The 854,720-nt window shown below is 69.4% G+C and carries 754 protein-coding genes, 9 tRNA genes and 3 riboswitches (1 of these 766 running past the window's edge); of the genes, 393 read left to right on the top strand and 370 right to left on the bottom strand.

The features are described 5' to 3' along the window. A partial coding sequence (locus tag HPO96_RS13460) for a fasciclin domain-containing protein (RefSeq protein ID WP_171673688.1) occupies positions 1-173 on the top strand: 173 nt, incomplete at its 5' end. A 99-nt stretch (positions 174-272) separates the two neighbouring features. Beyond that, entirely contained in the window at positions 273-734 is a 462-nt protein-coding gene (locus HPO96_RS13455) for an SRPBCC family protein (protein WP_171673687.1), read from the top strand. Here HPO96_RS13455 and HPO96_RS13450 read toward each other — a convergent pair. Continuing rightward, the gene (locus HPO96_RS13450; RefSeq protein WP_337796618.1) at positions 731-1,627 is read right to left on the bottom strand and encodes a DUF389 domain-containing protein; all 897 of its coding nucleotides are present in this window, start codon (positions 1,625-1,627) and stop codon (positions 731-733) included. The two genes, HPO96_RS13455 and HPO96_RS13450, sit on opposite strands and share 4 nt — an antisense overlap. A gap of 149 nt (positions 1,628-1,776) precedes the next feature. On the opposite strand from HPO96_RS13450, the gene HPO96_RS13445 reads away from it, so the two are divergent. Continuing rightward, complete coding sequence (locus HPO96_RS13445) at positions 1,777-1,929, top strand: hypothetical protein (RefSeq protein ID WP_171673685.1); 153 nt, start codon at positions 1,777-1,779, stop codon at positions 1,927-1,929. A gap of 33 nt (positions 1,930-1,962) precedes the next feature. Beyond that, on the top strand, positions 1,963-2,796 hold the full coding sequence (locus HPO96_RS13440) for an alpha/beta fold hydrolase (protein ID WP_171673684.1): 834 nt from the start codon (positions 1,963-1,965) through the stop codon (positions 2,794-2,796). A 15-nt stretch (positions 2,797-2,811) separates the two neighbouring features. On the opposite strand, the gene HPO96_RS13435 is transcribed toward HPO96_RS13440, so the two are convergent. Next, positions 2,812-3,357, bottom strand: a complete 546-nt coding sequence (locus HPO96_RS13435) for an HAAS signaling domain-containing protein (protein WP_171673683.1) — start codon at positions 3,355-3,357, stop codon at positions 2,812-2,814. Between the two features lie 181 nt (positions 3,358-3,538). On the opposite strand from HPO96_RS13435, the gene HPO96_RS13430 reads away from it, so the two are divergent. After that, entirely contained in the window at positions 3,539-4,630 is a 1,092-nt protein-coding gene (locus tag HPO96_RS13430) for a hypothetical protein (protein ID WP_171673682.1), read from the top strand. Positions 4,631-4,679: 49 nt separating this feature from the next. Here HPO96_RS13430 and HPO96_RS13425 read toward each other — a convergent pair whose 3' ends face one another. Then, positions 4,680-5,678, bottom strand: coding sequence for an alpha/beta hydrolase (locus tag HPO96_RS13425; protein WP_171673681.1), 999 nt, complete (start codon positions 5,676-5,678; stop codon positions 4,680-4,682). A gap of 177 nt (positions 5,679-5,855) precedes the next feature. Here HPO96_RS13425 and HPO96_RS13420 point away from each other — a divergent pair, with 177 nt between their 5' ends. Further along, positions 5,856-6,179, top strand: coding sequence for a hypothetical protein (locus HPO96_RS13420; protein ID WP_171673680.1), 324 nt, complete (start codon positions 5,856-5,858; stop codon positions 6,177-6,179). Between the two features lie 45 nt (positions 6,180-6,224). Here the strand turns inward: HPO96_RS13420 and HPO96_RS13415 are convergent, their stop codons facing one another. Beyond that, the gene (locus tag HPO96_RS13415; protein WP_171673679.1) at positions 6,225-7,082 is read right to left on the bottom strand and encodes a phosphotransferase; all 858 of its coding nucleotides are present in this window, start codon (positions 7,080-7,082) and stop codon (positions 6,225-6,227) included. 371 nt (positions 7,083-7,453) lie between these two features. Between HPO96_RS13415 and HPO96_RS13410 the strand changes: the two genes are divergently transcribed. Then, a complete protein-coding gene (locus HPO96_RS13410; RefSeq protein WP_171673678.1) occupies positions 7,454-7,786 on the top strand; it encodes a hypothetical protein in 333 nt (110 codons plus the stop codon). Here the strand turns inward: HPO96_RS13410 and HPO96_RS13405 are convergent. Together HPO96_RS13405 and HPO96_RS13400 are read right to left on the bottom strand one after the other, a co-directional pair. Next, positions 7,783-8,280 carry a phosphatase domain-containing protein gene (locus tag HPO96_RS13405; protein ID WP_171673677.1) on the bottom strand — a complete coding sequence of 166 codons (498 nt, stop codon included), beginning with the start codon at positions 8,278-8,280 and terminating at the stop codon, positions 7,783-7,785. The genes HPO96_RS13410 and HPO96_RS13405 overlap by 4 nt on opposite strands. Then, complete coding sequence (locus HPO96_RS13400) at positions 8,273-8,818, bottom strand: GNAT family N-acetyltransferase (RefSeq protein ID WP_171673676.1); 546 nt, start codon at positions 8,816-8,818, stop codon at positions 8,273-8,275. Before HPO96_RS13400 ends, HPO96_RS13405 begins: the two co-directional genes overlap by 8 nt. A gap of 130 nt (positions 8,819-8,948) precedes the next feature. On the opposite strand from HPO96_RS13400, the gene HPO96_RS13395 reads away from it, so the two are divergent. Further along, complete coding sequence (locus HPO96_RS13395) at positions 8,949-10,076, top strand: metallophosphoesterase family protein (RefSeq protein WP_171673675.1); 1,128 nt, start codon at positions 8,949-8,951, stop codon at positions 10,074-10,076. Next, entirely contained in the window at positions 10,073-12,823 is a 2,751-nt protein-coding gene (locus HPO96_RS13390; protein ID WP_171673674.1) for an AAA family ATPase, read from the top strand. Before HPO96_RS13395 ends, HPO96_RS13390 begins: the two co-directional genes overlap by 4 nt. On the opposite strand, the gene fdhD is transcribed toward HPO96_RS13390, so the two are convergent. Both fdhD and HPO96_RS13380 read right to left on the bottom strand, forming a co-directional pair. Further along, entirely contained in the window at positions 12,807-13,640 is an 834-nt protein-coding gene (gene fdhD, locus HPO96_RS13385) for a formate dehydrogenase accessory sulfurtransferase FdhD (RefSeq protein ID WP_171673673.1), read from the bottom strand. The genes HPO96_RS13390 and fdhD overlap by 17 nt on opposite strands. 9 nt (positions 13,641-13,649) lie before the next feature. After that, positions 13,650-14,621 carry a phosphotransferase gene (locus HPO96_RS13380; protein WP_171673672.1) on the bottom strand — a complete coding sequence of 324 codons (972 nt, stop codon included), beginning with the start codon at positions 14,619-14,621 and terminating at the stop codon, positions 13,650-13,652. Positions 14,622-14,677: 56 nt separating this feature from the next. Between HPO96_RS13380 and HPO96_RS13375 the strand changes: the two genes are divergently transcribed. Beyond that, positions 14,678-15,283: a TRIC cation channel family protein gene (locus tag HPO96_RS13375; RefSeq protein ID WP_171673671.1), complete on the top strand. Its 606-nt coding sequence runs from the start codon at positions 14,678-14,680 to the stop codon at positions 15,281-15,283. Here HPO96_RS13375 and HPO96_RS13370 read toward each other — a convergent pair. Beyond that, complete coding sequence (locus HPO96_RS13370; RefSeq protein ID WP_171673670.1) at positions 15,280-16,479, bottom strand: MFS transporter; 1,200 nt, start codon at positions 16,477-16,479, stop codon at positions 15,280-15,282. The genes HPO96_RS13375 and HPO96_RS13370 overlap by 4 nt on opposite strands. Positions 16,480-16,574: 95 nt before the next feature. On the opposite strand from HPO96_RS13370, the gene HPO96_RS13365 reads away from it, so the two are divergent. The 3 genes from HPO96_RS13365 (at position 16,575) to HPO96_RS13355 (ending at position 19,033) form a co-directional block, all read left to right on the top strand. After that, complete coding sequence (locus HPO96_RS13365) at positions 16,575-17,657, top strand: ferrochelatase (RefSeq protein ID WP_171673669.1); 1,083 nt, start codon at positions 16,575-16,577, stop codon at positions 17,655-17,657. Beyond that, entirely contained in the window at positions 17,654-18,448 is a 795-nt protein-coding gene (locus HPO96_RS13360; RefSeq protein WP_171673668.1) for an inositol monophosphatase family protein, read from the top strand. The genes HPO96_RS13365 and HPO96_RS13360 overlap by 4 nt, the downstream gene beginning before the upstream one ends. A gap of 285 nt (positions 18,449-18,733) precedes the next feature. Continuing rightward, positions 18,734-19,033, top strand: a complete 300-nt coding sequence (locus HPO96_RS13355) for a DUF4193 domain-containing protein (protein WP_130379292.1) — start codon at positions 18,734-18,736, stop codon at positions 19,031-19,033. Positions 19,034-19,107: 74 nt separating this feature from the next. Here HPO96_RS13355 and HPO96_RS13350 read toward each other — a convergent pair whose 3' ends face one another. Further along, positions 19,108-19,410, bottom strand: coding sequence for a DUF4235 domain-containing protein (locus HPO96_RS13350; protein WP_171673667.1), 303 nt, complete (start codon positions 19,408-19,410; stop codon positions 19,108-19,110). Positions 19,411-19,438: 28 nt separating this feature from the next. Beyond that, complete coding sequence (locus HPO96_RS13345) at positions 19,439-19,894, bottom strand: DUF3093 domain-containing protein (protein ID WP_337796617.1); 456 nt, start codon at positions 19,892-19,894, stop codon at positions 19,439-19,441. 52 nt (positions 19,895-19,946) lie between these two features. Between HPO96_RS13345 and dut the strand changes: the two genes are divergently transcribed. From dut to HPO96_RS13325, 4 genes are all read left to right on the top strand, one after another. After that, entirely contained in the window at positions 19,947-20,399 is a 453-nt protein-coding gene (gene dut / locus HPO96_RS13340) for a dUTP diphosphatase (protein WP_171673665.1), read from the top strand. A gap of 78 nt (positions 20,400-20,477) precedes the next feature. Then, on the top strand, positions 20,478-21,143 hold the full coding sequence (locus HPO96_RS13335) for a DUF3710 domain-containing protein (RefSeq protein WP_171673664.1): 666 nt from the start codon (positions 20,478-20,480) through the stop codon (positions 21,141-21,143). 18 nt (positions 21,144-21,161) lie between these two features. Continuing rightward, positions 21,162-21,551, top strand: a complete 390-nt coding sequence (locus HPO96_RS13330; protein ID WP_171673663.1) for an OB-fold nucleic acid binding domain-containing protein — start codon at positions 21,162-21,164, stop codon at positions 21,549-21,551. Then, positions 21,544-22,296, top strand: coding sequence for a DUF3159 domain-containing protein (locus tag HPO96_RS13325; RefSeq protein WP_171673662.1), 753 nt, complete (start codon positions 21,544-21,546; stop codon positions 22,294-22,296). The genes HPO96_RS13330 and HPO96_RS13325 overlap by 8 nt, the downstream gene beginning before the upstream one ends. Before the next feature lie 35 nt (positions 22,297-22,331). Here the strand turns inward: HPO96_RS13325 and HPO96_RS13320 are convergent, their stop codons facing one another. Further along, a complete protein-coding gene (locus HPO96_RS13320; RefSeq protein ID WP_171673661.1) occupies positions 22,332-23,012 on the bottom strand; it encodes a potassium channel family protein in 681 nt (226 codons plus the stop codon). After that, positions 23,012-23,674: an NAD-binding protein gene (locus tag HPO96_RS13315; RefSeq protein WP_171673660.1), complete on the bottom strand. Its 663-nt coding sequence runs from the start codon at positions 23,672-23,674 to the stop codon at positions 23,012-23,014. The genes HPO96_RS13320 and HPO96_RS13315 overlap by 1 nt, the downstream gene beginning before the upstream one ends. A 258-nt stretch (positions 23,675-23,932) precedes the next feature. Between HPO96_RS13315 and HPO96_RS13310 the strand changes: the two genes are divergently transcribed. The 7 genes from HPO96_RS13310 (at position 23,933) to HPO96_RS13280 (ending at position 35,809) form a co-directional block, all read left to right on the top strand. Beyond that, positions 23,933-25,963 carry an APC family permease gene (locus tag HPO96_RS13310; RefSeq protein ID WP_337796616.1) on the top strand — a complete coding sequence of 677 codons (2,031 nt, stop codon included), beginning with the start codon at positions 23,933-23,935 and terminating at the stop codon, positions 25,961-25,963. Beyond that, positions 25,960-27,129, top strand: a complete 1,170-nt coding sequence (locus HPO96_RS39615; RefSeq protein ID WP_171673658.1) for a TRAM domain-containing protein — start codon at positions 25,960-25,962, stop codon at positions 27,127-27,129. Before HPO96_RS13310 ends, HPO96_RS39615 begins: the two co-directional genes overlap by 4 nt. Positions 27,130-27,182: 53 nt before the next feature. After that, the gene (locus tag HPO96_RS39055) at positions 27,183-31,097 is read left to right on the top strand and encodes a hypothetical protein (RefSeq protein WP_171673657.1); all 3,915 of its coding nucleotides are present in this window, start codon (positions 27,183-27,185) and stop codon (positions 31,095-31,097) included. A 10-nt stretch (positions 31,098-31,107) separates the two neighbouring features. Then, positions 31,108-32,037: an LLM class F420-dependent oxidoreductase gene (locus HPO96_RS13295; protein WP_171673656.1), complete on the top strand. Its 930-nt coding sequence runs from the start codon at positions 31,108-31,110 to the stop codon at positions 32,035-32,037. Positions 32,038-32,177: 140 nt separating this feature from the next. Next, positions 32,178-34,952 carry an aconitate hydratase AcnA gene (acnA, locus tag HPO96_RS13290; protein WP_171673655.1) on the top strand — a complete coding sequence of 925 codons (2,775 nt, stop codon included), beginning with the start codon at positions 32,178-32,180 and terminating at the stop codon, positions 34,950-34,952. Next, a complete protein-coding gene (locus HPO96_RS13285) occupies positions 34,952-35,176 on the top strand; it encodes a cold-shock protein (protein WP_171673654.1) in 225 nt (74 codons plus the stop codon). The genes acnA and HPO96_RS13285 overlap by 1 nt, the downstream gene beginning before the upstream one ends. 63 nt (positions 35,177-35,239) lie before the next feature. After that, entirely contained in the window at positions 35,240-35,809 is a 570-nt protein-coding gene (locus HPO96_RS13280) for a HEAT repeat domain-containing protein (RefSeq protein ID WP_171673653.1), read from the top strand. On the opposite strand, the gene HPO96_RS13275 is transcribed toward HPO96_RS13280, so the two are convergent. The 4 genes from HPO96_RS13275 to HPO96_RS13260 form a co-directional block, all read right to left on the bottom strand. Then, positions 35,790-38,777, bottom strand: coding sequence for a S8 family serine peptidase (locus tag HPO96_RS13275; RefSeq protein WP_171673652.1), 2,988 nt, complete (start codon positions 38,775-38,777; stop codon positions 35,790-35,792). The two genes, HPO96_RS13280 and HPO96_RS13275, sit on opposite strands and share 20 nt — an antisense overlap. A 27-nt stretch (positions 38,778-38,804) precedes the next feature. Further along, complete coding sequence (locus HPO96_RS13270) at positions 38,805-39,065, bottom strand: hypothetical protein (protein ID WP_171673651.1); 261 nt, start codon at positions 39,063-39,065, stop codon at positions 38,805-38,807. A 194-nt stretch (positions 39,066-39,259) separates the two neighbouring features. Then, a complete protein-coding gene (locus tag HPO96_RS13265; protein ID WP_171673650.1) occupies positions 39,260-39,670 on the bottom strand; it encodes an HIT family protein in 411 nt (136 codons plus the stop codon). After that, on the bottom strand, positions 39,670-41,577 hold the full coding sequence (locus HPO96_RS13260) for a Na+/H+ antiporter (RefSeq protein ID WP_171673649.1): 1,908 nt from the start codon (positions 41,575-41,577) through the stop codon (positions 39,670-39,672). The genes HPO96_RS13265 and HPO96_RS13260 overlap by 1 nt, the downstream gene beginning before the upstream one ends. Before the next feature lie 88 nt (positions 41,578-41,665). Here HPO96_RS13260 and HPO96_RS13255 point away from each other — a divergent pair, with 88 nt between their 5' ends. Further along, complete coding sequence (locus HPO96_RS13255; protein ID WP_171673648.1) at positions 41,666-43,198, top strand: CocE/NonD family hydrolase; 1,533 nt, start codon at positions 41,666-41,668, stop codon at positions 43,196-43,198. Here the strand turns inward: HPO96_RS13255 and HPO96_RS13250 are convergent. Beyond that, entirely contained in the window at positions 43,177-43,674 is a 498-nt protein-coding gene (locus HPO96_RS13250; RefSeq protein ID WP_171673647.1) for a DUF402 domain-containing protein, read from the bottom strand. The two genes, HPO96_RS13255 and HPO96_RS13250, sit on opposite strands and share 22 nt — an antisense overlap. 122 nt (positions 43,675-43,796) lie before the next feature. Here HPO96_RS13250 and HPO96_RS13245 point away from each other — a divergent pair, with 122 nt between their 5' ends. Both HPO96_RS13245 and HPO96_RS13240 read left to right on the top strand, forming a co-directional pair. Beyond that, positions 43,797-45,584 (top strand): LamG domain-containing protein, encoded by a 1,788-nt coding sequence (locus HPO96_RS13245; protein WP_171673646.1) that lies wholly within the window; start codon positions 43,797-43,799, stop codon positions 45,582-45,584. A 286-nt stretch (positions 45,585-45,870) separates the two neighbouring features. Next, a complete protein-coding gene (locus HPO96_RS13240; protein ID WP_171673645.1) occupies positions 45,871-46,164 on the top strand; it encodes a hypothetical protein in 294 nt (97 codons plus the stop codon). Positions 46,165-46,789: 625 nt separating this feature from the next. On the opposite strand, the gene HPO96_RS39050 is transcribed toward HPO96_RS13240, so the two are convergent. Then, a complete protein-coding gene (locus tag HPO96_RS39050) occupies positions 46,790-47,290 on the bottom strand; it encodes a DUF402 domain-containing protein (RefSeq protein ID WP_171673644.1) in 501 nt (166 codons plus the stop codon). A gap of 148 nt (positions 47,291-47,438) precedes the next feature. On the opposite strand from HPO96_RS39050, the gene dxs reads away from it, so the two are divergent. From dxs to HPO96_RS13210, 5 genes are all read left to right on the top strand, one after another. Next, positions 47,439-49,325, top strand: coding sequence for a 1-deoxy-D-xylulose-5-phosphate synthase (dxs, locus tag HPO96_RS13230; protein ID WP_171673643.1), 1,887 nt, complete (start codon positions 47,439-47,441; stop codon positions 49,323-49,325). Between the two features lie 85 nt (positions 49,326-49,410). Beyond that, entirely contained in the window at positions 49,411-50,745 is a 1,335-nt protein-coding gene (locus HPO96_RS13225) for a gluzincin family metallopeptidase (RefSeq protein ID WP_337796615.1), read from the top strand. A gap of 82 nt (positions 50,746-50,827) precedes the next feature. Further along, positions 50,828-52,186, top strand: a complete 1,359-nt coding sequence (locus tag HPO96_RS13220) for a hypothetical protein (RefSeq protein WP_171673642.1) — start codon at positions 50,828-50,830, stop codon at positions 52,184-52,186. 88 nt (positions 52,187-52,274) lie between these two features. Continuing rightward, entirely contained in the window at positions 52,275-53,756 is a 1,482-nt protein-coding gene (locus HPO96_RS13215; RefSeq protein WP_171673641.1) for an amino acid permease, read from the top strand. A gap of 54 nt (positions 53,757-53,810) precedes the next feature. After that, the gene (locus tag HPO96_RS13210; protein ID WP_171673640.1) at positions 53,811-55,112 is read left to right on the top strand and encodes a peptidase MA family metallohydrolase; all 1,302 of its coding nucleotides are present in this window, start codon (positions 53,811-53,813) and stop codon (positions 55,110-55,112) included. 31 nt (positions 55,113-55,143) lie between these two features. Here HPO96_RS13210 and HPO96_RS13205 read toward each other — a convergent pair whose 3' ends face one another. Beyond that, positions 55,144-57,255, bottom strand: coding sequence for a 3-hydroxyacyl-CoA dehydrogenase NAD-binding domain-containing protein (locus HPO96_RS13205; RefSeq protein WP_171673639.1), 2,112 nt, complete (start codon positions 57,253-57,255; stop codon positions 55,144-55,146). Between the two features lie 67 nt (positions 57,256-57,322). Next, positions 57,323-58,522 carry an acetyl-CoA C-acyltransferase gene (locus tag HPO96_RS13200; protein WP_171673638.1) on the bottom strand — a complete coding sequence of 400 codons (1,200 nt, stop codon included), beginning with the start codon at positions 58,520-58,522 and terminating at the stop codon, positions 57,323-57,325. A gap of 264 nt (positions 58,523-58,786) precedes the next feature. Here HPO96_RS13200 and HPO96_RS13195 point away from each other — a divergent pair, with 264 nt between their 5' ends. The 4 genes from HPO96_RS13195 (at position 58,787) to HPO96_RS13180 (ending at position 61,150) form a co-directional block, all read left to right on the top strand. Further along, entirely contained in the window at positions 58,787-59,455 is a 669-nt protein-coding gene (locus HPO96_RS13195; RefSeq protein ID WP_171673637.1) for a hypothetical protein, read from the top strand. Continuing rightward, positions 59,452-60,120: a dienelactone hydrolase family protein gene (locus HPO96_RS13190; protein WP_171673636.1), complete on the top strand. Its 669-nt coding sequence runs from the start codon at positions 59,452-59,454 to the stop codon at positions 60,118-60,120. The genes HPO96_RS13195 and HPO96_RS13190 overlap by 4 nt, the downstream gene beginning before the upstream one ends. Continuing rightward, entirely contained in the window at positions 60,117-60,605 is a 489-nt protein-coding gene (locus tag HPO96_RS13185) for a glutathione peroxidase (RefSeq protein WP_171673635.1), read from the top strand. The genes HPO96_RS13190 and HPO96_RS13185 overlap by 4 nt, the downstream gene beginning before the upstream one ends. A gap of 62 nt (positions 60,606-60,667) precedes the next feature. Then, on the top strand, positions 60,668-61,150 hold the full coding sequence (locus HPO96_RS13180; RefSeq protein WP_171673634.1) for a VOC family protein: 483 nt from the start codon (positions 60,668-60,670) through the stop codon (positions 61,148-61,150). Between the two features lie 439 nt (positions 61,151-61,589). Here the strand turns inward: HPO96_RS13180 and HPO96_RS13175 are convergent, their stop codons facing one another. Both HPO96_RS13175 and HPO96_RS13170 read right to left on the bottom strand, forming a co-directional pair. Next, positions 61,590-62,852 carry an HRDC domain-containing protein gene (locus HPO96_RS13175; protein ID WP_171673633.1) on the bottom strand — a complete coding sequence of 421 codons (1,263 nt, stop codon included), beginning with the start codon at positions 62,850-62,852 and terminating at the stop codon, positions 61,590-61,592. Next, the gene (locus tag HPO96_RS13170) at positions 62,849-63,451 is read right to left on the bottom strand and encodes a DUF3000 domain-containing protein (RefSeq protein WP_171673632.1); all 603 of its coding nucleotides are present in this window, start codon (positions 63,449-63,451) and stop codon (positions 62,849-62,851) included. The genes HPO96_RS13175 and HPO96_RS13170 overlap by 4 nt, the downstream gene beginning before the upstream one ends. 145 nt (positions 63,452-63,596) lie before the next feature. Between HPO96_RS13170 and hemE the strand changes: the two genes are divergently transcribed. Genes hemE through HPO96_RS13145 form a run of 5 tightly spaced genes read left to right on the top strand, consistent with a single transcriptional unit; the run spans position 63,597 to position 67,631 of the window. Further along, positions 63,597-64,649 (top strand): uroporphyrinogen decarboxylase, encoded by a 1,053-nt coding sequence (hemE, locus tag HPO96_RS13165; protein WP_420371460.1) that lies wholly within the window; start codon positions 63,597-63,599, stop codon positions 64,647-64,649. Further along, entirely contained in the window at positions 64,636-65,154 is a 519-nt protein-coding gene (locus tag HPO96_RS13160; protein WP_171673630.1) for a GNAT family N-acetyltransferase, read from the top strand. The genes hemE and HPO96_RS13160 overlap by 14 nt, the downstream gene beginning before the upstream one ends. After that, positions 65,151-66,560 carry a protoporphyrinogen oxidase gene (gene hemG, locus HPO96_RS13155; RefSeq protein WP_171673629.1) on the top strand — a complete coding sequence of 470 codons (1,410 nt, stop codon included), beginning with the start codon at positions 65,151-65,153 and terminating at the stop codon, positions 66,558-66,560. Before HPO96_RS13160 ends, hemG begins: the two co-directional genes overlap by 4 nt. Further along, positions 66,557-67,252: a hydrogen peroxide-dependent heme synthase gene (gene hemQ, locus HPO96_RS13150; protein WP_171673628.1), complete on the top strand. Its 696-nt coding sequence runs from the start codon at positions 66,557-66,559 to the stop codon at positions 67,250-67,252. The genes hemG and hemQ overlap by 4 nt, the downstream gene beginning before the upstream one ends. Position 67,253: 1 nt before the next feature. Further along, positions 67,254-67,631, top strand: a complete 378-nt coding sequence (locus HPO96_RS13145; protein WP_171673627.1) for a VOC family protein — start codon at positions 67,254-67,256, stop codon at positions 67,629-67,631. Between the two features lie 162 nt (positions 67,632-67,793). Here HPO96_RS13145 and HPO96_RS13140 read toward each other — a convergent pair whose 3' ends face one another. The 4 genes from HPO96_RS13140 to HPO96_RS13125 form a co-directional block, all read right to left on the bottom strand. Continuing rightward, positions 67,794-69,770: an AAA family ATPase gene (locus HPO96_RS13140; RefSeq protein WP_171673626.1), complete on the bottom strand. Its 1,977-nt coding sequence runs from the start codon at positions 69,768-69,770 to the stop codon at positions 67,794-67,796. 18 nt (positions 69,771-69,788) lie between these two features. Next, complete coding sequence (gene msrB / locus HPO96_RS13135; protein WP_171673625.1) at positions 69,789-70,205, bottom strand: peptide-methionine (R)-S-oxide reductase MsrB; 417 nt, start codon at positions 70,203-70,205, stop codon at positions 69,789-69,791. A gap of 65 nt (positions 70,206-70,270) precedes the next feature. Further along, on the bottom strand, positions 70,271-72,661 hold the full coding sequence (locus tag HPO96_RS13130) for a lamin tail domain-containing protein (protein ID WP_171673624.1): 2,391 nt from the start codon (positions 72,659-72,661) through the stop codon (positions 70,271-70,273). A 136-nt stretch (positions 72,662-72,797) separates the two neighbouring features. Beyond that, positions 72,798-74,393: a M4 family metallopeptidase gene (locus tag HPO96_RS13125; RefSeq protein WP_171673623.1), complete on the bottom strand. Its 1,596-nt coding sequence runs from the start codon at positions 74,391-74,393 to the stop codon at positions 72,798-72,800. 322 nt (positions 74,394-74,715) lie between these two features. Here HPO96_RS13125 and ligD point away from each other — a divergent pair, with 322 nt between their 5' ends. Further along, on the top strand, positions 74,716-75,780 hold the full coding sequence (gene ligD, locus HPO96_RS13120) for a non-homologous end-joining DNA ligase (RefSeq protein ID WP_171673622.1): 1,065 nt from the start codon (positions 74,716-74,718) through the stop codon (positions 75,778-75,780). On the opposite strand, the gene HPO96_RS13115 is transcribed toward ligD, so the two are convergent. Both HPO96_RS13115 and HPO96_RS13110 read right to left on the bottom strand, forming a co-directional pair. Further along, positions 75,777-76,532: an SDR family oxidoreductase gene (locus HPO96_RS13115; RefSeq protein ID WP_171673621.1), complete on the bottom strand. Its 756-nt coding sequence runs from the start codon at positions 76,530-76,532 to the stop codon at positions 75,777-75,779. The two genes, ligD and HPO96_RS13115, sit on opposite strands and share 4 nt — an antisense overlap. Positions 76,533-76,605: 73 nt before the next feature. Then, positions 76,606-77,400 carry an SURF1 family cytochrome oxidase biogenesis protein gene (locus tag HPO96_RS13110; protein ID WP_337796613.1) on the bottom strand — a complete coding sequence of 265 codons (795 nt, stop codon included), beginning with the start codon at positions 77,398-77,400 and terminating at the stop codon, positions 76,606-76,608. A gap of 57 nt (positions 77,401-77,457) precedes the next feature. On the opposite strand from HPO96_RS13110, the gene moaA reads away from it, so the two are divergent. Continuing rightward, positions 77,458-78,477: a GTP 3',8-cyclase MoaA gene (gene moaA, locus HPO96_RS13105; RefSeq protein ID WP_337796612.1), complete on the top strand. Its 1,020-nt coding sequence runs from the start codon at positions 77,458-77,460 to the stop codon at positions 78,475-78,477. A gap of 37 nt (positions 78,478-78,514) precedes the next feature. Here moaA and HPO96_RS13100 read toward each other — a convergent pair whose 3' ends face one another. Beyond that, the gene (locus HPO96_RS13100) at positions 78,515-78,718 is read right to left on the bottom strand and encodes a hypothetical protein (protein ID WP_171673620.1); all 204 of its coding nucleotides are present in this window, start codon (positions 78,716-78,718) and stop codon (positions 78,515-78,517) included. A gap of 218 nt (positions 78,719-78,936) precedes the next feature. Continuing rightward, a complete protein-coding gene (locus HPO96_RS13095) occupies positions 78,937-79,296 on the bottom strand; it encodes a DUF3099 domain-containing protein (RefSeq protein ID WP_171673619.1) in 360 nt (119 codons plus the stop codon). A 49-nt stretch (positions 79,297-79,345) separates the two neighbouring features. On the opposite strand from HPO96_RS13095, the gene HPO96_RS13090 reads away from it, so the two are divergent. From HPO96_RS13090 to HPO96_RS13065, 6 genes are all read left to right on the top strand, one after another. After that, the gene (locus tag HPO96_RS13090; RefSeq protein ID WP_171673618.1) at positions 79,346-79,558 is read left to right on the top strand and encodes a dodecin; all 213 of its coding nucleotides are present in this window, start codon (positions 79,346-79,348) and stop codon (positions 79,556-79,558) included. 93 nt (positions 79,559-79,651) lie between these two features. Further along, positions 79,652-80,356 (top strand): 3-oxoacyl-[acyl-carrier-protein] reductase, encoded by a 705-nt coding sequence (gene fabG / locus HPO96_RS13085; RefSeq protein WP_171673617.1) that lies wholly within the window; start codon positions 79,652-79,654, stop codon positions 80,354-80,356. Positions 80,357-80,383: 27 nt separating this feature from the next. After that, positions 80,384-81,154: an enoyl-ACP reductase FabI gene (fabI, locus tag HPO96_RS13080; RefSeq protein ID WP_171673616.1), complete on the top strand. Its 771-nt coding sequence runs from the start codon at positions 80,384-80,386 to the stop codon at positions 81,152-81,154. Continuing rightward, positions 81,154-82,839 (top strand): Mur ligase family protein, encoded by a 1,686-nt coding sequence (locus HPO96_RS13075; RefSeq protein WP_171673615.1) that lies wholly within the window; start codon positions 81,154-81,156, stop codon positions 82,837-82,839. Before fabI ends, HPO96_RS13075 begins: the two co-directional genes overlap by 1 nt. 203 nt (positions 82,840-83,042) lie before the next feature. Beyond that, positions 83,043-83,909 (top strand): hypothetical protein, encoded by an 867-nt coding sequence (locus HPO96_RS13070; RefSeq protein ID WP_171673614.1) that lies wholly within the window; start codon positions 83,043-83,045, stop codon positions 83,907-83,909. A 58-nt stretch (positions 83,910-83,967) separates the two neighbouring features. After that, positions 83,968-84,306 carry a peptidase inhibitor family I36 protein gene (locus tag HPO96_RS13065; protein ID WP_171673613.1) on the top strand — a complete coding sequence of 113 codons (339 nt, stop codon included), beginning with the start codon at positions 83,968-83,970 and terminating at the stop codon, positions 84,304-84,306. Here the strand turns inward: HPO96_RS13065 and HPO96_RS13060 are convergent. From HPO96_RS13060 to HPO96_RS13015, 10 genes are all read right to left on the bottom strand, one after another. Further along, the gene (locus HPO96_RS13060; protein ID WP_171673612.1) at positions 84,287-85,003 is read right to left on the bottom strand and encodes a hypothetical protein; all 717 of its coding nucleotides are present in this window, start codon (positions 85,001-85,003) and stop codon (positions 84,287-84,289) included. The two genes, HPO96_RS13065 and HPO96_RS13060, sit on opposite strands and share 20 nt — an antisense overlap. After that, positions 85,000-85,536, bottom strand: a complete 537-nt coding sequence (locus HPO96_RS13055) for a SigE family RNA polymerase sigma factor (RefSeq protein WP_171673611.1) — start codon at positions 85,534-85,536, stop codon at positions 85,000-85,002. The genes HPO96_RS13060 and HPO96_RS13055 overlap by 4 nt, the downstream gene beginning before the upstream one ends. Positions 85,537-85,591: 55 nt before the next feature. Next, a complete protein-coding gene (locus HPO96_RS13050) occupies positions 85,592-86,755 on the bottom strand; it encodes a Dyp-type peroxidase (RefSeq protein ID WP_171673610.1) in 1,164 nt (387 codons plus the stop codon). Beyond that, on the bottom strand, positions 86,752-87,267 hold the full coding sequence (locus HPO96_RS13045) for a copper chaperone PCu(A)C (protein ID WP_171673609.1): 516 nt from the start codon (positions 87,265-87,267) through the stop codon (positions 86,752-86,754). The genes HPO96_RS13050 and HPO96_RS13045 overlap by 4 nt, the downstream gene beginning before the upstream one ends. Positions 87,268-87,308: 41 nt before the next feature. Then, entirely contained in the window at positions 87,309-90,110 is a 2,802-nt protein-coding gene (gene cphA / locus HPO96_RS13040) for a cyanophycin synthetase (protein ID WP_171673608.1), read from the bottom strand. Beyond that, positions 90,107-91,171 carry a cyanophycinase gene (locus HPO96_RS13035; RefSeq protein ID WP_171673607.1) on the bottom strand — a complete coding sequence of 355 codons (1,065 nt, stop codon included), beginning with the start codon at positions 91,169-91,171 and terminating at the stop codon, positions 90,107-90,109. The genes cphA and HPO96_RS13035 overlap by 4 nt, the downstream gene beginning before the upstream one ends. 94 nt (positions 91,172-91,265) lie before the next feature. Further along, entirely contained in the window at positions 91,266-92,636 is a 1,371-nt protein-coding gene (locus tag HPO96_RS13030; protein ID WP_171673606.1) for a carbohydrate-binding protein, read from the bottom strand. A gap of 70 nt (positions 92,637-92,706) precedes the next feature. Next, entirely contained in the window at positions 92,707-93,579 is an 873-nt protein-coding gene (locus tag HPO96_RS13025; protein WP_171673605.1) for a GNAT family N-acetyltransferase, read from the bottom strand. A 73-nt stretch (positions 93,580-93,652) separates the two neighbouring features. Continuing rightward, positions 93,653-94,870, bottom strand: a complete 1,218-nt coding sequence (gene serB, locus HPO96_RS13020) for a phosphoserine phosphatase SerB (protein WP_171673604.1) — start codon at positions 94,868-94,870, stop codon at positions 93,653-93,655. 73 nt (positions 94,871-94,943) lie between these two features. Beyond that, positions 94,944-95,678, bottom strand: a complete 735-nt coding sequence (locus tag HPO96_RS13015) for a hypothetical protein (RefSeq protein ID WP_171673603.1) — start codon at positions 95,676-95,678, stop codon at positions 94,944-94,946. 66 nt (positions 95,679-95,744) lie between these two features. Here HPO96_RS13015 and HPO96_RS13010 point away from each other — a divergent pair, with 66 nt between their 5' ends. From HPO96_RS13010 to HPO96_RS12995, 4 genes are all read left to right on the top strand, one after another. Then, positions 95,745-96,527: an ABC transporter ATP-binding protein gene (locus tag HPO96_RS13010; RefSeq protein WP_171673602.1), complete on the top strand. Its 783-nt coding sequence runs from the start codon at positions 95,745-95,747 to the stop codon at positions 96,525-96,527. 69 nt (positions 96,528-96,596) lie between these two features. Continuing rightward, positions 96,597-97,097, top strand: coding sequence for an NfeD family protein (locus HPO96_RS13005; RefSeq protein ID WP_171673601.1), 501 nt, complete (start codon positions 96,597-96,599; stop codon positions 97,095-97,097). A 34-nt stretch (positions 97,098-97,131) separates the two neighbouring features. Further along, a complete protein-coding gene (locus HPO96_RS13000) occupies positions 97,132-98,283 on the top strand; it encodes an SPFH domain-containing protein (protein ID WP_171673600.1) in 1,152 nt (383 codons plus the stop codon). A 109-nt stretch (positions 98,284-98,392) separates the two neighbouring features. Further along, complete coding sequence (locus tag HPO96_RS12995) at positions 98,393-99,139, top strand: sulfite exporter TauE/SafE family protein (RefSeq protein ID WP_171673599.1); 747 nt, start codon at positions 98,393-98,395, stop codon at positions 99,137-99,139. Here HPO96_RS12995 and HPO96_RS12990 read toward each other — a convergent pair. Beyond that, a complete protein-coding gene (locus HPO96_RS12990) occupies positions 99,123-99,773 on the bottom strand; it encodes a TetR/AcrR family transcriptional regulator (protein WP_171673598.1) in 651 nt (216 codons plus the stop codon). The two genes, HPO96_RS12995 and HPO96_RS12990, sit on opposite strands and share 17 nt — an antisense overlap. 52 nt (positions 99,774-99,825) lie before the next feature. On the opposite strand from HPO96_RS12990, the gene HPO96_RS12985 reads away from it, so the two are divergent. Continuing rightward, on the top strand, positions 99,826-100,779 hold the full coding sequence (locus HPO96_RS12985; protein WP_171673597.1) for a quinone oxidoreductase family protein: 954 nt from the start codon (positions 99,826-99,828) through the stop codon (positions 100,777-100,779). A gap of 22 nt (positions 100,780-100,801) precedes the next feature. Further along, positions 100,802-101,230, top strand: a complete 429-nt coding sequence (locus tag HPO96_RS12980; RefSeq protein WP_171673596.1) for an organic hydroperoxide resistance protein — start codon at positions 100,802-100,804, stop codon at positions 101,228-101,230. A 27-nt stretch (positions 101,231-101,257) separates the two neighbouring features. On the opposite strand, the gene HPO96_RS12975 is transcribed toward HPO96_RS12980, so the two are convergent. The 3 genes from HPO96_RS12975 to HPO96_RS12965 all read right to left on the bottom strand — a co-directional run bounded on the left by HPO96_RS12975 (position 101,258) and on the right by HPO96_RS12965 (position 103,048). Beyond that, entirely contained in the window at positions 101,258-102,082 is an 825-nt protein-coding gene (locus HPO96_RS12975) for a helix-turn-helix domain-containing protein (RefSeq protein WP_171673772.1), read from the bottom strand. A gap of 148 nt (positions 102,083-102,230) precedes the next feature. Beyond that, positions 102,231-102,749 carry a YbaK/EbsC family protein gene (locus HPO96_RS12970; protein ID WP_171673771.1) on the bottom strand — a complete coding sequence of 173 codons (519 nt, stop codon included), beginning with the start codon at positions 102,747-102,749 and terminating at the stop codon, positions 102,231-102,233. Then, positions 102,749-103,048, bottom strand: coding sequence for a GNAT family N-acetyltransferase (locus tag HPO96_RS12965; protein ID WP_171673595.1), 300 nt, complete (start codon positions 103,046-103,048; stop codon positions 102,749-102,751). The genes HPO96_RS12970 and HPO96_RS12965 overlap by 1 nt, the downstream gene beginning before the upstream one ends. A gap of 89 nt (positions 103,049-103,137) precedes the next feature. Between HPO96_RS12965 and HPO96_RS12960 the strand changes: the two genes are divergently transcribed. Then, entirely contained in the window at positions 103,138-104,706 is a 1,569-nt protein-coding gene (locus HPO96_RS12960) for an MFS transporter (RefSeq protein WP_202885810.1), read from the top strand. Here the strand turns inward: HPO96_RS12960 and HPO96_RS12955 are convergent. Beyond that, on the bottom strand, positions 104,703-104,882 hold the full coding sequence (locus HPO96_RS12955; RefSeq protein ID WP_184999626.1) for an alpha/beta hydrolase family protein: 180 nt from the start codon (positions 104,880-104,882) through the stop codon (positions 104,703-104,705). The two genes, HPO96_RS12960 and HPO96_RS12955, sit on opposite strands and share 4 nt — an antisense overlap. 19 nt (positions 104,883-104,901) lie before the next feature. On the opposite strand from HPO96_RS12955, the gene HPO96_RS12950 reads away from it, so the two are divergent. Together HPO96_RS12950 and HPO96_RS12945 are read left to right on the top strand one after the other, a co-directional pair. Continuing rightward, entirely contained in the window at positions 104,902-105,234 is a 333-nt protein-coding gene (locus tag HPO96_RS12950; RefSeq protein ID WP_171673594.1) for a helix-turn-helix domain-containing protein, read from the top strand. Then, on the top strand, positions 105,219-106,691 hold the full coding sequence (locus HPO96_RS12945; RefSeq protein WP_171673593.1) for a cobyric acid synthase: 1,473 nt from the start codon (positions 105,219-105,221) through the stop codon (positions 106,689-106,691). The genes HPO96_RS12950 and HPO96_RS12945 overlap by 16 nt, the downstream gene beginning before the upstream one ends. A 4-nt stretch (positions 106,692-106,695) precedes the next feature. Here the strand turns inward: HPO96_RS12945 and HPO96_RS12940 are convergent, their stop codons facing one another. After that, positions 106,696-107,616 (bottom strand): DUF559 domain-containing protein, encoded by a 921-nt coding sequence (locus HPO96_RS12940; RefSeq protein ID WP_337796611.1) that lies wholly within the window; start codon positions 107,614-107,616, stop codon positions 106,696-106,698. A 191-nt stretch (positions 107,617-107,807) separates the two neighbouring features. Between HPO96_RS12940 and HPO96_RS12935 the strand changes: the two genes are divergently transcribed. Further along, positions 107,808-108,383 (top strand): DinB family protein, encoded by a 576-nt coding sequence (locus tag HPO96_RS12935; protein WP_171673592.1) that lies wholly within the window; start codon positions 107,808-107,810, stop codon positions 108,381-108,383. On the opposite strand, the gene HPO96_RS12930 is transcribed toward HPO96_RS12935, so the two are convergent. Continuing rightward, positions 108,364-110,760, bottom strand: coding sequence for a phosphocholine-specific phospholipase C (locus HPO96_RS12930; RefSeq protein ID WP_202885808.1), 2,397 nt, complete (start codon positions 110,758-110,760; stop codon positions 108,364-108,366). The two genes, HPO96_RS12935 and HPO96_RS12930, sit on opposite strands and share 20 nt — an antisense overlap. A gap of 145 nt (positions 110,761-110,905) precedes the next feature. Between HPO96_RS12930 and HPO96_RS12925 the strand changes: the two genes are divergently transcribed. Both HPO96_RS12925 and HPO96_RS12920 read left to right on the top strand, forming a co-directional pair. After that, positions 110,906-112,027, top strand: a complete 1,122-nt coding sequence (locus HPO96_RS12925; RefSeq protein WP_171673591.1) for a CaiB/BaiF CoA transferase family protein — start codon at positions 110,906-110,908, stop codon at positions 112,025-112,027. Between the two features lie 13 nt (positions 112,028-112,040). Beyond that, positions 112,041-113,183, top strand: coding sequence for an acyl-CoA dehydrogenase family protein (locus HPO96_RS12920; RefSeq protein ID WP_171673590.1), 1,143 nt, complete (start codon positions 112,041-112,043; stop codon positions 113,181-113,183). Between the two features lie 34 nt (positions 113,184-113,217). On the opposite strand, the gene HPO96_RS12915 is transcribed toward HPO96_RS12920, so the two are convergent. Genes HPO96_RS12915 through HPO96_RS12895 form a run of 5 tightly spaced genes read right to left on the bottom strand, consistent with a single transcriptional unit; the run spans position 113,218 to position 114,806 of the window. Beyond that, a complete protein-coding gene (locus tag HPO96_RS12915) occupies positions 113,218-113,532 on the bottom strand; it encodes an NHLP-related RiPP peptide (RefSeq protein WP_171673589.1) in 315 nt (104 codons plus the stop codon). Further along, positions 113,529-113,843 (bottom strand): NHLP-related RiPP peptide, encoded by a 315-nt coding sequence (locus HPO96_RS12910; protein ID WP_171673588.1) that lies wholly within the window; start codon positions 113,841-113,843, stop codon positions 113,529-113,531. Before HPO96_RS12910 ends, HPO96_RS12915 begins: the two co-directional genes overlap by 4 nt. Then, on the bottom strand, positions 113,840-114,154 hold the full coding sequence (locus tag HPO96_RS12905; protein WP_171673587.1) for an NHLP-related RiPP peptide: 315 nt from the start codon (positions 114,152-114,154) through the stop codon (positions 113,840-113,842). The genes HPO96_RS12910 and HPO96_RS12905 overlap by 4 nt, the downstream gene beginning before the upstream one ends. Positions 114,155-114,169: 15 nt before the next feature. Next, on the bottom strand, positions 114,170-114,484 hold the full coding sequence (locus HPO96_RS12900) for an NHLP-related RiPP peptide (protein WP_171673586.1): 315 nt from the start codon (positions 114,482-114,484) through the stop codon (positions 114,170-114,172). A gap of 19 nt (positions 114,485-114,503) precedes the next feature. Continuing rightward, complete coding sequence (locus HPO96_RS12895) at positions 114,504-114,806, bottom strand: NHLP-related RiPP peptide (protein WP_171673585.1); 303 nt, start codon at positions 114,804-114,806, stop codon at positions 114,504-114,506. 90 nt (positions 114,807-114,896) lie between these two features. On the opposite strand from HPO96_RS12895, the gene HPO96_RS12890 reads away from it, so the two are divergent. The 4 genes from HPO96_RS12890 to HPO96_RS12875 all read left to right on the top strand — a co-directional run bounded on the left by HPO96_RS12890 (position 114,897) and on the right by HPO96_RS12875 (position 117,696). After that, complete coding sequence (locus tag HPO96_RS12890; protein WP_171673584.1) at positions 114,897-116,048, top strand: putative peptide maturation dehydrogenase; 1,152 nt, start codon at positions 114,897-114,899, stop codon at positions 116,046-116,048. Between the two features lie 75 nt (positions 116,049-116,123). Next, positions 116,124-116,717 (top strand): molybdopterin-dependent oxidoreductase, encoded by a 594-nt coding sequence (locus HPO96_RS12885; protein WP_171673583.1) that lies wholly within the window; start codon positions 116,124-116,126, stop codon positions 116,715-116,717. Continuing rightward, positions 116,687-117,439 (top strand): ferredoxin reductase, encoded by a 753-nt coding sequence (locus HPO96_RS12880; RefSeq protein WP_171673582.1) that lies wholly within the window; start codon positions 116,687-116,689, stop codon positions 117,437-117,439. Before HPO96_RS12885 ends, HPO96_RS12880 begins: the two co-directional genes overlap by 31 nt. Beyond that, entirely contained in the window at positions 117,436-117,696 is a 261-nt protein-coding gene (locus HPO96_RS12875; RefSeq protein ID WP_171673581.1) for a DUF6510 family protein, read from the top strand. Before HPO96_RS12880 ends, HPO96_RS12875 begins: the two co-directional genes overlap by 4 nt. On the opposite strand, the gene HPO96_RS12870 is transcribed toward HPO96_RS12875, so the two are convergent. Together HPO96_RS12870 and HPO96_RS12865 are read right to left on the bottom strand one after the other, a co-directional pair. After that, a complete protein-coding gene (locus tag HPO96_RS12870; protein ID WP_171673580.1) occupies positions 117,672-118,784 on the bottom strand; it encodes an alpha/beta hydrolase family protein in 1,113 nt (370 codons plus the stop codon). The genes HPO96_RS12875 and HPO96_RS12870 overlap by 25 nt on opposite strands. A gap of 34 nt (positions 118,785-118,818) precedes the next feature. Then, positions 118,819-119,547: a MerR family transcriptional regulator gene (locus HPO96_RS12865; protein ID WP_238354975.1), complete on the bottom strand. Its 729-nt coding sequence runs from the start codon at positions 119,545-119,547 to the stop codon at positions 118,819-118,821. A gap of 88 nt (positions 119,548-119,635) precedes the next feature. Here HPO96_RS12865 and HPO96_RS12860 point away from each other — a divergent pair, with 88 nt between their 5' ends. The 5 genes from HPO96_RS12860 to HPO96_RS12840 all read left to right on the top strand — a co-directional run bounded on the left by HPO96_RS12860 (position 119,636) and on the right by HPO96_RS12840 (position 126,365). After that, entirely contained in the window at positions 119,636-120,853 is a 1,218-nt protein-coding gene (locus tag HPO96_RS12860) for an acetyl-CoA C-acetyltransferase (RefSeq protein ID WP_171673578.1), read from the top strand. After that, a complete protein-coding gene (locus HPO96_RS12855; protein ID WP_171673577.1) occupies positions 120,850-122,985 on the top strand; it encodes a 3-hydroxyacyl-CoA dehydrogenase NAD-binding domain-containing protein in 2,136 nt (711 codons plus the stop codon). The genes HPO96_RS12860 and HPO96_RS12855 overlap by 4 nt, the downstream gene beginning before the upstream one ends. 262 nt (positions 122,986-123,247) lie before the next feature. After that, on the top strand, positions 123,248-124,531 hold the full coding sequence (locus HPO96_RS12850) for an ABC transporter substrate-binding protein (protein WP_171673576.1): 1,284 nt from the start codon (positions 123,248-123,250) through the stop codon (positions 124,529-124,531). After that, positions 124,528-125,481 (top strand): carbohydrate ABC transporter permease, encoded by a 954-nt coding sequence (locus tag HPO96_RS12845; RefSeq protein WP_171673575.1) that lies wholly within the window; start codon positions 124,528-124,530, stop codon positions 125,479-125,481. The genes HPO96_RS12850 and HPO96_RS12845 overlap by 4 nt, the downstream gene beginning before the upstream one ends. Further along, positions 125,481-126,365 carry a carbohydrate ABC transporter permease gene (locus HPO96_RS12840; protein WP_171673574.1) on the top strand — a complete coding sequence of 295 codons (885 nt, stop codon included), beginning with the start codon at positions 125,481-125,483 and terminating at the stop codon, positions 126,363-126,365. Before HPO96_RS12845 ends, HPO96_RS12840 begins: the two co-directional genes overlap by 1 nt. A gap of 436 nt (positions 126,366-126,801) precedes the next feature. On the opposite strand, the gene HPO96_RS12835 is transcribed toward HPO96_RS12840, so the two are convergent. Beyond that, a complete protein-coding gene (locus HPO96_RS12835; RefSeq protein WP_171673573.1) occupies positions 126,802-127,332 on the bottom strand; it encodes a YbhB/YbcL family Raf kinase inhibitor-like protein in 531 nt (176 codons plus the stop codon). Positions 127,333-127,478: 146 nt separating this feature from the next. On the opposite strand from HPO96_RS12835, the gene cobT reads away from it, so the two are divergent. The 3 genes from cobT to HPO96_RS12820 are packed head-to-tail and all read left to right on the top strand — an operon-like array spanning position 127,479 to position 130,551. Then, positions 127,479-128,519 carry a nicotinate-nucleotide--dimethylbenzimidazole phosphoribosyltransferase gene (gene cobT, locus HPO96_RS12830; RefSeq protein WP_171673572.1) on the top strand — a complete coding sequence of 347 codons (1,041 nt, stop codon included), beginning with the start codon at positions 127,479-127,481 and terminating at the stop codon, positions 128,517-128,519. Beyond that, positions 128,516-129,745, top strand: a complete 1,230-nt coding sequence (gene cobA, locus HPO96_RS12825) for a uroporphyrinogen-III C-methyltransferase (protein ID WP_171673571.1) — start codon at positions 128,516-128,518, stop codon at positions 129,743-129,745. The genes cobT and cobA overlap by 4 nt, the downstream gene beginning before the upstream one ends. Then, positions 129,742-130,551: a TrmH family RNA methyltransferase gene (locus HPO96_RS12820; RefSeq protein WP_337796610.1), complete on the top strand. Its 810-nt coding sequence runs from the start codon at positions 129,742-129,744 to the stop codon at positions 130,549-130,551. Before cobA ends, HPO96_RS12820 begins: the two co-directional genes overlap by 4 nt. Before the next feature lie 314 nt (positions 130,552-130,865). Here HPO96_RS12820 and HPO96_RS12815 read toward each other — a convergent pair whose 3' ends face one another. Next, the gene (locus tag HPO96_RS12815; RefSeq protein ID WP_171673570.1) at positions 130,866-131,714 is read right to left on the bottom strand and encodes an oxidoreductase; all 849 of its coding nucleotides are present in this window, start codon (positions 131,712-131,714) and stop codon (positions 130,866-130,868) included. Positions 131,715-131,814: 100 nt separating this feature from the next. On the opposite strand from HPO96_RS12815, the gene HPO96_RS12810 reads away from it, so the two are divergent. The 5 genes from HPO96_RS12810 (at position 131,815) to HPO96_RS12790 (ending at position 137,267) form a co-directional block, all read left to right on the top strand. Further along, entirely contained in the window at positions 131,815-132,648 is an 834-nt protein-coding gene (locus HPO96_RS12810; protein ID WP_337796609.1) for a helix-turn-helix domain-containing protein, read from the top strand. Between the two features lie 93 nt (positions 132,649-132,741). Beyond that, positions 132,742-134,157: an aldehyde dehydrogenase family protein gene (locus HPO96_RS12805; protein ID WP_171673569.1), complete on the top strand. Its 1,416-nt coding sequence runs from the start codon at positions 132,742-132,744 to the stop codon at positions 134,155-134,157. An 8-nt stretch (positions 134,158-134,165) separates the two neighbouring features. Continuing rightward, positions 134,166-135,470: an ABC transporter substrate-binding protein gene (locus tag HPO96_RS12800; protein WP_171673568.1), complete on the top strand. Its 1,305-nt coding sequence runs from the start codon at positions 134,166-134,168 to the stop codon at positions 135,468-135,470. 1 nt (position 135,471) lies between these two features. Then, the gene (locus HPO96_RS12795; protein ID WP_171673567.1) at positions 135,472-136,431 is read left to right on the top strand and encodes a carbohydrate ABC transporter permease; all 960 of its coding nucleotides are present in this window, start codon (positions 135,472-135,474) and stop codon (positions 136,429-136,431) included. Then, entirely contained in the window at positions 136,428-137,267 is an 840-nt protein-coding gene (locus HPO96_RS12790) for a carbohydrate ABC transporter permease (RefSeq protein ID WP_171673566.1), read from the top strand. The genes HPO96_RS12795 and HPO96_RS12790 overlap by 4 nt, the downstream gene beginning before the upstream one ends. On the opposite strand, the gene HPO96_RS12785 is transcribed toward HPO96_RS12790, so the two are convergent. After that, positions 137,245-138,300 carry a LacI family DNA-binding transcriptional regulator gene (locus tag HPO96_RS12785; RefSeq protein WP_171673565.1) on the bottom strand — a complete coding sequence of 352 codons (1,056 nt, stop codon included), beginning with the start codon at positions 138,298-138,300 and terminating at the stop codon, positions 137,245-137,247. The genes HPO96_RS12790 and HPO96_RS12785 overlap by 23 nt on opposite strands. A gap of 27 nt (positions 138,301-138,327) precedes the next feature. Between HPO96_RS12785 and HPO96_RS12780 the strand changes: the two genes are divergently transcribed. Then, entirely contained in the window at positions 138,328-138,849 is a 522-nt protein-coding gene (locus tag HPO96_RS12780; protein ID WP_171673564.1) for a GNAT family N-acetyltransferase, read from the top strand. A 25-nt stretch (positions 138,850-138,874) separates the two neighbouring features. Then, complete coding sequence (locus HPO96_RS12775) at positions 138,875-139,408, top strand: nucleoside/nucleotide kinase family protein (RefSeq protein ID WP_337796608.1); 534 nt, start codon at positions 138,875-138,877, stop codon at positions 139,406-139,408. A gap of 4 nt (positions 139,409-139,412) precedes the next feature. Here HPO96_RS12775 and def read toward each other — a convergent pair whose 3' ends face one another. Both def and HPO96_RS12765 read right to left on the bottom strand, forming a co-directional pair. After that, the gene (gene def / locus HPO96_RS12770) at positions 139,413-140,012 is read right to left on the bottom strand and encodes a peptide deformylase (RefSeq protein WP_171673562.1); all 600 of its coding nucleotides are present in this window, start codon (positions 140,010-140,012) and stop codon (positions 139,413-139,415) included. 110 nt (positions 140,013-140,122) lie between these two features. Next, entirely contained in the window at positions 140,123-140,938 is an 816-nt protein-coding gene (locus HPO96_RS12765) for an LLM class F420-dependent oxidoreductase (RefSeq protein ID WP_171673561.1), read from the bottom strand. 67 nt (positions 140,939-141,005) lie between these two features. Here HPO96_RS12765 and HPO96_RS12760 point away from each other — a divergent pair, with 67 nt between their 5' ends. Beyond that, positions 141,006-142,505: an AAA family ATPase gene (locus HPO96_RS12760; protein ID WP_171673560.1), complete on the top strand. Its 1,500-nt coding sequence runs from the start codon at positions 141,006-141,008 to the stop codon at positions 142,503-142,505. Between the two features lie 5 nt (positions 142,506-142,510). On the opposite strand, the gene HPO96_RS38190 is transcribed toward HPO96_RS12760, so the two are convergent. Then, positions 142,511-143,284, bottom strand: a complete 774-nt coding sequence (locus HPO96_RS38190; protein WP_171673559.1) for a BTAD domain-containing putative transcriptional regulator — start codon at positions 143,282-143,284, stop codon at positions 142,511-142,513. Between the two features lie 3 nt (positions 143,285-143,287). Beyond that, positions 143,288-143,722 (bottom strand): DUF6463 family protein, encoded by a 435-nt coding sequence (locus HPO96_RS12750; protein WP_171673558.1) that lies wholly within the window; start codon positions 143,720-143,722, stop codon positions 143,288-143,290. Between the two features lie 85 nt (positions 143,723-143,807). Between HPO96_RS12750 and HPO96_RS12745 the strand changes: the two genes are divergently transcribed. Continuing rightward, complete coding sequence (locus HPO96_RS12745) at positions 143,808-144,359, top strand: TetR/AcrR family transcriptional regulator (protein WP_171673557.1); 552 nt, start codon at positions 143,808-143,810, stop codon at positions 144,357-144,359. Here the strand turns inward: HPO96_RS12745 and HPO96_RS12740 are convergent. Beyond that, entirely contained in the window at positions 144,356-147,109 is a 2,754-nt protein-coding gene (locus HPO96_RS12740; RefSeq protein WP_171673556.1) for a BTAD domain-containing putative transcriptional regulator, read from the bottom strand. The genes HPO96_RS12745 and HPO96_RS12740 overlap by 4 nt on opposite strands. 187 nt (positions 147,110-147,296) lie before the next feature. Here HPO96_RS12740 and HPO96_RS12735 point away from each other — a divergent pair, with 187 nt between their 5' ends. Continuing rightward, positions 147,297-153,407 (top strand): RHS repeat domain-containing protein, encoded by a 6,111-nt coding sequence (locus HPO96_RS12735; protein ID WP_171673555.1) that lies wholly within the window; start codon positions 147,297-147,299, stop codon positions 153,405-153,407. A gap of 32 nt (positions 153,408-153,439) precedes the next feature. Next, positions 153,440-156,736 (top strand): RICIN domain-containing protein, encoded by a 3,297-nt coding sequence (locus HPO96_RS12730; RefSeq protein ID WP_171673554.1) that lies wholly within the window; start codon positions 153,440-153,442, stop codon positions 156,734-156,736. Here the strand turns inward: HPO96_RS12730 and HPO96_RS12725 are convergent. Both HPO96_RS12725 and HPO96_RS12720 read right to left on the bottom strand, forming a co-directional pair. Continuing rightward, on the bottom strand, positions 156,681-157,547 hold the full coding sequence (locus HPO96_RS12725; protein ID WP_171673553.1) for a helix-turn-helix transcriptional regulator: 867 nt from the start codon (positions 157,545-157,547) through the stop codon (positions 156,681-156,683). The two genes, HPO96_RS12730 and HPO96_RS12725, sit on opposite strands and share 56 nt — an antisense overlap. Before the next feature lie 66 nt (positions 157,548-157,613). Continuing rightward, the gene (locus HPO96_RS12720) at positions 157,614-158,018 is read right to left on the bottom strand and encodes a hypothetical protein (RefSeq protein ID WP_202885807.1); all 405 of its coding nucleotides are present in this window, start codon (positions 158,016-158,018) and stop codon (positions 157,614-157,616) included. Between the two features lie 192 nt (positions 158,019-158,210). Here HPO96_RS12720 and HPO96_RS12715 point away from each other — a divergent pair, with 192 nt between their 5' ends. Both HPO96_RS12715 and HPO96_RS12710 read left to right on the top strand, forming a co-directional pair. Continuing rightward, entirely contained in the window at positions 158,211-158,660 is a 450-nt protein-coding gene (locus HPO96_RS12715; protein ID WP_171673552.1) for a VOC family protein, read from the top strand. 40 nt (positions 158,661-158,700) lie between these two features. Next, on the top strand, positions 158,701-159,717 hold the full coding sequence (locus tag HPO96_RS12710; RefSeq protein WP_171673551.1) for a hypothetical protein: 1,017 nt from the start codon (positions 158,701-158,703) through the stop codon (positions 159,715-159,717). On the opposite strand, the gene HPO96_RS12705 is transcribed toward HPO96_RS12710, so the two are convergent. Both HPO96_RS12705 and HPO96_RS12700 read right to left on the bottom strand, forming a co-directional pair. Then, entirely contained in the window at positions 159,674-161,914 is a 2,241-nt protein-coding gene (locus HPO96_RS12705) for a hypothetical protein (protein ID WP_171673550.1), read from the bottom strand. The two genes, HPO96_RS12710 and HPO96_RS12705, sit on opposite strands and share 44 nt — an antisense overlap. A 208-nt stretch (positions 161,915-162,122) precedes the next feature. After that, positions 162,123-162,371 (bottom strand): hypothetical protein, encoded by a 249-nt coding sequence (locus tag HPO96_RS12700; RefSeq protein WP_171673549.1) that lies wholly within the window; start codon positions 162,369-162,371, stop codon positions 162,123-162,125. Between the two features lie 246 nt (positions 162,372-162,617). Here HPO96_RS12700 and HPO96_RS12695 point away from each other — a divergent pair, with 246 nt between their 5' ends. The 3 genes from HPO96_RS12695 (at position 162,618) to HPO96_RS12685 (ending at position 166,880) form a co-directional block, all read left to right on the top strand. Further along, on the top strand, positions 162,618-163,559 hold the full coding sequence (locus HPO96_RS12695; protein ID WP_171673548.1) for a hypothetical protein: 942 nt from the start codon (positions 162,618-162,620) through the stop codon (positions 163,557-163,559). A 92-nt stretch (positions 163,560-163,651) separates the two neighbouring features. Next, entirely contained in the window at positions 163,652-165,886 is a 2,235-nt protein-coding gene (locus HPO96_RS12690; RefSeq protein WP_171673547.1) for a S8 family serine peptidase, read from the top strand. A gap of 100 nt (positions 165,887-165,986) precedes the next feature. Next, positions 165,987-166,880: an LLM class flavin-dependent oxidoreductase gene (locus tag HPO96_RS12685; protein ID WP_171673546.1), complete on the top strand. Its 894-nt coding sequence runs from the start codon at positions 165,987-165,989 to the stop codon at positions 166,878-166,880. Here the strand turns inward: HPO96_RS12685 and HPO96_RS12680 are convergent. Next, positions 166,877-167,707 carry a helix-turn-helix transcriptional regulator gene (locus HPO96_RS12680; protein ID WP_171673545.1) on the bottom strand — a complete coding sequence of 277 codons (831 nt, stop codon included), beginning with the start codon at positions 167,705-167,707 and terminating at the stop codon, positions 166,877-166,879. The genes HPO96_RS12685 and HPO96_RS12680 overlap by 4 nt on opposite strands. A 101-nt stretch (positions 167,708-167,808) precedes the next feature. Between HPO96_RS12680 and HPO96_RS12675 the strand changes: the two genes are divergently transcribed. Next, entirely contained in the window at positions 167,809-169,257 is a 1,449-nt protein-coding gene (locus HPO96_RS12675; protein ID WP_171673544.1) for an MFS transporter, read from the top strand. 631 nt (positions 169,258-169,888) lie between these two features. Here the strand turns inward: HPO96_RS12675 and HPO96_RS12670 are convergent. From HPO96_RS12670 to tkt, 8 genes are all read right to left on the bottom strand, one after another. Continuing rightward, positions 169,889-170,458, bottom strand: coding sequence for a hypothetical protein (locus tag HPO96_RS12670; protein ID WP_171673543.1), 570 nt, complete (start codon positions 170,456-170,458; stop codon positions 169,889-169,891). A gap of 115 nt (positions 170,459-170,573) precedes the next feature. Continuing rightward, complete coding sequence (locus HPO96_RS12665; protein ID WP_171673542.1) at positions 170,574-172,472, bottom strand: elongation factor G; 1,899 nt, start codon at positions 172,470-172,472, stop codon at positions 170,574-170,576. Between the two features lie 186 nt (positions 172,473-172,658). Beyond that, positions 172,659-173,420: a 6-phosphogluconolactonase gene (pgl, locus tag HPO96_RS12660; RefSeq protein WP_202885806.1), complete on the bottom strand. Its 762-nt coding sequence runs from the start codon at positions 173,418-173,420 to the stop codon at positions 172,659-172,661. Beyond that, the gene (locus tag HPO96_RS12655) at positions 173,417-174,577 is read right to left on the bottom strand and encodes a glucose-6-phosphate dehydrogenase assembly protein OpcA (protein WP_171673541.1); all 1,161 of its coding nucleotides are present in this window, start codon (positions 174,575-174,577) and stop codon (positions 173,417-173,419) included. The genes pgl and HPO96_RS12655 overlap by 4 nt, the downstream gene beginning before the upstream one ends. Further along, complete coding sequence (gene zwf / locus HPO96_RS12650) at positions 174,574-176,124, bottom strand: glucose-6-phosphate dehydrogenase (RefSeq protein WP_171673540.1); 1,551 nt, start codon at positions 176,122-176,124, stop codon at positions 174,574-174,576. Before zwf ends, HPO96_RS12655 begins: the two co-directional genes overlap by 4 nt. A gap of 25 nt (positions 176,125-176,149) precedes the next feature. Continuing rightward, positions 176,150-177,727, bottom strand: a complete 1,578-nt coding sequence (locus tag HPO96_RS12645) for a glucose-6-phosphate isomerase (RefSeq protein WP_171673539.1) — start codon at positions 177,725-177,727, stop codon at positions 176,150-176,152. Further along, the gene (tal, locus tag HPO96_RS12640; protein WP_171673538.1) at positions 177,724-178,833 is read right to left on the bottom strand and encodes a transaldolase; all 1,110 of its coding nucleotides are present in this window, start codon (positions 178,831-178,833) and stop codon (positions 177,724-177,726) included. Before tal ends, HPO96_RS12645 begins: the two co-directional genes overlap by 4 nt. Positions 178,834-178,872: 39 nt before the next feature. Continuing rightward, positions 178,873-181,041 (bottom strand): transketolase, encoded by a 2,169-nt coding sequence (gene tkt, locus HPO96_RS12635; protein WP_171673537.1) that lies wholly within the window; start codon positions 181,039-181,041, stop codon positions 178,873-178,875. A gap of 263 nt (positions 181,042-181,304) precedes the next feature. Between tkt and HPO96_RS12630 the strand changes: the two genes are divergently transcribed. Continuing rightward, the gene (locus HPO96_RS12630) at positions 181,305-182,234 is read left to right on the top strand and encodes a heme o synthase (protein ID WP_171673763.1); all 930 of its coding nucleotides are present in this window, start codon (positions 181,305-181,307) and stop codon (positions 182,232-182,234) included. A gap of 468 nt (positions 182,235-182,702) precedes the next feature. Next, positions 182,703-183,635 carry a ScyD/ScyE family protein gene (locus tag HPO96_RS12625; protein ID WP_171673536.1) on the top strand — a complete coding sequence of 311 codons (933 nt, stop codon included), beginning with the start codon at positions 182,703-182,705 and terminating at the stop codon, positions 183,633-183,635. Here the strand turns inward: HPO96_RS12625 and HPO96_RS12620 are convergent. The 3 genes from HPO96_RS12620 to HPO96_RS12610 are packed head-to-tail and all read right to left on the bottom strand — an operon-like array spanning position 183,628 to position 186,069. Then, positions 183,628-184,554: a COX15/CtaA family protein gene (locus HPO96_RS12620; RefSeq protein WP_171673762.1), complete on the bottom strand. Its 927-nt coding sequence runs from the start codon at positions 184,552-184,554 to the stop codon at positions 183,628-183,630. The genes HPO96_RS12625 and HPO96_RS12620 overlap by 8 nt on opposite strands. Before the next feature lie 19 nt (positions 184,555-184,573). Then, the gene (locus tag HPO96_RS12615) at positions 184,574-185,350 is read right to left on the bottom strand and encodes an ABC transporter permease (protein ID WP_171673535.1); all 777 of its coding nucleotides are present in this window, start codon (positions 185,348-185,350) and stop codon (positions 184,574-184,576) included. Then, on the bottom strand, positions 185,350-186,069 hold the full coding sequence (locus tag HPO96_RS12610) for an ABC transporter ATP-binding protein (protein WP_337796607.1): 720 nt from the start codon (positions 186,067-186,069) through the stop codon (positions 185,350-185,352). The genes HPO96_RS12615 and HPO96_RS12610 overlap by 1 nt, the downstream gene beginning before the upstream one ends. A 127-nt stretch (positions 186,070-186,196) precedes the next feature. Here HPO96_RS12610 and HPO96_RS12605 point away from each other — a divergent pair, with 127 nt between their 5' ends. Genes HPO96_RS12605 through HPO96_RS12565 form a run of 9 tightly spaced genes read left to right on the top strand, consistent with a single transcriptional unit; the run spans position 186,197 to position 193,388 of the window. Then, positions 186,197-186,922 carry a helix-turn-helix domain-containing protein gene (locus HPO96_RS12605; protein WP_171673534.1) on the top strand — a complete coding sequence of 242 codons (726 nt, stop codon included), beginning with the start codon at positions 186,197-186,199 and terminating at the stop codon, positions 186,920-186,922. Next, positions 186,919-188,331, top strand: a complete 1,413-nt coding sequence (gene sufB / locus HPO96_RS12600) for a Fe-S cluster assembly protein SufB (RefSeq protein WP_171673533.1) — start codon at positions 186,919-186,921, stop codon at positions 188,329-188,331. Before HPO96_RS12605 ends, sufB begins: the two co-directional genes overlap by 4 nt. Then, a complete protein-coding gene (sufD, locus tag HPO96_RS12595; RefSeq protein ID WP_238354973.1) occupies positions 188,331-189,530 on the top strand; it encodes a Fe-S cluster assembly protein SufD in 1,200 nt (399 codons plus the stop codon). Before sufB ends, sufD begins: the two co-directional genes overlap by 1 nt. Continuing rightward, a complete protein-coding gene (locus tag HPO96_RS12590; protein ID WP_171673532.1) occupies positions 189,527-189,865 on the top strand; it encodes a Rieske 2Fe-2S domain-containing protein in 339 nt (112 codons plus the stop codon). The genes sufD and HPO96_RS12590 overlap by 4 nt, the downstream gene beginning before the upstream one ends. A gap of 25 nt (positions 189,866-189,890) precedes the next feature. Then, a complete protein-coding gene (sufC, locus tag HPO96_RS12585) occupies positions 189,891-190,652 on the top strand; it encodes a Fe-S cluster assembly ATPase SufC (RefSeq protein WP_171673531.1) in 762 nt (253 codons plus the stop codon). Continuing rightward, positions 190,649-191,905: a SufS family cysteine desulfurase gene (locus tag HPO96_RS12580; protein ID WP_171673530.1), complete on the top strand. Its 1,257-nt coding sequence runs from the start codon at positions 190,649-190,651 to the stop codon at positions 191,903-191,905. Before sufC ends, HPO96_RS12580 begins: the two co-directional genes overlap by 4 nt. A gap of 1 nt (position 191,906) precedes the next feature. After that, positions 191,907-192,365 (top strand): Fe-S cluster assembly sulfur transfer protein SufU, encoded by a 459-nt coding sequence (gene sufU, locus HPO96_RS12575; RefSeq protein ID WP_171673529.1) that lies wholly within the window; start codon positions 191,907-191,909, stop codon positions 192,363-192,365. Next, a complete protein-coding gene (locus HPO96_RS12570; RefSeq protein ID WP_202885804.1) occupies positions 192,358-192,762 on the top strand; it encodes a metal-sulfur cluster assembly factor in 405 nt (134 codons plus the stop codon). The genes sufU and HPO96_RS12570 overlap by 8 nt, the downstream gene beginning before the upstream one ends. Further along, a complete protein-coding gene (locus HPO96_RS12565; protein WP_171673528.1) occupies positions 192,759-193,388 on the top strand; it encodes an acVLRF1 family peptidyl-tRNA hydrolase in 630 nt (209 codons plus the stop codon). Before HPO96_RS12570 ends, HPO96_RS12565 begins: the two co-directional genes overlap by 4 nt. On the opposite strand, the gene HPO96_RS12560 is transcribed toward HPO96_RS12565, so the two are convergent. Next, on the bottom strand, positions 193,364-193,924 hold the full coding sequence (locus HPO96_RS12560; RefSeq protein WP_171673527.1) for a hypothetical protein: 561 nt from the start codon (positions 193,922-193,924) through the stop codon (positions 193,364-193,366). The two genes, HPO96_RS12565 and HPO96_RS12560, sit on opposite strands and share 25 nt — an antisense overlap. Beyond that, positions 193,924-200,193: a hypothetical protein gene (locus HPO96_RS12555; RefSeq protein WP_171673526.1), complete on the bottom strand. Its 6,270-nt coding sequence runs from the start codon at positions 200,191-200,193 to the stop codon at positions 193,924-193,926. The genes HPO96_RS12560 and HPO96_RS12555 overlap by 1 nt, the downstream gene beginning before the upstream one ends. Before the next feature lie 119 nt (positions 200,194-200,312). Between HPO96_RS12555 and HPO96_RS12550 the strand changes: the two genes are divergently transcribed. The 13 genes from HPO96_RS12550 to HPO96_RS12490 all read left to right on the top strand — a co-directional run bounded on the left by HPO96_RS12550 (position 200,313) and on the right by HPO96_RS12490 (position 212,156). Further along, complete coding sequence (locus HPO96_RS12550) at positions 200,313-200,765, top strand: hypothetical protein (RefSeq protein WP_171673525.1); 453 nt, start codon at positions 200,313-200,315, stop codon at positions 200,763-200,765. Positions 200,766-200,818: 53 nt separating this feature from the next. Then, positions 200,819-201,556 carry a hypothetical protein gene (locus HPO96_RS12545; protein WP_171673524.1) on the top strand — a complete coding sequence of 246 codons (738 nt, stop codon included), beginning with the start codon at positions 200,819-200,821 and terminating at the stop codon, positions 201,554-201,556. Beyond that, a complete protein-coding gene (locus tag HPO96_RS12540; RefSeq protein WP_171673523.1) occupies positions 201,557-202,351 on the top strand; it encodes a CpaE/TadZ family protein in 795 nt (264 codons plus the stop codon). After that, on the top strand, positions 202,348-203,658 hold the full coding sequence (locus tag HPO96_RS12535) for a TadA family conjugal transfer-associated ATPase (RefSeq protein ID WP_171673522.1): 1,311 nt from the start codon (positions 202,348-202,350) through the stop codon (positions 203,656-203,658). Before HPO96_RS12540 ends, HPO96_RS12535 begins: the two co-directional genes overlap by 4 nt. Next, the gene (locus HPO96_RS12530; protein ID WP_171673521.1) at positions 203,658-204,557 is read left to right on the top strand and encodes a type II secretion system F family protein; all 900 of its coding nucleotides are present in this window, start codon (positions 203,658-203,660) and stop codon (positions 204,555-204,557) included. Before HPO96_RS12535 ends, HPO96_RS12530 begins: the two co-directional genes overlap by 1 nt. Next, complete coding sequence (locus HPO96_RS12525) at positions 204,554-205,474, top strand: type II secretion system F family protein (RefSeq protein WP_171673520.1); 921 nt, start codon at positions 204,554-204,556, stop codon at positions 205,472-205,474. The genes HPO96_RS12530 and HPO96_RS12525 overlap by 4 nt, the downstream gene beginning before the upstream one ends. A gap of 88 nt (positions 205,475-205,562) precedes the next feature. Further along, positions 205,563-205,784 carry a hypothetical protein gene (locus HPO96_RS12520; protein ID WP_171673519.1) on the top strand — a complete coding sequence of 74 codons (222 nt, stop codon included), beginning with the start codon at positions 205,563-205,565 and terminating at the stop codon, positions 205,782-205,784. Between the two features lie 6 nt (positions 205,785-205,790). Continuing rightward, a complete protein-coding gene (locus HPO96_RS12515) occupies positions 205,791-206,222 on the top strand; it encodes a TadE family protein (RefSeq protein WP_337796606.1) in 432 nt (143 codons plus the stop codon). Next, positions 206,219-206,650: a TadE/TadG family type IV pilus assembly protein gene (locus HPO96_RS12510; protein WP_171673518.1), complete on the top strand. Its 432-nt coding sequence runs from the start codon at positions 206,219-206,221 to the stop codon at positions 206,648-206,650. Before HPO96_RS12515 ends, HPO96_RS12510 begins: the two co-directional genes overlap by 4 nt. After that, entirely contained in the window at positions 206,640-207,437 is a 798-nt protein-coding gene (locus HPO96_RS12505) for a Tad domain-containing protein (RefSeq protein ID WP_184999627.1), read from the top strand. The genes HPO96_RS12510 and HPO96_RS12505 overlap by 11 nt, the downstream gene beginning before the upstream one ends. Positions 207,438-207,456: 19 nt before the next feature. Next, positions 207,457-208,101, top strand: coding sequence for a hypothetical protein (locus tag HPO96_RS12500; protein ID WP_337796605.1), 645 nt, complete (start codon positions 207,457-207,459; stop codon positions 208,099-208,101). Positions 208,102-208,205: 104 nt separating this feature from the next. Next, complete coding sequence (locus tag HPO96_RS12495) at positions 208,206-209,150, top strand: hypothetical protein (RefSeq protein ID WP_171673517.1); 945 nt, start codon at positions 208,206-208,208, stop codon at positions 209,148-209,150. A 27-nt stretch (positions 209,151-209,177) separates the two neighbouring features. Continuing rightward, the gene (locus HPO96_RS12490) at positions 209,178-212,156 is read left to right on the top strand and encodes a hypothetical protein (RefSeq protein ID WP_171673516.1); all 2,979 of its coding nucleotides are present in this window, start codon (positions 209,178-209,180) and stop codon (positions 212,154-212,156) included. A gap of 54 nt (positions 212,157-212,210) precedes the next feature. Here the strand turns inward: HPO96_RS12490 and HPO96_RS12485 are convergent, their stop codons facing one another. After that, complete coding sequence (locus tag HPO96_RS12485; protein ID WP_171673515.1) at positions 212,211-212,678, bottom strand: hypothetical protein; 468 nt, start codon at positions 212,676-212,678, stop codon at positions 212,211-212,213. Next, positions 212,679-213,587, bottom strand: coding sequence for a KPN_02809 family neutral zinc metallopeptidase (gene ypfJ, locus HPO96_RS12480; RefSeq protein ID WP_171673514.1), 909 nt, complete (start codon positions 213,585-213,587; stop codon positions 212,679-212,681). It abuts the gene before it with no gap. A gap of 95 nt (positions 213,588-213,682) precedes the next feature. Between ypfJ and HPO96_RS12475 the strand changes: the two genes are divergently transcribed. The 4 genes from HPO96_RS12475 (at position 213,683) to HPO96_RS12460 (ending at position 218,232) form a co-directional block, all read left to right on the top strand. Beyond that, entirely contained in the window at positions 213,683-215,281 is a 1,599-nt protein-coding gene (locus tag HPO96_RS12475; protein WP_171673513.1) for an ABC-F family ATP-binding cassette domain-containing protein, read from the top strand. Positions 215,282-215,306: 25 nt separating this feature from the next. Beyond that, on the top strand, positions 215,307-216,077 hold the full coding sequence (locus HPO96_RS12470; protein WP_171673512.1) for an enoyl-CoA hydratase/isomerase family protein: 771 nt from the start codon (positions 215,307-215,309) through the stop codon (positions 216,075-216,077). Between the two features lie 78 nt (positions 216,078-216,155). After that, entirely contained in the window at positions 216,156-218,036 is a 1,881-nt protein-coding gene (locus HPO96_RS12465; protein ID WP_171673511.1) for an ABC transporter ATP-binding protein, read from the top strand. Positions 218,037-218,055: 19 nt separating this feature from the next. Then, the gene (locus HPO96_RS12460; RefSeq protein ID WP_171673510.1) at positions 218,056-218,232 is read left to right on the top strand and encodes a hypothetical protein; all 177 of its coding nucleotides are present in this window, start codon (positions 218,056-218,058) and stop codon (positions 218,230-218,232) included. Here HPO96_RS12460 and HPO96_RS12455 read toward each other — a convergent pair whose 3' ends face one another. Genes HPO96_RS12455 through HPO96_RS12445 form a run of 3 tightly spaced genes read right to left on the bottom strand, consistent with a single transcriptional unit; the run spans position 218,233 to position 220,403 of the window. Beyond that, entirely contained in the window at positions 218,233-218,736 is a 504-nt protein-coding gene (locus HPO96_RS12455) for a hypothetical protein (RefSeq protein ID WP_171673509.1), read from the bottom strand. It abuts the gene before it with no gap. A gap of 60 nt (positions 218,737-218,796) precedes the next feature. After that, positions 218,797-219,327, bottom strand: coding sequence for a polyprenyl diphosphate synthase (gene uppS, locus HPO96_RS12450; protein WP_171673508.1), 531 nt, complete (start codon positions 219,325-219,327; stop codon positions 218,797-218,799). Then, a complete protein-coding gene (locus HPO96_RS12445) occupies positions 219,327-220,403 on the bottom strand; it encodes an ATP-dependent DNA ligase (RefSeq protein ID WP_171673507.1) in 1,077 nt (358 codons plus the stop codon). Before HPO96_RS12445 ends, uppS begins: the two co-directional genes overlap by 1 nt. A 71-nt stretch (positions 220,404-220,474) precedes the next feature. Between HPO96_RS12445 and HPO96_RS12440 the strand changes: the two genes are divergently transcribed. Next, positions 220,475-221,044: an FHA domain-containing protein gene (locus HPO96_RS12440; RefSeq protein ID WP_171673506.1), complete on the top strand. Its 570-nt coding sequence runs from the start codon at positions 220,475-220,477 to the stop codon at positions 221,042-221,044. Here HPO96_RS12440 and HPO96_RS12435 read toward each other — a convergent pair. Further along, positions 221,028-222,032, bottom strand: a complete 1,005-nt coding sequence (locus HPO96_RS12435; RefSeq protein ID WP_238354972.1) for a LysR family transcriptional regulator — start codon at positions 222,030-222,032, stop codon at positions 221,028-221,030. The genes HPO96_RS12440 and HPO96_RS12435 overlap by 17 nt on opposite strands. A gap of 197 nt (positions 222,033-222,229) precedes the next feature. Here HPO96_RS12435 and HPO96_RS12430 point away from each other — a divergent pair, with 197 nt between their 5' ends. After that, on the top strand, positions 222,230-225,544 hold the full coding sequence (locus tag HPO96_RS12430; protein ID WP_171673505.1) for a M20/M25/M40 family metallo-hydrolase: 3,315 nt from the start codon (positions 222,230-222,232) through the stop codon (positions 225,542-225,544). 102 nt (positions 225,545-225,646) lie between these two features. On the opposite strand, the gene HPO96_RS12425 is transcribed toward HPO96_RS12430, so the two are convergent. After that, entirely contained in the window at positions 225,647-226,624 is a 978-nt protein-coding gene (locus tag HPO96_RS12425; RefSeq protein WP_171673504.1) for a zinc-binding dehydrogenase, read from the bottom strand. Between the two features lie 35 nt (positions 226,625-226,659). Next, entirely contained in the window at positions 226,660-227,577 is a 918-nt protein-coding gene (locus tag HPO96_RS12420) for an aldo/keto reductase (protein ID WP_171673503.1), read from the bottom strand. A 31-nt stretch (positions 227,578-227,608) separates the two neighbouring features. Between HPO96_RS12420 and zapE the strand changes: the two genes are divergently transcribed. From zapE to HPO96_RS12405, 3 genes are read left to right on the top strand one after another with little or no spacing between them, the layout of a single operon-like run. Continuing rightward, the gene (zapE, locus tag HPO96_RS12415) at positions 227,609-228,619 is read left to right on the top strand and encodes a cell division protein ZapE (RefSeq protein ID WP_171673502.1); all 1,011 of its coding nucleotides are present in this window, start codon (positions 227,609-227,611) and stop codon (positions 228,617-228,619) included. 60 nt (positions 228,620-228,679) lie between these two features. Continuing rightward, positions 228,680-229,309, top strand: a complete 630-nt coding sequence (locus HPO96_RS12410) for a hypothetical protein (protein ID WP_171673501.1) — start codon at positions 228,680-228,682, stop codon at positions 229,307-229,309. A 14-nt stretch (positions 229,310-229,323) separates the two neighbouring features. Continuing rightward, a complete protein-coding gene (locus tag HPO96_RS12405) occupies positions 229,324-230,190 on the top strand; it encodes a PPK2 family polyphosphate kinase (protein WP_171673500.1) in 867 nt (288 codons plus the stop codon). Between the two features lie 52 nt (positions 230,191-230,242). On the opposite strand, the gene HPO96_RS12400 is transcribed toward HPO96_RS12405, so the two are convergent. The 5 genes from HPO96_RS12400 to HPO96_RS12380 form a co-directional block, all read right to left on the bottom strand. Then, positions 230,243-231,022, bottom strand: a complete 780-nt coding sequence (locus HPO96_RS12400; protein WP_171673499.1) for a sirohydrochlorin chelatase — start codon at positions 231,020-231,022, stop codon at positions 230,243-230,245. After that, positions 231,019-232,317, bottom strand: coding sequence for a sulfate adenylyltransferase subunit 1 (locus HPO96_RS12395; RefSeq protein ID WP_171673498.1), 1,299 nt, complete (start codon positions 232,315-232,317; stop codon positions 231,019-231,021). Before HPO96_RS12395 ends, HPO96_RS12400 begins: the two co-directional genes overlap by 4 nt. Continuing rightward, positions 232,317-233,276: a sulfate adenylyltransferase subunit CysD gene (gene cysD, locus HPO96_RS12390; protein ID WP_171673497.1), complete on the bottom strand. Its 960-nt coding sequence runs from the start codon at positions 233,274-233,276 to the stop codon at positions 232,317-232,319. The genes HPO96_RS12395 and cysD overlap by 1 nt, the downstream gene beginning before the upstream one ends. Next, positions 233,273-233,959, bottom strand: a complete 687-nt coding sequence (locus HPO96_RS12385) for a phosphoadenylyl-sulfate reductase (protein ID WP_171673496.1) — start codon at positions 233,957-233,959, stop codon at positions 233,273-233,275. The genes cysD and HPO96_RS12385 overlap by 4 nt, the downstream gene beginning before the upstream one ends. A 216-nt stretch (positions 233,960-234,175) precedes the next feature. Further along, on the bottom strand, positions 234,176-235,864 hold the full coding sequence (locus HPO96_RS12380; RefSeq protein ID WP_171673495.1) for a nitrite/sulfite reductase: 1,689 nt from the start codon (positions 235,862-235,864) through the stop codon (positions 234,176-234,178). Between the two features lie 404 nt (positions 235,865-236,268). Here HPO96_RS12380 and HPO96_RS12375 point away from each other — a divergent pair, with 404 nt between their 5' ends. After that, positions 236,269-236,829 (top strand): winged helix-turn-helix domain-containing protein, encoded by a 561-nt coding sequence (locus HPO96_RS12375; RefSeq protein WP_171673494.1) that lies wholly within the window; start codon positions 236,269-236,271, stop codon positions 236,827-236,829. Positions 236,830-236,911: 82 nt separating this feature from the next. Continuing rightward, on the top strand, positions 236,912-238,759 hold the full coding sequence (locus HPO96_RS12370; RefSeq protein ID WP_337796604.1) for a glycoside hydrolase family 9 protein: 1,848 nt from the start codon (positions 236,912-236,914) through the stop codon (positions 238,757-238,759). Here the strand turns inward: HPO96_RS12370 and HPO96_RS12365 are convergent. Beyond that, positions 238,756-239,511: an NAD-dependent epimerase/dehydratase family protein gene (locus HPO96_RS12365; protein WP_337796603.1), complete on the bottom strand. Its 756-nt coding sequence runs from the start codon at positions 239,509-239,511 to the stop codon at positions 238,756-238,758. The two genes, HPO96_RS12370 and HPO96_RS12365, sit on opposite strands and share 4 nt — an antisense overlap. Continuing rightward, positions 239,508-240,158: a GntR family transcriptional regulator gene (locus HPO96_RS12360; protein WP_171673492.1), complete on the bottom strand. Its 651-nt coding sequence runs from the start codon at positions 240,156-240,158 to the stop codon at positions 239,508-239,510. Before HPO96_RS12360 ends, HPO96_RS12365 begins: the two co-directional genes overlap by 4 nt. 100 nt (positions 240,159-240,258) lie before the next feature. On the opposite strand from HPO96_RS12360, the gene HPO96_RS12355 reads away from it, so the two are divergent. Genes HPO96_RS12355 through HPO96_RS12345 form a run of 3 tightly spaced genes read left to right on the top strand, consistent with a single transcriptional unit; the run spans position 240,259 to position 245,269 of the window. After that, positions 240,259-243,354: a LamG-like jellyroll fold domain-containing protein gene (locus tag HPO96_RS12355; protein WP_171673491.1), complete on the top strand. Its 3,096-nt coding sequence runs from the start codon at positions 240,259-240,261 to the stop codon at positions 243,352-243,354. After that, positions 243,351-244,133, top strand: a complete 783-nt coding sequence (locus HPO96_RS12350; RefSeq protein ID WP_171673490.1) for a creatininase family protein — start codon at positions 243,351-243,353, stop codon at positions 244,131-244,133. Before HPO96_RS12355 ends, HPO96_RS12350 begins: the two co-directional genes overlap by 4 nt. Further along, positions 244,130-245,269, top strand: a complete 1,140-nt coding sequence (locus HPO96_RS12345) for a mandelate racemase/muconate lactonizing enzyme family protein (protein ID WP_171673489.1) — start codon at positions 244,130-244,132, stop codon at positions 245,267-245,269. Before HPO96_RS12350 ends, HPO96_RS12345 begins: the two co-directional genes overlap by 4 nt. A 77-nt stretch (positions 245,270-245,346) precedes the next feature. Here the strand turns inward: HPO96_RS12345 and HPO96_RS12340 are convergent, their stop codons facing one another. The 3 genes from HPO96_RS12340 to HPO96_RS12330 form a co-directional block, all read right to left on the bottom strand. After that, the gene (locus HPO96_RS12340) at positions 245,347-245,811 is read right to left on the bottom strand and encodes a GbsR/MarR family transcriptional regulator (protein WP_171673488.1); all 465 of its coding nucleotides are present in this window, start codon (positions 245,809-245,811) and stop codon (positions 245,347-245,349) included. A gap of 9 nt (positions 245,812-245,820) precedes the next feature. Beyond that, positions 245,821-247,269: a glycine hydroxymethyltransferase gene (locus HPO96_RS12335; protein WP_171673487.1), complete on the bottom strand. Its 1,449-nt coding sequence runs from the start codon at positions 247,267-247,269 to the stop codon at positions 245,821-245,823. A gap of 28 nt (positions 247,270-247,297) precedes the next feature. Beyond that, positions 247,298-247,379: riboswitch (ZMP/ZTP riboswitch) on the bottom strand. Further along, positions 247,377-248,996 (bottom strand): acyl-CoA dehydrogenase family protein, encoded by a 1,620-nt coding sequence (locus HPO96_RS12330; RefSeq protein ID WP_171673486.1) that lies wholly within the window; start codon positions 248,994-248,996, stop codon positions 247,377-247,379. It overlaps the preceding riboswitch by 3 nt. A gap of 63 nt (positions 248,997-249,059) precedes the next feature. Here HPO96_RS12330 and HPO96_RS12325 point away from each other — a divergent pair, with 63 nt between their 5' ends. The 3 genes from HPO96_RS12325 to HPO96_RS12315 all read left to right on the top strand — a co-directional run bounded on the left by HPO96_RS12325 (position 249,060) and on the right by HPO96_RS12315 (position 252,095). Next, entirely contained in the window at positions 249,060-250,121 is a 1,062-nt protein-coding gene (locus tag HPO96_RS12325; RefSeq protein WP_238354971.1) for a YihY/virulence factor BrkB family protein, read from the top strand. Between the two features lie 146 nt (positions 250,122-250,267). Then, complete coding sequence (gene rsgA, locus HPO96_RS12320; protein ID WP_171673485.1) at positions 250,268-251,335, top strand: ribosome small subunit-dependent GTPase A; 1,068 nt, start codon at positions 250,268-250,270, stop codon at positions 251,333-251,335. A gap of 16 nt (positions 251,336-251,351) precedes the next feature. Beyond that, entirely contained in the window at positions 251,352-252,095 is a 744-nt protein-coding gene (locus HPO96_RS12315; RefSeq protein ID WP_171673484.1) for an SDR family NAD(P)-dependent oxidoreductase, read from the top strand. 46 nt (positions 252,096-252,141) lie between these two features. Here the strand turns inward: HPO96_RS12315 and HPO96_RS12310 are convergent. From HPO96_RS12310 to HPO96_RS12295, 4 genes are all read right to left on the bottom strand, one after another. Next, positions 252,142-252,216, bottom strand: a tRNA-Val gene (locus tag HPO96_RS12310). A gap of 13 nt (positions 252,217-252,229) precedes the next feature. After that, positions 252,230-252,300, bottom strand: a tRNA-Cys gene (locus tag HPO96_RS12305). 13 nt (positions 252,301-252,313) lie between these two features. Then, positions 252,314-252,386: transfer RNA gene (locus tag HPO96_RS12300), tRNA-Gly, on the bottom strand. A 209-nt stretch (positions 252,387-252,595) separates the two neighbouring features. Continuing rightward, positions 252,596-254,068: an MFS transporter gene (locus HPO96_RS12295; RefSeq protein WP_171673483.1), complete on the bottom strand. Its 1,473-nt coding sequence runs from the start codon at positions 254,066-254,068 to the stop codon at positions 252,596-252,598. Between the two features lie 49 nt (positions 254,069-254,117). On the opposite strand from HPO96_RS12295, the gene soxR (HPO96_RS12290) reads away from it, so the two are divergent. Further along, positions 254,118-254,564, top strand: a complete 447-nt coding sequence (soxR, locus tag HPO96_RS12290; RefSeq protein ID WP_171673482.1) for a redox-sensitive transcriptional activator SoxR — start codon at positions 254,118-254,120, stop codon at positions 254,562-254,564. 18 nt (positions 254,565-254,582) lie between these two features. Here soxR (HPO96_RS12290) and HPO96_RS12285 read toward each other — a convergent pair whose 3' ends face one another. Genes HPO96_RS12285 through HPO96_RS39045 form a run of 3 tightly spaced genes read right to left on the bottom strand, consistent with a single transcriptional unit; the run spans position 254,583 to position 255,996 of the window. Then, complete coding sequence (locus tag HPO96_RS12285; RefSeq protein ID WP_171673481.1) at positions 254,583-255,002, bottom strand: peptidase inhibitor family I36 protein; 420 nt, start codon at positions 255,000-255,002, stop codon at positions 254,583-254,585. Positions 255,003-255,042: 40 nt separating this feature from the next. Further along, positions 255,043-255,558 carry a hypothetical protein gene (locus HPO96_RS12280; protein WP_171673480.1) on the bottom strand — a complete coding sequence of 172 codons (516 nt, stop codon included), beginning with the start codon at positions 255,556-255,558 and terminating at the stop codon, positions 255,043-255,045. 30 nt (positions 255,559-255,588) lie between these two features. Beyond that, the gene (locus HPO96_RS39045) at positions 255,589-255,996 is read right to left on the bottom strand and encodes a peptidase inhibitor family I36 protein (protein WP_272954604.1); all 408 of its coding nucleotides are present in this window, start codon (positions 255,994-255,996) and stop codon (positions 255,589-255,591) included. A 173-nt stretch (positions 255,997-256,169) separates the two neighbouring features. Here HPO96_RS39045 and HPO96_RS39040 point away from each other — a divergent pair, with 173 nt between their 5' ends. Continuing rightward, positions 256,170-256,616, top strand: a complete 447-nt coding sequence (locus tag HPO96_RS39040) for a pyridoxamine 5'-phosphate oxidase family protein (protein WP_171673478.1) — start codon at positions 256,170-256,172, stop codon at positions 256,614-256,616. A gap of 526 nt (positions 256,617-257,142) precedes the next feature. On the opposite strand, the gene HPO96_RS12265 is transcribed toward HPO96_RS39040, so the two are convergent. Further along, positions 257,143-257,214, bottom strand: a tRNA-Val gene (locus HPO96_RS12265). A gap of 129 nt (positions 257,215-257,343) precedes the next feature. On the opposite strand from HPO96_RS12265, the gene HPO96_RS12260 reads away from it, so the two are divergent. After that, positions 257,344-257,904 (top strand): CGNR zinc finger domain-containing protein, encoded by a 561-nt coding sequence (locus tag HPO96_RS12260; protein WP_171673477.1) that lies wholly within the window; start codon positions 257,344-257,346, stop codon positions 257,902-257,904. 1,076 nt (positions 257,905-258,980) lie between these two features. Here the strand turns inward: HPO96_RS12260 and HPO96_RS12255 are convergent. Further along, positions 258,981-259,478: a MarR family winged helix-turn-helix transcriptional regulator gene (locus HPO96_RS12255; protein ID WP_171673476.1), complete on the bottom strand. Its 498-nt coding sequence runs from the start codon at positions 259,476-259,478 to the stop codon at positions 258,981-258,983. Positions 259,479-259,635: 157 nt separating this feature from the next. Further along, positions 259,636-260,454 (bottom strand): aminotransferase class IV, encoded by an 819-nt coding sequence (locus tag HPO96_RS12250; protein WP_171673475.1) that lies wholly within the window; start codon positions 260,452-260,454, stop codon positions 259,636-259,638. Positions 260,455-260,629: 175 nt separating this feature from the next. On the opposite strand from HPO96_RS12250, the gene HPO96_RS12245 reads away from it, so the two are divergent. From HPO96_RS12245 to HPO96_RS12235, 3 genes are all read left to right on the top strand, one after another. Beyond that, positions 260,630-260,702, top strand: a tRNA-Gly gene (locus HPO96_RS12245). 35 nt (positions 260,703-260,737) lie between these two features. Then, a tRNA-Cys gene (locus HPO96_RS12240) sits at positions 260,738-260,808 on the top strand. Positions 260,809-260,821: 13 nt separating this feature from the next. Then, positions 260,822-260,893: transfer RNA gene (locus HPO96_RS12235), tRNA-Val, on the top strand. 622 nt (positions 260,894-261,515) lie between these two features. Here the strand turns inward: HPO96_RS12235 and HPO96_RS12230 are convergent. Then, positions 261,516-262,964: a glycosyltransferase family 39 protein gene (locus HPO96_RS12230; protein ID WP_171673474.1), complete on the bottom strand. Its 1,449-nt coding sequence runs from the start codon at positions 262,962-262,964 to the stop codon at positions 261,516-261,518. Between the two features lie 130 nt (positions 262,965-263,094). Here HPO96_RS12230 and HPO96_RS12225 point away from each other — a divergent pair, with 130 nt between their 5' ends. The 4 genes from HPO96_RS12225 to HPO96_RS39610 all read left to right on the top strand — a co-directional run bounded on the left by HPO96_RS12225 (position 263,095) and on the right by HPO96_RS39610 (position 268,282). Then, positions 263,095-264,186 (top strand): GntR family transcriptional regulator, encoded by a 1,092-nt coding sequence (locus HPO96_RS12225; protein ID WP_337796602.1) that lies wholly within the window; start codon positions 263,095-263,097, stop codon positions 264,184-264,186. Between the two features lie 58 nt (positions 264,187-264,244). Continuing rightward, complete coding sequence (locus HPO96_RS12220) at positions 264,245-265,828, top strand: histidine kinase (RefSeq protein WP_171673473.1); 1,584 nt, start codon at positions 264,245-264,247, stop codon at positions 265,826-265,828. Then, entirely contained in the window at positions 265,825-266,490 is a 666-nt protein-coding gene (locus HPO96_RS12215; protein ID WP_171673472.1) for a response regulator, read from the top strand. The genes HPO96_RS12220 and HPO96_RS12215 overlap by 4 nt, the downstream gene beginning before the upstream one ends. Before the next feature lie 160 nt (positions 266,491-266,650). Further along, a complete protein-coding gene (locus HPO96_RS39610; RefSeq protein ID WP_171673471.1) occupies positions 266,651-268,282 on the top strand; it encodes a division plane positioning ATPase MipZ in 1,632 nt (543 codons plus the stop codon). Between the two features lie 58 nt (positions 268,283-268,340). Here the strand turns inward: HPO96_RS39610 and HPO96_RS12205 are convergent, their stop codons facing one another. Further along, positions 268,341-268,991 carry a DedA family protein gene (locus HPO96_RS12205; protein ID WP_171673470.1) on the bottom strand — a complete coding sequence of 217 codons (651 nt, stop codon included), beginning with the start codon at positions 268,989-268,991 and terminating at the stop codon, positions 268,341-268,343. Between the two features lie 156 nt (positions 268,992-269,147). On the opposite strand from HPO96_RS12205, the gene thrS (HPO96_RS12200) reads away from it, so the two are divergent. Together thrS (HPO96_RS12200) and HPO96_RS12195 are read left to right on the top strand one after the other, a co-directional pair. Next, the gene (thrS, locus tag HPO96_RS12200) at positions 269,148-271,169 is read left to right on the top strand and encodes a threonine--tRNA ligase (RefSeq protein WP_171673469.1); all 2,022 of its coding nucleotides are present in this window, start codon (positions 269,148-269,150) and stop codon (positions 271,167-271,169) included. Next, entirely contained in the window at positions 271,166-271,753 is a 588-nt protein-coding gene (locus HPO96_RS12195) for an HIT family protein (RefSeq protein WP_171673468.1), read from the top strand. Before thrS (HPO96_RS12200) ends, HPO96_RS12195 begins: the two co-directional genes overlap by 4 nt. Here the strand turns inward: HPO96_RS12195 and HPO96_RS12190 are convergent. Continuing rightward, positions 271,730-272,677, bottom strand: coding sequence for a hypothetical protein (locus HPO96_RS12190; RefSeq protein ID WP_238354969.1), 948 nt, complete (start codon positions 272,675-272,677; stop codon positions 271,730-271,732). The two genes, HPO96_RS12195 and HPO96_RS12190, sit on opposite strands and share 24 nt — an antisense overlap. 95 nt (positions 272,678-272,772) lie before the next feature. Between HPO96_RS12190 and pgsA the strand changes: the two genes are divergently transcribed. From pgsA to HPO96_RS12175, 3 genes are read left to right on the top strand one after another with little or no spacing between them, the layout of a single operon-like run. Beyond that, positions 272,773-273,429: a phosphatidylinositol phosphate synthase gene (gene pgsA / locus HPO96_RS12185; RefSeq protein ID WP_171673467.1), complete on the top strand. Its 657-nt coding sequence runs from the start codon at positions 272,773-272,775 to the stop codon at positions 273,427-273,429. A 3-nt stretch (positions 273,430-273,432) separates the two neighbouring features. Next, positions 273,433-274,302 (top strand): phosphatidylinositol mannoside acyltransferase, encoded by an 870-nt coding sequence (locus HPO96_RS12180; RefSeq protein WP_171673466.1) that lies wholly within the window; start codon positions 273,433-273,435, stop codon positions 274,300-274,302. A 10-nt stretch (positions 274,303-274,312) separates the two neighbouring features. Then, complete coding sequence (locus HPO96_RS12175) at positions 274,313-275,413, top strand: glycosyltransferase (protein WP_171673465.1); 1,101 nt, start codon at positions 274,313-274,315, stop codon at positions 275,411-275,413. Here HPO96_RS12175 and HPO96_RS12170 read toward each other — a convergent pair. Beyond that, positions 275,410-275,817, bottom strand: a complete 408-nt coding sequence (locus tag HPO96_RS12170) for an HIT family protein (protein WP_171673464.1) — start codon at positions 275,815-275,817, stop codon at positions 275,410-275,412. The two genes, HPO96_RS12175 and HPO96_RS12170, sit on opposite strands and share 4 nt — an antisense overlap. Before the next feature lie 88 nt (positions 275,818-275,905). On the opposite strand from HPO96_RS12170, the gene HPO96_RS12165 reads away from it, so the two are divergent. Genes HPO96_RS12165 through HPO96_RS12155 form a run of 3 tightly spaced genes read left to right on the top strand, consistent with a single transcriptional unit; the run spans position 275,906 to position 278,477 of the window. Next, the gene (locus HPO96_RS12165; RefSeq protein WP_171673463.1) at positions 275,906-276,349 is read left to right on the top strand and encodes a hypothetical protein; all 444 of its coding nucleotides are present in this window, start codon (positions 275,906-275,908) and stop codon (positions 276,347-276,349) included. Then, positions 276,346-277,221: a tetratricopeptide repeat protein gene (locus HPO96_RS12160; RefSeq protein WP_171673462.1), complete on the top strand. Its 876-nt coding sequence runs from the start codon at positions 276,346-276,348 to the stop codon at positions 277,219-277,221. Before HPO96_RS12165 ends, HPO96_RS12160 begins: the two co-directional genes overlap by 4 nt. Then, entirely contained in the window at positions 277,218-278,477 is a 1,260-nt protein-coding gene (locus HPO96_RS12155) for an ATP-binding protein (RefSeq protein ID WP_171673461.1), read from the top strand. Before HPO96_RS12160 ends, HPO96_RS12155 begins: the two co-directional genes overlap by 4 nt. On the opposite strand, the gene HPO96_RS12150 is transcribed toward HPO96_RS12155, so the two are convergent. Further along, a complete protein-coding gene (locus tag HPO96_RS12150) occupies positions 278,467-280,542 on the bottom strand; it encodes an elongation factor G-like protein EF-G2 (protein ID WP_171673460.1) in 2,076 nt (691 codons plus the stop codon). The two genes, HPO96_RS12155 and HPO96_RS12150, sit on opposite strands and share 11 nt — an antisense overlap. A gap of 84 nt (positions 280,543-280,626) precedes the next feature. On the opposite strand from HPO96_RS12150, the gene HPO96_RS12145 reads away from it, so the two are divergent. The 3 genes from HPO96_RS12145 to HPO96_RS12135 are packed head-to-tail and all read left to right on the top strand — an operon-like array spanning position 280,627 to position 285,560. Continuing rightward, positions 280,627-282,516 carry a DUF2207 domain-containing protein gene (locus tag HPO96_RS12145; RefSeq protein ID WP_171673459.1) on the top strand — a complete coding sequence of 630 codons (1,890 nt, stop codon included), beginning with the start codon at positions 280,627-280,629 and terminating at the stop codon, positions 282,514-282,516. 33 nt (positions 282,517-282,549) lie between these two features. After that, positions 282,550-284,415: a DUF2207 domain-containing protein gene (locus tag HPO96_RS12140; protein WP_171673458.1), complete on the top strand. Its 1,866-nt coding sequence runs from the start codon at positions 282,550-282,552 to the stop codon at positions 284,413-284,415. A gap of 17 nt (positions 284,416-284,432) precedes the next feature. Further along, entirely contained in the window at positions 284,433-285,560 is a 1,128-nt protein-coding gene (locus tag HPO96_RS12135) for a M24 family metallopeptidase (protein ID WP_171673457.1), read from the top strand. Here the strand turns inward: HPO96_RS12135 and HPO96_RS12130 are convergent. Next, complete coding sequence (locus HPO96_RS12130; protein WP_171673456.1) at positions 285,557-286,543, bottom strand: GlxA family transcriptional regulator; 987 nt, start codon at positions 286,541-286,543, stop codon at positions 285,557-285,559. The two genes, HPO96_RS12135 and HPO96_RS12130, sit on opposite strands and share 4 nt — an antisense overlap. Positions 286,544-286,613: 70 nt before the next feature. Between HPO96_RS12130 and HPO96_RS12125 the strand changes: the two genes are divergently transcribed. The 7 genes from HPO96_RS12125 to HPO96_RS12095 all read left to right on the top strand — a co-directional run bounded on the left by HPO96_RS12125 (position 286,614) and on the right by HPO96_RS12095 (position 294,804). Beyond that, positions 286,614-287,897 (top strand): MFS transporter, encoded by a 1,284-nt coding sequence (locus HPO96_RS12125; RefSeq protein ID WP_171673455.1) that lies wholly within the window; start codon positions 286,614-286,616, stop codon positions 287,895-287,897. A 57-nt stretch (positions 287,898-287,954) separates the two neighbouring features. Further along, positions 287,955-288,434 carry a redox-sensitive transcriptional activator SoxR gene (gene soxR, locus HPO96_RS12120; protein WP_171673454.1) on the top strand — a complete coding sequence of 160 codons (480 nt, stop codon included), beginning with the start codon at positions 287,955-287,957 and terminating at the stop codon, positions 288,432-288,434. 63 nt (positions 288,435-288,497) lie between these two features. Then, positions 288,498-290,621: a RecQ family ATP-dependent DNA helicase gene (locus tag HPO96_RS12115; RefSeq protein ID WP_171673453.1), complete on the top strand. Its 2,124-nt coding sequence runs from the start codon at positions 288,498-288,500 to the stop codon at positions 290,619-290,621. Between the two features lie 73 nt (positions 290,622-290,694). After that, the gene (locus HPO96_RS12110) at positions 290,695-292,446 is read left to right on the top strand and encodes an HNH endonuclease signature motif containing protein (RefSeq protein WP_171673452.1); all 1,752 of its coding nucleotides are present in this window, start codon (positions 290,695-290,697) and stop codon (positions 292,444-292,446) included. A gap of 82 nt (positions 292,447-292,528) precedes the next feature. Then, positions 292,529-293,320 carry a GNAT family N-acetyltransferase gene (locus HPO96_RS12105; protein WP_171673451.1) on the top strand — a complete coding sequence of 264 codons (792 nt, stop codon included), beginning with the start codon at positions 292,529-292,531 and terminating at the stop codon, positions 293,318-293,320. Between the two features lie 9 nt (positions 293,321-293,329). Further along, the gene (locus HPO96_RS12100; RefSeq protein ID WP_171673450.1) at positions 293,330-294,073 is read left to right on the top strand and encodes an SDR family oxidoreductase; all 744 of its coding nucleotides are present in this window, start codon (positions 293,330-293,332) and stop codon (positions 294,071-294,073) included. Between the two features lie 2 nt (positions 294,074-294,075). Then, positions 294,076-294,804: a MerR family transcriptional regulator gene (locus HPO96_RS12095; RefSeq protein WP_171673449.1), complete on the top strand. Its 729-nt coding sequence runs from the start codon at positions 294,076-294,078 to the stop codon at positions 294,802-294,804. 189 nt (positions 294,805-294,993) lie between these two features. Here HPO96_RS12095 and HPO96_RS12090 read toward each other — a convergent pair whose 3' ends face one another. Then, a complete protein-coding gene (locus HPO96_RS12090; protein ID WP_171673448.1) occupies positions 294,994-296,559 on the bottom strand; it encodes an adenylate/guanylate cyclase domain-containing protein in 1,566 nt (521 codons plus the stop codon). A 164-nt stretch (positions 296,560-296,723) separates the two neighbouring features. Here HPO96_RS12090 and HPO96_RS12085 point away from each other — a divergent pair, with 164 nt between their 5' ends. Beyond that, positions 296,724-298,490, top strand: coding sequence for a leukotriene A4 hydrolase C-terminal domain-containing protein (locus tag HPO96_RS12085; protein ID WP_171673447.1), 1,767 nt, complete (start codon positions 296,724-296,726; stop codon positions 298,488-298,490). Between the two features lie 5 nt (positions 298,491-298,495). On the opposite strand, the gene HPO96_RS12080 is transcribed toward HPO96_RS12085, so the two are convergent. Beyond that, positions 298,496-299,359, bottom strand: a complete 864-nt coding sequence (locus HPO96_RS12080) for a GNAT family N-acetyltransferase (protein ID WP_171673446.1) — start codon at positions 299,357-299,359, stop codon at positions 298,496-298,498. A 64-nt stretch (positions 299,360-299,423) separates the two neighbouring features. Between HPO96_RS12080 and HPO96_RS12075 the strand changes: the two genes are divergently transcribed. Further along, positions 299,424-300,098, top strand: coding sequence for an FCD domain-containing protein (locus HPO96_RS12075; protein ID WP_171673445.1), 675 nt, complete (start codon positions 299,424-299,426; stop codon positions 300,096-300,098). 14 nt (positions 300,099-300,112) lie between these two features. Here the strand turns inward: HPO96_RS12075 and HPO96_RS12070 are convergent, their stop codons facing one another. Next, the gene (locus HPO96_RS12070; RefSeq protein WP_171673444.1) at positions 300,113-301,870 is read right to left on the bottom strand and encodes a gamma-glutamyltransferase family protein; all 1,758 of its coding nucleotides are present in this window, start codon (positions 301,868-301,870) and stop codon (positions 300,113-300,115) included. A gap of 89 nt (positions 301,871-301,959) precedes the next feature. Here HPO96_RS12070 and HPO96_RS12065 point away from each other — a divergent pair, with 89 nt between their 5' ends. Together HPO96_RS12065 and HPO96_RS12060 are read left to right on the top strand one after the other, a co-directional pair. Continuing rightward, positions 301,960-302,295 (top strand): PadR family transcriptional regulator, encoded by a 336-nt coding sequence (locus HPO96_RS12065; protein ID WP_171673443.1) that lies wholly within the window; start codon positions 301,960-301,962, stop codon positions 302,293-302,295. A 47-nt stretch (positions 302,296-302,342) separates the two neighbouring features. Beyond that, positions 302,343-303,179, top strand: a complete 837-nt coding sequence (locus HPO96_RS12060) for a DUF4184 family protein (protein WP_238354967.1) — start codon at positions 302,343-302,345, stop codon at positions 303,177-303,179. Here the strand turns inward: HPO96_RS12060 and HPO96_RS12055 are convergent. The 4 genes from HPO96_RS12055 to HPO96_RS12040 all read right to left on the bottom strand — a co-directional run bounded on the left by HPO96_RS12055 (position 303,127) and on the right by HPO96_RS12040 (position 309,780). After that, complete coding sequence (locus HPO96_RS12055) at positions 303,127-303,624, bottom strand: GNAT family N-acetyltransferase (RefSeq protein ID WP_171673442.1); 498 nt, start codon at positions 303,622-303,624, stop codon at positions 303,127-303,129. The genes HPO96_RS12060 and HPO96_RS12055 overlap by 53 nt on opposite strands. A 162-nt stretch (positions 303,625-303,786) precedes the next feature. Then, the gene (locus HPO96_RS12050; protein ID WP_171673441.1) at positions 303,787-304,974 is read right to left on the bottom strand and encodes a hypothetical protein; all 1,188 of its coding nucleotides are present in this window, start codon (positions 304,972-304,974) and stop codon (positions 303,787-303,789) included. Next, the gene (locus tag HPO96_RS12045) at positions 304,971-307,664 is read right to left on the bottom strand and encodes a DEAD/DEAH box helicase (RefSeq protein ID WP_337796601.1); all 2,694 of its coding nucleotides are present in this window, start codon (positions 307,662-307,664) and stop codon (positions 304,971-304,973) included. The genes HPO96_RS12050 and HPO96_RS12045 overlap by 4 nt, the downstream gene beginning before the upstream one ends. 229 nt (positions 307,665-307,893) lie before the next feature. Next, positions 307,894-309,780: an ABC transporter ATP-binding protein gene (locus HPO96_RS12040; RefSeq protein WP_202885907.1), complete on the bottom strand. Its 1,887-nt coding sequence runs from the start codon at positions 309,778-309,780 to the stop codon at positions 307,894-307,896. 179 nt (positions 309,781-309,959) lie between these two features. Here HPO96_RS12040 and HPO96_RS12035 point away from each other — a divergent pair, with 179 nt between their 5' ends. The 5 genes from HPO96_RS12035 to HPO96_RS39035 all read left to right on the top strand — a co-directional run bounded on the left by HPO96_RS12035 (position 309,960) and on the right by HPO96_RS39035 (position 315,564). After that, a complete protein-coding gene (locus HPO96_RS12035) occupies positions 309,960-310,718 on the top strand; it encodes a TetR/AcrR family transcriptional regulator (protein ID WP_171673438.1) in 759 nt (252 codons plus the stop codon). A gap of 42 nt (positions 310,719-310,760) precedes the next feature. Next, complete coding sequence (locus tag HPO96_RS12030; RefSeq protein WP_171673437.1) at positions 310,761-311,372, top strand: TetR family transcriptional regulator; 612 nt, start codon at positions 310,761-310,763, stop codon at positions 311,370-311,372. After that, on the top strand, positions 311,366-313,099 hold the full coding sequence (locus HPO96_RS12025; protein ID WP_171673436.1) for an ABC transporter ATP-binding protein: 1,734 nt from the start codon (positions 311,366-311,368) through the stop codon (positions 313,097-313,099). Before HPO96_RS12030 ends, HPO96_RS12025 begins: the two co-directional genes overlap by 7 nt. Beyond that, entirely contained in the window at positions 313,096-315,123 is a 2,028-nt protein-coding gene (locus tag HPO96_RS12020; RefSeq protein ID WP_171673435.1) for an ABC transporter ATP-binding protein, read from the top strand. The genes HPO96_RS12025 and HPO96_RS12020 overlap by 4 nt, the downstream gene beginning before the upstream one ends. A 153-nt stretch (positions 315,124-315,276) precedes the next feature. Then, complete coding sequence (locus tag HPO96_RS39035; RefSeq protein ID WP_171673434.1) at positions 315,277-315,564, top strand: hypothetical protein; 288 nt, start codon at positions 315,277-315,279, stop codon at positions 315,562-315,564. 59 nt (positions 315,565-315,623) lie between these two features. Here the strand turns inward: HPO96_RS39035 and HPO96_RS12010 are convergent, their stop codons facing one another. From HPO96_RS12010 to HPO96_RS12000, 3 genes are read right to left on the bottom strand one after another with little or no spacing between them, the layout of a single operon-like run. Beyond that, positions 315,624-316,514, bottom strand: a complete 891-nt coding sequence (locus HPO96_RS12010) for an alpha/beta fold hydrolase (RefSeq protein WP_171673433.1) — start codon at positions 316,512-316,514, stop codon at positions 315,624-315,626. A 48-nt stretch (positions 316,515-316,562) separates the two neighbouring features. Then, on the bottom strand, positions 316,563-317,759 hold the full coding sequence (locus HPO96_RS12005; protein ID WP_171673432.1) for a M20 metallopeptidase family protein: 1,197 nt from the start codon (positions 317,757-317,759) through the stop codon (positions 316,563-316,565). Next, positions 317,756-318,676: a 5'-3' exonuclease gene (locus tag HPO96_RS12000; protein WP_171673751.1), complete on the bottom strand. Its 921-nt coding sequence runs from the start codon at positions 318,674-318,676 to the stop codon at positions 317,756-317,758. The genes HPO96_RS12005 and HPO96_RS12000 overlap by 4 nt, the downstream gene beginning before the upstream one ends. A gap of 74 nt (positions 318,677-318,750) precedes the next feature. Between HPO96_RS12000 and HPO96_RS11995 the strand changes: the two genes are divergently transcribed. After that, a complete protein-coding gene (locus HPO96_RS11995; RefSeq protein ID WP_337796600.1) occupies positions 318,751-319,191 on the top strand; it encodes an Lrp/AsnC family transcriptional regulator in 441 nt (146 codons plus the stop codon). Here HPO96_RS11995 and HPO96_RS11990 read toward each other — a convergent pair whose 3' ends face one another. Further along, positions 319,192-320,412 (bottom strand): NAD(P)/FAD-dependent oxidoreductase, encoded by a 1,221-nt coding sequence (locus HPO96_RS11990; RefSeq protein ID WP_171673430.1) that lies wholly within the window; start codon positions 320,410-320,412, stop codon positions 319,192-319,194. It abuts the gene before it with no gap. A gap of 68 nt (positions 320,413-320,480) precedes the next feature. On the opposite strand from HPO96_RS11990, the gene HPO96_RS11985 reads away from it, so the two are divergent. Then, positions 320,481-321,146 carry an HAD family hydrolase gene (locus tag HPO96_RS11985; RefSeq protein ID WP_171673429.1) on the top strand — a complete coding sequence of 222 codons (666 nt, stop codon included), beginning with the start codon at positions 320,481-320,483 and terminating at the stop codon, positions 321,144-321,146. On the opposite strand, the gene HPO96_RS11980 is transcribed toward HPO96_RS11985, so the two are convergent. Genes HPO96_RS11980 through HPO96_RS11970 form a run of 3 tightly spaced genes read right to left on the bottom strand, consistent with a single transcriptional unit; the run spans position 321,132 to position 327,152 of the window. Beyond that, on the bottom strand, positions 321,132-323,648 hold the full coding sequence (locus HPO96_RS11980) for a YfhO family protein (protein WP_171673428.1): 2,517 nt from the start codon (positions 323,646-323,648) through the stop codon (positions 321,132-321,134). The genes HPO96_RS11985 and HPO96_RS11980 overlap by 15 nt on opposite strands. Positions 323,649-323,697: 49 nt before the next feature. Then, entirely contained in the window at positions 323,698-326,214 is a 2,517-nt protein-coding gene (locus HPO96_RS11975; protein ID WP_171673427.1) for a YfhO family protein, read from the bottom strand. Continuing rightward, on the bottom strand, positions 326,211-327,152 hold the full coding sequence (locus tag HPO96_RS11970) for a glycosyltransferase (protein ID WP_337796598.1): 942 nt from the start codon (positions 327,150-327,152) through the stop codon (positions 326,211-326,213). Before HPO96_RS11970 ends, HPO96_RS11975 begins: the two co-directional genes overlap by 4 nt. A gap of 187 nt (positions 327,153-327,339) precedes the next feature. Here HPO96_RS11970 and HPO96_RS11965 point away from each other — a divergent pair, with 187 nt between their 5' ends. The 3 genes from HPO96_RS11965 to HPO96_RS11955 are packed head-to-tail and all read left to right on the top strand — an operon-like array spanning position 327,340 to position 330,403. Further along, positions 327,340-328,512: an ROK family transcriptional regulator gene (locus HPO96_RS11965; protein WP_171673425.1), complete on the top strand. Its 1,173-nt coding sequence runs from the start codon at positions 327,340-327,342 to the stop codon at positions 328,510-328,512. Further along, positions 328,509-329,348 carry a TIM barrel protein gene (locus HPO96_RS11960; RefSeq protein WP_171673424.1) on the top strand — a complete coding sequence of 280 codons (840 nt, stop codon included), beginning with the start codon at positions 328,509-328,511 and terminating at the stop codon, positions 329,346-329,348. Before HPO96_RS11965 ends, HPO96_RS11960 begins: the two co-directional genes overlap by 4 nt. Continuing rightward, the gene (locus HPO96_RS11955; RefSeq protein ID WP_202885799.1) at positions 329,348-330,403 is read left to right on the top strand and encodes a Gfo/Idh/MocA family protein; all 1,056 of its coding nucleotides are present in this window, start codon (positions 329,348-329,350) and stop codon (positions 330,401-330,403) included. Before HPO96_RS11960 ends, HPO96_RS11955 begins: the two co-directional genes overlap by 1 nt. Here the strand turns inward: HPO96_RS11955 and HPO96_RS11950 are convergent, their stop codons facing one another. Then, positions 330,404-331,873: a lysine 2,3-aminomutase gene (locus HPO96_RS11950; protein WP_171673423.1), complete on the bottom strand. Its 1,470-nt coding sequence runs from the start codon at positions 331,871-331,873 to the stop codon at positions 330,404-330,406. Positions 331,874-332,039: 166 nt separating this feature from the next. On the opposite strand from HPO96_RS11950, the gene kdd reads away from it, so the two are divergent. The 7 genes from kdd (at position 332,040) to HPO96_RS11915 (ending at position 339,849) form a co-directional block, all read left to right on the top strand. Next, positions 332,040-333,074: an L-erythro-3,5-diaminohexanoate dehydrogenase gene (kdd, locus tag HPO96_RS11945; RefSeq protein WP_171673422.1), complete on the top strand. Its 1,035-nt coding sequence runs from the start codon at positions 332,040-332,042 to the stop codon at positions 333,072-333,074. A gap of 3 nt (positions 333,075-333,077) precedes the next feature. Then, on the top strand, positions 333,078-334,688 hold the full coding sequence (locus HPO96_RS11940) for an amidohydrolase family protein (protein ID WP_171673421.1): 1,611 nt from the start codon (positions 333,078-333,080) through the stop codon (positions 334,686-334,688). Continuing rightward, a complete protein-coding gene (gene kamD / locus HPO96_RS11935) occupies positions 334,688-336,244 on the top strand; it encodes a lysine 5,6-aminomutase subunit alpha (RefSeq protein ID WP_238354965.1) in 1,557 nt (518 codons plus the stop codon). Before HPO96_RS11940 ends, kamD begins: the two co-directional genes overlap by 1 nt. Next, positions 336,241-336,993, top strand: a complete 753-nt coding sequence (gene kamE, locus HPO96_RS11930; RefSeq protein ID WP_171673420.1) for a lysine 5,6-aminomutase subunit beta — start codon at positions 336,241-336,243, stop codon at positions 336,991-336,993. Before kamD ends, kamE begins: the two co-directional genes overlap by 4 nt. After that, positions 336,990-337,385: a 3-aminobutyryl-CoA ammonia lyase gene (kal, locus tag HPO96_RS11925; protein WP_171673419.1), complete on the top strand. Its 396-nt coding sequence runs from the start codon at positions 336,990-336,992 to the stop codon at positions 337,383-337,385. Before kamE ends, kal begins: the two co-directional genes overlap by 4 nt. Before the next feature lie 366 nt (positions 337,386-337,751). Continuing rightward, positions 337,752-339,317 (top strand): apolipoprotein N-acyltransferase, encoded by a 1,566-nt coding sequence (gene lnt, locus HPO96_RS11920; RefSeq protein ID WP_171673418.1) that lies wholly within the window; start codon positions 337,752-337,754, stop codon positions 339,315-339,317. A 49-nt stretch (positions 339,318-339,366) separates the two neighbouring features. Continuing rightward, entirely contained in the window at positions 339,367-339,849 is a 483-nt protein-coding gene (locus HPO96_RS11915) for an FxsA family protein (RefSeq protein WP_171673417.1), read from the top strand. 202 nt (positions 339,850-340,051) lie between these two features. Here the strand turns inward: HPO96_RS11915 and HPO96_RS11910 are convergent, their stop codons facing one another. The 3 genes from HPO96_RS11910 to HPO96_RS11900 all read right to left on the bottom strand — a co-directional run bounded on the left by HPO96_RS11910 (position 340,052) and on the right by HPO96_RS11900 (position 342,238). Next, positions 340,052-341,200: a GDSL-type esterase/lipase family protein gene (locus HPO96_RS11910; protein ID WP_337796597.1), complete on the bottom strand. Its 1,149-nt coding sequence runs from the start codon at positions 341,198-341,200 to the stop codon at positions 340,052-340,054. Next, complete coding sequence (locus tag HPO96_RS11905; protein WP_171673416.1) at positions 341,197-341,775, bottom strand: TetR/AcrR family transcriptional regulator; 579 nt, start codon at positions 341,773-341,775, stop codon at positions 341,197-341,199. The genes HPO96_RS11910 and HPO96_RS11905 overlap by 4 nt, the downstream gene beginning before the upstream one ends. Positions 341,776-341,866: 91 nt before the next feature. Further along, a complete protein-coding gene (locus HPO96_RS11900) occupies positions 341,867-342,238 on the bottom strand; it encodes an RNA polymerase-binding protein RbpA (protein ID WP_131296220.1) in 372 nt (123 codons plus the stop codon). Between the two features lie 246 nt (positions 342,239-342,484). Here HPO96_RS11900 and HPO96_RS11895 point away from each other — a divergent pair, with 246 nt between their 5' ends. The 10 genes from HPO96_RS11895 (at position 342,485) to HPO96_RS11850 (ending at position 353,214) form a co-directional block, all read left to right on the top strand. Further along, complete coding sequence (locus HPO96_RS11895) at positions 342,485-343,810, top strand: efflux RND transporter periplasmic adaptor subunit (RefSeq protein ID WP_171673415.1); 1,326 nt, start codon at positions 342,485-342,487, stop codon at positions 343,808-343,810. Continuing rightward, positions 343,807-344,499 (top strand): ABC transporter ATP-binding protein, encoded by a 693-nt coding sequence (locus tag HPO96_RS11890; RefSeq protein WP_337796596.1) that lies wholly within the window; start codon positions 343,807-343,809, stop codon positions 344,497-344,499. The genes HPO96_RS11895 and HPO96_RS11890 overlap by 4 nt, the downstream gene beginning before the upstream one ends. Beyond that, positions 344,496-345,725, top strand: coding sequence for an ABC transporter permease (locus HPO96_RS11885; protein ID WP_171673414.1), 1,230 nt, complete (start codon positions 344,496-344,498; stop codon positions 345,723-345,725). Before HPO96_RS11890 ends, HPO96_RS11885 begins: the two co-directional genes overlap by 4 nt. A 14-nt stretch (positions 345,726-345,739) precedes the next feature. After that, a complete protein-coding gene (locus HPO96_RS11880; protein ID WP_171673413.1) occupies positions 345,740-346,225 on the top strand; it encodes a DUF5666 domain-containing protein in 486 nt (161 codons plus the stop codon). A 116-nt stretch (positions 346,226-346,341) separates the two neighbouring features. Next, positions 346,342-347,667, top strand: coding sequence for a sugar ABC transporter substrate-binding protein (locus HPO96_RS11875; protein ID WP_171673412.1), 1,326 nt, complete (start codon positions 346,342-346,344; stop codon positions 347,665-347,667). Positions 347,668-347,681: 14 nt separating this feature from the next. After that, the gene (locus HPO96_RS11870) at positions 347,682-348,635 is read left to right on the top strand and encodes an ABC transporter permease subunit (RefSeq protein WP_171673411.1); all 954 of its coding nucleotides are present in this window, start codon (positions 347,682-347,684) and stop codon (positions 348,633-348,635) included. Then, the gene (locus HPO96_RS11865) at positions 348,632-349,498 is read left to right on the top strand and encodes a carbohydrate ABC transporter permease (protein ID WP_171673410.1); all 867 of its coding nucleotides are present in this window, start codon (positions 348,632-348,634) and stop codon (positions 349,496-349,498) included. Before HPO96_RS11870 ends, HPO96_RS11865 begins: the two co-directional genes overlap by 4 nt. A gap of 4 nt (positions 349,499-349,502) precedes the next feature. Continuing rightward, entirely contained in the window at positions 349,503-350,927 is a 1,425-nt protein-coding gene (locus tag HPO96_RS11860; protein ID WP_171673409.1) for a polysaccharide lyase 6 family protein, read from the top strand. Then, a complete protein-coding gene (locus HPO96_RS11855) occupies positions 350,924-351,784 on the top strand; it encodes an AraC family transcriptional regulator (RefSeq protein WP_171673408.1) in 861 nt (286 codons plus the stop codon). Before HPO96_RS11860 ends, HPO96_RS11855 begins: the two co-directional genes overlap by 4 nt. An 11-nt stretch (positions 351,785-351,795) precedes the next feature. Beyond that, on the top strand, positions 351,796-353,214 hold the full coding sequence (locus tag HPO96_RS11850) for a polysaccharide lyase 6 family protein (protein WP_171673407.1): 1,419 nt from the start codon (positions 351,796-351,798) through the stop codon (positions 353,212-353,214). Here the strand turns inward: HPO96_RS11850 and HPO96_RS11845 are convergent, their stop codons facing one another. Together HPO96_RS11845 and HPO96_RS11840 are read right to left on the bottom strand one after the other, a co-directional pair. Further along, entirely contained in the window at positions 353,215-354,588 is a 1,374-nt protein-coding gene (locus HPO96_RS11845; RefSeq protein ID WP_171673406.1) for an MFS transporter, read from the bottom strand. It lies immediately after the preceding gene. A 493-nt stretch (positions 354,589-355,081) separates the two neighbouring features. Next, positions 355,082-355,834 (bottom strand): glycerophosphodiester phosphodiesterase family protein, encoded by a 753-nt coding sequence (locus HPO96_RS11840; RefSeq protein WP_337796595.1) that lies wholly within the window; start codon positions 355,832-355,834, stop codon positions 355,082-355,084. Positions 355,835-355,860: 26 nt separating this feature from the next. Here HPO96_RS11840 and HPO96_RS11835 point away from each other — a divergent pair, with 26 nt between their 5' ends. Continuing rightward, a complete protein-coding gene (locus tag HPO96_RS11835; RefSeq protein WP_337796594.1) occupies positions 355,861-356,988 on the top strand; it encodes an aminotransferase class V-fold PLP-dependent enzyme in 1,128 nt (375 codons plus the stop codon). Continuing rightward, positions 356,985-357,599, top strand: a complete 615-nt coding sequence (locus tag HPO96_RS11830; protein ID WP_337796593.1) for a class I SAM-dependent methyltransferase — start codon at positions 356,985-356,987, stop codon at positions 357,597-357,599. The genes HPO96_RS11835 and HPO96_RS11830 overlap by 4 nt, the downstream gene beginning before the upstream one ends. Positions 357,600-357,610: 11 nt before the next feature. Here the strand turns inward: HPO96_RS11830 and HPO96_RS11825 are convergent, their stop codons facing one another. After that, a complete protein-coding gene (locus HPO96_RS11825) occupies positions 357,611-360,367 on the bottom strand; it encodes an alpha-L-rhamnosidase (protein ID WP_171673404.1) in 2,757 nt (918 codons plus the stop codon). Between the two features lie 118 nt (positions 360,368-360,485). Between HPO96_RS11825 and HPO96_RS11820 the strand changes: the two genes are divergently transcribed. Continuing rightward, the gene (locus HPO96_RS11820) at positions 360,486-361,382 is read left to right on the top strand and encodes a helix-turn-helix transcriptional regulator (RefSeq protein ID WP_171673403.1); all 897 of its coding nucleotides are present in this window, start codon (positions 360,486-360,488) and stop codon (positions 361,380-361,382) included. Here the strand turns inward: HPO96_RS11820 and HPO96_RS38160 are convergent, their stop codons facing one another. Together HPO96_RS38160 and HPO96_RS11810 are read right to left on the bottom strand one after the other, a co-directional pair. Beyond that, the gene (locus HPO96_RS38160; protein ID WP_171673402.1) at positions 361,383-361,841 is read right to left on the bottom strand and encodes a PGPGW domain-containing protein; all 459 of its coding nucleotides are present in this window, start codon (positions 361,839-361,841) and stop codon (positions 361,383-361,385) included. It lies immediately after the preceding gene. A gap of 64 nt (positions 361,842-361,905) precedes the next feature. Next, positions 361,906-364,029, bottom strand: a complete 2,124-nt coding sequence (locus tag HPO96_RS11810; RefSeq protein WP_171673401.1) for a peptidoglycan DD-metalloendopeptidase family protein — start codon at positions 364,027-364,029, stop codon at positions 361,906-361,908. 126 nt (positions 364,030-364,155) lie between these two features. On the opposite strand from HPO96_RS11810, the gene lpdA reads away from it, so the two are divergent. Further along, positions 364,156-365,553, top strand: a complete 1,398-nt coding sequence (gene lpdA, locus HPO96_RS11805; protein ID WP_171673400.1) for a dihydrolipoyl dehydrogenase — start codon at positions 364,156-364,158, stop codon at positions 365,551-365,553. Between the two features lie 3 nt (positions 365,554-365,556). Here the strand turns inward: lpdA and HPO96_RS11800 are convergent, their stop codons facing one another. Then, complete coding sequence (locus HPO96_RS11800; protein WP_171673399.1) at positions 365,557-366,306, bottom strand: metallophosphoesterase; 750 nt, start codon at positions 366,304-366,306, stop codon at positions 365,557-365,559. Positions 366,307-366,381: 75 nt separating this feature from the next. Between HPO96_RS11800 and HPO96_RS11795 the strand changes: the two genes are divergently transcribed. The 5 genes from HPO96_RS11795 (at position 366,382) to HPO96_RS11775 (ending at position 371,227) form a co-directional block, all read left to right on the top strand. Next, positions 366,382-367,740 (top strand): dihydrolipoyl dehydrogenase family protein, encoded by a 1,359-nt coding sequence (locus HPO96_RS11795; RefSeq protein ID WP_171673398.1) that lies wholly within the window; start codon positions 366,382-366,384, stop codon positions 367,738-367,740. Between the two features lie 45 nt (positions 367,741-367,785). Next, on the top strand, positions 367,786-368,799 hold the full coding sequence (locus HPO96_RS11790; protein WP_171673397.1) for an energy-coupling factor ABC transporter permease: 1,014 nt from the start codon (positions 367,786-367,788) through the stop codon (positions 368,797-368,799). Beyond that, positions 368,796-369,554, top strand: coding sequence for a cobalt ECF transporter T component CbiQ (gene cbiQ / locus HPO96_RS11785; protein WP_171673396.1), 759 nt, complete (start codon positions 368,796-368,798; stop codon positions 369,552-369,554). The genes HPO96_RS11790 and cbiQ overlap by 4 nt, the downstream gene beginning before the upstream one ends. Then, on the top strand, positions 369,551-370,324 hold the full coding sequence (locus HPO96_RS11780) for an ATP-binding cassette domain-containing protein (RefSeq protein WP_171673395.1): 774 nt from the start codon (positions 369,551-369,553) through the stop codon (positions 370,322-370,324). The genes cbiQ and HPO96_RS11780 overlap by 4 nt, the downstream gene beginning before the upstream one ends. 117 nt (positions 370,325-370,441) lie before the next feature. Then, a complete protein-coding gene (locus tag HPO96_RS11775) occupies positions 370,442-371,227 on the top strand; it encodes an SGNH/GDSL hydrolase family protein (RefSeq protein ID WP_171673394.1) in 786 nt (261 codons plus the stop codon). 258 nt (positions 371,228-371,485) lie between these two features. On the opposite strand, the gene HPO96_RS11770 is transcribed toward HPO96_RS11775, so the two are convergent. Next, a complete protein-coding gene (locus HPO96_RS11770; protein WP_171673393.1) occupies positions 371,486-373,741 on the bottom strand; it encodes an ATP-binding cassette domain-containing protein in 2,256 nt (751 codons plus the stop codon). A 106-nt stretch (positions 373,742-373,847) separates the two neighbouring features. Here HPO96_RS11770 and HPO96_RS11765 point away from each other — a divergent pair, with 106 nt between their 5' ends. Beyond that, positions 373,848-374,897, top strand: a complete 1,050-nt coding sequence (locus HPO96_RS11765; protein WP_171673392.1) for a substrate-binding domain-containing protein — start codon at positions 373,848-373,850, stop codon at positions 374,895-374,897. A gap of 28 nt (positions 374,898-374,925) precedes the next feature. On the opposite strand, the gene HPO96_RS11760 is transcribed toward HPO96_RS11765, so the two are convergent. Further along, complete coding sequence (locus tag HPO96_RS11760) at positions 374,926-375,876, bottom strand: AraC family transcriptional regulator (RefSeq protein WP_171673391.1); 951 nt, start codon at positions 375,874-375,876, stop codon at positions 374,926-374,928. A gap of 132 nt (positions 375,877-376,008) precedes the next feature. Here HPO96_RS11760 and HPO96_RS11755 point away from each other — a divergent pair, with 132 nt between their 5' ends. The 5 genes from HPO96_RS11755 to HPO96_RS11735 all read left to right on the top strand — a co-directional run bounded on the left by HPO96_RS11755 (position 376,009) and on the right by HPO96_RS11735 (position 381,304). Continuing rightward, positions 376,009-377,457, top strand: coding sequence for an MFS transporter (locus HPO96_RS11755; protein ID WP_171673744.1), 1,449 nt, complete (start codon positions 376,009-376,011; stop codon positions 377,455-377,457). 36 nt (positions 377,458-377,493) lie between these two features. Continuing rightward, positions 377,494-378,042, top strand: coding sequence for an NADPH-dependent FMN reductase (locus tag HPO96_RS11750; RefSeq protein ID WP_337796592.1), 549 nt, complete (start codon positions 377,494-377,496; stop codon positions 378,040-378,042). A 106-nt stretch (positions 378,043-378,148) separates the two neighbouring features. After that, positions 378,149-379,450, top strand: coding sequence for an extracellular solute-binding protein (locus HPO96_RS11745; protein WP_171673389.1), 1,302 nt, complete (start codon positions 378,149-378,151; stop codon positions 379,448-379,450). A 12-nt stretch (positions 379,451-379,462) separates the two neighbouring features. Continuing rightward, positions 379,463-380,359, top strand: a complete 897-nt coding sequence (locus tag HPO96_RS11740) for a carbohydrate ABC transporter permease (protein ID WP_171673388.1) — start codon at positions 379,463-379,465, stop codon at positions 380,357-380,359. A 63-nt stretch (positions 380,360-380,422) separates the two neighbouring features. Continuing rightward, a complete protein-coding gene (locus HPO96_RS11735; protein WP_171673387.1) occupies positions 380,423-381,304 on the top strand; it encodes a carbohydrate ABC transporter permease in 882 nt (293 codons plus the stop codon). Between the two features lie 638 nt (positions 381,305-381,942). Here the strand turns inward: HPO96_RS11735 and HPO96_RS11730 are convergent. The 8 genes from HPO96_RS11730 to HPO96_RS11695 all read right to left on the bottom strand — a co-directional run bounded on the left by HPO96_RS11730 (position 381,943) and on the right by HPO96_RS11695 (position 389,199). Beyond that, positions 381,943-382,296 carry a YciI family protein gene (locus HPO96_RS11730; protein ID WP_171673386.1) on the bottom strand — a complete coding sequence of 118 codons (354 nt, stop codon included), beginning with the start codon at positions 382,294-382,296 and terminating at the stop codon, positions 381,943-381,945. Positions 382,297-382,321: 25 nt separating this feature from the next. After that, positions 382,322-382,777 (bottom strand): carboxymuconolactone decarboxylase family protein, encoded by a 456-nt coding sequence (locus HPO96_RS11725; RefSeq protein WP_171673385.1) that lies wholly within the window; start codon positions 382,775-382,777, stop codon positions 382,322-382,324. A 29-nt stretch (positions 382,778-382,806) separates the two neighbouring features. Further along, entirely contained in the window at positions 382,807-383,589 is a 783-nt protein-coding gene (locus HPO96_RS11720) for a sugar phosphate isomerase/epimerase family protein (protein ID WP_171673384.1), read from the bottom strand. After that, on the bottom strand, positions 383,590-384,414 hold the full coding sequence (locus HPO96_RS11715; RefSeq protein WP_171673383.1) for a carbohydrate ABC transporter permease: 825 nt from the start codon (positions 384,412-384,414) through the stop codon (positions 383,590-383,592). Continuing rightward, positions 384,404-385,342, bottom strand: coding sequence for a carbohydrate ABC transporter permease (locus HPO96_RS11710; RefSeq protein WP_171673382.1), 939 nt, complete (start codon positions 385,340-385,342; stop codon positions 384,404-384,406). The genes HPO96_RS11715 and HPO96_RS11710 overlap by 11 nt, the downstream gene beginning before the upstream one ends. Before the next feature lie 5 nt (positions 385,343-385,347). Next, positions 385,348-386,655: an ABC transporter substrate-binding protein gene (locus HPO96_RS11705; protein ID WP_171673381.1), complete on the bottom strand. Its 1,308-nt coding sequence runs from the start codon at positions 386,653-386,655 to the stop codon at positions 385,348-385,350. Between the two features lie 19 nt (positions 386,656-386,674). Beyond that, positions 386,675-387,757, bottom strand: coding sequence for a mandelate racemase/muconate lactonizing enzyme family protein (locus HPO96_RS11700; protein WP_337796591.1), 1,083 nt, complete (start codon positions 387,755-387,757; stop codon positions 386,675-386,677). Between the two features lie 404 nt (positions 387,758-388,161). Next, positions 388,162-389,199 (bottom strand): hydroxyacid dehydrogenase, encoded by a 1,038-nt coding sequence (locus tag HPO96_RS11695; protein WP_337796590.1) that lies wholly within the window; start codon positions 389,197-389,199, stop codon positions 388,162-388,164. 95 nt (positions 389,200-389,294) lie between these two features. On the opposite strand from HPO96_RS11695, the gene HPO96_RS11690 reads away from it, so the two are divergent. The 4 genes from HPO96_RS11690 (at position 389,295) to HPO96_RS11675 (ending at position 392,862) form a co-directional block, all read left to right on the top strand. Beyond that, positions 389,295-390,164 (top strand): LysR family transcriptional regulator, encoded by an 870-nt coding sequence (locus tag HPO96_RS11690; RefSeq protein WP_171673379.1) that lies wholly within the window; start codon positions 389,295-389,297, stop codon positions 390,162-390,164. A gap of 28 nt (positions 390,165-390,192) precedes the next feature. Continuing rightward, entirely contained in the window at positions 390,193-391,143 is a 951-nt protein-coding gene (locus HPO96_RS11685; RefSeq protein ID WP_171673378.1) for an SDR family NAD(P)-dependent oxidoreductase, read from the top strand. Between the two features lie 194 nt (positions 391,144-391,337). Further along, on the top strand, positions 391,338-392,099 hold the full coding sequence (locus HPO96_RS11680; protein ID WP_171673377.1) for a putative protein N(5)-glutamine methyltransferase: 762 nt from the start codon (positions 391,338-391,340) through the stop codon (positions 392,097-392,099). 88 nt (positions 392,100-392,187) lie between these two features. Further along, positions 392,188-392,862: a phosphotransferase family protein gene (locus HPO96_RS11675; protein WP_337796623.1), complete on the top strand. Its 675-nt coding sequence runs from the start codon at positions 392,188-392,190 to the stop codon at positions 392,860-392,862. Between the two features lie 158 nt (positions 392,863-393,020). Here the strand turns inward: HPO96_RS11675 and pyrH are convergent, their stop codons facing one another. Beyond that, the gene (gene pyrH / locus HPO96_RS11670; protein ID WP_171673375.1) at positions 393,021-393,728 is read right to left on the bottom strand and encodes a UMP kinase; all 708 of its coding nucleotides are present in this window, start codon (positions 393,726-393,728) and stop codon (positions 393,021-393,023) included. A 129-nt stretch (positions 393,729-393,857) separates the two neighbouring features. Between pyrH and HPO96_RS11665 the strand changes: the two genes are divergently transcribed. Continuing rightward, positions 393,858-394,532, top strand: coding sequence for a VOC family protein (locus HPO96_RS11665; RefSeq protein ID WP_238354963.1), 675 nt, complete (start codon positions 393,858-393,860; stop codon positions 394,530-394,532). A gap of 6 nt (positions 394,533-394,538) precedes the next feature. Here HPO96_RS11665 and HPO96_RS11660 read toward each other — a convergent pair whose 3' ends face one another. Next, complete coding sequence (locus HPO96_RS11660; RefSeq protein WP_171673374.1) at positions 394,539-395,762, bottom strand: hypothetical protein; 1,224 nt, start codon at positions 395,760-395,762, stop codon at positions 394,539-394,541. Then, a complete protein-coding gene (locus tag HPO96_RS11655) occupies positions 395,755-396,261 on the bottom strand; it encodes an RNA polymerase sigma factor (RefSeq protein WP_171673373.1) in 507 nt (168 codons plus the stop codon). The genes HPO96_RS11660 and HPO96_RS11655 overlap by 8 nt, the downstream gene beginning before the upstream one ends. Positions 396,262-396,562: 301 nt before the next feature. On the opposite strand from HPO96_RS11655, the gene HPO96_RS11650 reads away from it, so the two are divergent. Next, positions 396,563-397,507 carry a small ribosomal subunit Rsm22 family protein gene (locus tag HPO96_RS11650; protein ID WP_171673372.1) on the top strand — a complete coding sequence of 315 codons (945 nt, stop codon included), beginning with the start codon at positions 396,563-396,565 and terminating at the stop codon, positions 397,505-397,507. Positions 397,508-397,554: 47 nt separating this feature from the next. On the opposite strand, the gene HPO96_RS11645 is transcribed toward HPO96_RS11650, so the two are convergent. The 4 genes from HPO96_RS11645 to HPO96_RS38155 form a co-directional block, all read right to left on the bottom strand. After that, the gene (locus tag HPO96_RS11645) at positions 397,555-398,319 is read right to left on the bottom strand and encodes an SDR family NAD(P)-dependent oxidoreductase (RefSeq protein WP_171673371.1); all 765 of its coding nucleotides are present in this window, start codon (positions 398,317-398,319) and stop codon (positions 397,555-397,557) included. Positions 398,320-398,428: 109 nt separating this feature from the next. Next, a complete protein-coding gene (locus HPO96_RS11640; protein WP_202885796.1) occupies positions 398,429-398,830 on the bottom strand; it encodes a GNAT family N-acetyltransferase in 402 nt (133 codons plus the stop codon). A 43-nt stretch (positions 398,831-398,873) separates the two neighbouring features. Continuing rightward, complete coding sequence (locus tag HPO96_RS11635) at positions 398,874-399,662, bottom strand: alpha/beta fold hydrolase (protein ID WP_337796589.1); 789 nt, start codon at positions 399,660-399,662, stop codon at positions 398,874-398,876. After that, entirely contained in the window at positions 399,659-400,390 is a 732-nt protein-coding gene (locus tag HPO96_RS38155; protein ID WP_238354962.1) for a VOC family protein, read from the bottom strand. Before HPO96_RS38155 ends, HPO96_RS11635 begins: the two co-directional genes overlap by 4 nt. A gap of 62 nt (positions 400,391-400,452) precedes the next feature. Here HPO96_RS38155 and HPO96_RS11625 point away from each other — a divergent pair, with 62 nt between their 5' ends. Genes HPO96_RS11625 through HPO96_RS11615 form a run of 3 tightly spaced genes read left to right on the top strand, consistent with a single transcriptional unit; the run spans position 400,453 to position 403,707 of the window. Continuing rightward, positions 400,453-400,902, top strand: coding sequence for a helix-turn-helix transcriptional regulator (locus tag HPO96_RS11625; RefSeq protein WP_171673369.1), 450 nt, complete (start codon positions 400,453-400,455; stop codon positions 400,900-400,902). 5 nt (positions 400,903-400,907) lie between these two features. Beyond that, complete coding sequence (locus tag HPO96_RS11620) at positions 400,908-401,321, top strand: VOC family protein (RefSeq protein WP_171673368.1); 414 nt, start codon at positions 400,908-400,910, stop codon at positions 401,319-401,321. Between the two features lie 31 nt (positions 401,322-401,352). Next, positions 401,353-403,707, top strand: coding sequence for an ATP-binding cassette domain-containing protein (locus tag HPO96_RS11615; RefSeq protein WP_171673367.1), 2,355 nt, complete (start codon positions 401,353-401,355; stop codon positions 403,705-403,707). Between the two features lie 408 nt (positions 403,708-404,115). Here HPO96_RS11615 and HPO96_RS11610 read toward each other — a convergent pair whose 3' ends face one another. Beyond that, positions 404,116-404,370, bottom strand: a complete 255-nt coding sequence (locus HPO96_RS11610) for a hypothetical protein (RefSeq protein WP_171673366.1) — start codon at positions 404,368-404,370, stop codon at positions 404,116-404,118. Between the two features lie 322 nt (positions 404,371-404,692). Between HPO96_RS11610 and HPO96_RS11605 the strand changes: the two genes are divergently transcribed. Together HPO96_RS11605 and HPO96_RS11600 are read left to right on the top strand one after the other, a co-directional pair. Further along, positions 404,693-404,974: an ArsR/SmtB family transcription factor gene (locus HPO96_RS11605; RefSeq protein ID WP_337796588.1), complete on the top strand. Its 282-nt coding sequence runs from the start codon at positions 404,693-404,695 to the stop codon at positions 404,972-404,974. After that, entirely contained in the window at positions 404,974-405,363 is a 390-nt protein-coding gene (locus HPO96_RS11600) for a VOC family protein (RefSeq protein ID WP_171673364.1), read from the top strand. Before HPO96_RS11605 ends, HPO96_RS11600 begins: the two co-directional genes overlap by 1 nt. Here HPO96_RS11600 and HPO96_RS11595 read toward each other — a convergent pair. Together HPO96_RS11595 and HPO96_RS11590 are read right to left on the bottom strand one after the other, a co-directional pair. Continuing rightward, the gene (locus HPO96_RS11595; RefSeq protein ID WP_171673363.1) at positions 405,344-405,970 is read right to left on the bottom strand and encodes an HAD family hydrolase; all 627 of its coding nucleotides are present in this window, start codon (positions 405,968-405,970) and stop codon (positions 405,344-405,346) included. The genes HPO96_RS11600 and HPO96_RS11595 overlap by 20 nt on opposite strands. Then, positions 405,967-406,632 carry a VOC family protein gene (locus HPO96_RS11590; protein ID WP_171673362.1) on the bottom strand — a complete coding sequence of 222 codons (666 nt, stop codon included), beginning with the start codon at positions 406,630-406,632 and terminating at the stop codon, positions 405,967-405,969. Before HPO96_RS11590 ends, HPO96_RS11595 begins: the two co-directional genes overlap by 4 nt. Positions 406,633-406,686: 54 nt before the next feature. Between HPO96_RS11590 and HPO96_RS11585 the strand changes: the two genes are divergently transcribed. Continuing rightward, positions 406,687-407,289 (top strand): HAD family hydrolase, encoded by a 603-nt coding sequence (locus tag HPO96_RS11585; protein ID WP_171673361.1) that lies wholly within the window; start codon positions 406,687-406,689, stop codon positions 407,287-407,289. Here HPO96_RS11585 and pqqB read toward each other — a convergent pair. From pqqB to pqqC, 4 genes are read right to left on the bottom strand one after another with little or no spacing between them, the layout of a single operon-like run. Beyond that, positions 407,282-408,094: a pyrroloquinoline quinone biosynthesis protein PqqB gene (gene pqqB / locus HPO96_RS11580; protein WP_171673360.1), complete on the bottom strand. Its 813-nt coding sequence runs from the start codon at positions 408,092-408,094 to the stop codon at positions 407,282-407,284. The two genes, HPO96_RS11585 and pqqB, sit on opposite strands and share 8 nt — an antisense overlap. Then, a complete protein-coding gene (pqqE, locus tag HPO96_RS11575) occupies positions 408,091-409,182 on the bottom strand; it encodes a pyrroloquinoline quinone biosynthesis protein PqqE (RefSeq protein ID WP_171673359.1) in 1,092 nt (363 codons plus the stop codon). The genes pqqB and pqqE overlap by 4 nt, the downstream gene beginning before the upstream one ends. Next, positions 409,173-409,445 (bottom strand): pyrroloquinoline quinone biosynthesis peptide chaperone PqqD, encoded by a 273-nt coding sequence (pqqD, locus tag HPO96_RS11570; protein WP_171673358.1) that lies wholly within the window; start codon positions 409,443-409,445, stop codon positions 409,173-409,175. Before pqqD ends, pqqE begins: the two co-directional genes overlap by 10 nt. Then, entirely contained in the window at positions 409,442-410,122 is a 681-nt protein-coding gene (pqqC, locus tag HPO96_RS11565) for a pyrroloquinoline-quinone synthase PqqC (RefSeq protein ID WP_171673357.1), read from the bottom strand. Before pqqC ends, pqqD begins: the two co-directional genes overlap by 4 nt. Positions 410,123-410,658: 536 nt before the next feature. Here pqqC and HPO96_RS11560 point away from each other — a divergent pair. Continuing rightward, positions 410,659-411,501, top strand: a complete 843-nt coding sequence (locus HPO96_RS11560) for an SAM-dependent methyltransferase (RefSeq protein WP_171673356.1) — start codon at positions 410,659-410,661, stop codon at positions 411,499-411,501. 8 nt (positions 411,502-411,509) lie between these two features. Beyond that, entirely contained in the window at positions 411,510-412,139 is a 630-nt protein-coding gene (locus HPO96_RS11555) for a nucleotidyltransferase domain-containing protein (protein WP_171673355.1), read from the top strand. Here HPO96_RS11555 and HPO96_RS11550 read toward each other — a convergent pair. Continuing rightward, positions 412,136-413,107: a helix-turn-helix transcriptional regulator gene (locus HPO96_RS11550; protein WP_171673354.1), complete on the bottom strand. Its 972-nt coding sequence runs from the start codon at positions 413,105-413,107 to the stop codon at positions 412,136-412,138. The genes HPO96_RS11555 and HPO96_RS11550 overlap by 4 nt on opposite strands. Before the next feature lie 86 nt (positions 413,108-413,193). Between HPO96_RS11550 and HPO96_RS11545 the strand changes: the two genes are divergently transcribed. Both HPO96_RS11545 and HPO96_RS11540 read left to right on the top strand, forming a co-directional pair. Then, on the top strand, positions 413,194-413,589 hold the full coding sequence (locus HPO96_RS11545; RefSeq protein ID WP_171673353.1) for a Rid family hydrolase: 396 nt from the start codon (positions 413,194-413,196) through the stop codon (positions 413,587-413,589). After that, positions 413,586-414,053, top strand: coding sequence for a DUF488 domain-containing protein (locus HPO96_RS11540; protein ID WP_171673352.1), 468 nt, complete (start codon positions 413,586-413,588; stop codon positions 414,051-414,053). The genes HPO96_RS11545 and HPO96_RS11540 overlap by 4 nt, the downstream gene beginning before the upstream one ends. Here HPO96_RS11540 and HPO96_RS11535 read toward each other — a convergent pair. The 3 genes from HPO96_RS11535 to HPO96_RS39605 form a co-directional block, all read right to left on the bottom strand. Then, positions 414,050-415,825, bottom strand: a complete 1,776-nt coding sequence (locus HPO96_RS11535; RefSeq protein ID WP_171673351.1) for an FAD-binding dehydrogenase — start codon at positions 415,823-415,825, stop codon at positions 414,050-414,052. The two genes, HPO96_RS11540 and HPO96_RS11535, sit on opposite strands and share 4 nt — an antisense overlap. Positions 415,826-415,888: 63 nt before the next feature. After that, a complete protein-coding gene (locus tag HPO96_RS11530; protein ID WP_171673350.1) occupies positions 415,889-416,278 on the bottom strand; it encodes an NUDIX domain-containing protein in 390 nt (129 codons plus the stop codon). A gap of 1 nt (position 416,279) precedes the next feature. Beyond that, the gene (locus HPO96_RS39605) at positions 416,280-416,852 is read right to left on the bottom strand and encodes a VOC family protein (RefSeq protein WP_171673349.1); all 573 of its coding nucleotides are present in this window, start codon (positions 416,850-416,852) and stop codon (positions 416,280-416,282) included. Positions 416,853-416,895: 43 nt separating this feature from the next. Between HPO96_RS39605 and HPO96_RS11520 the strand changes: the two genes are divergently transcribed. After that, positions 416,896-417,423, top strand: a complete 528-nt coding sequence (locus HPO96_RS11520) for a DUF4304 domain-containing protein (protein WP_171673348.1) — start codon at positions 416,896-416,898, stop codon at positions 417,421-417,423. A gap of 109 nt (positions 417,424-417,532) precedes the next feature. On the opposite strand, the gene HPO96_RS11515 is transcribed toward HPO96_RS11520, so the two are convergent. After that, on the bottom strand, positions 417,533-418,036 hold the full coding sequence (locus HPO96_RS11515) for a DinB family protein (protein WP_171673347.1): 504 nt from the start codon (positions 418,034-418,036) through the stop codon (positions 417,533-417,535). Positions 418,037-418,119: 83 nt separating this feature from the next. On the opposite strand from HPO96_RS11515, the gene HPO96_RS11510 reads away from it, so the two are divergent. The 8 genes from HPO96_RS11510 to HPO96_RS11475 all read left to right on the top strand — a co-directional run bounded on the left by HPO96_RS11510 (position 418,120) and on the right by HPO96_RS11475 (position 427,318). Continuing rightward, positions 418,120-418,887, top strand: coding sequence for an aminoglycoside phosphotransferase family protein (locus HPO96_RS11510; protein ID WP_171673346.1), 768 nt, complete (start codon positions 418,120-418,122; stop codon positions 418,885-418,887). Between the two features lie 27 nt (positions 418,888-418,914). After that, positions 418,915-420,636 carry an ABC transporter ATP-binding protein gene (locus HPO96_RS11505; protein WP_238354961.1) on the top strand — a complete coding sequence of 574 codons (1,722 nt, stop codon included), beginning with the start codon at positions 418,915-418,917 and terminating at the stop codon, positions 420,634-420,636. Beyond that, on the top strand, positions 420,633-422,342 hold the full coding sequence (locus tag HPO96_RS11500) for an ABC transporter ATP-binding protein (RefSeq protein WP_171673345.1): 1,710 nt from the start codon (positions 420,633-420,635) through the stop codon (positions 422,340-422,342). Before HPO96_RS11505 ends, HPO96_RS11500 begins: the two co-directional genes overlap by 4 nt. 33 nt (positions 422,343-422,375) lie before the next feature. Further along, a complete protein-coding gene (locus HPO96_RS11495; protein WP_202885795.1) occupies positions 422,376-423,773 on the top strand; it encodes a serine hydrolase domain-containing protein in 1,398 nt (465 codons plus the stop codon). Between the two features lie 49 nt (positions 423,774-423,822). Beyond that, on the top strand, positions 423,823-424,281 hold the full coding sequence (locus tag HPO96_RS11490) for an NUDIX hydrolase (RefSeq protein WP_171673344.1): 459 nt from the start codon (positions 423,823-423,825) through the stop codon (positions 424,279-424,281). Positions 424,282-424,321: 40 nt separating this feature from the next. Beyond that, on the top strand, positions 424,322-424,645 hold the full coding sequence (locus HPO96_RS11485) for a YciI family protein (protein WP_171673343.1): 324 nt from the start codon (positions 424,322-424,324) through the stop codon (positions 424,643-424,645). Continuing rightward, positions 424,642-425,874: a sigma-70 family RNA polymerase sigma factor gene (locus HPO96_RS11480; protein ID WP_171673342.1), complete on the top strand. Its 1,233-nt coding sequence runs from the start codon at positions 424,642-424,644 to the stop codon at positions 425,872-425,874. Before HPO96_RS11485 ends, HPO96_RS11480 begins: the two co-directional genes overlap by 4 nt. A 235-nt stretch (positions 425,875-426,109) precedes the next feature. Beyond that, positions 426,110-427,318: a trypsin-like serine protease gene (locus tag HPO96_RS11475; protein ID WP_171673341.1), complete on the top strand. Its 1,209-nt coding sequence runs from the start codon at positions 426,110-426,112 to the stop codon at positions 427,316-427,318. A gap of 201 nt (positions 427,319-427,519) precedes the next feature. On the opposite strand, the gene HPO96_RS11470 is transcribed toward HPO96_RS11475, so the two are convergent. After that, entirely contained in the window at positions 427,520-428,638 is a 1,119-nt protein-coding gene (locus tag HPO96_RS11470) for a hypothetical protein (RefSeq protein ID WP_171673340.1), read from the bottom strand. Between the two features lie 199 nt (positions 428,639-428,837). On the opposite strand from HPO96_RS11470, the gene HPO96_RS11465 reads away from it, so the two are divergent. Continuing rightward, entirely contained in the window at positions 428,838-429,881 is a 1,044-nt protein-coding gene (locus HPO96_RS11465; RefSeq protein WP_171673339.1) for a tyrosine-type recombinase/integrase, read from the top strand. A 25-nt stretch (positions 429,882-429,906) separates the two neighbouring features. Here the strand turns inward: HPO96_RS11465 and HPO96_RS11460 are convergent, their stop codons facing one another. From HPO96_RS11460 to HPO96_RS11450, 3 genes are read right to left on the bottom strand one after another with little or no spacing between them, the layout of a single operon-like run. After that, entirely contained in the window at positions 429,907-430,173 is a 267-nt protein-coding gene (locus tag HPO96_RS11460; protein ID WP_171673338.1) for a hypothetical protein, read from the bottom strand. A 55-nt stretch (positions 430,174-430,228) separates the two neighbouring features. Beyond that, a complete protein-coding gene (locus HPO96_RS11455; protein ID WP_171673337.1) occupies positions 430,229-430,696 on the bottom strand; it encodes a GNAT family N-acetyltransferase in 468 nt (155 codons plus the stop codon). An 18-nt stretch (positions 430,697-430,714) separates the two neighbouring features. Next, positions 430,715-431,455, bottom strand: coding sequence for a DUF3626 domain-containing protein (locus tag HPO96_RS11450; protein ID WP_337796587.1), 741 nt, complete (start codon positions 431,453-431,455; stop codon positions 430,715-430,717). A gap of 144 nt (positions 431,456-431,599) precedes the next feature. Here HPO96_RS11450 and HPO96_RS11445 point away from each other — a divergent pair, with 144 nt between their 5' ends. After that, positions 431,600-432,613: a hypothetical protein gene (locus tag HPO96_RS11445; protein WP_171673336.1), complete on the top strand. Its 1,014-nt coding sequence runs from the start codon at positions 431,600-431,602 to the stop codon at positions 432,611-432,613. Here HPO96_RS11445 and HPO96_RS11440 read toward each other — a convergent pair whose 3' ends face one another. Next, positions 432,614-433,765, bottom strand: a complete 1,152-nt coding sequence (locus HPO96_RS11440) for a lipid II:glycine glycyltransferase FemX (protein ID WP_171673335.1) — start codon at positions 433,763-433,765, stop codon at positions 432,614-432,616. Between the two features lie 242 nt (positions 433,766-434,007). Between HPO96_RS11440 and HPO96_RS11435 the strand changes: the two genes are divergently transcribed. Beyond that, on the top strand, positions 434,008-434,844 hold the full coding sequence (locus HPO96_RS11435) for an aldo/keto reductase (RefSeq protein ID WP_337796586.1): 837 nt from the start codon (positions 434,008-434,010) through the stop codon (positions 434,842-434,844). Between the two features lie 51 nt (positions 434,845-434,895). Then, positions 434,896-435,552 (top strand): HAD-IA family hydrolase, encoded by a 657-nt coding sequence (locus HPO96_RS11430; protein ID WP_171673333.1) that lies wholly within the window; start codon positions 434,896-434,898, stop codon positions 435,550-435,552. A gap of 168 nt (positions 435,553-435,720) precedes the next feature. Here HPO96_RS11430 and HPO96_RS11425 read toward each other — a convergent pair whose 3' ends face one another. Both HPO96_RS11425 and HPO96_RS11420 read right to left on the bottom strand, forming a co-directional pair. Next, positions 435,721-436,011 carry a DUF1905 domain-containing protein gene (locus tag HPO96_RS11425; protein WP_171673332.1) on the bottom strand — a complete coding sequence of 97 codons (291 nt, stop codon included), beginning with the start codon at positions 436,009-436,011 and terminating at the stop codon, positions 435,721-435,723. Beyond that, complete coding sequence (locus tag HPO96_RS11420; protein ID WP_171673331.1) at positions 436,004-436,954, bottom strand: helix-turn-helix transcriptional regulator; 951 nt, start codon at positions 436,952-436,954, stop codon at positions 436,004-436,006. The genes HPO96_RS11425 and HPO96_RS11420 overlap by 8 nt, the downstream gene beginning before the upstream one ends. 118 nt (positions 436,955-437,072) lie before the next feature. On the opposite strand from HPO96_RS11420, the gene HPO96_RS11415 reads away from it, so the two are divergent. From HPO96_RS11415 to HPO96_RS11405, 3 genes are read left to right on the top strand one after another with little or no spacing between them, the layout of a single operon-like run. After that, positions 437,073-437,978: an LppU/SCO3897 family protein gene (locus HPO96_RS11415; protein ID WP_171673330.1), complete on the top strand. Its 906-nt coding sequence runs from the start codon at positions 437,073-437,075 to the stop codon at positions 437,976-437,978. A 40-nt stretch (positions 437,979-438,018) separates the two neighbouring features. After that, entirely contained in the window at positions 438,019-438,867 is an 849-nt protein-coding gene (locus HPO96_RS11410; RefSeq protein ID WP_171673329.1) for a C40 family peptidase, read from the top strand. Beyond that, positions 438,864-439,640 carry a sugar nucleotide-binding protein gene (locus HPO96_RS11405; RefSeq protein WP_171673328.1) on the top strand — a complete coding sequence of 259 codons (777 nt, stop codon included), beginning with the start codon at positions 438,864-438,866 and terminating at the stop codon, positions 439,638-439,640. Before HPO96_RS11410 ends, HPO96_RS11405 begins: the two co-directional genes overlap by 4 nt. On the opposite strand, the gene HPO96_RS11400 is transcribed toward HPO96_RS11405, so the two are convergent. Together HPO96_RS11400 and HPO96_RS11395 are read right to left on the bottom strand one after the other, a co-directional pair. Further along, on the bottom strand, positions 439,627-440,052 hold the full coding sequence (locus HPO96_RS11400) for an OsmC family protein (RefSeq protein ID WP_171673327.1): 426 nt from the start codon (positions 440,050-440,052) through the stop codon (positions 439,627-439,629). The genes HPO96_RS11405 and HPO96_RS11400 overlap by 14 nt on opposite strands. A gap of 30 nt (positions 440,053-440,082) precedes the next feature. Beyond that, positions 440,083-440,733, bottom strand: a complete 651-nt coding sequence (locus HPO96_RS11395) for an SDR family oxidoreductase (protein WP_171673326.1) — start codon at positions 440,731-440,733, stop codon at positions 440,083-440,085. Positions 440,734-440,751: 18 nt separating this feature from the next. Here HPO96_RS11395 and HPO96_RS11390 point away from each other — a divergent pair, with 18 nt between their 5' ends. Both HPO96_RS11390 and HPO96_RS11385 read left to right on the top strand, forming a co-directional pair. Next, entirely contained in the window at positions 440,752-441,567 is an 816-nt protein-coding gene (locus HPO96_RS11390) for an alpha/beta fold hydrolase (RefSeq protein ID WP_171673325.1), read from the top strand. Next, entirely contained in the window at positions 441,551-442,471 is a 921-nt protein-coding gene (locus tag HPO96_RS11385) for a serine/threonine dehydratase (RefSeq protein ID WP_171673324.1), read from the top strand. The genes HPO96_RS11390 and HPO96_RS11385 overlap by 17 nt, the downstream gene beginning before the upstream one ends. On the opposite strand, the gene HPO96_RS11380 is transcribed toward HPO96_RS11385, so the two are convergent. Continuing rightward, a complete protein-coding gene (locus tag HPO96_RS11380) occupies positions 442,464-443,069 on the bottom strand; it encodes a rhomboid family intramembrane serine protease (RefSeq protein ID WP_171673323.1) in 606 nt (201 codons plus the stop codon). The two genes, HPO96_RS11385 and HPO96_RS11380, sit on opposite strands and share 8 nt — an antisense overlap. A gap of 112 nt (positions 443,070-443,181) precedes the next feature. Here HPO96_RS11380 and HPO96_RS11375 point away from each other — a divergent pair, with 112 nt between their 5' ends. After that, entirely contained in the window at positions 443,182-444,381 is a 1,200-nt protein-coding gene (locus HPO96_RS11375) for a Cmx/CmrA family chloramphenicol efflux MFS transporter (protein WP_171673322.1), read from the top strand. On the opposite strand, the gene HPO96_RS11370 is transcribed toward HPO96_RS11375, so the two are convergent. Continuing rightward, positions 444,323-445,732, bottom strand: coding sequence for an APC family permease (locus HPO96_RS11370; protein WP_238354959.1), 1,410 nt, complete (start codon positions 445,730-445,732; stop codon positions 444,323-444,325). The genes HPO96_RS11375 and HPO96_RS11370 overlap by 59 nt on opposite strands. Positions 445,733-445,949: 217 nt before the next feature. Here HPO96_RS11370 and HPO96_RS11365 point away from each other — a divergent pair, with 217 nt between their 5' ends. Further along, the gene (locus HPO96_RS11365; RefSeq protein WP_171673320.1) at positions 445,950-446,888 is read left to right on the top strand and encodes a helix-turn-helix domain-containing protein; all 939 of its coding nucleotides are present in this window, start codon (positions 445,950-445,952) and stop codon (positions 446,886-446,888) included. Here HPO96_RS11365 and HPO96_RS11360 read toward each other — a convergent pair whose 3' ends face one another. The 3 genes from HPO96_RS11360 to HPO96_RS11350 all read right to left on the bottom strand — a co-directional run bounded on the left by HPO96_RS11360 (position 446,889) and on the right by HPO96_RS11350 (position 449,320). Further along, positions 446,889-447,509: an HNH endonuclease family protein gene (locus tag HPO96_RS11360; RefSeq protein WP_171673319.1), complete on the bottom strand. Its 621-nt coding sequence runs from the start codon at positions 447,507-447,509 to the stop codon at positions 446,889-446,891. It lies immediately after the preceding gene. A 108-nt stretch (positions 447,510-447,617) separates the two neighbouring features. Continuing rightward, positions 447,618-448,379: a peroxide stress protein YaaA gene (locus HPO96_RS11355; RefSeq protein ID WP_171673318.1), complete on the bottom strand. Its 762-nt coding sequence runs from the start codon at positions 448,377-448,379 to the stop codon at positions 447,618-447,620. Further along, positions 448,376-449,320: an aldo/keto reductase gene (locus HPO96_RS11350; protein WP_202885794.1), complete on the bottom strand. Its 945-nt coding sequence runs from the start codon at positions 449,318-449,320 to the stop codon at positions 448,376-448,378. Before HPO96_RS11350 ends, HPO96_RS11355 begins: the two co-directional genes overlap by 4 nt. A 34-nt stretch (positions 449,321-449,354) precedes the next feature. Here HPO96_RS11350 and pepN point away from each other — a divergent pair, with 34 nt between their 5' ends. From pepN to HPO96_RS11325, 5 genes are all read left to right on the top strand, one after another. Then, positions 449,355-451,811: an aminopeptidase N gene (pepN, locus tag HPO96_RS11345; protein WP_171673317.1), complete on the top strand. Its 2,457-nt coding sequence runs from the start codon at positions 449,355-449,357 to the stop codon at positions 451,809-451,811. Positions 451,812-452,018: 207 nt separating this feature from the next. Further along, entirely contained in the window at positions 452,019-453,305 is a 1,287-nt protein-coding gene (gene sepH, locus HPO96_RS11340) for a septation protein SepH (protein WP_171673316.1), read from the top strand. Positions 453,306-453,553: 248 nt separating this feature from the next. Beyond that, positions 453,554-453,967, top strand: coding sequence for a hypothetical protein (locus HPO96_RS11335; RefSeq protein WP_171673315.1), 414 nt, complete (start codon positions 453,554-453,556; stop codon positions 453,965-453,967). Positions 453,968-454,244: 277 nt separating this feature from the next. Next, positions 454,245-458,093 (top strand): glycosyl hydrolase family 28-related protein, encoded by a 3,849-nt coding sequence (locus HPO96_RS11330; protein ID WP_171673314.1) that lies wholly within the window; start codon positions 454,245-454,247, stop codon positions 458,091-458,093. Positions 458,094-458,100: 7 nt separating this feature from the next. Continuing rightward, positions 458,101-459,189, top strand: coding sequence for a Gfo/Idh/MocA family protein (locus HPO96_RS11325; protein WP_171673313.1), 1,089 nt, complete (start codon positions 458,101-458,103; stop codon positions 459,187-459,189). Here HPO96_RS11325 and HPO96_RS11320 read toward each other — a convergent pair. Genes HPO96_RS11320 through HPO96_RS11290 form a run of 7 tightly spaced genes read right to left on the bottom strand, consistent with a single transcriptional unit; the run spans position 459,186 to position 466,346 of the window. Continuing rightward, positions 459,186-459,731 (bottom strand): GNAT family N-acetyltransferase, encoded by a 546-nt coding sequence (locus tag HPO96_RS11320; RefSeq protein ID WP_171673312.1) that lies wholly within the window; start codon positions 459,729-459,731, stop codon positions 459,186-459,188. The genes HPO96_RS11325 and HPO96_RS11320 overlap by 4 nt on opposite strands. Further along, complete coding sequence (locus tag HPO96_RS11315) at positions 459,728-460,993, bottom strand: ROK family transcriptional regulator (protein ID WP_171673311.1); 1,266 nt, start codon at positions 460,991-460,993, stop codon at positions 459,728-459,730. Before HPO96_RS11315 ends, HPO96_RS11320 begins: the two co-directional genes overlap by 4 nt. Before the next feature lie 51 nt (positions 460,994-461,044). Next, positions 461,045-462,298 (bottom strand): enolase C-terminal domain-like protein, encoded by a 1,254-nt coding sequence (locus HPO96_RS11310; protein ID WP_171673310.1) that lies wholly within the window; start codon positions 462,296-462,298, stop codon positions 461,045-461,047. Beyond that, a complete protein-coding gene (locus HPO96_RS11305; RefSeq protein WP_171673309.1) occupies positions 462,299-463,171 on the bottom strand; it encodes an NAD-dependent epimerase/dehydratase family protein in 873 nt (290 codons plus the stop codon). It abuts the gene before it with no gap. Next, complete coding sequence (locus HPO96_RS11300; protein ID WP_171673308.1) at positions 463,168-464,049, bottom strand: carbohydrate ABC transporter permease; 882 nt, start codon at positions 464,047-464,049, stop codon at positions 463,168-463,170. Before HPO96_RS11300 ends, HPO96_RS11305 begins: the two co-directional genes overlap by 4 nt. Next, positions 464,046-464,966, bottom strand: coding sequence for a carbohydrate ABC transporter permease (locus tag HPO96_RS11295; RefSeq protein ID WP_171673307.1), 921 nt, complete (start codon positions 464,964-464,966; stop codon positions 464,046-464,048). Before HPO96_RS11295 ends, HPO96_RS11300 begins: the two co-directional genes overlap by 4 nt. A 3-nt stretch (positions 464,967-464,969) precedes the next feature. Further along, positions 464,970-466,346 (bottom strand): ABC transporter substrate-binding protein, encoded by a 1,377-nt coding sequence (locus HPO96_RS11290; protein ID WP_171673306.1) that lies wholly within the window; start codon positions 466,344-466,346, stop codon positions 464,970-464,972. A gap of 138 nt (positions 466,347-466,484) precedes the next feature. Here HPO96_RS11290 and HPO96_RS11285 point away from each other — a divergent pair, with 138 nt between their 5' ends. Both HPO96_RS11285 and HPO96_RS11280 read left to right on the top strand, forming a co-directional pair. Beyond that, positions 466,485-466,838: a VOC family protein gene (locus HPO96_RS11285; RefSeq protein WP_171673305.1), complete on the top strand. Its 354-nt coding sequence runs from the start codon at positions 466,485-466,487 to the stop codon at positions 466,836-466,838. 38 nt (positions 466,839-466,876) lie between these two features. Beyond that, complete coding sequence (locus tag HPO96_RS11280; RefSeq protein ID WP_171673304.1) at positions 466,877-467,344, top strand: GNAT family N-acetyltransferase; 468 nt, start codon at positions 466,877-466,879, stop codon at positions 467,342-467,344. Here HPO96_RS11280 and HPO96_RS11275 read toward each other — a convergent pair. Then, positions 467,341-468,381, bottom strand: a complete 1,041-nt coding sequence (locus HPO96_RS11275; RefSeq protein ID WP_171673303.1) for a DUF4185 domain-containing protein — start codon at positions 468,379-468,381, stop codon at positions 467,341-467,343. The two genes, HPO96_RS11280 and HPO96_RS11275, sit on opposite strands and share 4 nt — an antisense overlap. Positions 468,382-468,610: 229 nt before the next feature. On the opposite strand from HPO96_RS11275, the gene HPO96_RS11270 reads away from it, so the two are divergent. Further along, the gene (locus HPO96_RS11270; protein ID WP_171673302.1) at positions 468,611-469,537 is read left to right on the top strand and encodes a DUF559 domain-containing protein; all 927 of its coding nucleotides are present in this window, start codon (positions 468,611-468,613) and stop codon (positions 469,535-469,537) included. A 27-nt stretch (positions 469,538-469,564) separates the two neighbouring features. Here the strand turns inward: HPO96_RS11270 and HPO96_RS11265 are convergent, their stop codons facing one another. Next, positions 469,565-470,386 carry a rhodanese-like domain-containing protein gene (locus tag HPO96_RS11265; protein WP_171673301.1) on the bottom strand — a complete coding sequence of 274 codons (822 nt, stop codon included), beginning with the start codon at positions 470,384-470,386 and terminating at the stop codon, positions 469,565-469,567. Continuing rightward, entirely contained in the window at positions 470,383-471,036 is a 654-nt protein-coding gene (locus tag HPO96_RS11260; protein WP_171673300.1) for a thymidine kinase, read from the bottom strand. The genes HPO96_RS11265 and HPO96_RS11260 overlap by 4 nt, the downstream gene beginning before the upstream one ends. A 108-nt stretch (positions 471,037-471,144) precedes the next feature. On the opposite strand from HPO96_RS11260, the gene HPO96_RS11255 reads away from it, so the two are divergent. Next, positions 471,145-472,782 (top strand): S8 family peptidase, encoded by a 1,638-nt coding sequence (locus tag HPO96_RS11255; RefSeq protein ID WP_337796585.1) that lies wholly within the window; start codon positions 471,145-471,147, stop codon positions 472,780-472,782. Here HPO96_RS11255 and HPO96_RS11250 read toward each other — a convergent pair. The 5 genes from HPO96_RS11250 to HPO96_RS11230 form a co-directional block, all read right to left on the bottom strand. Further along, positions 472,779-473,903 (bottom strand): alkaline phosphatase family protein, encoded by a 1,125-nt coding sequence (locus HPO96_RS11250; protein WP_171673298.1) that lies wholly within the window; start codon positions 473,901-473,903, stop codon positions 472,779-472,781. The two genes, HPO96_RS11255 and HPO96_RS11250, sit on opposite strands and share 4 nt — an antisense overlap. A 4-nt stretch (positions 473,904-473,907) precedes the next feature. Continuing rightward, positions 473,908-474,519, bottom strand: coding sequence for a DUF5998 family protein (locus HPO96_RS11245; RefSeq protein WP_171673297.1), 612 nt, complete (start codon positions 474,517-474,519; stop codon positions 473,908-473,910). A 58-nt stretch (positions 474,520-474,577) separates the two neighbouring features. Further along, the gene (locus tag HPO96_RS11240; protein WP_238354958.1) at positions 474,578-476,212 is read right to left on the bottom strand and encodes an FtsX-like permease family protein; all 1,635 of its coding nucleotides are present in this window, start codon (positions 476,210-476,212) and stop codon (positions 474,578-474,580) included. Between the two features lie 5 nt (positions 476,213-476,217). After that, on the bottom strand, positions 476,218-476,925 hold the full coding sequence (locus HPO96_RS11235; RefSeq protein WP_171673295.1) for an ABC transporter ATP-binding protein: 708 nt from the start codon (positions 476,923-476,925) through the stop codon (positions 476,218-476,220). A 92-nt stretch (positions 476,926-477,017) separates the two neighbouring features. After that, complete coding sequence (locus tag HPO96_RS11230; RefSeq protein ID WP_171673294.1) at positions 477,018-478,034, bottom strand: P1 family peptidase; 1,017 nt, start codon at positions 478,032-478,034, stop codon at positions 477,018-477,020. A 51-nt stretch (positions 478,035-478,085) separates the two neighbouring features. On the opposite strand from HPO96_RS11230, the gene HPO96_RS11225 reads away from it, so the two are divergent. Continuing rightward, the gene (locus HPO96_RS11225; protein ID WP_171673293.1) at positions 478,086-478,592 is read left to right on the top strand and encodes a DUF2087 domain-containing protein; all 507 of its coding nucleotides are present in this window, start codon (positions 478,086-478,088) and stop codon (positions 478,590-478,592) included. On the opposite strand, the gene HPO96_RS11220 is transcribed toward HPO96_RS11225, so the two are convergent. Continuing rightward, positions 478,593-481,319, bottom strand: a complete 2,727-nt coding sequence (locus tag HPO96_RS11220; RefSeq protein ID WP_171673292.1) for a GNAT family N-acetyltransferase — start codon at positions 481,317-481,319, stop codon at positions 478,593-478,595. 41 nt (positions 481,320-481,360) lie between these two features. On the opposite strand from HPO96_RS11220, the gene HPO96_RS11215 reads away from it, so the two are divergent. Genes HPO96_RS11215 through HPO96_RS11200 form a run of 4 tightly spaced genes read left to right on the top strand, consistent with a single transcriptional unit; the run spans position 481,361 to position 485,135 of the window. Next, positions 481,361-482,407 (top strand): ArsB/NhaD family transporter, encoded by a 1,047-nt coding sequence (locus tag HPO96_RS11215; RefSeq protein ID WP_171673291.1) that lies wholly within the window; start codon positions 481,361-481,363, stop codon positions 482,405-482,407. Between the two features lie 9 nt (positions 482,408-482,416). Then, on the top strand, positions 482,417-484,126 hold the full coding sequence (locus HPO96_RS11210) for an AMP-binding protein (protein WP_171673290.1): 1,710 nt from the start codon (positions 482,417-482,419) through the stop codon (positions 484,124-484,126). Further along, entirely contained in the window at positions 484,123-484,890 is a 768-nt protein-coding gene (locus HPO96_RS11205; RefSeq protein WP_171673289.1) for an ABC transporter permease, read from the top strand. The genes HPO96_RS11210 and HPO96_RS11205 overlap by 4 nt, the downstream gene beginning before the upstream one ends. Beyond that, positions 484,887-485,135 (top strand): DUF2630 family protein, encoded by a 249-nt coding sequence (locus tag HPO96_RS11200; protein ID WP_171673288.1) that lies wholly within the window; start codon positions 484,887-484,889, stop codon positions 485,133-485,135. Before HPO96_RS11205 ends, HPO96_RS11200 begins: the two co-directional genes overlap by 4 nt. On the opposite strand, the gene HPO96_RS11195 is transcribed toward HPO96_RS11200, so the two are convergent. From HPO96_RS11195 to HPO96_RS11180, 4 genes are read right to left on the bottom strand one after another with little or no spacing between them, the layout of a single operon-like run. Next, the gene (locus HPO96_RS11195; RefSeq protein WP_171673287.1) at positions 485,132-485,554 is read right to left on the bottom strand and encodes a TIGR03667 family PPOX class F420-dependent oxidoreductase; all 423 of its coding nucleotides are present in this window, start codon (positions 485,552-485,554) and stop codon (positions 485,132-485,134) included. The two genes, HPO96_RS11200 and HPO96_RS11195, sit on opposite strands and share 4 nt — an antisense overlap. Before the next feature lie 17 nt (positions 485,555-485,571). After that, positions 485,572-485,973, bottom strand: a complete 402-nt coding sequence (locus tag HPO96_RS11190; protein ID WP_171673286.1) for a CoA-binding protein — start codon at positions 485,971-485,973, stop codon at positions 485,572-485,574. A gap of 14 nt (positions 485,974-485,987) precedes the next feature. Then, complete coding sequence (locus HPO96_RS11185; RefSeq protein ID WP_171673285.1) at positions 485,988-486,641, bottom strand: response regulator; 654 nt, start codon at positions 486,639-486,641, stop codon at positions 485,988-485,990. Continuing rightward, positions 486,623-487,885, bottom strand: a complete 1,263-nt coding sequence (locus tag HPO96_RS11180) for a sensor histidine kinase (protein WP_202885793.1) — start codon at positions 487,883-487,885, stop codon at positions 486,623-486,625. Before HPO96_RS11180 ends, HPO96_RS11185 begins: the two co-directional genes overlap by 19 nt. 121 nt (positions 487,886-488,006) lie before the next feature. Here HPO96_RS11180 and HPO96_RS11175 point away from each other — a divergent pair, with 121 nt between their 5' ends. Genes HPO96_RS11175 through HPO96_RS11145 form a run of 7 tightly spaced genes read left to right on the top strand, consistent with a single transcriptional unit; the run spans position 488,007 to position 497,159 of the window. Then, positions 488,007-488,774, top strand: a complete 768-nt coding sequence (locus HPO96_RS11175) for an ABC transporter ATP-binding protein (protein ID WP_171673283.1) — start codon at positions 488,007-488,009, stop codon at positions 488,772-488,774. Next, positions 488,774-490,726, top strand: coding sequence for an FtsX-like permease family protein (locus HPO96_RS11170; RefSeq protein ID WP_171673282.1), 1,953 nt, complete (start codon positions 488,774-488,776; stop codon positions 490,724-490,726). Before HPO96_RS11175 ends, HPO96_RS11170 begins: the two co-directional genes overlap by 1 nt. 60 nt (positions 490,727-490,786) lie before the next feature. Continuing rightward, positions 490,787-493,234: a DNA gyrase/topoisomerase IV subunit A gene (locus tag HPO96_RS11165; RefSeq protein ID WP_171673281.1), complete on the top strand. Its 2,448-nt coding sequence runs from the start codon at positions 490,787-490,789 to the stop codon at positions 493,232-493,234. A 4-nt stretch (positions 493,235-493,238) separates the two neighbouring features. Next, positions 493,239-493,943 carry an LppX_LprAFG lipoprotein gene (locus HPO96_RS11160; RefSeq protein WP_171673280.1) on the top strand — a complete coding sequence of 235 codons (705 nt, stop codon included), beginning with the start codon at positions 493,239-493,241 and terminating at the stop codon, positions 493,941-493,943. A 25-nt stretch (positions 493,944-493,968) separates the two neighbouring features. Then, positions 493,969-495,660 carry an MFS transporter gene (locus HPO96_RS11155; RefSeq protein WP_171673279.1) on the top strand — a complete coding sequence of 564 codons (1,692 nt, stop codon included), beginning with the start codon at positions 493,969-493,971 and terminating at the stop codon, positions 495,658-495,660. A 45-nt stretch (positions 495,661-495,705) separates the two neighbouring features. Continuing rightward, a complete protein-coding gene (locus tag HPO96_RS11150) occupies positions 495,706-496,662 on the top strand; it encodes a sucrase ferredoxin (RefSeq protein WP_171673278.1) in 957 nt (318 codons plus the stop codon). After that, complete coding sequence (locus HPO96_RS11145) at positions 496,659-497,159, top strand: beta-class carbonic anhydrase (RefSeq protein ID WP_171673277.1); 501 nt, start codon at positions 496,659-496,661, stop codon at positions 497,157-497,159. Before HPO96_RS11150 ends, HPO96_RS11145 begins: the two co-directional genes overlap by 4 nt. Here HPO96_RS11145 and HPO96_RS11140 read toward each other — a convergent pair whose 3' ends face one another. Then, a complete protein-coding gene (locus HPO96_RS11140; RefSeq protein WP_238354957.1) occupies positions 497,160-497,921 on the bottom strand; it encodes a carbonic anhydrase in 762 nt (253 codons plus the stop codon). A gap of 134 nt (positions 497,922-498,055) precedes the next feature. Between HPO96_RS11140 and HPO96_RS11135 the strand changes: the two genes are divergently transcribed. Then, a complete protein-coding gene (locus HPO96_RS11135) occupies positions 498,056-499,351 on the top strand; it encodes a C15 family peptidase (RefSeq protein ID WP_171673275.1) in 1,296 nt (431 codons plus the stop codon). 56 nt (positions 499,352-499,407) lie between these two features. Here HPO96_RS11135 and HPO96_RS11130 read toward each other — a convergent pair whose 3' ends face one another. Both HPO96_RS11130 and HPO96_RS11125 read right to left on the bottom strand, forming a co-directional pair. Then, complete coding sequence (locus tag HPO96_RS11130; protein ID WP_171673274.1) at positions 499,408-500,034, bottom strand: HAD family hydrolase; 627 nt, start codon at positions 500,032-500,034, stop codon at positions 499,408-499,410. Further along, complete coding sequence (locus HPO96_RS11125) at positions 500,034-502,118, bottom strand: DNA gyrase subunit B (protein ID WP_171673273.1); 2,085 nt, start codon at positions 502,116-502,118, stop codon at positions 500,034-500,036. The genes HPO96_RS11130 and HPO96_RS11125 overlap by 1 nt, the downstream gene beginning before the upstream one ends. A gap of 384 nt (positions 502,119-502,502) precedes the next feature. On the opposite strand from HPO96_RS11125, the gene HPO96_RS11120 reads away from it, so the two are divergent. Next, the gene (locus HPO96_RS11120; RefSeq protein WP_202885792.1) at positions 502,503-502,745 is read left to right on the top strand and encodes a DUF7455 domain-containing protein; all 243 of its coding nucleotides are present in this window, start codon (positions 502,503-502,505) and stop codon (positions 502,743-502,745) included. 89 nt (positions 502,746-502,834) lie between these two features. Here the strand turns inward: HPO96_RS11120 and HPO96_RS11115 are convergent, their stop codons facing one another. Further along, positions 502,835-504,310 carry an aminotransferase class I/II-fold pyridoxal phosphate-dependent enzyme gene (locus tag HPO96_RS11115; RefSeq protein WP_171673271.1) on the bottom strand — a complete coding sequence of 492 codons (1,476 nt, stop codon included), beginning with the start codon at positions 504,308-504,310 and terminating at the stop codon, positions 502,835-502,837. An 86-nt stretch (positions 504,311-504,396) separates the two neighbouring features. On the opposite strand from HPO96_RS11115, the gene HPO96_RS11110 reads away from it, so the two are divergent. Then, complete coding sequence (locus tag HPO96_RS11110; protein WP_171673270.1) at positions 504,397-505,032, top strand: LysE family translocator; 636 nt, start codon at positions 504,397-504,399, stop codon at positions 505,030-505,032. On the opposite strand, the gene HPO96_RS11105 is transcribed toward HPO96_RS11110, so the two are convergent. Beyond that, positions 505,022-509,029 (bottom strand): RICIN domain-containing protein, encoded by a 4,008-nt coding sequence (locus HPO96_RS11105; protein ID WP_171673269.1) that lies wholly within the window; start codon positions 509,027-509,029, stop codon positions 505,022-505,024. The genes HPO96_RS11110 and HPO96_RS11105 overlap by 11 nt on opposite strands. Positions 509,030-509,275: 246 nt before the next feature. On the opposite strand from HPO96_RS11105, the gene HPO96_RS11100 reads away from it, so the two are divergent. Then, the gene (locus tag HPO96_RS11100; protein WP_171673268.1) at positions 509,276-515,662 is read left to right on the top strand and encodes an RHS repeat-associated core domain-containing protein; all 6,387 of its coding nucleotides are present in this window, start codon (positions 509,276-509,278) and stop codon (positions 515,660-515,662) included. A gap of 145 nt (positions 515,663-515,807) precedes the next feature. On the opposite strand, the gene HPO96_RS11095 is transcribed toward HPO96_RS11100, so the two are convergent. Continuing rightward, complete coding sequence (locus tag HPO96_RS11095; RefSeq protein ID WP_171673267.1) at positions 515,808-517,748, bottom strand: glycogen debranching N-terminal domain-containing protein; 1,941 nt, start codon at positions 517,746-517,748, stop codon at positions 515,808-515,810. Positions 517,749-517,790: 42 nt separating this feature from the next. Between HPO96_RS11095 and HPO96_RS11090 the strand changes: the two genes are divergently transcribed. The 4 genes from HPO96_RS11090 to HPO96_RS11075 all read left to right on the top strand — a co-directional run bounded on the left by HPO96_RS11090 (position 517,791) and on the right by HPO96_RS11075 (position 521,094). Next, on the top strand, positions 517,791-518,276 hold the full coding sequence (locus HPO96_RS11090; RefSeq protein ID WP_171673266.1) for a DUF456 family protein: 486 nt from the start codon (positions 517,791-517,793) through the stop codon (positions 518,274-518,276). Positions 518,277-518,339: 63 nt separating this feature from the next. Then, positions 518,340-518,873 (top strand): hypothetical protein, encoded by a 534-nt coding sequence (locus HPO96_RS11085; RefSeq protein ID WP_171673265.1) that lies wholly within the window; start codon positions 518,340-518,342, stop codon positions 518,871-518,873. A gap of 77 nt (positions 518,874-518,950) precedes the next feature. Next, positions 518,951-519,652, top strand: a complete 702-nt coding sequence (locus HPO96_RS11080) for a response regulator transcription factor (protein ID WP_171673264.1) — start codon at positions 518,951-518,953, stop codon at positions 519,650-519,652. Next, the gene (locus HPO96_RS11075; protein ID WP_171673263.1) at positions 519,652-521,094 is read left to right on the top strand and encodes a sensor histidine kinase; all 1,443 of its coding nucleotides are present in this window, start codon (positions 519,652-519,654) and stop codon (positions 521,092-521,094) included. Before HPO96_RS11080 ends, HPO96_RS11075 begins: the two co-directional genes overlap by 1 nt. Here the strand turns inward: HPO96_RS11075 and ppk2 are convergent. Beyond that, positions 521,091-521,999 (bottom strand): polyphosphate kinase 2, encoded by a 909-nt coding sequence (gene ppk2 / locus HPO96_RS11070; RefSeq protein WP_171673262.1) that lies wholly within the window; start codon positions 521,997-521,999, stop codon positions 521,091-521,093. The two genes, HPO96_RS11075 and ppk2, sit on opposite strands and share 4 nt — an antisense overlap. 130 nt (positions 522,000-522,129) lie before the next feature. Between ppk2 and HPO96_RS11065 the strand changes: the two genes are divergently transcribed. After that, a complete protein-coding gene (locus HPO96_RS11065; RefSeq protein ID WP_171673261.1) occupies positions 522,130-524,760 on the top strand; it encodes a GH92 family glycosyl hydrolase in 2,631 nt (876 codons plus the stop codon). Here HPO96_RS11065 and HPO96_RS11060 read toward each other — a convergent pair whose 3' ends face one another. The 11 genes from HPO96_RS11060 to HPO96_RS11010 form a co-directional block, all read right to left on the bottom strand. Next, positions 524,761-526,071, bottom strand: a complete 1,311-nt coding sequence (locus HPO96_RS11060) for an MFS transporter (protein ID WP_171673260.1) — start codon at positions 526,069-526,071, stop codon at positions 524,761-524,763. It lies immediately after the preceding gene. Between the two features lie 66 nt (positions 526,072-526,137). Then, positions 526,138-526,737, bottom strand: a complete 600-nt coding sequence (locus HPO96_RS11055; RefSeq protein WP_171673259.1) for a LysE family translocator — start codon at positions 526,735-526,737, stop codon at positions 526,138-526,140. Further along, the gene (locus tag HPO96_RS11050; protein WP_171673258.1) at positions 526,734-527,426 is read right to left on the bottom strand and encodes a class I SAM-dependent methyltransferase; all 693 of its coding nucleotides are present in this window, start codon (positions 527,424-527,426) and stop codon (positions 526,734-526,736) included. Before HPO96_RS11050 ends, HPO96_RS11055 begins: the two co-directional genes overlap by 4 nt. Then, positions 527,426-528,634 carry a riboflavin synthase gene (locus HPO96_RS11045; RefSeq protein ID WP_171673257.1) on the bottom strand — a complete coding sequence of 403 codons (1,209 nt, stop codon included), beginning with the start codon at positions 528,632-528,634 and terminating at the stop codon, positions 527,426-527,428. Before HPO96_RS11045 ends, HPO96_RS11050 begins: the two co-directional genes overlap by 1 nt. Before the next feature lie 182 nt (positions 528,635-528,816). Continuing rightward, a complete protein-coding gene (locus tag HPO96_RS11040; RefSeq protein ID WP_171673256.1) occupies positions 528,817-529,494 on the bottom strand; it encodes a YidC/Oxa1 family membrane protein insertase in 678 nt (225 codons plus the stop codon). Between the two features lie 48 nt (positions 529,495-529,542). Continuing rightward, a complete protein-coding gene (locus tag HPO96_RS11035; protein ID WP_171673255.1) occupies positions 529,543-529,800 on the bottom strand; it encodes a DUF6412 domain-containing protein in 258 nt (85 codons plus the stop codon). Then, positions 529,800-531,119, bottom strand: coding sequence for an RNA polymerase sigma factor (locus HPO96_RS11030; RefSeq protein ID WP_171673254.1), 1,320 nt, complete (start codon positions 531,117-531,119; stop codon positions 529,800-529,802). The genes HPO96_RS11035 and HPO96_RS11030 overlap by 1 nt, the downstream gene beginning before the upstream one ends. Positions 531,120-531,355: 236 nt before the next feature. Then, complete coding sequence (locus tag HPO96_RS11025; protein ID WP_171673253.1) at positions 531,356-531,976, bottom strand: HhH-GPD-type base excision DNA repair protein; 621 nt, start codon at positions 531,974-531,976, stop codon at positions 531,356-531,358. A 1-nt stretch (position 531,977) separates the two neighbouring features. Beyond that, positions 531,978-532,391, bottom strand: coding sequence for a universal stress protein (locus tag HPO96_RS11020; RefSeq protein WP_131337975.1), 414 nt, complete (start codon positions 532,389-532,391; stop codon positions 531,978-531,980). Between the two features lie 374 nt (positions 532,392-532,765). After that, positions 532,766-534,244 (bottom strand): glutamate-cysteine ligase family protein, encoded by a 1,479-nt coding sequence (locus HPO96_RS11015; protein WP_171673252.1) that lies wholly within the window; start codon positions 534,242-534,244, stop codon positions 532,766-532,768. 81 nt (positions 534,245-534,325) lie between these two features. Beyond that, on the bottom strand, positions 534,326-535,081 hold the full coding sequence (locus HPO96_RS11010; protein ID WP_171673251.1) for an MBL fold metallo-hydrolase: 756 nt from the start codon (positions 535,079-535,081) through the stop codon (positions 534,326-534,328). A 50-nt stretch (positions 535,082-535,131) separates the two neighbouring features. On the opposite strand from HPO96_RS11010, the gene HPO96_RS11005 reads away from it, so the two are divergent. Together HPO96_RS11005 and HPO96_RS11000 are read left to right on the top strand one after the other, a co-directional pair. Further along, the gene (locus HPO96_RS11005) at positions 535,132-536,490 is read left to right on the top strand and encodes a DNA polymerase IV (RefSeq protein WP_171673250.1); all 1,359 of its coding nucleotides are present in this window, start codon (positions 535,132-535,134) and stop codon (positions 536,488-536,490) included. Next, positions 536,483-537,415: a tetratricopeptide repeat protein gene (locus tag HPO96_RS11000; RefSeq protein WP_171673249.1), complete on the top strand. Its 933-nt coding sequence runs from the start codon at positions 536,483-536,485 to the stop codon at positions 537,413-537,415. Before HPO96_RS11005 ends, HPO96_RS11000 begins: the two co-directional genes overlap by 8 nt. Here HPO96_RS11000 and ddaH read toward each other — a convergent pair. Continuing rightward, positions 537,384-538,145, bottom strand: coding sequence for a dimethylargininase (gene ddaH / locus HPO96_RS10995; RefSeq protein ID WP_171673248.1), 762 nt, complete (start codon positions 538,143-538,145; stop codon positions 537,384-537,386). The genes HPO96_RS11000 and ddaH overlap by 32 nt on opposite strands. A gap of 52 nt (positions 538,146-538,197) precedes the next feature. On the opposite strand from ddaH, the gene HPO96_RS10990 reads away from it, so the two are divergent. After that, complete coding sequence (locus tag HPO96_RS10990) at positions 538,198-538,716, top strand: hemerythrin domain-containing protein (RefSeq protein ID WP_171673247.1); 519 nt, start codon at positions 538,198-538,200, stop codon at positions 538,714-538,716. 12 nt (positions 538,717-538,728) lie between these two features. Here the strand turns inward: HPO96_RS10990 and HPO96_RS10985 are convergent, their stop codons facing one another. The 5 genes from HPO96_RS10985 to HPO96_RS10965 form a co-directional block, all read right to left on the bottom strand. Next, on the bottom strand, positions 538,729-539,343 hold the full coding sequence (locus HPO96_RS10985) for an MBL fold metallo-hydrolase (protein ID WP_238354956.1): 615 nt from the start codon (positions 539,341-539,343) through the stop codon (positions 538,729-538,731). A gap of 108 nt (positions 539,344-539,451) precedes the next feature. Continuing rightward, the gene (locus HPO96_RS10980) at positions 539,452-539,844 is read right to left on the bottom strand and encodes a YccF domain-containing protein (protein ID WP_171673246.1); all 393 of its coding nucleotides are present in this window, start codon (positions 539,842-539,844) and stop codon (positions 539,452-539,454) included. Between the two features lie 4 nt (positions 539,845-539,848). Beyond that, positions 539,849-540,718, bottom strand: a complete 870-nt coding sequence (locus HPO96_RS10975) for an alpha/beta fold hydrolase (protein ID WP_171673245.1) — start codon at positions 540,716-540,718, stop codon at positions 539,849-539,851. Then, positions 540,690-541,826: a saccharopine dehydrogenase family protein gene (locus HPO96_RS10970; protein ID WP_171673244.1), complete on the bottom strand. Its 1,137-nt coding sequence runs from the start codon at positions 541,824-541,826 to the stop codon at positions 540,690-540,692. The genes HPO96_RS10975 and HPO96_RS10970 overlap by 29 nt, the downstream gene beginning before the upstream one ends. Beyond that, positions 541,823-542,716, bottom strand: coding sequence for an SDR family oxidoreductase (locus tag HPO96_RS10965; protein WP_171673243.1), 894 nt, complete (start codon positions 542,714-542,716; stop codon positions 541,823-541,825). The genes HPO96_RS10970 and HPO96_RS10965 overlap by 4 nt, the downstream gene beginning before the upstream one ends. 70 nt (positions 542,717-542,786) lie before the next feature. On the opposite strand from HPO96_RS10965, the gene HPO96_RS10960 reads away from it, so the two are divergent. The 4 genes from HPO96_RS10960 (at position 542,787) to HPO96_RS10945 (ending at position 547,532) form a co-directional block, all read left to right on the top strand. Then, positions 542,787-543,377 (top strand): TetR/AcrR family transcriptional regulator, encoded by a 591-nt coding sequence (locus HPO96_RS10960; protein WP_171673242.1) that lies wholly within the window; start codon positions 542,787-542,789, stop codon positions 543,375-543,377. Between the two features lie 9 nt (positions 543,378-543,386). After that, on the top strand, positions 543,387-544,190 hold the full coding sequence (gene xth, locus HPO96_RS10955; protein WP_171673735.1) for an exodeoxyribonuclease III: 804 nt from the start codon (positions 543,387-543,389) through the stop codon (positions 544,188-544,190). 39 nt (positions 544,191-544,229) lie between these two features. Then, positions 544,230-546,314: a S9 family peptidase gene (locus HPO96_RS10950; protein WP_171673241.1), complete on the top strand. Its 2,085-nt coding sequence runs from the start codon at positions 544,230-544,232 to the stop codon at positions 546,312-546,314. Between the two features lie 258 nt (positions 546,315-546,572). Then, positions 546,573-547,532 (top strand): sigma-70 family RNA polymerase sigma factor, encoded by a 960-nt coding sequence (locus HPO96_RS10945; RefSeq protein WP_171673240.1) that lies wholly within the window; start codon positions 546,573-546,575, stop codon positions 547,530-547,532. A 72-nt stretch (positions 547,533-547,604) separates the two neighbouring features. Here the strand turns inward: HPO96_RS10945 and HPO96_RS10940 are convergent, their stop codons facing one another. Together HPO96_RS10940 and HPO96_RS10935 are read right to left on the bottom strand one after the other, a co-directional pair. Next, entirely contained in the window at positions 547,605-548,312 is a 708-nt protein-coding gene (locus tag HPO96_RS10940) for an HAD-IA family hydrolase (RefSeq protein ID WP_171673239.1), read from the bottom strand. A 42-nt stretch (positions 548,313-548,354) separates the two neighbouring features. Then, a complete protein-coding gene (locus tag HPO96_RS10935; protein WP_171673238.1) occupies positions 548,355-549,647 on the bottom strand; it encodes a CPBP family intramembrane glutamic endopeptidase in 1,293 nt (430 codons plus the stop codon). Between the two features lie 52 nt (positions 549,648-549,699). Between HPO96_RS10935 and HPO96_RS10930 the strand changes: the two genes are divergently transcribed. The 5 genes from HPO96_RS10930 to HPO96_RS10910 all read left to right on the top strand — a co-directional run bounded on the left by HPO96_RS10930 (position 549,700) and on the right by HPO96_RS10910 (position 555,307). Beyond that, positions 549,700-550,665: a Dyp-type peroxidase gene (locus HPO96_RS10930; RefSeq protein ID WP_337796584.1), complete on the top strand. Its 966-nt coding sequence runs from the start codon at positions 549,700-549,702 to the stop codon at positions 550,663-550,665. 31 nt (positions 550,666-550,696) lie between these two features. Next, positions 550,697-552,232 carry an ATP-dependent DNA ligase gene (locus tag HPO96_RS10925; RefSeq protein WP_171673236.1) on the top strand — a complete coding sequence of 512 codons (1,536 nt, stop codon included), beginning with the start codon at positions 550,697-550,699 and terminating at the stop codon, positions 552,230-552,232. A 227-nt stretch (positions 552,233-552,459) separates the two neighbouring features. After that, positions 552,460-553,413, top strand: coding sequence for a type IV toxin-antitoxin system AbiEi family antitoxin domain-containing protein (locus HPO96_RS10920; RefSeq protein ID WP_171673235.1), 954 nt, complete (start codon positions 552,460-552,462; stop codon positions 553,411-553,413). 136 nt (positions 553,414-553,549) lie between these two features. Next, entirely contained in the window at positions 553,550-554,413 is an 864-nt protein-coding gene (locus HPO96_RS10915) for a phosphotransferase enzyme family protein (RefSeq protein ID WP_171673234.1), read from the top strand. Positions 554,414-554,446: 33 nt separating this feature from the next. Next, positions 554,447-555,307, top strand: a complete 861-nt coding sequence (locus tag HPO96_RS10910) for a helix-turn-helix domain-containing protein (RefSeq protein ID WP_171673233.1) — start codon at positions 554,447-554,449, stop codon at positions 555,305-555,307. Between the two features lie 442 nt (positions 555,308-555,749). Here HPO96_RS10910 and HPO96_RS10905 read toward each other — a convergent pair whose 3' ends face one another. Further along, a complete protein-coding gene (locus tag HPO96_RS10905) occupies positions 555,750-556,556 on the bottom strand; it encodes an LLM class flavin-dependent oxidoreductase (protein ID WP_202885790.1) in 807 nt (268 codons plus the stop codon). 378 nt (positions 556,557-556,934) lie between these two features. Next, complete coding sequence (locus HPO96_RS10900; protein WP_238354955.1) at positions 556,935-557,741, bottom strand: alpha/beta fold hydrolase; 807 nt, start codon at positions 557,739-557,741, stop codon at positions 556,935-556,937. 86 nt (positions 557,742-557,827) lie between these two features. On the opposite strand from HPO96_RS10900, the gene HPO96_RS10895 reads away from it, so the two are divergent. Beyond that, complete coding sequence (locus HPO96_RS10895) at positions 557,828-558,694, top strand: LysR family transcriptional regulator (RefSeq protein ID WP_171673232.1); 867 nt, start codon at positions 557,828-557,830, stop codon at positions 558,692-558,694. Here HPO96_RS10895 and HPO96_RS10890 read toward each other — a convergent pair whose 3' ends face one another. Together HPO96_RS10890 and HPO96_RS10885 are read right to left on the bottom strand one after the other, a co-directional pair. Beyond that, positions 558,695-560,713 carry a DUF1906 domain-containing protein gene (locus HPO96_RS10890; RefSeq protein WP_337796583.1) on the bottom strand — a complete coding sequence of 673 codons (2,019 nt, stop codon included), beginning with the start codon at positions 560,711-560,713 and terminating at the stop codon, positions 558,695-558,697. A 75-nt stretch (positions 560,714-560,788) separates the two neighbouring features. After that, the gene (locus HPO96_RS10885) at positions 560,789-561,598 is read right to left on the bottom strand and encodes a TIGR02569 family protein (RefSeq protein ID WP_171673231.1); all 810 of its coding nucleotides are present in this window, start codon (positions 561,596-561,598) and stop codon (positions 560,789-560,791) included. A gap of 149 nt (positions 561,599-561,747) precedes the next feature. Here HPO96_RS10885 and lexA point away from each other — a divergent pair, with 149 nt between their 5' ends. Beyond that, entirely contained in the window at positions 561,748-562,401 is a 654-nt protein-coding gene (gene lexA / locus HPO96_RS10880) for a transcriptional repressor LexA (protein ID WP_337796582.1), read from the top strand. A 405-nt stretch (positions 562,402-562,806) separates the two neighbouring features. On the opposite strand, the gene metE is transcribed toward lexA, so the two are convergent. Next, positions 562,807-565,077, bottom strand: a complete 2,271-nt coding sequence (gene metE, locus HPO96_RS10875; RefSeq protein WP_171673229.1) for a 5-methyltetrahydropteroyltriglutamate--homocysteine S-methyltransferase — start codon at positions 565,075-565,077, stop codon at positions 562,807-562,809. Positions 565,078-565,178: 101 nt separating this feature from the next. Further along, a riboswitch (cobalamin riboswitch) is annotated at positions 565,179-565,390 on the bottom strand. A 63-nt stretch (positions 565,391-565,453) separates the two neighbouring features. Next, positions 565,454-566,617 (bottom strand): heavy-metal-associated domain-containing protein, encoded by a 1,164-nt coding sequence (locus HPO96_RS10870; protein WP_171673228.1) that lies wholly within the window; start codon positions 566,615-566,617, stop codon positions 565,454-565,456. A gap of 118 nt (positions 566,618-566,735) precedes the next feature. On the opposite strand from HPO96_RS10870, the gene HPO96_RS10865 reads away from it, so the two are divergent. Continuing rightward, complete coding sequence (locus HPO96_RS10865) at positions 566,736-567,701, top strand: cation diffusion facilitator family transporter (RefSeq protein WP_171673227.1); 966 nt, start codon at positions 566,736-566,738, stop codon at positions 567,699-567,701. On the opposite strand, the gene HPO96_RS10860 is transcribed toward HPO96_RS10865, so the two are convergent. Beyond that, positions 567,698-568,438: a transglycosylase SLT domain-containing protein gene (locus tag HPO96_RS10860; protein ID WP_171673226.1), complete on the bottom strand. Its 741-nt coding sequence runs from the start codon at positions 568,436-568,438 to the stop codon at positions 567,698-567,700. The genes HPO96_RS10865 and HPO96_RS10860 overlap by 4 nt on opposite strands. Positions 568,439-568,495: 57 nt before the next feature. Here HPO96_RS10860 and HPO96_RS10855 point away from each other — a divergent pair, with 57 nt between their 5' ends. The 5 genes from HPO96_RS10855 (at position 568,496) to HPO96_RS10835 (ending at position 575,519) form a co-directional block, all read left to right on the top strand. Continuing rightward, positions 568,496-569,377, top strand: a complete 882-nt coding sequence (locus HPO96_RS10855; RefSeq protein ID WP_171673225.1) for an AurF N-oxygenase family protein — start codon at positions 568,496-568,498, stop codon at positions 569,375-569,377. After that, positions 569,377-570,858: an FAD-dependent oxidoreductase gene (locus HPO96_RS10850; RefSeq protein ID WP_171673224.1), complete on the top strand. Its 1,482-nt coding sequence runs from the start codon at positions 569,377-569,379 to the stop codon at positions 570,856-570,858. The genes HPO96_RS10855 and HPO96_RS10850 overlap by 1 nt, the downstream gene beginning before the upstream one ends. Before the next feature lie 275 nt (positions 570,859-571,133). Further along, positions 571,134-571,898 carry a poly(ethylene terephthalate) hydrolase family protein gene (locus tag HPO96_RS10845; protein ID WP_202885788.1) on the top strand — a complete coding sequence of 255 codons (765 nt, stop codon included), beginning with the start codon at positions 571,134-571,136 and terminating at the stop codon, positions 571,896-571,898. A 34-nt stretch (positions 571,899-571,932) separates the two neighbouring features. After that, positions 571,933-572,973 (top strand): tRNA (adenosine(37)-N6)-threonylcarbamoyltransferase complex transferase subunit TsaD, encoded by a 1,041-nt coding sequence (gene tsaD, locus HPO96_RS10840; RefSeq protein ID WP_171673222.1) that lies wholly within the window; start codon positions 571,933-571,935, stop codon positions 572,971-572,973. 317 nt (positions 572,974-573,290) lie between these two features. Beyond that, positions 573,291-575,519: an SNF2-related protein gene (locus HPO96_RS10835; protein WP_202885787.1), complete on the top strand. Its 2,229-nt coding sequence runs from the start codon at positions 573,291-573,293 to the stop codon at positions 575,517-575,519. Here HPO96_RS10835 and HPO96_RS10830 read toward each other — a convergent pair whose 3' ends face one another. The 3 genes from HPO96_RS10830 to HPO96_RS10820 form a co-directional block, all read right to left on the bottom strand. Beyond that, positions 575,520-575,912, bottom strand: a complete 393-nt coding sequence (locus HPO96_RS10830; protein ID WP_171673221.1) for an STAS domain-containing protein — start codon at positions 575,910-575,912, stop codon at positions 575,520-575,522. A gap of 87 nt (positions 575,913-575,999) precedes the next feature. After that, the gene (locus tag HPO96_RS10825; RefSeq protein ID WP_202885786.1) at positions 576,000-577,472 is read right to left on the bottom strand and encodes a carboxylesterase family protein; all 1,473 of its coding nucleotides are present in this window, start codon (positions 577,470-577,472) and stop codon (positions 576,000-576,002) included. Positions 577,473-577,483: 11 nt separating this feature from the next. Then, the gene (locus HPO96_RS10820; protein ID WP_337796622.1) at positions 577,484-578,845 is read right to left on the bottom strand and encodes a GntT/GntP/DsdX family permease; all 1,362 of its coding nucleotides are present in this window, start codon (positions 578,843-578,845) and stop codon (positions 577,484-577,486) included. A 196-nt stretch (positions 578,846-579,041) separates the two neighbouring features. On the opposite strand from HPO96_RS10820, the gene HPO96_RS10815 reads away from it, so the two are divergent. The 4 genes from HPO96_RS10815 to HPO96_RS10800 all read left to right on the top strand — a co-directional run bounded on the left by HPO96_RS10815 (position 579,042) and on the right by HPO96_RS10800 (position 583,312). Then, positions 579,042-580,025 (top strand): ABC transporter ATP-binding protein, encoded by a 984-nt coding sequence (locus HPO96_RS10815; RefSeq protein WP_337796581.1) that lies wholly within the window; start codon positions 579,042-579,044, stop codon positions 580,023-580,025. Beyond that, positions 580,025-580,819, top strand: coding sequence for an ABC transporter permease (locus HPO96_RS10810; RefSeq protein ID WP_171673218.1), 795 nt, complete (start codon positions 580,025-580,027; stop codon positions 580,817-580,819). The genes HPO96_RS10815 and HPO96_RS10810 overlap by 1 nt, the downstream gene beginning before the upstream one ends. Further along, positions 580,812-581,630 (top strand): ABC-2 family transporter protein, encoded by an 819-nt coding sequence (locus tag HPO96_RS10805; protein WP_171673217.1) that lies wholly within the window; start codon positions 580,812-580,814, stop codon positions 581,628-581,630. The genes HPO96_RS10810 and HPO96_RS10805 overlap by 8 nt, the downstream gene beginning before the upstream one ends. A gap of 335 nt (positions 581,631-581,965) precedes the next feature. Next, complete coding sequence (locus HPO96_RS10800; RefSeq protein WP_202885785.1) at positions 581,966-583,312, top strand: glycoside hydrolase family 27 protein; 1,347 nt, start codon at positions 581,966-581,968, stop codon at positions 583,310-583,312. Positions 583,313-583,323: 11 nt separating this feature from the next. On the opposite strand, the gene HPO96_RS10795 is transcribed toward HPO96_RS10800, so the two are convergent. From HPO96_RS10795 to HPO96_RS10785, 3 genes are all read right to left on the bottom strand, one after another. Next, complete coding sequence (locus HPO96_RS10795; protein WP_337796621.1) at positions 583,324-584,433, bottom strand: serine/threonine-protein kinase; 1,110 nt, start codon at positions 584,431-584,433, stop codon at positions 583,324-583,326. A gap of 88 nt (positions 584,434-584,521) precedes the next feature. Beyond that, positions 584,522-585,499, bottom strand: coding sequence for a hypothetical protein (locus HPO96_RS10790; protein ID WP_171673215.1), 978 nt, complete (start codon positions 585,497-585,499; stop codon positions 584,522-584,524). A 62-nt stretch (positions 585,500-585,561) separates the two neighbouring features. Continuing rightward, positions 585,562-585,819, bottom strand: a complete 258-nt coding sequence (locus HPO96_RS10785) for a WhiB family transcriptional regulator (protein WP_171673214.1) — start codon at positions 585,817-585,819, stop codon at positions 585,562-585,564. A gap of 134 nt (positions 585,820-585,953) precedes the next feature. Between HPO96_RS10785 and HPO96_RS10780 the strand changes: the two genes are divergently transcribed. Beyond that, on the top strand, positions 585,954-586,892 hold the full coding sequence (locus tag HPO96_RS10780; RefSeq protein ID WP_171673213.1) for an NAD-dependent epimerase/dehydratase family protein: 939 nt from the start codon (positions 585,954-585,956) through the stop codon (positions 586,890-586,892). Positions 586,893-586,943: 51 nt separating this feature from the next. Here the strand turns inward: HPO96_RS10780 and HPO96_RS10775 are convergent, their stop codons facing one another. Continuing rightward, positions 586,944-587,486, bottom strand: coding sequence for a chloramphenicol phosphotransferase CPT family protein (locus tag HPO96_RS10775; protein WP_337796580.1), 543 nt, complete (start codon positions 587,484-587,486; stop codon positions 586,944-586,946). 9 nt (positions 587,487-587,495) lie between these two features. Then, complete coding sequence (locus HPO96_RS10770; RefSeq protein WP_171673212.1) at positions 587,496-588,530, bottom strand: aminotransferase class V-fold PLP-dependent enzyme; 1,035 nt, start codon at positions 588,528-588,530, stop codon at positions 587,496-587,498. 76 nt (positions 588,531-588,606) lie between these two features. Here HPO96_RS10770 and HPO96_RS10765 point away from each other — a divergent pair, with 76 nt between their 5' ends. Then, complete coding sequence (locus HPO96_RS10765; RefSeq protein WP_171673211.1) at positions 588,607-589,470, top strand: LysR family transcriptional regulator; 864 nt, start codon at positions 588,607-588,609, stop codon at positions 589,468-589,470. On the opposite strand, the gene HPO96_RS10760 is transcribed toward HPO96_RS10765, so the two are convergent. Then, positions 589,467-590,216: a MerR family transcriptional regulator gene (locus tag HPO96_RS10760; RefSeq protein WP_171673210.1), complete on the bottom strand. Its 750-nt coding sequence runs from the start codon at positions 590,214-590,216 to the stop codon at positions 589,467-589,469. The genes HPO96_RS10765 and HPO96_RS10760 overlap by 4 nt on opposite strands. A gap of 119 nt (positions 590,217-590,335) precedes the next feature. On the opposite strand from HPO96_RS10760, the gene HPO96_RS10755 reads away from it, so the two are divergent. The 6 genes from HPO96_RS10755 (at position 590,336) to HPO96_RS10730 (ending at position 594,620) form a co-directional block, all read left to right on the top strand. Continuing rightward, positions 590,336-590,866: a hypothetical protein gene (locus HPO96_RS10755; RefSeq protein ID WP_171673209.1), complete on the top strand. Its 531-nt coding sequence runs from the start codon at positions 590,336-590,338 to the stop codon at positions 590,864-590,866. A 95-nt stretch (positions 590,867-590,961) separates the two neighbouring features. Further along, positions 590,962-591,219: a hypothetical protein gene (locus tag HPO96_RS10750; RefSeq protein ID WP_171673208.1), complete on the top strand. Its 258-nt coding sequence runs from the start codon at positions 590,962-590,964 to the stop codon at positions 591,217-591,219. 9 nt (positions 591,220-591,228) lie between these two features. Beyond that, complete coding sequence (locus HPO96_RS10745; RefSeq protein ID WP_171673207.1) at positions 591,229-591,822, top strand: hypothetical protein; 594 nt, start codon at positions 591,229-591,231, stop codon at positions 591,820-591,822. A gap of 7 nt (positions 591,823-591,829) precedes the next feature. Next, positions 591,830-592,480, top strand: a complete 651-nt coding sequence (locus HPO96_RS10740) for a hypothetical protein (RefSeq protein WP_171673206.1) — start codon at positions 591,830-591,832, stop codon at positions 592,478-592,480. Positions 592,481-592,605: 125 nt separating this feature from the next. After that, positions 592,606-594,051 carry a hypothetical protein gene (locus HPO96_RS10735; RefSeq protein WP_171673205.1) on the top strand — a complete coding sequence of 482 codons (1,446 nt, stop codon included), beginning with the start codon at positions 592,606-592,608 and terminating at the stop codon, positions 594,049-594,051. A gap of 8 nt (positions 594,052-594,059) precedes the next feature. Then, complete coding sequence (locus HPO96_RS10730; protein ID WP_171673204.1) at positions 594,060-594,620, top strand: NUDIX hydrolase; 561 nt, start codon at positions 594,060-594,062, stop codon at positions 594,618-594,620. A 16-nt stretch (positions 594,621-594,636) separates the two neighbouring features. Here HPO96_RS10730 and HPO96_RS10725 read toward each other — a convergent pair whose 3' ends face one another. The 11 genes from HPO96_RS10725 to HPO96_RS37580 all read right to left on the bottom strand — a co-directional run bounded on the left by HPO96_RS10725 (position 594,637) and on the right by HPO96_RS37580 (position 608,418). Beyond that, positions 594,637-595,011: a DinB family protein gene (locus tag HPO96_RS10725; RefSeq protein WP_171673203.1), complete on the bottom strand. Its 375-nt coding sequence runs from the start codon at positions 595,009-595,011 to the stop codon at positions 594,637-594,639. A gap of 774 nt (positions 595,012-595,785) precedes the next feature. After that, a complete protein-coding gene (locus HPO96_RS10720) occupies positions 595,786-597,453 on the bottom strand; it encodes an AAA family ATPase (RefSeq protein ID WP_171673202.1) in 1,668 nt (555 codons plus the stop codon). Between the two features lie 274 nt (positions 597,454-597,727). Continuing rightward, positions 597,728-601,867: an NACHT domain-containing protein gene (locus HPO96_RS10715; RefSeq protein ID WP_171673201.1), complete on the bottom strand. Its 4,140-nt coding sequence runs from the start codon at positions 601,865-601,867 to the stop codon at positions 597,728-597,730. Beyond that, complete coding sequence (locus HPO96_RS10710; protein WP_171673200.1) at positions 601,864-602,274, bottom strand: DUF6375 family protein; 411 nt, start codon at positions 602,272-602,274, stop codon at positions 601,864-601,866. The genes HPO96_RS10715 and HPO96_RS10710 overlap by 4 nt, the downstream gene beginning before the upstream one ends. Beyond that, positions 602,271-603,170 (bottom strand): radical SAM protein, encoded by a 900-nt coding sequence (locus tag HPO96_RS10705; RefSeq protein ID WP_171673199.1) that lies wholly within the window; start codon positions 603,168-603,170, stop codon positions 602,271-602,273. The genes HPO96_RS10710 and HPO96_RS10705 overlap by 4 nt, the downstream gene beginning before the upstream one ends. Positions 603,171-604,718: 1,548 nt before the next feature. Next, positions 604,719-605,846: a methyltransferase domain-containing protein gene (locus HPO96_RS10700; RefSeq protein WP_171673198.1), complete on the bottom strand. Its 1,128-nt coding sequence runs from the start codon at positions 605,844-605,846 to the stop codon at positions 604,719-604,721. Next, a complete protein-coding gene (gene tgmB, locus HPO96_RS10695; protein ID WP_171673197.1) occupies positions 605,843-606,793 on the bottom strand; it encodes an ATP-grasp ribosomal peptide maturase in 951 nt (316 codons plus the stop codon). Before tgmB ends, HPO96_RS10700 begins: the two co-directional genes overlap by 4 nt. Next, positions 606,793-607,071: a putative ATP-grasp-modified RiPP gene (locus tag HPO96_RS39880; RefSeq protein WP_171673196.1), complete on the bottom strand. Its 279-nt coding sequence runs from the start codon at positions 607,069-607,071 to the stop codon at positions 606,793-606,795. Before HPO96_RS39880 ends, tgmB begins: the two co-directional genes overlap by 1 nt. A gap of 92 nt (positions 607,072-607,163) precedes the next feature. After that, the gene (locus tag HPO96_RS10685; protein WP_171673195.1) at positions 607,164-607,532 is read right to left on the bottom strand and encodes a recombinase family protein; all 369 of its coding nucleotides are present in this window, start codon (positions 607,530-607,532) and stop codon (positions 607,164-607,166) included. A gap of 200 nt (positions 607,533-607,732) precedes the next feature. Then, complete coding sequence (locus HPO96_RS10680) at positions 607,733-608,044, bottom strand: hypothetical protein (protein WP_171673194.1); 312 nt, start codon at positions 608,042-608,044, stop codon at positions 607,733-607,735. Continuing rightward, positions 608,041-608,418, bottom strand: a complete 378-nt coding sequence (locus HPO96_RS37580; RefSeq protein ID WP_184999629.1) for a hypothetical protein — start codon at positions 608,416-608,418, stop codon at positions 608,041-608,043. The genes HPO96_RS10680 and HPO96_RS37580 overlap by 4 nt, the downstream gene beginning before the upstream one ends. 188 nt (positions 608,419-608,606) lie before the next feature. Between HPO96_RS37580 and HPO96_RS10670 the strand changes: the two genes are divergently transcribed. From HPO96_RS10670 to mobF, 3 genes are all read left to right on the top strand, one after another. Next, positions 608,607-609,872 carry an NsdA family TPR-like regulatory protein gene (locus tag HPO96_RS10670; protein ID WP_171673193.1) on the top strand — a complete coding sequence of 422 codons (1,266 nt, stop codon included), beginning with the start codon at positions 608,607-608,609 and terminating at the stop codon, positions 609,870-609,872. Continuing rightward, positions 609,869-610,414 (top strand): GNAT family N-acetyltransferase, encoded by a 546-nt coding sequence (locus HPO96_RS10665; protein WP_171673192.1) that lies wholly within the window; start codon positions 609,869-609,871, stop codon positions 610,412-610,414. Before HPO96_RS10670 ends, HPO96_RS10665 begins: the two co-directional genes overlap by 4 nt. A gap of 365 nt (positions 610,415-610,779) precedes the next feature. Next, complete coding sequence (gene mobF / locus HPO96_RS10660) at positions 610,780-614,415, top strand: MobF family relaxase (protein ID WP_171673191.1); 3,636 nt, start codon at positions 610,780-610,782, stop codon at positions 614,413-614,415. A 21-nt stretch (positions 614,416-614,436) separates the two neighbouring features. Here mobF and HPO96_RS10655 read toward each other — a convergent pair whose 3' ends face one another. Further along, positions 614,437-617,436 carry a DEAD/DEAH box helicase gene (locus tag HPO96_RS10655; protein WP_171673190.1) on the bottom strand — a complete coding sequence of 1,000 codons (3,000 nt, stop codon included), beginning with the start codon at positions 617,434-617,436 and terminating at the stop codon, positions 614,437-614,439. A 531-nt stretch (positions 617,437-617,967) separates the two neighbouring features. Here HPO96_RS10655 and HPO96_RS10650 point away from each other — a divergent pair. Beyond that, positions 617,968-619,416, top strand: coding sequence for a hypothetical protein (locus HPO96_RS10650; RefSeq protein WP_171673189.1), 1,449 nt, complete (start codon positions 617,968-617,970; stop codon positions 619,414-619,416). After that, entirely contained in the window at positions 619,413-620,351 is a 939-nt protein-coding gene (locus HPO96_RS10645) for a hypothetical protein (protein ID WP_171673188.1), read from the top strand. Before HPO96_RS10650 ends, HPO96_RS10645 begins: the two co-directional genes overlap by 4 nt. Before the next feature lie 4 nt (positions 620,352-620,355). On the opposite strand, the gene HPO96_RS10640 is transcribed toward HPO96_RS10645, so the two are convergent. Continuing rightward, positions 620,356-620,832, bottom strand: coding sequence for a hypothetical protein (locus HPO96_RS10640; RefSeq protein WP_171673187.1), 477 nt, complete (start codon positions 620,830-620,832; stop codon positions 620,356-620,358). Positions 620,833-620,936: 104 nt separating this feature from the next. After that, positions 620,937-621,437: a hypothetical protein gene (locus tag HPO96_RS10635; protein WP_171673186.1), complete on the bottom strand. Its 501-nt coding sequence runs from the start codon at positions 621,435-621,437 to the stop codon at positions 620,937-620,939. 214 nt (positions 621,438-621,651) lie between these two features. Between HPO96_RS10635 and HPO96_RS10630 the strand changes: the two genes are divergently transcribed. Further along, positions 621,652-622,917: a tyrosine-type recombinase/integrase gene (locus HPO96_RS10630; protein ID WP_171673185.1), complete on the top strand. Its 1,266-nt coding sequence runs from the start codon at positions 621,652-621,654 to the stop codon at positions 622,915-622,917. Between the two features lie 20 nt (positions 622,918-622,937). Here the strand turns inward: HPO96_RS10630 and HPO96_RS10625 are convergent, their stop codons facing one another. Next, positions 622,938-624,263 carry an acyl-CoA dehydrogenase family protein gene (locus HPO96_RS10625; RefSeq protein ID WP_171673184.1) on the bottom strand — a complete coding sequence of 442 codons (1,326 nt, stop codon included), beginning with the start codon at positions 624,261-624,263 and terminating at the stop codon, positions 622,938-622,940. Positions 624,264-624,364: 101 nt separating this feature from the next. On the opposite strand from HPO96_RS10625, the gene HPO96_RS10620 reads away from it, so the two are divergent. The 4 genes from HPO96_RS10620 to HPO96_RS10605 are packed head-to-tail and all read left to right on the top strand — an operon-like array spanning position 624,365 to position 628,581. Beyond that, positions 624,365-625,096 (top strand): TetR/AcrR family transcriptional regulator, encoded by a 732-nt coding sequence (locus HPO96_RS10620; protein WP_171673183.1) that lies wholly within the window; start codon positions 624,365-624,367, stop codon positions 625,094-625,096. After that, positions 625,093-626,370, top strand: a complete 1,278-nt coding sequence (locus tag HPO96_RS10615) for an acetyl-CoA C-acetyltransferase (protein WP_171673182.1) — start codon at positions 625,093-625,095, stop codon at positions 626,368-626,370. The genes HPO96_RS10620 and HPO96_RS10615 overlap by 4 nt, the downstream gene beginning before the upstream one ends. Positions 626,371-626,380: 10 nt before the next feature. Further along, positions 626,381-627,727: a 3-oxoacyl-ACP reductase gene (locus tag HPO96_RS10610; protein WP_171673181.1), complete on the top strand. Its 1,347-nt coding sequence runs from the start codon at positions 626,381-626,383 to the stop codon at positions 627,725-627,727. After that, positions 627,727-628,581: a MaoC family dehydratase gene (locus tag HPO96_RS10605; RefSeq protein ID WP_171673180.1), complete on the top strand. Its 855-nt coding sequence runs from the start codon at positions 627,727-627,729 to the stop codon at positions 628,579-628,581. Before HPO96_RS10610 ends, HPO96_RS10605 begins: the two co-directional genes overlap by 1 nt. A gap of 76 nt (positions 628,582-628,657) precedes the next feature. Here the strand turns inward: HPO96_RS10605 and thrS (HPO96_RS10600) are convergent, their stop codons facing one another. Both thrS (HPO96_RS10600) and HPO96_RS10595 read right to left on the bottom strand, forming a co-directional pair. Continuing rightward, positions 628,658-629,932: a threonine--tRNA ligase gene (thrS, locus tag HPO96_RS10600; protein WP_272954576.1), complete on the bottom strand. Its 1,275-nt coding sequence runs from the start codon at positions 629,930-629,932 to the stop codon at positions 628,658-628,660. A 104-nt stretch (positions 629,933-630,036) separates the two neighbouring features. Further along, the gene (locus tag HPO96_RS10595) at positions 630,037-630,876 is read right to left on the bottom strand and encodes an acyl-CoA thioesterase (RefSeq protein ID WP_171673178.1); all 840 of its coding nucleotides are present in this window, start codon (positions 630,874-630,876) and stop codon (positions 630,037-630,039) included. Between the two features lie 103 nt (positions 630,877-630,979). On the opposite strand from HPO96_RS10595, the gene HPO96_RS10590 reads away from it, so the two are divergent. Next, on the top strand, positions 630,980-631,414 hold the full coding sequence (locus tag HPO96_RS10590; RefSeq protein ID WP_337796579.1) for a DoxX family protein: 435 nt from the start codon (positions 630,980-630,982) through the stop codon (positions 631,412-631,414). A gap of 59 nt (positions 631,415-631,473) precedes the next feature. Here the strand turns inward: HPO96_RS10590 and HPO96_RS10585 are convergent, their stop codons facing one another. Next, complete coding sequence (locus tag HPO96_RS10585) at positions 631,474-632,388, bottom strand: proteasome assembly chaperone family protein (RefSeq protein ID WP_171673176.1); 915 nt, start codon at positions 632,386-632,388, stop codon at positions 631,474-631,476. Positions 632,389-632,565: 177 nt separating this feature from the next. On the opposite strand from HPO96_RS10585, the gene HPO96_RS10580 reads away from it, so the two are divergent. The 5 genes from HPO96_RS10580 (at position 632,566) to HPO96_RS10560 (ending at position 638,713) form a co-directional block, all read left to right on the top strand. Then, entirely contained in the window at positions 632,566-633,582 is a 1,017-nt protein-coding gene (locus HPO96_RS10580) for a hydroxyacid dehydrogenase (RefSeq protein ID WP_337796578.1), read from the top strand. Continuing rightward, entirely contained in the window at positions 633,579-635,474 is a 1,896-nt protein-coding gene (locus HPO96_RS10575; RefSeq protein ID WP_171673174.1) for a DUF2264 domain-containing protein, read from the top strand. The genes HPO96_RS10580 and HPO96_RS10575 overlap by 4 nt, the downstream gene beginning before the upstream one ends. Before the next feature lie 51 nt (positions 635,475-635,525). Beyond that, on the top strand, positions 635,526-636,053 hold the full coding sequence (locus HPO96_RS10570) for a ferritin (protein WP_171673173.1): 528 nt from the start codon (positions 635,526-635,528) through the stop codon (positions 636,051-636,053). 213 nt (positions 636,054-636,266) lie between these two features. Beyond that, on the top strand, positions 636,267-637,157 hold the full coding sequence (locus HPO96_RS10565) for an SDR family NAD(P)-dependent oxidoreductase (RefSeq protein ID WP_171673172.1): 891 nt from the start codon (positions 636,267-636,269) through the stop codon (positions 637,155-637,157). Continuing rightward, the gene (locus HPO96_RS10560) at positions 637,154-638,713 is read left to right on the top strand and encodes an AMP-binding protein (protein WP_337796577.1); all 1,560 of its coding nucleotides are present in this window, start codon (positions 637,154-637,156) and stop codon (positions 638,711-638,713) included. The genes HPO96_RS10565 and HPO96_RS10560 overlap by 4 nt, the downstream gene beginning before the upstream one ends. Here HPO96_RS10560 and HPO96_RS10555 read toward each other — a convergent pair. The 3 genes from HPO96_RS10555 to HPO96_RS10545 all read right to left on the bottom strand — a co-directional run bounded on the left by HPO96_RS10555 (position 638,706) and on the right by HPO96_RS10545 (position 641,639). Then, entirely contained in the window at positions 638,706-639,587 is an 882-nt protein-coding gene (locus HPO96_RS10555) for a citryl-CoA lyase (protein WP_171673171.1), read from the bottom strand. The genes HPO96_RS10560 and HPO96_RS10555 overlap by 8 nt on opposite strands. Next, positions 639,584-640,765 carry a CaiB/BaiF CoA transferase family protein gene (locus tag HPO96_RS10550; RefSeq protein ID WP_337796576.1) on the bottom strand — a complete coding sequence of 394 codons (1,182 nt, stop codon included), beginning with the start codon at positions 640,763-640,765 and terminating at the stop codon, positions 639,584-639,586. The genes HPO96_RS10555 and HPO96_RS10550 overlap by 4 nt, the downstream gene beginning before the upstream one ends. Positions 640,766-640,868: 103 nt before the next feature. Continuing rightward, entirely contained in the window at positions 640,869-641,639 is a 771-nt protein-coding gene (locus HPO96_RS10545) for an IclR family transcriptional regulator (protein WP_171673170.1), read from the bottom strand. Positions 641,640-641,769: 130 nt separating this feature from the next. On the opposite strand from HPO96_RS10545, the gene HPO96_RS10540 reads away from it, so the two are divergent. Genes HPO96_RS10540 through HPO96_RS10525 form a run of 4 tightly spaced genes read left to right on the top strand, consistent with a single transcriptional unit; the run spans position 641,770 to position 645,266 of the window. Then, positions 641,770-642,783: a Bug family tripartite tricarboxylate transporter substrate binding protein gene (locus HPO96_RS10540; protein ID WP_171673169.1), complete on the top strand. Its 1,014-nt coding sequence runs from the start codon at positions 641,770-641,772 to the stop codon at positions 642,781-642,783. Further along, positions 642,780-643,283 (top strand): tripartite tricarboxylate transporter TctB family protein, encoded by a 504-nt coding sequence (locus tag HPO96_RS10535; RefSeq protein ID WP_171673168.1) that lies wholly within the window; start codon positions 642,780-642,782, stop codon positions 643,281-643,283. The genes HPO96_RS10540 and HPO96_RS10535 overlap by 4 nt, the downstream gene beginning before the upstream one ends. After that, on the top strand, positions 643,280-644,842 hold the full coding sequence (locus HPO96_RS10530; RefSeq protein ID WP_337796575.1) for a tripartite tricarboxylate transporter permease: 1,563 nt from the start codon (positions 643,280-643,282) through the stop codon (positions 644,840-644,842). The genes HPO96_RS10535 and HPO96_RS10530 overlap by 4 nt, the downstream gene beginning before the upstream one ends. Before the next feature lie 16 nt (positions 644,843-644,858). Beyond that, on the top strand, positions 644,859-645,266 hold the full coding sequence (locus tag HPO96_RS10525) for a universal stress protein (RefSeq protein ID WP_171673167.1): 408 nt from the start codon (positions 644,859-644,861) through the stop codon (positions 645,264-645,266). 3 nt (positions 645,267-645,269) lie between these two features. Here HPO96_RS10525 and HPO96_RS10520 read toward each other — a convergent pair whose 3' ends face one another. Beyond that, positions 645,270-649,223, bottom strand: a complete 3,954-nt coding sequence (locus HPO96_RS10520) for an RICIN domain-containing protein (RefSeq protein ID WP_171673166.1) — start codon at positions 649,221-649,223, stop codon at positions 645,270-645,272. A gap of 216 nt (positions 649,224-649,439) precedes the next feature. On the opposite strand from HPO96_RS10520, the gene HPO96_RS10515 reads away from it, so the two are divergent. Next, entirely contained in the window at positions 649,440-655,673 is a 6,234-nt protein-coding gene (locus HPO96_RS10515) for an RHS repeat domain-containing protein (RefSeq protein WP_171673165.1), read from the top strand. 264 nt (positions 655,674-655,937) lie between these two features. Further along, a complete protein-coding gene (gene hrpA / locus HPO96_RS10510; RefSeq protein WP_337796574.1) occupies positions 655,938-659,876 on the top strand; it encodes an ATP-dependent RNA helicase HrpA in 3,939 nt (1,312 codons plus the stop codon). 11 nt (positions 659,877-659,887) lie between these two features. Here the strand turns inward: hrpA and HPO96_RS10505 are convergent, their stop codons facing one another. Continuing rightward, positions 659,888-660,841, bottom strand: coding sequence for a helix-turn-helix transcriptional regulator (locus HPO96_RS10505; protein WP_238354953.1), 954 nt, complete (start codon positions 660,839-660,841; stop codon positions 659,888-659,890). A gap of 53 nt (positions 660,842-660,894) precedes the next feature. Here HPO96_RS10505 and HPO96_RS10500 point away from each other — a divergent pair, with 53 nt between their 5' ends. Further along, positions 660,895-661,725, top strand: a complete 831-nt coding sequence (locus tag HPO96_RS10500; RefSeq protein ID WP_171673163.1) for a DinB family protein — start codon at positions 660,895-660,897, stop codon at positions 661,723-661,725. Here HPO96_RS10500 and HPO96_RS10495 read toward each other — a convergent pair whose 3' ends face one another. Beyond that, positions 661,726-662,517, bottom strand: coding sequence for a helix-turn-helix domain-containing protein (locus HPO96_RS10495; RefSeq protein ID WP_171673162.1), 792 nt, complete (start codon positions 662,515-662,517; stop codon positions 661,726-661,728). Positions 662,518-662,586: 69 nt separating this feature from the next. Between HPO96_RS10495 and HPO96_RS10490 the strand changes: the two genes are divergently transcribed. Then, positions 662,587-663,333, top strand: a complete 747-nt coding sequence (locus HPO96_RS10490; RefSeq protein ID WP_171673161.1) for a phytanoyl-CoA dioxygenase family protein — start codon at positions 662,587-662,589, stop codon at positions 663,331-663,333. Between the two features lie 49 nt (positions 663,334-663,382). Here the strand turns inward: HPO96_RS10490 and HPO96_RS10485 are convergent, their stop codons facing one another. Then, positions 663,383-663,799, bottom strand: a complete 417-nt coding sequence (locus HPO96_RS10485; protein ID WP_171673160.1) for a VOC family protein — start codon at positions 663,797-663,799, stop codon at positions 663,383-663,385. 265 nt (positions 663,800-664,064) lie between these two features. Between HPO96_RS10485 and HPO96_RS10480 the strand changes: the two genes are divergently transcribed. Continuing rightward, positions 664,065-665,645, top strand: coding sequence for a beta-N-acetylhexosaminidase (locus HPO96_RS10480; RefSeq protein WP_171673159.1), 1,581 nt, complete (start codon positions 664,065-664,067; stop codon positions 665,643-665,645). 6 nt (positions 665,646-665,651) lie between these two features. Here the strand turns inward: HPO96_RS10480 and HPO96_RS10475 are convergent, their stop codons facing one another. After that, positions 665,652-666,221 (bottom strand): TetR/AcrR family transcriptional regulator, encoded by a 570-nt coding sequence (locus HPO96_RS10475; protein ID WP_171673158.1) that lies wholly within the window; start codon positions 666,219-666,221, stop codon positions 665,652-665,654. Positions 666,222-666,246: 25 nt separating this feature from the next. Beyond that, complete coding sequence (locus HPO96_RS10470; RefSeq protein ID WP_171673157.1) at positions 666,247-666,528, bottom strand: protealysin inhibitor emfourin; 282 nt, start codon at positions 666,526-666,528, stop codon at positions 666,247-666,249. Positions 666,529-666,976: 448 nt separating this feature from the next. On the opposite strand from HPO96_RS10470, the gene HPO96_RS10465 reads away from it, so the two are divergent. Then, the gene (locus HPO96_RS10465) at positions 666,977-667,180 is read left to right on the top strand and encodes a cold-shock protein (protein WP_012921273.1); all 204 of its coding nucleotides are present in this window, start codon (positions 666,977-666,979) and stop codon (positions 667,178-667,180) included. A 73-nt stretch (positions 667,181-667,253) separates the two neighbouring features. Here HPO96_RS10465 and HPO96_RS10460 read toward each other — a convergent pair whose 3' ends face one another. Next, positions 667,254-668,108 (bottom strand): LLM class flavin-dependent oxidoreductase, encoded by an 855-nt coding sequence (locus HPO96_RS10460; RefSeq protein ID WP_171673156.1) that lies wholly within the window; start codon positions 668,106-668,108, stop codon positions 667,254-667,256. Between the two features lie 129 nt (positions 668,109-668,237). Between HPO96_RS10460 and HPO96_RS10455 the strand changes: the two genes are divergently transcribed. Both HPO96_RS10455 and HPO96_RS10450 read left to right on the top strand, forming a co-directional pair. Beyond that, on the top strand, positions 668,238-669,941 hold the full coding sequence (locus HPO96_RS10455; protein WP_171673155.1) for a BCCT family transporter: 1,704 nt from the start codon (positions 668,238-668,240) through the stop codon (positions 669,939-669,941). A 29-nt stretch (positions 669,942-669,970) separates the two neighbouring features. Continuing rightward, positions 669,971-670,747 carry a dioxygenase family protein gene (locus HPO96_RS10450; RefSeq protein WP_171673154.1) on the top strand — a complete coding sequence of 259 codons (777 nt, stop codon included), beginning with the start codon at positions 669,971-669,973 and terminating at the stop codon, positions 670,745-670,747. Here the strand turns inward: HPO96_RS10450 and HPO96_RS10445 are convergent. The 9 genes from HPO96_RS10445 to HPO96_RS10405 form a co-directional block, all read right to left on the bottom strand. Continuing rightward, on the bottom strand, positions 670,740-671,726 hold the full coding sequence (locus HPO96_RS10445) for an SMP-30/gluconolactonase/LRE family protein (protein ID WP_171673153.1): 987 nt from the start codon (positions 671,724-671,726) through the stop codon (positions 670,740-670,742). The two genes, HPO96_RS10450 and HPO96_RS10445, sit on opposite strands and share 8 nt — an antisense overlap. Positions 671,727-671,816: 90 nt before the next feature. Then, a complete protein-coding gene (locus HPO96_RS10440) occupies positions 671,817-672,176 on the bottom strand; it encodes an RNA polymerase-binding protein RbpA (protein WP_171673152.1) in 360 nt (119 codons plus the stop codon). 16 nt (positions 672,177-672,192) lie between these two features. Then, a complete protein-coding gene (gene secG / locus HPO96_RS10435) occupies positions 672,193-672,426 on the bottom strand; it encodes a preprotein translocase subunit SecG (protein WP_171673151.1) in 234 nt (77 codons plus the stop codon). Next, positions 672,423-673,229 (bottom strand): triose-phosphate isomerase, encoded by an 807-nt coding sequence (tpiA, locus tag HPO96_RS10430; RefSeq protein ID WP_171673150.1) that lies wholly within the window; start codon positions 673,227-673,229, stop codon positions 672,423-672,425. The genes secG and tpiA overlap by 4 nt, the downstream gene beginning before the upstream one ends. 4 nt (positions 673,230-673,233) lie before the next feature. Then, positions 673,234-674,427, bottom strand: coding sequence for a phosphoglycerate kinase (locus tag HPO96_RS10425; protein ID WP_171673149.1), 1,194 nt, complete (start codon positions 674,425-674,427; stop codon positions 673,234-673,236). A 77-nt stretch (positions 674,428-674,504) separates the two neighbouring features. Further along, a complete protein-coding gene (gap, locus tag HPO96_RS10420) occupies positions 674,505-675,509 on the bottom strand; it encodes a type I glyceraldehyde-3-phosphate dehydrogenase (protein ID WP_171673148.1) in 1,005 nt (334 codons plus the stop codon). Positions 675,510-675,713: 204 nt separating this feature from the next. Further along, positions 675,714-676,697 (bottom strand): DNA-binding protein WhiA, encoded by a 984-nt coding sequence (whiA, locus tag HPO96_RS10415; protein ID WP_171673147.1) that lies wholly within the window; start codon positions 676,695-676,697, stop codon positions 675,714-675,716. A gap of 81 nt (positions 676,698-676,778) precedes the next feature. Then, a complete protein-coding gene (locus HPO96_RS10410) occupies positions 676,779-679,379 on the bottom strand; it encodes a glycosyltransferase family 4 protein (RefSeq protein ID WP_171673146.1) in 2,601 nt (866 codons plus the stop codon). A 51-nt stretch (positions 679,380-679,430) separates the two neighbouring features. Then, a complete protein-coding gene (locus HPO96_RS10405; protein WP_171673145.1) occupies positions 679,431-681,044 on the bottom strand; it encodes a glycosyltransferase family 4 protein in 1,614 nt (537 codons plus the stop codon). Between the two features lie 284 nt (positions 681,045-681,328). On the opposite strand from HPO96_RS10405, the gene HPO96_RS10400 reads away from it, so the two are divergent. Together HPO96_RS10400 and HPO96_RS10395 are read left to right on the top strand one after the other, a co-directional pair. Continuing rightward, positions 681,329-681,835, top strand: a complete 507-nt coding sequence (locus HPO96_RS10400; protein WP_171673144.1) for a SigE family RNA polymerase sigma factor — start codon at positions 681,329-681,331, stop codon at positions 681,833-681,835. Next, positions 681,832-682,695 (top strand): hypothetical protein, encoded by an 864-nt coding sequence (locus HPO96_RS10395; protein WP_171673143.1) that lies wholly within the window; start codon positions 681,832-681,834, stop codon positions 682,693-682,695. Before HPO96_RS10400 ends, HPO96_RS10395 begins: the two co-directional genes overlap by 4 nt. Positions 682,696-682,698: 3 nt before the next feature. Here the strand turns inward: HPO96_RS10395 and HPO96_RS10390 are convergent, their stop codons facing one another. The 3 genes from HPO96_RS10390 to uvrC are packed head-to-tail and all read right to left on the bottom strand — an operon-like array spanning position 682,699 to position 686,533. After that, positions 682,699-683,640 (bottom strand): uridine diphosphate-N-acetylglucosamine-binding protein YvcK, encoded by a 942-nt coding sequence (locus HPO96_RS10390; RefSeq protein WP_171673142.1) that lies wholly within the window; start codon positions 683,638-683,640, stop codon positions 682,699-682,701. Then, a complete protein-coding gene (gene rapZ / locus HPO96_RS10385; protein ID WP_171673141.1) occupies positions 683,637-684,503 on the bottom strand; it encodes an RNase adapter RapZ in 867 nt (288 codons plus the stop codon). Before rapZ ends, HPO96_RS10390 begins: the two co-directional genes overlap by 4 nt. Next, positions 684,503-686,533, bottom strand: a complete 2,031-nt coding sequence (gene uvrC, locus HPO96_RS10380; RefSeq protein ID WP_171673140.1) for an excinuclease ABC subunit UvrC — start codon at positions 686,531-686,533, stop codon at positions 684,503-684,505. Before uvrC ends, rapZ begins: the two co-directional genes overlap by 1 nt. A gap of 82 nt (positions 686,534-686,615) precedes the next feature. Between uvrC and HPO96_RS10375 the strand changes: the two genes are divergently transcribed. Continuing rightward, complete coding sequence (locus HPO96_RS10375) at positions 686,616-687,065, top strand: DUF6194 family protein (protein ID WP_171673139.1); 450 nt, start codon at positions 686,616-686,618, stop codon at positions 687,063-687,065. Between the two features lie 149 nt (positions 687,066-687,214). Further along, positions 687,215-688,432 carry a S8 family peptidase gene (locus HPO96_RS10370; protein WP_171673138.1) on the top strand — a complete coding sequence of 406 codons (1,218 nt, stop codon included), beginning with the start codon at positions 687,215-687,217 and terminating at the stop codon, positions 688,430-688,432. A gap of 48 nt (positions 688,433-688,480) precedes the next feature. Here the strand turns inward: HPO96_RS10370 and HPO96_RS10365 are convergent, their stop codons facing one another. The 6 genes from HPO96_RS10365 to eccCa all read right to left on the bottom strand — a co-directional run bounded on the left by HPO96_RS10365 (position 688,481) and on the right by eccCa (position 697,535). Continuing rightward, complete coding sequence (locus HPO96_RS10365) at positions 688,481-689,038, bottom strand: Rieske (2Fe-2S) protein (protein ID WP_238354952.1); 558 nt, start codon at positions 689,036-689,038, stop codon at positions 688,481-688,483. 155 nt (positions 689,039-689,193) lie between these two features. Next, entirely contained in the window at positions 689,194-690,726 is a 1,533-nt protein-coding gene (locus HPO96_RS39025; protein ID WP_171673137.1) for a MinD/ParA family ATP-binding protein, read from the bottom strand. Between the two features lie 12 nt (positions 690,727-690,738). Then, entirely contained in the window at positions 690,739-692,061 is a 1,323-nt protein-coding gene (locus HPO96_RS10355) for an EsaB/YukD family protein (RefSeq protein ID WP_171673136.1), read from the bottom strand. Beyond that, complete coding sequence (locus HPO96_RS10350) at positions 692,058-693,110, bottom strand: DUF6177 family protein (RefSeq protein WP_171673135.1); 1,053 nt, start codon at positions 693,108-693,110, stop codon at positions 692,058-692,060. Before HPO96_RS10350 ends, HPO96_RS10355 begins: the two co-directional genes overlap by 4 nt. Position 693,111: 1 nt before the next feature. Further along, entirely contained in the window at positions 693,112-693,501 is a 390-nt protein-coding gene (locus HPO96_RS10345; protein ID WP_171673134.1) for a hypothetical protein, read from the bottom strand. Then, positions 693,498-697,535, bottom strand: coding sequence for a type VII secretion protein EccCa (gene eccCa / locus HPO96_RS10340; protein WP_171673133.1), 4,038 nt, complete (start codon positions 697,533-697,535; stop codon positions 693,498-693,500). Before eccCa ends, HPO96_RS10345 begins: the two co-directional genes overlap by 4 nt. Before the next feature lie 100 nt (positions 697,536-697,635). On the opposite strand from eccCa, the gene HPO96_RS10335 reads away from it, so the two are divergent. Next, complete coding sequence (locus HPO96_RS10335; protein WP_171673132.1) at positions 697,636-698,532, top strand: hypothetical protein; 897 nt, start codon at positions 697,636-697,638, stop codon at positions 698,530-698,532. Positions 698,533-698,543: 11 nt separating this feature from the next. Here HPO96_RS10335 and HPO96_RS10330 read toward each other — a convergent pair whose 3' ends face one another. The 8 genes from HPO96_RS10330 to uvrA all read right to left on the bottom strand — a co-directional run bounded on the left by HPO96_RS10330 (position 698,544) and on the right by uvrA (position 710,889). Next, the gene (locus HPO96_RS10330; RefSeq protein ID WP_171673131.1) at positions 698,544-698,813 is read right to left on the bottom strand and encodes a hypothetical protein; all 270 of its coding nucleotides are present in this window, start codon (positions 698,811-698,813) and stop codon (positions 698,544-698,546) included. A 4-nt stretch (positions 698,814-698,817) separates the two neighbouring features. After that, complete coding sequence (locus tag HPO96_RS10325) at positions 698,818-699,300, bottom strand: hypothetical protein (protein ID WP_171673130.1); 483 nt, start codon at positions 699,298-699,300, stop codon at positions 698,818-698,820. Continuing rightward, positions 699,300-706,160, bottom strand: coding sequence for a toxin glutamine deamidase domain-containing protein (locus HPO96_RS39020; RefSeq protein WP_171673129.1), 6,861 nt, complete (start codon positions 706,158-706,160; stop codon positions 699,300-699,302). Before HPO96_RS39020 ends, HPO96_RS10325 begins: the two co-directional genes overlap by 1 nt. A 65-nt stretch (positions 706,161-706,225) precedes the next feature. Beyond that, positions 706,226-706,555, bottom strand: coding sequence for a hypothetical protein (locus tag HPO96_RS10315; protein ID WP_171673128.1), 330 nt, complete (start codon positions 706,553-706,555; stop codon positions 706,226-706,228). Then, positions 706,552-706,914: a DUF6507 family protein gene (locus HPO96_RS10310; RefSeq protein ID WP_171673127.1), complete on the bottom strand. Its 363-nt coding sequence runs from the start codon at positions 706,912-706,914 to the stop codon at positions 706,552-706,554. Before HPO96_RS10310 ends, HPO96_RS10315 begins: the two co-directional genes overlap by 4 nt. Before the next feature lie 110 nt (positions 706,915-707,024). Then, positions 707,025-707,330, bottom strand: a complete 306-nt coding sequence (locus HPO96_RS10305; protein ID WP_171673126.1) for a hypothetical protein — start codon at positions 707,328-707,330, stop codon at positions 707,025-707,027. A 14-nt stretch (positions 707,331-707,344) separates the two neighbouring features. Further along, a complete protein-coding gene (locus HPO96_RS10300; RefSeq protein WP_171673125.1) occupies positions 707,345-707,665 on the bottom strand; it encodes a hypothetical protein in 321 nt (106 codons plus the stop codon). 215 nt (positions 707,666-707,880) lie between these two features. Beyond that, positions 707,881-710,889: an excinuclease ABC subunit UvrA gene (uvrA, locus tag HPO96_RS10295; protein ID WP_171673124.1), complete on the bottom strand. Its 3,009-nt coding sequence runs from the start codon at positions 710,887-710,889 to the stop codon at positions 707,881-707,883. A gap of 193 nt (positions 710,890-711,082) precedes the next feature. Here uvrA and HPO96_RS10290 point away from each other — a divergent pair, with 193 nt between their 5' ends. Further along, a complete protein-coding gene (locus HPO96_RS10290) occupies positions 711,083-711,742 on the top strand; it encodes an MBL fold metallo-hydrolase (RefSeq protein ID WP_171673123.1) in 660 nt (219 codons plus the stop codon). Here the strand turns inward: HPO96_RS10290 and HPO96_RS10285 are convergent, their stop codons facing one another. Beyond that, positions 711,743-712,093: a 5-carboxymethyl-2-hydroxymuconate Delta-isomerase gene (locus HPO96_RS10285; protein WP_171673122.1), complete on the bottom strand. Its 351-nt coding sequence runs from the start codon at positions 712,091-712,093 to the stop codon at positions 711,743-711,745. It lies immediately after the preceding gene. A 120-nt stretch (positions 712,094-712,213) separates the two neighbouring features. On the opposite strand from HPO96_RS10285, the gene HPO96_RS10280 reads away from it, so the two are divergent. The 3 genes from HPO96_RS10280 (at position 712,214) to HPO96_RS10270 (ending at position 717,618) form a co-directional block, all read left to right on the top strand. Beyond that, positions 712,214-714,745, top strand: coding sequence for an ABC transporter substrate-binding protein (locus HPO96_RS10280; protein WP_171673121.1), 2,532 nt, complete (start codon positions 712,214-712,216; stop codon positions 714,743-714,745). A gap of 66 nt (positions 714,746-714,811) precedes the next feature. After that, positions 714,812-715,354: a TetR/AcrR family transcriptional regulator gene (locus HPO96_RS10275; protein ID WP_171673120.1), complete on the top strand. Its 543-nt coding sequence runs from the start codon at positions 714,812-714,814 to the stop codon at positions 715,352-715,354. An 89-nt stretch (positions 715,355-715,443) separates the two neighbouring features. Then, complete coding sequence (locus HPO96_RS10270) at positions 715,444-717,618, top strand: MMPL family transporter (RefSeq protein ID WP_171673119.1); 2,175 nt, start codon at positions 715,444-715,446, stop codon at positions 717,616-717,618. Between the two features lie 17 nt (positions 717,619-717,635). On the opposite strand, the gene HPO96_RS10265 is transcribed toward HPO96_RS10270, so the two are convergent. From HPO96_RS10265 to cmk, 5 genes are all read right to left on the bottom strand, one after another. Continuing rightward, a complete protein-coding gene (locus HPO96_RS10265; RefSeq protein WP_171673118.1) occupies positions 717,636-718,427 on the bottom strand; it encodes a hypothetical protein in 792 nt (263 codons plus the stop codon). A gap of 53 nt (positions 718,428-718,480) precedes the next feature. Then, positions 718,481-718,554: transfer RNA gene (locus HPO96_RS10260), tRNA-Pro, on the bottom strand. Between the two features lie 71 nt (positions 718,555-718,625). Further along, positions 718,626-720,005, bottom strand: coding sequence for a ribosome biogenesis GTPase Der (der, locus tag HPO96_RS10255; protein WP_171673117.1), 1,380 nt, complete (start codon positions 720,003-720,005; stop codon positions 718,626-718,628). Next, positions 719,998-720,726, bottom strand: coding sequence for a lysophospholipid acyltransferase family protein (locus HPO96_RS10250; RefSeq protein WP_171673116.1), 729 nt, complete (start codon positions 720,724-720,726; stop codon positions 719,998-720,000). Before HPO96_RS10250 ends, der begins: the two co-directional genes overlap by 8 nt. Further along, positions 720,716-721,402, bottom strand: coding sequence for a (d)CMP kinase (cmk, locus tag HPO96_RS10245; RefSeq protein WP_171673115.1), 687 nt, complete (start codon positions 721,400-721,402; stop codon positions 720,716-720,718). The genes HPO96_RS10250 and cmk overlap by 11 nt, the downstream gene beginning before the upstream one ends. A 66-nt stretch (positions 721,403-721,468) precedes the next feature. On the opposite strand from cmk, the gene HPO96_RS10240 reads away from it, so the two are divergent. From HPO96_RS10240 to HPO96_RS10230, 3 genes are read left to right on the top strand one after another with little or no spacing between them, the layout of a single operon-like run. After that, complete coding sequence (locus HPO96_RS10240; RefSeq protein WP_171673114.1) at positions 721,469-722,341, top strand: LysR family transcriptional regulator; 873 nt, start codon at positions 721,469-721,471, stop codon at positions 722,339-722,341. Positions 722,342-722,390: 49 nt separating this feature from the next. Further along, complete coding sequence (locus HPO96_RS10235; RefSeq protein WP_171673113.1) at positions 722,391-723,443, top strand: tartrate dehydrogenase; 1,053 nt, start codon at positions 722,391-722,393, stop codon at positions 723,441-723,443. Next, on the top strand, positions 723,440-724,321 hold the full coding sequence (locus HPO96_RS10230) for an alpha/beta fold hydrolase (RefSeq protein ID WP_171673112.1): 882 nt from the start codon (positions 723,440-723,442) through the stop codon (positions 724,319-724,321). Before HPO96_RS10235 ends, HPO96_RS10230 begins: the two co-directional genes overlap by 4 nt. Here the strand turns inward: HPO96_RS10230 and HPO96_RS10225 are convergent. The 9 genes from HPO96_RS10225 to dop form a co-directional block, all read right to left on the bottom strand. After that, a complete protein-coding gene (locus HPO96_RS10225; protein WP_171673111.1) occupies positions 724,318-725,382 on the bottom strand; it encodes a prephenate dehydrogenase in 1,065 nt (354 codons plus the stop codon). The genes HPO96_RS10230 and HPO96_RS10225 overlap by 4 nt on opposite strands. Next, entirely contained in the window at positions 725,379-725,747 is a 369-nt protein-coding gene (aroH, locus tag HPO96_RS10220; protein ID WP_171673110.1) for a chorismate mutase, read from the bottom strand. Before aroH ends, HPO96_RS10225 begins: the two co-directional genes overlap by 4 nt. Positions 725,748-725,788: 41 nt before the next feature. Further along, the gene (locus HPO96_RS10215; protein WP_171673109.1) at positions 725,789-726,661 is read right to left on the bottom strand and encodes a bifunctional 5,10-methylenetetrahydrofolate dehydrogenase/5,10-methenyltetrahydrofolate cyclohydrolase; all 873 of its coding nucleotides are present in this window, start codon (positions 726,659-726,661) and stop codon (positions 725,789-725,791) included. 30 nt (positions 726,662-726,691) lie between these two features. Beyond that, a riboswitch (ZMP/ZTP riboswitch) is annotated at positions 726,692-726,783 on the bottom strand. 30 nt (positions 726,784-726,813) lie between these two features. After that, positions 726,814-728,871 carry a glycoside hydrolase family 84 protein gene (locus HPO96_RS10210; protein ID WP_171673108.1) on the bottom strand — a complete coding sequence of 686 codons (2,058 nt, stop codon included), beginning with the start codon at positions 728,869-728,871 and terminating at the stop codon, positions 726,814-726,816. Beyond that, the gene (locus tag HPO96_RS38120) at positions 728,868-729,482 is read right to left on the bottom strand and encodes an NUDIX domain-containing protein (protein WP_171673107.1); all 615 of its coding nucleotides are present in this window, start codon (positions 729,480-729,482) and stop codon (positions 728,868-728,870) included. Before HPO96_RS38120 ends, HPO96_RS10210 begins: the two co-directional genes overlap by 4 nt. Further along, the gene (prcA, locus tag HPO96_RS10200; RefSeq protein ID WP_171673106.1) at positions 729,479-730,345 is read right to left on the bottom strand and encodes a proteasome subunit alpha; all 867 of its coding nucleotides are present in this window, start codon (positions 730,343-730,345) and stop codon (positions 729,479-729,481) included. Before prcA ends, HPO96_RS38120 begins: the two co-directional genes overlap by 4 nt. Before the next feature lie 33 nt (positions 730,346-730,378). Then, the gene (gene prcB / locus HPO96_RS10195; RefSeq protein WP_171673105.1) at positions 730,379-731,221 is read right to left on the bottom strand and encodes a proteasome subunit beta; all 843 of its coding nucleotides are present in this window, start codon (positions 731,219-731,221) and stop codon (positions 730,379-730,381) included. 8 nt (positions 731,222-731,229) lie between these two features. Beyond that, positions 731,230-731,439 (bottom strand): ubiquitin-like protein Pup, encoded by a 210-nt coding sequence (locus HPO96_RS10190; protein ID WP_171673104.1) that lies wholly within the window; start codon positions 731,437-731,439, stop codon positions 731,230-731,232. Between the two features lie 70 nt (positions 731,440-731,509). Next, the gene (dop, locus tag HPO96_RS10185) at positions 731,510-733,030 is read right to left on the bottom strand and encodes a depupylase/deamidase Dop (RefSeq protein ID WP_171673103.1); all 1,521 of its coding nucleotides are present in this window, start codon (positions 733,028-733,030) and stop codon (positions 731,510-731,512) included. A gap of 39 nt (positions 733,031-733,069) precedes the next feature. On the opposite strand from dop, the gene HPO96_RS10180 reads away from it, so the two are divergent. From HPO96_RS10180 to HPO96_RS10170, 3 genes are read left to right on the top strand one after another with little or no spacing between them, the layout of a single operon-like run. Further along, on the top strand, positions 733,070-733,570 hold the full coding sequence (locus HPO96_RS10180) for an NUDIX domain-containing protein (RefSeq protein WP_171673102.1): 501 nt from the start codon (positions 733,070-733,072) through the stop codon (positions 733,568-733,570). A 36-nt stretch (positions 733,571-733,606) separates the two neighbouring features. Next, positions 733,607-734,227 (top strand): sigma-70 family RNA polymerase sigma factor, encoded by a 621-nt coding sequence (locus HPO96_RS10175; protein WP_171673101.1) that lies wholly within the window; start codon positions 733,607-733,609, stop codon positions 734,225-734,227. Beyond that, positions 734,224-735,027 carry a hypothetical protein gene (locus tag HPO96_RS10170; RefSeq protein WP_171673100.1) on the top strand — a complete coding sequence of 268 codons (804 nt, stop codon included), beginning with the start codon at positions 734,224-734,226 and terminating at the stop codon, positions 735,025-735,027. Before HPO96_RS10175 ends, HPO96_RS10170 begins: the two co-directional genes overlap by 4 nt. Before the next feature lie 3 nt (positions 735,028-735,030). Here HPO96_RS10170 and HPO96_RS10165 read toward each other — a convergent pair whose 3' ends face one another. The 5 genes from HPO96_RS10165 to HPO96_RS10145 form a co-directional block, all read right to left on the bottom strand. Then, positions 735,031-735,381 (bottom strand): hypothetical protein, encoded by a 351-nt coding sequence (locus tag HPO96_RS10165; protein ID WP_171673099.1) that lies wholly within the window; start codon positions 735,379-735,381, stop codon positions 735,031-735,033. A 112-nt stretch (positions 735,382-735,493) separates the two neighbouring features. Beyond that, positions 735,494-737,239, bottom strand: coding sequence for a proteasome ATPase (gene arc / locus HPO96_RS10160; RefSeq protein ID WP_171673098.1), 1,746 nt, complete (start codon positions 737,237-737,239; stop codon positions 735,494-735,496). A 69-nt stretch (positions 737,240-737,308) separates the two neighbouring features. Then, entirely contained in the window at positions 737,309-738,265 is a 957-nt protein-coding gene (locus tag HPO96_RS10155) for a tRNA (adenine-N1)-methyltransferase (RefSeq protein WP_171673097.1), read from the bottom strand. A gap of 50 nt (positions 738,266-738,315) precedes the next feature. Next, entirely contained in the window at positions 738,316-739,476 is a 1,161-nt protein-coding gene (locus HPO96_RS10150) for a M50 family metallopeptidase (protein ID WP_238354951.1), read from the bottom strand. Between the two features lie 49 nt (positions 739,477-739,525). Further along, on the bottom strand, positions 739,526-740,311 hold the full coding sequence (locus HPO96_RS10145; protein ID WP_171673096.1) for an intradiol ring-cleavage dioxygenase: 786 nt from the start codon (positions 740,309-740,311) through the stop codon (positions 739,526-739,528). A gap of 102 nt (positions 740,312-740,413) precedes the next feature. On the opposite strand from HPO96_RS10145, the gene HPO96_RS10140 reads away from it, so the two are divergent. From HPO96_RS10140 to HPO96_RS10100, 9 genes are all read left to right on the top strand, one after another. Next, complete coding sequence (locus tag HPO96_RS10140; RefSeq protein WP_171673095.1) at positions 740,414-741,295, top strand: RecB family exonuclease; 882 nt, start codon at positions 740,414-740,416, stop codon at positions 741,293-741,295. 31 nt (positions 741,296-741,326) lie between these two features. Further along, on the top strand, positions 741,327-742,076 hold the full coding sequence (locus HPO96_RS10135; RefSeq protein ID WP_171673094.1) for an ABC transporter ATP-binding protein: 750 nt from the start codon (positions 741,327-741,329) through the stop codon (positions 742,074-742,076). After that, positions 742,076-744,592 (top strand): ABC transporter permease, encoded by a 2,517-nt coding sequence (locus tag HPO96_RS10130; protein WP_171673093.1) that lies wholly within the window; start codon positions 742,076-742,078, stop codon positions 744,590-744,592. The genes HPO96_RS10135 and HPO96_RS10130 overlap by 1 nt, the downstream gene beginning before the upstream one ends. A 35-nt stretch (positions 744,593-744,627) precedes the next feature. Then, the gene (locus HPO96_RS10125; RefSeq protein WP_171673092.1) at positions 744,628-745,386 is read left to right on the top strand and encodes an IclR family transcriptional regulator; all 759 of its coding nucleotides are present in this window, start codon (positions 744,628-744,630) and stop codon (positions 745,384-745,386) included. A gap of 9 nt (positions 745,387-745,395) precedes the next feature. Beyond that, positions 745,396-746,904, top strand: a complete 1,509-nt coding sequence (gene glpK, locus HPO96_RS10120; RefSeq protein WP_171673091.1) for a glycerol kinase GlpK — start codon at positions 745,396-745,398, stop codon at positions 746,902-746,904. Positions 746,905-746,984: 80 nt separating this feature from the next. Continuing rightward, positions 746,985-747,314 carry a YbaB/EbfC family nucleoid-associated protein gene (locus HPO96_RS10115; protein ID WP_171673090.1) on the top strand — a complete coding sequence of 110 codons (330 nt, stop codon included), beginning with the start codon at positions 746,985-746,987 and terminating at the stop codon, positions 747,312-747,314. Further along, positions 747,311-747,628, top strand: a complete 318-nt coding sequence (locus HPO96_RS10110) for a hypothetical protein (RefSeq protein WP_171673089.1) — start codon at positions 747,311-747,313, stop codon at positions 747,626-747,628. Before HPO96_RS10115 ends, HPO96_RS10110 begins: the two co-directional genes overlap by 4 nt. A 3-nt stretch (positions 747,629-747,631) precedes the next feature. Further along, complete coding sequence (locus HPO96_RS39600) at positions 747,632-749,341, top strand: WXG100-like domain-containing protein (RefSeq protein ID WP_171673088.1); 1,710 nt, start codon at positions 747,632-747,634, stop codon at positions 749,339-749,341. Between the two features lie 120 nt (positions 749,342-749,461). Then, positions 749,462-749,845, top strand: a complete 384-nt coding sequence (locus HPO96_RS10100) for a hypothetical protein (protein ID WP_171673087.1) — start codon at positions 749,462-749,464, stop codon at positions 749,843-749,845. A gap of 42 nt (positions 749,846-749,887) precedes the next feature. Here HPO96_RS10100 and HPO96_RS10095 read toward each other — a convergent pair whose 3' ends face one another. Genes HPO96_RS10095 through HPO96_RS10075 form a run of 5 tightly spaced genes read right to left on the bottom strand, consistent with a single transcriptional unit; the run spans position 749,888 to position 755,645 of the window. After that, the gene (locus HPO96_RS10095; RefSeq protein WP_171673086.1) at positions 749,888-750,697 is read right to left on the bottom strand and encodes a GNAT family N-acetyltransferase; all 810 of its coding nucleotides are present in this window, start codon (positions 750,695-750,697) and stop codon (positions 749,888-749,890) included. Further along, positions 750,694-751,497 carry a GNAT family N-acetyltransferase gene (locus tag HPO96_RS10090; RefSeq protein ID WP_171673085.1) on the bottom strand — a complete coding sequence of 268 codons (804 nt, stop codon included), beginning with the start codon at positions 751,495-751,497 and terminating at the stop codon, positions 750,694-750,696. Before HPO96_RS10090 ends, HPO96_RS10095 begins: the two co-directional genes overlap by 4 nt. 35 nt (positions 751,498-751,532) lie before the next feature. Beyond that, on the bottom strand, positions 751,533-753,245 hold the full coding sequence (locus HPO96_RS10085; protein WP_337796573.1) for a glycerol-3-phosphate dehydrogenase/oxidase: 1,713 nt from the start codon (positions 753,243-753,245) through the stop codon (positions 751,533-751,535). A gap of 30 nt (positions 753,246-753,275) precedes the next feature. After that, positions 753,276-754,793 (bottom strand): glycerol kinase GlpK, encoded by a 1,518-nt coding sequence (gene glpK, locus HPO96_RS10080; protein ID WP_171673084.1) that lies wholly within the window; start codon positions 754,791-754,793, stop codon positions 753,276-753,278. An 18-nt stretch (positions 754,794-754,811) separates the two neighbouring features. Continuing rightward, entirely contained in the window at positions 754,812-755,645 is an 834-nt protein-coding gene (locus HPO96_RS10075) for an MIP/aquaporin family protein (protein WP_171673083.1), read from the bottom strand. A 248-nt stretch (positions 755,646-755,893) separates the two neighbouring features. Between HPO96_RS10075 and HPO96_RS10070 the strand changes: the two genes are divergently transcribed. Then, positions 755,894-756,397 (top strand): SigE family RNA polymerase sigma factor, encoded by a 504-nt coding sequence (locus tag HPO96_RS10070; RefSeq protein ID WP_171673082.1) that lies wholly within the window; start codon positions 755,894-755,896, stop codon positions 756,395-756,397. Further along, positions 756,394-757,494 (top strand): hypothetical protein, encoded by a 1,101-nt coding sequence (locus HPO96_RS10065; RefSeq protein ID WP_171673081.1) that lies wholly within the window; start codon positions 756,394-756,396, stop codon positions 757,492-757,494. Before HPO96_RS10070 ends, HPO96_RS10065 begins: the two co-directional genes overlap by 4 nt. Here HPO96_RS10065 and HPO96_RS10060 read toward each other — a convergent pair. Continuing rightward, entirely contained in the window at positions 757,491-758,096 is a 606-nt protein-coding gene (locus HPO96_RS10060) for a VOC family protein (protein ID WP_171673080.1), read from the bottom strand. The two genes, HPO96_RS10065 and HPO96_RS10060, sit on opposite strands and share 4 nt — an antisense overlap. A gap of 125 nt (positions 758,097-758,221) precedes the next feature. On the opposite strand from HPO96_RS10060, the gene HPO96_RS10055 reads away from it, so the two are divergent. From HPO96_RS10055 to HPO96_RS10045, 3 genes are all read left to right on the top strand, one after another. Further along, positions 758,222-759,478 carry an alpha/beta hydrolase gene (locus HPO96_RS10055; RefSeq protein ID WP_171673079.1) on the top strand — a complete coding sequence of 419 codons (1,257 nt, stop codon included), beginning with the start codon at positions 758,222-758,224 and terminating at the stop codon, positions 759,476-759,478. Continuing rightward, on the top strand, positions 759,475-760,251 hold the full coding sequence (locus HPO96_RS10050; RefSeq protein ID WP_171673078.1) for a GDSL-type esterase/lipase family protein: 777 nt from the start codon (positions 759,475-759,477) through the stop codon (positions 760,249-760,251). Before HPO96_RS10055 ends, HPO96_RS10050 begins: the two co-directional genes overlap by 4 nt. Positions 760,252-760,314: 63 nt before the next feature. Beyond that, on the top strand, positions 760,315-763,059 hold the full coding sequence (locus HPO96_RS10045; protein ID WP_202885783.1) for an ATP-binding protein: 2,745 nt from the start codon (positions 760,315-760,317) through the stop codon (positions 763,057-763,059). On the opposite strand, the gene HPO96_RS10040 is transcribed toward HPO96_RS10045, so the two are convergent. Then, positions 763,049-764,863, bottom strand: a complete 1,815-nt coding sequence (locus tag HPO96_RS10040; protein ID WP_171673077.1) for a S8 family serine peptidase — start codon at positions 764,861-764,863, stop codon at positions 763,049-763,051. The two genes, HPO96_RS10045 and HPO96_RS10040, sit on opposite strands and share 11 nt — an antisense overlap. Positions 764,864-765,194: 331 nt before the next feature. Between HPO96_RS10040 and HPO96_RS10035 the strand changes: the two genes are divergently transcribed. Together HPO96_RS10035 and HPO96_RS10030 are read left to right on the top strand one after the other, a co-directional pair. After that, positions 765,195-765,332 (top strand): hypothetical protein, encoded by a 138-nt coding sequence (locus HPO96_RS10035; RefSeq protein WP_171673076.1) that lies wholly within the window; start codon positions 765,195-765,197, stop codon positions 765,330-765,332. Between the two features lie 71 nt (positions 765,333-765,403). Beyond that, on the top strand, positions 765,404-768,784 hold the full coding sequence (locus tag HPO96_RS10030; RefSeq protein ID WP_171673075.1) for an NACHT domain-containing protein: 3,381 nt from the start codon (positions 765,404-765,406) through the stop codon (positions 768,782-768,784). Here HPO96_RS10030 and HPO96_RS10025 read toward each other — a convergent pair. The 8 genes from HPO96_RS10025 to HPO96_RS09990 all read right to left on the bottom strand — a co-directional run bounded on the left by HPO96_RS10025 (position 768,743) and on the right by HPO96_RS09990 (position 778,117). Then, entirely contained in the window at positions 768,743-769,450 is a 708-nt protein-coding gene (locus HPO96_RS10025; protein ID WP_171673074.1) for a DUF4386 domain-containing protein, read from the bottom strand. The genes HPO96_RS10030 and HPO96_RS10025 overlap by 42 nt on opposite strands. Before the next feature lie 110 nt (positions 769,451-769,560). Next, the gene (locus HPO96_RS10020; protein ID WP_171673073.1) at positions 769,561-770,643 is read right to left on the bottom strand and encodes an ABC transporter ATP-binding protein; all 1,083 of its coding nucleotides are present in this window, start codon (positions 770,641-770,643) and stop codon (positions 769,561-769,563) included. Between the two features lie 5 nt (positions 770,644-770,648). Further along, positions 770,649-771,704 (bottom strand): ABC transporter ATP-binding protein, encoded by a 1,056-nt coding sequence (locus HPO96_RS10015; RefSeq protein WP_171673072.1) that lies wholly within the window; start codon positions 771,702-771,704, stop codon positions 770,649-770,651. Next, positions 771,701-772,714 carry an ABC transporter permease subunit gene (locus tag HPO96_RS39595; RefSeq protein WP_171673071.1) on the bottom strand — a complete coding sequence of 338 codons (1,014 nt, stop codon included), beginning with the start codon at positions 772,712-772,714 and terminating at the stop codon, positions 771,701-771,703. The genes HPO96_RS10015 and HPO96_RS39595 overlap by 4 nt, the downstream gene beginning before the upstream one ends. 91 nt (positions 772,715-772,805) lie before the next feature. Next, positions 772,806-774,563, bottom strand: coding sequence for an ABC transporter substrate-binding protein (locus HPO96_RS10005; protein WP_171673070.1), 1,758 nt, complete (start codon positions 774,561-774,563; stop codon positions 772,806-772,808). Between the two features lie 61 nt (positions 774,564-774,624). Beyond that, positions 774,625-775,620 carry an ABC transporter permease subunit gene (locus HPO96_RS10000; RefSeq protein WP_171673069.1) on the bottom strand — a complete coding sequence of 332 codons (996 nt, stop codon included), beginning with the start codon at positions 775,618-775,620 and terminating at the stop codon, positions 774,625-774,627. Between the two features lie 219 nt (positions 775,621-775,839). Further along, entirely contained in the window at positions 775,840-777,405 is a 1,566-nt protein-coding gene (locus HPO96_RS09995) for an ABC transporter substrate-binding protein (RefSeq protein WP_171673068.1), read from the bottom strand. Positions 777,406-777,469: 64 nt separating this feature from the next. Then, a complete protein-coding gene (locus HPO96_RS09990) occupies positions 777,470-778,117 on the bottom strand; it encodes an HAD family hydrolase (protein ID WP_337796572.1) in 648 nt (215 codons plus the stop codon). A 155-nt stretch (positions 778,118-778,272) separates the two neighbouring features. On the opposite strand from HPO96_RS09990, the gene HPO96_RS09985 reads away from it, so the two are divergent. From HPO96_RS09985 to HPO96_RS09970, 4 genes are all read left to right on the top strand, one after another. Beyond that, the gene (locus HPO96_RS09985; protein WP_171673067.1) at positions 778,273-779,124 is read left to right on the top strand and encodes a PAC2 family protein; all 852 of its coding nucleotides are present in this window, start codon (positions 778,273-778,275) and stop codon (positions 779,122-779,124) included. Between the two features lie 84 nt (positions 779,125-779,208). Then, positions 779,209-779,985, top strand: coding sequence for a L,D-transpeptidase (locus tag HPO96_RS09980; protein ID WP_171673066.1), 777 nt, complete (start codon positions 779,209-779,211; stop codon positions 779,983-779,985). Between the two features lie 22 nt (positions 779,986-780,007). Next, complete coding sequence (locus tag HPO96_RS09975) at positions 780,008-780,895, top strand: hypothetical protein (protein ID WP_171673065.1); 888 nt, start codon at positions 780,008-780,010, stop codon at positions 780,893-780,895. Between the two features lie 210 nt (positions 780,896-781,105). Beyond that, positions 781,106-781,441, top strand: a complete 336-nt coding sequence (locus tag HPO96_RS09970; RefSeq protein WP_171673064.1) for a YnfA family protein — start codon at positions 781,106-781,108, stop codon at positions 781,439-781,441. Positions 781,442-781,460: 19 nt separating this feature from the next. Here HPO96_RS09970 and mshC read toward each other — a convergent pair whose 3' ends face one another. Beyond that, on the bottom strand, positions 781,461-782,681 hold the full coding sequence (mshC, locus tag HPO96_RS09965) for a cysteine--1-D-myo-inosityl 2-amino-2-deoxy-alpha-D-glucopyranoside ligase (protein ID WP_171673063.1): 1,221 nt from the start codon (positions 782,679-782,681) through the stop codon (positions 781,461-781,463). 85 nt (positions 782,682-782,766) lie between these two features. Next, positions 782,767-783,564: an NmrA family NAD(P)-binding protein gene (locus HPO96_RS09960; protein WP_171673062.1), complete on the bottom strand. Its 798-nt coding sequence runs from the start codon at positions 783,562-783,564 to the stop codon at positions 782,767-782,769. Positions 783,565-783,651: 87 nt separating this feature from the next. On the opposite strand from HPO96_RS09960, the gene HPO96_RS39590 reads away from it, so the two are divergent. After that, entirely contained in the window at positions 783,652-784,554 is a 903-nt protein-coding gene (locus HPO96_RS39590; protein ID WP_171673061.1) for a cupin domain-containing protein, read from the top strand. Here the strand turns inward: HPO96_RS39590 and HPO96_RS09950 are convergent. Genes HPO96_RS09950 through HPO96_RS09940 form a run of 3 tightly spaced genes read right to left on the bottom strand, consistent with a single transcriptional unit; the run spans position 784,509 to position 786,557 of the window. Beyond that, positions 784,509-785,294, bottom strand: a complete 786-nt coding sequence (locus HPO96_RS09950) for an SCO1664 family protein (RefSeq protein WP_171673060.1) — start codon at positions 785,292-785,294, stop codon at positions 784,509-784,511. The two genes, HPO96_RS39590 and HPO96_RS09950, sit on opposite strands and share 46 nt — an antisense overlap. Beyond that, the gene (locus HPO96_RS09945; RefSeq protein WP_171673059.1) at positions 785,291-785,866 is read right to left on the bottom strand and encodes a DUF3090 domain-containing protein; all 576 of its coding nucleotides are present in this window, start codon (positions 785,864-785,866) and stop codon (positions 785,291-785,293) included. The genes HPO96_RS09950 and HPO96_RS09945 overlap by 4 nt, the downstream gene beginning before the upstream one ends. A gap of 13 nt (positions 785,867-785,879) precedes the next feature. Further along, positions 785,880-786,557, bottom strand: coding sequence for a histidine phosphatase family protein (locus tag HPO96_RS09940; RefSeq protein WP_171673058.1), 678 nt, complete (start codon positions 786,555-786,557; stop codon positions 785,880-785,882). A 49-nt stretch (positions 786,558-786,606) separates the two neighbouring features. Between HPO96_RS09940 and corA the strand changes: the two genes are divergently transcribed. Continuing rightward, the gene (gene corA / locus HPO96_RS09935) at positions 786,607-787,578 is read left to right on the top strand and encodes a magnesium/cobalt transporter CorA (RefSeq protein WP_337796571.1); all 972 of its coding nucleotides are present in this window, start codon (positions 786,607-786,609) and stop codon (positions 787,576-787,578) included. 8 nt (positions 787,579-787,586) lie between these two features. Here the strand turns inward: corA and HPO96_RS09930 are convergent, their stop codons facing one another. Together HPO96_RS09930 and HPO96_RS09925 are read right to left on the bottom strand one after the other, a co-directional pair. Then, positions 787,587-788,414: an undecaprenyl-diphosphate phosphatase gene (locus HPO96_RS09930; RefSeq protein WP_171673056.1), complete on the bottom strand. Its 828-nt coding sequence runs from the start codon at positions 788,412-788,414 to the stop codon at positions 787,587-787,589. After that, positions 788,415-789,464, bottom strand: coding sequence for an LLM class F420-dependent oxidoreductase (locus tag HPO96_RS09925; protein ID WP_171673055.1), 1,050 nt, complete (start codon positions 789,462-789,464; stop codon positions 788,415-788,417). A gap of 51 nt (positions 789,465-789,515) precedes the next feature. Between HPO96_RS09925 and HPO96_RS09920 the strand changes: the two genes are divergently transcribed. From HPO96_RS09920 to HPO96_RS09910, 3 genes are read left to right on the top strand one after another with little or no spacing between them, the layout of a single operon-like run. Beyond that, positions 789,516-790,457, top strand: coding sequence for an aldo/keto reductase (locus tag HPO96_RS09920; protein WP_171673054.1), 942 nt, complete (start codon positions 789,516-789,518; stop codon positions 790,455-790,457). A 32-nt stretch (positions 790,458-790,489) separates the two neighbouring features. Further along, the gene (locus tag HPO96_RS09915) at positions 790,490-790,675 is read left to right on the top strand and encodes a DUF5703 family protein (RefSeq protein ID WP_171673053.1); all 186 of its coding nucleotides are present in this window, start codon (positions 790,490-790,492) and stop codon (positions 790,673-790,675) included. A 44-nt stretch (positions 790,676-790,719) separates the two neighbouring features. Continuing rightward, positions 790,720-791,766 carry a mandelate racemase/muconate lactonizing enzyme family protein gene (locus HPO96_RS09910; RefSeq protein ID WP_171673052.1) on the top strand — a complete coding sequence of 349 codons (1,047 nt, stop codon included), beginning with the start codon at positions 790,720-790,722 and terminating at the stop codon, positions 791,764-791,766. Here the strand turns inward: HPO96_RS09910 and HPO96_RS09905 are convergent. Further along, on the bottom strand, positions 791,697-792,899 hold the full coding sequence (locus tag HPO96_RS09905) for an MFS transporter (RefSeq protein WP_171673051.1): 1,203 nt from the start codon (positions 792,897-792,899) through the stop codon (positions 791,697-791,699). The two genes, HPO96_RS09910 and HPO96_RS09905, sit on opposite strands and share 70 nt — an antisense overlap. 73 nt (positions 792,900-792,972) lie before the next feature. On the opposite strand from HPO96_RS09905, the gene HPO96_RS09900 reads away from it, so the two are divergent. The 3 genes from HPO96_RS09900 to HPO96_RS09890 all read left to right on the top strand — a co-directional run bounded on the left by HPO96_RS09900 (position 792,973) and on the right by HPO96_RS09890 (position 795,036). Then, positions 792,973-793,827, top strand: coding sequence for a LysR family transcriptional regulator (locus HPO96_RS09900; RefSeq protein ID WP_171673050.1), 855 nt, complete (start codon positions 792,973-792,975; stop codon positions 793,825-793,827). Between the two features lie 67 nt (positions 793,828-793,894). Beyond that, positions 793,895-794,356, top strand: coding sequence for a hypothetical protein (locus HPO96_RS09895; RefSeq protein ID WP_171673049.1), 462 nt, complete (start codon positions 793,895-793,897; stop codon positions 794,354-794,356). Between the two features lie 53 nt (positions 794,357-794,409). After that, a complete protein-coding gene (locus HPO96_RS09890) occupies positions 794,410-795,036 on the top strand; it encodes a lysoplasmalogenase family protein (protein ID WP_171673048.1) in 627 nt (208 codons plus the stop codon). On the opposite strand, the gene HPO96_RS09885 is transcribed toward HPO96_RS09890, so the two are convergent. Genes HPO96_RS09885 through HPO96_RS09875 form a run of 3 tightly spaced genes read right to left on the bottom strand, consistent with a single transcriptional unit; the run spans position 794,996 to position 796,900 of the window. Then, entirely contained in the window at positions 794,996-795,427 is a 432-nt protein-coding gene (locus tag HPO96_RS09885; protein WP_171673047.1) for a VOC family protein, read from the bottom strand. The genes HPO96_RS09890 and HPO96_RS09885 overlap by 41 nt on opposite strands. Positions 795,428-795,440: 13 nt before the next feature. Beyond that, positions 795,441-796,514, bottom strand: coding sequence for a DUF1648 domain-containing protein (locus HPO96_RS09880; protein ID WP_171673046.1), 1,074 nt, complete (start codon positions 796,512-796,514; stop codon positions 795,441-795,443). Next, the gene (locus HPO96_RS09875; RefSeq protein WP_171673045.1) at positions 796,511-796,900 is read right to left on the bottom strand and encodes a GntR family transcriptional regulator; all 390 of its coding nucleotides are present in this window, start codon (positions 796,898-796,900) and stop codon (positions 796,511-796,513) included. Before HPO96_RS09875 ends, HPO96_RS09880 begins: the two co-directional genes overlap by 4 nt. 63 nt (positions 796,901-796,963) lie before the next feature. On the opposite strand from HPO96_RS09875, the gene HPO96_RS09870 reads away from it, so the two are divergent. Next, the gene (locus HPO96_RS09870) at positions 796,964-797,329 is read left to right on the top strand and encodes a hypothetical protein (RefSeq protein WP_171673044.1); all 366 of its coding nucleotides are present in this window, start codon (positions 796,964-796,966) and stop codon (positions 797,327-797,329) included. A gap of 24 nt (positions 797,330-797,353) precedes the next feature. On the opposite strand, the gene HPO96_RS09865 is transcribed toward HPO96_RS09870, so the two are convergent. Both HPO96_RS09865 and HPO96_RS09860 read right to left on the bottom strand, forming a co-directional pair. Next, complete coding sequence (locus tag HPO96_RS09865; RefSeq protein WP_171673043.1) at positions 797,354-798,679, bottom strand: M20/M25/M40 family metallo-hydrolase; 1,326 nt, start codon at positions 798,677-798,679, stop codon at positions 797,354-797,356. A gap of 15 nt (positions 798,680-798,694) precedes the next feature. Next, on the bottom strand, positions 798,695-799,171 hold the full coding sequence (locus HPO96_RS09860) for a VOC family protein (protein ID WP_337796570.1): 477 nt from the start codon (positions 799,169-799,171) through the stop codon (positions 798,695-798,697). 141 nt (positions 799,172-799,312) lie between these two features. Here HPO96_RS09860 and HPO96_RS09855 point away from each other — a divergent pair. Further along, positions 799,313-799,398, top strand: a tRNA-Leu gene (locus HPO96_RS09855). Here the strand turns inward: HPO96_RS09855 and HPO96_RS09850 are convergent. From HPO96_RS09850 to HPO96_RS09835, 4 genes are all read right to left on the bottom strand, one after another. Next, entirely contained in the window at positions 799,380-801,152 is a 1,773-nt protein-coding gene (locus HPO96_RS09850) for a recombinase family protein (protein ID WP_171673041.1), read from the bottom strand. The two genes, HPO96_RS09855 and HPO96_RS09850, sit on opposite strands and share 19 nt — an antisense overlap. Continuing rightward, positions 801,149-801,286 carry a hypothetical protein gene (locus HPO96_RS09845; RefSeq protein ID WP_171673040.1) on the bottom strand — a complete coding sequence of 46 codons (138 nt, stop codon included), beginning with the start codon at positions 801,284-801,286 and terminating at the stop codon, positions 801,149-801,151. Before HPO96_RS09845 ends, HPO96_RS09850 begins: the two co-directional genes overlap by 4 nt. A gap of 803 nt (positions 801,287-802,089) precedes the next feature. Continuing rightward, positions 802,090-802,974 carry a phosphotransferase gene (locus HPO96_RS09840; protein ID WP_171673039.1) on the bottom strand — a complete coding sequence of 295 codons (885 nt, stop codon included), beginning with the start codon at positions 802,972-802,974 and terminating at the stop codon, positions 802,090-802,092. Continuing rightward, positions 802,971-804,287 carry an NsdA family TPR-like regulatory protein gene (locus HPO96_RS09835; RefSeq protein ID WP_337796569.1) on the bottom strand — a complete coding sequence of 439 codons (1,317 nt, stop codon included), beginning with the start codon at positions 804,285-804,287 and terminating at the stop codon, positions 802,971-802,973. Before HPO96_RS09835 ends, HPO96_RS09840 begins: the two co-directional genes overlap by 4 nt. 323 nt (positions 804,288-804,610) lie before the next feature. Between HPO96_RS09835 and fxlA the strand changes: the two genes are divergently transcribed. The 6 genes from fxlA to HPO96_RS09805 all read left to right on the top strand — a co-directional run bounded on the left by fxlA (position 804,611) and on the right by HPO96_RS09805 (position 814,644). Next, the gene (gene fxlA / locus HPO96_RS09830; RefSeq protein WP_171673038.1) at positions 804,611-804,754 is read left to right on the top strand and encodes an FxLD family lanthipeptide; all 144 of its coding nucleotides are present in this window, start codon (positions 804,611-804,613) and stop codon (positions 804,752-804,754) included. A 163-nt stretch (positions 804,755-804,917) separates the two neighbouring features. After that, the gene (locus HPO96_RS09825; RefSeq protein ID WP_171673037.1) at positions 804,918-807,866 is read left to right on the top strand and encodes a lantibiotic dehydratase; all 2,949 of its coding nucleotides are present in this window, start codon (positions 804,918-804,920) and stop codon (positions 807,864-807,866) included. Next, positions 807,863-809,014, top strand: coding sequence for a lanthionine synthetase C family protein (locus HPO96_RS09820; protein ID WP_171673036.1), 1,152 nt, complete (start codon positions 807,863-807,865; stop codon positions 809,012-809,014). Before HPO96_RS09825 ends, HPO96_RS09820 begins: the two co-directional genes overlap by 4 nt. A gap of 82 nt (positions 809,015-809,096) precedes the next feature. Next, positions 809,097-810,299 carry a methyltransferase, FxLD system gene (gene fxlM / locus HPO96_RS09815; RefSeq protein WP_171673035.1) on the top strand — a complete coding sequence of 401 codons (1,203 nt, stop codon included), beginning with the start codon at positions 809,097-809,099 and terminating at the stop codon, positions 810,297-810,299. 429 nt (positions 810,300-810,728) lie between these two features. Next, positions 810,729-812,795: an ATP-dependent nuclease gene (locus HPO96_RS09810; protein WP_171673034.1), complete on the top strand. Its 2,067-nt coding sequence runs from the start codon at positions 810,729-810,731 to the stop codon at positions 812,793-812,795. Then, positions 812,776-814,644: a UvrD-helicase domain-containing protein gene (locus tag HPO96_RS09805; protein ID WP_171673033.1), complete on the top strand. Its 1,869-nt coding sequence runs from the start codon at positions 812,776-812,778 to the stop codon at positions 814,642-814,644. Before HPO96_RS09810 ends, HPO96_RS09805 begins: the two co-directional genes overlap by 20 nt. A gap of 210 nt (positions 814,645-814,854) precedes the next feature. Here the strand turns inward: HPO96_RS09805 and HPO96_RS39585 are convergent, their stop codons facing one another. Then, on the bottom strand, positions 814,855-816,150 hold the full coding sequence (locus tag HPO96_RS39585; RefSeq protein ID WP_171673032.1) for a Shedu anti-phage system protein SduA domain-containing protein: 1,296 nt from the start codon (positions 816,148-816,150) through the stop codon (positions 814,855-814,857). Positions 816,151-816,294: 144 nt separating this feature from the next. Here HPO96_RS39585 and HPO96_RS09795 point away from each other — a divergent pair, with 144 nt between their 5' ends. Then, the gene (locus HPO96_RS09795) at positions 816,295-816,522 is read left to right on the top strand and encodes a hypothetical protein (RefSeq protein WP_171673031.1); all 228 of its coding nucleotides are present in this window, start codon (positions 816,295-816,297) and stop codon (positions 816,520-816,522) included. Positions 816,523-817,108: 586 nt separating this feature from the next. Further along, a complete protein-coding gene (locus HPO96_RS09790) occupies positions 817,109-820,225 on the top strand; it encodes an RHS repeat-associated core domain-containing protein (protein WP_171673030.1) in 3,117 nt (1,038 codons plus the stop codon). A gap of 405 nt (positions 820,226-820,630) precedes the next feature. On the opposite strand, the gene HPO96_RS09785 is transcribed toward HPO96_RS09790, so the two are convergent. Then, positions 820,631-821,677 carry an NAD-dependent epimerase/dehydratase family protein gene (locus HPO96_RS09785; protein ID WP_171673029.1) on the bottom strand — a complete coding sequence of 349 codons (1,047 nt, stop codon included), beginning with the start codon at positions 821,675-821,677 and terminating at the stop codon, positions 820,631-820,633. A gap of 181 nt (positions 821,678-821,858) precedes the next feature. Between HPO96_RS09785 and HPO96_RS09780 the strand changes: the two genes are divergently transcribed. The 4 genes from HPO96_RS09780 to HPO96_RS09765 all read left to right on the top strand — a co-directional run bounded on the left by HPO96_RS09780 (position 821,859) and on the right by HPO96_RS09765 (position 825,652). Beyond that, entirely contained in the window at positions 821,859-822,740 is an 882-nt protein-coding gene (locus HPO96_RS09780) for an SDR family oxidoreductase (protein ID WP_171673028.1), read from the top strand. Between the two features lie 26 nt (positions 822,741-822,766). After that, complete coding sequence (locus tag HPO96_RS09775) at positions 822,767-823,432, top strand: hypothetical protein (protein WP_171673027.1); 666 nt, start codon at positions 822,767-822,769, stop codon at positions 823,430-823,432. Continuing rightward, a complete protein-coding gene (locus HPO96_RS09770; RefSeq protein WP_337796568.1) occupies positions 823,429-824,730 on the top strand; it encodes an APC family permease in 1,302 nt (433 codons plus the stop codon). Before HPO96_RS09775 ends, HPO96_RS09770 begins: the two co-directional genes overlap by 4 nt. 154 nt (positions 824,731-824,884) lie before the next feature. After that, entirely contained in the window at positions 824,885-825,652 is a 768-nt protein-coding gene (locus HPO96_RS09765; RefSeq protein ID WP_171673026.1) for a sigma-70 family RNA polymerase sigma factor, read from the top strand. A 158-nt stretch (positions 825,653-825,810) separates the two neighbouring features. Here HPO96_RS09765 and HPO96_RS09760 read toward each other — a convergent pair whose 3' ends face one another. The 3 genes from HPO96_RS09760 to HPO96_RS09750 form a co-directional block, all read right to left on the bottom strand. After that, a complete protein-coding gene (locus HPO96_RS09760; RefSeq protein WP_337796567.1) occupies positions 825,811-826,587 on the bottom strand; it encodes a sigma-70 family RNA polymerase sigma factor in 777 nt (258 codons plus the stop codon). Positions 826,588-827,308: 721 nt separating this feature from the next. Beyond that, complete coding sequence (gene chrA, locus HPO96_RS09755) at positions 827,309-828,472, bottom strand: chromate efflux transporter (protein WP_171673025.1); 1,164 nt, start codon at positions 828,470-828,472, stop codon at positions 827,309-827,311. A gap of 67 nt (positions 828,473-828,539) precedes the next feature. Continuing rightward, positions 828,540-828,731, bottom strand: a complete 192-nt coding sequence (locus tag HPO96_RS09750) for a hypothetical protein (protein WP_171673024.1) — start codon at positions 828,729-828,731, stop codon at positions 828,540-828,542. Between the two features lie 63 nt (positions 828,732-828,794). Here HPO96_RS09750 and HPO96_RS38105 point away from each other — a divergent pair, with 63 nt between their 5' ends. Together HPO96_RS38105 and HPO96_RS09745 are read left to right on the top strand one after the other, a co-directional pair. Beyond that, positions 828,795-829,061, top strand: a complete 267-nt coding sequence (locus tag HPO96_RS38105) for a hypothetical protein (RefSeq protein ID WP_238355121.1) — start codon at positions 828,795-828,797, stop codon at positions 829,059-829,061. Then, positions 828,965-829,210: a DUF389 domain-containing protein gene (locus tag HPO96_RS09745; protein WP_337796620.1), complete on the top strand. Its 246-nt coding sequence runs from the start codon at positions 828,965-828,967 to the stop codon at positions 829,208-829,210. Before HPO96_RS38105 ends, HPO96_RS09745 begins: the two co-directional genes overlap by 97 nt. A gap of 314 nt (positions 829,211-829,524) precedes the next feature. Here HPO96_RS09745 and HPO96_RS09740 read toward each other — a convergent pair whose 3' ends face one another. Next, positions 829,525-830,382 (bottom strand): class I SAM-dependent methyltransferase, encoded by an 858-nt coding sequence (locus HPO96_RS09740; RefSeq protein WP_171673023.1) that lies wholly within the window; start codon positions 830,380-830,382, stop codon positions 829,525-829,527. A 117-nt stretch (positions 830,383-830,499) separates the two neighbouring features. Between HPO96_RS09740 and HPO96_RS09735 the strand changes: the two genes are divergently transcribed. Continuing rightward, positions 830,500-831,189, top strand: coding sequence for a winged helix-turn-helix transcriptional regulator (locus HPO96_RS09735; protein ID WP_171673022.1), 690 nt, complete (start codon positions 830,500-830,502; stop codon positions 831,187-831,189). Between the two features lie 18 nt (positions 831,190-831,207). Here the strand turns inward: HPO96_RS09735 and HPO96_RS09730 are convergent, their stop codons facing one another. Further along, complete coding sequence (locus HPO96_RS09730) at positions 831,208-831,903, bottom strand: hypothetical protein (RefSeq protein ID WP_171673021.1); 696 nt, start codon at positions 831,901-831,903, stop codon at positions 831,208-831,210. A 176-nt stretch (positions 831,904-832,079) separates the two neighbouring features. Beyond that, a complete protein-coding gene (locus HPO96_RS09725) occupies positions 832,080-832,880 on the bottom strand; it encodes a tautomerase family protein (RefSeq protein ID WP_171673020.1) in 801 nt (266 codons plus the stop codon). Between the two features lie 65 nt (positions 832,881-832,945). Here HPO96_RS09725 and HPO96_RS09720 point away from each other — a divergent pair, with 65 nt between their 5' ends. Continuing rightward, positions 832,946-833,605, top strand: coding sequence for a TetR/AcrR family transcriptional regulator (locus HPO96_RS09720; protein ID WP_171673019.1), 660 nt, complete (start codon positions 832,946-832,948; stop codon positions 833,603-833,605). On the opposite strand, the gene HPO96_RS09715 is transcribed toward HPO96_RS09720, so the two are convergent. The 7 genes from HPO96_RS09715 to HPO96_RS09685 form a co-directional block, all read right to left on the bottom strand. Continuing rightward, entirely contained in the window at positions 833,599-833,994 is a 396-nt protein-coding gene (locus HPO96_RS09715) for a low affinity iron permease family protein (RefSeq protein ID WP_171673018.1), read from the bottom strand. The genes HPO96_RS09720 and HPO96_RS09715 overlap by 7 nt on opposite strands. A gap of 195 nt (positions 833,995-834,189) precedes the next feature. Continuing rightward, positions 834,190-834,879, bottom strand: a complete 690-nt coding sequence (locus HPO96_RS09710) for a hypothetical protein (RefSeq protein ID WP_171673017.1) — start codon at positions 834,877-834,879, stop codon at positions 834,190-834,192. A 44-nt stretch (positions 834,880-834,923) separates the two neighbouring features. Then, entirely contained in the window at positions 834,924-836,390 is a 1,467-nt protein-coding gene (locus HPO96_RS09705; RefSeq protein WP_171673016.1) for a serine hydrolase domain-containing protein, read from the bottom strand. A 29-nt stretch (positions 836,391-836,419) separates the two neighbouring features. Next, positions 836,420-837,028, bottom strand: a complete 609-nt coding sequence (locus HPO96_RS09700) for a DUF998 domain-containing protein (RefSeq protein WP_171673015.1) — start codon at positions 837,026-837,028, stop codon at positions 836,420-836,422. A gap of 216 nt (positions 837,029-837,244) precedes the next feature. Then, entirely contained in the window at positions 837,245-838,354 is a 1,110-nt protein-coding gene (locus tag HPO96_RS09695) for a CU044_5270 family protein (protein ID WP_171673014.1), read from the bottom strand. Beyond that, the gene (locus HPO96_RS09690; protein WP_202885779.1) at positions 838,351-838,968 is read right to left on the bottom strand and encodes a sigma-70 family RNA polymerase sigma factor; all 618 of its coding nucleotides are present in this window, start codon (positions 838,966-838,968) and stop codon (positions 838,351-838,353) included. The genes HPO96_RS09695 and HPO96_RS09690 overlap by 4 nt, the downstream gene beginning before the upstream one ends. Further along, positions 838,965-842,228 (bottom strand): S8 family peptidase, encoded by a 3,264-nt coding sequence (locus HPO96_RS09685; protein WP_171673013.1) that lies wholly within the window; start codon positions 842,226-842,228, stop codon positions 838,965-838,967. Before HPO96_RS09685 ends, HPO96_RS09690 begins: the two co-directional genes overlap by 4 nt. Positions 842,229-842,338: 110 nt before the next feature. Here HPO96_RS09685 and HPO96_RS09680 point away from each other — a divergent pair, with 110 nt between their 5' ends. Next, complete coding sequence (locus HPO96_RS09680) at positions 842,339-843,472, top strand: glycoside hydrolase family 99-like domain-containing protein (RefSeq protein WP_171673012.1); 1,134 nt, start codon at positions 842,339-842,341, stop codon at positions 843,470-843,472. Between the two features lie 2 nt (positions 843,473-843,474). Here HPO96_RS09680 and HPO96_RS09675 read toward each other — a convergent pair whose 3' ends face one another. The 5 genes in view from HPO96_RS09675 to HPO96_RS09655 are tightly spaced (each overlapping or abutting the next) and all read right to left on the bottom strand, a layout consistent with a single transcriptional unit that may run on beyond the window. Continuing rightward, positions 843,475-845,052, bottom strand: coding sequence for a (2,3-dihydroxybenzoyl)adenylate synthase (locus HPO96_RS09675; protein ID WP_171673011.1), 1,578 nt, complete (start codon positions 845,050-845,052; stop codon positions 843,475-843,477). Continuing rightward, positions 845,049-846,803, bottom strand: coding sequence for an ABC transporter ATP-binding protein (locus HPO96_RS09670; RefSeq protein WP_171673010.1), 1,755 nt, complete (start codon positions 846,801-846,803; stop codon positions 845,049-845,051). The genes HPO96_RS09675 and HPO96_RS09670 overlap by 4 nt, the downstream gene beginning before the upstream one ends. Continuing rightward, entirely contained in the window at positions 846,800-848,587 is a 1,788-nt protein-coding gene (locus HPO96_RS09665) for an ABC transporter ATP-binding protein (RefSeq protein WP_171673009.1), read from the bottom strand. The genes HPO96_RS09670 and HPO96_RS09665 overlap by 4 nt, the downstream gene beginning before the upstream one ends. Continuing rightward, entirely contained in the window at positions 848,584-849,933 is a 1,350-nt protein-coding gene (locus tag HPO96_RS09660) for a salicylate synthase (RefSeq protein WP_171673008.1), read from the bottom strand. Before HPO96_RS09660 ends, HPO96_RS09665 begins: the two co-directional genes overlap by 4 nt. After that, positions 849,930-854,720, bottom strand: partial view of a non-ribosomal peptide synthetase gene (locus HPO96_RS09655; protein ID WP_171673007.1) — the 3' portion only. 492 nt of this gene lie beyond the right edge of the window; the window shows 4,791 of its 5,283 coding nt (coding positions 493-5,283); the start codon falls outside the window, past its right edge; its stop codon occupies positions 849,930-849,932. Before HPO96_RS09655 ends, HPO96_RS09660 begins: the two co-directional genes overlap by 4 nt.

Genomic DNA, 854,720 nt, shown 5'->3' with positions numbered 1-854,720 from the left:
ACCCGACCGCGGTCGTCGGCAAGCAGACCACCGTCGAGAAGCAGGACGTCACCGTCAGCGGCTCCGGCGACGCCCTCAAGGTCAACGACGCCAACGTCGTCTGCGGCGGCGTCAAGACCGCCAACGCGACGGTCTACCTGATCGACACCGTGCTGATGCCCCCGAAGGCCTGACGATCCCTTCGGCGGGTATCAAGGGAGCGGCGTCGCCGAGCGGACACGACTCGACGGCGCCGCTTCGGGGGACGTACGGTCGGACACGAGGAGGAACTGATGACGGACGGCGTCGAGGTGGAGTTGCGGGCCGATCAGGTGTCTGCGGAGACCGTGGTGGCGGCTGACGCGGCGGCGGTGTTCGAGTTCCTCCGGCGTCCGGCGAATCATGCGGTGATCAGCGGGGATCGCACCGTGCGGGATGCGATGACGGGTGCGGCGGTGCTGGGGCCGGGGGACCGGTTCGGGATGGCGATGCGGATCAAGGTGCCGTATCGGGTCACCTCCCGGGTGGTCGAGTTCGAGCAGGACCGGTTGATTGCCTGGTGCCACTTCTTCGGTCATCGGTGGCGGTGGGAGCTCGAGCCGATCGGGCCCGGGCAGACGCGAGTCCGGGAGACCTTCGATCTCGGGACGGCGCGGATTCCGGCTGCCTTGCGGCTGATCGGGCTGCCGGCCGGCCATCGCGGTAACGTCGCGAAGTCGGTGCGGAACGTCGCTGCGCATTTCCGGTCCGCCTAGCTGGGGTTCTTGGACCAGCTGCGGGCCTGGAGCCGCCAGAGGGCGCGTTGGGCAAGCAGGGTGATCACGCCGGCGACCGTCATACCGCCGAGGTTGATGCCGAGCTGGGCCGCGGAGCCGCCGATGTGGCTCGGGGCCCACAGCGCGACCGACAAGGCGAGGTCGCCCGCCGCGGGCACGGTGGTGACGGAGATGAAGACGCCGACCAGGGCATTCGCGCGGCCGGCTGTCTGGGACAGGACGCCGGCGCATCCGGCCAGGACGGCGACGACGGCCGACCACTTGTCCGGGCGCCAGATGAATCCGGTCAACGGCCGGGCGGCGGTGATGTTGCCGACGTCGATCCAGCCGGCAGCCCGGGCCAGCAGCGCGGCGGCGACAGTGAGAACGATCGCGACCAGGAAGCCCTTGAGCAGCAGTACCGCGGCGCCGGACACGAGCGTCGTCTTGTGCAGCGCGAGGCCGAGTGCCAGCGCCGCGATGACGCCGAACTCCGGGCCGACGACCATCGCGCCGACCACGAGGATCGCGGAGTCGGTGACGACCGCGATCGCGGCGATCATGGTCGCGAGGGTCAGGAACGCGTAGAACGCCCAGGAGCCGCGCGTCTCGGCGAAGGCCTGATCGACAACGGCGTCCCACACGACAGCGTCGTCCGGCGCCCCGGGCGCGGCGCGCTCGGTCTCCCAGGCGTTGCGCGACGGCGCGGCGTCCACAGCCGACAGCGCGACCGAGCCGTCGTCGTACACCCCCTGCTCCTTGAGCCAGGCCAGAATGTCGGAGGTCGCCTCCCGAGTCACATCGCAGTGCACGACATCACCCGCCGGCCGCCTGGCCGCGCCCGCCAGCACAACGACATTGGTAACCCGCGCGTCGCCAACCAATTGGTCCACAACACGATCGGTGCAATCGGGCGCAACAATCAGCCGAAGGTGCATCACCGCACCATGATCGCGGAGCCCCGGTGCAGCAGAGGCCCTCGGGTTGTTAGAGACCTGTGAGGACGACAGGCAAGCGTCCGGAGGCTGGGTAGGGTCGCACCATGCTGATGACGAACCTCTTGTGGGGTATCGGCGTGCTCGCTGTGCTGCTGGGGCTCCTGGCGGTGTTTCGTCAGCGCCTCGTCCTGGCCGCTCTGCTGATCCCCGGGGGCCTCGTTCTCGGCGTCGCCGCGACCGAAGGTCTCCTCGGCTGACCGGGCGACCCGGTTCGTCGCGATACTGCTCCGGTGAAGTCGATCTATCGCACGCCGGCCGGCCGCGATCTCGTCCGGGCCTGGTGCACCGAACGGTTGGCTGAGTGGCCGATCCCGCAGCAGCGGGTCACGCTCACCGCCAACGGATCCGAGACGCATCTCGTCACTGCGGGCTCCGGTGGCACGGTGTTGTTCATTCCCGGGACAAACTTCAACGCAGCCGTCTCCGCGCCGATCGCGGTCGCTCTTCGGCAGGCCGGCTGTCAGGTCGTCATCCCGGATGTGCCCGGTCAGCCGGGACTCAGCAGCGACGTCCGGGTAGCGGGTGCGCGCCGGGCTGCCTGGTACGGCGCTTGGCTCGACGAGCTCGTCGAGCAGGTCTACGACGATCGGCCTGTCACGGTGGTCGGCCACTCGCTCGGCGCGGCGATCGCCCTCTCCGCGAGCTCACCGCGCATCTCTCGCCGCGTCCTGGTATCGCCCGGCGGCCTGATCAGACTCAGCCTCACACCAGCCGTGCTGCTCCACTCAACCGCCTGGTTCCTGCGCCCGACCCCGGCCCGCAGCGCCCGGCTCCTCACCACGATGCTTGCCCCCGGCCACCAACCTCCAGAACAACTGGCCGACTGGATGACTTTGGTTGCCCGCCACACCAGAACCAGCGGCGATCCCGGGCGTCTCCATACCACTCACAGCACACCCGCCACGACCATCGCCGTCTCCGGCAGCCACGACGTCTTCCTTCCACCCGAGCGACTCCGGCCCGCAGTCCGCGACAGGCTGCACCTCGACCTGCGCCTCGTGGACGACGCCGGCCATCTCGTCGTCCACGAGAACCCGGCCGCGATCGCCGCTCTCGTCGCCTGATCTGCCGGGTGGTGGTCAGGCCTTGTGGGGGACGCGGGCGCGTACCAGGAGGGCGGCGAGCACAGCGACGTCTACGACCGTGGCGATCAGGACGCTGAGCCAGACGGGGGTGTTGAGGACGGTGTCGGCGAGGAGGGCCGCAGCGTAGCTGAGGGGCCAGGCCAGGGTGCCGACGAGTTTCCAGGGGGTGGACCAGCGGTTCGAGCGCCAGAGGAAGCCCAGGCCGACGGCGTAGACGATGAAGGCGAGGACCTCGTACAGCTCCAGCAGGTACGGGCCGACCAGGAGCAGGGCGAGGGTGGCGTACTCCCAGGGGCGCAGGCGCGGGGGGACGCGGACCAGGCCGTCGGCGGCGGCGCCGACGATGTCGCTGGGGCGGCCGAGGCGCTGGAGGACCTCGCGAATCTCGGCCTCGGAGGTGGCGCCGCCGGCGCGCGCCTCGGCGATATGCGCCGTCACGTCGTTCAGGAGCTCGTCACGCCGGTCGGCCGGCAGGCCCTCGGCCGCCGTGGCCAGCTCGTGCAGATACGCGTCGACCAGGCGATCGCTGTCCAGATCCATGTCTTCTCCCCGAGTTCGCACCACTACTATGTGAGCCAAGGTACCTGCTCAGGCCAGGGAGCTGCAAAACTGTTTGCGCCGTCAGCCTCCGGCGGGTCAGCAGCTGGCCGGCGAAAGTCGTTGTGACGGTTACCCGGGGTTGGTGCGTCCATACAGGCGACATCACCTGAAGGAGTTTTTCGTGCGAAGAATCGTGACCGCGTTCGTTGCCTTGCTGCTGATCGCGCCGCTCGGCGTACCGGCTGCCGTCGCCCGGCAGGCCGCACCCGACCCGGTGTGGACGACCACTCCGGTCGATCAGCGGGACCTGATCCTGACCGAGATCCAGGGCGACGACGATGCGCTGTTCGCCGTGACCCAGGCCTATGCCCCCTGGGAGGGTCAGCGTCCGGGCGTCCTGCGCAAGGACGGCGGCAAGTGGGTGCGGCTGCCCGACCCCGACCTCAAGAACTACGAACTGCACGGGCTGGTCGTGGGGAGCGTGAACGACGTCTGGGTGGTCGGCGCCAGCGAAACGGATCAGCCGGAGTCCACTCCGCGATTGCTGCACTGGGACGGAAAGTCCTGGACCGTGATGCCCGGCCCGGATGTCCCGTACGGGGTGTTCGGCGACATCGAGAGGGGACCGGACGGGTCTTTGTGGGTCACCGGCTGGGGGCAGGTCGGCGGCCGCGAACGGGCGGTTGTCTACCGCTATGCGGACGGCAGGTGGCAGTCGCTCAACGTCGGCCTGGAGGACTCGATCAACGGCAACGTGCTCGCCGTCCTGTCCGCCACCGACGTCTGGCTGGGCCTGAACGCCGGCCTGGCGCACTGGGACGGCAAGATCTGGACCTACGTCGACGCCGTCCCCACCAACGGCTTGGTGATCCCCCTCGCCTTCGCCGCCGACGACCGTAACAATCTCTGGCTGACCGGAATCGAGCACGTCGACGCGCTCGGGCGGCCGTTCGTCCTCCGCTACGACGGAACCACGTGGACCCGGGTCGAGGTGGGACCGACGACCGGCAGCTTCAAGGACATCGCCATCTGGAACGGACAACCGATTGCGGTCGGCGAACGGTTGAAGATGGACGGGAGATACATCCACAGCTACCCGATCGCGTTCCGGTTCGACGGCGCGAAGTTCGTGGAGACGTCGATCCCGGTTTCGCCCAGTACCGAAGGCGCCCTACGGAGCCTGGTCTCTACCGCGACCAGGCTCTGGACGTCCGGCCACACGACGAGCCCGGACAATCCCCGCTACAACCCACTCGCCGCCTTCACGAGCTGACGCCAGGCGCCCGTCCCGCACGAAATTGTTGCCAATGGCAATGAAGTGATCAGGGGCGGACGTTGAGGGCGGTGAGGAGGATCGGGAGGGAGGAGTGGAGTTCGCGTTGCCAGTAGGGCCAGGCATGGGTGCCGGGGCCGTAGAAGTTGGTGGTCAGGCGTTTTGCGCCGGCTTGGGTGAGGGCTGCGGCCAGGGCTTTGTTCTGGCGGTTGAAGTCGGCTTCGAGGGCGTCGGGCTGGTCGAAGGGGCCGGCGGTGCCGTCGCCGGAGGACAGGTAGAGGGGGAGCGACTTGAGGTGGTGGGCCAGGTAGTAGGGGTCGTGGGCGGCCCAGATGTTTCGTTGCGCGACGGGGTCGCCCCAGACGCGGCGCGGGTCGCCGCCCTGACCGCCGAAGAAGCCCATGATGCGGTTGATCGATTCGGTGTTGAGGAGGGGGTGCGCCGAGGCCGAGTACGCGGCGGCTGCGCGGAACATGCCGGGGTGGCGCGCGGCGTACAGGAGTGCGCCCTGGCCGCCCATCGACAGGCCGGCGACGACGCGGTTGCTGCTGGCGCCCCAGTCCTTCTCGAGGAGCCGGCGTAACTCGACGGTGTGGAAGGTCTCCCAGGCGGGGTCACCACCCGCGCCGTGGTTCCACCAGTTGCTGTACCAGCCGTTCCAGCCGGCCTCGGGCATCACGACGAGCACCTTGCGCAGGCTCTCGATCTTCGCGATATCCGTCCCCGACCAGGCCGTGTAGTCACCACAACACCCGGCCAGCAACCAGAAGCTCGGCCAATGCTGACGCCGGTCCGCCGGGTTCCACCCGTCCGGCGTCAGCAGCCGGACCTTCACCACCCGGCCCCCGAGCGCAGGCGACCGAACCGAAAGGTCCGTCAACCGCTCCGCAACCTTGGTGACCGCCACAACCTCTGCGCCGGCCGGCCGCAGAGCCGCTCCGGCGGCCTCGACCACCGGCGGCGCGGCCGCCGCGGGTGCGAGCGGCGACAACGCCAGCAAGAACGTCGCAGCAACTACCGCACGCCGGCCGATCCACGATCGAGTCATCGAGGCACACCTCTCGGGGCGGGGAGAGTGAATAAAACCAACGCTGAGTTTTTCTCGGTGTGAATCAAGGTAGTGCGCCGGTGCGGCCTGGGCAAGACCTGTCGGCGGTGTGCGGTGACCCCATCTTTTTACTACGATCGTATTGTTACGAATGTGTTGAAAAGATTGGAGACTCGGATGCGCAAGGTTCTTTCGGTCGTGGCGACGGCTGGTCTGGTTGCGGCCGGCGCGGTGGCGATGTCGGCTGCGACCGCGGTTTCAGCGTCGGCGTCGGCGACGCAGGGGCCGTACTGTCCGGACAGTTACGTTGACGGACACGGCACGGTGTGGGTGGCGAAATGTCGGTCGCTGAGCCCGGGGATGAACTGGTACCAGGCTGTGACGACGTGCTCGAACGGGCAGACGAAGTACGGCGACTGGGTCGCGATCGGCGGCTACTCCAGCGCCTACTGCTCCAATGGCTCGGTAGTGGGTAGCCGCCTGGTCCTCGAGTCGCGGTGAAGCCGGCGGGTGCGTCACCCAGCTGGGTGACGCACTCCGGTCGGTTCACCAGGTGATGGTGTCGAGGGTTGGCCAGGGTGGGCCGGTGCGGAGGGCGTGGAGGAAGGCGTGGCCGGAGGTTCGGCCGCTGGGGTGGTGGTCGTCGCGGCTCCAGCGGTGTGTCGCGACGATCGCGAGGACGAGCCCTCGGCAGTGGTCGAGCACGGCCGGGTCGCTGTTGGGGTAGTGGCGGCTGACCTGGTCGGGGATCCAGGCCAGGTCGTATTCGACGGGGCCGCGGGCGGTGTTCTCGAAGTCGATGAAGAGCGGGCCGTTGGTCGTGGTCAGCAGGTTCATGGGGTGGGGTTCGCCGTGCAGGAGCTGGTCGGGGCGGCCGCGGTCGAGGATCGAGCGGCCCAGATCGTGGAGTGCGTTGGTGAGGAGGCTCCGGTCCGCGGGAGCTAGGTCGGGGGTGACGTCGTGGCTTGCGGCATCGCGTTGCGTCGCGGTCACCCGGTCCATGAAGTGGGGTGTCGTGAGGTTGATCTGGCGCAGGCCGGCGTGGAGGTGGGCGAGCGTCCGGGCGTACTCGGCCGGTGGGAGCACCTGGGACGGCGCAGGCGCGGAGTAGGCCCACATCGTCACCTGGAAGCCTTCATGGCCGAAGACGCATGCTTCGACCCGGGGTTCGAGTGGGGCGACCGGGCTGTCCGTCCGCGCGAGCAGGCGGACGAGCTCGACTTCCTGTGCCGCGCTCGCGAAGTGGGTCAGCGGCGTTACTCGGGCGACGGTGTCACACGGCAGCAGCCGAACAACGAGCCGGTTGGAATCGCTGAGCACGATCGCCTCGTCGACGTGCAAGCCGAGTTCCGTTGCCGTCGACACCGCCGCGGCCGTCGCCCGTCGTGCTTCAGCGACTTCCACGGTCGTGTCCCTTCTCGGCAACGACCGAACCGTGGGCGAACGTGGATCTTCCGGAGCCGGGCAGGCCGGTGACGATGATGCGGCGTTGAGTTTCGTGGGGGTTCATGACACCTCGCAGGGTCGCAGTGGCAGCTGGCCTTCTGCGACACGGCAGGACCGGAACACCGCGGTGCTCCAGCTGATTTCGCCGTACTGCGTACCTCAGCAGCACGCGAGACACGTACCTACCGTGTCAGCGCGTGCCCAGCCGACCGGGCAGGACGAGCTGCCTCCCGGCCCACATGCCGTTCGTCATGAGAAGCCTCCATTCGGAACGAGCCTAAGCGGTGACGAGGCCAACCGGTCGGGCGGCTGGTGCGTCGAAGAGGTTTGTGAGTGAAACCAAGGTCGTGGGGTTGGGGTATCTGGCGCTGGCTGTGCTCGGTGGGCTGGTTGCGTACCCGGTGTTGTTCGTCGCGACGCTGCGGGAACCGGCGAGCGGCAGGGGGCTCGTGGGCGCAGCGGTCACGATCGTGTTGCTGGCTGGTGCGGTGGTGGTCTCTTGGGATGTGCGGCGCCGGTTGCGCGGCGGACGCCGGACGGCGGTTGCGCACTACGGTTTGTCCATCGTGGTGCTGGTCGGCGTGGGGGCGTTGATGTTCCACGCGAACGATCAGCTGCGGGACTGTCATGCGGTGGACACCTGTGCGGTGACTTTCGGCTAGGTGCGGCCTTCTTTTTCTTGGGCTTCGAAGAGGGTGGGTTGGGTTTCGGGGTCGAGGCCCCAGTCGGCTCGCAGGACGGTGTAGCCGGCTTTTTCGGCGGCGGCGCAGACTTTGAGGTCGTCGTCGACGAGGACGGCGACGGGTTTGACTTCGGTGAGGCGGGCGAGGCGGTCGAGTTTGACCTGGGCGCCGGGGCGGCGATCGGTGTTGCGGCGCATGTAGAGGGTTCCGTCGGGGAAGCCGTTGGCGGCGAGCCATTGGAGGGTGTCGCGGCGGAGGTGTTCGGGGCGGCCGGTGAGGTAGACGATCTCGTGGCCGGCGGCCAGGGTGGTGGCGACGGCGAGGCCCTCGTCGAGGACGGCGTCGTTCTTGGAGTCGGCGAAGAAGGACGCCCAGTCCTTGGGTTTGCGCTCCAGGTAGTGCACGCGCCGGCTGGTGTCGGAGAGCGTGGCGTCGATGTCGAGGACGGCGTACTGCGGGTGGTCGTCAGGCACGTTGACCAGCTTCCCAGGTGGCGCGGTCGAGGGCGTACTCGACCTCGCCGAACTCGGTGCCGGGCAGCGGGTCGTCGAAGTGCTCGTGCCACAGCCGGACGAAGCGCAGGCCGCTGCGGCGCATGACCTGGCGGGAGCGGTGGTTGACGGCCATCGTGTCGGCGACGACGCGCTCGACGCCGAGGTCGGCGAAGGCGTGGTCGATGAGGGCCCGGGCGCCTTCGACGGCGTAGCCCTTGCCCCAGGCCGCGCGGTTGAACCGGTACCCGAGGTCGACGGCCGCCGGATCGGACGTCGGTTGCAGGCCGAACCAGCCGATGAACGCGCCGTCCGACTTCTGCTCGGCCGCGAACGTGCCGAGGCCGGGGCGGTCGGCGTACACCCGCAGGATCGCCGGGAGGACGACGTCCGCGATCTCGGCGCGCGGTGTCGGCTGACCAGTCAGGTAACGCATCACCTCCACATCGGCGTCGAGGGCGACCAGCAGGTCGACGTCGCCGGAGGTGAACTGGCGTAGGCGCAGGCGCTCGGTCTCCACAGCTGAAGGGTGCCATCGGGCGGCGTCCGGTCACCACTGCATTCCGGGCGTCCGGAGTGTGGTCGGTCGGGGTGTTCAGGTGTGTTGGGTTGGGTCATTTTCGGTGCTCCGGGTTAGCGTTCTCAGCGCAATGGAAGACTCGATCACGTTTCTGCACAGTTCGGACTGGCAGCTGGGGATGATGCGCCGGTTCCTGGGGCCGGACGGTCAGGCCCGGTGGGGGCAAGGCCGGCTGGACGCTGTCGCGCGGATCGGTGCGGTCGCGACCGAATCGAACGCCGCGTTCGTGGTCGTCACCGGGGACGTCTTCGAGCACAACCAGGTCGAGCGGCAGACGATCCTGCGGGCGTGTGAAGCGCTGAAGCGCATCCCCGTTCCGGTGGTGCTGCTGCCGGGCAACCACGATGCGCTCGAGCCGGGTTCGCTGTGGACGTCGAGCCAGTGGCAGGCGCATGCGCCGGCGCATGTGACCGTAGTGACCGATACGGCGCCGTTCGAGGTCGTGCCGGGTGTAGAGATCGTGGGCGCCCCCTGGCGGTCGCGGCGGCCGCTGTCCGACCCGGCCGCGCCGGGGTACGCCGATCTGCAGCCGGCTCCCGCCGGGACGACGCGCATCCTGCTCGTGCATGGTCAGCTGACCAGCCTGAGCGGTGGGATGTCCGACGTCCCGACGATCGATCAAACGGCCCTGGAGGCCGCGGTGACCGACGGCCGCGTCCACTACGTCGGCCTGGGCGACCGCCACTCGACGACGCGCGTGACGGACCGCATCTGGTTCTCCGGTACGCAGGAGGTCACCACACCGGAGGAGACCGACCCGGGCAATGTGCTGAAGGTGACCATCGGCTCCGGTATCACCGTCGAGCCGGTCCGCGTCGGCGCGTGGCACATGGTCGATCACAAGGTCGAGCTGTACGACGAGGAGTCGCTGACCGCCCTCGAAGACTGGTTCGCCGAGCTGCCCGACAAGGAGCGTACGTACGTGCGGCTCGCAGGTGACGGCTCACTGCCGCTGCCGCTGCTGAGCCGCCTCGATGCGCTGATCGACGCACAGGGCGAGGTCTTCGCCAGTGTCGAGCGCTGGACGAAGTTCTGGACCGTGCGCCCCGCGCCGGATGCAGCTGACCTGGATGCGCTGCAGTTGAGCGGCCCGGCCCGGGCTGCGATGGAGGAGCTGCGTCAGGCGCTGGCCGGTGGTGACGAGGCCGCTGGGGCCGCGCTGTCGCTGATGCACCGATTGGCGCGGGACGCGGGATGAGGCTGCATGCGCTGACGCTGCGGAACTTCCGTGGCGTCGCGGAACGTACCGTTCGCCTGCCGTCGATCGGCACCACCGTCGTCGTGGGCGACAACGAGGTCGGCAAGTCCAGTCTGGTCGAGGCGTTCGGGCTGATCTTCGACCTGCCCGACGACTCGAAGTCCACGCGCATCCGCGACATCCAGCCGGTCGGCCAGGATGTCGCGCCCGAGGTGACCGCCGAGCTCACGCTGGGCGGCCGCGAGCTGATCTACACCAAGCGCTGGCTGAAGAACCGCTCCACCGAGCTGACCGTCGTCGAGTCCGACGGACGCCGGACGTCGTGGACGGGTCGCGAAGCGCACAACGAGGCCGAGCGCCTCTTCCACGAACACGTCGACCCGGTGCTCTGGCAGACGCTGATGGTCAGCCAGGGCCAGTCGCTCGTGCTGCCGACCCCTGCGGACGCCGAGCCGCTGATCACTGCAGTGACAGCGGAGTCCGGGACGCCGGTCGACGGCGCCTCGATGCCGCTGGTCAGCGCCGTCGAGCACGAGTACCTGCGGTACTGGACGCGCGGCGGCCGCGCAACCGGTGACTTTGCCCGCTCCGAGAAGACTGTGACCGCAGCCGAGCTGACGGCCGCGCAGGCGTTGAAGGCGATGGAGGAGGTCCAGCAGGACATCCGCCGCGCCGAACGGCTCACCCTGGACCTGGCCGATGTCGACAGCCGGCTGAGCGACCAGCTGACCGCTGTCGAAGAGGTGCGCGAGCGCAAGCAGGCGACCGACGAGATCCTCCTCCGGCGGGATTCGGTGCGCTCGCGGGCCGAGACCGCACGCGCCCGGCTGGAGAACCACACCCGGACGCGCGTCGAGCGCGAGCGGCTCCTGGACGAGGTCGAGCGGTTCACCAAGACGGACGCCGAGCTGACCGAGCGACGTGCCGATGCGGACGTCGTCGCCAAGGCTGCCGCCGAGACCGTCCAAGCCGCCGAGGCTGCGCTGGCTGACGTGATCGAGCTGAAGGACCTCCGCCGTTCCGATGTCCAGGACGCCGAGCGCCGAGTGAGCGAGCTGGTGGACCGGGCCGAGCTGGAGCGGCTGCTCGATCAGCAGACCGAGCTGGCCGACGTCCGGGCCCGGATCGCCGCGGCCGGCACGATTCTGGACCGCATCAAGGTCGACGACGCGACCGTCGCCGCTCTGGAGGATGCGCGGGCCGCCGTGGTCGAGGCGCGGGCTGCGCTGGCGGTCGGCGTCCCGGAGGTCGTCGTACGACGGCTGGGCGCGGAGCCGGTTGAGCTGTCGGCGAGTGGTGTCGACGGGCGGGTGCCGGCCGAGCTGGGGTTCGACGAGACTGCTGAGCTGCTGGTGTCCGGTGAGCTGGTTGTCGGCGTACCGGGCCAGGTTGAGGTGGTTGTGCGGGCCGGGGGTGAGGCGGCGACGCTCCGGTCCCGGGTGGACGACGCTGTCCGGGTCGAGAAGGAGCTGCTGAAGAAGGCTGGGGTGAAGGACGTTGCGGCCGCGCGGGAGCTGCTGCGCAAGGCCGACACAGCGACGGCGGAGTTGCACGAGGCTCGGCGTACCGAGCGGTCGCTGACGGCCAACGGCGACCCGGGCGAGCGGATCGCGGTGCTGACCGCGCGGCTCGGCGACCCGGAGGAGACCGAAGAATCGGGCGGGAAGCCGGCTGCGGTCGAAGGCGTGCCGGGGCAGATGTCGCTGTTCGAGGAGTTCGCCTCCCCGCTGGACACGCTGTTCGACGATTTCGAGGTTCCGGAGCCGGAGCAGGGCGATCTGGCCGGTGCGCAGCGGCTGCTCGATCAGGCCCGTGCTGAGCTCGCTGCGGTCGAGCGGATGCTGACGGACGCAGAGTTCGCGGTCGCGCAGTCGCGGAAGGCCGCTGAGGAGGACCGGTCCGAGGCGCAGCAGGCGCGAGCTCGGGCCGAGCTGGCCGGTGAGCGGCTTGCTGCGGCGCTGGAAACGCTGGAAACGGCGCGAGGGCTGCTGGACGATGATGCGGTCTCGTCGGCCGAGTCTGAGGCGACTGCAGAGGTTGAAGCGGTGCTGGCTGAGCTGACCGGCGTACAAGCGCAGGTGGACGCCGCTGGGGCCGATCAGGTGGCAGGCGAGCTGGCTGACGCGTTGGCGGTCGCCGGCCGGTTGCAGAGCGAGCGGGACGGTCTGCGGGACGCACTGCGCACGACGGAGGGCCGCCTGGAGCAGTCCGGCCGGGACGGTCTTGCGACTCGCCGGGATCTGGCCGATCTGGAGCTGGCCGCCGTCCGGGCCGAGCATGAGCGGCTGCAGCGCCGGGCCGAGGCGGCACGGCGCGTCTACGAGACGCTCGGGCGGCACCGGGCCGAGGCGCAGACGAAGTACTCCGAACCGCTGCAGAGCCGGATCGAGGCGCTCGGACGCGGTGTCTACGGGCCCTCGTTCCGCGTCCGGCTGGACGACGACCTGGCCGTCGCCGAACGCGAGCTGGACGGCGTCCGGCTGCCGGTCGAGGCGTTGTCGACCGGCGCTCAGGAGCAGCTGGCCATCATCACCCGGCTCGCGATCAGCCATCTGGTCAGTACCGGCGACGGGAGCGTGCCGGTGATCTTCGACGACGCGCTCGGCTGGTCGGACAAGGCTCGGCTGCGCGACATGGGCGCGCTGCTCGGCCGGGCCGGCGACCACGGGCAGATCATCATCCTGACCTGTATGCCGGACCGCTACGAGTACGTCCCGAAGGCGACGTTCATCAAGCTGGACGGATAATCCGCTCCGGCTTGCTGTAGACGACGCAGCGGTCGCCGCGGGCGAAGCCGGCCAGCGTGATGTCGAACCGGCGGGCCAGATCGACCGCCAGACTGGACGGCGCGCCGACCGCGACGATCATGCCGATCCCGGCGGCCACCGCCTTCTGGATGATCTCGTACCCGGCGCGGCCGCTGACCGCGAGCACGAGCCCCTTGCGGGACTGCTGGTTCAGGACCGTCCAGCCGACGACCTTGTCGACCGCGTTGTGCCGGCCGACGTCCTCCTTCACGACGACCTTGCGGCCGTCGGCGGTGAACAGTCCGGCCGCATGCAGACCGCCGGTCTTGCCGAAGGTGGGCTGCGCCTCGCGAAGGAGGTCGGGCAACCGCCGGACGACGTCCACGGAGACCTCGACCGGGTCGACCGGGGCGTAGTCGCGGTCGGCGAGCTCGTCGAGGCTCTGCTGACCGCAGACGCCGCAGGCGGCCGACGTGACGCCGTACCGCTGGGGCGGCTCCCGATCGGGCGGGCCGTCGAAGGTGACGGTCACGGTGTTGAACTGTTGCTCGCGGGTCAGCCTCTGATCGGTGCAGTAGGCAACGGTCCGGATGGCGCCGGGGCGGACGGCGAACCCCTCGCCGAGGCAGAAGCCGGCCGCCAGCTCGAAGTCCGACCCCGGCGTCCGCATCGTCACCACGAGCGGCTCGGGCGGGCGCCCTGGCCACTCCAGCCGAAGCTCGAGCGGCTCCTCGGTCACGACGACATCCTCGCGGCGCGACGTCCGCTCCCCGTCGAGCACCTCGACCTTGAACCTGCTCGTGGGCGCCTTTGTCATACCTCTACGTTAGGTCGTCCATCCACGTCGTACCGCCAGCCAGTCCAGGAATGTCCATGCTGCGAACCGCTGGTGCTCGCGGAGGGCGGCTGTCGTGCCTGGCGGGGGAGGCAGGTTGGGGTACTTCAGCATGTACGCCGCGACCACTGCGGCGAAGCAGTCGAGCTCCTCGGCCGGTACGTCGGCAGTGAGCGGGCTGCGGCGTACTGCGGTGGCTGTGTCGATGCCGTGGTGCTGCGCCATCGGTAGTAGGCCCACCCAGTCGATCCACCGCGGGCCGAGCGCCAGCCAGTTCCAGTCGACCGTCCAGCACGCGCCGGCTTGGTCGATCAGCAGGTTGTCCGGCCGCAGGTCGCCGTGCGCCGCTGTCGTCGCCGCCAGCAGTTCGGTCGCCGGGGCGGCCAGCTCTGCCAGCTCCGGGAGGATGCTCGGCACCCACGGCTGCAACCGCGTCGGCAGCTCCCGCTCCCCGCGCGCGATCTGCCCCGGCACCTCCAGCACATCACCCACATCACTCAAGAAGCTCGTCAGCCCGTCCAGTGGGCTCACCGCGAACGCCTCGGCCATCGCCTCACACCGTGCGGTCACCACCGCGAAGTCCGCAGCCGTCCAAGGCGCCCCCGGCATCCGCCCCTCCACAAACTCCGAAACCACAGCGAACCAGTCGCCGGCGTGGGTGCTCGTGATGATGCGTGGGGCGTTGGCGGTGGCCGGGAGGTGGGGGACTACTTCGGCTTCGCGTTGGTAGGCGGTGTGGGCGTGGAGGTGGGCGGGGGCGGCCTTGATGAAGGCGCGGCGGTTGTCGGCGAGCTGGGCGGGGGCTGCGAAACCGCCGGTGAAGCCGGAGCGGACGGAGGGGGCGACCGCGACGATTTCGGTGCCTAGGGCAAGGATCAGGGCTTCGTGGAGGGCGGTGGGGAGGTCGGGCCAGGAGGGGCGGGTGGAGGTGGCTCGGTAGTCGACGTGGGGTGGACCGCTCATGTCCACGAAGAGTAGACGTCCCGGGGTGGGGAGGGCTCGTGGTTTACGGTTCGGGGGTGGCTCTGCACGTGCTGGATTTGATCGGGATCTTCGTGTTCGGGATCACCGGGGCGCTGGTGGGTGTGCGGAAGCAGCTGGACGTGTTCGGAATTCAGGTGCTGGCGCTGGTGACCGGACTCGGCGGCGGGTTCATCCGGGACGTGCTGATCGGGGCGACGCCGCCGACCGCGCTGCAGGACTGGCGATATCTGGTGGTGCCGGTGGCGGCCGGGTTGCTGACGTTCTTTCTGCACCCGGGGATCGAGCGGCTCGAGCGGCTGGTGAACATCTTCGACGCGGCCGGGCTCGGGCTGTTCTGCGTGACCGGCGCACTGAAGGCGATCGACTACGGCTTGTCGCCACTGTCCGCGGCGCTGCTCGGCACGATCTCCGGGATCGGCGGCGGCGTCATCCGCGACCTGCTCAGCGGCCGCGTCCCCGTCGTCCTGCGGCGCGAGATCTACGCCACTCCAGCTTTCCTCGGCGCAGGCATCGTCGTGGTCGCCTCAGCCCTCGACTACCACGCCTTGTGGGTTCCGTACGTCGCCGTCGCCACCTGCTTCGTGATCCGGCTGCTGGCCATCCGCCGGGGCTGGAACGCGCCCCTCCCGCGTACTGCCTAGTTGTGCGCGAACATCGTCCGCGGCCGGGCGAACGCGGTCGCAGCGAGGGCTACGAACGCACAGGCGATGCCGACGCCCACAGGTACCCAGTAGGCCTCGGACGGCCCCCAGAGGTCGACTGCATGCCCAGCGGCGGCGTTTCCGGGCGCAACGCCGAGGAGGATGCCGGTGACGGTCCAGGTGATCGCTTCGGTCAGGCGCTCCGGCGGAACCCATTCCTCAACACATGCGGTGACGGCGACCATGGTCGGCGCAATCGTCATGCCGCAGCCGAAGAGCACCACACCGAGCAGTACGACGCTGTCGACGAAGGGGAGCGGCGCCAGCGTGATCGCCAGCAGGATGGTCCCGATCAGCAAGCGGCGTTCGACCGGAGCCCGCCAGTGCACTGAGCCGTACCAGAGCCCGGCCAGCAGGCTGCCGAACGCCCAGACCGCCAGTACGACGCCGGACATGCTCTCCTGACCCTTGAGCGTCGTGAAGGCGACCGTGATCACCTCAGCGCCGCCCAGCGTCGCACCGAGCCCCAGACCGATGATGGACAGCAGCAGGATCGATGCCCACGGCATCGGTGCCTGCTCCTTGCCGTTCGCTTTACCGCGCCCAGGCGGGTCGGACGCGCGCAGCAGCGCCAGCCAGAGCCCACCGACCAATCCGAGCACACCGGCCACCGCCAGCCCGGCGTACGGGCTCACTGCGGTTGCCAGCAGCGTGACGAGCACCGGGCCGACGATGAAGACCACCTCATCGCCGACCGCCTCCAGCGCGAACGCCGTCTGCAGCGCGCGGCCGCGGCCGAGCAGGTGGTTCCAGCGGGCCCGGACGAACGAGCCGACCTGCGGGCGGGTGCCACCGGTGATGAAGGCGAGCGCGTAGAGCGTCCAGGTCGGTGCGTCCGCGCGGACGGCGACCAGCAGCGCGGCCAGGCCGACCGTGCAGATCAGCGACCCCACGAGCAACAGCGTCCGCTGCCCGAATCGGTCGACCAACCGGCCCTGCACCGGCCCGGTCAACGCACCGGCGATCACTGCCACCCCGGAGACCGCGCCGGCCAGACCGTACGAGCCGCTCTCGCGGGCGATCAGGATGACGATGCCGAGGCCGACCATCGAGATCGGCATCCGCCCGAGGATGCCGGCGCTGAAGAAGGCCCCCGCGCCGGGGCGGCGCATCAGGTGTGCGTAAGGCTTGAGCATGTCAGTTGCACCTTAACCGCTCGCGTACTAAGTCCTGACATCGCACTCCGTCACCCCGCGCACCGTCGTCACCACCCGGCTGACAAACTGGAAACATGCCAGTGGGTGTGCCTGATCCTTCGCCGTACGACGCCGTCCTGCTCCTGTCCTTCGGGGGACCCGAGAAGCCCGAGGACGTGCTGCCCTTCCTCCAGAACGTGACCCGCGGTCGCGGGATCCCGGACGAGCGGCTGAAGGAGGTCGGCGAGCACTACTACCTGTTCGGCGGCAAGAGCCCGATCAACGACCAGAACCGCGCCCTTCTGCAGGCGCTGCGGGTGTCGTTCGCCGATATCGGCCTCGACCTGCCCATCTACTGGGGCAACCGCAACTGGGCGCCGTACCTGACCGACACGCTGCGCGAGATGACCGCGGACGGCGTCCAGCGCGCCGTGGTGGTCGTCACAGCCGCCTACCCGTCGTACTCCGGCTGCCGGCAGTACCGGGAGAACCTGGAGGACGCCGCCGCGCAGATCCCCGGTGCACCCCGGCTGGACAAGCTGCGCCACTACGCGAACCACCCGGGCTTCGTCCGCTCGTTCGTGGAGGCGACCGCAGACGCGCTCAGCACGCTGCCGGAGGGCAGCGCGGTCGCCTACGTGACGCACTCGATCCCGAACGCGATGAACGACACCAGCGGCCCGGACGGCGACGGCTACGTCGACTGGCACCTGGACGTCGCCGCCGAGATCGACGCCGAGCTGGAGCGCCGGACCGGGCAGACCCGCCGCTCCGACCTGGTCTACTGTTCCCGCTCCGGCCCACCGCAGATGCCGTGGCTGGAGCCGGACGTGAACGACCACCTGGAGGCGCTGGCGGCTGCGGGCGCGCCGGGCGTCGCCGTCGTCCCGATCGGGTTCGTCAGCGACCACATGGAGGTCATCTACGACCTCGACACCGAGGCGGCCAAGACCGCCGAGAAGCTCGGCCTGCCGATGGCCCGGGCCGCCACTCCGGGCACGGACGAGACCTTCGTGGCCATGCTGCGCGACCTGGTCGTCGAGCGGGCCGCCGCCGAGCGTGGCGAGCAGCCCGCGCGGCCCTGCGTCGGCAAGCTCGGCCCGGCCTGGGACGACTGCCGCCACGACTGCTGCCCGGCCCTGCGCCGACCCGCTGCCAACCCGAAGGTGTCCGCATGACCAACCCTCAGGACCTCCTCAAGCTGGCTGTCGACGTCGCGGAGGAGGCCGCCCGGCTGATCGTCGAGCGCCGCCGCGGCAGGATCACCGTCGCCGACACCAAGAGCACGGTCACCGACATCGTCACCGCGGTCGACCGCGAGTCCGAGGAGCTCATCCGCGCGCGCGTGCTGGCCGCCCGGCCGGACGACTCGTTCCTCGGCGAGGAGGGCGACGATGTGCTCGGCACCAGCGGCGTGCGCTGGGTGGTCGACCCGATCGACGGCACCGTGAACTACCTCTACGACCACCCGACGTACGCCGTCTCGATCGCCGTCGAGGTGGACGGGACGACGGTGGCCGGCGTGGTCGTGGACGCGCCGAAGGGCGAGGTGTTCACCGCAACCCTGGGCGGCGGGGCCTACCTGGACGGGCGGCCGATCCAGGCGTCCGACTGCGCCGAGCTGTCCAAGGCTCTGGTCGGCACCGGCTTCGGGTACGACCCGGTCCGGCGCAAGGTGCAGGCCGAGGTCGTCCAGCACCTGATCGCCGAGATCCGCGACATCCGCCGGATCGGGGTCGGCGCGATCGACCTCTGCTACGTCGCCTGCGGCCGGCTGGACGCCGTCTACGAGCGCGGCCTGAACCCGTGGGACTACGGCGCCGGCGCGCTGATCGCGGCCGAGGCCGGGGCGACGATCGGCGGTCTGCACGGCGCTCCGGTGTCGCCGGAGATGTCGATCGCGGCCGCGCCGGGGGTCTTCGCCGCGTTCCACGACCTGCTGGCCGCCGCGGACCCGCTCCGGGCGTGAATGCGCATTACTGCACGAACTGAGCAGTAATGCGCATTTTGATGTTCACTCCTGACATTTCTGCCGACACGCGGGTCGCAGCATGGACCGAATCGTGCATGAACGGCGTTTATAGGGCACAATCCCGTCCTCGGGAGCGGTAGTTGCCGGTCCCGGCCTGGCTGTCAAGGGTTTCGGGGGACGAAAGTTCGGCGCGCTGTCCGGGCGCGGAATTTCTCGGCCGTGTTACCCGTTCAAGGGCTCAGCAAGGCAACACCACGGGTACGAAGAGGGCAGGGAAACACCATGGCGACTGATTACGACGCCCCGCGCAAAACGGACGAGGACGCTTCCGAAGAGTCGATCGAGGAGCTGAAGACTCGCCGTCACGACAAGAACTCCGGCAAGGTCGACGAGGACGAGGCGGAGGCCGCGGAAAGCTTCGAGCTGCCCGGCGCCGACCTCAGCCACGAAGAGCTGGCGGTGCGGGTGCTCCCGCGCCAGGCCGACGAGTTCACCTGTTCGAGCTGCTTCCTGGTTCACCACCGCAGCCAGCTCGCGGAGACGAAGAACGGGCAGTTGATCTGCCGCGACTGCGCAGCCTGACACACAGCCGCCCTACTTCGCCTTGACAGCACGGGACCGTCCCCCTCCGGGGATCGGTCCCGTTGTCATGTCCTCTAGTCGATCTTCTTGACCAGCGCGGACTCGCCGTTCTGCTCCCAGCCGGGCGGCGGGTGACCGGTCGACTTCAGGTAGTACGACGCCGCCTGGCGCTCCGCGAACAGCTTCGCGACCGCGGCGGCCGCACCGCTGGCGGCGGCCCAGGCGACGACTTCGACGTAGCCGCCCTGGCCGTTCTTCGGCGGCTTCCCGCCGGAGCCGACCTTCCAGGCGGTGCTGACCGCCTTGCTCGCGGCCAGCCCCAGCACCACGGTGAACGCGGCCTGGACCAGCTTCCAGCCGAGCTTCGCTCCGACCACAGCAAACCCTCCTAACGACTCCTGACAGTCAGGATCTTCCCACGCTGTGCCCGCTCAGAGCCGCTGCCAAGCGGTCCGGGTGTCGGGTGGCGATCACCCAGTACGGCGCTGGGTCGCGCGGGTCGGTGATCGCGACCCGGACGGCGCCGCGGGCGTAGCTGCGGAGGAGGAGGTAGGCCTTCGGGTCGCAGTCCCGGCCGAACGCGTTGCGGGCGTCGTCGCCGGTCAGAGGTTCGGCGGCGCCGACGTGGGTGAGCTCGATGGCCGCCCGGCCCGCGCGGAGCCGGTCGGCGTCCACCTCGACCTGGGCGCCGCCGTACCGGAGCAGCCAGACCAGCAGCAGCACCAGCGACAGGCCGCCGACGACCGCGCCGGCGAGCAGTCCGGCCGGGACGACGGTGATGACGAAGAGCGTGATGACGGCTGCGGCCGAGACGATCCACCAGGACACCGGCACGGTCAGACGTTCGCGGTAGACACCCACAGGACCAGCCTGGCATGCGGCCCGCCGGAACGCGTCGGTAGGGTCGCCTCTCGTGACCGAGGTTCTCATTCAGCGACTCGACCCCGACCTGCCGCTCCCGTCGTACGCGCATCCCGGCGACGCCGGCGCGGACCTGGTGGCGGTCTCCGACATCACCCTGAAGCCCGGCGAACGCGGCCTGGTCGGCACCGGGATCGCAATCGCGCTCCAGGACGGGTACGTCGCCCTGATCCACCCGCGGTCCGGTCTGGCGGCCAAACACGGCGTCTCGATCGTGAACGCCCCGGGCACCGTGGACGCCGGGTACCGCGGCGAGATCAAGGTCTGCCTGATCAACCTGGACCCGCATGCCGAGGTGACGCTGAAACGCGGCGACCGGATCGCGCAGCTGCTGATCCAGCAGGTGGAGAAGGCGAAGTTCGTCGAGGTGGCCACATTGCCGGGCTCCGCGCGCGGCGAAGGCGGGTACGGCTCGACCGGCGGCTTCGCCGGTGTGACACGCTGATCAGGTCCGCCCTATGACACCGCCGATGCGCGAGACTACGGCGGCCGTACGAAACGAGACAGGAAGTAGGCAAGGGCTGTGATCTTCCGCCGCAAGGCCAAGAACGAGGAAGAGCCGGGATTCTTCGGCGCCGAGACGGACGTCGAGACCGATGCCGACGCGGGGGCGGCGGACGTCGCCGGCGGGCCGTTCGACTCCACCGAGGTGGAGCCCGAGCTGCTGGAGGCGGACGACCGGATCGACCTGGGCGCGCTGAACATCACCGGGCTGCCGGGGATGGAGCTGCGGCTGCAGGTCGACGAGCAGAGCGGCGCCGTCCAGGCGATCCTGCTGGTGCTCGAGGAGTCCGCGCTGGAGCTGCGCGCCTTCGCGGCGCCGAAGAAGAGCGGGATCTGGGACGAGGTCCGCCAGGAGATCGCCGACGAGGCGAACCGGATGGGCGGCTCGGCCACCGAGGCCGAGGGGCCGTTCGGCACCGAGCTGGTGCTCGTCGTCCCGGTCGAGGACCCGGACGGCAAGATCTACAGCCAGACCTCGCGGGTGATCGGCGTGGACGGGCCGCGCTGGCTGCTCCGGGCGACCGTGCTCGGCCGCGCCGCCGTCGACGCGGAGGCCGCGCCGCCGCTGGAGGAGACGCTGCGCAAGGTCGTCGTCGTCCGCGGCACGGAGCCGATGGCGGTCCGCGAGTCGCTGCCGCTGACGCTGCCGCCGGGCTCGGAACCGATCGAGCCCGAAGAGGGCTGACGGACTACACTCGATCACATGGGTAGCGACAAACCCGCCGGCCTGTTCCGGCGGGCCTTCCGGGGACTGGCCGGGGACCGGGATCAGCAGGATGCCGAGGTCCTCCGCGACTACGCGCAGGACTGCGGCGCGCGGTCCATCACCGGTTGTCGCGACCGTGAGGTCGTCACGCTGTACGGCACGTTGCGGACGATCACGTTCAGCCCGCGCGGCGGCGTACCGGCACTGGAGGGTGAGTTGTACGACGGCACCGGAACGGTGAAGCTGGTCTGGCTCGGACGGCGCAAGATCGCGGGGATCCACCCGGGATCGGAGCTGACGGCCTCGGGCCGGATCGGCGTCGTCGACGGCGACCGGGTGATGTTCAACCCGCGGTACGAGCTGCGTCCGACGGCCGCCCATGGCTGAGCGGACGGAACAGCCGAAGAAGACCAACTCGAAGCAGGTCCTCGGCTGGCTCGGCACCCTGGCCGATATCGGCCTGCCCTGGATCGCCTTCACGGTCGCCTATGCGGTCACCGACCACGACCTGAAGCTGTCGCTGATCATCGCGCTCTCGACGGCGGGCCTGGTCGGTCTGGTCCGGCTGATCCGGAAACAGCCGATCGCGAACGTGATCGGCGGCGTCTTCGGCGTCGGCCTGTCCGCGTTCGTCGCCAGCCGGACGGGTCAGGCCGAGGACGTCTTCCTGCCCGGCATCCTGATGAACTGCGGCTGGTTCGTCCTCTACGCGCTCACGATCGTCACCCGGTACCCGCTGATCGGCCTGTTGTACGGCGCGGTCACGCAGACCTGGCTGGCCTGGCGGCGCGACCCGGAGCTCTACCGGGCGCTGAACCGGGTGACGCTGCTGCTCACCGCCCAGATCGGCGTCCGGCTGGCGATCATGGTCCCGCTCTACCTGGCCGACAATGTCAGCGCGCTCGGCGTCGCCAAGGTCGCGCTCGGCCTGCCGTTCTACGGGTTGACCGTCTGGGTCGGGTACATCGTGCTCCGCAGCTCGCTCTCCCCGGACAAGTGGGAAGAGGTCAAGGAGAACTTCACCCACATGCTCAAGGGCACCCAGCCGACCCCGCCGCCGGTCCAGGACAAGGTCCAGGACGAGGTCCGGGACGAGCAGAAGACCGAAGCGCCGGCCGCGAAGACCGACTGAAAGGGCGGGGGCGCCAAGGCCCCGCCCATCCGGTGTCAGCTGTTGTTCCGCCGGTGGTGGTGCGGGGACAGCATGTCCTCGAGCTGCTCCTCGGTCTCGTCGGCCGCGACGAACAGCAGCTCGTCGTTCATCTCGAGCGTGCCCTCGGCGTCCGGGCGCAGCACCCGGCCTTCGCGCAGGATGACGACCAGCGCGGTGTCCAGCGGCCAGTCGATGTCGCCGACCCGCTGGCCGACCATCGGGGAGTCCTCGGGCAGGGTGAGCTCGACCAGGTTCGCGTCGCCCTGGCGGAAGGTGAACAGCCGGACCAGGTCGCCGACCGAGACGGCCTCCTCGACCAGGGCGGACATGATCCGCGGCGTCGACACCGAGACGTCCACACCCCAGGCCTCGTTGAACATCCACTCGTTGCGCGGGTGGTTGACCCGGGCAACGGTCCGCGGAACGCCGAACTCGGTCTTGGCCAGCAGCGAGACGACCAGGTTGACCTTGTCGTCACCGGTGCTCGCGATCGCCACCTGGCAGCGCTGCAGGGCCGCCTCCTCCAGCGAGGACAGCTCGCAGGCGTCGGCCAGCAGCCACTCGGCGCGCGGCACCGACTCGGCCTTGATCGCCCGCGGGTCCTTGTCGATCAGCAGCACCTCGTGACCGTTGTCCAGCAGCTCGGCCGCGATCGAGCGGCCGACCTGACCCGCACCGGCGATGGCTACCCGCATCACAGCTCCTCAGGCTTGGCGCCGAGCTGGGACTCGATCTTGGCGGCGTCCCGCTCCAGCATCACGACATGCACCAGGTCACCCTCCTGGATGACCGTGTCGGCCCTGGGCAGCACGCCCTCGCCGAGCCGGGTCAGGAACGCGACCCGGGCCCCGGTCGCCTTCTCGATGTCGAAGGCGAGCCGGCCGACCCACTGCGAGTTCACGTGCACCTCGGCGAGCCGGACCGTGCCGGACGGATCGCGCCACTCCGGCTCCGAGCCCTCGGGCAGCAGCCGGCGCATCATCTGGTCGACCGTCCACTTGACCGTGCCGACCGTGGGGATGCCGAGCCGCTGGTAGACCTCGGCGCGGCCCGGGTCGTAGATCCGGGCGACGACGTTGCCGATCCCGAAGTTCTCCCGGGCGACACGCGCGGCCAGGATGTTGGAGTTGTCGCCGTTCGAGACGGCGGCGAACGCCTCGGCGCGCTCGATCCCGGCGTCGATCAGCACCTCGCGGTCGAAACCCATCCCGGTGACCGTGCGGCCGGTGAAGTTCGGGCTCAGACGGCGGAACGAGTCGGCGGACTGGTCGATGATCGCGACCGTGTGGCCGCGTTTCTCGAGGGTTCTCGCCAGCGTCGACCCGACGCGTCCGCACCCCATGATGACGACGTGCACTCGCTGATCACTCCCTGCCCCGGAGGGGCCGCTTTGTCGGGTTGGCAGGGATAGACGCTACAGGAGACCTGAGGCCGGGGCCGACACTCCCCTGCCTACTGCGCTGCACTCGGCACGGCACCTCGCCGCACGGGTGCAAAGGGCACGATGCTCCGCATCGAACCCTCCGCCCCCGCGCACCGTTGCACCGCACCGAGCACATGCTCGCTACGGCACGGGAATGCCGCCCCCGACCTTTGTAGCTCTAACATCCTCGGTGTGACTCCCGCTCTCGGCGACATCGGCAAACGGCTGCTGCTCGGTCGCAAACTGCGCAGCACCCAGCTGGGCGAGACGCTGCTTCCCAAGCGCATCGCACTGCCCGTGTTCGCCAGTGACGCTCTGTCGTCGGTCGCGTACGCCCCGGACGAGATCTTCCTGACGCTGTCGATCGCCGGTCTGGCGGCGCTGACGATCTCCTGGAAGATCTCGCTGGCGGTCGCCGTCGTCCTGGTCGTGGTGGTGCTGTCCTACCGGCAGAACGTGCACGCCTATCCCTCCGGCGGCGGTGACTACGAGGTCGCGAACACCAACCTCGGCCCGACCGCCGGCCTGACCGTGGCCAGCGCGCTGCTGGTCGACTACGTGCTCACCGTCGCGGTGTCGATCTCGTCGGCCGCGCAGTACGCCGCGTCCGCGATCCCGGCGCTGGAAGGGCATCAGGTGACGGTCGCGGTGATCGCGATCCTGTTCCTGACCACGATGAACCTGCGCGGGGTCCGCGAATCCGGGGCCGCGTTCGCGATCCCGACGTACATCTTCATGTTCACCATCCTCGGGATGGCGGCCTGGGGTTTCGGGCGGATGCTGTTCGGCGAGTTGCCGGAGGCGTCCAGCGCGAGTTTCGACATCGCCGCCGAGGACCAGTTCGCCCAGGGCGCCAGCGGGCTCGCGATGGCCTTCCTGATCCTGCGGGCGTTCTCCTCCGGGTGCGCAGCGCTGACCGGGGTCGAGGCGATCAGCAACGGCGTACCGGCGTTCAAGAAGCCGAAGAGCAAGAACGCCGCGACCACGCTGGCGCTGCTCGGGTCGATCTCGATCCTGATGGTGATCAGCGTCGTCACGCTGGCGAACGTGATGAAGGTGCGCTTCGTCGAGGACCCGGCGCACCAGCTGTCCCGCGACGGCGTCCCGGTCGGGGCGGACTTTCACCAGGACCCGGTGATCGGGCAGCTGGCGAAGGGGATCTTCGACCACTTCTCGCCGGGTTTCTACCTGGTCGCCGCGGCCACCGGCATCATCTTGGTGCTGGCCGCGAACACCGCGTTCAACGGCTTCCCGGTGCTCGGGTCGATCCTCGCCCGGGACGGCTACCTGCCGCGTCAGCTGCACACCCGCGGCGATCGGCTCGCGTTCAGCAACGGCATCATCATCCTGGCCGGCTTCGCGATCGTGCTGATCGTTGCCTTCGACGCCGAGGTGACCAAGCTGATCCAGCTGTACATCGTCGGCGTGTTCGTCTCGTTCACGGTCAGCCAGACCGGCATGGTCCGGCACTGGACGCGGCTGCTGCGCGACGAGCAGGACCCGGCGGCCCGCGCGCGGATGGTGCGCTCGCGGGTGATCAACGCGGTCGGGCTGACGCTGACCGGCATCGTGCTGATCATCGTGCTGATCACGAAGTTCCTGCTCGGCGCCTATATCGCGATCATCGCGATGGCCGCGCTGTTCCTGCTGATGAAGGGCATCCGGCGGCACTACGAGACCGTGCGCAAGCAGACCGCGGTCGAGGGTGACGAGACGCTGATGCTGCCGTCGCGGGTGCACTCGATCGTGCTGGTCTCGAAGCTGCACCGGCCGACCCTGCGCGCGCTGGCCTTCGCGAAGGCGGCCCGGCCGTACACGCTGGAGGCAGTGACGGTCGACGTCGACCGCGACGAGTCGGACGCGCTGCAGGCCGACTGGGAGCGGCTGGGCATTCCGATCCCGCTGAAGCGGCTGGCGTCGCCGTACCGGGAGATCACGCGGCCGATCCTGCAGTACGTGCGGGACATCCGGCGGCAGTCGCCGCGGGATGTGGTGACGGTCTACATCCCCGAGTACGTCGTCGGTCACTGGTGGGAGCACCTGCTGCACAACCAGTCCGCGCTGCGGCTGAAGGGGCGGCTCTTGTTCACACCTGGTGTGATGGTTACGTCCGTTCCGTACCAGCTGATCTCGTCCCAGGCGGCTGAGGAGCGGCAGGATCGCGAGGATCGAGTGGCCGGGCAGATACGCCGGGGGCCCCGTAAGACATCAGGAGATCGGTGACAGGCGACAACATCGTCGGGACGGTAGTAGAGCTCGAAGTCGGCCCGGTGGCCCACGGCGGCCACTGCGTCGCCCGGCACGAGGGCCAGGTCGTGTTCGTTCGGCACGCGCTGCCCGGTGAGCTGGTGCACGCCCGGGTCACCGAGCAGACCACGAAGTACCTGCGGGCGGACGCCGTCCAGGTGCTGACACCGTCGCCGCAGCGGATCGAGCCGCCCTGCCCGCACGCCGGGCCGGGGCTGTGCGGGGGCTGCGACTTCCAGCACGCCAACATCGTCGAGCAGCGCCGGCTGAAGTCGACCGTCGTTTCGGACACGCTGCGCCGCATCGGCGGGATCGAACGGACCGTGGTGATGGAGTCGCCCGGCGACGAGGGGCTGGGCTGGCGGACCCGCACCCGGTACGCCGTCGTGGACGGACGGCCCGGAATGTACGCACACCGATCTCACGAGCTCATCGCGGTCGACAAGTGCCTGATCGCCCACCCGGGGACGCCGGATGTTCTGGGGGAGAGGTGGCCGGAGGCGTCGTACGTACGCGCTGTGGTCTCGTCTGAGGGGAAGACCGCCGTACTGACCGACAAGGAGCCGGGTGGGCGCGTTGTCGAGGTCGTACGGAACAGGCGGTTCCGGGTCGAGGCTGCGGGCTTCTGGCAGGCCCACCCGGCCGCACCGGAGACGCTGGTGGACGCCGTGCTCAGCGGGCTGGAGCCGGTGGCGGGGGAGTCGGCTCTGGATCTCTACTCGGGTGTGGGGTTGTTTGCGGCGTTCCTGGCCGAGGCGGGGTGTGCTGTGCTCGCTGTCGAGGGTGACAAGGACGCAGTGAAGAATGCGCGCCGCAACCTGCACGATCTGCCGGCGGTGACGCTGGAACAGGGTGATGTGGACCGCGTGCTGAACGCAGCGGCCGGTCAGGGGCTGGAGCAGGTTGACCTCGTCGTACTGGATCCGCCGCGGACCGGTGCGGGCAAGGACGTCGTACGACGGATCGCAGCGCTGTCGCCACGGAGGGTGGCGTACGTGGCGTGCGACCCGGCTGCGCTGGCGCGGGATCTGAAGACGTTCGGGCGGCTGGGCTACGGGGTCGCGTCGCTGCGGGCGTTCGATCTGTTCGGGATGACGCATCACATCGAGTGCGTGGCCATTCTGGAACCTGTAGACAGCTAGGCGCAGGTCTCAGGTAGCGTTCGGGGCTGGATTCCAATGCGCTGGAGACCTGTATGCCGCTCGTTGACCTGGACGACCCGGAGGAGTTGCGCGCTCGCTGGAGCGCCCTCGCCGCGGTCTCCCATGCCACCGGTTTCGACCGTCGGTGGTACGCCGATGCCGACGGCTACCACCACCAGGACGAGACGGGCTCGGTCCTGCGGCTGATCCGGCTCGACGGGCGCGCCGTCCTGTTCGGTCACCAGACGCAGCACAGCCAGACCACCGGCGCCGACCTGCTGGCCGGATCGCCGGAGTGGATCGCTCAGCCCGAGGTGCAGCGCCGGCAGGCCGCCGGGGAGCTCGGCTTCGTGTACGGCGCGTTCAACGGCACGTGGGCGCGCGCGGCGTACCCGGGCGACCCCTGGGAGCCGGTTCCGGACGGCTTCCTCGAGATCGGCGGCTGGATCTCCTCGGAGGAGGACTCCGCCCGCGAAATGGTCGAGTGGGTCGCGGAGTGGGCCGACTACCTCGGTGGGCTCGACGAGCTGGTGCCGTCCGCCGTCCAGCTGATCCGGTCCGACATCACGGCCGAGGCGCTGGCGGCGTTCTTCGCGCAGTTCCGGATCGACCCGCGGTCGCCGGTGCAGCCCGACGTACCGACCGGAGTGGTGGCGGCGCGCGCTTTCAGCGTTGCGGTCGCGGAAAGTTTTGCTTCTGCGCCTGACGTACCCCCGGTCTCGGTCGTTGAGCCTGTCGTGACCGGAGTTCCCGACGGGCGGACCGCGCCCGAAGACGAGTCGTACGTCGTCCCGCCGGGGATCAGCCCGTTCACGGGCCAGCCGATCGAGACCGACTCGCCGGCGGCGTACCAGCAGGTCCCGTACCGCGCCGAGCCCGACGACGAGTACGGCGTCGTCGCCAAGAAGCAGGGCTGGCTCCGCCGCCGCAAACAAGAAGACGACCCCACCCCCGCCGCACCCCCCGCCGCCCCGGCCCCCGGTGCCTACCTGCCCCCCGCCTACCACCAGCTCCCCTCCCAAGAACCCCCACGCGTAGGCGGCGGCGTCCACGAAGGCGAAGACTTCTACGCCAGCCTCTTCGCCGACACCCCCGCTGCCGCCCCACCCGACGACGCCGAGTTCGAAACCGCCGAACAGCCCGCCTGGTCGGACCAGGACGCCACCGCCGAACACACCATCCCCCCGTGGGACGGCCCCGCCTGGATCAACGGCCAATGGGTAGAAGCCCCCACCGAGCAGCCCGTCCCCGGCAGCCCCTTCGCCCCACCGGCGCCTGAGCCCGCCGACGAGCCCACCCCCGGCAGCCCGTTCGCCCCACACCCCCCAGCCGCCGCACGCGCCGAGGAACCTGTCTCCGGCAGCCCCTTCGCTGCGCAGCAGCCGTCTGCTCCCGCTGCGCGTGCCGCCGAGCCCGGCACCCCCTTCGCATCCGCGCGCGCCGAGGAGCCGGCGTCCGGGAGCCCGTTTGCGGGGGAGGTTGTTCCGGGCGGGGCAGACGATGACGACGCGCCGACGGCGGAGATCGCGGCCGTGCAGCTCGACGCGGAGCCGGAGTCGTTCAACGGCCCGTCGCCGTTCGCGGGTCCTTCGCCGTTCGCACCCGCGGAGACCCCGGATGCGTACCTGGGCGACGAGACCGCCGAGTTCGTCCCGTTCGGCCCCGACGACACGGCTGAACGCCCCCAAGCAGCAGACCCGCAGCCGTGGCCCCAACCACAACCCGAGCCCTGGCCGCAGCCCCAGCCCAACCCCGCCCCCTGGCCGCAACCCTCCGACCCCCACCCGGCTCCACACCCCACACCTGAGCCGACGCCGGCCCCCACACCCCAGCCGCTCCCGGACCCGAGCCCCACACCCGACCCGGACCGCGAGCCCTACCCCGACCCAACTCCAGACCCACCCCCCACCCCCGAGCCAACCCCAGACCCCTACCCGGCTCCCATCCCCGACCCCGAGCCATCCCCACAGCCCACCCCCATCCCGCCCCCAGAACCAATCCCCGGCACCCAGCCCACCGGCTCCGCCCCGGCGCCCGAGCGCTGGCTCACCGGCTCCGGCCGAGCTGCCTATTCCGACGACGACCCGACCGGTGCGATTCCGGTGGTCCCATCGGACGAGCAGCCGACCGACGCGGCCTCGGGAGCCGTCCCGGCGGTTCCGTCCGGCGAGCTGCCCGCTGGTTCTGTCCCGGGACCGGGTTCCAAGGGCTCCGGTTCAGCTGGCTATTCCGACGACGACCCGACCGGTGCGATTCCGGTGGTCCCATCGGACGAGCAGCCGACCGACGCGGCCTCGGGAGCCGGCCCGGCGGTTCCGTCCGGCGAGCTGCCCGCTGGTTCTGTCCCGGGACCGGGTTCCAAGGGCTCCGGTTCAGCTGGCTATTCCGACGACGACCCGACCGGTGCCATCCCAGCCGTCCCATCGGACGAGCAGTCCGCCGGTTCCGTCCCCGGGCCGGCTCCCGAGGCCCGGCTCACGGACTCCGGCCGAGCTGACCATGTCGACGACGTCCCGGGCGTTGCCTCGGACGAGCAGTCCGGTGGCTCCGTCCCAGGGCTCCCGTCCAGGAGCCAGGTAACCGGTGCCGGTTCAGCTGGCTACTCCGACGACGTCCCGACGGGTGCGATTCCGGTGGTCCCGTCGGACGAGCAGCCCGCCGACGCGGTCCCCGAGGCCGTCCCGGCCGTTCCATCCGGTGAGCAGTCCGTCGGTTCGGTTCCGGCGGGTGCTTCCGAGGCCCGGCTCACCGGCCCCAGCCGAGCTGACCGTGTCGACGACGTCCTGACAGGTGCCGGGCCGGCTGGAGCTTTTGACGAGGAGCCGGCTGGTGGTGTGTCGGCTGGGCTGGCTGACGCGGACGGCGTTGTCGCCGAGGGGCTCGGGGACGCTGGTGCGTACTCGGCTTTGGAGCGGACCGAATACGGCTACTCGTCAGGTCTAGACGCCCCGCGGCCTGCTGGACGCTGGCAGACCGTGGGTGACGAGCGCTCCGCAGGCTGGCAGGAGTCGGCCGGTGAGGTGCGGGCGGACGAGGGTGGTGCGGTCGGGGAGGTCAAGCCGGAGTGGACGGATGAGGATGAGACCGGTGTGGTGCCGGCTGTTGCGGGCGAGGCTTGGTCGGAGGATGAGCCGACTGGTGTGATCGCGGCGGTGTTCGACGACGAGCGGTACGTCGAGGCGCGGCAGGAGGAGCTCGAAGCAGAGCCGCAGTACGACGAGGCGCAGCACGACGCGACTGGGCGGTCGGCCGATTCCGCGCAGTACGAGGAGTACGGCGGGCCGGCGCGTGATGAGGTTGCGGCAGGTTCGCAGCACGCTGAGTTCGCGGCACCTCCCGAGCTCGGGCCGGTTGATGAGGCGCCTGCGGCGACCGCTCGGCCTGAACTGCCTGCTGACTCGACGGCCCTCGGCCACGCACCGGTTGCGACGGCCGGGGGGATGTCTATTCCTGGGTTGGGGGTGATGGCTGAGGCGCCGGGGGTGGAGTTGGTGCCTGGGTCGTTGGAGGAGGCGATGCGCGCGGAGGTGGAGCGGCCGCGGCCGCGGCCGGGGGAGAGTGCGGCGTTCGCGGCTTTGCACAAGTGGTGCCGGGCGCGGACGAAGGTGGTGCCTTCGGGGTTCACGATTCAGGTGCAGGTGCTGGATCCGGGGGCGCCGTCGTACCGGTTCGATCTGGAGCCGCCGGAGATCGACGATCCCGAGTTCGCGGCGGACAAGCTCAGCGGTCTGCTCGGCGACCTGTGGCTGACCGAGGCGCAGGGGGAGCAGGGCGGCTGGTTGTTCGCGCGGATCGACACCGCCGGCCGGACGCTGCGGATCGACCGCTGGTACGACCAGGTGCCCGACTGGTGGGACAACCCGGTCGAGCCGCGGCTCGACGTCCACGGGCTGGTCCGGCGGCTGAACGCGCGTGACCAGCAGTGGCAGCCGTCCTACCTGGGAAAGCTGTACACGACCGCGGGATAACGTTGTCCGCATGCTTCTCAGGATCTTCACCGAACCCCAGCAAGGCGCCACGTACGACGACCTCCTCGCCGTCGCCAAGAAGACCGAGGAGAACGGTTTCGACGCGTTCTTCCGCTCCGACCACTACCTCGTGATGGGCCCGAACGACGGCCTGCCCGGCCCGACCGACTCGTGGATCACGCTGGCCGGCCTGGCCCGCGAGACGAGCCGGATCAAACTCGGCACGCTGGTCAGCTCGGCCACCTTCCGCAACCCCGGCGTACTCGCGATCGAGGTCGCGCAGGTCGACCGGATGAGCGGCGGCCGGGTCGAGTTCGGCCTGGGAGCCGGCTGGTACGAGGCGGAGCACCAGGCGTACGGCCTGGAGTTCCCGGACACGCCGGGCCGCTTCGACCGGTTCACCGAGCAGCTGGAGCTGATCACCGGCCTGTGGAACACCCCGGTGGGGGAGAAGTACGACTTCCAGGGCAAGCACTATCAGCTGTCGAACTCCCCGGCGCTGCCGAAACCGGCCCAGCAGAACCTGCCGATCATCATCGGCGGCGCCGGTAAGAAGCGCACGCCCGCGCTCGCCGCGCAGTACGCCGCCGAGTTCAACGCCGGCTTCAAGACCGTCGAGGACACCGCCGTCCTGTTCGAGCGCGTTCAGGCCGCCTGTACGGCGATCGGCCGCGACCCGCAGACGCTCGCGCTCTCCACCGCGCACACCGTCGTCGTCGGCAAGGACGACGCCCAGGTCAAGCAGCGCGCGGACGCCATCGGCCGCGACCTCGACGAGCTGAAGAACAACCACATCGCCGGGACGCCGGCCGAGGTCGTCGACCGGCTCGGTCAATTCGCGGCCGCGGGCTCGCAGCGCCAGTACGTCCAGATCATGGATCTGGCCGATCTCGACCACCTCGACCTGATCGCCGCCGAGGTCCTCCCGCAGGTGAGGTGAGCCTAAGTGGCTCGATGTCGTGTATCTTGATATCGAGAGACTTCCCCGCCGCGAGGTTAGGTTTACCTGACCTCGCGGCCGGGCCGGGGGCCCGGGAGGATGGGCCCCAGCGGAACTGGACCGGATAGAGGAGCAGGTTGATGGCGAGCGTCGACAGCTTCGGTGCCAAGGGTGCACTCGAGGTCAACGGACAGTCGTACGAGATCTTCAGGTTGGCGGATATCGAGGGGGCGCGGACGCTGCCCTACTCCCTCAAGGTGCTGCTGGAGAACCTGCTGCGCACCGAGGACGGCGCGAACATCACCGCCGACCACATCCGCAAGCTGGGCAACTGGGACGAGAACGCCGCTCCGGACACGGAGATCCAGTTCACCCCGGCCCGGGTGATCATGCAGGACTTCACCGGCGTGCCCTGTGTCGTCGACCTGGCCACGATGCGCGAGGCCGTGGCCGAGCTCGGCGGCGATCCGACCAAGATCAACCCGCTGGCGCCGGCCGAGCTGGTCATCGACCACTCGGTGATCATCGACGTCTTCGGCCGGCAGGACGCCTTCGAGCGCAACGTCGAGCTGGAGTACGGCCGGAACAAGGAGCGCTACCAGTTCCTGCGCTGGGGCCAGACCGCGTTCGACGAGTTCAAGGTCGTCCCGCCCGGCACCGGCATCGTGCACCAGGTGAACATCGAGCACCTGGCCCGCACGGTGATGGTCCGCAACGGTCAGGCCTACCCCGACACCTGCGTCGGCACCGACAGCCACACCACGATGGTGAACGGCCTCGGCGTCCTCGGTTGGGGCGTCGGCGGTATCGAGGCCGAGGCCGCGATGCTCGGCCAGCCGGTCAGCATGCTGATCCCGCGGGTCGTCGGTTTCAAGCTCACCGGCTCGGTGCCGACCGGCGTGACCGCGACGGACGTCGTCCTGACCATCACCCAGATGCTGCGCAAGCACGGCGTGGTCGGCAAGTTCGTCGAGTTCTACGGCGACGGCGTCGGATCGGTCCCGCTGGCCAACCGCGCGACCATCGGCAACATGAGCCCGGAGTTCGGCTCCACCGCGGCGATGTTCCCGATCGACGACATCACGCTGGACTACCTGCGCCTCACCGGCCGCGCCGACCAGGACGTCGCCCTGGTCGAGGCGTACGCCAAGGAGCAGGGCCTGTGGCACGACCCGGCGATCGAGCCGCGGTTCTCGGAGTACCTCGAGCTGGACCTGTCCACCGTCGTCCCGTCGATCGCCGGCCCGAAGCGCCCGCAGGACCGGATCGAGCTGAGCAAGGCCAAGGAGTCGTTCCGCGGTGTGCTCGGCGACTACGCGACCGAGGAGCTGGAGGTCGACCCGTCGGAGACCGGGAGCTTCCCGGCCAGCGACGCGCCGAACGGGCACGGTCACGTCGACGACAACCCGCACACCGCGCCGCAGAAGGCCGACCGGCCGACCAAGAAGACCACGATCACGCTGGACGGGCAGGAGGTCGAGCTCGACCACGGCCACGTCGTGATCGCCTCGATCACCTCCTGCACCAACACCTCGAACCCGTCGGTGATGCTGGCCGCCGCGCTGCTCGCGAAGAACGCGGTCGACAAGGGCCTCGCGTCCAAGCCGTGGGTGAAGACGTCGCTGGCCCCGGGCTCCAAGGTCGTCACCGACTACTACGAGAAGGCCGGCGTCACGCCGTACCTGGAGAAGCTCGGCTTCCACCTGGTCGGCTACGGCTGCACGACCTGTATCGGCAACTCCGGCCCGCTGCCCGAGGCGGTGTCGGCCGGCGTCCAGGAGGCCGACCTCGCCGTCGTCTCGGTGCTCTCCGGCAACCGGAACTTCGAGGGCCGGATCAACCCGGACGTGAAGATGAACTACCTGGCCAGCCCGCCGCTGGTGATCGCCTACGCGCTCGCCGGCACCATGGACTTCGACTTCGAGACCGATGCCCTGGGCCAGGACACCGACGGCAACGACGTGTTCCTGAAGGACATCTGGCCGAGCGCGGCCGAGGTGGAGAGCGTGATCGCCAGCTCGATCACCAAGGAGATGTTCACCAAGGACTACGCCGACGTGTTCGCCGGTGACGAGCGCTGGCAGTCGCTGCCGACGCCCGAGGGCAAGACCTTCGAGTGGGACGCCGAGTCGACGTACGTGCGCAAGCCTCCGTACTTCGAGGGGATGGCGCACGAGCCGTCGCCGGTCACCGATATCTCCGGCGCCCGCGTGCTGGCCAAGCTCGGCGACTCGGTCACCACCGACCACATCTCGCCCGCGGGCGCGATCAAGGCCGACAGCCCGGCCGGCAAGTACCTGGCCGAGCACGGCGTCGACCGGAAGGACTTCAACTCCTACGGCTCGCGCCGCGGCAACCACGAGGTGATGATCCGCGGCACGTTCGCGAACATCCGCCTGCGCAACCAGATCGCCCCCGGCACCGAGGGCGGTTTCACCCGCGACTTCACCGTCGACGACGCGCCTGTCACCACGATCTACGACGCCGCGCAGTCGTACGCCGCCCAGGACACCAAGCTGGTCATCCTGGCCGGCAAGGAGTACGGCTCGGGCTCCTCGCGGGACTGGGCCGCCAAGGGGACGGCGCTGCTCGGCGTCCGCGCCGTGATCACGGAGTCCTTCGAGCGTATCCACCGCTCGAACCTGATCGGCATGGGCGTCCTCCCGCTGCAGTACCCCGAGGGCGAGAGCGCCGAGTCCCTGGGCCTGACCGGCGAGGAGACCTTCGACTTCACCGGCGTCACCGAGCTCAACAACGGCGTCATCCCGCGGACCGTCCACGTCACCGCGACCGCGCCCGACGGCTCGGTCAAGGAGTTCGACGCGGTCGTCCGGATCGACACCCCGGGTGAGGCCGACTACTACCGCAACGGCGGCATCCTGCAGTACGTCCTCCGCTCGCTGATCGCGAGCTGATGACACGCGGCTCGGACGACGCCGTCGTCCGCAGCTGGCAGACCGACGAGGGCTGGGGCGTGCTCGACTGCCCCAGCACTCCCGGCGGTTGCTGGGCGCACTTCTCGGCGATCGACGCCGAGGGCTTCCGCTCCCTGACGGTGGGCGACCGCGTCCGCCTCCAGTGGGAGCACGGCGACCAGGACGGCTACGCCTTCCGCGCCGTCCGCATCCAGACGAACTGAACAAGGGCCGGCCGGAGTTGTTCCGGCCGGCTCTTTGTCGGTGGCCGGTGGCATGCTGGGCCCATGTCCGGCGACCGGAGGAAGTCTCCGCGTGAGGTGATCGCTGCGGCGTGTGCTGAGCATGGTGCGGATGCGGTGGTCGACTGGGCGATTGCGTTTCTGACCGGGGAGATCACGGGGGAGGCGGCGTACGCCGAGGAGCTGCCGAAGCTGGTGGCGATCACGGGGCAGGCGAACCCGGGCGGGTGGAAGACGAATGACCCGGTGAACCATTACTGGGTTCGGGTCTGGGCGGCTCGGGTTTTCTTGTACGTGTGGCGCGACGACGCCGCCCACGCGCTGCTCGCGGTTGCTGATGACCCGGCTTGGCGGGTCCGGGAGCATGTCGCGCGCGTGACTGCGCAGCGCGAGCTGGGGCAGCTGGTCGACTCGCTGCTGCCGATGCTGGAGCACGAGCTGCCGCGCGTTCGGGCCGCCGCCGTCCGGGCTGTTGGCGCGGCGGGTGAGGTCGAGCACCTCGACGCCGTCGAGGCGCTGACCGACGACCCGGACCAAGCGGTCCGGGTCGCGGTCGAGCGAGCCGTGGAGCGACTCGAGCAACGGCTCGATCGGGTCAGATACCCAAGAGGTTGAGCTTCTCCAGCAGCAGGGTCTGCTGCCGGATCTGGGTGTTGGTGGACGCCGGGTTCAACCGGATCGCCTCGGCCGCGGCCATCACCTCGCCGAAGGTGCTGTCCAGGTGCAGGTCGAGATCGGTGTTGACCCGGGTGTCCAGATCGAAGGAGCCGTCGGCGAAGTTCAGCCAGGCCGTCAGGGCCTGCCGGTCGAACTCGGCCTTCGGGTTCAGCAGCTGGATGTTGAGGACGGCGTTCGCCTTCGCCATCGTGGACACGTCGCGCGCCTCGGAGAAGACCGGGCTCATGTGCTGCGCGACCTGCAGGTAGCAGTTGACCGTGCTGACCGGCAGATCGACCGGCGGGATCCGGAGGCCGGCCCGGGTCTGCAGGAACCACAGCGGCGCGATCCGGGTCAGGTGCGCGTTGCCCTGGACGATGACCTTGGCCGAGTCGGCGCTCTGGCCGCCGTCGTCGTCCCGAGCCGTGAAGCCGACGTCGTAGTTGCACGCCGTGCCGAACGTGTGCGCCTTGGTGTCGGTCACGTCTCGCGGCTGCAGGCTCGGGCTGTTCGCCGGGTCGGTCCCCGGCGGGTTGACCAGGTAGCTGGTCGTCGTGCCCCAGCTCCAGCCGAGCGCGAGGTCGTCGCTCCCCGGGTCGGTCGAGCGGCCCTTGAACTCGATCGGCTCACCCTTGTGCGCGATGAACGTCGGTACGCCGTTCACCACAGTCGCCCCGGATTCGTCGATCACCGCGGTCGGAGCGACGTTGGTCACCTGCACCGGGAACGTCGCCGTCCCGCTGCCGCCGTCGTCATCGGTCACCGTGACGCCCACGCTGAACGTCCCGTTGTCGCCGTACGCACGGCTCCCGGTGACGTCACCGCGGTCAGCCGGCGGTCCGTCGTTGGTCATCACCAGCGCCCCGGACGTCGGCGCGCCGAAGCCCCAGTCGATGGCCGCCGAGTGCGTGTCACCCCAGCCGAGATCGACGAACGACGCCTTCGTCGCGAGCGTCGAGCCTTCGGTGATCGTCTTCATCTGCGCCGGATCGATCGTGACCACCGGGGCTACGTTGCTGACGGCGACCGGGAAGGACGCCGAGCTCGAACCGCCGTCGTCGTCGGTCACGGTGACCTTGACGGTGTAGTTGCCGTTGTCGGCGTAGGTGTGACTGCCGTTGATCTCGCCGAGATCGTTCGGCGGTCCCTGCGTGGTCACCGTCGTCGCGCCGGACGTCGTTGCCCCGTCACCCCAATCGATGGACGCCGAGTAGCTGTCCAGCCAGCCCGGGTCGGCGAAGGTCGCCTTGACGCCGAACGCCGTCCCTTCGGACGCCGAGCCCGACTGACCCGGTGTGATCGCGATACTCGGCGCGACATTGTTCACGTTCAGCTGGAACGTCGTGGTTGCCGTCTCACCCTTGTCGTCGGTCGCGGTGATCGTGACGCTGCGGCTCTGACCCGGGCCGTCGCTGGTCGGCGAACTCCAGCTCCAGCGGCCGCCGCCGAGGTTCGTGACGTTGCCGGTCGACGCGGTCAGCGCGATCGGCCGGTTCTCCGGGTCGCTGAAGCCGCCGGCGTTGTTGGCCGTGCTGCCCTCGTTGACGGTCACCGATCCGTTGTCGGCGCCGATGGTCGGCGGCGCGTTGCCCTCCTGCAGCGCGGCGAGCAGGTCGATCCGCGGCGTGGTCGCGTTCGTCGTACCGCTCGTCGCGTAGGTGATGTCGACGCCGGTGTCCCGCAGGTAGCCGAGCAGGGTCGCTGCTGTGGCGTTCGGGTAGGCGTGCCGAAGGGCGGCGTACGCGCCCGCGACGTGCGGCGCGGCCATCGACGTACCGCTCAGGTTGGCCCAGGCGTCGTCCGGGACGGACGCGCGGATCGACGTACCGGGTGCGAACAGGTCGAGCCGCGGACCGCGGTTCGAGTACCCGGCGACGGTGTCGACTTCGTTGCCGCTGGCATCGGCGTCGATCGCGCCGACGGTGACCGCGGTGGAGACGCAGGCGGGCTCGCCGACGCCGTTCGGGTGCGACTCGTTACCGGCCGAGATGGTCGTCGTGATGCCGACCGAGAGCAGCAGGTCGATCGACGCCTTCGTCGAGCTGCCGTCACAGGCGGTGGCCTGGTTGCTGTCGTCGCCGCCGCTCAGGTTCGCCGAGGCGATCGTGAACGTGTTGCGCAGGTCGTAGACGCGCTGCATCCCGGCGATGAAGTCGGAGTAGTAGAACTGCGCGCACGGCGGATTGCCGTCGCAGCCGACGTTGTTGCGGTGGTAGATCTGGATCGCGATGATGTTCGCGCCTGGAGCCACGCCGTTGCCCGGCGATCCGGTCACGCCCGCCCCCGCGCCGGCCGCGATCCCCGCGACGTGCGTGCCGTGCCGGCAGATGTTCGCCGTCCCGTTCAGGCACTGCGCGGTCTCGGCGTCCGCGGATCCGGCGCCGGTCTGGCTCGCGGTCCCGTTCGGGCACAGCGAGACCTCGTTGCTGCCGTTCGTGCTGGAGTAGCAGGCCTCCGACACGATCCGGCTGCCGAAGAACGGGTGGTCGAGGTCGATCCCGGTGTCCAGGATCGCGACCGTCTGACCGGCCCCGGTGAAACCGAGCTGGTGCACCCGGTTGGCGTTGATGAACGGGATACTCTGCGCCAGGCTGGGCGAACCGACCTTGTCCGGCTGGATCGAGACCACGTTCGGGTCGGCCGCCAGTTCGGTGAGCGCGGCCTTGTCGGCGTCCAGCGCCAGCAACGGGAACGACCGGTAGGTCCGGTTCTGCTCGGCGTTGCCGCGGTCGATGTTGTCGAGCACCTCCTGCTTGTCGCCGAGCGTGTCGACCTGGACGATCACGCGGGCCGTTCCTTCGCGGTCCGCCTGCTCGATCAGTTGCCGTTCACCCGGCGACGGGTCCGCGGCGTACGCCGGGACCTGCGTGAGGCTCGCTGCCAGACCGGCCATGGCCAGCGCAACGAACAGTCTTCGGACTTGCATCGTGGTTCCCCCAACTCGATGTCTGTCTCAACTGGAGTGAGACTGGGCGGTGTCGTCCCGCACCGCGGCAACCCGGATCGAGTGCCGCAGCCGGTCGAGGGCGGTCGCGTCGACGGACAGCGCCAGTTGCGGCAGCGCGTCGTACCGCCGGAGCACCTGTACGCCGGAGCCCGCGAGCTCCCGTAGTACGGCGTCCTGCGCGGTCCGGATCGCCTGCCGCTGCACCTGGCGCGACTGCGCGTCGAGTTCACCCTCCGGCCGGAAGTCCCCAGCCAGGGTGACGATCACCCTGGACATCCCCGTCGGAACCGGAGTGCCCCCCGGCGTACTGCCCGACCCCGTCGAACAGGCTCCTGTCACCACGAGCCCAGCCGTGAGCAGCGCACACCGGAACCACCCCATGACGACCCCCTCGTCAGCGGCCCGGATTGGCCGCGTTCACATCGTCACGGAGTCCCTTCAGACAGTCTTAAATACACCTTTCAGAGGACTGCCCGGAGCCGGGCGGCGTAGTCGGCCGCCTCCGCGTCGTCGGCGTACTTCGTCCGCGGCCAGAAGAATCCGCGCAGCCCGTCGCCTTTCGTCCGCGGCACGACGTGCACGTGGAGATGCGGGACGGACTGCGACACGACGTTGTTGACGGCAACGAAGGAGCCTTGCGCGGCGTACGCCGTCCGGACGGCGGCGGCGACCGCGCGCGCCGTACCGAACAGCGGGACGGTCAGCTCGTCAGGGAGCTCGACCATGGTCGGGACGTGCTCGCGCGGCACGATCAGCGTGTGGCCCTTGAAGACCGGCCGGATGTCGAGGAAGCCGACCACCTCGGGGGTGTCCAGGACGATGTGCGCCGGCGTCGTCCCGGCGATGATCGAGCAGAACAGACAGTCCGCCATCAGCCGAGCTTCTCGTCCACGAAGCACCAGCGCCAGCTCTCGCCGGGCTCGAAGCTGCGCATCACCGGGTGCTTGGTTTCGTCGTGGTGCAGGCTGGCGTGTTTCGCCTCCGAGGAGTCGCAGCAGCCGACATGGCCGCAGCCGAGGCAGAGCCGCAGGTGCACCCAGCTGCCGCCGACGGCCAGGCACTCCTCGCAGCCGTCGGGGGTGTTCGGGGCGACCACGGCCGGTGCCTGGAGCAAGTGTTCGCAGTCGCCGGTCGGCGAGACCGGGGCGCGCAGGTCGTCGGACTGACCGCCGACGTCGTCGTCCTCGTCGCGGTCCAGGATCGACTCCTCGATGTCGAGGACGTTCTGCGCGCGCTGCAGGACCTCGTCGGCGACCAGACCGGCGTCCCGGACCTTCAGGAGGTGCGCGCGCTCGGCCTCGAGCATCGCCATCCGCAGCCGCCGGTAGGCCTCGCTCGGCGTCTCGTACTCCGTCTCCGGCCGGCCCAGCCGCTCCCAAGCGGCCAGCGCGCGGGACTCGCCGCGCTGCCGCAGCACCGCGAGTACGGCCTCCGGGTCGTTCGGCGTGGTGATCTCGTCCAGCTTCTCGATCGCGGCCTTGTGCGCACCCTGGAGGACGGCGGCCTCCTGCAAGGCGTCCTCGGCCGGGTCGGGCCCAGGCAGCTTCAGCTTGCGGACGACCCAAGGGAGGGTCGAGCCGTTCAGCAGCAGCGTGCCGCCGGTGACGGCCAGCGCGATGAAGACCAGCACCTCGCGATGCGGGGTCTCCTCCGGGAGGGTGAAGACGGCGGCCAATGTGACCACGCCGCGCATCCCCGCCCAGCAGACGACGACGAGCGCGCCGAACGAGACCGGGCCGGGGCGCGAGCGGCCGAGGATGCGCCGGGACAGGTAGGTGGTCGGGATGACCCAGATCGGGCGCAGCAGCAGCGTGGCCACGAACACCGCGACCGTTGTGACCGCGATCAGCCAGGCCGGCAGCGGGCTCTCGGACAGCTCGTCGAGGATCCAGCGGGTCTGCAGGCCGATCAGCAGGAAGACGGTGTTCTCCAGCAGGAACTGGAAGGTGCGCCAGTTGGTCCGCTCCGAGATCCGCGACTTGGCGGACTGGATGATCGGCGCCTTGTGGCCGAGGATCAGGCCGGTGACGACGACGGCGAGCACGCCGGACGCGTGGATGGTGTGGTTCTCGGCGGCGACGTACGCGATGAACGGCGCGGTCAGGCTGAGCGTGGTGTCGAGCACCGGATCGGTGAACCGCTTGCGGATCTTGGCCAGCACGATCGCGACGACCAGACCGACCGCGATCCCGCCGCCGGCCGCGCGGACGAAGTCGACGCTGACATCGAGCACGGTCGGCGCGACGGCCACCGCGCCGATCGCCGTCCGCAGAATCACCAGCGCGGTCGCGTCGTTGACCAGGCTCTCGCCCTCGAGGATCGTCACCACGCGCCGGGGGAGGCCCACCCGTTTCGCGATCGCGGTCGCGGCGACGGCGTCCGGCGGGGCGATGACGGCGCCGATCGCGAACGCGGCCCACAGCGGCAGCGGCTCGTAGCCCTGCGCCTCGGCGACCAGGTTCAGCAGCCAGTACGCCACCAGGCCGACCCCGACCGCGGTGAACGCGACCAGCCCGACCGACAGCAGCCCGATCGACCGCCGATGTTTGGTGAAGTCGACCAGGCTGGTCTTGATCGCCGCGGAGTACAGCAGCGGCGGCAGGAACCCGACCAGCACCACCTCCGGGGCGAGCTCCACCCGGGGAACGAACGGCAGATACGACGCGGCGACCCCGATCACCACGAGCAACAGGGGAGCCGACACCCCGATCCGCCGAGCCAGCGCGGCCCCACCCGCCACCACGGCGACCAGGGCAACGATCTCGATCGCGATATGCACGGAGCACAGTCTCTCAGTTCCCCTGGCAATCCCCGCATGGTCTCGTCTAGCGTGTGCGCAGCGAGACCTACTCACCACGGGGAGTGACATGACCGTCCGGCGTCGCCCGCTCCGCTTCACCACGCACGCGCTCACCGCGCTGGTACTCACCGCGGCCGGCCTGGTGCCGGCCTCGGCCGTCGCGGCCGACTCCGTGACCACGGGTTGTGTGAACTCCGTGCCCGAGCCGGGGTCTTCCGTGCCGGTCCGGATCTGCTACTCGCTCTTCAAACCCGCGGCCGCCGCCTCCCGAACGGTTCCGCTCATCTTCCACAGCCACGGCTGGGGCGGCTCCCGCACGAAGGACGCCGCCGCCTTCAAATCCTGGCTGGACGCCGGTTTCGGCGTCCTCAGCTTCGACCAGCGCAGCTTCGGCGAGAGCACCGGCGTCGCCCACGTGATGAACCCGGACTACGAGGGCCGCGACGTGATCAAACTCGTCGACCTGGTCGCGAGCCTCGACTGGGTGACCCGTGAGGCGCCGGGTGATCCGCTGATCGGCGCGATCGGCGGGTCGTACGGCGGCGGCTACCAGTTCGCCGGCGCGTTCACCGAGCTCCGCGACCGCGGTCGCACCCGCTTCGACGCGCTCGCCCCCGAGATCACCTGGTGGGACCTCAAACAGGCCCTCGCCCCGTCCGAGGCGGCCCGCGCCCTCTGGCTGACCTCCCTGTACGCCGCCGGCGGCACCCACCTCCCGCCGTCCATCGGCAAAGCCTTCCTCGCCGCCATCGCGACCGGCGGCTGGCCCACCGGCAAACTCGGCCGCGAGCTCGACGCCTTCTTCGCCCACAACGGCCCCGCCTGGCACGTCGCCCAAGGCCGCCGCCTCGACCTCCCCGTCCTGATCGGCCAAGGCCTGTCCGACAACCTGTTCAACCTCAACGAAGGCCTCTCGAACTTCGCCCGCGCCCTCACCCCGGCCGCCCGCGCGAAGTCGATGCTGATCGGCTACAACGGCGGCCACACCCTGCCGAGCGTCGTCCCACCCGGCTTCGCCACCCCCGGCGACCCCTGCTCGATCGCCCTCGGCTCACCGTCGTTCGCCGATCTGTCGCTGCGCTTCATGCGCCTGCGGTTGCGTGGCGAAGCGACCGGTCTCACCGGGTTCGGCGTCCACCACCTCACCACCGCCGACGGCCGTTGCATCACGCAACGAAAGCTGACGCCGAACACCTCGATCCCGCTCGGCAAGATCGCCACCCCCACGGGCGTCGGCGTACCGGTCTCCGTGAAAGTTGCCTCCGGCCCGCTGACCGTTGCCGGCACGCCGTATGTGACCGCGAACGTCTACACCGTCGTTCCGCGCTCCGGCGCCTTCTTCGCCCTCAGCGTCGGCACCAGCCCGCTGACCGCGCGCGTCGTCCAGAACAACACCATGCCGCTCCGCGAACGCAAAGCCGCGCATGGCGTCCGCCGTACGATCGAGCTGCCCGCGATCGCCGTCGACGTCCCGGCGGGCAAGAACCTCTACCTCACCGTCGCCCCCGTCGCCGACATGTACGCCGGCCAGCGCGGCCCGCTCCCCGGCGCCCTCCTGCTGAAGAACACCACCGTCAGCTACCGCACCCTGTCCAAATAGCTCTTGTACACCGCCTGAAACGGCTCATCGTTGGCCACGGCAACCACCAGCCGGTCACACGAAGCCTGCGCCTGCGCAATCACCTCGGCCGGATACCCGTACTTCACCTGGTGCTCCGCGAACTCGTCCTCGTCGTCCACGAGCACCGACCCGTCCCGCTTCCGGATCACATCAAGATCCAGATCCACCATCGTCACCAGCTCGTCCGAGAACTCCACCGGCGTCGTCACATCGCAGTAGATCTCCGTACTCCGCGGCGCATCATTGAAAATCGCCGTGAACCACTCACCCCGCGGAAACAGCTGCACATGCGCCACCTCCGCCACCACCGTCAACTCGTCCCCCCGCTGCGAAACCTCCCCCACCCGCCCTCCCAACCAAACCCCGTACTCATCCTCCCCGAGCCACTCCATCCACTGATGCCAATGCAGCGCCCCGTCGTACTTCCGATAAACCACCCGCACCCGACGTCCCATAACCCAAAACCTACCGCGCCCACCGCCCCACTTTTCTGCAACTTCCTGCAGTTCGCTGGCCCACCCCCCACCCCCTCGGCCAAGATGTCCCGCCGAACGCACGCCGCCTGGGGAGGACCCACATGCACCGCACCCGCCCGAAAAGACGTACCCGCTTCACACTGGCCCTCGCCGCCGCAGTGACCCTGCTGGTCACCGCGCTCCCGGCGTACGCCGCCGACCCACCTGTCCCACCCACCCCGCCAACCGTCACGGCGACCCACAACGGCCAGCCGCTGCAGAACTGCTGGGACCAGCCCAGGTGTCCCGAGACCGTCCGCCTGGGCGAGAAGGTCACCTTTACGTTCGCGGCGACATCGGCCGATGTCACCGGGTTCGAGTACAGCTGGCCGGGTCAGGGCGCGATCTCGGTCGAGGGACCGACAGTCACCCTGGAGCTGGAGCCGCCGGGCAAGGGACGCCGCGACCTCGAGGTGCGGAGCGTCAACTCGTTCCAGCAGCGCAGCAGCTCGACCTACTTCCTGCTGAACGTCGGCCCGCCGCCCGGTCCAGTCGGGTCCTGGGGCTTCGACGACGGCAGTGGCTCGACTGCCGCCGATGGCCCCGGCCTGACGCACCCGCTGACTCTGACCGGCGCGAGCTTCGAGGCCAGCGGCCGCCTGCACGGCGCGCTGGCCGTCGACGGCGCCGACGACTACGCGAGCGCGACCGGGCCTGTCGTCGACACGGCGCAGAGCTTCTCGATTGCGACCTGGGTCCGGCCGGCGAACCTGTCGAAGCTGGGCGTCGTGGCCGCGGTCAACGGTGTGAACACCGCGAGCGTCGGGCTGGGCTACGACCCGTCGTCCAAGCGCTGGGTCCTTGCGCGGACCTCCGCCGACGTCCGCCGTCCGGCCCTGCACACCGTGTCCTCGAAGGAGCTGCCGGTGCTCGGAGCCTGGTCGCACCTGTTGGCGACGTACGACGCGCCGTCCGGTGTGGCGAAGCTGTTCGTGAACGGCCGCTTGCAGCAGGAGCTGACGATCCCGGCCGCACAAGCATGGCAGGCGACCGGCCCGCTGACCGTGGGCCGCGCGTTGGTGAACGGCGCACCGGCGGGCTACTTCGCCGGCTCGATCGACAACCTCCAGGTCTGGCAGCGGGTGCTGCGCCCCGAGGAGGTCATCGAGGCGCAGGCGCCCAGGGAGCCGGACGGCGTCATCGCTGGTGATGCGGCGCATTGGCCGCTCGACACCGCCGTCCGCGGCACCGACCGTGTCTGGCGCTCCCCGGAGGCGATCCGTGGCGCCGACCTGACGGTTTCGGGCTTCCCCGGCGCCGACCAGTCCAACGCCTTCGTCGACGATCCCGAACGCGGCAAGGTCCTCGAACTGACCGGCTCGTCCCGGGCGTCCGTCGTCCTCAACCGCCCGGTCGTCGACGCGAGCGCCAGCTTCGAAGTGGCCGTGAAGGTGAAGTTGACCGATCCCACCAAACCCGGCGTACTCATCCGCCAGGGCACCGCAGGCAAAGACTCCTGGCGGCTCGCCTACGAACCCGATGCCGACGGGGGCCGATTCATCTTCGCCCGCAGCAACGCCGGTGCCACCACGGAAACCGTGGCCACCCTCAAGGTCTACGCGGACTTCGGCGAACTCGACGGCTGGCACCTCCTCACCGCCACCTACCGCCTCAGCGACCGCAACCCCGCCGACGACCGAATCTCCCTCGCCTTCGACCTCCGTTCCCGCAGCGGCTCCAGCACCACCTTCACCGCCCCCCGCCGCGACGGCGCCACCACCATCGGCACCCCCGGCTCCACCGGCACCCCCTTCACCGGCCGCCTCGACAACCTCCGCATCTACGCCGGCACCCCTTCCCCAACCCGCACCTGCACCGACTACCCCGGCACCGACGGCTGCGGCTCCTAACCGCCCCAACCCACCCCGAACGCCGTCCCGGTCATCCCGGGACGGCGTTGCCACTTCCTGCAACTTCCTGGACACCCAAAGCCACCACCAGGCAAGATGCCCGCTGTTTGCGCCGCCTCGGGGGAGGACCGCACGACTCAACTTGTATGGGTCGTTTGTGTGAGTTGTCGCTGTTCGCGCCAGCTCCGACAGCTCAGAGTTAGCACTTCGAACAGAACCAACAGTGCGGTGGGGCGTCCTGACCACCAATCTGCACGCAACCCCGGCCACCGCCGAACCACCACCGGTGCCCAAGATCGGCCGCAACGCCACCGAAGCCGCCCGCTTCGCCGCGGCGTCCAACAGCCCGGTCGAAATCGCCGACCGCACCACCGAAACCTCCCAAACCTTCGCCAACCCGGACGGCACGCTGACGACGGAACTGTCGAACGAGCCGGTGCGGGTCAGGCAGAGCGGCACCTGGCGCGCAGCCGACGCCACGCTCGAGTTCCGTGCCGATGGCTCTGTCGGAACGAAAGCTGCGGTCTCCCGGATCAGCCTTTCCGGCGGTGGCGCAGGCCGATCGGCAAGATCGGGCTGAAGCAGGGTTCTTGGACGCTGAACTCTCCGTGGGCCCTGCCACGGCCGGTCCTTTCGGGCAGCACCGCGACGTACTCGGACATCACCCAGACGTACTCGGACATCACCCAAGGGGTCGACCTCGTGGTCGAGACCACAGTGGAGGGGTTCAGCTACAACCTGGTGGTCAAGACTCGTGAGGCCGCGTCGAATCCGGCTCTGAGATCGATCCATTTCCCGGTCACGACCCAAGGCCTGTCACTGCGCGCCGGTCGGGATGGCGGGCCTGCCTTCTGTAGACAGACAGTGATGAGGATCTTCGCTAGTTCTGTCGGCTCTCGAACCTGCCGCCTCGAGCCCCTTCGCCGGCTGCTTCTGGGCTGTCCGGCGCACCCTTCGGACGGGACGCCCGGTACCAGTGGTCGCGGACTGGCCAGACTCTATGGTGACGGTCTTGCGGTTGCGGACCGGCGCGGAATCAGCTCTGCTCAGGGATTTCGTCGGGGGTTGCAGGAAGGTGCAAGTTTGCGGTTTGGGGTGGATTGAGTACTGAGGGTGGTTGAGGATGGGGGATCGCGGTTTTGCCGCGGGTTGATCGGCCCGCGTCGGCTCAGGGGGGCTCCTAGCCGGCGGGGGCCGGTTGCTGTCTACAGGGCTTTCAGGGCGGTCAGGTAGGGCTGGTAGGCGGTGGTGAAGGGCTCGGTGTGGGTGATGTGGGTCTGGAGCCAGGTGCAGGTGGTGCGGGCGGTGGCTACTACTTGGGGTGGGTAGGCGTATTTGAGGCGGTGGGTCTCGAACTCGTCCTCGTCCATGACTTTGACGGTGCCGTCGCGCATCAGGCGGATGTCTAGGTCGAGGTCGACGAGGGTGACGGTGCCTACGCCGAATTCGGGGGGCATGGTGATGTCGCAGTAGATGCGGGTGGGGTGGGGGGTGTCGTTGAAGAGGGCGGACCACCATTGGCCGCGGGGGAAGAGGCGGACGCGGTGGTGGTCGACGGTGATCCAGGTGCCGTCGGAGCGGCGGGCGCGCTGGCCCGGGAGGGAGCCGACCCAGAGGCCGTGTTCGTCTTCGCCGAGATGGACGGCCTCCATGAGGCGGTGCGGGGCGCCGTCGTACTTGGTGAACAGTGTCGTCACCTGCTGCATGCGGTCACTGTAGGGGAGACCCCGAACTAATCACCGTCAGTGAGCGTCTCAGGGAGTGAGATTCTTGGCACGCCCCGGCCGGGTTCGGTTTCGCGGGGCCGGATGCATAGACTCAAGCATTCGAGGACGACCTGGTGGGAGGAGCTCGATGCGCGTGCTGGAGACGGTCGGAGGGCCGGCTGATCTGAAGAAGCTGACTCCTCAGCAGCTCGCCGATCTGGCGGCGGAGATCCGGGATGTGCTGGTCGAGACCGTGTCGCGGACCGGCGGTCACCTGGGGCCGAACCTGGGCATGGTGGAGATCACGCTGGCGATGCACCGCGTGTTCGACTCGCCGCGGGACCGGCTCGTGTTCGACACCGGGCACCAGACGTACGTGCACAAACTGCTGACCGGGCGGGCAGCGCAGTTCGACACGCTGCGTCAGCAGGGCGGCCTGAGCGGGTACCCGAGCCAGGCGGAGTCCGAGCATGATCTGGTCGAGAACAGCCACGCCTCGACGTCCCTGTCGTACGCCGACGGTCTGGCCAAGGCCTACAAGATCCGCAAGGAGGACCGGCACGTCGTCGCGCTCATTGGCGACGGCGGGCTCACCGGCGGCATGGCCTGGGAGGCGCTGAACAACATCGCCGCGGCCGACGACCTGAAACTGGTCGTGATCGTGAACGACAACGGCCGCTCGTACAGCCCGACCGTCGGCGGTCTCGCGACGCATCTGACCAGCCTGCGCACCAACCCGCGGTACGAGAAGATCCTCGACCTGATCAAGAAGAACCTCGGCCGGACGCCGTACGTCGGCCCGCCGATGTACGAGGTGCTGCACGGGGTGAAGAAGGGTCTCAAGGACATGCTCGCCCCGCAGGGCATGTTCGAGGATCTCGGCCTGAAGTACGTCGGCCCCGTCGACGGTCACGACCGGCAGGCGATGGAGGACGCGCTCCGCAGCGCGAAGGCGTTCGGCGGCCCGGTCATCGTGCACGCCGTCACCCAGAAGGGCTTCGGGTACGCCGCCGCCGAGCAGGACGAGGAGGACAACTTCCACCAGGTCCGCCCGGCGAACAAGCCGCGCGGCTGGACGGATGTCTTCGCCGACGAGCTGGTCCGGATCGGGCATCGGCGTCCGGATGTGGTAGCCATCACCGCCGCGATGCTGCACCCAACCGGTCTGCACCAGTTCGCGCAGGCCTTCCCGGAGCGGACGTTCGACGTCGGGATCGCCGAGCAGCACGCGGTGACCAGCGCGGCCGGCCTCGCGATGGGCGGGCTGCACCCGGTGGTCGGGCTGTACGCGACCTTCCTGAACCGCGCCTTCGACCAGCTGTTGCTCGACGTCGCGCTGCACAAGTGCGGAGTCACGTTCGTGCTCGACCGCGCGGGCGTCACCGGGGACGACGGCGCCAGCCACAACGGCATGTGGGACATGTCGATCCTGCAGGTCGTTCCGAGCCTCCGGCTGGCGGCCCCGCGGGACAGCACGCGCCTGGTCGAGCTGCTGAACGAGGCGGTCGACGTCAGCGACGCCCCGACCGTGCTGCGGTACGCGAAGGGTGAGGTGTTCCCGGATATCGACCCGATCGACCGGGTCGGGGGGCTCGACGTCCTGCACCGCTCGGGGACGGATGTCCTGCTGGTCGGGATCGGCTCGATGGCGGCGACCGCGATGGATGTCGCCGACCGGCTGCAGGCCCAGGGGATCGGGGTGACCGTCGTCGACCCGCGCTGGGTGAAGCCGGTCGATCCGAAGCTGGCCGAGCTGGCGCCGAAGTTCAAACTGGTGGTCACCGTGGAGGACAACGGGCGGGCCGGCGGGTGCGGCGCGATGATCGCGCAGGCCCTGCGAGATGCCGGTGTCGGGACGCCGGTGCGTGACTTCGGGATCCCGCAGCAGTTCTTGGAGCATGCGAAGCGTGCGGCGGTCCTGCAGGAGATCGGCCTCACCGGGCAGCAAATCGCCCGCGATGTCATCGAGGCCGTCGCCCAGGTCCAGGCGATCGATGAGCCGGCACCCGCGGCCGACCGGTCGGCAGGCGCCTGAGAGCGCCCGCATGACCCGCGCGCGCGGCTGTGACGCCGCGACGCGCGGGCGGAATCACTCGGTCCTCGTGTGGGGGTGGGGCTGAGTGGGGCGGCATGCGGCGCCGGGGCGGCGGCGGCGGAAGGGGCGGGCGCGGACGCCGGTTTGGCCGTTCCTGGTGTCGTTGGTGCTGGTGGCGGCGGCTGTGGCGGGTGGGCTGGCGTTGCATCGGTCGACGGAGCGGACGGCGGTGGGGGAGCCGGCGCCGAAGGGGCCGAAGGTCGATCTGGTGGCGCGGGCGGCTGCGGTGGACAAGGTGCTGAAGCGGCGGGCGCAGGCGGTGCTGAGCGCGGATCGGAGCGCGTTCCTGGCTGATGTGGATCCGGCCAACGCCGCGTTGATGCAGCGGCAGAAGACGTTGTTCGACAACCTCCAGCAGTTCGGGTTCGCGCGCCTCGCGTACCAGCAGCTCGCCCAGCAGTACGACGACGCCGTCAGCCGCAAGTACGGCCCGTCGACGTACCTGGTCGCCGTCGCGATGACCTATCAGATCCGCGGGATCGACAGCGTCCCGGTGCGCGCCATGCTCGGCTACACGTTCAGCCAGCGCGCGGCCGGCCACTGGGTGCTCGTCTCCGACCGGGACCTCGACAAACGCTTGCCCCGGGGTTCGCACCAGGAGGCGTGGGACACCGGCGAGGTGCTCGTCAAACGCGCTCCACGGGTGCTCGTGGTCGTCGAGAAGGGCGAGCAGCAGCTGGCGACCAAGCTGGTGAAGATGGCGACGAGCGCGGTGCAGGCGGTCAGCAAGAGCTGGCCCGGCGGCTGGACGGGCGCGGGCGTGGTGATCGCGCTCGACGACAAGGTCGTCCGCGGCGCCGACTACACCGTTCAGCAGAACGCCGAGGACGCGCTCGCGATGGCGACCTGGGTCTACCGGACGCTGCCCGGCGAGGCCACCGGCAGCGGCGAGCGAGCCGACTCGTACGTCGTGATCAACCCGCGCAACCGCTCCCGGGTCGACGAGCGCACGCTCGCGCACGAGTTCACCCATGTCGCGACCGCGTCGTACGGCGCCGCGGCGCCGCGCTGGCTGGTCGAGGGCGCGGCGACGTACGTCGAGTTCCTCCCGATGGACGGCGCCGCGGACCTGGCCCTCGGCAAGTACCGCCAGCAGGTCCGGACGAAGTACCTCGCGAAGGCCAAGAGCCTGCCGCCGGACGAGGGCTTCTTCCAGACCGCCGACAGCTCGTACCCGTTGTCCTGGCTCGCCGTCGACTATCTGTACGACCGCTTCGGCGGCACCGAGGTTGCCACGCTCTACCTCGAGCTGGCCAGTCTGGGCACCACGCAGGCCGAGCGGGACCGCATCATGCTCGAACACGTCGGTCTCGACGAGGCCGGTTTGTTCCGGGCCCTGAAAGCCGCCGCCGCGTCCTGACCGGCGTGTCGGTGGTGAAGTCGGCCGAACCGAGTAAGGTGGCCGGGCTGTGACAGACGGGTACTCGGAGGAACGACCCGACGTGAGTGCGACCATCCCTAGCGCCCCACCGCCAGGCGCTCCGGCTGGCCCCCGCCGTTGGCTGGGGTTGCTGCTGGCGGTAGCACTCGTGTCCGGCGGCGTCGTGTACGCCGTGGACGCGCGAACCGACGACGCCGCATCCCGGCTCGCCGCGACCCCGGCGTCCCCTGGTGACGGTCCGACGACGCCGTCCAAGGCCGGGCAGGCGCTGATCGCCCGGCGGGTCGCCGTCGACTCGATCCTGATCCGGCGCGCCCAGGCCGTGCAGACCGGCGACCTCAAACTCTTCCTGCGCGACCTCGACCCGTCGAACAAGACGCTCGTCGCCCAGCAGAAGATCCTGTTCGCGAACCTGGTCGACATCGGGTTCACCGAGCTCGGCTACAGCCAGGCCGAGGAGCGGTTCTCCTCGGAGATCATGCGGCGCCGCGGCCGGACGGTCTACCTGGTCCGGGTGCTGATGCGCTACCAGATCCCCAAGGTGGACGTCGCCCCGGTCACCACCGAGCTCGGCTACACGTTCATCAACCGGGCCGGCCGCTGGGTGCTCGCCGATGACGACGACCTGGACAAGGACCTCGGCCCGGGCGCGCACCGCGAGGCCTGGGACCTGGGCCGGATCGACGTCGTCCGCGGCCCGCGCGCGCTGGTCGTGGTCGAGAAGGGCGACGCCGCGCGCGGCCGCGCCATCCTGACCGAGGCGAACGAGGGCCTGCAGGAGGTCAAGGAGTACTGGCCGCGGCGCTGGCGCGGCTCGGTGCTGATCATCGCGCTGGACGAGACCGAGGTCCGCGACGCCCGGTTCGCCGACGAGGACATCGAGTCGGCGGCCAGTGCCGGGTCGACGTTCTCCTCGCTGCCCGGTCAGGACACCGCCGACGGCACGGTCGCCGGCGCGTACATCGTGATCAACCCGACCGAGCGGCCGCGCGTCGACGAGATCCTGCTGTCCCACGAGATCACCCACGTCGCGACCGCCGATCTCGGCGGCTACGAGCCGCTGTGGCTGGCCGAGGGCGCCGCGGAGTACGTCTCCTGGCGCGGGATCGAGGCGATCAGCGGGCCGGACGAGGTGGCCAACTGGGAGCAGGAGGTCATCGACGAAGCCCTGCCGACGCTGCAGTCGCTGCCGACCGACCTCGGCTTCTACGACAGCTCCGCCGACGTGTACGGCGTCAGCTGGCTCGCCGTCCGCTTCCTGGTGCAGCGGATCGGCCTGACCGGCGTCGAGGAGCTGTACGACGACATGGCGCGACACGGCATCGATCAGGTGTCGCGCGACCGCATCCTGCTCAGCCGCAGTGGTCTCACCGAGGTCACGTTATGGACGTCATTACGGACGTACCGGCCGCGACGCTGAGTGCCGGTTTGACCTCACGCGGTCAGGCAGGCAGGCTCGGAGGGTTCTGTCCCTGTCTTCGCGAGAAGACGCTGTCGAGGAGGCGCAGATGAGCATTGTGCGGAAGAAGACGATCGAGCAATCGATCGCCGACACCGACGAGCCGGAGTACCAGCTCAAGAAACGCCTCACCGCCCTGGACCTCACGGTCTTCGGCATCGGCGTCATCATCGGCGCCGGAATTTTCACCCTGACCGGGCGCGCGGCCAAGTCGTTCGCCGGTCCCGGAATCGCCCTGTCGTTCGTGCTGGCCGCGATCTGTTGCGCGCTCGCCGCACTCTGTTACGCCGAGTTCTCGTCGACCGTGCCGGTGTCCGGTTCGGCGTACACGTTCTCGTACTTCTCCCTCGGTGAGATCTTCGCCTGGATCATCGGCTGGGACCTGCTGCTCGAGTTGATGCTCGGGGCAAGTGTCGTGGCCCAGGGCTGGTCGACGTACGCCGCGCTGTTCCTGGAACAGATCGGGTTGACCTGGCCCGAGTCGATCGGGCCGGACAGCAGCGTGAACGTGCTGGCGATGCTGCTGGTGCTGATCCTGGCCACGCTGGCGACGATCGGGATCAAGGAGTCGCTGCGGGTCAACCTGGTGCTGGTCGCGATCAAGCTGTTCGTGGTGCTGTTCGTGATCGTGGCCGGCCTGTTCTACATCAAGGGCGAGAACCTGACGCCGTTCATCCCGCCGAGCGTGCCGGCCGAGAGCGGTGACGTGTCGATCACCACGCCGCTGTTCCAGGCGCTGTTCGGGTTCACGCCGTCGACCTTCGGCGTGATGGGCCTGGTCTCGGGCGCGTCGCTGGTGTTCTTCGCGTTCATCGGGTTCGACGTGGTCGCGACCACCGCCGAGGAGGCGAAGAACCCGCAGCGCGATCTGCCCCGCGGCATCATCGGCTCGCTGGCGATCTGCACCGTGCTGTACGTGCTGGTCTGCATCGTGATCACCGGCATGGTGAAATACACCGACATCAACGGCGAGGCCGCGCTGGCCGAGGCGTTCCGGGCGGTCGGCCGCGGCGGGTTCGCGACGCTGATCTCCGCGGGTGCGGTGGCCGGTCTGACCACCGTCGTGCTGACGCTGATGATCGGCGCGGCGCGCGTCGTGTTCGCGATGAGCCGCGACCACCTGATGCCCAAGCAGCTCGGCAAGACGCACCCGAAGTGGGGTACGCCGTACCGGCTCACGATCGGCATCGGCGTCCTGGTCGCGATCGTGGCCGGCGTGACGCCGATCGGCAAACTCGAGGAGATGGTGAACATCGGCACGCTGGCGGCGTTCACGCTGGTGTCGATCGCCGTCCCGCTGCTGCGGAAGAGCCGGCCGGACGTGCCGCGCTCGTTCCGGGTGCCGTGGAGCCCGGTGATCCCGATCCTCGCGGCGCTGATCTGCATCTACCTGATGCTGAACCTGTCGATCGAGACCTGGTTGCGGTTCGGCGTCTGGATGCTGCTCGGCGTGGTGATCTACGCGGTCTACGGCTACCGGCGCAGCCGGGTCGGGATCGAGGAGCGCACCGGGGAGCAGACGAAGGCGTAGCCCGCCGTCCCGTGGTCGGCCGGAGGTAGGATCGGCCGACCACGGGAGGGAACGATGAAGTACGGCAGGCGCGTGCTCGCGGGGGTGGCGGCGCTGGCCGTCGCGGCGACCGCGGGCGTGGTCGCGCTCCGGGACCGCGGGGAGGCGGCCGCCGGCGGCGACGGCGCGGTGGCGGTTCAGGCGCGCCGGACGCCGGGGGTGCTGACCGAGGCCGAGCAGAAGGTTCGCAAGGAGCAGGTCGACGCGCTCCTGGCGGCGCGGGCGCGGGCGGTGCTCAAAGGGGATCTGAAGTCGTTTCTGGCGGCGGTGGATCCGAAGCGGGCGCAGCTGGTCGCGCGGCAGAAGGTGCTGTTCGCGAACCTGCGGAAGTTCGGGCTGACGAAGTTGTCGTACTTCGCCGCGGACGAGCGGACCGCGCCGGAGCTGACGCAGCAGTACGGCGCCACGGCGTTCACGACCCGGGTGATGATGCGGTACCAGCTGGCCGGGCTGGATGCGAAGCCGGTGCAGACCGACCTCGGGTACACGTACGTGCCGCGGGGTGATTCGTGGCTGCTCGTCGACGACAGCGGGATCGACGGGGAGCTGAGTCCCAACGGGCACCGGCAGCCGTGGGACTACCAGGAGGTCGCCGTCGTCCGGAGCGGCAAGGTCGTCGTCGTGGTGGACAAGCGCGAGCTCGCTCTCGGGAAGAAGCTGGCGAAGGTGTCGAAGGGCGCGGTGGACGGCGTCCGGCGGCACTGGGCCGGCGGGTGGGACGGCGCGGTGATGGTGATCGCGATGGCGGAGACGCGGGTGATGTCGCTGCTGTGGGTCTCCGGCGAGGGGTCCGGGTGGACGATCGCCGCGAAGGCGGTGCCGATATTCGACGGGGAGCCGGTGGGGGCGCCGAAGTCCCCCGTTGTCAGCACGCGGATCGTGGTGAACCCCGCCGTCCGGAAGAGTCTCGAGAAGGACCTGCTGGTTCATGAGATGACGCACGCCGCCACCCAGCGGCTGGGCCGGAACGGGCCGATGTGGCTGGTCGAGGGGCTCGCCGAGTACATCCGGTGCGCGACCATCGAGGACGACCCGCACTGGACGGTCGACCCCTACCGCAAACGCGTCCGCAAAACTCTCCCCGCCATGCGCGCCCTACCCACCCAGGCCGAGTTCGCCAGCACCTCCGACTACGCCTACGGCCAGTCCTGGTGGACAGTTGCCTACCTCGTCGACCAGCTGGGCGAGAAGAAGGTCGCCGCCCTCTACCAGGCCATCGCCACCGCCAAACCCGCCGAAACCGACACCCTGCTCAAGAGACACACCGGCAAAACCCAGGCGCAGCTGCTGGCCGCCGTGCGGAAATTCAAGGGTTGAGGGGTGGGCGGGGTGCCCACCCCTCGGGGTGTTAGGCGAGGCTGGCTAGGCCCTTGGAGAGGAAGCGGTTGGCGTTCGTCTTTTCGGCGATGCCGGTGCGGTCGAGGTAGGGGGTGATGCCGCCTAGGTGGAAGGGCCAGCCGGCGCCCAGGAGGAGGCAGAGGTCGATGTCTTGGGCCTCGGCCACTACGCCTTCGTCGAGCATGATGTGGATCTCTTCGGCGAGGGCGGTGAGGACGCGGGTGCGGAGTTCGTCGGGGGTGGAGGGCTTGTCGCCGACGGTGACGAGGGCGGCGACGTCGGGGTCGACGACGGGTTTGCCCTCGGGCCAGACGTAGAAGGACTGCTTGCCGGCAGCAACTACTGCGGCGAGGTTCGCCGAGACCGCGAAGCGGTCGGGGTAGGCGCGGTTCATCGTCTCGGCGACGTGCAGGGCGACCGGGAGGCCGACCAGCTGGAGCAGGACGAAGGGCGGCATCGGGAGGCCGAGGGCGGACAGCGCCTTGTCGGCTTCGGGGATGGGGGTGCCTTCGTCGACGGCGGCGGACACCTCGCCGAGGAAGCGGGTGAGCAGGCGGTTGACGACGAACGCCGGGGCGTCCTTCACCAGCACACACGACTTCTTCAGCTTCTTGCCGACCGCGAACGCGGTGGCCAGGGTGGCGTCGTCGGTCTGGTCGGCGCGGATGATCTCCAGCAACGGCAGGACGGCGACCGGATTGAAGAAGTGGAAGCCGACGACCCGCTCGGGGTGCTCCAGGTCGGCCGCCATGTCGGTGATCGACAGCGACGACGTGTTGGTCGCGAGGATCGCGTCCGGCCGGATGATCTTCTCCAGGTCGGCGAAGATCGTCTTCTTCAGCTGCAGCTCCTCGAAGACGGCCTCGATCACGAAGTCCGCGTCGGCGAAGACCGAACGGTCCACCGAGCCGGTGACGAGCGCCTTCAGCTGGTTGGCCTTGTCGGCGCGCAGCCGGCCCTTGCCGAGCAGCTTGTCGATCTCACCGTGCACGTATCCGACGCCGCGGTCGACGCGCTCCTGGTCCAGGTCGGTGAGGACGACGGGCACCTCCAGCCGGCGCGCGAACAGCAGCGCCAACTGACCCGCCATCAGCCCCGCGCCGACGACGCCGACCTTGTTCACCGGACGCGCCAGCGACTTGTCCGGCGCGCCGGCCGGCCGCTTGGCCCGCTTGTTCACCAGGTCGAACGCGTACAGGCCGGAGCGCAGCTCCTCGCTCATGATCAGATCGGCGAGCGCCTCGTCCTCGGCCGCGAACCCACGGTCGCGGTCGTTGTCCTTGGCGGCCGCGATCAGCTCGAGCGCCTTGTACGGCGCCGGCGCCGCACCACTCACCTTCACATCGGCGAACGCCTTGCCACGCGCGACCGCCGCGTCCCAGGCGTCACCCCGGTCGATCGGCGCGCGCTCGACGACGACGTCGCCGGTCAGCACCTTCGACGCCCAGATCAGCGACTGCTCCAGGAAGTCGGCCGACTCCAGCAGGACGTCGCCGATGCCGAGTTCGACCGCTTCCGGCCCGCTGAGCATCTTGTTCTGGTTCAGCGCGTTCTCGACGACGACCTTGACCGCGTTGTCCGCGCCGATCAGGTTCGGCAGCAGGAAGTTGCCGCCCCAGCCCGGCAGCAGCCCGAGAAACACCTCGGGGGTCGACAGCATCCCGGCCGCGACCGACACCGTCCGGTACGTCGCGTGCAGCGCGACCTCGAGCCCGCCGCCGAGCGCGACGCCGTTCACGAACGCGAACGACGGCTTCCCGCCGTCCACCAGCTTGCGCAGCACCCCGTGCCCGATCTGGCCGAGCGCCAGCGCCTGCTCCCGCTCGGTGAGCTTGGGTACGCCGGTCAGGTCGGCCCCGGCGGCCAGGATGAACGGCTTGCCGGTGACGCCGATCGCGACGATCTCGTCCCGCGCCAGCGCCGCGTCGATCGCGGTGTTCAGCGAGCCCAGGCCCTTCGGCCCGAACGTGTTCGGCTTGGTGTGGTCGTGCCCGTTGTCGAGCGTGATCAGCGCCATCAGCCCGGCCTTACCCGGCAGGACGACGTCCCGCGAGTGCGCCAGCGTGACGACCTCGTCGGTCGAGAGCTCCGAAGCGCTGTCGATCAGTTCCTGCAAGCTCATTTGATCTCCTCGCTTCGCTCCGAGCTCAACTGCGCTTCATAGCTGCTCTGCAATTGGTTCACTGCGTTCACGAGGCCGCGCCTTCCCAGTTCGGGTTCTCCCAGATGACAGTTCCGCCCATGCCGAGGCCGACGCACATGGTGGTGAGGCCGTAGCGGACCTCGGGGCGCTGCTCGAACTGCGTCGCCAGCTGGTTCATCAGCCGGACGCCGGACGAGGCCAGCGGGTGGCCGTAGGCGATCGCGCCGCCGTACGGGTTGACGCGCGGGTCGTCGTCCGCGATGCCGTAGTGCTCCAGGAACGCGAGCACCTGGACGGCGAACGCCTCGTTCACCTCGAAGGCCTGGATGTCGTCGATGGTCAGCCCGGCCAGCTTCAGCGCCTTCTCGGTGGCCGGGATCGGGCCGACGCCCATCACCTCGGGCTCGACGCCGGCGAAACCGTACGAGACCAGCTTCATCTTCGGGGTCAGCCCGAGCTCGGCGGCCGCCTCGGCCGAGGCCAGCACGCAGGCCGTCGCGCCGTCGTTGATCCCGGCCGAGTTGCCCGCGGTGACCCGGCCGTGCGGCCGGAACGGCGTCTTCAGCTTGGCCAGGTCGCCGGCGGTGGTGCCCGGGCGCATCGGCTCATCGGTCGTCGCCAGCCCCCAGCCCTGCTCGGCCGAGCGGGTCGCGATCGCGACCAGGCCCGGCTGGATCAGGTCGTTGGCGTAGGCCTTGGCGGCCTTCTCCTGGGAGGCGACGGCGTACGCGTCGGCGCGGTCCTTGGTGATCGAGGGGAACCGGTCGTGCAGGTTCTCCGCGGTCGAGCCCATCACCAGCGCGGAGGTGTCGACGAGCTTCTCGGAGATGATCCGCGGGTTCGGGTCGACGCCCTCGCCCATCGGGTGCCGGCCCATGTGCTCGACGCCGCCGGCCACGACGACGTCGTACGCGCCGAAGGCGATCCCGGCGGCGGTCGTGGTGACCGCCGTCATCGCGCCCGCGCACATCCGGTCGATGGCGTAGCCGGGGGTGGTCTGCGGCAGACCGGCCAGCAGCGCGGCCGTCCGGCCGATCGTCAGGCCCTGGTCGCCGATCTGGGTGGTGGCCGCGATCGCCACCTCGTCGACCCGCTCGGGCGGCAGGTCCGGGTTGCGGCGCAGCAGCTCCCGGATGCACTTGATCACCAGGTCGTCGGCGCGGGTTTCGGCGTACTGGCCCTTGGCCTTGCCGAACGGGGTGCGAACGCCGTCGACGAACACGACATCGCGGATCTCACGGGGCACGAGAGCGCTCCTCTGGGGTAGGGAAAGCTGGCTCTAGGCTACCCGTCGGTAACCAGACTGCCAAAGCACCCCGCGGTGTGCGGCTCGTCACGGGGCGGACCGCCCCCACTCACCAACTGCCGCCGGCGGGCGGCGCCGCCGCCCGGCCGAGCGTGGACGGGAGGCCGCAGCCGGAGTTGGTGAGTGGCGGAGATCCGCCGAGCCGTGGCATCCGGGGGCGAATCGGCGCATGCTGGTGGTCTCGTACTTCTCGGGAGCTGTTCCATGAACAACTTTGATCTCGCAGTCCCGGTGCTGAGCCGGGGAAAGCACCGGAACCCGCGTAAGGGCGCGTGTTTCATGGAGTTCGCCTCGTACCTGGCCGGCGAGCCCTGGTCGGACCATCCCGCCTGTACGAACGCGCTGCTGGCCGGCGTCGCGCGGGACGTGAACGACTGTACGACGGACGCCGGGCGGGCCCGGCTCGCGCCGCTCATCCCGTCCGTGATCGGCCTGACCCCGAGCGACCCGCATGTCGTCCCGCGGGTGACCGCGCGCTGCATCCAGCATGCGCTGCCGATCGTGTCGCAGGAGCGGCAGTACATCCTCGCCGTCGCGCTGATCGTGGGGGAGCGGGAGCTCGCCGCCCTCGACGGCCGCCCGCGTGACGACCTGGAGCCGGCGTCCCGCGACGTCCTCGAGGCTGTCCCCTCGGCGACCCGGTGGGCGCGCGCCTTCACGTCGAGGTCGCACCGCGGCTCACCGGACTTCGCCCGCCGGACGGCGCCCCGCGCGGTCTCGTGCGCGGTTGAGGGCATCTCGCAGGCCTGCGTGCGCAATCCGGACGAGCGGCTGTTCGACCTGCTCTCGGCGGCGATCGACGAGACGAAGCGGTGGATGCCCGCACCGGCCCGGCCCGTCGCGACACCGGAGGTCGTACGCTTCACCGTGTGACCTTGGAGATCGACACCGGTTCCGGTTTGCTGCCCGTCCACGAGTGGGGTGACGCGGCGTCGTCCGCGCCGGGAATCCTGCTCCTGCAGGAGATCTTCGGGGTCTCGCCGTACATCGAGCAGCGTGCTGCCGACCTGGCTGCGCTCGGGTACTACGTCGTCGCGCCGGAGATCTACTGGCGGCTGGACGACGTCGACCTGGACGAGAACGCGCCCGACCTGCTCGAACGCGCGATCGGGACCGTGCAGCGCCTCGACTGGGATCAGGCCGTCACCGACTCGGCTGCCGCACTCGGCTACCTGCGTGGCCGCGACGCCAAGACCGCGCTGGTCGGCTTCTGCTTCGGCGGTGGCCTGGCCTTCAACGTGGCTGCGGTCTCGGCGACGGATGCGCTCGTCAGCTACTACGGCTCGGCGCTGCCGCAGCTTCTGCCGCTCGCGCCGGAGGTGACCGCGCCGAGCCTGCACCACTTCGGCGACGCCGACGAATACCTGCCGGTGGACGACGTCGTCGCTGGGCTGCCGGGCACCGAGATCCACCGGTACCCGGGCGCCGGGCACGCCTTCGACAACCCGATGCCGGCCTTCCATCACGCCGACGCCTCGGCGCTCGCGTGGGAACGTACGACCGAATTCCTCTCTCGCACCCTGCAAGGAGCCGCATGAGCCTGTACGACATCCCGCTGACCACGCTGACCGGCGCGCCGACGTCCCTCGGCGAGTACAAGGGCAAGACCGTCCTCGTGGTCAACGTCGCCTCGAAGTGCGGCGCGACGCCGCAGTACACCGCGCTGGAGGAGCTGCAGCAGAAGTACGAGTCGCGCGGTTTCACCGTGCTGGGCGCGCCGTGCAACCAGTTCGGCGGGCAGGAGCCCGGGTCGGCCGAGGACATCGCGAGCTTCTGCGCGACGACGTACGGCGTGACGTTCCCGATGCTCGACAAACTCGAGGTGAACGGCGACGGCCGGCACCCGTTGTTCGCGGAGCTGACCCAGGCCGCGGATGCCGCGGGCGAGGCCGGTGACGTGAAGTGGAACTTCGAGAAGTTCCTCGTCTCGCCGGAAGGGACGGTCGCGGCCCGGTTCCGGACGCAGACCACGCCGGAGTCGGCCGAGGTCGTCGAGGCGATCGAGACCCAGCTTTCGAAGTAGCGGACAAGACCTGTCCTCTTCTGCTTCTACCGTGGTGATCACCAACCACGAAGGAGCAGAACATGACGGTTTCGCCGATCCCCGCGGGCTACACCTCGATCACCCCCTGGATCCTCGGCAAGGACACCGCCGGGCTGATGAAGTTCCTCGCCGCCGCGTTCGGCGCCGAGGAACTCTTCCCGCCGGTGGCCGACGAGCGCGGGGTGATCGGGCACGCCGAGATGCGGATCGGCGACGCGGTCGTGATGATGTTCGACATGCCGGACTGGCCGCCGACCCCGGCGTTCCTGCGGCTGTACGTCGACGACGTCCCGGCCACCCTGCGGAACGCCGTCGCGGCCGGCGGCACCGTCGTCACCGAGCCGACGCACATGTTCTGGGGTGACATCGTCGCCCGTGTCCACGACCGGTACGGCAACCTCTACTGGCTGCAGAGCCGGATCGAGCTCGTCGACGAGGACGAGCTGAACCGCCGCTACACCGACCCCAAGTTCATCGACGCGATGAACTACGTCCAAAGCGCCCTCTACAAACCCGAGATCTGACCACCCGTTTGCTGGGTCAGCCAGGCATTTTGCTAGGCGGGCCAGGGAGAGTGTGGGTGGGCCAACCGCGTGCGGTGGGTTGACCCCCAACGGCGTGGGTCGACCCAGGAAACGCGGTGGCGGGGTGGGCGGGCCAGGGAAAGGGTGGGTGGGCGAACCGCGTGCGGTGGGCTCACCCCCAACGGGGTGGGCGGGCCCAGCAAATGGGGTGGGCGGGCCAGGGAAAGGGTGGGTGGGCGAACCGCGTGCGGTGGGTTGACCCCGAAGGGCGTGGGTCGACCCAGGTAACGCGGTGGCGGGGTGGGCGGGCCAGGGAAAGGGTGGGTGGGCGAACCGCGTGCGGTGGGCTCACCCCCAACGGGGTGGGCGGGCCCAGCAAATGGGATGGGCGGGCCCAGCAAAACCGTGGGTGGGTGGGCCTGGTAAGGGGGGTGGTGGGTCAGTCTAGGCGGGGGACGGGTTCGGTGGCGATGGCGTCGGTGAGGACGTCGCCGGTCAGCTCGATCTGCCAGTCGCGGGCGTGGTGGTCGCGGAGGAAGGCGGCGATCGTGGGGCGATCGGCGTCGGCCGGCGGTGACCAGGCGAGGCGGCGGATCGTGTCGGGGGAAAGCAGGTTCTCGGTGGGGAGGCGGTGCGCCTCGGCGATCTCGGCGACGGCGGCGCGGGCGGCCGACAGGCGGGCTGCGGCGTCCGGGTCGCGGTCGGCCCAGGCGCGGGCCGGTGGCGGGCCGTCGTACCGGGGGCCTTGTTTCGGCAGCTCGGAGTCGGGCAGCCAGCGGGCGTGGTCGATCGCCTCCCACCAGGTGCGCATGTGGCGGTGCGCGCCCCGGCCCTTGAAGGCGGTGAGCTTCTGCAGGGTGTCGCGGTCGGCCGGCATCGCGGCCGCGGCCTCGACGATCGCGGCGTCCGGCAGGATGCGGCCGGGGGAGATGTCGGCGGACTCCGCGATCTGGTCGCGGGCCTCCCACAAGGCGCGGACGACGGCCAGGCTGCGGCGGTTGCGGACCCGGTGCATCCCGGACGTCCGGCGCCACGGATCCGGCTTCGGCTCGCGCGGCGGCGCGGACAGGATCGCGGCGAACTCCTGCTCGGCCCACTCCCACTTGCCTTCGCGGCGCAGCTCGCCCTCGATCGCGTCCCGCAGCTCGATCAGCATCTCGACGTCCAGGGCGGCGTACACCAGCCAGGGCGCGGGCAGCGGGCGCGTCGACCAGTCGGCGGCCGAGTGCTCCTTGCGCATCCGGTAGCCGAGGACTTCGCTGACCAGCGAGGCCAGGCCGACCTTCGGGTACCCGAGCAGGCGACCGGCCAGCTCGGTGTCGAAGATCCGCCGCGGCACCATGCCGACTTCGGCCAGGCAGGCCAGATCCTGGTTGGCGGCGTGGATGATCCATTCGGCGTCGACGATCGCGTCGCCGAGCGCGGACAGGTCGCCGAACGGGATCGGGTCGACCAGGGCCGAGCCGGCGCCCTCGCGGCGCAGCTGGACCAGGTATGCGCGGTGCGAGTAGCGGTAGCCGGAGGCGCGCTCGGCGTCGACGGCGACCGGGCCGCTACCGGCGCGGAAGGCCTCGACGACCTCGGTCAGCGCCGGGTCGGTGTCGACGACGTCGGACAGGCCGTCGCGGAGTTCGAGGAGCGGCAGGTTCGCGGTCGGATCTTCCGGGACGGGCGGCTGCGGCTGGGTGTCGGCCGGGCTCATCGGCCCCGCTGACCGCGCCGGGTCGGCATCGCGACCACCCCCGGCGGAACCGGCGGCAACCCGGCCGCGGTACAGAGCACCTCGCCCCAGGCCTCGGCATGACTGGTCACGTCGACCAGGCCGCCCGCCCCGGGCACGGGGCTCCAGGACGCGCGGATCTCGATCTCCGCCGTCGCGTCGTCGTCGGCCATTCCGCCGAAACTCTCGGATACCACGCGAGTGACGGTACCGCTCGGGGCCAGGTAGTCGGCACCCCGGTCGGCCAGCGCCTCGATCAGCCACGTCCAGCCCACGCCGCCGAGCAGCGCGTCGGTCACCATCTCCGGCTCGACGGCCGCGCGCACGTACGCGACACAGCGGAAGGTCGACTGCCAGGCGTCGTTCCCGGCCGGGTCGTAGAGGACGACGAGCCGACCGGTGGCGACGTCGTCGCCGTCGATCGTCACATCGGCGCTGACCGCGGCCGCGTGCGGAGCGATCCGCTGCGGCGCGGGCATCTCCTCGACGAAGACCTCGGGCCGGAACCGAGCTCCGCGTAACTGCGTCACGGCCTCGGTGAACTCGGCGGGTGGCGCGTCGACCTGCTTGCGGGCACCCATGCTTCGCAGCCTACGACTGATTACTCTTCGACGCTGCCCTCGACGCGCCGGTAACCGGACGCGAGGGTGCCGAAAACCGGCACCGGCCGGTACCCGAACCCCGGGCCCGGAAAACCCGCGCGCCCCGGCGTGGGATCATTCGGTGGTGTCTTCCACGCCGTCGCCGACGCTTGCCCGCTCCCCGTTTCTGCTCGCCGCGCGGGGTGAGCCCGGGCCGCGCACCCCGGTGTGGTTCATGCGTCAGGCCGGGCGCTCGCTGCCCGAGTACCGCAAGGTCCGCGAGGGGACCACGATGCTCGAGTCCTGTATGCGTCCCGACCTCGTCGTCGAGATAACGCTGCAGCCGGTACGCCGTTACGGCGTCGACGCGGCGATCTTCTTCTCCGACATCGTGCTGCCGCTGAAGTCGACGGGGTTCGGCGTCGAGATCAAACCCGGCGTCGGCCCGGTGGTCGCCGAGCCGGTCCGCGACCGCTCCGGGCTGGACGCCGTCCGCCCGGTGACGCCGGCCGACGTGCCGTACATCACCGAGTCGGTGCAGCAACTGGTCGCCGAGCTCGGGGACACCCCGCTGATCGGGTTCGCCGGCGCGCCGTTCACGGTCGCGTCGTACCTGGTCGAGGGCGGGCCGAGCAAGGACCACGCGAAGACGAAGGCGCTCATGCACAGCGACCCGGAGCTGTGGCACGCGCTCGCGGACCGGCTCGCGGATGTCGCGATCGCCTACCTGTCGGTGCAGATCGAGGCGGGCGCGTCGGCGATCCAGCTGTTCGACTCGTGGGCCGGGGCGCTCTCACCGCGCGACTACGAGCGCTTCGTCCAGCCGCATTCGGCGAAGGTGTTCGACGCGATCGCGGCGTACGGCGTCCCGCGGATTCATTTCGGGGTGAACACCGGGGAGCTGCTCGGGCTGATGAGCGCCGCGGGCGCGGATGTGGTCGGTGCCGACTGGCGCGTCCCGCTCGACGAGGCGGCCCGCCGGATCGGCGGCGGCAAACCCGTCCAGGGCAACCTCGACCCGGCTCTCCTGCACGCCCCCTGGGCCGTCGTCCAGGCCGAGATCGACCGCATCCTCGCCGAAGGCCGCGCCGCCCCCGGCCACATCTTCAACCTCGGCCACGGCGTCCCTCCGGACGCCGACCCCGACGTCCTCCACCGCATCGTCACCTACGTCCAGTCGGCCAGTGCCACTTCCTGACGGCGTCCGCCTGGAGCGGCTCACCGCCGAGCACGCGGACGCCCTCCTCGCCTTCGAGCTGGACAATCGCGCCTACTTCGCCCGATCGATCGCCGACCGCGGCGACGCGTTCTTCGCCAACTTCACGGCCGTCCTGGCCGACCGCCTCGCCGAGCAGGCAACCGGCGACTGCCAGTTCCATGTCCTGGTGGACGCCGCGGGCGCGGTCGTCGGCCGCGTCAACCTGGTCGACCTCGCCAGCGGCTCTGCCGAACTCGGCTACCGCATCGCCGAGTCCGCCACCGGCCGCGGCCTCGCCACAGCCGCAGTCCGCGCCGTCGCGCGCCTGGCCGCAACCGACTACGGCCTGCACCGCCTGACCGCCGGCACGTCGTCGGCCAACGCGGCTTCCCGCGCCGTGCTGGAGCGCACCGGCTTCCGCCAGGTTCTCCCCCCGGCCGCGGAGCCGCTGGATGGGCGTACGGTCGGGCAGGTGACGTACGAGTTGGTGCTGGAGGGTTCGTGAGTCGGGTTGTGGTGGTCGGGGGCGGGATCAGTGGGTTGGCAGCGGCTCATGCGTTGGTGAGTGGGCCCAACCCGCCGCGGGTCACCGTGCTGGAGGGGTCGTCGCGGCTGGGCGGGAAGTTGCAGGGCGCCGAGATCGAGGGCGTCCCGGTCGATCTGGGGGCTGAGTCGGTGTTGGCCCGGCGGCCCGAGGGGGTCAAGCTGATCGAGGCCGTGGGGCTTGGGGATGCGGTGGTGCATCCGGCCACCACGTCGGCCGGGTTGTGGGTGGGGGATGGGATTCGGGCGATTCCGCCGACGGTGATGGGGGTGCCGGTGGAGGCGGCGGCTGCGGCTGAGGTGTTGGGGGCGGAGGCTGCGGCGGTGGTGGCTCGGGAGGGGGAGCTGGGGGCGCCGGGGCTGACGGAGGATGTGGCGATCGGGCGGTTCGTGGCCGAGCGGATGGGCGCGGCGGTGACGGACAAGCTGGTCGATCCGTTGCTGGGCGGGGTGTACGCGGGGAACGCGGACGACATCTCGATGGCCGCGGCGGTGCCGGAGCTGTACGCCAAGCTGCGGACGGCGCCGAGTCTGCTGGCGGCGACGGCCGAGCTGCGGGCGGCCGGGCAGAAGCGGGCCGGGCAGCCGGTGTTCGCGGGGATCGTCGGCGGAGTGAACCGCCTGATCACGGCGCTGGAACACGACCTGACGGCGCGCGGCGTGACGATCCAGCGCGGCCTCGCCGTCCGCCGGATCTCGCGAACGCCCGACGGGTTCGTCCTCGAAGCGGGCCCGGTGCCCGCGCCGACGTACCTGACCGCGGACGCCGTGATCGTGGCGGCCCCGGCGGCGCCCGCGAGCCGGATGCTGGCCGGATTGGTGCCGTCGGCATCGACCGAGCTGGCCGCGATCGAGTACGCGAGTATGGCGATCGTCACGCTCGCGGTCCGCAAGGCCGATTGGCCGCAGTCCGCGACCGGCTCCGGGTTCCTGGTGCCGTCGGTCGAGGGCCGGACGATCAAGGCGTCGACGTACTCGCACGCGAAGTGGCAGTGGTCGAACGAGGCCGGGGGAGAGCTCGCCGTACTGCGCGCCTCGGTCGGCCGGCTCGGCGAGGAGTACGTCCTGCAACGCTCCGACCAGGAGCTGGTCCGCCTCGCGGCCGCCGACCTGCGCCAGGCGATCGGCCTGAACACGCCCGTCGTCGGTTCGCTCGTGACGCGCTGGGGCGGCGGCCTCCCGCAGTACGCCGTCGGCCACCTCGACCGCGTGGATCGGGTCGAGCGGGCGGTCGGAGAGATCCCCGGCCTGGCCGTCTGCGGCGCGGCGTACCGGGGGGTCGGGATCGCCGCCTGCGTGGCCTCGGGTGTGAAAGCGGCCACCCGGGTGCGTGGTTTCACCGATTCATTGGAGACAATGGCGCCGTGACGGACAAGCCGAAGGCGCGCGAGCTGAACAATGTGATCCGCTACACGATGTGGTCGGTCTTCAAGGTGGAGACCCCGCTCGGGGACGCGGACCGCGACGAGCTGACCGCGGAGCTCACCGAACTGGTCGGCAAACTCGCGGCCGACGACGTGGTGATCCGCGGGATCTACGACGTCGAGGGCTTCCGCGCCGACGCCGACTTCCTGGTCTGGTGGCACGCGCCGACGTCCGACGCGTTGCAGCAGGCGTACCACGCGCTGCGCCGCTCGCGGCTGGGCCGGCACCTCGCGCCGATCTGGTCGCAGCTCGCGCTGCACCGCCCGGCCGAGTTCAACAAGAGCCACATCCCGGCGTTCCTGGCCGACGAGGAGCCGCGCGGCTACGTCTGCGTCTACCCGTTCGTCCGGTCCTACGAGTGGTACCTGCTGCCCGACGAGGAGCGCCGCTTCATGCTCGCCGAGCACGGCAAGATGGCCCGCGGCTTCCCCGACGTCCGGGCCAACACGGTCGCGTCGTTCGCCCTCGGCGACTACGAGTGGATGCTCGCGTTCGAGGCCGACGAGCTGCACCGCATCGTCGACCTGATGCGGGAGCTGCGCGCCTCGACCGCGCGCCGGCACGTCCGCGAAGAGGTGCCGTTCTACACCGGCAAGCGGACCGAGCTGGGCGAGCTGATCGCGAACCTGGCCTGACATGCCGGGTAAAGCGTTCCCGGTCCTCTACGTGACCAGCGTCCGGCGGTCGGTGGAGTTCTACGCCCTGCTCGGCTACGAGACCAGATACCAGTTCCCGCTCGAGGGCGACCCGCATTACGTCGGCCTCGACCGCGGCGACTCCTCCCTCGGGATCGCCGACTCGAACTGGCCCGAGGCCCAGCTGGGTATCACCGTCGGCACGGCCCCGCGGTTCGAGCTGTTCGTGTACGTCGACGACGTCGAGGCCGAGGTGGAGACGTTCCGCGCGGCCGGCTACACGATCCTGCAGGAGCCGGCCACGATGCCCTGGGGCGAGCGCCAGGCCTACCTGGCCGACCCCGAGGGCAACCCGGTCGCTCTGGCCACCCCGATTTAGGGGGTGACTCTCGGCCCCACGCCTACTGCGGGGCACTCGGCACAGCACCTCGCCGCAAGGGTGCACAGGTGACGATGCTCCGCATCGAACCCTCCGCCCCCGCACACCGAGCTACCGCACCGAGCACCTCCTCGCTACGGCGCGGAGCCGAGAGTCACCCCCTTAAGTCCCCGGCTTCTGGAACAGGTAGTCCTCGGCGCGCATCGAGACCGGCGGCTTGACGTCCTGCGGCAGCAGCTCGCGCAGGTCGTTCTCGGTCAAGCTGTCGGGGTCGCGCGCGGACAGCCGCGTCGCCTGGTTCGAGATCGCCTCTTCGAGCACGTTGCGGATGAACCGCCCGTTGCCGAAGTTGTGGCCCCGCGGCGACGGCGGAATGATCGAGCGGACGACGTCCAGCACGTCGTCGCTGTAGGTCATCCCCTTCTGCCGGGCCTGCAGCTCGAAGATCGCGACCAGCTGCTGCGTGTCGTACTCCGCGAACGACAACAGCTTCGGGAACCGTGACGCCAGACCGGTGTTGGACTCCATGAACCGCTGCATCTCGCGGTGGTACCCGGCCACGATCACGATGCAGTCGTTGCGGTGGTCCTCCATCAGCTTCAGGATCGTCGCGACCGCCTCCAGGCCGAAGTCGCCCGGGCTGTTCTCGGGGACGAGCGTGTAGGCCTCGTCGACGAACAGCACGCCGCCGATCGCCTCGCGGAACTTGCCGGCCGTCATCGGCGCCGTCGTACCGGTGCTGGAGCCGACCAGGTCGGAGCGGTCGACCTCGACCACGTGCCCCTTCTCCAGGACGCCGAGCTGGTGGTAGATCCGGCTCAGCAGCCGGGCGATCGTGGTCTTGGCCGTACCGGGCTTCCCGACGAAGACCATGTGCCGCGCCCGCTCGTGACTCGGCAGCCCGAGCTCCTGGCGGCGCAGGTTCGTCTTCACCTCGGCGACCATCTTGCGGACGGAGTCCTTCACCGACTCCAGCCCGATCAGCGAGTCCAGCTCGGCGAGCGGGTCGGCGCTGTAGTCGACCGGCCCGAGCGGCGCCGGCCCGGCCGACTCGGCCGCCTTCGGTACGACGGCGTCCCACGCGGACGACAACGACTTCGCGGCCTCCGGCGCATCGACCGTCGTCCGCCGATCGCGGTCGAGCAGCCGGAACAACGCATCCAGATCCGGGATCTGCGGATCCGGCCACGGCCCGTCGCTCAGGACGCCGGACAGGTGCACGGAGACCCGAGTGGCGGCGGCCGCCCAGGTGCGCGCCGCCGCGCGCTGATCATGGCGGACGGCCCGCGCGAGCCACTCCGTGTTCGCCGTCAGCCAGTGCTGGGCGTCGAACCCGCTCCGCGCGGTCGCGAACGCCTTCTCGACGTCCTGGGTCGCTGGGCCGAGGATCTGCGCCAGCGCCGGCGGCAGGCTGGTCAGGCGCGCGGTCAGGACCATCCCGGCCAGGAGCTGGGCGAAGTCACCTGCGTCCTCGTCCGGGATCGACATCAGCAGCTTGGCGTGCGCGTCGCGCAGTGAGTTGACCGAGTAGCGCAGCGCGGCCGACGTGCCGCTCAGCTCGGGCAGTACGACGCGCTCCTCGGGGCTGAGCGCCGCCGTCCGCCAGAACTGCAGGATGGTCGCGTAGTCCGCGGTCTGGTGCAGGTGCAGCGCATCGCGGTCGGCCAGCACGCGGTCGAAAGCAGTGGTCAGCACGCGGGCCCGGGTCGCCATCGGGGTCGCGTCCAGGAACATCGCGACCACATCGCGGGAGACCTCGACCGCGTGCTTCCGGCCGGCCTCGCGGAACCCCTGCGCGCCGGCGATCACCTGAAGCGGCCAGTCGGTCGCAGCGGTCCGGATCAGATGCCCGGCGCCGCCCGTCCGGTACGACGGGCGGTGGAACTCACGAGTCAGCTGCGCACCCAGATCGGCGTACTCACCGTGCAGCACCGGGATCCACCCGGCCAACAGCGGCGCGACCTGATGGGTGAACCAGACCCCGGCCGGAGTGCCCTTCGTGAACTCGGCGAACGCGTCCGCGCGCAGCGGCCGCAACGCCCGAGGGTCCCGCCCCCAGCCGTGCAGCCGCTGCCGGACGGCCGCTACCCAGGCCCCCGGTACTTCCCATGGTTCCTCGGCACTCAGAACATCCAGCACCGCAGCAGTCTAGTGGCCTTACTGGGGCGCGAGGGTGAGGCTGATGCTGTTGATGCAGTAGCGCAGGTCGGTCGGGGTGTTGTAGCCCTCACCTTCGAACACGTGCCCGAGGTGCGAGCCGCAGTTGGCGCAGCGGACCTCGACGCGCTTCATCCCGAGGGTGGTGTCCTCGATGTATTCGACCCGGTCTTCGGCGAGGGGAGAGAAGAACGACGGCCAGCCGCAGTGCGAGTCGAACTTCGACTCACTGCGGAACAGCTCGGCGTCGCAGGCCCGGCACTTGTAGACGCCGACCGTCTTGGTGTCGGTGTACTCACCGGTGTAGGCCCGTTCGGTGCCGGCCTTGCGCAGCACCTGGAATTCCGCGGGGGAGAGCTGCGCCTTCCACTCCGCGTCCGTCTTGCTCACGGCGTACTGCTTGGTGGAGTCAGTCACAAGTCCATTATCGGGGCCCGGGCAAGGAAAACCCCGCCCGGGCCGCCGACGTAAGCCTCCCGCAATCAGTGCACCCAGGAGGGCAGCGGGATCACCCGCACCACCTGCGGGTCGTGGTCGCTGATCTGGTCCGGGAACTCGGCGTTCATGTGCACGATGTCGTACGCCGAGGCCGGCTGCAGGTTCTTCGAGATCAGGATCTGGTCGAGGATCTGGCTGTTGCCCTCGAACACGTAGCTGTACCGCTCCTTCAGCGGCAGCGTCCGCGGCAGCGAGATCAGCGCGGTCTTCCCCGCGCCGACCAGGATGTCGGTGGTCTCGGAGAAGTCGAAGTCGTTCAGGTCGCCGAGCACGATCACGTTCGCGCCCTTGTCCTTGGCGAGCAGCTGGTCGACGAACCCGCGGACCGCGCGGGCCTGCTCGTGCCGCTTCGGCGCGGTCAGCTGCACGGGCGGCTGCACCCGGCCCCAGAGCGGGTTGTCGCCGCCCTTGGAGCTGAAGTGGTTGACCACCACGAACAGGCTCTGGCCGAGCCAGGTGAACTCACCCGCGAGCGGGACGCGGGTCGCGGCCCAGGCCGGGTTGGCCGGGTCGACGCGGCCCGGCGACGAGCTCAGGTGCGGCTTGCCCCAGCGGTCGGTGGTCACCGTGGTCGGGACGGTCGGGCCGCCGCCCGCGCGGTCGACGAACTTGACCGGCTTGTCCGTCCGGTACAGGAACGCGACCCGGATGTTGCCGCCCGGCTCACCGCCCTCGGCGTTGTTGACCGGGTCGATCTGCCGGTAGGCGTACTTCGGGCCGCCCGCCTTCACGATCGCCGCGGTCAGCAGGTCGAGCGTCACGTTGGCGGCCGTCGTCCCGGAGTTCGTCGCGCCGTCGTTGTCCTGGACCTCCTCGAGCCCGATGATGTCCGGCGCCGCGAGGTTCCTCACCACGGCCTGTGCGAGCCCGTCGAACTTGGCCGCGCCGTCGGACGGGTCCAGGTTCTCCACGTTGAAGGTCGCGACCGACACCTGCAGCGGGGACGACGCCTTGGTCGCCTCGCGCTTGACGCCGCCGTCGATCACGGCCGGCGTCGTGGTCGGCAGCAGCTTGAAGTTGCCGAAGGCGTAGTCGACGACGCCGGCCACGGTCCCGGCGAGCTTGTCACCGGTCTTCGCGTCCGGGATCGGCGTCAGCAGGTCGTCGAGCAGGATCCGCTCCGGGTTGCTGTCGGCCTTCTGGAGCACGATGCCGCCGCGGGCCGTCCGCACCCCGGCCCCGGCCGGCACGACGGACAGCTCGCGGAAGGAGCTGGTCGGGCCGGTGACCTGGGGCTGGCTGATCCCGGTCCACATCCCTTCCAGCGACTCCCAGAAGTCCAGGCCGTCGGTGGCAGGCTCGAAGGTGCCGGTGGTCTCGACGTCACCGGTCGAGTCGTCGTCGATCACAGTGGACGGCGGCACCCGGCCGCCCGCGCCGACGATGACCGGGGCCGGCGCGGCGGCCTGGCCGGTGACGGTGATCTTCGCCTGGGTCAGCTCGGTGATCGACAGGTTGGTGACGCCGCCGGAACCGCCGGCGCGGAATTCGGTGACGGTGCCCTGCACGGTCACGGTGTCGCCGACGGCAACAGCCGGCGCGGAGCTGGTGAAGACGAACAGACCCTCGCTGGTGGCCGGGTTGTCGTCGGGCTGCGGGTCCTGGAACCAGAAGCCGTTTCCGCTCTTGGCGGTCACGACGCCGGTCACGTTCCCGACCAGCTTGCCGACCAGCGGCGACACATGCGCGGCGCCCTGGATGTCGTGGATCTTGGCGTCGATCGGGTCCGGGTCCGGCGGGGTCGAGGTGAGCGCCTTCGGCGTCGGCGTGCCCTCGGCGAACTCGGCGCCGTTGTTGTCGGCGTCCGCCGTCGGCACCTTGCGGGTGACCGACGTCGTGTTCGAGGTGCCCGGCGCGGCGCTGGTCTCGAAGTCGTTGGCGGCGCCGTAGCCGACGAAGTCGATCACACCCGGCGCGGTGGCGCAGCCGGTCGCGCAGCTCAGACTGGTGGTCGACGAGACCAGGGCGACCTTGCCGGAGGCGGCGGACATGTTCACGCTGCCGGTCGCGTCCGGGGTCGGCAGCGGCTGCCCGTTGGCGCCGCCGGACGCGCCCTGCGCGAGGTAGACGGCGCCCGGCGCGATCGAGCCGCTGAGCGTGATCTTGTTGGTCCACGAGGTGCCCGCGGCGGACGCGTACTGGATTGTCCAGCCGGTCAGGTCGACCGGGGCGGCGCTGTTGTTCGTCAGCTCGACGTAGTCGTTGGTGTACGGCGCGCCGCTGTTGCCGCCACCGCCGTACACCTCGGTGATGACGACCGAGGTGGACGCCGCACCTGCCGGGCCGGCCGCGATGGCGGCCGCGCCGGAGGCGATCAGAGTGGAAGTGATGACCAGGGCGCCCAGGCGGCGCCGCGGTCGGATTTGGGCAGACATGTCGCGGATTCTCACACCCGCACCAGGCCGCGCCAAGGTCCAGCACGTGAACAGCAGGTTCTTGCCTGGAACCACAGGGGGGATCATTCGCCGGTCCTGCCCGCCCCAGTGGGACAGGACCGGCGAAATCACCTGTTCAGTTGACGGAAACGCCGGACCAGGCAGCGGCGACGGCGGCCCGCTCCGGGCTGGACGCGCCGTAGATGTCGGACGCCGCGTTCAGCGTCGCCGTCCGGGCCTGGGCGTAGTTGGTGCTGGTGGTCATGTAGACGGTCAGCGCGCGGTACCAGATCTTGCCGACCTTGTCCCGGCCGATGCCCTGCAGCGTGGTGTTGTTGCAGGTGGTCGAGTTGTGCGCGAGGCCGCCGAAGGTCTTCGCGCCGGTGCCCTCGGCGAGCAGGTAGGCGAAGTGGTTGGCCACGCCGGAGGAGTAGTGCACATCGAGGTTGCCGACGCCGGACGACCAGCAGTCCACGGACTTGCCGTCCTTGCTCGGCTTGTCCATGTAGCGCAGCGCCGGGCGGTCCTTCATGATCTCTTCGCCGATGTAGTAGTCGCCGGGGTCGTTGGTGTTGTTCGCGTAGAACTCGACCAGCGTGCCGAAGATGTCGCTGGTGGCCTCGTTCAGGCCGCCGGACTCACCGGAGTAGGTCAGGTTCGAGGTCGCCGAGGTGACGCCGTGCGACATCTCGTGGCCGGCCACGTCGATCGAGACCAGCGGGCCGGCGACCACGCCGTCCCCGTCGCCGTAGGTCATCTGCTTGCCGTCCCAGAAGGCGTTCACGTAGTTCGAGCCGTAGTGCACGCGGCTCGGGACGCCCTTGCCGTCGTTGAAGATGCCGTTCCGGCCGTGGTTGAACTTGTAGTAGTCGAACGTCTTGGCCGCACCGTAGTGCGCGTCGACGGCGGCGCTGGCGCGGTCGGTGTTCAGCCCGTTGCCCCAGTGGTTGTCGGCGTCGTTGAACTTGGTCGGCACGATGCAGCCCAGGCCGAACAGCTGGCACAGGATCGACTCGGTCTTGTTGTTCGCGTCGCCGGTCGCGCCGTTGCCGCGGGCCGGGTCGGTCAGCGTGAACCCGCTGCCGGACGGCGTGCTGTCGATCGGCACCGTGCCGGAGTAGAGGCTCTGGCCGTCGCCGGTCGCGGTCTCGATGTGCTGCTCGCTGACCAGCTTGGCGCCGGTAAGCGCGTCCACCGTCGTGGTGATGTGGCTCGGCGTCCCGTCGGCCTGGGTGCCGGTCGAGGTGACCAGGTATGCGAGCCGCGGCGCGCCCTTACGGGCCTCGATGACGAGCGCGGGCTTGCCCTCGGCCTTCTGGCCCTTCGTCAGCGCCTTGGCGGTGGCGTTGGCGATGCTGACCTTCGGCGTCCGATCGACGTTCGCGCTCTTGGTCAGCGTGACGCTGGCCCCTTCGAACGCGCCGGCGCCGTCCTGGTGGACGACGACGTCGCCGCCGAGCACCTTCAGCCCACCGATGGTCCGATCCATCCGGACGTGCGTGCCGCCGTCCTTGTCGACGATCACGTCGCGGACGGCGAACGCATCGGCCGTGGTGGCCTTCAGCGCGGCGAGGTTGTCGCTCACGGCTGCTTTGGCCTGGGCGACGGCAGCCGCCGGACTGGGGACGGGGGCTGCCGCGGGTGCACCGGTAGCGGTGCCGGCCGAGGTCAATCCGAGGGCGGTGGTGGTCGCTACTGCGGTGGCAGCGGCGAACAGGGCGGATCTGTTCATCCTCGCGCTCCTTGTCAGGTGTCCCGGGGGCCTCACGCCCCAGGAACGAGGTGGACGCACGTTACCGCCCAGTTACCCCCCGTGGCCAGAGCGAGGGCGTCCCGCCCAATCCCACGCCTACTGCGGGGCACTCGGCACGGCATCTCGCCGCACTGGTCCGAAGGTGACGATGCTCCGCATCGACCCCTCCGCCCCAGCACACCGAGCTACCGCACCGAGCACCTCCTCGCTACGGCGTGGAATTGGGCGGCACGCCCTGACGAAAACTTGCCTTTCCGCACTTTTCCAGCGAAATGTCAGTCCCGGGCGGTAGCGTCGCGGCATGGCGGCGACCAAGGCAATCGAGCTCAAGATCGCGGGGCGGACGGTCCGGGTGAGCAACCCGGACAAGCCCTACTTCGCGGACCGCGGGCTGACCAAACTCGACATCGTGAACTACTTCGTCGCGGTCGGCGACGGCATCCTGGGCGCGCTGCGGGAGCGGCCGACCACGCTGGAGCGCTGGCCGGGCGGCTGGTTCGAGGGCGCGAAACTGTCCACCCGGGCCGACAACCGCGGCGACGCGTTCTACCAGAAGCGGGTCGCCAAGGGCGCGCCCGAGTGGGTCGAGACCGCGACCATCAAGTTCCCGAGCGGCCGGCCCGCCGACGAGGTCTGCCCGACCGAGCTGGCCGTGGTCGCCTGGGCGGTCAACCTCGGCACGCTGACCTTCCACCCGTGGCCGGTCCGCCGCCCGAACGTCGACCACCCCGACCAGCTCCGGATCGACCTCGACCCCCAGCCGGGCACGGATTTCAAGAGCGCCGTCGCGGTCGCACCCGCGCTGCGCGAGCTGCTCGCCGAACACGGCCTGGAGGGTTTCCCGAAGACGTCGGGTGGCCGCGGCCTGCATGTCTACGTCCCGATCGAACCCCGCTGGGACTTCGTCCAGGCCCGCCGGGCGGTGATCGCGCTCGGCCGCGAGCTGTCCAAACGGCTGCCCGACCAGGTCACCGTCAACTGGTGGAAGGAGGAGCGCGGCGAGCGGATCTTCATCGACTACAACCAGATGGCCCGCGACCGCACGATCGCCTCGGCGTACTCCGTCCGCCCGAACGCGCGCGCCCGGGTCTCCGCGCCGCTGCGCTGGGAGGAGCTCGAGGACGTCGTCCCCGACGATTTCGACGTGCTCACGATGCCGGCCCGGTTCGCCGAGGCCGGCGACCTGCACGCCGCCGTCGGCGAGCAGGCCTTCTCGCTGGAGTCACTGCTGGAGCTCTCGGCCAAACACGAGCGCGACCACGGCGAAGCCGACCTGCCCTACCCGCCGGAGTACCCGAAAATGCCGGGTGAGCCCAAGCGGGTCCAGCCGTCCAAGGACCGGGACCGGCCCAAGGACACCGACTAGAGCGAGCGCAGGGCCCCGCCGTCGACCGGGATGACCGCGCCGGTCAGGTAGGAGGCGGCGGGGGACAGGACGAACGCGGCCACCCGGCCGAATTCATCGGGGTCGCCGTAGCGGCGCAGCGGGATGGTGCGCTCGGCGCTGCGCCGGGCCGCCTCGGAGTCGCCGCCCTTGCTGTCCAGCTCGCGGAGCCGGTCGGTGGCGATCCGGCCGGGCAGCAGGCTGTTCACGCGGACGCCGTTCGGGCCGAGCTCGTCGGCCAGGGTCTTGGCGACCATCGCCAGGCCGGGCCGCAGCCCGTTGGAGATCGCCAGGCCGGGGATCGGGGCCTTCACCGACGTGGACAGCACGAAGGCGATCGACGTCCCGTCCGAGCCGGCCCGGGCGACCGACTTGGCGATCCGCAGGCCGCCGAGGAAGACGCTGTCGAAGGCGGCCTGCCAGTCGGACTCGTCGGAGTCCAGGGCGGTGCCGGGTTTCGGGCCGCCGACGCTGATCAGCGCGCCGTGCAGGGCGCCCCATTTCGCGATGGCGGTCGCGGCCAGCCGCTCGGCGCTCTCCGGGTCGGCGTTGTCGACCGGGATGCCGACCACGTTCTCGCCGAGCTCGGCGGCGGCCCGGGAGATCTTCTCCTCGCTCCGGCTGGAGATGACCAGCCGGGCCCCGTCGGCGGCCAGCGCCTTCGCAGTGGCGAAGCCGAGGCCGGTGCTGGCACCGGTGACGATGTAGATGCGGTCGCGCAGTCCAAGGTCCACGGCACCATCCTGCCTCACCGCACCCGGGTCCGCACCTCGAACTTCGGGGCCGACGGCAAGGAGTGGGCCGGGATCAGGTGCTGTCGCCGGTGCTGCTCGGCTCCGGCACTTCGTTGCGATCGGCAACGACCGGGACGGCGGCGTCCGCCGGGCGGATCGGGTTGCGGGAGAAGTAGACCAGCCCGCCGATCGCGAGCACCGCGAAGAAGAACCACTGCAGCGCGTAGAAGAAATGCGGCCCGTCGTCGATCTCCGGGCCGGGGAAGGTGCCGAAGGCCTGGTCGTTGGCGGGTGTCTGCTGATCGATCATCAGGTAGCCGTCGTACAGGTCCAGACCGAGGACCTTGGCGTACTCCGGACCGTTGATCAGTCGCGCGGTGCCGTTGTCCGGCGTGCCGCCGTTCGTCCGGCCCCCACGCTCACTGCGCTGCAGCCGGCCGGTGATGGTCACTTCACCGGACGGTACGGCGGGCACGTGGCCGGGGGACAGCTCCGCGCCCTGCCGGGCCAGGAACCCGCGGTCGACCAGGACGGCCTTGCCGTCGGGCAGGACGAGCGGCGTGACGATCTCGAACCCGGGCCGGTCCCGGACGTTGCGGTACTTCAGCACGATCTGCTTCGAGGCGTCGTAGCGCCCGGTGACGACGGCCGTCCGCCAGGCGTTCCGGTCGCCGACGACGCCGTCCGCGCCGGTGATCTGCTCGATCGGCGCGGGCGCGGCGGCCAGATTCGACCGGGTCACCTCGTTGCGCGCCTCCCGCTCGTGGAGCCGGTGCAGCTGCCAGCGGCCGAGCATGACGCACACCGTGGCCAGCACCACGATCGTCAGCGCGGCGCCGAGCCAGCGGACATTCATCAATCGACGCACGTCTTGAACTTAAGCCATACCCCGAAACTGTCCGTGGGCGGCACGTACTCTGGAGCGGTGACGGCGACCGATGAAGCTCTGCAGCTGGGTCTGGCGGACCGCTACGGCCGGGTCGCCACCGACCTGCGCGTCTCGCTCACCGACCGCTGCAACCTGCGCTGCACGTACTGCATGCCCGCCGAGGGGCTCGACTGGCTGCCCAAACCGGAGCTGCTCACCGACGACGAGCTGATTCGCCTGATCGGTATCGCGGTGACCGGGCTCGGCGTCCGCGAGATCCGCTTCACCGGCGGTGAGCCGCTGCTGCGCCGCGGCCTGGTCGGCATCGTCGGCCGGACGACGTCGCTCACCCCGCGGCCCGAGGTCTCCGTGACCACCAACGGCATCGGGCTGGCCCGCCAGGCGAGCGCGCTGAAGGCGGCCGGGCTCGATCGGGTGAATGTGAGCCTCGACACGATTCGTGCCGACACGTTCCAGCAGCTCACCCGGCGGGCGCGGCTCGACGACGTGCTGGCCGGTCTCGCGGCCGCGCACGAGGCCGGGCTGACCCCGGTGAAGGTGAACGCCGTGCTGATGCGCGGTGTGAACGACGACCAGGCCGCCGAGCTGCTCGAGTTCTGCCTGGAGCACGGCTACGAGCTGCGGTTCATCGAGCAGATGCCGCTCGACGCCCAGCACGGCTGGGACCGGGCGACGATGGTGACGGCCGACGAGATCCTCGAACAGCTGGCCGGGCCGTTCGGCCTGCAGCCGACCGGTGCGGCCGTCCGGGGGAGCGCGCCGGCGGAGACGTTCACCGTCCGCGGCGGCGATCGGACCGTCGGGATCATCGCCTCGGTGACGCGGCCGTTCTGCGGTGACTGCGACCGCGTCCGGCTGACCGCCGACGGCCAGATCCGGGACTGCTTGTTCGCCCGGACGGAATCCGATCTGCGCGGCGCAATGCGGTCCGGCGCCGATGACGCGGAACTCGCGGATCGCTGGCGGCGCGCGATGTGGAAGAAACTCCCCGGGCACGGCATCAACGACCCGGCCTTCCTGCAACCCGCGCGCCCGATGTCCGCCATCGGCGGCTGAAACGGGAAATGCAATTTTTCGCTAAGTGCCCGTCCTGCTAAGCACCCGTCCCGCTGAATGGCTCGACCTCACGCAGGAATGACCGCGCGCCGAGGAACTCCGACAAGCTCTGTTTGTGCTCGTCACAGGCCAGCCAGGTCTTGCGCCGGTCGGGCGTGTGGATCTTCGGGTTGTTCCAGCGCAGCGCCCAGGTGGCCGCCGCGCCGCAGCCCTTCGCCGAGCAGATCTCGGACAATGTCATTCCTGATCCCTCAATAATCAAAAGCCTGGGGTAATTGAGCCCCGGCTGTGTTAGCTGCTTTGCCCACCCCACCGCCCCGGTCATAAATGAAGCGACGTCGGACAGCCACGGGGGGAGCCGTCCGACGCCGCATCAAGTCCCTGAATTCCAAAGTGAAGTTCAGAGCACGCGGGAGATTCTGACACGGAACCCGGCGAACTTTCCAGTCCCGGCACGGATCACTTTTCGGTGTCGATCTTCGAACCGGCTTCATCGACCGGTTCGCCCTGGACGACGACCCCCGGAGCAGCCTCGATCGCGGGCCGGTCCGGCGCGTCGTACGGCGTTCCGCCGCGGACCGTCGCGGTCCGGGCGACGTTGGCCAGCACGACCGCGAAGTACGGCAGGAACACCGCGCCGACGACGAACATCCAGCGCCACGGCGACGGGGTGAACACGGCCAGCACGAAACACGCGACCCGCAGCGCCATCATCGCCGCGTACCGGACGATGCGGCTGTCCAGGTCCTCGGAGCGACCTGGCTGGGCACTGGTCACCGTAATGACCGTTTCGCCGGACCGTTCACGGCGTTTCGACATCTATCCTCCTCACCAACACCCACGGTACGCCTCCACGGAAGGACAGCTGATGACGGACCGCACCTATCGCATCACCGAGATCGTCGGGACCTCCAAGGAGGGCATCGACGCGGCGATCACGAACGGCATCACCCGGGCGGGGGAGACGCTGCGGCACCTCGACTGGTTCGAGGTGACCCAGATCCGCGGTCACATCGTCGACAACCGGATCGACCACTACCAGGTCGGTCTGAAGGTCGGCTTCCGACTGGAAGACAGCTGACCGGCCCCGGATGTGACGCGCCCGACCCGCTGTCTTGACGAGTGGAGAGCGGGCGATAGCGTTCTGCCGACTGGCGACGTCTGAGGAGGACTTGTGAGCAGGTCGGTATTGGTGACCGGCGGTAACCGCGGGATCGGGCTGGCGATCGCGCAGGCGTTCAAGGACGCCGGCGACCAGGTCGCGGTCACGTACAACAGCAGCCCGCCGCCGGACGGCTTCCTCGGCGTCAAGTGCGACATCACCGACCAGGAGCAGGTCGACGCGGCCTTCGAGACCATCCAGGCCGAGCACGGCCCGGTCGAGGTGCTGGTGGCCAACGCCGGCATCACCAAGGACACGCTGCTGCTGCGGATGTCCGACGACGACTGGGACGCCGTCATCGACACGAACCTGAGCGGCTCGTTCCGGGTCGCGCGGCGGGCGGCCAAGGGCATGCTGCGGCTGCGCAAGGGCCGGATCGTCTTCATCTCCTCGGTGGTCGGCATGCTCGGGCAGGCCGGCCAGGTGAACTACGCGGCCAGCAAGTCCGGCCTGATCGGGATGGCCCGGTCGATCGCCCGCGAGCTCGGCAGCCGCGGGATCACCGCGAACGTCGTCGCCCCCGGGTTCGTCGAGACCGACATGACCGCGGTCCTGCCCGAGGACACCCAGAAGCTGTACCTGAGCCAGATCCCGCTCGGCCGGTTCGGGCTGACCGAGGAGATCGCGAACGCCGTCCGCTGGCTCGCCTCCGAGGAAGCCGGCTACGTCACCGGCGCGGTGATCCCGGTCGACGGCGGTATCGGCATGGGCAACTAACTCTCACTCTGACGAAAGGGCAGGCCGGTGGGCATCCTCGACGGCAAGCGCATCCTGATCGCGGGCGTCACGCTCGACTCCTCGATCGGGTTCGCGACCGCCAAGGTGGCGCAGGAACAAGGCGCGACCGTGCTGATCTCGAATTTCGGCCGCGCGCTGAGCATCACCAAACGGATCGCCAAACGGCTGCCCGTGGAGCCCCCGGTGCTGGAGCTCGACGTCACCGACGCCGAGCACCTCGCCGCGCTGCCGGCGGCGGTCCGCGAGCACGTCGACGGCCTGGACGGCGTCGTGCACTCGATCGCCTACGGCAACCCGGAGACGATCCTCGGCGGCAAGTTCCTGGAGGGGCCGTGGGACGACGTCGCCCAGGCCGTGCACGTCTCGGCGTACTCGCTGAAGTCGCTCGCGACGACCTGCGCGCCGCTGCTCAGCCGGGGCAGCGGCATCGTCGGCCTGACCTTCGACGCGAGTGTCGCCTGGCCCGGCTACGACTGGATGGGCGTGGCCAAGGCCGCCCTGGAGTCGACCAGCCGCTACCTTGCCCGCGACCTCGGCGCCCAGGGCATCCGGGTCAACCTGGTCTCGGCCGGCCCGCTGAAGACGCTGGCCGCCAAGGCGATCCCGGGGTTCGAGAAATTCGAGGACCCGTGGCTCGACCGCGCCCCGCTCGGCTGGGATCCGACCGATCTCGAGCCCACCGGCAAGACGGTGGTCGGCCTGCTCAGTGACTTCTTCCCCTCCACCACCGGCGAGATCATCCACGTCGACGGCGGCTACCACGCGATGGGAGCGTAGTGTCCACCTCCCTTGTTGAGCTCCGGGTTCTGGACGGGGCCAACCTGTACTTCAGCCGCGCGGCGGTCAAGCTCACGCTCGACGTCAGCGCGCTGGTCGACGCCCCGGCGCCGGCCGCGAAGGCGTACGCGCAGGCCCTCGGCCTGGGCGCCACCCGCCCGGGCCGGATCGGCTCCGGGTTCCGGCAGCGGTTCGCGATCCGGGTCGCCGGACACGTCGTCCGCCGGATCGCCCGGGAGGCCGGGATCGGCCGGATCGGCGTCCGGGTCCGGCCGGAGTCCGACAACCACCGTCTGGTCGTGGCCTTCCCCTGGGCCCACGAAGGGCGGGCCCGGGCGCTCGGCGCCGCGATCGCCGAGGTGCTGGACGCCTTCGGCTCCGACGACCTGCCGGAGCTGATCGCCGCCGTCGGGCAGCGGGTGCACGACGAGCCGCCGGGGAACGTGCCGCCGACCATCCGGCCGAAGGTGCCGGTCGTCGCGGTCACCGGGACGAACGGCAAGACCACGACCTCGCGGATGATCGCGCACATCGGCCGCGCGGCCGGGCTGCACGTCGGCTGGTCGAGCACGGACGGCGTCTACTTCGACGGCGAACTGGTCAAGTACGGCGACTTCTCCGGGCCGAGCGGCGCCGGGCAGGTGCTGTCCCAGCCGGGGATCCAGCTGGCCGTCACCGAGACCGCCCGCGGCGGCATCCTGCGCCGCGGCGTCGGCGTCGTCTCGAACGACGTCTCGGTCGTCACCAACGTGACCGCGGACCACCTCGGCCTGGGCGGGATCGACACCGTCGACCAGCTGGCCGAGGTGAAGGCGGTCATCACGCACATCACCCGCCCGCGCGGCTGGTGCGTGGTGAACGGCGACGACCCGCGGACGTTCGCGATGCGGCTCGGCTCACCGGCCAAGTGCTGGGTGTTCTCCCGCGACCCCGACTCGCCGTCGATCCGCGCCGTCCTCGACGAGGGCGGCCGGGCGACGACCGTCCTGGACGGTTTCATCACCGTGCTCGACCAGGCCACCGACCCGGAGCCGCTGCTCAAGGTCGTCGACGTGCCGATGACGCTGTCCGGCCTGTCGCACTACAACGTGGAGAACGCGCTCGCCGCCGCCTCGGCCGCGCTCGGGCTCGGCCTGCCGCGGACGGCGGTGATCGAGGGGCTCAGCTCGTTCGCGCCGAACGAGAACAACCCGGGCCGGATGAACATGTACTCGCTGCGCGGGTTCACCGTCGTCATCGACCTCGCCCACAACGAGGCCGGGCTGGAGGCGCTGCTCGAGATCATGAACGGCGTCCGCGTCGAGGGCGGCCGGCTGATGCTCGCGCTCGGCTCCCCGGGGGACCGGGCCGACGACATGGTCTCGGCGCTCGGCGCGATCGGGGCCCGGGGCACCGACAAGGTCGCGATCGGCCACAAGAGCGAGTACCTGCGCGGGCGGCCGCCGTCCGAGCTGGAGGCGGTGTTCCGCGAAGGCGCGGCCTCGGTCGGCGTCGAGGACGTGCCGGCCTACCCGACCGAGCTGGAGGCCGCGCAGGCGCTGGTCCGCGAAGCCCGGGCCGGGGACGTCGTCGCCGTGATGTCTTTGCAGGATCGCGCGAGTCTTGACGGCTGGTTACGGTCCGAGGGAGCTACCGTCGACACACCGGAAGACCTGAAGAACAAGGTCGAAAGAGCCCAGCACTAGGAGGGTCTTGTGGAGTTCCAGGCCTACTGCGGGGCGCCCGGCACGGCATCTCGCCGCACGGGTGCGAAGGGCACGATGTGCCGCATCGAACCCTCCGCCCCCGCACGTCGAGCTACCGCACCGGACACCTCCTCGCTACGGCCTGGAACTCCACAAGACCCTCCACCCCGTCCGCCTCGGTTGGGGTGGGAACGGGGAATGTGATGCGCTACCTGTGGTCGATTCCGGCCGCGGCCGTCGCCTGGTTCGTGGGCGGCTTCGCGGCGGCTTATCTGAAGGGTTTGCCCGGCGGTACGACGTTGTTCGTGCCGCCGCGGCTCGACCTGCTCGTGCTGGGCGGCCTGACCGGCGGTGTGCTGGCCGGGCTGCTCGTCGCGCGCGCCCGGGTGGCGGTGCCGCTGGTGCTGATCGTTGCCACCGGCATGTGGTGGCTGAGTGGGAATCCCTGGTCGGACAAGGCCGCGCTGATCACGTTGCTGGTGGCAAGTGCCCTGGGTGCGCTGTTCGGTGCCCTGGGCGCCCGAAGCTCGGTGGTCGCCGCGTTCGCGCTGGCGGTGCCGATGGCGTGGTACGCGCTGCGTCCGGCGGGTGAGCTGGCCGACTGGCGCTGGCTGTGGCAGCTGAACGGGCTGCTCGTCGGCGCGGGCCTGGCACTGCTGCTCTACACCGCCTGCTGGCTGCGCGGCTGGCGGTCGGCGTACTTCTGGGTTCCGCTGACGGCTTGGTACCTGGCCGCCTTCGGCGTCGTCGCCGCCGTCCGTTCGGTCGACCAGGCGCCGGCGGCTCAAGACACGAACGCGACCGCCGACGCCGCAATGGACGCGTTCTTCAACTCCTTCGAGCCGCTGCTGCGCGAGTACGGCGCCTGGCTCGTCGTCGCCGTCCTGCTGGCGATCCCGATGGTCGCCCTCAAACTCCGTGCGCTACCGCCGGCCGCCCCGCCCCCCGACCCCTATGCGCACCGCACCAACGACGCCGTGCTCGGCGACGACCTCGACTGGATCGACCGCGAGGAGCCACGCCGCCGCCTCCTCCCACGCCGCGACAACACGCCGGAGAACGCTCTCTGAGTGAATCTTCAACAATAAACTCACTGGGGAGACCCGCCCCTCACCCCCAGGAGTCACCGTGAACCGTCGTGTTGTCCTCGGCGCCGCTGCGATCGCCGCCGTCGCCGGTGGCCTGTTCGTCACCCCGGCGTCCGCCTCGTCCACCGCCTTCGAATGCGAACCGGGTCAGGCCTGCTTCTTCGAGACCGTCAACTTCACCGGCCGGAGCGTCGTGTTCGACGACGTCCCGGCCGCTTGTACCGTCCTGCCGTTCGCCCCCGGCGCACTCTTCAACTGGTCCACCGAGGACGTTCTCCTCTACCGGACGGCCGACTGCAGCGGCGTCGCGTCGCTGGAGCCGGCCAACAACTTCCACAGCTACCCGAGTACGAAGTTCCTCAGCTTCCGGGCCGCTTGAGGATGATCCGGCCGTCGGCGTCCAGCACCTCGATCCTCGTCTTACCCGGGTCGAACTTGGGGAAGGCGACCGCGTAGTACCGCGCGGTGCTGCTCGCCGGCGTGCTGATCGCGTCGACGGTGTAGGTCCTGGCGGCGATCACGCGGACCGTGCGGGCCTCCAGGGGGACCTTGCCGGCGAGAATCTCGGTGTCCTTGCCGTTCGGTCCGGACTGGATGCCCTGCAGCCCGTGGAGCTTCTCGCATCCGGTGCCCAGCGCGCGAGCGTGCTGTTCGCGCCACTGGATCTCCTGTTCGGTGCGGGGCGGTCGCTGCGGCCTGGTGAGCAGGTCCCAGGAGCTCAGGCAGCCGCCGGGGTAGACGATCACGTGCCACGGCTGCCCGTTGACCTTGCCCTGGGCGACGTAGTACGCGCCCTTGAGGCCGGGGACCGGCTTGGCGACCGGGCTCGGCGTCGCTGCTGTCGTCACGAACGACCCGTTGGCGGCTGGGGTGATCGGCTCCGGGCGCAGCAGGCTGCTGACGACCGGGACGGCGGCGACGGCGAGGGCGGTGCCGGCCGCTGTGGCCAGCAGACCGGTGGCGCGACGGCGGCGCCGGCGCTTGGTGATGCCGGTGCGGACGACGGCCGCCGGGTCGATCGGCTCGGGGCGGTCTTCGGTGAGTACGGCGAACTTCGTGCCGAGGTCGTCGGTCATGCGGTCCTCCCTCCGGCCAGGACGGCCAGGTCAGCGGTGTCGGTGGTGGTGAAGTCGAGGTCGGCGCGGAGCGCGTCCAGACCGCGGCGGGCGTGCTGTTTGACGGCGCCGACCGAGCAGCCGAGCAGCTCGGCGACGGTGCGCTCGGGGAGATCCTCGGCGTACCGCAGGTAGAGCGTCGCGCGCTGGCGCGGGCTCAGCTGGGCCATCGCGCGGTGCAGCGCGAGCCGTTCGTCGATCTCGCCGGTCCGTGCGGCGACCGCGACGTCCGGCGGCGTCTCGGTCGGGCGCTCACCGAGCCAGCGGCGGCGCCGGCCGGACAAGAACGTGGTCGTGACGATCCGCCGCAGGTACCCCTCCGGGCTTCCGCCGCTCACCCGGTCCCAGTGGAACCAGAGCTTGGTGAACGACTCCTGGGCCAGATCCTCGGCGCGCTGGTGGTCCAGGGTCAGTGCATACGCCAGTCGCGCGGTCGCGCTCCAGCGCGCTCGCACGAAGTCGTCGAAGTCCGCCGCGGTGGGACGGTCTTTCATCGGCATCGCCTCCTCACCCCGTTGAACGCTCCGACGAGCGTGCCAGGGTGACAGGTCAGCCGATGAGTTTTTCGCCGATCCAGCCGCCGGGCCGGAACCCCGGCGGGATGGCGAACACGGCCGAGCCGATCGTCGTCGTCCACTCGTTGAGCGCGTCGACGGCGTCCAGGCGGGCGAGCAGCGGGAGGAACTGCCCGGCGACGTCGGCCTGGTAGCTGAGGAAGATCAGCCCCGACTCCCGCGCCGTCCCGGCGTCGTGCACGTAGTTGAGCCCTTTGCGGAAGATCCGCCGGCCGTCGTTCTCCGAGTGATGCGACAACCGTGCGTGTGCGTTCGCCGCGATCAGCGGCCGCCCGTCGGCGTCCCGAGCCTCCAGGTCCAGCTCGTCGTGCTCGTTCACCCCCGTCAGTGGCGCCCCGGTGGACAACTTTCGCCCCACCGCGCGCTCCTGCTCCGAGCGCGTCAGCTCGTCCCAGGTCTCCAGGTTCATCCGGATCCGGCGGACGACGAGCGTCGTCCCGCCGTCCGCGTCCCACACCGTCGCGTCGAACTCCGGCGTCCCCACCCGCGGGTTTCCCGTCCCGTCCACCTGCCCGAACAGATTCCGCCCGGTCACCGGCTGCCCGTCGGCCCCGGTCCCGTTCCAGAACCCACTCTGCCGCCACACCGGGGCCGCGAACGGCCTCGCATCCCGCACGAACTGCCGCACCGCATGCACCACACTCACGGCATCGTCAGCCCCGACCTGGACCAGCAGATCCCCACCGGTCCACTCTTTCTGCAACCGGTCGTGCCGCATCCCCGGCAACTCGTCGAACCCGCCAGGCCGCGGCCCCGCGAGCTCGAACACCCGCCCGCCGAACCCCACCGTCGCCGTGAACCCGGCATTGCCCACCGCCAGCTCCGGCGCCACATCCCCGGGCGCGCCCCGACCGTTGCTCAAAGCAACAACATCTGCACTCCACAACCGCAACAGCCGACCGAGGGCGGCCTTGTCGGTCTCCGTCAGCAGCCGGAACGCCACCAGTTCGCCGAACTTCGGCGAGGCGGCGGCCACCCCGGCCTGATGCGCGCCGTACGGGCTGATCGTTCGGCTCGCGGACGGCGGCGCCGCTTGGCCGTCGTCGAGGGCAACCGCCGCGGCGGCGGTGACCGCAGCTCCCGCGGCGGCTGCCCCGGCGTACCCGAACAGCTGACGGCGTGACGGCTTACCGGTCACTTGGGTGTGGGGGTCGGATGGTAGTGCTCTTCCTCTTCGGCGAAGGCCTTCACCGGCACCGTGAGGTCGTGCGTCGTGTTGTCGGAGAACTTCAGAGTGAGGGGGAGCTCGTCCCCGGGCTTGAGCGGGGACTTGAGCTTCATCAACATGATGTGGTCGCCGCCGGGGGAGAGGTGCGTGTGCGAGCCGGCGGGCACGGTGACGCCGCCCGCCTTCTGCTGCATGACCATCTTGCCGTCCTTCATCGCCATCTCGTGCAACTCGACCAGCCCGGCGACCGGAGAGGTTGCCGAGGTCAACTTCAGGTCGGTGCTACCGGGGTTGGTCAGGGACAGGAAGGCAGCCGTCATCGTGGTGTCCTTCGCGCCGACAGTGGCGCGGACCCAGGCGTCCGCCACGAGCACGCCGGGCGTGCTGATCTGGTTGGCCTGGGCAACCGGCTTCTCGGCCGAACCGCAGGCCGACAGCAACACCGGGAGAGCGACGGCGACAGTGGCCGCGAGCAACTTCATGTTCACGTGCCTCCAACGAGCCGTCGCGCTCCCGAGTTCCGCTACTCCTCGGGCGCGTCGGCCCCCTCCGGCTTGACGAAGTCGGGGTCGCCGCCTTCGTCGCCCGAGCGGGCGCCGGCCTGCGCCAGATGGGACACCGACTCCAGCTCGGTCAGCACGGTCTGGTGCTGGTCGACGCAGAGGACGACCAGGTCGCCGCGGTTCGAGCGGGCGAGCGCGTGCCGGATCGCGGTCAGCTCGTCGAGGACGATCTCGACCTGACGGCAGCGCGCCCCGGCCTCCATCGCCTGGCGGACGCCGGCCGCGATCAGCTCGGCCAGCTCGCCGCGTTTGCGGCCGCGCAGCCGGGCGTCCTCCCGGACGACGAGGACGTCGAAGTGCTGCGCCGCCACCTCGCCGAGCTCGTGGATGTCCTCGTCCCGCCGGTCGCCCGCGGTGGCGATGACGCCGATCCGCGACGGCCGCCCGAGCTCGGACGACGCGTTCAGGCTCTCGCCCAGCCGGTCGACGAAGTCGCCGAGCATCCGCATCGCGGGCGCGTTGTGGCAGTAGTCGACGATGACCGTGCGGCCGTCGACGTCGATCTCGTTCAGCCGGCCGGGGGACAGGTAGTACGACGTGTTGAACGTCCGCAGTCCCTGCCGGATGTCGTGCAACGGCGCGCCGGCCGCGAAGGCGGCGGCCGCGGCGGCCATCGCGTTCTGCACGTTCATCATCGCGCGCCCGCCGAAAGTTGCCGGCAGCAAGTGGGTCCACGCGAGCTGCATCGAGCGCCGCCCGTGTTTCACCACGATCATGTCGCCCAGATCCGACCGCTCCAGCACGACCGCGCGACCGCCGCGCCGGCAGTGCCCCTCGATGTAGTCGCGGACCTCGCTGCCCGGCTCGGCCATGCTGAACCAGACGACCTGGCCCGAGCACTTGCGCCGCATCTTCCGCACCAGCGGGTCGTCGGCGTTCAGGACGGCGTACCCCGTCCGCGGGACGGCCTCGACCAGCACGCCCTTCACATCGGCCAGCTGTTCGAGCGTGTCGATCCCGCGCAGCCCGAGGTGGTCCGGCTGCACGTTGAGGACGACGGCGATGTCGTTGCGCTCGTAGCCCAGCCCCTCGCGCAGGATGCCGCCGCGGGCGACCTCGAAGACCGCGAAGTCGACGCGCGGGTTCTGCAGCACCATCCGCGCCGACTTCGGCCCGGACGCGTCCGACCGGATCACCAGCCGCTCGTCGATCACGATGCCGTCGGTCGACGTCATCCCGACCTTGCGGCCCATCCCCTTGAAGACGTGGCTGATCATCCGCGACGTCGTCGTCTTGCCGTTCGTCCCGGTGACGGCGACGATCGGGATCCGGCTCGTCGCGCCCGGCGGGAACAGCATGTCGACGACCGGTTTGGCGATGTACTGCGGCTCGCCGATCGTCGGGTTGGTGTGCATCCGGAACCCCGGCGCGGCGTTCACCTCGCAGATCGCGCCGCCGGTCTCGCGGACCGGCTGGGTGATGTCCGGGCAGATGAAGTCGATCCCGGCGATGTCCAGCCCGATCATCCGGGCCGCCTCCTCGGCGATCTCGACGTTCTCCGGGTGCGCCTCCCAGGTCCGGTCGATGGAGATCCCGCCGGTGGACATGTTGCCGGTCAGCGTGAGTTTCACCATCACGTCTTCCGGCGGCACGTCGTCCAGCTCGAAGCCCTGGGTGCGGACCAGCTCGCGGGCGGCCGCGTTCACCGTGATCCGGGTCAGGATCTTCTCGTGCCCGACGCCGCGGCGCGGGTCGGCGTTGGTGATCTCGACCAGCTCGGCGACGGTGTGCACGCCGTCCCCGACGACATGGGCCGGGACGCGCTCGGCGATCGCCTCCATCCGGCCGTTGATGATCAGGCAGCGGTAGTCCTTGCCGGTGACGAAGTTCTCCACGATCACCCAGCCGCGCCGGGACTGCTCGGCCGCGATCGGGAACGCCTCGCGGACGGCGGCGGCGTCCTGCAGGTTCAGGCAGACGCCGCGGCCGTGGTTGCCGTCGAGCGGTTTGCAGACCACCGGGTAGCCGAGTTTGTTGGCGACCGTGACCGCCTCCTCGACCGTGCGGATCGACTCCGAGCGCGGCACCGGCAGGCCGGCCGAGGCGAGCAGCCGGGTGGTCAGGTCCTTGTCGCTGGCGACGTCGACCGCGATCGAGCCGGTCTCCGACGTCATCGTCGCGCGGATCCGCTTGGCGTGCACGCCCTGGCCGAGCTGGACCAGGCTGGCCTTGTTCAGCCGGATCCACGGGATGTCGCGAGACACCGCCTCGTCGACGATCGCCTGCGTCGACGGGCCGAACGCCGTCCGCTCGGCCTGTTTGATGAAGCGCTCCAGCTCGACGGTGAAGTCGAACTCCGGATCGGGCTGGACGAGGTGGTTGACGAACCGGACGGCGAGCTCGCCCGCGGCCAGGCCGACCGCCTCGTCGGCGTACGCGTAGGTGATGTTGTAGGTGCCCGGGTGCCCCTTGACCTGCCGCGTCTTACCGCGGCGCATGTCGTGGCCGGCCTCCTGCTGCAGCTGCAGCGAGACGTGCTCGGCGATGTGGCCGAGCCAGGTGCCCTCGTCGAGGCGCTCGATGAAACCGCCCTTGCGGCCGCGCGAGCAGTGGTGCTGGTCGAGCCGTGGCAGGTCGGCGAGCAGCCGCTCGGTGAAACCGGGGATGGTGTTGGAGGGGAACTGCTCCAGCGAGCCGAGGTCGACGACCAGGTGGATCGCGGGGTCGTAGCTCCAGACGTTCGGCCCGCGGTAGACGCGGGTCTCGATGATCTTCAGGTCCGGGCTGGGGGTGCCTTGGGTGGGCGTGTCGGTGTCGCTCATGGGTGTCCAAGCTCTGGTTGCGGTGCGTCGATGGAGTCAGGGTCGGCGCCGGCCGTGATCGGCTCGGTCGCCTCCGGTCTGGACTCCCCGGCGGCCGCCGGGCGGGTGGACTTCGCCGTCCGCCGGCCCGCCCGCCGCTTGCGTTCGGCGTAGTAGGCGGGTGACACGCCTTCGGCCGCGATCTCCTTGGCCAGCTTGCGCAGGTCGGCCTCGGCGGCGGCCAGCTCGGCGATCTCGGTCGCCTGCGGCTGCGGGCCGTACGACAACAGCACGCGCGCCTCCAGGTCGAACATCGAGGTGGCAGGCAGCACATGCAACTCGACACCGGACGCGAGGATCGGCTCGGAGCGCTTGGCGTAATGCGCGTTCGAGGTGATCCGGCGGCCGTCGAAGATCGTCACCGCGCCGCGGCCGACCACCTCCAGGTGCGAGCCGCGGATGACGGCGGCCGTGTCCTCGTCGACGCCGATCCCGAGCAGGCCGGGGGACTGCGCGACCAGCGACAGCAGCCGGCCGTACCGGTTCCGCTGGGCGAAGTGCTGGTCGACGATCGCGCCCTGCACCAGGCCGAGCCCGTTCGACAGCTGGCTCATCCGCTGCCGCGGCGTCGCCCCGGACCGCCCGAACGCGATCATGTGCTCGGCCAGGATGCTCGCGCCCGCCGACGTCCCGCCGACCGCCGCGCCGCGCGCATGCGCCGCGGTCACCGCGCGGCCGAACGCCGTCCCGGTCACGACCCCGGCCAGTTTCAGCTGATTGCCGCCGGTCATGAAGATGCCGGTCGCGTCGTGCAGCGGCGCGATGAACGCCGGGTCGTCGGCGTCCTCCCGGTTCTCCGGGCGAACGCCGACGACACTCGCCGCACCCAGCGCGGCGAACAACGCGTGGTACACATCGACCACATCGGGCCCGAGCGCCGAAGCGGTCGGCACCACCACGATTCGCGCCTTCGGCCCACCCGCGGCCTCCACGAACTCCTGGAGCACCATCCGCTTCTTCAGCTTGTCCTCGGCGCCGCCGATAGCGAACAGCGCCCCAGGACCACCCGGCAGTTCAGACATAAGCCGAAGGATAAGTGCTTGGGGTGTGTCTGCTCACCCCCCGCCTACTGGGGGGCACTCGCTACGGCGCGGGATGAACAGACACGCCCTTCCCTCAGCGGCCGAACGTGAACCAGTTGACGTTGACGAAGTCGGCGGGCTGGCCGCTGGTGAAGGTGAGGTAGACGTCGTGGACGCCGGTGGTGGCGGCGATGTTGGCGGGTACCGAGCGCCAGGACTGCCACCCGCCGGTGTTGCCGACGGCGAAGCTGCCGATCGGGGGATTGGACCGGCTGTCGAGGCGGACTTCGACGAGGCCGCTCACGCCGTTGCCGGCGCCGGAGGCGACGCGGGCGGTGAACTGGGTGGCGGCCTGGGAACCGAAGTCGATACCGCGGTAGAGGGCCCAGTCGCCGTTGCCGACCTGCATCAGGTTCTGGCCGCCGCCGGTGTCGGTGGTGGTCTCGACGCCGGTGCCGGACTGCTGCTGGGAGGACTCGGCCTGCAGGGTGCTGTACGCCGAGCTGCCACCCGGAGGCGGCGTGGTCGGCGGGGGAGTCGTGCCGCCGCCCTTCGAGGTGACGTGGACGTAGTCGACGACCATCGGGTGACCGGGGACGGTCTCGGGGCGCGGAGTCGGGCCGTTGAGCGCGTCGGGGAAGGCGCCGCCGATGGCGACGTTCAGCAGGATGAAGTAGCCCGAGTGCGACGTCATGTTGTTCCACGTGTCAGCGGGGAACTGGTTCTGGCTGAGCGTGTGGTACTGCTGACCGTCGACGTACCAGCGCAGCTGGTTGGGGGAGATGCTGGTGTCCCACTCGAACCGGTAGGTGTGGAACGCCGACTGACAGGAGGCGCCGGGGCAGACGCGGCTCGCGCCGAGGCCGCTGGTCTCGTTGCACGGGCCGCCCGGGTTGACGCCGCAGTGCAGCACGCCCCAGACCGAGTTGATCCCGTTGACGTTCTCCATGATGTCGAACTCGCCGATACCGGGCCAGTTCCAGTAGTTGCCCCGGTACGGCGACCCGAGCGCCCAGAACGCGGGCCAGTAGCCGAGCGCGGCGTTACCGGTGACGTTCGGCATCTGCAGCCGGCTCTCGATCGCGAGGATGCCGTTGGCCGGGGCCTTGAAATTGCTGCGCTGCGTCTCGATCCGGGCCGACGTCCAGTTGCCGGCGCCGTCGCGGCGAGGAGTGATCCGCAGGTTTCCGGTGCCGTCGAGGGCCAGGTTGCTGGTGCTGTTGGTGTAGTTCTGGATCTCGCCGGTGCCCCAGTTGGCGGGGCCGCCGGGGTAGCCGTGACCGGTGTCGATGATCCAGTTCGCGCTGGACGGCAGGGTGTTCGCCGGGCCGTCGAAGTCGTCGACCCAGACGGTCGACCACCCGGCCGGTGGCGGCGGGGCGCTCGCCTGCGCGACGACGGTCAGCGAGGCGGCGATGAGCAGTGGAGCGGCTAGGGACGCGATCAGCGTCAGGCGGGAGCGCACGACGACCTCCAGGGGCGGTTGAGGCGTGATTCAGCCCAATGTGAGCGCTCTCACAGCCGCTGTCAACAGCTCAGAAGGTGAGCCGGTGCACGGTCGTGCTGCGACGCGCTCGCAGGCCGAGGTGTTCGTACATCGCCAGCGCGCCGGTCCCCGAGTGCGTCCAGAGGATGATGGTGTCCCGGCCGAGCCGGGCGAACTCGGCCGACGTCCGGTCGAGCATCGCGCGGGCGATCCCGCGGCCGCGGTGGTCACTGCTGACCGCGAGCTGCTCGACGTACCCCTCCTCGCCGTCCAGCGCGATCACCACACCGGCCAGCTCGTCGCCGACGTACGCGAACGTCGTCGCCGCCGGCAGGAAGGTCGATCGCAGCACCGTCAGCTCGGACCATTCCTCGAACGACTTCCGCCGCGACTGGAACGCCGAGAAGGCGGTCCCGATCAGTTCGTGCGCCTCCTGCGCGCGCTCCGGGTCGTAGGCGTCGAGGCGGACGCCGTCCGGCAGCTCCCGGGACTCGACCGCGGCCGGTCGTTCGAGCAGCCAGTTCGTCGCGAGCACCTCGGCCCCGCGAGTCCGCAACAGCTTCGTCCCCGCCTTGTCGGCGTCGTCGACGGCCTGCGCGACCCACTCGCTGCCGACCGCGCGCGACCGTGCCTCGATCCAATCCAGCAATCGCGGCCCGAGCCCGTGGCCCCGGTACGCCGGATGGACGCCGGCCTGCGACCGCTTCCCGTCGTGCACCCAGGCCCACCCGGCCAGCTCACCGCCAGGCGCTTCGACCACCAGCGTGTCCAGCGCGAGGTCGATCAACGGCCGGCGCAGATCGGCCGCGACCGAGTCCGGAACCACCTCGGCCTGTCCGTGCCACGACACCTCGGCTGCCGCCATCAACTCGTAGATCGGGTGTGCGTCGTCGAGGGTCGCCGGCCGGGTTGTGAACTCCATAACTCCGGATCGTAGTAAGTGCCTCACCAAGGAGCGTTCGGCACCTCTAGCACCAACGCCCCTTGGTGAGGCACTACGCAGGGGTGTCGGCGTCCGCCGTTTCGACCTCTTCGCGGCTGATACCGAGCAGGTAGAGGATCGTGTCCAGGTAGGGCACGCTGAGATGGGTGTCGGCGGCCTCGCGGACGACGGGTTTCGCGTTGAAGGCGACGCCGAGGCCGGCCGCGGCGAGCATGTCGAGGTCGTTGGCGCCGTCGCCGATCGCGACCGTCTGGGACAGCGGCGTCCCGGAGCGCTGGGCGAACTGGCGCAGCGCGACCGCCTTGCCGGGCCGGTCGACGATCTCGCCGATCACCCGGCCGGTGAGGACGCCGTTGACGATCTCCAGCTCGTTGGCCTTGGCGTAGTCGATCCCGAGGTCGGCGGCGAGCCGGTCGGTGATCTGGCTGAAGCCGCCACTGACGATCGCGAACTGGTACCCGAGCCGCTTCAGCGTCCGGACCAGCGTGCGCGCGCCGGGCGCGAACTCGATCGCCTCGTAGACCGCGTCCAGCGCGGACGCCGGGAGACCGGCCAGCGCCTTGACCCGGTGTTCGAGCGACGCGGCGAAGTCCAGCTCACCGCGCATCGCGGCCTCGGTGACCGCGGCGACCTCCTCGAGCCGGCCGGCGTGCCCGGCGAGCATCTCGATCACCTCGCCCTGGATCAGCGTGGAGTCGACATCCATCACGATCAGCCGCTTCGCGCGCCGGTACAGACCGCCGTCCTGGACGGCGACGTCCAGACCCTGGCGGACGCCTTCGAGCGCGAGCACCGTGCGCAGCGTCTCCGGCTCGACACCGGACACGGCGATCTCCATCGCGGTCACCGGATAGCGGGCCATCCGGCTGATCCGGTCGATGTTGGCGCCGGTGTCGGCGATCCGGCCGGCGATCGCGGCCAGGCCGACCGCGGTCAGCGGGTGCCCGATCACGGTGACCTGGCTGCGGCCCTTGCGCCGCGGCTCGTTGTCGCCGACGCCCTTCTTCACCGAGATGTCGATGTCGAGCGCGCTGGCGAGGTCCTTGAGCTCTTCCTTCAGGTTCTTGTGGTCGCGCGGCGCCGACAGCAGCACGCCGAGGATGAGCCGGCCGCGCAGCACGACCTGCTCGGCGTCGATCACCTCGAGCCCGCGGGTCGCGAGGGTGGACAGGACGGCCGACGTCAGCCCCGGCCGGTCGGTCCCGGTCAGCGTGACCAACAACGTCGGACGGTCGGCGGACTGCGTCTCGAACTCATGCTGTGCTGTCATGGCAAGCAGAACGCTACCGACAACACCTGTCACCCGGTGGTCCGGTCCACATCCCAAACGTGAACAGGACGTCTCAGTCGGCGCTCGGCGGCGCGCAAGCGGCGACGAGCGCACGCCGGGCCGCGGTCGCCAGCTCGACGAGCGTACGGCGGCGCGCGTCGGCCTCGGCTCCGGTGACGGCGGCCCCGTCGTCCTCGAGCGCGGCGTCCGCGATCGCGAGCAGCCGCCGGGCGGTCGCCGCGGTCTTGACGGCGCGCGCGTCGTAGCCCGGGGCCAGGTCGTCACCGCGGCCGCTGCCGATCTTGCGGATGTCGATCAGCGCGTCCGCGATCTCGGGTTTCCAGCGCGCGACGTCCAGCGCCGCGAGTGAGTCGGCCGCGTCGATCAGCGCGAGCCGGAGCCCGCGGTCGGCCTCGCCGAAGTCGGCCGGCGGGGGAGCGGCGGCCGGCAGCACACTCCATTGCACGGCCGGACCGACGTACGCCGGTACCAGCCCGAGCTCGGGCCCGGCCAGGACGACGGCCTCACCCGACTCGACCGCGGCCTCGTTGAACGCCGGCGGACCGGCCAGCCCGATCGGGACGCCGGGAATCGGCAGCGCGAGATAGGCCTGCTTGGCTCCGGCCGCGCGCAACAGGTTCAGCGCGACGGGCAGCGTGGCCGGATCCGGATGGCCAGGAAGACCGGCGACTTGATGCCCGACGTCGTCCCCGAGGATCTTCGTCGCGGCGGTGTCCGGATCGCAGGCGCCGGTCAGCATCGCGTTCGTCCAGACGGTGAACCGGACCGAGGCGGAGGTGGTCAACACGCACCCCAGTGTGACACCTGCCGCCCGCTGTCCGGACACGAGCGGGCACCCCGTAGGTTTGCCCCCATGACTGCAGTGGTGGAGCTGGCCGGGGTCTCGATCGTGCGCGGCGACGCGCGCCTGCTGGACAGTGTCGACTGGACGATCGACGAGACCGACCGCTGGGTCGTCATCGGCCCGAACGGCGCCGGGAAGACCACGCTGCTGCAGATTCTGGCCGCGCAGATCCACCCGACGTCCGGTGTCACCGGGCTGCTCGGCGAGGTGCTCGGCGCGGTCGACGTCTTCGAGCTGCGGCCGCGGATCGGCCTTACCAGCGCGGCGCTGGCCGACCGGCTGCCGAAGGGCGAGCGGGTCTCCGATGTCGTGGTCTCGGCGTCGTACGCCGTCCTCGGCCGCTGGAACGAGGAGTACGACGAGCTGGATCACCAGCGGGCCAAGGAACTGCTGAACGAGCTGGGGATCGCGCACCTCGCGGACCGGACGTTCGGCACCCTGTCCGAGGGTGAGCGCAAACGCGTCCAGATCGCCCGCGCGCTGATGACCGATCCCGAGCTGATGCTGATGGACGAGCCGGCCGCCGGTCTCGACCTGACCGGCCGTGAGCAGCTGGTCCGCTCGCTCGGCGCGATCGCGACCGCCGAGGGCGCGCCCGCGATGGTCCTGGTCACGCATCACGTCGAGGAGATCCCGCCCGGGTTCACCCACGCCCTGCTGATCAAGCAGGGCCGGGTCGTGGCCGCCGGTCCGATCGAGCAGGCCCTCACCGCGCAGACCCTCAGCGACACCTTCGACCTGGCCCTCTCCCTCAACCACGAGAACGGCCGCTACACAGCTCGCGCGTTCTGAGGGAACCGCGCTGACAACAGGTACGTCACAGCATCTGCCGACACCCCTTTGAGTGGATAGGCTTGGCAGATGATGGATTGGCTGCGGGACAACCTGTGGGCGGCCTGGCTGACGATCGCCGGCGCGCTGGCGCTGGCTGAACTCGCTTCGCTCGATTTCACCTTGCTGATGCTCGCTGCCGGCGCGTTCACGGCTGCTGGGGCGGCGGCGATCTTCCCGGACCAACTGTGGTTGCACCTGGTCGTGGGGCTGGTGACGGCCGCGGCGATGCTGGTGGCGATCCGTCCGTTGCTGGTGCGCAAGATCCACCACGGCACCGAGCTGAAGACCGGCTCGGCGCATGTGATCGGCCGCAGCGGCACGGTGGTCAAGGAGATCCACCCGGACGGCGGGGGCTCGGTGCGGATCGGCGGTGACCTGTGGACGGCGCGCCCGTTCGACGAGGTCTCCACGATCAAGGCCGGCACCCGCGTCGAGGTGATGTCGATCGACGGCGCGACCGCCGTCGTCTATCCGGTCTCCGACCCGCTGCACAACGAGTTGAACAAGCCGGAGCCCGGACAGCAGTAGGCTCACAACCAACAGTGATGAGTGGGAGGGTCGAGTGCTCGGGTTTCTGATCGTGCTGGCTGTGGTCGCCGTTCTGGTGATCGTCACGCTGGCCAAGTCCGTACGGGTCGTGCAGCAGCAGACCGTCGGCATCGTGGAGCGGTTCGGCAAGTACCGGACCGGTCTGCAGCCGGGCCTGAACCTGCTGACCCCGTTCGTCGACAAGGTGCGCTACACCATCGACATGCGCGAGCAGGTCGTCTCGTTCCCGCCGCAGGGCGTGATCACCGAGGACAACCTGATGGTGTCGATCGACTCCGTCATCTACTTCCAGGTCAACGACCCGGTCCGGGCGACGTACGAGATCTCCAACTACATCCAGGCCATCGAGCAGCTGACGATGACCACGCTGCGGAACATCATCGGCGGGATGGACCTGGAGCAGACGCTGACCTCGCGCGAGGAGATCAACGAGAAGCTGCGCTACGTCCTGGACGAGGCGACCGGTAAGTGGGGGATCCGGGTGAACCGGGTCGAGCTGCGCTCGATCGACCCGCCGCCGTCCATCCAGGACTCGATGGAGAAGCAGATGCGCGCCGACCGCGACAAGCGCGCGGCGATCCTGACCGCCGAGGGTATGCGGCAGTCCGCCGTCCTCTCGGCCGAGGGGCAGAAGCAGTCCGCGATCCTGACCGCCCAGGGTGACAAGGAGTCCCGGATCCTGCGGGCCGAGGCCGAGCGGCAGGCGCGGATCCTGAAGGCGCAGGGTGAGGCGCAGGCCATCACCACGGTCTTCAACGCGATCCACGCCGGCAAACCCGACCAGGGCCTCCTCGCCTACCAGTACCTGCAGATGCTGCCGTCGATCGCCCAGGGCGACGCGAACAAGCTCTGGATCGTGCCGAGTGAGATCGGCGACGCGCTGAAGGGCCTGGGCAGCGCGGTCGGCCAGGTGGCCGGCATCCCGCAGCGGGCCGAGGGCAACTGGCAGGCGCCCGAGCTCGCCGACGACCCGGCGACGCCCGAGGTCGAGGGCCGGGTTCAGGACACCGCGGTCGCCGAGGCGGACAACGCCGTCGCGGAGGCGATCGCCGAGGCGCAGAAGGCCGCGGTCGGTCGCGGCCAGGCCGGTGCGGCCGCCGCGCCGGCGCCGGCCGCCAGCCCGGAGCCGCCGGCCGCGGACGCCGAGCCGCCGCTCGAGCGCTGATCGACCTTCCATCGGGCAGGGCCTTCCGGGTGACCGGGAGGCCCTGTCGTCGTTCATCCTCCGGACCGGTGCGCTCGGGGTCGCTGCCGATGCGTAGAGTCGGGCAACGATGACATGGTTCGAGGCGCTGTTCGTCCTGGTGGCGGGAATGGGCGCGGGCACGATCAACGCCGTGGTCGGGTCGGGCACGCTGCTGACCTTCCCCGCGCTGCTCGCCGTCGGCATCCCGCCCGTCCTCGCGAACGTCAGCAACAGCGTCGGCCTCGCTCCCGGCACGGCGGCCGGCGCGATCGGCTACCGGCGCGAGCTGGAGGGGCAGCGCGGCCGGATGCTCCGGCTCGTCCCGGCCTCGCTGATCGGCGGCGTCGTCGGGGGAGTGCTGCTACTGACCACCCCGGAGTCCGCGTTCCACGCCGTCGTCCCGGTGCTGATCCTGCTCGGCTGCGTGCTGGTCGCTTTCCAGCCTTGGCTGTCGAAGTGGATCAGCGTCCCGTCGCACACCCATCGCGGCGCCTGGTGGGTGATCCCGGCGGTTTTCGCGACCGGCATCTACGGAGGCTACTTCGGCGCCGCCCAGGGCGTGCTGCTGATGGCGATCCTCGGCCTCGGCCTCGATCCGGACCTGCAACGCATGAACGGGCTGAAGAACGTCCTGGCCACCGTCGTGAACACGGTCGCCGCGATCCTGTTCATCGTCGTCGCGGACGTCGACTGGCTCGCCGCGGCCCTGATCGCGGCCGGCTCCACGATCGGCGGCTTCCTCGGCGCCCGCTACGGCCGCAAACTCCCGCCGATCGCCCTCCGCGGCCTGATCGTGGGCATCGGTATCGTCGCCATCGTCACGATGGTGTTCTAGCCGTCAGCCCGGCCAGCAACAGATCGAGGCCGTAGTCGAACTGCTGCTGCCCGCCGCTCGTCCGGGCCAGCTCGGGCGCGAGCTCGACGACGGTCGGGAACTCGCGCGACGACAGCGACTCCATCGACGCGCGTAACCGGCGCAGCGCATCCGGGTCGCTCTGCTCGACGGTCATCTGGATCTCCCAGGTGGTCGCACCGAGGACGAACGTGAACAGCGTCGTGTGCGTGCGGGCCGCGGTCTCCGGGTCGAGACCCGACGAACGCAGTACGCTCAGCAGCCCTTCGGCGACCCGGGCGGTCTCGTGCCCGCTCAGCGGCCGGCTCGCTAGTAGTTGCGCAAGGCAAGGATGTTCGAGCATCAGCACCCGCAGGTCGCGGCAGATCGCCCGGACCTGCTCGGGCCAGGGCAGATCGGCCGGGGGCGGCGGCATCAGCGCCATCAGGTGATCGCGGATGGCGTCGTACAGGTCGTCCTTGTTCCGGAAGTAGGTGTAGAGCGCCATCGGGCCGACGCCGAGCTCGGCCGCGACGCCGCGCAGGCTGAACCCGTCGGCGCCTTTGGTCTCCATCACCTGCAGGGCGGTCCGGACCACGAGCTCGGAGCTCAGCGTGTTCCGGGGTGTCCTGGCCATCTGTGATCCATCTCCCTTCGGGGTCGCTAACGTACAGTGTATAGTACGACGTATGCGAGCAATCGAGATCACTGAGTTCGGAGGGCCCGAGGTCCTCAAGGTCGGCGAGGTCGCGGACCCGGCCGCCGGCGACGGGCAGGTGCTGATCACCGTCGACCGCGCCGGGATCAACTACGCGGACACGCATCAGGTGGAGAACAGCTACCTGCAGAAGGCGACGCTGCCGATGATTCCGGGCGGTGAGGTGGTCGGTCACACCGCCGACGGCCGCCGCGTGGTCGCGCTGGTCGGCTCCGGCGGGTACGCCGAGAAGGCCGTGGCGCACGCGCCGTACGCCTGGGATGTGCCCGAGGGCGTCACCGACGGCCAGGCGCTCGCGCTGGTGCTGCAGGGCACGACCGCCTGGCACCTGCTGAAGACCTCGACTCACTTCCGCCCTGGTGAGTCGGTGCTCGTGCACGCCGGCGCCGGCGGCGTCGGATCGATCGCGGTCCAGCTGGCCAAACTCTGGGGTGCCGGCCGGGTGATCGCGACCGCGTCGTCGGAGGAGAAGCGCAAGCAGGTGCTCGAGCTCGGCGCGGACATCGCCATCGACGGGACGCCGGAGGGTCTCAAGGACCGGATCATCGAGGCGAACGGCGGCAAGCCCGTCGACATCGTGCTGGAGATGGTCGGCGGCCCGACCTTCGACGAGTCGTTCGCGGCGCTGGCCAAGTTCGGCCGGCTCGTCACGTTCGGCGCGGCCTCGCGGGAGTCCGCGGCCGCGATCGACCCGACCCGGCTGATGAAGGGCTCGAAGACGATCGTCGGCTTCTGGCTGGCCGACTGCTTCGGCGACCCGCGGCTGCTGGGCGAGCCGCTGACCGAGCTGTTCGGCCTGGTCCAGGCCGGGTCGCTGCGCCCGATCGTCGGCGGCGAGTACGGCCTGTCCGAGGCCGCGACCGCCCATGAAGACATGCGAGCCCGCCGGACCGTCGGCAAGCTCGTGCTCGACCCCACCCGCTGAAAACGTTCGAGGAGCAGCTCAGATGACCACACCGGTCGAGAAGGTTCTGTACACCGCCAAAGCCACCGCCGAGGGCGGCCGCGACGGCAAGGTGACGAGTAGCGACGGCAAGCTGGCCGTCGTGGTGGCGCCGCCGGCCGAGCTGGGCGGTAGCGGGAACGGCACCAACCCCGAGCAGCTGTTCGCCGCCGGGTACGCCGCCTGCTTCCAGAGCGCGATGATGACGGTCGCCCGCCGCCTGCGCGTCGAGGTCACCGGCTCCACCGTCACGGCCGAGGTCGGCCTCGGCGCGATCGCCGGCGGCGCCTACGGTCTGCAGGTCACGCTCGTCGTCAGCCTTCCCGGCCTCGAGCCGGCCGTCGCCGAGGATCTGGTCGCCAAGGCCCACCAGGTCTGCCCGTACTCCAACGCCACCCGCGGCAACATCGTCGTCGACGTCAAGCTGGCGTGATCCGGACGCTGGGCTGACCCCGTCCGGTCAGTCCAGCCGCGCCATCGCCTGCTGGAGCAGGCCTTCGGTCGCGGAAACGGGTGCGGCCGCGATCGTGAGCCCCTCCATGATCGCGGCGTACTCGTCGACCTCCTCGAGTTTGTCGAGGTAGAGCGCGCTCGCCGCGTGCTCGATGTAGACGATGTCCGGCAGATCGCCGTCCGGGAACCGCAGGATGCTGAACGCGCCCCCGGCGCCGGCCGCGCCGGCGCTGCTGAACGGCATGATCTGCAGCGTGATGTTGGGCTGCTGCGCCCACTTGATCAGGTGCTCCAGCTGACCACGCAGGACGTCGGCGCCACCCACCGGCCGATGCAGGACGGACTCGTCGATGACGACCCACAGCCGGGCCGGATTCGCCCGGGTCAGGATCTGCTGCCGGTTCACCCGGAGCGAGACGCGCTGCGTGACCTCCTCCTGCGGCTGGTACGACCGGCCCAGCTGGACGACGGCCCGCGCGTATTCCTCGGTCTGCAACAGGCCGGGGACGAACATCACCTCGTACGTCCGGATCAGCGTCGCCGCGACCTCGAGGCCGACGTAGTTGGTGAACCAGCTCGGCATCACATCGCCGTACCGCGACCACCAGCCCGGGTTGTTCGCGGCGCGCGCCAGCTCCGTCAGCCGGAAGCGCTCCTGCTCGTCGGCCTGGCCGTACAGCTCCAGCAGGTCGCTGACGTCGCGCTCCTTGAAGCCGACCCGGCCGAGCTCCATCCGGCTGACCTTGGACTCCGACGCGCGGATCTGCCAGCCCGCGTCGGCGCGACTGATCCCGGCCTGCTCACGCATCCTGCGCAGCTGACCGCCGAGCATGATCCGGAGCGCGGTCGGCCCGCCGTCTCCGCCACCGCCACCAGCCACACTCACCGCTTCACCCGCCGCACCCGTCCACTCACCCATTTCAGCCCGCGATGCTACTCCCTGTCCACGGGATAGCCCGGGTTGCCGCTCCGAGCGGCCGTCAGTGCTGTGCGAGGTCGAGCACGGTCGCCGTCGGCAGCTCGGCCAGCTCGGCGCCGTCGAGCAGCACCTTCGACCCGCGGATCCCGCTGCCGATCACCACCGGCCCGGCGGCCGCCACGGCTTCGTCGACGAGGATCGGCCAGTCGGCCGGCAGCCCGATCGGCGTGATACCGCCGTACTCCATCCCGGTCGTGCCGACCGCGTCGTCCTGGGCGGCGAACGAGATCTTCCGGACGCCGAGGTGTTTGCGGATGACGCCGTTCACATCGGCCCGGTCGGTGGCCAGCACGAGCACCGCGGCGTACGCCGACTCGCCCGCGCGTTTGCCGAGCACGACGACGCAGTTGGCCGAGGCTGCCATCGGTACGTCGTACTCGGCGCAGAAGGCCGCGGTGTCGGCCAGCCCGGGGTCGATCGCGGCCGAGTACGCCGGGAGGTCGCCGAGGGCATCGCGCGTCGCCGGGGCCAGCAGCTCCGGCGCTCCGGCGGCGGGCTGCCAGTCGAGTTTGCCGAGGATCACTGCGCGGCCTCGCCGACGAGGTCGGCGTACTCGGGGTGTTTGGCCAGGTAGTCCTGGTAGAAGGGGCAGGCGGGTTTCACCCGCAGGCCCAGCGCGCGGGCGTCGTCCAGCGACTTGACGGCGATCCGGCCGGCCACGCCGCGGCCGCGGTAGTCGGGCAGGGTCTCGGCGTGCAGAAAGGCGATCACGCCCGGGCGCAGCGAATAGTCGACGAAGCCCATCAGGTTGCCCTCGGCGTCCAGCGCCTCGTAGCGGCTGCGCTCCTTGGCGTCCACCACGCTGATCTCGTTCTCCATACCGTCCACTGTAGTCAGGGGGCGTTTGGGATTCGGGACGGCTGGGGTACGGGGTCCTGCGGATCCATTGGCGCCGGAAGGAGTTCGGGATGAGCAGCGAGCACGCGCTCGACGAGGGCAAGGCGATACCGAGTCTGGTCCCGGCCCGGATGGACCGGCTGCCGTGGACCCGTTTCCACTGGATGATCGTCGTCGGTCTCGGCGTCTCCTGGATCCTCGACGGGCTGGAGATCCAGCTCGTCTCGCTGGTCGGCAACACGCTGAAGGAGTCCTCGACCCTCGGGCTGAGCACGGCCGAGATCGGGCTGCTGGCGTCGATCTACCTGGCCGGCGAGGTGGTCGGCGCGCTGTTCTTCGGTCGGCTGACCGACCGCTGGGGCCGCCGCAGCCTGTTCATCATCACGCTGATGGTCTACCTGATCGCCTCCGGCGCCGCAGGCCTGACCTGGGACTTCTGGTCACTCGCGCTCTGCCGGTTCGTGGCCGGGATGGGAATCGGCGGTGAGTACGCCGCGATCAACTCAGCGATCGACGAGCTGATCCCGTCGAAGTTCCGCGGCCGCGTCGACATCGGCATCAACGGCACCTACTGGGCCGGTGCGCTGATCGGCTCCGCGGTCGGTCTGGTCTTCCTGAACCCGGAGCTGATCCCGGTCGAGTGGGGCTGGCGGCTGTGCTTCCTGGTCGGCCCGGTGATGGGTCTGATGATCATCTACCTGCGCCGGCACATCCCGGAGAGCCCGCGCTGGCTGATGACGCACGGCAAGGTCGAGGAGGCCGAGCGGACGGTCGACCGGATCGAGGAGACGGTCCGCGCCCAGGGCGGCGAGCTGCGCGAGGTCAAGGACGACGAGGCGATCAACGTCGTCGACTACCCGCCGGTGACGTACCGCGAGATCGCGCGGGTGATGTTGCGCGACTACCGCAGCCGGTCCTTCCTCGGCTTCTCGATGATGGTCACCCAGGCGTTCCTCTACAACGCGATCTTCTTCACCTATGCGCTGGTGCTGAAGTCGTACTTCGGGCTGAACGACTCCAGCGTCGCGCTGTACTTCTTCCCGTTCGCGATCGGCAACCTGGCCGGTCCGCTGCTGCTCGGGCACTTCTTCGACACCATCGGCCGGCGCAAGATGATCTTCACGACGTACTCGCTCGCGGCCGTCGTCCTGTTCATCACTGCGCTGCTGTTCAACTCGGGTGTGCTGACGGCGGCGACGCTGACCGGGTTGTGGTGCGTGGTGTTCTTCTTCGCCTCGGCCGGCGCCTCGTCGGCGTACCTGACGGTCAGCGAGATCTTCCCGATCGAGCTGCGCGGGCAGGCGATCTCGTTCTTCTTCGCGATCTCGCAGCTGACCGGCGGCGTGGTCGCGCCGTTCCTCTTCGCGTCGCTGATCGGCGAGGGCGACCACCCGGCGCGCGGCCCGCTGGCCGTCGGCTACATGGTCGGCGCCGGGATCATGCTGCTCGGCGGCATCATCGCCTGGTTCTTCGGGGTGGACGCCGAGGGGCAGTCGCTGGAGAACATCGCCAAGCCGTTGTCGGCCCGCGACGGCACGCGCTTCCAGGGGCCTGCTCCGCGGCTGCCCAGCACTGACGCGCAGGGCCGCCGCATCACTCCGGTGAAACCGGAGTCGGAGCAGGGCGAGCCGCCGGTCTAGCCGAGTGCCCGGCGGAGGGCGTCCGTCCGATCGGCCGCCATCCGCCGGCTCACGGCCGCGGTCGTCACGAAGCCGGAGCCGTGGAAGGTGCCGGGGTAGTGGTGGACTTCGGTGCTGTTGCCGGCGTACTGCGCGGCTGACTCGTGGCGCGCGGCGCGGACTGCCTTCCGGCTCACCTCACCGGAAGAGCCTGTGGTGCGAGCGGATGACCTCGGCGGCCTGCTGATGGTGGCGGAGCGACTAAGACCGGAGGACATCGCAGCGACACCCGACGTGATCGCGCTGGAGCGGCTGGCGAAAGAGCCCGGGGGAGACGATCTGCTGGCGACGCTCCGGGCGTACTGCGCAACCGACTCCGTCCGCAAAGCCGCCACGCTCGTCTACCGGCACCACAGCACGGTCGCCTACCGCCTCGAACACGCCGAGACGACGATGGGCTTCGCCTTCGGCACCGCACAGGGCCGCTTCCGCCTGCGGCTCGCGCTCGTCTTGCGGGCTCTAGGATCGACCCCGTGGCAGGCCTCCTGATCGCTGGTACGACGTCCGACGCCGGCAAGACGACCGTGGTGACCGGGCTGTGCCGATGGCTGGCCCGGCAGGGCGTCCGCGTCGCGCCGTACAAGGCCCAGAACATGTCGAACAACTCGATGGTCTGCGCCGACGGGACCGAGATCGGCCGCGCCCAGTGGACCCAGGCGATCGCCGCCGGGGCCGAGCCCGAGGCCGCGATGAACCCGGTCCTGCTCAAACCCGGCAGCGACCGGCGCAGCCACGTCGTGCTGATGGGGCAGCCCTGGGGTGAGCTGTCCGCCCGCGGTTTCCTGACCGAGCGCGCCGAGCTGGCGAAGGCGGCGTTCGCGGCGTACGACGACCTGGCCGCGCGCTACGACGTGGTGATCAGCGAGGGCGCCGGCAGCCCGGCCGAGATCAACCTCAGACAGTCCGACTACGTGAACATGGGTCTCGCCCAGCACACCAGGACCCCGGTCGTGGTGGTCGGCGATATCGACCGCGGGGGCGTGTTCGCCTCGATGTTCGGCACGGTCGCCCTGCTCGACGCGGCCGACCAGGCCCTGATCAGCGGCTTCCTGATCAACAAGTTCCGCGGTGACGTCTCCCTGCTCCGGCCCGGCATCGACATGCTCGAAGGCGTCACCGGGCGCCCGGCGTACGGCGTCCTGCCCTGGCTGCCCGAGCTCTGGCTGGACTCCGAGGACGCGCTCGACATCCCGGTCCGGCGGCCGTCGGCGAGCAATGAGCTGTTGTCGATCGCCGTCGTCCGCTTCCCCCGGATCAGCAACTTCACCGACCTCGACGCCTTCGCCGCCGAGCCGACCACCAGCGTCTTCTTCACCACCAGCCCGGCCGAGATCCGCGACGCCGACCTGGTGGTCCTGCCCGGCTCGCGCGCCACCGTCGCCGACCTGACCTGGATGCGCTCCCTCGGCCTGGACGCCGCCGTCACCGCCCGCGTCGCCGCCGGCCGCCCCACCCTCGGCATCTGCGGCGGCTACCAGCTCCTCGGCGGCCCCATCGCCGACCCGCACGGCGTCGAAGGCGGCGGCACCCACCAAGGCCTCAACCTGTTGCCCGTAGCAACCGAATTCACTCGCGCCAAGACCCTCGCCCGCCCCACCCCCACCGCCTACGAGATCCACCACGGCACCGTCACCGTCACCGGCGATGCCACCCCCTTCCCCGGCGGCTGCCGCACCCCCACCACCTGGGGCACCATCTACCACGGCCTCTTCGACGACGACCCCACCCGCCACGCCTTCCTCACCGAAATAGCCGCCCTCACAACCAAACCCGCCCCCACCCGCACCACCTCCTTCGCCGCCCTCCGCGAGTCCCGCCTGGACCGCCTGGCCGACGCCATCGAAGAACACACCGACACCCAAGCCCTCCTCCGCCTCCTCGACTCCGCCCCCACCCCCTACCCCTTCATCCCACCCGGCGCTCCCAGCACGAACAACAGGACGTAGCCGCCTACGCGGCCCACTCGCCCGGCGCCACCCCGCTCACAGCACCCTCGCCGCCCGCAGTACCTCCTGTCCTTAGCGTCAAGGCCGCCTGCACGGTCGCGACCACCCACCTCGGATCGCCCAGCACCTGCTGATAGGTGAATCGCAGCACCGTCCACCCGGCCGCGACGAGATCGTCGTACCGGCGGCAGTCCGCGGCGAAGTCAGCAGCCGATCCGTGGAACTCATAACCCTCCGCCTCGACGATCACTCGGGCCGCCGAGTGCGCGAGGTCCACCCGGCCGATGAACCCGCCGTCGCCGTAGATGTCGACCTGCGGCTCGAACCCTGCGATCCCGTCCGAGATCAGCAGACTCCGCACCATCGACTCGAGGAAGCTCTCGGCCAGCGGCGTGGCGGCGGCCGCGACCTGGAGCACGTTCGCTCGCCCGGGCCCGCTCACTCGATGTGCTGCACGGTTGAGCTCCTCCCACCCCACTCGACCGCTCCGGAGGGCGGCGTCGGCGACCGCAAGCGCCTCGCCGAACGGCAGGATCCGAGCGCAGTCGAGCACGGTCCGGAGCGCAGAGGTCAGCCGAGCCCGCCGCTCATCGGCGGTCACCTGCGCCCAGTGCAGCACCGCTGCGCGGCCGGCGCGCGGATGCCGCTTGGCCGGAACGATCACATGCGGCGTCTCCGGCAGAACGCGCAACGGCAGCCGCAAGAGCTGGGCAGCACTGAGATGTGACACGACCCCGTCGTAGGCAAGCGCCGCAAGCCGCTCCGGGCCAAGCGCCGGCAGCGCATACACCCCGCGCGCCACCCGAATGACGGTTCCGTCGGCAACCGCCCGCTCCAGCGCCGCCCGCTTGGCCAGCCGGCGGAGTTGGGCAGTCGTCGCCGAGCCGCCCAGCTGGGCCAGGACTTCGTCGACGGGCGGCACCACCAAAGCCTCCCAAAACCGGCGGCGTCGTGCGCCGAGTTGTCCACAGGCAGCACGAACGACAGGACGTAGATGGACTTGTCGGCAGGGCGCGGCCGCGGGCCGAGCGTGGCAGGGGTCCAGCCGGCGGTGTACTTCCTGTCGTTCGTGTTGCGGGGGCGAAACTGTCTGAGGGGGTGGTTAGCGTGCTGGGTATGAAGATGGTGTTGCAGGGGTATCTGCAGGAGACTCGCGGCCGGATGCTGGCGAAGCTGGAGGGGGTGAGTGAGTACGACCGGCGGCGGCCGGTGGTGCCGTCGGGGACGAATCTGCTTGGGCTGGTCAAACATTTGATCGGGATCGAGTATGTGTATTTGGGGACGAGTGTGGGGCGGCCGCCGGCGGAGATGTTGCCTTGGGATGCGGATGGCTCGGTGTGGGAGGGCGCGGATATGTGGGCGCTGCCGACGGAGAGCACCGAGTGGCTGACGGGGCTGTATCGGGAGGCTTGTGCGCACAGCGATCGGTCGATCGCCGAGCTGGAGCTGGATACGCCGGCCGAGGTGCCGCATTGGGCCGAGGGCAAGCGGAGGACGACGTTCGGCGCGTTGCTGGTCCGGGTCGTCGACGAGACCGCGGGGCATGCCGGGCACGCCGACATCGTCCGCGAGCTGATCGACGGTCAGGGCGGGAAGGATGCCGACATGCTCGACGCGGCCGGGTGGTCGGAGTATTACCGGAAGCTTCAGGCGGCGGCGGAGGTCTTCGAAGTCACCAGCCCAGAGGCGTGAGCGCGGCGTTCTGAGTCGTTCCGCTCAGCGCGCGCAGGCGGAGGTAGCGGGCGGACGTCGGCCAGCAGCGGAGGGTCTGGGTGGCGCCGCTGAAGGTGCCACTGGTGTGCGGGGAGCCCCACGTGACGCCGTCGGTGCTGAGGTGCAGTTCGTACTGCCCGATCTGACCGGGCTGACAGGTCAGACCGGTGACAGTGCGGGCGCTGCCGAGATCGAGCCGGATCTCGTTCGTCGACGGTTGCGCGGTCGCGGTGAGTCGGGCCGAGGCCATCACCGGGTCGCTGATCCCGGCGGCGTCCTTCTCCAGCCGTCCGGCGAACCGGCGGGTGAAGCCGTCGGTGGTGTCGGCGGTCGCCGTCAGGTCGTACCAGCCGGCCATCCCGTTCGCCGTACTGAACCAGTCCTCGACCGTCGCGCCCGGCCCGACCTGATAGCTCCACGGCCCACCGGCGCGGTTGTTCGGCCGGATCGTGATCGTGCAGGCCTTCGTCCCGGCGTTCGTCATCGTCAGCCAGACCAGGTTGTCGGCCGGCGCGTACCGCAGCTTGACCTCGGGGTTGGCGTTCCCGCTGGTCGTCGCGGTGATCCGATTCCCCGCGAAGCGGCGGACGAAGCCATTCGGTCCGAGCACGGTCAGGTCGTAGGCGCCGCTCGGCGTCCCCGCCTGCCAGTAGTCGGACGCCGAAGCGCCCGCGCCGATCGTGTAGCGCCACGGCCCGTCGCTCCGATAGGCGTTCGCGTACACGTAGAAGTGCGCCCCGGCCGTTCCGGTGTTCGCGAAGTCGATCCAGAAATTGTCGGCCGCAACGCGTCCAGAGGCCGCCAGGACGTAGGGCAGCGCCCGCGAGGTCTTCGGCCCGGCCTCTTGCGGCGGCAGGGCTTGGTTCGCCGGGGGAGCGGGGTACGTCGTCTCCCAGCCCGGAGTCGGCGGTGTCGACGGCAGCGCCGGATAGCTCGGGTTCGTCGTGGTCAGATCGAGTGCGGCGGTCAGATCACCGCAGACCGACCGCCGCCATGGCGAGATGTTCGGCTCGGCGATCCCGGACCACCGTTCGAGGAACCGCAGTACCGACGTGTGGTCGAAGACCTGCGAGCACACGTTGCCGCCGCGGCTCCACGGCGAGACCACCAGCATCGGCACCCGCGCGCCGAGCCCGATCGGCACCCCGCCGACCAGTTCGTCGGCGATCGCGACCGTCGACTGCCCTTCGTTCGCGTTCACCGGCGGCACGGGCGGCGGCACATGGTCGAAGTAGCCGTCGTTCTCGTCGTACGTGATCAGCACGAGCGTCTTGTTCCACACCTCCGGATGCGACGCGAGTTTGTCGAGCAGCTCCTTGGTGAAGTTCGCGCCCTCGGCCGGACCCCACGCCGGGTGCTCGCATTTCGGCTCCGGCGCGACGATCCACGACACCGCCGGGAGCTGCCCGGCCGCGACGTCCGCAGCGAACGCCGGGATCAGCTGATCGGCAGCCACCCGGTGCAACCCGCGGTCGTAGAGCCGCCGCTCGGCCGGAGTGAGGGTCGCGACCCCGGCCGCGAGCTGGTTCAGCAGCGTCGCCCGATCGGCGGCACTCGCCTTCCGGACGCCGTTGTCGTAGAAGAACTCCAGCTTCGAATAGCTCGTCCGCGCCAGTGCCTTGCGGCCGATGTCGAGAAACTTCTTGAAGTAGTCGAGGGAGTTGTCGCCGTAGTTGTCCCACTCCTGGTAGACCCGCCAGCTCCTGCCCGCCGCTTCGAGCCGCTCGGCGTACGTCGTCCAGGTGTAGCCGGTGTGACCGGCGTTCTGCCAGGCGTCGTTGCCGATCGCGCGCGTGCTGGTGCCGGGCTCGAAACCGAGCATGCCGGTGAACAGATAGAACCGGTTCGGGTTCGTCGGCCCGAGTTCGGAGCAGTGGTAGGCATCGCAGATCGTGAAGGCGTCCGCGAGCGCGTAGTAGAACGGCAGCTCGGCGCGCAGATGCGTGGCCATCGAGTACTTCGTCTTCTGCGGGATCCATTGATCGTTGCGGCCGTGGTTCCACGCGCCGTGGCTGGTACCCCAGTCGTGCGGCGTCCCGGTCATGTACTGGCTCGCGACCGGGTAGGGGAGGACGTAGCCGCTGCCGTTGGGCTGGTGGAAGACCGAGCGGCCGGTCGCGAGCGTCCGCGCGGTCGGGTCGTTGAACCCGCGGACGCCGCGCAGCGCGCCGAAGTAGTGGTCGAACGACCGGTTCTCCTGCATCAGGATCACGACGTGCTCGATCATGTCCAGCCCACCGGCCGGGGCGGGCGCGGCGAGCGCGCGCTGCAGGCTCTCGGGCAGCGCGCTGAACACCCCCGCGGACGCCGCGGTCAGACCTGCGGTCTTCAGGAAGTCTCTGCGGTCCATGGTCATCGGCTCACCTGTTCTGTCGGGGCGGAGACAGACGTGCGGTAACGGTGTAGACGGCGGCGATGAACCCGTCAAGACCGGGACATGGCCGAGGCTCGGCGGCCCGATGGCTTGACGACCATGACAGTGGAACTGTCACAATGGCGGTATGGGTCCTCTGGAAGGCGTGAAGGTGGTCGAGCTGGCCGGGCTGGGGCCGGCGCCGTTCGCCTGCATGATGCTGGCCGAGCTGGGCGCCGACGTCCTGCGGATCGAGCGGCCGGGCGGCGGGCTGGCGATGGGGCCGCCCGAGCTGGAGCTGGTGAATCGCGGGCGGCGCAGTGTCGCGCTCGATCTGAAGAACCCGGCCGCGATCGACGTCGTACGCCGGTTGGTCGCGCAGGCCGACGTCCTCGTCGAAGGGTTCCGGCCGGGAGTCGCCGAGCGGCTCGGGGCCGGGCCGGACGACTGCTTCGCGCTGAATCCACGGCTCGTCTACGGCCGGATGACCGGCTGGGGTCAGGACGGGCCGCTGGCGCAGGCGGCCGGGCACGACATCGACTACCTCGCGCTGTCCGGTGCGCTGCATCTGATCGGCCGGGCCGGTGGGCCGCCGCAGGTTCCGGCGAACATTCTCGGCGACTTCGCCGGTGGGTCGCTGTACCTGGTCGTCGGCGTACTCGCGGCGCTGCACCACGCGCAGCGGACCGGCGCGGGGCAGGTGGTGGACGCCGCGATCGTCGACGGTTCGGCGCATCTGACAACCATGCTGCTCGGCGCGCTTGCCGGGGGCAGCTGGAAACAGGAGCGCGGGACAAATCTGCTCGACACCGGCGCGCCGTTCTATGACGTCTACGAGACGGCCGACGGTCTCTTCATGGCGGTCGGTGCGATCGAGCCGCAGTTCTACGCCGAGCTGATCGCCAAGCTGGGGGTCGAGGCCGCGGACCGCTACGACCCGGCGAACTGGCCGGAGTTGCAGAAGCTGCTGGCCGAGACGTTCCGCACGCGATCGCAGGCGGAGTGGACCGAGTTGTTCGACGGGTCCGACGCGTGCGTGGCGCCGGTGCTGCCAATGGCCGGTACGCATCCGCATCTGAACGCCCGCGGCACGTTCGTCGACAAGGACGGCGTCCGGCAGGCCGCGCCCGCGCCGCGCTTCTCGCGGACGCCGACCACCCTCGACCGGCCGCCTGCGCGACCAGGTCAGCACACCCGGGAGGCCCTGGCCGACTGGGGGATCACCGATACCGACGGTCTGTTCGAGACCGGCGCCGCCGTACAGAACTGAAAGGGATCCGCCTGTGGAACGTCAGCTCTTCGACGCCGATCACGACGCCTTCCGGGAGACCGTCCGGTCGTTCTGCGACAAGGAGATCGTCCCGCACCACGACAGCTGGGAGGAGGCCGGCATCGTGCCGCGGGAGCTGTGGGCGACGGCCGGGCGCGGCGGGCTGCTCGGGTTCATGATGCCCGAGGAGTACGGCGGGGGCGGGGTGCGCGACTTCCGGTTCAACGCGGTGCTGCTGGAGGAGATCACCCGGGCGCGCGGCGGCGGGGTCGGGTTCTCGCTGCACACCGACATCGTCTCGGCGTACCTGCTCGACTACGGGACCGAGGAACAGAAGGCGCGCTGGCTGCCCGGGTTCTGTTCGGGGGAGACGATCACCGCGATCGCGATGTCCGAGCCCGGCGCGGGTAGCGATCTGCAGGGGATTCAGACCACGGCGCGGCGCGACGGCGACCACTACGTGCTGAACGGCCAGAAGACGTTCATCTCGAACGGCATCCTGGCCGATCTGGTGATCGTCGTCGCGAAGACCGACCCGGACGCCGGCGCCCAGGGCATCTCGCTACTCGTCGTCGAGCGCGGGATGGAGGGGTTCGAACGCGGCCGCAACCTGGACAAGATCGGCCTCAAAGCGCAGGACACCGCCGAGCTGTTCTTCGACAACGTCCGCGTCCCCGCCGCGAACCTGCTCGGCGAGGAAGGCCAGGGCTTCGTCTACCTGATGCAGAAGCTCCCGCAGGAGCGGCTCGCGATCGCCGTGATCGCGGCCGCCGCCTGTGAGCACGTCCTCGACGAGACCCTGAAGTACGTCAAGGAGCGGACGGCGTTCGGCCGGCCGATCGGCTCGTTCCAGAACAGCCGTTTCGTGATCGCCGAACTCGCCACCGAGATCCAGATCGCCCGTGTCTTCGTGGACCGCTGCATCACCGAGCTCAACGCCGGCACCCTCACCGTCGCCGAAGCCGCGATGGCCAAGTGGTGGACCACCGAGCTGCAGAAGAAGGTCGTCGACCGCTGCCTCCAGCTGCACGGCGGCTACGGCTTCATGACCGAGTACCCGATCGCCAAGGCTTACCTCGACAGCCGCGTCCAAACCATCTACGGCGGCACCACCGAAATCATGAAGGAGATCATCGGCCGCACCATGGGCATCTGACAGCCGGCTGCCCACCGGGCAGCCGGCCACCCACTCAGCGCTGCCGCAGCACCGCCGACATCCGCCCAGCCTCCAGCACATGCGGATTGTTGTGGTTCCCACCCGCAGTCAGATAAGCCACCAGCTCATCCCGCGCTGCCGCGATCTCGTCCTTCCCAGCGAGCCGCTCCACCACCATGCAGTCCAGCGGCGAAACCTTCACCAGCTCCGGCGCCAACCCGACCTGGACCAGCGCCGCATGCCGATCCCGGGCAAACAACTCCCGAAACCCGTCATCCGTAGCCAACAACTCCAGCAACCGATCGGCGACCTGCGCCGGAATCTGCACCTTCGTGGCGGTCGCACTCATCGGGAACCTCCGCGGGCGTGCAACGGCTGTGCCTCCAGAGCGTGCGGAGCGACCTGGCCGCTGGTGGACGTCAGCCCGGCGACCAGTTCGGCGCGCGTAGCGGCGAGCTCGGACTTGCTCGCCAGCCGCTCCACCTTCATGCACTCCAGCGGCGCCACCTGCACCAACTCGGGCGCCACCCCAACCTGCACCAGCGCCGCATGCCGGTCCCGGGCAAACAACTCCCGAAACCCGTCGTCGGTGGCCAGCAGCTCGAGCAGGCGGTCGGCGACGTGGGGCGGGATCTGCAGTTTGGTGGCGGTGGTGCTCATCGGAGTACTCCGGTGAGCTGGTGTGAGGGGGTGGTTTCGAAGAGGTGGTGGGTGATCTGGGCACCGACCGAGGTGAGGCCGGCCAGGAGTTCGGCGCGGGTGGCGGCGATCTCGGCCTTGCTTGCGAGCTCGCCGACGATCATGCAGCCGAGGCGCTCGTGCTCGACCAGCTCGGCGTCGAGCCCGGCATGCACCAGCGCTGCATGCCGATCGGCCACGAACAACGAGCGAAAACCGTCATCGGTGGCGAGCAGCTCGAGCAGGCGGTCGGCGACGTGGGGCGGGATCTGCAACTTGGCAGCAGTCTTCATGGCTCGCCAGGCCCGTCAGTTGTGGCGGAGGACGGCGTGCATGGCGCCGGACTCGAGGACGTGGGGGTTGGTGTGGTTGTTGGCGGCGGTGAGGTAGGTGGTGAGCTCGGCGCGGGCGGCGGCGATGGCGGCCTTGGGGGCGAGGGTTTCGACGGCCATACATCCGAGGGGCGCGATCTTCACGAGCTCGGGGTCGAGGCCGAGGGTGATCAGGGCCGCGTGGCGGTCGTGGGTGAAGAGGTCGCGGAAGGTGTCGTCGGTGGCGAGCAGCTCGAGCAGACGGTCGGCCACGGCGGCCGGGATCTGCAGTTTGGTGGCGGTCGCAGTCATGTGATTCCCCCAGGAAGTGTCAGTTGTGGCGGAGGACGGCGTGCGTTGCGCCGGACTCCAGGATGTGCGGGTTGTTGTACGCCGCTCCGGACAGCAGGTAGGCGCGCAGCTCGTCGCGGGCGGCGGCGATCACCGTCTTGGCGGCCAAGCGGTCGACGGCGAGGCAGCCGAAGCCGTCGGGGGTTTCGCAGCCGACGGCGGTCAGCGCGGCCTGGCGATCGTGGGCGAAGAGGTCGCGGAAGGCGTCGTCGGTGGCCAGCAGGTCGAGCAGGCGGTCGACGACCGGTGCCGGAAGCTGCGGTTTGCGTGTGGTTACTGTCATCTGGCCCCCCAAATGTCATGTAGTACCCAGAGATTCAGTTGTCGCGGGATAATGTTAACCGACGACTTTGCCTGGGGGGCTGTGATGTTGATGCGGGTACGCCGTTGTGCGGTGTTGTTCCTGGAGCCGCGGGAGGAGGTCGGGTTCGATCTCGATTCGCTCGTGAGCGGCGGGGTCGGGCTGAGCCGGACGCAGCGCTGGCTGGCGCTGGCGGCGCATCTCGACGGCGAGGTCGAGGTCGATGCGGAGCAGCGGGAGTTGCTCGGCCGGCTGAGCCCGAGCGTGTGGGTCGAGAGCGACGACGCGCTGCTGCCCGAGCTGCTCAAGGCCGGCTTGGTGATCGCGGACGACGACTCCGCGCACCGCGAGCGGGACGACGCGCTGCGCGCCGGGCACTGGTGGCCGCCGGCCGCGATGCTGCACCGGCTCGCCCGCTGGGAGAGCGTCGACAGCGTCCGCACGATGGAGGACAACGAGATGACGACCGCGGCCGACCTGCGCCGCAAGCTCGGCCCGCCGCCGACCCACGCCCTCACCCGCAGCGAACCCGCCGACCGGGTCGCGCTCCCGCGCGTCGACGGCAACGACTTCGACGCGATGCTCGCCCGCCGCGCCACCTGCCGCAACTTCGACCCCGACCGCCCGCTGCCGCTCGAGCTCTGCGCGCGGATGCTGCACCGCGTCTTCGCCGCCCAGGGCGAGATGCGGCTGGACGACGAAACGGTCTTCCTCAAGAAGCACACGCCGTCCGGCGGCGGCCTGCACCCGACCGAGGCTTACCTGATCGTCCAGAACGTCGACGGCCTCACACCCGGCCTCTACCACTACCACTGCGTCGACCACGCCCTCGAGCCGATGCCGGCCCCCGACGAGCCGCTCGCCGAGTTCGCCCGCCGCGCCCTCGCCGGTCAGCACTGGTTCTCCAACGCGCCCGTGCTCGCCGTCCTGACCTCGCGGTACGCGCGCAGCTTCTGGAAGTACCGCCAGCACGCCAAGGCCTACCGCGCCCTCGTCCTCGACGCCGGCCACCTCTCCCAGACGCTCTACCTGAGCGCGACCGAGCTCGGCCTCGGCGCCTTCGTCACCTCCGCCATCAACGAGCTCGACATCGAACGCGCCTTCGGCCTGGACCCGCTGACCGAGGGCCCGCTGGCGATCTCCGGCTTCGGCCGGCGCGCGCAGCAGCTGGTCACCACCGAGTTCGACCCCGGCCAAGAGGTCTGGCTCCGCACCCCGGAGTGAAATCGCCGCCCCAACGATGGGAATCCGAGAGCTGGAAGTGATTGACTGCCTCCAGGAACGTCGAGGGAGGTCGGCATGGTGGTTTCGCCGGGGTTCACCGGCCGGAGGCGGAGCGGGACGGAGCTTCCGCCCGGGCAGTACCTGACACACGAGTTCCCGGTGCTGTCCGCGGGGCCGACGCCCCAGATCCGGACCGATCACTGGGAGTTCACGGTCGCCACCGAGAGCGGTGAGACCTACAAGTGGGACTGGAAGGCCCTGCTGGCCCTTCCGGCCGAAGACATCACGCGGGACATCCACTGCGTGACGCGCTGGTCGAAACTGCAGACCGAGTGGAAGGGCGTCTCACTCGACACCGTGCTCGCCGACGTCGAGACCGCGGCCGACTACGCGCTCGTCCACAGCTACGGCGGCTACACGACCAACCTCCCGCTGGAGGACCTGCTCGACGGCCAGGCCTGGATCGCCTACGAGTACGACGGCGAGCCGATCCACCCCGAGCACGGCGGCCCGGCCCGGCTGCTCGTCCCGCACCTGTACTTCTGGAAGAGCGCCAAGTGGGTCCGCGGCATGGTGCTCTCCGACAGCGAAGACCTCGGTTTCTGGGAGACCGCCGGCTACCACGAGTACGGAGACCCATGGAAAGAACAGCGGTACGCCGGCGACTGAGCTGGCAGGTCGCCACTGTCGCCGACGTACGCCGGGAGACTGCGACCGCCCGCACCATCGTGCTCGACGTCCCGGAGTGGCCGGGCCACCTCGCCGGCCAGCACCTCGACGTCCGCCTCACCGCGGACGACGGCTACCGAGCCTCCCGCTCGTACTCGATCGCCTCCGCTTGGAGCGGCGGCCAGATCGAGCTCACCGTCGAAGAGGTCGAGGACGGCGAGGTCTCTCCCTACCTGGTCGAGGTCCTGAAACCCGGTGACCCACTGGAGCTGCGTGGCCCGGTCGGCGGCTGGTTCGTCTGGAGGCCCGAGCAGGAGGGCCCGGTCCAGCTGATCGGCGGCGGCTCCGGCGTCGTTCCGCTCCGGGCGATCCTGCGCGCCCACGCCGAAGCGGCCAGTACGACGCCCGTCCGGCTGCTGTACTCCGTACGCCGTCCCACCTCGGTCATTTACGTCGACGACCTGAAGGAGCTGGCGTCGTCCGACCACGTCGACGTCCGGCTCGTCTACACCCGCGAAGCGCCGGACGGCGAGCCGCGCGTCGGCCGCATCGACGCCGAGCTGATCGACCAGCTCGCGTTCACCCCGGCCGACGAGCCGACGACGTACGTCTGCGGCCCGACCCCGTTCGTCGAGGCGGTCGCCGACCTGCTCGTCGCCGCCGGTCACGACCCGGCGCGCGTCCGCACCGAACGCTTCGGCCCGACTGGAGGCCCGCAATGACCACGTACCTGGACGGCAACGCCGCGGCCGGCAAGCTCAGCGAGATCTTCGCCGTCGACATCACCGCGGCCGTCACCCGCTGCGACGGCTGCGGCCAGACCGGCGTCTTCGCCGAGACGCGGCTCTACCTGGATGCACCGGGCATGGTCGCCCGGTGCCCAGGCTGCGATCACGTCCTGCTGCGGGTGGTGACGACGTCGTCCGAGACGTACGTCGACCTCCGCGGCCTCACCTACCTCCGGCTGCCCACGCCCTGATCGACCCGGACGTCGACCGGCCCGGGCTTCACCGCGCCGGTCAGCAACCGCATCCCGCTCCGATCGTTGAGCAGGTACCGCCGGAAGAACGCCGAGACGTACGCCGTCCCCGTCGCCCGCTGCTGCGGTTCGCTCAGCCGCCGGTCGCCGCAGTCCGCCGGCGCGTCGTCCTCCGCGCCGACCTGCCCACTCGACGGTGACCACTGCGTGTTGAAGAAGTTGTGGTTCGCGCCGCGGACATACCACTCGTACAGCGGCGCCTTGTTGTGGGCCTGCAGATAGTTGTAGACCCGCCCCTGGACGGCGCCGTCACAGCTGCCGATGATCCCGCCGACCGGGATGTTCGTGATCCGGTACGCGTCGAGCTCCGGACTGTCCGGGTTCTCGTCAGGGGAGTACGGCTCGGCCGGCGCGAGCGGGACGACGGCCTTGACCTCGACCCCGCGCGGCCAGTTCTTCTGATTCTGGTCGGCGGCGTAGAACAGCGTCCCGCGCCCGCCGCGCGAGTGGCCCATCAGCCCGACGTTCGTCAGATCGGCATGCCCCTTGAAGTTCACCGGCAGCTTGCCGGCCAGCGGGCCGCGGCCGGTGCTCGACAGCTGCTGCCACATCCGCAGGTGCTCGTTGATCAGCGCGGCGCGGGCGGCGTCCTGCTCCTGACCCATGAAGGCCTTCGAACCGTTCGCGCTGATCGAGATCACGATCATCCCCTGGGCGGCGAGTTTCGCGCCGAGGTAGTCGTACCCGCGGTAGTTCGGGATCTCCGGTGTCCCGGGCGCACACGGCCAGGCGTCGAGTTTCTCCCAGTCCTCGTCCTGCCACGCCTTCCGGTCGGCGCAACTGATCCACAAACCGTGAGAGATCAGCACGACGGGGTAGCGGCGGCCGGTCAGGTCCAACGGGTAGTGGACGACGGCGGTCAGCTCGCCTTTGGCCTTGGTCCCGTCGGCGCCGGGTGGGAGGTCGAAGACCGAGTCCCCGAGCGAATAGGCGGCGACGCCGACCCGGTGACCCGGGGATGCGGTTGCCGATGGCAACCAAACCACGGAGAGCAGGAGGGCGGCCGCTGCGGTCAGAAGTCTTTTCACGCAACCAAGGACGCGGGCCTGCCGCGCCCGGTTGTCATCGCCGCTTGCTCTGCGTCCGCCGGATCGTCTCGCGCTGCGTCTCGCCGACCGCGCGCTCGTACGCGATTACCAGCCCCTGGATGGTGACCGGCTTGAACCGCTCGACGAGCTGCTGGATGTGCTCCGGCGTCCCGCCCGAGTCGCGATAGTGCGGCCAGACCATCGTCCGGAAGACCTCGGTCAGCTCCTCGGCGATGGCGCGGCCGTGCTCGGAGAAGACCCGGCTGACCGCGAGGACGGCGTCCGTCGGCAGATCCAGGTCGAGCAGTTCGGCGCCGAGGCTCAGGTGCGCGGTCGCGACCTGGAAGACGTCCTCGTCCGGAGTCGGCTCGACGACGCCGAGGGCGACCAGCGCGACGATGTCGTCATCGGTCAGCTCGCGCCCGGTCCGGCGGACCAGCGAAGCGCGGTCGAGGGTCTCGGGCAGGTCGCGCATCCAGGGGGTCAGCAGCGTGCGGTGCAGGGCGATGTCCTGCGGGGTGGCGTCGGCCGGGATGCGCTCCAGGTAGCCCTCGATCGCCGACAGCGTGAACCCGTGCGCCTGCAGCTCGCGGACCAGGTCGAGCCGGGCAATGTGTTCGGGCCCGTAGTACCCGACGCGGCCGCGCCGGATCGGCGGCGGGATCAGGCCGCGGCCGGCGTAGAAGCGCAGCGTGCGCACGGTCATCCCGACGCGGGCGGAGAGCTCGTCGACGGTCAGGGTCGCCTCGTCGGCTTCGGACATGGCCGAGATCATAGCGAGCCGCTGTTGACGACTATGACACCAACACTGTCACAATGCGGGGGACGACTCGACACCGAACGGGATCATCATGAGCGAAGCCTTTCTGTACGACGCGATCCGGACGCCGCGGGGTAAGGGCAAACCGGCCGGGGCGCTGCACGAGGTCAAACCGATCCAGCTGATCACGGGTCTGCTGGACGAGTACCGGACCCGGAACCCGAAGCTGGACCTGTCCGCGATCGACGACGTCGTCCTCGGCGTGGTGACCCCGATCGGCGACCAGGGCATGGACATCGCCCGGACCGCGGTGCTGATGGCCGGCTACCCGAACACGACCGGCGGCGTCCAGCTCAACCGCTTCTGCGCCTCCGGCCTGGAGGCGGTCAACCAGGCCGCGCAGCGGGTCCGTTCCGGCTGGGAGGACTTCATCCTGGCCGGCGGCGTCGAGTCGATGTCGCGGGTGAAGATGGGCTCGGACGGCGGCGCCTGGGCGATGGACCCGGAGACCGCGCTGGCCACCGGCTTCATCCCGCAGGGCATCAGCGCCGACCTGATCGCGACCCTCGACGGCTTCTCCCGCGCCGATGTCGACGCGTACGCCGCCGAGTCGCACGCGCGGGCCGCCAAGGCCTGGGCCAACGGGTACTTCGCGCGCTCCGTCGTCCCGGTCGTCGACCGCAACGGGTTGCAGATCCTCGGCCACGACGAGCTGGTCCGGCCCGGCACGACGGTCGACACCCTCGCCGGGCTGCCGGAGTCCTTCGCCGCGATCGGTGAGCACGGCGGCTTCGACGCCGTCGCGCTGGAGGAGTACGTGACCGTCGAGCGGATCAACCACGTGCACCACGCCGGCAACTCGTCAGGCATCGTGGACGGCGCCGCGCTGGTCGCGATCGGCACCGAGAAGGCCGGCGAGGCGCTTGGCCAGGCCCCGCGCGGCCGGGTCGTCGCGGTCGGCGTCAGCGGTGCCGACCCGACGATCATGCTCACCGGTCCCGCACCCGCCGCCCGCAAGGCGCTGGCGAAGGCTGGACTCGGCGCGAGCGACATCGACCTGTACGAGATGAACGAGGCCTTCGCGGCGGCGGTGCTGCACTTCATGCGCGACCTCGACGTACCGCACGAGAAGGTGAACGTGAACGGCGGCGCGATCGCGCTCGGGCACCCGCTGGGCGCCACCGGCGCGATGCAGATCGGAACCCTGCTGGACGAGCTGGAGCGGCGCGAGCTCCGCTACGGTCTGGCCACCCTGTGCGTCGGCGGCGGCATGGGCGTCGCGACGATCATCGAGAGGCTTGCGGCATGATCGACTGGAAGAACGACGCCGGTGTCATCACCCTGACGATCGACGACCCGGACGCCTCCGCGAACACGATGAACGACGCGTACGTCGCGGCGATGGGTAAGACCGTCGAGCGGCTGCAGGCCGAGAAGGCCCTGATCAAGGGCGTCGTCATCACCTCCGCCAAGTCGACCTTCTTCGCCGGTGGCAACCTCGACATGCTGTCCCAGGTCCAGCCCGAGCACGCCCAGCAGGTCTTCGACACCGTCGAGGAAGTCAAGCGCCAGCTCCGCGCGCTGGAGACGCTCGGTGTCCCGGTCGTCGCCGCGATCAACGGGACGGCGCTCGGCGGCGGGCTGGAGATCGCGCTCGCCTGCCACCACCGCATCGTTGCGGACAGCAACAAGATCGAGCTCGGCGTCCCCGAGGTCACACTCGGGCTGCTGCCGGGCGGCGGCGGTGTCACGCGGACGGTCCGGATGCTCGGTCTGCAGGACGCGCTGATGAAGGTACTGCTGCAGGGGCAGCGGATGAAGCCGGCGCACGCGAAGTCGGTCGGCATCGTCGACGAGGTGGTGCCCGCCGACCAGCTCCTCGACGCCGCGCGCGCCTGGATCGCGGCGTACGCCGGGGACGCGAAGCAGCCGTGGGACCGCGACGGCTACAAGATTCCCGGCGGGACGCCGTCCACCCCGAAACTGGCCGCGTTCCTGCCCGCCTTCCCGGCGAACCTGCGCAAACAGCTCAAGGGCGCGCCCTACCCGGCGCCGCGGGCGATCATGAGCGCCGCGATCGAGGGGGCGCAGGTCGACTTCGCCACCGCGTCCCGGATCGAGTCCCGGTACTTCGTCTCGCTGGCGACCGGTCAGGTCGCGAAGAACATGATCAAGGCGTTCTTCTTCGACCTCCAGGCCATCAACGCCGGCGCCTCCCGGCCGGACGGCGTCCCGGCGTACCAGGCCCGCAAGGTCGGTGTGCTCGGCGCGGGCATGATGGGCGCCGGGATCGCGTACGAGTGCGCGAAGGCCGGGATGGAGGTCGTGCTCAAGGACGTCTCGCTGGAGGCGGCCGAGAAGGGGAAGGCGTACTCGGAGAAGCTGCTCGCGAAGCAGGTGCAGAAGGGCCGCAAGACCCCGGCGCAGGTCGAGGAGTTCCTCGGCCGGATCACCCCGACCGGCGACCCGAACGACCTGGCCGGGGCCGACCTGGTGATCGAGGCCGTCTTCGAGAGCGAGGAGCTCAAGCAGCAGGTCTTCGCCGAGATCGCCGGGGTGATCGAGCCCGACGCGCTGCTCTGCTCGAACACCTCCACGCTGCCGATCACCGGGCTGGCCGACGGGATCGACCGGCCGGACGACTTCGTCGGGATGCACTTCTTCTCGCCGGTCGACCGGATGCCGGCCGTCGAGCTGATCGTGGGGGAGAAGACCTCCGATCGGACGCTGGCCAAGGCGTACGACGTCGTCCGGCAGATCAGGAAGACGCCGATCGTGGTCAACGACAGCCGCGGCTTCTTCACCTCACGCGTCTTCGGCACGCTGGTGATGGAGGGCGCCGCGATGGTCGCCGAGGGCGTCGACCCGGTCACCATCGAGCGGGCCGCGGCGCTGGCCGGCTTCCCGGCGCCGCCGCTGGCGATGCTCGACGAGGTCACGCTGACGCTGCCGCGGAAGATCCGGGACGCCGCGATCGCGGCCGGCGGCAGCGCCGGGCCGTTCGACGACCACCTCGGCATGGAGGTGGTCGGCCGGATGCTGGACGAGTTCGGCCGCAAGGGCAAGTCGACCGGCGCCGGGTTCTACGACTACCCGGCCGACGGCCCGAAGCACCTGTGGCCGGGGCTGCGCGAGCACTTCACCGGCACTTCGACGGCGACCGTGACCGACCTGCAGGACCGGTTCACGTTCATCATGTCGCTGGAGACCGTGCGCTGCCTGGACGAGGGCGTGCTCCGCTCGGTCGCGGACGCGAATATCGGCTCGATCTTCGGGATCGGCTTCCCGCCGCTGCTCGGCGGCGCGCTGCAGGCGATCAACTCGTACGGCGTTCCGGCGTTCGTCGAGCGGGCCCGTGAGCTGGCGGCGGCGTACGGGAATCGGTTCGCCCCACCGGAGTCGCTGATCCGGATGGCCGCGGACGGCAAAACGTTTAACTGATCACGAGCAGATACCGTACGCGCAACATTCCACACAATCGAACAAAGAACAGCGCGCCCGGTCTTGCGCCGGGCGCGCTTTTGGGTCAGGGTGCCAGGTACTTCTTCAACGATTCACCCGGTAACGTCCTCGGGTGGAGGCTGTTGTGATGTTGGATTTAGTTGTACCGTGTGCGAAATCGGAGATGCTTAACGCCGTTAAGTAACTCGGAACTCCGGGCGCCTCTACCCCTGCGGCGCTGCTCTGAGGGAAGGTGGAATTCATGCCTGCTCATGTTCCGAACGCCGGCCTGAACCGGCGGGACCTGCTCAAGCGAGCCGGTGGCCTGGCCGCACTCGCCGCGTTCACCGCGGCCTGCGGCGGCAACACCGGCCGCCCGTCCGGCGGCGGAGGCGGTGGCGGATCCAAGGCCACGCTGGCGCAGTGGTACCACCAGTACGGTGAGACCGGCACCAAGGAGGCCGCGCTCAAGTACGCCAAGGCCTACCCGGACGCGAATATCGCGGTCGAGTGGACGCCGGGCGACTACGGCAGCAAGCTCGCCTCCGGTCTGCTGTCCAGCAAGGGTCCGGACGTCTTCGAGAGCCAGCTGAACATCGGCATGGTGAAGAGCAACCAGGTGGTGGCGCTCGACGACATCATCGCCGACGTGAAGGACGACTTCGCGCCCGGCGACCTGGCCACCAACACCGTCGACGGCAAGGTCTACGGCATCCGGATGATCGTCGACCCGCAGGTGATCTACTACCGCAAGTCGATGCTCGACAAGGCCGGCATCAAGCCGCCGGAGACCCTCGACGACCTGGTCGCCGCGGCCAAGGAGCTGACCACCGACAAGGTGAAGGGCATCTTCGTGGGCAACGACGGCGGTAACGCGCTCGGCGGCCCGGCGGTGTTCGCCTCCGGCGGCTCGCTGCTCACCGAGGACAACAAGGTCGGCTTCACCGGCGCGCGCTCGGCGCAGGCGCTGAGCAAGCTGCGCCAGATGTACGCCGACAAGTCCGTGCTGCTGGGCGCCCCGACCGACTGGTGGGATCCGGGCGCCATCAACCAGGGCCTGGTCGCGATGCAGTGGATCGGCATGTGGGCGGTGCCGGGGATGCAGAAGGCGCTCGGCGACGACCTCGGCGTCTTCGCGTTCCCGAAGGCCGATGCCGAGGGCAAGGCCGCGGTCTACTCCGGCGGCTGGACGCAGTTCGTCTCGGCGAAGAGCGCGAACGTCGACGCGGCCAAGAAGTTCGTCAAGTGGCTGTGGATCGACCAGGCGGAGTACCAGGAGGACTGGTCGCTGAACTACGGCTTCCACATCCCGCCGCGGAAGTCGATCGCCGCGAAGGCGTCGAAGCTGCAGAGCGGCGTCGCGGCCGAGACGGTCAAGCTGACCACCGAGTTCGGCTACACCGACAACCCGGCCTGGACGCCGAAGATGGGCACCGCGTTCACCGACGTCCTGACCAACGTGATCAAGAAGGGAGCCGACCCCGCCGCCGAGTTCAGCAAAGCCGAGAAGACGGTCAACGGCGAGCTGGCGCGGCTGTTCGGATGAGCGCACCGGTCAAGACGGCCGCGGCCTCCGCCTCAGCTGGTGAGCGACGGAAGCCGCGGCAGAAGGGTATCGCCGGGACGACGCGGTCGTTCTGGCTGTTCGTCGGGCCGTTCGTCATCGGGCTGCTGATCTTCTCCTACCTGCCGATCATCTGGAGCCTGGTCCTCAGCTTCTTCGAGGCCTACAACACGGTCACGCCGTCGAAGTTCGTCGGGCTGCAGAACTACGTCGACATGCTGACCGACGGCAACTTCTTGTCCAGCCTGGGCACGTTCACGATCTTCGCGGTCTTCATCGTGCCGCTGACGTTCGTGATGTCGCTGGCGCTGGCGCTGCTGGTCAACCAGGTGAAGGTCGCGAAGGCGTTCTTCCGGTCGGTGTTCTTCCTGCCGACCGCCTGCTCCTACGTCGTGGCCTGTGTGATCTGGCGGCTGTCGATCTTCAACGGCGTCCGGTTCGGCCTGGCCAACACCGTGCTCGGCTGGTTCGGGATCGACAACGTGGCCTGGCTGTCGACCGTGGATCCGCCCTGGTACTGGATCCCGATCATCACTGTGCGGCTGTGGCTGCAGCTCGGTTTCTACATGATCCTGTTCATCGCGGGTCTGCAGCGGATCTCGCCGACGCTGTACGAGGCGGCGTACGTCGACGGGGCCAAGCCCGGCTGGCAGGTGTTCCGCTACATCACGCTGCCGCAGCTGCGGGCGACGTCGGTCTCGGTGCTGATATTGAACCTGATCGCGGCGTACCAGGCCTTCGACGAGTTCTACAACCTGATCGGCAACGTGAACTACGCGCGGCCGCCGCTGGTCTACCTGTACGGGATATCCCTCGGCTCGATCCAGGACCTCGGTCACGGTTCGGCCGGCGCGCTCATCCTGGCCGTCATCATCATGCTCGTGACGCTGCTGCAGACGCGGATCTTCGGCTTCGGAAAGGCAGGCGACTGATGGCCACGGCCGAACGTACCTCGGGCACCCTGGAGCCGATCGGCTACACCCGCAGCCCGCTCGGCCGGGTCGGCGTCGGCCTGCGCTGGATCGCGCTGTTCATCGCGGTGGTGCTGTTCCTGCTGCCGTTCTACCTGATCCTGCGCAACGCGCTGTCGACCGAGGCCGACATCACCGCGCCGGACTGGACGCTGTTCCCGAGCGACCTGCAGTGGGGTAACGTCGGCGAGCTGTTCAGCAACACCGAGGTCCCGATGGCGCGGGCGATGTACAACTCCGCCGTCGTGGGCATCCTCGGCACGGCCGGTCAGCTGCTGCTCGCCTCGATGGCCGGCTACGGCCTGGCGCGGATCCCGTACCGGCACGCCGACAAGGTGTTCTACTCGATCGTCGCCACGCTGATGATCCCCGGCGCGGTCACCTTCATTCCCAGTTTCATCGTCGTCTCGTCACTGGGCTGGGTCAGCACGCTCCGCGGCCTGATCATCCCGACGCTGTTCTCGGGTTTCGCCGCATTCCTCTTCCGGCAATATTTTCTGAATTTTCCGAAAGAGCTCGAAGAAGCGGCCCGGGTCGACGGCGCCGGCTATTTCGGCGTCTTCTGGCGGATCGTCGTCCCGAACTCGCTGCCGTTCTTCGCGGCCATCGCCGCGATCACCTTCATCGGCAACTGGAACTCGTTCCTCTGGCCGCTGGTGATCGGCCAGGACTCCAGTTCCTGGACCATCCAGGTCGCGATGTCCACGTTCATCACCGCGCAGACCGTCAACATCCATCAACTCTTCATGGCGGTCGCGGTGTCGATCCTGCCGCTGATCCTGATCTTCGCCTTCCTGCAGCGCTACCTGATCCAGGGCGTCACGCAGTCGGGCATCAAGGACTGACCGCTCCGCGGCGGCTGCCTCGCGCCGCGCGCTCCCCGTCCGCACCTGATCCGCTGCGGCCGGGGAGCCGCAGCACGCGCCCCAACCTGCCGGCACCAGGCCGGCGATCGTCGAGCCGACCGCCCGCGCGCCCCCGTTCGTCGTACCGACAAACGGGTACTAGTCGTCGCCGTCACGCTCAAGCACCCGCCGCCCGGCGCCCAAATGCCGACCACTACCCGTCGCTCCGCTCACCCGCAGGAGCTTCGCAACGATCCCGGCTGTCACTCACCCCGTTTGCTGGGCCGACCCGGCGTGTGTGGGCGGTCAGCGGCGTGCGGTGGGTCGTCCCGTGGTTTGGTGGGCGGGCCCAGCGGCGGGCGGGTGGGCCAGGCGTGTGCGGTGGGTACTCCCGCCGTTTGGTGGGCCGACCCATCAAACGGCGGGATCGGCGTGCTTACTCCGCGGTCTGGTAGGTCGGGGTGAGGATGCCGCGGGCGAGGGTGTGGAAGGCGAGGTTGAAGCCGACGACGGCCGGGGTGGCGGTGTCGTCGACGTCCAGGGCCTCGACGTCGAGGGCGTGCACGACGAAGTAGTAGCGGTGGTTCTGGTCACCCGCGGGCGGGGCGGCGCCGCCGTAGTTCTTGGTGCCGAAGTCGTTGCGGACGTGGAAGGCGCCGTTCGGGAGCCGCTCGGTGGTGCCGGCGCCGGCCTCGAGCTCGGTGACGTCGGCGGGCAGGTTGACCAGGACCCAGTGCCAGAAACCGGAGACGATCGGGGCGTCGGGGTCGAAACAGGTGACGATGAAGCCCTTGGTCTCCGCCGGGAAGCCGGACCAGGACAGCTGCGGCGAGGTGTTGCCGGCGGCGAAGACATGCGCGTCGGGGAGTTGCTCACCCTGCGTCACGTCGGTGCTGGTGACGGTGAAACTGCCCACCTCGGGGAGCAGCTCGTACGGGTCGGGGGCGACGGGCCGGTCGAGCGACATCTGTGATCCTCCGGGATCTCGCGACATGTGGTGAAACCGACACTAGTGCCTGGTCACTTGTCCACGCGATCGCATGCCGTCGCAGGGGATCCCGCCCGGGATGCGAAGATCGGTGCACGAGTGGGCACCACCGAGTGGAGGCATGTGTGGAGGAGTACCTGGCGCGGATCGGGCCGGCCGACGAGGGCGCGATGCGCGCCGCGGCGGAGCGGCAGGGCGGGCTGACCAAGCCGGCCGGGTCACTGGGCGTGCTGGAAGAGCTCTCCGTGCGAGTGGCCGGGATGAGCGGCCAGTGCCCGCCGGAGGTGCCGCTGCCCGCGGTCGTGACGGTGTTCGCCGCCGACCACGGCGTCCACGCGCAGGGCGTCTCGCCGTGGCCGCAGGAGGTCACGGCCGCTATGCTGGCGAACTTCGCCGCCGGCGGCGCCGCGGTGAACGCGTTCGCGGCCAACAACCGGGTCGACGTCCGCGTCGTCGACGTCGGCGTCGCGACCCCGGTCGAGGAGCTCGACATCGTGCACGCGAAGGTCCGCCCAGGGACGCGCGACCTGTCGGCGGGCGCGGCGCTGACGCACGACGAGGTCTGCGCGGCTATCGGCGTCGGCTACAACCTCGCCGACACCCTGGTGAAGGACGGCTACCGCTGTCTGCTGACCGGTGACATGGGGATCGCGAACACCACGGCGTCCGCCGCCCTGATCGCGACCTTCACCGGCTCCACCGCGGACGTCGTCACCGGTCGCGGCACCGGGATCGACGACGCCACGCTCGCCCGGAAGACCGCGATCGTCCAGTCCGCGCTCGACCGGCACGCCGTCCCGGCGTCCGACCCGCTCGGCGCCCTTCAGGCGTTCGGCGGCCTCGAGCACGCGGCCCTGGCCGGTTACATTCTCGGCGGCGCGGCGAACCGCGTCCCGGTCATTCTGGACGGCGTGATCGCAGGCGCGGCCGCGCTCGTCGCGCAGGCCTTCCACGCCAGCGTCGTCGACTACTGCGTCGCTGGGCACCGCTCGGCCGAGCCGGGGCACGCGGTCGCGCTGAAGACGCTCGGCCTGCAGCCGCTGGTCGACCTCGATCTCCGCCTCGGCGAGGGGACGGGCGCAGTCCTGGCGTATCCGATCCTGACCTGTGCGGTGCGCGCGCTGAGTGAGATGGCGACCTTCGAGTCCGCGGGGATCGAGTCGTGACCGACCAATACCTGTCCGGCCTGGTGCTGACCGGGCGGCGCGTCGTCCTGGTCGGCGGCGGGGGAGTCGCCCAGCGGCGGCTGCCGCGGCTGCTCGAATCCGGCGCGGTGATCGACCTGGTCTCGCCGTCCATCACGCCGACCATCGAAGGCCTGCTCGCCAACCCGTCCCTGACCTGGGTCGAGCGCGGTTACCGGTACGGCGATCTGGACGGCGCCTGGTACGTCGTCGTCGCCACGGACGACGCGGCCGTCAACGACGAGGTCTCGCGTGAGGCCGAGGAGCGGCGGATCTTCTGCGTCCGCTCCGACGACCGCTCCCAGGCGACCGCGTGGACGCCGGCGTCCGGGCAGCACGACAACGTGACGATCGGCGTGCTCGGCGGTGGCGACCACCGGCGCTCGGCCCGCGTCCGGGACGCCATCCTGGAAGGGTTGCGCACCGGCGAGCTCGGCGCCCGCGAGGCCGGCGGCAGGCGCCCCGGCGTCTACCTGGTCGGCGGCGGGCCCGGCGATCCGGATCTGATCACCGTCCGCGGCCGCCGCCTGCTCGCCGAGGCCGAGGTGGTCGTCGCCGACCGGCTCGCCCCGCAGCAACTGCTCGACGAACTCTCACCGGACGTCGAGCTCTTCGATGCCGCCAAACTCCCGCGCGGCCGGGCCGCCCAGCAGGAGGAGATCAACCGGATCCTCGTCGAGCGCGGTCTGCAGGGCAAGGTCGTGGTCCGCCTGAAGGGCGGCGACTCCTACGTCTTCGGCCGCGGTTTCGAGGAGGCCCTCGCCTGCGCCGCGGCCGGCGTCCCCTGGACCGTCGTCCCCGGGATCACCAGCTCGATCTCCGTCCCCGCGGTCGCCGGTATCCCGGTCACCCACCGTGGAGTCACGCACGAGTTCACGGTCGTCTCCGGTCACATTCCGCCGTCCCATCCCGAGTCGCTGGTCAACTGGGACGCGCTCGCCCAGCTGCACGGCACGCTCGTCCTGCTGATGGCCGTCGAGAACCTCCCGGCGATCGCCGAGCGGCTGATCGCGGCGGGCCGCCCGGCGACCACCCCGGCCGCCGCCATCGCCGACGGCACCCTCCCCACCCAGCAGCTGGTCACCGCGACCCTCGCCGAGATCGCCGGCACCATGCGCGCGGCCGGCGTCGGCGCTCCGGCGATCGTTGTCATCGGCAACGTTGTCGACGTGGCGCAGAGCGCCCGCGCGGACGGCGGTCCCGCGTGAGCCCGTTGGTCGAGGTGTCGGAGGCGGCGGACCCGCGGCTGGCCGACTACGTCCAGCTGCGGGAGGTCAGCCTGCGCCGGCTGCTCGAGGAGGAGCACGGGCTGTTCATTGCCGAGGGCGACAAAGTCATCCGCCGGGCCGCGGACGGTGGCTTCGAGCCGCGCTCGTTCCTGCTGGCTCCCCGCTGGCTCGACTCTTTGCAGGACGTGCTGGCCCAATGGCCTGACGTCCCGGTCTACGTCGTCTCGGAGGAGCTGGCCGAACAAGTCACCGGCTTCCACGTCCACCGCGGCGCGCTGGCGTCGTACCGCCGTACCGCGGACCGGCCGCTGGCCGAACTCCTGACGCCGGAAACCCAGCGGATCGCCATCTTCGACGACATCGTCGACCACACCAACGTCGGAGCCGGCTTCCGCGCCGCCGCGGCCATGGGCATCGACCTGGTCCTGGTCACCCCCACCTGCGCCGACCCCCTCTACCGCCGCTCGATCAAGGTCTCGATGGGCACCGTCTTCCAGGTCCCCTGGACCCGCCTCGACGACTGGCCCGGCGCCCTCGACACCCTCCACGAGGCCGGCTTCACCTCCGCCGCCCTCGCCCTCACCGACGACTCGATCACCCTGGACGCCCTCGCCGCCCGCCGCGACCCCAAACTCGCCCTCATCTTCGGCACCGAAGGCCACGGCCTCAAACCCCACGTCCTCGACCAGGCCGACCTCACCGTCAAGATCCCCATGTCCGGCAACGTCGACTCCCTCAACGTAGCCAGCTCAGCCGCCGTAGCCTTCTACACCACCCGCATTTGATGGGCTGACCCACCGCATTTGCTGGGCTCACCCACCAACTTGGTGGGCTGGCCAGGCGAGGGGTGGGTGGGCCAGTTGCAGGGGGTGGGTCCACGCGTCGTTTGCTGGGCTCGCCCACCAACTTGGTGGGCTGGCGAGGCGGGGGGTGGGTGGGCCAGTTGCAGGGGGTGGGTCCACGCGTCGTTTGCTGGGCTCGCCCACCAACTTGGTGGGCTGGCGAGGCGGGGGGGGGGTGGGCCAGTTGCAGGGGGTGGGTCCACGCGCCGTTTGGTGGGCTGGCTCAGGAGTTTGGTGGGCTGGCTCAGCAAATGGGGCTAGCCGGCTGCGCCGATGCGGTCGAGTTCGGTGCGGGCTTCGGTGGGGAGGGCGAGGGTGGCGGCGGCTAGGTTTTCGGTGAGGTGGGTGCGGGAGGAGGTGCCGGGGATGACGAGGGTGGTGGGGGAGCGGTGCAGGAGCCAGGCGAGGGCGACTTGTTGTTCGGAGGCGCCCAGGCGGGTGGCGACGGTGGAGAGGGCGGTGGCTTGGAGGGGGCTGAAGCCGCCTAGGGGGAAGTAGGGGACGAAGGCGATGCCGGCCGCAGCGCAGGTGTCGACGAGGTCGTCGTCGGCGCGGTTGGCCAGGTTGTAGAGGTTCTGGACGCAGACGATCGGCGCCTCCTTGCGTGCTTCGTCGAGCTGGTCGCGGCTCACCTCGCTGACGCCGAGGTGCCGGATGAGGCCTTCCTGCTGCAGCTCCGCGAGAACGCCGATCCGCTCCGCCACCGAGCTGTCCTTCGCCTGCATGTTCCGCAGGTTCACCACATCGAGGACGTCGAGCCCCAGCCGGTTCAGATTGTCGTGCACCTGTGCCCGCAGGTCTTCCCGCGAGTCCGCCTGAACCCAGGCCCCGTCGTCCGAGCGCAGCGCTCCGACCTTGGTCACGATGTGCAGGCCCTCGGCGTACGGGTGCAGCGCTTCGCGGATCAGCGAGTTGGTGATGTGCGGCCCGTAGGCGTCGCTGGTGTCGATATGGGTGATCCCGGCGTCGACGACGGCACGCAGGACGGCGATGGCCTCGTCGCGATCCTTCGGCGGGCCCATGACGCCGGGGCCGGCGAGCTGCATGGCGCCGTACCCCATCCGGGTCAGCGTGAGATCGGGAGCGAGGGTGAGCGAAGTTGTCATGTCTCCACCCTGGCCGTCGGCGACCGCGCCAGGGAGCTACACCTCATCCTGGTAACGGCCGTACCCCGTTGCGGCCGCCGTCACCAGGCACACTGGAGGGGTGGACGGCGAACTAGCGAGTATGCTCCGCGCCTGGCGCGATCGGGCCGACCCGGCCGAGGTCGGCCTCCCGGCCAACGGCCATCGCCGGGCCCCTGGCCTGCGGCGCGAGGAGCTGGCGCTGCTCGCCGGCATTTCGATCGAGTACGTCGTCCGCCTCGAACAGGGGCGCACCCGGACGCCGTCCGCCTCCGTCTGCTCCGCGCTCGCCCGCGCGTTGCGGCTGACCGATGCCGAGCAGGCGCATCTGTTCCGCCTGGCCGGGCATGCGGACGACCCGGAGCGGGTCAGCCGGCAGATCCCGGCCGGCGTGCGCTGGATGCTGGAGCGGCTGGAGGACCGGCCGATCGTCGTCCTCGACGCGATGTTCACGATGATCGCCTGGAACGACCTGTACGCCGCCTTGTACGGCGATCCGTCCGCGCTGGACGAGCGGGAGCGCAACACCCTGTGGCGGCACTTCGTCCGCGGCTCCGGCCGCCAGCGGCACACCGCCGAAGCCCGCGAAGCGTTCGAGCGGTCGATCGTCGCCGACCTGCGGGGGAGCACCAGCCGCTATCCACGGGACCCCGAGCTGCGCCGGCTCGTGGACGAGCTGCTCGTGGCGAGCCCGCGGTTCGCGCAGCTGTGGCGCGAGCGGCAGGTGGCCGCCGTCCAGCCGAGCCGGAAGATGGTCGACCACCCCGAGGTCGGCACCGTGAATGTCGACTGCGACGCGCTGGCCACCCAGATCGGCGACCTTCGGCTGCTGATCATGACCCCGGCGGACGACGAGTCCCGCGGCCGGCTGGAGCTGCTGGCCACGCTCGGTACCCAAGCCTGGTCAATTTCCTGAACCTCCTCCGGTAGGCCCGATCCACCTCTTGACCGCCGCCTGGGAATGCGCAATCCTGCGGGGAAAGCGCATTCCGAGGTGAGGGTGAGGCGGATGGGATTGCAGGAGTACGAGGCCCAGGTGTGGATCGACGGGTGGGCCGAGCCCCCGGCGTCGGACTGGTCGCCGGTCCTCGACAAGGCGGCCGGTACGCCGTTCGCCCGGTACGGGACCGCATCGGCCGAACAGGTCGACCGGGCCGTCCGCAGCGCGCGCCGGGCGCAGCCGGGCTGGGCAGCGGTGGACGCGAACGCCAAGTGCGACATCCTGCGGGCCTTCGCCCGCGAGCTGGAGAACCGGCACGACGAGCTGATCACGCTGATCATCCGCGAGACCGGCGGGACCAGGGAGAAGGCCGAGGAGGAGCTCGGGCAGTCGATCAACCAGCTGCTCAACTCCGCCACGCAGCTGACCGAGAACGCGGGCGCGATCCTGCCGCCGTACAAGAACGGCAAGATCTCGCTGTCCCGGGCGGTGCCGCTCGGCGTGATCGGGCTGATCGTGCCGTGGAACTACCCGATGAGCCTCGCGATGCGGGCGCTGGCGCCGGGGCTCGCGTACGGCAACGCCGTCGTGCTGAAACCCGCTGAGCTGACGCCGATCGCGGGCGGCCAGATCCTCGCCGAGGCGGCGAAGGCGGCCGGTGTTCCGGCGGGGGTGTTCAACGTCGTGCCGGGTGACGGGCCCGAGACCGGGAAGACGCTGTCGGAGCATCCTGATCTCGACCTGATCCACTTCACCGGCAGTTTCGAGGTCGGGCAGCAGATCTCGGCCTTCGCCGGGAGGAACTTCCGGGCCGCGGCCACCGAGCTCGGCGGCGACAACGCGTTCGTCGTCCTCGACGACGCCGACCTGGACCAGGCGGTCAGCTGCGCGCTGTGGTCGTCGCTCTGGTACCAGGGCCAGACCTGTATCACCGCCGGCCGGCACATCGTGCTGCGCTCGATCGCCGCCGAGTACACGGACGCCGTCGTCGAGCGGGTCGCCAAGCTGCGGGTCGGCGACCCGTTGCGGGACGACGTCGACCTCGGGCCGATCATCACCGAGCAGCAGCTCAAGCGCTTCCACGAGGGGCTGGTCGAGCCGTCGCTCGCGGCCGGCGCCAAGCTCGCGACCGGCGGCACGTCCGACGGGCTGTTCTACCAGCCCGCCGTCCTGACCGGCGTGACCCCGCAGATGCCGGTGTTCACCGAGGAGATCTTCGGGCCGGTGCTGCCGATCACCGTCGTGGACACCGAGGCCGAGGCGCTCGACCTGGTGAACCGGCATCGCACGTTGATGAACTCCGTCTTCACCCGGGACCCGATGCGCGGGCTCGCCTTCGCCGAGCAGGTGAAGAGCAACGAGGTCCATGTGAACGACGGCTACGCCCGGCACGGCGGCGAGGGACAGCTCGCCGGCTACACCCATCGCCAGTGGATCGGCATCCAGACCACCCCCACGACCTATCCCGCGTGGGCATCGAAGTGAGGACGAGTATGTACGCACGTTTGGGCGCGGGCCTGTTGGTCGCCGCGCTGGCCTTGACGGCCTGCTCGGGGAACGACAGCCCGGCGAGCTCGCCGGCGACCGGCGGTAACGAGAAGGTCGAGTTGACGTTCGTCAACTGGGACGGCGGGATGGACAAGGTCGTCGACGAGTGGAACCAGCTGAACCCGAACATTCAGGTGCAGCTGAGCAAGCCGTCGGGCACCGGGTACACGCTGTACAACAAGCTGATCACCAACAACAAGGCAGGCACCAACCCGGACATCACGCAGGTCGAGTACCAGGCGCTGCCGGCGCTGATCGCGAACCAGGTCGTCGTCCCGCTCGACGACTACGTGAAGGGGCTGGACGCGAAGTACGACAAGGCGTCGCTGGCGCAGGTGCAGTTCGAGGGCAAGACGTACGGCGTCCCGCAGAACGTCTGCCCGATGGTGTTCTTCTACCGCAAGGACGTCTTCGACAAGCTCGGGCTGAAGCCGCCCGCGACCTGGGACGAGTACGCGACCACGGCCGCGGCGCTGAAGAAGGCCGATCCGAAGAAGTTCATCGGGAACTTCACCGCCGCCGACCCGGGCTGGTTCGCCGGGCTCGCGCAGCAGGCCGGGGCCAACTGGTGGAAGGCCGACGGCGACACCTGGAGTGTCAGCATCAACGACGCGGCGAGCAAGAAGGTCGCGGACTTCTGGGACGGCCTGATCACCAAGGGCCTGGTCAGCCCGCAGCCGAACTGGTCGGCGCAGTGGAACACCGAGATGAACAACGGCACCATCGTCGGCTGGGTCGGCGCGCAGTGGGGCCCGAACCAGCTGCCCTCGATCGCCAAGGACACCGCCGGCAAGTGGGCCGCCGCGCCGCTGCCCGCCTGGACCGCCGGTGACGCCACCGTCGGTATCTGGGGCGGCGAGACCGAGGCCGTCACCGCCAACTCCAAGCACCCGGCCGAGGCCGCGAAGTTCGTCGAGTGGCTGAACTCCTCCGAGGCCGGCATGACGTCGCTGATCAAGCACGTCCAGGCCTTCCCCGCCTCGCCGGCCGGCCAGCAGCTCCCGGCGCTCAAGACCCCGCCGCCGTTCATGTCCAACCAGCCCGACTACAACACCCTGATGGCCACGGCCGCCAAGAGCGTCCGCACCTTCGACATCTGGGGCCCCAACGCCAACGTCACCTTCGACTCCTACTCCAACGCCTTCGCCGCCGCCCTGCAGAAGAAGACCCCGCTCGCCGGCGCCCTCGACACCATGCAAGAAGCCACTGTCGCCGACATGAAGAAGCTCGGCTTCCAGGTCGCCGGCTGACATGAGCAGCCGAGCAGACGAACCCGCCGCCGGTTCGCACCCGGCGGCGGCGCGCTCCGCGCCCCACGGCGTGCGGGGTGCCCGGAACGGGCGGCATGGCGGGCTGTTGCCTGCGGCGCTGGTCAGCCCGGCCATCATCCTCCTACTCCTGTTCACGGTCGCTCCGGCGATCTATGCGGTGTTCTTGAGTTTTCGGCGGTTGCAAGTCGGGCGCGGGTTGCTGGGGGGTGGGAAGCCGACCGAGGTGTGGACGGGGTTCTCGAACTACACGGCGGCGCTGACGGACGGCGAGTTCTGGGCGAGTCTGGGGCGGATGCTGCTGATCGGGGCGTTCGGCGTACCGATGACAGTCGTCCTGGCGACGGTGTTCGCGTTGTGTCTGGACGCGAAACGGGCCCGGCTGACCGGGTTCGCGCGGCTGGCGATCTTCCTGCCGTACGCCGTCCCGGGCGTGGTGGCGAGTCTGTTGTGGGGTTTCCTGTACCTCCCGGCGACCAGCCCGATCGGCGGCGGCACGTTCGACTACTTCGGTAGCCGCGGCATCTTCTTCAGCGTCGCGAACGTCGCGGTCTGGGGTGTCGTCGGGTTCAACATGGTCATCCTCTACACGACCGTGCGCAGCCTGCCGCGGGAGCTGTTCGAGGCGGCCGAGCTGGACGGCGCCTCGGAGTTCCAGATCGCCGTCCGGGTGAAACTGCCGTTGATGGCCCCGGCCGTCGCGATGGTCGCGCTGTTCTCGGTGATCGGCGCGCTGCAGCTGTTCAACGAGCCGACCACGCTGAAACCGCTCGCCAACGCGATCTCCTCGACCTGGGTGCCGCTGATGCGCGCGTACACCGACGCGTTCGTCGACAACAGCATCTACGAGGGCGCGGCGACGTCGTTCCTGCTGATCGTGATGACGGTCGCGGCCACCGTGGTCGTCTCCGCGATCGGCCGCCGGATCGGGAGGGCCCGATGACACAGCGAACCCGCTGGGTGCCGACGCTGATCCTGCTGATCGGCGCCCTGTACTGCGTGCTCCCGGTGCTCTGGATCGTGATCGCCGCGACCAAGACGAACGACGAGCTGTTCTCGACCGCGCCGTTCGTCCCCGCCTTCAACGGCGGCTTCTTCACCAACCTGGACGCCTTGTTCAGCTACAACGACGGCATCTTCGGCCGCTGGGTGCTGAACTCGGTGATCTACGCCGTCGGCGGCGGCGTCCTCTCGACGGCGATCGCGGGCGCGGCCGGGTACGCGCTCGGCAAGTACCGCTTCACCGGCAGCATCATGTTGTTCCGGGCGATCGTGGCCGCGGTGCTGCTGCCGCAGATCCTGCTCGCGGTCCCGCAGTTCCTGCTGCTGGCCAAGGCCGGGATGACCAACAACTACGCGGCCGTGCTGCTGCCGCAGCTGGTCAGCCCGTTCGCGATCTACCTGTGCAAGATCTACTCCGAGGCGTCGGTCCCGGACGAGATCATGGAGGCGGCCCGGATCGACGGCGGCAGCGAGTGGCGGATCTTCCGCTCGGTCGGCGCCCCGCTGATGCTGCCCGCGCTCGTCACGGTCTTCCTGCTGCAGTTCATCGGCATCTGGAACAACTTCCTGCTGCCGTTCGTGATGATCAACGACGACCAGCTGTTCCCGCTCACGCTCGGGCTCTACGGCCTGATGATCATCACCGGCGGTCAGGCCGCGCAGTACTCGATCGTGATCGCCGGCGTCCTGGTCTCGATCGTCCCGCTCGCGATCTTGTTCCTGAGCCTGCAGCGGTACTGGAAACTCGACCTGATCAGCGGCGGCGTGAAGTTGTGACCCGCGGCGTACTGTCCCGCACCACCGGGTAGGCCGGGACAGTACGCCGTACCAGGTCGGTGTCGGTCGTGGTCGCGCGGTAGACGGCCTCCTGCGCGACGGCGTTCAGCGCGACGTGCACGGTGGTCAGCCGGGGGACGACGTCCCGGAGCGTGCTGATGTCGTCGAAGCCGGCGACCCCGACGTCCTCGGGAACGCGCAGACCGCGCTCGCGCAGACCGGCCAGGGCGCCGAGCGCCATGTCGTCGGTGACGGCGAAGACCAGGTCGAGCTCGCGCGCTTCGGCGTCCGGTAGGCCGAGCACGTACTCGCGGGCGCCCACCCAGCTGAAGCCGGGCTGGTGCACCCGGGTGTTGGTGACGCCGGATTCGGCCAGCCCGGCGACGAAGCCCTCGACGCGCTGCTGCATCGAGAGCAGGGGAGTGGCGCTGCCGAGCACCAGGCAGTTGCGGTACCCGAGCGTCGCCAGCTCGCGCGCCAGCTGCCGCGAACCCTCGTGGTTGTCGAAATCCACCGTCTCGAACGGCAGATCCGAGCGGCTGATCAGGACGACCCGGCCGCCGGTCTCCTCGTAGCGCTGCAGCTCGTCGATCAGTGCCTGCTCGGATGGCGGCTCGACGTACCCCGTGCCGGCCAGGATGATCGCGCGCGGCTGCTGACCGCGCAGCTCGCGCACCAGGTCGAGCTCGCGCTCGGCGAGCCGCTCGGTGACCGCGATCGAGACGTGCAGCCCGATCGCCTCGGCCTGTTTCATGATCTCGGCGGCCATCGCCGAGAAGTACGGGTCCGAGATCAGGCTGATCACCAGCGCGATCGTGCGCGAAGTGCCCCGCGCCATCGCCTGCGCGGGCAGATTCGGCGTGTACCCGAGCTCGCGCGCCGCCGTCAGCACCCGCTCGCGATAACTTGGCGCCACCCGCCGCGAACTCCCGTTCAGCACCCGCGACGCCGTCGGCTGCGAAACCCCCGCCGCCCGCGCCACATCATCAAGCGTCACCGGCCGCCGCGCCGCCCCGTCCCCCGAACCGTTCATCGTTGCAGCTTATCGACAGGACCGCCCATGCGTACGACCGAACGACTCGTCCTGCGGCCGTTTCAGGACACCGACCTGCCCGCCTGGGCCGCGCTGAATGCCGACGCCGAGGTGATGCGCTACCTCGGTGGCCCGCTCACCCGCGCCGAGTCCGACCGCGAAGCGGCCGGCATCAACGATCAGTGGGCGGCCGGGCGCTTCGGCTTCCTGGCCATCGAGCGCGCCGCCGACAGCGTGTTCCTCGGCGCCGGCGGTCTGTCCCAGGAGGAGTGGAACCCGGAAACGCTCGAGATCGGCTGGCGCTTGGCTCGCGAGCACTGGGGCCACGGCTACGCGAGCGAAGCGGCTGCTGATTGGCTCGGCTACGGCTTCACCGAGCTGCAGCTGCCCCGGATCGACGCGATGACCGACACGCCGAACGTCCGCAGTATCGCCGTGATGCGCCGGCTCGGGATGACGTTCGACCGGACGGTCGATCTGACCATCGGCGCCGAGACGTTCAACGCCACCGTTTATTCGATGACGGCGGAGACCTTTCGCGTGATCTGATGGCGGGATGCCGAAGGTTGTGTTGGTGACTGGATTGCAGGCGTCGGGGAAGTCGACGGTCGCGCCGCTGCTGGCGAGCAGGCTGGGGCCGCCGGCGGCGACGCTGGACGGTGACGTGTTCTTCAACGGGGTGGTCGCGGGGGCCGAGGTGATGACGCCGGAGCCGTCGGCGGAGGCGATTCGGCAGTTGGAGCTGCGGTATGCGGCGACTGCGCTGGTTGCGCAGCATTACGCCGACAACGGGTTCGACCATGTGGTCAGCGACATTGTGCTCGGTGATCACGTCGAGCGGTGGTTCGCGAAGCTGCGGGCCGTTGAGACCTATCTCGTCGTACTGACGCCGACCGTGGAGTCGATCGTGGAGCGTGAGCTCGGGCGCGGCGGACACAACTCGTACCGGGACTGGCAGGACGACGGGTCGCCGGCCGACGGCGTCCGGGCGTTGCAGGCCGGGCTGGAGCAGATCCCGCGCCGGGGCCTGTGGCTGGACACCACCGGACAGACCCCGGAGCAGACGGTCGACGTCATTCTCGCGGACCTGGAGAAAGCGCGCTGGTAGCGCGTCAGCTCGCGCCGACTTCCTCGTGGTCGTGGTCGACCATCGGGGTGATCGGCCAGTCGGCCGGGTAGTCGGGGGCGAGCTCCTCGGCCTCGGCGAAGAGGCGCTTGCGGTACTTGCGGGACAGCCGGTCGCCGAAGACGGTGCCCTGGGTGTGGTCGGTCTCGTGCTGGAAGCAGCGGGCCAGCAGCCCGGTGCCCTCGTAGGCGACCGGGTTGCCGTGCTCGTCGACACCGCTGACCTTGGCGACGTCCGGGCGGGCGCACTTGGTGAACGCGCCGGGCAGCGACAGGCAGCCCTCGTCACCCTCGTCGAGGCGGCGGTCCTTCCCCTCGGGCAGCTCGAGGACGGGGTTGCAGACGACGCCCTCGACCCGGTTCCCGTCCTTGTCGGGGCAGTCGAAGATGAACACCTGCAGGTCGACGCCGACCTGGTTCGCGGCCAGGCCGACGCCCTCGGCGGCATCCATCGTGGCGAACATGTCCGCGACCAGCGTCTGCAGTTCGGGGCCGAAGTCGGTCACCGGCTGGTTGAGGTGGTGCATCACCTCCGTGCCCCACCGGGTGATCGGCCGCACGGTTCCACGCTCGTACTTCGAAGACATGCAGAAATCCTAACCGGCGGATCTCCACGGCTGCACAATGCGCACCTCCGCCGGCGGCCGAGCGGGCCGCACGGCCGCCGGCGGTGATTGTGCAGCGCTGGACGCTCGGGCTACTTGGCGTTCACCTCGTCGCGCCAGGCGACCCACTCGCGGAGCAGGCCGAGGTCGTAGTCGGGGCCGGAGGCCGAGACGGTGAACAGCCGGCTGCCGACGTCGAGCAGACCCTTGCCGACCGCGTCCGGCGTCTTGTCGCCGACCGCGGCCGACCGCTCGATCTCACCCGGGTCGCGGCCGATCGCGCGGCAGTGCTCGTCGAGGACGGCGTGTTTGTGCGCGAGCGTCTCGGCATCGCCGAACCCGTGCCAGATGTTGGCGTGCTTGGCGACCAGCTTCAGCGTCTTCTTCTCGCCGCCGCCGCCGATCAGCACCGGGATGTCGCGCGTCGGCGCCGGGTTCAGCTTGGCCCAGCGCTGCTCGATCCGCGGCAGCGTCTCGGCCAGGTTGTCGAGCCGGCCGCCCGCCGTCCCGAACTCGTAGCCGTACTCGTCGTAGTCGCGCTCGAACCAGCCCGAGCCGATGCCGAGGATCAGCCGGCCGTCGCTGACGTGGTCGACCGTGCGGGCCATATCGGCCAGCAGGTCGGCGTTGCGGTAGGAGTTGCAGGTGACCAGGGCGCCGATCTCGACCCGCTCGGTCGCCTCGGCCCAGGCGGCCAGCATCGTCCAGCACTCGAAGTGCAGGCCGTCCGGCTCCCCGAACAGCGGGTAGAAGTGATCCCAGTTGAAGGCGATGTCGACGCCGATCTCCTCGGCCTTCGCGACCGTCCGCCGGATCGCGTCGTACGGCGCGTGCTGGGGCTGGACCTGCAGACCGATCCGTACCGGGAAGGCCGAGTACGGGCGGTCGGTGGACTCGGAATCTGTCATGGTGGTGATCCTATCCCCGTTACGGAGGACCCTCCGGATCGGCTCGGGGACGGACGGCGGAACCATCATGGGGAGGTACGGCGTGGAGCCGGACGAGATCGACGAGTTCGCACGCTTGTTCACCGGGTTCCTGGACCGGATGCAGGCCCATCGCGGCCACTCCGCGAACCGGGTCGGCCTGCGCGACAAGCTGCAGGAGCACCTCGGCGTCGAGCCCGAGCAGGTGCCCGCGGTCGCGTCGAGTTTCCCGCCGTACGACCTGCCGAACGTCCAGCGGGCGATCGAGAGCTGGTTCGACTCCTTCGATGTGGTCGGTCTGGCCGGCTCGAACCGCGGCCACCACTCGCTCAGCGAGGTCCTCGAACTCGCCGTCTACGACCGGTTCGCGCTCGGCGCGGTCGACTATCAGCGGGTCCCGATCGACATCGGCGAGGAGATGGACTGCGTCGCCTTCGGCTTCTACCTCGGTGTCCAGGGCGCGGACCGGTACGTCGCTCTGCTGCGCGCGCCGAACCCGCAGTACGGGCGCTCGTCGGTCGATCTCGAGGTGCTCGCGGTCGGCGACGGCGCGGGGGACCGGTTCCTGAGCGCATTGCCGGAGCTGATCCGCAAGCACAACGTCTTCCGCGGCAAGGTGGTCTCCTTCGAGGGCTCCGAGTTCGGCCAGGGCGTCGGCCCCTTCCGCCTGCATCCGCGACCGGGCCTCAGCCGCGACGACGTCGTCCTGCCGGCCGGCGTCCTGGAGCGTGTCGAGCGCGAAGTCGTCGGCATCGCCGAGCACCGCGAGACCCTCCTCGCCGCCGGGCAGCACCTGCGCCGCGGCGTCCTGCTCTACGGCCCGCCCGGCACCGGCAAGACCCACACGGTCCGCTACCTGCTGTCCCGGCTGCCCGAGTTCACCGTCGTCCTGCTCGCGGGGACGAGTATCCACTTCATCTCCGAGGCCTGCGCCCTGGCCCGGATGCTCCAGCCCGCCCTCGTCGTCCTGGAGGACTGCGACCTGGTCGCCGAGGCTCGCGACTTCTCCCGCGGGATGGAGAACCCGCTGCTCTTCCAGGTCCTGAACGAAATGGACGGTCTCGCCCAGGACGCCGACGTCGCGTTCCTGCTCACCACCAACCGGGCCGACCTCCTCGAGCCCGCCCTCTCCCAGCGTCCCGGTCGCGTCGACATGGCTGTCGAGGTTCCCCTCCCGGACGACGAGGGCCGAGCGCGCCTCCTCACCCTCTACGGCCCCGCCCTCGACCTCACCGAGGAGGTGATCGAGGAGATCGTCACGCTGACCGAGAACACCACCGCGTCCTTCATGAAGGAGCTCGTTCGGCGCACGGTCCTGCTGGCCGCCCAGGCTGCCGAGCCGCCCGCCGCCGTCCACCTCCGCAGCGCCGCGCACGAACTGTTGTCCGCCCGGGACGCCCTGACCCGCCGGCTCCTCGGCGCAGCCCCGCCTGACACTTCAGAGCTGCCGGAACCCGGCATCGCCCCACCCAACATCCCGCTCGGAGGCCCGGGCGGCGCGATGCCCACCGCCTACAGCTCCAGCGTGCACATCTCCTACGACGACTGACGGCTTCAGGACCACGACAACACGACGCGCGTACCGGCTGTTGGTAGCGGGTGCGCATCGTCGTCGTCGCGGAGCAGCCGTAGATGCAGCTCCTGCAACTGCTTGCCTGGGGCAACGCCTAGCGCCTCGGAGAGATCGGTGCGCAGTTCTTCGTACTTGGCCAGCGCCTCGGCCCGGCGGCCGGCGCCGGAGAGCGCGAGCAGCAGCCGCTGCCACAACGGCTCGCGTAGCCGGTACGTCGTGGTCAGCGCCAGCAGCTCGTCACAGAGCCGATCGTGGCGGCCCGCGGACAGGTCGAGGTCGATGCGCCGTTCGAGCCCTTGCAGGTAACGCTCGATCAGGCGCGGCCCCTCGAACCGGTGCAGCCAATGCCCGGGCTCACTCGCGAACGGCTCGCCCCAGCTCGCCAGCGCCGCTTCCAGCAACTCTCGCTGCCTGGGTTCAGCGGCGAAGGCGGCCGCGTCGAGCAGCCGCTCCATCCGCAGGACGTCCACCGCATCCGGGTCGATCGCGAGCCGATAGCCGTCCCGGCCGCGCTGGATCAGCTGCGCGGTCTGCCGCCGCGCCTTCGCGATCGCGCTGTGCAGCGCGGCCCGGAGATGAACCGGGGGAGTGTCGGCCCACAGCCGATCGGTCAGCACAGACGTCGGTACGACGTTGCCGCCCGCCAGCGCCAGGATGCCCAGCAACGTGCGGGTCCGCGCACCCGGGAGCTCGACCTGGATGCCGTTCAGGACGAGTTCGAATCCGCCCAGCAGGCGGAGCTGCGCCCCGGACACCGGCTACTCGCCGGCCGCGCGCCGACGGAGCCGGTCGCCCGCGATGAGCAAGCCGCCGATCACCGGGAGCGCCCACCCCGGCGAGGCCGGTAGCGAGGTGGTCAGCAGGATGCCCCAGGCAAGGGTGCCCCAGCCGATCGCCTCCGGCACCCGCTCATCGCGGCGCGCGGCGCGCACCACCAGCGCGCCGGTCAGGATCATCGGTACGCCGAAGCTGCCGAGTGTCAGCCAGAAGGCCTCGGACTGCTTGGCCGCGGCGAAGGTGGTGGACACGTTCAGCGTGAAGCTGTTCCACCAGCCGTCGCTCAGGGCGGCCGACCAGACCGCCCGGGTGTCCCACGGGGTGACGAGCATGTGCACGGCGCCGAAGGTCAGCGCCGTCCAGCCGGCTGCCTGGGTCAGGCGCGCTCCGCGCACGCCGGTTGTCGGAGTCGCCATCGAAATCCAATCTATACGGTGTCGTATAGATTGCAGGTTAGCAGGATCTGTACGATGCCGTACAGATGAGTTTCCGGAGGTGATGATGGCGAAGGCCCGGACCCCGCGTCAGGTGTGGATCGACGCCGGTGCCGCGGTGCTGGCCGCCGGCGGGCCCGACGCGGTCCGGATCGAGGATCTGGCCCGCTCGCTGGGTGTGACGAAAGGCGGCTTCTACGGCTACTTCGCCGGTCGCGCGGAGCTCCTGACCGAGATTCTGGACGCCTGGGAGCGGCGCAGCATCGCCGAGGCGATCGACACCGCGGAGCAGCGCGGGGGCAGCCCGGTCGTGCGGGCCCGGCTCGCGGCCGACCTGACCTTCGCGCCCGACCTGCTGCCGCTCGATCTGGCCATCCGGTCCTGGGCGCGGCGCGACGACGAGGTCGCGGTCCGGCTGCGCCGGGTGGACAACCAGCGGATGGGCTATCTACGCACCCAGTTCGCGGCGCGCTTCGCCGATCCCGCTGAGCTGGAGGCGCGCTGTCTGCTGGCCTTCGCCGGCGCGATCGCCGGCGACCTGATCGCCGTCGACCATCCGGACCAGACCCCGGACGAGGTCTGGCAGCGCGCGACCGAACTGCTCTTCGGCGCCGGCTAACCGGTCGGCCAGACCCTCGCAGTCTGGGTCAGCAGAGCCCGGATCCGCTCCTCCTGCTCGCGCTGCCAGCCGGACCGCTCGGACGCCGAGAGCAGCCGGAGAGCCCGCATCAGCGTCTTCCGCGCCTCGGTGACCAGCCCCGCCGCCAGTTCGGTCTCGCCGAGCCGGACGAGTGAACCGGACAAACCGCCGTGGTTGTCCAGCTTTTCGTTCAGCCGGGCGGCGTCCTGGAAGGCAGCCAAGGCCGCCGGCAGGTCGCCGACCGCTTTGAGGCCTTGCCCGAGCGTGTCTTGCGCGTACGCCGTCCCGCGGGTGTCCCCGGCCAGGCGATGCAGCCGGATCGCCTCCGTGGCCGACGCGACCGCCTCGTCGTACTGCGCGGTCGCGAGGTAGGTCATCGCGAGATTGTTCCGGAGCGTGCCCTCCTGCTCGGTGGCCATCGATCCGGCCAGCGCGAGCTCCAGCTGTTCGATGGCCTCTTGCGGGCGACCGAGCAGCCGCAGCGCGATACTCAGATTGCTCCGGACCATCCGTTCGCCGTACTCGTGGCCGGCGGCGGCGAAGAGCGTCAGGGCTTCGCGCAGGGCGTCGGCGGCGGCTTCGAGATCGCCGGACATGCCGAGGGTGGCGCCGTGCTGATTGAGCGCGACCGCGCGGAGCAGCGGATCGCCGGCCCGGGCCGCGGAGGTGACGGCGGTCGCCTGCACCAAACGACTGTCCGTCAGCGCGTAGCTGCGTTCCAGGTCGTCCCACAGGGTGACGGCGAGCCGGGCCGCGAGTTCGTGCTCACCACGCTCCGCGGTGTCGAGGACCAGGGTGATCAGCGTCCGGCGCTCGGCTTCGAACCAGGCCCGAGCATCCTCGGTGCTGGCCAGCGGCAACGACTCCGGCGCTCCGGGCGGGGCGGGCAGGAGCGGCAGCAGGCGCAGCTCGGACTCCCTGGTCCGCGCGACCTCGGCCGTCGAGAGATACCAATGAACCAGCCGATTCGCGGCGTCGTGCCGGACGGCGGCGCCGTCCTCGGCCGCGGACCGCTCCCGGGCGTAGGCCCGCATGACGTCGTGCAGCCTGACCTGGCCGGCATCGACCTGGTGAACCAGATGCAGATCGGTCAGGACGCGCAGCGTCCGGCGCGCGTCGGCGAGCGGCAAACCGGCCAGCGCGGCGATCGCCGGTAGCCGCAGTGGCTCGACCGCGATCGCGCCCAGCGCCCGCAGCATCGCGGCCGCCTCCGGATCGAGAGCTTGGTACGACCAGGACAGCACCGCCCGGACGTCGGTCGCGGGACTGTCGCCGCTACTCAGGACGTCGATGCGCTCGGCCAGACTGCGCAGCCGCCCGGTCACCGACTCAGCTTCGTCAGGGTGCCTGTTGAGCTGTTCGCCGGTGATGGCCAAGGCGAGCGGCAATCCGCTGCAGAGCCGGACGAGTTCGTCCAGCGCCCGTTCGTCCAGCGCAGGATTCTGGATCAGCCGACGCAGCAGCTCCCGGCCCTCCGGCCCGTCGAGTGCCGGTACGGCGATCGGTTCGGCGCCGTCACGGACCGTCAGGCTGCTCAGCCGGCTCCTGCTGGTCACAAGGACCTGGGTGGACGAGCCGGGCAGCAGCGGCCGGATCTGATCCGCGCTACGGGCGTCGTCGAGGATCAGCAGCAGGCGGCGCGCGGCCAGCTCGGTGCGCAATAGCGCGCTGCGGGATTCGAGGTCTGCAGGGATCCGGGCGCCGGGCAAGCCCAGGCCGCGCAGGATCGTGTCGAGCGCGGTCTCGGCGTCCAGCGGCTCGCGCGCGCCGTAGCCGCGGAGGCCGAGGAAGATCTGCCCATCGGGGAACCGGTCCTTCGCCTGATGTGCCCAATGCACGGCCAGGCTGGTCTTTCCAGCGCCGGCCGCACCGTGGAGGACGACGACGCGTGCGGTGTCCGATCCACTCGGCAACAGCCGGTTCAGCTCCTCCAGCTGGGCCGTCCGGCCGATGAACCGGCGCAGATCGAGCGGCAGTTGGCGGGGCACGGCCGGCTGCGCCGTCCGGTCGGGGACCGGATCGTCGTCCAGCAGGCTGAGATGAAATGCCTGGAGCTCGGCGGACGGGTCGATACCGAGCCCGTCGGCGAGCTGAACCCGCATTCGCTCGTACTGGTCGAGCGCCTCCGGGCGCCGGCCCTCGGCGACCAGCGCCTTCAGCAGCCGCAGCCACAGCGACTCCCGCAGTGGGAAGGTGTGGGTCAGCCTGCCCAGCTCTTCGCAGATACCGGTGCGCTGACCGGCTTCGAGGTCGAGGTCGATCCGCCGTTCCACACCGCGCAGGTAGCGCTCGTACAGCTCCGGCCCGTGCTCGTGCCGGATCGACGCGACGATCCCACCGGCCAGCGGCTCGCCCCAGAGCGCGAGCGCTGCGGCCAGCTGCTGCCGATCGTCACTGCGCTCGGCATCGTCGAGCAAGGCCAGGAAGCGCAGGACGTCGACATCGGCGGGCACGATGTCGAGCCGGTAGCCGGCCTCGTCGCGGCCGATCGACTCCGGCCCGAGCAGCTGGCGTGATTTGGCGATCACCGAATGCAGCGCGGCCCGGACGTTCTTCGGCGCGCGCTCGGCCCAGAGCAGGTCGATCAGCGTCTCCGGCGGCACCGAGCGCCCCGCGCGCAGGGCGAGCAGCGCCAGGCAGGACCGCTGGGTGGCGCCACGCACGACGACCGCCCGGCCGTCGACGACCACCTCGAACACCCCGAGCAGGCGCACCTGAAGACCGCTCACCGCAGCATGATAGCCACGCAATGATTCACTTGGTCGGTAAACAATTTGCCCTCGGCAAGAATCGGCACGAGCCCGGCGTCCGGCCCCGGGACAGCCTGCGGACAGGTCATCGGCAGAGCGACGACAGAGCGGCCTCCTACGGTCCTCCTGGGCGGATCTCCTGCCCCCTCTGCCCTCGGAGCTGACCATGCCGAAACCTGTTGGCCGGAAGACCCTTGCCGCCGTCCTCGCCCTGGCGCTGCTCGCGGGATCGGCGCCGCCGTCCGCGCACGCATCACCAGGGATCGGTACCGAGCCGCTCGCGAGTGTGCCCGGGGTCGAATCCGTCGGCGGGGCGAATCACCAGCTCAAGCCGCGAAAGCCCGACCTCCAGGTCGACGCCACGAAACCCGCGGCCGTCGCCTGGCCGCTGATCGGCTCGGCGGACGTGGCGCTGCCGGAGGTCACCTGGGCGACCAAGCTCGGCGCCGCGCTGCCGAAACAGGTGGCCGGAACGCTTCCGGTCGCGATCGGCCCGGCGACCGTGGACGGCGCGACACCGGCGCGAGTCAAGGTCGAGCTGCTCGGACGCCGAGACTCCGGCCTGCAGGTGAAGCTGTCATCGGCCGAGAAGTCCGCCGGAAAGGTCGCCCTCGAGCTCGACTACCGAGCCTTCCGCGATGCGTACGGCGGTGACTGGGCCACCCGGCTGCGGCTGGTTCGGCTCCCGGACGGCGTACCGGTCCCGACCCGCAACACCGGTACCGGAAAGCTCAGCGCCGATGTCCCGGCGACGGGCCTGTACTCCGTTGAGGCAGCAGCCGCTGGTCCTGCCGGAGACTTCAGCTCAACACAGCTGGCGCCGACCGCGGCCTGGTCGGTCGGCGGCTCGTCCGGTGACTTCAACTGGCAGTACCCGCTGCGGACGCCGCCCGGCACCGGCGGCCCGACGCCGGAGGTCGCGATCGGCTACTCGTCGGGCAGCGTCGACGGCCGCACGTCCGGGACGAACAACCAGACCTCATGGGTCGGTGAGGGCTTCGACCTGGCGCCGGGCGGTTCGATCGAGCGGCGGTACGCGTCCTGCGCGGCGAAGCCGGAGCAGACCGGTAACAACGGCGCCCGGCCGGTCGGCGACCTCTGTTTCGCGACCGACAACGCGACCTTCACCCTGAACGGCCGTGGCGGCGAACTCGTCCTCGACGACCGCACCAAGCAGTGGCGCCCGAAGGCCGACGACGGTACCAAGGTCGAGCGGCTGTCCGGCGCGGTCAACGGCGACGAGGGCGGGGCGACGGCCGAGCGCGGCGAGTACTGGGTGATCACCACCAAGGACGGCACCAAGTTCTACTTCGGGCTGAACAAGATCCCCGGCCCGGGCGCGCAGGACACGAACTCGGCCTGGACGGTGCCAGTGGCCGGCAACCACGCCGGTGAGCAGTGTCACCGGACGGCGTTCGCCGACTCGTTCTGCCAGCAGGCGTACCGCTGGAATCTCGACTACGTCGTCGACCCGCACGGCAACACGATGTCGCTGTTCTACGCGACCGAGCAGAACAAGTACGCCCGCAACGGGACCGAGACCGCGGTCAGCAGCTACGACCGGGCCGGTCACGTCAAGCGGATCGAGTACGGCCAGACCGACGGCCAGGTGTTCAGCGAGCAGCCGGTGGCCCGGGTGCACTTCGACACCACCGAGCGCTGCCTCGCCGGGACCGGCTGCGCGACTGCGGATTACTTCGACACCCCGCTGGACCAGGAGTGCACCAGTACGACGCGCTGCACCCGGTTCGGCCCGAGCTTCTGGACCAAGAAGAAACTGGCCAAGATCCGCACCGAGGTCTGGCGCGACAGCGGCTTCGACGCCGTCGACACCTGGACCTTGCGGCACACCTTCCCCAACCCCGGCGACAACACCGGCCCGCGGTTGTGGCTGGAGGCGATCACGCACACGGGGGAGGTCGGCACCGCGACCTCGACCCCGGAAGTCAACTTCGACAAGATCCAGCTGAACAACCGCGTCGCCGACGGCACCACCCGGCCGCTGCTCGACTGGTTCCGGATCAGCGCGATCCACTACGGCACCGGCGGCGAGCTGGCGATCACGTACTCCGGCAAGGACTGCAGCCTGCCCAACAACGTGCCGCCGGTCGACGACAACCACCGGCGCTGCCACCCGCTGCGCTGGACGCCGCCCGGCGCCGTCGAGGAGCGTCAGGACTGGTTCCACAAGTACGTCGTCACCTCGGTCACCGAATCCGACCGGGTCAGCGGCATGCAGCCGGTCCTGACCACCGTCACCTACCCGAGCGGCCCGTCCTGGCGGCACGACGACGAGGACGGGCTGGTGGAGATCGGGCGGAAGACCTGGTCCCAGTGGCGCGGCTACCAGCGGGTGGTCGTGACCAAGGGACATCCGTCCGGGCCGCAGTCGGTGACCGAGCACCGCTACTTCCAGGGCATGGACGGCGACAAGCTGAAGAGCGGCGGTGTGAAGACCGCCGAGATCGAGGACTCCACCGGCGCCAAGGTGAAGGACCTGAACGCGCTCGCCGGCCGCCCGCGCGAGATCAGCAAACTCGTGAACGGCGTGATCGCCGAGCGCACGATCACCGATCCCTGGGTGTCCACCCCGACGTCCACCCGGGTGCGGGACTGGGGGACGACGCAGGCGTACAAGGTCGAGGAGAAGGCCGTCCGGCAGTGGGAGGCCAAGCCCGGCGGGGGATACCGCGAGACCTCGGCCACGAACGAGTTCACCCCGACCGGCCAGCTGATGCAGGCGACGAACGCCAACGACCTGGCCACGACGGCGGACGACACCTGCACTCGCTACGAGTACGTGAGCAACGCGGCCAAGAGCCTGACCGAGCTACCGACCCGGACGCAGACCGTTGCCAAGGCCTGTAACCAATCGTGGACGAACAGCGACGTCATCAGTGACGAGCTGGTGCAGTACGCCGGCGGAACCACGCCCGCGAACGCGCAACCGCTGACGACGTCGCGGCTGTCCGGATTCACCGCCGCCGGTGCGCCGACGTACCAAACCGTGAAGACCTTCAAGTACGACGACCACGGCCGGACCAGCAGCGAGACCGACGCCAAGGGCCGGGCCACGACGTACAGCTACACCCCGATCGACGGACCGGTCACCAAGACCTCGGTGAAATTGGCGAACGGTCACACCGCCAGCACCGAGCTCGACCCGGCCTGGGGGCAGGCGACCGCGGTCGTGGACGTCGCCGGCCGTCGTACCGTGTCCGAACGCGACGGCCTCGGGCGGATCGCGAAGGTCTGGCTGCCGGGCCGGGGGCGATCACAGACGCCGAACGTCGAGCACACGTACTTCGGCGGCGTCGACCGGGCCGGCGTCGTCCGGACCGCGCAGCTGCGCTCGGACGGGACGGTCGAGACCAGCTACGAGATCCTCGACGGTCTCCAGCGCAAGCGGCAGACCCAGCGCCCGGCGGCGGACGGCGTCGGGCGGGTGATCACCGATGTCGAGTACGACTCCCGAGGACTCGCGGTGGTCGAGAACAACGCCTACTACAACGACGCGCCGCCCGGTGACATCGCCTTCGACCCGGTCGAGGAGGAGTTGCCGGCCCGGAAGGCGACCGCGTACGACGCCGTCGAGCGGCCGACCAAGGAGTCGTTCTGGTCGTACAACGAGGAGAAGTGGGCGACCACGCACACCCACGAGCCGGACCGGCAGACGGTCGACCCGCCGACCGGCGAACAGGCCACGACCAAGATCAGTGACGCCCAGGGCCGCCAGACCGAGCTGCGGGCCTATCGGACCCCGCAACCGAGCGGCGAGTTCGACAAGACCAGCTACAGCTACACCAAAGCCGGACAGCTCAGCACGGTGACCGATCCGGCCGGCAACGTCTGGCGCTACACCTACGACCTGCAAGGCCGCCGGACGAAGGTCGAGGAGCCGGACCGCGGCACGACCCGGTACACCTACAACGAACTCGACCAGCTGACCACGACCACCGATGCCAAGGGCAAGAAGCTCTGGTACGAGTACGACGAGATCGGCCGGCCGACCACGGTTCGCGAGGACACCGTCGACGGGCCGCTGCGACTGCGGCGTACGTACGACACCGTGGCAGTCGGATCGGCAGCCACCGCGACCCGGTACGTCGGCGATGCCGAGTACACGACCCGGGTCACCGGGTACGACGTGAGCGGGCACCCGACCGGCACCGAGGTCACGCTGCCGGCCACGGAGGGCTCGCTGGCCAAGACCTACTCGGTCACCAACAGCTACACCGCGACCGGTCTGCCCAAGACCACCTCGGTGCCGGCCGTCGGCGGCCTCCCGGCCGAGACGCTGACCACGACGTACGACGCCAACGATCTGCCGACCAGTCTGTCCAGCGAGCTCGGCAGCTACGTGACCGGCTCGGAGTTCAACTCGTTCGGCGACCTCACGATGCTGGAGCTGAAGCCGACCGACGGTAAGTGGTTGCGGCACTCCTATCTGTACGACGCCGCGACCCGTCGACTGACCCGGGCGATCAGCCAGCGCGAAACTCCTGGCCCGCAACGAGTTCTGGACCAGTCGTACAGCTACGACCACGCGGGGAACGTCACGAAGATCGTCGACGCACCCGCGACCGGCAGTACGGACCCGAAGGACACCCAGTGCTTCGACTACGACCAGGCCCGCCGGTTGACCCAGGCCTGGACGCCGGCTGACGGGAACTGCGCGGTCCAGCCGACCACAGCCGCACGGCTCGGTGGGCCGGCGCCGTACTGGCACTCCTGGACCTTCGACGCGATCGGCAACCGCAAGTCCGAGACGCGGACGACGACCGCGGGGGCGACCACCAGCGCGTACGAGTACCCGGCCGCCGGGCAGCCGCGGCCGCACGCCGTCCAGAAGATCACCACCACCGCGCCGGGCGGGAGCACCAAGGTCAGCACCTACGAGTACGACGCCGCGGGTAATCAACTCGACCGCACCGTCGCCGGAGTCGGTGAGACTTTCGACTGGGACGCCGAAGGCCGGCTGGCCAAGGTCACCAAGGGCGACCAGCGCACCGAGTTCGTTTACGATGCCGACGGCAACCGTCTGCTCCGCAGGGATGCCACCGGCACGACGCTCTATCTCGGTGGCACCGAAGTCCTGCTCAAACCGGACGGAACCCAGATCGGCACCCGCCACTACCGGTTCGGCAAACAGACCATCGGAGTCCGCACCGCCGGCAAACTGACCTGGCTCGGATCCGACCACCACGGCTCGGCGACGCTGCTGGTCGACGCCCAGTCGCAAGCCTTCGAGCGCCGCCGGATCACCCCGTACGGCGAGTCCCGCGGCGCAGTACCGGCCACCTGGCCGAGCCAGAAGGACTTCGTCGGCGGCACCAAGGACGCCTCGACCGGCCTGGTCCACCTGGGCGCCCGCGAGTACGACCCAACCACCGGCCGCTTCATCTCGGTCGACCCGGTGACCGATCCGAACGATCCACAACAGCTGAACGCCTACGCGTACGCCAACAACAGCCCGGTCAGCTTTCTCGACGCCGACGGCAAGCGCTACCGGATGGAGACCGTCACCGAGCTGAAGACGATCGTCCGCTACCACGTCAAACGCATCAAAGAACTCCACAAACAGGTCATCACCGTCTACGTGAAGATCGTCCTCTACACCTTCGTCGCCAAACTCGCCGCCTCCTTCGGCCTCACCGTCCAGGTCGAACGCATCACCGCCGAGGTGGCCCGCCAGGTCACCATCTTCAAAGAAGTAGTCCGAACCATCCGCTACCACACCAAAGAAGTCGTCCGCATCGTCACCAAACGGTTGGTCAAAGTCAGCGGCCCTGACGCCGCCGAGATGCAGCAGCACCTCAACACCGCCAAACAAACCGACACCTCGCTCCAGGCCCTGGAGAAGTCGTCGGGCCGACTGGCCGACATCGCCCGAAAGATCGGCGAGCGGGCGAAGGCCGATCGGTCGGCGGCCGAGCAGAATCGGCGGCAGAACGACGAGGCGGCCAAGCGGGCGCAGGAGCAGGCGAAGGCCGAGGAGCGCAGAGACTACGAGGATGTCGGCGAGACGGCCGGCCGGAGTATCGGCGCGCTCGCCGGCGGGGCGCTCGGCGGGCTCTGCGGCCCCGCGGCGGTGGCCTGCACCGTGGGCTTCGGGTTCATCGGCGGACTGATCGGCACGAAGGTCGGCCAGTGGGTCGGGGGCAAGTACTACGACGAGGTCACCGCGCCTCCCGGCACGCCGCCGATGAAGTACGACGAGCACAAGACCTTCTGTGAGCGGGAGCCGTACGCGTGCCGCTACAGCTCGCCGGGCTGATGGGAAGCGCTGAGATGAAGGAGCTGGCGAGGATGAGCCGGACCTGGCAGGTTGCAACGGCGGTCGGCGCGCTGCTGGTCGGCGTACTGGTAGCTCCCGTGACTGCCGAAGCTGGGGCAGAGCGGGTCGAGTTGGAGACGTCTGGGGGGCGTACGGCGGAGTTTTCGGCGGCGGGGGCTTCGTGGTCGGGGAGCAATCAGTTGTGGACGCATGTGAGCCGCGAGAATCCGGATCAGTCGTACTGGGATTACGACCGGGGGGAGGGGGCGAAGGTCGGGCGGTCGTACGACAACGTGATCACGTATCGGTCGTTCTTCCAGTTCGACACGTCGGTGCTCGCGGGCGCGCGGGTGATCAGCAGCCGGTTCGACGCGATGCTCGACTACAGCCCGACGGGGTCGCCGACGCCGACGAACTTGTGGTGGACGAACGCCGTCAACCGCAGTCAGCCGGTGACGTGGAACAACACGGCCGGGCACTGGCGGCAGCAGGTCGCGACGGCGAGCGGCAACGCGTGGAGCGGCGGCGGTCAGCCGGACATGTTGATGGGCTGGGCCGGGGCGAACCTGACCGCGGCCGTGCAGTCGGTGGCCGACAGCCGCGGCGCGACGATGACGTTCGGGCTGCGCGCCGCGAGTGAGACCGACACCAAGCAGTGGAAGAAGTTCCACGGCAACAGCGCGAAGCTCGTCGTCACCTACAACAACGTGCCGTACGCGCCGCAACGGGTGAACTTCGCCCGGTCCCGGCCCTGCGGCACGGCGGCGGCCCCGACCGTCGTCGGCTCGCCCTTGTCCGGCTTCTCGTTCGCCGCGGTCGCCTCGGACAAGGACGGCGACAACCTGACCACCCGGCTCTCCATCCATCGCGCGTCCGACCAGACCGTCGCGCTGGAGCTCGACTCGGCGACCACGACGTCCGGCTCGGCGTTCGCCTGGCCGGCGATCGACCGGTCCCGGCTCGTGGACGGGCAGACCTACTATTACGTTGCCCGAAGCAATGATCAGGTGGCCGGCGACGGTGTCGAGTTCGGTCCGGCGTCGCCGCGGTGCTACTTCCGGGTCGACGCCGCCAAACCGCAGGTCCCGGTGCTGGAGTCGGTCCAGTTCCCGGACGGCGAGGCGCTGATCCCGGCCCGGACCGTCGGCACCGTCACCCTGCGCCCCGCGCCGGGCGACACCGACGTCGCCGAGTACCTCTACGGCTTCCGGCCGGAGCGCATCCAGAGCCGGATCAAAGCCGGACCGGACGGAACGGCCGAGATTCCACTGACCGTCTGGCAGACGGCGAGCGGCAGCCTGCCGGCCCGGATGCTGTACGTACGGGCGGTCGACGGCGCGAACAACGTCAGCGACGACGTCGCCGTCTGGCAGCTCAGCGCGAACAGACTCCCGGAGCTACCCCCGAACCGGCGCGGTGACGTGAACGGCGACGGCCGGGCCGACGTATCCGTCGTCCTGGACCAAGGTGATGGCCGAACCGCGATCTGGAACGTGGTCTCCAAGCCGGACGGCGGTCTGCACACCGGCCAGCTGGCCTGGGACAGCGGAGCCGCCGGCGGGTTCGCCATGTATCGAACCCGTCCGGTCCGCGGCGACTTCGACGGCGACGGCCGCACTGACGCCGTACTCATCCGCGAAGAGGCTGGACGCCGAATCGCCATGTACCGGGGCGCGTCGGACAGCGAACGCTACGACTTCGCGTCCGCACCCGTCTGGCACAGCGGCGCGAGCGGCTGGGCGCTCAGCTCAGCCCGGATCGTCTCCGGCGATGTGAACGGCGACGGTCGTTCCGACATCGTCGTCCAACTCAACGTGGCCGGCTCCAGTTGGCGGACGCTCACCTTCCTCGGCCCCAGCCTCAGCACGCCCGTCGAATGGTCGCAGACGGCCGGCGCATGGTCGGCCAGCGCTCCGCTCCTGGCGGATGTGGACGGCGACCGGATGGCCGACCTCGTGGACATGCAGAACGCCGGCGGCTGCCGCACGATCACCAGGTACTTCAGATCGACCGGCACCGCGTTCGAGACCACCCCCGTCGTCCTGCACGACTCCGGCGCGGGCGCCTACTGCTGGGAGCGCAGCAAGCCGCAAGTGGCGGACGTCGACGGCGACGGTAAGGACGACATCGTCGCGCTCTACGAACACAGCAGCACGGACGCCGCCCTCAAGGTCTTCCGCTCCACCGGCACCGCCTACGCGCTCTCGGACTGGTGGCGCGACCCCGCGACGTTCGACCCCGCGCGGACGGCGTTGTCGGTCGGCGACCTCTCCGGCGACGGGAAGGAGGATGCGGCGCTGGTGTACTCGCTTGACGGCGGCGGTCGGGAAGTCTTCACGCTCACCTCGACCGGGATGTCGTTCGGCCCAGCCACGAGCGGCTGGCGCGAGCCGCTGGTCGGCGCCAGCACCGGACCGAGCTTCGACATCGAGCATCGGACCTACGAACTGGTCGCCCGGCACAGCGGTCAATGCCTGGACGTCTGGGGTGCCAGCCAGACCGACGGCGAGCGCTTCGTCCAGAACCCCTGCAACAGTGGGCTCGATCAGCGGGTGCGGATCGTGCGGGTCGCCGGCACCGACCAGTACGAGATCCACACGGCGCATTTCCGCGGCAACCCGGACGACGGCCGGCCGCGCTGCCTAGGTGTCGACGGCCTGCTGCACGGAGACGAGGTCCGAGCCGTCCAACGGCCGTGCACCGGCGCTGCGAACCAGCAAGTGCGGATCGAGTACCTCGAAGGCAGCAGCTACGACACGGTCGTTCGGATCCGCTTCGCGCACAGTGCGAAGTGTGCGACGCCTTCGCAGGGCAGCACGGCCGCCGACGCGACCGTCGTCCAGCGCACCTGTACGGCGGAGGCGAGTCAGCAATGGATCCTGCGGGCAGGCTTCAACGCCAGTCAGCCCAACGGCAAGTACCGGGTCCGCGCGGTCCACGGCGAGCGAGCGCTGGACGTCGTCGATTGTCTGCCGGACGCGGACGTCCGCATGTGGTACTGGAATGCGGGCAGCCCTTGTCAGCGCTGGCAGTTCGTGCCGCTGGGCGACGACGTCTACAAGATCATCGAGCCCAGCACCGGGCAGGCCCTCGACGTGGTCGGCTGCAGTGATTCGCTCAATCAGCGCGTCGCGACCATGCCGCAGTCCGACAGTCCCTGCCAGCGCTGGCGAGTCGAACCGGCGTACAGCGGTAGCCGGAGCATCACCCAGGAGACCAGCGGCTATGCCCTCGACGTCGCGGGCTGCAGCCCGAACGTGAACGCCAGGCTCGTCACCTGGCGGTACTGGAACGGCCACTGCCAGCGCTATCTCCTGGATCAGCCGTGACCAGGCGGCGCAGGGCGGACTCCGTGCTGGAGCCCGGCTCGACTGTCATGGTGACGACGAGACAGTCCGGATCGTCGGCGAGGTGCAGCAACTCGTCGTGAAAGACGAGCTCGCCGACGAGCGGGTGCTGGATCTGCACCAGACCGCGGTTGCCGACCTGGACGGGGTGTGACGACCACAAGGCCTCGAAATCCGCGCTGGCGGCGCGGAGCTCCATGATCAGTGCCTGGAGCTCCGCGTCCTGCGGGTGCCGGGTCGCCGAGATCCGCAGCCGGCCGGCGATGTCCCGGGCGGTTCCCGGCCAATCGGCGAACAGGGACCGGCTGCTCGGCTCCAGGAACAGCAGGCGGGCCCAGTTCGGCCGGGCGGCGCTGTCCGGCGCGTCGAAGGCGACGTCCGGCGCGAAGACGAGATGAGCCGCCCGGTTCCACGCGAGGACGTCGATGTGCCGGCCGAGGATCGCCGCCGGAATGTCGAGCCGGTGCACGAGCTGCCGGACGGACGGCCGAACGGCCGGCGTCCAGGTGGTGGTGGGAAGTGTGGGGTCTGCCAAGCGGAGCAAGTAGGCGCTGTCGGCATCGGACAGCCGGAGCACCGCAGCGACTGAGCGCAGCACTGCGGGCGAGACCTGGCCGGCGTTACCCTGCTCGATCCTTGTGTAGTAAGAGGAACTCACGCCCGCCAGCGCGGCAACCTCCTCGCGGCGCAGGCCGCGGACCCGCCGCCGGTCGGCGCTCGGGAGACCGACATCGGCGGGGAGCAGCGCGGCCCGGCGGCTGCGCAGAAACTCGCCGAGTTCGTCCCCGCCCATGGCAGGAGTATCGCAGCCGAAAGCGCCAAGACAAGTACTTTCCAGGCTTCGCACCTTGTGTAGTCGTCAGACGCTCGTGAGTGACTTCGCCTGCAGACCGGCGAATGCGGCGACCGCAACGGCCTGCGCGAGCACGAAGGCGATCCCCAGCCCGGTGAACTCGAAGGCTCCGAGCAGCAGCGCCACACTCGCGATCACCCAAGCCGCGTTGACCGCGACGACGACCAGGACGGCCGTCCGGTTGATCGCGGTGCGGCGCCCGATCGCCAGCAGGGCCAGGGCCCAGACGATCAGGAAGGCGCCGGCGGCCAGGCTGAGCTCGCGGGGCAGGCCCAGCGGGCCTTCCAGGGCCGAGCCGATGCCTGCCAGCAGGACGCCGAGCGCGCCGGAGGCCACGGCGTCGAGCCGCAGGACGAGTCCGAGCGTCCGGCTCTCGAGCGGATTGTTGCGTACCGCAACGGAAGTGGTCATGGGTGTTCTCCTGGGAGTTTCCGGCGACCTGACCGGGCGCCGTCGTGTTCTCCAGGGTGTTGGGTTTTCACCGTCGCAACCAGCCTCTGTGCGAGCTGTCAGCGCGATGCCTACCACTCGTGGTGGCTGGCACGGGCGCAGCCGAGCGGCGAGGCTGTTGCCCAGCAACGCACTACCGAAAGGAAAGTTCTGATGGTTGTCAGCAGCTTCTATCCGGTCATCTGCACGGACCGGATCATCGAGTCGCGCGATTTCTACACGCGGCAGTTCGGGTTCGAGATCACCTTCGAGGCCGACTGGTACCTCAGTCTGCGGCTCGCCGGGCCGCGGCCGTACGAGCTGGCGCTGGTCGATTACACCCATCCCACCGTGCCGGCGAAGTACCGGCAGCCGGTGCGGGGCCTGTTGCTGAACTTCGAGGTGGACGACGTCGACGCGGAGTGGGACCGGCTGGTGACCCAGGGCGGATTCGCGCCCGAGCTCGCCATCCGCAGCGAGGAGTTCGGGCAGCGGCACTTCATCATCGCCGACCCGAACGGCGTCCTCATCGACGTGATCACCGAGATCGAGCCGTCGGCGGCGTACGCCGGGCAGTTCGTCGCGGACAGCGTGACGGCAGGGCGGGAACAGACCGGGGTGTGACCGTTGGCCTCCGGTGAGTTTCGTCCAGTGGAGGTCGGCGATGCGAGGTCGTGCGGTGGGGTTGGCGGTTGCTCTGGTCTCCGGCGTGTTGCTGGGTACGGCGGGTCCGGCGCAGGCCGGGCCCGCACCTGAGTTCCGGTACGAGGTCGGTTACAACGGGAGCCGGGTGATTCGGTCGATTCCGGGGACGCAGGTGACCTTCACGGCGGCGACCGGGCAGAAGCGGTACTTCTCCAGCCGGGCTCTGACGGCTGAGCTGCTGACGTCCGGGCCGGGTGCGAACGACGCTCCGGGGACGACGTTCATCGTGCACTGCGCGGGGCCGAACATGACCGATGGCCGGCAACGCGGCGTCTACTGGGCCGAGAACATGGCGACGCCGGGGGAGACCCGGACTTCCGGGCTGGTGCGCTGGCTGTTCATCGCACCGGCCGACGGGACGTTCACGTGCGAGCTGCAGGTGTCGAGCTACGTGCGGAACGACGTCATCGACCGATTCGGGACCTTGCAGTGGCGGATCCTGCCCGGCGCCGAGTTGATCAGCTCACCGGTCGGCGAGGGCACGGTGATCACGGCGGCCCGCTGGGCGTTGCCGAGTAAGCCGGTCGCCGAGCAGACGATCCTGCGCGGCGGCACCCACCGCACCGGGGGCTACACCCACGTCCTGTCCACCGCGGGTACCTGGGTGACTGTCGTCCAGGACGTGAACCTGACCACCTGTCATCGGGCCGACATTCCCAAGTTCCCCGGGTGCGACGAGGCGCCGGCGTACAACGGGAGCACGGTCGAGACGTGGATCGAGGCCCAGCCGCAGCACCGCGACGGCAGTTCGTGCGGGACGCTGCGGAAGGGGCCGGTCACGTCGACGTTTATCTCGGTTGCTCGCCATCACAAGACGGTCACCAACACCTGGGTGCCGGCGAAGTCACTGTTCGGCGGCTGCCCGCAGGTGCGGCTGTCGGTGCAGGTCCGGCACGTCGGCGGCGCGCCGACGATCCTGCACTCGAACTGGGTCAACGCGATCGCGCCGACCCATGGCGTGGTGTACCAGCACTGACGTCGCTCTGGCTCGGCCCGGGCGGCCAGGCGATCGACAGGGCCAGCGGTGGCCCGGCGATCGCGACGGTGAGGAGCGCGACGCGCAGGCCGTAGTCGTTGCTGAGCGAGCCGATCGCGGCCAGAGCCACGATCGCCGCGAAGCAGCCCCACACCGCCGGTCGGCGAGCGACGGCGCGCTCGAACCACGCCGGGGCCAGCTGTCGGCGAGCGACCACGACGGCAACCAGATAGAGCAGGAGCGCGCCGGTCAGCCACATGTGCGGGCCGGCCGCCAGTGAGCCGATCGCGTAGTCGGCCTTCCGGGTGATGACGGCCGCGCCGTCGCCGTGGACGACGTCCTCGACGAACCTCCCGGCATGTGACCGGGAGGCGGCGGGCCGGAGCCAGTCGAGGAAGCTGATCAGCGCCACTGCCGCGATCGCCGCTGCACCGGTCAGCAGTAGGCGCGTGATGCCGAGCCGCCGGCCGAGGACGTCGAGCCCGAGCAGCACGAACGCCGGGACGATCGCCAGGCCGCCGCCGACATCCGCGCCCCACGTCGGCCAGGCATCGACGAGGACGGCGAGCAGTCCGACCGCCGCGACGGCAGCGGCCGCCGTCCGTGGGCCGCGTCGTCCCTGGAGCCAGGTGGCGAGGCCGCCCGCGAAGAGCACCGCATGGACGGAGAACACCACGAAGGTGGTGTTGCCGAACCCGTAGTACCGGCCACCCGACAGCGGCGACGGGCCGAGCGGACTGCCATGGTGCAGCACTGTGCCGGTCATCGCGTCGATCGCGAGGACGGCGGTCGTGACTCCGGACAGGACGGTGACCGTGGCCCAGGCCGGCACCCTTCGCAGTGCTATCGCCACAGCTAACGCGCTGATGATCATCCCGAGCCACAGCGCGGCCAGCGGCACGGGCCAACGCCACCACTGGATCAGCCGGACCAGATACGAACACAGCGGCAGCGCGGCCAGGACGAGCAGCCCGAACTCGATTCCGCGCGTGCTGCGACCGGCCCGCGTCCGCAGCGCCAGTACGCCGGCCGCCAGCACTGCCGCTGCGGCCAAGCCGTTGATGAACAGCCCAGAGCTACGGCGTAAGTCGCGATCGCGATGGGTGATGTCGGCCAGCTTCTCGGCCGTAGCAGGTGCGGACGGCCTTTCATCCGCGGCAACCAGCGGCGCGCCGGTGAACTGATTCGGCTCCGCCAGACCAGCAGCCGCCACCAGCGTCGACGGAATGTCCAGCAGTCGCACGATGCCCGGCCAGCGCGTCGACTGCGCGGTCAGATAGCGCTGCTCGGCCTGAGGCCCGGTCACCAACACCGCCCCCATCGCCACCGTGGAATGCACCGGCTGCGAGACACCGAGCACGACGACGGTCGCATTCGGCGGAACCCGTTCCAGAACCTCCCGCACCACCCCATCGGCGCGCCGCAACGCCGTACCGGGATCATTTCGCCGATCCACCACCCCCGCATCGACAACCGTCACCGGACAGTCCCAGCGCGCACCCGCCAGATCCGCGGCGTACTGCGCCACCCGCCCCTGCCGATCAGCCAGCGCTACCGCGGCCCCAGGCCCCACCGCGCTAGCACAAACCTTGCCCTCCGCAAACGTCTCCCCGAGCAACCCAAGATCCGGGTCGTACACCGACGCCTCCTGCGCCGCCACTAGCTCCCCCCACCCCGCAACCACCCCACCAGCCACCCCAGGCACCGCTGTACACCCCTGCCCGCGATCCGACTGCGGATCAGTAGCCGCCCGCCCCGCCGAAACCGACAACCACCCATCCAACGGACAAGGCGGCGAATGCACCGCCCGCACCGTCACCGCCGCCGCCCCCGCCCCCTCCTCGAGCAACCCCCACAGCGTCGGCGCGTTCTCCGCCCTCAGGTTGTCCCACGTCAACCCCGCAACCCCCACCACCACAACCGGCGCCCGGACAACCGCCCCCGCGACCGGCGTCGCCGCGCCGGTCCTCGCGTCCGGCGTCGCCGCGACCACTCCCGCGACCTGCGTCTCCGCGACGGGCTCCGCCGCGTCCGCCCCCGCGACGGGCGCCTTTACGGCTGGCGCTGCCACGACCGGTGTCTCTACGGGCGGTGCCTGCCCGTCCGCGCTCGGCGCCCACGTCGCGGCCGCCGCAGCTCCCGGTGCGCAGAGCGCCGCAACAGTTCCGGCGGCAGCGAGCATGCGGCTGACGATCATCAGGCAACTATCTGTCGCCGCCGGGGTCAACTGGTCGTGACGGCCGGGGCGTCACCGGCCGGTGCTTGAGGGCAGCTCGCCGTTCAGCGGGTAGACGCCGCCTGGTGGACGGCGCCTGCCCTGAACCGTGCTCCTGTTCGTTCTCGCGCGCCCGGGGCGCCGAGCTGATGGCGGCGCCCCGGGCTGTGGTCGTCAGATGGGATTGAGGTCAGCGCCAGGTGGCGTAACCGTCCCACTTGTCGCCCCAGCTGCCGTCCGGCGGCGTGCAGTACTTGTCGTCGGCAACGATCTTGCTCATCAGGCGGTAGCAGTCGTCCTGGGTCGGGGCGTCCCAGACGACCTGACTGGTGTGGGCCTGAGCGGGGAGCGCGGCAGCGGCGGCGAGGCCGATGCCGGCGGCGGCCGCGAGGGCCGAGCGTGTTGCGACGCGGATGAGTTTGTCAGGGGATGTGTTCACCGCGAGCCTCCATTGGCTAGATGGTGCGGACTCCGGAACGGGGTCCTTGGCGCATGGTGTCGCCGGGGTTCGGGGCGGTCAATTGCTATTCGGTCTAGACCGAAGCCTGTTTCGGGTCCCGGCGTCGATTGCCTGAAGGTATTCGGCGAGCGTCGAACAGGTGTCCGGATCCGGACACGTGAGGTCTCGCCAAAGTGGTTGCGAAGTGTTAGAAGGTGAACACACTTCGTGAGGAAGGTGGGCGCGATGGAGACTGAGGCGCGAGTCCGCCGGGAGTTGGGGCAGGCGTTGCGGGGTGGGCCGTTCCCGGCGGCGCTGCATCTGGCGATCGAGGCGAGCGGGCTGACGCTGGAGGAGATTCGGGACTGGCTCGGGGAGCGCGGCGCGCACCTGAGTATTGCGACGCTGAGTTATTGGCGGCGGGGGCGGAGCCGGCCGGAGCGGACGGCGTCGCTGGCGGCGGTGCGGCTGCTCGAAGAGCTGCTCGAGTTGCCGGTGAACTCGTTGTTGTCGCTGCTCGGCCCACGGCGGGGTCGGGGGCGCTGGATCGGGCATGTGCCGGGGAGCGTGCCGCCGACGATGTTGTTCGCCGACACGCGGCCCACGGAGCTGCTGCAGACGGCCGGGGTGCCGCATCAGGGGCGGTTGCGCCGGGTGAGTGTGCAGGTGCTGGTCGAGTTGGACGCCGACCGGATGGTCGAGCGGATCTGCATCAGGGAGCTGGTGCGGGCGGCGACGGATCGGGTCTCGCGACTCGGGGTGCTGTATTTCGCCGAAGAGCGGCCGGATGCGCCACCCGCGCTGACCGCCGTGCGGAACGCGCGGATCGGACAGGTCGAGACCGACCTCGAAGTGGGGCTGGTCGCGGCCGAGCTGATTCTGGACCGCGTGCTCGGCGTCGGCGAGCCGGCGCTCCTGGAGTACGAATGGCGGTTCACGCCCGGGACGCTGATGGTCAACTACGAGCACCGCTTCATCGAACCGGTCCGGGAGTACGTGCTGCAGACGCGCTTCGCGGCCGGCGTCGTACCGGCGCACTGTCATCGGTACGACCGGCGGACGGTCGCGGCGCCGGAGGGAAACCACGCCGAGCTGTGGATCGGCGGCGCGGACTCGGCGCTGCTGGCGGAGACCGACGTCCCGTCCGGCATCGTCGGCATGCGCTGGTGCTGGCCTCAACAGAATTGAACCCGGCTGTGAAAGGCCTGCTTTAACAGCCGTATCCGGGTGTCCGGCCCGCTGCCTACCTTCGGTGCGTTCCCCATCGCACAGGAGGAGACATGCGCAGAGCACTACGGCGCGCCGCCATCGCGGTGACGGCGAGCCTCGCCGTCGTCGCGACCGCCCCCGCCGCGTCGGCTCAGGACCAGCCCCGGCAGGTCGTCAACCACGCAAGCCAGCCCGTCCCCGGCACCTACCTGGTCACCCTCGCCCCGCAACGCGCCGCAGCCAGTACGGCGGCGTCCCTCACCGACCGGTACGGCGGCGACGTCAAAAGCGTGCTGACGGCAACGATGCACGGCTTCGTCGTACGCAACCTGAAACCCGGTCAGGCGGCCCGGCTCGCCAACGATCCGGCCGTTCAGGAGGTCCGCCAGAGCGGCCGGATGTCGATCGGCGGCCCCGGTGGCTCACAGAGCAACCCGGCCAACTGGGGCCTGGACCGGATCGACCAGCGCGACCGCCCACTCGACCGGAAGTACACCTACCCGAACGACGGCGCCGGCGCGACGATCTACGTCGTCGACACCGGGATCCGCTACACCCACCAGGAATTCGAGGGCCGCGCCAAGTACGGCGCCGACTTCCACGCGAGCCCGAACCAGGGCAACGACTGCCACAACCACGGCACGCACGTCGCCGGGATCGCCGCCGGCAAGACCCGCGGCGTTGCGAAGAAGGCCGACCTGGTCTCGGTCCGCATCCTCGGCTGCGACGGTTTCGGCGAGGACGCCGACCTGATCACGGCCGCCGAGTGGATCACCAAGAACGCCGTCAAACCCGCGGTGGTCAACCTGAGCGTCTACACCGACGACAAGGACATCGCCGTCAATGCGATCAAGGCGTCGATCGCGTCCGGCGTCCAGTGGTCGCTGATCACCGGCAACAACGGCGGCAACGCCTGCAACTACGGGCCGGGCGGCCAGACGCCGTCCGCGCTGCAGGTCGCCAACGCGACCAGCAGCGACACCCGCGCGGGCGACTCGAACGCCGGCAGCTGCATGGACCTGTTCGCCCCGGGCTCGGGGATCGACTCCGCGTTCAAGGGCAGCGATTCGGCGTACGGGCAGCTCAGCGGTACGTCGATGGCCGCGCCGCATGTTGCCGGGGCAATGGCGCTCCGGCTCTCCGAGGCGCCCAGCAGCACGCCTGCCCAGCTGCACCAATGGGTGATGGACAACGCCAGCACCGGCAAGATGTCCGGCCTGTCGTCGGACACCCCCAACAAGCTGCTGCATGTGCCGAACGGGACGACGCCACCGCCGTCCGGCTGTGAAGACGTACAACCCAACGTCGTCGGCGGCACCCCGGCGAGCGTCTGCAAGTACCCGTTCATCATCTCGCAGCACCGGACCGGGGGAGCGCGGCCGGCCGAGCAGTCCTGCACCGGCAGCGTCGTCGCCAAGCGCGTCGTGCTGATCGCAGCGCACTGCAAGTTCGCCCAGGGCGAGAAGTACCTGATCTACGGCCGCGACGACCTGAGCGACACGAGCAAGGGCACGCGGATCGAGATCCAGGAGTACCGCACGCACCCGAGCTACAACGCGAACGACGGCTGGCGCACCGGTTTCGACGTCGCGGTCATCATCACCAAGACCGACATCCCGACCCCGGCCGGCATGGCCTACCCGGCCATCGCCAAGTCGGGCGACTCCCTTCCGCTCGGCACCCGCGGCACCGCGGTCGGCTACGGCAAAACCGATGCAGGAGACAACCAACGCAACACCAAGCTCTACGAAGCGGTCCTCCCGACCGTCGACAAGCAGAACTGCGCGAACATCAACAACCAGTACGACGACCGCTACATGATGTGCAGCGGATTCGGCAACGGCAGCGTCGGCCTCTGCCAGGGTGACAGCGGCGGCCCGTATCTCTTCCAGGGCAAGGTGTACGGCGTCTTCTCCTGGCTGCGGACCGACTGCGCCTCCTACAACGCCCACGGCAAGTTGTGGGGCGTCATGGGCGACTGGGCGAACGAGCAGCTCGGCAACACCGAACCCCCGCCCGGCGGGTCGGCCCCGACCGCGAGCTTCAGCGTGAACTGCGCGAGCAGCCTGAACTGCACCCTCGACGGCTCGGCCTCCAGCGACCCGGACGGCACGATCGCGACGTACGCCTGGGACTTCGGCGACGGTACGTCGGGATCCGGCGTGAAACCCGTCCACGCCTACCCGAGCCGCAGCGCGACGTACACCGTCAAGCTCACGGTGACCGACAACTCGGGTAAGACCGCAAGTACGCAGAAACAGTTGCAGTGCTGGTCCTTCGGCAGCGGCCAGGGCTTCTGCTTCTAGTCCACGACGGCGGCTCCGGATCGGGTGCCGGAGCCGCTGTCACAATCGCCGTCCGCGATCTGTCGTAAGCGTCATCACCATTGATGAGCCGAGGAGGATCATGACGGACGTGCTGTTCGGGGTATCGATCGCGCCGGCGACGGAGGTCGAGCAGGTCAGGGCGGCGGCGCTCGCCGCGGAGCACGCCGGCCTGGACCTGGTCGGTATCCAGGACGAGCCGTACTTCGGTCACCGCCTGGAGGCCTTCACGCTGATGGCGGATCTCCTGGCCAGAACCGAACGGATCCACCTCTTCCCCGATGTGGTGGCGCTACCGTTGCGGCCCGCGCCCGTGCTCGCGCGGACGGCGAGCACGCTGAGCCTGATGTCCGGCGGCCGCTTCCAGCTCGGCCTCGGCGCCGGCGGCGTCTGGGACGCGATGACGTCGATGGGCGCCGAACAACTGCAGCCGGCGCAGTCACTGGCCGCGCTGGCCGAGTCGATCACCTTGCTGCGGCAGCTGTGGCAGACCGAGGTCGAGGTCGCGGCCGCGGGGGAGTGGTACCCCGTCCACAGTCTGGCGAGTCAGGCGCCGCACTCGGCCGGAATCGAGATCTGGCTGGGCGCGCTGCGCGCCCGCAGCCTCGCGCTGACCGGCCGCGTTGCGGACGGTTGGGCCGCGCCGACGCAGAAGTACTTGCCGATGGAGGTATGGGCCGATGGCAACCGAGCCGTCGATCGCGCCGCGGCAGAGGCCGGACGCGACCCGGCAGCGATCCGGCGGCTGGCGCAGGTGATCGGCACGATCACCCCGGACGCCACGAGCGGGCCGATCGAGCTGACCGGCAAAGCCCCGATCCGGACGAGCGCGGCGGGTTGGAGCGACCTCCTCACCAAGCTGGCCGAGGAGCACGGCTTCACCGGCTTCGTGTTCTGGCCCGAACACGAGGCCGCGAGTCAATCGACTGTCTTCGGCGCAGAGGTTGTTCCACTCGTCCGCCAACGGCTCGGTTAACGAAGCAGCCGGAGCGCGTCGGCCGAGGCGGCGTCGACAGGGGTGTAGACCTCCAGGCGATGCCCGGGGCTGTCCGGCTGCAGCCAGACCTGGTAGTCGACGTCGAGGGCGCCGACGGTCGGGTGCTGCAGGTGCATCCTGCCGACCGTGCAGTCGGCGACCTCGCCCTCGGCCCAGAGCGTGGCGAACTCGCTGCTGCCCATCGCGAGCTCGCCGATCAGCTCGGCCAGATGCGCGTCGGTGGGGTAGCGGCCGGCGGTGAGCCGCAGGTAGGCGACGTGTATGCGCGCGTTCTCGGCCCAGTTGCGATACAGGTCGCGGCTGAGCGGGTCGAGGAAGTACATCCGGGGAATGGACGGACGCCGCCGCGGGTCGCCGGGAGCGTCGTACGCGTGGTGCCCGGCGAACAGCGCATGCCCGGCCCGGTTCCAGGCCAGGACATCGCCGCGCCGCCCCAGAACCAGCGCCGGAGTCGTCTCCTGGAGCGAGTCGAGCAGCGCGAGCACGCGGGGGTGTGGGCGCTCGGGCCGGCTCCGAACGAGTCGTACGCCGGCCGGTCGCTGCGCCAGATTGTGCAGATGCGCGGTCTCGGCCGCGTCGAGCCGGAGCACCTGGGAGAGCGCGTCGAGAACCTGCTTGGACGCCGTACCGGCCTGGCCTTGCTCGAGCCGCGTGTAGTACCCCGGGCTCACCCCGGCCAGATGCGCCAGCTCCTCGCGCCGTAGCCCCGGCACCCGGCGCTGCCCGTACTCCGGCATGCCGACCTCGGCCGGGGTGATGCGCGCCCGTCGCGTCCGCAAGAAGCTGCCGAGTCCCTCCAGTTCCATGGTTCGATCGTAGGCGGCCCGGGGCGGCGGTGGGTGCACCTGCGAGGGATACCCACGACGCGGGCTGGTTGGCGGGACGGCGTCCCGGCAGCGTGGAGGATATGAAGACGAAACGGCCTTGGCTGGGCCTGCTGGTGATCCTCGGTCCGGTGCTGCTGGTCGCGATGGACGGCTCGATCCTCTTTCTGGTGATGCCGCAGCTCACCGCCGAGCTGCATCCCACCGCCGACCAATCGCTGTGGATCCTGGACATCTACGGTTTCGCGGTCGGCTCGCTCCTGGTCGCGTTCGGCAATCTCGGTGACCGGCTCGGCCGGCTGAAGCTTCTGACGGCCGGGGCCGCTCTGTTCGGCCTGAGCTCGGCCGCGGCGTCGTTCGCGCAGACGCCCGAGCAGCTGATCGCGCTCCGGGCGCTGATGGGGATCGCGGGCGCGACGCTGCTGCCGTCCGCGCTGGCCGTGCTGGGCGAGCTGTTCCCCGACGCGCGGCAGCGATCCCGGGCGATCGGCATCTTCGCGGCGACGTTCGCAGCCGGTTTCGCCGTCGGTCCGGTCGTCGCCGGGCAGCTGCTCGATCGCTTCTGGTGGGGCTCGGTCTTCCTGATCAACCTGCCGGTCGTGGTGGTCTTCCTGCTGCTCGCGCCGTTCCTCCTGCGTGAGGTCCGCGCCGTCCGCCCCGGCACGGTCGACGCCTGGAGCGTCGTCGCGTCCGCCGCGGGGCTGCTGCTCACCATGTACGGCGTGAAGCACCTCGCGGCCGCCGGATTCGAACTGCTCCCGACCTTCCTCGGTGTGGCCGGTCTGGCGATCCTCTGGTGGTTCGTCCGCCGCCAGCAGCACCTCGACCACCCGCTCGTCGACCTCACGCTCTTCCGCGACCGCGTCTTCACCCTCGCGATCGTCACCGGCCTCATCCCGCTGGCCGCCTGGTCCGCGACCGCCTACCTGGCTGCTATCCACCTGCAATCGGTTCTCGACCTGCCAGTCCGCACGGCTGCGCTGCTAGCCGTCCCCGGCGCCGTCGTCCTCACCCTCACCTGCATCCTGACCCCGGCCGCCGTCGCCCGCTTCAGCACCCGCACCGCCCTCATCACCTGTCACACCCTGATCGCCGCCGGCCTGCTCCCGCTCCTCCTCCTGAACGCCACCGGCGGCATCCCCTGGTACGTCGCCTCCACCGTCATCACCGCCGTCGGCTACGGCATCTCCTTCAGCGTCGTCGCCGACACCGCCGTCGCCGCCGTCCCACCCGACCGCGCCGGCTCCGCCGCCGCCCTCGCCGAAACCAGCAACGAACTCGGCAACGCCCTAGGCATCGCCCTCCTCGGCTCCCTCGCCGCCCTCATCTTCCGCCTCACCGGCCCCGGCCTAGCCGGCACCCTCACCCAGTCCCTCCAAACCCCCGACCTACCACCCGAAGCCCAAGCCGCCGCCAAATCAGCCTTCGTCCTAGGCCTCCACGTCACAATCACCCTGGTCGCCCTCATCCACGCCGGACTAGCCGTCCTCACCACCCGCTGGACCCGACCCCAAGAACCCGCCCGCCCCTAACCCTCCGCCCCCACACCCCCATCCCCACCAATCCCCGCCCGTGCCCTGCCCCGCCCGTGCCCTGCCCCGCCCGTGCCCTGCCCCGCCCGTGCCCTGCCCCGCCCGTGCCCCGCCCGTGCCCCGCCCTGCCCTGCCCCGCCCTGCCCTGCCCCCATCCCCGCCCCCTCCCCATTTGCTGGGCCGGCCCACGCCACCACGGGTGGGCCAACCGCCAGCACCTGGCCCACCCACCCTTTGCCGAGTCAGCCCACCAAACGCGACCCCCCAGCCGGCTGGCTGGGCGAGGGCCCGCCGAGGGCCGGGCGGACGGGGCGGGACGGGGGACAGGGAGCTGGGTGGACGGCGTTTGGTGGGTGGGCCCGTGGCGTGGTGGGTGGGCGCAGGGCGGGCGGTTGGCCCACCCACCGGTTGCTGGGTCGGCCCAGCAGACCCGACTTCTCAAGCCGGGGGCGGGGCCGGGGACTGGGTGCGTGGCCGGGGTTGGGCGGTTGGGCGGGTGGACGGGGGACAGGGAGCTGGGTGGACGGCGTTTGGTGGGTGGGCCCGTGGCGTGGTGGGTGGGCGCAGGGCAGGCGGTTGGCCCACCCACCGGTTGCTGGGTCGGCCCAGCAAACGGGGAGGGGGGTGGGGGTCAGCACATGGTGGGGGCCATTACTTCTTGTGGGCTGTTCCAGGTGGCGCAGCGGTAGGTGGAGTGGCCGTACCAGTCGTGGCCGAATTCGTGGGCTGCGAGGAGGGCGCCGTCGCGGACGCCGCCCAGGTAGAGGGCGATTCGTTGCCCTTGGCCCCAGTTGCAGCCGACGATGCGGGCGGAGCCGTTGCAGTCGTTGATGTAGGTGTTGCGGCACTCGACCGGGGTGCCGCTGCCTTCGGTCATGCCGGCCCAGGCCCGGGCGCCGGCCCGGATGGTCGAGGCGTAGGGGCGGCAGGAGGCCTCCAGGTAGTAGCTGCGTCGGCTCGGGACGGACCAGCCGCCCGGCGGCGGGGCGAGCACCTTGGCACGGGCCGCCGCGGGCTGCGCGGCATCCGCGACCGACGTGCCGTGCCCGGCCCCGGCCCGGACCTCGACGGCGTGCCCGGCGCCGGCCTGGACCTCATCGGTGTGACCGGGTTCGCCGGCGAGGACGGTGGGGACGGCGCTGGTCGTGACGGCGACGACGACCAGCGCCAGCGCACCTGCGGCGAGTAGTTTTCGGACCATGCTGGACACCTCCTGTGGGGCGGAAAGTTCCCGCCACCGTAGGAAGTCCGGCCCACCCAGGGCGAGACCGTTTCAAACCCCGCCTTCAGTTACGCCCCAACTCTGTTGAACGAGCTCATCGGGTCTGCAAGCGGTAGAAGGTCTCCCGATCGAGCGGGTCCGGGGAGGGGCGGGGACGACGCGGCGGCAGGTCGTCGCAGTCGTCGTACCGGTCGGGTGCCGCTTCGAGGATGCCCTCGCCGCTGGTCGCGGCCGGCAACCCGGAGACCAGCCCGGCGAGCCGGTCGGTGCGGATGTCGCCGGCCACCGTCGTCCAGTCGCCTTCGTCGGTGTAGCCCAGAGCGATGGCGCGATGGGTGCGGAACAGCGCGTTGAGCTCCGGGACGGCCGAGCGCGGCGCCTCGATCGAGAACCGTTCGATCGGCGTACAGACCTGCGTTCCGGCCTGTCGCAGCGCCTCCGCGAGGACGACGGCCGTCAGCAGCCGGAAGTCCTTCGCCGTGCTGGACATCGACTTGTCGAACGAGCCGTGCGAGTGGCTCTGCCGCGCCCAATACCCCGTCCGGGTGATCCCGACGACCGCATCCGGGATCGCCCACCCGGCCAGCCCATGCTGAAGCTGCTCGTGCACCGACTCCTCGATCGCGGTGAAGAACGACCGTGGCATCGACCCGAGCTCGACGTCCAGCTCGATGCTGATACCGGCCCCCGGCGCTGCCGGGCCGATCCGCAACCCGAGCGTCGCCAGGTACGGATTATTGCCCTCAGCAATCACCTCGACCGCCGATCCCGTCCCGACGACCCGCTCGATACACACCATCCCGGTCGCCCCGAACTCGACCGGTACGCCGTACGTCGCACTCAGCACCTCCGCGAGCACCTCCTTCTGCACCTCGCCGAGCAGCTCGACCGTCAGCTCGCCGTCCGCGCTCCCGAGCCGGATCATCGGATCGATCTGCTCCAACTCGCGCAGCGCGCTCCCGAGCGCCGACACCTGCGCCACTCGAACCGGCCGCACCACCGCATGCATGGTCGCCTTCCGCGTCACAGCAGTCTGCCGGAGCCCGAGCTGACCGATCTCGTCCCCGATCCGCGCCTCGGCCCAGCCGCGCACCCGAGCGATGTCACCCGCCTCGGCCCGCCGCGCCATCACGAACCCGTCCGGCGTGGCGACCTGAATGTCCTTCACCCGCTGCGGACGCCGACCGGCCACACTGATCCGATCACCGACCCGCAGCACGCCGGACCACAGCCGCACCAACGCCGACCGCGGGACCCCCGGCTCGGCCTCCACCTTGAAGACCACCGCCGCCAGCTTCTCCTCGGTCGCGATCCGCCGCGGCGTCAGCTGACGAAGCGCATCGTGCAACTCGTCGATCCCGGTGCCGGACCGCGCCGACCCGGTCACCACCGGCCACACCCGCGCCTGCCGCGCCTGCTCCCAACCGATCGCGGTGAGCTCGGCCGTGGACGGCGGATCCCCAGCCAGCCAGCGCTGCAACGTCGACTCGTCGAGCTCGGCGACCACTTCGAGCAGGTCGTCGAACGGCCCGAGCAGCGGTATCCCGGTCCGCGCCCGCAGCGCGGCCATGGCCCGGGACGGGTCGGTGTCCGGCCGGTCGGTCTTGTTCACGAAGACGATGGTCGGGATCCCGAGCCGCCGCAGCGCGCGACCGAGGACGACGGTCTGCGGCTGAACACCCTCGACCGCCGACACGACCAGGATCGCGACGTCGAGAACCAGCAGCGAACGCTCCACCTCGGCGATGAAATCCGGGTGGCCGGGGGTGTCGAGGACATTGACCTGGACGTCGTCCAGCTCGAACGACGCCACCGCCGCGCGGACGGTGATCCCGCGCCGGCGCTCGACGTCCATCGTGTCGGTCGCGGTCGTCCCGGCGTCGACGCTGCCGAGTTGGGCGCGGGCGCCACCGGCGTACAGCAGGCGTTCGGTGAGGGTGGTCTTACCGGCGTCGACGTGGGCAACGACGCCAATGGTGATCGGCAGAGCCATCGAGAGATCCTTGAGCAGCGTGGGGCCGTGATCGCTGTGGCGCACCCGATCGCCACCGGGTCGGCTGACCGGTGGGCTCACTCAAGGAATGCACGCTGCTCAAGCTGTACGACGCATGCGGGCAACCCTACACATGCGAAAGCCGCCCGTCGCGGGATTTATGCGCGACGGGCGGCTTCGGCCGAATTACTGGATCTGTGCGGCGGCGTCCTCGTCGAGGAGCCACAGCGTGCGGTTGCGGCCCTTGGGCGCCGAGGCCGGCAGCGTGCTGGTCTCCTTCAGCGCCTCGGCGACGGCCTCGGCCTTGTCGGCTCCCGAGACCACGAACCAGACCTCGCGGGACCGGTTCAGTGCCGGGACCGTGAGCGAGACCCGGGTCGGCGGCGGCTTGGGGGAGTCGTGCACCGCGACCGCGCTGACGTCGGTGACCTCGAGCTGCGGATAGCCCGGGAACAGCGAGGCCACGTGCCCGTCCGGCCCGACGCCCAGCATCAGGACGTCGAACGCCGGGACCGCCCGGCCCTTGTCGTCGCTCAACGCCGACAGCGTCGCGGCCAGCTCGGTCGCGTACGCCTCGGCAGCCACCTCGGCGGTCTGGCCGGTGTCGGCCGGGATCGGGTGCACCCGGGCCGGGTCGACGTCCACCTGGGAGAGCAGCGCGTCGCGCGCCTGGGTCTCGTTCCGCTCGGGGTCGCCGGGCGGCAGGAACCGCTCGTCACCCCACCAGAACTCGACCCGCCGCCAGTCGATCGTCCGGCCGGCCGGCGACTCCGCGACGGCCCGGTACACGGCCGCGGCGACGCGACCGCCGGTCAGCACCACCTGCGCGACCCGGCCGTTGCTCTGGGCATCGACCAGCGCCGTCACGAACCGCGCGGCGACCGCATGGGCCAGCCCGCTCGCGTCCCGGTGGATGAGCAGCTCCGGGTCGACCACCCGATCCGTCATGATCGGCCCGCCACACGCTTACCGGCGCTCTTCTTCGCGACAGTCTTCTTGGCCGCAGCCTTCTTCACCACCGTCTTCTTGGCGACCTTCTTGGCAGCCGGGCTCTTCTTGGCCGGGCGCTTGGCGGCCTTGGCCTCCAGCTCCTCCGACGCCGCCTTACCGCTGACGGCGGCAGTCTTCGCGGCCGCCTTCGCCACCGCGGCCTGCGTCGACCGGCGATCCGCGGCGCTCACCTTCTTCGCGTCGGCCGGCAACTTGTCCCGCTCGACCATGCACGCGAGCGTCTTCGCGTACACGTCGTCCGGGTCGAGCCGCCGCAGCTCCTCGCTGAGCAGCTCGGACGTCGTCCGCCGCTTCAGCGCGACCGGGCGATCCGGCGCGCCGGGAATCGTGAACGTCGCGACCGCGCCGTCCGGCCGGGTCAGCGCGATCGCGCCGGCCGGGGTGAACATCCGGACCGCCGTGATTCCCGGGCCCTTGGACGTCTTGTGCTCGACTGGTACGCCGAGCCGGCACTGCAGCCACGCGGCCATCAGATCCGCACTCGGGTTGCCCTTGGCCGACACGACCTCGGCCGCCAGCACCTTGGTCGGGTACTGGTCGAGGGCGGCGGCCATCAGCGCGCGCCACGGCGTGAGCCGCGTCCACGCGAAGTCGGTGTCGCCGGGCGCGTAGCCCTCGGCGCGGGCGTTGAAGTCGATCGTCGCCCGGCGGCCCTGGGCCGCGTCGGTCACCCGGCGGCGGGCCAGCCGGCCCAGCGGGTCCTCCGCGGGAACCTTCGGGCCGCCACCCGGCCACCAGACGATGACGGGGGAGTCCGGCAGCAGGAGCGGCGTGATGACCGACTCCGGCACCGAGGCGAGCTCGCCGTGCAGCCGGAGCAGCACGGCCTCACCCGGAATGCCTTCGCCGACGCGGACCTCGGCGTCCAGCCCCGAGGCGCCGCGGCCCGGCCGCAGGATCGCGACCAGCACCCGGGACGGGTGCTCGCGCCCGGCCTCGTTGGCCGCCTTCATCGCGTCGTGGTGCGAGGCCTCGTCGACGACGACCACGATCGTGCCGACCATGCCCATCGCCGGCGAGCCCGCGCTGCGGCGCGCCTTCAGCAGCGCCGACGCGATCTCGCTCGACGTCGTGTCGGTGAGGTCGATGATCATGGCCGCCTCCAGGCGCGTCCGTCGCGGGCGAGCATCTCGTGCGCGGAGTCCGGGCCCCAGTCACCCGAGGCGTACTGCTCGGGCTTGCCGTGCTCGGCCCAGTAGTTGATCACCGGGTCGAGGATCTTCCAGCCCAGCTCGACCTCGGTGTGCTGCGGGAACAGCGGCGGGTCGCCGAGCAGGACGTCGAGGATCAGCCGCTCGTAGGCCTCCGGCGACGACTCGGTGAACGAGCCGCCGTACTGGAAGTCCATGTTCACGTCGCGGATCTCCATCGACGTGCCCGGGACCTTCGCGCCGAACCGCATCGTGATGCCCTCGTCGGGCTGGATCCGCAGCACCAGGGCGTTCTGCCCCAGCTCCTCGGTCTCGGTCTTGGTGAACGGCAGGTGCGGGGCGCGCTTGAACATCACCGCGACCTCGGTGACCCGCCGGCCCAGCCGCTTCCCCGTCCGCAGGTAGAACGGGACGCCGGCCCAGCGGCGGGTGTCGACGTCCACGCGCATCGCGGCGAACGTCTCGGTGGCGGACTCGGCCGGGATGCCGTCTTCTTGCAGGTAGCCCTTGACCTTCGTGCCGCCCGCCCAGCCGGCGGCGTACTGACCGCGGGCGGTGTGCAGGTCGAGGCGCTCGGGCAGCTTGACCGCCGCGAGCACCTTCTTCTTCTCCTGCCGCAGCGACCACGCGTCGAAGCTGACCGGCTCCTCCATCGCGACCAGCGCGAGCAGCTGGAGCAGGTGGTTCTGGATGACGTCGCGGGCCGCGCCGATGCCGTCGTAATACCCGGCCCGGCCGCCGATGCCGATGTCCTCGGCCATCGTGATCTGGACGTGGTCGACGTAGTGGCTGTTCCAGACCGGCTCGAACATCGCGTTCGCGAACCGGAGCGCCAGCATGTTCTGGACGGTTTCCTTGCCCAGGTAGTGGTCGATCCGGAAGACCGCCTCGGGCGGGAAGACCGACTCGACCACGCGGTTCAGCTCCCGCGCGCTCTGCAGGTCGTGGCCGAACGGCTTCTCGATGACGACGCGCCGCCACGAGCCCGGCGTCTCCTCGGTCAGTCCGTGCTCGGACAGCTGCTGCACGACCTGCGGGAACAGGCCCGGCGGGATGGACAGGTAGAACGCGTGGTTCCCGCCCGTCCCGCGGCTGACGTCCAGCTCGTCCACCGTCTCGCGCAGCCGCTTGAACGCCTCGTCGTCGGTGAGATCACCGGGCACGAACCGGAAGCCCTCGGCCAGCTGCTGCCAGACCTCCTCGCGGAACGGCGTCCGCGCGTGCTCCTTGACCGAGTCGTGCACGATCTGCGCGAAGTCCTGGTTGGTGAAGTCGCGCCGGGCGAATCCGACCAGGGCGAAACCCGGGGGCAGCAGCCCCCGGTTCGCCAGGTCGTAGACCGCCGGCATCAGCTTCTTGCGCGCCAGGTCGCCGGTGACGCCGAAGATCACCAGGCTGCACGGTCCCGCGATCCGCGGGAGCCGCCGGTCCTGGGGATCCCGCAGCGGGTTCACCGGGCCGACCGGCCCGTCGTCGAGCTCAGCGGTCATCAGCCGCTTCCCTCCGAGTTTCTTCCTAGTTTCCGAACAGGGACAGAAGTTGCCGGACGCCGCTCGCCGGGTCGGTCAGGTGCAGTCGGAGCACCGGCCGGCCGCGCTCGGCGAGCACGTTCGCGTCACCGGCCGCCTGGGCCGAGATCAACGTACCGAAGGTGAACGGCCGATCCGGGATCTCGACATCGGCCGGGTGCGCCGCCGTGATCTGCAGGAACACACCCTCCGGGTGGCCGCCCTTGTGGTACTGGCCGGTCGAGTGCAGGAACCGCGGCCCCCACCCGAACGTGACCGGGCGCCCGGTCTTGGTGGCGATCGCAGGCCGGACGCCGATCAGCTCGGCGTCGCGCTCGGAGTCCAGGTAGGCCATCACCGCGACATACCCGACCTCGTCGAGCTGACCCAGCAGCGCGTCCACCGCGCCCTGGAGCGTGTCGACGCCCTCGAGCAGGCCGTCGGAACCGCGGACCTCGACGACGCCGTCGGTGAAGGCGGCCGCCTCCGGCTCGGGCTGCGCGTCGAGCAGGCCGCGGGCGGCCTTCTTCGCGCTCTCGACATCCGGCTGGTCGAACGGGTCGATACCCAGCAGGTAGCCGGCCACCGCCGTCGCCACCTCCCAGAGCAGGAACTGGCCGCCGAGCGAGCCCGACGTCAGCGCCGTCGGGACGCCGCTGGCCGGCTTCGCCGCCAGGAGCGCGTTGGTCAGGTCGGTCGCCTCGCTGGTCAGCTCGGGCGCGCCGACCTCGACGGCGACCGGCAGGACGCCGGTGCCCAGCTTGCCGGTGCTCTCCGCGATCAGCTGCTCGGCCCAGTCCGGGAAGCCGACGATGTCGGAGCCGTCGGCCGTGATGATGGCCTTGTCGCGACCCTCGGACGCCGCCAGCACCGCGCCCAGCCACAGGGCCGGGTTGTCGGTCGAGTCGGCCTGCAGCGCCGGAGCCGCCTCGGCGGCCTGCTCCAGCAGTTCGGCGATGTCGGCGCCGGCCAGGCCGGACGGCACCAGACCGAACGCGGTCAGCGCGCTGTAGCGGCCGCCGACGTTCGGGTCGGCGAGGAACGTCTTGCGGTAGCCCTCGTCGGCCGCGAGCTTCTCGAACGGCGAGCCCGGGTCGGTGACGACGACGATCCGCGACGCGGCGTCGATACCGGCGTCCGTGAACGCCTTGACGAACGTCCGGCGGTGGCTGTCGGTCTCGACCGTGCCGCCGGACTTGCTGGAGACCACGACGACCGTCTTCGACAGGTCGCCGGCCAGCGCCCGCGCGACCACGCTCGGGTCGGTCGAGTCGAGGACGACGAGGTCGACGCCCGCCGTCCGGGTGATCACCTCGGGCGCCAGCGACGAGCCGCCCATCCCGGACAGGACGACGCGGTCGATACCCTCGGCGCGGAGCGCGGCCTGCAGGGCCTCGATCTCGACCAGCAGCGGCCTCGAGGTCTCGTGCAGGTCCACCCAGCCGAGCCGGATCGAGGCCTCGGCCTCGGCGTCCGGCCCCCAGATCGTCGCGTCCTTGGCGGCGATCCGGGAGGCGATCTTGTCCTCGACGAGCTTGTTGACGACCTCGGTCCAGTCGCCGTTGTGGGTGGTTACGTTCGTCACTTGGCCGCACCCTTCAGCGCCGCGGTGACGGTGTCCTGCAGCTCCGACCAGGACGCGTCGAACTTCGCGACGCCCTCGTCCTCGAGGAGCTGCACGACCTCGTCGTACGAGATCCCCAGCTGCTCCAGGTCGGCGATCACCTTGCGGTCCGCGTCGTAGTCGCCGCGGACGGTGTCGCCGGTGACCTCGCTGTGCTCCTCGACCGCCTTGATGGTTGCCTCGGGCATCGTGTTGACGACACCGGCGGTGACCAGCTGGTCGACGTACAGGGTGGGGGAGTACGACGGGTCTTTCACGCCGGTGGAGGCCCACAGCGGGCGCTGCGGCTTCGCGCCGGCGGTCTCGATCTCGCGCCAGCGGTCACTGGCGAAGATCTCCTCGTACGCCTCGAAGGCGAGCCGGGCGTTCGCGACGGCGGCCCTGCCCTTGAGGGCCAGCGCCTCGTCGGTGCCGATGGCAACCAGGCGCTTGTCGATCTCGGTGTCCACCCGGCTGACGAAGAACGACGCCACGCTGGCCAGCTTGGTCACGTCGTGACCGTTCTCGATGGCCTGCTCGAGGCCGCTGAGGAACGCGTCGACGACCGCCTTGTAGCGCTCCAGCGAGAAGATCAGCGTCACGTTCACGCTGATCCCGGCGGCCAGCGTCGCGGTGATCGCGGGCAGGCCCTCCTTCGTCGCGGGGATCTTGATGAACACGTTCTCCCGGCCGACGATCGCCCACAGCTCCTTGGCCTGGTCGATCGTCTTCTGGGTCTCCCGGGCGAAACCGGGCTCGACCTCGATCGAGACCCGGCCGTCCTGGCCGTCGGTGTCGTCGTAGATCGGCTTGAACAGGTCGGCGGCGTCGCGGACGTCGTCCGTGGTGATCACCCGGATCGCCTCGTCGGTCGAGACGCCCTGGGCGGCCAGCCGGCCGACGACGTCGGCGTACGCGTCGGCGTCCGAGATGGCCTTGGCGAAGATGGTCGGGTTCGTCGTGACGCCGACGACGTGCTTGTCCTCGATCAGCGCGCGCAGGCTACCGCTCGCCAGCCGCTGCCGGGACAGGTCGTCGAGCCAGATGGAGACACCCGCGTCGGCGAGTGCTTTCAAGCGATCGTTCATTTGTCCGATGCCTTCTTCCGAATCTTCTGTTGTGAGGTGTCAGTGGGCGTCGGCCGGGCCGACCGGTCCGGACGCCGCGCGCTTCGGGGGGACGCCGGGACCGGAGATGGCGGCCGCCGCGGCGATGCTGTCCTTGGCCGCCTGGACGACGGCGGCGGTGGTGATGCCGAACTCGTCGTACAGCTTCTGGTAGTCGGCCGAGGCGCCGTAGTGCTCGATGCTGACGCTGCGGCCGGCGTCGCCGACGATCGCGTGCCAGCTCTGGGCGATCCCGGCCTCGACCGAGACCCGGGCGCGGACGCCGGCCGGGATCACGGACTCGCGGTAGGCGTCGTCCTGCTCGTCGAACCACTCACGGGAGACCAGCGAGACGACGCGGGCGTTGATGCCCTCCGCGGCCAGCTGCGCGCGGGCCTCGACGGCGAGCTGCAGCTCCGAACCGGTGCCGATCAGGACGACATCCGGCGTGCCCTCGGTGTCGAGCAGCGTGTAGCCGCCCTTCTTCACGTTCTCCGTGCCGGCGAAGCCCTCGGCGCCGCGCGGGAAGGTCGGCACGTTCTGCCGGGTCAGCGCCAGCGCCGCCGGGCGGTCGGTGTGCTCGAGGATGGCCTCCCAGGCGGCGGCCGTCTCGTTGGCGTCACCGGGGCGGACGACGTCCAGGCCCGGGATCGCGCGCAGCGCCGACAGGTGCTCGATCGGCTGGTGGGTCGGGCCGTCCTCGCCGAGGCCGATCGAGTCGTGCGTCCAGACATAGGTGACCGGCAGCTTCATCAGCGCGGCCAGCCGGACCGACGGGCGCATGTAGTCGGAGAAGACCAGGAACGTGCCGCCGTACGGACGGGTGCCGCCGTGCTGGGCGATGCCGTTCAGGATCGCGCCCATGCCGTGCTCGCGGATGCCGAAGTGCAGCACGCGGCCGTACTCGTCACCCTGGAAGGAGGACGTCGAGCGCTCCGCCGGGATGAACGACGGCTGACCCTTCGGGGTCGTGTTGTTCGAGCCGGCCAGGTCGGCCGAGCCGCCCCACAGCTCCGGCAGCTCGGGCGCGATCGCGCTCAGCACCTCGCCGGAGGCGGCGCGGGTGGCGACGCCCTTCGCGCTGGCCTCCCAGCTCGGCAGGGCCTTCGCCCAGCCGTCGGGGAGCGTGCGGGTCGCGAGCCGGTCGAACAGCGCGGCGGCCTCGGGAGCCGCGGCCCGCCACTTCTCGAACTCGGCGTTCCAGGCGTCCTGCAGGGCCTGGCCGCGCTGGACGGCCTCGCGGGTGTGCGCGATCACGTCGTCCGCGACCTGGAAGTCCTGCTCCGGGTCCCAGCCGAGGACCTCCTTGGTGGCCTGCACCTCGTCGGCGCCGAGCGCCGAGCCGTGGATCTTGCCGGTGTTCTGCTTACCGGGCGAAGGCCAGCCGATGATCGTGTGCAGCCGGATGAAACTCGGCTTGTCGGTGACCGCCTTGGCCGCCTCGATCGCGTCGTACAGGGCCTGGACGTTCTCCTCGTACCCCGTGCCGCCGTTGGTCCAGTCGACGTCCTGGACGTGCCAGCCGTACGCCGCGTAGCGGGCGTTCACGTCCTCGGAGAAGGCGATGTCGGTGTCGTCCTCGATGGAGATCTTGTTGGCGTCGTAGATCACCGTCAGGTTGCCGAGCTGCTGGTGGCCGGCCAGCGACGAGGCCTCGGCCGAGACGCCCTCTTCGAGGTCGCCGTCGGAGGCGATCACGTAGACGTGGTGGTCGAACAGGCTCTCGCCCTGGGCGCTGTCGCGGTCGAACAGGCCGCGCTCGCGGCGGGCGGCCATCGCCATCCCGACCGCGTTGCCGACGCCCTGGCCGAGCGGGCCGGTCGTGGTCTCGACACCGGGGGTGTGCCGGTACTCCGGGTGGCCCGGGGTCTTGCTGCCCCAGGTGCGCAGCGACTTCAGGTCGTCCAGCTCGAGGCCGAAGCCGGCCAGGTACAGCTGGATGTAGAGCGTCAGGCTGGAGTGACCGGCCGACAGCACGAAGCGGTCGCGGCCGGCCCAGTGCGGGTCGGCGGGGTTGTGCCGCAGCACCTTCTGGAACAGCAGGTACGCCGCCGGCGCCAGGCTCATCGCCGTCCCGGGGTGGCCGTTGCCGACCTTCTCCACCGCGTCCATCGCGAGGACCCGCACGGTGTCGACCGCGCGCTTGTCGAGGTCGGTCCATTCAAGCTTGGGGCTGGTCTTCTCCGTCACGCCGGCGGCGCTCCTCTCGATGGCTGTCAAACCACGTGCTGGTTCTCGGTCAGGAGCCTACTCGCCGGCACGTTTCAGGCGTCTCACAGATCAGCAACCCGGACATGTACGTCGTTGTTCCCGGGCTCGCGGTGACATTGACCAGGGGGGTGGTCGGCGCCTCCTACGGGGCGTCGTAGACTGTCGAACCGTCAGCGCCGGTACCCGGCGTCAACCCCATCGAGTTCGAGGTGTTCGTGACGGCCGTCGACCCGCGTCCAGCGATGACGTCGTACCCGGCGCCGCAGCCCGACGCCCCTGCTGTGGTGTCCGTGCGCGACGTCGTGAAGGCGTACGTCGGGCTGACCAAGCCGCGCATCATCGAGCTGCTGCTGATCACCACCGTGCCGGTGATGTTCCTGGCCGCCGGGGGCGTCCCCGGGCTGGGCGTCGTCGCCGCCACGCTGATCGGCGGCATCCTCGCGTCGGGCAGCGCCAACACGATCAACTGCGTGCTGGACCGCGACATCGACGAGCAGATGCGCCGGACCCGCCGCCGCCCGCTCCCGCGGCACGCGGTCAGCCCGCGCTCGGCGACGATCTTCGGCGTCGTGCTCGGCGTCCTGGCCACGATCGAGCTCGGCCTGTTCGTGAACTGGCTGTCCTCGGGCCTCGCGCTCGCCGCGAACCTGTTCTACGTCTTCGGCTACACCATGGTCCTGAAGCGCCGGACCGTGCAGAACATCGTCTGGGGCGGGATCGCCGGCTGCTTCCCGACCCTGATCGGCTGGACGGCCGTCACCAACGAGCTCGCCTGGACCCCGTTCGTCCTGTTCGCCGTCGTCTTCTTCTGGACCCCGCCGCACACCTGGGCCCTCGCCATGCGCTACCGCGAGGACTACGCCTCGGTCGACGTCCCGATGCTCCCGGTCGTCGCCACCCCGGTCCAGACGGCCCGCCAGATCTTCGCCTACTCGATCATCATGGTCGCCACCTCGCTGGCGCTGTGGCCCATCGCCGGCACCGGCTACGTCTACCCCCTCGCAGCCGCTGTCCTCGGCGTCGTCTTCCTCCGTGAGTCCCGCAACCTCCTCCTCCGTGCCCACACCGGCGCCGAAGGCGCCGCCCTCCGCCCCATGCGCCTCTTCCACTTCTCCAACATCTACCTCGCCCTCCTCTTCATCGCCGCAGCCATAGACCCCCTCCTCCGCTAACCACCCCTCCGGCGCGAAAAGGACACCGCCTCCGGCAGCGACAGCCCGCTCGGCGCCTCCGGCGCATGCGCGGACTTTTCGCTCGCTCGGGCCGGTCGGCCCGAAACCCCGCCAGGGAAGCGGGCCCAGCGGGAGCACCCGTTGGGCTGAGGCCGAGCCACACTCAACCCGCGCTGGCTGCCCGGCTCCAGGCGGTGGCCAGTTGTGTGCGACTGGTGTGCGGGTGGGTGCGGACGGTTGTGGGGGTTGAGGTCTTGATCTGGTTGCGGGGTGGGGTTGTGATGTTGGGGTCTGTGGAGGGGCTCCGCGTCTGGGGAGACACAGATCAGGGGGTTCGGCGTGGGCGCGCGAAGATGTACGGCATTGGTTGGCGTGGTGGGGTTGGCGGGGAGTTTGCTGGTGGCGGGGCCGGCGGCAGCTGGTGGGGGTTTGCGGCCGGTGGCGACGGGGCTGGACGGTCCACGGGGTGTGGCGACGTATGGGCACAAGGTGATCTACGGCGTCACGGACGGGTCGGTGTGGGCTACTGACGGCCGGAAGAAGTGGAAGCTGGGTCAGGTGCCAGGCGGTTTCCCACCGGCCGTGGACACGAACGTGTGGGGGACGACGTACGCCCTGACGGGAGCCGGAGGTGAGCCGGGGCAACCGATCCCGCCAGGCGGCGCGACCCTGTTCAAACTGCGCCCGGGCAAGACACCCCTCGCGGTAGCGAACATCGCCAAGTACCAAGCGAAAGACCCGGACCCGTACAACCTCGGCGACCCGCCGACCGAATCCAACCCGTACGGCGTCGCCGCGCTCAAGGACGGCACGGTCCTGGTGGCCGATGCGGCCGGCAACGACCTCCTGCGGGTCTGGCCCAACGGCAAGATCAGAACGGTCGCCAGGCTGAAACCGCGGGTCGTGAAGGTCCCCGCCGGCCTTGGCGCCGGCGCACCGCCGGCCGGTACGCCGATCCCCAGCGAAGCGGTCGCGACATCGGTGACCGTGGGCTCCGACGGCTACTGGTACGTCGGCGAGCTGCGCGGCTTCCCAGCCACCAAGGGCACCTCGCAGATCTGGCGGATCAAACCCGGCTCGATCAACGCCGTCTGCGACCCGGCCGAACCCCACAAGGGCAACTGCAAACGGTACGCCGACGGCTACACCAGCATCGTCGACCTGGCAGCGGGCCCACACGGCAAGCTCGCCGTCGCCCAGCTTGCCCGGGACAGCTGGCTGAAGTTCGAACTCGGTGGATCGCCGATCGGCTCACTGATCGTGCAGGACCGGCACGGGCATCGCCGGGAACTTGCCCGCGGCAAGCTCAACCTGCCCGGCGGCGTCGCCTACAACCGCTGGGGCGACCTGTTCGTCTCCAGCCCGATGTTCGGCCCTGGGGCCGTCTACCGGGTCAGGTAGCCGGCGTCCCGCGTTCGCCGTAAACGGCGGTGACGAGCGCGATCAGCAAGGCGGCGAAGAACATGTGAATCAGCACGAGCACCCAGGGCAGGTTGGTGAAGTACTGCGTGAAACCGACCACGCCCTGGAGTAGCTCGGCGGCCAGCAGCCAGGCCGCGAGTTTGCGCAGCGTGCGCGAGGTCGCGGTTACCCGGGTCGCGATCACGAGCGCGATCGTGATGCCGAGCAGGCCGAACACGACGTCGGCGTGCAACTGGCTGATCAGCTCCTCGTCGAAACCGTTCCGGCCGGTGTCCGGGTCGCCCGAGTGCGGCCCGGCGCCGGTCACGAGGGTACCCACGGCAACAGCCAGCCAGACCGCTACCACGGACGCCGTCGCCAGCGCCCGAACCACCGGGGGAGTGTGCGGATACGGGCTGGTCCGCGACCGCCGCATCATCGACACCGTCAGCGTGATGATGATCGGCGAGACCAGGAAGTGCGCCGAGACGATCCACGGGTTCAGCCCGGTGAGAACACTCACACCGCCGATGACGGCCTGCAGCGGGACGCCGAGCGCCGCCGCGGTCGCCAGCCGGCGCAGATCCCGCCGGATCGGCCGGTACCGCATCACGGCCAGCCAGGTGCCGATCGCAACGATCGCGACCACGAACCCGAGCATCCGGTTCCCGAACTCGATCGCCCCGTGCATCCCGAGCTCCGGGTGTGGCACGTACGACTCGTCCGTACAGGAAGGCCACGTCGGGCATCCCAGCCCCGACCCGGTCAGCCGAACCAGCCCACCGGTCACCACGATCCCGATGTTGACGATCACCGAGGCCCACCCCCAGCGCCGCACCGCATCCAGGCTCGGCTCAGGCACCAGACGCCAGAACCGGCCGACGGGTTCAGTCTCTTGAGGCGGGGTCTCCACGGTCATCACCGGCACACTCTAAAGCTCAGTCCCATCGGAAGGTTCGGGAGACCAGGTAACCGAGGACTCCGGCCCACAAGGCCAGCGACAACGCGGCTGCCCAGGGGACGATGCCGTCGACGGTCGAGTTCGACAGGCCGTTGGCCAGCGCGGCGCTCGGCAGCAGGCGGACGACGGACTGCATGCCGGCCGGGTACTCGTCGACCGGGGTCATCACGGCGCCACCGACGAGTAGGAGGAGGTAGATCAGATTGGCAGCGGCCAGTGTGGCCTCGGCGCGCAGGACGCCGGCCATCAGGAGGCCGAGCGACGCGAACGCCGCCGTCCCGCAGAAAATCATCAGCAGGACGCCGAACACGGCCGCGGGGCCGCCGGCCGGCTGCCAGCCGAGCGCGAAGCCGGTGCCGATCAGGACCGCGAGCTGGATGACCTGGACGGCCAGCACCGCGCCGATCTTCCCGGCCAGTAGGCCGGTCCGGGACAGGGGAGATGCGCCGAGCCGCTTGATGACGCCGTAGCGGCGCTCGAATCCGGTGGCGATCGCCAGTGAGGTGAACGACGAGGACAGCACGGCCAGCGCGAGCACCCGCGGCACGGCCTCGTCGACCGGGCGGCCGTCGCCGAGCGGCAACCGGTGGCCAAGACCCGTTCCGCCGAGCAGCAGCAGCAGGCCGACGGGGATCACCAGTGCCAGCAGCAGTTGCTCGCCGTTGCGCGCGAGCAGCTTGAACTCCATCCGCGTGTGCGCCAGCACCTTCCGGGACCAAGGCGCGCTCCCCGGCTGCGGCGCATATGTCGTCATCAGTTCTCTCGCTTGGGCGCGGTGAGCGCCAGGTAGACGTCTTCCAGTGACTTGGTGCCGTGCTCGGTGAGCGAGTCCGGCGTGCCGGAGGCGATCAGCTTGCCGGCCGCGAGGACGTGAACGTGGTCGGAGAGTTGCTCGGCCTCGTCCATCGCGTGCGTGGTGAGGACGACGGTGACGCCGTCGTCGCGCAGGTCGCGGATCAGCTGCCAGATCTCCCGGCGGCCGTGCGGATCGAGGCCCGTGGTCGGCTCGTCCAGGAAGGCGATCTCCGGCCGCCCGACGATCGCCAGCGCGAGTGAGAGCCGCTGCTTCTGCCCGCCGGACAACCGCCGGTACGGCGTTTTCCCGCAGGTCCCGAGGTCGAGTCGGTCGACCAGCGTCGCGATGTCGAGCGGATGCGAGTGCAGGCCGGCGACGTACCGGAGCATCTCCAGCGCGCGGACGCCGGACCACGCGCCGCCCTCCTGGAGCATCACGCCGATTCGCGGCATCAATTCGTCGTGGTCGGCGATCGGGTCCAGCCCGAGGACCCGGACGGCGCCCGAGTCCGGCCGGCGGAAGCCCTCGCAACTCTCCACGGTCGTCGTCTTGCCGGCGCCGTTGGGGCCGAGCACGGACGTCACGGAGCCGCCGGTTACGGTGAGACTGAGACCGTCGACCGCGGCCTTCTCGCCGTACCGCACGACGAGGTTGTCGATCTCCACCGCGACTGGCACAACCGCAGCATAGAGAACAGGTGAACGTGACCTCGCTCACGCCCACCCCTTTTCCGCAGCGGAAGCCCGTGAACCGGTTAGGGGAGCCTTATTTGAAGGGCCCGCCGAATTACGCGACACTGATGTTGTGAAAACGTCCGCAAGCTCCGGAGCGGCGCCTGCCGGCACCGGCAGCGCGCGGGACGAGTCGACCCGGGACCGGGTCGCCCGCTCGATTCTCACCAACGGCCCGTCCAGCGCCGCGGTGCTCGCCGAGCGCCTCGAGCTGACCCCGGCCGCCGTCCGGCGGCACCTCGATCACCTGCTCGAGGAGGGGCTGGTCGAGGCCCGCGAGGAGCGCGTCTACGGCCCGCGCGGCCGCGGCCGCCCCGCGAAGGTCTTCGTGCTGACCGACTCCGGCCGGCACGCGTTCCACCAGGCGTACGACGACCTGGCCGCCACCGCGCTGCAGTTCATCGCGGAGGCCGGCGGGGACGAGGCGGTCGCGGAGTTCGCGCGCCGCCGCGCCGTCGAGGTGGGGCAGCGGTACCAGGAGCTGATCGACGCGGCTCCGGAAACCGACAAGGCGGAGGCGCTGGCCCAGGCGCTCACCGGCGACGGCTATGCCGCCTCCACCGCGGTCAAGGGCCAGGGCACCCAGCTCTGTCAGCACCACTGCCCGGTCGCCCATGTGGCCGAGCAGTTCCCCCAGCTGTGTGAGGCCGAGACCGAGGTGTTCGCCACCTTGCTCGGCCGCCACGTCCAGCGGCTGGCCACCATCGCTCACGGCGACGGTGTCTGTACGACGCACATCCCGGGGCCCGCCCCGGTTTCTCCTGTATCCGACGGCGAATCTGCGAGGACTGCACGATGACGCAAACCGCTCACCCCGAACTGGAAGGCCTCGGCAACTACCAGTACGGCTGGGCCGACTCGGACGCTGCCGGCGCGGTCGCGCAGCGCGGCCTGAGTGCGGACGTGGTCCGCGGGATCTCGTCGCTGAAGAGCGAACCCGAGTGGATGCTCGACCTGCGGATGAAGGGCCTGAAGCTCTTCGACCGCAAGCCGATGCCTTCCTGGGGCGCCGATCTGTCCGGGATCGACTTCGACAACATCAAGTACTTCGTCCGGTCGACCGAGAAGCAGGCCTCCAGCTGGGAGGACCTGCCCGAGGACATCAAGAACACCTACGACAAGCTCGGCATCCCGGAGGCGGAGAAGCAGCGCCTGGTCGCCGGCGTCGCCGCGCAGTACGAGTCCGAGGTCGTCTACCACCAGATCCGCGAGGACCTGGAGGAGCAGGGCGTCATCTTCCTCGACACCGACACCGGCCTGAAGGAGCACCCGGAGCTCTTCCAGGAGTACTTCGGCTCCGTCATCCCGGTCGGCGACAACAAGTTCGCCGCGCTGAACACGGCGGTCTGGTCCGGCGGCTCGTTCATCTACGTGCCCAAGGGCGTCAAGGTGGACATCCCGCTGCAGGCCTACTTCCGGATCAACACCGAGAACATGGGCCAGTTCGAGCGGACGCTGATCATCGTCGACGAGGACGCCTACGTCCACTACGTCGAGGGCTGCACGGCGCCGATCTACAAGTCGGACTCGCTGCACTCCGCGGTCGTCGAGATCATCGTGAAGAAGGGCGCCCGCTGCCGCTACACGACGATCCAGAACTGGTCGAACAACGTCTACAACCTGGTCACCAAGCGCGCCACCTGCGAAGAGGGCGCGACCATGGAGTGGATCGACGGCAACATCGGCTCCAAGGTGACGATGAAGTACCCGGCCGTCTACCTGATGGGCGAGCACGCCAAGGGCGAGACCCTGTCGGTCGCGTTCGCGGGCGAGGGCCAGCACCAGGACGCCGGTTCCAAGATGGTGCACAACGCGCCGTACACCTCCAGCTCGATCGTCTCGAAGTCCGTGGCCCGCGGCGGCGGCCGGACGTCGTACCGCGGTCTGGTCGAGGTCGCGCCGGGCTCGCACCACAGCAAGTCCACGGTGCGCTGTGACGCGCTGCTGGTCGACACGATCAGCCGCTCCGACACCTACCCGTACGTCGACGTCCGCGAGGACGATGTCGCGATGGGGCACGAGGCGACCGTCTCCAAGGTCTCCGACGACCAGCTCTTCTACCTGATGAGCCGGGGGATGGCCGAGGACGAGGCGATGGCGATGATCGTCCGCGGCTTCATCGAGCCGATCGCCCGCGAGCTCCCGATGGAGTACGCGCTGGAACTCAACCGGCTCATCGAGCTGCAGATGGAAGGGGCCGTCGGCTGATGTCGACCGAGACACTGGTCGCTACTGGAAACAAGGCGCATTCGCACGGGCCGGGCTCGCCGGTCCCGCTGCAGGCGCGTAGTGAGCGGCCGACGTCGTACGACGTCGACGTCTTCCCGGTGCCGAACGGACGCGAAGAAGAGTGGCGTTTCACCCCGGTGAAGGCGCTGAAGGCGCTGTTCGAGGACGCCGAGGGCACCGAGACGCCGAAGATCGACGCGACCGGCCCCGAGCGGGTCGAGATCGAGACCGTCGTCGCCGACGCGCTCAAGGTGCTCACCCCGCAGGACCGCCCGTCCGCGATCGCGTGGAAGCGGTCGGCGTCGGCGCTGGCGGTGCGGATCCCGAACGAGGCCGAGCTGACCGAGCCGGTGCACGTGAACGTCGCCAGCCTCGGCGGCCGCGGTTTCACGCACCTGATCGTCGAGGCCGGCCGGCACAGCCGCGGCCTGGTCATCATCGACCACACCGGCGCGGGTGAGCTGAGCGGTAACGTCGAGATCAAGGTCGGCGACGGCGCGGAGCTGCGGGTCGTGAGCATCCAGCAGGGTGACCACGAGTCGATCCACCTCGCCCAGCACGACTCGGTCGTCGGCCGGGACGCCAAGCTGAAGCACGTCGTCGTGACGCTGGGCGGCAAGGTCGTCCGGATCAACGCCAACGTCCGGTACGCCGGCCCGGGCGGCGACGCCGAGTTCCTCGGCGTCTACTTCGCCGAGTCCGGTCAGCACCACGAGCACCGGCTGTTCGTCGACCACGAGGCCACGAACTGCAAGAGCAACGTGCTCTACAAGGGCGCCCTGGCCGGTGACGACGCGCGCTCGGTCTGGATCGGCGACGTGCTGATCCGCGCCGCGGCCGAGGGCACCGACACCTTCGAGCTGAACCGCAACCTGGTCCTGACCGAGGGCGCCCGCGCCGACTCGGTGCCGAACCTGGAGATCGAGACCGGCGAGATCGAGGGCGCCGGGCACGCGTCGGCGACCGGACGCTTCGACGACGAGCAGCTGTTCTACCTGCAGGCCCGCGGTATCCCCGAGGACGCCGCCCGCCGCCTGGTGGTGGCCGGCTTCTTCAACGACATCATCGGCAAGATCGGCGTCCCCGAGGTCGTCGACCACCTGCACGAGGTGATCGAGGCGAAGCTCGCCCGTACGGCGCAGCTGAGCGAGTCCGCCAAGGCGGCGCTCGGCCAGTGAGCGACAGCTTCGAGCGCGCCTGCGCCGCCGCCGACGTACCGGACGAGGGAGTCGTCTCGGTGGAGATCGGCGGCGTCGAGGTGGCGGTCGTGAAGAGCGAGGGCCAGTACTTCGCCGTCCGCGACGAGTGCTCACATGCGCAGATCCAGCTGTCCGAGGGCGATGTCGGCAACTGCGAGATCGAGTGCTGGCTGCACGGATCGCGGTTCGACCTGCGCACCGGCGAGCCGCTCAGCCTGCCCGCCTACGACCCGGTCCCGGTCTATCCGGTCCGCGTCGAGGGCACCGACCTCCTGGTCGACGTCAAGAACCCCCTGAACCAGCAGTCCCTGTAAAACGAACCGGAGACAGAGAAACCTCATGGCGACACTCGAGATTCGCGACCTGCAGGTATCGGTCGACACCGAAGCCGGCCCGAAGCAGATCCTGCGCGGCGTCGACCTGACCATCGCCGGTGGCCAGACGCACGCGATCATGGGCCCGAACGGCTCCGGCAAGTCGACGCTGGCGTACTCGATCGCCGGGCACCCGAAGTACAACATCACCGGCGGCACCGTCACGCTGGACGGCGAGGACGTGCTGGACATGTCCGTCGACGAGCGCGCCCGGGCCGGCCTGTTCCTGGCCATGCAGTACCCGGTCGAGGTCCCCGGCGTCTCGGTGGCCAACTTCCTGCGCACCGCCAAGACCGCCATCGACGGCGAGGCGCCGAAGCTGCGCACCTGGGTGAAGGACGTCAACACCGCGCTGGCGTCGCTGGAGATGGACCCGGAGTTCGCCACCCGCAACGTCAACGAGGGTTTCTCCGGCGGTGAGAAGAAGCGCCACGAGATCGTCCAGCTGGAGCTGCTCGACCCGAAGATCGCGATCCTCGACGAGACCGACTCCGGTCTCGACATCGACGCGCTGAAGATCGTCTCCACCGGGGTCAACCGGTTCGCGGAGAAGGGTGACAAGGGTGTCCTGCTGATCACCCACTACACGCGGATCCTGCGCTACATCAAGCCGGACTTCGTCCACGTCTTCGTCGACGGCCGCGTCGCCGAGGAGGGCGGCCCGGAGCTGGCCGACGAGCTCGAGGCCAACGGTTACGAGCGCTTCCTGAAGGCTGCGGCCAAGTGACGGACGCCCGGACCTTCAGCAGTCCGCTGGACCTGCAATCGGTCCGGGCGGACTTCCCCATCCTGAGCCGTGAGCTCGCGAGTGGTTTTCCGCTGGTCTACCTGGACTCGGCGAACTCCTCGCAGAAGCCGCGCCAGGTGGTCCAGGCGATCGAGGACCATTACCTGATCCACAACGCGAACGTCGCCCGCGCCATGCACCAGCTCGGCGCGGAGGCGACGGCGGCGTACGAGGGTGGCCGGGACAAGGTGGCCGCGTTCATCGGCGCGACCAACCGAGACGAGATCGTCTTCACCAAGAACGCCTCCGAGGCGCTCAACCTGGCCGCGCACACACTCGGCGCCGGGCTGCAGCCGGGGGACGTCGTCGTGATCTCCGAGATGGAGCACCACAGCAACATCGTCCCGTGGCAGCTCGCCTGTGAGCGCACCGGCGCGACGCTGAAGTGGTTCGGCGTCACCGAGGACGGCCGGCTCGACCTGTCGAATCTCGACGAGCTGCTCACCGAGCAGACCAAGGTCGTCGCGCTGACCTGGGTGTCGAACGCGCTCGGCACGATCAACCCGATCGCCGACATCGCCGTCAAGGCCAAGGCCGTCGGTGCGACGGTCGTCGTCGACGCCTCGCAGGCCGTGCCGCAGTTCCCGGTCGACGTCTCGACGCTGGGTGTGGACATCCTCGTCTTCACCGGGCACAAGGCGGTCGGCCCGACCGGGATCGGCGTCCTCTGGGGCCGGTACGAGCTGCTCGCCGAGCTGCCGCCGTTCCTCGGCGGCGGCGAGATGATCGAGGTCGTCCGGATGACCGGCTCCACGTACGCGCCGCCCCCGGCGCGGTTCGAGGCCGGTACGCCGCCGATCGCGCAGGCCGTCGGGCTCGGCGCCGCCCTGGACTACCTGTCCGGGATCGGCATGGACAAGATCGCCGCCCACGAGCACGCGATCGTCGAGTACGCGCTGGAGGGGCTGAAGACCGTCAAGGGCCTGAAGCTGCTCGGCCCGGCCGACGCCGCGGACCACGGCGGCGCGATCAGCTTCGAGCTGGCCGGCGTCCACCCGCACGACGTGTCGACCGTGCTGGACACCCGCGGCATCGCCGTCCGCGCCGGGCACCACTGCGCGCGTCCGGTCCACGAGCGGTTCGGAATGCAATCGTCGACCAGAGCGTCTTTCTACCTGTACACGACTCCGGGGGAGATCGACGCGCTCGTCGACGGCCTCGAATTCGTCCGTAGCTTCTTCAAGGTGGACTGACATGCAACTCGACAGCCTCTACCAGGAGATCATCCTGGATCACTACCGCACCCCGCACCACGCGGGCCTCGCGGACCCGTACGACGTGGAGGTGCACCACGTGAACCCGTCCTGCGGGGACGAGGTCACCCTCCGCGTCGAGCTCGACGGCGACACCGTCAAGGGTGTCACCCACCACAGCGTCGGCTGCTCGATCAGCCAGGCCGCGACGTCGGTGATGTCCGATCTGGTGATCGGCAAACCGGTCACCGAAGGCATGGCCACGTACGAGAAGTTCCTGGAGCTGATGCAGGGCCGCGGGAACGTCGAGCCCGACGAAGAGGTGCTGGAGGACGGCGTCGCCTTCGCGGGTGTCGCGCAGTTCCCCGCCCGCGTGAAGTGCGCACTGCTGGGCTGGTCGGCCTGGCGCGACGCCACCGCTCAGGCGCTGGCTGCCAACGAAGGAGTGAAAAATGCCTGACCAGACCGACGAGAAGATCGAGCTGCCCGAGGTCGACCTCGAAGCGGCCGCCGCGGCCCAGGCCGCCGGCGCGCAGCCCGGGACGACGCCGCCCCCGGTCGAGGACGTGACCGAGGCCCTCAAGGACGTCGTCGACCCCGAGCTCGGGATCAACGTCGTCGACCTCGGCCTGATCTACGGCGTCACCGTCGACGACAGCTCGACCGCGATCATCGACATGACCCTGACCTCCGCGGCCTGCCCCCTCACCGACGTCATCGAGGACCAGACCCGGATGGCGCTCGAAGGCCTCGTCAACGACTTCCGCATCAACTGGGTCTGGATGCCGCCGTGGGGCCCGGAGAAGATCACCGACGACGGCCGCGACCAACTGCGCGCCCTCGGCTTCAACGTGTGAGTCGACTCGTCACAGTCGCACCGGAGCGCCTGGACAGGTGGCTGAGCGGCTTCGGTGAACGCCACGGCGACGTCTCGTTCGACGCAGCACCGCATCAGGTGACGGTGACTGCGGCGGACGGGGCGATCGCCGTGGTGAGCGTCCCCTTCCAGCCTCTTGCGGATCTGAGCCGCGAGGGGCTGGTTGCGCATGTGCTCGCTGAGCATCGGCTCGGCGTTCTGTTGGTGCGTCGGGGTGGGTACGGCGCGGGGGTGTTTGCCGGGGCACGGCTGGTCGACTCCAAGGTCGGCTCACGCCATGTGCAGGGCACGACGAAGGCCGGTGGGTGGTCGCAGCAGCGGTTCGCCCGGCGGCGGGACAACCAGGCCCGGGAGGCGTTCAACGCCGCGACCGAGGTCGCCGTCCGGATTCTGGCCGGGGCCCGGCTGGAGGCACTGGTGTGCGGGGGAGACCGGCGCGCGATCGACACCGTCCTGGAGGACCCGCGGCTGAAGGGCCTGGTGCCGCTGGTGCGGACGCCGTTCCTCGGCGTCCCGGATCCGAAGCAGAAGGTGCTGGAGCAGGCCGGGGCGGATGCGCGCGCGATCCGGATCGAGCTGACTCAGGACGACGACGGCCCGTCGTAGAGCGCGCGGAAGTCGGCGAGGGTGCCTTCGTAGTAGGCGAGATCGTCGAAGAGTTTCGCGCGGAACAGCATCTGCGGGCTCTCGGCCAGCAGCCGGCGCCCGTACTCCGACCAGACGGCCGACTCGGGCACCTGATCGGCGTCCTCGGGCAGGAACTTGATCGCCTCGCGGACGGCGTACGCGGCGTACTCCCAGTTCAGCTCGACGACCGAGCGGTCCTGACCGGGCTGACCGGTGTACGACATGTCGGCCGTCAGCGCCCGGCGGGCGAAGGTGCCGGACAGGACGACCCACAGCGCGGCGTCCATGATCGTCGAGACACCGAGGCCGAACGGGACGCCGAGTTTGCGGGAGGCGTCCTCGGCGGCGTACGGGATCTCGATCTCGCCGACTGTCGAGGCGTACGTCCAGGCGGTCTCACCCTCGGCCAGATTGCCCGCGAGCCCCGGCGGCGGCACCGCCGGGACGCTCTCGTCGGCGGCGGTCAGCACACTCTCGTAGACCTGTGCCTCGATCAACGACCTCGCCCGCAGCATCAATGCCCTCGTTCCTGTTCACGGCTCGACCGGGTGGACCCTACCGCGCTCGGCGTCGCGGCCGGGCTCAGCTGGCGCGCCGTCGCGCTGTAATCGAGCCCCTTGAGCATGCTGTCCGGTACGCCGCTGCGCACCAGCTCGTCGGACACCTTGGCGCTGAAGTTCTCCCCGGGCCCGGCGGCGTCGTACACCTCGCGCAGGTCGACCCGGCCCTGCGCCATCAGGGCCAGGCGCGGATCCAGCCCGCCGAAGGCCGCGGCGAACCCGCCGTCGCCGACGCCGGACAGCGTCCCGTTGCTTGAGGCAACATAGATCCGCTCCTGGCCGTCCCGCTCGGCCATCGCCACGACCAGCGTCGTGCCGTCGCGCTTGGCCTGCGCGAGCGCGTCGACGAGCGGGCGGTAGGGCTCGTAGACCTGGTTGCCGGCGGCATCTTCGTGGTACGCCGACGCCCGGATGTCCGGCGTGCGCAGCTGCTCGGCGGTGAGTTGGAGCCGGGCCGCAGCCGCCGCGCTGCCCGCGGCCGCGCCGGTCTCCAGCTGCCGCAGCCCGTCGAGGTACTCGTGTTTGAGCATCTTGACCACGAACTGGGCCTCGGCGGCGTTCGGAAGCTGCTTGTGGCGCTTGCCCTTCGCGATCGTCACGTCGTAGCTGACCGGGACCCGGACGGCGACGATCTCGCCCTCCTCGAACTTGGTCGCCTCCAGCCGGGTGCCGTGCGCCGCGGAGGTCTGCTCCTTGACCTGCCGGCTCGCCGACGCGCTCAGCGAGACCGGGCCGCCTTCGGCGCCGGCGTTCACCGAGCCGGGGCCGAGGCGACTCGACGTGCTGGACGAGCGGCTGCTGGTCTCCAGCCGGCTGACCGAACCGGTCTGCGCGTCGCCGATGGCGTCCTCGGCGAGCTCGAAGCCGGTGATCCGGGCCTTGACCGTGACGGCGACCGTCGCCTGGCTGTTGCCACGTGCGGCCATCTGCATCAGCTGGAGGCCGTTCGGGCCGGTCAGCTCGGCGAACGACGCCTTCAGCCCGACCGGGCCGAGCTGATCTCCGAGCGCACCCTGAGCCTCGGCGAAGCCGCCGGCGCCGAGCCACTCGGACCGGGCGAGCTCGGCTTCGAGCGCGTTGTAGAGCTCGTCGGTCGGACGCGCGCCCTGCGGATACGGCAAGGCGGTCTGGACGATCGCGCTCTCGGGGAGCCGGATCGAGCGGTGGTCGAACTGCTGTCCCGGCGCAGTCACTCGGCCACCGGGCTCGCGAATCAGGGCCCGTGGCGCGAGCAGGGTGACATTCGCGTCGAGCTGCCGCGGGGTGGCGGCGATGCTCTGTTCGGCCGGCGTCGTGCGCTGGAGCTTCCAGCGCGCGCTGGTCATCGCGGCGGCGCCCGCGTCCCGCACCCGGACGACCTCACTGGTGAACACCACCCGGCGCTCGACCGCGGCCAGGTCGAAGTGTCCGCTCATGTCGATCGTCGTGGCCAGCTCGCCGCTGCCGGCCGTCGTCTGCCGCTCCCGCTTGAGGCCCGCGCCTCCCGAGATGCCGTCGGCGCCGCCGCCGATACCCGCCTCGTACGTCGCACTCCGGCCGATCGAGCGGTTCTGGCCGCGGAACCGGAAGGCGCCGTCGAGACCGACCGCGTCCACCTTCGGGATCTCCGGGGTGCCGTCGACGGTGTAGTCGCCGACGTAGCGTGCGGTGATGCGGACCCGGTACAGATCGGGGTTGTGCTGACCGGCGACCGGCACCTCGACAGTCGCATTGAAACCGCGCGGGCCGAGCATGGTCTCGAAGTCGCCCTGGAAGGCGTCCAGATTGACCCGCAGCGCCGGTGCGAGCAGCCGGCTGTCCGCGAGGACGCCAGGCGCGATCTGCTCGAACTGGGGCCGGACCAGCTCGAAGAGATCGACCCGTTCACCCGGTCGGCCGACCGGTGCGATCGAGTCGATCTGGGCCGAGGCGACGCTGGCGTCGTACGACGCGCCGAGGTCGACCGCTCGGCGTTGCGCGACGAGCTCCTCGGTGGCCCGCAGAGTCTCGTCCACGCGCGCGGTCGGCGACGGGCGTGTCGCGCCGGAGTTGTCGAGCACTTTGGCGACGAGCTGCTCGCCGGTGTGCTCGGCGGCCAGCCCGGTCGTCGCCCCGGCCTTGTCCACCTGATAGCGGCGGACGAAGCCGGTCGCGACCTGCGCGTCCATCGGCAGGCGGTCGTTCAGGTAACGCTCGGCGGCGTCGGCCACGAACGGCAGCGGGAGATCCATCCGGCCGGCGGCGTACAGCGCGTGGGCTCGTCGTTCGGCGATCGCCCGCTGCGCGATCGCATCGTCCAGTGGGACGGTTTGGACGACGCCGCCCCGGCTGTCGACGATGTCGGCCTGGAGCTGGAAGCGTTGCAGCAGCTCGTAGTGCGTGCCGAGGTGGATCAGCTGCCATTCCTGGGCGTTCGTCTGGTTGTTACCGGTCGATTCCGAGGTTCCCGCGGACCGCCCGGCCGAGGCCGAGACCGGGCTGGTGCCGCTCCCGATCGCAGCGCCGCCGCCTGTCGCCGTACCGGCGGTGAGGCTGGAGTCCGTCATGTTGAGGTTGATGTTGCCGGTGATCTGACCGGACGCCGCGACGACGGTCTGATCGACCGCTGTGCCGCGCAGAACCACCTTGTACTGCTGGGCTTGCAGGCCGTGCGGCGCGACGACGAGGGGAATCTCGAGGTCGCCGTTCATCCAGTCCGGGTTGGCGACCAGGCTGTCGGGGGACAGGGCGGCGTGGATCTGTGCGACGGCGCTGGAGTCGGCCCGGAAGCCGTCGACGGCCGCGATGATCTGGTCGGCCGGGTTGCGAGCGTCGACCGCGACGGTGATCGCGTCCCGGACGGCCTGCGGGTGCGGCGCCTTCGGGCCCGCGGCGGGCGCCGGCGCCGGCGCCGTGGCCCGGGTCAGGCCGCCTTCGTACAGCAGGTGGACGCTGCCGCGGACGTCCGCGAGCGGCTGGGCCTGGCCCTGTTCGCCGAAGGTCAGCCGGACGCGCTGCTCCAGCACGTCGAGCGGCTCGGTGCTCTCCGTGATCGTGACCCGGTTGGCGCGCCGGCCGGAGGACCAGGACAGGCTGCGGGCGATGGCGTTCCGGCTGAGGTTGACGCCGAACAGCCCGGCGGACAGGGGAAGGGATTTCGAGCGGCTCGAGGTCCGGCTGGTGGCGGCCGAGCCGATACCGAGGCGGATGACATTGCGGGTGGGCGTCGTGCCGCGGCCGGTCACGCTGCCGAAGTCCTGGGTGACGGCGAGCCGGAAGTGGCGGTAGTGCGGATCGCGACCGGTGCGCTGGTCGACCAGGGTGATCGGGATGCCGCCCTGGCAGGCCTGGTTCAGCCCGCCCCGGATGCGATGCGGGGTGAGGTTCTGGATGACGGCGTTGTAGTTCGCGTGCTGGCCGGCGCGCCGGAGGTCGTCCTTGCCCGGGTCGTCCGCGATCGGCTGGAAGTTGCGGTCGAGCGGCGGGACCAGGCCCAGCTGCTGCAGGTTCGTCAGCGCCTGGCGCCGAAGCTCGTCGACGCCGGTCAGCTTCTCGGCGATGGCCTTGCCGGGGCCGCGCAGCTGACCGGGACCGTCGCCCAGCCAGGACGGCAGAGCCTGCGGTGTCGCGGACGGCTCCGGATCGCCGCTGAGCAGGAGACGGCCCTCCTGGTCGAGCCGCGGGGCGCCGTCGGGGTCGCGGAGGACGGCGGCCGCGGCGGCCGGGCCGCCGGCGCGCAGCAGTTCGTTCTCGGGCAGGCGCAGGCGCGCCTCGCACGTGTCGGTGATCACGACCGGCACCGCGTCGCGGTCGCCGATCTTGCGGAGCACGGCCCGGACCCTGAAGTCGACGATCACGCCTTGGGTCGGGCCCTGGTTGCGGTGCGCGACCGGCGTGATGGTGGTCCGGCTGACGTTCTGGCCGCCGGACCGGCTGACTCCGCGCGCTGCCGAGGCCGCGGGCGCACCGGGTACGGCGCCCGCTCCCAGCCCGACGCTCCCGGTCAGCGACGTCCCGTAGGTCTCGCTCGCGCTGATCCCGCTGAACTCGTTCTCGATCTCCTCCTGCCACAGGTCGAAGCTGCGCTCGCCGCTCAGCCTCGCGGTGCTCCAGACCGGCTCGAGCTCGACCGTCAGCTGGTACGCCGGCCGCCCGGCGACGGAGATCGGGCGGGTCAGCCCGCCGGGTTTGCCGTACTCGTGCAGCAGGCGGGCCGGATCGCGGGTGACCATGATGTTGAGCTGGTCGTAGGCGACCCGGTCGAGTGCGCCGAACTGGTCCCGGGCGGCGGCGACGAGACGGTCGCTGACCGACTGCAAACCGTTGAACCGGGTGACGGTGTGCTGGGGGAGTTCCGGATTGATCTCGGCGGCCCGCCCGAGCTGCGCCAAGGTGACGGTCGCGGCGGCCGGCTGGACCGCGTACGCGCTCGGGACCCAGGTGAGTTGCTTGCCGGCCGCAACTGTCTGGGCGGGTGACCAGGGCGCGGTGGGGGAGTTGCGGACCTGGATCTCCCACTCGCCGGTCCACTGGTAGAGCAGCGACTCGCCGCGGTCGTCGTCGACCCGCCCGAACTGGGAGTGCCCGATCTGGCCGGACGACGCGGTGAAGGACTCCCCGGAGCTGACGCCGGCCCGCGGCGCGACCACCTGGCCCACCGCGTGGATCGGGCTCGTGGGCGGAGTCATCGTCAGGAACGCCTGCAGATCGGCGCCGGCCGACGTACCGGTCGACTGCGTCGCGGCGGTGCTGACCCCCTGGCCGCCGGTGCCGAATGTGCCGTTCATCTGCTCGGCGAGGTCGTAGTCGCGATCGACGATCTCGGTGAGGTCGCGGCGCTTCATCCGCAACCGCACCTGCGTCACCTGGTTGACGTCGTCGCCGGGCGCGCCGCCCACCGGGATGATCATGCCGTCCGCGGACATCAGCCGCCGGTACTCGGCGGCCGGGATCGGCCGGGGCGCCATGCCGCCGAGCCGCTGGCGCAGTCCGTTCTCGGCGAGGATGCGGTTGATGTCGCCGACCGGCGCCAGCAGGGCCGGCCCGGTCGGCACGCCGGTCTCCAGCGCATCGTGGACGGGCATGGCCCGGGCCGTCGCGGCGACGTACTCCGTACTCCGGTCCGCGGCCTCGTCCGCGAGCGCGGCGAGGTGTCCGTGCGGCCGGTTCGGATCGGCGATGACCGCGTCGGTCTCGGTCAGCAGCTCGCGGTACCCCTGGAGGGTGTGCGCGGCGTTCGCGGCTGCCTGCTGGTAGCCGGTCGCCAGCTCCGTGTGCCGGATCGCCGTCCTGCCCGCGGCGACTGCTTCGACCCGGATCACCCGAGCCCGTTCGGCGGCGCCCCGGTCCCGCATCGCGGCCTCGGCCTGAGCCTTCTCTTCGAGCTCGGCGGCTTCGGTGGTCGCAGCGCCCGAGCTGGCCACCTTGGTCTCGGCCAGGTGGGACAGCTCCGCGACGGCCCGCTCCAGCTCGCCGACCTGCGCGGCCACCTGCTGCCGGAGTTGCGCGGCGCGCGGGTCCACCCGGGTCAGCGCGGTCGCGGCCGCGACGCCTTCGGCCGTGTACCGCGCGCCTGCCTGCCAAGGCGCTTCCGGAAGCACGCCGCCACGCCGGCGGATCGCCTGCGCCGCACCTTCGAGCTCTCCTTGAACCCAGGCGCCGGCTCCCCAGGCCTTGACCAGCAGCTGATAGCGGTCGTATTCGGCCCGCAACCGGGTCTCGCGCCGTTCCACTCCCAGGACCCGGCGCAACCGGCCGACGAACCCCGAGCGCGGCGACGGCCCGCCCTCGGCCCGGATTTCGGGAGGTGCGCCGTGCGCCGCGCGCGAAATCGCCCGGCCGCGTTCGAGGACGGCGAGCGGCGAGGTCTGGCTCGGAGTCTCCAGGCGGGCGGCGGCCTCGGGGGAGGTGGCGGCCGCGGCGCGGAGGGCCACCTGCAGCATGGCCTGCGCCTCGGCGGTCCGCGATTGGTCCAGACCGGGGACAGCGAGCAGGCGGTCGAGGGCCGCGGTCGCGCCCTGGGCCGGGTCGGTCCGGCGGACGCGCGCGACCTCGGCGCCGAGCAACGCGACGGTCTCGGCCAGGAGGCGGTCGTCCGACACCCGGGCAGCCCGGCGAGCGACGTACTGCTCGATGGCGGTGGTGGAGACGGTATCGCGGCGGCTGGTCAGCCAGACGCGGTCACCCTGCAGCGGGACGGCGCTGGGGAACGCGATCCCGAGCGCTGTCGCGAGAGTCGCGCGGGCGCGTGCGGCTGGAGTCGTCACGAACACCTCACCTTCTGGTCATCTCGCCGGGACGTTAGCAAACAATCGGTTACTCGCCAGCTGCTCGGAGCACCCGATCTGTTAACGAATTACGCCCGCGGTCCGCCTAGGATCGACGCATGACTGAGCGCCTGGGCTCCTCGCAGTGGACCGTCGCCGAGGCCCGCGGCGTCATCGCGCAACTTCGGCACGTCGCGGCCGACGGCAACGAGTACGACGCCGTCGAGCTGTTCCTCGCCCTGTGCGAGTACCTCGACCAGCTGTACGGCGGCCGCGGCTTCGACGAGTTGCTGGCCGGCCCGCCGCGCGCCGCGCTGGCAAGCGTGATCCGCGAGCTGAGCGCCCGGCGTACCGGCGTCGGCGAGCGCCTCGACCAGCCGGTCAACTCCGCCGTCACACTGACCGAAGGCCGCGCGCTGGCCGCCGTGCTGGAGAGCGCGGAGGGCTGGCAGCGTGAGCTCGGCCTGGCGCTGCACGGCCTGTATGCCTATCTAGACCAGTTGTACGGCGGTCCGGGTGCCTTCACCGAGTTGCTGACGGTCGAAGAGCGCAGCCGGGTCGCGAGCCGGTAACGGCCAGTGGCTCCTGACCGAATTGGGCCTGCGGTGCCGTTACGGTAGGGCGCGTGAGTCTCTCGTCCTCAACGCGTACTCCGTCCTCCAGCGCCCGCGGAGCGGGCCGTTCGGCGGGCGGTGGTACGAACCGCCTCCCCAGCAGCCGAGAGCGCCGGCCCGCCCTGGCTGCCCTCGCCGTCATCCTCATCCTGCTCGGCGCCGCCGGCTCGGCGCTGATCGCGCTGAACAGCGGCAACCGCGAGGGCTACGTCGCGATCGCGACCAAGGAGCCGATGCCGCCCGGGCACCGCCTGCAGCCGGGTGACCTGGCCCGTGGCGATCTCGCCGGCGCCACCGAGGGCCTGATCAAGTGGTCCGAGAAGGACAGGTACCTCGGCCAGTACACAACAGGCTGGCTCTACAACGGCCAGTACCTGAACAAGAACAACCTGCAGAAGGACACGCCGATCCCTTCCGCCGGCGCGGAGCTCGGTGTCGTCCTGGAGGCCGGCCGCGCGCCGGCCGGCGGTCTGATCGAGGGCGACATCGTGCAGGTCGTGCGCGTGCCGAGCGCGAACCAGGACGCCGCCGGGCTGGGGATCCTGGTCACCGCGGCCGAGGTGACCGCCTCGGCCGGCGGGGTGGTGGCCGACAAGACCTCGACGGTCAACACGCTGAACGTGACGATCCTGGTGCCCAGCGGCAAGGCGCCGGCGGTAGCAGCCGCGGCGGCCGCGAAGACCTTGGTGCTGGTGAAGCTGAACCCGGCGACCAAGCCCGACCTCCCGCGCGTCACCGGAGCCAACTAGATGGCACTCGTGGCATTTGCGAGCGCCAAGGGCTCGCCTGGCGTCACCACCGCCGGTCTGGTGCTCGGTGCGCTCTGGCCGCGGCAGGTGCTGCTGGCCGAGTGCGACCCGTCCGGTAGCGACGTTGCGATCCGGATGACGGCTCCTGGCGGCGCACCGCTGAACTCCGACCGCGGTCTGGTCTCCCTGGCCGCCGCAAGCCGCAAGGGGCTTGGCGACGAGGTCATCCTCGCGCACAGCCAGCAGTTGGACGGCGGCCTCGACGTGCTGCTCGGCGTCCGTTCGCCCGAGCAGATCGGCGGTATGGGCGGTCTGTGGCACCCGCTGGGCATCTCGTTCAACCAGATGCAGGCAGCCGACGTACTGGCCGACTGCGGCCGCGTCAGCGCGACTGCGCCGCAGCTGCCCGTCATCCATTCCGCACGGCTGATCGTCATGGTCTGTACGGCGACCGGCTCGTCCGTGGCGCATCTCCGCGAGCGCCTCTCCTCGCTGGTCCATCACGTCGACGCACAGCTCGGTGTGGTCGTCGTGGCCGACCCGAAGCAGCGGGACGCCGTCAAGCAGGTCTGGACCGTGCTCGACCAGATGTCCGTGCCGGTCCGGCATCGGTGGCATTTGGCGTACGACCCGGTCGGTGCGGCCTTCTTCGACGGCCGTGGGCACGGCCGGCTGGAGAAGACCCAGCTGATCCGGTCCGCGACCGACATCGCCGCGGAGATGTCGGCCCTGGTCGCCACGCCGCACGACTTCGACATGGCCCAGGCGGCCTTCCCCGGGCAGGGGGAGCGATGACTGCCGATCAGGAGCTGGTCCGCCGCCTGCGGGTCCAGGTCGCGGAGCGGCTGAACGAGCAACGCCGTCGCGACCAGGTGAACGGCGTACCGCCGATGAGCGCCGAGGACGAGCGCGAGTACGCCCGGTCGCTGATCGTGCAGGTCCTCGAGGACCACGCCCGCTACGAGCTGGCCGAGGGCCGGACGCCGCCGACCCCGGACGACGACGCCCAGATCGCCGGCGCGATCCACTCCGCGCTGTTCGGCGTCGGCCGGCTGCAGCCGCTGATCGACGACCCCGAGGTCGAGAACATCGACATCAACGGCTGCGACCAGGTCTTCGTCCAGTACGGCGACGGCCGCGAGGAGACCCCCGGCCCGGTCGCCGAGAGCGACGACGAGCTGGTCGAGCTGATCCAGGTGCTGGCCGCGCACGCGGGCCTGACCAGCCGCCCGTTCGACTCGGCGAACCCGCAGCTCGACCTGCGGCTTCCCGACGGCTCCCGGCTGTCCGCCGTGATGGGCGTGACGTCGCGGCCCGCGGTCTCGATCCGGCGCGCGCGGCTCGGCCGCGTCTTCCTGCGCGATCTGGTCGCGAACAACACGATCTCCGACGACGTCGGCTCGTTCCTGCGGGCCGCCGTCCGGGCGCGGAAGAACATCATGATCGCCGGCGCGACCAACTCCGGGAAGACGACGCTGCTGCGCGCGCTGGCCAACGAGATCGCGCCGCACGAGCGGCTGATCACGGTCGAGCGCTCGCTGGAGCTCGGCCTCGGCGAGTTCAAGGACCTGCACCCGAACGTGGTCGCGTTCGAGGAGCGGCTGCCGAACTCCGAGGGCGTCGGCATGGTCAGCATGGCCGACCTGGTCCGCCGGTCGCTGCGGATGAACCCGTCCCGGGTGATCGTCGGCGAGGTGCTCGGCGACGAGATCGTCACGATGCTGAACGCGATGAGCCAGGGTAACGACGGCTCGCTGTCGACGATCCACTCGAACAGCTCGATGGAGGTGTTCAACCGGATCAGCACCTACGCGATCCAGGCGTCCGAGCGGCTGCCGATGGAGGCGACCCAGATGCTGATCTCCGGCGCGCTCGACTTCGTCGTGTTCGTCCGCAAGCACAACGACTACCAGCACGGCGGCACGCTGACCCGGTACGTCGAGAGCATCCGCGAGGTGACCGGCTGGGACGGCCGCGTGCTGTCCGGCGAGGTCTTCGCGCCCGGGCCGGACGGGCACGCGGCCGCGCACGCCCCGATCGCCTGTATGGACGAGCTCGAGCACTTCGGCTACCAGCCGCTCGTGCACGGGACGTGGGCCTGATGACCGACGAGACCCTGCTCGCGCTGCTCTGCGGAGCGGTGGTCGGCGGCGGCATCCTGCTGCTGATCATCGCGATCCGCGGCACCGAGCCGCGGGACGAGACGCCGTCGTTCTTCCGGCGCAACAACGTCGACGGCCGCAAGCAGCTGATCCGGATCGGCAGCGGGATCGCCGTCGGCCTGATCGTGCTGGTGGTGACGAAGTGGCTGGTCCTGGCCGCGGCCCTGGGCCTGCTGGCCGGCATGGCCGACCGGTTCTTCGGCGGTACCGGCGAGGAGCGGCGCGCGATCGACCGGCTGGAGGCGCTGGCCACCTGGACCGAAGCCCTGCGCGACACGATCGCGGGCGCGGTCGGTCTGGAGCAGGCGATTCCGGCGACCGCGGTGAACGCGGCGCCCGCGATCAAACCCGGGCTGAACCTGCTCGTCGACCGGCTGCGGATCCGCGAACCGTTGCCCTCGGCACTGATGCGGTTCGCCGACGACCTGGACGATCCGTCCGCGGATCTGATCGTCGCGGCGCTGGTGCTGAACGCGCGGCTGCGCGGGCCCGGTCTGCGTGAAGTGCTGAGCGCGCTGGCCGATTCGGCCCGTGAGGAGCTCGACGTCCGCCGGAAGGTCGCCGCGGAACGGCGTTCCACCCGGCGCTCGGTGCAGGTCGTCGTCGCGATCACGCTGCTCGTCGCGGCCGCGCTGGTGCTGTTCAACCCGCAGTACGTCGCGCCGTACACCAGCTTCATCGGGCAGTTCGTGCTGTTCATCGTGATCGCCCTGTACGCGCTCGGCCTGATCTGGCTGCGCAAACTGGCCAAGATCGAGGTGCCGGAGCGGTTCCTGATCGGCGGGAACGACAAGCGGGCCGGGCGGTCCGAGGAGCGGATGGAGGTGGTGGGCGGATGACCTGGGCCTTCTTCTCCGGCGCGCTCGTCGGGCTCGGCGTGTTCCTGCTGGTGCGGATGTTCGTCAAACCGCGCGCGAACGTGTTGTCCACCATCGCCCGGATCGACGCCGGGCGGGCCGGCTACACCAGCCGCGCGACCGCGAGCGCGGCCGGCGAGCGCACGCTCGGCGGTCTGGACAAGGCCAAGGAGACGCTGGGCCGGCGGCTCGAGGCCGAGGCGAACGCCCGCGGCTGGGCCTTCGGCAAGCTGCGCCGCGACCTCGCGGTGATGAACCAGCCGTTCGCGGCGATGCTGGCCACCAAGGTGTTCTTCGCACTCGGCGCGCTGATCTTCATCCCGATCGTGCTGTTCCTGTTCAGCGCGATCGGTTTCGCGGCGCCCGGCGCGACGCCGGCGGTCGTGACGCTGGGCGCGATGGCGTTCGCGTTCTTCCTGCCGGATCTGGCGCTGCGCCAGGAGGCCGAGGCGCGGCGGCGCGACTTCCGGCACGTGGTCGGCAGCTTCCTGGATCTGGTCGCGATGAACCTGGCCGGCGGCCGCGGCTTGCCCGAGGCGCTGATGACGGCGTCCACCATCGGCGACCACTGGGCGATGGCGCGGATCCGGCAGGCGCTGGCCAACGCGCGGCTGATCGGCATCACGCCGTGGGACGCGATGGCCCGCCTGGGCGAGGATCTCGGCGTCGAGGAGCTGCGGGACCTGGCGTCGGCGCTCGCGCTGGCCGGTGACGAGGGCGCGAAGATCCGCGCCTCGCTGCTGGCCCGGGCCGCGTCGCTGCGCCGCAAGGAGCTCGCCGACGTCGAAGGCAAAGCGGGGGAGCGGTCGCAGTCGATGCTCGTCGCGCAGCTGGTGATGTGCGCGGCGTTCATGCTGTTCCTCGGTTTCCCGGCCGGGATCGCGATCCTGGCGAGCTGAAACGGGTACGGATCCGTTCAGCTGAACTGTCCGTCGTACAGGGCATACTGAGGCCAGCCCCGGCCTCAGGAAGTGGAAGGCAAACGAAATGAACACGGAACTGCAGTTCTGGCGCGCGATGGCCGGTTACGCGGTCGCGCGGGCGCACACGCAGCGCGCGAAGGCCAAGCAGGGCCGCGGCGAGCTCGGCGCCTCCGCGCTGGAGTGGGCCATCATCTCCGGCATCCTGGTCACGGCCGCGCTGGCGATCGGCATCATCGTGCGCCGCGTGATCACCAAGCACTCCGGCGAGATCGAGAACGGCGGCTGATCCACCGTGCCGGTCCGCCCCCTTCGCCGGCGCCGTCGTACCGAGCGTGGCGCGAGCTCGCTGGAGCTCGCGATCCTCGCGCCCACGATCATGGCGCTGATCTTCATCTCGATCCAGACCGCCCTGTACCTGTACGGGCGGTCGGTCGCGCTGAACGCCGCGCAGGAAGGCGTTTCCCGGCTCCGGCTGGTGCAGCCGCCGGTGTACACGCCGGGCGTGGGGGAGAAGGTGCGGACCGATATCGAGGCCTACACCAAGGAGCTCGGCGGCACGACGCTGCGCAACCCGGCCGTCGCGCCCCCGGCGTACAACAATCCCGAGGGCATGGTGTCGTTCACGGTCAGCGGTGACACGGTGTCGCTGGTGCCGGGCCTGAAACTGCATGTCGAGCGGACGGCGACCGGCCCGATCGAGCAGTTCGAGGCGGACGACCAATGAGGAGTCCTCAGTTTCGCGGTGAGCGCGGCACGATGGCCCTGGAGATGGTCATCCTGGCGCCGATCCTGCTGATCCTGTTCATGTTCCTGCTCGCCTGCGGGCGCTACTTCCAGACCTCCTCGCTGCTGGAGAGCGCGGCCCGCGACGGCGCCCGCGCGGCCAGCCAGTCCCGCTCGCTGCCCGAGGCCCAGGGCCGCCTGGACGACGCCGTCAGCCGCACGATGGACCAGTCGATCAAGTCCTGCAAGGCGACCGCGGCCGGCACCGTCACCAGCGCCCTGACCGCCGGCGCCCCGCTCTCGGTCGAGGTCACCTGCACCATCGACTACCGCGACCTCAACCTGCTCGGCATCGGCGGCGACACCACCATCACCAAACGCTTCAGCTCGTCGGTCGACCCGTACCGCGGAGTCCGCGATGGCTCCTGAATCACACCGCTCGCGGATCGTCGAGTTCCTCCGCATCGATGCCCCCGGCAACCACCGCTCGATCCTCCCGCGCGGCGCCCTGAGCCCCGCCGTGATCATCCTCGCGGTGATGATCTTCACCCTGGCCGGCCTCGTCATCGACGGCGGCCGCCAGCTCGGCGCCCGCTCCCGCGCCGTCGGCTACGCCCAGGAGGCCGCCCGCGTCGGCGCCGCCACCATCGAGCTCAACACCGCCGACCCCAAGATCGACATCCCCAAAGCCACCACCGCCATCGCCGCCTTCTGCGCCCAGGTCACCGCCAACGACCCCGCCGTCACCACCTGCGCCCCCACCACCCTCACCGCCGAAGAAGCCACCATCTCCGTCACCATCCTCAACAAAACCACCTTCCTCGGCCTGATCGGCAAATCCACCCTCCGCGCCACCGGCGCCGGCACCGCCCACGCCGAACAAGGCGTCGAAAAGGCCGACGACAGCCCGACCATCCCGCCGATCTTCGTGAGTACCGGAGGTGACGGGCCGGGGGCGCCGATCTCGTCGACCGCGGTGCCGCCGACGCTCGACGTACCGTGTCCGCCGCGCTGGACGATCGGTTCGCCGACCCCGACCTGGACGCTCGACCCGATCCCGTTCCCGGCCAGTTGTACGCCGAGCCTGCCGGCGAGCCCGACGCCGACCGACGGCGAGGAGAGTTCGACCCCGCCGTCGCCCACCAAACGGCCGACGACGAAACCGACCAGGACGACCAAACCGCCGAACCCGTCGACCCCACCGACCCGGCGCTGACCTGAAGGAAGGACCTCGCGTGCGAACCGTTGCCCTGACCGCCGCAGTACTGACCGGCGCCGTCGTGCTGACCGCCTGTGGTGGAAACGCTGCCGACGGCGGTGCTCCGGTTCCCGTCGGCGGCGGCCCCGAGTCGGCGTCGGCGACGCCGGCGCCGAGTAGTTCGGCCCCCGAGAGCACGGCGCCCACCAAGCAGCCCAGCGCTCCGGTCTCGACGCCGCCGAAGAAGGCCAACGTGATCGTCGTTCCGGGGAACTACGCGAGCAATCCCGCCGTCCAAGGGCTCGTGACGTCGTTGCCGCGCTACTACGACGCGATGGTCGCGAAGGACGCAAGTCTCGTGAAGAACAAGTTTCCGGCCTACTTCTTCGCCGATGCCGGCCAGGTGATCGTCGATGCCAAGGTCAACGGCTGGGTGATGAAGCCGCCGGGAAGTGTGGTGGTGCGCGGAATCTCGAGCCAGCCACTGGGTGTGGTCCGGGTGAAGACCTGCCGGTCGCAGACGACGCAGTACTGGAATCCGAAGGCCAACGCGTGGGCACTGGCGACTCCGGGTGGTCAGCCGCAGGCGATCGACATGATCAAGACCGGCCTGGGCTGGCTGCCGTACAAGATCGGGCCGGCGGCCGGAATCAGCTGTGCAGGCGTGAAATATCCGGCCTAGGCCCGTATTTCGAGGTTGCGAAGAGGTGACGGGACACCGGATAACGGGCACGATGCCCTCGGTCGAAGATAATCTGCCGCTAGGACGACCCTCTGGAGCAAAGGATGCGCAATCGCGTGGGACGCGGGCTGATCGCCCTGGGCACCGTGCTCACGCTGCTGATCTTCCCTGGTGCGACCGCGATGGCCGAGGACGGCCAGACCGTGCAGCAGGGGACTCGCAGCTGCAGCATGTACGTGAACTCGATCGGGTTCGGAGCCTATTGCAGCAACGGCCAGGTCACCTACGGTAGTGGCGCGCCCATTCCGACGTGGCGCGAGCGGCTGGGAAACAACGTGTTCATCCCGTGCCGCGACATGGAGGTTCCGAAGGGGATCGACCTGCCGAAGGCGCCCGCCGGTAAGCACTGGGTGCTGCGGCTGACCATCGTCGACTTCGACCTGGACAGCAAGGACGGCGGCAAGCACGTCCACATCGAGCGTGCGATCGTGCCCGTCGGCGAGGAAGAAGAGGATCAGTGCCCCGCCACCGGCTACATGTCGGAGTTCTGGGACGAGTTCCACAACCAGTACCCGGCGCCGATCCTGCAGGTGAAGCCGACGTACACGCCGCGGGTCAACGTTCCGGCCTACTTTTCCCTGACGCCGGACAGCTCGTACATCCTCTACAACCAGTCGAACCCGGAGACCGCCCAGGACCTGTACTGGGGCGGCAGCCACGACCTCGTCATGCGCGGTCTGGTCGGCAAGATGGTCGTCGATCCCGGCGATGGGACGCCGCCGTTCACCTGCCCGATGGGCGTGGTGCCGGCCGGTGACACCGACGGGTACGACGAGACCAGCGACCCGTTCACCCAGATGAGCACCTGCAAGCACGTCTACAAGCGGTCCAGTGCGAATCAGCCGGACAAGATGTACACCGTCAAGCTGACGATCACCTGGGATGTTTCGTACTGGATCGGGCCGCCGGACTGGAATCCGCTCGGGTCGGCCGAGGTGCATGCCGTGCAGCGGTTGCCGGTGCAGGAAGTGCAGGCTATCGGTGGGTGACGTGGGGACGGGGACGGAGGAGCGAGCATGGTGAAGACCGGTGAGCCGGTGCGGGCTCGGTTGCCGCAGCAGCGGTCGTCGAGTCCGGGGGCGGATCGGGCCAAGGGGTTGCTGGCGCTGATCGCTATTGCGGCGATCGTGGGCGGGGTGCCTTATGTGCTGCTGCGCTTCTTCGGTACGCCGTGGCCGGACCGGATGCCGCACTGGAACGTCCTGCTCGCGGAGCTGGATGTGCGGGCCGTGCTGGGGATCTTCGCGTTCTTCATCTGGGTGGCGTGGGCGCATTTCGTGGTCTGCCTGATCGCGGAGGCGGTCGCGGAGGTGCGGGGGCACGGGTTGTCGCCGCGGATTCCGCTGGGCGGCGGGTCGCAGTCGCTGGCGCGGCGGTTGATCTCGACCGTGGTGCTGATTGCGGGCGCGGCCAGCGTGGGGATGCCGGTGGCGACGGCGGTGACCGCGAGTACGACGGCGGGCCCCAGCTCGGTGTCCGTCGTCCAGGGCGGTGAGCACGAGACGCGGGAGTCGTACCGGCAGACGGAGAAGCGTAGTTCGGTGCTCTCCGGCGATCAGACCGTGAAGAAGACGGCGACCGGCGTCCGGACGAACAACGACCAGAAGGGCCAGGTCGTCAAGTACACCGAGGTCCGGCCGCCCGCGGGGCGGAACTACGACTGCCTCTGGGACATCGCCGAGCGGTATCTGGGCGAGGGCCGCCGGTACAAAGAGATCTACGACCTCAACAAGAACAAGCTGCAGCCCGACGGCCGTCGCCTGACGAACCCGGATCTGATCATGCCGGGCTGGCAGGTCCGCCTGCCGGCCGATGCGAAGGGCGCCGGCGTCCACACCGTGCGGGTGAACGTCGACCAGCCGGGCAAGGCGGTCAAGCCGGTGAAGCCGGCCGAGCAGCAGCCGACCCGCGTCGCCACGCCCAAGCCCGCGCATGTCGCGGGGGAGGAGCAGGGCAGCCGCTGGTCCGAGCAGGGTGTCGAGTCGGGCTCCTCGGTCACGGTCGGCAGCGCCGCCGCGGATCCGGGCGCCAAGAACATCCGCCCTGGTGACCCGGTCAACCCCGCGCACGATCCGAAGCCCGGCAGCTCTCAGCCCGGCGATCCGGTCGCCGGCGGGACGAAGGTTCCCGACGCGGCTCCGGTCGCGGCGGACGGCGGTTTCGACGCGACCCAGGCCGGCATCTACGGTTTCGGCGCGACGCTGCTCGCCGCCGGCCTGGCGATCGCGCTGAAGCGCCGTCGCGGCTGGGCCCAGGGTCCCGGCCCGAAGGCCGCCGGCCAGCGGCAGACCGAGGTCGGCCTGCGGCTCGCGGCCGACATCCCGACCGCTCAGTTCGTGGACGTCGCCCTGCGCCAGCTCGGCGCCGACATGGTGAAGGCCGAGCGGCCGATGCCGAAGGTCGTCGCCGCTCTGGTGACCGACAGCGCGCTGACGCTCGTTCTCGACCCGTACGAGGCGCAGCCCGCCCCGCCCGGGCCGTGGCAGGCGATCGCCGAGGGCACCCGCTGGACGCTCCGCCGGGCCTACGCCCCGACGGCCGACCTGACGGCTGTGCCTGCGCCGTACCCCACGCTCGTCACCATCGGCCAGAACGCGGACGGCGCGACCGTCCTCGTCGACCTGGACACGGCGAACGGCATCGTCAGCTTCGGCGGTGTCACGGACGCCGCCCGCGACGTCGTCGGCTCACTCGCCGTCGAGCTCGCGACCAACCTCTGGTCCGAGGGCGCTCATGTGAGCATGGTCGGCTTCGGTGACGACCTCTCGGCGCTCGCGCCGGGCCGGTTGAAGTACTGGGTCCGCCTGGACGACGCGATCGCGGACGTCACCCAGCGGACGGATGCCCAGGTCCAGGCCTGCGAGCGCCGCAACATCGTCTCGGCCGCCGACGGCCGGACGGCGCACCCGGATGTCGCGCTCTGGGGTGCGGAGATCATCTTCGTGTCCGCGCCGCCGTCCGCCGAGGAGCAGGACCAGCTGAACCGTCTCGCCGCGGACCAGAAGCGCGGGATCGCGGTTGTCGTGGTCGGCGACGTCCTCAGCTCGCCGTGGCGCTTCGTCGTCGACGACAAGGCGCAGGCGGTCTGCCGGCTGCTCGGCCTCGAGGTGGACGCGCACAGCGTCACCCCGGAGCAGGTCAAGGATCTCGTCGCGCTGTTCGAGGCGGCCGAGTCCGACGGCGGCGACAAGCGCCGCGCCGAGCAGGACATGCCGGCGTACGAGTTCTCCGCGACCGACCTGAGCCGCCCCGCGCCGGTCGAGGTCGACCTGCTCGGCCCGGTCGAGGTGGACGCCCGCGGCGCCATCGACGACGGCCGGATCGCGCTCTCGACCGAGATCGTCGCCTTCCTGGCCAGCCAGGACTACGGCGTCCACCCGAACGTCCTGGCCGGCGCCATCTGGCCCCGCGGCATCAGCGAGGAGCTCCGCGACGCGGCCCTCGACCACACCCGCCGCTGGGTCGGCAACGACGCCATGTACGCCGACGAGTCGGGCCGCTGGATGCTGAACCGCAGCATCGTCCGCGTCGACTGGGACGTCTTCCGCACCCTGGCCAAACAAGCCACCATGATGGAAGACCCCCGCGCCCCGCTCTCGACGGCCCTGGCCCTGGTCCACGGCCCCGCCTGGGCCAACCTCCCGGCCGGCCGCTACTCCTGGCTCGCCGCCTCCGGCATCGAGCGCAAGATGGCCGAGCAGGTCGTCGACGCCGCCCTCAAACTCGCCGAAGCCTCCCTGGCCCACAACGACGGCGCCATGGCCCGCACCGCCCTCCAAACCGGCCTCAGCTTCTCCCCGGCCTCGGAGGACCTCTGGCGCGCCACCCTCCGCCTCGCCTCCCACTTCGGCACCACCCAAGACGTCACCAACGTCGCCACCCAGCTCTACCTGGCCCTCGCCAAACACGGCACCCCCCGAGGTCCCGAACCCGAAACCGACGCCCTCGTCGACGAACTCCTCCCCGGCTACCACCGCCCCGCCCAAGTCGCCTGACCCAGCTCACACCCCCGCCGCCTTGCACCAACGTGCAAGGTGGCGGTGTGTGGGTCAGATGTGGGCGCGGATCTGGCGGACCGGGTGGCCGAGTGCGGCCGCGAGGGTGGCCAACTCGGTCGGGGTGAAGGATTCGCGGTCGGCGTTCCAGATGGCGAGCTCGAAGCGGGCGAAGCCGCAGGGTTCGTCGAAGTGGAGGGTGTCGAGGGTGGTGGCGCCGCCGCAGCACGGGGTTGTGGTGGCGAGGGTTGTGAAGGTGGGGCCCTGGTTGTCTTCCAGTAGATCGGCCCACCACTGGAGATCGATCGCGGCCGTGCAGAGCGGGCAGGTGATGCTCTCGAGGCACTCGCCCGGGTCGACCGCGGTGAGGGCGTCGTACCAGGTGGCGTCGACGCGTACGTCGGTACCGTTCGGGATGCGGGGACAGAGCTCGGTCGCGAGCGCGGTGAGGCGATCGGCGGCGGTCCGGCTGGGTTGCCACTGCTGGTCGGCCGGGATGACCGACAGGATGTAGTCGCTCATCTACAGCGTGGAGGCGGACCAGGTGTCACAGGTGGTGAGGTCGCCGGATTGCATGCCCTTGGTGAACCAGCGCATGCGTTGGTCGGCGGTGCCGTGGCTGAAGGACTCGGGGGTGACTTGGCCTTGGGTTTTGGATTGGATGCGGTCGTCGCCGACGGAGGCGGCGGCGTCGAGGCCGCGTTCGATGTCGTCCTGGGTCAGGTCGGAGATGAAGGTGTCGCCGTCCTTGTCGGGGACGGTGGTGGCGTGGTTGGTCCAGATGCCGGCCAGGCAGTCGGCCTGGAGCTCGGAGCGGACGGCGTCGGACGTCGGGCCGCTGCGGGTCTTGATGCGGCCGAGGATGCCGTAGAGGTTCTGGACGTGGTGGCCGTACTCGTGGGCGACGACGTACGCCTCGGCGAAGTTACCGCCCTTGGCGCCGAGCTCGGTCTGCAGGGTCTGGAAGAAGCCGAGGTCGAGGTAGACCTTCTTGTCGGGCGGGCAGTAGAAGGGGCCGACGGCGCTCGTCGCGGGGCCGCAGCCGGTGCTGACCGAGCCGTCGAAGACGCGCATCGCGGCCGGCTGGTACTTCTTGCCGCGCCGGGGCAGCTCGGTGGACCAGAAACCCTCGACCGAGTTCTGGTAGACGACGAACCGGCAGTTGGCGTTCTTCTCCAGGTCCGTGCCCTTCTTGCACGAGCTGAGGTTGCCGGGGGCGGTGTTCTGCACCTCCGGCTCGCCGGAGCCGTCGCCGCCGAGGCCGGGGATGCCGCCGTTCAGCAAGACGATGACGACGAGCAGGATGATGCCGCCGATCCCGCCGCCGACCGGGATCATGCCGCCGGGCAGGAGGCTGCCGCCGCCTCCGCCGCTGCCTCGGGTGTCCTCGACACCGCTGGTGTCGAGATCCGCGTCGGGATTGAATTTCACACTCGGTAGACTAGACCCCGAAGTGGGAGATGGTGGAGCGCCGCCGATAAGCCCCGCCGACCGGATCCGACGAGCCTGAGGACGCCCGCACCCCGATGATCACTGTCTCCAATCTCGAGGTGCGTGTTGGCGCCCGCCAGCTGCTCGCGCCGGCGTCGTTCCGGGTCGGCCCGGGGGACAAGGTCGGCCTGGTCGGCCGCAACGGCGCCGGGAAGACGACGCTGACCAAGATCCTGGCCGGCGAGGGTCTGCCGGCCAGTGGCTCGGTGACGAAGTCCGGCGAGATCGGCTACCTCCCGCAGGACCCGCGGACGGGCGATCTCGACGTCCTCGCCCGGGATCGGATCCTGTCCGCCCGCGGCCTGGACGAGGTCGTCCGCCGGTTGCGCAGCGCCGAGAAGTCGATGGCCAGCGCCGACGAGAAGACCCGCTCGAAGGGGATGCGCCGCTACGAGCGCGCCGAGGCCGACCTGCACGCCGCCGGCGGGTACGCCGCCGAGTCCGAGGCGGCCCGGATCGCGGCGAACCTGGGCCTGCCCGACCGGGTCCTCGGCCAGCCGCTGAGCACGTTGTCGGGTGGTCAGCGCCGCCGCGTCGAGCTCGCCCGGATCCTGTTCGCGCAGGCCGAGGTGCTGCTCCTCGACGAGCCGACCAACCACCTGGACGCCGACTCGATCGTCTGGCTGCGCGACTTCCTCAAGCAGTACGCCGGCGGCGTCATCATGATCAGCCACGACGTGAACCTGCTCGAGGAGACCGTCACCCGCGTCTTCCACCTGGACGCGAACCGGGCCGAGATCGATATCTACAACGTCGGCTGGAAGGCCTACCTGACCCAGCGCGAGCAGGACGAGCGCCGCCGTAAGCGTGAGCGCGCGAACGCCGAGAAGAAGGCCAGTCAGCTGGTCGAGCAGGCGAACAAGATGCGCGCCAAGGCGACCAAGGCGACCGCCGCTCAGCAGATGCTGCGCCGGGCCGAGCAGCTGATGTCCTCGCTGGACGAAGAGCGCCGTTCGGACCGGGTCGCGAAGATCGCGTTCCCGACGCCGGCCCCCTGCGGCAAGACGCCGTTGATGGCCAAGGAGCTCTCGAAGTCCTACGGCTCGCTGGAGATCTTCACCGACGTCGACCTGGCCATCGACCGCGGTTCGCGCGTCGTCGTCCTCGGCCTGAACGGCGCCGGTAAGACGACGCTGCTGCGGGTGCTGTCCGGGATCGAGAAGTCCGACACCGGTGAGGTGATCGACGGTCACGGCCTCAAACTCGGGTACTACGCCCAGGAGCACGAGACCCTTGACGTCAACCGCACGGTGATCGAGAACATGAAGACGGCCGCGCCGGATCTGAACGAGACCCAGGCCCGGAGCGTGCTCGGCGCCTTCCTGTTCTCGGGTGACGACGCCGACAAACCCGCGAGCGTCCTGTCCGGTGGCGAGAAGACCCGGCTGGCGCTCGCCACGCTGGTGGTCTCGGCGGCCAACGTCCTGCTCCTCGACGAGCCGACCAACAACCTGGATCCGGCGTCCCGCGAAGAGGTGCTGAACGCGATCCGCTCCTATCAGGGCGCGATCGTGCTGGTCACCCACGACGAGGGCGCCGTCCAGGCCCTCGAGCCCGAGCGCGTCCTGCTCCTCCCGGACGGCGTCGAGGACCTTTGGACCAACGACTACGCCGACCTGGTCTCGCTCGCTTAACTTACTCCGGGGTAATGTAGGTCGCATGACGGATCTCGGACTGCGGTTCTCGGTGGACGGCCCGGTGGCGCGTGTGGTGCTCGACCGGCCGGAGGTGCGCAACGCGCAGACTCCGGCGATGTGGCGGGCGCTGGCCGATTTCGGCCGCTCGCTGCCGGACGACGTCCGCGTGGTCGTGCTGTCGGGGGAGGGCCAGTCGTTCTCGGCGGGTCTCGATCGGCGGCTCATCATGGGCGAGAACGACCAGGGGGAGGAGCCGCTGCTCGCGCTCGGCGCGAAGCCGACGGCCGAGGTGTACGAGATCGTCGCCGAGTTCCAGGCCGGTTTCTCCTGGCTGCGGAACCCGAACATCGTCAGCATTGCGGCCGTCCAGGGCCACGCCGTCGGCGCCGGTTTCCAGCTCGCGCTCGCCTGCGACCTGCGCGTGCTCACGCCGGATGCGAAGTTCAGCATGCGCGAGCCCGCCCTCGGTCTGGTCCCCGACCTCGGCGGCACGCAGCCGCTGGTCCAGCTGGTCGGCTACTCGCGGGCGCTGGAGATCTGCGCGACCACGCGCTGGGTCGAGGCGGCCGAGGCGAAGGAGCTCGGCCTGGCGAACATCGTCGTCCCGGCCGAGGAGCTCGCCGGCACGGTGAAGGACCTGACGGACGCCGTACTGACGCCGCTCGCGGGCGCCGTCCGGGAGACGAAGGCGCTGCTGCTCGGCGCGGCCGATCGCTCGTACGCCGATCAGCTCAAGGCCGAGGGGGCCGCGCAGGAGCGCCGGCTCAAGGAGCTCATCGCCGCCTTCGGCTGAGCACCCCGATCGGGCGCCGGGAACATCGGCGTAACCTGAAGTGTTCTCCAGGTTTACGGGGAACGCGAAGGGAGCCGTATGTCGGGAATGGGCCGGATGCCGGTCGGCGCGAACTGGCGCCGGCAGGACGCGTCGGTCGTCGGTCAGAAGCTCGCGAAGGGCACGCTGCGGCGGATCGTCGCCTTCGCACGCCCGTACCGGCTGCACATCACGCTGTTCCTGCTGCTCGTGGTGATCTCCGCGTTCCTGGTGATCGCGTCGCCGCTGCTGTTCAAGAAGATCGTGGACGACGGCATTTCGAAGGGAAACGCCGGTCTCGTCACCGCGCTCGCCCTGGTGGTCGCGCTCCTCGCGGTCGTCGAGGCGGGCCTCGGTTTGTTGCAGCGCTGGTTCTCGGCGCGGATCGGTGAGGGTCTGATCTACGACCTGCGGACGAAGGTCTTCGGGCACGTGCAGCAGATGCCGGTCGCGTTCTTCACCCGGACGCAGACCGGCGCGCTGGTCTCCCGCCTGAACAACGACGTCATCGGCGCGCAGCAGGCCTTCACCTCGACGCTGTCCGGCGTCGTCTCGAACATCATCAGCCTGATCCTGGTCGTCGGCGCGATGCTCGTGCTGAGCTGGCAGCTGACGCTGGTCGCGATCCTGATGCTGCCGATCTTCCTGATCCCGGCCCGGGTCCTCGGCCGCCGGCTCGCTGCGATGACCCGGGAGCAGATGAACCTGAACGCCGAGATGTCGACGACGATGACCGAGCGGTTCAGCGTCGGCGGCGCGCTGCTCGTCACGCTGTTCGGCCGGCCCGCGATCGAGAGCCGCGAGTTCGGCGAGCGGGCCGGTCAGGTCCGCGACCTGGGAATCCGGATCGCGATGCTCGGCCGGGTGTTCTTCACCGCGCTCACACTGGTCGCGGCGCTGGCGACCGCGCTCGTGTACGGCGTCGGCGGCAACCTCGCCGTCCGCAACACGCTCACGATCGGGACGCTGCTGGCGCTGGTCGCCCTCCTCGGCCGGCTGTACGGGCCGCTGACCGCGCTCTCGAACATCCGCGTCGACGTGATGACGGCGCTGGTGTCGTTCGAGCGGGTCTTCGAGGTGCTCGACCTGCAGCCGATGATCCAGGACCGGCCCGACGCTTCCGACGTACCGGCGGACGCCGCGAGCGTCGAGTTCGACCATGTCGCGTTCGCGTACCCGACGGCCGAGCAGGTGTCGCTGGCGAGTCTGGAGTCGGTCGCCGTCCTCGACAAGCGCGCGTCGGCGCAGGTGCTCGAGGATGTGAGCTTCGTCGTCCAGCCCGGTCAGATGGTCGCGCTGGTCGGCCCGTCCGGTGCCGGGAAGACGACCATCACGAACCTGGTGGCGCGGTTGTACGACGTCAGCGGGGGAGCGGTCCGGGTCGGCGGGCACGACGTGCGTGACGTGACGCTGCGGTCGCTGCACGACCGGATCGGGTACGTGACGCAGGACGCGCACATGTTCCACGACACGATCCGCGCCAACCTGGTCTACGCCAAGCCGGATGCCACCGAGGAGGAGATGATCGAGGCGCTCCAGGCCGCGCAGGTCCGGGAGCTGGTCGAGGCGCTGCCGGACGGGCTGGACACGGTCGTCGGGGATCGCGGTCATCGGCTGTCCGGCGGCGAGCGGCAGCGGCTGGCGATCGCCCGGTTGTTGCTCAAGGCACCGCAGATCGTCGTCCTGGACGAAGCGACTGCGCACCTGGATTCGGAGTCCGAGGTCGCCGTCCAGCAAGCGCTCGACACCGCGCTGGCCGGCCGGACGTCGCTGGTGATCGCACACCGGTTGTCGACCGTGCGGAACGCGGATCTGATCCTGGTGGTTGACCACGGCAACATCGTCGAACGCGGTACCCACGAGCAACTGCTGGCCCGCGGCGGCGAGTACGCCGACCTGTATCGCACCCAGTTCGCGGAGAGCACGCTACCGTTGAGCTGAGGCGCCGGGGAGGAGGGGCATGATCAAACTCGCGTTGGTCCTCCTCGCGGGGTACGCGGGCTACAAAGTTGCCTACCACTCCGAAGACGGCCGCCATTACGGCAAGGTCGGCGACCGCACCCTGCGGACGTCGCTCTCCCTGCTCATCGGCGCGCTGGCCGCGGGAATCACCTACGTAGCCCTGCTCCGCTACTGACTACGAAGCGTTCTCCTGCTGCGGATCCTGCTCCAGCAGGTGCAGAACCGGCACCTTCAGATGCCGGCGCGCCGAGTTCGTCCAGTCCAGGTGGAAGAACTCCGCCACCACATGCGGCCGGGTCAGAATCACCACTTCCTGCCCCTGCGCCGCCTCCACAGTCGCGATCAGCGCGTCGATCGGCCGGTCGTGCGAGATCCCGCCGTCCGCCTCCTTGCCCAGATCCCGCAGCCGCTGCACACTCCGGCCGCTGCACCCCTTGGCCTCACTGTCGATCGCCCGCTGCGCCTCGGCCAGATCCTGCCGCTGCGTAGCCAGCCCCGGCCCGTACAGATCCGCCGTCCCCAACGCACTGATCGAAGCCTCCACCCCAGCCTCCGCATTGTGACAAGGCACCAGCACGTGATACCTGACCGCCTCCGGCATCTCCTCGTGCAGCTCCACCACCCGCCGCGCGTCCGGCTCCGACAACTCCTGCTCCACCAGCAGCACAACGTCGTACATAGCAACCTCCGCTCTCGGGCCCCTACACCCCCATAGTGCCCCCGAGTCCCCACATTTCACTCACCTGAATCGTTCCACCCGCCGCCTTCCGTACGTGCGGAGCGCACGCAGCAGGTCGATTTCGCGGAACGCGGGCCAGTTCAGGTCGCAGAACGCGATATCCGAGCGGGTCGCCTGCCAGAGCAGGAAGTCGGACATGCGCAGCTCGCCGCTCGTCCGGATCACGAGATCCGCGTCCGGCAGCGACGGCACGTACAGGTGCCGGCTGATCTCCGCCTCGGTCAGCGTCGCCGCGATCTCGTCCAGACCGCGCCCGGACGCCGCAGCCTCGTCCAGCACCCCGCGGATGGCGTCAACCAGCTCGAGGCGACCGCTGTAGCCGATCGCGACAGTCAGATCGCCGGCGTCCGCCCGGTCCCGCGTGGCCTCGACAGCCTCCTTCAGCGCACGTGCCGTTGTGTCAGGCAACAGATCGAGCTGACCGGCGACATGCAGCCGCCACCGGTGGTCGCGGCGGACATGGTCGGCCAGGACGGTTTCGGCGAGCCGCATCAGGTAGTCGACCTCGGCCGAGTCCCGGCGGCGGAGCATCAGATGGTTGCGCTTGTCAGGACGTCGGCGAGGTCGAACTTCACCGGTTCTTCGAGTTGGTCGTAGGTGCAGGAGCCGGGGGTGCGGTCGGGGCGCCAGCGGACGAATTGGGCGGTGTGGCGGAAGCGGATGCCTTCCATGTGGTCGTAGCGGACTTCGACGACGCGTTCGGGGCGGAGAGGGGTGAAGGAGAGGTCTTTGCCGGCTTGCCAGCGGCTGCCTTCGGCGTTGCGGGGGGTGCGGACGCCTTCTTCCTGTTTGGCCCAGGCCCAGGGGTGGTCGTCGAAGGTGGTGACGAGGGGCTGGAGTTCGGTGAAGAGCTCTTCGCGGCGGGCCATCGGGAAGGCGCCGATGACGCCGACGCTGGCGAGGGTGCCTTCGGCGTTGTAGAGGCCGAGGAGGAGGGAGCCGATGCGGTCGGGGCCGCTCTTGTGCAGGCGGTAGCCGGCGACGACGCAGTCCGCCGTCCGCTCGGGTTTGACCTTGAACATCGTCCGCTTGTCGGGCAGGTAGAGGCCGTCGAGGGGTTTGGCGATCAGGCCGTCCAGGCCGGCGCCCTCGAACTGCTCGAACCACTGGCCCGCGGTGTCGTGGTCGGTGGTCGCGGGGGTGACGTGGATCGGCTCCTTGGCGTCGGCCAGGGCTTCGAGCAGCGCCGTACGCCGTTCCGCGAACGGGCGCTCGGTGTAGTCCTCGTCCCCGAGCGCGAGCAGGTCGAAGGCGACGAACCGGGCCGGCGTCTTCCCGGCGAGCATGTTGACCCGGCTCGCGGCCGGGTGGATGCGCTGCTGGAGGGCCTCGAAGTCGAGCCGGTCGCCGGACTCGCCGATCACGATGATCTCGCCGTCGATCGCGCACCGCTCGGGCAGGTTCGCCAGGACGGCGGCGACCAGCTCGGGGAAGTAGCGCGTCATCGGTTTCTCGTTCCGGCTGCCGATCTCGACCTCGTCGCCGTCGCGGAAGATGATCGAGCGGAACCCGTCCCACTTCGGCTCGTAGCTCAGCTCCCCGCGCGGGATCCCTTTCACGGGTTTGGCGAGCATCGGCTTGACCGGTGGCAGCACAGGCAGGTCCATCTCGTCATTCTGACCCACCGCGCCCCGAGTCGGGTGGACAGTGCACCCGATTGCCCTCGACAATTTCCGCCATGAGTCCGGTCCAGGCGCGTCCCTCGGATGCCGAGCGTGATCGCGCGCTCGCGATCCTGCGTGCGGGCGCGGGGAGCGGCCGGCTGTCCCACGACACCTTCGTCCGCCGGATGAACTTCGTCCTGAACGCCCAGAGCCGCGGCGAGCTCGACTCGGTCCTGACCGACCTGCCCAAACCGGAGCCCCGCGTGAAGGTCTGGGCCCGTACCGTGCGCGACCGGGTGGCCCGGGTCGAGGTCTGGCGCCGCCTGGAGGACCTCGTCGGCGTCCCGCTGGCCCGGCGGACGCCGATCATGCTGCCGATGACCGCTCTCGCGCTGCCCGCGCCGGGCTCGGCGACCGTCCGCGTCGGCCGCGGTGACGGCGCGACACTCCGGCTGGCCGATGTCGGCGTCTCCCGCCGGCATGCCGAGCTGCGGCATGTCGGCGACGGCTGGATGGTCCGCGACCTCGGCTCGATGAACGGCACCGAGGTGAACGGCCTCCGGATCACGACCGCGACCCGCGTCCGCCCCGGCGACCGCGTCTCCTTCGGCCCGGTCGCCTTCGTCCTCACCTGGACGGAATAGCCCGCGCCGGCTGGTCCGGGTCGATAACGGTCGGGTGCGCCGCGGGATGCGCGGCCCACCAGCCGCGGACGGCGGCGTTCGCGGCGATCGTCTCGCGGTAGGTGTCGACGAAGGTCTGGTGGACGACGTTGACCGTTTCCTGGCTCACGTTGTCGACCCGCCAGCGCAGCGTCCGCCGCCAGTACAGCGGCGTCCCGACCAGCGGTTTCACGACCGTCCGGGGGAGCTCCCGGACCGTCGGCGCGCACAGGCAGATCCCGCGGCCGGCGCCGATCAGCTGCTCGATCTCGGTGGTGTCGAGGTTGCCGTACCGGAAGTCCGGAGTGAAGCCGGCCTGCTCACACGCCTCGCGCAGGTAGGCCAGATCGCCGTCCTCCTTACCGGCCGGCGGGCAGATCCAGACATCGTCGGACAGCTCCGCCAGCTGGACCTCGTCGGCATCGGCCAGCCGATGGGTGGCAGGGAGCGCGACCCCGAACGGCTCCGGGTAGACCATCGTCTGCTCACGAATACCCTGCGGGCACGGCGGCGCGTACGCGTCCTCGCACCGGCCGAGCATCGCGATGTCGATCACGTCGGCCGCGAGCAGCTCGGTCAGCACCGCGGTGGACGAATCCACTTGGCTGGCGACGTCGCGGTCCGGGAGTGCCTCCTCGAGCCGGGACAGCCAGCTGCCGAACATCACTGTCCGGGCCGAGCCCAGCCGAAGCGTGCCGGAGCCGCTGGTATAACGCCGGGACGATCCGACCAGCTCGTCCATGTCCGCGAGCATCGACCGCGATCGGGTCAGCACGTGCTTTCCCAGGGGAGTCGGTACGACGCCGCTCGGCCCGCGCTCGAACAGCGAACCGCCGACCGCGTCCTCGATTCTGTGCAGCTGGGCGGTCAGCGACGGCTGCGACACCCCGAGCGCGGCGGCGGCCTTGGAGACGCTGCCCGTGTCCGCCAGCCGGCAGACCACGCGCAGGTGGCGAAGTTCGAGCTCCATAGCGGGGAGGTTATGCCCTGCTGGGATATCACAGCCATCACGTAGAGGTGTCAATCTCTTCGGAACGAGGACGCCGGTCGCTCACCTGCCTGCCCTGCCGGAGCCGGTCTTCTCGTCCATCCGCCACCGGCCGACCGGACTGCAGCCCCAGCGGCCGGTGGCGGCGTCCCGCCCCCTTCCTAGTGAGGACATGTCCCGTGAAACGCACTGCCCTGCGTGCAACGGCGATCGGCAGCGTGCTGAGTCTCGCGGTGCTGACCACAGCAGTGGTCACCACGAAGCTCCCGGCCGCCACCGCCGATGCCGAAGCAGCATCCAAGCCCGATCCGCGGGCTGCCGCGATCCGCACCGCCGACCGCCTGGTCGACGGCCGGGCCGCCGAGTTGAAAGCCGGTTCTGGGGACCGGTTCATCCGTCAGCAGGACATCAGCACGCCGTGGGGCCTGCACTACGTCGCCTACCAGCGCACGTACCAGGACCTCGCGGTGATCGGCGGCGACTTCGTCGTCACCACGGACGGCGCCGGTAACGCCAAGAGCATCACTGTCGCCCAGCAGCAGCCCATTTCGGTCGACCGCACACCCACGGTCTCGAAGGCGGCGGCGAAGAAGGCCGCGCTGAAGGCGATCGACAAGGCCGGCCCGGTGCCTGGTGAGCCCACGCTGGTCGTGTACGCCGGCGGCGCCAAGCCGGTGCTCGCCTGGGAGGCCCGCGTCCAGGGCACCGACCACGGCGAGCCGAGCAGGCAGAAGGTGTACGTCGACGCCCGCACCGGCAAGGTCGTGCACACGATCGAGGAGACCGCGTCCGGGACCGGTACCGGCGCCTGGAACGGCTCGAACCTGACGATCGGGACGACGCAGTCCGGCTCGACGTACACGATGGTCGACCCGGCCCGGCCCTCGCTGCGCTGCGGCAACCAGTCGAACGGGACCACCTTCTCCGGCCCGGACGACGTCTGGGGCAGCAGTTCGAAGACCGACCGCGAGGCCGGCTGCGTCGACGTGATGAACGTCGCCGCCGGTGAGTGGGACATGCTGAAGAACTGGTACGGCCGCAACGGCCTGGACAACCAGGGCAAGTGGGCCGACGCGCTGGTCGGGCTCGGCGACGTGAACGCGTACTGGGGTTCGCAGTACAACCCCGACGGCGTCGTCTTCGGTTACAACAACGCGCGGGAGTGGATCACCGGCACCGACGTCGTGGCGCACGAGTACGGCCACGGTCTGGACGCGAACACCCCGGGCGGCATCTCCGGCCACCCGTCGCAGGAGGCGGTCGCGGACATCTGGGGAGCGCTCACCGAGGCGTACCTGAACAACCCGAACGACGCGCCCGACTACGAGGTCGGCGAGCGGATCAACCTGCAGGGGCAGGGCCCGATCCGGTACATGTACCAGCCGTCGAAGATCTCCGGGCACCCGGACTGCAACTCCAGCAGCCTGCCCAGCTCGGTACACGCGGCAGCCGGGCCGATGAACCACTGGTTCTACCTGCTGGCCGAGGGCACCAGCCCCGGTAACGGCAAGCCGAACAGCCCGACCTGTAACAACACGACGCTGACCGGTATCGGCATCAAGGAAGCCGGCAAGATCTTCTACAACGCGATGCTCGCCAAGACGTCGGGCATGTCCTACGCGAAGTGGCGGACGACGACGCTGACCGCGGCCAAGAACCTGGACAGCAGCTGCGCCCTGCACGGCAAGGTGAAGGCGGCCTGGGCGGCCGTCTCGGTGCCGGCCCAGTCCGGTGAGGCGACCTGCACGGCGTCCGGGAACGACTTCACGATGTCGGTGTCGCCGGCCGGCGGTTCGGTGAAACCCGGAGAGAGCGCTTCCGCGACGGTGAACACCGTGATCGGCAGCGGGTCGGCGCAGTCCGTCCAGCTGACCGCGAGCGGGCTGCCGTCCGGCGCGAGCGCGTCGTTCGACCCGGCGTCGATCCAGTCCGGCAACTCGTCGACGCTGCGGATCAGCACGACGTCGAGCACGCCGGAGGGCACGTACGACATCAGCATCTCCGGTGACGGCGCGGACGTCGACCGGACGGCGTCGTACCGGCTGACCGTCGGCGGATCCGCCCCGCCCGCCGGGGTACCGAACATCGACGTCGAGAAGGTGAAGGCGCACCTCGTGGCGCTGCAGGCGGCGGCCGACAACAACGGCGGGCACCGCCGGGCCGGGAGTGCGGGCTACACCGCGTCGGTGAACTACGTCGAGCAGAAGCTGCGGGACGCCGGCTTCAACGTCACCAAGCAGCGGTGCACGAACTGCCAGTACCCGTCGGACAACCTGATCGCGGACTTCCCCGGTGGGGACGCCAACCAGGTCATCATGCTCGGCGCGCACCTGGACGGCGTCAGCGCCGGCCCGGGCAGCAACGACAACGCCTCCGGCTCGGCGGCGATCCTCGAGGTCGCGCTGGCGCTGGCACAGCAGAAGCCGACGCTGGCCAAGCACGTGCGGTTCGCCTGGTGGACCGATGAGGAGCAGGGCCTGAACGGCTCGAAGTTCTACGTCAGCCAGCTGCCCACGGCCGACCGGTCGAAGATCAAGGCCTACCTGAACTTCGACATGGTCGCGTCCACCAACGCGGGCTACTTCGTCAACAACATCACCACGGACACCGGCAAGGTGCTGAAGGCGTTCTACGACGGGCTGAACCTGGCGCCCGAGGAGAACACCGAAGGTGCGGGACGTTCGGACGACGCGTCCTTCAAGAACGCCGGGATCCCGACCAGCGGTGTCGCCGCCGGGGCAAGTGCCCGCAAGACGAGCGCGCAGGCACAGAAGTGGGGCGGCACCGCTGGATCGGCATACGACCCCTGCTACCACGCGGCGTGTGACAAGTACCCGTCGAACGTCTCGGCGACGGTGCTGGACCGCAGCGCGGACGCCGCGGCGTACGGCCTGTGGAAGCTGGCTGTCGGCGAGCCGCCGACCGGCAGCGACTTCAGCCTGACGCTCGACCCGGCCAGCGGTTCGGTTGCCCCGGGCAACTCGGTGCAGACGACCGTGCGGACGGCGACGACCAGCGGTGACCCGCAGTCGGTGCAGCTGGCCGCGAGCGGGCTGCCGAGCGGTGCGACCGCGTCCTTCTCGCCGACGAGCGTGAACTCCGGGTCGTCGTCCACGCTGACGATCGCCGCTTCGGCGTCCACCCCGGCCGGGTCGTACAACGTCGTGGTCAAGGGCACCGGCGCGGTCAGCCACGAGGCGACGTACCGGCTCACGGTGACGGGTTCGCAGTCCGGCGCGGTGACCGTTCAGAACCCGGGCAGCCAGTTCGGGTTCGTCGGATGGCAGAGCTTCCCGCTCCAGATCCGGGCGACGTCGAGCGCGGGCCTGCCGGTCACCTTCTCCGCGACCGGCCTGCCCCCGGGCCTCACGATCAGCTCCTCCGGAGCGATCACCGGGACGCCGACCACCCGAGGCACCTTCTCGGCAACCGTGACCGGCACCGACTCCGGCGGCGCGTCCGGTAAGGCGACCTTCACCTACACCATCTACTAACCCTCAGCTGGTCGCGGAGGAACCCACCAGGTCCTCCGCGACCCGAACCGGCCGCGTGGCCTTCTCCCTGATGAGGTGGGGAGAAGGCCACGCGGCCACGTGTCATGGCACCAGAACAACTTTGCCGACGGCCCGCCGCTCTTCCAAGGCACGGTGAGCCGTGGCCGCGTCGGAGAGCGGGAACGTCGTAGAGAGCGCTCTCCAGCGTCCCTCGATCGTCTCGTCGAGTGCGATCCGCTCGAACTCGCGCAGCCGCGCCCGCACGTCGCCGAGCGCCGCCGTCACCGTGATCCCGCGGGTGGACAACACAGGGGAGTCCACCGGCAACGGGTCACCACCCGACCATCCGAAGGTGAGCACTCGACCGCCGTCCGCAACGAGCTCCAGCGCTTGCCGGCCACTCTCCCCGGCCACCCCGTCGAGCATCACCGTCACCGGCCGCTCGGCCGGCGCGAGATCGGTTCGGAGAGCGCTCACCCAGTTGGGATCTTGGTAGTCGGCCGCGTAGTGGGCGCCCAGCTCGCGGACCAGCTGAACTTTGGCCGGGCCGCCGGCGACGCCGATGACGGTCGCGCCGGCGTTGCGAGCGGCTTGGACGAGGTAGCTGCCGATACCGCCGGCGGCGGAGGTGATCAGGACCACGTCGTCGGGAGAGAGCGCTGCCTGGGCAAGGATCCCGGCGGTGGTGCGGCCGGTGCCGATGGCGGCGACGGCCTGGACGCCATCCACATGGTCCGGTAGCTCGTAGAGCGATTCCACCTTCGCGACGGCGAGTTCGGCGTAGCCGCCGGGAACCATGCCGAGGTGGACGACGACGCGTTTGCCGAGCCAGCTCGGGTCGGCGTCCGGGCCCAGGGCGCGGACCACCCCGGCGACCTCGCGGCCGGGGATGGTGGGGAGGTCGGGGGCGGTGAAGGCGGTGCCGTCGAAGTCACCGGCGCGCAGGAAGGTGTCGAGCAGGTGGACGCCGGCGGCCTCGACCTGGAGCAGGACCGTGCCCGGCCCGGGCACGGGGTCCGCGACGTCCTCGTAGCGCAGGTTCTCGGGCGGGCCGAACGCGTGCAACCGGATCGTCTTCATGGCTCCGGAACCTATGACCTCAAGTGAGCTTGAGGTCAACCTTCCAGCCAGTACTGCCGATCCGGTAGCAGGGCGGCCAGTTGGGTGAGCAGTTCGGCGGGGAGATCGGCAGCGAGCGCTTTCTCGAGCGCGTCCACGCGGCTGGGTTTGGTGATGCCGACGACGGTTGCGGTGATGTTCGGGTTGTCGACCGAGTGGCGCAGGGCGGCTGTTGCCAGGTCGACGCCGTGGGCGCGGCAGGCGGCGTCCATGTCGGCGACTGCGCGCAGGACGGCGTCCGGCGCGTCCAGGTAGCCGTACTTCGTGGCGCCGGCGGGGTTGGCCAGGATGCCGCCGCCGTAGACGGCCGCGTTGACGACGCCGAGACCGTCGGAGACCGCTCTCTCGATCAGTGCTTCGGCGGAGTGGTCGACGAGCGTCCAGCGGTTGTGCACGAGGAGTACTTCGAAGCCGCCGAGGTCCAGATAGCGGCCGAGCTCGGCCGGGTTGCCGCCCGCGAGGCCGACGTGCCCGATCACGCCGTCCGCGCGCAGCTGCTGCAGCGCGTCGACTGCCGGCCGCATCTCCTCGAACACGTTGAACTCCGGGTCGTGCAGGTAGACCAGCGGCAGGTCGTCGAGCTCGAGCCGCTCCTTGCTCTCGGCAACACTGTCGCGAACCCGCTGCGCCGAGTAGTCGTTGCCCAGAGCATCGACCTTGGTCGCGACCAGGAATCCTGCCGGCAGCCCGCCGTACTCGCGGATCGCGCGACCGATCCGGCGCTCGCTCTCACCGGCGCTGTAGCCGTTCGAGGTGTCGATCCAGGTCAGCGGGCTGTCGAACACCCGGAGGACGACCTCGACCGCCTGATCGGCGCTCACGTCGTACCCGAAGACGTCCGGCATACTGCCCAGGCCGCTGCCGCCCGCGCAGACGCTGGAGACGGTCAGGCCGGTCGATCCGAGGGTTTTCATACCGCCCAGCCTACGAAGATAGGGTGACGGCATGGTGATTCGGCTGAGCGAGCGGTGGCCGGAGGTCAGCCCGGATCGGCTGCTTTCCGAGTGCGTCCCGCCCCCGCGGTTCGCGGATGTCCGGTTCGCCACCTACCGGCCCGACCCGGCCGAGCCGTCCCAGACGGAGGCGCTCACGCTGCTGACCGAGCGTGCCGCCGTGCTGGCGCAGCCCCGGCAGGAGCCGACCCTGTGGTCGCGGCTCCGCGGCCGGACGCCGGCGCCCGGGAAGCCGGGCATCTACCTCGACGGCGGCTTCGGCGTCGGCAAGACCCATCTGCTCGCCTCGCTGTGGCACGAGGCCGCTGGGCCGAAGATGTACTGCACTTTCGTCGAGCTGACCAACCTCGTCGGTGCGCTCGGCCTGCGGACGGCGGTCGAGGCGCTGTCGCCGTACCGGGTGCTCTGCATCGACGAGTTCGAGCTCGACGACCCGGGCGACACGATGTTGATCACCCGGCTGCTCGGCCAGCTCGTGGGCGCCGGCGTCCAGCTGGCCGCTACGTCGAACACGCTGCCCGACAAACTGGGGGAGGGCCGCTTCCAGGCCGTCGACTTCCTCCGCGAGATCCAGGCCCTCGCGGCGAACTTCGACGTCCGCCGCATCGACGGCCCCGACTATCGCCACCGCGGCCTCCCGACCGCGCCCGATCCCTGGCCCGACGAGCGCGTCGAAGCCACCGCCGCCGAACGGCCCGACACCTCCTGCGACCACTTCGTCGACCTGCACCGGCACCTCGCCGAGCTGCACCCGAGCAAGTACGGCGCCCTCCTCGACGGCGTCCAGGCCGTCGGTATCACCGACATCCGGCCGCTGACCGACGAGAACGTCGCCCTCCGGCTGGTCGTCCTCGCCGACCGGATGTACGACCGCGACCTCCCGCTGCTGGCGAGCGGCGTCCCCCTCGACCAGCTCTTCTCGGCCGCGATGCTCAAGGGCGGCTACCGCAAGAAGTACCTCCGCGCTTTGTCACGATTGATCGCACTCGCCCGCAAATCGTGAGCGGATGAGCCCGGAGCGTGTTCTCCTACTGGGACAACTCAAATCTCGGGGGAGAGCGCAATGGAGAACTTACGCAAGCACGCCGACCGCCGCGCGGTCTCGATCGCCCTGCTCCTCGCGGCCGTCGTGATTCTGGCCGTGGGGCGTTTCATCCAGTTCGACGACACCTCCGGGTTCGGGTTCGAGAAATGGAACCGCCCGCTCGGCTACGTCGCCGCCCTGGTCGCGATCGGGGCAGTCGCTGTGGCGGCGCCCGAAGTGAAGGCGCGGCTCTGGTTCGGGGTCGCGCTGCTGGTTCTGGGCGGATGGCTGGTGGTGATGCAGGCGACGTCCGACGGCTTCCGCTTCGTCTGGAGCGTCTCGGACGGCGAGCTGGGCATCCTCTGGTTCTTCCTGCTGCTGCTCGGCGTGGTGATGGTGCTGACCGCCGCGGCCGCGCTCACGGGCGGACGCTGGATGCTCCGGGTCGCCGCTTACCTGGTCGCGACGGTCGCCCTGTGCCTGATCGCGTTCAACCTCGGCCTGGGCTACTACGGCAGCGACTGCGCCGAAGGCGAGTCGGAGTGCCTGTCGTGGCTCGGCGGTGTGTGGTGGGCGGTCCTGACACTCGCGGGTTGCGCGGTGCTCGCGATCGGGTCCGAGGTCGTGTTGTGGCGGCGGCGTAGCTCCGTCAAGGAGCTGGTCGGATAGGGCAGGATGGGCTGATGGCGAAGAAGCAGAAGGTGCAGGCGGGGGCCGGGGGACTGCTGGAGCAGCTGCGGGTGCCTGCCGGGCCGGTGGATCTGACGGCGTACGACCCGCGCGCGACGCCCGGCTTCGCCGGCGCCAAGGACGAGGGCAAACTCGCGCTGGAGACGCTCGGCGCGGGGCTGTCGGACTGGCAGGAGCGGCTGTTCGCCGAAGGCCGCAAGGGCGGCGAGCGCAGCATCCTGCTCGTCCTGCAGGGGATGGACACCTCGGGCAAGGGCGGCGTGATCCGGCACGGCGCCGGGCTGATGGACCCGCAGGGCCTGAAGATCACCTCGTTCAAGGCGCCCACGCCGGCCGAGAAGCGCCGCGGCTTCCTCTGGCGGATCCGCCAGGCCGTCCCCGGGCACGGGATGATCGGCATCTTCGACCGCTCGCACTACGAGGACGTTCTGATCGCGCGCGTCCGGAACCTGGTCGCCCCGAACGTCTGGGACAAGCGCTACGACCAGATCAACGATTTCGAGGCCGAGCTGACCGCGGCCGGCGTCACCATCCTCAAGTGCTACCTGCACATCTCACCCGAGGAGCAGAAGATCCGGCTCCAGGCGCGCCTCGACGATCCGACCAAGGCGTGGAAGTACAACCCCGGCGACGTCGACGAGCGCCGGCTCTGGCCTGACTACATGGAGGCCTACCACGCCGCCCTCGAACGGTGTAACACCGCCGCCGCTCCGTGGTACGTCATTCCGAGCGACCGCAAGTGGTACCGAAACTGGGCAGTCACCACCCTCCTCCAGGAAACCCTCACCGCCCTCAACCCCGAATGGCCGGCCGCCGACTTCGACGTTGCCAAGGAGAAGAAGCGCCTCGCCGCGACCTGAGCCGTCGCCAGGCCAGGGACTACGGTTCGCGCAGCCCCTGGCGAGGGCAAGGTCAGGCGGAGTGGACGAGGACCGGGCGCGGCGCGGGGGCCAGCGTGAGCAGGTCGAGACCCGCGACGCCGTACCGGAGCAGGACCAGGCGCGCGACCTCGGCGCTGACGCCGAGCGGTCGCGAGACCGCGACGGCGCCGGCCTTGCGCGACATCGTCTCGGCCCGGTCCGGGAGGACGCCGGGCGCCAGGAACAGCGAGCCGACGGCCACGTGCCGCCGTCCCTCCAGCCGCCACTGCAGCACGGCTTCGGCCGGGGACGGCGAAGCGGCGCAGACGAACGCGGCGGTCACCGGCAGCTTGTGCCGCTGACCCCAGAGCCGGGCCAGCCGGGTCACGCCGGCGTTGGCCTGCGAGTCGCTCGACCCGGCGGCGGCCAGCACGAGCGCGTCCAGCTCGCGCACGCGGCCGTCCTTGAGCTCGGCGCGCATCCGCCGGTCCAGGACGTCGAGCAGCGTGTCGTCGTACCCGAGGACGTCGGAGGCGATGATCCGCAGGTTCGGGAAGCGGCTGCGGGACTCGTCGATGACGGCCGGGACGTCGATCCGCGCGTGGAACGCGCTGGACAGCAGCAGCGGCAGGACGACGACCTCTTCCACGCCTTCGGCGGCGAGCTTGCCGATCACCTGGTACGGGGTGGGCGGGCAGTGGTCGAGGAAGGAGGCTTCGATCCGCAGGTCGTCACGCATCTCGCGCAGGCACTTGACGAGCGAGTGGACGGTGGCGGCCGAGCGCGGGTCGCGGCTGCCGTGGGCGAGGATCACGAGAGCTGGAGCAGTCACAGCAGTTCCCCTTCTTCGTCGTCGATCATGCCTGCTGCCAGCGTCCATCCGTCGTGGGCGTCGATCAGCAGGAAGGATCCAGTGATGTTGTTACTGGAGTACGGGTCGGCGGCCAGTGGCGCGGCGATTTTGAGCTGCACCTTGCCGATGTCGTTCAGGTCGAGCCCGGCGGCGTCGATGACGCCGAGCGTGGCCAGATCGAGCACCCCGGCGATCTTGGTGACGATCGCCTGGGCCGTGGTGGTGGTGTGTTTGATCAGCAGCCGGGCGCCTACGGTCAGCGGGCGGTCCGAGAGCCAGCACACGGTGGCGGACAGTTCCCGGCGGGTGCCGGGGGAGGATTCGGCCGCGACGATCACCGAGCCGCGGGCGACGTCGATGTCGTCGGCGAGCCGGACGGTGACGGCTTCGCCGGCGACCGCGGTGGGTCGTTCGGCGACGGCGGTGGCGGTGGCGGACACGACCGGGCGGTCGATGCCGGCGATCGAGGTGCGGCGTCCGGCCGGGAGCACGATGACCGGGTCGCCGACGTTGACGGTGCCGGAGGCGACGGTTCCGGAGTAGCCGCGGTAGTCGCGGTACTCGTCGTCGGTCTGCGGGCGGATGACGTACTGGACGGGGAAGCGCAGCGGCTGGGCCGAGGTGTCGGTGCGGCCGTTGGCGTTCTCGAGGACGTCGAGCAGGGTCGGGCCGTCGTACCAGGCGGTGGCTGTGGACGGGGTGACGATGTTGTCGCCGACGAGTGCGGAGACGGGGATGGCGCGGAGGTCGGCGATGCCGAGCTGGTCGGCGAGTTGCCCGACCTCTTTGGCGATGCCGGTGTAGACGGCTTCGTCGTAGTTGACGAGGTCGATCTTGTTGACGGCCAGGACGACGTGCGGGACGCGGAGCAGACCCGCGACGGCCAGGTGCCGCCGGGTCTGTTCGAGGACGCCGTGGCGGGCGTCGACCAGGATGATCACCACGTCGGCGGTCGAGGCGCCGGTGACGGTGTTGCGGGTGTACTGCACGTGTCCGGGGCAGTCGGCCAGGATGAACGAGCGTTTGTCGGTGGCGAAGTACCGGTAGGCGACGTCGATCGTGATGCCCTGTTCGCGTTCGGCGCGCAGGCCGTCGGTGAGCAGGGCGAAGTCGAAGTCACCGCCGCGGGCTTCGGAGACGGTCTTCACGTGCGCGATCTGGTCGGCGAGGATCGCCTTGCAGTCGTGCAGCAGCCGGCCGACCAGGGTGGACTTGCCGTCGTCGACCGATCCGGCGGTGGCCAAACGTAGAAGGGTGTGCTCAGCTGTGCCCATCAGAAGTACCCCTCTCGTTTGCGGTCTTCCATGGCGGCCTCGCTGGCGCGGTCGTCGGCGCGGGTGGCGCCGCGTTCGGTGATCTCGCTGGCCGCGACCTCGACGACGACGTCCGCGGGGGTCGTTGCGGTGGATGCGACGGCTCCGGTGCAGGACATGTCGCCGACGGTGCGGTAGCGGACGGTGCGCTCGGTGACGGTCTCGCCGGCGCGCGGCTGCGAGTAGGGGCCGACGGCAAGCAACATACCGTCGCGCTCGAACACCGGGCGCTGGTGTGCGTAGTAGATGCTGGGGAGCGGGATGTTCTCGCGGGCGATGTAGTTCCAGACGTCCAGCTCGGTCCAGTTGGACAGCGGGAAGACCCGGACGTGTTCACCCGGTTTGTGTTTGCCGTTGTAGAGCGACCACAGTTCGGGGCGCTGGTTGCGCGGGTCCCACTGGCCGAACTCGTCGCGGAGGCTGAAGATGCGTTCCTTGGCCCGGGCGCGTTCCTCGTCGCGGCGGCCGCCGCCGAAGACGGCGTCGAAGCGGTGGTTGTTGATCGCGTCGAGCAGTGGGACGGTCTGGAGCTGGTTGCGGGTGCCGTCGGAGCGCTCGCGCAGCCGGCCGTCGGCGAGGTAGTCCTCGACCTTCGCGACCTCCAGGCGCAGACCCAGCTGGGCGACGGTGTCGTCGCGGTAGGCGAGAACCTCGGGGAAGTTGTGGCCGGTGTCCACGTGCAGCAACGTGAACGGCACACCCGCCGGCGCGAACGCCTTCCGCGCAAGGTGCAGCATCACGATCGAGTCCTTGCCGCCCGAGAACAGAATGACCGGACGCTCGAACTCGGCCGCCACCTCACGGAACACGAAGATGGACTCGCTTTCGAGTGCGTCCAGCTCGGTAACCGTTTGCGTGGACAGGGGAGCCTCCAATGACCGGGGTGGTGGGGCGGGGAAGGTATCCAGAACAGTGGTCATGTGTGGAGCCCGCATTCGACTTTGCCGGTGCCGGACCAGCGGCCGGAGCGGGGGTCTTCGCCGGGTGCGACGCGTTGGGTGCACGGCTCGCAGCCGATCGAGGGGTAGCCGTCGTACTGGAGCAGGTTCACCAGTACGCCGTTGTCGGTGATGTAGGCGTCCAGGTCGTCCTGGGTCCACGGGGCGATCGGGTTGAGTTTGACCATGTCGCGTTTCTCGTCGTACTCGACGACGGGCGTGTTCGCGCGGGTCGGGGCCTCCTCGCGGCGGATGCCGGTGACCCAGGCCTTGTAGTGCGACAGGTGCCGGTTCAGCGGCTCGACCTTGCGCAGCGCGCAGCACTGGTCCGGACGGCGCTCGTACAGCTTCTCGCCGTACTCGGCGTCCTGCTCGGCGACGGTCTGCAGGGGAGTGCCGTTGATCAGGTTGATCGGCAGCATCGAGGCCACCGCGTCCCGGGTGCCGATGGTCTCGGCGAAGTGGTATCCGGTGTCGAGGAAGAGGACGTCCACGCCCGGCGCCGCCTCGGCCGCCAGGTGGGGGAGCGCCCCGTCCGCCATCGACGCGGTGACCACCAGCTCGTCGCCGAAGGTCTCCCGCGCCCACGCCAGCACTTCCTGCGGCGTGGCGCCGGCCAGCCGCTCGTTCGCCTCCTCGGCGACCGACTTCAGATCCGTACTCATTCCACACTCACCCGCAACCCGATCATCTTGAGCTGGAACACCCGAGCGCACGGCCGGCACTCCCACGCGCCATGACCTTCCTCCGACGGACGAAGGTCCTCGTCCCCGCAGTACGGGCAGTACAGCGGTGCAGCGCGCTCGCTCATCGCCGTCCTCGCTTCGCTCCGGGCACCGATGGTCCATGGCTGTATTGGACGGTGAACTCGCTTCGCTCCTTCACTGGAGGGCCTCCTGATCCGCACGGGTGGCCCACTGGGCGAAACGCTCGCCCTCGTTGCGCTCCTTCAGGTAGTTCTGGGTGACGCGCTCGACGTAGTCGGTGAGCTCGTCGGAGGTGACCTTGTGGCCGCGCAGCTTGCGGCCGAAGCCGGCGTCCAGCCCGAGGCCGCCGCCGAGGTGCACCTGGTAGCCGGGGACCTGGTTGCCGTCGGCATCGAGGACCAGCTGGCCCTTGAGCCCGATGTCGGCGACCTGGATCCGGGCGCAGGAGTTCGGGCAGCCGTTCACGTTGACGGTGATCGGGACGTCGAGGTCCGGGATCCGCTCCTCCAGCTCGTCGATCAGCTGGGCCGCGCGGGCCTTGGTCTCGACGATCGCCAGTTTGCAGAACTCGATCCCGGTGCAGGCCATCGTGTTCCGCCGCCAGGCCGACGGCCGGGCCTGGAAGCCGAGCGCGTGCAGAGCCGTCACCAGCGACTCGACCTTCGACTCCTCGACGTCGAGCACGATCAGCTTCTGCTGGGCGGTGGTGCGGATCCGGTCCGAGCCGTGCGCGGCGACGACGTCCGCGACCTGGGCCAGCTTGGCGCCGGAGACCCGGCCGACGACCGGCGCGACGCCGACGTAGTACTTGCCGTCCTTCTGCTGGTGGACGCCGACGTGGTCGCCCTGGACGGCGGGGATCTCCGGTGCCGGGCCGTCGATCAGCTTCCGCTTGAGGTACTTGGTCTCGAGGATCTCGCGGAACTTCTCGATCCCCCAGTCGGCGACCAGGAACTTGATCCGGGCCCGCGTCCGCAGCCGGCGGTAGCCGTAGTCGCGGTAGATACTGCAGATACCCCACCAGGCCTCGTGCACCTCGTCGAGCGGGACCCAGGCGCCGAGCCGCTGCGCGAGCATCGGGTTCGTGGACAGGCCGCCGCCGACCCAGACGTCGAACCCGGGGCCGTGCTCGGGGTGCACGACGCCGACGAACGCGATGTCGTTCACCTCCGGGACGACGTCGTGCGACGGGTGCCCGGTCATCGCGGTCTTGAACTTGCGCGGCAGGTTCGAGAACTCGGTGCTGCCGATGTACTTCTCGACGATGTCGTCGATGGCCGGCGTCGGGTCGATGATCTCGTCGGCGGCGATCCCGGCGACGGGGGAGGAGATGATCACGCGCGGGACGTCGCCGCAGGCCTCGGTCGTGTAGAGGCCGACGGCCTCCAGCTTGGTCCAGATCGCGGGGATGTCCTCGACCCGGATCCAGTGCAGCTGGATGTTCTGCCGGTCGGTGATGTCGGCGGTGTCGCGGGCGTACGTCGAGGAGACCTCGGCGATCACCCGCAGCTGCTCGGTGCTGAGCTGGCCGCCCTCGATCCGGACCCGGAGCATGAAGTACTTGTCGTCCAGCTCCTCGGGCTCCAGGGTCGCGGTCTTGCCGCCGTCGATCCCGGGCTTGCGCTGGGTGTAGAGGCCCCACCAGCGGAACCGGCCGCGCAGGTCGGCCGGGTCGATCGAGTCGAACCCGCGGTGCGCGTAGACGTTCTCGATCCGGGCCCGGACGTTGAGCCCGTCGTCGTTCTTCTTGTTCTCCTCGTTCTTGTTCAGCGGCTCGCGGTAGCCGAGCGCCCACTGACCCTCGCCCTTGCCTTTACGCGGGCGGGGGGCCTTGCGAGGAGTAGCGGAGGTGACGCCAGTCATCCGGCAGGTGTCCTTGTCCTTGTGACAGGTGCGTCCGCCGCAGTGGGGATCGAAACGTCATCGGTTCGATGCTTCTGCGCGGTGCGCACCCAGCGGTGATCGGAGATCAGGGGCCTCAGCGGGGCCCGGCGGGGTGGCTGTCAGAACATCGAAGGACAACAGATGGCGCTGCGCATCCGCCCGAGGTCGACATGAATGCGACCTACGAGGTGGGTGGATCGGGCAGCGAGCATGTCAACAAGAGTCAGCGGGAACGGCTGACAAATCAACTCCCAATTCTGCATCGCGAGACGAGATCTCACGATGTGGTTAACTCTACCAGTCTGGTGGATATTTGTTCGCGCTCGCGACGCAGTCGGCAATCAACCTTGTACAAGGGATCTTGTCCAACTACCCTGGAGTGTATGCCGACAGAAAATCGCCGTCCCACCGGAGCCTCGCGACTCCAGGCGGTCGACCATCCGTTACGCCGCAAGCTGCTGGGCCTGCTCGGGGTCGAGGGGCCCGCCACCGCCTCGATTCTCGCCGCCCGGACGGGGGAGATGGTCGGCAATATCAGCCATCACCTCAAGGTGTTGCGGACGGCGGGGGTGATCGAGGAGGTCCCGGAGCTGGCGAAGGACAAGCGCGAGCGCTGGTGGCGCAGCGCGCTGACGTCGTACGCGTGGCCGGTCGCCGCCGCCGAGCCGGGCGCCGAGATGATCGCCGCGGTCGCTGAGGAGAGCAACGTCACGTACCGGGCCGGCCTGGTCCGCGACTGGTTCAGCCGGCGCGAGGAGCACGGCGAGGAGTGGATCGAGGCCGCGTTCTCGATCGACGTCTGGCTGCGGCTGACGCCCGCGCGGCTGGCCGAGCTGCGCGAGCGGTTACAGGACGTGTTGGAGGAGTACGTCGACGATCCGTCGGCCGAGCCGGAAACTAGACCGGTTTACGTCTTCGCCCAAGGTTTTCCCGCTCAGCCCTGACCTCTGTACGGGCGGCCCCGCGTCCGCTATTTTCCCCGGAATGACAGGAAACTTTCCTGTCAGTTATCGAGGAGGCGGGCGTGTGAGGTCGTTGCTCCGGGTGGGGTCGGTCGTGGTGGCGACCGGATTGGTGCTGGGGGTCACCGGTCCGGTACAGGCAGTGACGGACAGTGGTGCGGTCCGGGTGAATCAGCTCGGCTACGGCGCCTTCGACGGCAAGGCGGCGTACGTGCTGAGTCAGGGCGCGGTGGCCGGGCGGCGGTTCCAGGTCGTGGACGAGCGCGGCCGGCGGGTGCTGACCGGGAAGGTCGGCGCCGGGCTGGGGGAGTGGAACGGGAAGTACCGGCACGTCCATCAGCTGGATCTGTCCCGGCTGTGGGTGCCGGGGACGTACCGGGTCGAGGTGCCGGGGGTCGCGACCTCGCCGGAGTTCGTCGTCCGGGCGGACGGCGACGGGCTGGCGACGTCCGCGAAGGACAAGGCGGTGAACTTCTTCACCGAGCAGCGCGACGGCGCGAACGTCGTCCCGGGCGCGCTGCAGCGCAAACCCGCGCATCTGAACGACCGGACGGCGCAGGTCTACGAGTTGCCGGTCTTCTCGAGCCCGGACACCGACCAGACAGTGGGGGAGTTGCAGCGGATCGGCGGCCCGGTCGACGTCGAGGGCGGCTGGTACGACGCCGGCGACTACCTCAAGTTCACCCATATCGCGGCGTACTCGGAGACGATGCTGTGGGCATCGGCCCGGGACGCGCGGCGTCCGGATCGCAAGCTGCTGCACGAGGCGCGGCACGGGCTGAAGTGGCTGGACAAGATGTGGGACGAGCGGTCGAAGACCCTCTACATCCAGGTCGGCGTCGGCACCGGCAACGCCGAGGGCACGTTCATCGGCGATCACGACATCTGGCGGCTGCCCGAGCAGGACGATCAGCTGACCGACCCGTCCGAGCGGCACCTGCGCAACCGGCCGGTCTTCCGCGCGGCGGCGCCCGGTCAGCCGATCAGCCCGAACCTGGCCGGCCGGACAGCGGCGGCGTTCGCGCTCGCGGCCCAGGTCGAGGCGTCGACCGACCGCAAGCTGGCGCGCAAACACCTGGAGACCGCGGCGCAGATCTTCGCGCAGGCCAAGACCACGAATGTCGGTCAGCTCACGACGTCGCTCCCGTTCGCGTTCTACCCGGAGTCGACCTGGCGGGACGACCTGGAGCTCGGCGCCACCCAGCTCGCGCTGGCCGCGCAGCGGCTGGGGGACCGGCGGGCCGCGGGCTTCGTGCGCCAGGCGGCGTACTGGGCGGAGCAGTACCTGGAGCACGAGGCCGGCGGTGACACGCTCAACCTGTACGACGTGAGCGCGCTCGCCCATGCCGACCTGATCCGGGCCGCGCGATCCGACCGGCGACTGGTCGCGAAGCTGGTCGGCGACCTGCGCGCCCAACTGGAGATCGGGGCGCAGCGAGCGGCGAAGGACCCGTTCCGCGCGGGTGCGCAGTACGACAATTTCGACGCCGTCCCGCACACCTTCGGCCTGGCCGCGACCGCACGCCGCTACCGCCAGGCGACCGGCGACCGCCGCTACGACGCCTTCGGCGCCCAGCAGCTCGACTGGGCCTTCGGCGCGAACGCCTGGGGCGTCTCGTTCATGGTCGGCGTCGGCGACAACGGCAAACGCTGCCCACACCACCAGATCGGCAACATCCTCGGCCGCGAGGTGATCGGCGCCGTCGTCAACGGCCCGAACTCGGCCGACCTCTTCGCCGACGGCCTCGGCGACCACCTCGACGGCATGCAGCCCTGCCCGGCCGAGGGGGTCGACAAGTACGAAGAGTTCACCGGCCGCGGCGCCCGCTACGTCGACGACGTCCGCTCCTGGCAGGCCTCGGAGCCGGCCGACGACTTCGCCGCCATCGCCGTCTACGCGCTGACGCGTTAGTCGCCGACCGGAGTTCCCAGCGGAACGGTGCAGTAGGCGCCGCCGAGGTGATCGGCCTCGGTGGCGCCGCTGTGAGGAGCGCTGTCCTGCGGGTGGTAGCCGATCGCCTCGCCGGCACTCAGATCGAGCCAGCGGGTGGCGTTGCGGGAGATGCCCCACACCATGTGGAAACCGTCGGCGGTCAGCGCGGCGCGGATGAGCCGGATGCAGTCGCCGGGGGACAACCAGGCTGAGCTGAGCCAGGGGTCGGGGCGCGGGTTGAAGTCGCCGATCCGCAGACAGATCACGGCCATCCCGGTGCGGGAATGGTAGAGGCTGCCGAGCGCTTCCAGGGCGGCTTTGCTGAAGCCGTAATGCGTGTCCGGCCGCGGCGCGACGCCGGCGGGGACCGGTGGACGCCCTCCGTCGTCCGGCCGCGGGAGGAAGCCCGCGGCATGGATGCTGGAGGCAAGAATCACCCGGCGCACGCCCTCGAGCCGGGCGGCTTCGAGGACCGTGCGGGTGCCGTCGACGTTGATGGTGAGGATGCGCTCCCAGCTGTCCTCGTCGGCGAGCGCGGCCAGATGCACGATCGACTCGACGCCGCGGCAGGCAGCGCGCATCGCGGCCAGGTCGGTGATCGATACCTGCTGCCAGTCGAGCGTTTCGCCCGGCGGGGGAGCGGCGGTGTCGACGAGGCGGAGCGGCCCGGCCAGGTTTCGGCGGACGGCGGTTCCGATCGAGCCGGCCGCGCCGGTGATCAGAATCGTCACAGGTCGAGCGTCTCGTTGATATGCGCCTGCAGGATCGCGTCGACTTCGGCCGGGTCGCGCCGGCGCAGTGCCTCGAGCAGCGCGTCGTGGCCGTGGGCGACATTCGCCAGCTCGCCGTGCCGGTACGCGTCCCGGTGGAAGTAGGCGCGCACCCGGGGCGCGATCGTCCGCCAGATCTGCAGGCATTGCGGCTGCTCGGCGCGCTCCAGCAGGATCTCGTGGAAGCGCATGTCGGTCTCGACGACCCCGGTCACGTCGCCGGCCGCGGCGGCCTGTCGCATCGCGCCGATCTGCCCCTGTAGCTCGGCCAGATCGGCATCGGTGAGTCGTTGCAGCGCGTGACCGACCGCGAATCGTTCGAGCGTCAGCCGGATCGGCACCAGGACCTTCTCGACCTCCTCGGCGGAGATCTCCGCGACCACGGTGCCGCGGTAGGGATACGTCGTGATCAGCCCCTCCTGCTCGAGCTGGATCATCGCCTCCCGCAGGGGCCCGCGGCTGATGTTCATCTGCGCGGACAGATCGCGTTCGACCAGCCGGTCGCCGGGCTGGAACTCGCCGGTCTCGATGGCGCGCCGCAAAGCCTGGACGACGAGTGCCCGCCGGGAGTCGGCGCTGATCCGGGGGAGCGAGCTAGCACTTTCCATCGTCGGAGCATAACCCTTTCGACCCAAATGGTCGATGGTTGACCATCTACCATCTCCCTGTTTACGGTGAGCCGCATCCGTCCGAGGGAGGCCGCCCGCTATGAAGAAGCTCTTGTCCCTGCTCCTGTCACCACTCCTCGCGATCGCCGCGCTCGCCGTACCGGCCGGTGCCGCGCCACCGACCGAACCACCGCAGACGATCCCCGCGCTGCAGAACTGGCAGGCCGGCACCGGTACGCCGTTCACCTTCACGGCGACCAGCCGGATCGTCGCGTCGCAGCAGTTGCGCGCGGACGCCGAGACGTTCGCGGCCGACCTGACCGCGCTGACCGGGATCACCCCGGCCGTGGTCGGCGAGCAGGAGGTGCGGCCCGGTGACCTCCGGATGGCGATCGCGCATCTGCCGGCCGACAGCTACCGGCTGAGTATCGAGGCGGGCGTCGCCACGATCACCGGCCCGAACCCGACGCCGATCTTCCATGGCACCCGGACGGTCCTGCAGCTGCTGCGGCAGTCGCGCACCCTCGAGCCCGGCGGCACCCTCGACAAGCCGAAGTACCGCGAGCGCGGCGTCCTGGTGGCAAACGCCGAGAAGCGCTTCCCGCTCGCCTGGTGGCAGACGCTGATCCGGGAGATGTCGTACCTCAAGTACAACCAGCTCACCGCGTACGTCGGCTACAGCGACACCCCGCTGGGCCGCTGGCAGGAGATCAACCAGTACGCCAAGCGTTACCACGTGCAGTTCATCCCGCAGCACAACCTGCCGGGCCACAGTGCGCGTGACCTCACCCCGCGACCGGACCTGGCGCTCCCGGGGAAGCCCGCCGATCTCGACCTGAGCAAGGAAGCGGCCTACACCTACGCCGAGGACATCACGCGCTCGCTGCTGACGAAGTTCGACGGTCCTTGGTGGCATCTCGGCTCCGACGAGTACCTGCACGGCGACAACCCCAACCGCTTCCCGCAGTTGGTCGAGTACGCGAAAGCGAAGTACGGCCCGAACGCCGTCGCACAGGACGTGCACTACGGCTTCGTCAACCGGCTGAACCGGCTGGTCACCGCGAACGGCAAGACGATGCGGATCTGGAACGACGGCATCACGAAGACGGCGACCGTGCCGGTCGACAAGGACGTCGTCGTCGAGTACTGGCTGGAGAAGGAGGGCGCGAAGACCGCCGGGCAGCTGCTCGATGAGGGATACCGGCTGCAGAACGACAATCCGGATTACCTGTATCACGACCTCGGTCTGCAGCACGCCGACGGGGCCGAGATCTACGACAGGTTCAAGCCGAACGTCTTCCACGGCGACGAAGAGGTCCCCGACGACCCGGCCAGGATCCTCGGGGCCAAGCTGCACGTCTGGACGCTGCCGGACCTGGAGACGCCGGACGAGATCCTCGACGGGTTGTTCGCGCCGATGCGTTCGCTCGCGCAGATCCTCTGGGGCTCGCCGAAACCGGCCGCGGACTACGCCGGGTTCGCACCGCTGATCACGACTGTCGGCTGGGCGCCGCAGAACTGGGTCCGGGTGAGCGCGCAGACGCGGACGACGGTCGTGGCGGCGGGCGACTCGGTGCGCATCACGTCCCGGTTGCGGTGTCTCGCGCCGGGTGCGCTCGACGGGCGGTTGGAGGTCGGCCTGCCGGCCGGGTGGACGGTCGATCGGCCCAGCACACCGCTGCCGAGCTGTCACAACGACACCGTCGACCGCGCGGCGCCGGTGCCGCTGAAGGTCGTCGTCCCGGCGAATGCGGCGGCCGGAAACTACGAGGTGCGGCTGATCGGGCGCAGTCAGGGGCCGGATGTCGTCGAGACCGTCACCCTGCAGGTCGCGCCGCGCCCGGCCGCCGGCTACGACGATGTCGTCCGCGCCGATGGACCGGCCGGGTACTGGCCGATGAGCGACAGTTCGGGGACGGTGCTGACCGATGCTTCGGGCAACGGCCGGCACGGGCAGTACCGGGAGAACGTGTGGAAGGGTGTGCCGGGGCCGAGTGCCGGTAACCGGGCGGTGGCGCTGACCGGTGGGTACGCCGAAGCCGGCGACCCGGGGGTGCGCGCGTCGGGGCCGTTCACGGTTGAGGGGTGGTTCAAGTTCGACGACATCGCGGGCGGTGACGGCCAGGCGATCCTGGAGCAGTACGACGCGCCTGGCAAGAACGGCTACGCGCTGCGGCTGAACAGGTTCGGCCGAATGATCGGGCACGTGTTCGGGGCGGAGTACAACCCCGTGTACCTGCAGGGCGTGTCGCCGGTCTCCGCCGGTGTCTGGCATCACATCGCGCTGGTGTACGACGGCACCTCGATCGCGACGTACTTGGATGGCACGCTGGACGCCTCGTCGCCGACGCCGACCCGGCCGACGCTGGGGAGCGGCTCACTGAAGATCGGGGCCCGCGGTGACGACGCCGGCATCCGGATGGGCGGCCGCGTCGACAACGTGGCGATGTACCAGCGGGCATTGACGCCGGAGGAGCTCGCCGTCCATTACGTCGCGGCGCGGCCGACGGACGAGAAGTACGTCGACACTGTGAACGCGTCCGGGCCGCTCGGCTACTGGCGGCTCGGGGACGACAATGCGGTCGCCGGGAGTGCGACCACGGCCGCGGCAGTCGGCCGGCTGGGCGCTCCGCACGTCGGTGCGGTGGCACGAGACCTGCCTGGTGTCAGTGGCACCGACGGCGCGCTCGGCTTCAACGGCGGCTACGCCCAGACCTTGCCGAACGGGATCATCGACCAGTTCACGGGTCCGTACAGCGCCGAGGCCTGGGTGCTGCCGAGCGCGCTGCGGCCCGATCCGGGGCAGGCGATCGTGGAGAAGTACGACGCTCCCGGCAAGAACGGCTTCGCCCTTCGGCTGACCGGCTCGGGGCAGGTCCGCGCATACACGCTCGGCGCCGCGGCGCAGGCCTCGGTCACCGGTACGACGAAGCTGGTGACCGGCTCCTGGTATCACGTCGTCTCGGTCTTCGACGGGTCGAAGCTGAAGATCTACGTCAACGGCCGGCTGGACGGCGAGGTGGCGACGACGCTAGCTCCGACGGCGTCCGAGCTGAAGACGACGCTGAAGATCGGGGCCCGCGGCGATGACGCCGGCCAGCGGTGGCAGGGTGAGCTCGACGAGGTCGCCGTCTACCGGCGTCCGCTCAGCCCGGCTGAGGTCACCGCGCACTACGAGGCCGGGGCCGCGCGATGAGCGGGCGTTACGAGTGGCTGAGCTGGCCGCGGTTACGGGACGCAGTGCCGGGGCAGCCGTGCGTCTTGCTGCCGACCGGGGCGACCGAGCAGCACGGGCCGCATCTGCCGCTGGACGTGGACACGTTCCTTGCCCAGAGCATCTGTCTGGAGGCGGGCCGGCGCGCGCCGGACCGGATTCTGGTGCTGCCGCCGGTGCCGTACGGGCTGAACCTGCATCACATCGACTTCCCGGGGACGATCCATGTCGAGCCCGAAACGTTCATCGCGTACTGCTCCGACATCACGAAAAGCCTGGCGCAGCACGGATTCCGGAAGATCTTGCTGGTCAACGGGCATGGGTCCAACTCACCGCTGGTGGATCTGGTTGCGCGCAAGACGACGCTGAACACGGACGCGCTGTGCGCCGCGGTGAACTACCACGGGCTCGCGATGGATGCCTACGGCGACGTCCGGGACACCGCGGTGGTCGCGCACGCGGACGAGTTCGAGACCTCGCTGTATCTGCATCTCGCGCCGGAGCGGGTGCAGATGGACCTGGCGGTGGCGGGGGAGGACGTGACCGGAACGTTCGTGTCGTCGGACAGCACGTCGGAGTTCCCCGTCCGGTTCCACGACTACTGGAGCCGGTGGACGTCGTCCGGGGTCCACGGCGACCCGACGACGGCGTCCGCGGAGAAAGGGAAGGCCATCTTCGAGGGCGCGGTGGAGAACCTGATTCGGCTCGCCGACGAGTGGCGCGCCTGGCCGATTGCCGAGCGAAGGGATCTGCGCGGATGAGGATCGAACGGGTGCGCTGCGCCGGGTTGCGCGGCGCGACTCCCGCCGGCGGCTGGAGTCATGAGCTCAAGCCGGACGACAACGTGCACACGCTGATCTCGGTCGAGACCGACGAGGGCTTGATCGGGATCGGCAGCGTCTTCACGAGTGAGGAGCTGGTGCGGGGCGCGCTGCGGCTGCTGGAGCCGCTGTACGTGGGGGAGTCCGCGCTGGAGCCGGAGCGGGTCAGCGAGAAGTTGCACCAGCACACGTTCTGGCAGGGGAGGGGCGGCGCGGTCACCCACACGATCAGCGGGATCGACATCGCATTGTGGGATCTGCTCGGCCAGGCGACCGGGCAGCCGGTGGGGCGGTTGCTCGGCGGCCGGTACCGCGAGCGGGTCCGGCCGTACGCGTCGGTGCTGATGACCGATCCGCCGTCCATCCTCGCCGATACGTTGACGCGGCTGCGCGAGACCGGGTTCACGGCGTACAAGATCGGGTGGGGGCCGTTCGGCCGCGTCGATGCCGCGACCGACGAGCGGATCGTGTGGGCCGCGCGGGAGGCCGTTGGTGACGACGCGCTGCTCGCGGTCGATGCCGGCGGCAGCGATGCGTACTGGCGCGGTGATCTGCCCTGGGCGATCCGCACTTCCCGGATGCTCGCGGCCTACGGCGTCGCGTGGTTCGAGGAGCCGCTCGATCCCGATGCCACCGATCAGCTGGCCGCCTTGCGCGCCGCCTCCGCCGTCCCCATCTCCGGCGGGGAGGTCCTCACCCGGCGGCAATCCTTCCTGCCGTACTTCCACGCGCACGCCGTCGACATCGTCCAGCCCGATGTCACCAAGGTGGGTGGCCTGTCCGAATCCCGCCGGATCGCTTGGGCGGCCGAGGACCACCACATCCGCTTCGTCCCGCACGGCTGGAACACCGCGATCGGCCTCCTCGCCGACCTGCACCTGGCCGGCGCATTGCCCGGCACCGATCTGGTGGAGTACATGCCTGGTTCCCCGTACATCGACGACCTCACCGAAGGGGAGTGGACCCTGGACGCCGACGGCATGCTGCCCATCCCCAGCGCTCCCGGGCTGGGCAAAGCCCTCGACCGCGACGTCGTCGCCCGCTACGCCGACCCGCTGCACCTCGGCCTGTCTTAAAAAGCCGATCTTGTACAAGAGGTCTTGTCTAATCGCCAGGGCGAAATTCGTTCCTTGGCAGGAAAACGAAAGGGCCGCTAGAGCGGGTGTTTGGCGCGCCAGTCCTTCATGGTCTGTTCGAGGTCGCTGTGCACGAACGAGATGAAGTCGGCGGCCTCGGACAGGCGGCGGCCGACGACAGTGTCGGCGCCGAAGAGTTCGGCGCCGACAGCGCTGCTGGTGGCCCAGTCGGTGAGGGCCTGGTTGCGGCGTTCGAGGATCGCGGCGAAGACGTCCTCGCGGATGCGGTAGTGGTCCTTGCGTGAGCCCGGCAGCCGCTCGCGGGTGATGAACGACATCTGGATCAGCTGCCGGACGGCGCCCGACACGGCCGGCTGGCTGATCTTCAGGGTGTCGGCCAGCTCGGCCGCAGTCATCGTGCCGTTCGGGCTGACCAGCATCCGGCCCATCACCCGCGCGGACATCGTCGGGACGCCGCTGTTGGCCATCACCCCGGCGAAGCGTTCGACGTACTGACTGACTTCTTCCGGGGTGGGCGCCATAGTTGAACTTTACGCGAGCTCGAGGCCCGGGTAGAGCGGGTGCTTGTCGAGCAGTTCGGCTGACGCGGCGCGGGTCTTGTCGGCGACGCCGTCGCCCAGCGTGTACTTCGCCTTGGACGGCGCGCCGGCCGGCGTCGTGGTCGGGGTGGTGGCGGACAGGACGTCGACGATCAGCTCGGCGACCTTGTCGAACTCGTCGGCGCCGAAGCCGCGCGTGGTCAGCGCCGGCGTGCCGATCCGGACGCCGGAGGTGTACCAGGCGCCGTTCGCGTCGCGGGGGACCGCGTTGCGGTTGGTGACGATACCGGCGTCCAGCAGGGCGGACTCGGCCTGGCGGCCGGTGATGCCGTACGACGAGACGTCGAGCAGGACGAGATGGTTCTCGGTGCCGTCGGTGACGAGTTTGACGCCGCGCTTCATCAGACCCTCGGCGAGCGTGACGGCGTTGTCGGCGACGGCCTGCGCGTAGGTCTGGAACGACGGCCGGCGAGCCTCGGCCAGCGCGACGGCCTTGGCCGCCATCGTCTGGCTGAGCGGGCCGCCGAGCACCATCGGGCAGCCGCGGTCGACGGAGTCGGCGTACTCGGGCTGGCAGAGCACCATGCCGCCGCGCGGGCCGCGGAGCGACTTGTGCGTGGTCGTGGTGGTGACGTGGGCGTGCGGGACCGGGTCGAAGTCGCCGGTGAAGACCTTGCCCGCGACGAGGCCGGCGAAGTGCGCCATGTCGACCATCAGCGTCGCGCCGACCTCGTCGGCGATCTCGCGCATCTTGGCGAAGTTCACCTTGCGGGGGTACGCCGAGTAGCCGGCGATCAGGACCAGCGGCTTGAACTCGCGGGCCGCAGCGGCGACCGCGTCGTAGTCGAGCAGGCCGGTCTCGGGGTCGGTGCCGTAGGAGCGCTGGTTGAACATCTTGCCGGAGATGTTCGGCCGGAAGCCGTGCGTGAGGTGGCCGCCCGCGTCCAGCGACATGCCGAGCATGCGCTGGTCGCCGAGCGCCTTGCGAAGCTTGTCCCAGTCCTCGTCGGACAGGTCGTTGACGTGTTTGGCGCCGACCTCGGCCAGGGCCGGGGACTCGATCCGCTGGGCCAGGATCGCCCAGAAGGCGACCAGGTTGGCGTCGATCCCGGAGTGCGGCTGGACGTAGGCGTGCGGGGCGCCGAACAGGGCCTTGGCGTGGTCGGCGGCGGTCTGCTCGACGGTGTCGACGTTCTGGCAGCCGGCGTAGAAGCGGTGGCCGACGGTGCCTTCGGCGTACTTGTCGGACAGCCAGTTGCCCATCGTGAGCAGGGTGGCGGGGGAGGCGTAGTTCTCACTCGCGATCAGCTTCAGCGAGGAGCGCTGGTCGGCCAGCTCGGCCTTGATCGCGCCGGCGATCGTCGGCTCGACGGACGCGATCACCTCGAGCGCGTTCTGGTAGGCCGCGGAGGCCTTGGCGGCGTCGAAGGGTTGAGTCATCGTTGTCTCTCCTGCGGTTGCAATGGTTCGAGGGCACCCAGGCGCACGGTGCCGCCGTTCTTCGCTCCCCGGTGGTTCTCCACCTCAGCGCGCCAGTCGCGACGCGCTCACCCTATCGTGCGGTCGACGATCTCCTGGAACGGCGTCGTCCGTGGAAGTGTCCCGAACACGCCGCCCCAGTCGCCGCCCAGCCGGGAGCCGACGAACGCGTCCGCGACGGCGGGTGTCGAGTGCCGCAGGAGCAGCGATGCCTGCAGGCACAACGCCATTCGCGCGGCGAGTCGCCGGGCCCCGGCCTCGCCAAGATCCGCGAGCCCCTGCAGCACGTCGGTCACCGCCGCATCCAGCCGCCGATCCGCTCCGCTCACCGTCCCCATCTCGACGAGCCACGCATCCAGCGACTCCGGTTTCCGCAGCGCCCGCAACACGTCCAGCGCATTCACATTCCCCGATCCTTCCCAGATCGAGTTCAGCGGCGACTCCCGATACAGCAACGGCATCCCGGACTCCTCCACGAACCCGTTGCCGCCAAGACACTCCAGAGCTTCGGCCACCAGGAACGAGGTCCGCTTGGTGACCCAGAACTTCGCGAGTGGGAGCGCAATCCGCCGAAACGCCGTCTCCTGCTGGTCGCCGCCGACTGACGCGTCTACTGCGGCGGCCAGGCGCATGGCCAGGGCGGTTGCGGCTTCGCTTTCGATGGCAAGGTCGGCCAACACGTTCTGCATGGCGGGTTTGTCGGCCAGGAGTCCGCCGAAGGCGGAGCGGTGGCGGGTGTGCCAGGTGGCTTCGACAAGGGCTCGGCGCTGGAGGGCGGCGGATCCGACGACGCAGTCGAGGCGGGTGGCGGCGACCATTTCGATGATGGTGCGGATGCCGGCGCCTTCGGGGCCGAGGCGGTGGCCGACGGTGGCGTGGAACTCGACTTCGCTGGAGGCGTTGGAGCGGTTGCCGAGTTTGTCCTTGAGCCGTTGGAGGGCGAACGTGTTGCGGTTGCCGTCGGCAAGGACGCGGGGGACGACGAAGCAGGTGAGCCCGTCGGGCGCCTGGGCAAGGACGAGGAACAGGTCGACCTGCGGCGCCGAGCAGAACCATTTGTGCCCGTCGAGCAGGTACTCGTCACCGCCGGTCGGTGTCGCGGTGGTCAGATTGGCCCGGACGTCGGAGCCGCCCTGCTTCTCGGTCATCCCCATCCCGGCCAGCACGCCGCGCTTGGCCGCGCCGGGCAACCGGCGTACGTCGTACTCGGTCGCGGCCAGCTGAGGAACCCACTCCGCGGCCAGGGCCGGCGATGCCTGGAGCGCCGGGACGGCGGCGTACGTCATGGAGATCGGGCAGCCGTGGCCGGGCTCGACCTGGGACCAGACGTAGAACCCGGCGGCGCGGGTCAGGTGCGGGTTCGGGCGGGTGCTCGTCCAGGGCGCGGCCTGGAGGCCGAAGCCGACGGCGCGCTCCATCAGCCAGTGCCACGACGGGTGGAAGTCGACCTCGTCGATCCGGTGCCCGTAGCGGTCGTGGGTGCGCAGGACCGGCGGGTACTGGTTGGCCGGGAGCGCGTGGGAGAGCGCTTCCGCCGATCCCGCGAGCGCGCCGATCCGGCTGAGTTCGGGGTCGGCGGCGAGGTCGGCATACGGTCGCAGCGCGTCGCCGAGGGGCGCGTCCCGGGTGAAGAAGTTCACGCCGTCCAGTGGGGGAGCCTGATTCGTTACAGCGTTTGGGTCCGCCATATCAGTACGGTAAGCGGTATGGCACGTTCAGGGGCAGGACCCAGCAGTGGGAGCTCCCTCTCATTGGCATGGGTCCGGAAGATCCCCACGACGACGTGGCGGCTGATCACCCAGACGGTCGGGGTGTGTCTGCGCTACCGCGTCACCGGGCTGGCCGCGGAGGGAGCGTTCTTCGCGATCCTCTCGCTGCCGCCGCTGATCTTCGGGCTGGCCGGCAGTATCGGTTTCATCGCGACCCGGTACTTCCAGGTCGAGACGATCGAGGAGATCAAACTCCAGATCGCGGAGCTGGCCCAGAGAGCGCTCACCGACGACTCCGTGAACAGCGTGATCGTCCCGACGCTGAACCAGGTCCTGAACGGCGGCCGGCCGGATGTGATCTCGATCGGTTTCGTGCTCGCGCTGTGGTCGGGCAGCCGTGCGCTCAACGTGTTCGTCGACACGATCACGATCATGTACGGGATGGGCGGTAAGCGCGGGATCGTGCGGACGCGCGCACTGTCGTTCACGCTGTACTGCGTCGCGCTGGTGATCGGTGTGATCGTGCTGCCGCTGGTGCTGGCCGGCCCGGATGCGGTCGACGCGATCCTCCCGGCCCGGCTGGACTTCCTGAACCAGTTGTACTGGCCGGTCGTGACGATTCTGTCAGCGGGCTTCTTGAACACGCTGTACCACGTGTCGGTCCCGGTCCGGACGCCGTGGGTGTCGGATCTGCCCGGCTCGTTCCTGGCGCTGTCGATCTGGATTCTGGGCAGCTTCGTGTTGCGCTGGATTCTGCAGAGCACGGTCGGCGGGACGTCGATCTACGGGCCGCTCGCGGCGCCGATCGCGGTGCTGATGTGGTTGTACATGACGGCAATCGCCGTACTGATCGGCGCCGCGCTGAACGCGGTCGTGAACCGGCTGTGGCCGGCGCGCAAGCGTGAGCCCGCGCTGCCGCCGCTGGACGGTGAGCGGGAGCCGGTGATGAAGGCCGAGGCGGAGCCGCATCACGAACCGCATCATGAGCTGACGCCGGTCGAGGAGAACGAGCGGCCCGAGGTGGCGGCAGCGGAGTCGATCGAGCGGCTGGCCGAGCCGGTCGATTCCGAAAACCCGGTGCGCACGACGAATCCGACCACCTAGGCTTGCTGTATCGCGACTACCGGTTGTCGAACTTCTGGAAGGGAGGCACTGCCATGAGCCACTTGTCGGCCGCACGGGCCGCCGTCTCTCTTACTGTCCGTCCGCTGAGCTGAACTCGCGGCCGGACCTTCCGAAAGGTTCGTCGCATGTCTTCCACACTTCAGGCTCTGGGGCTGGACAGCTCCACGGCCGACGTATTGCACACTGCCCCGGCCGAGCTCGTGCCGGGCCGGGTCGCCCGGGTCGACAAGGGCCTGGCGACTGTTCTGACCGAGGACGGGCCCGTTCGCGCGACGTGGTCGGGTGCGTTACTCGGTGCCATCGCGGGTGATTCGGCCGCGATGCCCTGTACTGGGGACTGGGCGCTGCTTCGGCAGTGGCCGGACGACCGGATCACTTTGGAGTCGCTGCTGCCGCGGCGGACGGCGATCGTCCGCGCCGAGGTGAGCGGGACGTCGAAGGGTCAGGTGCTGGCCGCGAACGTCGACGTGGTGGCGATCGTGGTCGGTCTGCATCCGGAGCCGAATATCGGCCGGATCGAACGCTTCCTCGCGTTGGCGTGGGAGAGCGGTGCGCGTCCGGTCGTCGTCCTGACCAAGGCTGATCTGGTTGGTGACGGCGAGGCCATCGCTGAAGATGTGGCTGTTGCTGCGCCGGGTGCCGACGTACTGGTGTGCAGTACGGCGACTGGCGAGGGGATGGACGCCGTCCGGGAGTTGCTGGCCGGTGACGCGACGCTGGCGTTGCTGGGGTCGAGTGGCGCGGGTAAGTCGTCGCTGGTGAATGCGCTGGCGGGTGTCGAGTTGCTGGATGTGCAGGCGATCCGGGAGGACGGCAAGGGCCGGCACACGTCGGTGCGGCGGGAGTTGATCGTGCTGCCGTCCGGTGGCGTGGTCATCGACACGCCTGGGCTGCGGGGGATCGGTCTGCAGGAGTCGGGGGAGGGGCTGGCGGCCGCGTTCCCGGACATCACGTCGCTGGCTGAGGTGTGCAAGTTCAAGGACTGCGCGCATGACACCGAGCCAGGGTGTGCCGTGCAGGCCGCGCTGGCGGACGGCTCGCTGCCCTACCGGCGCTACGACAGCTGGCTGCGGCTGCGCCGGGAGGCGGCGTACATGGCGCGGCGCTCGGATGTGCGATTGCAGGCCGAGGCGAAGAAGGAGTGGGTGCGGGCGAGTAAGTCGTACCGCCGTGATTCGAAGCCGCGTTTGTGATGACAAGATCGGTGGCATGGATCGCGCCGTACTGATCACCGGAGCTTCCCGCGGCATCGGTGCCGCCGCCGCGCAGACCTTCGCGGCGGACGGCGACCGGGTCGCCGTCCATTACAGCTCGTCGCGCGGGGCGGCGGAGAAAGTGCTCGCCTCGCTGCCGGGCGCCGGCCATGTGCTCGTCCACGCCGATCTGGCGGACGCCGATGCCGTCGAACGGATGGTGGACGACGCCGCGGCCGCGCTCGGGCGGATCGACGTCCTGGTGAACAACGCCGGCGTCTACCACCCGCACCGGATCCGGGAGACAACGTACGCCGAATGGCAACAAGCCTGGGCCGACACCCTCGCCGTCAACCTGATCGGCCCGGCCAACACCACCTGGTGCGCCGTCCGGCACATGCCCCGCGGCGGCCGCATCATCAACGTCTCCTCCCGAGGCGCCTTCCGCGGCGAACCCAACCAGCCCGCCTACGGCGCCTCCAAAGCCGCCCTGGTCTCCTTCACCCAGTCCCTCGCCCGAGCCCTCGGCCCCGAAGGCATCGCCGTCACCGCCATCGCCCCCGGCTGGACCACCACCGACATGGCCGCCGCGAACCTCGCCGGCCAAGGCCTACCCCGCCGAGCCGCCGAAAGCCCCCTCAACCGAGTAGCCACCCCCACCGAAGTAGCCGCCGCCCTCCGCTACCTGGCTTCCCCCGCCGCCGAATTCGCCACCGGCACCGTCCTCGACTTCAACGGCGCCTCCCACCTCCGCATGTAGCAAACGCGAAAGCGCGGTGCTCCGTGAGGAACACCGCGCTGACTTCTGGTGGACGATACTGGGATCGAACCAGTGACCTCTTCCGTGTCAGGGAAGCGCGCTACCGCTGCGCCAATCGTCCAAGATTGTTCTCGAGGTGGAGACGGGATTCGAACCCGTGTACACGGCTTTGCAGGCCGTTGCCTCGCCTCTCGGCCACTCCACCAGAGTGGTCTCCGAGCGGACGACCGGGCTCGAACCGGCGACCTTAACCTTGGCAAGGTTACGCTCTACCAACTGAGCTACGTCCGCACTACAACCGGTTTGGTGTTCTCCGGTGCGAGAAGAACAGTAGCGGATTTTGGGCGACGGCCAAAACTGGATTCGACCCCGTCCAGAACGAAATTTATTTCCACTCAACACGCCGACGACCAGCTCGTGAAGATGCCCACAACCCGGCCGGAACGGACGTCGTCCCGGCCGGGTCGTGGGGCCTCGTCGTCTGCCCGAGGCGGCCGGCGTCAGGTGCTGCGGGTTCGGCTCAGAACGGTGAGGACGGCGACGGCGAGCAGGAGAGTTGCGGCGGCCGCCGTCCAAGCGCTGATGGTGAAGCCGGTAGTGAAGGCTTGGCGGGCTGCGGCGAGGAGGTCGGCGGCTTCGGTGGGTGGCAGGGTGGCGGCGGTTTCGACGGCGCCGGCCAGGGTGTCGTCGGAACCGCCGTTCATCCGGGCACGATAGATGGCGGCGATGATGCTGCCGAGGATCGCGATGCCGAGCCCGCCGCCGAGTTGTGGCGCAGTGGATGCGACAGCCGAGGCCGCGCCGGCGCGATCGGCGGGCGCATTGCCGACGATGAGCGCAGTGGCGAGCGCCATCATCGGGCCGAGTCCGGTGGAGATGATGATCATGGCGGTGACGAGCAGGCCGAGGTCGGCGTCCGGGGTGATGCGGGTCAGTAACGCGAAGCCGGCGGTCGAGAGCAGCAGGCCGGCGCCGATGATGCGACCGGGGGAGACGCGGCGGGCCAACCGGGTAGCGCCGAGGGAGCCGACGATGACGCCGAGTGCGGGTGGCGCCGTCCAGAGCCCGGCGGTCAAGGGATCGAGGCCGGCGACCAACTGCAGGTACTGCGCGACGGCGTAGTTGGTGCCCCAGAGGACGAAGATTCCGAGCATCAGCGTGACGGTCGCCGTACTGAACGCCGAGTTGGCGAACAGGCTCAGGTCGAGCATCGGATCGTCCAACCGGCGTTGGCGATGGACGAACATCGCGCCGGCGGCGAGGCCCACCGCGACGCCCGCGAACGCCGCGAACGAGAGCCCCGCGACGGCGAACTGCTTGAGCCCGAAGACGAGCCCGAGCACCGCGACGATCGACAACGCGGCACTCGCGAGATCGAGACGGCGTACGCCGGGTGCCCGGTGTTCGGGCAAGGTGAGCGGCCCGACGATCAGCAGGACGAGCATCAGCGGGATCGGTAGCAGGAAGGCCGAGCCCCACCAGAAGTGGTCCAGCAGCCAGCCGCCGATCAGCGGACCGATCGCCGTACCGGCCGACACCGCCGCGACCACGATCCCGACCGCCTGCGTGCGCTGCCGGGGCTCGGTGAACAACGCCACCGTGAGTGCCAGCACCGAGGGCATCAAGGTCGCCCCGGCCACGCCGAGCAACGCCCGTACGACGATCAGCACCTCCGCGCTCGGTGCGTACGCCGCCACCACGGACAGCAGGCTGAACGCGAACGCGCCGCCGAGCAGGAGGCGCCGTCGTCCGATCCGGTCGCCGAGCGCGCCCATGACGACCAGCGTCCCGGCCAGCAGGAATGCGTATCCGTCGACGATCCACAGCAACTCCGTCGACGACGCGCCGAGATCGCGTCCGATCGCGGGTAACGCCAAATGGGTGATCGTCAGCTCTAGGGACGCCAGTAACGCCGGCAGCACCAGCACCGCGAGCCCGAGCCACTCCCGTCGTCCAGCTTGATGAGAACTCATACCCGTTATCCTCAAACCTCAGGTTAACCCGAGGTCAAGGAGCGATTCGATGGTGGATCCGACCGCCGAACTCACCATCGGCCAACTCGCCAAACGCGCCGGCGTCACCGTCACCGCGCTGCACTTCTACGAAGAACGCGACCTCATCCACAGCCGCCGCACACCAGGCAACCAGCGCCGCTTCCCCCGGCACACCCTGCGCCGCATCGCCTTCATCCGGGTCGCCCAGCGCGTCGGCATCCCGCTCCGCGAAATCGCCGAAGCCCTCGCCACCCTCCCCAAGGACCACGCCCCCACCCAAGCCGACTGGGAAACCCTCTCCACCAGCTGGCAAGCCGACCTCGACCTGCGCATCGCCCAACTCACCCGCCTACGCAACAAACTCACCGACTGCATCGGCTGCGGCTGCCTCTCCCTCGACCGCTGCCTCCTCCGCAACCCCAACGACCACCTAGGCGCCACCCCCGGCCCCCGCCGCCTCTGGGTAGACCCCTGACGGAGACCGGGGGAGCGCTCAGCTGGTCTTGGGGGAGCCGACGTAGTCGACGTCGTCCGGGCAGGCGCCGCTCTGGATCCGCATCGACGAGATGCGGTCGCCCCAGCCCTCGTCGCCCAATCGCCGGCTCGAGTAGTTCCGCGGCAGGCAGGCGACGCCACCGTCGGACTGCGAGTTCGTCTTGTCGTACAACATGAACGACGCGACGCCGCTCCGGTTGGCTGCGGACGACGACTCGTCGTTGTTCGACCAGCCGGTGTTGTACTTGCCCAGCTCCTTCTTCTCGAACCACGGCCCGCCGTCCCAGTTGGAATTTCCCCACAGGCACAGGTAGCTGATCGAACACTCACCCCAGGCGGCCGAGGCGGGCACCGTCGTCGCGACCATACCGCCGACGACCAGCCCCAATCCGGCGGTCAATTTGACAATTTTGGACATGGCAAACTCCTCACACCTCGATCCGGGGGTAAAAGCCGGATCAGTTGGCAGGCTTTTCGCCGACGCCGATGGACCTCGGCAGCGGCTCGGGTAAATCTTCGGCCGGGCGCTGTTCCGGCGGTATCCGGTACCAGTCGTACACTTCGGCGAAACAATCGTCGAGGACCTGCTTGGCCGGCGGCTTCCCGTTGATTTCGATCCCGGGCCCCTCTTTCAGATCGATCACCGCGTCGACGCCGCGGGCGCGCAGGCAGCGCGCGATCCGGAAATCGACTTCGGTGGCGAAGAACGTATCCAGATCTTTCCTCGCGCCCGGCGGGAACGCGGCGCGGCAGGGGCTGAAGACGATGTCCTGAATGCGGTTGATATCGCCGTGGATCCGATATCGGCCGTCAGCACCCCGGTACATGACCACATCGAATTTCGCGAGGCAGCGGTTGACTTCACGCAGCTCGTCGTCCACGGCTACCTCCGCCACGGCGCGCAGGCCGCTCGGATGATCGGACACGAATACCGGACCGCCCAGGAAGGCGGCCGCTCCCACGGCGACCAGCACGATCCACCGCCGCAACCGGCCCATGACGGCTCAGGACGACCGCGGCGACCCGATGGCCGTCACCGACGAGGCGCACGCGCCACTGAAGATCCGCAGCGACGAGATCCGATCGTCGAACTCCGGATTCGTCTCGTTCAGATCCGGGGCCGAGTACCCCCGCGGCAGGCACACCACGCCGTGCTCACTCGACTGATTCGTGTCGTTGTACAAGTACATCGACGATGATCCACTCCGATTGGCCACCGATGACGTCTCATCGTTGTTCGACCAGCCGGTGTTGTAACTCCCATTGGCGTTCTTCTCGAACCAGGGCCCGCCCGAATAATTCCGATTGCCCCACAAGCACAAATACCCCGACGAACACTCACCCCAACTGGCCGAAGCAGGCAGCACCCCCGCGACCGCGCCCCCTGCCAAAATCAGCGCCCCAATCCCCATCCGCCACACAGATCTCTTCACGGCAACTCCCCAGCGGTCGATACCACCCCGAACTCCCGACCCCTCGACATTCCCAGCCGGACTGCACACCCACAAGAGCAACGCCAATGTCACTTCCTGCAATCCGCAACCCGAATTTCACACCGCCCCGCCCACCATGAAACCGTGTCCCAATGACCCAACCCGCGCCACCACGCCCCCGAGCCATCCGCAAACGCGACACCCTCCACCGCCTCACCCACGACGTGGACGCCTGGGTCGCCACCGCCTCTCCAGACGGCACCCCCCACCTAATGCCCCTGTCCTTCCTCTGGACCGGAACCCACCTCTTCCTGGCCACCGCCGCCACCAACCCCACCGCCCAGAACCTCACCCACAACCCCCACCTCCAACTCACCCTCGGCACCCTCCGCGACGTAGTCCACATCACCGCCACCGCCGACCCCACCCCACCAACCCCCACCCAAGCCGCCGCCTTCGCCACCAAAGCCGGCTTCGACCCCCGCCCCCTCCCCAACTACCCCTTCATCCGCGTAACCCCCACCAAAATCCAAGCCTGGCGAGAATCCAACGAACTAAAACACCGCCTCCTAATGCAAAACACCCTCTGGCTCCCCTAACCCACCCCACCCCAACAGCCCCCAAGAGTTGGCGACAGAGCGCCCAACCAACGGACGCTCATCGGTGAGGGGGTGAGGGGGTGAGGGGGTGAGGGGGTGAGTTGTCAGCCCCGCACCGAGCCGAGCAACCGCCCACGAGGACGAGACATGAACGGGGCACGGCGAGTCGGTTGAGGGGCGCGGTGAGTTGTCTGCAAGCCACGGAGCTGAGCAACCGCCAACGAGCAAAGCAAATAGTCAGCAACCAACTCGCCCCAGCCGCCGCCGTACCAGCGAAGTACCCACCCAGCCCCCGCAGGTTCAGCAACCAACTCGCCCCAGCCACCGCCGTACCAGCGAAGTACCCACCCAGCCCCCGCAGGTTCAGCAACCAACTCGCCCCAGCCACCGCCGACGAGCGAAGCGAAGTCGAAAGGGGGTGCGGGTGGCGAAGCCCCCGCTCCGCGGCAAGCGAAGCGCAGCCGCACAAACGACGAAGGCGACCCGGTCCCCGCTTTCCGGGGACATGGGTCGCCTATCGACTTCGTGGGCGATACTGGGTTCGAACCAGTGACCTCTTCGGTGTGAACGAAGCGCGCTACCACTGCGCCAATCGCCCAGGCGTGTTACGTGTGTTGCCTGGTGGGGTGTTGCGGGTGAAACCATAGCGCATGATGCGGCGACGTTCTAATCGGGGCGGGCTAGTCTTGGTGCAGGACGGAGACCCCGTCGCGTTGGAGACGTGATTGTGACTTTCTCGCACGACACCGAGCAGGCGCTCGGCACGCTGGTCCGGCTGGTCAACACGCTGCCCGGGCCGAACAGCCAGGTCGACACGATGGGCGACATCGAGGAGCTGGAGAAGTTCGTCCAGGAGCGGGAGTTCAGCGCGGTCGGGACACTGACCGCCGCCGACCTGTCCGAGGTGCGGGATCTGCGGCCGTTGTTCGCGCCCGTCTTCACCACGGACTCCGACGCGACCGCGGCCGCGATGATCAACGCGATCATCGCCCGCGGTACGACGACGCCCCGCCTGACGAACCACGACGGCCACCCCTGGCACATCCATTACTCGCGAGACGGCTCGTCGCTGGCGTGCCGCATCACCGTCGAGTGCGGTATCGCCCTGGCCCAAGTCATCTCCGCCGGCGAACGCGAACGCCTCCGCCGCTGCGAGGCCCCCGACTGCGACGACGCCCTCATCGACCTCTCCCGCAACCGCTCCAAGCGCTACTGCGACGCCCGCACCTGCGGCAACCGTCTCCACGTAGCCGCCTACCGAGAACGCCGCAAAGCCTCCGGCGAGTAATCCAAGCTCATCGCACCCGGCCCAAGCGCCACACCCGGGTGCGATGAGCGCACGCCCGCAACCTGCTCGGGTACGCCGTCACGCCCACACCCGTTGACCGAGCGGCACCAGCCCTCGGCCTGGCTCGCCAGTCCAGGGCGCCGGGCGGGGAGGTGCCTGCTGGGGAGTCGGTCACTCACGGCTGCTCGCACGTCGGCCGTCGCGTCCACTCGCCTTGGTTGAGCGGCGCTACCCCTCAGTCCGGCTCGGCTGGTCTGGGTGATGGAGGGATGCTGCGGGGGGCTGGCGCCGCCTACTTGCCCCGTACACCGGGGCGCCTCCTCGCGTCAGCCGGGCGGCGGCGACTCTCGGCCTTGCCCGGGCACCAGGCGGGGAGGCGGGTGCTTGGCCCGCGGCGAGTGTTCATCCGCCAGTGCTCACCGCGGTACGCCGTCGCGTGCTCGCGTCGGGCGAGCGGCGCCAGCCCTCGGTTTGGCTCGAGTGGCCAGGGCGCCGGACAGCGGGCGGTGCCTGCTGGGGAGCGTTTCACCCACGGCTGCTCGCCGCGTCGGCCGTCGCGTCCACTCGCGTTGGCTGAGCGGCGCCACCCCTCAGCCCCGCTTGGGTGGTCTGGGTGATGGAGGGGTGCTGCGGGGCGGTGGTGCCGGCTGCTCGCCGTGTACGCCGGGTCTCCTGCTCGCGTTAGCCGGGCGGCGTCGACTCTCGGCCTTGCCTGGGCGCCGGGCGGGGGAGGCGGGTGTCAGGCCGGCCGGGAGCGTTCTTCCGCTGGTGCTTGTCCGGTACGACGTCGCCGCCCACTGGCGTTGGCTGGGCGGCGCTGGGCCTCTGCCTGGCTTGGGTGGTCTGGGCGCCGGGATGGGTGCGCAGTCGAGCGGGGTGGTGGGTCTGCCCGCTCGTTTCAGCGGGGCTCCGGTACGCCGTCGCGCGGGCTCGCGTCGGTCGGGTGGCGCGAGGCCTCAGCTTGTGTGGTTTGGGTGCCGGGCGGGGGTGGTGATTGGCCTGCCGGGAGTGGTCGTCCGCCGGTGCTCGCCCCGGTGAGCCGTCGTGCCCGCTCGCCTCGCCAGGTGCGACAGCTGTTAGGTGGGTGGGGGTTCGCGGAGGGCTGTGATGGTTTGGGGGGTGATGCCTAGGTGGGCGCCTAGGGTGTCGAGGGCGGCGGTGAGGTGGGTGAATTGGTCGGGGGTTAGGGGGGTGACGAAGGTGGAGCGGACGAGGTTTACGTGGGCGGGGGCGGTTTCGCGGAGTTTGGACCAGCCGGCTTCGGTGAGGGCGGCGATGATGCCGCGGTCGTCGTTGTCGCAGGGGCGGCGCTGGACGAGGCCGGCTTTTTCGAGCTGGGTGATCTGGTAGCTGAGGCCGCTCTTGGAGGTGAGGGCGACGCCGGCGAGTTCGGTCATGCGGAGTTCGCCGTCGGGGGCGTTCGAGAGCCGGGCGAGGACTTCGTACTGCGGGTGCGACAGGCCGGCCGTGTCCTTGAGCTGCTGTTCGATCCGGTGGTTGAGCACGGTCGCGACGCCGAGGAAGGTCCGCCAGGTCCGCAGCTCGCGATCGGTGAGTCCTTTTCCGTCCGCCATGGAGCTCATCCTAGCCGCGAGTTATTCAAATTCGAATTAAAGGTCGATGTCAGCCGTACGGACGAACGGGTAGAGGTGGCCCGAGTGGGGTGTCGGGCCGGTGGCGCCAGGCGTGGGTGGGCGCTGCGAGGGTGCGGACTACCCGTTGGTCGGCACGTCAGGGGTTGAGGTTGTCGAGGGAGCGTTCGGTGAAGATCTTCATCGCCTGGGCGGTGATCGGGCCTGGGGCGGGGAGGTCGCGGTCGTCGACGCGGTGGATTGCCTGGACGTCGCGGGTCGTGGATGTGAGGAAGATCTCTTCGGCGGTGGCCAGTTGCTCCAGGGGGAGGTCGCGCTCGGTCGCGCCGAACCATTCGATGACGAGTGCGCGGGTGACGCCGGCCAGGGCGCCTGACTCGAGGGTCGGGGTGACGAGTTCGCCGTCGTACACGCAGAAGATGTTCGAGCCGGTGCCTTCGCAGAGGGTGCCGGTGGTGTTGGCGAAGATGGCCTCGCTGCCGCCGCGCTCCTTGGCGTAGGCCAGGGCGCGGACGTTCTCCGCGTACGACGTCGTCTTCAGGCCGGCCACCGCGCTGCGCTCGTTGCGCGTCCAGGGGACGGTGACGATCGCGGACGTCGGCGCCGGGGGATCGATCGCCTGGCTCGCGATCACGATCGTCGGGCCGGCCGTGCCGCGGTCGGACGAGAGTGGGGAGATTCCGCCGGTGTAGGTCAGCCGCAGCCGGCCGAAGGCGATCCCGGGGCCGGCGGCGACGACCTCGTCGATGCCGTGTTCGATCGCGGTGACGTCCGGCTTGGGCAGGCCGAGGCCGGTCGCGGACCGGACCAGCCGCTCCAGATGCCGCCGGACGGCGAACGCCCGGCCGTCGACGATCTTGATCGTCTCGAACACCCCGTCGCCCGTGGTCACTCCGTGGTCGAGGGCCGAGACCGTCGCCTGGTCGTCGCCGAGCTCGCCGTTCACCCAAATCAGCATGTGCCGCTCCTTCCGCAGAACACCTTAGTGGTAAGCGAATCGGGGCTGTTCGCCGTCCCTCGGGTGACCGGCCGGTGACGGTGTGTCGACCAGGAAGCGGACCCCGATTTTTGAACTGCGGGCGGAATGGGCTACTGTTCTTCTCGCGCCGGAGAACACCAAACCGGTCGCAAGTGCGGACGTAGCTCAGTTGGTAGAGCGTAACCTTGCCAAGGTTAAGGTCGCCGGTTCGAGCCCGGTCGTCCGCTCGGAGATGGTTTTGACAGATCAGGCCTTTGTGCTTGGTGGAGTGGCCGAGAGGCGAGGCAACGGCCTGCAAAGCCGTGTACACGGGTTCGAATCCCGTCTCCACCTCGAGAACAATCTCGGACGATTGGCGCAGCGGTAGCGCGCTTCCCTGACACGGAAGAGGTCACTGGTTCGATCCCAGTATCGTCCACGAAGTCGATAGGCGACTCGTGTCTGCGGAGAGCGCAGACCGGGTCGCCTTCGTCGTTTGTGCGGCTGCGCTTCGCTTGCCGCGGAGCGGGGGCTTCGCCACCCGCACCCCCTTTCGACTTCGCTTCGCTCGTCGGCGGTGGGCAAGTGAGTTGGTTGCTGAGCCTGCGTTGGCTGGGTGAGTGCTTGCCTGGCAACTCGCTTTGCTCGTTGGCCGTGGCTGGGTGAGTTGGTGGCTGAACCTGCGGGGGCTGGGTGAGCTGGTGGCTGAGCCTGCGTTGGCTGGGTGAGTGCTTGCCTGGCAACTCGCTTTGCTCGTTGGCCGTGGCTGGGTGAGTTGGTGGCTGAGCCTGCGGGGGCTGGGTGAGCTGGTGGCTGAGCCTGCGTTGGCTGGGTGAGTGCTTGCCTGGCAACTCGCTTGCTCGTTGGCCGTGGCTGGGTGAGTTGGTGGCTGAGCCTGCGGGGGCTGGGTGAGTGCTTGCCTGACAACTCGCTTGCTCGTTGGCCGTGGCTGGGTGAGCTGGTGGCTGAACCTGCGGGGGCTTGGTGGGCTCTTTGCTGGTAGCTCGCTTTGCTCGTCGGCGGGGGCTGGGGGCGGGTGGGCGGAGCCGGCTTGCGTTTGCTCAGTAGAAGCGGCGGAGGGTGGGCCAGAGGGTGGACCACGGGGTTGTTGGAGGGTCGCAGCGGAGGAGGGTGGTGTTTTGTTCGGTGTTGGCTACGGGGCTGGTGAAGGTGGTGAGGAGGCGGCAGTTGGGGAAGTTGGATTCGAGGGCGGGGGAGCGTTCGAGCTGGATGAGGAGGACTGGGGTGGTGGGGGTGTCGGGTGGGTGTTCCCAGTCGGCGAAGGACATGTGGGGGGAGTAGGCGAGGGGGAGGTTGTGGGCGGGGCCGTAGCGGCGGAGGGCGCCGGCTTGGCCGTAGTTGCCGGTCAGGATGGTGATGGGTTCGCCGATGGGGACGGCGGCGGCGACGGTGGCGGTGAGTTCGGGCCAGCCGATTTGTTCGCCTTGTTCTTTGTTGACGGGGAGAACGAAGTCGACGGCTGAGGTGGGCAGGACGGGGAGGGTGAAGAGGGCTGAGGTCGCCGCGGTGAAGACTGCGGCGGTCGTGGCCAGAGCGCGGTGGCGGGTCAGCCAGGCAAGAGTGGGCTCAGCGCCGGCGGCCATCAGGACATAGAGCAGCGGCAGGGCGTAGTACGACTTCCCACCAACAGCCAGTACGCCGACGCACAGCAGCGGATACGCCAGCGCAACGGACCGGGGCCAGGTCAAGCGCCAGAGCCGCCGGAACCCCGCAATCCAGACCGGGACCAGCAGTGGGCCCAACTGCAAGATCTGCAGCGGCACGAACATGATCCGGTTCTCGGTCCCGTCGTCCGAGCTGATCCCGCCCGCGACCGTCAGCTGCGGCCAGTCGTGCTGGAACTGCCAGACGACGTTCGGCAGCGCGATGAGCCCAGCCAGTACGACGCCCGCGAGCAGCCACCACGATCGCAGTACGTGGCGCGGCCCCGCGATCAGCAACGCCAGCAACAGCGCAGCGACAGGCAGTACGACGAGGTACTTGTTCTCCAGCGCAACACCCGCGGTCAGCCCCAGTGCGAGCCACCAGCGCCCGTCACCCGTCCGCAACAGCTTCACCGCGAACAGCACGATCAACATCCACGCCAGCAGGTCGAACGTGGCAGTCGACACCATGTGACCCACTCCGAGCAGAAAGCCGGAGATGGCTGCGCAGACGGCCGCCACCACCTGACCGCGCGCTGAGCTGCCGAACTCACGTGCCAGCAACGCCACCACGACCACAGTCACCGCACTGGCCACCGTGGCGACCACTCGCAGGCCCATGGGGGTGTTGCCGAACACCTCGGTCGACACGCGTGCCAGCAGCGGCGTCAGCGGCGGCTGGTCGATGTAGCCCCAGTCCAGCTTCTGGCCGGCGACGAGGAAGTACAGCTCGTCGCGGTGATACCCGTACCGCCCCGACAGTACGGTCAGCACGACGGCCACCACTCCGGCGACGGCGGACACCGGACCGGCGGCAAACGGGGGAACCGAGCGTGTGACGGTCATGCGCGCATGGTGGCAGTCCCGCGGGGCGAAAGAGAAGTGCTGTTGATATGTCGTGACAATCACCCGCGGGGGAGAACCCCGGGATGATTGGATATGCCAACCAGCAGGGCACGGGAGAGGACGAATCGGCGTGCTGCTCTACGAGGAGATCTGCGCACGGGTCCTGGAGCAGATCCGTCGCGGCACGCTGGGCCCCGGCGACCGGGTGCCCTCGGAGATGGAGCTGGCCGGGGAGTTCAACGTCAGCCGCATCACCTCGAAACGCGCCCTCGAAGTCCTCCGCGAGGCCGGCCTGGTCGAACGCATCCGGGGCAAGGGGACGTTCGTCGTCCAGCAGCTGCCCGATCTGTCCGAGGTCACGATGCCGCTCCGCGGCCGGGTCGCGGCGCCCCGCCGCGCGGCCCGCACGATCGCGCTCGTCGTCCCCGATGTCTCCGACTCCTACGGCCTCGACCTGATGAACGCGATCGAGGAGCGCTGCGCCGACCACGAGACGCACCTGATCGTACGGCGGACGCACGGCCGCCAAGCCGATGAGGAGAAGGCCGTCGACTCGCTCGTCGCGACCGGTGAGGTCGACGGGCTGATCGTGTTTCCCGTGCACGGCGACTTCTACAACGCGAGCCTGCTGCGCCAGGTCCTCGACGGCTACCCGGTCGTGCTCGTCGACCGCCACCTGGCCGGTATCCCGGTGGCCGCCGTCCACACCGACAACGTCGCGGCCGCCCGCGCGCTGACCGAGCGGCTGCTCGAGCAGGGCCACGAGCACATCGCGTTCCTGTCGCCGCCGCCGGTCAACACCTCCTCGATCGAGGACCGGCTGGAGGGCTTCCGGTCCGCGTTCGCCGGGCGCGGCCGCCCGTACGAGCTGACCGATCTGCGCAGCACCATGCCCGGCTCGACGACGCCGGAGGCGATCCGGGCCGACGTCGGCGTGATCCGTGCGTTCAGAGAGCGCTTCCCGCAGGTGACGGCGTACTTCGCCTGTGAGTACAACCTGGCCCGGATGGCGGATCGCGCGCTCGGCGGCGACCAGGTGATCGTCTGCTTCGACTCCCCGGGCGACTCGATCGGCGGCCCGCCGTACCTGCACGTCCGGCAGAACCAGCGCGAGATGGGCCGGACGGCGGTCGACCTGCTGATCGCCCGGCTACGCGGCCAGACCGTGCCGAACCTGTCCTACGTGCCGTTCGAGCTCGTCGATGCCGAGGGCAACGGGTGAGTCAGGACCTGACTTTCGGCAGTACTGCGCGGCCCTGCGGATCGGTAGCGTCGGCGCGGTGAACTGGCAACGTTGGGGCGATGCCGGCCTGTGCGCCGTGCTGAGCGTGCCGGTGCTCGCGGAGAGCGGCGCCCGGCAGGATCCGTGGTGGTTCCGGCTCACCTGTGTCGCGCTCGTGGTCGCGGCGGTCTTGCTGCGGCGGCGCCGTCCGCTGGTCGCGCTCGGGCTGGTGACGTGGGCAGAGAGCGCGATCTTGGCGTTCTCGCTCGGTACGACGAACGGCGTGCCGATCGCGTTGATCCCGGCGATCACGGTGCTCAGCTACCTGGCCGGGCGCCGCGAGACGCAGTTGAAGCATTTCGTGCTGTGGTGCGGGTGCACCGAGATCGGGTTGCTGGTGTTCTCGCTGGCGATCCGCCGCGCGCAGGTGCAGGTGACCGAGGCCGTGCTGAGCTGGCTGGTCGTGATCCTGCTCGGGCTGCTGCTCGTCGTCCTGCCCTGGCTGATCGGCCGCTACCGCGCGCAGCAGGCGCTGATCGCCACGGCCGGGTGGGAGCGCGCGGAGCGGATCGAGCGCGAACAGCGGATGGAGATCGCCCAAGAACGGCTCAGAGAGCGCTCTCGGATCGCTCAGGACATGCATGATTCGGTCGGTCACGAGTTGAGCCTGATCGCGCTGCGCGCCGCGGCCCTGGAGCTCGACCCGGCCCTGCCCGAGCAGCAGCGGGCCGCCGCGTCCGAACTGCGGGCGGCGGCCGCGACGGCGACCGAGCGGCTCGGCGAGATCATCGGCGTCCTGCGCGACAGCGACGCGCCGACCGCGCCGCGCGACGAGACCGTGGCGGCGCTGGTCGAGCGCGCGGCTGCCTCCGGGCTGGACGTCGAGCTGGTCGAGAAGGGCATCGCCGAGCTGGCGCCGATGGTCGACCGGGCCGTCCATCGCGTCGTCCAGGAGTCGCTGACCAACGCGAGCAAACATGCGCCGGGGGCAACGATCACCGTCACGATCACCCGCGGCGAGCCCGACGTCCGGGTGCAGGTTGCCGACACCGGCGCGGCGCGGGCGGTTCCGGAGTCCGTGCCGTCGAGCGGCCGCGGCCTGGACGGGCTGCGCGAACGCGTCCGGCTCGCCGGCGGAACGTTGACGGCCGGACGCCGGCCCGGCGGCGGTTTCGTCGTGACGGCGGAGATGCCGCGAATCGGCGGCCGGCCCGAGCCGGAGGCCACGCCGGAGCTGAGCGGCGCGGCCCAGGAACGCGCGTCGGTACGCCGGGGCGCCCGGCGCCGGCTGATCACGACGGTCGCCGTACCCGCGTTACTCGGCGCGGTCATCGGGATCGTTGCCCTCGGCTACTACCTGATCGCCGGGTACAGCTCGATCCTGCGACCGGCCGCCTACGACGGGCTGCGGATCGGCCAGACCGAGAGCGACGTCCGCCGGGTGCTGCCGGCGATGGAGATGATCGACCCGCCGGCCGACAGCCGCAGTACGCCGTCCGGCTGGAGCTGCCGCTACTACCGGCCGGACGCGCCGTTCTCGATCACCTACGTCTACCGGCTCTGTTTCGCCGACGGCCGGCTGGTCGCGAAGTCCGTCGTCCAGAGCGGATCGGTGCCGCCCACTCCCGAAGGAGAACGATGATCAGGGTCCTGCTGGCCGACGACGAGATGATGGTCCGGGCCGGGGTGCGCGCGATCCTCGGCACGGATACGGCGATCGAGGTCGTTGCCGAGGCCTCCGATGGGCAGGAGGCCGTCGAGCTGGCCCGCCTGCATCGGCCGGACGTCGCCGTCCTGGACATCCGGATGCCGCGGATGGACGGGCTGGCGGCCGGCGCCGAGATCCGGCGCAGCGTGCCGGACACGGCCGTGGTGATGCTGACGACGTTCTCCGAGGACGCCTACATCGCGCGGGCGCTGGGGGACGGGGCGAGCGGTTTCCTGCTCAAATCCGGGGACCCGCGGGAGCTGATCGCCGGGCTGAAGGCGGTCGCCGAAGGCGCGGCGTACCTCTCGCCGAAGGTCGCGCACCGGGTGATCGCCGAGCTGAGCAGCGGGACCGGCGGCGGCTCGATGGCCCGGGCCGCGGTGGCCAAGGAGCAGGTGACGGCGCTGAGCCCGCGGGAGCGGGAGGTGCTCGGGCTGGTCGGGCAGGGGATGTCGAACGCCGAGATCGCGCAGCGGCTGTTCCTGGTCGAGGGAACGGTGAAGGCGTACGTGAGTGCGATCCTCGTCCGGCTGGCGGTGAAGAACCGCGTCCAGGCCGCGATCGTTGCCTATGAAGCGGGTTTGGTGACCGGTTGATCGCAGGGCGTGGCAGGAACCTGCGACGCTCCGGGTGGTGACGTGGCGTGGACACCGGGTCATGGGATAGTGGAGCTTCCCCGGGGACCTCACTCCCGGATCGACACAGCAATTCAGGGGGCGTACGCCGTCCCTTCTCACAGAATCGGGGATCCAGGTCGTGACCGACTCGCACAACTCCGGACAGCACAAGGACCGGGAAGCAGCGGCGGCCGAGGTCCGGAGAATGTGGCAACCGACGCCTTCCTGGACCCAGCCCGACCCGGCGCCCGCGGCCGACGCGGAGACCGCCGACCAGGTCGAGGAGCAGGAGAGCGCCGCCGAGGAGTTCCCCGGCGACTCGTGGTCGCGCCCCGCCGCGCAGGCCGCGCCGTGGAACGACCCGAAGAACGCGCCGGGCGCTCAATCGCCCGCTGAGGGTGAGACGCCGAGCCGGCCCGGTCCGTCGTGGACGCAGCCGGCCGCCGAGACCAGCTCCTGGTCGCAGCCGCGGCCGGAGCCGAAAGACTTCGACGACGAGGCCGAAGAGGCTGCGGAGCCGGCGTCCGCGTCCGGTACGCCGGGTGCGGGTGGTGCTGGTACGGCGCTGGGCGGTGGGCTCGGGTCGAAGGTTCCAGAGTCCAGCGAGCCGGCTGCGCCGAGTGCACCGGTGTTCGGCGGCGCCTCGTTCAGCGGCGGTCAGGCGAGTGGCCAGCCCAGTGGTGGTCAGCCGAGCGGCGGTCAGCAGGGCGGGGGTTACAACCAGCCTGGCGGGTACAGCCAGCAGGGTGGTCAGCAGCAGGGCGGGCAGTTGTCGCCGGCCGCGCAGCACTTCTTCCCGCAGGGCATCCCCGGGCAGAACGTGCCGCAGCAGCGCGACGTCTCGTACCGCACCGATGACTTGATGCAGGCGCTGCCGTTGCCGCGGGAGGCTCCGGCCGAGCGCGGTGTGCGCAGTGTGCTGCGGCTGAAGCCCGGTACGTCGGAGCGGTCGGAGCGGATCGCCCGGGCGACCGCGGCGACGGCGTTCCGGCGTCCGGTGACGATCGTCGTGGCGAACCCGAAGGGCGGCTCGGGCAAGACGCCGACCACGCTGCTGCTGGCCGGCGCGCTCGGTCAGGCGCGCGGTGGCGGGGTCGTGGCCTGGGACAACAACGAGCTGCGCGGCAACATGCACCTGCGCACGCATGACACCAATGCCCGGTCGACCGTGACCGACATGCTGCAGGCGATGCCGATGCTGACCCAGCCGGATGCGCGGCTCGGTGACGTCGCCGCCTATCTGCGGCACCAGGTCGCCGGGCAGTACGACGTCCTGACGTCCGCGACGACGACGTACGCGCAGATCGAGGCGAAGGACTTCGACCAGATCCACCGGCTGCTCAGCCGGTTCTACAAGGTGCTCGTCATCGACACCGGGAACAACGAGGGCTCGAGCAACTGGCGCGAGGCGATGAAGGCCGCGGACGCGCTCGTCATCCCGATCAAGTGGAAGAGCCTGTCGTGTGCGGCAGCTGTCCAGATGCTCGAAGAGCTCGACAACCAGGGCCCGGAAGCGCAGCGCCTGATCCGGCGCGCCGTCATCGCGGTCTCCAACGGGCCTGGTGATGTGAACAAGGAGGTCGAGAAGCAGCTGCGCCCGTACTTCGAGTCCCGCGCCGCCGCCGTCGTCGACATCCCCACCGACCAGCACATCGCCGCCGAAGGCCCCCTCGACCACTCCGCCCTCCAGCCCGCCACCCGCCGAGCCGGCCTCGAACTGGCCGCCAAGGTGTCGGAGCAGATCAGCATCGCCCTCAACATCCCCCGCTAGTACTACCTCGTACGCACGACGCCCCGGCCAACCAGCCGGGGCGTCGTCATGTTCAGCCCTACCTGTCTACGGAAACCAGCTCAGGTTCGGGGTCGACGTCAGGTTGAGGCTTGCGCTTCTTCAGCTGGTGGCGGACCAGCTCGACTACGAGGGTTACGGCTAGGGCTAGGGCGATGCCTAGGAGGACGCCTTTGAGGGGGTTGTCTTCGAAGGCTTTGCCGCCGAGGTAGCCGACGAGGGTGCAGTAGAGACCCCAGGAGAGGGCGGCGAGGGCGGCGTAGAGGGAGTAGTGGCGCAGGGGGTAGCGGACGGAGCCCATGGTGAGGGTGACGGCGGTGCGGCCGCCGGGGATGTAGCGGGCGACGATGAGGACGAGGCCGCCGCGTTCGGCCAGGGAGGTGCGCGACCAGGTGATGGCGGCGTGCCGTTTGGTGCCGGGTTTGGCGCGGTCGAGGAGGCGGCCGCCGGCGCCCCGGCCGAGGAAGTAGGAGATGTGGTCGCCGACGAAGGCGCCGAGGGCGGCGACGGCGATGACCGCGAACAGGTTGGGGGAGCCGGTGGCGGCGGCGAAGACGCCGGCGGTGACGACGAGGGTCTCACTCGGGATGGCCGGGAAGAAGCCGTCCAGCGTGGCGAACCCCCACAGCGCCAGGTAGATCCACCAGGAGGACATCAGTTCTTCCGCGAAGTGCAGCAGGGCATCGGCCATGACACGACGGTATGAATCGGCGACCCCGAGCCGCATCGGACGACAGACCTGACTTACCCCCTACTTTCGTCAGGGGTCGCCCTCATCCGTGTGCGCTGCGCCGATACCATTCGTCCGGGACCGGCAATCGGCCGGTCGGAGCACGAGGAGCGCACTGTGTCGGAAGTCAAGGTCCATCTGGTCGGCGTCGAGGGCGAGGCCGAGCGGAGCGTGACCGAGACGACGACGATCGGAGAGCTGTTCGCCGAGCTCTTCGGCCAGGACCGCTCCGCGATCGCCGCCCGGGTCAACGGCGAGCTGCGCGACCTGTCCACGGTCGTCGCGGACGGCGACGAGATCGAGCCGGTCAAGGCCGGCTCGGACGACGGCCGCGCGATCATCCGGCACTCGACCGCGCACGTGCTCGCCCAGGCCGTGCAGGAGCTGTTCCCCGAGGCCAAACTCGGGATCGGCCCGCCCGTCGAGAACGGCTTCTACTACGACTTCGACGTCCCCACGCCGTTCACGCCGGACGACCTGGGCAAACTCGAGAAGAAGATGCAGCAGATCATCAAGGAGCGGCAGCGGTTCAGCCGCCGGGTGGTCAGCGACGACGCCGCCCGCGACGAGCTCGCGAACGAGCCGTACAAACTCGAGCTGATCGGTATCAAGGGCTCGGCCGCGGAGGCCGCCGAGGGCGCGAGTGTCGAGGTCGGCGGCGGCGAGCTGACGATCTACGACAACCTGCGCCGCGACGAGTCCGTCGCCTGGAAGGACCTGTGCCGCGGCCCGCACGTCCCCGCGACCGGTTACCTCGGCAGCTTCAAGCTGATGCGGACGGCGGCGGCGTACTGGCGCGGTTCGGAGAAGAACCCGCAGCTCCAGCGCATCTACGGCACCGCGTGGGAGTCCAAGGACGAGCTGAAGGCGTACCTGACCCGCCTGGAGGAGGCCGCCAAACGCGACCACCGCAAACTCGGCACCGAGCTCGACCTGTTCAGCTTCCCCGACGAGATCGGCTCCGGTCTCGCGGTCTTCCACCCCAAGGGCGGCGTCCTGCGCAAGGTGATGGAGGACTACTCCCGCCAGCGGCACGTCGAGGACGGCTACGAGTTCGTCTACTCCCCGCACATCACCAAGGGCCAGCTCTTCGAGACCTCCGGCCACCTGGACTGGTACGCCGACGGCATGTACCCGCCCATGCACCTGGACGAGGAGCGCGGCGCGGACGGCCAGATCCGCAAACAGGGCCAGGACTACTACCTCAAGCCGATGAACTGCCCGATGCACAACCTGATCTTCGGCGCCCGCGGCCGCTCCTACCGCGAGCTGCCGCTGCGGTTGTTCGAGTTCGGCACGGTCTACCGGCTGGAGAAGTCCGGCGTCATCCACGGGATGACCCGGGCCCGCGGCTTCACCCAGGACGACGCGCACATCTACTGCACCCGCGAGCAGATGCGCGACGAGCTGAAGAACCTGCTCACGTTCGTCCTCGGTCTGCTGGCCGACTACGGCCTGGACGACTTCTACCTGGAGCTGTCCACCAAGAACCCGGAGAAGTTCGTCGGCTCCGACGAGGTCTGGGAGGAGGCGACCAACACGCTGCGCGAGGTCGCCGAGGGCTCCGGCCTGGAGCTCGTCCCGGATCCGGGCGGCGCGGCCTTCTACGGCCCGAAGATCTCCGTCCAGGCCCGGGACGCGATCGGCCGCACCTGGCAGATGTCGACGATCCAGCTCGACTTCAACCTGCCCGAGCGGTTCGAGCTCGAGTACACCGCGCCCGACGGCTCGCGGCAGCGGCCGGTGATGATCCACCGTGCGCTGTTCGGCTCGATCGAGCGATTCGTCGCCGTCCTGACCGAGCACTACGCCGGTGTCTTCCCGCCGTGGCTGGCCCCGGTCCAGGTGATCGGCATCCCGATCACCGACGGCCACACCGACTACCTGTACGACGTCGCCCGGCAGCTCAAGGCGCACGGGATCCGGATCGAGGTCGACAGCTCCGACGACCGGATGCAGAAGAAGATCCGCAACGCGCAGAAGTCCAAGGTCCCGTACATGCTGATCGCGGGCGATGAGGACATGTCCGGCGGCTCGGTGTCGTTCCGGTACCGCGACGGCTCGCAGAAGAACGGCGTGCCGATCGCGGACGCCGTCGCCGAGATCGTCGAGGCCGTCCAGAAGCGCGTTCAGGTATGACCCAGCCCCCCGATTCGCCGTACCGGCCCGAGGAGCTGGTGCGGCAGGGCGGGGTTGGTGCGCCCGATCCGTTCCTCCGGATGTGGACACCGCACCGGATGGCCTACATCGAGGGTGAGAACAAGCCGACCAGTACGCAGGCGGGCTCGGGGTGCCCGTTCTGCCGGCTGCCCGGGCTCGGGGACGCCGAGGCGCTGATCGTGCACCGGGCCGAGGCGGCGTACGCCGTCCTCAACCTCTACCCGTACAACCCCGGCCACCTGATGCTCGTCCCGTACCGGCATGTCGCCGACTACACCGAGCTGACGCCGGCCGAGGTCGCCGATATTGCCACGCTGACCCAGCAGGCGATGGCGGCGGTTCGCGCGGTCTCGGGCGCTCACGGTTTCAATATCGGGATGAACCAAGGCGAGATCGCCGGCGCGGGGATCGCCGGCCACCTGCATCAGCACGTCGTACCGCGCTGGTCCGGCGACGCGAACTTCATGCCGGTGATCGGCCAGACCAAGGTCCTCCCGCAGCTCCTCGCCGATACCCGTGAGCTGCTGGCGAAGAACTGGTCACCGGAGGAAGAGCGGGAGTAGCGGGTCGACGATCGTCAGGAGGTCGTCGAGCGCGATGACGCGCGGTGGGGTGGTCAGGGCTGTGACGCGGACGACGCGGCGGCCCTGGCGGAAGACGAGTTCGCCGTCGGCGGGCAGGTAGTAGCCGGGGCGGCCGATCGGGGCGTTGCGTGGCGGCGGGACGCGTTGGGACTCCGGGATCGTGGCCTGATTGAACGCCTCCACGATCGACACCGTCGCGTCGTACGTGCCCCAGATGCAGGTCAGCGCGCCGCGGACCCGGTAGTCGCGCCGCAGCTGCGCCGCCGTCCCGATGAACCGCTCAGCCGCCGAGTTCGCCAGCTGACAGGCCGGGTCGGTCTGCCGGGCGCTGCGCAGCACCCGCGGTACGGCGTCCCGGGTCGCCAGCGCGATCGTCACGGCCTTCGCCCGGTCCAGCCCATCGGAGCGGCCCTGATCGATCCCACCGGACGGCGTCACCCGCACGGCCCGATACGCGGTGATGAACACGATGCGGGATTCGGTGATCTGCGCCTCCGGCCCCAGCTCGGGCAATGGCGCGATGTGCCCGGCGCCGGTCAGTAGCCGGCTGAGCGCATTTGGCTGCCGGGGGAGCGCGCTCACACCGACCGTCACGGAACGGCCGTCGACGAGCAGCATGCACAGGTCGAGAGCCGGCAGCCCGCTGTCGTTCCAAGCACCGGCCCTGGCCGTGACCGGGACGCTCAACCGGCCCGTGAGCTCACCGGCGATCGCCGTACAGACCTGCGGCCCGGCCGCGCCCGACGTCCCGTCCAGCCCTTCCGGCGGCGGGGGAGCGACCACCGTGGGGACGACGATCGACGGGCTCGGCGGTGGGGGCCGGACGCCGTCCGCGGTCCGGGCGACCGCGCAACCGGGCAGCAGCACAGCGGCGATCAGGACGCCGAACAGCGCAGGTCGCATCCAGCCACCTCCCGAACCTCACTGAGTCCAGGATCACCTCTTGCAGGGTGGCTGTCACCCGATGGTGATTTCGGTCGACTACGATCTCCGACGCCATGCTTAACAGATTCCGGCATTTCTGGACCTTGGTGATCTCGCCGATCGCCAACCTCCTGCTGAAGCTCGGCGTGAGCGCCGACATGGTCACGCTGGTCGGCACCCTCGGGGTGTCGGCCGGGGCGTTGATCTTCTTCCCGCGCGGCCAGCTGTGGATCGGCGCGCTGGTGATCACCTGTTTCGTCTTCTCCGACCTGATCGACGGCTACATGGCCCGCACGTCGGGGACGTCGTCGAAATGGGGCTCCTACCTGGACTCCACCCTGGACCGGATCGGCGACGGCGCGATCTTCGGCGCGCTGGTGCTGTTCTACGCCAACTCCAAGGCCGGCGACTCGACGCTGATGGCGTCGGTGACGCTGTGGGCGCTGGTGATGGGCGCGGTCACGTCGTACGCGCGGGCCAAGGCCGAGAGCCTCGGGCTGAAGGCGAGCGGCGGCCTGGCCGAGCGCGCCGACCGGCTGGTGCTGATCCTCGTGGTCGCCTTCTTCTCGGACCTGTTCAACCTGCCGATCCTGCTGCACATCGTGATCTGGTACCTCGCGGTCGCGAGCACGATCACGGTCTTCCAGCGCACGCTGTCGGTGCGCAAGCAGGTGCTGGCCGACCCGGCGAACGCCGGGCTCGACACGCCCCCGCCCGACCCGAAGAGCTGAGTCGTGGAGTCCTTGCGCCAGCGCGCCGTCGACCTCGGCTTCGCGCTGGCGTGGACGCTCGTCCGCCGGCTCCCGGAGCGGACCGTCACCTGGCTGTTCCAGCGGATGGCGGATCGCACCTACCGGGCCAACGGGCGCGGCGTCCAACGGCTGCGGAGCAACCTGTCCGTCGTCCGGCCGGCGGCGAGCCCGGCCGAGCTCGACGCGCTGACCCAGGCGGGGATGCGGTCGTACCTGCGGTACTGGCAAGAGGCCTTCCGGCTGCCGGACTGGACCGACGAGCAGATCGTCGGCCGGGTCCGCACGGTCAACGAGAAGCTGCTCCGCGATGCGTACGCCGCCGGCCGCGGCGTGATCTGCGCGCTGCCGCACCTGGCGAACTACGACCACGCCGGCGCCTGGGCCGGCCGGACCGGGATGCCGGTCTGGACGGTTGCCGAGCGCCTGAAACCCGAGTCGCTGTTCGACCGATTCATTGCCTACCGCAAGCAGCTGGGCATGGAGGTGCTGCCGCTGACCGGCAGTGACCACGACGTCACCGGCGTCCTGGCCGACCAGTTGCGGGCCGGGCAGTTCGTCTGTTTGGTCGCCGATCGCGACCTGTCCGAGCGCGGCGTCCCGGTGACGTTCTTCGGGCAGCCGTCGCGGATGCCGGTCGGCCCGGCCGCGCTGAGTCTCAAGACGGGCGCGCCGCTGATCCCGGCGACCCTGCACTACGACGGCCCGGAGCTGGTGATCACCTTCCACGACGTCGTCGAACCGGACGGCGGAGCGGCCGCGATGACCCAGCGCTGCGCCGACGCGTACGCCGTCGGCATCGCCGCGCATCCTGCGGATTGGCACATGCTGCAGCGGATTTTCCTGCCCGGGTGACAATCGTCTGGTGAGGATCGGAGTGGTGTGCCCGTACTCGCTGGGGATGCCCGGCGGCGTGCAGAACCATGTTCGCGACCTGGCCGAGGCGCTGATCGGCGTCGGCCACGACGTGTCCGTCCTCGCTCCGGTCGACGACAGCGACGCCGTTCCGCCGTACGTCGTCTCGTCGGGGCGGGCGGTCGGCGTCCCGTACAACGGCTCGGTGGCGCGGGTGACCTTCGGGCCGCGGACGGCGGCCCGCGTGAAGAGCTGGCTGGCCGACGGCGACTTCGACGTCGTCCATGTCCACGAGCCGACGACGCCGAGTGCGTCGATCATCGCGCTCTGGGCGGCCGACGGCCCGTTCGTCGCGACGTTCCACACCTGGCAGGTGCGGTCGCGGGCGATGAGCGCGGCGTCGAGCCTGCTGCGGCCCGCGCTGGAGAAGATCGACGCCCGGATCGCGGTGTCGGAGAACGCGCGCTCGATGATGGTCCAGCACATCGGCGGCGAGGCCGTCGTGATCCCGAACGGGCTCTACACCTCGCGGTTCAAGGGCAGCCCGCGCGCCGAATGGCTCGGCGCGGAGGGCACGATCAGTTTCCTGGGCCGGCTCGATGAGCCGCGTAAGGGCCTCGGCGTCCTGTTGAAGGCGGTGCCTGCGCTGGTCACGGCGCGGCCGGGGCTGAAGGTGCTCGTCGCGGGTGCCGGGCAGGCCGACGAGGCGTGGCAGTCAGTGCCGTTCTGGTGCCGCGACAACGTGCTGTTCCTCGGGATGGTGGACGACGAGGCCCGCGCCGACATGCTCGCCGGCTCCGACCTGTACATCGCCCCGCACCTGGGCGGCGAGAGCTTCGGCATCGTCTTGCTGGAGGCGATGGCCGCCGGCGCGCCCGTCCTGGCCAGCGACCTGCCCGCCTTCCAGCAAGTGCTCGAAGGCGGCCGCCTCGGCGACCTCTTCGAGCCCGGCGACACCGCCGTCCTCACCGACCGGGTCCTGAAACTGCTCGACGCCCCTGAAGAGCGCGAACGACTCCGGTCGGCCGGTCTGAGCGCCGTCCAGCGCTACGACTGGTCGGTTCTGCTCCCTGAGCTGCTCGCCGTCTACGAACTCGTCGCCCGCCGTTAGCTGAGCTGCTCGCCCACCGCACGGATCGCATCCAGGTCACCCGAGTGCGGCTGCCACGGCAACTGGAGCGGGTCGTTGGGGTAGCGCGGGATGACATGCAGGTGGGTGTGAAACACGGTCTGCCACGCGTCCGGGCCGATGCAGCTGAGCAGGTTGGCGCCGGTCGCGCCGTCCAGCCGCTCGATCACCCGGCTGATCAGCGACTGCGCCAGCAGCGTCACCGCGGTCAGGTCCTCCGGCGCGGTCTCGCGCAGGTCGGCCGAGTGCGCGCGCGGGATCACCAGCAGATGCCCGGGCGTCGCGGGCGCGATATCCATGAACGCGATCGCCCGCTCGTTCTCGCCGACCTGGGTCGACGGGATGTTTCCGGCCACGATCCCGCAGAAAAGGCAGTTCTCACTCATGCCGTCAGGCTATCGACTCGCGCCCCGGTGCCGGTCCACCCCCGCTGTACACTGCGCGCGACTGCACTACCGCTTGCCGAGGAGACCGATGTCGGACGATCTGCTGCGCCCGTCGATCGGCGCGGGTGTGGATATGAAGGTGCGGCCGTGGCGGCTGATGTCGCAGGCGTACGTCGCCTTCTTCGGTGGAGTCATCGCGGTCACGGTCGTGGCGTGGGTGAACAGCCGCCGGCTCGGCGTCGATGCGGGCAAGCGGCGGCTGATTGTGCTGACCGGCGTGGCCGGGCTGGCAGTCGTGATCGCGCTGTTCGCGTTCCTGCCGTTCGACGAGCCGAACTCCGGGCTGCGGGTGATCGTGCGGGCCGTCGCTGTCGTCGCCTGCCTGGTGCAGATGCGGTTGCAGCGGCAGATGGACCGGGCGTTCCAGTTGCGTGGCGTCGAGTACGCGTCGCTGTGGATGGTCGGTCTGTTGCTGACGTTCAGCGGGATCATCGTCGACTACCTCCTTCTCCGTCTGGTGGTGAGCTTGTGAACGAGCCGACCGAGGCGCGGCTGCAAATGGCCGGGCACTGGCTGCAGATCGGCCACCCCGAGCGCACGCTCGACGAGCTGCAAGGGCTGTGGGGCGACGCGGCGGTCGACTTCCGCGCCTACCTGTTCCGCGGCGCCGCGCTGCACCAGCTCGATCGCAACGCCGAAGCCGTCGACGTCCTCAAGGACGGGCTCGCGCAGCACGGCCCGTTCCTGCCGCTGCTCCAGGTGCTCGGCTCCGCGCTGCGCGCCGAGGGCCGGCTGCCCGAGGCCGAGGCGGTCTTCCTGCAAGGCCTGAGCCTCGATCCGAACGACCCTGATCTGCTGATCGGCTACGCGCGGGTCTGCCTGACCGCGGGCCAGCCGGAGAAGGCGAGCGCGCTCGTCGAGCGGGCCGCGTCGCAGGCGCCGGAGAGCGCGGTCGTCTCGGCGGCCCGCGCGGAGGTCGCGTTCGCCCTCGGCAAGGACCAGGACATGCGCCGGCACAGCACCGAAGCGCTGTCCCACGACCCCGAGGATCCGCATGCCCGCGCCCTGCACGGCACGGCGTCCATGCTCACCGGCGACTCCCGCTCCGGCTACGACTCGCTCGCCTCTGCGGCCGCCGCCCAGCCCGGAGACCGCGACCTGCATGCAGCCGCCCGCGAGGCGAAACTGGCCAACCACCCGCTGCTGATCCCGCTGCGCCCGTTCCAGCGGTTCAACCCGCTGGTCGTCTGGATCGCCGCCGTCGCCGTCATCTACGGACTGCGCGCCGCCGGGCTGGCCCCGCTGTCGTTCGCGGTGGCGATGGCCTGGCTCGCGTTCTGTATCTACTCCTGGGTGGTGCCGGCCTTGCTGCGCCGCTGGATCAACCGAGGGTGGGGCGCATGAGCACCGACCGGATCGGCGCCCTGCGCAAAGCCGTCGAGGCGAGCCCGGACGACGTCATGCTCCGGCTCCTGCTGGCCGAGTCGCTCGCCGCGGCCGATCAGTCCGAAGCAGCGCTCGACCAGTACGTCGTCCTCCTCGACAAGGACGGCCTGCCCGACGACCAGCTCGTGCCGGTCGGTGAGCTGGCCGCGAAGAACGGCCGGCTCGCGCTCGTGCGCAGCCTGCTCGAGACCGCCCGGCAGAAAGGCGTCGTCGAGGGCACCGGCCGCCTGCAGCAGCTGGTCGACGAGATGATCACCGAGCGCAGCGGCGTGAAGGTCAAGGTCGGGCCCGAGGCGGAGACGCCGTTCGAGCTCGACACCGCGAAGGAGACCACGACCTTCGACCAGGTCGGCGGGATGGAGGAGATCAAGAAGGTCATCCACCGGCTCGTCATCCTGCCGCTCAGCCGCCCCGACCTGTACGCGAAGTACGGGCGGAAATCCGGCGGCGGGGTGTTGCTCTACGGGCCGCCCGGCTGCGGCAAGACGCTGCTCGCACGGGCAACCGCGGGGGAGTGCGGCCTGCCGTTCGTCAACGTCCGCATCGAAGACGTGATGGACCCGTACCTCGGCGTCTCCGAGCGCAACCTGCACGCCGCCTTCGAGCGCGCGCGCGCCAACGCGCCGTGCGTGCTGTTCCTCGACGAGCTCGACGCGCTGGCCTTCGCCCGGCACAAGCACGGCGGCTCCGAAGCCCGCCGGCTGGTCGACGTCCTGCTCCAGGAGCTGGATGCGATCGGCTCCGAGAACGACGGCCTGCTCGTGCTCGCCGCGACCAACGCGCCCTGGGACGTCGACGAGGCGATGCTGCGGCCCGGCCGGTTCGACCGGGTCATCTTCGTCCCACCACCCGACGAGCCGGCCCGCAACGACATCCTGACCGTCCTGACCAAGGACGTCCCGGCGGCCGGGCTCGACCTCAAGGCGCTCGCCGCGCAGACCCCGATGTTCAGCGGCGCGGACCTGCGCGCGCTGATCGAGCGCGGCGTCGACCGCGTCATCGACGAGGCGCTGGCCGGCGGCGGCGAACCGCCCCTGGGCATGCAGCACCTCGCCGACGCGATCACCACGGTGAAACCGTCCACGCTGGAGTGGCTGCACCGCGTCCGCTCGTACATCGAGTTCGCCAACCAGAGCGAGCGGTACGACGACGTCGCGACGTACCTCAAATCCCGGGACGTGCGACGCCGCCTGAACCGCGACGCTAAGTCTTGAGCTTGGCCGCGGCCGCATCCGGCATGGGTTCGTAGCGGGCGAAGCTGCGGCTGAACGACGCCGAACCGTGTGACAGCGACCGGAGGTCGATCGTGTAGCGGGTGATCTCCACCTGCGGCACCTCGGCCTTCACCAGCGTCCGGTCGTCACCGACCTTGTCGGTGCCCAGCAGCTTGCCCCGGCGCCCGGACAGGTCGCTCATCACTGTGCCGACCAGTTCGTCCGGCACCAGCACCGAGACCAGATCGACCGGCTCGAGCAGACTGACCTTGGTCGCCGCGGCGGCCTCCCGCAACGCCAGCCCGCCGGCCATCTGGAAGGCCATGTCCGACGAGTCGACGCTGTGCGCCTTGCCGTCGAGCAGCGTGACCCGGATGTTCACCATCGGGAACCCGGCCGCGCAGCCCTTCTCCATCTGCGCCCGCACGCCCTTCTCGACACTCGGGATGAACTGCCGCGGCACCGCGCCGCCGACCACCTTGTCGACGAACTCGAACTCCGCGCCCTGCGGTAACGGCTCCACCTCGATATCGCAGACGGCGTACTGACCGTGCCCGCCGGACTGCTTCACGTGCCGCCCGTGACCCTTGGCCTTACCGCCGAAGGTCTCGCGCAGCGGCACCCGCAGCTCGACCGGGTCGACGCTGACGCCGTACCGGCCGGACAGCGCTTCGAGGACGACGTCCGCGTGCGCCTCGCCCATGCACCACAACACGATCTGGTGGGTCTCCGGGTTCTGCTCGATGCGCAGCGTTGGGTCCTCGGCGGCGAGCCGTTGCAGGCCGGCGCCGAGTTTGTCCTCGTCGGTCTTGGCCCGGGCCTGGATCGCGATCGGCAGCAACGGCTCGGGCATCGTCCACGGCTTCAGCAGCAGCGGGTCGGCCTTGTCGGACAGCGTGTCCCCGGTCTCGGCGCGGGTGAGCCGCCCGATCGCGCACAGGTCGCCCGCGATCACCGTCCCGGCCGGGCGCTGGGTCTTGCCCTGCGGGAACGACAGCGTGCCGATCCGCTCGTCCTCGTCGTGGTCCTGATGGGAGTTCTGCGTGCCGAAGAAGGACGTGAAATGGCCCGACACGTGAACTGTCGTGTCGGGCCTGATGGTGCCGGAGAACACCCGCACCAGGCTCACCCTGCCGACGTACGGGTCCGAGGTCGTCTTCACCACCTCGGCGAGCAATGGGCCGCCGGGATCACAGCCCAGGCCCTTCCGCGGGACGCCGTGCGGCGTGAACACCTCCGGCAGCCGATGCTCCGGCGGCGACGGGAAGCCGCTCGTCGCGACCTCCAGCAGCTCGTGCGTGCCGAGCCCGGACGCGCTGCAGACCGGGATCACCGGGAAGAACGATCCACGGGCGACCGCCCGTTCGAGATCGTCGATCAACACGTCGCGGTCCAGCTGCTCGCCGCCGAGGTAGCGCTCCATCAGCGACTCGTCCTCGGACTCCTCGATGATGCCTTCGATCAGCGAGCCGCGGAGCTCTTCGGTCTCGGCGGTGTTGTTCGAGATCAGCCCGACCAGCCCGGCGCCGGTCGGCAGATAGAGCGGCAGCACCTTGTCGCCGAACGCGGACTGCGCCGCGGCCAGCGCGTTGTCGTAGTTGGCCCGGGCGTGGTCGAGTTTGGTGATCACGACCGCCCGCGGCATCCCGACCTCGTCGCACTCGTGCCACAGCGCCTTGGTCGGCTCGTCGACACCCTCGTTGGCCGCGATCACGAACAGCGCGCAGTCCGCGGCCCGCAGCCCGGCGCGCAGCTCACCGACGAAGTCCACGTACCCGGGCGTGTCGATCAGATTCACCTTGATGCCGTCGTACGGCAGCGAGGCCAGCGCGAGCCCGACCGACCGCTGCTGCCGGACCTCGGCGTCGTCGTAGTCGCAGACCGTCGTTCCGTCCAGGACGGTGCCGGGTCTGGACAGGACGCCGGCGGCCACCAGCAGGGCCTCGACGAGAGTGGTCTTGCCGGCGCCGGACGGGCCGACGAGCACCACGTTGCGAAGGGCGGCCGGGCTGTCCACACTGGGGGCGGCTCCGGCGCCCGGGGAAGTGTTCGTCCTGTCTGCCATGACGTACCTCCTGGGCAACCCACGATTCCCCTAACGGCCACTTCGCACAAGGGCCGTGGAACGGCGATTCGATAGGGTCCGCGCATGCGAAAGGCACTCGGGGTCGTCATCGCCACGCTCGTCGGCATACTCGCGCTCGCTGGTTTCAGCGTGCCCGCGGCGGCCGCGCCCGGTGACGAGGTACGCAGCTTCACGATCGACGCGACGGTCGGCGCGGACGGCGTCGTCCACGTCAAGGAGACCATCGCCTACCACTTCGGCAGCACCGGCAGGCGCGGCATCTACCGCGACCTGATCACGCGGGAGCCGTGGGTCGACGATGATGCCAAGGACCAGAAGTACGAGGTCTCGAACATCAAGGTCGACAGCCCGTCGGGTGCGCCGGACACCTTCGAGGAGACGACGACCAAGGAGAACGCCGACCGCAATCAGTCGATCCGAATCAAGATCGGCGACGAGGACAAGACGGTTCCCGGTGTCGAGGCGACGTACGTGATCAGCTACGACCTGCGGGGTGTGCTGCGGCATTTCGACGACCACAGCGAGCTGTACTGGGACGCGACCGGCGCTGCCTGGGATGCGCCGATCACCCAGACCACGGTCAACGTCACCGTCCCGCAAGGGGTGCAGAAGGTCACCTGCTTCCAGGGCGCGAAGGGCTCGACCAGTCCGTGTGTGAGCTCGCTGACCGGCGGTAAGGCGGTGTTCCGCGCCGCGAACCTCCCGCGGGGCCATGAGCTGACGATCGTGGCCGCGATCACCGTCGGCGCCGTGCAGAACGACCGGCCGATCGTCGTCGACGCACCGGACTGGAAAGAGCGCGCCGGGATCAACCTTCCCGCGCTCATCGGCTCCGGTCTGGTCAGCCTGGTCGCGCTGGTGATCGCGTTCGTCTACGCCGCGACCGGGAACAAGGACAAACGCTTCGCCGAGCTGCCGCCGGGCACGTTCCCGCCCAGTGGCATTGCCGGTTCCGAGGTGAAGAACGAGCTGGACGACGACCAGATCCCGGTCGCCTTCGCGCCGCCGAACATCCCGGTGGCCGAGGCCGGGCTGCTGATCGACAGCAAGGCCAACACGACCGAGGTCGCCGCGACGCTGATCGACATGGCCGTGCGCGGCGGCGTCCGGATCGAGAACGACGGCGGCGCCCAGCGGGCCGTTCTGCTCGACGGCCGCGTCGCGACCGCTCCGCACGAGCAGGCGTTGCTGCAGGGCATCTTCCCGGGGCTGACGCCTGGTGCGGCCATCACGCTCGAACGGCGTCCGGTCGGCGACAGTTCGATGCTGAACGCGGCCATCGCCATGTGGGACGCGCTGCGCAAGCAGGTTGACGAGCGGCAGTGGTACGTGCGGCTGCCGCGCTGGATCGGCACGAAGGGCGGCTCGGTGTTCAAGTCCGGCACCGGGTGCGCCTGCGGCGGGATGATCGCGATCTGGGTGTTCGGCGCCGGCATTGCCGGAACGGCGACCGCAGCGTCCACCGGCGGGCTCGGCCGGGCCCTGGTCGTCGCCGTACCGGTGATCGCGGTGATCATTGCCGTCAGCACCTGGATGCGGGTCCGCAGCCGCGGGCAGAAGACCGGCGCCGGGCGGGCCGTGGCCGACCAGGTGATCGGGTTCCGCAAGTACCTGGCCACCGCCGAGGCGGAGCAGCTGCGCTTCGAGGAGGGCGAGGACATCTTCAGCAAGTACCTGCCCTGGGCCATCGCGTTCGACCTGGCCGACCGGTGGCAGAAAGTCTGTCAGCGGCTCGTCGACGCCGGCCAGCTCACTCCGGACCCGTACTGGTACGTCGGCCCGTCGTACTACCACTCCGGCTGGAGCGCGAACGACGTGAGCCACACCGTCGCTCAGACCTTCCAGCCGCCCCCCACGCCGTCCAGCAGCGGCGGCGGTGGCGGTAGCTCGTCGGGGTTCAGCGGCGGTTCGTCCGGCGGCGGTGGTGGAGGCGGTGGCGGCGGGTCCTGGTAGGGCGCGAACCCCGGGGTCGATAGCGTCGCGGTCATGCGAAGAGCACTCGGGGTGTTCGTCGGCGCACTGGCCGTGCTGCTGGTCGGACTGTCCCAACCGGCCGCGGCGGCGCCCGGCGACTGGGTCAAGCGGCTGGCGATCGACTACACCGTCACGGCCGACGGCGTCCTGCAGGTCAAGGAGACGATCGACTACCACTTCGGCGACGACGACCGGCACGGGATCTACCGCGACCTGATCGTCCGCGAGCCGTACGTCGACGACCGTGAGTTCGACCAGCAGTACGACGTCTCGAACATCACGGTGTCGTCGACCGCGCCGTCCGCGTTCACGACGTCCACCACGAAGTCGCGCAACGGGCGGGAGCGGGTGCTGCGGATCAAGATCGGCTCCTCCGACGAGACGGTCTCCGGGCGGGACGCGACGTACGTGATCACGTACGACGTCCGCGGCGCGCTGCGGCACTTCGACGACCGCAGCGAGCTGTATTGGGATGCGACCGGTGGGGACTGGGACGCGTCGTTGCAGCAGGTCGACGTCGGGGTGACTGTGCCAGGTGGGGTGCAGCGGGTGCGATGCCTGACCGGGCCTCGTGGCTCGACCCAGGTGTGTGCGACGGCTCAGGTGGTTGGCGGGCGTGGGGTCTTTGCCGAGTCCGGGGTCGGGCGGGGCGAGCAGATGACGGTGGTCGCCGCGATCCCAGCCGGTGCCGTGAGCAACGATCGGCCGATCCTGGTGGATCCGCCGGGTTTCCTGGCACGCAATGGTTTGAACTTGCCCGGGGTGCTCGTCGCGGGGCTGATCACGGCTTTGGCGATCGTCGCGCGCAAGCTTTACCAGCGGTTCGGCGGACGCGACCTGCGGTTCGCCGGTCCGCCCGGGACGATGCCGCCCGAGGGGGCCGCCGTCGCGAAGGACACGCTGACGGCCGAGCAGCTTCCGGTCGCGTTCGCGCCGCCGAGGATTCCGGTCGCCGAGGGTGGGCTGCTGATCGACTCCCGGGCTGATGCGACCGAGATCGCGGCGACGCTGATCGACCTGGCGGTCCGCGGCGTCCTGCGGATCGACAACACCGGCAAGTACCGCAAGGCTGTCCTGGTCGACCCCGACCTCGCGACCACCGCCCACGAACGCCGGCTGCTCAAAGGACTGTTCCCCTCGCTCAAGGTCGGTAAAGAAGCCAAACTCGAACGCCGCGCGCCCGGCGACAACTCTCTGTCGACGGCCGCCAGCGGCACGCTCGACGCGCTGCGCAAACAGGTCGAGGAGCGCGGCTGGTACACGCGGATGCCGGCACCGGCGTCCAGTGGCGACGGCGCGCTGGTGTTCTGGCTGTTCGCGGGCTTCTTCGGGCTGATCGGGGCGATCATCCTGATCGTGGTCGCGATCAAGTCGGGCCTGCCGGCCTGGGTCGGGACCGCGCTCGCAGTCGCCGTCCCGACGATCGCGGTGGTCACGCTGTTCAGCACGTGGATCGGCACGCATCGCCGCGGTCAGCGCAGCGCGGCCGGGCGCGCGGTAACCGACCAGTTGGTTGGCTTCCGGACCTACCTGACCACGGCCGAGGCCGACCAGCTGAAGTTCGAGGACGGCGAGGACATCTTCAGCAAGTACCTCCCGTGGGCGATCGTCTTCGGCATCGCCGACCGCTGGCAGCAGCTCTGCAAGCAGCTCGTCGCCGCCGGTCGGCTGACACCAGAGCCGGCCTGGTACGTCGGTCCGGCGTACTACGACTCCGGCTTCACCGCGAGCCAACTGGCCAGCAACGTCACCAGCACGTTCAGCGAGCCGCCGAGCCCGTCGACGTCCGGTGGCGACGGCGGCGGGTCGTCGTCCGGCTTCTCCAGCAGCAGCTCGTCCGGCGGTGGCGGCGGTGGGGGAGGCGGCGGCTCCTGGTAGCTGCCTATAGTCGCGGTATGTCGAGTCGTGCGCCGCTTGGTCTGATCCCTGACGCAGCTGTCCTGCGAGCCCGGTTGGAGCGCGCACGCGCCGCAGCTGGTGGCACTGGGCTGCTGATCGCACCTGGGTCGGACCTGCGGTATCTGATCGGTATCGGCGGCGGGTCGTTCGAGCGGCTGACCACGCTGGTGATTCCGGCCGAGGGCGCGCCGGCACTCGTCGTACCGAAGATGGAAGCGCCCGGGTTCGCCGGAGTCGCGCTGGACGAGTTGGGCGTGGACGTCGTGACCTGGGTGGACGGTGACGACGCGTACGCGCTGGCGGCCGGGCGGGTCGGGCCGGCCGCGCAGATCGCCGTCAGCGACTTCACGCCCGCGCTGCACGTGCTGGGCCTGCGGGACGCGTTGCCGAAGGCAGAGCAGGTGCTGGCCGGTCCGATCGTGCGGGAGCTGCGGATGCGTAAGGACGCGGCCGAGATCGATGCGCTGCGCACGGCCGGTGCTGCGATCGATCGCGTCCATGCGCGCGTCCACGAGTGGCTGCGGCCGGGACGGACAGAGGCCGAGGTGGGCGCTGACATCGCGGCGGCGATCGTCGAGGAGGGACATACGCTCGCGGACTTCGTCATCGTCGCCAGCGGACCGAACGGGGCCAGCCCGCATCATGCGCTGTCCGACCGGGTCATCGAGTCCGGTGACGTGGTGGTCGTCGACATCGGCGGGCCGGTGCCCGAGGGCTACTGCTCGGACTCCACCCGCACGTACGCCGTCGGCGCACCACGCGATGCTGACGCCGCCACGACGTACGCCGTCCTTCAGGAAGCGCAGCAGGCTGCAGTCGCCGCCGTCCGGCCCGGTGCGACCGCGGAGTCCATCGACGCGGCCGCGCGGGACGTGATTGCGGACGCCGGGTTCGGCGCGTACTTCATTCATCGCACCGGGCACGGCATCGGGCTGGACGTGCACGAAGAGCCGTACATCGTGGCCGGCAACGCACTGACACTGGAGCCGGGGATGGCGTTCAGCGTCGAGCCAGGCATCTACCAAACCGGTCGCTGGGGTGCGCGGATCGAGGACATCGTCGTGGTCACCGCGGACGGCGTGGAGTCGATGAACCAGCGGCCGCACGAGCTGGTCGTGCTCTAACTGGCGCGGAACGTCTTGCGGTAGGCCAGGGGCGACACACCGAGCTCGGAACGCAGGTGGTGCCGCAGCGACGCCGCCGTACCGAGCCCGGCCGCTTCGGCCACCCGGTCGACAGACAGGTCGGTCGTCTCCAACAGATGGCAGGCGTGCCGGACGCGCTGCTGCAGCAGCCAGGTGCCGGGGGACTGGCCGGTCTCAGCCTTGAAGCGGCGACTGAAGGTCCGCACACTCATCCGGGCCCGCTCAGCCAGGCACTGCAAGCTCAGCTCCTCAGCCAGGTGCTCCAGCGCCCACGCCCGGGTCGGTGCGGTCCCGTCACTGCCCTCATCCGGGATCTTGTGCTCGATGAACTGCGACTGGCCGCCATCGCGCCACGGCGGCACCACACAGGCCCGAGCGGCCCGGTTGGCGATCTCACTGCCGAAATCGCGGCGAATGAGATGCAGGCACAGATCGACGCCGGCCGCCAGACCGGCCGAGGTGATGATGTCGCCGTCGTCGATGAACAAGCGCTCCTCCTGCAGCTCGACCTGCGGGTAGAGGCCGCGGAACAGCTCAGCTCGCTTCCAGTGCGTCGTCACAGGCCGGCCGTTGAGCAGACCGGCCGCCGCGAGGACGAAAGCGCCAGTGCAGATCGAGGCGATCCGGGTCCCCGGCCGGAGCGTTGCCAGCGCGTCGGCCACCGCCGGCGGCAACGTGCGGTCGTTGCGCGGCTCCGGCAGGTAGGTGCCCGGGATGATGACCGTGTCGGCCTCGGCCAGGATCTCGGTGCCGTGGTCGGGGACCAGAGTGAAGCCGTGGCTGACCCGGACCGGTGCGCGATCGATCCCGCAGATCCGGACCTCGTACAGCGGTGTGCCGTCGGCCCGCGTCGCGGCGCCGAGGACCGTCGAGGGGATGGTCAGGTCGAAGCCGACGACCGGCTCGAGCACCAGGACGGCGACCTGGTGCGGGCCGACTGGGGCCAGATGGCGGCTGGGCATGGCCATATCTTGCCACATGATGGCATTCCGGCCACTGGTTCTGTGCGCCTGTTGATCGCAAAGTGGTCCGGTGACGCAGATTCTTGGGACGAAGAAGGCGGCTCGGGTGCATCTGGCCTGGGCCGTCGCCGCTGTCGGGTTCGTGACACTGATCGGAGCGGCCGGCTTCCGGTCCGTGCCCGGCGTGCTGCTCGACCCGCTCCACGACGAGTTCGGCTGGTCGCACGCGACCATCTCGGCCGCGGTGTCGATCAACCTCCTCCTCTACGGCCTGATCTCACCGTTCGCCGCCGCGCTGATGGACCGGCTCGGCCTGCGCCGCGTGGTCAGCGGCGCGTTGGTGCTGATCGCGCTCGGCAGCGGGCTCACTGTCTTCATGAACGCGTCCTGGCAGCTGCTGCTGACCTGGGGTCTGCTGGTCGGCATCGGGACCGGCTCGATGTCGATGACCTTCGTCGCCACCATCACCGGCCGCTGGTTCGTCGAACGGCGCGGACTGGTCACTGGAATCCTTACTGCGGCCGGTGCGACCGGTCAGCTCATCTTCCTGCCGCTGATCGCGGCCCTGGCAGCCAACTACGGCTGGCGCGTCCCGGCGCTGGTTGCGGCCGGTTCCGCGCTGGCCGTCGTACCGCTGGTGCTCATCTTCTTGCGCGACTACCCCAGTGACGTCGGGCTGCGCGCGTACGGGGCACCGGAGGGCAGTCTGGCCGGGCAGCGGGTCGAGGCCACCGGCAGTAGCGCGCTGCGGGCGCTGACTGCGCTGCGGACGGCGTCTCGGCGTCCGGCGTTCTGGATGCTGGCCGGCGGGTTCGCTATCTGCGGCGCCTCCACCAACGGGCTGATCGGCACCCACTTTGTCACCGCGGCCCACGACCACGGCATGCCGGTCACCACGGCCGCATCGCTGCTGGCACTCGTCGGAGTCTTCGACGTCGGCGGAACGATCATCTCTGGCTGGCTGACCGACCGCTGGGACCCGCGGTACCTGCTGATCGCCTACTACTCGCTGCGCGGGCTCTCCCTGCTGGTACTGCCGTCGCTGCTCGGTCCGTCGGCACAGCCGAGCATCTGGGTCTTCATCATCTTCTACGGGCTGGACTGGGTCGCCACCGTGCCGCCGACCGTCGCACTGTGCCGGGAGTGGTTCGGTGTGGACGGGCCGATCGTGTTCGGCTGGGTGTTCGCCTCGCACCAGATCGGCGCCGCGCTGGCCGCCACGGGAGCAGGTGCGATCCGCGACGTCCAGGGCAGCTACAACCTCGCCTGGTACCTGGCCGGCGGTCTATGCGCCGCAGCGGCGCTGATGTCGGCGAGTATCGGACGGCGTCTGGTCGCATCGGACGCAGCCTGACCCAGCGGCGCCGCCGTCCGCTAGCCTCGATCTAGGTTGAGGTCGGAGGGCGGAGCCGTGGACATCGAGCCGGGTGAGCTGACAGTAGGTCAGCTGGCACAGCGCAGCGGAGTGGCGATCTCCGCGCTGCACTTCTACGAACGGCAGCAGCTGATCGTCAGCCGGCGGACGGGCGGCAACCAGCGCCGCTACAAACGCGACACCCTGCGCCGGGTGGCCCTGATCCGGATCGCCCAGCGCGTCGGCATCCCACTCGCCGACGTCGCAGCGATCCTGGCCCTGCTGCCGGACAACCGGACGCCGACCCGGCAGGACTGGGAGCGGATCTCGGAGTGCTGGCAGGCCGAGCTCGACCGGCGCATCCTGCACCTCGAACAACTCCGCGACGACTTCAAGGACTGCGTCGGCTGCGGCTGCCTGTCCCTCGATCGCTGTGCGCTCGCCAACCCGTACGACGCCCTGGGCGCGAAGGGCCCGGGGCCGCAACGCCTCGTCACACCCGATGGCGAACCCTGCCATCCCGGGCAGTGCGCGTGAGTTGTCCACAGGTCGGCGGTGGCGGCCTGCGGGTTGGGGGTGGCGGCGTCTAGGGTCGGGGACATGGCTGACAGCACCTTGACTCTGACCGAGGCTCGCGCGGGGATCGCGGGCGGCGTGATCCAGGCGATCGCGGGGGAGAGCGCGCGGTTGCGGGCCGATCAGGAGACCGCGGTCGCGGCGCTGTGCGAGGCGGCCGCGCGGGTGCTCGTCGTCCAGGCGACCGGCTGGGGCAAGTCGGCCGTCTACTGGGCCGCGACGGCGATCCGGCGCGCCGAAGGCGCCGGGCCGACGCTGGTGGTCTCGCCGCTGCTGTCGCTGATGCGCGACCAGGTCGGCGCGGCCGGGCGGGCCGGTCTGCGCGCCGCCACCTTGAACTCGAACAACGTCGACGAGTGGTCGAGTATCGAACACGACCTGCGCTCAGGCGCGATCGACGTCCTGCTCGTCTCGCCGGAGCGGCTGGCCAACCCAGGCTTCGGGCGCCGCGTGCTCGACGGGCTGGCCGGCCAGGTCGGGCTGCTGGTGATCGACGAGGCGCATGCGGTCTCCGACTGGGGTCACGACTTCCGCCCCGACTACCGCCGGGTCTCCGACGTGCTGCAGACGCTGAACCCGAAGACACCGGTGCTCGCGACAACCGCGACGGCCAACGCACGTGTGACCGACGACGTCGCGCGGCAGCTCGGTGAGTCGACGCTCGTACTGCGCGGCCCGCTGGCCCGATCGAGTCTGCAGCTCGCTGTGGTGAACGCGCTGTCGCCGCTCGACCGGTTCGCCTGGGTCGTCGACCACCTGCCCCAGCTGCCCGGGTCGGGCATCGTCTACACGCTGACGGTCGCCGACGCGCAGCGCCTGGCCGCCACGATCCAGGAGATCCACGGCCGCGACGTGCCGGTCGCGGCGTACACCGGCGGGCTGGAGGCGGGCGAGCGCGAAAGCCTCGAAGACGCCCTGCGGGAGAACCGGCTGAAGGCGCTGATCGCGACGTCCGCGCTCGGCATGGGCTACGACAAACCGGATCTCGGCTTCGTCGTCCACGTCGGCTCGCCGCCGTCACCGGTCTCCTACTACCAGCAAGTCGGCCGCGCCGGGCGCGGCATCGATCACGCGGTCGTGGCGCTGCTGCCCTCGGATGCGGATTCGGGGATCTGGGACTACTTCGCCACCGCGACCATCCCCGTCCCGGAGAACGTGAACCGGCTGCTGCGCGCTCTCGACGGCTACGGTCCGGACCAGCCCGCCACCGCGCCGGCGCTAGAGGCCGAGACCGGGCTTCGGCGGACGCGGGTCGAGCTGATGCTCAAACAGCTCTCGGTCGACGGCGCGGTCGAGCGAGTCGAGCGCGGCTGGGTCCGCACCGGCAAGGACTGGACGTTCGATGCCGCGCACTACGACGGGATCGTCGCCGTCCGGCGCCGCGAGGCCGACATCATGCGCGCCTACACCCGCGGCGAAAGTTGCCTGATGCAACTGCTCCAGGAGTCGCTCGACGATCCGTCCGCGGAGCCCTGCGGCCGCTGCTCGGTCTGCCTGGGCGCGCTGCCCGCGCCGTTGACCGCGGCGCCGTCGCCGGACACGCGGGCGGCGATCACCCGGCTGCTCCGCGGCGAGGTGCACACGCTGGAGCCGCGGAAGATGTGGCCGGGCGGAGCGTTCGGCGCCAAAGGAAAGATCCCGGCCGGGCTGATGGCCGAGCCGGGCCGCAGCCTCATCTACGCCGACGCGCCCGAATGGCGCGAAGTGCTCGCCGACGCCTTCGCCGGCGGCAGCCCGGCCTCCGAATCGGTCGAAGCGCTGCAGTCCGCTGCCGTCGCGGCCCTGTCGCGCTGGCGCACCTCATGGTCGAGCCGGCCGGAGATCATCATCCCGTTGCCTGCCGCCGGCCACGCCGACGTCCTGACCGCCGTCGCCGCGCACGTCGCCTTGGTCGGCCGCCTCGATCACGCGACCATCCCCGTCGATCGCTCGGCCTTCACCGATGACCTCTCCTCCGCCGAAGAGGCCCGCATCTGGCGCGACGGTCTCACCATCCAGCCGGAGACCGCCCAAGCCATCACAGCCCGGACGGTCCTGCTCCTCGTCGACGCCAGTTCATCGCAATGGCCGGTCACGGTCGCCGCCGCCAAACTCCGCGAAGCCGGCGCCGCCGCCGTCCTCCCGATGCTCCTGCACAAACGCCCCTGAGCCCACCGGCAGGTCGAGATGTGCAGGGGGGATGCCGATTTTGCGGACTCGAACAAGTGTTCTAATATGAGCCATGACCTCGAGCCTGGGCTATCTGGAGAACGGCTGCTCACCTGATGAGTACGCCGTCTCGCGGTCCTGGCCGGACGACGCTGCCGTCTCCGACGACGTGTTCGACCAGTACCTCCTCGCCGACCCCGAGGAGGCGAGGTTCCTCGACGAGAGCGATCTGTACGACGACCTCCCACAGCCGTCCAAGGTCGACGAGCTGGAGTGGGCGCTGTGGGACGGCGTCGAGCAGGACGAGGCAGAGCGCGAAATGCTCCGCCGCGAGGCGCCGCCCTGGGTCTTCCTGCCGCCGGGTGGTGAGCTGGCCGCGGCCCTGGAGAGCGTGCGCCCGCAGCATCTTTCCCCGATGGCTCTGATCGAGTTCATGAAGGCCGCCGAGCGCCTCGCCGCCTGGGCCGCAGCGATGAAGGCCGCCGGGATGGCCACGTTCTATCGCCAGCGCAAAGCCCAGGCCGCCGAGTCGCCGCGCCCGGTCGTGGTCGACTCCTCCGGCCGGCCAGTGGATCCGGAGCGCTCCTGGGCCGCCGAGGTCGGCGCCGCCCTGCATCTGTCGACCAACACGTCAGTTCGCCACATGGAGACCGCGCTGCGTGTCACCGGCCCGCTGGCCGCAACCTTCACGGCGGTCCGTACCGGAGCGCTGACCTGGTCGAAGGCCCTGGCGATCTCGGAAAGCACCCAAGGGCTGTCCGATGAGGACGCACAGGCCGTCGAGTCCCACGTCCTGCGCCGCGCTGCGCACCAGACCCACGCCAACCTGCGCAAGTCCCTCCGCGGCCAGGTAGCCAAGCGCGCCTCCGTGGCCGAGGCCGACAGCCATCGCGCCGCAGTGCAGGAACGTACCTGCAAGATCGTGCCGCTCGCCGACGGTATGGCCGGCCTCTGGGTCGTTCATACCGCCGACAAGATCCAGCAGATGTGGGTCGCCGTCCAAGCGATGTCCGACCTGGCCAAGCGCGACCGGACCCGGCCCACGACGACCCCCGCCAAGACCCCCGACAAGACCGTCGCCCCGGCCCCGGCCAAGACCAGCAACGATGCGTCTGCCGTCGGGGAACGGCCGGAGAAGCGGACGGCGGAGCAGCGCCGCGCGGATGTCGTCGCGGACGTGTTCGGCCAGATCCTGTCGAACGGACTGGACTGGCTCGGCCGCCGATTGCCCGACAAGCACCGTCGCAGACCACACATCGAGGTCGTGATCCCAGCGAGTACGCTGCTCGGGCTGGACGACGACCCCTGCGAGCTGTCCGGTTATGGACCGATCCCGGCAGACCTCGGTCGGCGGATCGCAGCCGACGGCACGTGGCGCCGGCTCCTGACCGATCCGATGAACGGCACGGTCCTCGAAGCATCGACCACCCGGCACGACCCGGGCGCGCTGGTCAGCGAGACCCTCCTCGCCAGGCATCCTGTCTGCGCCTGGCCCGGCTGCAATCGCGCATCTCGCGAATGCGACCGCGATCACGGTACCCCCTTCGCCGTCTCCGGGCGGACCAGTCTGGCCGGCCTCGCACCGTTCTGCGGGTACCACCACGTCATCAAGGACACCCCGCAGTGGGGTTGGATCACCACCAATCATCCCGATGGGTCCGTCACCTTGGCGACTCCCACCGGTCACCGCTACACCACTGTCCCACCCGCCCGCGGTCCCGTGGCCGCGTACTCCGAACCATCCAAACCACTGTGGCCGACGTCAGACCCACCGGCCCATCTCCTACCGGCCCATCTCCTACCGGACCGGCCGCCTCCCTACTGAGCGGGCCGACCGTCCGGCCCTGCCGAAGCGCGCCGTCAGCCGCTGCTCCAAACCCGCTTGACGTTCAGTGGAAGATTGGCGGGTGGAGCTGCGGAGTCTGGGATATCGGACGGACGTGCTGTTGCTGACGCTCGGGGGGAGCGTGGTGACAGATGCGGGGGAGTATCTGGTCGTGCGGACGCCGGCCAACCCGACGTTCTGGTGGGGGAACTACCTGATCTACCGGACGGCGTTCGGGCCGGGTGACCTGGAGCGGCGGCTGGCGGATTTCGCGCGCGAGTTCCCCGGCGCGGAGCATGTTGCCTTCGGCATCGACACGGTCGACGGCCTGGTCGGGGCGGACGACGAGCTGGCGGCGGCCGGGGTGCAGGTGGAGCCGAGTGTGGTGATGGCGACCGAGAGCGTCGTCGCGCCGGCCCGGCCGAACACGACATCGACGTACCGGTTCGTCGAGGGGGACGACTGGGCGCAGGTGCTGGAGCTGACGCTGGCCACGGCGGAGATGACGGTGGACGACGGGTACCGGGAGTTCGCGCGGCGGAAGGTGGCCAACGAGCGGTTGCTGGTCGAGGCGGGGCACGGGAAGTGGTTCGGGGCGTTCGACGGGGATCGGCTGCAGGCTTCGCTGGGGTTGATGTTCGACGGACACGGGCTGGCGCGGTTCCAGAACGTGCAGACGCATCCGGACGACCGCAACCAGGGGATCGCGAGCACGCTGGTGCACTGGGCGTCGACGTACGGGCTGGGCGAGGGCGGGGCGACGACGCTGGTGATGGTCGCCGATCCGGAGTACTTGGCGATCCGGATCTATCGGGCGCTCGGGTTCCGGGACGCGGAGACCCAGCTGGGGGTCTCGATCCCGCCTGCCTCCTAAGGTATGGGCATGACGGAGTCGCGTGGAGTCGTCCTGGTGACCGGTGGGGGCCGCGGGATCGGCGCGGCTGCGTCGGTTGCGCTGGCGAAGGACGGCTGGGATGTCGGCGTCGGATACCTGAGCCGTGACGACGAAGCGTCCCGGGTGGTGGCTGCCTGTACGGCGCTGGGTCGCCGGGCGCTCGCCGTCCAGGCGGATGTGGTTGAGGCTGCGGACGTCGAGCGGCTCTTTGACGCGGTGACCGACGGGCTCGGGCCGATCGGGGCCGTGATCAACAATGCGGGTGTCGTTTCGCCGTCGGGTCGGGTGGACGAGTACGACGCGGCACGGATCGACCGGGTCTTTCGGGTGAATGCGGTCAGCGCGTTTCTGGTCGCGGGGGCCGCGGTCCGGCGGATGTCGACGAAGTACGGCCACGGCGGTGGGGTGATCGTGAACGTGTCGTCGCGTGCCGCCGTCCTCGGGTCGGCGGGCGAGTACGTCGACTACGCCGCCAGCAAGGCCGCCGTCGACGCGCTCACTGTCGGGCTGGCGAACGAGGTCGCGAACGAGGGCATCCGGGTGCTCGGCGTCCGGCCTGGTTTGATCGAGACCGACATCCACGAGGCCGGCCGGCTGGACCGGCTCGGCACGACGCCGCCGCTCGGCCGGCCGGGGCAGCCGGAGGAGGTGGCCGAGGTGATCGCGTTCCTCGCCTCCGACCGGTCGTCGTACATGACCGGCACCACGATGGACGTCTCCGGCGGGCGATAACCATGGGCCTGCGGCCGGTCGACCTGGCGCGGCGAGCCGGGATCTCCACCCAACTCGTCCGCAACTACGAAGCGGACGGCATCCTGCCACCCGCGCCCCGCACCGACAGCGGCTACCGCCAGTACGGCGAAGCCCACCTGACGGCACTGCTGACCTACCGGGCCCTCGCCCCAGGTTTCGGCGCCGAAACCGCCCGCTACCTGATGCAGGCCGTCCACGCCGGCGACGAAGCCCGCGCGTACCGCCTGATCGACCAAGCCCACGCCAACCTCTACGAACAACGCCTCGCCACCGACGCCGCCAGCGAAGCCCTGGGCGCCGCAGCCGCCGAATTCCAGGACGAACCGATCCCCGCCGGCCCAGCCCTGCTCGTCGGCGAACTCGCCCACCGCCTCGGCGTCCGCACCTCAGCCCTCCGCGTCTGGGAAGCCGCCGGACTGCTCGCCCCCACCCGCGAACGCATCACCAAATACCGCCGCTACGAACCCGAACAGATCCGCGACGCCCGCATCATCCACATGCTCCGCCAAGGCCGCTACTCCTTCGACCAGATCCGCCCAGTCCTCGAAGGCCTCCGCCAAACCGGCAGCACCGAAGCCCTCCGAGCCGCCATCGCCGAACGCCGCTCAGCCCACGACCACCAAACCAAAGCCATGCTCCACGGCGCCGGCCTCCTCCACCACCTAATCCAACAACAAGAACCCCCCACCCCACCCCCGCCCACCCCCTGACAACCCAACCCACGCCACCCGCGCCCGCCACCCACCCCACCACCAGCTACACGCACCAGGCAGGAACCACTTCCTGCCGCCGCCGGCCAGGTGGGCATGGCGAAGTGGCCGGCCGCCCCGGGCGACTGGTGTGCGCAGGCAGTTGCATCTCCGCCGGGTGGACGGTGGTAGCCCGGGCGTGGGCTGGGGTCAGGTTGGGGAGGTGGGGACGGCTAGTTGGGTCGGCTCTGAGCGGCCTCGGACGGTGATCAGGTCGCCGGGGTGCCAGTGGGGGGATTCGGTGGGGGAGGCTTCGGCGACGGTGGTCATGGAGGCTACTAAGTGGTGGGGGGTGGATTTGGCGAGTTCGGAGAGGCGGGCGGCTTCGTTGACGGGATCGCCGATGACTGTGTACTCGTGCCGGCGGACGTCGCCGACGGTGCCGGCTACGACGATGCCTGCGGTGATGCCGATACCGGCGGTGGTTTGGGGGAGTTCTTCGGTGAGGCGGCGGGTGAGGGCGCGGCCGGCGCGGAGGGCGGCGCCGGCGGGGTCGGGGAGTTCGGCGGGCGCGCCGAAGATGGCCAGCGAGGCGTCGCCGGCGAACTTGTTCACGAAGCCGCCCTCGCGAACGACCTCGTCGACGACGATCGCGAAGAAGCGGTTGAGCAGCTGGACCACCTCGGCCGGCGGGCGCTCGGCCGCGAGTTTGGTGGAGCCGACGAGGTCGACGAACAGGACGGCGACGAAGCGCTCCTCACCGCCGAGCCGGTCCGTGCTGAGCGCCTCGCGGACGACGTCCGGGCCGACGTACCGGCCGAAGATGTCGCGGATCCGCTCCCGCTCCCGGAGTCCGGCCGCCATCCGGTTGAACCCGGCCTGCAGCGATCCGAGCTCGGTCCCGTCGAAGACCGGGATGCGGACGTCGTGCTCACCCTGCTCGATCAGCGTCAGCGCGTTCCGCACCGAGCGGACCGGCGCGACCACCGACTTGGCCGCGAGCAGGATCAGCAACCACCCGTTGCCCAGAGCGACGATGCCGAGCGCAAGGATCATCACCGACAGCCGCGTCGCGGAGACGTCGCCGTCGATCAGCGCCAGCAGCGCGGCCAGCATCAGCCCCGCGATCGGCGTCGCCGACCCGGCCGCCCAGAACAGCACCGTCCGCGCCTTGAGCCCGAACGCCAGCAACCGCCGCGGCGGCGCCGAATCGGCCAGCGCCCGCGCCGCCACCGGCCGCAACGCGAACTCGGTGAGCAGGTAGGAGACAGCGCACGTCACGATCATCCCGTCGAAGATCGTCACCGCGACCCGCAGCGCGTTCTCCGGCTGCAGCACCAGCGTCACCGCCGTGAACCCGACCAGCGCCCCCAGCCACAACACGACCACGATCAGCGTCAGCCGCAACGGCAGCCGCAGCGTCGTGATCTGCTCCCGCCGCGTCGCCGGCCGCTCCTCGTTGATCCACTGGATCCGCCGCAACGTCGACCGCGTACACCACACGCAGCCCACCAGCACCGCGAACAACGTGTACGCCGGGACGCCGATCGCCTCGACCCGCTGCAACTCGTCGGTCAGCGGCGGCCCAGGCAGTACGAACACCGCGAGGACGAACACCACCGCTGCGCCGATCAGGTTCGTCCCGATCGAGAACGTCGTCAGCAGCACCTGGAGCCGGATGCGCAGCAGCCGGATGCTCTGATCGGCCGGTCCGAGCAGCCACGACCCGAACGGCCGCCGTTCGAGTACGAGCTCGGGACTACCGTGCGTCGTCATGGTCACAGTCTGCTCCGACCTTTGCAGCTTCCTGCAACGCACCCCGCCGTAGCTTGGGTTGAACCCGGCGTTTTGGCACGGTGGTGCGGGTGGCCCAGATCGGTCGCCTGAATCTCCGCACCCGTGGGTAATGTTCCCCGGACGCACTCACTCGGGAGCTCTCCGTGACCCACGATCGCCACTCGTACGCCGAACCACTCCTGGTCCGGACCACCCACCTCGAGCTGGATCTCGCGCTGGATTTCACCGCCAAGGTGCTGTCCGGCGCCGCCACCCATACGCTGCACTGGGCCGGGGCGGGTGACCGCCTCGTGCTGGACACCCGCGACCTGACGGTCCTCGCGGTCGAGGGCGAGGCCGCCGACGGCTGGGAGCCGCTGGAGTACAGCCTCGCCGTCCCCGACAAGGAGCTCGGCTCGGCGCTGACGATCCGCACCAACCGCAACGAGCGCGTCCGGGTCAGCTACCGGACGGCGCCGACCGCGACCGGGCTGCAGTGGCTGGAGCCGTCGATGACGGCCGGCGGCGTGATGCCGTTCATGTTCAGCCAGTCGCAGGCGATCCACGCCCGCAGTTGGGTGCCGGTGCAAGACACCCCCGGAGTCCGCTTCAGCTACTCCGCGCATGTCACCGCCCCGCCCGAGCTGATGGTGCTGATGAGCGCCGACAACGGCACCACCTCGCGCCGGACGGGCTCGTACGACGTCGTCATGCCCGAGCCGATCCCGTCGTACCTGCTGGCCATCGCGGCCGGTGATCTGGTCTTCGAGCCGCTCGGCGAGCGCTCCGGCGTCTGGGCCGAGCCCGCGATGGCCCGGCGCGCGGCGACGGAGTTCGCCGACACCGAAGAGATGATGCGCGTCACCGAGGAGCTCTTCGGCCCGTACCGCTGGGGCCGCTACGACCTGCTCGTGCTGCCGCCCTCCTTCCCGTACGGCGGGATGGAGAACCCGCGGATGACGTTCGCGACCCCGACCGTCGTGATCGGCGACAAGTCGCTGGTCAGCGTGATCGCGCACGAGCTGGCGCACAGCTGGTCCGGCAACCTCGTCACCCAGGACAGCTGGGACGACATCTGGCTCAACGAGGGGTTCACGGCGTACGTCGAGAACCGGATCGTCGAGGCGGTCTACGGCGCCGAGTTCGCCGTCATGGAGACCGCGATCAAGCAGCACGCGACCGTGGTGAAACTCGACCCGCTGAGCAAGGCCGAGCTCGCTGTCGAGCTGCCCGGGCTGAACCACCGCTCCGAGTACCACGGCACCACCGCGCTCGGCCCGCTCAAAGGCACCTGGTTCCTGGCCTGGCTGGAGGAGCGGTTCTCCAGGGCGATCTTCGACCCGTTCCTGCGCGGCTACTTCGACCGGTTCGCGTTCCGCAGTATCAACAGCGACGACTTCGTCGGCCACCTCCGCGAGCACCTGCTCGAGCCGCACCCGGGCATCGTCAAGGACGACGAGGTGTCGGCCTGGCTCGACGAGCCGGGGATCCCGGCGTTCGCCGAACGCGCCGTCTCGGCCCGGTTCCAGGTCGTCGACGAGGCGCGCAGCCGCTGGCTCGGCACCGGCGAGCTGCCCGAGGGCGCGGCCGGGTGGACGACGCAGGAGTGGCTGCGCTTCCTGGATGCCGCTCCCGACATGCTCAGCCCGGTTCAGCTGCAGCAGCTCGACCGCGCGTTCGCCCTCACCGGGACGGCGAACGGCGAGATCGCCCGCCGCTGGTACCAGATCGTCGCCGCGAGCAGCTACGAGCCGGCGTACGCCGAGCTGGCCGCCTTCCTGACCGAGGTCGGCCGGATGAAGCTCGTGCTGCCCGTCTACCGCGCGCTGGCCGGTAGCGACCGGGCGTTCGCCTCCGAGGTCTTCGCGAAGGCGCGGCCCGGCTACCACCCGATCACGACGGCCGCCGTCCAGAAGATCCTGGGACAGTAGCTGCGTCAGCCCACCTGCAGCGTGCAGCGATGCATGGTGTGGGTGGGCAGAAAGCCCAGCAGCGCGTTCAGGTGCCGCATCGGGACGTTGGTGTCGACCGTGTCGGTGAGAGTCGCCGACAGGTCGGGGAACTCCTGTCGGGCCAGTCGGAGCTGTTCGGTCTTGATGGCCCGAGCGACGCCGCGTGAACGGTGCGCTGGGAGGACGGCGGTGCCGTAGTGCTGCCCCTCGCCCTTTCCGTCACCTGGAACGACCAGTTCGGTGTAGCCGACGACGACGTCCCCATAGACGGCAGCAGTGGTCAGCAGGTGCTCACCACGTTGGCTGATGACCTGCGCGGCCTGGCGGGTGCGGTCCAGGTCCCAGATTTCGGCTCCGTAGTCGAGCCCACCGGTCGGCGCGTCGTCCATGCCGCTGCGCGCGTCGGTGAATGTCTGCGCCAGCTCGTCCGGTACGACGCCTGCCCAGGACACCAGCCGGTAGCCGGGCGGTAGCGGCGCCGGGTCGAGGATGGCGTGCGCCAGGTCGAGCCGGGTGTAGATCAGGGTGACAGCGACGTGGAATCCGTGCTCTCGGGCGAACCAGAACGCCGGTGCGCCGTCGAGCACCTCGGCGACGAGCGTCCGGACGTCGTGGTCGCGGGCCGTGTCGATGACGGCGTCGAGGAGCAGTGAGCCGATGCCGCGCCCGCGCTCGGCCGGGTGCACGTTGATCTCGACGTCCGCCAGTTGGGCGAGCGCCTCGCGGTGGTGCAGGCGCAGGAAGGCCGAGCCGACCGGGTGACCGCCGTTGTCGGAGGCCAGCCAGGCGAGGCGGTGGCTGTGCGGACGGTGGTCCGGATCGGTCAGGGGAGTCAGTCGGATGCTCAAACCGGCACCCTAACCTATGGATCCGCTACGGTTCTGCCGAGTGGAACGGGGAGAGGAGCACGGGGTGGAACAGCAGGTCGAGGTGATCCGGACGATCGGGGCCGACCACATCGCGTTGCGGGAACAGGTGCTGGCCGAGCTGCGGCGCCGGATCGTCGACGGCGATTACGCGCCGGGCGAGCGGCTGACCGAGACCCGCCTGGCCGACGACTTCGGCGTCTCCCGGAACCCGGTCCGCGAGGCGTTGCGGGTGGTCGAGGCCGAGGGGTTCGTCGAGATCCTGCCCCGCCGCGGCGCGGTCGTCGCGACCCTCGACGAAACCGCGGTCCGCGACCTGTTCGCCGTCCGCGAGCAGTTGGAGACCCTCGCCGCCGGCCTGGCCGCCGAACGCGCCGACGCCGACGACATCGCCCGCCTCCGCCAACTCTGCGCCGAAGCCCGCGCCGCCACCGCCGCCGAGAACTTCGATCGCGTCGCCGAACTGAACAGCGCCTTCCACCGAGCCGTCATCGACGTCAGCGGCAACCGCTGGCTCCGCTCCATCTCCTCCTCCATGTACCACCACGTCCACTGGGTCTTCCGCGTAGGCGCCGCCCAACGCGCCCCCCACTCCTCCGAAGAACACCTCCGCCTCGTAGACGCCATCGAAGCCGCCGACCCCACCGCCGCCACCGCAGCCGCCCGAGCCCACGTAGCAGCAGCCGCCCGCGCAGCCCTAGGCCAACACCCCACGCCCTGACCTGCGCTGGGTGGTTAGCGGCCTACGGCGTAGCCCTGCATGCCTCGGGGGTTGGCGGCGGCGGAGAGGAGGCCGTCGGGGGTGCGGCGGACGGCGCAGAGGCGGCCTAGGCTCCAGGGGTCGGATTCGGTGACTCGGTGGCCGCGGCGGGTTAGGTTTTCGCGGATGGCTGGGGACAGGCGGGTTTCGAGGACGATGCTGCCTGGCTCGGTGGTGCGGGGGTAGAAGGAGGAGGGGAAGGCGTTGGTTTGCCAGGCGGGGGCGTCGATGGCGGCCTGGAGGTCCATGCCTTGGCCGAGGTGGCGGAGCAGGAAGAGGAGCTGCCATTGGTCTTGGTGGTCGCCGCCGGGGGAGCCGCAGGCCAGGAGGGGGTGGCCGTCGCGCAACACCAGGGTTGGGGTGAGGGTGGTGCGGGGGCGTTTGCCGGGGGCCAGGGAGGCGGGCAGGCCTTCTTCGAGCCAGAACATCTGTGCGCGGCTGCCCAGGCAGAAGCCGAGTGACGGGATGGTCGGGGACGACTGCAGCCAGCCGCCGCTCGGGGTTGCCGAGATGAAGTTGCCCCAGCGGTCGACGACGTCCACGTGACAGGTGTCGCCGCGGGTCTCGCCGTCGCGGGCGACGGTCGGCTCACCGGTAGTGGCGTCGGTCTGGTGGTTGCCGGTGGCAACTGATGGGAGGCGTGGGGTGCGGCCGTCGGGGCTGCCGGGACGCAGCTCGAAGCTGGCCTCGGCGCTGATCAGCCGAGCGCGGGCGGCGGCGTACGCGGGGGAGAGGAGTGTTTTGAGCGGGACGTCGGCGCCGTCGCCGTACCAGGCCTCGCGGTCGGCGTACGCCAGCTTCATCGCCTCGACCGTGAGGTGGACGCCGTCGGCGCTGGTCAGGTCGACGTCACCGAGCTTGGTGAGAATCGCGAGCGACTGGAGCAGTGCCGGGCCCTGACCCCACGGGCCGGTCTTGGCGATGGTGTGGCCATTCCAGTCGTACGTCGTCGCGTCCTCCCAGGTGGCCTGGAAATCGGCCATGTCCTGGCCGGTGATCAGACCGGCGTGGTCCGCTCCGCTGGAGTCGCGATGCGGAAGCTTGGAGAACGCGTCGACGGCCTCGGCGACGAAACCGGTCCGCCACGCGGCCCGAGCGGCTTCGATCTGGGCGTCGCGATCGGGTCCGGCGGCCTCGCCGGCGTCGATGAGCCGGACGAGCGTTTCGGCGTACGCCGGGTTGCGGAACAGGCCCGTCGGCGGACGGCCGTCGCGCAACCAGAGCGCGGCGGACGTCGGCCAATGCGTTTCGAACAACTCCTGGACGGTGGCGACGGTCTCGGTGACCCGCGGGACGAGCGGGTGACCGTTGCGTGCGTAGTCGATGGCGGGTTCGAGGACGGTGCTGAGGGGGAGCGTGCCGTGGTCGCGGAGCAGCAGGAACCAGGCGTCGACGGCGCCGGGGACGGTCGCCGCGAGCGGGCCCGAGCCGGGAACGAGGTCGAGCCCGAGGTCGCGATAATGCTCGATGGTCGCGCCCGCCGGTGCGACGCCTTGGCCGGCCAGGACGCGCGGCGTCGGGTCGGCGGCGGTCGCCACGATCGCGGGGACCTCGCCACCGGGGCCGTTCAGGTGCGGCTCGACGACGTGCAGGACGAAACCGGCCGTCACGGCGGCGTCGAACGCGTTCCCGCCCAGCTCGAGCATCCGCATCGCCGACTGCGAGGCGAGCCAGTGCGTCGAGGAGACCATGCCGAACGTCCCGTGCAGGGTGGGCCGGGTGGTGAAGGTCATCGAGCTACTCCTTCGGGTGGGCGTCGGTTCATGTATACAACTTGGCCGCCGGCCCGCCGAAAGTCCTGTCCACGGAATACTCTGTCCACATGACTGATCGAGGCCTGCAGGAACTCGCCCTCCTGCTGCTGACCGCGCTCGCCAATGAGCCGCGGCACGGCTACGCCATCGCCCAAGAGGTCAAAACCATCACCGACGGCCGCGTCAGCCCACGCACCGGCGCCCTCTACGGCGCCCTCGACCGCCTCCTCGCCGACGGCCTGATCGAAGTCCACCGCGAGGAAATCGTCGACGGCCGCGCCCGCCGCACCTTCGCCCTCACCCCCACCGGCCGCACCCGCCTGGCCACCGAAGCCGACCGCCTGGCCGCCACTGCCCGCGAAGCCCACCGCCGCCTGGCCGGCGGAGTGGCGAGATGGGCATAGTCAGTTGAAAGGAGTATTCTCCTCCAGGTAGTACTCAGGAGAGAGGAATGCTTATGCCGTTCACGCTGGCTCATCCCGCGGTGGTTCTGCCGTTGGTACGGCGTCCGTTCGTCCCAGGGGCGCTGGTGGCCGGCGCGATGGCGCCCGACCTGCCGTACTTCCTGGGCGCGGCCGGTATCGCCTCGACCCGCGCGGGCGACTGGTACGGCGTCTTCCTCAACGCGACCGAGACCCACGGCCCGCTCGGCCTCCTGCTCAACCTGCCGTTCGCGCTCGCGCTGACCGCCGGCTGGTGGCTCGTCCGGCGACCGATCGCCGCGCTCGTCGGCTTTACCCCGGCCACCGACGACCGCCCGAGAGCACGCTTTCTCGGGTGGCTGCTGATCTCCGCGGTGATCGGCATCGCGACCCATCTCATCTGGGACGCCCTGACCTTCACCCGCCTCCTGCAAAACCTCAGCACCGCCGTCGGCCTCGCCGTCATCGCGGTCTACCTCTGGCGGCATCGGCGTCCGAGCCAGACCGGCGCCCACCGGCTCGGCGGCGGTCTGCGCTGGGTTGTCATCGGCGTACTGGTCGCGGCGCCCGTGCTCGGCGCGGTCGTCCAGCTACCCGCCGACTACCGCGCCGTCCGCACGATCGAGGTCGTCGACTACGACCACCCGCAAACCGTTGACGACGGCAACGGCAACACCTCGACGAGCTACCCAACGACGACGGCCGACGCCCCGCTGAGCGCCGTCCTCGAGGGCGTACTGACCGGCGCGGCCAAACGCGCCGGCGCCGCTTTCGCGGTCGCCCTCGGCCTGTACGCCGTCGCCTGGCAGCTCGTCAGCCGTCGTACGGGTAGCTCAACGGACCAGCCGGCACCGGCTCCGCACTGAGCGCGAGCGCCATCAGGCTCGGCCCGTCGTACTTCGGATGCCGGACGCCGAACTCGGTCGCCGGCCGGAACCCGAACCGCGGGTAGTACTCGGCATGCCCGAGCACCACCACTGCCCGCTCACCCTGCGCCTGACCACCCGCCAGCGCAGCCCGCACGGCGGCATCACCCGCCCCACGGCCCTGGTACTCCGGCAGCACAGCTACCGGCCCCAGCGAAAGCACCGGCACCGCACCCACGAAACACCGAGTCAGCAGGGCATACCCAACGGGCTGCTCATCGTGTGTCGCCACGTACAGCTGCCCAGGCAGCGACGCGACCGGATCGGCACGAATGCCATCCCAATAGTCGACCTCGTACTGCCGCCCGAAGGCGTGCAGCGTGATCTCACGAGCAATCTGTTCGTCAGCAGCCGTGCCGACGCGAGTCTTCCAAGAGTTGGACAACGAAGGAGTTCCTCTCGAGAACAGGAAAGATGGATCGACTCAACGCGCCGTCGCGCACGGCAACAGCGCCTGCTGGCGCGGCCATCAATCCACCTCCTCCACTCGAAGTCACCTCACCCTAACCACCCACCAACACCCCAGCACCCCAATTACGCGTGAGGATCAGGAGTCGGCGGTCAAAGCGGCCTGCGGGTCGGTCGTCGGTGGTGCGACCGGTCCCCAGCCAGCTGCTGAGGTTCGGCGGTAGAGATGCCAGCGAGACTGGCGGTCGAGGCGTAGCTGAACGTCGGCGCCCAGCGTGAAGTGGTTGTCGGCGATGGTCAGCGCCTCCTCGTCTTCGAGCGCGGCTCGAGCTCGGGCGAGGGTCGCCTCGTCGGGCGCCCAGGTGTGTTCGAGAACATCCAGGCCGGCCGCGCCCCCGTAGCGCCAGGCTTCGACACCTCGCCCCAGCTCAGCTGGCCGTTCGGTCGCGACGGCCAGGGGCGCAGCGAGCTCTGGGTAGTCGGCGGCCAGGCGGACGGCGTCCTGCCACTCGTCCAGGGGCGCCGGCTCCGGGGTTCCGTTCAGCAGAGCGATCAAGAGCGACCGGGCTCGGCGCGAGGCGTCGAGGACAAGCAGCGGCAGGACGGCAGGCTGGAGACCGGGCGGGGGCTCGATCGTCGTGATCGCCAAGTCGTCGAGCTGCACCTTCCGCGGTACCGAGGGCGGCTCAGGCATGACGCCGACCGGATGGGCCGGCAGCTCCGCCCAACTCACCCCGGACGGCGTCTCCTCGACCGCATCCACGCCCGACGACGCAGCTGCCTGCAGCCGATCGAGCAGCTCGGCCCGCGACTGCCCCCGCAACAAGAGCAGCACGAACGGGTCGGAGTCCAACAGCCAGGCGACCTGATAGGCGAGCCCAGCCGCATGCTGACACGGCAACTCCCACGCGTCACACGTGCACGACGGGTCGAGATCGCCGATCCCCGGGAGCAGCGGTACGCCGGCATCGGACGCCGCCTCGACGAGCTCATGCGGCATCTCGCCGTCCAGCAACGCCGCGATGTGCCCCGCCCGCGCTCCGACCTGCTCCAGGAAACGCGCCCACTCCTCGGGGCTGAGCTCGTCGACCCGGACAGCGACCTCGTAGGTGTCCTCAGGCGCATGGACGCTCGCGCGAACCTGCCCCGGGCTGATCGAGATCGCCCCGACCTGCCCGGAGTTCGCGTACCGGCGGCCCTTCTTCAGCTGCCCCAGATCCAGCGAGGTGTCTTCGAGCGCCTGCACCCAGGCACGCGCCCACCACGACTGACCGCGCGTGCTCCGCCGCTGCGCCCCGAACGCCGGGTACCCCTGCGCCGGCGTCATCGACGCGCTCCGCGCAACTCGACGAGATCGGCCAGATCGCTGTCGGACAACTCGGTCAGCGCGGCCTCGCCACTACTCAGGACGGCGTCGGCCAGCTCCCGTTTGGTGGTCAGCATCGCGGCGATCCGATCCTCGATCGTGCCCTCGGCAATCAGCCGATGGACCTGCACCGGCCGGGTCTGACCGATCCGGTACGCGCGATCGGTCGCCTGATCCTCGACGGCGGGATTCCACCAGCGGTCGTAGTGGACGACGTGGTCGGCGCGGGTCAGGTTCAGACCGGTGCCGGCTGCCTTCAGCGAGAGCAGGAACACCGGGACCTCGCCGGCCTGGAACCGCTCGACCATCTGCTCGCGGGTGGGCACCGGCGTCCCGCCGTGCAGGAGCTGCGACGCGACGCCGCGGCTCGCCAGATGCCGCTCCAGGAGCCGCGCCATCGCGACGTACTGGGTGAACACCAGGACGGCGCCGCCCTCGGCGAGGATCGTCTCGATCAGCTCGTCGAGCAGTTCGAGCTTGCCCGAGCGGCCGGTGAGCCGGGCCTCCGCGCCCTCCTTCAGGTACTGAGCCGGGTGATTGCAGATCTGTTTGAGACCGGTCAGCAATTTCACGATCAGGCCGCGGCGCACCATCTGGCTGCTCGCCTGCACCTCGGCCATCAGCTCCCGCACGGTCGCCTCGTACAGCACGGCCTGCTCACGGGTCAGCGAGACCGGCTGATCGGTCTCGGTCTTCGGCGGCAGCTCCGGCGCGATCCCCGGGTCGGACTTGCGGCGGCGCAGCAGGAACGGCCGGACGAGCTTCGCGAGCCGCTCGGCGACCTCCTCGTCCTTGTCGGCCTCGATCGGCGTCGCCCACTGCGTGCGGAACACGCTCAGCCGCCCGAGCAGGCCCGGCGTCGTCCAGTCGAGGATCGCCCAGAGCTCGGACAGGTTGTTCTCGACCGGCGTACCGGTCAGGGCAACCCGAGACTTCGACGAGACTGTCCGCAGTGCCTTCGCCGTCCCGGACGCCGGGTTCTTCACGTGCTGCGCTTCGTCGGCGACCACCAGACCCCACTCGTGCGCGCCGAGCCGGACGGCGTCGCGGCGCAGCGTGCCGTACGTCGTCAGCACGAACCCGTCGTCAGCGCCGTCGAGCGAGCGGGCGGTGCCGTGGAATCGGCGGACCGGCGTACCGGGGGCGAAGCGCTGGACTTCGCGCTCCCAGTTACCCAAGAGCGACGCCGGGCAGACGACCAGCGTCGGGCCCGCGGTGCTCGCGGACAGCTGCCGGTGGAGGTGGAGCGAGATGAGCGTGATGGTCTTGCCGAGACCCATGTCGTCGGCGAGGCAGCCGCCGAGGCCGAGCTCGGTCATCCGGGCCAGCCAGCGCAACCCGCGGAGCTGGTAGTCGCGCAGTGTCGCGGCCAGCGCGGCAGGCGCCTCGACCGGCTCGTCGGAGCGCTCGGGGTCGGCGATCCGGGCGCGCAGCTCGTCGAGCCAGGCCGTCGGCTCAACGGCGACCTGCTGGCCGTCGACCTCGGTCGTGCCGGTCAGGGCCGCGCTCAGCGCATCGATCGCGGTGACCGGCTTGAGCACGCGCTCACGGGCCTTGCGGGCCAGCTCGGGGTCGATCAGCATCCACTGATCGCGCAACCGGACGACGGGCCGCGTCGCCTCGGCGAGTTTGTCGAGCTCGGCCTCGGTCAGCGGATCGTTGCCGAGCGCAACCTGCCAGCGGAAGTCCATCGTCGCGCCGCCGCCGAAGAAGCCGGGCAGGTCGCTCGGGGCGCGGTCGGGGGTGGTGATCGCCGCGCGGGCGGTCAGCTCCCGGCTGAGGCTGCGCGGCCAGTGGACGTCGACGCCGCCCGCGGCGAGCCGCTGCGCCGAACCGGCGAGCAGATCGGCGACCTCCTCGTCGAGCAGGTCCATCCGGTCGGGGACCGCCGAGTCGAGCAGCCGCGACAACGGCGTCCACAGCCGCGCCGCCCGGCGCAGCGCGACCGTCGCGTCGATCCTGGCGCGCGGGCCGAAGCCCGCGACGTCGGACGCCCAGACGTCACTCGCGTCGGCGACCAACGTCGGGTCCTTCAAACTGTGCAGCTGGACGACGGCCTGGAACGCGAGCGATTCGACCATCTCGACCCGCAGCGACACCCGGATGCCGCTGTCGAGCCCGACCGACACCTCATCGGACCAGCCCCGCAGCCCCTCCGCCCGCTGCGGCGCCTTGCCCGCGAACAGCCCGGTGCCGTGTGCCTTGATCGCGGCGGGGGAGCGCGGCATCCCATCCGCTACGCCGTCCCAGAACGCGCGCACCAGCTCCTCGGCGGCCGGCAGCACTCCAGCGCCCTCCGCGCCGGCCCGCGCGGTCGGCGGCATCGCCTCCGCCAGCCCGACCAGCCGCGTCACGTCGTCCGCCTCCAGCGGCCCGACCCGCCACGCATCCGCCCCACCCGCGGAAACCCCCGGCAAGATCTTGCCCCGAGCAACCAACTGCAGCGCCGCCACCGCAACGCCACCCCAGTACGCCGCGGCCGGATGCGCCCCCGCATCGCGCCGCATCCGCCCCAGCACCGGAACCGCCTCCGCCACCGGCAAACCAACCGCCCGCACCACCCGGACGTCGCCCCCGTCGAGCACCTCGACCGGAACAACCTCCCCAACCCCGAGCGGCAACTCCACCCCCTCAGGAGCCCAGAAAACCACCCGCCCCTCCCGAGGCGGATCCGCCATCAAGTACCCCGCCGCACACCCCGACAACTCCCGCAAACCCGCTCCCCTCAACATCCACAGCACCACCTACCGCGAACCGTCCCACCCCACCCGGCAAGCCACAAAACGCCTCACCCCGCAACCTCCCGTTGACCCTCAGACCGCGAGCGCCGCCGGCGGGCCGGCAGGCGGCGCCTGCCGTGCCTGAACCTCTCGTCGAACGTCAGACTGTGACCACCTCCGCGTCGGTGGGGGAGGCGCCTGGCTGGTCGAACTGGGTTCGGTAGAGCTCGGCGTAGCGGCCGGCGGCGGCGAGGAGCGTGGTGTGGGTGCCCTGCTCGACGATGCGGCCGTCTTCGATGACGAGGATCTGGTCCGCGGCGCGGATGGTGGAGAGCCGGTGCGCGATGACGACGGCCGTACGGCCGGAGAGGGCCTCGGTGAGGGCCGCCTGGACAGCGGCCTCGTTCGTGGAGTCGAGCGCGGCGGTCGCCTCGTCGAGGATGACGACCCGCGGCTGGGCGAGCAGCAGGCGCGCGATCGTCAGGCGCTGCCGCTCACCGCCGGACAGGCGGTAGCCACGCTCACCGACCACGGTGTCGAGCCCGTCCGGGAGGGAGCGGATCAGCTCCTCCAGGCGCGCCCGGCGCAGCGAATCCCACAAGTCGTCCTCGGTGGCCTCGGGACGAGCGAGCAGCAGGTTCTCCCGGATCGAGTCGTGGAAGAGGTGCCCGTCCTGCGTGACCATGCCGAGCGTCGACCGCAGCGACTCCGCCGAGATGTCGCGGACGTCGACGCCCGCGAGCTCGACCGACCCCGAATCCACGTCGTACAGCCGCGGGATGAGCTGCGCGATGGTCGACTTACCCGCGCCGGACGACCCGACCAGCGCGACCATCTGCCCGGGCTCGGCCCGGAACGACACATCGTGCAGCACCTCGACCCCGCCGCGGGTGTCGAGTTTCGCGACCTCCTCCAGCGAGGCGAGCGAGACCTTGTCGGCCGACGGGTAGGCGAAGTGCACGTTGCTGAACTCGACGGCGACCGGCCCCGCGGGCACCGACCCGGCATCGGGCTTGTCCTCGATCAAGGGCTTCAGATCGAGCACCTCGAAGACCCGCTCGAAGCTGACCAGCGCGGTCATCACCTCGAGCCGGGCCGAGGCGAGCGCCGTCAGCGGGGCGTAGAGCCGCGTCAGCAGCAGCGCCATCGCGACCACGGCGCCGGCGTCCAGCTGGTCGCGCAGCGCGTAGAAACCGCCGAGCCCGTAGACGACGGCGAGCGCGAGCGCCGAGACGAGCGTCAGGGCCGTCACGAAGATCCACTGCACCATCGCCGTCCGGACGCCGATGTCGCGCACCCGCCGCGCCCGGGTCGCGAACTCGGCCGACTCCCGCGCGGGCCGCCCGAACAACTTGACCAGCGTCGCGCCCGGCGCGGAGAACCGCTCGGTCATCTGCGTGCTCATGGTGGCGTTGTAGTCGGCCGCCTCCCGCTCGAGGGCGGCCAGCTTGCTCCCGATCCGGCGGGCCGGGATGACGAAGATCGGCAGGATGACCAGCGCGAGCAGCGTGATCTGCCAGGACACCCGCAGCATCACGACCAGCGTCAGCGCGAGCATCACCAAGTTGCTGACGACGCCGGACAGCGTGTCGCTGAACGCGCGCTGCGCGCCGATGACGTCGTTGTTCAGCCGGGAGACCAGGGCGCCCGTCCGCGTCCGGGTGAAGAAGGCGATCGGCATCCGCTGGATGTGGTCGAACACCGCCGTCCGCAGGTCGAGGATCAGGCCCTCGCCGATCTGCGCCGACAGCCAGCGCGTGAGCATGCTGATCCCGGCCTCGGCGATCGCGATCAGCGCGATCAGCAGCGACAGTTCGAGCACGGCCTCGAACGCCTGGCCCCCGACGATCGCGTTCACCACCCGCCCGGCCAGCACGGGCGTCGCGACCGCGAGCACGGCGGCCGCCGTGCTCAGCACGAGGAAGGTGATCAGCTGCCGGCGGTGCGGCCGGGCGAAGGCGAGGATCCGGCGCAGGGTGGCCCGCGAGAACGGGCGTTTGTCGTCCGAGGCGTTCATCGCGTGGTACAGCGAGTTCCACGCGGCCATTTCCATACTCACGGGGTGCTCCAGAGCGTCGTCGATCGGGTGGGTCGATGATTCCGGACGTCACCGACAGTTTTCGAACCCTAAAACCTCGACAGAGCTTGAGGTCAACTGTCACGACTTATTGGGTACACTGTACGAAGTAACCAGACGACGATACCCGATCCGGCAGAATCGCGCACATGACGCAGGAGTACACCGGCAGCGGCGACCCGGCCAAGAGCCTCGAGCTGCTCTGGCGCAACCGCCCGCGGCCCACCCGCGGCCCGAAACCCGCGCTCACCGTCGAGCGGATCGTCGCGGCCGCGCTGCGGATCGCGGACGCCGAGGGGCTCGGTGCGATGTCGATGCGCCGGGTCGCCGACGAGCTGGGCGCCGGCGCGATGACGCTGTACCGCTACGTCCCCGGCAAGGGCGAGCTGCTCGACGTCATGCTCGACGCCGTGTACGGCGAGCTGCCGCGCAGGCCGATCGCGGGGGACTGGCGGGCCAAACTCGACGAGGCCGCCCGGGCGAACCGCGATCTGTACCTGAACCACCCCTGGATGCTCCAGGTCGCGGTCAGCCGGCCGCCGCTCGGGCCGAATGTGATGGCGAAGTACGAGTACGAGCTCGCCGCGATCGAGGGGATCGGGCTCACCGACGTCGAGATGGACGCGACGGTAGCGCTGCTGAACGGCTATGTGCACGGCGCCGTCCGCAGTGCCGTCGAGGCGCGGCAGGTCATCCAGCGCTCCGGGATGTCCGACAAGGAGTGGTGGCTCGCCCACGTCCCGCACCTGGATCGGATCGCCGACGTCGAGAAGTACCCGCTCGCGTCCCGGGTCGGCTCCACGGTCGGGGCCGAGTTCGACGCGCCGTACGACTCCGACCACGCCTTCGAGTACGGCCTGGCCCGGCTGCTCGACGGCGTCGCGACCCTGGTGAAGGATCGCCGGTAAACATAGTTGTGAGTGAGTACTCACTCAGTTAATGTCGGCGAAGTGACCCCACGTGCCACGCCGTTACCTCCCGAAGAGCGTCGCGCCGCCATCATCGCGGCCGCGCTGCCGTTGTTCGAGGAGCACGGCCCGGACACGAGCACGAAGCAGATCGCCGAGGCGGCCGGGATCGCCGAAGGGACGATCTTCCGCGCCTTCGGCAGCAAGGACGCGCTGATCGACGCCGCGCTGGCCAAGGCGTTCGACACCAGCGACCTGCTCACCGAGCTGACCGCCGTCGACCCGGATCTGCCGCTGCGGGAGCGGACGATCGCCGCGGTCGAGGTCGGGCAGCGCCGGTTGCGCGGGGTCTTCCGGCTGATGTTCGCGATGCGGCTGGCCCGGCCGCCGGACCTGTCGAAACACACCGCGATGGACGAGGCGCGCCGCAAACGCCAGGCCGACCTGGTCAACCTGGCCTTCGAGGAGCTGCTCCGCCCCGACCAGGACCAGCTCCGCTTCCCGGTCGGCGAGGTCGTGCGCCGGCTGCAGATGGTCACGTTCTCCGCGACCCACCCAATGATTTCCGGCGGCCAGGTGCTGACCGCCGAGGAGATCGTCGACTTCGCCTTCGACGGTCTCCGCAGACACAACTCAGGGGATGATCGATGCTAGTTCGACTCTTGCGTACGCACCTGCGTCCGTACGCGGGATACCTGTCCGTGGTGGTGGTCCTGCAGCTGGTCGGGACGATCGCCTCGCTCTACCTGCCCAGCCTGAACGCCGACATCATCGACAACGGCGTGGCCAAGGGCGACACCGGTTACATCATGCGGACCGGCGGCTGGATGCTCGCCGTCAGCCTGCTGCAGATCGTCTGCACGATCGTCGCGGTGTACTTCGGCGCCAAGTCGGCGGCGCTGTTCGGGCGCGACGTCCGCGCCGCGGTCTTCCACCGGGTCGGCGAGTTCTCCGCCCGGGAGGTGAACAGCTTCGGCGCGCCGACGCTGATCTCCCGCAGTACGAACGACGTCACCCAGGTGCAGATGCTGGTCGTCACGACCTGCACGCTGCTGGTCGCCGCGCCGATCACGATGATCGGCGGCATCTTCATGGCCGTCCGCGAGGAGGCCGGGCTGTCCTGGCTGGTCGCGGTCGCCGTCCCGCTGCTGGCGGTTTCGATCGGGCTGATCGCGAGCCGGATGGTGCCGCAGTTCCAGCAGATGCAGAAGAACGTGGACGGCGTGAACCGGGTGCTCCGCGAGCAGATCACCGGGATCCGCGTCGTCCGGGCCTTCGTCCGGGAGCGGCACGAGACCGAGCGGTTCGGTCAGGCCAACCAGGATCTGACCGACACCGCCGTCCGGGCCGGCCGGCTGATGGCGCTGGTCTTCCCGGTCGTGATGCTGATCCTGAACCTGTCGAGTATCGCCGTCCTGTGGTTCGGCGCGTCCCGGGTCGAGAGCGGGACGATGGAGGTCGGCGCGCTGACGGCGTTCCTGAGCTACCTGATCCAGATCCTGTTCTCGGTGATGATGGCGACGTTCGTGATGATCATGGTGCCGCGCGCGTCGGTCTGCGCCGAGCGGATCCAGGAGGTGCTGCACACCGACTCGTCCGTCCGCCCGCCGGCGGCGCCGATCACGAGTTTCACCGGGCGCGGGCAGCTCGTCTTCGAGCACGCGTCGTTCAAGTTCCCGGGCGCGGCCGAGCCGGTTCTGCACGACATCAGTTTCGTCGCGTCGCCGGGGGAGACGACCGCGATCATCGGGAGTACCGGCGCCGGGAAGACGACGTTGCTGTCGCTGGTGCCGCGGTTGATGGACGCGACCGAGGGCCGCGTGCTCGTGGACGGGATCGACGTCCGCGAGATCGAGCCGGAGGCGCTCTGGGAGCGGATCGGCCTGGTGCCGCAGCGGCCGTACCTGTTCTCCGGGACGGTCGCGAGCAACCTGCGCTACGGCAACCCGGAGGCCACCGACGAGGAGCTGTGGGCGGCGCTGGAGATTGCCCAGGGCAAGGACTTCGTCGAGGCGATGCCCGAGGGACTGGCGGCGCCGATCGCCCAGGGCGGGACGAACGTGTCCGGCGGTCAGCGGCAGCGGCTGGCGATCGCTCGCGCACTCGTCCGCAAACCGGGGATCTACCTGTTCGACGACTCGTTCTCGGCGCTCGACCTGGCCACTGACGCGCGGCTGCGCGCGGCGCTGCGGCCGGTGACGGCCGAGGCGTGTGTGGTGATCGTGGCGCAGCGCGTGTCCACGATCGTGGACGCCGACCAGATCATCGTGATCGAGGACGGCGCGATCGTCGGCAAGGGGACGCACTCGGAGTTGCTCGAGAGCTGTCCGACGTACGGCGAGATCGTCGAGTCCCAGCGTTCCGCGGAGGAGGCGGCATGACGGAAGAAGCAGCCGCGCCCGAGGGTGCGGAGACGGTGAAGGCGACGGATCGGCCGACCACGGGCCGGGGGTTCGGCCCGCCGGGTGGGATTCCCGGGGACAAGTCGATGAACTTCGGGCCGTCGGCGAAGCGGTTGCTGCGCCGGCTGCGGCCGCACCGGGTGCAGGTCGGCGGGGTCGTGCTGCTGGCGATCGCGAGCGTCGTCCTGTCGGTGCTCGGTCCCAAGCTGCTCGGCCGGGCGACCGACATCATCTTCGCCGGCGCGATCGGGAAGCAGTTCCCGGCCGGTCTGACCAAACAGCAGGTGATCGACCAGGCCCGGGCCGGTGGCAACAGCCGGCTCGCCGACCTGCTCCAGGGGATCGACCTGATCCCCGGCGTCGGGATCGATTTCGATGCCCTGCGCAACGTCTTGCTGATGGTGCTCGGGCTGTACGTCGGCTCGTTCCTGCTGTCCTGGCTGCAGGCCTACATCCTGAACGGCGTCGTCCAGCAGACGGTGTTCGATCTGCGCGGCGAGGTCGAGGACAAGCTGAACCGGCTGCCGCTGAGCTACTTCGACGGCGCGCCGCGCGGTGAGCTGCTGAGCCGGGTCACCAACGACATCGACAACATCTCGACCAGCCTGCAGCAGACGCTCAGCCAGCTGCTGACGTCGCTGCTGCTGGTGATCGGCACGCTGACGATGATGTTCGTCGTGTCGCCGCTGCTCGCGCTGATCGCGCTGGTGTCGATCCCGATCTCGATGATCGTCACAGGTGTGATCGCGAAGCGGTCGCAGGCTCGGTTCGTCGCCCAGTGGCGGCACACCGGCGCGCTGAACGGCCAGATCGAGGAGGCCTTCACCGGGCACGAGCTGGTCAAGGTCTTCGGCCGGCAGAAGGAGATCGAGGCGGAGTTCGCGAAGAAGAACGAGGAGCTCTACCAGGCCTCGTTCGGCGCACAGTTCATCTCCGGCCTGATCATGCCGCTGATGATGTTCGTCGGGAACCTGAACTACGTGGTGATCGCGGTCGTCGGCGGTCTGCGGGTCGCCTCCGGGCAGCTGTCGCTGGGCGACGTCCAGGCCTTCATCCAGTACTCGCGGCAGTTCACCCAGCCGCTCACCCAGGTCGCCTCGATGGCGAACCTGCTGCAGTCCGGCGTCGCCTCGGCCGAGCGCGTCTTCGAAGTCCTCGACGCCAAGGAGCAGGTGCCGGACGACGCCACCCCGGAGACCGTCACACAGGCCCGCGGCCGCGTCGAGTTCGAGCACGTCTCGTTCGCGTACGACGCCGACAAGCCGCTCATCACCGACCTCAGCCTCGTCGCCGAGCCCGGCATGACGGTGGCGATCGTCGGCCCGACCGGCGCCGGCAAGACCACCCTGGTGAACCTCATCATGCGGTTCTACGAGCTGAACGCCGGCCGCATCACCCTGGACGGCGTCGACATCACCGAGCTGACCCGCTACGACCTCCGCCGCCGCATCGGCATGGTCCTGCAGGACACCTGGCTGTTCGGCGGCACCATCCGCGACAACATCCTGTACGGCAACCTGGACGCCACCGAGGACGACATGCTCGCCGCCGCCAAGGCGACGTACGTCGACCGCTTCGTCCACAGCCTGCCCGACGGCTACGACACCGTCATCGACGAGGAAGGCAGCAACGTCAGCGCCGGCGAGAAGCAACTCCTCACCATCGCCCGCGCCTTCCTGGCCGACCCGCAACTCCTCATCCTCGACGAAGCCACCAGCTCGGTCGACACCCGCACCGAGGTCCTGGTCCAGCGCGCCATGGCCGCCCTCCGCTCCGACCGCACCAGCTTCGTCATCGCCCACCGCCTCTCCACCATCCGCGACGCCGACCTCATCCTTGTCATGGAGAACGGAGCCATCGTCGAACAAGGCACCCACGACCACCTCCGCGCCCTCAACGGCGCCTACGCCCGCCTCTACGACGCCCAATTCAGCGGCGCCACAACCACCCACGACCCCGAAGACCGAACCACCGCCCCAGGACAACCAGCCCTCCACAGCTAACCCCTGTGGACAACTCCCGACACCCCCTCGCCGTTCATGCCTTACTAGAGATATGAACGGCGAGGGCAGGGTGCCGATGATTATTGATACGGATGCGGGTGGGGATCCGGATGACACGGTGGCGTTGGTGGTTGCCGGGTTGCCGGGTTGCGGGTGCCGGAGTTGCGGTTGGTGGTGACTGGGGACGAGGTGGATGGCGAGCGGGCTCGGTTCGTGCGATATCTGCTGGGGCTGGTGGGTCGGGCGGATGTCGAGGTGGTGGCGGGGGCCGATCTGGGGAATCGGCGGTTGTGGTTCGTGGACGGCGTGGCGCCGGCGCGGGTGCCGCGGCAGGCGACGGATGTGGTGGGGGCGGTCGAGAAGGTTTGTGCGGCGGTCGAAGGGCCGGTGCGGTGGGTGGGTATCGGGCCGCTGACGAACTTGGCGGCTTCGCCGCTTTAGCAGCGCTGGGCGCAGCCGGGGGCGCGAGTGCTGAAGGCTCACACCGATCGATGGCTCGATCACTGTCCCGGGTCGATGCAGCACGACGCGATCACGCCGGCTGCGGCGCTGTTCTGGCCGGGTGTGCGCTTTGCCCGCGAGCGCGTTGCACTCGACGAGCTCGCGTGGTGGGTCAGCCATTCGCGGAAGGCGGCGGGGGCGGAGAACATGGGCATGTGGTCGGCGTGCGGCAGGACGGAGAGGGTGGTCTCCCGGGCCTGGGTGGCTAGGCGGTGGGTCCAGAGTTGGGTGCCGGCGAAGTCGTGTTTGCCGATCAGGACGTGTACCGGGGGCTTGAGTTCGGCGAAGCGGTGTTTGACGGGTGGGTCCAGTTCTTGGCCGTGGGCTTCGGGCATTTGGAGGATGCGGGAGTTGGCGATGGCCAGGTTGGTGAGGAGGCGGCGGGCAGGGTCGGGGACTCGGGGGCACCAGGCGGCGATGTCGTAGGCGGCGGTGGCGGGGATGTCGCCGGAGTCGAGGAGTTCGCCGATGCGGGCGAAGTGGGCGCGCATGATGATGCGGGCGGCTTCTTCGGCTGCGGTCGGGTCGGGGAACTCGCCGAATGAGCCGGCTACCGCGCACACCTTGGTCACCCGGTCCGGGTGCTGGTGGGCGAAGCCGAGGGCGCGCCGGGCGCCGTCCGAGACGCCGACGAGGACGGCGCGGTCGATGCCGGCCGCGTCCAGGACGGCGAGTAGGTCGCCGATCTCGTCGTACGGCGCGGACGACGTCGACGACAAGCCGTTGTCGCGGTAGTCCCAGGTGGTGACTCGGGCGCAGGCAGAGAGCCAGTCGACGGTCGAGTCCCACATGCGGGTGTCGGCCAGGCCGCCGTTCAGCAGAACGACGTCCGGGCCGGCACCGCGCTGTTCGAAGTACAGATAGCCGCCCGGCACCTCCGCATAAGCCATGCCGGCGATTCTGCGGCCCCGGGCTTACCGGCACATCAGGAATTCTCCCTAACCGCGGGACAGGCGGCGGAGGGCTAGCTCGGCGAGTAGGGCGGCTGCGTCGGGGAGGACGGAGTCGTCGAAGTGGGCGAGGGGGGAGTGGTTGTCGGGGGCGGTGTCGGGGTTGGGGGCGTTGCAGGCGCTGAGGTTGACGTAGGCGCCGGGGACTTGTTCGAGGACGAAGGACATGTCTTCGGCGCCGCACTCGGCGTTCGGGCGCTCGCGGAAGCGGGCCGGGCCGAACAGGTCGACGATGGTGTCCCGGGCGAACTCGTACTCCGCGGGGTCGTTGACCGTGACTGGGTAGCCGATCCGGTAGTCGACCTCGGCGACAAGCCCGTGGGCCGCGGCCATCCCCTCGACGAGCTGGGTCGTCGCCTGCTGCACCTTGGCGCGGGTCTCGGCCGAGAACGTCCGGACGGTCGCGTCGAAGAACGCGTCGTCCGGGATGATGTTCTCCTTCGTGCCGCCCGCGATCCGGCCGACCGTCAGCACGACCGGGTCGAAGACGTCGAACTGCCGGGTGACGAGCGTCTGCAACGCGCCGACCATCTCGCAGGCGACCGGGATCGGGTCCTTCCCGCGGAACGGCTCCGAGCCGTGCGCACCCTGGCCGACCACTCGGACGTGCAGCTGGTCGGCAGCCGCCATCAACGGCCCGGCCTTGCTGTTCCACACGCCGAGCGGATCGCCGGCGGACTGAACATGCAGGCAGTACGCCGAATCGACGCGCCGGCCCGCGATGTCGAGCAGCCCCTCGCGCATCATGATCGGCGCGCCGCCGCTGGTCTCCTCACCCGGCTGGAACATGAAGACCACATCACCGGCCAGCTCGGCCTGCAACGCGCAAAGGATCTTCGCCGCGCCGACCAATCCGGCGACATGCAGATCGTGGCCGCAGGCATGCATCAGGCCGGGATGCTGCGAGACGTACGGGACGTCGACCCGCTCGGTCACCGGCAACGCGTCCATGTCGCCGCGCAGCAGCACGGCAGGGCCGGGCCCGCGGCCGCCGCGCAGTACGGCGGTGACCGAGGACAGCTCCTTGCCGAGCGTGATCTCCAGCGGCAGCCCCTCCAGCGCGTCCAGGATCAGCCGCTGCGTCTTGGGCAGGTCGAGGTCGTACTCCGGGACCTGGTGCAGCGCTCGCCGCAGCCCGATGATGTCGGCGCCGACCTGGCCCGCGAGCTCAAGAGTGCTGGTCATGCCTTCGGCTCCAGGTTGAGGGCGTGCATCACGCGCTGGGCGCTGCTGCCGAGCTCGAGCAGCTCGACCAGATCGAGCCAGCGCTCCGGGTCCTTCACCTGCCGCGGCCGGGCCGGGTCGGCGTCCGACACCGGAGCATCGGTGGCGACGGCAACGACCTTCGGGGCGACGTCGAGGTAGTCGGCCGAGTCGAGGATCTTGCGCTTGACCGATGGCGACATCGGCGTGCTCGGGTCGGCCGCGGCGGCGCGGATCGCGCTCAGATCGCCGTACGCCGTGACCAGCGAGGCGGCCGTCTTCTCGCCGACGCCCTTCACCCCGGGCAGACCGTCGGAGGCGTCACCGCGCAAGGTGGCGAAGTCGGCGTACCGATTGGCCGGGATCTCGTACTTGGCCAGCAACGCGGCCTCGTCGTACACATCCGCCCGGCCGACGCCCTTCGCGGCGGTGTAGACGACGCGGATGCCGCGGCTGTCGTCGATCAGCTGGAACAGGTCCCGGTCGCCGGTGACGACGTCGACGGGCATCGTCGCGCGGTGCGAGAGCGTGCCGATGACGTCGTCCGCCTCGTGGTCGGGCGCGCCGACGACGGCGATCCCGAGCGCCTCCAGCGTGGCGCGGATGTAGGGGATCTGCACCTCCAGCCGGGAGGGCACCTCCTCGACCTGCTCGCCCTGCGCGGACACGTAGTCGACCCGCTGCGCCTTGTACGACGGGATCAGCGCGACCCGCCAGGACGGGCGCCAGTTGTCGTCCCAGCAGGCGACCAGATGGGTCGGCCGGTGATTCTCGACCAGCCGGGCGATGAAGTCGAGCAGCCCGCGGATGGCGTTGGTCGGCGTACCGTCCGCGGCCTTCATCGTGTCGGGCACGCCGAAGAACGCGCGGAAGTACAACGACGCGGTGTCGAGCAGCATCAGCCGCTGGGGTTCCGTCTCAGCCATGGGGCGATGCTTTCATGCCGGGGCGTCGCGGCAGTAGGGTCTCCAGGGTGGAGGACCTGGACCGCAAGATCGTCGCGCTGCTCGCCAACGACGGCCGGATGAGTTTCACCGACCTGGGCAAGGCCACCGGCCTGTCCACCTCGGCCGTGCACCAGCGCGTCAAGCGCCTCGAACAGCGCGGCATCATCCTCGGGTACGCCGCCGCCGTCGACCACTCGGCCCTCGACCTGCCGCTGACCGCGATGATCGCGATCCGCCCGATCGACCCCTCCCAGCCCGACGACTCGCCCGAACGGCTCCGCGACGTCCGCGAGATCGAGTCCTGCTACTCCGTCGCCGGCGACTCCAGCTACGTCCTCGTCGTCCGGGTCGCCTCCCCAGGCGCCCTGGAGAACCTGCTGGCCGTCATCCGCGCCCGCGCCAACGTCTCCACCACGACAACCATCGTCCTCTCCACCCCGTACGAACGCCGCCCACCGGCCCTCTGATCAGCGGCTGAAGTTCTGGAGAAGGGCGGCAGCCACTCGGCGGCCGGAGACGAGGGCGCCCTGGATGGAGCTGGTATCGCGATAGTCGCCGCAGAGGTAGAGGCTGTCGGTCAGGGCTGGTGCGGTGGTCAGGGGATGGGCGGCGGGCATGGCCGGTAGGGCGCGAGGGATTTCGTAGCGCTGGACGAGCTGCCACTGCGTTGTCGACGTCCGGTAGAGCTCGGCCAGGCGGGCGCGGATCGTTTGCTCGTCGACTGCGTCCTTCGGGGTGGACGCCGAGATCAGGGCCTGCCCAGGCGGCGCGTAGGTCGGTGCTACCTCGCTCATCACCACGCTGTTGATCAGGAGACCGGACTTGCCGTCCAGGAGCAGCGTCGGCTGCGGGAGCGGCGCCTGCGGGGCGGCGAAATACCAGGTCGTGACGCCGTTCCAGCGGGGCACTTCTACGCCCGGGGCCAGCGCTGCGGCGTCGGTCGCGTCGGTGGCGAGAATGACTGCTCGGGCGTGGATCGGCTCGGGTGAGCTCTCCGTCCGCACCCAGCCGGGGCCGACCTCGCGCACAGCCGTCGAGAGCCGGACCGTTCCCTCGGGAAGGGCGCCGGCCAGGGCTTGCGGGAGCTTCTGCATGCCCTGCGCCGGCACAGCGGCGCCACCGCGCAGGAAGCAGCGCCAGATCAGGTGGAAGAGCCGGGCGCTGGTGGTGAGGTTGGGGTCGAGGAAGACTCCGGCGAGGAACGGCCGGAAGATCTCGTCGATCGTCGCCGCCGAGATCCCGCGCCCGCGCAGGTCGGCCCCGATCGATGCCGGCGGCAACTCGCGGAGCCGGTGCGGACCACCGGCGGCGTCGCGGGCCGAGAAGCCGGCGACCGCGGCAGCGTCCCGCGGACGCCGGAACCCGAACTGGGCCGCGCCGGCGAACCCACGCGGGCTCAGCTCCAGCTCCCACCGATGGTCCGGGCCGTCGACCAGCACACCACGGGTGAAGTACCGCAGGTCGAGGTCGGCTGCCGCCAGGACGCGACGGAACTCGGGATAGTCCGGCAGGAGAACCTGGAACCCGCGATCGAGGAGAAACCCGTCCATCTCGTCGGTGCGGACCCGGCCCCCGACTGCGTCGTCCTTCTCGAGTACCAGAACTCGCCGACCCGCCTGGTGCAGGGTGCGCGCGGCCGCGAGCCCGGCCAGGCCGGCGCCGATCACGACCACTTCGGCGTCATCCATGCGATTCCTCCGCTGTCGTCCGGTCCGGTCAGAGCCGCCATGATGCCACCGCCGCTTAGGGTTGAGGGATGCGACGGGTTCTGTTGAGTGATCTGTTCAGCACCTTGGTGCCGGGCGGCGACGCCGAGCGGGGCGTGCTGAACGACGCCATGGCCCAAGTCCTCGGGGTGGACGCGGCGCGCTTCGGGCGTGAGTTCGACGCGGCGGCGTACGAGCGCTTCACCGGCGCGTACGGCGACCTGGGCAGCACTGTCCGGGTGATCGCGCAGCGCGCGGGCGGCGAGCCGACCGACGAGCAGGTGCACCAGGCAACCGAATTGCGCCGCGACCTGACCCGGCGTCTCCTGGCCGCCGCGCCGATCCGCACGCTCGAAACCCTGGCCAAGTTCAAGGCGGACGGCTGGCGCATCGGCCTGGTCAGCAACGTCACCGCCGAGACCCAGGCCCAGTGGCGTCACAGCCTGCTCGCCCCGTACTTCGACACCGTGGCCTTCTCCGCCGAACTAGGCGCCGCCAAACCCGAGCCCGCCATCTACCTCGCCGCCTGCACCGCCTTGTCGGTGTCCCCAGCCGAATGCGTCTACATCGGCGACGGCCGCGACAACGAACTCCCGGCCGCGGCCTCCCTCGGCATGCACGCCATCCGCACCCTCGAACACGCCAACAGCCACCCAGCCTGGCCCGGCCCCACCATCAACGCCTTCGCCGAGCTACCTGCGCTACTGGCCGACTAGCTTCCGGCGGCGGAGGAAGGCGAGACCGCCGGCCAGGGCGAGGAGGCCCAGGAGTGAGGCTGCGCCGGCGGCCAGGCCCAGGCGGAGACGGGGTGGGAGGTAGGCGCAGTCGACCTCAGAGCTGTTGGCCGGGGTGCGGACAGCGAGGAGGCCGGTGTGGTCGTAGAGGCGGGCTCGTTTGCCGTCGATGGTGCAGTGCCAGCCGTCGACCTTGAGGACGCCGAGGGTGACGGTGGCTGCCGGGCCCTGGTTGAGGCGGACCTGCATGCTGTGGCCGCCGAGCTCGACACTGGCCGGCGGCTTGAGGGCTTGGATGGCCTGGGTGAGACGGGCGCGGTTGAGGCAGGCGACAGCCGTGGTGGGGATTCGGGTGGGTTTGGTGACGCGCAGGTCGATGGTGACCGTGCCGGTGCGGTCGGCGGTGCCGGCGCGGCGCATTTCGGCGCCGGTGTAGATGCCGGGGCGCTTGGTGAGCTCGGTCAGGACGGGTTTCCACACGCCGTCGATGAGGACTTCGCCGACCAGATCCGGCGTCCAGAGGTAGACCTCGGCGCCGGGGGCGCAGCGGGCGACCAGTCGGGCCGGCGCGGGTGACGTGCCGCCAGGCGGGGGAGTGATGATGAGCCGCTCCCGGCGGGTGCCCACCCGGGCGACGGACGACTTGTCGGCGGACAGCTTCGGGATCGCGTAGACGTCGGCGCCGATGGCGGTCTCCTGCACGCCCCACGGGCCGGGCTCGCGAGACACCCACGGCTTGAGCGGACGGACGGCGACCAGCGGGCCGACCTCGTCGTTGCGGGTCAGCCGCGGCGGGACGTCGTCGGCGTCGCGGACGAGCCGGCCGTGCATGGCGAAGACGGCGTCCACGACCGGGTTCTGCGGGTCGGTCGTCGCCCGCCCGTACGAGCTGTAGCCGAAGCCGAACGCGATCAGCGCCTCCGAGGTGCTGAGCGGGATCGTGCTCGTGTAGTACGCCGGGCCCTGCCCGCCGATCAGCATCGGATCGTTGTCCGACGTCACCCGGCCGGGCGATGTCCGGTGCTCGGGCCAGTCGTCGATCGACTGGACCAGCTCGCGGGCCAGCGTGTGGTCCGCACCCCAGTACGACGATGCGCTCAGGACCTTCACCCGGGCCGCGTCGATCGCGACCGCGGACGCCGCGCCCTCGACCAGCACGGCCCCGACCAGGACGGCGACCGCCGTACTGCGCAACCAGCCAGGCGCTCGCTCGCGCGTGAACAGCCAGGCGAGCAGCGCGACGCCGATCAGCACCGGGACGGCGATCCGGGTCGTCGTCGTGACGAACCGGCCGTCCCACGTCCAGACGTACAGGCCGCCGACGAGCACGATCGGCGCGATCACAGCGACCGGCGACCGCAGCCCGGCGCTCACCGACATCCAGCCGAGGATGACGAGCATGCCGCCGATCACGAAGGCCTGCCGGTACGAGCTGCCGTTGGGGGTGTCGAACCCGTGCCAGGCCTCGTGGGTGAAGGTCACCTGCATGCTGACGACGGTCGCGACGACCGCGCCCGTCCAGACGACGCGCTGCCGGACGCCGATCCGCCCGTTGAACGGGAAGCTCAGCGCGAGCAGCAGCATCAGCGTGCCGACGGCGAAACTCGGGCTGAACCCGACGCCCTCGGTCCCGGCGAGCAGCCGGGAGAGGAAGTTCTGGGTGTCGAGCTGCCGGAATTCGACATCCGGGCTCGGGGTCGACGCGCCGACCAGCGCGAAGGTCGGAATCAGCAACGGCGCGGTCAGCCCGATCCCGAGCACGACCGCGAGCGCGCACCGGATACCGCCGGTAATGCGCCATTTCCATGACTCGTCAGCGGTCAGCAGCCGCGCCAGCGCGACGACCGCGGCGCCGATCGTGGCCATGTAGACGGTGTAGAAATGCGACGTCCAGAGCAGCGCGACGACAATCGGCGCGACGATCGCCGAAGTGATCGTGCGCTTGGTCAGAATCCATTCGCAGAGCAGACAGAGCACCGGGAACGCGACCATTCCGCTCAGCCAGAGCGTCATGTACGCGCCGTCGTCGACCGCCCACGCTCCGGCGCCGTACGAGATACCGGCTGCGATCGCGATCCAGGTCGGTCCGGCCGGCCGCAGCCGGCGCAGGTACGCCGTCATCGCCCCGGCGCCGATCGCCATCGCGGCGGTGGCCACGAGGAACAGCGCGAGGTCGATCTTGTCCCGCGGGACGATCCAGGCGATCCACGACAGCGTCGAGCCGACGTAGGCCATGAAGTCGCCGAAGAACGGCGCCCCGAAACCGCTCTGCCAATTGAAGATCAGATCCCCGTTGGCCTGGCCATGGACGATATCGCGCAGATGCGCGGCCATCGGGATGAATTGCTGGCCGAGATCGTTGGTGTTCCGCGAAGCGTCACCGAACGGATACGTACCGCGAATGATTCCGGCGATCGAGAAGACGGCGGCGGCGCCGAACGCGGAGATCACGTTCGCCTGGCCCTTGACTGCCACGTACTGCACGCCCCCAGAATCTGGTCGCCGGATTTTCCCGGTCCCAAACATAGACGACCTAGCGGCGGGAACCGCGCAATTTGCCTGAACGTGCAACGCCGGTGGCGGCCGCGAGCAGCAGCAGGCAGACCAGAACTGCCGCTCCGGCCTTCAGCCCGAGGGACAGCCCCGGCGGCACGAAGGTGCATTCGGCGCTCGTCGCCCCGGCGGGTGTCTGGAAGGTGAGCAACCCGGCGTGGCTCCTGACCGCGGCTGATCGCCCGTCGACCCGGCACTGCCAGCCGTCCAGCTTGATGACGCCGACCGCCACCGTCGCTGCCGGGCCGGGGTTGAGCCGGATCGCGATCGAATGCCCACCCGTCGTGTAGTCGGCCGGCGCCTTGAGCGCCGCGACCGCCTCGGTCAGGCGCGCGCGGTCCAGGCATGCCACCGCGCTGGTCGGCACTCGGGCCGGGCGGTGGATCCGCAGGTCGATGCGGACGACGCCGTTCGCATCGGCCGTCCCGGCGCGCCGCAGCTCGGCGCCGCTGTAGATCCCCGGCCGCTTCGCCTTCTCGGACAGTACCGGCATCCACCCGCCATCGGTCTGCAGATCACCGACCAGATGCGGGGCCGCCAGATAGACCTCCGAGCCCGGCCGGCAGCGCGCCTCGAGCCGGGCCATGGTGGCCTGGCCGTCGCCAGGCGCCGGTGCGATGACGATCGTCTCTCCGCCGCGGACGCCGATCCGCGCGGTCGAGCCCTGGCCGGGGACCAGCTTCGGCACGGTGTACACGTCGGCGCCGAGCGCCGTCTCCTGCAGCCCCCACGGCCCTGGATCGGTCGACTTCCACAGCTTGGCCGGCCGGACGGTCACCAGCGGCCCGACGGCGTCGTTCCGCACCAGCTTCCGCGTTCCCTCCTGGTCGCGGATGACTCGCCCCTTGATCCCGAACACGGCATCCACGACCGGGTTCTGCGGGTCGGTCGTCGCCCGCCCGTACGACGAGTACCCGAACCCGAGCGCCAGCAGCACCTTCGACGTCTCGTACGGAATCGTGCTCGAGTAGAACTGCGAGCCCTGCCCACCGATCAGCATCGGGTCGTTCACACCGATCGTCTGGCCGGGCGTCGTCCGATAGCGCGGCCAGTCGTCCATCGACTCGACCAACTCCCGCGCCTGGTCGTGTGCCGGCCCCCAGTACGGCGATGCCGACAGCACCTTCACCCGCGCCGCGTCGATCGCCACAGCTGACGCGACCACCTCGACGAGCACCGCCCCGACCAGTACGGCGACCGCCACCTGCCGCAGCCAGGGAACGACCTGATCGCGGGTCAGCAACCAGGCGGCCAAGGCGACCACGGCCAGCGCCGGTACGACGATCCGGGTCGTCTCGGTGATGAAACGCCCGTCCGCGGTCCAGATGTACAGACCGGCCACGAGCGCGATCGGCGCCGCGACGGCGAGGATCGAGCGCAGACCGGCGCTGATCGACAGCCAGCCGATGACGACGAGCATGCCGCCGATCACGAAGGCCTGCCGGTACGAGCTGCCATTCGGGGTGTCGAACCCGTGCCAAGCCTGGTGCGTGAAGGTCACCTGCATGCTCACGACCGTCGCGACGACCGCACCCGTCCAGACCAGTCGCGACCAGAGCCCGACCCGACGGTTGAACGGCAAGCTCAGCGCGAGCAGCAGCATCAGCGTGCCGACGGCGAAGCTCGGGCTGAACCCGACGCCTTCGGTCCCGGCCAGCAGCCGCGACATGAAGTTCAGCGTGTCCAGTTTGCGGAAGCCCGACGGCGGACTCGGCGTCGCCGCCCCGACCAGCTCGAACGTCGGAATCAGCAGTGGCGCGGTCAGTCCGATCCCCAGGCCGACCGCCAGCGCGCAGCGGATACCGCCGGTCGCTCGCCAGCGCACCGACTCGTTCACCGTGAGCAGCCGGGCGAGCGTGATGATGGCGGCGCCGATGGTCGCCATGTAGACCGTGTAGAAGTGCGACGTCCACAGCAAGGCGACTACGACCGGCGCGACCAGAGTCGCCGTCACAGACCGCTTCTGCAGGATCCACTCGCACAGCAGACACAGAACCGGCAAAGCGACCATTCCGCTCAGCCAGAGCGTCATGTACGCCGCGTCGTCCACAGCCCACGCGCCGGCGCCGTACGAGACGCCGCCCGCGATCGCGATCCACACCGGCCCGGTCGGCCGCAGCCGGCGCAGGTACGCCGTCATCGCCCCGGCCCCGATGCCCATCAGCGCAGCGGCGATCAGGAACAGCGCCAGGTCGACCTTGTCCCGCGGGACGATCCAGGTGATCCACGACAGCGTGGAGCCGATGTAGGCCATGAAGTCGCCGTAGAACGGGACTCCGAAGCCGCTCTGCCAGTTGAAGATCAGGTCGCCGTTGCTCTGGCCGTGGACGACGTCGCGCAGGTGCGCGGCCATCGGGATGAACTGCTGCCCGAGGTCGTTGGTGTTCCGGGTGCGCTCGCCGAACGGGTACGTGCCGCGGATCATCCCGCTGACCGCGAACGCCGTCGAGGCAGCCAGCCCGGCGACGACGTTCGGCCAGCCGCGGAAGCCCTTCACCCGAGTTGCCTGACGCCCGGCGCCTGATACGACAGGTAGGTGAGTCGCGCGGTCTCCTGCCGGCTGCGCCCGATCGCGTCGAGCAGATACCCGAGCACCAGCAGGACGACGGCGATCAGCCCGATCGTCGAGGCCAGGACCGCCGTCGGCAGCCGCGGCACGAACCCGGTGTCGAGGTACTCGGCGACCACCGGTACGCCGAGGATCAGCGCCACCACGCCGAACAGGGCCGCGAGCGCGCCGTGGAACAGCGTCGGGCGCTCCAGCCGGGTCAGGCCGACGATCCAGCCCAGGATCCGCAGGCCGTCCCGGTAGGTGCGCAACTTGCTCTCGCCGCCGCTCGGCCGCTCCTTGTAGGCGACCGGGATCTCGGCCACCGGAACGCGCAGATGCAAGGAATGGATGGTCAGCTCGGTCTCGATCTCGAATTCCCGCGACAAGGCCGGAAACGATTTGACGTAACGGCGCGAGAACGCACGGTAACCGCTGAGCATGTCGGTGATCTCGCGACCGAACAATGCACCGGTGGTCCCGGTGAGCACGCGATTACCGAAAGTGTGACCGGGCCGGTAGGCGGCCGCCGCCTCATGTTTGCGGACGCCGACGACGTGGTCGTACGGCCCGTCCAGGAGCACCTTGACCAGGTCGGCCGCGCGGGCCGCCTCGTAGGTGTCGTCACCGTCGATCAGCAGGTAGACGTCCGCCTCGATATCCGCGAACGCGCGCCGGACGACGTTGCCCTTGCCCTTCGCGGCGACATGCCGGACGACCGCGCCGGCGGCCGCGGCCCGGGCCGCGGTGTCGTCGGTCGAATTGTTGTCGTAGACGTAAATGGCGGCGGTGGGCAATGCCGCCCGTAGCTCCGTGACTACTTTCGCCACCGCAGCGGACTCGTTGTAACAAGGCACCACGACCGCGATCGCAGCGGTATCCGGCACGGCGGTATTTCCCCTCACTCGGCCGGGACCGAATGTCGCCGGGTGCCTCGTAAATGTCATCGGGCCCCGAATAGGTTGCTTGCCGTTCACAACTGAGAGTCCGGACTCTGGCCGGCCGCCCTTGCCAGCCGTGCCGGGCGCGGGCTAGCGTAGTTATTAAACCGGGTTCGATAATTGGTTGGGGTCGATGGACAGCGGATACGGAGCGGTCAACGCCGAACGCTCGGCGAACCAGGTCGCCTGCCTGCGCTTCCTCGCGGGCGCGCTGACCGCGCAGACCGTCGGGGTGATCAGCGCCGAGACCGGCCTGTCCCGGCCGACGGTGCACGCAGTGCTCGACGACCTCGTCGCAGCCGGCCTGGTGGTCCCGAGCAGCACCGCGAGCGGCGGCCCTGGCCGGCCCGCCCGCGCGTTCCGCTTCGCCCGGGACGCCGGTCTGGTCGCGGGCGTCGACATCGGCCCGCGCAAGGCCCGCGCCGTCATCTGCGACCTGTCCGGCGAACGCGTCGGGTACGCCGAGTTCGCGCGCGCCGGCCGGGCAGCCGACACCTCCGTCGTCCGCGAAGCTGTCGAGGCCGCGGCCAAGGCGGACGGGCTGGATCTGAGTGGTCTGCGCGCGGTCGGCGTCGGTCTGGCCGGTGTCGTCGAGGAGAGCGGCCGCCTGCGCGCCAGCCTCGCGCTACCCGAGTTGGTCGGTACGCCGGTCGCGGACGAGGTGGCTGCCGATCTGGGCTGCGTGGTCGTGGTCGACAACGACATCAAGCTCGCTGCGCTCGCTGAGCAGCGTGGTGGCGCCGGCCGCGGTCACTCCGACGTCCTCTATCTCCAGATCGGTAACCGGCTCGCGCTGTCGATCGTGCTCGACGAGGAGATCCGCCAGGGCAGCCACCGCCTGGCCGGCGAGCTCGGCGCGCAGCGCGGGATGCGGTGGACGCGAAACGCCGACCGCGGCCAGTTGGTCTGGCAGTCGCACCCCACCGGCGAGGCCGTGCTGCAGGCTGCCGCGGGCGGCGATGCGGCGGCCGTCGCCGAGCTCGAAGACTTCTGCGGCCAGATCGCCGGCCGGATCGCGTCCGTCCTGCTCACAGTCGACCCGGACGTCGTCGTCGTCCGCTTCGGCAGCGCCACCGGCAGTACGACGCTGCTACGGCCACTGGCGGCAGCGATCGAAAAGGAGCTGCTCTTCCCGGAGCGGCCGCCGTTCGTCGCGGCCGCCCTGGGCCGGGAGGCGGTGGTGCTGGGGGCCGCCGGTCACGCGTTCGACCGGTTCGGCGCGAACGTGTTCGGCCTCCGGAACTACCCGAGCCCGTGGAACAACCTCATCAACGCGAACGAGAACGAGAAGAGGACCAGTCAGTGAAACTGGGAGTCAGTTCGTACAGCTTCAGCAAGCTCATCGCGCGCGGTGAGCTGGACCTGATCGGCGTCGTCGACTGGGTCGCCGGGTCACCCGCCGAACACCTCGAGATCGCCGCACTCGGCGACGACCTGCTGGAGAACGACCAGCTGGTGAAGGATCTGGCCACCGCGGCGGCCGATCGCGGCGTCCCGTTGATCAACTATCTGATCCCGGCCGACCTGCGCGAGGGCGGCCCGGCGATCGACCGGGTTCGCCGGCATCTGGACGTCGCGCAGCGGCTCGGCGCGACGATCTTCCGGCACGACGTCGTCCCGTGGGCCTGGCGGGAGCAGGACCAGGGCGAGTTCGAGGGCGTCTTCGAGACGGTGGTGGCCGGCTGCCGGACGATCGCCGACCACGCCGCCGGGCTGGGTATCGTCGACACGGTCGAGAACCACGGGATGGCGTTCAACGGCAGCGAGCGGCTGTCCCGCCTGGTGCACGCCGTCGATCGGCCGAACTTCCGGATCACGCTCGACCTCGGCAACGGCCTGTGCGTCGGCGAGGTCCCGGGGAAGACGGTGGCCGGTCTGCTCGACGTCGCGGCGGCGGCGCATGTGAAGGACTTCCACATCCGCCGCTCCGCCCCGGGCGAGGGCTGGCTGAAGACACTCGCGGGGGAGCACCTGCTCGGCACGATCCCGGGCCACGGCGATGTGGACCTGCGCGCGCTGCTCGCGCTGGTGAACACCAAACCCGACCTGCCGGTCACGCTCGAGTTCGAGGGGCTGGAAGCGGCGCCGCGGGCCATCGAGCTCGGCCTGAAGAACGTTCTCGCCCTGGCCAAGGAGGCCTGATGACCACCAGAGTCGCCGTGATCGGCCTGGGCTCGATCGCCCAGGAGCACGTGAAGGCGTATCAGAAGAACCCGCTGGCCGATCTGGTCGCGGTCGCGGACGTCGACCTGGCCCGGGCCAAGGAGGGCGCCGCGCGCTTCGGCGTCCCGCGGGCGACCGACTCGGTCGAGGAGCTCCTCGCGGATCCGGGCATCGACGCGGTCAGCATCTGCGTGCCGAACAACCTGCACGCCTCGATCGCCGAGGCCGCGCTGCGCGCCGGCAAGGACGTGCTGGTCGAGAAGCCGATGAGCGTCTCGGTCGCCGAGGCCGAGGCGCTGGTCACCGCCGCCAAGGAGACCGGTCGCGCGCTGCAGATCGGCTACGTGCGCCGGTACGCGCCGAACGCGCTGGTGGCCAAGCGGTTCCTGGACGAGGGTGAGTTCGGCAGCATCTACGCCGCCCGCGCGACGATCCTGCGCGCGGCCGGCAACCCGGGTGGTTGGTTCGGCGACAAGGAGATCTCCGGCGGCGGCCCGCTGATCGATCTCGGCGTGCACATCATCGACCTGTGCTGGTACCTGATGGGCCGCCCGACCGCGGTCAACGTCTCCGGCGCGGCCTTCTCGCCATTAGGGGCCCGCGACAACATTCAGCACCTGACCAGGTACCGGGCCGCCTCCGCGACCCGCGTCAACAACGTCGAGGACTACGCGACCGCGCAGATCCGCTTCGAATCCGGAGCTGTGCTGAACGTCGACACGTCGTACTCACTGCACACCCGCAACGAGACCCGGGTCGAGCTGTTCGGCGACAAGGGTGGCGTCCAGATCGAACCGGCCCTGCACATGGTCACCGAGCGGCACGACACGCTGCTGCACATCGAGCCGCAGATCGACTCGCTGGGCTTCGACTTCACGGTCGGCTTCGCCAACCAGATCGACCACTTCCTGCGCGTCGTCCGCCGTGAGATCGAGGCCGACGCGCCGGCCGAGCACGGCCTGGAGATGGCCCGGATGCTGACCGCCATCTACGAGTCCGCAGCATCCGGGTCCGAGGTCACCATCACGCGCTAACTAGATCAGGGGCAGGAGTTTCTGGGCCTCGGCCGCCTCGCGGGAGGCCTGGGCCCGGGACTCGGCCTCCGCGAGCGACGTGCCCGCGTGCTCGGTCCACCACTGCTGACCCTCGACCGGGAGCGTGTCGATCGGGTCGTAGTACTCGTAGGTGCGGTTCAGCGCCTCCGGGTCCTGCTGCTCGATCCCGGTCCGGTAGTTCTTCTTCCAGTACGAGATGCCGCGGACCTCGTCGTACTCCGACAGCTGGTGCACCCACCGCTTGCCGACGTACGGGACGTCGCAGACGATCCGCGGGGTCGCGAAACCGGGCAGGTAGCCGAGGATGCCGTGCTGCAGGTGCTGCGCGTCCTTGACCGAGACCCGCCAGTGCTCGGAGAACGGGATCATGTCGCACATGTAGAAGTAGTACGGCGTGATCGTGGCGCCGTCGAGCAGCGCGAAGCACAGGTCGAGCAGCTGCGGGATCGAGTCGTTCACCCCGCGCATCAGCACGCCCTGGTTACGGACGTCGCGCAGCCCGGCCTCGAACATCGCCTTGGTCGCCTCGGCCACCAGCGGCGTCACCGACTGGGCCGCGTTCACGTGGGTGTGCATCGCGATCATCACGCCGCGCTGCCGGGCCACCGTCGCGACCCGCTCGACGCCGGCCCGGACGTCGTCCGACAGCCAGTGCTGCGGCATCCCCATCAGCGCCTTGGTGGCGAGCCGGATGTCGCGGATGTTCTCGATCTCCAGCAGGCTGGTCAGGAACGCCTCCAGCCGCGGCCAGGGCATGTTCGCGACGTCGCCGCCGGAGACCACGACGTCCCGGACGCCGGGGGAGCGGCGCAGGTAGTCGAGCATGTCGTCGATCCGGGTCTGCGGTTTCGCGACGAACTTCAGCTTGTCGATCACCGGCGTCGAGTTCCCGACGAGGTCCATCCGGGTGCAGTGCCCGCAGTACTGCGGACAGGTCGGCAGCACCTCGGCCAGGACCTTCGTCGGGTAGCGGTGGGTCAACCCCTCCGTGGCCCACATCTCGTGCTCGTGCAGCGAGTCGCGCGTCGCGTGCGGATGCGACGGCCAGTCCGTCCGGCGGTCGGTGAAGACCGGCAGCATGTAGCGGCGGACCGGGTCGGCGTAGAACGCCTCGGTGTAATCAGCGGCGCCGTTCGGGACGATCGTGTTCAGCATCTGCGGCGGGATCAGCATCGACATCGTCGCGCGCTCGGCCTGGTCCCGGGTGAGGTCCTCGTAGACCCGCTCCTCGAGCAGGTCGCCCATGACGTCCCGCAGCTGCTTCACGTTCTTCACGCAGTGCGAGCGCTGCCACTGGACCGACCGCCACTCCTCGGCCGTGACGTCCTTCCACCCGGGCAACCTGGTCCAGTCGGGCTCGACGAGCTCGGATCGCTGGTAGGCGTACGGCTGGCCGGCGAGGTCGCTCGGCTCCGGTACGGCCAATTCGGGGCTGATCAGGTCAGTCACGAGGTCCTCCGGGGCTTGGAAGGGCTTGGAAGGGCTTCAGGGGTGATGCGGTCTCATGTGAGGATAGCGATAGAACTTCCCCTCAAGGCAACAGTACGCCGCAAGAATTCTCGTCACACTCCGCTTTGAGTAGTATTTTGCCTGATCGCACGAACAGGAGAGCCCCATGACGTCCAGTCCAGTGGGACTACACCGGGTGATCGCGCCGTCCGGCGTGTTGCCCCAGGCCGCGGACCGTCTCGACGCCCGCGCCGAGATCTGGCCGGACGAGGTCCGGATCGCCGTGGAGCGGCTGAATCTGGACGCCGCGTCGTACCGCCAGCTGGCCGAGGCGCACGCCGGCGACGGGCCAGCGGTGCGCCGCGCGGTGCTCGACATCGTCGCGGCCCGGGGCAAGATGCAGAACCCGGTCACCGGTTCGGGCGGCATGCTGGTCGGCGTCGTCGACGAGGTCGGCCCCGGGTCGCCGCTCGGCTTGCAGAAGGGCGATCGGGTAGCAACGCTGGTCTCGCTCACCCTCACGCCGCTGCAGCTGACCGACGAGCTGAAGAGCTGGGACGGCCTTGGTGAGCAGGTGCCGGCCGAGGGGCATGCCATCCTGTTCGCCCGGTCGATCGTGGCCAAGCTGCCCGATGACCTGCGGCCCGAGCTGTCACTGGCCGTCATGGACGTCTGCGGCGCACCCGCGCTGACCGCGCGCGTCGTGCGCTCGTATGTCGACAAAGGCATAGAACCTGTCGTGTCAGTAATTGGCGGCGCAGGTAAATCGGGATCGCTCTCCCTGGCCGCCGCGCGCGCCGCGGGCGCCGCGAAGACGATCGGCATCGTCCCGGTCCAGCACGAGGCGACCGCACTGACCGCGGCCGGGCTCGCTGATGTCGTGGCGCTGGCCGACGCTCGCGATCCGGTCGCGCTCGCCGCGGCGGTCGGGGAGCCGGCCGACATCACGGTCGTCTGCGTGGACGTCCCGGGCTGTGAGCACGGCGCCGTCCTCGCGACGGCGGCCGGCGGCACGGTGATCTTCTTCTCGATGGCGACGTCGTTCTCGGCGGCCGCGCTCGGGGCCGAGGGGCTCGCGGCCGACGTGACCATGCTGGTCGGGAACGGGTACGTGCCCGGTCACGCGGAGTACGCGATGCAGCTGTTGCGGAAGGAGCAGGGTGTCCGCGGACTGTTCGAGAGCAGGCTGGCGGAGGATTAGCCCGTGCGCACACTTCTGACGAACGGTTCCGTCTACTCACCCGCCGACCCGCATGCGACCGCGATCGCCTTCGACGACGGGGTGGTGACGTGGCTCGGCGACGACACCGGCGCCGGCGCGTACGCCGACGGCGCGGACGAGGTGATCGACCTCGGCGGCAAGCTGGTCACGCCGGCCTTCGTCGACGCGCACGTGCACACGGTCGGGATCGGCGCACTCCTCAACGGTCTCGACCTCACCGGGACGAAGTCCCTGGCCGAAGCCCTCGACAAGCTGAACGCCTACGCGGCCGGGCTGCCTGCCGGCGCCGTCATCGAGGGATCGAACTGGGACGAGACCCGCTGGCCCGAGGGGCGGCCGCCGACGCGCGAGGAGCTGGACCGGGCGGCGGCCGATCGACCGGTGTACCTGTCGCGGGTGGACGGACACTCAGGTGTCGTGTCGTCGGCGCTGGTTGCCGCGGTGCCTGGCCTGACCGCGACCGAGGGGTACGACGAGACCGGCCGAGTGGAGCGAGCCGCGAACCACGCAGTACGTGATGCGCTGGCCGAGGAACTGTCCGGGACTGAGGACGCGGCCAAGCAACAGGCCCTCGACGCCGCGCGGACTGCGGTGCGGGCGATGGCGGCCAAGGGGATCGGCGCCTTCCACGAGATGGCGGCGCCTCATATCGGGCCGCGCTGGGAGCTGCCACTCGTGCGGCAGGCGGCCGACGAGATCGGCCTGCACTCGACGCTCTACTGGGGTGAGCCGGGCGTGTTCGAGATGCTCGACGAGTACGGCGTCGCCGGGCTCGCCGGTGACCTGAACGCCGACGGCGCGCTCGGCTCCCGCACGGCCGCCCTGCGCGAGGCGTATGCCGATCGCGCGGACCACCGCGGCCACGCCTACCTGACCGCGGAGCAGATCGCCGAGCACGTGATCGCGTGCACCGAGCGCGAGATCCAGGCCGGCTTCCACTGCATCGGCGACCAGGCCCTCGACAACATCGGCCGCGGGTTCGAGCTGGCCGCGGAGAAGGTCGGCGTACCGGCGCTGCTGGCGGCGCGGCACCGGCTGGAGCATGTGGAGATGCCGACGCCCGAGGTGATCGCCACCCTCGCGCGCTGCGGCGTCGTCGCCAGCGTGCAGCCGATGTTCGACGGCCTCTGGGGCGGGCCGGACGACATGTACGCCGAGCGCGTGGGCGACCGCTGGCGGGCGATGAACCCGTTCGCGTCGCTGGCCCGGGCCGGGGTCGTGCTGGCCTTCGGGTCCGACTCGCCGGTCACCGAGCTCGGCCCGTGGGACGCCGTCCGCGCGGCGGCCTTCCACCACAATCCCGACGAGCGGATCACTGTCCGGGCGGCGTTCGCGGCGCACACCCGCGGCGGGTGGCGCGCGGCCGGGATCGACGACGCCGGAGTGCTCGCCCCGAGTACGCCGGCCACCTACGCGATCTGGGCGACCGACGCCGAGCTCGTCGTCCAGACGCCGGATTCGCGGGTGGCCGCCTGGTCGACCGACCCGCGCGCCGGCGTACCGGTGCTGCCTGATCTGAGCGAAGGCACCCCGACCTGCCTGCGGACCGTCGTCGGCGGCCGGGTGGTCTACGAATCCGAGGGATGGACCTGATGAAGAAGCTCGACCTCGACCCGGTCACCGTCCGCAAAGCGCGGACGCTGGCCCGCAAGGCCGGCCGCCCGATCGTCAACCTGGCCCGCCGGCACACCACGGTCTCGGTCGAGCGCGCCGTCCTGCGGCTGGCCGGGCTCGCGGGCGCCGACTCCGAGGGCATCCCCTGGGTGAACCGGCTCGCCGACACCGTCCGCGCCGACGTCGGCCTGGAGCACGGCTTCGCGCTCCCGGTCTGGGACGCGCTCCTGCGCGGCGAAGCCGAGGACCTGGGGGTGCTCGCGCAGAAGGCGGCGTCCGGCTCGGTCACCTTCCGGCTGCCGGAGGGCCGCGACGCCCAGCGCGCCCGGACGGCGGCGCGCAAGGCCGCCGCAGCCGGCATCAAGCGCATCGACGGCCGGCGCCGCGAGCGCGAGCGGCTGATCAAACGGCACGGCGACCCCGAGCAGCGGCCGTGGATCTACCTGATCGTCGCCACCGGCGACATCTACGAGGACATCCCGCAGGCGCAGGCCGCGGCCCGCGAGGGCGCCGACATCATCGCGGTGATCCGCTCGACCGGACAGTCGCTGCTCGACTACGTGCCCGAGGGCGCGACCCGGGAAGGGTTCGCCGGGACGTACGCGACCCAGGAGAACTTCCGGCTGATGCGAGCCGCCCTCGACGAGTCCTCGCGCGAGCTGGGCCGGTACGTGCGGCTCACGAACTACGCCTCCGGGCTCTGTATGCCGGAGATCGCGACGCTGGCCGGCCTGGAGCGGCTGGACATGATGCTGAACGACTCGATGTACGGGATCCTGTTCCGCGACATCAACCCGATCCGCACCTTCGTCGACCAGCGGTTCAGCCGCCAGATCCACGCCCGGGCCGGGATCATCATCAACACCGGCGAGGACAACTACCTGACCACCGCGGACGCCGTCGAGGCCGCGCACACGGTCACGGTCTCGCAATTGCTGAACGAGTACTTCGCCAAGGAAGCCGGCCTCGAGGACTGGCAGCTCGGCCTCGGCCACGCCTTCGAGATCAACCCCGACCTGCCGGACTCGTTCCGCCTGGAGCTGGCGCACGCGATGCTGGCCCGCCAGCTGTTCCCGGAGGCGCCGCTGAAGTGGATGCCGCCGACCCGGCACATGACCGGCGACGTCTTCCGCGGCTACCTGCTGGACGGCTTCTTCAACCTGGTCGGCGCGATGACCGGCCAGGGCATCCTGCTGGTCGGGATGATGACCGAGGCGGTCGTCACGCCGTGGATCTCCGATCGCGACCTGGCCCTGCAGAACGTCCGCTACGTACTAGGTGCCGCCGGCAACCTTCATGAGGACTTCCGGCCGGAGCCGAACGGCTTCATCGCGCAGCGCGCCCGGCAGGTGCTCGGCGAGTCGGTCGAGCTGCTGGAGCAGATCGTGGACGACGGCCTGCTGAACGCCATCGGCGACGGCACCTTCGGGCTGATGAAACGGCCGCAGGACGCCGGCCGCGGGCTGGAGGGCGTCGCCCGGAAGTCGGGGGAGTACTACAACCCGGCGATCGAGTTGTTGGAGGAGGACCGATGAGCATCATCCGGCCGTACGGCGACACCACGGGGGACGGCATGGTCCAGATGTCGTTCACGCTGCCGATCCCGCACGACAAACGCGCCGAGGGCGCGGCCGTGCAGCTGGCGAACAAGATGGGGATGGACCCGGCGCTCGTCGTGCACGCCAAGCCGATGGGCCCGGACTTCACGTTCTTCGTCGTGTACGGGCCGGTGAACCACCTGGTCGACACGTCCAAGGTCGAGGTGGTCGAGCGCGACTATCCGCTGCTCTCGCCGAAGGAGGCGAACCTTGCCATCCGCAAGCATCTGCGCCGCCGGCTGACCGTGGTGGGCGCGTGTATCGGCACCGACGCGCACACGGTCGGCATCGACGCGATCATGAACATCAAGGGGTTCGCGGGGGAGAAGGGCCTGGAGTACTACCGGGAGCTCAAGGTGGTCAACCTCGGCGCCCAGGTCGCCGTACCGGAGCTGGTCCGGCGGGCCAAGGCCGAGAAGGCGGACGCGATCCTGGTCTCCCAGGTGGTCACCCAGCGCGAGGCGCATGTGCTGAACACCAAGGAGATGTCGGCCGCCTTCCGGGAGGCGTACGCCGAGGACCACCGTCCGGTGCTGGTTGCCGGAGGCCCCCGTTTCACCGAGCAGATGGCCGGCGAGCTCGGCGTCGATCGGGTGTTCGGCCGCGGCACGACGCCGGGCGAGGTGGCCAGCTATCTGGTGAACGCGTTGGTGACGAGACGGCAGCCGGTTCGAAGGAGCGCATGAAGGTGTCAAAGGCAACTACCGGGCTGACGGTCACGCATCGGCGTTACGTTCCGTACAGCCACGCGCACTATGCGGGCAACCTGGTCGACGGGGCCTACGTGCTGGCGCTGTTCGGCGATGTGGCCACCGAGGTGTGCATCCAGGCCGACGGTGACGAAGGGCTGTTCGCGTCGTACTCCGACGTCCAGTTCCTGGAGCCGTTACGGGCCGGTGACGTTGTGGAGGTGAAGGCAACGATCGTCCGGGTCGGGAACCGCAGCCGGGAGCTGGAGTTCGCGGCGTCCGTGGTCTGCCGGGGCCGGCCGGATCGCTCGGAGTCGGCGGCCGAGGTGCTGGCCGAACCGCTTGTGATCACTCGCGCAAAGGGCACCGTCGTCGTCCCGGTCGGTTAACAATTGCTTGCCCTCGGTAACGAGTCCGAGGCGTTGTGTTACAGCGGCTTCAAGGAGGAGACGGAGAGGTTGACACCGTCGCCGGCAGCGAGCATCGTTTTGGGAGTCGTCAAACCCCATCGGATGATCCCGCGACGCTGACCAGGCCAGTGCCAGGCTTGAGTCGACGGGGGCTGAGATCACCGGTGGTACGCCCCCCGCGGGGCAGAGGTGGAAGAGGTTCGGCGCCCAGTAGACAACAGCCGGTCGGTTCGCAGCCAGTGATCCGTCGGTTGGTCCGAAGGGCGCCGAGCCTCTTTCCTCTTTTCCGGACCTTCGTCTCCGGCGGCTACAGTGTGCCCCGGTGCTGCGGACGAGGGAGACGGCGTGAACCGGTTGAAGGCCCTGGGGCTCCTGCTGCCCCGTGTCGTGGTGGCGGTGGCGGCGGGTGTGGCGCTCGGGTTCGCCTACGAGCCGCATGCGCATTCCTGGCTCGCGCTGATCGCCGTACCGGTCTTCCTGGCCGCGCTGAGCGGCGCGGGGCTGTCGTCGAAAGGCGGCTTCGGAATCGGGGCCGGGTTCGGGATCGCGTTCTACTCGACGCTGGTGCCGTGGCTGAGCGTCATCGGCGGGGACGCGGCGATCGCGCTGTCGATCCTCGAGGGGCTGTTCTTCGCGGTCTTCGCGGCGTTCGCCGTCCGGCTGCTGCGGCACAAGTGGTGGATGTTGTGGATTCCCTCGCTGTGGGTCGCGACCGAGTTCGCGGCGGCGTCGGTGCCGTTCGGCGGGTTCCCCTGGGGCCGGCTGGCCTGGGCCTTCGCCGACTCCCCGCTGGGCAAGCTGGCGGCGTACGTCGGCATCCCCGGGCTGAGCTTCGTGATCGCGCTGCTCGGCGTCCTGGTGTTCGCGCTGTTCCGGCCGCAGAGCGGCTTCCGGCTGCGGGCGGTGGCGCTGGTGGCCGGCGCGGCGATCGTCGGCGGGAGCGCGCTGGTGAACCTGTCGACCGACGGGAACGGCAAGACCGTCACTGCGGCGATGGTGCAGGGCAACGTGCCGGGTAAGGGGCTGGAGTTCCTCGGCAGGGCGCGGACGGTCACGCGCAACCACCTGACCGCGACGCTGGATCTGCAGAAGAGCGTCGCGGCCGGCTCGGAGGACAAGCCGGACATCGTGATCTGGCCGGAGAACTCGACCGATATCGACCCGTTCAAGGACGCCGAGACGCGGGCCGATATCGAGACGGCGGTGAAGGCGGTCGGCGTCCCGATCCTGGTCGGCGCCGTCCTCGAAGGGCCGGGGCCGAACGAGCGGCAGACGACCGGCGTCGTGTGGGATCCGCAGTCCGGGCCGGGGCAGGTCTACGCCAAGCGGCACCCGGTGCCGTTCGGTGAGTACATCCCGTTCCGGGAGCAGTTGCTGCCGTACATCAAGCGGCTGGAGATGGTCGGCCGGCAGACCGCGCCCGGCAAGGTGCCCGGCATCATGCCGATCGGCGGCGTCACCTACGGCGATGTGATCTGTTTCGAGCTCGCTTACGACAACGTGATCGCCGACGTCCTGAACGGGGGCGCCCAGGTGCTCGTCGTCCAGACGAACAATGCGACGTACGGCGGGACGGGACAGCCCGAGCAGCAGTTCGCGATCACCCGGATGCGCGCGATCGAGACCGGCCGGACGGTGCTGATCGCCTCGACGAGCGGGATCTCCGGCGTCGTCCAGCCCGACGGCAAGGTCGAGCACAAGTCGGGGGAGTTCGTCCGCGACGTCTACGTCACCAAGGTGCCGGTGCGGGACGAGAAGACCCTGGCGATCCGGCTGGGCGCCTGGCCGCAGTGGATCCTCACCGGGATCGGCCTGCTCGGCATCCTGGTCGCCCAGGCCTCGCGCCGCCGCAACAACCCGCCCACCCCACCACCCGCCGCCAAGCCGGCCCGCCAGAAAGTGCCGGTCTGAGCTTGGTCCGGTTCCGTACCCTGGACCAAAGCCGGAAGGGGTAGCCGACATGCCGTGGTTCGTGGCGCTTGCACTGCTGGTGGTGCCGATCGTGGAGATCTACGTGATCATCCAGATCGGCCAGGTCATCGGCGGCTGGCCGACCGTCGGCCTGCTCCTGCTCGAGAGCGCCCTCGGCGCCTGGCTGATCAAACGCGAAGGCCGCCGCGCCTGGCGCGCCCTCCAGTCCGGCCTCGAATCCGGCAAGATGCCCGGCCGCGAACTCGCCGACGGCGCCCTCGTCCTGATCGGCGGCACCCTCCTGCTCACCCCCGGTTTCGTCACCGACATCTTCGGCTTCTTCTTCGTCCTCCCCTTCACCCGCCCCCTGGCCCGCCGAGCCCTCACCACCTACCTCAACCGCCGCGTCCCCACCCCCAACCTCACCGGCTTCCCACCCAACTTCACCCCCGGCCCCACCCCCAACCGCCCCGCGTCAGGCGACGTCATCCAAGGCGAAGTAATCGACCCGGAGCCCCCGACCGCCAGGTAACACCCCGCACGTGCCGCTCAATACATCGCGCCCGCGGCGCGCCACCTGCAGCCCGCCACCCGCTCCTCCCGAGAGCTCACAAGCGGCCGGCTGTCTGTTCCCACAGCCCGTGTGCTCGCCAGTCGCTCATCAGCAGTCCGCAGTCGCCGCCCGGTACCGCGCCAGCGGTCAAGTCCGAACGGCCGAAGGTGATGGCACGTGCTCAGGTCGGTTGGGCGAACGGGCCCTTGGGGGCGAAGGCGGTGGTGGTGAAGCGGTGGGCTATCAGGGCGTGGGTGGGGTGGTCGGGGTGGAGGGCGTCGGGGAGGGGGTGGGTGGGGGTGTCGGGGTCGCCGTAGAGGGTGCGGCCGTCGAGGTGGTGGAGGTTGGGGTCGGAGGCCGCGCGCTGGGCGACTATGCGGGCCAGTTCGGCGCGGATGGTTCGGAGGGTGAGTTTGCCGGCGGGGACGTCGGCGGGGTCGCCGGTGGCGGTGAAGGTGAGGGCGCCGTTGGCGAGGTTGGGGGCGGTCGGGCCGGGGGTGCTCTCGTGGATGGGGGCGAGCAGGGGGGAGATGACGAGGAGCGGGGTGGCGGGGTGGCCGTCGCGGATGGTGTCGAGGAAGCCGTGGACGGCGGGGGTGAAGGCGCGCATCCGGAGGGCGTCGCTGTTGACGATGTTGATGCCGAGTTTGAGGCTGATCAGATCGGCGGGGGTGTCGCGGATCGTGCGGGCGATGAAGGGCTGCAGGTAGGCGCTGCCGCTGTAGCCGAGGTTGACGAGCTGGACGCCGGTGGCGGCGGCGACGAGCGCCGGCCAGGTGGCGGTGGGGTGGGTCGCGTTGGAGCCGTGGCTGATGGAGCTGCCGTGGTGCAACCAGACCGGGCCGGTGGCGGGCACGGGCTCGACCGGGGAGTCGGTGCGCAGGGCAACCAACTCGGTGGTCTCGTCGTGCGGGAGCCAGATCTCGACGGTCTTGGCGGCGCCCGGTAGCTCGAAGCGGACGGTCGTGGGCTCGCCACGGGTGAACGATGTCTCGCCGGTCGCCATGTCCAGCGTGAGGACGTCGCCGCCCACCGCTGTGCCCTGAGCGACGAGCACACCGTCGACCAGGACGTCGTACACCCCGTCCGGCCGCGGCGGCACCCCGACGTACGCCCGCTTCGTCGGGATCGTCACCAGCTCGACGACCGTCGCGTCGGTGCGGAACACGAGCCGCATCCCGGACGACTGCGACTCGGCCATCTCCAGCTGCGGGTCGACGTACTCCCGGCGCGCCCAGGCGGGCAGCCGATGCGGCAGGACGCCGCGGTCGGTCGGCTCGAGCTCGATGGCGCCGCGAAGAAGCGCGGTGGTGATGGGCGTGGTGATCACTGCGGTTGCCTTTCCGGCCAGTTGCGAAGGAGGACGTCGAGCGCGTCGAGGACGCGCGGCCAGCTGTCGGAGCCGCTGGGGGAGCTGTGGTCGAACGAGCCGCCGAGCTCCAGGCTGACGTAGCCGTGGAACACACTCCCGAGCAGCCGGATCGCATCGGTCTGCGCCGGCTCGCCCAGCTCGTACCCGCGCAGCACCGCGCGGCTCAGCTCGGAATGCCGCCGCCCGACCTCGACCGCCGCAGACCCGGGCTCGACCCGGTACTGCGCCGCGGCGTACCGCCCCGGATGCTCGCGGGCGTAATCCCGATAGACCCCGGCCAGCGCGATCAACGCATCCCGCCCAGCGCGCCCGGCGACCGCCTCGGCCCCGCGATCAGCCATCTCACCGAGCGCGAGCACCGCGATCCGGCTGTGCAGGTCGTGTGAGCTCTTCACATGTGAGTAAAGACTCGCCACCTGGACGCCGAACCGCCGCGCGAGCGCCGAGACGCTGACCTGATCGAACCCGATCTCGTCAGCCAGCTCGGCCCCCGCCCGGGTCAGCCGCTCCGGGGTCAATCCGACTCGTGCCATAACCCATTATGTACATACCTAAAGATCTTAGGCAAACGGCTGCAAACGAAAGCCCGGACCGCGCCGTTGCGGTCCGGGCCTCGTGAGTTACTCAGGCGGTGCGCTTGGTCCGGTGCAGGTGCGCCGGGCCGATCTCACCCTTGCGAAGCAGCTCGACCCGCTCGGCCAGCAGCTCCTCCAGCTCGGAGATGCTCCGGCGCTCCCGCAGCATGTCCCAGTGCGTACGGGCCGGCTTCTCCTGCTTCGGCTCCGGCTTCTCACCCGTCGAACGAGCCGCCTCGCTGCCGCAGTGCGGGCACTCCCAGATCGCGGGCACCTCGGCGTCGTGCGCCATGGTGACCTCGACCACGTGGCCCCGCGGGCAGTCGTACGTGATCATCTGGCGCGGGGCGAACTCGACACCACGGTCATCCTCGAAGCTGACCCCACCCAGCCCCGAACCACGCAGTACGCGATTAGACATGTCAAACCTCCGAGATCGTCATCCGTGCCAACGGTCGGCCGGCCCGGATCATTCCCATTTTGGCATGCCCGAGCCATATGTACGCACCTGACAACACCGTCATGACGCCCTGTCATCGAGCCTTCACAGATCACGGTGTGTCGCAACCGGCCACTCCTGAGACGCACCGGAGCCATCCGGAGTTCACAGCGCGTTGCCAGGAAGCCGAGATCACTTCCTCAGCAAGCGTGCCTAGCGTCACCTCCCATGGTGCTACCCCGCCACAAACTCCGTGGCCTCAGTCTGCTCAACGTCGGCCTGGTCGCGGTCGTCGTCGCCATCGCCGTCACCGCCTACTTCCTGTTCTTCCGCAGCGACCAGCCCGCCGCGAGCGCGGCCCGCCCGACCGTCGCCGTCCAGCGCGGGGACGTCGTCGCGAGCGTGAGCTCGAGCGGGACGCTGCAGAGCTCCCAGACCGCCTCCCCACAGTTCGAGACCTCCGGCACGGTGACGCAGATCGTCGTCAAGGTCGGCCAGGTCGTCGCCAAGGGCGCCGCGATCGCCAAGGTCGACCCGGCGGCCGCCGAGCGGCAGGAGCGGATCGCGGAGCAGAACCGGATCGCCGCGGCCAACTCCGTGACCGCCGCGGAGGAGTCCCTGGACGACGCCGAGGAGGTCAAGGAAGCCGCCGACGAGGCGTCCGCGTCACCCACCCCGGCCAACGATCAAGCTCAGGCTCAAGGTCAGACTCAGAACCCTGAGGTCGCGGTGAGTACCGCCGAAGCGGCCCTGGCCCGCGCGAAGGCCGACAAGGAACAGGCCGACCAGGACGTCGAAGCCGCCAAGGACGCCGTCGCCGCGACCACCCTCAGAGCCCCGATCGCCGGCACGATCACCGCGATCAACGGCACCGTCGGCTCGGTCGCGGGCGGGTCGGGCAGCTCAGGCTCAGCGAGCGGTTCGGGCTCGACCTCAAGTCAAGGTTCAGCCTCGGCGAGCACCAGTACGACGACCGCGGGCGCCGGCTTCGTCGACATGGCCGACCTCAAGGCTCTCCAGGTCTCGGCCGCCTTCCCCGAGGCGGACGCGCTCAAGATCAAGGCCGGCCAGCCCGCCACCGTCACCCTGAACGCCGACCCCGGAGCCAACCTCACGGCGACGCTCGCAACCGTCTCCCCGACCCCGACCACCACGAACGGCGTTGTCTCGTACGCCGCGACCTTCGCGCTGGCCAGGCTCCCGGCCAACGCCCGGATCGGCCAGACCGCGAACGTGACCGTCCAGACCGCCAAAGCCGCCAACGTCCTCTTCGTCCCGAGTACGGCGATCGCCACGACCGGTACGACGCACACCGTCACCCTCGCCAACGGCGCCGGCACCCGGGACGTCGAGATCGGCGTCCGCGGCGGCAGCTACACCCAGATCACCTCCGGCCTGGACGAAGGCGAGCAGGTCGAGCTCCTCCAGGGCGCGATCGGCGGCACCGGACAGACCGGCCGCACCGGACAGCTGCCGGGCGGCGGCGGGCAGTTCCCCGGCGGCGGTGGTCAGGGCCCGGTCGTCCAGCGCAATCCGGGTGGAGGCAACCGGTGAGCGCTGACGCTCTGATCGACATCCGGGACGTCACCAAGACGTACGGCGCGGGGGAGACCGCGGTGCACGCCCTGCGAGGAGTGTCACTTCGTGTGGACGCCGGCGACTACGTCGCGGTGATGGGATCCTCCGGCTCCGGCAAGTCGACGCTGATGAACATCCTCGGCTGCCTCGACGTCCCGACCCGCGGTGAGTACTGGCTCGACGGCAACAACGTCGCCCAGCTGTCCGAGGATCAGCAGGCACTCGTTCGCGGCCGCAAGATCGGGTTCGTCTTCCAGTCGTTCAACCTGATCCCGCGCACCACCGCGCTCGCGAACGTCGAGCTACCCCTCACCTACGCCCACCTGCGCCGCGCCGAACGGCGGCGCCGGGCGACCCACGCGCTCGAACTGGTCGGCCTCGCCGACCGGACCGACCACCGGCCGAACCAGCTCTCCGGCGGTCAGCAGCAGCGCGTCGCGATCGCCCGCGCCCTGGCGACCGAACCGCGGATCCTGCTCGCCGACGAGCCGACCGGCAACCTCGACGCGCAGTCGACCGACGAGGTGCTCGGCATGTTCGACGAGCTGAACGCCGAAGGCCGGACGATCGTCGTGATCACCCACGAGACCGAGGTGGCCGCCCGGGCCCGCCGGCTGGTTCGGGTCGCGGACGGCCGGATCGTCGCGGACGAGGTGACCCGATGACACCTCGCGACCTGCTCGGCGCCGCGCTGCGCGGCCTGTCCGCGAACAAGCTCCGCTCGCTGCTCACCGTCCTCGGCGTCTCGATCGGCGTCGGCGCCGTCATCGTGCTGGTTGCGGTCGGCAACGGCTCCGGCAAGGCCGTCCAGAGCCGCCTGGAGGCGATGGGCACCAACCTGCTGACGGTGTCGACCAGCGGCGGAGGCGGCGGGTTCGCCCGCGGCCAGGCCGGCCCGTCCGCCCAGCAGTACGCCCTCACCCTGGCCGACGTCGCCGCTCTGAGCGACAAGAACCTCGCGCCGGACGTCGCCTCGGTCGCCCCGGTGATGACCACCTCCGGTACGGCGACCAACGGCGATACGAGCTACACGATCAACCAGGTGATCGGTACGACGCCGGCGTACCTCCCGGCGACCAACACGCCGGTCGGCTCCGGCCAGGCGTTCACCCAGCAGGACGTGGACGCCGCCGCCCGGGTGATCGTGCTCGGCCAGACCACCGCGAGTGAGCTGTTCGGTCGCGCTCAGGCGGCCGTCGGGCAGACCGTGAAACTCGGCGCGGTCGACTTCGAGGTCCGCGGCGTCCTGGCCAGTAAGGACAGCACCGGCTTCAACGACCCGAACGCGACCGCGATCGTGCCGATCAGCACGTTGCGGGCGACGCAGGCCGGGTACGGCGCGCTCAGTCAGATCGTCGTCCAGGCGGCCGGTAAGGATCGGGTCGACCTCGCGCAGGCCGAGGTGACCCAGCTGCTGACCGCACGGCATCAAGTACCGGCGGACCAGACCTCGCCGTTCCGGATCACCAACTCGGCGCAGATCCTGCAGACCAGTCAGGACACCGCCGCGACGTTCACGGCCCTGCTGGCGACGGTCGCGGCGATCAGCCTGGTCGTGGGCGGGATCGGCGTCACCAACATCATGCTCGTCACCGTCACCGAGCGGACCCGGGAGATCGGCATCCGCAAGGCGCTGGGCGCCCGGCGCCGGACGATCCTCGGTCAGTTCCTGATCGAGGCGACGCTGCTCAGCCTGATCGGCGGCGCGGCCGGCGTCGGCGCGGCGCTGATCGTCACCCGCTTCCAGCTGGCCGGGGTCGAACCTGTCCTGGTCCCGTCGTCGATCGGACTCGCGCTCGGCGTGTCCGCGGCGGTCGGGCTGTTCTTCGGCAGTATGCCGGCGCACCGAGCCGCCGGTCTCCGTCCCATCGACGCCCTACGGCACGAGTGAGAGGCACGTTCGCCATGAGCAGCAACGAAGAGTTCGAGGCCGCGCTGAAACCCAAGCAGACAGTCGCCCTCCCGGTCGCCACGGCGGTCCTCGCGGGCATCGTTGTCCTGGCCCTCGGGCTCGCCGGAGGTGCGGGTCTGCATGCCGCCCTCGCTACGGAGAGTACGCAAAACCAAGCCGGTCGCGGGCCTGGCGGGTACGGCGGTTTCCGCGGCCAGGGCCAAGGGCAGGGCCCTGGAGCGGCGACGGTCGGCACGGTCGTCTCGGCCACTGACAGTCAGTTGGTGGTCAAGACGCAGACCGGTGAGGTGACGGTGAAACTCACCGGTGAGACAACGTACGACATCACCGCCAAGGGCACGGCGAGCGACCTGAAAGCGGGGGAGCAGGTGGTGGTCAACGGCCAGGATGCCGACGGGCAGCTGACGGCGACGACAGTGCGGCAAGGCGGCGTCGTTCCGGGGAATTTCCGGAGTCCCGGTTCCACTCCGACCCGCTGACGCCACGCCAGAGATCCGATGACTCATTGACCATCCGGCTTGGAAAGCGCTATCTTCCGACGAAATGAGCTGCAAAAAGTACAAATGCAGTTCTTCGGTGGACAGGAGCGGGCGGGATGGCAACCAAAATCAAGTGGGTCGCGGTGGGGATCGGGGTGACCCTCGCGGTCGCCGCGTGCGGCGCGAGCGGGCCGGCGAAGGTCGAGCAGGACGCCGGCGCGCCGCTCGAGCTGTGGACCCGGACCACGCCGGGCGGGGACGGCGAGAAGGGGATGAAGAAGCTCGCGGCGGCCTTCGAGAAGGCGACCGGGACCAAGATCGAGGTCACCGCGATCTTCGACGACTTCGAGACCAAGCTGTCCCAGCGGGCCGCGCAGAAGGACCTGCCGGATATCGTCATGAACGACTCGTCGCAGCTGGGCACGATGGTCACGCAGGGCATCGTCCGCGAGGTCGACCTGGCCAAGATCACCGGCAGTGACCAGCTGCTGGAGTCCGCACTGGCCGCGGCGAAGTTCAGCGACGGCAAGACGTACGGCGTCCCGTACTCCGCGCAGGCCTCGGCGCTGATGATCCGCAAGGACTGGCGGGCCAAGGTCGGTCTGCCCGCGCCGGCCGATCTGACCCAGTTCGTCGCGCTGGCCAAGGCGTTCACCACCCAGGACCCCGACGGCAACGGCAAGAACGACACCTTCGGCCTGGCCGTGCCCGGCTCGACCAAGCGCGGGTACGCGTCCTGGTACTTCTCCAACTTCCTCTGGGCCGCCGGCGGCGACTTCGTCGCCAAGCAGCCCGACGGCAAGTACAAGCCGGCGATGTCGACGCCGGAGTCGGTCGCGGCGACCAAGTGGTTCCGGGACCTGGCCTGTACCGAGAAGGTCGTCCAGCCCGGTGCGGCGACGATGGACACGCCGCCGACCAACGAGACGTTCGAGTCCGGCCGGGCCGGGATGTACGTCGTCGGCCCGTACCTGATGCCGCGGTTCGACGCGAGCCTGGGCAAGGACAAGTACGAGGTCGTCCCGGTGCCCAAGGGCGTCAAGGACTCGACCGTGCTGGCCGAGGGCGGCAGCGCCTACCTGATGGCCGGCTCGAAGAACGAGGCCGGGCAGAACGCCTGGGCCTCGTGGATCATCTCGCCGGATGCGCAGAAGCTCGGCATGGAAGGCGAGAAGGCCTTCAACGTGCAGCTGCCGGTGAACAAGAACGTCGACGTCAGCGCGGTCCGCTCAGACCCGCGCTGGAAGGTCTACGCCGAGGTCTACCGCGATCACAGCCGCTACGCGCCCAGCATTCCGAACTGGACGCCGGTGCGGCAGGCCAGCGCCGACACGATCAACGCGCTGATCGCCGATTGCGGTCTCGACGTCGCCGCCGAGCTGACCAAGCTCGACGGCAAACTCGCCGACGCCCTGAAGCAGCAGGGCATCTCGGCATCGTGAGTGTCCGGGAAGCAGTGTCTCGACCGGCGGGGCGGGACAAGCAACCGGCAGCGGCGGCGACGCGACGGACTCCGTCGCGTCGCCAGCACCGCCGCAACCGCAGGACGTCGGGCTCGTGGTGGATCCCGTGGCTGTTCCTCGCCCCGGCCCTGATCCTGTTCGTCTACTTCAAGTTCATCCCGATGGCGCAGGCCATCTCGATGTCGGTCCAGGACGTCCGGCCCTACCTGGGCAACCTGTACGTCGGAGCGGCGAACTACACCGAGATCCTGTCGTCGGACGGCTTCCGCGCCGCGACCTGGAACACGATCCTGCTCGCCGTCGGACAGACCTTCGGCTCGATGATCCTCGGCTTCGCGCTGGCCCTGCTGGTGGAGGGCCAGACCCGCAAACTGACGTTCATCCGCTCGGCCGCGTTCCTGCCGGTCGTCGTCCCGATCGCGGTGGTCGCCGAACTCTGGCGGATCATGTACCACCCGACCGGTGACGGCCTGCTCAACCAGCTGCTCGGGCTGGTCGGGCTCGGCCCGTCCGGGTTCATCAACGACCCGGACACGTCGCTGGCCTCCATCGTGGTGACCGGGATCTGGCGCGGTGCGCCGTACGACATGATGATCTTCCTGGCCGGCCTCGCCGGGATCGACCGCGGGCTGTACGAGGCGGCGATCGTGGACGGCGCGTCCGTCCGGCAGCGGATCCGGCACGTCACACTGCCCGGGCTGCGGGCCGTGTTCGCGATCCTGTTCGTACTGGCCGCGGTGCGCGGGTTCCGCGCCTTCACCGAGGTCTTCCTGCTCACGAACGGCGGCCCGAACGGCTCGACCGAGGTCGTGATGACGCTGATCTACAAACTCGGCTTCGAGCAGAACCGGCTCGGGGTCGCCTCGGCGGGCGCCGTCCTGCTGTTCGTCGCGACGCTCGTCCTGACGGTCTGCGTCCAGCTGCTCCGGCGAAGGAGAGTCGCATGAGTGCCGCCACCGAGACCGCGCTCGGTCTCACCGAGAACAAGAGCCCGGCCGCCAAGGCCGCGAAACTCGTCATCTACGTGGGGCTGTTCTTCGTCTTCGCCGGCCCGCTGCTCGCGCTGCTGGTCAGCTCGTTCAACCACGTCTCGGACCCGACCCAGCTGAGCGTGGTGCCGAAGAGCCCGACGCTGGACAACTTCCGGATCGCGTTCGACCACGGCGTCCTCAAGTACCTGCTGAACTCGTTCTTCGTGGTCGGCTTCGGGCTGCTGCTCCAGGTCGCGGTCTCGGTGCTCGCCGGATACGCGCTGGCGCGGAAGAAGTTCCCGCTGATGACGCTGGTGATGGTCGCGATCCTGGCCACGATGATGCTGCCCGAGGAGATCCTCGCGCTGCCGCTGACGCTCGTGCTGGCCGACGTCCCGCTGCTGCACCTCAACCTGATGGGCACGCTGGCCGGGATGATCGTGCCGCTCGGCGCCTGGGCGTTCTCGATCCTGGTGATGACCGAGTTCATGAAAGAGGTGCCGCGCGAGCTGGAGGAGGCGGCCCGGATCGACGGCGCCGGCGAGTTCCGGATCTTCGGGCAGATCATCCTGCCGCTGTGCCGGCCGGCCCTCGGCGTGATCGGGGTCTTCGGGTTCACGATGATCTGGGACCAGTACCTGCTGCCGTTGCTGGTGGCCACGAACTCCTCGGCGTACACGCTCCCGCTGGCGCTCCGGACGCTGCGGATCGACCCGGTCGTCACGCCCGGCGTCGTGATGGCGGCCTCGCTGCTCGCGCTCCTGCCGTCGGTGACGGTCTTCCTGCTGTTCCAGCGTTCCTTCGCCCGGGGCCTGACCTCGGGCGCCCTGAAGGGGTGACTCCATGAACCGCCGTACCTTTCTCACCACCACCGGCGCAGTCGCCGCCGGAGTCGCCGTGACGACGGCCACGCCGGCGGTCGCCGCGGCGTCCGACCGGCGCTTCGTCCGGACCCTCGACGAGCTGGGCCGGGCCCTGGCGACCGCGGGGCCGGGGACGACGATCACCGTTGCCGACGGCCACTACCCGGTCACCGACCCGATCGCGATCACCAACAAACGCGGCCGCCCGGGCCGGCCGATCACGCTCCGGGCCGAGTCGATCGGCGGCGTCGTGCTGACCGGCGCGCAGAGCTTCGTGTTCTCGGCGTCCGCCGACATCACGCTGCAGGGTTTCGCGTTCCGGCAGAGCACGACGCTGGAGCTGCCACCGGACTGCCGCCGGATCCGGCTCACCCGCAACGACTTCCAGCTGGCCGATCTGCCCGGGCTGCACTGGCTGATGGTCCGGGCCGACCACTCGACGATCGACCACAACGCCTTCCACGGGAAGACCACGCTCGGCATCTACCTCGGGATCGAGGGCGCCGGCACCGACCAGATGGCGCAGGGTGTCCATGTCTACCGCAATCATTTCAGCGACCACAGCTTTCCTGGTGACAATGGCGGTGAGCCGATTCGGCTGGGCGTTAGTCCGCGGGCGCTCTCGACGGCGGGCGCGGTGATCGAGTCGAACCTGTTCGAGCGGGCCAACGGCGACCCCGAGGCGATCTCGGTGAAGTCCTCGGGCAATGTCATCCGGCACAACACGATCCGGGACAGCTTCGGCGGGATCGTGCTGCGGCACGGTAACGACAACCGGGTCGAGGGCAACTACCTGCTGGCCGGCAAGAACGGCATCCGGATCTACGGCAACGACCACCTGATCGTGAACAACTACGTCGAGCGGATCGCCGGCACCGGCGTCGTTCTCGGCAGCGGGAACGTCCGCGACCACTTCCCGGGGGAGCCGCCGACCTCGCGCACCGGGAACGACGCGCCGGACGGCGTCGAGATCGTGCTGAACACGGTCCTGGACTGCCAGACCGCGATCAGCGGCGAGAGCCACCGGACCCTGCCGCCGCTCGGTTGCACGATCGCGGACAATCTCCTGGTGGCTGAATCCGGGCAACTTCTGAACGTGCCGTTCCAGGACGGCATCACCTGGTCGGGCAACCTGCACTGGGGCGCGGCAAGCGACGGCAACGCCCCCGCCGCCGGGTTCCGCCGCCTCGATCCGAAGCTGGCGGCCGGGCCTGACGGCGTCCGCCGGCTGACGGCGGGCAGCCCGGCCATCAACGCGGCGAGCCGGTCGTACCGCGATGTCGAGGAGGACCTCGACGGTGACCGGCGGACCCGCCGGCCCGACGTCGGCGCGGACGAGTTCTCGCGGCGCCGCCCCTGTCGCGGGCCCTTGACCGCGGCCGACGTCGGCCCGCACTCGGCATGAGTACGACGGAGCCGACGGCGGTCCGGACGCGGAGCGAGGACGAGGTGATCCGCGCCCAGCTGGACCGGCTGCGGCTGGACCTGGTGGTCGCGGCCCGCATCACCAAGGTGCACCCGGAGTGGTCCCGGCCCTTGGAGCCGGACCCGTTCTCCCGGCTGTACCTGATCCTCGAGGGTGAGGGCCGCCTGGTCGTCGGCGACGTCGAGCTGTACCCGAAGCCGGGGGAGCTGTGCTATCTCCCGGCCGAGGTGCCGGTGTCGTACGAGACGATCAGCGCCAACGTGTTCCGCAAGCATTGGCTGCACTTCTCCGCGCTGGTCGGCGACCGGGACATCGGCGAGGTGCTGACGCTGCCCTACATCGTGCCGAGCAAGGCGCCCGACGAGGCGGCCACCCTGTTCGAGCAGGTCGGCGCGGCCGATCGCGATCCGCCCGGGCTGGCGACGCCGCTGCGCGTCCGCTCCGCGCTGACCGCGCTGTTCGCGCACTACCTGGACAGCGCGCCGCCCGGATCGGTCCGGCTCGCGGGCCAGCAGTCGGCGGAGTCCGGCGTCGTGCAGTACATCCAGGACAACCTCGGCAACCCGCTCGCCGTCGAGGATCTGGCGGCCCGCCACGGCCAGGATCTGGCCGGTTTCGTCCGGCGGTTCCGGACCGAGTACGGGCTGTCGCCGAAGCAGTACATCAAGCGGGCCCGGATCGAGTGGGCCCAGCGCGAGCTCATCACCACCGCACGACCGATGGAGGAGATCGCCGCCGCCGTCGGAATGGACCAGTCGTACTTCTCGAAGGTTTTCCGCCAGGTCAGCTCGGTCACGCCGAGCGAGTACCGGAAGCTGTACCGCCCACGCAGTTGAGGAGCCTCATGATGAAACGTCGTACCTTCCTGACCGGCGCCGTCGGCGTCGGTGTCGGCACCGCCGCGGCGCTGCAGGTCAGACCTGCCTTCGCCGCCCCGGTGACGTCGCTGTCGCAGCTCCAGTCGGCCATCAACTCGGCCACCGCCGGCACCACGATCACGCTGGCCAACGGCTCGTACGCCGTCGGCTCCAGCGGGATCACGATCAACGGCCGCAACGGCACCACGAGTTCGCCGATCACCATCCAGGCCGAGACCAAGGGCGGGGTGACGCTGACCGGCTCGAAGAGTTTCGTGATCTCGAACTCGTCGAACATCACGATCAGCGGTTTCGTCTTCAAACAGACGTCGACCTTCGACCTGGCCACCAGCGCGACCCGGATCCGGCTCACCCGCAACGAGTTCGCGCTCGGCTCCGCGGCCAGCCACTCGGTCGTCGTCCGCGGTGACGACGTCAAGATCGACCGGAACGTCTTCCGGGACAAGTCCTCCGTCGGGTGTTACCTGGTGATCGACGGTCCGGGCGGCGACGACGTGATCGCCAAGCGCACCTACATCCTGCGCAACCATTTCCGCGACCACACCTTCAGCGGCTCGAACGGCGGTGAGCCGATCCGGCTCGGCGTCAGCAGCCGCGCGCTCGCGGACGCCGACGCGACGGTCGAGTACAACCTGTTCGAGCGGGTGGACGGCGATCCCGAGGCGATCTCGGTGAAGGCGTCGGGGAACACGATCCGCTACAACACGATCCGCAACAGCCTCGGCGGCATCGTGCTCCGGCACGGTAACGACAACCGGGTCGAGAGCAACTACATCCTCGGCGGCGACAACGGAATTCGCATCTACGGTAACGACCACCTGATCGTCAACAACTACGTCGACGGGGTCGGGAGCGCGGGCGTCGTGCTCGGCAGCGGCACCGAGCGCGACCACACTCCGGGCGAGCCCGAGGACGACCGCCGCGGCAACGACGCGCCGGACCGGGTCGTCATCGTGCTCAACACGCTGCGGAACAACTCTGAGGGCATCGCCGGGGAGAGCCAGCGGTCGGTTCAGCCGCAGGCCTGCCAGATCCGCGACAACCTGCTCGTCGGGAGCAGCGGTCAGCTGACCAACCTGCCGTACCAGTCGGGTGTCACCTTCTCCGGCAACATCCTCTGGGGCTCGGCGTCGAACGGCACGATCCCGTCGTCCGGCTTCACCCGGGCCGACCCGAAGCTCGCCGCCGGTTCGGACGGCGTCTACCGGCTCGGCTCCGGCAGCGCCGCCATCAACGCGGTCTCGGCGAACCACTCCAGCCGGGTCACCGACGACGTCGACGGCCAGGCCCGGACAGCGCCGTACGACGTCGGCGCGGACGAGTACTCGACGGCCACGCCGGTCCGGCGTCCGCTCAACGCCGCGGACGTCGGACCGAACGCGACCTAGTCAGATCAGGGTGGGCTGGGTGTTGCCGGCCTCGTCGATGCCCCTGCGCATGTCGACGCGGCTGAGCAGCACCAGCCCCACCAGGAAGAACAGCCCGAGCGCCACGATCGCCGGCCGGTAGGAGCCGGTGATCTGGTGGACCAGGCCGAAGACAAGCGTGCCGAGCCACGACGTCCCGCGCTCACCGGCCTGGTAGAGGCTGAAGTACTCGGCCTCGCGGCCCTTCGGGATCAGCTGGCTGAAGGCCGACCGGGACAGCGCCTGCGTGCCGCCGAGCACGATGCCGATCGCGGCGCCCATCAGCAGGAACGGCACGATCTGCCGCTCGGGCAGCAGGAAGCCGGCCACCACGATCAGCATCCAGACCACCAGGCCGCCCATGATCGTGTTCTTGGTGCCGAAACGGCGCGCGAACCGGCCGAAGGCGAGCGCGCCGAAGAACGCGATGAACTGGACGAGCAGGATCGTCATGATCAGCACCTGGGTCTCGAACCCGAGCTGCTTCTCGCCGTACGTCGACGACACCGAGATGACCGTCTGGATCCCGTCGTTGAAGAACAGGTACGCGACCAGGAACAGCAGCGTCACCGGATAGGCGCGCATATGCTTCAGCGTCGCCGCGAGCTGGCCGAAGCTCTGCTTGATCAGGCTGCCGCTCCGCACCGGGACGACGTTCGCCGGCGGCCGGTTCCGCAGTTTGACGAACGGGAAGAACGTGAACGCGCCCCACCACAACCCCGCGCTGAGCAGACTGAGCCGGACGGCGGTGCCCTGGCTGATGCCGAGCGCCTCGTGCGCCGTCACCACGCCCAGGTTGATCGCGAGCAGGATGAACCCGCCGAGGTACCCGAAGGCCCAGGCCCGCGACGAGACGTCGTCCCGATCGTCCGGCGGCGCGATGTCGATCAGGATCGAGTCGTACACCACCATCGACGACCCGAGGCACAGATTGCCCACGAACAACAGCAGCGCCCCCAACTCCCAGCGCCCGCCGCCGACGAACACCATGCACGACGCCGCCAGCGCACCCGTCCACGCGAAGCCGCACATCAGCAGCTTCTTCCGCTCCAGCCGATCCGCGATCGCACCGACCACCGGCAGGAACAACGCCGAGAACAACGTCGCCACCGTCACCACGTAGAACGCAAGCGACCCAGGCGAGATCCCGAGCCCAAGCACCTCCAGGTTCGTGTCACACGGCCGATCCGTAGACCCGACGTACCCACAAGCAGCCGTCTCCGCGACCGACGTCAAATACGGCGCGAACAGCACAGTGCCAACAGTCGTCACATACCCGGAGTTGGCCCAGTCATAAAGACTGAACCCCCAGTACTCCCGCTTGTCGACGGCCGCGGGGGCGGAAAGAAGTCCCATGCCCAGAGTCTGGCAGCTCCAGAGGACCAACAGGTGCCTTGTCAGGAGGAGGCCAGGCGCGCGTCGGCCGCCAGGAACCGGCGTTCGTCGGGCCGGCCCAGCAAACCGTGGGTCGACCCACCGCACGCGGCTGGCCCACCCACCTGTCGCTGGGTCAGCCCAGCAAACCGCGGGACGACCCACCGCATGCGGTTGGCCGACCCACCTGTCGCTTGGTCAGCCCAGCAAACCGCGGGACGACCCACTGCATGCGGTTGGCCGACCCACCTGTCGCTGGGCCGGCCCAGCAAACCGCGGGACGACCCACTGCACGCGGTTGGCCCACCCACCTGTCGCTGGGTCAGCCCAGCAAACCGCGGGACGACCCACCGCATGCGGTTGGCCGACCCACCTGTCGCTGGGTCAGCCCAGCAAACCGCGGGACGACCCACCGCACGCGGTTGGCCCACCCACCCGCCGCTGGGTCAGCCCAGCAAACGGGAGCGCCGCTGATTTACCGCCACTGGCCGCGGTCGGTGAGGACTTGGCGGAGGAGGTCGGTTCGGTCGGTGATGAGGCCGTCGACGCCGGCGTCGAGCATGCGGTGCATGGTGGGTGGGTCGTCGACGGTCCAGACGTGGACCTGTTTGCCGCGGGAGTGGGCGCGGGTGATGAGGCCGGGGGTGAGGACGGTGAACGATTTGTAGTGCTCGGGGATTTGCAGGCAGGCGCCTTGGGAGGGGAGGGCGAAGGGGAGGAAGCGGAGCAGGGCGGTCTCGCGGTCGCCGTAGCCGGTGCAGAGGCGGGGGCCGAGGAGTTTGCGGATGCGGCGGACGCGGGACTGGGAGAAGGAGGAGACGCAGACCCGGTCGAGTGCGTTCGCGGCGCGGAGGACGTCGGCGGCGGGGACGAGGCCGTTCTCGTGTTTGATGTCGAGGTTGAAGCGGACGGCGGGGAAGTGGTCGAGGAGCTCGTCGAGGCGGGGGATCGGCTCGCGGCCGTTGATCCTCGCCTGGCGGACCTCGGACCAGGGCAGCGCCGAGATCAGCCCGGTGCGGTCGGTGACGCGATCGAGGCGGTCGTCGTGGAAGGCGATCACGACGCCGTCGCTGGTGGCGTGCAGGTCGGTCTCCAGGTAGCGGTAGCCGAGGCCGACGGCGTGCTCGAAGGCGAACAGCGTGTTCTCGTACCCGATCAGCTCCGGATGCCGGGCGCCGCCGCGATGCGCCATGGCGATCGGCCCGTCGTGGTCGAGGTAGGGGTACACGTCAGGAATTATGTACCGTTCGGGTGGTGACGGTACTCAGCCCCCGCCCAGACCTGTGGAGCCTCGATCCGGCCGTGGTGCACCTGAACCACGGCTCGTGGGGCGCGGTTCCCCGGCGTACCCAGGAGGTCCTGAGCGCGCTGCGCGCCGAGGCCGAGGCGAACCCGATGCGCTGGTTCCGCTCCGTCCCGGAGCGCTTGACCGCGGCCCGGCTCGAGCTGGCCGCCTTCCTGGACGCCGACCCGGCCGGCTTCGCCCTCGTCGCGAACGCGAGCGCCGGCATCACCGCCGCCTTCGCCACCGTGCCGATCTCGACCGGCACCCGGATCGTCACCACCAGCCACGTGTACGGCGCCTCCCGGTACGCCGCCGAGCGGGTCGCCCGCGCCCGTGGCGCCGAGCTGTACGTCGTCGACCTCCCGATGCAGGCGGACGACGACACCGTGGTCGCCCTGATCGAGCCGGCCCTGGTCGGCGCCTCGGCCCTGCTCGTCGACCACGTCAGCGCGGCCACCGGCGCGATCCTCCCGATCGCCCGGCTCGTCGAGCTCGCGCACGACCGCGACGTACCGGTCATCGTGGACGGCGCGCACGCCCCGGCGCTCATCGACGCCCCGACCGGCGACGGCGCCGACTTCTGGACGGGCAACTTCCACAAGTGGCCGGCCGCCCCGCGCGCGACCGCGGGTCTGGTGGTCGCCGAGCGCTGGCGGACGGCGTCGTACCCGCTGATCACCTCGTGGTCGGAGTACGACGAGCGGCTGCCGGAGCGCTTCGACATGCAGGGGACGCAAGACTACGCAGCCTGGATCGCGGCGCCGGAGTCGTTGCGGGTGCTGGCCGAGCTGGAGTGGGCGGTTCGGCGTCCGCAGCTGACCGCGATGCTTGAGGAAGGCGCCGCGCTGGTGGCCAAGGCGCTCGGGACGTCGGTCGGTGAGCTCGCGAACCCGGCGCCGACGCTGCGGCTGGTCGAGCTGCCGTCGGTGATCGCCGACGCAGAGCCGTTCAAGGCGCGCTTCTCCCGCGAGCACCAGATCGAGATCACGCTGACCGGGTACGAGGGCCGCAGCTACCTGCGGCTCTCGGCGCACGCCTACAACACCCCCGAGTGCTACCGGAAACTGTCGGTGGCACTTCCTAAAGTCCTCGCGTGAACGACATCCAGACCTCGTACAACACCGCCGCCGCCGACTACCACTCGATGCTGAAAAACCTGCTCGCCGACGGCGTGGCCGAGCGGATGATGCTCAGCTACTTCACCGAGCTCCTCCCATCCGGCCCGGTCGCCGACCTCGGCTGCGGCACCGGCCGCGTCACCGCCCACCTGGCCGCCACCGGCCTGGACGTCTTCGGTCTCGACCTCACCCCCGGCATGATCGAGGTCGCCCGCGCCGCCTACCCCGGTCTCCGCTTCGACGTCGGCTCGATCTTCGACCTCGACCTGAAAGCCGACTCACTCGCCGGCGCCCTCCTCTGGTACTCCCTCGTCCACACCCCACGCGCCGACCTCCCCGCAGCCTTCGCCGAGGTCCACCGCGTCCTCCAGCCCGGCGGCCACCTCGTCTACGCCTTCAAGGCCGGCTCGGACACCTATCACCTCACCTCGGGCTACGGTCACGCCATCGATCTCGACGTCTACCTGCAGGAGCCGGCCGACATGGCCGCCCTGCTTGCCGAGACCGGCTTCGAGGAGGTCGCCCGCCTCGTCCACGCCCCCGAGTGGGGCGAGAAACAATCCCAGGCCTACCTCCTCGTCCGCAAGTAGCCTCCTGGGGATCACTGGTTGAGGAGGGTTTCGAGGGCGGAGCGCAGTGCTTCGGAGTCGCCGGTCACCTCCTCGAGGCCGGCTGCGGGGCGGTCGAGGTACGGCGCTAATCGGTGCGCGAGCGCGGCGTCGTCGGCTGCGAAACCGCTCTCCACTGCTGCCGCGACGATCGCGGTCCAGCTCGGCTCGTGGTCGATGAGCTGTCGGATGGTTGGCGCTGCGGCGAGATCGAGGGGCTGAATGTCGGCCGCCGTCCAGGTGTGGGTGCCGTGGCCGACCTCGACCGGCTCGTTCAGGCCCGGTACGACGACCCGCGCCCGGGACCCGACCGGAACGGTCACGGAGAGCGCGATCTCAGCGTCTTTCCGGGACCAGGCGACAGCTGCTTCGCCGTACGGGGTCAGGTGTTTGGCCGATGCGCTGGTGAGGTGTGCCGAGATGAGCGGATCGATGACGAGAGAGCGGTATCCCGGTTCTCCGGGCGCGAGGCCCGCGACCCGGCGGTGCAACCAGTCGGCGACCGCGCCGAGCGCGTAGTGGTTGAACGAGGTCATCTCGCCCGGGTTGATACTGCCGTCCGGCAGCATGCTGTCGTAGCGCTCCCAGACCGTGGTCGCGCCCATCGTCACCGCGTACAGCCAGGATGGACAGCTGCTCTGCAGCAGCAACCGGTACGCCAGATCGGGGTGGCCGGCGTCGGTGAGTGCGTCGGCGATCAGCGGCGTACCGACGAAACCCGTACTGATCCGGAAGCCGCTGCCGCGGACCAGATCGGCCAGTCGCGCGCCGGCCCGCTCGCGCTGTCGAGCATCCGGTAGCAGGGCCCACTGCAGGGCTAGCGCGTAGTTCGTGGCCGAGTCGCTGAGCACCCGGCCGCCCACGGTGGTGTACTCGGCTGCGAACGCCTGCCGGACGCGCGCGGCCAGATCGGCGTACTGCTCGGCCAGGGCAGTTTCCCCGAGGACCTGGGCCGCCTGCGCGACGACGCCGGCTGACCGGGCCAGATGCGCCGTCGCGAGGACGTCAGGGTCGGCCTTGGCGAGGGACGCGTTCTCGGGCGGCGCGGTCGGGTCGAGCCAGTCGCCGAACTGGAAGCCGCCGGACCACAGCAGATCCTCCCCGGCCAGCTCGGTCATCTTGTCCACCCACGCCCGCATGCTCGGCAGTTGGCGGCGCAGTACTTCGACGTCCCCGCTGGCCGTGTAGACAACCCAGGGCACGAGCGTCGCCGCGTCACCCCAGGCCGCGGTGGCCGGCTCGGCGTTCCGCAGGACGTCGGGGATCACGAACGGAACCGACCCGTCCTTGTGCTGCTCGGCGGCGAGGTCGGCGAGCCAGTTGCCGAGGAAGCCGGTCGTGTCGAACAGGAAGGTCGCGGTGGGGGAGAAGACCTGGATGTCGCCGGTCCAGCCGAGCCGTTCATCGCGCTGCGGGCAGTCGGTCGGGACGTCGACGAAGTTGCCGCGCATCCCCCAGACGACGTTCTGATGGAACCGGTTGAGCAGACCGCTGGACGACTCGAACCAGCCGGTCCGCCGCAGATCGCTGCCGACGACGACCGCGCGGAGGTCGTCCAGTTGCAGATCGGGAACGCCGGTGACCTCGGCGTACCGGAAACCGTGGAAGGTCAGCGGGGAGTCGAGTACCCGCTCCTCGGGCCCGGCGAGCACATAGGTGTCGGTCGCCTTCGCCGTCCGCAGCGGCCGGACGCCGAGCTCGCCGTTCTCCAGGACCTCGGCATGCCGGACGACGACCTCGTCACCAGCCCCGCCGCCGCGCACCGTCAACTGCACCCGCCCGACCAGGTTCTGCCCGAAATCGATCAGCGCCTTACCCGATGGCGACGTGCTGATCTCGATGGCCCGCAGTTCCTCGGTGATCCGCACCGGCGGCCCGTCCGGCCCGACGAGCAGCGACAGGTCGGCATCGAGGACGTCGACCGCGGTCGCCGCCCCGATCGGACGCCGGAAGTCGGTCCGCTGCCCGTCGTACAGGTCGTCCGCGACGACCGCGCTCTCCCGCGACGTCCAGGTCGCATCACTGCCGAACGTGTGCACCTCGCCGTCGCCGGTGGTCACCTCCAGCTGCGCAAGGACGGCGAGGCGCTCGCCGTACAGGCAGGTCTGGTCGCGGAAGCCCAAGCGCCCGCGGTACCAGCCGTTGCCGAGCAGGAAGCCGAGCCGATTCGCGCCCGGCTCGACAAGTTCAGTCACGTCGTGGGTCTGGTAACGCAGCCGCTGCTGATAGACGGTCCAGCCCGGGGCCAGCTCCTCGGCGCCGACGCGACGGCCGTTCAGTTCGGGGAAGTAGATGCCGTGCGCGGTGACGAACAGCCGTGCCTTGGCGATGTCACCCGGTAGCTCGACCTCGGTCCCGACCAGGGGTGCGGGGGAGCCGTGCGGGTTGTCCCGCGGGCTGACGAACCGCGCGCTCCAATCGTCGGGGCTGAGCAAACCGGCCTCGACGACGGCCGCCTCGCTCCAATCACTCCAGTCGACCCCGCGGACGCGGACTCGGATGACGGCCGCCTGGCGCGACGCAAGCGGCGTACCCGGCCAGGGGACGAGCACTTGGTCGGCGGACTCGACAGTGTGGATCTCCGTCGTCCCGGCGGTGATCTCGACCTGGTACGCCGTCTGGACGTAGCCGTCCGGTGCGGAGGCGACCTGCCAGGACAGTCGGGGCGCCGGCGTACCGAGGCCGAGCGCCGGCCCGGCGTCGGTGCGGTGTTCGAAGCGGATGCTGCTCGGTGCGGCGAGGTGCGACATGCGGCTCCAACCGTTGCGAATGAAACGATTCAGACCAGCTTGCGACGGACCGGCGAGCAGTCATAGTCCGGAGTTCACGAGACCTAGCACAAAATGCACCTCGGCCCTAGGGTGAGGCATGGCCAACGAGCCGATGCGGACCCACGGCACCCTGCTGCACTTCGTCGAGGGGACGATCGTGCACGCGGGGCAGCACGTGCACGAGGGCTCCCACCCGTTGCACACCCACAGCTTCTTCGAGATCGCGCTGGTGATCGCGGGTGACGGCGTCCATCACAGCCAGTCCGGCCGGCAGCAGTTGCAGCCCGGCGACGCGATCTTGCTGCGCCCCGGCGTCTGGCACGAGTACGAGCAGTGCCGCGGGCTGTTGGTCTACAACTGCTGTTTCGCGGCCGACCTCGTCCAGCGCGAGCTGGCCTGGACCCGCGAGGACCCGCTGCTGGGTTACCTTCTCTGGACCGGGCCGTTCTCCGCGCAGCGACGCGGTGTTCTGAGTATGCACTTGGACGACGAGACCTTCGCGGAAGCCCGGCGGCACCTGGACGGCCTCCGCGAGCTGCGCGACCAGCCAATCGGTCGGCACCGCGGGGAGTTGGTCGGCTGGTTGTCGCTCTACCTGAGCTGCCTGGCCCGGATCGTGGCCGAGCGCAACGATGTCCGCCAGCAGGCGCATCCCGCCGTCCTCACCGCGATGCGGATGCTCGAAGCCGACCCGGCCCGGCCCTGGACGCTCACCGAGCTGGCCCAGGCCCTGCACCTGGCGCCCGGCTACCTCGTCCGCCTGTTCAAGTCGGCCACCGGCCTACCGCCGATGGCCTACCTGTCCCGGCATCGCGCCGAGCTCGCAGCCGGCCAGCTGCTGCACACCGACCTGCCCGTGAGCCGGATCGGCGAGGCGGTCGGCTGGCCCGACCAGAACTACTTCGCCCGCCGGTTCAAATCCCACTACGGGCTCAGCGCCAGCAACTACCGGCAACGTTTCAACACCCCGAAGTACGGGCCGGTCGGGCACTGATCAGCCGAGCAGCGGCAGCTTGTGCAGGAACGACTCCCAAGAGTCGGGGAGCCAGCCCGGCACACCGAGCACAGCCATGTAGAGCCAGACCGCGATCAGGACGCAGCAGAACAGCGCGACACTGCCCAAGGTCTTGAGCCAGGCGGGCTGCTTACCCGTCCAGGCGGTCAGCTCCTTGACCCAGTCCTTCACCTTGTAGAGCAGGCGCTGGGCCCACTCGAACTCGCTGGCCAGGATGGCCAGGCCGGCGATGAACAGCGGGATACCGCCCGGCCCCGGCAACCAGCCGGTCAGCGGGGCGGCGATGATCAGCACGCCGCCGACCACACCCACCAGGACTCGGTAGATCAGGTGCTTCTTCGGATCCGCCCGGATCCGCCGGCGCCACTCCCACCGGTCGTCCTGCGCATCGAGCGTGATGTTGTGATCAGTGCGGTCGGGACTTTCCTGCTCGGCCACGTTCCCACCCTACGTGCTGAGTCCACCGAATTCCCGTAGCTCAGGCCCTTCGGTTTTGCTGCGCTCAAGGCTTCACAGGCTTACCGAATTCCCAGTGCCAGGGCTCTTCGCGGCTGCCGCCCTGGTCGGCCCAGGCCGGGTGCCGCCAGCCGAACGCCTGCGCCTGCTGCTTCATCCACCGGTACTGGGCGGTGCCGAACTTCTCGATGCCGCCGCACAGGTCGACCGCGACCCCCCAGCCGTGGTTCGACGTCCCGGGCAGGGCGGCCAGCGACGGCTTGCGCGCGTAGAGATCGACCTGGGCCTGGTAGGACCGATAGGAGTCGGTGATGCAGAGCGACCGCCCGAACGCGGCCCGATAGGCGCCGCTGAGCTGCAAGTACGCCGCGGCGGCGTCACAGCGCAGCATGTGACCGTTGCCGACGGCGCACAATTTGCTGGACGGGATCATCCCGTTGCTGAACCCGCCCCAGCCGGTCGTCGCCGATCCGGTCGCCAGGAACGGCATCGGGTTCACCGCGTCGCCGCCGATCCGGACCTCGAAGTGCAGGTGCGCGCCGGTCGAGTTGCCCTCGCTGCCGACGCCGCCGATCCGCTGCCCGGCCTTGACCTGCTGGCCGTCGGTGACGCTGACCGAGCTCAGGTGCGCGTAGAGCGTCTCCAGGCCGCCGCCGTGGTCGATGCGGACCAGGTTCCCCGCCCAGGGCGGGTGCTCGACCCGGACCGTGCCGGAGGTCACCGCGCGCACCGGCGTCCCGAGGGCGGCCGGGAAGTCCTGGCCGGTGTGGTAACCGCTCGACCACAGCGAGCCGGACTGACCGAACGACGTGCCGATCTCGTACGTCCCGTCGGCGAGCGGCCACGTCCAGGCGCCGGAGGCGACGCTGTACGACGTCCCGGTGTTACCGCAGCGGAAGTCTTCGGCCCCGGAGCCGGTCGCGGGGGCGACCTGGGCCTTGCTCGGGGCGCCGAGAGTCGGCCGGAGGACGGCGTACAGGGTCTCGGGGACCGGGGTGACGACGACCGCGCCCTTCGCCTCGTCGGCGGCGATCATCTCGTCGTTGTCGAGGGCGATACCGATGTGGACCAGGCCGAGCGACTTGCTGCCCATGAGCATCAGGTCGCCGGGCTGGGCCTGCTCGTGCGGGACGGCCTGGTACCCGGGGTAGACCTTGGCGATCGTGGCCGGAAGTTTCGCGTACGGCGCCCACGCCGTCCGCGCGGCGCCGAGGCAGCCGTACATCGCCGGGCCGCCGGCGTCGACGCCGTACCCGCGGCCGACCAGCGTGAAGGCCTGGTTGACCGCCTTGATCGTCTCGGCCGGCAGCACGCGCAGCGACTTGCCGGTGATCAGCACGGACGCCGCGCCCGGAATGGTCTGGCCGCCGTCGATCAGCGGGGTGAGTGGGGCGGGCAGCTTGGCCGGGTCCTTGAGGGCGGCCGCGGCGGGCAGCACGACCTTGGCCGTGCTGAGCTCGGTCAGGTAGGCCTGCCAGCGCAACAGCGCCTGCTGGTTGCGGGCCAGCTGGAGCTGCTTGGACAGCTCGGAGGCGCCGTCGAGCTCGGGGAGCTGGTCCATCGCGCGGGCGGCGGCGTCCGCGGCCTTCTGCTTGACATCCTTGCCGAGCTGGGTGGCCTTGCCGGCCGCGAGCTGTGCGTCGGCGCGCTTGCCGGCGGCCTCGGCCTTCGCCTTGGCGGCGTCGTTACCGGCGTTCATGGCCTTGTTGTACTGCGAGACCTGGGTGCTGCCGAGCTGCTGGATCGCGGTCTGCCGGTCGGCGATCTCCTGCAGGTTCTCCGCGACCGGGGACAGTGACCAGATCATCGATTCGGCGCCGAGCGTGGTCGGGATGCCGAGCTGGTAGGCCTGGGCGGTGATGACGCCGAGCCGCCGGCGCTCCTCGTCGGCGCGGCCGCCGACGGTCGCCGCGGAGGCCTCGGCCTTCTTCGCGGCGGCTTCGGCCCGCTCGGCGGCCTTGAGCGCGTTGGTGTAGGCGATCGTCGCCTTGGCGAACTCGGCCTGCAGCGCGGCGGCCTCGGCCTGGAGCTGCTCCAGCGAGCGTTTGACATCGGTCACGGAGGCGGGCGGGGGCGGGGTGGGCGTGTCGGCGTACGCCGGCAGCGAGACCACCGCCAGCAGTGTGCCGAGTGCTGCGAACCGCAGCCCCCGACGGTTCCCCAGAACCATCAGGCCCCCATCGTCGTCGCCTCACCTCAGGCGCGCGGCAGCGAGCGGGCCCCCGCGCCTGCCCAGGGTATGCCGGGAAAGGTCCCCGCGAAACCCTGCCCTGGACGGACCTACTAAAGTTCAGGTATGGCCTCGCACTTTGACGTTGTTGTCCTCGGCGCAGGTCCGGGTGGGTATGTCGCGGCGATCCGCGCGGCTCAGCTCGGGCTCAAGACCGCCATCATCGAGAAGAAGTACTGGGGCGGTGTCTGCCTGAACGTGGGCTGCATCCCCTCCAAGGCGCTGCTGCGGAACGCCGAGCTGTCGCACATCTTCCGCACGGAGGCGAAGACCTTCGGGATCAGCGGCGAGGTCACCTTCGACTTCCCGGCCGCCGTCCAGCGCAGCCGCAAGGTCGCCGACGGCCGGGTCAAGGGCGTCCACTTCCTGATGAAGAAGAACAGCATCACCGAGTTCGACGGCTGGGGCTCGTTCACCGACGCGAACACCCTCGACGTCACGCTGAACGACGGCTCCTCGGAGACCGTCACGTTCGGGCACGCGATCATCGCCACCGGGGCGACCACCAAGCTGCTGCCGGGCACCCAGCTGACCGACCGGGTGGTCACCTACGAGGAGCAGATCCTCACCGAGGAGCTGCCGGGCTCGATCGTGATCGCCGGCGCCGGCGCGATCGGCGTCGAGTTCGCGTACGTGCTGGCCAACTACGGCGTCAAGGTGACGATCGTCGAGTTCCTGGACCGGATGGTCCCGCTCGAGGACCCAGATGTCTCCAAGGAGCTCGCGAAGGCGTACAAGAAGCTCGGCGTCGACGTCCTCACCTCCACCCGGGTCGACTCGATCGACGACTCCGGCGACCAGGTCAAGGTGACCGTCACCGGTAAGGACGGCGCGAGCAAGGTCATCGAGGCCGACAAGGTCATGCAGGCGATCGGCTTCCAGCCGCGCGTCGACGGCTACGGCCTGGACAAGACCGGCGTCCAGCTGACCGAGCGCGGCGCGATCGGCGTCGACGGCCTGTGCCGGACGAATGTGCCGAACATCTTCGCGATCGGCGACGTCACCGCGAAGCTGATGCTCGCGCACGCGGCCGAGGCGATGGGCGTGATCGCCGCCGAGACCATCGCCGGGCACGAGACGATGGAGCTCGACTACGCGATGATCCCGCGGGCGACCTTCTGCCAGCCGCAGATCGCCAGCTTCGGCTACACCGAGGAGGAGGCCAAGAAGCTCGGCCACGAGGTGAAGGTGGCCAAGTTCCCGTTCACCGCGAACGGCAAGGCGCACGGCCTCGGCGACCCGACCGGTTTCGTCAAGGTGATCAGCGACGCCAAGTACGGCGAGCTGCTCGGCGCGCACCTGATCGGCCCCGAGGTCACCGAGCTGCTCCCCGAGCTCACCCTCGCCCAGAAGTGGGATCTGACCACCAAGGAGCTGGCGCGCAACGTGCACGCGCACCCGACGCTGAGCGAGGCCCTTCAGGAGGCCTTCCACGGCCTCGAAGGGCACATGATCAACTTCTGACCGTCAGGGAAACCTGTAGAACGTCTGCAGCGGCCCATCCGGGTAGAGCACATGGAGTGCCAGCCCCGGGTGGGCTTCTGTGTCTACGATCCCGCTCGGCACGGCCGGCTCGAAGGGCAGCGGGACGGTCGAGCGGATACCGGGCGCGCCGAGGACGCGATGCCCGGCGAACGACGTGACGACCGCGTTGTGCACGTGGCCGGTCAGGATCGCCGTGATCGACTTACCGCTGAGCACACGCTCGAGCGCATCCTGCGCGTGCAGCAGCCACTGGTCCATGATCGGGTGCCGCATCGTCAGCGGCGGGTGATGCATCGCGACGAACGTCGGCCCGTCGTAGGGCTCGCCGAGCGTCGCATCCAGCCAGTCCAGTGAGTCGGCCGACAACAGCCCGTGGTCCGCGCCTGGAACAGTCGTGTCGACCAGCGCGAACCGCGCCCCGGCCACCTCACGCACCTGATGCACGGGGTGGTCGAACCCGGGGGAGTCGAGATACTCGGCCAGCCCCTTGCGCAGCGGCTCGCTGACATCGTGGTTCCCCGGCAGGACCAGAACCGGTACGCCGGTCGGCAGCTCCGCCGCGAGCTCGGCGTACTCGCTGTCGAGGCCGTGGTCGGCCAGATCACCCGACACCAGCACAACGTCCACCGGCCGCTGAAAGGCGTTCAGGTACGCCGTGATCCGGCGCAACCGCTCCCGGGGGACGTCGGTGCCGTCGAGATGCGGGTCACTCAGGTGCGCGATGACGAACATGTCAGCACCTTACGGGGTGCTGACGCGCCGGGGTGGGGCTTGGCGGGGCGGGGGTGGTCTGCGAGATTGGGCGGCATGGCTGAACAGGTTGATGTGGTCGTGATCGGGTTGGGCGTCGGGGGCGAGGAGGCGTCCGGCCGGCTGGCTGAGGCCGGGCTGAACGTGGTGGGGCTGGAGCCGCGGCTGGTTGGCGGCGAGTGCCCGTATTACGGCTGCATTCCGAGCAAGATGATGATCCGGGCCGCCAACCTGATCGCCGAGACGCGCCGCGTCGACGGCCTGGCCGGGACGGCGACGATCACGCCGGACTGGGCCCCGGTCGCGCAGCGCATCCGCGACGAGGCGACCGACAACTGGAACGACCAGGTCGCGGTCGACCGGCTGGTCAAGAAGGGCGTCACGTTCGTGCGTGAGCACGGCGTCCTCACCGGCCCGCGGACGGTTCGCGCGGGTGATCGCGAGTTCGAGGCGAGCCGCGGCATTGTCGTCGCGACCGGCACGGTCCCGTTCGTGCCGCCGATCGAGGGCCTGGCCGGGACGCCGTTCTGGACCAACCAGGACGCCATTCGCGCCGAGACCTTGCCGGCGTCGCTGATCGTGCTCGGCGGCGGCGCGATCGGCGTCGAGCTGACCCAGGTGTTCGCGCGGTTCGGCGTCGCGGTGACCGTGATCGAGGGCGCCGAGCGGATCCTCGCGCTGGAGGAGCCGGAGTCCGGCGATCTGGCCCGGGCGACGCTGGAGAAGGACGGCGTCACCGTGCACACCGGCGTCCACGCGACGAAGGTCGCCCATGACGGCGGCGAGTTCACCGTCACACTCGACGACGGCAACACGGCACAGGGCGAGAAGTTGCTGGTGGCAACGGGACGCCGGGTGGACCTGGCGCGGCTCGGCCTCGACCAAGCCGGTCTCGACCCGGCGGTGCGGCGGATCGAGGTCGACGAGCACGTCCGGGCCGCCGACGGCGTTTGGGCGGTCGGCGACGTGACCGGCGTCGGCGCGTTCACGCACACCGCGATGTACCAGGCGAACGTCGCCGTCCACGACATCCTCGGGACGCCGGACGCGCCGCTCGCGTCGTACCACGCGATGCCGCGGGTCACCTTCCTGGACCCGGAGATCGGCGCGGTCGGGCTGACCGAGAAGCAGGCGCGGGAGCAGGGGCTGAAAGTTGCGACCGGGTCCAGCCAGATCCCGTACTCGTCGCGCGGTTTCATCCACAAGGCCGGGAACGAGGGGTTCATCAAACTCGTCGTCGACTCCGACCGCGGCGTCCTGGTCGGCGCGACCAGCGCGGGCCCGACCGGTGGCGAGGTGCTCGGCGCGCTGGCCGTCGCTGTCCACGCGGGTGTTCCGGTGAACTCTCTGCAACAGGTCATTTACGCCTACCCGACGTTCCACCGCGCGATCGGCGACGCCCTCAAGCAGCTGTGAGATGCCTTGTTGCGATTCGATCGCAACAGGTTCAAGATCGACCCCGTGCATGTTCCTGATGGGTTCTTCGACGCCCCGACGTCCATCGCCACCGGCCTGATCGCGGCCGGGGCGGTCGGGTTCAGCCTGCAGCGCGCGAACCGGGAGATCCGCGAGACCGGTCCCGCGCTGGCCGGGCTGACGGCGGCGTTCGTGTTCGCCGTGCAGATGGTGAACTTCCCGGTCGGCGCCGGCACCAGCGGCCACCTGCTCGGCGGTGCGCTGGCCGCCGCGCTGGTCGGGCCGTGGACGGCTGTGCTGGTGATGTCGACCGTCCTGCTCGTCCAGGGGTTGCTCTTCGCGGACGGCGGCCTGACCGCGCTCGGCACCAACATCACCCTGATGGGCCTGATCACGGTGCTGGCCGGATACTTCGTCATCCGGGCGCTGTTGACTGTGCTCCCGCGGCGTACCGGCAGCGTCGTGCCGGCGGCGACCGTCGGTGCGCTCGTGTCGGTGCCGGTCGCCGCGCTCGCCTTCACCGGCCTGTACGCGATCGGCGGCGCGGTCGACATTCCGCTCGGCAAGCTGGCCACGGCGATGGTCGGCTGGCACGTCCTGGTCGGGATCGGCGAGGCCGTCATCACCGCGGCGGTGCTCGGCGCCGTCGTCGCGACCCGGCCTGACCTGGTCTACGCCGCGCGGCATCTGCAGCAGGATCTCGTCCTGGTCGATGCCGATGGCAACACCTCGACCGTGTCCCCGGACAAGCCGATCGCGGCCAAACCGGCGGGTCGTTCGCTCGGGGTCGGCGTCGCGGTCTCACTCGTCATCGCGGGCGCGGTCAGCCTGCTGGCGAGCGCGCACCCGGACGGCCTGGAGTTCGTCGGCGCCGAACTCGGCTTCGACAGTGCCGCGAAGGACTCCGCGGTCGCGGGCAGCCCACTCGCGGACTACGGCGTCAGCGGCATCGGCAACGCCCAGGTCTCCGGCGCGCTGGCCGGCATCATCGGCGTCCTGGTCACGATCGCCGTCGGCCTGGCCATCGCGAAGATCGCGTCGCTGCGTAAAGCGTCATGAGCGGCGACGGCCTGCTCGTCGCGGTGGACAGCAAGATCCACCGCGTCCCGGCGCAGGTCAAGCTCGTCGCGCTGTTCGTCTTCGTCCTCGCGGTCGTCTCGACCCCGGCGGCGAGCTTCTGGGCGTTCGCTCTGTACGCCGTGCTGCTCGTGGGCGCCGTCGTCATGGCGAAGCTGCCCGCGCTGGTGGTGTCGCGACGGCTGGCCGTGGAGACGCCGTTCATCGTGTTCGCATTGCTGCTGCCGTTCGTGGCGACCGGGCCGACGATCGACGTCCTCGGGCTCGAGTTGTCGCGGTCCGGCGTCCTGGGCGCCTGGAACGTCCTGGCCAAAGGGACGCTCGGCGTTGTGGCGGCGATCCTGCTGTCCGCGACGACTGGGCCGCGGGAGCTGCTCGCCGGTCTGGAGCGGCTTCGGCTGCCCGCGACGCTGATCGCCATCCTGTCGTTCATGGTTCGCTACCTGAGCGTCGTCTCCGACGATCTGCACCGGATGCGGATCGCGCGTGAGTCCCGGGGGTACGTCGGCGGCCGGGCCGGGCATCTGCGCGCCGTCGCCGGGGGAGTGGGCGCGCTCTTCGTCCGGAGCTTCGAGCGCGGCGAGCGGGTGCACCTGGCAATGCGGTCGCGCGGATACACCGGCCGGATGCCGCTGCTGGGCGAGGTCGGCGCGAGCCGGGCGCAGTGGCTCGAAGGGCTGACCATCTCCCTGGCGGCAGTCGCGATCGCGGTGGCAGCTAGGGTTGTCGGCTTGTGAGCGGTCCCGCGATTCAGGTCGAGCGTCTCGTCTTCGCCTACCCCGACGGCCGGCAGGCCCTGTTCGGCGTCGACTTCACCGTCCGGCGCGGTGAACGCGTCGCGCTGCTCGGCCCGAACGGCGCCGGGAAGACCACGCTGGTCCTGCATCTGAACGGCATCCTCGGCTCGGTCGCCGGCGGGACCGGCAGCGGCCGGATCCAGATCGGCGGCACCGGGCTGCACCGCGATCACCTGCCCGAGATCCGCCGCAAGGTCGGCCTGGTCTTCCAGGATCCCGACGACCAGCTGTTCATGCCGACCGTGCGGGACGACGTCGCCTTCGGCCCGGCCAACCTCGGACTGCGGGGCGCGGAGCTGGACGACCGGGTTCGCGAAGCGCTGGTCCAGGTCGGCATGCAGGATCACGCTGACCTCGCGCCGCACCACCTGTCGTTCGGTCAGCGCCGCCGGGTCGCGGTCGCGACCGTGCTGGCGATGCGCCCCGAAGTCCTGGTCCTGGACGAGCCGTCGAGCAACCTGGACCCGGCCAGCCGGCGCGAGCTGGCCGACATCCTGACCGGGCTCGACGTGACACTGCTGATGATCACCCACGACCTGCCGTACGCGCTGCAGCTGTGCGAGCGCAGCCTGCTGATGGACGACGGCCGGATCGTCGCCGACGGCCGGACCAGAGAGCTGCTCGGGGACGCCGAGCTGATGAGCGCACACCGGCTGGAGCTGCCGTACGGGTTCGACCCGCTCTCGGTCCCCGGTCCCGAAGGCCGCTGACCTGCGCCAGAAATACCTCGCCAGTTTCTTACCAGGACCTTGTCTGTTACCCGCGAGTCAGAGAAGGTGACGTTCAGTACTTCTGTCGCCACCCCTCGCACACAAGGCGGTCCGCCCATGAAGTCCATCGCCAGTGTTCTGTCCGCCGCGGCCCTCGGCGCCGCGATGCTGCTGCAGCCCGGCGTCGCGCACGCCGCGGTGAACTATGTCGCGCTCGGCGACTCCTACGCCTCGGGAGTCGGCACCCGTAGCTACGACCCGAGCAGTGGCAACTGCCAGCGCTCGACCAAAGCCTACCCGTACCTGGACGCCACCCGGCTCGGCGCGAACCTGACCTTCGTCGCGTGCTCCGGCGCCCGCGTCGCCGACGTCACCAACAACCAGCTCAGCGCGGTGACGAGCGCGGCGAACCGGGTCACGGTCCAGGTCGGCGGTAACGACGCAGGCTTCTCCTCGGTGATCACCGAATGCGCCAAACCGGCCTGGCTCGGGAACTGCGACACCGCGATCAACAACTCCCAGGCCACCATCAAGAACACGCTGCCCGGCCGCCTGAACGGCCTGTACGCCGCGATCAAGAGCCGCGCGAGCTCGGCCAAGATCATCGTGGTCGGCTACCCGCGGCTGTTCAACGGCACCGACTGCAACGCCGGCACCTTCTTCAGCGCCGCCGAGATGACCCGGCTGAACCAGACCGCCGACCTGCTGAACACCACGATCAAGGCCGCCGCGAACGCTGCCGGCTACGTGTTCGTGGATCCGACGTCGAAGTTCATCGGGCATGCCGTCTGCGGTAACCCGGAGTGGATCAACGGCCTGTCCAACCCGGTCAGCGAGTCCTACCACCCGAACGTCACCGGCCAGGCCCAGTACGCCGCCCTCGTAGCCCCCGCCCTCACCTGACCCATTTGCCTGGTCGGCCAGTCAAGCGTGGGGTGGGCCAGGCGCCTGCGGGTGGCCCACCCCTGGTTTGCCGGGCCCACCAGGCAAATGCGTGGGCCGGCTAGGCAGGTGCGTGGGCCGGTGGCCCCGGTTCCCTCGATTCGCCGACGTTTGCCTGGTCGGCTAGTCAAGCGTGGGGTGGGCCAGGCGCCTGCGGGTGGCCCACCCCTGGTTTGCCGGGCCCACCAGGCAAATGCGTGGGCCGGCTAGGCAAAGGTGTTACTGCCGGACGTACGCGCGGAGGTGTTCGGCGGTGAGGCTCGGGCTGCTCTCGACGAGGTCGGCGGGGGTGCCGGTGAAGACGACCTGGCCGCCGTCGTGACCGGCGCCCGGACCGACGTCGATCAGCCAGTCGGCGTGCGCCATCACGGCCAAGTGGTGCTCGATCACGATCACCGTGTTGCCGTCGTCCACGAGCGCGTCGAGCATCGCGAGCAGCCGGTCGACATCGGCCAGGTGCAGGCCGGTGGTCGGCTCGTCGAGGATGTAGATCGAGCCGCTCTTGCCCATGTTGATGGCGAGTTTGATCCGCTGCCGCTCACCGCCGGACAGCGTGGTCAGCGGCTGGCCGAGGCCGATGTAGCCCAGGCCGACGGTCGACAGCCGGTCGAGGATCGCGCGGGCCGGCCCCTTCGGGAAGAACTCCCGCGCCTCGGCGACGGTCATCCGCAGCACTTCGCTGATGTTCTTGCCGCGCAACTGATAGGCGAGCACCTCGGCCGTGAACCGGGCGCCGTTGCAGACCTCGCAGACCGAGGCGACCTCGGCCATCATGGCCAGATCGGTGTAGACCAGCCCGATGCCCTTGCAGGACGGGCAGGCGCCGACCGAGTTCGCGCTGAACAGGCCCGGTTTCACCCCGTTCGCCTTCGCGAACTCGGCGCGGATCGGGTCCAGCAGCCCGGTGTAGGTCGCCGGGTTGCTCCGCTTCGAGCCCCGGATCGGGTCCTGCCCGGCGACGATCACGCCGGGCCGCCCGGCCAGCGAGCCGTGCACGAGCGAGCTCTTCCCGGAGCCGGCCACGCCGGTGATCACGGTCAGCACCCCGGTCGGGATGTCGACGCTCACGTCGCGCAGGTTGTGCAGGGTCGCGTTCTCGATCGCGAGCTTCCCGGTCGGACGGCGGACGTCGTCCCGGACGGGCACCCGATGGTCGAGGTACCGGCCGGTCAGCGAGCCGGAGTTCTTCAGGCCCTCCAGGTCACCCGCGTAACACAGCCGCCCACCGGCCGTCCCGGCGCCCGGACCGAGGTCGACGACGTGGTCGGCGATCCGGATCGTCTCCGGTTTGTGCTCGACGACGAGCACGGTGTTGCCCTTGTCCCGGAGCTGGATCAGCAGGTCGTTCATCCGCTGGATGTCGTGCGGGTGCAGCCCGACGGTCGGCTCGTCGAAGACGTAGGTGACATCGCTCAGACTCGAACCGAGGTGCCGGACCAGCTTGACCCGCTGCGCCTCACCGCCGGACAGCGTGCCCGACTCACGATCCAGGCTCAGGTAGCCCAGGCCGATCGTGACCATCGAGCCAAGGGTCTGCTGGAGCCCTTCGAGGACCGGGCCGACCGTCGGGTCGTCGAGCCCGGCGACGAAGTCGGCCAGGTCGCTGATCTGCATCGACGAGCAGTCGCCGATCGTCAGGCCCTTCACGGTCACCGAGCGGGCGGCCTCGTTCAGCCGGGTGCCGCCGCATTCGGCGCAGACGTCCTGTTTCACGGCGCGGGCGGCGAAGGCCCGCGCCTGACTCTGCATCGCGTCGATGTCCTTGCCGACGTACTGGCGCTTGATCTTCGAGACCAGCCCCTCGAAGGTCATCGAGACCTTGCCGAGTTTGATCTTGGTCGGCTCCTGGTGAAGGAACTGCTCCCAGGTCTCGGCCGGGTAGTCGCGCAGCGGCAGGTCGGGGTCGAACAGGCCGGATTTCGCGAACGCCTGCCACCACCAGGTGTCGATCGCATAGCCGGGCGCGGTGATCGCGCCCTGGTTCAGGCTCAGCTCGCGGTCGACGAGCTGGTCGACGTCGAGCTCGGTGGTCCGGCCGAGGCCGCCGCAGGTCGGGCACATCCCTTCGGCCCGGTTGAAGCTGAACGCGGACGGCGGCCCCGGGTTCGGCGTACCGGCGCGGCTGAACAGCACCCGGAGCATGGTGTGGGCGTCAGTCGCGGTACCGACCGTGGAGCGGGAGTTCGCGCCGATCCGCTCCTGGTCGACGATGATCGCGGCGGAGAGATTCTGTAGCGCGTCCACGTCCGGCCGGGCCAGACTGGGCATGAAGTTCTGGACGAAGGCGGTGTAGGTCTCGTTGATCAGCCGCTGCGACTCCGCGGCGATCGTGTCGAACACGAGCGAGGATTTCCCGGAGCCGGAGACTCCGGTGAAGACGGTCAGACGGCGCTTGGGGATGTCCAGCGACACTCCGGCGAGGTTGTTCTCGCGGGCGCCCCGGACTTCGATCACGTCATGGCTGTCGGCAAGCATCCTTGAATCGTCTCATTGAACCGTCCGTGCGAAGTTTGCCGCGAATGGCAGCCTCAGGTTGGGGTCGAAAGCTTCAACGGCGACGTGAAGGTGTGAGAATGTCCGGGTGCGAGCCACCGTGAAGGACGTAGCGAAACTGGCCGGGGTCTCCCCGAAAACCGTCTCGAACGTCATCAACGGTGTCGTGTTCGTCCGGCCGGAGACCCGCGCCCGCGTCGAGCAGGCGCTGGCCGAGCTCGACTACGTGCCGAACATGAGCGCCCGCGGCCTGCGCAACGGCCGTTCGGGCATGATCGCGCTGGCCCTGCCGGATCTGCTCCGCCCGTACTCCGCCGAGGTGGTCCACCTGGTCGTCGAGCTGGCCCACGAACGCGGCTGGGGCGTCCAGATCGAGCAGACCGCCGCCGAGCCCAAGCGTGAGTTCGAGCTGTTGTCGAAGGCCCGCGCGTACCTCGTCGACGGCCTGATCCTGAACCCGGTCAACCTCGACGACAGCGCCGTCCTGACCGCTGGGCCGCTGCCGCCCGTCGTCCTGATCGGGGACGTCGACCAGGACATGGTCAGCCAGGTCGCGATCGACAACCACGCGGCGGCCCGCGACATGACCCGGCACCTGATCGCCCGCGGCTGCCGCCGGATCGCCGCCCTCGGGACGCCGGAGATCCCGCGCGGCTCGAGTGGCGCCGGCGTCCTCGGGGGAGCGGCCGAAGGCCCCGGTACGGCGGCGTCACGGCTACGGACCGCCGGCTATCACGAAGCTCTCGCCGAGGCCGGGATCGCCGCCGACCCGGCACTCGAGCTCGGCCTCGACCGCTGGCGGCCGGAGGGCGCGGCGAAGGTGGTCAGCAAGTTCCTGGCCGAGCACGAGCTGCCCGACGCCTTCTTCTGCTTCACCGACACGATGGCCTCCGGCGCCCTGTCGGCGCTGTGGGCCGCGGGGATCGGCGTCCCCGAGCAGACCCTGGTCGCCGGTTTCGACAACATCGCCGACAGCCAATACCTGATCCCGCCGCTCACCACGGTCGACTTCGACCGGCGCGCCTTCGTCGCCGCCGCCCTCGACCTCCTGGCCGAGCGCATGGCCGACAAAAGCGCCACCCCGCGCCGAGTGATGATCCCGCACCGCATCATCGAGCGCGCCAGCACGCAGCGCTGACCAGATGCTTCGCCCCGGCAACCCGGAGTCAGGCTGTCGTCCGGCCCTGTCTCCGGTACCTGCCGGGTGCGATGCCGTGCTCACGCTTGAAGGCGTTGGCGAAGGCGAATTCCGAGGTGTAGCCGACCTCTCGCGCGACCACGCTCAACGGCAACTCGGAGGCACGGAGCAGTCGTTGCGCGAGAACCATCCGCCACCACGTCAGATACGCAAGCGGGGGCCGGCCGACCAGGGCCGTGAAACGGCGGGCGAACGCCGTCCGGGACAACCCGGAACGTTTTCCGAGTTCCTCGACCGTCCACGAGCGGGAGGGATCGTCATGGATGCCGCTCAGCGCCGTAATGATCGCCGGGTCGCTCAGCGCCACGGCCCAGCCGCTGGTCGTGCCCGGTACGGGCTGGTCGGCGAACCAGGCCCGCAGCACGTAGAGCAGGAGTACGTCGAGGAGTGCCGGTACGGCGGCGCCCGCGCCGATACGCGGGTTCTCCAACTCGGCGCCGAGCAGTTCGACGGCGGCACGCAGTTCGGCATGGTGCCCCGGTTTCGCCGGCACGTGCACGATCTCGGGTAGGCCGCTGAGCAACGGATGCGCGAGCGAATCGTGGAACTGATAGGCGCCGCACAACGTCACGCTGGACAGGCCCGCAGCCAGGCCGGCTGCACCCGGCGGGAACTCCTCGCGATTCTCGAAGGAAGGCCGGTCCGGATCGGGGACGCAGCACGTCTCGGTCAACGGGCTGGACGGCAGGTCGGCCAGCGCGTGATCGATTGCCCGGGGCAGGAGCACCACGTCACCTGGGCTCAACGCGACCGGGACGCCGTTGGCGGGAAGCAGCCAGCAAGTCCCCTGGAGTACCACGTGGAATGCGGCCCCCGGTGAGGCCGGATAGCGCCGGCCCCACGGAGCATGCCGTCGGACGCGCGCGGAGACCGGGCGGCCGACGCGCATCACCGCGATGACGTCACTGAGTACATCCATGGCGCAAGAATACGCTTCCATCCAGCACCTGGGACGCTCGCGTATGAATTGCGGATTCAGGAGCATTGGACGTCCCTGCTCCCGGACCTAGGGTCAGATGCAGTCCATCGCTCAGACCAGGAGACACCGCAGATGCCCCGAAGTTCGCGCTGGCGCGCGTTCGCAGTGCTCAGCGCCGTACAGCTCATGATCATCATCGACTCGAGCATCGTGTACGTCGCGCTGCCCGCCATTCAGACCGACCTCGGCTTTTCCGGCACGGGCTTGGCCTGGGTCGTCAATGCCTACATGATCGCCTTCGGCGGCCTGTTGCTGCTGTCCGGACGGCTGGGCGATCTGATCGGCCGCAAGCGCATGTTCGTCATCGGCCTGAGTATCTTCACCGCGGCGTCGCTGCTGTGCGGGCTGGCGGTGAGCGAGGCGATGCTCGTCGTCGCGCGGTTCGTCCAAGGGGCCGGTGGAGCGATGGCCTCGGCCGTGGTCGTCGGCATCGTCGTGACGATCTTCCAGGAACCTCGTGAGCTGGCCAAGGCGATCGGCGCCATCGGGTTCGTCGCGGCGGCCGGCGGCGCGATCGGCGGCCTGGCCGGGGGAGTCCTCACTCAGGCGGCCGGCTGGGCGGCCATCTTCTTCGTCAACGTTCCGATCGGGATCGCGGCGGCAGTCCTGGCCGTTCGATTGCTCGCCAACGACCGTGGACTGGGCCTCGCAGCGGGCGCAGATGTCGCCGGCGCCCTCCTGGTGACCGCCGGTCTGATGCTCGGGGTCTACACGATCGTCAAAGTCGAGGAACACGGCTGGGGGTCGGTCCACACCCTCGGCCTCGGGGCATTGTCGATCGCGCTGCTCGCTGCTTTCGCTGTGCGCCAGGCCATTGCCGGCAGCCCGCTGCTGCCGCCGCGCATCTTCCGCTCCCGCAACCTCACCGGCGCCAACCTCGTCCAGGTCCTGATGGTCGGCGGCATGTCCGGATTCCAGTTCCTGACCGTCTTGTACCTGCAGCGGGTTCTCGGGTACGGCGCCGCCGAGACAAGTCTGGCCGGACTTCCCATCGCGGTGGTGATGGCGGTCGTCTCGCTCGGTTTGTCTGCGCGATTGAACACCCGATTCGGCCCGCGTCCGGTGCTGCTGGCCGGTCTCGTCCTGCTGACGAGCGCTCTGCTGTGGTTGACGCGCGCACCGATCGACGGAGCCTACCTGGTGGACGTGTTGCCTTCCATGCTGTCGCTCGGCGTCGGCGCGGGGCTGGCGATGCCAGCGGTGATGACGATGGCCATGTCGGGTGTTCGCCCCAGCGAGGCCGGGCTGGCCTCCGGCCTGGCCGGCACGGGAGCGCAGGTGGGCGGCGCGCTAGGTCTGGCGACGCTGGCCGCGCTGGCGTCGGGGCACACCGCAAGGCTGTCGGGCGACGGACAGGCAACGGTTCCGGCGCTGAACGCCGGCTATCAGCTGGCGTTCGCCGTCGGCACGGGACTTCTCGTGACCGCCGCGATCGTCGGCTTCGCCATGCTGCGCTCCGAACCCGCACAACCTCCGCACGCCGACCAAACCGACCGAGCCGCAAACGCAGTTCACCCCTGACCCAACCGATCGAAAGAGCAGCGACCCTTGATCAGAGTGGCAATTGTCATCGGCAGTACCCGCCCAGGGCGCAACGGGGAGGCTGTGGGGCACTGGATCCATAACCTCGCTGCGAAGCGCCTCGACGCCGAATTCGAGCTGGTGGACCTGAAGGACTACGACCTCCCGCTCCTGGATGAGCCAATGCCTGCGGCGTTGGGCCAGTACAGCCGACCCCACACTCGCGCCTGGGCTTCGACGATCGCCGCCTTCGACGCCTACGTGTTCGTGACGCCTGAGTACAACCACTCGATTCCCGGCGCCTTGAAGAACGCCATCGACTTCCTGTACGCCGAGTGGAACAACAAGGCGGCCGGATTCGTGAGCTACGGCAGCAACGGCGGCAGTCGGGCGGTGGAGCAACTGCGGCTGGTCATGGGCGAGCTACAGGTCGCGGACGTGCGTGCTCAGGTGAGCCTGTCGCTGTTCACCGACTTCGAGAACTTCAGCGCCCTGACTCCCGCGCCCGAGCAGGAAGGCGCGGCCATCGCGATGCTGGATCAGGTCGTCGCCTGGGGGCGGGCGCTGCGTCCGCTCCGTGCGTAGTCGCCCCTGCTCACGGATCGACACTTTCCTTCAAAAACAAACAGGTTTCTCTTGTCAACGGATTCTAACGATGTAATCCTTCAGGTGCCCTGCGAAGGAGACATGGATGAGTGCGTTGGAACGGCAGTTCTCCCGGCGCCGGCTGCTCGGTTCGGCGGCGGCGATCGCCGGCGGCGGCCTGCTGCTGGGCTGTGCGCCCGGTGCGTCCCGATCGGCCACCGACCTGAGCTATTGGCACCTGATGACCGGTGGCGACGGGATCGTGATGGCCGGCCTGGTGGACGCCGTCAACGGTCTCGGCCTCGGCTTCCGCGCGACGCAGACCGTGCTCGCGTGGGGCCCGCCGTACTACACCAAGCTGGCGATGGCCTCGGCCGGCGGCCGCGCGCCGGATCTGGCGATCATGCATGCGTCGCGGATCGCGGGCTACGCGCCCGGCGGCCTGCTGGAGCCGTGGGATCTGGAGCTGCTGGCCGAGGTCGGCGTCCACGAGCGCGACTTCCCGCCGCTGGTCTGGCAGAAGGGCCGGTACGACGGGAAGCTGTACTCGATCGCGCTCGACACGCACCCGTTCGTCCTCTACTACAACACCGACCACGCTCAGAAGGCCGGTGTCACGGACGCGCTGCAGACGATGAAGTCGCCCGAGGAGTTCACCGAGGTCGCGCTCAAACTGCAGAAGGTGACCGGTAAGCACGGGCTGTCGTACGGGTATCTCGGTGACGGCTCGCAGATGTGGCGGCTGTTCTACACGCTCTACCGCCAGCAGAACGCGGAGATGAAACTCGTGCCGGGGCAGCAGGCCCAGGTCGACGAGGCGGCCGCGGTCAAGGCGCTGAAATTCGTTCAGTCGTTGCTGGACGACACGATCGCCACGAAAGCCGGCGACGGTGGAACAGCGACGAGCGAATTTCTGCACGGTGAGAGCGGCCTGTTCTTCGGCGGCGTCTGGGAGCTGCCGGTGCTCAAGGATTCCAAGCTGCCGTTCGACGCGCGTCCCATTCCAACGTTGTTCGGTACCGATGCGGCGTACGCCGATTCCCACACGTTCGTGTTGCCGCGGCAGGCGAATGTCGATCCGGAGCGGCGGCGGCATACGTACCAGCTGGTCGCCGAGGTGTTGAAGCGGTCGGTCAAATGGGCCGGTGCGGGCCACATCCCGGCGTACCAGCCGGTCGTGCAGAGCGCGGAGTACCAGGCGCTGAAGCCGCAGTCGAACTACGCCGGGATTCCGGCGTACGTGAACTACGACCCCGACGCGTGGTTCGGCGGGGCCGGCAGTGACTTCCATCGGTACTTCGCGGAGAACGTCCAGAACGTGTTCCTCGGCAGCGGCGATCCGGCTGCGGGGTTCGAAGGTTTCGTGAAGCGGCTGAACGTGCTGCTCGATCGTCCGCAACCGGTCTAAGGAGGCCAGGAGATGTCGACCCCCCTCGGCCGGCGGAACGAGAGCCTCACGGGCTGGGCGTTCGCGGCGCCGTTCGCCGTCCTGTTCGTGCTGTTCCTCGTCGTCCCGGCGATCTACGGCCTGTATCTGAGTTTCACCGGCGAGACGCTGACCGGTAAGGGCGGTGAGCTGCTCGGCTTCGCGAACTACGCCGAGGCGCTGACCGACCCGGACATGTGGCGCTCGCTCGGCAACACGTTGTGGTTCACGCTGTTGAGCACCGTGCCGCTCGTCGTGCTGTCCCTGGCGCTCGCCCTGCTGGTGAACCTCGGGCTGCCGGGGCGCTGGCTGTGGCGGCTGTCGTTCTTCCTGCCGTACCTGCTCGCCTCGACCGTGGTCGTGATGTTCTGGTCGTGGATGTACAACCCGAAGCTGGGGCTGATCAACGGCGTCCTCGCCGAGTTCGGCATCGCTCCGGTCGCCTGGCTGCAGGATCCGAACGTCGCGATGATCTCGGTCGTCGTCACCACGCTGTGGTGGACGATCGGGTTCAACTTCCTGCTGTACCTGGCGGCGCTGCAGAACATCCCCGAGCAGCAGTTCGAGGCGGCGGCGATCGACGGCGCCGGCAAGTGGCGGCAGCTGTTCGCGATCGTGATCCCGCAGCTCGCGCCGACGACGGGGCTGATCCTGACGTTGCAGGTACTCGCGTCACTGAAGGTCTTCGACCAGATCTACATGCTGACCAACGGCGGCCCGGCCGGCTCGACCCGCTCGATCGTCCAGTACATCTACGAATCCGGCTTCACAGGTTACCGGTTCGGCTACTCGTCGGCCATCTCGTACCTGTTCTTCGCGATCATCGTGCTGGTCTCGCTCGCGCAGTACAAGCTGATCAACCGCAATCGGAGCGCACATGAACGAGCGTAGCGAGTTCATCATCAAACACAGCGAGCTCCGCTCATCGGCGCCCGCAGCGAAGCGAGGACGACGATGAGTACGTACACGTTGTCGCGTGGGATCAAGCGCGGGTACAAGCCCGGGGAGAACCCGTGGAGTGTGTCGCGGATGGTTGCCCTGCTGGTGCTCGCGGTGCTGGCCGCGACCTGGCTGGTGCCGTTCGCGTGGGCGGTGCTGACGTCGTTGAAGAGTGAAGCGGACGCCGGGGCCTCGTCGATCAGCCTGAATCCGCCGGACGGGCTCGGCTTCGATGCCTACCGCAAGGTGCTCGCGGCCGGCGACATCCCGGCCTGGGCGTGGAACAGCTTGCTGACCTCGGTCGCGATCACGCTGCTCACGGTGGCGACGTCCGCGCTGGCCGGCTATGCGTTTTCGCGAATCGGCTTCACCGGACGGCGCTGGCTGTACGCGGCGATCATTGCCGCGATCATCATCCCGCCGCAGCTGCTGATCGTGCCGTTGTTCCGGCAGATGCTGAGCTTCAACCTGGTCGACACCTACTGGGGCATCATCCTGCCGCAGGCCTTCGCACCCGCGATGGTGCTGATTCTCAAGCGGTTCTTCGATCAGATCCCGATCGAGCTCGAGGACGCCGCCCGGGTGGACGGCGCGAACCGGCTGCGGGTGTTCTGGTCGATCGTGTTGCCTTTGTCACGCCCGATCCTCGCGGCGGTGGCGATCTTCGTCTTCATCGGTGCGTGGAACAACTTCCTCTGGCCGTTCATCGTGACCACCGACGCCGATCTGATGACGCTGCCGGTCGGATTGCAGACTGTGAAGAGCGCCTACGGCCTGCAGTACGCGCAGAACATGGCCTCGGCGATCCTGGCAGCGCTTCCACTCGTGCTGGTGTTCCTGTTCTTCCAGCGCCAGATCATCAAGGGCATCGCTACCACAGGATTTGGTGGGCAGTGAGTATTTGAACGATTACGTGATGGCGCAGTGATTCCTCTGTGTGGACAGTGGTCCCGGAACCTGGGAAACCTGTCACCATCCCTTGAAAACGTCGTCACTCTCAGCGAGGCTTCACGGATCACTTCCGCGTCGTTTCCGGGTGCGGGAAGGACGGGGGAGTGTGCGGCCGTGCGCGAAATCGCGGGGCCGCGCCATCCGTCACTCGGGGGTTGTAACGACAAGAAGGGGGATCCGTGTCAGCGATGACAAGGCTCGCCGAGCAGTGCCGTGATGTGAGGAGTCACGGCAACGGAGGACTCGGACGGGCTTCGATCCAACCAGCGGTCTGCACCGGCATCCACGAGGTGACCTCGTCGATCCCGTCGGTGCGCCCGCGACGCGTGGCCCTGCTCAGGCTCAGTAGCGGCCTGACCACCACGCTGCGACTCGACGACGGCGCCGCGGCGCCCGAGCGAGGCGCGACCGTGTTCGTCCAGGGTGGCCGGGGTTGGGGTGACGAGTCCCACTCAGGTGGGGTCACTCTCGTGTCGACAGATCCCAACTGGAAACCCCGGTCCACCACGCTGGGCTGAATCAGTGACTCGCCGGTCTCAGGTCCCAACGCCGAGCTGAGGCCGGCAAGTCCCTGCCGAAGCCGCTCATTCCGGAATCGCTTCGTCCATCACCGCTCGCACCTCGATCGGTGACCAGACCGCCTCGGGCAACCTCGCGGCGAGCTCCACCGCCCGCTCCCGCGAGCAGTCGACCAGGTAGTACCCGGCCAAGAGCTCCTTGGCCTCCGTGAACGGCCCGTCGGTCACCACCGGCACGCCGCCCTGCACCCTGACCACGCGTGCATCCACAGTGGTCAGGCCCTGCGTCGCCACCAACTCACCTGTCGCCTCCAGTTCGGCGACCAGCTCCCGATGCCGTGCGTACACGGCGTCCATTCCCACGGCCTCCATCTGGGCCCACGTCTCGTCGTTGCCGTAGATGAGCAGCATGTACTTCATCTGCCGCAGGTTACGCAGTCCGGCGTCACCAGGTGGCACCGGCCTTGGCGCGGGTGGTTGCGTTGATGCGGTTGAACATGTTGGTCAGGCCGATCATCAGGATGATCGCGGACAGTTCGCGCTCGTCGAAGTGCTCGGCGGCGGCTGCCCAGGTCGGATCGGCGACGGCCTCCGGACGGTCGGCGATCCGGGTCGCCTCCTCGGTCAGCGCGAGCGCGGCGCGTTCGGCGTCGGTGAAGAGGTCGGTGTCCCGCCAGGCGACGACCTGGTGCAGGCGCTCGTCGGTCTCGCCGTTCTTGAGCGCCGATTTGATCCCGCCGTACACGCAGGGTGCGCAGCCGTTGATCTGACTGGCCCGCAGGTGCACCAGCTCCAGCACGGTGCCCGAAGCACCGGAGGAGTGGATGGCCTTGAAGATGTTCTGGATGCCCTTCATGGCGTCCGGCAGGATCGCGACGGGGTTGGTCAGCCGCTCGGTCATGGTGGTGCTCCTGGTTCCGTAGGGGGTGTTCACTCCCTCGACGGAGGCCGGCCCCAGGATGTGACAGCCGTCTGCAGATCTTTTCGGACGCGTTCCTCGACAGGCGTGCTGAGGTCGGAGTACTGACCGGTCAGGCAGACCGGCCCGCTGAAGCCGATCCGGGTAAGCGCGGCGTGGACGGCGTCCCAGTCGGACAGCCCTTCATCGCCCTGGCCGAAGTGCGTCTTCCAACCGTCGTCGGCACGGACGTACCGCGCGTTCTTCAGGTTGACGATGCCGAGGCGGTCGGCGCCCAGCTCGATCGTGACGGCCGGATCGTCACCGGCGAGGGCGTCGTGGGCGGCGTCCCAGACCAGCTTGAACCGGTCCGGCAGCCCGTCGAGCAGCTGCAGGACGCCGAGCGTCGACGTCACGAACCGGCCGTGATGAGGCTGTACGCCGACCTGGACGTCGTACCGCTCCGTGAGCGCGACGGCCGCCTCCAACTGCGCGCGATTCCGCCGGACGGCGTCGGCGTAGCTGTCGGCGCCGAGTGGCGCCATGATCCGGATCATCGGCACCCCCGCTTCCGCGCAGGCCGCGAAGACCGGCTCGGACAGGTCACTCGCCACGCTGATCGGCTCGACCCCCTCGGCGCGCAGCTGCTTGGCGAAGGCCGGCAGCTCCGCCTCAACGGTCGCCGTCGTGACGTACGCCGAATCCCGCACCGGCACCTCCGCGCCGGCGAAGCCGAGCCCGGCCACCAGCCGGCCGAGCTCGGCCCCGGGCAGCTCGGCCCACGGCTTGGTGAAGACGGACCACAAGTAGCTCATTCAGCGGCCTCCCAGCCCACTCATCGTGATACCTCGGACGAACCAGCGCTGCGTCAGGAAGAACAAGACGATCAACGGCACGGTGGTGACGGTCGCGGCCATCAGCAGCAGGTTCCACTGCGTTCCGTTCGTGTCCTGGAAGACCTGCAGCCCGACGGACGCCGTCCGCGTCGCATCGCTGTTGGAGATGATCAGCGGCCACAACAGGTTGTTCCACTGACCGATGAACTTGAAGACCGCGAGGGTCGCGATCACCGGGACCGCCAGCGGCACGATCACCCGGACGAAGGCTTGCCAGCGATTGGCGCCGTCCAGGCGGGCCGCCTCTTCGTAGTCCCGCGGGATGCCGAGGAAGAACTGCCGGAGCAGGAAGACGCCGATCGCGGTGAACGCGTGCGGCAGGATCATGCCCGGCCAGGTGTCGATCCCGTGCAGCTTGGCGACCAGCACGAACTGCGGGATCAGCGTCACCTGGGACGGGATCATCAGCGTGGCCAGGTAGACGCCGAACAGCCAGCTTCGCCCGGGGAAGTCGAGCCGGGCGAACGCGTACGCCGCGAGCGCGGCCGTGATGGTTTCGAGCAGCGTCGTCCCGGCCGCGAAATAGATCGTGTTGAGCAGGTATTTGCCGAGTGGAACGAGGTCGAACGCGCGGGTCAGGTTTTCCGGGTGCCAGCTGCTCGGCCAGAACGACGGCGTCGCGGCCATCGACTCGGTGTCGGACTGGAAGGCGACCAGCACCATCATCACGACCGGGGTCAGCGTCAGCGCGGTGACGACGAAGCAGGTGAAGACGACCAGGTTGTGCTTCAGATTAGTTGTCATAGTGCACCAACCTTCGCTGGAAGGTGAACTGCGCGGCGGTGATCAGCACGATGAACCCGAACAGCACCAGCGACTGGGCGGCGGCGTACCCCTGGTCGTAGTTCTCGAAGCCGGTCCGGTAGATGTACATGACGAGCGTCGTCGTCCGGGTGCCCGGGCCGCCGTTGGTCATGATCAGGGCCTGGTCGAAGACCTGGAACGAGCCGATGATCGACGTCACGATCACGAAGAACAGCGCGGGGGAGAGCATCGGCAGCGTGATGTTGCGGAAGGTCTGCCACGGCGAGGTGCCGTCGACGCGGGCCGCCTCGTAGAGCTGTTGCGGAATGGCCTGCAGGCCGGCCAGGAAGACCACCATGCCGAAGCCGAAACTCTTCCAGACGCTCATCAGGATCAGCGCGGGCATCGCCCACCCGTCGGAGATCAGCCAGGCCGGCCCGTCGATGCCGATCAGCCCGAGCACGGCGTTCACCAGGCCGTCGTGCGGGATGTAGAGCCAGATCCAGACGAAGGCGACCGCCACCGTGATCGTTGCGTACGGCAACAGCAGGAGCGAGCGGAAGACGGCGACCCGTCTCAGGCCCTGGTTCAGCAGCAGGGCCAGGGCGAGACTGACGACGATCGTGAGCGGGACGCTGAGGAGCGTGAAGTACGCCGTGTTGCCGAGCGCGGACCAGAACGTCGGGTCCGGGCCGAGGCGGGCGAAGTTGCGCAGACCGGCCCATTGCGGCGGGCTGAACAGGTTCCAGTTCAGCAGGGAGATGACGCCGGCGGCGACCACTGGGCCGGCGGTGAAGATCAGGAAGCCGATCAGGCTGGGCAGGATGAACAGCCAGGCGGTGAGTGATTCGCGGTTGCGCCAACGCGGGGCCGGCTGCTGCGGGGCGGTGGTCTTGGTCGCCGTGCGTTCGGCGGTGTCGATGGCCATGGTCGTCACCCCTTCCGGGCGGTGGCTTGGCGGACGTTGTCCTGGTGCTGGCTCATCAGGACGTCGAGGCGCGGGGTGAGGCCGTTGATCGCCTCGGCGACCGGGACCTGGCCGAGGAACGTCCGGGGGAGATCCTGACCGAGCAGCTGCTTGACCTGGTTCCAGTTCGTGGTCACGTCGAAGGTGTGCCCGCCGGCGACCTTGCCGGCCAGGATGTCCTGCACGATGCCGAGGTTGTCGGGTGGCGGCTGGAACGCGCTCCCGGCGCTGAGCCGGGCCGGGTTGTTGCGGCCGGCTTTGGCGTAGATGTCGAGCGCGCCGGTGCTGGTGAGCGTCTTGAGCAGCTTCCACGCGAGCTGGAGCTGGGCTCCGTCGCGCACCCCCGATGGAATCGCGAAGCTGGAGCCGGACACCCGCGGTGTGGAGCCGGCCGCGCCGGCCGGGAACGGGACCACGTCCCAGTCGAACTTGGCCTTGCGGACGTTGACAACCTGCCACGGCCCGTTCTGCATGAACGCGACGTTGCCCTGGAGAAAGTTGGACAGCGAGCTCTCGGTGACCAGGTTCTTGATCGGCGGGGTCACCTTGTCCTTGACGAACAGGTCGATGACGAACTGGATCGCCGCCAGCGCCGCGGGGTCGCCGAGGGTGCTGCGATCGGCGGCGTCGTTCATCACGTTGCCGCCGGCGCAGTAGATCCAGGAGACCAGGTCGTCGATCGCGGGCGCGCAGGTGAAGCCGTACTGGCCGGGACCGGTCAGCTCTTTGGCGAGGTCGCGGAAGGTTGCCCAGGGCATCGGGTCGGTTCTGGAAGGGAGCGCGATCCCGTGTTTCTGGAGCAGTGTCTTGTTGTAGTAGAGGACGGTCGGGGCGACGTCGAAGCCGATCGCGTAGGTCTTGCCGTTGAAGCTGGAGAGCCGGCGGCTGGTCGGGTAGAAGTCGTCGAGGTCGAAATCCGGGTCGGCGGCGATCAGGTCGTCCAGCGGCCGGTGCGCGCCGCGGGCGGCGTACGTCGGGATCAGGGTGCCGTTGAGCGCGGTGACCAGGCTCGCGGTGCCGCTGACCAGCTGCAGGTCGAGTTTGGTCGGGTAGCCGCTGGACGGCGTCAGGGTCGGGAACGACTCCACGCCGAGCTGCTGCTCGACGTACGTGCTGAAGTCGTCCCAGACCTGCTTCTCGGCCGCGCTGCTCGACCACATCGCCCAGGTCGCGGACCCGGCCGGTGGGCCGTTCGAGCAACCGGTGACGGCCGCCCCCAGGCCGGCCAGTCCGGTGAGTTGGAGAAAGCTGCGGCGGGACAGCTTTGCTGGCATGGCTCTCCTCGGTGTCACTTCAGTGGAAGGCGAGGTCGATCGACTCGGCGCGGATGCGCTCCTCGTCGACCTGAACGCCCAGGCCTGGGGCGGTGGGGACCGTTGCGACGGCCTTGGTGATATCGAGTCCCTCGACGTACAGGTCGGCCAGCAGCTCGGGACCGTTGAGCTCGGCGGGGAGCGCGAGCTCGAGCTGGCTGAACACGTGCAGGGCGGCGGCGAAGGCGATCCCGCAGTCGGTCAGCCCGCTGGCGAGAATCTCGAGACCGCCGGAGAGCGCTGTCTGGGCGGTCTTGAGCGCGTTCCGCAGTCCGCCGGATTTGCAGATCTTGACCACGACGAGGTCGGCGGCGTCCAGCCGGATCACCCGCGCCAGGTCCTGCGCCGAGAAGCTGCCTTCGTCGATCGCGATCGGCAGGTCGATCAACCCGCGCAGCCGCTGCATCGCGAGCGTGTCCGTACTCGGCACTGGTTGCTCGACGCAATGAATCGTCCGGATGTCGCTGGTTCGGTCGAGCAGTTGCCGGAGCGCGCTCGGCCGGTACGACTGGTTGGCGTCGAGCCAGATCGGCTTACCGCCGGCCACCTCGGCCACCGTGCGGATCGCGGCCGCATCGGCGTCCGGATCACCGCCGATCTTCACCTTGTACGCCGCATAGTCGGCCGACTGCGCGGCATGCTCGCGCACGGTCTCCGGGTCCCCGACCCCGATCGCCGAACACAGCGCGATCTCATCGGTCGTCTTCCCGCCGAGCAGCGCATGTACCGGCACCCCGGCCAACTTGCCCGCCGCGTCGTGCATCGCCACATCCACCGCGGCCCGCGCGAACGGAAACCCGTTCGACACCGCCGGACTCAACCGCTTCGCCGCCCGCTGATGAAACAGCTCCACATCAAATGGCGTCAATTCCAGCAGGATCGGCCGCAAATGCCGCTCGATCACCACAGCCATCGTCTCGGCGGTCTCGTAGCTCCAACTAGGAAGCGCTCTCTGCTCTCCCCACCCGACAACCCCGTCCTCAGTCGTCAGCTTCACGAACACAACTGCCGCCGCTTGATCAGGTCTCGCATCCGGCGCCCCAACAGCCCCACTCCCCAACACAAACCGCCTCGCAAACGGCACCGCAACCGCAAAAGCCTCCACAGACCTGATCCGCGCCCCACCTCCACCCGTCCGCACACTTCGCACCCGCGCGGCATCCGCGCTGCCCCCACGCCCCGCGCCATGCGCACCACCCGCGCTCCGCCCCGCCGCCCCGCGCCCCACCCAACCCGCACCAGGCGCAGCCTCGCGGCGCTGCTCCACCCCACCCCCAGCCCTACTGGTGTCAGGCTCAGCGGTGGCACCCTCGGCGCGGCTCGCGCTGTGCGCGCTTTCGCCGTGCTGTTCCGCCCCACCCCCAGCCCGGCTCGCGCCGGTCGTCGCCCTGGTCGGCGGGGGAGCGTCGCTCTCGGCAGCCTCGCCGCCTGGCAGTCTGTCCGTACCTTCAGACATGGGTCGTCCTTTCAGGCGGCGATGGACCAGGTGGCCGGGTCGACGAAGCTGGGGCCTCGGGTGCCGTCGGCGAGCCAGTGGAGGGCGTCGCGGAGCACGTAGCCCGCGAGGGCGAGGTGGCCTTCGGTGGTGTCGCCGGCGATGTGCGGGGTGAGGAGGAGGTTCTCGGCGCGGAGAACGCTCTCTTCGAAGGTCGGGGGTTCGGGGTCGTAGACGTCGAGGGCGGCGTAGAGGCGGCCGCTGAGGGTGTGCTCGAGGAGCGCTTGCTGGTCGACCGCGGGACCGCGGGAGGAGTTGACGACGACGGCGCCGTCGGGGATGGCGGCGATCAGCTCGCGGGTGATCATGCCTTTGGTCTCGGGCATGTTCGGCACGTGGATCGTCAAGAAAGCGCTCTCTGCGGTCTCTCCGAGCGACGCCGTCCGGACGCCGAGCTCGGCGGCCCGCTCTGCGCTCAAGTACGGGTCGTAGACGACGACGTCGCAGCCGAACGGCTTGAGCAGCGTGATCAGCGCTCGCGCCGTGCTGCTGGCGCCGACGATCCCGACCTTGGCGCCGGCCAGCTCGTGCCCGCGGAACGCGCTCTGCTTCCACCCACCCGCCCGGATCGCGCCGTCGAACCGGGGGAGCCGCCGAGCCAGCGTGAGCATCGCCGCCAGGCAGTACTCGCCGACCGACCAGGCGATCCGCGGCCCGGCCGAGAACACCCCGACACCCTGTTCGAGGATCGACGGGTCGATCAGGTTCTTCACTGTGCCGGCCGCGTGCGCGACCACCTTCGGCCCGGCGCCGTCCGACCACAGCTCCTTGCCGAGCGTCGGCGTACCCCAGCTGGTCAGAAGGACGTCGGCGCCCAGGCTGAGCTCGGCGAGCGCCGCGGGGTCGAGTGCGGCCGGTTTGGCGGGGGAGTCGGCGCCGCGGAGGTGCTGCTCGGTCGCCCACACCACCTCGAACCGGTCGTCGAGCAGTCGTCGCGTCGCGGCGTCCACCACATCGGCGGCCCGCGCGGGCGACATCAGCGCAGCAAGTTTCAGCCTGGAATCCGGCACCGGGTAACTCCCTCAACTCGTCGGTGCTCCGACGGTAGGCGCTTTCCGTTATGCAGGTCCAAGCCCGATTTCGCATGAACCGATACCGTGCCGGTATGGATCTCTCGCTCCAGCAACTCCGCGGCTTCGTCGCCGTCGCGGAAGAACTGCACTACGGCCGCGCCGCCCAGCGCCTGAATCTGACCCAGCCGCCGCTGACGCGGCAGATCCAGGGCCTGGAGCGCTCTCTCGACGTCCGCCTGTTCGACCGGACCGGGCGCGGCGTCCGGCTCACCGCGGCCGGCAGCGCGTTCCTCGAACACTCCCGCCGCGTCCTCGCCCTGCTCGAAGTCGCCCCCGAGGCGGCCCGCCGGGCGGCCGACGGCCACACCGGAACCTTGCGGATCGCGTTCACGGCGATCGGCGCGTACGCCGTCCTCGCCGAATTCCTGACCACGGTCGGGAAGCACGCGCCCGCCGTGACCGCGGAGCTCACCGAGCTGGTCAGCCCGGCCCAGTTCGACGCGCTGGCGAAGCTGGAGATCGACATCGGCCTGGTCCGGCCGCCGATCCCGGAGCAGTTCGCGTCCGTGCTCGTCCACTCCGAAGACCTGGTGCTCGCCGTCCCGACGAGTCATCGGCTCGCGGTCGGCTCCGCGCCGGTCACGCTCGCGGACGCCACCGACGACTACATCGGCTACAGCCCCGAGGGATCGCAGTACCTGCACGACATCTGCGCCGCGATGATCGGGATGGATCGGTACGCCGTCAGTCAGCTCGCCTCCCAGGTGCCGACCATGCTGGCGCTGGTCCGCGCGGGTCTCGGTTGCGCGCTGATCCCGCGGTCGATCAAGGCGATGCGCGTCGAGGGCGTCGCCTATCGTGAACTGGATCCGGCTGACGCGCACTCGGTGACGCTGCACGCCTGCTGGAGCCCCGACAATCCGAACCCGGCGTTGCAGCGCCTGACGGTCGCCTTGACCTAGAGCGGGCTCTAGCTCATAGGTTCGAGTCATGACTGCACAGCAACCGATCGGCTCCGGTTTCGGCGCCGACAGCACCGCGGACGACGTCCTGGACGGGATCGACCTGACCGGCAAACTCGCGATCGTCACCGGCGGCTACTCCGGCCTCGGCCTGGAGACCACCCGCGCCCTGACCAAGGCCGGCGCGCACGTCGTCGTCCCGGCCCGGCGGCGGGAAACGGCCGAGGGAGCGCTCTCCGGGATCTCCGGCGTGGAGCTCGACGAGCTGGATCTCGGTGATCTCGCGAGTGTGCGGGCGTTCGCGGACCGGTTCCTCGCCTCCGGGCGCAGCGTCGACTTCGTCATCGACAACGCCGGGATCATGGCCACGCCGGAGACCCGGGTCGGCCCGGGCTGGGAGGCGCAGTTCGCGACCAACCACCTCGGCCACTTCACGCTGATCAACCGGCTCTGGCAGGCCCTCGTCGCCGACGGCGGCGGCCGGGTGATCTCGGTGTCGTCGAGTGGGCACCGGCGTTCGGACATCCGCTGGGACGACCTGGAGTTCCGGCAGGGCTACGACAAATGGGCGGCCTACGGCCAGGCGAAGACGGCCAACATCCTGTTCGCCGTCCACCTCGATGCCCTCGGCAAGGACTCCGGCGTCCGCGCGTTCGCCCTGCATCCCGGCGGCATCCTCACCCCGCTGCAGCGCCACCTCGCCCGCGACGAGATGGTCGGCTTCGGCTGGATCGATGCCGACGGCAACCCGATCAACCCCGCCTTCAAATCCCCCGAACAAGGCGCCGCCACCCAAGTCTGGGCCGCCACCTCCCCAAAGCTCGAAGGCCACGGCGGCGTCTTCCTCGAAGACTGCGAAATCGCCCACCCCTCCACCGACGACACCCCCGGCGTCCGCCCCTACGCCATCAACCCCACCGCAGCCGCCCGCCTCTGGTCGGTTTCGGCCGACCTAACAGGCGAGAACGCCTTCGCCTGACCCGAGCCACACGACCGCCGCCCACCGCGGCATGCGTACCGGCCCCCGAGCCGCCGTCGCCCGCCCGGCATGCGTGCCCGTCACTCCGAGCCGCCCGCCGCCTGGCGGGCGGCTCCGGCGCGACTAAGCTCAGCCCCGGAGCCGGCGCCCACCTCGCGCTCCTTCGTCTTTCCCTTCCTCCCGAAAGGGGCCCGTTGTCTGAAGTCGTTGATCGGCTGCGCGCTGCGGGATGCGTGTTCGCCGAGGACGAGGCTGCGCTGCTCGCCGAGACCGCGCGGGATGCGGCCGAGCTCGAGGCGATGGTTGAACGGCGGGTGGCCGGTGAACCGTTGGAGTACGTGCTGGGGTGGGCGGCCTTCCGCGGCCTGCGGATCGCCGTCGACCCCGGCGTCTTCATCCCGCGCCGGCGTACTGAATTCCTCGTCGCCGAAGCGCTCCGGGTGACCGCACCCGGCGGCGTCGTCGTCGACCTCGCCTGCGGTTCCGGTGCCCTGGGTGCAGCGATCGCCGCCGAGCGCCAGATCACCCTGCACGCTGCCGACCTCGACCCAACCGCAGTCGCCTGCGCCCGACGAAACCTCACCCCGTACGGCGCCCACGTCCACCAGGGCGACCTGTACGACGCCCTCCCCGCCAAGCTCCGCGGCCACATCGACGTCCTGATCGCCAACGTCCCCTACGTCCCCACCGCCGAAATCGCCCTCCTCCCACCCGAAGCCCGCCTCCACGAACCCCACCTCACCCTCGACGGCGGCCCCGACGGCCTCACCCTCCTCCGCCGCGTCGCCGCCCAAGCCCCCACCTGGCTGACCCCCGGCGGCCAACTCTTCACCGAAACCAGCACCCGCCAAGCCCCCCAAGCCCACGCCATCCTCACCACCCAAGGCTTCACCGCCGAGATCACCACCGACGAAGACCTCGACGCAACCGTCGTCCACGGAGTCCTGTGCTCCTGACCGAGGCCACGTCGTACGCCGCCGCCGTCCTCGGCCCGATCGACGCCATCGACCCCGTCCAAGGTTTCGCCGGCAACCAGACCTACCGATTACGTGCGGCCGCCGGCCAGATCGCCTACCTGAAATCCGGCCCGGCGATCGCCGCCGAAGCCCAGCGATCGAACGGGCCCGGGGGATCGGCGTACCGGTGCCGGTCGTCCTCGCGGTCACGGGGCAGTACCTGCTCACCGCCGAGGTGGCAGGCGCGCCGTCCGACGCCCCCGGCGTACTCGCCCAGGCAGTCCGGCACCTCCGCCGCCTGCACGAACTGCAAGCCCCGAACGCCGATTGGCCAGGCCGCCTCGACCTGCTCATCGACGAACTGGACGTGCTGGTCGACCACCTCGGCACCGCCCTGATCGACCAACTCCGACAGCTATTGCGGCCGTTCGTCGACGAGGTCGCCGCAGCGCCGCCGTCCTTGCTGCACGCCGATCTGCACACCCGCCACCTGTACGCCGCCGACGGCCGGCTGACCGCGATCCTCGACTGGGGCGACGCCTGCTACGGCGACCCGCTCTACGACCTGGCCCGGCTGACGATGACCGCAGACCCCGCCACCGTCCTGACCGCGTACGGGCTACACCCCACACTCGACCTCGCCCGGACATTGTCGCGGTACCGGCTCGTGTGGTCGTTGAGCGCGCTTCACTCGGAGCATGCGGCCGGCGGCGCCTGGTTCGCACCACACGTCGAGCGCATCCGCCGGGAGCTGGTCAGTTGATGAGCGTGCCGATCGAGGTCCCGGCCTGAGGGCGTACGGACCGGGGCTGGCGCCGGACCTGGCCCGGCCGTTGTCGCGGTACCGGATCGTGTGGTCGCGGCATGCGGCCGGCGGCGGTTGGTTCGCGGCGTATGTCGGGCGCGTTCGCCGGGAGGTGGTTAGTTGATGAGGGTGCCGATGGGGGCGCCGGTGCTGATGGCTGCGGCGGCGGAGGGGCGGTCGATGTCGAAGACGTGCAGGGGGAGGCGGTGGTCGCGGGCGAGGATGAAGGCGGACTGGTCCATGACGCCGAGGCCGCGGTCGATCACCTCCTGGTAGCCGAGGCGGTCGAAGCGTTTCGCGCCGGGGGATTTGTTCGGGTCGGCGTCGTACACGCCGTCGGTGCCGTTCTTGGCGACGAGCAGCGCGTCGGCCTCGAGCTCGACGGCGCGCTGGACGGCGGGGTAGTCGGTGGTCGTGAACGGCTGACCGTTGCCGCCGGCAAGGACGATGATCGAGCCCTTCTCCAGGTGCCGGAGCGCGCGCAGCCGGATGTAGGGCTCGGCGAGGTTGTTGATCGGGACGGCGGTCATCAGCCGGACGCCGTGCGCGCCGAGCGCCGCCAGGCGGCCGCGCAACAGGACGGCGTTGATCACGGTGCCGAGCATGCCGATGTTGTCGGCCTCGACCCGGTCGATCCCCCAGTCCTCGGCGCGGTTGCCGCGGAACACGTTCCCGCCGCCGACGATGACCGCGACCTGGACGCCGGTGGCGCGTAACGCGATCACTTCGTTGGCCAGGTGGGTCAGCCGCGCGCTGTCGAAGCCGAAGTCGTCACCTCCGGCGATCGCCTGTCCGGACAACTTCAGGACGAGCCGTCGGTACATGCTGCTCCGATCACGGTGGGCGGGCGGGCCGTCAGAAGATCTACCACGGATGACGGGTACCGGGTGCGCGCACAGAGTGTCGGTGGCTCGTTCTAGCCTGCTGACAAGCGAAACAGTGGGGAGTCCGACATGAAAATGTTGACGGTGCAGGAGATTCAGGCGGCTGGACTGAGTGACTGGAGCAAACTCGCCCAGGCCCTGCATGCCCGGTTCCTGGCCAGCTCATTCGCGGCCGGTGTCGGCTTCGCCCAAGCCGCGGGCAAGCTCGCGGGCGCCCACGAGCTCGACGTCCGGGTGACCGCGACGTTCGTCGACGTCCGGCTCGTCACGCCGGGCGCCGTCCATCGCGACGCGGACGGCGCCGAACAGAGTTGGCCGTCGGTCACGCAGCTCGATGTCGACGTCGCCCGGCAGATCAGCGCGCTAGCGGCCGAGCGCGGCCTACGCCCCGACCCCACCGGCATCTTCCAGAGCGAGCTCGGCCTCGACACGGCGGACGCCGATCAGATCGGCCCGTTCTGGGCCGCCCTGCTCACCGGCGATGCGGCCAACTACCGCGACGGCGAGGTCGTCGACCCGACCAACTGCGCCCCGAACCTGTGGTTCCAGCAGACGACACCCCACGAGGCGCCCCGCCAGCGCTTCCACTTCGACATCTGGCTGCCGATCGCCTTGGCACCCGCCCGGATCGCCGCCGTCCTGGCCGCCGGCGGCGTCGTCACCGACGACACCGAGCCGTCGTTCACCGTCGTGGCGGACGCTCAGGGCAATCGGGCCTGTGTGTGCACGATCGAGGGGCGATGAGCCGGCTCAGCGCGGTTCGAACAGTTGCCAGTCGACGCCGCGGTTGGTGCTGAGGGCGACCTTACGGATCGGCTCGGGCGTCGGCGGCAGGGGAGTCGGGGTGCCGGTGGGCACCGGGCTCGGGGAGGTGATGGCAGGCCCTTCGACCAAGCCGACCAGGGTGTCGCCGTGGCTTTCGATCGATCCCAGCGCGTACTGCGTCTGCGACTCGGCGCCGATCGCGCCGTCCGCGGCGATTCGGTACAAGCCGGTCGTGATGGCGTTGCGGAGCGTGATGTCCGTGACCAGTCCGGTTCCGTCGTTGAACACGGCTTCGAACTGGAGCACCCACTTGTTCGGATCCTGAATCGTCTCCCAGGTCTTGCCGCTGTCCCGGGAGCGCTGATAGCTGCCGGTCCCCTTGTACGGGTCGTCGTGGTTGTGCAGGAGGATGGTGCGGCCGTCGAGGCTGGACGCGTCTGTCCAGGATTGCTTGGTGGCGATCGACTCCCGGGTCCAGGTCCGGCCGTCCGCCGTCCAGGCGAGCTTCCGGTTCTTGACCAGCCACCAGCGGCCGGTCGAGTCGTGCCGATAGCGATTCGGGCTACCCAGGTCCGCGGGCAGTACCAGCCCTTGCGCGCGGCCGGTCCGTGGGTCGACCACCACGAGCTTGCCGGCCAGGTTGAGGATCAGCCCGTCGCCGACCGCGGTCGTCGTCCCCGAGACGGTCAGCGGACGCTCGATCGGCCGCCCATTCTCGAAGATGATCAGCCGCCGGTTCTTCACGTCGTCGTGCACGTTGCGGAAGCCGTAGGTCAGGTCGCCGTGCGGCTCGAGTACAGGGAAGTCGTCCGCAGGTTCGGTGAACTCGACACCGGACGCCGACTTGAACGCCATCGTCGACCAGCAGACCGGCGCCTCCTCCGGGTCCTGCGCGCGGCAGCGGTTCCACAGGGCGACCCAGTTCCCGCCGGCCAGCGGCAGGACGCTGACCAGCTGCGCATCCGGTGAGTGCGCCAGCTCATGGCCGCTGCGCGGGCGGACGGCGAGGGTCGCCGGGTCCGGCGTGACGTCGCGCTCCTGCTGGCTCAGCACCACGACAGCCGGTACGGCGATCGCCGCCAGGCTCGCCGCGACGGCGACGAACCGGCGCCGGCGGACACGGGCCCGGCTGCGGGCGAGGAGCGTCTCGAGTTCCGGCGGCGGAGACTGGCTCTGCGCCTGCCAGGCGAGATCTTTCAGCTCAGACATGGTGTTCCTCCGTCTGGGGGTCGTCGACGAACTCGTGGACGAGGGGTGCCAGGCGCTGCCGGCCGCGGCTGAGCCGAGCCTTCACGGTGCCCTCCGGGATGCCGAGGGTCTCGGCGATCTCGCGGACCGACAGGTCCGCGATGTGCCGCAACGCGATCGCCTCACGCTGGTCCAGCGGCAGCCGCCGCAAGGCGTCGACCAGGGCGATCCGGTCCGGCGACAGCCCAGGCAGCGTCACCGGCCGTGGCTGAAGCCGCAACAACTGCCGGAGCCGCACAGTTCGGCGGAACCTGTTCCGGGCCACGTTGAGCGCGATTGTCCGCAGCCAGGCCTCCGGGTTGTCCACCTGCCCGAGCTGGCGCCGTTTGGTCAGCCCCTGCACAAAGGCCTCCTGGACGACGTCCTCCGCCTCAGCGAGATCGCCGCAAACAGCAAACAGTTGCCCGATCAGCCGCCCGTAGCAGCCCTCGTACAGCTCCCGCAGCCGTTCGTCGTCCATCAGCCCCTCCGAGTTCGTTTGTCACCCCCACGACAATCGGCCCACCCGATCGGTTGCACTCCGGCCCCACAAATTCCGAGCGCAGGTGCGGCCGGCTGACTAAAGTGCGTGCTGAGCTGCCGTGAGGGCGGCGTCCCAGGAGGTGACTCATGGTTTGCATGGCGACTCGGTTCCGTGCCAACTCCTCCTGCCCGGCCGTCCACTGACGGCCTGAACCTCAGGACCGGTTGGCGCGTCGCGGCCCAGGCCGCGCGTTTCGTGCGCCCTGGCGCACCCGTGCCGACCGAACCGGAGTCTCTGCATGTCCTCCGCACTACCTACTGCACTGCTGCACGCCCTGAGAGGCGTCGACCACGACGTACTTCGGGCCCGCTTCGCGGATCTGTCCACCCGCTACCGAGAAGCTACCTTCGCCGAGGGTGACCCGGCGCTTCGCGACGACCTCGACTGCCTCGCGTACGCCGCCGTCCGGATGCCGGCGACCTATCAGGCCACCGAGAGCGCTCTCCGGGTCGCCGCTCACCGCGTCGGCCGCGTCTCGACCCACCTGGATCTAGGTGGTGGTACCGGGGCCGCGGCCTGGGCGGCGCAGTCGATCTGGCCGACTGTGCGCACCGAGGTTCTCGAACGTGTGCCCGCCGCGATCCACCTCGGCCGACGGCTGGTGAAGGGCTCAGTCGTCCAGGCGGTTTGGACGGCTGGCGATCTACGTCAGTGGACGGGCTCCGGCCCGGTGGATCTGATCACCGCGGCCTACGTGCTGAACGAGTTGGCGGCCGACACCCGGCGTACCGTCCTCGATCTGGCCGCGGCTGCTGCGACGGCCGTCGTCCTCGTCGAGCCGGGGACGCCGCGAAGTCATGGCGTACTGCTGGAGGCCCGTGATCGGCTGATCGGGCACGGCTTCACGATCGCTGCGCCGTGCGCGCATCAGCTGGCTTGCCCGCTCAGCGGGCCGGACTGGTGCCACTTCGCGGTCCGGCTACCGAGGACCGAGTTGCACCGGCGACTGAAGGAGGCGACGCGGAACTTCGAGGACGAGAAGTTCAGCTATCTGGTCGCGACGCGGGCGCCGAGGAGGGACGCCGTCGCTCGCATCCTCCGCAGACCGGCGAGGCCCAAGGGCCGGGTTGTGCTCGACCTCTGTACGCCGGATGGTGCGCACCAGCGGTCGGTGATCGCCAAATCCGCGCCGGGTTATCGCGCGGCGCGGAAAGTGGCTTGGGGGGATACCTGGCTGGAGTGAGTGGGGGTGCTGCCGGGGTGGATCGGCCCCGGCGGCACGTTGTTGGGTCAGAGGCCGTAGCCGCCGGAGGCTTCCAGCGTCTGCGCGGTCAGCCAGCCGGCTTCGGGGGAGAGCAGGAAGGCGATGATCGCGGCGACGTCCTCGGACTCGCCGATGCGGCCGAGGGCCGTGGCGGCCGCGACGGGCGGGATCAGCTCGGGGTGCTGAGCGAAGGCGTCGCCGCCGAGGCGGGTGCGGGTGACTCCGGGGGCGACGGCGTTCACGCGGATGCCGCGTGCGCTCAGCTCCTTGGCCAGATACCGCGTCAGCACCACCTGCGCGCCCTTCACGCTCCCGTAGACCGAGTACCCGGGCGACGGCTGCGAGCTCAGCAACCCGGCCGAACTGGTGGTGAACACGACCGCGCCGCCGTCCGTCATCAGCGGGAGCAGACTTTGGGTGAGGAAGTACGGCCCCTTCAGGTGGACGCCGACCATCTGGTCGAACAGCTCCTCGCTCGTCTCCTCGAACGGCACCGGCCCCTGCCCGACGCCCGCGTTGTTCACCAGGAAGTCGAACGAGTCCCGGCCCCACCGCTCCCGCAGCGCCGCCGACACCGCCTCCCGGAAACCGGAGAGCGCTCCCTGGCTGCTCACATCGAGCTGCAGCGCGACCGCCGTCCCGCCGTCCTTCTCGATCCGCTCGGCCGTCTCCAGCCCCCGCTCCGCGCTCCCGTGATACGTGAGGATCACCCCCACCCCGCGCTTCGCGACCTCGTACGCCGCGGCCTGCCCGATCCCGGAGCTCCCGCCAGTGATAACGGCAATCTGCATGATCCTCTATCTCCTACTCAGTTGCGGTCAGCGACTACCTCAAGTACATCCCGCACCAAGCAGAACCCTCAGACCATTCCTCCCCACCCCTTGCCCATTCCTCCCAACCTCACCTCCCCGGTCGCGCGACGAACCCGAACTTCGCGTCCCCCGAGAACCCACACGCCCGATAGAACCCGTGCGTCGACTCCCGCCGCGACCCGGTCAGCAGCATCACCTTGTAACAGCCGAAGTCCCACGCCGCGCGCAACGTCCCGGCCATCACCGCCTTACCCACCCCGGTCCCACGGCGCCCCTGGTCCACCACGACGTTCTCGACGACGCCGTACGGCCGCAGCCCGCGCGACAGGTTCGGCACCAGGTTCAGGTACGTCGTCGCCACGAGCCCGCCGCCGTCCTCGATCACATACAGCCGCATCCCCGGCGTCCGCATGATCTCGTCGTACACCACCCGCGCCTGCCCTGCATCCGGCGCCTCGTCCGCCGGATGCAGGTGCCGGTAGAGCCGCATCACCCCGTCAAAATCCGCCGGCCCCGCCTCGCGAAACACGCGGTCAGCCGTCGAGGAAGGTGGTGATGGTGTCGAGGACGAGGGTGGTGCGGGCGAGGCCGTTGAAGTGGGTGGTGCCGGGGAAGACGGCGAGTTGGGAGGTGGGGACGCCGACGAAGTCGCCGTTGACGTCGCCGCCGCGGAGCTGGAGGAAGCGGACGGCGTGCTCGAGGGTGACGGCGTCGCAGTCGCCGACGGTGAGCAGGGTGGGGGCGGCGATGGCGCGGATGGCGTCGTCGGACCAGCCGTCGGCGCCGCGGTCGTAGTCGCCGAGTTTGGTGAGGAGGGTCTGCAGGTGGTCGAGGTCGGGGTGCGGCGACTTCGCGAGGTAGTCGGACTCCATCGGCGTACCGGCGATCATCTCGACCTTCATCTCGCCGACGGCGGAGTTCTCCGGGCGGTCGCCCTCGGGCCGGAACGACACCGAGGAGATGACGGCCTTGCGGATCAGCTCCGGGTGCTCGACGGCCAGCTTGAGCGCGACGGCGCCGCCGACGCTGAAGCCGAAGACGTCGACCTGCGGTACGTCGAGCGTCTGCAGCAGACCGACGACGTCGGAGGTCAGATCGGCGGTGCCGAGCGGGCGATCGATGTCGTTGGTGTACCCGTGGCCCTGGAAGTCGGTCGCGATGACGCGGCGCCCTTCGGACAGCCCCGGCAGCAGCGGGCCGAACTGGAGGTCGATGTTGAACAGCCCGCCGTGCAGCAACAGCAGCGGCGTGCCGCCTGAGCCGTGCAGCTCGTAGTACATCCGCAGGCCGTTGACGTCTGCGTACCCGGTTTCCTTGCTCACGGCGCCCCCACTAATAGACAGAACGGATGGCCGGCCGGATCGGCCAGCACGTACAAGGGCTCGGACTCTACCTGCGTCCGGTCCCACAACACCTGCGCTCCGAGCTGGACGGCGTGCTCCCGGTGCAGCTCCAGCGCCGCAGCGGTCGGTACGGCGAAGTCCAGGTGCATCTGCATCGGAACCTCGGTCGACGGCCAGGTCGACCGGGGGAGGACGTCGGTGCGCTGGATCGCGAGCTGCCGGTGTCCGTCCGCGTCGACGAGGACGAGCCAGTCGGCGTCGTCCGGCGTCCCGTCTGCCGGCGGTTCGTCGCCGGGGCGGTACTGCAGCCCGAGGAGCTGACGGTAGAACTCGGCCAGCGCCCGCGCGTCCTCGGCGTCCAGCGCGGTGTGCATGCGCTGCGGACGGGACACCTGCTCGACGTCGAAGCGCACGATCACCAACTCGTCGTCCGCAGTCAGCTCGGGGTAGTAGTCGCGCAGCCCGCCCAGTACGCCGGCAGCGTCCGGAAAGCCGTCTTCGCGCGCCTCGACGTCGCCGACGGTGGCAACGGTCTTGGCCACCGCCGAGGTGATCCGCCCGGGCACTCTGACCTCGGGCGTCGACTCGAACACCAGCATCGCCGGGCCGACCTCCACCGGGTCCTGGAAGCGCATCGTGATCCGCTTACTGCCATTCAGGACGGCGGGCAGATGTGACGCGCGGAATCGCAGCTCCTGGATACCCATGGCCCCACCCTGTCAGAACGAGGTACTGGGAAAGGTCCGAGGCTCGTGACAGGATCGTGGGTATGGCGGGGAAATCGGCGGAGGAGCAGCGGCTGGCGGATCTGGCCCGGTTGCGGCGTGTGCGGGACCGGATCGACCGCGAGTACGCGCAGCCGCTGGATGTCGATGCGCTCGCCCGCGGCGCGAACATGTCGTCGGGCCACCTCAGCCGCGAGTTCCGGCGCGCGTACGGCGAGTCCCCGTACAGCTACCTGATGACGCGGCGGGTCGAGCGGGCGATGGCGCTGCTGCGGCACGGCGAGCTGAGCGTGACCGAGGTCTGCTTCGCGGTCGGCGGCTCCTCGCTCGGCACCTTCAGCACCCGCTTCAGCGAGCTGGTCGGGATGTCGCCGAGCGCCTACAAGGAGCAGGTCAGCCAGGCGGCCGCGGGCCTGCCGGCGTGTGTTGCCAAACGCGTGACCAGACCGATCAGGAATCAAGAAGCTCCCCAGGCCGCGCCGCACCTACTGTGATTGCCATGACCGATATCACGATCGTCCACAGCTTTCTGCCCCACAACGACCCCGACGAGTCGATCGCGTTCTACCGCGACCTGCTCGACTTCGAGGTCCGCAACGACGTCGGCGGCGGCGCGATGCGCTGGGTCACCATCGGCCCGGCCGGCCAGCCCGACACCTCGATCGTCCTGCACCCGCCGTTCGCCGACCCCGGGATCACCGAGGACGAGCAGAAGATGATCCGCGAGATGATGGCCAAGGGCACCTTCGCCACCGTGGTGCTGGCCAGCAAGGACCTGGATGCCACCTTCGAGAAGGCCGTCGCCGGCGGCGGCGAGGTGATCCAGGAGCCGACCGACCAGCCGTACGGCGTCCGAGACTGCGCGTTCCGCGACCCGGCCGGTAACCACGTTCGTATCAACCAGCTGCCCTGAGCCGGCGCCCGGACACCCAGGAGTTCGACGTATGACCGAGCACGTTGCCGACAGCCACGATCTGATCCGGGTCGTCGGCGCCCGCGAGAACAACCTGAAGGACATCAGCGTCGACATCCCGAAACGCCGGCTGACCGCCTTCACCGGGGTGTCCGGGTCCGGGAAGAGCTCGCTGGTCTTCAGCACGATCGCGGCCGAGTCGCAGCGGCTGATCAACGAGACCTACAGCGCGTTCGTCCAGGGCTTCATGCCGAACCTGGCCCGCCCGGAGGTCGACGTCCTGGACGGGCTGACGACGGCGATCATCGTCGACCAGGAGCGGATGGGCTCGAACCCGCGCTCCACGGTCGGCACCGCGACCGACGCGAACGCGATGCTGCGGATCCTCTACAGCCGGCTCGCGAAACCGCACGCGGGCCCGCCGACGGCGTACTCGTTCAACGTCCCGAAGCGGACGGCGTCCGGCTCGATGACGACCGACAAGGGCGCGGGGGAGAAGAAGGTCGTCGTCAAACAGGTGTACGCCGGGGGCATGTGCCCGCGCTGCGAGGGGATGGGCTCGGTCACCGACTTCGACCTGACCGCGCTGTACGACGACTCCAAGTCGCTGAACGAGGGCGCGCTGACCATCCCGGGCTACTCGATGGAGGGCTGGTACGGGCGGATCTACCGCGGCTGCGGGTACTTCGACCCGGACAAGCCGATCAAGAAGTTCACCAAGAAGGAACTGCACGACCTGCTCCACCGGGAGCCGACCAAGATCAAGATCGAGGGCATCAACCTCACCTATTCGGGGATCATCCCGCAGATCCAGAAGTCGTTCCTGAGCAAGGACGTCGACGCGATGCAGCCGCACATCCGCGCGTTCGTCGAGCGGGCGATCACCTTCACCACCTGCCCCGAATGCGGCGGCACGCGGCTCAGCCAGGAGGCGCTGGCCTCCAAGATCAACGGCAAGAACATCGCCGACCTGTGCTCGATGCAGATCAGCGACCTGGCCGACTGGATCCGTAAGCTGAAGGCGCCGTCGGTGGCCCCGCTGCTGGAGTCGCTGGCGGACACGCTCGATTCGTTCGTCTCGATCGGCCTGGGCTACCTGTCGCTGGACCGCCCGGCCGGCACGCTGTCCGGCGGTGAGGCGCAGCGGACGAAGATGATCCGGCACCTCGGGTCGTCGCTGACCGACGTCACGTACGTGTTCGACGAGCCGACCATCGGCCTGCACCCGCATGACATCCAGCGGATGAACGAGCTGCTCGTCCAGCTCCGCGACAAGGGAAACACGGTGCTCGTCGTCGAGCACAAACCCGAGGCGATCGTGATCGCCGACCACGTCATCGACCTCGGCCCCGGCGCCGGGAGCGACGGCGGCGAGGTCGTCTTCGAGGGCACGGTCGACAAGCTGCGCACCAGCGGGACGCTGACCGGCCGGCATCTGGACGACCGGGCCGCACTGAAGTCCGAGCTGCGGACGGCGACCGGCGTACTGGAGGTCCGCGGCGCGGATACGCACAACCTGCGCAATGTGGACGTCGACGTCCCGCTCGGTGTGCTCGTCGTCGTGACGGGTGTGGCCGGCTCGGGGAAGAGCTCGCTGATCCACGGTTCGATCGCGTCGCGCGATGGTGTGGTCACGGTCGACCAGAGCCCGATCCGGGGATCGCGACGGAGCAACCCGGCGACGTACACGGGGATGCTGGAGCCGATCCGGAAGGCGTTCGCGAAGCAGAACGGCGTGAAGCCGGCGCTGTTCAGCGCGAACTCGGAGGGCGCTTGCCCGGCGTGCAACGGCGCCGGCGTCATCTACACCGAGCTGGGCGTGATGGCGACGGTCGAGGCGCCGTGTGAGGAGTGCGAGGGGCGGCGGTTCCAGGCGTCGGTGCTGGAGTACACGCTGGGCGGTCGGAACATCGCCGAGGTGCTGGCGATGCCGGTGGCCGAGGCGGTCGAGTTCTTCGCCGATGGCGAGGCCAAGACGCCGGCCGCGCACAAGATCCTGGAGCGGCTCGCGGATGTCGGCCTTGGGTACCTGAAGCTCGGCCAGCCGCTGACGACCCTGTCCGGTGGTGAGCGGCAGCGGCTGAAGCTGGCCACGCAGATGGCCGACAAGGGCGACGTCTACATCCTCGACGAGCCGACCACCGGCCTGCACCTGGCCGACGTCGACAACCTGCTCGGCCTGCTCGACCGCCTCGTCGACTCCGGCAAGTCGGTCATCGTCATCGAGCACCACCAGGCCGTCATGGCGCACGCCGACTGGATCATCGACCTCGGCCCCGGCGCCGGCCACGACGGCGGCAAGGTCGTCTTCGAAGGCACCCCGGCGAAGCTGATCAAGTCCCCGAAGACGCTGACCGGAAAGCACCTCGCGGACTACGTGCAGTAGACCCCGCACCCTTCCCGTACCGCGCGGCCACAGTCAGCCCGACTGTGGCCGCAGCGGCGATCAGCACCACCGGCATCAGCCCATCCGGTACGACGCCGCCCGAGTACCACGTGCCGTCGTCCAGAACACAGTCGAAACGCAGCGGCAAATAGCTCTTCTTGAACTCGACAACCCGCTCCGCAAACATCGGCCCCACCTGCTCGCACGCCTGCGGCGGCCACGACCCGGCCCCACCCGACGACTCACTCGCCTCCAGCTCAACCATCAGGAGGCCGTACCCATACCCACCCACGGCCACCAACCCACAAAGCCGCGCCAACCCCCGGCAAACCGTCCGCCCCTCCCTCTTGATCAGCCCGACAATCGTCGGCACCAACCCCCAAAGCGCCATCCCCGCCACAACCACCATCAACAGCACCAGAATGCCCACGCGCGCGATTCCATCACGCTCAACGGCCAAACACCCCCAAAAGCCGCCCCTGCACCCACCGCACTCGCACCCCCGAGAACCGCCACGGCAAACCAGTTCCCCTCCTCGACGTGCTCCACCAACTCCCGCGCATCCACCGCACACGGCGTCCGCAACCCCCACCCGTCCGCCGGATACTCGCCCACCACCCGCTCGAACTCCGCCGACGCCCCAACCAGCAACTCCACGTCCATGCGAACGACGGTAACGACAGGACATAGTCGCCTACGCATCCGCCCCGCTCCCGCGTGCCCAGCCACATTCGGACGCCCCGCAGCCCACCACCTCATGTCGTTAGCGCTGCCACAAACTCGGGCAAGCGGGTCTACCAGCTCGGACCGGCCGGAGCGCAGGCAGCGCCTCGGTGCCAACTGCAACGACAGGACGTAGATGTGTACAGCGCCGCGGCGGCCTGCTTGGCGGCCGAGGCGATCGGCCGGTTCGGGCTGGTACTTCCTGTCGTTCGTGCGGACAGCGAGCTTGATAGGCAAGTGGTTACTTGCATATAGTGGGGGTGTGGTGACGGTTTATCGGGCGTTGGACGACGAGACGCGGCGGGTGGTTCTGGACGAGTTGGCGGCGCGGGACGGGCAGACGTTGTTCGAGATCTGTTCGGTGCTGGCGACTCGGCATGGGCTGGGGCTGACGCGGCAGGCGATCTCGCAGCATTTGGGGGTGCTGGAGGCGGCTGGGCTGGTCGTGACGGAGAAGCGCGGGCGATCGAAGTACCACTATTTCAATCCGGAGCCGCTGGCGGAGATTGCGCGGCGGTGGCCCCTTGGCGAGAAGGAGCAGTGATGAGGATCAATCTGGTGAGCGTGTTCGTGGACGATCAGCGCAAGGCGCTGACGTTCTACACCGATGTGCTCGGGTTCGTGAAGAAACATGATGTGCCCTTGGGCGATGCGGCCTGGCTGACTGTGGTGTCGCCGGAGCGGCCGGATGGGCCCGAGTTGTTGCTCGAACCGTCGGGGCACCCGGCCGTGAAGCCCTACCGCGACGCCCTCGTCGAGGACGGCATTCCGCTCGTCCAGTTCGAGGTGGACGACGTCGCTGCCGAGCACGAGCGCCTGACCGCTCAGGGGGTCGAGTTCACCCATCCGCCGACCGACATCGGCCTCAACCTGATGGCCGTCTTCGACGACACCTGCGGCAACCTCGTCCAGATCATCTCGGCCAAGAGCTGAGCCAGGCGAACAATTCAGGCATGCTGCGGACGGCGGCAGGTGCGAACCCGGCCACCGGGTTGGCCGCGGTGTCGTCGCTGTGAAACAGGACCGGCGCGAAACCCGCCTCCTGGGCGGCGACCAGGTTCGTGGGCCGGTCGTCGACGAGGACCGACTGTGCTGGATCAAGGCCTGGGTGCCGCAGTACGGCGTCGTACGCGGCCGGGGCCGGCTTGCGGGCCCCGATCTCCGAGCTGACGAACCAGCGATCGACGTACTCGCTCAGCCCGAACCGCCTGCGCAGAAGCTCGGACCACGGCGCAGCGTCGTTGGTCAGCACCAGCGGCGTGATCCCGGCCGAGCTGAGGTCGCGCAGCAGCTCCGGAGCGCCCGGGGTCAATACGTGCCGCTCGCAATAGGCAGCGTCATCAGCCGGTACGCCGAGCCGCGCCCACAGGTCGCCCGTCGAGATCTCCCCGAGCGTGCAGCGGCGGTAGGCATCGCGGATGTCGGTCTCGGTCCGAGTGCAACCACCATCGCGCAGGTACGGGATGAGAAGGTTCCGGACGACGTTGCCGTGCCGATAAAGCACGCCCATCGCGTCCAGAACGACGAACCGCTTGCTCATCGGCGGATGCTGAACTCGTTGCCGTCCGGATCCGCCAGGACGCCGTCCTCGAGCAGCGTCGCGCCCAGGGCGAGCAAGCGCTCGACGTCCTGGTCGTCGTCCACGCGTAGTTCGAGGCGGAGGCGGTTCGGCCCGAGTTTGGCCGCGACGGGCGGGCCGCCCCAGGCAATCTTCGTACCGCCCCGGGGAGACTGGATGGCGGTCTCCTCGTCCTGGTCCCAGACGAGGGGCCAATCGAGGGCCTTGCTCCAGAAGTAGCCGACGGCCTGCGTACCGTCCGAGGAGAAGGCGCCGATACCGCGGATGCCGGCCAGGAAGTTGTTGGTCGGCTCGATCACGCAGAACTCGTTGCCCTCGGGGTCGGCCAGTACGACGTGCGGCTCGTCGGGCGACTGGCCGATGTCGAGGTGCCGTCCGCCCAGCTCCAGCGTGCGGGCGACCAAACGCTCCTGGTCGGCCGGCGACGTGCTCGTGATGTCGAAGTGCATCTGATTCGGGCCGAGCTTCGGCAGCTCACTCGGCACGAACCGGATCCGGTACGCCCCGTCAGCCGTCGTCACGACAGCGCCGTCCACGGCGAACCCGAGCACCCCGCCCCAGAACCGCGCCAGCGCCTCCGGATCCTGCGCTGCATACGTCAACGTCTCGAACCGAATACCCATGCCCGCACCCTAGGCACGCGCCAACGCCCACGGCACCTGATTATCATCGGCCCGATGATTCGCCACCTGCTGTTCGACGCGGACGGAGTCCTCCAGGACCTCCCCGGCGGCTGGTACGCCGCGATCGAGCCGTACGTCGGCGCCCGCACCCGCGAGTTTCTCCACGAGACCTGGAAAGCCGAGCTCCCAATGCTCGCCGGCGACGGCGACTACCTCCCCGTGCTGGCCGCCGGCCTCCGCAAGTACGGCGTCACGACCCCCGCGGCCGAGCTGTACGACGCGGTCTGGAAACGGATCGTGGTGATCGAGGAGTCGATCGAGGTCGTGCACGCGCTGCGGCGCAGCGGGTACGGCGTCCATCTGGGCACGAATCAGGAGCACCGCCGCGGCGCCCACATGCGGACCGCACTCGGCTACGACGACCTCTTCGACGTCAGCTGCTACTCGCACGAGCTCGGCGTCGCCAAACCCGACCCGCAGTTCTTCACCCAGGCCGCCGACCGAATCAGCGCACCCATCGACGAGATCCTGTTCATCGACGACAGGTCACGCAACGTCGAAGGCGCCCGGGCAGCCGGCATGCCTGCCGAGCAATGGGACTTCACGCAGGGGTACGACGTACTCCGCGCCCTCCTCGCCGGTCACGGAGTCAGCTGAACTCCCATCGGGTGCCGTCGTCGGGGACGACATGCCCGCGCGCCGCCAGCTCGGCCCGCTCGGGGGAGTCCGGATCGACGAGCGGGTTGGTGTTGTTCAGGTGGGTGAAGACCAGCCGGCCGTCGAGCCGATCGATCGTCGTCCGCACCGGGAGGTGACCCATCACGGTCTGACCGGGCATCTCGCCGGCACTGTAGAAGGTTCCGTCCAGGACGACGTACGTCGCGCCGGCCGCGAACTGCTCGAAGCCGTCGGGGAGGTCGGCCAGGCAGGGCGCGTAGACGAGCGCCTTGCCGTCGTGCTCGAAGCGGTAGGCGACGACCCACGGGCCGGGCACGGGCTCATCGGCGTACCGAGGACGTTTGTTGCTGACAGCAAGCGTGCTCACCGCGATCCCGTCGAGTTTGTCGGGCACCGGCGACCACGACCAGGCGTGGTACCGATCGGTGATGTCGCGGAAGCGCCCGACCGCGGTCAGGACGGCGGGCGGCGCGTACACCTCAAGTGCGTCCGCCTCACGCAACAGGAGCAGACCGAGCGTGTGGTCGAGCTCGGCGTCGGTGAGCAGGACGCCGCGGATCGGCGTCTCCCGCACCCCCGGCCCGGCCCGCAACTCGGGCGTGGCCAGGATCTGCGCGCGGATATCGGGTGACGCGTTGACCAGGTACCAGTTGTCGCCGTCGGCGCTGATCGCGAGACCGTCCTGCGTCCGGGCCGGCAGTGCCGGATCGGCACAGGTCGGGCAGGCGCAGTTCCACTGCGGGAACCCACCACCCGCGGCGGTCCCGAGCACGATCACCTTCATTGCGGGCTCCTCATCACGAAACCGCTCCGGCGCGGCTCGGCCAGGATCAGGTCGACGACCCCACGATCCGGCGACCGATGGCAGACCGGGTCGGTCGCGGCCGCGTCCCCGGTGAGCAGGAAGGCCTGACACCGGCAGCCGCCGAAGTCCAGCTCGCGGCGATCGCAGGTGCGGCAGGTGTCGCTCATCCAATCCTGTCCGCGGTAGGCGTTGAACGCGCCGGAGTCGTACCAGATCGCGGCCAGAGAGCGCTCCCTGACGTTCTCGAGCTGCAGGGTCGTGATCGACGCGGCGGCCGGGCACGGCAGCACCTTCCCGTCCGGCGCGACCGTGATCTGCCGAGCACCCCAGCCGTAGGTACACGGCTTCGGGTACTTCTCCGGGTAGTCGGCGATCACGTAGACGATCTGCATCCGGCCCTTGAGTCGCCGCATCGCCTCGTCCACGATCGGCTCGGCCGCGGCCAGCTGCTCCGGCGTCGGCATCAGCTGCGAGCGGTTCTTGAGCGCCCAGCCGTAGTACTGCGTGTTGGCGAGCTCCAGCCGGTCGGCGCCGAGCTCCTCGGCGAAGGTGATCAGCTGCGCGAGCTGGTCGTGATTCGCCCGATGCAGGACGACGTTCACGCTCAACGGGAGCCCAGCGCGCCGTACCAGCTCAGCGGCGGTGATCTTGTGCTGATGCGCCCGCGCACCCGCGATCAGATCGCCGACAGCGGCGTCCGCGCCCTGAACGGAGAGCTGCACGTGGTTGAGTCCGGCGTCCACCAGGCTCTCCAGGCGGCGCTCGGTCAGCCCGAGCCCGCTGGTGACCAGGTTGACGTACGCGCCGAGGCCGGCCGTGTGCTCGATCAGCTCGGCCAGGTCACGCCGGCCCAGCGGCTCACCGCCGGAGAAATGCACCTGCAGGACGCCGAGCTCCCGCGCCTGGGTCAGGACGTCGCGCCAATCGTCGGTGCTCAGCTCGTCTTCGCGCCCGAGCAGCTCGAGCGGATTGGAGCAGTACGGGCAGTGCAGCGGGCAGCGATGAGTGACCTCGGCGGTCAGGCTGAGTGGGGGAGCGGCGCCGTACTTGTTCTCGGTCAGCTCCATTGGATGACCTGCTTGTCGGCGAGCCGATCGAGCAGAGCGCGGATCTGCTCGGGGCGGACGTCGGCGTACGTGTCGCCGAGCAGCTTCGCGATCTCGCTCAGGGAGCGCTCTCCATCGCACAGCTCGAGGACGGCCGTGGCCGTTGCGTTCGGCATCAACACACCCTCCGGGTGCAACACGACCCACGCCGAGCGGACGGAGTCGTAGCTGAGCCGGACGCCGCGTCGCAATACGGGGCGCGGGTCCGCTTCCGGCGTACTCATTGTTTGCTCGCGGCAAGGTCGATGGCGTCGAGCAGCGACCACAGCACGTCGCACTTGAACGAGAGCGCCGCGACCGCGGCGTCCTGGTCGGCGCGCGTACGGCAATGGGCGACGACGAGGGCGAGCGTGGCCTCGCCTTCACCGGAGACCGCGTCGATCCGGTTCGTGAAGTAGGCGAGATCCTCGCGGCGGATCCAGTCGTACTGCGCGAGCATGTCGGCGACCCGGGCCTTCATCAGATGTCCGGAGAACATCTCGGTCAGCCCGGAGGCGACCGCTGTCACCCAGGGTTTCGATCGCGCGAACTCGACGTACGCGTCGACCGCGAACCGGGCCGCCGGCGCGACATGCCGCTCGTCGAGCACCTCGTCGCGAGTGAGACCGACGGCTTCGCACAGCCGCAGCCACCGCTCCATCCCACCCTCACCGGGCGCGGCGCCGTCGTGGTAGACGATCCGCGGCAACCACTGGCGGCGGACATCGGGCAGCGGGCAGTTGCTGATGATCGCCGCGTCCTTGCGCGGGATCGCGCTCTGGTAGTACCAGCGGTTGGCCGCCCAGACCTGCAGCTCGGGCTGCGACAACTCGCCGGCGTGCATCCGCTGGTGGAACGGGTGCGTCCCCCAATAGCGATGCGAAAGGCCGCGCAACGTGGTGACGAATTCGTCCGCATCCATCGGCTGCATAAATCCTCCGGGTCCAACGACGGTAATGGAACATTTTCCACACGTCGCCCACGGGATGGAACGCAGGGGAATACACGCCGGCTGACCGTAGGCCCGCCCGGCCCGGCGGCACACGGCCGCCGGGCGCGAGCAGGAAGATGACCGGGTTGGGGCGGCGACCCGATCAGCGTGTCGTCACACGGGATTCAGGCGAAACTCACCCGAGGCGGCCGGCGTAGCCGGTGACCTCCGTGGGTGTCTCGAACTCGGTGAAATCAGGTACAACCCAGCCAATACGGCCGTCGTTTTCCACCATCATTTTCTCCTCGCGATCGTGGCGGGGGGCGCCGTCTCGATTCCCGGCCCAGCAACGCCGGGAATCCGACAGTAAAGCCCCGGAGAGCGCATTCCAACCCCCAATCCACCAACCGATCACTTTCGATCATCGCCGCCGTTCGGCGACACGGGGCGGGGGAGGCGGTCACAGGGAGCGGGGTGACGGCTACGATACGGATCTAGCCGGACGGGGCACAGCGTCGAGGAGTTTCATGAGCGAGCAGAACGACGAGGCCGCGACCTCCATCGCGGATCGACTGAACCTGGGCGTGCCGCACAGCGCGCGGGTGTACGACTACTTCCTTGGCGGTAAGACGAACTTCGCGCCCGACCGCGCGGTGGCCGAGAAGCTGCTGGAGGCCTTCCCCGGTTTCCGCACCGCCGCGCAGTCGAACCGGATGTGGATGCACCGGGCCGCCCGGTACGTCGCGGAGCAGGGTGTGACCCAGTTCCTCGACATCGGCACCGGTATCCCCACCAGCCCGAACCTGCACGAGGTCGTCCAGCAGGTCCTCCCCGCGGCGCATGTCGTCTACGTCGACAACGACCCGATCGTGCTCGCGCACTCGCGCGCGCTGCTGGTCAGCACCGAGAGCGGCGAGACGGCCTACATCGAGGCCGACATCACCGACCCGCAGGCGATCCTGGACTCCGAAGAAGTCCGCACGGTGCTCGACCTGAGCAAGCCGGTCGCCCTCAGCATCGTCGGCGTCTTCCACTACCTGCCCGACGACGCCAAGCCCTACGAGTTGCTCCAGCAGCTGGTCGACGCGCTCGCCCCCGGCTCCTACCTGATCTTCTCCCACTGCACCCCGGACTTCGCGCCCGAGATGTGGGAGCAGGCCATCCAGGTCTACAAGGCCGACGGCGGCGACGCCCAGGTCCGCAGCCGCGCCGAGATCGAGCGCTTCTTCGCCGGCCTCGAACTCGTCGACCCCGGCGTCGAGGTTCCCTATCGCTGGCACCCGGACGACGAGACCCAAGCGCTCGTCGACAACGAGACCTTCACCGACGTCAGCTGCAGCCTCTGGGTCGGCGTAGCCAAGAAGCCCTGATCCACTCGATGGCCGCCAACCGCGATCGCTGGCTGGCGGCCATCGTCCCGCGCATCACCGCCGAAGCCGTCTGGCTGGTCGGCTCACTCGCTGACGGGACCGCGGACAGGTGGAGTGACATCGACCTCCTGCTCGTCGCGGGCGAACCGCTGATCGGCGACGCCGTCCTCACCCTGGACGTCCCATCCAACGGCCCGGCCGGCGGCGGCTACCTCGGCGCCATGTACGTCGTCGACGACCTGCCGCTCTGGGTCGACTGGTACCTCTGGCCGGCAGCCGCTCCCATTCCGGGCGAAGCACGCCTGCTCGCCGGCATCGGCACCCCCGGAGCCCTCGACCTCTCAGCGACCCTCGATCACGTGGGCCGGGGAGCTCCAGGTCGTCCGGCCGACCTGACGACGTTCGCCCTCGCCATGCTCCCGCTCGCGGCGAAAAATCTTGCCCGGGGCAACCTTTCGGCAGCGGGCACACTGGCCGCCCTCCTCGGCGCCACACCCGGGTCGCCCCTCGGCCCCGCCCTGTACGACGTCCTCGGTCGCCTCGACGCCGATCCAAGCACCGTCGCCGTCATTCGCCGTCACCTCAACCTCGTCGAGGAGACGATCGGCGCCGCCAGGTGGACGGCGACCAACGGCTAACGGTCGCTGTACTGGGTGGCGAGGGCAGTGGCTTTGGCTTGGAGGGATTGGCGGAGCCAGGTGGGGGAGAGGGCTTCGGCGGAGGTGGCTGCTTGCCAGAGGGCCCAGGTGGCGTGGCGGGGGTCTTGGAAGGTGAGGTGGAGGCGCAGCCAGCCGTCGGGATCGGTGGACTGAGTCTGGATGGTGAGGGCGGTGGCGGCGAGCGTTTCGCGGTGGTCGGGGTGGACTCGGGCTTCGACGGTGACTTGCGGGCCGCTGGTGCGGAAGCGGGCGCTGCGGTCTTGCCAGGCCTGGTCGAGGTCGACCGAGGCGGGGCGGTCGGCGGGGGTGGCCAGCTGCTCGGCGGCGTGGATGCGGGACAGCCGGTACGTGCGGTCTTCGCCGGACTTCGTCGCCAGCAAATAGCCCTGGTCCCGGACGGTGACCAGACCGATCGGGTCGACGGTGCGCCAGGTGGCGGGCTGGTCGATGGGCTCGTAGTGGATGCGGAGTTGACGGCCGGCGAAGACAGCTCGGCGTACCTCGGCCACGACGTCCTCAGGCACGTCGTCGGGGGATTGGCGGCGCGACAGCAGGTCGGTCTCGGGGTCGATGAGCAGCCGCTCGGCGACGTCCGTCGCGGTGTCGCGCTGGCTCTCGGGTAGCGCGTCGACGACCTTGAGCATCGCGGAGGCCAGCGCCGAACCGAGGCCGAAGGCCTGCGCGCCCCGGCGCGATCCGGCGACGAGCAGCGCGAGCGCCTCGTCATGGTTCAGCCCGGTCAGCTCGGTGCGGAACCCGGGCAGCAAAGCGAATCCGCCATGGCGCCCGCGCTCGGCGTACACCGGTACGCCGGCCGCCGACAATGCCTCGATATCGCGCAACACCGTTCGCGTCGACACTTCGAGCTCCCGCGCGAGCGTCTCCGCGGACAGCTGACCGCGCTGGCGCAGTAACAGGACCAGCGAGACCAACCGGTCGGCACGCATTCGAAAACCGTACCGGAATACCCGACACAGGGTGTCGTGATTCCTCGGCAGGCTGGCTCCCACACCCGAACCGAACGGAGCGCGAAGTGGAACGAACGGCGATCAACCCGTGGGCCTGGTCGGCCAAACTCGGATTCAACCAGGCCGAACTGGTTTCCGGGCACACCCGAACCCTGTACGCCTCCGGCCAGACCTCGATGGACGCCGACGGTCGCGCCCAGCACGACGGCGACCTGGCCGCCCAAATGGCACGGGCCCTCGACAACCTGGAGGCCGTTCTCGCCGAAGCCGGTATGACCCTGGCCAACCTCGTCCGGCTCAACGTCTACACCACCGACGTCCCGCAGACCTTCCAGCACTACGGCGTCCTCGCCGCCCGGCTCGGCGCCGCCGGAGTCGCTCCGGCCACGACCATGCTCGGCGTCAGCAGCCTCGCCGTCCCCGCCTTGCTCGTCGAACTCGAGGGCACCGCCGTCGCATGATGCTCACCATCGGCGTCTTCGGCTTCACCGCCGACACCTTCATCGCGAAACTCACCGCAGCCCGCGTCGCGCTGCTCCTGGACCTCCGGCAACGCCGGGGCCTGCGCGGCCCGGAGTACGCCTGGGCCAACTCGGCCCGCCTGCAACAAGCGCTCGTGGACGCCGGCATCGGCTACCGGCACGTCCGCGAGCTTGCGCCGACCACCGAGCTGCGACACCTCCAGTACCGCGAAGACGACCGCCAAGGAGTCGGCAAACGCAGCCGCGTAGCGCTCGCCCCGGCGTACTGCGAGCGCTACACCCAAGAGATTCTCAACCCGTATGACGTCGGCCAACTGCTCAGCGACGTCCGCACCGCCCTGTTCTGCGTCGAACGCGACCCAGAGGCCTGCCACCGATCACTCGTCGCCGCCCGGCTCCGCACGGAGTACGACGTCGCGGTGACAGACCTCAGGCCTGACTAGGCGTTCGCTGCTGCGCGGCCGGTTTGGCGGCCGGTGAAGAGGCAGCCGCCTAGGAAGGTGCCCTCCAGTGCACGGTAGCCGTGGACGCCACCGCCACCGAAACCGGCGACCTCGCCGGCGGCGTACAGACCAGGGACGGGCTGTCCGGTCGGGCCGAGCACCCGGCCGGACAGGTCGGTCTGGAGACCGCCGAGCGTCTTCCGGGTCAGCACGTTCATCCGGATCGCGATCAACGGGCCGGCTGCCGGGTCGAGGATCTTGTGCAGCGACGCCGTCCGGGCCAGGCTGTCGCCGCTGTACGCGAGCGAGTTCCGGATGCCCATCACCTGGCTGTCTTTGGTGAACGGGTTGTCGACCTGCTGATCCCGGACGACGATCTGCCGGCGAAGCTGCTCGAGGTCGATCAGGTTCGCGCCGGTCAGCCGGTTCATCCCGGCGACCAGCTCCGGCAGCGTGTTCGCGATGACGAAGTCCTCGCCGCGATCCATGAACGCCTTCACCGGCGGCGGCGTACTGTTCAGCAACCGGCTGGCCAGGTAGCCGAGCAGATCTTTCCGGGTCAGCTCCGGATTCTGCTCCGAGCCGGACAGCACGAACTCCTTGTCGATGATCTTCTTGTTCAGCACGAACCACGAGTAGCCGTGTCCGGACTTGCCGATCAGCTCCAGTGTCCCGAGCGTGTCGTAACTCGGCACGCCGGGGTTCGCGAACCGGCGCCCGGCCGCGTCGAACCACAGCGAGGACGGCGCCGCCAGCACCCGGATGCCGTGTCCGGGCCAGATCGGGCTGTGGTTCACCATGCCCTCGGTGTAGTGCCACATCCGGTCCGGGTTCACGATCCGCGCGCCGGCGCGGTTGGTGATGGCAAGCATTCGCCCGTCGACATGTGCCGGTACGCCGGTGATCAGCCGGGCGGGCGGCGTACCGAGGCGGGCCGGCCAGTTCGCGCGAACGAGCTCCAGATTGCCGCCGATCCCGCCAGAGGTGACGATGACGATCGGCGCGTTCAGCTCGAACTCACCCACCTGCACCCGCGAGCTCGGCGTACCTCGGGCGGCGCTGCTCGCCTCCAGCACACTGCCCTGGACGCCGGTGATCGCGCCGTTCGTCGTGATCAGCCCGTCGACCTGGTGGCGGAACCGCAGCATCACCTTGCCCTCCGCGGCCGCCGTCCGGACGAGCTTCTCGAACGGCTCCATGACGCCCGGACCGGTGCCGAGCGTCAGGTGGAAACGCGGCACGGAGTTGCCCGGACCGTCCGCGAGCTGACCGCCGCGCTCGGCCCAGCCGACGATCGGCACCCAGGTCAGCCCGAGGCCCGCCAGCCATGACCGTTTCTCCCCAGCTGCGAACTGCAGGTACGCCTCGGCCCAGCGGCTGGCCCAGTAGTCCTGACCGAGCGGATCGTTGACGCCGCGGTCGAACCCGGCCGTGTTGAACCAGTCGTTCCGCGCGAGCTCGAGCGAGTCCTTGATTCCGGCCAGGCGTTGTTCGGGGGAGTTGACGAAGAAGAGCCCGCCGAGCGACCAGAACGCCTGCCCACCCAACCCCGTCGCCGGCTCCTGATCGAGCAGCAGCACCCGCCGCCCGGCCGCAACCAGCTCCGACGTCGCCACGAGCCCCGCCAACCCGGCCCCGACCACGATCGCGTCGGCGTCCGCCCGCGCCCCAGCAGCCGCCGGCCGAACGCCGAGCGCCGTCCCCGCCGCAACCCCGGCACCGACCGTCAGCACCCGGCGCCGGGTGACGTGGTTCTCCTGCGCATCCGTCATCAGCCCATCTCCCTCACAAAGATGTACTACCGTTCAGTAAGGATAGAAGGAGTGATCAGCCGACTACCAGAGGTGAGCGCGTACGGCGTCCAGCAGACCCGTCGGGTGCGCCAACTGCAGACCCGCGAGCTCATCCAGCCGGAACCACCGGAGGTCGTCGTGCTCGGCGGGCGCGGCGTTGACGGGTTCGCCGTCCCAGCGCGTAACGAGAAACGCGTGGACGTCGAGGTCCGGATTGCTCGTCGTCATGGCGAGCGGCACGGGCTCACGGATGCGCACAGCGAGCTCTTCGAGGCACTCACGGACGACGGCGTCCCGCGGCTGCTCGCCGGGCTCGATGTGTCCGCCGGCCAGATCCCAGCAATCCGGATACACCGGCCGATTCGGATGCCGATGCACGAGCAGCAGCCGGCCATCGCGAACGAGTGCAGCCAAGGCGATCCGAACGACCATGTCAGGCGGGGGAGAGGAGGCAGAATTCGTTGCCTTCGGGATCGGCGAGCACTCGCCAGGAGATCCCGTCCACGTCAAGGGCGGTGGCTCCGAGAGCCTGCAGCCTGGCTGTTTCTGCGTCGACGTCGCCGCCCGGGTAGCTCGCCATCACACGCGGATCCGCGCAGTCGACGACGACCGTCGCGATCGGCCCGGTCTCGTCGTACAACGAGTCCAGCACACAGAACTCGTTACCCTCCGGATCAGCCATCACCACCCACGACACCTCACCCTGACCCACATCAGCCATCGTCGCCCCGAGCCCTTGCAGCCGCTCGACCACCTCAGCCTGATGCTCGGCCGACCTGGCCGCCAGATCGACGTGCACACGATTCTTCACCGTCTTGGGATCCGGCGACCGCACCAGATCCAACACAACCGCCGCCGGATCCGGATACACCGACCCGGCCGGCTCCAGATTCGTCACCCCAGGCCCTTCACTCGAAACCGCCCACCCCAGCGCCGCCGCCCAGAACCCACCGAGCACACCGTCGTCCCGAGCCTTCATGTTCAGCTGAACCAACCGCGTCGCCATACCCAAGATCCTAAGTGGATCCAGGCGTGAAAAACTCGCGGCCATGGCTGACCTGACACCCCAGCAGCGCGTGTCGTTCGAACGCTTCAAGGTGTGGAAGCACAGACCCAAGTCGAAGGCGACCGCGAGCGTGCCGTCCCCGCAGGAGGTCTTCGCGGAGATGATGAAGGCAACGTTCGGTCCGCTGCTTCGCGACCAGGGCCTGCGCGGCTCCGGGGGCCGATTCGAGCTGCCGTCCGATGACTACTGGGCGCTACTCGGTTTCCAGAAGTCGGCCTACAGCGACGGCCAAGAGGTCCAGTTCACTGTGAATCTTTCCGCGATCCGCCGTGACGTGTGGGCCGAGCGCGCAGCCGCGTCGCCGGCGCTGGGCGAACGGCCGAAGCCCACGGTGGTCTACGGATCGTGGGCCACCCAGACGCGACTCGGCCTGATAACGCCGGAAGGCAGCGACAAGTGGTGGCCCATCGTCCGCGGCGTCGACCCAGGCCCAGTCGCCGAGGACGTGGTCTCGGACCTCCTGAAATACGGCCTGCCGTGGCTGCGTGAACAGATAACTAAGCGCCGATAAGCGACATTATGTCAACTAGTGCGAATCCGGCGCACCCCTACCCGCCCCGTGGATCAGGTCGGGTAGTTCGTGGAGGGTACGCCGTCGTGGTCGAGGAGCAGATAATTCTTCATTTCAGCCGGTAGAGATCCCGGAGCAGGGCGATCTCGGCGCCGTGATGAATGAGCTCGCGATTCTGGTGGAGCACCATACTCGCCACCGTCCAGCCTTCGGTCGACGTGGCCTGAGCGAGGCCGTCATCGCCAAGGTTGCCGACACCTTCGACCCAGGCCGTGACGAAACCGTCGAGCCGATCGAGTGACTCCTTGGCCGTGGCCGGCGGCGGTGTCGCGTCCTGCCAGTCGATCGCCGGCCCGCCGATCAGTACCTGCTGCAGCTCGAAGAGCACATTCAGATGCGCCAGCCGCCAGGCGATCGTCGTCACCGGCGCGGGCTCCGGCGGCGGCACGGCAAAGTCCGCCCGCAGCACACCCCCGGCATCAGGGCGGACCGACCAGGCCCCCGGCCCCGGCTCCCAGAAGTACTCCTCGTCGCTCATCCCCTCGAACCGCGGCCGAAACTGCCGCTCCCAGTGGACGCCGGCCTGCTGCGCAACCTCTTGACTCCAATTCATCACTCCTACCCTCCCAATCCCCCACCGCCAGCTCAACCCAATTTCGCTTGCACTTCACACCGGATTCGCCGAGCGTCGAGGTCATGACCGACGCCGAGCAGGTCAATCGCGCCGCCCGACCGATCCACCTGACGAGTGAGCTGGTGACGCGTCCGGCCAGCTCGGCGACCGTGCACGGCTTCCTCCGCGCCCTCCGCAGCCAAGGCATCCGATCCGTGCCGGAACCAGTTGCCTTAGGCCCCGATGTCGAGACGCTCGGGTTCCTGCCCGGCGCGAGTGGCGGCGACGCCTGGTACCACCAGCACACGGACGCCGGGCTCGCGTCCGCCGCGCGCCTCCTGCGCCAGCTCCACGACGCGAGTCAGCGCTGGCTCCCGCCGACGGACGCCGTCTGGGCCGCCCACCCCGTCGACGCCGGTGACCTCGTCTACTGCCACGGCGACCCCGGCCCCTGGAACTTCGTCTGGAGCGACCACACCGCCGTCGGGCTGATCGACTGGGACTATCTCCACCCCGGCCCGCGCCTGGACGATGTCGCCTACGCGTTGCAGTGGTTCGCCCCGATGCGCTCCGACGAACACACACTGAGCTGGCACCACTTCCCCACCGTCCCCGACCGCCTTCACCGCATCCAGGTCTTCCTCGACGCGTACGGCGACCTCCCGCCGTTCGACGTCGTAGACACGGTCATCGCCCGCATGGACGCAACCTGCCAGCTGGTCCAGCAACTCGCGGACCAAGGCCAGGAGCCGCAACAGACTTGGGTCCGCGATGGCGCCCTGGACCGCGATCGCGAGGAGATCGCCTGGGTGCGTCGGCATCGCGCTCTGCTCTCCCCCGGGCCACGCTGACAGGCGACGTCCTGGCAGGATCTGGGAATGATGCGCGCGTGGCTGGACCGGATGGCGGAGGCGTGGGAGCCGCCGGTAGCGCGCGACTTGGGTGGGCCTTATCGCTTCCTGTGGTGGTTGACGCGATCGCAGGGACGGCGGGTAGTCCTGGGAGCAACGCTCGGGACTGTCTGGATGGTGGGCCTGACGGTCCCGCCGTGGGTCTTGTCGCGAGCTGTGGACGAAGGGCTGGTGGGTGGGGACCAGGCGGCGCTCGTCAGCTGGGCGTTGGTGTTGCTCGGGGTGACTGTGCTGAATGCGCTCGTGGCGATCGGCCGGCACCGAACGATGACGAAGATCCGGATGGACGCGTCCTACCGATCGATCCGGGCAACGGTCTGGCATACGTCGCGGTTGGGGTCGTCCCTGGCGCGCCGGGCGAGCGCCGGTGAGGTGGTGACCGTCGGGATCAGCGACGTGCACATCGTCGCGCAGGCGTTGACCGTCACCGGCCCAGGGGTTGGGGCGGTGATCGCGTACGCCGTCGTCGCGGTCGTCCTGTTCACGATCTCGCCGCTGCTGGCGGCCGTCGTCCTGGCCGGCGTACCGCTGCTGGTGGTTGCGGTCGGCCCGTTCCTCCAGCGCATCGAGCGCACCGGCAGCGACTATCGGGGCCATCAGGCCCGGCTCACCACCCAGCTGATCGATGTCTTGGCCGGCCTCCGCGTCCTGAACGGGCTCGGCGGGAAGGGATTCGTCGCCGACCGATACGTCGAGCAGTCGCAGCGCCTCGTCCGCCGCGGATATCGCGTCGCAGGGCCGGCCAGCTGGGTCGGCGCGCTGTCGACCGGTCTGCCCGCGCTGTTCCTGGCCGCCGTCGTCTGGTTGTCGGCGCGGATGGCGGCCACCGGGGCGATCTCGATCGGCGAGTTGGTCGCCGTCTACGGTTACGTCGCCGTCCTGGTGATCCCAGTGGCGAGCTTCATCGAGAGCGGCAGCGACCTCGCCCGCGCCCGGGTCGCCGGCCAACGCATCATCGACCTGCTGAATCTGCCCGTCCCGAGCGACGCCGGCGCCCCGCTCCCCCACGGCATCGGCCCGCTGATCGATCCGGCGTCCGGTGTCGTCGTGCGCCCCGGTCTGCTCACCGCGCTCGTCACCGCCCGGCCCGCCGAGGCGACGACGGTGATCGAACGTCTCGGCCGCCTGACCGACACCCGAGCGACCTGGCAGGACGTCCGCCTCGACAAGGTCACTCGTGCCGAGCTCCGGCGCAGATTGCTGGTCGCCGACAACGACGCCGAGGTGTTCGCCGGCACCCTGCGCGAGATCGTCGCCGGACGCCGAGACCCGGACGACGCCCGCATCCGCACCGCTCTGCACACCGCGGTCGCCGAGGATATCGTCGACGCCCGGCCCGCAGGGCTCGATGCGCGGATCGCCGCCGGCGGCAGTGATCTGTCCGGTGGCCAGCGCCAGCGCATCCGGCTCGCCCGGGCCGTGTATGCCGAACCCGACATCCTGCTCGCGATCGACCCGACCTCGGCCGTCGACGCGAACACCGAGGCGGCCATCGTCGACCGCCTCCGCGACGCCCGCCGCACGACGACCACGCTCATCTCGACCACCTCACCCCTCGTCCTCGATCGCGCGGACGAAGTCGTCGTGCTCGTCGACGGCAAAGCGGCCCTGGTCGGCACCCACCAGGAGCTGCTCGGACGTGACTCCTACTACCGCGAACTGGTCTCGCGCGCTCAGGAGGACCGATGAGCAGCCAGTTGCCGATCGCGAGCCGCGCCGCGGTCCGGACGACGGCCCGTCGCGATCTCGCCGCTGACCGCCGGGCCGTGATCGGCGTCGTCGTGGTCAACGCGCTCGCGGCCGGGGCCGGGCTGGTCGCGCCCTGGCTGCTCGGCCGGATCATCGACACGATCCGGACCGGTTCGGGTGACGTGCTCGGCGCGGTGGACAAGCTGGCGCTGGGCGCGTTGGTGTTCACCGTCGTCCAGACCGTCTTGTCGTGGTGGGCGCTGAAGATCGGTTACCGGTTCGGTGAGCGGACGGCGGCGCGCGTGCGGGAGCGGTTCCTGCAGCGGACGCTGGCCTTGCCGCCGCGGGTCGCCGACCATCTTCCGGCTGGTGATCTGATCGCCCGCGGCAACACGGACACGTCGCTGGTTGCGAGCACGCTGCGGTCCGCCCTGCCGGAGGTGCTGGTCGCGCTGATTCATGCGCTGTTCCTGGTGATCGCCGTCCTACTCCTGGATCTGCGGCTCGGGTTGTGCGGCCTGGTCTGTTTGCTCGGTGTCGCCGCGGCAGTTCGTTGGTATGTCCGGCGCGCACGCCCGGCGTACCTCGCTGTCGCCGCGACCGGCGCCGAGCTTGCGGACGTCGTCGCCAGCACCGCCAAGGGCGCCCGGACGATCGAGGTGCTCGGCCTGGAGGAGCGGCGGTTCGAGCTCACCGAGTCCGCGATCAAGAACTCGCGCCGGGCCCGGATCGATGCGCTCTGGTTGCGGACCATCCTCTTCCCGTGGTCGGAGATCGCGCTCGCGCTGCCGGTCGTCGCCGTCCTGCTGATCGGTGGCGCGCTCTACTCCAACGACCTGATCAGCCTCGGCTCGGTCGTCACCGCGACGGTCTATCTGCGTCAGCTGATCGGTCCGCTGGACACGTTGATGCTGTGGATCGAGCAGTTGCAGGGCGCCGGCGCTTCCTATGCCCGTGTCGAGGGCCTGGCCGACGTCCCGGCTGACGAGCGTTCGGACGCGCGGACCGACGGCGACCGGATCCGGGTCGAGAACGCGCGCTTCAGCTACACCGGCGACCGCGACGTGCTGCGCGGGATCGATCTGGACGTCCAGCCCGGCGAGCGGCTGGCGATCGTCGGTACGTCGGGCGCGGGCAAGTCGACCCTGGCCCGGCTGCTCGCCGGTCTCGACCGCCCGCACACCGGCGCGGTCACGATCGGCGGCGCGCCAGTCGCGGACCTGCCACCGGACGAGCTGCGCGAACACGTCGTCCTGGTCACTCAGGATCAGCACATCTTCCACGACACGCTGCGCGCCAACCTGCTGATCGCGAAGCCGGCCGCGACCGACGACGAGTTGTACGCCGCCCTGCGCGCAGTCGGCGCCGACTGGGCGCAGTCCCTCGACGCGGATGCCGAACTGGACGACGCCAGCGCACAACAGGTGTCGCTGGCGCGCGTCGTCCTGGCGGATCCGCACACGCTGATTCTGGATGAGGCGACTGCGTTGCTCGATCCACGGACGGCGCGGCAGACCGAGCAGTCGCTGGCCGCCGTACTACGCGGCCGGACGGTGATCGCCATCGCGCACCGGCTGCAGACCGCACACGACGCGGATCGGATCGGCGTCCTGGAGGCGGGCCGGCTGGTCGAGCTCGGGACGCACGCTGAGCTGGTCGCCGCGAACGGCGTGTACGGCCGTCTGTGGCGAACTTGGCACAGCTGAAAATCGGTTGCGGGCAATTGTTAGGTTCCCTGCATGTCTGAGTTGCTGCCTCGGTCGACGCCGGCCGCCACGGGGATGTCCTCGCGTGCGATCCTCACCTTGCTGGACGAGCTCGAGGCGCACTCCGTCGAGTGCCACTCGCTGATGATCGTGCACCGCGGGCAGGTCGTGGCCGAGGGCTGGTGGACGCCGTACGACGCCGACCGGCCGCATCTGCTCTACTCGCTGACCAAGTCGTTCACGTCGATCGCGGTCGGGTTCGCGATCGAGGAAGGGCTGCTGGCGCTGGATGACCGGATCGTCGACGTACTGCCTGATCACGTGCCTGTGGATATCGCCGAGCGCGGGCGGCGGCTGACGGTTCATCATCTGTTGTCAATGACGGTCGGGTATCCCGAGGACAGCCTGCTGCCGGCGTGGGAGCTGGAGCCGCAGGATTTGGTGAAGGGGTTCCTGCGGCTGCCGCTGACCGACGCCGAGACGCACGTGTACGACAACGCGACCACGTTCATCCTGGCCCGGATGGTCGAGCGGGTGACCGGCCGCAGTCTGCCGGAGCTGCTCGGCGAGCGCCTGTTCGGCCCGATGGGGATCGAGCACGCCGATTGGGATCATGTCGGCGGTGGGCTGGTGTACGGGTTCCACGGTCTGCATCTGACCACCGAGGCGGTTGCGGCGTTCGGTGAGCTGTTGCGGCGCGGTGGTGTCTGGGGTGAGCGGCGGCTGGTTTCGGCCGAGTGGATCGAGCTGGCGACCAGGAAGCACGCCGATACCGTTCCGCTGCCGAACTGGGGAGCGAATCCGGACTTCCTGTGCGGGTACGGCTATCAGTTCTGGCCGACGCGGCACGGCTTCATGGGCAGCGGCTCGTGGGGGCAGACCTGTGCCGTCGTCCCGGAACACGACCTGGTCGTCGCGATGACCGCGACGCTCGTCCCCGAGACGGTGATCCCTGGCCTGTTCTGGGACAACCTGCTGAACACCGCCCCCACACCCGAGGACGACGCTGCCCTGGCCGAGCGTCTCCGCGGCCTCAGCCTGCCGGCCCCCTCCGGAGCAGCCGACCCGGACCGCTCGCTCAAGACCACGATCGACGCCTCCCCCGCGGAGTCGGCCCTCCCCGCCGGGACCCCGGTCGTCCTTGATCCGGTCGGCGACGGCTGGCGGCTCACGCTCGGCCCGCACCAGATCGACGTCGGCCATCAGGACTGGCGCGAGAGTTCGCCGTCCGGCCGGCCGATCGTCGCCCGCGGCGCCTGGCAAGCCGACACCTTCACCGCCGACCTTCACCTCATCACCAGCCCGCACCGAGTTCACCTGGCCATCACCCCCGACTCGGCCCACGCCGTCTGGAACGTTGTCCCCCTCACCACCGCCGACCTCGACCGCCACCTCCACCATCCCCTGACCACCCGCCCGGCGAACGGCTGAAACTGTCGGAGGGCCTGAAACTGTCGGAGGGCACTGGCAAGCTCCTCCCATGCCCATCCCCCGCGCAGCCACAGTTGTTGTCGACGCAGGCAAAGTCTTGATCATCAAGCGCTACCTGCGTGAGTCGCGGGCGGATACCTGCGCGATGTGCCAGGCGTTTCGAGCCCCCGGCCCCGAGTGTGCCGGGCATCGGTACGCCGTCCTGCCCGGCGGTCACGTCGAGGACGGTGAGACTCCCGGGGAGGCCGCGATCCGCGAGCTGGCGGAGGAGACGACGCTTACTGCCACGATCGACCGTCTCCTGTGGATCGGTTCTCATAACGTCCGCACCGTGCACTACTACATGGTCGCGAACGTTCAAGGCACCCCGCGGCTCTCCGGCCCTGAGGCGGAGGACAACCGACCTGACAACAGCTTCGAGCTGTATTGGGCGACGCCTGCCGAGCTGGATCGCCATGGCATGTACCCGCCGGACGTCCAGCTCCAGCTCACGCGGTTGCTGTCGTGAGAAGGTCGGTTCTGGAAGCTCGTCGAGGAGGGGGTTGGTGATGCAGTTCTTCGTTTCGGTGATCGATGATCGGACGGGGTCGGCGACGGCAGACGAGATGGCTGCTATTGATGCGTTCAATGCGCGGGTGATCGCCGACGGGAACTGGGTGTTCGCCGGTGGGCTGGCCGCTCCGGGGGCGGCGACGGTGGTGGACGGGCGCGGGGCGGAGGCGCTGTTCACGGACGGGCCGTTCGTGGAGACGAAGGAGTATCTGGCCGGGTTCTGGATCTTCGAGGCGCCCGATCAGGAGACGGCGTTGCGGCTGGCGGCCGAGGGGTCGAAGCACTGCAACCGGCGGGTCGAGGTGCGGGCCTTCCTGTGAGCGACGTTCCGGCGGCGATCAGCGCGGCGCACCGCGGCGAGTGGGCGCGGGTGGTCGCGTCGCTGGCCAAGCGGTTCGGGGATCTCGACATCGCCGAGGAGGCCGCGGCCGAGGCGTTCGCGACGGCGGTCGCGCGGTGGCCGGAGGACGGCGTACCGCCGAACCCGGGCGCCTGGCTGACCACGACCGCGAACCGGAAGGCGATCGACCGGCTGCGGCGGGAGAGCAAACGCGACGACAAACATCGCGAGGCCCAGCAGGCGTACGCCGAACCGCCCGAGCCGCTCGGGGTGATCGACGACGAGCGGCTGCGGCTGATCTTCACCTGCTGCCATCCGGCGCTCGCTCTGGAGACCAGGGTCGCGCTGACGCTGCGGATGATCGGCGGGCTGACCGTGCCGGAGATCGCCCGCGCGTTCCTGGTCCAGGAGACGACGATGGGCCAGCGGATCAGCCGGGCGAAAGGCAAGATCAAGGCGGCGAAGATTCCGTACCGGGTGCCCGCGGCCGGGGATCTGCCCGAGCGGGTGTCCGGCGTCCTCGCGGTGCTTTTCCTCGTTTTCAACGAGGGCTATCTCGCGACCGGGCCCGATACCGATCCGGTCCGCCGGGAGCTGACCGGCGAGGCGATCCGGTTGACGCGGCTGATCCATGCGCTGTTGCCGGACGACGGCGAAGTCACCGGTCTGCTCGCGTTGATGTTGTTGACCGAGGCTCGGCGTACGGCGCGGATCTCGGCGGCCGGCGAACTCGTTCCGCTCGGCGAACAGGACCGGGCGGCGTGGGACGCGGAGCTGATCGCCGAAGGGCATGCGCTGGTCCGCGCGCGGCTGGCGACCGGCGTACCGCCCGGTCGCTATCAGATTCTCGCGGCGGTCAACGCCGTCCACACCTCGGCGCGCAAGGTCGAGGAGACGGACTGGTCGCAGGTCGTGGCCCTCTACAACCAGCTGACCCGGATCGACCGGTCCCCGATCGTCGCGCTGAACCGCGCGATCGCCGTCGCCGAGCTGGACGGGCCGGAGGTCGCGCTGGCCGCGGTCGACCGGCTCGCCGAGAGCCTCGCCCGGTACCACGCGTACCACGTGACGCGGGCGGATCTGCTCCGCCGGCTGGGCCGGGCCGACGAATCACGCGCGGCCCTCGACAAAGCCGTTGAATTTGCCGGGAACTCGGCAGAAATCGCGTATTTGACCCGTCGGCGCGACGAATTGGACGCCGGAAACTAAACCGGTCTACTTCAGAATGGCCGGGCGCAGGCTCCCCCTCGTCCTGCCTTTCGGCCGGATCCGTTCGCCGAACGTTCACCCTCGACGCCGGCGCCGGTCGCCGGGACCGGCCGAAGGCATTCCCTTGCCCGGACCTGCGTGACCTGCTGTGCCCTTGTCGTCATCCTGTGTCACCTCAACGATTCAGTGCACCGGAGCCTCCGAGGCAGGCTCCAAGAGGAATCGGATGTGACGAATGCGCTTCCCAACCCGCCCCCGTAAGTCCCTCGCCGGCGCCGTGCTCGCACTCGGGCTCGGCGCCGCCGCCCTGGCGCCGATGCAGACCGCGTCGAGCGCTCCCGTCCCCGCCCCGGCCGATGGCGTGTACGACGTCCTCGGCAAGACCTGGGGCGTGACCGCGGCCCAGGCCAAGGTCCGCCTGGACGGTGAGCACGCCAAGGCGAACGCGTTCGAGACGGCCAAGAAGGAGACGGCCAACCTCGACGGCGCGTTCTTCGACGCCAAGCGCCAGCTGGTCGTCAACGTGCACTCGGCCAAGGCTGCCGAGGTCGCTCGTGAGCACGGTCTGAGCCCCCGGACCGTCGCTCGTGGTGAGAAGGCCCTGGCCAAGCTCCAGCAGCAGGTCCAGGCGCTGGCCGACAAGTCCGGCTCGCTGCAGGTGCAGTCGATCGGCGCGGACCTGCCGACCGACCGGCTGCAGGTCGTGCTGCAGCCGGGTAAGCAGTCGGCCAAGACCGCGGCGCTGGTCAAGCAGCTCAAGGCAATCCCGGGTGTCGACGTCAGCACCAACACCACCACGTTGTCGATGACCGCCGACGTGATCGGCGGCCAGATCATGGACCTGGTCCCGGGTACGAACTGCTCGCTCGGCTTCTCCGGCACCCGGAGCGGCAACAACGTGATGCTGAGCGCCGGCCACTGCGTCGAGGGCAACCCGATGGTGCAGAACCGGTCCGGCGTCCGGCTCGGTGTCGGGATCGCGAGCCGCTTCCGCACCGGCTCGCCGAGCGTCGACATGGGCCTGATGGACATCGACTCCAACAACATCGGCCGCGGCTACATCGACAACCGCAACGGCCAGACCACCCGCGTCACCGGCTCCTCCAAGGCCCCGGTCGGGACGACGATCTGCAAGGCCGGTAACACCACCGGCTGGACCTGCGGCTCGATCACCCAGTACAACCTGACCGTCAACTACGGCGGCGCGGGCGGCAGCATCACCCGCACCAGCGGCTTGGCCCGGTCCACCGTCTGCACCGAGGGCGGCGACTCCGGCGGCGCCTACATCTCCGGCACCATCGCCCAGGGCATGACCTCCGGCGGCCCGAACGACGGCCACGACTGCGGCTGGAACCAGGGCGGCAACGCCACCGGCTCCTACTCCTTCTACCAGCCCGTCGTCGACGCAGCCTCCTACTACGGCGTCACCCTCACCCTCGGCTGACCCCCTCCCCCGCACGGCCCTCTCACCTCCCCGGTGAGAGGGCCGTCGCCCTGTAGGTCACCGCACCCGGCCCTGTCACGGGCTGAGGCGCCGGCTACCTGGATTGGCCGACAGCTTCCGCGCTGGACGGCCTGACCTGCCGAGTCGCCGCTGCCGCGTGACTGTCTGCTGCGGGGACCGCGCGCGGTTCTGCTAGGTGGGCTACTCGGAGTCTGGGGTGGGGGGTGGGGTTAGGTGGGTGGCTAGTTGGGTGCGGAGGGCGTCGGCGGTTTGTTCGGCGGATTGTTGGGCCTGGGTGGCGGCGGCCAGGCGGTCGGCGGCGGCTTGTTTGAGGTCGGCCAGTTGGGTTTGGTGGTCGGTGCGGAGCTGGTTGCGGTCTGCTCGGTGATCGGCGCGGAGGGCGTCGAGCTCGGTGCGGTGCTGGGTGTGGAGGTCGCGGAGCTCGGTGCGGAGCGCGTCGGCGGCTTGGAGGGCTGCTTGACGTTCGGCGTCCGCGGTGGCTTTGGCGGTTTGGGCGGCTCTCGCGGCGGCGCGGATTTCGTCGAGCTGGGTTTCGGTGGCGGTTTGGAGGTCTGCCAGGCGCTTGTCCGACTCGGCGCGGAGCTGCTGGAGGTCAGCAGCCGCGGTCTGTCGTGCGGTGGCCAGCTCTTGGCGCGCCTCGGCCAGCTCAGCCGCGGCTAGCTCGCGTGCGGCGGCGGCTTCGTCACGAGCCTCTTCAGCGGCGGCCAGCGCGGCAGCGGTCTCGCGGTGCGCGGTGACGAGCAGCTCGAACGCCTCCTGGGCGGCGGCGTCCGCCTCATCTCGCGCGTCTTCAGCCTCCGCAGCCTGCTGCTCAGCCTGCCGACGGCGGTGCTCCTCCTCGCCACGCAGCCGCTCCGACTCAGCCAACTGAGCCCGCGATGACGCCTGTAACTGCTCGACCTCGGCCGCAACAGCCTCCGCCGAGCCGTACGCACGGACCGCCTCAGCGATCCCGGTCAGAAACTCCTGCAATTGATCAAGCCGGCGCGGCAGCTCGAGCATCTGGTTCTCCAGGGTGGCCCGAGCGGTCGTCACCGGCCCAGTAACCACCGGCGCCGCGCTCACCACGCCGGTCGCGTCACTCGGACGCTTCTGAACAGCCTTCTTGGCCGCCCAAGCCGTCGCCTTGTTGTGGACGACCGGCTTCCCGTCGACCCCCGGCCCCTCGATCCCGCAGTACTTCGGCGGCCGCCCGGTCGAGCCCGCATCTGCCTGCTTCGGGTTCGGACAGTTCACTCCCGGGAACTCACACAGCCCCACGCGCGCCTGTGCAGTCTGCTCAATCTCCGCCGTCGTCATCCTCGCACCCTATCACATTTCGTCGATTCCGTTTCGTCTTTAGTTAGTTTGGTTTCGTCAGGCTGAACTGAACTATCGCTACTGAACAAGATCGACGGAGAGCGCATAATCCCCGTTATGCGCTAAGATCTCCGCTGTGGACGACGAGCTGGCGAGGCGCTTTCAAGGAGCTGTGGTCGAGCAGCCAAAACCTGATGGGGTGACGGAAGCCGCCGTACGCCGCTCACTAGGCGCCCGAAGACCAGTTGGAGCCGATCGGTCGGCCGAGACCGTCGACCGCCTCGACCTGCTAACCGAAGTGCTCACTCCGGAGCTGACAGCCCTGACCGTCCTCTGGCTGGGCGGGAGCCGCCGGGCCAGCCCGCAGACGCGGATCGCGTACGCCGACGATCTGCTTCTCTGGGCGGAGTGGGCCCGCCGCGAGCTCGGCCGCGAACGCTTCGCCCTCGACCTGCATCGTGGCGAGGTCACCATGTGGCTGTCACAGCAGCAAGACGCCGGCGCTTCGGAGTCCTCGATCGCCCGCCGGCTCTCCACCCTGTCCAGCCTCTACCGGTACGCCGCGAGCTGGGGTCTTCCCGTCCTCTCCCCCATCTCCGACGACGACCATCGCCCGAAGTTCCGCCGCGGCCGCCGGGCGACCTCGGCCCGGGTCCTCCATGCCGACGACATCACCGCGCTGCTCGCCGCGGCGACCGACGTCCGCGACGCGCTCGTGGTCGGCCTGCTGTTCACCGGCGCGCTCCGCGTCTCCGAGCTGTGCGCGATCGACGACGCCGACCGGCATGACGAGGGTCGGCGTACCTGGCTCGTCGTCACCCGCAAGGGCGGCGAGTCGGTCCGCGTCCCCCTCGAAACCACCGTCGCCGAGCTCCTCGACCTGTACGTCGCCATCCGCCCGCCCTGGGCCGGCACGGGCCCCGCCCCACTCATCGCCGACGCCAACGGCCACCGTCTCGACCGCCACGACGTCACCCGCCTACTCCGCCGCCTGGCCAGAACGGCCAACATCCCCCGCCCCGAGAAAGTCACCCCGCACTCCCTCCGCGCCACCGCCATCACCGACCAGAAACGCCGCGGCCTCAACGCCGAAGACATCCAAGAACTCTCCGGCCACGCCGACGTCCGCACCGTCATGATCTACATCGACGACGACGGCCGCTCCGAACGCGTCACCGCCATCACCGACGACCTCGGCCGCGTCATGCGCGCCGTCCCCCGCCACCTCCGCCGCCCCACCTGAGCAGCAGAGACGCGGGGGTCGTCCGTCAGACCGGCTCGCCGACCCGCAGACAACCGGACGGACGGTTCGCGTGCCAGCGGATCGAGGTGATCTGGTCTTCCCAACCGCCGGCCTGCGACAGCCGCCAGACCCAGGACTTCGGCTCCAGGTAGATACACGATCCGCGGAAGTTCTCGTGGTCGAACATCGCGAGGTAGTACGAGCCGTGGTTGTTCCACGCCGAGTTCGCCTCGTCGCTGTCGCTCCCGAGATGTGCGTCGTTGCCGCCGAAGCCCGGACCGCCCCCACTCACCAACTCACGACGGAGCGCCTCTCTCCCGCTGGGCTGAGCGCAACCGCGGCTCGTGCTACGGAGTTGGTGCGTGTGGCACGTCCGCATCAACCAGCGACCGCGAGTACACGATGAAGCCGCGGTTCTCGGCCACCTGGTCGTACAGCCCACGAGCGGTGGCGTTCGATTCGTGGGTTGACCAGTAGAGGCGATCGCAGCCGAGGGCGGTGGCTCGGTCGGCGACTGCGGTGATCAAGGCGCGGGCGGCTCCTTGGCCGCGGGCTTCGGGTGCGGTGAACAGGTCTTGCAGGTAGCAGGAGTCGCCGGAGGTCGTGCTGGCGTGGGTCAGGAAGTGAGCGATCCCGACCAGCCGATTGTCGAGGTGGGCACCGAGCGCGTGGAGTTCGCCGGAGTGGAAGCGGGTCCACGCCCGCTCGTAGAAGCCGTCGGGCATTGTCGCCCGCCCGTAGAACACGTTGTAGCCGGCGAACAGGTGCTCCCAGTCGGCGCGGTCGATCGGGCGGAGCGGGCCTACGGTGAGCATGGTCGGCAGCCTGTCACATCAGGCGGGGCGGCGGCCGAAGTGCGCCAGGCAGTGCCAGAGGTGTTTGAGGTCCTGGGCCGATTGGGTTGCGGTCGGGAGGAGGTTGGGCGTGAGGAGCGGGCCGAGGGACCTGGCGAGGGTGTGGATGTGGGCGCCGCGGAAGGCGGGATCGATGGCTGCGGGGTCGAGCTGGAAGCCTGGGTGGTACTCGACCGGGCAGCCGAGGCGTTCGGCGGCGTGGGCGATCGAGGTGTTGGCGAAGGACGGGTCCAGGACGACGGCCTCGACGTCGGTGGTGAAGCGGACGGGGCCGTGGACGTGCGCTTCGACGTAGTCGTCGAGATCGCCGTTCGATGCGTCGTCGGCCAAGCGGCACAGGTGTGGCAGCAGGGATCGGTCGCCGACGTCGGTAGGTTCGTAGACGGAGTCGGGGAAGCAGAAGGTGGCTCGGTCGACGGTGGCCGGGTGGAGGCGCAGGTAGCAAGAGCCGAAGCGGATGGCTCCGCCGTACGGGCTCGAGCGTCGGTTCCAAGCGCCGTACACGGGTCGGGCTGTGGCGGGCGCGTCGTCGTACCGGCCGGTGAAGAGGCGGCTCTCCCAGTTCCAGCGGTCACCGCCGCGATAGGCGGTCAGCCCGCCATTGGAGGTCCCGGTGCTGAACTGGGAACGGTAGACACCGTCAGCAGCCATGGACTCGATGACTGTGCCGGCGGCGTGCGGCCAGTTCGGGTGGAACTGGAGAGTGATGGCCGGGGACACCTATCAGAAGGTCGCAGGAGGTCGTTGCGGGCGCAACGGGATTTCGGCTCGGGGTTCTGGTCCAGTGGTGGGGGCTGATCGGGCAGTGTTCGGCACGGCGGGGGTGCGGCGGGCGGGATCTCCGGCAGGGTGAGAGGTGTGGAGATGAGACGAACGTTCGCGGCGGGGCTGTCGGTGGTTCTGGTTGGTTCGACGGTGGGGGTCGCGCCGGCGAGGGCTGCGACGCCGTTGAAGGTGACCTTGGACAAGACGAGTGTTGCGGTCTCGTCGCTCAACACCGTGCCGGTCACGGTGACGGTCGAGGGGTCGTACGAGGACACGCAGACCGTCTACGTCCAGTTCAAGCGAATCAGCGGTACCGGGCCGGCGAACGAGTTCTCGTCGATGCCGCTCCAGCTGGTCGATGGCGACGGTACTCCTGGGGTGTGGCGCGGGACGGCGAACGTTCCGTCGACGCTGAACGGGACGATCGAGCCGGCCGCGGTCGACGTCCTCGAGCTCGTCCAGGGTCAGCCGACGTCCAGCCCGGCGCCGGTTGCGAATCCGCCGGCGCTGGTGGTGAACGGCGTCCACGTACCGAAGTTCACGTCGGTGCTGACGCCCGCGGTGGTGCCGTACGACAAGCCGTGGTCGGTGCGGTATACGGTGATCGACTCGCAGACGGGTAAGCCGTACGGCACGCGGCTGAAGCTGTGGTTCGGGATCGAGGAGCGGTGTCTCGAGGCCAACGAGCACGAGGAAGTGCTGAGCGACACCAGCGGCAACTTCACCCGGTCGTTCCCCGCGAACCGGTACGGCGACTGGACGAGCTGCATGAAGCTGCCGGGGAAGCCAGGTGGGATCGCACGGCTCGTCACGCGGGTCAAGCGGCCGGCGGCGATCTCGGCCGCCCCGTCGAAGACCAGCGCGCCGGTCGGCACGATCGTCCCGGTGAACGGCATCGTCGTCCAGGGCAACTACTGCCAGGTCGCGTTGCAGCGCCTGTACGGCGCGACCGCCTGGCGCACCGTCAGCACCACGAAGGTCCGGATCAGCGATCGCTTCACGCTGAATGCGCAACCGGCGTACAAGGGCAACATCAGCTACCGGGCCTATCTGCCGCCCTGCTACGACAAGGTGGCCGGCAGCACCAAGCCCTTCATCATCCGCGGCACCTGATCAGCCGCGCCGGCGGTACCGCGTCATCGCGCGGAGCAGGAGCTGGTTGACCGGGCCGGGGAGCGGGCGCTCCCACTCCCCGACGGTCTGGATCAGCTCACCGCCGGTCCCGAGCTTCCAGCGGAGCAGGCCGAAAGCGGGGTCGGTCGGGTCCAGGCAGCCGCTGACGCCGCGCATGTCGTAGCGTTCGGCGCCGAGCTGGTGGGCGTCCGACATCATCCGCCACTGCAGGACGTGACTGGGGCGGACGTCGCGCCGGTGGTTGGCTGAGCCGCCGGACTGGTACCAGACCCGGCGTCCGACCACGTTCATCGTGTGGGCGGCGAGGACCTCGTCGCGGTACGTCGACAGGTAGAGCCGCATCCGGCCCTGGAGCTCGGCGTTCAGGACGCGGTACTGGCGTTCGTAGTAGGCGAGCGAGCGGCCGAGGCGGAAGCCGTTGCGCCGCTCGGTTGCCTGCAGCAACTGGAAGAACGCGGGCAGGTCGGCCTCGGTGCCGATCCGGATCCGGACGCCGGACTTCTCGCCCTTCTGGATGTTGCGCCGCCACTCCTTGCTCAATCCCGACCACAGCTCGGCGTCCGTCCGCCCGGCGAGCGGCACCTGGAACTGGTACCGCGGCTGCGCGTCCCCGCCCGTCCCGTCCTCGCCGCCGCGCGACCATCCCAGCGTCCGCAACCGCTCGACGACCGCGGATCCGAGCGGCTCCACCACGTCCGGGAGGACGTCGTCCACCTGCCGGCCCGGCGCTCCGGCCGACTTGAGCGTCGCCGCCTGCCAGCGCCGCAGCGCGGGCGGCGGACCGAGCCGGACGGCGAACACCTGCCGCCGGTCGAGGTGCTCGAGCAGCGGGTCGAGCCAGCGCTCCAGGCGCGGGTCGGACCAGTCGATATCCGGGCCCTCCGGCAGGTAGGCGTACCAGCGCGACACCCCGGGCAGCCGGCGGAGCAGCACCAGCGTCGTGCCCACCACCGTGCCGTCGGTGGCCCGCCAGGCGAGCAGCTCCGACGTCCATTCCGCTTTCACCGCGGCCCACGCGGCGAGCTGTAAATAGCTCCGGCCACCGTGCAGATCGGCCAGCGCCTGGTATTCCCCCGGAGCAATTACTCCGATTTCCAGCACGCCCGGCCGGGTCTCGACCTCACTCAGCATGTTCCCTCCTCAGCAGCAACCGCCTTACTACTGAAGAGCGCCTGACCCCGCCGAAAAGTCACACCCCAGTGCGAATCCGGCGGGCCGGCCGGTCGCCGGGGAGGCCGTCCGGGCAACAAAAAATCCACCCGGAAAGGGTGGACTGGGAGTTATTGGTGATTTATTCTGGCGGGATGCCGGAAAACAATCTGAATGCGCTATTACCTACAAACTTATCATCGGGAATTGCGGAGGTCAAGCCGGTGGAATTGCGGCGGGTTGGATTCGGGGCCAAGCGGCTGGGTGGCGCGGCCGGGGAGCTGACGGTGGCGGACGGGGCGGCGCTCGTCCGGCTGGCGGTGGAGCTGGGGGTGAACCATGTGGACACCGCCTTGTTCTACCCGTCGTTCGCGCGGGCGGGCGAGGCGTGGGAGTTCGAGGTGCTCGGGTGGGCGAACGAGGCGGTGCGGGCCGGGGTCGGGTCCGCGGCGGAGGTGCTGGTCGCGACGAAGGTCGGGCCGACGGCCGAGGGGATGGCGCGGCCGGACCAGTTGGCGGCGTACGTCGAGGAGAATCTGCGGACGCTCGGTCGGGACAGCCTCGATCTGGTGTATTTGTGGCAGGCCGGGCTCTCGTCGGTCGCGGAGCATTTCGGGGTGCTCGCCGAGCTGCGGGACAAGGGGCTGATTCGGCAGCTCGGGTTGTCGAACATCCGCAACGAGCATCTGGCGCAGGCGCAGGAGATCGCGCCGGTCGCCGCCGTGCAGAACCGGTACGGCGTGGGCTTCGGCCGGGTCAACGACGAGTTGCTGCGGGTGTGTGGTGAGCAGGGCATCGCGTTCGTGCCGTACTTCGCGCTCACCGGCGCCTCGCGCGAAGCCGGCGGGGTCGCCTCGGACGACGTCATCCAGCGGATCGCCGATGCTCATGGCGCGACGCCGGCGCAGATCCGGCTGGCGTGGACGCTGTCGCTGGGCTCGCACGTCCTGGTCATCCCGGGGACGGGTAACCCGCGGCACCTGGAGCAGAACCTCGCCGCGGCCGATATCCGCCTCTCCCCCGCCGAGATCGAAACTCTGAGCGCGATCCCGGCCGACTGAGCGATGATCGGTGCGCCCGGCCGTATCCCGGGCGCACCGATCGGAGGTCTCGTGATCCAAGCCGTCCTGTTCGATCTCGACGGCACGCTCGTCGAACAAGAGCAAGCCGCCGCTCGCGCCGTCGTCGAGTGGGCGGCTGAGCATGGCGACATTGGCGCGGACGTCGCCGTTCGGTGGGCGCGGATCTCTGGTCGGCATTACGGGCGGTATCAGCGGCGGGAGCTGACGTTCGCCGAGCAGCGGCGGGTGCGTGTGCGGGAGTTCCTTCGGGTGCCGGAGGCGACGGATGCCGAGGCTGATGCGCTGTTCGAGGGGTATGTCTGGCGGTACGAGGCCGGGTGGAGCATGTACGACGACGCCGTGCCGGCCCTGCGTCGGGTTCGGGCCGCCGGGTTGCGGGCGATCGTGTTCACCAATGGCAACACCGCGCATCAGACCTACAAGCTCGGTCGGTTCGGGCTGCTCGACGAGCTGGACGAGTTCATCTCGGCCGAGGACTTCCCGGCGGGCAAGCCCGACCCGCGGGCGTTCGAGCTCGCGCTGGCGCAGGCGGGGTTGCGTGCGGACGAGGCGCTGATGGTCGGTGATTCGCTCGAGAACGACGTCCAGGGCGCTCAAGCAGTCGGCATGCCGGCGGTGCTGCTCGATCGCCTCGACCACCACCCTCAGCTGCCGCGTATTACCAGTCTTGCTGCTTTGGCCTGGTGAGGGTTTGCTCAGGCGGCCGGGGAGTTTGCCTGGGCCGGCGATCCAGCGGCCGAGAAAGGCGAGAGGTGGGTGCCGGGGCCTCGAACCGGTGGTCGGGTGGGTGTGGCGGCTGGGTGGGCCTGGCGGGGAGGCGGCCGGGTGGGGCCGGTGGGTGCGGGGTGGTGGGGGTCAGGTGCGGATGCGGAGGTGGAGGGTGGGGGTGTCGCCGTCGTCCAGGTTCTGGGCTCGGCGGACGGCGGTTTTGAGGGGGACTATGTAGGCGCCGTCTTTGGGGAAGAGGGAGGTTTCCCAGGCGGTGTCGTTGATCTGGGCGGTGACGGGAATCATGCCCCAGCCGTAGGAGACGAAGGCGGATTCGGCTTCGAGGTAGGCGGACTCCTCGTCGGGGACGGTGACGAAGTAGTAGGGGGCCGGGCCGCGCCAGTACCAGATCTCGCCGGTGAAGGTGAGGTCACGCATCGTCGGCTGCCTCCAGGAGTCGATGGGCCAGCCGGCGGGCGGCCTGCTGGAGCTCGGGTGGGGAGACGATGCGGTACGGCGCGTGGATCGCGGTGAGCTGGGCGGCGTACCAGTCGGGCTCGTCGGTGCTGGCGAGCAGGCGGGTCTGGGTGGGGGTGACCTCCTCGAGGCGGCCCATGCTGCGGGCGATCCACTGCCGGACGTCGTCCACCGGCGCCTCGATCAGGATCTCCAGCTGGTACCTCCAGCCCGAGGACAGATGCTCCTCGACGGTCGCGAGCGCGTCCAGGTCGTCGGGCGGGCAGAACTCGCCGCCGGTCTCCTCGACCGCGACGACCTTGTCGGCGCGCAGGACCCGCCGGGCGTCCTTGGTGAGCGACCAGCCGAGCAGGTACCAGCGCCCGCGCCGGACGACGACCGCCCACGGGTCAACCTCCATCGCGCGCATCTCGCCGGGGCAGCGCTCGTACGAGATCGCGATTCGGCGCCGATCGACGCTGGCGGCCACCAGCGCGGCGGTGATCTCCGGGTCCGGAGCGCGGGCGCCGGGGTCGGGGCCGCGGGCGCTGACCCGGCGGACGGCGTCCGTCGCGCGGGCGACCGGCTCGGGGAGGACGCGGATGATCTTGCCCAGCGCGCTCTCCACCGGGCCGGCCGCGCCGCGCGGGCCCTCCAGGACGGCCATCACAAGCCCGAGCGCCTCGGTGGTGCTGAACATCAGCGGCGGTACCCGCAGGCCGCGGCCGACCCGGTACCCGCCGTACGGGCCGCGGACCGACTCGATCGGGATCTCGGCCTCGCGCAGGATCGCGACGTACCGGCGGGCGGCGCGTTCGGAGACGCCGAGTTTGTCGCCGAGCTGCTCGGCGGTGATCCCCGGCCGGTTCTGGATCAGCTCGAGCACGGTCAGCGTCCGCGCGGTGGGGCTCACGTCGTGCGCCATCGTCGTCCATTCCGGAAGGAGGTCGTCCGGTGTCGGATCTTAACCGACCGCACCGGTGATCCCGGGAGAAAGTAAGGTTCACGGGTTCGATTACGACTTCTAGTCCCAGGAAGTTCTCGTGACCTCAGTTCCCCCGCAGCCCCCGCAGAACCCGTACCCCGGCCAGCCCGGCGGGTACGGGCCACCGCAGGAGCAGTTCCCGCAGTACACCCAGCCGGCTCCGCAGTACGGCGCTCCCCAGGGCCAGCCCCCGGCTCAGCCACCGTACGGCGCTCCGCAGGGTCAGCCGCAGCAGTACGACCCGCAGCACTACCAGCCGTACGTCCAGCCGCAGCAGCAGGGCCAGTTCCCTCAGCAGCAGCAGTTCCAGCAGCCGGGGCAGTTCCCGCAGCAGTTTCCCCAGCAGCAGTTCCAGCCGGGCACCTGCCGGTTCTGCGGCGGCTACCCGGCGGTGGACGCGATTGTGCGCGGCCACCAGGGCATCGTGATCGTGATGCGGTTCCTGAAGTTGCAGGGCCCGTTCTGCAAGACCTGCGGCACGGCGTCGGTCCGCAACATGACCGCGAACAGCCTCGTCCAGGGCTGGTGGGGTTTCGCGTCGATGATCATCAACCCGGTCACGATGATCGCCAACCTGATCACCTTCCAGAAGTTCAAGCGGCTCCCCGACCCCCAGCCCGGCCCGGGCCGGCCGATGGAGCTGGGCAAGCCGCTCATCCAGCGCCCGCAGATCTTCATGGCGCTGATCCCGATCGCGATCATCGCGGCGATCGTGATCGGCAACCTGACCACCACCTCGACGTCCGAGGCCGTCGTCGGCCAGTGCGTGCAGAACAAGGGCACGGACGCCGACCCCGAGGTCAAGGTGCTCGACTGCAGCAAGTCGGATGCCGAGTTCCGCATCATCGGCAAGATCCCCGGCACGACCGACGGCAGCCGCTGCGACCAGTTCCCCGGGTACGAGGCGTCGTACACCGTCCAGGAGCGCTACACCCGCTACACCCTCTGCCTGGGCCCCAAGTAATTCGCGCGCCACGCGGCCGCCGCTCTGACAGGGTGGCCGCGTGAGCCTCACCGTCCTCGGAATCGACGTCTCCCCCGAGCTGCTGGCGCAGTGGGTCGACTGGCTGGCCCCCGACGAGCAGCCGTTCTTCGTCACCCCCGAGCAGGCTGCCGCCTGGAGCCTCCAGGGCAGCGACCGTCCGCTGACGCGCAACGAACGCGACACCTTCCTGGTGTACGACGTCGACTCCGCCGCCACTGTGGCCGTCTGGCTCAACGAAGGGCAGTTCACCGAGCTGGCGCCGGCGGTCCGCGCCCAGCTCGTCCGCGCGCAGGCGAGCTACGAGCGCGGTGCGGTACCGACCGTACGGCGCTGGCAACACCTACTGGGCCCGGAGCTGCGCAGACAGGCCGACGGGCACCGCTTCGTCTGGTGGAAATCCATCCTCACCGATCACGCGGCAGAAGTGCTGCCGGCAGTTGTCAGCGAATACCTCGGCCCCAGCCGGCACACCGAGGTGAACAGGTGGCCCGCCAGCCTTCCCCGGGCCCAGGAGCTTGCCGGGACGTTCCCGCCGTTCAGCGGCCCGAACTGCTTCGGCACGGTCATGGCGGCCGCCGGAGTCGAAGGCGCAGACATCACCTGGATGCTGCGCGAGCCCTTCGAGACCTGGCTGGCCGAAAACACCACACCCGGCGGCCGCGACGACCAGCCGGGCACAGTGTTCGTCTGGCGCGCCACCGACGACGGCCGGGTGAACCACGCCGCGATCACCCTTGGCGACGGGTGGATGCTGCACAAGCCGTCGCAGTCCTGGTGGACGCCGCGCAAGGTGCGGACCGTCGCCGAAGTGCGACGCTCCAAGCGAGACGTCGGCCAGCGACTCTTCCGGCGTACGCTGACTCGGTGAAGCTGCTGGTCACCGGCGCCGCGGGGTTCCTGGGGCGAGAGGTCGTACGGCTGGCGTCCGGGTACGACGTCGTCCCCACTTACCACTCCACGCCAGTGGACGGCGGAGTCCGGCTCGACGTCCTCGGCGACGTTCAGACCGTCATCGATCGAGTCCGGCCGGACGCGGTCATCCATGCCGCGTTCCGGCAAGACGACTGGGCAACCACGGCCGACGGCGCCGCCAGGCTCGCAGTCGCGGCCCGCGACGCCAGATTCGTGCTCGTCTCGACCGACGTCGTCTTCGGCAGCAGCCCCGCCCCGTACGCCGAGACGGCATCGCCGTGCCCGGTCACGCCGTACGGCGCGGCCAAGGCCGCAGCGGAGACCGCAGTGCGTGCAATCCACCCGAACGCGCTGATCGCCCGGACGTCGCTCATCGTCGCCAGCGACCGGACGTCGCAAGCCGAGCAGCTCACGCACGCACTGGCCTCTGGAACACCTGGAGCCCTGTTCACGGAGAACATCCGCTGTCCGGTGCATGTGACCGACCTGGCGACAGCCCTCCTGGAGCTGACCACAAGCGACCGCACCGGCATCGCCCATGTCGCCGGGCCAGAGGCGGTCAGCCGGCTGGAGCTGGGCCGGCTCATCGCCGTCCGCGACGGGTTGGACCCAGATGCGCTACCGGCAACACCCGGTGTCGAGTCACACGTGCGCCTGGACAGCGTCCGGACGCAGCGCCTGCTCAGCACGCGGCTGCGCCCGGTGAGTGAGTTCCTCAGTCCGCAGTAGTGGTGACCGGCGTGCCGAGCTCGACGGTGCGGCTGACCGTGCAGAGCCGGTCGTGCGACATCTTCACCGCGCGCGGCAGCGCCTCGCGCGCCTTGTCGCCGTCCTCGCCCTCGGGGAAGCGGATGGTGAACTCGACGGCCAGGTTCTCCATCCGGTTGCCCGCTTCGGCGTCCCGGATCTTGTCGCCGCGGACGACGGCGCTGAACTCCGACGGCTCGGCGCGCCGGCTGACCACGACGTCGACGTCGATCGCCGAGCAGGTGCCGATCGCGGCCAGCAGCAGCTCGACCGGCGTGAAGTCGGTGTCGTCACCGCCCGAGCCGACCGTGATACTGCCGCCCCGGACGTTGTGCACCCGGTAGCTGCTGTTGGTCAGCCGCTCGAACGTGACCTGCCGCGAACTGTCGCCCATTGCCTTCACAATCTGTTGCCGCTGGCAACGTCAGAGGTTCTCGAGCGCGTCGGCGACCGGGACGTCCCCGGCCACCAGCTCGAGCGTGCGGCCGATCGCGGCCGTGGTCGTGCACAGCCCGGCGAGCACCAGCGCGACGTCGTCGCGGGTCACCTCGCCGCGGCCGGTCTTGTCGGCCAGCTTCACCAGGCCGGTGCCGCGATCGTTGGTCAGATGACCGGGCCGGAGGATGGTCCAGTCCAGATCGCGGGCGCGCAGGTCGTCCTCGGCGGCCTTCTTCGCGCGGAGATAGATCGTGAACGACTCCTCCGGCGGCAGCTCGTCGACGCGGTCCGCGCCCATCGAGCCGACCTGGATGTGCCGCCGGACGCCGGCCTGGCCCGCGGCCTCGGCGAACAGCGCGGCCGCGCCCCGGTCGACGGTGTCCTTGCGGTCGTTCCCGCTGCCCGGGCCGGCGCCGGCCGCGAAGATCGCGACATCGGCGCCTTCGAGGATCGCGGCCACCGCGTCGGTGTCGGCCTCCTCCAGATCCAGGACGGCGGCCTGGCCGCCCAGATCCGCGACGTCGGGCAGATGGTCCGGGTTGCGCACCAGCCCGACCACCTCGTGCCCGTCATCGCTCAGCAGCTTGGTCAGCCGCAGCGCGATCTGTCCGTGTCCACCCGCAATCACGACTCGCATACCCCGAGCCTAACCCGCATGAGGCAGACTGCTTACGTGCCGTACGCAACAGCGCAGGACGGAACTCGCATCGCCTACCAGATCAGTGGCGAAGGGCAACCACTCGTTCTGCTGGCGGGACAGTCCAACAACCACACCTGGTGGGAGCCGGTCCGCGGCGACTTCGACACCACCTACCGCACCATCACCCTCGACTGGCGCGGCACGGGCGCGAGCGACAAACCGGACGAGGTCTACAGCACCCCGGGTTTCGCGGACGACGTCGTCGCCGTCCTGGACGAGCTGGGCCTGGCGAGCGCCCACGTCTACGGGACGTCGATGGGCGGCCGGGTCGCGCAGTGGATCGCCATCAACCACCCCGACCGGGTGCGTGGGCTCGTGCTCGGCTGCACGTCGCCCGGCCCGGCCCACGGGTTCGAGCGCAGTCAGGAGCTCCGCAAGGCGCTCGCGGACCCGATCCGCGCGGGCCGGGTGCTGATCGATCTGATGTACACCCCGCAGTGGCGCGCCGCGAACCCCGGCCCGTACCCGGTGCTCGGGGACGCTGACATGCCGCCGTACGCGAAGGGCCGGCATCTGGTCGCGAGCAACAAACACGAGGCCTGGGAGCGGCTGCCCGAGATCGGCGCGCCGACGCTGATCCTGCACGGCGCGGACGACATCTTCAGCCCGGTCGCGAACGCGCAGGTGCTCAGCGAGCGGATCCCGCAGGCTCGGGCCGAGGTGATCGCGGGCGCCCGGCATGCCTATTTCCATGAGTTCCGGGCGGTCGCCAGTCCGCTCGTGCTGGAGTTTCTGGCCGTGGCAGGGTTGGGGTATGACAGTACGGATTGAGGACGTGCAGGCAGCGGCGGAGCGGATCGCCGGGCGGGTTCGGCGGACGCCGGTCATCGAGGTCGCGCCCGGGCTCACGTTCAAGCTGGAGCTGCTGCAGCACACCGGTTCGTTCAAGCCGCGCGGCGCCTTCAACCGGCTGCTGCTCGCCAAGGAAGCGGGCCGCCTGACCGGCCAGGGCATCGTGGCCGCCTCCGGTGGCAACGCCGGGCTGGCCGCCGCCTACGCCGCCCGCGAGCTCGGCGTACCGGCGCGCATCTTCGTCCCGGTCAACGCTCCCGCCCCCAAGGTCGCCAAACTCCGCACGCTCGACGCCGACGTCGTCCAGGTCGGCAACCAGTACGCCGAGGCCTACGAAGCCGCCCTGATCGCGCGCGACGAGACCGACGCCCTGCTCGTGCACGCCTTCGACCAGCCCGAGATCGTCGCCGGCCAGGGCACCATCGGCCTCGAACTCCTCGACCAGGTCGCCGCCTTCGACACCGTCCTGGTGGCCGTCGGCGGCGGCGGCCTCGTCGCCGGCATCGCGACCGCCCTCGGCACCCGAGCCAACGTCATCGGCGTCGAACCCGCCGAAGCCCCCGACCTGCACCGAGCCCTCCGGAACGGCTCCCCCATCGACGGCCCCGCCGGCGGCGTAGCAGCCGACTCCCTAGGCGCCCGCCGCCTCGGCAACCTCGCCTTCGAAGCCGCCACCACCCACTCCATCGGCTCCCTCCTCGTCGAGGAAGACGCCATCATCGCCGCCCGCCGAACCCTCTGGCACAACCACCACCTGGCCGTAGAGCACGGCGCCGCCACAGCCTTCGCCGCCCTCACCTCAGCCGCCTACCGCCCGTCCCCCGACGAACACGTCGTAGTCCTCATCTGCGGCGCCAACACCGACCCGACAACGCTTATCTAGCGGGTTTCTTCTCGTCGGCGAGGAGCCAGGCGGCCAGGAGGCCGGCGATGGCGCCGAAGAGGTGGCCCTGCCAGGAGATGCCGTCTTGTGGGAGGAGGCCGGAGAGGAGGGCTGAGCCCCAGGTGGCGATGACGAGGACGCCGACGAGGACCTGGAGGAGGCTGCGGTTGAAGAGGCCTCGGGAGACCAGGTAGGTGGCGAAGCCGAAAACGAGGCCGCTGGCGCCGATGGTGATGGTGTGGGGTGGGGAGATCAGCCAGGTGCCGAAGCCGCCGATGACCGCGACGACGGCGGTGACGGCGAGCAGGCGGGTGGCGCCGGAGAGTGCGATCAGGGCGCCGAGCATGATCAGCGGCAGGGTGTTGGAGATCAGGTGGTTGAAGCCGAGGTGCAGGAACGGCGAGGTGATGATGCCGAGCAGGCCCTCGGGGTCGCGGGCGATGATGCCGTAGTTGTCGAGGCGGCCGTTGAGCGCGGTGTCGACGATCTCGCTGAGCCACATCAGCCCGAGCAGCGCGGCCAGCGTCTTCAGGCCGCCGCCGATCCGGGCGGTGTCGACCGACCGCCCCGTACGCCGAGCTGGAGTCTGGTAACTCATGTCTCAACGATGCCGTATGACACAAGTCTCAGTCCGCGACAGGCGCGGCGACAGCGCAGAGTGATCTCTGAGATACTCAAGGTGGCTGTCCAGTGGGGCTTGGGGGAAACACATGCCAGTCGCCGTCTACGTGCTCGGGTTGAGCATTTTCGCGCAGGGGACGTCCGAGCTGATGCTGGCCGGGCTGCTCCCCGAACTGTCCCATGACCTCGGCGTGTCGATCCCGGCCGCGGGTCTGCTGATCTCGGCGTTCGCGCTCGGCATGCTGCTCGGCGCTCCGATCCTCGCGGTCATCACGCTGAAATGGTCCCGGCGGACGGCGCTCGTCCTGTTCCTCGCCGTCTTCGCGCTGACCCACGTCGTCGCGGCCCTCACGCCGAACTACGCCGTCCTGCTCGCAACCCGAATCGTCGGCGCCTTCGTGTACGCCGGGTTTTGGTCGGTCGCCGCGGTCACCGTCATGGCGCTCGTCCCGGCCGACCGTCGCGCCCGCGCGATGAGTATCGTCACCGGCGGCCTGACGATCGCGACCATCGTCGGCCTCCCGATCGGCACCGTGCTCGGGCAGCACCTCGGCTGGCGGGCCGCGTTCTGGACGGTCGCCGCCCTGTGCGTCTGCGCGCTGATCGGCGTCCTGCGGACGATCCCGGGTGGCCGGCCCGATCCGGCCACCGCGCCCGACCTCGGCGCCGAATTGCGCGCCCTGATCAACCCGCGGCTCTGGCTCGCGTTCGCGACCACCGCGCTGATCACGTCGTCGATCCTGGTCGTGTTCAGCTACCTCGCGCCGCTGCTGATCCGCGAGACCGGGCTGCCGGCCGGCGCCGTCCCCGGCGTCCTCGCGCTGTACGGCCTCGGCTCGTTCATCGGGATCACGCTCGGCGGGCGGACGGCCGACGCGCTCCCCTTCCACACCCTGTTCGTCGGGATCAGCGGCCTGATCGTGCTCTCGGCCCTGCTCGCGCTGACCGCCGGCAGCCCGGTGGTCGCGATCGCGACGATCTTCCTGCTCGGCGGCTTCGGCTTCGCGGTCAACCCGGCGCTGAACGCCCGGGTCTTCAGCCTGGCCGGTAACGCGCCGACGATGGCGACCGCGACGAACTTCTCCTCGTTCAACATCGGGATCACGCTCGGGCCGTGGCTCGGCGGGCTCGCGATCGGAGCCGGGGCGGGTTACCCCGCCCTCGGCTGGATCGCGGTCGGCACCGGGCTCGCGGCCCTCGCGACGGTCGTCGTGGCCGCCTACCTGCCGGTCAGTTCACCGGACCACTCGGGTCGAGGTGCGACGGATCGAAGTCCGCGTGCCGCTTGAACACGTACTTGTTCAGCAGCCAGGTGAGCGCCCAGAGCCCGATGCCGACCAGCATCAGCCAGCCGGCGATCTTGTAGTCCTGAGTCGCGCGGCCCGACAGCGGGCTGGCCAGGTAGACGCACAGCACGACGCCGAGCACCGGGAGCAGCGTCGGCGCGTGGAAGTGCTTGTGCTCGACCTTGTCCCGGCGCAGCACCAGGACGGCGACGTTCACGATCGCGAACACGCACAGCAGCAGGAACGCCGTCGTCCCGCCCAGGGCGGTCAGGTCGGCGTACCCGATCAGGAAGAACGCGAGCAGCGTGGTGAACAGGATCGCGACCCACGGCGTCCGCCGCTTGCGCAGCACCCGGCCGAGCGGGCCCGGGAGCACTTTCTCGTGGGACATGCCGTAGAGCAGCCGGCTCGCCATCAGCATGTTGATCAGCGCCGAGTTCGCGACCGCGAACATCGTGATCCAGGCGAAGAGCTCGAGCGGGAAGCCCGGGGCGCCGGCCGAGATCACCTTCAGCAGCGGCGCGTTGCCCTCGTTCAGCTCCTCCGGTGAGACCAGCGTGATCGCCGAGATCGCGACCAGCACATAGATGACACCGGTGATGCTGAGGCCGATCAGCATGATCTTCGGGAAGATCCGGACCGGGTCCTTGGTCTCCTCGGCCATGTTCACCGAGTCCTCGAAGCCGACCATCGCGAAGAACGCCAGCGCGGTCGCGGCCGTGACCGCCCCGAACGGCGAGTCCCCGTTCGGGGTCTTGAACTCGGTCAGCCGCGAGGTGTCGCCGTCGCCGCCGGCGATCGCCCAGACGCCGATCGCGATCACGATCAGCAGACCGGTCAGCTCGATCAGCGTCAGGACGACGTTCGCCTTCACGCTCTCGCCGACGCCGCGCAGGTTCACCAGCGCGATCAGCGCCATGAACGCGAGCGCGACGATCATCAGCACCGAGCCGCGGTCCTTGTCGATCCCGACCGCGGCGGCGAAGTTCGTCGAGAACGCCTTCGACGCGCTGGACGCCGAGGTGAGGCCGGAGCACATCACCGCGAACGTGAGCAGGAAGGTCAGGAAGTGGATCCCGAACGCCTTGTGCGTGTAGACGGCGGCGCCGCCGGCCCGCGGGTACTTCGTGACCAGCTCGAGGTAACTGGTGGCGGTCAGCAGCGCGACGATGAACGCGCACAAGAACGGCAGCCAGACCGCACCGCCCACCTCGCCCGCGACCTTGCCGGTGAGCGCGTACACACCGGTGCCGAGGATGTCCCCAACAACGAACAGCAGCAACAGGCCGGGGCCCATCACCCGTTTCAGTTCTGGACGATCGCCAGCTTGTGTTGGCGCAGTGGTCTCACTCATTCCCATCCTCGCTTCGCTGCGGTGTGAATGACTGACGCACGCTGTGCTTTTGGAGTTCGCTGCGCTCACTCATGGTGCCTCCCTGCGATCGGAGCGTAGGGACATGCTGCCACCAGATAGGCCCGAGGTAACGCCGGGCGCGCGCCAAATCCGCCTTGGCCTGGGTCGGACATGACAGGAACCGGCCAGTGACCGGGTGAGACGATAGCTTGAGCGGATGCTGGAGCCGCTCGGGGTCACGACACCCGACGAGCACGCCTACCGCGTGCTGCTGACCGCGCCCGGATCCGGGGTGCCGGAGCTCGCCGTCCTCCTGAACCGCACCGAGGCGGACGTCGCCGAGACGGTCGGCCGGCTCGAAACGCTTGGCCTGCTCACCCGGGCCGCCGAGCGGCTGCTGCCGACCCGTCCGGATGTCGCCGTCGACACGCTGGTCGCCGTACGCCGAGCCGAGCACGACCGGGTCCGCGCCGAGGCCCGGGAGATGATGTCCGCGCTGCGCGAGCAGGAGCTCCACCAGCCGGAGAACTTGGTCGAGGTGGTCGTCGGGCAGGAGTCGATCGCCGCCCGCTTCGCACAGTTGCTGAACGGCACCCACAAGGAGCTGCTCGTTCTGGACCGTCCGCCGTACGCCGCGGTCACAGAGGACTCCGACACTCGCGTCCGCGGGCTGCTCCGCGAAGGCGTGACCGTACGCGGCATCTACTCCCCCGACTCCTTCGAACGACCCGGCGGCCTCGACGAGGCCTACAGCGCAGCGGACGCCGGTGAGACCTCGCGGACGCATCCGACGGTGCCGATGAAGCTGGCGGTGTTCGACCGGCAGGCTGCGCTGCTACCGCTGTCCGTGGACGCACTGGTCGACAGCGCGCTCGTCGTACATCCCTGCTCGCTGCTGAACGCGTTGGTGGAGATGTTCACCCTCCTGTGGGAGCAGGCCGTGCCTGTGGTGCCGGCCGAGGCCCCCGAGCCGCTCGACTCGCGACTGCTGACGCTGCTGTCAGCCGGGCTGAAGGACGACGCCATCGCCCGGCAGCTCAATCTGAGCAGCCGGACGGTCGGGCGCCGAGTCGCCGAGCTGATGGACACACTGGGCGCGCGCACCCGCTTCCAAGCCGGAGTGCACGCCCAGCGTCGCCGCCTGCTCGGCGAATAGTCAGCAGCTGGCCAGCATCTGCTGCAGTGCGGTCTTCTCCGCGGACTGCAGCGACAGCGCATAGGTGTGCTTCACCCAGATCCACTCGCGCGCGTAGACGCAGTGCACCGAGGTGTTGGTCGGCTTCCAGACCGCCGGGTCGGAGTCGCCTTTGGAGCGGTTGCTGGACGCCGACACCGCGATCAGCTGGGCAATACTCAGGTCGTTCGCGAACTGCTCGCGTTTCGCGGTCGTCCAGCCGCTCGCACCGGACTTCCATGCCTCCGACAGCGGCACGATGTGGTCGATGTCGATCGAGGAGTCGTCCTCGACCCAGACCGCGTCGTACACGCTGTACCAGCGGCCGGCGGTCGGCTCGCAGTTGGCGTCGACGGTGACGCCGGAGCCGTCCCGCTTGAGCACCTGGTCGCGGGTGTCGCAGGTACCGGTCACGGTGTGCCAGTGCGGGAACTTGTCCCGCGAGTAGCCGCTGCTGGAGCCTTCGGCTTTCACGGTCAGCCCGGCCAGCTGCGTCGCCGCGGTGCTCGCGGATGGCGGTGTCGGCGGATAGGCGAGTGCTGGGCTCGCTGACAGCGCCCAGACGGCGGTGCCGGTCACAAGTAGTGCGGTGAAGCGTCGCATCGGTCAGGCCTCCGAGGGTAGGGCGGATCCCCCCTGACGTTGCTGACTTCAGCCTTCCCCGGGCTGGTCCGGCGGGAAACCACCCGCCGGTGAAAGCCGTGTGAACGGTCAGTCGTGCTCGACGACCGTGAGCGTCCAGCCTGCCGCGGCCGGCATGAGCTCCGCGTTCCACCGCTCGCTGACCAGCTTGTGCAGCGCCTTCGGCGTCCCCGGGTCCTTTCCGGCCTCCAGCAGGTGCCGGGCGACCAGACCGCGGGTGTGCTTGGCCATATGCGAGACAACCGTCCGGACGCCGTTGCGTTCGCGCACCACGTTGACCGACACCCACTTGGCTGCCTGATCGCCGCTGGGCCGCCAGGCGGCGATGTACGTCGAGGAACGACAGTCCACGATCACACCGTCGGCCGTGGTCAGTGCGGCGGCCAGCGGCTCGCGCCAGACACCGGCCAGCGGGCCGTGGCCGGGCAGCGTCGTCCCCATCGAGAGCCGGTACGGCGGGACGCGGTCGGCCGGGCGCAGCGCACCCCAGGCGGCCGACACAACCAGCAGCCGGTTCGCAGCGCGACGCTTCGACCCCGCAGACAGCGTTGCGTAGCCCAGCGCGTCGTACAGGACACCGGAGTACAGCTCCGACACCGGTACGGCGGGCTCGGTGCGCCAGCGGGTGTTGCGCTCGACCTCCGGTTGCAGCGAAGCGCCGACGCCCAGGACGCCGTACGCATCCTCCGACGCCGACACCTTGGCGAGCGTTTCGAGGACCTGCTCGCGGACCGGGTTCAGCTCGGGAAACGACAGCGCCGCGAAGTCGACCGCGCGGCCGCGGGTACGGCCGGTCTTGCCCTCGGACGGGGGCAGCAGGATCAGCGTCACGTCAGCTCGTCCAGCACGGCCAGGTCGGCGGCAGTGGGCTCCCACTGACCGGCCGCGACGTTCTGCCGGATCTGCTCCGGCGTCGAAGCGCCCGCGATCACCGACGAGACGGCCGGCTGCGCGGCGAGGCCGCCGATCGCAACGTCGATCATCGACAGCTCCCGCTCGGCCGCGAACGTCTCCAGCGCCTCGATCTTGTCGAAGTCGGCCTGTTCGAGCCGCTGCGGCTGATTCACCAGCCGGGTGCCCTCCGGGGCGCCCTGCCCGCGCTTGTACTTCCCGGTGAGCAGACCGGAGGCGAGTGGGAAGAACGGCAGGATGCCGATCCCGAGGTGCTCGCAGGCCGGGACGAGCTCGTCCTCGACGTCGCGCTCGAGCAGCGAGTACTGGTTCTGCGCGCTGATGAAATGCGCGGCGCCGCTGGTCCGGGCGGCCCAGTCGGCGTCGACCACCTGCCAGCCCGCGAACTGCGAGCTGCCGAGGTAGCGGACCTTGCCCTCGGCAACGAGCTCGGTGAGCGCGGCGAGGGTCTCCTCGATCGGGGTCACCGGGTCGGGGAAGTGCAGCTGGTAGAGGTCGATCCAGTCGGTGCCGAGGCGGCGCAGGCTGGCCTCGACCGCGCGGCGGATGTACCGGCGGGAGCCGCGGACACCCCAGTCCGGCCCGTTGTCGCCCTGCATGTCGCCGCCGAACTTGGTCGCGACGACGACCTGGTCACGGCGCGCGCCGAGCGCCTTGCCGAGCAGCTCCTCGCTGGCGCCGTGCTCGCCGCGGTAGATGTCGGCAGTGTCGAACAGCGTGATTCCGGCGTCGACGGCCGCGTTGACGACCGCGTCGGTGGCAGTTGCGTCGAGCCGGCGCCCGAAGTTGTTGCAGCCCAGGCCGACCACACTGACGGTGAGGCCGGAGTCGCCCAGCTGCCGGTACTCCATAGTGCTCATGGGGAGAGCCTAGTCATTGCATAGAGTGGCTGACATGCCGAGCCTCTCCGTCGACGGCGCCCGCACCCGGGCCGCCGCGCTCTCCGTCCAGTCGTACGACGTCGATCTCGATCTCACCCAAGGCGATCGGACCTTCGCGTCGACCAGCACGATCCGCTTCACGGCGTCCGCGCCGGCCAGCTGGGTGGACGTGAAACCCGACGAACTGCTCTCGGTCACGCTGAACGGCGCGCCGGTCGACGTGGCCGGGCTGACCGACGGCCGGCTGGAGCTGACCGGCCTGCAGGCCGAGAACGAGCTGGTCGTGGTCGCGACCATGCTCTACACCCACGACGGCGAGGGCATCCACCGGGCGGTCGACGCCGCCGACGGGCTCGCCTACACCTACGCCATGTCTTTCCTGGACGCCGCGCCCCGGATCTTCGCCTGTTTCGACCAGCCCGACCTGAAGGCGCCGTACCGGGTCAAGGTGACCGCGCCGACCGAGTGGCTGGTGCTGGGCAACGGCGCCGCGACGCAGGTCTCCCCCGGGCGCTGGGAGCTGGCCGAGACCAAGCCGCTGTCGACGTACTTCGTCACGATCGTCGCCGGGCCCTACCACCAGGTCACCGACGAGCACGACGGCATCCCGCTCAGCCTGGTCGCGAAACAGTCGCTGAAGGCCGAGCTGGACCGCGAGGCCGAGGACATCTTCCGCGTCACCAAGCAGTCCTTCGACGAGTACCACCGGCTGTTCGGCTACCGGTACCCGTTCGGCGAGTACCACCAGGCCTTCGTCCCGGAGTTCAACGCCGGCGCGATGGAGAACCCGGGCTGCGTGACGTTCCGCGACCCGATGATCTTCCGCTCGGCCGCGACCGAGGGCGAGCGCGGCGTCCGGGCCAACACCGTCGTGCACGAGATGGCGCACCAGTGGTTCGGCGACACCGTCACGATGAAGTGGTGGAACGACCTCTGGCTGAACGAGTCGTTCGCCGAGTACATGGCGCACCGGGTCTCGATGGCCGTCACGGAGTACCAGAACAACTGGACGGACTTCGGCTTCATCCGCAAGTGGTGGGGTTTGCAGGCCGACCAGCGCTCGTCGACGCACCCGGTCGCGGCCGATCCGGTCAAGGACGCGCTCGACTCGCTCAACGACTTCGACGGCATCTCGTACGCCAAGGGCGCGGCGGCGCTCAAGCAGCTGGCCGCCTACCTCGGCGACGACGTCTTCCTGGCCGGAGTGAACGCGCACATCCGGGCCAACGAGTTCGGTAACGCGACCTTCGGCGATCTGCTCGCCAAGTGGACCGAAGCCGGCGCGGTCGACATCGACGCCTGGGCGCAGGCCTGGCTGCGGACGCCGGGCGTGGACACGATCAGCGCCGTCCGGACGGCCGACGGCATCAAGCTGCGCCGCGTCGCGCCCGCGGCCTACCCCGCCGCCCGGCCGCACCAGCTGAGCGTCGGCGGGTACGACGCCGACGGCCGGGCCACGATCGTCGACGTCCGGCTCGACGCGGACGAGGTCGACGTCCCGCTGGACCCGTCGGTCGCGGTCGTCATCCCGGACGCCGGTGACGACACCTGGGCCAAGGTCCGCCTCGACGCGGACAGCCTGGCCAACCTGACCGCGGTGCTGCCGAAGATCGACACCAGCGTGACCCGCGCGGTCATCCTGAACAGCGTCCGCGACGCCGTCGCCGACGCCGAGCTCGACCCGCGGCTCGGGTTCGACATCCTGCTCGCGATGCTCGCCGTCGAGAGCACCGACATCGGCGTCACCACGATGGCGCAGTGGGCCGAGACGCACGTGCTCGGCGGTTACCTGCCGTACGAGGAGAACCGGGCGCGGATCGAGCAGGTGCTCGGCGACCGGCTGTCGACCGTGGCGGCCGGGACGAGCCTGCAGCTGGCCGTCGTCCGCGCCTACGCGCGGTTCAGCGCGGACGCCGGCGTCCTGCGCGGGTGGCTCGCCGGGAGCGACGTCCCCGCCGGCGTCACGATGGACGACGAGCTGCGCTGGAAGGTCGTGCTGCAGCTGGCCCGGATCGGCGCGATCGGCGAGGCGGAGATCGCCGCCGAGTACGAGCGCGACTCTTCGTCGGCCGGTCAGGTGCACGCGACCCGCTGCCGCGCGGCGCTGCCCGACGCCGCCGCGAAAGAGGCCGCGTGGGCGACGATCATGGCCGATCCGGAGGTCGCGAACTACGACCTGGAGGCCGCGTGCGACGGGTTCTGGCACCCGGCGCAGCTCGAGCTGACCGCGCCGTACGTCGACCGGTACTTCGCCGAGGTGGCCGGGGTCGCGAAGCTGCGGGAGGGCTGGATCGTGGCGACCACGGCGCTGCTCGCGTTCCCGCGGTACTCGATCGACGAGCAGGTGGTCGCGCGCGGTCGCGACATCGCCGCCGACGAGGGCGTCGCCTCCGGGATCCGGCGGTCGGTCGGCGATCGGGCCGACGACATCGGCCGCGCGGTCGCCGTCCGGGCCGCGTACCAGGGCTGATCGGCGCGACTCACCCGGGTCCTGCGGTCGCGGTCACGGCGGGTTGTGACTACTGTGACTGATGTGACTTGCAGGGCCCTGGTGAGCAGCGAAATTGTGATTTCGTGACGTAACCTCCACAATGACCGGCCGGTACGGCGCGCCGGTCTTGGTCAGGCCCCCCGTCCCGGGAGAGACTGTCGAGAACCGCACAGGAGAACAAAGGCAATGCGCGAGGCGAGGCTCGTCGGTCTGAGCCAGGATGGCAAGCAGCTCATCCTGGCGATGTCCGAGACGGGTGAGGAGTTCGCCGTCCCGGTCGACGACCGGTTGCGTGCGGCCCTGCGCGGCGACCGTGCCCGACTCGGCCAGCTGGAGATTCAAATGGAGAGCGCGCTGCGGCCACGAGACATCCAGGCTCGTATCCGCGCCGGCGAGAGCCCCGAAGCGGTGGCCGCGGTCGCCCAGATGCCGATGGAGCGCGTGATGGCGTTCGCCGGGCCGGTGCTGGCCGAGCGCGACCACATCGCGAACCTCGCCCAGCGCGCCTCGGTCCGCCGCAAGGGCGGCGCCGACGCCCCGACCCGCAACCTCGGCGCCTGGGTCACCGAGCGGCTCCGCATCCGCCACGTCGACCCCGCCTCCGCCGATTGGGACGCCTGGCGCCGCGACGACGGCCGCTGGGCCGTCCGCGTCTCGTACTTCGTAGAATCCGATGACGTCGCGGAGGAGAAGGACGAGAAGATCGCCATGTTCGCCTACGACGCCCCCGGGCGGTACGCCGTCCCGGACGACGACGAGGCGCGCTGGCTGGTCGGCGAGCAGGCCCAGGTCGTCGCCCCGCCGCTGCAGCCGATGCCGCAGCCGGGTGAGCGCCGGCTGACCGCGGTCGCCGATATCGATCTTTCCGTTGCGCCTGACCACGGGTCGGATTCGTACGAGGCCGGCTTCGAGGACACCATCAGCCTGCCGCGCCGCAATCACCCGCCGGCGCGCGAGACGCCGGGACGCGAGCCGGCCGCCGACGTCCCGTACGGCGCCCCGCGGGAAACCGCGCGGGAGGTCTCCCGGGACGACCGTGGCCCGCGCCGGGTGCACGCCGTCCCGAACCCGGACGACGAGCCGACGCTGATCGACGTACCGATCGAGCAGCCGCCGGCGCTGCACCCGACCGTGCGCGCCGTCGAGCGGCCCGCGCAGCCCCCGGCCGAGTCGGCCGCCTTCGCACCGCCGGAGGAGCGCGCCGCCGTCCCGCCGACGCCGTTCCCTGCTCCCGAGGCACCGCCGGCTGTCGACCGCGCCCCGGAGCGAGAGCCGGAGCCACCGGCCCAGCCGGAGTTGCCCGCTGAGCCGCCGCACCCGGAGCCGCAGTCCGCGCCGGTCGAGCAGCCGGCCGCTGAGGCTGCGGAAGAACCGGCCGCGGAAGAGCCGAAGAAGAAGCCCGCGCGCCGGAACTCCAAACGCGCGAGCGTCCCCAGCTGGGACGAGATCATGTTCGGCAAGAAAGCCGACTGACCAGCGCTCCCGAAGCCCGCACCACACCCGGTGCGGGCTTCGCGCTTTCTGACCCCGCAACCACGTGACGGACAGTCGTCCCGGATGGCGGACAGTGTTTGTGGTGTGCCGCGAGCTCTGCCATGATCTTCGGCATGCAGAAGCTGCTGTGTTGTTGCTGTTGTCGCTGACGCGCGCCGTCTGAGGCGCACGAGGCCCTGTCCACTTGGCCCGCCCGCCGACACCAGCACACACAGGAATCAGCTCTGATGAATCTTCCGGCCTTTGCCGATCTTCTCGCGTCCCACGGCCTCCGCCTGCTGCCCGGCTCGCACGCCGTCCCGGTCGAGCTCCTCGTCGAGCTCCCCGACGCCACCATCGGCCACTTCACCGCCCGCGGCACCACCCTCCGCCTCACCCGCTACGCCCCCGGCGCCCTCACCGCCATCACCATCGCCGCCGAATGCGGCTGCGGCGACCACCACCCCCAAACGGGCCCCGACCGCATCACCCTCAGCCGCCACGCCCACCCCCTCTCGCACCACACCCTCGACGGCGAACTCCTCTTCGGCTGGCGCCACCACGAAGCCGGCCTCCTCCGCCTCCCCGACGCCGCCCCCCACCTCTTCACCCTCCTCGCCGAACTCACCACCCCCACCCGAGAACTCGTCGGCGTCGCCTGACTCTCCCAACAAGCAGTTGGTGGTCGGGTGGTCACGTCCGGCGGACTCATCGGCCGGGCGCGGGTTGGTCGGCGCCGGATAAAAGACGGAGGGCATCCGAGGGACTCCGGGTGGTGGTTGGGTTCGTTCGGGGTTGGGTTCCTTCGGGTTGGGTTTGAGGGAGGCGGGTGGGGGTGGCTGGGGTGGGTGGTTGCTGGGGTCTTGAATTAGTAACACGCTTGGTTTAACTTATCGGCGCTTGGACACTGTGCTTCCGGACCGCCACCTGGAGACCTGTATGACCAGACGTCTGCTTGCCCGGTTCTTGCCTGCTTTGTTGCTTGCCGGCGCGGTTGGGGTGCCGCAGGCGCAGGCGGCGACTATGTATCCGAGTGGGGTGGGGGCTGATCTGGGGCCGGCGCCTACGACGCTGGGGGTGAAGCCCGGGGCTGGGGATGATCCGGCGGGGTTGCGGGCGGGGACCGAGCAGGGGCGTGGGTTCTGGCAGACCGATCGGGCTGCTGGGACGGCGTACCTGGAGTTCGACGTCGACCGGGATTACGTGGAGGAGATCGGGACCGACGACGTCCTGGTGACGGTCACCTATCTCGACACCGGCGCCGGGACGCTGGAGCTCCAGTACGACGCCGCGGACAACCCGCAGGCGGATGCGACCGACGTCCAGCTGACCGGCAGCGGGCAGTGGAAGACCGGGATCTTCGCGCTCGGCGACATCGGCTTCACGAACCGGCTCGGGGACGCCGACATTCGCGTGTTCGGCAGTGGTGACGTGACGATCGGCGGGCTCCGCATCAGTACGGCGAGGGCGTCGGTCGAGCTCGGGGCGTCGCCGGCGCAGTCCGGGATCAGCCCGCGGCCTGGTGACCGCGGTGAGAGCCTGGTGACCGGCGTCCAGGACGGCCGCACGTACTGGCAGACCGACCGCACCGCCCCGGCGCCCGGCATGTCGTTCTTCTACATGAACATCGCCGACACCTACCTGTACAACAACACCGGCCTGGTCCTGGTCAGCATCGACTACTTCGACGCCGGCAACGGGCAGTTCGGCCTGCACTACGACTCCCCCGGCACGACGATCCCGGAGATGTTCAAGAACTCCGAGGTCATCACCTACGGCGACACCAAGACCTGGAAGACACACACCTTCGCGCTCCCGGACGCCGTGATGACGAACCGCTCGAACGGCGGCGACTTCCGCATCCACAACGGCGACGGCGCGGTCGACCTCAAGGTCGCCGCCGTCCGGGTCGCCAAGGTCGCGACCACGCTCGACGTCACCGAAGGCCTGCTCGACCTGATCGACACCGCGGCGCGCACCGAGAAATCCGCCCGCGAAGGCACCCGCGACGGGCAGTACCCGGCCGGCAGCCGCGCAACTCTCCGCCAAGCCATCGACGACGCCCGCGCCGTGGCCGGCACCCCGGGCGCGACCGACGTCCAGGTCAAGGCGGCCCTGCAGACCCTGCAGTCGAAACTCGACGCCTTCACCGGCTCGATCGTCGACACCAACTTCGCCGGCACCGGTACGCCGTCCGCGAGCGGCGGCACCGGCGTCGCGAACCTCAACGACAACAACCACCAATCCGCCTGGACCAGCGGCCCCGGCGACTCCTGGATCCAGCTCGACCTCGGCAAGGCCCGCCCGATCAACGACGTCCGCGTCGAATGGGCTCAGGCCTTCTCCCCCGACTACCGCGTCCAGGTCTCGAACGACGGCCGGCAGTTCACCACCGTCGGCCGCACCGGCTCGCCCGGTGGCAACCAGTTCAGCCGCACGCGCTTCGCGACCACGACCGCTCGCTACCTCCGGGTCACGATGACCGGCGCCGACTCCTTCATCGTCCGCGAACTGCAGCTGCGGCTCACGCCCGTCGTGACGCCGAAACCGCGCCTGATCGACACCGAACACCCGACCGAGGACGGCGTCATCGCCGACTTCGACGCAACGGCGTACGGCGCCGATCGCACCGGCCGCAAGGACTCAACCAAAGCCATCCAGCAAGCGATCTACGCCTGCCAGGACGCCGGCGGCGGCACCATCTGGCTGCCGGCCGGCAAGTACAAGGTCACCGACACCATCGAGGTGCACGCCTTCTGCACCCTGCGCGGCGACCGCCGCGACCCTGACCAGCGCTCGCACGACCGGCGCGGACAGGCCGACTACGGCACCACCGTGATCGCCGACCTCAAGCCTGGCAACGACGGCCCGAGCCTGTTCCGGATCGGCGGCAGCGCCGGCGTCCTCGGCGTCACCACCTACTACCCGAACCAGAACGCGACCAACCCGGTGCCGTACGGCTACACCTTCGAGGTCCCCGGCGGCGCCTGGATCGGCAACGAGAACTACATGATGGCGACGGTCGCCGACATCACCATGCTGAACTCCTACCGCGGCATCGGTATCAGCACGCTGCCCAACGACCGCGGGAACGCGCCCAGCTCCGGTCAGGTGCACGAGTCCACGACGATCCGGAACATCCGCGGCACCGCGCTGTTCGAAGGCGCTCGCGCCTATAACGGCGCCGACGTCGGCACCTGGGAGAACGTGGTCTTCAGCAACGCCTACTGGGCGGCCGCGCCGCGCGCCTTCCAGCCGCCGTCCCGCGCCGCGCTCGACACCTGGACGCGCGCGAACGGCACCGGCCTCGCGCTCGGCGACCTCGAGTGGGACCAGTTCCACAAGATCGCGCTCTCCGACTACCGCACCGGTATCCACATCGTCCGCGGTCAGCGGGCCCAGTTCACCGGCAGCTTCCACCAGCTCGACATCCGGCGGACGGACGTCGGCGTCCTGGTCGACGAGATGGACAGCCGGTGGGGCTGGCAGGTCGCGGGCGGCCGGATCGAGGGTAGCCAGCAGGCCATCGACAACAACTCGCAGGGCTACGTGAAGCTGACCGAGGTAGCGCTCTCCGGCGGTCTCGACGGCGTAATTCACCAGATGCCCGGCAAGGCGCCGAGCTACACCCAGAGAGCGCTCCCCAAGCCGGCGCAGCGCCTGTACGTCGCGGCCGCGCCGCACGGGATCGGATACCTCCCGGCCGCCGATGCGACCGCCGCCGTCCAGAAGGTGCTCGACAAGGCGGGCAAGAGCGGCGGCATCGTCTACCTGCCCGCCGGCTGGTACCGGATCAGCACCCACCTGCGCGTCCCCGCGAACGTCGAACTGCGCGGCGCGTCCGCCGTACCGAACCGCGACCAAGGCGGTGCCAGCTACGGAACCGTCCTGCACGCCTTCGAAGGCCGCAACCAGGCTGACGGCACGCCGCTGATCACCCTCGGCAAGAGCAGCGGCCTGCGCGGCCTCCGGGTCTTCTACCCGGAGAACAACCCGGGCAGCGCCGACGGCGTCGTCCCCTACCCGTACGCCGTCCGCGGGCACTCGGGCAGCAACTACGTGATCAACTCCGGCTTCCCGAACACCTGGAACGGGATCGACCTGCGTGGTGACCACACCGTCGTCCGGAAGGTTGCCGGTGCGTTCTTCGACCACGCCATCCGCCTCGGCGCCGGCCGGGACGCCCGGATCGAGGGCGTGCTCTCGAACGGCAACGCGGTCACCCGGACCGGCTACCAGCAGCCGTACTGGATGGACGAGGGGAGGATCTTCGAGCTCGTCATCGACAAGTACATGCGCAAGACCGCCAAGATCGTCACGGTCGACGGCGCCACCGGCGTCCACCTGCTGAACGTGTTCGCCTACGGCTTCCACGACGGGCTGGTCGTGAACAGCGGCCAGGTCCAGGCGATCAACCTGGGCACCGACAACCTCGGCGACGGCGGCTTCACCGTCAAGGTCGTCCAGGGCGCGGTCGAGGTCACCAACATCGCCCGCTACAACGGCGCGACGCTGTCCGGTCCGGCGCTGTTGCGCAACGTGATGGCGATCAACATGGTCCAGCGGAGTGTGAGCGTGCAGGCGAACGGGAACGGTACCGTCCGGATCAGCGGGAACGCATCGGAGCCCGGGAAATACGAACCCGGCGCCCAGGTGACCGTGACGGCGACGCCATCTTCGGATAGCGTTTTCCATAACTGGACCGTGGCCGGGACCGTGGTCTCGACCGAGCCGTCGTACACGTTCCCGGTGACCACGGACCAGGTCCTGACCGCGAACTTCCAGTAGGAGCGAGATGGCTGACACAACCCAGCAGGTCGCGATCGTCGGGTGCGGCATCATCGGCCGCACCCACGCCGACACCATCGCGGAGCGGCCCGACGCGACCGTCACCGCGCTGGTCGACAGCGACCCGGCGGCCCGCGAGGCGCTCGCCGCGCGCCTGAAGGAGGCGGGTCAGCCGGAGCCGACGCAGTACGACGACCTGTCCGCCGCGCTCGGCGGCGGACAGGTGTCCCTCGTCGCGATCTGTACGCCGAGCGGCACCCACGCGGCCCTGGCCGAACAGGCCCTGGACGCGAAGAAGCACGTCGTCATCGAGAAGCCGCTCGACGTCGAGCTGACCCGGGCCCGCCGCCTCGGCGCGGCGGCCACCCGGGCGGCCAACCACGGCGTCATCTCCAGCGTGATCAGCCAGCACCGGTTCGACGCCGGCAGCGCCCAGGTGAAGCAGGCCATCGATGCCGGTCGTTTCGGCCAACTGACGTCCGCCACTGCGTCGGTCGCCTGGTGGCGCAGCGACGAGTACTACGCCTCGGCCGGCTGGCGCGGCACCTGGGAGCAGGACGGCGGCGGCGCCCTGATGAACCAAGGCGTGCACACCGTCGACCTGCTGCTCTGGTTCATGGGCCGCCCGGTCAGCATCTACGCCCAGGCGATCCGGGCCGCACACCACGCGATCCAGGTCGAGGACACCGTCGTCGCGACGCTCACCTTCGAGAACGGCTCGATCGCCACCCTGCACGCGACCACCGCGGCCTTTCCTGGTGGCCGGACGCGGGTGTCGGTGCACGGGACCGAAGGCGGCGCCGAGGTCGAGGACGACCTGCTCGCCCGCTTCAACGCCGACGGCCAGAAGGACGACCAGTCCATCGACGCCGGCCCGCCCGGCGGTCACAAGGCGCAGTACGACGACATCTTCGCCGCGATCGCCAACAACGAGCAGCCGGGGATCACGGTGAACCACGCGATCGACGCGCTGGCCACCGTCCGCGCGGTCTACATCGCGTCGACACTGCAGCGCCCGGTCAAGTTCGTCGACGTCCTCGAAGGCCGGTACGACGACATCGACGTCTCCCGCGGGATCGGCCTCCCGCCCAGTTAGAGCGGACGGTTGTGCAGGACTCGCTGGAACAGATGCGAGTCCTGCCAGCCGCCCCCGATGTACAGATACTCGGGCGCGGTTCCGATCTGTTGAAAGCCGGTACGCCGAAGCACGGTCTGAGACGCTGTGTTGGCGACCTGTGCGCTGGCGGCGAGCCGGTGCAGCTTGAACTCGGTCTCAGCGATCTTCGCGACCGCCTCCACCGCGGCCGTCATCAGCCCGCGACCGACGTACTCGACCGAGAGCCAGTAGCCGAGATCCGCACTGCGCAGGCAGCCGCCGATCACATCGTTCAACCCGATCAGACCGGCGACGCGCGGGCCGTCGGCCAGCATCCACGTGCCGCCGCGGCCCTCGTCGTACCGCTCCTGCATCGCGACGATCCGGTCCCGCTGGTACTCGCCGGTCAGCCAAGCGGCCGGCCGATCCGGCTCCCAGCGGGCCAGGTGCCGGCCACACCGCAGGTACGCGTCGGCCAGCTCGGGGCCGTCGTCCGGGGTGAAGTGGCGAAGCTCGATATCAGGAGCGAGTTGCAGCGTCACTTCGGCAGCCTACGAGCCTGACTCGACCCGCTGACCCGAGGGGTGAACGCGTCGTGGAAGATCGTCGACGCCGCGCCGACCGCGGCCGCATCCGCCCGCAGCATCGACTCCTCGACGGCGACCGGACGGATCGCCCGCGCGACCGGATGCGCATTCACCGCGCGGCCGATCTCGGTCATCAGGATGTCCGAGACCTCCGGCGCGAACGCCGGCCCGCCGAGCACCACGAGCTCGATATCGAGCAGGTCCACCAGACCGACCGCACCCTGCCCGATCACCTGCGCGATCCGCGTCGCCGCCTGCCGCGCGGGCTCGTTACCCGCTGCGACCGCGCGACAGACCGCCTTGTAGCGCTTGGCCTCATCTGTCGCCGTCGCGTCGGTCTCGACGTACCCGTACTCCGCGGCGATCACCGGGAGCGAGGCGGTCGGGTTGCACTCGGGGAGCATCCGCGGGCCGCTTTCGGCGTCCCACTCCCCCATCCGCAGCGCCGCGACCTGCCCGAACTCACCGGCGTTCGCCGTCCCGCCGCGGTAGATCGAGCCGTTCAGGATCAGGCCGCTGCCGACGCCCGTCCCCAGATAGAGGTAGGCGAAGTCGCGGGCCCGGGCCGAGCGGCCGATCCAGCGCTCGCCGATCGCGGCCGCCGTCCCGTCCTTCTCGACGAGCACCGGGTGGTTGAGTTTGCCCTGCAGCAGGTGACGGATCTTGAGCCCGCGCCAGGCCGGCTGCAGCGGCAGCGCCTGCAGCGAGCCGTCGGCATCGATCGGGCCCGGTACGGCGACGCCCACGCCGAGCATCGACTTCAGATCCACCTGGCTGATGCTGAGTGCCGCGGTGACGGTCGCAGCGGTCAGGTCGATCAGCTTGTCGGTCGGCAGGTCGTCGGCCAGGTCGACCGTCTCGCGACGCACGATCGTGCCGTCCAGGTCGACGACGGCGACCGTCAGCAGCTCCGGGTCGAGGTGGATGCCGACCGCGTGCGCGGCATTCGACCGCAGGCGCACCGGCGTCCGCGGTTTGCCGAGCCGCTCGGCGCGCTCCTGCGCCTCCTCGACCAGCAGCCCCTGCTGCAGCAGGATCCGCAGGATGCGCGAGACCGACTGCTGGGTCAGCCCGGTTCGCCGGGAGATCTCCGTGCGGCTGATGATCCCCGCCAGCCGGATCGTCTCGATGATCACGGCCTCGTTGAAGGACCCCAGGTCGTACTGGTTGGCCCCCGCGCGTCCGGGCTCCTCGAAGCCGTCGTCGGCCGTCACCATCGTGCACCTCCCCGTCGTATCAGCCGTGATCGTACTGCGCTCACGGCGTCCTCACGGCGCTTCGAGCGCCCCGTCGATGCGGCGCACCCCGGCCGCCCACTCATCGTGTCCGGACAACTCCGCCGGATAACGGGCGGCCGCGGCCAGATCGAGGTCGATCCCCCAGCCCGGCGTGTCGTTCGGCGTCAGCCAGCCGTTCTCGATCCGCAGCGCGCCCGGGAACACCTCGTAGGTCGCGTCGTTGTAGAGGTGGCCCTCTTGGATGCCGAAGGCAACTGATGTGACGTCGAGCGCGACATTGGCGGCGGCGCCGATCGGCGAGGTGTCGCCGGGCCCGTGCCACGCCGTCCGGACGCCGCAGAGCTCGGCCAGGTCGGCGAGCTTCCGCGCCGGGGTGAGCCCACCGATATCCGACACATGTGACCGGATGAAGTCCACGCCGCCGTCGCGCACCAGCCGAACCGCATCTGTCATGGACGTCGTCAGCTCGCCGACGGCCAGCGGCACCGGGGAGGCGGCACGCACCTCCGGCAGCCGGTCCCAGTGCTCCGGCGGCAGGACGTCCTCCAGGAAGAACAGCCCGAACTCCTCCAGCGACCGTGCCAGCAGCACCGCCTCCTTCGGCGTCAGCCGCGAGTGCACGTCGTGCAGCAGTTCGGTGTTGGCCGGCAGCGCATGCCGAGCCTCGGCGAACAGCTCCGGCGTCGCGCGCAAGTAGTCCCGCGCCGACCAGCCGTTCCGGTACGGCGCATCCGGATACAGCGTGGGGACCTGGGGAGCGCCGTACCCGCCACCACCCGGCGTCGACATCTGCAGCCGGATGTGCCGCAAGCCCTGCGCGACCAGCTTCTGCGCGTGGTCGAGGGTCTCGTCGATCGTGCGGCCGCTGGCGTGCAGGTAGGTGTCGGCCGCGGCCCGGACCTTGCCGCCGAGCAGCTCGTAGACCGGCATCCCGGCGCGCTTACCCGCGATGTCCCAGAGCGCCTGGTCGATCCCCGAGATCGCGTTGTTGGTGACCGGGCCGCCGCGCCAGTAGCCGCTGAACCCGGCCAGCCGGGTCAGGTCGCCGATGTCGCCGGGGTACCGGCCGATCAGCAGCCGGGCCAGATGCTCGTCGACGAAGGTCTGCACGGCCTTCCAGCGCTGGGTGAACGTCGCGCAGCCGAGCCCGTACAGCCCCGGCTCGGTGGTGTCGATCTTCACCACCACCAGCGGGATGCCCTGCGGCGCAGTGACGATCGCCTGCACCTCGCGGATCCGGACGTCGTCGCGGACCGGCCAGGGCTGCTCGAAGTTCGAGGGCATTCAGAGCTCCAGGGTAGGGAGGTCGAGTTCGTACCGGGCCTCGAAGCCCAGCACGGTACGGACGGCCGTCAGGTCGATCGGGACCTCCCGGCCGACGAACCGGCGCAGCCGCGGCACGTCCGGTGCGAAGGCATCGAGCAGCGCATCGGTCCGGTACGGCGCGTTGGTCGTACCGGCGGCCACGAAGAACGTGTGCGCGCCGGACAGCTCGGCGGTCAGACCGAGCTCGATCGCCGACGCCGCGTCCCGCGTGTCCAGATAGCTCCAGGCCTCGCGCAGCCCGGCAGCCGGCTTCTCCCGGAGCTGATCGGCCTGAGCCTGCAGGATCGCAGCCGAGTTCGTATGCGGGAAACGCAGGGCAACCACGTCGATCCCCCAGCGCCGCCAGGCCATCCGTGTGGTGTTCTCGTCGTTCTGCTTCGACAGCGAGTACGCGTCCGCGATGTCGACCGGCATCCGCTCGTCCCACGGGTAGTACGCCGGGCGGACGTCGTGCAGGTTGAACGGCAGCCCGATCGCGTTGATGCTGCTCGCGACCACGGCCCGCTTGATCCCGAGCGCGCCGGCCTGGGCGAGCACGTTGAACGTCGACACGACATTGATGCTGTAGACGTCGTACGGCGTCCCGGCGGACGGGTGTGCGAGCGCGGCGAGGTGGACGACGTACTCCGCACCGCTCAGCGCCGCGGCGACATCGGATTCGGACCGGGTGTCGCCGATCACCACCCGATCCGCCTTCAGATCCGGATGCTCGGCGTTCGACAGCGTGGTGACGAGCGCGCCGAGCTCGTTCAGCCGCTGAACGGCGACCAGCCCGATCCGCCCGCCGGCGCCGGTGACGAGCACTCTTCGGCCGTTGAGTGCAGCTGTCATTCCTTGATGCCTCCCGACATTCCGACACCTTTGAGGAACTGTTTCTGGAACACCAAGAACAGCACGACGGGGATCAGCACGGCCAGGAACAGCGCGCTCATCTGCAGCGAGATCTCGGTCGTCTTGGCCACCCGCGGCAGCGCCACCGAGATCGGCTGCAGGCGCGGGTCGGGCAGCACGAGCAGCGGCCAGAGGTAGTCCTTCCAGGAGCCGATGACGGTCAGCAGCGCGACCACACCGACGATCGGCTTGGACAGCGGCAGGATCAGCGCGGTGAACATCCGCAGGTTGCTCGCGCCGTCGATCCGGGCCGCCTCGATCAGCTCACGCGGGATCGAGTCGAAGTACCGCTTCATCACCAGCACGTTGAACGCGCCGGCCGCCGAGGGCAGCCAGACCGCCCAGAACGTGTTCTGCAGGCTGACGCCGAGCACGGGCATCTTCAGGATCGTCATGTAGAGCGGGACGAGCGAGATGACTCCGGGCAGGAACAGCGTCGCGAGCACGGCCGCCGTGACGACCGGGCCCCACTTCGGCCGCAGGACGCTCAGCACGAACGCTCCCGTCGTGCAGACGAACAGCGTGGAGATCATCGAGCCGATCGCGATGATCGCGGTGTTGCCGAGGTAGGAGCCGATCTGGACCCGGTTCCAGGCATCCGGGATGTTGCGCCACTGGATTCCGGAGGGCCACAGCTGCATCGGGCCGCTGAGGATGTCCTGGCTGGTCGACACACCGGACTTGAGCAGCCAGAGCAGCGGGCCGACGCCGGCCACCAGGACGCCGATGAAGAGCAGCACCTGGATGATCGGGAGCCCGATCCGGACGGCGGTGCGCTGCCGGTCCTTGATCGAGATGATGCCGCGCTCGTGACTCATGTCGTGCTCCAACGGCGAGTGACGAAGTGGTAGACGACCGACAGCACGCACAGGACGCCGGCCAGCAGCACGCTCAGCGCGGTCGCGGCGCCGAAGTCGCCGTTGATGAACGCGTACCGGTAGATCAGCAGCAGGATCGTGGTGGTCGCGTTGTTCGGGCCGCCGCCGGTGAACAGGAACGGCTCGGTGAAGACCTGGAACGTGCCGATCAGCTGCAGCAGCATCATGATGAAGATGATTCCGCGGATCTGCGGGAGCGTGACGTGCCAGACCCGGCTCCAGATCCCGGCGCCGTCCAGCTCGGCCGCCTCGTACAGATCGGTGCGGACGCCGGTCAGCGCGGCCAGGTAGATGATCGACGTCGCGCCCGCGCCGGCCCAGGTCGCCTCGAGCACGATCGCCGGCATCGCGAGGCTCTGCGAGTTCAGCCAGGCGAACGGCCCGATGCCGAACCAGCCGAGGATCGCATTGAAGACGCCGGACTCGCTCGGGTCGTAGAAGAAGGTCCAGAGCAGGATCGCGGCCACCGGCGGGACGACGGCCGGCAGGTAGGAGAGCACGTTGTAGAGCCAGCCCGTGCTGCGCAGCTCGCTGACGAACACGGCCAGGAACAGCGGGACCGGGAATCCGAAGACGAGCGCCAGGGCGGCGAAGTACAGGGTGTTGAGCGCGGCCTGCGGCAGCTGCGGGTCGGTCAGCACGTAGCTGAAGTTCGCCATCCCGACCCATTCGGGCGCGGTGACAAGGTTGTTCTTCTGGAAGCTGAGGACCAGGCCGCGGACGATCGGGCCCCAGGAGAAGTAGAGGAACGTCAGCACCAGGGGGACGGCGAACAGGACGGCGCTGAGCCCGCCGGAGCGGTACCAGGTCACGATCGACCCGGTACCGCCGCGGCTCTGCTTGGTTGACTGGAACATGGGCTACCGCGCGAGGCGCGCGTCGATCTTCGCGGCGGTGTCGCTGAGCAGCTTGTCGATATCGGCGTCCTGCTTGGTCAGCACCTGCTGGACGACCGGGTCGAGCAGCGAGTAGACCTCCTGGCCCTTGTTCCCGGGCTCGGGTAGCAGCTTGAGCGTCGTCGTCGAGTCGACGTAGCCCTGGAACTGCTTGACCGGGACGTTCACGAACGGCTCACGCCACTTGTTGTACCGGTCGTAGGTCTCCTGGCTGAGCGGCGTGATACCGGGCCGGCCGACGAAACCCTTGTCGGCGATCGTCGTCCGGGCGTCCTTGACGGCGACGGCCTCGGAGGTGAACTTGTCGAACTGGTCGAACTTGATCCACTTCAGCGCCGCGACGATCTCGTTCTTGGTCGCCTTCGGGCTGATCATCTTCAGCGACCCGCCGGTCAGCGTGCCGTGCGGGCCGCCGTCCTGCGGAAGCGCGCCGTGACCGTAGTCCGCCGGTTTCATCGCGAAGTTCTTCACGCTCATGTCGTAGGCGTCCGGCGCCTGCATGACCATGCCGATCTTGCCGGCGGCGAAGTCCTGGCGGACCTCCTCCTGGTTGTAGAGGAAGCGGCTGCCCATCGAGTTGTCGGTCCAGCGCATGTCCTTGAGCAGCTGCAGGGCCTTCTTGGTCGGCGCGTCGTTGAACGTCGACTTCTTGCCGTCCTGGCTCTGGACCGTGCCGCCCATGCTGTAGGTCATCGTGGTCAGCATCCAGCCGCCGGTGTTGTTCGTGGTCAGCTGCGCGTAGCCGGCCTTACCGGTCTTCTCGGTGATCTGCTTGGCGTACTGCCGGACCTCGTCCCAGGTCGTCGGCGGCTTGTCCGGATCGAGGCCGGCCTGCTGGAACAGCGCCCGGTTGTAGGCCAGCCCGACCGAGAACACGTCGATCGGGACACCGTAGATCCGGCCCGCGCCGTCCTGGACGATCTTCAGCACGTTCGGGTTCAGGTCCTTGGTCAGGTCGACCAGCTTCAGCTCGTCGGTGATGTCCGGCAGCTGCTTGTTCGGGATCATGTTGGCCGGCTCGGTGAAGCTGATACTCATCACCGTCGGCAGCGTCCCGCCGGCCACCTGGGCCTGGAACGTCTGCGCCTGCCAGGCCGTCTCGGTCGACTTCACCGTGATGTTCGGGTGTTTGGCGGTGAAGTCCTTGATCTTCTGCTCGAACGCCTTGATGTCGTTCGGCTTGTCGGGGGTGGGACGGTCCCCGATCGTGATCGTGACCGGGGCGTTCTCGTCGATCGCGCCGGTGCTGTCCGCGGGCGTCGTACCGTCGGCGCACGCCACCAGGCCGAGCGCCAGTCCCGCCACGCCGACCACGGCGCCCAACCTGCTCACACTCTTCATGCGAACTCCTCACAAGGGAATTTCGAGTAAGTTAAACCAAGCGTGTTACTAACTCAAGACCCAAGTGGTCACGGATGTCGAGACCGGTCGGGCGGCTCCGACGTCACCTCCGACAGGTCACTACTTCCGGAGGTCTTCATGAACCAGGTGGTCCACTTCGAGATCGTCGGCGCCGACGCGGCCCGGCTCCAGGCGTACTACGCGGAGCTTTTCGGCTGGACGTACGCCGTCGGCGACGCGGTCTCCCCCGAGGTCGCCGCCCCGGGCACCTACGGCTTCGTCCAGGCCGGTCTGAACGGCGGCGTCGCGGGCGGGGACAGTGCTCGGACGGTGATCTACGTCGGCGTCGACGACGTCGGGCTCGCGCTGGGTCACGCCGAGCGGCTCGGCGGGAAGCGCGTCTTCGGGCCGTTGGGGACGCCGGGGCAACTCGTGATCGGTCAGTTCACCGATCCCGCGGGGAACCTGATCGGCGTCGCCGGGAGCAAATAGGTCGCAGCGGGGACTCCGGGTCGTCGAGAATCGGCCGCATGCTGATTCGCGCGGCGACTGCCGACGACCTGGAGTTTCTGACGGCGATGTTGTTGGAGGCCTACAACTGGGATGGGACGGCGACCTTCACGATCGAGGGGTTGCGGGCCGATGAGCACGCGGCGCCCTATCTCGCCGGGTGGCCGCGGGTGGACGACTTCGGGGTGATCGCCGAGGTGGACGGCGTACCGGCGGGGGCTGCGTGGGCGCGGCTGATCCCCGGCGGGTACGGGTTCGTGGCGGACGACGTACCGGAGCTTTCACTCGGGGTGTCGCCCGACTTCCGCCGGCGCGGGATTGCGCGGGCGCTGCTCACCGAGCTGCTGGAGGCGGCGCGGGCGGCGTCGTACGAGCGGCTGTCGCTGAGCGTCGACCCGGCGAACCCGGCGGCCGGCCTCTACCGATCGCTGGGCTTCGGCAAGGTCGGCGTCGCCGGGACGTCGGACACGATGGTGGTCGAGCTCTAACCGAAGCCGCGGACGCGGAACTGCATTGCCCGGTACGGCCAGCCGGCGTCGGTCTTCCACTGGCTCACCGACAGGTGCAGGTCGGCGAGGGTCGAGCCGGGGATGATGTAGCCGCCGTAGAGCTGGGCGACGTGATTGTCGTTCTCCTGACCCCAGGCGCCGCCGTAGATGAGGGTCTGGCGGTGGGCCGTGTAGAGGTTCGACGTCGGCGTGTCCATGATGATGCCGTCGATGCGGTAGTCGCCGGCGTTGAACCAGGTCAGGATCCATTTCCCGCCGAGCGGGCGCAGGCACAGCTCGCCGAAACTGCCGTTCAGGATCGGCGTCGCCGGGTTGCCCCAGCCCCAGGCGTTGTTGCGGAACCCCCACGGCTCGTACGCCGCCGGGTTCGCGAGCTGGTTGCTGCGGACACGCTTCAGGATGATCGGCTTGTTGCGCTGGAAGCCCGTCGAGTACACGTAGACGTACCCGTCGTTACCCTCACCCCAGGTGATGCACTGGAACAGCCCGCCGTCGAGGTCCGGCGCGAACTTCGCGCCGGTGTGGTACCAGTTCGCCCCCGAGTTGTCGCTGCGCCAGATCTCCGTCCACACGACGTTGCCGAGCCCTTTGTTCACCATCACGTGCAGGTACATCGACCCGCCGATCGTGATCACATCCGACGGCAACACCGTCGAGAACGTCGGGTTGTCATGCGGGTAGTCCCAGAACTGCTGCGCCGCCGCCCCGCCCACAGCCCCCGACCACGTCACTCCCCCGGCCAGATTCGTCGTCGTCGACCACAACCCCACCGGCGACCGCCACCACCCACCCCCGACCCGAGCCTGTTCGAACGTATCCCCGAACACGTACAACGTCCGCCCGTCCGGCGTCCGCGCCGGAATCCCTAGATCCGTCCCCGCCATCCGGAACCGATCCGTCAACCCCGGCCCGGTCAAATCCTTCACCTTGGTCGTCACCACCGCCTGCAGCGCCAGCAACCCCGCGACCGGCACCGCAGCCGCACCCTTCAACACACTCCGACGCGAAACCTTCATCGAGAACTCCCACACTTCGAGGCGGACGGGAAATCGATTTCACCGCCACCATCCAAGAGCCCGCAACCGAAGTCAACCCCTCCCGCCCGAACCGAAGAACGGGTAAAGGTCCCCCGTCACCGCCAGGCTCACGCTCACGCCACCGCCTGCAGCCCGACTACTACCCGTTCGTCGGTACGCCTGTGGACAACGTCCGACGCCAACGGCCGAAAGTCGGCAGGATGCTGGGATGACGCCGGTCGCCGAGATCCTGGCCCAGCTGGGCGGCTGGGCCACCTTCGGCGACCTCCGGAAGATCACTGGTCGGCGCGCACTGGCCGGCGCGCTCGCGCGCGGCGACGTGGTCCGGCCGGCCCGCGGCATCTACTGCCACCCACAACTAGCCGATGATCGGTCCGCCGCAGCCGCACACACCGCGGTCCTCTCCCACACCAGCGCGGCGCTGGCCTGGGGGCTTCCGCTGCTGGTCGCTCCGCCGAAGGCCCACCTGACCATCCCGACCAACCGCAACGCCAGGCCAGGGCCACCTGCCGTGCTGCACTGGGCAGACCTCCCAGCAGCCGACCTCCGTCGCGGCCGAACCTCGCTCGAGCGCACTGTCCTCGACTGCGCCCGCATCCTGCCCTTCGGCGAGGCCCTCGCGATCGCAGACGCTGCGCTCGCCACCGGCCGACTCACGGCGGAAGAGCTTCAGGCGGCAGCGCTGCGCTCCCGCGGACGCGGGCGGCCAAATGTCGTCCGCGTCGGATCTGTGGCGGACCGGCGGTCCGAGAGCTTCCTGGAGTCTGTGCTGCGCGGCGTGCTGCTGTCGGCGGGCATCGAGCGATTCGAGCCACAAGTGCTCGTGGGTACGCCGGGCGGCCGCGCGCGAGTCGACCTAGGCGACCAGGTCGGCCGGATCGCACTGGAGGCCGAGGGCTACGAGTTCCACGGCACCCCCGCGAAGTTCGCGGACGACTGCCGACGGTACGACGAGCTCGTCAGCGCGGGCTGGCTGGTGCTCCGATTCACCTACCAGCACGTGCTTGGCGATCCGGACTGGGTCGTCGACACCGTCCGTAGCGCCATCGCCCAGCGAGCAGACGAACGGGTAATAGTCAGCCGCGAGCCAGACCAGCGAAGCCGGCGACCGCTCACGCGCGGTGGCCGGTGGTGACCAGTACCCGTTCGTCGGTACGTCGGATCAGTCGCGGCCGGTGGCGATGGGGCGGGTGGGGTCGGTGATCCAGTCGGACCAGGAGCCGATGTAAACGGGGGCCTGGATGCCGAGGGTGGTGAGGGCGAGGGCGGTGTGGGCGGCGGTTACGCCAGAGCCGCAGTAGGTGGCGATGTTGGTGTCGGGGGTGACGCCGTGGGTGGCGAAGTAGTGCTGGAGGTCGGCGGCGGGTTTGAAGTGGCCGTCGGGGGTCAGGAGGGCGGCCATCGGGGTGTTGACGGCGCCAGGGATGTGGCCGGCGATCTTGTCCATGGGCTCGACTTCGCCGGCGAAGCGTTCGGGGGCGCGCGCGTCGAGGAGGACGCCGGTGGCAGCGACCTTCGCCGCGCCTTCGGCGTCGACGAGTGGGAGGTGGCCGGGGGTTGCCGTGAAGGTGCTGGGGGTTACGGAGGGGACGGCGGTGGTGAGTTCGCCGCCCGCGGCGCGGTAGGCGGCCAGGCCGCCGTCGAGGACCCGGACGTCGGTGAGGCCGTAGTAACGGAGGATCCACCAGGCGCGGGCGGCGGCGAGGGAGTTGGCGGCGTCGTAGACGACGACCGGCCCGTCGGCGGTGGCGCCGGTACGGCGGATGAGGGCGGTGACGGTGGCTTCGTCGGGGAGGGGGTGGCGGCCGGGGCCGGGCGGGGCGGCGAGCTCGGTGTCGAGGTCGACGAAGTGGGCGCCGGGGAGATGGCCGGCGTCGTACGCTTCGCGCCCGGGCGGCCCGGCCAGGTTCCAGGTGGCGTCGATCAGCGCCGGCTGCGGGTCGAGCGCGCGCAGCTCGTCGACGGAGATCAGGGGGCTGGTCACGATGCGGCTCCTCCAAAGGGCAGGACTTCGGGTGACAGGGTGGCGCGGGCGCGGGCCTGGGTGAGGCGGCGCCGGTGGTGCCGGCGGCACAGGACTTCGTACGCCATCTCCGTCGCGTTCGACTCGATGTCGCCCACCGCCAGCTGCTCGCCCTCGGTCACCATCTCGCCACCGATCGTACGGGCGTTGTGCGTGGCCCTCTCACCGCACCAGCACAACGCCTCGACCTGCAGCAGCTCCATCCGGTCCGCCAGCTCGACCAGCCGCGCGGACCCCGGGAACAGCGTCGCCCTGAAGTCGGTCAGGATGCCGAAGCAGAACACGTCGATCTGCAGCTCGTCGACCAATCGCGCCAGCTGCTCGATCTGCAGCGCGCTGTAGAACTGGGCCTCGTCGCAGACCACGTAGTCGATCCGCCCGCCCTGGGTGAGCTCGTTCACCACGTGATCCCAGAAGTCGAACTCGGCCCGCACCTCGATCGCCTCGGCCACCAGCCCGAGCCGCGACGACAGCACCGACTCCCCCGCCCGGTCATGACTGGTGAAGATCCGCCCCCGCCTCCCCCGCGCCTTGTGGTTGTGATCCATCTGCAGCGCCAGCGTGGACTTACCGCAGTCCATGGTCCCGGTGAAGTAGAGCAGCTCAGCCACGGGCGATCATCCTGCCAAGTCAGCCGCCGCGCCCGCACTCCGGGGGTGTGTCGCGACCGGATGGCGGTTCGGCTTGGGGAATGCACCTCCGGCCGGTTTGAATGGGATGTGCGCAAAGGTCTGGTGCTGTTCCTCGCGGTCGTGCTGACGGTCGCCACTTCGCTGACGACGCCCGCCGCGGCGGCGCCGACGGCGGGGTCGCGGGCGTACTTCGTCATCACCGAGCCGCGGCAGACCGCCCGGGTCACCGGTGCGATCACGCAGAGCGGCGGGTCGGTCTACGCGGCGTACGACGAGATCGGCGTCCTCGTGGCGCATTCGAACACGACCGACTTCGCGACCAAGATGCGCAGTACGAGCGGCGTCCAGAAAGTGGGCGCGACGCGGACGAGCGACCTCCCGCCGGAGATCGGCGCCCCCGCGCTGCCACCGGAGCCGGCGCAGACCGCGACGACGGCGGCCGAGGTCGACCGCTCGGACATGACGCAGATCGGCGCCGACCGGGCGTGGGCGAAGACGCTGGGGTCGAAGGCCGTGACGGTCGCCGTCCTGGACACCGGCGTCGACGACCAGCACGCGGATCTCAAGGCGAACTTCGACGCGAGCAAGTCGGCGTCCTGCGCGTACGGGAAGGCCGACACCCGGCCGGGCGCGTGGCGTGACATCGGCGACCACGGGACGCACGTGGCCGGCACGATCGCCGCCGCGAAGAACGGCGTCGGCATGATCGGCGTCGCGCCCGGGGTAAAGGTGTCGTCGATCCGCGTCGCGGAGACCGGCAGCCAGCTGTTCTTCCCGGAGAACACCGTCTGCGCGTTCATGTTCGCCGCCGCCAAGGGCGTCTCGGTCACCAACAACAGCTACTACGTCGACCCATGGATGTTCCTCTGCCCCTCGGATCCGGACCAGGCCGCCATCAGCGAGGCCGTCCGCCGCTCCGTTGCGTACGCCGAGGCGAAGAACGTCGTCAACGTCGCAGCCGCCGGCAACGAGACCTACGACCTGGCCGGCAAGGCCAGTGACGACACCAGCCCGAACGACTCCACCCCGGTCGAGCGCCCGGTCGCCAACGACTGCATCAGCCTGCCGACCGAGCTTCCGAACATGGTCGTGGTCGCGTCGGTCAACGGCTCCGGCTCGAAATCCGGCTTCTCGAATTTCGGCGTCGACAAGATCACCGTCGCGGCCCCCGGCGAGAACGTCTACTCGACCGCGCCCGGCGGCGGCTACAAGTCGAACAGCGGTACGTCGATGGCCTCGCCGCATGCGGCCGGCGTCGTGGCGCTGATCCGCAGCACGAACCCCAAGCTCAACCCGGCGCAGGTCCGCGCCAAACTCGAGCAGCAGGCCGACGACGTGCCCTGCCCGACGGGCGCCTCCGCCGGCTGCCAGGGCAGCGCCACCAAGAACTCGTACTACGGCGAGGGCCTGATCGACGCCGCCGAAGCGGTCGGAGCGGCCGCCGGGCAGCCCAAGGGCGGCATCACGGTCACCAAGCCCGGCGAGCAGCTCGGTGTCGGCGGGCTGCCGGCCGTCCCGCTGCTGATCAAGGGGATGGGCGGCAGCGGCACGATCAGCTACACCGCGACGGGCCTGCCGCCGGGGCTCGAGATCAACCCCGAGCGCGGCTGGATCACCGGCGTCCTGACGCCCGGCCAGGGCCGCTACAAGGTGACCGTCACCGCCCGCGACGGCGAGGCGAAGGTCGCCAGCTCGAGCTTCTACTGGAACGTCTGGAGTTTCTAGCGCCCCGGGTCGACGAGGAGCGGGATCTCCATCTCGTCAGCGGTCAAGGAGCCGTGCAGTCCGATCAGCCCGGCCTCCTGCGGATACCGCCGGCTGGCGACCAGCGCCAGCGGCCCGAGGGCAGCCACGACCACATCACCCAGCCGTGGTGAGACGCGCTCCTCGACCGCGCCGAACCAGCCGCGCCCGATCGCCTCCTCGCGGCTCAGCACGAGCGCTCTGTCCCCCAGGCGCTCCCGATAGACCGCGAGTACGTCGTTCTGGGCGCCGTCGACGCAGTACAGATGCCGGAAGCGCGACTCGCCGCCGACCAGACGAAGCCCGTCGGTCAGCGCGGGCTCGGCATCCAGATCGACCCGGTACTCCGGAGCGACGTCGATCATCCCGTGATCGGCGATCACCACGAGCACCGCGTCCCGTGGCAGCGCGGCCCGGACCTGCGCGGCGAACGAGTCGGCCGCGACCAGCTCCTCCTCCCACTGCCAGGACTCCGAGCCGTGACCGTGCCCGATGTAGTCGAGTTGCGAGTCGTAGACGTACACCAGGGACGACGAACCCTCGCGGCTGGCGAAGCGCGTGGCATCCAGCCGGTCCTCGATCGAGTCCGCGCCCCGGTGCACCGTCCCCCGGAAGGCCGAGCGGGTCAGGCCGGATTTCTCGAACCGGGCCTTGCTCACGTTCCGCGTGACGACCCCGGCCGCGGCGACCCGGTCGAAGACCGTCTCATGCGGCTGCCACTGCCGCGGGTCGACCGGGGCATCCCACTGCAACGCGTTCAGCAACCCACCGGTCGCGGGGACGATCGACGTGTACCCGACCATTCCGTGCGCCCCCGGCGGCAGCCCCGTCCCGAGGCTGGTCAAACTCACCGCGGTCGTCGACGGCACGCCTGCGGTCAGGCTCCGCCCAGTCGGCAGCAGCGACGCCAAGTACGGCGCTGCCTCCGCATGCCGGCGCAGCAGCCCCCAGCCGAGCCCGTCGAACAGCAGAACGGCGTACCGGCTCGCGGGCGGCAGGTTGAGTGTGTTGGTGAAGCCGGGCACCGACAGCGCCCCGGCGACCGACGGCAGTACGTCGGCGAGGGCGCCGCCCCCGTACTGCGGGCTGACCGGGACGATCACGGCACTACCGGCTGGTCGCGAACGACAGCGCGCGAGCGAAGTCGAGCACCTGCTGGATACCGGCCGGGCCGTCGGCGGCCGCACTGATCCGCAACGAGATGTCGTCGGCGGCGACCGAGCCGGTGTAGCCGTGGTCGGCCTCGCAGTTCGGGTCGGCGCAGACGGCGGGCTCGAGGTCGATCCGGTTCACCATGCCCCAGCCGATCGTCAGCACCACCTCACCGCCGCCCGAGACCGCCGGGTCGGCCTTGCCGGAGGCATAGCCGGCCGGATTCGGGACGACGCGGTTCACGACCACCGCGTTCACCCGCGGCAGCGGGATGGCCTCGGTGGACGTCGACGCGTACGGCGCGCGGATCAGGTCGTCCGCGGCGTGCTCGTCGGTGTGGCCGACGATCAGCCGGGTCGGCGTCAGGCAGAGGATCGTGATGTGCCGCCGGACCTCGTCCCGATCGAAGGTGGGCTCGTGCTGGAGCACGAAGGCCCGGATCGGCTCGCCCGCGATGGCGATCGCGAGCGAGTCCGACACGACATCTGGGTAGTAGCCGCACTGGTCGATCGCCTGCCGGAGCTCGGTGGAGGCGTCGGCGACCTCCTGTGCATTCAGGTCACGCATGCCCTCATCCTTGCACGACCGGGCCCCGGCCCGTTTGCCCCTTGTGGACAACTCGCGATCAGTTCGCACTTGCCTTCCGCAGCACCGGCGAACCCGCGGTCCCGGCGACCGCGACCAGCACGAGCCCGACCACGACCTGACCGATCAGCAGCAGGATCCCGGTGTTGCCCTGGGTGAAGACCTGTCCCCCGCTGAGCGCCAGCCCGCACAGCGCGCCGAACCCGACCACCGGCAGCCCGACCCCGAGCACCGGTGTCACCGCGGCCAGCCGCGCGGACCGCTCGATCACGCTCAGCGGAACGCCCGCCCGGCGCAGCGCCTTGGCCGGCTTGGCCTGATCGAGCGCCGTCCCGACCGCACCGGCGGCAGTGGACGCAGCGACGGTCAGGAAGACCAGACCGAGCAGGAGGGCGACGCCGATCCGCATGTCCTGGGTGGTCGGGTCGCTGTCGCCGCCTGGGATGAAGACCGAGATGAACCCGGTCACAAACCCGCTCAGCACCAGCGCGGCCACCGGCCGGAAGGCGCCCTTCGGGTCGTCGGCCAACCGGCGTCCGGCCAGCAGCGGCACCGGGCCGTTGGACGTGTTCGCCATGATCTTTCCAATCATCTGCACCGCCCACGGCCCGATGATCCGGACGGCGAGCGCCCCGAACCCGATGGCGATCAGCAGCGGCACAATCGCCGCACCCATGCCTAGCGTCGCCAGCATGATCGGACCGATCAGCAGCAGCACCAGCCGGAACGCACTGGTCGCCTTGCGGGTCTGACCGCGGACGACGCCGAGCGGGGTGATGCTGACCCGGCCGAGCCCGATCAGCGCGCTGATCACCGACAGCACCGGTACGGCGACCAGCACCAGCGGAACGGTCCACCAGTTCGGAGTGATGTCGGAGACGTACCACCGGCCGCCGCCGAGTGGGATGAGTGCGATCAGCGGGGTCAGTACGACGTATCCGATCAGTCCGACGACCGCACCAGCGAAACCGAGCACTGCCTGCTCAACCGAGCTCAGCCAGAGCACCTGGGCCCGGGTGGACCCAGCCAGGCGCAGTGCGGCCAGCCGGTGCTCACGCCGCTTCGCAGCGACTCCAGCCGCCTGCCCGACCAGACTGAGCAGTGGGAACAGGACCAGGATGATGCCGAACGCGACAGCGATCAGCAGCGCGTAGACGCGGTCGTCCTTGGTGTCGTTGACCCAGCTGCCAACGTAGTTCGGGTAGTTGCTGTCGATCTTCGCGACGCCCTGGACGACGACCAGCTCCTCGGGCGACGCGAGGCCCTTGTCCGTGATCACCCCGGTCGGCTTGTCGACGCCGTACTCGCCCTTGAGGCCCGACCACTGTTTGGCGACCTCTGGCGAGACGAACACCTCGCCTGGGGCCGGCACGTGGTCGAGCCCCGGCGGCGGCTGGTTGCTCGGCTTCAGCGACTGAAGCTGGATGACGGTCAGCGGGTCGCCGTTCAGCTGCTTGCCACGCACCTCTTTCAGGATGCCGACCGCGCCGTCCGCCGTCCCCTCGTCAGTGCTCCGCCAGCCAACCCGGTCCGACCGCTGTGCCAGCCCGAGCGAGCCAGCGATCAGGAACGTGAGCAGCAGCGCGACGATGGCCGTCGCTCCGAGCGCGGCCAGGTTGGCGGCCCGCCCGCCCGGCCCGGGACGGCGGACGAACCGCAGCCCCAGATCTGTCATCGGATTCATCGCGCGGCCCCCATCGACTCGCTCACGCGACCGTCGACGATCGTCAGCACTCGGTGGCAGCGGGCGGCCACCGAGTTGTCGTGTGTGACCACAACGACCGCAGCACCCCGGTACGTCGCCGCACCGATCAGCAGGTCGATCACCTGGGACCCGGTGGCCGCGTCGAGCGCACCGGTCGGCTCGTCGGCGAACACCACCTGCGGTTCGCCGACCAGCGCCCGCGCGATCGCGACCCGCTGCGCCTGCCCACCGGACAGCTCACCAGGACGCCGGCCCGCCTCCTGCGCCAGCCCGACCTGGGCAAGCATGTTCCGGGCGCGGCCGATCGCGTCGCGGCGGCTCAGCCCGTCGACCATCAGCGGCAGCGCGACGTTCTCGTCGGCCGGCAGTTCAGCCAGCAGCTGGTTGTCCTGGAAGACGAAGCCGAGGCGGCGACGGCGCAGGACCGTGCGGGCGGCGTCGTTCAGGTTGTCGACGCGCTCACCGCCCAGCCAGACCTCGCCCTGGTCCGGGGTGAGGATGCCGGCCAGGACGTGCAGCAGTGTGGTCTTGCCGTTGCCGCTGGGGCCCATCACGGCCAGCGCCTCGCCGGACCGGACGCCGACGTCGACTCCGGCCAGACCGACGACGTTGCCGTAGTACTTGACCAGGCCGTGGCCACTCAGGACGACCTGCGGTGCGAGTTGGGGACTCTGGAAGCTCATGCTGACGAGCTTTCCGCGTAAACACCCCCGATTCGTCGGCCCGTGGACCGGTCTTGTCATCGCCTTACGGTGTCGTTCGGCGACTCCGCGTACTACCTCGGTCGTACATCGAAAGCCGAGGGGAACGCCTCCCGATAGCTCGGGAACCCACCTGCGGACTCCGCGTTCAGGACGCCGTGCACCACCGCCCGGCTCAACGTCCGGGCACCAGCCGCGAACACAGTCTCCAGCCGTAGCAACGCCGACGGGTCAGTGCCGCTCAGCCGCTCCCCGGCGCCGGTCGACAGCGCGAAAATGCTGTCACCGTCGACAAGCGTGTGAATCGGGTCGACCGCCCGCGCCAGCCCGTCGTGCGCGACCATCGCCATCCGCTTGGCGGCCGCCTTGTCCAGCGGTACGTCGGTCGCCACCACCGCGATCACCGTGTTCATCGCCGGGCCGGTCGCGACCGGCGGCGCCTCGGTCGGCGGCTGCAGGTCAGCGAACTCGTCGCCCAGCCCGAGCCGCGCGCCGTACAGGACGCCGTCCGCGTCGATCACCGAGCCTACCGCATTCACGATCACCAGCGCCCCGACCGTGCTCCCGTCGGCCAGCCGGACGCTCGCCGTCCCGACGCCACCTTTCAGCACTCCCGCCTTCGCCCCGGCGCCCGCTCCATGGTTGCCCAGAGCAACTGGCCCGTCGGTCGCCGCCGCGATCGCATCGCGACCCCACGACGCATCCGGCCGGGCTTGGAACCCGCCACCACGCCCGAGGTCGAAGATCACCGCGGCCGGCACGATTGGCACGACGTCCAACTCCCCCGGCCCGACCCGCACGCCCTCGCCGCGCTCCTCCAGGAACCGCATCACCCCGCCGGCGGTGTCCAACCCGAAGGCGCTCCCGCCGGTCAGCACGACCGCGTTCACTCCGGGGTTCGAGTTCACCGGGTCGAGCAGATCGGTCTCCCGCGTCCCCGGCGCCCCACCGCGGACGTCGACCCCCGCGACTGCCCCGGCCGGAACATGGACGACCGTCGTACCGGTCAGATACGGCGCGTCGACCCGCTCGACCTGGCCGACCAGCACTCCCGGCACATCGGTGATCGCATTCAGCGGACCGGGCTGCATCGGCATTCCTCTCCCGAAAATCTGGTTGCCACCGACATTAGCGTGGAAGGCATGAACACCCATCAGCTCTGTGGTCTGCTGGCCGAACCGTCGAGACTGCGCACGTATTCCGCCGTCGTCCTCGGCGCCGCCACTCCCGAGCAGGTCGCCGGGACCACCGGGCTGTCCCAGGCCGTGGTCGGCAAGGCCCTGCAGAAGCTGATCAAGGCCGGGCTCGTCCAAGCCGCTCCGACGCTGACCGCCGACGAGTCCGTGTTCAAGGACGCCGTCCGCGAGAACGCGCCGGAATGGACGCCGCTCGTCGACGACCCCGAGCGCGACCAGGTGCTCAAGGCGTTCGTCCGCGACGGCCGGCTGACCCACTTCCCGACGTATCCCGAGAAACTCCAGGTCGTGCTGGAGTACTTCGCCACCGACTTCGCGCCAGGCCGTGACTACCCCGAGCGCGAGGTCAACGAGATACTCAACCGCAGGCATGCCGACCACGCAGCCCTGCGCCGGATGCTCGTCGACGCCCGCCTGCTCAGCCGGGCCGACAGCGTGTACCGCCGGGCCTGATCAGGTCAGGCGGCGGGCCGGGGTGTCCTGGCGCGGTTTCTCGTTCGGGGCGATCCGGATCGTGGTGTCGAGGACGGTCGCGCCCTGGACGGCGACCAGGACCGAGCGGAGGTCGAGTTTGACGACCTCCTCCAGATCGAGGGTCAGGCGGGAGACCCGGTGCAGCAGGTTCTCGATGGCGGAGATGTCGACCGGGTCGCTGCCGCGGTAGCCGTAGAGCAGCGGCGCCGCCCGGACCTCGCGGACCATCTCGGCGGCGTCCCGGGTCGTCAGCGGCGGCATCCGGTACGAGCTGTCGCCGAGCAGGTCGGTCGCGACGCCGGACAGGCCGAAGCTGACGACCGGGCCGAACGACACGTCCTCGATGGCAGAGATCACCACCGGGACGCCGGGCGGCGCCATCTTCTGGACGACGAACTGCGCCCGGCCCGGATCCGCCGCGACGCCGAACGTCCGGGTCATCTCGGCCCAGGCGGCGCGCATGTCGTCCTCGTCGTGGATGTGTCGCCAGATATCGGCCAGGTCGGGCCGCATCCGCCACTGCTCGGCAGTCGCCTTCAGGATCACCTCGAAGCCGAGGTCCGCGGCGCGGGCGACCGCTTCGTCGGCGCTGAGCACCGGGAACGACGGCAGCACCGAGATGCCGTAGAAGCTGAGTAGCCGCTGCCGGTCGGCCTCGTTCAGGTCGGCGCCGCGCGGGTGCCGCTGCAGGTATTCGGCGACGAAGTCCTCCGCGCCGGGGGTGTCGACATCGGGCAGCTCGGGGATGTGGCTGTCCGAACGGCGACGCCACTCGGCGTACTGCGTCGCCTTCGCGAGCGCGCCGACGGCGTACTGCGGGTTCAGGAACGAGGGGATCGACCCGCGGGCCGCGCCACCGTCGCCGTCCGGGACGCGGAGCTGCTCGGGGACGCGCCGCGAGGCGAGGAAGGTGGACAGGACGGGCTTGTCCGACCCGGCCGCCGCCGCGGTGATCGCCGCCGCGACCTCGGCGCCGCTGGACTGGACCGGCGGCGTGTAGATCACCACGACCGAATGCGCCCGGTCGTCGGCGAACACCTCGGACAGGGCCGCGCCGAAGTCTTCGGCGGTCGCATCCGGGCTCAGGTTCCGCGGCTCCCCCGCGGTCTCCAGGCCGCAGCCGGCCATCGTGTCGAGTGCGAGCAGGGTCAGCGCATCGGAGTTGCTGACGATCGCGACCCGGCGGCCCTTCGGCAGCGGCTGGTGCGCGAGCAGCTGGGCGACGTCGAACAGCTCGCCGGTGGTGTCGACGCCGATCAGACCGCTCTGCCGGAACATCGACTCGATCGTGGCCGGCGGCAACTTGCTGCGCCGGACCAGCTGGCCGAGCGGCACCCCCTGCGTGGCCCGGCCGGACTTCAGCGCGACCACCGGCTTCCGCCCGGCGAGCCGCCGCGCGACCCGGCTGAATTTCCGCGGGTTGCCGAGCGACTCCAGGTAGAGCAGCACGACCTCGGTCGACTCGTCGGAGTACCAGTACTGCATCAGGTCGTTCCCCGAGACATCCGCCCGGTTACCGGCCGAGACGAAACTCGACAGCCCGACGCCACGCGCGGCCATATCCGCCAGGATCGGCACGCCGAGCGCCCCCGACTGGCAGAAGAACGCCACCCGGCCGCGGCTCGGCATCACCGGTGACAGCGTCGCGTTCAGCGAGACCCCGGCCGCGGTGTTGATCAGGCCGAGCGCGTTCGGCCCGATCACGCGCATCCCGTACGAGCGCGCCAGCCCGGTCAGGTGCCGCTGCCGCTTGCGGCCCTCGTCGCCGATCTCGGCGAAGCCGCTCGACACGACGACGAGCCCGCGGACGCCCTTGGCCGCGCAGTCCAGCACGACGTCCGCCACGGTCTCGGCCCGGACGGCGACCACGGCCAGATCGACGGTGTCGTCGATCTCGCGGATCGTTCCGTACGCCGGAACGCCCTCGATCTCGGTCGCCGAGGTGTCGGCGTTGACGGCGTACAGCCGGCCGGGGAAGCCGCTGTCGCGCAGATTCCGCACGAGGGCGTTGCCGATCGTGCCTTCGCGCCGGCTGGCGCCGATGATCGCCACACTCGACGGCGTCAGCAACCGGGCGATCGAAAGCGCCTCGGAGCGCTGCTCGCGGGCCTGCATCACACCGAACGAGGTGTCGGTCGGCGCGATGTCGAACTCGACCATGATCACGCCGTCCTCGAACTCGCGCGCGACCTTGTAGCCGGCCTCGGTGAAGACGGTGATCATCTTGCGGTTGTCGGGCAGCACCTCGGCCACGAACCGGACGATGCCGTTCTCCCGGGCGGCCTGGGCCAGGTGTTCGAGCAGCAGTTGCCCGAGGCCACGGCCCTGGTGCGCGTCCTCGATCAGGAACGCGACCTCGGCCGTGCGGCGACCGGTCCGCTCGTAGCGGCCGACGCCGATCATGTCGTTGCCGACGGTCACGATCAGCGCGAGCCGGTCGTGGTAGTCGACCTGGGTGAAGCGCGCCACATCGCGGTCCGAAAGTTGCGGGTAGGGCGCGAAGAACCGGTAGTACTTCGACTGCTCGGACACGCGGGCGTAGAAGGCGACCAGGAGCTCGGCGTCGCCCGGAGTGATCGGCCGTAAGTGCGCTGTCGCGCCGTCGCGGAGGACGACGTCCGCCTCGAAGTCCACCGGGTAATCCGCCGGAGCCTGCACGGCATACTGTGCAGGCTCGTCGGGGCGCTGGTCATCCGGCGGGGTCACTCGGCCAGCGTACTCAACGAGGCTGACAGGAGGCGGCGAATTTGGTCGAGCGGATTGCTCCGGTTCTGGTGTTCCTGATCGCAGTGACCGTCATCGCCGAGCTGGCCGACAAGGCCAAGGTCTTCGACGTCGCCGCCCGCGAGGCCGCGCATCTGGCCCGCGGCAAGGTCTGGCGGCTCTGGCTGCTCGTGGTCGTGCTGGCGACCGGCCTGACGATCGTGCTGTCACTGGACACCTGCGCGGTGCTGTTGACGCCGGTCGTGCTGGCGATGGCCAGGCAGCTGGACATCCCGCCGAAGCTGTTCGCGTTCACCACGGTCTGGCTGGCCGGTACGGCGTCCCTGCTGCTGCCCGTCTCGAACCTGACCAACCTGCTGGCGCTGCACCAGTTCCGCACGCTGAACACGTCGTACCTGGCGCACACTTGGCGACCGGCGATCGCAGCGATCCTCATCACGGTTGTCGTGCTCGCGCTGCTGTTCCACCGCGACCTCGGCCGTTCGTACGACGTACCGGAGACGCCGCACGTCGATGACAAGGTGTTGTTCTGGGGGGCCACAGCGGTCTGTGTGTTGCTCGGACCGGCGTTCGTCTCCGGTGTGGAGGTCGCCTGGCCGGCCAGCATCGGTGCGCTCATTCTGGTCGTGCTGTTCGCGGTCCGGCGGCGCAGTGAGCTGCGCTGGTCGCTCATCCCGGCCAAGCTAGTGGTCGGTGTTGTCATCCTGTTCACGGTCGTTGCATTCCTCACCGACCACGGGCTCGAGGCCGTACTGCGCCAGGTCGCCGGTACGACGTCCGACCTGCGGCTGAGCGCGACAGCGGCCGTCGGGGCCAACCTGTTCGACAACCTCCCGGCGTACCTGGCGATGGAGCCGGTGGCGGCGTCCGACCCGCATCGGATGACCGCGCTGCTCATCGGCGTCAACACCGGCTGTCTGCTCACTCTGTGGGGCTCGCTGGCCACTCTGCTGTGGCGGGCGCGTTGCCGGGCGGCCGGCGTACACATCTCCTGGTGGTCGTTTCTGTGGCGTGGGCTGATTCTGACGCCGCTGGTGATCGTGGGGTCCGTTCTCGCGCTGAATGGGTAATGTGCGGGCATGGCTACGGAGCGCAGCACGGCCGAGGTGACGCGGGAGTTCCGGGCGGCGCGCGACTTTCTGGTCGCGCATCGGGAGGACTACGACACCGCGTACCGGGAGTTCAGCTGGCCGGTGTTCGAGCGGTTCAACTGGGCGCGGGACTGGTTCGACGCGCTGGCGGTCGAGCAGCCGGAGGTCGCGGCGCTGACGATCGTGGAGGAGGACGGCGAGGTCAACTCGCGCACGTACGCGGAGCTGGCCGAGCGGTCCGGCAAGGTGGCCGGTTGGCTCACTGAGGCCGGGCTGACGCCGGGTGATCGAGTGCTGATCGTGCTGGGCAACACCGTCCCGCTCTGGGAGGTGATGCTGGCCTGTATCCGCGCCGGGGCGGTGATGATCCCTGCGACCACACTGCTGACAGATGCCGACCTGGCCGACCGGATTGCGCGCGGCAACGTCCGCGCCGTCGTCACGGCCAGCGGCGAGACCAGCCGGTACGCCGGCATCGCGGACGACCTCATCCGGGTCGCAGTCGGCGATCCGGTCGACGGTTGGCTGCACTACGACGACTTCCCCCAGTACGACGGCCCGGTACCGGAGGTCGACACCGCAGCTGACGACTCGCTGCTGCTCTATTTCACCTCCGGAACGACCAGCCAGCCGAAGCTGGTCGAGCACACCCAGGTCAGCTACCCGGTCGGTCACCTGTCGACCATGTACTGGATCGGGTTGCAGCCCGGCGACGTCCATCTGAACGTCTCCTCTCCCGGCTGGGCCAAGCACTCCTGGAGCAACGTCTTCGCGCCCTGGAACGCGGGTGCGACCGTCTTCCTCTACAACTACGCGCGCTTCGACGCCGAGAAGATGCTGCAGGTCCTGCAGACGTACGGCGTGACGACGTTCTGCGCGCCGCCGACTGTCTGGCGGATGCTCATCCAGGCCGACCTGTCGGCCGTCGAGGTCGCGATCCGCGAGTGCATCTCGGCCGGCGAGCCACTGAACCCCGAGGTGATCGAACAGGTCCGCAACGCGTGGGGTATCACGATCCGCGACGGGTACGGACAGACCGAGACCACCGCGCAGATCGGCAACCCACCCGGTCAGCCGGTGAAACTCGGCTCGATGGGCCGGCCGCTGCCCGGCTACACGATCGCGCTGGTCGACCCGGCGTCCGACGAGATCGGCGACGACGGCGAGATCTGTATCGAGCTCGCTCCCCCGCCGGTCCCGCTGATGCGCGGCTACCGCGACGCGGCCGAGCTGACCGCGGAGGTGATGCGCGGCGGTTACTACCACACCGGCGACGTCGCCAGCCGGGACGAAGACGGCTACATCACCTATGTCGGCCGCTCCGACGATGTGTTCAAGGCCAGCGACTACCGGATCTCGCCGTTCGAGCTGGAGTCGGTGCTGATCGAGCACCCGGCCGTGGCCGAGGCCGCCGTCGTCCCCTCGCCCGATCCGGTCCGGCTCGCGGTCCCGAAGGCGTACGTCGTCCTGGCCGCCGGCTACGAGCCGACGCGCGAGCTGGCCGCCGAGATCCTCGGCTTCTGCCGCGACCACCTGGCGCCGTACAAGCGGATCCGGCGGATCGAGTTCGCCGAGCTGCCGAAGACCATCTCCGGCAAGATCCGCCGCGTCGAGCTCCGCGCGGGCGAGGCCGACAAGGTCGAATCCGGCCAGACCGGCGAACACGCGTACGACGAAGCCGACTTCAAACCCGAATGAACCTCGACACCGGGCTCGGCTGGGCCGCCATCGCGGTCCTCCCACTGCTGATCGTGATCGGCGTGGCCGGCTCGCGGTACGCCGGTCTGCGGCACGACAAGGGGATCGTCACGGCCGCGCTGCGGGCGGTCCTGCAACTGGCGGCCGTCGGTCTGGTGGTCGGGTTCGCCCTGCAGCACACGCTCGGCGCGATCGCCTTCGTCCTGCTGATGTTCGGCGTCGCGAGCTTCACCAGCACCCGGCGGCTGCACGAGACAGCCGTGGTGCCCCGGCAGTGGCTCTACTGCGGCACCGCGATCGGCCTGGGTGCGCTGACCGTGCTGCTCCTGCTCATCCTGCCCGGGGTCGTCCCCCGGAACCCGGCGACGATTCTGCCGATGGGCGGCATCATCGTCGGCGGCACGATGACAGCGACCACGCTCGCCGGACGGCGGGTGCTCAGCGAGTACGGCACCCAATTCGGCCAGTACGAGGCCGGGCTGTCGATCGGTCTGCTCCCTCGGGACGCGTTCAAACTCGTCGTCGGGCCGGTCGCCGGGGATGCGCTGCTCCCGGCCCTCGACCAGACCCGCACCGTCGGGCTGGTGTCACTGCCCGGCGCCTTCGTCGGGATGGTCCTCGGCGGCGCCTCCCCGGCCGCGGCGGCCGCGCTGCAGCTCGTCGTCCTGATCGGGCTGATCGCCGCCGAGACGATCGCGATCCTGACCATCACCGAGCTGCTCTCCCGCGCCCGCCTTCCGGACGGGCGTACGGTTTCCTCATGACCGATGACAAGAGCCTCTTCAGCCGGATCGACGAGCTCGTCGCGGAGGAGCACGAGCTCCGCGGCAAGCACGCCGCCGGCCAGATCAACGACGAGGACGAGCACGCGCGCCTGAAGGCCCTCGAGGTCGAGCTCGACCAGTGCTGGGACCTGCTCCGGCAGCGCCGCGCCAAGCGCGAGTTCGGCGCGGACCCCGACACCGCGCAGCCCCGCTCCGCCTCGACCGTCGAGGGCTACCTGAACTAGAAACCCCTCAGTTTCTCCGGGGTGATGCGGATGACCACCGAGTACTCCGCGTGGAACTGCTCGGTGGTCATGCCGAGGCCGACGATGTCGTCGCCGTACTTCTCGTTGTAGATCGCGGTCACGTCGGCCGGCAGCGGCTCGGCGTCGATCCGCGCCGTCCCGGAGATGACGCCGACGTCGCCACCGCCGTGGGTGGCGTTGAAGTTCACCGCGATCTGCGGGTGCGTCTCGATGTTGTGCACCTTGGCCTTCTTGCGCTGGCTGCTGATCAGCAGCTCGCCGTCGTGCCAGAGGAACCAGACCGGGTTCGGCGCCGGCGTGCCGGACTTGCCGACGGTGGTCAGCCAGACCACCCGCTCGTCCGCCAGTTGCTTGCTGATCCGCTTGCCGAAATCGGTGGACGTGTCGATCGAGAACATCGGGCCCCTTCGGGTCGTCAGGTAGGACCGAGCCGCGCCCACTCGATCGCCGGGCAGTGGTTCATCACCATCGTGAGCCCGGCGGCCGTCGTACGGGTGTAGGCGTCGTGGTCGATTACACCCAGCTGGAACCACACCGCTTTGGCATTGATTCCCACCGCTTGGTCCGCGATCTCGCCGGCCAGCTCGGAGCGGACGAACACGTCCACGCAGTCGACCGGGAACGGGATGTCGGCCAGCGACGCGTAGCCCGGCTCACCGTGCACGGTTTCGGCCGAGGGGTGCACCGGGACGATGCGCTTACCGCGGCCCTGCAGGAACCGGGCAACGCCGTACGCCGCCCGCTCGGTGTTGTTCGACAGGCCGACCACGGCCCAGGTCTCGCAGTCCGCCAGGATCTTCCGGATGTCCGCGTCCATACCTCGATGGTCCCTCAGCCACGCAAATAGGTGAGCACCGCGGAGACCCGCCGGTCCAGACCGTCGTCGAGCTGGAGCTTGGCGAAGATGTTGCCGACGTGCTTGCGGACGGCGGCCTCGCTGACGACGAGCTGATCGGCGATGGCGCCGTTCACATGCCCTTCGGCCATCAGCGCGAGCACCTCCAGCTCGCGCGGTGTAAGCGCGGCCAGCGGCCCGTCGTTGCGGCGCCGCGCCAGCAACTGCCGGACGACCTCGGGGTCGACCACGGTGCCACCACCGGCGACCCGGTCCAGCGACTCGAGGAATTCTGCGACGTGGCCGACCCGGTCTTTCAGCAGGTAGCCGATGCCGCCGGTGGTCGACTCCAGCAGCGAGGAGAGGTACGCGTCGGCGACGTACTGCGAGAGCACCAGGATGCCGATCGCCGGGAAGTCGGCCCGGATGGCGGCTGCCGCCCGCAGGCCCTCGTCGCTGTGCCCGGGCGGCATCCGGACGTCGGTGATCACGACGTCCGGCGGGTCCTTGCGGACGACTGCCAGCAGCGTCTCGGCGTCCCCGACACTGTCCCGAACCTCGTGCCCGGCGCGGTCCAGGATGCTGGCCAGGCCTTCGCGCAGCAGCATCGAGTCTTCGGCCAGCACAATGCTCAGTCGCCGAGTTGGCACGGGCACTCCATTCGCAGTCGGGTCGGCCCACCGGGAGGGCTGTCGACGACGAGTGTGCCGCCCAAGGCGTCCAACCTGGTCACCAGGCCGGTCAATCCGCTCCCGCCGCCGACCGTCGCGCCGCCGATCCCGTCGTCCGTGATCGTGATGACGAGCTGCTGCCCGTCGACCCGGCCCAGCACCTCACAGTGCGTGGCCTGCGCGTGTTTGGCCACGTTGGCCAGCGCCTCGCTGACGACGAAGTACGCCGCCGCCTCGATCGGCGCCGGCAACCGGCCCGGCAGCGTGATCGCGACCGTGGTCGGCAGCGGGCTGCGGTCGGCGACCTCCCGGATCGCGGCCTCCAGGCCCAGGTCGACCAGAACCCGCGGATGGATGCCGCGCACGGCCTCACGCAGGTCGGCCAGCGCAGCCTCGGCCTCGGCGTGGGCCTTGATCACCAGCCGCTTGCCTTCGCCCTCCGGCAGGTCGAGCTCGGCCAGCCCCAGGGTCATCGTCAATCCGACGATCCGCTGCTGGACGCCGTCGTGCAGGTGCCGCTCGATCCGCTGTCGCTCGGTCTCGAACGCGTCGACCAGGTCGAGCCGGGACCGGCGCAGCTCGGCCAGGTTGCGCTGCAGCTCCTCCTGTCGCGGGCCGAGCATCGCCTTGGCCAGTGACGCCTCCGCGGCCGCCAGCACACCGACCAGGTAGGAGCTGACCGCGTAGAAGACCGGACCGAAGGTGAACAGGAAGAGGAAGCCCTCCTGCGCGTTGTCCAGCGTCCACGGGCCCATACCCATTTCGTCGCCGTCGGCAATCACCGGGGCCAGCACGGTCACACCGAGGATGGTCGCGCTCAGCCCGGCCAGAGCGAGGCTGAACGGCCAGACGAACACTCCCAGCACGAAGCCGTAGCCGAGCGCCCGCATCGACGCCTGCTCTCGACGGCGGAACTTCAGCTTCTGCCGAACCGTCAGTGCGGCCGGCATCGCCGCGTGCGGGCTGCGGATGCCGTCCACCAGCATCAGACCGGCCCGGAACCGCTCGGTGGTGCCGATCAGCACACCGAACAACGGAAACAGCGGTAGCAGCATCAGACCGATCAGAATCGGGCTCAGCACCGCACTGGTCGCGGCTGCGCCGAACAGCAGCGTGATCGTCACAACCCCCACCGGGACCGAGCTGAACAGGTAGGCATAGCTCCGCCACGGCCACGACGACACCAGGAAGCGCGGCGATGCCAGCGCCTGCCAGCCCGTCATCGGTCTCTCCACCCGGTCAACCCTAGGTCCGGGACGGGCCGCGGGACGGTAGCGTGCGCGCTACTCCAGGTCTCTTCCGTAGGCCCGCGCCGCGACGCCGTCCGCGCGGTTGGCTGGCACCATGACCGCAATCGCGCCCTCGTACCCGAGTACCCCGCAGGCCTCGGCGCCCGCTCTCGTCCTGGACGGGATCACCAAGACCTACCGCTCCAAGGCCGGTGGGGTCGATGCCCTGCGCGGCGTCACCTACCACTTCCCGCGGGGCTCGTTCACGGCGGTGATGGGCCCGTCCGGATCCGGCAAGTCGACGCTGCTGCAGTGCGCGGCCGGGCTCGATCAGCCGAGCACGGGCGCCGTCGTACTCGGTGGAGTGAACCTGCGCGGGCTGGGCGAGGTAGCGCTGACCAAACTCCGCCGCGAGGAGATGGGGTTCGTCTTCCAGGCGTACAACCTGCTTCCGTCGCTGACCGTCTTCGACAATGTCGCACTGCCGCTGCGGCTGACCGGTAAGCGGCCGAACCGCAACGACGTCCTCGGCGTCCTGGAGCAGGTCGGTCTGGGCGACAAGGCAAAGCGGCGTCCGGCTGAGCTGTCGGGTGGCCAGCAGCAGCGCGTGGCGATCGCCCGGGCGCTGATCACCCGGCCGTCGGTCTTCTTCGCTGACGAGCCGACCGGAGCGCTCGACAGCAACAGCAGCCGGCAGGTCCTCGCGCTGTTGCGGGAGGCAACCGACCGGGCCGGGCAGACCGTCGTGATGGTCACCCACGACCCGGTGGCGGCAGCGTACGCCGAGCGGGTGCTGTTCCTCTCCGACGGGCTGATCGCCGGTCACCTCGACCGCGGTACGCCGGGCCAGATCGCCGCTGCGATGAGCGACCTCGAACGGTGATGTTCCAGCTCAGCCGGCAGACCGTCAGCCGGCACAAGGCCCTGTACGTCGGTTCGTTCGTGGCGCTCGCCTTCGGCGTCTTCATGCTCGGGCTGGCTGCCACCGCGACGGCCGCGACCATCGCCTACCGAGGGCCGCTCGGCGCGGTCGTCAAGGTCACCACCCTCGGCGGGCAGGACACTCCTCCGCAGCGCGTCAGCATCCGGACCGGCGCCGAGGACGTCTCCGGCCTGCAGACCGTGCTCAGCATGGTCGGCTCGATCTGCGGGTTCATCACGATCTTCGTGATCGCCAGCACGTTCGCGTTCGCCGTCGCGTCCCGGCGCCGCGAACTCGGCCTGCTCCGGCTGATCGGCGCGACACCCCAGCAGATCCGCCGGATGATCCTGGGCGAGGCGCTTGTGGTCGCGGTCGTCGCCGCGCTGACCGGCGCGTTCTTCGCGCACCTGGCGACTCCCCTGCTGCTGGCCAAGGCGTCGTACTCCGAGCTCGCGCCGGTCAAGCTGGAGCCGGCCTCGCCCTGGCTGCCGCTGTCGATCGCGATGGCGGTCGGGCTCATGGTCGCGCTGCTCGGCGCGCACGCGGCCGCGCGGCGAGCGGGCCGGATCGCGCCGATCGACGCCCTCCGCGAGGCCGCGCTGGAACCGCCGCGGATCGGGCCGGTACGCGTCGTGTTCGGCGTCCTGTTCCTGGTCGGGTCGATCGCGTTGCTGGCGCTGATCCGGCCGTCGTCCGGTGAGGCCGCGATGCCGCTGGCGATGTTCACGCCGATGCTGCTCGTGATCGGGCTGACGCTGATCGCGCCGATCGTCGTCCCGGTGCTCGGGCGGCTCTGGGCCGCGCCGCTGGTCGCCTGGACGCACGTCTCCGGGCGGCTGGCCCGCAGCAACATCGTTGCCGCGCCCCGGCGGAGCGCGTCCTTGGCGGCGCCGATCCTGACCATCTCGGCGATCGCGGGCTCGATGGTGCTCAGCCTGAGCTTCGCGGCCGACAGCGAGGCGGCGAGTCTGCGGGACACGATGATCGCGCCGATCGTCGTCCCGGGCGGCTCGGCCGAGCGGGTCGCAGCGACGCCTGGCGTGGCGGTGGTCGACGCCGGGCTGCCCGTGCAGTTCGTCCGGATCAGCACCGACTACGCGGAACTGGAGTCGGCCGAGGGGATCGACCCGGCGGTCGCGACCCGGACCCGGGACCTGACGCCGAGCAAGGGCGACCTGAGCCGGCTGACCGGGAACACCGTTGCTGTGAGCAAGGAAATGGCCGGGTTCGAGCGCTATCGGGTGGGCAGCAAGATCCCGGTGACGTTCCTGGACAAGACCGAGGTGAAGCTGACCGTGGTGGCGATCGTGCCGGACGCGTTCGGCCTGAACCCGTCCTTCCTCGTCCCGGCCGACCTCGCCCGTAAACACGCGCCGGCCGCACAGCCCGAGCGGCTGTTCGTGCTGCCCGCCGCCGGGGTGGACGCCGCCGAGCTGACCGGCCGGATAGACGGCGCCGTGTCCGCCCGGGCCTGGGAGGCCGCGCAGGCCGACGGGTTGCGGAAGGGGAACGAGTTCGGCCTGATCCTGCTTCTCGGCCCGGCCGCCCTCTACAGCGCGATCGCGATCGCCAACACGCTGCTGATGGGCAGCCTGCAGCGGCGCCAGGAGTTCACCACCTCGCGGCTGCTCGGCGCCACCCCGAGCCAGCTCCGGCGGATGGTTCTGTGGGAGTCGGCCCTGGTCGGGGCCACCGCGCTCAGCCAGGGTGCGGCGATCACGGTGACGGTCGGCGCGCTCGTCCGCTATGCGATGACCGCGGGCCTCAGCGACGTGCCGATCACGATCCCCTGGGGTGTTCTGCTGGGTATCGGCGGCGTTTGTCTGACCCTGGCGGTAGGGTCCGCCTTGGCCCCGGCTAGCTACATCCTGCGGGTCGTGAACCGGGAAACGGCGGTTCACCAGGGACAATGAGCTTCGGCGTCCGCCCCGTCGCGGCGCTGCACCGGTTCGATCGAGGAGTCTGCACCCCGTATGGCACGCCGTTCCAGTACCACCGCCGAGCCCGAGGACTTCGAGGAGCGCATTCTCGACGTCGATGTCTCCGACGAGATGCGCTCCAGCTTCCTGGAGTACGCCTACTCGGTGATCTACGCCCGGGCGCTGCCCGACGCCCGGGACGGCCTCAAGCCGGTGCAGCGGCGGATCCTGTTCTCGATGGCCGAGAACAACATCCGCCCCGACCGCGGGCACGTGAAATCGGCCCGCGTCGTCGGCGAGGTGATGGGTAAGTACCACCCGCACGGCGACGGCGCGATCTACGACGCCCTGGTCCGGACGGCGCAGCCCTGGTCGATGCGGCTGCCGCTGATCGACGGCCACGGGAACTTCGGCTCCCTCGACGACGGCCCGGCCGCGATGCGGTACACCGAGTGCCGGATGGCGCCGTCCGCGGTCGCGATGACCAACGGGCTGGACGAGAACGTCGTCGAGTTCCGGCCGAACTACGACGGCCGCGAGGAAGAGCCGTCGGTGCTGCCGGCCGCCTTCCCGAACCTGCTCGTCAACGGCGCCGCCGGGATCGCGGTCGGGATGGCCACCAACATGGCCCCGCACAACCTGGTCGAGGTGGTCCAGGCGCTGCGGCACCTGATCAAGACGCCGAACGCCGACCTGGACGACCTGATGCGCTTCGTCCCCGGTCCGGATCTGCCGACCGGCGGCAAGGTGGTCGGGCTGGAGGGCATCAAGGACGCCTACGCCACCGGCCGCGGCAGCTTCAAGATGCGCGCCACCGCCCGGATCGAGAACGTCACCCCGCGCCGCAAGGGCATCGTGGTCACCGAGCTGCCGTACACGGTCGGCCCGGAGAAGGTGATCGAGAAGATCAAGACGCTGGTCCAGGCGAAGAAGTTGCAGGGCATCTCCGACGTCAAGGACCTGACCGACCGCGAGCACGGCACCCAGCTGGTGATCGAGGTCAAGAACGGCTTCGTCCCCGAGGCCCTGCTGGAGCAGCTCTACAAGCTGACCCCGCTGGAGGACTCGTTCTCGATCAACGCAGTCTGCCTGGTCGACGGCCAGCCGCGCACCCTCGGCCTGAAGGATCTGCTGCAGGTCTACCTCGACCACCGGTACGACGTCGTCAAGCGGCGCAGCGAGTTCCGGCGGGGCAAGGCCGAGGACCGGCTGCACATCGTCAACGGCCTGCTGATCGCGATCCTCGACATCGACGAGGTCATCCAGATCATCCGGACCAGCGACGACGCGGCCGCCGCCCGGGCCCGGCTGATCGAGATCTACGACCTGTCCGAGATCCAGGCCAACTACATCCTGGACATGCCGCTGCGCCGGCTGACCAAGTTCTCCAAACTCGAGCTGGACACCGAGAAGGCCGAGCTGGAGCGCGAGATCGAGCGCCTGACCGCGATCCTGGACAACGAGTCGCTGCTGAAGAAGACCGTCTCCGACGAGCTGGCCGAGGTCGCCAAGACCTACGGCACTCCGCGCCGCACGGTGCTGCTGGAGTCGTCGGGCGCGACCAAGACGGCCGCCGTGCCGCTCGAGGTCACCGACGACCCGTGCTGGATCCTGATGAGCTCCACCGGTCTCCTGGCCCGGACCAACGGCGTCGAGCCGTTCGGCACCGAGGGCCGCGCGAAACACGACGCGATCGTCTCCGCGATCAAGAGCACCGCCCGCGGTCAGTACGGCCTCGTCACCAGCGCCGGCCGGCTGATCCGGCTGGAGTCGCTCGACCTGCCCGCCGTCCCGACCACGGCGAACGCGCCGAACCTGCAGGGCGGCGCGCCGATCGCCGAGTTCGTCTCGCTCGACCCGGGTGAGAAGGCGCTCGCGCTGACCACGATGGATCCGGAGTCGGTCGGCGTCGCGCTCGGCACGACGGGCGGCGTCGTGAAGCGCGTCGTCCCGGACCACCTGAGCAACCGCGACTCGTGGGAGATCATCCGGCTCAACGACGGCGACGAGGTGATCGGCGCGGTCGAGCTCGGCACCGGCGAGGAGGAGCTGTGCTTCGTCACCTCCGATGCGCAGCTGTTGCACTTCCCGGCGTCCGCCGTCCGTCCGCAGGGCCGTACGGCCGGCGGGATGGCGGGGGTGCGGCTGGCGAGCGGCGCGAAGGTGGTCTTCTTCGGCGCGGTCGATCCGGGCCGGGAGGCTCAGGTCGTGACGATCGCCGGCTCGTCGTCCGCCCTGCCGGGCACGGAGGTCGGCGCGGTGAAGGTGACGCCGTTCGCGGAATACCCGGGCAAGGGCCGCGGCACCGGCGGTGTCCGCTGCCAGCGGCTGCTCAAGGGCGAGGACGGGCTGCTGCTCGGCTTCGTCGGGGCGGCTCCGGTCAAGGCGAGCGCGAGCAGCGGCGCGCCGGTGGATCTCCCGCCGATCGACCCGCGCCGCGACGGTTCCGGCGTCCCCGTGGCGCAGCCCATCGCGGCCCTGGCCGCCGAGCTGGCAGGCTGATGACATGAAGAAACTGCTCGCGCTCGGCGCGGTGCTCGTGGTGGTGCTGGCCGGTTGCAGCGACAAGAAGGAGTCCGGGGGCGGCGGCGGGCAGTCCGACGACGCCGTCGCCCAGCTGACGGCCGCGAAGAAGGCGATCGACGAGGCCAGCAGCGTGCACATCGTGCTGACCGGCCGCGACCTGCCGGACAGCGCCCAGACCCTGGCCAGCGGCGACGGCGTCGCCACCCACGCCCCGGCCTTCAAGGGCAAACTGACCATCCGGACCGGCGGCTCCCCGATCGACTCCGAGGTCGTCGCCGTCGACAAAAAGGTCTACGCCAAACTCCCCTTCACCGGCAGCTTCATCGAGCTCACCCCCGACCAGCTCGCCGGCTTCGGCGCCCCCGACCCGGCCATCCTCCTCGACCCGGCCACCGGCCTCACCGCTGTCCTCCCGGCCCTCAAGGACCCGAAGGTCAAAGGCGAGACCCGCGACGACGCCAAGGTCCTCACCGAGATCACCGGCGCCGTCACCGGCAAGTCCCTCCAGGGCATCTTCCCCAAAGCCCCCGCCGACCAGGACTTCCCCAGCACCTTCAAACTCGACAAAGACTCCAAACAACTCGTCGCCGCCACCATCTCCGGCCCCTTCTACGACGGCGCCACCAGCTCCTACGACATCACCTTCGACCGCTACGGCGAACAGGTAGAAATCACCAAGCCGTGACCGCCCGCGGTAACGGACCCCTGCCATGACAGCCTCCCTGCCTGCACCGACCCGGGCGGTACGGCCGCGGGTTCGGTTGGCGTTGGCTTCGGTGGCGGTGGCTTTTGCGGCTGCTGACACGTATGTGGTGGTGCTGGCGCTGCCGGAGTTGATGGCGGGGGTCGGGTTGTCGGCTGACGAGTTGCAGCGGGCGGCGCCGATCATTTCGGGGTTCTTGCTGGGGTATATCGCGGTGCTGCCGCTGATCGGGCGGATCGCGGATGTGGTGGGGCGGACGCCGGTGTTGGTGGGGGCGTTGGTGTTGTTCGCGGTCGGGTCGTTGATCACGGCGGCGGCGTACGACCTGCCGCTGGTGGTGACCGGTCGGTTTCTCCAGGGTGTAGGTGGCGGTGGATTGGTGCCGGCGACGCTGGCGCTGGTGGCGGATTTGTGGCCGGCTGAGCGGCGCGGGCTGCCGCTGGGTGTGGTTGGGGCGGTTCAGGAGCTTGGGTCGGTCCTGGGGCCCTTGCTGGGGGCGGCTGTGCTCGCCGTGGCCGACTGGCGGTACATCTTCTGGCTGAACCTGCTGGTCGCGGTGGTGCTCGCCGTCCTACTGCGGGGCGTACGACGTCCGCCGTGGTCAGCTGCGGTCGGCGTACTGGCGTGTGTCGCCCTCGGCCTCACGCTGGCCCCACCACAACGCCTGGCCACCGACGTCACGCTGGGGCTGCCGTTCGTACCGTTCAGCGGCGACTCCAGGCTTCTGACGCCGATCGGCATCGTGGCGCTCGTGCTGGCCCTGGCGTGGGCCGCTCTCGTCCTGTGGCGCGCGCGGAAGCAGCTGAGCGGAGTGCTGGGCCAGATCGACCTCATAGGGGCGCTGCTGCTGGCGCTCGCACTGTCCGGCGTCGTCCTCGCGTTCGCGACCGCCGACCCCGAGCGCGAGCTCATGTCACCGGCAGGCCCCTGGCTGCTGGTCGGCGCCGCGGTCTTCGCCGTCCTGTTCGCCCTCTGGCAGCGCCGGACGACGCACGCGATCGTCCCGGCCGGGCTCCTCCGCCCCGGCGCGGCCTGGGGCTCGCTGCTGGTCAGTTTCCTGGTCGGCTGCGCGCTGATCGCCGCCCTCGTCGACGTACCGGTCTTCGCCCGCACCACCCAAGGCGGCGGCCAGCTCGCCGCGGCCCTCGTCCTGCTGCGGTTCCTGATCGCGCTCCCGGTCGGCGCGGTGGTCGGCGGCTGGCTCACCCGCCGCTACGGCCTCGGCTGGATCACCGGCGCCGGCCTGGCACTCGCCGGCGCCATGTTCGTCGTGATGGCGTTCTGGAGCCGCGACGCGCTCGATCACTTCGCCTCCACCGCCGTCCTGCTGCTCTGCGGGTTCGGCTTCGGCCTGGCGCTCTCCCCGGTCAACACCGCCGTCCTCGGCGTCACCCCGGCACACAGCCACGGCCTCGTCAGCGCGCTGGTCGTCGTCGCCCGGATGGTCGGCATGCTCGTCGGCGTCTCCGCGCTCACCGCGATCGGCCTGCGCCGCTACTTCGCCCTGGTCGCCGACGTCCCCTCGCCGAACGAGCTCTGCCCCGACTCCCCCGCGTCCTGCCGGCCGTTCGTCGACGCACTCCAGGACGCCGCCGTTTCACAAGTGCACACGATCTTCGCCGGCGCCGCGGTCTGCGCATTCCTGGCCGCAATCCTCGCCGTCGCGCTCCTCGGACGGCGTGTCGTTGTGCACACTTGATGGACCCTGCGCCGAACTGAGGCATACCTAACCTACAGTGGTCTCGTGAGAGTTCCACCCGACGCGACCGGTCGGCCAGGTCTGTGCTCGACCTTCTGCCGTCAGCTCCTCGAGCCGCTCGAGGGTTCCGCCATCGTCGCCAGCGGCTGGGTCGTGCTGGAACAACCCGGCCCGTGGGGCGCCGACGCCGTCGTCAACAGCCACCTGAACCCGGAGTTCGGCGGCCGCTTCGATGCCGAGTGCAAGAAAGCCGACGTCCGCTTCGGCCTGATCCGGACGCCGGGGCGGCACTCGTTCCCCGCCAATCACGTCCAGCAGGTGTACATCGCCTCGACCGTGCCGGGCCGCAGCTTCCTGCTGACCGCCCACCTCGAGGACCCGCTGCTGCTGGACCACCTCGACCTCAGCGCGATCGCCCGCGGCGACCGCGAGGCCGTCGACGCCTCACTGCCCGGGCTGGTCCCGGTCGAGGAGTCGATCCTGCTGGTGTGCACCAACGGCAAGCGCGACGAATGCTGCGCGATCCTCGGCCGTCCGCTGGTGAACGCCGTCGCCGAGGCAAAGCCCGGCCGGGTCTGGGAGGCCAGCCACCTCGGCGGGCACCGCTTCTCGCCAACGGCGACGCTGCTACCGGCCGGCACGATGCACGGGCACCTCAACACCGAGACCGCTCTCGAGGTCCTCGACGCGTCCGATCGCGGCGAGACGGTGCTCACCGGGCTGCGCGGCCGCACGACCTGGACGAAGCGGGGTCAGGCCGCGGAAATCGCGGTGCGTAAACTGACTGGCGAGTTAGCACTGGACGCCCTCACTGTCGCGGGCGAAGACGTCGAATCCGTGACTGTGTGGCATCGCGACGGCCGGTCCTGGAAAGTACCGGTCACCAGCGCCCCCGCCGATCCACCCCGTCCGGAATCCTGCGGAAAGGAACCGTTCGCGATGAACATCCTGCAAGCCGGCACCCCGGTCCCCGTCCTCACCGTCGCCGGTGGTCTGCGATGACCACTCCGGGTTTCGAAGACCTCCTGGCGGCCAACGCCGAGTACGCCGCCGACTTCCACTACGGCGGTTTTGACGGGATCGCCCAGGCGGGCGTCGGCGTCGTCACCTGTATGGACTCCCGGATCCCGCCGCTGGAGATGCTCGGCCTGAAGCCGGGTGACGCCAAGGTGCTGCGCAGCGCCGGCGGCCGGGTCACCGAGATCACGCTGTCCGGGCTCGTGCTCGGCGTCCAGCTGCTCGGCGTCCGGCGGATCATGATCATCCCGCACACCCGCTGCGCGATGGCCGCCATGTCGGAGAGCGAGCTGCGGGCCAAGGTCGCCAAGGCCTCCGGCAAACCGGCCGGCTACCTGCCGATCAACGTCATCCCGGACCAGCTGGAGGCGCTGAACCACGACGTCGTCGCCGTCCGCGAGCACCCGCTGATCGGCGACGACATCCTGGTCGGCGGTTTCATGTACGACGTCGACAGCGGCAAACTTACCCAGCACGACTAGTCAGCTGACGATGACCTTGCCGGTGTCCAGCTCGTAGTAGGCGCCGACGAGCTCGACCTTGCCGGCCCGTTCGAGCGGGCCGATCACCGGGGACTGGCGCAGTTTGCCAAGCACCATGTCGACATTTGCGTGGATGGCGTTGGTCAGCCGGTCCCCGGGCTGACCCGCCACCTGCCGGACGGCGGGCGCCAGCGTCTCGACCAGGTAGCCGATCTGCCCGGCCTCAGCGGTCCGCTGCTTCGCGTCCACGGCCTTGATGGTGGCATCCAGCGCACCACAGCGCTGATGGCCCAGAACGACGAGCAGCGGCGTGTGCAGCTCGGCCACGCCGAACTCCAGGCTCCCGGTCACCGAGTGGTCGAGCGCCTCCCCCGCGCTGCGGACGACGACCAGGTCGCCGAGCCCTTGATCGAAGACGAGCTCGATCGGGACGCGCGAGTCCACGCAGCCGAGGACGGTCGCGAACGGGTGCTGGCCCTTGCTGACGGCCACTCGGCGCGCGACGCCCTCGTCGAGGCGCTCCTCGCGCTCGGCAACGAACCGTGCATTCCCGGCCAGCAGGCGATCGAGCGCCTGCCGGCCCGTTGTCACCGGTACGGCGGTCGGCGGGTTCGACCCACCGGCGGGCCTGGAATCGGTACCCCCGGGGACGGCGGACGAGTTCGGGGGCGTACCGTCCGAACAGGCGACGAGGCCGGTACTGCAGGCTCCCGCGGCCAAAGCTGTGGTCAGAAAACGGCGGCGGCTGGTGGTGGCGCTCAACGGCGTACTCCTCAAAAGGCTGAGCGGCGTGGGCGTCCGCCGCCTTCCGAAGGTAGCGCGTTGCATACTGTCTGCAATACGCATTCTTATGTCGATCTCTCGGCGTTTGTGCCGAGATCTGATAGACAGCCTCCATGAGACTCCGCCCCGGGTCATTTCCGCGCTCCCTCCTGCTCGGAGCACTGGCGCTGACCAGCGTTCTGACCTCCGCTCCGACCGTGCAGGCTGCGCCGGTCGCCACCGGTTGCCTGGACCGAACCATCACCGGCACCGTCGAGGAGCAACGCCTCGACAACGGGATCGCCGGCGGGCCGTCGGTCCCGGCCGAGATCCTGCGCCGCAGCGGGTTCGATCGGCAGGTCGAGCTGTTCGGGCGGCTGCTCTGCGTGATGCCGAGCCGCGAGGCCGTCAGGCTCTTCGTGCGCGCTCAGGGCGAGGCGTTGTGGCGGACGGCGACCTTCCGCGCGCAGCATCCGGTCGACACCAGCACCGGCGCGCTGCCGGCCAGTGACGATCGCGGCCTCTACTGGGCACGGATCTCGATGGCGCTGACGCTGCGGCAATGGCAGCCGCGCTTCGGCGTCAGCGCGGCCGACCGGGCTGAGCTGATGCGCTCACTGGAGTACTCGTCGCGCGGGATCACCGGCACGCGCTTCTCCCCCGGCGTGAAGAAGATCGTGGTGACCGGGTTCGACCCGTTCACCCTCGACGCGGACATCCGGATCGGCAACCCGTCCGGAGCGAACGCGCTGAGCCTCGACGGACAGCGCTGGACGGTGAACGGTACGACGTACCAGATCCAGACCGTGGTCTTCCCGGTCCGCTACACCGACTTCGACGCCAACATGGTCGAGGACGCCCTGGCGCCGCACTACCGCCCCGGCCCGCAACACGCGGACTTCGTGATGACCGCGAGCCAAGGCCGCACCGGCATCTTCGACCTCGAGGTCTTCAACGGACGCCGCCGCTCAACCAGCTCGATCGGCGACAACAACAACCTCTGGGGCGGCGGCAGCGCGACGGCCCCGGTCGTCTCCCCGAGCATGCCGCCAGGCCCCGAGTGGCTCACCGCAAGCCTCCCGTTCGCGCGGATGGCTCAGGCCGACGTCGCCCCGTTCCGCACCCGCGTGAACACCTCGGTGCTGGAGATCCCAGCCGGCCAAACCACACCCGTCCGCCAGCCCCACGGCCCAACCACGGGCTCGATCGCCTCCGAAGGCGCCGGCGGCGGCTACCTCTCCAACGAGGTCGCCTACCGCAACACCCTCCAACGCGACCTCCTGGACCCGTCGATGCCGGCCGGCCACCTCCACGTCCCGGTGCTCTCTTTCGACCCCGCCAACAAAACCCTGATCACCGACCCCACCTACGAGGCCAACCGCACCGCCATCCTCCGCGGCGCCCACAACACCCTCCGCGCCGCCTTGTGATCACTATCCTGCACGGGTCTGATCACTATTCTGACCATGCTTGCCCGCGAACCTGATCACTCCAGGATGAGCTCGATCGCCCGCACCACATCCGGCACCCGGTAATCCGCCGCCGGATCTCCCCCGCGTTCGCCCACCAACACCGTCCGCAAACCGGCGTTCTGCCCGCCCAGTACGTCGTGCGCGGGCTGGTCCCCCACCATCCAACCACCCTTGAGCGGCGCTCCGGCACGCTCAGCGGCGAGCTCGAAGATCCGCAGATCGGGTTTCCGCACGCCAAGTTCCTCGGAGACGCAGCAGGCATCCACGGCCGCGGCGATCCCGGTGTGCTCCAGCTTCAGCCGCTGCTGCACCGCCGATCCGTTCGTCACCACTGCGATCCGCCAGCCGGTCGTCCGCAGTCTGGTCAGCCCGGTGAGCACCGAAGTGTTCACAAAAGTGAACAAGGGGTGCTCACGATCGTAGTCATCGACGCTCGGAGCACTCCCGAACGCACGACGGAGCCCCTCGAACAGCTCCGCGCGCGGGTGGAAGCCGTCGTTGTCGTGGGCAACCAACCAGGTGACGGCAGCATCGGGCAGGCCGGCCTGCCCGCACCAGCTGATCGACCAGGCGCGGAAGGCCGCGTTCCGGTCGATCAGAGTGTTGTCGAGGTCGAAGCAGGCCAGCCCTGGGGCCGGCATCAGACGTCGATACGGCTCTCGTCGAGCTCGTAGGCACCCTGGACGATGAACTCCTTGCGGGGAGCGACATCGTTACCCATCAGCAGATCGAACACCTGGGCGGCCGCTTCGCCGTCGTCGACGGTCATCCGCCGCAGGGTGCGGTGGCGCGGGTCGACGGTGGTCTCGGCCAGCTGATCGGCGTCCATCTCACCGAGGCCCTTGTAACGCTGCGGGGGCTCCTTCCAGCGGACGCCCTTCTTCATCAGCTCGGCAGACTTCCGCTGGTATTCGGCGTCGCTGTAGGTGTACAGGTACTTGTCCTGCCCCTTCTTCGGGTTCGTCAGCTCGAACCGGTGCAGCGGCGGGACGGCGGTGTAGACGCGGCCCGCGTCGACGAGCGGCCGCATGTAGCGGAAGAACAGCGTCGCCAGCAGGCAGCGGATGTGCGCGCCGTCGGAGTCGGCGTCGGCCATGAAGATGATCTTGCCGTAGCGGACCTGCTCCAGATCGAAGCTGCGGCCCGACCCGGCCCCGACCACCTGGATGATCGCGGCGCACTCGGCGTTCTTCAGCATGTCGCCGACCGACGCCTTCTGCACGTTCAGGATCTTGCCGCGGATCGGCAGCAGCGCCTGGAACTCGGAGTTCCGCGCGAGCTTCGCCGTGCCCAGGGCCGAATCACCCTCGACGATGAACAGCTCGGACTTGTCGACGTCGTTGCTGCGGCAGTCGGCCAGCTTGGCCGGCAGCGCCGACGACTCCAGCGCGGTCTTGCGGCGCTGCAGCTCACGGTGCTGCCGCGCGGCAACGCGCGTCCGCGAGGCGGCGACGACCTTCTCCAGCACGGCGCGGGCCTGGGCCTTGTGCTCCCGCTTGGTCGAGGTCAGGAACGCCTCGAGCTCGCTCTGCACGACCTTGGCCACGATCCGGGACGCGGCCGGCGTGCCGAGCACCTCTTTGGTCTGGCCGTCGAACTGCGGTTCGGCGAGCCGGACCGTGACGACCGACGTCAGACCTTCGAGGACGTCGTCCTTGATGATCTCCTCGCCGCTCTTCAGCAGCCGGGTGCCCTCCATCGCGGCGGTGAAGCTCTTCGAGAGCGCGCGCTCGAACCCGGCCACATGCGTGCCGCCCTTGGGGGTGGCCACGATGTTCACGAACGAGCGGACCTCGCTCTCGTACCCGTCGCCCCAGCGGACCGCGATGTCGACATCCAGATCGCGCTCGACATCGGTCGGCGTCATGTGGCCGGCGTCGTCGAGCATCGGGACCGTCTCGGTGAAGTGGCCCGTGCCGGTCAGGCGGACGACGTCGGTCACCTTCTGATCGGTGGCCAGGAACTCGCAGAACTCGCTGATCCCGCCGTCGTGCTTGAAGTGCTCCTCGGTCGGCTCGTCACCGCGCTCGTCGCGGATCACCAGCAGCAGACCGGGCACCAGGAACGACGTCTGCCGCGCGCGGGTGACCAGCTCGTCGTAGTTGAAGGTCGCGTCCCGGGTGAAGATCTGCCGGTCGGCCCAGTACCGGATCCGCGTCCCGGTCATACCTTTCTTGGCCCGGCCGGCCTTTCGCAGGCCGGCGGCCGGGGTGAAGCTCGCATCGGCGCCGGCCGCGTCGAACTCACCGGCGACCCCGCGCCGGAAGGACGTCGTCCAGACCGAGCCGCCGCGGTCGACCTCGACGTCGAGCCGCGCGGACAGCGCGTTCACGACGGAGGCGCCGACACCGTGCAGACCGCCGGAGGCGTTGTAGGAGCCGCCGCCGAACTTACCGCCGGCGTGCAGCTTGGTGAACACCACCTCGACGCCGCTGAGCTTCGTCTTCGGCTCGATGTCGACCGGAATACCGCGGGCTCGGTCGCGCACCTCGACCGAGCCGTCCTGGTGCAGGACGACGTCGATCCGGTCGCCGTGGCCGGCCAGGGCCTCGTCGACGGCGTTGTCGATGATCTCCCACAGGCAGTGCATGAGGCCGCGGCTGTCGGTGGACCCGATGTACATACCCGGCCGCTTCCGCACGGCCTCGAGACCTTCGAGGACGAGCAGGTTACGGGCGTTGTACGTCGGGTCGAGCTCGGTACTGCGAGGCGTCGGGGCGGCCACAGGGCTCCTTCACTGGTTCACCAACTCACTACGAGGGACAGCCTATGCGGCCGCACCCCCAAAACCTGTTAGCGGCTCCGACACTCTGGGCACCTGACAGAACAACGAGAAACCTGCTGTCGCAGATATCGATCCGGACTCGATCGGGCGCGGTCGGCCGACACTCCGATCATCAGCACGCGGTGACCAGCAGGTGGCGCAGAGTGAGATAGGACACCCCGATAGGCTGTGAAACGGTCAATTCACCCGAATCCGAAACGATTCCCCGTCAACATGCGTCATACGTGGACAGGTGCTTCGTCTCACATTCGGACACGTTGACCACACCGGGAAGCGATCCGCATGTCAGGATGTTGCTATCTGGTGAGAACGGAACTAGATGAGATGAGGCCTCAAGTGACTACAGCACTCGCCCCGAGTTCGGCCCTGTCGGCCGCGGATCGTTGTGACCGCTGCGGTGCGCAGGCCTACGTCCGTGTCACCTTGACCAGCGGTGGGGAGCTTCTGTTCTGCGCCCACCACGGCCGGGAGCACTCGGACAAGCTGCGCGACATCGCCGTCACCATTCACGACGAGACGGGCCGGCTCGACGCCACCCCCGCCGTCGCTGCGGAGGACGAACGGTAAGCCAGGTCTCATAAACGCGCCCACGAGGGCGCCAAAGTCCTACAGATCCGATGGCGGTTCCCGGTTCGGGAGGCCGCCATCACTCCTGTTCAGACCAGCGGCACACCGGGGCCGGGCCCGTGCCGGCGCAGCTCGCGCCAGGCGGCGGCCAGGCGCCCGACCGCATCCGCGAGCACCGGCTCCGGATACGCGAACGGGACGCGCAGATGATCGTCGTGCTCCCCCGTCGGGTCCATCGCGCGCCCGGCGACGACCTCCACGCCGTGTCGCAGCGCCACCTGGGCGAACACGCGCGCATCGACGTCCGGCAGCCGGATCCACAAGGCCGAGCCGCCGACCGGCTCCTGCCATTCCCAGTCCGGTAGTCGTTCGGTCAGTAGTTGCCCCATCACCTTCTTGCGCTGCGTAGCGGTTCGCGCGCGTTCCGCAGTCAATTGGGTGAGTCGAGGCAACATTCGCGCAGTCAGTGCCTGATCGATCAGCGGACTGCCGAGATCAGCCAGTGCCTTGTGCCGGGCGAGCCGCTCGGCCAGCGGCCGCGGCGCGCGGATCCAGCCGATCCGCAGACCGCCCCAGACCGCCTTCGAGACCGATCCGATCGTCAGCACCTCGGCCTCGTCGGGCGCATACGCCGCCAGCGGCGGTGGGATCTCCGGGCCGGCCGGATCCCAGGACGCATACGCGTTGTCCTCAACGACCACCACGCCGTACTTGGCAGCAATCTCCGCCACCTGCCGTCGACGGTTTGCCGACATCAGCCGACCGGTCGGGTTGTGGAACGTCGGCATCACGAACAGCATCGCCGGCGAGTGCTCGGCACAGGCCGCGGCCAGCAGATCGGGCCGGATGCCGGCGTCGTCCAGCGGCACACCGACCACCCGCCCACCAGCTGCACCGAACAGGTCGAAACAACCAGGCCAACTGGGCTGCTCGATCAGTACGGCGGCGCCCGTGCGCAGGTACATCCGCGTCACCAGCTCGATCGCCTGGTGCGCACCGGTCGTCACGACGATCTCATCCGGACTGGTCGGCAGCCCGCCATCGGTGAAGTGCTCAGCGACCCGCTCCCGCAGTACCTCCAGACCGCGCGGGTGGTAGCCGACGTCGTCCAGCAACGCCGGCAGATCCTCCCGCGCCAGCGCCGTCAGCTCGTCCGTCAACTCGGGGAGCCCGGGATCGACGGCGTACGTCAGCGAGATCACCTCCCCCGGCCCGACCGCGATCCGGTGGAACAGCGAGTCGCCGTACCCGGCCGGCATCCGCTTGTCGGTCCGTGAGCGGCCTCGGCTCGCGGACCGGGCCACCGTCGTACCGCTACCGCGGCGGCTGTCCACCAGGCCGCGAGCGCGCAGCTCGTCGTACGCCGCCACCACAGTCGACCGGCTCACCGCCAGCGCCTCAGCAAGCCGCCGCTCCGCCGGCAGCCGCGCACCAACGGGCAACTCGGCCGAACCGATCAACCCAGCGATCTCATCAGCCAGCCGCCGGTACAGACCACCGGTCCGCGCAGACAGCCGCGGACCGATCTGCTCGGCCAGCGCGGCGGCATCTCCGGAACGGTCCACTTCTCCTCGGATTGGCTCGGGTGGACTGCTTGCTGTCCCGTCAGGCTAGTCGGTAGCAGCAGTCCACCACGAGTAGAGGCGGTTCGATGGGTATCGCGCAGGTCCTGGGCTTCACCGGAGCGACACTGATCCTGGTCGGCACCCCCGGCCCGAACAACGTCTACATCTCCCTCCGCAGCCTCACCCAAGGCCGCCGCGCCGGAGTCGTCTCCGCCCTCGCGATCGAGACCGGCACCATCGTCTACGTCGTAGTAGCCGCCCTCGGCCTGGCCGCCGTCGTCCAGGCCTCCCCCGGCCTGTTCACCGCCATCTCGATCGCAGGCGCCCTCTACCTCGCCTACCTGGGCATCCGCGTCCTCAACGCCCCCACCGCCCTCGACACGCCCGGCGGCATCCCGCCGGCCTCCCTGTCCCGCATCTACCGCGACGGCGTCCTCGTCAACCTCCTCAACCCCAAGGCCGCCCTCTTCTTCCTAGCCTTCCTTCCCCAATTCACCACCCAAGGCGCCACCCCCACCCAGCTCCGCACCGAAATGCTCCTCCTCGGCCTGGCCACCATGCTCATCGGGCTCACCCTCGACCTCTGCTACGCCCTCGCGGCCGCCGCCATCGGCCGCAGAGTCCGCTCCACCCGATCCCCAAGCAGACTCCGCAACCACCTCACCGCCGCCGTCTACCTTCTCCTCGCCGGCATCGCCCTCGTCACCGCCCTCACTGCTTGATGAAGAACCATCGCTGGCACTTCGCACCGTGGTACGTCCACGTGATCACGTCGGTGCCCTTGGCGGGGTTGCAGCTGTCGACGTCCAGCGCCAGTCCGCTACTCACCGAGGTAATGGCGTAGCTGCCGTCCGGGCTCGGCTCGATCCGCCAGTGCTGGCACTCGGAGTTGTTACTCGCCCAGGCGATGACCGTGCCCTTGGGGAGCTTCGAGCACCCTTGGATGTCGAGGGCCCGGTTGCTGCTCGGGTCGACGATCTTGTACACGTCGTCGCCCAGGCTCTCCAGCTTCCACTGCTGGCACGGGCTACCCGGCACCCACTCCCACATCCGGATGTTGTTCGTCGCGATGCAGTGCTCGATGTCGAGGACGTGGTGCGAGGTGGCGGCCTCGATGCGGTACCGAGCGTTCCCGTTCTCACCCAGCTGCGTCTGGTTGTACGACGGTCGCAGCGTCCACTGCTGAGTCGTCAGCTGTCCACAGGTCTGCTGCTTGATCGGCGCGTAGTCGTCGAAGACCGTCTTGTCGCCGTCCGGGTAGACGGTGGCGCACTTCTTGCTGTGAGCGAATCTGAGCTGGACGACGGTGTCGTAGCTCGTACCCTCGATGTACTCGACCGTCAGCTGCTGGTTCGCGGTCGGCTCCCCGCTGCCGCTGCCGCATGGCCATTGCAGCAACTGCTGCCCGTCTTCCAGCCCGACGTCCGCGACATCCGCGCATTTCATACTGTGCATCGGGCGGACACTGAACTGATCAGTGCCGGCGATCGGTGTCAGCCGGAAGCGCGCGTTGAGGTCTACCGGCAGGCAGCCGTACTGGATGTATCGCGCGTCGTCCGCCGTGCTGGCGAACTCCACGTTCAGGCACTTGTTGCTGTTCTTGCTGACCAGGTCGTACGAACGGTGCTCCAATTCGAACTTCGGCCCGGTGACCGCGTCAACCTGGCCCGACCAGGTCTGTTGCCGGGCTCCGAACGCCGCACCGGTGGACAGTTGAGTGAACGCCTCCCGAACGCCCGGTGCAGACCCACCGGCGTACAACAGCGCGATGTCGTCCTTCCGGTCGCCATTGAAGTCGCCAACCGACAGGTTGGTCTTCGACAGGTCCAGCTCGTTGTCGGCGACGCTCCACCAGGCGCTGCGGGACAGCGTCGCTCCGCTCGGCTTGAACACCTGCAACGAGACCTTCGCCGGCGTGTCCTCGTAGAGCGCGACGAGGTCGTCACGGCCGTCGCCGTCGGGATCGCCGACCGAGATCTTGCTCTTCTCCCAGCAGTAGTTGCCGGCTCCCGAGTCATAGGCCGAAGCTCCCGCTGCGAAGCCGGTGCCGCTGGACCGGAAGACCTCCACCGACGTCCGGCAGCCGTCGAGGTTCCGCATGCTGACGAAGTCCGCCTTCCGATCGCCGTCCAGATCGGCGAGCACCGGTGTACTGCGGGTCCATTGACCGGCCGCATCGGAGGTCAGCCAGTTCACCGGCTGGGCGAAGTTGCTCGCGGCCGTGAAGACCAGGACCTCGAAGCCGCCGTCGGCCGTTGCGTTCTGGACTGCGATATCGGCCTTGCCGTCACCGTCGACATCCCCGGCGACGATCCGGGCGGTGCTCAGCGGCCACCCGTTCGCGCCGCTGGTCCAGCTCGCGGTGTCCGCCTCGTACCGGTTGCCTTCGGCCCGCAACTTGTACAGCCAGATCTGCCGGCCGGCGCCTTCCCGGATCAGCGCCATATCCGCGCGCCCGTCGCCGTCCCAGTCACCTTGTACGGCCCGGCTCCTGGTCAGCGCGAAGACGCCGCCCTCGCCGGTGTCCCAACTCATCACGCCGGGGTGAAAGGCGGCCCCGGCCGACGGCATTGTCCAGATCGCGGTGCGGCCGAACCCTTGGTCGAAGATTGCGTTCAGGTCCGCCTTGCCGTCTCCGTTGCTGTCGCCGCGGACGGGCGCCGGCGCGGCGCCGCCGGCCTTGGCGCGCAAACCCCACGACTCGGTGACCTCGCTCTCGTTACCCGCCTTGTCGACGGCTACGACATAGAGCTCGCGATCGAAGGACCCGGTCTGACCTGACGGCGTCAAGGTGATCGGCACTGTCGCGACGCCGCCGGCGCCGGCCTTGATGCGCATCGCCAGCTTGTCCGACGAGAACCCGTACACGTACTCCGTGACCTCGCTCTCCTGCCCCGCCGCGGGCCGGAACGTCACCGTGCCGGTCTGGTACGCAGGCGTCTTGCGACTACCGTCCGGGAAGTCCACCGAGGCGACGGCTGGGACTCCCGGTGGACGCGAGTCGATCACGAAATAGCAGTCCGCCGTCGCCGGACCGGCCACCAACGTGTCCCGGGTGAACGCGCGGTAGCGATAGACCTCGTTCTCGTTCAGAGTGCCGGCCGGTACCTCGGCCCAGGAGAAGGCAGCACCGGTCGCGGTCGGGCCGACCGAGCCGCTGTGCACGACCGCGTTTGCCGCATTCCGGATTTCGAGCGTCGTGGTGACCTCGTCGCCACTGTCCGGATCGTTCGCCACCGCCGAGAACTGCGGTGTCCGGGTCCCGATCGGTGTCGGCGCATCCGTGGTGCCGCACGGGCGCGGCCGGACCAGGTTCAGCGACTTCGGCTCCCGCGGGGCGCTGTTGTAGGTGACCGACAATACGGCGGTGTCCGGCTTGAACTTCTTCCACTGGTTCTCGGCGCCTTCGTCGGGCGCCCGCAGGCCGAACCCGATGGTGGTTCGCCGATCGTTCGCGGCCTGCTGCACCAACTGGACGAGCCGGGCCGAATCCTTGAACAACACTGCCTTGTCCTCCGGTGGCGGATAGGCCTCCGCGCTCCGGGTGGCGACGTTCTCCCGCCAGAACTGGCTGTTGTTGTCCCAGTCGATATAGGTGCCGGTGTCGAAATCCTTCAGGTGCCAGAGATCGACCGGAGTCGGTGTGCCGGTCGGCGAGTGGTCGAGATCGATGCCGAACTCGGCGTTGGTGACAGTGGTCCCGGCGATCGTCTGCGCGCCGTTCGTCAGGTTCATCAGAAACAGGGAGCGATAAAGGTTCGCGCGGTCCCGGTATGCGCGGCCGACCTTTGCACCTTCCTTGGTGTCGTAGCCCCACCCGGTCTGGCCGCCCATCTTGACGTTCACATGCAGCCAGCCGGCGAGCCGGCCGCTCATCGACGGGTCGATGTGGATCGGGAACCTGGCGCGCGGGTCGGTCAGGAGCGCCCGCTGCGGCGTGAGCTCGAGTTGGCCCTGCCGGAGCCGGATACCAACCTTGGCCTGGCGCGGTGTCCCCGGCGTGCTGTCCCACATGGTCGGCGGCGGCGCGCTGAAGACCGTCGCCCCGAGTGCATCGCGCGCCGTCGTCGAGCCGTCCGGCCCGACCGACACCCGCAGCCCTTTCCCCACGAACGGCGTCCGCAGCGCGCGCAACGCGTCGTTCAGCGCGGCGTCGCGGTCCTTGACCACCAGCAGGTACGAGAAGTTGTCAACAGCAACTTTGATCCGGAGATCGACGCCCCGGTAGACCTCTGGATAGGTGGCGGTGTCCCCCTCCAGCCGCGGGACCGGCAGCCGGTCCGGCCACCCCATGACGAGTTGTTTGCCAGGCTCGCCCATGGTCAGCAAGGTCTTCCCGCCGCCGCCCGAGAGCACCATCGAGACAGTGGCCGCGACCGGACGCACGTTTCCGCCGCGCTGCCGGCGCAGCGTCGGATCGGGCGCAACCCAACGGGATCCGCTCCGAACCCGAACCGGGGTGGCGTGCTGGGTCATCGTCTTCGAGCCGTCCGGATTGACGTAGATCTCGCCCGTTTCACTGCGCCAGTTGGTCACCTCGACCCGGCGGCCTGTCCGGGCGGCCTCGTCGGTGGCGATCACCTCGGGAGTACGCGGCCGGCTGACTGTCCCCGGCTGCGCGGTCGCCGCGGGCGGATCGCCTTGTACAGAGGCGATCAGCGGGACGGCGAGGAGCACGGACAGGAACAGTGGAAGGAGCCGGCGACGCCTGGCGGACATGAGAAGACCCCTCGAGGAAGGTGGGCGGGAACACCGCCGATGATCCATCAGCGCCCGGTGGGCCGCGCACGTTTCAACGGTCGTCTAATGACCCTTCGACCGAGATCGAAACGGCTGTTCGGTCCCGGACCGGATGCCAGCCTTGCCCGGTCCCCTGAACAGACCAATACCGGAGGTATATCCATGTCCGCCCACCCCGGTCACCGGCGATCACGCCGGTCCGCCCTGCCGCGTGCAGGGCTGATAATGGCCACCGCCGCGACACTGATGATCGGCCTGCACGGCCCGGCCGCGCAGGCTCTTCCAAGCGGCGCCGCGAAGGATTCCGAACCCGCAACCACCGATCTCAAGTCGGTGCCCGGCCGGGACGTCGGGCTCAGGCCTGTTCCGATCGATGCCACCGGCAAGCTTGATGTCACGAAGCGGCCGGCCGTGAGCTGGCCGAGCGCAGGCGCCGCGGAGGTTCGGCCCACCTCCGCTGCCGTCGATCCGCGACTCGGCTTCAGCCCCCGGTCCAGGGCGCAGGTGTCCCCCGCCGAACTGGCCAAGGGGAAGGCTGGTGCACTACCGGTCTGGCTGTCGGTGCCGGCTCCGACCGCAGACCGCAGCGCCGTAGCCACTGCGGAGTCCGTCCCGGCCAAGGTACGAGTCGAGTCATTGGGACGACAGGGCAACCAGTTCGTCCTCAAATTGCATCGCGCCGACAAGACTGCGGCAACCGGTCGGACCCGGCTGACCGTCAGCTACCAGCAGTTCCGTGACGCCTTCGGCGGCGACTACGCATCGCGACTGAAGGTCTACCAACTGCCGGCCTGCGGGCTGAACAAATCGGCACCGGCCCCAGGCTGTACGCCGAAGCCGCTGGACACCGTCAACGACGCGTCGGGCGTGCTGAGCGCCGACGTACCCGTCGCACCGGCCGGCTCCCTTGACGGCACGTTCGCCATCGCACCGGCCGCCTCCAGTGGCGCCGGTGACTTCAAGGCCACCGCACTGCGCCCGTCCGCGACCTGGACCGTCGGCAGCTCGTCGGGTGACTTCAGCTGGAGCTATCCGATGAAGTCGCCGCCGGCCCTCGGCGGTCCGGTACCGCAGACGACCATCGGGTACTCCTCCGGCGGTGTGGACGGCCGGACGTCAGCAACCAACAACCAGCCGTCGTGGGTCGGCGAAGGGTTCGAGTTCGCGCCCGGCGGGTCGATCGAACGCCGGTACGCGTCGTGCGGCTCCAAGCTCGAGAAGAAGAACGCCAACAACGCCAACGTGGACTCCGGCGACCAGTGCTGGGCCACCGACAACGCGACGTACAGTCTCAACGGCGGCGGCGGCGAGCTCATCAAGGACGACGCGACCGGTGAGTGGCGCGCCCGCAACGATGACGGCTCGATCGTCAAGCGGCTGACCGGCGCCAACAACGGCGCGCGGAACGGCGAGTACTGGGAGCTGACGAGCAAGGACGGCACCAAGTACTACTTCGGTTTGAACCGCCTGCCGGGCTGGGACAAGCCACAGCCGACCGACAAGGCCGAAACGCAGTCCGTCTCCACCCTGCCGGTCTTCGGCAACCACAAGGACGAACCGTGTAACAAGGCGACCTTCGCCGAGTCGTGGTGCACCCAGGGCTACAAGTGGGCCCTCGACTACGTGGTGGACCGCAACGGCAACACGATGAGCCTGTACTACGACCGCGAGACGAACAACTACGGGCGCGCGATGAGCGCCACGAAGGTCAGCACCTACACGCGGGCCAACAACGTCAAGCGGATCGAGTACGGCCAGACCGACGGCAACGTCTACCAGACCAAGCCCGTCGCGCAGATCCTCTTCGAGACGGCCGACCGGTGCATCGCCTCCGCCGCCTGTACTCCGGCCGACTACCCGGACACTCCGCTCGACCAGGAGTGCAACTCGACCACCAACTGCAACAACAAGTTCAACCCGAGCTTCTGGACCAAGAAGCGCCTCACCAAGGTCACGACCCAGGTCTGGCGCGCGGCCGAGAACAGGTTCGGCGACGTCTCGTCCTGGACGCTGCGGCAGTCCTTCCGGGATCCCGGTGACGGGACCCGGGCCGGACTCTGGCTCGAGAGCATCTCCGAAGCGGGTCTGGTCGGACAACCACAGCAGCTGCCCGAGGTGAACTTCGACGGTATTCAGCTCGCCAACCGGGTCACCGGTGACAACCTGCCGCCGATGAACTGGCTGCGCGTCAACACCGTCCGATATGGCAGTGGCGGGCAGATCACCGTCAAGTACAGCGCCCCGGACTGTAAGCCGGGCGACGTACCGGCAGCAGCAGACGACAACACCCGGCGCTGCCACCCGATGAAGTGGACGCCGAGCAACGACGTCGAGCGCACCGACTGGTTCAACAAGTACGTCGTCGAGCAAGTGACGGAGACCGACCGCCTGACCAGCACCCGACCTGCTGTCACGAAGGTCGAGTACCTGTCGGCGCCCGCCTGGCGCCGGGACGACGAGGACGGTCTCGTCGAGATCGGGATGAAGACCTGGTCCCAGTGGCGCGGCTACAGCCACGTCCGGGTGACCAAAGGCGATGGCACCGACGGTCCGCCGACCGTCACCGAGAACCGGTACTTCCAGGGTATGGACGGCGACCAGAAGGCCGACGGCACCGTCAAGCACCCGGTGATCACCGACTCGAACGGGACGAAGGTCCCCGACCTCGCGCCGCTGTCCGGCCAGACCCGGGAACAGACCACGCTGAACGGCACCGAGATCGTCGATCGGACGATCAACGACCAGTGGGTCTCCGAGCCGACGGCCAGCAACAAGCGGGACTGGGGAACCGTCAAGGCCTACCAGTCGCTGCAGGGCGGCAACACCCAGGTACAGACCGTCGCCGGCGGCGGGCTGCGGAAGATGGCCGCGAAGAACAACTACGACGCCAAGGGCGTGCTGAAGTCGAAGTACGACGCCAACGACGTCACCACCGCGGCAGACGACACCTGCACGTACTACGAGTACGCGAGTAACGCCGGCGCCGGCATGAGCGAGCTCATCAAGCGTGAGTACGCCGTATCGGTCGCCTGCGACCAGCCGTACACCAAGGAGCAGGTGATCAGCGACCAGCGCACTTACTTCGACGGTGCGACCGACGTCAACGCCACTCCGACCAAGGGCAACCCCACCAAGACCGAACGGGTAGCGAGCTACGACGCGGCCGGAAACCCGGTCTACGACGAGCAGTCGAAGCTCGAGTACGACGCCATCGGCCGCGCCGTCCGGGCAACCGATGCCGAAGGCGGAGTCACTACCACGACGTACTCACCGGCCGGCGGCGGTCCGGTCACCGAGCAGGTGGTCACCAAGGCGAACGGCCACACCACCACCAAGTCACTCGAGCCGGCCTGGGGCAAGGAGGTCGCGGTCGTCGACCAGAGCGGCCGAGCCAGCGAGGCGGAGTACGACGCATTCGGGCGCACGACCAAGGTCTGGCTCCCCGGCCGCACCGGTTCCCCCGCGGGGCAGCGCAAGCTCGCGGGCACCGGTAAGGCCTACACGGCCGACAACGCCGCCGTCCCGAACATGAGCTACGAGTATCGCTTCGGTGTCGATGTCGGCACCAGTTCGGTGATCACCAGGTCGCTGCAAAGCGACGGGAGTGTCAAGGAGTCCTACGAGCTGTCGGACGGTCTGCTCAGGCCGCTCCAGAAGCAGGAGGCCGCCCCCGGCAACGACGGGCGCACGCTCACCGAAACCTGGTACGACTCGCGTGGGCTGGCTGCCAAGGAACTCGGGCCGTACTGGAGTCAGACCCCGCTGGCGGAGAGGTTCTCCGCGGGCGATCAGAACGTGATTCCGACCCAGAAGCTGGTCACCTTCGACGGCGCCGGCCGGACGACCGAGGAGACGTTCAAGTCGGCCAGGACGGTCAAGTGGAGCACCAAGCGGAAGAACTCGGCCAACGAGGAGACGGTCGAGCCGCAGCAAGGTGAGCAGGCGACCACCAAGGTCACCAACGGCGACGGCCGAGTCACCGAGCTGCGCCAGTACCACGGTCAGACCGCGACCGGGACGTTCGACAAGACGTCCTACGAGTACAACACCCGTGGTCTGCCGACCATGGTGACGGACCCGGCCGGGAACAAGTGGACCTGGGAGTACGACCTCCAGGGCCGCAAGACCAAGGAGGTCGACCCGGACAAGGGCACGTCGAGGTTCACCTACAACGACCTCGACCAACTGGTGACGGCTACCGACAACCTGGGCACCACCCTGGAGTACAGCTACGACCTGATCGGCCGCAAGACAGCGATCCACGAGGTGCCGAAGTCCGGCGCCAAGAAGCTGATCTCGGAGTGGAAGTACGACGCCACTCCGGTCGCGGGTCAGCCCGGATCCGTGGCCAAGGGCAACATCAGCTCCACCACGCACTGGGTGGACGGCCAGCCGTACACCACGAAGTACACGGAGTACGACAAGAGCGGCAAGCCGCTGGGACAGGAAGTCGTGATTCCGTCGTCCCAGGGTGGGCTGGCCGGGACCTACAAGTTCGGCAGCACGTACAAGGAGGACGGCGAGCTCGCGAGCTCGACCCTGCCGGCTGTCGGCGGTCTGCCGGCGGAGACGCTGCAGTACGGGTACAACGACGCCGACCTGCCGACCACGCTCAGCTCGGATCTCACGACGTATGTGACCGGGACGGCGTACACCTCGATGGGTGAGGTGCAGGAGCTCGTCCAGCGGTCGACCAACGGCAAGTCGGTCACCCAGAAGTACGACTACGAGCCGGGTACCCGGCGGATGAACAAGGTCACCACCGAGAAGGAGACCAGCGACTCCCCCGTCTCGATCGTCCGGTACGCCTTCGATGCCACCGGCAACATCACGAAGATCACCGACGCCGGCGAGTCGACGGACACCCAGTGCTTCACCTACGACCACCTGCGCCGCCTCACCTCGGCGTGGACTCCGGGCGCGGGTGACTGCGCGGCGGCACCGAACAAGGACGCCTTGGGCGGGCCGGCGCCGTACTGGCACTCCTGGACGTTCGACCTGACTGGTAACCGCAAGTCCGAGACCCGGACGAGCGCGAATGGCACTACGACGGCGACGTACAACTACCCGGCGACCGGTCAGCCGCGGCCGCACGCAGTGCAGTCCGTCGTCACGACCGGTGGCGCCGGAGGTACTCGTACCGACAACTACACCTACGACGAGACCGGGAATCTCAAGACCCGCAACCTCAACGGCGCCGGCGTCGAGACCTTCGACTGGGATGCCCAGGGCAAGCTGGTCAAGGTGGCCGGAGCCGGGAAGACCACCGAGATCATCACGTCTGCCGACGGCGACCGGCTGATCCGCAAGGACCCGTCCGGTTCGACCCTCTATCTGCCGGGCGGTAACGAGGTACTGCTCAAGCCCGACGGATCGCTGACCGGCACCCGGCACTACAAGCACGGCCAACAGGTCGTCGCCGTCCGCGTCGGCGCCAACCAGCTCAGCTGGCTCGGCGCGGATCACCACGGCACCGCAACCACAGTCATCGACAACACCGCGGCACAGAATGTGCAGCGCCGTCGGATGGACCCCTACGGCAACCTCCGCGGGCCCGTCCCCGCCTGGCCCAGCCAACGCAGTTTCGTCGGCGGGACGGCAGACCCGAGCACCGGCTTCGTCCACCTCGGAGCCCGCGAGTACGACCCGACCACCGGCCGCTTCATCTCGGTCGACCCGGAGGCCAACTACCAAGACCCACAAACCATCAACGGCTACTCCTACTCCAACAACAACCCCATCTCCTTCACCGACCCCGACGGCAACTCCTGGTTCAGCAGCGTGGTCTCCTCGGTCACCAGCGCACTGAAGACGACCGTCGAGAACGTCGTCAGCCGGGTCGCCGAGACGATCAAGGTCGTGGTCCCGATCCTGGCCCCGGTCGTCGAGGCGGTCTGGAACGCCGCCGAGGGCCTCTGGAAGAAGGCCACCGACTTCGTCAACGCAACCATCGAAGTCGCCAAAACCGTCTACCGAACGGTCGTCAAACCGATCGTCAAGAAGACGTTCGCGGTCCTGGCGAAGGTGTCGGTGGCGGCCAAGAGCTTCAGCTCCCAGGTCAAGAACGAATTCAAGAGACAGGTCGCCAACAAGATCGATGCCGTCGCCAACAACGTGAAGAACATCGGCTCGGCCTTGTCGTCGGCAGGGAACAGCGTCAAGAACTGGGCGCAGTCCGAGAGCGGCCGAAAGGTTCTGCACCTCGGCACGAACTTCCTCACCGGGGTGCTCTCCGGCCTGGTGGCCGGACTCGCCTGCGGGCCGGCCTTCATGATCTGCGGTGCAGTGATCGGCGCCGCCGCAGGGAGTGTGATCGGCGCCGGCCTGCACACCGGCGTCGCCGCCCTCACCGGCGAGAAGATCACGCCGGGCAAGATCGGCCAATGGGCCAACCAGGGCGCCACGGCCGGTCTGTTCAAAGGCATCCGGAAGATCACCGGATCGACCGGCTGGGACATGATCAAGGGAGCCAAGGGACGCGGACTCTCAGGCCTCGGCTCGTCGGCGGCCGAGAAGACCAACCAGTTGCAGAGCGCGGTGCGAAACCTCGGCAACTGGGGCACCAGGCAGCCTGGGCTGGCGCCTGGTATCAACCAGTTCCTGCCCAAGTAGTTGAGACGGTGCTGGAGGCCGATGGCCTCCAGCACCGTCTCGCTCGGCTACTGCTTGATGGAGAACCATTGTTGGCAGGCTTCGCCGTGGAGGGACCAGGTGATGACGTCGACGTGCTCGGCCGCGAGACGGCGATCCACGGTAGTCAGGTGATGCGGTGCTGGAGGTGGTTCGGGGCCTCCAGCACCGTTGTTTTGCCGGAGGTCCAGTTGAGGGTTAGGGGGTGGGCGGCGAGGGTCAGGTTGAGGGTGAGGGTTGGCCAGGGTAGGGCTGGGGGTGGGGTGAGGAGGAGGGTGTTGCCGGGGGTGTCGGGGTGGATGCCGAGGGCGGCGACCAGGACGGCGATGGCGGAGGCGGCGGCCCAGGCTTGGGGGCGGCAGGAGCCGGGGTAGGGCGAGGGGTGGGTTTCTTCGGTGGCGCCGCGGCCGGCGTAGAGCTCGGGGAGGCGGTAGGTGAAGGACTCGGCGGCGCGGAGGAGACCTTCGACGTAGGTCGAGGCGATGGCGTGGTGGCCGGTGGCATAGAGGCCCTGGATGGTCATGGCGGTGTCGTGGGGCCAGATGCTGCCGGTGTGGTAGCCGATGGGGTTGAAGCGGGACATGGTGGTGGAGAGGGTGCGGAGACCGAAGCCGCTGTTCAGGTCGGGGGCTGCGAGGACTTCGGCGACGCGTTGCTCTTCGTCGGCGTCCAGGAGGCCTGTGCCGAGGAGGTGACCCATGTTGGAGGCGCGGCCGCGGACTGCGTTCTTCTGGCCGTCCAGGGCGATGGCTGGGTAGCCGTCGACCCAGAAGGCGGCGCGGAAGCGCTCTTGGAGGGCTGCGGCCCAGGCGCGCCACTCGTCACCCGATTCGCCGTAGGCCTCCAGTAGCTCGGCGCCTTGGACGGCAGCGGCGTACGCATAGCCCTGGACCTCGCACAGAGCGATCGGCGCGATGGCGATGTCGCCGTTCGGCCACTGGACGGAGTCGTCGGAGTCCTTCCAGCCTTGGTTGGCCAGGCCGTGGCCGGACTCGTCGATGTACTCGAGGAAGCCGTCGCCGTCCGGGTCTGCGTAGTCGCGCAGCCACTCCAGCGCCCGCTTCAGGTTGGGGAGCAGGTCTCGGACCTGGTCGGACGGCATCCCCCAGCGCCACGCCTTGTGCAGCGTCATGATCCACAGCTGGGTTGCATCGTGGGTGCCGTAGTACACCGGCGGCAGCACGAAGTCAGCACCATGTTCGGCGGCTTCCGCACGCAACTCGTGCGGGATCTTGCCGGGCTGCTCAGCAGTGTCGGAATCGACCGCTGTACCCTGCCACTGAGCCAGAATCCGCAGTGTGCCCGCAGCAAGCTCCGGATCGACCGGAATCAGCATGCCGGCCGAAATGAGCGAGTCGCGACCGAACAGGGTCAGGTACCACGGCGGGCCCGCGCCGAGGTACCGGTCGGTGCCAACCGCGAGCTGCAGGGCCTGGACGTCGGCCAAGGACTGCTCGAACCAGCGTTCAACCCGGTGATCACTACAGTGAACACTTGCGGTGTACAGAAAAGTGTTCACTGGTGGGTTGATGTCGAACCCGGACACGGATTCCGCGAAGTCCATGGCCACAGTGACGGTCACGGTGTGCCGCTCCCCCGGCTCCAGCCGCGGTGTGCTGACCAGGCCCGGATCCACGTCAACGGTCACGCTGGTGCCGGACCGCTCCCAGCTGTCCAGCTCCGGCAGGGCTTCCGCCGTACCGTTGCGGACCTCGACGATACTGGCCAGATCGGTGCCTACGGCAACCTCCAGCCGGTACTCGCGGGCGTCGCGCGAGTTGTTGACCAGAGTGATCCGCTCGGTCAGACCGTCCCGGTGCACGTCGCGGCGCCGGTACAGCAGCCCGCCGGGCACCACCGCAACGTACTCGTGGCTGGACGCGCTGCGTTCGTCCGCCTGCAGCGGAGTCGGCTCCTGACCGTCCACCGTGACGGTCAGCCGGGACAGGATCCGCCGGTCGCGTGCGTACACGCCCTCCACTCCGGAGCCGGTCAGCTGCCCCGAACGTGGTGACAGGACCACCCAGGGCGCGGCGAGTGCAGTGACCATTTCGTGTAGCTGGGTCATACTTCCACCCTAAAGGCCGCCTCTTTACGGCAGAGTGTCCGTGTGAACACTGCTGCGACACTCCTCGTCGGTGTGGCCATCTTCGTCGGCATCCTGGGCATCGTGATCCCGGTACTGCCCGGCGCCATCCTGAGTCTGGCGGCGATTCTGGTCTGGGCCATCGTCGAACAGAGCACCACAGGGTGGATCGTGTTCGCGGTGGCGGCAGCGCTGATCGCCGCGAGTCAGGTGGTGAAGTACACCGTCCCCGAGCGCCGGCTGCGCGAGTCCGGCGTCCCCAGACGGTCGATGTTCATCGGCGTCCTGCTCGGTATCGTCGGCTTCTTCCTGATCCCGGTCGTCGGCATGTTCGTCGGCTTCCCGGTCGGTGTGTACGTCTCCGAGCGGCAGCGGCTCAAGACGCACGCGGAGGCCTGGGCCTCGACCAAACACGCACTGCGCGCGACCGGCGTGTCCATTCTGATCGAGTTCATCGGTACGTCGCTGGCGGCGGCGGTCTGGCTGTTCGCTGTGATTTTCCTGGTCTGATTGCCAGGAATTTCTCAGGCGCACGGGAGCCTCGTCTCAGCCCGGCGGGCGAAGCTGTCGGACATGGCACTGTTCCAGAAGATGTCCGACAAGAGCTGGCGGATCGCAGGCACCATCGCTGCCGTCGCCGTAACCACCACTGCGGGCGGTGTTGCCTGGGCAGCCACCAACGCCGACCCGACACCGTCCCCGTCCGCCTCCCCCTCCGCTCCGGCCAACCCAGGCGAGCCCGGCAAGGGCCCCGGCCGCGGGTTCGGCCACCCCGGCCAGTTCGGCGGCGCGCTGCACGGCGAGTTCGTCGTCCCGAAGGAGGGCGGCGGCTACCAGACCGTCGCGACCCAGCGCGGGGAGGTGACAGCGGTCAGCAAGGACTCCCTCACGGTGAAGAGCGAGGACGGGTACAGCCGCACGTACACGCTCAACGCCGAGACGCTGGTCAACTCCGCGCGTGACGGTATCGCCAGCGTCAAGACCGGCAGCACGGTCAATGTCGCGGCAGTCGTCGCCGACGGCAAGGCCACCGCTGTGCGGGTCAACGACGGCGCCGCCCGCAAGGCCGCCGGCGAGAAGTGGGGTTGGCAGCGCGGTCCGCGCTGACCGTTCCCCGGCGACTCACAGCTGATTGCCAGGAAGCTTCCAGGTTTCCCACGGGTCCCGGCAGCACACTGGGAGACATGAGCCCGCATCTGCTGGTGGTCGACGACGAGCCGAACATCGTCGAGCTGCTGTCCGCGAGTCTGCGTTTCGCCGGGTACGACGTCTCCACGGCGAGCCACGGCACCGAGGCCTTGCGCAAGGCGCGCGAGGTGCAGCCCGACCTGGTCGTGCTGGACGTGATGATGCCGGGCCTGGACGGTTTCGAGGTCGTTCGGCGGCTGCGCGGTGAGGACCGGCACGTGCCGGTGCTGTTCCTCACCGCGCGCGACGCCGTCGAGGACAAGGTGCTCGGCCTGCAGACCGGCGGCGACGACTACGTCACCAAGCCGTTCAGCCTGGACGAGCTCGTCGCCCGCGTCCGCGCCCTGTTGCGTCGCTCCGGGCACCGCGAGCATGCCACGCCCGAGACCGCCGTACTCCGGTACGCGGATCTGGAGCTCAACGAGGACAGTTACGAGGTCTTCAAGTCCGGCCGGGCGGTGCAGCTCTCGCTGACCGAGTTCAAACTGCTGCGCTGTCTGCTCGAGAACGCCGAGCGCGTCATGTCGAAGAGCCAGATCCTCTCGGCGGTCTGGAACTACGACTTCGCCGGGGACGCCGGTGTGGTCGAGTCCTACATGTCCTACCTGCGCCGTAAGGTCGACACCGGCGACCAGAAGCTGCTCCACACCGTCCGCGGAGTCGGCTATGTCCTGCGCACCCCCCGAGGACCCAGCTGATGCACCCCACCCATCGCCGCTTCACCGACCGCTACCCGCTCCGCGTCACCATCGTCGTCATCCTCCTGACGCTCGTGGCGCTCGCGCTCGTCGGCTCCGGCGTCCTCTCCACCACCATCATGCGCGGCTACCTCGTCGACAAGGTCGACACCCAACTCGCCCAGCTGGCTCGCTCCGGCCCCGGGATGAGGCGCTTCGAAGGCCCGCCACCCGGTGCCGCCGGCCTGCCGAGCCTGTTCGTTGCGCAGGTGTTCAACGCCGACGGCACCCCAGGACGAGGTTTCCAAGCGCCCCTGCGTGAAGGCGAGTCGAAGCCGCAGCTCCCGTCGCTGACCTACGACCAAGTGCTGGCGTTGCGCGGCGAGCCGTTCAACGTGTCGGCAACGTCCGGTGGCGACACCTGGCGGGTCCTGGCGGTGCCGCGTAACAACAACACCACCATCATGGTCGCGCAGAACTTGCATGACGTGAATCGGACGGTGCAGCGGTTGGTAGGGGTGCAAGCGGCGGCGGGGGTGATCTTGCTGGTGCTGCTGGCCGGCGTCGGGACGTACGTCGTCCGCCGCAGCCTGCGCGGCCTGGAGGACGTGGAGCACACCGCGGTGGCGATCGCGGGCGGCCAGCTCGGACGCCGGGTGCCAGAGCGGGACCCGCGTACCGAGGTGGGCCGGTTGTCGCTGGCGCTCAATCAGATGCTCGGCCAGATCGAGAACGCCTTCGCTCAGCGCAGCGCGTCGGAGCTCGCCGCACGCCAGTCCGAAGACCGGATGCGCCGGTTCGTCGCCGACGCCTCCCACGAGCTCCGGACGCCGTTGACGTCGATCCGCGGGTTCGCCGAGCTGAGCCGGCAACGCGGCGGCGAGGTCGAGCCTGACGTGATGCGGCGGATCGAGGACGAGGCCAAGCGGATGGGGCTGCTCGTCGACGACCTCCTGTTGCTGGCCCGGCTGGACCAACAGCGCCCGCTGCGCCTGGAGACCGTCGATCTGCTCCCGATCGCCGCTGACGCTCTGCACAACGCTCAGGCGGTCCAGCCGGACCGCAGCATCTCGCTGAAGATCCTGCCCGGCTCCGAAGCGCCCGTCGTCCAAGGAGACGAGGCCCGTCTCCGCCAGGTGCTCGGAAACCTGATCAGCAACGCGCTGCACCACACGCCCGCCGACGCGCCGATCCTCGTCTCCGTCGGCACCCGAGGCCGCGAAGCCGTCCTCGAAGTCCAGGACTCCGGCCCCGGGCTGACCGCCGAGCAGAAGGCCCGCGTGTTCGAGCGGTTCTACCGCGCCGACTCTGCCCGCACCCGCGGCGCGGCCGGCGCCGGCGGATCCGGTCTCGGCCTGTCCATCGTCGCTGCGCTGGTCGCCGCCCACGGCGGCCGGGTCACCATCACCGACACCACCCCACACGGCGCGACCTTCACGGTCACGCTCCCCCTGCCGGGCTAGAGGACCGGGAACACCCGCGTCGCGGACTCGCCGTGCTCCAGGACCTGCGCCGCCGGGCCGAGGATCTTCGGGTCCGGACGGCCGACGAGCTCGTGATCCTTGTTGGTGTACTCGTACAGGCTGAGCACATGCCGCATGGCCTCCAGGCGGGCGCGCTTCTTGTCGTTGCTCTTGACGACGGTCCACGGCGCGTGCGGCGTGTCGGTGTAGTGGAACATCGCCTCCTTGGCCTCGGTGTAGTCGGACCACTTGTCGAGCGAGGCGAGGTCGGTCGGCGAGAGCTTCCACTGCCGGACCGGGTCGATCTGGCGGATCGTGAAGCGGGTCTGCTGCTCGGACTGCGACACCGAGAACCAGAGCTTCACCAGCAGAATCCCCGAGCGGACCAGCATCCGCTCGAACTCGGGCGCCTGGCGCATGAACTCCTCGTACTCCTCCTGGGTGCAGAAGCCCATCACCCGCTCGACGCAGGCGCGGTTGTACCAGGAGCGGTCGAACAGCACCATCTCCCCCGCGGCCGGCAGGTGCTCGACGTACCGCTGGAAGTACCACTGCGTCTGCTCGCGCTGGGTCGGCTTCTCCAGCGCGACGATCCGGGCGCCGCGCGGGTTCAGGTGCTCCATGAAGCGCTTGATCGTGCCGCCCTTGCCGGCCGCGTCCCGCCCCTCGAAGACGATCACGACCTTCTGCTGGGACCGCTTCACCCAGTACTGCAGCTTGAGCAGCTCGATCTGCAGCAGGCGCTTGTCCCGGTCGTAAACCTCACGCGCCAGCCGCTCGCCGTACGGATACCCCTCCCGCCACGTGTCCACCGGCGTCCCGTCGGCCCGCAGCAGGACCGGGTCGTCGTCCTCTTCGTCCACGACGCGGAAGCCAAGCTCTTGCACGAGATCCGGAGTGCTCATGGTCCCTACGTTCGGCCCTCCGCATGACTTCCAGGTGAACAACCTGACCAATACCGGACACTCGACCCGACGGCTTCGACCAGGACGACAAGGTGGTGGCGACGCTGCCGGATGGCTGCTCCCATGAAGTATGAAGCGCATAGACCAGCTGCTCGTCGGCCTCGTACTCGTCGCTGTCAGCCTCACCGCCGGCCAGGACAATCCGGCGACCGCAGCCGGCCAGGCGCCGGCCGCGATCGTGGATCCGGCGCGCTACGTCAATACTTTCATCGGTACCGGCGCCCAGGCGCGGGACGACGGCGTCCCCTACACGTTCGGGAACACCTACCCCGGCGCGGTCGCGCCGTTCGGGATGCTGCAGTGGAGCCCGGACACCATCGAGGGTCGGCCACCGGGCGGCAGCTACGACCCCGGCCGCGACGATATCGACGGATTCAGCCTGACCCGCATGTCAGGCGCCGGGTGCGAGCAGTACCTCAACATGCCGTTCCTGCCGTTCACCGGCAGCACCGCCCCGGCAACCACGAAGCTCGTGCGCAGCACCGAGTCGGCCTCGCCGGGCACCTACGCGGTCACGACCAACAGCGGCGTACGGACCGAGCTGACCACGACCACCCGGTCGGGGATCGGCCGGTTCACCTATCCGGAAGGTCAGACCGCCTCTCTGTCCATCAACGCTGCCGGAGGCGAAGTGGTCCGGGGCGCATCGGTACAGCTCGGCAGCAACACCATCTCCGGGTACGCCGACGCCGGACCGTTCTGCGGTATCGGCAACTGGACGTACCGGGTCCACTTCCACGCGGTCTTCGATCGACCCTTCAAGACCGCCACAACAGTCAACAACGGCAGCAAGGCAGTCGTCTCCTTCGACACGACCACCAGCCGCACTGTGGTGGCGAAGGTGGCCGTCTCGTACGTCGGCGTGGACGGCGCCAAGGCGAACATCACGGCCGAAACCGCCTCGAAGGACTTCGACACAGTTCGGACGGATACCCGCGCCGCATGGAACCAGTTGCTCGGCCGGATCAGCGTCACCGGCGGCACCCCCGACCAGCTGGCGATCTTCTACACGGCCCTGTACCACTCGTTACTGCACCCGAACGTCTTCAGCGACGCCGACGGCCGGTACCGCGGGTTCGACGACCAGATCCACACCGCACCGAGCGGGCATGTGCAGCACGCGAACTTCTCCGGCTGGGACGTCTTCCGGTCCCAGGCACCGCTCCTCGCGCTGATCGCACCGGAGTACGCCGCCGATATCGCGCAGTCCGCAGTGAACCAAGCTGCCCAGGCCGGCTACTACGATCGCTGGACCGTCGCGAACCGCGGCAGCGGCATCATGGTCGGCGACCCGATCCCGGTCATCCTCTCCACGTTCTACGCCTTCGGAGTCACCGGATTCAACGCGTCCGACGGTCTCACCCGCGCGGTGGCCGGAACCCGGCACTCCGGGCAGCGGTTCGGGTTCGAGGCGTATGACTCCATCGGCTACGTGCCGAACGACGTCAAACCGCCGGTGCTGCCGGAGTGGTTCGGAGGCGCATCGGTGACGGCCGAGTACGCGATCTCGGACTTCGCCATCGCGCAGCTCGCCGGCCGGCTCGGGCAGACCGGTGAGGCCGAGAAGTACCTCCGCAAGAGCTCCAGCTGGCGCAACGTCTTCGAATCCGGCTCGAAGTTCCTGGTCGGCCGCAACCGCGACACCACATTCCCGGCCTTCGACCCATTGGACACGATTCCCCATTACACCGAGGGCAGCGGGCACCAGTACACCTGGATGGTGCCGCACAACCTCCGCGGCCTGTTCGATGCGCGCGGCGGCGACGGGGCCGTCGTCGGCAAGCTGGACCGGTTCTTCACCAAGCTGAACGACCAGGAGAGATCGGAGTTCGCCTACCTCGGCAACCAGGTCTCCGCCAACGTGCCCTGGATCTACGGTTATGCCGGCGCTCCGCATCGCACGCAGGACGTGGTCAGGCGCGCGCTCCTCCAGCTCTACCGCAACTCCAAGGACGGTCTGCCGGGTAATGACGACCTGGGGCAGACGTCGGCCTGGGCGGTCTGGGCAGCGCTGGGTATGTACCCGCAGGTGCCGGGGCGCTCGGAGCTCGTGCTGGCCAGCCCGCAGTTCCCGAGCGTGACGATCGACCCGGGCAACGGCAAGACGATCACCATCAACGCTCCCGGTGCGTCGGACAGCGCGCGGTATGTGCAGAGCCTCAAGGTGAACGGTCAGACCACGCAGAAGTCCTGGCTGTCCGAGGAGTTCGTCGCAACCGGAGGCACTCTCGACTTCGTCCTCGGCAACACCCCCAACACCAGCTGGGGAAGCCAGCAGGCGGACCGGCCGCCGTCCTTCGACGTCGGCCCGGCCGCGCCGCAGACCACCCCGATCACCGGACTGAGCAACCTGTGCCTCGACGTGGACGGCGGTGCCCCGGACCTCGGTGCCAGCATCCGGCTGTGGGGCTGCAACAGCACCATCCATCAGCAGTGGACTCTGGCATCAGACGGCACGCTACGGGCTCGGGGCGGCTGTATGGACATCAAGGCGAGCAGTAGGGCCGACGGCGCGAAGATCCAGCTGTACGCCTGCAACGGCACCGGCGCACAGCAGTGGTGGCCACGGCCAGGTGGCGCCCTGGTCAACCCGGCATCGGGTAAGTGCCTCGACGTACCCAGCAGCAGCACGACACCTGGCGTCCAGCTCCAGCTCTACCACTGCAACGGCAGCGCAGCGCAGCGCTGGACCATCGGCTAGTCAGTCCAGAACTGGCAGCGGCTCCGCTTTGCCGACCACGAACGCGTAGGTGAGCGCACCGACCACCGCGACGCCGCCCGCGACCAGGAACGACGGCAAGTAGGAGCCGTCGTACAGATCGAGGAGGAGACCGAAGACGAACGGGCTGATGATGCCGGCGATATTCGAGGCGAAGTTCTGGATGCCGCCGATCGAGGCAACGTGATGCGAGCTCGGAGCGACGTCGCCCGGCAGTGACCAGATCCCGGTGGCCGCAATCGCCAGGCTGGCGTAAGAGATCGCCAGGAACAGCAGCGCGACGTACACCGACTTGGCCGGGGCCGCGAACACGATCGCGGCCCCGCCGAGCAGGCCGCCGACCATCACGGTCTTCCGCACCCGCGTCACATCGGCGCCGGCCCGGATCCGCCGGTCGGCGACGATCCCGGCGATCCAGCCGCCGGCGATCGCTGTGATCCCCGGCAGGGTGCCGAGCGTGCCGAGCTGGGCCAGGTCGAGTTGCCGGGCGTCCTTCAGGTACGACGGGAACCAGGTCAGGAAGAAGTAGATGACGAAGTTCAGGCAGAAGAAGCCGAGCATCATGCCGCGGACGGTGCGATAGCGGAACAGATCCCGCCACCGAATCTGGGCCGCGGCCGCGTCGTCGGTCTCCTCCAGCCGCGCGCCGTTCGCCGCGATGTACTCGCGCTCGGCGTCGTTCGCGCCTTTGTGATCGCGCGGATCCCGGTAGTACCAGTACCAGACGCCGGCCCACATGATGCCGATCACGCCCAGGACGACGAACGAGAAGTGCCAGCTCACCAGCGCGATCAGCGCTGTCACCACCGGCAGCGACAACACCGTCCCGACCCGCGAGCCGGAGTCGATCACCGCGGTCGCGAACGCCCGCTCGTGCCGCGGGAACCAGCGCGACGCCGCCTTGGTAGCACTCGGGTACGCCGGCGCCTCCCCCGCCCCGAGCGCGAACCGGAACGCGAACAACGACCAGAACCCGCGCGCCAACGGCGTCAGCGCCGTCACCAGGCTCCACCACAGCGCCGCGAACGTGAACGCCTTGCGCGAGCCGTACTTGTCCGCCATCCAGCCCGCGGCCAGCATCGCGCCGTCGTACGCCCAGAAGAACGCGCCGAGGATCAGGCCCTTCTCCGCGTTCGACAGATCCAGGTTCAGATCCTCCTGGATGAACGGCAGCGCGACACTCAGATTGGCCCGGTCCAGGTAGTTCAGCGACAGCCCGACGAAGGCGAGCCCCAGGATCAGGTACCGCCTGCGAGTGGCGCCGGGCGGAGCCTTGACAGGAGTAGCGGTCATCGCCCGCACGCTACTCCGCTCCGTAGCCATGTGCTGACAAAACGTTTCACCCAGCGGAATGCCCCGCTAGTTCATCACCACCGTACGGACCCCCAGGCCGATCAGGACCAGCCCGGCCACCCGGGAGGTGGCTGTCCGGAGGGTGTTGGTGCGGAAAGTCCGGCGGGTGCGGTGGACGACGGTTGTCCAGGTCACCAGCCAGGCGCCGGCCACCAGCACGTGCGCGATCGACAGCACCATGAGCTGCGGAAACAGCGGACGGCCGGTGTCGAGGAATTGCGGGGCGAGCGTGAGGTGAACGGCCGCGGCCTTCGGGTTGAGGACGTTGCCCAGGTAGCCCTGTAGGAACGGGTTGCGGCGTGCGGGCTCGGGTGCGGCGCTGCGGGTGGAGCGGAGGGTACGGATTCCGATCACGATCAGGTAGATCGCGCCGAGGAGCTTCACGGCCTGGAAGGCCACGGTCGAGCTCATGACGAGGGCCGACAGACCGGCGGCGGCGAGGAGCGCGTGGGTGAGCAGCCCGGCGCAGGTGCCGACGATGACGGCCAGGCCCGCGCGGACGCCGACGCCGAGGACCCGGTCGGTGACGAGGGTGAAGCTGACCCCGGGGGTCAGGCAGAGCGGGAGGACGGCGAGGCCAAATCCGATCGGCGCGAGCAGGCTCATCGGCGGGCCTCGGCGGCGACCAGGAGCAGGGGTGGGCGGTCGCGATGGATCGCCAGGTGGGGGTATTGGCGGGCCTGCGCGGGCGTGGGCTGGGGTTCGGCGACCGCGGTCAGGGAGAAGCCGTGGCGCCGGAGGGTGGTGAGGATGGTGGCGATGGTTCGGTGGTGTTTGAGGACGTCGGTGGCGAACCAGGTTCGTTGCCGTGGGCCCTCATCGGCGTAGCTGTCGAAACCGCCGGCGCTGTGCGGGGCCGTGATAACCGGGTGCTCGACGGAGAATACGAAGCTGCCGCCGGGGGTCAGCCGGCGGGCGATCCGCGCGACCAAGCCGTCGAAGTCGGCGACGTAGTGCAACGCGAGACTGCTGACGACGAGGTCGAACTCCTCCTGCAGGTCGAGGCAGGCCAGATCGGCCCGCAAGTAGCGAACGCGGGGATGCCGGACGGCATTGGCCAGCATGGACGCCGAAGCGTCGACGGCCAGGACGTCGGACGCGCCGTCGTCCGCGAGCCGGCGTGCGAGGCCGCCCTCGCCGCAACCGAGGTCGAGCACGCGCAGCCCGGACGCCGCCGGCAGCAGCGCGGCCAGCGCCGGGATCTCCAACTCGTCGTTCAGACCGAGCTTGGCCCGCCGCAACTCCTGATAGCCGGCCAGGAACTCGGGGTCGTCGTACAACTCTGCGCCCTGCATCACAGCCACCGGGCGAGGTCGTGGACGTCGATCATCGGCAGCTCCCAGCGCAGCGCGAACTGCTCCAGGTCGGCGGAATCCGCCATCACACCGTCCGGTCGCATCACCTCGCAGCAGACACCCACCGGCGCCAGCCCAGCTGCCTCGCAGAGCGCGACCGTTGCCTCGGTGTGCCCCTTTCGCGTGCTGAGCAGCCCCGGGCGCGCCGCGAGTGGGAAGACGTGACCGGGCCGCAGGAAGTCACTCGGTACGGCGTCCGCCGCGGCCAGCCGCCGGATCGTCGCGGCGCGCTCCGCGGCACTTACCCCGGTGCCGGAGGACGACGCGAGATCGATCGAGACGTGCATCAACGTCCCCTGCCGATCACCGTCGCCGGGCATCCGGGGAATCTCCAGCCGCTCCAGAACCTCCGCAGCACAGGGAATCGTCGTGTGCCCAAACACCTGTGTCAGCAGGAAAATCATCGACTGCGGGCGGAATCGTTCGGCCGCGAAGACGACATCCCCCTCACCCTCCAGCGTCGGATCCCAGACCACCACGCCACCGCCGGCGGCGAGCTGCGCGACGACCTTCTGGACGCCGTCCGGCCCGCTCAGCTGACCGGACCACGGCAAGCGGGCGATCGCCTTCAACAGATCGGGCCCGTGCCCGTCACGCGCCATCCTGGTGAGCAGGTCGGTCTCGAGATTCACGCGATCGCCGGCCACCAGGTCGCCGAGGTTCGTCCGCTGCAGCGTGTGCGGCACCAGCACCACCGAGAACCGGTCCTTCAGCACCTCGGCCACCGTGAGACTGACGCCGTTCAGGGCCACTGACGACTTGGCCACCAACCGGGTCAGCAACCGCTCCCCCGGCTTCACCCAGAGCCGTCGTCCGGACGGCTCGTCAGCGACCCGCAGGACTTTCCCGACCCCGTCGACGTGCCCCTGGACCAGGTGCCCGTCGATTCGATCGCCTACTGCCAGCGGCAGCTCCAGATGCACCGGCCGGCCGGCCTCGACCCGATCGAGCGTCGTCCGCCGCCTGGTCTCGTCGGTCACGGCGGCAACCAACTCCCCTGCCGCAACCGACGAGACCGTGAGCCGGACCCCGTCCAGAGCCACCGAACTGCCTGCGGACACGTCGGCCTCCGGGCCGGCGGCGATCCGCAGGAATCCGGCGCCGACCTCGCGGACGACCGCTGTCTGCTCAATTCTTCCCGTGAACATGCGCTCCTACCTCTGGTGAAGATGTCAACCAGGGACCGTCCAGGTCCGAGCAGGAGCGGAGTTTCACCGCGTGGCTCCGGCCGGGGCCGGATCACTCCGTCAACGGAGCCGACAGGCCGGGATCGCTCCCGCCGTCACACCTTGGAATTGCACCAACCGCAGTCAACCACACTCCCAGCTCATCAGCGTTGCAGGATCGCGCGTTCGACGACGGTCCAGGTTGTCGTGGTGACGAGGTAGAGCCCTGCGGCCAGCGGAACGAAGGCCGCGGTGAGGACGGTGCCGTACGGGAGCAACCGGGCCAGCCGACGGGTCAGCGGGGTGGCGGCGGCGTCGAGCTGGCGGAGCGCGACGCGAGCGGAGAAGTAGGCGACGACGGCCAGGAGCACCGCGAGGACCCCGAACCCGGGCGTGGCGGCGAAGACCGGCCAGTGCAGCCCGAGGGGCGCGCCGAAGAGGGTGCCGCTGATCAGCTGGTTGGCTTCACCGCCGACGATCGCGCGCGAGAAGAGCGTGTACATCAACCAGAAGAACGGCAATTGGGCGAGCGTCGGCAGGAATCCTGCGAACAGCGACGTCCCGGACTCCGACTGCAGTTTGGCGAGCTCCTTCTGCAGACGCTCCGGATTGTCGCGGTGGCGCTCAGTGAGAGTTTTCAGTTGCGGCATCATCACGGCCCGGGCCTTCAGGCCGCGGTGCGCGCGCAGGCTGAGCGGCAGCAGGCAGAGACGGACGAACAGCGTGCACACCACGATCGCCGCGACCGCGGCGTACGGGCCTGCGAGTGGCTGCAGGGCGCTGACGAGGGACGTGAGCAGGTGGTAGGCACCGGACACCGGCGCCTCCAGGAATGAGGGCATGACAGAACTCCACGAGTGCTGGAAGGGATGAGTAGCGGAACGTGCGCGCTACTGCCCGGGCGCTCGTGGGCGCGGGCGACCGGCGGCATCCGGATCGCGGAGGCGGAGAAAGGCCGTCTGCTCGACGCGGTCGCGGATCGACGCGGAGCGGGCCAGCAGCGGAGCCGGCGTCGGCGCCGTCTGCTGCGCGGCCAGCAGGAGGGTGAACAGCAAGGCCGCCGCCGTGAGGACGGCGGCGGCCAGTGAAGCCGTGTCGAGGACAGGGATCACCAGCGCGAGCGCGCCGGCGATCCACTGGCTCGTCATCAGTCCAGGTAGTCCCGGAGGACCTGCGAGCGCGACGGGTGCCGCAGCTTCGACATGGTCTTCGACTCGATCTGGCGAATCCGCTCGCGGGTCACGCCGTAGACCTTGCCGATCTCGTCCAGCGTCTTCGGCTGGCCGTCGGTCAGACCGAAGCGCATCGAGACGACGCCGGCCTCCCGCTCGGACAGCGTGTCGAGAACCGCGTGCAGCTGCTCCTGGAGCAGCGTGAACGAGACCGCCTCGGCCGGGACGATGGCCTCGGAGTCCTCGATCAGGTCGCCGAACTCGGAGTCGCCGTCCTCGCCGAGCGGGGTGTGCAGGGAGATCGGCTCGCGGCCGTACTTCTGCACCTCGATGACCTTCTCCGGGGTCATGTCGAGCTCCTTGGCGAGCTCCTCCGGAGTGGGCTCGCGGCCCAGGTCCTGCAGCATCTGGCGCTGGACGCGGGCCAGCTTGTTGATGACCTCGACCATGTGCACCGGGATCCGGATGGTACGGGCCTGGTCGGCCATCGCGCGGGTGATCGCCTGCCGGATCCACCAGGTGGCGTACGTGGAGAACTTGTAGCCCTTGGTGTAGTCGAACTTCTCGACCGCGCGGATCAGACCGAGGTTGCCCTCCTGGATCAGGTCCAGGAAGAGCATGCCGCGGCCGGTGTAGCGCTTGGCCAGCGAGACGACCAACCGGAGGTTCGCCTCGAGCAGGTGGTTCTTGGCGCGCCGGCCGTCCTCGGAGATCCAGTCGTACTCGTCGCGGACCTTGTCCTTCAGCTTGGCGGCCTCGTCGCCCAGCTGCTCCTCGGCGAACAGGCCGGCCTCGATCCGCTTCGCGAGCTCGACCTCCTGCTCGGCGTTCAGCAGCGGGACCTTGCCGATCTGCTTCAGGTAGTCCTTGACCGGGTCGGCGGTGGCGCCGGCCACCATCACCTGCTGCTCGGGCTCGTCGGTCTCGTCGGCCTCGGAGACGACGAAGCCCTCGTCCTCGGTGAGCTCCTTCTCCAGACCCTTCACCGCATCCGGCTTGAAGTCCGCCTCGTCCACCTCGTCGAGCGCACGCGGCTTACCCGTCTTGGGGTCGATGGCCACACCGGCCTCGGAAACGGCTTTCTTCGCCGGCGCCTTCTTGGCGGCGGTCTTCTTCGCGGCGGGAATTCCGTCCTCCTTGGTGCCGGCGGCCTGGGCCGCGGTCTTCTTCGCGGCCGCCTTCTTTGCAGCGGGGTCGGTCACTCGGACGCTGGTCCTCGGAGCAGCGCTGCGGGCGGTGGCGGCCACTGCCCTCGCTGACTCTGCGGGAACGTTCTCGGACGAGCTGGACGACACGAATTACCTCTCGTCTGACGCAGGGTTTGTACGACGTGCTGGTGCTGATGGAACGGCGTTTCGGGTACCTCTGTCTGGGGCTGCTCGCTGGTCAGGCGGCGGCAACAGTCCATTGTAATCCGGGGACCAAGCTCAAGCGTGCCGCGACCCCCCGAAACGACGCACCAGAGCCTCCGCCGAACGCCGATTCGCGCTCGATGGAGGCCTGCGGTGGTTCCGCCGTAGCGGTCGTCGCGCTACCCGTTCCGGGTCTGCCGCAGCGGCCGGGCCACCACCCGCTGCTGAACCAGCTGCTGCTCCTGCTTGAATTGCCGGACCCGGACCAGCGACGCCACGTCGATCACGTCCGCGACCGACTTGTACGCGCCGTCCTCGCCGTACGGCTCGGAGGCCTCCCGCCAGCCGCGCGGCCGGACCTTGAGCTGCTTGCCGAGCAGGGCGACGAAGATCTTCGCCTTCTGGGCGCCGAAACCGGGCAGGGCGGACAGCCGGGCCAGCAGGTCGTCACCGGATTTCACGTCCGACCAGAGGCCGGAGGCGTTGCCGCCGTACTCCTCGTCGAGGTGTTTGGCCAGCGTCTGGATCCGGGCGGCCATCGCGGTCGGGAACCGGTGCACGGCGGGCGGGCCGGCGACGACCTCGACGAAGGCGTCCGGGTCGTAGTGCGCGACCGTGGTCGGGTCGAACGGGCCGGCCATCCGCTTGGCGATCGCGACCGGTCCGGCGAACGCGCGCTCCATCGGGATCTGCTGATCCAGCAGCATGCCGACCAGCAGCGCGAACGGGTCTCTGCTCAACATCTCGTCGGCATCGGGCTGCTGTGCGAGGCACAGCTTCTTGCTGCGTGTCGAGGTCACCTCAGTCCTCCCCTTCTTCGGCCTTCACGGCCAGCACAGGACACGGAGCATCGAGCAGCACCCGCTGGGCATTGCTGCCGAGAATGAGCTTGCCGACCGGTGAGCGGCGCCGCAGGCCGATCACGATGAACTCCGCGTGCACCTGCTCGGCGACGGCCACCAGGTCCTCCGCCGGGTCCAGACCACGCACCAGCTGCCGCACCTCGTACGGCACGCCGGTCGAGTCGAGCTGCTCCCGTACCTCCGTCAAAGCGGCATCGCTCGCCGCGGCCTCGTCGCTGTCGAAGCTGCGCCCGCCGCGGTGCGAATTCACCACCACCAGCTTGGCGTCGCGCAGCGTCGCCTCCTCCGCCGCTCGCCGCAGGGCGGCACGGCCCTCGGCCTTCGGCACATAACCCACGACGATGGTCGTCATCGCCCTGCCTCACCTCCGGGTGTCATGTCGACCCGTTCCGAACGATACTGCTCCCGGCCGCGGTCGGCATCCGCTGGATTTGCTCCAGCTGTGTCGCGGACGGCCGATCGTCGAGCGGGTAGTACTCCACCATCGGAGCAACTGCCGTGGTGACAGTTACGCCGGTGCCCGAGTACTACCCGCGACCAGACGCTCTAACCTTCCGGTGGCCACACCTTTGCAGGGCTGTCACCCATCGCGCCACCCCTGTAGTCCGGGTCGTTATCGAAGAATCCGCCCAGTTGCCGTGGGCAAGATCGCCGGTTCCACCCGGCTGACCGTCGTTCCGCCGCTCCCCCGAGCGCCTTGTCCACCGTTGTCCTGAACGAAATCGTTCAGTCGATCGGCCATTCGTGCACCGGCGTGTTCTCGTGCATGTGGTCGCGATAGCGGCGCAACATCCCCCGCAACGCGTCCCGCCGGCCGTGCGATCCCTTTGTATACAGTCGATGAAACTCCTCCACCTGCCAGGACGCGCCGTTGCGATTGGTCAGGCAGCGCTGCTCGATGATGCCGAGCAACCGATCGCGGACGGCGGCGTCCACACCCCAGCCGTCCAGACCCTGGGAGGCCAACGGCAGCAGGCGTCTCAGCACCAGCTCGGTCGCGCGGACGGTACCGACCCCCGGCCAGAACACCTCCGCGTCGATACCGCTGCGAGCAGCCTCGTGGAAGTTCTCCTCGGCCGCGCTGAACGACATCTGCGACCAGATCGGCCGCTCGTCCTCGGCCAGCGCGCGGACCAGCCCGAAGTAGAAGGCGCCGTTCGCGATCGTGTCGACGACGGTCGGGCCGGCCGGCAGCACGCGGTTCTCCACCCGCAGATGCGGCTTCTCCCGGACAACGTCGTACACCGGGCGGTTCCAGCGATAGATCGTCCCGTTGTGCAGCCGAAGCTCCGAAAGAGCTGGCGTGTCACCGCGATCGAGGACGGCGATCGGATCCTCGTCCGAGGTCACCGGCAACAGCGCGGGGTAGTACCGCGAGTTCTCCTCGAAGAGGTCGAAGATCGAGGTGATCCATCGTTCACCGAACCAGACCCGCGGCCGGACGCCCTGGGTCTTCAGCTCGTGCGTCCGCGTGTCGGCCGCTTGCTCGAACAACGCGATCCGGGTCTCGCGCAACAACTCCTTGCCGAACAGGAACGGGGAGTTGGCGCCGATCGCGAGCTGGACGCCGGAGATCGCCTGCGCCGCGTTCCAGTACCGCGGGAACGCCTCGGGCGTCACCTGGAGATGGAACTGCGTCGACGTACAGGCCGCTTCGGGCACGATGCTGTCGGCGGTCACCTGGAGCCGCTCGACGCCGTCGATCGCGATCTGCACGTCCTCGCCGCGGGCGGCGAAGATCTGGTCGTTCAACAATGCGTACCGCGGGTTCGTGCTGAGCGCGTCCCGGCGGATGTGCTCGGTGAGCAGGGTCGGCAGGATGCCGATCACCACCATCGACGAGCCGGTCCGGGACGCCTTCTCCTCGGCCGCGTTCAGGCTGTCGCGGATATTCGACTCCATCGTGTCCAGCCCGATGCCGTCGATCTGGCCGGGCGGCACGTTGATCTCGATGTTGAACTGGCCGAGCTCGGTCTGGAACGCGTCGTCCTCGATCGCGCTCAGCACCTCCGAGTTCTTGAACGCCGGATCACACCGCTCGTCGACCAGGTTCAGCTCGATCTCGATCCCGGTCATCGGCCGGTCCGGCGCGAACCGGGCCTCGCGCAACATCCGCGCGAAGGCATCCAGGTTGCGGTGCACCTGATCACGGAACGCGGTCCGGTCCGCCCGGGTGAACTCCACCCGGTCGACTTCCTCACCCATCTGCGCCTCCCCTGCCCTGGCTTATCGCCTCAGTGTGCCTGAAGGTGCCCGTTGATGGCGGTCCTACTCGCGTGGTGGACCTCAGACCGGGTAAACGATGAACTCGTCCCGCACGATCCGCTCCGGTTCCGGACCGAGCACCGCGGCAAGTTCGGCCAGTACGCCGGGCGCCAGTTGCAGAACGTGTTCGCCTTCGTGCCGCGCCGCCCCCATCGCGTAGTCGACTCCCGGCCGGTCGGTCAGCTCGATATGCGCGCCGAGGATCCAGTCGACCGGCTTGCCCGCGGCAACGAACCGTTCCAGCCGCGACACGCTCGCGCGAAACGCCGCCCAGTCGGCCACGTAGAGCCGGCCCGGATACAGCGAGTCCCCGGTGAACAGCAGCCGGGACGTCGCGTCGTACACCGCGATATCGGCGCCCTGATGACCGGGAATCGCAATCACCTCGAGGCGCCGGTCCCCCAGTTCGACCGCGCCGACGGCGTCCGGCCAGGCACTGATCCCGAAGTACGCCGCCACCTCGGCCGCCGAATGGCCGACGACCTGGTCGAACTCCGCGTCGCCGCCGACGTGGTCGCGGTGTGCGTGGGTGTGCGCGACGATCAGCTCCTGACCGGTCAGCAGGCTCTCGACGAGCGGCCGGAGCGGGACGTGGCCGGTGCCGGTGTCGAGGAGCAGCGCCCGCTCGGCGCCGAGCAGCAAGTAGAGGAACGGGCCTTCGAAATTGGTCCGCAGCGCTTGGCGGATGATCGCGGTGCGCTCGTCGTACCAATGGACCTGATGCGGCGCGGACGCCGGGTCGGTGCCGTCGTCCCACTCGGGCGGGAAGGTCGCCATGGGGCGATCCAATCACGGGAATTGTCGGTGGCGGCGGGGAGACTGTGGGAGTGCGTGGGGATCCTTCGGTGCTGCATGTCGATCTGGACGCGTTCTTCGCGGCCGTGGAGCAGCGCGACAAGCCCTCGCTGCGGGGCAAGGCGGTCGTGGTCGGCGGTATCGGCGTCCGCGGGGTCGTGTCGACGGCGTCGTACGAGGCGCGGAAGTACGGCGTCCGCTCGGCGATGTCGACCGCGGAGGCGCGCTCGCGCTGCCCGCACGCGGCGTACCTCGGGCCGCGGTTCGAGGTGTACCGGCGGACGAGCCAGGCGGTGATGGCCGAGATGCGGGCGCTCTCGCCGCTGGTCGAGCCGCTGTCGCTCGACGAGGCGTTCGTGGATCTGGCCGCCGCGGGGCTGTCCGGTCTGACGGTCGACGACGTCGAGGCGATCGCGAACGAGCTGAAGGCGGCGATCCGCGCGGCCAGCGGCGGGCTGACGGCCTCGGTCGGCGCCGGGACGTCGAAGCTGATCGCCAAGATCGCCAGCGACCTGGACAAGCCGGACGGCGTGGTCGTCGTCCCGCCGGGCACGGAGGCGGCCTTCCTGGCGCCGATGCAGGTGACGGTGATCCCGGGCGTCGGCCCGGCGACGGCGCAGCGGCTGAGTATGGCCGGCGTCCGCACGGTCGCGGATCTGCAGCAGCTCGACGAGGAGGAGCTGGTCCGGCAGGTCGGCTCCGCGCACGGCACGAGCCTGTTCCGGCTCGCGACCGCGACCGACGACCGGCCGGTGGTCAGCGATCGGGAGACGAAGTCGATCAGCGTCGAGGACACCTTCGAGACCGATCTGATCGACCGCGCGCTGATCGCCGCGATCGCAGACCGGATGGCGCATCGCGTCGCCGAGCGGCTGCAGAAGGCGCAGCTCTCCGGGCGGACGGTCACGCTCAAGTCGCGGATGCACGATTTCACGACGCACACGCGCTCCTCGACCCTCGCCGGGCCGACGGACGACCCGCGCGTGATCGCCCGCGTCGCACGGCGGCTGCTCGACGACACCGATCTGGCCGGCGGGATCCGGCTGCTCGGCGTCGGCGTCTCCTCCCTGGCCGACTGGATCCAGGACGATCTGTTCACCGACAGCGAGGCCGCCGAGGCCCCGATCGAGGTGATCGAGCTGCCCGAACGCGCTCGGGACCAGACCGGCTTCTACCCCGGTCAGGACGTGCACCACCCCGACTTCGGCCCCGGCTGGGTCTGGGGCTCCGGCCGCGGGCGCGTCACCGTCCGGTTCGAGACCGCGGCGAGCCTGACCCCCGGGCCGGTGCGGACGTTCGCGATCGACGATCCGCTGCTGACAAAACCAGCCGCGCCCGGGGCGGAGCGCGACGACGAGGCCGAAACCGGCAACAATGGGCCAAATGGATGAGGAACGGCGGGGGGTCTACCCGTTCTGCGGTAGTTGTACGGCGTCCTCGGTTGCGTGGCGGGTTACCGGCGGGGGCGGGTTCGGAGGTCGGTTCTACGGCCATCGCGATATCTGCGAGGACTGCGGGTCCTCGGTGCGCACGCTGTACAGAACGCTGCTGTGGGTCCCGCTCGCGCGATCTGGTCAGTTCCGGATCATCCCGACCGGCGGGCGGACGTACGTCGCGCGGAAGGTGATCGATCGGCCGACCGAGTCGCGCGAGCCGGTGTCGGCCGCTGACCCGGGCCTCGCCGCGGATCCGTCGTACCGGCAGGCTGAGTCGTACTGGGAGGCGAAGGAACCCGGGCAGGCGCTGCCGTTCTACCAGGCCGCGCTCGAGCGCCGGGAGACGGAGCTGCCGGCCGACGACCCGGCGACGCTGCAGATCCGGCTGCGGGTGGCGCAGGGGCTGCTCGCGACCGGGAACTACGGGCGCGCGATCGCCTGGTTCGAGTTGGTGACGCCGCAGCTGGTGCGGGTGTTCGGCGCGAACCACGAGCTGACCCGCGCGGCGAACGAGGGCGCGACGGGGGCGCGGCTGATGGTCGGCGGCCCGCGCTCGGAGGCGAGCCTGCTGGCGGACATCGTGGCCGTCGATCGTGCTGAGCTGCCTGCGCGCGACCCGCAACTGCTGCGTGATCAGGCCGCGCTCGGGCGGGCGCTGCTGGCCGGTGGACGGATCGCTGAAGCCATCGAGGCGCTCAGTGCCGCGCTGGTCGACGCCGAGGATGCGCTGGGCGCCGATCACCCCGACACAGCGGTCTATCGGGCGGCGCTGCGCGATACCTGCCAGGTCGGCGCTGCTCGCGGGAAGAAACGCGATCTGCCGGCCATCGAGTCGGCGCGGCGGTTGCTCAACGACGAAGCCGCACCGACAGACACGTGACACACCCTTCGAGCTTCTCGAACTCGCTGATGTCGACCACGACCGGCGTGTAGCCGAGCTGCCGAAAGAGCTCGGCGGACTGCGGCGCCGACGCGGCCATCAGGAGCCGGTCGTCGCCGAGCAGGACGACATGTGAGCCACCCTCCTCGGGCACCGCGCGGAACTTGTCGAAGGCCGCCGGGTCGTCGACGAGCGGCTCGTACCCGATCACGGTCCCGTCGGGCAGCGCGGTCACCGCCGATTTCAGGTGCAGCACCTTCCGCACGGGCACCGCTCGTACGTCGGCGCCCAGCGGCTCGAGCGCGGCGCGGAACTGGCGGATGCCCTCCTCGTTGGTCCGCCCGCCGAGACCGACGTACACCGTCGTGCCGACCTTGAGGACGTCGCCGCCGTCGAGCGTGCCGGGAGCGGTGATGTGGGTGATCCGGTAGCCCTGGGCACGCGCTGTCTCCTCGGCGGCGGCCGCCTCGGGACGCCGGGACTCCGCGCCTGCGCGGACGATCACCGCGAGATCGCCGTACACGACCAAGGCGTCCTCGATGAAGACGCCGTCCGGGCAGTCGTCGGCGGGCGGGACCTCGACCGGCGTCCAGCCGTGCTGTTCGAGGACGTCGACGTACGCCTGCCACTGGCGGACGGCGAGGTCGAGGTCGACCGGGGTGCGCTCGATATGGGTCACCAAGCCTTCGGCCAGGCGCGGGCTGGGACGGCGGACCAGGGCTGACGGCATGACCGCAGGTTATCCGGGGTACCGGGCGCTCATCCAAGACAGGAGGAACCTGATGCCGAAGATCCTGCCCGCGGCCCGCGGCGACGTGGTCGAGATCATCCTTGCCGACCACCGGTGGTTCGAGGAGGCGCTGCGCGAGCTGCGCGACGTCCAGAGCGACCGCGCCGCCGTCCTCGCCGATCTGGCCACCGTGCTGATCGCGCACGCCGAGGCCGAGGAGTCGAAGGTCTACCCGGCGCTGCGCCGCAAAGACGCGATCGACGCCGACGAAGTCGAACACTCCGAACACGAGCACGACGAGGGCAACGAGGCGCTGCTCGACCTGATGGAGGTCGGCGACACCAACAGCGACGACTTCAGCAAGAAGTTGCACGAGCTGTCCGAGGCGCTCACCCACCACCTCGACGAGGAGGAGCGCGACGTCCTCAACCCGGCCCGCACCGACGTCTCCGACGAAACCCGCCACACCCTCGGCGACGCCTTCGCCGCCGAGCGCACCCGCCTGATCGACTCCGGCTGCGGCAGCGTCGAAAACGTCCGCAAACTCGTCAAGAAGGCCCACACGAGCTGAATCTGCGGTGCGTCAGAGCGGGATGACGAGGCCTTCCTCGGCGGCGATCACCTCGCCGCCGAATGCGGCCGCGGCTTCGGCGACCGAGATCGCACGGTCGGAGCCCGGCCAGAAGTGGGTGAGCAGGAGTCGGTGGGCGCCGTCAGCCGCGCGGGCGGCTTCGGTCGCCGTCATGACGTAGCGCGGAGTGGTCTGAGGCGATGGGCCCTGGAGGGTGGCATCGGCGATGAACAGGTCGGTGCCCTCGGCGAGTTTGCGATGCAGCTCGGGAGCTGGGCCGCTGTCGCCGGTGTACGCGATGGAGATGCCGGGCGCGGTGAGGCGGATGCCGAGGTCGGTCACGAAGTGCGGCAGGCTCACGGTCTCGACGGTGAACGGGCCCAGCTGACGCGTCTCCGCAAGGGAATGGACGGCGAAGACCGTCGCCGGGTCCGGTTTCGGCTCGAGCGCCCGGAGGACATCGAGGGCGCCGGGTGGGCAGTGCAGCTCGATCGGCGGCTCGTCGCGCGCCTCGTAGTACCGGACGCGGGCGAGCGCGCTGACGTCGACACAGTGGTCGGGGTGCTGATGGGTGACCACGACCGCGTCGACGTCGCCGCGTGGCCGGTGCTTCAGCAGTTGCGGCATACCCGAGATCGAGAACGACGCGATAGCCGTCGTACTCGATCAGGAAGCCGGCGCAGGCGCGGTCGGGCTCCGGCCAGGCGCCGCAGGAGCCGAGGACGGTCAGCGACCTCACCGAGCGGCGAAGGGCTGGTCGGTGGGGACGATGTCTTTGCCGAGGGGCAGGAGAGAGATCGGGATGAGTTTGAAGTTGGCGACGCCGAGCGGGATGCCGATGATCGAGAGGCAGAGGGCGATACCGGTGACGAGGTGGCCGAGGGCCAGCCACCAGCCGGCGAAGATCACCCAGATGATGTTGCCCAGGACGGCGCCGGCCCCGGCGGTGCGCTTGTCGACGATCGTCCGGCCGAAGGGCCACAGGCAGTAGCCCGCGATCCGGAACGACGCGATGCCGAACGGGATCGTCACGATCAGCACGCAGCAGATGATGCCGGCGACGGCGTAACCGACGGCCAGCCAGAAGCCGGCGAGCACCAGCCAGATCAGGTTGAGAAGCGTCCTCATACCCTCAGCGTGCCACCTCATGGGTGTGCTCCCGCACCAACCGCGCGACAAGTCCGGGATCATTCCGGGGCATCCAGTGGCCGCCCCTGACCACACGGGTCGTCAGGTTCGGGGCCCAGCGCGCGACGTCGGTCTGCAGCGGCGTCGTGACGAACGCGTCGCCCTCCGGCGAGACCGCGAGTACCGGCACGTCCGTACGCCGTGCCTCGGGCCGCAGCAGTCGCCGCAGGACGTTGGCCCGGTAGAGGTTGAGCCCGTTCACGTAGTCGCCCAGGGAGCGCTCTCCCGTTTCCGGGGCCCGTTCTTCGCCGGCCCGCTCGAGCCGGCTGAACACCCGATGCGCCCAGCCGCTCCGCCAACCGTGCTCCGGAATCCATGGGAGGTGGAAGTAGAAGATGTACCAGGAGTGCAGCAATTGCCTTAGAGCCTGACCGAGCGGTCGCCGCGTCCGGAAGAAGTAGCCCGCGTGATCCAGCGAAGGCCCCGAGATCGACACGAACGACGCCACCCGCCCCCGCAACCGCTCACTCGTCACGAAATGCCAAGCCTGAATAGATCCCCAGTCATGCGCCAACACATGCACAGGCTGATCAGGCGACACGGCATCCAGCACCGCGACGAAGTCCTCCTCCAACCGATCCAAGTGGTACGCCGCCTTCTCCCGCGGCTCCCCCGAAGCCCCAGCCCCCCGCACGTCGTACGCAACCACCCGAAACTCCCCAGCCAGCTCCCCCGCCACCGCCTCCCACAACCCCGCGTTGTCCGGATACCCATGCACACAAACGAGCACTGGGCGTTCGGACTCGGGTGAGTAGTCGTAGAGGGTGATTCGGGTGCCGTCTTGGCTAGTAGTCGGTTGTGCTGAGGGTTTCAAAGGTCATCCCTGCTTTCACCAGGCGCTCGCGGAGCGCGGGGCCCATGGCCGCGGCGGTGGTGGTCTGCCCGGCGGTCTGCGGCAGATCGTCGAGAGCGAGACAGAGAGCGCTCTCCCCGAGCATCTTCGCGGTCTCGTCGTACCCGGGGTCACCGCCGGCGACCTCGGTGATCACTTGCTTGCCACCGCCCCGGCCGACGAAGCGCACCTTGAACCACGACTTCGCCCGCACCTCCGGCGACGGCCCGTCGCCCGGCTGCAGCCGGCCCAGCAACGCCCGCCGCGCCGGCGGGACCTGCGCGGCGGCGGCCAGCAACACGACCCCACCGATGCCTCCGGCAACAATCGGCAGCCGTTCGACCGCGGCGTAGTGCGAGTACCGGAAGTCCGGCCCGTAGCTGTCCAGCAACCGCGCCGAGTACCCGACGATCTGCGGGTCGACGGTCGGCAACGGCACCGCCCAGAACCCCTGCTGCCGATGGATTCGCCCGGTCACCGCCCGCGCGCTGCGCCCGACCGGTCGTGCCTCGGCCCGCTTCCGCGCGTTGTGCGCGTCCAGGTTCTGCTTCGGCCGCGAGAACGCCGTGATCGCGGTGTGGAACGTCCCACCCGACGGCCGTCCACCGGCCCGCAGCAAGCCGTCCACCTGAATCGGCACCCGCTGCGGCAACTGCTCGACGGTGTACTGCACGCCCAGGTCGTACGGAATCGAGTCGAACCCGCACGCATGAATCAGCCGAGCGCCGGTCTGGAGAGCGCGTTCGTGGTACCCGACGTACATCCGATCCACGAACTCCGGCTCACCGGTCAGATCGAGGTAGTCGGTCCCGGCCTCCGCGCACGCCGCGACCAACGGCTCGCCGTACTGGATGTACGGACCGACCGTACTGATCACCAGTTTGGTCGACTCAGCGAGCGCTCTCAGCGACTGCGGATCGGTGACATCGGCCTGGATGACGTCCTTCCCGAACGGCTCCAGCTTCGCCCGGTTCCGCCCAGCTACAGCCCACTTGAGCGACGACGGTGCGTTCTTCTCCAGGTACTCCGCAGTCAGCGCCCCCGTGAACCCACTCGCACCGAGCAGGACGACGTCGTACGCGCGGCTCATCGCCCGGAAGCCTTCTCGGTGTCGGCGAGCCCGCCTGCGCCCGACGCACGCGACGAGACCGCCGCGCCGCGAGCCTGGATATCGGCCAGCGCCGCCCGGTCCGCCTTCGGCACGCTGAACCGCGAGCCGGCCTCGATCACATGCGGAATGACCCAGCGGAACACCTTCAGCAGCCCGATCCACTCCGGCACGTGCACGGTCCGCTTCCGCCGCTTGATGCCGTCGGTGAACTTCTCCACCGCGAACTCCAGCGGGTACACCTTGCTCGCCAGCGGGATCCCCGTCCGCACCTTCCCGAACACCGGGTGGTCGTCCACGCCACGCACCATGTCGGTGTCGACGAACGTCATGTGCGCGACGCCGACCCGAACGCCGAGGTGCTTCAGCTCGGGCCGCAGCGTGTCGCCCATCGCCTCCACACCGGCCTTGGCGACGTTGTACGACGCCAGCCCCGGAATGTGCACCACGGCCGCCAGCGAAGACACCAGCAACAGGTAGCCCTTGCTCTCGAGCAGATACGGCAGCGTCAGGTGGACAGTGCGCCAGACGCCGTACAGGTCGACGTCGAGCACCCGCTCCCACTGCGCCGGGTCCATACTCCGGGTGAAGCCCGGGGCCGCGATCCCCGCGTTCGCCATCACCACGTCGATCCGCCCGTACCGCGCGGCCACCGACTCGACCGCCGTCCGCAGCGACTCGGTGTCGGTGACGTCGGCCTCCCACCAGCCGGCGTCCGGCCCGCAGTCCTCGGCGACCTGCTTCAGCTCGTCCGGCTCCAGCCCGATCAGCGCGAGTTTGGCGCCGTCCTTCGCGAGCTTGCGGGCCACCGCGGCCCCGATCCCACGTGACGCTCCGGTGATGAGCACAACCTGTCCGGGCAGCGGGCGCATCTGGACCTCCTTGTTGAGTGGGTACTCAACAGTAAGTGCTTATTGAGCGAATACTCAATAGACTGGTCGTATGACCCAGACCTCGTCCGCCCGGCTGCGCCCCGGCGAACGGCGCGCCCAGATCCTCGAGGCCGCCCGCCGGGTCCTGCTCGCCGACCCGCACCGGGAGCTGACCGTCGAGCTGGTCGCCGCCGAGGCCAAGGTCTCCCCCGCGCTGCTGTTCCACTACTTCGGCTCGAAGAAGAAGTTCCAGTACGCCGTCATCGAGGAGGCCGCCGCCGAGATCCTGCTCCGCACCGCGCCCGACCAGTCGCTGCCGCCCGCCGAGCAGCTCCAGGCCGGCATCCGCGCGTTCGTCCGCGCCGTCCTCGAAGCGCCGCAGCTCTACCGCGCCACGCTGCTGATGTCCGCGGCCGGCGACCCCGAGGTCCGCAAACTGCACAAAGAGATCCGCGGCGTCTTCAGCACCTGGGTGATCGGCGCGGTCCGCGAGCGCGGCCTGGAGATCACGCCGGTCGTCGAGCTCGCGCTGCACGGCTGGCAGGGGTACGTCGAGCAGACCCTGCTCACCTGGATCGAGGAGCCGACCATCTCCCCCGCCGACCTCGAACACCTCTGCGCCCGATCCCTCGATGCGATCGTCTCGACCACACAGCGTTAAGGTATGCCGGTGCTGACGGTCGCCACGGTGAATGTGAACGGAATCAGAGCCGCCTATCGCCGCGGGATGGCGCCGTGGCTGGAGCAGACCGATCCGGATCTGCTGCTGATGCAAGAGGTCCGCGCGAGCGACGACGTACTGCGCGAGCACCTCGGCGCCGACTGGCATCTCGCGCATGCCGAGCCCGCGATCGACGGTCACAAGGGCCGCGCCGGGGTCGCGGTCGCGAGCCGGCGTCCGATCAAGGACATCCGGATCGACGTCGGCCCCGAGCGGTTCGTCGACACCGGGCGCTGGGTCGAGGCGGACGTCGTCCTGGACGACGGCTCGCTGCTGACCGCGGTCAGCACCTACGTCTACACCGGTGAGTTCGAGACGCCACCGCGGCAGGAGGAGAAGTACGCCTTCCTCGATGCGATCACCGCACGGCTGACCGCCCTGCGCGCCGACGGCCGCCATGTCCTGATGTGCGGCGATCTGAACATCGCCCATCGCGAAGAGGACCTCAAGGCCTGGAAGGCGAATCGCAAGAAGAGCGGCTTCCTGCCCGAGGAGCGGGCCTGGATGGATCGTTTGTTCGAGGCCGGCTGGGTCGACCTCGGCCGCCACTTCGGCGGCGACGGGCCGGGCCCGTATTCCTGGTGGTCCTGGCGCGGCAAGGCCTTCGACAACGACGCCGGCTGGCGCATCGACTACCAGATCGCCTCCCCCGAGCTGGCCGGGCTCGCGACGAGCTGCGTGATCCACCGGGCGCCGACGTACGCCGAGCGCTGGAGCGACCACGCGCCGGTCGTCGCCACCTACGACGGATAAGGCGGCGCGGCTGTCGGCGCAGCCGGGTAGTCTCGCCGCATGTCCGAGTTGAACAGTTCCCCGCAGCCGCCGACCGCCGCCCGGAAGCCGGTCGAGCGCACCCATCACGGCGACACGTTCGTCGACGACTACGAGTGGCTGCGGGACAAGGCCGACGACGAGGTGCTCGGGTACCTGCGCGCCGAGAACGCGTACACCGAGGCGCGTACCGAACACCTCGAATCGTTGCGCGAGGCAATCTTTCAGGAGATCTCGGACCGCACGCTGCAGACCGATCTGAGCGTGCCCACCCGGCGCGGCGAGTACTGGTACTACGCCCGTACGGTCGAGGGCCAGCAGTACGGGATCCACTGCCGGGTGAAGGTGAACGGCGACCAGCCGCCCGCGACCGACGGCGAGATCGCGGGCGAGGAGGTGCTCCTCGACGGCAACCTGGTCGCCGGCGACTCGGAGTTCTTCTCGCTCGGCACCGTCGACGTCTCCCCCGACGGCCGCCTGCTCGCGTACTCGGTCGACCTCAAGGGCGACGAGCGCTTCACACTCCGGATCAAGGATCTGAGCACCGGCGAGCTGCTCCCGGACGAGCTGCCCGAGGTGCACTACGGCTCCGCGTGGTCGGCCGACGGCTCGACGATCTTCTACACCAAGGTGGACGACGCCTGGCGCCCGTTCCAGGTCTGGCGGCACCAGCTCGGCGCCGCCGAGGACGTCCTGGTCAAGGAGGAGACCGACGAGCGGTTCTGGGTCGGCGTCGACCTGACCCGCAACGAGCAGGCCATCCTGATCGCCCTCGGCAGCAAGCTGACCAGCGAGGTCTGGCTGCTCGACGCGAACGACCCGGCCGGTGAGCCGGTCGTCGTCGCGCCGCGGCGCGAAGGCGTCGAGTACGACGTCGAGCACGCGGGCGATCAGCTGCTGATCACCCACAACGCGGACGCCGCGAACTTCTCCCTCGCCACCGCGTCGCTGGCGGCCCCCGGCGAGTGGACGACGCTGATCCAGGGCGACGAGACCAGCCGGCTGCTCGGCGCGGATGCGTTCGCCGATCACGTCATCCTCTATCGCCGGCGCGACGCGCTCACCGAACTGGCGATCATGCGGCGGACCGGCGACGGCTTCGGCGCCCCGGAGACGCTGCAGTTCGACGAGCCGATCTACACGGTGTCCCCAGGCCGCAACGACGAGTGGCACGACACCCGGTACCGGTTCGGCTACACCTCGCTGGTGACGCCGAGTACGACGTACGACGTCGACGTCGCGACCGGTGAACGGCGGCTGCTCAAGCAGCAGCCCGTGCTCGGCGGGGTCGACCTCGGCGCGTACACGCAGTACCGGGAGTGGGCGACCGCCCCGGACGGGACGCAGGTGCCGATCTCGCTGGTCGCCCGCAAGGACGTCGCCAAGGACGGCAACGCGCCCGTCGTGCTGTACGGCTACGGCTCGTACGAGAGCTCGATGGACCCGTGGTTCTCGATCGCGCGGCTGTCGCTGCTCGACCGCGGCGTGGTCTTCGCGATCGCGCACGTCCGCGGCGGCGGCGAGCTGGGCCGGCACTGGTACGACAACGGCAAGACGCTGACCAAGCGGAACACGTTCACCGACTTCATCGCCGCCGCGGAGCACCTGGTCGGCAGCGGCTGGAGCCGGCCGGAGCGGATCGTCGCGCAGGGCGGCAGCGCCGGCGGCCTGCTGATGGGCGCGGTCGCCAACCTGGCGCCGCAGGCCTTCGGCGGAATTGTCGCCGAGGTGCCGTTCGTGGACGCGCTGACCACGATTCTCGACCCCTCACTGCCACTGACGGTGATCGAGTGGGAAGAGTGGGGCAACCCGCTCGAGGACCCCGAGGTCTATGCGTACATGAAGTCCTACTCGCCGTACGAGAACGTGACGGCGCAGCAATATCCGCGAATCCTCGCGATCACCAGTTTGAACGACACCCGGGTGTTCTTCGTCGAGCCGGCCAAATGGGTGGCGAAGCTGCGGGCAACCGCGAGCGGTGACGTCGACGTCCTGCTGAAGACCGAGATGGAGGCCGGGCACGGCGGCCGCAGCGGCCGGTACGACGCCTGGCGCGAGATCGCGTTCAGCCTCGCCTGGGAGCTGGACACCCTCGGTCTGGCCTAGATTCCCGGAATATCTCCCTGATCCGGTGTGTTCTCCACCACAGAGAACACACCGGATCAGCTGTTTTCTGCAGGAATTCTCAGCCTTTCCGGCGGCGTGCCTGCCCGCGGTGGTGCGGATCGAGCGGGTGGGTACCGGAATCCCGCGGTCGGCAGCGCCGGGAACTCTCAGGGAACGTTCAGGGTGTTTACACACTCGTCGTGGAATCTTGAACCTCACTCGAGCGTTGCTCTCCATGTAACGACGAAGGGAGTTTCGGTGGCTCGCACGACTCGTGTCCGTTCCACGGACGACGGTATCGACGGCAAGGACAGCGTAGGTCTCTACCTTGAAGAGATCGCGCGGACTCCGCTGCTGACGGCTGAGGAAGAGGTCGAGCTCGCTGAGACGGTCGAGGCAGGTCTCCTCGCGGAGCAACTGCTGGCCGAGGGGCGGGTTGGACGAAAGAAGGGCGGAGCGCCCAAGTACGCCACTGCGGAAGAGCTGGAGTGGCTGGCGGAAGAGGGTCAGCGGGCGCAGCAGCGCTTTGTGACCGCGAACCTCCGTCTGGTGGTGTCGATCGCCCGTCGCTACGGACGGTCCCAGATGCCCCTGCTGGACCTGGTCCAGGAAGGCAACACGGGCCTGATCCGGGCGGTGGAGAAGTTCGACTACCGCAAGGGATTCAAGTTTTCCACCTACGCGACCTGGTGGGTGCGCCAGGCGATCACGCGCGGTATCGCGCAGCAGGCCCGGGTGGTCCGGCTGCCGGTGCACGTGGTCGAACAGCTGAACCAGATCGGCTCGGCCCGCCGCACGCTGGAGCGCAAGCTCGGGCGGGAGCCGGAGGTCGAGGAGATCGCCGCCGAGCTGGATCTGGACGAGGAGCGGGTGACCGAGCTGATCCGGATCGGCCGGGATCACATCAGCCTGGACAACCCGATCGACGACGAGGGCGAGACCTCGCTGGGCGACCTGATCGCGGCCGAGACCGCGCCGGGCCCCGACCAGCTGGTCGCGGACGCGTCGGACCGGTCGGGCCTGTTCAGCCTGGTCGACCAGCTCGACCCGCGGTCGGCAGATGTCATCCGGCGCCGCTACGGGCTGCATGACGGCCGCCAGGCCAAGCTCGCCGATATCGGCGCCGTGCACGGCATCTCGGCCGAGCGCGTCCGCCAGATCGAGCGGGAGGCCCTGGGCCGCCTGCGCCTGATGGCGGACCCGACGCTCGCCGCCTGACGGCACCACCCGAAACCCCTCCGAAGGGCCTCCGGTCACCATGACCGGAGGCCCTTCGCGGTGTGTGGGTGATCAGGCCGAGGTGTTCCAGTTGTCGACGACCGTCAGCAGCTCGGCCAGCTGGTGGACCGTCGCATCCGGCGTTCCCTCGGTGTGGCCGATCTGGTTGGTCGGGATGGCGCTGTGCGGGATGTGGGCCGCCCGCATCCCGACGTTCTGCGCGCCCCAGACGTCGTCGAAGAGCCGGTCGCCGACGAACAGGCAGGTTGCGGGGTCGGTGACCCCGACCGCCTTCATCGCGGCCTGGAAGGCCTCCGGGTGCGGTTTCGTGTACGGGATCTCGCTGGTGTAGACGGCGCCGTCGAGCAATTCGAGGACGCCGTCCCGGGCGAAGATGTCCTCGTGCCGGCGGCGCGACCAGATCGTGTTCGACAACACGCCCACCTTGAGGCCGCGCTCGCGCAGGCCGCGAAGCGTGTCGATCGCATCCGGCTCGAGCACCGTGTGCGGCTGCCAGCCCAGCTCGTACGCCGCCTCGGCCTCGGCCGACATCACGACGTCCGCGAGCAGGCAGACCTCCTCCAGCGTGCTGCTCAGGTGCTCGTCGCGGGAGCGCATCCAGATCGAGTGCTCCGCGTCGACGAGCCGCTGGGCGACCTCGTCGGCGCGCTCCTCGTCGATGAGCACCGCGACGGACCGCCACAGCGCCCGCAGATCGATGTCGTGCCAGGTGGCGAGCGTGCCACCCCAGTCGAACAGAACCGCCTCAATCTTCGTCACGGCGGTACCTTGCCAGACCGTGCCGACAGTTCTCGCCCGGTTTTAGCTCACCCGGGCGACCTGCTTGCGGTTCGCGAGCCAGGTGACCGCGAACAGGACGAAGGCCAGCGCCGGGATGTCGGAGAGCAGGATCGTCCACGGCGCGCCGCCCTGATCGGCCCAGCTGTCCAGGCCACCCGTTGCTGCTGGCAACAAGAATGCGAACAGGTTGTTCAGCACGTGCAGCGCGATCGCGGCCTCCAGCCCTCCGGTGCGCACGGTCAGCCAGCCCGCGACGACGGCGAACAGGAAGATGTCGAGCATCGCCCAGCCGGTGTACCCGTGTGCCGAGACGAACGCCGCGCCGCCGATCACGATGCCCGGCCAGGGCGACCGGAAGACCAGCCGCAGCCACCGGAAGCGCCCTTCGGCACTGTCCGGCCCGTAGGCGCCGATGGCCTGGATCAGCCAGCCGCGGAACACGAACTCCTCCGCGCTCGACTGGAACGGAACCAGGAAGATGATCACGAGCGCCGGGCCGATGAACTTGGCGAAGCCGACCCAGGCGTCCGGCTCGGACGCCGCCTCGGTGACCGGGAGCAGCTGGTCGACCAGCAGGCCGAGCCCGAACGAGACGACCAAATAGCCGAAGGCCGGCAGGCAGCACAGGGCCAGCCAGCGCCAGCGGATCTTGTTCAGGACCGAGGCGACGCTCCAGGCCGGACGGCGCTGCAGGAGCCAGGCGACCAGTGGGGCCAGCGGGATCAGGATGCCGAGCATCACCAGAGTCAGCGCGAGGTCCTCGGTCGGGTTGCCGAAAATCTCGTTGCCGTTTACGTCGCCGGAGGGCTCCGCGCCGCCGAGGATGGTGTGCACGATCAGCCAGACGATGAAGACGCCGACCGTGACGCAGCCGACCAGGACGCCGAGGGACAGCGTGCCGAGGATCGGGCGCCACCAGCGGTGGGTCGACGTGCGGGCCAGGCGGTGGAACGGCGTACCGGGCGCGGCGGGGATGACCCGGGGTTCGCGTGGCGCCGGCTGCGCCCACGGCTGCTGCGGGTGCTGACCGGGCCCGTACTGGAGCTGGCCGTACTGGCCGGGGTACGGGCCGGGCTGACCCTGCTGGCCCGGGTACGGCGGGTATAGGCCGGGCCGGCCCTGGGGCGGTGGGTACTGGCCCGGCTGGCCCTGGGGTGACGGGTACTGGCCCGGCTGGGCTGGGTAGGGCGGGTAGGGGCCTGGCTGGGAGGATGGGCCCGGTTGGCCGTACACCGGCGGCGGTGGCGGCTGGGCGGGCGGTGCCCACGGTTGGGGAGAATCCTGGGGGCGCGGCTCGCCGGGTTGCGGGTCCATGCCTGGACTTTAGAAGATCGGCCCAAGGTTCTACTCGGAGGAGCGCGCAGTGGTGACTGATCCAGCCTCGGGACCGGCGGCGACGACGCGGGCGCTGCCGCAGTCGGTGCTGACGCCGTTGACCGGCTCGGCGATCTTCCTCGTCGTCCGCATCGAAGCCGACGGCGAGGCGGCCGCTCGCGATCTGCTCCAACGCGTCAGCGGCCTCACGCGCTCCGTCGGCTTCCGGGTGCCCGCGGGCGGCCTGTCCTGTGTGACGAGTATCGGATCGGACGCCTGGGACCGGCTGTTCAGCGGCCCGCGCCCCGCCGAACTGCACCCGTTCGTCGAGCTGAAGGGCGCGACCCACCACGCCGTCTCCACACCGGGCGACCTGCTCTTCCACATCCGCGCGTCGCATCTCGACCAGTGCTTCGAGCTGGCCCGGCAGATCATGAATGTGCTCGGCGACGCCGCGACCGTGGTCGACGAGGTGCATGGGTTCAAGTACTTCGAGATGCGCGATCTGCTCGGCTTCGTCGACGGCACCGAGAACCCGGCCGGATCCGAGGCCGAGGACGCCGTCCTGATCGGAGCGGAGGACCCGGCGTTCGCGGGCGGTAGCTATGTGATCGTGCAGAAGTACCTGCACGACATGACGGCGTGGAACGCGCTGACCGTCGAGCAGCAGGAGCTCGCGATCGGCCGGACCAAACTCGACGACATCGAGCTGGACGACGACGCCAAGCCGACCAACGCGCACATCGTGCTGAACGTGATCGAGGACGCCGAGGGCAACGAGCTGCAGATCCTCCGGGACAACATGCCGTTCGGCCAGATCGGGACGGCGGAGTTCGGCACCTATTTCATCGGGTACGCGAAGTCGCCGGCCGTCACCGAGCTGATGCTGCGCCGGATGTTCATCGGTGAGCCCGAAGGCAACCACGACCGCATCCTCGACTTCTCCACCGCGGTCACCGGGACGCTGTTGTTCACCCCGTCCGGCGACTTCCTGGACGATCTTCCGCCGGCGCCCTGAAACTGTCGGTGGCCTGGGTGAGACTGGGGTCATGTTGCTCACCGAGGTGGTCGAGACGTCAGCCGCGCTGGCCGGGACCAGATCGCGGCTGAAGAAGGCCGAGTTCATCGCTGGGCTGCTGACGCGCGCCGCCACGGCGTCCGAGACCGGGATCGTCGTCACCTACCTGTCCGGTGAGCTGCGGCAACGTCGTACCGGGGTCGGCTGGCGGACGCTCCTGGAGGCGCCGGCGCCGGCGTCCGAGCCGTCGCTCACGGTCGAGGAGGTCGATCAGGCGTTCGCGGAGCTGGCGGAGATCTCGGGCGCGGGATCGCAGGCCCGGCGCCGCGCCGCGGTGGATGCGTTGTTCGAGCGGGCGACCGAGGGCGAGCAGCAGTTCCTACGGTTGCTCGTCGGCGGTGAGCTGCGGCAGGGCGCGCTGGACGGCGTCATGGCGGACGCCGTCGCGCGGGCGACGGGGGTCCCGCTGGAGAAGATCCGGGCTGCGACGATGCTGCGTGGAGCGGCCGCTCCGGTCGCCGTCGCGGTGCTGACCTCGGGTGAAGCCGGGCTGGCGCAGTTCGGGTTGGAGGTGGGGCGCGGCGTCCAGCCGATGCTCGCCCAGTCGGCGACTTCGGTGGCGGAGGCTTTCGGGAAGACCGGCGTACCGGCCGCGCTGGAGTGGAAGCTGGACGGCATCCGCATCCAGGTGCATCGCGATGGCTCTGATGTCCTGGTCTACACGCGGACGCTCGACGACATCACCGCCCGCGTGCCGGAGGTGGTAACGGCGGTTCGCGCGCTGGATGCGCAGCAGGTCGTGCTCGACGGTGAGCTGATCGCCCTCCGGCCCGACGGGCGGCCGGAGCCGTTCCAGGTCACCGGCTCGCGGACGGCGACGCGCTCGGCGACCGGGCCGGAGAGCGTGCCGCTGACGCCGTACTTCTTCGACGTCCTGCACCAGGACGGGCAAGACCTGCTCGGCCTGTCCGGCGCCGAGCGCCACGAGTGGCTGAGCAAACTGATCCCCGCTGATCGCCAGATCCCCCGGCTCGTGACCGACGACGCGGCCGAAGGCCAGGCCTTCTTCGCCGACGCCGTCCGCCGCGGCCACGAAGGCGTGATGGTCAAATCGCTGACCGTCCCGTACGAGGCCGGTCGCCGCGGCTCCGGCTGGGTGAAGGTCAAACAGACGCACACGCTCGACCTTCTCGTCCTCGCCGCCGAGTGGGGTCACGGCCGCCGTACCGGCTGGCTCTCCAACCTCCACCTCGGCGCCCGCGACGAAGCCACCGGCGAGTTCGTCATGCTCGGCAAAACCTTCAAAGGCCTCACCGACGAGCTCCTCCGCTGGCAAACCGACCGCTTCCAGCAACTGGCCACCCACCAAGACGCCCACACCGTCCACCTCCGCCCCGAACTCGTCGTCGAGATCGCCTTCGACGGCGTCCAAACCTCCCCCCGCTACCCCGCCGGCATGGCCCTCCGCTTCGCCCGAGTCCTCCGCTACCGCCCCGACAAATCCCCCACCGAAGTAGACACCCTCCAAACCCTCCGCACCATCCACACCCCACCCGACCCCGAGTAGCCACTCCCCCATCCCCCAACCACCCCACCCCACCCCGTTTGCTGGGCCCACCCACAGGTTTGGTGGGCCCACCCACAGGTTTGGTGGGCCCGCTAGGCAAACCTTGGGTAGGCCAACCGCAGACGGCTGGCCCACCCACTGTCCGCTGAGCCCGCCCAGCAAGCCGAGTTATCCACACATTGCGCGGATCGCCCCCACACATCGCGCCGGAGACCGATCCTGGTCTGATGAACCCTCAGCTGAGACAACTCGCCGCGCGTCAGGGTGGCGTGTTCAGCAGTCGGCAGGCTGCGTCAACCGGGTATTCCCACGAGGAGATTCGAGCGCGCCTCGTCGACGGCAGGTGGGAGCGTCTGCGGCACGGACAGTACGCCGAACGCGTCTCCCTCGAAGGAGTGCCGGTCTGGGAGCGGGAGATCAGGCGGCACCGGATGCTCGTCCACGCCGCTGTGAACTCCATGAAGCCGCTGAGCGCGGTCGTAAGTCACCATTCGGCGCTTGTACTGCACGGTGCACCGGTCTGGCAGGCCGAGCTGCAGGAAGTCCAGCTGACCCGGACGACGGGACGCAGCGGCGAATCGGCAGGCGTCAGGCACCACCGCGGCCTACTCGATGACTCAGATGTCACCCGGCTCGACGGCGTTCTCACGACGTCCATCGTCCGGGCGATGGCTGAGTACGCGACTCGTTCGTCATTCGAGGCTGCCGTGGTGAGCGCCGACGCGGCCCTGCGACAAGGAGGTGTGTCCGACGTGGAACTCCACCGGGTCCTCACTGCTGCCGAGAACTGGGCCGGCGCGCCGAAGGTCCGGGCGGTGCTGGCTTTCGCCAGTCCACTCGCGGAATCCGTCGGTGAATCCCGCCTCCGGGTTCTGATGCGCAACCACGGCCTTCCAGATCCGGAGTTGCAGATCAGCTTCGCCGACGCAGAAGGCCTGATTGGTCGCGTGGACTTCTTCTTCCGCTCGGAAGCCACGGTCGTCGAGTTCGACGGTGCCCTCAAATACACTGACGACTCGCAGGACGCCCTGTTCAAGGAGAAGATTCGCGAGGACCGGCTCAGAGCCATGGGCCTGCAAGTCGTCCGCATCCGCTGGGCAGACCTCGACCGCGACATCTGGACGGCGCACAGCATTCGGCAGGCATTCGCCAGGTCGTCTGACTCCCGCATCGCCGGCTGACCCATGAAACGGCGGGTGGGCCAGCCGCCTGCAGTTGGCCTACCCAAGGTTCGCCTAGCGGGCCCAGCAAACACGTGGGTGGGCCCAGCAAACGCGTCGGTCGGTGGTTGGGGTGGGTGGGGGTTAGGTTGGGCGGATGGGTTCTGGTTGGGGTCGGGTGGCGCGGCTCGAGGTTGGCGCGGTGGTGGACGAGGTGGCGGAGCGGGTTGGGGTGCGGCTCGGGGTTGAGGGGTTGTGTGCTGGGGGTGAGGTTGGGGCCGCGTACGTGCGGTGGGACGACGGGCGGCGGTCGGTGCTCAAGTGGCGGCCCGGGGTCGAGCTGAAGGAGTTCGAGGCGGGCCCGCTGGCTGTGGTGGAGGCCGCGCGGCGAGCGGGGGTTCCGGCGCCGGCCACCGAACTGGCGGTTCAGCTCGACGGGGCGATCGCGATCGTCCAGGAGTTGTTGCCCGGGGCACCTATCAAGGCGCTGGACGAGGGGCTGCTGGCGCAGGCGCTCGCGATCAACGAGCAACTGGCCGGCCTCCTGGGCCCCGGCGTACCGACGCTGGAGTTGTACCTCCGGGACGACGGCCCGGGCTTCTGCCTGCATGGGCCGCTGCGCACCCACGGTCCCCGAGCGGCGCGGCTGCTCGACTGGGTCGAAGCTGTCGGTTCGGCGTACCCAGGCCCCCTGCACGGGGACGACGCCGTGCACGTCGACTTCCACCCGGGGAACCTGCTCGCGACGAACGACCGCATCACCGGAGTCATCGACTGGGACGGCGCCGGTCGCGGCAATCGGCTCCTCGACCTCGTCACGCTCCGCTTCGGCCTGCACGGCCAGCACCCGGCCCCCGGCGTCGTCGAGCGACTGGACGCCGTCCTCGACGAGCTCCCCGACGACGTGCTGCGACCGCTCTGGGCGCACATGAGCCTCCGCATGACCGACTGGGCCATCCGGCACTTCGAACCGGCCGCCGTCGACCACTGGCTGGCACTTTCCGAGTATCGAACAGATTAGAACATCTGTTCGATAATACTGTAAGCTCGGCTCATGGCGGGGCAAGGTGAGGTAGGGCCGACGGCGCTGCGGATGATGCTGGGCAGCCATCTGCGGCGCCTGCGCGAGCGCGCCGGGGTCAGCCGAACGGATGCGGGCTGGGCAATCCGCGCCTCGGAGTCCAAGATCAGCCGGCTCGAGTTAGGCCGGGTCGGCTTCAAGGAGCGCGACGTCGAAGATCTGCTCAGTCTGTACGGCGTCAGCGAGGCCCGCGAGCGCGATCGGCTGCTGGAGCTGGCTCGCGAGGCCAACCACCGCGGCTGGTGGCACCGGTACGGCGACGTCACGCCCGACTGGTTCGACGCCTACCTCGGGCTGGAGGCGGCCGCCGAGCTGATCCGCACCTACGAGATTCAGTTCGTCCCCGGCCTGCTCCAGACCGCGAGCTACACCCGAGCCGTCGCCCGGCTACACGCCGGCCGTGACGACGCCGAGGTCGACCGGATCGTCGCCCTCCGCGCCCGCCGCCAGCGCGCCCTCGACCGCGAGACCCCACTCAAACTCTGGGCCGTCGTCGAAGAAGCCGTCCTGCACCGCCCGATCGGCGGCCCCCAGGTCCTCCGCGAACAGCTCGAAGCCCTCCGCGAAGCCGTCCACCACCCCAACATCACCCTCCAGATCATCCCCCTGGGCAGCCGCGGCCACGCCGCCCACGGCGGCGCCTTCAGCCTCCTCCGCTTCCCCCAGCACGACCTCCCCGACGTCGTCTACGTGGAACACCTCACCAGCGCCCTCTACCTCGACAAACGCGACGACGTCGAGACCTACACCCAAGCCCTCGACACCCTCGCCGCCACCATCCCCCCACCCCAACAAACCGAAGCCACCCTCCGGTCCCTCCTCCACTCCCACTAACCGGGGTGCCCTGGGCCCAGCCAACGCACGCCAACCACCAGCCGGCAGCCACCTCCCCCGCCCGCACACACCCACATCCGCCGGCTACCAGGCACACCGCGAGCCACCCCTCGACGCCCCGTGCACGGGGCTCCGAGGCTCACCTGACCGAGTGCCGCACCCCACGCGCGAGCTCCGCGAACTCACCCAGCCAGCTCCTGCGCCTCTCACCACCCCCACACTCCTCGGGCGCCAGCTATCAGGCGTCCACGGCGCGCAAACTCCGGCGGCACCAGCCGATAGGCACACACGGCCCGCGCGCTCCGGCGACCTCGACTGCTCGTCGCCGACCTGTTCGCACGCTCCGAGGCGGCTCATCAGCACGCCAACAGGGTTTCCGCGACCGCCTGTGCGCTGCGCCGGGTGACTGCCAGCCGTCGCACTCCACTCACCAGCTAGGCGGCTAGCGGGTGGGGCCGGCGTCGATTACTGCGGTCAGGTCGGCGAGGGTGAGGGTGGGTGGGTCGAAGTCGGTGACGGACCAGGTGGCGCCGGCGGCTTCGTAGGGGCGTGGGTCGGTGTCGGGTTCGAGGGCTACTACGACGTCGTAGGTGGGTGGGATGGGGGTGCCGAAGACGGTGGCCAGGTTCGCGGTGGCTTCGGCGAGTTGGTCGGGTGAGGTGAGGTTGACCGGGAAGAAGCCGTCGTACCGGGCGGCCCGGCGCAGGGGTTTCAGGTTGCCCGGGAATCCGGCGGCCCAGATGGGCACGGCGCCCTGGGCCGGGCGGGGCAGGAAGCGGACGTCGTCGATCCGGTAGTGACGGCCCTCGTGACGCACCGGCTCCCCCGTCCAGCCCGCCGTCAGGATGTCGAGCATCTCGTCGAGCTGCTCGGCCCGCACGCGGTCGTCCACCGTCTCCCCGGTCCGCGAGTACTCCCCCGCGAACCGATCGCTCCCCAGCCCCACGCCCAACGTCAACCGCCCCCGGCTCAACACATCCAGCCCCGCCGTCTCCCGCAACAACTTCGCCGGACGCCGACGCGCCACCGGCGTCACCATCGGCCCGATCCGCAGCCGCGACGTCGCACAAGCCACCGCCGCCAGCGTGATCCACGGATCCCCCACCGACCGAATCGGCTCCCGCCACCACAACTGATCCCACACGAAGAACCCGTCCCACCCAGCCTCCTCAGCCCGCCCCGCCAACCGAGCCACCACCCCCGCATCCGCCAAGTCCCCGAACAACGGAACCCACACCGCGGACTTCACAACCCCACCTCCCCGTGCACAACCATCTCGCCGAAACCCGCGACCGGTCCACCAACACCCGACGCACCAGGGCAGTCACGCCGCGACCACCAGAAGACGACAGCTGGCCCCACGCGCGCGGCGAGCGCGGCCTGCCCTGCGGCGTTCACGACCGTAGCCCCGCACACCCGCCCACGGACAGGCCCCACATGACAGCTGGGCGCCGGCCGGTGTCGGGTGCTGATACGCCCAGCGCCGACCGCACTCGCGCGCTCGGTGAGCGAGGCGCGCACCGCAGCCGTCGCGACCGCAACCCCGTGTTCTCGACCGACTGCACTCGTGTGCTCGGTGAGCGGGGTGCGCTCCGCGGCGTTCATGAGCGGACTGCCGTGTGCTCGGCTACTGCGTCGACGAAGAGGCCCCAGATCGGGGCGGGTAGGCCGTGGCCGGTTTGGGGAGGGTTACGAGGCGGGCGTTGGGGATGGCGTCTCTGAGGGCTTCGCCGTGGGGTAGGGGGAAGATCGGGTCGGACTCGCCGTGGATGATGAGGGCTGGGGCTTTGATCGAGTCGAAGCTGCCGGCGCGGGGACCGTCGAAGACCATGGCGTAGTGGTTGGTGAGGGAGGACTCGTAATTGCGGGCTCGGGCCATGTCGCGGCGGACGAGGGAGCGCATGGCTTGCTCGTCGAACATGCCGGGGACCTCGGCCGCGGTTGCCTGGACGACGTACTCCTCGACCGCGGCCGGGTCGGTAAAGTCGGGCGGGTCGAAGCGCGGGAGGTCGGCGGACGGCGGTGGTAGCGCGTCGTCGCCGGTGGTGGTGGCGACGAAGGTGATGGACAAGACTCGGGATGCATGGTCGACGGCGATCTGCAGGCCGGTGCCGCCGTTCATCGACTGGGCGACGACGTGGGCGCGCGGGATGGCGAGGGCGTCGAGGAGGGCGACGGCGTCGGCGGCCAGGTCGCTCATCGCGTAGTTGGGCTCGCCGGGCAAGCAGGTGGTCGAGCGGCCGGTGTCGCGCTGGTCGTAGCGGATGACGTACCGCCCGCGGGCCGCGAGGGCCTCGCAGAGCGACTCGTCCCACCACAGCATGGACGCCGAAGCGCCGTGGATCAGCAGGACCGGCGGGTCCGCCGGGTCGCCGAAGGTCTGCGCGCACAGTTCCACGCCGTTCACCTGGTGGTACAGCTGCTCTGTCGTCATGAGTACGACGCTAAGCGGCATAATATAATCGTGAAAAGCGATGGTTTCCGATCAGCTCAATCGCCTCAAGCGATATCATCGGCATCATGTACGCACTACGGCAGCTCGCAACCCTCGCAGCCGTCGCGGATCACGGCACATTCGGCCGGGCCGCGGTCGCGCTCGGGTACACGCAGTCCAGCGTCAGCCAGCAGATCGCCGTCTTGGAGAAGGAGGCCGGCGGCCCGCTCTTCGATCGGCCGGGCGGGCCCCGTCCGGTCCGGCTGACACCGCTGGGCGCCGTCGTCCTCGAGCACGGGCGGGAGCTGCTCGCCCGGGCGCAGGCGATGACGGACGCCGTCGATCGCTTCCGCGCCGGCGACGGCCGGATCGATATCGGCACCTTCCAGACCGCAACCAACGTCTTACTGCCGCCGCTCATCCGCGAACTGCGCGACGCCCACCCCGGCTGCGACATCCGGCTGTTCGAGGAGGAGACCGACGTCCCGGACCTCGGCGAGATCGACCTGATGTTCTTCGACGGTCCCGGGGACGGCGACGTCGAGCGGCTCAAGGTCCTCGCCGATCCGCATGTCCTGGTCGCCCGGCCGGGTGACTTCGCGCCCGGCCCGGTCGAGCTGAAGGAGCTCGACGGTCACCCGCTCGTCGCCCACCCGGCGATCTGCGATCAGGCCCGGGTGGAGGCGACACTCGATGCGGCCGGGATCGCGCCGCGGTTCGTGTTCCGCACGGTCGGCAACGAGGCGCTGCTCGCGATGGTCCGCGCCGGGCTGGGCGCGGCCGTCATGCCGCGCCTGTCGGTGACCGACGACCAGCAGCTCAGCCTGCATCCGCTCGATCCGCAACTCCCGGATCGGGAGATCTACCTGCTGTGGCAGGCCGGCCGCACGCACTCGCCGCTCGTGGCGCACGCGATCGAGATCGCGCGAAAGCTTGCGGCCGGCCTGACCTGATCAGCTCACCGTGATCGTCTTGGACGGCGTCTGCGTGCCCTGGTGATCGGCGTCCGCCAGCCAGACCACGCGGTAGGTGTGACTACCGCGCGCCGCCGGCTTGATCACGAACGAGTACTTCCCGTTCGCCGTCAGCACGCCCGTCCCGGCAGCGGCCCACGCCGTCCCCGACTTGCGCTGCAGATAGGCCTTCGTCCCGGGGTGCGGCGGCGTCAGGTATCCGTAGAAGTTGCTCGTGGCACCGAGTTTGATCGCCGCCGGGGTCAGGTACGACGAGATCGCCGGCCGGACCTCGACGCGCGTAATCGGCCCACGCGTCCCCAGCAGACCGGCGGCGCCGTTGTATCCCCACTGGTAATCCGTCGAAACCGTCGGCTTCTGCGCGGACGTCGCCACCCCGTTGGCATCCGAGGTCACCGTGGCGATGGCCTTCCAGGCGGTCGCGTTCTTCGCCTTCGAGTACAGCACGATCGGCGCGCCGCTCAGCTTGCCGCCGTCGAGCCGCGTCACCGTCATCGAGACCGGCACCGTCTGACCGTGGTTGATCCAGGCCGCACCCGCCGTGATGGTCGCCTTCGTCCCGACCAGCAGGACGTCCGCGCCAGGGCTGACCTTGCCGGTGCTGTCCTTCACCCAGGCGCGGAACGCGTACGACGCCGAGTTCGCCAAGCGGGTCATCGTGTACGCCGCCGCCGTCCCGCTGTAGACCGCCGTACCCGAGCTGGTCAACGGCGGCGGAGTCGAGCCGACCGCCGTCCGCACGATCACCTCCGTCCCGGCCGGCTTCGTCCAGCGCAGCGTCGCCGCGGACGTCGCGCCCGTCACCGAGAAGCCCGTCGGTGCAGCCGGCGGCGCGGTCAGGTCGACGCGGTTCTTGTCGATCTTGAGCGTCACGCCGCCGTTCGTCTCGGACGTGTCGCCGACGTACTGGTGCACGCGCTGGTGGTTGTTCCACATCGTCGCCGGGATGAACCGGCTGGTCCCGACCGGCGTCGAGCCCCAGTGCGCGAACCACAGGTTGTCCGGCCGCGTGTACGCCGTGTTGGTGTACGCACTCGCGAGATCAGCACCACCCGAGGACGCGGACGAGTACACGCCGCTGACGTACCCACGCGAGTGCAGCTCCTGCGTCCACCCACTCAGATACGACAGGACGGCGGCCTTGCACGCAGCCGTCGACGGATAGTGCTCGATATCGCTGTAGATCGCGCTGCGCTGCGCGAACCCGAGCCCCTGCGCCGCGATCACGGCGTTCGCCGCAGCTGTCTTGCCTTGCGCGAACGCCGTCGCCGGCACACTCGAGAACTGCTTCGTCGGCCCGTAGATCGTCGAGCAGGGCGCCTGCAGCCCCACGTCGATCAGCAGGAACTGCCATCCCTTGGCCGCGTTCGCGGTGACCCACTCGGCCGTCAAATTCGGCTGGTCGCACCCACGATTCGCCCCGCTGATGTAGACCCCGATCGCCTGGTACGCCGGCTGCCACGCATCCATGGTCGGCTGCGGCGGCGCCGTACAGGTGTCGAAGGCCTCGCCATTGAGGTTGCCGCTAGCAACCACCGAAGGCGCAACCGCTGCCGCCCGCGGCGCCGCCGCTGCTTTCGCGCCGACCCCAGTCCGGCCGGTCGCCAGCACCTCGGCCGCCGCCTGCTCCGCCCCCGGCTCGTAGTAGGCCGTCGCCAGCACGCCGGCCTCTGGCACCGCCCGGCGCAACAATCCCGGCGACGACACCTTGCCCGCGCTCAACGGCTCCAGCACCAAGCCGGTGCTCCGGCCGACCAGGCGCGCCGGGCAATCGGCCTGCGCCGAACTCCGGCCCACATAGACCGCCGGCCGATCGAACCGCACACACGCCGTCGGCTCTTGGTCGAGATCGACGACCGGCCAGCCAGCCGGCACCCGAACCTCGAACCCCCGATAGCTCACCGTGCGCGTCTCCGCAGCCGCGGCCGGACCGCTCGCCGCGACTCCGCCAACCAGCCCCAGGGCAAGCGCCAGCCCCCCAGCTCTGAACAGCCTCACAAGTTGTCCCCACTCCTCGACGGCATTACCGCTACCAAACCCCAGCCCCCGGCTCCTGTCGAAGAGCCTTCCGCACTAGCCCTGATCCGCTGCGGCTATCGCGAGCTCGATGACCGGCGCATAGACCTTCCGATGCTCAGGAGTCCACATCGCTGCACCGCCGACCGCTTCGTCGGTCGCCATCCGGTAGATCAGCGCGCGGATCAGCATCTGCCCCCACTCCGGAACCTGACGCCACCGCTCGATCAGCTCCGGCCGCGCGTCGTACCAGCACAACGCGTCGACCACGACGACCGCCGAAGCCCAACCCGTGGGCCGGCAATACACGGCCCAGTCGATGACGGCCGGCGGTAATCCGTCCGCGAACATCACGTTCTCCGCCAGATCCCCGTGGACGACCTGCGGCAGCACCGCAACCGGACGCCGCGCGATCAGCAGCGGCTCCACCAGGCTTCGGTACGCCGGACTCCCGTCGACCACGAGCTCCTCCCACGCCACGCGATCGCCGTACGACCAGGGTTCGTCGCGCAGGTCGAGGAACTCCGGCCGTGGGAGCTTCGCGACCGCCTCGTGGAATGCGGCGCCGGCGACCAGTACGTCGTCCGGTCGGCTCGAATCGGTTCGCCCGGCGAGGTGTTCGCTCGCCTCCCAGCCGTCGACGATCCAGGCGCCGGATCGGCTGCGGATCGGCCGGGCGACGCGGAACTCCAGCGACGTCGGCAGTGTGCTGAGCACCTCGGCTCGCCAGATGGTCTCCGGCGCGAAGTCGACCGGCTTCAGGATGATGTCGCCTGCTCGCCAGGTCTGGCCGCGGCCGCCGGGGAGGAGTCGCGGCGGCGCTTCGACGCCGAAAGCTGTGCGGACGGCGTCCGGCGGAGGAGTCACGCGGCCGATCGTAGGTGCCGGACCAGCTCGTCCGCACGTCAATTGCACCAACCTGCAGCCGGCGGGACCCGGACCCGAGTGGAGCGGTACGTCGCTTCGGGGGCGGGTCGGTCGCGGGCGGCGGGGGTGGTTCGGCCTAGGATTTCGTGGTGACTGATCTCGACCTGTTCGGCGACCTCGACGCGGCGGCCCTCCCGGAACGGCAACAACGGATCCTGGTGGTGATCCGGGACTGGGTACACCGGCACGGGTACTCGCCGAGCAGCCGGCAGATCGGCGACGCGGTCGGCCTGCGCTCGTCGTCGTCCGTCTCCAAACACCTCGCCAGCCTGGAGGACAAGGGCTTCCTGCGGCGCAGCCCCTCGGTCTCCCGGCCGATCGACGTCCGGATGTTCCTGCCGGAGTCCACCGCGCGGGTGGACGACGACGACAACGTGCCCGTCCCGGTCGTCGGCGACATCGCCGCCGGAACGCCGATCTCGGCCATCGAGCACGTCGACGACGTCATGCAACTCCCCCGCGGTCTCACCGGCCGCGGCAATGTCTTCGGCCTCCGCGTCCGCGGCGAGTCGATGATCGACGCCGCCATCTGCGACGGCGACATCGTCGTCGTCCGCCAGCAGCAGGAAGCCCACTCCGGCCAGATCGTCGCCGCCATGATCGACGAGGAAGCGACCGTCAAGGTCTACCGCCGCCGCAACAACCACGTCTACCTCGAGCCCCGCAACCCCGCCTACTCCGTCATCGACGGCGACAACGCCACCATCCTCGGCGTAGTAGTAAGCGTCCTCCGCAGCGTCTGACTACCCGGGCCCACCTGCTCACGCGGCTCGCCGCGCCCACCAAACCCAAGCCCGGCTGAGGATCCCCGCCCCATCCCCTCAACCACAGCCACGCGAGGTCAGCGCAGACCCCGCCCACTCCACCCGACCCCAGTCGGAGCTCACCAGCAGCTCCGACCCCCTCGACCACAGTTGTGCTGTGGTCGAGGGGGTCGGCGTCAGCGGCCTTGGCGAGCTGCTCGGGCTCCGGGCTGCGGAACACTCCCATCCCCCGACCCCGACCGGACACCTCACCAGTACTTCCCCTCGACGACAACCACGCGACGTCGAGCGGACGCCCCGACCCTCTCCACCCGATCCCGGTCGGAGGCCTTCGGCAGTGCTTCCCCCTCGACCACGGTTCTGGCGTGGTCGAGGGGGATGGCGTCAGAGGCGTTGGCGGGCTGCTTGCGCGGCGGCTACCAGGGTGCGGAGGGCGGGATCGACTTCGGTGTAGGTGCGGGTTTTCAGGCCGCAGTCGGGGTTGACCCAGAGGCGGGCGGCGGGGATGGAGTTGAGGGCGGCGTCGAGGAGGGATTGGGTCTCGGCGCGGTCGGGGACGCGGGGTGAGTGGATGTCGTAGACGCCTGGGCCGACGCCGCGGTGGAAGCCGATGTCGGCCAGGTCGGCGAGGACTTCCATCCGGGAGCGCGCCGCTTCGATCGTGGTGACGTCGGCGTCCAGCCCGTCGATCCCGGCGATGACCGCGCCGAACTCGGAGTAGCAGAGGTGGGTGTGAATCTGGACGGCGGACGGCGCGCCCCCGGTCGCGAGCCGGAACGAGCCGACCGACCACTCCAGGTACGCCTTGCGATCGGCCTCGCGCAGCGGGAGCAGCTCCCGCAGCGCCGGCTCGTCGACCTGGACGATCCGGATCCCCGCCGCGACCAGGTCCGCGATCTCGTCGCGGAGCGCGAGCGCGACCTGGTCAGCCGTCACCCCGAGCGGCTGGTCGTCCCGCACGAAGCTCCACGCGAGCATCGTGACCGGCCCGGTCAGCATCCCCTTCACCGGCCGCTCGGTCAGCGACTGCGCGTACGCCGCCCACTCCGTCGTCATCGGCCGCGGCCGCGACACATCGCCGTACAGAATCGGCGGCCGAACACACCGGCTCCCGTACGACTGCACCCAGCCGAGCTCGGTCGCCGCGTACCCGTCCAACTGCTCGGCGAAGTACTGCACCATGTCGTTGCGCTCAGGCTCCCCATGCACCAGGACGTCCAGCCCGATCTCCTCCTGGAGAGCGATTACTCGCTGGATCTCACCGCGCATCCGCTCGTCGTACTCCGCCACCGTGATCGCCCCCGTCCGCAGCTCGGCCCGCGCCTTCCGGACGTCGCCCGTCTGCGGGAACGACCCGATCGTCGTCGTCGCCAACGGCGGCAGCCCCAGCGTTTCCTGAGCCAGAGAGCGCTCCCCGTACGGCGCTCTGGTCCGATCCGCCGCCTGCAGTCCCTCGACCCGTGCCCGCACGGCCGGGTCGACGCCGAACCCGGCCGGCCCGACCACGCCGTCCGCCGGACGCCGGGCCACATCCGCGAGGACGCCGTCGTCCGTGCGCAGCGCCCGCCCGAGCAGCACGACCTCGTCCACCTTCTGCCGCGCGAACGCGAGCCGCTCCCGCACCCGCGGGTCCAACGCGGTCTCGACCTCGACGTCGTACGGCACGTGCAACAGCGAGCTGGACGTCGAGATCACCAGCTCGCCCACCGCCCCGAGCAGCACAGTGGCACGAGAGAGCGCTCCCCCGAGATCTCCCCGCCAGACGTTCCGCCCGTCGATCAACCCGGCGTAGAGCGTCTTGCGCTGGAACGCAGGCAGCCCCGCGATCCGGTCCACCAACGCCGGCGCGGAGACCAGATCGACCCCGATCCCTTCGACATCAGTTGCCGCCAGCAACGGCAACGCGTCCCCCGGGTCGCCGAAGTACGTCGTCACCACCAGCTTCGGCCGATTCGGTAGCGCCGCCAGCCGCCGGTACGTCGACTCCAACAGCGCCAGCTCGTCTGCCGTCCGGTCCTGGACGTACGCCGGTTCGTCGAGTTGCACCCACTCCGCACCGGCCTCGACCAGCTGCCCGAGCAGCTCGGCGTAGGCCTCGACCAACCGGTCGGCAAGCGCGATCGGCTCGAAGTCGGCGCCCGCGCCCGCGGACGGCTTCGACAGCAGCAGGAACGTCAGCGGCCCAATGAAGACCGGCCGCGCCCTGACGCCGAGCGCCTTCGCCTCGGCAAGATCGCCCAGCGGCTTACTGGCGTCCAGCGCGAACGACGTCGTCTCGTCCAGCTCCGGGACCAGGTAGTGATAGTTCGTGTCGAACCATTTCGTCAGCTCCAGCGCGCCGATCTCGTCCCGGCCGCGGGCCATCGCGAAGGCGGTGTCGAGCGCCGACAGCCCCAGCTCGCGGTACCGCGCCGGGACCGCGCCGACCAGCTGAATGTGGTCGAGCATCTGGTCGTAGTAGGCAAAGGTGTTCGCCGGGACGGTGTCCAGGCCACGGTCGGCCAGATCGCTCCAGGTGTCGGCCCGCAGCTGCCGGGCGACCGTCTCCAACTCGTCGGCGCCGATCTTGCCGGCCCAGTACTTCTCGACGGCGTGCTTGAGTTCGCGGCGCGGCCCGATCCGCGGGTAGCCCAGCACAGTGGTCGAAGTGTTCACGTCTCTCTCCTCGCGAGCGTGTCCAGGGACCGTTCGCGGGCAGAGCTCGGCCGCTGTTGCGGGCGAGCCCTCCCACGAGGCTCCGATCCCCCGTCCGCCGGACGGCGCACGGACCGATGGCAGGTCTTCGGACTCACGGGCGAGCCGGCCGGAGCCGGCGCCTACTGGCCGTCGCTTCCCAGATCGGGTGATCCAGTGCTGATGACGGCTGTCGTTCCCGTATACCGCTGCGGGGCAGTCCCGGATTCGCACCGGGTTCCCTCTTGCCTCGCCCCGGCCGGAACCGGGGCGAACCATCGATACCCCCGACCCTACCCTCGCGGGACCGCCGCGGCCGTGGCTTGTCTCACGTCAGGGAGCGCTCTCGCGATCTCTCTCAGTCCTGCAGTGGGACGACGGTGTACCCGCGCGCCCGGATCGCCTCGAACCCGCGTTCCCGCACCTCGGCGGACGGGAACACCGCGACCACCTTCTTCGTCACCAGGTCGAATTCCGGTGGCTCGACCCCGAGCTCACCGAGCACCTTCGTGATCGTCCGCGTGCAATGGCTGCACGTCATATCCGGCACCTCGAACACCTCGGCGTCGACAGTCGGCAGCACCGCCGCATGCTCGACCACCGCCGGTGCGACCCCGACCCGATCAAGCAGGTGGACGAAGGTCTCCACGAACGTGTCGGCGACGACGGCGAGCACGCTGGCTCGACCCCCGTCGTACAGGTGCGGGGTGCGCGCGAGGCACCGCGGCCGCTCGCCGGGCGCGAGCCGGCTGTACTGGACGGCGCTCGGCAGCGGCTCCAACTCAGCATCCTGGGCCCGCGCGAGCTGGGCGTCCTTCATGGCGCGGAGCGCGACCACGGTGTCGACCGAGTACCGCACCCGGCCGGCGAAGGTGAGGAAGGACGCCGGGATCATGCCGCGCCGGTAGGTCGACGCCTGCAACCCCCAATACCAAGTGGTCGCGACAGCGTCGAAGACAGCGCTCTCTGCGATCCCGCGAGCGAAGCCCGCCGCGTCGCCGTACGGTGTCTGCCCGACCAGGAACGCATGCTGGACGACGGTCCGCGCGGCCGCGTCGACCCCGGTCCGGAACACCTCGAGCGCCGTCCGGTCGGTAGTCGTTGCTGCCAGCAACTTGATCGCGCTCTCCGGGAGCGCCGCCGTCCGGGCTCGGAGGTCAGGATCGGCGTCCAGGCGGGCCCAGAGCGCGAGCGTCGCCTCGCGGGCGACGACCGGGACGACGGCGCCGAGCGGGCCGGTGTGCGCGACGTTCACGATCCCGCGGCTGTCGCGCCAGGTGATCCGATGCTCGGCCGACGTGACGAGGTACGGCGGGCACGGCGCCATCGACCGCGTCACGTACTCCAACTGAGCCGCGCTCAGGTGTCCGCCGAGCACCCGCGCGACCGGCTCCTCGCGGTATTCGATCCGGAGTGGCGCGGCGTCGTCCGCGGCATTCTGCAGCAGACCGGGGACGGCGAGCTCGAAGAGGATTCGTGCGACCTCGGACCGATCGTCCGAGAGACGTGGTTCAGCGGTCATCGGCGCCTCCCGGGACTCCAACGGCACCACCGAGTCTAGGAAGCCGCGCGGACCACGGCATGGTTACGCGGCGTGTCCGGCGCGGGTCGAGCGCCGCGCAACGGACTACTGTCGTCGCGTGAGCACAGCAACCGCGGACGGCGAGACCAGCGAGAGTCTGCTCACCGTCGTCGTCGCGCTGACCGCGAACGTCCTGATCGCCGTCGCCAAATCGATCGTCGCCGCGATCACCGGCTCCGCGTCAATGGTCGCCGAGGCCGCGCACTCCTGGGCGGATGCGGGGAACGAAGTCTTCCTGCTGATCGGTGAGCGGCGCGCGGCCAAGCCGGCCGACCGGAGCCATCCGCTCGGCTACGGCCGGGTCGGCTACATCTGGTCGATGTTCGCAGCGTTCGGCCTGTTCACAGTCGGCGCCGCGGTCTCGATCTGGCACGGGATCCAGTCACTGCGCAACGGCGAGGCCGACGAGGCGTCGTACACCTGGGCGTACGCCGTCCTCGGCGTCTCCTTCGTGCTCGAAGGGATCTCGTTCGCGCAAGCGTTGCGGCAGACCCGTTCGGCCGCTTCGCTGCGGCACGTCCGGCCGCTGCACTACGTGAAGACGACCTCCAACCCGATCCTGCGCGCGGTCTTCGTGGAAGACCTGGTCGCGCTGATCGGCATCGTCGTCGCCGCGCTCGGCATCTTCCTGCACCAGGTCACCGGTAACGCCGCCTGGGATGCCATCGGCTCGATCGTCGTCGGGCTCCTGCTCGGCTTCGTCGCGCTCTTCCTGATCAGCCGCAACATGGACTTCCTCACCGGCGAGACGGTCAGCCCCGTCGCCCACGATCGCGCTCTCCGGGCGCTGCTCGAACACCACGAGATCGAGTCCGTGAGCTTCCTGCACATGGAATGGGTCGGCGCCGACCGGATCTTCCTCGTCGCCGCCGTCGACCTCACCGGCGACGCCCCCGAGTCCGACGTCGCTACCCGACTCAACACCATCGAGGACGCGCTCAACGCCCGTCCCGAGATCCAGCGCGCCCTGCTCACCCTGACCCGCCCCGGCGACCCGACCCGCCTGGAGCCCGGCACCTCCTAGGACAGCGCCTGGGCGGATTTCGGCCAGTTCTTCTGCAGGTTGTCGAGGTAGGTCTGGGCTTGGGGGCCGGGGTTCGCGCCACGAGCGAAGGCTCGCATGTTGCCGGAGCCCGCGTTGTAGCCCAGCGCCATCAGCTCATTGCGGGACAGGCTCGTGGCCCGCTTGCTCGGCAGCCGGTTGGCGAGGTCGCGCAGGTGGTACGCGGCCGCCTCGATCGCGAGCTCGGGGTGGTCGGGGAGCTCTTCCCAGCGCCGCTTGGCGAAGGACCGGCCGCGTTTGGTCTCGTTGAAGGCCGCTCGGTGCATGTTGGCGATCCCGAACGCGGCGTCCGGCTTGATCCGCTGCCACGAGCGCTCGAGCTCGGGGTTGTGCGGTTTGTAGTCCTCGTTGTAGAGGATCGCCATCACGAGTACCGGGTCGACGCCCGCGCGCTGCGCGGACTTCCGCACCGGCGCCGCGAAGTCGGCCGGATCGTAGTTGTCGTACCAGTTGCCCACCGACCGAGCCGGCGACGGCGTCTTGGTCGACGGCGGCTCCGGTTTCGGCTTCGCGGCCGGCCCGACCACGGCCTCGGGTTTCACCTCGGGCTGCTCGTGATCGCGCGAGCTCCAGATCCCGACGACCAGCGCACCCGCGACCAGCCACACCCACCGCTTGCCCAACCCGTCCTCCCGTCCGCAGATCACCCACGGTAGCCGCTCCCGCGCCAACCGCCCGGCGACAACACCCCTAGACATCTGACACTCACGATGTAACATCGAAGATGTCGGATCAATACGAGCGGAGGCGAATCCATGGCTCTGACGGACTCCGGAGTAGCGGCCCAGCTGCTGCGATCGGCGGAAGCGCTCTCCTACGACCCCGCGCTCGAGGTCGACTGGGACACCCCGCTCGACACCAGCCTGCACGGCCTGAGCCCCGAGTGGAGCACGCTCTACGGGACGGCGTACTGGTCGGAGCTGACCGAAGATCAGCAGAGAGCGCTCACTCGGCAGGAGTCGGCGTCCGTCGCGAGTACCGGGATCTGGTTCGAGATGATCCTGCAGCAGATGATGCTGCGCGACTTCTACGCCAAGGACCCGACCGACCCCGATTTCCAGTGGGCGCTGACCGAGATCGCCGACGAGTGCCGGCACTCGCTGATGTTCGCCCGCGGCGCGGCCAAACTCGAAGCGCCGGCGTACCGGCCGCGGCGGCACGTGATCGAGCTCGGCCGCGCGTTCGCCGCGCTGGCGTCGGCGGAGACGGCGTACGCCGCGATCCTGGTCGCCGAGGAGGTCACCGACGTGATGCAGCGGGCGTGGATGCGCGACGAGCGCGTCGTGCCGTTCGTCCGGACGATCAACAACATCCATGTCGTCGAAGAGTCCCGGCACATGAAGTTCGCGCGCGAAGAGGTTCGCGACGAGCTGGCGAAGGCGGGCCGCGTCCGGCGGCTGCGGAGCAGCGTGATCGTTGCCGCCGCGGCGTACTTCATCGTGATCAGCATGGTGAATCGCGACGTGTACGCCGCCGCCGGGCTCGACACCGAGCGCGCCGTCCGCGAGGCCCGGGCCAACGAGCACTACAAGTCGATGCTGCGCTCCAGCTGCGGCGGGCTGATGGAGTTCCTGGACTCGGTCGGTCTGCTGACCAAACCGGCCGTCGCGATCTACCGTCGCGCGAACCTGATCTGATGCCGTACGCGATCACGCAGTCCTGCTGCAGCGACGCGAGTTGCGTCGCCGTCTGCCCGGTCAACTGCATCCACCCGACGCCCGAAGAGCGTGCCTTCGGCAACACCGACATGCTGTACGTCGATCCCGACACCTGCATCTCGTGCGGCGCCTGCTCGGACGCCTGCCCGGCCGACGCGATCCACCCGATCGAGTCGCTCACCGGGGCGCTGCAGGACTACGCGGCGATCAACGCGGCGTACTTCGAGGACATCCCGACCGCGGCTGCCGCCGGACCGCTCTTCCACAACTGGGAGCCGCCGGAGCCGACCCGAACGCTGCCGTCCGCCGCCAAACCGTTGCGCGTGGCAATCGTCGGCACCGGACCGGCCGGCATGTACGCCGCCGAAGACCTCCTGCTACACACCAACGCCGAAGTCACCTTGATCGACCGCCTCGCCCAGCCCGGCGGCCTCCTCCGGTACGGCGTCGCCCCGGACCACCTGGCGACCCGCCGCATCACCAACCGCTTCACCCGCTTCCACAACCACCCGCGCGCCCGCAGCCTGCTCGGTGTGGACGTCGGCGCCACCCTCACCAATGACGATGTCCTCGCCCACCACGACGCCGTCATCTACGCCGTCGGCAGCACGGCCGACCGCCGGCTCGGCATCCCCGGCGAAGATCTCCCCGGCAGCCTCGCCGCCCGCGACATCGTCAGCTGGTACAACGCCCACCCGGACGCCGCTCCCGTCGACCTCCCCGACGGACGCGTCGTGATCGCCGGCTCCGGCAACGTCGCCCTCGACGTCGCGCGCATCCTCGCCGCCGACCCTGCCACGTTGACCGACACCGAGATCGCCGAGGGAGCGCTCTCTGCGCTCTTCTCCCACACCGACCGCGAGATCGTCGTTCTCACCCGCCGCGGTCCTGCCGACGCGGCGTACACCCTCCCCGAGCTCCATGAGCTCAAGAACCTCCCCGGCGTCCAGCTAGTCGTCGACCCGCGCGGCGCCGAGGAGATCGCGACCAGCACCCATCCCAAGGCCGTAGCCCTCCGCGATGTCCGGCAAGAGGCCATCAACTGGCAGGCCGACCCCACCTCCGGCCGCCGCATCGTCCTCCGCTTCCATTCCACCCCCACCGACCTCGTCCCGGACGGCCCGCGACTCGGCAGCGTTCGCTTGGCGGACGGCGAACTCGTCAAGGCGAGCCTCTTCATCCGCTCCATCGGCTACCGCGGCACACCGATCCCCGGCCTCCCCTTCGACGACGCCACCGCCGTCGTCCCGAACACCGCCGGTCGCGTCACCGATCGCCCCGGAACCTACGTCGTCGGCTGGATCAAACGCGGTCCCACCGGCGGCATCGGCACCAACCGCACCTGCGCCGCCGAAACCGTCACCGCGTTACTGGAGGACGCCGCCGCCGGTCGCCTCACCACTCCCCGCCGCTCCACCCGCAGATTCCATCGCCTCGCCAAGCGAGCCCGCCGCACCTGAGCCGAACCGCCACCACTCACCAACTATGCAGACGTCCCGAACCCCACGCTCAGCGCCGGGCTCAGCGGCCCCTCGCAGACGAGTTGGTGAGTGGTGCAAGTCCGCTTTGTGATGAGCCACAGGCGGTAGTCGGGAAGTTGGGAGCAGGTACCAAGGCGCGGGAGCGCGGACTTCGGGAGGATGAGACGGTCTCCGCCCCCAAGCTCAGGTAGGTGTTCCCGGTGCGACGTGTCCTTTCAGTTGTGTTGGTTGTCTTGCTAATGGGTGGATTGGGTTTGCGGCCCGCCAGCGCGGTGGCTGAGCGATACTTCGAGCAGCCCGGGCCGCATGGAGTGGTGAAGGCGGCCGGCGGGAGTGCGCACACGCTGTACTACCCGGCGGATCTGCCGACGACGGCCGGAGCGCGGCCGGTGATCTTGTGGGGTAACGGCACCGGCGCGACCGTCGAGCAGTACGACGAGTTCCTGCGCCAGGTGGCGTCGTGGGGGTTCGTGGTCGCCGCGGCGAACACCGGTCAGTCCGGTTCCGGCAAGGAGATCCTTGCCGGTGGCAAGTACTTGCTCGCCGAGAACACCCGCACCGGCAGCATCTTCCGCGGCAAGATCGACCCGAACAACATCGGCGCGGCCGGTCACTCCCAGGGCGGCGGCGGGGCGATCGCGGCCGGCGCCGATCCGATGGTGAAGGTCACGATCCCGGTGCAGCCCGGGCCGCAGGGGTCGGCGCCCGCACTGCGCGGGCCGAGCCTGTTCATCGCCGGCCAACTCGACTACATCGTCCCGTCGCCCTACGTCCGCGGCCGCTACGCCTGGGCCCAGGATCACCCCGCCGTGTTCGCCGAGCTCAAGGGCTCCGACCACTTCTTCCCCGGCGAGACCCGAACCCGGCTGATCGGGGTCGGCACCGCGTGGTTCCGCTACTGGCTCGCGGGCGATCAGCGCGCCAAGTCGGTCTTCTTCGGCCCGAAGCAGTCGGCCGAGCTGTTCAACGACGCCGGCTGGTCGGCCGCCGATCGCAACCGGAAGGCAGACACCGTCTGATCCCACCTGCGACCCACTCGCATAAACTGCCGCGGTGGGAATCACTTTGGGTCTTGAGACCTCCTGTGACGAGACCGGGGTCGGGATCGTCGCGGACGGCGTCCTGCTCGGCCAGGCACTCGCCTCCAGTATGGACGAGCACATCCGGTACGGCGGTGTCGTCCCGGAGGTCGCGGCGCGGGCGCACCTGGAGTCGGTGACCAGTTGCCTGCGGCAAGCGCTGGCGGACGCCGGCGTCGCGCTCGAACAGGTCGACGCGATCGCGGTCACCTCCGGCCCGGGCCTGGCCAGTTCACTGCACGTCGGCGTCTCGGCCGCCAAGGCCTGGGCCCTCGCACTGAACAAACCGCTGTACGCCGTCCATCACGTCGCGGGCCATGTCGCGGCCGACACGCTCCAGCACGGCCCGCTCCCCGACCGCTCGATCGCCTTGATCGTCTCCGGCGGCCATTCGTCGCTGCTGATGCTCGGCGATCTCGCGACCGATCCGATCGTCCACCTCGGCGACACCCTGGACGACGCCGCCGGCGAGGCCTTCGACAAGGTCGCCCGGCTGCTCGAGCTCCCCTACCCCGGCGGTCCGTCGATCCAGCGCGCGGCCGAATCCGGCGATCCGGCCGCGATCGACCTGCCGCGGCCGCTGCTGACCAACTTCAGTGAGCGGCAGCGATACGCGTTCTCGTTCTCCGGGCTCAAGTCGGCCGTCGCCAGGTACGTGCAGCTGGCCCGCCGCACCGGCGAGCCGATCCGCACCGCGGACGTCGCCGCATCGTTCCAGGAGGCCGTGGTCGACGTCCTGATCAGCAAGGCCGTCGCCGCCTGCCGGGACCACGCCGTCGACACGCTCCTGATCGTCGGCGGGGTCGCCGCCAACGCCCGGCTCCGGGCCGTCGCCGCGGAACGCTGCCTGGCGGCCGGCATCACGCTGCGTGTTCCGGCCCCGAGACTTTGTACCGACAACGGCGCGATGATCGCCGCGATCGGCGACCTCGTCGTCCGGTCCGGGGCGAAGCCGTCCGGGCTCGATTTCGGGGCCGACTCGTCGGCTCCGCTCGACCGCAGCCTGCTGGTCTGAAGACGGGCGGACGACATTCGGCCCGGGCGGGTGACCTGACCGTCGACCGAGCGTAGTATTCTCGGCGTATCGAACATCGGCATCGCCATGTGGGCCGATCGTCACCGATGGCAGCCGAACCGGGCTGATCGGTGGCCGGCTCAATCGCCGTCAGTTCCGCCGGAATCCACGATCTCGATCGCTGGCCGGAGCGCCGGTTCCGCGCTCCTGGGGTGGCCCGCAGTGGGTCGCTACGCGACGTGTCGTCGTCCGCGTGCTGAGGCGCGGTGCCGCGTTCGCCGTGGACAGTTGGTCCGTGGCACGACAGAGGAGGACCTTTGGCCCGACGAGGTCAGCGCCAGTCCGGAGCCGCCAGTGGCACCGGCCGCCGGCAATCCGGCGACACCCGGCGCGAGGCCGGCGACACCCGCCGGCAGTCCGGTGACGCCCGCCGGCAGAGCTCGGGCGGCCGTGGCGCCTCGGGTGGGAGCAGCGGCCGGCGCCGCCCGGCCAAGGACGCCGAAGGCCTGATCCCGGTCCTGGCGAAGGCCGTCCGCGAGGTCGAGGGCGCCGTCGAGCGGGCCGCGATCAAACCCTCGACCCGGACGAAGTTCCAGGTCGTGGCGATGCTCGTGCGCGAGGAGCGCGCCCGGGTGAACGCCGAGCCGTCGGCCACCGACGCGTACCGCGCCGAGCAGCTGCGCAGGCTGGACGGGGTGGCGACCATCCTGGCGAAGACCGCCGCCCGGGAGCCCGCGCTGCTCGCGCTGCTCGCCGAGGACGCGGTGATGTCCGAGGCCGCCGTCGCCCTGCGCCGCGAGATGCTGACCGCCGCCGGCCTGGAGGTCGCCGAGGAGGCGCCCGCTCCGGAGCCCGAGGTCGCGCCCGAGACCGCCGTCCGCCGGGTCGTTCCGCAGACCGTCGTCGCGCGCCAGCTGGCGAACCCGTTCCTCACCCCCGACTTCAGCGCCGCGCCGGTCTCCCGGCCGGTGCGCCCGCGCCGGCTCGCGGGCTGGGAGCTGATCACTCCCCTGCTCCGCTCGTTCGAGTACGCCGCCGCCTCGGCCAGCATGCCGCTGCCGGAGGCGGCGAACCTGCGGACGACGACCGGGCAGGAGCTGATGCCCCATCAGGCCCGCCTGATCGCCTCCGCGGCCGCCGGCCACCGCACCTTCCTGCTCGCCGACGAGCCCGGCCTGGGCAAGACCGCGCAGGCCCTGCTCGCCGCCCGCGCCGCCGACGCGTACCCGCTGCTCGTCGTCGTCCCGAATGTCGTGAAGACCAACTGGGCCCGCGAGGCCCAGCTCTGGACGCCGCAGAAGAAGGCGACCGTGATCCACGGCGACGGCGACTCGATCGACGGGTTCGCCGATATCGTCGTGGTCAACTACGAGGTGCTGGACCGGCACGTCGGCTGGCTCGGCGAGCTCGGTTTCCGCGGCATGGTCGTCGACGAGGCGCACTTCATCAAGAACAAGAAGTCGCAGCGCTCGCGCAACGTGCTCGAACTCTCCGACCGGATCCGCAGCCGCTCCACCCGGCCGCTGCTGATGGCCCTCACCGGTACGCCGCTGATCAACTCCATCGAGGACTTCACCGCCATCTGGCAGTTCCTCGGCTGGACCGACCAGCAGGGCCCGCGCGCCGACCTGATGGAGGCCCTGGAGGAGACCGAGCTGGTCCCGGCCGACCCCGGCTTCTACGCCGCCGCCCGGTCCGCCGTGATCAACATGGGTATCGTCCGCCGCCGCAAGGTCGACGTCGCCGCCGACATCCCGGCCCGCCGGATCGCCGACCTGCCGGTCGAGCTGGACGGCGCCGTCGGCCGCTCGATCCGCGAGGCCGAGCGCGAGCTCGCGGCCCGGCTGGTCGCCCGGTACCACACCGCGCTCGAGACCCGGACGTCCGGCGTCACGGTCGAAGGGATCGACCACGAGCTGGTCCGCCGCGTCGCCGGCTGGGAACGCCAGGAGATGGACAACAAGAAGACCGGTGAGAACGTGTTCTCCCTGGTCCGCCGGATCGGCCTGGCGAAGGCCGGCCTGGCCGCCGACTACGCCGCCCAGCTCGCCCAGAGCGTCGGCAAGGTGGTCTTCTTCGCCCGCCACATCGAGGCGATGGACACCGCCGAGGAGTTGTTCGCCGAGCGCGGTATCAAGTTCTCCTCGATCCGCGGCGACCAGTCGGCGACCAAGCGGCAGAAGAACATCGATGCCTTCGTCAACGACCCCGAGGTCTCGATCGCGGTCTGCTCGCTGCTCGCCGCCGGGGTCGGCCTGAACCTCCAGGTCGCCTCGAACGTCGTCCTCGCCGAGCTCTCCTGGACGAACGCCGAGCAGACCCAGGCCATCGACCGCGTGCACCGGATCGGCCAGGAGGAGCCGGTGACCGCCTGGCGGATCATCGCCGCCCAGACCGTCGACACCCGGATCGCCGACCTGATCGACTCCAAGGCCGGCCTCGCCGCCAAGGCCCTGGACGGCTCCGACGAAGAGGTCGGCTCGTCGGCCGACATCCAGCTCGAAGCCCTGGTCTCGCTGCTGACGGACGCCCTCTCGAAGGGTTAGCTAGAGGGCGCTCCGCCGGTACGCCGGCAGCGCCTGCTTCAACTCGCTGTACGCCGGGATCGCGTGGTGCCCGAGCCGTGTCGACAGCCACGGCTTGGCACCCGCCACCCGCAACCACCCGTCGCGCTGACGCGCCAGCTCCGCGGCAGTCACCAGCACCTCGACCCCGGCCGCGTCGATCTCCCGAACCCGCCGGACGTCGACCACCACCGTCGCGCCCTTGGTCGTGATGACCCGACGCAGTTCCTCCGCGAACGAATCCGCCGTCCTGTCGTCGACGGCCCCGGCGACCTTCACCACCACGCACGCGCCCACCGCGGACCACCCGCAAACGAACGGCCCGCTCCCGTCGACCGGCTGACTCCCAGCTCTGACCACTCGCGGCTGACTCATCCACACCACTCCTCACTCCGACGAGCCCTCTAACCGAAGTACCCACTCACATTCCCCGGCCGGAAAGTCCGAGGCTGAGGTTGAGGGTCAGGTCGACCAGAGGGCGAGCTCAGCGGCCCGCGGGTTGTCGTGCAGCTCTGAGGTGGGGTGGTTGAAGATGTGCACCGGGCGGGCGGTTGCGGAGAGCGGCGGCCAGCCAGGCGCGCCCGTGGCGGCGAAGGCGACCCAGGTGGCATGCATGTGGTCGGCGAGGGCCTGCGGGGCGGCGCTGCCGTAGAGCGGGGAGGTGGCGGTGCCCAGGGTGTCGAACATGAAGGCGAGCTCGAGGGAGTGGCAGGCGCCGACGCCTTCGAGCGGCGAGGGCCAGGCGAACTCGTAGAGGTACGTCGGCCCGTGGTCGCGCTGTGCGGTCGCGAGCTTGAGAGTCGGGATGGTGAAGGTCGCGTCGGTGAGGACGTCGGAGACCACATCGCCGGGGGTCGCGCCCGGACGATTGGCGGCGTACGCGGCGCCGAGCTCAGGCGGGAGACCGCGAGCGGCGAGGGCTGCGGGCAACATCTCCGGCGTGATCGCCGCGGCCAGGCCCGAGGGCACGGTGAAGAAGTGGAACTCGTCGGCAGTGGTGCCGGCCAGCAGTTCGATTCCCGCAGCCGCGCCGGCAGCGATCGTGCGCACCGGGACGTCGAAGATCAGCTCGCCGTCGATCACCGGCATGAACGGCATGATGCCGCCGCCGGCCCGGATCGTCGACACGCCCCAGCGCTCGGGGTCGGGTTTGGCGCGCATCTCCATCGCGACCGAGCGCTGCGCGCCGATCAACTCGTCGAGACCGACCGAGGCGAGCCCCGCGGCCGAGCATTCGACGCCGAGCCGGCGCGCGATCTCGGCGGACACGGCCACGGCGTCCGACTCCTGCGCGGCGACCGACGCGGAGCCGCTCTGCATGATCACCCGCCGGAAGAGGCCCTTCGCGGCCGGGATCGACATCAGCGTGGCGACACTCATCCCGCCCGCGGACTCACCGGCGATCGTCACCTGGCCGGGATCGCCGCCGAAGGCCGCGATGTTCTCCTGGACCCAGCGCAGCGCCGCGACCTGATCGAGCAGACCACGGTTGCTCGGCGAGCCCGGGACCACGCCGAACCCCTGGATCCCGAGCCGGTAGTTCACCCCGACGAGGACGACGCCGTCGCGCGCGAACGCCGTCCCGTCGTACTCCGGGACGGCGTTCGACCCGTTCCGGAACGCGCCGCCGTGGAACCAGACGAGGATGGGCAGCCCGCTGCCGCCCGGCGTCCAGACGTTCACGTTGAGGCAGTCGGCGCCCGGGATCAGCGGGTTCGACAGCAGGCCGTCGTACGGCGGCTCGTACGGCGGCTGCGGTGCGGTCGGGCCGAGCTCGGTCGCGTCCCGCACGCCCTCCCAGCTGACCGGCTGCGGCGCGGCGTAGGCCTGCTCACCCACGGGGGCCGCGGCGTACGGGACGCCGAGGAAGGCGGTCACCTCGCCGTCGCTGCGCCCTTTGATCTGTCCACCCGTAGTCACCGCGAGAGCATCCACGCAGCCCATCCTCACAGAATCAGTGACAACAACAAGGTCAGGCCGAGGCCCATGACCGAGATCACGGTCTCCATCACCGACCAGGTTTTGATCGTCTGACCGACCGTCATCCCGAAGTACTCCTTGACCAGCCAGAAACCGGCGTCGTTCACGTGCGAGAAGAACAGCGAGCCGGCGCCGATCGCAAGCACGATCAGCGCCACCTGGGTCGCGCTCTCCCCCGCGGCCAGCGGCGCAACGATCCCGGCCGCGGTGACGGTGGCGACCGTCGCGGAGCCGGTCGCGAGCCGGATCAGCACGGCGACGATCCAGCCGAGCAGGAGTGCCGAGAGGTTCGCCGCGATGGCGATCTTGGCGATCGCGGTCCCGGTGCCGCCGTCCACCAGAACCTGTTTGAACCCGCCGCCGGCGCCGACGATCAGCAGCACCCCGGAGATCGGCAGCAGGCTCTCCCCGATCTTGCAGCCGAGGACCGGCACGGTGAAACCGACCGCTGTGCCGAACGTGAACATCGCCAGCAGGACGGCGAGCAGCAGGGCGACCACCGGGTCGCCGATGAACTGCAGGAACGGGTAGATCGCGGCGTCCTTGCTCATCCAGACGTCGGCGGCGGCTTTGATCAGCATCAGGACGACGGGCGCCAGCACAGTGGTGAGGGTCGCGGCGAACGTCGGCGTCCGCGTCCGCTCGGTGTCGCCGGATGCGCTGCCGACCTCGAGCGCCGTACCGGAGGCGCCGATCGGCACCCAACGCGCGGCCAGCCGGGCGAACAAGGGGCCTGCGACAACGACCGTCGGGATCGCGACCAGCAGACCGAGGGCGAGCGTGATCCCGACATTCCCGTTCAGGACGCCGATCGCGGCCAGCGGTCCCGGGTGCGGCGGGACGAACCCGTGCAGGACGGACAACCCGGCGAGGGCTGGAATCCCGAGCAGCATCGCCTTCGCGCCGGACCGCCGGACGGCCAGCACCACGACCGGGATCAGCAGCACCAGCCCGATCTCGAAGAACATCGGGATGCCGATGATCCCGGCGATCAGCGCCATCTTCCACGGCAGGCCGCCGGCCCTGCCGCGGAGCAGCGTGTCGACCACCTGGTCCGCGCCGCCGGAGTCCGCGAGCAGTTTGCCGACCATCGCGCCGAGCGCGATCAGCACCCCGACGTACCCCAGCACGCTGCCGACGCCGTTCTCGAACGACTTCGTGACCGCGCCCGCGGCGACGCCCGAGGCCAGGCCGACGAAGAGCGCCCCGATCGTCAGCGCCAGGAACGCGTGCAGCTTCACCGCGACGATCAACGCCACGATGATGGCGATCCCGGCCGCCGCCACGATCAGCACCCGGGTGTCGTGCCCGTTCCACGGCGCATGCACATCGCCGCCTGCCGCCAGCACCTGAGCCGCTACCACCAGTTCGCCTCCTGACCGACCGTGTCCCGCCCCTCACGCCAAGTCCTACACCATTGGTCGCCGATGTATTTCGGCGGCCCATTGCCGCTTGCTGCAATTCGGTCGGCAGGCGCGTGGATGCGCTGTTAAGGTCGCTGCTTCCGCGCGGGAGGTGGCAGCAGTGATCGAGGTCGATGCGCTGACCAAGGAGTTCTCGCGGCCCGACGTCCGGCCGGGGCGGTTCGCCGGGACGCGGTCGCTGTTCACCCGGGCGCGGAAGGTGACGCGCGCGGTCGACGGGATCAGCTTCCGGATCGACGCGGGTGAGCTGATCGGGTTCCTCGGGCCGAACGGCGCGGGGAAGTCGACCACGATCAAGATGCTGACCGGAATTCTGGTGCCGACGTCCGGCACGGTGACAGTCGCTGGGCAGGTGCCGTGGCGCGACCGGCGGCAGAACGCCCGGACGATCGGCGCCGTCTTCGGCCAGCGCACCCAGCTCTGGTACGACCTCCCGTTGCGCGACTCGTTCGGGATCATCCGCGACCTGTACGGGATGGATGCCGCCACCTACCGCACCCGGCTCGGAGAGTTCACCGAACTGCTCGGCCTCGACGAGTTCATCGACACCCCGGTGCGGTCACTGTCCCTCGGCCAGCGGATGCGCGGCGACCTGGTCGCCGCGATGCTCTACGCGCCGCCGATCCTCTATCTCGACGAGCCGACCGTCGGTCTCGATGTCGTTGCCAAGGGCAAGATCCGCGAGTTCGTCGCAGAGATCAACACCCGCCGCGGCACCACCGTCGTCCTGACCACGCACGACATGGACGACGTCGAGCGGCTCTGCCGGCGGGTGATCATCATCGACCACGGCGTCCTGCTCTACGAAGGCGACCTCGAATCGCTCAAAGCCCGCTACGTGACGACACGTGACATCGTCGTCCACGCCACCGAGTTCGACCTGACCAGCGTCGCGTCGCCGTTCGCGGAGGTCCTGACTGCGGGCCCGGCCAAGGCGACCTTGCGGTTCGCGCCGGCCACGACCAGTACGCCGAAGGTCGTGCACGACTTGACCTCGCGGTATCCGATCACCGACCTCTCCGTCCTCGAACCCGATCTCGAGGACGTCATCCGGCAGCTCTACACCGAACGCCGGACGGGCTGATGCGCGAGCGTCTCACCGGGGTCCGCGGGCTCTACCGGGCCGGGTACCGCTCGGTGCTCGCCTACCGCGCCGACCTCTGGTTCGGGATCGCCGGGCTCGTCATCCAGGCAACGCTGACAGTCGTCGTCTGGCGGGTCCTGTATGCCGGGCACGACGAGGTGGCCGGGATCGACCGGTCGACCGCGGTCTCGTACGCCGTTCTCGCGGCCGCGATCCAGGCCGTGATCATGCCCTGGCAGTTCTCGTCGCTGCCGTTCCGGGTGCTCCGGGGCCAGATCGGCGTCGACATGATGCGGCCGCGCTCGCTGATCAGCCAGAACCTCGCCCAGGCCGTCGGCACCATGGTCGGCCGGCTCCCGATCGGCGTCGCGGGCCTGCTCACCGGGCTCGCGCTCGGCGGCGTCCAGCCACCGCGCAGCGCAGCCGGTCTGGGGCTGTGGGTCATCTCGATGTCACTCGGGATCGCGAACATCCTGATCGTGAACCTGCTGGTCTCGATGACGGCGTTCTGGACGCTCGAGATCGGCGGGTTCATGATCGTCTACCGGTTCGCGACGGCCTTCCTGTCCGGCGCGCTGATCCCGCTCTGGTTCATGCCCGGTTGGCTACAGCCGATTCTCGGCTGGCTGCCGTTCCAGGCGCAGATGTACGCCCCGTTGTCGATCTGGTTCGGCACGCGGGACGGCGTCCTCGGCGTCCTCGCTCTTCAGGTGGGCTGGGTCGTCGTGCTGTTCGGGCTGCTCCAGCTCGTCTGGCGGCGGGCGGTCCACAAGGTGGTGGTGCTCGGTGGCTGAGTCGGTGTTGCGGCAAGAGGTGCGGGCCGGGCGGATCCTGCTCCGCGCCGCGTGGCGGGCGGCGATGGGGTATCGGGCCAACTTCCTGATGACAATCATGGGCGGCGTCGCGCTCCAGGGGACGCAGTTGCTGTTCCTCGGCGTCCTGCTGGCCAAGTTCCAGGTCATCGACGGCTGGCGGTTCAACGATCTCGCATTCCTGTTCGCGCTCCGGCTGGCCGCGCACGCGATGTACGTCGTCCCGTTCGGCGCGATGATCCGGATCGACCAGGCGGTGCAACAGGGGGACATGGATCGCTACCTGATCCGCCCAGCGGGCGCCTACCTGCAGGTCATCACGAGCTACGCCCCGCTGATGGCGCTCGGCGACCTGCTCCTGGGCTGCACCGCGCTCGCGATCTTCGCGCCGCAGTCCTCGGTCGACTGGTCGCCGGTCAAGGTGGCGTTCCTCGTCGCGGCAGTCCTCGGCGGCGGGCTGGTCGAGGCAGGCCTGCAGACCTTCCTGGCCGCCTTCGCCTTCAAACTCACCTCGACCATGTCGATGCGCATCCTCGCCGACGACACCATCTCCCGCTTCAGCGGCTACCCGCTCACCATGTTCGGCCGCTGGGGCTTCCTCTCCCTCACCTTCCTCTTCCCGATGGCCTTCATCGCCTACCTCCCCGCCACCGTCCTCCTCGGCCGCACCGACCAGCTCCCCATCCCCACCTGGCTCGCCGCCGCCTCCCCCGCCGGCGGCCTCCTCGTCTTCACCCTCGCCCTGATGTTCTTCAACCGGATGATCAAGCACTACAACAGCCCAGGCAGCTGACCGCCTCGCTGGCTGTCCTCGCGGCCATGCTCTTGGCGCTGATCGCAGCCGTCCTGCTGGCCGGAGTCCTCGGGTGGGGCGAGTTCGAGCACTGGCACGCCTCCGGACGTCGGCTCGGCAGCGGAGCCGGAGCTCCGGACGTCGTGGTCGTGCTCGGACCTGGCTCGCCGGCTGGTCCGCGGCCGCGACTACCGGGCCGGCGAATGGATTCTCGCCAAGCCCGCACTTGCTGTCCTCGGTCGGCGGAACCTGCGCGGGTTAGATTCTTGACGTGGTGAAGTAAGGCTCGTAGCGTACGGCGGAGGTCCTGCCCCGCAACGAAAGGCGGCCACTCCGTGCCTACCGCCCGCATCATCCGCCGCGCAGTCGCGCTGGCGACCGCCGTACCGGTTCTGCTCGCCGCGACGATCACGTCGGTCGCGCCCGCGCAGGCGAAGAGCGACTTCAGCGTCAAGCCGTTCATGGGCTGGAGCAGCTGGAGCGTGCAGTCGTCGAACAACCCCGCCTACGGGACGAAGTGGCTGACCGAGGCGAACGTGAAGTCCGCCGCGGACTCGATGGCCAAGAACCTGCGCAGCTCCGGCTACACGAACATCAACCTGGACGCCGGCTGGAACGCGAACTGGAACTGGGAGTTCCGCACCGACGCCAACGGCATCCCCGAGGCCGACCCGGAGCGGTTCCCGAACGGGATCGCCAGCCTGGCCCGCTACGTGCACAGCAAGGGCCTGAAACTCGGCCTGTACGGCGGCGCCGGCCTGCAGACGGCCATCTACGACAAGAACGCGCCGATCCTGGGCACGAACTGCACCACCCAGGACATCACCGTCTACCCGCTGGTGAAGACCAACATGTGGGGCGGCGACTGGAAGATCGACTTCACCAAACCCTGCGCCCAGGCATACTTCGACTCGATCGCGAAGCGGTTCGCCTCCTGGGGCGTCGACTTCCTGAAGGTGGACGGCGTCCTCACCGAGAACGTCCCGGACATCAAGGCCTGGTCGAAGGCGATCGACCGGAGCGGCCGCAAGATGTGGCTGACCGCGAGCGCCTGGCCGATCCCCCGCGACGCCGGCGAAGGCCTCGCGCCGTGGGCCAACAGCGTCCGGGTGAACACCGACGTCGAGTGCTACTGCAACACGGTCTCGACCTGGACCAGCTCGGTCGACAACCGCTGGGAGGACCTGCCCAAGTGGCTGGACGTCGTCCGCCCGAACTACTGGCCCGACCTGGACTCGATGCCGATCAACAACAACACCGGCGTCGGCATCCAGGACGGCATCAACGAGATCGAGCGGCAGAGCGTCATGACGTTCTGGTCGATGGCCTCCTCCCCGCTGTACGTCGGCGGCGACCTGGCCAACATCGACCGGAAGGCGATCGCCATCCTGACCAACCGCGAGGTCATCGCCGTCGACCAGGCCGGCGTCATCCCCACCCAAGTTGCCGGCGGCAACCTGCAGATCTGGAAGAAGCGCCTCCCCGGCAACCGCCTGGCCGTCGCCGTCTACAACCTCGGCGACACCCCCGCCGACATCACCGTCACCTGGCAGCAACTCGGCCTCCACGGCACCCGCTGGGCCCGCGACCTCGTAGCCCACAAGAACCTCGGCAAAACCAACAAGTCCTGGACCGCCACCGCCGTCCCCCCACACGGCTCCCGCCTGATCACCCTCTCCTGACCTGCACCTGATCAGTTGCCGCTGGAGTCGCGTTTCTTGGGCTTCTTGGGCTTCTTGGATTTGGTTGGCTTCGGGTGGTCCGGTTTGCCCTTGGTCTCCGGCACGGTCCGCCCGGGCCCGGTCTTCGTCGATCGGGTCTGGGCGGTCCGGACGACCTCGGCTGTCGTTGGGGTGGCGAGCGGCGTCCGCGAGGGGACGACGGCGCTCGGCGGGCTCTCTGTAGCGGGCAGCTTCTTGTCCTGGGTTTGTAGGACGACGGCGGTCGCGACGACGGCGGCTGTGGCTGCGGCCAACCCGGCGACGAGCGGACGTCGTCCGCGCCGAATCGGCAGGACGGCGGTCACTGGCGTGACTGGCGGTGTGGCCGCGGCGGCGAGTTGGGCGGCGGTTGGTCGAGCGGCTGGGTCTTTGGCGAGCATCCAGAACAGGAGCCGTTCGAACTCGCCGGCGAGCTCCGGCCGGAGGTCACTCGGTGGGGCCGGGTCGCGTTCGACGTGCTGGTACATGATCGCGGCCGGCTCGTCACCCGTGAACGGCGGATGGCCGGTCACGAGCTGGTAGAGCACACAGCCGAGCGCGTACACATCGGACGCCGCCTCGGCCGGCTTGCCCAACGCGCGCTCCGGGGACAGGAAGTGACTCGTCCCCACGATCTGCCCGGTCGACGTCAGCGTCGTCGTACTCTCCCCCGCGAACCGCGCGATCCCGAAGTCGGCCACCTTGACCACGCCGTCGTCGGTCAGCAGCAGATTCCCGGGCTTGAGATCGCGATGGACGATCCCGTGCGCATGCACAGCCGCCACTCCGGCCGCCGCCTGCCGCACCAAACCCAGCGCCCGCTCCGCGCCGAGCGGCCCCTCCTCCCGGAGTACATCCGCCAGCGTCTGCTCGCTGACCAGCTCCATCACGAGGTAATACGCATCCCCGTACCGGCCGAAGTCGTACGCCGAGACGACATGCGGATCCCGAACCCGCGCCGCCGCCCGCGCCTCCCGCTCGAACCGCTCCGAACAAGCCAAAGTCCGCTCGACCGGCATCATCACCTTGACCGCCACCTGCCGCCCGAGCACCTCATCAGTGGCCTGGTACACCTCCCCCATCCCACCCCGCCCAAGCAACACCCCAAGCCGATACCGCCCACCGACAAGCCCCTTCACACGCCTCACCGCGGTTCGGTACCCCTCAACTCCGTCGCTGACGCACGCGGCTTCAGCGGTAGGCCTTGGCGAACTCTTCGAGGGGGTCGCCGAAGTAGCCCCAGGGCAGGGTGCTCACGCGGCCGAACATCGCGTCGGCGGAGACTCGGCCGTGGTCCTTGCCGACGTTCTTGAGCAGGCAGGCGTAGTTGTTGTGCGCTTGCAGATCGGGGGCCTCGCGGACGCGGTCCGGCTGCAGCCACTTCTGGTGGGAGGCGATCAATGGCTCCTCCCACTTCGAGGACAGCTTGACCAGCGCTGCCAGCTTCTTCGTGCGGCTCTCCTCGGAGATCGACAGTACGTGCAGCCGCGCCTCGGCGACCGCGTCGGTGAGCACCGTGCCGAGTACGCGCCCAGGCAACGCCCGCTCGGAGGCCTGGACGGCGAAGTCGAGCATCGCTTCGATCGTCGTCCCGTACCACTTGGGGGCGCTGGCGTGCACGAAGCTCGTATGGGCCTGGTAGTTGTCGGGATGCCGGGCGGTCGCCTCGTTGAACAGCTCCTGGTGAGTCTCCAGCGGTGCGCCGAGACCGATCGCGACCCACTGGTAGACGTTCCACGGGGCGGCGTCGTCCGGCGCGACGTCGATCGCCGCCTCGACCACCTCTTTCGCGGTCGCGAGGATGTCGTGGAACGTCGCGAACCGCTGCTCCGACACGTTCTTCGCCCGGGCGCCGGTTCGCACCTCCCAGGCCTCCTGGACCAGCGTCTGCCCCAGCCACAGCAGGAGCTCCGGATCCGCGCCGTCACGCTCGATCCGGGCCTCGAGCTGCTCCGACCGGCCGATGGCGGCCTCGCCGAGCGCCGACGTCCACAGCCCGCGCCGGTCCGGATCGGTCGCCTGCGCCTTCAGCCCGGCCAGCGCGCCGTCCAGGTCGCCCGCCTTGACGGCGTCGACCGCCGCGTCGAGCTCGCCGTCGGCCCAGGTCCGGTCGAGCACCAGCCCGTCCAGCGACGGCGGCCCGCTCTTCTTCCGCGAGAAGATTCCCATCCGCGCAGGATAGGGGCGGCGAGGGCGAGCACCTGACCAGATTGCACGTTGTTGCAGATTGCTCAGCCGGCTCGGTCGCGCTGCCGGTTCTTCAGCTCCCGCCGCTCGACTTCCGTGAGACCGCCCCAGATGCCGGCGTCGAGGCCGGAGTCCAGGGCGGACTGGAGGCAATCGGGGCGGACTGGGCAGTACCGGCAGACCTGTTTGGCCGCCTCGATCTGGAGGAGTGAGGGGCCTTTGGTGCCGATGGGGAAGAACAGCTCTGGGTCTTCGTCCTGGCAGGCGGCCTGCAGGATCCAGCTCTCCGCACGCACTCTCATGTAAGGGAGACCAGTGGGGCGGCCGGGTTGTGACTATCTCGTGCGTCACATCTGTGTGTGGATCGGGTGCCCGTTCGGGCGGGGCGGGCGGGTTGGTGTTGCGGACTGCGGAGTCCGTATGGGGTGCTTGGGGTATGGGCGTTCACGTTGTGGTCGGGGCGACGGGTGGGACTGGGACGGCGCTGGTTCGGGAGCTGCTGGGGCGGGGTGAGGTGGTTCGGGCGGTGAGCCGGCGGGGGGATTGTGCGGTGCCGGGGGTGGAGGCGGTGGCGGGGGACGCCGCTGACGCGCGGCGAATGCGGGAGGTGTGCGATGGGGCGGCTGCGGTTTACAACTGTGTGAATCCGCCGTTCGCGCAGTGGCGGGCGGTGTTTCCGGAGACGGTTCGGTCGTTGGTCGCGGCGGCCGGCGCGGCGGACGCCGTACTGGCGTTCGCGGACGATACTTGGATGTACGGCGCGGTCGACGGGCCGATGACCGAGGAGACGCCGGTACGTCCGGTGAGTGAGCTCGGGGTGTTCCGGGCGTGGCTGGCCGAGATGACCCTGGCCGCGCACTACCGCGGCGCGGCGCGCACGGTGATCGCGCGTGGCGGCGAACTCTACGGCCCGAACGTCGAATCCCTCTTCGGCCAGAACCTCTTCGGCCGCGCGACCCTCGGCCGCCGTCCCATCCTCTTCGGCGACCCCACCCTCCCCCTGACCCCGACGTACATCGGCGACTTCGCCCGCACCCTGGCCACCGTCGCCGCCGACCCCACCGCCCACGGCCAGGTCTGGCACACCCCGCACCCAGCCCCCACCACCGCCCTCGACTTCACCGCCCTCGCCACCACCGCCAAACCGATCACCCTCCCCTCCGGCGTCACCACAGCCCTCAAACTCGTCTCCCCCGTAGTCCGCCAAGGCGCCCAACTGCTCTACCAGTTCCACCAGCCATTCATTGTCAACGGCAACAAATTCACCGCCGCCTACCCCCAGACCCCCACCCCGTACGCCGACGGCGTCGCCGCAACCCTCACCTGGTACCAAGGCCACAAACACCAGATCCGCACCACCGCCCTCCCCAGCTGAACCCTGCGTTAGCCGGAAACTTCGGGTCGCTGGGTGGCTCAAAGTTTCCAGTTAAAGGCGGTTGCGGAGGCGGGTGAAGGCTTTGGGAGCGGGTTGGAAGAGGTTGTGCACGATGTGGGCGGCGCAGGATTCGGGGCTGGCGGTGGTGGTGTCCACGGTGAGGTCGTGGTCGGCGTGGGCGTAGACGCGCTGGGACGTGGCCAGGCCGATCGGGCGATCGCCTCGGGCCAGTTCGCGACGGGCCAGCTCGGCGGGATCGCAGGTGACGTGGACGAGGGTTACGTCGTAGGGGGACAGGACATCGAGGAGGTCCGCCAGGCGCCAGGGCTCGCTGAGCGGGTAGTCCATGATGACGTGGTTGTCCTCGGCGGCCAGGACGGCGACTGCGCGGTGGTAGGCGCGGCGGGTTCGTTGGAGCATGGCTGCGGATTCGGCGTCCGTGAGGAGACGTCGGTGGTTGGTTGAGCGGAGTCCGCTGAAGGCGTCGACCGGGAGGAAGAACCACGGGTCGTCGAGGAGCGGCAGCATCGCTTTGCCGATGGCTGACTTGCCGGAGCTGGAGGGTCCGTTCAGGAGGATCACGCGGCCGGTCACCGGGCCAGACTAGTCGTGGAGGTGGCCGCGGAGGGTTTGGGCGGCTTTGGTTACGTCGGGTTCGGTGGTGGAGAGGTGGAAGGAGAGGCGGAGGCGGGCGGCTCGGGTGGCGGCGGTGATGTTGGATTTGGCGAGGAGGTGGGGGACGGCGTCGTCTGCGGTGGCGGAGACGATGGCTGAGGGGAGGTTGGGGGTGGCCAGGCCGGTCAGGTGGCGGAAGCGGTTGGCGAGGGTCAGGGCGTGGGTGTGGAGGGGTTCGGGGCCTATGGAGCGGAGGAGGTCGAGGGATTCGGCGGCTGCGATCCAGGCGTGCCAGGCTGGGGAGAGGTCTAGGCGGCGGGCGTCGGAGGCCAGGCGGAGGGGTGAGCCGTAGATCGAGTCCCAGGGGTCGGCGCCGGCGTACCAGTTGGCGTTGAGCGGGGTGAGGTCGCATTCGGGGCGGACGGTGAAGAAGGTGGTGCCGCGCGGGGTGAGGAGCCATTTGTAGCCGCCGGCAACGGTGAAGGCGTACTGGGTGGCGTCGATCGGGAGCCAGCCGACGGCTTGGGTGGTGTCGAGCAGGATCGGTACGCCGGTGGCGCGGAGCGCCGCGAGGTCGGCGACGCGGCCGTCCGCGGATTGGACGGCGGAGACCGCGATCAGCTTGGTCGCGGGGCGTACTTCGTCCGCGAGGTGCTCGAGCGGGACTTCGCGAACTCGGTGGCCGGCTGCGAAGAACGGGAAGGTCAGGCTGGTGAACTCGCCGGTCGCGACCAGCACCTCTCCCCCGAGCGGCAGCCATTGGGCGACCAGAGCGACGTACGTCGAGACCTGGCTGCCGAGTGCGACGTCCGATGGGCGTACGTTGACCAGCTCGGCGTACGCGCGACGGGCCCGGGCGATCGGCTCGTCGTGGTCGAGTGGGTTCTCGGTGCCGTTGCGCCAGTCCGTGAGGACCGCCTGCAGCGCGGCCAGGCTGCGTGCCGGCGGGAGGCCGAGGGTCGCGGTGTTCAGGTAGATGGTTCGGGGTGCGAACTCGGCTTGGGCCGCTTCGATACTCAGCATGCCGTTCAGCCTTGGCGAATCAGTATTCAAACAGAAGAGCGTCTTGCTGAGGCAGCCTCATAGCTAAGCTTTGATCATGGATCCGCGCCGGCTGCTCATCTTCCGCACCGTCGCCCGGTCGGGCTCGCTGTCCGCGGCCGCCGCTGAGCTCGGGTGGACGCAGCCCGCCGTGGGTCAGCACATGCAGCGGCTCGAGCGCGAGGCCGGCGTACCGCTCCTGCTCCGTTCGGCCCGCGGCATCACACTCACCGAGGCCGGTACGGCGCTTCTCGTCCACGCGGACGCCGTCGCCGCCCGCCTCGCCGCGGCGGACGCCGAACTGCAGGACTTCGCTGCGCTCCGGACCGGATCCGTGCAGCTGGTCGCGTTTCCGTCAGCGGCCGCCGTCCTCGTGCCACCTGCGCTGGCGAAGCTCACCCCCGCGCTCGACGTCCGGCTGACCGAGGCCGAGCCGCCCGAAGCCGTTGCGCAGGTTCTGGCCGGGACGGCGGACGTCGGCATCGTGTTCGGCTACGCCGACGACCCGCCCCTGCCGACCGAGCTGGTTTGCTTGCCGTTGGCAAGTGATCCACTGCGCGCCGTCGTCCCGCTCGACCATCGGCTGGCCCGGCGACGGCGTCCAATCGATCTGGCCGAGCTTGCCGACGAGCGCTGGATCGCAGGCTGCCCGCGCTGTGAGGCCAACCTGCGCAGACTGACGACCGCGGCCGGGTTCATGCCAGATATCCGGCATCGCACCGACGACTATGTCGTCGTCCAGCGGCTGGTTGCCGAGTCGCTGGCGGTGACGCTGCTCCCCCAGCTCGCTCTGACGGCTGCCCCGGCGCCGACCGTCCGGGCCGTCCCGGTCCGTACCGAGCCGCGCAGCATCGCGCTCGTCCACCGCGTCGAGCACGCGTTGACGCCCGGCGTCCAGGCGCTGGTCGCGGTACTGCGTTAGTCGGACAGGTGCTCGTCGGCGTACACGTTCATCGCGTCGCGCAGGTAGGTCGCGACGGTCGGGTCCGCGTTGATGGCCTCGGTGAAGCGGGCGTCGTCGACGTACAGCTGGCCCAGGCCGCGGTAGGCCTCGGCGGTCGGCGTCCAGAACAAACTGGTCACCTCGTAGTGCAGCTGAATCATCTCTTGCACGCTTAGGTCGTGCACCTCGGCTCCTTCCGCTTTCAGTACGGCCAGGCGCTCGTGGACGCGGCCGTACCCGGTGCGCGCCTTCTCGGCGTCCGTGCCGGACCAGTTGCGCATCCGCTCGTAGCCGGCGTCGACGACCGCGTCACCCCAGCGCTCCCGGGCCTCGGCTTCGTACGGGTTGTGCTCGAATCCTTCGAACACCTTCTCGGGGGCCATTTCGCCACCACTCCTCACGTTCTCGATCGTTGATTCGACGGTGCGGACCAGGCGGCCGAGGCGCTGCTGCTCGCGAAGGAGCCACGCCTTGTGCCGCTCGAGGACCTCGACCGTGCTCTGGTTGTCCTGCCGGGCCAGTACGTCGGCGATCGCGTCCAGCCCGAGGCCGAGCTCTCGCAGCAGCAGGATTCGCTGTAGCCGCAGGAGTTGCTGGGATGCGTAGTACCGGCGTCCGTTCGCTGCGATCCGCTCGGGGACGAGCAGGCCGATCGCGTGGTAGTGCCGCAGGGTGCGCGCTGTCACGCCTGAATCTCGCGCCACTTCGGCGATCGACCAACTCATGATCAGGACGATAGAGGCTGCCGTTGCGGCAGCTTCAAGTTCATTTCCCTCCTCGGAGGGAGCCGGGTCTACCCGGTTGGCCGACGCGAGCGGTGCTGGTGGGCCGGTCGAATAGGGGTATGACAACTGCCGAGGTACGCCGCTGGCCGGCGTACACGATCGCTTACGGGATCGGAGCCTTCTGTGCCGTCGTACTAGGGACGGCGGCGTTCCAGCACCTGTGGCGAGACGACCCACTCACCGCCGACGGCATCGTTGCCCTCGGCGCCACCGTGCTCCGGCTCGGAACGATTGCGGTCGCGCTGGTCGCCGTACTTCCGTGGGGACGACGGATCCCGGCGCCGCTGCTCTCGATGGCGCTGTGGGCGATCGCGATCGGTCAGCTGGTCTACCCGGTGGCGGAGACGGCGGTGAAGGCGGCGATCCTGCTCGGTCTCATCTCGCCGTTGGACAAGGGCATCAGCAACATGTCGATGACGGGCTGGTTCAACTTCGGCGCGGCTTGGCTGATCTGGGGTGTACCCGGCGTCCTGTTCACCCTGCTGGCGCTCGATCATCGGCGTACGCACCGGCTTTCCTACCTCTGGGCGCCCGCCGGAGCCCTCGCCGGCACGGCCGCTCTGGCTGCCCTCGGCCTCCTCATCTCCTGAGCCTTGACTACGGACCGTTAGAGGTCGATCGTGGCTCTAACGACCGGAGCCGAGGGGGGCTTGGCACCGGTACCAGCTCTGAGGGGGGCTCCGCCATGCCTGCACCACAACCAGAAGAACGCGCCGGCCGGCAACGCGCCGTCGACGCCATGCGCGACGCCCGCGCGACCATCCGCGACGAGTTCGGCCCGAACCTACCGGGCCGCATCGAGGAAGCTCTCGACAAAGCCGAGCGCGAACTCTTCTCCGCCAGCGAATGCCGCCAGGCCAAGCCGTTCGCCCCGATCATCCAGATCGGCGACAAGACCGGCCTCTACTACACCTGCACCCACACCCCGCCGCACCGCTACTAGGCCCACGCCATGACCGGTCTCACCGACGCCCTGAAAGGCCTCGCCGCACCCTTCCGCGCCCTCGTCGTCGCCGTCCTCGGCGCCTTCTGGGCCTGGCAATGGTTCACCAACGACGGCCTCTGGGCCATCCTCGCCGCCCTGGCCGCCCTCCTCCTCGGCCTCACCCTCGACGCTCTCGGACGCCGTACCTCGCCCGCCAACCCACACCTGTCGATCGCCCTGATGGAGTGGTGGATCGTCGTCCCCATGGTCCTGGCGGCCCTGGCCGCCGCCACCACCATCGTCATCACCGTAGAACTCGTCGCCCCCGAAACCGCCACCCCCGAAACCAAAGAAACCATCGGCGCTCTGGCCACAGCCATCACCGCCTTCCTGGCCTCCGGCTTCATCGACTGGGCCGCCGACGACACCGACTCCCGCACCTCCGACCGAATCCGCGACCACTTCTACGCCAAATACGCCACCACCTTCCAAGACAACTCCCCCGCCGACCTCTACGTCTACTCCACCACCACCCCCACCGGCTGGAGCCGCACCACCCGCCGAACCCGAGCCGACGGCATCAAGTCCCGCTGGCACCTCGACCGGGTACCTACGGAGTGAGTCGGACGTGCTGCACGCCGGACGTCGCCTTCGCGCAGGTCGAGCCCTGCCCGACCTGACCCACAACGCAGCCGACCGCGACCGACTGGTCGCACAAGTCAAGGAACTCGCCGACCAGATCGACTCGTACACCGCATCTGCAGACCGATACTTCGGCTTCGTCGGAACGCTCAGCATCGGTCTACTCGCCGTCCTGGCCCGCCCTGACCGCAGCTCAGCGGTGCTGGCAGTCGTAGCGCTGATAGCGCCACTCGCCCTGCTGGTCATCCTGCACTACGTCGCGCAGATCATGACCGAGCGCGCCGCGCGAATCGGCATGAAGCGAGCGATCGAGGATCACCTCGCGAAGGCCGACCCTGAGTCCGAGATGCGCCTGGAGACCCAGCTGGCATCGGTTGCGAGCCAGCTACGCCCAAGCGTGTGGATCTCGATGGTGCTCTACTTCCTCGTCGTCCTGGCCGCCTGCGCCGGCGCCGCCTCCGCCGCCTACCACCGCGACGGCGACCATCTCGGCTGGACCTCGATCCTGATCACCGTCGCCGTCCTCCTGATGCTCGCCGCCACGGCCACCGCCACCCTGGAGATGCTGCGCGCCGAAACAAACGGCCGCAGCGCAATCGCCACGGCCCTCGCCGCCTCCGGCGTCACCCACTCCTGAATCGCCGACGAATTGTATTTAAGAGCGTCGGCGCGGATCTCTTGTTTTGAGAACTTCAGGAGGAATCACCCGATTGTTTGTTTCATTCGGGGAATCAAAGGATTGTTTGCCGGTGGGGAGAATCTGTGCCTGGTCAATATCTGGAGAGTATCGACTCGATTCGCGCGCCATGGGCGGAGCAGGCGGATCGTGACAGTTCGGATTTACAGATCTTGCTGGAGATGACCTTCACCCTCGCGCTTGGGCGAGATGTGATCGTCCCGCAGGCGTACGCGCTGGATTCGCTGGGCTTCCTGCGCGCAGCCTCGGCGGTTCTCGACGCGCGCGACAAGGCAGGCGTGGCCGACCGCCCGTTTCGCCTACACCTGTTCAACGCCGACAGCTTCGACGACGCGGCACGTCAAGTGCTGGCCAGAGTTGGCGATCCGCACAAGCCGTTCTACTGCTCACTGTTTCCGGAGCTTCACGATCCGAACGTCTATCGGCCGGCGAAGGCCCGGAAACGCTCGAAGCCACTCGATCTCGAGTGGCTGCTCAATCGCGACTGGGTCGGTGAGACCCGGACCGAACTGCTGCGAATGTCGTGGCGGGAGTTCTCCGGCCGACCCGCCGTCAAAACGCGCGCGAATGGCCCAGGTGTCTCGCTGGTCGGAGTACTCGACGACTTTATGGACGCACCAATCCCCTCGCACTACTCCAAGACCGACGATGCCGAGTTCCGCGACGTGTGGAAGGAACTGAAGTCTGCGGTCAAGAGCCTCCATCCGAGGGAAGGAGGCGCGCTCGCGCAGCGCAGCAATCTCTATCTGCCCACGCCGTGGCCCGGGGACAAGAAGCGGCGGACAGCGGAGGAGATTCTCGGCAGCCCTGATCGGCTACGACTCGTGCGCGAGTTCGTCGACACGATCTACAACCGAATGGTCGCCGACTCGATCGATGAACCACTGACCGCAAGTTTCACGACGGACCTGGTCCGGGCGAACGTCGACCTCGGCCGTGTCGGGGCTGCCCAACGGATCGCGTTGCTCAGCTATGCCAGGAGCACCTCGTCCGCTTCCCTGGCTCGGGCTGCCGAGACCAGCTCCGGATTTCAGATCGTGGTGAGAGCGCCCGCAGCCGGCGACAAGTCGTTCTTGAGGCAGCTCAAGGCCGATCTCGTCGCCGGCCTACCGGCGCTGATGAAGGCTCGAGGCGAATCTGCGCAGGACTCCGACTTCTGGCAAGGAGTCGACAACTATCAGTCTGCGCGACGCGACGGAAGGCCAAGCCAGGCTAGAGCCGAACTACAGAAGCATTTCGATCACGTGGTCCGGCTCATGGGCAGCGACATCAAAGCCGCACCTACACCACTGTTGACGGGGCTGGGCGTTCCGGCCGCGGTAGGAGGCGTGACGACTGGCGGAGCGGAGGTTTACTGGGATACAGGACTGGGACAAGGTGTCAGCACGGCCTTCGGCATCGTCGCCACCTATTGCATCCTGAGGGAGGGACAGAGAGCCGTCGACGCCTATCGTCAGTGGACCCGTACTCGTCGTCTTGTCCGCGCCCTGAACGACAACATCGAGATCTGAGGAGCCTGATGAACGCCAACGACCAGCCCGATCCGGCGCCGATCCGGCGAACTCGCGAGGTGCTGGCCTACGGCAATCGGTTCGTGCAGATCTTCGACGACGAAGTCCAGTTCCCCGACGGTTCAGCGGGGCGATACCTGCGGATCGAAGGCGCGGCCGAAGGCCATGGTGTGGTCGTCATCCCCGTACACGGCGACGAGGTTGGACTGGTACGCACTTTCAGGTATCCAGTCGGCCAGTTCCAGTGGGCATTTCCCCGCGGCTTCGCACACTCACCGGATCCGCTGGTGACGGCAGCCGCCGAACTACATGAGGAGCTGGGGGCAGCGGCCACAGAGATGGAGATTGCCGGTTCGTTCACACCCGACTCCGGCATGTTGGCACAGCAGATCGTCGTCGTGGTTGCGCAGGTAACCGACACGAACACGACACCGATCGACGTCGGCGAGGTATCGGGTGTCAGATGGCTCAGCTTGGCCGAGCTGTGGAGCGATGTCGCCGACGGCCGGCTCACCGACGGCATGACCCTGGCCGCGCTGACCTTGGCCCGCGCACGCAAACTCATCTAGGCGCAACCAGTTGTTCCTACTCGCGGGACGCAGTACGTGGGTAGAGGTCGCGGAGCAGGCAGATTTCTGCGCCGTGGTGAATGATCTCGACGTTCGAGTAGAGCATCAGTTGTGCGATTGGGGCGTGGGCGAAGGCGGGTGGTTTGCCTTGGGGCTGTTCCAGGCCGGGTGTGCCTAGTGTGCGTACGCCGTTGATCCAGAGCTCGTACTCGTCGTCGAGCTGTTGTAGTGCTTCCTGAGCTGTGCCTGCGTAGTGGAAGGCCTCCACGCTGGCGGTGTCCCGACCGAAGCGTTCACTGTTGGTCGAGGCGAGTCCGCCGATCAGGTGCGCCAGCCGCCAGGCGATGGTCGTTACGGGCTCCGGCCCGGGCGGAGGCTCGGCGTAGTCCATGGTGAACTCTCCGGACCCGAGGGAGATCGGCGCCGAACTTTGGCGCGCGGGAGGGGCTGGGCGCACGTTGGCGCGGGGACCGGGCGCTTTCACGCACGGGCGGGCGATGAGCCCGCGGATTGGGTGGGGCCGGGCTGTAGCACGCGACGGAGGAGCGGCGTTGCCCTGGCGGGGGAAGCAGGCCCTCGTCTCCCGCTTCCTATATCTGATGCGCATGCCGGAGATGGCTCGGGCGATTACCAGGCGCTGAATCTCCGACGCGCCTTCGAAGATGGTGTAGATCTGCTGCAGCGGGCCGTCACTTCCCTGCGCATCAGCGATACATGCACTCTGATCTGCAGATTCGCATGTCACCGATGATCAGTGATGACCAGAATTTGTCACCGTTTCACGGAGCTGTGACGGAGCAGGAACTTGCCTACAGCAATATTCGGAACGCGACGTTGGGGCGAGGCCCGGGTCGCATCCTCCCGCTAGGCTCGGAGCCCTTACCGAGCTGGTTCCGGGCCCCATTAACCGTTCCGCCGGCGTCCCCTATCGCTCGAGCGCCGCAGAACCTATCTCGACTGCCCATACCCTGGGTGTTGCGCATGAGAATCGACCCGGCCTGGCGATAAGTCCAGCCTCGGCGGTCGGCTCATTCCGGTCGGACCGTGCCGTGAGGTCGCACCTGACAGGGACCCGGCACGCGGTTTCGTACGGCACCGGCAGGGACCCAGAGCGCGTATGCGGTGTTGCGCCGTGCACAGAACGCGTCAAACCGTCGAGTTGGCACTATACGGCCGACAACTGCCCGCACCGACATGCGATCCCCTCCTTCTTCAACCGCAATGGCGACTGACAGGAAGGGCACACTGCTGCCGCGTACAAATCTAGCACCGTGCGCCCGAATTCCTCGGCCTCAGCATCGGGAAATCCTTCGGCCCACGAGGTTGAATGCGCTCCAACAAGATTGCGAAGGTGCTTGGCCGCATCCAAGCGGTCAAGGAGGCCAGATACGATTGAAAATTGCCCTAGACGCTCTCTTATGCCAGGAAGCAGATCGCCCAAGGTGTACTTGTCTGCTTCAGATCTCGTCACACGAACCTTCAAAGACATACTGAGCGATTCGGCAAGCTCTTCGAGCACACGTGCGGCGACAGTCGGAACTAGCGAAAATTCGCCATCCTGCAAGACTTCTTCAAGATGATCCCGACTACCTCGGTATCCGTCTGCGACTCGAATCTCGCCATCCATCCCACGCCACACACGCCGCCGCACGTGTGGAAAACCTGTTTCCTTCGCAATGTCTACGAAACGCTCGAACCAGACACGATCATGGAAGGCCATGATCAACTGCCAATCAGAGAATTCCGTGAAGAAGTGGGCGGCCAGTTTATCTCTTAACAAGGAATCCACACTATGAAATACATCATCCAGAATCAGGATTGGCGGCTGTCCACGATGTACGCCGTCCTGGATGAGCGAAACGATGGCAAGCAACGCGGCGAGGTCTAAAGACGCCTCACTCAGCACAGATGACGCCGGGACCCTGGATCCATCTGGAAGAACTACCGACAGTGCGACATGCCCACCCCCAACCTGCGTAATCTCTATTTTGGATACAACTCGACGGGTGTCCTGGTGTGCGAGCTTTTGAAACGCGGCATTGAGTCGATCAGATGCTCGGACCAGGACATCAATAACTCGCCTTCGTTGACGAACTCGGCGCACTGAAATGAGAGCATTACTTGCAGATTCATGATCCAATGCAGCTTGCTGCAGAGAATCTCCCAGCGCCACCAGCCTATCAATTTGATCGCCGAGCTTCCTTGCTCTCCCTAATCGCACCTGCTTCTTAGTGATCCGATTAGCAGTCCGGAAGATTTCGGCACTGCGGACTTCAAGATTCGGCTTGTCGCGAGCCGTAAGCCGAAGAGACCTGCTGAGCTCAGCATATGCATCGTCGAATGCAATTCGCGCTTCCTTCTTTGCCTGCCGCAACGGCGCCTCATCTTCACCAGGCTCATCCTTCGGCAAGTACTTCGTTTCGACGATCGACCGCAGGAATCCTCCTCGCTGATCATCAGTCGCTCGACTGAATGCCAAGAGGTGATCACGCTTGATCATGACTGCAACGCGGCGAAACTCGTTGCCATCATTTGTGTGCGTGAGCGTCGAACGCAAACTTCGACCGTCATCAAGTTTCGCTTCTGCCGAGGTTTGATCTGCTTCCACCGCGATAAGATTTCGAGGGTCGACTCGGCGCCTGCGGCCCGGCTCCACCAGCTGCGGCGGATAGCCGGTCAACGCAAAATTCAACGCTTCAAGGAAGCTTGACTTCCCAGATCCATTGTCGCCTAGCAATAACGCCGACCGAGCAATTCCGGATTGATCAGTAAATGTCAACGAGCCGCGTGAAATCCCTCGAAAATGTGCAGCTGAAATCGACTCGATACGCACTGGACGTCCTGCAACTGTCTCCATAGCCGCTGAACTTTACGGCACCACACCAGCACTCTTCCAGAGGATGAGCGCCCTTGGTGATCCGGTCTCCATCGGGCCGAGAGCGCTGCTCATCCGCCACCTCCCCAGACATCAACGCGACCCTGCGGCACGCGATTGCCACTCCGCTGTGAACACTCGTCCGTCAAAAGTGCTCGAGCCGCTCAGAAAGGGTCGATATGCGGACTCCTGCGGCTAGAGGAGCAGCCCCGCGGCCACCTGGGTCCACGGGCTACTCGTGGATCGCTTCCTCCGTTGGCGCCGCCGGCTCGACGACCACGCGGTGAGTGCGCCAGACGTTCCGGCTGGACTGATACACCTTCAGGAGCCGCTCAGGCACGGTGCCGGACGGGGAAAAACGCGTTTCGCGTTCGCCCCAACCCAAGGTGACCACGGCACGCCCGCGCGCGAAGGCCTTCACGAGGTCCTCGCGGACGTACAGCAGATGCCCACTGAATCCTTCAGGAGCCCCGAAGCTCCTCGAAGCGGGCTCCCCACCCGCCTCGAACTGATCGAAGTTCGCTCCGCCGGCCCGGAGCCCAAAATCCTGCGAAAGGCGCTGGCTCGGCACGTACGCGAATTCCTGGTTCTGCGAGCTATGGTGCCCCTCCCATGAAAACCCATGCGCCAGCGACTCGAACCGAAGCGTTCTGTACGTCGGCCAGTTGCCCTGTCGGCGGATCAACCCGGCAGCCCACTCCTCCCAGCCCACGTTGCCGTCCTCGGCAGGAAGAATGTCTTCGTCGCCCGTGTCGCCCGACCCGCTCCGAGCGCCCTCGGGGTGCTCGATCTCTTCGAGGCGAAGATCGTCGTAATACGGGTCGTCTTCGGCAGAGTGGTGATCGGACGTCACCATCCGCGAGTTCCATGGGATCTCCCCGGCAAACAGGTAATACGCCGACGCCAGATCGATGAGGTCGCGTCCAGGGTGCGCGATGCGCGACCAGTGGTCCATCAACGGGTCCAGGTCGCCGGCGTCGACGGCCACGGTGTTGAACAGGCCGAAGACGCTACGGCCGTTCGATCCACCCTCGGTACGAATCTCCGCGTGCACGAGGACCCATGGCCCCTCAGCACCGTCCAGTGACGTGCAGTACAGCAGCTCATCAGGAACCGTCACTTGCCCGTCCACCAGCCACCGACGCTCGTCCCGGGGAGTTGGCCGCGCCCAAGCTGGCAGCTCCATCGGCAACCTCGGCGACGGCTGCGGGAAGGTCGGATCGATGTCGACTTCGAGCCACGGGATCCCACCGCCCCGTGCGTCCAGCATCCCGGAGACGAGGTAGAACCCGATCCAGCCGTACTTCTTGCCGTAGCGTTCCATTCGCCCCGGGCCCCGGTCGTTGTCACGCCGGCTGATCCTGGACTCGATCTCCTCGAAGCGCTCCCTACGCCATCCGAGGTCGTATACGACGCCGAGAATGCGGTCTGTGGCATCACGATGGCCGACGTGGTCGTAGTCATAGTTGCGGCGATCCTCGAACAGCCGTCCAAGGGTGTAGTTCCCGAAGTCCATGTGGATCGTTCGACGGACCTCATTCCGGCGAGCGTCGTCATCGTGCAGCGCCTCTGGCAGCGGGCCGGGGGCGAACTCGACGCCGTCCAGCACCGCTGCCGGAACGGCGTCGGGGTAGTGCACCCGAGCGAACTCGACCGTGCCGGCGGCGTAGTACCTGGTCAGACGGTGGAACGTCGGAGCGGTCGCTGTTGGTCCAGTCAAGACCTCCGCGAGCTGGTTCAGGTACGTCGTAAGGCTGCCGCCGAACTCCGGGTCGTACAACTGATGCGCGGTGGCGATCCCGTAAGCAGCCGCCACCACCCGCTCGCCGACGTAGGCGTCGTTCACGGCGAGCGACTCGATCGCCAGTGCGAACAGTCCGTCCACGTCGCCCCGGCCGTACCAGTACAGGGCGGCAGTCGCGGCGTCACGGAGGTCGCGGACCGTACTAGTCAGCATCCATCTGACCCAGCGGGCGCGCAAGGCGTCTGCCTCCGTACGGTCGGCCCGGTTTCGCCAGTGGTCAATCAACGACCCGATCTCGGCGAGCACGGTGTCCGCGCTGGTCCGCAACCACTCGGTCCACAGAAGATCGCGATCGGCGACCGCCAGCGGCCGCAGCACAGCGTCCAGATACGTGGCGTTCAGGGGGTGTGAGGGCACAGCGCGCACTAGCTGCAGCCTCGGCCAGAAGTCCCGTCGCTGCGCCAGGCTGTCGAAGCGCTGCGTGAACGCTTCGAGGGTACTGGCGTCCACCTCCTCAGGAGGCAGCGCAGTGGCCCGCACCAGTGCCGAATCGACCAGCGGTCCGTCGACGAGCTCCCACAGCTGTCCGGCGCCTCCTGCGGGTATCAGGAACACTAGGGCGTCGAAGATGTCCGCGGACAACGGGTGCCGCGTATCCACGCTGCCCCGGAACAGTGACATCGTGGAAGGATCGCGCAGCGAACTGGTGAACGACGAGCCTCGGGTGCGGATCAGCGCGGAGGCGATGATGTGTCCGGCGAGCAGGTCGTACACCACCGCAACCATCATGCCGGGGCCGACCGATGTGGACTCCGCGCCCTCGGCAGGTTGACGTAGGAGGATGCCTTCGTGTTCGAGGGCGGCGAGGATGCTCGCATCCCAGCGTCCGGTGTCGTTGAACAGCTGGCGAGCCCGGCCCTCGCTGACGACGCGCGCCCCCGTGTCCCACATCTCGAGAGCGAGTTGTTGCAGCGCGCGTTCCACATCGGCACTACTGATGCCGGGGTGGAGACGATCGATGCGCCGACCGACGTCGTTCAGGTACTCGCCGAACATCGCCTGCAACGAGCGGGGAAGCAAGGCCAGTGACACTCTGCCACCACGATCGGGGTTGGCCACCGAACAGAAGATCCGCAACGCCAACGGTTGCCGGAGCAGCTCCCGCGGCAGATCGGCTCCGTCGGCGTCGATCTTGAAGAAGTCGAAGTACTTCGCGACTACGTCATCGAGGTCGTGGGTGAATCCGTCGAGGTCGACTTGGTCGGTGACGGCTGACGGCAGGACGCGGTCGACGAATGACCCGCGAACCGTACACACGACCAGCACCGACGGGTACCTGGCGAGCATGGCCTGCAGCCGTCCGAGCAGCGGTTTCCACTCGGTCGGGTTCTCTGCTTCGTTGAGCCCGTCGATGACAATGGGCAGCCGGCATCGAGCGCGAGTCGCTGCCGCATCGACCGCTGCCAGCAGCGCCTCGAAAGTCTCAACCGGTTTCCCCGCGCAGGTGACCTGCCGCGCCAGCTTGTCGAGGTCGTCACGCGCACCTAGTCGCCGCCCGTAGAGCAGGACGCCTGCGGGACGCTCGCCGGTCTCGTCCGTGAGCTTCGCGGCCAACTGCGTCTTCCCGAACCCGGCATCGCCGGTAACCACCGCCAACCGCACCTGCAGCTGACTGAAGACCTGCGCAGCCAGGACCGCAGCTCGGCGCGTGCCGCCAACCAGGTTGGTGCATGCCAACGAGGCCGGGTGATTCGCCGCCCGAAGCCGGCGAAGCACCGGCGGATTCAGTGCAGGCGGTTCCGGAACGACGACCTCACCAAGCTCGAGCCAGGTGTGGTCGTGCTCCTTCGTGACGTGTTCATGAGCGTCGGCGAGGAGGTCGCGAACAGTCTGAGCGGTGTCTAGCAGCGCATCGAGTTCCGTCTGGAGCCCGGCCTGCAGCGGCGTGGCCGCAACGTCGGCCCGGATGGCCCGGATCAGGTCGGTGATGCCGTCACTGATTTCGGCCAGGTCGGTCCATGCCTCGGGTTCGGCCAGCATCCGGCGCAGCGTCTGCTCCGCGGCGGTGGACTGATGTACCTCGGGGAACCACCTGTCCCGCACCTCTTCGACCGCCGTGGTCCGCGCATCGGCCAGACGGTCCGGGGTCAGGACTAGATCACCGAAGTACGTTTCCTTAAGCAACGCGGCGTCCCCGGCCAGCAGGGTGGCAAGCTCCTCACTGACCTGGTTGTGCAGCCTGAAACCCGGCGCTAGACCGTCGTACCACCTCTGATCTTCCGGCGTTAGCGGCCGGCGGGTGCAGAGCACCCAGTCCGTCAGGCCCGGCACGTGGCGCTTCGTCTTTGCCTGGGAGTCCTCCACGTCGAGGCGACGGGTCTTGCCGATCCGAGAGCCCGACCCGATCTCCCACCACTTCGTCTGCCAGCCGAACCACTGCCCGGCGGCACCGAGCTGACAGTCACGTTCGAGGTTGAGATGGAACTCCACGCCTGGCTGCTGTGCGCGCGACGCGAACTTTCCGTAGCGGGCGAAGGTGAGCCAGACCGCACCTCGCCACAGGAGCTCGAAGTTGGTCCGGCGGTCACCTGGAAGGTTCTCGAACCGATCCCAGTTCAGTTCCGTCACGTCGCCCGCCCGTGGCCGGTGCCCTTGTGGTCGTGGGCCGAGTAAACCTCGAGCCTGGCGCCCCGGGTGATCAGCACCTTGATGAACGCGAGCACCTCGGTCTCGTCCGTCGTGATCACCACCTTGTCCTGCTCGACGGCCACCGTGACGTCGTAGAGGAACTGCTCGACATCGTGGTGGCCGAGGCTATACACATCCATACCGGACAACACCTGAAACAGTTCCTCGCTGAACTCCTCAGGCGGATTGCCCAACTCCAGCCGGCCCGCGGCCTCCTCAGCTTCGACCGCCTTGGTCAGCGTGTCGATGACGTCCTTGGCCGCCCTGGCCGACTTGGCGTCCTCGAAGTGGCCGATCATGACCAGGTTCATCGAATGCTCGGTGCCGTATCCCTGCCATACCTTCATGCGGACTCCTGAGCCGCGAGCCGCTCGAGTGCCGCCAGAATCCCGTCCGCGCCGATTGCCTGACCTGCTGTCGAGTACGAGCTGGGCCGGACGGTGCCGGTTGCATCGACGTGCGCATACGACCTCGTACCCGCCTCCCTCGGCAGCGGGATCGCAACGGTCAGGCCAGCGGTCCATCCTTCGGAGATCGCTAGTCGTACCGGACCGGGATATGCCAGCACCCATTCCTCCATCTGAGCCGCCACGCGGGCGGTGATTCCAGTCGTACGCACTGTCGGACTCTCGGGAAGAAGCAGCAGCTCAGCTGCACCGTGCCAGGCTGCCAGCTCCGCGACAGCGGTGAGGTCATCGACCGTGTCCGCGTTCACCACGCAGTTCAGCCCGAACGCGAAGGAGCTGCCGATCAGCTCGAGCCTCTCACGAAGGGTCTCGAAGCTCCGCCTGCGAAGTCGCTCGTAGGTGGCCCCGACGCCGTCAACGCTTACCCGGACGAAGTGCACGGCCCCACGCAGCCGCGCGATCAACTCCGCGTCCCAGCGATGCCCATGGGTGGTGAGGGTGACGGCGAGCTGCGTCCGTTCCGCTGCGTGGGCACACACGTCGGCCAAGCGCCCGTACAAGGTCGGCTCACCACCTCCGAACCCGACCCCCAGACAGCCGGCGCCGTCGAGTTCGTCCATCCAGTGACACAGCTGTGGCGTGCTCAGTTGCGCGCGGTGCTTCGGGGCGTAGCAGTATGAGCATGCCAGGTCACATGTGTTGGTCAGCGCGATCGAGACTTGCCGCGGCGCCGCCGACCACTGGTGCCGCGGGATGCGGACTTCGTCGATCAGCATGTTCAGGCCGGTGGACCGGTCGAAGAGATGGACGCCATCAGGGCCGAACCGACGCTTCACTACCTTCCGCCTTCCCACGCGCGGGAGACGCCTCACCCCGCGAAAAAGACAGTGTGCCACTCGAGCCGAGCATCTGCGTGCCCGGACACGTCATGAACCTTCACCTAATTGAGGCGTCAACCGCGTCCCGCGCCTCGTCACTACCCGACGAGCCGACGAGAATCGTGACCCGATCAGCATCACACTTCTTGCATCTGAGGCGTTGCGGCCGGGTGAAACGGCGGTGGCGGGTGTTGGTGGAGTCATCCGTTGAGTGGTTATGAACGAACTTCCGGCGGCGTTTGGGAACGATTGAGTGCTCGTCGGCGGGTGTGTGAGTGGTGCGCGGCTAAGTTCACGGCTGGGCGATCTGATCAGCGGTATTGCTCGGATCGGTGCCGACTTCGGCGGTGGCGGAGTGGCAAACAGGTGCGTGCCAGCGCGCCGGGTGAGGACGATCGGGTGGGGCGGCCGATGGAGGAAGTGGCTCGGTTGGAGGGCCAGGTTGAGGCCCTTCGGGCCGCGAACGCGGAGCTCGTGGAGCGCTTTCGCGGGCTCAGTGACGGTTGATTTGAGGCAGCCTTGGCCTCGGCGAGGGATGGACCCACGGGGTGGGCATGGGTCAGGGGCCATGCCCAGGTGGGCGTCGGTTGGCACGCCTAGGACTGCGCGGTAGTCGGCTCCAGGGCGGCGGACAGCGCCGCGCTCGGGCCTGGCTACGTAGTGGGATTCGAAGGCGCGGGTCTGGCGCTTGGCGTGCCAGAGCCAGGTGCAGACGGCTTCGGCTAGTTCGGTGCGGGACATGGAGCGGGTGGGGTCGGATGGCGAAGGCGTCCGGACTCTTGCCTCGCGGAGTTTGGTGTTCGGTGTGCCCGTGGATGGAGAGCGGGACGGGCGCGCAGGTGAGGTCAGCACGCCCGCCCCGCTGACCGGGGAGGCTCGGAGAGGAGGAGTTCAATTTGTTGGGATTCGAGGAGTTGGCGGAAGTACTGAAGGTCTGGCGGCGAGGCTAGGCAGACCTCCCACATCGCGTCTGGCCATCACAAGGCAAGGACATCTCCGCATCCCGGCCACTGTGCGGCACCAGGTCGGAATCCGACCGGAGGTCGTCTTCTTGCCGTCATGGATCGCGGGGCAGGGCTAACCATCTACCCGATGACCTCGCTCGCGGCATTGCTCAGCCGCCGTGCGCCTAGGGCTTAGTCATGACTAGCAAACAGATCGAGGCCGCGCGATTCTCCTTGCACACCTCGGCATAAGCCTGAACAGCTAGTCCATAAGCGCGGCCTACGGCAGCACGCTGCCCCAGCATTCACTCAGTGCGTCCCGCGCGTCGCCCGATCGGTCCCCCAGGGGGACTCGCAACGTCTACACGCCGTGCTGGTACCGCGCCGGAGTCCAGCTCTCACACGGTACCGGCTCTCCGAAGCCGGCATCACCACCGAGCAAAGCGGTGTGCTTGACGATCAGCTCGCAAGGGTCACAAAGGCGAACCACACCCGCTGGCCACCACCTGACGCGACCGCTGCACCGCCCGAACAGGGCGCCGCAATTGATGGGTGCGCGTCGTCAACGAGGTAGCTCAACCACCGTTCTGCCGTCAGCGGTGACATGGACTGCCCATTCGGACACGTCCGGCCGACCCGCCGTCTCCCACCGCAGATGAGCTTGCTCGGCCTCCTCCCAGAGATCCCTCGGGCCGAGCATGGTCACGGTCCGCCCTTGGATCTGTGCCCAGGAGCCGTCGGGGGCGTTGAGATTGATGCTGTCCTCATCACTCCACCACCAGGCGTCGCCGCTCTCGCGCCAGAAGTACAGGCGAAATGCCTCATCCTGGAACACCGTCGGCGTCAGCGTCGACTCGCGGGTTGTCATCAGCTTGGCCCGTGCCTGGTGCTCCTCCAAGGTCAGCTCCGGCAACTGGTGACCGATGTCGGCGAACTCGGCGACCTTGCGGGCGCTCATGAAGTAGCCCCGAGGAGTCATAAGTCGGCCGGTTGCGGTCGTCCCGTCCGGGTTGACCGTCAGCTTGAGCCAGGCGCCGATGTCGGTGTTCGCTGGTGGGCGTAGGTCGGTGAGGATGACGGCTCCTGGCTTGCTCCAGACAATCCAGCCGTACGGCACCTCGTCGACTGCGTGGGTAGCGAGGACCCGGTCATGCAGCCGTCCGGCCGGGCTGGAGGATGGGTTGTATCCGAGCGTGCTGAGTCGTTCCGTCGCCTCGCGGCGTAGATCAGGGTCGATCTCGACAGTGGTCACCGCGTTATCGCCCAGGAGGTGACACAAGATCGCGGCGTTGTAGCCCGTACCGGTGCCGCTCTCGAGGATTGACATGCCCTGCCGGATGTCGAGTTCCTCGATCATGTCGGCCATCACCGATGGCATCGAGGACGACGAACTCCACACGAAGCTGTCGGGCTGGCCCTCGACTGGCTTCGTCTGTGTCATCAGCGGTTGATCCGAGTAGACCGTCGTCCAGTACTCGGAGCCGGATCGATCCACGCGGCCGTCCATGACCGCGGAGCCGGAGTCGTCGACCTCGATGCGGATGTAGTCGGGCACGAAGACATGCCGTGGGACTTCGGTGAATGCCGCTCTGAGGCGGGGATCGGACAGGTGGCCCTTCTGCTGGACTGTGGTCACCATCTCGCCGGCCAAGCGCCGCCAGTCGTCAGGCTCGTTGCCGTCGGATGTCATCTGATCTCCAGAAGGTCTGCGAGGGCCGCCGTCATCGGTAGCCCGGTCTCAAGTTCCAGCCAATGCCACTGGCCGCCGGTATTGCATTCGTACCAAACCCACGAGCCGTCTTGCCCGATGCCGAAGTCGAACGCGCCGAACAGGAGTCCGAACCTGGCGAGGTAGCGCCGACAGGCATCAGTGATTTGCGGAGGTGTGTCGACCGCGGCGTAGGTGACCTGGTCGTAGTCCTGTCGCCAGTCCAGGTATGGCGAGTCGATACGGACGCTGAATATCTGGTCACCGATCACTGTTGTCCGCACATCCGCTACCTTGTCCACGCACTCCTGAAAAAGGTGCATAGTCAGCGATACCGACTCGTCCAGCTCGCCGGGACTGACCAGGTCCGTCCACACCATGAGGGCATTGCCGTCCGCCCTGGTCAGTTCGCTGTTCTGCAGGGGCTTGTAGATGATCTGTCCCTGATCCTTGGCGAAGTCCCGTGCGGCATCCAGGTTGTTCGTGATGAGCGTCTTCGGCACGGCGAAGCCGACCTCACCAGCGACAGCGAGCTGTGTCGGTTTGAACTCCGCCTCAATCGCGCGCCAGATGTGATTGACCCACCGTCCACGGATGTTCGCCAGTATGCCGCCCATGCCGTGCTTGGCCTGTTCCCTGGAGAACCGGCCGTCCTGCACAGACATGCCTCTGGGGGCTGCATACGACGACGGGCGCCGGTAGTAGACCGATCGCACTGCCGACAGGTCCAGCCGACGGGACTCGGTCTGGAGATAGCCGGCGCGGGCGTCCCCGCCGAAGCAGGCTGCAACATCCAGCCTGCAGGCGAGGACATCGGCCGGATCACACCTGACAACAGGGACGCCGCGGTTGTTCAGTTCGTGGATGACCACATCTGACGTGGGGTCGTCCACGCAGGTCAGGACCAGGACCGGCCGATCCTTGCTCATCAGTCGGGCACGTATTCGACGATCTTGGTGTCGTCCGGCGGCTGAGGCTTGTTGCCATCACCTCCGCCGGTCGGCAGGCTCTTGAACTGGGCACGGGAGGTCCCGTGCTTGGGTGGACCTGCCTGAATCGGTTTGCCTGTCGAGTCGCGGTAGACCGCGAGTTGAGTGTCGGGGTCCACGGTCACTGTGACCGGCTGCAGATCCTCGAGGGGTTGCCTGTGGACCGGCGCGGACGCTCGGCGAACTCCCCATGGGCGGGTTGGCGCGGTTGTTGCCATGTCGGATTCCTCTCTCTTGACAGTAGTAGTCCAGGCGAGGCGACGTGAGGCACAGGGAAGCTCACGTCGCCTCGCCGCTCATGGGCCGCGACCTAGTCGCGGGGATCGTGGATGTCCTTTGCGTCGACCGCGTGCACCACAACACCAAGGTCGTCCACCAACTCGGCGACGCGTTCGTCCTTCTGGTTGCCGAAGGCGTCGACTGACGGCACCACCACACCTAGCGCCCGCGAAGCCAGGAGGCCGGCTACCAGCGCGTGGAAGCCGGGCGTGGGTTCGTCGTGAGCAAACAAGGGAGGTGAACCGACGCGATCGAAGTAGATCGTTCCCAGCTGCAGCCCTTCGCGATTCGCGTAGCTGGAGAGGATCGCTTGCGTGATGGTGTGCTGGCCATGGCCCGCATACGGTGCGAGCCGGGCATAGCCCAGCACCAAGGGCCGAGGCTGGACGACTTCTCCCATCGCGTAGCTCTCTTCCTGCCTTGTCGGTCTCGCGTATACGCGGCGGTCCGCTGCCCCCGTGCGTTGGGGGCTGGAGGCAGCGGACGCCGTCGTCCGAGGGGCACTCGCCTGCTCCTCGGGCGTGGAACGGTGCACGGACGCACTCCTCACCAGTGAGCCCGCGCACCGGGTAACGGGGACATCGGCACCGGTCCGCGGCATTAGTAGGCCTCCGAGGCCATGACCGGCAGGCCGGACGGCTCCTCGAGCTCGTTCAAGATCGTCCGTACGTCGCCGTATGGCGCGAGGTGTGCAGCGCTGTGGACCACGACGGGTACGCCGTGCTCATTCACCGCCTCTCGCAGCTGTTCGAAGGCACTGGACGCATTTCCGCCCACTTCCGCGTACACCTTGGTCAGGCGGAAGTCCCAGCGCTCTGCGAACGCGGCCATACGGCTACGGGCGTCGTCGGCCTGCCGCGCGGATGTGAACGCATCCTCGTGAAGAAAGCCGTACAGCTCTGAAGACGTCATGGCAGCATTCCCGCCATTCCGTCGGTGCAGCGCGTACACGGGTACGCGCCCTTGCAGGCCGCGCAGAGGCCGCCGACGCTTGGGGCCGGCACCGGCTGCCCTGACGAGAGCGGATACACGAAGTCCTCAACGGTGCGGTTCGCCGGTAACTCGTCAGGGAATACGACGATCGTCGCGCCGTCGTGGCCATGAATGCGCTCGATCGACTGCACACCGCCCGACCAGAACCCGACCACCGGTTCATGTCCGCGCCACCGCAGCGAAGCCGATCCGTCGGACCACTCCGTGCCCTCGCCGACCACACCGGTTCCGCTGACCCCCGAAGGGTCGTAGTACCGCACGAGGAAGAACGGCCTCGGAGCTATCAGGACCATTGCTTCCACCTTTAGCCTTTCACAGCCGTCACTCCTTGTGAGTTGTCGCTTACCGCGACAACTCAAGACAACTACTCCGAGAGCCAGCAGGAATAGGGCGATCAGGTACTGATCCGGTGGAACCTCCTAGGGTGATCTTGATCCGCTGTCGCGTGGCGGACACCGAGAGTGAGGGTTACCGTTCTCGAATGGGAAGCACACGCAACTCAGCGCTCGAGGAGTGGATGGCCGAGCACGGTCACAGCTCCAACAGCCTTGCTGAGGCGGTGAACCAGGCACTGGAACAGGTGACTGGAAAACCCGGCGGCCTCGACGGCTCCTCAGTGCGGGACTGGAAGGCCGGCCGCGTGAAATGGCCTAAGTCCGCAACCCGCGCCGCACTGGAGTCCCTAACAGGTCTTCCCATCGCTGCCCTAGGGTTCCGAAAGGTCCCTTCCCTTCGGCCGCAGGAGGTCGCCGACATGAAGCGTCGAACGCTCGTCGGCGGCATCGCCGCGGCAGTAGCCGCAGCCTCCTCGGCTCCCGGTACCGGGCAACGCCGGCTCGGCATGAGCGACGTCGATCGGCTGCAACAACGCTTCGCCGAGATCATCGCCAGCGATCACCGCCACGGCGGCCAACTGGACATCGAACAGCGAGCCAGCGCGCTGGCCGGCCAGGCACTCAACCTCCAGAATGCCGGAGGAGCAACGCAGCGCGTACGTAGCAGCCTCTACGCCTCAGCAGCAGCGTTCCGCTCCTCGGCCATGTGGGCCGCAATCGACGGACGCCGGTTCGATACAGCGATGGTTCACATGCGGGAAGCTCAGGCACTCGCCGAGATGTCCGGCGACCAGGCAATTAAGTTCCGCATCTGGAGCCACGCCGGAACCTTCTATCGGCACACAGGGCGGCCGGCTGACGGCATCGCCGCAAACGACGTCGCGCGCAACTTGCACCTCACACGCCGCGATTCCTTGTTCGCATCATTGGGCCTCGCTCGTCAGGGAGCGATTCACGGTGCCGCTCAAGATTCCACCGCGGCCCGGCGGTCCTTCGGCCAGGCACAGGACGCGATGCTTCGCGCGGGCCCCTCTGACGAGCGCCCAGCGTGGATGCTCGCCTTCTACGACCAAGCAGAGCTCGACTCGTTGGCCCTGTCGGCTTACTTGGCACTGGGCGACTACGCAACTGCCGAGTTCCACGGCCACCGCTCGCTGTCCGCGCTCCGACCCCACATGGTCCGGTCACAAGCCATCACAACCACCCGGCTCGCCCACGCCCAGCTCGCACAGAAGATGCCTGACGTCGCCACTGCTACGGCCATGAAGGTCTCCGCGGAAGCGGCCACACAGCATGCGCGCGTGACGCGCATGCTCCAAGAATTCGGAGCCGCCCTACGGGCCACCGCCGCAGGCAGCTCCATTGTTCAGACCTGGAACGAGCACGTGGCCACTTGGAGGACCCCTGCATGACCGCGACGTCCACTCTCGAACTGCGCACATTCACCACCGTCGATCCCGTCCGCAACGATCTGGTCGACGTGTACGCCGACGTACGCGCTCCGCTCCTCCACCTCCCCAACTACGCCGTCACAGCATTCGGCGAACGACTGGACCGGCACGGAGCAGAACCGGGCTTCCTGGCAGTCCTCGCCTACGCAGACGGCTTTCCCGTCGGCTACGCCTACGCAAACACGATCGAGCACGGTGACCGGTACTGGGAACGCACGACGCCGCCACCCTCCGACGAGTACACCGAACAGCCGACCGCGGCGCTCAAAGAGATCGGCGTTCGCTCCGCCTGGCGCAAGACAGGCACAGGTCGCCGCATTCACGACGCGCTCGTAGCCGCGCGCACAGAGGCGTTCGTCACCCTCATGGTCAATCCAGCCGCCGGTGACGGCAAGGTGCACGCTTTGTACAGGTCATGGGGATACACGGACATCGGCCACAGCCAACCATCGCCGGCCTCACCACTTCTGACTGTGATGATCCGAAGCACAGACTCGGAATAGAGGCACTGGTACGGCGGGATGCCGAGCCGGTAGCGGCTGGACGCGGTCATCGCTCGGCAGGCGACGGCCCTCGTGGTCCTCCTCGCTCAAAGATCACGTCCGCGTCTCGCACGGGGTCGACGATCCGTCGGCGAACTTGATCGCTTGTATCGCTCACCTGTCCTCCCCTGCTGAGTCCTGGATCACGTGATCCAGGACTGCCCGCCTGAGGCGTGGCAGCTGAACGGATGCCGAGGACAACTTTTCGCGCCTTGGGGCAAGGTCAAATCCGGCACACTTCTGGCACTTATGGAGCCGTCGGTCCCGCGCCCACCCGATCCGATACCTCCGGGCTCGCGCGTTGATCCGCACATGGGCTACATCAGGTGCTGCGAATCCATCCGTTCGAGGGGCTCGGCGCGATGCTGAGCATCCATCGCATGACGGCCGGCGACGGCTACAACTATCTCCTGCGCCACATCGCCTCCGGCGACGTCGACCACCGCATGGCGACCCCTCTGACGGCGTACTACACCGCCACCGGATACCCGCCGGGTCGATGGCTCGGAACCGGTCTCCCCGGCCTCGGCGACGGCTCGCTACGCCCGGGGAACACGGTGACCGAGGATCAGATGGCGGCCTTGTTCGGCCAAGGCAAAGACCCGTTGAACGGCCGCCAACTGGGCCGCCCTTACCCGGTCTACAAGACCCCCGCTCAGCGCGTCGCAGACCAGATCCAGGAACTCCCGAACAGCCTCAGCGAGGTGGAGCGGGCGGCGGTGATCGCCCAGATTCACAAGGCCGCGAGGCGCGAAGAGACCCAGCAGGCCGTCGCCGGGTTCGACTTCACCTTCTCACCCGTCAAGTCAGTCTCAGCCCTCTGGGCGATCGCCGACATCGGCACCCAGGAACAGATCGTCGCCGCCCATCACGACGCTGTTCACGCCGTCGTACGCCTCATCGAGCAACACGCGGCCTTCAGCCGAACCGGCGAACAAGGCATCGCTCAGATCGACACCCGCGGGCTCGTCGCAGCAGCCTTCGACCACTGGGACAGCCGCAGCGGCGACCCCCAACTCCACACCCACGTCGTCGTCGCCAACCGCGTCCAAGGCAAAACCGACGGCGCCTGGCGCACCCTCGACAGCCGCGTCCTCCACCGCGCCACCGTAGCCATGTCCGAGATCCACAACGTCCTCCTCGCCGACGGCCTCACCCGCCGACTCTGCGTCGACTGGGAGCTCCGAGAACGCGGAAAACAGCGCAACCCCGCCTTCGAAATCGAGACCATTCCTGACGAACTGATCCGCGAATTCTCCGCCAGAACCACACAGATCGAGACCAACCTCGCAACCCTCCTGGACGAGCGTGGCGACGCTTTGCATCCGCCGAGCCGTCGCGAGATGTACGTCCTCAGACAGCAGGCGACTCTCCTCAACCGGCCGCCCAAGGAACACACCCGGCCCCTGTCCGACCTCACGTCCGAATGGAAGAAGCGCGCCGCTCAAGCAGTCGGGAGCGGCGTCATCGAGATCATCCAGCGATCACTCGCCCACGACGAACAACGCCCCCTCGCCCTCACCGACCTCAGCGCCGAGACGGTCGACGCGTACGGCGCGGCCACCGTCCTGACGCTGCAGAACAAGCGTGCGACCTGGAACCGCTGGAACCTTCTGGCCGAAACAGCCCGCCACACCCGGCTCCTGCGATTCATCTCCCCCGACGAACGGTTCGCGGCCCTCCAAGCCATCGTCCAGGCCGCCGAACTCCACTCGATCAGCCTCACCACGGCAGACCTCGTCACCACCTCAGCCACCCGCGAGAACGGCGAGAGCGTCTTCACCATCCACAACGGGCAGATCTACACCTCCCCCGTCATCCTCGGGGCCGAAGCCGTCCTCCTCGACCTCGCCCGCGACACCATCGGCCCGATAATCCCCCGCCCGGCCGCCGATCTGAGCGACGACAAGCTGAAAGCACTCCACCGGATCGCCACCAGCGGCCAGAAAGTCGAAGCCCCCATCGGTCCGGCCGGCACCGGGAAGACCCGCCTGCTCGCCCACCTCACGACAGTCTGGAAGGCCGCCCACGGCGAAGGTTCGATCATCGCCCTCGCACCGTCGTCCGCGGCCGCAACCGTCCTGTCCGACGCCATCGGCTCCCCCTCCGACAACATCGCCAAGTGGATCTACGAATCCGTCGGCCTCGGCGCCGAGACCCGCCGACAGCGCATCCGGGAGACCGAGTACGCCCTACAGCTCGCGAACCGCGCCCGCCGCAAACTCCGCGCCAGCCGACTCACCGCTCGACTCGCCGCGCTCCGCGCCGAACACGACCGATGGCACTTCCACCAAGACCAGCTTGTCATCGTCGACGAAGCCTCCATGGCCGGAACCATGGAACTCGCCACCCTCGCCCGCGCCACCGACGCGGCCGGCGCCAAACTCCTCCTAGTCGGAGACGACGCCCAACTCGGCGCCGCCGACACCGGCGGCGCCTTCCGCCTCATCGCCAAAGACACCAACGCCGCCGAACTCAGCGACGTCTGGCGCTTCACCAACCCTTGGGAACGCGACGCCAGCCTCGCCCTCCGAACCGGCAGCCTCAGCATCATCGACACCTACGACGACCACAACCGCCTCACCGCCGGCCCCTCCGACGACATGGAAACCGCCGCCTACCAAGCCTGGCAAACAGACACCCGCGCCGGCCGAACCAGCCTCCTCATCGCCGCCGACAACGCCACCGTCGCCCGCCTCAACGCCCGCGCCCGCCTCGACCGCATCACCACCGGCGAAGTAGAACCCGACGGCATCGAACTCCACGACGGCACCCACGTCGGCCTCGGCGACCACATCGTCACCCGCCTCAACAACCGACGACTCCGCTACTCCCCCACCGGCTTCGTCCAAAACGGCGACCACTGGACCGTCATCCACCGCTGGCCCGACGGCTCCCTCACCGTCCAAAACAACACAGACGAAACCGTCACGCTCCCCACCACCTACGTCCAAGAATCCGTCGAACTCGCCTACGCCACCACAGCCCACCGAGCCCAAGGCGCCACCGTCGACACCGCCCACCTCGTCGTCAGCGACCAACTCACCCGAGCCCTCCTGTACGTCGGCATGACCCGCGGCCGCCACACCAACCACGCGTACGTCGCGACCCACCAACCCTCCCCAGACCTCCACGAACCCCATTTCGAGCAGACCATGCGAGACGTTCTCGAAGCCGTCCTCGACAACCCCGGCGTCGAACTCTCCGCCCACGAAGTAATGCGCCAAGAACTCGACAACGCCACCCGCCTCGACCACCTCATTCCCATCCACGAACACCTCTCCCAGATAGACGCACGCTCGCGCTTCGCAGGAGCCGTCACCTCCAGCGGCCTCGACGCCTCCGACCAGGCCGCCCTCCAGGCCTCACCCGCCTACGGCGCACTCCTCGCCGCCCTCCGCCACGCGGAGGCCACCGGCCACGACGTCCCTGCTCTACTCCGCAGAGCAGCCCACCTCACCCCTCTCACCGATTCGCACGACATCGCAGCCGTACTCCACACGCGAGTCGAACGCTTGACCCATCGTTCCCGGCGCCAGGAGCCCGTCCTGATCGCAGGGCTGGTGCTACCCGCAACACAGCTTGCGGACCCCACCCTGGTCGTGTCGTTCCGCGAGCTCGAATCACACATCGCGGCCCGTGCTGATTGGCTCGCACACCAGGCCGGCGTCGATCGGCCGGTCTGGCTCTCAGCCCTGCAGGCTCGTCCGAATCCCGGTCTTGTTTCAGACCTCGAGAGCATCATCCGCGGAATCTGTGCCTACCGTGAGCGCTACGGCATCACGGCTCCGAACGTCCTCGGAACCGAACCAGCCGCGCATCAGCAAATCCAGCTCGGTCACTACAAACGGTTAGCCGCCCAGATCAGGCCATCGTCACCGCTCGGCGCCCCTGTCCGTCAGTCGTCGGGCGTCTGTAACGGGCGGGACATCGACCCAGCCGAGGCGCCACCCCCGTCATGAGGCGTCCTCTGCACTCAGCGGTCAAATGCTGGCCAGGACGCGGAACCTCATCTGGTAGGTCTCTGTCAGGAACCGATCAGTGGCGCCGAGGAGCGCCAGCATGTCCTCGCTTGCCTTGCTCGCGGACATTCCTGGTTGGACGACAGCCACCGTGACGTCGAGTTCGCGGAACCGTGCCTCGTTCACGAGCACGGCCAGTTCCTTGAGGTCGCCCTTGATCAGGCGATTCTTCCCTTGCTTCTGGCGCTTTCGTTCGCGCTTCAGCAGTCTTCGCACGAGCTGCTCAGGCATGGATTTCGCCCGGTTCATCTTCATCGCCTGACCACAGACGTCGTAGAGATCTCCGATCCGGGCTCCTGGCGTCGCCTTGGACGAGTATTTGCAGTGAGCAAGCAGTACGTAGAGCTTCTCGCCATGGCTGCGGAGGCAGACGATGTCGGCCAGCTCACCTGTGCCGTCGTCGTCCACGATCACATCCCAGTCGGCCTCGGCGGACAGCAACTCGATCGCTCGATGTTGAATGCTCGTAGGGTCTCGCTCATCGCCTTGTGACTCACGCCTGAGATTGATGCCGTTCCAGCTCGGAGTTTCTACATCGTCCTTGGGATAGAGGTACTTTCCTCGATCCAGCTTGAGCAGGAAGCCTTGCTCGGCCAGCACTACTTCGTCCGCGAAGGTGACGAGCAGCCCGTGTTGGGTGAGAAAGGCGGCAAGGCTTATCGTGCTGTTGCGCGTCGTGACTTCGCCGTCGTCACCGAGCGGGATGATGTCAGGCGGCCCGTCGGGATGGAACACGAACTCGAAGTCGAGCGCCCAATCGCTGGTGACCACCTGGAACCGTAGCGGTCCGGTCTCCGAATGATCGGTGAGCCGCATCTCTGTCTCCAGGAGCGAGAAGGACTTCGACTGATAGCTGACGGTGCGTGTCTCGCTCAGGGTGGCAGTGATCTGGTACGGCCACTCGATGGCCAGTGGCACATGGGGTGGGCGCTCCGTCGCCGGGTGCGGGAGAAGGAACCCAGCCATGACAGAGTCCAGGGAGACGGAGGTGTCGGTGATGGCCGGACCGATTTCTCGAGCCCACCTCACCCAGTCGTGGATGTCTCGGGCCTGCTCGTGGCTCCAGACCTTGCCCTTCCGCGAGGCCCCGAAACTGACGACCCGTCCTTCATGGAATCCGTGCGCGAAGATGTTCGTCTTCATCTTGGTTGCGGCATCGCCCTTCCACGCCTGCAGCACGTCTTGACCGACATACATGGAGAATCGGCGGTTGCGGCTGACCGAGTCCAGAAGGCCGACATTCGTGGGGGTTCGGCGCTGAACCTTGGCGAGGATGCGGTAGACCGTCTCTCCATTGACGAGCGAGACGTCCGCGCCGCCGATCGCCTGGGCGATATCCTCGTGCATCGAACCCTTGTTGGTGCTGTTGATGTAGAGGAAGCCGCCGGCATCGTCTACGTGGACCACGTAGAGATGGTGGACAAGCTCATTGAAGCTCGAGAACTCGCCCCAGCGTACCGGGACCGTTTCACGGGAGACCCACCACACGACAGACTGTGCGTTGTTGATGCCCAGTTGAGTGGTCAGCAGCCTGTCTTCGAAGAGGTCGTAGATCCGTTCCGGCGTCCAGCTCAACGGACTCGACGACTGGTAGGTCACCGTACTCATCTTCGGATGAATGCTGCGCATCGCAATCTCGTGCGGCAGGGTACCGAATCCCTTCTCGAACTCGGATCGTTCCTTCGCCCCGCCCACTGCGTGCTCGGTGAGATCTCGGATGACCTCGTTCCAGTCGGCATCTTCGCCATAGAGCCGCCGAAGTCGTTCGTCGATCCCAGCCACCTGAAGTGGCACGAAGGCCGAGGCGTTCCCCAGTGACTCCTTGCCTGTACGTGTGAACCGACCGATGAACTGCAGCGTGACGGCCAGGCTCTTTTGCGGATCGTGGATGGCCGCGACCTTGAGCTCGGGGAGGTCAAATCCCTCGCCGAGCATGTTGACGCAGACGACGATGCGGCTGGTGCGGTCCAGCAGAGAAGTCAGGCGCTTCTCTCGGGTGGCGGCCACGACTCGCCGATCCAGACGAATCGGCGCCAGATCTGGTGCGATCTCCTGGTAAAGCTTGATCAGTACTTTCGCACGCGCGACCGATCCGGCCCGCGCCATCAACAGATGATCGAGCCCTGCCGCCAGGTCATCTCGTAGCCGCTGCACAGCCGCGGTCGCGACGGCTCGGTCCGGATCGCCGAGCTCGACTACGGACTGATAGTCGATACGCGCGAAGTAGTCGTTCTTCTGCGCCAGCCGCAGCGGATAGGCGTACTCCACCTTGCCGCTCAGGTGCCTGCCGTCCTCCCGGTACGGCGTCGCTGTGAACTGCACGACTTCCTTACCTATGAACTCGTCGACCACCGCTCGCCACGTGCGGGCTGCCTCATGATGAGCCTCGTCAACAAACAGCCGTGCACACGCGGCGGCGAGCCGGCTTCGCACCTTTGCCGAGCAGGTAGCCAGCACCTGTGCGGTGGCGACGATGACGTTCGCCGGTGCGACCAGTTCGTCGACCGCAGCCTCCGTCAAGGGTGCCTTCGTCAACACCAGAACGGAAGGGCACCGGAAGTCACCGACAACCGCCTCAAACTCAGGCAGCTTGCCCAGCGCAACGAACTTGGTCGCAATCTGAGTCCTGAGCGCATCAGACGGGACCATGACCAGAGTGCGAGCCGGCGAGTGGCAGTAGGCGGCCAGCATGGTCTCCGTCTTGCCCGTCCCCGTCGGCAAGACGATCGTGATCGCCTCGGTCTGTTCCGTCGACCTGTAGGCGAGAATCGCGTGCAGCGCCCCCAGCTGCGGCGTGCGTAGCCCTGCCCGCTTCGAGGTCTCCTCGGCAAAGACGAAATGCCCGCGAAGGCTCGTCTCAGCCGTCTGAGCATCGACGGGTCTTGAACCCCAGGACCCCGGTCCGGTCGCGAGCCACCACAGCTCGTTCCCGTCGATATCGTCCGTAGCAATGGTCACCATACCTGTGTCCCCTCCCCACCCGGCCTATCGTGGACTGTCGCTCTGCGTTACATCGGGCAGCCAGAGACCGGACTCTAGGAGCGTTGCGGCTCGAACAGACGGAGCGGTCGCTTCGAGGGGCCTCGGCCATCAACTGGGACGATCGACGCCGTCGTCCGGGGACCGCTCGCAACTCGCCGGATCACCCTTAGGCTCGTTCATGACGGGTGAGGTACACGGCCCACGGTTCGACGCACGGCTAACGCGGGCGACGATGTGGCGACGGAGCCCTGCCTGTCGTGCGTGCAGGCCCTCGGCCTGATTGGCAACCGGCCGGCCTGAAATCCGCTAACGGCCGCTGCCCAGCTGGATAGGTGGTCCGCCGGACGCTGAGGTGCATCCAGCTGACCCTGGGGAAGGAGCAGTGCGGGCAGTAACTGCTCAGCAACCAGTCCCGGCACGCTCTGTGGTACTTGCTCACGTGCCGTCTAAGGCGAACACATTGAGTCTCGACTCTTGCCGTTGGACACCTCGCTATGAATGACTCGGCCTGTGCCCCGGAACGAACTCACAGATGCTCAACTCGATCTGCTGAACCGCATCGCGGACGGTGATGATCTGAGTAGCCCGGAGGGGGTCGCTTACAGGACATCCGCCAGGGCGCTACAGCGGCGGCACCTCGTCGACGTCACCCGGAAGGGCGGGGTCTGGCGCGCACGGATCACCGCTGCGGGCAGAGACTATCTGGAGCAAGGACCTCCACCCAAACAGCCACCGCCTGCCCGGGCCAAACGGGCTGTAGGGACCGGCAGCGGACCCGATGTCGAACAAGCACGGCGCTTCATAGAACGCTTGCGAGCAGAAGGTGACACACTTCGGCTGCCGAACCCCACCGCGGACGAGCGCGCGGGCTACCGTCGCTTGCTGCACCTGTGCAAGCAGGAAGGTCTGGTTCCGGACGGACTCGAACTGCTCCACACCGGACGGGATCAAGGCGACCTCATCATCCGCCTCTCGCAAGGCCGGCCAGTCGATGTCACCGACTGGAACCGGATCCGGCTGAACATCCGCCGAACGATCACCGACCCGCAGGCCCTCCTTGCGGTGGTCACCGAGAGGCCGCAGTGCCTCAACGTCACCGAATCGTCGATGCCGCGGGCAATCAAGTTCATCGGCTCCCTGGCCAAGGCGGCTGTTGCCGCGGGGTACAGCATCGGTGTCAACACGAAGCCACAGGCGCCGAAGATCTTCTTTCAGGCCGGCCACTGGCAGCGAGAGTTGATCCTGGAAGAGGAGTACGACGAGGTTCGTCACGTCACCACCGAGGAGGACCGCCGAGCTCTTCGTGGGCGATTCTGGCGGCCACCTCCCGCGTACGAGAAGGTTGCCTGCGGACGTCTGAAGCTTCAGATCGGGCGGGCAAGATCCGACGAGAAGTACACCTGGACAGACCTGAAGGGTGCCCGCCTCGAACGACGCCTCGGTGACATCATGACGGAGCTCCGCGAGGGCTTGGCCGAAGACGAGCGCGTCCGGCTCGAGGCCGAACGGGAGTGGGTGCAGCAGCAGGCACGGTGGGCTCGTCAGGAGGCCGAGGAGCGCAGTCAGTGGAGGGCCGCGATGATCTCAGCTCGTGGTCTGGCGCTGGAGGACGTACGGCGCAGCAAGTTTCGCCAGGCCTACGACCAATGGACGGCCGCTGATCAGATCCGGACCTTCTGCTCCGCCCTTGAACGGGCCGCAAGCCACCCGAACGCCGAGCATCTGCCCCAGTGGATCGAGTGGGCCCGCGCTGCCGCCGACGCGCTGGACCCGGCTACCACGCCCGATCAACTAGACGACATCGACCGCGAGCCGCAGCCCGATGATCTTCGTCCGTACTTGAACGGGTGGAGCCCGCTCAAGCCAGAGAAGGAGTACCGCACACTCTCGCCGCGGCCTCGAGCCCGCGTCAACTGGTGGCACCAGCACGCAGTCGATGCAGAAGGCAGGCAAAGTTGAACTGGCTGTGGGCCGACGACGATCTGGTACCCGAGGTCGGCGCCGAATGGATCTATCGAGCTCGCACATTCGCGTCGTCCGAACGCGTCCGGATCACCGCCGTACAGGCGAGCAAGCGCAGCTACCGCGCCGAGGTCGCTTTCTGCGACGGAGAGGCCGCCGGCAGCACGGAGAACGTGCCGGCTAACAGACTGCACGGCCCGTGGAACCGCATCGAGCGCTACGACGAACTCATGGCCGGCTGGGAGCGCCTGGACGAGTTCGAGCTCACCGACGCCGAGGAGTCAGCGACTGTCACGGCATACGAGTTGCTCATCGACCGCGCGATCGCCCACCGGCTCTGGGCTCCTCTTCGTTATGTCACCAGCGTGGACAATCCCGAAGCCCTGGAGGGCCTGACCGGTCTGCCGCTCGCTGAGCTTACGAGCCGTGTGGCGTCGTTCGAACTCGATGGGAAGACCCTGCTGTCACGGGAGGGCACATTACTGATTGCCGAGTACGCCTGCCGCAAGAACCCCATGCCGGTCCTCGACTCCGTCATCGAGGAGGAGAAGGAGCTGCGGGAGAAGTCGAAGCACGGCAGCAAGGCCGGCGAGTACGAGACCGACCCGGAGTGGGAGTACGAGTGGTATCGCAAGCACCACCGCCCAGTTCACGAGCTGCTCCGCCAATGGTGCGGCCATCGCGCAGTCACTCTCCAGGAGCGCCTCACCGCGGCCGAGGCTGAGAGTCTCCGTGTGGAAGCCCTGGCCAATCGCCTCATCGACGCCCTCGCCGACGAAGGCAATCTCGAACTCGCTCACACCTTCGCCCGAGAACTGGAAGACGACCGCATCACTCCCGAGTCCGTACGCCCGGTCGTCGACCGACCGCTCCACCCCTCCGAAATCCCTGTCCGTTACGTCACCAAACCTCGCCGCTGGGGCTGGAGTTAGCCGGTCAACGAGGCACGAGCGCGACGACCGCTGCCACCGCACTGACAAGCGTCGCGATCAGCATCACCAGGTTGTAGGCGCCCTGCGAGGCGTTAGCTTCCCGACTCTCCGCATCGCCAACAGGTCTCGACCGGCTGCTCCTCGCTGACGGGGCAGGCGCGGACCACACCATTCGGAATCGTTGCCCTGGGTTCCTCCCACCCATGGCGGCGAACATCGCATCGCGCTTCCATCGGCCGTGGGTCCAGCATCCCCGCGCCTTACCCCGCACGCCACGGTCACACGGCTTCATCCGCTGCGTCATGTAGTCACACTGGGTCGGCATCAAGAACAACCACCAGAACAGCAAGACCGCCGGAAGCCCGAAGATCCAAACCAACAGACTCTGCGCCGGCGGATACCCGTAGTACGCAACGACGCCAACGACGGCCATCACCGCCACATCACCGATCTTCGTCGACCGCTGGCGCTTCTTCACCACCCGACCCACCCCCACCCTGTGATTACATAGAGTAGCGGCAGTCAGACTCATCGTGCCTGGAGTGTGTGTCGTCACTTACCCGCACGACGCGTAGGCTCAACCAGTTACGGCCACGCGAACGCCGACGGCACAGCGGCGATCACTGAACCGACACCAACCAGGATCAAACCAAGCAGTTCCAGCCGGACACTGCCGGTGGCAAGGTCTCGAACCGTCTCCCGCAGCTCGTTCAGTGAGGACTCTGAGCGTGCATTCATGGCCTGGGTTGCCTCTTGCACGCGGGCGATCTTCTGATCGACTTCCTGGCGCTCCGACCCGATTCTGCGCTCCAACGCAATCAGCCGCTCACGGACGAATCTCATCTGGACATCCACCGGCGCATTGCTCGGCGGGGCCGAGTAACCAGTGGCTGCAGCAGCGACATCCCATGAGGTCGCTCGGCCAACGCTGACCCGGTGCACGCTCGGTTTGCGCAGAAGCACTCGTTTCTTGAACCACCGCCAGAGGCGTCCGGACAGCGGGATCAGCGGCTCTCCCCCGCGGTGGGCACGCCAGTCCCCCACCAATGCAGCAGCCGCCAGCACAGTCCCCACCAACGTCAGCACCAGGCCGACGATTACACACGCTCTGCTCACACCCCGAGGCTTGCAGCCGAGCTCGGTTGTGTCGAGAGATCGCTCACGCAGGCGACGGGTCCAAATCATCCGCCGTCCACGCGTTGAGCCGCCGGAGTTCGACTACAACGGAGGCGGCGGCATGGCATTCGTCAGAGATCAATGGACTCGGCCTCAGAAGCAGGCTGATGGGACTACTCAGCGGGTGCGGACCGCACGGTGGGGGCGCGGGAAGCGGTGGCTTGCGGGGTGGGTCGATCCTGAGGGGCGGGAGCGGACGAAAGCGTTCAGCACGAAGGGGCCGGCTGAGCGGCATGCGAATGCGATGGAGACGGATCGGGAGCGTGGGGAGTACATCGACCCCGAGGCTGGGAAGGTGCGGTTCGAGGAGGTCGCCGGGCGGTGGCTTGCCTCTCGGGTGGTGGATCCGTCGAGTCTGATCAAGTACGAGTCGGCGCTGCGGTTGCATGTGAATCCGGTGTTCGGGCGGCGGCAACTGCGGGCGATCAAGCCGTCGGAGATTGCTGGGTGGGTCGCCGAACTCGATGCGCGGTTCGGGTCGTCGACTGCGCGTACTGCGTTTCTCGTGTTGCACGGGTCGCTTGACCTGGCGGTGGATGACGAGACGATCAAGAAGAACCCGGCGAAGGCGCGAGTGGTCAAGGTGCCTGCGGAGAAGAGCGGCCGGATCGTCGCCTGGGGCGATGACGTCGTCCTGCGGATCGTGGCAGCTCATCCGCCGGAGTATCGACCGATCGCGTCTGTTGGGGCCGCGTGCGGGTTGCGCCAGCGTGAGTTGTTCGGGTTGGCCGAGGAGGACATCGACTTCGAAGCCAAGGTCATCCACGTACGGCGGCAGATCAAGAAGCTCGGTCGCGAGTTCGTGTTCGCGCTACCGAAGAACGACACTGAGCGGACAGTTCCGATGTCGGATGGGGCGGCGCTGGTCCTCAAGGAGCACATTGAGGCGCACCGGCCGCGTCCGTACACGTTGCCCTGGGAGAAAGTCGACGGTGAGCCGCGGACCGTGAGCCTGTTGTTCCGGTGGACGGACGACAAGCACATCCGAGCTCGGACGTACGACGAGTTGGTGTGGAAGCCGGCGCTGTTCGCAGCAGGAGTCATTCAAGAACCGAAGGTGGACCGACGGGGCAGGAGGCAGTATGTCTCCAGCCGGGAGAACGGGATGCACGCGTTGCGGCACTACTTCGCGAGCATCACTCTTGCTGACGGGGTGAACATCAAGGAGCTTGCGGAGTACCTCGGCCACGGAGACCCTGGATTCACTCTCCGGCTGTACACCCACATGCTGCCTTCATCGCACGAGCGGGCGCGCAAGGCGGTGGACAATCGGCTGGCCGCGATCTTCTCACTGAAGTCTCACGGAGCAGGGACGGAGCGGGCCGCCGTACGCTCCCCCCTACCTCGTGGGAGCCGGACGGCGGCCCATACTCAGACGAACTTCAAATAGGTCTCTGACCTGCAGAAACGTCAGCGGATGCGCATCCCCGAGATCGCGCGGGAGATGACGAGGCGCTGGATTTCGGAGGTGCCTTCGAAGATTGTGTAGATTTTGGCGTCTCGGTGCATGCGTTCGACGGGGTATTCGCGGGTGTAGCCGTTGCCGCCGAGGATTTGGATGGCTTCTTCGGTGACTTTGACGGCTACTTCGCCGGCTTTGAGTTTGGCCATGGAGCCTTCGCCGTGCTGGTAGTTGGGGGACTCGCCGCGCATGAGGGCGGCGGACATGTTGGCGGCGCGCCAGACCAGGAGGCGGGCGGCGTCGATCTCGAGGGCCATGTCGGCGAGTTTGAAGGCGATGCCCTGGTTGTCGATGATGGGGCGGCCGAACTGTTCGCGGCCTTTGGCGTAGTCGAGGGCGAACTCGTAGGCGGCGCGGGCGATGCCGATGGCTTGGGCGCCGACGATGTGGCGGGTCATTTCGAAGGTGGCCATCGAGGCGTTGCGGCCGGCGTTCGAGGCGGCGGCTTCGCGGGCCTTGGCGAGGCGGGCGTCGAGTTTTTCCTTGCCGCCGAGGACGTTGGCGGCGGGGATGCGGACGTTGTCGAAGAAGACGTCGGCGGTGTGCGAGGCGCGCAGGCCGTGTTTGCGCAGCTTCGTGCCTTGTTCGAGGCCGTGGACCTCGGTGCGCGGGACGACGAAGGCGGCCTGGCCCTTGGTGCCGAGGTCGGGGTCGACGGTGGCGACGACGACGTGGATGTCGGCGATACCGCCGTTGGTGGCCCAGGCCTTCTGGCCGTTGATGACCCATTCGTCGGTCTTCTCGTCGTACGTCGCCCGGGTGCGGATGGCGGAGACGTCGGAGCCGGCGCCGGGTTCGGACGAACAGAAGGCGGCGACCTGGACGTCGTCCGGGGTGCCGTAGCAGCGGCCCATCCATTGGCTCCATTGCTCGGGGGTGCCGTTGGAGAAGATGGCGGACGACGCCAGCCCGGTGCCCTTCAGCGACATGCCGATCCCGGCGTCACCCCAGAACAGCTCCTCGTGGACGAGGGGCAGCAGCAGGCCGGAGGGGTCGACGAAGAGGTTCACGTTCGCGTCGAGGCCGTAGAGGCCGATCTTCGCGGCCTCCTGGATGACCGGCCACGGGGTCTCCTCGCGCTCGTCCCACTCGGCGGCGGCCGGGCGCATCACGTCGGCGGCGAAGGTGTGCGCCCAGGCCTGGATCTCGCGCTGCTCGTCGTTCAGGGCGAACGAGAACGGGCTCCAGCCCGGCCGCGACCGTTCGGCGCCGAGCTCACCGGCCAGGGCCATCACATCGGTGGAGACCGCGGGCTTCGGGTCGGTCATCGTCATCAACATCCTCCGGCGGCATACAGGGGGTACCGAGCCAAATGTTACTGATGAGTGTAACCGTCGTTTGCACCAGGGGGTACCACTGTGGCTAAGATCGGTACATGAGCTCCGCGCTGCTCGCGATCGGACGCCGCCGGACCACGGCGGAGCGTCGGCGCGACCGGGAGCGGGACATCATCCGGGCCACCCGCGAGCTGTTCGACGAGCGCGGCACGATCGACGCCCAGATCGACGACATCGCCAAGCGGGTCGGGATCAACAAGGCGCTGATCTACCGGCACTTCTCCGGCAAGGAGGAGCTCTTCGCGCTCACGCTGGTCGACTACCTCGGCGAGCTCGACGAGCGCCTGCAGGCCGTCGACAACCCCCGCCGCGCCCCGCTGAACCGGCTGAAGGCGCTCAGCGAGGTGTTCGTCGACTTCTGCCTGGAGTTCCCGGCCTTCACCGACTGCGCGATGAGCCTGCTGCGGCGGACCGGTGAGGAGCTGTTCGGCGAGATCACCGAGCCGGTGATGGTGACGCTGGGGACGGCGATGGCCGCCGCCCTCGGCCGGATCGCCACCGTCCTGGACGCCGGTCAGCGGGCCGGCGTGTTCGCCACCGCGGACACCGCCTACCTGGCCAACCATCTCTACACCCAGACGCTCGGATCGTTGCACATGGCAAGGGTCGGGTTGATCGTGTCGACCGGGAAACCGGGCCATCCGGTCGTGCATCATGCCGAGGTGAGCACGGTCCGGGAGACCGCGATCACCGCGACGCTGGCGACCGCGGTCGGCCGGTTCGCCTACGAGGTACCCAAGAAAGCCCGCAGAGCAGGAGACAGATCGTGACCGAAGCCCGCAGAGTGGCCGTTGTCGCCGGCAACCGGATCCCGTTCGCCCGGCAGGACAAGACCTACCGCCACTCGTCGAACTCCGACATGCTCACCGCCGCGATCAACGGCCTGGTGGACCGGGCCGGGCTCGGCGGCCAGGAGGTCGGCGAGGTGGTGGCCGGCGCCGTCCTCAAACACGCCCGGGACTGGAACATGGTCCGCGAGGTCGTGCTCGGCTCCAAGCTCGCCGCGACCACCCCGGCGTACGACATCCAGCAGGCCTGCGGCACCGGGCTCGAGGCGGCGATCCTGGTCGGCAACAAGATCGCGCTCGGCCAGATCGACGCCGGGATCGCGGGCGGCGTCGACACCGCGTCCGACGCGCCGATCGCGGTCAACGACCGGCTGCGCAACATCCTCCTCGACCTGAACCGGGCCAAGTCCGCCCAGGACCGGCTGAAGGTGCTCGCCCGGGTCCGCCCGAAGGACGTCGTCCCCGAGATCCCCCGCAACGCCGAGCCGCGGACGCGCAAGTCGATGGGCGACCACGCCGCGCTGACCGCGCTGGAGTGGGGCATCACCCGCGAGGCCCAGGACGAGCTGACCTATCGCTCGCACATCAACCTCGCCAAGGCCTACGACCGCGGCTTCCAGCAGGACCTGATCACGCCGTACCTCGGCCTCGAGAAGGACCAGAACCTGCGCCCCGACACCACGCTGGAGAAGCTGGCCAAACTCAAGCCGGTCTTCGGCAAGGGCGAGACCGCGACGATGACGGCCGGCAACTCGACCCCGCTGACGGACGGCGCCTCCGCCGTCCTGCTCGCGACCGACGAGTGGGCCGCGGAGCACGGCCTGCGCCCGCTCGCCTACCTGACCCACTCGCAGACCGCCGCGGTCGACTACGTGAAAGGCGCCGAGGGCCTGCTGATGGCCCCCGCGTACGCCGTGCCCAAGATGCTCGCCAGAGCCGGGCTCACCCTGCAGGACTTCGACTACTACGAGATCCACGAGGCGTTCGCGTCCCAGGTGCTGGCGACGCTGAAGGCCTGGGAGGACCCGATCTTCTGCAAGGAGCGGCTCGGTCTGGACGCGCCGCTCGGCGAGATCGACCGCGACAAGCTGAACGTGAACGGGAGCTCGCTGGCCGCGGGTCACCCGTTCGCGGCGACCGGCGGGCGGATCCTCGCCGCGCTGGCCAAGCAACTCGACGAGAACGGCGGTGGCCGTGGCCTGATCTCGATCTGCGCCGCGGGCGGCCAGGGTGTCGTCGCCATCCTCGAGAAGTAGGAGCAACCCCATGACGGACCGCTACCAGACCTTCACCCGGACGCCGCTCGGCCAGACCCTGGTGAAGAACCTGGGCCTGCCCGACCCGACGCCGCTCCCCCGCTGGCGCGCGGGCGACCGCGTGATCGATGGCCCGGTCGTGTTCGGCGCGATCGGCGAGACGGACGCCGGGAAGGCCATCCAGGCCCTGCTGCGGGATGTCGGCGCCGCGTTCAGCACCGCGACCGAAGGCGTCGCGTCCAGCTCGATCCGCCCGAAGGCGCTGGTCTTCGACGCGACCGGCGCGAGCACGACGGCCGATCTCACCAGCCTGCAGCGCTTCTTCTCCCCCGTCATCCGCCAGCTCGCCGCCGCCGGCCGGGTGATCGTCGTCGGCCGGACGCCGGAGCTCGCGCAGTCCGCCGAGCAGCAGGTCGCGCAGCGCGCTCTGGAGGGCTTCACGCGCTCGCTCGGCAAGGAGGTCAAGCGCGGCGCGACGGTCAACCTCGTGTACGTCGCTCCGGACGCGCACGACCAGCTCGACTCGACGCTCCGCTTCTTCCTGTCGCCCAAATCGGCGTACGTCAGCGGTCAGGTCACCCGCGTCGGCACAGGTCAGCTCGTCAGCAACGACCCCGCCCAGCCGCTGGCCGGTCAGGTCGCGCTGGTCACCGGCGCGGCGCGCGGTATCGGCGCCTCGATCGCGGAGGTCCTCGTCCGGGACGGCGCGACCGTCATCGGCGTGGATGTCGCGCAGAACGCCGAACCGCTGCACAAGGTGATGACCCGGCTCGGCGGCACCGAGCTGCTGCTCGACGTCACCGCGGTGGACGCCGCACAGCGGATCGCCGCCCACGCGCAGGAGCACCACGGCGGGATCGACATCGTCGTCCACAACGCCGGCATCACCCGGGACAAGCGCCTGGCGAACATGCGCACCGACACCTGGGACGCCGTCCTCGACGTCAACCTGCGCGCCCCCGAGCACATCACCGCGCACCTGGTCGAGACCGGCGCGCTGCGCGACGGCGGCTCGATCATCGGCGTCTCGTCGATCGCCGGGATCGCGGGCAACAACGGCCAGACGAACTACGCGACGTCGAAGGCCGGCGTGATCGGCCTGGTCCAGGCGCTGGCGCCGAAACTCGCCGAGAAGCAGGTCCGGATCAACGCGGTCGCGCCCGGGTTCATCGAGACCGAGATGACCGCCAAGGTGCCGTTCGCGATCCGCGAGGTGGGCCGCCGGATCAACTCGATGCAGCAGGGCGGCCAGCCGGTCGACGTCGCCGAGACGATCGCCTGGCTCGCCGATCCGGCCTCGGCCGGCGTCACCGGGAACGTCGTCCGGGTCTGCGGCCAGAGCATGTTGGGCGCCTGATGCCGACGCGGCGGTACGACGACTCCCCCGGCCTCGGCGCGCTCTACGCCAAGACCGTGAAGGCAACGCTGCGGCGGGCCGACTACGCACCGGCCGAGGACGGGCTGACGCTTGAGCTGCCGCGCGCGGCCGTCGACCAGGACCACCTGGCGGCGTACCGGGAGGTGACGGGCTTCCCGGCCGGGCCCGCGCTGCCGTCGACGTACCCGCACGTCCTGGCGTTTCCCCTGCACCTGGATCTGATGTCGGATCCGTCGTTCCCCTACAAGCCGATGGGGATCGTGCACCTGTCGAACACGATCACCCAGCATGCGCCGTTGCCGATTCACGCGGAGCCGGCGATCCGCGTGCACAGTACGCCGGAGCGCGCGCACCCGAAGGGCACTGTCTTCGACATCGTCAGCGAGGTGATCGTCGACGGCGCCGTCGTCTGGACGGATCTGACCACGCTGCTCAGCCGCTCCAAGAGCGAGAACTCGGGGCATGTCGACCTGCTCGCCGACCCGGAGCTCCCCCCGAACGCTTGGTGGGAGCTGCGTGGCAACCTCGGCCGCCGGTACGCCGCCGCGTCCGGCGACCGGAACCCGATCCACCTGTTCAAGCTGACCGCGCAGGCGTTCGGCTTCCCGCGCCAGATCGCGCACGGGATGTGGGCCAAGGCCGCCGCGCTCGCCTCCCTCGAGCGCGCCGGCAAACTCCCGGAGGCATTCACCGTCCGGGTCGACTTCCGCAAACCGCTGTTACTGCCCTCCAAGGTCCAGTTCGGCTACACCGCCACCGACACCGGCACGGACTTCGCCCTTTACAACGAGGCCCACGAGGTCACGCACCTGATCGGCAAGCTGGAGGCCTGAACCGCCAGGCCAGCACAATCGCCGTCGCGACGGCGGCGCACGCTCGGCGCGCCGCCTCCGCGACAAATGTGATGGGCTACAGCTCCGCGAGCCGCGGGTCTGCGGCCCGCGCGATGCGGTCGAGGACATCGCCGATCGGCGCCGGGTCCCAGCGAGCGCCGTCGCGTTCGCGGACGGCGAGCAGGCCTTCGGCGGCCTCGCGGGCGCCGATGACGGCCTGGTACGGCGCGTAGCGGTTCTCCCGGATCCGGGCGCCGAGGCTGCCCTCGTCGGCGTGCGCGACCTCGACCCGCAGGCCCCGGTCGGCGGCGCGCCGGGCGACCTCGACCGCGAGTTTGCCCTCGTCGTCGGAGATCGGCAGGACGACGACCTGGACCGGCGCGAGCCAGGCCGGGAAGGCGCCGCCGTGCACCTCGATCAGCTGCGCCATCGCGCGCTCGATACTGCCGACGATCGCCCGGTGCACCATCACCGGCCGATGTTTGTTGCCGTCAGCACCCATGTACTCGAGCCCGAACCGCTCCGGCTGGTTGAAATCGACCTGGATGGTCGACAGGCTGAACTCCCGCCCGGCCGAGTCGACCACCTGGACGTCGATCTTCGGCCCGTAGAACGCGGCCTCCCCCGGCGCCTCGACGTACTCCACCCCGGCGTCGTCGAGGACGCCGCGCAACAGCTCGGCCGCCGCCGACCAGCTCGCCGCATCGCCGACGTATTTGCTGCCCGGGCTGCCGAAGACGGCGTCCGCCGCGGGCAGCGCCAGGTCGTACCGCGCGACGCTGATGCCCATCGCCGAGTACGCCGCCCGGATCAGAGAGAGCGCTCCCTGAGCTTCCTCGGCGACCTGATCGAGCCGGCAGAAGATATGCGCGTCGTTCAGCTGCATCGCGCGGACCCGGCTGAGCCCGCCGATCGCGCCGGAGAGCTCGGAGCGGTACTGGCCGCCGAGTTCGGACAACCGCAACGGCAGGTCGCGATAGCTGCGGGCCCGGGAGCGGAAGATCAGCGCATGGTGTGGACAGATACTCGGCCGGAGCACCAGCTCCTCACCACCCATGTCCATCGGCGGATACATGTCGGCGCTGTACTTCTCCCAGTGCCCGGAGATCTCGTAGAGCGCTTTCTTGCCGAGAACGGGCGAGTACACCTGCTGATACCCGGCGCGGCGTTCGACGTCGGCGACGTAGCTCTCCAACGCATGCCGGACGGCGGCGCCCGCGGGCAGCCAGTACGGCAGACCGGCGCCGATCAGCGGGTCGGAGTCGAACAGGCCGAGCTCGCGGCCGAGTTTGCGGTGGTCGTACATGGTGATCTCCTCATTGAGAGGGACCGAAAGCCCACGGCACGACAAAGCCCCGGGGCATCGGCCCCGGGGCTTCGGAAAGACAGTCAGCTGTCAGCGCGCCGGGACGTACTCCGGCGTCGTCGTCACTACCGCGCGCTGCAACATGGCCCCTACTTTAGCAGCTCCGGATCGACCGGCCGGATCAATCCCTCCTGGACCACCGACGCGGCCAGCCGGCCGTCCTCGCTGTAGAGCCGCCCGGTACTGAACCCGCGCGCACCCGACGCGGACGGCGACGCCTGGTCGTACAGCAACCATTCATCGGCCCGGAACGCCCGGTGGAACCACAACGCGTGATCCAGCGACGCGGGCTGAATCCGCCGATCGCCGATCACGATCCCGTGCGGCAACAGACTTGCCCCGAGCAACGTCAGATCACTCGCGTAGGCAAGCACACACGAGTGCAGCAGCGGGTCGTCCGGAAGCTTGCCCGAGGCACGGATCCAGAACTGCCGCCCGGTCACGCCGGCCAACCGAACATCCAGCGCGGCCCATTCACGATCCCAGTCCGCCGCGGCGCGCCCCGAGCGCGCCTCCAGCACGCTTGCCAGCGTCGGCGCCTCGTCCGGCGGGACGACGTCGGCCGGGATCGGGTCCTGATGGTCGAGCCCGGGCTCCGGCTGCTGGAACGAGGCCGACATGTAGAAGATCGGCTTACCGTGCTGCGACGCGACGACCCGGCGGCTGCTGAAGCTGCCGCCGTCGCGCGTCCCCTCGGTGCGGTAGATGATCGGCACCGAGGTGTCGCCGCCGCGCAGGAAGTACGCGTGCAGCGAGTGCACCAACCGGCCGGCATCGACCGTGCGGCCCGCGGCGGCCAGCGCCTGGCCGAGCACCTGCCCGCCGAAAACCCGCTGCAACGACGTCTGCGGCTGCCGGCCGCGGAACAGGTCGACATCGATCGTCTCCAGGTCGAGCAGCTCGACCAGGTCCTCCAGCGACTCAGGCATGCCTCATCCTGCCACGCGGACGCTTTCGGTGAGCTTTCGGCCGCGATCGGTACACTGCTTGTTGAACGCTCAACCACCAAACATTTGCTTGAGGAGATCTCCCGTGAAGCTGCCCCCTATCACCCGCGATCTCGCCCTGCTGATCACCCGGATCGGCCTCGGAATCGTCTTCGTCGCGCACGGCTGGCAGAAGTTCAACACCAACGGCCTCGACGGCACCGCCCAGGGATTCACCCAGATGGGCGTCCCGGCTCCGACCCTGTCGGCGTACTACGCCACCGCGGCCGAGCTGATCGCCGGCGTCGCGCTGATCGTCGGCGTCCTCACCCCGGTCGCCGGCGTCCTGCTCTTCCTCGACATGGTCGGCGCCTTCGCCTTCGTGCACATGTCGAACGGCGTCTTCGTCGCCAACGGCGGCTGGGAGCTGGTCGTCACCCTCGGCCTCGGCGCGCTCGTCATCGCCGCCGTCGGCCCCGGCAAGTTCTCGCTGGACCGGCTGATCGTCAAGACCCCGGCCCGCGAGACCGTCAACGCCTGAGCCCAGACAAAAGCGTCGGCCCACCCCCGCCCCGGGGTGGGCCGACGCCGTTCGTGGGGTTACTTGTCGTCTTCGCGGCTCAGCTCGGCCAGGAACTGCTCGACCTCGGCGCCCAGCTCCTCCGCGGACGGCGTCGAGTCGGCCAGCAGGCTCTTGCGGCTGACGGACCCGGCGGCCGCGTCGTACTGCGTCTCGAGCGCATTGACGACCGCTGACGCATCCTCCGAGGCCTCGACCTGCTCGTCGACCATGCGGCCGGTGATGGCGGCCTCGTCGAAGAGAGCCTTACTAGGGAGCAGCAGCCCGGTCGCGGCGGAGATGGCGTGCACGAGGGCCAGCGCGGCGCCCGGGAAGCGGTTCTCCGCGAGGTAGTGCGGGACGTGAACGGCGAAGCCCATCGCATCCTTACCGGCCTCGCCGAGGCGAACCTGGAGCATGGTGCCCGCGCTCGCCGGGAGGCGCATCTCGCCGTCCCAGATGTTCGAACGGGTGACCAGCTCGGGCCGCGTCGCATGCGCCGTCAGGCCGAGCGGGCGGGTGTGCGGGACGCCCATCGGGATGCCGTGCACGCCAATCGTGAGCGTCACGTTGTAGCGCTCGATCAGCTGGCGGACGGCGCCGGTGAACCGGTTCCAGTGGTTGTCGGGTTCGACGCCCTCCAGCAACAGGAACTCGACACCCGCGTCATCGGTGAGGATGTGCAGGTTGAGCTGCGGCGGCGTGTAGTCGGTGAAGTGATCCTCGGAGAAGGTCACCTCGGGGCGCCGGGCGCGGTAGTCGTGCAGCAGGTCGACGTCGAAGCGGGCAAGCAGCCGGCTCTCCAGCGTCTCCAGCAGGTGGTCCGCCGTGACGCGGCCCGCCTGACCGGCGTCCATGAAGCCGTCCAGCGAGTGCACGAGCACCTTCGGCGTCGCCGCCGGGCCGGTCGCCACCGACTCGTCGACGATCTCGTAGAGGTCGTCCGGTCGCAGCATCGTTCGTCTCCTTCATCGTCGCCTACCGGGCGGGAAGGCAACTCCTATCCTGCCCTGTCCAGTGAGAACGTCCGTCGATCGGGTCACATTCCGGTTCGCGGGAAAAAGTTTCGGAAAATGTCCACGACGCGTCGACTGGGGAGACAGTGCTGGAAAGCGCTTGCTAGATTGCTGCTTGTGCAGCCTGATTCCGCTCCCGCCCTGACCGTGATGCTGGCCCTCAACGACGCCAGCCGCGCCCGGGTGCTCGTGCCCGCCGTCCGCGCTCGCCTGGACGCCGTCGCCACCGTCCTGCCCGTCTCGCCGCGCGGCGGGTTCCTGGACGATCCGGCGGTGGCGGCCGCGCTGCCCGAGGTCGACGTCCTGCTGACCGGCTGGGGCTGCCCGAAGATCACGCCCGAGGTGCTGGACGCCGCGCCGAAGTTGCAGGCGATCCTGCACGCCGCCGGCTCGGTGAAGTCGATCGTCGATCCGAGCGCTTTCGACCGCGGGATCCAGGTCTCGTCGGCTGCCTTCGCGAATGCGCTGCCGGTCGCCGAGTTCACGGTGGCCGCGATCGTGCTCTCCGGCAAGCGAGCCTTCCGGCTGGCCGCGCAGTACCGGATCGAGCGCAGCAAGGCCGACCCGCACGGCATGCCCGGCAGCTACGGGACGACGGTCGGCCTGCTCGGCGCCTCCCGGATCGCGCGGCTCGTCGCCGATCGGCTGCGCACCTACGACCTCAAGGTGCTGATCAGCGACCCGTACCTGAACGCCGACGAGGCGGCCGGGCTCGGCGCGGAGCTGGTCTCGAACGACGAGCTGTTCCGGCGCAGCGACATCCTCAGCGTGCACGCGCCGCTCCTCCCGGAGACCGTCGGGCTCGTCGACGCCCACCTGCTCGGCCTGCTCAAGGACGGCTCGGTCGTCATCAACACCGCGCGCGGCAAGATCATCGACGCCGCCGCACTCGAGCGCGAATGCGTCTCCGGCCGCCTGGACGCCGTCCTCGACGTCACCGACCCCGAGCCGCTGCCGGCCGACTCGCCGCTGCTCGACCTCCCGAACGTCTTCATCACCCCGCACGTCGCCGGCGCCGTCGGCAACGAGATCGCACGCCTCGGCGAGCTCGCTGTCAGCGAACTGGAACACCTGGCCGCCGGCCGTCCCCTCCAGCACGCCATCAGCCCCACCGAGATCGCGAGGCTCGCATGACCCGCCTGATCCTGCCCGACACCGACCGCGTCCTGTCGCGCCAGACTGGATGGACCCGCGCGCACTGGGAGGGCCTGGCGGATCATCTGCTCGACTCGCTGGTGCCGTACTTCTCCCCCGGCTCGGCGCTCATCGCGCTGCCGGGGCGGCCGAGCCGGTCGGGGACGGCGTCCGACCAGCTGGAGGGGTTCGCGCGGTCGTTCATGCTCGCGGCGTTCCGGATCGCGGGCGTCCAGGGCAAGGGCTGCGAGGCGCTGATCGAGCGGTACGCGCGCGGCGTCGCGAACGGCGCCAACCCGGAGCACCCGGAGTCGTGGCTGCGGCTGACTCCGCGTTCGCAGCAGATGGTCGAGGCCGCGGCGATCGCGGTCGCGCTGCACGAGACCCGCGAGTGGATCTGGGAGCGGCTCGACGACCGCGCCCAGCAGCACGTCGCGGAGTGGCTCGGCGGGTTCATCGGCTCGACGACGCACGACAACAACTGGCGGCTGTTTCAGGTGGTCAGCGAGCAGTTCCTCGCCTCGGTCGGCGCGCCGTTCTCGCAGGAGGACATCGACGGCGGGCTCGATCGGATCGAGGACTGGTACGTCGGCGACGGCTGGTACAGCGACGGTGACGGGCAGGCCTTCGACAACTACATCGGCTGGGCGATGCATCTGTACCCGGGGCTCTGGGCCCGGATGGCGGCGGCGACGCCGGGAGCGGAGTACGAGGATCGGCTGCAGGTGTACCGGGAGCGGTTGAGCCTGTTCCTGGAGGACGCCGTCCATCTGGTCGGGAACGACGGAGCGCCGATCTATCAGGGCCGGTCGCTGACGTATCGGATGGCCGCGGCGGCGCCGTACTGGATGGGTGCGCTGCTCGACGCCACTCCCCTGTCGCCGGGTCAGACGCGGCGGCTGTGTTCGGGGATCGCGCGGCACTTCGTGCAGCACGGCGTCCCGGATGAGCGCGGGCTGCTGACGCTCGGCTGGTACGACACATTCCTGCCGACGACGCAGGCGTACTCCGGGCCGGGATCGCCGTACTGGGCGTCGAAGGGGTTCGTCGGGCTGATCCTGCCGCCGGAGCACCCGGTCTGGGCGGACGCCGAGGAGACGATCCCGCTCGACGAGGCCGACCAGGTGCGGGCGATGCCCGCGCCGGGCTGGATCGTGCACGCGAGCCGGCACGCGCAGGTGGTGCAGCTGGTCAACCATGGGTCGGACAAGCAGCCGTTGGCCGAGCCGTCCGGTGTCGAGCCGGAGGGCGACGCGCACTACAACCGGCTTGCCTACGCGAACCACGCCGGGCCGGAGCTGAGCGACTCGGCGCCGCGGATCGACAGTCTGATCTCGCTGGTCGCGCCGGACGGCCGGTCGAGTACGCGCGGCCGGATCCGCCGGATCGGCGTCAGTGGACGGACGGCGTCGTCGTGGCACCAGGCCTGGCTGGGCTCCGAGGGGCCATGGCGGATCGAGGCGGCGTCCGTGGTGCACGGCGGCTGGGAGATCCGGTGCGCGCTGGTCGACGGGCCGGACGGCGCGCTGGTGCGCAGCGGCGGGTTCGCGGTCGCCGGGGCTTCATTGCCCGCAGCAACGACTTCGGAGGTGGCCGCGTCGGCGCGCAATGATGACGGCCTGTTGTCGGCGATCGTCGGGCTGCACGGGTACGACGAGGCCGGGATCCATCGCGGGCTCGGGGCCAACGCGTTCGGGGTGCACTCGGCGACGCCGTACTTGACCGCCCCGCATCGCGGCACACCGCTGGTGCTGGTGAGCGCCGTCGTCCTCACCCGGGACGCGTTGCGGCCGGAAGCGCTTGCCGAGGGCATCGATGTCGCGGTGACCGGTACGGCGGTGCGGATCACGCTGCCCGGCGGCGGCTCCGAGGTCGTCACACTGGGTGGTTAGGCCAGCCTCGCCAACGATGAGAAAACGGCGGATCTTCTCTACATTGGGCTCATGAGCACGTACGAGAAGCTTTTGCAGGAACAGATCCGCAACGAGTTCACGGCCTCTCAGCAGTATGTCGCGGTCGCCGTCTGGTACGACGACCAGGACCTGCCGCAACTGGCGGCGCACTTCTACAAGCAAGCCCTGGAAGAGCGCAACCACGCGATGATGATGGTCCAGTACCTGTTGGACAAGGACATCCGGGCGCACATCCCGGGCGTCGGCGACGTCCAGGGCGACTTCAAGTCCGCGCTGGAACCGCTGGAGCTCGCGCTGGCCCAGGAGATCACCGTCACCAAGCAGATCGAGACCCTGGCCCGGACGGCCCGCGACGAGAGCGACTACGTCGGCGAGCAGTTCATGCAGTGGTTCCTCAAGGAGCAGGTCGAGGAGGTGTCCGCGATGAACACGCTCGTCAACGTCGCGAAGCGCGCCGGTGACAACCTGTTCCACCTGGAGGACTTCCTGGCCCGCGAGGTCGTCGGCGACGGCGGCAGCGACCCGACGGCGCCCACCGCGGCCGGCGGCACGGTCTGATCGAACTTCGAGGCGCTCCGACCGGTTCGTCCAGGCCGGTCGGCCCTCGCTGCCCGCCCAGCGGGTAAGCACCACCCGCGAACCACTCGCGGTGAGCTCCACCTGCGGATCGCCGGGGTCACGTGGCCGCTGACCCCGGCACCTCCGCGAACGTGACAGGAATAGTGTCACGATGCCTGTCCCCGCGGGCTACTTGCGGGTAATGTCGGTCACATGGTGACCGCGAAGCGTCCTCCCGGGTGGCCGTTGCTCGTCGCGCTGACGAACGGGCGGGCGCGCGTTCCGGACGACCGGCTGGCCGCGGCGGTCCGCGGCCGGGTCGTGCTGGTGACCGGGTCGTCGTACGGGATCGGCGAGGCGACCGCGCGGCGGCTGGCGCGCGCGGGGGCGACAGTCCTGCTGGTCGCGCGGACGGCGGACCAGCTCGATGCGGTCTCCGCGGAGATTCGGGCCGATGGGGGCCGGGCGTTCGCGTATCCGGCGAACCTGGCCGATCCGGCCGCGATCGAGGCGCTCGTCCGGGAGATTCTGGCTGAGCACGGGCAGGTCGACGTCCTGGTGAACAACGCGGGGAAGTCGATCCGGCGGTCGGTCGCCGACTCCTACCAGCGATTCCACGACATCGAGCGGACGAACGCGGTCAACTACCTCGGCCCGGCGAAGCTCGTCCTCGAGTTGCTCCCGTCGATGCGCGAACGGCGGACCGGGCACATCGTGAACGTGTCGACGGCCGGCGTCCGGACGCCGCCGATGGCGCGCTGGTCGGCGTACCTCGCCTCGAAGAGCGCGTTCGACGTCTGGCTGCGGTGCGTGGCGCAGGAGATTCGCGGCGACGGCGTGACGACGTCGAGCGTGTACATGGGTCTGGTGCACACCCGGATGAGTGAGCCGACACCGCTGCTGAACAAGATGCCCGGGTTGAGCCCGGAGCAGGCCGCCGACCAGGTCTGTACGGCGGTTGCCACACGGCCGAACAACATCACTCCCCCGATGGTGCGACCGGCCGATGTCTTGGGCAACCTGTTCCGGGTGCCGACGGATCGGCTGTTCGAGCTGTACTTCCGGCGCGGCGAGCGGCCGCGGAAACCGGGGAGCGGCGCGTGAGTCTGCGCAGCACAGCCGCCGAGCTGGGCGGGGTGTCGGTCGCGGTGGTGAAGTCGGGCGTCTGGCGGCCGATGCATCCTGGGCAGCTGATCGGGATCGAGCGGGCGCTGCGGCAGTGGGGTCAGTCGATGGCCGCGCTCGGGGCGATCGCGGCGGTGCGATACCCGGAGCGGGCGGCGGTGATCGACGACGACGGGAGTACGACGTACGCCGAGCTGGATCGGCGATGTGAGCGGATCGCGGCGGAGTTGCACGCGTCGTACGGGATTGTTGCTGGGAGCAAGGTTGCGGTGTTGTGCCGGAACCATCGGGGGTTCCTGGAGGCGACGCTGGCCGCTTCGCGGGTCGGTGCGGATGTGTTGTTCGTGAATACCGAGTTCGCGGCGCCGCAGTTGGAGGCGGTGCTGGAGCGGCATCGGCCGGATCTGCTCGTGCACGACGCCGAGTTCACGGCGCCGGCGGATCTGCCGGCCCTGCTGTCGGATCTGTCGCCGCTGGTGTCATCGACGGCTCCTCCGGCGCCTGCGCCGTCGTCCCCTGGGCACATCACCATTTTGACGTCGGGGACGACCGGGACGCCGAAGGCGGCACCGCGGGTGCCGACTGCGCTAGGCCTGGCCGGGCTGACGGCGAGCGCGCTGCGGCGGTTCGGGCTGCGGTCCGGGGAGCCGATGTTGATCTGCCCGCCGTTGTTTCACGGGCTGGGGTTGCTGACGTCGATGATGGCCTTGTTCTTCGGGTCGCCGCTGGTGTTGACGCGGCGGTTCGATGCGGCGGAGGTGTTGCGGCGGGTCGACGAGTATCGGATCGGGTCGATCGTCGCCGTACCGGTGATGTTGCGGCGGCTGTTGGAGTTGGGGCCGGCGGAGCTTGCGCAGTACGACGTCCGGTCGGTGCGGGCAGTGATCTCCGGGGCCTCGGCGTTGGGGGCGCCGCTGGCGGAGCAGTTCATCGCGCAGTTCGGGCCGGTGTTGTGCGATGCGTACGGGTCAAGTGAGGTCGGGATCGCGACGATCGCGAACTCGGCCGATCTGCTCGCGGCGCCGGGGACGGTCGGGCGGCCATGTCTGGGGAGCTCGGTGCGGATCCTGGACGACCACGGGCAACCGGTCGGCGTCGGTGCGACCGGGCGGATCTTCGTGAGCAGCGGGCTGGTGTTCGGCGGGTACTCCGACGGATCGAACAAGTCGGTGATCGGGCGCCGGATGAGCACGGGTGATCTCGGACACCTCGATCGGGCCAGGCGGTTGTTCGTCGACGGGCGCGAGGACGACATGATCGTGTCGGGTGGGGAGAACGTCTACCCGATCGAGGTCGAGGACTGTTTGACCCGGCATCCGGCGGTGGCCGAGGCGGTGGTGATCGGCGTGCCGGATGCGGAATTCGGGCAGCGGCTGGCGGCGTACGTCGTCCTGCGGTCGGAGGTGACCGAGGACGAGCTGATCGCGCATGTGCGGGCGAGTTTGGCGCGGTACAAGACGCCGCGCGAGGTGGTGATCCTGGACGCGCTGCCGCGGAACGCGACCGGGAAGGTGTTGCGGAACAAGCTCAGGTGAGGTTGCGGGGCGGCGTGCCGGTGTAGGTCGGCAGGACGCCCTTCGGGAGCGGGCCCTTGATGCGGGTCGGCTCCTGGGACTGCTCGTAGGCGTGGGCGAGGATGCCGACCGAGCGGGACAGCACGAACAGCCCGCGGGCGAGCGGGACCGGGAAGCCGAGCTCGGCGTAGATGGTCGCGGTGGCGCCGTCGATATTCATCGGGATCGGGGCGAGAGCGCTCTCCAGGGCCAGCGCCAGCTCGACGTACCGGCCGCTGATGATGCCCTCGGCAACAGCCTGCTGGGCCGCGCCGATCAGTGGGTCGCGACGCGGGTCGCGCGGGTGGAAGCGGTGCCCGAAGCCGGGGATGAACGCCTTCCGCTCCTTGTACTCGGCAACGAGCTCCGCCGGCTCTTGCCCGCTCGCGCCGAGGTCGTACAAGACCTGCAAACACTGCTGCCCCGCGCCGCCGTGCACATCGCCCAGCAGATTGACGCCGGTCGCCATCGCATTGTTCAGCGCCAGCCCACACGACGCCGCCATCCGCGCCGCCGCGATCGACGGCGCCTGCGGCCCGTGATCCACCGCCGCCACCAACGTCAGCTCCAGCAACCGAGCCTCCCCCGCCGACGGCAACTCCCCCCGAGTCATCAACCACACCATCTGCGCAAAACTCACCTCCCCGATCAGCTCCTCGATCGCATACCCCCGAAACCTGATCACCCCAGGCGCAATGTCAGAAATCCCAGTAGCCCACCAGTCAGCCCCATCCCCCACCCCAGCCGCCGTACTAGTCACCCCGGGCGTCGCCCCCGCCCCATCCCCCACCCCAGGCGTCCCCGCTCCACCCGCACCCCCGGGCGTCGTCCCCGCCCCAGGCGTCGTACTCGTCATGTTGCGCCTTTCGTGGCGAGGGCTTGGATTTGGGTGGGGGTGTAGCCGAGGGCGGTGAGGATTTCGGTGGTGTGTTCGCCGAGGCGGGGTGGGCGGGAGGTGGGGGCGACGGGGTGGCCGTCGACGTGGACGCTGCTGCCGAGAACGCGCAGGGAGCGCTCTCTGCCGTCGGGCATCGGGACTTCGTGGAAGAGCTCGCGGGCGCTCAGTTGCTCGAGAGAGAGCGCTTCCTCGACGGTGAGCACGGGGGCGACCGGTACGCCGCTGCCGGCCAGCAGTTCGTCCCAGTGGGTGGCGGTTTCGCGTTCGAGGGTGCGCTCGAGTTCGGCCTTGAGTTCGGCGCGGTGGGCTTTGCGGGATTCGCGGGTGGCGAACCGGACGTCGTCGATCAGGTCGGGACGGTCGAGGATGCGACAGAGCTCGACGTACTGCTCTTGTTTGTTGGCGGCGATGTTCAGGTCGCCGGCGGCGGTGCGGAAGGTGCCGGAGGGGGCGGACGTCGCGTTCTCGTTGCCCATCGCGCGGGGGACGCGGCCGGCGACCAGATAGTCGGAGACGACCCAGCCCATCGCGGCGACGGCGGTCTCCAGCATCGAGACGTCGAGGTAGCTCCCGATGCCGGTACGGGCGCGTTTCACAAGCGCGGCCGAGATGGCGAACGCGGCGGCGTACCCACCGAGCGTGTCGGCGATCGGGAAGCCGGTCCGCGTTGGAGCGCTCTCCGGCGTTCCCGTCACGCTCATGATCCCGGAGAGTCCCTGGATGATCTGGTCGTACGCCGGGCGGCCGCGCATCGGGCCGGTCTGGCCGAACCCCGACACCGCGCAGTACACCAGCCCGGCGTTCAACTCCCGCAACCGCTCCACCGGAAACCCGAGCCGCGCCAGCACCCCCGGCCGGAAGTTCTCCAGCAGTACGTCGGCCTCCCGCACCAGCCGCTCGAACACCTCCCGCCCCGCCGGGTTCTTCAGATCCAGCGTCAGAGAGCGCTTCCCCCCGTTCTGCGCAAGAAACGAAACCCCCAACCCCTCCGCCGACAACTCCGCATCACCCCCCAGGCTCCGAGCCAGATCCCCCGACCCCGGCACCTCCACCTTCACCACATCCGCCCCCATCAGCCCCAGCTGATACCCCGCAAACGGCCCCGCCAACACGTTCGTCAGATCAAGAACCCTCACACCGCTCAGCAGATCGGCGAGGAAGCCCTCCGAAGACGGAGGAGCGAATCCGAGGCCGACGTCCGCCGCGTCCGGGGCGGGGGTGGCACCGGCTGGGGTGGGGTCAGGTCGCACTGAAGCCGCTCCAGTTGGTGGTGGTGATGGTGGTGGCGCAGCGGCGGACGGCGGTGATGTAGGTGGGGAGGCGGTCGTCGGAGAAGCGGGTGGTGGGGCCGCCGATGGCGATGGCGGCTACTACGCGGCCGTCGGGGCGGCGGACGGGGGCGGCGACGCCGGAGGCGCCTAGTTCGCGTTCGCCGTGGCTGACGGCGAAGCCGCGGGCTTCGGCGTCGGCGGCGGCGGCGCGGAGGCGTTTGGCGAAGCCGGGTGGGCGGGGGGCTTCGAGGGCGACTTCTTCGATGACGGAGGGGTCGACGGAGAGGACGGGCGGGTCGGTGAGCAGGACTTTCGCGGCGGCGCCGCTCCAGAGCGGCATGGAGGAGCCGACGGCGACGGTGTGGCGGATGCTCAGGGTGCCTTGGGCCTGGGCCAGGCAGACGCGGGTGCGGCCGACGCGGATGTAGAGGTTGGCGGTCTCACCGGTGTCGGCGGCCAGCCGGCCCATCGCCGCGCGGACCGCGGGCGGGATCTCCATCGTCGCGCTGCTCAGCCGCGACCAGCGCAGGAACCCCGGGCCGATCGCGTACTTCCCCGGCCCGATCGCCGCCACCAGGCCGCGTTGCTCCAATGTCGTGACAAGACGGAATACGGTCGTCTTCGGCAGGCCACTCGCGGTCGTCAGCGCGGCCAGCGTCCAGCTCGGGTGTTCGTCGTCGAAGCGTTCGAGCAGGTCCAGCGCCCGGTGCACGCTGCGAACCCCGTCACTGTCACCCATCCGGACACTCCCCTCGCTACGGTCCTCCGACCATAACCCGGCGTACCACAGAACGGAATCTCTGTACCTCCTGGTGGAATGCTGCTACGGTCACGCACAATCGGACCCCCTCGCCCACGGAGGTATTCCCATGGCGCGATCCCGTACGGCGCTGGTCGCCGCGGGCCTGGCCGTCAGCCTGCTCGCCAGTGGCTGCTCGGCGCTGGAGAAGGCGCTCGACGGCGGCAGCGTCGCCGGCGACTTCCCCAGCCGCAACGTCGAGATCATGGTGCCCGCGGCCCCCGGCGGCGGCTGGGACCTGACGGCTCGGCAGTTCCAGCACGTGATCCAGGAGGACAAGCTGCTCCCCGGCCGCTCCGTCTCGGTCGTGAACGTGACCGGCGCGGGCGGCGCGGTCGGCATCTCGAAGCTGGTCACGAAGAACCGCAAGGACCCGCACACGCTGATGATCACCGGCCTGGTGATGGTCGGCGCGCTGACCCTGAACCAGTCCCAGATCACGGTCTCCGACACCACGCCGATCGCGACGCTGACCGCCGAGCAGGAGGTGATCGTCGTCAAGGCCGACTCCCCGCTGAAATCGCTGAAGGATCTCGTCGAGATGTACAAGGCCGATCCGGCGAGCGTCAGCTGGGGCGGCGGCACCATCGGCGGCACCGACCACATCACGGCGGGCACCCTGGTGAAGGCCGCCGGTCTCGAGCCGTCGAAGGTGAAGTACATCAGCTACTCCGGCGGCGGCGAGGCGACCGCGGCCATCCTGTCCGGTGACGTCACCGTCGGCATCTCCGGGATGAGCGAGTTCGAGGAGCAGATCACCGCGGGCAAGATGCGGGTCCTGGCCACCACCGGCGCCGAGCCGCTCACCGTCGTCGGCAAGCAGTTGCCGACGATGAAATCCGAGGGCTACGACGCCGAAGTCCAGAACTGGCGCGCGATCGTCGCGCCTCCGGACCTCCCGGACGCCGACCGGCTGCGCCTGATCGACTTCGTCAGCAAGGTCAACGCCTCCCCCGAGTGGGCCGAGATCCGCAAGAAACAAGGCTGGACGGAGTTCTTCAAGACCGGCGACGACGCGAAGCATTTCATCGCCGACGAGACCACCCGGGTCCAGGCCCTCCTCAAAGAGCTGGGGATCGTATGAGCGCGTCCGAAGAGGTTGAGGTCAAGGCGTCGGATGTCGAGGTCGAGGCCTCGCGGCTGGTGCGGATCGTCGCCGCGCTGGTCCTGATCGTGCTGAGCGCGACCTTCCTGATCGGGGTCTTCGACATCCGCAGCCCGAAAGGGCTCGACCCGGCCGGGCCGCGGTTCTTTCCGTTGCTGGTGACAACGGCCTGGCTGATCTTCTCCATCGCGTATCTGGTGGAGGGGCTGCGGTCGCCGAAGACCGCCAAGCCGGTAGGCGATCGAAGCTGGTTCGAACCGGTCGCGATCTCAGGTCTGCTGGTGCTCTATGCGCTGCTCGTGGTGCCGCTGGGCTACATGCTCGCGACCGCGTTGCTGTTCTTCGCAGCGGCCCGGGTGCTCGGTAGCCGGCAGCTCGCGCGAGACATCGTCACCTCGCTGGTGCTGGCGATCGTCGTCTACGTGGCCTTCACGCGCTTCCTCGACATCTCGCTGCCGAAGGGGGTGCTGGGCCTGTGACGAGTTTGAGTGTCGCCGGCGACCTCCTGCACGGCTTCGGCACCGTGCTCGACCCGATGAACCTGCTGTGGGCGATCCTCGGCGTCACGCTCGGCATGCTCGTCGGCATCCTGCCCGGGATCGGCCCCGCGCTGACGATCGCGCTGCTGCTGCCGATCACGTTCAACTTCTCCGACCCGATCGGCGCGTTCATCATGTTCGCCGGGATCTACTACGGCGCCATGTACGGCGGGTCGACCACCTCGATCCTGATCAACACCCCGGGCGAGTCCGCCTCGGTGGCGACCGCGATCGAGGGCCACAAGATGGCGCTCAAGGGCCGGGCCCGGGCCGCGCTGGCGACCGCGGCGATCGGCTCGTTCGTGGCCGGGACGATCTCGACCGTCCTGCTCACGTTCGTCGCGAAGCCGATCGGCAGCCTGGCCAGCCACTTCCAGGCGACCGACTACTTCGCGGTCACCCTGCTCGCGATGATCGCGGTGACGGCGCTCGTCGGGCACTCGATAGTCCGCGGTCTGCTGTCGCTGACGGTCGGGCTCTTCATCGGGCTGATCGGTCTCGACAGCCTCTCCGGCGCGCCGCGGTACACGTTCGGCTCGCTGCGGCTGCTCGACGGTATCGACGTCGTGATCGTGATCGTCGGCCTGTTCGCGATCGGCGAGACGCTGCACGTCGCCTCCCGGCTCCGGTCGACGCCCGATCGCCCCGCCGTCCTCGAGAAGGGCCGGCTGCGCACCGGCTACCTGAACAAGTCGGACTGGAAGCGCTCGTGGGCGCCGTGGTTGCGCGGGACCGCGCTCGGCTTCCCGTTCGGCGCGATCCCGTCCGGCGGCGCCGAAGTACCGACGTTCCTGTCGTACTCGATCGAGCGGCGGCGGGCGCGCAAGAAGGGCCGCGACGAGTTCGGTGAAGGCGCGATCGAGGGCGTCGCCGGTCCGGAGGCGGCCAACAACGCGTCGTTCTCCGGCGTCCTGGTCCCGCTGCTGACGCTCGGCCTGCCGACGTCGGCGACGGCAGCGGTGATGCTGGCGGCGTTCCAGATCTTCAACGTGCAGCCCGGGCCGCAGCTGTTCGAGAACAACAGCACCCTGGTCTGGACGCTGATCGCGTCGCTCTACGTCGGCAACCTGATCCTGCTGATCATGAACCTGCCGCTGATCCAGATCTGGGTCCAGGTGCTCAAGGTGCCGCGCCCGCTGCTGTACGCCGGGATTCTCGTGTTCGCCTGTCTCGGCGTGTACTCGCTGTCCGGTTCGGGCTACGAGGTGCTGATGGCGCTGCTGATCGGCGTCGTCGGATTCTTCATGCGGAAACTCGACTTCCCGATCGCCCCGGTCATCCTGGGCGTGATCCTGGGGCCGACGATGGAGGAGCAGTTCCGCCGGGCGCTGGTGATCTCGAACGGCGACGCGAGTGTGTTCTTCACCCGGCCGCTGAGCCTGATCATCATCATCTTGACGGTGCTCGCCTTGTTCGTCCCGTACCTGCCGCGGATCGTCGCGCGGATCCGGGGCACGCAGCCCGCGCACCAGCGCCTGACGTTCGGCGAGGACGACTGATGGGAGACTGTGCAGCGTGAAGATCCTGGTCGGTTACGTGCCCACGCCGGAGGGTGAGGCGGCGCTCGACGCCGCCGCCCGGGAGGCCGCCCTGCGCGGCGCCTCCGTCCTGCTGCTCAACACCAGTCGCGGCGACGCCTATATCGACGCCCGCTACGCCAACGACACCGAGCTCGCCGCGGCCGAGGCGAAACTGCGCGAGCGCGGTGTCGAGGTGACGATCCAGCAGGCCGTCTCCGCCGGTGACGTCGCCGGCGAGCTCCTCAAGGCGGCCGCCGCCGAGGACGTCGCGCTGATCGTCCTCGGCCTCCGCCGCCGCTCCCCCGTCGGCAAACTCATCCTCGGCAGCACCGCCCAGCGAGTGCTGCTCGAGTCCCCCGTCCCGGTCCTCGCCGTCAAGGCCGCGTCGCCGCACGACGACTGATCGCTACATCTTCGTCAGCTGCCAGCGCTGGCAGGGCCCGTTCCAGTAGTGCCAGACGATGACCTCTGCAACCTTCTCCTTCACGCACTTCGGCACGTCGACCATGAAACCGGTGTCGGCCTGTTGCAGGGTCCAGCTGTTACCTGCCGCGGGTTCGATCCGCCAGCGCTGGCAGTCGGAGGCATCCGTGCCGAAGGCCACCAGCCTGGCGGCCGGCATCCGGGAGCAGTTCTCGACCTGCAGCGCGGTCCCGGTCGACGGGTCGACGATCTGATAGACGTCGTCGCCGAGCGGTTTGACCTGCCACCGCTGGCACGGGCTGTCCTGGACCCAGTCCCACGTCCGGATGCCTTGGGCCGGATCGCAGTTCTTGATGTCGAGGACGTAGTCCTTGGTGGGATCGCGGAGCGCCCGGATCTTGTAGCGGCCGTCCAGCTGGGTCGTGTTCAGCGCCGCCCGCAGGAACCACTGCTGCTCGGCTACGGGGGCGCAGGTCCGCTGGACGATGTCGGCGCCGTTCGCCGTCGAGGCGTCCTGAACCGCCGCGCACTTACCGCTGTGCGCGAAGCGGAGCCGGAACACCGTGTCGTAGCTGCTCCCCTCGACGTAGTCGAGCAGGACCTGCTGATTACCTTGGCCGAGGCACTTCCACTGCACGAGCGGCGCGTTGTCGTCCACGCTCTGGTTTCCGACGTCGGCACAGCGTGCGGCGCTGTCGATGCCGGCGCCGTCGACGTGCACCATGTGCAGCTCGTACTGGTCGGTTCCGGCGACTGGCACGACCCGGAAACGCTGGTGCAGGGCGTTGAAACAATCCCACTGCTGGATCGTTGCCGGGTCGGTCAGACTCCCGTTCTCCACGTCCATGCACTTCCCGCTGTTGCGTGCGACCAGTTCGTAGGTCCGCGACTCCAGGTCGAACTTCGGACCGATGTCCGAGGCGCCGACCGCCGGCTCGGACCAGTCGCTGACCGGAGCCTCGAACGCGTTACCGGTCGAGCGCAGGTGCGCGACCTGCCGGCCGCCGCCGGCCATCGACGTGACCAGGGCTGCGTCGGCCTTTCCGTCCTTGTCGAGGTCGCCGACCTGGAGGGCGGTGCGCAGGGGGTCGCGATCGGTCCCGGTCCACCAGTCCGCCAGCGTGAACGCCGTACCGGTCGATCGGAAGGTCTTCAGGACGGTTCCGGTCCCGTTGTCGTACACCGAGACGACGTCGCCCTTGCCATCGCCATCCACATCGCCCGCGACCGGGTGTCCCTTGTCGAAGCAGTACGCGCCGTCGTACGCCGTCGTCGCGGCACCGAACGCCGTACCGGACGACTTGTAGACGTCCACGACCGAGCGGCAGTCACCGGTCTTACGGATGACGGCAAGGTCGTCCTTCCCGTCACCGTCCACGTCGGTCAGCACCGGCTGGGTCAGCGCCCAGTCGCCGCCGGCTGTTGTCGTCCGCAACCACTGCACAGGCGCAGACAGATTGCCGCCCGGGTACACCACGACCCGCCACACGCCGTTCCCGGCGTTGAGCTGGACGACGATGTCGCTCACCTTGTCCCCGGTCACGTCACCGGACGTCACATGCGCGGTCGCGATCGTCCAGTCCGCCTGCGGCGCCTTCCACGTCGGCGTCGACGGCGGCTCGTATCGGTTGCCGTCCGACACCATCAGGTAGAGCGCCACCCGGCGTCCGGGCTCGTCGCGGAAGAAGGCCAGGTCCGTCCGGCCGTCCCCGGTGAAGTCACCCTGGACCGGCCGGCTACGCGACAACGCGAACCCGCCGTTGATCCCGGTGTCCCACGCCATCGTCCCGGTACCGAGCGCGCCGTTGCGGCTGAGGACGTTCCAGACTCCGGTCCGGCCGAACCCCTGGTCGACGACGAGAACCACGTCGGCCGCACCGTCACCGTTCACGTCGGAGCGCACCCGTGGCGCCGCGGTGTTGGCCGTCGCGATCAACGTCCAGGCTCGCGCCGACAGCGGCCCCACGTTGCCGGCCTTGTCCACGGCGCGCACCCAGAGCCTGCGGCTCGACGAGGGCACACTGATCGGCAGTACAGCGGTCCCGTCCGGACGCGCCTTCACCGTGAGCACGATCTTGGCCTGCTCGAATCCGTACTGGTACTCGACGACGTCGCTGTCACCCGGGGCCGGGCTGAACGTGATCGTCCCCACCTCGCGGGCCGGCTTGCCCGGCCGCCCGTCGGGGAAATCGGCCGAGGCCCGCAGCGCCTCCCCCGGCGCCTGGCTGTCGATCGTGAAGTAGCACTTCGCCGTCGGCGGCCCGGACTCGATGTCGTCGCCCGCGACCCGATCGTCGCTGCGGGCGAGGTAGTAGTACGGCGTGTCGTCGCTCAGCACGTCCTCCGGAACCGGGGACCAGGTGAAGGCAGCGCCGTTGCCGGTGATCCCAGTGTCCTGCTGGTAGACCGTGACGTCGTCGGACACCCGGTGGATCTCCAGCTTGTTCACCAGGCTGTCGCCGTCCGGATCGGAAGCGACCCCGGAGAAGGCCGGCTGCCGGGTGCTGATCGGAGTCGGCGCAGTCTTCGTACCGCAGGGCTTGGGGATGTCGAAGTTGACCTTCAGCGGCATCCGCGGGGCGTTGTTGTAGTCGATGATGATGGACGCGGTCGCACCGTGGAACTTTTTCCACTGGTACTCGTCGGTCTCGCTCGGCGCCCGCAGCCCGAGCGACACCGAGGTCTCCCGCGCAGTGGCGATCTTCTGGATCTCCGACTTCAGGTCGGGCGACTCCCAGCCCATGGCCATGTCCGGTGCGCCGGACTTGGCGTGCCCACTCGCGGTGGCCAGGTACTTCAGCCAGCCCGTGTTGTTCCAAGTGACCTCTTGGGCCCGGCTGACCGGCGTGGTCCGGTAGAGGTCGACCGGCCGGGCCGTGCCGTCCGGCGAATGGTCGAGGACGACGGAGAACCGCGCCCGGACGATGCGGGCACCGGCGATCCCCGTCGTGTCGAGGTTGAACAGCGATCGGTAGGTATCGGTGTCCGCTCCCCAGGCCTGGCCGACCTTGGCACCTTGGGCCCGGTCGTACGCCCAGTAGCTTTGATTCGGCACCCTCAGGTTGACGTGCGTCCACAGATCGCCTGCGTCGTCCGACCAGGGCGGGTCGATGATCACCGGGTACCGGGTTGCCGGCGAGCTCAGCATCGCCTGGTCCGGCCGGATAGTCAGTACGCCGTCTGCCAGGCTGCCGGCGAGAGGTTTCGTCACCGGCTCGGTGGCCGAGTCCCACATCAGCGGCCGTCCGGAGGAGAAGATCGTCCGTCCGCGGCGATCCTTGGCGAGCGTCGTCCCGTCCGCAGTGCGGGTGAAGGTCAGCCCGGTGCCGCGCAGCTGGAACCGTAGCTCGCGGAGCGCGGGGTTGCGGCCCGCGGCCGGGGTCTTCACCACGAGCGCCTTGGCGAAGCCCGTCGGTTCGGCACGCAGTCGCAGATCGACCCCCGGCAGGACATCGACGTACGTCGCGGTGTCGGCGCGCAGCACCGGCTTCGGCAACGTGCCGGGCCAGCCGAGGCTCACCCGCTGATTCGGGCCGCCAAGGCTGACCAGGCCCGCACCCGGTCCACCGCCGGACAGGACGAGGCCTCGATCGCTGACCGCCGGACGAACCTTGCCGTCGGCACCGAAACGGAGCGTCGGGTCCAGTGCCTTCCAGCCGGCCGCGGCGCCGGTCCGCACCGGCGTGACGTGCTGAACCATCGTGTGCGATCCGTCGGGATTCACATAGACCTCGCGCGAGGTCGACCTCAGCTCCGGCCGCTCGACCCGCTGACCGGTCTTCCGGGCCCGCGCGGCCGCATCGTCGGCTGTGCTGCTGGGACGATCGACGGCCGGAGCAGGAGGGCCGGCTGCCGTCGTCGTCGGTACGTGGACCAGGAACAGCGGCAGGGTGACGATCGCGGCTGTCAGCACACGAAGTGTCGGTGAGGTGAACACGCTGTTCTCCTGTCGGGAGGAGCCGCAAGACGGCGGCCACCATCGCACAGACTGCAGCGACGCGGAACTGCTCGGCCGGACCATTCCACCGTGCTGCAGATGGTTGCCCGATTTCCGCCAGACCATTCGCCGCCGATCGAACAGGTTGCCCAGGAGACCGCATTCCTCTGCACTGATGCTCCGCCCTGCCCTGCCCCGCTCAACCAGGGAGTCCTCATGCGTGTGCGCCGATACTGGCGGACGTCGTCGACGGCCATCGCCGTCGCGATCAGTCTGGTCGTGACCATTCCCGGGGTCGCTTCGGGCGAACCTGCCTCCGGCAAGCCCAAACCCACGGCACGCGGCGCCGAACCGCGCAAGGAGAAGTCGGTTCCGGCCGAGACCCTGCTGCCCAAGGCAGGCATCCCCGACCGGGACGCCGAACGCACGGTGACCTCGATCCCCGAGCAGCGCTGGCCGGCGGCCGGTCGCGCGGAGGTCGCCGTACCGAAGCCGCAAGCGCCGTCGGCCGGTCGCACCGCGAACGCCGTGGGGCCGATGACGCCGGCCGGCACACTCCCGTTCGCCATCGGGCCGGCCGGTCCCGTGAACAAGGCAGCGGCCGGCCTGACCTCGGCCGATCGGGCTACCGTCGCGGCGGCGCCGGGCAAGGTCGCCGTCGAACTGCTCGAGCGCACCGGCGCCGAACTGCGCTTCACTGTTCGCCGTACCGATGGCGTCGCCAAGGCCGGTCAGGTCGGCCTCCGGCTCGACTACAGCGCGTTCCGCCAGGCTTACGGCGGCGACTGGTCGACGCGGCTGCAGGTGCTGAGGCTTCCGGACTGCGCGGGATGCTCACCGGTCCGCGTTCCGAGCCGGAACGACGGGACCGGCACACTCGTGGCCGACGTGCCCGCGGCGGCCGCGCCGACCACGTTCGCCGTCGCCGCGGCGCCGTCCGGGCCGGCGGGCGACGGCACCGCCACCGCGCTCAACCCGACCGCGACCTGGCAGGTCGGCGGCTCCTCGGGTGACTTCAACTGGTCGTACCCGATGCAGGTCCCGCCGAGCCTCGGCGGCCCCAAGCCGACGGTTGCCCTGGGCTACAACTCCGGCGCCGTCGACGGCCGGACCACCGCCAGCAACAGCCAGGGTTCATGGGTCGGCGCCGGCTTCGAACTGGCGCCGGGCGGCTCGATCGAACGCCGCTACGCCTCCTGCGGTTCGAAGACCGAGAAGAAGGGCAACAACGGCACCACCGCCACCGGCGACTACTGCTGGGCGACCGACAACGCGACCTTCTCGCTGAACGGCGCCGGCGGTGAGCTGATCCTGGACGACACGACCAAGACCTGGCACTCCCGCACGGACGACGGCCTGAAGATCGAACGGCTCGGCAACGCCGACAACGGCGACGAGGGCCCGGACGCCGGGGCCGGCCAGAAGGGCGAGTACTGGCGGATCACCGACCAGGGCGGCGTGCAGTACTTCTTCGGGCTCAACAAGTTGCCAGGTGCAAGCACCGCCACCAACTCGGCGTGGACCGTACCGGTGGCCGGCAACAACGGCGGCGAGCCGTGCAACAAGACGGCCTTCGTGGACTCGTTCTGCCAGCAGGCCTACAAGTGGCAGCTCGACTACGTCGTCGACCCGCACGGCAACACGATGAGCTACTACTACGATGTCGAGACCAACAGGTACGGCCGGGCCGGGAAGGCGACGCTGTCCACCCCGTACACCCGGGCCGGCAACATCAACCGGATCGAGTACGGCCAGCAGAAGAACAAGCTGACCGACAACGCCGCCAAGGTCGCACAGATCCGCTTCGAGACCGCTGAGCGGTGCCTGAAGACCACCGGATGTGTCGCCGAAGACTACGTCGACACCCCGCTCGACCAGGAATGCACGAGCACTGCGAACTGCGGGACCGTCCTGTCGCCGACGTTCTGGACCAAGAAGCGGTTGGCCCGGGTGGTCTCCGAGGTGTGGCGCGGTACGGCGTACGCGCCGGTCGACTCGTGGTCGCTGCGGCAGAGCTTCCTGGACCCGAAGGACGGCGGCCGCTCGAGCATGCTGTGGCTGGACGGTCTCGGCAACACCGGTCACGTCGGCGGCACCAAGTCCTTGCCCGAGGTCACCTTCGCCGCGCAGATGCTGCCGAACCGGCTGATCGGGCCCGACTCGATCGGCCAGCCGGCGCTGCTCTGGCCCCGGGTGCAGACCGTCACCTACGGCACCGGCGGGCAGGTGGCCGTGCACTACAAGGCGCCGGACTGCGTGAACCCCAGCGATCTGCCGGCGGTCGACGACAACCGCAAGCGCTGCTACCCGATCAAGTGGACGCCGAAGGACCAGGCCGAACGGCAGGACTGGTTCGCGAAGTACGTCGTCGACGAGGTCAAGGAGTCCGACCAGGTCGGCGGCACCCGCGACCAGCTCACCCGGATCGAGTACCCGGAGGCGCCGGCCTGGCGGCACGACGAGGAAGACGGCCTGGTCGAGGTCGACCGCAAGACCTGGTCGCAGTGGCGCGGGTACGAGAAGGTCAAGGTGATCACCGGCGACGGCGTCGACGGGCCCGCGACAGTCAAGCTGAACACCTACTACCGCGGTATGGACGGCGACGTCCGGCTGGACAACTCGGTCAAGGACGTCTCGATCACCGACTCGACCGGTGCCAAGTCGAAGGACCTGAACGCGCTGACCGGGCGGTCGCGCGAACAGGCGACGTACTCCGGCGCCACGATCGTCGACCGCTCGATCGCCGACCAGTGGGTGTCCAAGGTCGCGACGGCCACCCGGCAGCGTCCGTGGGGCACCACGAAGGCCTATCGGGTGGCCGAGCAGGCCGTTCGTCAGGACCAGGCCACCGGGTCCGGCTGGAAGAGCAGCTCGGCGTCGAACACCATCGACGAGGCCACCGGCCGGCTCACGCAGAAGAGCGATCTGCGCGACGTCAACGACCCCGATGACGACGTCTGCACCCGCTACGAGTACTTCGACAGCCCGGCGGCCGGGCTGAGCGGCCTGCCGGCGCGGCAGCAGACCGTCGATGTCGCGTGTACCAAGCCGTGGACGAAGGACGACGTCATCTCGGACACCGTGACCACCTACGACCCCGCCACCGGCGACAAGCTGACGCACGCCCGGCTGTCCGGATTCGATGCCGCCGGCAAGGAGATCTACCAGACCACGAACACCATCGACTACGACGTCTTCGGCCGGGTCCGGCACACCAAGAAGGGCGCCGCGACGACGACCGTCGACTACACCCCGGCCACCGGCGGTCCGGTCACCGCGACCAGGACCACCCAGCCGAACGGCCAGACCGCGACCAGCACGGTCGACCCGGCCTGGGGTGAGGAACTGTCCGTCACCGATATCGCCAACCGCACCACGACGACCAAGCGCGACGCGCTCGGCCGGGTCCTGGAGACCCGCCGGGCCGGTAACACGGGCGCGATCCCCGATGTCGTCAACGTGTACCGCGACGACACCGGTAAGCCGGGCCTCGTCACCAGCACCGCGCTGCGCGCCGACGGCAGCACCGAGATCACGCGCCAGTTCAGCGACGGTCTCGGTCGCCGCCGGCAGACCCAGAGCGAGTCCGCCGACGGGGTCGGCCGGATCATCACCGACTACCTGACCGACAGCCGCGGCCAGGTCGTCAAGCAGAACGGCCCGTACTACAACAACGCGCCGCTCGGCTTCGAGATCGTCAAGCCGACCGACGAGTCGAAACTCCCGGCCCAGAAGCTGACGACCTTCGACGCCCTCGGCCGGCCGCAGGTGGAGTCGTTCAAGACCAACGGCGTCCAGCAATGGGCCCGTACGCACACCAACGGGACCGGGGTCGAGACCATCGAACCCCCGACCGGTGAGCAGGCGACCACCAGGATCACCGACCTGCAGGGCCGGCTGGTCGAGTTGCGCGCCTACGCGGGCAACAAGGCCACCGGCGCCTACGACAAGACGACCTACGCCTACACGACCAGCGGCCAGATCGCCTCGGTCACCGACCCGGCCGGCAATGTCTGGTCGTACAAGTACGACCTGCGCGGCCGCAAGATCGAGGACAACGACCCCGATCGCGGACCGACGACCTACACCTACAACGAGCTCGACCAGGTGCTCACGGCGAAGGACGCGCGCAACATCACGCTCACCTTCAGCTACGACATCCTCGGCCGGAAGACCGCGGTCAAGCGGGGCGACACGCTCATCAGCGAGACGGTCTACGACACGATCAAGCCGGGCCAGATCACCAGCGCGACCCGCTATGTCGACGGCAACCCCTACACCACGCGCTACACCGGGTACGACGCCGCCGGACGACCGACCGGAACCGAGCTCGTCGTGCCGGCCTCCGAAGGCAACCTCAAGGGCGTCTACCCGATCGGCACCACCTACACCTCCGACGGCCAGGTGAAGAGCACCACGATGCCAGGCGTCGGCGGACTGCCGCAGGAGACGGTCACCGTCGGATACGACTCGCGCAGCCGGCCGATCACCTTGACCGGCGCCGCGCCGTACGTGACCGAGACCGACTACACGGCGTACGGCGAGACCAGCCGGATCAAGGTCGAGAACGGCGACAACTGGACCGAGCAGCTCTTCGAGTACGAAGAGGGGTCACACCGGCTGTCGCGCTCGAGTCTGCTGACGCCGAACGGGTACGCCTCCGATGTCAGCTACAAGTACGACGCGGCCGGGAACGTCCTGCAGGCCACTGATACCCCGACCACCGAGAACTCGACCGACGACACCCAATGCTTCGGCTACGACCACTACCGCCGCCTGACGCAGGCCTGGACGCCGGTCAGCGGTGACTGCGCGGCGGCCCGGAGCAAGGATGCGCTGGGTGGGCCCGCGCCGTACTGGTACAGCTGGACATTCGATGCCATCGGCAACCGGAAGACCGAGCGGCGGATCACGCCGACGACGCAGACCGATGCCAGCTACAAGTACCCGGCGGCCGGACAGGCCGGCCCGCACGCCGTCGAAGAGGTGACCACGACCGGCACCGGCGGCACCCGGGTCGACAAGTACGGGTACGACGCGAGCGGGAACTTGACCACGCGGACCAAGGGCGGCGTCAAGGACACGCTGACGTGGAGTGACGACGGCCGGCTCACCGAGCTCGCCGGGAACGGGAAGTCCAGCAAGTACATCTACGACGCGGAAGGCAACCAGATCCTGCGCAGGGACGCCGGCGGGACGACGTTGTTGCTCGGTGCGACGGAGCTGCTGCTCAAGCCGGACGGCAGCCTGGTCGGGACCCGGTACTACACGCTCGGCGACCACGCGGTGGCCGTGCGGGTCGGCGACCAGATCAAGTGGGTCAGCAGTGACCACCACGGCACGCTGAACGTGTCGGTCGACTCGGTCAGCCTGGCGATCCAGCGGCGCCGGATGACGCCGTACGGCGAGGTGCGTGGCGCCGCGCCGACGGCGTGGACCGGCCAGCGTGGCTTCGTCGGCGGCGTCCAGGACGACTCGACCGGGCTGGTGAGCCTCGGGGCCCGGCAGTACGACCCGGGCACCGGGCGATTCATCTCGGCCGACCCGATCCTGGACTTCGAGGATCCACAGCAGATGAACGCCTACGCCTACGCCAACAACAGCCCCGTCACCTTCAGCGACCCCGACGGCGAGCGCTACGTGACCGAGACCGTCACCACTCTGCGTGAGGTGGTCAAGGTCGTCGTCAAGCGGATCACCGAGGAGCGGGAGCGGCTCGTCACGAAGAGCCGGATGGTGATCCTGGCGGTGGCGATCTACAACGTCTTCCGGGCGCTGGGCTGGAACGCGCTGGCCAACGCGCTGATCAGCTGGGTCAGTTACCAGGTCCGGGAGATCTACAAGATCCAGCGCACGATCCGGGAGCTGGTCAAGGTCCAGGAACGGGTCACCCGCAAACTCCAGCGCTGGGTCGACGACGCGGAGTCCAAGAATCTCGACCAGATGCTGAAGAACTCCAACGACATCCTGGCCTCGGCGACCAGGACCGCGCAGCAGGCGGCACAGGCCATGACCTGGGCTCTCACGCTCCGCGGCGCCAACCGCCAAGGTGGCGGCGGAGGCGGCGGTGGGGTGGGCCGGTTCCACATGTCCGGGGGTCCCAGCCCGTGCTGGGAGTACGGCTGTAAGTATCCGGACCCGAACATCGACAAGCTCGACAACAAGGAGCCTGACCAGCCCCTCTGGTACAAGGTGATCAGGGGAGGCGTCGCGGGCGGCGTGGGTGGCCTTACCGGCTTCGGGTGCGCCGCGCCGCTGACGCCCAGCGGCCTGGGGGCGGCGGGCGCAATGGGAGCTTGCAGCACGGCGACCTTCGTCGCGATCGGGGGATTGTTCGACAACCTCTGGACCGGCGGGCACAAGACCCCCAGGGAGAAGGCGTACGACGAGCAGCGGAAGCAGAACAAGGAGACCTTCCGCCAGTACTGCCACACCTACAACGGCTGCTGAGCGACCGTTCGAGTACCCACTGCCCGGTTCGCCGGGCGGTGGGTACTCGGCGCTGACTCTGGACGGGGTGCGGTAAACCGGGTGAGTGGGGTGGGGTCACCGCCTAAACTGGTCGTTGCCATGTCTGATGCCCGGACCGAGTCCTCCAGTCCTTCCCCAGCTCCTCGTCGCGAGGCCGGTTCCGCAGCGGAGCCGGCGCGCCGCCCACGACGTCGCGGCGGCCGCGGCCGCCGACCCCACGGGGCCTCGGGGCAGCCGGTTGAGGTGGGGCCGGAGCTGGGCGAGGTGGTCGGGCGGCTGGGCGAGCTGACGGCGTACGACCGGGAGCAGCTGGGGCGCCGGCTGGAGCGGGTCCGCGGGACGAAGGACCCGGCGAAGCGGGCCGACGCGCTGGAGAGTGTGATCGCGGCGGTCGAGCAGGCCGAGCGACGGGTCGACGTACGACGCTCGTCGGTGCCGGAGATCACGTACCCGGCGGAGCTGCCGGTCAGTCAGCTCAAGGACGACATCGCGGCGGCGATCCAGGCGCATCAGGTCGTGATCGTCGCCGGTGAGACCGGCTCGGGGAAGACGACGCAGCTGCCGAAGATCTGCCTGGAGCTCGGGCGCGGCATCCACGGCACCATCGGGCACACCCAGCCGCGGCGGCTCGCGGCGCGCACGGTCGCCGAGCGGATCGCTTCCGAACTCGGCAGCGAGCTGGGCGAGACGATCGGCTTCGCGGTCCGGTTCACCGACAAGGTCAGCGAGCGGTCGCTCGTGAAGCTGATGACCGACGGCATCCTGCTCAACGAGCTGCAACGCGACCGCGACCTGAGCCGCTACGACACGCTCATCATCGACGAGGCGCACGAACGCAGCCTGAACATCGACTTCATCCTCGGCTACCTCAAGCAGCTGCTCCCCCGCCGCCCCGACCTGAAGGTGATCATCACCTCGGCGACCATCGACCCCGAGCGGTTCGCCGAGCACTTCGCGGACGCCGCGGGCACGCCGGCGCCGATCGTCGAGGTCTCCGGCCGGACGTACCCGGTCGAGGTCCGCTACCGCCCGATCAACGACCCCGACGACCCGAGCACCCTCGAGCGCGACCAGACCCAGGCGATCCTGGACGCCGTCGACGAGCTCGAGTACGAGGCGGACGGCGACGTCCTGGTCTTCCTGAGCGGTGAGCGCGAGATCCGCGACACCGCCGACGCGCTGAACGACAAGTACGCCGCGCAGCGCGGCCGGCCGAACGCCGTCGAGATCCTGCCGCTGTACGCGCGGTTGTCGAACGCCGAGCAGCACCGCGTCTTCCAGCCCGGCGGCAACCGGCGGATCGTCCTCGCGACCAACGTCGCCGAGACCTCGCTGACCGTGCCCGGGATCAAGTACGTCATCGACCCCGGCACGGCGCGCGTCTCGCGCTACAGCCACCGGACCAAGGTCCAGCACCTGCCGATCGAGGCGGTCAGCCAGGCCAGCGCCAACCAGCGCAAGGGCCGCTGCGGCCGGACGAGCGACGGCATCTGCATCCGGCTGTATTCCGAGGAGCACTTCGAGGCCCGCGCCGAGTTCACCGACCCGGAGATCCTGCGCACGAACCTCGCCTCGGTCATCCTGCAGATGACGGCGATCGGGCTGGGCGACATCGCGGCGTTCCCGTTCATCGACGAGCCGGACAAGCGCAGTATCGCCGACGGTCTCCAACTGCTCACCGAGCTGGGCGCGATCGAGAACGCCAAGGCGGGTGAGCGGCATCGCCGGCTGACCTCGATCGGGCGGCAGCTGGCGCAGATCCCGCTCGACCCGCGGCTGGCCCGGATGATCGTCGAGGCCCACAAACACGGCTGCGTGCGAGAAGTGATGGTGATCGCCGCCGCGCTCTCCATCCAGGACCCGCGTGAGCGGCCGACGGACGCCGAGGCGCAGGCCCAGCAGGCACATGCCCGCTTCCGCGATCCGAACAGCGACTTCCTCGGCTACCTGAACCTGTGGGCGTATCTGAAGAAGCAGCAGAGCGATCTGTCCGGCAACCAGTTCCGCCGGATGTGCCGCAGTGAGTACCTCAACTATCTGCGCGTCCGCGAATGGCAGGACATCTTCGCGCAGCTCCGCCAGGTCGCGAGCCAGATCGGCGTCACGCTGAACAGCGGCGGGCCGGCCGACCCGCAGATCGTGCACCTCTCGCTGATGTCGGGCCTGCTCTCGCACCTCGGTATGAAGGACCCGGCGAATCAGCACCAGTACATCGGCGCCCGCGGGGCCAAGTTCGCGATCTTCCCCGGCTCGGGGCTGTTCAAGAAGCCGCCGCAGTTCGTGATGGCGGCCGAGCTGGTCGAAACGTCGCGGCTGTGGGCGCGGGTGAACGCCAAGATCGAGCCCGAGTGGGCCGAGGACATCGCGCAGCACCTGATCAAACGCTCGTACTCCGAGCCGCACTGGGAGCGCAAGGCCGGCGCGGTGATGGCCTACGAGAAGGTCACGCTGTACGGCGTCCCGATCGTTGCCCGGCGCAAGATCAATTACGGCAAGGTCGACCCGGAGACGTCGCGGGAGCTGTTCATCCGGCACGCGCTGGTCGAGGGCGACTGGGACACCCACCACAAGTTCTTCCACGAGAACCGCAAGCTGATCGCCGAGGTCGAGGAGCTCGAGGAGCGGACCCGGCGGCGCGACCTGCTCGTCGACGACGAGACGCTGTTCGCGTTCTACGACGAACGGATCGGCGCCGAGGTGGTCACCGGCCGGCATTTCGACACCTGGTGGAAGAGCGCCCGGCAGCGCGATGCCGATCTGCTCGATTTCGAGCGGTCGCTGGTCGTTCGCGAGGGCGCCGAGGTGAAGGCCGAGGAGTTCCCGCTGCACTGGACGCAGAACGGGATGACCTTCGACCTCACCTACGCCTTCGAACCCGGCGCCGACGCGGACGGCGTCACCGTGCACCTGCCGCTGCTGGTCCTCAACCAGGTCGGCGCGGACGGTTTCGAGTGGAGCGTGCCCGGTTTCCGCGAGGAGCTGCTGACGACGCTGATCAAGTCGTTGCCGAAGGCCATCAGGCGCAACATCGTCCCCGCGCCGGATCACGCCCGGCAGATCCTGCCGCTGCTCGACCCGGCCGACGGCGCGCTGACGACCGCGATGGCCAACGAGCTGCGGAACCTGCGCGACGTGATCATCGACGACGCCGACTGGGACTGGTCGCGGGTGCCGGAGCATCTGCGGATGACGTTCCGGGTGCTCGACGACCAGGGCAAGACGGTGGCCGAAGGCAAGGATCTCGCGAAACTCAAGGAGCGGCTGAAACCGAAGACGACGGCCGCGATCTCGAAGGTCGCGTCGAAGGCGGTCAGCGGGCTGGAGCGCTCCGGCCTGACGGACTGGACGTTCGGCGACCTGCCGCGGAGTTTCTCCGAGCACCGCAACGGACTGACGGTCGCCGGCTACCCGGCGCTGGTCGACGAGGGCAAGACCGTCGCGATCCGGCTGCAGGAGACCGAGCGCGACCAGACTGCCGCGATGTGGGCCGGGACGCGGAAGCTTCTGCTGCTCACGATGCCGTCGGTGATCGACGTCGTCCAGCGACATCTCAGTAGTACGCAGAAGCTGACGCTGATGGCGGGTCCGCATCGCAACGTCGGCGAGCTGCTGGACGACGCGATCGCGGCGGCCGTCGATCAGTTGATGACGGCCGCGAACGGCCCGGCGTGGAACCTGACGGCGTTCTCCGTACTGCGGGACGCCGTCCGCTCCGAGCTGGCCGATACCGTGCTCGGGATTCTGCGCCAGGTCGAGCAGGTGCTCGGTCACGCGCGCACGGTGGACAAGGCGATCTCCCGGGCGTCGAGCCCGGCCCTGCTCGCCGCGCTCTCCGACGTCCGCGGTCAGCTCGAAGCCCTCATCCACCCCGGTTTCATCACCGAGACCGGCGCCAAGCGGCTCCCGGATCTGATCCGCTACCTGCGCGGGATGGAGCAGCGGCTCGACAAGATCGGGGCGAACGCGATGCGCGACCGCTCCGGGATGGCGATCGTCCAGACGCTCACCGACGAGTACCAGCTGCGTCTGCGCGCGGTCCCGACCGGTAAGTACCCCTCCCCCGAGCTTCTCGAAGTGCGCTGGATGCTGGAGGAGCTCCGGATCAGCCTGTTCGCCCAGACGATCGGTACGCCGTACCCGGTCTCGGACAAGCGGATTCGCAAGGCGCTGGCCCAGAGTTAGCCGGCGCAGAGTTAGCTGTCGAGCAGCCGTTGGCCGATGCGGTGAACGGCTGCGCGGAGTTCGGGTGGGTCGAGGATCTCGAACGGCCAGGGGATGCGGGTGGTCTGGAAGACGAGGGGGCCGAGGTCGTTGGCACCGAAGCGGAGCTCGCAGCTGGTGGCATCGATGGGGCTGACGATCACCTCGGTGGCCGGCAGGACGCGTTGCGCGGTCTCCGCGTCGACCTGAGCGCGGACCCGGGCGACGATGTCCCACGGCGCGACTCCGGCGCCTTCGGCGACGAAGGCGATCGGGTCGGGTGGGTCGTCGAAGCGGTGCCGGACGCCGGTGCGCTCGGGCGCCGTGATGCGGTCGACCCGGAACGACCGCCAGGCCTGGCGGTCGCGATCGCGGGCGACCAGGTACCAGCGGCGGCCGGTGTGGACGATCTGAAGTGGTTCGACGCGTCGGTCGGACGGCGTGCCGTCGTGCGAGCGGTACCCGAACCGGAGTCCTTCGGTGTGGCGGCAGGCGGCGGCCAGGGTGGCGAGGACGTCGGCGTCGATCGTCGGCAGCTCACCTTGCGGCAGCTGGCTGATCTCGGCCCCGATGGCGGCGACCCGGTCGCGGAGCCGGGCCGGGAGAACCTGCTGCAGTTTGGTCAGCGCGGAGATCGAGGCCTCCTCGACGCCGGAGACGGTGGTGGTGGTCGCGACGCGGAGGCCGACGGCCACCGCAACCGCTTCCTCGTCCTCCAGCAGCAGCGGTGGGAGGTGGCCGCCGGTGCCGAGGCGGTAGCCGCCGCCGATCCCGGCTTCGGCCTCGACGGGATACCCGAGAGAGCGCAATCTCGTGACGTCCCGGCGGACGGTCCGGGGTGTGACGGCGAGCCGCTCGGCCAGCTCGGCGCCGTCCCACTGCGGACGGGTCTGGAGCAGCGACAGCAGTCGGAGGAGTCGCGCGGCGGTATCCATGGTGAAGTTCATTCTGCCTCGACCTGCGGACCGATTCTGTCCGCAGGTCGTCCTACGGTGGGGACATGACCACGACACAGAGCATTGTGGATCTGTCCGATTTCGCCTGGGAGCGGTTACGCGACCGGGTCCAGGGGCTGACCGACACGGAGTACTTCTGGGAGCCGTTCGATGGCTGCTGGACCGTGCGGGACGGCGTACCGGACCTCGAGAAGCTGCCGGTCGAACCGGCGCCGTTCACCACGCTCGCCTGGCGGATCACGCACATCATCGACATCCTCCAGGAGGAGCGGACGGCGACCTGGTTCGGGCAGCAGCCTGCGCCCGGCGACGGCGAGCCGCCGGTGCCGAGAACGGCCGAGGAAGCGGGCTCTGCGCTCTCGCACGCGTACGACGTCTGGCGCCGGCGGCTCTCCGCGCTGAGCCAGGAGGACCTCGACCGCCCGATGGGCCCGATCGCCGGGCCGTTCGCCGAGCACGACGGGACAGCGTTCGCGCTGCACATCGTCGACGAGCTCATCCACCACGGCGCGGAGGTCGGGACGGTTCGGGACTTCTATCGCGGCACCCACCCCGAGGATCCGTTCAGCGCCGCGCTCGCCGGTGAGCTGACCCCCGCCGAGCGACCGGCCCTGTTCGCCGAGGCGGCCGCGGCCCGGAAGTGGGAGCTGCTCCCCCAGCTCGCCGACCTCGGCTTCGAGGTCAGCGCACGGACCGAGAGCGGTTTCACCGCGGCTCACCTCGCCGCCGGGATCGGGGACGTCGAGGCGCTGCGCTTCCTCGTCGAGCGCGGCGCGGACCTTTCGATTCCGGACGCGCGGTTCCAGGCCGACGTACTCGGCTGGGCCAAGTGGTTCGACCAGCCGGCGACGACGGAGTACCTGCAGTCGCTCTGATCAGGGCACGAATGCGCGCTGCGACGTCCGCCGGAACTCGCGCGGCGAGAGCTCATGCGCGATCGTGAATCGGCGGCTGAAGTAGGACTGGCTGCTGAAGCCGCAACGGTCCGCGACGGCGGCGATCGGCAGATTGGTTGCCGCTAGCAAAGATGCCGCGTGTTCGAGGCGGAGGTCGGTGACGAAGTCGGTCGGCGTCCGCCCGTAGGCGGCGCGCATCGAGCGGGACAGGTGTGCGGGGCTGACCGCGGCCAGCTCGAGCAGGCGCGGGAGCCCGGCCCTCAGGTTGGCTTCGGACCGCATCGCCGTACAGGCCGTGCCGAGCCAGCCGGGCACGTCTCTCGGCGCGGCCTCGGGCGCGACCGGCTGGAGGAGGTCGATCCAGAACCGCAGCAGGTCGTAGGTGGTCGGCGCGTTCTGGAAGCGGTCCAGCGCGTGTTCGAACGCAGGGAGCGCTCTCTCGGCGTGAAACCGGGCCGGGCAGGCGCTGCGGGTCAGGTCGAGAAATCCTTGCCAGGCCGAGCTCGGGAACGCGATGTTGATGAACTCCAGCCCCGCGCCGCGGATCGCGTGCTGGTCGGCCGGCCGAACCAGGACGACGTCGCCGCGCACGAGCGACTCGGAACCGGTCGACAGCAGGTGCTCGCCCGTCCCGGACACGACGCCCATGAACTCGTGGAAGTCGGCGTGGGTGTGCAGCTCGGTGTCGCCGGAACGGGCCGGGATGCGGACGCGCGCCGCGTGGTACGGACGACCGAGCGCGTGCGACTCGAACCGCAGGAGCTGAATCACCTCAACACAGTACAAATTCCGGTCAGCACGCTGCTAGTAGTCACCGCACCGCGAACTCACCATGGACTCATGTTCGAAGACGACGGCTACGTGATCTTCCGCGATGTGATCGACCCGGCCCTGATCAAGGAGGTGAATGATCATGTCGAGTGGCTGCAGGCCCGGCATCCGGAGGTCCGGCCCGAGCAACTCGGCCACATCTACCTGCGCGACGACCCGTTCTGGGTACGCCTGGTGAGCGACAACCGGCTGCTGGACATCGCCGAGCAGTTCGTCGGCCCGGACCTCGCGCTCTTCGCCTCCCATTACATCTCCAAACCGCCGTACTCCGGCCAGCCGGTGCTCTGGCATCAGGACGCCGCCTTCTGGCCGCTCGACCCGATGGAGGTGGTGACACTCTGGCTGGCGGTCGACCACTCGACCCCGGAGAACGGCTGCGTGCGGGTGATCCCGGGCAGTCATCGGTCCGGCGTGGCCGGGATGCGCGAGAACACGACCGTGGAGAGCGTTCTCGGGCAGGAGATCGCGGTCGAGGTCGACGAATCCGCCGCCGTCGACATGATCCTCGCGCCTGGCGACGTCGAGGTCCATCACCCGAACATCGTGCACGGCAGCAACGCCAACACCTCGCCGCGGCGCCGCTGCGGGCTCACCATCCGCTACATCCCGACGTCCACCCGGATCACCGACCCCGAGACGCCGTACCCGAGCGCCTTCCACCTGCGCGGCGAGCCGGGCGTGAACAGCTACCAGCCGCGCCCGGCGTACGACGCCGCCCGGCACTTCGCCTTCGCCGACAGCGATCGATGGACGTGAAAAACCCGCCCCGGCCGGGTGGCCGGGGCGGGCAAGAGGTGTGTGTCGGTTACTCCAAGCAGATCCGGAACGGATGACCCGCGGGGTCGGCGTAGATCCGCCAGCCACGGGCGTTGTCGGCAGGAGGTGGGTCGAGCGGGTCCAGCGGCTCCGCTCCGAGCGCGACCACGGTGGCGTGGCCACTGGAAAGGTCCTCGACGATGAGGTCGAGGTGGAGATCCTGCGCATCGGTGCCGGGCCACGTGGCCGGCAAGTACTCCTCCGAGCGCCGGAAGGCCAGCGTCGAGAAACCGAGCGAGGAGCCGGGGCCGGTCAGGCTCCGCCAGTCCTCGTCACCGTTCTCGTCGACATCCAGCCCCAGCAGCGCCGAGTAGAACTGGGCGAGCTCCAGCGGGTCCGGGCAATCCAGAACCACCGAGCCGAGCCGCCCGGCAGTACTGCCCGGCTGCTCTGCCACCTGCGTCATCTGTCCTCCAGCTTCTGTTTCATGAACAGCCTGCCCTTGTCGAGCAGGACCGACGGACCCTCTGGTCGGAAGGCCCGGCCGCCTACGATGACAGGTCGGCACGACACTTCGCACCTTTCGACACGCCTCCCTGACACCTCAACCTCTTCGCAGCGCGGCAGTACCCGCTCGGCGGGTATTTCATCCGGGTCCGGCCGGATTGCTTCCTGCGCAACGCGACTTGCCTCCAGTTGACGCGGAAGGCGCTTGCCCGAACACTGCGGTCATGAAGCGACTAGCCCGCCCCCGTGTTCCGCTGATTGGACTGCTCGCGGCAGCCCTGTTGGCCACTCCACTCTTCGCCACCGCGCAACCGGCCGCCACACCGGCGCCGGCGCTGATCCCCAAGCCGGTCTCGCAACAAGCCTTGCCCGGTCAGACCTTCACCCTGCAGCCCTGGACGACGGTCGGCGTCGTGACCAGCGCCAAGGAGCGCAAGGCGGCCTACCGGGTCGCTGAGCAGCTCTCGTCGCAGCTGCGGCGCTCGACCGGTTTCCCGGTGCCCGTCGTACCCGCCGTGGGCACGATCCGGCTCTCGACCAACGGCCCGAGCTCGCTCGGCGCCGAGGGGTACGAGCTGCGCGTCGAGCACTCGACCGTCACCGTCACGGCCGCGACGCCGGAGGGCCTGTTCCGCGGTGTCACCACGCTGCGCCAGCTGCTGCCGGCCAAGGCCGAGGCGCCGACCCGCCAGGGCGGCCCGTGGAAGATCGCCGGGACGAAGATCTCGGACTCGCCGCGGTACGCGTACCGCGGCGCCATGCTCGACGTCTCCCGGCACTTCTTCTCGGTCGCCGAGGTCAAGCGCTACATCGACCTCGCGTCGCTCTACAAGCTCAACAAGCTGCACCTGCACCTGTCCGACGACCAGGGCTGGCGGATCCAGATCGACAGCTGGCCCAAGCTGACGACGTACGGCGGCAGCTTGGAGGTCGGCGGCACCCCCGGCGGCCACTACACCAAGGCCGACTTCGCGGAGATCGTGAAGTACGCCGGGGAGCGCTTTCTCACCGTGATCCCGGAGATCGACACCCCGGGGCACACGAACGCCGCGCTGGCGTCGTACGCCGAGCTCAACTGCGACGGCGTCGCCCCGCCGCTCTACACCGGCACCAAGGTCGGCTTCAGCTCGCTGTGCGTCGCGAAGGACCTCACCTACGACTTCCTGGACGACGTGTTCCGCGAGGTCAGCGAGCAGAACCCGGGCGACGTCCTGCACCTCGGCGGCGACGAGGCGCACTCGACCCCGCACTCGGACTACCTGACCTTCGTCCCGAAGGCGGCCGGTCTGGTCACCAAGCACGGCAAGCGCGTGATGGGCTGGCAGGAGATCGCAGAGACCGCTCTCCCGGCCGGGAGCATCGCGCAGTACTGGGGCACGGACGACGCCCGCTCGCGGGATCTCGCCCGGAAGGCGGCCGCTCAGGGCGCCCAGGTGGTGCTGTCCCCGGCGAACCGCGCCTACCTGGACATGAAGTACCACAAGGACACTCCCCTGGGTCTGGACTGGGCCGGCCTGGTCAGCGTCGAGAAGTCCTACAGCTGGAACCCGGCGACGCTGATCCCGAACCTGCCGGAGAGCGCGATCGCCGGCGTCGAGGCGCCGCTGTGGTCGGAGACGCTGGACGATATCGACAAGGTCGAGTTCATGGCGTTCCCGCGGCTCCCCGGAATCGCGGAGCTCGGCTGGTCGCAGGCCTCGGCGCTGGACTGGACGACGTACAAGGACCGGCTCGCCGGTCAGGGCTCGCGCTGGGACGTGCTCAGCGTGAACTTCTACCGCGCGCCGGAGATCGCCTGGCGTTGACCTTGTTCACAGGTCGGCGGCAGCCGACCTGAGCTCGGCCAGCTCCTGCTGAGCGAGCTCGGCGAACTCACTCCGGTTCGCCGGGCTCGCCCACAGCGCGTACGCCCGATGCATCGCGAGGCCGCCCAGCTCGGCCGCGATCAGCGCCGTCCGCTCGGCGACGCCGCGTTTCTGGAGCGCCTCGGCCATCGCCGCCGTGATCGCGGCCTCCTTCATCGCGCTGCGCTCCCGCAGCTCCCGGTTGCCTGCGATGACGGCGATCAGCCGGGGCCCGTAGTCCCGCCGGCCCTCCACAAACGCCTCAGCGGCCGCCTGCAGCGCCGCAACGACCGCCTCCAGTGGCGTCGCCGCCTCCTCGGCCGCAGCGATGCCGTCTGCGGTCAGCCGGCAGAGCAGGTCCTCACCGGCGAACAACACCTCGCGCTTGTCCGGGTAGTGCCGGAAGAAGGTGCTCTTGGTCAGCCCGGCCCGCGTCGCAATCTGGACGACGGTCGTGCTGTCGTACCCCTGCTCCTCGAACAGCTCCAGGGCCGCGCGTAGCAGCCGCTCCCGTGGCTCGGGTTCCCATCGGGCCATGCGGCCAGTCTATGCGTGACGGGACTCAGTCGCGTCCGCGCAGCACCCGGTCGAGCAGCCAGGCCGTCGAGACGTCCAGATCCTGTTCGGCGACTACGTACTGCGTCGCCTGGGCATCGGCCGTCTCCCGGGTCTCCAGCCGGTAGACGTACCGATCGGGCTGCGGGCGGCCGGTGCCCAGCGAGGCGCCGGCCAGGGCCCGGACGGCGGCCTCCAACTGCTCGGCATCCGGCTCGGCGGTGGTGTCGAGCTCGGCCTGGGCAGTCAGCCCGGCGAACCCGCCGCTACGGCTCACGGTGACGATCAAGGGCGGTCTCCTCCGGGTCGGGGCACCACGATTGCGTGCCGCGCAACGATTGTCCAGAGTCGTGCGACACGCCGGAAAATTCGCTCATGAACGGACGGCCATTACCCGGCGTACCGGCCTTGTTGTCTCACGTTGCCAACCATTTCACCGGGGTTGTGGAGATGAATCAGCAGGTCGGCGCGGGATTCGGCAGTTCGGCACCGGTTCCGGACGGGTGAATTCGGGTGCTCACGGAGCGTGGCAACCGGCGACAATCAGCGACACGTGTTCGCGATCACCCCTTCCGCGTGGCCTCAGATCGGCTACAGTTATCGCGTTGCAGTTTTGGACTCCCACTGACTTTCGCTGTGCTGTACGGCCGGTTCTGTCGTCTGGGGCCTTTCGGCGACACGTGGCTCATGAGGTGTGGGTCGCGGTTTGTTACAAGCCATCAAGGAGATAGACACAAATGGCTGTCGGTACTGTCAAGTGGTTCAACGCTGACAAGGGCTTCGGCTTCATCACCCCGGATGACGGTGGCGCGGACGTGTTCGCGCACTACTCGGCCATCCAGACCTCGGGCTTCCGCTCGCTGGACGAGAACCAGCGCGTCGAGTTCGAGATCACCCAGGGCCAGAAGGGCCTTCAGGCGGAGAACATCCGCCCGATCTGATCTTCGGATCAGCCTTTCTCGTACTGAACGGAAGGGCCGCACATCTTCGGATGGGCGGCCCTTTCGCTTGCACTCACCGGAACTGCGGAATCACCTCGGCGGCGATCTGGTCGAGGAGGTCTTCGGAGCCGGCGTAGATGCCGTCGTGGCGGGGGTAGTGGGTGATGACGTCGGTGAAGCCGAGGGCGGCGGCGCGGCCGACGATGCCCTCGAAGGCGGCCAGGCTGGACAGGGCGTAGGTGCCGTTGTCGATCGAGAGGTAGCGGTCGAAGGGGCGGTCGCCGACGACGTCGTCCAGGCGGTGTTTGAGGTCGGTGACGCCGGCGAACCAGCTGTCGAGGTCGTCGGCCTTGCGGCCGGTGGTGACCCAGCCGGCGCCGTACTTGGCGGCCAGGCGGAGCGAGCGCGGGCCGTTGGCGGCCATCACGAACGGGACGCGCGGTTGCTGGACGCAACCGGGGAGCGTGCGGGCGTTGCGGGTCTCGAAGTACTCGCCCTTGTGATCGACGCCGTCCGTGGTGAGCAGGGTGTCGAGCAGCTCGACGAACTCGGTCAGCCGGTCGACCTTCGCGCGCGGGCCGAGCTCGGGGCCGCCCTGGATGGTGGTGTCGATCCCGCCGCCGGCGCCGATCCCGCACAGGAAGCGGCCGTCGGAGATGTCGTCGAGGGCGAGGATCTCGCGGGTCAGCGCGAGCGGATGCCGGAAGTTCGGCGAGGTGACGAAGGTGCCCAGGCGGATCGTCGACGTGACGAGCGCGGCCGCTGTGAGCGTCGGCGTCGTCCCGTACCAGGGCGAGTCCTGCAGGCCGCCCCAGGTCAGGTGGTCATAGGTCCAGGCGTGGTCGAAGCCGAGTTCCTCGGCTTTCCGCCAGCGCCGCTCCGCATCCTTCCACCGGTACTCCGGCAGGATGGTGATCCCGAATCGCATAACTCGCACCTTAGCCGGTGTGTCGGAAACCACGATTGTTGCGTTTTGCCACGATCTTCGACACGGTCGTAAGGCAGTACCCCCGACCAGACGAAACGGAGGCGCGCCGAAGCGAGGCGTGAATCACCTGTGGCGATCGACATCGACAGCCCGGCAGAACCCCTCGACACCGATCAGCATCCCGCACTCGCGGTACCACCACCGCCCGGCAGCCGAAGTCGCGGCGCCGGGCTCGACCGGGTCACCTTCGGGATCACCGCGGTCGTCGCCCTGGCCTTCGTTGCCTGGGGCATCATCGACGCCGCCGGCCTCGGCACGGCGTCCACCTCGGCGCTCGGCTGGGTGGAGAAGAACACCGGCTGGCTGTTCGTCCTGCTGGCCTCCGGGTTCGTCGTCTACGTGATCTGGCTGGCGGCCGGCCGGTACGGGCGGATCCCGCTCGGCGCGGATGACGAGCAGCCCGAGTTCAAGACCGTCTCGTGGGTGGCGATGATGTTCAGCGCCGGTATGGGGATCGGTCTGATGTTCTTCGGCGTCAGCGAGCCGCTGTCGCATTTCGTCGCTCCCCCGCCCGGGACGACGCAGGCCGAGACCTCCGAGGCGCTCGAGACCGCGATGGCGACCACACTGTTCCACTGGACGCTGCACCCGTGGGCCATCTATGCGGTGGTCGGGATCGCCATTGCCTACGGCACCTTTCGGCGCGGGCGCTCGCAGCTGATCAGCTCGGCGTTCCAGCCGCTGCTCGGCCGGCGGACCGAAGGCCCGATCGGGAAGATGATCGACGGGCTTGCGATCTTCGCGACGCTGTTCGGATCGGCCGCCTCGCTCGGGCTGGGCGCCTTGCAGATCGGCTCCGGGGTGCGGATCCTCGGCTGGCTCGACACGACCGGGAACGCCGTCCTGGTCGGCGTGATCGCCGTGCTGACGGCCGCGTTCGTCGCGTCCGCGGTGTCGGGGGTCGCGAAGGGGATCCAGTGGTTGTCGAATATCAACATGGTGCTGGCCGTCGTCCTGGCGCTGTTCGTGTTCGTGGTCGGGCCGACGGTGCTGATCCTCAACCTGGTGCCGACCGCGATCGGCGACTACTTCCGCGACCTGGCCGACATGGCCGCGCGGACGGAGGCGAGCGGCGGCGACGCGATGTCCGAGTGGCTGTCCGGGTGGACGGTCTTCTACTGGGCCTGGTGGATCTCGTGGACGCCGTTCGTCGGGATGTTCATCGCGCGGATCAGCCGCGGGCGCACGATCCGGCAGTTCGTCACCGGCGTACTGCTGGTGCCGTCGCTGGTCAGCGTGCTGTGGTTCTGCATCTTCGGCGGGACGGCGATCGACATCCAGCGCGGCGGGACCGATATCGCCGGGCAGTCGACGACCGAGGGTCAGTTGTTCGGGATGCTCGACCAGATCCCGTGGCCGGCGGTCACGACGACGCTCGTCGTCCTGCTGGTGGCGATCTTCTTCGTGTCCGGCGCGGACGCGGCCTCGATCGTGATGGGGACGCTGTCGGAGCGCGGCGCGATCGAGCCGAAGAAGCCGCTGGTCGTGTTCTGGGGTGTGCTGACCGGCGCAGTCGCGGCGGTGATGCTGCTGGCGGGCGGCGGTGGTGCGGACGCCTTACAGGGCCTGCAGAACGTGACGATCGTGGCCGCGCTGCCGTTCGCGGTCGTGATGGTCGGGCTGGCGGTCGCCTTGGTCAAGGATCTGCGGACGGACCCGTTGATGCTGCGGCGTGCGATCGGCTCGGAGGCGGTCGAGGCGGCGGTGATCGAAGGGGTCAGCCAGCACGGTGACGACTTCGCGCTGGTGGTGGAGCCCACCAAGGAGGAATAAATTGAGTTCTCAACTATATTGTTGAGGGTATGACTTCGACACCGGTGCTGTACCTGAGCCATGGCGCTCCCCCGCTGGCCGACGACCGCCGCTGGACTTCCGAACTGGCGGCGGTCTCGGCCGGGCTCGCCCGCCCGACCGCGATCCTGATCGTCTCCGCGCACTGGGAGGCCGCCCCGCTCACGCTGGCCGCCACCTCCACCGTGCCGCTGCTCTACGACTTCTACGGCTTCCCGCAGCGCTACTACGAAGTCCAGTACGCCGCTCCGGGCGCACCCGAGCTCGCCGACCAGGTCCGCAAACTGCTGCACTCCCCCGGCACGCCCGTCTACGACGACCCGAACCGCGGTCTGGACCACGGCGCGTACGTCCCGCTGAAGGAGATGTACCCGGACGCCGACATCCCCGTCCTCCAGGTCTCGATGCCCACCCTCGACCCCACCGAGCTGTTCCGCCTGGGCCAGAAACTCGCCCCGCTGCGCGATCAGGGCGTCCTGATCGTCGGCAGCGGTTTCACCACCCACAACCTGCGCGAGATGAACTTCGCCGCCGGCGCCGACGCCCCCGCCCCCACCTGGTCCGCCGAGTTCGACGCCTGGACCCGCGAAACCCTCGCCACCCAGAACGTCGACGCCCTCCTCGACTTCCTCCACAAAGCCCCCGCCGCCACCCTCGCCCACCCCCGCACCGAACACTTCGCCCCACTCTTCGTCACCCTCGGCGCCGCCACTCACCTCGCCACCGCCCGAACCGTCGTCGACGGCTTCTGGTACGGCCTCTCCAAACGCTCCTGGCAGATCAGCTAGCGGTCTTCGGCGTGGGGAAGGTTGCCAGGGTTGTGGTGCCAATGCTGGAGAGCCAGACGGTGCCGTTGCGTTCGCGGACGCCGGTGGGCATGCGGAAGTCGGGGTGTTTGGCGCGGAGGTCGTGGATGAGGTCGCCGGATTCGGTGTAGGCCTGGATCTCGATGATGTCGGCGGGTTTGGGCTGGAGGGCGTCGGGGAGGGCCCAGACGAGTTTGCGGAGGAGTGGGGGTTTCGGGAGCAGGGCGTCCAGGAGGGTGTTGCGAGGGGAGCCCAGGGTGACCCAGATGAGGCCGTCGGAGCCGGTGGAGATGTTGTCGGGGAGGCCGGGGATTCGGGTCAGGAGGGCCGGCTCGGCGTCCGGGGTGGTCAGGTCGAGTTGGTAGACGGCGTATGCGGCGGTTTCGGCCCAGTAGACGGTGGTGGCGTCGGCGCTGAGGGCCACGCCGTTGGGGAAGGCTCGGTTGGCGGCCAGGCGGGTGACGGCGCCGTCGGGGGTACGGCGGTAGAGGCTCCCGGTCGCGGAGTGCTCGAGGAGGTCGGCCTTCCAGTGTTCGAAGCTGAAGCGGGTCGACGAGTCGGTGAAGTAGATGGTGCCGTCGGGGGTGACGGCGGCGTTGTTGCAGAAGCGCAGCGGGACGCCGTCGACCGCCGTCAGCAGGGTCGCGATGCGGCCGGCCTGGTCGAGGGTGAGTAGACCGCGGTTGGCGTCGCAGATCAGGATCTTGCCGTCGGGCAGCCACTCCAGGCCGAGTGGGCGGCCGCCGGTGTCGGCGAGGGTGGCGATCGTCGTACCGTCGGCGCCGACGCGCAGGATGCGGCCGTCGTTCAAGCCGGTCAGGACGCTGCCGTCGGCGTCGATCAGCGCGTCTTCGGGGCCGAGCCCGGGGACGGCGACCGTCGTGACGTCGAAGCCGGACGGGTGCCGGACGGGATCGGCGGGCGGCGGAGTCCAGCGGACGGGCGCGATCGAAGGCTTCATGCACCGACCCTACTAGGAGTCAGAACGCCCGCACACAACGCGACAACCCGGACCGGCCACAAGGGCCGATCCGGGCCGGGTCGCGCTGATTCAGAAGATGACTTCGCCGCGGGCACGCCGCGCGCGGAGCTTCTCCAGGGCCTCTTCGAGGATCTCGGCCGCCTCCGATTCGGAGCGCCGCTCCTTCACGTAGGCCAGGTGGGTCTTGTAGGGCTCGATCTTCGTCGGCGGCGGCGGGTTGTTCACATCGGTGCTGGTCGGTAGACCGCACCGCGGACAGTCCCACGCCTCCGGGACGGCGGCGTCGACGGCGAACACCGTCGCCGTCTCGTGCCCGTTGGCGCAGAAGAACACGACGCGCTGCCGGGGCGCGGTGTCGCCGCGCTCCGCCTCGCCCATCGGTCCGGCGCCGACCCGGCTGCCGCGAATAGCACTACCACCACCAGCCACGGGAACCTACTCCCCCTCAGCCGATTTTGTAGAGCAGGCCGAGGGCCACGATGGCGGCGAACCAGATCAGGCCGACGCCGATCGTGATGCGGTCCAGGTTCCGCTCGGCCACCGACGAGCCGCCCAGGCTGGACGACACACCGCCACCGAACAGATCCGAGAGACCACCGCCACGGCCTTTGTGCAGCAGCACGAGGAGCGTGAGGATGAGGCTGCAGACGATCACTACGATCGAGAAAGCGAGAATCACGAGGAGTAGCCTAACTGAAGGTCCAGGTAACGGCAGATGCCGGCGAACTCGTCCACCTGGAGGCTCGCACCCCCAACGAGACAGCCGTCGACATCCGGTTGGGCCATGATGCCACCTGCGCTGGCCATCTTCACCGATCCGCCGTAAAGAATCCGTACCGAGTCGGCGACCGAGGGTGAAATCGTCTCCTCGATCCGCGCGCGGATGGCGGAGTTCACCTCCTGCGCGTCCTCGGGCGTGGCGACCTCGCCGGTCCCGATCGCCCAGACCGGCTCGTAGGCGATCACCAGCTTGCGGACGTCGTCCTGCTTCAGACCGGCCAGCCCCGCGTCGACCTGGGCCAGCACATGCTCGACCTGGCCGTTCTCCTTGCGGACCTCGAGCCCCTCGCCGACGCACATGATCGGGATCAGGCCCGCCTCGAGCGCCTTCGCGGTCTTGGCGTTGACCAGCGCGTCGTCCTCGCCGTGGTACTGCCGGCGCTCCGAGTGCCCGGTCAGCACGTAGGTGCAGCCGAGTTTGCTCAGCATCGCCGCCGAGATCTCGCCGGTGTAGGCGCCGGACTCCTTGGTGGAGACGTCCTGGGCGCCGTACTTGATCTTCATCCGGTCGCCGTCGACGAGCGTCTGCACGCTGCGGATGTCGGTGAACGGCGGCAGCACCGCCACCTCGACGCGCTCGAAGTCGTGCTTCTTGTCCTGCAGCGTCCACGACAGCTTCTGCAACAGGTGGACGGCCTCAACGTGGTTGAGGTTCATCTTCCAGTTGCCCGCCATCAAGGGCGTACGGGCAGCTTCTGCCATCTCGTCAGTCCTCTTCCAGTACGGCGAGTCCCGGGAGCTCCTTGCCCTCCAGGTACTCGAGGGATGCGCCGCCACCGGTGGAGATGTGGCCGAACGCATCGTCGGCGAAGCCTAGCTGCCGGACGGCCGCAGCGGAGTCACCGCCACCGACGACACTCAGGCCAGTCACCTCGGTCAACGCACTCGCGACGGCCTTGGTTCCGCCCGCGAACGCAGACATCTCGAACACGCCCATCGGGCCGTTCCAGAACACCGTCTGCGCGGCGGCGACCTCGGCGGCGAACGCCTTCGCGGACTCCGGGCCGATGTCCAGCCCGAGCTGGTCGGCCGGGATCGCGTCGGCGGCGACGACCGTGGCGGGCGCGTCGGCCTTGAACTCCGGGGCGACCACGATGTCGGTCGGCAGCACAATCTTGTCGCCGGCCTCCTTGAGATAACCGCGGACGACGTCCAGCTGGTCCTCCTCGAGCAGGCTCTTGCCGACCTCGTGGCCCTGGGCCTTGAGGAAGGTGAAGACCATGCCGCCGCCGATCAGCAGCTTGTCGGCCTTGGCCAGCAGGTTGTCGATCACGGCCAGCTTGTCCGAGACCTTGGCGCCGCCGAGGACGACGACGTACGGCCGCGCGGGCTCCTCGGTCAGCTTCTTCAGCACGTCGACCTCGGCCAGCACCAGGCCGCCGGCCGCGTGCGGGAGCTTGCGGGCGACGTCGTACACGCTGGCCTGCTTACGGTGCACGACGCCGAAGCCGTCGCTGACGAAGACGTCGGCCAGCGCGGACAGCTCGTCGGCCAGCTGGTCGCGCTGCGCCTCGTCCTTGCTCTCCTCGCGAGCGTCGTACCGGACGTTCTCGAGCAGCAGCACCTCGCCCTCGTCCAGGTCCTGCACGAGGGACTGCGCGTCGTCGCCGGTGACGTCCTTGGCGAAGTGCACGGTGATGCCCTCGGGCTGCAGCAGCTCACCGAGCCGCTTGGCGACCGGGGCCAGCGTGTACGCCGGGTTCGGCTCGCCCTTGGGGCGGCCGAGGTGCGCGGTGACGATCACCTTGGCGCCGGCCTTGGCCAGCCGCACCAGCGTCGGCAGCGAGGCGCGGATCCGGCCGTCGTCGCCGATCACCTCGTCCTTGATCGGGACGTTCAGGTCGGAGCGCACCAGCACGCGGAGACCGGCGACGTCGCCGAGATCTTCGATGGTCTTCATTGAGCTTCTTTCATGACAACGTCCGGAGAACCGGGGCGGACCGCGGTTCCCCGGACGTGACGGGTTTCAGAGGATCGTCAGAGCGACTTGCCGACGTAGTTCACCAGGTCGACGAGGCGGTTGGAGTAACCCCACTCGTTGTCGTACCAGCCGACGACCTTGACCTGGTTGCCCAGGACCTTGGTCAGGCCCGCGTCGAAGATGCAGGACGCCGGGTCGGTGACGATGTCGCTGGAGACGATCGGGTCCTCGGTGTAGCGCAGGAAACCCTTGAGCGCACCTTCGGCCGCGGCCTTGACGACGGCGTTGACCTCCTCGGCGGTGGTCTCACGGCCGACGTTCACGGTCAGGTCGGTGGCCGAGCCGGTCGGGACCGGGACGCGCAGCGCGTAGCCGTCCAGCTTGCCCTTGAGCTCCGGCAGCACCAGGCCGATCGCCTTCGCGGCGCCGGTCGAGGTCGGGACGACGTTCAGCGCGGCGGCGCGGGCGCGACGCAGGTCGCTGTGCGGGCCGTCCTGGAGGTTCTGGTCCTGGGTGTAGGCGTGCACGGTCGTCATCAGGCCCTGCTGGATGACGAACTCGTCGTGGATCGCCTTGGCCATCGGGGCCAGGCAGTTCGTGGTGCAGGACGCGTTCGAGATCACGGTGTGCTTCTCGGCGTCGTACAGCTCGTGGTTGACGCCCATGACGACGGTCAGGTCCTCGTTCTTCGCCGGGGCGGAGATGATGACCTTCTTGGCGCCGTTGTCGGCGTGCGTCTTGGCCTTGGTCGCGTCGGTGAAGAAACCGGTCGACTCGATCACGATGTCGGCGCCGACGTCCGACCACTTCAGGTTGGCCGGGTCGCGCTCGGCGAAGGCCTTGAAGCTGTGGTCGCCGACGGTGATGTCGGTGTCGGTCGCGGACACGTCACCGGGGAACCGGCCCAGGATCGAGTCGTACTTGAGCAGGTGGGCGAGGGTCTGGTTGTCGGTCAAGTCGTTGACGGCGACGACCTCGATGTCGGCACCGGACGCCTGCACGGCGCGGAAGAAGTTACGGCCGATCCGGCCGAAGCCGTTGATACCTACGCGTACGGTCACGGGACTACGTCTCCTCGAACTAGCGTTCCAGCACTGCTCTTCACCCCGAACACTAGCCCAACCGCCCACCGGGCCAACTGGTGCTATCCACAGCAGACCACCCCCGGCGAGCCGGCAATCGTGGTCCAGACCAGCCAGGCACGAAAGGACCCCGGGAAACTCCCGGGGTCAATCGATGAATACCAGTTGGCCGGCAGGTGCTGCTCAGGCCGGGTCGAGCATCTCCGGCGTCAGGTTCGCCTCGGTGTTCGGGATGCCGAGATCGGAGGCGCGCTTGTCGGCCATCGCCAGCAGGCGGCGGATCCGGCCGGCGACAGCGTCCTTCGTCAGCGCCGGCTCGTGCAGCTGGCCGAGCTCTTCGAGGCTGGCCTGCTTGTGCTCCAGCCGCAGCTTGCCCGCGACCTGCAGGTGATCGGGGACGTCGTCGCCCAGGATCTCCAGCGCGCGCTCGACCCGGGCGCCGGCCGCGACCGCGGCACGCGCCGAGCGGCGCAGGTTCGCGTCGTCGAAGTTGGCCAGCCGGTTCGCCGTGGCGCGAACCTCGCGGCGCATCCGGCGCTCCTCCCAGGCGAGGACGGACTCGTGCGCCCCGAGCCGGGTCAGCAGCGCGCCGATCGCGTCGCCGTCCCGGATCACCACGCGGTCGACGTTACGCACCTCGCGGGCCTTCGAGCCGATCCCCAGCCGCCGGGCCGCGCCGACGAGCGCGAGCGCCGCCTCCGGCCCCGGGCAGGTGACCTCCAGGGACGACGACCGCCCGGGCTCGGTCAGCGAGCCGTGCGCCAGGAAGGCGCCGCGCCAGGCCGCCACCGCGTCACACGAGGCGCCCGACACGACGGCCGGCGGCAGACCGCGGACCGGACGGCCCCGGTTGTCGACCAGGCCGGTCTGCCGGGCCAGCGCGTCACCGTCGCGCACGACGCGGACGACGTACTTCGTCTGCTTGCGGATCCCCGACGGGGAGATGACGACGACATCCGACGGGTGGCCGAAGATCTCGGCGATGTCCTTGCGCAACCGGCGCGCCGCGGCGCCGCTGTCCAGCTCGGCCTCGACGACGATCCGGCCGGAGACCAGGTGCAGACCGCCCGCGAAGCGCAGTACCGACGAGACCTCCGCCTTGCGGCAGCAGGGTTTCGTCACCTGGATACTGGTCAGTTCGGACTTCACCTGTGCTGTCATCGCCATAGAAGGCATCCTCCCACCGTTGTCAAAGACCCTCGGGCCGAAACCCGGAGCAAACCTCCAACGCTGCCCGGATCGCCTGCGTTACGCGAGCTCACCGTCGAGGAACGGCAGCAGCGCCGCGGCCGACCTGCGTCCGTCGTGCAACTCCCGGACGTAGCGCGGCCCGGCGGCGGCGATCTTCCGGGCCCCGTCACGTTCGTGGACGAGCCGCTCGATCACCTCGGCCAGATTCTCCGGCGTTGCTTCCACGATCGGCAGGTCCAAGGGCAACAGCTTCCGGATCCGGTCCGGGACGTATCCCACGGTGACTCGCCCGGCGGCCATCGCCTCACAGGCGGATACGCCGTACAGGCCGAGCAGCAACTGCTCGACGACGATGTCGGCGTTCCGCACCATCTCGGTCAGTTCCGCATGCGCGACGTTCTGCACCCGCTGGTACTTGATCAGACCACGCGCGTCCAGGCCGGTCAGTACCGGATCGATGTACGACGAGCCCTTCAGCGCACCCGAGGTCGGAGCGTGCAGAACCACGGGGACCTTGCGATCGAGCACCGGACGGTTCGATGCGAAGCCCTCGACGTCGAGCGCCAGCGGGAGCCAGATGCCGTTGTCCACGAACTCCAGCAGGTCCGGTGTGGAGACGAAGACCGGGCCCTGGTAGCTCACCAGGTGGCGGCGGAGCATGTCGTTGGCCGTCTGCAGCCGGTGAGTCAGCTCGTCGTCCGGGTTCCGGAACGGCGAGTGGCGATGGCGCTCCCGGTGCCGGGCGGGGTCACGAATCTCCGAACCGTGGAACAGCACCGCGTGCCTGATCCCGGCCGCTTCGAGGACCGGTACCTCGGCGGTCCACACCTGCCCGCGGACCGCGCCGAACATCGTCCGGCCGGCCTCGAAGATCACGTGGGTGACATCGCGCAGCACCTGCCCGGTCAGGTCCAGTTGCCACCGCAGGTCGGAGCGGTACTGCTCCTCGGTCGCGCTGCGGTGCACCGGGAAGCGGAACGCGGCGCTGCGGATCGACAGTGACTCCGCCGTGATGCCCTTGAGGTTGCGCTCGGCTGCGGTCGCCCACTGGTAGGCCTGGCCGGCGCTGTTCAACGGTCCGATCAACAGGTGCCGTTCGGTCTTCGCGGGGTCCTCGGCGGCGACGTCGACCCGCCGACCGGTCAGGTCGGCGTACAGGGCACGCAGCTTCGTCGCCTGCCCGGACCACCGGAAGTCCTGCCAGGAGGGGGCAGCGACCTGCTCGCGGTAACCGGCCAGATCGCCGAGCACGGACCTGACCTTTGCCACCAGATCGTTGGCGTCGGCCGCGACGAAGACCTGGCCGATCCGTGTCCGCTCGACGAGTTCTTTCAGGCTCGGCATGTCGCTGACGACCACCGGCAAGCCCGCAACGGCGTACTCGAAGAGCTTGGCCGGCAGCACCAGTTCGTCACTCGGGCTACGCAGGCTGGGAATCAGGCCGATGTCGGCGGTGCGCAGGAATGCGACTACCTCCTCCGGCCGGACCGGATCCAGGCAGTGCAACCTGTCGCCGGCGCCGACCTGGGATGCCTGTACCTGCAGTGCGCGGACTGCAGGGGCCGCGACCGCCGGCACGCAGATGACGGCCAGATGCGCATCCGGCAGGTCGACCAGCGCCTGAACGGCGGTCTGCAGACCTCGGGAGTGGGTCACGCCGCCGCTGTAGGCCAGCAGCGGCACGTCGGGCGCCAGGCCGATTCGTCCCCGGATGTCGGGCACCTCGAGCGGAACCGCAACAGGATCAGCAGAGCTCATCACGACGGCCGGCTCGCGCCGCAGCCGGTGCTCGCGTTGCAGCCGGGTGGCGATCGCCGAGCTGCTCGTGATCACCCGGTCGACGGCTTCGATGTACTCCGCCTCGTGCTTCGCCCAGGCCGCGACGGATCGCCGGGCCCGAGGGCCGTACCGGGGCAGCCCGGCGACGTACTCGTGGGCGTCGTAAACGACATCGAGGTCGTGGCCGCGGAGCTTCGCGCGACCGGCGGCGCGAACCGCGACACCGATCACGTGCACGGTGTGTGCGTGCACGACATCCGGCTCCAGGCAATCGATCAGCTCACCGAACGCCGTCTCCAGGTCGAGCGCCTCCGGATACAGCGTGCGCCATGGCACCGGCCAGGGCAGCCGCTCGGCCATTCCGTCGTACGCCCGCCAGCCGGACTTGAACGCCTTGTCGGTCGCCGTGCCGATGCGCCTGCGCGCCAAGGCCGCCCGCTGTGCCACCTGCCAGCGCGCCCTGCGGAGCAGTCGAGCGGCGACGCCGGCCTTGAACGTCAGCAGGTTGCCTTGACCGGACCTCAGCCGCCGGATCGCGGTGCCCGAGTCTGCCTTGATCTCCATCAGCGCGGCACGAATCCGCTGGTCGCGGGCGGCGTACGTCGAACGGTGCCGGTAGCCGACCAGCGGTGGGCGCCAGTCCCGGCGCGCCTTGCGGCTCCGTTCGCGCTCCTCCCGCAGCGGGTACGGCACCGCGACCCGCACGATCGTTGCGCCCCCGACGGCCTCCTTGGACGGCAAACCGTCGGCTGCGACACCGAGCACGGTCACCTGCGCTCCGGTCCCGGCCAGCGCCGCGGCCTCGTTGCGGACGCGGCTGTCGTGGGCGACGTCAGTTGCGACCACCATCACGACCCGCAGGTCGGTACTGCCGGGCATCTCTTCTCCTGAGTGATGTCGCTTCATCGGGCCTGGTCTGCTCCGGTTGGTTCACACGCCGAGGACGGCGCGGATCTCCTTCTCCCACCGGTCGTGCTCGGCAGGGACGGAGGCTCCGAGGCCGGTCCCCAGGAGGTCGGCGTACAGCGCCCGCAGCCGGTCGGACTGCGACTCCCACGACACCTCCGTGAGGAGGTCGGGCTGTGCGACGGCTGCGCGATATGCGGCAGGCGCGGCCAGTATCTGGCGGACGGCGACCGCCAGGTCGTACGGATCTTCGGCCGTGAAGACCTCACCGACTCCGGTCCGGCCGACGAACTCGTGCAGGCTCGGCATGTCACTCGTCACCACCGGCAAGCCGGCGAAGACGTACTCGAAGACCTTGTTCGGCAGTGCCATCTCGTGACTGGGGAAGCGCAGGATCGGGATCAGGCCGATGTCCGCCGTCCGCAAGAAGGGCACCACCTGCGCCGGCGCCACCGGTTCGAGGTAGTGCACGCGATCCTCGACTCCGACCTTCGCCGCCAGCTTCTTCAGCGCGTCCACCGAGCGCATCGCAACCGTCGGCACGCAGACGACGGCGAGGTGTACGCCCGCCAACTCGGGTAACGCCTCGACCGCGGTCTCGACACCACGGGCGCGGGTGATGCCGCCGGAGTACACCATCAGCGGTGTCTCGTCCGGCAGGCCGATGCGCTCCCGGATGCCGACCACCTCGGTGCCTGTGTCGCCGTCGCCGGCCAACCGCGGACTGTTCATCACCACCGCCGGTTCCAGCGGCAGCCGGTACCTCGTCCGCAGGGTCCGCGCGATCGCCGGGCTGACCGTGATGACCCGGTCCATCTGCCGGATGTACTCCAGTTCGTGCTGCGCCCAGGCAGCGATGAACCGCGGCGATCGCCCCCCGTACTGCGAGAGGCCGGGCACGTACTCGTGCGCGTCGTACACGGTCTTCACCTCGCGGCCGCGCAGGGCGGCCCGCCCCGCCGCACGGGCCGCGACACCGATGATGTGCATGTCGTGCGCGTGGATCGCGGCCGGCTGGATCCGGTCCAGCAGCGGCCCCAGCATCGCCTCGTAGTCGTAGGCCTCCGGGATCTCGGTCCGCCAGCTGACTCCACGGTCGTCACGAGCCATCCGCGCGTCCCACTTGCTCCAGGCCCCCTTGGCCAAGCGGGCCTGCTGCCGAGCGAGTTTCGTCCGTACCTGGACACTCAGCTCGGCCACCCGCAAGCGCTTCTGCGCGAGCAACCGGCGGGCGACGCCGGCCTTGAACGACATCGTGCCGATTTGCCCGGTCTTCCGTAGCCGCACCGCGTGCCCGGAGGCCGCCTTGACGTCGGCCAGGACGGCGGTGATCCGCGCGGAGCGCGCGGCCAGCACTGCCATCGGCTCGCCGGCCAGCAACCGCCGGGACCGCCGGAGCCCGCGGCGCCTGGCCCGCTCGTCGCGCAGGACGAAACGGCCCTCGACCAGCACCCGTACGACGCCGTTGTCGAGACGCTCGACCGTGGCCGGGCCACTGGCCGCCACCCCGAACAACGTGACCCTGGCACCGCATCGCGCCAGCGCGTCGGCCTCCTTGAGCACCCGCGTGTCATTGGCCGTGTCGTTGGCGACGACCATTGCGACATGCGGCGCGATCACTTCCGCGTCTTCCGTCAACCTTGCTCCATTCCGGCCCGTACCAGCGTTCGGGCAGGTGTCATCGACCACCGGCCGGTCGGCTCGACCGGCGCTAGGGTTGTCTGCCATGCCCCTCGTGCCCCAGCGGGTACTAAACGGCGTCCCGAGGCGAACAGGTTGCCCGGAGTCCGGAACCCGGATGCGGTCTCTCATTTGCCGTGCCGTGGTGAGCTCGTCCGGGCCGGGCCACGGAGTCTCGCCGTCGCTGCAACCCAGGGCAGGGCCGGTTGCGTTCCTTCGGCGACAAGTACGGAAGGAGGGGCATGAGAGCACGAGACGACGCGGAGTTCACCGAATTCGCCGCGAACGCGATCCGCCCACTACGACGAACGGCCTACCTGATGTGCGGTGACTGGCACCGCGCCGAGGACGCCGCCCAGGACGCACTCGTCAACGTCTACCGCCGCTGGAACCGCATCGAGCGGCTGGGCGGGCTGAACAGCTACGCGCACCGCTGCGTGGTCACCGCGGTCCTCGACCAGGCGCGGAAACCGTGGCGGCGTGAACACCTGGACCAGACCGACGACTCGGCTCTGGTGCTACCGGACCTGGTCGGCGGGATCGACGACCGGATGTTCGTGATCGAGGCGCTCGGCGCGCTGCCGCCGAGTCAGCGGGCGTGCGTCGTCCTGCGCCACTACAACGACCTCAGCGTCGAGCAGACCGCCGACATCCTCGGCGTCAGCCCGGGCGGCGTGAAGAGCCAGACCTCCCGCGGCCTCGAGCGCCTCCGCCAGCTACTCGCCCAGACCGAAAGGAGCGCCCTGTGAGCAACGACATCGAACGCCTGCTGGCTGCCGCCGCCGACGACACCGACCGGCCGCTGCACACCGACCTCGACAACATCCTGGCCCGCGGACGGCGCTCGGTCCGTCGCGGCCGCATCGCCATCGCCTCGGCCGCACTGGTCAGCACCGCGGCCCTCGTCGGCGGCGTCACCGCCTGGACCGGCGCCGTCGCCGGCGCCGCGGACCCGGCCGGTATCACCGTCGACAACTCGACCGGCGTCGTCACCGACAACGAGTCCGGCACGAAGGCCGTCCCGCCGCCGCCTGTCAGCCCGCTCTCGGACGCCGAGATCGTCAAGCGGTGCAAGCGCTGGGACTCGGAGGCCTTGACGAGACACAACAGCGTCGGCAACGGCGACGACAAGGCCGGACCGATCAACGACCGCTGGAAGGTCATCCTGAAGGTCGGAGACCAGACCAAGCTCGACGCGATGCTGATGTCACCCGACCAGTCGATCGTCTCGCGCTGCACGTTCGGATCCGAACTTCGGACGGCATTCGCAATGCGCCACTACACGAAGAGCTCGGTGAGTGCGGCGGAAGATGCGGACAAGTCTTCGATGGGCGGGCAGCCCGAGACCGTCGAGAGCCACTCTCGGATCCCGGCGCCGAACGTCGCCCGAGTCCTGGTGGATGTCTTCGGGGAGAAGGCGCCGCGCGAGGCACGGGTGAGCTCTGACGGGTACTTCAGCGAAGGTGCTCCCGACTGGATCGCGTGGGAGAAGGTCGATCCCACCGATCAACCCAAACGTGTCCAGGGACACCCCCGCATCCAGCGGGTGCGGGCGTATGACGCGAAGGGGAAGCAGGTCTACGAGTGGAAGTACACCCCGCATCGCTGAGTTTCAGACCAGGAGCTCGCGGTAGAGCTTGGTGAGTTTGTCGGGGGCGTGGTGGAGGTGGCGGTCGTCGTCGGCGATGTCGGCGACGACCAGCTCGGCGCCGAGGGACTCCGCGGTGCGGCGCAGCGACTCCGGGTCGGGGACGTGGCCGATATCGGCGAGGACGACGTCGATGCGGAGGTCGGGGGCGTGGGCGGCGAGGACCTCGAGGTGGGTCTCGGGTGAGAAGCCGGCGGTTTCGCCTTTCTGCTCGCCGAGGTTGAGGGTGAGCAGGCGGCGCGCGCTGGTCTGCTCGAGGCCGCGGCAGAGCGCGGGGACGAGCAGGTTCGGGATGACGGACGTGAACCAGGAGCCGGGGCCGACGACGACCCAGTCGGCCTCGGCGACCGCGACCAGGGCCTCGGGGCAGGCCGGCGGGTCGGCCGGATCGAGGGCGACGTCGACGACGTGGCCGTCGGTGGTCGCAACCTCGGCCTGACCGCGGAGCTCGGTGATCGCCTCGGGGTGGGCCGGGTCGAGGCCGAGCACCCGGGCGGTGATGTCCAGCGGGACGGCGGACATCGGCAGCACGCGGCCCTGGGCGCCGAGCAGACGGGCGACCCAGTCGAGACCGTCGACGGCTTCACCGAGCAGCTCCCACAGGGCGACGATCAGCAGGTTGCCGACCGCGTGGTCGTGCAGCTCGCCGTTACTGCGGAAGCGGTGCTGCAGGACGTCGGCCCACGTACGGCCCCACTCGTCGTCGCGGCAGAGCGCAGCCAGGGCCATCCGCAGATCGCCCGGCGGCAGGACGCCGAGCTCCTGGCGCAACCGGCCGGACGAGCCGCCGTTGTCGGCGACGGTGACGATCGCGGTCAGCTGATCGGTGACATTGCGAAGTGCGGAGAGGGACGCGGCCAGCCCGTGTCCCCCACCTAGTGCGACAACTCGAGGAGACCTCGTCACTCGCGTCCCAGATCACGGTGTACGACCAAGGTCGGCGACCCTTTCTCACGCAGCTTCTTGGCGATCTGCTCGGCCATCGCGACACTGCGGTGCTTACCTCCGGTGCACCCGATCGCGACGGTGACGAAGCGTTTGCCCTCGTTCAGGTACCCCGTCCGCAGGGTGTCCAGCACGTCCACGTAGTTCTGCAGGAACTGCTGGGCCAGCGGATGGCCGAGCACGAAGTCTGACACAGGTTTGTCCTGGCCGGTCATCGGGCGCAGGTCGGGCTGCCAGTACGGGTTCGGGATGAAGCGCATGTCGGCGACCACATCGGCGTCCACCGGGATGCCGTACTTGAAACCGAACGAGACCACGGTCGCGCGCAGCTCGGCGTTCTCCTCGTCGCCGAAGGCGTTCACGATCTTCGCGGCGAGCTGGTGGATGTTCATGTTCGAGGTGTCGATGACCAGGTCGGCGCCGGCCCGGATGTCGCCGAGCAGCTCGCGCTCGCGCTGGATACCGGTCAGCAGCCGGCCCTCGCCCTGCAGCGGGTGCGGCCGGCGGACGCCCTCCTGCCGGCGCACGATCACATCGTCCGAGGCCTCCAGGAACAGGGTCAGCGGCCGGTAGCCCTTGATCCGCAGGTCGTGCAGCGCCGAGCTCAGCTCGTCGAAGAACATCCCCGTCCGGACGTCGACGACGACCGCGAGCCGCGGCTGGGTGCCGGTGCCGATCGTCTGCTCGACCATCGTGGTCAGGAACATCGGCGGCAGGTTGTCGACCACGAACCAGCCGAGGTCCTCCAGCACGTCCGCGACCGAACTCCGCCCCGCGCCGGACATCCCGGTCACGATGATCAGATTGCCGCTCGTGTCGTCCATCAGTTCTCTGTTCTCCCTGGATCCCCGTCGGGCGTCCCGGCAGCTGCGGGGACGTCGTCGTCCAGTATCTCGCCAGTTGTCATGTTGACCGACGGCGCCCGGCCGGTTTCCGCCTTCGTTGCCGCAGCGTTAACCGCCAGTACGACGGACTCCGCCGTCCGGCGGCCGAAACCGGGCAGCTCGGCGACCTCGTCGATCGTCGCCGACCGCAGCTTCTTCAGCGAGCCGAAATGCCGCAGCAGCGTCTTGCGGCGCACCTCCCCCAGCCCCGGGACGTCGTCCAGCACGCTCTCGACCATCGACTTGGAGCGCCGGTTGCGGTGGTGGGTGATCGCGAACCGGTGCGCCTCGTCGCGCAGCCGCTGCAGCAGGTACAGGCCCTCCGACGTGCGGGAGAAGATCACTGGATCCTCGTCGTCGGGGATCCAGACCTCCTCCAGCCGTTTGGCCAGCCCGCAGACCGGGATGTCGCCGAGCCCGAGCTCGTCGAGCGCGGCCCGCGCCGCGGCGACCTGCGGCGGGCCGCCGTCGACCACGACCAGACTCGGCGCGTACGCGAACTTCTTCGCCCGGCCGGTCTCCGGATCGACCAGGTAGGCCGTCGGGTCCTCCCCGTCGGGGATACCGGCCCGGTCCTCGATCATCCGCTTGAAGCGCCGTGTCAGCACCTCGGCGATCGAGGCGACGTCGTTCTGCCCGTCGACGCCCTTGATCACGAAGCGGCGGTACTCGCTCTTACGGGGCAGGCCGTCCTCGAAGACGACCATCGAGGCGACCACCTCCGTCCCTTGCAGGTTGGAGACGTCGTAGCACTCCATCCGCAGCGGGGCCTCGGGCAGGTCGAGCCCGGCCTGGATCTCCTCCAGCGCCTGGTTGCGGGTGGTCAGATCGCTGGCCCGCTTGGTCTTGTGCATGGTGAGCGTCTGCAGCGCGTTGCGCTCGACGGTCTCCATCAGGGCCTTCTTGTCACCGCGCTGCGGGACCCGGATCGCGACCCGGGTGCCGCGGGTCTCCTCCAGCCAGGCGGTCAGCGCGTCGACGTCGTCCGGGATGGTCGGGACCAGGATCTCGCGCGGGATCGCATCGCCCGAGTCGCCGGCGTAGGTCTGCTGGATGAACCGGGAGACCAGATCGCCGGTGGTCGCGGAGCCGTCGGCCTTGTCGGCGATCCAGCCGCGCTCACCGCGGATCCGGCCGCCGCGGACGTAGAAGATCTGGACGGCGACCTCGAGCGGATCTTCGCTCAAGGCGATCACGTCGGTGTCGGTGCCGTCGCCGAGGACGACCGCGTTCTTGGCCAGGGCCTTCTCCAGCGCGGCCAGGTCGTCGCGGATCTTCGCGGCCCGCTCGTACTCCAGCTCGACCGCCGCGGCCTGCATCTCCTTCTGCAGCCGGCGCACGTACGTCGCGGTCTGGCCGGACAGGAAGGCCGCGAAGTCGTCGACGATCTGGCGGTGCTCCTCCTGCGTGACCTGGCCCGTGCAGGGCGCGGCGCACTTGCCGATGTAGCCGAGCAGGCAGGGCCGGCCGATCTGGCGGTGCCGGTTGAAGACGCCCTTGCTGCACGAGCGCATCGGGAAGACCCGGAGCAGCAGGTCGACGGTCTCGCGGATCGCCCAGGCGTGGCTGTACGGGCCGAAGTACCGGACGCCTTTCTTCTTCTGGCCGCGGCCGACCATCACCCGCGGATACTCCTCGTCGAGGGTGATCGCGAGCCACGGGTACGACTTGTCGTCGCGGTACTTCACGTTGAACCGCGGGTCGTACTCCTTGATCCAGGAGTACTCCAGCTGCAGCGACTCGACCTCGGTGCCGACGACCGTCCACTCGACCTTGGCCGCCGTCGTCACCATCGCCTGTGTTCGCGGGTGCAGGTTGACGACGTCCTGGAAGTACGACGACAGGCGGGCGCGCAGATTCTTCGCCTTGCCGACGTAGATCACCCGCCCGGCGGAATCGCTGAAGCGGTAGACGCCGGGTGAGTCGGGGATCGACCCCGGAGCGGGGCGGTAGGACGATGGATCAGCCACTCGACAACCCTAGTTCGGGCCGCCGACAAAACCGGAATTCGGCCGGAGTCTCCACTGCTACTTCAATGACAGACTTGAAGGCATGACACTCGACGAACTGGATCGGCGGCTGCGCTCCGGCGCCGGCGTCCGCGTCCTCGAGGCGCAGGACGATCTCTTCTACCTCTACGACCCGGCCGGCAACCTCCCGCCGGAGCGGCAGCAGCCGTTCGCCACGATCGTCACCGGCGATCACTACGAGCAGGTCTCCCGGCTCGGCGAGCCCGGCGCCTGGCGGCTGAACCTCGGCCTGACCAAAGCGACGTACACGGCGCTGTTCGGCGCTCCCCCGACCGAACGCGACGCCGACTGGGTGCTCGACTCCGGTCACGACTACGCCGCGCGCGACGTCCTGATGCCGCATCCCTTCTACGCCGCGCAGTACTGGGTCGCGATCGTCTCCCCCACCGCCGTGGACGCGGCACTGCTCACGGAGGCCTACGAGTTCGCGGCCCGTAAGTACGCCAACCAGCAGGCCAGGCACACAGTGTGAACGTTGCGGTCGTGTTGCGGCTTGGGTCATAAGGCGCGGCTGACCCCCGGATGGGATGAGCGCGATCCGTAGCGTGTGAACCAGGGTAGATGCGCAGGTCCTTTGCGTGAGGCAACCAGGCCTTGCGCTGACTCGAGGGAGTTCCGCCCATGTCCCCGAAGTTGGCCAGACCGCGCGTCCTTCTCGGCGCGCTCGCGGCATCCGCACTTGCCGTCACCGGTATCGCCACCGCCAGCACGGCGGCCCAGCCGGAGGCGGCAGGCCCGTCCGTGCGCGGCGCCGATTCCGCGAACGCCATCCCCGGCAGCTATCTCGTCGTCCTGGCCGGGCAGCGTTCCCAAGGCGAGACCCGCGCCACCAACCAGAGCCTGGCGACCAAGTACGAGGTCCAGGTCCGCAAGCAGTTCGACTCGTCCGTCAAGGGTTTCTCGGCGACCATGGACGCCGAGCAGGCCAAGAAGCTGGCCGGTGACAAGCGGGTCGCGTTCGTCCAGCAGAACCAGCGGATCAGCGTGAAGCAGGACGATCCGCCCTGGGGTCTGGACCGGATCGACCAGCGTGATCTGCCGCTGGACAAGAAGTACACTGCGGGCAGCACCGCCGAGAACGTGAACGTCTACGTGATCGACACCGGGATCTACGCGGCCCACAAGGACTTCGGCGGCCGGGCCGCGGTCGGCACCGACACGGTCGGCGACGGGCAGAACGGCGTCGACTGCATGGGCCACGGCAGCCATGTGGCCGGGACGATCGCCGGCACGACGTACGGCGTCGCCAAGGGCGCGAAGGTGTTCGGCGTCCGCGTCCTGGACTGCAAGGGCTCGGGGTCGACCGAGTCCGTGGTCGCGGGGATCGACTGGGTGACCAAGAACGCGAAGAAGCCGGCCGTGGTGAATATGAGCCTCGGCGGCCCGTCGGACGACGCGCTGGACGCGGCCGTGAAGGCGTCCACCGGTGCCGGGATCATCTACGCCGTTGCCGCTGGCAACGACAGCGCGGACGCCTGTACGACGTCGCCGGCGCGGGAGCCCTCAGCGATCACGGTCGGCGCCACCGATGACGCCGACAAGCGGGCCTCGTTCTCGAACTGGGGCAAGTGCGTCGACCTGTTCGGGCCGGGTGTCGACGTCCTGTCCGCCGGGATCACCGGGCCCGACGCGACCGACACGATGAGCGGTACGTCGATGGCCACGCCGCATGTGGCCGGTGCGATCGCGCTCTACCTGGCCGACCACCCGGAGGCCACACCGGCCGACGTGGCGACCGCGCTGCTCGGCGCTTCGACGCCGGACAAGGTGGGCGACCCGGGCACGGGCTCGCCGAACAAGCTGCTGTTCGCCGGAAAGGTCGACCCGGCGCAGCGCTGATCAGCTGACGACAGGGGCCCGGCCGGCTCGGCCGGGCCCTTTGCCGTCTCAGGCCGTCTGAACGATGTTGCCGCCGTTGACGGCGACGTTCACCGCGGGCAACGGAGTCTCGGCCGGACCGCTGACCGGAGCGCCGTCGGTGATGCTGAAATGGCTGTTGTGGAACGGGCAGATGATCTGACCGCCCTCCACCGAGCCGACCGGGTTACCCGCGTGCGTGCACACGGCCGAGAAACCCTTGTACTGACCGGCTGTCGGCTGGGTGACCACGACCTTCGCGTCGGTGAACACCTTGCCGCCGCCGACCGGTACGTCGGAGACCGGGCCGAGCACGGTACCGCCGGGCGCGCCGCTGGACGGCGGCGGCGTGCTAGCGCCCGTGGTCGGGGCCGAGCTGGTGCCGGTCGTCGGTGCGGAGCTGGACCCCGTCGTCGCCGGGCCGGAGCCCGCCGTCTCACCACCGCCGCAAGCGGCCAGGACAGCGGCGCCGCCGCCGGCCAGAGCGGCCATGGCCGCGCACCGGAGCACCGACCGCCGGTCGCGCAGCTCCGCGGCGGGCGCCGTCTCGGGTTGCCGGGTGGGTGGTGCCATCGTGTCATCGCTCATGAATCTGGACCTCCAAGAGCCTGCCGGACGAAATAGTTGAATGCTCTGCTTTCTACCCGACCCGGCCAAACCGGGGCGGTTACTGGACGAACGGCCTCGGCTCCCGAACGGTTCAATCCAGTGCTGGATTGAACCGTCATTTGAGACTTTTCGGCTCAGCCGGCGGTTCCGGTGACGGTCTCGACGACCCGGGCGGACAGATCCAGCACGGCGCGCCGGCTCTCGTCCTCGATCTGCTCGGCGTGCAACGGCCAGGCCTGGGCGATATGCGCGTCGTACGGGAGGACGAGCGGCTCCAGACCGCGCTGACGGAACGCGTCCATCAGCCAGCTGACCGAGCTGGGCTCGGCCGGCTCGACCATGGTGATCACGACGACGCCGCGGGTGAGGAGCACGTTCTGGCCGTCCGGGGTCAGCTGGTCGAGCTGCTGGAGGCAGTAGTTCGCCACGTGCTGCACGGACGGGATGACCAGGACGACGCAGTGCGCCGAGGAGGCCATCTCCATGCTGACCTCGTCGTACATGCTGCCTGGACAGTCGACCACAGCCAGGCCGACGTCCCGGGCGCCTTGGCCCTGGGCTTCGGCGAGGGCTTGGCGGACGGCGTCGGCCGTGCCTTCGCTGCGGACCAAACTGACCCGCTCGATCGGGCCCGCGCCGAGGGTGAGCTCGAGCCGGCGGGACAGCTCGGCGCCGCTCGGGTCGGCGTCGATCGTGACGACCCGGTCGGAGCGCTGGGCAGCGAGCATCATCGCGAGCAGCGCGCTGACCGTCGACGTACCGCCGTTCGTGACCGGGCTGAGGACGCCGACGCGACGCATGATCGCGATCGGGCGCCGGATGGTCGCGATGTTGTCGACGTCGCGCTGCATGCGGCCGGACGCGCCGACCAGATATGCCGCCTCGTTGGCGAACCGGCGGAAGCGTTTGAAGACCGAGTCACCTTCGGGCGCCCCGGGCTGAGCAGGCTGCTGCGTCGGTGCCGGGCCCCAGCCAGTGTTCTGCGGAGGCGGTGGAGCCTCCTGGTAGGGCGCCTGCCCCGGGTGCTGCTGCTGGTACGGCGGTGGCTGCTGCTGGTACTGGGGGTCGACGTACGGCTGCTGGTACGGCGGCGCAGGTGGCTGCTGCTCGTACGGCGGGTACTGCTGGTACGGCGGCGCGTACTGCTCGTAGGGCGCGGGCTGGTACGGCGGGACCTGGCCGGGAGGCGCGTACTGCTGCGGAGGCGGAGGAGGCGGCGGGTAGCCCTGCTGCGGCGGATACGGCTGCTGGGGGTACTGCTGCTCCGGGTACTGCTGCTGCGGCGGGTACGGCGGCGCAGGGGGTTGCTGCGGCGGGTACGGCGGAGGCGGCGGCTGCTGTTGGTACTGCTGCTGCTCCGGGTACTGCTGCTGGGGGTACGGCTGTTGCGGGTAGCCCTGCTGCGGCGGGTACTGCTGGTACTGATCCGGATACGGCTGCTGCTGGTACGGCGGCGGCGCGTACGGCTGCCCCTGCGGCGGTTGCTGGTGCACAGGCGGCTGCTGCGGCGGCACCTGGTCAGGTGTGGGCGCAGGCGGGCCTGGCCGTGCCTCCGTCATGGGCTGTTCGGCCGCTGGCGGAGTGTCGGTGCGGGACGGCTCTTCGGCTGGTGACTGCTCCGCCGACATCCGGCGCAGCATGTCACCCTGCCAATCAGATTCAGTCATTCCATCCGGTCGTCAGAATGCGTTCATGAGGTTGGAGTAGACGCCGAAGACACCCAGCGCCAGCGGGACCGTCACGATGATCGCGCCAACCTCAATGTAGTCGAGCAGTTGCGTCAGCCGGGCACGGACATGCTCCGCCGGTGCGAAACCGAGACCGAAGGCGCAGAACAGCGCCACCAGCACCAGCAGGCCCAGCGCGATGAACGCCCCGCCCTGACCGTTGACAGCGGCGATCAGCACACACCCGGAGACCACGGTGAAGGACGCCGCAAACAGCACGGACACCTCCTGCACCAGCGGGTACAGCCGCGACCGCGAGGCCAGCAGGAACGCCAGCACCAGCGCCAGCGCGACCGCCCACGGACCGCCCGCCTTCAGCAACATGATGCCCGCAACACCGGACGACACAGCGATCGGCACGGTCGCCAGCGCCAGCCCGATGTGGGCCGCGTTCAGCGCGCTCTGCACGTCACCGCGCATGATCTCCTGGCCAGCCGCGCGACGGTCGTCCAGACCGGACAGACCGGACAGCGCCAGTGCCATCCGCGGCAGCAGGCCGAGCAGCAGGACCGCGAGCAGCGCGGCCAGCGCACCGACCCGGTCCGCGGCCAGACCGGCCCCGACACCAATCATCCAGACCGCGACGAACAGCACCGAGGTCGCACCGGCGACCACACCGCCGCCGGCCAGGCCGGCAGCCGAGAAGAAGAACGGACCGAGGGCCAGACAGAGCGCACCGATCGCGACCGTCAGCCCGAGGCTCGCCCCGGCGTCCAGCGCCCAGAAGCCCACCGCGAGCGCCAGCAGCACAGTGGCGACGAAGACCAGCGGGATCGCGATCAGCTTGTTGCCGGACCGCCCGAGGGCGATACCGACGAACGCACCGATCGCCGCCAGCACCAGCAGGGCCGCCGCGGTGATCGGGGTCGGCGCCGCGACCAGCAGCGAGATCGCACCGGCCACCACCGAGAACACCAGGCCGGTCCCGGCCAGCACGCGGCGGTGCGCGGGCTTGAATGCCGCTCCGCGCCGCTTGAGGTCCTCGACGGCCTCCTCGGTGACGTCGTACACGGTCGGCGGCGGCGGCAACTCACCTTCGGAGGCCAGCCGCAGCACGGTGCCGTCGATGATCTGGGCGGACGCCAGCGTGCCCTCCGGCGGAACCAGCACACCGGTCGCCGTGGTCAGGAACCGCCGCTGCGGGGTCTGCTGCAGCGGCTCGTCCAGCATCCGGAGCAGATCCGGCAGCAGGACCCCCAGCGGCTCGTCCGCCGGCAGCACCGCATCCAGCCGACGGCGCTGACCGATCACCGTCACGCGGCTGTAGACGCTCATTTCTCTCCTGCTCCTGTCGGCAACAACTTCTGCATCACGTTTGCGTAGATCGTCCAGTCCGCGGGGTCCTGACCGTTGCCGATCGGGTACCAGAGCGCGGGGTTGTGGGCCGGGCCGATCGCCATCGCGTTCTTCACGCCCTCGACCTGCAGCAGGTCGGTGACGCTCTTCGTACCGACGGCCTCGTTCCCGGCCGCGATCCCCATCGGGGACGACATTCCGAGGAAGCGCGGCTGATACGTCCCGTCAGCCGCGCCGAACGCGCCGACCACCGCGGCGGAGATCAGCTCGTAGTCGTCGGCGACATCGTCGACGACCTGCCCGATCTCTTCCAGGCTGGGCTGCTCGAGCCCCGGCTGCGCGACGGACATCGTGATCGTCTCGTCGAGCCCGGACTCCGTCCGGCGGGTCTCCAGCGTGCCGACCGCGGGCTTGAACTCCGGCCCGGGCTGACCCGACAGCACCAGCCACGTCGGCGACGGAGCGCGGCCGCGGCAGTAGTCGGTCATGGCGGTCGGGTTCCACAGCTGGGTCACCGGCTCGGACGTCGACCAGCCGGACGGCCCACCGCCGGTCAGCCCGTTGAACAGCCGCTCCGCGACGCCGCCGAGGACCAGGCTGGCCACCGGCGCGTGCCGGACCCGAACCGTGAGCTGCAGGTGGCAGTGCGGGACCTCTTTGACGACGAAGTCCGGGTGCAGGTCCGAGGTCGGCTCGGCCTCCTCCCCCGGCTCTGCCGGCGTCCGGGCCAGGAACATTTCGCCGTTCCACTTCAGGCGGACGCCGTTCAGGCCGTCGAAGTACTCGCCGTCGTCGGTGGTGACCACCCAGCGCGAGAACATGCCGTTGAACAGCTTCGAGCGCACCGGGTAGGTCAGCCGGCTCGTCTTCGGCGTTACCAGCTGGATGTCGCGGGCCTCGACCTTGGCCGAGATCAGCGCGTCGCTGAGCCAGGCCGACATGCCGATCACGGGCCGGTCCTGCATGACGACCGCCACCTTCTCGGTGATCAGGTCGACGCCGGGACTGAATGTCAGGCTGTTGGGCATCTCAGGACTTCTCCTCGCCGCCGGCCGCCGCGATCCCGACACCTTCCGGTGTCCAGACCCGGCCGCCGAGCCGATCGATCAACGTCTGCGCGAACCGCTCCGCCAGCTCCCGGGCGCCGTCCGCGGCGGTGGCCCGGATCTCGACCCACCAGGCCGGCGTCTCGACGACGCCGACCGACACGCCGAGCATCCGCTCGACCTCGCCGGGCACCTGGATCAGCAGCGGCAGCTCGATCGAGACCAGCGGCTGGTCCTCGTCGTCGCACAACTGCACGACCGCGCCGCCGCTGACCGCGCGCACGCCCAGCTCGGCGCCCGCGGCCGCGAGCCCGGCGAGAACGTCCTCGCTGGCCGGGCGGCCGTCCACAAGAGCCACCAGGTCATACGTCATGGCGTCGTTCCTCCGCTGGTTCCGGTCGTGGGGACGGCGGCCGGCGCCGGGTCGGCCATCGCGGTCTGGACGAGCTGCGCGGCGTCGCCGCGCCGGACGAACATGCCGCGGCCGGGCGGGTAGTCGCCCGGGTAGGCGCCGGTGAACAGCTGCCCCTCGGCCCGGTCGCCGGACAGCACGAGCCCGGCCGCGCCGGTCTCCAGGACCGCCGACAGGAACGGCTCATACATCTGCCGGGACGCTCCGGAGGCGCGCCGCGTCACGATGAAGTGCAGCCGGATGTCGCGACCGGCCGCGATGTAGGGCAGGAACGGGTCCATCGGCGACTGCGAGCCCGCGGTCAGCAGGTCGTAGTCGTCGGCGACGATCACGATCCGCGGGCCGCCGAGGCCGCTCTCCGGGACCTTGCCGGTGTCGTCCGGCATCCGCTTCGCGAGCTCCTCGGACACACCGGCGGCCAGGCCCCCGGCGATCCGGCCGGTCGGCGCGTAGCCCCCGACGTACGCCTCGGGGACGTACTCGCGCAGGCCGCGCCGCGGGTCCATCACGGCGAAGACCAGCTCTTCGGACGCGTGCCGCTCGATCAGCTGCTGGATGACCAGGCGGACCATGTTGGTCTTGCCCGAGCCGCTATCGCCGAAGACGACCAGGTTGCTGTCACGACCGGCCAGATCCAGGTAGACGGGCGCCAGGGCGCGCTCGTCGACGCCGATCGGAACGACGGCCGGCTCGCGGATGTCGTCGCCGACCTGGTTGCGCGGCAGTTGCAGCGGCAGGATCCGGATCTGCGGCGCCGACGCTCCGTGCCAGGTGGAGCGCAGCTGAACCGCCTGGCCCTCCAGCACGTCGGACAGGTTCTCGTCCGAGAGGATGCCGTCGACCCGCGGCAGCGCGAGCTGGCCGAACAGCTTGCTGCCCGGGATCAGCATCCGGCCTGGACCGGTCTTGCGCAGCACCTCTTGCAGCCGCCGGTCGATGTTCGAGTCGGTCGGGTCGTTGAGCCGCAGCTCGAGCATCGTCCCGAACAGCGCCTGGCTCTGCATGCGGACGTCGTTCCAGCGCATCATGCCCGCGACGACGTGGACGCCGTAGCTGCTGCCACGCTGCAGGATGTCGCCGATCGGCTCCTCCAGCTCGTCGAACGTCGTCCGCAGGGCGCCGAAGTTGTCGACGACCAGTACGACGTCCGCGGTCGGCAGCTCGGGCAGCCGGCCGGCCGCGTGGTCTGAGCGCAGGGCCTCCATCGTGTCGATCCCGTGGTTGCGGAAGACCCGCTCCCGGTGGTCGATCATCGACCGGATCTCCTCGACGGTACGGCGTACTCGCTCACGGTCCGTGCGCAGCGCGACGCCGCCGACATGCGGCAGGTTGGCCAGCGCCTGCATACCGCCACCGGCCAGGTCGAGCGCGTAGATCGCCACCTCGGCCGGAGTGTGCGTGTGGGCCAGCGAGGTGACCAGCGTCCGCAGAGCGGTCGTCTTACCGGACTGCGGACCGCCGACGATCGCTACGTGTCCACCGGCCCGGGTCAGGTCCAGGCGGTAGACCTCCTGGCGCTGATGCGCCGGGTCGTCGATGACACCGATCGGCGGGTGCATCTGCGGCGGCCGGACAGACAGCTGCAGGCCGCGGCCGTCGACGAAGTCCGCGCGACCGCCGATGCCGTCCAGCGTGCAGGCGGCCGGCAGCGGCGGCAGCCAGATCTGCAGGACCGGCTGGGCCGCCTTGCGTACCTGGTCGACGAAAACGTTCAGAACCGTCGGACCGGTCGTCCGCTCGGTCGCCTTGACCTCCACCGGCTTCTGAGCGGCGATCTCCGACTCCAGCAGCTGGTACGGCACCAGCTCGTGCATCTGGAAGCCGTCGCCCTCGTCCTCGTCCACAACGGTTGCCGTCGGCGCGCTGTAGGCGCCGGACACGTAGGCCGCCTTGAACCGCTGGTAGACGCTGGTGTCGACCTTCAGGAAGCCGAAACCGGGCAGCGGCGGCAGGTGGAACGCATCCGGCGTGTTCAGCACGGTGCGGCTCTCCTCCTCGGAGAACGTCCGCAGACCGAGCCGGTAGGACAGGTAGGTGTCGAGACCGCGCAGTACGCCGGACTCGATCCGCTGGCTGGACAGCAGCAGGTGCACACCGATCGAACGGCCGATACGGCCGATCGACAGGAACAGGTCGATGAAGTCGGGCCGCTGGTTCAGCAGCTCGCCGAACTCGTCGATGATCACGAACAGGTGCGGCAGCGCCGGCATGTCCGGGCGCTGGGCCCGGTGCATCCGGTAGTCGGTGATGTTCGCGATGTTGCCGGCGTCCCGCAGGACCTGCTGGCGGCGCTGGACCTCACCGGCGAGGCTGGCGTACGCGCGCTCGATCATGCTCGCGTCGTCCTGCAGGTTGGTGATGATGCCGGCCACGTGCGGCACGCCCTCGAACGGCGCGAACGTCGCACCGCCCTTGAAGTCGACCAGCACCAGGGCCAGGTCGTCCGGGGTGTGCGTCGACAGCAGCGCGAGCACCATCGTCCGCAGTACTTCGGACTTACCGGAGCCGGTGGCGCCGATGATGAGGCCGTGCGGGCCCATACCGAGCTGGGCCGACTCCTTCAGGTCGATCAGCGTCGTCGCGCCGCTGTCGTCCACACCGAGCGGGACGCGGAGGAACTGCCGGTCCGGCCGCGGCTGCCACAGGCGGTTGAAGTCGAGCTGGGCGACGTCGTCGATGTTCAGCAGGCCCATGAAGTCGACGTTCTCCAGGGCGGCGTCCTCCTCGAGGGACTCCGCCGACAGGCGCAGTGAGGAGAGCTCGCGAGCGACGCCCTCGGCGACGGCGGCGTCCAGCCGGTCGACCTGGCCGCTGGCGGTCATCGGGTACTGGCCGCGCAGATCCTCGATGCGGACCTCGTCGCCGTACACGGTGATCCGCATGGTCACCTGGCTCGGCTCCTGCACCCGGTCCGCGACCAGGTGCAGGACGGTGACGCCCAGCTCCCCCGGCACGATCGAGTCGTCCGCCTGGGGGCGAACCTCCGATGCGACCTCGCCGTACGTGTCGTGCAGGACGAGCAGCCGCTGCGTGAGCCGGCGGCGGTCCTCGAAGTCCACCGAGCCGCGGCGCGACTCGGTCGCCCACTGCACGCGCTTGGCCAGGTCGCCGGACAGGATCTGCGCGAGCTTGTACGGGTTGTCGGCGATCCGGCGGAACGGGATCGGGCCCTGGCGGCGCTCCGGGTCCTGAACGTGCGGCAGCCAGCCCAGCCACTGCCAGTCCGCGAAAGCGGACGGCGGGTAGCAGGCGGCGAACTCGACGTCCTCGGGCGCGTGGAAGACCGCGGTCTGCACGAGCAGCGAGCGAGCCACCCGCACGACGCCCTCGCGGTCGCCGATGATGCTGACGTTGCCGACGTGGTCCAGCGGGATCGTCAGCGGCATGTCCGGGATCAGCGTGAACCGGCGGACCAGCGCGTTCGCCTCGGCCATCATGAACTGGTCCGGCGGCTCCATCGCCGAACCGGACTGGCCCACTACGGCCGGTACGACCGGCACCCGGCCGCTACCGCACCGCGGCTGCAGGAAGTCGCTGTCGGTCCGCCGCCGCTCCCACAGCCGGGAGACATCGGCCACGCAGTCCAGCAGGGCGTCCGGCGGCGGGTTCAGCTCGAGCGCCTCGGCACGGGCCTTGCGCTCCTGGCCCGAGAAGTCCTCGCGCAGGCGCTCCAGGTAGTCCAGGTACTGGGCGCGCTTCGACTTGCGCTCCTTGCCGCCCCGGCCACGACCGGCGAGCATGCCGACCAGCGATCCGAGCAGGGTGAGCACCAGGACGACGATGCCGATCATCACCATCGGGCCGGAGCGGCCCATCGTCATCATCGCCACCGAGCCCAGGCTGCCGACCATCGGCAGCAGCATCTGCGCCGCCTGGCCGCCGCCACCGCCGCCGCCTCCACCGCCGAGGCTCGGGGCGGGCTCGATGACTCGCTGCTGCTGTACCCCGGGGGCAGGTGTGCGCCGCGCCGGGCGGTGCACGATCCGGCTTGCCACTAAGGTTTCCTCCGCTGACCAGCCCGCGGTTGCGCGGGGGAACTCATACTTCTTACCGAACGGATGCCCGGCACACTGTAGTGGTGGGAGAGGTCATGGGATGACAGGCACGAGTGAGGCGCTCGATGTAGTTCAGGTAATCGCCGACCTGGCCCCGATCTGGCTGCCCGGCTGTGTGGTCGACACCACCGAGCAGACCGTCGAGGTGGGCTGGGGCCGCGGCGCCCTGCAGATGTCGGCCGTCGTCGGGGTCGGCGAGATCGTCGATCGTTGCCTACAGCTACCACAGGCCCGCTGGGCGGAACAGATCGAGGCCTGGCTGCGCGCCGTCGTCGCGGAGGGTGAGCTCGCCACCGAGGAACACCGGTACGGCGACGTCGGCGAACGGCAACGGGCGTTACTGGTCCAGCGCGGCTGGTCGGCGCGGACGGCGGGCCCGGTGGCCGACGCCTTGCTCCCGTTCGGCGACCACTTCGAGGTGGTGGTCTTCGTCCGGACCGGCGCCGAGCTGCGCCGGCTGACCGTCGTCCGGCGGTCGATGCTCGGGCTCGGCGACCCGGCGGCGCCGTCCCCGGTGCGCCTTACCCTCGACGACATCGCTGACCTGGAAGCGATCCCGTACCAGGGGTTCAGTATTCTCCGCCGGGACGGCGATCCGCTGGTGTCGATGGCGATCGTCGACCGGGAAAAGTTGTTGCCGCAGGCATCGCGGGGCGCCGGCGTCCTGGTCGGGGTGCCGCGGCTGAGCACGATCGCGTACTGCCCAGCGGACGCCGGGCAGCAGCGCGCGGACGCGTTGGCGCAGTGGATCGCCGAGTGCTACCGCGACGCGCCGGACCAGTGCTCCCCCGACCTGTACTGGCTGCAGGGCGATCATCTGGTGCAGGTCCCGGTGACGCTGGCGTCGCCGCCGTCCGCCGTCCTGCCGCCCGCGCTGAAGCCGCAGCCACGGCGTACGTGGCTGCGGCACCTGTTCGGGCGAGCGAACCGCTGGTGAGCTAGCTAGGGTCAGCGGCTGGGTTGCGGGCTGGCCGGGCCGGTGGTCTGGCTGGTGCCCGGCTGCTGCTGGTTCTGCTTGGCCATCGACGTCTTGAAGTAGCCGTAGCCGGCGAAACCCGCGCAGATGATCGCGGCCAGCATCACGCTGCCCAGGACCTTGCCGGTGTGCTCGTTCAGCGTGTTGCGGACCCGGTCGGATCCGAACAGCCACGCCTCGCGCAGCCGCCGGCGGCGAACGGCCACCGACTCGATGACCTGTGTGCCGTAGTTCCCCGACATCGGTTCAGCTCCTCGTTTCCGGCACCCAGCCGCGCCACTGCTCGGCGTACGGTGCGTCCATCGTCGTCCCCGGGGGGAAGACGTGCACACCATAGCCGGGCCGGTAGGCCGCGACGAGTTCATCGAGATCGTGGGTCAGCGCCATCCCGACCTCCGGACGGGCGGCGACCAGCCGGTCGAAGACCAGCCGGGCCTCGTGCCGCTGGACGGCCTCGTCACCGCCGAGCCAGATGTCGATCTCGATCTGGAAACCGTCGATCGCCTGGACGTCCTCGGGCGCCGGGTTCGGCTCGGCGTGCAGGTTAGGCTGGATCAGGTAGCCGAGCACGCCCTGGACGGTCTGCGCCGGGCCGCGCAGGCCGTACTGGTCCGGCCCCGCGCCGGAGGTGTCCGGGATCGGCTCGAGCCCGAGCACCTGGGCGAGGCTCTTGACCTCGTCCGGCACGCTCCAGCCCGCCAGCACGAAGATGTTCTCCCGCGCGGCCATCAGCTCTCCTTCACATACGTCACGAACCGGCCGTCGCCGAGAATCATGTGCACCTTCGCCGCCACCGTCTTCCCCGGCTGCCCGAGCGCCTTGCGGTACGCGCGCAACGCGTCCTCCTCGGTCAGGCCGACGTTCCGGCCGTCCACGACCACCTCGCCGTCCGGTGGCACCTGGTCGCTGGCGTCGTTGATGTTGCGCTTGGCCGCGTTCGCCGAGCCGCTGTTCAGCGTCTTGAACTCGGTGATCCGGCCCGGGTCCGCCGGATCCTGACGGACCATCGCTTCGGGGTTCTTCAGGTGCTGCTTGGTGTGGTCCTCTTCCCGCGCGTCCACCCGCCGGCCCTCGCCGTGCAGCCGATCGGCGATCGACCGCTCCTTCGGCAGGAACTTGCCGGCCTCGTCATGGACGCCGGGCGCGAACTGGTCGCCCAGCGCCTTGTGATGGAACGCCGGGTCGAACCCCGCTTTCGAGCTGACGCCGTACCGCGAGTCCCCCGGCGTCCAGTCGCCCGCTGCCGGGCCACCCTGCTGCTGCGGACTGTGGTGCTGCTCCGGAGCCTGCTGTTGCGGACTCTGCTGCTGCGGGCTCTCGTGTTGCGGGCTGTGCTGCTGCGGGCTCTGGTGTTGCGGAGCTGCGCCTTGCGGGGCCTGCGGGGGTTTGAGCTCGTCGGGCAGACCGTTGGGGAAGAAGTGGTCGAGATCGTCGACGTCGATCTGGTGGACGACGATCTTCTCGATCTTCGCCTGCCCCATGTGGTGGTCGAAACTCACCTTCGGGCTGACGCCGATCGTGATGTACCGCTGCTGGTCGGGGACGGCGACCTCACCTTCGGTCCCCTCCCCCTTCAGCCCCTTCCGCGACGTCAGCCCGCCCAGCGGCGCGCCCTTCCGCGTCATGACCTCCTTCACCACGCCGACCCGATCCGAGATCGTGGTGAACGACTGCGCCACCTTCGGATCGATCGACATGTGCTGGAACGCCCGCACCTGCTGCACCCCGCCCACCGGGAAGGTCTCCTTGACCCAGGCCATCAGGTCACTGGCCTTCGTCCCCTTCGGCGCCCGCACGCCCTGGTACAGCGTCCGCGGACTCGCCGGCGGCTCCGCCTTCCGCAGCGCCGCCTGGAACTGCCGCGCCGCCGTGATCGCCTCCGGCGTGATCCCGCTGCTCCCGTCCTTCAGCAGCTCCGGCAGGTCGTCGACCGAGTGGCCCTTGTGCATCGCCCGGTTGACGGTCGAGAACTGGCTCCCCGTCATCGTGTCGATCGCCTGAGCCTCCTCCGGCGTCACCCGCCGTCCGAAGTCCTCCGCATCCACGTCGTACCGGTGCTGGGCCGCCGGATCCAGCGTCCGATGCCGCTGCGCCGGCTGGAACCCGTAGTCCTCCGGGTAGAAGTCCGGCGTCGTATCCGCCTGCTTGGCCTCCGCATCCGCCCGACGGACGTCGTCCGCCGAAACCCGCTGCGTAGCATCAGCATCCGCCCGCCGGATGTCGTCGCCAGAGATCCGCTGGGTCGCCTCGGCATCAGCCCGACGGATGTCGTCCGCCGAAACCCGCTGCGTCGCGTCCGGATCCGCCCGATGCCCCGGACCGTCATTCAGGTCGCCAGTACGCCGACCAAACGGATCCGGCTGCTCAGCCCGCCCCGGCCGCTCCCAAACCGGAGCCTCCGGCTGACGAGGCGCACCAGGCTGCTGCTGAGCCTCAGGCTGACGCGGCTGCTGAGCCTCAGGCTGACGCGGGACATCAGGCTGCTGCCCCGCCCGCGCGTCGGCGTTCCGGATCGTCTCCGGCGAAACCCGCTGCGTCGCCTCCGGATCAACCCGCGACCCCGGCCCGTCGTTCAAATCACCCGTCTGCCGAGCAAACGGATCGGCCGGCTCAGCCTGCCGCTGCTGCGGCCGCTCCCACACCGGCTGCTCAGGCTGACGCGGCCCGTCGGGCTGACGCGGTGCTTCCGGCTGACGTGGTGCCTCTGGCTGGTGCGGGGCTTGCGGCTGCTCCGGTTGACGCGGGGCCTCAGGCTGCCGTGGCTGCTCCGGCGTACGCGGGGCCTCAGGCTGGTGCGGCTGCTCAGGCTGGCGCGGCGCGTCAGGCTGATGCGGCGCGTCCGGCTGCTGCCACTCGCGCCGAGTGATGCCCTCACCCGGCGTGCGACCTGGCGCAAGCCGATCAGCCAGCGACGACTGCCCGTCCAACGCATCGCGCACGGACTCCGGCGGACGCGGCTGCTCACCCAGACGCGAACCAACCGGCGACTCACCATCCAACGCATCCCGCACAGAACCCGCAGGCTGCTCCGGCGTCCGCGGCTGCTCACCCAGACGCGAACCAACCGGCGACTCACCGTCGAGGGCGTCTCGTACGGAGCTTGCGGAGTGCTCGGGTGGGCGCGGGGGTTGGTCGCCCAGGCGGGAGCTCAGGGCGGAATCGCCGTCCAGGGCGTTGCTGATCGACTCGGGGGTGCGGGTGGGCTGACCGAGGCGGTCTGCGACCGACTGCGGCGGGTGTGGTTCGGTGCGACCGGCCGCGGGGGCGTCGGCGTGCGGGGTGGGGCCGTCCAGGCGGGACGGGTCCCACTGGGGGGTTTCGCGCGCGGCGTACGGCTGGTCGGGGGTGCTGGTCTGTGCGGTCTGACGCTCCGGCGGGAGCGACCGCTGCGACGCCGGCGGCGTGTTCGCGCTCCGCGGCGTGCCCTCCCAGACACCACCGGGCTCGCGCACGCTGAAGTCGAGGTAGTCGAGGTGGCTCGCGACCGGCAGCTGGTTGCTGTGCTTGACCATGTCGCGCTGGATCGCGGCCCGCTGCTCGGGGCTCCCGTCCGGGAACTGCCGCGCGTTGGCCGACGGCTGCCCGTCGAGCCACTTCATGCTGCCGTCGGCATCGACGTACGCCGTGAAGCGGTGACCGCCGCCACCGGTGTAGTTGACGCCGATGTTGGCGTGCGTACCCGGCGGACGCCCCTGCAACGCGTCACGCACCTTCTGGAACGCCTGCTGGTCGAACTCGAAGCCTGCGGGCTGCGTGCGCGGGTCCCGCGCGTGCTTGTACCCGGGCGGCACGTCGTCGAGCCCCATCCACTCCAAGGTGGTGTCCGGGTTCTCACCGCTCTTGAACTTGTTGCCGGCCGGAAGCCGCGGCGGCTCGCCGTTGAAGATCTCGCACACCGCGCGCGAGACATCCGGGCAGTTCATGCCGTAGTGCAGCGATTTGCCGTTGTCCGGGTTGAGCTTGTGCACCCAGTCCGGCACGTTCCGCACCGGATCGTCGCCGACCTTGTTCACCAGCTCCCCCGCCCGCGGATCCATCGGGTCGGGCTTGATGTGGTTGAACCCGTCGACATCCGAACGCAACTTGTTCGGCACCGGCTGAGCGGACTCCGGCTTCATCTGGTCGAGCAACTTCTGGCGCTCGAGCGGGCTGTCGTACTTCGGGTCGTTACCCGCGTCGTACGTCCGGTTCGGGTCGCGGCGCGGGGTCGGGGTGTCCGTCCCGTGCGTGTAGAAGCGCGGGTCGTCCGGGCGCTGGTTCGGGTTGTACCCCGGCTCCCGCCCGGCCGGCGGCGTGTCGTTCAGGCCGCTCGGATCGCGGTAGTCCGGCCGCGCCGGGTCCGGGAACCGCTGCCCGTCGTCAACCCGCCGCCCAGTCAGCGGATCCCGCTCCGGCGTCCGCCCGTTCCCCGGCGTCCCGTCCGCATCCGCCGCCCGACCAGCCTCCGGAGCCCGGTTGGTGTCAGGCGTCCGGTTCGTGTCCGCTGCCCGGTTCGTGTCGGCCGCGCGGTTGGTGTCCGGCGTACGTCCGGCGTCGGGCGTACGGTCGCCGTCGGGTGTCCGAGGCGCGTCGGGCGTGCGACCGGCGTCGGCGGCGCGGTTCGGTGGGACGCCGTCGAGGCGCTCACCGATCGTCGGCTGCTTCCCGTCGAGCCGATCCGCAATCGACTGCCGCGGGGTCGGCGGAACCGGGTCACCAGCCAGCCGCTCCCCAATCGTCGGCTGCTTCCCATCCAGCCGATCCGCAATCGACTGCCGGCCACTCCCCGGCGAGTTCCCATCAGCCGCCCGCTGCCCGTCAGGCGTCCGATCACCATCGGGTGTGCGGTCGCCACCAGGCGTCCGCTCCGCGTCAGGCGTCCGGTCTCCATTAGGCGACCGCTGCCCATCAGGCGTACGGTCCGCGTCGGGCGTGCGCCGGCCATCCGGTGTCCGGTCGCCACCAGGTGTCTGGTCGGCATCGGGCGTGCGGTCCGCATCGGGCGTACGGCCGGTCTCGGGGGCGCGGTCGCCGTCAGGCGTGCGCTGGCCATCCGGTGTCCGATCACCTTCCGGTGTGCGGTCGGCATCCGGCGTACGGTCCGCGTCAGGCGCGCGGTCGCCGCCTGGTGTGCGGTCCGAGTCGGGCGTGCGCCGGCCATCCGGCGTACGGCCGGTCTCCGGCGTGCGGTCGCCGTCAGGCTTGCGCTGGCCGTCCGGCGTACGGTCCGCGCCGGGGGTGCGGGTGGGGGTGGCTGAGGGGTTGGAGGGGACGCCGTCGAGGCGTTCGCTGATGGTGGGCTGTTTGCCGTCCAGGCGGTCGGCGATGGACTGGCGTGGTGTGGGGGCGACCGGGTCGCCGGACAGGCGCTGGGAGATGGTCGGCTGCTTGCCGTCGAGGCGGTCGCCGATGGTCTGCCGGGAGGTGCCTGGGGTGTTCGGGGTGCCGGTGCCCGGGGTGTTGGGGGCGCCTGGGGTGTGGGGTACGCCGGGGTGGACCGGGGGCATCATCGGCGCGACGACGGGGTCGGCCGCGCGTGCTGCCGGGGCGACGTCGGGCGTGGGTGTGCCGGGGGTGTTGGGCGTGCCGGTGCCAGGCGTGTGCGGGGTACCGGTGCCAGGAACGTTGGGGGTGCCCGTTCCCGGGATGTTCGGGGTGCCGGTGCCAGGGGGGTTCGGGGTGCCGGTGCCCGGAGTGTGGGGGGTGCCGGTACCGGGGATGTTCGGGGTGCCGGTGCCTTGGGTGCCTGTTCCCGGGGTGTGGGGTGTGCCGGTACCCGGCGTCGGCGTGTTGTCGATCGACCGCAGCTCGCCAGGGGTTCCCGGGCTGTTCGGGGTATTTGGCGTCCCCGGGCTGTTCGGGGTGTTCGGGGTGTTGGGCGTCCCTGGCGCGTTCGGCGTCCCCGGGCTGTTCGGGGTGTTCGGGGTGTTCGGCGTACCTGGAGCGTTCGGAGTGCCCGGTGCGTTCGGCGTGTTCGGAGTACCGGGCGCGTTCGGCGTGCCCGGGGTCCCAGGCGAGTCGGGTGTACCCGGGGTGTTCGGCGTGCCAGGCGCGTTCGGGGTATTCGGAGTACCCGGAGCGTTCGGCGTACCCGGCGCATTCGGGGTGCCGGGCGCGTTCGGGGTGCCGGGCGCGTTCGGGGTGCCGGGCGCGTTCGGGGTGTTCGGAGTACCCGGAGTGTTCGGGGTGCCAGGCGCATTCGGAGTACCCGGCGTGTTTGGCGTGTGCGGCGTTCCCGGGGTGTGCGGGATGTCGGGGGTGTTCGGGGTGTGGGGGATGCTCGGGGTGCTCGGGGTGTCCAGGGAGGGGGTGTCGGCGCGCATGGTCGGGGTGTGACCGGCGCTGGGGACGTCGACCTTGGGGACCTGGACCTTGAAGTTCTCGCCGACGATCGGGATCTTCGCGGCCTGGTCGAGGACGTTCTTGACCGTGGGGATCTTGGCCGCGACGTTCAGGCCCTTGTCGATCAGGCCGGCCTTGAGCGCGCCGACCTTGTCCGTCACGGCGACGGCCTTGAGCGCCAGCCCGCTGGCCGCGCCGAACTTGCCGGCCATTGCGGCGCCCTTGACCGCGCCGCCGACGCCGCCGGTGGCGACGGTGGTGACGATGTTGGTCAGCGTCATGCCCAGCGCCTTGCCCGGGTTCTTCGACCACTCGTCCCAGGCGACGATGCCCTTCAGCATGGCGACGCCGGACTCGCCGAGCTCCTTGACGAACTGCGGCCGGGTGTCCAGGCCGGTGAGTTTGTCGAAACCCCACCAGGCCCATTCGACCGGTGCGTACACAAGGTGGGCGCCGAGTTGCGCGACACCCTTCCAGGCGTTGCCGGCGTCCTTCCAGGTGGGCAGCTCCCAGCCCCACAGGTTGTCCTTGACCCACTTCTCGGCACCGGGGAACGAGGCGATGATGGGCAACACCGGGATGAGTGTCAGGATGCCCTCGACCGCCTCGGCCAGGCACTGGACGACGCCGAGCAGGACGTTGCCGACGAAGTCGATGGTGTCCTCGTACCAGGGCTTGTCGCGCTCCTCGTGCTTACCCCACGGGTCCTCCGGCGGCTCGCCCTCCTGCTGCTTCTGCTCCTTGGGCTGCTCGCCCTCGCGCAGGCCGGTCTTCGGGTCCCAGGCCTTGCCGCCGTGCAGTTTGACGATGTCGCTGGCGACCGCGAAGCACAGGTTCGGCAGGTGCTCCTTCATGATCTTGTTGACGTCGTCAACCATCCTGTTGCTCTGGTTGACCATGTCTTCTTTTTTGCGCCAGTCCGGATCGGCTTTCATCTTCGCCGTCCACTCGATCGCCTCGCGCCGGATCTGGCGGAGCCGGTCGAGGTGCCCCTTGGTCTCCCGGGCGAGCCGGTCCAGGTGCCCGGCCATCGGGGGCAGGCTGCGGCCGAACTCGCCGAGGTTCTTCTGCACCTTCTGGGTGGAGTGGATCAGCAGGTCCCGCTCCGGCGCCTGGTAGCAGCCCTCGAGACGGCCGAACGTACTGTGCACGTTGTTACCCACGTCGACGATCGGCTGACCGAGGTCGCGCATCGGCCCGACGTTCAGCTCGAGCGACTCCACCAGGTGGTGCAACGGCGCGATCGGGATGCCATCGGGCTTGATCATGTCAGTTCGTTCCTCGGTCCCACGGGGTCAACAGGGTCATCCGGTACGTCGGTGCAGGGGTCAGGTCAGGCCCGCGCGGCGGCGATCGCGTCCTCGAGCGTCGTCTGGCTCGGCGCGAACACGCTGATCCCGCGGTCGGCGACCAGGTAGATCTGGTTGGCGTAGCCGGGCGGGACGAACAGCAGGAACTCGTCCTGCGGCCGTGCGTCCCAGCCGGCCAGATCCTCCGGTGTGGCGGCGTACTCCGGATCGTCGGGCGATTGCGCGGTCAGCCATTCGGCCAGCCGCGCCCGAGCCGCTTCGATCGCCGGGTCCGCAGCCGGCTGCACCGCGGACGGTGGTGGCGGGGGCTGGGTCTGCTGGGACAGGTCGGCGCCGTACTGCTCGTCGCTCATAGGGCCCGCGCCCGTCCCTGGCTGGCCGTCCCCGGGACGACGCCGTTACCGGCGGCGCGCTGGGCGTTGGCGGCCATCTCGGTCTGGCCGGCGTTGTAGGCCTTGACCGCGTTGGTCGCGCCGGTCAGCGACGCCTCGACCTGCGTCGCCGCTGCCTGGATGATCGGCTGCCAGTGCGCGCCGTACTCGCTGACGGCGACCGCGACCACCGTGAAGATGTCCCACTTCAGGGCGACGGTCACGTTGTTCAGCCGGTCGTTGTACGACTTCGAGTGCGCGTTGAACGGCTCGACCGCGGTCGCGGTCTTCTGCAGCACGTCGCTCACGGCGGCCACGTCGATATTCCACTTGGCTGTCACGTAGTACTCCTCGGATCCCCCGGGCGTCCCCCGGCACGACCACGGACCCGGACGGGTCCGCGCGCGGTCCGTCCGGGCCCAGGCCTAACAGTGTGGTGCGACAGTGGCGGTCAGCCGTTGATACCGGAGACGGCGCTGCTCGCCTTGGCGATCGTCTCCGACGCGGTGGCGTCGTTGGACTTCATGACGCCCTCGAGCGACTTGATCAGCGCCAGCGTCGCGTCGGCGGCCTTGTTGAACCGGCCCTCGACCGCGCGGTACTCGTCGGTGACCTTGGTCGCCGAGGCGTCCGCGAGCGCGGCCGCGACGTTCTTCTTGTGGCCCTCGATCAGGGTGGTGATCTGCGCCGCGAGACCGGACAGGTTCGACTGGACCTGGCCGGAGGCGCCGCTGTCATAGGCGTTGGTGTTCGACATCGTCGTCTCCGCTCTCAGCTGTTTCCGAACTTGGCCGCGTTGAAGTCCGCGGCGCCCTGGGCCTTCTTCGCGTTCTGCGCGAGGTTCTGCTCACCTTCGCGGAACGCGGCGTCCATCCCGGACTGACCCTTGTTGATCGCGGCGAGACCGGCGTTCAGGTCCGCGGCGATGCCGTCGACGTTGGCCTTGAACGAGTCGAACATCTGCTTACCGGCACCGCTCATCTGGCCCTCCAGCGGCTGCGCCGCAGCGACCAGCCGCTTCACCAGCCCACCGAGGTCCTGGGTGTTGTTACCCGTCTTCTTGGCCAGATCACTCAGGGTGTCCGTGCCCATTTTCCAACGGTCGCCGCCCACTGTTTCTCCTTCGATCGGTTTCGTGCCGCACCGCAACGATAGACGCCCGCGCGGGTCATCCGGTTCCGCCGGGCGCACGTTGGCAAAGGCAACAAAAACAGCCCCCGCCATCGACGTGGATGGGGAGGGCTGTTTCGCGGACGACGGCCGTCGCCGGCCCGGGGATCGGCCCACGGCGCGACCGAGCCGGGAGGTCAGCCCGCGGCGCGTTTCCGGGCAGATGTCTTCGCGGTTGCCTTCTTGGCGGCTGTCTTCTTCGCCGGGGCCGCGGCCTTCTTGGCCGCTGCCTTCTTGGCCGGCGCCTTCTTCACCGCGGGTTTCTTGACCGGCGCGGCGACCCTCGCGCTGGGCTTGGCGGCCCGCCCGGCCAGGATCTCGCGCAGGAACTCACCGGTGTACGACGCCGGGTTGGCGGCGATCTCCTCCGGCGTGCCCTCACCGACCAGCGTGCCGCCCTTGCGGCCGCCGTCCGGACCGAGGTCGATGATCCAGTCGGCGGTCTTGATCACGTCGAGGTTGTGCTCGATGACCAGCACGGAGTTGCCCTTGTCGACCAGGCCGCCGAGGACGCCGAGCAGTTTGCGGATGTCCTCGAAGTGCAGACCGGTGGTCGGCTCGTCCAGGACGTAGACCGTGCGGCCGGTGGAGCGGCGCTGCAGCTCGGAGGCGAGTTTCACCCGCTGCGCCTCACCGCCGGACAGCGTCGGCGCCGGCTGCCCGAGCCGCACGTACCCGAGGCCGACCTCGACCAGGGTGGTCAGATGCCGCGAGATCGCCGGGATCGCGGCGAAGAACTCCGCGGCCTCCTCGATCGGCATGTCCAGCACGTCGGCGACGGTCTTGCCCTTGTAGTGCACCTCGAGCGTCTCGCGGTTGTACCGCGCGCCGTGGCACACCTCGCACGGGACGTACACGTCGGGCAGGAAGTTCATCTCGATCTTCAGCGTGCCGTCACCGGAGCAGGCCTCGCAGCGGCCGCCCTTGACGTTGAACGAGAACCGCCCCTGCAGATACCCGCGGACCTTCGCCTCGGGGGTCTCGGCGAACAGCTTGCGGACGTGGTCCCAGACGCCGGTGTACGTCGCCGGGTTCGACCGCGGCGTGCGCCCGATCGGCGACTGGTCGACGTGGATGACCTTGTCGACCTGGTCCATCCCGGAGATCTTGGTGTGCCGCCCGGGGACCGCGCGGGCGCCGTAGATCTGCCGCGCCAGCGAGGTGTAGAGGATGTCGTTGACCAGCGTCGACTTCCCCGAGCCGGAGACCCCGGTGACCGCGACGAACACGCCGAGCGGGATCGAGACGTCGATGTCCTGCAGGTTGTTCTGGCGGGCGCCGTACACCTTCAGCTCGCGGCCTTCGGTGAGCGGCCGGCGGACGGCGGGGATCGGGATCTCCCGGCGGCCGGACACGTACTGCCCGGTGATCGAGTCGGGGTGGTTGCGCAGGTCTTCGACCGTGCCGGAGACGACGACCTGACCGCCGTGCTCCCCCGCGCCCGGCCCGATGTCGACCACCCAGTCGGCGGCGTCGATGGTGTCCTCGTCGTGTTCGACCACGATCAGCGTGTTGCCGAGGTCCTTGAGCCGGACGAGCGTGTCGATCAGCCGCCGGTTGTCGCGCTGGTGCAACCCGATCGACGGCTCGTCGAGGACGTACAGGACGCCGACCAGCCCGGAGCCGATCTGGGTCGCCAGCCGGATCCGCTGCGCCTCGCCGCCGGACAGCGAGCCGGCCGGCCGGCTGAGCTGCAGGTAGTCCAGGCCGACGTCGAGCAGGAACCGCAGCCGCTCGCCGATCTCCTTCACGACCCGCTCGGCGATCTGCCGCTCGCGCGCGGTCAGCTCCATGTCGCGCAGGAAGCCGTGCACCTCGTCGATCGACATCGCGCTGACCTCGGCGATGTTCTTGCCGCCCAGCGTCACGGCCAGCGAGATCGGCTTCAGCCGGGCGCCGTTACAGGCCAGGCACGGGACCTCGCGCATGTATTCCTCGAAGCGCTCCCGGCCGGTGTCGCTGGACGCCTCGGCGTGCCGGCGCTCGACGTACGGGATGACGCCTTCGAAGGTCGTGTAGTAGGACCGCTCGCGGCCGTAGCGGTTCTGGTAGGAGACGTGAACCTGTTTGTCGTGCCCGGTCAGCAGCGACTTCTTCGCCTTCGCGGGCAGCTCGGCGAACGGCGTCGTCGTCTTGATCTTGAGATCTTTGGCCAGGGCGGCCAGCAGGCGCTCGAAGTACTGCGAGACGTTCGCCCCGGACCACGGCTGGATGGCGCCCTCGTCGAGCGATTTCTCCGGGTCGGGGACGAGCAGCTCCGGGTCGACCTCCATCCGGGTGCCGAGACCGGAGCAGACCGGGCAGGCGCCGTACGGCGAGTTGAACGAGAACGACCGCGGCTCCAGCTCGTCGATCTGCAGCGGGTGGTCGTTCGGGCAGGCGAGCTTCTCGGAGAAGCGGCGCTCGCGGCCCGGGTCCTTCGCGTCGAGGTCGACGAAGTCGAGCACGACCAGGCCGCTGGCGAGCCCGAGCGCGGTCTCGACCGAGTCGGTCAGCCGCTGCTTGGCCGAGCTCTTCACCGCGAGCCGGTCGACGACGACCTCGATCGTGTGCTTCTTCTGCTTGTCGAGTTTCGGCGGCTCGGTGAGCTGGATGATCTCGCCGTCGACCCGGGCGCGGGCGAAGCCCTGGCCGCTGAGCTGGCGGAAGAGGTCGACGTACTCGCCCTTGCGGCCGCGGACGACCGGGGCGAGCACCTGGAAGCGGACGCCGTCCTCCAGCTCGAGGACGCGGTCGACGATCTGCTGCGGGGTCTGGCGCGCGATCGCCTCGCCGCACTCCGGACAGTGTGGCCGGCCGGCCCGGGCGAACAGCAGCCGCAGGTAGTCGTAGACCTCGGTGATCGTGCCGACCGTGGAGCGCGGGTTCCGCGAGGTGGACTTCTGGTCGATCGAGACGGCCGGCGACAGCCCCTCGATGAAGTCGACATCGGGTTTGTCCATCTGGCCGAGGAACTGCCGGGCGTAGGCCGACAGCGACTCGACGTAGCGCCGCTGGCCCTCGGCGAAGATGGTGTCGAAGGCCAGGCTGGACTTCCCGGACCCGGACAGCCCGGTGAAGACGATCATGGCGTCCCGGGGCAGGTCGACCGAGACGTCCTTCAGGTTGTGTTCGCGTGCTCCGCGCACGATCAAACGGTCAGACACAAGCTCACTCACAGCCGTTCTCGAGGGGTATCCGGGACATGCCCGGTCATGCTAACGAGGGCCACCGACAAAAACTTCCAGCTGCCGAGCGGAGCAACTGTTTCGAAAGTATATTCGATCGCGACCGGGGTTCCGCGCAAATCGGGTCAGGTGCAAGGATCGGGTACCCAACCAGAACCCAGGGAGCAGGCGCATGCCGGAGTACCACGGAAACGTCGAGGTCGGCGGACCCGCGCAGACCCACGAGCTGGCCAAGCTGATGATCACCAAGGTCGCCGTCGGGCCGATGAACAACAACGCCTATCTGCTGCGCTGCCGGCAGACCGACGAGCAGGTGCTGATCGACGCCGCCAACGACGCGGGCACGCTGCTGACGCTGATCGGCGACGGCGGCCTGGCGCGCATCGTCACCACCCACCGGCACCCCGACCACTGGGAGGCGCTCGCCGAGGTCGTCGCCCGCACTAACGCCCCCACGGTCGCCGGCCGCCACGACGCCGAGGGCATCGGCGTCCCCACCGACCAGCTCGCCGACGAGGGCGACCACATCTCCGTCGGCGACTGCAGCCTGCGCGTCGTCCACATCGTCGGTCACACCCCCGGCTCGATCGCCCTGGTCTACGACGACCCGGACGGCGCCCCGCACGTCTTCACCGGCGACTGCCTGTTCCCCGGCGGCGTCGGCAACACCGACAAGGACCCCGCCCGCTTCACCTCACTCATCGACGACGTCGAGACCAAACTCTTCGGCACCCTCCCCGACGAGACCTGGGTCTACCCCGGCCACGGCTCCGACACCACCCTCGGCGCCGAGCGCCCGCACGTCCAGGAGTGGCGCGAGCGCGGCTGGTGATCAGCCCTCGACGGTGAGCTTGCTGTACGTCCCGAGGTCGCGGACCTCACACGTCAGCTGCGCCGTCAGGCCGGGCACCGGCTTGAGGTGCTCGGCCAGCACACCCAGCGCCAGCTCACCGAGCTGCGCCTTGAGCGCCTCATCACGCCCCGGCAGGATCGCCACCTGCACGTGCACCATCGCACCGCCGGCGCCGAGCACCGCCTCCCCCAGCCGGACGAACCGCGTCTTGAACCCCGGCAACGAACTCCCGATCAGCTCAGCTGCCGCCGGGTGGAAGGCCACGGCGAACCCCTCCCGATCGAACGCCTCGGCCAGGGACTCGGAGTACTCGACAACGATGTGCGGCATGCGCCCATTATCGCCTCCGAGCTGACCGCACGTCCTACTCATGCCAAGTGCTGGACCGATCGCTCAGCGTGACGCATCCTTTTCGGCCAGGGCTGTAACTGAGGCGTCAGTGGGGAGACCATGCCAACAGCTGGGTTCGAGAACTGCCGCGAGTTGTTCAGCCTGGTCCGCAACCTGGTCCAGCGCCCACGCAAAGGCGAGAGCCCGGAGAAGGCGAAGTCCCGCGACGGCCTCCCCGTGCTGCGGCTGGTCGGCTCCGACCGGCCCGGATTCGGCGCCGAGCTGGACCAGGTCCTCGCCGGCGCCGGTCCGGGCAAGGTGTTGCGTGAGGACGTCGACGTGGCGCAGCTGTGGGCGGATGTGCGCAGTGAGCGCCGGGACATGGAGCGGGACGGGCCTGGCTGGCAGGAGGCTGAGGCGTACCGCCGGCTCCTGGTCAAGCTGGCCGAGGAGTTCTCCGCTGCCAGTAACGCCACCGATCTCCGGATCACGTTCCGCCGGTTCAGTCTGGTCAACTGGCTGCTGGAGTCGACGCACACACGGAAAGGGCTCGACGATCCGCACGAGCGGCGACTGATCGAGCGGCTGCGTAACCGCGAACTGCTCCGAGGACCGCTCTGGACGGCGCTCCGCGGTCCGGGCAGCGAAGTGCTGTCGGACGCACGGGTGCCGTTTCTGGCGAAGGTACTGGCGCTCTACGTCTTTCCGGCCGCCTTCTTCCGGGCCTGGCGCGTGCTCGGCCCGGAGTACCGCTGGCTGCTGCACCAGCCGCACATGGCGCCGGCCGACCCGGGCACCTTCTCCGGCTTCGCACTGCGGCTCGCTCAGCCGCGGAAGGAGCGCGAGAACCCGGAGCAGATCGCCAAGCTGATGATCAACGCGTTCCTGACCGATCTCCGGTCTGCCTACCGGCGGCGGTTCTGGCGCCGGCGAGCCTGGCGACGGACGACGTACTGCGTCGCCTACCTGGACGGCGCGAGTGCGGACAACTGCGGCGACGGGTTCATCCGCACGCTCATCAACGTCCGGAACGAGATCGGCAGCTTCGACCCGCTGCTCCTGGTGGCCGGCACGCCGCGGCGGGACTACGACGGCTCGCCCGCCCGGCGCGATCCGGCCCGCGCCTACGACAACTGGGTCCGCAGGTTCGCCCAGGCCAAGCGCAGCCGCCGAGCCGCGGACTGGTACCTCCCGCTCGACGTACCGGCCGCCCCGCGGCAGGAGAGCGCCGAGCCGGACGAGGCGGCGTACGACTTCAGCGTTCCGCAGCCGCCACGCTGGGCAAGCCGCCGGGCGACCGTAGCGGCGTGCGTGGTGGGCGCACTGCTCGCGGGCGGGCTCGGGCTGGTCCAGCGGGCCGCAACACAGGAGTGGGAGCGGGCGCACTGCGACCTGAGCAGCTCACACCCGGACGCGCAGACGCTCCGCCGTGAGGTCACCGGCGAGTGCATCGGGATCGCACCGCACGGCTACGCGTTCGGCATCCCGGACACCGACGTCCGCAAGACCCTGACCACGATCGCTGACCTGAACGCGGAGGCCGAGCGCATCCATGCAGCGACGCCGCAGCGGCGTGTCGTCACGCTGGTACACGTTTCGGCGCTGCTCGGCGGAGGCGGTCGGCAGTACGCACGGGAGGCGCTCCAGGGCGTGGCCAGCGCGCAGCGGCGCCAGCTCGACAAGAAGGGCGAGAGCGATCCCGTATTGCGGATTCTGCCGGCCAGCGCCGGGTCCGGGATGCGGTTCGGCCCGACCGTCGTCGGTCTGGTCGCCGAGCTGCTTCGCGACGACCCGACCATCGTCGGCGTGACCGGGCTCGACCAGAGCCGCCAGGCGACCATCGCCACGATCCACGCGCTCACCCGGGTCGGTCTGCCGATGGTCGCGACCACACTGTCGGCCGACATCCTGGCTGAGCAGTCGCCGCTCTACTACCAGGTCGGGCCGCAGAACCGCCGGGAGGCCGCGATCGCGGCGGCGTACAGCTCGCATGTCGCGCAGACCACCGGGCTCGCGCGGTCGGTCCGGGTCGTCTACTCCTCGGACCCGACCGACGAGTACAGCAAGAACCTGCGCGACGACGCGGCCGCCTCGTTCGGCCAGGCCGGGTTCGCCGTCCAGAAGGTGCCGTTCGTCCCCTCCCCCGCACCAGCGGGCCTGTCCGGGCCGGGCGCCCGCAGCGTCGGCGAGGCCGCCTGCGGCTACCCGGGCATGATCTTCTTCGCGGGCCGCTCCGAGGACTTCGCGAAGGTGCTCGAAGGCGCGAACGACGTCTGCGGCTCCACGCCGCCGCGCAAGCTGTTCCCCGAGGAGTGCGAGAAGGTGAAGAACTCGTCGCTCGACGGGCACGCGGCGCTCGCCTTCGACGCTGTCAACCTCTTCCTCAAGGCGATCGGCCAGCTGCAGGACTCCGCCCCCGGTACGCCGCTGACCGCGGCTGCCGTCTGGCACGGACTGAGCAGCATCCACGGCAAGGCGGCGCTGGACGGCGAGAGCGGCAAGATCGACTTCGGTGGCCGCGTCGACCAGAACGTCCCGCTCGACAAGCTCGTCTCCGTTCAGCACATCGAAGGCCAGCAGCCCCCGCGCCAGGTCGGCTTCTGCGGTAAGCGCGGTAACGACCCCGACAGCCCGTGGTGCCCGCCGAGCTGAGTGATCCGGGGCACAATCCTGACCGATCGGTTGAATACTGGCCGATCGGTCAGGCATGGTGGGGGTATGACCACTCCGGCTCGCGAGCGCACCCGGCACGAGATCGTGCGCCAGGCGATGGGGCTCTTCCAGGAGCGCGGGTTCGGCGCGGTGTCGCTGCAGGACATCGCGACCGCGGCGGGGTGCTCGAAGGCGACGGTGCTCTACCACTTCGCCGGTAAAACCGCGGTGCTGGCAGCCGTGCTGGAGCCGGCCGCCGCGGATCTGGCCCGCGTGGTCGCGACCGCTCGGGACATGTCGCGGGACGCGGCGCAGGAGTTCGCGATCACCGAGTTCATCGAGATGGCGGTCCGCTACCGCGGCGTGATGGACGTCGTCCAGGAGGTCATCCCGGTGATCTACGAGATCCCGGAGATCGCGCAGCTCGTGGCCGACGGCATCCAGTTGCAGCGGTTGCTGGCCGGTTCCGACGACCCGCTCGAGCTCGGCCTGGCCGGGTTCGCGCTGAGCGGGCTGATGGGCGAGTGCCGGCATCCCGGCGAACACACCGAGGCGGAGCTGCGCCGCCTCGGCGACGTCGGGCTGCGCCGACTGCTCAGACCCAGCTGATCCACCCACCGCAGCACTGATCCACCGGCCCGCCGGGTACGACGGGCGGCCGGCCCCTGCCCGCACGCGACCGAACGGATGCGCTTCCGATGGCCAACCTCCTGTACCGGCTCGGCCGGTTCTCCTACCAGCGCCGGCGGCTCGTCGCCGCGATCTGGGGGGTGATCATCGTCGCGCTGGGTGTCGGCGCGCTGACCCTCGGCGGCTCGACGACGAACACCTTCTCGATCCCTGGGACCGAGTCGCAGCGGGCGCTCGACGCCCTGAAGAGCGACCTCCCGGCCGCCAGCGGGGCGTCGTCCACCGTCGTCGTCAAGGCGCCGGAGGGCAAGCAGCTCACCGATCCCGCCGTCCAGGCCGCTGTCGGCGCGACCGCCGCGAAGGTGGCGAAGCTGCCGGACGTCGTGGCCGCGATCGACCCGTTCACCAGCAAGGCGATCAGCCCGGACGGGCGGACCGGCCTGATCAGCGTCCAGTTCGCCAAGCCCGCCGACGAGCTGCCGAAGGCGAGCACCGAGGCGTACGACGGGCTGGCGAAGCTGAGCAACGGCGACCTGCAGGTCGTGCCGGGCGGCCAGATCGTCGGCGGCGTCCCCGAGCTCGGGATCACCGAGGTGATCGGCGTCGTGATCGCGGCGCTCGTCCTCGTCATCACGTTCGGCTCGCTGGTCGCGGCCGGGATGACGCTGCTGACCGCGCTGCTCGGCGTCGCGGCCGGGATGGCCGGTCTGTTCATCGTGACGGCGTTCACCGACGTCTCGTCGACCGGGCCGATCCTGGCGCTGATGCTCGGTCTGGCGGTCGGCATCGACTACGCGCTCTTCATCAGCTCGCGGCACCGCACGCAGCTCGCCGAGGGCATGGACACCGAGGAGTCGGTGGCGCGGGCGACGGCGACCGCCGGCTCGGCCGTGCTGTTCGCCGGGGCGACCGTGGTGATCGCGCTGGCCGGGTTGTCGGTGGTCGGCGTACCGTTCCTGACCGCGATGGGGATCGCGGCCGCCGCGACGGTGCTGACCGCAGTGCTGGTCGCGTTGACGCTGCTGCCGGCCATCCTCGGCTTCGTCGGGGACCGGGTGCTGCCGCGGAAGATCCGCAAGGCGCCGGCGGCCGTCGTCCCGAAGGAGGGCTTCGGCTTCCGCTGGGGCCGGTTCGTGACCCGCTTCCGGGTGCCGATCGTTGCTGTGGGCATCGTTGGGCTCGGCTTGCTGGCGATCCCGGCCAAGGACATGCAGCTCGCGCTGCCGGACGGCGCGTCGGCGGCCGCGGGCTCCCATCAGCGGGTCGCCTACGACCTGACGGCAGAGGCGTTCGGTCCGGGCGCGAACGGGCCGCTGGTCGTCGTCGTCAAGAGCAACGACCCGGCGCGCTCGGACGCGCTGGTCAAGCAGGTGCTCGGCCAGGTCTCCACGCTGCCGGACGTCGCCGCCGCACAGCCGGCCGCGGCCAGCCAGGACGGTACGACGCGGCTGCTGCAGATCATCCCGAAGAGCGGGCCGGCCACCGAGGCGACGAGCAAGCTGGTCAAGAACGTGCGGGCCACGGTGAAGCCGCTGGAGACCGGCGGCGCGACGATCGCCGTCACCGGTAACACCGCCGTCGGCGTCGACGTCTCGCAGAAGCTGGCCGACGCGCTGCCGGTCTACCTCGGCCTGATCGTCGGGCTCTCGTTCCTGCTGCTCCTGCTCGCGTTCCGCTCGATCCTGGTGCCGCTGAAGGCGACGCTCGGCTTCGTGCTGACGATCGGCGCGACCTTCGGCATCACGGTCGCGGTCTTCCAGCAGGGCCACCTGGCGAGCCTGTTCGGGATCGACAACCCGGGCCCGATGGTCAGCTTCCTGCCGATCATCATGATGGGCATCCTGTTCGGCCTGGCGATGGACTACGAGGTCTTCATCGTCTCCCGCGTCCGCGAAGAATTCGTGCACGGCAAGGAGGCCACCGCCGCCACCGTCGAGGGCCTCGGCCACGGCGCCCGCGTCGTCACCGCCGCCGCCCTCATCATGGCCTCGGTCTTCGCCGGCTTCATCCTCGTCCACGACCCGATCATCAAAGCCATCGGCTTCGGCCTCACCATCGGCGTCCTGATCGACGCCTTCGTCGTCCGGATGACCCTCGTCCCCGCCGTCCTCTCCCTCCTCGGCCGCGCCGCCTGGTGGTTCCCCCGCTGGCTCGACCGCCTCACCCCCAACGTCGACATCGAAGGCGAATCCCTCCGCCCCGACCCCAACCCCACCGAAAAACAACTCGCCGACGTCCACTGACGCCCTGCGGGGCGTCGCTACCCAGCGGCGCCCCGCAGCAAGCTGGACGCATCGCCGACGAGGTACTGCGGATAGGTCTCGGCGTAGATGCTGATCCGCCCGGCCAGCACGGACGTCGGAATCAGATAGATCCTGCCGTCGCCGAGCACGATGAAGAACAGGTCGATCAACTCCGGGTCGTAGGGCATCTTGCTCGCGGTCTTGTCGAGGACGTACGGACGACGGCCGATACCTACACCCCAGTAGCCCTTGCTGTTACGCGCGGCGCATGTCTTGACCTGGACGCGTTGCACGCCGTTGGGCGTGCTCACCAGCAGGTCGTACTCCTGGGGCTCGATCGGCAGCGCGACAGCGCAGCCGCGCATGGTGAACCAGGCCATGGCGACCGCCGGGGCCGCGTAGCGAAGCGCATCGAGGCGAACGGCGCCGGCGAAGACCTCCTCGTCCGGAGCAGGACGCCGAGGACCGACGAAGTGTGCACAGTCCAGGCCGAGGCGGATGGCGTGCCCTTTGACGCGTGCTCGGTTCGCGCCGTTGTCGATCACGCCGAGCGCAGCGAGCACATCGGCCCAACAAGTTGCTGTCGGCACCGCTTGCCGAAGCCGGCTGTCCGACCACGCGCGCTGCCCGGTGAAGTGCGACGAGTCCAGCTCGAGCCGGGTGGCATGCCGTTTCACTGTTCGGATGACGCCGGCTGACGTCCCCTTCAGACCTAAGGCTCGCGCGACTCCGCGCCAGGAGTGACAGTCCTTCATCACGGCGCACAGGTCGTTGTCGGTCCAGCTGCGTCGATCCCCCGAGGTACCCATGGGGACAAACCAAAGAAGGGCACCGACAGTATCGGTGCCCTTCTTTTCGGGGGTCGGGCCGACAGGATTTGAACCTGCGATCTTTCGGCCCCCAGCCGAACGCGTTACCAAACTACGCCACGGCCCGATACTCGTTTCGAAGAAGCGAGCAGGAAGAACCTTACCCCATGTTCAGGGGTGGTTCTGACCGGGGTGGGGTTACTTCTTCTTGTTCTTCTGGCGGGCTCGGATCTGGACGTGGACGGGGCTGCCGACGAAGCCGAAGTCTTCGCGGAGGCGGCGTTCGATGAAGCGCTGGTAGGAGGGTTCGATGGCGCCGGAGGTGAAGATGGCGAAGGTGGGGGGCATGGTGGTGGCTTGGGTGCCGAAGAGGATCTTGGGCTGTTTGCCGGAGCGGACCGGGTGCGGGTGGGCGGCGACGAGGCGGCCGAGGAAGGCGTTCAGCTGGCCGGTGGGGACGCGGGTCTGCCAGCCTTCGAGGGCGGCCTCGATGGCCGGGACCATCTTTTCCATGTGCCGGCCGGTGAGGGCGGAGATGTTGACCCGCGGGGCCCAGCGGAACTGGACGAGCTCGCGGTCGATCTCCTTCTCCAGGTAGTAGCGGCGGTCCTCGTCGACCAGGTCCCACTTGTTGTAGGCGATGACGAGGGCCTTGCCGGCCTCTTCGACGGCGTTCATGATCCGCAGGTCCTGCTCGGTCATCGGCTCGGAGGCGTCGATGACGACGACGACCACCTCGGCGCGCTCGATGGCGGCGTTGGTGCGCAGGGAGGCGTAGTACTCGTGGCCCTGCGCGTTCTTCACCTTGCGGCGGATACCGGCGGTGTCGATGAACCGCCACTCCTTGCCGGCCAGCGTGATCAGCTCGTCGACCGGGTCGACCGTGGTGCCGGCCATGTCGCTGACGACGACGCGGTCCTCCTTGGCGACCTTGTTCAGCAGCGAGGACTTGCCGACGTTCGGTTTGCCGACGATCGCGACCCGGCGCGGGCCGCCGGTGGCGGCGTCGCGCTCGGGCGGCGCCTCGGGCAGCGCGGCCAGGACGGCGTCGAGCATGTCACCGGTCCCCCGGCCGTGCATGGCCGAGATCGGGAACGGCTCGCCGATGCCGAGCCCCCACAGGTTCATCGCCTCGGACTCGACCCGCTGGTCGTCCACCTTGTTGGCCGCCAGCACGACCGGCTTACCGGATTTGCGCAGTACCCGGACGACGGCCTCGTCGGCGTCGGTGATCCCGACGGTCGCGTCAACCACGAACAGGACGGCGTCGGCCGCGTTGATCGCAACCTCGGCCTGGGCGGCGACCAGGGCGGCCAGGCCGACGGCGTCCGGGTCCCAGCCGCCGGTGTCGACGACGGTGAAGCTGCGGCCGGCCCAGTCGGCGTCGTAGGAGACGCGGTCCCGGGTGACGCCCGGGGTGTCCTCGACGACGGCCTCGCGACGGCCGATGATCCGGTTGACGAGCGTGGACTTGCCCACATTCGGCCGGCCGACGATGGCGAGCACCGGCAGCGGGCCGGTGTCCTCCTCGTCGTGGGTGGGCTCGGCGAACTCGTAGCCCGTGGGCAGGTCAGTCATCAGGGTCCTTCTTGTCTGGCGCACCCGGGAGCGGGTGGCCGGTGGCTGCGACGGCGGCCTGGACATGGGCACGCAGCACGTCGCCGATCTGGTCGGCCACCGCCCGTACGTCGGAGTGCCGCCTGGGAAAGGATACGCGGTCGACCGTGAACGGCTCGCCGTACACCACGTCGATCCGGCTCCCGGCCGGCGGGTACCGCTCCACGTCACCGCCCGGGAGCCGCGTCCCGAGCAGCGCGACCGGCAGGATCGGCGCGCCGGTGACCATCGCCAGGTACGCCGCCCCGAGCCGGATCCGGCCGAAATCGCCGGCCCCCCGGGTGCCCTCGGGGTAGATGTTCAGCACCCGCCCGTCGCGCAGCACCCGGATCGACTTGCGGATCGCGAGGTTGTCGTAGGTCGACCGGTCGATCGCGATCTGCCCGACCCGGTGCAGGAACTGGCCCTGCAGCCCGCCGAACGCCTCGATCTTGGCGAGCTGGTGCAGCATCCGGGGTGAGATCGCGCCGAGCAGCGGCCCGTCGAGCAGGCTCAGGTGGTTCGGCGTCATCAGCACCGGCCCGACCCGCGGGAACAGCTCCTCGCGGTGGACGACGATCTCGTAGCGGCGCCCGAAGTACGCCCGGACGCCGGCCCGCACCACCAGGCCGAGCCGATACGGCATCGGCCGGACGTCGTCGGTCCGGGGCAGGTCGCGGTGCCCGGTCAGCTCAGCGGTCATGACTCTCGGCAGCGGCGACAGCCTCGGTAGCGAGCCGGCTGATCGTCTCGACGACCTCTTCGAGGGTCATGAACGTGGAGTCGATGGTGACGGCGCCGTCGGAGGCGACCTGGAACTCCGAGACCGTCGAGTCGTCGGCGTCGCGGCGGACGATCTGGTCGCGCAGCTGCTCGGCGGTGATCGAGCCGACGGCCAGCTCGGCGCCGCGGCGGGCCATCCGGGCCTCCTGGTCGGCGGTCAGCAGCACCTTCAGCTCGGCGTCGGTGGCGACCACGGTCGCGATGTCACGGCCCTCGACGACGATGCCGCCGCTGGGCTGCGCGTCGTCGATGATGGCCCGCTGCCGCCGGATCAGCTCGGCCCGGACGTCGAGATTCGTGGCGATCTTGCTGACCCGCTCGCTGATCCCCGGCTCGCGGATGGCGGCGGTGATGTCGGTGCCGTCGGCGATCACGTACTGGTGCAGCGGGTCGGTGCTCAGCTCGAGCCGCAGCTCCCGGGCGCGCTGTGCGACGGCGGCGGTGTCGTCGAGATCCAGGCCGTGCTGGATCGCCGACCACGTCACGGCCCGGTACGTCGCTCCCGTGTCCAGGAACCGCAGTCCGAGCCGGTCGGCCACCCCCCGGGCGGTGCTCGACTTGCCGGAACCGCTCGGGCCGTCAACAGCGATGATCATGGATCGAGAATATCTGTGCCCCGAGCCATCCCCCGACCATGCCCTGGAGTGTGTGAAACTGCGCAGATGGATGCCCGGCATCTTCGCTACTTCCTGGCCGTGGTCGACCACGGCACGGTGAGCCGGGCGGCCGAGGCCCTCTACGTCGCGCAACCGTCGCTCTCCCAGGCGATCCGGGCGCTGGAGCGCGAGCTGGGCGCCGAGCTGTTCCTCCGGGTCGGACGCCGGCTGGTGCTCACCTCGGCCGGTACGGCGCTGATCGAGCCGGCTCGCCAGGTCGTGCGTGGTCTGGAGCATGCCAAGGCTCAGGTCGACTCGGTCAGCGGTCTGCAGGCCGGGCGGGTCGAGATCGCCGCGATGCCGTCGCAGTCGGTCGATCCGCTGGTCGGCCTGATCCAGGCCTGCACCGAGCGGCATCCCGGTCTGACGATCTCGGTCCGGACGGCATTCACCGTGGACGACGTCCTCGCCCAGGTCCGCGGCGGTGAGTCCGAGCTCGGTCTGCTGGCTGCCCATCAGCCGATCGAGGCGGCGGGCGTCGACGTCCATCCGCTCGGCTCACAACGCTTCGTCCTCGTCACTCCCCCGGACGGCCCGTTCACCGAACAAGACGCAGTGCAGGCCGAAGAGCTCAAAGGCCACCGCTTGATCGTCGGTCAGACCGGCAGCGGCATGCGTCGTGTCGTGGACGACATCCGAGACGGCGGCGTCGAACTGGCCGAGGTCGTCGAGACCGAGCATCGCGAGATGATCCTCCCGCTCGTCCTGGCCGGAGTCGGCATCACCGTCCTCACCGAAGCCTGGGCGCCGCTGGCCCGCCGCTCCGGCGCCCGCGTCCACCCCTTGTTGCCGCCCCGCGAGCTGCACCTGGCTCTGGTCAGCCGACGCGATCTCACCCCGGCCGCCCGCGCCTTCATAGCCGCAGCCGATAACGCGTAGTGAGCGCAGGTCTTGGACCTGACACCACCGAGCGTGGTGCGATCGGCGTATGACGACGCATCGGATCGCGCTCATTCCCGGGGATGGCATCGGTCAGGAGGTCACACCCGCGGCCTGCCAGGTCCTCGATGCGGTCGGCAAGCGGCACGGCATCGAGTTCCGGTACGACAAGTTCGACTGGTCCTGCCGCCGGTACGCCGAAACCGGCGCGATGATGCCGGCCGACGGGCTGGACCGGATCCGCGGCCACGACGCGATCTTCCTCGGCGCGGTCGGGGATCCCGCCGTCCCTGACCATGTGTCGCTGTGGGGTCTGTTGATCCCGATCCGCCGTGGGTTCCGGCAGTACGTGAACCTGCGGCCGGTGAAGGTGTTCGAGGGCGTCCAGAGCCCGGTGCGCGGCGCCGAGAGCCTCGATCTGGTCGTCGTCCGGGAGAACGTCGAGGGCGAGTACGGCGAGATCGGCGGCCGGCTGAACCGGGGCTTCCCCGAGGAGATGGCCGTGCAGGAGTCGGTCTTCACCCGGGCCGGGACGACGCGGATCGCGGAGTACGCGTTCGCGCTGGCCGCGACCCGCCGCAACCACGTCACCTCGGCGACCAAGTCGAACGGGATCGTGCACACGATGCCGTTCTGGGACGAGATCGTCGCCGAGACGGCCGGGCGGCACCCGGACGTCGAGTGGCGCGCCGAGCATATCGACGCGCTCTGCGCCAAGGTCGTCCTCGATCCGGGCCGGTTCGACGTGATCGTCGGGTCCAACCTGTTCGGCGACATCCTCAGCGACCTGACCGCCGCGGTGGCCGGCAGTATCGGGATCGCCCCGGCCGCCAATCTGAACCCCGAGCGCGACTTCCCGTCGATGTTCGAGCCGGTGCACGGCTCGGCGCCCGATATCGCCGGCCGCGGGATCGCGAACCCGCTCGGCGCGATCTGGACCGCCGCGCTGCTGCTCGACCACCTCGACCATCCCGACGCCGCCCGTGACCTCGAGCGGGCGATCGCCGCCGTCCTCGCCAAGACGCCGGTCCGGACACCGGATCTCGGCGGCACGGCGACCACGGTCGAATTCACCCGCGCGCTCCTGGAGCAGCTCCCGTGACCGTTCCGCTGCCCGGCAGCTTCCGCTACCGGACGGTCGACGCGGACGGCGTCCGGATCAACTGCGCGATTGCCGGCGACGGCCCGCCGGCCCTGCTCCTGCACGGCTACCCGCAGACGCATCTGATCTGGCACCACGTCGCCCCGCTGCTCGCGGCCGACCACACCGTCGTCCTGACCGACCTGCGCGGGTACGGCGACAGCGACAAGCCGGCTCCGAGTTCCGACAACCGCGAGTACGCCAAACGCGCGATGGCGCACGATCAGCTTCTCGTGATGCGGGCGCTCGGTTTCGACCGGTTCGCGGTCGCTGGTCACGACCGTGGGGCCCGCGTCGGCCACCGGCTCGCACTCGATGCGCCGGAGGCGCTGACCGCGCTCGCCGTCCTGGACATCGTGCCGACCCGGCACACCTTCGAGCACGCGGACCTGGCATTCGGCCTGGGCTACTACCACTGGTTCTTCCTTGCCGCTGGCAACGGAGTCCCCGAGGGTCTGCTGGCTGCGGCGCCCGAGCATTGGGTGACTGCCCGGATGCAGGCGCGCCATCACGGCGGGACGCCGTTCGACCCGGCGGCCGTTGCGGAGTACGTGCGCTGTTTCGCCGATCCGGCCGCGATCGCCGCGTCCTGCGCCGACTACCGCGCAGCGGCAACCATCGATCTCGACCACGATCGCGCTGACGCCGGTCGCCGCATCACCACTCCCCTGCTCGCGCTGTGGGGTCAGCACGGCTTCGTCGGCGGCAACTACGACGTGCTTGACATCTGGCGCGAGTACGCGACCGACGTCCGCGGGCACGCCCTCGACTGCGACCACTACCTACCGGAGGAGCAGCCCGCACAGGTCGCCGCGGCGTTGCGCGAGTTCTTCGGTTAGCGGTGTACGACCCAGCCGCGCTCGGTGAGCACTTCGACGAGCTGATCGACAGAGCCGGGTTTGACGTCCAGCTCGACCTCACCGGCCGGGCGGCCGGGGCTGTGGTCGATGCGCAGGTCCTCGACGTTGGCGCCGGACTCCGCGGCGTCCGCGAACAGGCGAGCCAGCTGGCCCGGCCGGTCCGGGATCGTGACGAGGACGCTGACCAGGTCGATGTGGGGTGTGCCGTGCTTGCCGGGCACGCGGACCGCGCCCGACACGCCCCGGGCGAGGACAGCGGTCAGCTCGTCACCTGACTCCCCCTTGCCGAGCGCAACGAGCACCCGGTCCAGTTCGTCGCGGATCTGTTCGAGCAGGCCGGTCAGCGCCGAGGAGTTCGCCGAGACGATCTGCGTCCACAGGCCGGGGTCGCCGGCGGCGATCCGGGTCACGTCCCGCACGCCTTGGCCGGACAGCTGCAGGTGCGAGCTGGGGGCGTCCACAAGCGTGCCGGCCGCCAGCGACGACATCAGCTGCGGCAGGTGCGAGACCCGCGCGACGGCCAGGTCGTGGTCCTCCACGGGCAGCTCGACGGTCCGGGCGCCACAGGCCTCAGCCAGCCGGCGGACCAAAGCCACTGCGTCGGCCGAGCTGGTCTCGTGCGGGGTGATCGCCCAGGTCGCACCGTCGAACAGGTCGGCCCGGGCGGCCAGCGGGCCGCTGCGCTCGGAGCCGGCCATCGGGTGACTGCCGACATACCGGCTGAGGTCTTTGGTCAGGCGGCTCGCGTCGGTGAGCGGCTTGGATTTCACGCTGGCCGCGTCGGTGACGATCGCATCCGTGCGCTCCAGCTGCTCGGCGACCACCTCACCGACGTGATCCGGCGGTACGGCGACGACCACGAGCTGCGGCTCGATCTGGACCAGCCGCGACCCGGCGCCGATCCGCTCGGCCATCAGCGCGTAGTCGGGGTTGGCGTCGACGAGCTCGACCACGACGCCGAGCCGGGTCAGGGCAAGCCCGATCGAGGTGCCGATCAGGCCGGTGCCGACAATGCGGACCGGGCCGCGCAGCTCGGTCACTGGGCGCCCGTCAGATCCGGCCGGAGCGCGCCGGCGCCGTGCAGGTAGACGTGCTGGATCTTGTCCCGCGAGCGCTGGGTCTCGGTGTGCACCATCATCCGGACCACCCGCGGCAGCGCATGCGGGATGTCGATCTCCTGCATGCACATCAGCGGGACGTCGGTGAGCCCGATCTGCCGGCCGGCGACGGCGGGGAACTCCGAGTGCAGGTCAGGGGTGACGGTGAACAGGATGCTGATCAGGTCGTCGCTGTTCAGATCGTTCGCCTCCAGGACGGCCTTGACCAGCTCGGCGGACCGCTCGAGCAGATGCCCGCGCTCGTCCACATCCAGCTGGGTGGCTCCCCGGATCGCCCGCACCGCCACGGCATTCCTCCTGTTCGCACTCCTTCGACAACGTATACAGCCTAGGCCAGACCGGCCACGGGCTGGACAGCCGTCTCGGATTGAGCTTGCGCGGCGTCGACGGTCTGCTCCAGCAGCAGCGCGATCGTCATCGGCCCGACCCCGCCTGGGACAGGCGTCACGAGCCGCGCCACGGCAGTCGCCTCGGCGAAGTGCACATCGCCGACGTTGCCCTCGTTGTACCCGGCATCGACCACGACCGCGCCCGGCTTGAGCCATTCGCCGCGGACGAAGTTCGGCTTGCCGACGGCCGCGACCACGATGTCCGCCGTCCGCACGATGTCCGGCAGGCCGACGGTCCGCGAGTGCGTGTAGGTGACGGTCGCATCCGATGCCAGCAGCAACATTCCGGCCGGCTTGCCGAGGATCGGGCTGCGGCCGATCACGACCGCGTGCGCCCCGGACAGCGGGACGTCGTAGGCCTGCAGCAGCCGCAGGATGCCGCCCGGCGTACAGGACCGGAACCCGGGCTCGCCGAACGCCATCGCCGCGAACGCGTGCATGGTCACGCCGTCGACGTCCTTGCCCGGGTCGATCGCCTCGAACGCGGCCCGCTCGTCGATCTGCCCGGGCACCGGGTGCTGCAGCAGGATGCCGTGCACCGACGGGTCGTTCGACAGCTTGGCCAGCTCGGCGACCAGCTCGGCCGTCGTGGTCGCGGCAGGCAGCACCACGCTGCGCGACTCGATCCCGGCCTTCCGGCACCGGTTCTGCTTCATCCGCACGTACGTCGCCGACGCCGGGTCGTCGCCGACGAGCACTGTGGCCAGACAGGGCTGGACGCCGGTCTCCGCGCGCAAACGCCCGGCGCGGGTGGCCGCGTTCGCGACCATCTCGGCGGCGAGCTCGGTTCCGATCATCAACTCGGCGGTCATGACACGCACTCCTCTGGGCGTCGACGACAGGTCGGTTGCCCAGGCGCGCGGCTTCGGCCGGCAGCTACCGGCAGACCGTTCCCCGGTGGTCTTCCACCTCAACGCCAGTAGCGGTCCGTTGCCGAGTTTAGTCAGGCGCTACAACTCCGGCGCTACCCGGTTCGGATGTCGAAGGTGCGAACGACCAGCCAGCGTTCGGCATTGGCGGCCAGCGCCCGGTAGCGGACGTAGCGGGCCTTGGCGCCGACCACGACCTGTACGTCGGGGGTGGTCGCGCGGGTGATCTCCGCCCACGACACGGTGTCGTGCGAGATCTCCAGGACGCCCGAGTGGATGTAGTCGTCGGGGCTGGTCGGCTCGGCCATCAGCAAGGTGACGGTGGCGACGTCGTACTCGGCGCCGAGGTCAACGCGGATCTCGTCGTCGATCGCGGGCGGGCTGGAGGTGGAGAAGAAGGTCGCCGGGTCGCCGTCGAGGATGTGGTTGACGGCGTGCCGGCCGGCGGCGGGTTGGGAGCTGGACGCGGTGCGGACGGTCGGGAGGCCGCGGGCCCGGTCGTGGGCGCGACCGGCCTCGATGACGAACAGGTCGGCGACGCCGTCGGCGATCCGCGGGTACGTCTCGGAATGCGGGGTGGTGTGATCCCGGATCGCGGTCGCGCGGGCGACCAGCTCCGTCAGCTCGGCGCGCGTGCCGTCGGCCGCGTCGTTGCCGGACGCAACCTGTTCGAGCAGGTCGAGGGCGCGCTGCAGCGCCCGGCCCCAGAGCTCGGTGGCGTCGAGCCAGGACGCCGTCTCGGCGGCGATCGGGGTGCCGCGGAGGACGGCGGGCGTCTGCTCGATGGCCTCGAAGACGCCGCGGAGCGCCGCGGCGGCATCGGGACCCGCGCCGGCCGACCAGAAGTTGGCGATCTCGGCGGCGAGGACGGGCGACTGGGTGTGGTGCAGGGTGCCGTCGTAGGTGTTGAGATCGGCGAAGAGCATCAGGGCCGCGATGATGTCGGCATCGCCGGCGGCCAGCTCGGCGATCGCGCGCAGCCAGGACGCCTGCTCGTCGTACGTCGCCGGGCTCCAGCCGTAGTCGGCGAACGAGTGGAGCGCGAGTTTGCTGGTCCGCGCCTGGTTCATCGGGTTGGAGATGACGCCGACGATGTGGTCGGCGACGCCGGGCTCTCGGCCCGAGTACGCGCCGAGCAGCAGCCGGCCGGGGACGTAGTCGTTGACCGGGAAGTTGTCCCAGATCAGGATGTCGTGGCCGAAGACGGCCTTCGCCTCGGCGGCCTGCTCGGCGGTGATGCGCTCCGGGATGACGGCCGTGCCGGTCCAGTGCACGACGACGGCCGGGTCGAGGTGTTCGCGCAGCGCCTGCTTGTACGGCGTCTCCAGCGCGTCGTAATACTCGGTCGGGACCATCTGCAGCGGTGCGACGCCGGGTTTGGCCGCGACCCACTCGCGCTGGATCCGGTTCAGCAGGGCGGCCTGCTGACGGCCGGCCGCACCGCCGTCGGCGCCGTAGTCGATATCGTCGAGCGGGACATTGAAGACCCGTGCGCCCACGGCGTACAGGGCGTCGAACTTCGCGATCAGGGCCTGGTGGTCGGCGTCGTCGTCGTACCGCACCGACAGGCCTGGCGAGAGCGCGAAGGTGAAGTCGACCTTGTTCCGGGCGGCGCGCTCGATCAGCTCGGCGAGCTCGGCGAGTTTGGCGGCCGGGTACGGGTCGCGCCACAGCTCGCGGTGGTAGGGGTCGTCCTTCGGTGCGTACTGGAAGGTGTTCAGCCGGTGCGCGCCGAGGTAGTCGAGATGGTCGAGGCGGTCGGCGTGTGACCACGGCGTCCCGTAGAAGCCCTCGATCGAGCCGCGGTAGCGCAGCGCGGGCGCGTCGCGCAGCTCGAGCTCGGGCAGCTCGTTGCCGTCGACAAGCTGTGCGAAGGTCTGGGCGGCGTAGAAGGTGCCGCGGGGGTCGGCCCCGTGGAGGACGATGTCGCCGGGGCCGATCGCGACGACGTACCCCTCGGCGGGCAGCCCACGCGCGGGCTCGGCGCCGAGCCGCGCCAGGGCCTCGTCGGAGCCGCCGAGCCAGATGGTCGGGCCGGCGGCGCCGATCTCGACCCCGGCTGCGGTCAGGGCGGCGCGGAGCACCCGCTCGGCATCCGGGTCGGTGGTCGGGCCGTGGCGGAGTACGACAGTCGCGCCCAGAGTCATGGTCATAGCAATCCCGCGTGGTCGAGGGCCAGGTAGGCCGCGTCGGTACCGGTCATCGCGCCGGGTGTGCGGAGTTCGTTGCGGAACTCGTCGACGGTCAGCTCGACCGGGACGCAGTCCTCGGCGTCGTCGAGTTGCTGGACGCCGTCGGGGCGGCAGCCGCGCGCGATCCCGACGTACTTGCGGAACATCGACGAGGTGCCGGCCCAGACCCAGCCGACCACCTCGAGGCTCTCGCAGGTGTACCCGGTCTCCTCGAGCAGCTCGCGCGCGCCGCCCACCCCCGGCTCCTCCCCCGGCTCGATCAGCCCGCCAGGCAGGTTCGTCACGACGCTGTCCGGCCCGGGCCGGAACATCCGCACGGTCACTACGCGGCCTTCGGGTGTCAGCGGCAGCACGGTGATCCCGCGCGCGATGGACTCCGTCGACTCCGGGCCGGTCACATCCCAATCGACCTCGTGCCCACTCGGCATCCGGTACCGCCGAACCTTTACCGTCAGAAACCGCTTGTACGCGACCTCCTCCCCCAGCAACGTCCACGGCAACGGATCTGCGGGGTGAGATGACTCGGCCGCCACCTGGTGGGTGGCGGCCGGGTTCGGGAGTTCGTCCGTCACAGCGGGCGGGTGTCGTCGGGATCCTCCGGCGGCGCGACCGGCGCGTCGTCGTCGGCCGAGGCTCCGGCGGCAGACGAGGAGTCGGTTGCCGCACCCTCCGCGGCGGGCTCTTCCGTCGCCGTCGCGTCGGCCTCCTCCGCGTCCGCGAGGGCCTCCACGGCCGGGCGGGACTCGGACAGGATGCGGGCGAGGGTCTCCTCGCTGACGCGTTTGAACTTACGGACCTGGGTGCGGGTCCGGTCCAGGACGGCGACCTCGAGCTGGTCCGGGGTGAGCTCGCGGACCTCGTTGCCGTCGTGGCCGAGGGCGTCGACGGCCAGGCGCAGCGCGCCCGCCAGCGAGATGCCCTCCTGGAAGTGCTCACCGACGTATTCCGCGACCTGCTCGGCCTGGCCGCCCATCACCGCGTAGCCGCGGACGTCGGCGATCGAGCCGTCGTAGGTGAGCCGGTAGATCTGGTCGTCGGCGGTGGTCGCGCCGATCTCGGCGACCAGGATCTCCACCTCGAGCGGCTTCTCACCGCCGGAGGAGAAGATCGCGCCCAGGGTCTGGGCGTAGGCGTTGGCCAGGGCCCGGCCGGTGACGTCGCGCCGGTCGTAGGAGTACCCGCGCATATCGGCCAGCCGGACGCCGGCGATCCGCAGGTTCTCGAACTCGTTGTAGCGGCCCACGGCGGCAAACGCCATCCGGTCGTAGATCTCGGCCACCTTGTGCAGCGCGGGCGAGCGGTTCTCGGCGACGAACAGGATGCCGTCGGCGTACTGCAGGGCGATCGCGCTGCGCCCCTTGGCGATCCCCTTCCGGGCGAAATCCGCCCGGTCGCGCATCAGCTGTTCGGGCGAGACGTAGAACGGCGTGCTCATCGAAGGTGTCGTCCTCTGTATCGGTCGATGGGATCAGGTCAGGGACGCCGAAGCGGGCCCGTCGGGACGGTTGTGCCGCTGCGCCCAGGCCGCGTCGACCAGGCCGGCGACCTCCTCCTCGGGCAGCCGCTGGTAGCCGTCGGCGGTGACCACGCCGACCACCGGGAAGATCCGCCGCAACATGTCCGGGCCGCCGGTCGCCGAGTCGTCGTCGGCGGCGTCGATCAGCGACTGGATCGCCACCGTCGCGCAGTCGGTCGCGGACAGGTCTTCGCGGTAGAGCTTCTTCAGCGAGCCGCGGGCGAACAGCGAGCCCGAGCCGACACTGTGGAAGTGGGTCTCCTCGTAGCGGCCGCCGGTGGCGTCGTAGGAGAAGATCCGACCGCCCTTGCGGTCGTGGTCGTAGCCCGCGAACAGCGGCACCACGGCCAGACCCTGCATCGCCATCGCCAGGTTGCCCCGGATCAGCGCGCTCAGCCGGTTGGACTTGCCGTCCAGGCTGAGCGTGGCGCCTTCGAGTTTCTCGTAGTGTTCGAGCTCGACCTGGAACAGCCGGACCATCTCGATCCCGAACCCGGCCGAGCCGGCGAAAGCGACCGCCGAGTACTCGTCGGCCGGGAACACCTTCTCGATGTCCTTCGAGGCGATCACGTTGCCGATCGTGGCCCGCCGGTCGCCGGCCATCACCACGCCACCGGCGAAGGTGGCGGCGACGATCGTCGTACCGTGCGGGACCTGGTCGGAGAAGTCGGCCTGCCCCAGGCTGCGGCGTCCGGGCAACAGGTCGGGCGCGTGCCCGGCCAGGAAGTCCATGAACGAGCTGCCGCCTGGGGTCAGGAAGGCTTCCGGCAACCGGCCGGAGGCGTCAAATGTCATCGAGCGGTTCACTCCCCACCCTTTTGCACGAACCCGCGGACGAACTCCTCGGCGTTCTCCTCGAGCACCTCGTCGATCTCGTCCAGGATCGAGTCGACGTCCTCGTCGAGCCGCTCCTTGCGCTCGGCCACGTCCTCCGAGGTTGTGGCCTGCTCGACCTCTTCCTCGTTGCTCGACCGCTTCGGCTGCTTGTGCTGCTGCCCGCCGTCCTTCGCCATCGCAAACACCTCCTAGAACCGCAGTGAAAGGGACGCCCAACCGACCCTTCCGTTGCTTCTAAGAGCGACCCTACCCGGCGGCACCCCCAGTGATGGTGCGAACCAGGTCACTCGCGGTGTCGCATTGGTCCAGAAGCGCTCCGACATGGGCCTTGGTCCCGCGCAACGGGTCCAGGGTCGGGATGCGCTGGAGCGACTCCTTGCCGGGCAGATCGAAGATCACCGAGTCCCAGGAGGCGGCCGCGACCTGCGGCGCGTACTGCTGCATACAGCGGCCGCGGAAGTAGGCCCGGGTGTCGGTCGGCGGGTGCGCGACGGCCATCCGGATCTCCTCGTCGGTGACGATCCGCCGCATCCGGCCGGCGGTGACGAGTTTGTAGTACAGGCCCTTGTCGGGCCGCAGGTCGGCGTACTGGAGGTCGACCAGGTGCAGTTTCGGGTCGTCCCAGCCGAGGCCGTCGCGGTCGCGGTAGGACTGCAGGAGTTTGTACTTCGCCACCCAGTCGAGCTGGTCGGCCAGCTGCATCGGGTCGATGGCGAGCTGGTCGAGGACCTGCTCCCAGCGGTGCAGGACGTCCTTGGTCTGCCGGTCGGCGTCGTCGCCGTACTTGTCCTCGACGTACTTGCGGGCCTGCTCCAGGTATTCGGTCTGGAGCTGGACGGCGGTCAGCTTGCGGCCGTCCTTGAGCGTCATCAGGTGCGTGCAGGACGGGTCGTGGCTGATCTCGTGCAGCGCGGTGACCGGCCGGTCGACGCCGAGGTCGTCGGTCAGCCAGCCGTCCTCGATCATGGCCAGCACCAGCGACGTCGTCCCGACCTTGAGGTAGGTCGAGATCTCGGACAGGTTCGCGTCGCCGATGATCACGTGCAGCCGGCGGTACCGGTCGGGGTTGGCGTGCGGCTCGTCGCGGGTGTTGATGATCGGCCGTTTCAGCGTCGTCTCCAGGCCGACCTCGACCTCGAAGTAGTCCGCGCGCTGGCTGATCTGGAAGCCGTTGGTGTTGCCGTCCTGCCCGATGCCGACCCGGCCGGCGCCGGTGACCACCTGGCGGCTGACGAAGAACGGCGTCAGGTGCCGCACGATCGACGCGAACGGCGTCGAGCGGCGCATCAGGTAGTTCTCGTGGGAGCCGTAGGAGGCGCCCTTGTTGTCGGTGTTGTTCTTGTAGAGGTTCAGCTGGGGGGCGCCGGGGATCTGCCGGGCCTGCCGCGCGCCCTCCATGATCACCAGCTCGCCGGCCTTGTCCCAGACGACGACGTCCCGCGGGTTGGTGGTCTCGGGCGCGGAGTACTCGGGGTGGGCGTGGTCGACGTACAGCCGGGCGCCGTTGGTCAGGATGACGTTGGCCAGGCCGGTCTCCTCGTCGGTGAGCTGGCTGGAGTCGGCCACCTCCCGGCTCAGGTCGAAACCGCGCGCGTCCCGCAGCGGGTGCTCCTCGTCGAAGTCCCACCGGGTCTTGCGCGCCAGCGGCTGCGTCTGGGCGTAGCCGTTCACCACCTGGCTCGAGGTCAGCATCGGGTTCGCCCCGGGCTGGCCGGGCACCGAGATGCCGAACTCCGTCTCGGTCCCCATGATCCGCCGCACACTCATGCTCACGAGCCTACGCGGTTTACGTGTGAGACTGCGGGCGTGGACGAATTGGTGGCGATTCTGGACGGCGACAACGTGGTCATCGGGGCCGAACCACGCTCCGTGATGCGCAACCGTAACCTGCGCCACGCCGCAACCGGCGTAGTCGTCCGGAATCCGGCCGGCGACATCTACGTGCACCGGCGGACGCCGACCAAGGATGTCTACCCGAGCCGCTACGACTTCGCCGCCGGCGGGGTGGTCGCGGCCGGTGAGGATCCGTACGACGCCGTCGTCCGCGAGCTGGCCGAGGAGCTCGGCATCACCGGCGTGGAGCTCGTGAAGCTGCCTGAAGGCGATTACGCCGACGATCACACCCGCTACCACGCCTACCTCTACACCTGCGTCTGGGAGGGCCCTGTGACCCACCAGCCGGAGGAGGTCGCGTGGGGTGCGTGGATGGCGCCTGCGGAGCTGGTCGCGCGCCTCGACGACCCACAGTGGCCGTTCATGCCCGACACCGTCGGCCTGCTCGGCGCGTACGTACGTGGCCTGGTCTGATGCAACCATCGACGGCGCGGGTGGTCACTACCCGATGTGAAGATCACCCTGACCGACGAGACGGAGCCCGCCATGGGATCGCCGGACTCCGATCACGACCTGTGGGAGCGGCTGCGGCGCGGTGACCACGCGGCGCTGGGCGAGCTGTTCGACCGGCACGCCGACGCGGTGCACGCGTTCGCGTTCCGCCGCACGGCGTCCTGGAGCACCGCGGAGGACGTCGTCCAGACCACATTCCTGAACACCTGGCGCCGGTTCCAGCGCAATCCGCCGGGGCCGTTGACCGGATCGAGCGCCCGCGCGTGGCTGCTGGTGGTCGCGGGGAACGAGTGCCGGACGCTGGCCCGGACGGCCGCGCGGATCCGGAACCTGCTCGATCGCCTCCCCGAACCCGCGCCCGGCGACGACCATGCGCCGGATGTCGCCCGGCGGCTGGACGACGAGCGCCGGATGTCGCAGGTCCGGCAGGCGGTCGCGAAACTGCCCCGCCATGAACGCGAGACGCTCGAACTCGTCGTCTGGGCCGGCCTCACCCAGGCCGAGGCCGCCGACGCGCTCGGCGTCCCGGTCGGGACCGTCAAGGCGCGGCTGCACCGCACCCGCCGCCGCTTCCCCGAGCTGATCAGCCGGGCCGCATTCCTGGAGGAATTGTCATGAACACCCGACTCGACCCGCCTCCGGTCCCGCCGCTGCCCCCGGCCGAGCGCGACCGGATCCGCCGCCGGGTGATGACGAAGTCCCGGCCCACTACCGGTACGCCGATCCGCCGCTGGGTGCCCGCAGTCGCGGTGGGCGCGGTCGCTGCCGTCGCCGTGGGAGGCGTCGTCATCGGCCGGCTGAACACCGCTTCGCCGCCGCCGGTCGGCGGAAGGACGCCAACGCCGTCCCTCTCACTCTCGGCACCGGCGACGAAACCTGCGGAGGCGCCGGCGGACGTCGACCTCGGACCGCTCGCCGGGGCCGCCGAGATCGCATCGAGGTCGTGCAAGATCCAGCCCGGTCCGATACAGGTGTTGTGGGCCCGGCAAGTCCAAGGGGCGGCTGCCGGGAGCAAGGAAGCCGTGCTGCTGGTCAAGGGCTCGGCTCAGCCCGGCGGCACCTACGATCACGGCATCGCCGTGTGTCAGGCAGGAGCCATGATCACGCCGGTCCGCGACACCGAATGGGACGAGCCGACGGGCGCCCGTGATCTGACTCCGCTGGGCAGCGGCGGCATCTCGACCCCGCCGTCGGCGTACGTCTGGACGCTCTACCGGGCCCGGCCGAACATCGCCCGGATCGAGACCCGCTACGTGTGGCAGGGCGGCTCCAGCCCCTGGCGCAAGGGCGTCGTCACCGGCGGCTTCGCCTTCGCCGACTTCCGGGTCAGCTTCACGAAGAAAGCGCCGCCCGGTCTCGAACCCGAACTGCGCGCCTACGACGCCGCCGGTCGCCCCGTACCGGTCAAACCCTGGTAAGCCTCACCGGCGGCGGCCCAGCGACCGGGCGAGGTTGACCCCGACGATCCCCGCCCAGCTCACGACGACGCCGAACGGCCCGATCATGTCCGCCGAGATGGCCGTGATCGGGACGGCGACGCCCAGCGAAACGATCGCCAGCGCCAGCCCACCCGGATCCCGCTCCCGCCCCGCGGACGCCGGCGGCTGAGCCGTTCGCACCTGCTCCGGCGCTCCCCCGCTCCGGCGCTGCAGATCGCGAGCATCGAGCCGCTCCAGGAACCCGTCGATGATCGCGTCCTCGTACTCCGCCCCCAGCTCCTGCCGGGCCGCCACCGCGGCCCGCAGATCCTTGCGCACATCCTCCGTCGCCACACCCCCACGCTAAGAGCCCCCCACCCCCACAACCATCCGGGGAACCCCCCACCAGCCCCTACCAAACAGCAACCGCCCCGGAGGCAACCTCCGGGGCGGTGCGCAACGGTTGTTACAGGTATTGGCCGGTGTTGGTGGCGGTGTCGATGGAGCGGCCGGGCTCGGTGCCTTGTTTGCCGGAGATGAGTGTGCGGATGTAGACGATCCGCTCGCCCTTCTTGCCGGAGATGCGGGCCCAGTCGTCGGGGTTGGTCGTGTTCGGGAGGTCTTCGTTCTCCTTGAACTCGTCGACACACGCCTGCAGCAGGTGCTGCACCCGAAGGCCCTTCTGGTTGTCGTCCAGGAAGGCCTTGATCGCCATCTTCTTGGCCCGGTCGACGATGTTCTGGATCATCGCGCCGGAGTTGAAGTCCTTGAAGTAGAGGACCTCTTTGTCGCCGTTGGCGTAGGTCACCTCGAGGAACCGGTTCTCGTCGGCCTCGGTGTACATCCGCTCGACGGTGCGCTGGATCATGCCGTCCACGCAGGCCTGCCGGTCGCCGCCGAACTCACCGAGGTCGTCGGTGTGCAGGGGCAGCGAGGCGGTCAGGTACTTGGAGAAGATGTCGCGGGCGGACTCGGCGTCCGGCCGCTCGATCTTGATCTTCACGTCCAGCCGGCCCGGGCGCAGGATCGCCGGGTCGATCATGTCCTCGCGGTTCGAGGCGCCGATGACGAGGACGTTCTCCAGCCCCTCGACACCGTCGATCTCGCTCAGCAGCTGCGGGACGATGGTGTTCTCGACATCGGACGAGACGCCGGAGCCGCGGGTGCGGAACAGCGAGTCCATCTCGTCGAAGAACACGATCACCGGCATCCCCTCGGACGCCTTCTCGCGAGCGCGCTGGAAGACCAGGCGGATGTGCCGCTCGGTCTCACCGACGTACTTGTTCAGCAGCTCGGGACCCTTGATGTTGAGGAAGAAGGATTTCTGCTCCTCGACACCGGTCCGCTCGGCGACCTTCTTGGCCAGCGAGTTCGCCACCGCTTTCGCGATCAGCGTCTTGCCGCAGCCGGGCGGGCCGTAGAGCAGCACGCCCTTGGGCGGCTTGAGCTCGTGCTCCAGGAAGAGGTCCTTGTGCAGGTACGGCAGCTCGACCGCGTCCCGGATCTGCTCGATCTGGCCGGACAGCCCGCCGATCTGGGTGTAGTCGATATCCGGTACCTCTTCGAGGACCAGCTCCTCGACCTCGGATTTCGGGATCTTCTCGTACACATAGCCGGAGCGGGGCTCCAGCAGCAGCGAGTCGCCGGTGCGCAGCGCGATGTCGAGCAGCGGCGCGGCGAGCCGGACGACCCGCTCCTCGTCCGCCTGCGCGATCACCAGCGCCCGCTCGCCGTCGGCCAGCAGCTCCTTCAGCATCACCACGTCGCCCACGACCTCGAAGTCGCAGACCTCGACCACGTTCAGCGCCTCGTTCAGCATCAGCTCCTGGCCGAGCCTGAGGTCGTCCAGATCGATCGACGGGCTGGCTGCCACCCGGAGCTTGCGGCCCCCGGTGAACACGTCCAGCGTGTCGTCGTCGTTGCGGCCGAGGAAGGTGCCGAATCCGGACGGCGGTTGGGCCAGCCGGTCGACTTCCTCCTTCAGGGCGATGATCTTCTCTCGCGCCTCCCGCAGCGTGTCGGCCAGCCGCTCGTTCTGAGCGGTGACACTCGCCAAGGAGGCCTGTGTTTCGGACAGCCTGCTCTCGAGCCCCCGACTGTCTGCGGGGTGCTCCAGCAACCGACGCCGCAACGCTGCGACTTCGGCTTCCAGGTACCGGACCTGGTTACGCAGCTCTGCCGCGGTAGGACTCTCGTCTCCAGCCACGATCATCACCTCACCATGTGGGGCTCGACCCTATGGACCTTACCCAGAAAACCTCGCCGGGCAAGCTGAATCCCATCACGTGTCGGTTGCGGATGAACCTGTTGCTTTCGGCACATCTTCTCCGACGTCACCACGACGGGGGCCTGTGTAGTCGTCGCCGTACGCGCCCGGTGCCGGGCGGCGCTTCTTCCGGGGCGCCTGCACCCCGTGCGCCATCCGCCGTGCGGTGACCAGAAACGCGGTGTGACCCTGCATCCGGTGGCCCGGACGGACCGCGAGACCCTCCACGTGCCAGTCTCGCACGAGTGACTCCCACGCGCGCGGCTCGGTGAATTCGCCGTGTGCCCGCAACGTCTCCACGACCCGGCTCAATTGGGTCGTGGTGGCCACGTAGGCGCAGAACACGCCGCCGGGGCTGAGCGCCTCGGCCGCGGCGTCCACGCACTCCCAGGGCGCCAGCATGTCGAGCACGATCCGGTCGACGTCGGTCTCGTTCAGCTTCTCGACCAGGTCGCCGACCTCGAGCCGCCAGGCCGGGTGCTCGCCGCCGAAGAAGCCGGTCACGTTCTTCCGGGCGACCTCGGCGAAGTCCTCGCGCCGCTCGAACGAGACGACCTGCCCGTGGACGCCGACCGCGCGCAGCAGGGCCGTGGTCAGCGCGCCGGACCCGGCGCCGGCCTCGACGACCTTGGCGCCGGGGAAGATGTCGGCCATCGTGACGATCTGGGCGGTGTCCTTGGGGTAGATCACCGCCGCGCCGCGCGGCATCGAGACCGAGTAGTCGGCCATCAGCGGGCGCAGCGCCAGGTACTCGACGCCGCCCTTGGACTTGATCACGACCGCGTCCGGGCCGTCGATCAGGTCGTCGTGGGCGATCCCGCCCTTGGTGGTGTGGAAGATCTTCTCGCGCTCGAGTTTGACCGAGTGCCGGCGGCCCTTGGAGTCCTGCAGGGTGATCCACTCCCCCGCCTGCAAGGGGCCGTGGTGCACCCCGGAGAACGCCTGGTCGGGAAAGTCGCGCAAGTCAGCCATAAGGCGCTCACCTTAACTTTCGGTGACGACAACCGGCGAACCGAGGTCGGTCAGCGGCCGCGGAAGGCCTGTTCGACGTCGGCGGTGGCCAGGACGCCGTACACCGCGCCGGCCGCGTCCAGGACGAGGTACTCCGAGGCGGGGTGTTCGCGCAGGGTGGCGAGGATCTCCTCGCCGGTGTCGTTGACGCCGAGGATGTGGCCCGCGCCGATCCGGGTGGAAACCTCGCTGACGGTGGTCCACGGCCGCTGGTTGGGCGCGACCGCGGCGACCGCGGTCTCCGAGACCAGGGCGTGCGGTTTGCCGTCGCCGTCGATCACGACGACCGCGCCGGCGTGTACCTCGGCGGCCATCCGGACGGCTTCGGAGATCGGCGTCTGGGAGTGGACGGCGATCGCGCGCCGGGCCATCGTGCGGACCTGGAGCGCGGGCAGTTTGCGGCGCAGCCGGGCCTGCATGAGCGCGGCGGTCGAGCCCATCCAGAGGAAGAACCCGACCGCGAGCGCGATCAGGAAGTCGATGATCGACGGCGTCCGGCCCCAGATCTCCTCGATGATCACCGGCGCGGCCAGCACCAGGATGGCCAGCGCCCGGCCGGCCCAGGCGGCCGCGATGGTGCCGGTGTGCATGTTGCCGGTGGCTTTCCAGACGATCGCGCGCAGCACCCAGCCGCCGTCCAGCGGCAGGCCGGGCAGCATGTTGGTGACGCCGACGATCAGGTTCGCGATGCCGAGCTGCCACAGCGCGATGTGGCCGACGCCCTCGTCGACGGCGCGCGATCCGGCATAGGCCAGCCCGCCGACCACGAGCGAGGCGACCGGCCCGACGACCGAGACCGCGAACTCCTCGAACGGCGTCTTCCGCTCGCCTTCGATATGGGTGCCGGCCGCGAAGAAGCCGAGGTTGATCTCGGACACGCCGATCCCGAACCGCAGCGCGGTCAGCGCGTGCGCGAGCTCGTGGATCAGAATCGACACGGTGAACGCGACGACGAAGGCGAACGCCGCGACGTAGCGCCAGCTGCCCAGCCCGGGGAACTGCTGCCCGATGATCGAGGCGAACCCGAACGCGAGCAGCATCGCCACCGGCAGCCAGGTGAACCGCATCGTGAGCCGGATCCCGCGCACACGACCGAGGACCCAGGTACCGGGCGGCGGCGGGCCGGCCGACTGGGCGGGGTTGCTGCTCTGGGGTTCACGCGACTCGGACATCACCCCCAACGCTACTGGGCCCCAGGTAACACCGTGCTACCAACCCAGGTCACACACCGACAACAAGTGTCGCGGTGTATCCCTGCGCGGCGTCTCCGGTGACGGTCGCGAGCTGGTGGACGCCGTCGTCGTCGCCGAACACGTTGTCGTCGGACAGCGACGTCCGGCCCAGGTTCTCGGCGCTGCCGGAGTAGCCGTCGGTGGCGTAGACGGCGGTGCAGACGGCTTCGGGGAAGGCCAGTTGTGAGGTGGCGCTGATCTTGCCCGCGGCGGTGGCCTCGCTCAGGCTCGCGTACACCTCGAAGTGGATATGCGGCCAGCGGCCCGGATAGGCGGCCGGGAAGATGGACTTGAAGGTGACCTTGCCGTCGCTACCTGCGGCCTGGACGCCCCGCAGGTAGTTCTCGGTGGTCGCACCCTCGGAGTAGAGCGAGTAGCGCCCTTCGGCGTCGCACTGCCACAGGTAGACGGCCGCGCCGGGCAGCGGCTGGTCGTTGTCGGCTTCCACGATCGTCAGCTCGACGGTCAGCGGGACGCCGTTCGCGACTCCGGAGAAGGATCCGAACGAGCGGGTGATGTCGCTGCGCACGATGCCGGATTCGGTCAGCACGTTCGGCCCGTTCGACCCGTCGCCGGGGTACGGCCCGGCGGTCTCGCCCGGGATCTCCTGGACGTCGCCGGGCGTGGCGCTCGGGCCGGCGGCCGGCTGGGCGTCCGGCGTACAGGCGGTCAGCGCAACCAGCCCGGCGCCGGCGAACAGGCCCAGGACCTGGCGGCGGCGCAGCGTGCCGAGGTCGTGTTCCAGGCCGAGATCGTGTTCACGCGGTGGCTTCATGGGACGAGCTTGGCAACCGGGACCGATGGTTGACCGAAAGCCGGCTGGGAGTTGCCTGGGAGTCTGGCGCAAAGTGTCGGCGGGCTCGCCTAGGGTTCCGGTATGAGTGTTGCGGTCGAGGTCCAGGGGCATCCGCGCGGTGCGTTGTCGCCGTCGCGGGCGGCCGATTTCATGTCCTGTCCGCTGAAGTACCGCTTCCGCGTGGTCGATCGGCTGCCGGAGAAGCCGTCGTCCGCGGCTGTCCGGGGCACGGTGGTGCACGGCGTGCTGGAGCGGTTGTTCGATCTGCCGCGCGGCCAGCGCACTTTGGAGCAGGCGGCGCAGATGCTGGAGCCGCAGTGGCAGCAGATGCTGGAGGCCGAGCCCGAGGTGGCCGAGCTGTTCGCCGAGGACAGCTCCGGTGAGGAGCTGGCGAGCTGGCTGGCCGAGGCGCATCAGCTGCTCGGTAAGTACTTCACCCTCGAAGATCCGAATCTGCTGGAGCCGGCCGAGCGCGAGCTGTATGTCGAGACCGAGCTCGAGTCCGGTCTGGTCCTGCGCGGGTATGTCGACCGGCTCGATGTGGCGCCGACCGGTGAGATCCGCGTCGTCGACTACAAGACCGGCCGGTCGCCGTCGGAGTTCTTCGAGGCCAAGGCGCTGTTCCAGATGAAGTTCTACGCGCTGGTGCTGTGGCGGCTGCGCGGCGTGGTGCCGGCGATGTTGCAGCTGGTCTATCTGGGCAACGGCGAGATCGTCCGCTATGTGCCCGACGAGGCCGATCTGCGCGCCTGCGAGCGGAAGGTCTCGGCGTTGTGGACGGCGATCAGCCGCGCGCTGGAGTCGGGTGACTGGCGGCCCAGCCCGGGCCCGCTGTGCAACTGGTGCGACTACAAACCGCTGTGCCCGTCCCACGGGGGAACTCCCCCGCCGTTGCCGCAGCGCACGGTCGAGGAGGTCGTGGTGGAGTCGGCCGGGGTCGATCTGATCAGCGTCGACGGCTGACGAGGAACCGGCAGTCGATAGCGTTCGTCGCATGACCGTGACTGACCAGGCCGCTGTGCGCGCCGTCGACGTGACGAAAACGTACGGCGGTGGGCAGACGCAGGTCGATGCGCTCATCGGGTTGACCGCGAGCTTCGGCAAGGGCCGGTTCACCGCGATCATGGGCCCGTCAGGTTCGGGTAAGTCGACGTTGCTGCACTGTCTGGCCGGTCTGGACCGGCCGACCTCGGGGCAGGTCTTCATCGGCGACGTCGAGGTCGCCGGGCTGTCGGAGAAGCAGCTCACGCACCTGCGGCGGGATCGGATCGGCTTCGTCTTCCAGGCCTTCAACCTGGTCCCGACGCTGACCGCCCTGGAGAACATCACCCTGCCGCTCGATCTGGCCGGCCGGTCCCCGGATCAGCAGTGGCTGACGACGGTGATCGACACGATCGGTCTCGGCGACCGGTTGCAGCACAAGCCATCGGAGCTGTCCGGTGGTCAGCAGCAGCGCGTCGCCTGCGCCCGCGCGCTCGCGTCGCGTCCCGAGGTGGTTTTCGCCGACGAGCCGACCGGCAATCTGGATTCGCAGTCCTCGGCCGATGTCTTGGGGTTCCTGCATCGGTCGGTGCGCGAGTTCGGGCAGACGGTCGTGATGGTGACTCATGATCCGACCGCGGCGTCGTACGCCGATCGGGTCCTGTTCCTGGCCGACGGGCGGCTGCGGTCGGAGCTGATCGATCCGACCGCCGAGACCGTGCTGGACACGATGAAGAGTCTCGACCCGGCCGTGGCCGGCTGATGCTCGAACTCGGTCTGCGGTCGGTCCTCGCGCATCGGCTCCGGTTCGTGCTGTGCACGGTCGCGGTCGTGCTCGGCGTCGCGTTCGTCGGCGGCGCGATGGTCTTCACCGACACGTTGTCGGCCGCGCTGAAGGCGCAGTACGCCGGGAGCACGGCCGATCTGACCGTCACCCCGGTGGATCCGGTCGGTCGCAGCGGCCCGCCGGCCACTGTCACGGCCGAGCTCGCCGACCAGGTGGCCGCCGTCCCCGGGGTTGCCGAGGCAGGCGGCCAGGTGCTGGTCGCCGACGTCCAGATCCTCCGGCCGGACGGCAAGCCGATCGAGACCTACGGCCTCCCGGCGTACGGCGCGAGCTGGCCGCAGTCGCCGCGGACGGCGCTGTTCACGCTGATGAGCGGCGAGCAGCCGTTCGGCAAGGCCGAGCTCGGTCTCGACCGGTCGACCGCGTCGGACGCCGGGTACCGCCTCGGCGACCAGGTGCGGGTCGTGACGGCGAACCGCGTGCTGACCGCTGAGCTGACCGCGATCACCACCGCGGCCCAGGCCGGGGTGGCCGCGGGCGCGCCGCTGGTCACCTTCGATGCCGCGACCGCGCAGCTGGTGCTGCTCGGCAAACCGGGCTGGACGTCGGTCGCGGTCGCCCTGGCCCCGGGGGCGGACGCCGACCAGGTCCGGGCCGCCATCGCGACGAAGCTCGGTGCGACGGTCGAGGTGCGGACGGCGGCGCAGGTCGAGGCCGACGGCGAGAGCGCGCTCGATGCGACGTTCGGCGGGTTCAGCTCGGTGCTCTTGATGTTCGCGGGGCTGGCGCTGTTCGTCGGCGCGTTTCTGATCGTGAACACCTTCGCGATGCAGGTCGCGCAACGCACCCGGGAGCTGGCGATGCTGCGCGCGATCGGCGCGTCCCGCGGTCAGGTCACCGCGACGGTGCTGGCCGAGGCGTTCGTGGTCGGCGTGATCGGTTCGACGCTCGGGCTGCTGCTCGGCATCGGCGTCGCCGCCGGGATCCAGCTCGTCTACCGCAGCCTGGGCACCGCCGTCCCGACGACCGGGCTGCAGGTCGGCCCGGCCACGATCGTCGCCTGCTATCTGATCGGGATCGTGCTGACGCTCGCTGCGGCGTACCCGTCGGCCCGGCGCGCGGGCAAGCTGCCGCCGATGGCCGCGCTGCGCGAAGGCGCGACGATCCCGGAGCGGTCGTTGCTGGTCCGGTTGCTGGCCGGCGCGTTCCTGTTGTTGATGGCCGGGGTCTTCTACGCGATCGCCCATCAGATCCGCGGCCTGCCCGGCGCGTTCCTGCTCGCGCTCGGAGCGGCGATGGCGCTGCTCGGGATCGTGCTGACCAGTCCGCTCGTCAGCCGGTACGTCGTCCGCGCGCTGCTCGCCCCGCTGGGCCGGGCGGCGCCGGTCACGCTGGGCCGCCGCAACGCCGAGCGCAACCCGCGGCGGACGTCGGCGACGGCGTCCGCGCTGATGATCTCGGTCGCGCTGATCAGCGGCCTGATCGTGATCGCGGCCTCGGCCCGGGCCTCGATCGACAAGAGCATCGCGGACGCGATCGGCACCTCCGACCTGGTCGTCAGCTCGGCCGCGCCGAACACGTTCAGCCCGCAGGTCGCCGATCAGGTCCGGCAGGTCGCGGGCGTCGCGGCCGTCCATCAGGTCCGCCGCCAGGAGGGCAAGGTCGACGACACCCCGGTCACCGTGACCGGCGTCGCGCCCGGCACCCTGAACGGCCCGATCACGGTCACCCTCGACTCCGGCACCCTCGACGGCCTGGCCAAGGGCGAGGTGCTGCTCCCCCGCACGCTGGCCACGACGCTCGGCCTGACCGCCGGCGAGAAGTTCACCCTGACCACGACAACCGGCAAACACGAGCTGACCGTGTCCGGCATCATCGCGCCGAACCGGCAGGCCAACGCGGTCGTCCTGACCCTCGGCGCGTACGACGCGCTCGGCGCGGCCCCGGCCGACTCGCTGCTCTACGTGGATGTTGCCGAGGGCATCAGTACGGCGCAGGCCGGCCCGGCGATCCTGGAGCGGCTGAAGGACTACCCGACGATCGAGGTCCGCGACCAGCAGGCGTACGCCGCGCAGGCGCGCGGGCCGGTGAACATCGCGGCCGGGGTGATCGGCATGCTGCTCGCGCTGGCGATCCTGATCGCGATCCTCGGCATCGTGAACACCCTCGCCCTCGGGGTGGTCGAGCGGACCCGCGAGATCGGGCTGCTGCGCGCGATCGGGATGGACCGGCCGCAGCTGCGCCGGATGCTGCGGGTGGAGTCGATCGCGATCGCGCTGCTCGGGTCGCTGCTCGGGCTGGCGGTCGGCGTCGTGACCGCGGCGTCGATCCAGCGGGTGCTCGTCGACAACGGGCTCGGGGTGCTCGACGTCCCGGTGCTGCAGCTGCTCGGCGCGGTGCTCGCGGCCGGGGTGATCGGCGTACTGGCCGCGGTCTGGCCGTCACGGCGGGCAGCGCGGCTGGATGTGCTGCAAGCTATCGCTACCGAGTAGCAGCCAGGGGCCGCTTTCACAGGTAGCCTGCGGGCATGCCGGGCAGTGTGCAGTCGATCGAGCGGGCTGCGGCCGTGCTCCGGCTGCTCGCGGCCGCGCCGAACGGGCTCGGTGTCGCGGAGGTCGGCAACGCGCTCGGCCTGGCCAAGACGACCGTGCACGGCATCTTGCGGACGCTGCATCAGGTCGGGTTCGTCGAGCAGGATCGCAGCGGCGCGCACTATCACCTCAGTGACGCGTTCGGCCGCCTCGGCGAGAGCTACCTGGATCCGAACGAGCTGCGCAGCCGCGCGATCAACTGGGCCGATTCGCTGGCCGCGCGTAGCGGTGAGGTGGTCCGGGTCGGCCGGCTGGTCGAGGCGAAGGTGATGGTCGTGCATCACGTCTTCCGCCCTGATGACAGCGATCAGGATCTCGACGTCGGGACGACGTTGCCACCGCATGCGACCGCGTTGGGCAAGGCCGTGCTGGCGTTCGATGCCAGCGGCGCGACGCGGCCGAAGAAGCTGGAAGCGTTCACGACCCGGACGATCCTGGAGCCGGCCCGGCTGGCCGAGGAGCTGGCCGCGGTCCGGGCGCGCGGCTGGGCGGGCGAGTTCGAGGAGCACACGATCGAGACCGCGGGGATCGCCGCGCCGATCCGCGGGCTGGGCGGGCTGGTGGTCGGCGCGGTCGGCCTGACCGGCCGGATCGAGCGGATCTGCGACAGCCGGCTGCGCCACCGGGCGGATCTGGTCACGATGGTCCGGGCCACCGCCGAGGCGATCGCCCGGGATCTGCGAGCCGACACGTGAGGGGCCGGCATGGCTGAGCAGTACGTCGCCGCGGTCGACCAGGGCACCAACTCGACGCGCTGCATCCTGTTCGACCGGCGCGGGCGGCTGGTCTCGGTCGCCCAGCGCGAACACCGCCAGCTGTTCCCGAAGCCGGGCTGGGTCGAGCACGACGCGGCCGAGATCTGGCGGAACGTGACCCGCGTGGTCCCGGCCGCGCTGCGCCAGATCGGCGCCGACGCGCAGCAGATCGTTGCCATCGGCATCACCAATCAGCGCGAGACGAGCCTGCTGTGGGACCGCGCCACCGGCCGCCCGATCGGCAACGCGGTCGTCTGGCAGGACACCCGGACCGATCGGCTGGTGACCGAGCTGGCCGGCGACGAGGGCCCGGACCGGTTCGCCGATCTGTGCGGTCTGCCGCTGACGACGTACTTCTCGGCGCCGCGGCTGAAGTGGATGCTCGATCACACCCCGGGGTTGCGGGCGCGCGCCGAACGCGGCGAAGTGCTGTTCGGCACGATGGAAACCTGGCTGATCTGGAACTTCACCGGCGGCGCGGACGGCGGTCTGCACGCGACCGACGTGACGAACGCGAGCCGGACGATGCTGATGAACATCGCGACACTGGAGTGGGACGACGAGCTGCTCGCGGCGTTCGATGTGCCACGGGCGATCCTGCCCGAGATCCGGCCGTCGTCGGGCGTCTTCGCGACGGCGACCGCGGTGCTGCCCGGCGTCCGGATCGGCGCGGCGCTCGGCGATCAGCAGGCCGCGCTGTTCGGGCAGACGTGTTTCAGCGCGGGTGAGGCGAAGTGCACCTACGGCACGGGCGCGTTCCTGTTGCTGCACACCGGTCAGGAGATCGTCCGGTCCAAGCACGGGATGCTGACGACGGTCGCGTATCAGATCGGTGCGGAGCCGGCGTCGTACGCGCTCGAAGGATCGATGGCGGTCACCGGTTCGCTGGTGCAGTGGTTTCGCGACGGGCTCGGCCTGATCCACACCGCGGCCGAGATCGAGACGCTGGCCCGGACGGTCGACGACAACGGCGGCGCCTATATCGTCCCGGCGTTCTCCGGGTTGTTCGCACCGCATTGGCGCAGTGAGGCGCGCGGCGTGATCGCCGGCCTGACCGGTTACATCACCAAGGGCCACCTGGCCCGCGCGGTCCTGGAAGCCACCGGCTTCCAGACCCTGGAGGTCGTGAACGCGATGAACGCCGACTCCGGCATCGCGCTCACCGCGCTCAAGGTCGACGGCGGTATGACCGCCAACAACCTGTTGATGCAGTTCATCGCCGATCTGCTCGACGTCCGCGTCGTCCGCCCGATGGTCACCGAGACCGTCTCCCTCGGCGCCGCCTACGCCGCCGGTCTGGCCGTCGGCTACTGGCCGGATCTCGAAGGGCTGCGGTCCAACTGGCACCGCGCCGGTCAGTGGCTCCCCCATCTCGACCCGGCCCGCCGGGCGGCGGAGTACGCGAACTGGCAGGCCGCCGTCGAGCGCACCTTCAACTGGATCCGCCCCGATCAATGACCGTTTGAGGCCATCCCCCGTCCGCTCCCCCGCCGCCGGGCCATCCTCTCCGTGAGCACCTTCACCGAGAGGAGAGCAGGATGCAGTTCGAGCTCGCGGACGAGCTGGCCGCCATCCAGCGGCAACTCGACGACGTCCGCGCCACCGCCGACTCACCCAACGGGCTGGTCGCCGCGACGGTCGACGGCCGCGGCCGGGTCTGCGCCCTCGACCTGGATGCGCGTATCTACCGCACCCATGACACGGCTGCGCTGGCCGGGCAGATCCTGGCCGCGATCGAGCGGGCCGGTGCGGACGCCGCCGATCAGGCCGGCCGGGTGGCGCGGCGCGTCCTCGGGATCGCCGATCCGGATCAGGTCGCCGATCCGGCGTTCGACGTACCGCGCCGCATTCTCGGTGGCGTGCGATGAGCGGCCTGCACCTGTTCCTGGAGGAGGCCGAGCCGTATGTGGCTTCGCTCGGCAAGACCGGCGAGGACCTGACCGAGGAGATGCGGCTGCTGCAGGCGGCCCTGCAGAACTCGGTGCACCAGATCGGCACGGACCTGATCGGGACCGCGTTCGGCGCGGGTTTCGGGCCCGCGAGCAAGACCGTCGGGGACGTCGCCGGTCAGGTCCCCACCGACTTCACCAACCTGTTCGACGGTGGCGTCGCCGCACTGGCCTTGTATCGGCTCCAGGCCGTGAACGCCGTGCTCGCGCTCACCCGCCTGATCAAGGACTGACCGGTGATCCCCGAACCGACCAGCGCACTCAACCTGTGGCCGCAGGTCAGGGCGATCTCCGGCTGGCCGCAGACCAACGAGCTCGAGGTCGAGACACTGGCCAAGTCGCTCACCGACGCGGCCCGGGCACTCGAGCGGCCCGCTGGGCTCAGCACTGGCCCGGGTGACGCCTCCTGGCCGGACGACGCCGGACGCGAGTACGCCGCGTCCACCCGGAGCGTGTTGACCAAGGCTGCCGAGACCGCCACGGCGACCGACCAGCTCGCGACGGCGGCGTCGTCGTTCGCGTCGCTGGTCGCCGGAACGAAGACGAGCCTCACCGGCCTGATCAACCTGAACCTGCCTCTCTATGCCTCGCTCAGCCTGCTGCCGGCCGCCGTCCGCGGGCCGGCCGAGGCGTTCTTCGTCAGCCAGGTCGGTCTGTTCGCCAAGGGGGTGATGACAGCCGCCGCCACCCAGGCAGGCACCCTCGGGCAGGTCCAGACCGCCCTCACCCCGGGCGGCGACGCCAACCGGACGCCGCTGCCGCCGCCACCGCCGAACGGCACCGCGCAGCAGAACGCCGACTGGTGGAAGAGTCTCACCCCCGACCAGCAACAGCAGTACCTGCGCGAACAGCCCGGCCGGATCGGAAACCTCAACGGCCTGCCCAGCGAGGTTCGCGACCAGGCGAACCGCAGCGTCCTGAACGCGAACCGCGCCGCGACCCAAGCTGAACGCGACCGGCTCCAGGCCGAGCTCAACCGGGTCGGCAGCGCTCCCGGTCGCGCGGCCGAGCGCAGCAGGCTGCAGAATCAGCTCGCTGCGGTCGAGGACCGGCTCCAGGGCCTCAACAATCTCCAGCAGACCCTCGACAGCGTCAAGCCGGGCACGTTCGACACCATGGGCCGCGAGCTCGACCGGTACTACCTGCTCGGCTTCGACCCAACCGGCAACGGCCGGTTCATCGTTGCCCACGGCAACCCCGACCGGACGCCGAACATCGCCACTTTCGTCCCCGGCGCGGCCAGCGGGCTCAACGAGTCGGGCCGCGCGCTGGAGCGCGGCGACAACCTGTACGACGCCGCTACGCGCGCGGGTGCCGAACCCGGCAGCACCGCGGTCATCACCTGGCTCGGCTACGACTCACCGGGGCTGGGCGAGGCCTTCGGCTCGTACGCGCCGGCCCAGGCCGCTGCGCCCGCGCTGACCCAGTTCCAGCAAGGCCTGACCGTGGCCCGCGGCGGCCTCGACGCCAACACCACTCTGGTCGGCCACTCCTACGGCGCCCGGGTCATCGGCACCGCCGCCAGCGCCACACCCGGCCTGGCCGACCAGGTCGTGGCCGCCGGTGCGCTCGACTTCGGCGTCAATCCGTCCGGCCGGATGATCCAAAGCACCGCCGAACTCCATCTGCCGCAGGACAAGGTCTGGGTCGTCGAGCACCGCCTCGATGCGGCGGCCGATGCCACGACTCCGGTTGTGCCGGACGCCGGCGGGTACGGCGTCGTCGAGGACGTCGGCGCCCCGGGCGGCGACCCGTCCCGCCCGGAGTTCGGCGCCTCGGTCGTCGGCGCCGAGCCGGGTCCGTATCGCGACAGCTACGTCGGCCTCGGCGGTTACGCGACCGAACCTTTCAGCGACGCCCACGGCAACATGTTCGATCCGGACCCCGGGCACCGCGCGGGCTTGGACCGGATGGGCGGCGTCATCGTCAACGGCCGCGCCGAATAGCCGCTTGGCAAGCCTTTCCGTCAGGGTCGAAGAGCGGTAATCGTGATACGTGTTTCAAACGCTTGATATAGAGCGCGTTTAACGTCTCGGGCATCAACTGACGACTCGGGAGGAAATGAGATGTCTTCGGTAATCAGGGTGCTCGCGGTGGCCGCGCTGGGGATTTCCGCGGTCGGGGTGACGCCGGTGGTCGCGCAGGCGACGGCGGACGGGACGCAGGCGCTGAAGATCACCCGCATCAAATGTCATGAGACGGAGGACAACACCGGCGCCGACGATATCTACCTGATGGTCGACGGTTCGGTGATCATGAATTCGATTCAGTTCACCAACGGCGACGACAAGGACATTCCGGATATCCCGATCGAGGCCGGGAAGGTGCTGACGGTGATGGAGAGCGACTGGCCGGACGCGAACGACAACCTGGGCGCGAAACGGATCAACGGCCCCGGGAACTACGAGTTCACCGACGACGGCGCGCACTACACGGTGACGGTCGGCTGATCGTGGTGGGGAGAGCCGGCGATCGGGCTCTCCCCACCCGCGTCAGGCCTGCCAGCGATAGATGGGCCGCTCGTAGGCGATCTTGAAACCGCGCCGCTCCATGTTGGCCAGCGAGGAGTTGTGCTCCCCCGGGCCGGGTTTCCCGGTCTCGCTCGCGGCCAGCGAACAACCGGCCGCGTAGGCGTCTTCCAGCCGGCGGGCCATGATCGCGGACTGCGCTCCGCGGCCCCGGTACGCCGGGAGCGTCGCCCCGCAGACCAGCTCACCGACCCCACCGGCCATCCCGAGCGCCCCGACGCCGACCAGCTCCGAGCCGGCCCAGGCGCCGTACAGCCGGACGCCGGGGCGAGCAGCCCACGCGGTGAGCATCGCAGCCACCCCGCCGGTCTCATCCGGCATGCCGAAACCCTTCACCACGACCGCCGACCATTGCGCGAAGCCATCGGGCTCGACCTGGGCAATCCGCAGATCGGTCTCGACCGGCTCCACCGGCCCGGCGGCGCGAACCGCCTTCACCCAGGTACCGCCGCGGGTCAGACCGTGCTCGGCGCAGATCTCGTCCCAGTCGTCGGGCAGCACCTCCGGCGCGAGGTGGAAGTTCAGCACCCGGGCGTCGGCGGAGCGAGCGAAGGCGAGCACCTCGCCGATCAGCGCGCTGTCGATCGGCGAGTCGAAACCGAACCCGTGCGCCTGCGACCAGTAGTCGCTGCGGTCGTTGGCGAAGATCATCGCCATCGCGGCGCCGAAGCGGCGTCCGCTGATCCCCAGCGCCTCGGCGACCGGCGGCGGCGACTGCGCCAGCTCCCACAAGACCTCGGTTTCGGCGCGCTCGACGCGCTCGGTCAGGCTCACTCGGCGCGCCAGCTGTAGATCGGCCGCTCGTAGACGACCTCCAGCCCGGCGCGCTGCATGTTGGCCAGCGAGGAGTTGTGCTCCCCCGGCCCCGGTTTCCCGGTCTCGGCCGCCGCCCACAAGCAACCGGCCGCGTAGGCGTCCTCGAGCCGGCGCGCCATCAGCGCGGACTGCGCGCCGCGGCCCCGGTACGCCGGGAGCGTCGCGCCGCTGACCAGCTCGGCGACCTCGCCGACGACGACCAGGACGCCGGTGCCGGCCAGGGTGTCGCCGTCCCAGGCGCCGTACACGGTGACGCCGGGCATGTGGGTGAAGGCGCCGAGCATCGCGCCGATCTCGTCGGACACCTCGAAGGCCGCGACCTGGATCGCGACGAACGCGTCGACGTCCTCGGCGCCGAGCGGCTCGATCCGCAGGTCGGTCTCGACCTTGGCCACCGGCGCGGCGGCACGGGCGGTCTTGACCATCGTCGAGCCACGGCTCAGGCCGTACTTGGCGCAGATGTCGTCCCAGTCGGCGGGCAGGACGGCCGGAGCGACGTGGAAGTTCATCGCGCGGCCATCGGCCGCCTGGGTGAACTCCAGCACCTCGGCCACGACCTCGCCGTCCAGCGGGCGGTCGAACCCGAGACCGTGCGCCTGCGACCAGTAGTCGGTCGGGTCGTTGCCCACGACAAGCGCGATCCCCTGGCCCACCCGTTGCGTGCTGATCCCCAACTGCTCGCCGATCGCCGGCGGGACTTTGCTCAGTCCCGCCAGCATCTCGGTCTCGGCGAGCTCCAACCGCTCAGTCAGCTCCATACGGCCAAATCTACGTCGGCCGTTCCAGCCGTCGGTTACGCCGGTGACACGATATCCGGGGCCTCCAGGCGGACCTTGTCGGCCGACTCGTCATCGGGCTGGTCCTGGGACGCGCGCTCGGACTCGACCCGCCGCAGATAGAACGAGATCTCCCGTTCGATCGCGGCCTCGTCCCAGCCGAGCACCGGCGCCATCAGCCGGGCCGCGGCCTCGGCCGCCTCGACGCCGCGGTCCCAGGCCTCGATCGAGATCCGGGTCCGCCGGGCGAGCACGTCGTCCAGGTGCCGGGCGCCTTCGGCCTTGGCGCCGTAGACGATCTCGGCCTTCAGGTAGTCCTGGGTGCCGGGCAGCTGCTCGCCGAGCGACGGGTCGTCGGCGACCAGGGCGAGGACTTCGTCGATCAGCGCGCCGTACCGGTTGAGCAGGTGCTCGATCCGGGCGACGTGCAGGCCGGAGCGCTGCGCGATCAGGTGCCGCTGGTTCCACATCGCGTGGTAGCCGTCGGCGCCGACCAGCGGCGTCGTCTTGGTGACGGATTTCGGCACCCGGCCGTCGAGCGCGTCGGCGGCCGCGTCGATCGCGTCCTTGGCCATCACCCGGTACGTCGTGTACTTGCCACCGGCAACCACCACGAGCCCCGGCGCCGCATGCGCGACGACGTGCTCGCGGGACAGCTTCGAGGTGCTCTCGGACTCACCGGCCAGCAGCGGGCGCAGCCCGGCGTACACGCCCTCGACGTCCTCGCGGGTCAGCGGCGTGACCAGGACGGCGTTCACGTGTTCGAGCAGGTACTCGATGTCCTTGCTGGTCGCGGCCGGGTGCGCCTTGTCCAGGTTCCAGTCGGTGTCGGTGGTGCCGATCAGCCAGTGCCGGCCCCACGGGATGATGAACAGCACCGACTTCTCGGTGCGCAGGATCATCCCGGTGCTGGACTGGATGCGGTCCTTCGGCACGACCAGGTGGATCCCCTTCGAGGCGCGCACGTGGTACTGCCCGCGCTCGCCCACCATCGCCTGGGTGTCGTCGGTCCAGACGCCGGTCGCGTTCACGACCTGCTTGGCGCGGACCTCGAACTCGCGGCCGCTCTCCAGGTCCTTGGCCTGGACGCCGGTGACCCGCTCGCCCTGGCGCAGGAACCCGGTGACCTTGACCCGGTTCGCGACGTGTGCCCCGTACGACGCCGCCGTCCGGGCGAGCTCCATCGTGTGCCGGGCGTCGTCGACCTGGGCGTCGTAGTACTGCAGGGCGCCGACCAGGGCGGACTTCTTCAGCGACGGGACGAGGCGCATCGCGCCGCGCCGGGTCAGGTGTTTGTGGATCGGCAGCCCGGCGCCCAGACCGGAGCTGACCGCCATGCCGTCGTACAGGGCGACGCCGGCGCCGGCGTAGAACCGCTCCCACCAGCGGTGCTGGAGCGGGTAGAGGAACGGCACCGGTTTCACCAGGTGCGGCGCCAGGCGTTGCAGGAGCAGGCCGCGCTCCTGCAACGCCTCGTGCACTAGTCGGAAGTCGAGCATCTCCAGGTAGCGCAGACCGCCGTGGATCAACTTGCTGGACCGGCTGGAGGTGCCGCTCGCGAAGTCGCGCGCCTCCAGCAGGCCGGTGGTCAGGCCCCGGGTCGCGGCGTCGAGCGCCGCTCCGGTGCCGACCACCCCGCCACCGATCACCAGGACGTCCAGCTCTCGTCCGTCGGCCATCGCGTCGATCGCGTCAGCCCTTGCTTGCGGTGACAGAGCCACTACCGCCACTGTGCTGCCCTCTCTTCCGATCTCGTAGTACTAGTCGACGTCGACCCAGTCGAGGGTGCGCTGCACGGCCTTCTGCCAGCCGGCGTACCCCTGACTGCGCTGCTCGTCGTTCCACTGCGGTTCCCACCGCTTGTCCTCGTTCCAGTTCTGAACGAGCTCTTCCTTGTTCTTCCAGAAGCCGACCGCCAGACCGGCCGCGTACGCCGCGCCCAGCGCCGTGGTCTCGGCGACGACCGGCTTGCTCACCGGGACGCCGAGGATGTCGGCCTGCATCTGCATGCACAGCTCGTTGGCCGTGACGCCGCCGTCGACCTTCAGCACGTCCAGCGTGACGCCGGAGTCCTTGGCCATGGCGTCGGACACGTCCTTGCTCTGGTAGCAGATCGCTTCCAGTGTCGCTCGCGCCAGGTGCGCGTTGGTGTTGAACCGCGACAGGCCGACGATCGCGCCGCGGGCGTCGGAGCGCCAGTACGGCGCGAACAGGCCGGAGAACGCCGGGACGAAGTACACGCCGCCGTTGTCCGCGACCTGCCGGGCCAGCGTCTCGGTCTCACTCGCACCGGAGATGATGCCGAGCTGGTCGCGCAGCCACTGCACGGCCGAGCCGGTGACGGCGATCGAGCCCTCCAGCGCGTAGACCGGCGCCTCGTCGCCGAACTGGTAGCACATCGTGCTGAGCAGACCGGCCTTCGACCGGACCAGCTCGGTGCCGGTGTTCAGCAGCATGAAGTTGCCGGTGCCGTAGGTGTTCTTGGCCTCACCGGGGTTGAAGCAGACCTGGCCGACGGTCGCGGCCTGCTGGTCGCCCAGGTCACCGGTCAGCGGTACGACGCCGCCCAGCGGGCCGGAGGCCAGGGTCTCGCCGTACTTGTTCGGGTCCGACGAGGGGCGGATCTCGGGCAGCATCTGGCGGGGGATGTCGAAGAACGAGATGAGCTCGTCGTCCCAGTCGAGGGTCTCCAGGTTCATCAGCATCGTCCGGCTGGCGTTGGTGACGTCGGTGATGTGGACGCCGCCGTCCACCCCGCCGGTCAGGTTCCACAGCAGCCAGGTGTCGGTGTTGCCGAAGATCGCGTCGCCCGCCTCGGCCGCGGCGCGGACGCCGTCGACGTTCTCCAGGATCCATTGCACCTTGCCGGCCGAGAAGTACGTCGCCGGCGGCAGCCCGGCCTTCTGCCGGATGATGTCGCCCTTGCCCTCGCGCTCCAGCGCGGAGGCGATCCGGTCGGTGCGGGTGTCCTGCCAGACGATCGCGTTGTAGTACGGCCGGCCGGTCTTGCGGTTCCAGACGACGGCCGTCTCGCGCTGGTTGGTGATGCCGAGCGCGGCCAGATCGCCGGCCTGCAGGTTGTGCTTGGTCAGCGCGGTCTGGATGACCGAGCTGGTCCGCTCCCAGATTTCGGTCGGGTTGTGCTCGACCCAGCCGGCCTGCGGCAGGATCTGCTCGTGCTCGAGCTGGTGTTTGCCGACCTCGTTCCCGGAGTGGTCGAAGATCATGAAACGCGTGCTCGTGGTGCCCTGGTCGACGGCGCCGACGAAGTCAGCCATTGGAACTCCTCAGAATCGTCATGCGGTCTTGTCCTCGGGAATGCGGCCGGGCTCTTCTTCCTCGTCGGCGATCGGCAGGTTCCGGCCGACCAGCAGGTCGTAGAGGAACGCGCCTACCAGGGCGCCGAGGATCGGTGCCACGATCGGCACCCAGAAATAGAGATCCCCGAATTGATCTCGGAACGCGGTTTCGTACCCGGTGAAGAACGATGCCAGCCGGGGGCCGAAGTCGCGGGCCGGGTTGATCGCGTAGCCGGCGTTGGTCCCCCAGGCCATCCCGATCGCGACCACCAGCAGGCCGACGACGAACGGGGCCAGGTTCGCGGCCGGCGCGGTGTTGCGCAGGTCGGTGATCGCGAGGATCACGAACATCAGGATCGCGGTGCCGATGATCTGGTCGCGGAACCCGTCCCACAGGTGCACGTTCAGGTCCGCGACGCCGTTACCGGGCAGGGTGGAGAAGACGCCCTGGGTCTTGATCGTCAGACCAGGGTCGGCCTTGTGCAGCACCTCGGTGTAGTTCCACCGGACCACGAGCGCCGCCAGGAACGCTCCGAGGAACTGCGCCACCGAGTACGGCAGCACCTTCTTCCAGCTGAAACCGCGGAACGCCGCCAGCGCGATCGTCACCGCCGGGTTCAGGTGCGCGCCGGTCATCCGGCCCGCAACGTAGATGCCCAGTGTCACACCGAGACCCCACGCCCATGCGATCGAGTCGTGGTCGCCGATACCTCCGGCCGCCACCTGCGCCACCACACCGCAGCCGAACAGGATCAGGATGAACGTGCCCGCGAGCTCGGCGGAACACTCCCCCAGAAGGGTTTTCGCTTTGACCGCCTCGGTCGTAGCCATGTTTCGACCAGCCTCCCTTCCTTGCAGACGCAGCCGTGACGACCACGGCTGGCTGGAATCTAGGAGCGTTCGGGGAGCGGCACAACGCCCGTCGTTCGACATTGTCGAACGAAACCAGCGCGCAACTGGTCTGCGACACTCAGTCACCATTCAACCACCCGGAGCGCTCGCCGCGGGGGTGATCCAACCATTCGGCACGATGATCGCGTCAGGGCGGACAACGATCCCCCATCAACGATAGGAGCCCGATGCGCGAGGAGTTCGCCGAGTTCGCTCGGGGACGGCACGGGGCCTTGTACCGGTACGCCTACCTGCTGGCCGGAGAGCGCGGCCTGGCCGACGACCTGGTCCAGGAAGGCCTGGTCAAGACCTACGTCGCCTGGAAGCGGCTGCGCGACCCGTCGGCGGCCGAGGCCTACACGCGGCGCGTGATCACCAACACCGCGATCAGCTGGTACCGCCGCAAGTCGTGGCACGAGCGCCCGCACGACGAGCTGCCCGAGCAGTTCGCGCCGGTCCAGGACAGCACCGCACGGATGTGGCTGTGGCAGGAGCTGATGCAGCTGCCGCCACGGCAGCGCGCGGCCGTCGTACTGCGCTTCTACGAAGACCTGACCGAGCCGCAGACCGCGGAGGTGCTCGGCTGTTCGGTCGGCACCGTGAAGAGCCAGGTCTCGGTCGCGCTGCGCAAACTCCGCGACCGCCTCGGCGCCGACGCAATCCCCCTGGACAAGGCAGGAGCCAGCCAGTGACCGATCTGCTGAAAGACACCCTCACGTCGCAGGCTCAGGCGACCACGCCACCGGAGCTCGACCTCGACACCATCATGGCGACCGGCAGCCGCCGCGTGCGCCGCCGCCGCGTCACCGCCGCCCTCGGGACGACGCTCGCCGTCGCCGCCGTCCTCGGCACGACGCTCACCGTCGTCCGCAGCCAGCAGGCCGAGCCGCCTGTCCTCGGCCCGTCGACCGGCGAGCGGCCGCCGACGTACGCCGCCAACGGCGTCATCCACTCCGGTGACAAGACCGTCAACACCGGCCGGCGCGACCTCGACCAGCTCGCGCAGAACAACTTCGGCTTCTTCTACACCGTCAAAGACTCCGACGAGGTGCACTTCCACGACGGCACCGAAGACAGCCGGATCTCGGCGAGCAAGGCCGACGGCGCCAAGCTGCGCGCGGCCGGCGACTACCTGGTCTCGACCGCCCAGACCAACGGCAGCTTCAACACGACCATCGAGAACCTCCGCACCGAGAAGGAGATCCTGAACACCGACAAGGTTGCGAACGACCCGGACGCCGCTTCCCGGAAGGTCGACTACCTGTTCGCGCTCGACCGCGAGTACGCCTACCTGAAGGAGAACGGCGGCGTCGTCCGGCAGCCGCTGACCGGGAAGAAGGAGGTGACCGCCGAGTTCCGCAAGGCACCCACCATCCCGCTCGCCGCGGGAGCCAACCGGCTGGTGTTCATCGGCCCCGACCAGCAGATCTTCGTCGCCGGCGACCTGGCGAAGCCCGAGCGTGAGCAGGCGCTGCAGAAATACTCCGGGACGCCTGACCAGATCGACATCGGCATCTCCGACAACGGCTCGTACGTGATGGTCGCGCCGAAGGGACAACGGCCGGCCCTGTACGACGTCAACGGCGCGAAGTACCCCATCACCAGCCCGCAGCCGCTGGTGTTCGGGCAGTGGCTGTCGGACGACACGTTCGCCGCGGTGACCGCCGCGAGTGCAGGCCGGCCGGTCGACCTGTTCCGGTGTGTCGTCACCAGCGGCAAGGCGACCTGTCAGGTGACGAAGAAGGCCATCGCGACCAGCAACGCGCAGGTGGTGTTCCCGAACCGCTAGCCCAGCGGGAACTCACCGCGCGGGCCGCGGACGGTCGCGGTCAGCGCGGGTGGGCCTTCGGTGACCTCGAGGTCCGCGCCGAGCGCAGCCAGCGCGGCGCGGACCTCGGTCGCCTGCGGGTGGCTGCCGCGGAAACCGAGCAGCTCACCGGCGTCGGTCATGGTCGTGGCCGGGCGCGGCGTCGTCCCCCAGTCGATGACGAACGGGACGACGCCGTCGTACGGCCACTGCGCGGCCCGGCTGACGCGCCACGACACGGTCTCGCCGGTCGGCGTCGAGCGCGACATCGGGCCGACCTCGCCCAGCTCGGCCCCGGCCGCGCGAGCGGCGACCACGGCCGCTTCGAGGTCGGCCGGGTGAATCGCCCAGGTGAGCAGCCGGTCGGTGCCGGTGAAGTCGACGATCGACGACGGCGCGTCCAGATCCGGACCGAGCAGCTCCAGGTACGTCGTCCCGCCGAGGCCGACGAGGAAGTTGCGGGTGCCCCACTGCGGGTGCCGGCCGCCCTCGACCGGTTGCAGCCCGGTCGCGGCGGCGAACCGCTCGACGGCGCCGAGCAGGTCGGGGGTTCCGTACACGAGGTGGTCGAGCAACTGGTCCATACCGCCGACAGTACGAGACACGACCCAGCAGGGGCGCCGGCGTGCGGCGTGGCTCACGTCGTCAACCGTTTCGCGGCGCCGGGCGTCACGAGTTGTGGGTCTACTCGGCGTTCTGGAGGGGTCGCATGGACGTGTCTCTGCTCGGAGGGTGGTTCCCCAGCTTGCTGGGCGTGCTGGCGGTGGGTCTGCTGGTGCTCGCGATCGGCCGGCGGGATCGGCGCTGGCGACGGCGGGTCCTGCCGATCGCGCTCGGCGTGGCGGCAGCGGGGGCGCTGCTCGCGTCGTACCCCGGCGCGGAGCTGGTCGGCATGACCGATCCGCTCCCGCTCAAGGTCTGGATCTGGTTCGGCATCGGGCTGGCCGGGGTGACCGTGCTGGTCGCCGGGTGGCGGAGCGCGCGCTGGTGGCGGCGCGGGACGGCGGTCCTGGCGATCGTCGTCGCGAGTGTGGTGTGCGCGAACCAGATCAACCAGTTCGTCGGCTACTACCCGACGATCGATGCCGCGGTCAACGATTGGACCGGCGCGCCACTGCCTGGGCAGGTGTCGATGACCGGGCTCGCGCAGACGCCGACCGGGCAGGCGTTACCGCGGGCCGGTCGGTTGGTCGCGGTCGACGTGCCGCCGACGTACAGCGGGTTCAAGCACCGCCAGGAGCTGGTGTACCTGCCGCCGGTCTGGTTCCGCGGGCCGAAGCATCCGGTGCTGCCGGTGGTGGAGATGATCGGCGGCGAGCGGGGCGCGCCGGGTGACTGGGTGCGGCTGGGGAACGCCGTCCGCGTGTCCGACGCTTACGCACAGCAACATCACGGGTTTGCGCCCATACTGGTTTTCGTGGACGCGACAGCATCGTTCGACAACGACACCGAGTGCGTGGACGGCCCGCGCGGTCACGCCGCGACCCATCTGGCAGTCGACGTCCCGCAGTACGTCGAGCACACCTTCGGCGCGTCGCGGAACCCGGCGCAGTGGGCAGTCGCCGGGTTCTCGATGGGCGGCACCTGCGCGCTCGATCTGGTCGTCGAGCACCCCGGCACGTTCGGCCACTTCGTCGACATCTCCGGCGACCTGGCGCCGTACAGCGGCGACGCCCAAGACACTCTGCGGGATCTGTACGGCGGATCGGTCGCCGCTGAGCAGGCCAACGAGCCGCTGCAGGTGATGCGCCACCACGGCCGCTACCAGGGGGTGAGCGGCGTCTTCCTGACCAGCACCGCGGAGAAGACCCACCAGCGGGAGGCGCATCAACTGTCGAAGGCTGCCGCCAAGGTCGGCATCCCGTCGCGGGTCGAGGTCTCCCCCGGCTCCCACGTCTGGCAGTTCGCCGGCCCGGCGTTCGCCGGCTCCTATCCCTGGCTCGTCGACCAGCTCAGGCCCGCGTGACGCGAAGACTCCTCCATCTGGCGGTCGCCGTCGCACTGGTCGCCCTGACCATCGCGACCGACACGAAAGCACCGCCGCTCAAGACCCCGCCCGGCCACCTCAGCGTGGTCGCGCTCGGCGACTCGGTCACCTCCGGCTACCACTGCTACTGCACGGGCTTCCCGGCCGAGTACAGCGAGCTGCTCGCCAACCGGACCGGCACCGGCGTCACGGCGTACAACTTCGGGATCGGCGGCCTGGACTCCGAGGGGCTGCTCGAGGAACTCGACCGTTCCACGTCCCGGATGGCGAAGGCGACCGCGGACGCGGACTACGTCCTGCTCACGATCGGCGCGAACGACTTCGCCGGGCACGAGGACGACGTCACCGGCGGGCGCTGTACGACGGAATGCGTCACCGGGGAGCTCACCGACCTGACCGACAACCTGCGCCGGATCTTCGACCGGATCGACGTCCTCGACCGCGACCGGACCCCCGAGATTCTGGTCACCGGCTATTGGAACGTCTTCAAGGACGGCGACGTCGCGGACGCCGCCTACCCCGACGGCGGCCCGGCCGCGACCCTCGCCCTCACCCGGGCGGCCAACAACCTCATCGCCAACGCCGCCCACGCGGCCCACGCCACCTACGTCGACCTCTACACCCCGTTCGAGACCGCGCCCGAGATCACCGACCTGCTCGCCTCCGACGGCGACCACCCGAACGCGGCCGGGCACGCGCTGATCGCCGACCTCCTGCTCGCGGCCACCCCGAGCCGCAAGATCACCGGCTGAAGTTCTTCCACTACGTTCGGTGCCGAACTAGTCTCCGTGACAACCCGCCGCCCTGGGAGCGTCATGACCGTGTTCAGCCACCGCAGACTGCTGCGCAATGGCTCACCCGTGCTCGTCGGCCGGTCCGAGGAGCTGCAGGTCCTGGTCTCGACCGTACCGCGCCGTTCGACGGTAGTGATGATCGAGGGCGAGGCCGGGATCGGTAAGACCCGTCTGGTCGACGAGCTGCTGGCCCACCCCGAGCTGGCCCGGCTGAAGATTCTGGTCGGGCACTGCCAGCCGCTGCGCGAGCCGTTCCCGTACGGGGCGGTGATCGAGGCGCTGCGCGGTCTGGTCGGCACGCGGCTGCAGACAGTCAGCCCGGTCGCCGGCGCGCTGCGCCCGCTGCTGCCCGAGCTGACCCAGCTGCCGGAGCAACCAGCACCGATCGGCGACCCACATGCCGAGCGGCACCGCACGCTGCGTGCGGCTAGGGAGGTGCTGGCCGCGATCGGTCCGGCCGTTCTGGTCGTCGAGGACCTGCAGTGGGCCGACGACGGCACTCGGCAGCTGCTGCGCTTTCTGATGACGGATCCCCCGCCGAACCTGTCGGTCGTGATCACCTACCGCCGCGAAGACCTCGCCGGGCATCTGCCGCTCGGTTCGGCCTACCGGCCGCCGGACCACGTCGCCGGGGTGCTGCTCCAGCTCGGGCCGTTGGACGCCGACGCCGTCCGGACGCTGGCGACGGCGATCCTCGATCAGGAGCCGGTGAGTGCGGAGTTCGCCAACCAGCTCCGCGAACGGACCGCCGGGATCCCGTTCGTGGTCGAAGAGCTCCTGCGATCAGTACGGACGTTTCCGGCCCGGCTGCCCGAGGTGGTCGAAGTACCGGTGCTCCTGCGGGATGCGTTCGCCGACCGGCTGTCCGGGCTGCCCGAGCTGGCGCACCGGATCGTGCACGCCGCCGCAGTCCTCGGCGTACCGGCTGGCGTCGAACAGCTCACCCTGGTCGCGGCGATCGACCCGGAGCATGCCGAGCTCGCGCTGGTCCAGCTCGCGCGGGCCGGGGTGCTGCACGAAGTCCGGCCGAACCAGTACGGCTTTCGGCATCTGCTCGCCCGGCAGGCCGTGTACGACTCGCTCGAAGGCCCGGCCCGGCGTCAACTGCACCTGAACGCGATCGCCGCGCTGCGCGACGTCGTCCCGGCGCCTCTGGTCCAGCTCGCCGAACACAGTCGGCGCGCCGATCGTCGCGCCGACTGGTTGCAGTACGGCGAGGAGGCCGCCGACCTGGCCACCGACGTGGGCGACCCGGCCGTCGCGACTGGTCTGCTGCAGCAGCTACTCGCCGAGCCTGACCTGCCGACCGAACAGGTCGACCGGCTGGCCACGAAACTCGGCTCGGTCGCGTACGCCGGTCTCGATCAGCATGACCCGGTGGCCACCCTGGACCGGGTCTTGAGCGACCAGCGGCTGTCGACGGCAGCACGTGGTGAGGTCCGGCTGCTGCTGGGCCGGTTGATGGTCCGCCAGAGCGGCCGGATCGCCGAGGCGCGGATGGTGATCAGCCAGGCCGTCGACGAACTGACCGAGAGGCCCGATCTTGCGGCCCGGGGCGCCGCCGTCCTCGGCACGACGTTCGTCGGCGACGTGCCCCTGGCCGAACAGCGGCCGTGGCTGGACCGCGTCGACGCCTACCTGGCCGACTGCGACGACCTGGAGCTGCGGACGTCGCTGCTCGCGAACGTGCTCGGATCGCGGCTGTCGATCGGAGATCCGCAGGTGCTGACCGACCTGTCGGCACTGCCGACGACGGTGCACACCGTGGCTGAGCGGCGTCAGCTCGCGCGGACCAGATGCAACCTGGCCGACTCGTGTACGACGATCGGCCAGTTCGGGAAGGCTCGCGAGTTCCTGACCAGCGGCGTCCGGCTCGCTGCCGAGGCCGGCAGCCCGTTCGTCGTGAGCACCGCGCGCTCGACCGAAGTCCGCCTGGACTGGTACACCGGCCGCTGGGCCGGGCTCGCCGAGCGGGCCACCCGGTTGCTCGGCGAGTACCGCGATCTGTTGCCGGTGGCAAGTGAGCTGTCGCTGGTGCTCGGGCTGCTCGCGCTGACCCGCGGCGAATGGCCCGCCGCGTCCGAGCACCTGAGCCGGACCGGGGTCGACAACCCGGCCGATGCGATCACGCCGATCGCGATCGGCGGCTTCGCCGGGCTGGCTCGGATGTGGCTCGCCCAGGACGACCTTGGCCAGGCCACGGCCGCCGTCCAGTCGGGGCTGCAACTGGTCCGGCACAAAGGGGTGTGGGTCTGGGCCGCTGATCTCGCCCCGGTCGCGGTCGCCGTACTGCCACCCGCCGACGCTTCGCGACTGGTTGAAGAGTTCGCGGCCGGGATCGCCGGCCGCGACGCTCCCCTGGCCCAGGCCGCGCTCGCCTCCTGTCGCGGCGACCATCTGAGCGCCGAGGCCGAGTTCCGGGCGCTCGGCGCCACCTACCTGGCCGCGCAGTCGTCCGAGCACTGCGGCGCCGATCTGGCCGCGCTTGCTGATTGGTACGACGTACTGGGTGCGACCCGGGACGCAGCGCGCTGCCGCCACGACCTGCGCAGCCGCGGTACGCCGTCGCCGTCGCGCCGCGGCCGCCGGGGCTACGGCTCCGAACTGTCGCCACGCGAGCAGGACGTCGCCCGGCTGGTCGCGCAGGGCCTGACGAACCGGGAGATCGCCGACGTGCTGTTCCTGTCCCCGCGGACGGTGGAACAGCACGTGGCGAAGGTACTCCGCAAGCTGGGCGTCGAATCCCGCGGTCAGCTCACTGACTGAAGCAGAACGCCTGCGCGCCCACACTCCAGCACTGGATCTGCTTGCTGACGGTGTTGCTGGCACCTGCCCGGTCGGTGACCTTCAGCTCGGCCGTGTAGGTCTTCTGCGTGTTCGCGTAGCTGTTGGTCGCGGTCACGCCACTACCGGTTTTGCCGTCACCGAACGTCCAGGCATAGGAGGCAATGTCGCCGTCCGGGTCTGTCGAGCCACTGCCGTTGAAACTGCACGCCGACCACTGACACTGCACCGTGAAGGAGGCCTTCGGCGGCTGGCCCGCAGGCGGCGCACCAGCCTGTACCTGCTTCGTCGTGCTGCCCGTCTTACCCGCGTCGTCGGTCACGGTCAGTTTCACCGTGTAGGTGCCGGCCTGGGCGTAGGTGTGGGACGGCGTGGCCCTAGTGCCGGTCTGGCTGTCACCGAAGTCCCAGGCGTACGACGCGATCGTGCCGGTCGACCCGGAGCCATCGAAGCTGCACGACAGCGACGCCGCCGAGCAGTTCGCGGTGAACGACGCCGCAGGGCCGCCGGTGCCGCCACCGATCTTGCTGACATCCAGCAGCTTGTTCGGCGAACCCGCACCCGGGTTCTGCACCTTGCCCTCCTGTGCCTGGCTCACCAGCGCGTCCCGCACCTGCTGCGGCGTCGCGTTCGGGTTCGCCGACAGGTACAGCGCGGCGGCGCCGGCGACATGCGGCGCGGCCATCGACGTACCCGACATGCCCTTGCTGCCGGTGTTGTTCGAGTTGCTGGCCGACGTGATGTTGCCGCCGGGCGCGAAGATGTCCACACACGAGCCGATGTTGGAGAAACTCGACCGGCTGTCGTTGGAGTCCGTCGAGGCCACCGTGATCGCCTCGGGCACCTTCGCCGGGCTCGGCGTACAGGCGTTGCCGCCGTTGTCGTTACCCGCCGCGACCGCCCAGACGATGCCGGACGCGATCGAGTTCTTGACCGCGCGGTTGATGCCCTCGGGATCGGCGTTCGCACCGCCCGACGTCCAGCTCGCGTTCGCCACCGCGGGTTTGCGCGCGTTCTGCGTCACCCAGTCGACACCCTGGATCGAATCGGCGTCCGGCGCGTTGCCGTCACACCCGAGCACCTTGACGCCGACGATCGTCACGTCCTTGGCGACGCCGTAGGTCTCACTGCTCGACGTGCCGCCGGTGTGCGTGCCGTGGCCCTGGTCGAACTGGTTCTTGCACTCGTTGACGTTGCTGTCCTCGTCGACGAAGTCGTACCCGGACTGCGCCCGGCCCTCGAACGACGCGTGGTCGGTGTTCAGCTCGGAGTCGGTGTTGTAGACGGTGACGCCGGTGCCGGTGTTCGGATACTTGTAGACGTTGTCCTTGACGCCGTCGATCCGGTCCAGGCCCCACGACGGCGGGTTCGGCTGCTCTCCCGCGGCCGCGATCGACGTCGCGGCCCGGGCCACCTGGGCGCCGAACATGTTCACCTTGACGTCGGCCCGGCGTACCCACAACGACTGCTGCACGAACTCGACCGACGGATCGGCCGCGAGCCGGCGGGCCTGGCCCTCCGACATCCGCACCGCAAACCCACGCAACGCGGCCGAATACACGTTGCGGATCGTGCCGCCGTACCGGTCAGTCAGCGTGCCGGCCTCGGCGTCCACCGTCGTCGCAGCCACCGCGACGCCGCCGTGCAGGCCGACGATGTACAACCCGGGGACCGTATCCGGCGCACCCGCATTCAGCACCGTCCCGCTCGGCACCGCATACGCATTCCCGGCGACCCCCACCACAAACGCCGTCACCAGCACACCAAACAGATTCCTTGTCCGCATGGTTCCTCCTCTGGGCCGGCGGAGCGGCGCGGCCTCCGCCCACTCTCCGCGCCCGCCAATCCCAGAACAATCCGTAAAACACTAGGTAGCCCGCAACGCCCATGAGATCCGTAGGGCTACGGATTGTCCCGTCAGGCGCGGCTGGGGATGCTGCGAGCACCGCCCCACTTCGAGGAGAGCCCACGCGCAATCTGCTCGCCGTGGCGACCGCACTCGTCGCGTACTCGTCGACGGCCGCACCACCTGCGGCTCCTTCAACGACGCCTACCTGATCTGCGCCTGCCACGCCGACGGCCACGACGGCATCTGCCAAGGCGACAGCGGCGGCCCCATGGGCAACTGGGCCAACACCCAGAAGACCTACACCGCCGAACTCAAAATCACGGACCGCGCCGGCAACTCCAACACCGCCACCCGACAGATCCGGTGCTGGTCCGTAGGCGCCCAAGCCTTCTGCTTCCCGCAGTAGACCTCGCGGCCACCCGAACGCCGGTGACTGTGCGTATTGCTGGTGGTCCTCGCAAGCGCTAACTTGCTCGGATGGCTCGCTCACCTTTCACCTTCGGCGGCGCGCTGGAACTGTTCGAACCCGAACGACGCAGGTTCGCGGTCCTGGAGAAGGTCTTCGGCGGACTGCTCCTCGGCGGAGCCGCAGTGTCCGCGGCCACCGGCGCGCCGCTCCCGGTGATCGGAGCCGGAGCCTCCGCGCTGCTGGGCCTGATCGACCCGAAGAACGAAGCCATCGGACTGCTCGGCGCCCTGGCCGACCGGGCGGCCAGGGCTGCTCGCAAGGACACGGCCGAGAACAAACACGACCTCATCGCCGCAGCGCACACGCTGACGGTCTTCTCGGCCTATTTCGACGCCCTGCACGAGATGCTCGGCCCGACACTGGTGAGCCTCGAGGTCACCGAGAAGGAGAAGGCCCGACTGGTCGGGCTTCCATCGGCTCCAGGGAATCGAGCCGAGGTGGTCGCGATGCTCCTCGACACCGAGGTACCGCTCCCGTCACCGCAGTACGGCGTGATCGAGAACCTCGAACAGCGCATCCAGCCGTACTTCGATCGGCTCAGCATCGACACCCTGCAGTTCTTCTCCGGTCTCGAAGCCTGGGCAGAGGTCACCACCAGTGGCCCGAACGCCGCCGACGACATCGCCAACTGCGCCGCGACCATCTACCGCGGCCGGATGCTCGAGCTCAGCGCCGATGCGTCGTTCGCCCAGTGGGTCAATCTGAATGAGCACGCGGCCACCCGGCAGGCCATCCGGTCCGGTCCGCTCGCAGAGTTCGAGGCACTGTTCGAGCTTGTCATGAACAGTTCGCCTCCGCGCGCGGGCAGCATCCGCGCCGAGCTGGCCCTGACGGCGGAGGAAATCCTCAGGGAACCGCTGCTTCGGGCCGGCGGCGAGCTGGCGTCGCCGACGGTCGAGCAGGGCTTCGTCGAGCCCGCATTCAAGCTGGCGGTCGCCGACAGCCAGTCCAGGCCGGCGGAGGAGTCCTGGTGGAACGACGTCCGCGAGCACCATTCCCTCGTCGATTACCTCGCGTCCTACCTGGCCGACGACACCAGCACCCAGCTGCCGCTGCTGCTGCTCGGGCATCCGGGCGCTGGTAAGTCGCTCCTCACTGAGGTGCTTGCCGCTCGTCTGCCGCCCGCATCGTTCGCCGTCGTCCGGGTTCCGCTCCGGCGGGTGGACCCCGATCAAGACCTCAGCGAACAGATCACGGCCGAGCTACGGCGAACACTCCAGCGGTCCCGCACCGACCTCAGCGATCTGCGCAGCGAATGCGGCCCGTGCGACGAGTGCCCGGCCGGCCAGTCCCCGAGCTGCCCGCACGGATGCCGGCTGGTGATCCTGCTCGACGGGTTCGACGAGCTGATCCAGGCCACCGGACTCACCCAGTCCGACTACCTGGAGAAGATCGTCGAGTTCCAGAAGCGTGCCCGATCGCTGAAGGTACCGACCTCGGTGATCGTGACTTCGCGGACAATCGTCGCCGACCACGCCACGATTCCGGCCGGTACGCCGCTGCTGAAGCTGTCCGACTTCGACGTCCCCCGGATCAGCCGTTGGCTGGCCATCTGGAACCTTACCCATGTCCGGACACCGCATTTCCGGCCAGTGACCACCGAGATACTGACCGACCACGCTGGTCTCGCGGAGCTGGCCCGCCAGCCTCTGCTGTTGCTGATGCTGGCGGTCTACCTGACCGACGGAGATCGCGACGCCGACCGCCTGGACGACGCAAGCCGGTCAGAGCTCTACCACCGTCTGCTCGATCGTTTCGTGCTCCGGCAGGTTCAGAAATCGACGACGCCGGCAGAACGCGGCGCCGAGGTCCGCGCGCAGCGCAGACGGTTGCAGTACGTCGCTTTCGGCATGTTCGCCCGCGGCCGCCAGCACATCACCGACCGCGAACTCGATACCGACCTCGCGGCGCTCCTCCCAGGACCGACCGCAGCGGCCCTCACCCAGGCCCACCGGGTCCTCGGGGCCTTCATGTTCATCCACAATGCCAAGGCCGACCGCGAGCAACGCGACGCCTACGAATTCCTGCACGCCACTTTCGGCGAGTACCTGGTCGCCGAGCTCACCATCCACCTGCTCAGCACCAACCACGACGAGCAGCTGCTGCGCCGCGTCCTGTCCCACCAACCGCTCAGCATCCGCCAACCCATCCTGAACTTCGTCACCGAGCTGTCACGAGAGCTGGACGACGACACCCGCTCCGGTGTACTCGACGCGCTGACCGAACTCCTCAACGCAGAACGGACCCGTCCGGACATACCCGACGACGAGTTCGAGCCGACGGCGTACGACCCGGTACGCCGCCGAGCGACGTACACCGCGAACCTGACGCTCCTCCGCGTCATCATGGCCGAGCGGCCGGTCCCCCGGTACCTCCTGGTCGGCAGTCTGGACCCCGCCGTCTGGGAGCGACAGGTACGGCTGTGGCGCGCCGGGCTGGACCAGTCTGCCTGGGTCTCGGTCATTCAGGCCCTCGGCAGCCACGACGACCAGGTGTACGCCGAGCCGATCGCCAATCAGGCCGCCGAATTCAGCGAGGCCGCCCTGATCGGCGACCGAGCTCTGATGGCCACGCTCTCGCTCGGCCACCCGGCACGGCGTACGTCCGCCGTGGCCTGGACGGCCAACCAGCTCAACGTTCTGGAGCTGATCGCCACCCTGCACCATCAGCGCATCGGCGTCCCGCAGCTCGACCTGCTGCTCCCCGAAGAGCTGGACGCCTACGAGCACCTGGCAGTCGAGCTCAGATTGGTCGGCGGCACCCCGCCCGCATTGATCGCCGAACACGTCCTGAGCCTGCTGTCGAGAGATGCGGTCCAGCTTCCGGAAGAGACTGTCGAACGACTGCTCGAGCCGATCGGCTGGGCGCATCTGAGCATCTATGCGGCTGAGCTCGTACCGGTGGCCGCCGCGCACCCGGCTTTGCTCCACAGGTTCGAAGAACTCGACCGTGCGATTCGCGGAATGGGAGCCGAGTACCGCCCCTTTGCTGTCGTGGTTCTCCGCCACGCCGCACTGCTGCGTCGCGGGACTGAGCAGCAACAGACACTGACCGATCTGTGGCAGGATCTCGACCGAAACATGGCGCGACGGTTCGGTCTGCGATTCGAGGGCCGGTACTTCGCTCCCGAGTTCGTCACCTACCTGCGCCTCGAGCGGCCGGCCTACTGGCTCAACTCACCGATCACCCTGAGCGCATTCGATCAGCTACCCCGGTCCGTACTACGCGACATCGCACCGCTCGATGCGCTCTTCCTCGCCGAAACCTTCTCGTGGGACGACGAGAAGTTCGTGTCCCGCTACCTCGTCACCCACGAACGCATCACCGTCGGTCAAGACGTCACCGACCTACTGCCCGTCCTTCGCCACTACGCCGGCACGAGCCGGTGACTCCCTGAACCCTTTGGTGATCAGGTAGATGCCGAAGGAGAGTTCCCAGAGGAACTCGGGGATGGTGGCGAGGCCCTGGAGGGCGCCGCCGCGGTCGGCGAGGCCGACCATGACGGCGATGCCGGAGAGGACTACCAGGGGGCCGCCGATCAGGCCCAGGAGGGCGAGGCCGCGTGGGACCAGGCCGGAGCGGTACATGAGGGCGCCGAGGATGATGCCGTTGGCGAGGCCGGCGAAGATGCCGGGGCCGAGGAGGAAGGCGCGGTCGTAGAGGGCGACGAAGAGGTGACCCAGCGCGGGGTTGTCGGTGGCGGCGCCTTCTTGGCGAAGCAGGACGAAGGTGAGGAGGCTGAGGATGCCGACGGCGATGAAGATGCACTCGAGGAGGCGGGCGGCGACGTAGCTCAAGGCGAGGGTCGGGCTGTGGCGTTTGAAGAGCGCGTACGGGACGACGGCGGTGGCTACGTTGGCGACGATCAGGATCAGTTCGAGCAGGGCGCCCAGGGCGACACTCGCTGTCGGGTCGGGGCCGGCACCGGTGATGTAGGCGGGATGCTCGCGGACGGGCGCGTAGAAAAAGAAGAACGCCGGGATCGACGAGACGAAGGTGACGATCATCAGCCAGCCGGTGATGGTCGCGGTGCGGCGTGTGACAGCAGTGTCCATCTGGACTCCCCCCGGAGTGCAACGGCCGAACCCCCTCGGCCTCAGGGTTCGAATCCTAGCCGGTGGGTGGGCCGGCCGGCGCCTGAGGGAGTGTCAGGCGCCGGCTCAGCTCAGCTCGCTTCGGAGGCCGCCGGGGTCACGGGCTTGTCGCCGGGCTGGTTCTCCGGGAAGTGGCAGGCGGCCTGGTGGCCGGGGGCCAGTTGGAGGAGCGGGGGTTCGGTGGTCTTGCAGATGTCCTGGGCTTTCCAGCAGCGGGTGTGGAAGCGGCAGGCCGGGGGCGGGTTGATCGGGCTGGGGACGTCGCCCTCGAGGCGGATGCGCTGCACGTTGCCCTTGCGCTTGGTGTCCGGCACCGGGACCGCCGACAGCAACGCGACCGTGTACGGGTGCATCGGCTTCTCGTACAGGCTGACCCGGTCGGCCAGCTCCACGATCTTGCCCAGGTACATCACCGCGACCCGGTCCGAGACGTGCCGGACGACGGACAGGTCGTGCGCGATCATCACGTAGGTGAGATCGAACTCCTTCTGCAGGTCCTCCAGCAGGTTCACCACCTGCGCCTGGATCGACACGTCCAGCGCCGAGACCGGCTCGTCGGCCACGATCAGCTTCGGCCGCAACGCGAGCGTCCGGGCGATCCCGATCCGCTGCCGCTGACCACCCGAGAACTCGTGCGGGTACCGGTTGTAGTGCTCCGGGCTCAGACCCACCAGCTCGAGCAGCTCCTGGACGGCGCGCTTCACACCGTGCTCGGTCTGCACCTTCTGCAGCCGGTACGGCGCCCCGACGATCTTGCCGACCGTGTGCCGCGGGTTCAGCGACCCGTACGGGTCCTGGAAGATCATCTGCACGTCGCGCCGCAGCGGACGCATCTTGCCCTCGCTCAGATGGCTGATGTTGCGACCCTCGAAGACGATCTCGCCGGACGTCGGCTCCAGCAACCGGGTCAACAGCCGGCCCGTCGTCGTCTTACCGCAGCCCGACTCCCCCACCAGCGACAGCGTCTCACCGCGCGTCACGTTGAACGTCAGCCCGTCGACCGCCTGGACCGCACCCACCTGACGCTGCAACAGCCCCTTGCGGATCGGGAAATGCTTCACCAGGCCGTTGACCGACAACAGCTCCTCGCCGATGGCCGGCTCCACCACGCCCGGGACGGCGGTCGGATCGATCTCTTCAGTGCTCACAGTCATCCCGTTCACAGCTTCGGCTTGATGTCGGTCTCCCACGCTTTGGCGCGCTCACCCGGGGAGAGATGGCAGGCGACCTTGTGCCCGGCGCCCACATCGAGCAGCTCCGGACGATCGGTCTCGCTGGCCCCGCCGTTCAGATGCGCGTAGTTGCAGCGCGGGTTGAAGGCGCAGCCCTTCGGCACGTTGATCAGGCTCGGCGGCGTGCCCTTGATCGGGATCAGCCGCTCGGTCCGCTCCCGGTCGATCCGCGGCATCGAACCCAGCAGACCCCAGGTGTACGGGTGCTGCGGGCTCTCGAAGATCTCCTCGGCCGTGCCGTACTCGATCGCGCGACCGGCGTACATCACCTGGATGTCGTCGGCCAGCTCGGCCACCACGCCGAGATCGTGGGTGATGATGATGACCGCGGAGTTGAACTCCCGCTGCAGATCCCGGATCAGATCCAGAATCTGCGCCTGCACCGTCACGTCCAGCGCCGTCGTCGGCTCGTCCGCGATCAGCAGGTCCGGGTCGCACGACAGCGCCATCGCGATCATCGCGCGCTGCCGCATCCCGCCCGAGAACTGGTGCGGGTACGCGTCCACGCGCTTGTCCGGCTGCGGAATACCGACCCGGTCCAGCATCTCGATCGCGTGCTTGCGCGCGACCTGCTTGCTGACCTTGTTGTGCACCCGGTACGCCTCGATGATCTGCTGACCCACCGTGTAGAACGGGTGCATCGCCGACAGCGGATCCTGGAAGATCATCGCCATCCGCTTACCGCGCAGCAGCCGCACCTCGTCCGGCGTCGACGACACCAGCTCCTGGCCGTCCAGGAAGACCTGCCCGCTGATCTGCGCCACGCCGCGCTTGTGCAGCCCCATGATCGACAGGCTCGTCACGCTCTTACCCGAACCCGACTCCCCCACGATGCCGAGCGTCTTACCGCGCTCCAGCTGGAACGAGATCCCGTCGACCGACTTCACCAGCCCGTCGTCGGTCGGGAAGTGCACCTTCAGATCGCGGACGTCGAGAAACGCCGCGCCGCGCTCGATCCGCTGGACCGAATCGTCGCTGCTCATTGATTACGCACCCTCGGGTCGATGACGGCGTACAACAGGTCCACCACCAGGTTGGCAAGAATGATGAACACCGCGGCGACCAGCGTCACCCCGAGGATCTTCGGCAGGTCGTTCGCCACGATCCCGTCCACCGCGTACTTGCCCAGCCCCGGCAGCGAGAACGTCTTCTCGGTCAGGACGGCGCCGCCCAGCAGCAGCCCGACATCCAGACCGAAGATCGTCAGGATCGGCGTCAGCGCACCGCGCAACCCGTGCCGCACGACGACCGTCCGCTCCGGCAGGCCCTTGGCCCGCGCCGTCCGGATGAAGTCCTCGTTCATCGTCTCCAGCATGCCCGCCCGGGTCAGCCGCGCGTACTGCGCGGAGAACAGGAACGCCAGCGTGATCCACGGCAGGATCAACGACTGACTCCACACCACCGGATTCTCCGTGAACGGCGTATAACTACCGCCCGGCAACGTCCAGCCCAGCTGATAACTGAAGATCGCCAGCGACAGCAACCCGGTGAAGAAGATCGGTAACGACACCCCGGCCAGCGCGATGATCATCGCGCCCCGGTCGAAGATCGAACCGCGTTTCAGCGCCGACAACACGCCGGTCGCCACACCGGCCAGCAACCACAACAGCGAAGCGCCCGCCGCGAGCGACAACGTCACCGGTATCCGGTCCAGCAACTCCGGCCACACCGGCTGCTTGGTGATGAACGAGTAGCCCAGGCACGGCGCCGGGCAGCTCTCCACACCCGAGCCGTAGTCGTACTCCGCGCCGACGACGACGCCCTTGGCCCAGTTCCAGTACTGCACGGCGATCGGGTCGTAGAACCCGAGCCGCTCGGCGGTGAGCTTCACCGTCTCCTCGGTCGCCGCGCGCCCGACGTACCGGGTCGCCAGCGTCTCCGGCGTCGCGCCGGCCAGCCGCGGCACCAGATAGAAGATGGAGAACGTGATCGCACTGACGATCACCAGAAGGCCCGTAGCCGCCAACAGGCGCCTGACGATGTAAGTAATCACTGTTTCTGGCACGAGCGACCCGGTCCGGGAATCCCGGACCGGGCCCTCGTCGCCTTCACCTACCTAACCGTGAGTCGTCGAACGGGAACCGCTACTTCACGCCCAGCGCCAGGTAGTCGTACATGTTGAACGCGTCGCTGATGAACACGTTGGTGAGGTTCTTCGGCCGCACCAGCAGGCTCTTGGCGTAGACACCCGGGTAGATCACGGCCTCTTCCATCACCCGCTTGTCGATCGGCGCCCACATCGCCTCACGCTTGGCGTCGTCGGTCTCCGCGATCGCCGCGTCCAGCATCTTGTCCACCTCGGGGATCCGGACGGACGTGTTCGACGAACCGCCGGTCTGCCGGATCACCCGGCTGTCGACGATCTGGGACAGGAAGCCGAAGCCGTCCGGCCAGTCCGCACCCCAGCCGTTGGTCGACAGACCGATCTTGTTCGACACCACGAACGGCGGGTTGCCGGCGTACTGCGAGAAGTAGTCACCCGACGGGTAACCCTTCAGGGTCAGGTTGATACCGAGCGGCTTCAGCGCCTGCTGGAAAGCCTCCGCGGTCGCCTTCTCGCGCGGACGGTCCGAACGGTAGGCCATGTTGGTCGAGAAGCCGTTCGGCTGACCGCACTTGGTCAGCGCCTCCTTGGCCTTCGCCTGGTCGCCCTTGCCGCCGTCCGACGGGTACAGGTCGAACTGCTGGTAGCCCGGGATGAGCGGGGGCATGATCGTGGTCGCCAGCGAACCGCCGGAGAACTCGCCGCCGTACGCGGTCTGGTAGCTGGTCCGGTCCATGCCGTACTCGATCGCCTTACGGCACTCGATGTTGTTCAGCGGCGGCACCGTCGGGTTGATCGAGGTGTACCACAGCCGCGCGATCGTCGGGTTGTCCGCGGTCGCCTTCAGCGCCGGGTCCGTCAGGACCTTGCTCAGCGACGCCGGCTGCACGCCGGTGCCCTGGACGTCGACGTCGAGGTCACCGGAGATGATCCGGTTGTCGATGTCGTCGGCGTTCGCCTTCAGCGCGACCTCGTAACCGTCCGGCAGCGCCTTGCGGTTCGGGTCGGTCGCCTGGTCCCAGTTCTCGTTGCGGACCAGGTTGAACCGCTTACCGGCCTCGACCTTGTCGAACTTGTACGGGCCGCTGGAGATCACGTGCTCGCGGTACTTCGCGCCGGTGTCCTTGGCCTCCGGGACCGGCATCGTCTGCGGCAGCTGCGCCAGGTAGTCGAACCCGCCGAACGCGTTCTTCAGGTGGAACACGATCGTCTGGTCGTTCGGCGTCGAGATCGCCGAGTCGGTGTTCACGCCCTTCGACTTGTACGGGCCCTTGTAACCGGCCGGCAGGTTCAGCATCGCCTCGAAGTAGGCCGGCCCGTTCGGGAAGGTCTCCTTGTCGGTCGACCGCAGCACCGCGTACTTCACGTCCTTCGACGTGATCGGCGTACCGTCCTCGAACTTCACCCCGGCGCGGATCTTGTACGTCCAGGTCTTACCGCCGTCGCTCGGCACGCCCTTGGCCTCGGCCAGGTCCGGAACGAGCTCGTTGGCCTCCGTGCCCGGCGCCGACTTGAACATCAGCAGCGAGCGGCCGTACAGCCGCGCGAAGTTCCACGCGTAGCCGTAGTAGGTCTCACCCGGGTCCAGGCTGTCCCAGTCGTCGCCGTTGGCCAGCTTGACGATGCCGCCCTTCTTGTCCGACGGGTTCACCACGGCGGTCAGCGCCGCGTTGAACTCGGACTTGGCGCCACCGGTGGTCCCCTTGTCGCCGCCCGAGCCGCTCCCGCCGCAGGCCGACAGGCCCAGCGCCAGGGCAACGGACAGACCGACGCCCACCTTCCATCGTTTCGCGCTCATCGTGCCCCTACACCCCTTAATGTTGCGTACCAGTGATGAGTGTCAATACCAGTTGACCGGCTCAGCGTGAGCGCGGATCGAGTGCGTCGCGCAACCCGTCACCGAACAGGTTGAAGGCCAGCACCGTGATGAAGATGGCCAGACCGGGCCACAACATGAAATGCGGCATCGTGTAGTAGGTGACGGCATCCGACAACATGCCGCCCCAGGTCGCCGTCGGCGCCCGGACGCCGACGCCCAGGAATGACAGCGCGGCCTCGAACAGAATGTTCGTCGGAATCAGCAACGTCGCGTAGACCAGGATCGGCGCGACGAGATTCGGGAGCATTTCGGTGAACAGCAGGTACGGACGCCGCGCGCCCAGGCTGCGGGCCGCGTCGACGAACTCGCGCTCACGCAGCGACAGCGCCTGACCGCGCACGATCCGGCCGATATAAGGCCAGTTGAAGAAGCCGATGATGAAGATCAGCAACACGATCCGCAGACTGTCGCCCTTCAGCCCGAACGCGTCGTCCGGGACGACGCCGGCCAGCGCGATCGCGAACACCAGCAGCGGGAACGCCAGGAAGACATCCATGATCCGGCTGATCAGCTGGTCCACCCAGCCGCCGAAGAACCCGGCGATGGTGCCCAGCGTCGTCCCGATCACCACCGACAGCAGGGTCGCGAAGAACGCGATCAGCAGCGAGATCCGGGACCCGTAGATGACCCGGCTCATGATGTCGCGGCCGTTCACCGGCTCGACACCCATCGGGTGCTCCCAGCTCATCCCGCCGAAAGTCCCCAGTGGGGCGAGCGTGCCACCCTTGGTGTCGATCAGGTCCTGGTTGAACTCGTTCGGCGGATGCCCGATCAGCTTCACGATCAGCGGCGCGAAGACCGCCATCAGGATCAGCAGCACGATCACGACCAGACCGGCCAGCGCGACCTTGTCGCGGCGCAGCCGGCTCCACGCGATCCTGCTCAGCGACCGGCCCTCGATCGGCCCCGCGCCACGAAGCACCGCCTCGGGATCGGCCTTCGCCGCCCCGGGCTCAACCTCAAGTGGTGCTGTCACCAGATCCGCTCCCAAGTTCGAAGTCAACGGAAAACCGCGTCCGACCGCCGCCTAAACCTGCCGCCACGACGCTCCGGAGTCAAACTCTGCGAACCCCCGTTGCCCGATCGTGACCCCCGGTACATCGTCCCGTATCGTGGACACAATCGCAGTGAATCACGCCGTCGTACGCACGGTCGCCACGGCATCTCGAAACGTTACTGCCATGGCATCTTTGTGTCATTTACGCAGTGCGGAAAGGTGCAAAAACCCGAGCGGATCGAGCACTCCGCTCACGTTCTCCAGATCGGCCCCGCCGACCACCGTCAGGCGCCCCTGCCAGACCGGCAGCACCGGCACCTCACGGGCGAAAACCTCCTGCAGCTGCCCCAGCAACTCGTCCCGCCGGATGCCGTTCTGCTCGCTACGCTCCTGCTGCAGCAACCGGTTCGCCGCGGCCGAGCGATACCCGATCGGGAACGGCCCGCCGGTCCCGATGAACGGCGCCAGATAGTCGTCCGCATCCGGATACTCCGGCACCCAGCCCACGTGGAACAGATCGTAGGAGCCGGCCCGCACCGCCTGCTGGTACTGCGGCCACTCCGCGGCCCGCAACGTCACCCGGAACAACCCCGACGCATCCAGCTGCCGCTTGAGCTCAAGCACCTCCGCCTTCGCACCCGGCCCGTACTGCGACGGCGTCCACCCGACCGTCAACGGCACCGGCAACGCGACGCCCTTCAGCAGCGCCGCCGCAGCCGCCTTGTTCGGCTGCTTGTACTCCGACCGGAACGCCTCCGTCGCCCCGCCGAACCCCGGCGGCACCAGCGAATACAGCGGATCCACATGTTCGGCGTACGCCTTCTTCACCAGCGCCGGCCGATCGATCAGCTGCGCGATCGCCCGCCGGACGCCGGGTTTGCGCGCCGTCGCCGACCGCAGCTGGAAAGCAAACGCCTGAATCGACGCATCCGCCGACTCGACCACCTGCACCTTGTCCGACGTTCGCAACTTGTCCAGCTGGCCGATCGTGAACCCGCGGTACGCCAGATCGGCCTTCCCCGCGGTGATCTCCCGGTTCAGCGCGACCGCATCCTTGACCGTGGTGATCAGCACGCCGTCGTTCCGCGGCCCCCGCGAGCCCTTGTACGCCGCGAACTTCGCGAGCGTCACCGACTCCCCCGGCTTGTACGCCGTCAACTGGTAAGGACCGCTGCCCACCGCCGACGACTCCAGCAGTTTGTTCTTCGGATACGACTCCTCGTCGACGATCGACGCGCCGGTCGTCGTCAACAGATACGGCAACCGCGCATCCGGCGCCTTCAGATTGAACACGGCCGTCAACTCGTCCGGCGTACTCACCGACGTCACCGACGCGAACAACGCCGCCGGCCCGCCCGGCGTCTTCAGCCCGACCATCCGCTCGAAACTGAACCGCACGTCCGACGAGGTCAGATCATGCCCGTTCGGGAACTTCAGCCCTTCCTTCAGGCTGCACGTGTACGTCGTCGGCGAGTCGAACTGACAGTCCGCCGCATCCGGCACCGGGGTCGGCTTACCCGGAAGGATCGTCAGCAACGTCTGGAACACGTTCCCCTGGACCGTCCGCGAGGCGACGTCCGACCGGCCGGCGGGATCGAGCGCGGACGGCGCATCCGTCGTCACCACCCGGATCACCAGCTCGGGAGGCGTCGAGGCGCCGGTGTGCGGCGCGTTGTCATCCGGATCGCCACAGGCCGCCACGCCGGCGCACAACCCGCCGACCGCGGCCGTCGCCACGACCCGCCGCCACAACTCGCTCACCATCTCACCCCTCCCCAGCCCAATACCCCAGTAACGGCCCCCGAGGGCACCAGGTGACGGTAACGCTTCAGCGGAGCAACTCCCGCAACGACTCCGGCGTCACGGCCTCCAGCGACCGCACGACCAACCGGCGCGGCGCCTCCGGGATCGGCACGAAATGCGGTACAGCGACCACGTACGCGCCGGCCGCCGTACCCGCCGCCGTCCCGGTCGGCGAGTCCTCGATCACGACACAGTCCGCCGGATCGACGCCGAGCTTCGCCGCCGCCGCCAGATACGGCTCCGGGTGCGGCTTGCCGTTGGTCACCTCGTCACCGGCGATGATCACGTCGAACGGATCCGCCGGCAGGTGCCCGAGCACCGCCTCGATCATCACCCGGTACGACGCCGACACCAGCCCGCACGGGATCTCGGCCTTGCGCAGCCCCTGCAACAGCTCCAGCGCGCCCGGCATGAACTCCACCTCCCGGCGCAGCTCCTCGACCACCTCGGTGAAGATCCGGCTCGCCAGCTCCTCGGCCGTGATCACCCCGGCCGGCAGCGCGGCCAGCCACACCTGCGCGGCGTCCCGCAGGTCGCTGCCCAGCAGCCCGAGGCTGTCCTCGTCGGTCCACGTCCCGCCGAGCTCCGGGATCAGGCGCAACTGCACGGCGGCCCACACCTTCTCGGAGTCGACCAGCGTTCCATCCATGTCCCACAGCACAGCCCGCAGCACTGCCACTCCTCACTCGACGACGGTTCCGCACCCATTTTCCGACACGTTCCGCTGGAGGTGAAACGCGGCACGTCCGTCGGCGGAACGACGTAGGCTGGCAGTCCGGATTCCGGCGGCCACGCCGGATCGCTGACAAGACGACAGGGGGCCTGCGAGTGGTTGACCTCGCGAACCTGAGGGACCCGGTCGTGATCGCCGCATTCGCGGGCTGGAACGACGCGGCCGAAGCCGCCACCGGGGCAGTGGACCATCTGATCGAGGAGTGGCACGCCGAGCTCGTCACCGAGATCGACCCCGAGGAGTACTACGACTTCCAGGTGATCCGGCCCGAGGTCGGCTTCGACGAGAACGGCGACCGCCGCCTCACCTGGCCGACCACCCGGATCTACCTGGCCCGGCCCGACGACACCGACCGCGACGTGCTGCTGATCCGCGGGATCGAGCCGAACATGCGCTGGCGCGGTTTCACCCAGGAGCTGCTCGAGGTCGTCGACGAGTCGAACGCGCAGATCGTCGTCGTCCTCGGCGCCCTGCTCGCCGACTCACCGCACACCCGGCCGATCCCGGTCTCCGCGACGTCGTCCGACGCCGAGCTGAGCGCGTCCTGGAGCCTGGAGCCGTCGACGTACGAGGGCTCCACCGGGATCACCGGCGTCTTCGCCGACTTCTGCGGCCAGCTCGGTGTCCCGGCCGTCTCCATCTGGTCCGCCATCCCGCACTACATCGCGGGGACGGCGTGCCCGAAGGCCTCGCTCGCGCTGCTCAGCAAGATCGAGGCGCTGCTCGACCTGCAGATCCCCGAAGGCGAGCTGCCCGAAATGGCCCGCGCCTGGCAGCGCGGCGCCGACGAGCTCTCCGAGGAGGACCCGGAGGTCGCCGAGTACGTGCAGTCCCTGGAGGAGCAGCGTGACACCGCCGATCTGCCCGAAGCCTCGGGCGATGCGATCGCCGCCGAGTTCGAGCGGTACCTGCGGCGGCGGAACAAGAATCACCCTGACGCGCAGTAATTTGCTACTCACGGGTTAACAAACCGCGCCGATCGTCCTAGAGTCGTCGTCGAACACGGCTGGACGGTCACGGGGAGCGGGCGGATGCGCAGGTCGGAGCGGGGTAGCAGCTCGATCCCTGCCCTTGCCGTGCTCGTCATCCTCGGCGTGGTCGCCTATATCGGCATCTTCGGGGACAAGTCCGAGGAGCCGCCGCCGGTCGATCTGACCCTGCTCTCGGCGTCCAGCACGCAGTCCACGATCGCGACCGCGCCGCTCGACACCGAGCCGTACGCGACAACGTCCGGCGCTGTCGTGCATCCGCCGGTGGAGACGGCCCTCTACACCGCTCCGGACGGCGAGCCGTTCGGCAAGATCGCGCCCCAGCAGTTCGGGCCGACCTGGCTGCCCGTGGTCGACCAGACCGACGGATGGGTCCGGGTGCTGCTGCCGTCAAAGCCGAACCGGTCGACCGGCTGGCTGCGCGAAGACGGGCTGCAGCGCGCGGCCTCGTCGTACCTGATCCGGGTGCACACGGCGTCCCGGACCATCGAGCTGTTCGAGAAGGGCCGCCGCCTCGGCGTCTGGAAGGCCGGCGTCGGCGCGCGCAAGACCCCGACCCCGGCCGGGCGGACCTTCCTGCTCGGCTCGATCGTCGACCACAAACGCTCCGCGTCCCCGATCGTGCTGCCGTTGGGTGCGCACAGTCCCACGCTCGACACGTTCGGTGGCGGCCCTGGTACGGTCGCGATCCACGGCTGGCCGCGCGCCGACGTGTTCGGCGCGGCGATCAGCGCCGGCTGCGTCCGGGTGCCGAAGACCGCCCTGGCCAAACTTCAGCGCGTCCCGCTCGGGACGCTCGTTCTGATCGACAACAAGTGACGTTGATGTGAGGAGTCCGCAGATGCGACGACAGCTCGTGCCGACCGTCGTGACCGGCGCCGCCGTCCTCGGCGTGGTCGCGTTCAGCCTGGTCGCCGGCGCCCCCGTCGGCAACGCCGCCGCCCGGCCCTCTTCGGCGTACGCCGTCAGCGGCGAAGGACAGCTGCCGATCAACAAGACGCCGTACGTCGAGTCCGCGGACGGTAAGCGGGTGTCGTCGTCCGCGCTCGAACTCCCCAGCAACCCGCTGCTCGACGTCCGCGCCGGCACGGTCACCGCGGGCAACAACTCGGCCTCGGTCGAGTTGATCGACCTGTCGATCGGCGCCGGGGCGCTCGGCCAGATCCCGATCCCGCCGGATCTGAAGAAGCAGTGCGACACGCTCCCGCCGACCGGCGCCGGCGACCTGCCGATCCCGGATCTCGCGCTCCCCGATCTCGGCCTGCCGCTGCCGCCGCTGAGCCTCAAGGACCTGCCGGTCAAGAACCTTCCCGACCTGTGCAAGCTGCTCCTGACCCCGCCGACCTCGCTGGTGGCGCTGGACGCCGTCAACGTTTGGTGCTCGGCCGGCAAGGGCGGCGTCGACATCGGCTCGCTGACGCTGCTCGGTCAGAAGCTCTCCATCCCGACCACGAGCCAGTCGTTCAGCACCCCCGCCAACCCGCTCATCTCGCTGGCGGTCAACCAGCAGACCAAGAACGCGGACGGCTCCTTCACGATCACCGCACTCACCGTCAACCTCGGCAACGGCGCGCAAATCCTCAAGTTCGCCTCGGCCACCTGCGCCAAACCGGTCGTCCACAAGCCGACCCCCAAGCCGACCACCCCCAAACCCACACCCCCGGTCCACCAGCCCCCGGCCGCCCCCCAGCCCACCCCGGTCAAGACCCACCTCCCTGTCACCGGCTGACACGGTCGCGAACGACAGGAGGTAGTCCCCCAACCGGGCCGCCGGCCCGCCTCCCCGCAGGCGGCCGGCCACCAACTGAGGCGACTACCTCCTGTCCTTACCGTCGTCGCGTGTTCCGCTTTCCCTCAAAAATTGGGCGCTGCGCCCGGGCGATTAGACAAGACCTCTTGTACAAGATCGATTGCGGGGGACACGCGATAGCGTCCGGGTATGACGATCGTCCGTTCCGTCGTGCTCTTCGTCCTGGCCGCGATCGCGGAGATCGGCGGCGCCTGGCTGATCTGGCAGGGCTGGCGTGAGCACCGCGGCCTGTGGTGGATCGCGGCCGGCGTGCTCGCCCTCGGCGCCTACGGCTTCGTCACGACCTTCCAGCCCGACCCCAACTTCGGCCGCATCCTGGCCGCGTACGGCGGCGTCTTCGTGGCCGGCTCACTCATCTGGGCCGTGCTCCTGGACGGATTCCGCCCCGACCGCTGGGATCTCCTCGGCGCCGCCTGCTGCCTGCTCGGCGTCGCCGTGATCATGTACGCGCCGCGCGGCGCCTAGCCCCTCCCCTCCCCCGGGGTCAGAGCTTGACGCCGAGCAGGGCGTCCACGGCCTGGGCGACCTGCGCGGCCGCTTCCGGGTCGTCGCCGTTGGTTTCGGCCCAGGTGTCCACGGCCGACAGGGCCGCGGGCGTGTCCAGATCGTTCGTCAGCGCGGCGCGAAGCGCGTCGACAACCGGCGCCGCGTCGGCTGCGGTGCCCCGGGAGATGGCCGCGCGCCAGAGATCCAGGCGGTTCTGCGCCTCGAGCAAACTCTCGGCGGTCCAGAACCAGTCGGTCCGGTAGTGGTGGGCCAGCAGGGTCAGGCGGATCGCCATCGGGTCGGTGCCCGCGAGGCGCTCCTTGGAGACCAGCACCAGGTTGCCCTTGGACTTCGACATCTTCTCGCCGTCCAGCCCGACCATCGACTGGTGGACGTACGCGCGGGCGAACGGATGCTTGCCGGTGGCAACCTGCGCGCCACTGGCCGACATCTCGTGATGCGGGAAGATCAGATCCGAGCCGCCGCCCTGGACGTCGAACGACATCCCGAGGTGCTCGAGAGCGATCGCGGAGCACTCGACGTGCCACCCCGGCCGGCCGCGGCCGACCGGCGACTCCCAGGCGGGCTCACCGGGACGTTCGCGCCGCCAGAGCAGGCTGTCCAGCGGGTCCTGCTTGCCGGCCCGCTCCGGATCGCCGCCACGCTCGGCGAACAGCGCGGTCATCGTCTCGCGGTCGTAGTTCGACACGCTGCCGAACGCCGGATCGGCCTTCACCGCGAAGTACAGGTCACCGTCGACGGAGTACACGGCCCCGGCGCGCTGCAGCTCGGCGACCGCGTTCGCGACCAGATCGATCGACTCGACGACGCCGATGTAGTGCTGCGGCGGGATGACGCGCAGCGCGGTCATGTCGTCACGGAAGAGCTGGATCTCCTTGTGCGCCAGCTCCGTCCAGTCGACGCCGGTCGCGGCCGCGCGCTCCAGCAGCGGGTCGTCGACGTCGGTGATGTTCTGCGTGTAGACCACGTCGTAACCAGCGTCCCGCCAGAGCCGGTTGACCAGGTCGAACGTCACGTACGTTGCGGCGTGGCCCATGTGGGTGGCGTCGTACGGCGTGATCCCGCACACGTACATCCGCGCCGTGCCGCCGTCGGCCGGCGGCACCTCGACCGGACCGCCCGACGCGGTGTCGTGCAGCCGCAGCCGCCGGGCGGGGCCCGGCACGACCGGGATGTCTGGATTCGTCCACGCCTGCATGTCCTGGAGCTTATGTCAGCCCGGAATTCCGCGAACCGACACGGTTCCATTCCCCGGTCGCACCGCCGCTCCGCAAGCGCGTCGGCTACCCTGCCCAGACCCGCTCGGCGTACTCCGCGAACGTCGTCGCCGGCCGCCCGAGCAGCCGGGCCACCTCGTCCGTCGGCTCGGCCAGATGCCCTTCGGCCATGATCGCGAACAACCCGTTCAGCTCGTCCGCGGCCTCCCGCGGCCAGCCGGCCGCCAGCAGCTCCGCCTCGTACGCCGCCGGCGTCAGCGGCACGTAGTCGACCGATCGCCCCGACACCTTGGCGATCGTCGCGACCGCCTCCGCGAAGGTCAGCGACTCCGGCCCCGACAACTCGTAGACCTGCCCGCCGTGCCCCGCCGACGTGAGGACGGCGGCCGCGACGTCCGCCAGGTCCTCTACATCGATGAACGGCTCCCCCACCGCATCCGCCGGTAACGCGAGCCGCCCGCTGAGCACCGGCTCGTGCCACAGATCCTCATCGAAGTTCTGCGCGAAGTTGTTCGCCCGCAGAATCGTCCACTCCGCACCCGAAGACCGGACCACGCGCTCCGCCTCGACCATCCCGCCCCCGAACCGCCCCGCGGCCGCATCCATCCGGCGGCCGGACAACAGCACGATCCGCCGCACCCCGGACGCCGTCACGAACGGCTCGATCACGGCCGGATCCTCCGGCGCGACCAGATACATCGCCTCCACATCGCGGACGGCGTCCGCCCACGTCGAGGAGTCCGTCCAATCGAACCGCACCTCGCTCGACCGCGACGCCGCCCGGACGTCGACACCGCGCGCCCGCAGCCGCTCGACCACGCGGCGACCCGTCTTACCTGTTGCTCCCAACACGAGAATCGTCATACCTGTAGTCAATCCGGGCCCACTCCGGTATCCCATGGGCGATCGGACCGAGCGCATGTCCACCCGGCCCGCTCTAAGGTGGTCGTCGTGGATCCCCTCGACGACCTGCTCCGCGGCATCCGTTCCGAAGGCGGCGTCCTCGGTACGCCGGTGCTCGCGCCGCCGTACGCGCTCCGCTTCGTCGACGGCGCCGCGCTGACCTTCTGCACGCCGCTCCTCGGCGCCGGCTGGCTCGTCGTCGACGGCGCCGACCCGCACCGCGTCGAACCCGGCCAGACCGCGGTCGTCCGCGGCCCCGAGCCGTTCGTCTTCACCGACGATCCGGACCGGCCGGGCCCGACCATCGACGTCCGCTGCGACGGCCGCGTCGAGGCCGCTGCGCCGACCGACCCGGGCACCGTCCTGATGGCCGGCGCCTACCACGTTCGGCAGGAGCTCCCCCGCCGGCTGCTCGACGAACTACCGCCGGTGATCGTCGTCACCGACGACCACGACTGCACCCCGCTGCTCGACTACCTCCAGGACCGCATCGCCGCCGGTGCCCTGAACCGCCTCAGCCCGGACCGGCTGCTCGACTGGCTGATGCTCTGCACGCTGCGCGAGTGGTTCGACCAGAATCCCCCGCCCTGGTACGGCGCGCTCGGCGATTCCGTCGCCGGGCCGGTGCTGCAAGCGATGCACGGCTCCCCCGCCGCCGGCTGGACGCTCGCCAACCTCGCCGAGATCGCGGCTGTCTCGCGGACGACGCTCGTCCGCCGGTTCACCGAACTGACCGGCCAGGCGCCGCTCAGCTACCTGACCGAGCTGCGGATGACGCTGGCCGCCGATCTCCTCACCGAGCCCGGCGCGACGGTCGCGACCGTCGCCAGACGCGTCGGGTACGCCGATGCCTTCGGCTTCAGCGCCGCCTTCAAACGCGAGCGCGGGCTCAGCCCGAGCAGCTATCAGAAGGCAGGCCACGGAATGGCCGGCCAGTCCTCACTCGGGTAGGGATAGACACCCGTCTTGAGCAGCGTCGCGCAGCGCTCCCGCGTCGCGGTCAGCTCGACCGCGGTGATCAGCTTGAGCAGCTCCTGCCCGAGCCCACCGGCCAGCCCGTCCGACAGGCGGCGTACGTCGTCCAGCAGACCGGCCTCGATCGGCTCACCGGCCCAGCCCCACAACACCGTCCGCAGCTTGTCGTCGGCGTTGAACGTGACCCCGTGGTCGACGCCGAACACCCGCCCGTCGCCCGGGTTCAGCACGTGGCCGCCCTTGCGATCCGCATTGTTGACCACGGCATCGAAGACGGCCATCCGCCGCAGCTCGGCCGTGTCGGCGTGCACGAGCGTGACCGGGTTGTGCCGCCCGTCCAGCGCGTCGACGACGCCGACCCAGCCTGCGGGCACCTGCCCCTGCGGGACGATGTCGACCAGCTCGGTCTCCCCCGCGGTCAGCACGGCCTCGTCGATCCACAGCTGGACCATGCCCTCGCCGAGCGGCCCGTCGCGCAGCAGCGTCGGCGGCACGATCGACCAGCCGAGTGTCTCGGAGACGACGTACGCCGCGTACTCACGCTGCGCGAGCGTGCCGTCAGGGAAATCCCACAACGGGCGCTCGCCCTGGACCGGTTTGTAGACCACCGTCGCGGTCTCCCCGCCCAGGCTCACCGAGCCCTGGAAGGTGCCGTTCGAGGCGGCCGTCAACCGGCCGTGCAGGGACAGCTCCCCGCCGGCGAGCAGCTCGCTCATTCCGGCAGGTGCCTGCGGTAGCCGTTGGCCCGCGGACAGATGTGGCCCTCGGCATCGATCGGGCGGCCGCAGAACGGGCAGCTCGGCCGGCCGGAGGCGACCAGCGCGACCGCGCGCCGCGCGAACGCCCGGGCCTGCTGCTCGCTGAGCCGGACGATGAACACCTCGCCGTCCTCGGACTCCATCGCCGCGGCGACCGGGTCCTCCTCGTCGAGCTCGGCCTGCTCGGCGGTGACGACCGAGAACACCTCGATCACCACCCGCTCGGCGTCGGCCTCCCAGGCCAGCGTCATCGTGCCGGCCCGGAACTCCTCCTCGATCGGCTGCTCCAGCGGGTCGGTGTCGTCCGGCCCGGTCGGCGTCGCCGGCTCGCGCTCGAACCGCCGCGCGACCTCGTCCAGCATCACGTCGAGCCGTTCCGCGAGCGCCATCACCTGTTCCTTTTCACAGGCCACCGAGGTCAGCCGGGTACCGGCCCGGGCCTGCAGGAAGAAGGTCCTCGCACCGGGTTCCCCCACGGTGCCGGCGACGAACCGCTCGGGTCCGTCGTACGAGTGAACGACGCGTGCCATACCTATGACCCTATTACCGTCCACCCACAACCGCGTCCGAGGACTGCTTTTTGCCCTTGGCAGCGGGTTTCGGGATCAGCGACGCCAGCTCGCTGCCGGTGTCGTTCAGGCGGACCAGGAAGGGCCGCGTCTGCGTGTACGTGATGATCGTGGTGGACGCCGTGTCGACGACGATCCGCTGGAAGGTGTCCAGATGCTGGCCGAGCGCGTCGGCGACGATCGCCTTGATCACGTCGCCGTGCGAGACGGCCACCCAGATCGCGTCGTCCGGCAGGGCGGCGTTGTGGGCGCGGATCGCGTCCACCCCGCGCTGCTGCATCGCCCGCATCGACTCGCCGTTCGGGAACGTGACGGACGACGGATGCGCCTGGACGACGGCCCACAGCGGGTCCTTCGCCAGGGTCGCGATCTTCTGGCCGGTCCAGTCGCCGTACCCGCACTCGGTCAGCCTGCGGTCGGTCGCCGGGCGCAGGCCGGGGTGCTGTTTGGCGATCGCGGCCGCGGTCTGCCGGCAACGCTCCAGCGGCGAGGTGACGATCGCGGCCAGCGGGAGCCCGGCGAGCCGCTGCGCGACCGCGTCGGCCTGCTGGACGCCGGTCTCGTCCAGCTTCACCCCCGGAGTGCGACCGGCCAGCGTGCCGGACGTGTTCGAGCTGCTACGGCCGTGCCGGACCAGAATCACCGTGGGCATGAGGTGCACGTTATCCGGTCCGGCCAAGTCGCGGTGCCATGATGGGCGGGTGATCGTCGACTGCGGGGTGTACGCCGAGGGCGAGCGGCTCGATCTGCCCAAGGAACCCGAGACCGTCGCCCAGACCCTCGACGAGCACGACCACACCTTCGGCTGGGTCGGCCTGCACGAGCCCACGGACGCCGAGATGCGCCGTGTCCAGCAGCTGTTCGGGCTGCACGAGCTCGCCGTCGAGGACGCCGTCCGCGCGCACGAGCGGCCCAAGGTCGAGCGGTACGGCGACGCGCTCGTCGTCGTCCTGCGCACGCTCTGGTACGTCGACGAGGGCGATCAGGTGGAGACCGGGCAGGTCAGCGTCTTCGTCGGCCCCCGGTACGTCGTCACCGTCCGGCACGGCGACGGCGCCGAGCTGGCCACCACCCGGCACACGCTCGAGGAGCGGGCCTCGATGCTCGGCCACGGCCCGGCCGCCGTCCTGTGGGCGATCTGCGACTCGGTCGTCGACGGCTACGAGGAGGTCGCCCAGCAGGTCGAGGTGGACGTCGACGAGGTCGAGACCTCGGTCTTCTCCCCGGAGCGGACCAGCGACGCCGAGCGGATCTACAAGCTCAAACGCGAGGTGCTGGAGATGCGCCGGGCGATCTTCCCGCTCCGCGAGCCGATGGAGGCGTTCGCGCACGGCGTCCCCGGGATCAACCCGCAGGCCGCGCCGTTCTTCCGCGATGTCGCCGATCACGTCGTCCGGGTCTCGGAGCAGACCGACGGGCTGGACACGCTGCTCAGCTCGGCGCTGAACGCGCATCTGGCCCGGGTCTCGGTCCAGCAGAACGACGACATGCGGAAGATCTCGGCCTGGGTGATGATCGCCGCGGTGCCGACCATGCTGGCCGGCATCTACGGCATGAACTTCGACAACATGCCCGAACTGCGCTGGCACTTCGGGTACTACGCCGTCCTGCTGCTGATGGGCAGCGTCTGCGGAACCATGTACGGCCTGTTCCGCAAGGTCGGCTGGCTCTAGCTCTAGCTCTAGGTCGCGGTGATCGTGCTGGTGGCGAGCAGGATCAGGATGACGATGCCGAGCAGCAGCCGGTAGAACGCGAACACCTCGGTGGTGTGCTTGGCGACGAACCGGATCAGCCAGGCGACCGAGGCGTAGCCGACGACGAAGCTGACCACGGTGCCGACGATCAGCGGGACGACGCCGACGTCCCCGCCGAGCGCGTCGGGCAGCTGGAAGACGGCCGCGCCGACCAGCGCCGGGATGCCGAGCAGGAACGCGATCCGGGTGACGGCGACCCGCTCCAGGCCGCGGAACATACCGGCGGTCATCGTCGCGCCGGAGCGCGACACGCCAGGGATCAGCGCCAGGCACTGGATCAGGCCCATCACGATCGCGTCGGTCAGCGTGACCTTCTCCAGCGGCCGCTTCTTCGAGCCGAGCCGCTCGGCCGCGACCATGAAGAACGACCAGACGATCAGCGAGCCGGCCACCCACCACATACTGCGCAGCGGGCCGGAGATGATGTCGCGGGCCAGGAAGCCGACGATGCAGATCGGCAGCGAGCCGATCACGACGTACCAGCCCATCCGGTGGTCGAACGTGCCGCGGTGCTCGGGTTTCGTCAGCCCCTTGAACCAGGCGACGGCGTACCGGCGGATGTCGCCCCACATGTAGAACACGACGGCGGCGATCGCGCCGAACTGGATCACTGCGGTGAACGCGGTCACGCTCGGATCGTCGATCTTCAGGCCGAGCGCCTTCGAGGTGATCGTCAGGTGCCCGGTGCTGGAGATCGGCAGGAATTCGGTGAGACCCTCGACGATGCCGAGGATGATGGCGTCCCAGATGGTCACTCAGGCACCGACCCCGGACAGCTCGAGCGCCTCGGCCAGGACGCGCAGGTCGGCGATCCGCTGGTCGACGGTCGGGGCGAACGGCGTCACGGCGGCGGTCGTCACGCCCGCCTCGGCGTACGCGGTCAGCTTCTCGGCCAGCCGCTCCTTGCCGCCGAGCAGCGAGATGCCGTCGATGAAACCCTGCGGGACGGCGGCCATCGCGTCCCGGTGCTGCTTGGCCAGGTAGAGATCCTGGATCTGCTTGGCCTCGTCGGCGTAGCCCATCCGGACGGCGAGCGCGTTGTAGAAGTTCTTCTCCCGGCTGCCCATGCCGCCGATGTAGAGCGCGGCGTACCCGCGGATCGGGTCCGCGGCGGCGTTCAGGTCGTCTCCGGTCATCAGCGGAACCGAAGCGACGACGTCGAAACCGTCGAGCCCCAGCTGACGGGACTGGCGTCCCGTCTCGATGTGTTTCAACTGCTCTCCAAGATAGGCGGGGTCGTTCAGGATGCCGAGCCAGCCGTCGGCGATCTCGCCGGCCAGCTCGAGGTTCTTCGGGCCGACCGCGGCCAGGTAGACCGGCACGTGGTCGCGGAGCGGGCGGCTGGACAGCTTCAGCGCCTTGCCGGGCCCGTCCGGCAGCGGCAGCGTGAAGTGCTCGCCGTGGAACTCCACCGTCTCGCGCCGCAGCGCGGCGTTGACGATGGCAACGTACTCGCGGGTGCGGGCCAACGGCTTGTCGAAGCGGACGCCGTGCCACCCCTCGGACACCTGCGGCCCCGACACGCCGAGCCCGAGCCGGAACCGGCCGCCGGACAGCCGGTCCAGCGTGGCGGCCGTCATCGCGGTCATCGCGGGTGTCCGGGCCGGGATCTGGAACACGGCCGCGCCGACGTCGATCGTCGTCGTCTGCGCGGCGATCCAGGTCAGCAGGGTGGCGGCGTCCGAGCCGTAGGCCTCGGCCGCCCAGGTGACGCCGAAGCCGAGCGCCTCGGCCTCCTTCACCAGCTTCAGGTGGTCCAGGTGCTCGTCGCCGAAGACGAAGCCGATGTTCAGTCCGAGTCGCATGACTGGCGAGCCTAGCGAGAGGTTGTCGGTGGGTCGCAATAGGCTCGGGTTATGCAGCAGCGCTATCTCGGTCACAGTGGTCTGGCGGTGAGTCGGCTCGGCCTGGGCACCATGTCCTGGGGCCGGGACACCGACGAGCACGAGGCGCGCGAGCAGCTCGCCGCGTTCGTCGCCGCCGGCGGCACGCTGATCGACACCGCCGCGGCGTACGGCGACGGCGACAGCGAGCGCCTGATCGGCACGCTGCTCGGCGACGTCGTCGAGCGTGACGACGTCGTGATCGCGACCAAGGCCGGGTTCAGCGTCCGGCGGGGTGAGCGGATCACCGACACCTCCCGCGGCGCGCTGCTCCGCGATCTGGATGCCTCGCTGCGCCGGCTCGGCGTCGATCACATCGATCTCTGGCAGCTGCACACCTGGTCCGACGACGTCCCGCTGGAGGAGACGCTCTCCGCGCTCGACCACGCGGTGAACTCGGGCAAGGTGCGCTACGTCGGCGTCTCGAACTACGCCGGGTGGAAGTCGGCCCGCGCCGTCACCTGGCAGCAGGCCTGGCCCGGCCGCGCCGTCCCGGTGTCGAACCAGGTGGAGTACTCGCTCCTCGCCCGGGACGCCGAGGCCGATGCGATCCGCGCGGCCGGCGGGCTGGGGATCGGCGTCCTGGCCTGGTCGCCGCTCGGGCGCGGCGTGCTGACCGGGAAGTACCGCACGGGCATCCCGGCGGACTCCCGCGCCGCGTCTCAGCATTTGTCCAGATTCGTCGACCCCTACCTCGACGGCCGCGGTTCGGGCATCGTGGAAGCGGTGGCACGCGCCGCGGACGGGCTCGGCTGGAGCCCGCTCGAGGTCGCGCTCACCTGGGTGCGGGACCGGCCCGGCGTGTCGGCGGCGATCGTCGGCGCCCGGACGGCGCTGCAGCTGAAATCGGTGCTGGGTGTTGAGGAGCTGACTCTGCCGCCGGCCATCGCGGCCGCGCTGGAGGATGTCTCGTGAGGACGACGCTGTCGAGGTAGCTGGAGGTGCGGATGGCCGAATACGAGCTGCAGCAGTTCGAAGTCTCCCGAACGGAAACCCGCGGCGCGGTCCGCCGCCTACTCACCGAACACGCCGAGTACGGCGGCTGGGAGTTGGCCCGCCTCCGCCGCTACCCCGACGGCACCCGCCGCGTCTGGCTCCGCCGCCGCATCATCAAGGTCATGCGCACGTTCTAGCTTTCCTGGGGTTCGGCAGGCCTGCGGCTGGATAGGTTGCAGGGATGACGCTCTCCCAGCACGTCATCAGCTCGATCACGACCGCCGAGGTCGGCGCGCGGTACCTGCGGCCCGTCGGCCGGAACTCGTTCCGCGGCGACCACGGCACGGGTGCGGTGGAGACGGCGTACGTCGTCACCACGTCGCAGGGCGCAACCGGGTGGGGGCTCGCGCTCGGGCCGGGTGATCCGGCCGCGCTGATCGGCCGGAACCTGGCCGAGTTGATCGAGCCGTCGATCGGGGTGATCGACGCCGGGGCGCTGTTCCTGGACTATCCGCTGCACGATCTGGCCGCGCGGGTGCTCGACGTCCCCGTGCACGTGCTGATCGGGGCGGCCGGGGCGCCGTCCGTCTGCGCCTACAGCGGCGGGATCTACTTCGACGACCTGGACAGCGGCCTGCCGGTGATCGCGCGGAATCTCGCGCAGGATCACGCCTTCGGGTTCCGCGATTTCAAACTCAAGATCGGCCGCGGCTACCGCTGGATGCCGCACGACGCCGGGCTCGAGCGGGACATCGTCGTCACCCGGCAGACCCGCGAGCTCTACCCGGACGCCGAGATCCTGGTCGACGCGAACGACGGCTACTCGATGAACACCCTGATCGCCTACCTGGAGGCCGTCGCCGACGTCCGGCTCTACTGGCTCGAGGAGCCGCTCGCGGAGCGCTGGGAAGACCTCGAGTACCTGCGTGACCACCCCGCCCGGCCGGCCCGGATCGCCGACGGCGAGTTCGATCCGAACGTCGGTCACATCCTCCGGCTGGCCGCCGCGGGCCTGATCGACGTCGCGCTTATGGACGTCGTCGGCCACGGCCTCACCGCCTGGCGCCGGACCATGCCCGACCTCCCGATCAAAGCCTCGCCGCACGCCTGGGGTCTGCCCTTGAAGACCCTGTACGCCGCCCACCTGGCCGCCGGTCTGGGCAACGTGGACATCATCGAGGGCGTCCCAGGCCACACGACCGGAACCGTCGACGACGGCTACACGCTCGCGGACGGCGTACTGACACTGGCCGACCGCCCAGGCTTCGGCATCGACCTGGCGACGTAGCCGACTGTTGCGGCGACGAAGACCGTCAGCAGACCGGAGGCGATCAGCGTGGCCTGGACGCCGATAACCGCGATGACCGGGCCACCGGCGAGCAGACCGGCCGAGCTGCACGCGTTCACGACCACGGACTGCCCGGAGAGCAGCGCACGCCGATCCGGGCCTGACGACGACCGGGTGATGGTCTGGGAGATCGCCGCGATCCCCCACACAACGGCGACCCCAGCGACAGCCGCCCACCCAGCGGTACTGGCCGGGTGCGTCCAGATGCCCATCCCTGCCCAGCACAGTCCGACCACCGCCCAGGACACCGCAGCCAGCCGCACCGGCTCCACCCGCCGGACCACCTTCATGGCGACCACAGTGCCCAACACCGCGCCCACGCCGTACCCGCTCATCCCGGCGGCCAGATAGACACCCGGCTGACCGCGCTGCGCGCCCAGCACCGACAGGCCGAGCGTGAATGCGAACCAGGTCACGCAGCCCGTCCCGCGGACAATCCAGCCGAGCGCGACCTCCCGGCGTCCGGTAAGGCTCTTCCGAATGGACGGCGCTGCTGTGTCGCCGCTACTGCGTTCGGCCCGGACCAGGACCGCCAGCAACCCGCTACCGAGCACCACTGCCGCCTCGGCCCACAGCAGCCCTTCGGTGATCCCAGCCGCTACCGCGACGGCAGCGATCGGCGGGCCGATCACCATGCCGACCCGACGCAGTCCGTCCTGCCAGGTCAGGAGGACCACCGCACGGCCTTCACCCCATTTGTCACCCGTGTCAGCGAGCAGAGCCGTCCGTCCAGGTGAGGAGAGTGCGTCGCCGAACCCGAGCAGCAGGCCGCTCAGCGCCAACAGCCACGGCGTCAGCACGCCGAGCCCAGCCGCAGCCGGGACGATCGCCAACACGCCGGCCGAGCCCGCCGCAACCACCGCTAGCCGTGGCCCGGAGTCGACCCACTGCCGCGCCCTGCGAGCCCACCACGGCGACAACAGCACCGGCAGCCCCGCCGCGCCCCCAGCCAACCCGGTAGCGGCCACCGACCCGGTCTCCTGCAACACCACCAGCGGCAACGCCACCTGCGCGAACCGGAACGCCAGCTCGGCAATCGCGCCCCCGACCAACAGCACCAGCGCATCTCGCATGCCTTCGATTCTTGGTGCTCTGCAAGGCGTCTGGTAGGCAGCCGGTGCTTGGCGACTGCCATAAGCTGTGCCTATGGCTTCATTACCAGCCGTCGACGACCTGCGCCTCGTCCAAGCCATCGCGCGCACCGGCGCGGTCGGTACCGCGGCCCGCGAACTACGCATCTCCCAGCCGGCCGCCTCCCAGCGCCTGGCCCGCCTCGAACGCCTCTGCGGCGCCAAACTCTTCGACCGCGACACCCGCGGGGCCCGTCCCACTCCGGCCGGCGCCGAGCTCGCCCGCCGCGCCGGTCACATCCTCAGCCACCTCGAAGAGGTCTACGACGCCGCCCGCGCCGCCGCCACCGGCCGCCGCCTCGTCATCGGCACCTTCGCCAGCCTCGCGCCGATCCTCTTCCCCGTCCTGGACGCCGAACTCGACCTCGAACAAGTCGTCGACCACGGCCGGAACCTCGCCGACCGCGTCGCCGAAGGCACCCTGGACGCCGCCTTCATCGCCATCGCCGACCAGATGACCCTCCCCCGCGGCACCGTCGCCCGCCGCGTCGGCCGCGACGAACTCGTCCTCTTCGTCCCCACCGGCGCCGCCCTCCCCACCCCCGGCAAACACCCCCTCAAAGACCGCCCCGTCCCCTTTTCCACCTACGACCGCGGCTCCGACGAGATCGCCGCCCGCCTCGGCGCCCTGGGCGCCCTCCCCCGCCGCGGCGTCACCCTCGGCACCACCGTCGCCATGGCCCGCCGCCGCACCCACCTCGCCCTGGTCCCCCGCAGCGCCCTCGCCACCGAACTCCACCCCGGCGAACGCCTGATCCCAGCCCCCTTCCGCCACCGCCTCACCCTCTCCGTCGTCACCACCCCTACCCCACCCACGCCCCTGATGACCCGTCTCCGCCGACTCCGCGAAACGCTGAACTTGTTGCCCTAGGCATGGACCTCCCGGAGGTTAGGGTGCGGGAGTCCTGAAGATCCGCCCATGATCCGAAAGGTCATCGATGTTCATCTCTCGCATTCTGGCGGTCGCCGTGCTGGCCGTGATCCCGCTGAGTTCGCCCGCCGTCGCCGCCGGCCCCGATGCCGCCGTCCAGCGCCGGGTCGACGCCGTCCTGGCGAAGCACGGCGGGCAGCAGATCTCGGCGAACCAGGTCCGCTGGGCCGACGGCGGCGCGGTCACGACCGTCCAGTCCCCCGACCAATGGGGTGACCCCTCGACCTGCGCCTACGGCAACTTCTGCGTGTACACCGACTCCGGCTACGGCGGCGACCGTACCGACTTCCTCCGCTGCGAGACCTACCCCTACTCCACGGACTTCTGGTCCTACGTGAACAACCAGACCGGCGGCACCCGGGCGACCCTGATCTCGGACCAAGGCAGCGACCCCGTCCTCACCCCGGGCGCCTGGCACGGCCAGTTCACCTGGAACGGACTGAACTACAGCGCCGTCAAACCTTGCTGAACTTGTCGTGAACAGCCCGCCGCGACCGCGGCCGGTGCGGCAGACTCGGCGCCATGAACCTGAGGCGCCTGGCGAGCGACCGGCGGCGGTTGACGGCGTACTGGAGCGCGACGGCGGTGCAGGTCGCCGCCGTCGCCCTCGACGTCAAGTTCCTCCGCGAAGCCAGCAAGTTCTCGCTCATGCCGTTGCTGCTCTCCTGGACCCGATCGCGGCAGGCCCACCCGCTCCTGCAGGCCGCGCTCCTCGCGTCGGCCGCCGGTGACCTCCTGCTCGAGACCCGTTTCGAGCTCGCCGGTATCGCAGCCTTCGCCGCCGCCCACGCTTGCTATCTCGCGTTCTTCGCGGGTCGGTCGACCGCGCGCGACTGGCGTGTTCTGGCCGCGTACGCCGCTCTCTGGGCCGCTCTGATCGCGGCCTTGTCGCCCGGCCTCGGCAACCAGCGGCTCCCGGTCGCGGCGTACGCCTTGTTGCTGACGGCAACCGCTGTCGTGTCGCGCTGGCACAGCCCCCGGGCCGGCCTCGGCGGCCTGCTCTTCCTGATCTCCGACGCCCTCATCGCCTACCGGATGTCCGGCCGTGACTTCCACGGCCGCAGCGCCCTGACGATGTCGACGTACGCCGCCGGCCAGTACTTCCTGACTAGCTCGCGAACACCTGAGCGTCGTCCGCGAACGCCTTGAACTCCAGCGCGTTCCCGGCCGGATCGAGGAAGAACATCGTCCACTGCTCCCCGACCTGCCCCTCGAACCGCACGTACGGCTCGATCACGAACGCCGTCCCCGCGGCCTTGAGCCGGGCGGCGAACTCCTGAAACCTCTCGACCGTCAGCACACACCCGAAATGCGGCACCGGCACGTCGTGCCCGTCCACCGGGTTGTGAATCCGCTGCGCCCGCTCCCCCGCCAGATGCGTCACGAACTGGTGCCCGAACAGGTTCCAGTCGATCCAGCTCTCCGAACTACGCCCCTGCTCGAGCCCCAGCACCTCGCCGTAGAACACCCGCGCGGCATCCAGATCGTCAACCGGCATGGCCAGGTGGAACCGGGGAATCGGCGACTCGAGGATGGTCATGAACGCATCGTAGTCAGCCGCGACGCGGCAGCTCAATGACGCCCGTCCCGGCCAGGACGGAGACTGCTGCGGCCGCGGCGAGGACGAGCCAGCTGATCGGGTTGCCCAGGTTCAGCGTGTAGTACGTGCCGACGCGACGGTGCACGAGTACGGCGGGGTCTGCCCGGTTCAGGTAGACCATGCCCGCCAAGTGCCAGGCACTGTCGTCGTCGCGCTGGACGTAGCCGCTGCTCTCCTCGGCCGGACCAGCGAGCCGGTTGCCGGCATCCCCGGCGCGGAACGCGAACAAGGCCCAGGCAACGAGCGCAACGCCGAGTGGAAGATAGCTGAGGAAGGTCACGGCGAGGTTGGGCCGAGCGATCTCCCAGACCTGCAGTGACGCGACCAGCAGGCTCGCGTTGGCGCAGGCGGCGGAAAGCACGAGCAGGCGGCACAGGCGAGTGAGGTACTCGCGGTAGCGGACGGCCGAGGTGGCCGGTTGTTCTGCGTCCAACTCGGGGCGTGACCTCGGGAGGGCGAGGAGCAGGAGAGCGACCAGGACGAGGACGAGTAGCTGCGCCGTCACCGTGGCGAAAGCGAAGGTGACCGTGGTGGACGAGCGCACGCCGGCATCGACGACCAGACCGTTCGGAGTTGGCAGGGTGGGCGGCAGAGCGTCGTACCGCCTGATGCCGACCACGGCAGTGGCCAGTGCGATCAGCACGGCCGGCAGCAGCATGAGCCACGGCGGTCGGACCGGGTCGGTGCGCAGGGACGAGTCGGCCGAGACGGCTTGGCGGAGCCCGGCGTACCAGTCACCTGCTCTCTTCGCGACCGCGACGGAACGGTGCGCGTGGTATCCGATCAGGAGCAGTGCGCCGGCCAGCACCGGCAGGACGACACGCGCCGGGACTACTACCAGCGCGAGACCAGAGAGCACTCCAGCGCTCAGCACGCCATGGCTGTAGCGACGGCGAACCCTGCGGATCGCCACGTCGCTTGCTCGCTCGCGCGGCACCCGGACGCCGAAGGGCAGCGTCGGCCGGGCCAGCACGGGCGCCGACCACGCAGCTGCGACCAGGAGCAGGACCAGCGCGACAGTCGTCATGATGCTGACGTGAACGAGCCGAGCAGAGCGTTGCTGCGAGCCGTCACCTCACTCGGCGGCAGGCCCTGGACAACCGCTTCGGCGAGCAGCGTACGCAGCCTGCTCTGCCACTCGTCGGCGTACTCCGGCTCCGGCGGGCCGGAGCTCGCGTCCCGCCGGACGATCGCGCCGCTCTTGCGGTTCACCAGGATCACACCCTCCGTGCGGAGCAGGTCGTACGCCTTGTTCACGGTGTGGAAGTTGATCCCGAGGTCGACCCCGAGCTGCCGGGTCGACGGCAACTGGCTGCCTTCGCGCAGGACGCCGTCCGCCACCGCCTCCACGACCCGGTCGCGGATCTGCTGGTAGATCGGCACCTCGCTGAAGAGATCGAGTGTGATCAGCACCCCCTGATGCTAGCTGTTATAGTATTGCTATAACAGCTGGCGCAGATGGAAGGGTGATCGAAGATGGCGCGAGTCGACATCGACAGGCACGAGATGCGGGTCCGGTTCTCCCTGCTGGAGCGGCTCGCCACTTGGCGCGGCGAGGTGCTCGTACCGCTGACCGCCGTCCGCGAGGTGGCCGTGCTCGAGCGGCCCGTGAGCCACGCGCGCGGCGGCCGGACGGGCCTCCTGATCAGCGGCGTGCTCAAGATCGGTATTTGGGGCCTCGGCACCGAGCACCGGCAGCTTGTGTCCGTGCGCCGCCAGACGCCGGCGCTGCGTGTCCGCATCGATCGGGCCGCGACAGGCCACGGTTTCGACGAGCTGCTGATCAGCACGCCGCGGGCGGCCGAGTTGGCGCAGCGGGTCGCCAGCCCGGCCAGGATGTGACAGCGGCGTGGGAGGGGAGCAGCGTCAGGCTTGGTCGAGGAACCGGTCGAGGACGCGGGAGCCGAACTCGAGGGACGCCGTGGGGACGCGCTCGTCGATGCCGTGGAACATGCCCATGAAGTCGAGCTCCGGCGGCAGTTGCAGCGGCACGAAGCCGAAGCAGCGGACGCCGAGGCGGCTCCACGACTTGGCGTCGGTGCCGCCGGACATGAGCAAGGGCGCCGTCCGGCTCTGCGGGTCCTCGGCGGCGAGGCAGGCCTTCATCGCCTCGACCAGGCCACCGCTGAACTCGGTCTCGAGTGCGATATCGGTGACGACGCTCTCCCGGGTGACCTTGTCGCCGAGCAATTCGTCGATCGTCGCGTGGAACTCGTCCTCGAACCCCGGCAGGAAACGCCCGTCGACGTGCGCCTCGGCCTCACCCGGGATGACGTTCACCTTGTAGCCGGCGTTCAGCATCGTCGGGTTGGCCGTGTTGCGGATGGTCGCGCCGAACATCCGGCTGAAGCTGCCCAGCTTGGCAAGTGTCTCGGTCATGTCCTCGGGGTCCAGCTCGACCTCGAGGACCTCCTCCAGCGTGTTCAGGAACTCCCGCACGGTCGGCGTGATCCGCAGCGGCCACTCGTGCCCGCCGATCCGCGTCACCGCCTCAACCAGGTTGGTGACGGCGTTGTCGGTGTTGATCATCGACCCGTGGCCCGCCGTCCCGCGAGCCTTGAGGCGCATCCAGTTCATGCCCTTCTCGGCCGTCTCGATCAGGTACAGCCGCAGATCGTCCTTGACCGTGATCGAGAACCCGCCGACCTCGCCGATTCCCTCGGTGCAGTCGGCGACCGTCTCCGGGTGGTTGTTGATCAGCCACTGGGCGCCGTACACGCCGCCGGCCTCCTCGTCGGCCGTGAACACCAGCCGCACCGGACGCCGCGGCTTCACCCCGGCCCGCTGACGCGCCCGCACGACGGACAGCACCATCGCATCGAAGTCCTTCATGTCGACCGCGCCGCGGCCCCACACGCACCCGTCGAAGATCTCCCCCGCGAACGGGTCGACCTTCCAGTCCTTCGGGTCGGCCGGCACGACGTCCAGATGCCCGTGCACCAGCAGCGGATCGGCGCTCTGGTCCTCACCCTCCCAGTGCGCCACCAGGGTCGCCCGGCCCGGCTCCGACTCGTAGATCGTCGACTCGATCCCGACCTCGTCGAGCTTCGCCGCGACGTACTCCGCCGCACCCCGCTCGCCGACGCTCTTCCCGTTGCCGTAGTTCGTGGTGTCGATGCGGATCAGCTCACTGCACAGCTCCACCACCTCGGCATCGGCGGCGTACGACGGGCGCTCGGTCGAAGTCGTCATACCGCCCATCCTCCCTCAGAGCACGCTCAGCCCGTACATCTCCCCCAACGGGTCCGAGATCAGCTCCACCCGTGCACCGTCCGGGTCCCGGAAGTAGATCGACGTCCCACTCTCCTCCAGGTACTCCACCCCCGCCGCGTCCAGCCGCCCCTTCAGCTCCACCCACCGCTCCGGCTCCACCGAGATCGCCAGATGGTGCAACCCGCCCAGCACCTCCGCGTACGGCCCCAGCTCCAGCCCCGGAAAGTCGAAGAACGCCAGCAGGTTCCCGTTCCCGATGTCGAAGAAGAAGTGACTCGACCCCGCGTAGTCCCGATTCCCCACGATCTCCGTCAACGGAAACCCCAGCACCCCCTGATAGAACCGGATCGTCCGCTCGACATCCGCACACAACACCGCCACATGATGCAACCCCCGAGCCGTCGTCCCCGCCCGCCCCGCCCCCAAGTACTCCCCCCGCAACCGCACCCGCTCCGCCTCAATAGCTGCCACATCAACAGTCCCCACGCCACCCAACCCCTCTCCTTGAACTTCGAACCACCCCCATCACACACCCCCCACCCCCCGATGTGAATTCCACCCACGTTCTTTGCTACTGTTCTCCGGTCGGCGCCACTGAGGCGCAGACCACCTGTCCGGGTGGCGGAATAGGCAGACGCGCTAGCTTGAGGTGCTAGTGCCCTTTACGGGGCGTGGGGGTTCAAGTCCCCCCTCGGACACGATACTTAGCCACACGATCCGCAAGCGGATCAATCTCTACGCCGACCGTCTGGTCGGCGTAGTTGTATGTAAGGCCCAGTTTCAGCGCTTCGTACAACTCACTCAGCTCCGCCGGATCAGCAGCGTCGAGCGCCCGCCCCACATCCCCCAGCTCCTCGACATACGTCACCAGTTGATCACGATTCAGCACCTCACGATCCGGCACCGCAGCCAGCGCCCGCTCCGCAACCTGCTTCTCCGCAGCCGCCGCGTTGTACTGATCCCGCAATTCCGCCGGATCCCACCCCGCTTCCAGCGCTTTCCGGGCCCGATCCATAGTGACCTTCGCCGCACGGACACGCCCGCGGAGTTCCTCGACATAAGCACCCCGATCACTCTCAGGCTCACCATCGACCAGAAGCGCGTCAATCGTCGCCTCCCGATGCAACGGATCGAACAACGTCCCGACCCACCGATTGAGCGCCGGCACCACCGCATCCTCACGCAAATAGATCTGCCGAGGATGCGCCAACGCCACCGCCGACCCCGGCACCAACGTCCGCGCATTGCACCGGTAGTAAATCGTCTCCGCACGCCGCGCCGCCCCCTCGAACCGACGGCTGCAGATCGAGCAAGTAATCCGTCCCCGTAGGACGTAGGTCCGCCCCCTCGGAGCCGGCCGCCGCGGCTGACTAGACCAGCCCTTCTGCCCGCCCACCCGACGCCGCCGCTTCTCCAACTCAGCAGCCGTGAACATCTCCACCGACACAACCTCCGGATGCGCCGGATTCCGCGACCGCACGATCTTCGCCTGCGGCGACCGCCGAAACTTCACAACGTAGCCCGCGGCAACATCATCGGCGTCCAGCAGCTCCTCAACCTTCTGCCACCGACCATAAATCGCGTACCCCGTGTACCGCGGATTCTCGAGCACGGCCGCGATCGTGCTGTGCTGCCACCCATCCATGATCCGATGCCGATTCTGATCCGGCGCATGCGCCGACGGACACGGCACACCCTCCCGATTCAACTGCTCAGCAATCGCCTTCCGCCCCCATCCGTCGAGATACATCCCGAAGATCCGCCGCACGACGGCCGCCGCGAGCTCATCAACAACCATCACCCGCAACCGCTGCCCCTCCGCCGCCTTCTTCGGATGCGGATGCGGCCCGCCATCCACCACCCGATACCCGTACGGCGCCCGCCCACCCTGAAACCGCCCATCAATCAACACCTGCGCCGCCATCGCAGCCCGCACCCGCTTCTGCACATGCTGCCGCTCCGACTTCGACAACCCACCCGTAATCGTCATCGCCATGTCATGCACCGTGTTCTCCGGATCGAACCGGCCCCCAAGACTCGGAATCCACAACGACACCCCGAACCGATCAAACTTCGGCCACGTCAAGCTGAACTGATTACTGAACCAACACCGAGTCGCCTCCCCCACCACCAGCCCATCCCACCCTCGCCCCGGATCCTTCAGCGCCCTCAACACCCGACTCGCCTCATCCCGCCGCTCCCAAGGCAACGACCGCGACTGCCCAATATCGAAGTACTCCGCCACGATCTCCCCACCCAACGGCTCCACAAACCGAGCCGCTTCCCCCAACTGCCACGCCTTCGACGTCGCCGGATCCTGGTTGTCCTCCGTCGAACACCGCCCATAGAACGACAACCGGCCAACTCCCCCACCCGAGCCAGCCTCAGCCGCCAACGCCTCCATCCCCAGCAACTCATCCAACGTCGCCCACGCGTCATCCGAAGTACTCATGAAGCCTCCATCTCCGATCCCGCCGCGCCGTCCGCCCGACGCTTGGCCTCAACAAGCCGGCCAAGGATCCGCCGCAGCACCCGCGCGACAGCCGGCGTCATCCCCGGCGCCGCGTCAGGCACCTGCACGTCCACCGACGGCTCCACATCGCTCTCAGCACCGTGGCCGGCCTCGATTGGGCCTCGTGTACAGGAGAGCGCTCCAAGCAGCGTGTACCGGCTCAACGCGGTCATCGCCCACCGACCGTCGGCCGCTCCGGCTTCCTGCCTTCCGACAATCGCTTCGGCACGCGGCCATGAGCTCCGCGATGCACCGACGACCCAGATCGCCCTGCCGCCCATCTCATCTCCTCCGTCTGCTGCCAGCCTCGCTACCCCGGATGGCCCGTGCGAGGTTGTGGCAGCTCAACGGATGTCGAAGGCAACTTTCCGAGCTTCGCGCAGAAGAAATCTCGTCACACTTCTGGCACTTAAGGAGTTTCAGCTTCCTGAAACGGCTATCCCAACCCGTATGAGCCCAGCCGTTGAAGTAGATATGGATACGCCGCAGCCACAAGAAGTCGCCAACACCAGCTACCGCTCCAACGTCTGCGAACAGTGTTCGACGCACTTCGAAATGACCAGATCCGACCGACGCTTCTGCTCAGATCTCTGCCGTCTCCACCGCTGGCGAACCCTTCGAAAGCGCCAATCCGCTGACACCGAAACCACCGCAAAGCTGGTCGCGGGCCTACGCGCAGAGGTCGTTCGCCTCGAGTCCCAAGCAGCAGAACTCCGCCAAACCAACGCCGCCCTTCGGCAGCAGCTGAGGCTGTTCTCTACGCCGCAATAGCTCAGTCTTGACTACCTAGCCACCGGGAGGAGATAGGAACTGGTCCTTCACCACCCTGCACGACGAGCGGTTCGTCTGTGCACACGAGACCGGCCGCGGCTTGGCCTCAGGTGAGCGGTTTCCAGTCCGTCCAAGGTCGTTCACCGCGCAGTCCACGCAAGCAGGCCACGCGCAAGGACGCCTCGGATCGAAGTGCTGGATTCTCGGTGGCACGTTGTGCGGCGTAGCAAGTCACTCGGAGTTCCCGGATGTCTCGTAGCACCTCGAAGCCGTCCCACTCGAGAACGTCGTGACTGTAACTCTCGACGAAGCCGGCGTACTCTTCGGCCGTCATCGTGCCGAAGGTGCTGAGCCGTACTGCCGTGCTGACCAGATCCCATTCGGGCGGCCCAACCGAGAACCGCTCCAGGTCGAGCAGGATCGGCCCGTCAGCGGCAACGACGACATTCCCCGCCCAGGCATCACCATGAATCGCGGCTCGCGGGAGGCCGTCCGGAAGGCCGTCAAAGGCCTCGCGGAGCCGAGACAACTGGTGCCGAAGCCACGCCCGGTCGTCCGCCGAGAGCGTGGCGGCACCGTCGATGCGCTCGACCAGGCGGACAAAAGGAGCAACTGGCGGGAGCTCAAACGCTGACGGCAACGGACTCGCGTGCAGCCGCTTCAGCACCGTCGCCACCTCGCGCGGCGTCCCATGGCGATGCTCGGGCAATTCGTGCCAAAACGTCACAGGCGCGCCGTCGATCTCTACCGGCTGGGCCACCTCGTCTAGCACCTCGACAGCCCGTACGCCGACCTCAGCAAGCCAGCGCGAAACCGCGACCTCGTTCCGCGCGGCGCCGACCTGCCCGGCCCGTCCGATCCGCACGACAACGCGCCCGGGCAACCGAAAGATGGCGTTCTCACCGAGCCTCAGCGGCTCGGCGTCAGCTGACGGAATCCCAACCTGCGCACACGCCTGTTTGAGAACGATCTCGGCCGCCGAACCGGTCACGAGGCGGCCACCGCCAGGCGGATGCCGTGCCGAAGCTCCGCGACCTCAGCGACCGGCTCGTGGACGCTGGCACGATGGGCGAGATCCCGCAGATCGTCGGCGGCCCGGCGCGAGCGCAGAGACTGCGCATCCTTCAAAGCCTGCGCGCCGATCACCGCTGCCTCCTGCGGATCACCGACGGTCATGGTGAGCGAGGCCAACTTGATCCCGCTCATTGCGCGCGATCGCACGTAGGTTTCGGTGTGCCCCGCAACCGCACTCGCCAGGCGAGATGCTGCCTCCTGCTTCGCTTCACCCTGGCGGACGGCGAGATCCCACAAGGCGTGACCAGTGTCGCCGAGATGCTGAGCCTGGTCGTAGTACCGCATCCAATCAGGGTCGTTCGCGGGATCGGCACGCGTGAACTGCTCGTCTGCCAGCCCCACCGTCCGCAGCGTCTCCTCGGCTCTCCCCATCTTCGCCAAGGCGCGCGCACGCGCAGCTAGGAGCATGGCACGCTCGGTTGCCGTCAGACGATCGGCACGCACGAGAGCCAGCTCGGTCAACGTCAGGCCTTGATCCGGGTCACCGCACCAGATCGCCTGCCGGGCCATGGAGGACAGCGACTTCGCGCGGAGGTTCCAGTCGCCGGCCTCATCGGCACAGGCCTGCGTGAAGCGGAACATCCGCCGAGCGTCATCGTGGGCGTACGCGTCGAACGCCATCATCGCGCAGACGTGACCAAGAAAGCCGACGGCGGCGAACAACTCGCCTCGCAGCTTCTCAGGGCACCGAGAGTCCAGCATCTCGGCCGAATGACGCAGCTGGGCAACGACCGCTTCCCGTGCGAGACCGCCGCCGTGGTGGTTGTCCCACGACCCGAAGACACGCGCCGCTGTACGGACGCCATCGATATCTGCCTGAGTGACCACGTTCGGCACCGGCGTGGGTTGATCTGGACTCAGCAACTCCAGCAGCGGTGCCGCGGACACCGCAGCACCCACGCCAACAACCGCTCGGAGGAACTCTTTTCGGTCCACATTCTCCACCGGTGAGGACGAGTGGCGCCGGACCCGAAACCCGAGCTCAGGGTCGGTCCGCACGCCGGTGATCGCCCTCAGCGCCGCGCGATAGTCGTCCTGAGGGCTCCGAATCAATCCCCGTTCGAGCTTGCCGATGTAGTTTGCGTCAACATCGGTATGGCGGCCACGCTGCCGCCAGATCCACTCGTTGACCATCTCGGCCAGATCCTGACGAGACGCCGACTGCCCAGGGGCACGAGGCGACTCCACACGCTCACGCGCGTGGCGAAGCTGGTCGTTCGCCTCCGTCACCCGACGATCGTGCCACAGACAGTGACGGCACAGCACCCGGATGTGCGGATCCTCCCCAATTCCTCCCGCTCTCCTCCCCGCAAACATCCCTTCTCGGTACCTCGCCCTACCGGAATCGTGTTCGCCATGACAGCGAGTACATGGCTCCTCACGCTCCTAGCGGGCGCCCTGTGGATCGGCATGCTCTGCGACATCGATCGGGAGGTCCGAGACCTATGACCTCCGGCCGTAGCTGAGGCCCACCCCTGAGTCCGGCTGGCGCGGGGCGTGCAAGCGAGTCCGTCCTGCGCCAGCCGCTCCATCACCAACCGAAAGGAATCGAAATGGATCTGAATCAGTCGCTCGACTCCGAGTTCGAACTGGACGTCCGCGTGGTCACTGACGTCGTTCCGGAGGCGAACGCCGGCTGCAACACCGACGACGGCTGCGCAGCCTCCTGCGCGTCCAGCTGCGCCAGCAACGTCTGACGTCATCCCCCGAGGGGCCGGTCGCACCGGCCCCTCATCCGACATCCCGACCGGAGGACAGATGGCCCAAGCCGATAGCGGCCTCTTGTACCGCCACAGCGGTGCCGCCTTGTTGCGTGCAACTGCTGCCTCTCTCGACGCTCGTCCCACTCGCTGGCCTGAGTTGACCGACATCGACGACTGCCGCTCATGGCTACAGGAGGTGTGGCCCGATTCGTCTCTAGCGCTCGCCGTCCGGCACGCCAGCTCTGGCCTGGCAGAGCAAGTGGACGCCATCTGTTCCGGCGCTGAGTACTCCGACAAGCAGGTGCGCCGCGCTGCGCTGTCCGTCGTCCGCTACCTCCTCCGGCTCACCGGTCGGCAGATGCCGTTCGGCCTCTTCGCCGGCATTGCCCCGGCCGGCATCGGCATCCGTACCTCTATGCGGTGCGGATCAGAACACCAAGCACACATCCGGCCAGACGCCCAATGGCTCGGTGACGTGGTCGGTCAGCTGGAGCGTGACCCAGATCTACTCGATCGTCTCGACGTTGTCTTTACGAACCTTGCCGCCCAACGCGGCGACGACCTCGACCTACCACACGGCACGACGCGAATCCTGATCCGACGCACCCAGCCGGTGCAGGCAGTTCAGGACCTCTGCCAGTCGCCTGTCCCCTTCGTTGCCCTGATCAACAGGTTGCGTGAGAGGTTCGCAGGCGTATCTGAGTCGAAGATCCGGGATCTGATGGCTGACCTGGTGATGCAGGGCTTCCTCATCACCAGTCTTCGAGCACCGATGACGATCAGCGATCCGCTTGGCCATGTCATCCGGGAAGCGCTCAAGGCTGAGCCAAATCCAAGCTCCGCGGCCTCCACGACAGTGAGCAGCCTCCAGGTGATCGCGGCCGAGATCGCGCGTCACAACTGCGCCGACACCGGCGGCGGAACAAAGGCAACCATCCGCAGCGAACTCGGCGTACGAATGCACCGGCTGTCTCGTGCAGGACGTACGCCGTTGGCAGCTGACCTTCGCCTGGACTGCGACGTACAGATCCCAGAGCACGTCGCAGTCGAGATGAGTCACGCGGCCACCGCACTGATCCGACTGACTCGTCAACCGACCGGATCGGTGGTCTGGCGCGACTACTACACCGCCTTCTGCGACCGCTATGGCATCAACGCACTGGTTCCGCTCATCGACGTCGTCAATCCCGAGACAGGTCTAGGCCTGCCCGCCACCTATCCCGGCAGCACGGCGACCGCCAACTCCAGCGGCCCTTCCGAGAGAGATGAACGGCTGCTTGCACTGGCCTGGGGCGCGATGGCCGACGGCTGCCGGGAGATCGTGCTCAACGATCAAGTCATTCAAAGCCTCGCAGTAGGCGACCCGTCCGTCGAGAGGCGAATCCCGCCACACGTCGAGCTAGCCGCTCAGATCCGCGCTAAGTCGGTGGATGCACTCGATCGCGGGGACTACACCCTGCTCGTTCATCCAGGCCGATCTGCTGGAACATTCACGTCTCGATTGGCATACCTGGCACCAGAGGCCGACCTCCGCGATGCCTACCGAGGCGTCCCCACCAGCGTCGACGGTGCCCTGCCAGTCCAGCTTTCCTGCCCGCCAATATTCGCTCACGCCGAGAACATCAGCCGAGTACCCGCCTACCTTCCGCACGTGCTCTCACTCGGCGAGCATCGCCCAGTCGACGGCGGCGTAATCCCGCTCAGCGATCTGGCAGTGACAGCCACCCGGGACAATCTCTATCTGATCAGCATCTCGCAACGACGAGTCGTCGAGCCACAGACGTTTCACGCACTGGCCATCGAGAAGCAGTCACCGCCGCTCGCGCGCCTGCTCGCTCACCTTTCACACGGCCTCGGCGCATCCTGGCATCGCTTCGACTGGGGACCTGCCGCTCAGCAGCTCCCTTACCTTCCGCGAGTGCGCTACCGACGAGCGATCCTGTCGCCAGCCACCTGGAGGCTCACTCTCGACGATTTCGCGTCCTCAAACGATGAAGTCACCTGGTTGGAAGACTGGCGCCAACGATGGGGGTGCCCAGCGACAGTCGAACTGCAGGACGCCGACCGCTCGCTGCCGCTCACCCTGACCGAGCCGGCTCACGTTGCGATCGTTCGCCACCTGCTCAGGAAGGACGGTTTCGTCGTCCTCACTGAAACAGCTGAGGCTGGCGATCTCGGTTGGATCGCCCGGCACCCGCACGACATCGCCGTACCGTTGAAGACGACCCGGCCAGCCTCAGCGCCACCAACTGCAGCCAACGGCGGCATCATCACGAAACGCGATCATGGGCAGCTGGCCATGTCCGCCGACGCGCGATGGCTCTACCTCAAACTCCACAGCCACCCCGAGCAGCTGACTCAGCTGATCGCGGCCGAGCTCCCCTGCCTGCTGGACGCCGTCGGCCAGCCCGAGTACTGGTTCGCGCGATACCGCAGCCCGCGCGAGACCGATCACCTCCGACTACGCCTCCGAGTACAAAGCCCCGAGCACAGCGCGAAGCTGCTCGTGAAATCCAGCGCCTGGGCAGATCACCTCAGAGCCCAAGGCAAGATCGGCCGCCTAGTCATCGACACCTACTACCCGGAGCACGGCCGCTACGGCCGGGGCGACGCAATGCACGCCGCCGAAGCAGTCTTCGTCACCGACTCGTGCCTTGTCGCGACACAGTTGCGTCACCTCCCCACCGCCCTGATCGATCCCTCCGCTCTCACGGCACTCAACATGCTGGGAACTCTCTCGGGCTTCTTCGGTGACCTGGCCGCTGCCTGTTCTTGGCTCACGAACAACCGACCACCAATCGACGCAGTCGCCGGACGGTCCCACACCGCAACCGTCGTGGCGCTCGCCTGGAACGGCCTCCCCCACAGCATCCCCGGCTGGAACGGCCAGCTCACCGCCGCCTGGGACCGCCGTGCCGCCGCCCTGGCGACCTACCGTCACCATCTGCCTGGCGAAGCGCGGCTCAACGACGTCCTCGAATCGCTCCTGCACATGCACCACAACCGGGCAATCGGCATCGATCGCGAGGGCGAAGCCGTGTGCCGACGCCTCGCCCGGCAGGCCGCTGTCACCTGGAAAGCCCAAAAGACAGGAGCAGCCCGATGACGACAACGGCACAGCAACTTGCGAGCGGCGCTTCCCGACACTCCCTAGGACGCGGCCTGGCCGGCCAGGCGTTGCTCGCAGTCGAACAAGCACGGACCGACCAAGGCAGCTGGGCCAGAGCGCACGAACAGATCATGAGGATGACCAACACACCTGTCGCGGCGCACCTCATGAACAGCCTATTCGAGGGTGCCCCAGCTGTTGCCTATGTCCTGACTGCAGCCGACCAGCCGACGTACAGGCCGGCCCTCCGGACCCTCGACTGTCACATCGACGGCCTCACCCGAGAACGACTCCGCCGCGCCCATCAACGCATCGATGGCCGACAACTGCCTGCGCTACGCGAGTTCGACCTCATCAGCGGCCTGACCGGACTCGGCGTCTACCAGCTCCGTCGCCATCACGGAGGCGAACTCCTCGACGCGATCCTCCGATACCTCGTCCGCCTCTGCGAACCCGTGCGGGACCTGCCTGGCTGGTGGACCGCCAACGACACCGCGGATCACCCATCAACCTCCTGGCCGGGCGGCCACGGCAACCTAGGCATCGCGCACGGCATCTCAGGCCCTCTCGCCCTCCTATCAATCGCCGCACAACACGGCCACCTCATCCCCGGACAAACTGACGCGATCCAAACCATCTGCTCCTGGCTCGACCACTGGCAGCAAGACACCTGGTGGCCTGGAACGATCACCAAACACGAGCACGACTCGGACCAGCTCCAACAAGCGGGCCCGCAGCGCCCATCGTGGTGCTACGGCACTCCGGGGATAGCCCGCGCACAGCAACTAGCCGGACTGGCATTAGCCGATCGCACCCGCCAGCACCGCGCGGAGACCGCCTTACTCAACTGCGTCACCGACGACATACAGCATGCCCAACTCGGCGACACGACGCTGTGCCACGGCTGGTCAGGACTCCTACAAGCAACCATCCGAGCCGCTGACGACGCCGCCCCTGGTGGTCCGCTGACCAGACAGCTACCCGACCTGCGACGCCGTCAGGAGATCCTCGTCGAGTCTCGGACGTCCCAGCATCGGCCCGAGCTTCTAGAGGGCAGCACCGGCATTCAGCTGGTCCAGCTATCCGCCATGTCAACGACTAACGCCATGCAGGCCTGGGACGCCTGCCTCCTCCTCAGCAGCTGAGCGCAAGCTCCGAAACTGTCGGGCCGCCCAACTACGATCACCCCGCCGCCCATCAAAGGCCCGGGCTCCACGAAAGGAACCAATGACCACCATCACCAACACCCCGGAGACCCTGCGCGCGGCCATGGTCGACCAAATCAAAGCAGCCGGCCACGCCACAACCCCCGCAGTCGAACAAGCGCTGCGCACCGTCCCCCGCCACGCCTTCGTCCCCGAAGCCACCCTCGAAGACGCCTACGCCGACATCGCAGTCATCACCAAACGCGCCACCGACGGCTCCGCCCTCAGCTGCGCCTCCGTCCCCACCATCGTCGCCATGATGCTCGACCAACTCCAAGTCCAACCCGGCCACCGCATCCTCGAAATCGGCGCCGGCACCGGATACAACGCCGCCCTCCTAACCCACCTAACCGGCCCCACCGGCAAGGTCACCACAGTCGACATCGACCCCGAAGTCACCGACGGCGCCCGCCGCGCCCTAGACGCCACCGGCAATCAACAAGTCCACGTCATCACCCGAGACGGCGCCCTCGCCGCCCCCGAAAACGCCCCCTACGACCGAATCATCTTCACCGTCGGCGCCTGGGACCTCCCCCCAGCCCTCTGGGAACAACTAGCCCTCAACGGCCGACTCGTCGTCCCACTCCGCTGGCGAGGCCAAACCCGCAGCGTCGCGTTCAACCGAAGCGACGACGCCCTCGTCTCCGACTCCATGCAACTCTGCGGCTTCGTCCCAATGATCGGACAAGAAGGCGAACGCACCGGCACCATCGACCCCAACGGCCTCGTCTCCCTGTACTGGGACGCCGACCAAACGATCGATCCCTCGCAGTTGACAGGCGTGCTCGATCAGCCCAAGGAAACCGTCTGGTCAGACGTCCTCGTCGGCCCGCAGGAACCCTTCGACGGCATCTGGCTACGCCTCACGGCTCAAGACAACCGCGTATGCAGACTCGCCACCGACCACGCCGCCATCGACACTGACCTCTGCACCCCCGCCATCCCCAGCCGCAGCCCAGCCCTGGTCGAAGACGCCAGTCTGGCCTACCTCGCCATCAGGAAAATCGCAGCAGGTAGGCATGAGCTCGGCGCCGTCGGACACGGACCACACGGCAAAGACCTGGCCAGGCGTCTCTGCGACGAGATTGAGGTCTGGAACCAGGACCGCGAAGCACAGCCGCTAGTGCGCGCATCCTGCGCGCGGCCAGCTGGCGAGAACGGTCAGGACCTGAACGTTCAACTGATCGAGAAGACCGAATCGCGTCTCCTGGCCAGGATGCCCTGACCAGCGTTTTGCTGGCGTGCGGCTGCCCCCAGAACGACGGAGCCACACAGCGAATCAATCGGAGCCGGGAAGTCACTATCAAGGTGTGTCTGCAGGAGGTTCTTCGAGAGGCGTTATCGACCAGATTTGGCTCTGTGGCTTGCTCAGGCGACATCTGAGCTGACTCACCGTGAGGCTGGCCTGGAATCGCGGCCGGGTTCCTGGTGATTGCCGGACTGGCGCTTGCCTCACGATCCGGTACCTGAGGTGATTACCTTGCCGACACTAGTGCTACCGAAGACCCCACCGGTCTGGTTCGACCTCGGCTCGAATGCGACATCACGCCCGAAAGAAACCCCGACAAAATAGCCGATACGGGACTTCCTCTTGGCATTTCACGAGAACCGTGCGCATAATTCCAGCCTCGTTGTGCAGGCGATGGAGAATTTGATGGAGTTGCACTCGTTCGACGTCCGGAATTTTCGCAGGCTGCGGGACGTTCACGTCGATCTCGCGCAAGGCACCACGGTGCTGGTGGGCGCCAACAACAGCGGCAAGACCTCTGCGATGCACATCCTGCAGCTCTTCACCGACCGCACGCCGCGCTTCGCGATCCACGACTTCAGCGCCGGCTGCTGGGCCGAGTTCGGCTCCTTCGACCCGACCGACGAGTCGACCCAGCTGCCGGTGATCGAGCTCGACCTGTGGTTCACGGTCGGCGACGAGCACCTGCATCGCGTGGTCGACCTGCTGCCCGACCTCGACTGGCGCCAGACCGACCGGGTCGGCATCCGCCTGCGGTACGAACCCAAAGATCCCGCCGAATTGCACAAGAAGTACTTCGAGGCGAAGCCCGCGGAGTCCGACGCGGGCCACTGGCCCAAGAGCCTCTACGACTACCTCCGCCGGCGGCTTCACTCCGAGTACCACATAGCGCACTACAAGCTCGACGCGCGCAACGCCGATGCGACGCCGTACCGGCTCGACAACGGCCGCTCGATCCTGGCCGGCATCCTGCTCGTCGACGCCGTCCACGCCCAGCGCTACCTGTCGGACTCCGACCGGCGCGGCCGGGACGAAGACCTGTCGAAGACCCTCGGCCGGTTCTACGACAGCTACCTGGAAAAGCCCGCGCCCGACGCAGATGCGCTCCGCGCTCTGAGCGACTCCGAGCGGCACCTCAACGATCACTACAGCACGGTCTTCAAACCCATCTTGGAGCACCTGAACCACCTGGGCTACCCCGGCGTCACAGATCCGACGCTCACGATCAGGTCCGAGCTGGGGCAGGAAGGTCTGATCAAGTCCGGCGCCCAGGTGCACTACCTCGTGCCCGGCGCCCCAGTCGACGAGGGCGACAAGTCGGCGCTGACGCTGCCGGACCGGTACAACGGGCTCGGCTTCAAGAACCTCGTCTACATGGTGGTGCAAATCCTCGCCGCGCACCGCGCGCGGCTCGAGACCGAGAACGCCCGGCCACCGGTACATCTCATGCTGATCGAAGAGCCGGAGGCACACCTGCACGTCCAGTTGCAGCAGGTGTTCGTCAAACAACTCGCGACCATCGTCGCCGACGCGCCGGACGGTCTCGGCACCCAGTTCGTCCTGACGACGCACTCGCCGCACATCGTCTACGACGACTTCACCGCCATCCGGTACTTCGCCCGCCTCGGCACGAAGAACACCTTCCAGCACAGCGAGGTCCGCGATCTGTCGGTCTTCTACGGCGACCACCCCGCCACCCGCGACTTCCTGCTCCAGTACCTCAAGCTCACCCACTGCGACCTGTTCTTCGCCGACGCCGCGATCCTCGTCGAGGGCAACGTCGAGCGCCTCCTGCTCCCCCTGCTCATCAACCGCAAGTGCTCCCGCCTGGAGACCTCTCATCTGACGATCCTCGAGCTGGGCGGAGCGTTCGCGCACAAGTTCCGCGAGCTGATCGACTTCCTCAAACTGCATTGCCTGATCATCACGGACCTCGACAGCGTTATCGGCAGGTACGGCACCGCCTGCCGGAGCGACACCAAGGACGCGAGGACCTCGAACCCGACCCTTCGGAACTGGGTCCCCGGCAAGAAGGCGGTCGACGACCTCCTCGCGGCGCCCCCCGAGGAGAAAATCATCACCGGCCAGGCCGTCGTTCGCGTCACCTATCAGACCGCGACCGACATCGAATGGAAGGGAACGAAGAAGACCATCGCCGGCCGAACCTTCGAAGAGGCCTTCATCTACGAGAACCTCGACTGGTCCCAGGACCCAGCCAACGCAGCCTACGAGCTGGCCGCCGAGCCTGCTGAGCAAGCGAACCTGGAGACCTTGCTCACAGCGATCTTCGACAAGGTCCGCGATCTCGACAAGACCGAGTTCGCGCTACGCCTGATCGACCTCGACGACGACTGGGTGTGCCCGCCGTACATCGTCGAGGGACTGATCTGGCTCGCCGACGAGCTCGACGCCCTGCGGGACGCCACCGAGCCGCAGCTCCCGGAGGCCACCGATGAGCCGCAGGCTCCTTAACCCCGACACGGACGCCGACCGCGCAGTCAGGGACATCATCGGCGATCCACAGATCTCAGGTTTCACGATGATCGCCGGCGCCGGGTCAGGCAAGACGACGTCCTTGGTCAAGGCCCTGGACGCCGCGATCACCGCGCGCGGCGCCGACTTCCTCGCGACCTGCCGGCAGGTCGCGTGCGTGACCTACACGGAGATTGCAACGCAGGAGATCGAAGCGGATCTCGCGCTCAACCCAGTCGCACACGTCTCGACCATCCACAGCTTCCTCTGGAGCCTGATCGCGCCGTTCCAGAACGACATCCGAACCTGGGCCGCCTCCTACGGTCCCCGCCGGCTGCGGGAACTACGCGACGAACTCGCTGGACTTGGTCCCGGGACCGGGACGAAGAGACGGCGAGAGCTGATGGGAAAGATCCGGCGGCTGGAGCACGGCGTCGACAAGCTCGACGGCGTCACCCGCTTCCGGTACGGCGTCGGCCGGAACTACGCGGACGGCGTCGTCGGCCACGACGACATCCTCAAGATGGTTCCGGAGCTGATTCAGACCAAGCCGCTGCTCAGCCGGATCGTCGCCCGCCGATTCCCACTGGTGTTCGTCGACGAGAGCCAGGACACTTTCCCCGAGGTGGTCAAATGCCTACGCCATATCGCCGTCCAGGAGCGGGAGCGGTTCTGCCTCGGCTTCTTCGGCGATCCGATGCAGCGGATCTACCTCCAGGGCGCGGGCGACATCAGACTCGAAGCGGACTGGCACCAGGTCGAGAAACCGGAGAACTTCAGATCACCGCGCCGCGTCCTCGACGTCATCAACACCATCCGCGCGGGCGGCGACGATCTCGTCCAGCGCACAGGTCTCAGCGCGGACCGGCAGCGCGACGGCGAGGTGACCTTCTTCGTCTTCCCGGCCGACGATCAGCGGATCGAGCGCCTTAACCGGGCCCGCGCCTGGCTGGCGGCGCGCTCCACTACCGGGGCCTGGCAGGACGATCGCACCAAGATTCTCGTCACCACGCACCGAATGGCCGCGCGCCGGCTCGCCTTCGGCAACCTGTATACGGTGTTCCACAGCTCTCGGCTCAGCGACGATTTCGACGAGGGCCGGGCATGGCCGCTCACCCCGTTCCTCGGGGTGCTGCTCCCGCTGGCCACCGCCGCCATCGACAACCGTCCGGCGCTCGTCCCGATACTACGCAAGTCCAGCCCGTTACTGCGACCAGAAACCCTCGGCCAAGCATCGGTCGGCGATACGTTGACAGGCCTCGCGACTGGAATCGAGGAGCTAGCATCCCTCCTCACAACCGGCGGCCCGGGGACGATCGGGCAGGCACTGCGCATCAGCCGCGACCGCGGCCTGATCGAGATCGACGACCGGCTGGCGCCCTACCTGGACGCCGATACGCCGACCGAAGACCTCGATGAGCTAGGAGCGACTCTGACAGCCTATTTGGACTGCGACGTAGCCGAACTCGCCGGATACGCGAAGTACGTCGGCCAACTGTCGGCGTACTCGACCCAGCAGGGTGTCAAAGGCACCGAGTTCCCCGACGTCCTAGTCGTCCTCGACGATCAGGAGAGCACGCACAACCAGTTCTCCTACGACAAGCTCTTCGGCATCAGACCCCCGTCCCCGACGGACATCAAACGCCGAAGAGGAGGCGAGGAAACTACGATCGACAGAACCCGGCGCCTCTTCTACGTTTGCGCCTCCCGCGCCACTGAATCGCTCGCCATCGTCCTGTACGCCGCCGACGTCAGCCAGGCCACCGCCGCCCTCCGACACTCCCACCTCCTCGACGACAACCAGGTCGTCGGCGCCCACACCGTCGACACCTGGGCCGAGACACCGTAGATCCCGTCGGTTCGGAACGATGGCATTCGGGGCCTACGCCGGTTAGTGAATCGAGCGCGTTGGGACGGCGAATCCGACGAGGCCGGAGCGCGGAAAGTACCAGCAAGATGCGGTACTGCCGATCAACCCCTTTGCTCCGGTGTCGGCACCAGGCAGTCTTCGCACAGCAGTAACAGGCCCCCAGGAACACACGTCAGTAGGCCACGGAACTCAGAACCACCGCATTCGTTCCAGCCGCTTCACTCGCTCGAGCAGCTCGTCGTACGTCATAATCCTCGATCGCGGCGGTATCTCGCTCCACAACCGGCGCAGGTGGAGGGGATCATCAGATGTAGAGCTCCGTCCGATCACCACCGTCAGTTGCGGGCGGTAGGCCTGTAGCCCGTACCTCTCGGCAACTCTCTGCCGATTGGCCGGAAGATCGAAATAGGCCCCGTATTCGCGGACTTGCGCCAGAGCGTCCTGGACCACGCGGCCGAACCGTCGACGGTCGCGGCTACCTGTGACCAGTCGCGCGGTCGGCAGCTTGAGGTCGAGCACGTCGGCGGCACCTCCGGTCACCTCCAGCATGAAGTCAGGAATCAACGGTCCGCCTTCGTCCCGAGTCAGCACCGGGTGCGGAACGACACGGTCGTAGTCGACACCGCTGAGGAACTGAGGGTTCGCCTCGAAGAACGCCTGCAGATCATGCTCCCGGACGGACGGATCATTGATGAGCACCTCAAGTTCCGAGATTTCCTTTGCCCACGCGCGTCCTCGCCTACCCAGCGTGACCAGTGGCACGGCCGTCAGCGCGTCAGGAAAGTGCGTCTCCGGCATGCGAACGACCCTGGTAACTGCGATTCGTCCGTCAGAGTTTCTGACAAGCGTAAGCTCTGGCTCCGCCCGGGCGGCCTCGGTACGCAACCAGCTCTCCGCTGCAGCCAATCCACCTGCTGCAAGCGAATCCATCGCGCCGAGCGCCGCGAGAGGAGAATCGACCTCGAACCTGCGCAACAACTCAGCCAACGCTGCCGGGCTCTCCGTCAGACGCAGACGACCTGCCCTTTCCCAAATGGCAGCTGCCACCAAGTCACGGTGCCAAGGCCCGAAGCTGACCAATGTGAACAGCCCGGACAAGGCGGGCAGCGGCCGGCTCGCGGTGATGAGCAGCCTGGACCTGGCAGTAACACCCAGGAGCCGATCCAAGAGGCGGGCGTCTTCCCATCCGATCAGTCCGTCGTAGCCGTCAACTATCACCGGTCGATCGGGCAGGCTTAGCAGGGCCGCTTCCACTGCGCTGAGGACGTCCTCCACCGAACGGACCGCGCCCGCCACCAGCAGTACCGGTTCAGGTGCCGTAGCCGTGACCAGGTGCCTGGCCAACATCGTCTTACCTGTCGCCGGACCACCGATCACGAACACTCGCGACCGCGGCTTCACGAACTCCTCTCGCGCCGTGACAGCCGCGGGGCTCTCGAAGAAGAAGGTGTCACCAGTCTTGGAAGAGTCGCCTTCAGGTCCCACCGGGTTCAGTGTGCCAGAGTCTGCGTCAATGCACCGCGGGGATGAACGGCTACCAAACGGACAGGTAGTCGGCCGCATACCAGGAGCCAGCCCAGGCGTTCGGCATGGCCCCGGCCTGACCTTGGGTTCGGCTATAACGTCGTCATGCGCGACTACCTGAGGTATAAGGCCCCGTGGTGGATTCTCCTGTTGTGGGGTATCGGCGTGGCATTCGTGGTGATGCTGATCGGCAGAGCACTGGTGCCGTCGTTCTTCCCGTCGTCGGTCTGGGGCGTCGTGCTGTCCAGCGTCTTCGTCGGTCCGGGCATCGCTGTGGGGATCGCCGTCGAACGTGGCCGTCGCCGACGCTCGGACCCGACCGACCAGAACTGACGCCGAGCAAGCCCCCGCTCGTCAGTAGATTCAACGAATGCGCACCAACACCCTGATCAGAGAGGCCGGCCGCGGCCGCTGTTGATCGTCGGTATCACCACGGCCGTGCTGGCCGTCGTCTCACTCGTCGCCGCAATCCTCGACCCCGTCTGGTACAGCTGCCTGCGAACCGCAGGCCTGGCGGCGACCTCCCTCGGCTGCTTACTGAACTACCGCGAGCGCCGGTAGACGTGATAGCCGCACTCCGCACGGGCCGATGCCGAGCGGGCCCGAATAGCAGCTGCAGCTCTCGACAGGGATGCGCAAGTACCTGGTGAACGAGGCTCCCTGGTGGATTCTTGTACTGATCAACGGCGGCTGGTCCTGATCCTCATGACCATCACCAGCAAGCTGTTCGGTTCGCTCGGCTGGCCAGCCGCCATCTTGGGAGGCTTCATCGGCGGGGCTGAGTACGTTGCACGTTCCTGCAATTGGTTTTCGGTCAGGACCGGTAGACCCGTGAAGGTTTGACGTGTGAGGGTGTGGGTCCCTGCTCGGCTTCAGCAGTGAGGCATCTGAGCGGGGTTGTTCTGCTGGGGGTCTCAGCATGTCTGTGGGGCGATCACGCCTGCGCGCTGCCGGTACGGCCGCGGGTACGGCGTTGGTGTTGTTGTGTACGGGGTTGGTGATGGCACCGGCGCAAGCGGAGGTGTCTGCGGTACAGACCGCGCAGTTCACGGGGGCGCGGCCGTCGGCGACGCGACTCCCGTTCTCGGTCTCGGACAAGGTGAACGCGTCGGTCGATGTCGCGACCGGGAATCTGCTGGTAACGACCTCGGATCTGAGTTTGCCGGGGATCCAGAACGATTTGCAGCTCGGGCTGGTGTTCAACAGTCTGCGGCTGGTCCCAGGGGCGGCATTGCCGTCCGGTGCGGCCGGTGCCGGTTGGGCGATGCGAGTCGGTCAGGACACGAAACTCATCGCGAACAGCGACAACTCGGTGCTCTACCTGGCGCCAGAGGGCCGGGAGGGTCTGTTCCAGCCGGCGACGTCGACGACATACACGCCGCCGGCAGGGTTCAAGGTTGCGATGGTCAAGACGAGTTCGGGCTGGACGGTCACCGACCACTCGAGCAACGAAGTCTCGACGTTCAACACGGCGGGCACTTTGCTGTCGGTCAAGGACCGCAACGGCCAGACCGCGACCTTCACCTACTCCTCGGGCAAGCTGTCCCAGGTCGTGTCGACGCGAGGTGCGGCGGGTGCGAAGACCGCGAACTTCACGTGGTCGGGCAACGTGGTCACGATCGCCCAGTCCGGCGACGACGGTACGCCGCGCGATGTCGACTACACGTACACGAACGGCAAGCTGACCAAGATCAGCGATCCCACCGACAAACCAGTTTCGTTCACCTACGACGCGACCAGCGGTGACCTGGTCACGATCACGAACGGCGAGGGCAAGCAGACCGCGTTCCAGTACGACGGTTCGCACCGGGTCAAGAAGGTCACCCAGGACGGTGGCGCGGCGACCCGGCTCACCTACTACTCCAGCGGTGAGACCTATGTCGCGGACCCGAACAACACCGCGACCAACCCGGCCGACGGCGCCCAGACCTACTACACCCTGAACGCGCAAGAGCTCGTGACGAAGGCCGTGGACCCGCTGGGCCGTGCGCGTTCGAAGACCTATACGCCGTTCAACGACACCGCGACGTCGACCAACGGAGCGGGCGGGGTGACGACGTTCGGGCACAACTCCTCGGTGAACGGTGGTGAGTCCCTGACCGATGTCACGTCGGCGATGGGCGCGAAGTCGACCGCGGCCTACGCCAATACCGGCGCCAGCAAGTACCTCCCGTCGAGTGGCAAGGACTCCCAGGGCAACAACAGGCTGTTCACCTACGACGGCGCCGGTAATCCGCTCACCTCAGCGAACTCGTCGGCGACATCGACGTCGACGGTGACCTATAACCCGGACGGGACGCTGGACACGTCCACGGACCCGCGCAACAACGTCACCAGCTACGGCCGCAATGCCGACCACCAGATCACCAGCATCACCCCACCGACGACCTCAGGGCTGGCCGTGGTCGGGGTCGACTACGACGGGTTCGGGCGCCTGCACTCGGTGCGTGACGGCCGTGGGTTGCGCACGATCTACGCCTACGACCGCGCCGACCGCCTCAAGACGATCCAGTACTCCGACACCACGCCGGACGTTGCGTTCACCTACGACCGCGCCGGGAACGTCACTGCCCGTACCGATGCCTCGGGAACGACGGCGTGGACGTACGACGGCCAGAACCGCATCACCTCCCGGACGTCGTCGTCCGGTGGCGGCACGCTGGGCTACGGCTACGACAAGGCCGGGAACCTGACGTCGAAGACCGACGCCCGCGGCACCACCGCCTACGTCTACGACAAGGCCAACCAGGTCGTCGAAATGACCACCCCGAACGGCCAGAAGACGATTTTCGGGTACGACGACAACGGCAAGCGCACCGATACCTGGTTCAACACCAACACCGCCCGCACCACGTTCGCGGCGCACACGAAGACGACGTTCGACAAGTCCGGCCGCATCTCGCGCACCTGGACGTCACGCGCTTCGAACGACGCGACCAAGGTCTACGACACCGGCTTCTGCTACTCGCCCTACGTCGCCGGCCAGGCCTGCCCCTCCACATCAGCGGCGACCGACACCGGGCTGATCAAGTACTCGACCAACAACCTCACCGGTGCCCGGTCGGACTACACCTACGACACCTCCAACCGGCTCACCGCCGTATCGAACTACAACGGCAAGTCCTACGCCTACACCTACGACAAGGCCGGCAACCGGCTCACTGCGAAGGTCAACGGCATCACCAGCCAGACCCTCACTTACAACACCGGCAACCAGATCTCCTCGGCCGGGTACACCCACGACGCCTCCGGCAACCGCACCACCGATCCCAATCAGGGCACGCTGACCTACAACGCGGCCGGCCAGACCGTGACGCGGACGAAGAACTCCGTAGTGACGAACTACGCCTGGGCAGGTGGAGACCAGAACGAGCTCGTCTCCACGACCACCGGCACCGCGAGCACGTCGTACGTGTACGGGCGCGACGATCGCAACGGCGTACCTACGATGGAGTCGTTCACCAAGAACGGCCAAACCAGCTACCTCGACACCGACCCCACCGGCTCGCCCGTCGCACTGACGACCGGTAGCGGGGTGGACTACTACACCCTCGACAACCAAGGCTCACCCGTCGGCCTCACCAATGCCGCCGGCGCTGTGACCGCCGCCTTCACCTACGATCCGGCCGGCCAGCAAACCTCCGCGACAGGGGCCTCGGCGACGGTGAACCCGCTGCGCTACGCCCAAGGCCTGCTCGACGAGCAGACTGGCTGGCTCAAGCGCGGAGTTCGGTTCCACGACACCACCACTGCCAACTGGACCGCCCAAGATCCGCTGAGCCAGATCATGCAGCCGGATGCGGCCAGCCGCTACGCCTACGGCGACAGCAATCCGGCCAACTTCACAGACCCAACCGGCCTCGACACCGGCGGCTGCATCATCTACACCGGGATCATGCTCGGAGCCTTCGCAGGTATTGGCGTCGCAGCAGTGTCGACCGGTGGCGTTGCGGCCGCCCCCGTCGTAGGAGTCCTGACCAGCGGCCTCGGTTCCCTCGCTGCGGCCCGGAGCGTTGAGAAAGAATGCGACCTATGAGACCCAGAAGCATCCTCCTGGCCGCCCTGATCACCATCTCCGCTGCTGGCATCATCTGGTCGATCGTCCGAGGTGAGACAGCTGGGATCATTAGCGGAGCCCTCATCCTCATAGGGATGTCAGCGCTGGTCATCAGTGAGCGCAAGCCCAAAGGTCAGTAGGCTTAAGCCCGCCTGCAGTACCTGGTGATTCAACCGGGTGCTGCAGGCGAACTGGCAACGCCGGGACGAAGAACTCCGTGGTGAAGAACTACGCCTGGGCTGGTGCGTCCGCAGCCACCAACCCGCTGCGCTACACCTACGCCGGTGGAGACCCTGTCAATCGCCTCGCCGACGGGGCGGCGTACGGCGCACGAGCTCGTCGCCGCGGTCGCCAGGAAGTCGGGATAGGGCAGGGACGGCTGCGTCAGGTCCGGCGGCGCCGGGCGACTGGGCCGCTCCGGAACGCCTCGGTCACCTGGCTGACCACACTGCGCGGGCGCAGAACCGGCGTACGTGCTGCCGCAGCTTCGCGCAGGCCCTCGACGATCTCGTGCAGGACGACGTGCGCGAGCACCTTCGGCCTCCAGCCCAGTTCGCGCTCGACCCGGGCGGTGTTCAGCAAAGGAACGCTGTAGGCCAGGTCGAGCCAACCTGGGCTGAGCGGCTGCAGGTGAGTCCGCCACGACGCGGCGAGCAGCCCGCGCAGTACGGCGTACGGGACGTGGAAGTTACGGGCCGACAGTTCCGCCGCGACCATGTCGACGGTTACCGGTGCAGCCGCGGCGAGGTTGAAAGCACCGCCGATCCGGCGCTCGATCGCCCGGGTGATCGCGTCGGCGACATCGTCCGCATGGACTACCGGAACCGCCAAGGCTCGGTCGAGCGGTAGCACCCGCACCAGGTCGAGCGCCTTGGCCGGAACTACGGCGGGCAGGGCATATCGCAGGAAGGCGCTGCCCGCCGAACGCTGGCCGACGATGCCCGGGCGGATGCGGGTGACGACTGTCGATCCGCCTTCGAAAGCGTCCAGCAGGCGTTCCGCCGCGGCCTTGTGCCGGCTGTACGAAGAGGTCGCGATGCCGTCGGTCGGCCAGTCTTCGCCCACCGGCTGCTCACTGCGCTTGGCAGCGTAGGCGCCGATCGACGACAGGTGTATCAAGTGGGGTACGCCGGCCTCCCCGACAGCCTCCAGGACCCGCCGGGTGCCACCGACATCAATCCGCCGTAGATAGTTGAGATCATGCGACGGCTGGAAGGCCCACGCCGCATGCACCACCGCATCAGCCCCGTCGAATGCCCGCACCAGCTCCGCAGAGCCTTCGTCACTGCTCAGATCGGCGGTGTGCCACTGGATGCCTGGCAGATCCGGTGGCCGGCGCGAGATCCCGACCACTGTGTGCTGATCCGCACCCAGCCGGCGAACCAGCGCCGTACCGACGTTGCCGGAGGCCCCGGTGACGACGACTCGCATGGTGTACGCCCTCTCTGACGCTGCTCGCGGCGACGGGTGCCGGTACCCGCGACCAAGAGCCGACATGCGCCGCAGAGCGCCGCCACGGGCATGAGGACCTTCTGAGCTGTTGCCGCCCCTGATTTGTCCCTGGGTACCGCGACATCGGCATCCGTTCCCGGCGTACGAGGGAGTTCTGCGCATGTCCGACCAAGATCCGACCGAGCGCTACCCAGGGCCAGAGACGCAGGGTCAGGAACAGCTCGAGCACCCTGGGCTGAGCCGTGAGATGGATCAGCACCCCGACTACGGCGAAGACACCTACCGCGGCATCGGCAAGCTCACCGGCAAGCGCGCGCTGATCACCGGCGGCGACTCCGGGATCGGGCGCGCGGTCGCACTCGCCTTCGCCCGCGAGGGCGCCGCCGTCCTCATCTCCTACCTGGAGAGCGAGGAGACCGACGCACGTGAGACCGCTCGGCTCGTCCAGGGCGCCGGTCAGAAGGCGGTCCTGGCCCCCGGCGACATCAGGGACGAAGGGCACTGCGACGAGCTCGTCCAGCAGACGGTTTCGCAGCTCGGCGGTGTGGACATCCTGGTCAACAACGCGGCGTACCAGATGTCACAGAGCGGGATCGCCGACATCACCACCGAGCAGTTCGACCGCGTCCTGAAAACCAACCTGTACGCCATGTTCTGGCTCTGCAAGGCCGCGATCCCGCACCTCTCCCCCGGCTCGGCGATCATCAACACGACCTCGATCCAGGCATACCAGCCGTCACCGCAGTTGCTCGACTACGCGACCTCGAAGGCCGGCATCCTGAACTTCACCAAGGGCCTGGCTCAGGAGCTCGCACCGAAAGGTATCCGGGTCAACGCCGTCGCCCCGGGACCGATCTGGACTCCGTTGATCCCGGCGACGATGCCGCCGGAGAAGGTCGAACAGTTCGGCGCCGACACCCCGCTCGGCCGCGCCGGCCAACCGGCCGAGCTCGCGTCGGTGTACGTCTTCCTCGCCTCCGCGGACTCCAGCTACATCACCGGTGAACGAATCGGCGTCACCGGCGGCAATCCACTCCCATGACGAGCCGCTCAGGGAACCGATCCGCCATGGAACGGTTGTCGCGTCTCGCGGGGTCTCTCATCCGTGAGCCCTTTCGCCGCCTCGCAGCCCTCCGGCATGCCGCCGCGCTCCACCCGCACGGCCTGACCTTCAAGGCCGAGCTCGTTTCCGTCGCCCCACTCCCCGACGGCCGGTACGACGCGATCGCGCGCCTCACCAAGGGAGCAGGAACCCCGAACGGACGAGCCGACGTTCTCGGGCTGGCCTTCCGAGTCATCCGCGACGGCCGCCCTTGGGACTTCCTCATGTCCACAGCGGGCCAGGGGCGTCTGACACGCTGGCTCCCGATCCCGGCCGGCGACTGGGGCGGCGCTTGCTACGGGATGCTGTCGCCGTACGAGCGCCACGGCCGGCAGTTCTGGCTTCGAGCCACTCCCAGCGCATCGGTCGGACACGCTTCAGTCGACGGGCTGGAGCGTCGAGCTCCGGCCGCATTCGTCCTGGCCACGGCCGACAAGTCCGGCGACTGGTTGACGATCGGCCATCTCAAGCTGCTCTCGGCCATGGACGGCACGGGCGACCGCTTCGACCCCGTCCTGAACTGCCCACCCGGCTGGAGCCTCGCCCCGGCCTGGCTCCGCACCATCCGCGAACTCGCCTACCAAGGCAGCCGCCGCGGGCGCGGCCATGCACCGGCGAAAGGATCAGCGTGACAGGTCTGAAGCGCGAAGTAACCACGCCGCTGCTCTACTTGTTCATCCTGGGCGACACGCTCGGCGCAGGCGTCTACGTGCTGGTAGGTCAAGTCGCGGCCGAGTCGGGCGGTGCGGTTTGGTTGCCACTGGTCCTCGCGTTGTGTCTGGCGTTGCTGACTGCGACGTCGTACTCCGAACTCGCGACGAAGTACCCACGGGCCGGGGGCTCGGCGCACTATGTGCACAAGGCTTTCGGGCCATTCACGGGGTTCGTGGTCGGGTTCTGCATGCTTGCCGCAGGCATCGTTTCCGTCGGCGCGCTCGCCCGCGCCTTCGGCGGCGACTACCTGACGGAGTTCGTGACGGCGCCGGTAGCCCTGGTCGCAGTCGTCTTCCTGGCCGCCCTCGCACTGCTCAACGCCTACGGCATCCGCGACTCGCTGCGTGCGAACGTCGTCGCGACTCTGATCGAGGTCTCCGGTCTGCTGCTGATCGTGGGGCTCGGCGCGTGGGTGATGTCGCGGGGAGAAGGCGATCTGTCCCGGCTGACCGATCTCGGTCGTCCTGACACCGGCGCGTTGTCCGCGGCTCTCGCGGGTGCGGTGCTTGCCTTCTACTCCTTCGTCGGTTTCGAGACCTCGGTCAACATCGCCGAAGAGACCAAGGACCCGCGCAGGTCTTATCCGCGAGCATTGTTCGGCGCGCTCGCCACCGCGGCCGTCGTCTATCTGCTGGTCGGTCTGGTCGCGAGTGTCGTCGTACCGACCGATCAGCTGGCCGCATCGAGCGGCCCGCTGCTCGAAGTCGTCCGCGCGGCCGGCGGCGTACCGACGTGGATCTTCAGCCTGGTCGCGCTGGTAGCGGTCGCGAACGGCGCACTGCTGACCGGAATCATGTCGTCCCGCTTGGCCTACGGTATGGCGCAGGACGGCCTGCTGCCGTCGGTCCTCACCCGCTTGCTACCGAACCGCGGTACGCCGTGGGTCGCGATCGCGGTCACTGGAGCACTATCAGTGGTCCTCGCGCTGACCGGCGAAACCACCGATCTGGCGGCCACCCTCGTCCTCTTGCTGCTCATCGTGTTCACCGCCGTCAACCTGGCCGTTCTCGTGCTGCGCCGCGACCGGATTGCCGACCGACACTTCCGCGCGCCGACCGTCGTGCCCGTGCTCGGCATCGCGTCGTGCCTGCTGCTCTGCACCCAAATCGAGGCGCAGGTCTGGATCCGCGGCTCGATTCTGCTGGCGGTTGCTGTGGTACTCGGCGTGGTAGCCGCCCGCCGACGGGATCGGATCCCGTCGGCGGATCGGGCCTAGTTCCCGTCCTTGAGGTCAACGGCTACGGCGACGATCCAGCCGGGCGCAAAGGCGATTCGCCTTGCTGTGCGTGGGTACCGAGACTTAACCCGGCCGCAGTTCGACCTCTGCTGCTACCGCCGGTGACACCAGACAGGACACCGGCACCGTGTCGATGACTCGTCCGCTGACAAGCGCCTCCGAAACCATGGAGCGCCTGTTCCGCTCCGCCGCCGAGGTCGACGGTCCGCCTCGCCAAGAACTGCTGTCCGAAGCTGTCGAGGCGGGCGTACCGCTCGCGCAGACGCTGGCGCGTCGCTACCGCGGCCGCGGCGTCGACCACGAAGACCTCGACCAAGTGGCCTACGAGTACCTGGTCCGGGCGGCACACAACTATCGCCCGACGGAAGGCTCCGACTTCCGCTCGTACGCCGTACCGACGATCCGCGGTGGAATCCGGCACCACTTCCGTGACCACGCCTGGGCGGTCAAACTTCCTCGCCGTCTCCAGGAGCTCCAAGCCCGTGTGAACACCGCTCATGCGGAGTTGACCGCCGTACTTCACCGGGAGCCGACCGTGCACGAGCTCGCCGACCAGATCGGCGTCGGCGCCGACGACGTCATCGAGGCCGATCGAGCCCGCGGCTGCTTCCAGCCCAGCTCCCTGGACGCGCCGCTGTTCGTGGAGAGCCCGAACGCCCGTCTCCAGGACCGGCTTCCCGATCCCGCCGACACCTACGCACTCGTCGACCAGATCGAATCACTGCAACGAGCCGTCGCCGGTCTACCCGCCCGTGAGCAACTGATCCTGCGGCGCCGCTTCAGCGAACACCGAACCCAGGCCGAGATCGGCGCCGAGATAAGACTCAGCCAGATGCAGGTCTCCCGGTTGCTCGGGAACATTATCGCCCGGCTGCAGCAGGCTCTGATGCCTTCCGGCTAAGACGCCCGTGCGCGGGCGCCGATGGGGCGCCCGCGGTGGCGCAGGGCGGGCAGTGCAGCCAGTACGGCGGGCCGGGTCTGCCCGCCCGCGCCACCTACCCCGCTCCGCCTTGCTCGTCAGCTGAACAGCTCGGACTCGGCGGCAACTCGACCATCATCTCAGGCGGCCATCGGCATCGGCTCCAGCCGGCACCGGAGCTCGTCCAGAATTCGCTTCAGCAGCCGCGACACCTGCATCTGACTGACCCCGATCTCGGCACCGATATCGGACTGGTTCCAGCCCTCGACGAACCGCAACTCCAGAATCCGCCGGTCACGGGCCCCCAGGTCCTCCAAGATGGGCTGCAGCATGTCGACTGCCTCCAGCTGGTCAACGGTCTGGTCTTCTTCGGCCGGCACGCTGTCCGCGAGCAGCAGACCGTCACCCGTCGGCCGATCCAGCGACATCGTGTTGAAACAGCCCTTGACTGCCATTGCCTGATCGACGAGCTGCACTTCGATCTCCAGGAACTCGGCCAGTTCCTCGATCGATGGTTCACGTCCCAGATCCTGCTCGAGCTCCGGTTGCTTGGCCGAGATCATGCCCTGGATCTCCTGCAGCCGCCGCGGGATCCGCACCGTCCAGGCCGAGTCGCGGAAGTACCGCTTCACCTCGCCCCGGATCGTCGGTACGGCGTACCCGATGAACGGCGTGTTCGCCGCGAGCCGGTACTTCGTCGCCGCCTTCATCAGCCCGAGGAACGCGACTTGTTCAAGATCCTCGAGCTCGGGCCCCCGGCCCCGGAACCGATGCGCGATCCCGCTCGCGATCTCCAGATTCAGCTCCACGATCCGCTCCAGCAGCTGTTGCTGCTCCTCCGGATCCGTACTGCGCTCCCGCCGTTCGAAGAGCTCGACGGTCGGCGGGCTGGTCGGCGGCGCACTAGGCGCACACACTTCCAGCCCAAACTTCCCGAGCAGGCACTGCGCTTACTGCTCGGCGGGCTGGCCGTCGTCGTCGGGGCCCTGTACGCGGCCCAGACGATCGTCGGCGGATAGCTCACCAGCAGCTCGTCTCCACCGCCGGCTTGTCGCAGTCCGGCCAGCAAATGGTTGCCGGGCCCAAGGGTCAGTAGAGCGCAGCCGGCGGGAATGACGGGCCCCGGCAGGGTGGTAACGGATCGCGGTGGCCGTGATGCGGCGGCCGGTCGTCGTCACCCTGATGACCGTCATCGGACTGGGCGTCGTCCTTCTAGGTGCCCCCAGCAACGAATCCGTCGCGCGCTACGCCACAGACCTGTCCCGGCTCGACGGCGCACTCGTTACCGCCGTCCGCGCCGTCACCGCACCCGGCAGTGCCCTCACCACCGGACCAGCCGCCGTCCTGAGCGACACCAACAAGGCGTCGCCGACCGGCTCCCCTCGCGGCACTGATCATCATCGGCACCACAACCGTCCTGCTCTCCGGCCTCAGCCCCACCGCCACCTTCGGCGCCATGGTGCTCGTCTTCCAGCGCGGCCACCTCCGCCATCTCCTCGGCGACTTTACCGTCACCGGCAGGATCGACCTCACCGCTCCCGTCCTCATGTTCTGCGTCGCCTACGGACTCGCCATGGACTACGAGGTCTTCCTCCGCCGCCTCCACACCCGCCTCAACCTCCGTCACTCATCAGCGAGTCACAACAGCGCGTGGACGACACCGATGAGCGCGCCGCCGGCGATGTACCAGGCGTTGTTGAGATTCGTCCGCCACAACAGCAACAAGGTGACCACCGCGATCGAGGCGGTGACCGGGCCTACGATCGCGGTGCGTGCGAGCTGCCAGGACACTCCGGCCATCAGCGCCAGGGCAGTCGCGTTGACGCCGTCGAGCAGCACAGAAGTCCAGGCCGAGGACCGCAGCTTGTCGGTCAACCGGGTCAGCAGTCCGACGAACACGAACGACGGCAGGAAGATCGCGACCGTCGCCAGGAACGCCCCGGCCGGACCGGCGACCAGATAACCGATGAAGGTCGCGGTCGTGAACACCGGGCCGGGAGTGACCTGGCCGACGGAGACGGCGTCGATCAACTGCTGTTCGCTGATCCAGCCCAACCGGTCGACGAACTCACCCCGCAGGAAGGCCAACAGGACGTAGCCGCTGCCGTAAAGGACAGCACCGATCTTCAGCATCGTCGTGAACAGCTGCAGCAAGTGACCGCCGAGCGGCTCGGCGCCCATCGGCTGTCCGGTCTGCCCGACCTGCCAGGCAACCGGCGCGAGATACAGGCTGTGCAGGTTGTCGCGCATCCGGCGCCGCAGCAGGTGCGCGGCCGCGGCGAGCACTGCGCCCGCCGCCAGCAGCAGCAACTCGTTCACACCCAGCAGATAGGCCACGAGCGCGCCCACCGCCAGGACACCCAGCCAGACGGTCTTGATCACAGTCCGCAGCAGACCGAACAAGGCGTGCGCGATGATCGCGACCACCGCCGGGACGATCCCGTAGAGCACCCCCGTCACCGCCGGCGTCTCGCCGAAGGTCACGTACAGCCAGGCCAGGGCCGTGACGATCAGCGCGGCCGGCACAATGAAGCACACGCCGGCCACGACCAGACCTCGCCAACGGGCTCGGTCGAAACCGAGGTGGATCGCGAGCTCCGTCGAATTCGGCCCAGGGATCAGGTTCGTCGCACCCATCAGGTCCGCGAACCGTTGATCCGAGACCCAGCCCCGGCGCCGCACCACCTCGTCGCGCATCATCGCCGTGTGCGCGGCCGGCCCCCCGAACGCGATCACGCCCAGCTTCACGAACAGCAACGCCACGTCCCGTACCGCCCTGCCCGTGCTGCTCTGCTCGCTCACACCACGCCCTCGAGTCCCGTGTCCACGCCCGACACATCCAAGTCTGACCGAGGTGGCGGGCCATGAGCTAACCGAGCAAGCCCTCCGCTGCCGCGAGGCCGCCCGCCATCCCGGCGAAGATCAGTACAGCGCCGAGCGGCAGACGTTCGCGCAGCACCGCCACCAAACCGAGCACCACCGCGGCAACCGCGAGACCCCAGAGCAGGTGGCTGATGAGCACCCCGGCACCGTACCGACTCCGCAGCTCGATCCGAGACATCCTCACAACTCTCTAACACGCTATCCACCGGACGTCGGCCATCGGTCGGACATCATGATCCGGGTGCTGCATCTCCGACTCATCGTCGCGCCGGACCGGTCCGAGCTGATCGTGAACGGCCTGGTCGACGACGCCCGCATGACGAACGTCGTCGTCCTCGACGCCGCCGCCAAAGACCGGCCGGAGACGTCGTGCACTGCGACGTCACCGCCGCCCGGCCGCTCACCGGCTTCATCTGGCGTCCCGACAAATGGTCCGCCGTCGTCGCCGTCCTGGCCGGCTGCGCCGGCGTCCTCTCCCAAACAGCCAGCCGCTCCAACGCCCTGGTAGGTGTCTTCATCTCAGTCACCACCGTCCCCGCAGCCGGCATCGTCACCCTCCTCATCCAACGCGCCCTCTGGCACCTCACAACCACCCACCCCGACAACCGCCGGCAACCGCGCGTTGACCGAGAGCCGCATCAGAGCACGGCCCTGTAGAGCTGAACTCGACGGCTACGGCGTTATGTCCGGCGGATCGGGATCCAGGTCCAGGCGTGTGGTTAAGGTGCGTGTTCGGCCTCGGACACAGAAGACCCAGGCTCCGAAAGCGCACAGACGCTTTCGGAGCCTTTCTGGGTACCCACCAAACACCCACCGCCGCGCTGAGCAGTCTGTGTCCTTTGCCGCATGGACACGACCACGACGTTGCTGGACATGAGCCTCGTAGTGCGACCAACACAAAGCTCACCGATTCGTCGGCGGGTGCACCACGTCGGCCGTCACGAGCACCGGCGAAGCCTGAGGGCGCCGGCTCAGTTGGTGCCGGTGACTACCAGCATCTCGCAGGGTCCGGAGAATCCGTCTGGGTCTTCGAACTGGGTTAGTTGCTCGGTGATCTCTTGCCAGGCCGCCGCCTTGGCGTTGTCGTCCAGGCGGGACAGCATCTGGTGTAGGGCGCCGAACGAGTCGCGTTCGAAGCGGACGCAGTCCGCGGCGCTGCTCAGGCGGACTGGCGACGGAACGGCCGTCACTGTGATTTCGCGGAAACCCGCTGCTGCGAAGGCCTGCTCGGCGACGCCGGGGGCGCCGAGGCTGAATGGGCCGGGCTGGCCTGGTAGCGGAGGCGGCAGCTCCGCGCGGCGGCGGATGATGCCGACTGGGATGGCGAAGAAGCCGTTGCGCTCCGGGGTCGAGTAGACGACCGCGGAGAACTTTCCGCCGGGCCGCAGCGCGCGGCGGATTCCCGCCAGGGCCGCTTGCTGGTCGGGGAAGTAGATCAGGCCGACTCGCGAGATCGCCGCGTCGTACCCGCCCTCGGGGAGCTCGGACAGGTTCTCGCCGTCGGCCTCCAAAGTGTCGACGGTCTCGATCCCGGCGTCGGTCGCGGCGCGGGCGGCGTACCGGAGGATGGCGGGCGAGATGTCGGTGGCCAGCACCTTGCCGCCGGGCCCGGCGAGCCGGGCGGCCGCGAGAGTCTGTCCGCCGGCCCCGGCGGCGACGTCGAGGACGCGGTCGTCCTTGCCGATGCCGGCCGCCTGCAGCATGGCGCCGGTGGCGTCGCCCAGCCAGTCCTCGATGGTGGGGCCCCAGCGGTGCCACGCCTCCGCGGCCTCCTCCCATTGGGCGCGGGTGGTCTGCTTGAACACGATCGGATCGAACGTGGCGGTCATGAGTTTCCCCTCGGTGCTGTGATGAGGGTTCCAGCGCACCATCGGCGGAGAGTACGAAACCAGTACAAGTTCTGGACCTTGCTGGTACAAATCCTGGACCGGGCGCACACTGAGGGCGTGCGAGACTACGGCCAGTACTGCCCCGTGGCGCTGGCCAGCGAGGTGCTGGCCGATCGGTGGACGCCGCTGATCGTGCGCGAGCTGGTCCTGGGTAGCCGGCGGTTCAATGACATCGACCGCGGGTTGCCGGGGATCTCCCGCACGCTGCTCAAACAGCGCCTGCAGCACCTGGAACGCAAAGGCGTGCTGGAGCGCGTCCCGCTCGCGCATGGCCACGAGTACCAGCTCACACCGGCCGGTCGGGATCTCGAGGGCGTCATCATGGCGATCGGCGAGTGGGCGGTGCGCTGGATGTTCTCCGAGCCACAACCGCGCGAGGTCGACCCGATCACGCTGACCTGGTGGATGTCGCGGCGAATCGACCACGACGAGCTCCCCGCCCAGCGGGTCACCGTCGAGTTCGACTACCGGGGCGACGATCCGACCCGGATCTGGCTGGTCCTGGACCGGGACGAGGCGTCGGTCTGCACGACGCATCCCGGCTTCGACTGCGACGTCGTGGTCACCACCCAGCCGGTCGACCTCATGCGCGTCTTCTCCGGCATCACCACCCTCGACCAGGCCCGCCGCGACGGCGCCGTCGTCCTAGCCGGTGCGCCCCGGCTGCTCCGGATGCTGCCCGGATGGTTCCTCTGGAGCCCATTCGTCCCAGCCGTCCAAGAACGGCTGACCCCCGAAACCAGGTGAGGCCAACACCCGCTGCCTTCAGGAATGCTTCTCGATGATCCGTCGTGCGACACGACGCAGCAGTGAGTCCGGATGCTCCTTTGCCACCGCCTCGAGCAGGCTGCGGTCCGCCGGCTCCCATCGCTTCCCAATGACAGGTACTGCGTCGTACAGGCGCGAGTCGGCCCAGCGCTCCAGGTCGTTGGCGATGATCTCGCGGCAGAAGCTCGCCACACGGGGATCCTTGATCTTGGCCAGGGAGTCGAACCAGTAGCTCAGGAAGTTCTCTCCGCCGTCCCAGTTGTCGACGAGGCTCAACTCGTTGCAGAACTCCAGGAGCATGTCGAGGTCGCCGGCCTTGACTCCCCACCGGTAGGCCTGGGAGACACCTCGCAGTACCTCGCGCTGGTCCATCCCGCGGTCCCCAGCAACCCAGCGCTCGACGGTCAACCGCCCAATCCTGGTCAGCAGCGCGTGGACCTTGACCAGGTGGTATGACCCTTGGAGCGCCTCGACCAGAACGTCGAGCACAGCAGGGCTGGGCGCCGCGTCGACGATTGCGTGGCAGCGGGCGATCATGTCGACGTCAGGATCCAGCACCCCCTTCTCACCAAAGTGCTCACCTGGCTCGAGCTCGACGCCGAGCCACGCGGCGAGCCACGCCTCGGCCCTCAGATACTCAGGGTCAGGCGGACCTACGTACGCCTGGAACGCCCGCAGGTGACTCTCATCCATACCGCTCGACTGTGACATCGCCATCCCGCGCTGCTCGGATCCTGGTCAGGCCTCATCATTGTGCCCAGCGCGGACTTCATCGAGCTCACCGGAGGCGGTCGCGCCTTGCTGAAGCCGGCGCTCGTGGATCCTGCCTTCGAGATCGGTCGCACCCAGTGGGACGACCGCATCGCGTTTCAGGCCGCAGCGGCGGTGTCGGCGTAGAGCTGGGCGCTGGAGATCTGCCCATCGGTGACCTCGAACAGCCACAAGTTCTGCAGGACCTTGGCCACTCCGGTCGCCTTCGGCACCGCGGTGTTCGTGAGCTGCACGACAAGGTGCCCGTCAGCCTCGATCACCTGGTCGACGTGAATCTCGAACGACTCCCAGACCGCGTCACCACCGGGCGGTCCGACGAACAGGCGCTCGAACGGCTCGATCCCCCGGAACTCCCCGCCGTACGGGAGTGAGATGGGCAGCCTCAGCACCAGGTCGTCGCGGAGCATCGGCCGGATCAGGTCACGATTGCGATGCTGGAAGAGCTCGGTCAGGGCGTGCGTCAGCTCGATGGCGCTGTACGGCGCCGCCCTGCCGGCCGCGAGCCCCTCAGCGGCCAGCACATCCGTCCCGATCACGCCGCCGGCGAAGGAGAAGTCCTCCGGCGTCGAGAGCGACATCATCACGAAGACATCCTCCGGCCGGACGCCCGGATCCTCGCCAAGCAGCCGGGTCAGCGCCGCGTAAAACCGGCGCTTGGCGCGGGCGCCGCGGTCAATGCCGTCCGTGATGCGGATGACGAGCCAGTCATCCGAGCGCGGCCCGCCCCGGAAGCTGCGGTCGAAGATCATCTCCCCCGGGTCGTACTGGTGGATGAGCTGGAAGTTGTCGCCGGGCTTCATGTTCAGCTCGGCGACCAGCGCGTCATGCACCGCGCGGGAGACGGCCCGGAGGTACTCCGGCGACTTCCCGCGGGCGAGTGAGATATCGGCGAACGGCATCGAGGACCTCCTGGAGCGCCTGCTAATATGTATGTCATCATACTTTGCAATTCCAGGAGCTCACGATGGCGCAGCGAACGGACGCGCGGCGGAACATGGTGCAGGCGGCCAACCAGCTGATCCGCGAGCGCGGCTACCACGCGACCGCCTTCTCCGATGTCCTCAAGCTCAGCGGGGCCCCGCGCGGCTCGGTCTACTTCCACTTCCCCGGCGGCAAGACCCAGCTGGCGGCCGAGGCGGCCGAGGCGCACGCCCACGAGCAGATCCAGCTCATCGACCGCGTCGCCCAAGAAGCCACGTCAGCCGTCGACCTGGTCGAGCGGTACGTCGATCTCGGCCGCGAAGGCATGGCAGGCAGCGATTACGCCCGCGGTTGCGGCATCGCTCCGCTGGTCACCGAGGACGCCGGTCGCGACTCGCCCGACCTCCGCGAAACCAGCCGGCGCACCTTCACCGAGATGATCGACCGCCTGACCTTCCACCTCGTGACCTTCGGCCTCAACCGCCCCGACGCCCACTCCCTCGCCAACGCGGTGATCGCCGGCATCGAAGGCGCGATGGTCACCTCCCGCGCCCTGCACAGCACCGCCCCGTACGATGCCCTACGCACCGCCCTGAGCAGCCACGCAACCCGACTGAGCCGCGGGCCGAAACCCACCCTCCCCGCGATCCCAAGGTATGATGTTGATCATATAGTGGTCGCCGGCGGCGCGGGCGTTCAGTGACGTTCTTCGAGGCCAATCGCGTCGTGCAGCTTCTGGACGGCTTCTTCGAGGGCCGGGTCGTGGCGGGCTTGGGAAGTCATCAGGGCGCCCAGTGCTTCGGCGATCACGTTCAGCTTCTCCTGGGCGGCCTCCTCGGATCGCCGGGAAGCATTCTCCAGAAGCACCAGCAGCAGCAGCGTCACCACGCTGGCAACGGTGTGGATCGCGACCTGCCACGATTTCAGATCGGTCCACAGCGGCAGGCTGATCAGCCAAGCGATCACGATTCCCGTGCACAAGAAGAAGAACGGAGCCTGACTGACCCGCAGATAGGCACTTTGAACGAAGCGGTCGAACAACGACCGCCCGTCTCCCGTCTCGCGGGACGCCGCCGCCTCTGTTCGCTCCATGACCTCCGCCAAGCTCCCTCGAAACTCCGGGCTCACATTATCCCCGCCCAGGTCAGCACTCCGGCGAGGACAGCGCCTCGATGCGCTTGCGCATCCGGCGGGGGCGGAGCAAGACCGCGACGAAAAGCAGAGCGCCGAGCAAGGGAACGGCAATCTCTCGCCATCCCACGGGATCTGTCAGCTGCAGCGCCAAGTTCAGAAACTGTATCGCGAGCATCGCCACACTCGGCACTCGGAACCACCGAGCCCCAAAGACGTCGAGGTCGACGTGGCCGAGGAGTTCGCCGAGGTCAGCTGGTTGCCGGCGCCGTCGTAGGTGAACAGCCGGTTGTTGCCCTGGGAGTCCTTGCCGCCCGACGGGAGGTACTTCGAGGCGCCGGTGTTCGCGTACGCCGCCGTCGACTTCGCACCCATCGCCGACGTGACGTCGGTCAGCGACTCACCGCCATTCACCGCCGGATTGTGCCCGAATGTCGGCACCCCGCCGACGCCGTTGGTCGAGGTCGCGGTGTCGTTGAACGGGGTGCAGGTCTTCGACCGGACCCGGTTCAACGGGTCGACGACCTTCGTGACCAGCTCCTGCGCGTTCAACGTGTAATAGGTTTGAGGACCGTCCGCCGGGTTGGGCGCCGTGTCATTCGGTGCATTGGACGTACTGGAACGCGGTCTGCTGGTCTTGACCATCGCGACCTTGAACCCCGCAGGCGGCGTGTACGTCGTTGCCGTGGCCGGCTGGAACAGGCCCTCGCGACCTTCCGGTGCCAGGTAGAGCACCGAGTTGTCGCTGTTCGCGATCAACCTCGTGTCCTGACCGACCCGCATCGCCCACCCCGCACCGGCCGAACCCGACGGCAACGCCGCCCCGGAGTCCTGACCGAAATCCACCTGCAGGAACGTGCAACGCCCCGACCGGTCGGGAGCTTCGGCTGCTACGTCGAGGGAGGTGCGTGGCGGCGGGAGTGCAGGACTGTTGTCAGGAGGCGGATTGCGGCGAGCGCCGCACACAGGAGCACGGCGAGGTAGACCAGGGCGGACAGGTCTGGGGCCCAGAGGCTGAGCTGGGTGAGGGTGACTCCGGCTAGGCCGGGCAGTACGCCGGCCAGTGCGTAGCTGAGCGCACCCAGAGTCAGCAAGGTCAGAGCGAGGCCGGCCCATCGGCGTCCGGGGCTGCGAGGCTTTGGCTGCCGGCGCAGGCGGAGTGTGGTGGCGACGACGAGTGCGAGCAGGGTTACGGCGAGCGCGCTGAGGGCCGCGAGTAGCGCCGGGTAGATCGGGTCGGTGCTGTTGCGTTCGGATTCGGCGGCTATCAGGAGCGCGGCTGTGCCCATCGCGGTGTCCATCAAGGCGGCGTCGTGGAACGGGCTGTACGCGTTCTGGAGTACGACGACTGCTTGATTTCGCTTGGGCAGCAGCACGATCGCGGCCTGGTATCCCGGTGCGGCGCCACCGTGCCACACCATCGGCTCGTCGGTGCCGGGGACCTTCGAGGTCCGCCAGCCCAAGGCGTAACCGTTGTCGTAGCCGACCGAGACCTTTGAGGTGTGGAGCAGACCGCGGTCCTTCGCGTCGAGCACGCGGCCGCCTGTCAGTTGCGTCCGCGCGTAGGCTGCGAGGTCTTCGACCGAGCCCACCAGATAGCCGGCGGGAACTGTCGCCGGATCGACGTGTGATTCGAACGCCCGCGTGCCGCCGAACACGAACCGGTGGCCGGCCGGAAGAACCTGGCCGGTCTTGCTCGCGTCGGCGAGCGGCCCGGTGATGCCTGCGGGCGTGAGGAGGCGCTCGGAGAGCACCTGGGCGAAAGGCTTTCCGGTCACCGACTCGACGACGGCGCCCAGCACGATGTAGTTCAGGCTGGAGTAGTTGTGTTTGCTGCCCGGCTCCGCGACCGGTTCGAGCCCGGCGATCTGCGGAAGCAGCGAAGCGATACTGCGGCCTGCGTCGTACCGGTCGGTGAGTGTCAGCCCCTCCGGTAACCCGCTGGTGTGCTCGAGAAGTTGACGCACGGTGATCCGATTGGTTGTCGCGAACGACGGCACCAGCCTCCCGACCGGATCATCCAGCCTCAGCAGACCATCGCGGGCAAGCAGCACCACCAGAGTCGCCGTCACCGGCTTCGACACAGAGCCCCACAGGAACGGCGTCCGCGGATCAACGGCCCGGCCGTCGCCGTCCACCCCGAAAGCACCCTGATGCTCCGCCCCGCCGCCGACCACTGCGTAAGCCACCCCCGGCACTCCCGCCGCACGACTCTGCCGCTGCACGAACTCGTCCACCGCACCCATGTCGGACCGCTCACCAGCCAGCGCAGGCCCAGCCGCAAGCAGACTCTGACCGAGTACCGCGCACAGCAGCACCGCCGGCAGTCCGCACCGCCGCATTCGTCCCGCAGCCATATCGCCAATCTCCTAACCAATTGGTCGCACTATCCCGAGGTCCTCGCGGCGCGCAGGAGCCCGGTGAGGAAGATCCACAAGTAGCTGGTTTCGGCGGCGAGCCGTTCGGTCGGACCGACAGGAGCACTCCCGGTCAAGGCCGCGATCAGACCCGCGAAACCGACCAGCGACACCACCGCCGCGGCAAGCGCCGCACGAGCAGCCCACGGAACGCTGCCGCGGAGCCCTCTCGCGTTGAGGAACAGCAACGCGATCGTCCCGACGAAGACCGGCACAGCCAGCAGCGAGTGCACCATCAGGTTGACGTCTCCGGGGACCAGGCAGGTCGCGACGCCGAAACCCGCCACGACCAGCCAGAGCGCGACGATCCAGCGCGCAGTGGTCGGACCCCCGTACAGCGGTCTGAGCAGGAGTCCACCGGCAGCGACCAGGAGCCAGACCACGATCCCGCCGAGGTTGAACCAGGCGTGCCGCGGCGAGCAGGAGGCGAGGACGCCGCTGGGGCGCTGCTCGACCGTGCACGTCGTCCAACCGAGATCGCTGACGGTGTGATGCAGGAACTCGTAAGGGACCGGCCAGGCACGGACGACGAACACCTGCAACCCGAAGTACAACAGCGGGGCCAAGACCCAACACACCCGCCCAATCATCAGCGGGTGACGTTTCGGCATCTTGCGGCCTCGTATCGGTCGGTCGGACAGCGGAAACAGGCTCAGCGGAAATCAGAGCTGTACAGGCCGCAACAAGTACCCACACTGAGGCCCGCTGATCGCTGAGACCGCCTGATGGCCGGAACCTGTCACCGGCAGTCGTGGCGGTGACAGGTTCCGGGCGGGTCAGGGCGTGCGGTCAGCTCAGGGGGTGGCGGTGGTCCAGCCGGTGGTTTTGGTGAGCTCGGCGAGGTATCTGGTTCCGGGTGGTAGGCCGGGCCAGGCGGTGCCGGGGCGGACGATGCGGGCCTCGTAGGCGAGTGGTTTTCCGGACTGTGGGTCGAAGATCAGGCGGGTCTCGTGGGCGCCGGCTGGTCCGTGGTCGGTGGTCAGGGCTACTGCTGTGCCAGGGCGGCCGAGTGCGTCGGAGGTCTTCGGCAGCAGTTGCACGCCTGGGATGCCGGCTAGTAGCTGGAAGGCGGCTGCGCGGACGGCGGGCGTGGTCGGCAAGCGGTTGATCAGGGCGGATGTCGTCTCGAACAGCGTGGCATTCGGGTCGCCGGGCGAGGGCTGGGACAGGGCGAGGAGCTTGGTTTTGAGCTCGGCAGGGTTGTCGGGTAGGCGGCCGAGTTCGGCGACGGAGAGGTTGGTGCTGCCGATTGCGAATGGCTTCGCGACTGTCTCGATCCGCTGCTTGTCGGGCGCGCCGGCCCGGCTCGTCACCTCTTTGGTCGTCCAGCAGGGCTTGGCAGCGCCCGGCTTCGGGCATGGGGCTCCGACCGCGACCCGCCAGCGGTCACCGCCGCCGGTCAGCGCGCGGGCGCCCTGGAACTGGCTGATCGACCAGCTGGCGCCGGCATCGTCGCGAGGAAGCCAGAGGTCGACGGTCCGGCGTTGCTCGATCAACGCCGGCCCGGCCGCTTCGCGTTCGACGCTGATGTCCAAGGAGCTGTGATGCCAATACCTGGCCGAGTTCGGCGCCGTCGTACCGGCCGCCGCGGCCGCCGCCTCGAAGAGCACCGACCGGACTGCGGCCGCTCGAGGACTGGCGGTGGGCGTCGTCGGGGTTGCTTCCAGGTTGCTCGAACCCGGGTTGTTCAGGAGCGGTATCGCAATGGCCGCCGCAACGGAGCAGGTCGCCAGCCCAGCCACGACGAACGCGACCGGGCGGACGGATCGCCTCCGTCGCGCACCGGTTCCGGCCGGTACGGCGAAGGCCCGGGCGAGGTCGCGGTCACGGCGATCGGCGTCCGGCGGTTGGGTGTAGTCGTCGGGTCTCGACTGCTCGACCAGCCTGTCGATCGGGTGCTTCACTTCGGCGTCCTTTCGGAGGCGACGACAGAGGTGTGGGTGCTTGCGCCGAGCAGCTTCGCCGCGAGGCGGCGCCGGGCCCGGTGCAGCCGGACGAAGAACGTGGCCCGGCTGCAGCCGAGAACCTGCGCCGCGTCCCGCGCCGACATCGCGTGCCACGCCGTCAGGATGAGCAGCTCCCGATCCTGATCGGCCAGTTCGGCGACGGCTCGCAGGACCTCGGACCGATCGACGACGCCGTCGGCAACATCGCCGGTGGTCGTCTCTGCCCAGTGCTGGAACTGCTCGACCGCCGCCTCGTAGCGGACGCTCGCCCGGTGGGAGTCCCGCAGGACGTTACGGGCCACTCCGAGCAGCCAGGGCAGCGGATCGTGCGGCAGATCGCCGAACCGCCGCCAGGCCACCACGAAGGTCTCGCTCGCCGCCTCCTCCGCGAGCTGCCGGCCCGCCCTGCTGATCAGGTAGGCCAGCACCTTCGGGTAGTGCGCGTCGTACAGCTCGGCGAACCGGAGCTCGTCGCCGGGATTCAACCACTCACTCCTTCGCTGGATCGGCACCGTCTCGTCGGGTAATGGTCGCTCGACGCCGGTTCTTACAGCGGTCGCGAGAACTGTCACGGCCGGACTCCGTACGAGCGGATGACGGTCTGGTCCACGGCGGTACCGTCCCCGGTGCGGGCGACCGCGTGCAGCGCGACGAACGTCGTACCGGCCGGTGGCGTGACCGTGGCCCACCAGTCGCTGCCGTCGCGCTGAACCCGCAGCGGCTGCCAGGTCGTCCCGTCGTCGAAGGAGACCCGGACCCGTAGCTCCCGGACGTCCGTAGCAGGCGAATCAGGCCCGTCGATCGTGCCTCGCAGGACGTGCGGACGGCCCGCCCGAACCCTGCTGTTGTCGTCGACCGGCGCGGTCGCCCGGACGGACAGCAGCGGCAGCAATTCGTCCTCTCGTTGCGGGTCGTAGCCGGACTCGAAGGTCCACGTGCAGTCGATCCGCGTCGCCAGCTCGGTATGCGCCGCCTGGCGGGTCGCCTCCGCCCGAAGCGTGTAGTGCGAACGCTCCGGGGGCACCTCGAAGCCGAGGAGACCGAGCCGGGGAGCAGTGATCGTCTGCTCGCCGTGGTTGCGGTCCAGGGTGAGCGAAGCCTGATCGAAGACCGGAACGGCATCGTCGAACGCGAGCGGATACCTCATCGTGGACGTCGCGCCGAGGACGTTCAGCAACAGCCCACGATCGACATGCGCGGCCCGCACGGTGGTCCGGACCGGAGCCGCGTTGAACTCCTCGGCGTACGTCCGGCCGGCCAGGTAGCGCTCGGCGTGAGTCTCGATTTCCGACTCCAGCCCGCCGTCCACGAACGTCTCGATACTGCTGGACCAGGTCACGCCCGGGACATCGGAGAAGAAGACCGTACGGCGTCCTGGCGCCTTCACCATGGTGTGCGAACTCGCACCCCAGGGGCTGATGGAGCTCCACATGGTGACGTACCGTCTCGCCTCCACTGGGTGTCCCTGCGCGACGTAACGGTCCTCGACCCGCGCCAACTGCCGGTCGCGAGCCTTGCGGGCCAGCGACTCCGGAATCCGGTGCTGATCGTTGAACGCGAGGAAGTAGGTCTTCCCGACGGCGTCCTGGCCCTCCAGGTAGCCGAACTCGAACGGCTGCCCCGTGACGGCAGCGGACGGTACGGCGAAGACCTTGGCCGCGGGGTCGTCCCAGAACGTGCCGAACTGGACCGATCCGCCCTGCAGCGAGCGAACCAGGTACAGCTCCCGCCAGGTCGTGGACGTCGCTCCCCCGTCGACCGCTGTCATCGAGACCGGCAGGCCCGGCCGGGCGTCGAGGGTCACCACTTCGTTGCTGCTGACATCGATCTTCGGCAGCGTGACGAGGGTTTCGTCGCCCACCCCGGTCGGCACGAACGAGCTGACCCAGTACTGACCGCGCCGGACCCGAAAAACATTGCCGTCCGCACCGGGCACGGACGGGATCATCAGCTCCGGTCCGGTCAGGCTGGAGACGCCGATGAAGTGCGGGATCACGGGTTCACCGTTCCGGTCGACGGCTCGAACGGTCAGGTCGTAGCTCTCCGGTTCGACTTCGAGACCGAGCGACGTCCGGACGCGATTCCCCGCACCGTCAGTGGCTTCGATCCAGCCGGACAGGTAGCCCGGCCCCGTCGACCGGTCCGGGTGCACGGTGACTACCAGGTCGGCTGCCCCTCCGGCCGGAACGGCGACCTTGGCCGCGCCCAGCTCAACCAGTCCGGCCGGGACGTTGCCACTGATCCGCGGCGTCAGCTCAACCGCGGTCGCGCTGTCGTTCCGGTAGCGAACCGTCCTGGTGACGGGCCGCTCGTGCGGCCAGCGGATGGTCCCGAAGTCGGCCGCCGACTCGGCGAACACCTGCTGGCTGATTGCCCGCTCGGCGTCCACCAGTCCGGTCCCCTGCTCGGCCAATGCCGTACCCTCGATCGGCTTGGTCGTGCTGCGCAAGGCGTTCTTCAGCTCGGCCGCCTTCCAGTGCGGGTACTTCTGGGCCAGCAAGGCGGCGACACCGGCCACGTGCGGTGCGGCCATCGAGGTCCCGGACATCCGGGCGTAGTCGTCACCGACCGGGTCCTCGTCTCCGGCCGGAGTGCCCTTCGCCCGGGCCGCGACGATGCCTGAGCCGGGCGCAACCACGTCCGGCTTGGCCGCGTGGTCGCCGATGCGCGGACCGCGGCTGGAGAAACCGCTCATCGCCCCCTGCTTCGTCACACTGCCAACCGTGAGGGCCGCGTCCGCCGACGCCGGGGTACCGATTGTTTCGCCTGCCGGGCCGAAGTTGCCGGCCGCGATCACGAACAGAGCGCCGTACTGGACCGTGAGCCGGTTGACCGCAGCAGACATCGGATCGGTGCCGTCGGTGGGTTCACCCCCGAGGCTCATGTTGACCACCCGCGCCCTGGCCGCCGCCCACTCCATCCCGGCGATGATCTGCGACTCGCTACCGCCGTCTGCTCCCAGTACCTTGCCGTTGAGCAGTTCGACCCCGGGAGCTACTCCGCGCAGCCGTCCGCTCGACGCGGCGCCGGAACCCGCGATGGTGCTCGCGACATGTGTGCCGTGTCCGACGTCGTCCTTGGCGTCCGGCTGGGTCCCGGTGAAGTCCTTGCTCTCGCGGACGGCGGACTTCAGGTCCGGGTGGGTCTGGTCGATGCCGGTGTCCAGTACGGCGACCGTGACACGTTCACCGGTGTACCCGGCTCGCCACGCCGCCGGCGCGCCGGTCTGCGGTACCGACTCGTCCAGTGCCGTCCGCACCTTGCCGTCCAGCCAGACTTTGCGGACCGCGCCGGGGGCTGACAATGCCCGCCACGTCTGCCCTGCCTGGGACTTGGCCACCGTCATCGCGGCTGCTTGTAACGCCGGCAACTCCCGGCTCACTTGTGCCCCGAACGTCGCCTTCCGGCTCGCCTCAGCCTGCTGCACGATCAGCGGAACCTGCTTCGAGCCCTCGTCGCCGAACCCATCGGCCAGCAGCCGCTTGACCGCGAACAGCCGCCGATCGAGAACACCCTGCCCAACCAGTCGCTCCGCGTCGGCCGGCAGCACCAGCAACTCGTCCCCGCTGCCGACGGTCCGGATCGGAATGTGCCGGCGTCCCGGCCCGGGCTCGATCCGCACGCCGTTCTTCGCACCCGGGTGCGCCGTCAGCGTCACCTTGTCACCGGTGATCAGCGTGACTGCTCCGGATCCTTGCGGAACGTCGAACAATCCGCCTGATTCAGCGGCATCGACCGGCTGACCGCGTAACCCGGTGAACGCCACTCCTGCGATCAGAACGGTCGCCACGAGCAGGCGCGCCGTACGACGGCGTCTCGGCTGTCCCATCATCACCTTCTCCTCACGGGCGCTGGTAGCGCACCTATCGGGGAATGGCGTGGAAAACGGGATTCTTACCACCTAGGGTCGAATCCAGCCGGTGCCTGACGAGGAGTTGTTCCGTGCGCAACCACGAGATCACGATCGCCGCCTACTACTTTCCGAACTTTCATGTGGATCCGCGGAACGAGGGCTGGCATGGGCGGGGGTGGACCGAGTGGGAGCTGGTGCGGCGGGGAGAGCCTCGGTTCGAGGGGCATGTGCAGCCTCGGGTGCCGCTGGATGGGTATCTGGATGAGGCGGATCCGGAGGTGATGGGCGGGAAGCTGGCGCTGGCCGCCGAGTACGGAGTGGATGCGTTCTTGTTCGACTGGTACTGGTACGACGGACGTCCGTACCTGCAGCGTCCGCTCGAAGCAGCGTTCCTGCCGAACGCGGCCACGAGTGACGTGAAGTTCGCGTTGATGTGGGCGAATCACCACTGGAGCAACCTGCATCCGTGGAAGGCCGCGACGCCGGTCACCCAGTTGGCGTCCGGGTTCGTCGACAGGGCGCAGTTCGAGGCCGCCACCGGCTACATCGTCGACACCTACTTCGGCCATTCGGCGTATCTGCGGATCGACGGCCGGCCTTATCTGTCGATCTACGAACTCGACACCTTGGTCGAAGGGCTCGGCGGCGTGGCCGAGGCCCGGGACGCGCTCGACGGGTTGCGCGTGCGGGCCGCCGCGGCCGGGTTTCCCGAGATTCATCTGAACGCGATCGCCCGGGATCAGCAGGTCATTCCGGACGACGGCGTCCCGCTCGACGGGCCGGCGCTGGTCAACCAGCTCGGGTTCGACAGTGTCACGTCCTACATCTGGGTGCACCACCATGCGATGCCGACCCTGCAGACGCCGTACGCCGAGATCGCCGCGCAAGCCGCCGCCGGCTGGCAGTCGCTCACTACCCAGTACGACAAGCCGTACTACCCGAATGTCACCGTCGGCTGGGACCCCTCACCGCGAACCGTCCAGTCCGACCGCTACAACCCCGAACTCGGCTACCCGCACACCAACACCATCTCCGCGCCGACGCCCGAGCACTTCGGGCGTGCTCTCGAGCAGGTGCGGGCCTTCGCGGACGCCGGGAAGCTGCCCTTGGTCACGATCAACGCGTGGAACGAATGGACCGAGGGCAGCTATCTCGAGCCCGACACCAGGTACCGGTACGGCCACCTCGAACAGATCCGCCGGGTGTTCGGCCGCACGAGCTGACGTCAGGGATCGCGCGGTTCCGGATCGGTGGCGAGGGTGAGCAGGTGGCGTTTGTCGATCTTGCCGATCGGGGTCAGTGGGAGGGCGGACAGCGGGAACACACGGTCGGGGGCTTTGTAGGCGGCCAGGCCGCGGGAGCGGAGGTAGAAGGCGAGCTCCTTGGTCGATGGCGGGTTGTCGGCGACGACGCAGGCGCAGGTCTGTTCGCCGAGGAGATCGTGCGGCAGGGCGATGACGGCGACGTCGCGGATCGCGGGGTGCGAGCGGAGGTGCTCTTCGACCTCCTCGGCGGAGACCTTGTCGCCGCCACGGTTGATGACCTGTTTGACGCGGCCTTCGACGACCAGGTGGCCGGAGGGAAGCCGGCGGACCAGGTCGCCGGAGCGGTAGAAGCCGTCCGGGGTAAAGGCGGTCCGGTTGTGGTCGGGAGCGTTGTAGTAGCCGCGGATCGTGTAGGGACCGCGGGTGTAGAGCTCACCGCTGTCGGCCGGCTGCCCATCCGGACCGAGGATGCGGACCTCGTCGTCGAGCGACAGTGGACGCCCTTGGCAACGGTCGACGAGGTCGGCCGGATCGTCGAGCCGCGTGTAGTTCAGCAAGCCTTCCGCCATCCCGAAGACCTGTTGGAGCGGGGCACCCAGTTCGGAACGCAGCTGGGCCGCCTGGTCGGCAGACAGCTTGGCGCCACCGACTTGGAGCAACTGGAGACTGTCCAGCCGCTCGGGCTGCCAGGCCCGAGCCTCGGCCCACAGCAGGGCAACGGTCGGTACGACGGCGGTGTGCGTGACCTGCTCCTGTTCGATCAGCCGATACGCCTCGTCGGCGCTCGGGCTGCCGGCCATCACGACGGTGCCGCCGACCGCGAAGGTGCCGAGGATCCCTGGGCAGGCCAGCGGGAAGTTGTGCCCGGCCGGCAGCGCAGCCAGGTAGACCGAGTCGGCGTCGAGTCCGCACACCTCCGCGCTGGCGCGAGCGTTGTACAGATAGTCGTCATGCGTCCGTGGGATCAGCTTCGGCGTCCCCGTGGTGCCGCCCGACAGCAAGTAGAGGGCGACCCCAGCCGGGTCGACCGGCGGCAGCTCGGTCGGCTCGGCACTCACATCGGCAAGGGAGACGAACTCTTCGGCATCCCCCTCGACGAGCACCTGCTTGACCCGCCCGGTAAGCCGCCGAGCCAGCTCCCGGTAGTCGAACCCGCCGACCGTGTCCGGTACGGCGTACGCGACCGCCTCGGTCGCATCGCACAGGTAGCCGATCTCGTGCTCGCGGTGCGCGGGCAGCGCGTAGATCGGCTGCGCGCCGAGCCGGAAGAGCGCGAAGCTCAGCTCGACGAACCCGGCGGTGTTGCCGAGCTGGACGACGACGCGGTCGCCGGATGCGACGCCCAGCTCAGACAGCCCGGCGGCGAGCCGGTCGACCCGGCGATCGAGCTGGCGGTAGGTCAGCAGCTTCTCGCCCACCACCAGTGCGAGCCGGGACGGATGCTGCCGGATCAGGTCACCGAGCGGCTCACCGCGCCAGTACCCGGCGGCGCGATACCGCTCCGCGAGGTCATCGGGCCACGGGGTGAACGCGGTCATCCATTCACCCCCGCCGGAACGTGCCACTCCCGGGCCGCCAGCTGCGCCTGCCACATCCGGGCGTACCGCCCGTTGCCGTCGGCAATCAGCGCCGCATGCCGACCGCTCTGGGCCACGACGCCGTCCTCGATCACGACGATCTGATCGGCGCCGACCACGGTCGACAGCCGGTGCGCGATCACGACCACCGTCTTGCCCTTGACCAGGTGATCGATCGCCTCCTGGACAACGACCTCGGACTCCGTGTCCAGCGCCGCCGTCGGCTCGTCCAGCAGCACGATCGGCGCGTCCTTGAGGATCGCGCGCGCGATCGAGATCCGCTGCCGCTCACCACCGGACAACGCCGACCCGATCTCCCCGACCCGGGTGTCGTAGCCGTGCGGCAGCCGATCGACGAAGGTGTGGACGTTCGCCGCCCGGGCCGCCTCCTGAATCTCGTCGTCGGTGGCATCCGGGCGGCCCATGGCGATATTCGCCCGGATCGTGTCGTCGAACAGGTAGACGTCCTGGAACACCACGGCGACGTGCCGCAACAGCTCCTCCGGCGCCAGCGTCGCCAGGTCGACGCCGCCGATCCGGACCACGCCTTCCTGGGGGTCGGCGTACCGGGTGATCAGCTTGGTGATCGTGGTCTTCCCCGATCCCGACGGCCCGACCAGCGCGGTGAGGCTGCGCTCCGGCACCACCAGATCCACCCCGCGCAGCAACTTCTCCTGCCCGTCGTAGCTGAAGCTGACGCCCTCGAACCGGACGTCGAACGACGTCGGCGCCGACCCACCGGCCTTGACCGGCAGCGGCTCGATCGCGAGGACCGCGCCGATCCGGCTGAGCGCCGCCTCGGACAGCTCGAACACCTTCACCAGCACCGCGGCGACCGCCAGCGGCTCGGCGAACCGGGCGGCCGCAACGATCACTGCGACGAGCAACGGCACCGTCAGTTCGGCGTCGAGGACCAGCGCGGCGCCGACGACCACGAGCGCGACCATCGCGAGCTGGACGAGCAGCTGAGCACCGGCCACCGGGACCGTCGCCGACCGGTTCGCGGCCGACTGGGTGTGCTGCTGCTCGGTGAGCACCTCGACCAGCCGCGGCGAATCCGCGCCGGCCTGGCCGGTCGCCTTCAGCACCGGCAAGCCCTGTACGTACTCGACGATCCGGTCCGCGGCCGCCGCATCGGCCTCGTTGACCGACCGGAAGCCGAGGTTCGACATCCGCTGGATCCAGCGGAACATCGGGATCGCCAGCACGACCGCAACGGCCAGCACCGCCCCGAGCCGCCAGTCGACCAGGAGCACCACCAGGCCGACCACGGCCGGCACCGTGACGATCTGAACGAACAAGGTCGACAGCAGCGAGATCGAGGTCGACGCGCTGATCACGTTGCTCCCGACCAGGGTGGTCAGGTCGCCCGCGGCCCGCCGGCCGAGCTCCTGCTGCGGCATCGCCCGAAGCCGCTCCCCCAGACTCCGACGGATCGCCTGGGTGACATAGGGCCAGGTGTCGTAGTTGAACGCCTGCTCGCGGGCCCGCAGCAGGCCTTCCACCACGACGAGTACCGCGAGCGCACCGACCCACATCCACGCGCGACCGGTGTCGACCGGATCCGCGGCCGTTGCGGCGAGCAACGGAATGAACGTCGCGTACGCCGCCGCCTGGACGAGAGTCGCCGCCACGGAGTACCGCATGGTCTTCCGGAACTCGGCCGTGTACGGGCCGGCAGCAACGAACATCAAGCGCAGAATGCGTCTCATCGGGTGGCCTCCTGAACCTGAGTCGCGGACAGTCCCCAGCGGGACGCTTGCTCGTGCCGCGCCCATAGCGAGGCATAGCGGCCACCGGCGCCGACCAGGTCGGCGTGCCGGCCGCGTTCGGCGATCAGGCCGTTGTCGACGACGACGATCTGGTCGACGTCGACGATGGTCGACAGCCGGTGCGCGATGATCAGCACGGTCCGGCCGCGGGTCAGCCGGGCCACCGCGTTCTGGATCAGCGCCTCGTTCTCCGGGTCCGCGAACGCGGTCGCCTCGTCCAGGACGACGATCGGCGCACCCGACAACATCGCCCGCGCGATCGTGATCCGCTGCCGCTGCCCACCGGACAACCGCCCGCCGCGCTCCCCCACCTGCGTGTCGTACCCGTCGGGCAGTTCACCGACGATGAACTCGTGCGCCGCGGCCGCCTCTGCGGCCGCGCGGACCTCGTCATCGGTCGCGTCCGGCTTCGCGAGCCGGATGTTCTCCGCGATCGTGCCCTGCACCAGGAACGGATCCTGGAACACCAGCGCGACCTGCCGCAGCACCTCTGCCGACTCCATCTCCCGGACGTCGACGCCGCCGATCCGGACCGCGCCGGCGGTGACGTCGTAGAACCGCGGAATCAGCCGGGCGATGGTCGATTTGCCACCGCCCGAGGGCCCCACGAGCGCGCAGACGGTCCCCGCCGGGATCTCCAGGTCGACGTCGCGCAGCACCAGCCGATCGGCGTCGTAACCGAAGCTCACGCCGTCGAGCCTGATCGACGCATCGGCCGGCAGCTTCGGCGCGACCGGCTCCGGCAGCCCCGGCATCTCCAAGAGCTCGGTCAGCCGGACGGCGCCGGCCTTGGCGTCGTTGATGTAGTTCGTCAGATGCATCAAGGGCGCCACGGCCTCGATCGGCATCGCGCCGATCAGCAACGCGATCGTCAGCTCCGGCACCGAGATCCACCCCGCGGCCAGCATCGGTACGCCGGCCGCCGCGACCAGCAGCAGCGTCGGCAGCGGGACGACGAACAGCCTTGTCAGCAGGCCGGCCGACCGCGAAGTCGCCGACCAGGCGGCGACCGCCTCGGTGAACGCGTCGACGCGATCGCCGAAGCGCCGGAACGACGTACTGCCGTCGTCGAAGGTCCGCACGACCGGCATCCCCTGGACGAACTCGACCAGCGCGGCGTTCACGTCCTCACTCGCCTGGTTGTACCGGTTCCGCTGCTCGGCGTAGTCCTTCGTCATCAACGACATCGCGAAGGCCGCGATCGGGACCATCAACAGGACCACCAGCAGCAGCTTCCACGAGACGATGCCCAGGGCAAGCATCGCGGCGATCGGTTGCGCGATCCCGGAGCCCACGAACGGCAGCGCGTCGGCGACCACGTTGTGCAGCGCCTTGACGTCGTCGTGGACGATCTTCTTGATCCGGCCGGAGCCGAGCCGCTGCACCTCGCCGAGCGGCATCCGGGCCAGGCCGTCGGCCAGCATCCGGCGCAGGATCACCTCGAACTCGAAACTGGCCTCATGGGCCAGGTGTTCCGCGAGCAGCCGTAACAGGAACCCGCCGACCAGCCCGAGCAGCGCGCCACCGGACCACCACAGCACCGGGGTCAGCTCATCGGCGCCGCCGACGATCGCGCCGACCGCGAAGCCGACGCAGACGAATCCGGCGACGGCGCTGGCACTGCCCAGGACGGCGACCCACACCGCCCGGCCCAGCCTGCGTTTGATCGCCGGCGCGCGCCGGACCAGTCCGAGGACCTGGCCCAGGCCGCTCTGCTCACTCATACCGCTACTCCTGTCTGCACTTCGGCCCTGTCATCAGGGACGACTGGTCGGGCGGGGACGAGGTACGGGGCGACGCTGCCGAGCTTCTCGCAGGTCTCCTCGAACTCCCGCTCGGGTTGCGATGCCGCGACGATGCCCGCGCCGGCCCGCAACCAAGTCCGTTCTCCTTGCTGGTACACCGATCTCAAGACCAGCGCCGCGTCCAGGCCGCCGTCCGCGCCGGCCATCAGCACCGCGCCGGCGTACATTCCGCGCGACTCGTCCTCGAGTTCGCGGATCAGCTGGTACGCCGCCGCCTTCGGGATCCCCGACGCCGTGACGGCCGGGAACACCGCGGCCAGGGCGTCCCAGCCGGACGCGCCGACCGGTAGATCGGTCTCGACCCTGGAGGCCAGATGCTGCACGCTCCCCCGCTCCTTGACCGCGAGGAACTCGGTGACCCGCGGTCCCGACGCCGTCCCCAGCCCGGCCAGCTCCTCGAACGCGAGTTTGACCGAGGTGGCGTGCTCGTAGACCTCCTTGGCGTCGCTGCACAGCTCGGTGCGCAGCTCCCCGTCGCGGACGGCGTCGCCGGTCAAGGCCCGGGTGCCGGCCAGCGGCTGGGTCGTCACGACGCCCGTCGGATCGACCTCGACGACCGTCTCCGGTGAGAACCCGGCTGCCCGCCGGCCGCCGAGGTCGAGCAAGAACGACCGGGCCGGGGTGTTCGCCACGCGCCCGTTCCGGTACGTCGCCACCAGATCAACCGCGAACGGGACGTCGACCACCCGCGAGAGAATCACCTTGTCCAGCGCGCCCGAACGGATCTGCGCCACCGCCTTGGCCACCGCGTCCTGGTACCGCCGGTCGCTCCGGACGTCGATCGCATCGGCGACGCTTCGCGGCGCGGGCGGCAGCGGCCGCGACAGCACGTCGGTGACGGCAGCCACCCGACCGGGATCGGCACAGCAGACCTCGACCCGGCCCGGTGTGACCCGAAGCCGAACGGCCGGGATCATCAGGTGGATCAGTGCCGCTCCCGGAGCGACTCCGCCGGTCGCGGTCTCGAACGTCGCCCAGCCGAAGGCTTGCCAGTCCGGCACCGGGCAGGCGGCCAGCGCGTCGCCGAGCGCACGCCACGGCGAGCCGGACCACTCGATCGCCGTCCCGGACATCTCCGGCCTGCTCGGGTCGGTCCGGTACGCCGTCTCGACGACACCGGGCCGGATGACGATCTCGCCGACCGGGTCCCCGGCCACGTGCCAGATCGAGTCGCGTTCGTACACGACGTACTGGTCGAACAGCGCGGTCAGCGCCGCGACCGCAGCCAGCGGATCCTCCGGTCCGCGGAGCAGGTGCTCGTTCATCGTCGTCCTTCCAAGGGTGCGCCGATCAGCTCGGCCAGCCGGTTCACGTGGGGTGGGGTGACACAGGAGAAGTGGTTGCCGCCGACATCGGTCACGGCCAGGTCGCCGAGACAGACGTCGCGCCAGAACGCGAGCGTGGTGTCGTCCATCCCGGGGGCGAAGCCCGAGCCCTGGGTCGGCCGCAGGAACCGGATGTCACCGAAGTACGGCGCCGGGGTGAAGCGCGCGGACAGGAAGCTCTGCCGGAACACACGGAACATCCCCGAGACCAGCTCGGCCGGCATGTCGCGGCCGTTCACCTCGGTCGCGGCGGCGGCGTACCGGGCGAATCGCTCGTCCGGAGTACAGGCCGTCATCCGCTGGTAGAACTCCCGCGCCTGGTCGAGCCGGGCATCGCCGCCGACCGCGGCCAGCGAGCCCGCGGGCATCCGGCCGCCGTTGGCTTCGAGCGCCCGCATGAACGCCCGGACCGCGGTGTCGCCGTCGATCGGGCCGAAGCCGAGCTGGTCGGCGCTCAGCCCGACGTTCGGGGCGAAGACCGTCTCGATCATCAGGTCGTCCTCGATGTCGAACACGACCGGATGGCTGCTGGCGAGCACCAGGTCGACCACCTCGATGCCCTGCTCGGCCAGCCGGCGGGCGACCTCGACGGCGTACATCCCGCCCAGGCAGTAGCCGATCAGCTGCACCTGCTGGTGGCCCTCGGCAACAATCCGCCGGGCGTAGTCGTCGGCCGCGGTTTCGATCACCGCGGCCGGGTCCAGCCCGCAGAACGTCTCCGGGTCCGCGATCACGACCCCGACGAGCCGGCCCCGGTCCTGGGCGACGAGCTCCTTGGCGAGCGGCCGGTAGCACTCCATCGTGCCGAGCCCGGCATGGAACATCACCCGCAACGGGCCGTCATTGTCGCCGCCGAACGGAATCAGCATCGCGTTGCTCCCGGTGGCCTTCCGGCCGGGTTGCAGCGCGGGCAGACCGGAGGCGGAGAGGAACGCGGCCAGATCGGCCACGGTCGGCTCGTTCAGCAACTGGCGCAGCAACGTGTCGAACGGGATCGCCGCCGCCTCCGGCAGCTCTTCGCGCAGCCGGCCGGCCATCCTCGCCATGATCAGCGAGTCCGCGCCCAGATCGAAGAAGCTCTGCGATCGGCCCGGTGCTCCGGTCGACAGCGCGGATGCCCAGAGGCCGGTGAGGCGTGTCTCCAGCTCGCTCGCCGGCGCGTCGGCGCCCTGCGCCTGCGCTTGCTGCTGCGCGGCCGGACGCCAGGTCGCCAGCATCCGGCGATCCACCTTGCCGTTACTCGTCAACGGCAACGCATCCACGATCTGGAGGTGACTCGGCACCATGTGACTGGGCAGTCGATCCGCGAGATGCCGCAGCAGCTCTTCCTCCGACACCGCGTGCCGATCAGCTTTGAACTGCGCCGCGAACAGGTGCAGATGCTGGGAGGCGAGCGGATGATCGTCGTCCGGCAGACTGATCAGCTGCTCGGCACCGGCCCGCCGCAGGACGCCGAGCCAGCCGTCCCGATCCAGGTACGACGGCCCGCCGGATCGGAGCTCGTCACCCGGCGGCGTCATCATGAATGCCTGTGAGGCCAGGATCCATGGGTGCTCCTTCGTCGGCTCGGTGATGACGAGCCAGCCGCCGGGAGTCAGCAACTCGACCAGCCGCCGCACTGCGGCATCGATGTCCCGTGCGTTCTCCAGCACCCCGGCGCCGAGGACGACGTCGAACGATCCGGGCGCGAGTCCTTGCGCACGATGATCCTGATCGACGTCGAAGACGCCGTACCGCAGCGCGTCGCCGTACTTGCCCCGGGCGTGCGGCAGGAAGAACGGCGAGACATCGGTGAACAGGTAGTCGACGTCGAACCCCTGCAGAACCGGTACGACGCCCTCCGTCGTCCCGCCGGTCCCGGCGCCGATCTCGAGGACACGCAGCCGTGGCCGGTCGAGAGTGGCGGCGATCCGGTGCATGGTCGCCGCGACCGCCTGGTTCAGGTACTGCGCGGTGACGTTGCCCCGATACATCGCGGCGGTGGTTTCGAGACTGCCTTCCGGGTAGAGCAGCGCGACCGGGTCCTGGGCGCCGGTGAGCAACTCCGGTAGCGCCCGCGCGTTGGCGCGCAGATAGTCGAGGAAGCCCGGCTCGCCCAGCCCCTGGGCCCAAGCCTCGGCCGCCGCCGACCAGGCCGCCTCGGCCTCGATCGGTTCGAGCCCGGTCAGCACGTCGCGCCAGCGCTCGACGAGCCAGCCGAACTTCTCGTCGACTTGCTGCGATTGGTCGTCGACCGACTGCAGCGCGGCGCGCATCTCGGCGCCGATCGCCCGGTCCAGATTCTCGACGTACGTCCGGACGACGGCCGCGTCGACTCCGGCCGAGACCCGGTTCGCCGCCTTCTCGACGACGGCGGTGATCCGATCGAGGTCGACCGGCGTGGCCGGCGCCCGCGCCGGTTCGACGGCGGCGAGCAGGCTGCGCGCCGTCCCGCTCCCGTCCACCACGACACCCGCCACGGCGACCGCCGGGTGCTCCTGCAGGGCGGCCTCGATCTCGCCGAGCTCGATCCGGTGCCCACGCACCTTGACCTGATCGTCCTCCCGGCCGAGGAACTCCAACTCGCCGCCGGGCAGATAGCGGCCGAGGTCACCGGTCCGGTAGCGGCGCTCACCGTGCACCGTGACGAAACGCTCCGCGGTGGTCTGCTCGTCGCCGAGGTACCCCGCCGCGACGCCGGCGCCGGCGATCTGCAACTCACCGGCAGCCCACACCGGGCAGTCCCGGCCGGCCGCGTCCACGACGTGGAAGCGCTGGTTGGCGAGCGGGACGCCGTACGGAATGCTCTTCCAACCCGGCTGGAGGCCCTGGTAGTGGTGGTAGTTCGACCAGATCGCCGCTTCGGTCGCGCCGCCCATGCCGATGACCTCGATGCCGGGGACGCGGCCGATGATCTCGTCCGGCAGCGCGAGCGGGATCCAGTCACCGGACAGCAACGCGAGCCGGAGCGTGTCCAGCTGGGTGGGCTCGGTCGCGGCGTACGTCGACAGCATCTGCAGCAGCGCCGGGACGGAGTTCCACACCGTGACGCCGGCGCCGGCGATCAGCTCGGCCCAGTGCGACGGGTCGGCACGCCGGTCGTGCTCCGGGACGACGAGCGTCCCGCCTACCGCCAGCGGGCCGAAGACGTCGTACACGGACAGGTCGAAACCGAGGTTGGCGACGCCGAGGACACGATCGGCGGCCGTGACACCGAACCGCCGATTGATGTCCACGACGGTGTTCAGCGCGGCACGGTGGCTGAGCACGGCGCCCTTCGGCTTCCCGGTCGAGCCGGACGTGTAGATGACGTACGCCGGTTCGTCGGGCGACCGGTCGACCGGGGCCGGCAGCGCCGCCTCGCCGAGCAGATCGACCGCGATCCCGGCCCCCACCCAGGACTGCGTGAGCACTTGCTCGATGCCGGCGTCCGCGAAGATCGTCTCGCGGCGGCGGACCGGCTGGACGGTGTCCACCGGCAGATACACCCCACCGGCGAGCAGCGCGCCGAGCACGGCGACAACCTGCTCGACACCACGATCCATCACGATCGCGACCCGCTCGCCCGGCTGACAGCCCGCCGCCTGGAGAGCCGCCGCCACACCGGCTGCCCGCCCGGCGAGCTCGGCGTACGAATACTGCTTGCCACCAGCAACGACTGCGACGGCGTCGGGCGTTCGGGTGGCCTGCGCGAACACCTCGTCGTGCAGCAAGCCGGACGGCAGCGGCGCGTCGGTCGCGTTGGCCGTCGCACGCTCGCTCAATTGCCACTGGGGCAGGGTCAGCGGTTCGCGCGCATCCCAGGCCGCGTCATCGGAGGCGAGGGCGACCAACAGGGCCTCGAAGGTCGCGAACAGGTCGTCGACCAGGCCGTCGGGGAACACACCGTCCCGGACGTCCCAGTTGACCTGCAGTCCGTCGACGTCGTCCATCGCCTGGCAGTCGATGAACACCTGCGGGGTCTGCGTGATGCCGAACCCGTCGAACCGGCCCTGCACGCCACCGCCCAGGCCGATCGCGCTGGTGAACACGATCGGCATCAGCGCGGTCTCCCGGCCGCGCGTGCGGGCGAGCTCGCGGAGCACCTCGACACCGGAGCACAGCCGGTGGTCGAGGTCGTCGTACAAGCGGGTTCCCACCGCAGCGGCCCGCTCGGCGAACGTCGTACCGGCGCCGAGGTCGACTTCGAGCAGGCTGACGCTGGTGAAGTCACCGATCACCCGCTCGACCTCGGCGTGCAGCGGCAACCGGTTGAGCACGGTGAGGTTCAGGGTGAAGCGCGGACTGCGGCTCCAGCGCTCCAGCGTCGCTGCGTACGCCGACAACACGACCGACGACGGAGTCAGCCCCCGACTGTTCGCCCGGCCGGACAGCGCGGCCCACTGCTCGGCGTCGAGCCGGAGGAACCGGCGCTGGAAGCGCGGCGGAGCGGTGGCCGCGTCGAGTACCGGCAGATCCGGCGCGGGCGGCAGCTCGGCGACTCGCCGCCACCAGTACTCCTTGTCCCGCTGGTACCGCGGCGACTCGCGCAGCCCGCGTTCGGCCAGCACGTAGTCGCGGAAGGTCAGCTCCAGCGGCGGCAGCTCCGCATCCGGATCGGCGTGCAGCGTCTCGAACTCGGCCAGCAGCATCCACAGACTTGCCCAGTCCGCGACCAGGAAGTCCATCGACACATGCAGGACGGCACGCTCGGGGCCCTGGGTGACGTGCAGGTCGAACAGCGGCCACTGCTCCGGCGGCCGGATCCC

It is taken from the genome of Kribbella sandramycini, from assembly GCF_013131805.1.
GTDB classification, from domain to species: domain Bacteria; phylum Actinomycetota; class Actinomycetes; order Propionibacteriales; family Kribbellaceae; genus Kribbella; species Kribbella sandramycini.
The sequence above is the reverse complement of the archived record's forward strand: the minus strand, read 5'-3'. Positions and strand labels throughout refer to the sequence as shown.

Bases quoted from the DNA above. Each gene is read 5' to 3' on its own strand.
- HPO96_RS13455 (WP_171673687.1), top strand. From the start codon at position 273: ATGACGGACGGCGTCGAGGTGGAGTTGCGGGCCGATCAGGTGTCTGCG.
- HPO96_RS13445 (WP_171673685.1), top strand. From the start codon at position 1,777: ATGCTGATGACGAACCTCTTGTGGGGTATCGGCGTGCTCGCTGTGCTG.
- HPO96_RS13435 (WP_171673683.1), bottom strand. From the start codon at position 3,357: ATGGATCTGGACAGCGATCGCCTGGTCGACGCGTATCTGCACGAGCTG.
- HPO96_RS13425 (WP_171673681.1), bottom strand. From the start codon at position 5,678: ATGACTCGATCGTGGATCGGCCGGCGTGCGGTAGTTGCTGCGACGTTC.
- HPO96_RS13420 (WP_171673680.1), top strand. From the start codon at position 5,856: ATGCGCAAGGTTCTTTCGGTCGTGGCGACGGCTGGTCTGGTTGCGGCC.
- HPO96_RS13395 (WP_171673675.1), top strand. From the start codon at position 8,949: ATGGAAGACTCGATCACGTTTCTGCACAGTTCGGACTGGCAGCTGGGG.
- HPO96_RS13390 (WP_171673674.1), top strand. From the start codon at position 10,073: ATGAGGCTGCATGCGCTGACGCTGCGGAACTTCCGTGGCGTCGCGGAA.
- fdhD (WP_171673673.1), bottom strand. From the start codon at position 13,640: ATGACAAAGGCGCCCACGAGCAGGTTCAAGGTCGAGGTGCTCGACGGG.
- HPO96_RS13380 (WP_171673672.1), bottom strand. From the start codon at position 14,621: ATGAGCGGTCCACCCCACGTCGACTACCGAGCCACCTCCACCCGCCCC.
- HPO96_RS13370 (WP_171673670.1), bottom strand. From the start codon at position 16,479: ATGCTCAAGCCTTACGCACACCTGATGCGCCGCCCCGGCGCGGGGGCC.
- HPO96_RS13365 (WP_171673669.1), top strand. From the start codon at position 16,575: ATGCCAGTGGGTGTGCCTGATCCTTCGCCGTACGACGCCGTCCTGCTC.
- HPO96_RS13360 (WP_171673668.1), top strand. From the start codon at position 17,654: ATGACCAACCCTCAGGACCTCCTCAAGCTGGCTGTCGACGTCGCGGAG.
- HPO96_RS13355 (WP_130379292.1), top strand. From the start codon at position 18,734: ATGGCGACTGATTACGACGCCCCGCGCAAAACGGACGAGGACGCTTCC.
- HPO96_RS13330 (WP_171673663.1), top strand. From the start codon at position 21,162: ATGGGTAGCGACAAACCCGCCGGCCTGTTCCGGCGGGCCTTCCGGGGA.
- HPO96_RS13325 (WP_171673662.1), top strand. From the start codon at position 21,544: ATGGCTGAGCGGACGGAACAGCCGAAGAAGACCAACTCGAAGCAGGTC.
- HPO96_RS13320 (WP_171673661.1), bottom strand. From the start codon at position 23,012: ATGCGGGTAGCCATCGCCGGTGCGGGTCAGGTCGGCCGCTCGATCGCG.
- HPO96_RS39055 (WP_171673657.1), top strand. From the start codon at position 27,183: ATGCCGCTCGTTGACCTGGACGACCCGGAGGAGTTGCGCGCTCGCTGG.
- HPO96_RS13295 (WP_171673656.1), top strand. From the start codon at position 31,108: ATGCTTCTCAGGATCTTCACCGAACCCCAGCAAGGCGCCACGTACGAC.
- acnA (WP_171673655.1), top strand. From the start codon at position 32,178: ATGGCGAGCGTCGACAGCTTCGGTGCCAAGGGTGCACTCGAGGTCAAC.
- HPO96_RS13285 (WP_171673654.1), top strand. From the start codon at position 34,952: ATGACACGCGGCTCGGACGACGCCGTCGTCCGCAGCTGGCAGACCGAC.
- HPO96_RS13280 (WP_171673653.1), top strand. From the start codon at position 35,240: ATGTCCGGCGACCGGAGGAAGTCTCCGCGTGAGGTGATCGCTGCGGCG.
- HPO96_RS13275 (WP_171673652.1), bottom strand. From the start codon at position 38,777: ATGCAAGTCCGAAGACTGTTCGTTGCGCTGGCCATGGCCGGTCTGGCA.
- HPO96_RS13265 (WP_171673650.1), bottom strand. From the start codon at position 39,670: ATGGCGGACTGTCTGTTCTGCTCGATCATCGCCGGGACGACGCCGGCG.
- HPO96_RS13255 (WP_171673648.1), top strand. From the start codon at position 41,666: ATGACCGTCCGGCGTCGCCCGCTCCGCTTCACCACGCACGCGCTCACC.
- HPO96_RS13250 (WP_171673647.1), bottom strand. From the start codon at position 43,674: ATGGGACGTCGGGTGCGGGTGGTTTATCGGAAGTACGACGGGGCGCTG.
- HPO96_RS13245 (WP_171673646.1), top strand. From the start codon at position 43,797: ATGCACCGCACCCGCCCGAAAAGACGTACCCGCTTCACACTGGCCCTC.
- HPO96_RS39050 (WP_171673644.1), bottom strand. From the start codon at position 47,290: ATGCAGCAGGTGACGACACTGTTCACCAAGTACGACGGCGCCCCGCAC.
- dxs (WP_171673643.1), top strand. From the start codon at position 47,439: ATGCGCGTGCTGGAGACGGTCGGAGGGCCGGCTGATCTGAAGAAGCTG.
- HPO96_RS13215 (WP_171673641.1), top strand. From the start codon at position 52,275: ATGAGCATTGTGCGGAAGAAGACGATCGAGCAATCGATCGCCGACACC.
- HPO96_RS13210 (WP_171673640.1), top strand. From the start codon at position 53,811: ATGAAGTACGGCAGGCGCGTGCTCGCGGGGGTGGCGGCGCTGGCCGTC.
- HPO96_RS13205 (WP_171673639.1), bottom strand. From the start codon at position 57,255: ATGAGCTTGCAGGAACTGATCGACAGCGCTTCGGAGCTCTCGACCGAC.
- HPO96_RS13195 (WP_171673637.1), top strand. From the start codon at position 58,787: ATGAACAACTTTGATCTCGCAGTCCCGGTGCTGAGCCGGGGAAAGCAC.
- HPO96_RS13185 (WP_171673635.1), top strand. From the start codon at position 60,117: ATGAGCCTGTACGACATCCCGCTGACCACGCTGACCGGCGCGCCGACG.
- HPO96_RS13180 (WP_171673634.1), top strand. From the start codon at position 60,668: ATGACGGTTTCGCCGATCCCCGCGGGCTACACCTCGATCACCCCCTGG.
- HPO96_RS13175 (WP_171673633.1), bottom strand. From the start codon at position 62,852: ATGAGCCCGGCCGACACCCAGCCGCAGCCGCCCGTCCCGGAAGATCCG.
- HPO96_RS13170 (WP_171673632.1), bottom strand. From the start codon at position 63,451: ATGGGTGCCCGCAAGCAGGTCGACGCGCCACCCGCCGAGTTCACCGAG.
- HPO96_RS13145 (WP_171673627.1), top strand. From the start codon at position 67,254: ATGCCGGGTAAAGCGTTCCCGGTCCTCTACGTGACCAGCGTCCGGCGG.
- HPO96_RS13130 (WP_171673624.1), bottom strand. From the start codon at position 72,661: ATGTCTGCCCAAATCCGACCGCGGCGCCGCCTGGGCGCCCTGGTCATC.
- HPO96_RS13125 (WP_171673623.1), bottom strand. From the start codon at position 74,393: ATGAACAGATCCGCCCTGTTCGCCGCTGCCACCGCAGTAGCGACCACC.
- ligD (WP_171673622.1), top strand. From the start codon at position 74,716: ATGGCGGCGACCAAGGCAATCGAGCTCAAGATCGCGGGGCGGACGGTC.
- HPO96_RS13100 (WP_171673620.1), bottom strand. From the start codon at position 78,718: ATGACATTGTCCGAGATCTGCTCGGCGAAGGGCTGCGGCGCGGCGGCC.
- HPO96_RS13095 (WP_171673619.1), bottom strand. From the start codon at position 79,296: ATGTCGAAACGCCGTGAACGGTCCGGCGAAACGGTCATTACGGTGACC.
- HPO96_RS13090 (WP_171673618.1), top strand. From the start codon at position 79,346: ATGACGGACCGCACCTATCGCATCACCGAGATCGTCGGGACCTCCAAG.
- HPO96_RS13070 (WP_171673614.1), top strand. From the start codon at position 83,043: ATGCGCTACCTGTGGTCGATTCCGGCCGCGGCCGTCGCCTGGTTCGTG.
- HPO96_RS13060 (WP_171673612.1), bottom strand. From the start codon at position 85,003: ATGACCGACGACCTCGGCACGAAGTTCGCCGTACTCACCGAAGACCGC.
- HPO96_RS13055 (WP_171673611.1), bottom strand. From the start codon at position 85,536: ATGAAAGACCGTCCCACCGCGGCGGACTTCGACGACTTCGTGCGAGCG.
- HPO96_RS13045 (WP_171673609.1), bottom strand. From the start codon at position 87,267: ATGAAGTTGCTCGCGGCCACTGTCGCCGTCGCTCTCCCGGTGTTGCTG.
- cphA (WP_171673608.1), bottom strand. From the start codon at position 90,110: ATGAGCGACACCGACACGCCCACCCAAGGCACCCCCAGCCCGGACCTG.
- HPO96_RS13035 (WP_171673607.1), bottom strand. From the start codon at position 91,171: ATGTCTGAACTGCCGGGTGGTCCTGGGGCGCTGTTCGCTATCGGCGGC.
- HPO96_RS13025 (WP_171673605.1), bottom strand. From the start codon at position 93,579: ATGGAGTTCACAACCCGGCCGGCGACCCTCGACGACGCACACCCGATC.
- serB (WP_171673604.1), bottom strand. From the start codon at position 94,870: ATGACAGCACAGCATGAGTTCGAGACGCAGTCCGCCGACCGTCCGACG.
- HPO96_RS13010 (WP_171673602.1), top strand. From the start codon at position 95,745: ATGACTGCAGTGGTGGAGCTGGCCGGGGTCTCGATCGTGCGCGGCGAC.
- HPO96_RS13005 (WP_171673601.1), top strand. From the start codon at position 96,597: ATGATGGATTGGCTGCGGGACAACCTGTGGGCGGCCTGGCTGACGATC.
- HPO96_RS12995 (WP_171673599.1), top strand. From the start codon at position 98,393: ATGACATGGTTCGAGGCGCTGTTCGTCCTGGTGGCGGGAATGGGCGCG.
- HPO96_RS12990 (WP_171673598.1), bottom strand. From the start codon at position 99,773: ATGGCCAGGACACCCCGGAACACGCTGAGCTCCGAGCTCGTGGTCCGG.
- HPO96_RS12985 (WP_171673597.1), top strand. From the start codon at position 99,826: ATGCGAGCAATCGAGATCACTGAGTTCGGAGGGCCCGAGGTCCTCAAG.
- HPO96_RS12980 (WP_171673596.1), top strand. From the start codon at position 100,802: ATGACCACACCGGTCGAGAAGGTTCTGTACACCGCCAAAGCCACCGCC.
- HPO96_RS12975 (WP_171673772.1), bottom strand. From the start codon at position 102,082: ATGCTCGGCGGTCAGCTGCGCAGGATGCGTGAGCAGGCCGGGATCAGT.
- HPO96_RS12965 (WP_171673595.1), bottom strand. From the start codon at position 103,048: ATGGAGAACGAGATCAGCGTGGTGGACGCCAAGGAGCGCAGCCGCTAC.
- HPO96_RS12960 (WP_202885810.1), top strand. From the start codon at position 103,138: ATGAGCAGCGAGCACGCGCTCGACGAGGGCAAGGCGATACCGAGTCTG.
- HPO96_RS12935 (WP_171673592.1), top strand. From the start codon at position 107,808: ATGAAGATGGTGTTGCAGGGGTATCTGCAGGAGACTCGCGGCCGGATG.
- HPO96_RS12930 (WP_202885808.1), bottom strand. From the start codon at position 110,760: ATGACCATGGACCGCAGAGACTTCCTGAAGACCGCAGGTCTGACCGCG.
- HPO96_RS12925 (WP_171673591.1), top strand. From the start codon at position 110,906: ATGGGTCCTCTGGAAGGCGTGAAGGTGGTCGAGCTGGCCGGGCTGGGG.
- HPO96_RS12915 (WP_171673589.1), bottom strand. From the start codon at position 113,532: ATGAGTGCGACCGCCACGAAGGTGCAGATTCCGGCGCAGGTCGCCGAT.
- HPO96_RS12910 (WP_171673588.1), bottom strand. From the start codon at position 113,843: ATGAGCACCACCGCCACCAAACTGCAGATCCCGCCCCACGTCGCCGAC.
- HPO96_RS12905 (WP_171673587.1), bottom strand. From the start codon at position 114,154: ATGAAGACTGCTGCCAAGTTGCAGATCCCGCCCCACGTCGCCGACCGC.
- HPO96_RS12900 (WP_171673586.1), bottom strand. From the start codon at position 114,484: ATGACTGCGACCGCCACCAAACTGCAGATCCCGGCCGCCGTGGCCGAC.
- HPO96_RS12895 (WP_171673585.1), bottom strand. From the start codon at position 114,806: ATGACAGTAACCACACGCAAACCGCAGCTTCCGGCACCGGTCGTCGAC.
- HPO96_RS12890 (WP_171673584.1), top strand. From the start codon at position 114,897: ATGCGGGTACGCCGTTGTGCGGTGTTGTTCCTGGAGCCGCGGGAGGAG.
- HPO96_RS12885 (WP_171673583.1), top strand. From the start codon at position 116,124: ATGGTGGTTTCGCCGGGGTTCACCGGCCGGAGGCGGAGCGGGACGGAG.
- HPO96_RS12880 (WP_171673582.1), top strand. From the start codon at position 116,687: ATGGAAAGAACAGCGGTACGCCGGCGACTGAGCTGGCAGGTCGCCACT.
- HPO96_RS12875 (WP_171673581.1), top strand. From the start codon at position 117,436: ATGACCACGTACCTGGACGGCAACGCCGCGGCCGGCAAGCTCAGCGAG.
- HPO96_RS12865 (WP_238354975.1), bottom strand. From the start codon at position 119,547: ATGTCCGAAGCCGACGAGGCGACCCTGACCGTCGACGAGCTCTCCGCC.
- HPO96_RS12860 (WP_171673578.1), top strand. From the start codon at position 119,636: ATGAGCGAAGCCTTTCTGTACGACGCGATCCGGACGCCGCGGGGTAAG.
- HPO96_RS12855 (WP_171673577.1), top strand. From the start codon at position 120,850: ATGATCGACTGGAAGAACGACGCCGGTGTCATCACCCTGACGATCGAC.
- HPO96_RS12850 (WP_171673576.1), top strand. From the start codon at position 123,248: ATGCCTGCTCATGTTCCGAACGCCGGCCTGAACCGGCGGGACCTGCTC.
- HPO96_RS12845 (WP_171673575.1), top strand. From the start codon at position 124,528: ATGAGCGCACCGGTCAAGACGGCCGCGGCCTCCGCCTCAGCTGGTGAG.
- HPO96_RS12840 (WP_171673574.1), top strand. From the start codon at position 125,481: ATGGCCACGGCCGAACGTACCTCGGGCACCCTGGAGCCGATCGGCTAC.
- HPO96_RS12835 (WP_171673573.1), bottom strand. From the start codon at position 127,332: ATGTCGCTCGACCGGCCCGTCGCCCCCGACCCGTACGAGCTGCTCCCC.
- HPO96_RS12815 (WP_171673570.1), bottom strand. From the start codon at position 131,714: ATGACAACTTCGCTCACCCTCGCTCCCGATCTCACGCTGACCCGGATG.
- HPO96_RS12805 (WP_171673569.1), top strand. From the start codon at position 132,742: ATGGGATTGCAGGAGTACGAGGCCCAGGTGTGGATCGACGGGTGGGCC.
- HPO96_RS12800 (WP_171673568.1), top strand. From the start codon at position 134,166: ATGTACGCACGTTTGGGCGCGGGCCTGTTGGTCGCCGCGCTGGCCTTG.
- HPO96_RS12795 (WP_171673567.1), top strand. From the start codon at position 135,472: ATGAGCAGCCGAGCAGACGAACCCGCCGCCGGTTCGCACCCGGCGGCG.
- HPO96_RS12790 (WP_171673566.1), top strand. From the start codon at position 136,428: ATGACACAGCGAACCCGCTGGGTGCCGACGCTGATCCTGCTGATCGGC.
- HPO96_RS12785 (WP_171673565.1), bottom strand. From the start codon at position 138,300: ATGAACGGTTCGGGGGACGGGGCGGCGCGGCGGCCGGTGACGCTTGAT.
- HPO96_RS12780 (WP_171673564.1), top strand. From the start codon at position 138,328: ATGCGTACGACCGAACGACTCGTCCTGCGGCCGTTTCAGGACACCGAC.
- def (WP_171673562.1), bottom strand. From the start codon at position 140,012: ATGTCTTCGAAGTACGAGCGTGGAACCGTGCGGCCGATCACCCGGTGG.
- HPO96_RS12765 (WP_171673561.1), bottom strand. From the start codon at position 140,938: ATGACAGATTCCGAGTCCACCGACCGCCCGTACTCGGCCTTCCCGGTA.
- HPO96_RS12760 (WP_171673560.1), top strand. From the start codon at position 141,006: ATGGGGAGGTACGGCGTGGAGCCGGACGAGATCGACGAGTTCGCACGC.
- HPO96_RS12750 (WP_171673558.1), bottom strand. From the start codon at position 143,722: ATGGCGACTCCGACAACCGGCGTGCGCGGAGCGCGCCTGACCCAGGCA.
- HPO96_RS12745 (WP_171673557.1), top strand. From the start codon at position 143,808: ATGGCGAAGGCCCGGACCCCGCGTCAGGTGTGGATCGACGCCGGTGCC.
- HPO96_RS12735 (WP_171673555.1), top strand. From the start codon at position 147,297: ATGCCGAAACCTGTTGGCCGGAAGACCCTTGCCGCCGTCCTCGCCCTG.
- HPO96_RS12730 (WP_171673554.1), top strand. From the start codon at position 153,440: ATGAGCCGGACCTGGCAGGTTGCAACGGCGGTCGGCGCGCTGCTGGTC.
- HPO96_RS12725 (WP_171673553.1), bottom strand. From the start codon at position 157,547: ATGGGCGGGGACGAACTCGGCGAGTTTCTGCGCAGCCGCCGGGCCGCG.
- HPO96_RS12720 (WP_202885807.1), bottom strand. From the start codon at position 158,018: ATGACCACTTCCGTTGCGGTACGCAACAATCCGCTCGAGAGCCGGACG.
- HPO96_RS12715 (WP_171673552.1), top strand. From the start codon at position 158,211: ATGGTTGTCAGCAGCTTCTATCCGGTCATCTGCACGGACCGGATCATC.
- HPO96_RS12710 (WP_171673551.1), top strand. From the start codon at position 158,701: ATGCGAGGTCGTGCGGTGGGGTTGGCGGTTGCTCTGGTCTCCGGCGTG.
- HPO96_RS12705 (WP_171673550.1), bottom strand. From the start codon at position 161,914: ATGATCGTCAGCCGCATGCTCGCTGCCGCCGGAACTGTTGCGGCGCTC.
- HPO96_RS12695 (WP_171673548.1), top strand. From the start codon at position 162,618: ATGGAGACTGAGGCGCGAGTCCGCCGGGAGTTGGGGCAGGCGTTGCGG.
- HPO96_RS12690 (WP_171673547.1), top strand. From the start codon at position 163,652: ATGCGCAGAGCACTACGGCGCGCCGCCATCGCGGTGACGGCGAGCCTC.
- HPO96_RS12685 (WP_171673546.1), top strand. From the start codon at position 165,987: ATGACGGACGTGCTGTTCGGGGTATCGATCGCGCCGGCGACGGAGGTC.
- HPO96_RS12680 (WP_171673545.1), bottom strand. From the start codon at position 167,707: ATGGAACTGGAGGGACTCGGCAGCTTCTTGCGGACGCGACGGGCGCGC.
- HPO96_RS12675 (WP_171673544.1), top strand. From the start codon at position 167,809: ATGAAGACGAAACGGCCTTGGCTGGGCCTGCTGGTGATCCTCGGTCCG.
- HPO96_RS12670 (WP_171673543.1), bottom strand. From the start codon at position 170,458: ATGGTCCGAAAACTACTCGCCGCAGGTGCGCTGGCGCTGGTCGTCGTC.
- HPO96_RS12665 (WP_171673542.1), bottom strand. From the start codon at position 172,472: ATGGCTCTGCCGATCACCATTGGCGTCGTTGCCCACGTCGACGCCGGT.
- pgl (WP_202885806.1), bottom strand. From the start codon at position 173,420: ATGACGGATCGGGTGGTCGACCCGGAGCTGCTCATCCACCGGGACGCG.
- HPO96_RS12655 (WP_171673541.1), bottom strand. From the start codon at position 174,577: ATGATCATCGACCTCACCGACACGACGTCGAGCGAGATCGCGTCGGCG.
- zwf (WP_171673540.1), bottom strand. From the start codon at position 176,124: ATGACCGCTGAGCTCGACGACGGGCCGGTCGGCCCGGTGAACCCGCTG.
- tal (WP_171673538.1), bottom strand. From the start codon at position 178,833: ATGAACGATCGCTTGAAAGCACTCGCCGACGCGGGTGTCTCCATCTGG.
- HPO96_RS12630 (WP_171673763.1), top strand. From the start codon at position 181,305: ATGACGTCGTACCCGGCGCCGCAGCCCGACGCCCCTGCTGTGGTGTCC.
- HPO96_RS12620 (WP_171673762.1), bottom strand. From the start codon at position 184,554: ATGACCGTGGAGACCCCGCCTCAAGAGACTGAACCCGTCGGCCGGTTC.
- HPO96_RS12615 (WP_171673535.1), bottom strand. From the start codon at position 185,350: ATGACGACATATGCGCCGCAGCCGGGGAGCGCGCCTTGGTCCCGGAAG.
- sufB (WP_171673533.1), top strand. From the start codon at position 186,919: ATGACGCAAACCGCTCACCCCGAACTGGAAGGCCTCGGCAACTACCAG.
- sufD (WP_238354973.1), top strand. From the start codon at position 188,331: ATGTCGACCGAGACACTGGTCGCTACTGGAAACAAGGCGCATTCGCAC.
- sufC (WP_171673531.1), top strand. From the start codon at position 189,891: ATGGCGACACTCGAGATTCGCGACCTGCAGGTATCGGTCGACACCGAA.
- sufU (WP_171673529.1), top strand. From the start codon at position 191,907: ATGCAACTCGACAGCCTCTACCAGGAGATCATCCTGGATCACTACCGC.
- HPO96_RS12570 (WP_202885804.1), top strand. From the start codon at position 192,358: ATGCCTGACCAGACCGACGAGAAGATCGAGCTGCCCGAGGTCGACCTC.
- HPO96_RS12560 (WP_171673527.1), bottom strand. From the start codon at position 193,924: ATGCTGCGGGCGAGGTCGTTGATCGAGGCACAGGTCTACGAGAGTGTG.
- HPO96_RS12550 (WP_171673525.1), top strand. From the start codon at position 200,313: ATGACTGAGCGCCTGGGCTCCTCGCAGTGGACCGTCGCCGAGGCCCGC.
- HPO96_RS12540 (WP_171673523.1), top strand. From the start codon at position 201,557: ATGGCACTCGTGGCATTTGCGAGCGCCAAGGGCTCGCCTGGCGTCACC.
- HPO96_RS12535 (WP_171673522.1), top strand. From the start codon at position 202,348: ATGACTGCCGATCAGGAGCTGGTCCGCCGCCTGCGGGTCCAGGTCGCG.
- HPO96_RS12530 (WP_171673521.1), top strand. From the start codon at position 203,658: ATGACCGACGAGACCCTGCTCGCGCTGCTCTGCGGAGCGGTGGTCGGC.
- HPO96_RS12525 (WP_171673520.1), top strand. From the start codon at position 204,554: ATGACCTGGGCCTTCTTCTCCGGCGCGCTCGTCGGGCTCGGCGTGTTC.
- HPO96_RS12520 (WP_171673519.1), top strand. From the start codon at position 205,563: ATGAACACGGAACTGCAGTTCTGGCGCGCGATGGCCGGTTACGCGGTC.
- HPO96_RS12510 (WP_171673518.1), top strand. From the start codon at position 206,219: ATGAGGAGTCCTCAGTTTCGCGGTGAGCGCGGCACGATGGCCCTGGAG.
- HPO96_RS12505 (WP_184999627.1), top strand. From the start codon at position 206,640: ATGGCTCCTGAATCACACCGCTCGCGGATCGTCGAGTTCCTCCGCATC.
- HPO96_RS12495 (WP_171673517.1), top strand. From the start codon at position 208,206: ATGCGCAATCGCGTGGGACGCGGGCTGATCGCCCTGGGCACCGTGCTC.
- HPO96_RS12490 (WP_171673516.1), top strand. From the start codon at position 209,178: ATGGTGAAGACCGGTGAGCCGGTGCGGGCTCGGTTGCCGCAGCAGCGG.
- HPO96_RS12485 (WP_171673515.1), bottom strand. From the start codon at position 212,678: ATGAGCGACTACATCCTGTCGGTCATCCCGGCCGACCAGCAGTGGCAA.
- HPO96_RS12475 (WP_171673513.1), top strand. From the start codon at position 213,683: ATGATCACTGTCTCCAATCTCGAGGTGCGTGTTGGCGCCCGCCAGCTG.
- HPO96_RS12470 (WP_171673512.1), top strand. From the start codon at position 215,307: ATGACGGATCTCGGACTGCGGTTCTCGGTGGACGGCCCGGTGGCGCGT.
- HPO96_RS12465 (WP_171673511.1), top strand. From the start codon at position 216,156: ATGTCGGGAATGGGCCGGATGCCGGTCGGCGCGAACTGGCGCCGGCAG.
- HPO96_RS12460 (WP_171673510.1), top strand. From the start codon at position 218,056: ATGATCAAACTCGCGTTGGTCCTCCTCGCGGGGTACGCGGGCTACAAA.
- HPO96_RS12455 (WP_171673509.1), bottom strand. From the start codon at position 218,736: ATGTACGACGTTGTGCTGCTGGTGGAGCAGGAGTTGTCGGAGCCGGAC.
- uppS (WP_171673508.1), bottom strand. From the start codon at position 219,327: ATGCTCCGCCGCCGGGACTCGGCCGAGGTCGACTACCTGATGCGGCTC.
- HPO96_RS12445 (WP_171673507.1), bottom strand. From the start codon at position 220,403: ATGGACCTGCCTGTGCTGCCACCGGTCAAGCCGATGCTCGCCAAACCC.
- HPO96_RS12440 (WP_171673506.1), top strand. From the start codon at position 220,475: ATGAGTCCGGTCCAGGCGCGTCCCTCGGATGCCGAGCGTGATCGCGCG.
- HPO96_RS12435 (WP_238354972.1), bottom strand. From the start codon at position 222,032: ATGGAGCTCGAACTTCGCCACCTGCGCGTGGTCTGCCGGCTGGCGGAC.
- HPO96_RS12425 (WP_171673504.1), bottom strand. From the start codon at position 226,624: ATGAAGACGATCCGGTTGCACGCGTTCGGCCCGCCCGAGAACCTGCGC.
- HPO96_RS12420 (WP_171673503.1), bottom strand. From the start codon at position 227,577: ATGAAAACCCTCGGATCGACCGGCCTGACCGTCTCCAGCGTCTGCGCG.
- zapE (WP_171673502.1), top strand. From the start codon at position 227,609: ATGGTGATTCGGCTGAGCGAGCGGTGGCCGGAGGTCAGCCCGGATCGG.
- HPO96_RS12410 (WP_171673501.1), top strand. From the start codon at position 228,680: ATGGAGAACTTACGCAAGCACGCCGACCGCCGCGCGGTCTCGATCGCC.
- HPO96_RS12405 (WP_171673500.1), top strand. From the start codon at position 229,324: ATGGCGAAGAAGCAGAAGGTGCAGGCGGGGGCCGGGGGACTGCTGGAG.
- HPO96_RS12395 (WP_171673498.1), bottom strand. From the start codon at position 232,317: ATGGGCACAGCTGAGCACACCCTTCTACGTTTGGCCACCGCCGGATCG.
- cysD (WP_171673497.1), bottom strand. From the start codon at position 233,276: ATGACCACTGTTCTGGATACCTTCCCCGCCCCACCACCCCGGTCATTG.
- HPO96_RS12385 (WP_171673496.1), bottom strand. From the start codon at position 233,959: ATGAGTACGGATCTGAAGTCGGTCGCCGAGGAGGCGAACGAGCGGCTG.
- HPO96_RS12380 (WP_171673495.1), bottom strand. From the start codon at position 235,864: ATGACTGGCGTCACCTCCGCTACTCCTCGCAAGGCCCCCCGCCCGCGT.
- HPO96_RS12375 (WP_171673494.1), top strand. From the start codon at position 236,269: ATGCCGACAGAAAATCGCCGTCCCACCGGAGCCTCGCGACTCCAGGCG.
- HPO96_RS12360 (WP_171673492.1), bottom strand. From the start codon at position 240,158: ATGGAAAGTGCTAGCTCGCTCCCCCGGATCAGCGCCGACTCCCGGCGG.
- HPO96_RS12355 (WP_171673491.1), top strand. From the start codon at position 240,259: ATGAAGAAGCTCTTGTCCCTGCTCCTGTCACCACTCCTCGCGATCGCC.
- HPO96_RS12350 (WP_171673490.1), top strand. From the start codon at position 243,351: ATGAGCGGGCGTTACGAGTGGCTGAGCTGGCCGCGGTTACGGGACGCA.
- HPO96_RS12345 (WP_171673489.1), top strand. From the start codon at position 244,130: ATGAGGATCGAACGGGTGCGCTGCGCCGGGTTGCGCGGCGCGACTCCC.
- HPO96_RS12340 (WP_171673488.1), bottom strand. From the start codon at position 245,811: ATGGCGCCCACCCCGGAAGAAGTCAGTCAGTACGTCGAACGCTTCGCC.
- HPO96_RS12335 (WP_171673487.1), bottom strand. From the start codon at position 247,269: ATGACTCAACCCTTCGACGCCGCCAAGGCCTCCGCGGCCTACCAGAAC.
- HPO96_RS12330 (WP_171673486.1), bottom strand. From the start codon at position 248,996: ATGGCGGACCCAAACGCTGTAACGAATCAGGCTCCCCCACTGGACGGC.
- rsgA (WP_171673485.1), top strand. From the start codon at position 250,268: ATGTCTTCCACACTTCAGGCTCTGGGGCTGGACAGCTCCACGGCCGAC.
- HPO96_RS12315 (WP_171673484.1), top strand. From the start codon at position 251,352: ATGGATCGCGCCGTACTGATCACCGGAGCTTCCCGCGGCATCGGTGCC.
- HPO96_RS12295 (WP_171673483.1), bottom strand. From the start codon at position 254,068: ATGAGTTCTCATCAAGCTGGACGACGGGAGTGGCTCGGGCTCGCGGTG.
- soxR (WP_171673482.1), top strand. From the start codon at position 254,118: ATGGTGGATCCGACCGCCGAACTCACCATCGGCCAACTCGCCAAACGC.
- HPO96_RS12285 (WP_171673481.1), bottom strand. From the start codon at position 255,002: ATGTCCAAAATTGTCAAATTGACCGCCGGATTGGGGCTGGTCGTCGGC.
- HPO96_RS39045 (WP_272954604.1), bottom strand. From the start codon at position 255,996: ATGGGGATTGGGGCGCTGATTTTGGCAGGGGGCGCGGTCGCGGGGGTG.
- HPO96_RS39040 (WP_171673478.1), top strand. From the start codon at position 256,170: ATGACCCAACCCGCGCCACCACGCCCCCGAGCCATCCGCAAACGCGAC.
- HPO96_RS12255 (WP_171673476.1), bottom strand. From the start codon at position 259,478: ATGGCGGACGGAAAAGGACTCACCGATCGCGAGCTGCGGACCTGGCGG.
- HPO96_RS12250 (WP_171673475.1), bottom strand. From the start codon at position 260,454: ATGCTGATTTGGGTGAACGGCGAGCTCGGCGACGACCAGGCGACGGTC.
- HPO96_RS12230 (WP_171673474.1), bottom strand. From the start codon at position 262,964: ATGACCGTCACACGCTCGGTTCCCCCGTTTGCCGCCGGTCCGGTGTCC.
- HPO96_RS12215 (WP_171673472.1), top strand. From the start codon at position 265,825: ATGATCAGGGTCCTGCTGGCCGACGACGAGATGATGGTCCGGGCCGGG.
- HPO96_RS12205 (WP_171673470.1), bottom strand. From the start codon at position 268,991: ATGGCCGATGCCCTGCTGCACTTCGCGGAAGAACTGATGTCCTCCTGG.
- HPO96_RS12195 (WP_171673468.1), top strand. From the start codon at position 271,166: ATGACCCAGCCCCCCGATTCGCCGTACCGGCCCGAGGAGCTGGTGCGG.
- HPO96_RS12190 (WP_238354969.1), bottom strand. From the start codon at position 272,677: ATGCGACCTGCGCTGTTCGGCGTCCTGATCGCCGCTGTGCTGCTGCCC.
- pgsA (WP_171673467.1), top strand. From the start codon at position 272,773: ATGCTTAACAGATTCCGGCATTTCTGGACCTTGGTGATCTCGCCGATC.
- HPO96_RS12170 (WP_171673464.1), bottom strand. From the start codon at position 275,817: ATGAGTGAGAACTGCCTTTTCTGCGGGATCGTGGCCGGAAACATCCCG.
- HPO96_RS12165 (WP_171673463.1), top strand. From the start codon at position 275,906: ATGTCGGACGATCTGCTGCGCCCGTCGATCGGCGCGGGTGTGGATATG.
- HPO96_RS12155 (WP_171673461.1), top strand. From the start codon at position 277,218: ATGAGCACCGACCGGATCGGCGCCCTGCGCAAAGCCGTCGAGGCGAGC.
- HPO96_RS12150 (WP_171673460.1), bottom strand. From the start codon at position 280,542: ATGGCAGACAGGACGAACACTTCCCCGGGCGCCGGAGCCGCCCCCAGT.
- HPO96_RS12145 (WP_171673459.1), top strand. From the start codon at position 280,627: ATGCGAAAGGCACTCGGGGTCGTCATCGCCACGCTCGTCGGCATACTC.
- HPO96_RS12140 (WP_171673458.1), top strand. From the start codon at position 282,550: ATGCGAAGAGCACTCGGGGTGTTCGTCGGCGCACTGGCCGTGCTGCTG.
- HPO96_RS12135 (WP_171673457.1), top strand. From the start codon at position 284,433: ATGTCGAGTCGTGCGCCGCTTGGTCTGATCCCTGACGCAGCTGTCCTG.
- HPO96_RS12130 (WP_171673456.1), bottom strand. From the start codon at position 286,543: ATGCCCAGCCGCCATCTGGCCCCAGTCGGCCCGCACCAGGTCGCCGTC.
- HPO96_RS12115 (WP_171673453.1), top strand. From the start codon at position 288,498: ATGGCTGACAGCACCTTGACTCTGACCGAGGCTCGCGCGGGGATCGCG.
- HPO96_RS12110 (WP_171673452.1), top strand. From the start codon at position 290,695: ATGACCTCGAGCCTGGGCTATCTGGAGAACGGCTGCTCACCTGATGAG.
- HPO96_RS12100 (WP_171673450.1), top strand. From the start codon at position 293,330: ATGACGGAGTCGCGTGGAGTCGTCCTGGTGACCGGTGGGGGCCGCGGG.
- HPO96_RS12095 (WP_171673449.1), top strand. From the start codon at position 294,076: ATGGGCCTGCGGCCGGTCGACCTGGCGCGGCGAGCCGGGATCTCCACC.
- HPO96_RS12090 (WP_171673448.1), bottom strand. From the start codon at position 296,559: ATGACGACGCACGGTAGTCCCGAGCTCGTACTCGAACGGCGGCCGTTC.
- HPO96_RS12070 (WP_171673444.1), bottom strand. From the start codon at position 301,870: ATGACCTTCACCACCCGGCCCACCCTGCACGGGACGTTCGGCATGGTC.
- HPO96_RS12065 (WP_171673443.1), top strand. From the start codon at position 301,960: ATGACTGATCGAGGCCTGCAGGAACTCGCCCTCCTGCTGCTGACCGCG.
- HPO96_RS12060 (WP_238354967.1), top strand. From the start codon at position 302,343: ATGCTTATGCCGTTCACGCTGGCTCATCCCGCGGTGGTTCTGCCGTTG.
- HPO96_RS12050 (WP_171673441.1), bottom strand. From the start codon at position 304,974: ATGACGCCGGCGCAGGGGTACCCGGCGTTCGGGGCGCAGCGGCGGAGC.
- HPO96_RS12040 (WP_202885907.1), bottom strand. From the start codon at position 309,780: ATGGCCGCGTGGAACTCGCTGTACCACGCGATGAACGCCTCGGACGAC.
- HPO96_RS12035 (WP_171673438.1), top strand. From the start codon at position 309,960: ATGACGCAGGAGTACACCGGCAGCGGCGACCCGGCCAAGAGCCTCGAG.
- HPO96_RS12025 (WP_171673436.1), top strand. From the start codon at position 311,366: ATGCTAGTTCGACTCTTGCGTACGCACCTGCGTCCGTACGCGGGATAC.
- HPO96_RS12020 (WP_171673435.1), top strand. From the start codon at position 313,096: ATGACGGAAGAAGCAGCCGCGCCCGAGGGTGCGGAGACGGTGAAGGCG.
- HPO96_RS12010 (WP_171673433.1), bottom strand. From the start codon at position 316,514: ATGGCTTATGCGGAGGTGCCGGGCGGCTATCTGTACTTCGAACAGCGC.
- HPO96_RS12005 (WP_171673432.1), bottom strand. From the start codon at position 317,759: ATGACCAGCACTCTTGAGCTCGCGGGCCAGGTCGGCGCCGACATCATC.
- HPO96_RS12000 (WP_171673751.1), bottom strand. From the start codon at position 318,676: ATGCTGCTCGACACCGCGTCGTTGTACTTCCGCGCGTTCTTCGGCGTG.
- HPO96_RS11990 (WP_171673430.1), bottom strand. From the start codon at position 320,412: ATGGATGACGCCGAAGTGGTCGTGATCGGCGCCGGCCTGGCCGGGCTC.
- HPO96_RS11985 (WP_171673429.1), top strand. From the start codon at position 320,481: ATGCGACGGGTTCTGTTGAGTGATCTGTTCAGCACCTTGGTGCCGGGC.
- HPO96_RS11965 (WP_171673425.1), top strand. From the start codon at position 327,340: ATGGACAGCGGATACGGAGCGGTCAACGCCGAACGCTCGGCGAACCAG.
- HPO96_RS11955 (WP_202885799.1), top strand. From the start codon at position 329,348: ATGACCACCAGAGTCGCCGTGATCGGCCTGGGCTCGATCGCCCAGGAG.
- kdd (WP_171673422.1), top strand. From the start codon at position 332,040: ATGACGTCCAGTCCAGTGGGACTACACCGGGTGATCGCGCCGTCCGGC.
- kamD (WP_238354965.1), top strand. From the start codon at position 334,688: ATGAAGAAGCTCGACCTCGACCCGGTCACCGTCCGCAAAGCGCGGACG.
- kamE (WP_171673420.1), top strand. From the start codon at position 336,241: ATGAGCATCATCCGGCCGTACGGCGACACCACGGGGGACGGCATGGTC.
- kal (WP_171673419.1), top strand. From the start codon at position 336,990: ATGAAGGTGTCAAAGGCAACTACCGGGCTGACGGTCACGCATCGGCGT.
- HPO96_RS11915 (WP_171673417.1), top strand. From the start codon at position 339,367: ATGCCGTGGTTCGTGGCGCTTGCACTGCTGGTGGTGCCGATCGTGGAG.
- HPO96_RS11905 (WP_171673416.1), bottom strand. From the start codon at position 341,775: ATGGCACGAGTCGGATTGACCCCGGAGCGGCTGACCCGGGCGGGGGCC.
- HPO96_RS11900 (WP_131296220.1), bottom strand. From the start codon at position 342,238: ATGTCTAATCGCGTACTGCGTGGTTCGGGGCTGGGTGGGGTCAGCTTC.
- HPO96_RS11895 (WP_171673415.1), top strand. From the start codon at position 342,485: ATGGTGCTACCCCGCCACAAACTCCGTGGCCTCAGTCTGCTCAACGTC.
- HPO96_RS11885 (WP_171673414.1), top strand. From the start codon at position 344,496: ATGACACCTCGCGACCTGCTCGGCGCCGCGCTGCGCGGCCTGTCCGCG.
- HPO96_RS11880 (WP_171673413.1), top strand. From the start codon at position 345,740: ATGAGCAGCAACGAAGAGTTCGAGGCCGCGCTGAAACCCAAGCAGACA.
- HPO96_RS11875 (WP_171673412.1), top strand. From the start codon at position 346,342: ATGGCAACCAAAATCAAGTGGGTCGCGGTGGGGATCGGGGTGACCCTC.
- HPO96_RS11865 (WP_171673410.1), top strand. From the start codon at position 348,632: ATGAGTGCCGCCACCGAGACCGCGCTCGGTCTCACCGAGAACAAGAGC.
- HPO96_RS11860 (WP_171673409.1), top strand. From the start codon at position 349,503: ATGAACCGCCGTACCTTTCTCACCACCACCGGCGCAGTCGCCGCCGGA.
- HPO96_RS11855 (WP_171673408.1), top strand. From the start codon at position 350,924: ATGAGTACGACGGAGCCGACGGCGGTCCGGACGCGGAGCGAGGACGAG.
- HPO96_RS11850 (WP_171673407.1), top strand. From the start codon at position 351,796: ATGAAACGTCGTACCTTCCTGACCGGCGCCGTCGGCGTCGGTGTCGGC.
- HPO96_RS11845 (WP_171673406.1), bottom strand. From the start codon at position 354,588: ATGGGACTTCTTTCCGCCCCCGCGGCCGTCGACAAGCGGGAGTACTGG.
- HPO96_RS11825 (WP_171673404.1), bottom strand. From the start codon at position 360,367: ATGTCGCACCTCGCCGCACCGAGCAGCATCCGCTTCGAACACCGCACC.
- HPO96_RS11820 (WP_171673403.1), top strand. From the start codon at position 360,486: ATGGCCAACGAGCCGATGCGGACCCACGGCACCCTGCTGCACTTCGTC.
- HPO96_RS11810 (WP_171673401.1), bottom strand. From the start codon at position 364,029: ATGGTTCTGGGGAACCGTCGGGGGCTGCGGTTCGCAGCACTCGGCACA.
- lpdA (WP_171673400.1), top strand. From the start codon at position 364,156: ATGGCCTCGCACTTTGACGTTGTTGTCCTCGGCGCAGGTCCGGGTGGG.
- HPO96_RS11800 (WP_171673399.1), bottom strand. From the start codon at position 366,306: ATGTTCGTCATCGCGCACCTGAGTGACCCGCATCTCGACGGCACCGAC.
- HPO96_RS11795 (WP_171673398.1), top strand. From the start codon at position 366,382: ATGGCTGAACAGGTTGATGTGGTCGTGATCGGGTTGGGCGTCGGGGGC.
- cbiQ (WP_171673396.1), top strand. From the start codon at position 368,796: ATGAGCGGCGACGGCCTGCTCGTCGCGGTGGACAGCAAGATCCACCGC.
- HPO96_RS11775 (WP_171673394.1), top strand. From the start codon at position 370,442: ATGAAGTCCATCGCCAGTGTTCTGTCCGCCGCGGCCCTCGGCGCCGCG.
- HPO96_RS11770 (WP_171673393.1), bottom strand. From the start codon at position 373,741: ATGCTTGCCGACAGCCATGACGTGATCGAAGTCCGGGGCGCCCGCGAG.
- HPO96_RS11760 (WP_171673391.1), bottom strand. From the start codon at position 375,876: ATGGATGTACTCAGTGACGTCATCGCGGTGATGCGCGTCGGCCGCCCG.
- HPO96_RS11755 (WP_171673744.1), top strand. From the start codon at position 376,009: ATGCCCCGAAGTTCGCGCTGGCGCGCGTTCGCAGTGCTCAGCGCCGTA.
- HPO96_RS11745 (WP_171673389.1), top strand. From the start codon at position 378,149: ATGAGTGCGTTGGAACGGCAGTTCTCCCGGCGCCGGCTGCTCGGTTCG.
- HPO96_RS11740 (WP_171673388.1), top strand. From the start codon at position 379,463: ATGTCGACCCCCCTCGGCCGGCGGAACGAGAGCCTCACGGGCTGGGCG.
- HPO96_RS11735 (WP_171673387.1), top strand. From the start codon at position 380,423: ATGAGTACGTACACGTTGTCGCGTGGGATCAAGCGCGGGTACAAGCCC.
- HPO96_RS11730 (WP_171673386.1), bottom strand. From the start codon at position 382,296: ATGAAGTACATGCTGCTCATCTACGGCAACGACGAGACGTGGGCCCAG.
- HPO96_RS11725 (WP_171673385.1), bottom strand. From the start codon at position 382,777: ATGACCGAGCGGCTGACCAACCCCGTCGCGATCCTGCCGGACGCCATG.
- HPO96_RS11720 (WP_171673384.1), bottom strand. From the start codon at position 383,589: ATGAGCTACTTGTGGTCCGTCTTCACCAAGCCGTGGGCCGAGCTGCCC.
- HPO96_RS11715 (WP_171673383.1), bottom strand. From the start codon at position 384,414: ATGACAACTAATCTGAAGCACAACCTGGTCGTCTTCACCTGCTTCGTC.
- HPO96_RS11710 (WP_171673382.1), bottom strand. From the start codon at position 385,342: ATGGCCATCGACACCGCCGAACGCACGGCGACCAAGACCACCGCCCCG.
- HPO96_RS11705 (WP_171673381.1), bottom strand. From the start codon at position 386,655: ATGCCAGCAAAGCTGTCCCGCCGCAGCTTTCTCCAACTCACCGGACTG.
- HPO96_RS11690 (WP_171673379.1), top strand. From the start codon at position 389,295: ATGGATCTCTCGCTCCAGCAACTCCGCGGCTTCGTCGCCGTCGCGGAA.
- HPO96_RS11685 (WP_171673378.1), top strand. From the start codon at position 390,193: ATGACTGCACAGCAACCGATCGGCTCCGGTTTCGGCGCCGACAGCACC.
- pyrH (WP_171673375.1), bottom strand. From the start codon at position 393,728: ATGTACCGACGGCTCGTCCTGAAGTTGTCCGGACAGGCGATCGCCGGA.
- HPO96_RS11665 (WP_238354963.1), top strand. From the start codon at position 393,858: ATGAAAATGTTGACGGTGCAGGAGATTCAGGCGGCTGGACTGAGTGAC.
- HPO96_RS11660 (WP_171673374.1), bottom strand. From the start codon at position 395,762: ATGTCTGAGCTGAAAGATCTCGCCTGGCAGGCGCAGAGCCAGTCTCCG.
- HPO96_RS11655 (WP_171673373.1), bottom strand. From the start codon at position 396,261: ATGGACGACGAACGGCTGCGGGAGCTGTACGAGGGCTGCTACGGGCGG.
- HPO96_RS11650 (WP_171673372.1), top strand. From the start codon at position 396,563: ATGTCCTCCGCACTACCTACTGCACTGCTGCACGCCCTGAGAGGCGTC.
- HPO96_RS11645 (WP_171673371.1), bottom strand. From the start codon at position 398,319: ATGCAGATTGCCGTTATCACTGGCGGGAGCTCCGGGATCGGGCAGGCC.
- HPO96_RS11640 (WP_202885796.1), bottom strand. From the start codon at position 398,830: ATGCGGCTCTACCGGCACCTGCATCCGGCGGACGAGGCGCCGGATGCA.
- HPO96_RS38155 (WP_238354962.1), bottom strand. From the start codon at position 400,390: ATGGGTATCCAGGAGCTGCGATTCCGCGCGTCACATCTGCCCGCCGTC.
- HPO96_RS11625 (WP_171673369.1), top strand. From the start codon at position 400,453: ATGGCGGGGAAATCGGCGGAGGAGCAGCGGCTGGCGGATCTGGCCCGG.
- HPO96_RS11620 (WP_171673368.1), top strand. From the start codon at position 400,908: ATGACCGATATCACGATCGTCCACAGCTTTCTGCCCCACAACGACCCC.
- HPO96_RS11615 (WP_171673367.1), top strand. From the start codon at position 401,353: ATGACCGAGCACGTTGCCGACAGCCACGATCTGATCCGGGTCGTCGGC.
- HPO96_RS11610 (WP_171673366.1), bottom strand. From the start codon at position 404,370: ATGGACGTGGAGTTGCTGGTTGGGGCGTCGGCGGAGTTCGAGCGGGTG.
- HPO96_RS11600 (WP_171673364.1), top strand. From the start codon at position 404,974: ATGAGGATCAATCTGGTGAGCGTGTTCGTGGACGATCAGCGCAAGGCG.
- HPO96_RS11595 (WP_171673363.1), bottom strand. From the start codon at position 405,970: ATGAGCAAGCGGTTCGTCGTTCTGGACGCGATGGGCGTGCTTTATCGG.
- HPO96_RS11590 (WP_171673362.1), bottom strand. From the start codon at position 406,632: ATGGGTATTCGGTTCGAGACGTTGACGTATGCAGCGCAGGATCCGGAG.
- HPO96_RS11585 (WP_171673361.1), top strand. From the start codon at position 406,687: ATGATTCGCCACCTGCTGTTCGACGCGGACGGAGTCCTCCAGGACCTC.
- pqqB (WP_171673360.1), bottom strand. From the start codon at position 408,094: ATGAAGGTGATCGTGCTCGGGACCGCCGCGGGTGGTGGGTTCCCGCAG.
- pqqE (WP_171673359.1), bottom strand. From the start codon at position 409,182: ATGGAGCTGACCGAGAACAAGTACGGCGCCGCTCCCCCACTCAGCCTG.
- pqqD (WP_171673358.1), bottom strand. From the start codon at position 409,445: ATGAGTACGCCGGAAGCGGACCCGCGCCCCGTATTGCGACGCGGCGTC.
- pqqC (WP_171673357.1), bottom strand. From the start codon at position 410,122: ATGGATGCGGACGAATTCGTCACCACGTTGCGCGGCCTTTCGCATCGC.
- HPO96_RS11560 (WP_171673356.1), top strand. From the start codon at position 410,659: ATGAGCGAGCAGAACGACGAGGCCGCGACCTCCATCGCGGATCGACTG.
- HPO96_RS11555 (WP_171673355.1), top strand. From the start codon at position 411,510: ATGGCCGCCAACCGCGATCGCTGGCTGGCGGCCATCGTCCCGCGCATC.
- HPO96_RS11550 (WP_171673354.1), bottom strand. From the start codon at position 413,107: ATGCGTGCCGACCGGTTGGTCTCGCTGGTCCTGTTACTGCGCCAGCGC.
- HPO96_RS11540 (WP_171673352.1), top strand. From the start codon at position 413,586: ATGATGCTCACCATCGGCGTCTTCGGCTTCACCGCCGACACCTTCATC.
- HPO96_RS11535 (WP_171673351.1), bottom strand. From the start codon at position 415,825: ATGACGGATGCGCAGGAGAACCACGTCACCCGGCGCCGGGTGCTGACG.
- HPO96_RS11530 (WP_171673350.1), bottom strand. From the start codon at position 416,278: ATGGTCGTTCGGATCGCCTTGGCTGCACTCGTTCGCGATGGCCGGCTG.
- HPO96_RS39605 (WP_171673349.1), bottom strand. From the start codon at position 416,852: ATGGCGACGCGGTTGGTTCAGCTGAACATGAAGGCTCGGGACGACGGT.
- HPO96_RS11520 (WP_171673348.1), top strand. From the start codon at position 416,896: ATGGCTGACCTGACACCCCAGCAGCGCGTGTCGTTCGAACGCTTCAAG.
- HPO96_RS11515 (WP_171673347.1), bottom strand. From the start codon at position 418,036: ATGAATTGGAGTCAAGAGGTTGCGCAGCAGGCCGGCGTCCACTGGGAG.
- HPO96_RS11510 (WP_171673346.1), top strand. From the start codon at position 418,120: ATGACCGACGCCGAGCAGGTCAATCGCGCCGCCCGACCGATCCACCTG.
- HPO96_RS11505 (WP_238354961.1), top strand. From the start codon at position 418,915: ATGATGCGCGCGTGGCTGGACCGGATGGCGGAGGCGTGGGAGCCGCCG.
- HPO96_RS11500 (WP_171673345.1), top strand. From the start codon at position 420,633: ATGAGCAGCCAGTTGCCGATCGCGAGCCGCGCCGCGGTCCGGACGACG.
- HPO96_RS11495 (WP_202885795.1), top strand. From the start codon at position 422,376: ATGTCTGAGTTGCTGCCTCGGTCGACGCCGGCCGCCACGGGGATGTCC.
- HPO96_RS11490 (WP_171673344.1), top strand. From the start codon at position 423,823: ATGCCCATCCCCCGCGCAGCCACAGTTGTTGTCGACGCAGGCAAAGTC.
- HPO96_RS11485 (WP_171673343.1), top strand. From the start codon at position 424,322: ATGCAGTTCTTCGTTTCGGTGATCGATGATCGGACGGGGTCGGCGACG.
- HPO96_RS11475 (WP_171673341.1), top strand. From the start codon at position 426,110: ATGCGCTTCCCAACCCGCCCCCGTAAGTCCCTCGCCGGCGCCGTGCTC.
- HPO96_RS11470 (WP_171673340.1), bottom strand. From the start codon at position 428,638: ATGACGACGGCGGAGATTGAGCAGACTGCACAGGCGCGCGTGGGGCTG.
- HPO96_RS11455 (WP_171673337.1), bottom strand. From the start codon at position 430,696: ATGCTCACCGTAGGCCCGCTCCGCCCGATCGACCGCGCCGACTGGGAG.
- HPO96_RS11445 (WP_171673336.1), top strand. From the start codon at position 431,600: ATGAGACGAACGTTCGCGGCGGGGCTGTCGGTGGTTCTGGTTGGTTCG.
- HPO96_RS11440 (WP_171673335.1), bottom strand. From the start codon at position 433,765: ATGCTGAGTGAGGTCGAGACCCGGCCGGGCGTGCTGGAAATCGGAGTA.
- HPO96_RS11425 (WP_171673332.1), bottom strand. From the start codon at position 436,011: ATGCGTGACCTCACCTTCACCGGCGAGATCTGGTACTGGCGCGGCCCG.
- HPO96_RS11420 (WP_171673331.1), bottom strand. From the start codon at position 436,954: ATGGCGCACGACGTGAGCCCCACCGCGCGGACGCTGACCGTGCTCGAG.
- HPO96_RS11400 (WP_171673327.1), bottom strand. From the start codon at position 440,052: ATGGGCGACAGTTCGCGGCAGGTCACGTTCGAGCGGCTGACCAACAGC.
- HPO96_RS11395 (WP_171673326.1), bottom strand. From the start codon at position 440,733: ATGCGAGTCGTGATTGCGGGTGGACACGGACAGATCGCGCTGCGGCTG.
- HPO96_RS11390 (WP_171673325.1), top strand. From the start codon at position 440,752: ATGAGGCAGACTGCTTACGTGCCGTACGCAACAGCGCAGGACGGAACT.
- HPO96_RS11385 (WP_171673324.1), top strand. From the start codon at position 441,551: ATGACAGTACGGATTGAGGACGTGCAGGCAGCGGCGGAGCGGATCGCC.
- HPO96_RS11380 (WP_171673323.1), bottom strand. From the start codon at position 443,069: ATGAGTTACCAGACTCCAGCTCGGCGTACGGGGCGGTCGGTCGACACC.
- HPO96_RS11375 (WP_171673322.1), top strand. From the start codon at position 443,182: ATGCCAGTCGCCGTCTACGTGCTCGGGTTGAGCATTTTCGCGCAGGGG.
- HPO96_RS11370 (WP_238354959.1), bottom strand. From the start codon at position 445,732: ATGAGTGAGACCACTGCGCCAACACAAGCTGGCGATCGTCCAGAACTG.
- HPO96_RS11365 (WP_171673320.1), top strand. From the start codon at position 445,950: ATGCTGGAGCCGCTCGGGGTCACGACACCCGACGAGCACGCCTACCGC.
- HPO96_RS11360 (WP_171673319.1), bottom strand. From the start codon at position 447,509: ATGCGACGCTTCACCGCACTACTTGTGACCGGCACCGCCGTCTGGGCG.
- HPO96_RS11350 (WP_202885794.1), bottom strand. From the start codon at position 449,320: ATGAGCACTATGGAGTACCGGCAGCTGGGCGACTCCGGCCTCACCGTC.
- pepN (WP_171673317.1), top strand. From the start codon at position 449,355: ATGCCGAGCCTCTCCGTCGACGGCGCCCGCACCCGGGCCGCCGCGCTC.
- sepH (WP_171673316.1), top strand. From the start codon at position 452,019: ATGCGCGAGGCGAGGCTCGTCGGTCTGAGCCAGGATGGCAAGCAGCTC.
- HPO96_RS11335 (WP_171673315.1), top strand. From the start codon at position 453,554: ATGAATCTTCCGGCCTTTGCCGATCTTCTCGCGTCCCACGGCCTCCGC.
- HPO96_RS11330 (WP_171673314.1), top strand. From the start codon at position 454,245: ATGACCAGACGTCTGCTTGCCCGGTTCTTGCCTGCTTTGTTGCTTGCC.
- HPO96_RS11325 (WP_171673313.1), top strand. From the start codon at position 458,101: ATGGCTGACACAACCCAGCAGGTCGCGATCGTCGGGTGCGGCATCATC.
- HPO96_RS11315 (WP_171673311.1), bottom strand. From the start codon at position 460,993: ATGGTGACGGCCGACGACGGCTTCGAGGAGCCCGGACGCGCGGGGGCC.
- HPO96_RS11310 (WP_171673310.1), bottom strand. From the start codon at position 462,298: ATGCCCTCGAACTTCGAGCAGCCCTGGCCGGTCCGCGACGACGTCCGG.
- HPO96_RS11305 (WP_171673309.1), bottom strand. From the start codon at position 463,171: ATGACAGCTGCACTCAACGGCCGAAGAGTGCTCGTCACCGGCGCCGGC.
- HPO96_RS11300 (WP_171673308.1), bottom strand. From the start codon at position 464,049: ATGAGTCACGAGCGCGGCATCATCTCGATCAAGGACCGGCAGCGCACC.
- HPO96_RS11295 (WP_171673307.1), bottom strand. From the start codon at position 464,966: ATGTTCCAGTCAACCAAGCAGAGCCGCGGCGGTACCGGGTCGATCGTG.
- HPO96_RS11290 (WP_171673306.1), bottom strand. From the start codon at position 466,346: ATGAAGAGTGTGAGCAGGTTGGGCGCCGTGGTCGGCGTGGCGGGACTG.
- HPO96_RS11285 (WP_171673305.1), top strand. From the start codon at position 466,485: ATGAACCAGGTGGTCCACTTCGAGATCGTCGGCGCCGACGCGGCCCGG.
- HPO96_RS11280 (WP_171673304.1), top strand. From the start codon at position 466,877: ATGCTGATTCGCGCGGCGACTGCCGACGACCTGGAGTTTCTGACGGCG.
- HPO96_RS11275 (WP_171673303.1), bottom strand. From the start codon at position 468,381: ATGAAGGTTTCGCGTCGGAGTGTGTTGAAGGGTGCGGCTGCGGTGCCG.
- HPO96_RS11270 (WP_171673302.1), top strand. From the start codon at position 468,611: ATGACGCCGGTCGCCGAGATCCTGGCCCAGCTGGGCGGCTGGGCCACC.
- HPO96_RS11245 (WP_171673297.1), bottom strand. From the start codon at position 474,519: ATGCGTGACCTGAATGCACAGGAGGTCGCCGACGCCTCCACCGAGCTC.
- HPO96_RS11240 (WP_238354958.1), bottom strand. From the start codon at position 476,212: ATGACAGATCTGGGGCTGCGGTTCGTCCGCCGTCCCGGGCCGGGCGGG.
- HPO96_RS11235 (WP_171673295.1), bottom strand. From the start codon at position 476,925: ATGAGCTTCCAGAGTCCCCAACTCGCACCGCAGGTCGTCCTGAGTGGC.
- HPO96_RS11230 (WP_171673294.1), bottom strand. From the start codon at position 478,034: ATGCAGCCCGGTCCGCTGAATGCGATCACCGATGTGCCGGGAGTGCTG.
- HPO96_RS11225 (WP_171673293.1), top strand. From the start codon at position 478,086: ATGAACACCCATCAGCTCTGTGGTCTGCTGGCCGAACCGTCGAGACTG.
- HPO96_RS11210 (WP_171673290.1), top strand. From the start codon at position 482,417: ATGGCTACGGAGCGCAGCACGGCCGAGGTGACGCGGGAGTTCCGGGCG.
- HPO96_RS11205 (WP_171673289.1), top strand. From the start codon at position 484,123: ATGAACCTCGACACCGGGCTCGGCTGGGCCGCCATCGCGGTCCTCCCA.
- HPO96_RS11200 (WP_171673288.1), top strand. From the start codon at position 484,887: ATGACCGATGACAAGAGCCTCTTCAGCCGGATCGACGAGCTCGTCGCG.
- HPO96_RS11195 (WP_171673287.1), bottom strand. From the start codon at position 485,554: ATGTTCTCGATCGACACGTCCACCGATTTCGGCAAGCGGATCAGCAAG.
- HPO96_RS11190 (WP_171673286.1), bottom strand. From the start codon at position 485,973: ATGGACGCGGACATCCGGAAGATCCTGGCGGACTGCGAGACCTGGGCC.
- HPO96_RS11180 (WP_202885793.1), bottom strand. From the start codon at position 487,885: ATGACGGGCTGGCAGGCGCTGGCATCGCCGCGCTTCCTGGTGTCGTCG.
- HPO96_RS11175 (WP_171673283.1), top strand. From the start codon at position 488,007: ATGACCGCAATCGCGCCCTCGTACCCGAGTACCCCGCAGGCCTCGGCG.
- HPO96_RS11170 (WP_171673282.1), top strand. From the start codon at position 488,774: ATGTTCCAGCTCAGCCGGCAGACCGTCAGCCGGCACAAGGCCCTGTAC.
- HPO96_RS11165 (WP_171673281.1), top strand. From the start codon at position 490,787: ATGGCACGCCGTTCCAGTACCACCGCCGAGCCCGAGGACTTCGAGGAG.
- HPO96_RS11160 (WP_171673280.1), top strand. From the start codon at position 493,239: ATGAAGAAACTGCTCGCGCTCGGCGCGGTGCTCGTGGTGGTGCTGGCC.
- HPO96_RS11155 (WP_171673279.1), top strand. From the start codon at position 493,969: ATGACAGCCTCCCTGCCTGCACCGACCCGGGCGGTACGGCCGCGGGTT.
- HPO96_RS11145 (WP_171673277.1), top strand. From the start codon at position 496,659: ATGACCACTCCGGGTTTCGAAGACCTCCTGGCGGCCAACGCCGAGTAC.
- HPO96_RS11135 (WP_171673275.1), top strand. From the start codon at position 498,056: ATGAGACTCCGCCCCGGGTCATTTCCGCGCTCCCTCCTGCTCGGAGCA.
- HPO96_RS11130 (WP_171673274.1), bottom strand. From the start codon at position 500,034: ATGCCGGCCCCAGGGCTGGCCTGCTTCGACCTCGACAACACTCTGATC.
- HPO96_RS11120 (WP_202885792.1), top strand. From the start codon at position 502,503: ATGAGGCCTCAAGTGACTACAGCACTCGCCCCGAGTTCGGCCCTGTCG.
- HPO96_RS11110 (WP_171673270.1), top strand. From the start codon at position 504,397: ATGGGTATCGCGCAGGTCCTGGGCTTCACCGGAGCGACACTGATCCTG.
- HPO96_RS11105 (WP_171673269.1), bottom strand. From the start codon at position 509,029: ATGTCCGCCAGGCGTCGCCGGCTCCTTCCACTGTTCCTGTCCGTGCTC.
- HPO96_RS11100 (WP_171673268.1), top strand. From the start codon at position 509,276: ATGGCCACCGCCGCGACACTGATGATCGGCCTGCACGGCCCGGCCGCG.
- HPO96_RS11095 (WP_171673267.1), bottom strand. From the start codon at position 517,748: ATGACCCAGCTACACGAAATGGTCACTGCACTCGCCGCGCCCTGGGTG.
- HPO96_RS11085 (WP_171673265.1), top strand. From the start codon at position 518,340: ATGGCACTGTTCCAGAAGATGTCCGACAAGAGCTGGCGGATCGCAGGC.
- HPO96_RS11080 (WP_171673264.1), top strand. From the start codon at position 518,951: ATGAGCCCGCATCTGCTGGTGGTCGACGACGAGCCGAACATCGTCGAG.
- HPO96_RS11075 (WP_171673263.1), top strand. From the start codon at position 519,652: ATGCACCCCACCCATCGCCGCTTCACCGACCGCTACCCGCTCCGCGTC.
- ppk2 (WP_171673262.1), bottom strand. From the start codon at position 521,999: ATGAGCACTCCGGATCTCGTGCAAGAGCTTGGCTTCCGCGTCGTGGAC.
- HPO96_RS11065 (WP_171673261.1), top strand. From the start codon at position 522,130: ATGAAGCGCATAGACCAGCTGCTCGTCGGCCTCGTACTCGTCGCTGTC.
- HPO96_RS11060 (WP_171673260.1), bottom strand. From the start codon at position 526,071: ATGACCGCTACTCCTGTCAAGGCTCCGCCCGGCGCCACTCGCAGGCGG.
- HPO96_RS11055 (WP_171673259.1), bottom strand. From the start codon at position 526,737: ATGAGCCTGCTCGCGCCGATCGGATTTGGCCTCGCCGTCCTCCCGCTC.
- HPO96_RS11050 (WP_171673258.1), bottom strand. From the start codon at position 527,426: ATGCAGGGCGCAGAGTTGTACGACGACCCCGAGTTCCTGGCCGGCTAT.
- HPO96_RS11045 (WP_171673257.1), bottom strand. From the start codon at position 528,634: ATGTTCACGGGAAGAATTGAGCAGACAGCGGTCGTCCGCGAGGTCGGC.
- HPO96_RS11040 (WP_171673256.1), bottom strand. From the start codon at position 529,494: ATGCCCTCATTCCTGGAGGCGCCGGTGTCCGGTGCCTACCACCTGCTC.
- HPO96_RS11035 (WP_171673255.1), bottom strand. From the start codon at position 529,800: ATGACGAGCCAGTGGATCGCCGGCGCGCTCGCGCTGGTGATCCCTGTC.
- HPO96_RS11020 (WP_131337975.1), bottom strand. From the start codon at position 532,391: ATGACGACCATCGTCGTGGGTTATGTGCCGAAGGCCGAGGGCCGTGCC.
- HPO96_RS11015 (WP_171673252.1), bottom strand. From the start codon at position 534,244: ATGGGTGAGGAAGTCGACCGGGTGGAGTTCACCCGGGCGGACCGGACC.
- HPO96_RS11010 (WP_171673251.1), bottom strand. From the start codon at position 535,081: ATGGCGACCTTCCCGCCCGAGTGGGACGACGGCACCGACCCGGCGTCC.
- HPO96_RS11000 (WP_171673249.1), top strand. From the start codon at position 536,483: ATGGATGAGGAACGGCGGGGGGTCTACCCGTTCTGCGGTAGTTGTACG.
- ddaH (WP_171673248.1), bottom strand. From the start codon at position 538,145: ATGCCGTCAGCCCTGGTCCGCCGTCCCAGCCCGCGCCTGGCCGAAGGC.
- HPO96_RS10990 (WP_171673247.1), top strand. From the start codon at position 538,198: ATGCCGAAGATCCTGCCCGCGGCCCGCGGCGACGTGGTCGAGATCATC.
- HPO96_RS10985 (WP_238354956.1), bottom strand. From the start codon at position 539,343: ATGCCGCAACTGCTGAAGCACCGGCCACGCGGCGACGTCGACGCGGTC.
- HPO96_RS10980 (WP_171673246.1), bottom strand. From the start codon at position 539,844: ATGAGGACGCTTCTCAACCTGATCTGGCTGGTGCTCGCCGGCTTCTGG.
- HPO96_RS10970 (WP_171673244.1), bottom strand. From the start codon at position 541,826: ATGAGCCGCGCGTACGACGTCGTCCTGCTCGGTGCGAGTGGGTTCACG.
- HPO96_RS10965 (WP_171673243.1), bottom strand. From the start codon at position 542,716: ATGCGCCCGCTGCCCGGACAGGTTGTGCTCATCACCGGAGCGTCACGT.
- HPO96_RS10960 (WP_171673242.1), top strand. From the start codon at position 542,787: ATGACCCAGACCTCGTCCGCCCGGCTGCGCCCCGGCGAACGGCGCGCC.
- HPO96_RS10950 (WP_171673241.1), top strand. From the start codon at position 544,230: ATGTCCGAGTTGAACAGTTCCCCGCAGCCGCCGACCGCCGCCCGGAAG.
- HPO96_RS10935 (WP_171673238.1), bottom strand. From the start codon at position 549,647: ATGGACCCGCAACCCGGCGAGCCGCGCCCCCAGGATTCTCCCCAACCG.
- HPO96_RS10925 (WP_171673236.1), top strand. From the start codon at position 550,697: ATGTTGCTCACCGAGGTGGTCGAGACGTCAGCCGCGCTGGCCGGGACC.
- HPO96_RS10920 (WP_171673235.1), top strand. From the start codon at position 552,460: ATGAACCCTCAGCTGAGACAACTCGCCGCGCGTCAGGGTGGCGTGTTC.
- HPO96_RS10915 (WP_171673234.1), top strand. From the start codon at position 553,550: ATGGGTTCTGGTTGGGGTCGGGTGGCGCGGCTCGAGGTTGGCGCGGTG.
- HPO96_RS10910 (WP_171673233.1), top strand. From the start codon at position 554,447: ATGGCGGGGCAAGGTGAGGTAGGGCCGACGGCGCTGCGGATGATGCTG.
- HPO96_RS10900 (WP_238354955.1), bottom strand. From the start codon at position 557,741: ATGACGACAGAGCAGCTGTACCACCAGGTGAACGGCGTGGAACTGTGC.
- HPO96_RS10895 (WP_171673232.1), top strand. From the start codon at position 557,828: ATGTACGCACTACGGCAGCTCGCAACCCTCGCAGCCGTCGCGGATCAC.
- HPO96_RS10870 (WP_171673228.1), bottom strand. From the start codon at position 566,617: ATGACCGCTGAACCACGTCTCTCGGACGATCGGTCCGAGGTCGCACGA.
- HPO96_RS10860 (WP_171673226.1), bottom strand. From the start codon at position 568,438: ATGTCTAGGGGTGTTGTCGCCGGGCGGTTGGCGCGGGAGCGGCTACCG.
- HPO96_RS10855 (WP_171673225.1), top strand. From the start codon at position 568,496: ATGGCTCTGACGGACTCCGGAGTAGCGGCCCAGCTGCTGCGATCGGCG.
- HPO96_RS10850 (WP_171673224.1), top strand. From the start codon at position 569,377: ATGCCGTACGCGATCACGCAGTCCTGCTGCAGCGACGCGAGTTGCGTC.
- HPO96_RS10830 (WP_171673221.1), bottom strand. From the start codon at position 575,912: ATGAGTCAGCCGCGAGTGGTCAGAGCTGGGAGTCAGCCGGTCGACGGG.
- HPO96_RS10810 (WP_171673218.1), top strand. From the start codon at position 580,025: ATGCGCGAGCGTCTCACCGGGGTCCGCGGGCTCTACCGGGCCGGGTAC.
- HPO96_RS10790 (WP_171673215.1), bottom strand. From the start codon at position 585,499: ATGGGAATCTTCTCGCGGAAGAAGAGCGGGCCGCCGTCGCTGGACGGG.
- HPO96_RS10785 (WP_171673214.1), bottom strand. From the start codon at position 585,819: ATGAGAGTGCGTGCGGAGAGCTGGATCCTGCAGGCCGCCTGCCAGGAC.
- HPO96_RS10780 (WP_171673213.1), top strand. From the start codon at position 585,954: ATGGGCGTTCACGTTGTGGTCGGGGCGACGGGTGGGACTGGGACGGCG.
- HPO96_RS10770 (WP_171673212.1), bottom strand. From the start codon at position 588,530: ATGCTGAGTATCGAAGCGGCCCAAGCCGAGTTCGCACCCCGAACCATC.
- HPO96_RS10765 (WP_171673211.1), top strand. From the start codon at position 588,607: ATGGATCCGCGCCGGCTGCTCATCTTCCGCACCGTCGCCCGGTCGGGC.
- HPO96_RS10760 (WP_171673210.1), bottom strand. From the start codon at position 590,216: ATGAGTTGGTCGATCGCCGAAGTGGCGCGAGATTCAGGCGTGACAGCG.
- HPO96_RS10755 (WP_171673209.1), top strand. From the start codon at position 590,336: ATGACAACTGCCGAGGTACGCCGCTGGCCGGCGTACACGATCGCTTAC.
- HPO96_RS10750 (WP_171673208.1), top strand. From the start codon at position 590,962: ATGCCTGCACCACAACCAGAAGAACGCGCCGGCCGGCAACGCGCCGTC.
- HPO96_RS10745 (WP_171673207.1), top strand. From the start codon at position 591,229: ATGACCGGTCTCACCGACGCCCTGAAAGGCCTCGCCGCACCCTTCCGC.
- HPO96_RS10730 (WP_171673204.1), top strand. From the start codon at position 594,060: ATGAACGCCAACGACCAGCCCGATCCGGCGCCGATCCGGCGAACTCGC.
- HPO96_RS10725 (WP_171673203.1), bottom strand. From the start codon at position 595,011: ATGGACTACGCCGAGCCTCCGCCCGGGCCGGAGCCCGTAACGACCATC.
- HPO96_RS10710 (WP_171673200.1), bottom strand. From the start codon at position 602,274: ATGAAGGTATGGCAGGGATACGGCACCGAGCATTCGATGAACCTGGTC.
- HPO96_RS10700 (WP_171673198.1), bottom strand. From the start codon at position 605,846: ATGACATCCGACGGCAACGAGCCTGACGACTGGCGGCGCTTGGCCGGC.
- tgmB (WP_171673197.1), bottom strand. From the start codon at position 606,793: ATGAGCAAGGATCGGCCGGTCCTGGTCCTGACCTGCGTGGACGACCCC.
- HPO96_RS39880 (WP_171673196.1), bottom strand. From the start codon at position 607,071: ATGGCAACAACCGCGCCAACCCGCCCATGGGGAGTTCGCCGAGCGTCC.
- HPO96_RS10685 (WP_171673195.1), bottom strand. From the start codon at position 607,532: ATGGGAGAAGTCGTCCAGCCTCGGCCCTTGGTGCTGGGCTATGCCCGG.
- HPO96_RS10680 (WP_171673194.1), bottom strand. From the start codon at position 608,044: ATGACGTCTTCAGAGCTGTACGGCTTTCTTCACGAGGATGCGTTCACA.
- HPO96_RS37580 (WP_184999629.1), bottom strand. From the start codon at position 608,418: ATGGTCCTGATAGCTCCGAGGCCGTTCTTCCTCGTGCGGTACTACGAC.
- HPO96_RS10670 (WP_171673193.1), top strand. From the start codon at position 608,607: ATGGGAAGCACACGCAACTCAGCGCTCGAGGAGTGGATGGCCGAGCAC.
- HPO96_RS10665 (WP_171673192.1), top strand. From the start codon at position 609,869: ATGACCGCGACGTCCACTCTCGAACTGCGCACATTCACCACCGTCGAT.
- HPO96_RS10655 (WP_171673190.1), bottom strand. From the start codon at position 617,436: ATGGTGACCATTGCTACGGACGATATCGACGGGAACGAGCTGTGGTGG.
- HPO96_RS10625 (WP_171673184.1), bottom strand. From the start codon at position 624,263: ATGACGATGACCGACCCGAAGCCCGCGGTCTCCACCGATGTGATGGCC.
- HPO96_RS10620 (WP_171673183.1), top strand. From the start codon at position 624,365: ATGAGCTCCGCGCTGCTCGCGATCGGACGCCGCCGGACCACGGCGGAG.
- HPO96_RS10610 (WP_171673181.1), top strand. From the start codon at position 626,381: ATGACGGACCGCTACCAGACCTTCACCCGGACGCCGCTCGGCCAGACC.
- HPO96_RS10605 (WP_171673180.1), top strand. From the start codon at position 627,727: ATGCCGACGCGGCGGTACGACGACTCCCCCGGCCTCGGCGCGCTCTAC.
- HPO96_RS10595 (WP_171673178.1), bottom strand. From the start codon at position 630,876: ATGCCTGAGTCGCTGGAGGACCTGGTCGAGCTGCTCGACCTGGAGACG.
- HPO96_RS10585 (WP_171673176.1), bottom strand. From the start codon at position 632,388: ATGCTGCGACCGGACGACCTCTACGAGATCGTCGACGAGTCGGTGGCG.
- HPO96_RS10575 (WP_171673174.1), top strand. From the start codon at position 633,579: ATGACCCGCCTGATCCTGCCCGACACCGACCGCGTCCTGTCGCGCCAG.
- HPO96_RS10570 (WP_171673173.1), top strand. From the start codon at position 635,526: ATGAGCACGTACGAGAAGCTTTTGCAGGAACAGATCCGCAACGAGTTC.
- HPO96_RS10565 (WP_171673172.1), top strand. From the start codon at position 636,267: ATGGTGACCGCGAAGCGTCCTCCCGGGTGGCCGTTGCTCGTCGCGCTG.
- HPO96_RS10555 (WP_171673171.1), bottom strand. From the start codon at position 639,587: ATGACGAGTACGACGCCTGGGGCGGGGACGACGCCCGGGGGTGCGGGT.
- HPO96_RS10545 (WP_171673170.1), bottom strand. From the start codon at position 641,639: ATGGGTGACAGTGACGGGGTTCGCAGCGTGCACCGGGCGCTGGACCTG.
- HPO96_RS10540 (WP_171673169.1), top strand. From the start codon at position 641,770: ATGGCGCGATCCCGTACGGCGCTGGTCGCCGCGGGCCTGGCCGTCAGC.
- HPO96_RS10535 (WP_171673168.1), top strand. From the start codon at position 642,780: ATGAGCGCGTCCGAAGAGGTTGAGGTCAAGGCGTCGGATGTCGAGGTC.
- HPO96_RS10515 (WP_171673165.1), top strand. From the start codon at position 649,440: ATGCGTGTGCGCCGATACTGGCGGACGTCGTCGACGGCCATCGCCGTC.
- HPO96_RS10505 (WP_238354953.1), bottom strand. From the start codon at position 660,841: ATGAACTTCACCATGGATACCGCCGCGCGACTCCTCCGACTGCTGTCG.
- HPO96_RS10500 (WP_171673163.1), top strand. From the start codon at position 660,895: ATGACCACGACACAGAGCATTGTGGATCTGTCCGATTTCGCCTGGGAG.
- HPO96_RS10490 (WP_171673161.1), top strand. From the start codon at position 662,587: ATGTTCGAAGACGACGGCTACGTGATCTTCCGCGATGTGATCGACCCG.
- HPO96_RS10485 (WP_171673160.1), bottom strand. From the start codon at position 663,799: ATGACGCAGGTGGCAGAGCAGCCGGGCAGTACTGCCGGGCGGCTCGGC.
- HPO96_RS10480 (WP_171673159.1), top strand. From the start codon at position 664,065: ATGAAGCGACTAGCCCGCCCCCGTGTTCCGCTGATTGGACTGCTCGCG.
- HPO96_RS10475 (WP_171673158.1), bottom strand. From the start codon at position 666,221: ATGGCCCGATGGGAACCCGAGCCACGGGAGCGGCTGCTACGCGCGGCC.
- HPO96_RS10465 (WP_012921273.1), top strand. From the start codon at position 666,977: ATGGCTGTCGGTACTGTCAAGTGGTTCAACGCTGACAAGGGCTTCGGC.
- HPO96_RS10460 (WP_171673156.1), bottom strand. From the start codon at position 668,108: ATGCGATTCGGGATCACCATCCTGCCGGAGTACCGGTGGAAGGATGCG.
- HPO96_RS10450 (WP_171673154.1), top strand. From the start codon at position 669,971: ATGACTTCGACACCGGTGCTGTACCTGAGCCATGGCGCTCCCCCGCTG.
- HPO96_RS10445 (WP_171673153.1), bottom strand. From the start codon at position 671,726: ATGAAGCCTTCGATCGCGCCCGTCCGCTGGACTCCGCCGCCCGCCGAT.
- tpiA (WP_171673150.1), bottom strand. From the start codon at position 673,229: ATGGCAGAAGCTGCCCGTACGCCCTTGATGGCGGGCAACTGGAAGATG.
- HPO96_RS10425 (WP_171673149.1), bottom strand. From the start codon at position 674,427: ATGAAGACCATCGAAGATCTCGGCGACGTCGCCGGTCTCCGCGTGCTG.
- whiA (WP_171673147.1), bottom strand. From the start codon at position 676,697: ATGGCGATGACAGCACAGGTGAAGTCCGAACTGACCAGTATCCAGGTG.
- HPO96_RS10410 (WP_171673146.1), bottom strand. From the start codon at position 679,379: ATGCCCGGCAGTACCGACCTGCGGGTCGTGATGGTGGTCGCAACTGAC.
- HPO96_RS10400 (WP_171673144.1), top strand. From the start codon at position 681,329: ATGAGAGCACGAGACGACGCGGAGTTCACCGAATTCGCCGCGAACGCG.
- rapZ (WP_171673141.1), bottom strand. From the start codon at position 684,503: ATGGACGACACGAGCGGCAATCTGATCATCGTGACCGGGATGTCCGGC.
- HPO96_RS10375 (WP_171673139.1), top strand. From the start codon at position 686,616: ATGACACTCGACGAACTGGATCGGCGGCTGCGCTCCGGCGCCGGCGTC.
- HPO96_RS10370 (WP_171673138.1), top strand. From the start codon at position 687,215: ATGTCCCCGAAGTTGGCCAGACCGCGCGTCCTTCTCGGCGCGCTCGCG.
- HPO96_RS10365 (WP_238354952.1), bottom strand. From the start codon at position 689,038: ATGAGCGATGACACGATGGCACCACCCACCCGGCAACCCGAGACGGCG.
- HPO96_RS39025 (WP_171673137.1), bottom strand. From the start codon at position 690,726: ATGACTGAATCTGATTGGCAGGGTGACATGCTGCGCCGGATGTCGGCG.
- HPO96_RS10355 (WP_171673136.1), bottom strand. From the start codon at position 692,061: ATGAGCGTCTACAGCCGCGTGACGGTGATCGGTCAGCGCCGTCGGCTG.
- HPO96_RS10350 (WP_171673135.1), bottom strand. From the start codon at position 693,110: ATGCCCAACAGCCTGACATTCAGTCCCGGCGTCGACCTGATCACCGAG.
- HPO96_RS10345 (WP_171673134.1), bottom strand. From the start codon at position 693,501: ATGACGTATGACCTGGTGGCTCTTGTGGACGGCCGCCCGGCCAGCGAG.
- HPO96_RS10335 (WP_171673132.1), top strand. From the start codon at position 697,636: ATGACAGGCACGAGTGAGGCGCTCGATGTAGTTCAGGTAATCGCCGAC.
- HPO96_RS10330 (WP_171673131.1), bottom strand. From the start codon at position 698,813: ATGTCGGGGAACTACGGCACACAGGTCATCGAGTCGGTGGCCGTTCGC.
- HPO96_RS10325 (WP_171673130.1), bottom strand. From the start codon at position 699,300: ATGGCCGCGCGGGAGAACATCTTCGTGCTGGCGGGCTGGAGCGTGCCG.
- HPO96_RS39020 (WP_171673129.1), bottom strand. From the start codon at position 706,160: ATGATCAAGCCCGATGGCATCCCGATCGCGCCGTTGCACCACCTGGTG.
- HPO96_RS10315 (WP_171673128.1), bottom strand. From the start codon at position 706,555: ATGAGCGACGAGCAGTACGGCGCCGACCTGTCCCAGCAGACCCAGCCC.
- HPO96_RS10305 (WP_171673126.1), bottom strand. From the start codon at position 707,330: ATGTCGAACACCAACGCCTATGACAGCGGCGCCTCCGGCCAGGTCCAG.
- HPO96_RS10300 (WP_171673125.1), bottom strand. From the start codon at position 707,665: ATGGGCACGGACACCCTGAGTGATCTGGCCAAGAAGACGGGTAACAAC.
- HPO96_RS10290 (WP_171673123.1), top strand. From the start codon at position 711,083: ATGCCGGAGTACCACGGAAACGTCGAGGTCGGCGGACCCGCGCAGACC.
- HPO96_RS10285 (WP_171673122.1), bottom strand. From the start codon at position 712,093: ATGCCGCACATCGTTGTCGAGTACTCCGAGTCCCTGGCCGAGGCGTTC.
- HPO96_RS10280 (WP_171673121.1), top strand. From the start codon at position 712,214: ATGCCAACAGCTGGGTTCGAGAACTGCCGCGAGTTGTTCAGCCTGGTC.
- HPO96_RS10275 (WP_171673120.1), top strand. From the start codon at position 714,812: ATGACCACTCCGGCTCGCGAGCGCACCCGGCACGAGATCGTGCGCCAG.
- HPO96_RS10270 (WP_171673119.1), top strand. From the start codon at position 715,444: ATGGCCAACCTCCTGTACCGGCTCGGCCGGTTCTCCTACCAGCGCCGG.
- HPO96_RS10265 (WP_171673118.1), bottom strand. From the start codon at position 718,427: ATGGGTACCTCGGGGGATCGACGCAGCTGGACCGACAACGACCTGTGC.
- der (WP_171673117.1), bottom strand. From the start codon at position 720,005: ATGACTGACCTGCCCACGGGCTACGAGTTCGCCGAGCCCACCCACGAC.
- HPO96_RS10250 (WP_171673116.1), bottom strand. From the start codon at position 720,726: ATGACCGCTGAGCTGACCGGGCACCGCGACCTGCCCCGGACCGACGAC.
- cmk (WP_171673115.1), bottom strand. From the start codon at position 721,402: ATGATCATCGCTGTTGACGGCCCGAGCGGTTCCGGCAAGTCGAGCACC.
- HPO96_RS10240 (WP_171673114.1), top strand. From the start codon at position 721,469: ATGGATGCCCGGCATCTTCGCTACTTCCTGGCCGTGGTCGACCACGGC.
- HPO96_RS10235 (WP_171673113.1), top strand. From the start codon at position 722,391: ATGACGACGCATCGGATCGCGCTCATTCCCGGGGATGGCATCGGTCAG.
- HPO96_RS10215 (WP_171673109.1), bottom strand. From the start codon at position 726,661: ATGACCGCCGAGTTGATGATCGGAACCGAGCTCGCCGCCGAGATGGTC.
- HPO96_RS10210 (WP_171673108.1), bottom strand. From the start codon at position 728,871: ATGACCATGACTCTGGGCGCGACTGTCGTACTCCGCCACGGCCCGACC.
- prcA (WP_171673106.1), bottom strand. From the start codon at position 730,345: ATGAGCACGCCGTTCTACGTCTCGCCCGAACAGCTGATGCGCGACCGG.
- prcB (WP_171673105.1), bottom strand. From the start codon at position 731,221: ATGACATTTGACGCCTCCGGCCGGTTGCCGGAAGCCTTCCTGACCCCA.
- HPO96_RS10190 (WP_171673104.1), bottom strand. From the start codon at position 731,439: ATGGCGAAGGACGGCGGGCAGCAGCACAAGCAGCCGAAGCGGTCGAGC.
- dop (WP_171673103.1), bottom strand. From the start codon at position 733,030: ATGAGTGTGCGGCGGATCATGGGGACCGAGACGGAGTTCGGCATCTCG.
- HPO96_RS10170 (WP_171673100.1), top strand. From the start codon at position 734,224: ATGAACACCCGACTCGACCCGCCTCCGGTCCCGCCGCTGCCCCCGGCC.
- arc (WP_171673098.1), bottom strand. From the start codon at position 737,239: ATGATCGTGGCTGGAGACGAGAGTCCTACCGCGGCAGAGCTGCGTAAC.
- HPO96_RS10155 (WP_171673097.1), bottom strand. From the start codon at position 738,265: ATGGCTGACTTGCGCGACTTTCCCGACCAGGCGTTCTCCGGGGTGCAC.
- HPO96_RS10150 (WP_238354951.1), bottom strand. From the start codon at position 739,476: ATGTCCGAGTCGCGTGAACCCCAGAGCAGCAACCCCGCCCAGTCGGCC.
- HPO96_RS10145 (WP_171673096.1), bottom strand. From the start codon at position 740,311: ATGAAGCCACCGCGTGAACACGATCTCGGCCTGGAACACGACCTCGGC.
- HPO96_RS10140 (WP_171673095.1), top strand. From the start codon at position 740,414: ATGAGTGTTGCGGTCGAGGTCCAGGGGCATCCGCGCGGTGCGTTGTCG.
- HPO96_RS10135 (WP_171673094.1), top strand. From the start codon at position 741,327: ATGACCGTGACTGACCAGGCCGCTGTGCGCGCCGTCGACGTGACGAAA.
- HPO96_RS10130 (WP_171673093.1), top strand. From the start codon at position 742,076: ATGCTCGAACTCGGTCTGCGGTCGGTCCTCGCGCATCGGCTCCGGTTC.
- HPO96_RS10125 (WP_171673092.1), top strand. From the start codon at position 744,628: ATGCCGGGCAGTGTGCAGTCGATCGAGCGGGCTGCGGCCGTGCTCCGG.
- glpK (WP_171673091.1), top strand. From the start codon at position 745,396: ATGGCTGAGCAGTACGTCGCCGCGGTCGACCAGGGCACCAACTCGACG.
- HPO96_RS10115 (WP_171673090.1), top strand. From the start codon at position 746,985: ATGCAGTTCGAGCTCGCGGACGAGCTGGCCGCCATCCAGCGGCAACTC.
- HPO96_RS10110 (WP_171673089.1), top strand. From the start codon at position 747,311: ATGAGCGGCCTGCACCTGTTCCTGGAGGAGGCCGAGCCGTATGTGGCT.
- HPO96_RS10100 (WP_171673087.1), top strand. From the start codon at position 749,462: ATGTCTTCGGTAATCAGGGTGCTCGCGGTGGCCGCGCTGGGGATTTCC.
- HPO96_RS10090 (WP_171673085.1), bottom strand. From the start codon at position 751,497: ATGGAGCTGACTGAGCGGTTGGAGCTCGCCGAGACCGAGATGCTGGCG.
- glpK (WP_171673084.1), bottom strand. From the start codon at position 754,793: ATGGCTGACTTCGTCGGCGCCGTCGACCAGGGCACCACGAGCACGCGT.
- HPO96_RS10075 (WP_171673083.1), bottom strand. From the start codon at position 755,645: ATGGCTACGACCGAGGCGGTCAAAGCGAAAACCCTTCTGGGGGAGTGT.
- HPO96_RS10070 (WP_171673082.1), top strand. From the start codon at position 755,894: ATGCGCGAGGAGTTCGCCGAGTTCGCTCGGGGACGGCACGGGGCCTTG.
- HPO96_RS10060 (WP_171673080.1), bottom strand. From the start codon at position 758,096: ATGGACCAGTTGCTCGACCACCTCGTGTACGGAACCCCCGACCTGCTC.
- HPO96_RS10055 (WP_171673079.1), top strand. From the start codon at position 758,222: ATGGACGTGTCTCTGCTCGGAGGGTGGTTCCCCAGCTTGCTGGGCGTG.
- HPO96_RS10045 (WP_202885783.1), top strand. From the start codon at position 760,315: ATGACCGTGTTCAGCCACCGCAGACTGCTGCGCAATGGCTCACCCGTG.
- HPO96_RS10040 (WP_171673077.1), bottom strand. From the start codon at position 764,863: ATGCGGACAAGGAATCTGTTTGGTGTGCTGGTGACGGCGTTTGTGGTG.
- HPO96_RS10035 (WP_171673076.1), top strand. From the start codon at position 765,195: ATGGGCAACTGGGCCAACACCCAGAAGACCTACACCGCCGAACTCAAA.
- HPO96_RS10030 (WP_171673075.1), top strand. From the start codon at position 765,404: ATGGCTCGCTCACCTTTCACCTTCGGCGGCGCGCTGGAACTGTTCGAA.
- HPO96_RS10025 (WP_171673074.1), bottom strand. From the start codon at position 769,450: ATGGACACTGCTGTCACACGCCGCACCGCGACCATCACCGGCTGGCTG.
- HPO96_RS10020 (WP_171673073.1), bottom strand. From the start codon at position 770,643: ATGACTGTGAGCACTGAAGAGATCGATCCGACCGCCGTCCCGGGCGTG.
- HPO96_RS10015 (WP_171673072.1), bottom strand. From the start codon at position 771,704: ATGAGCAGCGACGATTCGGTCCAGCGGATCGAGCGCGGCGCGGCGTTT.
- HPO96_RS10005 (WP_171673070.1), bottom strand. From the start codon at position 774,563: ATGAGCGCGAAACGATGGAAGGTGGGCGTCGGTCTGTCCGTTGCCCTG.
- HPO96_RS09995 (WP_171673068.1), bottom strand. From the start codon at position 777,405: ATGGTGAGCGAGTTGTGGCGGCGGGTCGTGGCGACGGCCGCGGTCGGC.
- HPO96_RS09980 (WP_171673066.1), top strand. From the start codon at position 779,209: ATGCGCAGGTCGGAGCGGGGTAGCAGCTCGATCCCTGCCCTTGCCGTG.
- HPO96_RS09975 (WP_171673065.1), top strand. From the start codon at position 780,008: ATGCGACGACAGCTCGTGCCGACCGTCGTGACCGGCGCCGCCGTCCTC.
- HPO96_RS09970 (WP_171673064.1), top strand. From the start codon at position 781,106: ATGACGATCGTCCGTTCCGTCGTGCTCTTCGTCCTGGCCGCGATCGCG.
- mshC (WP_171673063.1), bottom strand. From the start codon at position 782,681: ATGCAGGCGTGGACGAATCCAGACATCCCGGTCGTGCCGGGCCCCGCC.
- HPO96_RS09960 (WP_171673062.1), bottom strand. From the start codon at position 783,564: ATGACGATTCTCGTGTTGGGAGCAACAGGTAAGACGGGTCGCCGCGTG.
- HPO96_RS09950 (WP_171673060.1), bottom strand. From the start codon at position 785,294: ATGAGCGAGCTGCTCGCCGGCGGGGAGCTGTCCCTGCACGGCCGGTTG.
- HPO96_RS09945 (WP_171673059.1), bottom strand. From the start codon at position 785,866: ATGGCACGCGTCGTTCACTCGTACGACGGACCCGAGCGGTTCGTCGCC.
- HPO96_RS09940 (WP_171673058.1), bottom strand. From the start codon at position 786,557: ATGCCCACGGTGATTCTGGTCCGGCACGGCCGTAGCAGCTCGAACACG.
- HPO96_RS09925 (WP_171673055.1), bottom strand. From the start codon at position 789,464: ATGCGACTCGGACTGAACATCGGCTTCGTCTTCGGCGACGAGCACCTG.
- HPO96_RS09920 (WP_171673054.1), top strand. From the start codon at position 789,516: ATGCAGCAGCGCTATCTCGGTCACAGTGGTCTGGCGGTGAGTCGGCTC.
- HPO96_RS09915 (WP_171673053.1), top strand. From the start codon at position 790,490: ATGGCCGAATACGAGCTGCAGCAGTTCGAAGTCTCCCGAACGGAAACC.
- HPO96_RS09910 (WP_171673052.1), top strand. From the start codon at position 790,720: ATGACGCTCTCCCAGCACGTCATCAGCTCGATCACGACCGCCGAGGTC.
- HPO96_RS09905 (WP_171673051.1), bottom strand. From the start codon at position 792,899: ATGCGAGATGCGCTGGTGCTGTTGGTCGGGGGCGCGATTGCCGAGCTG.
- HPO96_RS09900 (WP_171673050.1), top strand. From the start codon at position 792,973: ATGGCTTCATTACCAGCCGTCGACGACCTGCGCCTCGTCCAAGCCATC.
- HPO96_RS09895 (WP_171673049.1), top strand. From the start codon at position 793,895: ATGTTCATCTCTCGCATTCTGGCGGTCGCCGTGCTGGCCGTGATCCCG.
- HPO96_RS09890 (WP_171673048.1), top strand. From the start codon at position 794,410: ATGAACCTGAGGCGCCTGGCGAGCGACCGGCGGCGGTTGACGGCGTAC.
- HPO96_RS09885 (WP_171673047.1), bottom strand. From the start codon at position 795,427: ATGACCATCCTCGAGTCGCCGATTCCCCGGTTCCACCTGGCCATGCCG.
- HPO96_RS09880 (WP_171673046.1), bottom strand. From the start codon at position 796,514: ATGACGACTGTCGCGCTGGTCCTGCTCCTGGTCGCAGCTGCGTGGTCG.
- HPO96_RS09870 (WP_171673044.1), top strand. From the start codon at position 796,964: ATGGCGCGAGTCGACATCGACAGGCACGAGATGCGGGTCCGGTTCTCC.
- HPO96_RS09865 (WP_171673043.1), bottom strand. From the start codon at position 798,679: ATGACGACTTCGACCGAGCGCCCGTCGTACGCCGCCGATGCCGAGGTG.
- HPO96_RS09850 (WP_171673041.1), bottom strand. From the start codon at position 801,152: ATGAGTACTTCGGATGACGCGTGGGCGACGTTGGATGAGTTGCTGGGG.
- fxlA (WP_171673038.1), top strand. From the start codon at position 804,611: ATGGATCTGAATCAGTCGCTCGACTCCGAGTTCGAACTGGACGTCCGC.
- HPO96_RS09820 (WP_171673036.1), top strand. From the start codon at position 807,863: ATGACGACAACGGCACAGCAACTTGCGAGCGGCGCTTCCCGACACTCC.
- fxlM (WP_171673035.1), top strand. From the start codon at position 809,097: ATGACCACCATCACCAACACCCCGGAGACCCTGCGCGCGGCCATGGTC.
- HPO96_RS09810 (WP_171673034.1), top strand. From the start codon at position 810,729: ATGGAGTTGCACTCGTTCGACGTCCGGAATTTTCGCAGGCTGCGGGAC.
- HPO96_RS09805 (WP_171673033.1), top strand. From the start codon at position 812,776: ATGAGCCGCAGGCTCCTTAACCCCGACACGGACGCCGACCGCGCAGTC.
- HPO96_RS09795 (WP_171673031.1), top strand. From the start codon at position 816,295: ATGCGCGACTACCTGAGGTATAAGGCCCCGTGGTGGATTCTCCTGTTG.
- HPO96_RS09790 (WP_171673030.1), top strand. From the start codon at position 817,109: ATGTCTGTGGGGCGATCACGCCTGCGCGCTGCCGGTACGGCCGCGGGT.
- HPO96_RS09785 (WP_171673029.1), bottom strand. From the start codon at position 821,677: ATGCGAGTCGTCGTCACCGGGGCCTCCGGCAACGTCGGTACGGCGCTG.
- HPO96_RS09780 (WP_171673028.1), top strand. From the start codon at position 821,859: ATGTCCGACCAAGATCCGACCGAGCGCTACCCAGGGCCAGAGACGCAG.
- HPO96_RS09775 (WP_171673027.1), top strand. From the start codon at position 822,767: ATGGAACGGTTGTCGCGTCTCGCGGGGTCTCTCATCCGTGAGCCCTTT.
- HPO96_RS09765 (WP_171673026.1), top strand. From the start codon at position 824,885: ATGACTCGTCCGCTGACAAGCGCCTCCGAAACCATGGAGCGCCTGTTC.
- HPO96_RS09750 (WP_171673024.1), bottom strand. From the start codon at position 828,731: ATGTCTCGGATCGAGCTGCGGAGTCGGTACGGTGCCGGGGTGCTCATC.
- HPO96_RS09740 (WP_171673023.1), bottom strand. From the start codon at position 830,382: ATGACCGCCACGTTCGATCCGATCGTGTTCAAGCAGACCACCCGCGCC.
- HPO96_RS09730 (WP_171673021.1), bottom strand. From the start codon at position 831,903: ATGGATGAGAGTCACCTGCGGGCGTTCCAGGCGTACGTAGGTCCGCCT.
- HPO96_RS09725 (WP_171673020.1), bottom strand. From the start codon at position 832,880: ATGCCGTTCGCCGATATCTCACTCGCCCGCGGGAAGTCGCCGGAGTAC.
- HPO96_RS09720 (WP_171673019.1), top strand. From the start codon at position 832,946: ATGGCGCAGCGAACGGACGCGCGGCGGAACATGGTGCAGGCGGCCAAC.
- HPO96_RS09715 (WP_171673018.1), bottom strand. From the start codon at position 833,994: ATGGAGCGAACAGAGGCGGCGGCGTCCCGCGAGACGGGAGACGGGCGG.
- HPO96_RS09705 (WP_171673016.1), bottom strand. From the start codon at position 836,390: ATGGCTGCGGGACGAATGCGGCGGTGCGGACTGCCGGCGGTGCTGCTG.
- HPO96_RS09685 (WP_171673013.1), bottom strand. From the start codon at position 842,228: ATGATGGGACAGCCGAGACGCCGTCGTACGGCGCGCCTGCTCGTGGCG.
- HPO96_RS09675 (WP_171673011.1), bottom strand. From the start codon at position 845,052: ATGACCGCGTTCACCCCGTGGCCCGATGACCTCGCGGAGCGGTATCGC.
- HPO96_RS09670 (WP_171673010.1), bottom strand. From the start codon at position 846,803: ATGAGACGCATTCTGCGCTTGATGTTCGTTGCTGCCGGCCCGTACACG.
- HPO96_RS09665 (WP_171673009.1), bottom strand. From the start codon at position 848,587: ATGAGTGAGCAGAGCGGCCTGGGCCAGGTCCTCGGACTGGTCCGGCGC.
- HPO96_RS09660 (WP_171673008.1), bottom strand. From the start codon at position 849,933: ATGAACGAGCACCTGCTCCGCGGACCGGAGGATCCGCTGGCTGCGGTC.